General features: G+C 69.6%; 780 protein-coding genes, 12 tRNA genes, 3 rRNA genes, 1 other RNA gene, 15 pseudogenes and 2 riboswitches (1 of these 813 only partly in view). Of the genes and pseudogenes, 515 read left to right on the top strand and 296 right to left on the bottom strand.

Going from position 1 to position 922746, the window contains the following annotated elements:
• The first annotated feature begins 81 nt into the window (after nt 1-81).
• Entirely contained in the window at nt 82-828 is a 747-nt protein-coding gene (locus CWS50_RS10555; protein ID WP_127842754.1) for a transposase, read from the top strand.
• A gap of 356 nt (nt 829-1184) precedes the next feature.
• Here CWS50_RS10555 and CWS50_RS10545 read toward each other — a convergent pair whose 3' ends face one another.
• From CWS50_RS10545 to CWS50_RS10525, 5 genes are all read right to left on the bottom strand, one after another.
• Nucleotides 1185-1415 (bottom strand): type II toxin-antitoxin system prevent-host-death family antitoxin, encoded by a 231-nt coding sequence (locus tag CWS50_RS10545; protein ID WP_243118301.1) that lies wholly within the window; start codon nt 1413-1415, stop codon nt 1185-1187.
• A gap of 127 nt (nt 1416-1542) precedes the next feature.
• On the bottom strand, nt 1543-2772 hold the full coding sequence (locus CWS50_RS10540; RefSeq protein ID WP_127842752.1) for an AAA family ATPase: 1230 nt from the start codon (nt 2770-2772) through the stop codon (nt 1543-1545).
• 217 nt (nt 2773-2989) lie between these two features.
• Nucleotides 2990-4207: an MFS transporter gene (locus CWS50_RS10535; RefSeq protein ID WP_206610408.1), complete on the bottom strand. Its 1218-nt coding sequence runs from the start codon at nt 4205-4207 to the stop codon at nt 2990-2992.
• 148 nt (nt 4208-4355) lie between these two features.
• On the bottom strand, nt 4356-4670 hold the full coding sequence (locus tag CWS50_RS10530; protein ID WP_243118300.1) for a PIN domain-containing protein: 315 nt from the start codon (nt 4668-4670) through the stop codon (nt 4356-4358).
• A gap of 89 nt (nt 4671-4759) precedes the next feature.
• Nucleotides 4760-5038 carry a type II toxin-antitoxin system Phd/YefM family antitoxin gene (locus CWS50_RS10525; RefSeq protein WP_164860131.1) on the bottom strand — a complete coding sequence of 93 codons (279 nt, stop codon included), beginning with the start codon at nt 5036-5038 and terminating at the stop codon, nt 4760-4762.
• Between the two features lie 781 nt (nt 5039-5819).
• Here CWS50_RS10525 and CWS50_RS10520 point away from each other — a divergent pair.
• Nucleotides 5820-6791, top strand: coding sequence for a diaminopimelate dehydrogenase (locus CWS50_RS10520; protein WP_127842750.1), 972 nt, complete (start codon nt 5820-5822; stop codon nt 6789-6791).
• A gap of 83 nt (nt 6792-6874) precedes the next feature.
• Here the strand turns inward: CWS50_RS10520 and CWS50_RS13635 are convergent, their stop codons facing one another.
• The gene (locus CWS50_RS13635; RefSeq protein WP_243118299.1) at nt 6875-8272 is read right to left on the bottom strand and encodes a Fic family protein; all 1398 of its coding nucleotides are present in this window, start codon (nt 8270-8272) and stop codon (nt 6875-6877) included.
• A 225-nt stretch (nt 8273-8497) separates the two neighbouring features.
• Between CWS50_RS13635 and CWS50_RS10505 the strand changes: the two genes are divergently transcribed.
• The 4 genes from CWS50_RS10505 (at nt 8498) to CWS50_RS10490 (ending at nt 11464) form a co-directional block, all read left to right on the top strand.
• Nucleotides 8498-9553 carry an NAD(P)-dependent alcohol dehydrogenase gene (locus CWS50_RS10505; protein WP_127842749.1) on the top strand — a complete coding sequence of 352 codons (1056 nt, stop codon included), beginning with the start codon at nt 8498-8500 and terminating at the stop codon, nt 9551-9553.
• A 99-nt stretch (nt 9554-9652) separates the two neighbouring features.
• A complete protein-coding gene (locus CWS50_RS10500) occupies nt 9653-10243 on the top strand; it encodes a DUF1349 domain-containing protein (protein ID WP_127842748.1) in 591 nt (196 codons plus the stop codon).
• 256 nt (nt 10244-10499) lie between these two features.
• Entirely contained in the window at nt 10500-11198 is a 699-nt protein-coding gene (locus CWS50_RS10495) for a hypothetical protein (protein ID WP_127842747.1), read from the top strand.
• Nucleotides 11199-11233: 35 nt separating this feature from the next.
• On the top strand, nt 11234-11464 hold the full coding sequence (locus tag CWS50_RS10490) for a DUF5682 family protein (protein WP_127842746.1): 231 nt from the start codon (nt 11234-11236) through the stop codon (nt 11462-11464).
• A gap of 45 nt (nt 11465-11509) precedes the next feature.
• Here the strand turns inward: CWS50_RS10490 and CWS50_RS10485 are convergent, their stop codons facing one another.
• The 3 genes from CWS50_RS10485 to CWS50_RS10475 form a co-directional block, all read right to left on the bottom strand.
• The gene (locus CWS50_RS10485; RefSeq protein WP_127842745.1) at nt 11510-12253 is read right to left on the bottom strand and encodes an NADPH-dependent F420 reductase; all 744 of its coding nucleotides are present in this window, start codon (nt 12251-12253) and stop codon (nt 11510-11512) included.
• A gap of 598 nt (nt 12254-12851) precedes the next feature.
• A complete protein-coding gene (locus tag CWS50_RS10480) occupies nt 12852-13265 on the bottom strand; it encodes a PIN domain-containing protein (RefSeq protein WP_127842744.1) in 414 nt (137 codons plus the stop codon).
• Complete coding sequence (locus CWS50_RS10475; RefSeq protein ID WP_127842743.1) at nt 13262-13483, bottom strand: type II toxin-antitoxin system VapB family antitoxin; 222 nt, start codon at nt 13481-13483, stop codon at nt 13262-13264. Before CWS50_RS10475 ends, CWS50_RS10480 begins: the two co-directional genes overlap by 4 nt.
• A gap of 244 nt (nt 13484-13727) precedes the next feature.
• On the opposite strand from CWS50_RS10475, the gene CWS50_RS13250 reads away from it, so the two are divergent.
• The 4 genes and pseudogenes from CWS50_RS13250 (at nt 13728) to CWS50_RS10455 (ending at nt 18295) form a co-directional block, all read left to right on the top strand.
• Entirely contained in the window at nt 13728-14504 is a 777-nt protein-coding gene (locus tag CWS50_RS13250; RefSeq protein WP_206610407.1) for a TetR/AcrR family transcriptional regulator, read from the top strand.
• A 56-nt stretch (nt 14505-14560) separates the two neighbouring features.
• Nucleotides 14561-15629, top strand: a pseudogene (locus CWS50_RS10465) (MFS transporter).
• A pseudogene (locus CWS50_RS10460) lies at nt 15626-17616 on the top strand (PEP/pyruvate-binding domain-containing protein). The pseudogenes CWS50_RS10465 and CWS50_RS10460 overlap by 4 nt, the downstream one beginning before the upstream one ends.
• Before the next feature lie 97 nt (nt 17617-17713).
• Nucleotides 17714-18295: a PEP-utilizing enzyme gene (locus CWS50_RS10455; RefSeq protein ID WP_206610405.1), complete on the top strand. Its 582-nt coding sequence runs from the start codon at nt 17714-17716 to the stop codon at nt 18293-18295.
• Here CWS50_RS10455 and CWS50_RS10450 read toward each other — a convergent pair.
• Complete coding sequence (locus tag CWS50_RS10450) at nt 18292-19146, bottom strand: tetratricopeptide repeat protein (protein ID WP_127842742.1); 855 nt, start codon at nt 19144-19146, stop codon at nt 18292-18294. The genes CWS50_RS10455 and CWS50_RS10450 overlap by 4 nt on opposite strands.
• 90 nt (nt 19147-19236) lie before the next feature.
• A complete protein-coding gene (locus CWS50_RS10445) occupies nt 19237-20256 on the bottom strand; it encodes a DUF368 domain-containing protein (protein ID WP_206610404.1) in 1020 nt (339 codons plus the stop codon).
• A gap of 482 nt (nt 20257-20738) precedes the next feature.
• Here CWS50_RS10445 and CWS50_RS10440 point away from each other — a divergent pair, with 482 nt between their 5' ends.
• From CWS50_RS10440 to CWS50_RS10410, 7 genes are all read left to right on the top strand, one after another.
• Nucleotides 20739-21389 carry a DUF417 family protein gene (locus CWS50_RS10440; protein WP_127842740.1) on the top strand — a complete coding sequence of 217 codons (651 nt, stop codon included), beginning with the start codon at nt 20739-20741 and terminating at the stop codon, nt 21387-21389.
• 84 nt (nt 21390-21473) lie between these two features.
• A riboswitch (FMN riboswitch) is annotated at nt 21474-21603 on the top strand.
• Nucleotides 21604-21757: 154 nt separating this feature from the next.
• Nucleotides 21758-22846, top strand: a complete 1089-nt coding sequence (gene ribD / locus CWS50_RS10435; RefSeq protein ID WP_243118298.1) for a bifunctional diaminohydroxyphosphoribosylaminopyrimidine deaminase/5-amino-6-(5-phosphoribosylamino)uracil reductase RibD — start codon at nt 21758-21760, stop codon at nt 22844-22846.
• Nucleotides 22847-22968: 122 nt separating this feature from the next.
• Entirely contained in the window at nt 22969-23616 is a 648-nt protein-coding gene (locus tag CWS50_RS10430; protein WP_127842739.1) for a riboflavin synthase, read from the top strand.
• Complete coding sequence (ribB, locus tag CWS50_RS10425; protein WP_243118297.1) at nt 23613-24959, top strand: 3,4-dihydroxy-2-butanone-4-phosphate synthase; 1347 nt, start codon at nt 23613-23615, stop codon at nt 24957-24959. The genes CWS50_RS10430 and ribB overlap by 4 nt, the downstream gene beginning before the upstream one ends.
• Before the next feature lie 119 nt (nt 24960-25078).
• The gene (ribH, locus tag CWS50_RS10420; protein ID WP_127842738.1) at nt 25079-25570 is read left to right on the top strand and encodes a 6,7-dimethyl-8-ribityllumazine synthase; all 492 of its coding nucleotides are present in this window, start codon (nt 25079-25081) and stop codon (nt 25568-25570) included.
• A gap of 43 nt (nt 25571-25613) precedes the next feature.
• Nucleotides 25614-25811, top strand: coding sequence for a hypothetical protein (locus CWS50_RS10415; RefSeq protein WP_127842737.1), 198 nt, complete (start codon nt 25614-25616; stop codon nt 25809-25811).
• A 5-nt stretch (nt 25812-25816) separates the two neighbouring features.
• Nucleotides 25817-27193, top strand: coding sequence for a PAS domain-containing protein (locus CWS50_RS10410; RefSeq protein ID WP_243118296.1), 1377 nt, complete (start codon nt 25817-25819; stop codon nt 27191-27193).
• 186 nt (nt 27194-27379) lie between these two features.
• Here the strand turns inward: CWS50_RS10410 and CWS50_RS10405 are convergent, their stop codons facing one another.
• The gene (locus tag CWS50_RS10405) at nt 27380-28726 is read right to left on the bottom strand and encodes a M48 family metallopeptidase (RefSeq protein ID WP_127842736.1); all 1347 of its coding nucleotides are present in this window, start codon (nt 28724-28726) and stop codon (nt 27380-27382) included.
• Nucleotides 28727-28867: 141 nt separating this feature from the next.
• On the opposite strand from CWS50_RS10405, the gene CWS50_RS10400 reads away from it, so the two are divergent.
• A complete protein-coding gene (locus CWS50_RS10400) occupies nt 28868-29749 on the top strand; it encodes an aminoacyl-tRNA hydrolase (RefSeq protein WP_306821217.1) in 882 nt (293 codons plus the stop codon).
• A gap of 139 nt (nt 29750-29888) precedes the next feature.
• Here CWS50_RS10400 and CWS50_RS10395 read toward each other — a convergent pair whose 3' ends face one another.
• Both CWS50_RS10395 and CWS50_RS10390 read right to left on the bottom strand, forming a co-directional pair.
• Nucleotides 29889-30449: a GtrA family protein gene (locus CWS50_RS10395; RefSeq protein ID WP_127842735.1), complete on the bottom strand. Its 561-nt coding sequence runs from the start codon at nt 30447-30449 to the stop codon at nt 29889-29891.
• 318 nt (nt 30450-30767) lie between these two features.
• Nucleotides 30768-31349, bottom strand: coding sequence for an HAD family hydrolase (locus CWS50_RS10390; protein ID WP_243118559.1), 582 nt, complete (start codon nt 31347-31349; stop codon nt 30768-30770).
• Nucleotides 31350-31548: 199 nt separating this feature from the next.
• Here CWS50_RS10390 and CWS50_RS10385 point away from each other — a divergent pair, with 199 nt between their 5' ends.
• From CWS50_RS10385 to CWS50_RS13030, 3 genes are all read left to right on the top strand, one after another.
• Complete coding sequence (locus CWS50_RS10385) at nt 31549-32964, top strand: M18 family aminopeptidase (protein WP_127842733.1); 1416 nt, start codon at nt 31549-31551, stop codon at nt 32962-32964.
• A gap of 146 nt (nt 32965-33110) precedes the next feature.
• On the top strand, nt 33111-33536 hold the full coding sequence (locus CWS50_RS10380) for a YchJ family protein (protein WP_127842732.1): 426 nt from the start codon (nt 33111-33113) through the stop codon (nt 33534-33536).
• 482 nt (nt 33537-34018) lie between these two features.
• On the top strand, nt 34019-34870 hold the full coding sequence (locus CWS50_RS13030) for a hypothetical protein (protein ID WP_164860130.1): 852 nt from the start codon (nt 34019-34021) through the stop codon (nt 34868-34870).
• Nucleotides 34871-35237: 367 nt separating this feature from the next.
• On the opposite strand, the gene CWS50_RS10370 is transcribed toward CWS50_RS13030, so the two are convergent.
• Nucleotides 35238-36335 (bottom strand): NADH:flavin oxidoreductase/NADH oxidase, encoded by a 1098-nt coding sequence (locus CWS50_RS10370; protein ID WP_127842731.1) that lies wholly within the window; start codon nt 36333-36335, stop codon nt 35238-35240.
• 126 nt (nt 36336-36461) lie between these two features.
• Here CWS50_RS10370 and CWS50_RS10365 point away from each other — a divergent pair, with 126 nt between their 5' ends.
• Nucleotides 36462-37424 carry a patatin-like phospholipase family protein gene (locus tag CWS50_RS10365; RefSeq protein WP_127843408.1) on the top strand — a complete coding sequence of 321 codons (963 nt, stop codon included), beginning with the start codon at nt 36462-36464 and terminating at the stop codon, nt 37422-37424.
• A 93-nt stretch (nt 37425-37517) separates the two neighbouring features.
• Here the strand turns inward: CWS50_RS10365 and CWS50_RS10360 are convergent, their stop codons facing one another.
• Nucleotides 37518-38150, bottom strand: a complete 633-nt coding sequence (locus tag CWS50_RS10360; RefSeq protein WP_243118295.1) for an NUDIX domain-containing protein — start codon at nt 38148-38150, stop codon at nt 37518-37520.
• Between the two features lie 134 nt (nt 38151-38284).
• On the opposite strand from CWS50_RS10360, the gene CWS50_RS10355 reads away from it, so the two are divergent.
• The 4 genes from CWS50_RS10355 to CWS50_RS10340 all read left to right on the top strand — a co-directional run bounded on the left by CWS50_RS10355 (nt 38285) and on the right by CWS50_RS10340 (nt 43086).
• Nucleotides 38285-38929, top strand: coding sequence for a biotin transporter BioY (locus CWS50_RS10355; RefSeq protein WP_127842730.1), 645 nt, complete (start codon nt 38285-38287; stop codon nt 38927-38929).
• A 71-nt stretch (nt 38930-39000) separates the two neighbouring features.
• Nucleotides 39001-40218, top strand: a complete 1218-nt coding sequence (locus CWS50_RS10350; RefSeq protein ID WP_127842729.1) for an LLM class flavin-dependent oxidoreductase — start codon at nt 39001-39003, stop codon at nt 40216-40218.
• A gap of 89 nt (nt 40219-40307) precedes the next feature.
• The gene (locus tag CWS50_RS10345) at nt 40308-41951 is read left to right on the top strand and encodes an ABC transporter substrate-binding protein (protein WP_127842728.1); all 1644 of its coding nucleotides are present in this window, start codon (nt 40308-40310) and stop codon (nt 41949-41951) included.
• A gap of 388 nt (nt 41952-42339) precedes the next feature.
• Nucleotides 42340-43086 carry a transposase gene (locus tag CWS50_RS10340; RefSeq protein ID WP_164860129.1) on the top strand — a complete coding sequence of 249 codons (747 nt, stop codon included), beginning with the start codon at nt 42340-42342 and terminating at the stop codon, nt 43084-43086.
• Between the two features lie 307 nt (nt 43087-43393).
• Here the strand turns inward: CWS50_RS10340 and CWS50_RS10335 are convergent, their stop codons facing one another.
• The 12 genes from CWS50_RS10335 to CWS50_RS10290 all read right to left on the bottom strand — a co-directional run bounded on the left by CWS50_RS10335 (nt 43394) and on the right by CWS50_RS10290 (nt 56764).
• The gene (locus CWS50_RS10335; protein WP_164860128.1) at nt 43394-43984 is read right to left on the bottom strand and encodes a class I SAM-dependent methyltransferase; all 591 of its coding nucleotides are present in this window, start codon (nt 43982-43984) and stop codon (nt 43394-43396) included.
• A gap of 138 nt (nt 43985-44122) precedes the next feature.
• A complete protein-coding gene (locus CWS50_RS14100) occupies nt 44123-44539 on the bottom strand; it encodes a DNA cytosine methyltransferase (protein WP_206610403.1) in 417 nt (138 codons plus the stop codon).
• Nucleotides 44490-45203: a DNA cytosine methyltransferase gene (locus tag CWS50_RS10330; protein ID WP_206610402.1), complete on the bottom strand. Its 714-nt coding sequence runs from the start codon at nt 45201-45203 to the stop codon at nt 44490-44492. The genes CWS50_RS14100 and CWS50_RS10330 overlap by 50 nt, the downstream gene beginning before the upstream one ends.
• Entirely contained in the window at nt 45200-45961 is a 762-nt protein-coding gene (locus tag CWS50_RS10325) for an MAE_28990/MAE_18760 family HEPN-like nuclease (RefSeq protein ID WP_127842725.1), read from the bottom strand. Before CWS50_RS10325 ends, CWS50_RS10330 begins: the two co-directional genes overlap by 4 nt.
• Nucleotides 45948-46883, bottom strand: a complete 936-nt coding sequence (locus CWS50_RS10320) for a DUF262 domain-containing protein (protein WP_243118557.1) — start codon at nt 46881-46883, stop codon at nt 45948-45950. Before CWS50_RS10320 ends, CWS50_RS10325 begins: the two co-directional genes overlap by 14 nt.
• Nucleotides 46771-47031 carry a hypothetical protein gene (locus CWS50_RS13625; protein WP_243118584.1) on the bottom strand — a complete coding sequence of 87 codons (261 nt, stop codon included), beginning with the start codon at nt 47029-47031 and terminating at the stop codon, nt 46771-46773. The genes CWS50_RS10320 and CWS50_RS13625 overlap by 113 nt, the downstream gene beginning before the upstream one ends.
• 468 nt (nt 47032-47499) lie before the next feature.
• Nucleotides 47500-49236 carry an ABC transporter ATP-binding protein gene (locus CWS50_RS10315; RefSeq protein WP_127842724.1) on the bottom strand — a complete coding sequence of 579 codons (1737 nt, stop codon included), beginning with the start codon at nt 49234-49236 and terminating at the stop codon, nt 47500-47502.
• The gene (locus CWS50_RS10310; RefSeq protein ID WP_127842723.1) at nt 49236-51122 is read right to left on the bottom strand and encodes an ABC transporter transmembrane domain-containing protein; all 1887 of its coding nucleotides are present in this window, start codon (nt 51120-51122) and stop codon (nt 49236-49238) included. The genes CWS50_RS10315 and CWS50_RS10310 overlap by 1 nt, the downstream gene beginning before the upstream one ends.
• Nucleotides 51123-51200: 78 nt before the next feature.
• Entirely contained in the window at nt 51201-51923 is a 723-nt protein-coding gene (locus tag CWS50_RS10305) for a hypothetical protein (RefSeq protein ID WP_127842722.1), read from the bottom strand.
• A 198-nt stretch (nt 51924-52121) separates the two neighbouring features.
• On the bottom strand, nt 52122-54692 hold the full coding sequence (locus CWS50_RS10300; RefSeq protein ID WP_127842721.1) for an ABC transporter permease: 2571 nt from the start codon (nt 54690-54692) through the stop codon (nt 52122-52124).
• A gap of 4 nt (nt 54693-54696) precedes the next feature.
• Complete coding sequence (locus CWS50_RS10295) at nt 54697-55587, bottom strand: ABC transporter ATP-binding protein (protein WP_127842720.1); 891 nt, start codon at nt 55585-55587, stop codon at nt 54697-54699.
• A 172-nt stretch (nt 55588-55759) separates the two neighbouring features.
• On the bottom strand, nt 55760-56764 hold the full coding sequence (locus CWS50_RS10290) for a glycoside hydrolase family 3 N-terminal domain-containing protein (RefSeq protein WP_243118294.1): 1005 nt from the start codon (nt 56762-56764) through the stop codon (nt 55760-55762).
• Here CWS50_RS10290 and CWS50_RS13620 point away from each other — a divergent pair.
• A complete protein-coding gene (locus tag CWS50_RS13620; RefSeq protein ID WP_243118293.1) occupies nt 56745-57341 on the top strand; it encodes a hypothetical protein in 597 nt (198 codons plus the stop codon). The genes CWS50_RS10290 and CWS50_RS13620 overlap by 20 nt on opposite strands.
• A 91-nt stretch (nt 57342-57432) precedes the next feature.
• Here CWS50_RS13620 and CWS50_RS13975 read toward each other — a convergent pair whose 3' ends face one another.
• Both CWS50_RS13975 and CWS50_RS13025 read right to left on the bottom strand, forming a co-directional pair.
• Nucleotides 57433-57954, bottom strand: coding sequence for a metallopeptidase family protein (locus CWS50_RS13975; RefSeq protein ID WP_341472721.1), 522 nt, complete (start codon nt 57952-57954; stop codon nt 57433-57435).
• A 12-nt stretch (nt 57955-57966) separates the two neighbouring features.
• Entirely contained in the window at nt 57967-58641 is a 675-nt protein-coding gene (locus tag CWS50_RS13025) for a hypothetical protein (protein ID WP_164860127.1), read from the bottom strand.
• 10 nt (nt 58642-58651) lie between these two features.
• On the opposite strand from CWS50_RS13025, the gene CWS50_RS13020 reads away from it, so the two are divergent.
• The gene (locus CWS50_RS13020) at nt 58652-59329 is read left to right on the top strand and encodes a hypothetical protein (protein ID WP_164860126.1); all 678 of its coding nucleotides are present in this window, start codon (nt 58652-58654) and stop codon (nt 59327-59329) included.
• On the opposite strand, the gene CWS50_RS10270 is transcribed toward CWS50_RS13020, so the two are convergent.
• Entirely contained in the window at nt 59224-59811 is a 588-nt protein-coding gene (locus tag CWS50_RS10270) for a hypothetical protein (RefSeq protein ID WP_164860125.1), read from the bottom strand. The genes CWS50_RS13020 and CWS50_RS10270 overlap by 106 nt on opposite strands.
• A gap of 798 nt (nt 59812-60609) precedes the next feature.
• On the opposite strand from CWS50_RS10270, the gene CWS50_RS10265 reads away from it, so the two are divergent.
• The 8 genes and pseudogenes from CWS50_RS10265 to CWS50_RS10230 all read left to right on the top strand — a co-directional run bounded on the left by CWS50_RS10265 (nt 60610) and on the right by CWS50_RS10230 (nt 67667).
• A tRNA-Glu gene (locus tag CWS50_RS10265) sits at nt 60610-60682 on the top strand.
• 54 nt (nt 60683-60736) lie between these two features.
• A tRNA-Asp gene (locus CWS50_RS10260) sits at nt 60737-60810 on the top strand.
• Between the two features lie 51 nt (nt 60811-60861).
• A tRNA-Phe gene (locus tag CWS50_RS10255) sits at nt 60862-60934 on the top strand.
• A gap of 584 nt (nt 60935-61518) precedes the next feature.
• Nucleotides 61519-63198, top strand: coding sequence for a mechanosensitive ion channel domain-containing protein (locus CWS50_RS10250; protein WP_127842716.1), 1680 nt, complete (start codon nt 61519-61521; stop codon nt 63196-63198).
• 78 nt (nt 63199-63276) lie between these two features.
• Nucleotides 63277-63693 (top strand): annotated as a pseudogene (gene msrB / locus CWS50_RS10245) (peptide-methionine (R)-S-oxide reductase MsrB); the annotation flags it as partial.
• Between the two features lie 160 nt (nt 63694-63853).
• Nucleotides 63854-64831 (top strand): endonuclease/exonuclease/phosphatase family protein, encoded by a 978-nt coding sequence (locus CWS50_RS10240; RefSeq protein WP_127842715.1) that lies wholly within the window; start codon nt 63854-63856, stop codon nt 64829-64831.
• 8 nt (nt 64832-64839) lie between these two features.
• Entirely contained in the window at nt 64840-65877 is a 1038-nt protein-coding gene (locus CWS50_RS10235; RefSeq protein WP_127842714.1) for an AEC family transporter, read from the top strand.
• A 389-nt stretch (nt 65878-66266) separates the two neighbouring features.
• Nucleotides 66267-67667 carry a DEAD/DEAH box helicase gene (locus CWS50_RS10230; RefSeq protein ID WP_127842713.1) on the top strand — a complete coding sequence of 467 codons (1401 nt, stop codon included), beginning with the start codon at nt 66267-66269 and terminating at the stop codon, nt 67665-67667.
• Nucleotides 67668-67688: 21 nt separating this feature from the next.
• Here the strand turns inward: CWS50_RS10230 and CWS50_RS10225 are convergent, their stop codons facing one another.
• From CWS50_RS10225 to CWS50_RS10195, 7 genes are all read right to left on the bottom strand, one after another.
• The gene (locus CWS50_RS10225) at nt 67689-68492 is read right to left on the bottom strand and encodes a hypothetical protein (protein WP_127842712.1); all 804 of its coding nucleotides are present in this window, start codon (nt 68490-68492) and stop codon (nt 67689-67691) included.
• An 8-nt stretch (nt 68493-68500) separates the two neighbouring features.
• Nucleotides 68501-69064 (bottom strand): hypothetical protein, encoded by a 564-nt coding sequence (locus tag CWS50_RS10220; protein ID WP_127842711.1) that lies wholly within the window; start codon nt 69062-69064, stop codon nt 68501-68503.
• A gap of 45 nt (nt 69065-69109) precedes the next feature.
• Complete coding sequence (locus tag CWS50_RS10215; RefSeq protein ID WP_127842710.1) at nt 69110-69886, bottom strand: hypothetical protein; 777 nt, start codon at nt 69884-69886, stop codon at nt 69110-69112.
• A complete protein-coding gene (locus CWS50_RS10210; protein WP_127842709.1) occupies nt 69886-70677 on the bottom strand; it encodes a hypothetical protein in 792 nt (263 codons plus the stop codon). Before CWS50_RS10210 ends, CWS50_RS10215 begins: the two co-directional genes overlap by 1 nt.
• Before the next feature lie 27 nt (nt 70678-70704).
• Nucleotides 70705-71808 (bottom strand): hypothetical protein, encoded by a 1104-nt coding sequence (locus CWS50_RS10205; RefSeq protein WP_127842708.1) that lies wholly within the window; start codon nt 71806-71808, stop codon nt 70705-70707.
• Nucleotides 71809-71810: 2 nt separating this feature from the next.
• The gene (locus CWS50_RS10200; protein WP_127842707.1) at nt 71811-72104 is read right to left on the bottom strand and encodes a hypothetical protein; all 294 of its coding nucleotides are present in this window, start codon (nt 72102-72104) and stop codon (nt 71811-71813) included.
• A 190-nt stretch (nt 72105-72294) separates the two neighbouring features.
• Entirely contained in the window at nt 72295-72771 is a 477-nt protein-coding gene (locus CWS50_RS10195; RefSeq protein ID WP_127842706.1) for a hypothetical protein, read from the bottom strand.
• Between the two features lie 76 nt (nt 72772-72847).
• On the opposite strand from CWS50_RS10195, the gene CWS50_RS10190 reads away from it, so the two are divergent.
• The 3 genes from CWS50_RS10190 to CWS50_RS10185 all read left to right on the top strand — a co-directional run bounded on the left by CWS50_RS10190 (nt 72848) and on the right by CWS50_RS10185 (nt 74517).
• A complete protein-coding gene (locus CWS50_RS10190; protein WP_164860124.1) occupies nt 72848-73249 on the top strand; it encodes a helix-turn-helix domain-containing protein in 402 nt (133 codons plus the stop codon).
• A 922-nt stretch (nt 73250-74171) separates the two neighbouring features.
• Nucleotides 74172-74327, top strand: a complete 156-nt coding sequence (locus tag CWS50_RS13015) for a hypothetical protein (RefSeq protein ID WP_164860123.1) — start codon at nt 74172-74174, stop codon at nt 74325-74327.
• Complete coding sequence (locus tag CWS50_RS10185; protein WP_127842704.1) at nt 74320-74517, top strand: hypothetical protein; 198 nt, start codon at nt 74320-74322, stop codon at nt 74515-74517. Before CWS50_RS13015 ends, CWS50_RS10185 begins: the two co-directional genes overlap by 8 nt.
• Nucleotides 74518-74561: 44 nt before the next feature.
• Here the strand turns inward: CWS50_RS10185 and CWS50_RS10180 are convergent.
• Nucleotides 74562-74635: transfer RNA gene (locus CWS50_RS10180), tRNA-Lys, on the bottom strand.
• A gap of 253 nt (nt 74636-74888) precedes the next feature.
• Between CWS50_RS10180 and CWS50_RS10175 the strand changes: the two genes are divergently transcribed.
• The 7 genes from CWS50_RS10175 (at nt 74889) to pstB (ending at nt 84439) form a co-directional block, all read left to right on the top strand.
• On the top strand, nt 74889-75554 hold the full coding sequence (locus tag CWS50_RS10175; protein ID WP_127842703.1) for a hypothetical protein: 666 nt from the start codon (nt 74889-74891) through the stop codon (nt 75552-75554).
• A gap of 156 nt (nt 75555-75710) precedes the next feature.
• A complete protein-coding gene (locus CWS50_RS10170; RefSeq protein ID WP_127842702.1) occupies nt 75711-78440 on the top strand; it encodes an RNA degradosome polyphosphate kinase in 2730 nt (909 codons plus the stop codon).
• Between the two features lie 7 nt (nt 78441-78447).
• Nucleotides 78448-79560 carry an NUDIX hydrolase gene (locus CWS50_RS10165; RefSeq protein WP_127842701.1) on the top strand — a complete coding sequence of 371 codons (1113 nt, stop codon included), beginning with the start codon at nt 78448-78450 and terminating at the stop codon, nt 79558-79560.
• A 617-nt stretch (nt 79561-80177) separates the two neighbouring features.
• Nucleotides 80178-81269 carry a phosphate ABC transporter substrate-binding protein PstS gene (locus CWS50_RS10160; protein ID WP_243118292.1) on the top strand — a complete coding sequence of 364 codons (1092 nt, stop codon included), beginning with the start codon at nt 80178-80180 and terminating at the stop codon, nt 81267-81269.
• Nucleotides 81270-81320: 51 nt separating this feature from the next.
• Nucleotides 81321-82349: a phosphate ABC transporter permease subunit PstC gene (pstC, locus tag CWS50_RS10155; RefSeq protein ID WP_127842700.1), complete on the top strand. Its 1029-nt coding sequence runs from the start codon at nt 81321-81323 to the stop codon at nt 82347-82349.
• On the top strand, nt 82346-83545 hold the full coding sequence (gene pstA, locus CWS50_RS10150; RefSeq protein ID WP_127842699.1) for a phosphate ABC transporter permease PstA: 1200 nt from the start codon (nt 82346-82348) through the stop codon (nt 83543-83545). The genes pstC and pstA overlap by 4 nt, the downstream gene beginning before the upstream one ends.
• A 114-nt stretch (nt 83546-83659) precedes the next feature.
• Nucleotides 83660-84439, top strand: coding sequence for a phosphate ABC transporter ATP-binding protein PstB (pstB, locus tag CWS50_RS10145; RefSeq protein ID WP_127842698.1), 780 nt, complete (start codon nt 83660-83662; stop codon nt 84437-84439).
• Between the two features lie 347 nt (nt 84440-84786).
• Here the strand turns inward: pstB and CWS50_RS10140 are convergent, their stop codons facing one another.
• On the bottom strand, nt 84787-85464 hold the full coding sequence (locus CWS50_RS10140; protein WP_127842697.1) for a response regulator transcription factor: 678 nt from the start codon (nt 85462-85464) through the stop codon (nt 84787-84789).
• Between the two features lie 132 nt (nt 85465-85596).
• Here CWS50_RS10140 and CWS50_RS10135 point away from each other — a divergent pair, with 132 nt between their 5' ends.
• From CWS50_RS10135 to CWS50_RS10105, 7 genes are all read left to right on the top strand, one after another.
• Nucleotides 85597-86553: a hypothetical protein gene (locus tag CWS50_RS10135; protein ID WP_243118291.1), complete on the top strand. Its 957-nt coding sequence runs from the start codon at nt 85597-85599 to the stop codon at nt 86551-86553.
• Nucleotides 86554-86621: 68 nt separating this feature from the next.
• A complete protein-coding gene (locus CWS50_RS10130) occupies nt 86622-87248 on the top strand; it encodes a heme-binding beta-barrel domain-containing protein (protein ID WP_127842696.1) in 627 nt (208 codons plus the stop codon).
• Complete coding sequence (gene ygfZ / locus CWS50_RS10125) at nt 87248-88618, top strand: CAF17-like 4Fe-4S cluster assembly/insertion protein YgfZ (RefSeq protein ID WP_127842695.1); 1371 nt, start codon at nt 87248-87250, stop codon at nt 88616-88618. Before CWS50_RS10130 ends, ygfZ begins: the two co-directional genes overlap by 1 nt.
• 293 nt (nt 88619-88911) lie before the next feature.
• Nucleotides 88912-89319 carry a DUF2516 family protein gene (locus CWS50_RS10120; RefSeq protein WP_306821240.1) on the top strand — a complete coding sequence of 136 codons (408 nt, stop codon included), beginning with the start codon at nt 88912-88914 and terminating at the stop codon, nt 89317-89319.
• Nucleotides 89319-89786: a D-aminoacyl-tRNA deacylase gene (gene dtd, locus CWS50_RS10115; protein ID WP_127842694.1), complete on the top strand. Its 468-nt coding sequence runs from the start codon at nt 89319-89321 to the stop codon at nt 89784-89786. The genes CWS50_RS10120 and dtd overlap by 1 nt, the downstream gene beginning before the upstream one ends.
• Nucleotides 89783-90442 carry a 4'-phosphopantetheinyl transferase family protein gene (locus CWS50_RS10110; protein WP_243118290.1) on the top strand — a complete coding sequence of 220 codons (660 nt, stop codon included), beginning with the start codon at nt 89783-89785 and terminating at the stop codon, nt 90440-90442. Before dtd ends, CWS50_RS10110 begins: the two co-directional genes overlap by 4 nt.
• Nucleotides 90443-91221: 779 nt before the next feature.
• Entirely contained in the window at nt 91222-92190 is a 969-nt protein-coding gene (locus CWS50_RS10105) for an ApeI family dehydratase (protein ID WP_127842693.1), read from the top strand.
• 64 nt (nt 92191-92254) lie between these two features.
• On the opposite strand, the gene CWS50_RS10100 is transcribed toward CWS50_RS10105, so the two are convergent.
• The gene (locus CWS50_RS10100) at nt 92255-92881 is read right to left on the bottom strand and encodes a TetR/AcrR family transcriptional regulator (RefSeq protein ID WP_127842692.1); all 627 of its coding nucleotides are present in this window, start codon (nt 92879-92881) and stop codon (nt 92255-92257) included.
• A 273-nt stretch (nt 92882-93154) separates the two neighbouring features.
• On the opposite strand from CWS50_RS10100, the gene CWS50_RS13610 reads away from it, so the two are divergent.
• The gene (locus CWS50_RS13610; RefSeq protein WP_243118289.1) at nt 93155-93388 is read left to right on the top strand and encodes an MDR/zinc-dependent alcohol dehydrogenase-like family protein; all 234 of its coding nucleotides are present in this window, start codon (nt 93155-93157) and stop codon (nt 93386-93388) included.
• Between the two features lie 155 nt (nt 93389-93543).
• The gene (locus CWS50_RS13605) at nt 93544-94098 is read left to right on the top strand and encodes a zinc-binding dehydrogenase (RefSeq protein ID WP_243118288.1); all 555 of its coding nucleotides are present in this window, start codon (nt 93544-93546) and stop codon (nt 94096-94098) included.
• A 194-nt stretch (nt 94099-94292) separates the two neighbouring features.
• Here the strand turns inward: CWS50_RS13605 and betT are convergent, their stop codons facing one another.
• The 3 genes from betT to CWS50_RS10080 all read right to left on the bottom strand — a co-directional run bounded on the left by betT (nt 94293) and on the right by CWS50_RS10080 (nt 99885).
• On the bottom strand, nt 94293-96281 hold the full coding sequence (betT, locus tag CWS50_RS10090; RefSeq protein ID WP_243118287.1) for a choline BCCT transporter BetT: 1989 nt from the start codon (nt 96279-96281) through the stop codon (nt 94293-94295).
• A 131-nt stretch (nt 96282-96412) separates the two neighbouring features.
• On the bottom strand, nt 96413-98182 hold the full coding sequence (gene betA, locus CWS50_RS10085) for a choline dehydrogenase (RefSeq protein WP_127842691.1): 1770 nt from the start codon (nt 98180-98182) through the stop codon (nt 96413-96415).
• Nucleotides 98183-98355: 173 nt separating this feature from the next.
• Nucleotides 98356-99885: an aldehyde dehydrogenase family protein gene (locus CWS50_RS10080; RefSeq protein WP_243118286.1), complete on the bottom strand. Its 1530-nt coding sequence runs from the start codon at nt 99883-99885 to the stop codon at nt 98356-98358.
• Nucleotides 99886-100542: 657 nt separating this feature from the next.
• Here CWS50_RS10080 and CWS50_RS10075 point away from each other — a divergent pair.
• The 7 genes from CWS50_RS10075 (at nt 100543) to CWS50_RS10045 (ending at nt 110166) form a co-directional block, all read left to right on the top strand.
• Nucleotides 100543-103140 (top strand): ATP-dependent Clp protease ATP-binding subunit, encoded by a 2598-nt coding sequence (locus tag CWS50_RS10075; protein WP_127842689.1) that lies wholly within the window; start codon nt 100543-100545, stop codon nt 103138-103140.
• A 284-nt stretch (nt 103141-103424) separates the two neighbouring features.
• The gene (locus CWS50_RS10070) at nt 103425-104873 is read left to right on the top strand and encodes a hypothetical protein (RefSeq protein ID WP_127842688.1); all 1449 of its coding nucleotides are present in this window, start codon (nt 103425-103427) and stop codon (nt 104871-104873) included.
• On the top strand, nt 104870-107263 hold the full coding sequence (pelF, locus tag CWS50_RS10065) for a GT4 family glycosyltransferase PelF (RefSeq protein ID WP_243118285.1): 2394 nt from the start codon (nt 104870-104872) through the stop codon (nt 107261-107263). The genes CWS50_RS10070 and pelF overlap by 4 nt, the downstream gene beginning before the upstream one ends.
• A complete protein-coding gene (locus tag CWS50_RS10060; protein ID WP_127842687.1) occupies nt 107260-108339 on the top strand; it encodes a putative glycoside hydrolase in 1080 nt (359 codons plus the stop codon). The genes pelF and CWS50_RS10060 overlap by 4 nt, the downstream gene beginning before the upstream one ends.
• A 123-nt stretch (nt 108340-108462) precedes the next feature.
• A complete protein-coding gene (locus CWS50_RS10055; RefSeq protein WP_127842686.1) occupies nt 108463-108849 on the top strand; it encodes a hypothetical protein in 387 nt (128 codons plus the stop codon).
• Nucleotides 108804-109598: a chymotrypsin family serine protease gene (locus CWS50_RS10050; protein WP_127842685.1), complete on the top strand. Its 795-nt coding sequence runs from the start codon at nt 108804-108806 to the stop codon at nt 109596-109598. The genes CWS50_RS10055 and CWS50_RS10050 overlap by 46 nt, the downstream gene beginning before the upstream one ends.
• A complete protein-coding gene (locus tag CWS50_RS10045) occupies nt 109588-110166 on the top strand; it encodes a hypothetical protein (RefSeq protein ID WP_127842684.1) in 579 nt (192 codons plus the stop codon). Before CWS50_RS10050 ends, CWS50_RS10045 begins: the two co-directional genes overlap by 11 nt.
• Before the next feature lie 42 nt (nt 110167-110208).
• Here CWS50_RS10045 and CWS50_RS10040 read toward each other — a convergent pair whose 3' ends face one another.
• On the bottom strand, nt 110209-110472 hold the full coding sequence (locus CWS50_RS10040) for a Txe/YoeB family addiction module toxin (RefSeq protein WP_127842683.1): 264 nt from the start codon (nt 110470-110472) through the stop codon (nt 110209-110211).
• Between the two features lies 1 nt (nt 110473).
• Entirely contained in the window at nt 110474-110731 is a 258-nt protein-coding gene (locus tag CWS50_RS10035; protein WP_127842682.1) for a type II toxin-antitoxin system Phd/YefM family antitoxin, read from the bottom strand.
• 289 nt (nt 110732-111020) lie between these two features.
• Between CWS50_RS10035 and ppdK the strand changes: the two genes are divergently transcribed.
• From ppdK to CWS50_RS10010, 5 genes are all read left to right on the top strand, one after another.
• On the top strand, nt 111021-113729 hold the full coding sequence (gene ppdK / locus CWS50_RS10030) for a pyruvate, phosphate dikinase (protein WP_127842681.1): 2709 nt from the start codon (nt 111021-111023) through the stop codon (nt 113727-113729).
• Between the two features lie 77 nt (nt 113730-113806).
• The gene (locus CWS50_RS10025) at nt 113807-114907 is read left to right on the top strand and encodes an AAA family ATPase (protein ID WP_127842680.1); all 1101 of its coding nucleotides are present in this window, start codon (nt 113807-113809) and stop codon (nt 114905-114907) included.
• A 96-nt stretch (nt 114908-115003) separates the two neighbouring features.
• Nucleotides 115004-116347 (top strand): DUF58 domain-containing protein, encoded by a 1344-nt coding sequence (locus CWS50_RS10020; protein WP_127842679.1) that lies wholly within the window; start codon nt 115004-115006, stop codon nt 116345-116347.
• A gap of 29 nt (nt 116348-116376) precedes the next feature.
• A complete protein-coding gene (locus CWS50_RS10015; protein ID WP_127842678.1) occupies nt 116377-119175 on the top strand; it encodes a transglutaminase TgpA family protein in 2799 nt (932 codons plus the stop codon).
• A 133-nt stretch (nt 119176-119308) separates the two neighbouring features.
• Nucleotides 119309-120748 (top strand): restriction system modified-DNA reader domain-containing protein, encoded by a 1440-nt coding sequence (locus CWS50_RS10010; protein ID WP_243118284.1) that lies wholly within the window; start codon nt 119309-119311, stop codon nt 120746-120748.
• A gap of 137 nt (nt 120749-120885) precedes the next feature.
• Here the strand turns inward: CWS50_RS10010 and CWS50_RS10005 are convergent, their stop codons facing one another.
• The 6 genes from CWS50_RS10005 to CWS50_RS09980 form a co-directional block, all read right to left on the bottom strand.
• Complete coding sequence (locus tag CWS50_RS10005; protein ID WP_243118556.1) at nt 120886-121935, bottom strand: serine aminopeptidase domain-containing protein; 1050 nt, start codon at nt 121933-121935, stop codon at nt 120886-120888.
• Nucleotides 121936-122041: 106 nt separating this feature from the next.
• The gene (locus CWS50_RS13010) at nt 122042-123439 is read right to left on the bottom strand and encodes a DUF6571 family protein (RefSeq protein ID WP_164860122.1); all 1398 of its coding nucleotides are present in this window, start codon (nt 123437-123439) and stop codon (nt 122042-122044) included.
• Nucleotides 123423-125552 carry a DUF6571 family protein gene (locus CWS50_RS09995; RefSeq protein ID WP_127842675.1) on the bottom strand — a complete coding sequence of 710 codons (2130 nt, stop codon included), beginning with the start codon at nt 125550-125552 and terminating at the stop codon, nt 123423-123425. The genes CWS50_RS13010 and CWS50_RS09995 overlap by 17 nt, the downstream gene beginning before the upstream one ends.
• 87 nt (nt 125553-125639) lie before the next feature.
• Nucleotides 125640-125933, bottom strand: coding sequence for a hypothetical protein (locus tag CWS50_RS09990; protein ID WP_127842674.1), 294 nt, complete (start codon nt 125931-125933; stop codon nt 125640-125642).
• Between the two features lie 142 nt (nt 125934-126075).
• Nucleotides 126076-127266, bottom strand: a complete 1191-nt coding sequence (metX, locus tag CWS50_RS09985; protein WP_127843399.1) for a homoserine O-acetyltransferase MetX — start codon at nt 127264-127266, stop codon at nt 126076-126078.
• Between the two features lie 59 nt (nt 127267-127325).
• On the bottom strand, nt 127326-128732 hold the full coding sequence (locus CWS50_RS09980; protein ID WP_127842673.1) for an O-acetylhomoserine aminocarboxypropyltransferase/cysteine synthase family protein: 1407 nt from the start codon (nt 128730-128732) through the stop codon (nt 127326-127328).
• A gap of 751 nt (nt 128733-129483) precedes the next feature.
• Here CWS50_RS09980 and CWS50_RS09975 point away from each other — a divergent pair.
• Nucleotides 129484-131064 (top strand): C40 family peptidase, encoded by a 1581-nt coding sequence (locus CWS50_RS09975; RefSeq protein WP_243118283.1) that lies wholly within the window; start codon nt 129484-129486, stop codon nt 131062-131064.
• Between the two features lie 170 nt (nt 131065-131234).
• Here the strand turns inward: CWS50_RS09975 and CWS50_RS09970 are convergent, their stop codons facing one another.
• On the bottom strand, nt 131235-131735 hold the full coding sequence (locus CWS50_RS09970) for an inorganic diphosphatase (RefSeq protein WP_127842672.1): 501 nt from the start codon (nt 131733-131735) through the stop codon (nt 131235-131237).
• A gap of 364 nt (nt 131736-132099) precedes the next feature.
• Here CWS50_RS09970 and dacB point away from each other — a divergent pair, with 364 nt between their 5' ends.
• The 4 genes from dacB (at nt 132100) to CWS50_RS09950 (ending at nt 137265) form a co-directional block, all read left to right on the top strand.
• Nucleotides 132100-133497: a D-alanyl-D-alanine carboxypeptidase/D-alanyl-D-alanine endopeptidase gene (gene dacB / locus CWS50_RS09965; RefSeq protein ID WP_127842671.1), complete on the top strand. Its 1398-nt coding sequence runs from the start codon at nt 132100-132102 to the stop codon at nt 133495-133497.
• A gap of 156 nt (nt 133498-133653) precedes the next feature.
• Nucleotides 133654-134208 carry a hypoxanthine phosphoribosyltransferase gene (gene hpt / locus CWS50_RS09960; protein WP_127842670.1) on the top strand — a complete coding sequence of 185 codons (555 nt, stop codon included), beginning with the start codon at nt 133654-133656 and terminating at the stop codon, nt 134206-134208.
• Between the two features lie 118 nt (nt 134209-134326).
• On the top strand, nt 134327-135889 hold the full coding sequence (locus CWS50_RS09955) for a hypothetical protein (RefSeq protein ID WP_127842669.1): 1563 nt from the start codon (nt 134327-134329) through the stop codon (nt 135887-135889).
• A gap of 464 nt (nt 135890-136353) precedes the next feature.
• A complete protein-coding gene (locus CWS50_RS09950; protein WP_127842668.1) occupies nt 136354-137265 on the top strand; it encodes an NlpC/P60 family protein in 912 nt (303 codons plus the stop codon).
• Here CWS50_RS09950 and CWS50_RS09945 read toward each other — a convergent pair.
• Nucleotides 137262-137510 carry a hypothetical protein gene (locus CWS50_RS09945; RefSeq protein WP_127842667.1) on the bottom strand — a complete coding sequence of 83 codons (249 nt, stop codon included), beginning with the start codon at nt 137508-137510 and terminating at the stop codon, nt 137262-137264. The two genes, CWS50_RS09950 and CWS50_RS09945, sit on opposite strands and share 4 nt — an antisense overlap.
• Before the next feature lie 295 nt (nt 137511-137805).
• Here CWS50_RS09945 and ftsH point away from each other — a divergent pair, with 295 nt between their 5' ends.
• Nucleotides 137806-139863: an ATP-dependent zinc metalloprotease FtsH gene (gene ftsH / locus CWS50_RS09940; protein WP_127842666.1), complete on the top strand. Its 2058-nt coding sequence runs from the start codon at nt 137806-137808 to the stop codon at nt 139861-139863.
• Between the two features lie 374 nt (nt 139864-140237).
• Here the strand turns inward: ftsH and CWS50_RS09935 are convergent, their stop codons facing one another.
• From CWS50_RS09935 to CWS50_RS09910, 6 genes are read right to left on the bottom strand one after another with little or no spacing between them, the layout of a single operon-like run.
• Nucleotides 140238-141461: a pentapeptide repeat-containing protein gene (locus CWS50_RS09935; protein WP_127842665.1), complete on the bottom strand. Its 1224-nt coding sequence runs from the start codon at nt 141459-141461 to the stop codon at nt 140238-140240.
• A 59-nt stretch (nt 141462-141520) separates the two neighbouring features.
• Nucleotides 141521-143821, bottom strand: a complete 2301-nt coding sequence (locus CWS50_RS09930) for a hypothetical protein (protein WP_127842664.1) — start codon at nt 143819-143821, stop codon at nt 141521-141523.
• 1 nt (nt 143822) lies between these two features.
• The gene (locus CWS50_RS09925; RefSeq protein ID WP_127842663.1) at nt 143823-144395 is read right to left on the bottom strand and encodes a hypothetical protein; all 573 of its coding nucleotides are present in this window, start codon (nt 144393-144395) and stop codon (nt 143823-143825) included.
• Nucleotides 144376-146505 carry an RAMP superfamily CRISPR-associated protein gene (locus tag CWS50_RS09920; RefSeq protein ID WP_127842662.1) on the bottom strand — a complete coding sequence of 710 codons (2130 nt, stop codon included), beginning with the start codon at nt 146503-146505 and terminating at the stop codon, nt 144376-144378. Before CWS50_RS09920 ends, CWS50_RS09925 begins: the two co-directional genes overlap by 20 nt.
• A complete protein-coding gene (locus tag CWS50_RS09915; protein WP_127842661.1) occupies nt 146502-148817 on the bottom strand; it encodes an RAMP superfamily CRISPR-associated protein in 2316 nt (771 codons plus the stop codon). The genes CWS50_RS09920 and CWS50_RS09915 overlap by 4 nt, the downstream gene beginning before the upstream one ends.
• Complete coding sequence (locus tag CWS50_RS09910; protein ID WP_127842660.1) at nt 148814-150943, bottom strand: hypothetical protein; 2130 nt, start codon at nt 150941-150943, stop codon at nt 148814-148816. Before CWS50_RS09910 ends, CWS50_RS09915 begins: the two co-directional genes overlap by 4 nt.
• A gap of 377 nt (nt 150944-151320) precedes the next feature.
• On the opposite strand from CWS50_RS09910, the gene CWS50_RS09905 reads away from it, so the two are divergent.
• Nucleotides 151321-153831 (top strand): hypothetical protein, encoded by a 2511-nt coding sequence (locus tag CWS50_RS09905; protein ID WP_127842659.1) that lies wholly within the window; start codon nt 151321-151323, stop codon nt 153829-153831.
• 945 nt (nt 153832-154776) lie between these two features.
• Entirely contained in the window at nt 154777-155361 is a 585-nt protein-coding gene (gene folE, locus CWS50_RS09900; protein WP_257494089.1) for a GTP cyclohydrolase I FolE, read from the top strand.
• Nucleotides 155362-155814: 453 nt separating this feature from the next.
• Here the strand turns inward: folE and CWS50_RS09895 are convergent, their stop codons facing one another.
• Nucleotides 155815-157068 (bottom strand): ATP-binding protein, encoded by a 1254-nt coding sequence (locus CWS50_RS09895; protein ID WP_206610398.1) that lies wholly within the window; start codon nt 157066-157068, stop codon nt 155815-155817.
• 46 nt (nt 157069-157114) lie between these two features.
• On the opposite strand from CWS50_RS09895, the gene CWS50_RS09890 reads away from it, so the two are divergent.
• Nucleotides 157115-157804, top strand: a complete 690-nt coding sequence (locus CWS50_RS09890; protein ID WP_127842657.1) for a response regulator — start codon at nt 157115-157117, stop codon at nt 157802-157804.
• Nucleotides 157805-157890: 86 nt separating this feature from the next.
• Here CWS50_RS09890 and CWS50_RS09885 read toward each other — a convergent pair whose 3' ends face one another.
• From CWS50_RS09885 to CWS50_RS09820, 14 genes are all read right to left on the bottom strand, one after another.
• Nucleotides 157891-159390, bottom strand: a complete 1500-nt coding sequence (locus tag CWS50_RS09885; RefSeq protein WP_127842656.1) for a S8 family peptidase — start codon at nt 159388-159390, stop codon at nt 157891-157893.
• Nucleotides 159384-159764, bottom strand: coding sequence for a hypothetical protein (locus tag CWS50_RS09880; protein ID WP_127842655.1), 381 nt, complete (start codon nt 159762-159764; stop codon nt 159384-159386). Before CWS50_RS09880 ends, CWS50_RS09885 begins: the two co-directional genes overlap by 7 nt.
• On the bottom strand, nt 159761-162016 hold the full coding sequence (locus CWS50_RS09875) for a S9 family peptidase (RefSeq protein WP_127842654.1): 2256 nt from the start codon (nt 162014-162016) through the stop codon (nt 159761-159763). Before CWS50_RS09875 ends, CWS50_RS09880 begins: the two co-directional genes overlap by 4 nt.
• Complete coding sequence (locus tag CWS50_RS09870) at nt 162013-163782, bottom strand: ABC transporter ATP-binding protein (RefSeq protein WP_127842653.1); 1770 nt, start codon at nt 163780-163782, stop codon at nt 162013-162015. Before CWS50_RS09870 ends, CWS50_RS09875 begins: the two co-directional genes overlap by 4 nt.
• Nucleotides 163749-164603, bottom strand: a complete 855-nt coding sequence (locus CWS50_RS09865) for a hypothetical protein (RefSeq protein ID WP_243118282.1) — start codon at nt 164601-164603, stop codon at nt 163749-163751. The genes CWS50_RS09870 and CWS50_RS09865 overlap by 34 nt, the downstream gene beginning before the upstream one ends.
• A complete protein-coding gene (gene adfB / locus CWS50_RS09860) occupies nt 164600-164890 on the bottom strand; it encodes an actinodefensin-associated protein B (protein ID WP_243118281.1) in 291 nt (96 codons plus the stop codon). Before adfB ends, CWS50_RS09865 begins: the two co-directional genes overlap by 4 nt.
• Nucleotides 164887-166098: an actinodefensin-associated protein A gene (gene adfA / locus CWS50_RS09855; protein ID WP_127842651.1), complete on the bottom strand. Its 1212-nt coding sequence runs from the start codon at nt 166096-166098 to the stop codon at nt 164887-164889. The genes adfB and adfA overlap by 4 nt, the downstream gene beginning before the upstream one ends.
• 124 nt (nt 166099-166222) lie before the next feature.
• Entirely contained in the window at nt 166223-166423 is a 201-nt protein-coding gene (locus tag CWS50_RS09850; protein WP_127842650.1) for an actinodefensin, read from the bottom strand.
• A gap of 147 nt (nt 166424-166570) precedes the next feature.
• Nucleotides 166571-166786, bottom strand: coding sequence for an actinodefensin (locus tag CWS50_RS09845; RefSeq protein ID WP_127842649.1), 216 nt, complete (start codon nt 166784-166786; stop codon nt 166571-166573).
• Nucleotides 166787-166932: 146 nt separating this feature from the next.
• A complete protein-coding gene (locus CWS50_RS09840; protein ID WP_127842648.1) occupies nt 166933-167139 on the bottom strand; it encodes an actinodefensin in 207 nt (68 codons plus the stop codon).
• A gap of 526 nt (nt 167140-167665) precedes the next feature.
• On the bottom strand, nt 167666-170215 hold the full coding sequence (locus CWS50_RS09835; protein ID WP_127842647.1) for an FtsX-like permease family protein: 2550 nt from the start codon (nt 170213-170215) through the stop codon (nt 167666-167668).
• Between the two features lie 117 nt (nt 170216-170332).
• The gene (locus CWS50_RS09830) at nt 170333-172888 is read right to left on the bottom strand and encodes an FtsX-like permease family protein (RefSeq protein ID WP_243118280.1); all 2556 of its coding nucleotides are present in this window, start codon (nt 172886-172888) and stop codon (nt 170333-170335) included.
• A 133-nt stretch (nt 172889-173021) separates the two neighbouring features.
• Nucleotides 173022-175577, bottom strand: coding sequence for an FtsX-like permease family protein (locus CWS50_RS09825; RefSeq protein ID WP_127842646.1), 2556 nt, complete (start codon nt 175575-175577; stop codon nt 173022-173024).
• Entirely contained in the window at nt 175577-176518 is a 942-nt protein-coding gene (locus CWS50_RS09820) for an ABC transporter ATP-binding protein (RefSeq protein WP_127842645.1), read from the bottom strand. The genes CWS50_RS09825 and CWS50_RS09820 overlap by 1 nt, the downstream gene beginning before the upstream one ends.
• Nucleotides 176519-176780: 262 nt before the next feature.
• Between CWS50_RS09820 and folP the strand changes: the two genes are divergently transcribed.
• The 10 genes and pseudogenes from folP (at nt 176781) to CWS50_RS09770 (ending at nt 185138) form a co-directional block, all read left to right on the top strand.
• On the top strand, nt 176781-177641 hold the full coding sequence (folP, locus tag CWS50_RS09815) for a dihydropteroate synthase (RefSeq protein ID WP_371855140.1): 861 nt from the start codon (nt 176781-176783) through the stop codon (nt 177639-177641).
• A complete protein-coding gene (folK, locus tag CWS50_RS13600; RefSeq protein ID WP_243118279.1) occupies nt 177638-180022 on the top strand; it encodes a 2-amino-4-hydroxy-6-hydroxymethyldihydropteridine diphosphokinase in 2385 nt (794 codons plus the stop codon). Before folP ends, folK begins: the two co-directional genes overlap by 4 nt.
• A complete protein-coding gene (locus CWS50_RS09800; RefSeq protein ID WP_127842644.1) occupies nt 180022-180510 on the top strand; it encodes a DUF3180 family protein in 489 nt (162 codons plus the stop codon). The genes folK and CWS50_RS09800 overlap by 1 nt, the downstream gene beginning before the upstream one ends.
• Nucleotides 180511-180600: 90 nt before the next feature.
• Nucleotides 180601-181092 carry a PH domain-containing protein gene (locus tag CWS50_RS09795; protein WP_127842643.1) on the top strand — a complete coding sequence of 164 codons (492 nt, stop codon included), beginning with the start codon at nt 180601-180603 and terminating at the stop codon, nt 181090-181092.
• Between the two features lie 384 nt (nt 181093-181476).
• Nucleotides 181477-181845 carry a hypothetical protein gene (locus CWS50_RS13595; RefSeq protein WP_243118278.1) on the top strand — a complete coding sequence of 123 codons (369 nt, stop codon included), beginning with the start codon at nt 181477-181479 and terminating at the stop codon, nt 181843-181845.
• Nucleotides 181846-181860: 15 nt separating this feature from the next.
• Nucleotides 181861-182115 (top strand): annotated as a pseudogene (locus CWS50_RS13590) (PH domain-containing protein); the annotation flags it as partial.
• A gap of 13 nt (nt 182116-182128) precedes the next feature.
• Nucleotides 182129-183163 (top strand): Rossmann-like and DUF2520 domain-containing protein, encoded by a 1035-nt coding sequence (locus CWS50_RS09785; protein WP_243118277.1) that lies wholly within the window; start codon nt 182129-182131, stop codon nt 183161-183163.
• Between the two features lie 117 nt (nt 183164-183280).
• A complete protein-coding gene (locus CWS50_RS09780) occupies nt 183281-183574 on the top strand; it encodes a DivIVA domain-containing protein (protein ID WP_127842642.1) in 294 nt (97 codons plus the stop codon).
• Nucleotides 183564-184610 carry a 4-phosphopantoate--beta-alanine ligase gene (locus CWS50_RS09775; RefSeq protein WP_127842641.1) on the top strand — a complete coding sequence of 349 codons (1047 nt, stop codon included), beginning with the start codon at nt 183564-183566 and terminating at the stop codon, nt 184608-184610. The genes CWS50_RS09780 and CWS50_RS09775 overlap by 11 nt, the downstream gene beginning before the upstream one ends.
• A 10-nt stretch (nt 184611-184620) precedes the next feature.
• Nucleotides 184621-185138 (top strand): annotated as a pseudogene (locus CWS50_RS09770) (aspartate 1-decarboxylase).
• Between the two features lie 184 nt (nt 185139-185322).
• Here the strand turns inward: CWS50_RS09770 and CWS50_RS13235 are convergent.
• Nucleotides 185323-186291 (bottom strand): endonuclease domain-containing protein, encoded by a 969-nt coding sequence (locus CWS50_RS13235; protein WP_180342438.1) that lies wholly within the window; start codon nt 186289-186291, stop codon nt 185323-185325.
• 213 nt (nt 186292-186504) lie between these two features.
• On the opposite strand from CWS50_RS13235, the gene CWS50_RS09760 reads away from it, so the two are divergent.
• The 6 genes from CWS50_RS09760 to CWS50_RS09740 all read left to right on the top strand — a co-directional run bounded on the left by CWS50_RS09760 (nt 186505) and on the right by CWS50_RS09740 (nt 190606).
• On the top strand, nt 186505-186738 hold the full coding sequence (locus CWS50_RS09760; protein WP_127842640.1) for a hypothetical protein: 234 nt from the start codon (nt 186505-186507) through the stop codon (nt 186736-186738).
• Nucleotides 186735-187148, top strand: coding sequence for a hypothetical protein (locus CWS50_RS09755; RefSeq protein WP_127842639.1), 414 nt, complete (start codon nt 186735-186737; stop codon nt 187146-187148). Before CWS50_RS09760 ends, CWS50_RS09755 begins: the two co-directional genes overlap by 4 nt.
• Nucleotides 187149-187191: 43 nt before the next feature.
• Nucleotides 187192-187722, top strand: coding sequence for a hypothetical protein (locus CWS50_RS09750; RefSeq protein ID WP_127842638.1), 531 nt, complete (start codon nt 187192-187194; stop codon nt 187720-187722).
• 142 nt (nt 187723-187864) lie between these two features.
• Nucleotides 187865-189634, top strand: a complete 1770-nt coding sequence (locus tag CWS50_RS09745) for a lysine--tRNA ligase (protein ID WP_243118276.1) — start codon at nt 187865-187867, stop codon at nt 189632-189634.
• A gap of 335 nt (nt 189635-189969) precedes the next feature.
• Nucleotides 189970-190200: a hypothetical protein gene (locus tag CWS50_RS13005; protein WP_164860121.1), complete on the top strand. Its 231-nt coding sequence runs from the start codon at nt 189970-189972 to the stop codon at nt 190198-190200.
• On the top strand, nt 190193-190606 hold the full coding sequence (locus tag CWS50_RS09740) for a PIN domain-containing protein (protein ID WP_164860120.1): 414 nt from the start codon (nt 190193-190195) through the stop codon (nt 190604-190606). The genes CWS50_RS13005 and CWS50_RS09740 overlap by 8 nt, the downstream gene beginning before the upstream one ends.
• 31 nt (nt 190607-190637) lie before the next feature.
• On the opposite strand, the gene CWS50_RS09735 is transcribed toward CWS50_RS09740, so the two are convergent.
• The 5 genes from CWS50_RS09735 to CWS50_RS09715 form a co-directional block, all read right to left on the bottom strand.
• Complete coding sequence (locus tag CWS50_RS09735) at nt 190638-191288, bottom strand: LutC/YkgG family protein (protein WP_127842636.1); 651 nt, start codon at nt 191286-191288, stop codon at nt 190638-190640.
• Nucleotides 191288-192907 (bottom strand): LutB/LldF family L-lactate oxidation iron-sulfur protein, encoded by a 1620-nt coding sequence (locus CWS50_RS09730; protein ID WP_127842635.1) that lies wholly within the window; start codon nt 192905-192907, stop codon nt 191288-191290. The genes CWS50_RS09735 and CWS50_RS09730 overlap by 1 nt, the downstream gene beginning before the upstream one ends.
• Nucleotides 192904-193707 carry a (Fe-S)-binding protein gene (locus tag CWS50_RS09725; protein ID WP_127842634.1) on the bottom strand — a complete coding sequence of 268 codons (804 nt, stop codon included), beginning with the start codon at nt 193705-193707 and terminating at the stop codon, nt 192904-192906. The genes CWS50_RS09730 and CWS50_RS09725 overlap by 4 nt, the downstream gene beginning before the upstream one ends.
• A gap of 672 nt (nt 193708-194379) precedes the next feature.
• Nucleotides 194380-195879: a mannitol dehydrogenase family protein gene (locus CWS50_RS09720; protein ID WP_127842633.1), complete on the bottom strand. Its 1500-nt coding sequence runs from the start codon at nt 195877-195879 to the stop codon at nt 194380-194382.
• Between the two features lie 202 nt (nt 195880-196081).
• Nucleotides 196082-197404, bottom strand: coding sequence for an RbtT/DalT/CsbX family MFS transporter (locus CWS50_RS09715; protein ID WP_127842632.1), 1323 nt, complete (start codon nt 197402-197404; stop codon nt 196082-196084).
• A gap of 563 nt (nt 197405-197967) precedes the next feature.
• Between CWS50_RS09715 and CWS50_RS13845 the strand changes: the two genes are divergently transcribed.
• Nucleotides 197968-199059 (top strand): hypothetical protein, encoded by a 1092-nt coding sequence (locus tag CWS50_RS13845; protein WP_127842631.1) that lies wholly within the window; start codon nt 197968-197970, stop codon nt 199057-199059.
• Between the two features lie 166 nt (nt 199060-199225).
• On the opposite strand, the gene CWS50_RS09705 is transcribed toward CWS50_RS13845, so the two are convergent.
• Nucleotides 199226-199990 (bottom strand): DeoR/GlpR family DNA-binding transcription regulator, encoded by a 765-nt coding sequence (locus CWS50_RS09705; protein ID WP_127842629.1) that lies wholly within the window; start codon nt 199988-199990, stop codon nt 199226-199228.
• A gap of 10 nt (nt 199991-200000) precedes the next feature.
• On the opposite strand from CWS50_RS09705, the gene CWS50_RS13840 reads away from it, so the two are divergent.
• A complete protein-coding gene (locus CWS50_RS13840; protein ID WP_257493101.1) occupies nt 200001-200123 on the top strand; it encodes a hypothetical protein in 123 nt (40 codons plus the stop codon).
• A gap of 228 nt (nt 200124-200351) precedes the next feature.
• On the opposite strand, the gene CWS50_RS09700 is transcribed toward CWS50_RS13840, so the two are convergent.
• The 5 genes and pseudogenes from CWS50_RS09700 to CWS50_RS09680 form a co-directional block, all read right to left on the bottom strand.
• Nucleotides 200352-200726: a hypothetical protein gene (locus tag CWS50_RS09700; RefSeq protein ID WP_243118275.1), complete on the bottom strand. Its 375-nt coding sequence runs from the start codon at nt 200724-200726 to the stop codon at nt 200352-200354.
• A 589-nt stretch (nt 200727-201315) separates the two neighbouring features.
• Complete coding sequence (locus CWS50_RS09695) at nt 201316-202653, bottom strand: hypothetical protein (RefSeq protein WP_127842627.1); 1338 nt, start codon at nt 202651-202653, stop codon at nt 201316-201318.
• Nucleotides 202650-202958 carry a hypothetical protein gene (locus CWS50_RS09690; protein ID WP_127842626.1) on the bottom strand — a complete coding sequence of 103 codons (309 nt, stop codon included), beginning with the start codon at nt 202956-202958 and terminating at the stop codon, nt 202650-202652. The genes CWS50_RS09695 and CWS50_RS09690 overlap by 4 nt, the downstream gene beginning before the upstream one ends.
• Nucleotides 202959-203176: 218 nt before the next feature.
• A pseudogene (locus CWS50_RS09685) lies at nt 203177-203656 on the bottom strand (L-lactate permease); the annotation flags it as partial.
• 207 nt (nt 203657-203863) lie between these two features.
• On the bottom strand, nt 203864-204628 hold the full coding sequence (locus tag CWS50_RS09680; RefSeq protein WP_127842629.1) for a DeoR/GlpR family DNA-binding transcription regulator: 765 nt from the start codon (nt 204626-204628) through the stop codon (nt 203864-203866).
• Nucleotides 204629-204638: 10 nt separating this feature from the next.
• On the opposite strand from CWS50_RS09680, the gene CWS50_RS13835 reads away from it, so the two are divergent.
• Nucleotides 204639-204761, top strand: a complete 123-nt coding sequence (locus CWS50_RS13835; protein ID WP_257493101.1) for a hypothetical protein — start codon at nt 204639-204641, stop codon at nt 204759-204761.
• 228 nt (nt 204762-204989) lie between these two features.
• On the opposite strand, the gene CWS50_RS09675 is transcribed toward CWS50_RS13835, so the two are convergent.
• The 7 genes from CWS50_RS09675 to CWS50_RS09645 all read right to left on the bottom strand — a co-directional run bounded on the left by CWS50_RS09675 (nt 204990) and on the right by CWS50_RS09645 (nt 214700).
• The gene (locus tag CWS50_RS09675) at nt 204990-205553 is read right to left on the bottom strand and encodes a hypothetical protein (RefSeq protein ID WP_127842628.1); all 564 of its coding nucleotides are present in this window, start codon (nt 205551-205553) and stop codon (nt 204990-204992) included.
• 403 nt (nt 205554-205956) lie between these two features.
• A complete protein-coding gene (locus tag CWS50_RS09670) occupies nt 205957-207294 on the bottom strand; it encodes a hypothetical protein (protein WP_127842627.1) in 1338 nt (445 codons plus the stop codon).
• On the bottom strand, nt 207291-207599 hold the full coding sequence (locus tag CWS50_RS09665; protein WP_127842626.1) for a hypothetical protein: 309 nt from the start codon (nt 207597-207599) through the stop codon (nt 207291-207293). Before CWS50_RS09665 ends, CWS50_RS09670 begins: the two co-directional genes overlap by 4 nt.
• 218 nt (nt 207600-207817) lie before the next feature.
• Nucleotides 207818-209506 carry an L-lactate permease gene (locus tag CWS50_RS09660; protein ID WP_127842625.1) on the bottom strand — a complete coding sequence of 563 codons (1689 nt, stop codon included), beginning with the start codon at nt 209504-209506 and terminating at the stop codon, nt 207818-207820.
• 738 nt (nt 209507-210244) lie between these two features.
• Nucleotides 210245-211795: a glycerol kinase GlpK gene (gene glpK / locus CWS50_RS09655; RefSeq protein WP_127842624.1), complete on the bottom strand. Its 1551-nt coding sequence runs from the start codon at nt 211793-211795 to the stop codon at nt 210245-210247.
• Between the two features lie 61 nt (nt 211796-211856).
• The gene (locus CWS50_RS09650; protein WP_127842623.1) at nt 211857-212600 is read right to left on the bottom strand and encodes an MIP/aquaporin family protein; all 744 of its coding nucleotides are present in this window, start codon (nt 212598-212600) and stop codon (nt 211857-211859) included.
• 345 nt (nt 212601-212945) lie between these two features.
• Nucleotides 212946-214700 (bottom strand): glycerol-3-phosphate dehydrogenase/oxidase, encoded by a 1755-nt coding sequence (locus CWS50_RS09645; RefSeq protein WP_127842622.1) that lies wholly within the window; start codon nt 214698-214700, stop codon nt 212946-212948.
• 403 nt (nt 214701-215103) lie between these two features.
• Here CWS50_RS09645 and CWS50_RS09640 point away from each other — a divergent pair, with 403 nt between their 5' ends.
• The 6 genes from CWS50_RS09640 (at nt 215104) to CWS50_RS09615 (ending at nt 222693) form a co-directional block, all read left to right on the top strand.
• On the top strand, nt 215104-217047 hold the full coding sequence (locus tag CWS50_RS09640; protein WP_127842621.1) for a ribulokinase: 1944 nt from the start codon (nt 215104-215106) through the stop codon (nt 217045-217047).
• The gene (locus CWS50_RS09635; RefSeq protein ID WP_127842620.1) at nt 217038-217511 is read left to right on the top strand and encodes an RpiB/LacA/LacB family sugar-phosphate isomerase; all 474 of its coding nucleotides are present in this window, start codon (nt 217038-217040) and stop codon (nt 217509-217511) included. The genes CWS50_RS09640 and CWS50_RS09635 overlap by 10 nt, the downstream gene beginning before the upstream one ends.
• Nucleotides 217512-217548: 37 nt before the next feature.
• Complete coding sequence (locus CWS50_RS09630; protein ID WP_127842619.1) at nt 217549-218625, top strand: DUF7973 family transport facilitator; 1077 nt, start codon at nt 217549-217551, stop codon at nt 218623-218625.
• Between the two features lie 32 nt (nt 218626-218657).
• Nucleotides 218658-219524 carry an HAD-IIA family hydrolase gene (locus CWS50_RS09625; protein WP_127843390.1) on the top strand — a complete coding sequence of 289 codons (867 nt, stop codon included), beginning with the start codon at nt 218658-218660 and terminating at the stop codon, nt 219522-219524.
• A gap of 74 nt (nt 219525-219598) precedes the next feature.
• Entirely contained in the window at nt 219599-221215 is a 1617-nt protein-coding gene (locus CWS50_RS09620) for an FGGY-family carbohydrate kinase (protein ID WP_127842618.1), read from the top strand.
• 53 nt (nt 221216-221268) lie between these two features.
• Nucleotides 221269-222693: a sn-glycerol-1-phosphate dehydrogenase gene (locus CWS50_RS09615; RefSeq protein WP_127842617.1), complete on the top strand. Its 1425-nt coding sequence runs from the start codon at nt 221269-221271 to the stop codon at nt 222691-222693.
• A 148-nt stretch (nt 222694-222841) separates the two neighbouring features.
• Here CWS50_RS09615 and CWS50_RS09610 read toward each other — a convergent pair whose 3' ends face one another.
• On the bottom strand, nt 222842-223630 hold the full coding sequence (locus tag CWS50_RS09610; RefSeq protein ID WP_206610396.1) for a DeoR/GlpR family DNA-binding transcription regulator: 789 nt from the start codon (nt 223628-223630) through the stop codon (nt 222842-222844).
• A 360-nt stretch (nt 223631-223990) separates the two neighbouring features.
• Here CWS50_RS09610 and CWS50_RS09605 point away from each other — a divergent pair, with 360 nt between their 5' ends.
• The 4 genes from CWS50_RS09605 to CWS50_RS13575 all read left to right on the top strand — a co-directional run bounded on the left by CWS50_RS09605 (nt 223991) and on the right by CWS50_RS13575 (nt 228452).
• Nucleotides 223991-224980, top strand: coding sequence for a sugar-binding transcriptional regulator (locus CWS50_RS09605; RefSeq protein ID WP_127842616.1), 990 nt, complete (start codon nt 223991-223993; stop codon nt 224978-224980).
• Nucleotides 224981-225160: 180 nt separating this feature from the next.
• Complete coding sequence (locus CWS50_RS09600) at nt 225161-225748, top strand: amino-acid N-acetyltransferase (RefSeq protein WP_206610516.1); 588 nt, start codon at nt 225161-225163, stop codon at nt 225746-225748.
• A 96-nt stretch (nt 225749-225844) separates the two neighbouring features.
• Nucleotides 225845-226777 carry an HhH-GPD family protein gene (locus tag CWS50_RS09595; RefSeq protein WP_371854603.1) on the top strand — a complete coding sequence of 311 codons (933 nt, stop codon included), beginning with the start codon at nt 225845-225847 and terminating at the stop codon, nt 226775-226777.
• Nucleotides 226778-226982: 205 nt separating this feature from the next.
• A complete protein-coding gene (locus tag CWS50_RS13575; RefSeq protein ID WP_243118273.1) occupies nt 226983-228452 on the top strand; it encodes a hypothetical protein in 1470 nt (489 codons plus the stop codon).
• Nucleotides 228453-228574: 122 nt separating this feature from the next.
• Here the strand turns inward: CWS50_RS13575 and disA are convergent, their stop codons facing one another.
• Both disA and radA read right to left on the bottom strand, forming a co-directional pair.
• On the bottom strand, nt 228575-229645 hold the full coding sequence (gene disA, locus CWS50_RS09585; RefSeq protein WP_127842613.1) for a DNA integrity scanning diadenylate cyclase DisA: 1071 nt from the start codon (nt 229643-229645) through the stop codon (nt 228575-228577).
• Between the two features lie 210 nt (nt 229646-229855).
• Entirely contained in the window at nt 229856-231289 is a 1434-nt protein-coding gene (radA, locus tag CWS50_RS09580) for a DNA repair protein RadA (protein ID WP_127842612.1), read from the bottom strand.
• Nucleotides 231290-231752: 463 nt separating this feature from the next.
• Here radA and CWS50_RS09575 point away from each other — a divergent pair, with 463 nt between their 5' ends.
• From CWS50_RS09575 to CWS50_RS09550, 6 genes are all read left to right on the top strand, one after another.
• Nucleotides 231753-232559: an ATP-binding cassette domain-containing protein gene (locus tag CWS50_RS09575; RefSeq protein WP_206610395.1), complete on the top strand. Its 807-nt coding sequence runs from the start codon at nt 231753-231755 to the stop codon at nt 232557-232559.
• A gap of 37 nt (nt 232560-232596) precedes the next feature.
• Nucleotides 232597-234009, top strand: coding sequence for a hypothetical protein (locus tag CWS50_RS09570; protein WP_127842611.1), 1413 nt, complete (start codon nt 232597-232599; stop codon nt 234007-234009).
• On the top strand, nt 234006-234236 hold the full coding sequence (locus tag CWS50_RS09565) for a hypothetical protein (RefSeq protein ID WP_127842610.1): 231 nt from the start codon (nt 234006-234008) through the stop codon (nt 234234-234236). The genes CWS50_RS09570 and CWS50_RS09565 overlap by 4 nt, the downstream gene beginning before the upstream one ends.
• Before the next feature lie 199 nt (nt 234237-234435).
• Nucleotides 234436-234951, top strand: coding sequence for a hypothetical protein (locus tag CWS50_RS09560; protein WP_127842609.1), 516 nt, complete (start codon nt 234436-234438; stop codon nt 234949-234951).
• A gap of 163 nt (nt 234952-235114) precedes the next feature.
• On the top strand, nt 235115-235627 hold the full coding sequence (locus CWS50_RS09555; protein ID WP_164860119.1) for an amidase domain-containing protein: 513 nt from the start codon (nt 235115-235117) through the stop codon (nt 235625-235627).
• An 87-nt stretch (nt 235628-235714) separates the two neighbouring features.
• Entirely contained in the window at nt 235715-236158 is a 444-nt protein-coding gene (locus tag CWS50_RS09550) for a hypothetical protein (protein WP_127842607.1), read from the top strand.
• A 112-nt stretch (nt 236159-236270) separates the two neighbouring features.
• Here CWS50_RS09550 and tkt read toward each other — a convergent pair whose 3' ends face one another.
• Together tkt and CWS50_RS09540 are read right to left on the bottom strand one after the other, a co-directional pair.
• Nucleotides 236271-238388: a transketolase gene (gene tkt, locus CWS50_RS09545; RefSeq protein WP_127842606.1), complete on the bottom strand. Its 2118-nt coding sequence runs from the start codon at nt 238386-238388 to the stop codon at nt 236271-236273.
• 195 nt (nt 238389-238583) lie between these two features.
• Complete coding sequence (locus tag CWS50_RS09540) at nt 238584-239855, bottom strand: ROK family protein (RefSeq protein WP_127842605.1); 1272 nt, start codon at nt 239853-239855, stop codon at nt 238584-238586.
• Nucleotides 239856-240110: 255 nt separating this feature from the next.
• Here CWS50_RS09540 and xylA point away from each other — a divergent pair, with 255 nt between their 5' ends.
• On the top strand, nt 240111-241292 hold the full coding sequence (gene xylA, locus CWS50_RS09535; RefSeq protein WP_127842604.1) for a xylose isomerase: 1182 nt from the start codon (nt 240111-240113) through the stop codon (nt 241290-241292).
• A gap of 130 nt (nt 241293-241422) precedes the next feature.
• Complete coding sequence (locus CWS50_RS09530) at nt 241423-242895, top strand: xylulokinase (RefSeq protein ID WP_127842603.1); 1473 nt, start codon at nt 241423-241425, stop codon at nt 242893-242895.
• A gap of 5 nt (nt 242896-242900) precedes the next feature.
• Here the strand turns inward: CWS50_RS09530 and CWS50_RS09525 are convergent, their stop codons facing one another.
• Nucleotides 242901-243974 carry a LacI family DNA-binding transcriptional regulator gene (locus tag CWS50_RS09525; protein WP_127842602.1) on the bottom strand — a complete coding sequence of 358 codons (1074 nt, stop codon included), beginning with the start codon at nt 243972-243974 and terminating at the stop codon, nt 242901-242903.
• Between the two features lie 248 nt (nt 243975-244222).
• On the opposite strand from CWS50_RS09525, the gene CWS50_RS09520 reads away from it, so the two are divergent.
• The 26 genes and pseudogenes from CWS50_RS09520 (at nt 244223) to CWS50_RS09405 (ending at nt 274437) form a co-directional block, all read left to right on the top strand.
• Nucleotides 244223-245524 (top strand): extracellular solute-binding protein, encoded by a 1302-nt coding sequence (locus CWS50_RS09520; RefSeq protein ID WP_127842601.1) that lies wholly within the window; start codon nt 244223-244225, stop codon nt 245522-245524.
• A 40-nt stretch (nt 245525-245564) separates the two neighbouring features.
• On the top strand, nt 245565-246503 hold the full coding sequence (locus tag CWS50_RS09515; protein ID WP_127842600.1) for a carbohydrate ABC transporter permease: 939 nt from the start codon (nt 245565-245567) through the stop codon (nt 246501-246503).
• Entirely contained in the window at nt 246503-247336 is an 834-nt protein-coding gene (locus tag CWS50_RS09510) for a carbohydrate ABC transporter permease (RefSeq protein WP_127843387.1), read from the top strand. Before CWS50_RS09515 ends, CWS50_RS09510 begins: the two co-directional genes overlap by 1 nt.
• A 70-nt stretch (nt 247337-247406) precedes the next feature.
• A complete protein-coding gene (locus CWS50_RS09505) occupies nt 247407-249374 on the top strand; it encodes a right-handed parallel beta-helix repeat-containing protein (protein WP_127842599.1) in 1968 nt (655 codons plus the stop codon).
• Between the two features lie 735 nt (nt 249375-250109).
• On the top strand, nt 250110-251072 hold the full coding sequence (locus tag CWS50_RS09500; protein ID WP_127842598.1) for a ribokinase: 963 nt from the start codon (nt 250110-250112) through the stop codon (nt 251070-251072).
• Between the two features lie 330 nt (nt 251073-251402).
• A complete protein-coding gene (locus CWS50_RS09495) occupies nt 251403-252038 on the top strand; it encodes a DUF2291 family protein (protein ID WP_164860118.1) in 636 nt (211 codons plus the stop codon).
• Nucleotides 252035-253579 carry a sugar ABC transporter ATP-binding protein gene (locus CWS50_RS09490; RefSeq protein ID WP_127842596.1) on the top strand — a complete coding sequence of 515 codons (1545 nt, stop codon included), beginning with the start codon at nt 252035-252037 and terminating at the stop codon, nt 253577-253579. The genes CWS50_RS09495 and CWS50_RS09490 overlap by 4 nt, the downstream gene beginning before the upstream one ends.
• A 158-nt stretch (nt 253580-253737) precedes the next feature.
• Nucleotides 253738-255081: an ABC transporter permease gene (locus CWS50_RS09485; protein ID WP_127842595.1), complete on the top strand. Its 1344-nt coding sequence runs from the start codon at nt 253738-253740 to the stop codon at nt 255079-255081.
• Nucleotides 255078-256166 (top strand): D-ribose ABC transporter substrate-binding protein, encoded by a 1089-nt coding sequence (locus tag CWS50_RS09480; protein ID WP_127842594.1) that lies wholly within the window; start codon nt 255078-255080, stop codon nt 256164-256166. The genes CWS50_RS09485 and CWS50_RS09480 overlap by 4 nt, the downstream gene beginning before the upstream one ends.
• Nucleotides 256167-256332: 166 nt before the next feature.
• Nucleotides 256333-257802 carry an FGGY-family carbohydrate kinase gene (locus CWS50_RS09475; protein WP_127842593.1) on the top strand — a complete coding sequence of 490 codons (1470 nt, stop codon included), beginning with the start codon at nt 256333-256335 and terminating at the stop codon, nt 257800-257802.
• A gap of 241 nt (nt 257803-258043) precedes the next feature.
• Complete coding sequence (locus CWS50_RS09470; RefSeq protein WP_243118272.1) at nt 258044-258748, top strand: sugar phosphate isomerase/epimerase family protein; 705 nt, start codon at nt 258044-258046, stop codon at nt 258746-258748.
• A 49-nt stretch (nt 258749-258797) separates the two neighbouring features.
• A complete protein-coding gene (locus tag CWS50_RS09465; RefSeq protein WP_127842592.1) occupies nt 258798-259676 on the top strand; it encodes a transketolase in 879 nt (292 codons plus the stop codon).
• On the top strand, nt 259673-260623 hold the full coding sequence (locus CWS50_RS09460; protein WP_127842591.1) for a transketolase family protein: 951 nt from the start codon (nt 259673-259675) through the stop codon (nt 260621-260623). Before CWS50_RS09465 ends, CWS50_RS09460 begins: the two co-directional genes overlap by 4 nt.
• Nucleotides 260624-261109: 486 nt before the next feature.
• Entirely contained in the window at nt 261110-261919 is an 810-nt protein-coding gene (locus CWS50_RS09455; RefSeq protein WP_127842590.1) for an SDR family NAD(P)-dependent oxidoreductase, read from the top strand.
• A 22-nt stretch (nt 261920-261941) separates the two neighbouring features.
• Nucleotides 261942-262937 carry an ABC transporter permease gene (locus CWS50_RS09450; protein ID WP_127842589.1) on the top strand — a complete coding sequence of 332 codons (996 nt, stop codon included), beginning with the start codon at nt 261942-261944 and terminating at the stop codon, nt 262935-262937.
• 30 nt (nt 262938-262967) lie between these two features.
• A complete protein-coding gene (locus CWS50_RS09445; RefSeq protein ID WP_127842588.1) occupies nt 262968-263912 on the top strand; it encodes a substrate-binding domain-containing protein in 945 nt (314 codons plus the stop codon).
• Between the two features lie 41 nt (nt 263913-263953).
• Complete coding sequence (locus CWS50_RS09440; RefSeq protein WP_206610394.1) at nt 263954-265474, top strand: sugar ABC transporter ATP-binding protein; 1521 nt, start codon at nt 263954-263956, stop codon at nt 265472-265474.
• 176 nt (nt 265475-265650) lie between these two features.
• Nucleotides 265651-266445 carry an SDR family oxidoreductase gene (locus tag CWS50_RS09435; RefSeq protein ID WP_127842586.1) on the top strand — a complete coding sequence of 265 codons (795 nt, stop codon included), beginning with the start codon at nt 265651-265653 and terminating at the stop codon, nt 266443-266445.
• Nucleotides 266446-266624: 179 nt separating this feature from the next.
• The gene (locus tag CWS50_RS09430; protein ID WP_243118271.1) at nt 266625-267623 is read left to right on the top strand and encodes a sugar-binding transcriptional regulator; all 999 of its coding nucleotides are present in this window, start codon (nt 266625-266627) and stop codon (nt 267621-267623) included.
• A gap of 420 nt (nt 267624-268043) precedes the next feature.
• Nucleotides 268044-268850, top strand: a complete 807-nt coding sequence (locus tag CWS50_RS09425) for an L-ribulose-5-phosphate 4-epimerase (protein ID WP_127842585.1) — start codon at nt 268044-268046, stop codon at nt 268848-268850.
• A 420-nt stretch (nt 268851-269270) separates the two neighbouring features.
• The gene (gene dhaK, locus CWS50_RS09420; protein ID WP_127842584.1) at nt 269271-270281 is read left to right on the top strand and encodes a dihydroxyacetone kinase subunit DhaK; all 1011 of its coding nucleotides are present in this window, start codon (nt 269271-269273) and stop codon (nt 270279-270281) included.
• Nucleotides 270269-270895, top strand: a pseudogene (gene dhaL / locus CWS50_RS13230) (dihydroxyacetone kinase subunit DhaL); the annotation flags it as partial. The gene dhaK and the pseudogene dhaL (CWS50_RS13230), both read left to right, overlap by 13 nt.
• A gap of 165 nt (nt 270896-271060) precedes the next feature.
• The gene (gene dhaM, locus CWS50_RS13225; RefSeq protein WP_243118552.1) at nt 271061-271528 is read left to right on the top strand and encodes a dihydroxyacetone kinase phosphoryl donor subunit DhaM; all 468 of its coding nucleotides are present in this window, start codon (nt 271061-271063) and stop codon (nt 271526-271528) included.
• A gap of 574 nt (nt 271529-272102) precedes the next feature.
• Nucleotides 272103-272240 (top strand): hypothetical protein, encoded by a 138-nt coding sequence (locus CWS50_RS13000; protein WP_164860117.1) that lies wholly within the window; start codon nt 272103-272105, stop codon nt 272238-272240.
• Nucleotides 272237-273355, top strand: coding sequence for a dihydroxyacetone kinase subunit DhaL (gene dhaL, locus CWS50_RS13970; RefSeq protein WP_127842582.1), 1119 nt, complete (start codon nt 272237-272239; stop codon nt 273353-273355). The genes CWS50_RS13000 and dhaL (CWS50_RS13970) overlap by 4 nt, the downstream gene beginning before the upstream one ends.
• Before the next feature lie 146 nt (nt 273356-273501).
• Nucleotides 273502-274437, top strand: coding sequence for an aldose epimerase family protein (locus tag CWS50_RS09405; protein WP_127842581.1), 936 nt, complete (start codon nt 273502-273504; stop codon nt 274435-274437).
• Between the two features lie 32 nt (nt 274438-274469).
• On the opposite strand, the gene CWS50_RS09400 is transcribed toward CWS50_RS09405, so the two are convergent.
• The 3 genes and pseudogenes from CWS50_RS09400 to CWS50_RS09390 form a co-directional block, all read right to left on the bottom strand.
• Nucleotides 274470-275138, bottom strand: coding sequence for a potassium channel family protein (locus tag CWS50_RS09400; protein WP_127842580.1), 669 nt, complete (start codon nt 275136-275138; stop codon nt 274470-274472).
• Between the two features lie 176 nt (nt 275139-275314).
• Nucleotides 275315-275697, bottom strand: a pseudogene (locus CWS50_RS14125) (IS110 family transposase); the annotation flags it as partial.
• A gap of 587 nt (nt 275698-276284) precedes the next feature.
• On the bottom strand, nt 276285-277631 hold the full coding sequence (locus CWS50_RS09390; RefSeq protein WP_127843385.1) for a TrkH family potassium uptake protein: 1347 nt from the start codon (nt 277629-277631) through the stop codon (nt 276285-276287).
• A 425-nt stretch (nt 277632-278056) separates the two neighbouring features.
• Between CWS50_RS09390 and CWS50_RS09385 the strand changes: the two genes are divergently transcribed.
• The 3 genes from CWS50_RS09385 to CWS50_RS09375 all read left to right on the top strand — a co-directional run bounded on the left by CWS50_RS09385 (nt 278057) and on the right by CWS50_RS09375 (nt 279863).
• Nucleotides 278057-278302, top strand: a complete 246-nt coding sequence (locus CWS50_RS09385; protein WP_127843384.1) for a helix-turn-helix domain-containing protein — start codon at nt 278057-278059, stop codon at nt 278300-278302.
• 146 nt (nt 278303-278448) lie between these two features.
• Nucleotides 278449-278547: a 30S ribosomal protein bS22 gene (locus CWS50_RS09380; RefSeq protein WP_012085056.1), complete on the top strand. Its 99-nt coding sequence runs from the start codon at nt 278449-278451 to the stop codon at nt 278545-278547.
• Between the two features lie 65 nt (nt 278548-278612).
• Entirely contained in the window at nt 278613-279863 is a 1251-nt protein-coding gene (locus tag CWS50_RS09375; RefSeq protein ID WP_243118270.1) for a UDP-N-acetylmuramate dehydrogenase, read from the top strand.
• Between the two features lie 84 nt (nt 279864-279947).
• On the opposite strand, the gene CWS50_RS09370 is transcribed toward CWS50_RS09375, so the two are convergent.
• A complete protein-coding gene (locus CWS50_RS09370) occupies nt 279948-280985 on the bottom strand; it encodes an adenosine deaminase (protein ID WP_127842579.1) in 1038 nt (345 codons plus the stop codon).
• Between the two features lie 53 nt (nt 280986-281038).
• Here CWS50_RS09370 and CWS50_RS09365 point away from each other — a divergent pair, with 53 nt between their 5' ends.
• A complete protein-coding gene (locus tag CWS50_RS09365; protein ID WP_127842578.1) occupies nt 281039-282286 on the top strand; it encodes a phosphotransferase in 1248 nt (415 codons plus the stop codon).
• A gap of 94 nt (nt 282287-282380) precedes the next feature.
• Nucleotides 282381-283856 carry an alanine/glycine:cation symporter family protein gene (locus tag CWS50_RS09360; protein ID WP_127842577.1) on the top strand — a complete coding sequence of 492 codons (1476 nt, stop codon included), beginning with the start codon at nt 282381-282383 and terminating at the stop codon, nt 283854-283856.
• A 334-nt stretch (nt 283857-284190) separates the two neighbouring features.
• Here CWS50_RS09360 and CWS50_RS09355 read toward each other — a convergent pair whose 3' ends face one another.
• The 3 genes from CWS50_RS09355 to CWS50_RS09345 form a co-directional block, all read right to left on the bottom strand.
• Nucleotides 284191-285654: a polymorphic toxin type 15 domain-containing protein gene (locus CWS50_RS09355; RefSeq protein ID WP_127842576.1), complete on the bottom strand. Its 1464-nt coding sequence runs from the start codon at nt 285652-285654 to the stop codon at nt 284191-284193.
• Nucleotides 285655-285759: 105 nt separating this feature from the next.
• A complete protein-coding gene (locus CWS50_RS09350) occupies nt 285760-286557 on the bottom strand; it encodes a GAD-like domain-containing protein (RefSeq protein WP_127842575.1) in 798 nt (265 codons plus the stop codon).
• A 286-nt stretch (nt 286558-286843) separates the two neighbouring features.
• On the bottom strand, nt 286844-288058 hold the full coding sequence (locus CWS50_RS09345) for a pyridoxal phosphate-dependent aminotransferase (RefSeq protein ID WP_127842574.1): 1215 nt from the start codon (nt 288056-288058) through the stop codon (nt 286844-286846).
• A 146-nt stretch (nt 288059-288204) separates the two neighbouring features.
• Between CWS50_RS09345 and CWS50_RS09340 the strand changes: the two genes are divergently transcribed.
• The 5 genes from CWS50_RS09340 (at nt 288205) to rplA (ending at nt 290941) form a co-directional block, all read left to right on the top strand.
• Nucleotides 288205-288277: transfer RNA gene (locus tag CWS50_RS09340), tRNA-Trp, on the top strand.
• 99 nt (nt 288278-288376) lie between these two features.
• Complete coding sequence (gene secE / locus CWS50_RS09335; protein ID WP_127842573.1) at nt 288377-288616, top strand: preprotein translocase subunit SecE; 240 nt, start codon at nt 288377-288379, stop codon at nt 288614-288616.
• A 100-nt stretch (nt 288617-288716) separates the two neighbouring features.
• Nucleotides 288717-289502: a transcription termination/antitermination protein NusG gene (gene nusG / locus CWS50_RS09330; protein ID WP_127842572.1), complete on the top strand. Its 786-nt coding sequence runs from the start codon at nt 288717-288719 to the stop codon at nt 289500-289502.
• 200 nt (nt 289503-289702) lie between these two features.
• On the top strand, nt 289703-290134 hold the full coding sequence (gene rplK, locus CWS50_RS09325; protein WP_127842571.1) for a 50S ribosomal protein L11: 432 nt from the start codon (nt 289703-289705) through the stop codon (nt 290132-290134).
• Between the two features lie 114 nt (nt 290135-290248).
• Complete coding sequence (gene rplA / locus CWS50_RS09320) at nt 290249-290941, top strand: 50S ribosomal protein L1 (RefSeq protein WP_127842570.1); 693 nt, start codon at nt 290249-290251, stop codon at nt 290939-290941.
• 66 nt (nt 290942-291007) lie between these two features.
• On the opposite strand, the gene CWS50_RS09315 is transcribed toward rplA, so the two are convergent.
• The 3 genes from CWS50_RS09315 to CWS50_RS09305 form a co-directional block, all read right to left on the bottom strand.
• Entirely contained in the window at nt 291008-291871 is an 864-nt protein-coding gene (locus tag CWS50_RS09315) for an alpha/beta fold hydrolase (RefSeq protein ID WP_127842569.1), read from the bottom strand.
• Between the two features lie 12 nt (nt 291872-291883).
• Nucleotides 291884-292414, bottom strand: a complete 531-nt coding sequence (locus CWS50_RS09310; RefSeq protein WP_206610393.1) for a hypothetical protein — start codon at nt 292412-292414, stop codon at nt 291884-291886.
• An 881-nt stretch (nt 292415-293295) separates the two neighbouring features.
• Nucleotides 293296-294033: an A24 family peptidase gene (locus CWS50_RS09305; protein WP_127842568.1), complete on the bottom strand. Its 738-nt coding sequence runs from the start codon at nt 294031-294033 to the stop codon at nt 293296-293298.
• Between the two features lie 317 nt (nt 294034-294350).
• On the opposite strand from CWS50_RS09305, the gene rplJ reads away from it, so the two are divergent.
• From rplJ to rplQ, 41 genes are all read left to right on the top strand, one after another.
• Nucleotides 294351-294872 (top strand): 50S ribosomal protein L10, encoded by a 522-nt coding sequence (rplJ, locus tag CWS50_RS09300; RefSeq protein WP_127842567.1) that lies wholly within the window; start codon nt 294351-294353, stop codon nt 294870-294872.
• 66 nt (nt 294873-294938) lie between these two features.
• On the top strand, nt 294939-295328 hold the full coding sequence (gene rplL / locus CWS50_RS09295; RefSeq protein WP_119837022.1) for a 50S ribosomal protein L7/L12: 390 nt from the start codon (nt 294939-294941) through the stop codon (nt 295326-295328).
• Between the two features lie 535 nt (nt 295329-295863).
• On the top strand, nt 295864-299385 hold the full coding sequence (gene rpoB / locus CWS50_RS09290) for a DNA-directed RNA polymerase subunit beta (RefSeq protein WP_127842566.1): 3522 nt from the start codon (nt 295864-295866) through the stop codon (nt 299383-299385).
• Nucleotides 299386-299556: 171 nt separating this feature from the next.
• The gene (locus tag CWS50_RS09285; RefSeq protein ID WP_127842565.1) at nt 299557-303510 is read left to right on the top strand and encodes a DNA-directed RNA polymerase subunit beta'; all 3954 of its coding nucleotides are present in this window, start codon (nt 299557-299559) and stop codon (nt 303508-303510) included.
• A gap of 485 nt (nt 303511-303995) precedes the next feature.
• Nucleotides 303996-304790, top strand: coding sequence for a hypothetical protein (locus CWS50_RS09280; protein WP_127842564.1), 795 nt, complete (start codon nt 303996-303998; stop codon nt 304788-304790).
• A gap of 204 nt (nt 304791-304994) precedes the next feature.
• Nucleotides 304995-307613: a hypothetical protein gene (locus tag CWS50_RS09275; protein WP_127842563.1), complete on the top strand. Its 2619-nt coding sequence runs from the start codon at nt 304995-304997 to the stop codon at nt 307611-307613.
• 425 nt (nt 307614-308038) lie between these two features.
• Entirely contained in the window at nt 308039-308413 is a 375-nt protein-coding gene (rpsL, locus tag CWS50_RS09270; RefSeq protein ID WP_127842562.1) for a 30S ribosomal protein S12, read from the top strand.
• Entirely contained in the window at nt 308413-308883 is a 471-nt protein-coding gene (gene rpsG, locus CWS50_RS09265) for a 30S ribosomal protein S7 (RefSeq protein WP_119837027.1), read from the top strand. Before rpsL ends, rpsG begins: the two co-directional genes overlap by 1 nt.
• A 98-nt stretch (nt 308884-308981) precedes the next feature.
• Entirely contained in the window at nt 308982-311120 is a 2139-nt protein-coding gene (gene fusA / locus CWS50_RS09260) for an elongation factor G (protein WP_127842561.1), read from the top strand.
• Nucleotides 311121-311311: 191 nt separating this feature from the next.
• Nucleotides 311312-312502, top strand: a complete 1191-nt coding sequence (gene tuf, locus CWS50_RS09255) for an elongation factor Tu (RefSeq protein WP_127842560.1) — start codon at nt 311312-311314, stop codon at nt 312500-312502.
• Between the two features lie 486 nt (nt 312503-312988).
• On the top strand, nt 312989-315268 hold the full coding sequence (locus tag CWS50_RS09250) for a SpaA isopeptide-forming pilin-related protein (RefSeq protein WP_127842559.1): 2280 nt from the start codon (nt 312989-312991) through the stop codon (nt 315266-315268).
• A gap of 443 nt (nt 315269-315711) precedes the next feature.
• On the top strand, nt 315712-316020 hold the full coding sequence (gene rpsJ, locus CWS50_RS09245) for a 30S ribosomal protein S10 (RefSeq protein ID WP_003786051.1): 309 nt from the start codon (nt 315712-315714) through the stop codon (nt 316018-316020).
• A gap of 8 nt (nt 316021-316028) precedes the next feature.
• Nucleotides 316029-316706 (top strand): 50S ribosomal protein L3, encoded by a 678-nt coding sequence (rplC, locus tag CWS50_RS09240; RefSeq protein WP_127842558.1) that lies wholly within the window; start codon nt 316029-316031, stop codon nt 316704-316706.
• 5 nt (nt 316707-316711) lie between these two features.
• The gene (gene rplD / locus CWS50_RS09235; protein ID WP_127842557.1) at nt 316712-317386 is read left to right on the top strand and encodes a 50S ribosomal protein L4; all 675 of its coding nucleotides are present in this window, start codon (nt 316712-316714) and stop codon (nt 317384-317386) included.
• Nucleotides 317383-317688: a 50S ribosomal protein L23 gene (gene rplW / locus CWS50_RS09230; RefSeq protein WP_127842556.1), complete on the top strand. Its 306-nt coding sequence runs from the start codon at nt 317383-317385 to the stop codon at nt 317686-317688. Before rplD ends, rplW begins: the two co-directional genes overlap by 4 nt.
• A gap of 21 nt (nt 317689-317709) precedes the next feature.
• Nucleotides 317710-318546: a 50S ribosomal protein L2 gene (gene rplB / locus CWS50_RS09225; RefSeq protein ID WP_127842555.1), complete on the top strand. Its 837-nt coding sequence runs from the start codon at nt 317710-317712 to the stop codon at nt 318544-318546.
• Nucleotides 318547-318558: 12 nt separating this feature from the next.
• Nucleotides 318559-318837, top strand: coding sequence for a 30S ribosomal protein S19 (gene rpsS / locus CWS50_RS09220; RefSeq protein WP_119837035.1), 279 nt, complete (start codon nt 318559-318561; stop codon nt 318835-318837).
• 31 nt (nt 318838-318868) lie between these two features.
• Nucleotides 318869-319246 carry a 50S ribosomal protein L22 gene (rplV, locus tag CWS50_RS09215; RefSeq protein WP_127842554.1) on the top strand — a complete coding sequence of 126 codons (378 nt, stop codon included), beginning with the start codon at nt 318869-318871 and terminating at the stop codon, nt 319244-319246.
• A complete protein-coding gene (gene rpsC, locus CWS50_RS09210; protein WP_127842553.1) occupies nt 319246-320049 on the top strand; it encodes a 30S ribosomal protein S3 in 804 nt (267 codons plus the stop codon). The genes rplV and rpsC overlap by 1 nt, the downstream gene beginning before the upstream one ends.
• A gap of 3 nt (nt 320050-320052) precedes the next feature.
• Nucleotides 320053-320472 carry a 50S ribosomal protein L16 gene (gene rplP, locus CWS50_RS09205; RefSeq protein WP_127842552.1) on the top strand — a complete coding sequence of 140 codons (420 nt, stop codon included), beginning with the start codon at nt 320053-320055 and terminating at the stop codon, nt 320470-320472.
• Nucleotides 320472-320720, top strand: coding sequence for a 50S ribosomal protein L29 (gene rpmC / locus CWS50_RS09200; protein ID WP_119837039.1), 249 nt, complete (start codon nt 320472-320474; stop codon nt 320718-320720). Before rplP ends, rpmC begins: the two co-directional genes overlap by 1 nt.
• Complete coding sequence (gene rpsQ / locus CWS50_RS09195) at nt 320717-321037, top strand: 30S ribosomal protein S17 (protein ID WP_127842551.1); 321 nt, start codon at nt 320717-320719, stop codon at nt 321035-321037. Before rpmC ends, rpsQ begins: the two co-directional genes overlap by 4 nt.
• A gap of 506 nt (nt 321038-321543) precedes the next feature.
• Entirely contained in the window at nt 321544-321912 is a 369-nt protein-coding gene (gene rplN / locus CWS50_RS09190; protein ID WP_119837041.1) for a 50S ribosomal protein L14, read from the top strand.
• Between the two features lie 2 nt (nt 321913-321914).
• The gene (gene rplX, locus CWS50_RS09185) at nt 321915-322259 is read left to right on the top strand and encodes a 50S ribosomal protein L24 (RefSeq protein WP_127842550.1); all 345 of its coding nucleotides are present in this window, start codon (nt 321915-321917) and stop codon (nt 322257-322259) included.
• A 2-nt stretch (nt 322260-322261) separates the two neighbouring features.
• Nucleotides 322262-322843, top strand: a complete 582-nt coding sequence (rplE, locus tag CWS50_RS09180; RefSeq protein ID WP_127842549.1) for a 50S ribosomal protein L5 — start codon at nt 322262-322264, stop codon at nt 322841-322843.
• A 1-nt stretch (nt 322844) separates the two neighbouring features.
• Entirely contained in the window at nt 322845-323030 is a 186-nt protein-coding gene (locus tag CWS50_RS09175) for a type Z 30S ribosomal protein S14 (protein ID WP_119837044.1), read from the top strand.
• 57 nt (nt 323031-323087) lie between these two features.
• The gene (gene rpsH, locus CWS50_RS09170; protein ID WP_127842548.1) at nt 323088-323486 is read left to right on the top strand and encodes a 30S ribosomal protein S8; all 399 of its coding nucleotides are present in this window, start codon (nt 323088-323090) and stop codon (nt 323484-323486) included.
• Between the two features lie 21 nt (nt 323487-323507).
• Nucleotides 323508-324047: a 50S ribosomal protein L6 gene (gene rplF / locus CWS50_RS09165; protein ID WP_127842547.1), complete on the top strand. Its 540-nt coding sequence runs from the start codon at nt 323508-323510 to the stop codon at nt 324045-324047.
• Between the two features lie 2 nt (nt 324048-324049).
• The gene (rplR, locus tag CWS50_RS09160; RefSeq protein ID WP_127842546.1) at nt 324050-324430 is read left to right on the top strand and encodes a 50S ribosomal protein L18; all 381 of its coding nucleotides are present in this window, start codon (nt 324050-324052) and stop codon (nt 324428-324430) included.
• Between the two features lie 43 nt (nt 324431-324473).
• Nucleotides 324474-325181, top strand: a complete 708-nt coding sequence (gene rpsE, locus CWS50_RS09155) for a 30S ribosomal protein S5 (RefSeq protein ID WP_127842545.1) — start codon at nt 324474-324476, stop codon at nt 325179-325181.
• A complete protein-coding gene (rpmD, locus tag CWS50_RS09150; protein WP_127843381.1) occupies nt 325181-325399 on the top strand; it encodes a 50S ribosomal protein L30 in 219 nt (72 codons plus the stop codon). Before rpsE ends, rpmD begins: the two co-directional genes overlap by 1 nt.
• Nucleotide 325400: 1 nt before the next feature.
• Nucleotides 325401-325922 (top strand): 50S ribosomal protein L15, encoded by a 522-nt coding sequence (gene rplO / locus CWS50_RS09145; RefSeq protein WP_127842544.1) that lies wholly within the window; start codon nt 325401-325403, stop codon nt 325920-325922.
• 179 nt (nt 325923-326101) lie between these two features.
• Nucleotides 326102-327394 (top strand): preprotein translocase subunit SecY, encoded by a 1293-nt coding sequence (gene secY / locus CWS50_RS09140; RefSeq protein ID WP_127843380.1) that lies wholly within the window; start codon nt 326102-326104, stop codon nt 327392-327394.
• Nucleotides 327391-327975 (top strand): adenylate kinase, encoded by a 585-nt coding sequence (locus tag CWS50_RS09135; RefSeq protein ID WP_180342466.1) that lies wholly within the window; start codon nt 327391-327393, stop codon nt 327973-327975. Before secY ends, CWS50_RS09135 begins: the two co-directional genes overlap by 4 nt.
• Before the next feature lie 56 nt (nt 327976-328031).
• Nucleotides 328032-328913 (top strand): type I methionyl aminopeptidase, encoded by an 882-nt coding sequence (gene map, locus CWS50_RS09130; RefSeq protein WP_127842543.1) that lies wholly within the window; start codon nt 328032-328034, stop codon nt 328911-328913.
• A 304-nt stretch (nt 328914-329217) separates the two neighbouring features.
• Entirely contained in the window at nt 329218-329439 is a 222-nt protein-coding gene (gene infA, locus CWS50_RS09125; protein ID WP_003781847.1) for a translation initiation factor IF-1, read from the top strand.
• A gap of 33 nt (nt 329440-329472) precedes the next feature.
• Nucleotides 329473-329586: a 50S ribosomal protein L36 gene (gene rpmJ / locus CWS50_RS09120; protein ID WP_005987264.1), complete on the top strand. Its 114-nt coding sequence runs from the start codon at nt 329473-329475 to the stop codon at nt 329584-329586.
• Between the two features lie 166 nt (nt 329587-329752).
• A complete protein-coding gene (gene rpsM / locus CWS50_RS09115; protein WP_127842542.1) occupies nt 329753-330127 on the top strand; it encodes a 30S ribosomal protein S13 in 375 nt (124 codons plus the stop codon).
• Between the two features lie 69 nt (nt 330128-330196).
• On the top strand, nt 330197-330598 hold the full coding sequence (gene rpsK, locus CWS50_RS09110) for a 30S ribosomal protein S11 (RefSeq protein WP_127842541.1): 402 nt from the start codon (nt 330197-330199) through the stop codon (nt 330596-330598).
• A gap of 231 nt (nt 330599-330829) precedes the next feature.
• Nucleotides 330830-331834: a DNA-directed RNA polymerase subunit alpha gene (locus CWS50_RS09105; protein WP_127842540.1), complete on the top strand. Its 1005-nt coding sequence runs from the start codon at nt 330830-330832 to the stop codon at nt 331832-331834.
• A gap of 30 nt (nt 331835-331864) precedes the next feature.
• Nucleotides 331865-332632 (top strand): 50S ribosomal protein L17, sunset domain variant, encoded by a 768-nt coding sequence (rplQ, locus tag CWS50_RS09100; RefSeq protein WP_127842539.1) that lies wholly within the window; start codon nt 331865-331867, stop codon nt 332630-332632.
• 103 nt (nt 332633-332735) lie between these two features.
• Here rplQ and CWS50_RS09095 read toward each other — a convergent pair whose 3' ends face one another.
• From CWS50_RS09095 to CWS50_RS09085, 3 genes are all read right to left on the bottom strand, one after another.
• Nucleotides 332736-334220 carry an NAD(P)(+) transhydrogenase (Re/Si-specific) subunit beta gene (locus CWS50_RS09095; protein WP_127842538.1) on the bottom strand — a complete coding sequence of 495 codons (1485 nt, stop codon included), beginning with the start codon at nt 334218-334220 and terminating at the stop codon, nt 332736-332738.
• Nucleotides 334221-334224: 4 nt separating this feature from the next.
• A complete protein-coding gene (locus tag CWS50_RS09090; RefSeq protein ID WP_127842537.1) occupies nt 334225-335799 on the bottom strand; it encodes a Re/Si-specific NAD(P)(+) transhydrogenase subunit alpha in 1575 nt (524 codons plus the stop codon).
• A 169-nt stretch (nt 335800-335968) separates the two neighbouring features.
• Nucleotides 335969-336727, bottom strand: coding sequence for an ROK family protein (locus CWS50_RS09085; protein ID WP_127842536.1), 759 nt, complete (start codon nt 336725-336727; stop codon nt 335969-335971).
• Nucleotides 336728-336858: 131 nt separating this feature from the next.
• Between CWS50_RS09085 and CWS50_RS09080 the strand changes: the two genes are divergently transcribed.
• The 4 genes from CWS50_RS09080 (at nt 336859) to glmM (ending at nt 341053) form a co-directional block, all read left to right on the top strand.
• On the top strand, nt 336859-337935 hold the full coding sequence (locus CWS50_RS09080; protein ID WP_127842535.1) for a tRNA pseudouridine synthase A: 1077 nt from the start codon (nt 336859-336861) through the stop codon (nt 337933-337935).
• Between the two features lie 430 nt (nt 337936-338365).
• Nucleotides 338366-338809: a 50S ribosomal protein L13 gene (gene rplM / locus CWS50_RS09075; RefSeq protein ID WP_127842534.1), complete on the top strand. Its 444-nt coding sequence runs from the start codon at nt 338366-338368 to the stop codon at nt 338807-338809.
• A 41-nt stretch (nt 338810-338850) separates the two neighbouring features.
• On the top strand, nt 338851-339345 hold the full coding sequence (rpsI, locus tag CWS50_RS09070) for a 30S ribosomal protein S9 (protein ID WP_127842533.1): 495 nt from the start codon (nt 338851-338853) through the stop codon (nt 339343-339345).
• Nucleotides 339346-339691: 346 nt separating this feature from the next.
• Nucleotides 339692-341053 carry a phosphoglucosamine mutase gene (gene glmM, locus CWS50_RS09065; protein ID WP_127842532.1) on the top strand — a complete coding sequence of 454 codons (1362 nt, stop codon included), beginning with the start codon at nt 339692-339694 and terminating at the stop codon, nt 341051-341053.
• A gap of 82 nt (nt 341054-341135) precedes the next feature.
• Here glmM and CWS50_RS12995 read toward each other — a convergent pair whose 3' ends face one another.
• Complete coding sequence (locus CWS50_RS12995) at nt 341136-341777, bottom strand: TetR/AcrR family transcriptional regulator (RefSeq protein WP_164860115.1); 642 nt, start codon at nt 341775-341777, stop codon at nt 341136-341138.
• A 101-nt stretch (nt 341778-341878) separates the two neighbouring features.
• Here CWS50_RS12995 and CWS50_RS09055 point away from each other — a divergent pair, with 101 nt between their 5' ends.
• Nucleotides 341879-342811, top strand: a complete 933-nt coding sequence (locus CWS50_RS09055; RefSeq protein WP_127842531.1) for an aldo/keto reductase — start codon at nt 341879-341881, stop codon at nt 342809-342811.
• Between the two features lie 148 nt (nt 342812-342959).
• On the opposite strand, the gene coaA is transcribed toward CWS50_RS09055, so the two are convergent.
• The gene (coaA, locus tag CWS50_RS09050) at nt 342960-343958 is read right to left on the bottom strand and encodes a type I pantothenate kinase (RefSeq protein ID WP_127842530.1); all 999 of its coding nucleotides are present in this window, start codon (nt 343956-343958) and stop codon (nt 342960-342962) included.
• A gap of 121 nt (nt 343959-344079) precedes the next feature.
• Here coaA and glmS point away from each other — a divergent pair, with 121 nt between their 5' ends.
• The 11 genes from glmS to tsaD all read left to right on the top strand — a co-directional run bounded on the left by glmS (nt 344080) and on the right by tsaD (nt 357503).
• Nucleotides 344080-345972, top strand: coding sequence for a glutamine--fructose-6-phosphate transaminase (isomerizing) (gene glmS, locus CWS50_RS09045; protein WP_127842529.1), 1893 nt, complete (start codon nt 344080-344082; stop codon nt 345970-345972).
• Nucleotides 345973-345980: 8 nt separating this feature from the next.
• Nucleotides 345981-348008 (top strand): bifunctional ADP-dependent NAD(P)H-hydrate dehydratase/NAD(P)H-hydrate epimerase, encoded by a 2028-nt coding sequence (locus CWS50_RS09040; protein WP_243118269.1) that lies wholly within the window; start codon nt 345981-345983, stop codon nt 348006-348008.
• 50 nt (nt 348009-348058) lie between these two features.
• Nucleotides 348059-349414, top strand: a complete 1356-nt coding sequence (gene alr, locus CWS50_RS09035; protein WP_243118268.1) for an alanine racemase — start codon at nt 348059-348061, stop codon at nt 349412-349414.
• Nucleotides 349411-350046: a tRNA (adenosine(37)-N6)-threonylcarbamoyltransferase complex ATPase subunit type 1 TsaE gene (tsaE, locus tag CWS50_RS09030; RefSeq protein WP_127842527.1), complete on the top strand. Its 636-nt coding sequence runs from the start codon at nt 349411-349413 to the stop codon at nt 350044-350046. The genes alr and tsaE overlap by 4 nt, the downstream gene beginning before the upstream one ends.
• Before the next feature lie 79 nt (nt 350047-350125).
• Nucleotides 350126-351016, top strand: coding sequence for a hypothetical protein (locus CWS50_RS09025; protein WP_127842526.1), 891 nt, complete (start codon nt 350126-350128; stop codon nt 351014-351016).
• An 18-nt stretch (nt 351017-351034) separates the two neighbouring features.
• Nucleotides 351035-351796, top strand: coding sequence for a tRNA (adenosine(37)-N6)-threonylcarbamoyltransferase complex dimerization subunit type 1 TsaB (gene tsaB / locus CWS50_RS09020; RefSeq protein WP_127842525.1), 762 nt, complete (start codon nt 351035-351037; stop codon nt 351794-351796).
• A 44-nt stretch (nt 351797-351840) separates the two neighbouring features.
• Nucleotides 351841-352317, top strand: a complete 477-nt coding sequence (gene rimI / locus CWS50_RS09015) for a ribosomal protein S18-alanine N-acetyltransferase (RefSeq protein ID WP_127842524.1) — start codon at nt 351841-351843, stop codon at nt 352315-352317.
• A 219-nt stretch (nt 352318-352536) separates the two neighbouring features.
• Nucleotides 352537-353319, top strand: a complete 783-nt coding sequence (locus CWS50_RS09010) for a succinate dehydrogenase cytochrome b subunit (RefSeq protein ID WP_127842523.1) — start codon at nt 352537-352539, stop codon at nt 353317-353319.
• Between the two features lie 19 nt (nt 353320-353338).
• On the top strand, nt 353339-355390 hold the full coding sequence (locus CWS50_RS09005; protein WP_243118267.1) for a fumarate reductase/succinate dehydrogenase flavoprotein subunit: 2052 nt from the start codon (nt 353339-353341) through the stop codon (nt 355388-355390).
• The gene (locus tag CWS50_RS09000) at nt 355387-356157 is read left to right on the top strand and encodes a succinate dehydrogenase/fumarate reductase iron-sulfur subunit (RefSeq protein ID WP_127842522.1); all 771 of its coding nucleotides are present in this window, start codon (nt 355387-355389) and stop codon (nt 356155-356157) included. The genes CWS50_RS09005 and CWS50_RS09000 overlap by 4 nt, the downstream gene beginning before the upstream one ends.
• A 299-nt stretch (nt 356158-356456) precedes the next feature.
• Nucleotides 356457-357503 (top strand): tRNA (adenosine(37)-N6)-threonylcarbamoyltransferase complex transferase subunit TsaD, encoded by a 1047-nt coding sequence (tsaD, locus tag CWS50_RS08995; protein ID WP_127842521.1) that lies wholly within the window; start codon nt 356457-356459, stop codon nt 357501-357503.
• On the opposite strand, the gene CWS50_RS08990 is transcribed toward tsaD, so the two are convergent.
• Both CWS50_RS08990 and CWS50_RS08985 read right to left on the bottom strand, forming a co-directional pair.
• Entirely contained in the window at nt 357444-358742 is a 1299-nt protein-coding gene (locus tag CWS50_RS08990; protein ID WP_127842520.1) for a glutamate--cysteine ligase, read from the bottom strand. The genes tsaD and CWS50_RS08990 overlap by 60 nt on opposite strands.
• Nucleotides 358743-358894: 152 nt before the next feature.
• Entirely contained in the window at nt 358895-360184 is a 1290-nt protein-coding gene (locus tag CWS50_RS08985; RefSeq protein WP_127842519.1) for a class I SAM-dependent methyltransferase, read from the bottom strand.
• Nucleotides 360185-360676: 492 nt separating this feature from the next.
• Between CWS50_RS08985 and groES the strand changes: the two genes are divergently transcribed.
• On the top strand, nt 360677-360973 hold the full coding sequence (gene groES / locus CWS50_RS08980; RefSeq protein WP_127842518.1) for a co-chaperone GroES: 297 nt from the start codon (nt 360677-360679) through the stop codon (nt 360971-360973).
• A 297-nt stretch (nt 360974-361270) separates the two neighbouring features.
• Here groES and CWS50_RS08975 read toward each other — a convergent pair whose 3' ends face one another.
• Entirely contained in the window at nt 361271-361573 is a 303-nt protein-coding gene (locus tag CWS50_RS08975) for a WhiB family transcriptional regulator (RefSeq protein ID WP_127842517.1), read from the bottom strand.
• 252 nt (nt 361574-361825) lie between these two features.
• Here CWS50_RS08975 and guaB point away from each other — a divergent pair, with 252 nt between their 5' ends.
• Nucleotides 361826-363352, top strand: a complete 1527-nt coding sequence (guaB, locus tag CWS50_RS08970) for an IMP dehydrogenase (protein ID WP_127842516.1) — start codon at nt 361826-361828, stop codon at nt 363350-363352.
• Here the strand turns inward: guaB and CWS50_RS08965 are convergent.
• A complete protein-coding gene (locus CWS50_RS08965) occupies nt 363328-364131 on the bottom strand; it encodes an exonuclease domain-containing protein (protein WP_127842515.1) in 804 nt (267 codons plus the stop codon). The two genes, guaB and CWS50_RS08965, sit on opposite strands and share 25 nt — an antisense overlap.
• Before the next feature lie 338 nt (nt 364132-364469).
• Here CWS50_RS08965 and CWS50_RS12990 point away from each other — a divergent pair, with 338 nt between their 5' ends.
• Entirely contained in the window at nt 364470-365612 is a 1143-nt protein-coding gene (locus CWS50_RS12990; RefSeq protein ID WP_164860114.1) for a hypothetical protein, read from the top strand.
• 201 nt (nt 365613-365813) lie between these two features.
• Here CWS50_RS12990 and CWS50_RS08955 read toward each other — a convergent pair whose 3' ends face one another.
• Nucleotides 365814-366329: a hypothetical protein gene (locus tag CWS50_RS08955; protein WP_127842514.1), complete on the bottom strand. Its 516-nt coding sequence runs from the start codon at nt 366327-366329 to the stop codon at nt 365814-365816.
• Between the two features lie 9 nt (nt 366330-366338).
• On the opposite strand from CWS50_RS08955, the gene CWS50_RS08950 reads away from it, so the two are divergent.
• Nucleotides 366339-367046 carry a DNA/RNA non-specific endonuclease gene (locus CWS50_RS08950; protein ID WP_164860113.1) on the top strand — a complete coding sequence of 236 codons (708 nt, stop codon included), beginning with the start codon at nt 366339-366341 and terminating at the stop codon, nt 367044-367046.
• 12 nt (nt 367047-367058) lie between these two features.
• Nucleotides 367059-367607 (top strand): hypothetical protein, encoded by a 549-nt coding sequence (locus CWS50_RS13560; protein WP_243118266.1) that lies wholly within the window; start codon nt 367059-367061, stop codon nt 367605-367607.
• Between the two features lie 268 nt (nt 367608-367875).
• Here CWS50_RS13560 and CWS50_RS13555 read toward each other — a convergent pair whose 3' ends face one another.
• The 4 genes from CWS50_RS13555 to CWS50_RS12985 form a co-directional block, all read right to left on the bottom strand.
• A complete protein-coding gene (locus tag CWS50_RS13555; protein ID WP_243118265.1) occupies nt 367876-368679 on the bottom strand; it encodes a zinc transporter in 804 nt (267 codons plus the stop codon).
• A 167-nt stretch (nt 368680-368846) separates the two neighbouring features.
• Nucleotides 368847-369617, bottom strand: coding sequence for a DUF6318 family protein (locus CWS50_RS08935; RefSeq protein WP_127842512.1), 771 nt, complete (start codon nt 369615-369617; stop codon nt 368847-368849).
• Between the two features lie 228 nt (nt 369618-369845).
• Nucleotides 369846-370649 (bottom strand): Rv3235 family protein, encoded by an 804-nt coding sequence (locus CWS50_RS13550; RefSeq protein ID WP_243118264.1) that lies wholly within the window; start codon nt 370647-370649, stop codon nt 369846-369848.
• Between the two features lie 183 nt (nt 370650-370832).
• Complete coding sequence (locus CWS50_RS12985) at nt 370833-371609, bottom strand: LysM peptidoglycan-binding domain-containing protein (RefSeq protein WP_164860112.1); 777 nt, start codon at nt 371607-371609, stop codon at nt 370833-370835.
• Between the two features lie 179 nt (nt 371610-371788).
• Between CWS50_RS12985 and CWS50_RS08920 the strand changes: the two genes are divergently transcribed.
• Nucleotides 371789-372328 carry a Fis family transcriptional regulator gene (locus CWS50_RS08920; protein ID WP_127842511.1) on the top strand — a complete coding sequence of 180 codons (540 nt, stop codon included), beginning with the start codon at nt 371789-371791 and terminating at the stop codon, nt 372326-372328.
• Nucleotides 372329-373046: 718 nt separating this feature from the next.
• Here CWS50_RS08920 and CWS50_RS08915 read toward each other — a convergent pair.
• Entirely contained in the window at nt 373047-373286 is a 240-nt protein-coding gene (locus tag CWS50_RS08915; RefSeq protein WP_127842510.1) for a helix-turn-helix domain-containing protein, read from the bottom strand.
• Between the two features lie 112 nt (nt 373287-373398).
• Between CWS50_RS08915 and CWS50_RS08910 the strand changes: the two genes are divergently transcribed.
• From CWS50_RS08910 to CWS50_RS08900, 3 genes are read left to right on the top strand one after another with little or no spacing between them, the layout of a single operon-like run.
• Nucleotides 373399-374088, top strand: coding sequence for a hypothetical protein (locus CWS50_RS08910; protein ID WP_243118583.1), 690 nt, complete (start codon nt 373399-373401; stop codon nt 374086-374088).
• Entirely contained in the window at nt 374085-376070 is a 1986-nt protein-coding gene (locus CWS50_RS13830; RefSeq protein WP_127842509.1) for a CpaE/TadZ family protein, read from the top strand. The genes CWS50_RS08910 and CWS50_RS13830 overlap by 4 nt, the downstream gene beginning before the upstream one ends.
• Nucleotides 376071-376114: 44 nt before the next feature.
• Complete coding sequence (locus CWS50_RS08900) at nt 376115-376585, top strand: DUF6912 family protein (protein ID WP_127842508.1); 471 nt, start codon at nt 376115-376117, stop codon at nt 376583-376585.
• A 40-nt stretch (nt 376586-376625) separates the two neighbouring features.
• Here the strand turns inward: CWS50_RS08900 and CWS50_RS08895 are convergent, their stop codons facing one another.
• From CWS50_RS08895 to CWS50_RS08880, 4 genes are all read right to left on the bottom strand, one after another.
• A complete protein-coding gene (locus tag CWS50_RS08895; protein ID WP_127842507.1) occupies nt 376626-379949 on the bottom strand; it encodes an AAA family ATPase in 3324 nt (1107 codons plus the stop codon).
• Entirely contained in the window at nt 379946-381310 is a 1365-nt protein-coding gene (locus tag CWS50_RS08890) for a metallophosphoesterase family protein (protein WP_127842506.1), read from the bottom strand. The genes CWS50_RS08895 and CWS50_RS08890 overlap by 4 nt, the downstream gene beginning before the upstream one ends.
• Before the next feature lie 136 nt (nt 381311-381446).
• Nucleotides 381447-382286: an undecaprenyl-diphosphate phosphatase gene (locus CWS50_RS08885; protein WP_127842505.1), complete on the bottom strand. Its 840-nt coding sequence runs from the start codon at nt 382284-382286 to the stop codon at nt 381447-381449.
• A 190-nt stretch (nt 382287-382476) separates the two neighbouring features.
• The gene (locus CWS50_RS08880) at nt 382477-383331 is read right to left on the bottom strand and encodes an inositol monophosphatase family protein (RefSeq protein WP_127842504.1); all 855 of its coding nucleotides are present in this window, start codon (nt 383329-383331) and stop codon (nt 382477-382479) included.
• A gap of 369 nt (nt 383332-383700) precedes the next feature.
• On the opposite strand from CWS50_RS08880, the gene CWS50_RS13965 reads away from it, so the two are divergent.
• On the top strand, nt 383701-385062 hold the full coding sequence (locus CWS50_RS13965) for an NAD(P)H-dependent oxidoreductase (RefSeq protein ID WP_341472718.1): 1362 nt from the start codon (nt 383701-383703) through the stop codon (nt 385060-385062).
• Nucleotides 385063-385296: 234 nt separating this feature from the next.
• A complete protein-coding gene (locus CWS50_RS08870; protein WP_127842503.1) occupies nt 385297-386253 on the top strand; it encodes a hypothetical protein in 957 nt (318 codons plus the stop codon).
• Nucleotides 386254-386378: 125 nt separating this feature from the next.
• On the opposite strand, the gene CWS50_RS08865 is transcribed toward CWS50_RS08870, so the two are convergent.
• Nucleotides 386379-387401 (bottom strand): zinc-dependent alcohol dehydrogenase family protein, encoded by a 1023-nt coding sequence (locus CWS50_RS08865; protein WP_180342432.1) that lies wholly within the window; start codon nt 387399-387401, stop codon nt 386379-386381.
• On the opposite strand from CWS50_RS08865, the gene CWS50_RS14090 reads away from it, so the two are divergent.
• Entirely contained in the window at nt 387313-387993 is a 681-nt protein-coding gene (locus tag CWS50_RS14090; protein WP_371855062.1) for an iron chelate uptake ABC transporter family permease subunit, read from the top strand. The two genes, CWS50_RS08865 and CWS50_RS14090, sit on opposite strands and share 89 nt — an antisense overlap.
• A 188-nt stretch (nt 387994-388181) precedes the next feature.
• On the opposite strand, the gene moeB is transcribed toward CWS50_RS14090, so the two are convergent.
• The 8 genes from moeB to CWS50_RS08820 all read right to left on the bottom strand — a co-directional run bounded on the left by moeB (nt 388182) and on the right by CWS50_RS08820 (nt 401461).
• Complete coding sequence (gene moeB, locus CWS50_RS08855) at nt 388182-389498, bottom strand: molybdopterin-synthase adenylyltransferase MoeB (protein WP_127843371.1); 1317 nt, start codon at nt 389496-389498, stop codon at nt 388182-388184.
• 10 nt (nt 389499-389508) lie between these two features.
• Nucleotides 389509-391797, bottom strand: coding sequence for an ABC transporter permease (locus CWS50_RS08850; protein WP_243118263.1), 2289 nt, complete (start codon nt 391795-391797; stop codon nt 389509-389511).
• 116 nt (nt 391798-391913) lie between these two features.
• Nucleotides 391914-392801 carry a molybdate ABC transporter substrate-binding protein gene (gene modA / locus CWS50_RS08845; RefSeq protein WP_127842499.1) on the bottom strand — a complete coding sequence of 296 codons (888 nt, stop codon included), beginning with the start codon at nt 392799-392801 and terminating at the stop codon, nt 391914-391916.
• Nucleotide 392802: 1 nt separating this feature from the next.
• A complete protein-coding gene (gene narI / locus CWS50_RS08840; protein ID WP_127842498.1) occupies nt 392803-393588 on the bottom strand; it encodes a respiratory nitrate reductase subunit gamma in 786 nt (261 codons plus the stop codon).
• Nucleotides 393585-394436 (bottom strand): nitrate reductase molybdenum cofactor assembly chaperone, encoded by an 852-nt coding sequence (narJ, locus tag CWS50_RS08835; RefSeq protein WP_127842497.1) that lies wholly within the window; start codon nt 394434-394436, stop codon nt 393585-393587. The genes narI and narJ overlap by 4 nt, the downstream gene beginning before the upstream one ends.
• Before the next feature lies 1 nt (nt 394437).
• The gene (narH, locus tag CWS50_RS08830) at nt 394438-396126 is read right to left on the bottom strand and encodes a nitrate reductase subunit beta (RefSeq protein ID WP_127842496.1); all 1689 of its coding nucleotides are present in this window, start codon (nt 396124-396126) and stop codon (nt 394438-394440) included.
• Complete coding sequence (locus CWS50_RS08825; protein WP_127842495.1) at nt 396126-400055, bottom strand: nitrate reductase subunit alpha; 3930 nt, start codon at nt 400053-400055, stop codon at nt 396126-396128. Before CWS50_RS08825 ends, narH begins: the two co-directional genes overlap by 1 nt.
• A gap of 65 nt (nt 400056-400120) precedes the next feature.
• The gene (locus CWS50_RS08820) at nt 400121-401461 is read right to left on the bottom strand and encodes an MFS transporter (protein WP_243118262.1); all 1341 of its coding nucleotides are present in this window, start codon (nt 401459-401461) and stop codon (nt 400121-400123) included.
• 666 nt (nt 401462-402127) lie between these two features.
• Between CWS50_RS08820 and CWS50_RS08815 the strand changes: the two genes are divergently transcribed.
• From CWS50_RS08815 to CWS50_RS13535, 3 genes and pseudogenes are all read left to right on the top strand, one after another.
• Entirely contained in the window at nt 402128-402622 is a 495-nt protein-coding gene (locus tag CWS50_RS08815) for a MogA/MoaB family molybdenum cofactor biosynthesis protein (RefSeq protein ID WP_243118548.1), read from the top strand.
• A 672-nt stretch (nt 402623-403294) separates the two neighbouring features.
• Nucleotides 403295-403744, top strand: a pseudogene (locus tag CWS50_RS13540) (MFS transporter); the annotation flags it as partial.
• Nucleotides 403745-403751: 7 nt separating this feature from the next.
• The gene (locus CWS50_RS13535; protein ID WP_243118261.1) at nt 403752-404477 is read left to right on the top strand and encodes an MFS transporter; all 726 of its coding nucleotides are present in this window, start codon (nt 403752-403754) and stop codon (nt 404475-404477) included.
• Here CWS50_RS13535 and mobA read toward each other — a convergent pair.
• The 3 genes and pseudogenes from mobA to CWS50_RS08795 all read right to left on the bottom strand — a co-directional run.
• The gene (mobA, locus tag CWS50_RS08805) at nt 404382-405395 is read right to left on the bottom strand and encodes a molybdenum cofactor guanylyltransferase (protein WP_127842493.1); all 1014 of its coding nucleotides are present in this window, start codon (nt 405393-405395) and stop codon (nt 404382-404384) included. The genes CWS50_RS13535 and mobA overlap by 96 nt on opposite strands.
• 88 nt (nt 405396-405483) lie before the next feature.
• Nucleotides 405484-406008: pseudogene (gene moaC, locus CWS50_RS08800) on the bottom strand (cyclic pyranopterin monophosphate synthase MoaC); the annotation flags it as partial.
• Between the two features lie 144 nt (nt 406009-406152).
• Nucleotides 406153-407700, bottom strand: a pseudogene (locus CWS50_RS08795) (molybdopterin molybdotransferase MoeA); the annotation flags it as partial.
• Nucleotides 407701-408049: 349 nt separating this feature from the next.
• On the opposite strand from CWS50_RS08795, the gene CWS50_RS08790 reads away from it, so the two are divergent.
• Nucleotides 408050-408520, top strand: a complete 471-nt coding sequence (locus CWS50_RS08790; RefSeq protein WP_180342424.1) for a molybdenum cofactor biosynthesis protein MoaE — start codon at nt 408050-408052, stop codon at nt 408518-408520.
• Between the two features lie 124 nt (nt 408521-408644).
• Here the strand turns inward: CWS50_RS08790 and CWS50_RS08785 are convergent, their stop codons facing one another.
• The 9 genes from CWS50_RS08785 to CWS50_RS08740 form a co-directional block, all read right to left on the bottom strand.
• Nucleotides 408645-409466: a carboxymuconolactone decarboxylase family protein gene (locus CWS50_RS08785; protein WP_127842492.1), complete on the bottom strand. Its 822-nt coding sequence runs from the start codon at nt 409464-409466 to the stop codon at nt 408645-408647.
• A gap of 259 nt (nt 409467-409725) precedes the next feature.
• Entirely contained in the window at nt 409726-410004 is a 279-nt protein-coding gene (locus tag CWS50_RS08780) for a MoaD/ThiS family protein (RefSeq protein WP_127842491.1), read from the bottom strand.
• Between the two features lie 114 nt (nt 410005-410118).
• Nucleotides 410119-411285, bottom strand: coding sequence for a GTP 3',8-cyclase MoaA (moaA, locus tag CWS50_RS08775; RefSeq protein WP_127842490.1), 1167 nt, complete (start codon nt 411283-411285; stop codon nt 410119-410121).
• 4 nt (nt 411286-411289) lie between these two features.
• Nucleotides 411290-411592: a DUF2249 domain-containing protein gene (locus tag CWS50_RS08770; protein WP_127842489.1), complete on the bottom strand. Its 303-nt coding sequence runs from the start codon at nt 411590-411592 to the stop codon at nt 411290-411292.
• A gap of 615 nt (nt 411593-412207) precedes the next feature.
• Nucleotides 412208-412942: a helix-turn-helix transcriptional regulator gene (locus CWS50_RS08760; protein WP_127842487.1), complete on the bottom strand. Its 735-nt coding sequence runs from the start codon at nt 412940-412942 to the stop codon at nt 412208-412210.
• A gap of 509 nt (nt 412943-413451) precedes the next feature.
• A complete protein-coding gene (gene rsgA, locus CWS50_RS08755) occupies nt 413452-414546 on the bottom strand; it encodes a ribosome small subunit-dependent GTPase A (RefSeq protein ID WP_127842486.1) in 1095 nt (364 codons plus the stop codon).
• Nucleotides 414546-416111: a 3-phosphoshikimate 1-carboxyvinyltransferase gene (aroA, locus tag CWS50_RS08750; protein WP_127842485.1), complete on the bottom strand. Its 1566-nt coding sequence runs from the start codon at nt 416109-416111 to the stop codon at nt 414546-414548. Before aroA ends, rsgA begins: the two co-directional genes overlap by 1 nt.
• A gap of 4 nt (nt 416112-416115) precedes the next feature.
• Entirely contained in the window at nt 416116-418287 is a 2172-nt protein-coding gene (locus CWS50_RS08745) for an NADP-dependent isocitrate dehydrogenase (RefSeq protein WP_127843367.1), read from the bottom strand.
• 257 nt (nt 418288-418544) lie between these two features.
• A complete protein-coding gene (locus CWS50_RS08740; protein ID WP_127842484.1) occupies nt 418545-419051 on the bottom strand; it encodes a DoxX family membrane protein in 507 nt (168 codons plus the stop codon).
• Between the two features lie 1926 nt (nt 419052-420977).
• Between CWS50_RS08740 and CWS50_RS08735 the strand changes: the two genes are divergently transcribed.
• From CWS50_RS08735 to CWS50_RS14085, 3 genes are read left to right on the top strand one after another with little or no spacing between them, the layout of a single operon-like run.
• Nucleotides 420978-421667 carry a sigma-70 family RNA polymerase sigma factor gene (locus tag CWS50_RS08735; protein WP_127842483.1) on the top strand — a complete coding sequence of 230 codons (690 nt, stop codon included), beginning with the start codon at nt 420978-420980 and terminating at the stop codon, nt 421665-421667.
• Nucleotides 421667-422188: a mycothiol system anti-sigma-R factor gene (gene rsrA / locus CWS50_RS08730; protein ID WP_127842482.1), complete on the top strand. Its 522-nt coding sequence runs from the start codon at nt 421667-421669 to the stop codon at nt 422186-422188. The genes CWS50_RS08735 and rsrA overlap by 1 nt, the downstream gene beginning before the upstream one ends.
• Before the next feature lie 38 nt (nt 422189-422226).
• Nucleotides 422227-422301, top strand: coding sequence for a 50S ribosomal protein bL37 (locus tag CWS50_RS14085; protein ID WP_396027229.1), 75 nt, complete (start codon nt 422227-422229; stop codon nt 422299-422301).
• Between the two features lie 329 nt (nt 422302-422630).
• Here the strand turns inward: CWS50_RS14085 and CWS50_RS08720 are convergent, their stop codons facing one another.
• The 5 genes from CWS50_RS08720 to CWS50_RS08700 form a co-directional block, all read right to left on the bottom strand.
• On the bottom strand, nt 422631-423602 hold the full coding sequence (locus CWS50_RS08720; RefSeq protein ID WP_218973374.1) for a carbohydrate ABC transporter permease: 972 nt from the start codon (nt 423600-423602) through the stop codon (nt 422631-422633).
• 2 nt (nt 423603-423604) lie between these two features.
• Nucleotides 423605-424639: a carbohydrate ABC transporter permease gene (locus CWS50_RS08715; protein ID WP_127842480.1), complete on the bottom strand. Its 1035-nt coding sequence runs from the start codon at nt 424637-424639 to the stop codon at nt 423605-423607.
• 3 nt (nt 424640-424642) lie between these two features.
• Nucleotides 424643-425983 carry an ABC transporter substrate-binding protein gene (locus CWS50_RS08710; protein ID WP_127842479.1) on the bottom strand — a complete coding sequence of 447 codons (1341 nt, stop codon included), beginning with the start codon at nt 425981-425983 and terminating at the stop codon, nt 424643-424645.
• A 244-nt stretch (nt 425984-426227) separates the two neighbouring features.
• Complete coding sequence (locus tag CWS50_RS08705) at nt 426228-426833, bottom strand: GDSL-type esterase/lipase family protein (RefSeq protein WP_127842478.1); 606 nt, start codon at nt 426831-426833, stop codon at nt 426228-426230.
• A 121-nt stretch (nt 426834-426954) separates the two neighbouring features.
• Nucleotides 426955-430971 (bottom strand): multifunctional oxoglutarate decarboxylase/oxoglutarate dehydrogenase thiamine pyrophosphate-binding subunit/dihydrolipoyllysine-residue succinyltransferase subunit, encoded by a 4017-nt coding sequence (locus tag CWS50_RS08700; protein ID WP_423243494.1) that lies wholly within the window; start codon nt 430969-430971, stop codon nt 426955-426957.
• A 453-nt stretch (nt 430972-431424) separates the two neighbouring features.
• On the opposite strand from CWS50_RS08700, the gene CWS50_RS08695 reads away from it, so the two are divergent.
• The 4 genes from CWS50_RS08695 (at nt 431425) to CWS50_RS08680 (ending at nt 437435) form a co-directional block, all read left to right on the top strand.
• Nucleotides 431425-432855: a hemolysin family protein gene (locus CWS50_RS08695; protein ID WP_180342315.1), complete on the top strand. Its 1431-nt coding sequence runs from the start codon at nt 431425-431427 to the stop codon at nt 432853-432855.
• Nucleotides 432852-433982 (top strand): hemolysin family protein, encoded by a 1131-nt coding sequence (locus CWS50_RS08690; protein ID WP_127842476.1) that lies wholly within the window; start codon nt 432852-432854, stop codon nt 433980-433982. Before CWS50_RS08695 ends, CWS50_RS08690 begins: the two co-directional genes overlap by 4 nt.
• 1347 nt (nt 433983-435329) lie before the next feature.
• Nucleotides 435330-436571, top strand: coding sequence for a M23 family metallopeptidase (locus CWS50_RS13530; protein ID WP_243118260.1), 1242 nt, complete (start codon nt 435330-435332; stop codon nt 436569-436571).
• Between the two features lie 69 nt (nt 436572-436640).
• Nucleotides 436641-437435 (top strand): glycerophosphodiester phosphodiesterase family protein, encoded by a 795-nt coding sequence (locus CWS50_RS08680; protein WP_341472717.1) that lies wholly within the window; start codon nt 436641-436643, stop codon nt 437433-437435.
• 29 nt (nt 437436-437464) lie between these two features.
• Here CWS50_RS08680 and CWS50_RS08675 read toward each other — a convergent pair.
• Together CWS50_RS08675 and CWS50_RS08670 are read right to left on the bottom strand one after the other, a co-directional pair.
• A tRNA-Arg gene (locus CWS50_RS08675) sits at nt 437465-437540 on the bottom strand.
• Between the two features lie 142 nt (nt 437541-437682).
• On the bottom strand, nt 437683-439122 hold the full coding sequence (locus CWS50_RS08670; protein ID WP_243118259.1) for an Nramp family divalent metal transporter: 1440 nt from the start codon (nt 439120-439122) through the stop codon (nt 437683-437685).
• Between the two features lie 169 nt (nt 439123-439291).
• Between CWS50_RS08670 and argS the strand changes: the two genes are divergently transcribed.
• The 19 genes from argS to CWS50_RS08585 all read left to right on the top strand — a co-directional run bounded on the left by argS (nt 439292) and on the right by CWS50_RS08585 (nt 460620).
• Complete coding sequence (gene argS / locus CWS50_RS08665) at nt 439292-440968, top strand: arginine--tRNA ligase (protein ID WP_127842474.1); 1677 nt, start codon at nt 439292-439294, stop codon at nt 440966-440968.
• Nucleotides 440969-441127: 159 nt separating this feature from the next.
• On the top strand, nt 441128-442645 hold the full coding sequence (gene lysA / locus CWS50_RS08660) for a diaminopimelate decarboxylase (protein WP_127842473.1): 1518 nt from the start codon (nt 441128-441130) through the stop codon (nt 442643-442645).
• Between the two features lie 445 nt (nt 442646-443090).
• Entirely contained in the window at nt 443091-444926 is a 1836-nt protein-coding gene (locus CWS50_RS08655) for a DUF7926 domain-containing protein (RefSeq protein ID WP_127842472.1), read from the top strand.
• A gap of 309 nt (nt 444927-445235) precedes the next feature.
• Nucleotides 445236-446588 (top strand): homoserine dehydrogenase, encoded by a 1353-nt coding sequence (locus CWS50_RS08650; RefSeq protein ID WP_243118258.1) that lies wholly within the window; start codon nt 445236-445238, stop codon nt 446586-446588.
• A gap of 1 nt (nt 446589) precedes the next feature.
• A complete protein-coding gene (gene thrB / locus CWS50_RS08645) occupies nt 446590-447489 on the top strand; it encodes a homoserine kinase (protein ID WP_127843363.1) in 900 nt (299 codons plus the stop codon).
• An 816-nt stretch (nt 447490-448305) separates the two neighbouring features.
• A complete protein-coding gene (locus CWS50_RS08640) occupies nt 448306-448728 on the top strand; it encodes a P-loop NTPase family protein (RefSeq protein WP_127842470.1) in 423 nt (140 codons plus the stop codon).
• A gap of 312 nt (nt 448729-449040) precedes the next feature.
• Complete coding sequence (locus tag CWS50_RS08635) at nt 449041-450051, top strand: hypothetical protein (RefSeq protein WP_127842469.1); 1011 nt, start codon at nt 449041-449043, stop codon at nt 450049-450051.
• A gap of 208 nt (nt 450052-450259) precedes the next feature.
• Nucleotides 450260-450730, top strand: coding sequence for a hypothetical protein (locus CWS50_RS08630; protein ID WP_127842468.1), 471 nt, complete (start codon nt 450260-450262; stop codon nt 450728-450730).
• A 179-nt stretch (nt 450731-450909) separates the two neighbouring features.
• Nucleotides 450910-451812, top strand: a complete 903-nt coding sequence (locus CWS50_RS08625; protein ID WP_127842467.1) for an LLM class flavin-dependent oxidoreductase — start codon at nt 450910-450912, stop codon at nt 451810-451812.
• 1 nt (nt 451813) lies between these two features.
• Nucleotides 451814-452290 carry an NAD(P)H-dependent oxidoreductase gene (locus CWS50_RS13960; protein WP_306821253.1) on the top strand — a complete coding sequence of 159 codons (477 nt, stop codon included), beginning with the start codon at nt 451814-451816 and terminating at the stop codon, nt 452288-452290.
• A gap of 6 nt (nt 452291-452296) precedes the next feature.
• Nucleotides 452297-452611 carry an NADPH-dependent FMN reductase family protein gene (locus CWS50_RS13955; RefSeq protein WP_306821252.1) on the top strand — a complete coding sequence of 105 codons (315 nt, stop codon included), beginning with the start codon at nt 452297-452299 and terminating at the stop codon, nt 452609-452611.
• 316 nt (nt 452612-452927) lie between these two features.
• Entirely contained in the window at nt 452928-455093 is a 2166-nt protein-coding gene (rho, locus tag CWS50_RS08615; protein WP_127842466.1) for a transcription termination factor Rho, read from the top strand.
• A 396-nt stretch (nt 455094-455489) separates the two neighbouring features.
• Nucleotides 455490-456053, top strand: a complete 564-nt coding sequence (locus tag CWS50_RS08610; RefSeq protein ID WP_127842465.1) for a dihydroorotate dehydrogenase — start codon at nt 455490-455492, stop codon at nt 456051-456053.
• 10 nt (nt 456054-456063) lie between these two features.
• Nucleotides 456064-456276 carry a 50S ribosomal protein L31 gene (rpmE, locus tag CWS50_RS08605; protein ID WP_119835858.1) on the top strand — a complete coding sequence of 71 codons (213 nt, stop codon included), beginning with the start codon at nt 456064-456066 and terminating at the stop codon, nt 456274-456276.
• 261 nt (nt 456277-456537) lie between these two features.
• Complete coding sequence (gene prfA, locus CWS50_RS08600; protein ID WP_127842464.1) at nt 456538-457626, top strand: peptide chain release factor 1; 1089 nt, start codon at nt 456538-456540, stop codon at nt 457624-457626.
• Nucleotides 457627-457731: 105 nt separating this feature from the next.
• The gene (locus CWS50_RS08595; RefSeq protein ID WP_127842463.1) at nt 457732-458721 is read left to right on the top strand and encodes a N5-glutamine methyltransferase family protein; all 990 of its coding nucleotides are present in this window, start codon (nt 457732-457734) and stop codon (nt 458719-458721) included.
• Between the two features lie 266 nt (nt 458722-458987).
• On the top strand, nt 458988-459353 hold the full coding sequence (locus CWS50_RS08590) for an NAD(P)H-binding protein (RefSeq protein WP_127842462.1): 366 nt from the start codon (nt 458988-458990) through the stop codon (nt 459351-459353).
• Complete coding sequence (locus tag CWS50_RS12980; protein WP_164860110.1) at nt 459350-459499, top strand: hypothetical protein; 150 nt, start codon at nt 459350-459352, stop codon at nt 459497-459499. Before CWS50_RS08590 ends, CWS50_RS12980 begins: the two co-directional genes overlap by 4 nt.
• A 299-nt stretch (nt 459500-459798) precedes the next feature.
• Complete coding sequence (locus CWS50_RS08585) at nt 459799-460620, top strand: TrmH family RNA methyltransferase (RefSeq protein WP_127842461.1); 822 nt, start codon at nt 459799-459801, stop codon at nt 460618-460620.
• Nucleotides 460621-460701: 81 nt separating this feature from the next.
• Here the strand turns inward: CWS50_RS08585 and CWS50_RS08580 are convergent, their stop codons facing one another.
• The 4 genes from CWS50_RS08580 to CWS50_RS08565 all read right to left on the bottom strand — a co-directional run bounded on the left by CWS50_RS08580 (nt 460702) and on the right by CWS50_RS08565 (nt 462903).
• On the bottom strand, nt 460702-461187 hold the full coding sequence (locus CWS50_RS08580; protein ID WP_127842460.1) for a MarR family winged helix-turn-helix transcriptional regulator: 486 nt from the start codon (nt 461185-461187) through the stop codon (nt 460702-460704).
• Nucleotides 461168-461848 (bottom strand): DJ-1/PfpI family protein, encoded by a 681-nt coding sequence (locus CWS50_RS08575; protein WP_127842459.1) that lies wholly within the window; start codon nt 461846-461848, stop codon nt 461168-461170. The genes CWS50_RS08580 and CWS50_RS08575 overlap by 20 nt, the downstream gene beginning before the upstream one ends.
• Nucleotides 461849-462257: 409 nt before the next feature.
• Nucleotides 462258-462608, bottom strand: a complete 351-nt coding sequence (locus CWS50_RS08570) for a HepT-like ribonuclease domain-containing protein (RefSeq protein WP_127842458.1) — start codon at nt 462606-462608, stop codon at nt 462258-462260.
• Nucleotides 462598-462903, bottom strand: a complete 306-nt coding sequence (locus tag CWS50_RS08565; protein WP_127842457.1) for a nucleotidyltransferase family protein — start codon at nt 462901-462903, stop codon at nt 462598-462600. The genes CWS50_RS08570 and CWS50_RS08565 overlap by 11 nt, the downstream gene beginning before the upstream one ends.
• Nucleotides 462904-463120: 217 nt before the next feature.
• Here CWS50_RS08565 and CWS50_RS08560 point away from each other — a divergent pair, with 217 nt between their 5' ends.
• Complete coding sequence (locus tag CWS50_RS08560) at nt 463121-466327, top strand: ATP-dependent helicase (RefSeq protein ID WP_127842456.1); 3207 nt, start codon at nt 463121-463123, stop codon at nt 466325-466327.
• Here the strand turns inward: CWS50_RS08560 and CWS50_RS08555 are convergent.
• The 5 genes from CWS50_RS08555 to CWS50_RS08535 all read right to left on the bottom strand — a co-directional run bounded on the left by CWS50_RS08555 (nt 466303) and on the right by CWS50_RS08535 (nt 472867).
• On the bottom strand, nt 466303-466875 hold the full coding sequence (locus CWS50_RS08555; protein WP_127842455.1) for a hypothetical protein: 573 nt from the start codon (nt 466873-466875) through the stop codon (nt 466303-466305). The genes CWS50_RS08560 and CWS50_RS08555 overlap by 25 nt on opposite strands.
• Before the next feature lie 505 nt (nt 466876-467380).
• A complete protein-coding gene (locus CWS50_RS08550; RefSeq protein WP_127842454.1) occupies nt 467381-468010 on the bottom strand; it encodes an ImmA/IrrE family metallo-endopeptidase in 630 nt (209 codons plus the stop codon).
• 164 nt (nt 468011-468174) lie between these two features.
• Entirely contained in the window at nt 468175-470325 is a 2151-nt protein-coding gene (locus tag CWS50_RS08545) for a glycoside hydrolase family 84 protein (protein ID WP_127842453.1), read from the bottom strand.
• Nucleotides 470326-470526: 201 nt separating this feature from the next.
• A complete protein-coding gene (locus CWS50_RS08540; protein WP_243118257.1) occupies nt 470527-472221 on the bottom strand; it encodes an MDR family MFS transporter in 1695 nt (564 codons plus the stop codon).
• 157 nt (nt 472222-472378) lie between these two features.
• On the bottom strand, nt 472379-472867 hold the full coding sequence (locus CWS50_RS08535) for a hypothetical protein (protein WP_206610392.1): 489 nt from the start codon (nt 472865-472867) through the stop codon (nt 472379-472381).
• 354 nt (nt 472868-473221) lie between these two features.
• Here CWS50_RS08535 and CWS50_RS08530 point away from each other — a divergent pair, with 354 nt between their 5' ends.
• Nucleotides 473222-474313, top strand: a complete 1092-nt coding sequence (locus tag CWS50_RS08530) for a hypothetical protein (RefSeq protein ID WP_127842451.1) — start codon at nt 473222-473224, stop codon at nt 474311-474313.
• Nucleotides 474314-474499: 186 nt separating this feature from the next.
• Here CWS50_RS08530 and CWS50_RS08525 read toward each other — a convergent pair whose 3' ends face one another.
• The gene (locus CWS50_RS08525) at nt 474500-477226 is read right to left on the bottom strand and encodes a glycoside hydrolase family 31 protein (RefSeq protein WP_127842450.1); all 2727 of its coding nucleotides are present in this window, start codon (nt 477224-477226) and stop codon (nt 474500-474502) included.
• Nucleotides 477227-477602: 376 nt separating this feature from the next.
• On the opposite strand from CWS50_RS08525, the gene CWS50_RS08520 reads away from it, so the two are divergent.
• The 5 genes from CWS50_RS08520 (at nt 477603) to CWS50_RS13525 (ending at nt 482560) form a co-directional block, all read left to right on the top strand.
• Entirely contained in the window at nt 477603-479501 is a 1899-nt protein-coding gene (locus CWS50_RS08520) for an alpha-glucosidase (protein WP_127842449.1), read from the top strand.
• A gap of 815 nt (nt 479502-480316) precedes the next feature.
• A complete protein-coding gene (locus CWS50_RS08510; protein ID WP_127842447.1) occupies nt 480317-481078 on the top strand; it encodes a LuxR C-terminal-related transcriptional regulator in 762 nt (253 codons plus the stop codon).
• 128 nt (nt 481079-481206) lie between these two features.
• Complete coding sequence (locus CWS50_RS08505; RefSeq protein ID WP_127842446.1) at nt 481207-481620, top strand: NUDIX hydrolase; 414 nt, start codon at nt 481207-481209, stop codon at nt 481618-481620.
• Nucleotides 481614-482261 carry an HAD family hydrolase gene (locus CWS50_RS08500; RefSeq protein ID WP_243118256.1) on the top strand — a complete coding sequence of 216 codons (648 nt, stop codon included), beginning with the start codon at nt 481614-481616 and terminating at the stop codon, nt 482259-482261. Before CWS50_RS08505 ends, CWS50_RS08500 begins: the two co-directional genes overlap by 7 nt.
• Nucleotides 482258-482560, top strand: a complete 303-nt coding sequence (locus CWS50_RS13525; RefSeq protein WP_243118255.1) for a hypothetical protein — start codon at nt 482258-482260, stop codon at nt 482558-482560. Before CWS50_RS08500 ends, CWS50_RS13525 begins: the two co-directional genes overlap by 4 nt.
• Nucleotides 482561-482665: 105 nt before the next feature.
• On the opposite strand, the gene CWS50_RS08495 is transcribed toward CWS50_RS13525, so the two are convergent.
• From CWS50_RS08495 to CWS50_RS13520, 6 genes are all read right to left on the bottom strand, one after another.
• Nucleotides 482666-484999: a 6-phosphofructokinase gene (locus CWS50_RS08495; protein WP_243118547.1), complete on the bottom strand. Its 2334-nt coding sequence runs from the start codon at nt 484997-484999 to the stop codon at nt 482666-482668.
• A gap of 374 nt (nt 485000-485373) precedes the next feature.
• Nucleotides 485374-486222 carry a hypothetical protein gene (locus CWS50_RS08490; RefSeq protein WP_127842444.1) on the bottom strand — a complete coding sequence of 283 codons (849 nt, stop codon included), beginning with the start codon at nt 486220-486222 and terminating at the stop codon, nt 485374-485376.
• A gap of 99 nt (nt 486223-486321) precedes the next feature.
• On the bottom strand, nt 486322-487143 hold the full coding sequence (locus tag CWS50_RS08485) for a hypothetical protein (RefSeq protein ID WP_127842443.1): 822 nt from the start codon (nt 487141-487143) through the stop codon (nt 486322-486324).
• Nucleotides 487140-488414 carry a hypothetical protein gene (locus CWS50_RS08480; RefSeq protein ID WP_127842442.1) on the bottom strand — a complete coding sequence of 425 codons (1275 nt, stop codon included), beginning with the start codon at nt 488412-488414 and terminating at the stop codon, nt 487140-487142. The genes CWS50_RS08485 and CWS50_RS08480 overlap by 4 nt, the downstream gene beginning before the upstream one ends.
• A complete protein-coding gene (locus CWS50_RS08475) occupies nt 488411-488704 on the bottom strand; it encodes a hypothetical protein (RefSeq protein WP_127842441.1) in 294 nt (97 codons plus the stop codon). The genes CWS50_RS08480 and CWS50_RS08475 overlap by 4 nt, the downstream gene beginning before the upstream one ends.
• Nucleotides 488701-489075 carry an SAV_915 family protein gene (locus tag CWS50_RS13520; RefSeq protein ID WP_243118254.1) on the bottom strand — a complete coding sequence of 125 codons (375 nt, stop codon included), beginning with the start codon at nt 489073-489075 and terminating at the stop codon, nt 488701-488703. The genes CWS50_RS08475 and CWS50_RS13520 overlap by 4 nt, the downstream gene beginning before the upstream one ends.
• Before the next feature lie 168 nt (nt 489076-489243).
• On the opposite strand from CWS50_RS13520, the gene sucC reads away from it, so the two are divergent.
• The 4 genes from sucC to purN all read left to right on the top strand — a co-directional run bounded on the left by sucC (nt 489244) and on the right by purN (nt 493636).
• Entirely contained in the window at nt 489244-490479 is a 1236-nt protein-coding gene (gene sucC / locus CWS50_RS08465) for an ADP-forming succinate--CoA ligase subunit beta (RefSeq protein WP_127842440.1), read from the top strand.
• Nucleotides 490476-491414, top strand: a complete 939-nt coding sequence (gene sucD, locus CWS50_RS08460) for a succinate--CoA ligase subunit alpha (RefSeq protein ID WP_127842439.1) — start codon at nt 490476-490478, stop codon at nt 491412-491414. Before sucC ends, sucD begins: the two co-directional genes overlap by 4 nt.
• Entirely contained in the window at nt 491411-492778 is a 1368-nt protein-coding gene (locus tag CWS50_RS08455; RefSeq protein WP_127842438.1) for a cell division protein PerM, read from the top strand. Before sucD ends, CWS50_RS08455 begins: the two co-directional genes overlap by 4 nt.
• 129 nt (nt 492779-492907) lie before the next feature.
• Nucleotides 492908-493636, top strand: coding sequence for a phosphoribosylglycinamide formyltransferase (gene purN / locus CWS50_RS08450; RefSeq protein WP_243118253.1), 729 nt, complete (start codon nt 492908-492910; stop codon nt 493634-493636).
• Here purN and CWS50_RS08445 read toward each other — a convergent pair.
• Together CWS50_RS08445 and CWS50_RS08440 are read right to left on the bottom strand one after the other, a co-directional pair.
• Nucleotides 493633-494880 (bottom strand): polymorphic toxin type 15 domain-containing protein, encoded by a 1248-nt coding sequence (locus CWS50_RS08445; protein WP_127842437.1) that lies wholly within the window; start codon nt 494878-494880, stop codon nt 493633-493635. The genes purN and CWS50_RS08445 overlap by 4 nt on opposite strands.
• A gap of 77 nt (nt 494881-494957) precedes the next feature.
• On the bottom strand, nt 494958-495578 hold the full coding sequence (locus tag CWS50_RS08440; protein ID WP_127842436.1) for a GAD-like domain-containing protein: 621 nt from the start codon (nt 495576-495578) through the stop codon (nt 494958-494960).
• 373 nt (nt 495579-495951) lie between these two features.
• Nucleotides 495952-496040: riboswitch (ZMP/ZTP riboswitch) on the top strand.
• Nucleotides 496041-496119: 79 nt separating this feature from the next.
• Here CWS50_RS08440 and purH point away from each other — a divergent pair.
• From purH to CWS50_RS08425, 3 genes are all read left to right on the top strand, one after another.
• Nucleotides 496120-497844 (top strand): bifunctional phosphoribosylaminoimidazolecarboxamide formyltransferase/IMP cyclohydrolase, encoded by a 1725-nt coding sequence (gene purH, locus CWS50_RS08435; protein WP_423243493.1) that lies wholly within the window; start codon nt 496120-496122, stop codon nt 497842-497844.
• Between the two features lie 50 nt (nt 497845-497894).
• Nucleotides 497895-498194: a DUF3017 domain-containing protein gene (locus CWS50_RS08430; RefSeq protein ID WP_127842435.1), complete on the top strand. Its 300-nt coding sequence runs from the start codon at nt 497895-497897 to the stop codon at nt 498192-498194.
• Between the two features lie 220 nt (nt 498195-498414).
• Nucleotides 498415-499821: a dicarboxylate/amino acid:cation symporter gene (locus CWS50_RS08425; protein WP_127842434.1), complete on the top strand. Its 1407-nt coding sequence runs from the start codon at nt 498415-498417 to the stop codon at nt 499819-499821.
• 44 nt (nt 499822-499865) lie between these two features.
• On the opposite strand, the gene CWS50_RS08420 is transcribed toward CWS50_RS08425, so the two are convergent.
• Together CWS50_RS08420 and CWS50_RS08415 are read right to left on the bottom strand one after the other, a co-directional pair.
• Nucleotides 499866-501797: an ATP-binding cassette domain-containing protein gene (locus CWS50_RS08420; protein WP_341472716.1), complete on the bottom strand. Its 1932-nt coding sequence runs from the start codon at nt 501795-501797 to the stop codon at nt 499866-499868.
• A complete protein-coding gene (locus CWS50_RS08415) occupies nt 501794-503542 on the bottom strand; it encodes an ATP-binding cassette domain-containing protein (RefSeq protein ID WP_127842433.1) in 1749 nt (582 codons plus the stop codon). The genes CWS50_RS08420 and CWS50_RS08415 overlap by 4 nt, the downstream gene beginning before the upstream one ends.
• Before the next feature lie 401 nt (nt 503543-503943).
• Between CWS50_RS08415 and CWS50_RS08410 the strand changes: the two genes are divergently transcribed.
• On the top strand, nt 503944-504930 hold the full coding sequence (locus CWS50_RS08410; RefSeq protein WP_127842432.1) for a malate dehydrogenase: 987 nt from the start codon (nt 503944-503946) through the stop codon (nt 504928-504930).
• A 563-nt stretch (nt 504931-505493) separates the two neighbouring features.
• Here CWS50_RS08410 and CWS50_RS08400 read toward each other — a convergent pair.
• Nucleotides 505494-507101: a coiled-coil domain-containing protein gene (locus tag CWS50_RS08400; protein WP_127843357.1), complete on the bottom strand. Its 1608-nt coding sequence runs from the start codon at nt 507099-507101 to the stop codon at nt 505494-505496.
• A 397-nt stretch (nt 507102-507498) separates the two neighbouring features.
• On the opposite strand from CWS50_RS08400, the gene CWS50_RS08395 reads away from it, so the two are divergent.
• From CWS50_RS08395 to CWS50_RS08385, 3 genes are all read left to right on the top strand, one after another.
• Nucleotides 507499-509523, top strand: a complete 2025-nt coding sequence (locus CWS50_RS08395; protein WP_206610391.1) for a hypothetical protein — start codon at nt 507499-507501, stop codon at nt 509521-509523.
• Nucleotides 509520-510539 carry a DUF8094 domain-containing protein gene (locus CWS50_RS08390; RefSeq protein WP_127842429.1) on the top strand — a complete coding sequence of 340 codons (1020 nt, stop codon included), beginning with the start codon at nt 509520-509522 and terminating at the stop codon, nt 510537-510539. The genes CWS50_RS08395 and CWS50_RS08390 overlap by 4 nt, the downstream gene beginning before the upstream one ends.
• 199 nt (nt 510540-510738) lie before the next feature.
• The gene (locus CWS50_RS08385) at nt 510739-511728 is read left to right on the top strand and encodes a tetratricopeptide repeat protein (RefSeq protein ID WP_127842428.1); all 990 of its coding nucleotides are present in this window, start codon (nt 510739-510741) and stop codon (nt 511726-511728) included.
• Nucleotides 511729-511867: 139 nt separating this feature from the next.
• On the opposite strand, the gene CWS50_RS08380 is transcribed toward CWS50_RS08385, so the two are convergent.
• The 3 genes from CWS50_RS08380 to CWS50_RS08370 all read right to left on the bottom strand — a co-directional run bounded on the left by CWS50_RS08380 (nt 511868) and on the right by CWS50_RS08370 (nt 515632).
• The gene (locus tag CWS50_RS08380; protein ID WP_127842427.1) at nt 511868-512077 is read right to left on the bottom strand and encodes a hypothetical protein; all 210 of its coding nucleotides are present in this window, start codon (nt 512075-512077) and stop codon (nt 511868-511870) included.
• A 17-nt stretch (nt 512078-512094) separates the two neighbouring features.
• Entirely contained in the window at nt 512095-512700 is a 606-nt protein-coding gene (locus CWS50_RS08375) for a hypothetical protein (protein WP_127842426.1), read from the bottom strand.
• A 565-nt stretch (nt 512701-513265) separates the two neighbouring features.
• Nucleotides 513266-515632, bottom strand: a complete 2367-nt coding sequence (locus CWS50_RS08370; protein WP_127842425.1) for a glycogen/starch/alpha-glucan phosphorylase — start codon at nt 515630-515632, stop codon at nt 513266-513268.
• Nucleotides 515633-516023: 391 nt separating this feature from the next.
• Between CWS50_RS08370 and CWS50_RS08365 the strand changes: the two genes are divergently transcribed.
• From CWS50_RS08365 to deoC, 7 genes are all read left to right on the top strand, one after another.
• Nucleotides 516024-517112: a BMP family lipoprotein gene (locus CWS50_RS08365; RefSeq protein WP_127842424.1), complete on the top strand. Its 1089-nt coding sequence runs from the start codon at nt 516024-516026 to the stop codon at nt 517110-517112.
• Nucleotides 517113-517187: 75 nt separating this feature from the next.
• A complete protein-coding gene (locus tag CWS50_RS08360; protein ID WP_127842423.1) occupies nt 517188-518819 on the top strand; it encodes an ABC transporter ATP-binding protein in 1632 nt (543 codons plus the stop codon).
• Nucleotides 518816-520114, top strand: a complete 1299-nt coding sequence (locus CWS50_RS08355; protein WP_243118252.1) for an ABC transporter permease — start codon at nt 518816-518818, stop codon at nt 520112-520114. The genes CWS50_RS08360 and CWS50_RS08355 overlap by 4 nt, the downstream gene beginning before the upstream one ends.
• 3 nt (nt 520115-520117) lie before the next feature.
• Entirely contained in the window at nt 520118-521410 is a 1293-nt protein-coding gene (locus CWS50_RS08350; RefSeq protein WP_127842422.1) for an ABC transporter permease, read from the top strand.
• Nucleotides 521411-521466: 56 nt separating this feature from the next.
• Nucleotides 521467-521979: a cytidine deaminase gene (locus tag CWS50_RS08345; protein ID WP_127843355.1), complete on the top strand. Its 513-nt coding sequence runs from the start codon at nt 521467-521469 to the stop codon at nt 521977-521979.
• The gene (locus tag CWS50_RS08340) at nt 521976-523340 is read left to right on the top strand and encodes a thymidine phosphorylase (RefSeq protein WP_127842421.1); all 1365 of its coding nucleotides are present in this window, start codon (nt 521976-521978) and stop codon (nt 523338-523340) included. The genes CWS50_RS08345 and CWS50_RS08340 overlap by 4 nt, the downstream gene beginning before the upstream one ends.
• Before the next feature lie 93 nt (nt 523341-523433).
• Nucleotides 523434-524156 (top strand): deoxyribose-phosphate aldolase, encoded by a 723-nt coding sequence (deoC, locus tag CWS50_RS08335; RefSeq protein WP_127842420.1) that lies wholly within the window; start codon nt 523434-523436, stop codon nt 524154-524156.
• Nucleotides 524157-524296: 140 nt separating this feature from the next.
• Here deoC and CWS50_RS08330 read toward each other — a convergent pair whose 3' ends face one another.
• Nucleotides 524297-526018 carry a phospho-sugar mutase gene (locus tag CWS50_RS08330; protein ID WP_127842419.1) on the bottom strand — a complete coding sequence of 574 codons (1722 nt, stop codon included), beginning with the start codon at nt 526016-526018 and terminating at the stop codon, nt 524297-524299.
• Nucleotides 526019-526241: 223 nt separating this feature from the next.
• Here CWS50_RS08330 and CWS50_RS08325 point away from each other — a divergent pair, with 223 nt between their 5' ends.
• The gene (locus CWS50_RS08325) at nt 526242-526997 is read left to right on the top strand and encodes an LOG family protein (RefSeq protein ID WP_127842418.1); all 756 of its coding nucleotides are present in this window, start codon (nt 526242-526244) and stop codon (nt 526995-526997) included.
• Nucleotides 526998-527227: 230 nt separating this feature from the next.
• Nucleotides 527228-527395: a DUF3117 domain-containing protein gene (locus CWS50_RS08320; protein ID WP_127842417.1), complete on the top strand. Its 168-nt coding sequence runs from the start codon at nt 527228-527230 to the stop codon at nt 527393-527395.
• A 177-nt stretch (nt 527396-527572) separates the two neighbouring features.
• Here CWS50_RS08320 and CWS50_RS08315 read toward each other — a convergent pair whose 3' ends face one another.
• Nucleotides 527573-528208, bottom strand: coding sequence for an O-methyltransferase (locus CWS50_RS08315; protein ID WP_127842416.1), 636 nt, complete (start codon nt 528206-528208; stop codon nt 527573-527575).
• Nucleotides 528209-528415: 207 nt separating this feature from the next.
• Between CWS50_RS08315 and CWS50_RS08310 the strand changes: the two genes are divergently transcribed.
• Nucleotides 528416-529333: a twin-arginine translocase TatA/TatE family subunit gene (locus tag CWS50_RS08310; RefSeq protein ID WP_127842415.1), complete on the top strand. Its 918-nt coding sequence runs from the start codon at nt 528416-528418 to the stop codon at nt 529331-529333.
• A gap of 109 nt (nt 529334-529442) precedes the next feature.
• Here CWS50_RS08310 and CWS50_RS08305 read toward each other — a convergent pair whose 3' ends face one another.
• From CWS50_RS08305 to CWS50_RS08295, 3 genes are read right to left on the bottom strand one after another with little or no spacing between them, the layout of a single operon-like run.
• Nucleotides 529443-530588 carry an Mrp/NBP35 family ATP-binding protein gene (locus tag CWS50_RS08305; RefSeq protein ID WP_127842414.1) on the bottom strand — a complete coding sequence of 382 codons (1146 nt, stop codon included), beginning with the start codon at nt 530586-530588 and terminating at the stop codon, nt 529443-529445.
• Nucleotides 530589-530597: 9 nt separating this feature from the next.
• Nucleotides 530598-531218: a DUF1003 domain-containing protein gene (locus tag CWS50_RS08300; protein WP_127842413.1), complete on the bottom strand. Its 621-nt coding sequence runs from the start codon at nt 531216-531218 to the stop codon at nt 530598-530600.
• Entirely contained in the window at nt 531211-532503 is a 1293-nt protein-coding gene (locus tag CWS50_RS08295; RefSeq protein WP_127842412.1) for a magnesium transporter MgtE N-terminal domain-containing protein, read from the bottom strand. The genes CWS50_RS08300 and CWS50_RS08295 overlap by 8 nt, the downstream gene beginning before the upstream one ends.
• Before the next feature lie 89 nt (nt 532504-532592).
• Between CWS50_RS08295 and CWS50_RS08290 the strand changes: the two genes are divergently transcribed.
• On the top strand, nt 532593-533432 hold the full coding sequence (locus CWS50_RS08290; RefSeq protein WP_243118251.1) for a YflT domain-containing protein: 840 nt from the start codon (nt 532593-532595) through the stop codon (nt 533430-533432).
• A 3-nt stretch (nt 533433-533435) separates the two neighbouring features.
• Complete coding sequence (locus CWS50_RS08285; RefSeq protein WP_127842411.1) at nt 533436-534290, top strand: sugar phosphate isomerase/epimerase family protein; 855 nt, start codon at nt 533436-533438, stop codon at nt 534288-534290.
• A 70-nt stretch (nt 534291-534360) separates the two neighbouring features.
• Here the strand turns inward: CWS50_RS08285 and CWS50_RS08280 are convergent, their stop codons facing one another.
• The 4 genes from CWS50_RS08280 to CWS50_RS08265 form a co-directional block, all read right to left on the bottom strand.
• On the bottom strand, nt 534361-535557 hold the full coding sequence (locus CWS50_RS08280; RefSeq protein ID WP_243118250.1) for a cation diffusion facilitator family transporter: 1197 nt from the start codon (nt 535555-535557) through the stop codon (nt 534361-534363).
• Nucleotides 535554-535985 (bottom strand): ArsR/SmtB family transcription factor, encoded by a 432-nt coding sequence (locus tag CWS50_RS08275; protein WP_127842410.1) that lies wholly within the window; start codon nt 535983-535985, stop codon nt 535554-535556. Before CWS50_RS08275 ends, CWS50_RS08280 begins: the two co-directional genes overlap by 4 nt.
• A gap of 115 nt (nt 535986-536100) precedes the next feature.
• The gene (locus CWS50_RS08270) at nt 536101-537765 is read right to left on the bottom strand and encodes an aminopeptidase P family protein (RefSeq protein WP_127842409.1); all 1665 of its coding nucleotides are present in this window, start codon (nt 537763-537765) and stop codon (nt 536101-536103) included.
• A gap of 110 nt (nt 537766-537875) precedes the next feature.
• Entirely contained in the window at nt 537876-539039 is a 1164-nt protein-coding gene (locus tag CWS50_RS08265; RefSeq protein ID WP_127842408.1) for a Gfo/Idh/MocA family protein, read from the bottom strand.
• Nucleotides 539040-539187: 148 nt separating this feature from the next.
• On the opposite strand from CWS50_RS08265, the gene CWS50_RS08260 reads away from it, so the two are divergent.
• The gene (locus tag CWS50_RS08260; RefSeq protein ID WP_127842407.1) at nt 539188-540033 is read left to right on the top strand and encodes a PHP domain-containing protein; all 846 of its coding nucleotides are present in this window, start codon (nt 539188-539190) and stop codon (nt 540031-540033) included.
• A 133-nt stretch (nt 540034-540166) separates the two neighbouring features.
• Here the strand turns inward: CWS50_RS08260 and CWS50_RS08255 are convergent, their stop codons facing one another.
• Entirely contained in the window at nt 540167-541981 is a 1815-nt protein-coding gene (locus CWS50_RS08255) for a DEAD/DEAH box helicase (protein WP_127843353.1), read from the bottom strand.
• A 385-nt stretch (nt 541982-542366) separates the two neighbouring features.
• On the opposite strand from CWS50_RS08255, the gene CWS50_RS08250 reads away from it, so the two are divergent.
• From CWS50_RS08250 to CWS50_RS08210, 10 genes are all read left to right on the top strand, one after another.
• The gene (locus CWS50_RS08250; RefSeq protein WP_127842406.1) at nt 542367-543122 is read left to right on the top strand and encodes a ferritin-like fold-containing protein; all 756 of its coding nucleotides are present in this window, start codon (nt 542367-542369) and stop codon (nt 543120-543122) included.
• 481 nt (nt 543123-543603) lie between these two features.
• Nucleotides 543604-543741, top strand: a complete 138-nt coding sequence (locus CWS50_RS08245) for a lasso RiPP family leader peptide-containing protein (RefSeq protein ID WP_127842405.1) — start codon at nt 543604-543606, stop codon at nt 543739-543741.
• Nucleotides 543742-543756: 15 nt separating this feature from the next.
• A complete protein-coding gene (locus tag CWS50_RS14080) occupies nt 543757-543882 on the top strand; it encodes a hypothetical protein (RefSeq protein WP_371855183.1) in 126 nt (41 codons plus the stop codon).
• 24 nt (nt 543883-543906) lie between these two features.
• Nucleotides 543907-544317: a lasso peptide biosynthesis B2 protein gene (locus CWS50_RS14075; RefSeq protein ID WP_423243492.1), complete on the top strand. Its 411-nt coding sequence runs from the start codon at nt 543907-543909 to the stop codon at nt 544315-544317.
• A gap of 305 nt (nt 544318-544622) precedes the next feature.
• Nucleotides 544623-545099 carry a hypothetical protein gene (locus CWS50_RS08235; protein ID WP_127842404.1) on the top strand — a complete coding sequence of 159 codons (477 nt, stop codon included), beginning with the start codon at nt 544623-544625 and terminating at the stop codon, nt 545097-545099.
• Nucleotides 545100-545142: 43 nt separating this feature from the next.
• Nucleotides 545143-545877: an ABC transporter ATP-binding protein gene (locus CWS50_RS08230; protein WP_127842403.1), complete on the top strand. Its 735-nt coding sequence runs from the start codon at nt 545143-545145 to the stop codon at nt 545875-545877.
• Between the two features lie 113 nt (nt 545878-545990).
• On the top strand, nt 545991-546665 hold the full coding sequence (locus tag CWS50_RS08225) for a hypothetical protein (RefSeq protein WP_127842402.1): 675 nt from the start codon (nt 545991-545993) through the stop codon (nt 546663-546665).
• 4 nt (nt 546666-546669) lie between these two features.
• Nucleotides 546670-547701, top strand: a complete 1032-nt coding sequence (locus CWS50_RS08220) for an ABC transporter ATP-binding protein (protein ID WP_127842401.1) — start codon at nt 546670-546672, stop codon at nt 547699-547701.
• Complete coding sequence (locus CWS50_RS14070; RefSeq protein ID WP_164860109.1) at nt 547667-547894, top strand: ATP-binding cassette domain-containing protein; 228 nt, start codon at nt 547667-547669, stop codon at nt 547892-547894. Before CWS50_RS08220 ends, CWS50_RS14070 begins: the two co-directional genes overlap by 35 nt.
• Entirely contained in the window at nt 547854-548471 is a 618-nt protein-coding gene (locus CWS50_RS08210) for an ATP-binding cassette domain-containing protein (protein ID WP_127842400.1), read from the top strand. The genes CWS50_RS14070 and CWS50_RS08210 overlap by 41 nt, the downstream gene beginning before the upstream one ends.
• Before the next feature lie 196 nt (nt 548472-548667).
• On the opposite strand, the gene CWS50_RS13515 is transcribed toward CWS50_RS08210, so the two are convergent.
• The 4 genes from CWS50_RS13515 to CWS50_RS08195 form a co-directional block, all read right to left on the bottom strand.
• Entirely contained in the window at nt 548668-548823 is a 156-nt protein-coding gene (locus CWS50_RS13515) for a response regulator transcription factor (protein WP_243118249.1), read from the bottom strand.
• A gap of 41 nt (nt 548824-548864) precedes the next feature.
• Complete coding sequence (locus tag CWS50_RS08205; RefSeq protein WP_243118248.1) at nt 548865-549317, bottom strand: response regulator; 453 nt, start codon at nt 549315-549317, stop codon at nt 548865-548867.
• A complete protein-coding gene (locus CWS50_RS08200) occupies nt 549286-550218 on the bottom strand; it encodes a sensor histidine kinase (RefSeq protein ID WP_164860108.1) in 933 nt (310 codons plus the stop codon). The genes CWS50_RS08205 and CWS50_RS08200 overlap by 32 nt, the downstream gene beginning before the upstream one ends.
• Before the next feature lie 489 nt (nt 550219-550707).
• Complete coding sequence (locus CWS50_RS08195) at nt 550708-550923, bottom strand: DUF3107 domain-containing protein (RefSeq protein WP_127843350.1); 216 nt, start codon at nt 550921-550923, stop codon at nt 550708-550710.
• Nucleotides 550924-551189: 266 nt separating this feature from the next.
• On the opposite strand from CWS50_RS08195, the gene CWS50_RS08190 reads away from it, so the two are divergent.
• Nucleotides 551190-554891: a PD-(D/E)XK nuclease family protein gene (locus CWS50_RS08190; RefSeq protein WP_127842398.1), complete on the top strand. Its 3702-nt coding sequence runs from the start codon at nt 551190-551192 to the stop codon at nt 554889-554891.
• On the top strand, nt 554882-558319 hold the full coding sequence (locus CWS50_RS08185) for an ATP-dependent helicase (protein ID WP_127842397.1): 3438 nt from the start codon (nt 554882-554884) through the stop codon (nt 558317-558319). The genes CWS50_RS08190 and CWS50_RS08185 overlap by 10 nt, the downstream gene beginning before the upstream one ends.
• Nucleotides 558320-558437: 118 nt before the next feature.
• Here the strand turns inward: CWS50_RS08185 and CWS50_RS08180 are convergent, their stop codons facing one another.
• From CWS50_RS08180 to CWS50_RS08170, 3 genes are all read right to left on the bottom strand, one after another.
• Nucleotides 558438-559085 (bottom strand): DUF2625 family protein, encoded by a 648-nt coding sequence (locus CWS50_RS08180; RefSeq protein ID WP_127842396.1) that lies wholly within the window; start codon nt 559083-559085, stop codon nt 558438-558440.
• Nucleotides 559086-559221: 136 nt separating this feature from the next.
• Nucleotides 559222-560487, bottom strand: coding sequence for a phosphotransferase (locus tag CWS50_RS08175; protein WP_127842395.1), 1266 nt, complete (start codon nt 560485-560487; stop codon nt 559222-559224).
• A 97-nt stretch (nt 560488-560584) separates the two neighbouring features.
• Entirely contained in the window at nt 560585-561199 is a 615-nt protein-coding gene (locus CWS50_RS08170; protein ID WP_127842394.1) for a DNA-3-methyladenine glycosylase I, read from the bottom strand.
• Nucleotides 561200-561528: 329 nt separating this feature from the next.
• On the opposite strand from CWS50_RS08170, the gene CWS50_RS08165 reads away from it, so the two are divergent.
• The 8 genes from CWS50_RS08165 to prfB all read left to right on the top strand — a co-directional run bounded on the left by CWS50_RS08165 (nt 561529) and on the right by prfB (nt 567841).
• Nucleotides 561529-562782 carry a TadA family conjugal transfer-associated ATPase gene (locus CWS50_RS08165; RefSeq protein WP_127842393.1) on the top strand — a complete coding sequence of 418 codons (1254 nt, stop codon included), beginning with the start codon at nt 561529-561531 and terminating at the stop codon, nt 562780-562782.
• Nucleotides 562782-563633, top strand: coding sequence for a type II secretion system F family protein (locus tag CWS50_RS08160; protein WP_127842392.1), 852 nt, complete (start codon nt 562782-562784; stop codon nt 563631-563633). Before CWS50_RS08165 ends, CWS50_RS08160 begins: the two co-directional genes overlap by 1 nt.
• Nucleotides 563630-564562: a type II secretion system F family protein gene (locus tag CWS50_RS08155; RefSeq protein ID WP_127842391.1), complete on the top strand. Its 933-nt coding sequence runs from the start codon at nt 563630-563632 to the stop codon at nt 564560-564562. The genes CWS50_RS08160 and CWS50_RS08155 overlap by 4 nt, the downstream gene beginning before the upstream one ends.
• 131 nt (nt 564563-564693) lie before the next feature.
• On the top strand, nt 564694-564903 hold the full coding sequence (locus CWS50_RS08150; protein WP_127842390.1) for a hypothetical protein: 210 nt from the start codon (nt 564694-564696) through the stop codon (nt 564901-564903).
• A gap of 88 nt (nt 564904-564991) precedes the next feature.
• Nucleotides 564992-565366: a TadE/TadG family type IV pilus assembly protein gene (locus CWS50_RS08145; protein WP_243118246.1), complete on the top strand. Its 375-nt coding sequence runs from the start codon at nt 564992-564994 to the stop codon at nt 565364-565366.
• Nucleotides 565363-565905 (top strand): peptidase T4, encoded by a 543-nt coding sequence (locus tag CWS50_RS08140; RefSeq protein WP_243118245.1) that lies wholly within the window; start codon nt 565363-565365, stop codon nt 565903-565905. The genes CWS50_RS08145 and CWS50_RS08140 overlap by 4 nt, the downstream gene beginning before the upstream one ends.
• Nucleotides 565905-566540: a glycosyltransferase gene (locus CWS50_RS08135; protein ID WP_341472714.1), complete on the top strand. Its 636-nt coding sequence runs from the start codon at nt 565905-565907 to the stop codon at nt 566538-566540. The genes CWS50_RS08140 and CWS50_RS08135 overlap by 1 nt, the downstream gene beginning before the upstream one ends.
• Nucleotides 566541-566719: 179 nt before the next feature.
• Nucleotides 566720-567841, top strand: coding sequence for a peptide chain release factor 2 (prfB, locus tag CWS50_RS08130; protein WP_127842389.1), 1122 nt, complete (start codon nt 566720-566722; stop codon nt 567839-567841).
• A 47-nt stretch (nt 567842-567888) separates the two neighbouring features.
• Here prfB and CWS50_RS08125 read toward each other — a convergent pair whose 3' ends face one another.
• From CWS50_RS08125 to CWS50_RS08115, 3 genes are all read right to left on the bottom strand, one after another.
• Nucleotides 567889-568143, bottom strand: coding sequence for a type II toxin-antitoxin system RelE family toxin (locus CWS50_RS08125; RefSeq protein ID WP_127842388.1), 255 nt, complete (start codon nt 568141-568143; stop codon nt 567889-567891).
• Between the two features lie 132 nt (nt 568144-568275).
• Nucleotides 568276-568407 (bottom strand): hypothetical protein, encoded by a 132-nt coding sequence (locus CWS50_RS13825; protein WP_256329549.1) that lies wholly within the window; start codon nt 568405-568407, stop codon nt 568276-568278.
• A gap of 87 nt (nt 568408-568494) precedes the next feature.
• Nucleotides 568495-569631 (bottom strand): LD-carboxypeptidase, encoded by a 1137-nt coding sequence (locus CWS50_RS08115; protein ID WP_243118244.1) that lies wholly within the window; start codon nt 569629-569631, stop codon nt 568495-568497.
• A gap of 172 nt (nt 569632-569803) precedes the next feature.
• Between CWS50_RS08115 and CWS50_RS08110 the strand changes: the two genes are divergently transcribed.
• Both CWS50_RS08110 and ettA read left to right on the top strand, forming a co-directional pair.
• Nucleotides 569804-570751: a CPBP family intramembrane glutamic endopeptidase gene (locus CWS50_RS08110; protein ID WP_127842387.1), complete on the top strand. Its 948-nt coding sequence runs from the start codon at nt 569804-569806 to the stop codon at nt 570749-570751.
• A gap of 361 nt (nt 570752-571112) precedes the next feature.
• Nucleotides 571113-572795, top strand: a complete 1683-nt coding sequence (gene ettA, locus CWS50_RS08105; RefSeq protein ID WP_127842386.1) for an energy-dependent translational throttle protein EttA — start codon at nt 571113-571115, stop codon at nt 572793-572795.
• A 58-nt stretch (nt 572796-572853) separates the two neighbouring features.
• Here the strand turns inward: ettA and CWS50_RS08100 are convergent, their stop codons facing one another.
• Nucleotides 572854-573198: a hypothetical protein gene (locus CWS50_RS08100; protein ID WP_127842385.1), complete on the bottom strand. Its 345-nt coding sequence runs from the start codon at nt 573196-573198 to the stop codon at nt 572854-572856.
• Here CWS50_RS08100 and CWS50_RS08095 point away from each other — a divergent pair.
• Nucleotides 573197-573379 (top strand): hypothetical protein, encoded by a 183-nt coding sequence (locus CWS50_RS08095; protein WP_127842384.1) that lies wholly within the window; start codon nt 573197-573199, stop codon nt 573377-573379. The genes CWS50_RS08100 and CWS50_RS08095 overlap by 2 nt on opposite strands.
• Nucleotides 573380-573473: 94 nt before the next feature.
• Here CWS50_RS08095 and CWS50_RS08090 read toward each other — a convergent pair whose 3' ends face one another.
• The 3 genes from CWS50_RS08090 to ptsP form a co-directional block, all read right to left on the bottom strand.
• Nucleotides 573474-574022, bottom strand: coding sequence for a hypothetical protein (locus CWS50_RS08090; protein ID WP_127842383.1), 549 nt, complete (start codon nt 574020-574022; stop codon nt 573474-573476).
• A 435-nt stretch (nt 574023-574457) separates the two neighbouring features.
• Nucleotides 574458-575465 (bottom strand): acyl-CoA thioesterase, encoded by a 1008-nt coding sequence (locus CWS50_RS08085; protein ID WP_127842382.1) that lies wholly within the window; start codon nt 575463-575465, stop codon nt 574458-574460.
• The gene (ptsP, locus tag CWS50_RS08080; protein WP_127842381.1) at nt 575462-577156 is read right to left on the bottom strand and encodes a phosphoenolpyruvate--protein phosphotransferase; all 1695 of its coding nucleotides are present in this window, start codon (nt 577154-577156) and stop codon (nt 575462-575464) included. Before ptsP ends, CWS50_RS08085 begins: the two co-directional genes overlap by 4 nt.
• Before the next feature lie 238 nt (nt 577157-577394).
• On the opposite strand from ptsP, the gene CWS50_RS08075 reads away from it, so the two are divergent.
• Nucleotides 577395-577622, top strand: coding sequence for a PTS sugar transporter subunit IIB (locus CWS50_RS08075; RefSeq protein ID WP_127842380.1), 228 nt, complete (start codon nt 577395-577397; stop codon nt 577620-577622).
• Nucleotides 577623-577862: 240 nt separating this feature from the next.
• Nucleotides 577863-580112: a 4-alpha-glucanotransferase gene (malQ, locus tag CWS50_RS08070; RefSeq protein WP_127842379.1), complete on the top strand. Its 2250-nt coding sequence runs from the start codon at nt 577863-577865 to the stop codon at nt 580110-580112.
• 48 nt (nt 580113-580160) lie between these two features.
• On the opposite strand, the gene pepN is transcribed toward malQ, so the two are convergent.
• The 4 genes from pepN to CWS50_RS08050 all read right to left on the bottom strand — a co-directional run bounded on the left by pepN (nt 580161) and on the right by CWS50_RS08050 (nt 587571).
• Nucleotides 580161-582809, bottom strand: a complete 2649-nt coding sequence (gene pepN, locus CWS50_RS08065; RefSeq protein ID WP_127842378.1) for an aminopeptidase N — start codon at nt 582807-582809, stop codon at nt 580161-580163.
• Between the two features lie 243 nt (nt 582810-583052).
• Nucleotides 583053-584210 (bottom strand): LCP family protein, encoded by a 1158-nt coding sequence (locus CWS50_RS08060; protein WP_127842377.1) that lies wholly within the window; start codon nt 584208-584210, stop codon nt 583053-583055.
• Between the two features lie 42 nt (nt 584211-584252).
• On the bottom strand, nt 584253-585266 hold the full coding sequence (locus CWS50_RS08055; protein ID WP_127842376.1) for a hypothetical protein: 1014 nt from the start codon (nt 585264-585266) through the stop codon (nt 584253-584255).
• A gap of 214 nt (nt 585267-585480) precedes the next feature.
• Complete coding sequence (locus tag CWS50_RS08050) at nt 585481-587571, bottom strand: M13 family metallopeptidase (protein WP_127842375.1); 2091 nt, start codon at nt 587569-587571, stop codon at nt 585481-585483.
• Between the two features lie 85 nt (nt 587572-587656).
• Between CWS50_RS08050 and CWS50_RS08045 the strand changes: the two genes are divergently transcribed.
• Nucleotides 587657-588151, top strand: coding sequence for a ribose-5-phosphate isomerase (locus tag CWS50_RS08045; protein ID WP_127842374.1), 495 nt, complete (start codon nt 587657-587659; stop codon nt 588149-588151).
• A 3-nt stretch (nt 588152-588154) separates the two neighbouring features.
• Nucleotides 588155-589198 (top strand): Fpg/Nei family DNA glycosylase, encoded by a 1044-nt coding sequence (locus CWS50_RS08040; protein ID WP_127842373.1) that lies wholly within the window; start codon nt 588155-588157, stop codon nt 589196-589198.
• 53 nt (nt 589199-589251) lie between these two features.
• Here the strand turns inward: CWS50_RS08040 and cysE are convergent, their stop codons facing one another.
• The 3 genes from cysE to CWS50_RS08025 all read right to left on the bottom strand — a co-directional run bounded on the left by cysE (nt 589252) and on the right by CWS50_RS08025 (nt 592471).
• Nucleotides 589252-589827: a serine O-acetyltransferase gene (cysE, locus tag CWS50_RS08035; RefSeq protein ID WP_127842372.1), complete on the bottom strand. Its 576-nt coding sequence runs from the start codon at nt 589825-589827 to the stop codon at nt 589252-589254.
• 112 nt (nt 589828-589939) lie between these two features.
• Nucleotides 589940-590869, bottom strand: coding sequence for a cysteine synthase A (gene cysK, locus CWS50_RS08030; RefSeq protein WP_127842371.1), 930 nt, complete (start codon nt 590867-590869; stop codon nt 589940-589942).
• 729 nt (nt 590870-591598) lie between these two features.
• Nucleotides 591599-592471, bottom strand: a complete 873-nt coding sequence (locus tag CWS50_RS08025; protein WP_127842370.1) for a YigZ family protein — start codon at nt 592469-592471, stop codon at nt 591599-591601.
• A 577-nt stretch (nt 592472-593048) separates the two neighbouring features.
• On the opposite strand from CWS50_RS08025, the gene CWS50_RS08020 reads away from it, so the two are divergent.
• The 3 genes from CWS50_RS08020 to CWS50_RS08010 are packed head-to-tail and all read left to right on the top strand — an operon-like array spanning nt 593049 to nt 595283.
• A complete protein-coding gene (locus CWS50_RS08020) occupies nt 593049-593579 on the top strand; it encodes a radical SAM protein (RefSeq protein WP_127842369.1) in 531 nt (176 codons plus the stop codon).
• A gap of 37 nt (nt 593580-593616) precedes the next feature.
• A complete protein-coding gene (locus CWS50_RS08015; RefSeq protein ID WP_127842368.1) occupies nt 593617-594168 on the top strand; it encodes a hypothetical protein in 552 nt (183 codons plus the stop codon).
• Complete coding sequence (locus tag CWS50_RS08010; protein WP_127842367.1) at nt 594165-595283, top strand: methyltransferase; 1119 nt, start codon at nt 594165-594167, stop codon at nt 595281-595283. Before CWS50_RS08015 ends, CWS50_RS08010 begins: the two co-directional genes overlap by 4 nt.
• 40 nt (nt 595284-595323) lie before the next feature.
• Here CWS50_RS08010 and CWS50_RS08005 read toward each other — a convergent pair.
• The 3 genes from CWS50_RS08005 to rpmF all read right to left on the bottom strand — a co-directional run bounded on the left by CWS50_RS08005 (nt 595324) and on the right by rpmF (nt 595713).
• A tRNA-Pro gene (locus tag CWS50_RS08005) sits at nt 595324-595400 on the bottom strand.
• Between the two features lie 49 nt (nt 595401-595449).
• Nucleotides 595450-595520 (bottom strand) — tRNA-Gly (locus tag CWS50_RS08000).
• Between the two features lie 28 nt (nt 595521-595548).
• Nucleotides 595549-595713, bottom strand: a complete 165-nt coding sequence (gene rpmF, locus CWS50_RS07995) for a 50S ribosomal protein L32 (RefSeq protein WP_119835768.1) — start codon at nt 595711-595713, stop codon at nt 595549-595551.
• Nucleotides 595714-596251: 538 nt separating this feature from the next.
• Between rpmF and CWS50_RS07990 the strand changes: the two genes are divergently transcribed.
• The 4 genes from CWS50_RS07990 to CWS50_RS07975 all read left to right on the top strand — a co-directional run bounded on the left by CWS50_RS07990 (nt 596252) and on the right by CWS50_RS07975 (nt 599541).
• Entirely contained in the window at nt 596252-596662 is a 411-nt protein-coding gene (locus tag CWS50_RS07990) for an SdpI family protein (RefSeq protein ID WP_127842366.1), read from the top strand.
• 108 nt (nt 596663-596770) lie between these two features.
• Complete coding sequence (locus CWS50_RS13215) at nt 596771-597058, top strand: hypothetical protein (RefSeq protein WP_127842365.1); 288 nt, start codon at nt 596771-596773, stop codon at nt 597056-597058.
• A 37-nt stretch (nt 597059-597095) separates the two neighbouring features.
• Nucleotides 597096-597452: a hypothetical protein gene (locus CWS50_RS07980; RefSeq protein ID WP_127842364.1), complete on the top strand. Its 357-nt coding sequence runs from the start codon at nt 597096-597098 to the stop codon at nt 597450-597452.
• A gap of 412 nt (nt 597453-597864) precedes the next feature.
• On the top strand, nt 597865-599541 hold the full coding sequence (locus CWS50_RS07975; RefSeq protein WP_127842363.1) for an ATP-binding cassette domain-containing protein: 1677 nt from the start codon (nt 597865-597867) through the stop codon (nt 599539-599541).
• A gap of 62 nt (nt 599542-599603) precedes the next feature.
• Here CWS50_RS07975 and CWS50_RS13510 read toward each other — a convergent pair whose 3' ends face one another.
• On the bottom strand, nt 599604-599801 hold the full coding sequence (locus tag CWS50_RS13510) for an alpha/beta hydrolase (RefSeq protein ID WP_243118542.1): 198 nt from the start codon (nt 599799-599801) through the stop codon (nt 599604-599606).
• A complete protein-coding gene (locus CWS50_RS07970; RefSeq protein WP_243118243.1) occupies nt 599746-601119 on the bottom strand; it encodes an alpha/beta fold hydrolase in 1374 nt (457 codons plus the stop codon). Before CWS50_RS07970 ends, CWS50_RS13510 begins: the two co-directional genes overlap by 56 nt.
• A 552-nt stretch (nt 601120-601671) precedes the next feature.
• Between CWS50_RS07970 and tig the strand changes: the two genes are divergently transcribed.
• On the top strand, nt 601672-603087 hold the full coding sequence (tig, locus tag CWS50_RS07965) for a trigger factor (RefSeq protein ID WP_127842362.1): 1416 nt from the start codon (nt 601672-601674) through the stop codon (nt 603085-603087).
• A gap of 83 nt (nt 603088-603170) precedes the next feature.
• Here tig and CWS50_RS07960 read toward each other — a convergent pair whose 3' ends face one another.
• On the bottom strand, nt 603171-603521 hold the full coding sequence (locus tag CWS50_RS07960; protein ID WP_127842361.1) for a cupin domain-containing protein: 351 nt from the start codon (nt 603519-603521) through the stop codon (nt 603171-603173).
• Between the two features lie 237 nt (nt 603522-603758).
• On the opposite strand from CWS50_RS07960, the gene CWS50_RS07955 reads away from it, so the two are divergent.
• The 4 genes from CWS50_RS07955 (at nt 603759) to CWS50_RS07940 (ending at nt 607078) form a co-directional block, all read left to right on the top strand.
• Nucleotides 603759-604388: an ATP-dependent Clp protease proteolytic subunit gene (locus tag CWS50_RS07955; protein WP_127843345.1), complete on the top strand. Its 630-nt coding sequence runs from the start codon at nt 603759-603761 to the stop codon at nt 604386-604388.
• A gap of 4 nt (nt 604389-604392) precedes the next feature.
• A complete protein-coding gene (locus CWS50_RS07950) occupies nt 604393-605073 on the top strand; it encodes an ATP-dependent Clp protease proteolytic subunit (RefSeq protein ID WP_127842360.1) in 681 nt (226 codons plus the stop codon).
• A 305-nt stretch (nt 605074-605378) separates the two neighbouring features.
• Nucleotides 605379-606677, top strand: coding sequence for an ATP-dependent Clp protease ATP-binding subunit ClpX (gene clpX / locus CWS50_RS07945; protein WP_127842359.1), 1299 nt, complete (start codon nt 605379-605381; stop codon nt 606675-606677).
• Nucleotides 606674-607078: a chorismate mutase gene (locus CWS50_RS07940; protein WP_127842358.1), complete on the top strand. Its 405-nt coding sequence runs from the start codon at nt 606674-606676 to the stop codon at nt 607076-607078. Before clpX ends, CWS50_RS07940 begins: the two co-directional genes overlap by 4 nt.
• Nucleotides 607079-607144: 66 nt before the next feature.
• Here the strand turns inward: CWS50_RS07940 and CWS50_RS07935 are convergent, their stop codons facing one another.
• Together CWS50_RS07935 and CWS50_RS07930 are read right to left on the bottom strand one after the other, a co-directional pair.
• Nucleotides 607145-609019: an AMP-dependent synthetase/ligase gene (locus CWS50_RS07935; RefSeq protein ID WP_127842357.1), complete on the bottom strand. Its 1875-nt coding sequence runs from the start codon at nt 609017-609019 to the stop codon at nt 607145-607147.
• Between the two features lie 23 nt (nt 609020-609042).
• Nucleotides 609043-610935, bottom strand: coding sequence for an AMP-dependent synthetase/ligase (locus CWS50_RS07930; protein ID WP_127842356.1), 1893 nt, complete (start codon nt 610933-610935; stop codon nt 609043-609045).
• Between the two features lie 270 nt (nt 610936-611205).
• Here CWS50_RS07930 and CWS50_RS07925 point away from each other — a divergent pair, with 270 nt between their 5' ends.
• From CWS50_RS07925 to CWS50_RS07905, 5 genes are all read left to right on the top strand, one after another.
• Nucleotides 611206-612507 (top strand): ABC transporter substrate-binding protein, encoded by a 1302-nt coding sequence (locus CWS50_RS07925; RefSeq protein WP_127842355.1) that lies wholly within the window; start codon nt 611206-611208, stop codon nt 612505-612507.
• A gap of 152 nt (nt 612508-612659) precedes the next feature.
• Nucleotides 612660-613748, top strand: a complete 1089-nt coding sequence (locus CWS50_RS07920; RefSeq protein ID WP_127842354.1) for a carbohydrate ABC transporter permease — start codon at nt 612660-612662, stop codon at nt 613746-613748.
• The gene (locus tag CWS50_RS07915) at nt 613745-614638 is read left to right on the top strand and encodes a carbohydrate ABC transporter permease (RefSeq protein WP_127842353.1); all 894 of its coding nucleotides are present in this window, start codon (nt 613745-613747) and stop codon (nt 614636-614638) included. Before CWS50_RS07920 ends, CWS50_RS07915 begins: the two co-directional genes overlap by 4 nt.
• Before the next feature lie 181 nt (nt 614639-614819).
• Complete coding sequence (locus CWS50_RS07910) at nt 614820-616571, top strand: glycoside hydrolase family 13 protein (protein ID WP_243118242.1); 1752 nt, start codon at nt 614820-614822, stop codon at nt 616569-616571.
• A gap of 166 nt (nt 616572-616737) precedes the next feature.
• The gene (locus CWS50_RS07905; protein ID WP_127842352.1) at nt 616738-617754 is read left to right on the top strand and encodes a LacI family DNA-binding transcriptional regulator; all 1017 of its coding nucleotides are present in this window, start codon (nt 616738-616740) and stop codon (nt 617752-617754) included.
• 68 nt (nt 617755-617822) lie between these two features.
• Here CWS50_RS07905 and CWS50_RS07900 read toward each other — a convergent pair whose 3' ends face one another.
• The 3 genes from CWS50_RS07900 to valS form a co-directional block, all read right to left on the bottom strand.
• Nucleotides 617823-619061, bottom strand: a complete 1239-nt coding sequence (locus CWS50_RS07900; protein ID WP_127842351.1) for a polymorphic toxin type 15 domain-containing protein — start codon at nt 619059-619061, stop codon at nt 617823-617825.
• Between the two features lie 86 nt (nt 619062-619147).
• Nucleotides 619148-619966 carry a GAD-like domain-containing protein gene (locus CWS50_RS13820; protein ID WP_127842350.1) on the bottom strand — a complete coding sequence of 273 codons (819 nt, stop codon included), beginning with the start codon at nt 619964-619966 and terminating at the stop codon, nt 619148-619150.
• A 273-nt stretch (nt 619967-620239) separates the two neighbouring features.
• Nucleotides 620240-623155: a valine--tRNA ligase gene (valS, locus tag CWS50_RS07890; protein ID WP_127842349.1), complete on the bottom strand. Its 2916-nt coding sequence runs from the start codon at nt 623153-623155 to the stop codon at nt 620240-620242.
• Nucleotides 623156-623337: 182 nt separating this feature from the next.
• On the opposite strand from valS, the gene CWS50_RS07885 reads away from it, so the two are divergent.
• The 4 genes from CWS50_RS07885 (at nt 623338) to CWS50_RS07870 (ending at nt 627691) form a co-directional block, all read left to right on the top strand.
• Entirely contained in the window at nt 623338-623724 is a 387-nt protein-coding gene (locus CWS50_RS07885; RefSeq protein ID WP_127842348.1) for a hypothetical protein, read from the top strand.
• Nucleotides 623725-623982: 258 nt separating this feature from the next.
• Nucleotides 623983-625665, top strand: coding sequence for a proteasome ATPase (gene arc, locus CWS50_RS07880; RefSeq protein ID WP_127842347.1), 1683 nt, complete (start codon nt 623983-623985; stop codon nt 625663-625665).
• 194 nt (nt 625666-625859) lie between these two features.
• Nucleotides 625860-626048: a ubiquitin-like protein Pup gene (locus CWS50_RS07875; RefSeq protein ID WP_127842346.1), complete on the top strand. Its 189-nt coding sequence runs from the start codon at nt 625860-625862 to the stop codon at nt 626046-626048.
• A complete protein-coding gene (locus CWS50_RS07870) occupies nt 626045-627691 on the top strand; it encodes a proteasome accessory factor PafA2 family protein (RefSeq protein WP_127842345.1) in 1647 nt (548 codons plus the stop codon). Before CWS50_RS07875 ends, CWS50_RS07870 begins: the two co-directional genes overlap by 4 nt.
• Before the next feature lie 173 nt (nt 627692-627864).
• On the opposite strand, the gene CWS50_RS07865 is transcribed toward CWS50_RS07870, so the two are convergent.
• The 3 genes from CWS50_RS07865 to CWS50_RS07855 all read right to left on the bottom strand — a co-directional run bounded on the left by CWS50_RS07865 (nt 627865) and on the right by CWS50_RS07855 (nt 632037).
• Entirely contained in the window at nt 627865-628863 is a 999-nt protein-coding gene (locus CWS50_RS07865) for an FtsX-like permease family protein (RefSeq protein WP_164860107.1), read from the bottom strand.
• A 792-nt stretch (nt 628864-629655) separates the two neighbouring features.
• Complete coding sequence (gene proC, locus CWS50_RS07860; RefSeq protein ID WP_127842343.1) at nt 629656-630582, bottom strand: pyrroline-5-carboxylate reductase; 927 nt, start codon at nt 630580-630582, stop codon at nt 629656-629658.
• A gap of 105 nt (nt 630583-630687) precedes the next feature.
• Nucleotides 630688-632037: a Na+/H+ antiporter family protein gene (locus tag CWS50_RS07855; protein ID WP_127842342.1), complete on the bottom strand. Its 1350-nt coding sequence runs from the start codon at nt 632035-632037 to the stop codon at nt 630688-630690.
• Nucleotides 632038-632249: 212 nt separating this feature from the next.
• Between CWS50_RS07855 and CWS50_RS07850 the strand changes: the two genes are divergently transcribed.
• From CWS50_RS07850 to CWS50_RS07830, 4 genes are all read left to right on the top strand, one after another.
• Nucleotides 632250-633047 (top strand): SDR family NAD(P)-dependent oxidoreductase, encoded by a 798-nt coding sequence (locus CWS50_RS07850; RefSeq protein ID WP_127842341.1) that lies wholly within the window; start codon nt 632250-632252, stop codon nt 633045-633047.
• 227 nt (nt 633048-633274) lie between these two features.
• Nucleotides 633275-633880 (top strand): hypothetical protein, encoded by a 606-nt coding sequence (locus CWS50_RS07845; protein ID WP_127842340.1) that lies wholly within the window; start codon nt 633275-633277, stop codon nt 633878-633880.
• A 537-nt stretch (nt 633881-634417) separates the two neighbouring features.
• The gene (gene ileS / locus CWS50_RS07835) at nt 634418-637876 is read left to right on the top strand and encodes an isoleucine--tRNA ligase (protein ID WP_127842339.1); all 3459 of its coding nucleotides are present in this window, start codon (nt 634418-634420) and stop codon (nt 637874-637876) included.
• 574 nt (nt 637877-638450) lie between these two features.
• Nucleotides 638451-639050 (top strand): MBL fold metallo-hydrolase, encoded by a 600-nt coding sequence (locus CWS50_RS07830; RefSeq protein WP_243118241.1) that lies wholly within the window; start codon nt 638451-638453, stop codon nt 639048-639050.
• A gap of 849 nt (nt 639051-639899) precedes the next feature.
• On the opposite strand, the gene CWS50_RS13495 is transcribed toward CWS50_RS07830, so the two are convergent.
• Entirely contained in the window at nt 639900-640058 is a 159-nt protein-coding gene (locus CWS50_RS13495; protein ID WP_164860106.1) for a hypothetical protein, read from the bottom strand.
• Between the two features lie 108 nt (nt 640059-640166).
• Here CWS50_RS13495 and CWS50_RS07820 point away from each other — a divergent pair, with 108 nt between their 5' ends.
• The 3 genes from CWS50_RS07820 to CWS50_RS07810 all read left to right on the top strand — a co-directional run bounded on the left by CWS50_RS07820 (nt 640167) and on the right by CWS50_RS07810 (nt 646229).
• Nucleotides 640167-642056: a bifunctional folylpolyglutamate synthase/dihydrofolate synthase gene (locus tag CWS50_RS07820; protein WP_127842337.1), complete on the top strand. Its 1890-nt coding sequence runs from the start codon at nt 640167-640169 to the stop codon at nt 642054-642056.
• A 272-nt stretch (nt 642057-642328) separates the two neighbouring features.
• Nucleotides 642329-644023 (top strand): alpha,alpha-phosphotrehalase, encoded by a 1695-nt coding sequence (locus CWS50_RS07815; RefSeq protein WP_127842336.1) that lies wholly within the window; start codon nt 642329-642331, stop codon nt 644021-644023.
• A 91-nt stretch (nt 644024-644114) separates the two neighbouring features.
• Entirely contained in the window at nt 644115-646229 is a 2115-nt protein-coding gene (locus CWS50_RS07810) for a PTS sugar transporter subunit IIABC (protein WP_127842335.1), read from the top strand.
• A 65-nt stretch (nt 646230-646294) separates the two neighbouring features.
• Here CWS50_RS07810 and CWS50_RS07805 read toward each other — a convergent pair whose 3' ends face one another.
• On the bottom strand, nt 646295-647017 hold the full coding sequence (locus CWS50_RS07805) for a UTRA domain-containing protein (RefSeq protein WP_127842334.1): 723 nt from the start codon (nt 647015-647017) through the stop codon (nt 646295-646297).
• 399 nt (nt 647018-647416) lie between these two features.
• Between CWS50_RS07805 and ndk the strand changes: the two genes are divergently transcribed.
• Together ndk and CWS50_RS07795 are read left to right on the top strand one after the other, a co-directional pair.
• Nucleotides 647417-647884, top strand: a complete 468-nt coding sequence (gene ndk / locus CWS50_RS07800; protein WP_127842333.1) for a nucleoside-diphosphate kinase — start codon at nt 647417-647419, stop codon at nt 647882-647884.
• 294 nt (nt 647885-648178) lie between these two features.
• Nucleotides 648179-649003, top strand: coding sequence for an MFS transporter (locus CWS50_RS07795; RefSeq protein ID WP_127842332.1), 825 nt, complete (start codon nt 648179-648181; stop codon nt 649001-649003).
• 99 nt (nt 649004-649102) lie between these two features.
• Here CWS50_RS07795 and CWS50_RS07790 read toward each other — a convergent pair whose 3' ends face one another.
• Both CWS50_RS07790 and CWS50_RS07785 read right to left on the bottom strand, forming a co-directional pair.
• Nucleotides 649103-650383: an ABC transporter permease gene (locus tag CWS50_RS07790; RefSeq protein ID WP_127842331.1), complete on the bottom strand. Its 1281-nt coding sequence runs from the start codon at nt 650381-650383 to the stop codon at nt 649103-649105.
• Nucleotides 650380-651471, bottom strand: a complete 1092-nt coding sequence (locus CWS50_RS07785) for an ABC transporter ATP-binding protein (protein ID WP_127842330.1) — start codon at nt 651469-651471, stop codon at nt 650380-650382. The genes CWS50_RS07790 and CWS50_RS07785 overlap by 4 nt, the downstream gene beginning before the upstream one ends.
• A 274-nt stretch (nt 651472-651745) precedes the next feature.
• Between CWS50_RS07785 and smc the strand changes: the two genes are divergently transcribed.
• The 7 genes from smc to CWS50_RS07755 all read left to right on the top strand — a co-directional run bounded on the left by smc (nt 651746) and on the right by CWS50_RS07755 (nt 661166).
• Nucleotides 651746-655579 (top strand): chromosome segregation protein SMC, encoded by a 3834-nt coding sequence (smc, locus tag CWS50_RS07780; protein ID WP_127842329.1) that lies wholly within the window; start codon nt 651746-651748, stop codon nt 655577-655579.
• A 229-nt stretch (nt 655580-655808) separates the two neighbouring features.
• Nucleotides 655809-656195, top strand: coding sequence for a hypothetical protein (locus CWS50_RS07775; RefSeq protein WP_243118240.1), 387 nt, complete (start codon nt 655809-655811; stop codon nt 656193-656195).
• Nucleotides 656196-656434: 239 nt separating this feature from the next.
• A complete protein-coding gene (gene ftsY, locus CWS50_RS07770) occupies nt 656435-657634 on the top strand; it encodes a signal recognition particle-docking protein FtsY (RefSeq protein WP_127842328.1) in 1200 nt (399 codons plus the stop codon).
• A gap of 234 nt (nt 657635-657868) precedes the next feature.
• Complete coding sequence (ffh, locus tag CWS50_RS07765) at nt 657869-659536, top strand: signal recognition particle protein (RefSeq protein WP_127842327.1); 1668 nt, start codon at nt 657869-657871, stop codon at nt 659534-659536.
• A gap of 30 nt (nt 659537-659566) precedes the next feature.
• On the top strand, nt 659567-659716 hold the full coding sequence (locus CWS50_RS13210; RefSeq protein WP_206610388.1) for an AAA family ATPase: 150 nt from the start codon (nt 659567-659569) through the stop codon (nt 659714-659716).
• Nucleotides 659701-660753, top strand: a complete 1053-nt coding sequence (locus CWS50_RS07760; RefSeq protein WP_206610387.1) for an AAA family ATPase — start codon at nt 659701-659703, stop codon at nt 660751-660753. The genes CWS50_RS13210 and CWS50_RS07760 overlap by 16 nt, the downstream gene beginning before the upstream one ends.
• Complete coding sequence (locus CWS50_RS07755; RefSeq protein ID WP_127842326.1) at nt 660750-661166, top strand: DUF4276 family protein; 417 nt, start codon at nt 660750-660752, stop codon at nt 661164-661166. The genes CWS50_RS07760 and CWS50_RS07755 overlap by 4 nt, the downstream gene beginning before the upstream one ends.
• Before the next feature lie 103 nt (nt 661167-661269).
• Here the strand turns inward: CWS50_RS07755 and CWS50_RS07750 are convergent.
• The 3 genes and pseudogenes from CWS50_RS07750 to CWS50_RS07740 form a co-directional block, all read right to left on the bottom strand.
• Nucleotides 661270-661434 (bottom strand): annotated as a pseudogene (locus CWS50_RS07750) (response regulator transcription factor); the annotation flags it as partial.
• A 465-nt stretch (nt 661435-661899) separates the two neighbouring features.
• A complete protein-coding gene (locus CWS50_RS07745) occupies nt 661900-662514 on the bottom strand; it encodes an Eco29kI family restriction endonuclease (protein ID WP_243118239.1) in 615 nt (204 codons plus the stop codon).
• Nucleotides 662511-663695 carry a DNA cytosine methyltransferase gene (locus CWS50_RS07740; RefSeq protein ID WP_127842325.1) on the bottom strand — a complete coding sequence of 395 codons (1185 nt, stop codon included), beginning with the start codon at nt 663693-663695 and terminating at the stop codon, nt 662511-662513. The genes CWS50_RS07745 and CWS50_RS07740 overlap by 4 nt, the downstream gene beginning before the upstream one ends.
• Before the next feature lie 558 nt (nt 663696-664253).
• On the opposite strand from CWS50_RS07740, the gene rpsP reads away from it, so the two are divergent.
• From rpsP to CWS50_RS07675, 13 genes are all read left to right on the top strand, one after another.
• A complete protein-coding gene (gene rpsP, locus CWS50_RS07735; protein ID WP_127842324.1) occupies nt 664254-664712 on the top strand; it encodes a 30S ribosomal protein S16 in 459 nt (152 codons plus the stop codon).
• A 1-nt stretch (nt 664713) separates the two neighbouring features.
• A complete protein-coding gene (locus CWS50_RS07730) occupies nt 664714-664950 on the top strand; it encodes an RNA-binding protein (RefSeq protein ID WP_119835719.1) in 237 nt (78 codons plus the stop codon).
• A gap of 181 nt (nt 664951-665131) precedes the next feature.
• Nucleotides 665132-665680: a ribosome maturation factor RimM gene (gene rimM / locus CWS50_RS07725; protein WP_127842323.1), complete on the top strand. Its 549-nt coding sequence runs from the start codon at nt 665132-665134 to the stop codon at nt 665678-665680.
• Nucleotides 665680-667149 (top strand): tRNA (guanosine(37)-N1)-methyltransferase TrmD, encoded by a 1470-nt coding sequence (trmD, locus tag CWS50_RS07720; RefSeq protein WP_127842322.1) that lies wholly within the window; start codon nt 665680-665682, stop codon nt 667147-667149. Before rimM ends, trmD begins: the two co-directional genes overlap by 1 nt.
• Nucleotides 667146-668270 (top strand): signal peptidase I, encoded by a 1125-nt coding sequence (gene lepB, locus CWS50_RS07715; protein WP_243118238.1) that lies wholly within the window; start codon nt 667146-667148, stop codon nt 668268-668270. Before trmD ends, lepB (CWS50_RS07715) begins: the two co-directional genes overlap by 4 nt.
• 144 nt (nt 668271-668414) lie before the next feature.
• Nucleotides 668415-668762: a 50S ribosomal protein L19 gene (gene rplS / locus CWS50_RS07710; protein WP_127842321.1), complete on the top strand. Its 348-nt coding sequence runs from the start codon at nt 668415-668417 to the stop codon at nt 668760-668762.
• 39 nt (nt 668763-668801) lie between these two features.
• Nucleotides 668802-669662 (top strand): signal peptidase I, encoded by an 861-nt coding sequence (gene lepB, locus CWS50_RS07705; protein ID WP_127842320.1) that lies wholly within the window; start codon nt 668802-668804, stop codon nt 669660-669662.
• A 20-nt stretch (nt 669663-669682) separates the two neighbouring features.
• Nucleotides 669683-670474: a ribonuclease HII gene (locus CWS50_RS07700; RefSeq protein ID WP_127842319.1), complete on the top strand. Its 792-nt coding sequence runs from the start codon at nt 669683-669685 to the stop codon at nt 670472-670474.
• A 79-nt stretch (nt 670475-670553) separates the two neighbouring features.
• Complete coding sequence (locus CWS50_RS07695; protein ID WP_119835714.1) at nt 670554-670859, top strand: DUF2469 domain-containing protein; 306 nt, start codon at nt 670554-670556, stop codon at nt 670857-670859.
• A 176-nt stretch (nt 670860-671035) separates the two neighbouring features.
• Complete coding sequence (locus CWS50_RS07690; protein ID WP_243118237.1) at nt 671036-671599, top strand: YraN family protein; 564 nt, start codon at nt 671036-671038, stop codon at nt 671597-671599.
• Nucleotides 671596-673173 carry a YifB family Mg chelatase-like AAA ATPase gene (locus CWS50_RS07685; protein WP_127842318.1) on the top strand — a complete coding sequence of 526 codons (1578 nt, stop codon included), beginning with the start codon at nt 671596-671598 and terminating at the stop codon, nt 673171-673173. The genes CWS50_RS07690 and CWS50_RS07685 overlap by 4 nt, the downstream gene beginning before the upstream one ends.
• On the top strand, nt 673170-674420 hold the full coding sequence (dprA, locus tag CWS50_RS07680) for a DNA-processing protein DprA (RefSeq protein WP_127842317.1): 1251 nt from the start codon (nt 673170-673172) through the stop codon (nt 674418-674420). Before CWS50_RS07685 ends, dprA begins: the two co-directional genes overlap by 4 nt.
• A 303-nt stretch (nt 674421-674723) precedes the next feature.
• Nucleotides 674724-675626, top strand: coding sequence for a tyrosine recombinase XerC (locus CWS50_RS07675; RefSeq protein ID WP_127843340.1), 903 nt, complete (start codon nt 674724-674726; stop codon nt 675624-675626).
• Between the two features lie 47 nt (nt 675627-675673).
• Here CWS50_RS07675 and CWS50_RS07670 read toward each other — a convergent pair whose 3' ends face one another.
• The gene (locus CWS50_RS07670) at nt 675674-676246 is read right to left on the bottom strand and encodes a M23 family metallopeptidase (RefSeq protein ID WP_243118236.1); all 573 of its coding nucleotides are present in this window, start codon (nt 676244-676246) and stop codon (nt 675674-675676) included.
• Between the two features lie 574 nt (nt 676247-676820).
• Here CWS50_RS07670 and rpsB point away from each other — a divergent pair.
• From rpsB to CWS50_RS07580, 19 genes and pseudogenes are all read left to right on the top strand, one after another.
• A complete protein-coding gene (gene rpsB, locus CWS50_RS07665; protein ID WP_127842315.1) occupies nt 676821-677732 on the top strand; it encodes a 30S ribosomal protein S2 in 912 nt (303 codons plus the stop codon).
• Nucleotides 677733-677837: 105 nt separating this feature from the next.
• Nucleotides 677838-678677 carry a translation elongation factor Ts gene (gene tsf, locus CWS50_RS07660; RefSeq protein WP_127842314.1) on the top strand — a complete coding sequence of 280 codons (840 nt, stop codon included), beginning with the start codon at nt 677838-677840 and terminating at the stop codon, nt 678675-678677.
• 235 nt (nt 678678-678912) lie between these two features.
• On the top strand, nt 678913-679665 hold the full coding sequence (pyrH, locus tag CWS50_RS07655; protein WP_127842313.1) for a UMP kinase: 753 nt from the start codon (nt 678913-678915) through the stop codon (nt 679663-679665).
• Nucleotides 679666-679741: 76 nt separating this feature from the next.
• Complete coding sequence (gene frr, locus CWS50_RS07650; RefSeq protein ID WP_127842312.1) at nt 679742-680299, top strand: ribosome recycling factor; 558 nt, start codon at nt 679742-679744, stop codon at nt 680297-680299.
• A gap of 149 nt (nt 680300-680448) precedes the next feature.
• On the top strand, nt 680449-681378 hold the full coding sequence (locus tag CWS50_RS07645; RefSeq protein WP_127842311.1) for a phosphatidate cytidylyltransferase: 930 nt from the start codon (nt 680449-680451) through the stop codon (nt 681376-681378).
• Between the two features lie 38 nt (nt 681379-681416).
• Nucleotides 681417-682712 (top strand): dual-specificity RNA methyltransferase RlmN, encoded by a 1296-nt coding sequence (rlmN, locus tag CWS50_RS07640; RefSeq protein ID WP_127842310.1) that lies wholly within the window; start codon nt 681417-681419, stop codon nt 682710-682712.
• Nucleotides 682709-683254: a DivIVA domain-containing protein gene (locus tag CWS50_RS07635; RefSeq protein WP_127842309.1), complete on the top strand. Its 546-nt coding sequence runs from the start codon at nt 682709-682711 to the stop codon at nt 683252-683254. The genes rlmN and CWS50_RS07635 overlap by 4 nt, the downstream gene beginning before the upstream one ends.
• 146 nt (nt 683255-683400) lie before the next feature.
• Nucleotides 683401-684684, top strand: coding sequence for a 1-deoxy-D-xylulose-5-phosphate reductoisomerase (gene dxr / locus CWS50_RS07630; protein ID WP_127842308.1), 1284 nt, complete (start codon nt 683401-683403; stop codon nt 684682-684684).
• On the top strand, nt 684681-686012 hold the full coding sequence (locus CWS50_RS07625; protein ID WP_127842307.1) for a M50 family metallopeptidase: 1332 nt from the start codon (nt 684681-684683) through the stop codon (nt 686010-686012). The genes dxr and CWS50_RS07625 overlap by 4 nt, the downstream gene beginning before the upstream one ends.
• A 69-nt stretch (nt 686013-686081) precedes the next feature.
• Nucleotides 686082-687263 carry a flavodoxin-dependent (E)-4-hydroxy-3-methylbut-2-enyl-diphosphate synthase gene (gene ispG / locus CWS50_RS07620; protein WP_127842306.1) on the top strand — a complete coding sequence of 394 codons (1182 nt, stop codon included), beginning with the start codon at nt 686082-686084 and terminating at the stop codon, nt 687261-687263.
• A gap of 95 nt (nt 687264-687358) precedes the next feature.
• A complete protein-coding gene (locus tag CWS50_RS07615; protein WP_127842305.1) occupies nt 687359-688348 on the top strand; it encodes a GNAT family N-acetyltransferase in 990 nt (329 codons plus the stop codon).
• Between the two features lie 169 nt (nt 688349-688517).
• A complete protein-coding gene (locus CWS50_RS07610; protein ID WP_127842304.1) occupies nt 688518-689075 on the top strand; it encodes an STM3941 family protein in 558 nt (185 codons plus the stop codon).
• A gap of 255 nt (nt 689076-689330) precedes the next feature.
• Complete coding sequence (locus CWS50_RS07605) at nt 689331-690338, top strand: UbiA family prenyltransferase (RefSeq protein WP_127842303.1); 1008 nt, start codon at nt 689331-689333, stop codon at nt 690336-690338.
• The gene (locus CWS50_RS07600; protein WP_127842302.1) at nt 690322-691380 is read left to right on the top strand and encodes a polyprenyl synthetase family protein; all 1059 of its coding nucleotides are present in this window, start codon (nt 690322-690324) and stop codon (nt 691378-691380) included. The genes CWS50_RS07605 and CWS50_RS07600 overlap by 17 nt, the downstream gene beginning before the upstream one ends.
• Nucleotides 691295-692014, top strand: a complete 720-nt coding sequence (locus tag CWS50_RS07595; protein ID WP_164860104.1) for a class I SAM-dependent methyltransferase — start codon at nt 691295-691297, stop codon at nt 692012-692014. Before CWS50_RS07600 ends, CWS50_RS07595 begins: the two co-directional genes overlap by 86 nt.
• Nucleotides 692001-692288 (top strand): annotated as a pseudogene (locus CWS50_RS14065) (thiamine pyrophosphate-binding protein); the annotation flags it as partial. The gene CWS50_RS07595 and the pseudogene CWS50_RS14065, both read left to right, overlap by 14 nt.
• An 822-nt stretch (nt 692289-693110) precedes the next feature.
• The gene (locus tag CWS50_RS13490) at nt 693111-694487 is read left to right on the top strand and encodes a thiamine pyrophosphate-dependent enzyme (protein ID WP_243118235.1); all 1377 of its coding nucleotides are present in this window, start codon (nt 693111-693113) and stop codon (nt 694485-694487) included.
• 1 nt (nt 694488) lies between these two features.
• Complete coding sequence (locus CWS50_RS07585; protein WP_127842299.1) at nt 694489-695160, top strand: ABC transporter ATP-binding protein; 672 nt, start codon at nt 694489-694491, stop codon at nt 695158-695160.
• 5 nt (nt 695161-695165) lie between these two features.
• Complete coding sequence (locus CWS50_RS07580) at nt 695166-697613, top strand: FtsX-like permease family protein (RefSeq protein ID WP_127842298.1); 2448 nt, start codon at nt 695166-695168, stop codon at nt 697611-697613.
• Between the two features lie 227 nt (nt 697614-697840).
• On the opposite strand, the gene CWS50_RS07575 is transcribed toward CWS50_RS07580, so the two are convergent.
• A complete protein-coding gene (locus tag CWS50_RS07575; RefSeq protein WP_127842297.1) occupies nt 697841-698101 on the bottom strand; it encodes a hypothetical protein in 261 nt (86 codons plus the stop codon).
• A 220-nt stretch (nt 698102-698321) separates the two neighbouring features.
• On the opposite strand from CWS50_RS07575, the gene CWS50_RS07570 reads away from it, so the two are divergent.
• Nucleotides 698322-700142, top strand: coding sequence for a proline--tRNA ligase (locus tag CWS50_RS07570; RefSeq protein WP_127842296.1), 1821 nt, complete (start codon nt 698322-698324; stop codon nt 700140-700142).
• 21 nt (nt 700143-700163) lie between these two features.
• On the opposite strand, the gene CWS50_RS07565 is transcribed toward CWS50_RS07570, so the two are convergent.
• Nucleotides 700164-701186, bottom strand: a complete 1023-nt coding sequence (locus CWS50_RS07565) for a Tat pathway signal protein (protein WP_243118234.1) — start codon at nt 701184-701186, stop codon at nt 700164-700166.
• Nucleotides 701187-701269: 83 nt separating this feature from the next.
• On the opposite strand from CWS50_RS07565, the gene CWS50_RS07560 reads away from it, so the two are divergent.
• From CWS50_RS07560 to infB, 4 genes are all read left to right on the top strand, one after another.
• The gene (locus CWS50_RS07560; protein WP_127842295.1) at nt 701270-701755 is read left to right on the top strand and encodes a ribosome maturation factor RimP; all 486 of its coding nucleotides are present in this window, start codon (nt 701270-701272) and stop codon (nt 701753-701755) included.
• A 182-nt stretch (nt 701756-701937) separates the two neighbouring features.
• A complete protein-coding gene (gene nusA, locus CWS50_RS07555; RefSeq protein ID WP_127842294.1) occupies nt 701938-702978 on the top strand; it encodes a transcription termination factor NusA in 1041 nt (346 codons plus the stop codon).
• Nucleotides 702979-703045: 67 nt separating this feature from the next.
• Entirely contained in the window at nt 703046-703411 is a 366-nt protein-coding gene (locus tag CWS50_RS07550) for a YlxR family protein (RefSeq protein ID WP_206610386.1), read from the top strand.
• 91 nt (nt 703412-703502) lie between these two features.
• Nucleotides 703503-706541: a translation initiation factor IF-2 gene (gene infB, locus CWS50_RS07545; RefSeq protein ID WP_127842292.1), complete on the top strand. Its 3039-nt coding sequence runs from the start codon at nt 703503-703505 to the stop codon at nt 706539-706541.
• 31 nt (nt 706542-706572) lie between these two features.
• Here the strand turns inward: infB and CWS50_RS07540 are convergent, their stop codons facing one another.
• Together CWS50_RS07540 and rarD are read right to left on the bottom strand one after the other, a co-directional pair.
• Entirely contained in the window at nt 706573-707724 is a 1152-nt protein-coding gene (locus CWS50_RS07540; protein ID WP_164860103.1) for a restriction endonuclease, read from the bottom strand.
• Nucleotides 707725-707799: 75 nt separating this feature from the next.
• The gene (gene rarD, locus CWS50_RS07535) at nt 707800-708804 is read right to left on the bottom strand and encodes an EamA family transporter RarD (RefSeq protein WP_127842290.1); all 1005 of its coding nucleotides are present in this window, start codon (nt 708802-708804) and stop codon (nt 707800-707802) included.
• Between the two features lie 242 nt (nt 708805-709046).
• On the opposite strand from rarD, the gene rbfA reads away from it, so the two are divergent.
• The 4 genes from rbfA to CWS50_RS07515 all read left to right on the top strand — a co-directional run bounded on the left by rbfA (nt 709047) and on the right by CWS50_RS07515 (nt 712459).
• On the top strand, nt 709047-709559 hold the full coding sequence (gene rbfA / locus CWS50_RS07530) for a 30S ribosome-binding factor RbfA (RefSeq protein WP_127842289.1): 513 nt from the start codon (nt 709047-709049) through the stop codon (nt 709557-709559).
• A complete protein-coding gene (truB, locus tag CWS50_RS07525) occupies nt 709556-710620 on the top strand; it encodes a tRNA pseudouridine(55) synthase TruB (protein ID WP_243118233.1) in 1065 nt (354 codons plus the stop codon). The genes rbfA and truB overlap by 4 nt, the downstream gene beginning before the upstream one ends.
• A 166-nt stretch (nt 710621-710786) precedes the next feature.
• Nucleotides 710787-711143, top strand: coding sequence for a hypothetical protein (locus CWS50_RS07520; RefSeq protein WP_371855186.1), 357 nt, complete (start codon nt 710787-710789; stop codon nt 711141-711143).
• A 203-nt stretch (nt 711144-711346) separates the two neighbouring features.
• On the top strand, nt 711347-712459 hold the full coding sequence (locus CWS50_RS07515; RefSeq protein WP_127843337.1) for a bifunctional riboflavin kinase/FAD synthetase: 1113 nt from the start codon (nt 711347-711349) through the stop codon (nt 712457-712459).
• Between the two features lie 58 nt (nt 712460-712517).
• Here CWS50_RS07515 and CWS50_RS07510 read toward each other — a convergent pair whose 3' ends face one another.
• Entirely contained in the window at nt 712518-713654 is a 1137-nt protein-coding gene (locus CWS50_RS07510) for a CE1 family esterase (RefSeq protein WP_127842287.1), read from the bottom strand.
• Between the two features lie 433 nt (nt 713655-714087).
• Between CWS50_RS07510 and rpsO the strand changes: the two genes are divergently transcribed.
• The 15 genes from rpsO (at nt 714088) to CWS50_RS07430 (ending at nt 736321) form a co-directional block, all read left to right on the top strand.
• Nucleotides 714088-714357, top strand: coding sequence for a 30S ribosomal protein S15 (rpsO, locus tag CWS50_RS07505; protein ID WP_127842286.1), 270 nt, complete (start codon nt 714088-714090; stop codon nt 714355-714357).
• 717 nt (nt 714358-715074) lie between these two features.
• Nucleotides 715075-717429, top strand: a complete 2355-nt coding sequence (locus CWS50_RS07495) for a polyribonucleotide nucleotidyltransferase (RefSeq protein WP_127842285.1) — start codon at nt 715075-715077, stop codon at nt 717427-717429.
• Nucleotides 717430-717806: 377 nt separating this feature from the next.
• Nucleotides 717807-719351 carry a catalase gene (locus tag CWS50_RS07490; protein WP_257494609.1) on the top strand — a complete coding sequence of 515 codons (1545 nt, stop codon included), beginning with the start codon at nt 717807-717809 and terminating at the stop codon, nt 719349-719351.
• Nucleotides 719352-719698: 347 nt separating this feature from the next.
• Nucleotides 719699-721180 carry a M16 family metallopeptidase gene (locus tag CWS50_RS07485; RefSeq protein WP_243118232.1) on the top strand — a complete coding sequence of 494 codons (1482 nt, stop codon included), beginning with the start codon at nt 719699-719701 and terminating at the stop codon, nt 721178-721180.
• Nucleotides 721181-721591: 411 nt separating this feature from the next.
• Nucleotides 721592-723613 carry a beta-glucoside-specific PTS transporter subunit IIABC gene (locus CWS50_RS07480; RefSeq protein ID WP_127842284.1) on the top strand — a complete coding sequence of 674 codons (2022 nt, stop codon included), beginning with the start codon at nt 721592-721594 and terminating at the stop codon, nt 723611-723613.
• A 36-nt stretch (nt 723614-723649) separates the two neighbouring features.
• Entirely contained in the window at nt 723650-724519 is an 870-nt protein-coding gene (locus tag CWS50_RS07475) for a PRD domain-containing protein (RefSeq protein WP_127842283.1), read from the top strand.
• 261 nt (nt 724520-724780) lie between these two features.
• Nucleotides 724781-725242 (top strand): hypothetical protein, encoded by a 462-nt coding sequence (locus tag CWS50_RS07470; RefSeq protein WP_127842282.1) that lies wholly within the window; start codon nt 724781-724783, stop codon nt 725240-725242.
• Between the two features lie 166 nt (nt 725243-725408).
• Nucleotides 725409-725939 (top strand): flavoprotein, encoded by a 531-nt coding sequence (locus tag CWS50_RS07465; protein ID WP_127842281.1) that lies wholly within the window; start codon nt 725409-725411, stop codon nt 725937-725939.
• A gap of 1530 nt (nt 725940-727469) precedes the next feature.
• Complete coding sequence (gene lanM, locus CWS50_RS07460; RefSeq protein ID WP_164860102.1) at nt 727470-730799, top strand: type 2 lanthipeptide synthetase LanM; 3330 nt, start codon at nt 727470-727472, stop codon at nt 730797-730799.
• Between the two features lie 195 nt (nt 730800-730994).
• Complete coding sequence (locus tag CWS50_RS07455) at nt 730995-733118, top strand: peptidase domain-containing ABC transporter (protein ID WP_243118539.1); 2124 nt, start codon at nt 730995-730997, stop codon at nt 733116-733118.
• 37 nt (nt 733119-733155) lie between these two features.
• The gene (locus CWS50_RS07450) at nt 733156-734055 is read left to right on the top strand and encodes an ATP-binding cassette domain-containing protein (RefSeq protein ID WP_127842278.1); all 900 of its coding nucleotides are present in this window, start codon (nt 733156-733158) and stop codon (nt 734053-734055) included.
• Nucleotides 734052-734813 carry a hypothetical protein gene (locus CWS50_RS07445; RefSeq protein WP_127842277.1) on the top strand — a complete coding sequence of 254 codons (762 nt, stop codon included), beginning with the start codon at nt 734052-734054 and terminating at the stop codon, nt 734811-734813. Before CWS50_RS07450 ends, CWS50_RS07445 begins: the two co-directional genes overlap by 4 nt.
• A gap of 40 nt (nt 734814-734853) precedes the next feature.
• On the top strand, nt 734854-735606 hold the full coding sequence (dapB, locus tag CWS50_RS07440; protein WP_127842276.1) for a 4-hydroxy-tetrahydrodipicolinate reductase: 753 nt from the start codon (nt 734854-734856) through the stop codon (nt 735604-735606).
• 141 nt (nt 735607-735747) lie between these two features.
• Nucleotides 735748-736029, top strand: coding sequence for a type II toxin-antitoxin system RelE/ParE family toxin (locus CWS50_RS07435; RefSeq protein WP_127842275.1), 282 nt, complete (start codon nt 735748-735750; stop codon nt 736027-736029).
• Nucleotides 736016-736321, top strand: a complete 306-nt coding sequence (locus CWS50_RS07430) for a HigA family addiction module antitoxin (RefSeq protein WP_243118231.1) — start codon at nt 736016-736018, stop codon at nt 736319-736321. Before CWS50_RS07435 ends, CWS50_RS07430 begins: the two co-directional genes overlap by 14 nt.
• Nucleotides 736322-736477: 156 nt before the next feature.
• Here CWS50_RS07430 and CWS50_RS07425 read toward each other — a convergent pair whose 3' ends face one another.
• Entirely contained in the window at nt 736478-737305 is an 828-nt protein-coding gene (locus CWS50_RS07425; RefSeq protein WP_127842273.1) for a GNAT family N-acetyltransferase, read from the bottom strand.
• A 128-nt stretch (nt 737306-737433) separates the two neighbouring features.
• Here CWS50_RS07425 and dapA point away from each other — a divergent pair, with 128 nt between their 5' ends.
• Entirely contained in the window at nt 737434-738342 is a 909-nt protein-coding gene (gene dapA, locus CWS50_RS07420) for a 4-hydroxy-tetrahydrodipicolinate synthase (protein WP_127842272.1), read from the top strand.
• 332 nt (nt 738343-738674) lie between these two features.
• Complete coding sequence (locus CWS50_RS07415) at nt 738675-738875, top strand: hypothetical protein (protein ID WP_127842271.1); 201 nt, start codon at nt 738675-738677, stop codon at nt 738873-738875.
• Nucleotides 738876-739036: 161 nt separating this feature from the next.
• Here CWS50_RS07415 and CWS50_RS07410 read toward each other — a convergent pair whose 3' ends face one another.
• From CWS50_RS07410 to CWS50_RS07400, 3 genes are all read right to left on the bottom strand, one after another.
• A complete protein-coding gene (locus CWS50_RS07410; protein WP_127843334.1) occupies nt 739037-740860 on the bottom strand; it encodes an AMP-binding protein in 1824 nt (607 codons plus the stop codon).
• Nucleotides 740861-740906: 46 nt separating this feature from the next.
• Nucleotides 740907-742811, bottom strand: a complete 1905-nt coding sequence (locus CWS50_RS07405; protein WP_243118538.1) for an AMP-binding protein — start codon at nt 742809-742811, stop codon at nt 740907-740909.
• Nucleotides 742812-743136: 325 nt separating this feature from the next.
• On the bottom strand, nt 743137-745650 hold the full coding sequence (locus CWS50_RS07400) for a HelD family protein (RefSeq protein ID WP_127842270.1): 2514 nt from the start codon (nt 745648-745650) through the stop codon (nt 743137-743139).
• A gap of 386 nt (nt 745651-746036) precedes the next feature.
• Here CWS50_RS07400 and CWS50_RS07395 point away from each other — a divergent pair, with 386 nt between their 5' ends.
• Nucleotides 746037-746975 carry a PAC2 family protein gene (locus CWS50_RS07395; protein WP_127842269.1) on the top strand — a complete coding sequence of 313 codons (939 nt, stop codon included), beginning with the start codon at nt 746037-746039 and terminating at the stop codon, nt 746973-746975.
• Between the two features lie 48 nt (nt 746976-747023).
• Here the strand turns inward: CWS50_RS07395 and CWS50_RS07390 are convergent, their stop codons facing one another.
• Nucleotides 747024-747794 carry a spermidine synthase gene (locus CWS50_RS07390; RefSeq protein ID WP_127843332.1) on the bottom strand — a complete coding sequence of 257 codons (771 nt, stop codon included), beginning with the start codon at nt 747792-747794 and terminating at the stop codon, nt 747024-747026.
• A gap of 217 nt (nt 747795-748011) precedes the next feature.
• On the opposite strand from CWS50_RS07390, the gene dinB reads away from it, so the two are divergent.
• From dinB to CWS50_RS07280, 22 genes are all read left to right on the top strand, one after another.
• Nucleotides 748012-749247, top strand: a complete 1236-nt coding sequence (gene dinB / locus CWS50_RS07385; RefSeq protein WP_127842268.1) for a DNA polymerase IV — start codon at nt 748012-748014, stop codon at nt 749245-749247.
• A 139-nt stretch (nt 749248-749386) separates the two neighbouring features.
• Nucleotides 749387-749773 carry a DUF3040 domain-containing protein gene (locus tag CWS50_RS07380; RefSeq protein ID WP_127842267.1) on the top strand — a complete coding sequence of 129 codons (387 nt, stop codon included), beginning with the start codon at nt 749387-749389 and terminating at the stop codon, nt 749771-749773.
• 687 nt (nt 749774-750460) lie between these two features.
• A complete protein-coding gene (mraZ, locus tag CWS50_RS07375) occupies nt 750461-750892 on the top strand; it encodes a division/cell wall cluster transcriptional repressor MraZ (RefSeq protein ID WP_119835665.1) in 432 nt (143 codons plus the stop codon).
• Nucleotides 750893-751071: 179 nt separating this feature from the next.
• Entirely contained in the window at nt 751072-752214 is a 1143-nt protein-coding gene (gene rsmH / locus CWS50_RS07370) for a 16S rRNA (cytosine(1402)-N(4))-methyltransferase RsmH (RefSeq protein ID WP_371855185.1), read from the top strand.
• Entirely contained in the window at nt 752211-752696 is a 486-nt protein-coding gene (gene ftsL, locus CWS50_RS07365) for a cell division protein FtsL (RefSeq protein WP_127842265.1), read from the top strand. Before rsmH ends, ftsL begins: the two co-directional genes overlap by 4 nt.
• Before the next feature lie 6 nt (nt 752697-752702).
• Nucleotides 752703-754502, top strand: coding sequence for a peptidoglycan D,D-transpeptidase FtsI family protein (locus tag CWS50_RS07360; protein ID WP_127842264.1), 1800 nt, complete (start codon nt 752703-752705; stop codon nt 754500-754502).
• Between the two features lie 130 nt (nt 754503-754632).
• Complete coding sequence (locus CWS50_RS07355; protein WP_127842263.1) at nt 754633-756219, top strand: UDP-N-acetylmuramoyl-L-alanyl-D-glutamate--2,6-diaminopimelate ligase; 1587 nt, start codon at nt 754633-754635, stop codon at nt 756217-756219.
• Complete coding sequence (locus tag CWS50_RS07350; protein ID WP_243118229.1) at nt 756216-757727, top strand: UDP-N-acetylmuramoyl-tripeptide--D-alanyl-D-alanine ligase; 1512 nt, start codon at nt 756216-756218, stop codon at nt 757725-757727. The genes CWS50_RS07355 and CWS50_RS07350 overlap by 4 nt, the downstream gene beginning before the upstream one ends.
• Complete coding sequence (gene mraY, locus CWS50_RS07345; RefSeq protein ID WP_127842261.1) at nt 757724-758812, top strand: phospho-N-acetylmuramoyl-pentapeptide-transferase; 1089 nt, start codon at nt 757724-757726, stop codon at nt 758810-758812. Before CWS50_RS07350 ends, mraY begins: the two co-directional genes overlap by 4 nt.
• A gap of 240 nt (nt 758813-759052) precedes the next feature.
• Nucleotides 759053-760573, top strand: a complete 1521-nt coding sequence (murD, locus tag CWS50_RS07340) for a UDP-N-acetylmuramoyl-L-alanine--D-glutamate ligase (RefSeq protein WP_127843331.1) — start codon at nt 759053-759055, stop codon at nt 760571-760573.
• A complete protein-coding gene (locus tag CWS50_RS07335; protein ID WP_243118228.1) occupies nt 760570-761949 on the top strand; it encodes an FtsW/RodA/SpoVE family cell cycle protein in 1380 nt (459 codons plus the stop codon). Before murD ends, CWS50_RS07335 begins: the two co-directional genes overlap by 4 nt.
• Complete coding sequence (locus CWS50_RS07330) at nt 761942-763210, top strand: UDP-N-acetylglucosamine--N-acetylmuramyl-(pentapeptide) pyrophosphoryl-undecaprenol N-acetylglucosamine transferase (RefSeq protein ID WP_127842259.1); 1269 nt, start codon at nt 761942-761944, stop codon at nt 763208-763210. The genes CWS50_RS07335 and CWS50_RS07330 overlap by 8 nt, the downstream gene beginning before the upstream one ends.
• 66 nt (nt 763211-763276) lie before the next feature.
• Nucleotides 763277-764962: a UDP-N-acetylmuramate--L-alanine ligase gene (gene murC / locus CWS50_RS07325; RefSeq protein ID WP_127842258.1), complete on the top strand. Its 1686-nt coding sequence runs from the start codon at nt 763277-763279 to the stop codon at nt 764960-764962.
• A gap of 6 nt (nt 764963-764968) precedes the next feature.
• The gene (locus tag CWS50_RS07320; RefSeq protein ID WP_127842257.1) at nt 764969-766195 is read left to right on the top strand and encodes a cell division protein FtsQ/DivIB; all 1227 of its coding nucleotides are present in this window, start codon (nt 764969-764971) and stop codon (nt 766193-766195) included.
• 274 nt (nt 766196-766469) lie between these two features.
• Entirely contained in the window at nt 766470-767738 is a 1269-nt protein-coding gene (gene ftsZ, locus CWS50_RS07315) for a cell division protein FtsZ (protein ID WP_243118227.1), read from the top strand.
• On the top strand, nt 767735-768547 hold the full coding sequence (locus tag CWS50_RS07310; RefSeq protein ID WP_243118226.1) for a purine nucleoside phosphorylase YfiH/LACC1 family protein: 813 nt from the start codon (nt 767735-767737) through the stop codon (nt 768545-768547). The genes ftsZ and CWS50_RS07310 overlap by 4 nt, the downstream gene beginning before the upstream one ends.
• 206 nt (nt 768548-768753) lie before the next feature.
• A complete protein-coding gene (locus CWS50_RS07305) occupies nt 768754-769209 on the top strand; it encodes a cell division protein SepF (RefSeq protein ID WP_127842256.1) in 456 nt (151 codons plus the stop codon).
• A 9-nt stretch (nt 769210-769218) separates the two neighbouring features.
• Nucleotides 769219-769515, top strand: a complete 297-nt coding sequence (locus tag CWS50_RS07300; protein ID WP_127842255.1) for a YggT family protein — start codon at nt 769219-769221, stop codon at nt 769513-769515.
• Between the two features lie 162 nt (nt 769516-769677).
• Entirely contained in the window at nt 769678-770286 is a 609-nt protein-coding gene (locus CWS50_RS07295) for a DivIVA domain-containing protein (RefSeq protein WP_127843328.1), read from the top strand.
• Nucleotides 770287-770717: 431 nt separating this feature from the next.
• Entirely contained in the window at nt 770718-771302 is a 585-nt protein-coding gene (gene lspA, locus CWS50_RS07290; protein WP_127842254.1) for a signal peptidase II, read from the top strand.
• The gene (locus CWS50_RS07285) at nt 771299-772219 is read left to right on the top strand and encodes an RluA family pseudouridine synthase (RefSeq protein WP_127842253.1); all 921 of its coding nucleotides are present in this window, start codon (nt 771299-771301) and stop codon (nt 772217-772219) included. Before lspA ends, CWS50_RS07285 begins: the two co-directional genes overlap by 4 nt.
• A gap of 233 nt (nt 772220-772452) precedes the next feature.
• Entirely contained in the window at nt 772453-772980 is a 528-nt protein-coding gene (locus CWS50_RS07280; protein ID WP_306821259.1) for a GNAT family N-acetyltransferase, read from the top strand.
• A 13-nt stretch (nt 772981-772993) separates the two neighbouring features.
• Here CWS50_RS07280 and CWS50_RS12965 read toward each other — a convergent pair whose 3' ends face one another.
• The gene (locus tag CWS50_RS12965; RefSeq protein WP_243118225.1) at nt 772994-773146 is read right to left on the bottom strand and encodes a response regulator transcription factor; all 153 of its coding nucleotides are present in this window, start codon (nt 773144-773146) and stop codon (nt 772994-772996) included.
• Between the two features lie 79 nt (nt 773147-773225).
• Nucleotides 773226-773678 (bottom strand): annotated as a pseudogene (locus CWS50_RS13205) (hypothetical protein); the annotation flags it as partial.
• On the opposite strand from CWS50_RS13205, the gene CWS50_RS07270 reads away from it, so the two are divergent.
• Nucleotides 773577-773990, top strand: coding sequence for a CPBP family intramembrane glutamic endopeptidase (locus tag CWS50_RS07270; protein ID WP_257494695.1), 414 nt, complete (start codon nt 773577-773579; stop codon nt 773988-773990). The pseudogene CWS50_RS13205 and the gene CWS50_RS07270 sit on opposite strands and share 102 nt — an antisense overlap.
• Before the next feature lie 201 nt (nt 773991-774191).
• Nucleotides 774192-777854, top strand: coding sequence for a DNA polymerase III subunit alpha (gene dnaE, locus CWS50_RS07265; protein WP_127842250.1), 3663 nt, complete (start codon nt 774192-774194; stop codon nt 777852-777854).
• Here the strand turns inward: dnaE and CWS50_RS07260 are convergent.
• Nucleotides 777817-778077: an RNA-binding S4 domain-containing protein gene (locus tag CWS50_RS07260; RefSeq protein WP_127843327.1), complete on the bottom strand. Its 261-nt coding sequence runs from the start codon at nt 778075-778077 to the stop codon at nt 777817-777819. The two genes, dnaE and CWS50_RS07260, sit on opposite strands and share 38 nt — an antisense overlap.
• A gap of 291 nt (nt 778078-778368) precedes the next feature.
• Here CWS50_RS07260 and CWS50_RS07255 point away from each other — a divergent pair, with 291 nt between their 5' ends.
• The 8 genes from CWS50_RS07255 to CWS50_RS07220 all read left to right on the top strand — a co-directional run bounded on the left by CWS50_RS07255 (nt 778369) and on the right by CWS50_RS07220 (nt 788832).
• Nucleotides 778369-780372 (top strand): NosD domain-containing protein, encoded by a 2004-nt coding sequence (locus CWS50_RS07255; RefSeq protein WP_127842249.1) that lies wholly within the window; start codon nt 778369-778371, stop codon nt 780370-780372.
• A 132-nt stretch (nt 780373-780504) separates the two neighbouring features.
• The gene (gene hisD / locus CWS50_RS07250; RefSeq protein ID WP_127842248.1) at nt 780505-781860 is read left to right on the top strand and encodes a histidinol dehydrogenase; all 1356 of its coding nucleotides are present in this window, start codon (nt 780505-780507) and stop codon (nt 781858-781860) included.
• A 143-nt stretch (nt 781861-782003) separates the two neighbouring features.
• Nucleotides 782004-783356 (top strand): Tat pathway signal sequence, encoded by a 1353-nt coding sequence (locus CWS50_RS07245; protein ID WP_243118224.1) that lies wholly within the window; start codon nt 782004-782006, stop codon nt 783354-783356.
• A gap of 200 nt (nt 783357-783556) precedes the next feature.
• A complete protein-coding gene (locus CWS50_RS07240) occupies nt 783557-784762 on the top strand; it encodes a cobalamin-independent methionine synthase II family protein (protein ID WP_127842247.1) in 1206 nt (401 codons plus the stop codon).
• A 101-nt stretch (nt 784763-784863) separates the two neighbouring features.
• The gene (locus CWS50_RS07235; protein WP_206610507.1) at nt 784864-786081 is read left to right on the top strand and encodes a histidinol-phosphate transaminase; all 1218 of its coding nucleotides are present in this window, start codon (nt 784864-784866) and stop codon (nt 786079-786081) included.
• Complete coding sequence (gene hisB / locus CWS50_RS07230; protein WP_127842245.1) at nt 786078-786689, top strand: imidazoleglycerol-phosphate dehydratase HisB; 612 nt, start codon at nt 786078-786080, stop codon at nt 786687-786689. The genes CWS50_RS07235 and hisB overlap by 4 nt, the downstream gene beginning before the upstream one ends.
• Nucleotides 786689-787540: a hypothetical protein gene (locus tag CWS50_RS07225; protein WP_243118223.1), complete on the top strand. Its 852-nt coding sequence runs from the start codon at nt 786689-786691 to the stop codon at nt 787538-787540. The genes hisB and CWS50_RS07225 overlap by 1 nt, the downstream gene beginning before the upstream one ends.
• 200 nt (nt 787541-787740) lie before the next feature.
• The gene (locus tag CWS50_RS07220) at nt 787741-788832 is read left to right on the top strand and encodes a hypothetical protein (protein ID WP_127842244.1); all 1092 of its coding nucleotides are present in this window, start codon (nt 787741-787743) and stop codon (nt 788830-788832) included.
• Nucleotides 788833-788897: 65 nt separating this feature from the next.
• On the opposite strand, the gene CWS50_RS07215 is transcribed toward CWS50_RS07220, so the two are convergent.
• Nucleotides 788898-789284, bottom strand: coding sequence for a hypothetical protein (locus CWS50_RS07215; protein WP_127842243.1), 387 nt, complete (start codon nt 789282-789284; stop codon nt 788898-788900).
• Between the two features lie 263 nt (nt 789285-789547).
• Between CWS50_RS07215 and hisH the strand changes: the two genes are divergently transcribed.
• Nucleotides 789548-790186 (top strand): imidazole glycerol phosphate synthase subunit HisH, encoded by a 639-nt coding sequence (gene hisH, locus CWS50_RS07210; protein ID WP_127842242.1) that lies wholly within the window; start codon nt 789548-789550, stop codon nt 790184-790186.
• 116 nt (nt 790187-790302) lie between these two features.
• The gene (priA, locus tag CWS50_RS07205; protein ID WP_127843324.1) at nt 790303-791022 is read left to right on the top strand and encodes a bifunctional 1-(5-phosphoribosyl)-5-((5-phosphoribosylamino)methylideneamino)imidazole-4-carboxamide isomerase/phosphoribosylanthranilate isomerase PriA; all 720 of its coding nucleotides are present in this window, start codon (nt 790303-790305) and stop codon (nt 791020-791022) included.
• A 50-nt stretch (nt 791023-791072) separates the two neighbouring features.
• Here the strand turns inward: priA and CWS50_RS07200 are convergent, their stop codons facing one another.
• Nucleotides 791073-792353 (bottom strand): lysophospholipid acyltransferase family protein, encoded by a 1281-nt coding sequence (locus CWS50_RS07200; RefSeq protein WP_127842241.1) that lies wholly within the window; start codon nt 792351-792353, stop codon nt 791073-791075.
• A 584-nt stretch (nt 792354-792937) separates the two neighbouring features.
• Here CWS50_RS07200 and CWS50_RS07195 point away from each other — a divergent pair.
• The 11 genes from CWS50_RS07195 (at nt 792938) to CWS50_RS07150 (ending at nt 802784) form a co-directional block, all read left to right on the top strand.
• Nucleotides 792938-793861, top strand: a complete 924-nt coding sequence (locus tag CWS50_RS07195; RefSeq protein WP_243118222.1) for an SseB family protein — start codon at nt 792938-792940, stop codon at nt 793859-793861.
• 76 nt (nt 793862-793937) lie between these two features.
• The gene (locus tag CWS50_RS07190; protein ID WP_243118221.1) at nt 793938-794690 is read left to right on the top strand and encodes an ABC transporter ATP-binding protein; all 753 of its coding nucleotides are present in this window, start codon (nt 793938-793940) and stop codon (nt 794688-794690) included.
• Nucleotides 794687-795541, top strand: a complete 855-nt coding sequence (locus CWS50_RS07185; protein WP_164860099.1) for a hypothetical protein — start codon at nt 794687-794689, stop codon at nt 795539-795541. Before CWS50_RS07190 ends, CWS50_RS07185 begins: the two co-directional genes overlap by 4 nt.
• 251 nt (nt 795542-795792) lie before the next feature.
• Nucleotides 795793-795945 carry a hypothetical protein gene (locus tag CWS50_RS12960; RefSeq protein WP_164860098.1) on the top strand — a complete coding sequence of 51 codons (153 nt, stop codon included), beginning with the start codon at nt 795793-795795 and terminating at the stop codon, nt 795943-795945.
• An 806-nt stretch (nt 795946-796751) separates the two neighbouring features.
• Complete coding sequence (gene infC, locus CWS50_RS07180; RefSeq protein WP_127842238.1) at nt 796752-797381, top strand: translation initiation factor IF-3; 630 nt, start codon at nt 796752-796754, stop codon at nt 797379-797381.
• Between the two features lie 202 nt (nt 797382-797583).
• Nucleotides 797584-797778: a 50S ribosomal protein L35 gene (gene rpmI, locus CWS50_RS07175; RefSeq protein WP_127842237.1), complete on the top strand. Its 195-nt coding sequence runs from the start codon at nt 797584-797586 to the stop codon at nt 797776-797778.
• 28 nt (nt 797779-797806) lie between these two features.
• Complete coding sequence (gene rplT, locus CWS50_RS07170; protein ID WP_127842236.1) at nt 797807-798187, top strand: 50S ribosomal protein L20; 381 nt, start codon at nt 797807-797809, stop codon at nt 798185-798187.
• Between the two features lie 279 nt (nt 798188-798466).
• A complete protein-coding gene (locus CWS50_RS07165) occupies nt 798467-799297 on the top strand; it encodes a TrmH family RNA methyltransferase (protein ID WP_371855143.1) in 831 nt (276 codons plus the stop codon).
• A gap of 75 nt (nt 799298-799372) precedes the next feature.
• The gene (locus tag CWS50_RS07160) at nt 799373-800686 is read left to right on the top strand and encodes a sensor histidine kinase (protein ID WP_164860097.1); all 1314 of its coding nucleotides are present in this window, start codon (nt 799373-799375) and stop codon (nt 800684-800686) included.
• 210 nt (nt 800687-800896) lie between these two features.
• Nucleotides 800897-801583 carry a response regulator gene (locus CWS50_RS07155; RefSeq protein ID WP_127843322.1) on the top strand — a complete coding sequence of 229 codons (687 nt, stop codon included), beginning with the start codon at nt 800897-800899 and terminating at the stop codon, nt 801581-801583.
• Between the two features lie 145 nt (nt 801584-801728).
• Nucleotides 801729-802784, top strand: a complete 1056-nt coding sequence (locus CWS50_RS07150) for a DUF418 domain-containing protein (protein ID WP_127842233.1) — start codon at nt 801729-801731, stop codon at nt 802782-802784.
• Between the two features lie 16 nt (nt 802785-802800).
• Here the strand turns inward: CWS50_RS07150 and CWS50_RS07145 are convergent, their stop codons facing one another.
• Nucleotides 802801-804090, bottom strand: coding sequence for a glycosyltransferase (locus CWS50_RS07145; RefSeq protein ID WP_341472746.1), 1290 nt, complete (start codon nt 804088-804090; stop codon nt 802801-802803).
• Between the two features lie 222 nt (nt 804091-804312).
• Nucleotides 804313-804549: a hypothetical protein gene (locus CWS50_RS07140; RefSeq protein ID WP_127842232.1), complete on the bottom strand. Its 237-nt coding sequence runs from the start codon at nt 804547-804549 to the stop codon at nt 804313-804315.
• A gap of 437 nt (nt 804550-804986) precedes the next feature.
• Between CWS50_RS07140 and CWS50_RS07135 the strand changes: the two genes are divergently transcribed.
• The 4 genes from CWS50_RS07135 (at nt 804987) to CWS50_RS07120 (ending at nt 808538) form a co-directional block, all read left to right on the top strand.
• A complete protein-coding gene (locus tag CWS50_RS07135) occupies nt 804987-805712 on the top strand; it encodes an amino acid ABC transporter ATP-binding protein (protein WP_127842231.1) in 726 nt (241 codons plus the stop codon).
• A 148-nt stretch (nt 805713-805860) separates the two neighbouring features.
• Nucleotides 805861-806943 carry a glutamate ABC transporter substrate-binding protein gene (locus tag CWS50_RS07130; RefSeq protein WP_127842230.1) on the top strand — a complete coding sequence of 361 codons (1083 nt, stop codon included), beginning with the start codon at nt 805861-805863 and terminating at the stop codon, nt 806941-806943.
• A gap of 90 nt (nt 806944-807033) precedes the next feature.
• Nucleotides 807034-807687 (top strand): amino acid ABC transporter permease, encoded by a 654-nt coding sequence (locus CWS50_RS07125; RefSeq protein ID WP_127842229.1) that lies wholly within the window; start codon nt 807034-807036, stop codon nt 807685-807687.
• Nucleotides 807684-808538: an amino acid ABC transporter permease gene (locus tag CWS50_RS07120; protein WP_127842228.1), complete on the top strand. Its 855-nt coding sequence runs from the start codon at nt 807684-807686 to the stop codon at nt 808536-808538. The genes CWS50_RS07125 and CWS50_RS07120 overlap by 4 nt, the downstream gene beginning before the upstream one ends.
• 103 nt (nt 808539-808641) lie before the next feature.
• Here the strand turns inward: CWS50_RS07120 and CWS50_RS07115 are convergent, their stop codons facing one another.
• The 4 genes from CWS50_RS07115 to CWS50_RS07100 all read right to left on the bottom strand — a co-directional run bounded on the left by CWS50_RS07115 (nt 808642) and on the right by CWS50_RS07100 (nt 813521).
• Nucleotides 808642-809892, bottom strand: coding sequence for an ATP-binding protein (locus CWS50_RS07115; protein ID WP_127842227.1), 1251 nt, complete (start codon nt 809890-809892; stop codon nt 808642-808644).
• Nucleotides 809893-810133: 241 nt separating this feature from the next.
• A complete protein-coding gene (locus tag CWS50_RS07110) occupies nt 810134-811771 on the bottom strand; it encodes an ABC transporter permease (RefSeq protein WP_127842226.1) in 1638 nt (545 codons plus the stop codon).
• A complete protein-coding gene (locus tag CWS50_RS07105) occupies nt 811768-812676 on the bottom strand; it encodes an ABC transporter ATP-binding protein (protein ID WP_127842225.1) in 909 nt (302 codons plus the stop codon). Before CWS50_RS07105 ends, CWS50_RS07110 begins: the two co-directional genes overlap by 4 nt.
• On the bottom strand, nt 812673-813521 hold the full coding sequence (locus CWS50_RS07100; RefSeq protein WP_127842224.1) for a MerR family transcriptional regulator: 849 nt from the start codon (nt 813519-813521) through the stop codon (nt 812673-812675). The genes CWS50_RS07105 and CWS50_RS07100 overlap by 4 nt, the downstream gene beginning before the upstream one ends.
• Before the next feature lie 207 nt (nt 813522-813728).
• Between CWS50_RS07100 and pheS the strand changes: the two genes are divergently transcribed.
• The 9 genes from pheS (at nt 813729) to CWS50_RS07055 (ending at nt 824744) form a co-directional block, all read left to right on the top strand.
• On the top strand, nt 813729-814817 hold the full coding sequence (pheS, locus tag CWS50_RS07095; protein WP_127842223.1) for a phenylalanine--tRNA ligase subunit alpha: 1089 nt from the start codon (nt 813729-813731) through the stop codon (nt 814815-814817).
• Between the two features lies 1 nt (nt 814818).
• A complete protein-coding gene (pheT, locus tag CWS50_RS07090) occupies nt 814819-817530 on the top strand; it encodes a phenylalanine--tRNA ligase subunit beta (protein ID WP_127842222.1) in 2712 nt (903 codons plus the stop codon).
• A gap of 85 nt (nt 817531-817615) precedes the next feature.
• Nucleotides 817616-818104, top strand: coding sequence for a flavodoxin domain-containing protein (locus tag CWS50_RS07085; RefSeq protein WP_127842221.1), 489 nt, complete (start codon nt 817616-817618; stop codon nt 818102-818104).
• 138 nt (nt 818105-818242) lie between these two features.
• The gene (gene argC, locus CWS50_RS07080; RefSeq protein WP_127842220.1) at nt 818243-819364 is read left to right on the top strand and encodes an N-acetyl-gamma-glutamyl-phosphate reductase; all 1122 of its coding nucleotides are present in this window, start codon (nt 818243-818245) and stop codon (nt 819362-819364) included.
• On the top strand, nt 819361-820557 hold the full coding sequence (gene argJ / locus CWS50_RS07075) for a bifunctional glutamate N-acetyltransferase/amino-acid acetyltransferase ArgJ (RefSeq protein ID WP_127842219.1): 1197 nt from the start codon (nt 819361-819363) through the stop codon (nt 820555-820557). The genes argC and argJ overlap by 4 nt, the downstream gene beginning before the upstream one ends.
• Nucleotides 820554-821522 carry an acetylglutamate kinase gene (gene argB / locus CWS50_RS07070; protein ID WP_127842218.1) on the top strand — a complete coding sequence of 323 codons (969 nt, stop codon included), beginning with the start codon at nt 820554-820556 and terminating at the stop codon, nt 821520-821522. The genes argJ and argB overlap by 4 nt, the downstream gene beginning before the upstream one ends.
• A 35-nt stretch (nt 821523-821557) precedes the next feature.
• A complete protein-coding gene (locus CWS50_RS07065) occupies nt 821558-822784 on the top strand; it encodes an acetylornithine transaminase (protein WP_243118533.1) in 1227 nt (408 codons plus the stop codon).
• Nucleotides 822778-823359 carry an arginine repressor gene (locus CWS50_RS07060; RefSeq protein ID WP_127842216.1) on the top strand — a complete coding sequence of 194 codons (582 nt, stop codon included), beginning with the start codon at nt 822778-822780 and terminating at the stop codon, nt 823357-823359. The genes CWS50_RS07065 and CWS50_RS07060 overlap by 7 nt, the downstream gene beginning before the upstream one ends.
• Before the next feature lie 161 nt (nt 823360-823520).
• Nucleotides 823521-824744, top strand: a complete 1224-nt coding sequence (locus CWS50_RS07055) for an argininosuccinate synthase (protein ID WP_127842215.1) — start codon at nt 823521-823523, stop codon at nt 824742-824744.
• 116 nt (nt 824745-824860) lie between these two features.
• Here CWS50_RS07055 and CWS50_RS07050 read toward each other — a convergent pair whose 3' ends face one another.
• Entirely contained in the window at nt 824861-825778 is a 918-nt protein-coding gene (locus tag CWS50_RS07050) for a formate/nitrite transporter family protein (protein WP_127842214.1), read from the bottom strand.
• 163 nt (nt 825779-825941) lie between these two features.
• Here CWS50_RS07050 and argH point away from each other — a divergent pair, with 163 nt between their 5' ends.
• From argH to CWS50_RS06915, 27 genes are all read left to right on the top strand, one after another.
• Complete coding sequence (gene argH, locus CWS50_RS07045) at nt 825942-827432, top strand: argininosuccinate lyase (RefSeq protein ID WP_127842213.1); 1491 nt, start codon at nt 825942-825944, stop codon at nt 827430-827432.
• 1 nt (nt 827433) lies between these two features.
• Complete coding sequence (locus CWS50_RS07040) at nt 827434-828108, top strand: DNA-3-methyladenine glycosylase (protein WP_127842212.1); 675 nt, start codon at nt 827434-827436, stop codon at nt 828106-828108.
• Nucleotides 828108-828746, top strand: a complete 639-nt coding sequence (locus CWS50_RS07035) for a class I SAM-dependent methyltransferase (RefSeq protein WP_127842211.1) — start codon at nt 828108-828110, stop codon at nt 828744-828746. Before CWS50_RS07040 ends, CWS50_RS07035 begins: the two co-directional genes overlap by 1 nt.
• 17 nt (nt 828747-828763) lie before the next feature.
• Nucleotides 828764-829423, top strand: a complete 660-nt coding sequence (locus CWS50_RS07030; RefSeq protein WP_127842210.1) for a base excision DNA repair protein — start codon at nt 828764-828766, stop codon at nt 829421-829423.
• Nucleotides 829424-829552: 129 nt separating this feature from the next.
• Entirely contained in the window at nt 829553-830827 is a 1275-nt protein-coding gene (gene tyrS / locus CWS50_RS07025; protein ID WP_127843320.1) for a tyrosine--tRNA ligase, read from the top strand.
• A gap of 441 nt (nt 830828-831268) precedes the next feature.
• Nucleotides 831269-832842: ribosomal RNA gene (locus CWS50_RS07020) — 16S ribosomal RNA — on the top strand.
• A gap of 539 nt (nt 832843-833381) precedes the next feature.
• Nucleotides 833382-836570 (top strand): 23S ribosomal RNA (locus CWS50_RS07015).
• A 211-nt stretch (nt 836571-836781) separates the two neighbouring features.
• A 5S ribosomal RNA gene (gene rrf / locus CWS50_RS07010) occupies nt 836782-836898 on the top strand.
• The 16S, 23S and 5S rRNA genes sit together here, the layout of an rRNA operon.
• A 570-nt stretch (nt 836899-837468) precedes the next feature.
• Nucleotides 837469-838269 (top strand): tetratricopeptide repeat protein, encoded by an 801-nt coding sequence (locus tag CWS50_RS07005; RefSeq protein ID WP_243118216.1) that lies wholly within the window; start codon nt 837469-837471, stop codon nt 838267-838269.
• The gene (locus tag CWS50_RS07000) at nt 838262-839371 is read left to right on the top strand and encodes an HAD-IIA family hydrolase (protein WP_127842209.1); all 1110 of its coding nucleotides are present in this window, start codon (nt 838262-838264) and stop codon (nt 839369-839371) included. Before CWS50_RS07005 ends, CWS50_RS07000 begins: the two co-directional genes overlap by 8 nt.
• 40 nt (nt 839372-839411) lie before the next feature.
• Nucleotides 839412-839624 carry a hypothetical protein gene (locus tag CWS50_RS06995; RefSeq protein WP_127842208.1) on the top strand — a complete coding sequence of 71 codons (213 nt, stop codon included), beginning with the start codon at nt 839412-839414 and terminating at the stop codon, nt 839622-839624.
• 2 nt (nt 839625-839626) lie between these two features.
• Nucleotides 839627-840517 carry a TlyA family RNA methyltransferase gene (locus CWS50_RS06990; RefSeq protein WP_127842207.1) on the top strand — a complete coding sequence of 297 codons (891 nt, stop codon included), beginning with the start codon at nt 839627-839629 and terminating at the stop codon, nt 840515-840517.
• 149 nt (nt 840518-840666) lie between these two features.
• A complete protein-coding gene (locus CWS50_RS06985) occupies nt 840667-841566 on the top strand; it encodes an NAD kinase (RefSeq protein WP_127843319.1) in 900 nt (299 codons plus the stop codon).
• On the top strand, nt 841563-843392 hold the full coding sequence (gene recN / locus CWS50_RS06980; RefSeq protein WP_127842206.1) for a DNA repair protein RecN: 1830 nt from the start codon (nt 841563-841565) through the stop codon (nt 843390-843392). The genes CWS50_RS06985 and recN overlap by 4 nt, the downstream gene beginning before the upstream one ends.
• Entirely contained in the window at nt 843389-844591 is a 1203-nt protein-coding gene (steA, locus tag CWS50_RS06975; RefSeq protein WP_127842205.1) for a putative cytokinetic ring protein SteA, read from the top strand. The genes recN and steA overlap by 4 nt, the downstream gene beginning before the upstream one ends.
• Nucleotides 844592-844652: 61 nt before the next feature.
• Nucleotides 844653-845585: a copper transporter gene (locus CWS50_RS06970; RefSeq protein ID WP_127842204.1), complete on the top strand. Its 933-nt coding sequence runs from the start codon at nt 844653-844655 to the stop codon at nt 845583-845585.
• A gap of 105 nt (nt 845586-845690) precedes the next feature.
• On the top strand, nt 845691-846596 hold the full coding sequence (locus CWS50_RS06965; RefSeq protein ID WP_127842203.1) for a hypothetical protein: 906 nt from the start codon (nt 845691-845693) through the stop codon (nt 846594-846596).
• Complete coding sequence (murJ, locus tag CWS50_RS06960; RefSeq protein WP_127842202.1) at nt 846596-848335, top strand: murein biosynthesis integral membrane protein MurJ; 1740 nt, start codon at nt 846596-846598, stop codon at nt 848333-848335. The genes CWS50_RS06965 and murJ overlap by 1 nt, the downstream gene beginning before the upstream one ends.
• A 9-nt stretch (nt 848336-848344) precedes the next feature.
• A complete protein-coding gene (locus CWS50_RS06955) occupies nt 848345-849514 on the top strand; it encodes a glycosyltransferase family 4 protein (protein ID WP_127842201.1) in 1170 nt (389 codons plus the stop codon).
• A gap of 141 nt (nt 849515-849655) precedes the next feature.
• Nucleotides 849656-850327, top strand: a complete 672-nt coding sequence (locus tag CWS50_RS06950) for an NUDIX domain-containing protein (RefSeq protein ID WP_127842200.1) — start codon at nt 849656-849658, stop codon at nt 850325-850327.
• A 298-nt stretch (nt 850328-850625) separates the two neighbouring features.
• Nucleotides 850626-851357, top strand: coding sequence for a helix-turn-helix transcriptional regulator (locus CWS50_RS06945; RefSeq protein ID WP_127842199.1), 732 nt, complete (start codon nt 850626-850628; stop codon nt 851355-851357).
• Nucleotides 851354-852793, top strand: coding sequence for a Fe-S cluster assembly protein SufB (gene sufB / locus CWS50_RS06940; protein ID WP_127842198.1), 1440 nt, complete (start codon nt 851354-851356; stop codon nt 852791-852793). The genes CWS50_RS06945 and sufB overlap by 4 nt, the downstream gene beginning before the upstream one ends.
• A 68-nt stretch (nt 852794-852861) precedes the next feature.
• Nucleotides 852862-854115, top strand: a complete 1254-nt coding sequence (sufD, locus tag CWS50_RS06935) for a Fe-S cluster assembly protein SufD (protein WP_127842197.1) — start codon at nt 852862-852864, stop codon at nt 854113-854115.
• Nucleotides 854116-854213: 98 nt separating this feature from the next.
• Entirely contained in the window at nt 854214-854963 is a 750-nt protein-coding gene (gene sufC / locus CWS50_RS06930) for a Fe-S cluster assembly ATPase SufC (protein ID WP_127842196.1), read from the top strand.
• Nucleotides 854964-855008: 45 nt separating this feature from the next.
• The gene (locus CWS50_RS06925) at nt 855009-856337 is read left to right on the top strand and encodes an aminotransferase class V-fold PLP-dependent enzyme (RefSeq protein WP_127842195.1); all 1329 of its coding nucleotides are present in this window, start codon (nt 855009-855011) and stop codon (nt 856335-856337) included.
• Nucleotides 856338-856339: 2 nt separating this feature from the next.
• A complete protein-coding gene (gene sufU / locus CWS50_RS06920; protein WP_127842194.1) occupies nt 856340-856828 on the top strand; it encodes a Fe-S cluster assembly sulfur transfer protein SufU in 489 nt (162 codons plus the stop codon).
• A 65-nt stretch (nt 856829-856893) separates the two neighbouring features.
• Entirely contained in the window at nt 856894-857283 is a 390-nt protein-coding gene (locus CWS50_RS06915; protein ID WP_127842193.1) for a metal-sulfur cluster assembly factor, read from the top strand.
• Nucleotides 857284-857335: 52 nt separating this feature from the next.
• Here CWS50_RS06915 and CWS50_RS12955 read toward each other — a convergent pair whose 3' ends face one another.
• The 9 genes and pseudogenes from CWS50_RS12955 to CWS50_RS13815 form a co-directional block, all read right to left on the bottom strand.
• Entirely contained in the window at nt 857336-857485 is a 150-nt protein-coding gene (locus CWS50_RS12955; protein WP_164860027.1) for a hypothetical protein, read from the bottom strand.
• A gap of 84 nt (nt 857486-857569) precedes the next feature.
• A pseudogene (locus CWS50_RS06910) lies at nt 857570-857756 on the bottom strand (MerR family transcriptional regulator); the annotation flags it as partial.
• A gap of 78 nt (nt 857757-857834) precedes the next feature.
• Nucleotides 857835-858410: a flavodoxin family protein gene (locus tag CWS50_RS06905; RefSeq protein ID WP_243118215.1), complete on the bottom strand. Its 576-nt coding sequence runs from the start codon at nt 858408-858410 to the stop codon at nt 857835-857837.
• 196 nt (nt 858411-858606) lie between these two features.
• Nucleotides 858607-859512: a KPN_02809 family neutral zinc metallopeptidase gene (gene ypfJ, locus CWS50_RS06900; protein ID WP_127842192.1), complete on the bottom strand. Its 906-nt coding sequence runs from the start codon at nt 859510-859512 to the stop codon at nt 858607-858609.
• The gene (locus tag CWS50_RS06895; RefSeq protein WP_127842191.1) at nt 859416-859805 is read right to left on the bottom strand and encodes a hypothetical protein; all 390 of its coding nucleotides are present in this window, start codon (nt 859803-859805) and stop codon (nt 859416-859418) included. Before CWS50_RS06895 ends, ypfJ begins: the two co-directional genes overlap by 97 nt.
• Before the next feature lie 120 nt (nt 859806-859925).
• Entirely contained in the window at nt 859926-860168 is a 243-nt protein-coding gene (locus tag CWS50_RS06890) for a hypothetical protein (protein WP_127842190.1), read from the bottom strand.
• A gap of 240 nt (nt 860169-860408) precedes the next feature.
• Nucleotides 860409-860591: a hypothetical protein gene (locus CWS50_RS06885; protein WP_127842189.1), complete on the bottom strand. Its 183-nt coding sequence runs from the start codon at nt 860589-860591 to the stop codon at nt 860409-860411.
• 104 nt (nt 860592-860695) lie between these two features.
• The gene (locus CWS50_RS06880) at nt 860696-861118 is read right to left on the bottom strand and encodes a hypothetical protein (protein WP_127842188.1); all 423 of its coding nucleotides are present in this window, start codon (nt 861116-861118) and stop codon (nt 860696-860698) included.
• Nucleotides 861119-861167: 49 nt separating this feature from the next.
• A complete protein-coding gene (locus CWS50_RS13815; protein ID WP_127842187.1) occupies nt 861168-863696 on the bottom strand; it encodes a hypothetical protein in 2529 nt (842 codons plus the stop codon).
• 392 nt (nt 863697-864088) lie between these two features.
• Here CWS50_RS13815 and CWS50_RS06870 point away from each other — a divergent pair, with 392 nt between their 5' ends.
• Nucleotides 864089-864259 carry a hypothetical protein gene (locus CWS50_RS06870; RefSeq protein ID WP_341472708.1) on the top strand — a complete coding sequence of 57 codons (171 nt, stop codon included), beginning with the start codon at nt 864089-864091 and terminating at the stop codon, nt 864257-864259.
• A 135-nt stretch (nt 864260-864394) separates the two neighbouring features.
• Nucleotides 864395-865441, top strand: coding sequence for a quinone-dependent dihydroorotate dehydrogenase (locus CWS50_RS06865; RefSeq protein WP_127842186.1), 1047 nt, complete (start codon nt 864395-864397; stop codon nt 865439-865441).
• A 173-nt stretch (nt 865442-865614) separates the two neighbouring features.
• Here the strand turns inward: CWS50_RS06865 and CWS50_RS06860 are convergent, their stop codons facing one another.
• Together CWS50_RS06860 and CWS50_RS06855 are read right to left on the bottom strand one after the other, a co-directional pair.
• Nucleotides 865615-866622: an aldo/keto reductase family protein gene (locus CWS50_RS06860; protein ID WP_127842185.1), complete on the bottom strand. Its 1008-nt coding sequence runs from the start codon at nt 866620-866622 to the stop codon at nt 865615-865617.
• 119 nt (nt 866623-866741) lie between these two features.
• On the bottom strand, nt 866742-867347 hold the full coding sequence (locus CWS50_RS06855) for a DUF3043 domain-containing protein (RefSeq protein WP_127842184.1): 606 nt from the start codon (nt 867345-867347) through the stop codon (nt 866742-866744).
• A 40-nt stretch (nt 867348-867387) separates the two neighbouring features.
• Here CWS50_RS06855 and CWS50_RS06850 point away from each other — a divergent pair, with 40 nt between their 5' ends.
• Together CWS50_RS06850 and CWS50_RS06845 are read left to right on the top strand one after the other, a co-directional pair.
• Complete coding sequence (locus CWS50_RS06850; protein ID WP_127842183.1) at nt 867388-868770, top strand: M20/M25/M40 family metallo-hydrolase; 1383 nt, start codon at nt 867388-867390, stop codon at nt 868768-868770.
• Nucleotides 868771-868873: 103 nt separating this feature from the next.
• Nucleotides 868874-870067, top strand: coding sequence for a glycerate kinase (locus CWS50_RS06845; RefSeq protein WP_127842182.1), 1194 nt, complete (start codon nt 868874-868876; stop codon nt 870065-870067).
• Between the two features lie 62 nt (nt 870068-870129).
• Here CWS50_RS06845 and CWS50_RS06840 read toward each other — a convergent pair whose 3' ends face one another.
• The 4 genes from CWS50_RS06840 to CWS50_RS06825 form a co-directional block, all read right to left on the bottom strand.
• The gene (locus CWS50_RS06840) at nt 870130-871128 is read right to left on the bottom strand and encodes a sugar ABC transporter permease (protein ID WP_127842181.1); all 999 of its coding nucleotides are present in this window, start codon (nt 871126-871128) and stop codon (nt 870130-870132) included.
• Nucleotides 871129-871142: 14 nt separating this feature from the next.
• Complete coding sequence (locus tag CWS50_RS06835; RefSeq protein WP_127842180.1) at nt 871143-872714, bottom strand: ABC transporter permease subunit; 1572 nt, start codon at nt 872712-872714, stop codon at nt 871143-871145.
• Nucleotides 872715-872762: 48 nt separating this feature from the next.
• Nucleotides 872763-874070 carry a sugar ABC transporter substrate-binding protein gene (locus tag CWS50_RS06830; protein ID WP_127842179.1) on the bottom strand — a complete coding sequence of 436 codons (1308 nt, stop codon included), beginning with the start codon at nt 874068-874070 and terminating at the stop codon, nt 872763-872765.
• Nucleotides 874071-874307: 237 nt separating this feature from the next.
• On the bottom strand, nt 874308-875534 hold the full coding sequence (locus tag CWS50_RS06825; RefSeq protein WP_127842178.1) for an alpha-amylase family protein: 1227 nt from the start codon (nt 875532-875534) through the stop codon (nt 874308-874310).
• Between the two features lie 209 nt (nt 875535-875743).
• Between CWS50_RS06825 and CWS50_RS06820 the strand changes: the two genes are divergently transcribed.
• The 3 genes from CWS50_RS06820 to CWS50_RS06810 all read left to right on the top strand — a co-directional run bounded on the left by CWS50_RS06820 (nt 875744) and on the right by CWS50_RS06810 (nt 879888).
• Nucleotides 875744-877090, top strand: coding sequence for a deoxyguanosinetriphosphate triphosphohydrolase (locus tag CWS50_RS06820; protein ID WP_127842177.1), 1347 nt, complete (start codon nt 875744-875746; stop codon nt 877088-877090).
• 108 nt (nt 877091-877198) lie between these two features.
• The gene (dnaG, locus tag CWS50_RS06815) at nt 877199-879223 is read left to right on the top strand and encodes a DNA primase (RefSeq protein ID WP_127842176.1); all 2025 of its coding nucleotides are present in this window, start codon (nt 877199-877201) and stop codon (nt 879221-879223) included.
• Nucleotides 879224-879387: 164 nt separating this feature from the next.
• Nucleotides 879388-879888 carry a DUF3145 domain-containing protein gene (locus tag CWS50_RS06810; RefSeq protein WP_127842175.1) on the top strand — a complete coding sequence of 167 codons (501 nt, stop codon included), beginning with the start codon at nt 879388-879390 and terminating at the stop codon, nt 879886-879888.
• Nucleotides 879889-880003: 115 nt separating this feature from the next.
• Here CWS50_RS06810 and def read toward each other — a convergent pair whose 3' ends face one another.
• Entirely contained in the window at nt 880004-880495 is a 492-nt protein-coding gene (gene def, locus CWS50_RS06805; RefSeq protein WP_127842174.1) for a peptide deformylase, read from the bottom strand.
• A 279-nt stretch (nt 880496-880774) separates the two neighbouring features.
• Between def and CWS50_RS06800 the strand changes: the two genes are divergently transcribed.
• From CWS50_RS06800 to CWS50_RS06780, 5 genes are all read left to right on the top strand, one after another.
• The gene (locus CWS50_RS06800) at nt 880775-881464 is read left to right on the top strand and encodes a tyrosine-type recombinase/integrase (protein WP_206610385.1); all 690 of its coding nucleotides are present in this window, start codon (nt 880775-880777) and stop codon (nt 881462-881464) included.
• A 632-nt stretch (nt 881465-882096) separates the two neighbouring features.
• Nucleotides 882097-883557 (top strand): SNIPE associated domain-containing protein, encoded by a 1461-nt coding sequence (locus CWS50_RS06795; protein WP_243118214.1) that lies wholly within the window; start codon nt 882097-882099, stop codon nt 883555-883557.
• 280 nt (nt 883558-883837) lie between these two features.
• A complete protein-coding gene (locus CWS50_RS13200) occupies nt 883838-884563 on the top strand; it encodes a BRO-N domain-containing protein (protein WP_206610384.1) in 726 nt (241 codons plus the stop codon).
• Nucleotides 884564-884609: 46 nt separating this feature from the next.
• Nucleotides 884610-885332 (top strand): RelA/SpoT domain-containing protein, encoded by a 723-nt coding sequence (locus CWS50_RS06785; protein ID WP_127842173.1) that lies wholly within the window; start codon nt 884610-884612, stop codon nt 885330-885332.
• 4 nt (nt 885333-885336) lie between these two features.
• Entirely contained in the window at nt 885337-885585 is a 249-nt protein-coding gene (locus CWS50_RS06780) for a hypothetical protein (protein WP_243118213.1), read from the top strand.
• Nucleotides 885586-885662: 77 nt separating this feature from the next.
• Here the strand turns inward: CWS50_RS06780 and CWS50_RS13810 are convergent, their stop codons facing one another.
• Nucleotides 885663-885797 (bottom strand): hypothetical protein, encoded by a 135-nt coding sequence (locus CWS50_RS13810; protein ID WP_279221948.1) that lies wholly within the window; start codon nt 885795-885797, stop codon nt 885663-885665.
• A gap of 89 nt (nt 885798-885886) precedes the next feature.
• Here CWS50_RS13810 and CWS50_RS12950 point away from each other — a divergent pair, with 89 nt between their 5' ends.
• From CWS50_RS12950 to CWS50_RS06765, 4 genes are all read left to right on the top strand, one after another.
• Nucleotides 885887-886057, top strand: a complete 171-nt coding sequence (locus tag CWS50_RS12950) for a hypothetical protein (RefSeq protein ID WP_164860095.1) — start codon at nt 885887-885889, stop codon at nt 886055-886057.
• Nucleotides 886058-886171: 114 nt separating this feature from the next.
• Complete coding sequence (locus CWS50_RS06775; protein WP_127842171.1) at nt 886172-886465, top strand: hypothetical protein; 294 nt, start codon at nt 886172-886174, stop codon at nt 886463-886465.
• Entirely contained in the window at nt 886435-886842 is a 408-nt protein-coding gene (locus CWS50_RS06770; protein ID WP_127842170.1) for a hypothetical protein, read from the top strand. Before CWS50_RS06775 ends, CWS50_RS06770 begins: the two co-directional genes overlap by 31 nt.
• Nucleotides 886843-887076: 234 nt before the next feature.
• Complete coding sequence (locus CWS50_RS06765) at nt 887077-887445, top strand: hypothetical protein (RefSeq protein ID WP_127842169.1); 369 nt, start codon at nt 887077-887079, stop codon at nt 887443-887445.
• A 53-nt stretch (nt 887446-887498) separates the two neighbouring features.
• On the opposite strand, the gene CWS50_RS06760 is transcribed toward CWS50_RS06765, so the two are convergent.
• The 7 genes from CWS50_RS06760 to aceE all read right to left on the bottom strand — a co-directional run bounded on the left by CWS50_RS06760 (nt 887499) and on the right by aceE (nt 894989).
• Nucleotides 887499-887747 carry a MerR family transcriptional regulator gene (locus tag CWS50_RS06760; protein ID WP_127842168.1) on the bottom strand — a complete coding sequence of 83 codons (249 nt, stop codon included), beginning with the start codon at nt 887745-887747 and terminating at the stop codon, nt 887499-887501.
• 425 nt (nt 887748-888172) lie between these two features.
• Nucleotides 888173-888244 (bottom strand) — tRNA-Asn (locus CWS50_RS06755).
• A 91-nt stretch (nt 888245-888335) separates the two neighbouring features.
• A complete protein-coding gene (locus CWS50_RS06750) occupies nt 888336-888881 on the bottom strand; it encodes a hypothetical protein (protein ID WP_243118212.1) in 546 nt (181 codons plus the stop codon).
• 9 nt (nt 888882-888890) lie between these two features.
• Nucleotides 888891-890228, bottom strand: coding sequence for a beta-ketoacyl-[acyl-carrier-protein] synthase family protein (locus CWS50_RS06745; protein WP_206610383.1), 1338 nt, complete (start codon nt 890226-890228; stop codon nt 888891-888893).
• A 29-nt stretch (nt 890229-890257) separates the two neighbouring features.
• Nucleotides 890258-890515 (bottom strand): acyl carrier protein, encoded by a 258-nt coding sequence (locus CWS50_RS06740; RefSeq protein ID WP_127842166.1) that lies wholly within the window; start codon nt 890513-890515, stop codon nt 890258-890260.
• A gap of 157 nt (nt 890516-890672) precedes the next feature.
• Complete coding sequence (locus tag CWS50_RS06735; RefSeq protein WP_127842165.1) at nt 890673-891929, bottom strand: PucR family transcriptional regulator; 1257 nt, start codon at nt 891927-891929, stop codon at nt 890673-890675.
• 300 nt (nt 891930-892229) lie between these two features.
• On the bottom strand, nt 892230-894989 hold the full coding sequence (gene aceE, locus CWS50_RS06730) for a pyruvate dehydrogenase (acetyl-transferring), homodimeric type (protein WP_127842164.1): 2760 nt from the start codon (nt 894987-894989) through the stop codon (nt 892230-892232).
• A 449-nt stretch (nt 894990-895438) separates the two neighbouring features.
• Between aceE and CWS50_RS06725 the strand changes: the two genes are divergently transcribed.
• On the top strand, nt 895439-895846 hold the full coding sequence (locus CWS50_RS06725) for a DUF3052 domain-containing protein (protein ID WP_127842163.1): 408 nt from the start codon (nt 895439-895441) through the stop codon (nt 895844-895846).
• A gap of 166 nt (nt 895847-896012) precedes the next feature.
• Nucleotides 896013-896085 (top strand) — tRNA-Val (locus CWS50_RS06720).
• A gap of 49 nt (nt 896086-896134) precedes the next feature.
• On the opposite strand, the gene CWS50_RS06715 is transcribed toward CWS50_RS06720, so the two are convergent.
• Nucleotides 896135-896217 (bottom strand) — tRNA-Leu (locus CWS50_RS06715).
• Between the two features lie 63 nt (nt 896218-896280).
• On the opposite strand from CWS50_RS06715, the gene CWS50_RS13470 reads away from it, so the two are divergent.
• Entirely contained in the window at nt 896281-896823 is a 543-nt protein-coding gene (locus CWS50_RS13470) for a helix-turn-helix domain-containing protein (RefSeq protein ID WP_243118211.1), read from the top strand.
• Between the two features lie 332 nt (nt 896824-897155).
• On the opposite strand, the gene CWS50_RS06705 is transcribed toward CWS50_RS13470, so the two are convergent.
• Nucleotides 897156-897356 carry a hypothetical protein gene (locus CWS50_RS06705; RefSeq protein WP_127842162.1) on the bottom strand — a complete coding sequence of 67 codons (201 nt, stop codon included), beginning with the start codon at nt 897354-897356 and terminating at the stop codon, nt 897156-897158.
• A gap of 1396 nt (nt 897357-898752) precedes the next feature.
• The gene (locus tag CWS50_RS13805) at nt 898753-898884 is read right to left on the bottom strand and encodes a hypothetical protein (RefSeq protein ID WP_279221947.1); all 132 of its coding nucleotides are present in this window, start codon (nt 898882-898884) and stop codon (nt 898753-898755) included.
• 116 nt (nt 898885-899000) lie between these two features.
• Here CWS50_RS13805 and CWS50_RS06700 point away from each other — a divergent pair, with 116 nt between their 5' ends.
• Complete coding sequence (locus CWS50_RS06700) at nt 899001-900179, top strand: serine integrase family protein (protein ID WP_127842161.1); 1179 nt, start codon at nt 899001-899003, stop codon at nt 900177-900179.
• A 12-nt stretch (nt 900180-900191) separates the two neighbouring features.
• Here CWS50_RS06700 and CWS50_RS06695 read toward each other — a convergent pair.
• Nucleotides 900192-900286: transfer RNA gene (locus tag CWS50_RS06695), tRNA-Ile, on the bottom strand.
• A 162-nt stretch (nt 900287-900448) separates the two neighbouring features.
• On the opposite strand from CWS50_RS06695, the gene CWS50_RS06690 reads away from it, so the two are divergent.
• Nucleotides 900449-901330 (top strand): Nif3-like dinuclear metal center hexameric protein, encoded by an 882-nt coding sequence (locus tag CWS50_RS06690; protein ID WP_257493096.1) that lies wholly within the window; start codon nt 900449-900451, stop codon nt 901328-901330.
• Between the two features lie 56 nt (nt 901331-901386).
• Entirely contained in the window at nt 901387-902121 is a 735-nt protein-coding gene (locus CWS50_RS06685) for a zinc ribbon domain-containing protein (protein WP_127842160.1), read from the top strand.
• A 102-nt stretch (nt 902122-902223) separates the two neighbouring features.
• Here the strand turns inward: CWS50_RS06685 and CWS50_RS06680 are convergent, their stop codons facing one another.
• On the bottom strand, nt 902224-903042 hold the full coding sequence (locus CWS50_RS06680; protein ID WP_127842159.1) for a YaaA family protein: 819 nt from the start codon (nt 903040-903042) through the stop codon (nt 902224-902226).
• Nucleotides 903043-903149: 107 nt separating this feature from the next.
• Between CWS50_RS06680 and rnpB the strand changes: the two genes are divergently transcribed.
• Nucleotides 903150-903549, top strand: an RNA gene (rnpB, locus tag CWS50_RS06675) — RNase P RNA component class A.
• 142 nt (nt 903550-903691) lie between these two features.
• Here the strand turns inward: rnpB and CWS50_RS06670 are convergent.
• The 3 genes from CWS50_RS06670 to map (CWS50_RS06660) form a co-directional block, all read right to left on the bottom strand.
• A complete protein-coding gene (locus CWS50_RS06670; protein WP_243118210.1) occupies nt 903692-904594 on the bottom strand; it encodes a hypothetical protein in 903 nt (300 codons plus the stop codon).
• 621 nt (nt 904595-905215) lie between these two features.
• Nucleotides 905216-905977 carry a polyphosphate--glucose phosphotransferase gene (gene ppgK, locus CWS50_RS06665; RefSeq protein ID WP_127842157.1) on the bottom strand — a complete coding sequence of 254 codons (762 nt, stop codon included), beginning with the start codon at nt 905975-905977 and terminating at the stop codon, nt 905216-905218.
• A gap of 116 nt (nt 905978-906093) precedes the next feature.
• Entirely contained in the window at nt 906094-906990 is an 897-nt protein-coding gene (map, locus tag CWS50_RS06660) for a type I methionyl aminopeptidase (protein ID WP_127842156.1), read from the bottom strand.
• 72 nt (nt 906991-907062) lie between these two features.
• On the opposite strand from map (CWS50_RS06660), the gene CWS50_RS06655 reads away from it, so the two are divergent.
• The gene (locus CWS50_RS06655; protein WP_127842155.1) at nt 907063-907824 is read left to right on the top strand and encodes a histidine phosphatase family protein; all 762 of its coding nucleotides are present in this window, start codon (nt 907063-907065) and stop codon (nt 907822-907824) included.
• A gap of 119 nt (nt 907825-907943) precedes the next feature.
• On the opposite strand, the gene panB is transcribed toward CWS50_RS06655, so the two are convergent.
• Complete coding sequence (gene panB, locus CWS50_RS06650; protein WP_127842154.1) at nt 907944-908774, bottom strand: 3-methyl-2-oxobutanoate hydroxymethyltransferase; 831 nt, start codon at nt 908772-908774, stop codon at nt 907944-907946.
• Between the two features lie 208 nt (nt 908775-908982).
• On the opposite strand from panB, the gene CWS50_RS06645 reads away from it, so the two are divergent.
• The 3 genes from CWS50_RS06645 (at nt 908983) to CWS50_RS06635 (ending at nt 914928) form a co-directional block, all read left to right on the top strand.
• Nucleotides 908983-910314, top strand: a complete 1332-nt coding sequence (locus tag CWS50_RS06645) for a glutamine synthetase family protein (RefSeq protein WP_127842153.1) — start codon at nt 908983-908985, stop codon at nt 910312-910314.
• A 71-nt stretch (nt 910315-910385) separates the two neighbouring features.
• Nucleotides 910386-914234 carry a bifunctional [glutamine synthetase] adenylyltransferase/[glutamine synthetase]-adenylyl-L-tyrosine phosphorylase gene (locus tag CWS50_RS06640; RefSeq protein WP_206610382.1) on the top strand — a complete coding sequence of 1283 codons (3849 nt, stop codon included), beginning with the start codon at nt 910386-910388 and terminating at the stop codon, nt 914232-914234.
• Between the two features lie 46 nt (nt 914235-914280).
• Entirely contained in the window at nt 914281-914928 is a 648-nt protein-coding gene (locus CWS50_RS06635) for a histidine phosphatase family protein (RefSeq protein ID WP_127842151.1), read from the top strand.
• 98 nt (nt 914929-915026) lie between these two features.
• Here the strand turns inward: CWS50_RS06635 and CWS50_RS06630 are convergent, their stop codons facing one another.
• From CWS50_RS06630 to lipB, 7 genes are all read right to left on the bottom strand, one after another.
• Complete coding sequence (locus tag CWS50_RS06630; protein WP_127842150.1) at nt 915027-915899, bottom strand: amino acid ABC transporter ATP-binding protein; 873 nt, start codon at nt 915897-915899, stop codon at nt 915027-915029.
• Nucleotides 915896-916855: an amino acid ABC transporter permease gene (locus CWS50_RS06625; RefSeq protein ID WP_127842149.1), complete on the bottom strand. Its 960-nt coding sequence runs from the start codon at nt 916853-916855 to the stop codon at nt 915896-915898. Before CWS50_RS06625 ends, CWS50_RS06630 begins: the two co-directional genes overlap by 4 nt.
• Nucleotides 916856-916918: 63 nt before the next feature.
• Nucleotides 916919-917836, bottom strand: a complete 918-nt coding sequence (locus CWS50_RS06620; protein WP_127842148.1) for a transporter substrate-binding domain-containing protein — start codon at nt 917834-917836, stop codon at nt 916919-916921.
• Nucleotides 917837-917943: 107 nt separating this feature from the next.
• Entirely contained in the window at nt 917944-919368 is a 1425-nt protein-coding gene (glnA, locus tag CWS50_RS06615) for a type I glutamate--ammonia ligase (RefSeq protein WP_127842147.1), read from the bottom strand.
• Nucleotides 919369-919477: 109 nt separating this feature from the next.
• On the bottom strand, nt 919478-920200 hold the full coding sequence (locus CWS50_RS06610) for a DUF4191 domain-containing protein (RefSeq protein ID WP_127842146.1): 723 nt from the start codon (nt 920198-920200) through the stop codon (nt 919478-919480).
• Between the two features lie 160 nt (nt 920201-920360).
• Entirely contained in the window at nt 920361-921401 is a 1041-nt protein-coding gene (locus tag CWS50_RS06605; protein WP_127842145.1) for a lipoyl synthase, read from the bottom strand.
• 86 nt (nt 921402-921487) lie between these two features.
• Entirely contained in the window at nt 921488-922234 is a 747-nt protein-coding gene (gene lipB, locus CWS50_RS06600) for a lipoyl(octanoyl) transferase LipB (protein ID WP_127842144.1), read from the bottom strand.
• Nucleotides 922235-922337: 103 nt separating this feature from the next.
• Here lipB and CWS50_RS06595 point away from each other — a divergent pair, with 103 nt between their 5' ends.
• On the top strand, nt 922338-922746 hold the start of the coding sequence (locus tag CWS50_RS06595) for a protein kinase domain-containing protein (protein ID WP_243118209.1). 1319 nt of this gene lie beyond the right edge of the window; 409 of the gene's 1728 nt are visible here — the first part of the coding sequence; the start codon lies at nt 922338-922340; the stop codon falls past the right edge of the window.

The following is a 922746-nucleotide window of genomic DNA, read 5'->3' as shown; positions in this document are numbered from 1 at the left end:
CTGGAGTGGTGTGGGTTGTTGGGGTCTGTCGTGTTTCAGGGGGGGGACAGCTTCGAGGTGGGGACTGCAGCAGGGTTGTGCTTGTTGGTGGGTGTCGGGACCGGCTGGGTCAACGTGCTTGCTCATGGTGGTGGAGTGCTGCTGGCCGAGACGGTGCGCGCCCGTGGGCTGGACGTGCTGCTGTCACAGGTTCTGGCGCCGTGGTCCAGGCTGCTGGCGCGCCATGACCCGGTCAAGGTCGTCCTCGACCTGGCGCTGTCGCTGGTGGTTGAGCGCGCGGTGGTCCTGGCCAGGGCGCGCCGCGCGGGCTGGACCCTGGCCGGAGCGTGGGCGCTGACGGCCGCTGTCAGCGCCCAGCGGCCGCTGGTCACTGATACCGGCGCCACCTTGGTCACCGCCCACCCTGACAATGAAGGAGGGGGGTGGCACCGACCTTCAAGAAGGGCAGGAAGGGGCTTTGGGCTCCGTCCCTTGACCGCGTGGACCGACCACGGTCCCCAAGGTGCTGGCGAGAACGCCGCGGTCATGCTGCGGCCCGCGAGCGCGGGGTCGGACACCGCCGCCGACCATGAGGCTGTCATCGCCGTGGTGCTGGCCCGTGTGGGCCTGGGTCCCGGGCCCGGACGCAAGGTGCTCGTGCGCACCGACGCTGCTGGTGGGACCAAGGCCACCTTGGCCGCCCTGGAGCGCAGAGGGGTGTCCTGCAGCGTCGGACTCACCCTGCCCAGTGACATGTCGCGGGCCTGCAGGCTGGTCCCCGCCCAGGCCTGGACCCCTGCCTGCGGCGTCGACGCGGCTCCCGCGAGGCGGCGGACGTGGCAGGGCTGACGGACCTGGTCGACGTGGGCGGGTGGCCCAGGGCCACGCGTGTCATCGTGCGCCGCGCGCGGCGCGCCACCACCCGCTGCAAGACCCCCAGCCCCCTTCGCCGACCTGCTGACCCCAGCGATCACCACCCTGCGCGCACGCCGACCCACAGCACCAGCAAACCACCACCCACCCACGACCCCCAGGAAGGACCCGTCGGCAGGCAAGGCCCACCCACCGCGACCACACGCCCCACCCCGCCACACCCACACGCCACAACCAACCCCACCCCAACAACCCCACCCACGAAACAACAAGGCCAGCCCGTCGCGACGGCTTGCGAAGTTCGCTAACGACGTTGGTGTCCAGCAGGTGGCTCACAGTTCGGGAACTGCTAGGTTGATCTGCACTGGGGTCATGTCGATGCCAGAGTCCTCTTTCATGCTCAGCCGCTCAACCAGTGACGTACCGGTCTCGCTGAGACGGTGGTACTGCGCGACGGACAGGAGGACGTATGCTGGCTCACCGCGGTCAGTGATGATGACAGGGCCGTGGGCGGCCTCACGCTTGGCGGCACTGACGTTACGGTTAAACTCGCGTGTGGTCATCGTCACCATTCGACCACCTCCCGTGCAAGAATATGCAGGTACCTACTTACATTAGGCCTTCTGGGTGGCCCGGTCAAGGATAGTTCGGAGCGATGATGGCCCGCCTCGCCGCCGCCCAGTCAGTGCGCTACCAGGGCCACGACGAGGTGAGGTAGGCCTCGATAGCGCGGTGGTGGAAGCGGTAGTGCCTGCCTCGCCGGATGATCCCTCGGGTGAGGTCCAGGCGCTGCGCTGTGGGGCCGGCATCGGAGGCCCGCCGGTAGCCCATGGCCTGGGCGATGGTGGTCAGGCTGCGCTCCTGCGGCGCGAGTTCGGCCATGGTCTCGATGAAGTGCCTCTCTCGCTCGGGGAGGCGGTCCAGGATGCGCCGTACGTGTGCCTCGGCCTCGGGTGCGGCGTCGCGCCACCCGGTCCGCACGTGGGTGGCGGTGATGAGGCTGTCGGTGCCCGCGTACCAGGCGCGCTCCCCGGCGAGCTGGAAGAGGAAGGGCTCCCCGCAGGCCAGCTCGACGACGGCGCGCTGCGCGGCGGGCTCCATGTGCACCCTCTCGGTACCGCCTCTCCCGCTGGCCAGTGGCCAGCCTTCGGTGACGAAGGGCTGGAGCGCGGCCATGAGGGCGTCGTCGTCAATGGCGTCCAGGGTGGTGGTGCGGAAGCGGCGCGCGAAGGTGGCACCCGTACGGGCACCTGCCATGTCCGCGAACTCTGCTAGGCCCGTGAGGTAGACAGCCATCGGCAGTCCGCGCTCCACCTGCCAGCCGCCGGGCACACTGACGGTCTCCTCGTAGGTGAGCGCGTCCCCCAGGGCGGTGAGCAGCTGGGACCGCGCGTGCTCGTCGGTGATGTTCTGTACCTCATCAATGTGGATGACTACCATGACGTCGCGGTGGCGGGTCGCCACGCGCCCGATCTCGACCAGGAGATCGGTCAGGGCGGTGTAGGGCTCCGGGCCCTCCTGTGCGCGCACGGACAGCGAGACGCCGGATGCGGCGACTGTCTCTACCCTGCTCAGGAGGTTGGCGACGCGCCGCTCCCGGGCGGCAGCCAGGCCTGCTTGTGAGGCCAGGTCCAGGAGCGCGGCAGCCACCCTCTTGAGAGGGTCTGTGCCAGAGGGGATGCGTAGTTGCGGCGTCACCCAGTCCCCGGCCTCGGAAGCCTCGCGGGCGATCCGGCGTACGAGCGAGGACTTGCCCGAGCCCGCCTCCCCGAGGACCGTGCGGCCCCGCTCGTGGATGCCGGCCACGCGGCGTGGCCGCAGGACGTCGCGCCAGTCGCTGAGCTGGGTGGTGCGGCCCGCCCACACCTGGGGCACCGTGTCGGAGCCGGGACTGAACGGCGAGTCAAGCGGGGACCTCATAGCGGGGACCTCATGGTGATAAGTTTATCGGAGCGCAGGGTGGCTGATAAGTTTATCGGTGTGTGGGTGGTGTGGCGGCTGCTGCGCGCCACGCTGGCACGATCGGGGTTCCAGGCAACGAAAAGTTCATAAGGCAACACGGTGCCATGGTGTCCTATGACGTTTTTGTCACCTGGGTGCCGTGGTGCGGGCTGGCCAGCCTGAGAGGATGGACGCGTCAGCCCTGGGGCCGCGTCACACGGTTGAGCCTCTCGCTCATGACCAGGCCCAGGAGGGCCAGTGCCAGCAGGTAGACGGGCAGCAGCCACAGGCCCGTCCAGCCGGAGAGGATCCCGAAGATCGGGGGCATGACCGTGGCGCCCGTGTAGGCCGCAGCCATCTGGATGCCGATGACCGCCTGGGAGCGGTGGCGCCCGAAGTTTGCCGGGGCGGAGTGGATGATCGCTGGGTACACCGGGGCCGCGCCCACGCCAGCCAGGACGAACCCGGCACAGGAGGCGGGGCCCAGCGGCAGGGCTACCACTGCGGCCCCCACGGCTCCCAGCGTGAGGCCCCTGCGGATGAGCGTCCGGTCCCCGACGCGGTCGGCGAAGAAGCCGCACAGGAATCGGCCCGCAGTTAGCCCCAGGATGAACAGGGCGCCGAAGGACGCCGCCGAGGAGGCCTCGAAGCCGCGGTCGGCGACGAAGAAGGTGGCGCCCCACAGCATGGCTGTCTGCTCGAAGGAGCAGTAGGCGAAGAAGGCCAGCAGGACGGAGGGGACCCCGGGGATGCGCAGCGTTGTCAGCAGCGAGACGTGGCCGCCGGTACTGTCGCTGCCCTCAGTGCTGCTGTCAGTGCTGCCGCTGGCGGTGGGTTCCTCCGTCAGCTGGCCAGAGGGCATTGCTGCGACGCGCCGCCACAGCGGCAGGCTGGTAGCCAGCACGACGGCCAGTCCTACCTGAAGGAGGCCGATGGAGCGGTAGGCGGCTGGCCAGCTCGCGTCGGTGGACAGCGCCAGGCTCATAATGAAGGGGCTGACCGACGCCCCCACGCCCCAGAAGCTGTGCAGCCAGTTCATGTGCCGCGCGCTGTAGTGGAGCGCGACGTAGTTGTTGAGCGCCGCGTCCACTGCCCCTGCGCCCAGGCCGTAGGGGACGGCCCACAGGCACAGCACCCAGAACTGCGTGGCGGTGGAGAAGCCCAGCAGGGCCACCGCCGTGGCCGCCACGCTTACCGCCGTCACCACGCCCGCGCCCAGGCGCCGGGTCAGCCGCTCCGAGGCCAGGGAGGAGACGATCGTGCCGATCGAGATGATGACGGTGGCACCCCCGGCGAAGGAGAGCGGGACGCTAAGGTCCTCGTGCATGACGGGCCACCCGGACCCCACCAGCGAGTCCGGCAGGCCGAGGCTGACAAAGGCCAGGTAGATAATGGCGAGCAGCAGCAGGTACACGGGGGGGCCTCTCAAGGGGCTGGTCGTGAGCACGGGGCGTGCCGGGGCGGCGACGGTGCAGACAGTATCCCCGGTCTGCCTCCCGCCGCACCGGGCCTGTCCGGTGTGCCGCACCAGCACGAACCCCGTCAGGCAGGCCGCGAGCGTGTCACCGCTGCTCGACAGGGTCGGTGACAGCCAGGCCCAGGTGGTCGGCGACGGACGTCATCGTCGAGTCGTGCGTGGCCACCGTGACCTCCTCTCCGACCAGGAGTGCAGTCGCCAGGTGCAGGGCGTCGAGCGTCTTGGCGTGCCGCTCAATGGAGTCGGCGACGGCGTGGGTCTCCCGGGTGATCTCAGGCAGGCCGACGCGGTCGAGGAGCGGTGTGGCGTCGTTGAGCGGCCTGCCGTCGCGTCTCAGGATGCGGATGACCTCCGTGCGCAGCAGCCGGGAGGCGAGGAAGACCGCCCCGCAGGTGTCCATCCACGTCTGCAGCCGATCACGTGTCCGGGTACGTCCAGGACCGTGCGCAGTGCCACCGAGGAGTCGAGGTAGATGAGGCTGGCAGGCACTTAGTGGTCACCGCACAGCTCATGGAGCAGGGCGTCTGCCTCCTCCTCCGTGTACCCCGGTCCCCCAGGGTGTGCTGGCCACGGCGCAGGGTCCGGTGCTGGAGGGGTGTAGCGCCCTTCCCGCTCCAGGCGCGTCAGGGGTGCGGTGGGGTTCTGTGCTGTGCTGATCCGCCAGCGCGCCCTGCCGCGCTCGGTCACGATGACGTCATGGGCGTCGTCCACGCGGTCGAGCGCGGCGGCGGTGTGCTGGTTGAGGTCACGCTTGCTGATGGTCCGCACGACCCTCATGTGCTACGGCGGTACTACATGTGCTGGAAGTGATCCCTGCCAGCCGTAGGGCTCGCCCCGTCAGGTGGGCGGACCCTGGTGGCAGGGTGCGGCTGGCCTCGGTCGCGCAGAGGATGGAGGGCTGGTATGGCTGGTGCGGACGGGCCGGGAGGCCGCGGCTGCCGACAGCACGGCACTGGTTGCACGCCCATCTTCCTCCAGGTTTATGCGAATCGTTGGGATGGCGCCGTTTCACCATGCGGGCCGGGGACGCCTCGATGGCTCCCATGTGCATCGAGCACCCTGATGCACATGGGAGCCTCGACCTCAGGTCACATGCCTAGCCGAAATCTGCGGAATGACGCGGTTTGCGCTCGCCACCTGAAAGGGTGAGCGTGCAACCGTGCCCGCGACCGGCTCCTGTCAGCCTGCGGACGCTTCCACAGCCGGGTATGTGAGGCTCCGCACCAGCTGCGTGGGCCAGGCTGCCGCCGCCCGGGTGCCCTCTGCGGGTCCGACGAGCCCGCGACAGGTGCGCGGGGCAGGGCTTTGGCCAGCCACCACCCGCGTGACCTCCGCAGGATCCCAGGTGCTGTGAGTCCGGAGGCTGACGGGGTGCGGCGGGGCTGTCACACGATGGCAACCGCGCGTCCTTAGGATCGCCGGGTCGCCAGGACGCACGCCTCCAGTTGCCACGACGCACGTCTCCAGGGCTCGCGGAGTGGCTAGAGCGGCTGCAGGGCGGTTAGGGCGCAGGAGCGCAGCACATCTCCAGATCACACCAGGAGGACGCATGATCAGGGTCGCGGTCAACGGGTACGGCAACCTCGGGCGGGGTGCTGAGCAGGCGGTCTCCCGCAACGACGACATGGAGCTGGCCGTCGTCTTCACCCGGCGCGACCCGGACTCGCTCACCACCCAGGGCGCCCCGGTGGCCCACGTCGACGACATGCCCCGCTGGGCGGACAAGGTCGACGTCTGCCTCAACTGCGGAGGGTCCGCCACCGACCTGGACCAGCAAGGGCCAGCGACAGCAGCCTTCTTCACCACGGTGGACTCCTTCGACACCCACGCCCGTATCCCTGAGTACTTCGCCTCCGTGGACGCCGCCGCCAGGCAGGCAGGCAACCTGGCACTCATCTCCACCGGCTGGGACCCCGGCCTGTTCTCCATGCTGCGTGTCCTGGGGGAGGCGGTCCTGCCCGAGGGCGCGACGACGACCTTCTGGGGTCCCGGCGTCTCCCAGGGGCACTCTGACGCCCTGCGCCGTGTCGACGGGGTCCTCGACGCCCGGCAGTACACGCTGCCAGTGGAGGAGACCCTCGCCGCGGTCAGGGCGGGCGAGGAGGTAGAGTTGACAACCCGCTCCATGCACCGGCGCGACTGCTACGTCGTGGCCGAGGAGGGCGCCGACCTCGCTCGTGTCGAGCGGGAGATCGTGGAGATGCCCAACTACTTCGCCGACTACGACACCACCGTCACCTTTGTCACCGCCGAGGAGATGGCTGCCGAGCACAGCGGTATCCCCCACGGCGGCACCGTCGTGCGTCGCGGTACCACCTCTGAGGGGGCTGCAACGAGCGTGGGCTTCGACCTCCAGCTGGGCTCAAACCCGGAGTTCACCGGCTCCGTGGTCGCCGCCATGGGGCGCGCGGCTGCGAGGATGGCAGCGCGCGGGGAGGCCGGTGCGCGTACTGTCTTCGATGTGACGCTGGCTGACCTGTCCGCGAGAACCCCGGAGGACCTGCGCGCCCACTACCTGTGAGGGTCGCCCGGTCGGAGCCACCTGTCGGACCTGCCTGGCTGCGGTGCGCAGAGTAGCCCAGGACCTCGTAGTCCAGGCAGGACCTAGCGCTGCGGGCGGGCAGGGACTGCACGGCCTGGCGTGCGGACCCGGGTGTCGAACTGGGTGCTGGCCAGGCGGCGCTCAGCCCAGGTGATGGCGTCCAGGACCGCCGGTGCCGTGTAGGCGCGCCTGCCCGAGCCGATGGACTCTGTCCTCAGGATGCCAGCAGCCTGCAGGGTCTCCAGGCCCCGGGACGCGGCTGTGCGCGAGACGCCGTAGAGGCGTGACACCGTCGCGACCGTGAGCACGGGGGTGCCCGGCAGGCCCTCCAGAATCCGCAAGGCGGCCGAGCCCGCACGTAGGGCGCGGCCTGCGTTCTCCCGGGCTGCCCACTCCCGTAGGCTCTCCTCCCACCCGCAGCGGATGTCGGCCAGCTCCGCAGAGATCTGCTCCGCCTGGTCGCAGGCGAGGATGACAGCGCGAAGAAAGAAGAGGATCCACGCCTCGCTCCCGCTGCCAGGCCCACCCTGTGCGTGGGTGGTGCCGGGAGCCGGGGTCTGGGGCGACCTGGGTTCGTGGTGTCCCCCCGTCAGCTGCGTGGAGCCGACTACGTCCTTGGCTGACGCCGGGGTCTCGCCCAGGGGGGGCTCTGTGCTCTCGCGGAACAGGGAGAGCGCCTCGACGTACTTCTCGCTGAGCGTCGACATGACCAGACTCGTCGGCAGGACGGTTCCTGCCAGCAGGCTTCTGCGTGCCAGGACCGTGTGGATGAGGGCACGGCCGACCCGGCCGTTGCCGTCGGTGAAGGGGTGGATTGTCTCGAACTGCGCGTGGACGAGCGCTGCCTGGACGAGCGGGGCGTGAGCGGCCTCGTTGAGATAGGTGAGCAGGTCCTCGACGAGCGTCGGCACAAGGTCCGGCGGAGGGGGGACGAAGTCGGCGTCCAGCGGATGGTAGGAGGAGCCCCCTACCCAGTTCTGGACAGTGCGAAGACCATGGTGCTGCGGGGAGTCGGGGAGCAGGCTCCGGTGGAGGTCCAGCAGGTGGTCCGGGGTCACCGGCTGGGGGGCCATGAGGTTCTCGACGGCCTCCCGTACGAGCGTGACGTTGTGGGCGACGGTGCGGGCCTGTCGGCTCAGTCCCCTGACCTCCTCCTGCTGCCCCAGCTCCGCCAGGGCGATCTTGTGGGCTGAGGGTGCGATCCCCTCGATCTGGGAGGAGGCGATGGCCTCGCTGCGCAGCAGGAACCGGCCTACTGCTGCGAGGTCCTGCGAGGTGGCGAGGCTGCGTACGCGGGTCTCCGCCCGGGCTGCTAGCTCTGCGGTCTCGTGACTCAGCGCGAGGCTGCTACCTGCCAGAGGGGCGGGGACGTAGGCCAGGTAGGCTCCTGAGCGCCGGTCCCTGGGACGCAGCCCGCTCTCGTAGGTGCTCTCCCAGAAGCGGGTGACGTGGTACCCCATGAGTCGTGTTCCTTGGCAAGGTGTCGGTTCGCAGGCGTTGACGACACTTTAGCCCTTAAGGTGTCGTCAGTGCCTCCGCAGTGACACGTCCTGCCTGTCGGGGCGCACCAGGTCGGGATGCCGCAGGTGAGGAGAAGGTCCTAGCTTTTCAGCTTCCACCAACATTAAGGTTTCCCATTCGCCGTCCGGCGAACAGGAGCATGATGTTGAGGAAGGGAGACGCCCGTGAGGGGTTACGCGATGCTCAGGATCGGAGAGACCGGCTGGATCGAGAAGGAGGACCCCGTCCCAGGACCACGTGACGCCATCTGCAGGCCGGTCGCCCTGGCCCCCTGCTCCTCAGACATCCACACGGTCTACGAGGGTGGTGTCGGTGAGCGTCACGACATGGTCCTGGGGCACGAGGCCGTCGGTGAGGTCGTCGAGGTAGGGGCCGAGGTCAGGGACGTCAAGGTCGGGGACCGGGTGATCATCCCCGCCATTACCCCCGACTGGTCCTCGACGGCGGCCCAGGACGGCTTCCCCATGCACTCCGGTACCGCCCTGGGCGGGTGGAAGTTCTCCAACACCAAGGACGGGGTGTTCGCCGAGTACATCCACGTCAACGACGCCGACGCCAACCTGGCACGGCTGCCCGATGGCATCAGCCCGGAGGCGGCCGTGATGTTGTCGGACATGGCAACCACGGGCCTGCATGGAGCTGAGCTCGCCCAGATCAGTCCCGGGGACTCGGTCGTGGTCATCGGTATCGGCCCGGTGGGGCTCATGTCTGTCGCGGGCGCGGTGATCCTGGGGGCGGGGCGGCTCTTCGCCGTGGGATCCCGGCCCAGGTGCATCGAGGTCGCCACAGAGTTTGGGGCCACGGACATCGTCAACTACCGTGAGGCCGACGTCGTCGAGCAGGTGCTGGAGGCCACCCACGGCGAGGGCGTCGACCGGGTCATCGTGGCGGGCGGGGACCTGGGAACCTTCCAGCAGGCCTTCGACGTGCTCAAGCCCGGCGGCAAGGTGGGCAACGTCAACTACCTGGGTGAGGGTGACTTCATTACTATCAGCCGCGAGTCGAGCCTGGTAGGCATGGGGCACAAGCAGCTCGTCGGGGGGCTGACCCCCGGGGGCCGACGCCGCATGGAGCGGATGGCCGATCTGGTGCTCGCTGGGCGCATCCACCCCGAGAAGATGATCACCCACCGCTTTGAGGGGCTGGAGGCCGTTGAGCAGGGGGTCGAGCTCATGCGTACCAAGCCCAGCGACCTCATCAAGCCTGTCACCGTGCTCTAGGATGCTGTCGCGGACACGCATGTGGCCTGTCGGCCCGGGGCGCAGCGCCTGGGGACGTGCCTGAGGCGGGGCGGGTCCACCGGGAGTAGAGTGCCCGCCATGGCACTCATCCCCTGGTCCGAGGGACACTGGCTCAACCCACCTGCCGCTGCTCAGGAGAGGGGTGAGGACCTCCTCGTCACCGCTGTCGAGGGATCTGACGCCTGGTGCCGTACCGGCTACGGCTTCGTCGTCGACACCGCCCACGCGCTCCTGATCCCCTTCGAGCAGGGGCGCGCGGTCGAGGTGGAGCTGACCGCCGACTTCACCGAGACCTTCGACCAGGCCGGAGTCATGGTTCGTGTCGACGCTGAGAACTGGGTCAAGGCCGGGATCGAGTTCTCCGACGGCGTGTGTCAGCTGGGTGCCGTGGTCACGGCGGGCGGCTCTGACTGGTCCGTCGGCGCGGTCCCCGACTGGCAAGGGCGGCGTGTGCGGGTCCGCGTCAGCCGTGCGGGCGGCGCCCTCACGGTACGCGGTGGTCTGGTGGGGCCAGACGGCTCGGCCGCCCTGCGCCTTGTCCGCCTCCTGCCCTTCCCTGAGGACGCTGCCGCCCAGGCGGGCCCCTTCCTGTGCGCCCCCAGCAGGGCCGGGCTGACCATCCCCTTCCACTCCTGGCGCACCACCGAGGCGGACGCCTCCATCCACTGACACCACGCCTACGGGGCGCACCGTCGGCCACCGCCGGGGCTCGTGCTCAGCCGGCACTCCGGTGTCACCGGGTGCCGGGCGCTGTCGGCCACCGCGAGGGCTCGCGGGTGAGACGGCGCCCCGGGGAGGGCTGCCCGGCAGTCCTGCCCGGGCCTGCGGCTCCATCGGGGTGACGCGCCGCTGTGCGTATCGGGATAGGGTTGCTCGTGTCCTTGCCGCTCAGCGTGAGACGGGAAGAGGCTAGGGAAGGATGAGCATGTCCCTACGTGGTGTCGAGGGTGTCCGCAGGGCGGGCACGCTTGTGTGCTGGCTGTTTCGCGGAAACCGCCCGGTAGCGGTCCTGGGCTGTGTGCTGGTCTGCTTCGACCTCGGGTTCATGCTCCTGCACCTTGCGGCGCTGCTGTGGCTTCCAGGCAACAGGATGCTCTACATCGACGTCGACCGGGGGTACGCCGAGATCTTCCAGGCGCTGAAGTACACGATGGCCGCCCTGCTCCTGTGTGGTGCGGCAGCCACGCGGAAAAGGTGGTCACTGGTGCTGTGGCTCCCCGTCCTCGCCGTGCTCCTCCTTGACGACCTGTTTCAGGGCCACGAGAGTGCCGGATCCTACGTCCACCGCACGCTTCTTCCCCAGGCAGGCGACTGGGTGCAGGATGCTGGAGCGGTGTGCACCCTTCTTCTGGGTGCCCTCGCGGTGGGTGCTCTCCTGTGGGTGGGCTATACCCGCGCCTCCTCGTCGACACGGTGGGTCTACCGGGTGCTGGTGGCACTGCTCGTCCTGCTGGCCGTGTTCACGGTCGGGGTGGGTCTGCTGGGCTCACTGGTCCCCGAGCGCACCGTGCTGGCAGATGTGCTCACGCTGGTGGAGGACGGGGGCGAGATGCTCGTGGTCAGCGGCTTCGTGGTGGTCGCGGCCCGGCTGCTCGGCCCCCTTCCTGCTGCACAAGGCGTCTGAGGCCTCCCTGCGTGCCCCTGGGCACCATGGGGGGCATGTGGCAGGACGCCACGAGCAGGGAGCTGGACCTGGACCTGCGCAGGGACACCGGTCTGAGCCGCTCCACGCTCCTTCACAGGCTGCGGATCCTGGACTTCCCCTCACGTGTGGTCCAGGTGGTGCAGGCTGACGCCATCAGCCGCCTGGGCCTGACCCGTCTGCTGGACGACCTTGATGACGAGCTCGGTCCTGTGGGAGGGCTCGGCCTGGCGCCGCTCGTGGTCTGAGCTTCCTGAGTGCGAGGCCCCAGCGTGCGGCTGGGCCTCGCACGGCTACTGGTAGAGCACCCGGGACAGCCTGGTGCCCCAGTCTGGGTCAGGGTTTGTCCTGGGGTCGCCCATCCTCTCCTGGATCACGGCAACGGCGAGGTCCCTGCGCCTGGGAGCGTGCTCGGCGTCGGCAGCCTCCAGGGCTGCAGGCAGCTCACCCAGGGTGAGGTCGGTGCAGTAGCAGGGGTTGCCTGGCTGCTGGCGCCACGACTGCGAGATCGGGCCGGCGTCGTAGGCGTCGAAGCCGCTGTCCTCCATGAGGGCTGTAGCACGCTCGCGGTCCTGGGGGCGGTCTGCCGCCACGGGCAGCGCGATGCGGCCGGGGGAGCCGGAGGGCAGGCTCTTGTGAGCCAGGGAGCCTGAGCCGATGCAGTTCCAGGCCTTGACCACCGGGCGGCCTAGCTGGGAGGCGACCCACTCGCTCTCCACCTGGCCGGGAGGGAGGAGGTCCTGTCCGTCGCGCTGCGGGTAGTAGTTCGAGGTGTCAATGAGCGTGGCTGACTCCGGGAGGCTGGACACCACCGGGGCGAGGGCCGGGACGGCGCTCAGCGGCACGGACAGGACGAGGACATCAACGTCTTGAACCGCCTCAGCGACGGTTACCGGGTGTGCTCCTGCCTCGGTCACCTCGGGGGGAATCGTCTCAGGGCCGCGGGAGTTGGCCGCTTTGACCTCGTGCCCGTGCTCGCTGAACCGCTGAGCGAGGGTCCTGCCGATGTGTCCGGTTCCGATGACTCCGATGCGCATGTCTGCTCCTGTCTGCTGCCGTGAAGGTGGTCCTAGGTCTTCAGGTGACGACGTGTCACGCTGGGTCCGCACGAGCCGACCCCATGTTTGTTCCGGCACCAGGCATCATACGGAGGTGGTCTCCGGATTGCAAGGGGGTGGTATGGGGCGTCGGCGGGGCTGCCGACCCGTCGGCTTCCTGCGCGGACCGCCACCTTGGTCTCTAAGCGCACTGACAGCCTCAGGTGTGGTCGCGTGGTACCGTCGGTCCCCCGTTCAGGCTACCTGTCAGAGAGAGGGGTGGTAATGAAGGCGTTGCTGATCAATGCTCACCACAGCCACCCAGGTTGGTCGGAGGGAGGGCTGAACGCCTCCCTCCAGGAGGTTGCGCGACGCTTCTTCGAGGTGCGTGGGGACGACGTGGTGGAGACTGTGCTGGCGCCCTGGCTGACGTCACTGCCACCTACCGGTTCTACGGCTACACCGTGCTGCCGGAGTTCGCGGTCCTCGACGGCCGCAAGAACTCCCAGGTTGAGGCCGACCTGGCTCGCTACGCCGAGCACCTGGAGGCCTGCGCGACCCGCTGGAAGTAGCGGGGCGCGGGTGCGGTGGGATCGACTCATGCTGTTGGCGCGACGTACTCGTGCATCAGGTCGCTGACCTGGGCGATGTAGTCGAAGTCGTGGTCGGCTGTCAGGACCGTCGCGTCGTTGACGATGGCGTAGGCGGCGATGAGGATGTCGAGCGTGCCAGCGCAACGGACCAGGCCTGAGTTCCACAGCGCGCCCTGGATGTCGAGCGCCAGCGACTCGTCTGGCGCGCGCTCCAGGGGGAAGCCTAGAGAGATGAGCTCGCGGTAGCGGGTGTGCTCCTGAGGGGTCCGAGCGCTGTGGCAGAACTCGAGCACCTGCGGAGGGCAGGTGACGAGAAGGTCAGAAGGAGTCCGCTCAATGCGGCGCAGCCTGGTGCTGACGCCTGGGTCGCCAGTCGCCAGCCGTGCCCAGATCGAGTTGTCAACCAGGTAGTCGGTCACGGTTGGTCGTGGGACGTGCCGGGACGCACCACTGGGGAGTCCAGGCCCTCGGGCAGGTCGTGGAGCTCCGCGATGCCGTCGATCATCGCGCCTTTCTGCTTGGAGGCGATGAGCCGCCGCAGTGCCAGGTCGAGGACGGCGCGGTTGGACCGCTCGCCGGTCAGTGTGCGGGCGCGCTCGATAAGCTGCGGGTCGAGGTCAACGCTGGTCACTGCCACGGCGGTTCTCCTTCGGTCGCTAGTCTATCCTCGCTTATATATGAGTGATTATATCATAGCGGGGCGTTGTCGTCAGTGGCTGCGGTGGAGATGACGTCTTGGTGGCGTGGGTCGGGGTGGATGGGGTCGCCCGCCGGTCGGTGTGCGGGCGCGCTCGAGGGTAGGGCTGTCGCCGCGCCCCGCAGCAGTGTGTGACCATGGTCAGAAATTGACCACGGTCAAATTCTCAGGCTAGTCTCGCCGCATGAGTGATCGTGTGGTGCGACGACGGGCGCGGACCCGGGAGCGCATCTTCACCGAGGCCATGAGGCTCTTCGCTGAGCGGGGCTTTGACCGGGTCACCGTCGCTGACATCACCGAGGCCGCCGACATCGGCAAGGGCACCTTCTTCACCCACTTCCCCTCCAAGCGGGACGTCTTCCGCTACCTGGGTGAGCAGGTCACCGAGGTCATGGAGGCGGCCGCGCAGGAGAGTGGCACCGCCCAGGAGCGGCTGGCCCGCCTGCTGGGTGCGGCCACGGCCTGGTTGGAGGACCATCCCGAGCCCGCGCGGCAGATGGTCGGCTCACGCTCCTTCAGCGCCTCCCTCGACCTGGCCTCGCCCAGCCAGCAGCGCTTCCACCAGGTGCTCGCACGGATCCTGGCTGACGGCGTGGCGGCGGGCCAGCTGCGTGCCGACCTTCCCGTCGATGACGCCGCCCAGCTGGTGCAGACCGGCTACTACATGAGCGTGCTGACCTGGGCCGCCAGCCTGGAGCCACAGCAGGAGCACCGGGCAGCGGACCAGGAGCACCGGGCAGCGGACCAGGAGCACCGGGCAGCGGACCAGGAGCACCGGGCAGCGGACCAGGAGCACCGGGCAGCGGACCGGGACGCTCAGGAGACGCGGCGCGGTCCGGCTGCCCGGGCGGTCCGCGACGCCGAGGACGACCGCTCCACCCTGCGGGCCGCCCCGGACGAGCGCCCCCTGGGCGAGCGGGTCCAGACCATGCTGGACCTTGTCCTGCGGGGTATGAAGTGAGCCAGGAGGGAGCCGTCCTCATCTGTGTCGCCTCAGGCGCAGGGGCCTCCGCCCTCATGCAGACCCTCCTGGCCAACGCCACTCCGCGAGCCGTCTCAGAGCTGTCCACCACCGGGCTGTACGGGCTCGTAACAGGCAGCTACCTCCTGTCCTCCGTGCTGGCCCTGCCGCTCTTCCCCCAGTACGCAGACCGCCTGGGACCACGACCCGTCCTCGCCGCTGGCCACCTCTGCTTCTGCGCGGGCACGCTGGGGCTCGCCCTGGCTCCCAGCATGCCCGTCCTGCTGCTGGCCCGCGTGGTCCAGGGCCTGGGCGCCGGTGCCATCGTGCCAGCAGGGCTGGCCGCGCTCGGACTGCTGCTCGACGGGGCGGGCCGGGGCCGGGCGCTGTCGCACGTCGGAGTGGTCCAGGTGGTCGCCAACCTCGTCGGCTGGGTGGCTGACTGACGGGCCTGGCTGGAGGCTGGGTGTCGTCACCGCCCTGCCGTTGTCCCTGCTGTCACTGCCCCTGCCCCGTCGTCTTCCCGGCGTGGAACCGGTGGCGGGGTGGTGGCGCCCCAGTCCACGTGCGCAGGTCCGGCTGTGGACGGGCGGCACCCTGGGCCGCTGTGCTGTGCTCTCCGTCCTGGTGGGTGCTGTCACTCTGGGCTCACTGACCTACGCCCCGCTCGTCCTGCGCAGCCTCCACAGTCTGGACGCCACCTCCTCCGGCGGGCTGCTCGTGCCCATGCTTGCCAGCGCGGGAGTGGGGACCGCTGCCGCAGGGCGGCTGGCGGTGCACGGCTGGACACGTCCCACCTGCTGGCTGCTCATGATGGTCGGTCTGCCTGCGGTGGCCGGCCCCAGCCTGGTGCTGGCTGTCATCGGCCTGGCCGCTGCGGCACTGGGAGCGGGTGCCGCCTTTCCGCTGCTGCTTCTTGACGCCCAGGACGCCGTCGCTCAGGACCAGCTGGCCCAGGCCTCGAGCGTGGTCCAGCTCGGCCGCAACGTCGGTGCCGCAGCCGGGGTCCTGTGGCTGGGGGCGGGGCTGAGCACGGGAACGGCGTTGCTGGGGATCCTTGTCACGATGCGCGCCGCCGCTGCCGCAGGGCCGGTGATGAGTCTGGGACGAGAGGAGCGATCATGATCAGGTGGCTGGAGCAGGTAGGTGCTGACGACGTCGGGCTCGTCGGCGGGAAGGGCGCCAGCCTGGCAGAGATGGTCCACGCGGGCCTGCCGGTTCCCCCGGGGTTCTGCGTGACCACGCAGGCCTACCGTGCCACTGTCGAGCCGCTGCACCAGCGGGTGCTCCCCTTGCTGGCCGCAGGCGAGCACGACCGGTTGAGGCAGGTGGTGGCCCAGGCGCCGCTGCCCCCGGGCCTGGAGGAGCAGGTGGTCTCCGCCGTCGAGCGGCTGGACGGCCCGCTGGCGGTGCGCTCCTCGGCGACGGCGGAGGACCTGCCGGACGCGTCCTTCGCCGGGCAGCAGGAGACTGTGCTGGGAGTGGTGGGGCCCAGGACGTGCTGGCCGCGCTCCGGCGCTGCTGGGCCTCTCTGTGGAGCGACCGGGCCATCGCCTACCGGCACGAGCAGGGCTTTGCCCACGAGGGGGTGGCCCTGGCCGTCGTCGTTCAGCAGATGGTGCCCGCTGAGGCCGCCGGAGTGGCTTTCACCGCCGACCCGGTCACCGGCCAGCGCGGGGTGGTGGTCATTGAGTCCTCCTGGGGGCTGGGTGAGAGCGTGGTCTCCGGGGCGGTCACCCCTGACACCTTCGTGGTGCCCGACCGGGAGCCTTCCCGGGTCCAGGGTGGTGTGCCACGCCGTGAGCACGGCCGCCGCCGGGGCAGGAGCCTGCCGTGGGCGCGAGGCCTCGACTGGTGGGGCCGGGCCGGTGGGTGGTGGCGGTTGGCAGGTCCGGGTGCGAGCGGCACCGTGGTCTCTCGCAGGCTGGGCGACAAGCGCAGCCGCACCGACCTGGCTCCCGCAGGCGCCACCCGCAGCCGGGCCACGACCGCCCGCGAGCGTCGGCGGCTCTCGCTCACCGGTTCTCAGGCGCGACAGGTTGCCGTGCTGGCCCGTTGCGTGGAGGCCTACGAGGGCCACCCCGTCGACATTGAGTGGGCGGTGGCGGCTGGGCGCCTGTGGCTGCTGCAGGCCCGGCCCATCACGACGCTGGACGCAGCGGGGTCTGCTGTCCCAGCGCAGCCAGCAGGCTCAGCCGCAGCAGCAGCCCGGACGCAGACGGGGCACCGCAGCCTGAGAGACTGGGTGAGCCTGCCTCCAGCGCGGCGTCCGGGCCGCCTCAGCCAGTTCCTGCGTGCCGACATCATGGAGCACTTCCCGGCCCCCTACCCCCTTGACGTCACGGTCGTGGAGATCGCCTGGCGCAGCCTGCGGGCCGCTGCCGCAGCAGGCGGTGTCCGTATCCACGGCAGCCCCCCTGACGGTGGTCTGGCCAGCGTGGACGACGATGGCGTGGTCCGTCTGGGGTACCCGAGGGCCACCCTGTGGGGCCTGCCGCTGGGCGTGCTGCGTCTCGCCTCGACCCGCTGGCCCGACCCGAGCCTGTGGGAACGCCGTGAGGGGGCGCGTGCCCTCGCTGTCGCCACGCGGATGGAGGCGTTGCCCAGGACACGGATGTCCAACGAGGCGCTGGGGGAGGCGCTGGCGGGAGTGGTCAGCGAGGCTGAGGTGATGGAGCGGTCCCGGTTTACCCGCTACCTGGGTGCCCACCTGCTGCGGGGAGCCTGGCTGGATGTGCTGCTGCGTCTGGCGCGGACCAGGTACACCCAGCTCGACCTGCTGGGGGACCTGGACTACGCCACTGTCGTCATTGACCGCGACCTGTCCCGACTGGCCGCCTCAGCACCTGAGCCAGTGCGGAGGCTGCTCGCCCAGGAGACTGCGGATGATGGTGCGGGTGCGACGGTGGACGTCGAGGCGGTGCGCCAGGCCTGCCCCCGGTGGTGGCGGGAGGTCGAGGCTTTCCTGGCCGAGCACGGTAGCCGGACCACTGCCATGTACCAGCTGTTCTCCTCCACCAGCTGGAGCGAGGACCTGCCAGCCTTCCTGTCCGTCCTGGCGATGAGGGTGGGGGCCGGGCCGCAACAGCCCCTGGCACCCGCCTGCCGCTAAGCCGGAGCCAGGCGGGTGCCAGGGGGCCTCTCATGGCTCCCAGCCTGGCTCCCAGGAGGGCTCTGGTGGAGGCCAGACGGCGGCCCACGCCCGCCTTGTGGCCCAGGTGGGTGACCGTCTTCCCCGCCCCCTGCGGAAGAGCCTCACCCGGCTCGTGGCCGACTACCGCGCCGGGCACGTCATGCGGGAGGCCTCTGTCGTCGAGTTTGAGCAGTTGGGCGCGGCGGCGCGCGGGCTGGCCCTGGAGGTGGGGCGGCGGCCCAGGGAGGCGGGTCTGGTCGAGGACGCCCGGCAGGTGGCCTACCTGAGGCTGGAGGAGCTGGAGGCCTGGCTGCACGGGGGAGATGCTGACATCAAGCGGCTCGTGCGTGCCCGGGTACGGGCCCGTCCCCGGGCGGAGGCGGCCTGGCAGCAGCAGCGAGGAGAACCGGACGGTCGCCGGGGCGCGGTCCTGGAGGGGACGGGCGAGGCGGGTACCGCGCTGGTCGGCGTGGCCGCCAGCCCCGGGACAGCCACAGGCACAGCCCGGGTGGTCACCGGGCCAGCGGAGTTCGCACGCCTGCGACCCGGCGACGTCCTGGTGTGCCAGACCACCGACCCGGCGTGGACCCCGTTGTTCGCTCGCGCTGCCGCAGTGGTTGCCAAGAGCGGCGGAAGGCTCTCCCACGCCGCCATCTAGGCGTCTCTACCCACTTCTGTGCTCGTCTCCTTGTCTCCGTCCTCCCTGCTGCCACGGTTCCTGGCACGCTCCCGGTTGCGGACGAAGACGGCCAGGTAGGGGTGCTGCGGTCCCAGCGCTCGTTCAGCGTCATGGACCAGGTCGTCATACAGGGCGAGCGCCCGGTGCCGGTGGCCGCACGACTCATAGGCCTGGGCCAGGTTGTTGCGCGCGGACAGCGCGTCGGGGTGCTCCGCTCCCAGCACCCGGGCCGCGTCGGCAGCCAGCTCCTTGTGCACCCGGACCGCCTGCTCCACCTGGCCTGCGGCCCGGTAGGCGCTGGCCAGGGATGAGCGCGCGGTGAGGGTGCGAGGGTGGTCCGGCCCCAGCAGGGCCACGGTGCCCTCCACCACCTGCTCGCCCAGGGTGACCGCCTGCTGCACGTCCCCTGCGGCTCGGTAGGCGCTGGCCAGGGCGAAACGGGCGGTGAGGGTGTGGGGGTGGTCGTGCCCCAGCATGCGTGAGAGCACCGTGACGGGCTCGGCGAGCCTCAGGCCGGTCTCAGGCACGCCCAGCCAGACGGCGAGCCGGATGGCGTCAACCAGGGTGGAGACGACCTGGTCGTCCGTCATGAGCGGGTGGTACTGCTCCTGGCTGCCCAAGGCACGCAGCTGGGTGGTCACGTCCTCAAGCAGCGCACGCTGGGAGCTAGCGTCGGGCGCCCTGTCGGCAGCTTCGGCAAGAGTCAGGAGGGCGGTCACCCGGGAACGGGCGTGCGCCGCGCAGGCTGTGCCCCAGCGGCGCTCGATCTCGCTGAGCGCTGCCTCGTGGGCCGCATCCGACGACCCGGCAGTCTCATCCGTGGGTGGCATGCCAGGTATGCTAGCCAAGCCGGTGGTGGTGATGGCTCATGGTGCCCCTCGGCCTTCTGCTGGCAGGTGTGAGTCCTCTGCCGCCAGGGCTCAGCCTCCTGCAGCCAGACGTGCCGCTTGCTCCCGCGCAGCGCGGCGGGCTACGAGACCGTCGGCCACGACCACCAGCGTGACCACGGCGAACCCGGCAGCCCCCAGGAGGAGCACCGACGTGGCGTCGTCGCCGGGGGCCAGCAGGTGGTTGGCCTCGTCACGCCACGGCCACAGCGCCCTGGTGCCGCCGACCATGAGGCCTGCCAGTGCCGACAGGGTCATCGTCTGGTGGTAGGTGAGCAGCCACTGGAGGACCTTGACCACCAGGGCCAGCCCCAGGGCCGCGCCGACGGCGAACAGGGCCAGGTAGCCCAGGTCGCGGTCTGCGACGGCGCGCAGCGTGGGCTGGTACAAGCCCACGGTGAGCAGCAGGAAGGACCCGGAGAGCCCGGGAAGCACCAGCGCCGAGACGGCGACAGCGGCTGCCAGGACGATGACCGGTGGGCTGGGCTGGGCCTGGGCGGGGCTCATGGAGACCAGCAGCCATGTCACCACCGCTGCGGCGGCACCCGCTAGCAGCCGCAGCCACGGTGAGCGGCGTACCGGGGACCCTGCGGCCAGGGGGGACCTCTCCGGTGCCTGCACGACCATTCGTACCGGTACGACCACCGAGGCCAGGACCATACCCAGGAAGAGCCCACGCATCTGCTCCGGGTGCTGCTCGACGGCGTCTGACATCGGGCCGGCGACCAGGACCACTGCTGCGACCATTCCCAGGCCCACCGGCAGCAGCACCCGCCAGCTGACCGCCGCCAGGTGCGCCCGCGCGCGTGCGCTGCGCTGCGGCCCGGTCACCAGGACCCGCAGGGCGGAGACCAGTTTGGAGGCGGAGCCGATCAGCTCGGAGTAGATGCCGACGACAAGGGCGACGGTCCCACCGGAGACTCCGGGGACAGTCTCTGCGGTGCCGATGAGGGCTCCGCGCAGGAGGTTGCCGACCAGGGAGGTCGGGCGCTGGGGGACGGGGCCAGCAGGAGGTGCGGGGGCCGCGGCGTGGCTGGGCGGATGGCTGGGCACGGGGGCTCCTTGTGGAGGTTGGTGGTCCTGGGCGGCGCCCCGGTCGTGCCGGGACCCGGGTCGCAACGCTACTACTGGTTGGGGCGTGTGGCTGCTGGCTCCTGCGTGGTGGGCGGGGAGCGCGCGAGCGGTGAGAGGGTGATCTCGGCCGGGGCGCGGATCTCGGCCAGGGTGCGCGGAGAGTGCTGGTGTGGTCATGTTTCCGCTGACGTGGTGGCTGACTGAACTTTTGTGCAGAGGGTGCTTCTTTGCGCCTAATGCCGGGCGTTTCCGAGGAATGTTTTGCGGATGTGACAGCGGGAAATGTGTGCCAACGAACAAGGGTGGCCGGAAAATGTTTGCGCCGTGTCCGCCCCCACCTGTTCCAGGTGAGCGTTACATGGTCGCCCACCCTAGCATTGAGGGGGCGCTCACGGGCTTGGGTGCTTGTGGGTGATCCCGAGTCTTTTGCGAGACATTTCGACGACAGAAAGAGCTGCTTGATGACCACTAGTACTGCCGCTGGTCCCAGTCTCATCGACTCGGCCGCGCGCCGATTCGCCTCCCTGGAGCGCCTGTCCGTGACGCTGCTGCGTGTCGGCGTCGTCATCGTCTTCGTGTGGATCGGTGGCCTGAAGTGGTTCAGGTACGAGGCTGACGGCATCATTCCCTTTATCGCCAACTCCCCCTTTATGCGGTGGATGATCGGTGACCCTGAGGGGTACAAGCCGCACATGAATGCCGAGGGCGTCCTCAACGAGGCCAACCGTGCCTGGCACGAGGCCAACTCAACTTACCCGGTCTCAGTCTTTATTGGTGTCACGATCGTCGCCATCGGGCTGCTTGTCGCGGCGCACTGGGTCCGGCCAGAGCTGGGGATGCTCGGTGCGCTTGGTGTCATCGGGTTCTCCGTCATCACCCTGTCCTTTATTGTCACCACCCCGGAGACCTGGGTGTCGGCTCCCGCTGAGGGCCTGGCGGACTCCGACCTCGGCTTCCCCTACCTGTCGGGGCGAGGGCGGCTGGTGATCAAGGACTGCATTCAGATGGGGGCTGGCTTTGTCCTCCTCGTCGACTCCGCGCGCATGACCCTGAGGCGGCGCGGTGCCCGGGGTGGACAGGATCTTGAGCAGGAACGGGCCGAGGCCGTCTGAACCAGGCTCGGGCCAGCCTCTGAGGCGACCCCTGTGTGGTGTATGTTACATTAACAGCCCTGGGGGCCGTGCCATACTAGGGCCGTTATGTTCCGGGGACGGTGCAGCTCCGTACCGGCGGTCATAGTCCGCGACCCGACGTCGAGTAGTCACGTCGGATGATCTGGTGAGACTCCAGGACCGACAGTCACAGTCTGGATGGGAGGAGCATGATGGGGCCGGGGAGTGCGCCCTGGCGCCAGGTGGTCCTGGTGGGTGTGCCCGGATGGGCCACCTGACGGGGTGCCTGCTGGTGCCGGTGCCAGGCTCGGGCGGCCGCCGTCGTGTCCTCCTGTCTCCTCGGACCGGCCACTGCGGTAAGGGAGATCATGGACGTACCGATGACCTCGTCCTCCTCACAGGCTGCGTGGACACCTGCTGAGGAGGAGGCCATGCGGGCCGCCCTGGACGCCGCTCGCTCCGGTCAGCGCGGTGCGAACCCCCTGGTCGGGGCGGCCGTCCTTGACGAGGGCCGCGTGACGGCCGTCGGGTGGCACCGTGGTGCCGGGGCGCCCCACGCCGAGATAGAGGTGCTGGCCCGGGCCCGTCGGGCAGGTACCGACCTCAGCCGTGCCACCGTCGTCGTCACTCTTGAGCCCTGCCACCACCATGGCCGTACCGGGCCGTGCACGCAGGCTCTCCTGGAGGCGGGGGTGCCCCGGGTCGTCTTTGCCGCCGAGGACCCCAGCCCGCAGGCCCGTGGAGGTGCCCAGGCCCTGCGCCGCTGCGGGGTCCGTGTCGTGGGCGGACTGCTCGCCCGGGAGGCGGCCAGCCTCAACCACCGGTGGCTGCGCGCAGTGGCGCAGGACCGCCCGTTCGTCACGGCCAAGATCGCCCAGACCCTTGACGGACGCACGGCGGCGACCGACGCCACCTCCCAGTGGATCACGGGCACCCAGGCCCGCGCTCACGCCCACCTCCTACGTTCCCGCTGCGACGCCGTCCTCGTCGGTACCGGCACGCTGCTGGCTGACGATCCTCGCCTGAGCGCCCGGGACCCCCAGGGGCGCGACCTGCCGGACCAGCCGCTGAGGGTCGTCATGGGTGCCACCGAGGTGCCTCCTGACGCCGCCCTGCGCTCAGGCCGGTGGTGCCACCTGAGGACCCGCGATCCCCATGAGGCCCTCGCCTACCTGGCCGGTCAGGGTGTGCATCACCTGCTGGTGGAGGGTGGTGCCCGCGTGACCACGGCCTTCCTTGCCCAGGACCTGGTTGACTCCCTCGTCGTCTACCAGGCGCCGCTGCTCCTGGGTGCGGGCAAGGCCGCTGTCGCGGACCTCGGCGTCACGACACTGACCCAGGCGCGGCGGCTGGAGCCCGACCGCGACCCCGTGAGGCTCGGGGATGACGTGCTCCTGGAGCTCTCCCCGGTCGAGAGGGTCCCGCCTGCCCCTGCCGCCCCGTCCGTGCCCGCCTAGCCGCTTCCTCGGCGTGCCAGGCGAGCCTCCTGCCGGCGCGCGCCGCACGGGGAGCGGGACGGGTCGCGTGCGGTCCGGCAGCATGAGAGTCCGAGATCAACGAGCCAAGGAGGGAGAACCTCGTGTTCACAGGAATCGTGACGGGCCAGGGGACTGTCCTGGACCTCGTCCCCGACCACGCGCCGGGGGTGACCCGTCTTGTCATCGACACCCACGGACTAGCGGCCGACCTGGAGGCTGGGGGGTCCCTGGCCGTCAACGGCGCGTGCCTGACCGCCCTGGTCGACGCCGACCAGGTACCGCCCACCGGTCGTGCCGACGTCTTCTGCGCCGACCTGGTGGAGGAGACCCTGGTGCGTACCACCCTGGGGACGCTGCGTCCGGGCGACGCCGTCAACCTGGAGCGGTGCCTGCCTGCTGGGGCGCGTCTTGACGGGCACGTGGTCCAGGGGCACGTCGACGCCACGGGGGCGGTGGCGGAGGTCGTCCCGCAGGGGGCGTGGACGCGGCTGCGTGTGAGCATGCCCGCCCGGATTGAGGACCAGGTGGCGGAGAAGGGGGCTGTCGCCGTTGACGGCGTCTCTCTGACGGTGACCGCCGTCAGTCCCGCAGGTGCCCAGCAGCCGTGGTTCGAGGTCGGCCTGGTGCCAGCGACCCTGGAGGCCACCCGCCTGGGCAGCCTCCAGGCCGGTGACCGCGTCAATATCGAGACCGATGTCCTGGCCAAGTACCTTCAGCGGATGCTCCAGGTGCAGGGGGAGCAGCAGTGAGTGGGGAGCCCGGTAGGAAGTCTGGTAGCGAGCCCGGCCGGGAGCGCGGTGGGTGGCAGGACCTCGGTGGCGTGGAGGGTGACGTGGAGCGGGCTCTGTCGCACCTGTCCCAGGGACGGCCCGTCGTCGTCGTCGATGATGAGGCCCGTGAGAACGAGGGTGACCTCGTCCTTGCCGCCCAGCGGGCGACCCCTGAGACCATGGGCATGCTCGTGCGCTACACCTCGGGACTCATCTGCGCTCCGCTGACCGCCGAGCGGGCCAGGGCGATGCGGCTTCCCGTCATGGTCGAGGACGGCGAGGACCCTCGCGGCACCGCCTACACCGTCAGCTGTGACGCGCGGACCGGTACGACCACCGGTATCAGCGCCCACGACCGGTGCCTGACGGTACGTGCCCTGCTGGACACCCGGACGGGGCCGGAGGCCCTCATCAGGCCCGGCCACGTCCTGCCTCTTGTCGCACGGGCTGGCGGCGTCCTGGAGCGTGCCGGGCACACCGAGGCCGCTGTGGACCTGTGCCGCCTGGCGGGGTTGGAGGAGGTCGCAGCCATCGGTGAGCTTGTCCACGACGACGGCTCTCTTATGCGCGCTGCGGCCCTGCGGGCCTTTGCGGACGAGCACGACCTCACCGTGGTCTCCATCGCCCGTCTCCAGGAGTACCGCAGGGCTGTGGGGGACGCAGGGGAGGCGGTGACTGGTGCCCAGACCTCGGGCGGCCGGGGCGGGCACCCTGTCGCGGCGCCCGCTGTCAGCCTGCCGACAGAGCGCGGTGTCTTCACCGCAGTCGCCTGGGGAGCCGGCTCCTCGGAGCACCTCAGCCTGACCGCGCCCGTGACGGAGCCGGGCTCGGTGCCGCTGGTACGCGTGCACTCGGAGTGCCTGACCGGGGACGTCATGGGCTCCCGCCGCTGTGACTGCGGCCGCCAGCTGGACCGCGCCCTGGAGATGGTCCACGACCAGGGCGGCGCGGTGATCTACCTGCGTGACCACGAGGGACGGGGGATCGGCCTGGTCAACAAGATGCGGGCCTACCACGAGCAGGACAACGGTGCGGACACGGTGGAGGCGAACGAGACCCTGGGGCTTCCGGTGGACGCGCGGACCTACGGCACGGCAGCCGACATCCTGCGGTCGCTGGGGCTGACTCGTGTGCGCCTGCTCACCAACAATCCGTCCAAGGTCTCAGCTCTGGAGGCCGAGGGGATCGAGGTGGTGGGCCGTGAGCCGATCGAGGTAGGAGTCCATCCCGAGTCGCTGCGCTACCTGCGCACCAAGCGTGACCGTATGCACCACCACCTGACCCACCTGGACCGGGGCTCAGCAGGTGGCATGATCGGGTAGTGGGACAGCGGGGCGGCGCGACCGTCGGTAGGGGCGCAGCAGGCGGACGACGCCAGGTTGGCGGCGGGGCGGGTAACGACAAGCGGGACCTAGCGAGACAGCGAGACTAAGGAGCGGCAATGGCAGGATCCGGGGCGCCTGGTACCAGGCTGGACGTGGGCTGCGGAAGACACGACGACGGCTCACCCGTCGTCGTGACGGTTGTGGCGGCGAGCTGGCACGACACGATCATGAGTGGTCTCCTTGAGGGGGCGCTGCGGGCGGTGGCTGACGCGGGCGCCGTGGCGCGGGTGGTGCGGGTTCCCGGGACCTTTGAGCTGCCCGTAGCCGCTCAGGCGGCCTGCGCCACCAGTGACGCGGTGGTGGCGCTGGGAGTGGTGGTGCGTGGTGGTACCCCGCACTTTGACTACGTCTGCCAGGCTGCGGTCCAGGGGCTGACGAGGGTGGCTCTCGACGAGCGCACACCGGTCGGCTTCGGGGTGCTCACCTGTGACACGCAGGAGCAGGGCCTGGACCGTGCGGGACTGCCCGGATCGCGTGAGGACAAGGGCTACGAGGCGGCCGCAGCGGCCCTGACCATGGTGGGGGTCGTGGCTGGAGCCCAGGCCTGAGCGCTGGTGCCGAAACGGGGAAATATAATCCCGTTATTGGTTCGTGACAACCTGGAACGCGGGTAGCGGAACGGGAGCCATTCGTGCCCTGCCGCAGCAGGCCCGTGCCCTACGCTACACGCTGCGTGGGACACGGGTCCTGTGCTGGCACGTGCGGGCAGCCGCAGACCTGCTTGACGTCAGTTATGTCGTGTGTGTCGTGGTCGACCATGTCGTGCTCGTCGTGCTGCCCCACTCCTGAGGAGCGTGAGCGTCGTGCACGAGGTCGAGGTCAACATCACCGGAGCCACCCATGAGGTGGGGGTGGACCAGCTGTTCTTCTCCACCACGGACTCCCGTGGGCTCATCCGGCACTCGAACAACGTGTTCATCGAGCTGTCCCGGTACACGCGCGAGGAGCTCTCCGGCGCCCCGCACAACATCGTCCGCCACCCGGAGATGCCCGGAGGGGCGTTCCGAGAGATGTGGGACGCGCTCAAGGAAGGGCGCCCCTTTGCCGCCTACGTGCGCAACCTCGCGGCGGACGGCAGCGAGTACGACGTCTTCGCCACGGTGACCCCGCTTCCCGACGGCGGCTACCTGTCTGTGCGGACCCGTCCAGTGTGCACCGACCTCTTCGAGACTGCCTGTGCCGTCTACCGTGAAGCCAGGCGGGTGGAGGACCAGGCCCTCGCCCAGGGGGACAGCCGCCGCCTCGCCGCCCAGAAGGGTGCCCAGCGCATCGGCGACCTCCTGAAGCAGGTCGGGATACCCTCCTACGAGGACTTCCAGAACACCGCTCTGCCCGCAGAGGTGGCGCGTCGTGAGAAGCTGTCCGCAGGTCTTCCGCAGCGCCCTGGCACTGACGGCGAGCTGGGAACGATGCTTGAGGCCGTCACGGCCGTGACAGCCGGGCTCGACGCGTGGATGGGGGGCCAGGACGAGCTTGCCAAGCTGTCGAGCGTGCTGAGGGTGGCAGGCCAGGGGCTGCGCGAGACCCTGGAGGACCCGCTCCTCACTGAGCGTGCCGTCTCCGGGCTGGACCGCAGCGACCCCAGGGTCAGGCCTCTGGCGGACCTGCTCGACCTGTGGGTCCAGATGCAGGGGATCGTCGGCCCTGTGGCGGAGCGCCTGGCAGACAGCCTGGCCCGGCTGGACACGAACAGTGCGCGCACGCGCTTCCGCGTTGCGTTGGCCCGTCTTCACGCCACCATCACCTTGATGTTCGTTGTGGAGATCATCGACGGCGTGGGAGACACGCAGGCCTCCTCCCAGGGCGTCCCCGACCTTATCGAGTCCCTGGCGCAGGGGCTGACCGAGATGGAGCAGCAGGCGCAGGAGCACCGTGTCCTGGCAGAGCAGGTAGCCTCCTACATCGGTGAGGTGAGCCGGATGATGGCTATTCCTCACCAGCTCCTCATGCTGTGGACCGGCTCTGCCTCCTCCCGGGACCCTGACCTGCCTGAGAAGGCCACGGCACTGTCCGAGGCCGCCTCGCAGGCGGTGGAGTCCGTGGGGCGGCGTCTGGCTGAGCTGGATGAGGCTGCCGCACGGTGCCAGCGTGTGGAGGTCCCTGCCGACTCCTCTGGCCTGCGTGACCACCTGGAGCGGCTGAGGACGACGGTGCAGGCCGTCAGTTCCTGATGTCCCCGCTTCTCTTTGCCTCTCTTTTCCTGCCTGGTCCTGGCTCGCCGTTCCGGTAGGTGTGAGGTGAGTGGTGACGGGCTGGGGCCTGCCCTGATGACAGGGCAGGCCCCAGCCCGTTGTCTGGCCCGCGTGGGCCACGTGGCACCGGTGTGTGGTCCAGGTGGCCCGGCCTGGTCAGGTGGGTCAGGTGGAGCCGTCCGGACCGGGCTGGACGCCGCCCGGGCTCCTGCCGGGCTCGGTCCTGCTGTCAGGGGCCGCCGTGGTGCCCTGTGAGGGCGCAGCGCCTCCCGAGGCCTGTGCCCCTGAGGCGGTGTCTCCGTGGAAGCCGTAGCCTGAGGGCTGGAACCCGGAGGGCGCTGTCGGGACGGGGACCGGGCTCGCCCAGCGGAGCTGGTCGCGGGGTACCTGGTAGGTGACTCCGGGATAGCGGCCGAACTGCTCCTCAGCGGGGACCAGGGGGCGGGTGGAGTCCAGGCGCTCCAGGACCTGGGCCGGGGTGGGCCAGATGTCGCTCCAGTCGCTGCCCGCGGGGTGGGTGGGCGGGAACCAGGCTGTGGACTCCTTGGGGCGGATCATGATGCGTCCCGGGCGGCTGCGGTCGCGCAGGGCGTGGGCGCGCCAGGTGTTGACCGGATGTGTCGCGCCCCAGTTGACCAGGTGGAGCCACAGGCCTTTCTCCCGGGTGGCCCGGTCTGCCAGCGCGTGCGTGTTGACCTGTGCGCCGAGGTACTTGCCCGCGGTGAGCAGCCCCATGGCGCCGGCCGTCCCCTGGGGGGCGATGGCGTAGCCGTGGTTGTCGGCGGTGTACTCCTGCGTCCGTGACAGCGCTGGTCCCAGCAGGGGGACGTTGCCCACGAGGTTCATGATGACGACACGCCATAGTGAGGTGTGCCCGGCGGCATGGTGGCCCACCTCGTGGGAGATGATGAAGCGCAGGGCCTCGGGGTCGCGTGCGGAGCCCCCGACCTCGAACAGGTCGGAGTGGACCACGATGAAGCGGCGGAACCCGTGCCCGGCGGCGAAGGCGTTGATGACCCCGTTGCCCAGGACCACGTAGGCGTCGGGCACGCGGCGCAGGCCAAAGTGCTGGGCGGCCTCGACCACCATCCGGTAGCCCTCGGGGAACTGGGTGGGGCTCATCTGGACGGAGTACGCGCGCATCTGGGCGTACATGAGCGCACGCGCCACCCAGAGGATGAGCGGGAGGGCGGGGGCTGCCAGCAGCAGCTGGGTGACGCTGTTGTCGGGACCTTCCAGGATGAGGTCACGCAGTTCGGCGCCGACACCGGTCGGCTCAGGAACCAGGGCCAGCCAGACTATGAGGGCGATCCACAGGACGTAGACGACCACAGTGAACAGGATGCAGACTATGAGCAGCGGGATCTCCACAGGATGGCGCAGCCGGGAGGTCCCGCGCAGCCCGTGGATGGTGGAGCCGTTAAAGATCCTGGGCCGCTGCGGGTCCCGGGGGGCTGGGCTGCTCCCAGGTGTGGCAGGGACTGCAGCCGGGGTAGACGGTGGTTGACTCATGAGCGTCAATCTACGGCTACTGAGGCAAGGGGGTGCTCATGCCGAAGAACGATCTGGTCCTGTCTCCTGCGTCTGCGGGCGGATCCTGGTCTCCGACCCTGCCGAGCCCGCCGGGCACGCAGCCTGGTCTAGACTGGCGGCGTGCCCGCCCCTGACCATCCTCACCCACGACAGGACGAGCCCGCTGCTCCTGGAGCCGGTGCCTTCGGTGTGAGCGGACGCCGGGAGTCGAGGGGGCACGAGGAGGAGCCCGGTCTGGTGGATGCTGCGTCGCAACGTCGGGGGCAGGACCCTCCCTGGGCCATGCAGGTGGCGGTGCGCTACGACAAGGTGGTCCCGCCTCGGCAGGTGGACGTGGCCGAGGTCGTCGCCCGGGCTGTCGTGGCTCTTTTGGCGGAGCCGGAGTCTGCCCCCGGCGGCTCCTGGCACAAGGCGGTCGCCCGCTGGCGTCGTGTGCAGATCCGCAAGCTGGTGCGCCGGGCGCGTGGCAGGCGGTGGCGGGACGTCCAGGAGCTTCCCGGCGTCACCGTCACCCAGGACGGACCGCCCGGGTGGGGCCAGGCGGCTGCTCGCGCCTTCGTGCCAGGACCGGTGCGTCCCCTGCCCGAGCCCCTGGCCGGGACCCAGGTCGAGGGGACCCACTTTCCTACTGGCGCACGGCTGCCGCCTGAGCCGGCGGCGATAACCGAGCGGGTCCGCCGCTGCCCCCAGGCTGGCGAGGAGGTACGGCTGGGGGAGGAGTCCGCCTCGGCCGGTGCCCTGGTCTCCATCGAGGTCACGCCGCTGCACCAGATGACCTCAGGCAAGCTGGCGGCCCAGTGCGCCCACGCTGCCCAGCTCGCCTGGGAGAGCGCGCAGATGCCCCCGGGACTGAGGCAGGCCTGGGCGCGTGACGGCTACCGGGTCCGTGTCCTCCTGCCTGAGCCGCAGGAGTGGGCTGGTGGCCAGCGGCCTGTCAGCGTCCTTGATGCCGGACTGACCGAGCTGGGTGGTCCTACGGAGACGGCCCGAGCCTTCTGGTGAGCTACCAAGTACGCAAGTACGCTGGCCCTCGGAATGGGGTTGGCAGGGGTGGTGAGGACCGGCGGAGCACGTGGGCTGATGTGGCCGGGCCGACAGCAGGACAGGGGCAGAATGGTGCGTCGGTGTGCCGCAGCGTGTCTCAGTTCGTGGCCGGCTCAGGCTCGGGCGAGTCGCGGAACACCCACAGGCGGGTCACGATGTACAGGAAGACTCCCTCGCAGCACGCTGACAGGACCCGGGCCAGCTCGGCCCCCATGCCCATCCAGTGCAGCAGCGAGGACAGGCCTAGGATAAAGATCACGTACTGGCTGATCAGTCCCATGGCGTAGCGTGTGCCTTGGGTGACCAGGTGTCCGTGGGACCGGAAGTTGAGCCAGCGGTTGAGCAGCAGGGAGTAGGTGCCGGCGATTGCGTAGCCGACGGTGACGGCCAGGGGGTAGAACCAGTGGAGCCTCTCGTAGAGGAACCACAGGCAGGCGATGTCGAGGAAGAAGCCGGAGCCGTTGATCAGGGCGTAGCCGATGAAGGAGACTGGCACCCGCCTGCGCAGGAGGCTGGGCAGGGAGCGGTGGATGGCTGAGACAAGGCCCAGGAAGTGGTCCGGGGCTCTGCGCGCGGCAGGGGCGGAGGGGGTGTGGAGGCGGACCTGCCCGGAGCCGTTGAGCCAGGCCGTTGACGTCGCCCTGTTCGTCGTGGTCATGGTTGTCCTTCCTGCTCCCGTACCGGTCCGCTCCAGGCCTGACCGGACCGCCTCAGGCCTCCCTGCCCGGAGGACCTAGGAGGCAGTCTTGTCAGTGCTGAGGCGGCTGACAAGCCCCTGAAGGAGGAGAAAGATACCGCTTGTGTCTCCTTCCTCGGGAGGAGGCACTAAGGAGCAGCAGGCCTCAGGGAGGAGACGCGTGAGGCAGTAGTGTGGGCGGGTCTGAGCGTGTCGTCGCAGGGTGCCAGGCCGTCAGCACCGCATGCCGCATCATGCAGCAGCCCGTACCAGTCGCTGTGCCGTCAGTGGCCGCCAGTGTCAGGAGCCGCTGGTCAGGGCGGCGACCACCTCCTGGCGCAGCACCTGACCGCCAGAGTCGGCGCGATGGTGGACGGTATGGATTCCCAGTGCCCGGGCGGTGGCGACGTTGTCCGCGTTGTCGTCCACAAACAGAGCCTGTCCCGGCTCGCTGCCCGACTCCTCCAGGAGCCGGGTGAAGTACTCGGGCCGCGGCTTGGCTACCCCCAGAGTGCAGGAGTAGCCCTCAATATCCACTCGCCCCCGGTAGCCCAGGGTCTCGCGCATCCACTGCCGACGCTCGTGCTGCTGGTTCGTGGCCAGGACAGTGGTGTAGCCTGCGCCGCGCAGCTCGGCCACCAGCTGCCAGGCGCCCGGGTCGGGTACGGCCTGGTACCACAGCGCCAGAAGGCTCTCAACGGTGGCTGCCAGGCGCAGCCGTGCGACCAGGCGTTCCAGGAGCGTGGTGAGGCTCTCCCTGCCGCACAGCGCGTCCCACTCCTCAGCCAGCAGCGCGTGGGCGAACTCCGCGCCGCCGGCGTCGCGCAGCGCCTGTTTCCACGGGGTGCCAATCAGTTGTAGGACGCCGTCGGCGTCAAGCATGACGGTGCGCACGCTGGTGGTCGCAGCCGCAGGGACCCGGGGCAGGTCAGAAGGAGGACATGCCGGCAGGTTGGTGGAGGAGGGCGGTGACGGGCGGGGTGGGAGAGTGCTCATGGCCTCTATCTCTACCACTCTCTAGACCGGTCTGGACCTGCGCAGGAGGCAGGCTGCTGACGCCTGTGGTGCCAGACTGGTCACCATGACCAGTCCCGACGCCGCGCCCTCTTCCTCGCCATCCTCACCGTCTTTACAGCCTTTACAGCCTTCGCAGCCTGCACCGCCACCTCTGTGGGCGCAGGAGACCCTTCGTGCTGACGAGGCCTACACGGCCTCCTTGGTTGATTTTGTCCTGGCCTCACCTACCTCCTACCACGCTGCGGCCGAGGTCGCCCGTCGGCTGGCCACGCACGGGTTCCACCACGTGGAGGAGGCCCGTCCCTGGCAGGAGGACCTGCCCCGGCACGGCTACGTGGTGCGTGACGGAGCGGTGGCTGCCTGGATCCTGCCCAGCGACACCGGCAGGGCCAGGAGCGGGCTGCGGGAGGGCTTCCGCGTCGTCGGCGCCCACACGGACTCCCCGGCCCTGAGGCTCAAGCCGTCTGCAGCCGTGGCCCGTCACGGCTGGCAGCTCATCAACGTCGAGGTCTACGGTGGCCCGCTCCTGCCATCACTGCTGGACCGTGAGCTGGGGCTGGCCGGGCGCCTGACGACCCGTGACGGTACCAGCCACCTGGTACGCACCGGGCCTGTCGCCCGGATCGCCCACGTGGCCCCCCACCTGGACCGCAGCGTCAACGAGGCTCTCCGCCTGGAGCGCCAGACCCACCTCCTGCCCCTGTGGGCGCTGTCCGGTCCCGATGGCGGGGACGGTCGCGACGCCGTCGAGGAGTACCTGTGCGAGCTGGCTGGCCTGGACCGCTCGCAGCTGGCCGGGCACGACATCCTGACCTTCCCCGTGCAGCCTCCGCAGCGTTTTGGCCGTGAGGGAGAGTTTCTCGCCTCCTCCCGCCTGGACAACCTCTCCAGCGTCCACGCGGGGCTGGTGGCCCTGGAGGCCCTGGCCGAGTCGGGCACCGAGCCTGCCGGACCGGTGGTCCTCGTGGCCTTCGACCACGAGGAGGTCGGCTCCGCCACCGCCTCCGGGGCCGACGGTCCTCTCCTGGCGACGTTGCTGGAACGTCTGGGCAGGGTCATGGGGGCTGAGGGCGACGCCTTCCACGCCCTCGTGGCCCGGTCCAGCTGCGTCAGTGCCGATGCCGGGCACGCAGTCCACCCCGCTCGTGCCGAGCTGCACGACCCGGTGCTCCAGCCGCTGGTCAACAGCGGCCCCTTGCTGAAGATCAACGCCCAGCAGCGCTACGCCACCGGCGCCCAGGGGTCGGCCCTGTGGGAGCGCGCCTGTGCGGCTGCCGACGTGCCTCACCAGGTCTTCGTGTCCCACAACGCGGTGCCCTGCGGCTCGACGATTGGTCCACTCACCGCGACCCGGCTGGGCCTGCTCACGGTTGATGTCGGCGTGCCGTTGCTGAGCATGCACTCGGCCCGGGAGATGGGTGGAGTCAAGGACGGTCCCTGGCTGGCGCGCGCCCTGTACTCCTACTGGCAGGGGGCCTGACCGTGGTGAGGCGGGGTAGAGGTTCTCGGGGGCGACCGGACGACCCGCGTGGTGGACATCACGACACTGGTCCCGTACTCGACACGGAGCTCCCGAGCGGGGCGGTGTCGGGCGCTGTGGTCCTGCCCTCGGCGTCGGCAGCTGCCGTGCCGTCTGCGGTGCGCTCGGCGGGGGTACGCAGCTCTGCGGACTGCCCCTGTGGCTCGGGCCTTGCCTACGGCTCCTGCTGTGAGCCGGTTCTCGACGGCGGCGTGGCGGCAACGGCTGAGGCCCTGGTGCGCTCGCGGTTCACGGCCTTCGTCGTCGGCGACGAGGACCACTTGTTTCGTACCTGGCACCCGCGCACCCGCCCGGAGGGGCCTTACTGCCATCCTGGTACCCAGTGGACCAGTCTGACTGTCGGCGAGGTGGTGGGTGGCGGTCCGGGGGATGACACGGGGGTCGTCGAGCTTGCCGCCTGCTACCGCACTGGTGATGGGCACGGGGGCGTCGTGGCTGACACACTGCGGGAGCGCTCCCGACTCGTGCGTCGTGGCAGCCGGTGGGTCTACTACGACGGTGAGGTCCGGTAGGGCAAGCAGGCTGGTTGACCGCTGTGGTGACCTCGGCTGCGGGATCCTCGTCATCGGCCGTCGTGGTGGGTGCGCTCGCGTGCGGTAGTCGGGTGCTCTTCTGCCGGGGCACGAGGGTGCACGGGGAGGAGTCGCTGGGCGACGACCCTTTCCAGTATTGTTTCAGGTCACTTGAGGTGAGCGGCAAGGAATGGCGCCCAGATACTTCTTTGTTTTCTCTTACTAAAATCCCCGCTCCCGTTCAACTTCCGCCTCGGAGGTCCGCGCCTGTCTGCGAATGTCCTCGGGTCAAAGTTGTCTTTGGTGGGTGCCGCCATCGGGTACTGAAACCTTTCAGGAACGCAATTTTCTACCTTGAGAAAACCTGGGCGCTTGACCGTGGCAATGAAGGGTGGAACGCTTGTCTAACAACCTGATAACAATCAGTGGCCAGAGTTCGGGTCTCTGGTTCAGGGGCTCGGGAGCCACGGAGAGGACTGATCATGGGACAGAGCACTGTCAGGAAGATGTCAACAGCCTTGTGCGCGGCCCTGCTGCTTGCCGGTGCGGTGTCGGCCGCGTCGGCCGCGTCGGCGGCGCCGGAGGCGGTAACGGTGTCCGGTGAGACCGCTCTGAGCGCGGGCGGCGTCAGCGTGGGCGTGGACAAGGAGGACTCTGACAAGGACGAGGCCAAGAAGGCCAAGGACAAGGAGGACTCTGACAAGGACGAGGCCAAGAAGGCCAAGGACAAGGAGGACTCTGACAAGGACGAGGCCAAGAAGGCCAAGGACAAGGAGGACTCTGACAAGGACGAGGCCAAGAAGGCCAAGGACAAGGAGGACTCTGACAAGGACGAGGCCAAGAAGGCCAAGGACAAGGAGGACTCTGACAAGGACGAGGCCAAGAAGGCCAAGGACAAGGAGGACTCTGACAAGGACGAGGCCAAGAAGGCCAAGGACAAGGAGGACTCTGACAAGGACGAGGCCAAGAAGGCCAAGGACAAGGAGGACTCTGACAAGGACGAGGCCAAGAAGGCCAAGGACAAGGAGGACTCCGACAAGGACGAGGCCAAGAAGGCCAAGGACAAGGAGGACTCCGACAAGGACGAGGCCAAGAAGGCCAAGGACAAGGAGGACTCTGACAAGGACGAGGCCAAGAAGGCCAAGGACAAGGAGGACTCTGACAAGGACGAGGCCAAGAAGGCCAAGGACAAGGAGGACTCCGACAAGGACGAGGCCAAGAAGGCCAAGGACAAGGAGGGCTCCGACAAGGACGAGGCCAAGAAGGCCAAGGACAGGGAGGGCTCTGACAAGGACGAGGCCAAGAAGGCCAAGGGCAAGGAGGGCGAGTGCTGAGTGCTGTGTAGCTCGTCGGGCCTGGCGCGGGAAGAAGAATCGGGTGCCCACCGGGGTGCGCGACGCGCTGCCGCAGGCGGCTAGGAAGCAGTGTGGTCGTCGCTGCGGGCACCTTTCCCGGTCGTCCAGTGTGCATGGTCCCCAATAGGCGCCTGGCCTGAGCGCAGCCAGTGCTGTCGTCGCGAAGGCCAGGGTGTCGCTCACCCGTACTGGCTTGTCTTTTTGCTGCGGACCTTCCTGAGAATGCCGTGCTGCTGCTGAAAGAATGGCGAGTACCGTAGGTGGCCCCGGCTCCCAGTTGTCCTGGGAGCCGGGGCCGCGCTGCTTGTGCCCCCAGGCCCTGGGAGGGGGGCACAGCTGGCTTACCTCAGTGCCAGGTGCCGCGCCAGTACTGGATGGGCCAGGGCGCCTCCTCCCAGCCTTTGACCCCGAGGTCGGCAGCCCAGCGCAGCGGGAGGTAGGGGTCCCGTAGGGCGGCCCGCCCCACGGCGACGGCGTCGGCCTGGCCGGTTACCAGGGCCTGCTCTGCCTGGGTGGCTGTCTCGACGAGGCCCACGCCCACTACCTGGGTCCTGGTTCCTGCGACCGCCTCTCTCACCTGGGCGGCGAAGGGCAGCTGGAAGCCAGGCCCGGCCGGGACCTGAGCCGGTACGTTGCCTCCGGTGGACACGTGCAGGACGTCGACTCCGGCCTGGGCCAGCTGGCAGGCGAGCTCGACGGTGTCCTGTGCGGTCAGGCCGCCGTCGGCCCAGTCAGTGGCAGACAGGCGCACGTCCAAGACCTTCTCCTCCCCGATGGCCTGGCGCACGGCCTCGACCACGCGCAGCAGGAAGCGACGCCGTGCCTGGGGCGAGCCGCCGTAGGAGTCGGTGCGGAGGTTGGACAGCGGGGAGAGGAACTCGTGGATGAGGTAGCCATGGGCGCCGTGCAGCTCGACGATGTCGTACCCAGCCTCCACCGCCCGGCGGGCCGCCGCGGCAAAGGCCTCGACCAGGCGGTCGATCCCCGCCTCGTCAAGCTCGGCGGGTACCGCGTGCTCCGGGTAGGCCACTGCGCTGGGAGCCAGGAGGTCCCAGCCCTCAATCGTGCTGGTGCGGGCGCCCTCTTCCCGGGGGCGCATCGGGGGAGTGCCTGCCTTGCGCCCGCCGTGGCCCAGCTGGACGCCGACCAGGGCGCCCGCTGCGTGAACGGCCTCGACGATGCGGTGGTGCCCCTCGACCTGGCTCTCCTCCCACAGGCCCAGGTCGTTGGGGGACAGGCGACCCTCCGGGGCGACGGCGGTGGCCTCCACAATGAGCGTGCCGAACCCGCCGACCGCGCGGCTGGCGTAGTGGACAACGTGCCAGTCCGTGACGGCGCCGTCGTCCCCCGGCACGCAGTACATGCACATCGGAGGCAGCCACAGGCGGTTCCGGGCGGTGAGGTCACGCATGGTCAGGGGACTGAGGAGTCGTGATGTTCTCATACGTGCACGCTATGACGTCGGCTCAGTGGTGGCAACGTCCTCGTGGTGTTTTGAGGCTCTCACGACCTCGGGTGCTCTGTCGGCCTCGGGTGTCGCCAGGGAGCCATAGTCTTGAGCACCGTGACCATGACACCCACTCGCGACCCCTCCCTGCCACCTGTCCCTGCCCGCCCGGTTCCGGTCAGCAGCCCCAGCCACGTCCCGGCCCCGGTCACGCACGGACCTGACGACGTCGCCCTGGTCTTCGAGGGTGGAGGAATGAGAGGCGCCTACACCGCAGGACTGGTGCGGGTCATGCTGGAGGCCGGCCTGTCCTTCCCCTGGGTCGGGGGGATCTCCGCCGGGGCCTCGCACACGTGCAACTTTGTCTCCCGCGACACCTGGCGTGCCCGGGAGGCCTTCGTGGGGCTGACCACCCAGCCCCAGGCCGGGGGCTGGGGCAGTTTTGCTCGTGGACAGGGCTACTTCAACTCCGGGTACATCTACGAGCGCACCTCCGCTCCTGACGAGCCTCTGCCCTTTGACTGGGAGACCTTCGCCTCTAGCTCCTCCACGGTGCGTATCGGCTCCTTCCGCTGCGACACCGGTGAGGAGGTCTACTGGGGGCTGGAGGACATGCCGACCATGGCGCACCTGCTGCCCCGGGTTCGGGCTTCCTCGTCCATGCCGGTGCTCATGCCGGTGACCCACGTTGACGGTGTGCCCTACCTGGACGGGGCGCTGGGACCCACCGGAGGGTTCGCCACGGACGCGGCCCGTGCGGACGGCTACGACAAGATGCTGGTGGTCATGACCCGCCCGGCAGGCTACCGCAAGCCTGAGCGGCGCCTGTCCGCGCTCTACCGCAGCCTCCTGCGCCGCTACCCTGCGGCGGCGGAGGGGGTGCGCCGACGTCCTCAGCGTTACAACCAGAGCGTCGCCCAGCTGGAGGCGATGCAGCGCGAGGGGAGGGTCTACCTGTTCCGGCCCACCAGGATGCCAGTGGTCAACGGCGACCTGCGCTACCACCGGGTGGTGACCGCCTTTGAGGCGGGGCTGGCCCAGGCGCGGCGCGAGCTGCCTGCCATTGAGGAGTTCCTGGCCTCCTGACCTGCCCGCTGCCTCGCTCATGACCCGCCCGGGCTCGTCTCCGGTGGGGCAAGGCTGCCCCGCGCTGGGTGCCGCCTGGGCCTGCTGCCTGGTTCAGTGGGACCGGGCGGTACCGTAGCGGGCCATCTCCTGACCGGCGGCAAAGCCGAAGGTCGTGACCGGTGGGACCCTGTTCCCGCAGTCGAGGGCGTCTGCCAGCAGCTGCAGGACGTGGCGCTCGTGCTCAGGGACCGCGCGGGGCAGGGAGGTCAGGGCGAACCAGTCCAGGGCGGCAGTCCTGGCGGGCTCGCGGACACGGGGCCGCCCCTCCCACCGGCGCAGGGTGAAGAAGAAGTCGACCCGCTGCTCCAGCCCTGGCCCTCCGACGTCGTTGCTGCGGTGCACCGTGGTCAGTGGCTCCAGGTCCGTGTGCGCCACGACAACGCCGACCTCCTCCTGGGCCTCCCGGACGGCAGTCTCCAGCACGCTCTCGCCGGGCTCAACGTGCCCGGCGACACCACATGCCCAGTATCCGTCCATGTAGCCGGTGTGCTGCCGCAGCTGCAGGAGAACCTGGGTGGACGAGCCTGGCGCCTCCTGACCGCCGGGGAGCCCCGAGGGTCGCGGTGTTGTGGGGGATTTCACACTTGCCTGTCTCGTGCCAGACTGGTCCGTGGGGGCCTGCCGGAGGAGGAGCACGTAGGCGGCAGGGACCAGGCTGAGGGCGGGCAGGGGACGGGCGAGCACGGTCTCAGTCTAGGGCTGGCTGCGGTCGCGCTGGTCAGCTGGGGCGAGGTACGAGGGCCACAGTGGTGAGGTGCCTGTTGTGGAGCCTGTCTCTGCCCCTTTCCCGTCGCCGCTACAGGTCTTATGGTTGCGGTATGACAGTTAAGAGTAGGATCCCTGTCTCCCGTTCCTCCCGTACGCTAACAACCTCTTCTGGCCGTTTCGTGGGCCGTGCCGCGAGCCTTGCCCGACCTGCGGTGCGCGAGCTCGCCCCTGTCCTGGTCGGCACGGCTGCCCTGGCCCTCCTGGGGCAGGTGGCTCTTCCCCTGCCCTTCACCCCTGTCCCGGTGACGCTGGGTACCTTTGCCGCGCTCGGCGTGGGCTCCGTGCTCGGCCCCCGGCGTGGGATGGCCTCTGCGCTTCTGCTGGCGGTCCTGGCTGCTGCTGGCGTGCCGGTCCTGGCGGGCTGGAGCGCGGGCGTGACCGCGTCCTTCGGCTATGTCCTGGGCTACACGCTGGCTGCTGGCGTGGCCGGACGTGGCGCGCGGGGCTGGTTGCGCCCCGCCGGGACCGCGGCAGGCTCTACCACCTCTCTCGCCAGGCGGGTGCTCGTCCTGGGAGCCACCATGCTGCTGGCCTCCGCCGTCGTCTACGTCCCTGGCCTGCTGTGGCTGAGGCTGGCGACCGGAGCCTCCTGGGCCGCGACAGTGGGCATGGGGCTCGTCCCCTTCGTGGTCGGTGACCTGCTGAAGTCCCTGGCGGTGGCTGGCCTGGTGCCCGTGCGCAGCATCTGGCGCTGAGCCTGGCTGAACCTGTCCGTGGGCCCCTGGGGGTGCGGTGCGCGTCGTCGGGTGTGCTCTAAGGTACCTGTATGAGTGGGGAGGTGCCCCGTCAGGGCGACCAGGGTGACGTCGCCCTGTCCGTGCTGGACATGGTGCCGGTCAGCGCCGGACGCACCCGCCCTCAGGCGCTTGCGGACATGCGTGACCTTGCCGTGGCTGCTGACACCGCCGGGTACGAGCGCTACTGGCTGGCTGAGCACCACGGCTCCACCACCTACATGTCCTCAGCCACGACTGTCCTCATGGGGCAGGTCCTGGCCGCCACCCAGCGTGTCGGCGTGTGCTCCGGGGGCATTATGCTGCCCAACCACGCCCCTCTTGTCGTCGCGGAGCAGGTGGGGACCCTTGCCTCCCTCTACCCCGGCCGTGTCAGCCTGGGGCTGGGCCGGGCACCTGGCACGGACCGTCTTACTGCGGCGGCGCTGCGGCGACGCAGTGCCAGCCTGCCCGACTTCGTCGAGGAGATCCTGGAGACCCTGACCTACCTGGGCTCTGTCCCCCGGGAGGCCTGGGACCGGGTCCCCGCCTCCCTCCTCCTCGGCTCGCCCCCAGATGCCGGTCCTGACGCCGAAGGAGAGCCCGGGGGAGACTGGGGAGACTACGGGCGTCGTGTCCGTGCCGTCCCGGCTGAGGGCACGCGGGTGCCCACGTGGATCCTGGGGTCCTCGGTCAACGGCGCGCGCGTGGCTGGCAGCCTGGGCCTGCCCTTTGCCGTGGCCTCCCACTTCGCACCTGCCCAGGCGGAGGCGGCTCTGAGCACCTACCGCTCGGTGTTCGACCCTCAGGCCCCCACCCGGGCGCAGGACCGGCCTCGTGCGGCGGCGGCAGTCAACGTCGTCGTGGCCCCGAGCGCGGACCAGGCGCAGCTGCTCAACTCCACGGCAATGGCGGCGGCTGCCCGCGTCATCGGCGGCCTGCCCGGTCCGCTCGACCCGCCCAGCCCGGACCCGGGCTCCTGGCGCAGGTACGCCCAGGGGCGGGAGGCGGCTGTGGAGTCAGCCATGGCCCTGTCCTTCGTGGGGGAGCCGGATGACGTCGCCGCCCGCCTGCGCGCCTACGCCGTGCGCTGGGACCTTGAGGAGCTCCTAGTCGTCACCCACGTCCACGACCCTGTGCTGCGCCGACGCTCCTACACCCTTCTGGCGCAGGCCTGGACGGACTACGCTGGCGGGAGGAGACGCGCCCCTGCCGACGGGGCGGGCGGGGAACCGGGGCCACCCGGCAGCGGAACCGGGGCGCGAGCCTGAGGCAGGCAGCCTCGGGGAGCCGGGGACCCCGGGGAGCGGCACCGGGTTCGGTATCCTGTCCGCCACTGAGTGACTGGAGGCACCTGATCATGCGTAACACGCCTATCTCCCGCCGCAGCCTCGGCCTGGGCCTTGGTGCTGCTGCGGTGCTCCTGGCCTCCGGGTGCTCGTCGGGCTCACCGGAGGGCTCGCCCACCTCCGGTGCGGCCGGTAGCCAGGGCACGTCTGGTGGTGGCGTCCTCACGCTGGCCTACAACGCTGACGGTCCGCACCAGGCCTGGGTCGAGGCCGTGTGCGACTCGGTGAGCTCGACCTTGGGCGTCACGATGGAGCCGCTGCCCCTCGCCGACCTATCCGCGCTGCGTGACGAGGTTGACAACCGCACGGTCGTGGGGGCCTTCCGCTCCAGCTGGAGGGCGGACTACCCCTCTGCCGCGAGTGTCCTGGCCAGCCAGTACCGCACGGGTGGGGAGGCCAACACCACCGACTACTCCAGCGTCGAGCTCGACGACCTGCTGGCCCAGGCGGCCGCTGCTGACGACGCTGCCGCGGTGCTCGCGCTGTGCGAGCAGGCCCAGTCCGTCCTGCTCGCCGACCTGCCCGTCATCCCCCTGTGGTACCACGACGGGGCGGGCGGCTGGTCCTCCACGGTCTCCGACGTCACGTGGTCGTGGAACGGGCTGCCTGTCTACGAGGCCATGAGGACCTCGGTTGAGGACGGCGTTATCCGCGCCCGGGGCACCGAGCCCCGGCACCCACTGGTCCCCTCCACCACCAACGAGCCGGGGGGCAGGCGGGTCGTGGACCTGCTCTTCTCCGGTCTGGTGCGCTACCGGGAGGACGGCACGGTGGTCAACGAGATGGCCGAGTCCATCACGACCGAGGACAACCAGCACTTCACGGTGACGATCAAGGACGACTGGGCCTTTGGTGACGGCACGGCCGTGACCTCGGACTCCTTCATCAGGGCGTGGGACTACGGGGCCCAGGCCTCCCACAACCACGTCGCCTCCCACCTCTACGCGCCCATTGAGGGCTTCTCCGCAGAGGAGGACTCCGAGCTGACCGGGCTGTCCAAGGTCGATGACCGCACCTTCACCATCACCCTGACCGAGCCGACCGCTGACTTCGTGCAGCGCCTGGGATGCCCCGCCTTCTACCCCCTGCCTGCCACCGCCTTCAAGGACATGGAGGCCTTCGGGGAGTCCCCCGTCGGCAACGGCCCCTACGTCCTGGATGAGTGGAGCCACCACTCTGAGGTCATCCTGGTCCCCAACCCCCTCTACTCGGGGGAGCGCGCCGTCGCCAACGACGGGGTGACCTTCATGATCTACCCTGACGACGACGCCTCCTACGCCGACCTGCTTGCCGGGGAGCTGGACGTCGTCGACGCCGTCCCGAGCACGAGGCTGTCCACCTTTGAGGAGGACCTGGAGGGGCGGGCTGTCACCCTGCCGGGTGACTTGGTCCAGGGGCTTGCCATCAACGTCGACGCTCCGCACTGGGGCACGGACACGGAGGGGCGCCTGCGCCGCGCCGCGCTGTCCCGGGCGATCAACCGGGAGGAGATCTGCGAGACCGTCTACGAGGGCGCGTGCACCCCAGCCAGTGACGTCACCAGCCCGGTCATGGTCGGCTGGACAGCTGAGGTCCCGGGCAACGAGGTCCTCACCTACGACGAGGCCGAGGCCAGGAGCCTGTGGGAGAAGGCGGAGGCTGTGTCAGCCTTCTAGGGGTCCGTGACGAGGACTGGTCATGCTCGTCTGTGCTTGCCGCCTGCTCCAGGCAGAAGCGGCCAGGAGGCGCGTCGCGATGCCTAGCCGTTATAATTTCAAGGCTGAGGTCACCAGCGCTTCCGCCTGGTCCCAGCGTCTGCGCTTCGTAGGTTTGAAGGCTGTGTCCTGACGCAGTTGGACGTTCAGTCGTGCCAGTGCAGGTTGCCACGCTCGGCGGCAATCAGCACCTACTCGATACTTGGCCTCACTGGCCTCGGGGTTTTGTGGTTGAGGGGCTGAGGCGGGGGTGAAGGTGTCGTTTCGTCTGGAGTGGTGTGGGTTGTTGGGGTCTGTCGTGTTTCAGGGGAGGGACAGCTTCGAGGTGGGGACTGCAGCAGGGTTGTGCTTGTTGGTGGGTGTCGGGACCGGCTGGGTCAACGTGCTCGCTCATGGTGGTGGAGTGCTGCTGGCCGAGACGGTGCGCGCCCGCGGGCTGGACGTGCTGCTGTCACAGGTTCTGGCGCCGTGGTCCAGGCTGCTGGCGCGCCATGACCCGGTCAAGGTCGTCCTCGACCTGGCGCTGTCGCTGGTGGTTGAGCGCGCGGTGGTCCTGGCCAGGGCGCGCCGCGCGGGCTGGACCCTGGCCGGAGCGTGGGCGCTGACGGCCGCTGTCAGCGCCCAGCGGCCGCTGGTCACTGATACCGGCGCCACCTTGGTCACCGCCCACCCTGACAATGAAGGAGGGGGGTGGCACCGACCTTCAAGAAGGGCAGGAAGGGGCTTTGGGCTCCGTCCCTTGACCGCGTGGACCGACCACGGTCCCCAAGGTGCTGGCGAGAACGCCGCGGTCATGCTGCGGCCCGCGAGCGCGGGGTCGGACACCGCCGCCGACCATGAGGCTGTCATCGCCGTGGTGCTGGCCCGTGTGGGCCTGGGCCCCGGGCCCGGACGCAAGGTGCTCGTGCGCACCGACGCCGCTGGTGGGACCAAGGCCACCTTGGCCGCCCTGGAGCGCAGAGGGGTGTCCTGCAGCGTCGGACTCACCCTGCCCAGTGACATGTCGCGGGCCTGCAGGCTGGTCCCCGCCCAGGCCTGGACCCCTGCCTGCGGCGCCGACGCGGCCCCCGCGAGGCGGCGGACGTGGCAGGGCTGACGGACCTGGTCGACGTGGGCGGGTGGCCCAGGGCCACGCGTGTCATCACGCGCCACGCGCGGCGCACCACCACCCGCTGCAAGACCCCCAGCCCCCTTCGCCGACCTGCTGACCCCAGCGATCACCACCCTGCGCGCACGCCGACCCACAGCACTAGCAAACCACCACCCACCCACGACCCCCAGGAAGGACCCGTCGGCAGGCAAGGCCCACCCACCGCGACCACACGCCCCACCCCGCCACACCCACACGCCACAACCAACCCCACCCCAACAACCCCACCCACCCCACCCACGAAACATCAAGGCTAGCGCACCGCCTGGCCCTGGACGACCGGGACGAGCCTGCCCAGGAGGCCACCGGTGCGCAGGGTCTCCAGCTCCACGGCGGAGAACCCAGCCTGGTAGATGGTGGCGGCCGTGTCCCGGCAGGGATCGCACCCGTGGCCCAGTAGCCGGGTGAGGGGGGCGGCGAGTCCCTGCACGTGGCGGGCAGCTGTGCCAGGAGGGGCGGCAACGTGCTCAAAGAACACGAGCCGACCGCAGGGGCGCAGTACCCGTAAGATCTCGGCCAGGGCATGTGCCGGGTCGGTGACCGAGCACAGGACGGTGGAGCAGACGACGGCGTCCACGCTGCCATCCTCCAACGGGACCTGCTCGGCCGTGGCCTCCAGCAGCCGGGAACGGGGGCGGGAGCGCACAGCGGCGGTCAGCCGCCGCCCGGGCCTGGGCTCAAGGGCCAGCCAGGAGACCTGCGGGTCAAGTACCGCGCCGCAGAACCCTGGTCCGGCGCCGACGTCGAGCACCGTTCCCCGCAGGGTGGGAAGGACCTGGCTCCTCCACCGCCGCTGCTCAGCAGGGGCGGGCAGGGAGGTGCTCAGGGTGCGGGGTGGGAGCATGCTCGGCTGCATACCTTTCGGGACGTGGGGCCGTGGGACGTGGGGCGCGTAGTCCGGGCTGCCACGGGCCTGGCGGGCTCCTGCTGGGGAGCGCCCAGGCGGACCAGACAGGTCTGTCGAGCTGACCGAGTGACGTCCTTACTGAGCCCCTACCGCACGCCCGGACGGACTGCCCGTGCGGACGTGCGACACTATCGTACGCCCTACTACTTCTCCCAGGCGGACGGGAACGGCGTTGCCGATGAGGCGTCCAAGAACGCTGAAACGGACAGGCTCGTCTGGTCGCACGAACTTGTATCTAGGTGGGAAGGTCTGCAGGACAGCAGCCTCACGTAGCGAGATGGCCCGGTCCTGCTCAGGGTGGCCGAAACGTCCGTTCCCGTAGCCGAAGCACTGAGTGGTGATGGTTGGGCTCGCCTCGTCCCAGGACATGCGTCCGTACACGCTCGGGTAGGTCGCACCACTGGTCCTGCGGTGGCACGCGGCCCGGAGCTCCTCGGGCCAGTCACGCCACGTCCCCCCCGGCTTCGAGTGACGTATCCGCTCCAGGTTCACCCTGCTCAGCCGAGAGGCGACGTGCAACCGGTCCTCGGGGTCCGACTCGCCAGCCCTGATGGGGCGGAGCCCCCCCGATAGCCTGACGCACTGTCCTTGTCTCCTGCTCGTCCTGCGGGAGGGCAAGGCCGGCGCCGCCGAGCCTTGAGGCGATCAGGACAAGACGTTTTCTTGTCTGCGGGACACCGATACGGGCAGCCTGGACCACGGACCACCCGACCGAGTAGCCACTCAAGTCCTCCACGAACCGGCTAAATACTGGATGGTCCAGCAGCTGCGGGACGTTCTCCATCGTCACGATGTCAGGCTGGACCTCTTTCACCAGCCTGCCGAATACCTCAACCAGCTGCCAGTCGTTACCGCGCCTCTTGCCGCGGCCAGAGCGGCTGTATGTCGAGAACGGCTGGCAGGGCGCACACCCCGCAATCAGGCTGAGCCCAGACCCGTTGACGAGATCTCCTATCTCCGAGGCATCAAGGTCATTCACGTCCCTCTCAATGAACCTTGCCTTGTTGTTGGCCTCGTAGGGGTACCTGCATGCGGGATCAATGTCGACCCCGGCTACGACCTCAATGCCGGCCCGCGCGAGTCCGTGGGTGAGCCCGCCGACTCCGCAGAACAGGTCGACAGCACGGATCGAGGGAGTGCCTCCTTTCTGCCTCACGAGATGAGTACCCCCTTCTTCTTCTTCGCAGGGTCACCCCTATCCGAGATCTCACACCTGATAAAGGCCTCGAAGCAGTCAACGGCCTCCCGGAGGTAGCCACCGACCGCATCAGCAACCTTCTTGAGCTCGCTGACTGCCACGCCGTCACTGCAGTCAACAAAGGACAACGAGCCGTGCGCGAGCCTGTTACGACGGTCCTTGACGAGTTTGAGCGCGCCCATGTTGTGTCTGATGTTGCGCTTGGCCTCCTGGAAGACGTCCGGGGAGATCACCAGCTTGCAACCAATGCGCTCACAGAGCCTTCTGATGGAGTCGTCGTCCCAGTTTCCTCCTCCGCCGGGGTCGATCTTGAAGCCCTTGACCGGCTCCTGCCCCAAGAGATGGTTGCACAGATCCAGGGCGGCTTCCAGTCTTTTCTCGGGAGTGAGGTCGTTGATGTGGGTACGTGCGACGGAGCGCACCCACTGGGTTCTCAACTCATCACTCAGGTCACCGGGACGGCACCCAGCCTTCTCAGTTGCGGCCGCAACTTCCTCAAGGCACCGAACCACGGTGGCCTCAACCAGGTTGTAGAGCTGAAGATAGAGGCTCGAGCTCAGGATCCTCGTCTGCGTGGTCGTGATCTGCGCACCTGTCCCACGGAGCCGTGGTGCCCCTCCTTGCGCGGCCTTCTCCAGGTTCTGCAAGAACGACACGTACTCCTTGATCTCGTCGTGCCGCTCCTCGAAGAACCGGACGAGTTCAGTAGTCGCCACGGCTCACCAGCCTGTCTTTCACGAAGTCGATCCTCCCGTTGAGGCGCGCCTTCGCGTTCGCGCCGTCAGCGCTGGTGATCTTCTGGAACTCTCTCCCGTCGATCCAGGAGGAGACACCAGTATCCTCGGCGGCAGCCTCTGCAAGAGCCGGCTCCTCCGCCAGTGCGCGCGCAGACCCAACCGCAATGGCCTCGAATCGCGCCCGAGGAGTGAACTTACCTTTCTCTGTCCTTTTGAATCCAAATGGAAAGTTGCGTGAGACAAAGCTCATGACTGTCATGAACCACTCACGATAACTGTCTGCCAGCGCCGGGTCAGCCTCAAACTCTTTATTCATCTTCTTCGAGTAGGAGAAGATAAAATCGGCGGGACGGTCCCGGTACTCCTCTAGCCCGTCGCCGTAGGCAAAGAAGCGCGTCACAAGCTCCTCGTGCCCGCGCTCCTTCCTGGTCTTGGCGGGCATGGGGGCAAGGTCGGTCAAGATCGGGAGCTGAGCGAGTTCTGTCACCATGTCCATGAACGGCCCGGCAAGCGCTCCTCGGCGTATCTCGGCGCTGTTGGCGATCTTGGCGGTTGTGTTGATGCGGTCGAACATGTCCAGCCGTGCCGCCTCGTCGGCGTGCTCGTTCAGGACAATTCCGCGAATGGACCGGTTCCGGATCTTGCGCCGCCTTGACTCCAGCAGGTCGCCGAACCGGAGCCCTGACAGGTGGGTCAGGGCCTCAAGCTCCCCGAGCCGGAATCCTCCGTAGATAAACTCGTTGAGCGTTCTAAGGCGCTGGGACCCGTCCACGATCTCAAGCCTGCCGTCAGGCATCTCCCAGAAGAAGATGAAGGGGATGGGCAGCCCCATGATCAGGGACTCGATGAAGCGAGACTTGCGGTGGTCCTCCCAGGTGAACTCCCGCTGGTAGTCCGGGATGACGTACTCGTCGTCCCGGAACCTTCTGGGCCAGAATCTCCACGGAGTACTCGGTGATGTAGAAGTCGATCCGCTTGGACTGCTCGACGATCTGCTCCTCGGCACGCTCAACCTGCTCAGGGGTCGGCCGTTCACTTGGACGTGTCACGGCGTACCTCTCCTCCTCTATGCTGACGTTACCTCCCACAGGGTGACCTGTCTCCAGTCTACTGGGCCAAGGGCTCCGTTACCCAAACGGCAGGCTGAGTACTTCTGACAGGCCGAACAGTTCGAGGCCCGAGCCTGAGCGTGCCGGGAGCCAGCGACATCCCTGCATACTTTGTAGTGCACGGATCCGTGCACTATCGACGGCTGCCTCTGGGGGCGTATGTGCCGACATCCTGCCAGGTATCGGTGTGAGCGAGGGCCGTGCTGACGGCAGAGCAGGTCGAGCATGTGCGTATCCGAGACCTCGCGGTGATCTCGCTGTGCTGCCCCGGCAGCCAGAGAGGGTTACCGGCGGAGGCCTTTCGGAGTCAGCGCCGACAGTGATGAGTGGTGATGAGGGCGGCCTGGCGGGACAGCCTGTCGGCTCCACGCGGCTCCTGGCAGGTGTTGCGGCACGTGGTTCCAGGGCTCACTCCTGGCTCCAGGCCTGCCACAGGTTGGCGTACTCCCCGCCCAGGGCCACCAGCTCCTCGTGGGTGCCCAGCTCGACGACGCGCCCGTCCATGACCACGGCCACCCGGTCGGCGTCCTGGGCGGTGTAGAGACGGTGGGCCACCTCCACCACGGTGCGCCCCGCCAGGGCGGTGGACAGGGTCCGCTCCAGGGCGCGGGCGGCGTGGGGGTCCAGCAGGGAGGTGGCCTCGTCCAGGACCAGCGTGTGCGGGTCCAGCAGCACCAGCCGGGCCAGGGCGAGCTCCTGGGCCTGCGCAGGGCTCAGGGTCAGGTGGCCCGAGCCCACCATCGTGTCCATCCCTTGGGGCAGTGCCTCCACCCAGCTGCTGGCCCCGATCGCCTCAATGGCGCCCCGGATCGTCGCGTCGTCGGCCTGCGGGCTGCCCAGCCGCACGTTGTCGGCCACCGAGCCCACGAACACGTGGTGCTCCTGGGTGATCAGCGCGACGTTGCGCCGCAGCTCCTCCTCACTCAGGTTGGTCAGGGGCACGCCTCCTACCGTCACCTCTCCAGAGGTGGGCGGGTTGATGCCCGCCAGCATCCGCCCCAGCGTGGACTTGCCCGAGCCGGAGGGGCCGACTACCGCCAGGCGCTCACCGGGGACCAGGTCCAGGCTGATGCCGTGGAGCACCTCCGTTCCCTCCCGGTAGGAGAAGCGCACGTCTCTGAGACGGACACGCCGGTCCGCAGGCTGCTGCCCGGTGGGGGTGCGGTCGTCGGGAACCTCCTCCACCCCGAGGATGCGTGACAGGGACGCCTGGGCGATCTGGACCTGGTCGATCCAGAACATGAGCTGGCCCACCGGCCTGCGCAGCTCCATGGCGTAGAGGCTGACCGTGGTGATCGCCCCCAGGGAGGTGTAGCCGCGTGAGGCCAGGAACCCGCCCCACAGGAGGATGACCACCACCGGCGCCCGCCAGGCGACGTCGAGCACCATGAACAGGCGCACCCGCAGGGCTGCGGTGTAGCGGTCCAGGGACCAGGCCTCCGTGACCGCAGTGAGGATGGTGGCCTCCCGGCGGGCGCCCATGCCCAGGGCGTCCACCGTCTCGGCGTGGTCCACCGTCTCCGAGACCGTCCCGTTGAGCCGTGCGTAGGCCGCCGAGGACGCGCGGTAGGCGGGCACGGACACCGGCAGGTACCAGCTCATCATCGCCCACACCGGGGGGGCGATCACCAGCAGCCCCAGGGCCAGCAGTGGGCTGGACACGGCGGCAGCCACCACGGTGAAGACGATCGTCACCGTGCAGACCATGATCTGGGGGATGCCCACGCGCACCAGGAACTCGATGCGGGAGACGTCGTTGGTGGTGCGCCCCACCAGGTCCCCGGTGCCCGCAGTCTCCACCGCGCTCAGCGGCAGGCGCACCACCCGCCCCATCATGCGCTCACGCAGGTCGGCGAAGACCGACTCCCCCAGGGTGCGGGCGTACATCTGGGCGTAGCGGTTGACCACGGCCCCCACGAGCGTGACGACGACGATGACCAGGACCACCAGGTCCACGTAGCCTCGGTCCGCAGTGCCGGCAGACACCCGCGAGACCAGGCGCCCCAGCAGCTGGGGTGCCACCAGGGGGGCCAGGATCCCCAGGACCTGCAGGATCAGCGCGACCACGAAGCGCCAGCGGTAGGAGGCCATGATCCCGAAGGTCTTGCGCATGGCCACCCGGCCGGGCGCGACGGGCAGCGCCATCAGCGGCTCACCTCCTCGCCGGTGGCCCGGGCCACGATCCGGCGGTAGTCCTGGGCGGCGGGCTCCCCGGCCCGGGCGCGGGCCAGCAGGTCACGGTGGGTGGAGCGCAGGCGCTGCGTGCCGTCCTCACCGAGCAGGACCACCTCGTCGCAGGCCTCCAGGACCAGGGGGGAGGCAGTGACCACCACCGTGGTCCGGCCCCGCCGGGCCGTGGACACGCGCTGGGCCACGCGGGACTCCGTGTGGGAGTCCAGGGCGGAGGTCGGCTCGATGAGCACCAGGGTGGGTGCCTCGGTGAGCAGGGCGCGGGCCAGGGCCACCCGCTGTCGCTGGCCGCCGGACAGCGAGCGGCCCTTCTCCGTGATCATCCCGGCCAGGCCCTCCTCCAAGGAGGTGAGCACGTCGGCGGCGTCAGCAACCTCGACAGCCGCCTCCAGGCGCTCGTCGCCCGGGACGTGACGGGGCTGGGGGCGCACCTGCTGGTCGACGTCGGCCACACCCTCCCGGCGCGCCTCAGCCTGGACGAGGGTGCGCACGTCCACCGGCTGGGGGAGGGGGCCACCGCGCACGTCCAGGGCCTCGCGCAGGGTGCCGGTGAACAGCTGGGCCGTGGCCCCGGAGACGACGACGCTGGCCCGCACCTTCTCCAGCGGCATGTCCGTCAGGGGCCGCCCGGCCAGGGTCACGGCTGGTCCGGTGTCGGTGAAGCGGCCCAGGCGGGTGGCCAGCCCGGCGGAGACGTCCGGGTCGGAGGCCACCACAGCGGTCATCCGCCCCTGGGCCAGGCGCACCCCGCTGGCGGAGTCCACCAGGTCCCCGCTGACCTGCTCGCCGTGGGAGGGGTCGAGGTCCAGCCGCTCGGGGACGGCCCCGGCGGCCGGGGTGACGTGCAGCAGGCGGGCCAGACGGCGTGCCCCCACCACCGCCCGGGTGAAGTTCTGTACGGCCATGGAGAAGACCGTCAGCGGCCACGCCAGGTAGGCGGTGTAGCCGTAGAAGGTCACCAGCTCCCCGGCGGTGATGGTGCCCGAGACTGCCATGCGCGCGGCCACCCACACGACCATGGCCACGAACAGGCCGGGCAGGAGGACCTGGAGGCTCATGAGGAGCGACTGGGGGCGGGCCACGTCCACACCCCGGCGGCGCAGCTCCTGGGAGGCGTCCCGGTAGCGCCGGGCGAAGACCTCCTCCCCGCCGATACCGCGCAGGATGCGCAGGCCCGCCACGGTGTCCGTGGTCACCGTGGTGACCTGGGCCTGGGCCTCGCGCTGGACGGCCTGGCGGCGCTGGAGCGGCCTGATGACCAGGGTGACGACCCAGGCCACCAGGGGCATACCGACAATGACAATGGTCCCCAGGAGCACGGAGGTCCTCAGCATGAGGACGGCGACCACGGCAAAGCTGAGCCCTGCGCCAACCAGCTGGGGCACGGAGTTGACGAGCTGCCCCAGGTACTGGGCGTCGGAGGCGACGATGGAGGCGACCTCGCCGGTGGAGGCCTGGCGGGGCAGGGAGCTGCCTGTGATGGAGACCTGGCGGCCTACTAGTCTGTCCACGTCAAAGGTGGTGCGCATGGAGGCGATGACACCAAAGTAGGACATGCCGGTGTCCCCGACGGCGTAGACGACGAACAGCACCAGGAGCAGCAGGCCGATGCCCCAGACCCGGGTGTTGAGGCCGTCCTCAATACCGGAGTCCAGGGCCGCCCCCAGGAAGGCGGGCACGATGGCCTGGATGACGTTGGAGACTGTGGCTGCCAGGGCGCCGATGGTGATGGGGACGGCTGCCCGGCGCAGGAGCCACCGCATGAGGGCGGCGGCTCCGGTGACGGGCGGCTGAGGCAGGGGGGCGTCAGGTGCAGGGAGGACGGAGGTCAGAGAGGGCATGAGGCTGGCAGGTTACCTCAGCAGGGTGTGCTGTGGTGGTGACGGCCTCGTGATATCCGACGCGTTGCCCGGTAGGTGCTACAGGCGGTCGAGGAGGAGCGGACGGTCGAGGTGGACCTGGTTGCGGTAGGGGGAGGCTGTCAGTATCTGTCCGGCCTCCCGGCGCCTGCCGGTGCGGTGTATCTCGGCTAGCTCGCTGGGTCGTAGCGGGGCTACCGATATGAGGCGTACGGCCGAGGTGTCGCCGAACATCTTGATGTAGTCCGGTCTGGTTCCTGCGGAGGCCCCCAGGAGCACTCCCAGGCCTCCGTCCTCGTCCAGCCAGTCCTCAGGGATACCTGTGTCGGTAATGCCTGAAAGCGTCAGGCAGCCGTGGTGGTCATAGGTTGGGCGGTAGTTCTGCCCTGCCTGGTGGGAGACAACCAGCATGAGCAGGACCAGCTCCCAGGTTGTCGCGATGTCCTCAAGCGTGATACCTGCCAGCCGGGGGGAGTCAATGTAGAACTCAAGGCCCTCACCGGGGTCGCCACCCTCTTCGGACCAGGGGGAGGACAGGCCGCTGGTCGTGACGATAGTGGAGTCGGGCAGCCACACGGGGACAAAGTTCTCCGCCTTGCCTGGCCACGGCGACATGAACCCGTTGGTCGGTCCAAAGTAGGCCATGGGCGAGACCTCCCCGTACTGTGCCCAGAAGGCAGTCCGGCACTCGTCCCCGTACTCCCAGACCTCCCGCTCGTTCCCGTCGTCGGCGACCTCGTCGTTGGAGAAGTCTTTCTCGGTGCTCTTCCCGGCGTGTTCCATGTTTCCAGCCTTTCCAGCGTCCTTGGCGGTGGTTCCCGCACCTCAGATCCTAGGGATCTTCTCTGCAGGTCCAGGGGCAGGACCTCTCTCCCCCGGGGCAGGACGAGGGGGCGGGCTGAGCCCGCCCCCTCGTGGGACGGCCGTCGGGTTGGCGTGGCAGCCGTCAGGGTCCCGTGGTTCTTCCTCTTACTCGTCCTCCTACTCCGTGGCGATGGCGTCCAGGACCGGCAGGCGGGAGGCCCTCATCGCGGGCCACACGGCGGCCACGACGCCGACCACCACGGACAGGACCAGCATCCCCACCACCTGTCCCCAGGGGACGGTCAGGGTCGTCAGCCCGTCGTCCTCCAGGACGGCCCGCAGGGCCGCAGCCAGCAGCAGCCCGGCAGCACCGCCCACGACCGTGCCGTACAGGGAGGTGAGCACCGACTCCACCATGATCTCCCCGCCCAGCTGGGCGCGGCCCAGGCCGACGGCGCGCATGAGGCCGATCTCCCGAGTGCGCTCCGTCACCGAGAGCACCAGGGTGTTGACGATGCCCAGGACGGCGATGACGATCGACAGTCCTAGCAGGCCGTAGAGGACGGCGAGGATCTGGTTGACCTGCTGGCCAACCATGTCAGAGAGCTCGTCGGCGTCCAGCACCGCGTACTGGTAGGTGGGAGCCAGGATGTCCTCGGCCTCGCGGCGCACCTGGTCCGCGTCTGCCCCCTCCTCCAGGGTGAGGAAGGTGCCGGAGGGGGAGGCCAGGACCTGATCGGGGTCGGTGGGCAGCGCCCCCGTCCAGGAACCTAGCTGTACGGCCAGCTCGGGAGGCGCGCTGAAGCTGCCGGAGATGCCCTGCGGGTTGATGACCGCCGCCACGGTGGCCTCCACCGACCCTACGGGGCCGGTCAGGGTGACTGTGTCCCCCACGTGCAGGTTGGTGGACTCGTAGGCGGCCACGTGGGTGGCGTCCAGGTCGGCCACGTCCCCCTCGGTGACTGCCAGGTCGTAGGCCTCCAGGAAGGCGAGGGAGTCGGAGACGTTGAGCCCGGCCATCGGCTCCTGGAAGCTGTCCTCCGCAGTGGCTGACACCGAGGCGTAGACAAAGGGCGCCGTGCCCGCCACCCCGTCGATCTCGCCCAGGTCGGTGGCGATACCGGAGGGGATCTGGGCGGAGACGGTCGCGGCTGAGGCGGGCTGGATGAGGAAGTCGGCCTTCATCGAGTTGTTGACCGTGTCTGACACCGAGGAGTCCGTGGAGGCCGCTATCGTCGCCCCCGCGCACACCAGGGCCATCCCCACCATGAGGGCGCCAGAGGTGTTGGCGGTGCGCCGGGGGTTGTGGATGATGTTGCGCACCGCCAGGCGCCCGGAGGGCCGCAGCACCCGGAAGGGCAGCCCCAGGACGGAGACGACGGGCCGTGCCAGCACCGGGGAGACCGTCAGGAGCCCCAGGATGACCCCGCCGGCCCCCAGCCCCAGCACCAGGGTGCGCTGCTCCAGGCCGTCGTTGGCCCAGGCGGCCGCCACAGCCGCTGCGCCGGCCGCCAGGAGGAGGCCGCCGATGACGGTGCGCAGCACCAGGGACTTCTCCCGTGCCCCGGACACGTCGCGCATCGCCTCCACAGGGTGGGTCAGAGCGGCGTCGCGGGCGGGCAGCAGGGCGCCCACCACGGTGACCAGCAGCCCCACCGCGACAGAGGTGGTGATGACCCCGCCTGACATGGAGATCCCGTCGGTCAGCGGCATACCCGTGGCCTCCAGCAGGGCCACGATGCCCTGGAGCAGCCCGGCGCCTGCGGCCACACCCAGGAGGGAGCCGACCAGGCCGGTGACGACGGCCTGGAGGAACACCGTGCCGAACACGGAGGCCGGGGAGGCACCCACCGCCCGCAGGAGGGCGAACTCCTTCTGGCGCTGGCGCACGCTCATGGCGAAGGAGTTCATGATGATGAAGGAGCCCACGAACATGGCCAGCACCACGAAGACCAGCAGGAAGGTCTGGGCGAAGCCCAGGAGCGACTCGATGTACTCGTTCTGCTCGTCGATGCTCTCCTGGCGGGTCTGGACGCGCACGCCCTCGGGCAGGACCTCGGCGATGGCATCCCTGACCTCGGTGGCTGAGGCCCCGTCCTCGATTGTGACGGCGATCTGGGAGACCTGGCCGTCCGGGGCGGCCAGGGGCATGAGCCAGTCGTCGTCCATGCCCACCAGGGTGGCTCCCGCCATGGAGGTGCCGTAGGTGAACTCACCGACGACCCTGACCTCCCGGGGCTCGCCCTGGATGACGACACGGGTGGTGTCCCCGACGGCCAGCCTGGAGCGCTCCAGGGCAGCCGACTCCAGGACGACCTCCCCCTCGCCCGAGGGTGCCCGGCCCTGGACCCAGGTCAGCCCGGGCTCCTGGTCGAAGATCGGCAGCAGGAGGGTGGGGGCGCCGGAGGAGGTGACGGGGGTGTCGTCGGCCGCGACCAGGACGCCGGTCAGGCTTGTGGCCGGGTGGGTGACGTCGACGCCGTCGACCTCACCCACCGCCTGCGCCAGTGAGGAGTCGATGGGCTGGGTCACGAAGGACGCGGTCCCCTCGGTGCCCTCCACCGGCTCGCCGGAGACGTAGAGGTCGTGGGTCATGGTCGAGGAGGTCAGCGCGGAGAAGGTGTCAGACAGGACCCCGCGCAGGGCGAGGGTCCCCGACAGGAAGGCCACTCCCAGCACGACGGCCAGGGCGGTGAGGGCGAACTGTCTGGCATGGGCGCGCACGGAGCGCCAGGCGACACGGACCATGCGATCAGGCCTCCGTGTCGGTTGAGTCGGCTGGCCCGGTGGCGCCCTGCTGGCTGCCCCGGCCCTGGCTCTGCTGCTCCTGGCTCCCGCCCTGGTCCTGCCGGTCCTCACCCAGCTCGCGCAGGGCGTCCAGGACGTGGTCGCGGCTGGGGTCGGCCAGCTCGGCCACCACGTGGCCGTCGCGCAGGAAGAGCACCGTGTCGGCCCAGGCGGCCGCCTCCGGCTCGTGGGTCACCATGACCACGGACTGGTCCAGCTCGTCCACGCTGGTGCGCAGGATGGCCAGCACCTGCTGGGTGGAGTGGGAGTCCAGGTTGCCGGTGGGCTCGTCAGCGAAGACGACGGCGGGCTTGCCCACCAGCGCCCGGGCGCAGGCCACGCGCTGGACCTGGCCGCCGGAGAGCTCGGCGGGGCGGTGGGACAGCCGGTCGGACAGGCCCACGGCCTCCACCACCTGGTCGAAGCGCTGTCTGTCCACCTTCTGGCGGGCGATGTCCAGGGGGAGGGTGATGTTCTCCGCTGCCGTGAGCGTGGGCACCAGGTTGAAGGACTGGAAGATGAAGCCGATGCGCTCGCGGCGCAGCCTGGTCAGGCGGCGCTGGCTCATGGCGGAGACCTCGTCGCCGTCGAGCATGATGGTGCCTGAGGTCACCGAGTCCAGGCCGGCCAGGCAGTGCATGAGGGTGGACTTTCCGGAGCCGGAGGGACCCATGACTGCTGTGAAGCGGGCGCGGGGGATGTCGACGTCCACAGAGTCCAGGGCTGTGACGGCGCCTGTGCCACGGCCGTACACCTTGGTCAGGGCGCGGGCGGTCAGGACGGGGTCGTCGACGTGGCGGTGAGGGGCGAGGAGAGGGGAGGCCGGGGGTGAGGCCGGGGAGCTGTGACTACTCATGCCAGCGAGTCTTGCATGGCATCTGGGGAGCCGTCTCCTACCAGGGCAGGGGGAGGCCGTCCCCGCATCCTCCTACCTCAGGAGGATGCGGGTGAGGGGCTGGGGAGCCGGGCGGGACCGTACGTGGTGCCGTACGTGGTGTCGTGTGTGGAGCCGCCTGGGCGGGACTCTCCTACGCTCCTGGCAGCGAGTCCTTGAGGGCCAGTACCCGCAGGGCGGACTCCTCCACCCGCGCAGCCAGGGCAGGGTCGGACCGGGCGGCCTCGACGAGGGCCTGGGCCATGGGGGCTGCCGCAGCGGCGTCGGCGGAGGCCAGCACCAGGTCGCAGCCGGCTCGCACCGCCTGCACCGCCCGCTGCCCGGGGTCCCACTCCTGCAGCTGTGCGGCAGCGGAGAGGTCGTCGGTGATGACGACCCCGGTGAAGCCTAGGTCCCCGCGCAGCATCTCGGTGACGACCACCGGGGAGAAGACGGCGGGTGCCGTGTCGTCGATGAGGGAGTAGACGGCCGAGGACATCATGACGACCTCGGCACCCGCCTTGATGAGCCCGGCGAACACGGACACGGCCTCGTCCTGGGTGCGGGTGGTGACGGTGTCGGTGACCCCGGCGGCGGTGTCGGTGTTGGCGGTGACCCGCCCCAGCCCGGGGAAGTGTTTGCAGGTGGGGACGACGCCTGCGGCCCGCATCCCCTCCGCGAAGGCGGCGGCCTGGGCGCCGACCGTGGCTGCGTCACCGCCGTAGCCGCGCCCCCAGCGCCCGACGGGCTCGTTGGAGCCGGGGCTGGCGGTGTCGACCAGGTCGGCGACGGGGGCCAGGTTCATCGTCACCCCCGAGGCCGACAGCTCCTGGCCCCAGACCAGGGCCTGGGCGCGCAGGTCCTCGGGGGCCAGCCCCGCCTGGTCCTGGGCGGAGGGGATGGTGGAGAAGCCCGGCCCGGACAGCACCTGCACCTGGCCGCCCTCCTGGTCGGTGGCCACCAGCATCGGCGTGGTGCCGGTGGTGCCTGTGCTGGCGGAGCCGGTGAGGGCGGCGACGGTCTCAGCGACGGCCTGGCTGCCGGCCTGGGAGCGTCCAGCCAGGAAGATGCCGCCGACGTGGTGGGTGGACACCGCGTCCGTGGCTGCGGGGGAGGGGTGGTCGGCCTCGGTGCCGACCATGACCAGCTGGCCGACCATCTCCTCCAGGCTCCAGCCGTCGAGACGGTCTGGAGAGGCGGAGGGGGCCGGGCCGGTGTGGTCGGGGTCGGTGGAGCCTGAGGGCCCCGGGGACGCTGCGGAGGCGCCCGGGGGCGACGAGGAGGCTGAGGAGGCTGCCGAGGGACTTGCGGGGTCTGCGGCGGGGGTGGTGCTGCGGGAGCAGCCGACCAGGGCCGTGGCACCCAGGATGGCGGCCGTGACCGCGCGGCGTCGGCTCGGGCGCACGGGGCGGGCGCTGGTGGGGGAGAGCGGAGGGCGGGCGCTGGTGGGGGAGAGCGGAGGGCGGGCGCTGGTGGGGGAGAGCGGAGGGCGGGCGCTGGTGGGGGAGAGCGGAGGGCGGGCGCTGGTGGGGGAGAGCGGAGGGCGGGCGCTGGTGGGGAGAGCGGAGGGCGGGCGCTGGTGGGAGGGGGAGCAGCTGTCGTGCTCCGGGCTGGTGTCGGGTGCTGGCGGCGTGCTCCGGTGGGAGGGGGGTCGCCCGCAGTGGTGGGACGGCGGTCTTCCATGGTCAGACACTAGGGGACTGTGGGGGAGGGGGGCGTCAGGGGCGTGTGGGTGAGGCGTGCGTTGAGTGGGCCGCGCGTGAGTGCGTGGGACCCGCGCGAGACCGTGGGGCGGGGCTCGGGGTGCGCGGGGCGGGGCGCAGTGGGTTACCCCCAGCCGAGCTCGTGGAGGCGGGCGTCGTCGATACCGAAGTGGTGGGCGACCTCGTGGATGACGGTGATCGCGATCTCGTCCACCAGCTGCTCCCGGGTGGAGCACCAGCGTTGGAGGGGGCCACGGAAGATGAGGATGCGGTCTGGCAGCACCAGGGACCATCCCTCGTCACGCTCGGTCAGGGGGACCCCCAGGTAGAGCCCCAGCAGCGTGGGCGGGCCGTGCTGTGAGCCGGCACCGCTGTTGCGGTCGTTGCCGCTGCTTCTACCGGGGTCCTCAAGGCCGTCGGGGTGCTCGGGGTCCTCGTAGCCGCAGGGGCCGGTGCCGCCGTGACCGTCGCCGTGGTGGTCGCCGTGCTCGCTGTCGCAGTCACGCAGCATGTCGGGGTCGGGCTCGTCCTGGACCAGGACCACGACGTTGTCCATCGCCTCGGCGAGGTCGGGTGGGATGAGGTCGAGCGCCTCACTGACGGCCTCCTCAAAGTCCTGCTCCGACAGGTACACCGGTGGGGTCATGCCGTGAGCCTGTCACAGGCGGCCGGTACTTGTCACTCTTGCCATCTTTCTTGTCACTGCTTGCCGACTCCTGACGCCGTGCAGATGGCCGCACCTTACTGGGTGCAGTCGCGGGTGACAGGAGGGGGCGCATGGTTCACGTGTGTCTAGTGGTGGAGGCCTTTGTGGTGTCGGTGCTTGTGGTGGGGTGGGTCTGTCTGGGGTGGTGGGTGGTTGGCGGGCCTGCTGGGTGATGGCTTGTAGGACCTCCTCGCGGGTGAGGGGCCTGGTGGGGTGTGGGGACTGGCGTGGTGGGGTGGGTGTGGCCAGGGTGGGGCCGTGGGGGGTGCGGTGGAGGGTGACCAGGGTGGTGGTCAGGGTGGTGCTGGTGGTGGCGAGCTGGTGGGTGGCGGCGGCGTTGGTGGTGCAGCGGCTGGTGGGGGTGCCGTCGGGGCCGGTGGTGAAGGTGGTGGTGACTGCGGTGGGTGGGGTGTAGTGGGCGGTGGGCTCGCCGCAGCAGCGGGGGCCGGCCCAGCGCTGCCAGGCGCCTGCCAGGCACAGGTCCTGGGGGGTGTCCACCGCGATGACGGTGACCTGGGCGTAGTCGGCGGTCTCGAGCTCTTCGACCAGGCGGGGGCCCTGGCCCTCCCACTGGAGGGTGCCCTCGATCCTGATGTCGAACCGCTCGCCAAGCAGGTCGCCTCGCACGAGGTCGGCGGTGGTGGTGGACGGTGGACAGGGGGTGGACCAGGGTGGCCAGCTCGCCGCGGGCCAGGGGGCGGGAGTCGGCCAGGGGACCGGGGGCGTGGGTGGTGATGAGGTCCAGCCAGTGGTCCCTGGCCCGGGCCAGCAGGGCGGGGTCGACCTCCAGGCCGGCCACCGGGCTGCCCAGGAGGAGCTGCTTGACGTCGTCGGCGTCGATGGTGGTCCACCCGGCCCCGTCGATCCCCACCTCCTTGGAGCGGTGGGGTCCCAGGGCCTGGGCGGCGATGCTGGTGGCCTGGGACTTGCCCGCCCCAGGGGACCCGGCCATGATGACCGCCCGGCCCCCGCGCGAGCCCTGCTCCTGGGCACGGGCCACGTAGGCGTCGATGATGGCCGTCTGCAGCTGGTGCCAGAGCGTCCCCTCCTCAGGCTGGCGGGGCAGGGTGTGGGCTGGTGCCAGGCGGTCAAGGACGGCCTGGACCTGGGCGGCGACAGCCTCCAGGACCTCCCTGTCGTTGCTGGGGTCCTGGCCGCCCCCGGCGCCCCGGCTGCCCTGGCCGCCCCTGGTGTCCTGGCTGCCCGGTGTCACGTGGGCTTCCAGTCCTTCTCCCAGGGCATGGGGTCGTCGGGGGGCTTGGGCATGGGGTCGGTGATCGCCTCCAGCTCGTCGTACTCCTGGTCGGACAGGTAGTCCCTCCTGAGACGGTACACGTCGTCCCAGGAGCCGCGCTCGTAGCCGTCGTAGTCGCGGATGCGGCCGAAGGTCCAGGGCCAGGAGCGCAGGCGGTCCATCATCTCCTGGCTGCTTATCTGCCCCAGGAACCGCCTGAGGATCAGCTCCTCAGGGGTCTGGGGGCGCACCGGCTCACCATGGTCGATCTTGCGCTGGACGGTCAGGACGAAGCGCTCCTCGGCCCCGGTGCGAGCCACCACCTCCTGGGGCGCCACCCCCTCGCGCAGCAGCCGCTCGATCGCCCGGTCACTGTCAACACGACCCAGGATCCCGGCCGCGCGGTCACGCCGATACTCGACCGTGAGGCGCGAGCCCCGGCCCAGGACCGGCCCCCCGGACGGCGCGCGTCCCCGGGGCGGGCCCTCGGCTTGCCCGGGGCCCGGGGGCGTGCCCGGTTCCTGCACCTGCCCGGGCTGCCCGCCCGCTACCTGGTCACCCACAGCCAGCCTCCCATCAGCACGCTCCGACACCACCCGACACCATGACGAATGCATGACGAATGGTCCCGTGACCCTACCGACACCACCCCCACAAGGTCAACCCCGCGACGAGACTCGTTTCAGGTGGCCGCAAGACAAGAGGGGGTTGGCGCCTCATCCGGGGCTCCCCGGGAAAATCGTGGATGCGGGGGGCGCTGGCTCCCCTGCTGCTGCACATCTTGAACCGGCTGCCCGCTGTGCCCTTGGGGCGACGACGCATCGACTTCCCCGTGGTTCTGCGGAAGACGGATCGGCCACCGTACGGACCGTGCACCAGTGCAGGCCCCATGATGTGCATCAGGAAGGTTGCTGCACATCATGGGGCCTGCACTACGAGGCACCTAACCCATCGGCGACCACCCCAGCAGCCTCAGCGCCTCCTCCATGCGCACGTCCACCCACTCCGGGGACGCGTGCAGCCACCCCTGGCGCCACTCCTCCTCGCTCATCCGCATAACCAAACCGTAACCCCCACCACACCAGCACCACAACCCCAGACCCAAGCCCCCCCAGGCGCCCCCAGACGGGAGCGCCCGCCCCCGGGGGCACGACTCCAGCCAGGCACGATACCCGTCGGTCAGTTGGGCTTCTGTCGCCGTCCAACCTTCATCGTCACAGCCGTCGCTTCCTTGCTGTCTGTAACCTGCCACCAAGACGTCTTGACGGTGACCAGGGTCACGCCATGACGATTTGCGTGGGTGACGGGTGGGCGCCTAATGTTCTTCCCGGTTCGAGGTGCGAGGACGCCAAGGCCTCAGTGCCCCCATCGTCTAGCGGCCTAGGACCCCGCCCTTTCACGGCGGTAGCACGGGTTCGAATCCCGTTGGGGGTACGGCTCGGGTTATGGTGGAACGGCTCTTCGGAGATCTGGCTTCGTGCCGCACGAGGCCTCGTGGCGCAGTTGGTTAGCGCGCCGCCCTGTCACGGCGGAGGTCGCGGGTTCAAGTCCCGTCGAGGTCGCGGACGCTGGTGCTGGCCCGGTCAGGTCTGACCGGGTTGGCGCCGTCTCCAGGCTCTGTAGCTCAGTTGGTAGAGCGTTCGACTGAAAATCGAAAGGTCACCGGATCGACGCCGGTCGGAGCCACTGCGACAGCCCTCGGGACTCACAAGGTCCCGAGGGCTTCGTCGTCACAGGTCTCTGAGTGTTGGGTCTGGGGTGCCTGCGCACCTCTCGCACCTCGGTGGGTTGGGCCTGAGGGGGTGTTAGGGGGGGGCTGGGCCTGAGGGGGTGTCAGGGCTGGCTGGCGCGGTTCCTACTCCTGCTGACGTGTTCTGGCCTGGCGCGAGTCGTGCCACCCCACCTCGCGCGGTTCCCGCCCAGGTGGAACTCGTACAACGGAGTACCCCACCCTGCCCGAGAGATATGACATGGCACACAGGACCGCCTGCTCCCGAGGAGGCCGCCCCGCTGTAGCCGGTTGGGCGGGGGCGGACGGCGTCACGGCGCAGCGGGGGACCTGCGAGGCGACTGTCGCGCAGCCCCGCCTCGCTCACCAGCGCTGACGTCGCGGGGGTCCTTCCCGCCCTGGTCACCGCCTTCAACAAGGACGAGCCGGTCCGCCACCTCGAGACGGTCGCGGACGCCTCCCCGGTGCCCGTCCTGCTCTCCAACATCCCGCGCGCCCCTCATCGAGACGCCCTCGCGGCGGGCGGGCCTAGCATGTCCCCATGCTCTCCGCTGCCCTCCCTCCCACGCCTGCTGCCGTCCTGCTGGCGGCAGCGGCCGAGGAGTCGGACGACCCGGTTCCCTCGGACTCCCCGACGATGGACGTCTCCCTGGAGACGGTGACTCAGACCACGATCAGCCTCCTGACTCTTGCGGTTCACGCGGGTGTGGGGGCGCTTATCGGGCTGGCTGTCGCCTTCGTCGTCCTGGTCGTCATGCGGCTGCTGGGCCGACGTCGTGGCCTCTACGCCGAGCTGGCCCGATTCTGCCGCCGGGCGGCCTACGCCTTCGGGTCGATGACGGGGGCCTACCTTGGTGTCCAGGTCGCCCTGACAAGCATGAGTAACTCCGTCACCTCCACGGTCGTCTCGCGCCTGCTGCTCATCGCCTCGATCATGGCAGGGACGTGGCTGGTGGTCGGCATGGTCAGGGCCGTGGAGGCCTCGGTGGTCAGCGGGGTGCGGGCCTCCGGGGACGAGGGGCGCACCAGCAGGGTCACGACCCAGAGCCAGATCATGCGCCGTGTCGCGCAGGTCGTCCTCGTCGTGTGCGGCCTGGTCGGCGTGGTCATGACCTTTCCCAGCGCGCGTGTCGCCATGGGGTCCCTCCTGGCCTCGGCGGGCCTGGTCTCCGTCATCGCCGGCCTGGCCGCCCAGTCGACCCTGGGCAATGTCTTCGCCGGCATCCAGCTGGCCACCTCCGACGCCATCAGGGTGGACGACGTCGTCGTCGTCGATGACGAGCAGGGGACCATTGAGGAGATCACCCTGACCTACGTGGTGGTCCACACCTGGGACGACCGCCGCCTGGTGCTGCCCTCCACCCACTTCACCCAAAACCCTTTCGCCAACTGGTCCCGGCGGGGCACCCAGACCACCGGGACACTGACCATTGACCTGGACTGGAGGGTCCCGGTCTCGGCGGTGCGGGCCGAGCTCGCCCGGATCGTGGCCTCCTCCCCTGCCTGGGACGGGCGGCAGGCCTCCCTGGACGTCATCGACGCCTCCGGCGGGTCGGTCACCCTGAGGATCGCCTTGTCCGGTGCGAACCCCAGTGACGTGTGGGCACTGAAGTGCTACGTCAACGAGGAGCTTGTCGCCTGGTTCCAGAAGCAGGCACCCTACGCCCTGCCCCGTACCCGGGTGGAGGTCGACCAGGTGGAGGTCGCCCAGGACCCGGCGCCCGAGCAGGTGGCCCGCCTGGCGGAGGAGCTGGCTGCGCTGCGGACGGGTGACGCCTCCGGCCGGGCGCCCCAGTCGGTGCCCGGCGGCGCTGGGGCAGACGATCCCGAGGGCGGCTACGACACCGCAGCGGTGACTGCCCAGATCGCCGCCACCAGCGACCCGATCGAGGCGGCCCGGCTGCGTGCGGCCGCCAAGGGCCTGTCCCCGCTGCGCCGGGTCCGGCGTGAGCGCGCCCGCCGACGCAGCCTGCTGCGCCGCGACCCGCAGGAGCAGGCCGCACCCGAGCCGCAGGCCGCCCGCCCGACCCGCCAGGACCCGACGACCGTCTTCCCGACCACGGAGATGGAGACCATGGCTGAGACAGCGGGGCCGCCTGCGGGACGGCCGGTGGACAGCCCCGTTGCCGGGTCTGCCGAAGAGCCGACCGCCAGGTCGGCCGACGGGCCTGGGAGCCAGGCTGAGAGGCGTCATCCCGGAGAACCCTCCCAGGGCCGCTGAGCCCAGCGGTGTCGTCCGTGTGTTCCCGCTGCGTGAACGCTGCCCCCCTCCCGCTGCCCGGGGGGCGACGATGGGGCCATGACCATCACCGAGCCGACCCTTGACCCCTCTGCCGCTGCCAGGACCGACGCCCAGTGGCGGGCCGCGCTGACCCCCATGGAGTACCACGTGCTGCGTGAGGCGGGCACCGAGCGTCCCTTCACGGGCGCCCTGCTGGAGGAGCACCGCGAGGGCGTCTACCGCTGCCGCGGCTGCGGGGCAGAGCTGTTCCGCTCCGCCACCAAGTTCGACTCCCACTGCGGGTGGCCCTCCTTCTACGACCCCCGTGACAGCAGCGCCGTCACCTTGAGCACGGACACCTCCCACGGCATGGTCCGCACCGAGGTCCGCTGCTCCGCCTGCGGCTCCCACCTGGGGCACGTCTTCGACGACGCCCCCCAGACCCCCACCGGCCAGCGTTACTGCATGAACTCCGTCAGCCTCACCTTTGAGGCCGCGGAGGAGGCCGGAGAAGGTGCCGGGGCAGGTGCCGAGGGGGCTGAGACTGCTGGGGAGGTTTCCCCGCAGGAGGACGCCGACCTGCCCAGGGCCTCCCAGGTCCCTGCGACGGGTGAGGGGGATCGTGCCCCCGGGCCGGTCGGGCGGGCCTGAGCCCGTGCTGCGTGTGCTCACCCTCAACCTCCTGCACGGCCAGCCGGGGCCGGGGGCGGGGGACGGCAGCGCCCTGGCAGGCTCCCTGTCCGCAGCCCGTATCGCCGACCCTGGTGCCGCCCGGGCGGTCCTGGTCGCCTTGGCCGAGCAGGTCGCTGAGCTCGCTCCCGACGTGGTGGCCCTCCAGGAGGTGGACCTGCACCAGGCCCGCTCCGGACGCCTCCACCAGGCTGCTGTGCTGGCCCAGGCCCTGGGGATGCCCTACTACCGGTTCGCGGCCAGCTACGCGGGGCCGGTGGCGGGGCTGCGACGTCGGCCCTTGCGCAGCCAGCTGGAGGCACCCACCCACGACGTGCTGGGGCCCGCGCGGGCTGCCGTCGGCGCCCAGCCGATCGGGTACGGCAACGCCCTCCTCTCCCGCCACCCGGTGAGCAGCTGGCACGTGGCCCGGCTGGGGCGTGGCCCCTCCGCCGTCGTGCGTCGCGGCGGCCGCGCCTGGGACCCGCGCTCCTACCGTCTGTCTCCTGCCTCCAGCAGGGTGATGGTGGCCGCCACCATCGAGCTGGACAGCGGGGCCAGCGCGCCCCTGAGGCAGGTCTCGGTCGCCTCCACCCACCTGGCGACCCGTCAGGACACGGCGGCCCGCCAGCTCCGCCGGGCCTGGGAGGCACTGGCCCGGCTGCCCGGGCCGCACGTCCTGGCGGGGGACTACAACCTGCCTGCAGAGAGGGTGGAGGCCCTCAACGTGGCGCGTCAGGTCGGGCAGGGCTGCACGTTCCCGGCGGGGGCACCCTCCCGCCGGATCGACCACGTCCTGACTGACCCGTGGCCTGCCGGCCCCCGGGGGCAGCCGCAGGAGGGGCACCAGGTTTGCGGACCCGGTCAGGCCCCGCTGCTCAGGGCCGTCGGCTGGGGTACCCGTACCTTCCTGGTCTCCGACCACGCGGGTACCTGGGTGGACCTGGTGCCCGTGCAGGCCTGAGGGCTGCTGTGGCCGAGGTCGTCGCCGGGCTGGGGGTCTTCGGCCTGGTCATCGCCGTGGGGTGGCTGCTGGTGCGTCTGCGGGCACTGCCTGCCAACACCGACGCCGTCCTGACCCGGGTGTGCTTCTTCGCCGCGACCCCGGCCCTGCTGCTGACGACCGTCAGCCAGGCGGACCTGGGCGTGGTCACCTCCGCCACCACCGTGACGACCGTGGCCTGCGCACTGGTGGCGGTCCTTGCCGCTGGGCTCCTCCACCGGCTGGTGCTGCGGCGCAGCGTGGCGGAGTCGGTCGTGGGAGCACTGGCCTCCGGCTACGTCAACGCCGCCAACCTGGGGATACCGGTGACCGTCCTGGTCCTGGGGGGCACGACGGCCATCACCCCGGTCCTGCTGCTCCAGCTCCTGGTCATCACCCCGGTCGTCTTCCTGGTGCTTGACACCGTGACGCGGCGGGGCAGCCCCTCCCGGCTCGCCACCCTGACCGTGCCGCTGCGCAACCCGCTGTTGTGGGCGGTGGCAGCAGGGGTGGGCCTCAACGTGGCAGGGTGGGACCTGCACGGGACTGCTGGCGGCTACCTCGCCCAGCTGCTGGACATGCTGGGACGGGTGGCGGTGCCTCTCATGATGCTGTCCCTGGGGGCCAGCCTGGCCGGGGCGCCCCGGCCCCTGCGCCCCAGGAGCTCCGCACCGTCGCGCCCTCAGGCGCCTGGAGCCCAGGGTGGTGGTGACGGGGGTACCGGTGACGGCGGCAGCGAGCGGGCTGGTAGTCGAGACCCTCGCGCGGGCTCTGCGGCCCTGTGGTGGGCTGTGGGCTGGAAGCTGGTAGTTATGCCCGTCACGGCCGCGGTCCTCGGTCTTGCTGCGGGCCTGGAGGGGCGCGAGCTGCTGGTTCCCGTGGTGACCGCCAGCCTGCCCACCGCCCAGAACGTGTTCATGTATGCCTCCCGGTACGGGGTGGCCACGGACCTGGCGCGTGACGCCGTCCTGCTGACGACAGCAGGCTTCGTGCCCGTGGTCCTGCTGGAGGCGGCCCTCCTGGGCTGAGCAGGGACACGGCCCAGGCCGTGCCCGTACGGCATAATGTCGCGCTGGCCCGGCACTCTGCCGTGGCCCCAGACCGCTGCCCTGCTCCGGTGCGGCTCCTGGACGGGGACGCACCGTTGAGCACGTGGCGCCGGACACCCTCAACTGACAGGACCCCTGTGCCGACTACGCCGACCAAGACCGCCGCACCTGCTCGATCTGGCAGGCCCACGAGGGCAGCCCGTCCTACCGGGCGGGCGCGACCCGTTCGATCCGTCACGCCAGCAGAGGCGGCCAGTCCCGGCACGTCCGCCGGGCGGGCGAGAGCCGGTAGGACCCCCAGAGCTGTCGAAGCACCTACCTCTGGCCGAGGGCTCACCGATGCTGAGAGCTCCTTCTCCTCTCTCGGCGTGGACGCCAGTCTTGCCGCCGACCTCAGCTCCCGGGGTTTTACCACCCCGTTCCCGATCCAGGCCGCGACCCTGCCTGACACGCTCGCAGGGCGCGACGTACTGGGGCGGGGGCGGACCGGCAGCGGAAAGACCCTCGCCTTCAGCCTCCCGGTGGTCCAGCGTCTGGCCGAGCAGGACAGGGCGCGCCCAGGGCGACCCCTGGGGCTGGTCCTGGCCCCGACCCGGGAGCTGGCCCTCCAGATCCACGACGTCATCAGGCCCCTGGCCACCACGGCAGGCATGAGCGTGACGACGGTCTTCGGCGGTGTCTCCCAGAGGCCCCAGGAACGCGCCCTGGCCGGGGGAGCCGACGTCGTCGTCGCCTGTCCCGGGCGGCTCCTGGACCTCATGGGGCAGGGGCTGGTCAGCCTCGACGAGGTTGCCGTCACCGTCCTGGACGAGGCGGACCACATGGCGGACCTTGGCTTCCTGCCTGGTGTCCGGCGAATCCTGCGGGTCACGCCCGCGCACGGGCAGCGCCTGCTCTTCTCCGCCACCCTGGACAACGGTGTGGACAGGCTGGTCCGTGAGTTCCTGCACGACCCGCTCCACCATGCCGTCGACCCCGCCAGCTCCCCCGTGCAGGCTATGGACCACACGGTGCTGCACGTGGCTGACAAGGTGGCCAAGGACGCTGTCGTGGTGCGGCTGGCCTCCGGGGCAGGCCAGCGGATCCTGTTCACCCGGACCAAGCACCAGGCCCGGCGCCTGGCCCGCAGCCTCACCCGCGACGGGGTCCCCGCCGTGGAGCTCCAGGGCAACATGAGCCAGAACGCGCGGGAGCGCTCCATGCGGGCCTTCTCAACCGGGCAGGTCCACGTCATGGTGGCCACCGACATCGCTGCCCGGGGGATCGACATCAGCGGCGTCGAGCTGGTGGTGCACGTGGACCCGCCTGCGGAGCACAAGGCCTACCTGCACCGCTCGGGGCGCACCGCGCGTGCCGGGGCTGCGGGCAGGGTCGTCACCCTGGTCCTGCCCGAGCAGGAGCGTGACGTCGAGGTGCTGCTGCGCAAGGCCAGGATCCGGGCGGACATGGAGCGGGTGCGTCCCGAGGACGACGTCGTGGCTGCCCTGGTCGGTGACGTCGCCGCACCTGTGGCTGCCGGGGACATGCCTGAGGGTGTGGCGGTCAAGGGCGGGGCCGCCGTCCAGGCCGTCCAGGGGGCTCGGCGCGACCAGGCTGGTCAGGCGGGTCACGCCGGGTCCGGCAGGAGGGCGTCCCGAAGGTCACGGCGTGCCCGGGGTAGTGACAGGCGGGGCGGTTCTGGGGGTGCTGGCGCGTCATCCCGCGCAGCCCGGCGCACCCCTCACCTGCGCGGTGGCAGGCGGGGTGGATCTGGGTCCAGGGGCCAGTGACGCGGCTGTCAGGAGCGGCTGTCAGGACCGGGGAGGAAAGAACCAGGGGCTGACAGCACCCCAGGCCATAATGGAGGAGATGGGCTCCAAGACCAGCTCCGCCCCACCCCGGGACTTCTGCGCCCGCAGGCCGGCAAGCGGGGGCGAGGTGGGGGTCTCGACCTGGAGGTCGTACAGGCACTCGGGGACGGACAGGGTGTTGAGGGAGTCAGCCACTTGCCACCCTTCGAGCCCCAGGATGCGGGTGCTGATGAGCGACAGGGACCAGGTGCGGTGCTTGAACCCCTCGGTCAGCGGGGTGGGGCCGCCAGGCTCTCCCGGCTCACCCCCGGTGTCGAGGGTGTCTGCCAGCTGGGAGAGCGCGGCGTCCAGGGCTGTGACGTCACCGGAGTCAAGGAGCGTGATGATCTCGGCGGGCAGGTGGTGCGGGCCGAGGTCGACGTTGTCACGGGGGCCGAGGTCGAGGAGCTCGGCGAAGGCTGAGGGCACCTCGCAGGCGTCCAGGCCGTAGACGTGCAGGCCGTCGCGCTCGTGCTTGACGACGGTGGTGCGTGCTGGGCTGATCCAGGCCTCCACCAGTCTCTCCGGGGCTGTCGGCTCGATACGCGTCACTTCCAGGTGCCGTGTTGCCGCAGGCACCCCCTGGAAGGCGGGGGCGGCCTGCCGGGTGATACCGAGGTCGTCAAGGACTCCGGCCCGTCTCAGGCGGCTGGCGGTGCGGTCCTGGGGGACCTGGCCGCCCAGGCAGAGGGCTCGTACGGAGAGCCACTCGGCGTCGTTGAGCACGGCTACGGGCGTGTCTGCGGTGAGGCTGAGCTGTGCCATGGGGGCTCCTAGGGGGCGGTGTCGGGGTCGGCAAAGACATTGAGCGTGTCCGCCATCTCCGTGAAGAGAGGCAGTGAGGTCCCACAGGTGAGGGTGGGGGTGGTGAAGGTGGCGGTCATGCCTCGCCGGACTCCGGTGTCCAGGAAGACTGGCCCCTGGACCCAGGACCACTGGGTGAAGGTGAGGGAGCGGTTGTCCATGATGTAGACGCCGCTGCGCATGAGACCGGTGACGTGGTCACCGTTCCACTGCGCCATGTCGATCGGGCGCACGCCCGGGATCGCGGCCAGGACCTGGGCGCTGGACTCCTGGAACCATTCCGCGTCAGAGGTCGTGGTGGGGAGGCTGACGGCGGTGACCACGCAGTTGTCGGCGAATCCTGGGACACCAGAAGGGCCGGCGCACACCAGGTCCAGGGCGTCGGGAGCTGAGTCGGCGGGCAGTGCGATAGTGCGGGTGATGTCTGCCAGGGCTGTGGCGTCGAGCTGGTCCCAGGTCTCGGGCGCCGCCATGCTGACAGTGTTGCCGAGCAGCCGCCTGGTCAGCTGCTCGGGAGGGTCGGTCTGGCTCATACGGTGCTCCTGCGGTGATGCTGTCTGGGTCTGAGGGTGTGGCGGTTATGGCTGATGGGGTGGTTGGGCCTGGCTGGCTGGGGGCCTGCGCTTGCGTCGCTTCTGCCGCCGTCGCTTGTCTCGGTGGTCTTGGAGGGCGACGACGGCGGCGATGAAGATGGTGAGGGCTATGGGGACGGTGATGTAGACGCTCCACTGGCCCAGGGCGGCGGAGATGAGGATGGCGGGTGCGAGGAAGGCGATCATTGCCACGGTGAAGACGATGTTGCCTGCGGTGGTGGTCAGGGCGTGGGTGATCCGGCCTGTCAGGGTGGTGGGCCTGTCCTTCTTGGTCTTGTGCCACTCCGGTGGCGGCCAGGGGATGGCCTGGGGGTCGGGGCCGGTGGTGGTGGCGTGGGGGTCCAGGCGGGCGGTGGTGTGGGGGTCCAGCCCGCTGGTGGTGGTGATGCGGTGGTGGCGCTTCTGGGCGCGGCGGGCCTCCCGCCACTGGGGGTACATCCACCGGGGCAGCCTCACCGGGAGGAAACCGATGAATGTGACCAGGAGGAAGAAAAGGCCGATAAGCGACAGACTGATGTACAGGGACTCGTGGCGAACATTGTCGATCACCCAAAGCGGTGCGCCGACCAGGGAGATCGTGCCGCAAGCGGGCATGGACAGGGCGGTGGAGTTCCTGTGGTCGATGCCGTGACGGAGCCACTCGGCGTCGAGCTCGCGGATGAGCCGGGCCACGCCGGAGTCGGAGAACATGGCCAGCGCCCAGTAGGCGACAAAGACCACCCCCAGGACCACGCAACCCACCGGGCACAGCCAGTCCCTCATCACGGCTCCTCTCGGGGGTGGCGGGACGCGTGTTTCTTCTTGTGTCTTTTTCGGTGGTCTTGGAGGGCGACGACGGCGGCGATGAAGATGGTGAGGGCTATGGGGACGGTGATGTAGACGCTCCACTGGCCCAGGGCGGCGGAGATGAGGATGGCGGGTGCGAGGAAGGCGATCATTGCCACGGTGAAGACGATGTTGCCTGCGGTGGTGGTCAGGGCGTGGGTGATCCGGCCTGTCAGGGTGGTGGGCCTGTCCTTCTTGGTCTTGTGCCACTCCGGTGGCGGCCAGGGGATGGCCTGGGGGTCGGGGCCGGTGGTGGTGGCGGTGCTGGTTGTGAGGGGGCTGGTGGTGGTGGCGTGGGGGTCCAGGCGGGCGGTGGCGTGGGGGTCCAGCCCGCTGGTGGTGGTGATGCGGTGGTGGCGCTTCTGGGCGCGGCGGGCCTCCCGCCACTGGGGGTACATCCACCGGGGCAGCCTCACCGGGAGGAAACCGATGAATGTGACCAGGAGCGAGACTGTGCCGATGGTGCCGAGAGTGTCCACAAGGTTCTTGATGCGGACGTCATTCATGTCCAGCACCATCAGGGGTGCAGCAGCAAAACTCAGTATGCCGCAAGCGGGCATGGACAGGGCGGTGGAGTTCCTGTGGTCGATGCCGTGACGGAGCCACTCGGCGTCGAGCTCGCGGATGAGCCGGGCCACGCCGGAGTCGGAGAACATGGCCAGCGCCCAGTAGGCGACAAAGACCGCCCCCAGGACCACGCCGACCACCAGGTACAGCCAGTCCCTCATCACGGCTCCTCTCGTGCTGGCCGGTGTCTAGAAGATCTTGCCTATCTTGTCCTTGAGCCAGCCCCCGGCCGCCTTCCCAAACCCAGACCCTACGGCTGCTCCTAGTGCCCCGCCGACGATTCCGCCCACGGCGATGCCTATGGGGCCGCCGAGCATGGCGCCGAGTGTCGCGCCTGCCTTCGCTCCGCCTGCCGAAAAGGCGGCAGCAGTACCTGCCTCGGACACCCCCTGGACGGCGGCCCGGGCGATCTTGGTCCCCTCCCCCATGGAAGGGTTGTTGGCTGAGTCGCTCTTGTACTGGTCCCAGGCGGTCGCCGCGCCTGACAGGACCGTGCCGGCAACGCCCGCCTTCTTCAGCGCAGGCGCTGCCTTGCCCGCAGCGTTCTGGATCTTCCAGGCGGTGGTGCCCTTGGTGCCGGGCCTGGGGAGCCAGTTCTTCGACTTGGTCTTCTCCCAGGCGGTCTTCCAGCGCCCCCACTTCTTGGTGGTCGCCTTGCCGATGAATCGCCCTGACGCGTCCCGGGGCCGGAAGGTGGAGATCCGGCTGATAGCTGTCCACTGAGCCATTTTCACACCCCGGTTGCCCCAGGTGATGACCTGGCTGCCCCCGGCTGCGACAGTAGCAAGCGACTGAGCCGTCATCGCCTGCCCGGAGAGCCCACGGCAGGCGGACTGCAACTCCTCGTGGGCGCTGGTCTCGTCCTCCCGGACCGCCTCGACCGTCTCCGCGATCTGGTTGAAGGTGGTCATCTTGGCCTCGTAGTCAGGGTCCGAGGAGTCCTCAGGCGCCTGGATGAGGTCCCCGGAGACGGTCAGCCCCGCCCCTGTCGCCTGCGCACGGGCGGCCTCCAGGCGGGTCTTCACCGAGCTCATGGCGTAGGCGAAGGTGTCCAGGGCCGAGCTCAGGGAGGTCACGTCCGAGGACAGGGTGTCCAGGGTGGAGACCTGGCTGGACAGGGCGGCTGCAGCCGAGGAGCCTGTCTGGCCGATGACCTCGCTGGCAACGTTCCGCCGGGTGCTTGCCAGGTCGGTAGAGGCGGTGTCGAGGTTGCTGGCTTGGGAGGACAGGTCTGCCTGCAGGTCCCAGGCGTTGGAGGGCTGGGTGACGACCTTGACGTCGATGGTGGACATGGTCAGAGCCTTCCGGCTCCGCCGACCTCGATCGAGTGGGCTCCCTGGGCGACGGCCTCGTCGGTGTCGGTGAACTGGCGTGCGGCGGAGCGCATATTGGTCGCAGTGGAGCGGGCTCTGCTCGCGGCGCTGGTCACCCGGGATCTCAGCCGCTGGATCGCGCCGGAGACGGCCCTGGTGGAGGGACCGAGGTCTGCGGGACTGGTGAAGGACACTGAGTCCAGGTCGTCGGCGGTCATGTCGACCTGAGACGCCAGGGTGTTGAGGACGTCAGGGTCGAGGGACAGGTCTGGCACGGTAGGCTCCTGCGTAGTGCTGGGGGCTGTGTGGGACTGTATGGTTTAGGGCGCGACTGTCTTCACGGTAGTGATGCTCACCGGTTGTGTAAAGAGGTGGTCTCGCTAGGCGGTCTCACTGCCGTTCCGACTCCGCTGTGCCGTGACCCGCTGCGTGGGTACGGCGCCACGGGGGCTGGTCGGCGACTCCTCACGTGTCACCCTGGTCCGGGCGCGGCGAGCCGTGGTGCTGGATGGTCTCGCTGAGCCGACGGTCAATGTGGGCGAGGAACTCGTCAAGGGCCTCCGCGCCTAACGGCGCCTGGTCGTCGGACGGTCCTGTGGTGCGGGCCGTGGCGTGCCGGTCGGGTGTGGCACGGTGCGGACTCTCCTCAGTGGCGGGGACCGGGTATGTGGGAGTGGCGTGGTGCCGGTTGCCCTGCGCCGCCACGACGCGCTCGGCCCGGGCGATGATCTCAGAGGCGCTGACTCCCAGCGGTGCAGCGACCTTGCTGAGCTCGCTGACCGTGAAGGGGGCCTGACCACTGAGCCCATCCTGGACGGTGACCAGGCTCAGGCCGGTGACGATGCTGAGATCCTCTGCGCTCAGACCTGTCCGGTGGGCCTGGGAGCAGACCTCGGCGGAGACCGCCTCGTCGAAGATGTGCCGAAGCGGGGTCCATGTCATGGCGTTATTTTGGGCCTATTTAGGGTCAAAGTCAATGTGTGCCCGATGCCGGTGCGGGCGTTGGTACTCTTGTGGCGTGCCAAGGAAGCCAAAGCCGCTGGAACCGCTTGATCGCGAGGTGATCGACATCCTGGCTGCCCGCCAGAAGGCCGCCGGGGTCTCACAGCGTCGGCTGGCCCGCGAGGCGGGGATGTCGCTCAACCGGGTCGGCATTATCTTTCGGGCAGAGGGTCCCGCGCCGACGGTGGGCGAGCTGGCAGTGATCGCGGAGGTGCTGGAGCTTCAGAGCTCAGAGATAATCCGTGAGGCCGAGCGTCGCCTTCGCGGGCGGGTCGCAGGTCCGCAGCCCGACGCCCAGGCAGCCACGGCGCAGCCGGAGCCCCGGGCTGCCCGAACTGTCGGGGACCGCCCGGAGCACGCCGCGTCGCGCCAGTGGGACGACGTCGGTGAGGAGTCACAACTTCCCCACGAGGAGTGATGCGGTGACGCCAGGGGCTCCAGATTGAATTGATTGGGTGCTCCCGGCGTGAGACGGCCAGGCTTGTCAGCTCCCGCCACGCTGTCTGCGTCCTCGGCGCGGAAGCCGTGTGAGCAGGGCGGGTGCCGGATCGCCCAGGGGTTGTGTCTGGTGATGTAGAAGCGGGTCAGGTCGCGTCCCTTGCGGCGGCGCCTGACATGGAGGTCGCCGTCGATCGCGCTGGTGAAGGTACGTGGGTGCCGCCGTACGGGATCGGGGGCTCTGACGCCCGCCACAGCCGTAGCCCGCTGCCGGTCTGCTCGGTGCGGGCCTGCAGGGGGTGTTGCGCAGCTGGGTGACTCTGGCCTGGATCTCGGGGAGGGGGTCAGCCCCGAGTCGGCACTGAAGTCGAAGCGCGCTGCGGTGCCCTTGATGACCGTCGCCGTCGCCTTGGTCATGTAGGGGTGTCGTTGTACAGGAGCCTGGTGTGGTCCTCAGCGGTAGGAGCCGTACCCCGGTCTCTCCTCACAGGAGTACAGACAGTCTGCACATCTTCGGCCTCCAGCGTGCGGCGTAGCAGCCTTGCCACGGCAGGAGAAGACTCGATTTCCGCTGCGTGAGGACGCGGAGGTGGAGCCGAAGATGTGCAGAAAAGATGCTACTGCACATCTTCAGCCTCTCTGAGAGGGTAACCGGGACGTGCTTCCAAGGAAGCGCCTGGTCGGCAGACCCCCTGGTGCGCTGAAGATGTGCAGCCTTAGGAAGCGGGCCTGGGGGCGGCTCCAGGGTGGTGGCTGCGCGGACGCTCTGAACGGCTGCTGAGGTGCCGGGTCCTTCCTGCGGGCACTTGTGACGAGCCATGTCGCCCCGTTGATGGCACTCCTGGACAAGTACAACGGGAGTACGACAGGATTACGGACGAAGGGCAGCGAAGGACGGGGCTATGGAGCCCGACACGTGTACCCAGGTGCGTACCAGCCGCCAGCACAAGGAGCGGGCCACGAAGATCCTCGACTACACCGGTGCGATCCGCGAGGCCGAGCCCGCCGTCAAGGTCCGAGACACCAACGAGCCCATGGACCTCATCGACCGTGCCTGAGCACGAGGGGGAGCAGGCGGTGGCAGCGCAGTCCGTGTCAGCCGGTGCTCGTGCGATCGCTGGAAGGCTCGATGTCTTTCTTGTGGGCCCCGGGGCCACCACGGGTGAGGGCCTTGTGACCTACTGCGTGGCCGTGACGGGCGTGGTGGTGGCTGGGATGAGGCCAGGTGTGGCAGGTGTGCGGATGTGATAGAGCTGGTCCGGGTGATGCGCGTATGCGTCACCGCGCTGCGGTACCCCCTGTGGGACTCGAACCCACGACCGTCGGATTAAAAGTCCGCAGCTCTGACCGGCTGAGCTAAGGGGGCCTCGCCTGACAGTCCTGCTCCTGGTGGCAGCCGACACCGTCAGGTACCCGGCCTGGTCCGGATGGGCGCGGGCCAGCCGCTGCCCCGTCCACAGGCTAGGTGCGCATGAGTGTATCTGGTCGCCTGGTGTCCCGCCTGCCTGTCTCGCGGCACAATAGGGGCGGCAGCCCGGCGCAGCACTGTGCGGGGCCACGCGGCTGGCCCGCTACCGCCCGGCTGCTGCTCCTGCAGGTCCTACAGGGAGGGGTCCGTTATGGCTCGCCAGTTCCACCGTCCCGCTCGCCTCGACCCTGAGGCGGCCGAGCAGATCGAGGGCACGGCTGACACCGCCGTCGCCTCGGAGCTCGCCCACCGTGCTGCCCAGGCCCTGGTCGGGGGCTTCCCCGGTGTTGTGGGACCGCAGGAGGGTCCCATCACCCGGGAGGGTGTTGTCGCGGCGGTGTCGGGACACGGCGTGGACGACGTCGCCGAGCTGTGGGCCGACTCCCCGGCCGCTACCCTGCCCGGCACCCTGTGGCGCCTGTTCCTGGTGCGGGAGTGGATCCGGCGCGACCCCGCGCTGGTTGAGCGCCGGTACGCCACCACCGTGGACCTCACTGGGGCGGGGGAGGAGGCTCAGGCCCGTTTTGAGGAGGCTCGTTCCCAGGCCCGGCGCGCCCCGGCGCCGCAGTGGCTCCGGGAGCGCCTTGACTTTCTCCTGGCCGGGCAGCTTGAGGGTGGGGTGACGGCGCTGGAGCCGCTGCTCGGCGTCACCTCCGGCTTCCTGCGCGCCCTGGCGGCAGGGTCCAGCGCCGTGTGGATCGAGGACGACGCCGACGAGCTGGCGGACCGCGTCACCCGCCGGGACTCCGCCCTGGTGGCGACGGCCGAGGAGCTGGCCGAGTCGGCCCGTCGTGCCCGTGTCGGCCTGCTCGACTGAGCCGGCCACTGCTACCGGCGCGGCCAGTGCGTTGCTGGCAGGTGGTGGTTGCGCAACGTCTCCCTCCCACGGTCGCTGGCGCGGCTGGTCTGCCTCGTGGCCGCGCCGTGCCCGGTCGGCCTGTCGCCCCAGCCCTGGACGTGGGACGATTCACCCATGACCAGCCACGCCCCTCAGCCTCCCGTCCCGCTGTCCGCCTTCCTCGGTGGTCGTGCCCACTCTCCTGCCTCCACGGCGGCCACTGGCCCGCAGGACCCGGGGGAGTCGGCGGAGGCGGTGCCGCCAGCCCCTGTGGAGGTTCCGGCTGGGGACCCTGTGGCGGCTCCGGGTGAGGCGGCGACAGGTGGCGGCGGCCTGCCTGCCCGGCCTGGTTCCCACGCCCCCAGCCCTGACAGCGGTGATGAGGTGGAGCGTGCCAGGGAGGCCTCCGATGTGGAGGTCTCCGACGTGACGGACAATGGGGCGGAGGACGCGCGGGACGCGCAGGTCGCTGAGGAGCACGTCATTGAGGCGGCTGACCCGCGCGACTTCGCCGACGACTCCGGTCCCCAGTACGAGGACGAGGACTTCGAGGACCTGGAGGAGGCTGGCGCCCTCCTGGCTCCGGTGGCGGCTGGTGTGGCTGAGGCGTCCCGCGGCGCTGCGGCCGAGGCGGCCCGCAGCGCCGCAGCGGGCTCGGCCCCTGCCAGCCTCACCCCTGGTAGCCCTGCGGAGGCGGGTCAGGCCCCCGTGCCCAGCCCTCCGGACCTTCCAGCCCCGGTCCCAGAGCCTGTCCTGCCGCCTCTGGAGTCCTTCGAGGACCGCTTCACCGACCGGGAGCTTACCTGGATGGACTTTAACGAGCGGGTCCTGGAGCAGGCGGAGGACCGTGACCTCCCCCTGCTGGAGCGTGCCTGGTTCCTGTCGATCTTCTCCTCCAACCTGGACGAGTTCTACATGGTGCGCGTGGCTGGGCTCAAGCGCCGCATCAAGGCCGGCATCACCCCGGTGCGCGCCTCAGGCCTGGACGCCCACCAGGTGCTCGCTCAGGTCACCTCCCGTGCCAAGGAGCTCACCGCCCGCCAGGCGGCTCTCTTCCAGGAGGACGTGCGCCCGGCCCTGGCCGAGCACGGTATCGAGATCCTCATGTGGGACCAGCTGGCCTCGGAGCAGCAGGAGCGGCTGGCCCGCTACTTCCGCCACCACATCTTCCCCGTCCTCACCCCTCTGGCCGTGGACCCCTCCCACCCCTTCCCCTACATCTCCGGCCTGTCCCTCAACCTCGCCGTCATCCTGCGCAACCCCCGCAGCGGCAAGGAGCACTTCGCCCGCATCAAGGTGCCGGACTCCCTGCCGCGCCTGGTGACCGTGCCCGGCCGCGAGCTCGACGCCTCCAACAAGGAGGCAGGAACGGCCTTCATCCCCATTGAGGTGGTCATTGGCGAGCACCTGGATCACCTCTTCCCCGGGATGGACATCCTGGAGCACCACTTCTTCCGGGTCACCCGCAACGAGAACCTGGAGGTGGAGGAGGACGACGCGGAGAACCTCCTGACCGCCATGGAGCGCGAGCTGGAGCGCCGCCGCTTCGGTGACTCGGTGCGTCTGGAGGTGGAGGACACCGTGTCCCCCTTCACCCGGCGCTACCTGGCCCGCTCCCTGGGACTGCGGGAGGAGGACGTCTTCGCCCTGCCTGCGCCGCTGGACCTGCGCTGCCTCAACGAGCTCCACGACCTGGACATCCCCGCGCTGAGGTACCCGCGCTTCGTGCCGGTCACCGCCTCTGGGCTGGCCGCCTACGAGTCCTCCACCTCACCGGACATCTTCGCGGCGATGCGTGAGCACGACGTCCTGCTCCACCACCCCTACGACTCCTTCTCCACCTCGGTCCAGGAGCTGGTGGCCCAGGCCGCCGCCGACCCCCAGGTTCTGGCTATCAAGCAGACGCTGTACCGTACCAGCGGGGACTCCCCGATCATCGACGCCCTCATCGACGCCGCCGAGGCCGGCAAGCAGGTGGTCGCGGTGGTGGAGATCAAGGCCCGCTTTGACGAGGAGGCCAACATCTCCTGGGCGCGCAAGCTGGAGCGGGCCGGGGTCCACGTGGTCTACGGCATGGTGGGGCTCAAGATCCACTGCAAGCTGCTCCTGGTGGTCCGGGAGGAGGGCGACGGCCTGCGTCGCTACTGCCACGTGGGTACCGGCAACTACCACCCCAGGACGGCTCGCGGCTACGAGGACCTGGGCCTGCTCACGACGGACCGCGATGTCGCCCAGGACCTGACTACCTTGTTCAACCAGCTCTCCGGCTACGCCCCACGGGCACGTTTCCGTCGTCTGCTGGTCGCCCCCCGCTCTCTGCGCGACGGCCTGGTGGAGCACATTGACAAGGAGATCGCCAACAAGCGCTCAGGCCTGCCTGCCTGGATCCGTATCAAGGTGAACTCCATCATTGACGAGACGGTGATCGACGCGCTCTACCGGGCTTCGCGTGCCGGGGTGCCCGTGGACGTCGTGGTGCGTGGTATCTGCGGTATCCGGGCCGGGGTGCCGGGCCTGAGCGAGAACATCCGGGTGCGCTCCATCCTGGGGCGCTTCCTGGAGCACTCGCGGGTCTACGCCTTCGCCAACGGGGGCGACACCGTGCTCTACATAGGCTCGGCCGACCTCATGCACCGCAACCTGGACCGCCGTGTGGAGGCCCTGGTCCGTATCACTGACCCCGCCATGCTGGCCCAGCTGGAGCGGCTGGTGACCCGTTGCGTCAGTGACGAGGTCTCCTCCTGGCACCTCAACCCCGACGGTACGTGGACCCGTCACGTGAGCGGGGCGGACGGCAGCCGCCTGGAGGACGTCCAGGACTGCCTCATGGCCCGGGCGCGCTCGCGGGTCAAGAGCCGTCGCTGAGACCGTCATGAGCAGCGAGAAGGCGCCGGGGAAGAAGACCGGGATCAAGAGTGAGAAGAAGGGGGGAGGCAAAGCTGGCAAGGCTGGGAGCAGCGCCGGGGGGAAGGCCGGGAAGAGCAGTAAGGCTGCGGTCCGTGCGGCCGGGGCGCTGGTGTGGCGTGAGAGGCGTGGGCGCCTGGAGGTCCTGGTGGTGCACCGTCCCCGCTACGACGACTGGTCCTTCCCCAAGGGGAAGGTCGATCCGGGTGAGTCGGTGCGCACCTGCGCAGTGCGGGAGGTCGCTGAGGAGACCGGGTGTCACGTGGTGCTGGGCCAGCCGCTGACGACTGTGCGCTACCGCCTGGGTGACGGCACGCGCAAGCAGGTCAGCTACTGGGCGGCCCGCCTGCCGCCTGAGGGCTCGGCGGCGCTGAGAGCGCGTGCGGCGGTGGAGCTCGCCTCGCGCAGGGAGATCGACGACGTGCGGTGGATGGGCCTCAAGGCGGCCCGCAGGCACCTGACCCACGCCCGGGACCGGGACCTGCTGGGTGAGCTGGTGGACCTGTGGGAGGACGGCAAGCTGGACACCTGGACGCTGGTCCTGGTGCGTCACGCGCGGGCAGTCAAGCGCTCGGTGTGGAACCGGCCTCGCAAGCGCGACACGGAGACTGACGAGGCCACTCGCCCCTTGACCCGTGACCAGGGTGAGGGCCGGGCGCAGGCACTGGTGCCGATCCTGTCTGCCTATGGGGTGGCGCGGGTCATCACTAGCCCGTGGAGGCGCTGCGCGGACACCGTGGCCCCCTACGCCTGGGCAGCCGGGCTGGAGGCGGAGCAGGTGGGCTCGCTCACCGAGGCCGCGCATGCCGACAAGCCCAAGGCGGTACGCACGGTAGTGACCCACGAGCTGCGCCACCCGGAGGCGCCGGTCGCCCTGTGCACCCACCGCCCGGTCCTGCCCACCGTCATGGACGTGGTGGCGCAGGTGGCGCCGGGTCGGCTGCTGCGCTCTGTGCCTGACCGGGACCCCTGGCTCAAGACCGGGGAGATCCTGGTGGTGCACCTGGCCCGCCGCCCCCGGGGCAAGGTGCGGGCGGTGGCGATCGAGAAGCAGCGTCCCGTCCTGTCCGAGGGGCGGTAGCCCCCGTGTCGTCTCCCTGTCCTTCGGGGAAGGTGTGGTCGGGCGCCGGTACCCCGTGTCGTCATCTCACGACAGCCTCGCGTGCGTCCCGGTAGGAGGACAGCAGACGAGGGTAGACGGGGACAGACGAGGACACTGTCCGTGGACGGCTGGAAGGCGAGCCCTGCTCCGGCCTCGGCCCGTGAGGGCCGGTTTCCGGCTCCCGGGTACGTCGTGCGATGCCCCGGGGCTGGTGTCGCGTACCCCGACCTCGCATACCGCCCTGGCGGTCGCTGGCGGTCGCTGGCGGTTGCTGGCGGTCGCTGGTGGTGGCTGTGCCGCGCCGGACAGGTTGTTAGCTTGGTGTTTGCCTGTGGCACCCGAAGCGCTCACCCGGGAGGCGTACCGTGACAGCCAGTCGTGCGAGCCCTGGCTGCGCCTGACAGCGGACCGGGTCTCCACCAGGCCCCCGGGGTGGGGGCACTGGAAAGGCGCGGTACGACGTAGCAGACGGTGGAAAGGCCGGGAAGGAGAGCCAGGCAGAAGAGGGCCGGACAGGAAAGACCAGGCGGGAAGATAGAGACGGAAAGACCAGGTGGCACCACGGTGAGACACAAGACGAGACAAGGACGGTTCCTGTGCTCCTTCCACGCGGCTGCCTGACACGCCGCTCCCTGGGTGCGCTCAGTGCCGCGAGTGCCGCCTCGGTGGCCGTGCTGGCGGCCTGCGGGCGCGACGCGGGCGCCCCTGCCCCCGGCGGCTCCTCCGACCTGGAGGGAGGGATCCGGGGGGCGGGGGCCACGTCCCAGTCCACCGCCCAGGAGGCCTGGATGAACGGCTTCATGGACGCCAACCTCCGGGCCTTCGTCGACTACGCGGGGGGTGGCTCCGGGGCGGGGCGCACCAAGCTTGCCGCCGGTGCCGTGGACTTCGCCGGCTCCGACGTGGCGGTGGACGACGCCGAGATCTCCGGACTGGGTGGTGTCGTCGAGCTGCCCCTGTACGTCTCCCCGATCGCGCTCGTCTACAACCTGCCCGGCCTGGACGGCACCGACCACGTCAGCATGACCGGCGAGGTCCTCGCCCGTGTCCTGGCCGGGACGATCACCTCCTGGAGGGACCCGGCCCTCGTCGCCCTCAATGAGGGGACCGACCTGCCTGACCTCGGCATCACTGTGGTGCACCGCTCCGACGACTCCGGGACCACCAGGACCCTCACCGACTACCTCAGCGCTGCCGCGCCGCAGGCGTGGCCCTACGGCGGCTCCGAGACCTGGCCCCTGGAGGGGCAGTCCGGGGACGGGACCTCCGGGGTGGTCCAGACAGTCTCCGCGGCTCCCGGCACGATCGGCTACGCCGACGCCTCCAAGGTCCCCGGCTCCCTGGGGACGGTGGCGGTGGGCGTGCCCGGGGACTTTGCCGTCTGCTCCAGCGAGGCCGCCGCCGCGACCCTGTCCTCCTCAGAGCTCGTCGAGAGCGGTGACGGTGCAAGGCTGGCCTACTCCCTGAACTATGACGCGCCGGGCGCCTACCCTCTCGTCCTGGTGTCCTACCTGCTCGCCCGTCAGGACTACGAGGACGCCGGCACCGCTGCTGTGGTCAGGGCCTACCTCAGCTACGCGGTCTCCGCGGAGGGGCAGGACCTGGCCGCCCTGCGGGCCGGGTGCGTCCCGGTCCCGCAGCCCCTGCGCTCCAGGGCGGCCTCCGCCATCGCCATGATCTCCCCCTGAGACCCTCACGGCACAGGCACGCACACAGCGGACGTACACGGAAGGTCATCAGTGGACACCTACCCCACCCCCTCCCCGGCCTCTCAGGGCGCCAGCGCCTCCGAGGCTGCCGTGATCCGTCCCGGCCGGGCACCGGGACGGGCCGGGAACAGCGTCTTCACCGCCCTGTCCTACGGCGCCGGTGTCCTCATCATGGGCCTGCTCGCCCTGGTCACGGCCTTCCTGGTCTACCGGGCGCTGCCAGCCCTCACCGCCTCCGCGCAGGAGCTGGAGGGTGTCTCCTTCATGCGGGGGCGGGACCTGTGGGGGTACGTGGCTCCCCTGGTGTTCGGCACACTCCTGTCCTCCCTCCTGGCCCTGGCGGTGGCGGTGCCCCTGAGCATCGGGGTCGCCCTGTTCATCTCTCACTTCGCCCCCCGGCGCCTGGCCCAGGGGCTGGGCTACCTGGTGGACCTGCTGGCTGCCGTCCCCTCGGTGGTCTTCGGCCTGTGGGGCTTTCTGTGGCTGATGCCCCTGCTGGACCCCTTCTACACCTGGCTGAGCGACGGCGTCCTCGGCTCTGTCCCCCTCTTCTCCGGCTACACGGCGCCCGCCAGGAACATCCTGACCGCCTCCCTGGTCCTGGCGGTCATGGTCCTGCCGATCATCACCGCCACGGTGCGTGAGGTCTTCCTCCAGACCCCGACCCTCCACCAGGAGGCCTCCCTGGCGCTGGGGGCGACCCGTTACGAGATGATCCGCCAGGCGGTCCTTCCCTACGCCCGCTCCGGCATCGTCTCAGCCTCCATGCTGGGGCTGGGGCGCGCCCTGGGGGAGACCATGGCGGTCCTCATGATCATGTCCCCGGGCATGACAACCAGCCTCCACCTCCTCCAGGCAGGGCGGCACCAGACCATCGCGGCCAACATCGCCTCGCAGTTCCGTGAGGCCTTCGGACTGAGCGTCGACGTCCTCATCGCCACCGGCCTGGTCCTGTTCGTCATCACCTTCGCGGTCAACTCCCTGGCCCGCTGGGTCGTCGCGCGGCGTGGTGCTGCCTACGGGGGCGTGAGCAGGACAGGAAGGCGGAGGCGGGCATGACCAGGAGCAGCCGTACCAGCAGCGGAACCGGCAGGACCAGATCGACGGCGCTGGCGGCCTGGGCTGCGGCTGCCCGAGCCGGCCGGGCCGCCCGGACCACCTCGGGCGGTGGCGTCTCGGGCGGTGGCGCGCCGCCTGCTCACGACCCTCTGGCCGACCCGCCCAGCATTGAGGGCGTGCCGCTGACCTCCTACCGCCTGCCCCGGGGGTTCCTCTGGGCGGCCCTGGGGGCTGCCTTTGTCCTTGCCGGTGGCGTCGGCCTGGCGGCGGGGTGGTCGCCTGCCGTCGTCCTGGTCGTGACGGCCGCGACCTGGCTGGTGACGGCCACTGCCGTCTCCTGGGTCACGGAGGGGGAGCGGTGGGGACGTGACACCCTCATGACGGTCCTGGTCTACCTGGCCTTCGCCGCCGTCATGGTCCCGCTGGTCTCCCTGGTGTGGATGGCGGTCCTCGGCGGGGCGCAGCGCTTCGGCCCGGAGTTCCTGCTGACCAACATGCGCGGGGCTCAGGAGGGCAACGGAGGCTTCTACCACGGTATCGTCGGCACCCTGGAGATCACGGCGATCGCCTCGGCCATCTCGGTGCCGCTGGGGCTGCTGACCGCCGTCTTCCTGGTGGAGTACGACGGCGGGTGGGTGGCCAGGGCTGTCACCTTCCTCGTGGACGTCATGACCGGGGTCCCCTCGATCGTGGCGGGACTGTTCTCCTACTCCCTGTTCCTGCTGCTGGCTGGTCCCCGCTACCAGGCGGGTGTGATCGGGGCGGTGGCCCTGAGCGTGCTCATGACCCCGGTCATCGTGCGCGGGGTGGAGGAGATGCTCAAGCTGGTCCCCAACGACCTGCGGGAGGCCTCCTACGCGCTGGGGGTGCCCAAGTGGCTGACCATCATCAAGGTGGTCCTGCGCACTGCGGCCGCCGGCATCACTACCTCGGTCATGCTGGCGGTCGCCCGGGTCATCGGTGAGACCGCCCCCCTGCTCATCACCGTGGGCCTGACGATCCGCACCAACGCCAACCCGGTGGAGGGGTCCATGGCGACCCTGCCGGTCCTCGTCTACGACCAGTACGCCCGGGGGGAGGCCGCGACCATGGAACGGGCCTGGGCCGGGGCGCTGACCCTCATCGTCATCGTCATGCTGCTCAACCTGGCAGCCCGGCTGGTCGCCTGGCGCTTCAGCCCCAGGGGGCGCAGGTGAGCGGCGTCCGAGGTGCTGGGCCGCACCCTGACGTCAGCCCTCGGGGGCGCAGACGGGCGGCAGCCTGGGCCGCGACCGTCCTGGACCACCCTGGAAGCACTGGAAGGAGCTGACGTGTCCAAGCGGATCGACGTCATCAACGAGAGCATTTACTACGGTGACGTGCTGGCCGTCAAGGACGTCAATGTCCGCATCGAGCCACGCACGGTCACCGCCCTCATCGGCCCCTCCGGGTGCGGGAAGTCGACGTTCCTGCGCACGCTCAACCGGATGCACGAGGTCATCCCCGGTGCGCGTGTGGAGGGCCAGGTCGTCGTCGACGGCGTCAACCTCTACGACCCCGGCGTGGACGCCGTCCAGGTGCGTCGTGCTATCGGCATGGTGTTCCAGCGTCCCAACCCCTTCCCCACGATGTCTATCGCGGAGAACGTCCTGGCGGGTGTGCGCCTGAACAACCGCAGGCTCAGGAAGGCCGAGGCCGAGGAGCTGGTCGAGTCCTCCCTGCGTGGCGCCAACCTGTGGGACGAGGTCAAGGACCGCCTGGACCGTCCCGGCGCCGGCCTGTCCGGCGGGCAGCAGCAGCGCCTGTGCATCGCGCGCGCGATCGCGGTCAGGCCCTCCGTCCTGCTCATGGACGAGCCCTGCTCCGCGCTGGACCCGATCTCCACCCTGGCAGTGGAGGACCTCATCGCCGAGCTCAAGAGCGACTACACGATCGTCATCGTCACCCACAACATGCAGCAGGCCTCGCGCGTGTCGGACATGACCGGGTTCTTCAACCTGGAGGCCACCGGGCGGCCTGGCCAGCTGGTGGAGTTCGACGCCACCGCCAAGGTCTTCTCCGCCCCGTCCCAGAAGGCCACGGAGGACTACATCTCCGGCCGCTTCGGCTGAGGCGCTCGCGTCCCTGGCGGCACGGGCAGAGCCCACCGGCAGGGGTGGCTGCCAGGGGCAGGGCTACAAGAGAGGACGCCGGGCCGGAGAGCGCCAGTCGGCGCGAGTGCCGCTCGTGGCGGCTTGAGTTGGAGCCCGGGGCCCGTCACGACCCGGCGTCGTGCCCCAGCATACAGGGTGCTGGCAGCGGCCAGCGCCCCGACGTGTCGCGGGACCTGCCTCAAGGCGCCGGAGCGAGGTCGGGTGGCGCGTCGTGAGTGAGTGCCTCAAGACGCTCAGGGTGCCGAGGACGCGCGGGCGCAGCGGCAGGCGGGCTGCCGGGTCGCGCTAGGAGGGCTGTAGGAGGACTAGGAGCCCTGCTCCTGCGGGGCGTCCAGACGGTAGCCGACGTTGCGCACGGTTCCGATGAGGTGGTCGTGGTCCGTGCCGAGCTTGGCACGCAGGCGCCGGATGTGGACGTCAACCGTGCGTGAGCCGCCGATGTAGTCCTCACCCCACACCTCGTCCAGGAGCGTCTCACGAGTGAGGACCCGGCCGTGGTTGGCTGCCAGGAACTTCAGCAGCTCGAACTCCTTGTAGGTGAGGTCCAGGATGGAGCCGTGCAGCCTGGCGGTGTAGGCCGTCACGTCGATGGCCAGGTCGCCGACCTCGATAAGGGCGTCGTTGACCCGCTCGACGAGGGGGACGTGAGCGTGCAGGAGCCGCAGGCGGGCTGACACCTCGGCCGGTCCCGCGCTAGGCATGACAAAGTCCGCGCTGCCCCAGTCGCTCTGGAGGGCGGCGGCCCCGCCCTCCTCCAGGACGAGCATGACAGGCGGGCACTCCATGGGGCCGGTCAGGAGCTGGCAGAGGGCTCGTGCCCGGGTCAGGTCGCCGCGGGCGTCGATCATGACCACGTCGGCGGAGTCGACTGCCACGTAGGAGGCGGGGACGGGTGGGAGGCACTCGACCTGGGGGTCGAGGAAGGCTGCCGCCGGGAGGACGTCAGAGGCGTCTGTCTCGCGGGTGAACATGATGATCCGCACGGCGGTCTCCTTTCTGGCCTCAGGTCCCCGGCCCGGTCCGGGCCTCCTGCGGCTCGGCAGCCGTGCCTGGGCACCCTGGCCCGGAGCCAGTCAACCACATGTCAGGGTGCCTGATGTGGCACGATGCGTTTCGTGAGCACCCACCACGGACCCTCCCGACCGGATGCGCGGCCCTGGCACGAGGGCGGGAACGAGCCCCCTACGGCGCCGCCGTGGTCTGAGAACCCGGGCCTCCCCCCTGAGGAGGACGGCGCCGCCTACGCCATGCGGCTTGACGCCCACGCTCCCACCGAGCCCGGCCTCGTGGACCCGGCGTGGACGCGGCTGGCCTTCGCGGGCCTGGTGCCTGTGCTCCTGGCCGTGAGCGCGGTCCTGCCGCCGTGGGTGCGCCTGGTGCTCGTCCTGCTGCTGGTGCCGGCTGCCGCGCAGGGCTGGTCGGCCCTGGTGCGTGCCCAGCACGACCGCGGTGCCACGGTCGTGCTGACAGCCTGCGGCTGCCTGGCGGCGGTCCTGGTGTTCCTGCGTCATGACCTCGGTGCGGCGGGCCTGGTCATGGCCGGGTCGGTCCTGGCGGCCTTTGTGGCCCAGATCTGCCGTCGCGACGGCCGTCCCCACCTGGTGGAGGACCTGTCCTCGACCGTGTCCGGGTGCCTGGTGGTGGTCTCCGGCTCGGCATGGTGCGCCCTGGAAGCCGGGGTGGCGGACCCTGCGGTGACGGTTCCCACCTGCCTGGCCCTGTTCGTCGGGGCGGTGCTGACGGTCCTGGAGGTGCGGGCCACCGTCCTGGAGCTGCTCACCGTCACCGTCCCGGTGCTCACGGCGGGTGTGGCCGGGGGACTGCTGGCCTCGGCCGGCTTCTTCGGCGTGACCCACACGGGAACTGCGGCCGCGCTGCAGAGCGCTGCTGCCTGCGTCATCGTCGGCTTCGTGGCGGGTGTGCTCATGGCAGCGGGCAACCGGGTGCTGTGGACCCACCGCTGGGTCCCGGGAGGCCGGGCCGCCGTGGCCTCCGCGCTGGTGCCCGTCCTGGCAGTGGGGGTGCCGGTGTACGCCATCGCCAGGCTCATGGGCGGCTTTATCGCGGGGTGAGGGGCCGCTGGACCACTGGCTGCTGCCGGGGGATGAGCTGTGCCGACGGCCTGTCGTAGGCTGAGGCCATGGCGTTCACCTTTCCTGACGGCCTCGCACCCGAGCTCTACCCGCTGGCCTGGCTGGTCGGCACCTGGCGCGGCTACGGTGTCCTCACCTATGGTGAGACCGTTCCTGAGCAGGCCGTCTACCAGGAGATGGTCTTCGACCACGACGGCGGCCCCTACCTGCGTCAGCTCACGACGATCTGGACGGTGGACGCCACCCGCAGCCAGGACCTCGACTTCGAGGTGCCCGGGCTGGAGGGGTCGGGTCTCCTGGCCCCCGCCCAGGTGTGGTCCACCGAGACCGCCTACTGGCGTCCGGTGACCCAGGAGGAGCCGGACCCTGAGGACGCCGACGACACTGGCACCCGCGCCCCTGTCACCCGCCTGGAGATGGTCTCCGCCGACCCCGCCGGGCACGTCGCCGTCTGGGAGGGCTGGATCCAGGGGCCGCGGGCGCAGGTCGCCTCCCAGGCGGTGGGACGGTCGCGCACTGCGGCGGCGCTGACCCAGATGTCACGTATGGTCGGGCTCGTCGGCGGGGACCTCATGTGGACCCAGGACATGGCCGCCTTCGGTGTCGAGGAGCTGACCACCTACGCGTCCGGCCGTCTGGGCAGGGTGGCGGAGCCTCAAGAGGGGACCTCCTGATGCTGCCCTCGCCGCTGCTGAGCCGTCCCGGTGCCGTCGCCGGGCCCGAGGGGGACCCGGACTCGACCGTGCCCGCCCACTACGGGGACCCGCTGCGCGAGCAGGTCGCCCTGGCCGACGGGCACGCGCTGAGCGCCCTGGCCCGTGACGTCGTGGCGGTGACCGGTCTCGACCGCCTGAGCTGGCTGACCACTCTGTCCAGCCAGGTGCTGACCGGTCTGGCCCCCGGTGACGGCGGGGCCGAGGCCCTGCTCATGGACGCCCAGGGGCACATCACCCACGCTCTGGCGGCTCTTGACGACGGCCAGCGCCTTCTCCTGGTGACCGAGGCCGGGCGCGGCGAGGACCTGGCGGGCTTCCTGGAGTCGATGCGGTTCATGCTCCGGGTCGAGGTGCGGGTGGCCGAGGAGCTGGCCGTGCTGGGTGCTCTGGGAGGCGGTGTGGCCCGCCTGGAGGAGGCCGCCCGGCCGGGGCACTGGCTGGGCACCTGGCGTGATCCCTGGCCGGGGGTGGTCGAGGGCGGGACCAGCTACGACGTCGGCCTGGAGGGGCGTCCGCACCCCGGTGCCGGGTACCAGGCGGGCTGGGTGGTTGTTCCTGCCGGTGACGTCCCCGAGGTGGTGCGCGCCTGGGAGCGCGGACGGGGCGGGGACGTCACCGGGCAGGCAGCCGCGGAGGCTGTCGGCCAGAGCGGCTCAGCCGGCAGGGCGCAGGGCGGGGGGCACGTGGTCGCCAGGAGAGTCCTGGCGGGCTCCCTGGCCTGGGAGGCGCTGCGGGTGGAGGCGGGGCGTCCGCGCCAGGCGCGTGAGGTCGACGCCCGCACCATCCCTCACGAGCTGGACTGGCTGCGTACCGCCGTGCACCTGACCAAGGGCTGCTACCCGGGCCAGGAGACGGTGGCACGCACCCTCAACTTGGGGCGGCCTCCGCGCCGCCTGACTGTCCTCCAGCTCGACGGCCTGGGCGGAGAGCTGCCCGCCCCCGGTGCGGCGGTGCACCTGGGGGAGCGTGCCGTGGGGGCGGTGACCTCGGTGGCGCGCCACCACGAGCTGGGGCCGGTGGCGCTGGCCCTGCTGCGCCGGGGGGTGCCGGTGGATGAGCCGCTGACGGTGGCGGTGACCGAGGCCGACCAGACCGAGGCCGACCAGGAGGAGGCAGACCAGGAAGCCGGCCAGGGTGGCAGGCAGGGTGCCGGGCACCCTGGGAGCCGGCCGGAGGAGCCGCGTGAGGTGGGGCGGGTCGCGGCTGCCCAGGAGCCCCTGGTCTCCCCCGAGGGGCGTGCTCAGGCCAGCCCCGCCGAGCGTCCCGGGGCCAGGTTGCGGGGTGCCGGGACGCGCGGGACGGATCTGCCTCGGCGCCCGGCGCGGTGAGGGACGTGCTGCGCGGTGAGGGACGTGCTGAAGGATCGCACTGAGAGATCTACGAGAAGTCGCGTGAGAGGACGCGCTGGGCCGGGCGGCGCTGATGCGACCGGGCTCCGCCGGAGGGCGCGTGGGAGGAGGCACGGGCTCGGACGGGATGACCCGCACTGCCACCGTGCCGGGGCCTGTGGTATCCAGGAGGCTCGGGCGGGATGACCTGTCTGGGCCGACCGGGCTCCGCTGGGAGAGGACAGCCCTGACCGCCCTGACGGCTGGCGCGGGCTGGAAGGTAGACTGTCGATGTGGATGCGCTGGCGATGACTGCGACCTACCTGGAGCAGGCTGTCTTCTGGATCTGGAGGCTCAGCCAGCTCGCCGCTGTCCTCCTGGGCGTGTGGGCACTCGTTGACGCCCTCACGCACGACCCCTCCCACTTTGTGGCTGCGGGCAAGCGCACCAAGGGGTTCTGGGCCGGGGTCAACGCCGCTGGCCTCGGTGTCCTCCTTCTCATGGGTGCTGCTTCTATGCTGGGGCTGCTGGGGGTCGTGGCCAGCGCGGTGTACCTGGCTGACGTCCGCCCCGCCCTGCGCCCCTACTCCCCGGTGCGGGTGCGCTCCTCCGTCCGTATCCCGGGGCGGGCACGGCAGAAGCGGCCGGGAGGCCAGTGGGGTGGTGGGCGCGGTCCTCGCGACTGGCGCCCGGGACGCTGATGCGCGCCGTGCTCCAGCGCGTCAGGCGCGCTGCCGTACGGGTTGACGGTGAGGTGGTTGGTGAGGTCACCAGGCCGGGGCTCATGGTCCTGGTGGGGGTGACCCACGAGGACGGCCCCGCCCAGGCGGGTGTCATCGGCCGCAAGATCGCGGACCTGCGGCTGCTGGAGAGCGGCGTGGAGGGTGACGGTGTGGCGGGTGCGTCCGGCCCCGAGCGCTCTGTGGCCGACCTGGGTGCTCCGGTGCTTGTCGTCTCCCAGTTCACCCTCTACGGGGACACGCGCAAGGGACGGCGTCCTACCTGGAACCGGGCCGCTCCCGCCGAGGTGGCCCAGCCGCTGGTGGAGGCGGTGGTGGCTGACCTGCGCGCTCGCGGCCTGGAGGTCGCGACTGGTCGGTTCGGTGCGCACATGGAGATTGACATGGTTGCCGACGGCCCTGTGACGCTCCTGGTGGAGGCGCAGTGACCCGTGAGGCGGACCTGCTGGATCGCGTGGTGCCGCCCTGTGTCGTGGTCTGCGAGGTGGGGGACGACGTCGAGGAGCCGCTTTTCCCCGCAGAGGAGAGGCACATTGCCAGGGCGGTCGCCAGGCGGCGCGCTGAGTTCACCACGGTGCGTTACTGTGCCCGTCAGGCGCTGCGGGGCCTGGGGCGGCAGCGTCCGGTCATGGTGCCGGGTGACCAGGGCGAACCGACCTGGCCTGACGGGGTGGTAGGTGCCCTGACCCACTGCGAGGGCTACCGGGCGGCGGCTGTCGCGCGGTCGCAGGAGGTGGCCTCCCTCGGCATCGACGCTGAGCCCAACGGTCCGCTGCCCTCAGGCGTCCTGGGCATCGTGGCCTCTGCCGCAGAGCGTGACCACCTGCGAGCCGTGTCCGCCCAGCGTCCCGGGATCGCCTTTGACCGCCTGCTGTTCAGTGTCAAGGAGAGCGTGTACAAGGCGTGGTTCCCCCTGGAGCGCTGCTGGCTGGGATTCGACGACGTCGAGGTGCGTATCGAGCCCTGGGGTGGCTTCCAGGCCCGTCTGCTGGCTGCTGCGGTGCCGTGGCACAGCGTGAGGGGGGCGTGGGTGTGCAGCGGGAGCCATGTCGCCAGTGTCGTGGTCGTTCCTGCCACCTGCTAGACGTACCGGGTGCCGGGTGGGCAGCCGGGTTGCACATCTTCGGGGTGGTGGTCGCATGGGGCAGGGGCCGACTCATCCATCGTAGCTGGGGGTGATTCTGGGATCCGCGTGCTTCTGCGGGTCACGCCGGGGCCGGTGAGCGGGGCGCGGAGGGTCCCTCGCTGCACAGAGTCCATGATGTGCAGCGGCCTGCCTGGTGCACATCATGGGGCTGGTCGTGGCACGTGGTCTGGGGGCGGCTGAGCCGTCTTCCGCAGAAGTACGACGAGTCCGGTGTCTCGTTGTCCCAGTGGCGCTGCAGACAACTGGCCGAAGATGTGCAGCTCGTCCAGCGGCCCTGCTCCTGTCCTTCCCGGGTCGTCCCGGCAGGCGCCCCGGCGTGCCTTGTGGCGGTCCCGACCCTCGCGGGCGGCTCCGGACGGGCGCCGAACCCCTCCGGCGGGCACCTGAGACGAGTCTCGCCGTGTGGTTGACTCGCTGCGACGCTGGTTGCTAGGCTTTTCTTGTTATCGCATAGCATAGAAATAAGGCGCTGGCCGTTCGAGGAGCACGTCCTGTACGTCATGCAGGGACGTATGCTGAGACCGCCGGATGATGCTGTCTGGGTGCCTACCGCGTGTAGCGGGTCTCGGGCGGTCCGGTGCCACTCACGAGGGCTAATACCATGAAAAAGATATACTGGCTACGGCTGCTGTGCCCGCAGCAGCGGTTGGACCTGGGTGCGTGGCGTCCAGGAGCCGCCCTGCGAGCAGCATCTGTGACGCGATGCGGAGGATCCTGTGAGTAGCGTGGTTCCAGCCGGACCAGTTGGGCAGAGCGGGCGGCTGCCTTCCCCGGTGGGGGCTCCCGCGCTCGTGGAGGAGGGTGAGGAGGGCTTCACAGCTGTCCAGCACGCCCCTGCCAGCTCTCCTTACCAGGACGGACACTACCCGGGTGCCCCGGTGTATCCCGGGATATTTCTCATAGAGACGGCCTTCAGGGCGTCCTGCCTTTACCTGGAGCGCCATGGTGGTGGTCGGATCAGCCTGGCTGAGGTCAGGAGGGCGCGCTTCTCCGCCCCCGGGTTTCCCGGGGACTCGTTCACGGTACAGGCTGGTGTGCGTCGGCTGTCCGCCTCCTGCTGGGAGGTCAGGGCGCAGTGCCTGCGGTCGGGTGACGGCCAGCGCCTGGCAGTCCTGGTGCTTCGCCTCCAGGACTCAGAGGCCCCGGACGAGGGGGACGGGGAGGCTGCGACGGTAGCTGGAGGGACGGGCAGGACGGCCGAGGTGCCGGCCTGCAGGGAGGCGGCCGGTGACTGCGATATTCAGTCCCTCATCCCGCACCGGGGCGAGATGCTCCTCCTGTCGGAGGTCCTCGGTATTGAGACGGGCCGGACGGCGTGGGCGACCCACCGCGTCAGCGCTGACGAGCCCTGCTTCTGCGGCACCTGCCCGGAGGTCTCCTCGGGCTTCCTCCCCTGGCCGCGGACCCTGATGACCGAGTTCATCGGCCAGGCTGCGGTACTGCTGTGCTCTTACAGCAGCGGCAGGGGGGCTGACAGCCCCCCACCCCTGTTCACGCGGGCCAGGGGCATCAGGTTCCTGGGTGACGCCTGCCCCGGGGACACGGTCTCCGCCCAGGTGGAGGCTGACCACATCGGCAGTCCTGCAGCTCTGCTCCGAGCCAGGGCCTGGGTGGGCGACAGGCTCGTGTGCGAGATCGACCAGGCCATGATCGTCTACAGTGACATCAGCGGCATTGAGGGCTAGCGGCCGTGGGCTGGCGACAGCGGCGCCGAGGGATGACGCCGAGGGTGCTCGGCCCTCAACACCCTCAGGCGGAGGGGCAGGAGGCGGGGCTGGGGCGGGGAGGCAGGCCGATCAGGAGGAGGAGCTGGTCGGTGAGCTGGTCGGTGATCCTGTCCACGTTCTTCTCGTTGAGCAGGTAGAGGCGGACGTAGGGGACGCCCAGCAGGGTGGCGTGGAACTCGTTGATGTTGGCAGGGTGGGGGACCGGCTCGTTGAGGGCGGAGGAGATGGCGTCGTGCGCCCTCCTGATCAGGACGGTCTCCATGGAGGCGCGGAGCTTGGGGTTGCCCGCCATTTCTGCCAGGAGCCCCGGGATGACCGCCAGGCCGACGGGGGAGGCGATCATCGCCACAGTGCTCTCCGCGAGCTGCCTGATGCTGTCCTGGACGCTGTGGGGGTCACTGGCGGTCTGGTCGTCCTCGTCCTGCGCCGTGGGGTGGAGGATGAGGTCGAAGACCATCTCCGCCTTGGAGCCCCACCGGCGGTAGATGGTGGTCTTGGCGACTCCGGACTCCTGTGCGACCCTCTCGATAGTCAGTGCCGTGTAGCCGTGCTGGACCACAAGGTCCCTGACGGCAGTCGCCAGCTGTGCATCGGTGTGGGCGCGTCGTGAGGCGTAGTGGCCGGTCCGGCGTGGCTCTACGGAGTCCATGGTGGTGGGGTCCTCCTTGTGGTCATGAACAGTGCTGCGGCGCCTCGCTGGTGCGTGTGACACGTCGTGGTCGCCGCTGGCGCACAGTCCTGGGAGAAAGTCAGGGTACTACAGCGCTGCCACCCCGGTGGGGCAGCCCCTGCGCTGCCCGCTGAGGCGGGGGCGGACCCGTCCGCGACTCCGACCCGACACGGTGCCGTGCGCTCAAGAAGCCCTGAGCCTGCCAGCAAGATGCTACGATACGTTTCGTAAACGTCGTCTGAGGAGGACTCGATGGGCGAGAACCAGATGTGGGCCGTTCAGTTCCGCCGCTACGGCGGACCCGAGGTGATGGAAGTGGGGCAAGCGGCTGTGCCGACTCCCTCGGCTGCGCAGGTGCTGGTCGAGGTGGCTGCGTTCAGCCTTAATCAGCTGGACCTGGACGGCCGGGCCGGGAGGATGCGACCCATGATGGGCTTCGGCTTCCCCAAGGGCTCGGGGGTGGACTTTGTCGGCAGGGTCGTGTAGGGCGGTGGGCGACGGCGACCTGGTGTGGGGCTACACCGGCCTGAGGCCACCGGGGCGGGCCGCGGCTGCGGCCCAGTACGTGGCGACTGGCGCCGACCAGGTAGCCAGGGCGCCCAGGAGCGTGCCCCCCGGGCGAGACTGCCGCGCTCCCGCTGGTGGGGCTGACCGCCCTGCGGGCGCTGCGGGCGCTGCGCGTGGGCAGCGGCAAGCAGGTCCTGGTCGTCGGGGGCAATGGTGGGGTTGGCTCGACCACTATCCAGGTGGCTCGCCTGCTCGGTGCCGAGGTGGACGCGGTGGTTGGTCGGCAGGGCCAGGCGGCTGAGCAGGCTGGTGCGAGGCAGATCTACAACTACCACTCTGGTGGGCCGGAGCAGATCACCAGGAAGTACGACGCTGTTGTCAATGCTGCGGGAGCCAGCATGCTTGCCTGCAGGAGGACGACCGCCCGTGGGGGCGAGGTCATGGCGCTGTCCCCGGCGGCGATACCGCTGGTCGCCTTCTCCATGGTCAGCCCTGGTGCCAGGATCAGGATGATGTCCGCCAAGTCTCCTCCTGAGGACCTGGTGTGGCTGGCCGACCGTGTTGACGACGGTTCGCTCGTCCCGATTGTTGACACGACCTACGAGCTCAAGGACGTCGCCCGGATGCACAAGGACGCGGAGGCGAGGTCGGCCTGCGGAAAGCGTGTCGTCGTCGTGGGGCAGCACTGAGCGTGCCCGGGGGCAGGCCAGGAAGCAGGAGAGCGGCTCGCCTCGCTGCGGCGTGCACTGAGCGTGCCCGGGGTGGGCAGCGCAGGGGGTCTTCACGCCCCCACGGGAGCGTCAGCGTGGCGGCGTCCCGGCGGGCGCTGGTGGACGGTGGTCCCGGCAGACGCGCGGAGGCGTCATCAGTGGGTCGGTCGGTGTCACGCCGCCTCTTGGGGCGGGGACTCCCTGGAGGCGGCCACCAGCTCGTAGCGCTCGTAGTGGTCGAGCACGTCGTTGCAGATCTGGTTTCCCTCGTAGGGGTAGATGCTGTAGCTCAGCCCCTCCCCGAGCGCCACCTCCAGGTGGATCATCGTGTCCTCCGCCCTGATCGTGCGGGCGCCGTGGGACGTGGCCCGTGAGCGGCGGATCTGGACCGGGTAGATGAAGTCCTCGCCGTCCTCGTCCTGTGACAGCGCCTCCAGCTGGACACGCTTGGAGACGTCGTCCTGCAGCCCGTCGTGGACCTCACGCACGACGGCGGGGACCCCACGCTCTTGGAGGGCGGCGGCGACCTCGTCCAGGGCCGGGCGGATGACGTTTTGGAGGCGCTGCTCGGCCTGGCGGGGGGACACCGAGCCCAGCGACAGTGACAGCCGGCGCCGCCATGACCCCACTGAGACTGAGACTGTGGGCTCGGGACTTGTCCACTGCACGGCGAAGGAGCGGTAGACCGCCTGCTCGTGCAGCTGCTCCTGGTGCAGTGCCCGGTTGAGGCCCACCATGACGAGCACCAGGACGATGGCGAAGGGGACCGCCATAATGATTGTGGCGCTCTGCAGGGCCGTGATGCCACCGACCAGGAGCATGCCGACTGTCAGCGCCCCCGTGACCGCCGCCCACAGGATGCGCAGCGACGGGCGCGCGTCGGTGTCGGCTGTGGGCAGCTCGCTGCACAGGTTTGCCATGACCAGTGCGCCGGAGTCGGCGGAGGTGACGTAGAACAGCAGCCCCACCAGCGTCGACAGCGCCACCAGGACGGGTGTCCCTGGGATCGTCGTCAGCAGCGCAAAGAACCCCTGCTCCGGGGAGGCCTCCACGGTCTGCCCGAACGCGGAGTCCCCGTCCATGATCCGCTTCACCGCGGTGTTGCCGAAGACCGAGACCCACATGATGATGTAGGAGAACGGGATCACCAGGGTGCCCAGCACGAACTGGCCGATCGTGCGCCCCTTGGAGATCCGGGCCAGGAACATGCCCACGAATGACGCCCAGGCTATCCACCACGCCCAGAAGAAGAGTGTCCACGACCGCATCCACTCACTCGGGTAGCTGTAGGCCATCGTGTCCAGGGTCATCCCGGGGAACATGGTGACGAAGTCACCGATGTTCATCACCATGGCGCGCAGCAGGAACGTGGTGCTACTGGTGACCAGCGCCCACGCGGCCAGGACGACCGCCAGGGCGACGTTGAGCTGGGACAGGAGGCGCACCCCTTTGTCGACACCGGTGGTCGCCGAGACGGTGGCCAGGACGACCGCCAGGACGACCAGGGCCGTCTGGGCGCCCAGCCCCTGGGGCACCCCGACCAGGATGCCCAGGCCCACGTTGAGCATGACCACGCCGATACCCAGTGAGGTCGCGACACCGAAGATGGTGCCGATCACCGTGGCGATGTCGATCGCGTGCCCGACAGGTCCCCGGACCCGCCTGCCGAAAAGGGGCGCGAGGACCGAGCGGACCGCCAGTGGCGCCTTCTTGCGGTGGGCGACGTAGCCCAGGGCGAGTCCCATGAGGGCGTACATGCCCCAGCCTGTGATGCCGTAGTGGTAGATGGTCCACACGGTTGACTGGCGTGCGGCCTCTACTGTCTCGCCGACGACCTGGGGCGGGGAGAGGAACTGCGTGGCTGGCTCGGCGACGGCGTAGAACATGAGGTCTGTGCCGATGCCAGCCGCGAACAGCATGGCCGCCCAGGAGAAGGTGGAGTACCGGGGGCGGTCGTGGTCGCTCCCCAGCCGGACGCCGGGGTAGCGGAAGCCCAGGTAGACGACGAAGACCAGCGCCGCGCTGGCGAGGGTGATGTAGAACCAGCCGAGGTGGTCGGCGGCCCACACCACGGCCGTGTCGAGGACCCTGCCTGCCGAGGTGGGCGTCGTCAGGAACCAGGTGGCCATGAGCCCGGTGACCAGCAGGGAGGTGACAAGCACGGGCCGCTTGACGGGTGGCAGGCTGTCCTGGACGGCTGTCTGCCGGGCAGCCCGGGCTGGTTGTCGTGGTGTCTGGTTGGCTCCGTCTTTGTCGCTGTCTCCCGGCTTTTCTGTCTTCCGGCCCGCCTCCGTCACTGGGCACCCCCGGTATGGCGGGCTAAGACAGGGTGCTGGGCCTCAGCCTGCGCGGCGCTGGGGAGCTCTGTGGGGGTGTCCCAGCTGTTGTTGCGCGGGTCCCCGGGCGGGTAGGCCGGCATTGAGCCGTCGGCCCTGAAGACTGGGGCGTGCTCGGGTGCCAGCGGGGTGCTGCCGGTGATGAGGTCGGCCGCCTTCTCCGCCACCATCATGACCGGCGCGTAGATGTTGGCGTTGGTGATGGTCGGGAAGACCGAGGCGTCGACGACACGCAGCCCCTGGGTGCCGTGGACCCGCATGGACGAGGGGTCGACGACAGACATGTTGTCGGTGCCCATCTTTGCCGAGCACGAGGGGTGCAGGGCGGTCTCGGCGTCCTGCGCGACCCAGCGGAGGATCTCCTCGTCGGAGGAGACCTCGGGACCGGGGGAGATCTCCCCGGCGTCGAAGGGAGCGAGGGCGGGCTGGGCCAGGATGTGGCGGGCGGCACGCACCACCTCGACCCACTCGCGGCGGTCGCGCTCGGTAGACAGGTAGTTGAACAGGATGGACGGGCGCACGCCGGCGTCGGGGCTCGTGATGTGGATGTGGCCACGCACGTCGGAGTTCATCGGCCCGATGTGCACCTGGTACCCGTGCTTGGAGGCTGGGGCAGAGCCGTCGTAGCGCACCGCGATGGGCAGGAAGTGGAACTGCAGGTTCGGGTAGGCCACCTCGTCGTTGGTGCGGATGAAGCCCCCTCCCTCGAAGTGGTTGGAGGCCCCCACGCCCGAGTCCAGGAGCAGCCACTGGGCACCGATGTAGGGTGCCTTCCACATCCTCAGCCACGGGGCGATCGAGACCGGCTGGAGGCACTCGTGCTGGAGGTAGACCTCCAGGTGGTCCTGCAGGTTCTCTCCGACACCCGGCAGCTCGACGTGTGGCCGCACGCCTGCGGCACGCAGCACCTGCGGGTCACCCACCCCGGACAGCTCCAGCAGCCGGGGGCTGTTGAACGCGCCGCCGCAGAGGATGACCTCGCCAGCCTCCACGTGGTGGTACCTGCCCAGCCGACGGAAGTTGACGCCAGTCACGCGAGTGCCGTTCCACGTCAGCCGTGTCACGTACGCGAGGGTGGTGACGTCAAGGTTCCTGCGGTAGCGGACTGGGCGCAGGTAGGCCCGTGCCGCGCTCCAGCGGGAGCCGTGGTTGGTGTTGCGGTCGAAGGGCGCGAAACCCTCCTGACGGTAGCCGTTGACGTCGTCGGTGCGCGCGTACCCGGCTTGGACCGCCGCCTCGAAGAAGGCCTGGAACAGTGGTGAGGTGGCAGGCCCGCGGTCCAGGTGGAGCGGGCCGGCCCCTCCACGCCAGGCGTTGGCGCCGGCCTGGCGGGTCTCCATGCGCTTGAAGTAAGGCAGGCAGTGCGCGTAGTCCCACGTCTCCATCCCCGGGCTGGCGGCCCAGCGGTCGTAGTCGCCTGGGTTGCCGCGCTGGAAGATCATGCCGTTGATTGACGACGAGCCGCCGAGGACCTTGCCCCGGGCGTGCTTGACGCGGCGTCCCCCCATGTGGGGCTCAGGGTCCGTCTCGTAGGCCCAGTCGTAGAGGGGGTTGCCAGCCGGGAACATCAGTGCGGCCGGCATGTGCACGAGGGGGTCGACGAGGAAGTCGGCGCGGCCGGCCTCCAGGACGAGGACGGAGGTGGAGGGGTCTGCCGACAGGCGGTTGGCCAGGGCCGAGCCGGCTGAGCCTCCTCCGACAATGACATAGTCGTAGCGGTTCTTCACGTGGGCCTCTCTTTCTTCGGTGGTCTTCTGCTTCCTGGTGGTCTTCGTGGGCTGGCTGCCCTGCCGCCCGACGCGCAACGCCGCTGCGGCAGCGTGGCGGGGTGGTCTTCGTGGCCTGGCTACCCTGCCGCCTGACCTTTCTGCGCGTCTCCTCCGCGAGGTGCTGGTGGGGGTCATCCTGTTGCCGAGGGGTCGGTGAACCACCCGGCCCGTGCCGGCCGGAGGTTGTGCCAGATGTGCTTGTGCTCCTGGTACTCGGCCAGGCCTGCGACTCCCAGCTCGCGGCCGACCCCGGACTGCTTCATGCCGCCCCACTCGGCCTGCGGCACGTAGGGGTGGTAGTCATTGATCCAGATCGTCCCGTGGCGCAGCCTCCGGGCCACGCGCTCGGCGCGCCCGGCGTTGTCGGTCCACACCGCGCCCGCGAGCCCGTAGACGGTGTCGTTGGCGATGGCCACTGCGGCGTCCTCGGCCTCCTGGGGCGCGGACCCGCTGAAGGTCTCCACGGTGAGGACGGGGCCGAAGGACTCCTCGTGCACGCAGGCCATCTCGGAGGTGCAGCCGTCCAGGATCGTCGGTGGGTAGTACCAGCCCGACCCCAGCCTCGCACCGCTGGGACGCTGCCCGCCGCAGCGCAGGACAGCGCCCTCGGCCACGGCCAGGGCCACGTACTGCTCCACCTTGTCGCGGTGGTCCTGGCTGATGAGCGGCCCGGTCTCCGCGTCAGGGTCGAAGGGGCCTCCCAGGCGGATGGCCTCAGCCCGCCGGACGAGCTCATCGACCACCCGGTCGTGGACCGACTCCTCAACCACCAGCCGTGCACCCGCCGAGCAGACCTGGCCGGAGTCGAGGAAGACGGCCGTGAGCGCGTTGTCGATCGCGGCGTCCAGGTTGGCGTCGGCGAAGACGACGTTCGGGTTCTTGCCGCCCAGCTCCAGTGCCACCCGCTTGACGGTGCCGGAGGCGGAGGCCATGATCGACCGCCCGGTCTCCAGCCCGCCGGTGAAGGACACCAGGTCGACGTCAGGCGACTGCGTGAGGACCGGTCCCACGGCCCCGCCAGAGCCCAGCACCAGGTTGGCCACACCGTCGGGCAGGCCGAGCTCGGTAAGTGTGCGGCACAGCCACACGGCGGTCTGGGGTGTGAGCGCCGCTGGCTTGAGGACGAAGGTGTTGCCCGCCGCGAGCGCGGGCGCGACCTTCCAGGCTGTCTGGAGCAACGGGTAGTTCCACGGGGTGATCAGTGCGCACACGCCGACGGGCTCGGTGACCACGCGGCTGGCGACGTCGGGCACGCCGGCGTCGACCACCCGGCCGGCCTCTTGCTGGGCGAGGGAGGCGAAGTGGCGGAACACGGCCACGATGTCGGCCATGTCGACAAGGCTCTCCACATGGCGCTTGCCGGTGTCCAGTGACTCCAGACGGGCCACCGCGTCTGACTCCGTCTCGAGCCTGTCGGCCAGGGCGGTCAGGAGCCTGGCGCGTTGGGGGGACGGGGTGCCAGGCCAGGGGCCGTGGTCGAAGGCGTGACGGGCTGCGGCCACGGCAGCCCGGGCGTCCTCGACGGTGGCCTCAGCGGCCTGCGCCACCTGCGTCCCGTCGGCCGGGCACAGGATGGACCGGGTGCCTCCGTCTGACGCGGCTCTCCACTGGCCACCGATGAGCAGCTGGTTGACGACTGTCTCCTGAGTCTCTTGAGTCACGGTTGCTCCCTTGTCTGATTGGGTGTCTGGGCATTGCTGTGCCTGTAGGGCTGGTGGTGCCGGTGGACGTCGAGGTGCTGATGAGGTCGTGGATCTGGTGAGGCTGCTCGTGGCCAGGTCCTTCTGGGTGGCCCTTCCGCTGTGCAGTTGTCGTGCGTGATCGGGGCCGGGGAGCCGCAGTGGCTGGCAGGGCTCGGGGTCCCGGTGGTGACGAAGTGATTTCATCCTAACGGCGATAGGTGTTGAATGCAGGAGTTAGGCGTCGTCATGGACTATGTCGAGGATATTTATACGGTTGTGCGCGAGTGTTGGGGTCACGTGTGGACGATTGCGTGTACTGTCTGGGTGGCCTGTTGTGCGGCCGTGTCCGGCCGCCAGGTGGGCTGGTGGGGCGGGGTGTGAATTTCTCTGGATTTTGCCGGTGTGTTGCGGCTATCAAGGCCGGACGGCAGGTCTGGTCCGGGATCCCGTATTCCTGAGCCACCCTGACTCAACCTTGCCTCACGCCTACCGCGAACAGGGGCATGTGCCCCTGTCCGTCCTGGTTAGCCTTGTCAGCACGTGCCCAAGCGCCCTCTGCTCCCAGGCGCTCCGCCACCTGGCTTCCTGAGACGCAGGAGGGTGCCGCACCGAGCACGTGCCGAGGAGGAACCACTGATGTTTGAACGCTTTACCGACCGTGCCCGCCGCGTCGTCGTCCTGGCCCAGGACGAGGCCCGGGCGCTCAACCACAACTACATCGGCACCGAGCACCTCCTTCTTGGCCTCATCCACGAGGGCGAGGGGGTGGCTGCCAAGGCTCTGGAGTCCATGGACATCTCCCTGGACGCCGTGCGTGCACAGGTGGTGGAGATCATCGGCGAGGGGCAGTCGGCTCCCACCGGCCACATCCCCTTCACCCCCCGGGGCAAGAAGGTCTTCGAGCTGTCCATGCGCGAGGCGCTCCAGCTCGGCCACAACTACATCGGCACCGAGCACCTGCTCCTGGGCCTGCTGCGCGAGGGGGAGGGGGTCGCCGCACAGGTGCTGACCAACCTGGGTGGGGACCTCTCCAGCGTCCGCCAGACCGTGCTGCAGATGCTGTCGGGCTACGAGGGCAAGGAGACCGTCAACGCGGGCGGCCCCTCCAAGGAGGGCACGCCCTCGGGAAGCGCCATCCTGGACCAGTTCGGACGCAACCTGACTGCGGCGGCCCGTGAGGGCAAGCTGGACCCGGTCATCGGGCGCTACAAGGAGATGGAGCGGGTCATGCAGATCCTCTCCCGCCGCACCAAGAACAACCCCGTCCTCATCGGGGAGCCCGGCGTGGGCAAGACGGCCGTCGTGGAGGGGCTGAGCCAGGCTATCGTCCACGGCGACGTCCCTGAGTCGCTGCGGGACAAGCAGCTCTACTCCCTGGACATGGGCTCCCTGGTCGCAGGCTCGCGCTACCGTGGTGATTTCGAGGAGAGGCTCAAGAAGGTCCTCAAGGAGGTGCGTACCCGTGGGGACATCGTCCTGTTCATCGACGAGATCCACACCCTGGTAGGGGCGGGGGCAGCCGAGGGTGCCGTGGACGCCGCCAGCATCCTCAAGCCCATGCTGGCCCGTGGTGAGCTCCAGACCATCGGTGCCACCACCCTGGAGGAGTACCGCAAGATCGAGAAGGACGCCGCTCTGGAGCGTCGCTTCCAGCCGGTGACCGTGGATCAGCCGAGCATTGAGGAGACGGTCGGCATCCTCACCGGGCTGCGCGACCGTTACGAGGCATTCCACCGCGTGGTCATCACCGACGACGCTATCGAGGCTGCTGCCAAGCTCTCCGAGCGCTACATCAACGACCGCTTCCTGCCGGACAAGGCTATCGACCTGGTGGACGAGGCTGGCGCGCGCCTGCGCATCCGTCGCATGACCGCGCCCCAGGAGCTGCGTGACATCGACGAGAAGATCGCCGAGGTCAAGCGGGAGAAGGAGTCGGCGATCGACGACCAGGACTTCGAGCGGGCCGCGTCCCTGCGTGACGACGAGCACCGTCTGGCCGAGGAGCGCGCCTCCCGGGAGAAGGCCTGGCGCTCCGGCGACCTGGACCAGGTCGCCGAGGTCGACGAGAACCTCATCGCTGAGGTCCTGGCCATGTCCACCGGCATCCCCGTGGTCAAGCTGACCGAGGCCGAGTCCGCCAAGCTCCTCAACATGGAGGCCGAGCTGCACAAGCGCATCGTCGGTCAGAACAAGGCGATCGAGGCCCTGTCCAAGTCGATCCGGCGCACCCGAGCGGGCCTGAAGGACCCCAAGCGTCCCGGCGGCTCCTTCATCTTCGCCGGTCCCACCGGCGTGGGCAAGACGGAGCTGGCCAAGGCGCTGGCGGAGTTCCTCTTCGACGACGAGGACGCCCTCATCCAGCTGGACATGTCTGAGTTCGCCGAGAAGCACACCGTCTCGCGCCTCTTTGGGGCGCCTCCCGGCTACGTCGGCTATGACGAGGGCGGGCAGCTGACCGAGAAGGTGCGGCGTCGTCCCTTCTCCGTGGTGCTGTTCGACGAGGTGGAGAAAGCCCACCCCGACATCTTCAACTCGCTGCTGCAGATCCTGGAGGACGGGCACCTCACCGACGCCCAGGGGCGCGTGGTGGACTTCAAGAACACCGTCATCATCATGACCACGAACCTGGGCAGCAAGGACATCGGCAAGTCGGTGGCCACCGGCTTCCAGTCCACCCAGTCCGGTGCCATGGACTACGAGGAGATGAAGGCCCACGTCAACCGCGAGCTCAAGCAGCAGTTCCGGCCCGAGTTCCTCAACCGCGTGGATGACCTCATCGTCTTCCCGCAGCTGACCAAGGAGGAGGTCCGCCAGATCGTCGACCTCATGATCACCCGCCTGGCGGGTCGCCTGGCCGAGCAGGAGATGACCATCGAGCTGACCGATGCCGCCAAGGAGCTCCTGGCCGAGCGCGGCTTCGACCCCGTCCTGGGTGCCCGGCCCCTGCGCCGTGCCATCCAGCGTGACATTGAGGACGCCCTGAGCGAGAAGATCCTCTTCGGGGAGATCGAGCGCGGCCAGAAGGTGGTGGTCGACGCCGAGGGCGAGTCGATCCTCGGGGAGTTCATCTTCCGTGGCGTGCCCTGGACCCCGGCCGAGCGTGAGGCGGCTGCCGTGCGTGAGGCGGAGAAGATCGCCTCCTCCGCAGGGTCAGCGGGTACTCCTGTGGGGGCGCCGAGGACGCCCGTGGGTGGTGGGGAGGGCGCCGCGCCGGCTCCCGGGGGTGCCTACTGAGGCACCCTGTGCTTGCTGTGGGCACTCACGGCTCGGACGGACGCCCGCCCGAGCCGTGAGGTTTTTCTCAGAGGGCTGACTCCCGTGACGTGGCCTGTCACGGCGGGCTCGCGCGGGCGACGGCAACTCCATGGGAGGAGCGCCATGTTGTGAGAATGGCCCGATGCCCCCCACCTTACCGCCCCGGGTATCTCTGGACCGTTACAGTTAGACAACGGCTGCGGCCGTGTACCCCAGGCACGACCCAGGTATCTGGGCTCGCCGCTCGTCGACGAACAGGCCTTATGACTCAGTCCAGATACGCTCCACGACACATCAACAGGTTCCGGCGCCCGCTGCTGCGTACCACCAACGCAACGGTGGTTGTCGTGGGGGCCTGTGTCCTGGCGGCTGTGCTCCCTCTGCTTGGCTGGCCTCGTCCCGTTACTGTCCTGGTTGGCCTTGTCGCGCTGGGGGCAGCACTGGGTCTGGTCACGGCACCGCCCACCTCTGCCCTGAAGTGGGGCGTCCTGCCTCACGGCGGACGACGAGGCTGGGCTGTCACAATGGTCCTGTCCATGTCTCCGGCGATCCTCCTGGGCCTGGTCTTCCCTGTCGTGGCCGGTCGTATATCTGTGCACTCGGTGGGGGGCGTCAACCTCCAGCTCATCATCCTCAGCGTGTCGGTGGCGGTGCCCTGGCTCAGCCAGGTCACCGGCAACCCTGTCTACCGGCTGCTGGGCGACTCGATCGGGCGGGGCCCTGCGGTTCTCCTGAGGCGCTACTGCTCGGTGTGGCCCGCCCTGTTCATCTGGGCGCTCGTCCCTACGCTCGCGGTCGTGGTGATGACGGCTGCCGTGACCCGCTGGCAGCCAGCTGCTGTGGCAACACACCTGGTCCTCCTCCTGCTACACGTGGTCTTCGTCCAGTCGCTCATCGTCGCTGACGTGGCGGGTCGGCGGCGTCTGTGGGCCTTCGGGTGGCTCTGCTACGCGGCTGCCCTCCTTGTCGTACCAGGGTGGTGGTTCCTGCCGCCCCTGGTGGGTGCGCTCAGCCAGGTCGTCCCGATGGGGCCCGCCCTGAGACAGCTGGCGCGCCCAAGCCCGGTGCCCGTGGTGCCCCTGGTCCAGGACATGGGGCGCGGGCTGGTCCTGGGCGGTGTGCTGTGGTCGGACAAGCTCTTCCTGTTCCTCGCGGTGCGTCAGGACTTTGAGGTCGCGCTGGTCTACCTGTGCCTCCAGCCTGCCGTCATCGCCTACTGCTACTACTTCGCGGTGACCTCACCCCGGCTCAACACAGAGATCGCGCTGTTCCAGGCCCAGCTCAACGAGGACGACATGACCGGGCTGCGTGCCCGGGGCAAAGTGCTGCGCCACCTGCTGGACGCGAGCCTGGCACGGGCCGGGGCCGTGGGCATGGGTGCCGTGGTCGTGGAGGTGTCGGTGATGGCGCTGCTGGATCCTGCCCGGGTGCCGCTGGTGCTTGTCGTCGCCTTCTCCTCCTTGCTGTTCGCCGCCCTCACGCTCCTGTCCTACGAGATCGACCATGTCGGGGACCAGGCTGCGGCCCTGCTGCTGTCTGGCGCGCACGTCGCTGTGGCTGCCGTCCTCCTGCTGCGTCTTGGTGGCACGGGTGCCTACCAGGTCCTGGCGGGTGTGGACCTGGTCCTGTGCCTGGTGGCCCTGGTCGTCTACCGCCGACGCTGGGCCTCTCCCGAGTACTCCTTCTTCTGGGGAAAGGCGATGTCCTGGTGAGCCCCTCGTCCTACCGGCCACGGCTGGAGAGCCTGCCCTCCTACTACTCGGCTCCTGCGGGTGGCTACGCACCGTTGCCCGCAGCGCGGCCCTCGACGGCTGACGTGTCTCCCGGCTCGGTCGGTGACGGGCCGGGGGTGGGCGCGCAGGCACTGGCCACCGGTGGCGGGCACCTGGCGCGCCACCCGGACAGCATGTGGCTGAGCACCGAGCGACCTGCGCGTCCCGAGTCTCCTGCGCACCCTGTCGCGCGCAGCGACACCTCCCGCAAGCCCCTTGCCGGGCGTGCGGACCCTCCCCAGCCCGAGGCTCGGCAGGAGTCCGGAGGCAGGGGGGCTGCTGCCTCCCCTGCATCCGGGAGGCGTCGGCACGCTGGCCGCCACGTGCGTCCCGCTGCTGCCGGAGCGACGTCCTCGACCCCGGCAGGCCCTGAGCCTGCGTCGGCGCGGCAGCCTGCCTCCGCCTCACCGACGCAGGCAATAGCACCGGGAATGATGCCGGAGGCCAGCGGCTACGGGTTCGTCGCCGCTACTGCGGCCGACATCACCTCCCCCTACAGCCCGCTGCCGACAGAGCGCCCCCCGGCTGCGGGGCCGGGGGGCTCCCACGGCGCCACGACGCCGCCTCCTGCCGCCCTGCAGCCGGTACCTGGGGAGACGGCTGCCCACCCGGCCACGACCCTGGCCCCTCCTGGCCAGGCTCCTGCTGGCGGCACCAGCAGCACCACGGAGGTCACCGGTGCTGCCGAGGCTGGGCGGTTCCTGCACGGGAGGGACGACGCCCCCCAGCTGCCCGACGGCGTCCCGGCGGACGGCCTCTACCGGGACGTGGACGTCGCCATCGTCATGGAGTCCACCTACCCCTACCTCAAGGGGGGCGTCTCCGCCGTCGTGCACGACATCATCACCGGCAACCCCGAGCTGACCTTCGGGATCATCCACATCACCTGGGACTCCCACGCCCCCAGCCGTGACCTCTACGGGATGCCGAGCAACGTCGCCTGGGTCCGGGTCCTCTACCTGTCCATGGAGGAGCACCAGCAGGACTTTCTGCGGGCGCGCCCCCGTGACCTGCGCATGAGCCGCCGTCAGCGGCGCACTCTGTCGGCGCGCCTGGTGGACTCCCTCATCGCCCTGGCCAACCAGGGGCGCACCGAGCCGCTGTGGGAGATCATCACCGAGGGCCTGGGCGGGAGGTCCCGGCGCTACCCGGTGTGGGCGATCCTGGGCACCCAGGAGTTCATGGAGGCCTACCGGGAGAGGATGCCTGACCTGGACATGCCCATGTCCGAGATCTTCTGGTGCCTGCGCGACTTCTTCTCCCTGGCCTACGCTGTCCTGGCGGAGTCCATGCCGCGTGCCACCGTCTACCACGCCCACACCACCGGGTACGCCGCTCTGCTCAGTGTCAACGCGGCCAAGGAGCACGGCACCTCCTTCCTGCTGACTGAGCACAACCTCTACGTCCGCGACACGGTCAACACCCTCCTGGACCGCCGCCTGGACTACGACATCACGCTCAACGACTACCGGACCTTTGACGTCACCGGCAGGCAGCGCATGTGGATGGCGTGGTGGCTGGAGATGGGCCGCCTGTGCTACCCCTACGCCTACGCCACCACCTACCTCTACCCGCGGGCGATCACGGAGGCCACCGAGCTCGGGGGTGACGCCAGCAAGGCGGTGGTCATCCCCAACGGCATCGTCACCAGCGAGTTCGACGCCTCCTACGCCGCCCGCATGAGGGCGGTGCAGGCCATCAGGCAGGAGGGGGCGGACAACCACCTGTGGAAGCTGGTCTACATCGCCCGGGTCGTGCCCATCAAGGGGCTGGTGGACATGATCGAGTCGGTGAGGACCATGGTGGACCGGGGGCTGAGGATCCACCTGGACGTCTGCGGGCCTACGGAGCACCACCCCTCCTACTACGAGAAGTGCCTCAACCGCATTGTTGAGCTGGGGCTGGAGTCAGTCATCACGATCCGGGGCACGATCAAGGTCCGCCAGTACCTCCCGGACTTCGACCTCTTTGTCCTGCCCAGCTACAACGAGGGCCTTCCTGTGGTCTCGCTGGAGACCATGGGGGCGGGTATCCCCACTGTCAGCACCGACGTCGGGGCGGTGCGCTCGGTGGTCGCTGACGAGATCCTCGCCGAGGACGGGACGGTGTGGGGGCCGTGCGGCACCATTATCGAGCCGGGGGACCCGGTGCTCATGGCGGACAAGGTCCAGGAGATCATCCAGGACGTGGACCTGTACGAGCGGCTGTGCCTGGCGGCGCGGGGCCGGGCCGAGGCCGCCTACAACCTGGACAAGGTCAATGCCGCCTACAACCGTGTGTACCGTCAGGGCGGGGCAGGCAGGACCGGGAGGAAAGGAGAGCGCTCGTGAGCGGAGTCGGTGCCTGGGTCCGCTACGGGGACCCTCTGGGACGTGAGGAGGTGGACTTCGCTGTCCGGCACTACCGGGTGGCCATCCTCCAGCCCTGGGAGGCGGAGGCGGCTGAGCGCCTCAAGCAGGAGCGGCCGGACATGACCGTGCTGGCCTACCGGTGCCTGTCCTCGGCCCGGGACTTCGAGCCGCCACAGCGTTGCGCCTCTGGCCTCACCTTCGACGAGCTGTGCCAGCGCGACTGGCTCGCCCGGCGCCGTGACGGCAGCCTGGTGGAGTGGTCGAGCTACCCGGGCCACTTCCAGGCGCGGGTGTGGGAACCGGGTTACCGGGCGCGCTGGGTGGAGCAGGTCTGCGAGGACATAGCTGGCACCGCCTTTGACGGTGTGATGTCTGACAATGACGTGTTCGAGGACTACTACGACCTGGACCTGCCTCTGGAGGGCGTCGAGGACGCCGCCAGCCTGCGCAGGGTCCTGGACGGCTTCGTGGAGCAGGTCGGCTGGGGCCTGGCGGGAGTCGGCAAGATCCTGGTTCCCAACATCGCCGAGGCGCGGCGTGAGCCCGGCCGCTGGGAGCACCACGCCTCCTGGGGCGGGGGCTTTGACGAGTGCTGGCTCGGTTGGGGGGAGGCGACGCTCTTTGACGAGCCCACCTCGCTGGCCCAGGTCCACGAGCTGGACGGTCCCGGGCTGTCCGTGGTGCGCACGCCTGACGGGGGCGGTGGGCGCTGCCCGCACCCTCTCTACGGCCTGGCCGCCTTCTGGGTGTTTGGCGCGGGGGAGGGGGCCTACACGGCCACCGGGCACGACGACTACTCCCGGACCCCTTGGTTCCCGGCCCTCGACGCCGACCTGGGGGCGCCGGTGGGGGCGCCCCACCGCCAGGCAGGGGTGTGGGTGCGGGAGTTTGAGGGCGGGACCGCGGCCGTGGTCCTTGACCCGGACCGGGGGGGAGAGGTGGAGTTGGCTCCCGGCATGGTGCGTCCCGGTCCGCAGGGCAGGCCTGATGGTGAGCCCCTGCCCCGGCGTGTGGCGCTGGCACCCCACCACGGGCTGCTGGCGCTGCGGCCGTGAGTGAGCGCTGAGAAGCTCTGGGGAAGAGTACTGGGAGCTGTCACTGCCCGCCCGCACTCGTGACTGCGCTGTCATGCTGTCAGAGACCTCATGTGCCATTCAATGATGAAGGGAGGGGCTCCCATGATGGTGGTGTCGAGGCGGAGGGTGGCCGCACTCATTGTCCTGCTTGCTCTGTCCATTGTTGCCTACGGGGGCCTGGCGGCACTCAGCCCCACCTACGCTAGTGACCAGGATCAGGATACTGGGAGCACGATCGGTACCAACACCGAGGATGAGGGCGGCCAGCGCATCTGGTACGGAGAGGAGCCGCCCGAGGTCACGGCGCTGGCGGACGCTGCGGAGTCCGTGGCCCAGGAGCACCCGGACACCGTGCTCGGGGTGGCGCTGACCTCCGACCGCCAGGTGGTCGAGGTCTACGTGGTCTCGGAGGACGCCGAGGGGGTAGCGGCGCTGCGTTCACGGTGCCCGAGTCCGCAGGAGGGCGCAGCCAGGAGGAGAGGCGGGTAGTCCTGGACGCGCTGGAGGGGGTCGGCGTCCCGGTCAGGGTCTCCTACGAGGCCGCCCAGGAGCCCGCGAGGACCAGGGAGAACGACACCGCCCCGTACTACGCAGGAGCGCGGATCATCAGGGACTTCAATACGAAGGATGAGACCCAGTGCAGCCTGGGCGTGCCGATTGAGCGTGACGGTCATTTCTACTCGCTGACGGCCGGGCACTGCGGGACAGGTCGGTGGGAGAACAGCTCCGAGCTCGTCGGGACCACCTATACGACCACGTGGCCGACCAATGCCTACCGCTACGGTGACTGGCAGCTGCTGCGGGGGTCCAGCTATGCGACACGGGTCTATGACGGCGACGTCTCCTCCTCGTCCTCGGCGCCGATCACCGACGGCTTCTTCGGGATGAGGGCGGCGGGCCGCGAGCTGTGCATGTCCGGTGCTACGACAGGGCAGCAGTGTCGCTTCGTGGTCTACAGGGTGAATACCATCAGGATTATGGGTAATGAGAGGACAGGCGTGGCCTGGGCGGGCCAGATCACTGAGACGCACCACGACGGTGACCGGGACGGGGGCCGGGACTGCGAGGGGATGGGGGAGGGTGACTCAGGTGGCATCGCCCACTTCACGCACGGACGGGGCGGGCAGATCGCCTATGGGGTCATCGCGGGCTTTGGGTCTGATCCGGGGCGGTGTATGTATACCGTGACACAGCTGTCTGGGCTCCGGGAGTGGGACAGGGACGTCAGTGTCGGCTAGGTCGGCGTCGGCTAGCAGCCGGTGGCGTCCGGGCTTCTGGCCGCTCGTGGTGGTGGTCCTGCACTGCCTGGTGGGTGGTGGCCTGCTGTGCTACGCGGCAGCGGCGTCCCAGGGCTGGGTCGAGCCCTCCCCCATGGGGTGGGGGAGGTACTCCCCTCCACCCTCCCCGTCGCCTGCTGTCAGCGCCCAGGAGGCTGAGGAGCTGTGCGCCTCCGGAATGGAGGAGGCGCCTGCGCTGACGGTGGCCCAGGCCCAGACGCTGTCCGGCAAGGACGTGTATGTGTGCAGCGTAGACGCCAGCGCGCCGGACCGCCTCTCAGTAAGCGCGACGGCCGTCCCGGACCTCACGGTCGAGCCGGAGACCAGAGGGGAGCGTGTCATGCAGGAGGAGTTCCTGGCACGTGCCGCTGACGGGGACATGCCCTCCTGGTGCGAGGAGTACGACGGCGGGAGCCGACCGCGCCACGCTGTGGTCGTTGACGGTGGGCGGATGTGGCGGATTCGGATCCTCTCCTGTGGCGTCGGCAGTTACGTGCAGGATCCGCCCCGGTTCCCCTGGGAGGACTGACCTGGGTGCGCCTGGGCGCATCATGTCCGGGGTTGGGGACGGTCAGCGCTCGTAGTGGTACCGGCATGAGAGCACGTGGATGTCTCCTCGCTCGTCCACACGGTAGACAAGGCGGTGCTCGCTGGTGATGCGGCGCGACCAGTACCCGGCCAGGTTGTAGCGCAGGGGCTCGGGTCTGCCGGTCCCGGTGGTCGCGTCGCGCTGGATGTCGCGGAGGAGCTGGTTGATGCGTCTGAGGGTCTTACGGTCCTGCTTCTGCCACCAGAGGTAGTCCTCCCAGGCGTCGTTGTCCCATGCGACCGCCATGTCATTCGACCTCAATGAGGTCGTGGTAGGCGTCCTGCCCGGCCTCGGAGCGCGCGATCGCGTTGATCAGGTGCCGGGCGTTGGCCGGGTTGCGCAGGAGGTAGTCGGTCTCCTTGAGGGACTGGTACTCGGCCAGGGAGACGATGACGGCGGGCTCGTGGCCTGCTCGGGTGATGACGACCTCCTCGCAGTCGTTGACCACGGAGTCAAGGACCTCGGCGTAGCGGGCGCGCGATTCGGTGTAGGTCATGGTCCTCATGGCGGCTCCTCTTCGTGCCGGGCGTCGTCGTATGTACGTCTGAGTGTACAGGTGCTCGTGCCCAGGGGTGCGGGCGCCTCCGCCTGGGAGCAGGTGCGTGCCTGGCGCCCTGGCGTGGTCGATACTGTGACCATCCGCTGTCAGAAGCACCATGAAACCACCGTGAAACGCCGTGAGAACCAGCATTCGTCTCTAGGACTGAGGTCACACTAGTGTAGTAGCCTGTCTGTGCGCACGGGAGCGCGGCGGCGACCGCGACAGCCACGACACGACGAGAAGAGAGGTAAGGATGCCCAAGTACGTGTACCGCTTCAGCGAGGGGGACAAGGACCAGAAGGACCTCCTGGGCGGCAAGGGGGCCAACCTGGCTGAGATGACCCGCCTGGGCCTGCCTGTCCCTCCGGGTTTCACCATCACCACGGACGCCTGCCGCGCCTACCTGGCCGACGGTGAGGTCCCTGACGAGCTGGCGGTCCAGGTCACCACCGCGCTGCGCGAGGTGGAGGAGGAGCTCGGCCGCGGGCTGGGTGCCGCCCAGGACCCCCTGCTGGTCTCGGTGCGCTCCGGGGCGAAGTTCTCCATGCCCGGCATGATGGAGACCGTCCTCAACATCGGCCTCAACGACTCCTCCGTGGAGGGCCTGGCCGCAGCCAGTGGGGACGCGCGCTTTGCCTGGGACTCCTACCGGCGTCTCATCCAGATGTTCGGCAAGACCGTCCTGGACATCGACGGGGACCACTTCTCTGACGCCCTGGAGGCCAAGAAGGAGGCCAGGGGCATCGCCCTGGACTACGAGCTGGAGGTGGAGGCGCTGACCGAGCTGGTGGAGGAGTACAAGGCGATTGTGCGCGAGCACGCGGGCATCGACTTCCCCCAGGACCCGCGCGCCCAGCTCGACATGGCCACCGAGGCCGTCTTCCGCTCCTGGAACACCGAGCGCGCCCACATCTACCGCCGCCGGGAGAAGATCCCCCACGACCTGGGGACGGCCGTCAACGTGTGCACCATGGTCTTCGGCAACATGGGCCAGACCTCCGGGACCGGTGTGTGCTTCACCCGCGACCCCTCCACCGGGCGCTCGGGCGTCTACGGCGACTACCTGGTCAACGCCCAGGGCGAGGACGTCGTCGCAGGCATCCGCAACACCCTGTCCCTGGCCGACCTGGAGCACCTGGACAAGGCCTCCTACGACGAGCTGCGCTCGGTGATGCGCAAGCTGGAGACCCACTACCGCGACCTGTGTGACATCGAGTTCACCATTGAGCGCGGCCGCCTCTGGCTCCTGCAGACCCGGGTGGGCAAGCGCACCGCCGCCGCGGCCTTCCGGGTGGCCACCCAGCTGGTGGACGAGAGGCTCATCACCATGGACGAGGCCCTGACCCGTGTCACCGGGGACCAGCTCACCCAGCTGATGTTCCCCCAGTTCAACGGTGAGACCGACCGGGACCTGCTCACCCGGGCCATGCCCGCCTCCCCGGGGGCGGCCGTGGGGCACGTCGTCTTCGACAACGAGGAGGCTGTGGCCCGCTCCGAGGCGGGAGAGTCCGTCATCCTCGTGCGCCGGGAGACCAACCCTGACGACCTGCCCGGTATGGTGGCCGCCTCCGGCGTGCTTACCGCGCGGGGCGGCAAGACCTCCCACGCCGCCGTCGTGGCCCGCGGCATGGGCAAGACCTGCGTGTGCGGTGCCGAGGCCCTGGAGGTGGATGCTGCGGCCAAGACGCTGCGAGTGGCTGGCCGTGAGGAGGTCCTGACCGGCCAGGACGTCATCGCCATTGACGGGACCACCGGCGAGGTGTTCCTCGGTGAGGTCGCGGTGGTGGACTCCCCGGTCATGACCTACCTGCGCCGTGGCCTGGAGGAGGCGCTGGAGGCGGCCGGCGACGTGGACACCCGTGAGCTGGTCACCAGCGTGCACCGGCTCATGCGGCACGCGGACAAGGTCCGCCGCCTGGAGGTGAGGGCCAACGCGGACACCCCCGACGACGCCCGTCACGCCATCCACCGTGGTGCCCAGGGGGTGGGTCTGTGCCGTACCGAGCACATGTTCCTGGGTGAGCGCAAGCGCTATGTCCAGAACCTCATCCTGGCCGGGACCCAGGAGGAGCGCGAGCGCGCCCTGGCGGCGCTCCTGCCGCTGCAGAAGGGCGACTTCGTGCAGATGCTGGAGACCATGGACGGGCGGCCCATGACGGTGCGTCTCATCGACCCGCCTCTGCACGAGTTCCTCCCCGACCTCACTGAGCTGAGCGTCACGGTCGCCCTGGACCGCGAGCGCGGCACCCTGGACCCGGCCGACGAGGAGCTGCTGGCCGTGGTGCGTCGCTACCACGAGGCCAACCCGATGCTGGGGCTGCGCGGTGTGCGTCTCCTGCTGACCATGCCCGGGCTGATCGAGCTGCAGGTGCGGGCCGTGGCTGAGGCGGCGGTCGAGCGTCTGCGGGCTGGGGGGAGTCCCCGCCCGGAGATCATGATCCCGCTGGTTGGCAGTGTCCGCGAGCTCCAGATCGCGCGGGAGCGTGCTGAGGCCGTCCTGGCTGAGGTGTCCAGGGAGACCGGGTACGAGCTGGCCTTCCCGGTGGGCTGCATGATCGAGCTGCCGCGGGCGGCGGTGAGCGCGGACACGATCGCGGAGGAGGCGGACTTCTTCTCCTTCGGCACCAACGACCTGACCCAGACCACCTGGGGATTCTCCCGCGACGACGTGGAGGGCACCTTCTTCAGGGAGTACCTGGAGGAGGGGGTCTTTGGCGTCTCCCCCTTCGAGACCATTGACGAGCGAGGGGTAGGCCACATGGTGGAGCTCGGGGCGCAGCGGGGACGCTCCGCCAGGCCTGGGCTCAAGCTGGGTGTGTGTGGTGAGCACGGCGGGGACCCGGAGTCCATCGGCTTCTTCCACCGTGCGGGTCTGGACTACGTGTCCTGCTCGCCTTTCCGGGTGCCGGTGGCGCGCCTGGAGGCGGGGCGCACGGCGGTGCTCTCGCCGGTGGAGGAGTAGGACGTCCAGGTCTGCCAGGCGTGCGCCTGGGAGGCACGCCTGGCGCGGTGCTGCGCTGGCCGTGACATGATCGTGCCATGACCAGCGCAGCATCTCCTGCCGTGTCCTCTGCGGTGTCCCCAGCCTCGGTGCCGTTCCCCGGCCCTGGCGCGGGTAGGGGTGCCCGGCTCGCGGTCTCCCCCGCTGACCCGCGTGCGTGCGCTCAGGAGCCGGGCGTGCAGGAGCTGTCCCTCCAGGCCCTGACCGCTTTGGCCCGGGCTCTGCGCCAGCAGGTGGAGTCGGTCGTGGTCGGCAAGACCCAGGCCGTGCAGACCGCCGTGGCCACTCTCCTGGCTGGCGGCCACCTCCTCATTGAGGACGTCCCGGGGGTGGGTAAGACCACGCTGGCCTCGGCACTGGCTCGCTGCCTGGACCTGAGCGTGTCCCGCATCCAGTTCACCTCGGACCTGCTGCCCGCCGACATCACCGGGGTCAGCGTCTACGACCAGTCCACCAGGGAGTTCCGCTTCCACCCCGGGCCTGTCTTCGCCAACGTCGTCGTCGCTGACGAGGTCAACCGCGCGACCCCGCGGACCCAGTCCGCCCTCCTGGAGGCCATGGGGGAGGACCAGGTGAGCGTGGAGGGCAGGAGCCTGGCGCTGCCCGACCCCTTCATGGTCGTCGCCACCCAGAACCCCTTGGACATGGAGGGGACCTACCGGCTCCCCGAGGCCCAGCGCGACCGCTTCATGACCCGTATCTCCATGGGCTACCCGGACGCGGCGGCGGAGACCGCCATGCACACTGACCGCGCTGGCGCGGACCCGCTGGACGCGCTGAGGGCACTGGCCTGCGCCGAGGACGTGCGCCGGGCGCGCAGCGCGGTCGCCCGGCTGCACCTGGCTGAGCCGGTCGCGGCCTACATCGTGGCCCTGGTCGCTGCGACCCGTCACGCCCGGGGGCTGACCCTGGGGGCCAGCCCCCGGGCGGGCCTGCAGCTGGCGGCCCTGGCGCGTGCCCGGGCGGCCGCAGCCGGGCGGGGCTTCGTCTCTCCCGACGACGTCGCCCAGGTGGCTGACGCGGTCCTGACCCACCGCCTGGTGCCTGCCGGCCGGTTCGCCTCGGCGGCCCAGGCGCACCAGGCAGCCGGTGAGGTCCTGGCCCAGATCGTGTCGCGCACACCGGTCCCGGGCTTGTGACGGCTCCCGGTCCGGGGGTGCCTGGCCCTGCCCACGACGGGTGCGCGGCAGGTGGGTAGGCAGAAGACGCAGGAAGGACGCAGGAGGTGCAGCCCGGTGAGTACTCCGGTGACTACTGCGGTGGAGCACCACCGCCTCCGAGCGCAACGGGGTGTCCCCTGGGCTGCTCCCACGCCTCAGGGCTGGGGGCTGGTGGTGGTGGGGGCTGTCCTGGCGGGTGCCTGGTGGCTGACGGGCCTGCGCCTGCTTGCCGGTGCCGCCCTGGTCCTGGCGGCACCGGTCCTGGTGTCCCTGGCCGTTGTGGGCGGCACGGCCCTGGTCAACGCCGTGGCCCGTCCCTGGGTGCGGCTGGACCTGCCCGCCCTGCCCCAGGTGGGAGAACGGGTGCTGGTGGGCGTGCACGCAGGGCTGCGGCTGCCCGTGGCCGTGCCCGCCTGGGCCCTGTGGAGGGTGGACGGTGTCTCCACCCTGGTGCCCCTGGGCCGCCGAGGCTCCTTGCTGGGCGTGGAGGCCGCCCGGCGCGGCCCTGTGGCCGTGGGCGTCTCGCGTCTTGTCCTGTGGGAGCCGCTGGGCCTGGCTCGTGCGAGCCTGCCGCTGGGCGTGTCGGCCACGGTCCTGGTGCTGCCCCGGCCGGTGGCCCTGGAGGAGGAGCTTGCTGCGGTGCTGGGGCCTGCGCCGGGGCAGCAGCATCCCGGCAGTGAGGGCGGGGAGCTGCCCGGCGCCCTGCGCGACTACCGCCCTGGTGACATGTTGGCACTCGTCCACTGGAAGCAGTCCGCCCGGGTTGACCGTCTCCTTGTCAGCGACCGGGAGCGGGAGTCCCGCCCCCGTGCCCGTCTTGCCCTCCTGGCGGGACCCGGGGCGTGTGCCAGTCACGAGGAGGCTGAGACCGTCGTGTCCGTGGCGGCCGGGATCATTCAGGAGTGGTCCACCCGGTACCGTGACCTGGGCCTGGCCGTGCTGGTTCTTCCCGCCGCAGCCGACGAGGCCGACAGGGGCCGTCTTCTGCAGTGGGAGGTGGAGGGGGCAGGCTTCGTCGCTCTCCTGCGGGTCCTGGCGCAGCTGGACCTGCGCGGCAGCGACGTCGCCTCGGTGGTCCCGGCCGCGCTGCGGGACCAGGGGGCGGTGCTGCCTGGCGGCCGGCAGGTCCAGGCCGGGCGCCGGACAGGCCTCGCCGCTGATGTCGTTGCTGCCGATGTCGTCGTCCAGGCCGCTGCCTCGCCCGGGGCGCAGGACGGAGGTCGGGCTGCTGCCGCCCGTCGCAGCAGCCGTGACGCCGGCTGCTCGTTCCTGGACCCGGCTGTGCGTGGGACCCTGGTTCTTGTCGGTGATGCGGCGGACGGCGGGCAGGAGCCGATGGCCTGCGAGGCTGCTAGTGAGGTCCCGCAGGGCTGGCAGGTGCTGCACGTGCCAGCCGCCCGGGAGGGAGGTGGCAGGTGAGGCCTGGGCCGGGACGTGGCAGGACACGTGTGCGGCCGCAGCCCTCGCGCTCTGTTGAGCGGCTGCGTCCGCTCAGCCCCGCGACCCGTGTCCTGACCGAGCCCGGCCGCTGGCAGCCGCTCCTGGCGGCGCTTCTTGTCACCGCACTGTGGTGGGTTGGGGCGCGTGCGGTCGAGCCGGTGCTGCTTCCCGGCGCCTGGCAGCTCCAGGTCCTGGCCGTGGCCGCCTCGGCCCTGCTGGTCCCGGGAGCGGTGCGCAGCCTCTGGCCCTCCCGCCCGGCCCTGGGGCTGACGGCGGGGCTGGCGTCGGCGGCCTGCGTGCTGCTCGCCGTCCTGGGGTGGTCGCGTGCCTCGGTGTGGTGGCAGGACCCGGCTGGGACGGCGCGCCTGGTAGGTCAGGAGCTGGCCACAGGCGTGCCGCCCCTGGAGGTCTCTGCGGCCCTGGGGTCGGGGCTCCTCACCGTCTGCCTGCTGCTGTCGTGGGCCTGCGCCCTGGTGTCCGCAGGTGGGGCGGACGTCGTCGGGCTGACCGGGCTGGTTCCGGCCGCAGCCCTCCTCGTGCCCGTGGTGGTCCGGGGTCAGGACCCGCCACGGTTGTGCCTGGCGGGCGCGGCGCTGTGCCTGACGGCCCTGGTGGTCACCTCCGCCCCCGCCCGCTACTGGCCCTCACGCAGTCACGACCCCGGACCCTCCCACGGCCCCAGTGCGGCAAGACGCAGGCTAGGCCTGGTCATGGGGACGGTCGCCGTGGTCGTGGCCACCGCCCTCACGGGGGCGGTGCCTGTGGTGACGGGACAGGGGTGGGCGCCCGCGAGGACGCGGACGACTGAGCCAGAGCTGGGCCTGACCCTGTCCCGGGACCTGCTTCGAGGCCCTGGGACCACCGTCCTGTCCTACATGGGTGACCTGGAGGCAGGCACCAGCCTGAGACTGCCCCTGGCCGTCATCGCTGACCTGGAGGGGGCCTCCTGGGGGCCGGAGCGCAGGCCCGGACCCACGGAGGTCTCCAGGCTCCAAGGAGCCTTCGGCGAGGGTGCCCTGACAGCGGGAGGGGCCGTGACCCGGTCCGGGCTGAGCGCCTCGGACCTGGACGACCTGGTCGGTACCACCGGCAGGGACGGTGCCGGTGCGGTCACGGCGCTGCGCGTGCGCGTGCAGGACCTCAGCACCGACCACCTGCCTGTCCTCCAGTCCACGGCCCTGGTGGCAGGGTCGGGTGAGGATCTCGGTACCGGTGTGGAGGGGGGGGCCGGGGCGCAAGAGGGTGCTGCGTCCCCGTCTCCCACAGGTACCGGGGCAGACCTGGAAGCCGACGTGGAAACGGACGGGGAGGCTGACCCGGAGGTCGACCTGGGGGCGTGGCGCTGGGTGGAGGGCACGTCAACGGCAACCAGCGGCGGTACCCTCCTGGGGCGGGGGATGACGTACACGCTGCTGGGATGGAACGCCGTCGCTGACGCCTCCGGGCAGTCGGCGGCGCAGGTGCCTGTCACCTCGGCTGCCTCCCGGGACGTGCTGGAGCGCTACACCCGTCTCCCTGCGGACACCCCGGACGCGGCCGCCCAGGCAGCGCGTGAGGCGCTGGCACAGGCCGGTGCCGGTGAGGACACCGCCTCCCGGGCGGTGGCGCTGGCGTCCTGGCTGCGGGGGGAGGGCTTCGTCTACGACGAGTCGGCCCCCGGTGGTGCTGGCAGTGGTGCCGACAGTAGTGGTGACAGCGGTGGTGGCGGGGGGTCGGCCATGGACACCGTGGCGACCTTCTTGCGGGAGCGTCGTGGCTACTGCGTCCACTACGCCTCCGCCTTCACCGTCATGGCGCGGTCGCTGGGGCTGCCCACCCGGATCGCCGTGGGCTACGCCTCTGCCGCTGCGGGACCGGGCCGGTGGACGGAGGTCAGGGGCGACCAGCTCCACGCCTGGCCCGAGGTGTGGGTCGAGGGGGAGGGGTGGGTCGCCTTCGAGCCCACGCCCGGCGGGTCAGGCGTGGAGGCGGACCAGCAGGGCCAGGACACTGCGTCCGCGTCCCCCGCCTCGTCCCCGGCCGAGGCCACCCCGGGCCAGCCTGCCTCCCAGCCGGGGACGCAGCCCCCGGCTGCTGAGGACCAGGACGCCTCCGACGTCTCCGCGCCGCAGGTGGGGGTGCGCGCGTCGGCTACGTCGGTGGCGCGCTGGGGCACCGTGGCGGTGCTCGTGGTGCTCCTGGCCTGCCTCCTGGCTCCGGGGCTGCTGCGTGCGGCAGCCGGGCGCCGACGTCGTCAGCGGATCAGGCTGGGCCGGGACCCTGCGGCAGCGGCCTGGGAGGAGCTGGTGGCGCTAGGGGCCGACCTGCGCCTCCTGGGCAGGAGGCCGGGGGGCAGGGCGCGCACGCACGAGGCCGTGGCTGAGCGGCTCGTGGCGGCCCTACCCGCTCCCGCCCGGCAGTCGGAGGACGCGGACCCGGCCACTGGGGAGCTGGCCAGGCGGGAACGGGAGGCGGTCCACCACCTGGCTGCCGGGGCTGTCGCGGAGTGCTACGGTCCCCCAGCCCAGGAGGAGACTGTGGCTGGTCCCGCAGCACCCGGGCGGCGGGAGGCCGACGAGAGGCTCAGCACTGCCAGTGCCGGGCTGCGCAGTGCTGCCGGGAGGTGGCGTCGGCTCCTGGCTGTGGTGCTGCCCGCAAGCCTCCTGCCGACGTCTACCGTGTCACGGTCGGTGTCACAGTTGGTGTCACGGTTGTGGCGCCGTCGTGGCACTGCGTCACTGGGTCGTCGGGGCGGGGACGCAGACAGGCGGGCGGCTCCCGCCCGAGAATCCCCGGAACACGTCCGTGGGCGTGAGAGGATGGAATAACGCCCCGGACACGGTCCTCCGTCTCGCGCGAGAGGATACTTTGCCGGGACCCAGGTCATCTGGGGCGTGCCGGGTGTCTTCCCGTGGCGGAGGGCCGGGCACGACGACGAGGAAAGGCAGACCTCCTATGGCCATGTACGAGCTCGATGGCAACCACCTCCTCCCGGTACGGCTTGGCCGCTCCACGGATGCTGAGACCCGGGCTCGCGGTCTTGCCGCCATCCAGCGCCAGGTTGTCGACGTGCTGCGTCGTCCCCTGTTCCCCCTGGGGTGGAGCGAGGTGGACCACGGGCAGAGCCTGACCGCCTTGGACGCGACCGGTCAGGTGGTCCTGGTGGAGGTCCTCAGCTCGGTTGACGCTGCTGCCCTGATGTCGGCGATGTCCCGCCTGACGGCAGCCGCAGCCGCCGGGCGGCGGGAGCTGGCCAGCCGCTACACCGGCGGGCTGGCGGCCTTCCGGGAGGACTGGAACGAGTTCCGCGAGGCCATGCCCTCCCAGGTGGAGTCCGGCCCGCGCCTGACGCTGATGGCGGCGTCCCTGGCGCCCGACGTCCGTTCCAGCATGTCAGTGCTGGTGGGCTCAGGTGTCGAGCTCTACGAGGTTGACACCCGGGTCGTGGACGAGTCACGGGTGGTTGTGGTCATTGAGCAGGTCCGGATGAGCGACCTGAGCGGTGGTGGCCCGCTGCTGGTGGCCCGTCCTCCACGCCCCGGCCTGACTGGTCCCGGTGGCAGGGCTGCGAACGCCCAGCGGGCCAGGCCCCAGCCGGTCACGGGCTCCATTGAGGTCGTCGCCCCGCAGCAGCCGACCGGTCCTGACCAGGAGCAGGGCTCGTCGGTGCCCTTCTCCCGCGCGGAGGTCGTGACACAGGGCGGGGCTGGTGCTGCGGACTCCACGCCGGTGGCGGGCACGGTCGGCGTGCGCGACAACGCCCAGGAGCTCCAGGAGGAGGTTGAGGAGCATGTGTCCCGCGCCCGTGGCCACCGCCTGCGGGACACGGTGCCGGGGACGCGTGCGCCGGGCCGCTCCGGGTGGGACTCTGCTGTCGGGCAGCACGCGGCAGCCCCGGTGGCACCGGGGGCGCTGAGGACCTCCCGGCACGCGGGTGACGGTGAGGAACGGGCCGAGGAGCAGGCCCCGGTGCAGCCGCCGGAGCCCCCCTCGGCCTCCACCCCGACCCAGGACGACACCGAGGCGGCGCACCTGGCTCAGGCCTGGCCCGTCAGCCCGCCAGGCCGTGCGACGGACCAGACCGAGGCGGACGCGGTCACCCGCCCCACCCCGGAGGTGGCGGCCCAGGACGCCGCAGACCTGGCGGCGATCGCGCGCCACCTGGAGGGTCCCACGCGCATCATCTGGCAGGGGCTGCGTCGGGGCATCTACCATGAGGCCGTCCTGTCCGCCGGAGGCATCATCACCTTGGTGGACGGTCGCACCTTCTCCGACCCCACCTCCGCCGCCAACGCCGCCCAGGGCGTGGATGACGCCGACGGGTGGCGCGTGTGGCGGCTGGGCGTGCGCGGACGCCAGCTCGGGGAGCTGCGGGAGGACCTGCGCCGGTCGCCGTCGTGACGTGGTTCCGGCACGGCCCCGGCAGGGCTCCCGTCGGTCACGGGTGGCCTGCACGCAAGGTCTGCCACATCCTCACAGAACGACTGACGTGCCAGTACTTTATGAGGACTCGGTGTCCTGTGAGGACCAGGTTGCTCTCAAGGGCTCGGCTGCGGAGCGCGTAGGGCGTACGACATAAGCCAGCGCCCTAGCGTGGAGAAGACCTGCCCACGCACGGGCGGCTCGGAGAGGGTGAGGTCATGGACACCGCCCGCGAAGCGGGCGATGGTCACCAGGTTGCCCAGCTGCACGGAGCGTCGGGCACAGGCCTGGGCGTCGATGATGGTGTCGGCGTGGCGTGCCTGCGGTGCCCACCCCAGGGTCAGGAGGCTGCGGGCTGAGGCCATCGACAGCACGGGGCAGTCGATGGCCAGGCCCTGGGCCACGCGGGCCTGGCCGTCCAGGACTGCCAGGAGCCATCCGGGTCGCACCGGTGCCCAGGGACGCAGGACCCAGGCGGGGTTGAGGTCCCAGCCGGTGACGTAGGGGTCCTGCGCCCAGGAGGGGTCCGGCAGCGCCCCGTCACGCTCGTCGTCCCAGCCGTCAGCCACGTAGAACACATCAGAGGGGCTGATGGTGCCGGTGGGCAGCTCCATGCGCGGGCTCACACGTGTCAGGGTGCGTATCACCGGCCGCCCCAGGGTGCGGGCGGGTTGCCCGCCCCACGTCTCCAGCCAGGGGGAGGTGAGTGCCAGGCCGGACAGGACGCCGGGATGGCGGTGCGCCCACAGGGCTGCGGTCAGGCCCCCGGTGGAGTGGCCGTTGAGGACCAGGGGAAGGCCCGGGCCGGGGTGCGAGGCGTGCTCGGAGCGGATGACCCGCAGGGCCAGGTCCAGCTCCTCGTCGTAGTCGAGCAGGGAGGCGCACCACCCGTGCATCTGGCCCTCGCGCCAGGAGCGGCCGTAGCGGCGCAGGTCCAGGGCGTAGAAGGCCCCGCCCAGGGCAGAGACTTCCCGGGCCAGGTGGGTCTGGAAGAAGTAGTCGTTCCAGCCGTGGACGTAGAGGTAGGCGAAGACGGGGGCTGTGGGGGTGCCGGGCAGGGCGTGCGGGTCCTCGGAGGGGACGTGGTGCACCAGGGTGGCGACCGCTCCGTCGTCCTCGGCGTCGGGCGCCAGCTCCAGGGTGCGGGCCTGGAAGCCGGGACCCAGGACGTCGCGCCCCCAGGTGCCCGTGAGGGCGGTGGCGCTGCTGCCTGCCGGAGTGGCGCTGCTGCTGCCACCTGCCGAGGTGGTGCTGGTGCCTGGTGGGCTGCTGCTAGTGGTGGCTGGCACTGTGCTGTCCGTCCTGGATGCCTCCGGCGAGGGTGTTCTTGAGGGTGACCTCGGGGATGGAGGCGTCTCGCAGCCAGTCCTCGAACTGTCTGCCGTGCTCTGTGCTGGTCAGCACCGAGGCGGTGTCGATGGTGTGGTCCTCCCTCATCCACTCGTGGCCGGTGGCGTAGTCCTCCCCGTGGACGTCGTAGTAGGCACCCTGGTCCAGGCGGTCATTGTTGGCCAGCAGCGCCACCGTGGTGTGCTCGATCCTCCTGCGGGCCTGGTCGGCGAGGCTGCTCACGCGGGGGTCCAGGCCGTCGCTGGTGAGGGAGGTGGTCTCGTCCTGGTCGTTGCCGTCCTGTGGGGTGCGGGCAGTGGTGGCCAGCTGGGCGGTCAGGCCGATGAGCACGCCGTCGTCGTGGAGGGCGGCGCCGACCTCGGTGTCAAAGGCGGTGTCGTGGCCCAGGACGCCGGCGGGGTGGGTGTCAATGACGGCCTGGAGACGGGGGGAGGAGCGGGTGGTGACCGCCTCCAGCAGGGTGGTCAGGCCGGTGTCCTGGGACACCGCCACGGAGAGGAGGGTCAGGACGGCCCGATCGTGGCTGCCGGGCATGAGGACGGGGCGGGCAGGCTCCCAGGCGGGCACCCCGGAGGCCCTCCCGGTGGCCTGCTCCACGTCCTCCAGGAGGCCTGCCAGGAGACGGGCCAGGGCGGGACCGGTGCCAGCCTCCAGGCGGGTCGCGTGGTCGGCCAGGACCTCCAGGCCCTGGGCGGCTGCCCAGGCCGCCCGCAGGGCCTCCTCCCTCCCGGAGCCGGAGGCACTGCTCCTGCTGGCGGCGGAGTTCTCACCGTCTTGACCAGGTCCGCTGCCTGTACCAGTGGCCTCCTCACCCAGCCGGGTGGTGGCGGCCAGGGCGCTGGCCAGGGCGTGCAGGCCCTGGGAGCCCCAGGCCCGCGAGCCCAGTTCCTCCCACCGCGCTACCGCCGCTGCCGAGGGCTGCCACCCCTGCCCGCCCTCGTCCCCACCGGTCTCCTGGCTGGCCCGGCCTGCCTGGTCCTGCGTGGGCTGGCTGACTGGCGCGCTGGGGGTGCTGGAGGGCTGGTCCGTCTGGCTGGCCCGGGGGGCGAGCCAGTCCAGGGCTGAGTGGGGGTTGTTGGCCAGGGCGGTCAGCCTGATGGTCAGGGGGTCGTGGACACGCACCCACCACCACCCGCCCCAGCCCGTGCTGGCCGTGACCAGGCAGGCCGCCACCACGGCGGCCACCACCCGCGGCCGGGGACGCGGCCACCTCCCTGCCACCAGGGCTACCGCCCGCCGCACCAGGGACCTGCTGGTGGTGCTGTCGGCACCTACTGGGCTGCTGGTGCCTGGTGGGCTGCTGCTAGTGGTGGCTGGCACTGTGCTGTCCGTCCTGGATGCCTCCGGCGAGGGTGTTCTTGAGGGTGACCTCGGGGATGGAGGCGTCTCGCAGCCAGTCCTCGAACTGTCTGCCGTGCTCTGTGCTGGTCAGCACCGAGGCGGTGTCGATGGTGTGGTCCTCCCTCATCCACTCGTGGCCGGTGGCGTAGTCCTCCCCGTGGACGTCGTAGTAGGCGCCCTGGTCCAGGCGGTCGTTGTTAGCCAGCAGAGCCACCGTGGTGTGCTCCAGCGACGTCTGGGACCTGTCCACCAGCGCCTGTGCTGCGTCCACACCCGAGAGGTCCACCGCACCCACCTCCTCCGTCATGACGGGAGGGGCCGGGGAGATTGCCACGCCTGCCGCCTGCGTGACCGGGTGCGGGACGGAGGACAGCCCGGTGCTGAGCCCGCCGAGGCTCGCCGCGACCACGTCCTCCTGGGCCTGGGCGGCCGACACCGCAGCCTGGGTGCGGATGTCAATAGCGGACTGGCTGATAAACCCGAGCAGCTGGCCGTCGGCACGGACGCCAGCCCCTACCTCGTTGTCAAACTCGCTGCTCTGCCCCAGGGTCACATCCGGGTAGGCGTCAATAGTGGCCTGGGCGCGCATGGTCGAGTGACGGCCTACGGCCGTGGCCATGGTCTGCAGGGCGGTGTCATCGGTGCCCGCGATACTAGTCAGGGCACGGATCGCCTCGCTGTGGTCACCGGCCATAAACGCGGGGCGGTGACTGTCGTGGGCAGTCTTGTCATAAACGGCAGCAGAGCCGGAGGAACGCCTCGCCAGCATCTCCTCCATGTCGTCCAGCGAGTTCCCCAGCATGATCGCAATGCTGTTCCTGGCGGTCGAGGAGTACTCGACGTCCTCGCTGTCGGCCTTGTCGGCCAGGTAGTCCATCCCCTGACCCGTGATCCAGGCGGCCTTCTCGTCCTGGGGGCCGTCGGGATCACGGACCCGCAGGGAGGAGGCGCCCCCGAGGGCGGTAGCGAGGCCGTCGTAGCCGCCACGGGGGTCCCACGTGCGCGTGGACAGGAGCTCCCAGCGGTCCTGCGCCTTGTCCCCTGGTACCCAGCTTCCCTCGGAGCCGACCTCCCCGTCGGGGACCAGGTACTGCATAGCGGCCTTGGGGTTGTAGCCCATGGCCGTGAGCACGCCCGCCAGGGGGTCCATGGACGAGCCGGTACAGGCGCCCCCGTGACCGTCTGCACCCAGGACGTCCTCCGGCGTCGTGCCGTCGTAGTCCCTGTCCTCCATGCGTGTGGCCAGGTCCACCAGGAAGTCAGCGTGGTAGACCGTATCCACCGTGTTCTCCATCATGGCGTTGAGGCCGGACACGCGTCCCAGGTGGCCCGTCTCGCTGAGGGCGGCGTCCACTGCCTGAGCCAGGTCGGTGACCTGCTTGCCGGTACTGGGGTCTGTGATCGTCACGCCGGGCTGGGAGACGGCCGCGAGCATGCTGCCAAGGACTCCGGTCGCCTGGCTGGCTGCCTCGTGGTCAGTCACTGCCTCGTAGCGCGGGGTGTAGCCGTGGTTGCCGTCGGTCTTCTCCACCGTGGTGTAGTTGGCCCCCAACCGCTGCGGGAGGTCCAGGTAGCTGTCCAGCCCCATGGTGGAGACATAGGTCGCCGCGTAGGCGGGCACGTCCTTGTGCTTGTCCTGCTCGGCAAGGACCTGCTCCACGGTGCGACCGTCGGCGGCCTGCCCGTCCTCGCTGCTGAGAGCCTGGTCCAGTGCGGCTGCGTCGCGGCTGGCCCCGGTGGCGGAGGCAGAGTTGAAGGCGACAACATTGTCCACGGTGTCGTGGCTGTACTCGCCTCCGTCGGGAAAGTAGTAGGCGATCATGCTCCCGCTCATCGGGGTCACGCCGGAGTTGTTCATGGCGACGGCCTCGTCGAGCCGCGTCTGCAGCTCTGCTGCCTGGGTCCTGAGGTCGAAGGCGTAGGAGGACATGAGCAGGCCCTCTCCGATCATCAGGGCTACGTCGCCGGGATCGTCGTGGACCCGGTTGGTGGTGCGCACGCCCTCCATCTGCTCCTCGTAGGAGTCGGCGAAGTCCTTGAGGGAGTTGATGAAGGACTGCAGGTCGGTCGGCTCAAGGTAGATGTAGGCCATTGCTGTCCTCTACTCGTCGTGGTGCCGCTGTCCGGGCTTCTGCTGGTGCGTGCCGGGCAGGGCTGCGGTGCCTGCTAGTCCAACTTCCTAGTCCCACTTAGCCCTGGGATCGTCCTCCTCAACCTCGTCGGGCTGGCCGTCAAAGGCCTCCTCCAGCGTGAGCTCCAGGTTGGACCAGGCAGAGCGCATGGTGTTGATGAGCTCGAAGAGGATCGTCTCGTAGTCGGTGGCCCGGGGAGACGTCCACGAGTCCGACAGGTCCTGGCTGAGCGTGGCAGCCTTGGTGGAGCCGTCCTCCAGGTCCAGCGTGAGGCGCGCGGTCCTGGTACGTCCCAGCACCTTTCCGATCGCTGTCTTCTGCCTGTTCTCCGCCAATGTCATCGCTCCAGGTCCCGCTGGGTCAACAGTGTCACCACCACGTTATTGGGTCGTGACAACTATGTCAACGCCTCCTGGGACAACATCTTTCTCACGGGGTGGCCGGGGAGGGGCGTGGGCCTGCCACGGCGCGCAGCCCCTGCTGTCAGGCTCCCTCAGCCTCCTCCAGGAACTCCCGCAGGATCGCCTCCATCTGGTCGGTCTCGATGAGGAACCCGTCGTGCCCGTGCAGCGAGGACACCGTCCTCCTCCTGGCGTCCGGTACGCCGTCAGCCAGCTCCTGGGCCTGGGCGGGCAGGAACAGGCGGTCGGAGTCGACGTCGACGACCAGGGTGCGGGCGGTGACCCGCCCCAGGGCGGCCTCGATCCCCCCGCGCCCGGTCCCGACGTCGTGGACCATCATGGAGTGGGTGACAATAAGATAGGTGTTGGCGTCGAACCGGGCCAACAGCTTGCCCGCGTGGTAGTCCAAGTAGGACTCCACCTGGTAGCGTCCGCCCACTGCGGGGTCCTCCTCCCCCTGGTGCGCCCGGCCGAAGCGCTGGTCCAGCTCGGCGGCCGAGCGGTAGGTGGTGTGGGCCAGTGCCCGGGCCAGCGCCAGGCCCCGCACGGGCCCCACCGGGTGGGAGTAGTAGTCGCCGTCAAGGAAGTAGGGGTCGCCTACGATCGCCAGCTCCTGGAGGTGGCACCAGGCCAGCTGGTCGGCGGTGGTGGAGGCCCCGGTGGCCACCAGTGCCAGGTTGCGTACCCGGTGCGGGTGGCTCACGGCCCACTCGAGGGCCCGGTGCCCTCCCAGGGAGGCGCCGATCACCAGGTGGAAGGCCTCGATCCCCAGCGCGTCAGCCAGGCGGGCCTCGGCCTCCACGGCGTCGCGGGTGGTCAGCCAGGGGAAGCGTGACCCCCACGGGCGGCCGTCTGGCGCGGTGGAGGACGGCCCTGTCGAGCCCTGGCACCCGCCCAGGATGTTGGCGGCCACGACGAAGTACCTCTGCGTGTCGACAGCCCTGCCGGGGCCGACGACGCCGGGCCACCACCCCGGGGTCGGGTGCCCGGGTCCGGCCTCACCGGTGACGTGGGAGTCCCCGGTCAGGGCGTGCAGCACCAGGACGGCGTTGTCACGCCGCTCGGACAGGTGCCCCCAGGTCTCGAAGGCCAGCGTGGTGTCAGGCAGGACCTCACCGGACTCCAGCGGCAGGTCCCCGATCTCCAGGAAGCGACGGCGTCCCGGGTCGTTGCCGGGCCGCCACGCCCCGGTGGGGGAGCCCGCCTCGCGGTCCACCAGCTTGGAGGCGGCCGTGCCCACGCCGTAGGCGGGAGCCTCCTCGGCGTCGCTGATGAGCGTGGGGGAGGGGCGGGGCGCCCGGTCCGTGCCCGGGCCGTACGTGTCCGGGAGGCTCACGACTGGCCCCCTGAGACGGCAGCCAGGCCGCGCTCCAGGTCCGCCAGGATGTCGTCGATGTGCTCGATACCGACGCTCAGGCGCACCGTCCCGGCGGTGATGCCTGAGGCCGCCAGTCCCGCGTCGTCGAGCTGGGAGTGGGTGGTGGTGGCCGGGTGGACCGCCAGGGAGCGCACGTCACCGATGTTGGCCAGGTTGGAGAACAGCCGCAGGGCGTCGATGAAGGCGGCCCCGGCCTCCCGGCCCCCCGGCAGGTCGAAGGCCAGGACCGCTCCCGCGCCCCGCGGGCAGTACTTGCGGTGCAGCGGGTAGTAGGGGCTGGAGGCCAGGCCCGAGTAGCGCACGTCGGCGACGTCGTCACGAGCCTCCAGCCAGGTGGCCACAGCCAGGGCGTTGTCCACGTGGCGCTCCATGCGCAGGGAGAGGGTCTCGATGCCCTGGGCGATGAGGAAGGCCGAGTGCGGGGCCAGGGGGAAGCCCAGGTCGCGCTGCCCCTGGGTGCGGGCCTTGAGGACGAAGGCCAGGTTGGCTCCCAGGGGGCTGCCCACGCCTAGGTCCCGGGCGTAGACCAGGCCGTGGTAGGACTCGTCGGGGGTGTTGAACCCGGGGAAGCGCTGCGGCGCGGCAGCGAAGTCGAACCTCCCGGAGTCCACGATGACCCCAGCGACGGAGGAGCCGTGCCCGCCCAGGAACTTGGTGGCAGAGGCCACGACGATGTCGGCGCCCCACTCGATGGGGCGGGTCAGGAACGGTGAGGCCACCGTGTTGTCCACGACCAGGGGGATGCCCTGGGCGTGGGCTGCTGCGGCCACCGGTTCGATGTCGAGGATGTCACCGCGGGGGTTGGGGATCGTCTCCCCGAAGAAGGCGATGGTGCGCTCGTCGGCCCGGGCGGACCAGGCCTCAGGATCGGCTGGATTGTCCACGAAGCGTGTCTCGATGCCGAGCCGGGGCAGGGAGTGGGCCAGCAGGTTGGTGGTGCCCCCGTACAGGGAGGGGGAGGCCACGATATTGCTGCCCGCGCCCCCCAGGGTCAGGAAGGTCAGGGTCTGGGCTGCCTGCCCGGAGGCGGTCAGCAGCGCTCCTGCGCCCCCCTCCAGGGCGGCGATGCGGTTCTCGACGATCTCGTTGGTCGGGTTGTTCAGCCGGGTGTAGATAGGGCCCAGGTCGGTCAGCGCGAAGCGCGCGGCGGCCTGCTCGGCGGAGTCGAAGACGTAGGAGGTGGTCTGGTAGATGGGGATGGCTCGGGAGCGGGTGCTGTCCGACTTGGGGTCGTGTCCCGCCTGGACCTGCTTGGTCTCGAACCGCCAGCCTTCCGGGCTGCTGGGGCCTGGGGGTGTGGAGGCGGAGAGGCCGTCTGCGGCGGGGCTGGTCTGGGTGGGCGGGAGTGTCGGTTCTGGCATGAGGGTGTTCCTTGGTGCGGTGGTGACCGAGGGGGCGCGGGAACGACCTGGCCTTACGCACCTGCGGCCTGTGGACCTCGATCGTCCTCAGGCCGTCATCCCCCGACCGTCTCAGACCGGGCGGCCGCCTCGCCGGCTCCTGACGCTGGCGGTGCGTGGTGCGGGAAGGTGTCCTGCGTCCTCTGCTGTCACCAGGGTGGGCAGGGGACGGGGTGACGCGTACGGGGTGGCGTACGCGTCAGCTACGCATTCGACGGGAGCCGTCCCCTGCCTGGAGCCGGGTCCCGGTCTGGTGCTGGGTGCAGGACATGGCGCGGACTCTACCGGCCCGTGGGATGCGGCGCGAGCCTGAGGTGGTGGGGCGGGCCGTGCCCGGGGCAGCCCGGGGCAGCCCGGAGTAACCCGGAGTAACTCAGTGAGAGCGGCGCCTGCGGTGGTAGGTGCGCAGTGCTGGGCGGTGGACCAGAAGGGGTGGACACCCCTTTCCCGCTAGCCGTGTCGCCCCATCCCCGCACCTGCTGTGAGAGATGTCACAAGGATCGCCTGTCGGTCTCGGTGCAGGCGATCCGCGTCATGACGCGGATCGCCTGAAATGACAGAGGTGTGAGTTGTCGGTGTGAATGATGTGGTTAGTGTTTCCAGAATGAACGCGAGCGACTAGTGTGGCGATACCAAGACCCGCAGCGACCCGCAGTGCGGGCGGGCCAGCGCCCCGCTGGCCCGTGACAACTGTCTGACGACGGAGACCTTCGTGAGCCTCAAGTACCAGAACCGATGGGGGCGCGGCCTGGCGGCTGGTGCCGCCTTGGCGCTGGCGTGCACCCTGACGCCAGCCTCGTACGCCGACCCTGTCGACCAGGACGACATTGATGACGCCAGGGCCGCTGAGACGACGACGTCAGCATCGATTGAGGACCTGGAGGAGGCGCTCGTCGAGCTGAGCGCCAACCTGGACGCGGCCCAGGTCAGTGCCCAGGTCGCCAACGAGGACTACCTCGTGGCGATGGACGAGCTGGCTACGGCCACCTCGCAGGCCCAGCAGGCGCAGGAGGACGCCGAGGCCGCTGCGCAGGAGACCGAGGAGGCGCGCTCCGAGCTCGGGGCCGTCGTCGTGCAGACCTACCAGGAGGGCGGCAGCGCCCTGACGGCCCTGACGCCCTACCTGACCAGTGAGTCGCTGTCTGACCTTGCTGACGCCGGTGCGGCGCTGACTCGCGTCGGGGAGAGCACCGACGCCAAGGTCCAGGAGGTTGAGGCGAACCAGGCCGAGGCTGAGTCCAAGCAGGACCTTGCTGACAGCAGGCTCACCACCAAGGAGACCGCGGCCCAGAACGCGCAGGATGCCAAGACGACGGCCGACGCTGCCGCCACGGCCGCCCAGACCGCCGTCACGCAGGCCCAGGACCAGCGTGCTGTCCTTATTGAGCAGCTGGCCACCCAGCGCAGCACCACCGTCGAGCTGGAGACGCAGTACCAGGACCAGCTGGAGGAGCAGCGCAGGCAGAGTGAGGAGGAGGCGGCCAGGGAGGCTCTTGGCGTGACCCAGGAGGAGGCCCAGCCCTCTGAGGAGGGTGAGGGTGCCGAGGAGGACCAGGCGGCTGCCGAGGCCTCTGAGCCGTCTGAGTCCTCGACCCAGGAGCCTGCGGAGCCGCAGCCTGAGGACGAGGCGGCGACCGAGGAGGGTGAGGCCGCTCAGGAGGAGCCGGCTGAGGAGCCTGCGCCCGCTCAGGAGGAGCCGGCTGAGGAGCCTGCGCCCGCTCAGGAGGAGCCGGCTGAGGAGCCTGCGCCCGCTCAGGAGGAGCCGGCTGAGGAGCCTGCGCCCGCTCAGGAGGAGCCGGCTGAGGAGCCTGCGCCCGCCCAGGAGGAGCCTGCGCCCGCTCAGGAGGAGCCGGCTGAGGAGCCTGCGCCCGCTCAGGAGGAGCCCGCGCCCGCCCAGGAGGAGCCCGCTGCGCCCGCGACGTCGTCAGGCTCGGGTGCGGCCACCGCGATCGCTGCTGCCAGGAGCTACATCGGGACTCCCTACGTGTGGGGCGGGGAGTCGCGCTCCGGCCTGGACTGCTCGGGGCTGACCATGATGTCCTACCGTGAGGCTGGCGTGTACCTCACCCACTCCTCACGGGTCCAGTACGGTCAGGGGGCACAGGTGCCCCTGTCCGGCGCCCAGCCGGGGGACCTGGTGTTCTGGTCCTCCAACGGGACCCAGTCGGGCATCTACCACGTCGCTATCTACCTCGGTGACGGCATGATGATCGAGGCGCCGACCTTCGGGTACACGGTGCGGATCACGGCGATGCGCTACTCCGGGGCCATGCCCTACGCTGTCCGGCCCTGACGCCGTGCTCGACCCGTCGCCAGCCCGCGTGACAAGCCCGCGCGGCAGGCTTGCGCAACAAGCGCAACGAAAACGTCAGAGGACAACGCGGTGGAGTGTTGTCCCCTGACGTTTTCGTTGTCTGGATTGCCTGGCTCGCTACCTGGCTGTCGCGGTGAGGCCCAGCCCCGTCAGCGGCCCTCGCGCGCGACTCGCTCGGCCTCGCGCTGGTAGGAGACGCGGATCTCCTCCTCCGCCTCCTCGCGTCCGACCCAGTGGGCTCCCTCCACCGACTTGCCTGGCTCCAGGTCCTTGTAGACCTCGAAGAAGTGCTGGATCTCCAGGCGGTGGAACTCGCTGACGTCCTCGATGTCCGTGCGCCAGGAGGCTCGCTGGTCCGCACTGGGGACGCACAGGACCTTGTCGTCCCCGCCCTTCTCGTCACGCATGCGGAACATTCCCAGCGCCCGGCAGCGGATGACGCAGCCGGGGAAGGTGGGCTCCTCCAGGAGCACCAGGGCGTCCAGGGGGTCGCCGTCCTCTCCGAGGGTGTCGTCAATGAAGCCGTAGTCGTCGGGGTAGCGCGTCGAGGTGAAGAGCATCCGGTCCAGCCTGATCCGGCCGGTCTCGTGGTCGATCTCGTACTTGTTACGGTTTCCCTTGGGGATCTCGATGGTGACGTCGAACTCCACGGGGGCCTCCTTTGCGTTGCTTCCAGCCCGAGAGGTGCCCTAGGGCACGACGTCGGGGTCTGTCCCGTCCCGGTTGGTGGGGTCTCAACGGCACTAGTGTGGCCCACGACGGCTCCCGGCGACAGCAGCCACAGCCCTCTGTCCTTGGTTGTCCCCGGCCGTCCTCAGTGGTCGCTGGCGGGTCGCCTCAGCCCTCGTTCCCGGTCCCTGGCTGCTCTGCCGCTTGTCATGTCCGGTAGCCTGGCTGGTGCCCGGTCGTGGGACCGGCCCTCGCCGAGCCGCTGGCACGTGTACTGCCCGTCTGGCCGGGACGGGTGCGGCTCCGGCTGTGGCTCGACGGCGCCTGAGGATGAACGGAGAACACATGCGCAAGGCCCAGATCGCTGCTCTGACGGCGGCGACTCTCCTTGTTGCCAGTGGGTACTACGGGCTGGCCGACGCCCTCGACCTGGTGCCTGGTCCTGTCACCGCTGCCGCCGAGGACATCACCCCTCAGCCCTTTCCCCGGGTGGCCTCGCCACAGGCCACGGTGTCCCAGCCCTCCCCCCTGCCTGAGGACGCCCCTGTCCCGCAGGAAGCCGCCCTGGACTCCCTGGTCCAGGCCCTTGAGGAGGACGAGGCGCTGGAGGAGGCCAGTGTCAGCGCCTCCGTCATCGACGTCGCCACCGGTGAGGAGGTCCTCGACCACCGCGCTGGTACGGCCCTGACGCCTGCCTCCTCCAACAAGCTGCTCACCGCGTGGGCCGCCCTGTCCCTCCTGGGGCCGGAGCACACCTGGGAGACCTCGACGGTCCTTGAGGGGCAGACCCTGACCCTTGTGGGTGGGGGGGACGTCCTGCTCGCCGCTGACGAGGGGGACCCCACGGCGACGGCGGGCCGGGCGGGCCTGGGAGACCTGGCCCGCCAGGCGGCCGAGGCCCTCAGGGGCCAGGGGGTCACCAGCGTCTCGCTGCACCTGGACGACACCCTCTTCAGCGGGCCAGCCTGGAACGAGGCGTGGGAGGCGGGCAACGAGGCGTGGGTGTCGGGGGTGCAGCCGATCATGGTGGACGTGTCCGCCTACCACGGCCAGGGGGGCTACCCCTCTGACCCGGCTCTTCACGCCGCCCAGACTTTCGCGGACCACCTGAGAGAGGCCGGGGTCAGCGTCCAGGGCAGCATCACCCGGGCCGCGGCTGCAGACTCCGCCACGGCCGTGGCCTCGGTCAGCTCGGCGCCGCTGGCGGACATCCTCGCCCTGTCCCTGCGCACCTCTGACAACTCCATGACCGAGGTCGAGGGGCACCTGGTCGCGGCCGCAGCGGGAGAGAGCGCCGACTTTGAGGGCGCCGCCCGGGCGGTCCTGGCCCAGCTGGGTCAGGACGGTTTTGACACCGCTGGGGTGACCCTCCTGGACTCCTCCGGCCTGGCCAAGGGGAACAAGGTTCCTGCCCGCCTGCTGGCACAGGTTGTCGACCGGGCAGCCGGTGACCAGGGCGGGGAGGTCGGGCGCACCCTCCTGGCAGCCCTGCCTGTGGGCGCCCTGGACGGGACCCTGGACGACCGCTTCCTTGACACAGCTGCGGCGGGGACGGTACGGGCCAAGACCGGCTCCCTGGACCAGACGGTCTCGCTGTCGGGGGTGGTGACCACCGCCGACGGTCGGCTCCTGGCCTTCGCGGTCGTGGTGGACGGGTTTGCCGAGGGAGGGCTGACGGCCGCCAGGAGTGCGCTCGACGAGCGGCTCATGGTGCCTCTGGCCGCGTGCGGCTGCCAGGGCTGACTGCAGGCTGGCACCGCGACGTCGCGGTAGCGCGTGCCAGCAAGGCTGCGGCCGCGTGTGCCGTGGGGCACTGCTGCTGCGGCCTGTGGCAGGCTTGGCGCGACACAGGCCGGTACCTGCCCTGACCGGCTACCTGCCATGAGGAAGGCGATGCCAATGGACGTCACGGACATGGGGGGCAAGCTCCAGCAGGTCCTGCTCACCGAGGAACAGATCGGCCACCGCCTTGACGAGATGGCTGCCCAGATCGACGCGGACTACGAGGGGCGCGACCTGCTGCTCGTCGGTGTCCTTAAAGGTGCTGTCTACGCCATGGCTGACCTGTCCCGCCGGCTGCACCGCTCGGTGCCTATGGACTGGATGGCGGTGTCCTCCTACGGGTCCGGGACCCGTTCCTCCGGGGTGGTCCGCATCCTCAAGGACCTGGACTCCGACATCACCGGTCGCGACGTCCTCATCGTCGAGGACATCATCGACTCGGGCCTGACCCTGTCGTGGCTTGTGGGCAACCTCTCATCGCGAGGGGCAAGCTCGGTCGAAATCGCCAGCGTTCTGCGCAAACCTGGGGCGGCTAAGGTCGAGGTGGGGGTCAAGTACGTCGGTTTCGACATCCCCACCGAGTTCGTCGTCGGTTACGGGCTGGACTACGCTGAGAACTACCGTAATCTCTCCGTAATTGGTACGTTGCGTCCAGAGGTCTACGGCGCCTGAGGCCTGAACCTTTCTCGGGTGCCCGTCCTGTGGGCAGGCGCGGTGGGCTCAGGTCCGCAGCGTGCCATCGCGTACGAGCTGTCCCCGAACCCCACAGGAAGAAGAGACCTTGCCAGTCATGAGATCGGTGCTCCGGCCCTTAGCCGGAGCCCTTGGAGCCCTTGTCGTCGCTCTTGGCCTGGGATCCCCGGCGCTCGCTGCTGCCGGGGCCGGGCCGGTCGGGCAGACGACGACCACTGCCACGCGTTTTGACACGGTTGCCGACATGAAGGCGGCCACCGGACTGTCCGGCACTGTCGTCACCGACGGAGACGAGGAGGCCGGTGACGGCTCCGGAATGACCTTTGAGATCACCAGCACTCTGCCCAAGGGAGCACTGGGTAGCATGGCCGTCTCCCTGGATGACGGCCAGTACGCGGTCCCGCAAGGGCTGGCTACCTCTCCCGCTACCTCACCGGACCCTGAGGCGGTGGAGGACCTGCTGTCCCGTGCCAGGACCTTCGCTGAGGCAGGAGACGACCTGGTGTGGGACAGCAGCCGTCTCACGCCGCTGTCCGGTGAGGTCGTCCACTCCACGATGAGCCGACCCTACGCGGTGACCTGCTCCTCCTTCGTCGGTATGGCGCTAGCAGGCTGGGACTACTCCCACACCACCTACGTGGCTGACGAGAACTCGCAGGTCGGCTACGGTGTCGACTTTGGCGACGTCCTTGAGGACAAGGGCTTCTGGTCGGCGAACAACCTTGCCAGCTGGTTCTACGCCAACGGTGACGTGTGGCTGGGGAGCGAGGGCGGCTACGAGCCTGGTGACATCCTCTTCTTCTCCGAGCAGGATCCCCGGGGGCAGTCTGACTCTGTCCAAACGGGTGACGTCTTTTTCGGTAACGTGTACCACACCGCGATCTATCTCGGCGACAACCAGTTGATCCACTCCACCGGTCCGTCGGCCGACAGCGGTGTTGTCGTTACCCAGTTCTGGGCCAGCCTTGAGGTGGACCTGAGCTTCGTGGCCCGTCCGGCCTGGGGATACTCCTCCTCGAGCTCTCGGTCTGCTGCCCAGGACCAGGACGGGGCACAGGGGGGCCAGGGCCAGGGTGCCCAGGACGAGGGCGCTGCCGACCCCCAGGACCCTCAGGACGGTGGTGAGGCCGCCGGGGCCGAGGAAGGCGCTGAGGGCGCCCAGGGCGAGGATCCTGAGGCTGCTCAGCAGCAGGACGGGGCACAGGGAGGCCAGGGCCAGGGTGCCCAGGACGAGGGCGCTGCCGACCCCCAGGACCCTCAGGACGGTGGTGAGGCCGCCGGGGCCGAGGAAGGCGCTGAGGGCGCCCAGGGCGAGGACGCCGATGACCCTCAGAGCAAGGCTGCCCAGGACCCGGCGGTGACGTCCTATGACGCCCCTGTCGGCGAGGCTGAGGCGGCAGGTTCCCAGGACGGCGCGCAGGAGGCTGCGGCGCAGGCAGACCCTGGAGCCGACTCCGACGCGGCGGCCAGTGGCCAGGGGGAGTCCTCGCTGGCACGCACAGGACTTCCCTCCTCCAGCCTCCTGGTCGGCGTCCTGGCTCTGGCGATGCTGGCGTCGGGCGCGGTCTTCCTGCTGCTGCGTCAGCGCAGGATCCTCCAGGTGTCCCGTCTGCGTGCTACGGTGGACGGGGCTCGTAGGCTGATGCGCCGGAGGCGGTGACGACGGCGCCGGAGACGGCGGCAGTCAGCAACAAAAAGGTCTCAGTTTGAGGTCGCTATCTGGCGTTGTGTGCCCGCACCCCCAAGGTGCGGGCACACACTTTTTGGGCGGTGGAGCCTGTGGTTGGGAGGCGGCCATGTATCGCGGTGAGACGTATTCCGTAGAACCGCGGCGCGCCAAGAGGTGAGGTCAGCCATAATTCACCGCTGGCAGAAAGTGGCGGGCTGACGGTCCTCGTGTTGACCGACAGCCCTTCTGCTCCCGCTGCACCGTTTCCTGTAAACAGTGTCGTCTGCGCGGAAAACCCGTGGTCAGGCTGTGTTGGAAAGACTGGCGGAACGCTCTCATAGTTGTCAGCAATGTGACACTCGCTATGAACTCCCTCCTGTTTGGCGGGAGCGGTAGTGGCGGTATGGTCACGGCCGCAAGATGCCAGAACCCCTATTGACAGGAGACAGCGGCTCATGGCTGAGACAACCTTTATTTCGCGGCGCGGTATCACTTTTCTGGGAGCGGCCCTGCTTGCCTCACCCACTATCTCCCGGGTGCCGGCCGCGGCGGCCTCGGGGTCGGTCGGGGGGACGCAGTACGACACCCTCTACGACCTGCTGCGGGCCTCCAACCCGTCGGGGAGGGTCTGGACGCGGGGGGACGAGCTCGCCGACGACGGTGCTGGCGTCACCTACTCCGTGGAGTCGTCGCGGCCCTCGGGCAGGCTCGGGAACGTGTCGATGCGCCTTGCCAACGGCACGTGGGCGGTGCCGCAGAGCTTCTCCACCCAGCCCGCTCGCAGCGCGAGCACGACGGCGGCAGACGACCTGGTGTCGCGGGGGCAGAGCTTCGTCGACGCGGGTACCCGCCTGGGCTGGGACGGAAACGGCCTGACCCCGCTGACGGGACAGGTGGTCCACCAGGTCGCCTCGGAGCCCCACGCCGTGTCCTGCTCCACCTTTGTCGGCATGGCTGTCCTGGGCTGGGACTACCACCACACCACCTATGTGGCCGACCAGAACACCAAAGTGGGCTACTACGTCGACTTTGGTGACGGTTTTGAGACCTCCAGGGCGTGGTCGGCGAATAATCTTGCTAGTTGGTTCTATGCGCGTGGCGACGTGTGGCTGGACTCGGACGACCACTACGAGCGTGGTGACATCATGTTCTTTTCCGACCCGGACCGGAATGCGGCAACGGGGGGCGGCGTCGGCGCGCGGACCACATTCGGGAACGTCTACCACGCGGCTATCTATCTGGGGGAGGGAATGCTCATGCACTCCACAGGCGTGGCTGCCGGCCAGGGAGTTCACGTGTCAAAGATGTGGAACTTCCTCAAGGAGGACCTGAGCTTTGTGGCCCGCCCCGCCTGGAGCCGCCTTTAGAAGCGGTCAAAGAGGTGGTCCAGGGCCTCCTCCGCCTTCTCGGTCGCGCTGTCGGCCTCCTCTGTACCCGTGCCAGGACCAGCGGCAACCTGGGTGAGCACGGTACGTTCCTGGTGCAGCGCCTCCACTATCTGCCCCACCAGGTAGCTGCGCAGCACGGCCTGGCTGGCGGCGGCAAGGACAGTAAGGACAAGCAACGACGTCGTGAGGACCACGACGGTGACGGTGCGGCGGGCGTTCCTCATCCGGTCCCCTCAAGGCTGGTCCCGTCGTCGGTGCGGTAGCCGTGACCCTGCACGGTTCTGATCCGCACCTGGGAGCCTGCGGCAGCTCGCGCCCGTCATGCACGACGGCGTTGCGCTCCCGGCTGCTGCTGGGCGGCTAGTGAGCCCTGCCGAGGCAGCTGCTCCGGGTGCCCGCAATGGCGGCCTTCTGCACGCCGTGTGCGAACGTGAGGCACCGCAACAGGGATCGGTGGGGTTCCCCCGCCTCTCATCGACTACGGTGTGAGCATCAGACACGTGAAGGGATCCACCGCTGATGAGTGAATCGGGCCAGCAGCCTGGCCGAAAGACCCCGGACCTCCGGGGTGGGAAGAGCAAGAGGGGCGGTCGCGGCGGCCGTGACAGAAGGCGTCGTGGGGCGCTGGGCAACCCCCTGCTGTGGGTCGCCCCCATCATCCTGGTGGCCCTGCTGGTGTGGTCAGTAGCCTCCTCCCTGGGCGGCTACCGGGCGATCGACACCTCTGACGGCCTCGCCCTGCTCAAGGACAACCCGGGGATCATCGAGTCAGTGACTGTCATCGACGGCACGCAGCGCGTCGAGCTGGACCTGACCCAGAGCTACGTCCAGCAGCCCAAGCGGCAGGGTGAGTCGGAGCAGAACATGGGCGACAGGGTCCAGTTCACCTTCACCGACGCCCAGGCGGAGCAGGTGGACTCCCTGGTCCAGGACGCTGACCCCTCGGCAGGCTTCAACTCGGTGGTTCCCACCTCCTCCTGGTGGTCCTCCATGCTCCAGCTCCTGCTGCCCACCATGATCTTCCTGGGCCTTATGTGGTGGATGCTCACGCGCATGAGCGGGGGCCGGGGCGGCGCCATGGGCTTTGGCAGGTCCCGGGCAAAGGTCGGCTCCAAGGAGATGCCTGACGTCACCTTCGACGACGTCGCCGGGGAGGACGAGGCGGTCGAGGAGCTGGAGGAGATCCGTGAGTTCCTCTCCGAGCCGGACAAGTTCCGGGCCGTGGGGGCCAAGATCCCCAAGGGGGTCCTCCTCTACGGGCCTCCTGGGACCGGTAAGACCCTCCTGGCCAAGGCAGTGGCGGGGGAGGCGGGGGTGCCGTTCTTCTCCATGGCTGCCTCCGAGTTCGTCGAGATGTTCGTGGGCGTGGGTGCCAGCCGTGTGCGCGACCTGTTCGAGCAGGCCAAGGAGAACTCGCCTGCCATCATCTTCGTCGACGAGATCGACGCGGTGGGCCGTCACCGCGGCAGCGGCACCGGGGGAGGCCACGACGAGCGGGAGCAGACCCTCAACCAGCTCCTGGTGGAGATGGACGGCTTCGACGTCAACACCAACGTCATCCTCATCGCCGCCACCAACCGCCCCGACGTGCTGGACCCGGCCCTGCTGCGGCCCGGGCGCTTCGACCGGCAGGTCAGCGTCGAGGCCCCCGACATGAGCGGACGTGAGGCCATCCTCGCGGTCCACGCCAAGGGCAAGCCGCTGACCCCCGACGTCGACCTGGGGCTGGTGGCCAAGAGGACGCCGGGCTTCACCGGTGCCGACCTGGCCAACGTCCTCAACGAGGCGGCCCTGCTGACCGCACGGTCCAACGCCAACCTCATCGACAACCGCGCCCTGGACGAGGCCATCGACCGGGTGCTGGCGGGCCCCCAGAAGCGCACCCGGGTCATGAACGACCACGAGAAGCGCGTGACCGCCTACCACGAGGCCGGCCACGCCCTGTGCGCTGCGGCGGGAGCCTACTCCGACCCGGTCACCAAGGTGACCATCCTGCCGCGGGGCAAGGCCCTGGGCTACACCATGGTCATGCCCAGTGACGACAAGTACTCCACCACCCGCAACGAGCTGCTGGACCAGCTCGTCTACGCCATGGGAGGCCGGGCTGCGGAGGAGATCGTCTTCCGTGACCCCACCACCGGCGCCTCCAACGACATCGAGAAGGCCACGGCCACGGCCCGCAAGATGGTCACCGACTACGGCATGACGGCCGCCGTGGGGGCGGTCAAGCTGGGAACCACGGAGAACGAGACCGTCCTGGGGCTCAACGCCACCAGCCGGGACTTCTCTGAGGACGTGGCTGCCACCGTCGACGCGGAGGTGCGGGTGCTCCTGGACGCTGCCCACCGTGAGGCCTGGGAGATCCTCACCCGCAACCGGGCCGTCCTCGACGACCTGGCCAGCCAGCTCCTGGAGCGCGAGACACTCCTGGAGAAGGACCTGGAGAGGATCTTCGCCCCCGTGGTCAAACAGGCCGAGCGCCCCCTGTGGCGCAGCGACGAGAGCCTTGACTACGACGGTGCTGAGGATGTTGCAGGCGTTGCTCAGGGCGCTGGGGAGGCCTCCGACCCCAGGTAAGTGGGTCGGAGGAGGCCACGTCCTCAGGCGTCAGCGTCGTCTCCCGTCGGGCCGCTGGCGTCGTGCTCCCTGGCAGGGAAGGTGGCGGCGGACGAGCAACACAGGCCAGCAGGGTGTTGCGGTCTCCAAGTCGTTACGATGGGTTGGCCTGTGAGGCTGCACAGTTCCCGAGGAGGGGTCATGAGGCTGCTGCGTCGCGTCCTGCTGGGGGCGCTGAGGCCGTGGGTCGGGGAGGTGGGAGGATGAAAGCCAGTGTCTGCGGAACGGGCCTCTGCAGCGCAGAGGGGTTCTGTCGTCCAAGGATGCTGCCCGATCTCAAGGAGCGCCTGGGTGTGAAGCAGTGACGTGTGCGGGAGGGGAGGAAGTGCGTGCGGTCAGCGGGCTGAGCGGCCGCTACGAGGTTGTCGGCTGCGGTGAGGCTGGGAGCCCTCTTCCTCGGGCACGCGGTCAGCGTCCTTCCTCCTGTCCCTGGCCCACGTGACCAGAGGCCTGCCGCTCTGGTCTCGCATGAGTTCTACTCCTTGACTCTCTTCGAGATCTGGACCGAAGATGTCTGAGGATCCTTCGAAGGAGACTGGCGCCTCGAACACGGCCTGATTAAATGTGGGGTCATTCCGGAACTCCGCCAACCGAAATGAGGGGTTGCGTCCGCCGAACACGGCGTGGTCGAAGTCTGCCTCTCCCTCGAATCGGACAGGAGTCGGCTCGACCTGTCTCGTCCTGCCGTCGGCGTGCCCGTGCCGTCTGGGCGAGAACCACGCGTTCCCGCTGAAGAACGAGTACGCGAAGTGGGCGTCCCCCATGAAGTGGGCGCCACTAAAGGTGGCGTCTCCCTGAAAGCCTGCGACCAGGTCGTAGGAGCTGTTTTGCTCGGCAGCGTATGTTCCACCTGGAGGCTGCTTCCCCTTGGGGAGCGGGCCCGGCCCGAACCAGGCGTCTCTCCCGAACGTTGCCCCCGAGTAGTACGCAGAATCCAGGAAGGTGTAGTCGACGTAGCCGCTCTCGGACCTCTCCGCCCCGAAGAACGCATCGTCAGAGAATAGTGTTGAGGTGAACTCGGCCCGCCCCTGGAACAAGGCTCTCTCAAAGTGCGCTGAGCCGCTGAAGCGGGCCCCGGACATGTTTGTGGGCGTTGTGAACGTGGTCCCACAGAACATTGCCGACTTGTGGAACTCTGCGCCACGGAAGAGGGTGGGCTGATCAAAGCAGGCGCCACTCCAGACAGTGTCTTCCCTGAATATGCAGCGGCTGAAGTCGACGGGGTGGTGGAAGTGCGCTCCTTTGAGGTTCAGGCTGCAGCCTGACCAGCTGGGGCTGGCGTCCTTGCGGAAGTGGTCGGTAAGAGCGCGGACAATGAGCTCCTCGGTAAGCTCGTCGCCCTCGTGCCCGGCCCGCAGGTACTCGCACAGAGTGTCAACAGCGCGTTGTGCGAGCTGCCCAGGGTGGTCGTCGGCCAGGGTGACGAGATCGTGGACCCCTGCTGTCCGCTTGATCTGGCTGTCGGAAGAGAGGAGGTCGTAGGCTGCGGAGCGAGAGGCCTGCTCGTGCGTACGCTCTGCCAGCAGCTGCGACCGGTACCGAGTAGTGAGAAAAACCACTCCACCCAGTCCGCCGGTTGTGTCGGCGTTCTCCGTCTCGCCGACTGACCTGCAGGTGGCTACCGTCTGCCCGTACGCCCATGGTGAGAGCGAGGTGAATGCCTCCGTGGCTGGGCGCGAGACCGGCCGGTACTGATCCTGAGCGGAGTTGCCGCGTCGTGCCCGAACATGTCGCGTGGTGCGATTCCCGCTCCTTCTGCAGGTTCACCAGTGTGGGCATTGATCTGGTTGTTCGCCCTGTTCTCCTCAAGGGTCATGTAACGAACCTCGACGTTATCGGCGTAGCCGAATGCGGCACGCTGCATGGCCTGGACCCATGGGGTCTTGAGGAGCTTGTCTTCATTCGGAAGCGTGAAGCTCCCCGGGTCATTGGTGGCCAGGGACGCGTCGTCGGCACGGCTCGTGTCGTCCTCACCCAGGCAGCCAGTCAGGACCATGTAGCCTTCTGCCAGGCCGTCGCCACGGCGAGCGTGGAAGCCGCCCTCGGCGATGCGCACCTCAACCACCCCGAGCCCAAGAGGCTTGCCTAGGCCCATGCGCAGGTAGCCGACGGTATCGGGGCTGTTCTGTCCTTCCTGGCGCTCTGGCTCGGGGACCAGGTTCTCCGGTACGAGCACCCAGATGAGCGCGGCCAGCTCCTCCTTGCTGAGGCTGGTGAAGGAGATGGTGCACGTCAGAATGCTGCCAGCCTTCAGCCAGCTTCTGGCGGTCAGACGCACATCAGTATTGCTCTGGTCCCTGCCTGCCAGTGTGGGGGCTGCTGTCGCCTCCGTGGGGAAGGTGGTCTGGCCGAGGATCTTCCGGTGTACCGGGTAGGCGGCGGCTCCGAGGTGGTGGTTGGAGGAGAAGTAGCCCTCCCGTTTCAGCTGCCCCTGCTTCCCGGTCTCTGAGTTCCAGGTGCGCGGCGTGCGGCCTTCCTGGTCGGTAAGAAACCGCCGTGCAGATCCCAGCTTGGGAGCTAGCAGCGGGGAGAGCGTCTTAGCCTCCCGGCTGATGCGTGCTCGTGAGGTGTCAACGACACCGAAGGCCAGTCTTCCTCGCGCGGCGACGTCACCACCTCTCGCATCCTCTGTGGCGGAGGGGACGACGTAGCCGAAGAGCCGGTCTGCTGCGGAGGCCTCACGGGCACCGGAGAGCGGGAGCACCCGCTGGGTCGCGGCGAGGGTGTAAGGGCTGTTCCCGTAGGCGCGGCGGCCTATCATCGTCGGGACAACTTCCCTGACAACAGGCTGTCCAGAGCTCTCGTCAACCACGGCGAAGGCGAGATCCCCCACCTCCAGCCTTGCCTTTGAGGAGCCTCCCTCGTCCTCCTGGCCACCCTGCAGCGCACTGTGGGTGGCACGGTTCGGTGTGCGGGATCCTGCCCGGGGGTCGTTGTCCCACTGGTGCACGTAGCTCTGGACGACGGTGGCGTAGGCCTGGCTCACCTCTCTGGTGATCCGTACCCGGTGTGGTCCCTGGGGGGACACATCGAAGAAGAAACGCTCATCGTGCTTGCGAGGGAAGACGTCTCTGGGCCGCTTGCCGTCCGGGGTGGTTCTGCAGACGTACCCGGCCACATCTTCCATGGTGTCCACGATGGTCACCGAGTCCTTGATGCGGAACACCTCCCGAAAGCTTTCGCCATCACGGACATGAGTGACCTGCCAGTAGGCATACCTGGCTTCCTTCCTGGCTTCCTTGCCACGGTCGCCGTGCAGGCACAGGCTGAGGTGGCAGCGGACCTCCTTCCCGTGCGGAAACAGCCTCTCGAGCGCGCTGGTCCCGGCCCGGGGCTCCGCGTGCCCAGCGTTTCCGGCCTGAAGTGCCGCCGCGTACATCGTGGGGTAGACGATGGAGCCCTCGTGGTAGTCATTCATGACCCGGGTGTCCCCGTAGAACAGCTCGCCGATAAGGCCCTCATCGTCTGTCTCTGAGACACGGACCGGTACCAGGCCCAGGGCGCTGGCCGCGTCACCGCGGTAGGTCAGGGGCCCGGAGTGAGGCCTGTCTGGCTGCCTTCCTGCCTCCTCCTCAGGGGAGTACCCGAATATCCGGAACCGCGAGCAGGTCAGCGCCTCGTAGGCCCGGGAGATCATGCCCTTGACCATGGTCGGAGGCACGACGGGCTGGCCGTGGCTGTCCGCAGGCAGGCTGACTGTGCCGCCCTTCTGCTCACCAAAGACCAGCGGCGTCCGCACCGTCATCTCCAGGTCGATAGACCCGGACCAGCGCTCGGGCGCCAGGTGGTCGTGGCCGGGGGCGGGGTGGTCCGTGAACAGTTCGCGTGGCAGCACGCCTCTGTTCGCCAGCCGCTCGCCGGAGTCCCGCAGCACCGGGATGCGGTTGACCGCAGAGTGGAAGGGCTCAAAGTCATTCATCTCAGATCCACCTTCCGGTCATGAGCTCGTCGATGAAGACCGTGTTAGAGTACTTCTGCTCCTCGACAAAGACCTCGATACTTGTCATGGCGCCGTCCGTGGACGAGGGGTCCGCTCTGTGCTGGAGGTACGTGTTCTCTCGGAACCAGCAGGTCTCTTGCGTGCCTTCGGACGGTTGAGCGGTTGTGCTGGCACTGCCAGCGCTGATGGTGACCTCCACCGCGTCTGAGCCGTTGAGCCACCGCAGCTCACGGGCGAGCAGGCTGGCGCTGCCACGCATCGACTCGCTGAGCACCGTCCACAGGCGTAGCTCGTAGACTGTGCCCAGCGGCACCTCTGCGTCTGCTGCGTCTGGGCTGTGCGTTCCGCGCAGCGTGGCGTCAGCGCTCACCTCTTGCACCGCACGCGCACCGGCTGTGGTGTAGGCGATCCCCTGCCACTCCAGGCCTTCAGCGACGGTACCGGCGGCCCGGTCGAGAACCTTGTGGAGGGTACCCTGAGGGATCGGCGAGACCGTCCACCAGCCTCTGCGCAGAGGCGTACTCAGAAGGTGGTCATCCTGCTGTCTGGTCACTGCTGCCTCCTTCCGTCTCCTGTCCCGGCTCAACCAGGTAGGAGGACCAGCCGGTCAGGCCCTGGCTGTTTGCCTGGGGCTCGATCTTCTTGTTGACATCCTGCAGCCTGGTCAGCACCTGTCTGGCCAGGGACGAGGCGCCAGGGACGTCGTCGTCAGGAGCAGCGAGATCCCAGGGCAGGTCGTCAACGATGTCCTGCACGCCGCCGGTGCCCGACACACAGATACCGGTGACACGCACCTGCCCCATCCCGCGAGTGCTGCGGCTGCCCAGCGGCAGCGTCCCGGCGGCCAGCTCGGCGAGGGTCAGACCCAGTAGGCACCAGGCCGCCCGCTGCCGGCTGACCCTCGCCAGCTCAGAGCCATCGGATTGGTCAGGAGGACCGGGATGGCTGCCGGGACCGGGCTGGCCGTCGGCTCCTGACCGGCCCTCCGCCGCTTCCTCTCCTCCTGTTTCCAGCTGCCTGCCCAGAGCGTCAAGGTCTACTTCAAGGACAATATCGTTCCACCGGGTGCCGTCGTAAACCTTCTCACTGTAGAGGGCGCCACCTGCGGCGCCTCCGGTCCACCGGTCGCCCGCGTTGTGGGTCACTGTGCGGGGTGTCCCGTTCTCGCGGGCCTCGGTGTCCAAGACGGTGAGGGCGCCGCGGTGCTCGGTGCTGCCGAAGAGGTCCCTGACCAGAGGAGGGTCCTCAGCCAGCTGGGCGTGGATGTACATGCCCTGCCAGTCCTTCTCGTGGACCTCCTTGTGGGCCGCCAGGACCGTGCGGGCGATGCGTGAGGCCCGCGAGCGCAGGGCACCGCGCACCGAGGAGCCGGGCAGGACCAGCGGGTCGTCCTCTCCAGGGCCTGAGCGCAGCGGCACGGTTGGGGTGGTCTCTTCTACCTCGTCCTTGCGGTCGTCCCGCCTCCTGAGGGTCTTTCCGTCTCGTGTCCTGCTATCTCCCGGGCGTCCTGGGCTCGTGCCCGCCCTGCCCTCGGCTGGCTGGTCGTTCCGAGGGCCACTGACAGAGGGCTCCTCCGGTGGCGTGGCCACGAGAATCCCCGTCGGGCTGGTCCAGCAGATCTCGATACGCACCCGTGGGGAGGTTGTCGCTACCGCTCTCGCAGACTTCTCGACAGCCTCGGCGATGCGCCCAGTGATGTTCTCACCACCTGACAGCCAGCGGCGCAGGTCCTCACGGGATCCCAGCCTGGACCTGGTCAGGTGCCAGGCCCTGCCCGGGTGCTTTCCGCCTGCTCTCACCGTGGGCTTACTCGCCAGCTGCACCCGTCCCCAGCCCGCACCCTTGCGGCCACCAAAGGTGACCAGGCCTGCCTTGAGCAGTCCGAGGATGTCGGTGAGGAGGCTCTCCACCTGCGTCTCGGTCACCGCAGCCGGGTTCCAGGGGCGTGGAAGGCTGTCGTGGTGGGAGTCCAGCGGCATCTCCCCTGCCTGGGCGGTGATCCTCAGCTCCAGCAGCCGCCCTGCGGGCACGTACTCGTGCTGGAACAAGGCCGTGCTGCCTGCCGTGCCCCAGTAGCGGTCCACGGCGATACCTGTGCGAGTGGGTAGGTCTGCGGACTGCCCGGGTATGTCCGTCTCTGCCGTGCCCTCTCCTTCGCTGTCTGCCTCGCGGCTTCTGCTGCCTGCCTCATGGCTCCTGCTGGCCCTGCGGTCCGGAGCGCGCTGCGGCGTCGAGTCTGAGCCAGCTGGAACGCGGCTGGCGGCTTCCCCCAGGCTGACCGGGTGAAAGGTCAGGGCAGCGGCACGCAGCACCTCATTCTCCGCGCGGTCCGCCTTGTTGCGGGTTGTGGCACCCCACAGGAGGCGCTCCAGGGGCTCTCGCTCTGTTGTCCTGTGCCCGTCACCTGGTGACCCCGCTGAGCTGCTGGCCGCGTCGTCCGCGCCTGTGGCCGCGTCCTCGCAATGGCGCTGCCAGGCGGCGCGGAAGGCCCCCTTGACCGAGCGGCCGGTGAGCACAGGGCGGCCGCGCCCGTCACGGGCAAAGGCCCGGGGCACGCTGGTGCGGTCGTCCCGGCTGCGGTCCACCTCCTCGTCGATGCCGCCCGAGTGGAGCGGGGAGAGTGTCTCGACATAGACGGTCAGGTCGTAGCGGGTCACAGTCACTGGCTCTTCTCCGTCCTCGCAGTGGCGGTCTCAGACCTGGCGGTGTTGGTACCCGTAGAACTGGAACCCGCAGAAGCAGTAAAGGCTGCTGCACAAAGACGGGAGAGCCGCAGCTCCTTGTTCTTGCTTTCCAGCAGCCAGTGGTCGACGACAAAGCGTCCGAAGCCCTGGGCTGTCAGCTCGCCGACACCGGTCACCGACAGGCGGGTCAGCGCTGCCATGGCGGCCTTCTCGTCAGCGTCCTCGGCAGGGCTCACCTTGAGGACGGAGCCCGCCTGGATGGCCGTGCGGGTGGCTCGCGGCTGCTTGTCCGCAGCCGCCCAGGAGTCCACGCGCCGGTGGCGCACACCTGCGGAGAAACGGCTCCTGTCACGGTCGTCACGACAGCCCTCGTCAGCCAGCCTGACCCTTGCTCCGGCCCTCCTCAGCGCAGTGAGCAGATCCCTGAGCCTGCCGCCCGGCCCCAGCGCGGGGGAGCGGACCAGGACGTCGGAGGTGAACCACAGCGTGGTCCACAGACGGGTCCCTGCGGCCTCCTTGGACCAGGTGGCTTGTGGAGGCTCGACCGGGTCGAAGCCGCCCAGGTGGCACGTGGCCCGCCCGTAGGTCCCGCTCAGGCGCCACGACCCAATACGTTCGGGGAAGGACTCCTGTGGGAACGCGTCTGGCAGGTGGTTCTGGACCTCACGGTAGAGGCGCTCGCTCATGGTGACGGTGGCCCGCATGCGCAGGCCCTCGGGCAGTGCACGGACCAGGAAGAGCTGGCCCTCGCCAGCGGCACCCGTGAGCGGGTCCAGGGCGATGGACTGACGGCCCACGAGGGCTGGGGCGCCGATGGCACCAATGACGTCGTCGGTCCGGGAGACTGCCTGCGGATCAGGGGAGGGGCGGGCGGGAGACCCTCCGGGAAGGTCAGGAAGAAAGAGGTAGCCGGAGCGGATCGGCGTGTGCACGTCCGGCGGCTCAGGTGCGAGCAGGCGGTTGGTCACGTGGAGCAGCCTGCTCTCCTGTGCAGCACCGGTAGTCCCACTCTGGCCGGCCTCCTCCGTACCGGTGGCCTCCGCGAGAACCGCAGGGGGCGTCTCACCTGGGGTGTCTCGCTCGATCTTGGGCCTGGACAGGACCAGCGGGACAGGTAGCCCAAGTATGTCGTCAACCACCGCCCGGGCGTCGGAGACCAGAAGGTCACCGGTCACGACGGCGTCACGCACGAGCGGGCTGTCCAGCTTCTGGCGCAGCCTGCGGTGCACCAGGGGGAGCAGGGCCGTGCCGCGCAGAAAGTCCAGGGAGCGCACCTCGTTGAACATGGGTGTCTCGTAGGAGATGACCGGCGTGTCAAGGGTAATGTCGAGGTTGGCTTGGCGGTAGGTCGTCTCCGGCGGGGCGCCCTCTGCCGAGGCGCGTACGTCCTTGTCCTGACGGTGTTGCAGGCCCCTCCCGGGCAGGTGCGGGGTGCTCGCCAGACGCTGCGCGTCGTCGCCTCGGGGTGCTGGGACCTGCGGGGCGGTCTGGGCCCACTTCTCCCGCAGCCAGGCACGGCACTGGGTTCTCACCTCCCGAGCCTGTCTCTGTGCCCGCTTCTGGACCAGGTCAGGAGCCCCGTCCTCGATCTCCTCACCGAGGAGCACAGTGCACTCCCCGTCGCCGTCGGTGCGGTGGGAGCCGATGGCGCGCACCAGCAGTGCTGACAGTGTCAGGACGAGCCGGGCCGCCCGGCGCTGCTGGCCGTCCCAGGTGATGGGGCGCCCGTGCGGGTCGATGGAGACCAGCTCGACCTGGCCGCTCAGGGTGCAGGCGCGGGCTCTCTCAAGGAACCTCAGGTGGTCCTCCTCGGCCGCGCCCGTCCTGTCGTCGATCTTCAGGGACACCACCTCGTGGACCATGTCCTCGCTCAGTTCGCCGCCTGTGGAGGGGTCGCGGGCGATAGCGGCATCAGAGAAGGTGACCAGCCGTGGGTTCTCGTTCGTCCCGAACAGCGCCTCGGTGAAACGGCGCCAGCCGCCCTTTTGAGGGGCGTCTTCCGGAGTGTCGGCGGCGTCGAGCGCCTGGGCGACGAGCGCGGCCTGCTCACGGACCGCCCCAGCCAGCACGGTGCCGCGGACCACGGGCAGGCCCCGCCTGTCCCGCTCGATGACGGAACGGACACCTCCTGCTACCCCGGTGCCGGTGCCCACACCCCAGTCGGAGGCGAAGACCACCGAGAGGGGGAACGAGAGGGGAACATCGTGGATCTCGTCCGTGGGCACGGGTGGCTCCTGGACAGATGCCCCGGCGTTGGAGCCCATGCCTGTGCTCATACCTGGCTCGCTCATACCTGGCTCTCCTCGAAGGCTGGGGCCATAGGGTCGTGGTGGTCTGCCGTGGCTGACCTGCCCAGGTAGCTGTCTGGCAGCAGGTCGGCCAGCTCCAGGAGGTCGAACAAGGCCTCCTTCCTGCCGCCGATCCTTTCGATCAGTCTGGGGCAGTCACGAGCCTTCCTGGCCGCCTCCCACTCTCTTTCCGCCGTGCGCTCCAACCTCTTGCGTCGGCCCTGCTCGTTAGCGAGCCTGGCTTGGGCGGCGTCGGAGAGGTAGCGGCGGATACGGACGGCCCGGGTCCGGGGGAAGACGACCTTCTCCCGGGCTCCGGGAGACGTGGCGGAGGCCCTGTAACGGTGGCGCTCGTCGTTCTCTTCCTCCACACCCTCCTTGAAGACCCTGACCCGCTGGCAGACATCGGTCCAGGAGATGTGCGCGGCGGTGTCCTGGCCTGCTCCGGGTGAGGCGGTGCTTACGGGCGGGGCTGCAGGGCTGCGCCGCTCCCCGTCGTCCTTATCCGTGAGAAGCCAGGGGCGGGTGGTGAAGGAGGAGTAGGCGTCCAGGGCCTGGTCGGCGTCCAGGACGGTGGAGTCGAGCAGGGCGTGGTAGGTCAGGACCGACCGTGCCGGTACTTGGGACTTGGCGACCGTCTTGGCCCGGGTGACAAGCTTCTCGGCCAGGTCGTAGGCGGTGTGGAAGGGGAAACCGTTGCGTGTGATGACGACTCCTGCCGCTGCGGTCAGGGCGCCTGGAGAGGCAGGTTGCTGCTCCTGGCTGGTGTCCGGTCGCGAGCGCGCGCCTGTGGGACCATCCGCGTCCACGTCATGGAGGTAGCAGAGCAGCGGGTCGTCTCGCGTCCCCTCCTCGTAGCGACGGAGGTAGGAGTCCGCGAAGGGCAGGGCGTAGTCGCCGCTGGCGATGACGGTGACGTCGTCGCCGCCCAGGATGACGGGGACGACTGGTACTGCGGTAGGCGCTCGGCCCGCCGCCGCTGCGTCCTGCTCGGCCCATCCGGCGACGTCCGCCCAGGCGCCAGCGAAGGCCTCCATGACCGTGTTGTTCAGCCGCTTGCTGACCTCAAGTACGAAGCGGCGCAAGGCGTCCGGGTCGTCATTTGTGCAGTCGACCGCCCTCTCGAGCTTCTCGGGAGGGACCTGGCCAAGTGCCCTGTCCAGGTCCCGCATGATCGCGCCCACGCCGTTGCCGTCAATGTGGATGACGGCAACTCTTGGCAGGGCGCGCCGCCAGTTGGAGGTCTGTGCTTCCGGTCCTTCCGAGACGCTGCTGCCCGAGGTGGCGCGTGTGCCGGACGTGCCTGAGCCAGGCGGGCTGGAGCGGCGTGAGTTGGCCTGGAGCAGGTCCTCAAGGCGGCGAACACCCGTGTCGTCCTTAGCCTCTCCTGTACCGCTGGCGGTGTTGCCCGGGCTGCCGCTTCCCTGGCCGTCGAGGAGGAAGGCTGCCCTCAGCTTCTTCTCCAGCATGCGCTGGTCGCGTGAGAGCCGCTCCCTGGCAGCGGCGAGGTCGCCCTCTCTCTGGCACGCGAGGTCGATGAGCTCCTTGCGGGACCAGTAGGCCTGGTACCTCTTGACCCGAGACTCCAGGGACAGCGGCGCCTCCCGGTCGTCCCTCGACTCGTCGCCGACGCCGAGCGGGGGCGCGGCGGGCAGCACGGAGTCCTCCGCCTGGGCCAGGAAGGGCATCCGGCTGAAGCGGGCGCTCGTGGGAGGGCGGACCAGGGCGTACCGGGCCGCCTCGGCATGGATCGTCTTGAGGTCCTCCGCAGTGACGTGGTCCCCGCGCATCTCGACGAAGACTCCCGAGACGTCGATGCCGGGCGCTTCCTCAAAGGCCTTGCGGGTCACGTGGCGGACAACCGTGCGCGCCTGCTCCTTCTCGTCCACCCTGAGGATGACCTTGCCGGAGGCCCGGGACACCCACTGCGTGCTGAGGCCGGAGGAGTCGTCCTGTGGGCGCGGGTGCGCCTTCTCCCACCCGTCGGCCACGTTGGTGGTCGTGAGCGCGTCCTCGACCCAGCCTGGCAGCCGCGTCAGCTGGGCGGAGGCGCCGATGTTCTCCCGCAGGCGCGGGGAGGAGAAGATGTAGCGCTGGTTGCTGTTGGTCTCCAGCATGACAAGGTACATGGGGCTCCTCCAGGGCCAGCGGCAGATCCGGGGACGCGGCAGGTCACCACAGTGTGACACAGCCTGACGAGGCGTGGGGCTAATTTGGTCCGCCTAAATCAAAGGCTGGGAGGCCAGTGGTGTCCCAGTCGGTGCCGGGGTGTGGGCGCGGAGGAGGGGAGTGGGGTAGCATCACAGTTGTATGACGGATGTCGCCGCCGCAGTGAGATGACGCAGTTGCGTGGCGGTATCGTGACAGTACCGGCAGCCTGGCTGTGCTGGTGCCCTTGCCGCGTTGGCTGCCTGCGTCCGCAGGGCTCCCGCCGCCCGTGAGGCAGCCAGACTTGGGTGCCTGGTGAGGCGGCCGGGACGTGACAGAACCAGTCGTAGGAGAGGCCGTGACTATTATAATCCACCCCGTTGGCGACGGAGACCTCAATAACGATATTGTGCAACTTAGTTTGCGCGAGCGGGGCGAGGAGCGCCAGAGGCTGCTGGGTGGGCTGCAGGAGCAGGCTGACAGCCTTCTCGGCGCCGAGGTGCCGGGAACATCCGCGGACATGGCCCGCGTGGCTGGCCTCGTGCTGGACGCGCCTCCAGGTGCCCGGTTCAGCGAGAGGCCGCTCGCTCCCGTCCTGCGGTCGCAAGCCCGGCAGGACAAGCAGGTCACGGTGCTTCTGGTCGGGACCTCGGGTGGGCGCGAGGGAACCCCGACGGAACCTATTGCCGAGCTGATGGAGAAGATTCTGTGCTCTGACGCTGGTCGGGAGGGGATCAGGCAGAGGCTGGGGCAGGACGTCAGCATCCGGGCTGAGCGCGTGACGTGCGCGGGTCTGGAGGAGAAGGAGGACGTCCTGGTGGTCCAGGAGGGTCTGAGCCGCCTCGACCCCTCGGAGAAGGTCGTTATCAACGGGGTGTCAGGGGCGACGACGCTGGTCTTCGCGATCATGGGCGCTGCCGACATGCTTGGCCGGGACTGGTGTCTCGCCGCGGCCCCAGGGGCGGGGGAGAACAAGGGGGCAGAACCGTTCGTCCTGCGGTTCCCCTCCAGGGAAGTAGCACCGTTCTACTGGCTGCGCTCACTGGGCTACCTTGAGGAGGCGCAGCGCTGCCCGGGCCAGGGGCCTGCGGATGACTCCTACTGGCAGCTGGCGGAGGTCCTGCGCCACTACCAGAGCTCGCCCTGCAGGCTGGGAGAGGAGGGGCTGGCGACGATCGCCCGCCTGTCTATGGCTCGGGCGGACACCAGCGCCAGCCTGGCGCTGAGGGCCTGGGCGCGTGAGCACTACAGGACCCTTCGCAAGGAGGAGGAGGATCGGGGGGAAGCCTCTGGGGAGGATCTGTTCCTGAACCTGCCCAACAAGAATAAGCAGGAGTGTGCGGCGGGGAAGGCGGCTAAGAAGGCAAAAAAATGGGAGCTGACGCTGGGGGAGGCGATCGGGGAGGCGGAGAAGCAGGTGGAGGAGAAAAGGCGAGAAGGGCGACCATGCCCCGGTTCCGTCCTGTGGCTCAGCCAGCAGAGGTGTCTCAATGAGATTGGTACCACTACCCACAGCGCAGGAGTTCCCTCAGGTGGCGACATCGAGTATATCGACAGCAAGAAGGAGCTGCCTGGGCGGCTTCCCTCCTGGATCTCCCGTCCGGGACCTGAGCCGGTCCTCTACACTGTCCCCTGTGGCAGCGGGGCTGCCATCGATGACCGTCTGACGTTACCTGAGCGCGTTCTGACATGCCCCCCGGAGGACAGAATTTGGCGGGCCGTGCCGGGCGGTATGCTGAGCGACCGGGTTCCGTTGCCGGTCATGTTCCTCCTGCTTCACTCCTCCCTCGAAGAGTCGCAGAAGATGGCCTCCAGGATTGCTGAGAGAGCCCGTTCGGCCTGTCGGCATAAGGATTGGCGTGCCGATGATCGGAGCCTTGTGGAGCGCCGCTGCTACGGTGCAGGAAAAGCACAGGAGCACGAGTGCCCGGCAGCGGTCCTGGAGCGCGCTCAGCGCTGTATGGAGACGGCCCTGGAGGAGAAGGGCCCGGCTGCGGTCGTGATCGTGGGGACCGGACAGAAGCAGGCTGTGTACGGGGCGCTGGGGGCGGCCCAGGAGTGGTGCGCGACCCATGCTGTCCCCCTGTTCCTGCAGACCTTCATCGACGAGAGCCGTGATGGCGCCGGTGCAAGGAGGGCCGGGGAGGAATGCGGCAGACTTACGGCCCAGCTCCACCGTATTGCCCTGCACCGCGACGCAGAGCAGGCCCTGTGCCAGGCGGCGCTGACCAGCCTGCGCAGCCTCAACCTTGTCACCGCCGTCAGGGTCCTCAGCGCCGGGGACAGCCGCATGACCGGGCTGGCGGAGGAGTGCGACAGCCTGCGTCAGGACTACCAGGCCGCCACGGCTGCCAAGGACCGCGACCGCCATGCAGGCGTCATCCTTGACGTGCTCAGGGTTGTCTCCTGCCTGGCACGGGGTGCCGCCACGGCCAGCCAGGACCAGGACCTGGCGCGCCTGCTTGTCGTCGCCGCAGAGATCAGCAGACCGAAAAAGAACAGGAAAAAGGGTACAAGCCTTCTCCACGAGGGTCCTTGCTGCCTGTCAGCCAAGGGTGGTTCTGGTCGGCTTGAGCTGAACACCCTTGGAAGAGGAGACCTGAAAGAGCTCCTTTATGAGGCGCGCAACCGGGTGGTGATTACCCACGGGAAGAACACGGTTGCGACCGCCCTTGAGGAAGCCTGCGCGGCTAAGGGCGTGAGTGCGACGCGCTCTTTGAGCGAGCTCCTGGAGCGGTTCGTTGAGGTGCTGGAGCAGGATGCTGGGCATGCCGGGACGGGCAAAGGGCCCGGGGCGCTCAACGTGGACATCAGCTCCGACTGGAAGCGCCGGTTTGATGGCCTGGTGCGCAGGCTGCAGGGTTCCTGAGACGGGACACGCACGGGGCTGCCCCGGCACCTGTCTCGGTGCAGGGCGCGGAGCACTTGCTGTGTCCCCCTGCCGTCCTGCGACGACGTGGTACCGGCCTCGGCTCCTCACAGTGGGGGTCTGGTAGGCGGTCGATGGGCCGTCAGCCAAGGTGGTCCCCTCTGCGTCTTGTGGTGGGGTCCTGTGACGGGGTGAAAGTGCTCTGCTCGCCTGGGACGGTTGTCGTGGGCGGCTCCGTCTAGGCGGGGCCGTGCGAGGTGGGTGGGCGCGGGTCGTGCCAGGGCTGAAGGCCCTTTGCCCGCCGACGGGTAGGTTCTAGGCGGTGGGCGGGGTCGCGCCAGGGACGTCGTGCGTCTCCCGCAGGTTGCTCGGGTTGTTTTGCATGCTTTCTGCTGCGGCCTCTGCGGGCCTGCTGGTGCTAGCTGCGCGCTCTTGCACGCCCACCTTGTTGCGCACGAGGTAGAAACGGCGTAATAGCAGGGTTCTGGGCGGGAGCGTGACTGGGGTACGCGGCTCCCGTGTGCATCAAGGCTCGCGTTGCACATGGGAGGCGTGCGGTCCTTGTCATCGTGTTGTTAGATCGGCGAGATTCCAACGATCTGTATAGGCACGGAGCAGGCTGAGCGTGCAGGATGGCTGCGGGCGTGGACGTCCGCTGCCTCCGGGGCGGCATCCCAGTGCGGGTCTGGTACGGGCGCGGCGCGAAGGTGGCACAGGTGGCGTCGGCTAGTGTCTGCGGGCTGGTGGGTGCCCCGGTGAGGTGACCTGCTGGCGGCCCGCAGCCACAGGGTGGTGGGGGCCAGGGACGACTACCAGACCGGGGGAGGTACCGGGTCCGTGAGTGAGCGTGAGTGGCCTAGCAGCCAGGATCCTGGGCAGGACGCCAGGCGGAGGGAGGCGCCACCTGTGCGGGTTCCTGGGCGCGCCGCAGCGACCAGGGAGGGCGTGGAGCCTGCGGGCGCCTATGACGCACAGGGCGTCATGCGGGCCGTGCGCGACCTCCTGGTCGCTATCGGCGAGGACCCCGACCGTGACGGCCTGCGTGGCACACCGGAGCGGCTGGCCCGCGCCTACGCGGAGATGTTCTCTGGCCTGGGCCAGGACCCGGCCCGGCACGTGGAGACGGTCTTCGACGCCGACCACCAGGAGATGGTCCTGGTGCGCGACATCCCCATGTACTCGGTGTGCGAGCACCACCTGCTGCCCTTCCACGGGGTGGCCCACGTGGCCTACATCCCTGACCGGGACGGTCGCGTGACCGGGCTGTCCAAGGTGGCCCGCCTGGTGGACGGCTACGCACGCCGCCCCCAGGTCCAGGAGCGGCTCACCTCCCAGGTGGCTGACGCCCTCGTGGAGCGGCTGGGCTGCCAGGGCGTGCTTGTGGTGGTCGAGGCGGAGCACCTGTGCATGTCCATGCGGGGCGTGCGCAAGCCGGGCTCCAGCACGGTCACCAGCGCCGTGCGTGGCAGCATGCGCAGTGCCGCCACCCGGAGCGAGGCCATGAGCCTCATCCTGGGTAGGCGGCACTGAGCGGCGGTCGTAAGCAGGGCGGGGTGCGGGGTCGTGAAGGTCAGAGGCAGATTCTGAGTACAGGGTAACAGTCTCCTGTGTACTTGACGTTGGTGACTGTCACGTCCGTTGTGTCTGCTTTGGCGGGCTCGGTGCGCAGACTGGCGGTTCTGGCGACGTAGCCGCCGCTGGCCTGGTGCCCCGTATCGGGGGAGGCCGCCACGGCGGTCGTGGGGAGGACGGCCGTGCTGCCAATGAGGAGGGAGGCCAGAACGGTGGGGAGAGCAGTGCGGACGGACATGGAGATCACCTTCAGTGCGTGTCGGTAGTGGGTGGGCTGATACCTGTATCCTTCCGGGATCCTGACGGGCAGCCAGCTGGCGGAAGGTTGGGAGTTTCCGCTCGCCTCGTCCTAAAGGACCACGGCGGCTGCCGGCGGCTGCGCCCGGGACTGTCTGCTGGCCGGCGCGGGCTCTAGATCGCGGGTGCGAGGGGGATGCTGAAAGTGGTGGTCCACCGGCGCGGGGTGTGGGTGGTGGTCAGCGCCCCACCCAGCGACTCGATGCGGCGGCGCGCGGTGTCCAGGCCCAGGCCCGAGGAGACCACCTGTTCCTGCTGTGTCTCTTGTTCTGCCTCTGCCTGGTGCCGGTGTCCTGCCTGTCTGCGCGGGGGCTGATGGTGGGTGGGACCGTGGGTGTTGGTGCACATGCACTCCAGGGTGCTGCCGTCGGTCTCCAGCAGGAGGATGACGCGTCCGTGCACGCTGGCGTACTTGACGGCGTTCTCGATAAGCTCAGCGAGGACGCGGGTGACCTGCTGGCGCATGCCGGGGCCGATCGCGGCGGTGTCAAGAGCCTCCAGGCCGGTGACCTCCAAGGTGGTGTCTTTCTGGTGGAGGATCTGCTCAGCCTGGGCCAGGGTCTCCTCCAGAGGGCGGGGTGGGATGGTGGACAGCAGCAGGGCCTCGTCGCCGGAGGCGGACGACATGGCCCTGAGGAGGTAACGCAGCTGGCCTGTGGCGCTGCGTACCGGGCCGATGACGGAGTCGAGGGTGCGGGTGAGCTCCGGGTCCTCGGGGCGGGTGATCTTAGCCTGCTCGGCCTGCATGACGGCGTGGGTGAGGTTACGCACCACGGTGTCATGGAGCTCAGAGACCAGCAGGCGCTGCCGGAGGCCCCGACGTTCCCGGCGGTGCCGGGCGGCCTCGTCGCTCTTGTGACGCTGGTGGCGCAGCGTGAGCCCCAGCGCCGTGCAGGGAATCCCGCTGATGGCAAGCATGATCGGGGTTTGGGTGAAGTGGCTCAGGAAAGTGATACTGAGCAGGTGGATGGTGGCCATTGACCAGATGATGCCGGGGTGGTAGCCCCGGGACATCAGCAGCGTCAGCGGAGCCCAGCACACGGCGACTCCAAAAACACCAATCTCGTCTGGCACTACCAGGGCGGCGGTTGTGACGGCCAGGCTCGCTACGGAGCCCGCGAGAGGGATGCGAGACGCCAGAGGGAGGCAGGAGGCGTTGAGGATGGTGACCCCCAGCCTGATGGTCGTGAGGGGGGTCACAGAAAAGGCTGTGTCGACCAGGACCAGGAAGACCGTGACGCCTGCGTGCAGCAGGTGGGTGCGGGCGGTGGGCTGCCAGGTGTCGAAGAGGCTGGGCCTGGCCAGCGCTGTGGCTCTTGGAGGAATCCGAGAAAAGATATGGGACCATACGGTAAGCACTGCGATCACGTCCGAGGGGCCGGAGATAACGATGGAGATGCGTTAGCATTGTCGCATGCCTGTGACCGGTTCTCCACCCCCTGTCGGCGCCTCCGGCAAGACGATCCGGGTTGTCGCGGTCGATGATGACCAGTTTGTGCTGGGTGCCATACGATCCTACCTCTCAGTCGCAGAGGGGATCGAGGTCCTCAGCACCTTCACCACGGCCAGAGACGCCCTGGCCTTCATGAGCCGCATGCCGGTGGACGTCCTCATCACCGATATCCGCATGCTCCCCGTAGACGGCCTGGAGCTGCTGGCACGCGTCAAGGCGAGGTATCCGGACACGGCGGTTCTCATGCTGACCTCCTTCGACGACGACTCCGCCATGCTGGAGGCCCTGTCCCAGCAGGCCAGCGGGTTCCTCCTCAAGGACGCCGATCCGGAAGAGGTTGTGCAGGCCGTGCGTGCCGCCAGCACCGGGGGTACCACGATCTCACCCCGTGCCACCTCCCGGCTGATCTCCCAGGGCTACCTGCGGGAGGCCCGGGTGAGCGCCCGCCCGGATCTCACGGGTGCAGAGCGTGAGGTGCTCACGCTGCTGTGCGAGGGCTACTCCAACGCGGAGATTGCCGACAGGCTCGTTGTCGCGGACTCCACGGTCAAGACCCACGTCTCCAGCCTCATGAGGAAGTACGGGGTGACCTCGCGCCTCAAGCTGGTGGTGGCCGTCCACCAGGAGGAGGCTGGCGGGTCGGGTGGCTGAGAGGCGACTGGCTAAAACCCCTCGACACAGCCTCCTGACCCGCCAGCTGGCCGTCTCCTGCCTCTCCATTCTTTGAGCTACCCGCCTCAGTGCTGACGTGGCTGACCTGTCTGGTCCGCGTCGTCCTGGTCGCCCGTGCTCACTGGCGGTACGGCCGGGAGCCGCAGCCTGCCCCGGCCGTACCAGGTGGTGGTCGGTCCGGGGTGGTCCGGGCTCACCCGGCAGGGCAGGTCGTCCTGGTCGGCCGGGGCCGGGCAGGCTGCGGGTACGGCCAGGTCGAGGAGAAGACCTGGCGCCTGCGGGGCGGGGACGCCCTGGGACAGGAGGACGGCCACCGCAGCGGCAGCCAGCGGGGTGGCAAAGGAGGTCCCGCTGCGGTACCAGTAGTAGCGGCACTGCTGGGCGCCCCTCTCCCCGCAGTCAGAGACCACGTCGGGCAGCAGTGAGACCCCCTGCTCGTCGGTGCCCCCGCTGCGGACGGCATCTGTGGGCGCGGTAGTGAGGATCGCGGACTCCAGCCCGTGCGGTGTGTCGGTGTCGTCGTACCAGACGGGTGTGCCGCCGGGCGCGGCGACGTCAACCGCGCTGCCCACGTTGGAGTAGGAGGTCCGGGCTCCCGCCGGGTCGAGAGCGCCGACGGTGAGGACGTGGTCGGACTGGGCGGGCATGGTCACGCACTGGTCGGTGACCGGGCGCTCGCCCTGACCGGACCATCCGGTCGAGGAGGAGTCGGTGGTCCCCTGGTCGAGGTCGAAGGACTCGTTGCCGGCGGCAGCCACCATGATGACACCGTGCTGGGCCGCGTACTCCAGGGCGGAGGTGATGGTGGCCAGGTCCTGAGCCTGCTCCTGGCGCTCCTGGTCGGTGTCACCCGGGGCGTCGGGGCAGTAGCGGAACCAGGGGTCGGTGGTAAAGCTGAGGACAAGGACGTCCAGGCCCGTGTCCGCCGCGTACCTGAGGGCCTGGGCGACGGCCTCGGCGTAGAAGCGGCCTGTCGCGTCACCGGCCTTGAGGCTGACGATGCTGGCACCGGGGGCGGCACCCACGATGCCGTGCCCGTCCACGTCGGCGGTGATGAGCCCGGCGATCTCGGTGCCGTGGCCGTAGGGGTCGTGCGCCGGGTCGAGGTCGGGGCACTCGCTGCCCGGCGTGCAGTCGGAGGGGAGGAAAGACCGGCTGCGCTCAGCGTCGTAGGAGGAGGCGATCTCAGGGTGGGTGGCATCGACCCCGCTGTCCACCACCCCTACAGAGACTCCCCCGCCGTCCTCCTGCCAGACCGTGCCCTCGCGCCAGTCCAGGTACCACTGCTGGGCGGCCAGGGGGTCCTCCCCAGGAGGATCGAGGCTGCCGGGGCTGCTAGGGCTCTTAGCGTGCTGCTGGGCGGGACTCTGGCCCGGCGGGGGCTGGAGGGCCAGGGCGGGGGCGGTCCAGACCGTCAGGATCGCGAGCACGGCGGCCAGGGAGCGCACCGGCAGGTGGAGCGCCGGGAGCCAGGCAGGCCGTCGGGCTGGCATGGCACGTCCCGGGACGCGCAGGACCACGCGTCCGCGTCGGGTCTGTGCGCGGGGGCGGTCCGGGCTCACCATCGGGCGACCTCCTCGTAGAGCTCGCGCACCGGCGCCACGGTGAGGATGACTGACTCGTTGTGCTCCACCCAGGACACGTACCGGCAGTCCTGGTCCGGCGGGGCGATCTCCCGGCCGATCACGAGGTCCACCCGGTGGCCCTGCCTGCGGGCGGCGAGCACGAGCGCGGCGTCCTTCTCAATGTCGCCGGACAGCTCGGTGCCCTCCTTGGCCAGGGCGCGGCGCAGCTGCAGGAGCTCGGCCTCCACCTGGTCTCGGGGCCGGGGGGAGGGCTGGCCGGTGCGGGGCAGCCACCCCCTCATCCCGCCCTCCTGCCGTGAGGACAGGACGGTGCGGACGGACTGCCTGATGTCCGTGCGGGTGCGGTGGTTCATGGCTGTGACTTCCTTTCTGTGGGTCGTGGGTCGTCCTGCTGCTGGTGCGCCTGGCCCGGGCTTGTCGGGTCCGGCCGGGCTGTGTGGACTGGGCGGTGATCGTGGGGAGGGTGGCTGCGCATCCACTCCTCCTCCAGGCGTCGACGCTCCAGGAGTGCCTGCCGGGAGGAGAAGACGTGCCCCTCCTCGGGGAAGACGGCCAGCGTGGTGTCGGCCTGCGCGGCCAGGAGGTTCTCGTGGAGGGCCAGAGACTGCTGCGGGGTGGTGGCGGAGTTCTGGTCGCTGCCGCCGCAGCTGATGAGGAAGGGGGTGCCCCGGTGCGCGCCCGCCCGGGGGAGCACGCTCATGACGCGGTAGAGCCCGGGGTGCGAGGCGGCCGTGCGGTGGTCGTGCTCAAAGCCGTGCGGGGTCGCGTAGCGGTCGTAGGCGCCGCTGCGCAGAAGGGCACCCGCCGGTGAGCACAGGCCGCGCAGCACGGCGACGGCCGCCAGTGCCGCACCAAAGCTGTGCCCGCCCAGGAAGGGGGTGACGTGCCCGCCGCCTGGGCTGTCCCCGAGCATGTCGCTGATGGCCCTCACTGCCGCCCGCCACGCCTGGTGCAGCTCGGAGAGGAGACCCTCGGGCTCCAGGGCTGCCAGGTGGTGGTAGTCGATGCTCACGCGCACCACCGGCCGCGTCCCTGCGTGGCACCAGGCGGCGTCGCCCACGGGCAGGGTGCCCAGGTCGACGCCGTGGCGCACGTCCCGGCCGTCCACGGGTGCCGCCGGGAGGTCACTGGAGTCGTCGAACCACACCAGGGGCGTCTGCGTGCCCGCTGGGTCACCGGTCACCACCTCGACCATGTGCCCGTCCTCCCGCCGTGCCAGGACCAGCCCAGGCTGCCCGGCCACCGGGTCCTGCACGGAGGGGCACCACAGGACGGGAGCGCTTGGGTGCGCGGCCGGGGGCGGTGGGGGCACGGGCGGGTCGTCGCGTACGACGGGGCTGACCTGCCAGGCGCCGGGGGCCAGGGGGACCTCCTGGTGCCCCTGGCCCCCCTGGGTCATGACCGTGACCACGCCGTCGGCCTCCTCCTGGAGGTGGGTCACGGGTGTGCCGTCGGTCCACGACCCGGTGGCCCACTGCACCAGATGGGGCTCGCTGTGCTCCACCCACGCGCTGCTGAGCCCGGGCACGCCCGTGTAGTGGTCCACCCGGGCCTCGACGCAGGCCAGGACGCTGCCGTCGCTCACGCGGTAGGAGGTGGTGGCGGTCTCTAGGCGCTCGGTGAAGACCACGGTGGGCTGGCCGTCCAGGAGACGGTGGGCCACCGAGCTGCGGGGGAGGTCCCCGACCGGGGAGGGGGACCAGGTGCCACCGGGGCCTGGGGTGACCAGGTGGTGGGGGACGTGGTCCTCGTGGAGGAAGGCGGACAGCTCCCGGGGCGTCTGGGCCAGGCCCAGCACCAGCGTCCCCGGTGCCTTCCGGGCCTCCGTCTCCTGGGCTCCTGGCCCCTGGGCGCTTGGCTCCAGTTCCTGGGTGCTTGGCTCCTGCGCCTCCAGGAGCACCACGACCCCCCTGGGCAGGCCGGGCAGGGGGCGGGGGCCGACCATGACGGTGCACAGGGCGGCCTCAAAGAGCTCGGTCACCAGCGCCTGCGGCCAGGCGCGGTCGTCGCGGCTCCTCACGAGGGCAGAGGAGGAGGGGCTGTGCTCCTGGCGCAGCCAGACCACCTGGTCGCCCAGCCGCCACAGGCGGGTCTCCTGTGCCGGGTTGCTCCGCAGGCCCAGCAGCGAGCGGGTGCTGGTGCCCCAGGTGGTGGGGGCGGAGGCAGCGTCCTCGTGGTGCTCGTCGTGCTCGTGGAGGCGTACGGTGACGTGCCCGTCGTCCTGGTGGTGGGCGACGACCCATCCGCCGGGGCCGTGGGGCAGGGGCAGCCCGCTGGCCTGCTGCGAGAGCAGGGTGGGTACGCCGTCCTCGACGGCTCCGGCGTAGCCGGTGGGCACAGGTGAGGGGATAGTGTCCCCGCAGAGGCGGTCGTAGGCCGTGCCCCGGTGCCTGATGAGGTCCAGCCGGGCACGGGGGACGCTGCGGTAGACGGGCGCCTCCAGGACGGCCTGCCTGCCGCACGGCAGGGTGAGCGTGTGGACGGCCAGCCGGTCCAGCCCCGCCGACACCGCCCGGACCGAGACCGGCGCGACGGCTGGGGGGCTGGCCTGCGCGGCAACCTGAGGGGTGGCGTCCGGGGGCTGCGGGGTGGCGTCGTGCCTCATGGCAGCCGGTCTCCCGCCCCCGCCAGGGCGGAGGCGCGTGCGGGGCGCACCTCGCTCAGCCGCCCGTCCTCCATGCGGTAGGTGCGGTCGGTGACGGTGGACAGCCTGGCGTCGTGGGTGGTGACGATGACGCAGTGGCTGCGCCGCAGGGTCAGCAGCACGCTGATGAACCGTCGGGTGGACTCGTCGTCCAGGGCGGAGGTGGGCTCGTCGAGCAGGAGCACCCGGGGTGACAGGGCCAGCATCCGCGCGATGGCCAGGCGGGCGCGCTCACCCCCGCTGACCCGCATGCCGTGCTCGCCCATCATGGTGGTCATCCCGGAGCGGTCGCCCAGCCGGGAGAGGTCCAGGCCCATCTGGCGGCAGAGCGTGTCCACCTGGTCCTCACGGATTCCCGGGCGGGCCAGGGTGAAGTTCTCCAGCAGGGTGGCGCTGCGGAAGAACGGGTCCTGGGGGCAGAGCTGGACGATGCGGTTCCACCCCACTGAGCCCGTGTCCGCAGGGGAGAGGCCGCCAAAGGTGATGTGACCGCGCTCGGGGCGGTTGGCCCCGGCGATGAGGCTGAGCAGGGTGGACTTGCCCGAGCCGGAGGGGCCCACCACGCTGACGATCTCCCCGCAGCGCGCCGTGAGGCTGACTGAGTGGAGCAGGGTGGTGGCACCCGACTCGCTGGGGACGGAGAAGTCCACCTCCCGGACGATGAGCGAGCCGGTGTCCAGCACGTCCACGGGCTCTGCCGGCGGCTCGTACCACTCCTCGTCCTTCTCCAGGAAGCCGTGGACGCGCACCAGCGCGGCCCAGGTGGAGGCCAGAGCGGTGCGTATCCCGGAGGCGGACTGGAGCGGTTCGTAGAGCTGGGGCGCCAGGGTGATGAGGGCGGCCAGGGAGCCGACCGTCATCTCCCCACGGATCACGCTGTGCCCCCCGATGACAAGGATGGCCACCGTCCCCAGGGAGCCCGCCAGGTCCAAGGAGGAGGAGAAGGCTGTCTCGATGGTGATCATGCGCGTGTAGGTGCGCCGGACCTCTGCGGCGGTCTGCCTGGCCTGCTGCTGGTCCGTCTCGGTGTCAGCCACCGTGCGGGAGAAGAGGTGCCCGGCCACGCCCGTGCGCTCCATGACGGTGCCGCTGAAGGAGGACATGGCGTCGAGCATGCGGTCGGTGGTGGCGGCGAGCCTGCGTGAGACCCCCTCGGTGGGCAGGATGAGGACCAGTCCTAGGCCCAGGACGACCAGGGTGATGGTGACCGAGCGTGAGGACATGATGGTGACCAGGACCACCAGGCGGGTGATGAGCCCGAAGACCTGGGGCAGGATGCTGGAGACGAAGGACTGTGCCTGCTCGGTGTCGTTGGTGATGCGGGAGAGCATGGCCCCGCTGGGCTCGGCCCCCACGGCTGAGGAGGGCAGCCGGGTGAGCTTGCCGAGCATGAGCACGCGCAGCCGCTCCTGGAAGCGCTGCCCGGTGGAGGCCGTGACACGCTGCTCGATCACGTTGGCTGCCGTGCTGGCCAGTGCGGCAGCGGCAGCCAGCAGCGCGGGGACGACGACCGCTGAGACCAGGGAGGCACCAGGGCGGGTGCCGTCGATGACGCGCTGGAGCATGAGCGGGGAGACGGTGCCCAGGCCGGACTGGATGGCCAGCAGGATGGTGATGATGACCACCGAAGGGGTCATGGCCCGCAGCGCCCGGCCGGTGCCGCTGGAGCGGGACAGCACCCGCCGGGCACTACCTACACCTGCGCGACCAGGTGACGCTGCCGCCATGACTGAAGCACCTCCCTGCACTCCTGGAGCCCGGAGCGCACCTGTGCCCCGGCGGGGTTGGTGCTGTCCAGGGAGACCACGGCCGGGTAGGAGGAGATGTCCACCCCAGCCTGGCGCAGGGCGGCAGCAGGCTGGGAGTCCTGGTCCACCCAGGTGACTGTGCCGGCCGCCTCGGTGTCGCTGACGTCGTGGTTCTCCATGATCTTCAGGGCGGAGCAGGCCGGGCAGGTGGGGGAGAGGACCACCAGGAGGCGGTCGTGGTGCTCCTGGCTGGCCCGGGCGCTGGCGGCCTCGCGCCCGCGCAGGAGCTGGAGGGCCAGCGTCATGACCAGGGCGGTGGCCACGGCGGCAGCCAGGCGGGCGGGGCGGGCAGCGGTGAGGCCGTCCCCTAGGAAGGCAACCAGTCCCAGGGCGGCGGAGGTCAGGGCGCACCCCCAGATGTGGAGGGGGCCGACCGTCATGCCCTCCACGCCAAAGCAGCCGCACTCCTGCCCCCTCAGGGTGGTGGCGCCCACCACGAAGGCGGCGTAGACGGCGGCGAGGACCAGGCAGGCCAGGCGCAGGCTGGGCAGGCTGAGCGCCACGGCGGAGGCGAGCACCTCGACCGCGACGACAAGGCCCAGGGACAGGTGGAGGTGCAGGAAGTTTGCCCCTTGGGGCCAGGCCAGGCGCGCTCGCGCTGCGGCCCAGGCCTTGGCGGCGGCGGTGCCCAGCAGGACGCCGGTGGCCCCTCCGACCAGGAGGGTGAGGATCAGGGTGCCGCTGGCTGCCCGGGCCAGGAGGGCGGTGAGCAGGGGGGTCATGGTGACCATGTCGGTCATGGCTGCGTCTCCTTGTGTGTCGTGGTGTCTGCGTCAGTGGGTGCGGGGGCTGTGGGGTCCTCCGTCTCGACGAGCACCCCGGAGGCGACTGCGGCCCCAAGGAGTTCGGAGGCAGAGCTGGAGGTGGTGCCGGAGGCGGAGTCGGAGGTCGTGTCGGAGCTGGTACCGGGCGCCCCAGTCACGGCGGCGTGGAGGACCGTCCCGGTGTCCTCGTCAATCTCGTGGACGGACAACCGGTGCAGGTCCGCGAGGGTCCAGCCGCCGTTCTTCAGGTGTGTCAGGCTCATTCCGTCAGCGAGCCGCCAGCCTCTAGCCATGACGTCACCCACCTTTCTGTCTCTACGGTCTTCTTGATGCTGAGCGCGTACTTCTGTCTGAGGAAGGGGTCCTGGCCGATGCGCCTCATGCCGTCGGTGTCGATGAGTCCCCGGGCGGCCAGGCTGCCCTGAGCCAGCTCCTCCTCCCACCTCTGCCAGGCCTGGGACGCCTCCCGGACGGCCTGGAGCCGGGCGGCGGCGTGGTCGCCCACGGGGTCGCGGCCGTAGCGCTGGCACAGGGCGGCGTCCAGGGTGCGCAGCCCGTTGGGCAAGGTGATGGCGCGCTGCGTGGCTGGCACCTGGGCGAAGGCCGCCAGCACCTGCGGGTCGTGCGCGGGGCGGTAGGGGGCGAGGGCGCTGGTAGCCGGGTCCTCCGCAGCGGTCCAGAGCAGCTGGCTGGTGCGGGGCGGCAGGTCCTTGACGGCCTCCTGCCAGGAGGTCAGGGAGACGATCCGGGCGACGTCGATCATCTGGATGGCCTCACCAGCCAGCCACTGGGGGTCCAGGTCCAGCTCTGGCTCGGCAGCCTCCGGGGCTGTCCCGGCGGAGTCGGTGGACTCAGCGGAGTCAGGGGAGGCTTCGGGGGCGTCTGCCGGGACGGGGCCGGGCTGGGAGGAGTGGGACCTGTCGCGCTTGAGCAGCCGCTGGAGGAAGGCAGGGTAGGGGCTGCTGTCGGCTGCCTCCCGCTCCTCCTCGACGGCTCCGATGAGGTCGCGCACGCCTCTGGCGTCGACGACGGCGGTGGCGTTCTTCCTCTGCTCGCCCTGCGGGGAGGACTCTGGCTGCCGTGAGGTGATGTCGCTGAGGTAACGGGTGATCATGTGGTCCACGGGCAGGGCTGACTGGACGGCGCCCCGGGCCCCGTAGCGGGCCAGTGAGGCGGCCAGGAGCCGCTCCGCGCTCTCCAGGCTGCGGGTGCCGGGGTCAGCAGCCTCCTGGGGCTGGGGTGTGATCGTCTCGCCGCTGAGGACGGTCCCTGGAGTCCGCTGGAGCACGTCGGTGAAGACGGAGCGGCCGAACGGTGGGCGCAGGCCCGCGATACGGCCGAGCACGAGCATGAGGCTCGCGGAGGCGTGCTCGCCGGCCAGGGTCTTCTCGTCAACCTGCTGCCAGGCGCCGTCCTTGTGACGCAGCAGTGCCGGGGTGGCGCTCCAGGGTGGAGCAGTCTGTGTAGTCATGAGTGGGTCTCAATCGGGTCGGGGGTGCTAGGAAACATTGGCTGTCGGCCTGGACGGGTCGAGGCTGGTTGGGGTGCTCCTGGCCCCTCCCGTCTTGGGGCCTGGGAGGGGCCAGGAGTCTGGGTCAGTAGCAGACGCAGCGGCGAATGGGGACGCAGTAGCCTCCCCTGAAGCCGACCTTGCGGCAGTGGGCGACGCACCTAGCAGGATGACCGAGGCAAGGGAAGGACTCGCTGCCCTCGACAGGTGCGTGGGTCTCGGAGCGCAGGGCCTGGGTGAAGTCGGCGCCAGCCAGGGCGGTGGTGCGGCGGATGAATGGGGGCACGGTGTTCTCCTTCTCTCTTTCCAGGGTTATGCGCCCTGTCGGTTTGCGGCGTGTGGTTGCTGGTCTGCTCTCGTGGGCCGCGCCCTGTCCTGCCTCACGTGGTTGCAGTATGTGGGACAGGACAGGGCCGGGTGGACACTCCGCTGGTCAGCCGTGGCACTTGCAGGTCTGCTTGAACATGCCCATGCAGTAGCCGTCCCGGCGCCCGGTATTGCGACAATGTCTGCGGCACTTACCGTTTCCAACGAATGGGCCGCAGCCGAAATCCTCGGCGCCCTCTGTGGGTGCGTGGGTTTCTGAGCGCAGGGCCTGGGTGAAGTCGGCGCCAGCCAAGGCGGTGGTGCGACGGATGAACGGGGACATGGTTCTCTCTTCCCCTCCTCTGGAGTTATGTGCCCCGTCAGTTTGTGGTGTGTGGTTACCGGTTTGCTCTCGTGGGTCGCGCCCTGCCCTGCCTCACATGGTTGCAGTATGTGAGGCAGGGCAGGGTCGGATGGGCACTCCGCTGCTCAGCCGTAGCACTTGCAGACGAGGTTGGCAAAACTGCCGCAGTAGCCCCCGTGGTATCCCTTTGCCTTGCAGATCCGGTTGCACTTCCCCTCGTTGTGAGGGCAGGGGCCCTCGGCGCCCTCGGTGGGCGCGTGGGTCTCTGAGCGCAGGGCCTGGCTGAAGTCGGCGCCAGCCAGAGCGGTGGTGCGACGGATGAACTGGGACATGATGTCCTCCTTTCTGCTCCGGATATCCTGAGTCCGGGGCGGTCGGTGTGTGGTTGTCATGCCCCTTCTGGGTGGGAGGGGCATGGTGAATGGGCTCAGAAGGATTCTGGTGATGGAAGCGGCTGACAGCACCTCATTCAGACGGAGTACTTGTCCGGGTTTCTATGCTGTCCTCGTGCTCCCGTCTTCGTTCCTTCTGATACCTGAATACTATGTGCTCGCCTCGAGTTGTGTTATGGGGCAGAAGGTGGAACTTCTCCTGCGCGTCCTCCTTAAGGGTGAGGACGTTAGCCGTTTCTGGCTCCATACAGTGTTGGCGCGGAACAGATAGCGCGGCACAGGTGGGATATGGCGTGCGGGGAGGCCGGGTTGTCATGTCCGGATGTGCTGTCAATGAGGGGTCGCGGTGGCACGTCAGGAAATGCCGTGCGGCCCTGTGCCGCACCGATAAGGCGCAGCACAGGGCCGCAATGGATTGGGCAGTAAACTGCGAGGTCTTGGAGTTGTCTCCAGATCCGGTTGTCTCTCAGTCCTGGGCCAGGGCCAGGACGGGCGGCACCCGGCTGGCGGCCTCGGCAGGACGCCAGGTGGCCAGCACGCCCACGGCTGCGGCAGCCAGGAAGGCCCCGGCCAGGACCAGCCAGGGCACCTGGATGACCAGGTTGTCACCGGAGTCCGAGTTGAGCAGGGCGGCCGATCCCGCGATGCCTACCGTGCAGCCCAGCAGGATGCCGATGGCTCCGCCCAGGAGGGCGGTGAGGAGGCCCTCGGTGAGGAACAGGCGGCGGACCTCTGCTCGCTGGGTTCCGGTGGCGCGCAGCACCCCGATCTCACGGGTGCGCTCCAGCACGCCCACGGACGCGGTGTTGGCCATGCCGGACAAGGCGATGAGCAGCGTGAAGACCAGTACCCCGCCAATGACTACGGTGACCTGCTGGACCATCTGGGTGAAGGAGGCCCTGCCCTCGGCGGAGGTGACAACCAGGAGGCCGGAGCCCGCCAGGGCCTGACGGACCGCGGTGGCCGGTGCCTGGTCAGAGCCGTCACCGCTAGTGCGCGCCCACAGGGAGACGCTGGTCGGGGCGTCCCCGGCCAGCTGCTGGGCCACTGCCGGTGTGACGACGGTGCCCGCCTCCTCCGACACGTGGACGGTGAGCTCGACGCTGCCAGCCAGGCCGGACAGCGTGATGGCCGATCCGTCCTCCAGACCGTAGATACCCCCGACGATGAGGGTGTGGTCGTCCAGACCCTCCAGGCCCTGGTCGGAGCGGATGACCGGGGTGATGGCGTCGCGGTCGATGACGTCCAGGGTCATGGAGGAGTCGTCCGGGTCCCCAGCACCTTCTGGGTCTTCTGGATCCTCGGCGCTGCTGCCACTCTCGGAAGTACTAGAGATGACCTGGGCCTCAATGCAGGGCACGAGCGTGGTGGCCTCCACGCCCTCGACGGCCTCCACCTGGGAGACCAGGGCGGTGGCGTCCTGCTCAGCCGTGATCCCCTCCACGCGGATGTCCACCGGGGAGCCGGAGGCCAGGTAGCCCTCCATGGAGGCGTCAACGCTGGACAGGCCGGTGGCCAGGGTGGCGGCCACGGCCACGGAGACCAGCAGGGAGGCGGCGGTGGCGGCGGCCCGTCCGGGGTTGCGGGCCAGGTTGCGGGCGGCCAGCTGGAGAATGGGGCGGCGCGCGCGCCCGCTGAGGACCTCAGCCAGGCGGGAGGCGCCGATCACTAGCAGCGGCAGGGAGGCAATTACCCCCAGCACGGTGACCACCGCTCCGGCCGTAATGTACTCCAGCACTCGCGCGGTGACACCCTGCCAGATGAGTCCGCAGCCGACCAGGGCGATGAGCACCCCTGCTGCGGCGACCACGACCCGCCGCCTGCCCAGTGCGTTGGTGTCAGCGGTCTGGCCGGTCAGGGCCACCAGCGGGGAGACCTGGGTGGCCTGGCGGGCCGGGCGCAGCACGGAGACCAGGGTCACCACGGTGCCGATGAGGACGGCCAGGGCGAAGGACCTCCAGGACACGGTGAGGTACCGGGCCTCAAGCCCTTCCACCACCCCGGAGCGCACCACCGTGGCGGCCACGGCCGCGCCAGCGGCCGCCCCGGCTGCTGAGCCCACCACCCCGGAAAGCAGGCCGGTGCGCAGCACCGAGACCAGGACCTGGCGGCGGCTGGCGCCCACGCAGCGGGTCAGGCCGATCTGGTGGGTCTGGCGGGCCACCAGGGTGGTGAAGGTGGTGGCGATGACGATCCCGGCCACCACGGCACACACCGGCGTGAGCAGCCGCAGCAGCAGGAACGCCGTCGAGGTAGCACCCCCACCGGAGGTGCTGGCGCGCCAGGTGACCACGTCCGCGGCCGTGCTGACTCGCGCGTCGGCCTGGGTGGCCTGGAGCGCCTCGGTGACGGTGTCCCGCAGCTCCTCGGGGCTGGTGCCCGGCCGGGCGGTGATGTAGAGGAAGGCGGGGTCCTCGGGCACCCCCAGCGCGGCGCGTGCCTCGGCGGTGGTAAAGACCAGAGGGAGGGAGCTGACGTCAGCAGCGACCTCGGCGCTGGGCTGGATAATACCTACGACGGTCACCGTGGTGGTCGTCCTGGCCGGGCCACCGTGTGAGTCCTGGGCAAGGGTGGTCGTGCTGCCCACCTCCAGGCTGTACTGCTGGGCAAAGGTGGAGGAGACCGCCACCTCCTGGGCGCCCTCCGGCAGGCGGCCACCGGTCAGCCGGGTGCCTCCCGAGATCTCCGGCACGTCCAGCACAAACAGGGAGAACACGTCGGCGCTGTTCGCGCCCGGCGGGATTCCCCACATCTGCCTCTGGATCTGGGGGCGTACCGCCGCCACCCCGTTGGCCTGGGAGACGTCGCGCACGGCCTGCTCGGGGAACACCCCCTCGTCTGCTGTGGCGGAGGCCTCGGCCACGACGTCGGCCTTACCCACGCTGGCCCAGGCGTCCGCAGTGAGCTGGGCGCGGAAGGAGTCAGAGACGATGAAGGAGAACACAATGAGGACGGCGCTCATGGCCACCGCTACCATAGCGGCCACGGTGCGGCGGGGGTCGAGCAGGGCGGGCATGAGCGGTACTCCTTGTTGTTTGGGGTTGTTTGGGGCCTTTATTGTTTTCTGGGGCTCCGGTTTTCCTGCTGTGCTGGTTCGCCGGGTGCTCACGGGAGCTGGCAGCGGTCGGCTCGGCTAGTCCTGGGCCAGCGCCTGGACGGGTGGGATACTGCTGGCGGTCTCGGCGGGGCGCAGCGAGGCCAGCACGCCCACGGCCACGGCAGCCAGGAGGATGATGAGCAGTCCAGGTCCCAACCACACAGGGACGGACAGAGGGCTCCCCTCCCCGTTGTTGAGCAGGGCGGCGGCGCCCGCGACGCCGACGCCGCACCCCAGCACCAGGCCGATGCCGCCACCCAGGAGGGTGGTGAGGAGGCCCTCGGTGAGGAACAGGCGGCGGACCTCTCCTCGCTGGGTTCCGGTGGCGCGCAGCACCCCGATCTCACGGGTGCGCTCCAGGACGCTCATGGAGGTGGTGCTGGCCATGCCGGACAGGGCGATGAGCAGCGTGAAGACGAGCATGGCACCCACGGCTGCGGCCACCTGGACCACCTCATCGGTGAGGCCGCTGCGGGACTCCATGAAGTCAGCGACGTAGAGGCCGGTGCCCTCAAGAGCCTCGCGCACCGCTGCGGCCGGTGCCTGGTCGGTGATCTCCCCGCTGGCGCGTACCCACAGGGTGGAGGCGGTGGGGGCGTCCCCGACCAGCTGCTGGGCTACTGCGGGCGTGACCAGGGCGTCACTGGCGCCCGGGTTGACGCGGACCGTGAGGTCGGCGCTGCCCTCCGGGCCGGTGAGGGTCACCTGGGTGCCGTCGGGGATCTCGTAGACGCTCTCCAGGACAAGCGTGTGGTCGTCCAGGTCCTCCAACACCTCCGGGGAGCGCAGGACTGGGGCGACCGTCCCCTGGTCGGTCGCTATGACGGTGACGGCCTGGTCGTCGACGTCTGTCGAGGCTGAGGTCATCTGCACGTCGAGGGTGGGCACGGCCACAGCCGTCTCCACGCCCTCGACCGCCTGGACCTGAGCAGTGACCGCCTCAGCGTCCTGGTCCGTAGCCAGGTCCCCGACAATGATGTCAACCGGGGACCTGCTGGTGACATAGCTCCCCCAGGAGGCGGTGAAGACGGACACCCCCGTGGCCATTGCGGCGGCCACGGCCACGCAGACCAGCAGGGAGGCGGCGGTGGCCGCCGAGCGCCGGGGGCTGCGGGCCAGGTTGCGGGTGGCCAGCTGGAGGACGGGGCGGCGCGGGCCGCCGCTGAGGGCCTCGGCCAGGCAGGAGACCCTGGTGACCAGCGTCGGCAGGAGGATCATGACGCCGAGGACCACCACGACGGCCCCGGTGACGAGGACCTGCAGCGCCCGCCACGTGGCACCACCCCAGAGGAGTCCCAGGCCCAGGATGATGACGGCAGCCCCGGACACTGCGACCAGCCTCCTGCGCCTGCGCGGTGAGCCGCTCCCGGCGGCCTCACCGCGCAGCGCCACCAGCGGGGAGATCTGGGTGGCCTGGTAGGCCGGGCGCAGCACGGAGACCAGGGTGACTACCGTGCCGATGAGGACGGCCAGGGCGAGGGACCTCCAGGACATAGTGAGGTGGCCGGTCCCCACACCCTCAATGACCCCCGAGCTGATGACCAGCGCGGCCAGGCCGGTGCCGGCGGCGGCCCCGGCCACGGAGCCGGCCAGTCCGGTGAGGGTGGCGGTGCGCAGCACCGAGGCCATGACCTGGCGGCGGGTGGCGCCCACGCAGCGCAGCAGCCCGACCTGGCGGGTCTGGCGGGCCACCAGGGTGGTGAAGGTGGTGGCGATGACGATCCCGGCCACCACCGCGCACACTGGCGTGATGAGCTGGAGCAGGTTGAGCGCGTTCGAGCTGATGGCGCCTGCGCTCTGCGCACGCATGGTGATGATGTCCGAGGCGGTGTAGACCTCCACGCCCGGCTGGACGGCGGTCACGGCCCGGGTGAGCGTGGAGACCAGCTCGCCTGCGCTGGTCCCCGGCTGTGCTGTGACGTAGAGGACGGCCGGGTCCTGTGAGAGCCCCAGCTCAGCCTGCTCCTCGGCCGTGGCAAAGATGTGGGAGATGCCGTTGGGGTCGTTGCGGGTGATCTCAGCCCCAGGCTGGACCACGCCGACGATAGTCGCTGTAGAAGTAGTCGCTGTGGAGGTCTGCCCGGAGTCCGGGTCGCCGGAGGCCAGGGTGATGGTGGAGCCGACTGTGGTGCCGGGACCGGCTCCCAGCTCCTCCTCGTGCTGGAGGAAGTAAGGGGACACGGCGATCTCACCGGTCCCCTCCGGCAGGCGCCCCTGGACCAGCTCGGTGCCGCCCGTCGGCTCCGGCACGTCCAGGACGATCGCTGAGGTGTCGGAGACGCCCCCGTGGTGGCGGACCGACACGTTGCCCTCGGTGTAGAGGCGAACGGCTGCCGCCCCGTCGGCCTGGGAGGCCTCCTGCACCGTCTGCGCGGAGAGCCGCCCGCCAGCCGTAGTGTCCCTGGGGTCCACGAGCACGACCGCGTCGGCGTCACCCACGCTGGCCCGGGCACTGGCGGTGAGCTGGGCGCGGAAGGAGTCGGAGACGATGAGCGCAAAGGTGATGAGGGCGGCGCTCATGGCTACCGCCACCATAGCGGCCACGGTGCGGCGGGGGTCGAGCAGGGCGGGCATCAGGGGGGACTCCTTCATGGAAACGGTGGGAAGTAAATGGAAAGGATGGGAAGTACGGGGCGTCTTCTTCCACGAGGCTGGTCCCCGTGGAGGTCCCGGTGGTGGTGATGGCTGGGTCGTGTGGTGGGTGCGCGCACGGCGGCCAGCCCGGCTAGTCCACGGCCAGGGCCTGGACGGGCGGGACCCGGCTGGCGGCCTCGGCAGGACGCAGCGAGGCCAGCACGCCCACGGCCAGGGCTACCAGCAGGGTGATGACCAGGGGCAGGAACGGGACGGAGACGGCGATGCTGCCAGCCTCCTGGCTGTTCTCCCCGGTGGGCAGGTCAGATGCTACGGCGCCGATGATCGCTCTCATTCCTGCTGCTCCCAGGAGGGTCCCCGTAGCGATACCTAGAAGCCCTCCCAGCCCGGCGGTGAGGACGTTCTCGGCCACCACGAGGCGCCTGACCTCGGTGCGCTGGGTGCCCATGGCGCGCAGCACCCCGATCTCCCGGGTGCGCTCCAGGATAGAGACCCTGGTGGTGTTGGCCAGGCCCACCAGGGCGATAACCAGGGACAGGCCCAGGACCACTGAGACCATGAGCACAAACTGGTTGATGTTGTGGGTGATGGTGGCGAAGGCGTCCTCCCGGCCGTCGACCATGACCTCCTGGCCGCGCAGGGCCTCGCGGATACTTGCCTCAGCGGCTCCTGGGGTGTTGCCCTCGGTGGTGCGTGCCCACACCATGCTGTTGGTCTCGGCGCCCCCGGTGAGGTGCTGGGCGGTGCCGGGCGTGATCACAGCACCCCAGCCCTCGCGGACACGGGCGGTGACCTCCGTGCTGCCAGCGGGCCCGGTCAGGGTGACGGTGGTGCCGTCGGGGATGCCGTAGATGCCGCCGACGATGAGCACGCCGTCCTCCAGGTCCTCCAGGCCAGCGGTGGAGTGCACCACGGGGCTGATGGCCTCCATGTCCAGCACCGCGATGCCCGACAGGTCCTGGGTGGTCCCGTCCACGGTCTGGGTGACGTCAATGACAGGCACGGTGGTCAGGGACTCCACCCCCTCGGCCTCCGCGACAGCGGAGGTGACCGTGGCCTCGTTCTCCGGCGTCACGCCCAGCACGGTGATGTCCCTCTGGGAGACGTCGTTCAGGATGTTCTGGAAGGAGGACTGGAAGGAGAACAGGCCCGTGAAGAGCACCGCGCCCACACCGACCCCCACCAGGATGGTCGCCGCGCTGGCGGCGGAGCGGCCGGGGTTGCGGCCCAGGTTGCGGGCGGCCAGGTGGAGCACGGGGAAGCGCTGGGCGCTGCACAGGCGCTCAATGAGGGCTGCTCCGGCGGTCACCAGCAGCGGCAGGGCCAGCAGGAGGCCGATGACCAGGACCACGCCTCCGGCGGCTGCGGTCCTGATCGACTGCGCGGACATTCCGGCGACGGTGGTGGCCAGCCCGGCCAGCAGCAGGACGGCCCCGAAGGCAGCCACCCGGCGGCGCCTGCGGCTGGCGTGCTCGCGGTTGAGGTCCTGGCCGGTGACGGCAATGAGGGGGGAGACCCGGGCGGCCCGGCGTGCTGGCCGCAGGACGGACACCAGGGTCACCACCGTGGTGGCGATGACGGCGAGGAGGACGGCGGCAGGTGAGATGGTCAGGCTGGCGCCGTCCAGGTCCTCCATGGCCCCGGTGCGGACCAGGAGCGCCGTGCCCGCGATGCCCAGGACGGCCCCGGCTGCTGACCCCACCAGCCCGGTGAGGGTGCCGGTGCGCAGCACGGAGGCCGTGACCTGGCGGCGGGTGGCGCCCACACAGCGCAGCAGCCCCACCTGGCGGGTCTGGCGGGCCACCAGGGTGGTAAAGGTGGTGGCGATGACGATCCCGGCCACCAGCACGCACACCAGGGCCAGCAGGTTGAGCAGGATGGTGATGATCCCGCCAGCTGTGGTGCCCTCTACCATGCGCTGGGTCGCCACCTCCTCGGCGGGCGCCACAGCAGCCTCAGCCGAGGAGGCGTGGACCACCTGGGCGACCTGCTCCTGCAGGGCTGCCGTATCGGCCCCGGGGGTGGCGGTCACGTAGAGGAAGGAGTAGTCCGTGGAGGCACCCATGACCTCCAGCTGCTCTGTAGTCGCGTAGACCTTGATGGCATTGGGTTCCAGCAGCTCTCCGCTGTCCGCCCCGGCTGAGACGATGCCGACCACCGTCGAACTGGAGTTGACGGCGCCTTCATCACCACTACCCTCACCGCCCTCCTCTTCTGCGGACGCGACAAGGTTGAGGGTGTCCCCCACCCGGAGGCCCCGGGACTGTGCCAGGGTGGTGTCAATGGCCAGCTCGCCCGTGGCCTGGGGCAGCCTCCCGTCGGTGAGGCTGGTCGGCCCGCCCAGGTCGGGCACGCCAAAGGCCATGACTGTCGTACCAGCGCCGCCCCTGAGCTGCTCGGGGAGGTCAAGGTCAAGGACGCTCCAGTGCTCCCCGCGCACGGAGGCCACCTGGTCCAGGGCCTCGACCTCCTCGGCCACCTCGGCCGGTATGTAGGTGCCATCCAGACCTGATGCCATCTTACTGGTCACCACGACGTCGGCTCCGTGGATGCTGGTGCGGGCGTCGGCGGAGGCCTGGGTGGTGTAGGTGTCGGAGACCACCAGGGAGAAGACGATGAGGGCGGCGCTCAGGGCCACCGCGACGGTGGCGGCCACGGTGCGCCGCAGGTCAAGCAGGGCGGGCATCACAGGCTCCCTGCTGCGTGCCGGGGGTGCCAGGAGGCGCCGCCCGGTGAGGTGGCTGCGGGGACTTGGCGCCCGGGAGCCTGTGCCGCCTGTGCCTGCGTGCCGGGGGCGGCAGGTGCTCTTGTGCCGGGGGCGGGTGCGCTGGCCGCGTGGGCGCCCGAGCGGTGCTCCACGGCCTGGTCCTGGGTGATGCGCCCGTCGGCCAGGCGGATGATGCGGCTGGTGGTGGCTGCGGCCTCCGGGTCGTGGGTGACCATGACCACGGTCTGTCCCAGGGTCTGGCAGGTCTGGGCCAGGACATCCAGCAGCGCCGCCGAGGAGGCCGTGTCCAGGGCGCCGGTGGGCTCGTCGGCAAAGACCACTGCGGGGCGGCCGATGAGCGCCCGCGCCACCGCCACGCGCTGCTGCTGGCCGCCGGAGAGCTCGGAGGGGCGGTGCTCCAGCCGGTTCTCGATGCCCAGGACGGTCACCACGGCGTTGTACCAGTCTGTGTCGGGCTTGCGGTGGGCCAGGCGCAGGGGCAGCAGGATGTTCTCCTCCGCGCTGAGCGTGGGCAGGAGGTTGAAGGACTGGAAGACAAACCCCAGCTGGTCGCGCCGCAGCGTGGTCAGCTCCTGGTCCCTCATCGCGGTGATGTCGCGCCCGGCGATGAGGACCTGGCCCTGCGTGGGCGCGTCCAGCCCGGCCAGGCAGTGCAGGAGGGTGGACTTGCCCGACCCGGAGGCACCCATGATCGCCACGAACTGGCCCCGCTGCACGGCCAGGCTCACCTGGTCCAGGGCGATGACCTGGGCCTCCCCGCTGCCGTAGACCCGGGTCAGGTCCCGGGCCTCCACCACGGTCTCACCGCGCCGACCAGCACGACCGGGCGCAGCAGGAGCGTGTGGATGAGGGGCGACACCCCCGTACGACCCCGTCTGGAATCCTGTACCGACTGACATCTCCCTGCCTTTCTCTTGATCTTCTCTTCAGACATCTCCGCAGACATCTCGCTCCGCAGACATCTCGCCGGACGCCTCTGGTCCGGTGCCCTCAACGCTAGGAGTCCCGCCCCGGTCTGCCTATAAGCCAAAGGAACGGATATCCCGCTGGCCTCCGCCTTTGGGAGGAGCGCTCCCGGGCTCGCGACGGGCTGAAAACGCCGTGGTGCGCCCACAGGGGCGGAGCACCCGTTAGCCTGGGACCGTGACCTCTCTGACCACTCTGACGAGGCAGACCGCCTCGGCTCCGGCGCCTCTGCCGGACACCCTCGCGGCTGGTCGCCCCCTCCTCATGGGTGTGGTCAACGTGACCCCGGACTCCTTCTCTGACGGCGGCTGCTGGGCCACCACGGAGACGGCCCTGGCCCGTGCCCGCGAGCTGCTGGCCCAGGGGGCCGACCTGCTGGACGTCGGCGGGGAGTCCACCCGGCCGGGCGCGGCACCGGTGACGGTGGAGGAGGAGCGGGGCCGGGTCCTGCCGGTGGTGCGTGAGCTCGCCGGGCAGGGGGCTGTCGTCTCGGTGGACACGGTCCACGCCTCGACCGCCGAGGCGGCGCTCCAGGCCGGTGCGCTCATCGTCAACGATGTCTCCGGGGGGCTGGCCGATCCTGCCATGCACCGCCTGGTCGCGCAGACGGGCGTGGTCTACGTGTGCCAGCACTGGCGTGGCGACCCCCAGACCATGGACCGGCTGACCAGCTACCCGGACGGGGTCCTGGCGGGAGTGGCCGCCGAGCTGCGGGAGCGCCTGGACGAGCTGGACGCTGCGGGCGCGCGCCGCAGCCAGGTCGTGGTGGACCCGGGCCTGGGCTTCGCCAAGACCCACGCCCAGTCCTGGCAGCTCCTGGCAGGTACCGCGCGCCTGGTGGCCGGGCTCGGCCAGCCTCTGCTGGTCGGGGCCTCGCGCAAGCGCTTCCTGGCGATGGCGGCGCCAGAGGGTGCCACGCCCCTCCAGCGTGACGCCGTCACCGCCGCAACCACGGCCCTGGCCGCCGTCGCTGGCGCCTGGGCCGTGCGAGTCCATGAGGTCCCGGCCAACCGGGACGCCCTCCGTACCGCCTCCCTGTGGAAGGAATACCAGTGAGTACCACTGTCACAGCCACCACCGACCGGATCCGCCTGGTCGGGCTGTCCGCCCGTGGGCACCACGGCGTCCTGCCTTTCGAACGCGAGGAGGGGCAGCTCTTCACCGTTGACCTCGTCCTGGACCTGGGGGAGCGCGGCACGGCTGTGGCGGCAGTGACCGACAGCCTGGACGACGCCGTCGACTACGCCGCTGTGGCCACGACCGTGGTCACCGTGATCGAGGGGGAGCCGGTCAGCCTGCTGGAGACCCTGGCGGACCGTGTCGCGGAGAAGGTCCTCGCGGTACCCCGGGTGCTCGCCGTCGAGGTGACCGTGCACAAGCCCCAGGCGCCGCTGGACGTGGCCTTCGAGGACGTCTCCGTCACGATCTACCGTGTGGCTGACGGCGCGGTGGCCCAGGGCGTCTCCAGCGGCGTGACCCAGGCGGCGTGGGCGGCCTCCGGCGCCCCGGCGGCTGCCCCGGTGGCTTCAGCGGCGCAGGCTGCCCCCAGTCAGGAGGCTGCCTCAGCACCCACCTGGGTGGGTGCTGACCAGGTCGTGCCTGCGTCCGACGCCACGGACGGTGAGGCGCCGGAGGTGCCGGGTGAGGCTGCGGTCCTCGGGGCGCAGGCAGCGCCTGCTGACCCCTGGGCACCTGACCCCTGGATCCGCGACACCGCTGACGACACCGCTGACGAGACCGTCGGCGACACCGCTGACGAGACGGTCGGCGACACCGCCGACGACACTGTTGCCGGTACTGCGCCGGAGGCTCCGCAGGAGGCGGTGGGGCCATTCCAGGAGAAGGAGGGGGAGGAGGACCTGTCCACCGCCGCCCTGGCGGTCCAGCCCCCGCCCGAGGGGCGGCACGCCTCCTCGGCGAGCCCTGCCTCCCACGGCGAGGCAGCAGCCGGTACGGACCTGCCCGGCCCCTCCGGGCTCGACCTTCCGACCTCCTCCAGTCTGCCCCCCTCCACTCTGTCCCCCTCTGCCGTGTCCCCGGCTGTGCCGTCCTCGCCCCTGTCCCCGCCAGCCGCCTTCACGCAGGCCATGCCGGTGGCGGAGGGCGTCGTGCCCCCGGGTGGTGCCCTCGGCCAGGAGGATGCCGTCCTCCGGGAGGATGCCCCTGCGCAGGAGCTCCTGGAGGCTCAGGACGCCGCCGCACTGGTGCAGGGGCCGGTCCAGGGGGCCGAGGAGCCCGCTGGGCCAGGGTGGGCCACCTGGGACCGCGACCAGGTGCTGCCCGGGCCCCTCGCGGAGGCTGCCGGGAGGCCGGGCCAGGGCGAGTCGGCCGCTGCTGCCCCCACCGCTCAGGAGCTCACCGGACAGGGGGGCGGTATCCCGGTGGCCGACGTCGCGGAGCAGGTGGTCGCGCCCTCACCGGCTCCCGCCCCTGTGGCTGAACCGGCTCCTGCCCCCGTGACTGAGACCGAGGCGGTTTCCACCGGGACAGCTGGCCGAACGGCTGACCCGCTGGAGGAGCCGCCCGGACGCCCGGTGGGGGTGGTCTTCGCGCTGGGTGCCAACGTGGGCCACCTGCTGGACACCCTGCGCCAGGCGGTGCACACCCTGCGCCAGACCGAGGGGATCCAGGTCATGCAGGTGGCCCCGCTGGCACGCAGCGTCGCCGCAGTGCCGGAGGGCAGCCAGCCCCAGCCTGACTTCCTCAACACGGTGGTGACGGCGTTGACCACGCTGTCTGCCAGGCAGCTGCTGGAGGTGTGCCAGGGGCTGGAGCGTGACGCGGGCCGGGTGCGCACCACGCGCTGGGGGCCGCGCACCCTGGACGTGGACCTGGTGGCCCTGGAGGGCGTCTCCTCCGACGACCCCGGGCTGACGCTCCCGCACCCCCACGCCCGTGAGCGGGCCTTTGTCCTGGTGCCCTGGAGCCTGGCCGACCCCTTCGCCGAGCTGGGCGGGCAGCCGGTGTCTGAGCTGGCTGACTACGCCCCGGACCGCTCCGGGCTGCGCTGGCTCGCCTTCGACTGGCTGGACACCGACAACATCCCGGACAGGCCCACCGGCCCCTACGTCGCGCCTCCGGTCGCCCAGGAGGAGCCTGGGCCCGCAGAGGCCGTCTACGGGGCCACGCGGGACGAGGGCCGCGTCGTGGACGAGGGGCTGGCCGCCGAGTACCTGGCCGGGGACGGCGCCCCGGTGCCGTCCGCACCGCCTGTACCACGACAGCCACAGCCCCTGGAGCCGGGCGGGGACGTCGCGGCACCGCAGACCCACGAGCCCGCCGAGGTGCTCCTGGAGGACCACGCCCCAGGTGCCGTCGGCGGCCTGCCCTCGGCGCAGGTGGAGGGGCAGGACCCCTGGGAGGCTCCTCTGCAGTGGAACGAGGTCATCGGAGGCAGCGGGCCTGATCAGGGCGCAGGTCCTCGTCCCGGCATCTGATGCGCCGCGTCCGTCGGACCAGCGCCCTGGCGGTGTTCCTTGCCGCAACGGTGGTGGGCTGGGCGCTCAGCGACCTGGTGCTGCGGCACCGGGGGGCGGTCCCTGTCCTGACCCCCTGGGGGGCGGTGGCGGCCCTGGTCATCTCCGGGGCGGTCCTGGTACGCGGCCTGGCCGTGCGGCGACTGCGCTCGCGGGAGCGGACCTGGATGACACCGACCGGGGCGGTGACGACTGCCGCAGCGGCGCAGGCCTCGGCACTTGTGGGCGCGGTCGTGGGCGGTGTCTACGCCGGGCAGCTCCTCCTGGCGCTGCTGGCCCCCTCGTCCCCGGCGATGAGCCACCTGGCCCGGATCGCCGCTGCCTGCCTCCTGGCCTGCCTCCTGTGGTCCGTGGTAGGTTTCGTGGTCGAGCACTGGTGCGTCATCTCCGACGATGACAACGACGTCCAAGGGAACGGCCCGCCGCCCCCTAGCGGTGCTGCGGCGTAGTACCCCGGGTGCCCGGTACTCGGCCTCTCGTGCACGGCGGGGCCGCCGCTGCACCGGCAGCCGACCACTGGTCTTGATGTCAGGAGAGTGATGAGCAGCGCGGCTGGTGCCTCCCTGGCGCCGTGGGACGCCGTCTTCGAACCGGTCTCCCCACGGCTGGTGACCGCCCGGCTGGTCAACGGTGCTGTGAACGGTGTGCTCCTAGTGGCTGCCACGGTGCTCGCGGTCCTGGTCACCCCCTGGCTGGCCGGCCTGGCCGTTGCTGCCGTGGCGCTGGCTGCCTGGGAGGCCTGGCTGGTCCCGCGCCAGGTCCGTGCCCTGGGGTACGCCCTGGAGGAGGACCACCTCCTGTGGCGGCGGGGTGTGATGTTCCGCAGGGTGTCGGTCATCCCCTACGGGAGGATGCAGCTTGTGGAGGTCTCCCAGGGGCCTCTGGCGAGTCGGCTGGGCATCGCCGAGGTCAGGCTCCACACGGCCTCCGCCTCCACGGACGCCACGATCAACGGGCTGCCGCTGGCTGAGGCCGAGCGCTTGCGCCAGGTCCTGTCCGAGCGGGGCGAGGAGAGGATGGCGGGGCTGTGACGGCCCCGGTACCCGAGTCCCTTGGTGCCCGGGGTGCGGGACGCGACGCTGTCCTAACTGGGAACAAGGCAGGGGCACCTGCTGAGCCCCGCGACGTGGCCTGGCACCGGGTCTCCGTGGTCACTGCCTTCCTGGAGGGCTGGAAGACCGTGACCGGTGTGCTCGCCGTGATCCTCGTGCGCAACATTGAGGAGACTCTGGCGGCCTACCGCTACCTCAGGGAGCACGGGACGGTGCTGCGCGGGCCGTTTCCCTACCTTCTCGCCGTGGTCGCACTCCTGCTGCTGGGCTGGGCGGCGCTCGGCCTGTTGTCGTGGTGGTGCCGGCCTGGACCAGCATCCGCCCGCCCAGGCCCAGGTGCCTCCCCGGGCGCGGGCGCACCAGGTGACGGCCTCCCACCAGGGCGCCCCTGGCAGGGGCCGACGTGGCGGCCCGTCGCGGGACAGCCAGTGGGGCGGGCAGGAGCGCTTCCTCTACGAGGTAGGCAGGCGTGTCCTCATCGGGTCGATCCTGCGCAGTGTAGCGACGGCAGGGTGTGTGCTGGGGCTGGCGGGCTGCCCCTCCACCCTGGTCGATGACGCGCTGAGCGGACGCGACGACGACGGCGTGGGGGACACCTCCGCCCCGGTCGGGGCACCTGAGCGTGGTCTCATCCGGGTCCCCCGGCGTGCACGGCTGTTCTCTCCCCTGGCCTGGTGGCGTGACGCGGTGGCCCTGACCGAGACCTGCGTCCTTGTCCGGGGGGCGCGCTAGACGCGCAGGGTCAGCGTCGTCCCTTACGAGCGCGTCCAGTCGATCAGGGTCACGCAGGGGCCCTGGGCGCGGCGGTGGGGCCTGGCGGGCCTTCGCCTGGAGATGGTCTCCACCAGCGTCACCACCTCTGTCAGCAACCTGGCGCTCAGAGACGCCACTGCCCTGGCACGGGAGATCTCCCTGCGTGCGCTGCGGCGGCGCAGGACGGAGGAGGCGGGGGACTGGATGGAGCGGGCCGCCCGGATGGTGCCGGGAGGGGGGCAGGCGTGAGACGATCGTGGGCATGACGGTGGACATGACGACAGGCACCGGTGACGTGCCGCAGCCCCCCTCCTCCGCTGACTCTCCCGGTGATCTCCCCGATGACCTCCCCCCTGCTCCTGGTGGTCCATCCCCGGCAGGTGCCCCCCGGCGTGCGGCGAGCAGGCCCGGGCGCCTGGGGGTCGGCATCATCTCCGCAGGGCGTGTGGGGGCGGTCCTCGGCTCGGCGCTCATGGCGGTTGACCACCAGGTGGTCGGTGTCCACGCGGTCTCCGAGGCCTCCCGCGACCGGGCGGAGCTGCTGCTGCCCGGTGTCCCCGTCCTGGACGTCGAGCAGGTCGTCGACAGGGCCGAGCTCGTGCTGCTGGCTGTGCCCGACGACGCCCTCAGCCCCCTGGTCGCCGGACTTGCTGACCTTGGCCGCTGGCAGCCGGGACAGATTGTCGTCCACACCTCGGGCCGCTACGGAGTGGGCGTCCTGGAGCCTGCCCGGCGCTGCGGGGCCATCCCGCTGGCCCTCCACCCGGCCATGACCTTCGGGGGGTGGTCCGCCGACACCGCCAGGCTCGCCGGGTGCCCGATGGCCGTGACAGCCCCTGCCGCCGTCCTCCCGATCGCCCAGGCCCTGGCGGTCGAGCTCGGCGGAGAGCCGTTCGTGCTGGAGGAGGAGGCCCGCCCCGCCTACCACGCCGCCCTCGCCCACGGCGCCAACCACCTCGTGGTCCTGGTGGACCAGGCCGTACGTGCTATGGCGGCCGCAGGGGTTGCGGAGGGCGCGGCCACCATGCGGCCGCTGCTGGTCGCAGCCCTGGAGCGGGCACTGAGCGAGGGCCTGTCAGGGCTGAGCGGGCCGGTCACCCGGGGCGACGCCGGAACCGTCGCCGAGCACGTGGAGGCCCTGGGTGCCCTGCGGGACGGGCAGGGGCACCGCCTTGACGACGTCGTCTCCTCCTACCGTCACCTCGCTGGGGCCGCGGTGCGGCGCTGCCAGGAGGAGCACCGGCTCACCGCCGCCCAGGCGCAGCGGCTGCGGGAGGTCCTGTCACCTGATTCGTGACCAGGCGGGTGCGCGACAGCCGGGTGCCGCAGGCGCAGGAGTGGCACTATTGGGTGTCGTCGTACACCGCCTGGGCCGGGTCGTGCCCGGGCCTTCCTGAAGACCAAGGAGCACGCTATGCCGCTGACCGCCAATGACGTCCTCAACAAGAAGTTCCAGCCGACCCGGCTTCGTGCGGGCTACGAGCAGGACGAGGTCGACGCCTACCTCGACGAGGTTGTCGAGGCCATGCGCCTCCTGGAGGCCCAGGTCGGTGCGGCCGGCGCTGCGGCAGGCCCCGGCGACGAGCAGATCGCGGCGGCAGTCGCCCCGCGCGACCACCGTATTGAGGAGCTGGAGCGGGAGAACGCCTACCTGCGCGGCGAGCTGGAGGCGGCTCGTGCCCGCGCGGGGGACGCCCGTGCCCAGTGAGCCGGTACCCTCCGGGAGCCTCTCCACGAACCTCCCCACCGGCCCGCTGCTGGTGAGGACCCGCCGCGAGCTGGCGCAGGCCCTGGCAGACCGGCCCGGTCCGCGCGCCGTCGTCATGACGATGGGGGCCCTGCACCAGGGGCACCTGGACCTGGTGCGGCAGGCGGTGCGGCGGGTCGGCACGCACGGGACCGTGGTGGTGACGATCTTCGTCAACCCGCTTCAGTTCGCCGCCGGAGAGGACCTGGAGACCTACCCCCGTGACCTCGGTGGCGACCTGGCCAGGCTGGAGGAGGCCCTGGGTGGGGCGGGGGGCCCCGAGGCGGCAGGCGGCGGGACGGGCGGGAGGAGCAGCACCGGTGCCGACCGCCTGGTGGTCTTTGCCCCGACCCCGCAGGAGGTCTACCCCGGTGGCCAGCCGCAGGTGCGCATTGATCCAGGGCCGGTGGGAGGCGTCCTGGAGGGCCGTACCCGGCCCACGCACTTTGCCGGCGTCTGCCAGGTGGTCCTCACCCTGCTTCACCTGACGACACCCCGCTGGGCGCTGTTCGGCCGCAAGGACGCCCAGCAGCTCGCGGTCGTGCGCGCCATGGTGCGTGACCTGGCCGTGCCCGTGGAGGTCGTCGCGGTGCGCACCCGCCGGGAGGCTGACGGGCTGGCCATGAGCTCACGCAACGCCTACCTCTCGCCCGGAGAGCGCCAGCAGGCACTGTCTTTGTCCCAGGCGCTGGCCGCAGGCCGTGAGGCGGCAGCCGAGGGGGCGCGGCCGCAGGAGGTGCGGGAGGCGGCGCTCAGGGTCCTGGAGCGCGCTCCCGGGGCCAGGGTGGACTACGTGGCGCTGGTGGACCCGGAGACCTTCGTGGACCTGGCCGGGGCTGGGCTCGGCCTGGAGCCGCAGGCGCCCGGGGGCCAGCCGGGCCAGATGACCGAGGCGGGCCAGCCGGGCGGGTCTCAGGGCCTGCTGGCCGTGGCGGCTTGGGTAGGGGCGACGCGGCTCATTGACAACGCCCTCCTCGACCTGGCGGCGCGGGACTAGGCTGGGTGCGATGGCGACCCGCACCCGCACGATGATGACCTCCAAGATCCACCGGGCCACAGTGACCCGGGCTGACCTGGACTACGTCGGCTCCATCACCGTGGACACCGATCCCTGCTTGAGGCGGCGGACTTGCTTCCCGGTGACCGCGTGGACGTCCTGGACTGCACCAACGGCAGTCGGCTGACCACCTACGCCGTCCCCGGCCCACGCGGCTCGGGGGACCGCCGCCCAGGCCAGTGCCTACTTCGACTCCGCAGCCCCGGCCCACGCGGCTCGGGGGAGGTCGGTGTCAATGGTGCGGCCGCCCACCTGGTGTCTCCCAGGGACGTCGTCATCCTCATCGCCTACTCCCAGCTCAGCGACGCCGAGGCCCGCAGCTACGTGCCGCACGTGGTCTTCGTCGATGAGCGCAACCGGGCCGTCCACCGAGGAGGGGACCCGGGGGCGGTGCCTCAGGAGGCCCAGGCGGCCCGCGTCCAGGGCCTGCGCACCTCGGGGCTGACCTTTGAGGAGGCGCGGGGCTGAGGCCTGCGGCACCCTGGTCGGCGTGTCGCGGGAGCATAGGGCCTGCGGCGGTTGCCCGCCCGTGCCTGGCTCAGGCCGGACTCACCCGCCAGGCCCCGGTAGACGGACCGGTGTGTCCGCGCGCCTGACCCCAGGCGCCGCCCCGGCGGTTCACGCGTGTGATCGTCTCCCATGTGCATCAAGGTCAGCGATGCACATGGGAGCCTTGACCGTCATTCCAGAGCCGCCCAAGCTTCCGCGCGATTGCAGGGCTATAAGGGTCTACGATAAAAGATGAGCGTGCGACTCCGCGCATCGCGCCCACGACAGTGCTCACAATGGCACGCTCGCCCTCCATGACGTCCTGGTGGGGCAGCCGAATCGTCACGTACCCGAGCCGGGCGGCCGCGTGCTCGCGGTGCCGGTCCTTGCGGATCTGCTCCCGTGAGCTGTGGAACTCGTAGCCGTCTATCTCGAGGATGAGCCACCCCTCGACAAGGAAGTCCACCTCGCCCACGTCCTCGATCCACACACCGCACTCCACCCGCAGCCCGGCGCGGCGCAGCGCCAGGCGGACTACTGTCTCCAGCACGGACCTGGTGCCCGGCTCGGTCTGGGCAAGGCGGTTGCGCGCGGTGGCGGCGTACCGGGAGGTCAGGAGGTCGGACACCTCCTCGTGGGTGACATCCCTGCGGTGGAGCGCAGCGTCCGCGACCGCGACGGCAGGTGCCTCATCCATGCAGACCAGGCAGCAGGCCACGACCTCGGCGGGCACCACCACCGGCAGGCCGTCCACCGTCAGCGGGGTGAGCTCGAGGACGCGGTGGAGCCGGACACCGTCGAGCGGGCGCTTGGCGGAGGCACGGACACCATGGTTACGGCTGACGGCGACGTGGACCTCCTTTGGTGGGTGCAGCACGGGGTAGCCGAGGATCTCCGCCGCGCTGGCGCAGGTCAGCTGGCCTCGGAAGGAGCGTGCGACCACGGTGCGGTGGTCCGTGCCCGGCACCACCAGGAGGCAGTGCCCCTCCCGGTAGAGCAGGCCTGCCGCCAGGGCGACCTTGACAGCCTCCTGCTCAGCAGCGGTGCGGGCGACCTCGTCGGAGTGCGCGGCCCCATGCAGGGAGGCGACGTGCTCCAGGAGAAGTGAGACGGCGGCATCAGCGTGGTTCATGTGCTGACGCTGCCTCGCGGCGGCCGGTTCCGCTCGGCTGGTGCTGCGGCTGCCCACCGATGGCTGAGCCTGGCTGGAGAGAGCGCCCCCTGTGGTGACCGGGTCGTGCTGATATCGCGGGTAGGCTGAGCTCGTGGGTAAAAAGAAGACAAGAGAGCGACAAATGATGTGATAAACGTGATACCGGCAGGCGCGGATGGTCCCAGGGAGGATATGCAGGTTTACGTCCGCCGTGAGCTCACACGGGACGACGTGGTCGCGGCGGCCCTGGCTGGCTACGTCGTGGAGGGCGTTGACGGTGACGGGGCGTTCATCACCGTGCGGCGCGAGGGGACAACGGAGGTCCTCGCCGTCCTGGAGGAGAGCTCCCTGGACATGGCTTCCGCTTCTACGACTATCTGGTCGAGGTCTCCGGCAAGGACGCCATGCACTTTGTGTGCGAGGTGAGTTCTGGGCGCCAGCCGCGTGATCGCCGGTCAGCGCGCGACCGCAGGCTCGAGCTGGCCGTCCGCCTGGCCCGGGCCGGTGACGGCGTGGTCGCGGACGCCCTGACCCGTCGGCTGTGGCCAGAGCCTGGGCCGCACGTGCCGGACTACGACCTTGACGCGGAGGACGAGGAGCCTGGACCCAGGGTGCGGGTGGTCTGCATGACCTGGTACGTGCGCCACCGGGTGTGCAGCCAGCCGGTGCACGCCTGGGTGCGGGTGCTCAGCGCGGTCGCCTCACAGTGGCTTCCCACCAGGTACACGGGCGTCGCCCGGGTGTGGCCCTTTGACGTGGGGCGCCTGGAGGAGGTTGAGAAGCGCTGGCGCGGCGACGAGAACGGGGTCAACATGGACTCGCCCTCCCCCGATTGACCTCGCCTTGTTTCACCATCTGGATCCGCGTGAGCCCCATGGCATGCACAGGGTTGAGTGCGTGGTGCCCGCCGAGGCCTTCTTCCCTGCTGACACTCCCGCTGGCTCCTCAGCAGACGTGCCGCTGCTGCACGAGCTGTTCACCACCGTTGCTGACAAGCTCCAGGCCGAGCTGGCTCTTGCCGGAGTCCTGGACGGCTGGGAGCGCAGTTACAGGGGTGACGTCATGCCGGTGGACTGGTCGCCCGAAGAGGAGTCGGAGTGGGCGCAGAGTCTGGAGGACGGTGCCGTGCTGGTGGCCGGGCTGCCCGAGAGGCCGGTGTGGTGGACCTGGCCCGGCCCGGCCTACGAGCGCCTCATGTGCTCGGCGCTTCCCGGGCTTCGCGGGGCATGGGACCAGTACCGCTCGCGTCATGGCCTGACCCTGGTGCCTGCTGGCCTCGACCTGGTGCCGACAAGGGCTGACGCACTACCCGCGACCTGGTTCCCGCAGGAGCTCCGCTTCTGGATGCGGCGCCGACGGTTCCGCAAGCCTAGGCGCAGGCCTGCCGACTGGTTGCCGCAGTGGGACTGACCAGGTGGTATGCGTGGGCACCGTGTTCCTGGGCGGCTGCCTGCAGGCAGCCGGTGGGCCGGGTGGGTCTGGTGGGCGGCTGGATCTGGTGGTTCCCGTGGGCAGCCGGTAGACAGCCAGCGGACCCAGTACACTCTGCCGGGTGACTGACACCCCTGGCTCCCTGAGCCCTGCGACCACTGAGAACAGCGCCCGTAGTGCCCAGTACCCTGACACCAGGAGCGGGGGGAGCCGGGGTGGAGAGCCCGCGCGGGGCGTCCCCACGGAGCCCGCTGCCAGCCACGCCGGGCACGCTCCTGCCCAGCCGTCCTCGCATCCCGGACCCGGCGAGCAGTTCGAGGTCCGCGCAGGCAAGCGTGAGCGGCTGCGTCAGGACGGCTGGGACCCCTACCCGGTCACCGTGCCGGTGACCACCACGATTGCCGCTGTCAGGCAGCAGCTTGGCCACCTGGAGGCGGGTGTGGAGACGGACACCGTGGTCGGTGTGGCCGGGCGGGTGGTCCTCCTGCGCAACACCGGCAGGCTCTGCTTCGCCACCCTCCAGGACGGGGCGGGAGCCACTCTCCAGGTCATGCTCTCAGCCAGGTCCCTGCCTGCCAGCGGCCACTCCAGCCTGGCTGCCTTCAAGACGGACGTTGACCTGGGGGACCACCTCTTTGTCCACGGTCATGTCGGTACCTCCCGCCGGGGCGAGTTGTCCGTCTTCGCGGAGCCGACTCTGGCTGAGGGCGTCGACCTGGCCACGGCGACTGACGGTGATGTGGCGGTCCCAGCCTGGCGCATCGCCTCCAAGGCCCTGCGCCCGCTGCCCAAGACCTGGACCAATGAGGCGGGGGAGGCCGTCACCTTGTCGGAGGAGCAGCGGGTGCGGCGTCGTGAGCTGGACCTGCTGACACGCCCGGCGGCGCGCGACATGGTGCGTACCCGGGCGGCGGTGGTCCGCTCCATCCGCGACAGCCTCCACCGCCGCGACTACCTGGAGCTGGAGACCCCCATGCTCCAGGTCATCCACGGTGGGGCGGCCGCCCGGCCGTTCACCACCCACATGAACGCCTTCGACACCGACCTCTACCTGCGCATCGCCACGGAGATCTACCTCAAGCGCGCCGTGGTAGGGGGCGTGGACCGCGTCTTCGAGATCAACCGGAACTTCCGCAACGAGGGCGTGGACTCCTCCCACTCCCCGGAGTTCACCGCCCTGGAGGCCTATGAGGCCTACTCGGACTACCACGGCATGGCCGAGCTGACCCGCGACCTCATCCAGGCCGCGGCCCGCGACGCCTTCGGGCTGGATGAGGGCCAGGAGGTCGTCACCCTGGCCGACGGCACCGAGTACGACCTGTCCGGGCAGTGGGCCATGATCGACCTCTACACCTCGGTGTCCCAGGCCCTGGGGGAGGAGGTCACCGTGGAGACCCCGCGCGAGCGGCTGGTGGGCCTTGCCGAGGCCCACGGCATTGAGGTCAGCGACTACGCGGTGGCGGGCAGGATCGTGGAGGACCTCTTTGAGGAGCTCGTGGGCTCCACCCTGTGGGAGCCTACCTTCGTCCTCGACTTCCCGGAGGACACCTCGCCACTGACCCGCTACCACCGTAGCCGTCCGGGGCTGACCGAGAAGTGGGACCTCTACGTCCGTGGTACGGAGACGGCCACCGCCTACTCCGAGCTGGCCGACCCTGTGGTCCAGCGTGAGCGCTTCGAGGCCCAGGCCCTGGCCGCCGCCAAGGGCGACCCGGAGGCCATGGTCCTGGACGAGGACTTCCTGGTGGCCATGGAGCAGGGGTTCCCGCCCTGCGGCGGCATGGGTATGGGGATCGACCGGGTGCTCATGGCCCTGACCGGCCAGGGGATCCGTGAGACCATCACCTTCCCCATCGTCAGGCGGTCCTCGTCGGTAGGACTCGACGGGTAGGGCCAGGCGCTAGGAGGCACAGCCCGCTGGACAACGGCCGCTCAGCCGCTCGATCGCTCGATGCTGCACATCTTCACCGGGTCCGGGCAGGTGTGACCAGTGGAGAACGGCAGAATGGTGGGCCTGGGCGCGTACCGAAGAGGGGCTGGTGAGGTCCAAGATGTGCAATGCAGTGCGTGCTGCACATCTTCAGGACGCTGCCAGCCACGCGACCGACGTGACTGTGCGCAGCAGCGGGCTTGGCGGCGTGGCTGACACCCTGAAGATGTGCAGCGGGGCTGCCGACAGGGCCGTCAGGCTTCTGTGTCGCACTGAACCAGTGCTACACTGAACTCGTGGCTACGCTGACTCTCTCCGTCGATGCTGACGTCCTTCGCCGCGCCCGGATCCGCGCGCTTGAGCGCAATGAGTCCGTCAACAAGTACCTCAGCGACATGCTGGAGCGCTACGCAGGTCCTGACCAGCAGGACGTCGTGGAGTCGCTGCTTGCCCTGGCGGATGCCAGGCCAGCACGCAGCGGTGAGCACGGGCGCGGGTGGAGTCGCGAGGACCTTTACGATGTCTAGGGTCTTCCTGGACACCAATATCCTTGCCTACACCTTTGACAGCGCCTCCCCGTCCAAGCAGGCAGCGGCCCGAGCCGCTCTGGCCAGCCACCGCGACTTCACCGTGAGCACCCAGGTGATGCTTGAGCTGTTTGTCGTCCTCACCCGCAAGCTGAGGCCCGTGTGGCCGCCTGAGGAGGCCGGGCGTGTCGTCCGTCGGGTCGCTGACCTGGGGGTCGTCCCCGCCGACCGCGCACTCGTTGAGCGGGCGGTGGTGACTGCTCGCAGGCACCAGCTCTCTGTCTGGGACGCCATGGTGCTTGAGGCGGCTGTCGAGTCCGGCTGCGGTGAGCTGTGGACCGAGGACTTGGCGCACGGCAGCGTCCTGCGCGGGGTTAGAACTGTCAACCCGCTCCTGGCCGCCTAGGCCGTCTCAGCGGCACGCACTCAGGGCTGGCTCAGTGGGCGATGACCACCCCGAGGTTGCGCGGGCCGTGCACGCCCTGGACGCGTACGAGCTCGATGTCGGCCGTGGCGCTGGGGCCGGCGATCCAGGTCATCGGGCGCGTGGGGTAGTGGCTGAGGACATCGACAGCCTGTGGCACCGTGGGCACGATCGTCTCGCGCTCCAGCACGCACACATGGCGGTCGGGCACCAGGGAGATGGCGCGCCTGCCCTGGTCGGGCTCGCCGTCGAGCACGATAGTCCCCGAGATGGAGATGCCCAGGCGCGAGCAGGTCACCACCGCGTCGATCGCGTCCAGACCGAGAGTGGCAATGGGACGTTCGCGCGAGTCCTCGTGCAGGGTACGGCCCCGGCGCGCGGCGGCCTCCTTGTAGGCCTGCGGCAGGCCCGTGGGCACGACGACGTCCCTGGCCTCGCCCAGGAGCTCGTCAATAGCCTGGGCGATACCGGAGTCCGTGTCCTCGGTACGCACCAGGGCGTCGTAGTCCTCGAGCTTGCTCACCATGTCGGCCACGACTGGCGGCGACCCGGGCTCGTGCTCACCCACGCGGATGTAGTCGCGCGGGACCGGGCGCGCGGGGCCTCGCTGGGAGCGTGAGACGGCATCGCGGGCGCGGGCAAGAACGGCGGTGCGTGCGTCCATCACTGGTCCTCCCGGGAAGCTGGCTGGGGTGCGGTGGCCGACCCTCCTGCGGCCGACCCGGTCACGGAGGCGGCAGCCTCACCGGGTCTCCTCCCCGATGTCGGGTGGGTGCGTGCCCACCACTGGCGGAAGCTCTCCGGTGGCGCCTCGGGGATGTCGCGCGCGCCGGTCCACTGCGAGGCCGGGAAAGGCAGGGCACCGATCCGGCCGTCCCTGCTGACCAGCCGTGAGGCCTTGACCGCCTGCTGGGCCAGCGACCACAGGCGGCCGTCACTCATCGCCGGCGCGGTGGCCTTCATGGCCACGTCCCACATGTCCGGCACGACCTTGCGCTTGGCCTCCACGGTGCGGGCACGCAGGTGGATGAGGATCGTGGGGATGTCGATCTTGACCGGGCAGGCCTCCCCGCAGGCCCCGCACAGGGAGGAGGCGAAGGGCAGGGTGTGGACCGGGTCGTCGTCGGCCAGCCCCTGGGTCAGCTGCGGGGTGAGGATCGCGCCGATGGGGCCGGGGTAGACCGACCCGTAGGCATGGCCGCCGGTGTGCTGGTAGACCGGGCAGATGTTCATGCACGCGCCACAGCGGATGCAGTGGAGGGCCTCGCGCCCCACCGGGTCGGACAGGACCTTGGTGCGCCCGTTGTCCATGAGGACGAGGTGGAACTCCTGGGGGCCGTCGCCCGGGGTGACTCCCGTCCACATCGAGGTGTAGGGGTTCATGCGCTCTCCTGTGGCCGAGCGCGGCAGGATCTGGGAGAAGATCTCCACGTCCTGGAAGCGGGGGACGATCTTCTCGATGCCCATGAGGGTGATGAGGGTGTCCGGCAGGGTCAGGCACATGCGCCCGTTGCCCTCGGACTCGAAGATCGAGACGGTCCCGGTCTCGGCGATGCCCATGTTGGTGCCTGAGACGGCCACGGAGGCGTGGAGGAACTTCCTGCGCAGGTGGGCGCGCGCTGCCCCGGCCAGCTCGACCGGGTTGTCGGACAGGTCGGCGGGGGCGTCCTCCATGCGGTCCAGGAAGATCCCGCGCACCTCGGAGCGGTTGCGGTGGATCGCGGGCACCACGATGTGTGAGGGCATGTCGTCGGCGAGCTGGACGATCATCTCGGCCAGGTCGGTCTCGTGGGCGGTGACGCCCTGGGCCTTGAGGTGCTCGTTGAGGTTGGTCTCCTGGGTGGCCATCGACTTGACCTTGACGACGTCGTCCACCCCCTTGGCCTTGATGATGCTGGTGACGATCCGGTTAGCCTCGGCGGCGTCGCGAGCCCAGTGGACCACGCCGCCGCGCGCGGTGACGTTGGCCTCGAACTGCTCCAGGTAGTCGGGCAGGTGGCTCATGACCTCGTTCTTGACCGCGCTGGCCGCCTCGCGCAGCTGCTCCCAGTCGGGCATCTCCGCCGCCCGCATGTCCCGCTTGCCTCGGATGGTGCGGGTGGCCCGGCCCAGGTTGGAGCGCAGCTGGGTGTTCTGGAGGGTCTTGTGCGCGGCCTGAGGGAAGGTCTCTCCCCAGCGTAGGGTGTCGGCAGGAACAGTGACCGTGGTGCGCCAGCCGCCGGTACGGGGCTCCTGGGTGGTGGGCCTGGGACGGGCAGGCATGCCAAGAAAGACGCGGCTCATCGTGACGTGACCTCCTGGGTGTCTGCGGCGAAGGAGACGTTGCCGTGGAAGGGCTGGTCCTTGGTCGAGGCGAGGATCTCCGCCAGGTGCATGACCCGCACCCCGGAGTTGATGCGGGACAGTCCCCCGCCCACGTGCATGAGGCAGGAGTAGTCGCCCATGCACAGCACCTCCGCTTGGGTGGACATGACGTTGGAGACCTTGTCCGCCAGCATCGCGGTGGAGGTCTCGTGGTTCTTCATGGAGAAGGTGCCGCCGAACCCGCAGCAGACCTCCGCCTCGGGCAGGGGGAGCAGGGTGAGTGCCTCGACGGCGCGCAGCAGTCGGTAGGGTCGGTCGCCGACCTTGGTGATGCGCAGCGAGTGGCAGGTGGGGTGGTAGGTGACCCGGTGGGGGAAGTAGGCGCCGACGTCGGTGACTCCCAGGACGTCGACGAGCAGCTCGGCCAGGTCGTAGGTCCTGGCGGCGACCTCGGTGGCGCGTCGGGCCAGGGACGGGTCGCCCACGTGCTCGGCGACCAGGGCCTGCTCGTGGCGGGTGGCGCCTGTGCAGGAGCCCGAGGGGACGACGACGGCGTCCCACTCCCCGTCCAGGACCGGCTCAAAGGTCCGCACGTGGTTGGCGACCAGGGCGGAGGCCTGCTTGAAGTAGCCGGTGTTGGCGTGCATCTGGCCGCAGCACACCTGCCCTTCGGGGAAGACCACCTCGTGCCCGAGGCGCTCGAGGATGGCGACGGTGGCCTGCGGGGCCTGGGGGAACATCGAGTCCCCGATACAGGTGGCGAAGAGAGCGATGCGCACGGAATAACCTCCACGACGTCGTTGGCGGGAAGATGGCTGGCGGGAGGGTGACGAGAACGTCCCTACCGTATTCGCTGAAAGGGAGTGGCGCGCGGTGTGGTGGCTGGAGGCTGGCGGTCCGGGGAGCAAAGGGCGTCGGACTGGTGTCATGGCGCCGGGAAGTTCCTGTTGCCCGCGCTGCGGGGAGGATGCTGGCGGGGTAGGGCACGGGCCGTGATCCGTGCGTGATTAAGAAAGCGAGGACTGCGCTTTTTCTGACGTGACATGTCCTCGTGGCGCGCACCCCCTCCCGGTTGCTGCACATCTTGGGTCTGGTGCCGAGGCGGGCATGGGGGTGCCGCACGAGGAGATCGACAGCAAAGGGACGTTATTCCAACGATCCTCAGGAATCTGAGGTGAGCTCGCAGCGGGTGCTGAGAACCCAAGATGTGCAGAACCGAGACTGTTGCACATCTTGGGTCTGGTGCCGAGGCAGAGCAGTTCATGGTTTCCCGGTATGACGGGTCGGGCTGACCATGGCGGTACCAGCCAGCGGCTTGAAGATGTGCAACTACCCAGGTACCCCGATCTACTGAGGTAGATGGATGACGTGGCGCGGCTCCGGCTCGGCCGGGGCGGCCCCAGGGAGATGACACGCCCCGGAGCCGCCCTGACCTGTCGCAGAGATGCCGACTAGGCGTTGTCCCCCTTGCTCCCCTCGCTCCCCTCGTCCACCAGCGCCCGCATGCGGGCACGAGCGCCCTCGCGGCGCAGGGCAGCCAGCTCCTCAAGGAATGTGGTGCGGAACCGCTCGTCGTCGGCCAGGTCCCCGAAGACCTCCCGGTTGCCGATGAAGCTGAGGTCCTCGCCCGCCTCCTGCCTCTCAGCGAGTGGCCGCAGGTCGTCGGCCACCGGGATCTCCTGCCCGTTCTCGTCGGTGCCGAGCACTCCCAGCGACCACGCGGCGCACATGGCCGCACCCAGCCGTAGTGACCCGTCGGCTGCCAGGTTGTCTCGCACGGTCGGCAGCACGAACTTCGGCATCCCGGAGGGGCCGAACTGTGCCAGCCGCAGCAGGGTGTCCGCGATGGCCTCGTTGGTGAAGCGCTCGAAGAGCGTGTCGATGTAGGTGTCCAGGTCGATGCCAGGTACGGGAAGCAGCCGCGGCCGCGCCTCGCGCTGCAGGTAGGCGCGCACCCACGCGGCGATGTCGGCGTCGGCGGCAGCCGTGTGGGCGTACTCCATCCCCAGCAGCCTGCCCCAGTGGGCCAGCCCCTGGTGGGCGGCGTTGAGCAGGCGCAGCTTCATGAGCTCGTAGGGGACCACGTCCTCCACCAGCTGGGCGCCGACCTCCTCGAAGGCGGGACGCCCGGCGGGGAACGCGTCCTCCAGGACCCACTGGGTGAAGGGCTCGGCGACGACGGGCCAGGCGTCGTCCAGGCCTTCCAGGGTGCGGACCTCCTCAATGTCTGTCTGCGTGGTCGCGGGAGTGATGCGGTCCACCATGCAGTTGGGGAAGGAGACGTTGTCCTGGATCCACCCGGCCAGCTCGGGGTCGCTCATCCGCGCCTGGGACACGACGGCGGTCCTGGCGACCTTGCCGTTTCCGGGCAGGTTGTCGCAGCTCATGACGGTGAAGGGCTGGGTCCCGGCCTCACGGCGACGGCGCAGCGCCTCCACGACGTAGCCGAAGGTTGTCGTGGGCTGCCCCGGGTGGGCCGCGTCGTGGAGTGCCCCGGGGGAGTCGGTGCGGAAGGCCCCGGTGGCGTCGTCGATGTTGTAGCCGCCCTCGGTCACAGTCAGCGACACGATGCGGGTCGTGGGCGCGGCCATGAGTCCTAGGACGGCCTCGGGGTCGTCAGGGGCGAAGAGGTAGCGGTGGACCGATCCGATGACCGCGGGCTCGCGCCGACCGCCAGGGTGCTTGAGCACGAGGGTGTACAGATGGTCCTGGCCCTCCAGGGCGTCTCGCATGCGGGCGTCACCGGGCAGCAGCCCGACGCCGCAGATGCCCCAGTCCGCTGCCTTTCCCTGGCGCATGAGGCGGTCAACGTACATGGCCTGGTGGGAGCGGTGGAAGCCGCCCACGCCGATGTGGACGATGCCGGTGGTGACGGCGGAGCGGTCGTAGCCCGGTGCCAGCGGTGACTCGGCCAGTGGCTGGCCGGGGGTGGTGGGAGAGTGGGTGGTCATGATGGTCTCGCTTTCGTCAGCGGTGAGTAGAGTGCGTGGTTGGAGGCGTGCGTTGTCTGGGTGTGAGAAGGGGATGGCGGGCACCTGTCCTGCCGGGGGCTCTGCCATGGTGCCATGGTCCCTGCAGAGAGCCTGTCGTGGTGCCTGTGGGGAAGTGGAGGGACCGTCTCCCCGGGTCCTGGAGGGTGCCCGCCACGCACCCCTAGCGTGCGGCCTCCTTGTCCCTGATCTCCTTGTCCCTGATCTCGGGCTCCTCGTGCAGGATCCGGGCGTTGCCCGGGAGCTTGAGGAAGAACAGGAGGATGAAGGAGATGCCGTAGATGCCGGCCAGGGCCAGCCCGGGAGCGGCGTAGTCATTGGCACTGTTCCCGTCGCCGATCAGCAGCAGCGAGACGATTCCCGGCCCGACGAAGGCCCCCAGCCCTGCGCCCAGGTTGAGGATGGCCAGGGAGTTGCCGGTCTCCCCCTTGGCGTGGGCCATGACGAGCGGTGTGGTGGGCACGTGCGCGGACAGGCCGATGCCGATGGCGGCCATGCCCAGTGAGACGAGCCAGAAGTTCGGCCCGGCGACCATGGGGATGAAGTAGAGGTAGACCAGGGAGGCCCCAGTCAGGGGGGCGGCGATCCACTGGAGGGTGTTGCGCCAGCCGAGCCGGTCCCCGACCACGCCCCACACGACGTCCCCGATGATCGCGACGAGCCCAAAGACCGCGAAGGCACGGGCGGCGTCAGCCTCCGGCATCCCGTAGACGCGGTGGAGGTAGACCAGGTAGTAGGCCTGCATGCCGTACTGCCCCGACAGGTTGATGACCTTGACGATACCCATGAGGGAGACCTTGGGGTGGCGCCACAGGACGCTGACCCCCTCGAAGAGGGACGTTGCCACGGACACGCCCGTGGTCCGGGTCGAGGAGGGGTGGCGCAGCAGGAACAGCCACAGGATGGTGCCGCCGATGCCGGCCAGCGCCAGACCCAGCCAGAGGGTGGCGATGTGGCCGATGGGGTCGAGCAGCAGGGAGGACAGCCAGGAGCCGAGGAGCTGCATGCCCAGGGAGAAGGCGAACCAGAACCAGCCTGAGGCGGCGCCCTGGCGCTCGGTGGGGGTCACCATCATGACCCAGGTGAGGAAGCCGTAGGCAAGCATGGGGTACCCCAGTCCCCGCCCCCCGTAGAGGAACATGACCAGGGGGAGGTTCCCGGACGGCAGTCCGACGACGATGAACAGGAAGTCGAAGACCATGAAGGACAGGAAGCCGATGAGCATGACCCTGCGCGGCCCGATGCCGTCGCACAGGGCGCCGGAGAGGAAGGCTCCCACGGCGACAACGACGCCGTAGGCGGTGTAGATGTCAGTACCTTGCGAGGTGTCGAAGCCAACGGCGTCGCTGGACAAGTAGCTGACGATCCACACGGCCTCGATCCCGTCCCCGATGACGAAGATGATGACGGCCAGGAACCCGACGGCCAGGTCGGTGGGGAATCCGGTGCGCTGGATCGCGGCCACCACTGGGTTTGAGCTAGGCATTGATAGACCTCGGTGTGAGACGACGGTGTCTGCGGGCTGGCCCGGTGGCGACGGCACTGTGGTTTCCGTAGCCGTGACCGCCCGTGTTTCTATCGTGGGCTGTGGTGCGGGTCTCGTGGTTGCCCGGTCCGTTGAGAGGAGGTGACCGCTTTCTGACTGCTTGTCGACCGGTGCGCCCGGTTGTCGCGGTCGCACTGTTGCGGTGCCTCCGTGGTGTGTTCGCGCTGCTGGCGCGGCCTGTGGTGATGTGACCGTGTGGTGACGGGGGCGGCGGGTAGGGCTGGTGAGAAGAGGGAGCAGCGCCACCCTGAGCTGACCGCTATGGACTGTGACGGTGACCGCTTTGTGAGGGTGGAGGTGGGGCGGGGGCAGGGTGACCGGCCAGGCTCCCCGACCCCCAGCTCCCGGGGGTGGGTGTGGGGGCCGGGGGTGGGGTGACCGAGTTCGCGAGACTTTGTGCAGGTGCGCAGCTTCCTTGCGCCCATTCGTGCGTGTACAGTTTTCCTGTTCCGTGATGAGGCAGGACAGACCCCTGTTCCCCACCCAGAGACAGAAGGTGTGCCATGTTGTCGGTTGTTGTTTCAGTCCTTGTCGCCCTGGTGGCGCTGGTTGTGGTGGTGGCTGTGGTGCACCGGGGCAGCGGGCCGCGCACGCGGCTGCTCCAGCTGGCTGCCGCGTCCATGCTCGTGTCGGTGCTGCTGCGCGAGTACGAGGCGGTTTACGGGGACCAGGTGGTGGTGGACCTGGTCAAGCGCCTGGTGTTCCTGGTGACGATGGTGTCGGTGGCGGTGCTGGTGATGACGTTCCGGCGTGGCGGGCTGTCGCGGCGTGCGGCCTGGCGGGTGGCCGGGGCGGGCGCCGTGCTGGGTGTGGTGGACTGTGTGGCTGCGGCGGCGATGCCGCTGCGTGAGGGCGGCCTGCTCTACCCCTACGACCAGGCGGGGGTCTCGGCCTGGGTGGGGGTCTACTACGGGACCTACGAGGTGGCCCTGGCCGCGATGGCGGTGGCCCTGGGTGCGGGCGCGGTGTCGGCGCTGGTGCGCAGGGGGCAGCCAGGGGCGGCACGGGTGTCCCTGGTGTCGCTGCTGGTGGCGGCGGGGCTGACGGTGGTCTACGCGGGCGTGGGTGTGGCCTCGCTGGCGGGGCTGGCTGGGCCTGGGGGCCGGGAGGTGCGTCACGTGCTGTTCCTGGTGGTGCTGGTGCTGATCGTGGTGGCGCTGGCTGTGGGCGGTGTGCGCCGGATCGTGGAGGAGGGCCGCTCGGTGCTGGTGGAGCGCGTGGGTGAGCAGGTGGTGGAGCCGCTGTGGCGGGAGGTCACCCGGGTGCGTCCGGGGGTGCGGTTGTCGGTGGAGGGGCTGTCGGCTGGTGAGCGGGTGGTGCGTCAGGTGGTGGAGACCAACGACGTGCTGCACCTGGTGCGCTACGGGGAGGGCGCGGCGGGTGTGGCCGAGCCTGCTGGCCCGGCGGGCACGGCCGAGCTGGTGGTGGGCCTGGTGGGGCGTGAGGCGGTGCCGCGTCCGCTGGGGTGGTGGGACCGGGTGCTGGTGGGCCTGGGGCGGGTGGTGCTGCCGCGTGACGAGGTCAGCGCCTCCCTGCGCGAGCTCTACGAGCTGCGCCTGGCCCTGGCCCCCTACTACCCCGCACCCACACGCTAGGGGCACGAGACGGACTTCGATCTCGTAGACCCCGGTACGCGACCCCGCCTCCTCACGCGAGGGGGTGCCCCCCGGCCGCACCTAACCCACATCTGGTGGACGGCCCCGCCTCCTCACGCGAGGGGGTGCTCCCCGGCCTCTATGACCTGTGGCCGTGGCACCGGACCTAGACCCGCTCCACCTTGGTGCCCAGGAGCGACAGGCGCTGCGCCGTCGTGGAGCGTAGCTCGTGGCCGGTCAGGATCACCTCCATCTCCCGCACGTGGGCGAAGCGGGTGAATGTCTGGCGCCCGAACTTCTCATGGCCTCCCACGAAGACGCTGCGCCGGGCCGAGGCAATGACGGTCTCCTTGACGGAGGCGACAGCAGGGTCAGGGGTGGACAGCCAGCCGTCCTCGCTGACACCGTTTGCGCCGACAAAAGCCAGGTCCGGGGTCATCTGCCGCAGGGTGCCCAGAGCCCAGAAGTCGACGACCCCCATGGTGGTGCGTCGTACCCGCCCACCGACGCTGATGACCCGGGTGCGGGGACGCTCGCTCATCTCCATGGCTGTAGGAAGGGACGTGGTGATGATGGTGAGGTCGCGCTCCACGCTCAGTGCCCGCCCGACCAGCAGGGGTAGGTAGCCCTCGTCGAGGAAGATGGTCTCCGCAGTGTCGACGTACCTGTTGGCGGTGGCGGCAATTCTCAGCTTCTCCTCGGTCTGGTGAGTCTCCCGGAAGGCGCGGTCGGTCTCGAAGGTGGAGACGTCCACAGCGGTGACCTCACCGTAGGAACGGGTGACCAGGCCCCGGTCCTCCAGGGCGCGCACGTCACGCCGGGCGGTCTCTTGGGAGACGCCGAACTGGGTGGACAGGTCGGAGACAGCCAGCGTGCCATGCTCGCGGATGAGGGCCAGCAGGACCTCACGGCGGTCACGGGCGCTGCCCACCGGACCTGTGGTGGCAGTGGCAGAGGCTGTTGAGCTGGCTGGCGGGGGGTTCGCTGACGGCTCTGAGGTGGACGTCGGCGTGGTCGAGGGCGAAGTGGCTGGAGACGAGGTAGTCGGGGACGAGGAGGGCTGAGGGGTGGTGACATCGTCGTTACCCATATCTCCATGGTGCGCCCGCAGGCGGTTGCGCGCAGCTGGCTACGGGCGCACATCTTCGGGTCTGTCTTGCGGCCGGAGTGGTGGGGCTCCGGCGTGAGGGTGCCAGTCCGCTGGCAGTGGGCGTGTTGATGTCGGTTGAAGATGTGCAGCAGCCGATTCTCCCCGGCTCCAGGGGGTCAGGATGGGGTTGCCGTGCGTGGAGTTAGGAGGAGGTTCCTGTGCCGGTGAGGATGATGAGGTTGCAGCTGGTGGAGACGGCGAGCTCGTCGAGGGTGAATTGTTCTGAGTCTCCTTCGAGGGTGGCGTTGGTGGTGTCGAGGATCTGGTTGGCGTCCTGGGCGGGGACGGTGGTGAAGGCGCAGTGGTGGGGGACGTGGTGGTGGAGGTCGGGGTGGACGGGTGGCAGGAGGGCCGCTGTCCCTGTGGAGGCGTCGTCGAGGGCCTGGGTGGTGGCTGGCCTGACGGAGACGACGGCGTGGAACCAGTAGGGACGATCAGGCTCCGGCAGCCGTGACTCGCTCTTGCTGACCCTGTACTGTGCGACAAAGTGTGCCTCTGTGGCGGTGATGCCTGGCATGCGTTGGGTCACTGAGCTTAGAGACGTCTGGGCTTTCAGCGGCTCGGGTACGTATTGGGTGAAGTCGGCGAAGCGGTCGTCCTGCGGCTCCTCCTGGCCGGGGAGGGGCAGGACGGAGCACCCCGTCAGGAGGACGGCGCAGGCGGTTGCTGTGCTGAGGGGTCCGTGTCTCGTGTGTTTTCTCATGTCCAGGTCTTCCTCTTTTTCTTAGTCTCAGCGGGTGCAAAGCGGTGTACAGGGATGAGCCTGTCAGCGAGCGCCGCAAAGGTTGGAGACATGGTGATTCCTGGTCCCCAATGCTAGATGGCTGCCGGTCCTTCATGGCGGGGAGGTGTCTGCTCCAAGGACGGACGGGATGCCTGCTGGTAGGCAGGCCGGGGTGTCGGCGTAGCCTGCAGGCTTTCTGGCAAGGACGCCCTTGGCTGTCACCAGGGCGTGGGTCCGTGTGGTGACCGGGCCTGGTAGGCCGTTGCCGGAGTCATCGCAGACAATCCACCGGCGTGGCTCGTCACCTCGTAGGCCCGGAATGAGTGGCAGAAGCGCAGCGGTGTCGGTTCGAAGTCGGCCGGTCACCATCGACGCAACCTCCTCAGTACTGCCTGCCGTCAGGGTAGCGGTTGGCCTGGTCGCCGCCACCGGGCTCGTGGCGGGGGTAGCGGCCTCCACCGTTGTCCCACCCGCCGCGCCAGTCGTTGCGGTCCCGGGACTCATCGTCGTGCGAGTCGCCTGGCTCCTGGCCGGAGCCGTCCCCGAGCTGGGGCGGCTCCTCCCCGACCTTCCACGACACCGTTCGGGTGAGGGTCCCGCTCGTGTCAAAACTCCGCGCCCAGCCTAGCTCCTCAAAGCGGCCGTTTTCGGCGTCAGGGATACCTGTGGCCTTGTCGGCCATGTTGTTGTTGAAGTTCCATCGGTCTCTTGCTGTGACTGTCGTTGTCAGTGTCACCGTGTCACCCTCAACTCTGAGTGTGGAGTCGCTGTAGTAGTGGTGCTGACCGATGGTTTTTGACCAGTTGTCCGTGGTGGTATCGCCCTGACGTATAGGGGAGTGCAACTTGGTGTCGGTATAGCCATTCTCGACGAGCTCGTTGGCTGCCGTGATGGTCTCGTTCAGCTCTCCGTCAACCTCTTTGCGGATCGAGGTGTCCTCCCGGTACCCCTCCTCGTAGTCGAAGGTCATAGGTGTGCCGCTGGCGTCCCGGTAGTGCTCGTACATGGGCAGAGCGTCGTCGAGGTCGGGGCGCAGCGCCTGGGCTCCTCGCAGCATCGCCTCCCACCGGAGCCAGGAGAGCTCGTCCTCGACGGTGGCGGTCCCCCTCTTGGAGCCGAATGGGAAATCGTCGTCAAATTTGATGGTCCGGTCCGGGGGCTCCCCGGTCGTGTAGCCATTGGCGGTGGTGTATGGGGCCTCCTGTGGCGACATGGGCGCAGTAGGTGCTGTAGAGGCCAGCTGGGCCGTGGCCTGGGTGTCCACCAGGGTGATCGCTTGGGCGAAGGCGTTGAGCGTCGTCTGCATGGCGGCCATCTGGGTCAGGAGGAAACCTTGCCCGGTAGCCTGCTGCTGAGCCGCCGACAGGGACAGCGTCCAGTCGTCCGCGACCTCGAAACCCGCAGCCTCCATCTGCTGCGCGGCATCTACCGCTCTTCGGCAGGCGGTGTTCTTGGCCTTTGCATACCACTCCAGCAGGTTGGCATGCTGTATGAGGCTGGTGGCCAGCCCCTCTACCGTGCCTGCTACTGAGGTGGCGCGTGCTGCAAAGGCTGCTGCGGCCCTGCCCTTCCACCCCTCGGCAGCCGTCGTCTTGGCGCTGACGATCCCGTGCGCGGCGTCTTGGGCGGTGCGCCCCTGTGAGTTCAAGCGAAAAGCGGCCTGGTAGTAAGGCTCCGGGGTGAAGGACGCCGCAGCCGACAGCGTGACGGTCGTAGTCATGGCCGCAACCAGCTTTCTCGCAGGAGGTGCCTGGCGGAGGCGGCGATGTCCTCCTCGGTGAGCTCGAAGTAGTCTGAGGCTGTCCGGATGCCCGCTGCTACCGTGTCAAGGTCTTCGAGCACGCTGCGGTGCTCGTCCGCCAGGTTGAACAAGGAGCCGTTGAAGGCTGCCGGGAACCCGGAGGTCGCCTCCTGGGCGCTCACCAGGCAGCTGGTTGGCGAGTCGGAGAGGGTGTCGTGCTCCTGGTCCAGCCTGGAAGCAGTATGCGCCAGCACGTCGAAACGAATCTCAAGATCGTAGCTCACGGAACTTACTGTAGGTGACGTGCTGGTCGCTGCGTCCCACTATGTTGGTCTTGAGATCTAGTCAACATTCTTCTGGAGTGCTGGCAGCCGGGCACCGTGAGATCGCCAGGGAAGACGCGCCCCTGGGTGTGCGCAACCACACGACCACCAGGGCGCCAGGTGCCGGGGGTGGCCAGCGGGTGCCGGAGGGTCGCAGTCGGTACGCGCCCGCCCGCGCCTCAGGCGGGCGTGTAACCGCCCAGCCACCCCTGGGAGGCGGCCAGCACCAGTACGCACAGGAGCAGGAGCAGGCCCACCGAGTACGGGGCCGCCTTGCGCAGGATCTCCGGCTCCGAGCCGGGGGAGTCCACGGCGGTGGTCACCACGGCCAGGTTCTGCGGGGAGACGATCTTGCCCAGCCCGCCGCCGATGGTGTTGGCCGCCAGCAGGAGCCGGGGGTCCAGGTCCGCCCCCTGGGCTGCCGTGGCCTGGAGGTTGGCGAAGAGCGCGCCAGCGCTGGTGGCCGACCCCGCCACCGCCGTGCCGATCCAGCCCAGGACCGGGGACAGGAAGGCGAAGGCCCCGCCAGCCGTGGCCAGGGCCACGCCCACCGCAGAGGTCTGTCCGGAGAAGTTCATGACGTAGGCCAGGGCCATGACCGTCGCGATCGTCAGGATCGACAGGCGCAGGTTGTAGCAGGTCTCCGGCAGGGCACGGAACCCTCGTGCGGCGGTCATCGGGACGAGGTCAGCGCCTCCCTGCGCGAGCTCTACGAGCTGCGCCTGGCCCTGGCCCCTTACTACCCCGCACCCACACGCTAGGGGCACGAGACGGACTTCGATCTCGTAGACCCCGGTACGTGGCCCCGCCTCCTCACGCGAGGGGGTGCTCCCCGGCCTCTATGACCTGTGGCCGTGGCACCGGACCTAGACCCGCTCCACCTTGGTGCCCAGGAGCGACAGGCGCTGCGCCGTCGTGGAGCGTAGCTCGTGGCCGGTCAGGATCACCTCCATCTCCCGCACGTGGGCGAAGCGGGTGAATGTCTGGCGCCCGAACTTCTCATGGCCTCCCACGAAGACGCTGCGCCGGGCCGAGGCAATGACGGTCTCCTTGACGGAGGCGACAGCAGGGTCAGGGGTGGACAGCCAGCCGTCCTCGCTGACACCGTTTGCGCCGACAAAAGCCAGGTCCGGGGTCATCTGCCGCAGGGTGCCCAGAGCCCAGAAGTCGACGACCCCCATGGTGGTGCGTCGTACCCGCCCACCGACGCTGATGACCCGGGTGCGGGGACGCTCGCTCATCTCCATGGCTGTAGGAAGGGACGTGGTGATGATGGTGAGGTCGCGCTCCACGCTCAGTGCCCGCCCGACCAGCAGGGGTAGGTAGCCCTCGTCGAGGAAGATGGTCTCCGCAGTGTCGACGTACCTGTTGGCGGTGGCGGCAATTCTCAGCTTCTCCTCGGTCTGGTGAGTCTCCCGGAAGGCGCGGTCGGTCTCGAAGGTGGAGACGTCCACAGCGGTGACCTCACCGTAGGAACGGGTGACCAGGCCCCGGTCCTCCAGGGCGCGCACGTCACGCCGGGCGGTCTCTTGGGAGACGCCGAACTGGGTGGACAGGTCGGAGACAGCCAGCGTGCCATGCTCGCGGATGAGGGCCAGCAGGACCTCACGGCGGTCACGGGCGCTGCCCACCGGACCTGTGGTGGCAGTGGCAGAGGCTGTTGAGCTGGCTGGCGGGGGGTTCGCTGACGGCTCTGAGGTGGACGTCGGCGTGGTCGAGGGCGAAGTGGCTGGAGACGAGGTAGTCGGGGACGAGGAGGGCTGAGGGGTGGTGACATCGTCGTTACCCATATCTCCATGGTGCGCCCGCAGGCGGTTGCGCGCAGCTGGCTACGGGCGCACATCTTCGGGTCTGTCTTGCGGCCGGAGTGGTGGGGCTCCGGCGTGAGGGTGCCAGTCCGCTGGCAGTGGGCGTGTTGATGTCGGTTGAAGATGTGCAGCAGCCGATTCTCCCCGGCTCCAGGGGGTCAGGATGGGGTTGCCGTGCGTGGAGTTAGGAGGAGGTTCCTGTGCCGGTGAGGATGATGAGGTTGCAGCTGGTGGAGACGGCGAGCTCGTCGAGGGTGAATTGTTCTGAGTCTCCTTCGAGGGTGGCGTTGGTGGTGTCGAGGATCTGGTTGGCGTCCTGGGCGGGGACGGTGGTGAAGGCGCAGTGGTGGGGGACGTGGTGGTGGAGGTCGGGGTGGACGGGTGGCAGGAGGGCCGCTGTCCCTGTGGAGGCGTCGTCGAGGGCCTGGGTGGTGGCTGGCCTGACGGAGACGACGGCGTGGAACCAGTAGGGACGATCAGGCTCCGGCAGCCGTGTGTCTTGGGCGTTTCGGTAGCGATGCTGGATGACGTAGTGCGCCTGTGACGCCTGGGCTCCTGGAATAAGATCCTGGACGAACGTGGTGTCATCAAGGACCTCCAGCTCATCTGGTACGTATTGGGTGAAGTCGGCGAAGCGGTCGTCCTGCGGCTCCTCCTGGCCGGGGAGGGGCAGGACGGAGCACCCCGTCAGGAGGACGGCGCAGGCGGTTGCTGTGCTGAGGGGTCCGTGTCTCGTGTGTTTTCTCATGTCCAGGTCTTCCTCTTTTTCTTAGTCTCAGCGGGTGCAAAGCGGTGTACAGGGATGAGCCTGTCAGCGAGCGCCGCAAAGGTTGGAGACATGGTGATTCCTGGTCCCCAATGCTAGATGGCTGCCGGTCCTTCATGGCGGGGAGGTGTCTGCTCCAAGGACGGACGGGATGCCTGCTGGTAGGCAGGCCGGGGTGTCGGCGTAGCCTGCAGGCTTTCTGGCAAGGACGCCCTTGGCTGTCACCAGGGCGTGGGTCCGTGTGGTGACCGGGCCTGGTAGGCCGTTGCCGGAGTCATCGCAGACAATCCACCGGCGTGGCTCGTCACCTCGTAGGCCCGGAATGAGTGGCAGAAGCGCAGCGGTGTCGGTTCGAAGTCGGCCGGTCACCATCGACGCAACCTCCTCAGTACTGCCTGCCGTCAGGGTAGCGGTTGGCCTGGTCGCCGCCACCGGGCTCGTGGCGGGGGTAGCGGCCTCCACCGTTGTCCCACCCGCCGCGCCAGTCGTTGCGGTCCCGGGACTCATCGTCGTGCGAGTCGCCTGGCTCCTGGCCGGAGCCGTCCCCGAGCTGGGGCGGCTCCTCCCCGACCTTCCACGACACCGTTCGGGTGAGGGTCCCGCTCGTGTCAAAACTCCGCGCCCAGCCTAGCTCCTCAAAGCGGCCGTTTTCGGCGTCAGGGATACCTGTGGCCTTGTCGGCCATGTTGTTGTTGAAGTTCCATCGGTCTCTTGCTGTGACTGTCGTTGTCAGTGTCACCGTGTCACCCTCAACTCTGAGTGTGGAGTCGCTGTAGTAGTGGTGCTGACCGATGGTTTTTGACCAGTTGTCCGTGGTGGTATCGCCCTGACGTATAGGGGAGTGCAACTTGGTGTCGGTATAGCCATTCTCGACGAGCTCGTTGGCTGCCGTGATGGTCTCGTTCAGCTCTCCGTCAACCTCTTTGCGGATCGAGGTGTCCTCCCGGTACCCCTCCTCGTAGTCGAAGGTCATAGGTGTGCCGCTGGCGTCCCGGTAGTGCTCGTACATGGGCAGAGCGTCGTCGAGGTCGGGGCGCAGCGCCTGGGCTCCTCGCAGCATCGCCTCCCACCGGAGCCAGGAGAGCTCGTCCTCGACGGTGGCGGTCCCCCTCTTGGAGCCGAATGGGAAATCGTCGTCAAATTTGATGGTCCGGTCCGGGGGCTCCCCGGTCGTGTAGCCATTGGCGGTGGTGTATGGGGCCTCCTGTGGCGACATGGGCGCAGTAGGTGCTGTAGAGGCCAGCTGGGCCGTGGCCTGGGTGTCCACCAGGGTGATCGCTTGGGCGAAGGCGTTGAGCGTCGTCTGCATGGCGGCCATCTGGGTCAGGAGGAAACCTTGCCCGGTAGCCTGCTGCTGAGCCGCCGACAGGGACAGCGTCCAGTCGTCCGCGACCTCGAAACCCGCAGCCTCCATCTGCTGCGCGGCATCTACCGCTCTTCGGCAGGCGGTGTTCTTGGCCTTTGCATACCACTCCAGCAGGTTGGCATGCTGTATGAGGCTGGTGGCCAGCCCCTCTACCGTGCCTGCTACTGAGGTGGCGCGTGCTGCAAAGGCTGCTGCGGCCCTGCCCTTCCACCCCTCGGCAGCCGTCGTCTTGGCGCTGACGATCCCGTGCGCGGCGTCTTGGGCGGTGCGCCCCTGTGAGTTCAAGCGAAAAGCGGCCTGGTAGTAAGGCTCCGGGGTGAAGGACGCCGCAGCCGACAGCGTGACGGTCGTAGTCATGGCCGCAACCAGCTTTCTCGCAGGAGGTGCCTGGCGGAGGCGGCGATGTCCTCCTCGGTGAGCTCGAAGTAGTCTGAGGCTGTCCGGATGCCCGCTGCTACCGTGTCAAGGTCTTCGAGCACGCTGCGGTGCTCGTCCGCCAGGTTGAACAAGGAGCCGTTGAAGGCTGCCGGGAACCCGGAGGTCGCCTCCTGGGCGCTCACCAGGCAGCTGGTTGGCGAGTCGGAGAGGGTGTCGTGCTCCTGGTCCAGCCTGGAAGCAGTATGCGCCAGCACGTCGAAACGAATCTCAAGATCGTAGCTCACGGAACTTACTGTAGGTGACGTGCTGGTCGCTGCGTCCCACTATGTTGGTCTTGAGATCTAGTCAACATTCTTCTGGAGTGCTGGCAGCCGGGCACCGTGAGATCGCCAGGGAAGACGCGCCCCTGGGTGTGCGCAACCACACGACCACCAGGGCGCCAGGTGCCGGGGGTGGCCAGCGGGTGCCGGAGGGTCGCAGTCGGTACGCGCCCGCCCGCGCCTCAGGCGGGCGTGTAACCGCCCAGCCACCCCTGGGAGGCGGCCAGCACCAGTACGCACAGGAGCAGGAGCAGGCCCACCGAGTACGGGGCCGCCTTGCGCAGGATCTCCGGCTCCGAGCCGGGGGAGTCCACGGCGGTGGTCACCACGGCCAGGTTCTGCGGGGAGACGATCTTGCCCAGCCCGCCGCCGATGGTGTTGGCCGCCAGCAGGAGCCGGGGGTCCAGGTCCGCCCCCTGGGCTGCCGTGGCCTGGAGGTTGGCGAAGAGCGCGCCAGCGCTGGTGGCCGACCCCGCCACCGCCGTGCCGATCCAGCCCAGGACCGGGGACAGGAAGGCGAAGGCCCCGCCAGCCGTGGCCAGGGCCACGCCCACCGCAGAGGTCTGTCCGGAGAAGTTCATGACGTAGGCCAGGGCCATGACCGTCGCGATCGTCAGGATCGACAGGCGCAGGTTGTAGCAGGTCTCCGGCAGGGCACGGAACCCTCGTGCGGCGGTCATCGGGAACAGGCCCCCCGAGGAGCGTGCGGCGTACACCAGGGTCACGATGACCGCCGTGAGGAAGATCCACGTCCCGGGGTTGGACAGGGTCTGCAGCGTGTAGACCGCCGACTGGGAGGCCTCGCCGGAGGGGGTCAGCAGGGACCCGTACACCCCCGGCCACTGGACGGCGACGTCGGTGGAGGCCAGGACCTCGCGCAGGTCCACGCCGACCCGCCACAGCTTGGTGACGGCGATGATCACCACCACCAGCACGTAGGGCAGCAGGGCCAGGACGACGCGCTCACGGTCCGGCCGGTCCTGCTCCGCCACCTCGGAGCGGTACTCCTGCGGCGTGCTCGGCGTCCACACCAGAAGGAACAGGTAGGAGGCGGCGAAGCCCAGGAGGGCGGCGATGACGCTGGTGAGCTCGTAGGACACCGAGGGGGACAGGAAGTGCCCCACACCGGTTGCCAGCCCGGCGACCAGGGCGAGGGGCCACAGTTGGCGCAGGGCGCGTGCCCCGTCGAGCACGGACAGCAGGATGAAGGGCATGAGCACGCACATGAGCCAGGTGAAGCGGCCCATGAACGTGGCGACCACGGCCGGGTCCTCGCCCCCGCCCAGGTTGGCGGCCGTCGTCACCGGGATCGCCATCGCCCCGAAGCCCACGTAGATCGAGTTGCCCACGATGGTCAGCAGCGCCGCCTTGATCCTGGGCAGCCCCAGGACCAGGAGCATCGCGGCGGTGATCGCCACTGGTGCCCCGAACCCGGCCAGGCCCTCCAGCAGCCCGCAGAAGGAGAAGGCCACGATCAGCGCCTGGGCGCGCTGGTCGCCCTTGCCGATCGTGTTGAACACAGCCCTCAGGTCCCGGGAGCGGCCCGAGACCTCGGTGAGGTTGTAGAGCCACACAGCCGCGATGATGATGTAGATGATGGGGACGAACCCCATGGCCAGCCCCTGCGTGGCGGACAGGGCCGTCATCCCCACTGGCATGCGGAAGCACACGACTGCCAGGAGGGCGGAGACCCCCAGGCAGATGAGGGAGCACCAGTGGGTGGGCACCTTGAAGGCCCCCATGAGGACGAAGAAGAGGATCAGTGGGGCCAGCCCGACCAGGGCCGTGAGGAAGACATTGCTACCGACAGCGGTGGTGGAGGGGGTGAAGGAGGTTGCGAGCTGCAGGACCGGCATGGTGAGGGGCGTCATTGCGTGCTCTCCAGGTCTGGTGCGTGGTCGTGCCAGACGGTGTGTCCGTGGACGGCGCTGGTGGTGCGCCTCCCGGCGGACGGTGCCGTCCGAGGAGACACCGGACTGAACCGGAGCCGGGGCGGGACGGGCTTCTGGGCCAGGGCTGCAGAGCCGGGGCCGACCGGGCCGGTGGTCGTACGGTGTGCACCGATGGTGCCATGTTGTCGTCACGTTGTCACGGGATTGCGTCGGCTGCCCCGCAACGTGGGCGCGTCTGGTGCAGGTGCCCTGTCGCTGCCACTCACCCTGCTGCACATCTTCAAGCCACCTGGGTCTTCTGGTGGAGGCCAGATCCTTGCCCTGCCAAGGGAGCGGCTTTCGCTTAGGTGCTGAAGATGTGCAACGCACTCTCTGGCGCACATCTTCAGCATCCAGAGTCCTGTCTCGAGGATGGTCTTTCGGGATCTTTCAGCATCTTTCCGCATGATTGCAGGACACGGCTGTCGCGCCACCAGGTTGAAGATGTGCAGGATGATGGTGGGGCTGAAGCCCGGCGGGGGGATCGGCAGGTACCGAGAACGTCGTGGGACAGCGCGGCTCCGCGCTGTCCCACGACGTTCTTGCTGCCTGGGCTGCCAGGTGCCCGGGCCTGCGGGGGCGACCACCAGCAGGCCAGGACCGGCCAGGTGCCCGGGCCTGCGGGGGCGACCACTGAGAGCTGCCGGGTGGGCCAGTCGGCTCACCCGGGCAGGACTGCTACTCGACCACGTCCTCGTCCACCCAGTCGAGGGTGCGGGTCACCGCCTTCTTCCAGTTACGGAAGAGGCGCTCGCGCTCGGCCTCCTCCATGGCGGGCTCCCAGCGCTTGCCCTCGGCCCAGTTGTCGATGACGTCCTGGGTGCCGGACCAGAAGCCCACGGCGATACCGGCGGCGTAGGCCGCGCCCAGCGCCGTGGTCTCGGTGACCTGGGGGCGCACCACAGGCACGCCCACCTGGTCGGCCTGGAACTGCATGAGCAACTCGTCGCGAGTCATGCCCCCGTCCACCTTGAGCTCGGTCAGCGTGGTGCCGGAGGCGGCCGCGTCGCGGTTCATCGCCTCCAGGACCTCACGGGTCTGGAAGGCGGTGGACTCCTCCACGGCCCTGGCGATGTGGCCCTTGTTGACGTAGCGGGTCAGGCCCACCAGCGCGCCGCGCGCGTCGGGGCGCCAGTAGGGGGCGAACAGCCCGGAGAAGGCGGGCACGAAGTAGGCGCCGCCGTTGTCCTCCACCGTCTTGGCCAGCTCCTCGACGTCCTTGGAGTCCTGGATGATCCCCAGGTTGTCGCGCAGCCACTGGACCAGGGAGCCTGCGACCGCGATGGAGCCCTCCAGGGCGTAGACGGCGGGCTGGTCCCCGATCTGGTAGCACACGGTGGTCAGCAGGCCGTTCTCGCTGCGCACCGGGGTGGTCCCGGTGTTGATGAGCATGAAACAACCCGTGCCGTAGGTGTTCTTGGCCTGGCCCACCTCGAAGCAGGCCTGGCCGAAGGTGGCTGCCTGCTGGTCCCCCAGGATGCCGGAGACGGGTGTGTCAATCAGCAGGCCGTTCTTGCGGCCGTAGCCGAAGACGCCCGAGGAAGGCTTGATCTCAGGCAGCATGGAGGTGGGAATCCCCATGTCCGCGCAGATGTCCTCGTTCCAGTCGAGGGTGTCGATGTTCATGAGCATCGTGCGCGAGGCGTTGGTGACGTCGGTGGCGTGGACGCCGCCGTTGACGCCACCGGTCATGTTCCACAGCACCCAGGTGTCCATGGTGCCCATGAGCAGGTCGCCGGCCTCGGCCCGCTGCCGGGCGCCCTCGACGTTCTCCAGGATCCAGGCGACCTTGGGGCCGGAGAAGTAGGTGGCCAGCCCCAGGCCCACCTGGTCCTTGTACCTGTCGGGGCCGACGTCCCCGGCCAGGCGGTCACAGATGGCCTGGGTGCGGGTGTCCTGCCAGACGATGACGTTGTACACCGGCTCCCCGGTGCTCTTGTCCCACACCACGGCGCTCTCACGCTGGTTGGTGATGCCCACCGAGGCGATCTGGTGGCGGTTGACCTCCGCCTTGGACAGCACCCCGGCCACGACGGAGCGCACGTTGTCCCAGATCTCGACGGCGTCGTGCTCCACCCAGCCGGCGCGGGGGAAGATCTGCTCGTGCTCCTTCTGGTCCACCGCGACGATGGCTCCAGCGTGGTCAAAGAGGATCGCACGCGAGGACGTGGTGCCCTGGTCGATCGACAGCACGTACTGCTTCTCGACGGTACCTGGGTTCTCGGACATGGGGGTTCCTTTCACTCCGTTGTGAGTCCGTATGCGGACACGGTAGGTGTGACGGTCCTGCTCAGAACAGGCCGGCAAGGTTGGGGACGATCAGTCCCGCAGCCACGCCACCGATGATCGGTCCGACGACGGGGACCCAGGAGTAGGCCCAGTCGGAGCCGCCCTTGCCGGGGATCGGCAGGAAGGCGTGGGCGATGCGCGGACCGAGGTCACGGGCGGGGTTGATGGCGTATCCGGTGGGGCCACCCAGGCTCAGGCCGATAGCGACGATGACCAGCGCCACGGCCAGCGGGCCGAGCTGGGAGGGGGTCTGGCCGGAGGCAAGGATCCAGCCGACCAGGACGAAGGTGGCGATAGCCTCGGTGACGACGTTCCACCCGTAGGAGCGCACGGCCGGCCCGGTAGCGAAGACCCCGAGCTTGGCGGCGGGGTCGGCGTCCTGGTCGAACTGCTTCTTGTAGGTCAGCCACACGGCCACGGCACCCAGGATCGCGCCCACGAACTGGGCGACGACGTACACGGCGATGTTGCCAGCAGTGGCGGGGACACCCTCGGCCAGGTCGCTGCCGGCGACGGTCAGGCCGACGGTGACTGCCGGGTTGAGGTGGGCTCCGGTGGCGTAGGCGCCGTAGACGCCGGCGAAGACCGCCAGGCCCCACCCCCAGGTGACGACGATCCACCCGGCGTCCTTGGCCTTGGAGGTAGGCAGTGACACGGCCGCCACCACTCCGACACCCAGAAGGATGAGGAGGAAGGTCCCAAAGGCCTCTGAGAGGAAGATCTCTACCATGGACAGTTCTGTCATCGTGGTTCGCTTTCTGCGTGCCGGCCCGGGTGGCCGCACGCGGTGTCGGGCGCGGCGGGCTGCCGTGCTCTGGACAAGGAAAAGGTGCCGTGGCCAAGCCGGTGGACGTGCTCCCACCAGGCAGCCGGTGGGCCTGTAGCAGGAGCGCAGCCGTCTGGACGTGGGCGCCAGGACGTCACACGGGCTGTGGAAGGTTCTCGCACGACGTCGGGAGAACTGTAGGGACCAGTGTGGCGCAGTCGCGTGAGAAGCTCGGCGAGTCCCCCCTTTGTGACCTTTCTGGGTGCGTGTCCGGGCACGTGCTGGGGCGTGCCCGGACAGGTGGGCTACCGCTCCTTTCCTGTCTCAGATCGGCCGGGAGACGTGGGTGACGGCAGCGGCGTCGCTCGTCTCCGTCTCGGCAGCGGCGAGCTGTGCCACCCGCTCGGCGTAGGACTCGCGCTCGGCGGACACCTTCTTCTGGTCCCAGTCCAGCAGGGGGGCCATGATGGCCAGGACCTCGTCGGCGGCACCCAGGCCCCGGTCCCGCCGGGAGATGTCCAGGCGCACTCGGCGGGTCAGGACGTCCTCCAGGTGCTCCGCCCCCTCGTGGGTCACGGCCCAGGCGACCTCGGCGCGCAGGTACTGCGGGGCCGCCTCCAGTGGTGCTGCCAGCCCCAGGCGCTCGGGCTCTGGCGCAGCGGCGTCCGCGTCGATGGCGGCCAGCACCTCGGTGGTCTCCGAGCCGTAGCGGTCCAGCAGGTGGGTGACGCGTTCCAGGGTCCACCCCCGCTCCTGGGCGATCCTCCCGGCCTGGGAGACCAGGTCGGCGTACCCTGCGGCCCCGACCAGGGGGAGGTCGGTGGTGGCGGAGGGGTGGGTCGTGGCCAGGCCCTCTCCCAGGGCGTGGTCGACGGCGTCGGCGGCCATGACCCGGTAGGTGGTCAGCTTGCCCCCGGCGATAGCGGTCAGGCCCGGGGCCACCCGGGTCACGGTGTGCTCGCGGGAGACCTTGGTGGAGGCCGCCTGCGCCCCCGGCCTGAGGCGGGGCTGGAGCAGGGGGCGCAGGCCCGCGTAGACGCCGATGATGTCCTCACGTCGCACGGGGCGTGTCAGGACCGAGTTGGCGTGCTCCAGGACGTAGTCGACGTCTGCCGAGGTGGCCACAGGCTTGGCGACGTCCTGGTCCCAGGGGGTGTCGGTGGTGCCGATGACCCAGTAGTCCGGCCAGGGGATGATGAACAGGACGGACTTCTCGGTGCGCAGGAAGATGCCGGTCTCGGCGTCGATGACCTCCTTGGGCACCACGATGTGGATGCCCTTGGAGGCCAGGACCTTGAGGCCTCCCTCCTGGGTGGCCAGGTCCTGGACGTCCTCGGTCCACACCCCGGTGGCGTTGATGGTCCGCCTGGCGCGGACCTCCAGCTCCTGGCCGGTGGCCAGGTCGGTGACGCGGGCCCCGGTGACGTGGTCGTGGGCGTCCTTGAGGAAGCCGGTGACCTTGGTGCGGGAGGCGGCGTGGGCGCCCAGGCCGACGGCGGTGCGCACCAGGTCGATGACCAGGCGGGCGTCGTCCACGCGGGCGTCGTAGAAGCGGATGGCGCCCGCCAGGTGGGAGGTGTCCAGGGCGGGTGCCAGGGCGGCGGTGCCCTTGCGGCCCAGGTGCTGCTGGATGGGCACGGTCTTGTGCCCGCGCGCACCTGCCAGGGCCAGGGCGTCGTAGAGGCCGACTCCGACCGCAGAGTAGGACCTCTCGTAGTGGTGCTTGAGGGGCCAGAGGAAGGGCTGGGCCTTGACCAGGTGCGGCGCGGTGGTGGTCAGCAGGCGGCCGCGCTCGGTGAGGGCCTCGTGGACCAGGGCGAAGTCCAGCTGGTAGAGGTAGCGCAGCCCGCCGTGGACGAGCTTGGAGGAGTAGGACGAGGTCCCGGCGGCCCAGTCGCCCATCTCGACAATGCCGGTGCGCAGGCCGCGGGAGGCGGCGTCCAGGGCGATGCCGGCGCCGGTGACTCCTCCTCCGACGACCAGGAGGTCGAGCCCCTCGGAGGAGCTCAGCTCGGCCAGTGCCGCCTGGCGCTGGCTGTGGTTGAGGGCTGTGGACGGGTGGTCGGTGGCGGGGCTCATGAGCTGTCTCCTGTCAGCGTTGACTGTGCCTGCACTGGTGCCAGCCTCGTGCTGGCCCCGAGCCTGTGCCATCTCTGCGGACGGGCGTGCAGGTGCGGGGAGGTGGTCTGAACGTCCTTGCGGGGTCGCGGTCCCTCCCAGAGGTGTCTTCTGGCGAGATGGCGGGGATGTCTGTGCCTGCCGGGAACAGTCGCCTGAGAGAAGTAACAGCGTTCTTGTTGTTTTCAACAGCAAATGTGTTTATAGTGGAGGGGTCAGGCAGCGCAGGCCTGAGTCCGGCTCGTCTGCTCGCCAGGCTGCTGGGGCGGGATCGCGTCGCTCCCAGCAGGCCGCCGGGCTAGGCCGCCGGGTCGTGCGCGTCGGACTCGCAGCACCGTCGCTGCCCTCACACCTGGAGAGCACCATGTCCTCACAGTCAGCACAGTCAGCACAGACACCCCGTCCCTCCTCTGCCATCTGCTCCCTGCCTGCCTCCTCCTGCCGGGCGGGCTCACGCACGGACCGGCCAGGCCAGCCCGAGGCCCCGCCCGGGGTGGTGCCGGGGCTGACCCGCTCGGATCCGGGTGCCACCCCGCCCGCCCGGGCCGACCAGGCCCTTGTCGTGGGAGTCGATTTCGGCACGCTGTCCGGCCGTGCGGTCGTCGTCCGGGTCACGGACGGAGCCGAGCTGGCCAGCGCCACCTGTGCCTACGCCCACGCGGTCATGGACACCTGCCTCACGGCAGGTGACGGCAGGGACCTGCCTGCCGACTGGGCGCTGCAGGACGCCTCCGACTACCTCGACGTGCTCCGGCAGGCGGTTCCCCAGGCCCTGGAAGCAGCCCGCCGTGACCACGGGGCCAGTGCCCACGACGTCGTCGGTCTCGCCGTTGACGCCACCTCCAGCACCGTCATGCCAACCAAGGCTGACGGGACGCCCCTGGCCCAGGTGCCCGGCTTCGCCAACCGACCCCACGCCTACGTCAAGCTGTGGAAGCACCACGCGGCCCAGGGGCAGGCGGACCGTCTCACCCGGCTTGCCAGACAGCGCGACGAGCCCTGGCTGGCCCGCTACGGGGGCGTGGTCTCCAGCGAGTGGTCGATGCCCAAGGCGCTGCAGGTCTACGAGGAGGATCGTGAGGTCTTCGAGGCCATGGACCTGTGGGTGGAGGCTGCGGACTGGATCGTGTGGCAGCTGTGCGGTCGTTACGCCCCCAGCGCCTGCACGGTGGGCTACAAGCTCCTTTTCCAGGACGGCCGCTATCCTGACGAGGAGCTCTTGGAGCAGCTGTCGCCGGGGTTCAGCGAGCTGACCAGGACCAGGCTGCCCCACGAGACCTTCCCCCTGGGGTCCGTGGCCGGGCGACTGAGCGAGCAGGCGGCCGAGTGGACGGGGCTGCCGCAGGGGACTGCTGTCGCCGTGGCCAACGTGGACGCCCACGTCACCGCCCCGGCCGCCCAGGCGGTCGAGCCCGGCCAGCTCCTGGCCATTATGGGCACCTCGACCTGCCTGGTGACGGTCAGCGAGGTGCTGGCTGAGGTTCCCGGCATGAGCGGGGTCGTGGACGGAGGCGTCGTCGAGGGGCTGTGGGGCTACGAGGCTGGGCAGTCCGGAGTCGGGGACATCTTCGCCTGGTTCGTGGAGACCTGCCTGCCCGCCTCCTACCAGGAGGAGGCGCGCCGCCGGGGGGTGGGGACCTACGACTACCTGGGCGCCCTGGCGGCCCGGCAGGCGGTGGGTGAGCACGGGCTGGTCGCCCTGGACTGGCACTCCGGCAACCGCAGCGTCCTGGCTGACTCGCGGCTCAGCGGCCTGGTGCTGGGCCTGACGCTGCGCACCAGGCCCGAGGAGGTCTACCGGGCACTGGTCGAGGCCACGGCCTTTGGGGCACGCACCATCATTGAGGCCTACGCGGCAGCGGGGATCGAGGTCACCGAGCTCGTGGCCGCAGGCGGCCTGGTCAAGGACTCCTTCCTCATGCAGGTCTACTGCGACGTGCTGGGGGTCCCCGTCTCGGTCCTGGAGTCTGGGCAGGGTCCCGCCCTGGGGGCGGCTGTCCACGCTGCGGTCGCAGCAGGGTGCTACCCGGACGTGCGGGCCGCCTCGGCGGCGATGGGACGGCGCACCCGTGCGGCCTACACCCCTGATGCCGAGGCTCACGCCGCCTATGACGCCCTGTTCGCGGAGTACACGCTCCTGCACGACTACTTCGGCCGTGGCGCCAACGAGGTCATGCACCGCCTGGGGGACCTGCGACGCCAGGCGGTGCGCGATGACGGTGCCGAGCGGCGCCCCACCGCGCGCACGGGCGGGACAGGGACGGTGCAGGAGACGGCGCAGGGGAAGGAGCAGCAGACATGGCACTGAGGATCGTCGTCGCCGGGGACTCGGTGGGAGCCGACTACAAGGAGGCCATCAAGGCCGACCTGGAGGAGGACCCCCGGGTCGAGGAGGTCATCGACCTCGGAACCGCACCCGGTGAGGAGGCCACCTACCCGGGGCTCGGCTTCGCAGGTGCCCGGCTCATCGCCCAGGGGCTGGCTGACCGGGGGGTGTTCGTGTGCGGCACGGGCATGGGCATGGCCATCTGTGCCAACAAGGTACCGGGGGTGCGCGCCTGCACCGCCCACGACTCCTTCTCCGTGGAGCGACTCATCATGTCCAACGACGCCCACGTGCTGTGCCTGGGCCAGCGGGTGATCGGCCGCGAGCTCGCCCGCAGGCTGGCCGGGGAGTTCCTCGGCTACACCTTCGACCCGGCCTCCCACTCCAAGGCCAACATCGACCTCCTGGACCGCCTGGAGGCCGAGGCTGGCAGCGCAAGCACCTAGACCATCCACCTAGACCACCTACGGCGAAGGAACAACGATGTTTACCGCTTCCGTCGGGATACTCCTCTTCGGTCTCGTGCTCGCCTGCGCGGGCGGGGCCGTCGGTGCCGCGATCGGCGCCAACTACGCTTTTGTCCTCACCGGTGTCTGCGTGCTCGCCTCCTGGGGGGTGTTCGCCGCCACGGGATCGACTGTCGGCTTCGACTACCTGGCTTTTGGGCCGTTCATGGGGCCGCACGTCGCCTTCGCCGGCGGCGTGGCCGCAGCGGCCTACGCCACCTACAGGGGCTACGTGGACGACGGCAAGGACATCAACTCCCCGCTGGCGGGCCTGGGGCGGCCCGATGTGCTCCTGGTAGGGGCGGCCTTCGGCGCCCTGGGCTACCTCTGCCAGCTCGGGATCTCCCAGATCCCCTGGTTCGGGACCCACACGGACTCCGTGGCCCTGACCGTCCTGGTGTCCGCGCTCCTGGCGCGCTGCCTCCTCGGAGGGGCGCCGGGCCGGGGGCTCATGCGCGGCTCCCTGCTCAACCGGGACGCGCTGCCCAGAGACGTCCGGGGGCTGGCCCGGCTCAGGCCCGGTGAGAGCGGCCGCTGGCTCCAGTGGCAGGAGAGGCCGGCCCAGGTGGTGACCATCGGGGTGGTGTTCGGGGCCTTCGCTGGCGGGGCTGCCCTCTTCCTGGCCGCCAACGTGGGGGCGCACCTGGCGGGACGGGGACTGCCCTCCAACCTGGCCGCGGCCAACGCCAACACCTTCGCTTTCGGTATCTCGGCCGTCATCATCCTCTTCCTTATCACCAACAGGAGCATGCCGGTCCAGCACCACGTCACCAACATCGGCGGCCTCGCCGCGGTACAGCTCTTCCCGCTCCTTGAGGGCTCCTCCTTTGCCGACTACACCTGGACGGCCACCTCCTCCTGGGGGCCCGGCACCTGGCTGTCCGCTGTGGGCGCCGTCGGCCTGGCGGCGCTCTTCGGCACGATGACGGCGTTCCTCGCTGAGGCTGCCGCACGCCTGTGGCACAACCGGGGCGTCAGCCACATCGACCCCCCGGCTGCCTCTATCTGGCTGGGCAACACGGTCGTGGTCAGCGTCGCGGCCCTCCTGTCCTGACCGGGAGGACCGCCGTGAGCCGCCCCCACGACCTGACCCGACACCAGGACCCAGCCCTGCTCTCCTTTCCCACGGGGCTCGCCCAGGCCTACGTGTTCGACCTCGACGGCACCATCTACCTGGGGGACCAGCTCCTCCCCGGTGCCAGGAGGCTGATCGCGGAGCTGAGGAGGCAGGGTGTCCCGGTGCGCTTCCTGTCGAACAACCCGACCAGGGACCCGCAGCAGTACCTGGACAAGCTCCGCGGCCTGGGAGTCTGCGTCCACCCCGAGGAGGTCTGCAGCACCGTGGTGACCACGACCCGGTGGCTGCGCGAGCACCACCCCGGTGCCAAGGTCTTCGCCATCGCTGAGGAGCCCCTCAAGCGGGCCCTGGTACAGGCGGGCACCGTCCTGACCGAGGAGCCGGAGGAGATCGACATCGTCCTCGCCTCCTACGACCGTACCTTCGACTACCGCAAGCTCCAGATCGCCTTCGACGCCATCTGGTTCCACCAACGAGCCTTCCTCATCCAGACCAACCCGGACCGGTACTGCCCCTTCCCGGGCGGGCGCGGGGAGCCCGACTGTGCCGCAGTCACCGCAGCCATTGAGGCGTGCACCGGCCACAGGTGCCGGGTCAGCCTGGGCAAACCCTCCCCACTCATGGTGGCTGAGGCGCTGCGGGGCCTGGACGTGGAGGCGTCCCAGTGCGTCATGGTGGGTGACCGCCTGTCCACCGACATCCAGATGGCGCTGGACGCCGGTATGGAATCGGCCTGCGTGCTGACCGGGGAGGCCACCGCCTCCGACATCGCCTCCCTGGAGCCGTCGCGCCGCCCCCGCTGGGTCCTCGACCGCGTCGACCGGCTCCTACCCGCAGGGACGTGGCAGCGGCTGGGGTGGTCCGAGGACGAGTGAGCCGCCCACCAGCCACGACCAGCCTGCCCGTCAACCCACCACGACCACCAGCACGAGACTCAAAGGAGAGAATCATGACTGACGGCACCACCAGCACTAACAGCACTTTCAGCACTTCCAGCGCTTCCAGCGCTGGAAACCAGGGCACCTACCTGATGGGGATCGACTTCGGCACCGAGTCCTGCCGGGTCTCCGTCTGCGACGTCGAGGGCCGCCCCCTGGCCCTGGCGGCTACCGGCTACCCCACCTCCCACCCCCGGCCGGGCTGGGCGGAGCAGGACCCCGAGGACTGGTGGAACGCCCTCCAGGCCTCCACCCACAGGGCGTTGGACAGTGCGGGGATCTCTGCCTCCCAGATCGCGGGGATCTCCTACGACGCCACCACCCTGACACTGGTGGCCATGGACAGGCGCGGCCAGGTGCTGCGCCCGGCCATCATGTGGATGGATGTGCGTGCCACTGAGCAGGCCGCCCGGGCGCAGGCCTCAGACTCCGTGGCCCGTCTGTACAACGGTGGCGGGAGCTCCCCGGCCGTCGCCGAGTGGTACCCCTTCAAGGCCGCCTGGCTCAAGGAGAACGAGCCGCAGACCTACATCCAGGCCGCCCACGTGGTGGACGCGGTGGACTGGGCCACCTACAAGCTCACCGGGGAGTGGACCACCAGCATCAGCTCGGCGGCCCTGCGCATGTACTACAACCGCAGCTACGGGGGGTGGCCGGAGGACTTCTACGAGACCATCGGCTGCGCCGACGTGCTGGCCAAGGTTCCTGAGAGGGTCCTGGACCTGGGTGTGCCGGTGGGGCCGCTGGCCACCATTCCTGCCCAGCTGCTGGGCCTGCGGCCCGGTATCCCGGTGGCCCAGGGGCCCGCTGACGCCTGGGCCGGGCAGATCGGCCTGGGGGTGCTGTCCCCGGGGTCCATGGCGCTTATCACTGGCTCCTCCCACGTGCTCACCGGCCAGTCGGCCACCGAGATCCACGGGCCGGGGTTCTTCGGCGCCTACACCGACGCCGTCGTGCCCGGGCAGTACACCGTCGAGGGAGGGCAGGTCTCCACCGGGTCGGTCCTGAAGTGGTTCAAGGACGGGTTCGCCTCGGACCTGACCAGTGCGGCGGAGAAGGTCGGCCTCAACCCCTACAAGGTCCTTGACGCCCAGGCCGCCAAGATCCGCCCCGGCAGCGACGGACTCATCATCAACGACTACTTCCAGGGCAACCGCACCCCCTACTCCGACTCCAAGGCCCGCGGCATGGTCGCCGGACTGTCCCTCATGCACACCCCGGCCCACTTCTACCGGGCTATCGAGGAGTCGGTGTGCTACGGGACGGCCCACAACCTGCAGGTCATGGCCGAGGCCGGGTTCCAGGTACACCGGATCGTCGCCTGCGGCGGGGCCACCAAGAGCAGGGACTGGATGCAGATGCACGCCGACGTCACCGGTGTGCCCATAGCGGTCACGGAGGTCGGGGACGCCGTGGCCCTGGGGGCGTGCGTGGTGGCCGCTGTGGGAGCGGGCCTGTACCAGGACCTGGGTGAGGCAGCCGCGTCCATGGTCCGTGAGATCGACGTCTTCGAGCCGCGCGCAGAGCTGCACGAGGAGTACCGCTTCTACCTGGACCGCTACTGCGAGCTCTTCCCCCGGGTCCAGGACACCATCCACAAGGTGGTCGACCGTGAGGCCATGCGCTAGAGGGGGCAGCAGTCAGGGAAAGAAAGAACCGGAAAGAAACAGGAGGTAGTGCCATGGAGCATGATCAGGAGCACGAGCAGGACGGGGGAGACCTGGTGCAGCAGGCCCTCAGGGACGCCGACGACACCGACGTCGTGCTGCGGGGCCGGGGGGTGCTCGCCCGCACTGGTCAGGTGTTCACCGGGCTCTTCGGGCAGGCCCGGGGGGTCGTCGTCGCTGACGGCAACACCTGGGAGGCGGCTGGGCGGGCCGTACAGGACTCGTTGCAGCAGGCGGGGGTCGAGCTGGCTGAGCCCTGCGTGCTGCCCGCCGTGCCGACGCTCTACGCCGACTACCGCAACGTGGAGCTTCTCCGGGAGCGCCTGCGCGACCTGGACGCGGTGGCCTGCTCCGTGGGGTCGGGGACCCTCAACGACCTGGCCAAGCTCGCCAGCGAGGAGCTGGGACGCAGGTACATGCACGTGTGCACGGCGGCCTCGATGGACGGCTACGCAGCCTTCGGGGCGGCGATCACCCGGGAGGGGTTCAAGCAGACGATGACCTGCCGGGCGCCCCAGGGGCTCGTCGCCGACCTCGACGTCATTGCCAAGGCCCCCCGGCGCTGCACCGCCTCCGGGGTGGGGGACCTGATTGAGAAGGTACCCGCCGGGGCGGACTGGATCCTGGCGGACGAGCTGGGGATCGAGCCCATCGACCAGGAGGCCTGGGACCTGGCCCAAGGGTCCCTGGGAAGAGCAGTCGGTGATCCCGAGGGGCTGGTCGCGGGACGGGCCGAGGCCTTTGAGGGGCTCCTGGAGGGCCTGGTCATGTCCGGGCTGTCCATGCAGAGGTACCGTGCCAGCTCGCGACCCGCCTCCGGGGCGGGGCACCAGTTCTCTCACACCTGGGAGATGGAGTACCTGGGCGCGGACCAGGAGCCGCCCCTGACCCACGGCTTCAAGGTGGGTCTGGGGACCGTCGCAGTGCTGGCGCTGTGGGAGCGGGTCGTCGGCCCTGGCAGTGCTGGTGATGCTGATAGCGCTGGTGGTATGGACCTGGGCGCCCTCGACGTGGACGCCGCCGTGGCTGCCTGGCCCAGCGCCGAGCAGGAGGAGGCGCGGGTACGTGCCTCCTTCACCGGGGCGATGGTCGAGCCTGCGGTGCGCCAGACGATGGCCAAGTACGTCAGTGCCGAGGAGCTGCGCCAGCGCTTGGAGCTCGTGCGGCGCTCCTGGCCGCAGGTACGACGCCGCTGCCGGGCGCAGCTGGTCGCCGCCGCCGAGGTGGAGAGCCTCCTGCGCCGGGTGGGCGGCGTCTACCACCCCCAGCAGGTCGGCCTGAGCCGCCAGCGGTTCCGTGACACCTACCTGCGCTCGCGGATGATCCGCTCGCGCTACACGCTCCTGGACCTCCTCTACCAGGCCGGAGTCCTGGAGGCGGAGGTGGACGCGCTCTTCTCCGACGGCGGCTTCTGGGCTGCTCGCCCATGGGCACGATAGCTGTTCCGCTGGTCGCGGCGGCGGTCCCCGGACGGTCCGCGAGGTCGCCACCCCAGCGCCGCCGGGCTCCCGTCCCACGTCCGCCACCAGGCAGGCGCCCCCGGCCCTCACTGTCCCGGGGACTGCGGGGCCTCCAGGGACGGTCGTGTCAGCCGGGCGGATCGGCCACCACCAGGCTGACCTCCGCCTCCCGCAGCCGTGCCACCAGGCCGGGGTCAAAGTCGGAGTCGACGACGACGTGGTCGAAGTCGGTGAGGTCGGCGAACTTGAACAGGGCACGACGGCTCATCTTGGTGTGGTCCAGCAGGAGCACCGAGGTGTGCGCGGAGCGCATCATGGCTCGTTTGACCTCCGCAAAGGCCTGGTAGGGGTGGTAGCAGGACAGCCCGGCGATGCCGGAGGCGGACAGGAAGCAGAAGTCGGCGTGCATCGAGGCGATCTGCTCGGTCACGTACTGGCCCATCGTGGCGTGCGCCCAGGGCTGGTACTCCCCGCCCGCCACGACGAGCGTGGCGGAGCGGGCGGAGGCGATCTCGTTGGCTACCAGCAGCGAGTTGGTCACCACCGTCATCGAGCTGAGGTCCGCGACGGCGCGAAGCAGCCAGATACCGGAGGTCGAGTCGTCCATCATGAGTGAGCTGCCATGGGGGACCAGGGCTGCGGCGGCCGAGGCGATGCTCTGCTTGGCCCGCGTGTTCTGCTGCAGACGGAAGTCAGCGTCGGCCTCGTGCAGGCTTGAGGCCAGGGCGACCACCCTGCCCCGGTGCCGTTGGACCATGCCACTGTCCTCCAGGGCGGCCAGGTCCCGGTAGATCGTCATTGTGGACACGCCCGTCAGTGCGGCCAGCTCCTCGACACTGACGTTACCGCGCGCGAAGACCGTCTCGGCGACGGCTAGGCGGCGGTCCCAGGGACTGCCTGGTGGGTCGGGCTGCAACGGGACTCTCCTGCGGGTCGTGGCTGTGGGGCCTTCTCACGCTACTGCCAGCCGTCGCCGGGGTGGCGCCTTGGACGCAGTGACCTGGGACAAGTGCCCTGGGGCTGCGTGGTTCCTGCGGGCACCGGTACGGGTGTACCCGTGTTGTAGCTGGCCGCGTCGGTCCGCTGCACGTGTGCGCGGGGCGAGGGTGGGACCATGTTCCCAGGCCTTCGCGCCCAGGTTCTCTGGCACCCTGGTTCCGGGCACGTGGTGCCCCCCTGGGTGGCAGCACCCGTGGGCTGACCGCGACAGGACGCAGACAGCCTGACAAGACGTGACAACAGAGTGCAGACCACGGCACAGGAGCAGGAGGAACGTATGAGCGACGTGGCTGGTGGGACGCCTCCCGTGTACGCCAGCACTGACGAGCGTGCCTACACCGCCGCCTCCATGTACTACCTCCAGGGTGAGACCATGGAGGTCGTCGCCCGGCACCTGGGCGTGTCACGCTCGACCGTCTCCCGGCTCCTGGCGCACGCCCGCAGCACGGGTCTGGTGCGTATCGAGCTGGAGAGGCCCACGGGCGACTCCGCAGTCGTCAGGCGGCTTCGTGAGGAGTTCGGGGTGCGCGCCCGGCTGGTACCTGTGCGCAGGGGCGCCACGGAGATCCACCGGCTCAGGCAGGTGGCCACGGTGGCCGCCGAGCAGCTGACGGGCTACGTCACCCCGGGGTCGACCGTCGGGGTGGCGTGGGGGACGACCGTCTCTGAGATCGCGCTCTCCCTGCACCGGTCCACGGTCCCCGACGTCACGGTCGTCCAGCTCAACGGCGCCTCTGACGCGGTGGGGGAGGCGCCCTTCGCGGGGGAGGTCCTGGCACGTATCGGCGAGGCCTTCGGTGCACGGACTGTCGCCTTCCCGGTGCCTGCTTTCTTTGACCGGGTCGAGGTGCGTGAGGCCATGTGGAAGGAGCGCTCCATCCGCAGGGTGCTGGCGCTGGCTGACCACACCGACGTCGCCGTGTTCGGCGTCGGTTCCGTGCGCGGGGCGGTTCCCTCCCAGGTGTACCAGGGGGAGCACCTGACCATGGAGGACCGCCGTACCCTGCGTGAGGAGGGGGTGGTCGGCGACGTGTGCACCGTGCTGCTGCGCGCGGACGGCACCTACCGTGGCATCGCCCTCAACGCCCGGGCTACCGGCCCCACACCCGCCCAGCTCGCCCACATCCCGGTCCGGCTGTGCGCCGTCGCCGGGGAGGCCAAGGCCCCCGCGCTCCTGGCGGCCCTGCGGGCCAGGGTGGCCACGGACCTGGTCGTCGACGAGGCCACGGCCTACCGTGTGGTAGAGATCCTGGAGCGACGCCGCTAGGCGGGCCGGAGCGCAGCGGCCAGGCTGGCGCGGGCGAGGCTGACCGTGACCGGGTGTGGCAGAATGTCCCGCCACCAGAGGGAGAGGCGGGTGGCAGGTATGAGCGCTACGGTGGCGCACGTGTCAGGCGGTCAGCCGGATGCGGCCGCCCTGCGGGACGTCCGCCCCGGGGCGGGTGCCATGCCCGGGCGCGCCGCGACGGGCCAGGCAGGGCCGGGCGCGGGAACCCGCACCCTCCTGCGCCCGGCCCGCCCGGCCGACGTGCGGGCCATTGCCGAGCTGGTGCGCCCCTACTCCGACCGCAGGATCCTCATCGCCAAGGACCTTATCTCCTACTTCGAGGACGTCCAGGAGTTCACCGTGGCCGAGGACGTGGCCACCGCCAGCGCGCAGGCCGCCAACGGGTCGGCCTCCCCGGGGTCGGCGATCGTGGGCTGCGGGGCGCTGCACGTCATGTGGGACGACATCGCTGAGGTGCGGACCTTGGCGGTCCACGCCGACCACCGGGGCAAGGGAGTGGGCTCGGCCCTGCTGCACGAGCTGGTCGAGCGCGCCCGCACGCTGGGGCTCCAGCGCCTGTTCTGCCTGACCTTTGAGGTGGATTTCTTCGCCTCCCACGGGTTCTGCATGATCTCGGGCACGCCGGTAGGCACGGATGTGTTCACCGAGATGGTCCGCTCCCACGACGACGGCGTGGCCGAGTTCCTCAACCTCGCCCGGGTCAAGCCCAACACCCTGGGCAACACCCGCATGCTGCTGCAGCTGTGAGGGGACAGCAATGAGGAGGCAGTGGTGAGGAGGCGGCAGGTGGACACCGGGTCCTCCGGGTCTCTCGGGCACCCCGGAGGGCTACAGGCCACCCCCGTGGACGCCCTGGCCCCGCAGCCCGTTGTCTCCTGGTACCGGCGCAGTGCCCGTGACCTGCCGTGGAGGAGGCCTGGGACCACGCCGTGGGCGGTGCTTGTCAGTGAGGTCATGAGCCAGCAGACACCCGTCTCACGTGTCGTGCCGGTCTGGGAGGAGTGGCTACGGCGCTGGCCGGGCCCGGAGGAGCTGGCTGGTGCCCCTGCCTCGGAGGTCCTGCGCGTGTGGGACCGTCTGGGCTACCCGCGCCGGGCACTGCGCCTCCAGGAGTGTGCTCGGGCGGTGATGGAGCAGCACGGGGGAGTCCTGCCCCGCGACAGGCAGGAGCTGCTGCGCCTGCCGGGTGTGGGGGAGTACACGGCCGGGGCGGTTGTGGCCTTCGCCTACGGGCGCCGGGCGCTGGTGCTGGACACGAACGTGCGCCGGGTGCTGGCCCGGGCCGTCGGTGGTCAGGCCCTGCCCCCGCCCACCCTGACCCGGGCTGAGCGGCAGCGTGCTGAGACGCTCCTGCCTCCCGGTGACAGTGAGGCGGCCACGTGGTCGGTGGCGGTCATGGAGCTGGGCGCCCTGGTCTGCACGGCCCGTGACCCCGGCTGCGCCGCCTGCCCCTGGGCGGACAGCTGCGCGTGGGTGGCAGCGGGTCGCCCCGCCGACCGTCACGCCTCCAGGCGTAGGACCCAGGCGTGGCGCGGGACGGACCGCCAGGCCAGAGGCCTGGTCATGGCGGTGCTGCGCGAGACTGACGGACCTGTTGACTCCGGTGTGCTGCGCGACGCTGCGTCGCGGGCGTGGCAGGACGGTCGCGCCGCAGCCGAGCGGCGCTCGCGGGGGCGAGGCGAGCTCGACGCCTCCTGCAACCGGGTGCTGGCCAGCCTGATGGCTGACGGCCTGGTGGTCACGCAGGACGGTGGCGCCACCTTCTCGCTGCCCTGAACCTCCCCCGACACTACCCGCCCTGACCTGTCCGGCTTGTCCTGACCGGTCAGCCCGGCAGCCTGTCCCGGAACGTGCTACAGGTCTGCACCTGTGGCGACGTGGGCGGGGCGGCTGTCTCGCGGGCCACGGGCTGCGGGCTGGGCGCGGGCGGTGGGTGAGGCGCTGGTCGGCAGGGGGAGCGCTCACCGGTACAGTCGTCTCTATGGCTCAGGGACGGGGGAACGACGCTGGCGGGCAGCCAGGGGGCAGGCGAGGGGCGGCTCGCCGCCGTGCCAGTAGTGGCGCCTCCTCCAGCGGCCAGGGCAGGCCGCGCCGTCAGGCCTCCGGAGGCTCCCGCAGCATGTCTCGCCAGAGGCATACCGGTGCCGCCGGAGGGGAGGCAGCCCCGACTGGTGCAGGGCGTGCACCCGGCCGCCCTGGTACCTCTGGCCGCTCTGGCAGCCTGGGAGGCTCGGCAGCCTCCCGGGACAGTCGTTCTGCGGGTGGTCGTCCTTCCCAGGGCGTCCCGGCCCGCTCGGGTGAGCGACACGGCCCGGCAGGCTCCTCTGTGCCCTCGGGCGCCTCTGGCTCCTCTGGTGCCTCCGGTACCCGGACGCGTCAGGCCGTGCCGGGCACGGCCCGTTCTGCTCGCGCCACCTCCACGCAGGCGGGGCGTCCCAGCAAGCGGGCCGCGGCCAGACGCCGCTCCTCCGGGCGTGCTACCGCAGCCGGCGCCCAGGGGGTTCAGGCCCGGCGCGGCACCGGACAGCGCTCGCAGCAGCCGACGTCGCGCTCACAGGCCCAGGCGTCTCATTCTGCTGGTCCTCGGGGCGCGCGCGGTGAGACTCACGGCCCGCGCCCCCCTGCGTCCACAGGCACGGCCGCAGGAGCCAGGGACCGCACCGCCCCAAGGTCCTCACGGCTGCGATCCGCCCGACAGGCTCCCCGGCGCCCTCGCTACGGGCTGAGGCGTCTTGTCTTCGGTGTGACGGCCGTCCTGCTTGTCGTGGGTGCGGGGGCAGGAGCCGTCAGCGGGGCTGCGTGGATGCGTCAGACCATCCGCTCCCAGGAGCAGGAGCGGGCGGCCGCCCAGACCCACACCGTCTACCCCGACCCGCAGGCCTGCGACCCGGCCTCCCTGGCGACGCAGGTCAGCGGCCCTGAGGCCGTCAGCGCTGGCGCAGGTGCCACCTTCGTCCTGCGGGTCACGAACGACGGCGACGTCTCCTGCCTGCTGGACGCGGGCAGCGCCTCGCTGGGGGTCGTGGTCACCTCGGGCAGCCACCAGGTCTGGAGCTCCACGGCCTGCCAGGAGGAGGGCTCGCAGCGTCCCCTGCTCCTGGGGGGTGGTGACTCCACGGAGGTGACCCTGGGGTGGAACGGCTACGTCGCCACGTCGGACTGCGCGCTGGCAGCAGCACCCGCGCCCGGGGCGCAGGCGGAGGCCTCCGCCTCGGCGTCACCGGGCGGGACCCCCGGGCCGGACCAGGCCTCAGCCAGCCCGTCAGCCAGCCTGACGCCCTCGGATCCCGGGGCGGCACCGGAGCCGTCCTCCGCGTCTGACCCTGGGCAGGAGCCCTCGCCCGAGCAGAGCGCGGTGGCAGGTCGGGTCGCGGCGGCCGGGACCTACCGCTTCCGTGTCGTCCTGGGGGACCAGGACCTGAGCGAGGACACGGTCTTTATCGTGCAGTAGCTGCCAGCAGCCGCCAGTAGTTGCGCAGCAGCCGTGCAGCGAGCGGAGCGGGCGGGCTGCTGGCGACCTGGCTGGGTGACCTGGGGTGGCTGACCTGGCTGGCGGGGCTCCTGGGAGGAGGTTCAGGTGGTGTAGCGCTCCACGATGGAGATCTCAGCCAGCCGGGACAGGCCGTCGCGCAGGATCCGCGCCCCTTGGCTTCCCACTCCCTCCACGGCGGCCAGCTCCTCGGTCGTGGCACCCAGCACTGCCTGGAGGGAGCCCCAGTGCTCGACGACCGCCCGTGAGGTGGTGACGGGCAGGCGTGGGATCTTGGACAGGATACGCAGCCCCCGGGGTGAGACCGGGGTGTCCAGGTCCTGCCCGTCGCTGCCTCCTAGACCCATGGAGCGGGCCACCATGGCCAGGTCCAGGAGGGCGGGGGAGCCCACCCACTTCAGGCGGGCCTCCACCGCTGGGGGCTCCAGCCCGGTCGCCAGGTAGTCCTCCAGGAGGAAGCTGTGCTCGGCTGCGAGCCCGCGGGTCAGCTCTTCTACCTGGAGGGCCAGGAGCCGCCCGTCTGTCCCCAGCTGGAGGACGTAGCCGTCGATGTCGGCGGAGATACGTCGCACCATCTCCATGAGCTGGAGCACTGAGGTGACGTCACGCACAGTGACGAGGTCCTCGATCTCCAGGGAGTTGAGGGCGGCGGAGGTCTGGTCCAGGCGGGACTTGTAGCGCTCCAGCGCGGCCAGGGCCTGGTTGGCGCGCGAGAGGATCACCTCGCTGGGGTCCAGGACGTGGCGCCTGCCGTCGACGTAGAGGGAGATGATCCGCATGGACTGGCTGACTGAGATGACGGGGTAGCCGGTCTGGCGGGCGACGCGCTCGGCGGTGCGGTGACGCATCCCGGTCTCGGAGGTCTGGATGGAGGCGTTGGGCAGGAGCTGGACGCTGGCGCGACGGATGCGGTTGGTGTCCATGTCCACCACGACGGCGCCGTCCATCTTGGCCAGCTCGCGCATCCGGGCGGCTGACAGCTCGACGTCCAGGTGGAACCCCCCCGAGCAGATCGCCTCGACCACGGGGTCGAAGCCCAGCACGATGATCGCGCCCGTGCGTCCGCGCAGGATCCGCTCCAGGCCGTCACGCAGGACGGTCCCGGGCGCGACGAGCGCAAGGGTCTCGCGCAGCTGGCTGGCGGCCTCAGTCATCAGTGTCTCCTGGTCGTGTGGCGTCCTCGGTGTGAGGGGCTCAGCGGGCGGTTGCTGCCCGGGAGGCCTGGACGGTCCTGGTGGGGTCCGGGTGCTGGCCGTGCCCGCCGGGGCCATGGTAGCGGCCAGCACCCCGGTCCTGGTCTCTTCACGTGCTGGCCCGTGCCTACGGGGGTCGTGCTGGCTTACGGGTGGGCGTGGCGGCAGGGGCTACCCCTGGGGGAGTGCTGCCCCGAGGGCCTCGCCCACGTGGGACACGGGCAGGACCTGCACGCCCGGCACGGGGCGCAGCTCCTGGGAGCCTGCCAGGGGGACGAGTGCCCGGTCGAACCCCAGGCGGGCGGCCTCCGCCAGGCGCCGCTGGATGCCAACGGTGGCCCGCACCTCCCCGGTCAGCCCGACCTCGCCCAGGGCCACCAGCCCCGTGGAGGTCGGCAGGCCGCGCGCGGCCGAGACCACGGCGAGCGCGACCGCCAGGTCGGTGGCGGGTTCCACGGCGCGCGCCCCGCCTACGGTGGAGACGTAGACGTCGCGGGAGGAGGTGTCCACGCGCACGCGGGCGCCGAGCACGGCCAGTGCCATGGCCACGCGGGAGTGCTCCACCCCGGAGGTGGTCCGCCGTGGCGAGCCCGCGCTGGTGGCCGCGACGAGCGCCTGGATCTCCACTGGTACGGGGCGGCGGCCCTCCAGGGTGACGGTGGCGCAGGTGCCGGGGACCTGTGACCGTGAGGCGGACAGGAACAGGCCGGAGGGGTCGGCCAGGCCGGTGATGCCGCGCTCGCCCAGGTCGAAGCAGCCGACCTCGTCGGTGGGGCCGTAGCGGTTCTTGACCGCCCTCAGCAGGCGCAGGCGGGCGTGCCGGTCCCCCTCGAAGTGGGTGACCACGTCTACCAGGTGCTCCAGGACCCGGGGACCCGCGATCTCGCCGTCCTTGGTCACGTGCCCCACGAGGAGGACGGGGACGCTGCGCTCCTTGGCCACGGCGATGAGCGCCCCCGCCACCGAGCGCACCTGGTTGACGCCCCCGGCGCTGCCCTCCACCTGGGCGGAGGCGACCGTCTGGACGGAGTCCACCACCAGCATGGAGGGGGAGGCCTCCTCCACGTGGCCCAGGAGCGCGCCCAGCTCGGTGACCGAGGCCAGGAGCAGGCCTGGGTCCAGGGCGCCGATGCGCTCGGCCCGCAGCCGGACCTGGGAGGCGGACTCCTCCCCGGTGGCGTAGAGGACTGGGCCCTCGCCGCGCGCGCGGGCGGCTGCGGCTGAGCGTGCCGCGACGTCGAGCAGCAGCGTGGACTTGCCCACCCCGGGCTCACCAGCCAGGAGGACCACCGCGCCGGGGACGATCCCGCCACCCAGGACACGGTCCAGCTCCTCGACGCCGGTGGAGCGGGCCCGGGCCTCCTCCGCGCTGACCTCCCCGATGGGACGCGCGGGCTCAGCAGGCGGCACCGCCGGGGTGGCGGGCAGGCCGGGTGTCCCGGCCGGGCCGCCTGCCGGGGAGGGGGAGGTCTCCTCCAGGGTGCCCCACGCACGGCACTCGCGGCACTGTCCCTGCCACTTGGGCGCGGTCCAGCCGCACTCGGTGCAGCGGAAGGAGGGGCGTGGTGCTCTTCTGGTCGTCGTGCTGGTCATGGTGCTGGTCATGCTGGTGGTCCCGGTTGCTGTGTGGTTGCGGAGGGCGCGGCTGTGGAGGCTGGCATGCAGGCAGGGTAGCCGGAGGATGTGACAGCATCGCGGGGCGAGGCAGCCGGGGATGTGCCAACAATCGGAGCGGTGGCCTGACGACGCTGCTGCCCGCTGTCTCGCCCAGCCCCTGCCCTCCACCTCGCTGCGGGCCGGAAGCAGCAGATGGCTCCGTCACACGGTGGGGAGCCCGGCCGAGGTCGGTCGGAGGTCGGTCGGATCTGTCATCAACGACAGGTGGTGCGTTGGTAGACGAAAGTCGGTCCCAGGAGTGTGGTTGCTACTGCGTGACCGACAAGAGGGTTACGGTAATAACATGACTGACAGGTGCCGGTTGGCCTCGGCCACGGAAGGAGCCCACCGATGCCCTCGTCCTTGCCACGTGTGACGGGAACGAGGCCAGTAGCGCGTACAGGTGCTGACCGTGCGTGACTCGCGTGAGCCCCGGCCCGTCGCCACCCCTGTGCCTGGGGGTGACGACGGGCGTGCGCGTGATGTGAGGGCGGTTGTCGATGTTCAGAACCTGACCTTCTCCTATAAAAGGACCCCGGTACTTCTCAGGGTGTCGTTCAGTGTCTACCCGGGTGACTTTGTCGCCATGATCGGTCCCAACGGCTCGGGAAAGTCGACGCTGTGCCGGGTCCTGCGAGGTATCGTCCCCACCCCGTCGGGGGCGCGCGTCGAGGTCGGGGGCGCGCCCGCCGGGTCTGCACCGGCCCTGCGCATGACCTGCTACACCGCCGACAACGACCACGTGCCCCGGTTCCTCAGCGCCCAGGAGTACGTCCGCTTCCTGGCTCGGCTCCACTCGGCGCCTGGACGCCGGATCAGGTTCGACCCCGACGCCGTCGACAATCTGTTCGCCACGCTGGGCATGGGAGGCCGGACCCGCGACCTCATGACCGGCTACTCCCACGGCATGGTGAAGAAGACCCAGCTGGCTGCGGCCCTGCTGGTCAGCCGCCCCGTCACCGTCGTGGACGAGACCATGAACGGTATCGACATCGAGGCGCAGTACCGTATCGAGGGGGTGCTGCGTGAGTACTGCGCCGCCGGGGGCGCGGTCATCATGTGCAGCCACGACTTCTCCATGCTGCAGCGCTGCGCCAACCGGGTCATCATGCTCGACGAGGGCTATGTCGTCGAGGACGCCTACACGCAGTCGCTGAGCCGGCAGTCCACGAGCATTGAGGACCTTGTCACCGGCTACCTAGGGGTCGGTGGTGGGTAGGGGCGCGGTCCTGGAGAGGCCGGCACGCCTGGTGCAGGTGCTCCGTCTCCTTGGCCTCTACATCGTGCGGGTGGTGGTCTCCCGCGGGATCCTGGCCTCCAGGACGGTGCGTCGTGTCCTGCTCCTGTGCGTCACGGTGACAGGCGTGCTCATGAGCTCCCTGTCCTACCTCTTCCTGCGCCAGTCCAGCGGTGACGCGGAGGTTGCGGTCTTTGTCTTTCGGCTGATGGCTGGCTCGGCCCTGCTCTGGGCGCTCCTGTCGGTCCTGGTCGTCCGCGTGCTCGTCCAGGGGTCCCCGGAGATGATGGCGACGACGGCCCTGCTGCCGGTCACCGCCCGGGAGCGCCAGCACGCGGTCAACGTCCTGGAGGCTGTGCTGGCCGCCTGTGTCAGTGCGGCCGCCCTGTTCTCCTTCACCGCCGGGGCGCTTCTTGCCTACGGGGCACCGGTTCTGGAGGAGGTCCTTGCCTGCGTCGTCCTGCCCTGCCTGAGTGGCCTCACCGTCCTGCTGGTCGTGTGCCGCCTGGTGGACCTGGCCATGGCGGCAGCTGGTATAGGAGGGACGAGGGCGAACGTCATCATCCTTGCCCTCATGCTGGCAGTGGTGCGCTCCTGGGGGTGGGTGTCGGACTACACCAGGCGCGTCAGCGCCTCTGCGCTGGACGGCGGGGAGGAGCCCTTCACGCTGTGGCCGCTGGTCTTTCACGACCTGCTGGCGGTGCACGGTGTGCCCGCCCTCCTGCTCGCTGCCGTGGCGGCCACCATGACTGGGGCGGTGCTGATCCTCCTGGTCCCCGCGCCGCCGGTGCCTGTGAGGCCGCGCTACTACGCCCTGCGCCTTCCCGGCAGGCTGGTGGCCCTGGCGCCGTCATTCTGCTATCACCTGGCCCAGGCGGCCCGCAGCAGATTTGTCGTGGACAACCTGATGATCTCCGGGGCGGCGGCGGTTCTCATTCTTGCCCTGCGGGCGCCGATCAGCTCCGTGTGGGCGGCTGAGCCCGTGGTCATGGGAGGCTTCTTCCACTACGCCAGCGTGAACCCGGGGCTCTTGGTCTTCCTTCCCCGCCAGAAGGCCGGCTGGCTGTACGCGCAGATGGTCGGGGCGCAGGTCGTCGTCGTGCTGCCCCTCATGGTGTGTGCCCTGCTCCTGGACGCGATGGCGGGAGTAATAACGCCGCAGGCCTCAGCCATTGCCTGCGCCAGCGTGATCTCCTCCGCGGTGGTGACGGTCTCGGTCGGCTCGATCATGCCGGCCCACGATGACAACCCGGTCTCGGTCCTCCTGGGCACGGCGATTATCGGTGTCATCCTGCTGCTGGCCGCCCTGATGCTGGGAATTGTCCAGCTCCCGGTGGTTGTCAATATCTCTGCGGCCGTCGTTGGCTGGATTGCTGTAGCGGCTATAGGTGTCGCAGGAATCAGTTACAATAGAAAGGTGTCTCACTCATGAGGATCATGATGAGGGTCCTGCTCTCCGCCATGACGAGCCTTGTGGGGACGCTGGCTCTGGCGGTCTTCTCCATTCTCTCCATTATGTTCCAGACCACGGAGGAGGAGGCGTACCGAACTGCCCTCTTTGGCTCTGTCTTCTTTCGCTCTGAATTGCTGGATAACGGAAACATCGGGGCGTCTGCGGGGATTCACTCTTTCGCGCCGTATAACTTGGAGGGTAACTAGTAGTATGTGGGAGATGGGATCGATATATGTAGAGAGAATCTGGTGTGCAGATCGGATGCTATCTGGGTACTGTGTTGTGACTTGAGGAAGTTGTGGTGAGATTTTCTAGAGCTTGGTCAACGGGTCTTGATGCTGTGGGGTGAGGGTGGTAACGTGCGTTTAACCGAGGGCCGCATCCCTCGGGTACCTGACGGAAGGAGTGATGATGCGGAAGAAAATAAGAAGAGCCCCCCTTCTGGGTGGAGGGCTTGCCCTGCTCCCGGCTCTTGCACTCGCCCTGTGGGGCGTGCAGGCTGCTCCGCCTGCCACAGGGTCGCAGGGCGAGCCGGATGTCGAGGCGGTCCGGGACGCTGTTGTCGAGTACCAGGAAGAGGTTGACGCACAGTGGACGGCCGCAGATAGCGCGGATGGTGACGCGTCAAGCGGCAGTGCCCCTCTTACGACTGTTGAGAGGCAGAACCGGGGTGTTCGCGACCGCATGATTGCTGAGGGTATTCCGGTCGTCTCTGCGACGAGCGAGGTGACTGTGCTGGAATCTGGTTTCCAGGAGGATGGAACGGTTCTGGCAGTTGTCAGCGTCTCGACCACCATGCTGTACGGTGGTTCCGATTCTTCCGAGGACCCAGGAGTTGTGACGGATCGTCACGAGATCACCCTGTCGGGTACTGACAGTGCTGGATACTCCGTCTCCGAGGATGTCGTCGCGGACAGGTGAGGCGGTGGGTGATCCTGCGGACGTTCCTGCCGATTATGCTCCGGAGGAGTCGTCAGCAGACAAAAGTCAGGGCTCTGCGGGGAGCGTGTATGGTGCAGGAGGATCTACCGCTTCCGCGGTCGCTTTTCCGGGCTATAATGAGACCTCTCCCGATCGGCGGTTGATGGTCGAGTACGCGATAAAGTGGACATCTTCTCCTTATGACGGCGATGAGGCTGATGACTTCAATCCCGAATTTCCTCGTGAAAAGAATAACTGTGCAAACTTTGTGTCGCAGGTCTTGCGTGCAGGTGGGTGGGAGTATGAGGGAGGGGTCAATCCTTATGACACCAGCAACTGGACAACCAATCTGACGGGACCGGCGGGTCCTTCGCGCACGTGGATCAATTCGGCCTACCAGTACACATATGTCAGGAATGGGTCCTACGGTTGGCTCGACAATATTTGGAACGCGGTACCGGGGGACCTCCTATACGTAGATTGGGATCCCGACGGGCGGGCTGATGGCACCATAGACCATGTTATGGTTGTCACGGGTAGATCGCTAGTGTCCGGCTCTCCAAGAATATCTCAGAAGACGCTCAACCGATCTAATATTCCGCTCACGCAGTCGATTGCCATAGCCGAGGAGCAGGGGAAGGAGGATATTGTCTGGTATGGCTTGAAACGGCAGTGATGTTATGATTGGCCTCCTTTGTGGTCACATCGGCACTTGCTTAGGAACCTGAGGAAGTTCTCCGTTACCCGTCAAGAAAGGCCGCTCATGCGCCCTGAGATACAGGTTGGGCTCGCTGTCACGGCGCTGTTTGGTGCCCTCGCCGTCGCGGCAGGATGGCTGCCATGGGCTCCCTTCATGAGAGGTGCTGGGCACCGCGTCGTCAGGACGGTGGTCAGCCTGGCCGCAGTGCTCGGCATCTTCACGGCGTGGACTTGGACCTGGGCTGACGTGCAGGTGGCGTACCAGTTCGGCGACGGAATGGCGCTGTGTGGTGGCAGCATACTGTTCATGCTCCACACCGCCCCGGAGTACGTGGAGGGGCTGTCCCATGACTGCGTGGTCCGCAGCCGGGTCGGTGTGGGCCTGCTCCTGGCGGCGGCGATAGCCGTGCTGCTGCTGGAGTGCTGGGTGCTGCGGAAGGTGTCAGCGCGCCGACGAGCCAGGGCGGTCTCCTCAGAGGCCACCGACCACCCGGGCAGCGGCCTCTGAGAGGACCGATGGGGAACCTGGAGGGGCCGTCTGGTGGCCAGCCTGGTACCCCAGTAGGTGGCTCGCAGGCTTGCCCGACCACCCCGCTAGTAGACGGCGGCGTGTGCTGCCGCTACTGGCGGCGCTGCCGACGCTCCAGCGCCTGGCGAGCGCGCTGTGCCACGGCCTCCCCGGTGAACCCGTAGTCCTCGAACAGCTGGGTGCCGGGCGCGGAGGCCCCAAAGTGGTCAAGAGAGACGACCTCGCCGCTGTCACCCACCAGCTCGCGCCAGCCCATGGCGACCCCCGCCTCCACGGAGACCTTGACGGCCTGGGCTGGCAGCACCGAGGCGCGGTAGTCCTCCGGCTGCTGGGCGAACCACTCCAGGCAGGGTGCGGAGACCACCCGGGTCGGTACCCCCTGGGCCTGGAGGATCTCCCGCGCCTCCATGGCGACCCCCACCTCGGAGCCGGTGGCCACCAGGACCACGGCCGGTGCCGTAGCGGCTGCCTCGCCCTCCGCAGACTGGGCGGCGGCCTCCCTCGCCTCGGCCAGGACGTAGGCCCCCTCGTGCACCCCGGCGGCGGCGGTCCCGGGCGTGGCGTAGACGGTGAGGTTCTGGCGGGACAGGACAAGGGCTGCGGGCTTGTCGGGGCGGCACAGGATCTCCACCCAGGCGGCAGCGGTCTCGTTGGCGTCGGCGGGGCGGACCACGGCCAGCCCGGGAATGGCGCGCAGGGCGGCCAGGTGCTCAACGGGCTGGTGGGTGGGGCCGTCCTCGCCCACCCCGATCGAGTCGTGGGACCACACGAAGACCGTCCCGATCCCCATGAGGGCGGCCAGGCGCACCGCCGGGCGCATGTAGTCGGAGAAGACCAGGAAGGTCCCCCCGTAGGGGCGGGTCAGCCCGTCCAGGGCGATACCGTTGAGGATGCCGCCCATGGCGTGCTCGCGCACACCGAAGTGGATGGTGCGCCCGTAGGGTCCGTCACCCTCCTTGCGCGCCACCGAGGCGGGCAGGAAGGAGGGCTGGCCAGCCATGGTGGTGTTGTTGGAGCCCGCCAGGTCCGCCGACCCGCCCCACAGCTGGGGCACCACCGGGGCCAGGGCGGACAGCGTCGCGCCGGAGGCCACGCGGGTGGACACGGACTCGCCCAGCTCCCAGGTGGGCCGGGACTCCTCCAGCTCCACGGGGAGGTCTCCGGCCTCCATCATCCCGAGCAGCCAGGCCTGGTCGCCATGGGTGTGCCGCCACTCCTCGAACCGGGCGTCCCAGTCGGCCCGGGCCGCCTCGGCGCGCAAGTCCGCCTGGGCGCGTGTGTGCTCCAGCAGCTCCTCGGGCACCTGGAAGGTCTGGTCGGGGTCCAGGCCCAGGGCCGTCTTGAGGCCTGCGACCTCCTCGCTGCCCAGCCTGGCCCCGTGGGAGGACTCGTCGCCCTGCTTGGTGGGGGAGGGCCAGGCGATCACCGTGTGCAGGCGGATGAGGCTGGGGCGGCGGGTCTCTGCCCGGGCCTGCTCCAGGGCGGCGTGGAGCGCGTCGTAGTCCTCGTGGTAGGTGCCCCCCGCTGTCCAGTCGACGTCGAGGACCTGCCAGCCGTAGGCCTCGAAGCGGGCGGAGGGGTCCTCGGTGAAGGCGATGTCGGTGCCGCCCTCGATGGAGATGTCGTTGTCGTCGTAGATGGCGATGAGGTTGCCCAGCTCCTGGGTGCCCGCCAGGGAGGCGGCCTCGGCGGTGATCCCCTCCTGCATGCACCCGTCGCCCATGATGGTGTAGACGTGGTGGTCGAAGACGGACTCCCCCAGGGGGGTGTCGGGGTCGAGCAGGCCGTGCTCGTAGCGGGCGGCCATGGCCATGCCCACCGCGTTGGAGAAGCCCGCGCCCAGCGGGCCGGTGGTGGTCTCCACGCCGGGGGTGTGGCGGTACTCGGGGTGGCCCGGGGTCAGGGAGCCCTTCTGGCGCAGCTGGCGCAGGTCCTCCACCTCCAGGCCGTAGCCGGCCAGCACCAGCTGGACGTACTGCAGGAGGGAGGCGTGGCCTGCGGACAGGACGAACCGGTCGCGCCCCAGCCACCTCGGCTCGGCCGGGTCGCAGCGCATCTCGTGCTGGTAGAGCAGGTAGGCGACCCCGGCCAGGGAGATGGGTGTGCCCGGGTGCCCGGACCCAGCCTTCTCCACAGCGTCTGCGGCCAGTGCCTTGGAGACGGCGATGGCCTGGTGGTCGAGGTCGCTGAGCAGAGGCTCCGTAGTCATGGGTGCTCCTAGCTGCGTGGATGTCGCTCGTTGGTGCGTGAAGTTGTGATGTCGCTTGATGTCGTCGTTGCTGACTGTTGTGGCTTGCTGGCTGCCCGAAGCATTGTCCCCCCGGACGCAGGATGTGAGCAACATGTCATCGTAGTGGTGCCGCTGGGATGCCTGCGCCAGGCAGGGTGCATCGCGTTCGCTTGCTCACACCCACTCGGCAGGGTTGGCGACGACCCCCTCCAGGACCGCCCAGGCCGCGCCTGTGGCACCCGGTGTCTCGTCGGAGGGGGCGGGCAGCACGCGCGGGGGTGACCAGGGGGAGGCCAGAACTCGTCGGTTCAGCTCGGGCTCCAGCTCGGGACGCAGTACCTCGGTCAGGGGCGCCAGGTGGCCTCCCAGGATGACTGCGGGGATGTCCAGGATGTTGACCGCCGCGCCCAGGGCCACCGCCAGGGCGTGGGCGGCTGCCGACACCGACGCCCGCGCCGCCTCCTGGCCCTCCTGCCACGCGCGCACCAGCTGGCTGGGGGAGGCGTCCTCGCCCAGGCCCGCCCCGGTGAGGATGACCCGGCGCCCGGCGTAGCGCTCCAGGCAGCCCCGGTTGCCGCACCCGCACTCAGGCCCGTCCGGGTCCACCTGGACGTGGCCCACCTCCCCGGCGAACCCGGCCGAGCCGTGGATGACGGCGCCGTCGCGCACCAGCCCGGCACCGATCCCGTTCTCCCCGGACAGGTAGATGAAGTCGGTAGTCTCTGCCCGGGCGCCCGGGCGGGTGCGGGCGGCCACCAGCGCGCCGAAGTCGGCCTCGTTACCCACCAGCAGCCTGCCGCCGACCTGGCCCAGGCGTGAGGCCAGGCGGGTGGCCGGGGCCACGCCCGACCAGCCGAGGTTGGGGGCGCGCAGCAGGGTGCCCTCGCTGACCAGGCCGGGCAGCGCCAGGGCCGCACCGACCAGGCGCACCTGGCCCAGGGCGGGGGATGCCAGGACCTGCTCCATGAGCCTGCCCAGGCGTTCCAGCGTGTCCGCCGGGTCCGAGCCCGCCAGGTCGGTGGTCACCACCTGCTCGGCCAGCACCGTCCCGGACAAGTCAATAGCCCGTACTGCCATGCGGGAGACGTTGACCTCCAGCCCCAGGGCCGCCATCGTCCCCCCGGCCGGAGCCAGCGGCACAGCCGGGCGCCCCGGCCCTGTGGACGCCGCAGGCGGGAGCTCGGCGAGCACACGCCCGGCCACCAGCTCGTCAACCAGTCGGGAGGCGGTGGAGCGGGTCATGCCGGTGGCTGCCGCCACGTCGGCCCGTGACAGGGGCGTGGGGGAGGTGAACACCTGCTCCGCCACGAGGGCCAGGTTGGCGTCACGCAGCGAGGACTGGCTCACGGAGGAGGCGGGCCGTCGTCTGGAGGGCAGCGAGGAGGAGGCTGACGAGACGGGGCGGGCCGCCGTGCGCCCTCCCGGGCGGCGAGGTTTGTGGCTCACCCCTTGACCCTACCTCACCGCCATGCCATAGTTGTTCCAACAAACAAATGGCGGCGCCTGCCGCCGGGAGGCTCCAGGCGGCCCGTTCCGGAGCCTGCGACGCCTGCCGGGCCGCTGGGACCGGTGCCACACCCGGTCCGACTGCCCGTTCCCGCTGTCCCGGTCCGGTCGTCGGACGCACAGTCAGGCTCCACCGTCAGCACCGTCTCATCTTTGCCGTCTCACCCAGTTACACGTCGTCTCAAGGAGGAGACCATGGTCCGTACACCCACCAAGGAGGACAGGTTCTCGTTCGGCCTGTGGACGGTCGGCTGGAACGCCGTCGACCCCTTCGGCACCGGGACCCGCCCGGTGCTGGACCCCTGGGAGTACACCGCCCGGCTCGCCGAGCTGGGGGCCTGGGGCATCACCTTCCACGACAACGACGTCTTCGACTTCGACGCCTCTGACACCGAGCGCGAGCAGCGGGTCGAGCGCGTGAGGAAGGTCGCCGACCAGGCCGGCCTGGTCATCGAGATGGTCACCACCAACACCTTCACCCACCCCGTGTTCAAGGACGGGGCGCTGACCAGCAACGACCGGGGCGTGCGCCGCTTCGGCCTGCGCAAGCTGCTGCGCAACGTGGACCTGGCCGCGCAGCTGGGTGCGACCACCTTCGTCATGTGGGGCGGGCGCGAGGGCGCGGAGTACGACTCCTCCAAGGACCTGGGCGCCGCCTTCGACCGCTACAAGGAGGGGCTGGACACGGTGGCCGGCTACATCAGGTCCCAGGGCTACGACCTGCGCATCGGCCTGGAGCCCAAGCCCAACGAGCCGCGCGGGGACATCCTCCTGCCCACCGTGGGCCACGCCCTGGCACTCATCGCCGAGCTGGACAACGGCGAGGTCGTCGGCCTCAACCCGGAGGTGGGCCACGAGCAGATGGCAGGCCTCAACTACACCCACGGCATCGCCCAGGCCCTGGTGGCGGGCAAGCTCTTCCACATCGACCTCAACGGCCAGTCCGGCATCAAGTACGACCAGGACAAGGTCTTCGGCCACGGCGACCTGGCCAGCGCCTTCTTCACCGTGGACCTCCTGGAGAACGGCTTCCCCGGCGGAGGACCCCGCTACGAGGGGCCGCGCCACTTCGACTACAAGCCCTCACGCACCGAGGGCCTGGAGGGGGTGTGGGCCTCGGCGGCGGCCAACATGGAGATGTACCTCATGCTTGCGGACAAGGCGCGCGCCTTCCGTGCCGACCCCGCTACCGCCGAGCTCATGGACAAGGCCTCCGTGCCTGAGTTGGCCCAGCCCACGCTCGCCCCCGGGGAGTCCGTCGCGGACCTCCTGGCTGACACCAGCGCCTACGAGGACTTTGACGCCACGGCTGCTGGTGCGCGCGAGTACCACTTCGTCGAGCTCTACCACCACGCCATGCGTCACCTTGTCGGGTGACGCGGCCCGCCGCGTCCCCGCACCGGACCGGGGCAGGCCCGATACGCCAGACAGACTGCGAACAGACCGGACAGACAACCCTCACCTGGGCGCGCTGGGCGCGCTCGGGGGCACCCGGGAAGGGGTACTTATGACACTCGTAGCCGGAATCGACTCCTCCACCCAGTCCTGCAAGATCGTCGTCCGCGACGCCGCCACCGGCGCCCTGGTCCGCCAGGCGAAGGCCTCTCACCCTGATGGCACCGAGGTCCACCCGGACTACTGGTGGTCCGCTCTGGAGCAGGTCATTGACGGACCCGACGGCGTGGGCGGCCTGGGTGACGTCGCCGCGCTCAGTGTGGGCGGCCAGCAGCACGGCATGGTGGTCCTTGACGCCCACGGCGAGGTGATCCGCCCCGCCCTGCTGTGGAACGACACCCGCTCGGCGCAGGCGGCCAAGGACCTCATCACCGACCTCGGGGACGGCGACGCTGCCGCCGGACGAGCCGCCTGGGCTGATGCCGTGGGCAGCGTCCCGGTGGCGTCCCTGACCGTCACCAAGCTGCGCTGGCTGGCCGACCACGAGCCGCAGGCTGCCGCCCGCGTGGCTGCGGTGTGCCTGCCCCACGACTGGCTGACATGGAGACTGTCAGGGTCGCGCTCCCTGACGGACCTGGTCACCGACAGGTCCGACGCCTCAGGTACCGGCTACTTTGACGCTGAGGCCAACGTCTACCGGCGTGACCTGCTGGCCCTGGCGCTGCGGCGCCGTGAGGAGGAGGTGGACGGCATCGTCCTGCCGCGCGTGGCAGGCCCCGGGGAGGCTGCTGGCCGTGGGGGCAGTGATGTCGCCGGGCGGGACCTGTCCCACCTGGTCCTGGGACCCGGGTGCGGGGACAACGCCGGGGCCGCCCTGGGCCTGGGCCTGCGGACCGGGCAGACCAGCGTGTCCCTGGGCACCAGCGGCGTGGTCGCCGCGGTCTCGGCCGTGGCCACCCACGACGCCTCCGGCCTGGTCACCGGCTTCGCCGACGCCACCGGAGGCTTCCTGCCACTGGCCTGCACCCTTAACGGGGCCCGGGTGCTGGATGCGGCCAGGACGGTGCTGGGAGTGGGCTACGAGGAGTTCGACGCCCTGGCCCTGGCCGCGCCTGCCGGGGCGGGCGGCCTGGTGCACGTGCCTTACCTGGAGGGGGAGCGCACCCCGAACCTGCCTCGTGCCACCGGGGTGCTCACCGGGATGACGCTGGCCTCTCTCACCCCGGGCAACTACGCCCGCGCTGCCGTGGAGGGGCTCCTGTGCCTCCTGAGGGGCGGTGTCGACGCCGTGCGTTCGCTGGGGGTCGAGGTCGGCTCGGTGACACTGGTGGGCGGTGGCGTGAGGTGGGAGTGCGCCCGCAGGCTCGCGCCCGCTGTCCTGGGCGTGCCCGTGGACGTGCCTGAGCCTGGGGAGTACGTGGCCGACGGTGCCGCCCGGCAGGCCGCCTGGGTCCTGGACGGGGGCGAGGAGCCACCCGCCTGGGAGCTCGGCCCGGTTGAGCACCTGGAGGCCGAGCCGCAGCCGGAGGTGCGTGCCGCCTACGAGCGCGCTGCCGCCCTGGTGGCCTCCTCCCAGACGCCGTAGGGCGGCTACGCTCCACGTGGTGGTGCGGTGGAGTCGCGTACTACGAGGGTGGTTGCCACCTCGATGGCTGACAGTGCCCGGGAGCCGGGTGAGGTGGCCAGGCGGATGACGGTGCGCATCGCCTCGGCGCCGATGTCGACCAGGGGCTGGCGCACCGTTGTCAGCCGTGGGGAGCAGACCGTGGCTGTCAGGGTGTCGTCGAAGCCGACGACCGAGAGGTCCTCGGGCACGCGCAGGCCGCGGCGGCGGGCTGCCTCAATGACGCCGACGGCTGCCGTGTCGCAGCAGGCGACGACGGCGGTGGGCGGGGTATCGAGGTCGAGGAGCGTCCCGCCCCTGGCCAGGCCGGAGTCGTAGTCGAAGCGCCCGGCCTGGACGAGCTCGGGGCTCTGCGCGAGGCCGGCGCTCGCCAGGGCGCTGCGGTAGCCCGCCAGGCGCTCCGAGGCGGGCAGCGAGGTGGCGGGGCCGGTGACGGTGCCGATGCGTGTGTGCCCGAGCTCCAGGAGGTGGCGCACTGCCTGCTGGCCGCCGCGCTGGTTGGTGGCGCTGATGGAGGAGGTGCCCTCGGGGACGGTGGTGGCCGGGTCGACGGCGACCAGGGGGACGTGCCGTCTGCGCGCCTTCTCCGCCATCGCCGGGGTGACGCCTGTGGTCACCAGGATGACACCGTAGGAGGACGCCACCACCCCCAGCACACCACGCTCGCGCACCTCCAGGTGCGTGGGGTCAAGGTCGTCCGCTGGTGAGCCGATGTGGCTCACGCGCAGCCAGACGTCGTCGAGGTCGGCCTCCTCCAGCATGCCCCGCAGCACGTAGGCGGCGTAGTGGGTGTCGACGGTGTCGAATACCGCCGTGACGAGGCGGGAGGCGCCCTCAGTGACAGAGTTGGCGGCAGGGTCCGGTACGGCGGTCACGGCGGTGCGGTAGCCGAGCTCGCGCGCGGCTGCCAGGACGGCTGTGCGGGTCGGTGCCGAGATCACGGGGTCGGCGCGCAGCGCCTTGGAGACGGTGGCCACGGACACTCCCGCTCGGGCGGCGACGGCGGCCTGCGTGGGACCGCTGGATCGTGGCCTTGGCATGTGCGGTCTCCTTCAAGCAGTGAGCATAGGATTTCATTTATGTTCGCATAGTGGGGGCATTGAGAGGTGGGGTGTTACCTGTTTGTGACGGGATCTACCGTAGATCGCTGTTGTCTGCCGCAGGGCGTCCGGCGTACCATTGGTTTGTCGACAAAACAAACGAAAATGTTTTCGCGAGTGGACGACGATGTCCGCCCCCTCCGCCGTGCAGCACCGGCGCTGCACGGCTCGGCTCGAGAGGAGCAACCATGTACCAGCCCATCATCTCCCGCAGGCAGATGGTCGGCGGGGCGCTCGTGACGGGTCTCGCCTCGGTCCTCGCAGCGTGCGGCAGCAGACCAGGGGAGGCCGCCTCCGGTGGTACCACCGCCTGGGTCCTCACCGGTGGCCCGGAGCAGACCTTCCGGGAGTCCTTTGACCGCTGGAACACCGCCCACACCGACCGGCAGATCGCCACCGAGTGGTTCGCCAACGACGCCTACAAGGAGAAGATCCGCACCGCCGTCGGCGCGGGCAACGCTCCCACCCTCCTGTACGGCTGGGCTGGCGGGACTCTCGCCGACTACGTCGGCAACGACCAGGTCATCAACCTGACCGAGGCCACCGCTGCGGCGCAGGAGCGGATCATTCCCTCCCTGCTCGACCCCGGCAAGGTAGACGGCACGGTCTACGCCCTGCCCAACAACAACGCGCAGCCAGTCATGCTCTACTACTCCAGGCCCGCCTTCGAGGACGTCGGTGCACGGCCACCGGCCACCTGGGACGACCTGCTCGATCTTGTCCCCAGGCTCACCGCCGCCGGATACACTCCCTTCGCCGTGGCGGGCGCCTCCCAGTGGCCCTACCTCATGTGGATCGAGTACCTCACCGACCGTATCGGCGGGACCGCTCCCTTCACCAGGATCGTCGCCGGGGAGCAGGACGCCTGGTCGGACCCCGCTGTCACCGGGGCGGTGGAGAAGATCCAGGAGCTGGTCGAGGCGGGAGGCTTCGGTGACGCCTACGGCTCCGTGGACGCGGACTCCGGTGCCGACATCGCCCTTGTCCATACCGGCAAGGCGGCCATGGTCCTCCAGGGCTCCTGGGTCTACGCCAACTTCCTGACCGACGCACCGGACTTCATGAGCGCAGGAGGCCTCGGCTACACGGGCTTCCCCTCGGTCGAGGGCGGCACCGGCGACCTGTCCAGCATTGTCGGCAACCCCGCCAACTACTGGTCGGTCGCCGCCAGCAGCTCGCAGGAGGCGCAGTGCACCGCTATCGACTACCTCAACGAGGAGCTCTACAACGACGACTACATCAAGGCCCTCGTGACGGGCGGCACCATCCCCGCCGCGCTGGACGCCGACGACGCCATCGCCGCCTCCGAGCACAGCGAGTACCTCGCCTACGGCTACGACATGGTCAGGAATGCTGCCAGCTTCACCCAGTCCTGGGACCAGGCCCTCTCCTCCGCAGCCGCGCAGGAGCTGCTGACCAGTCTCTCCCAGGCCTTCCTGCGCCAGCTCACCCCTGAGCAGTTCGCCAGCAGGATGAACGCGACCCTGTGAGGGGTGCGGGGAGCCGTCTTCCAGACTCAGGGATACCGCTATGACCGTGATTACCACCCCGATTACAACCCCGCGTCGACAGAGCCGCAGCCACAGGGCACGAGGGCGCGGTGCTGGCCCCTCCGCCTGGTACGCTGCGCCGGCACTCGTCTTCTTCGGCTGCTTCGCCCTGGTGCCGCTGGCTGGCGTTCTCGTGCTGTCCTTCATGAGGTGGGACGGCCTGGGGCCGCTGTCCCCCGCAGGCACCAGCAACTGGACCCGGATGCTCACCAGCAGCACCACGCAGCACGCGATTGTCCTGACCCTGGTCATGACGGTGATGTGCTGGGTCCTCCAGACCCCGCTCAGCGTGCTCCTGGGCGTCTTCATGGCCGGGCAGCAGCGCTACCGCGCCGTGCTGTCGGTGCTGTACTTCCTGCCGCTCCTGTTCAGTGCCACCGCCGTGGGTATCGCCTTCACCGCGCTCCTGGACCCCGGCTTCGGCATGTCGCGGGCACTGGGCCTGGGTGTCCTGTCCCAGGACTTCCTGGGCGACCCCAGGCTGGCACTGCCCACCATCATGGCGGTCATCGCCTGGTGCTTCGTCCCCTTCCACTCCCTGCTCTACCAGGGGGCCGTCCGTCAGATCCCTGCCAGCCTCTACGAGGCTGCCATGATCGACGGTGCCAGCCGGGTGCAGAGCTTCTTCTACATCACCCTGCCGCAGTTGCGTAACACGCTCATCACCTCGTCTACCTTGATGATCACTGGCTCCCTGACGTACTTCGACCTCATCTTCGTCATGACGGCGGGAGGTCCCGCTGACGCCACACGTGTCCTCCCCCTGGACATGTACCTGGTCGGCTTCCGCTCCTACGACATGGGTGGAGCCAGCGTGATCGGCGTCATCCTGGTCGTCGTCGGCCTGCTCGTCGCCTGGCTGCTCAACCACGTCTCCGGCAGCTCGAGGATGGACAGCGACATGGAAGGAGCAGTGTGATGTTACTGCGTCGCTCGAGCGCACGTCCCAACCTGGTAGGCGGGCTGCTCGGCTGGGTCTGGCTGCTTGTCGCCGTTGTTCCTGTCTACTACGTTGTCGTGACGAGCCTGCGCAGGCAGGCCGACTACTACGTCGAGAACCCGCTGTCGCTGCCAGGCAGCCCGACGCTGGCAGCCTACGCCGAGGTCTTCGCCAACGACTTCTGGACCTACTTCCTCAACTCTGTCGTCGTCACGGCGGCAGCCGTCGCCGCCACCCTCCTCGTGGCCTTTATGGCCGCCTACGTGGTCGTGCGCAGCCGGACCGCCTTCTCCAGCCGGGTCCTCTCCCTGTTCCTGCTGGGCATCGCGATCCCGATTCAGGCGACCATCGTGCCCGTCTACTACCTGATCGTACAGCTCGGCCTCTACGACACCCTCTGGGCACTCATCCTGCCCTCGGTCGCCTTCGCCATCCCGATCTCGGTGCTCATCCTCACGAACTTCCTGCGTGACGTGCCCCGCGAACTGTTCGAGTCGATGAAGGTTGACGGGGCCACGGACTGGCAGATGCTCTGGCGCCTGGCCGCCCCCATGTGCCGACCCGCGCTCGTGACCGTGGCGATCTACGACGCCCTCAACGTGTGGAACGGCTTCCTCTTCCCCCTGGTGCTGACCCAGAGTGCAGACAGGCGTGTCCTGCCGCTGTCACTGTGGAGCTTCCAGGGAGCCTTCTCCTCCAACACGCCCGCCATCCTTGCCGCTGTCGTGCTCTCCGCCCTGCCGCTCGTCCTCGCCTACGCGCTGGGACGCCGCCAGATGGTGGCGGGACTGACGGCTGGCGTCGGTAGGTAGCCGCAACGAACCACCTTCGGTGCGGGGACACCGCCCCGGCTCACCCTCAGCAACAGAAACGAGTATCCATATGCCCACAGTGATCCACGTGTCCCCGGCTGGCTCCGACACCGCCTCCGGCGACGCCGCCACACCGCTGCGCACTATCAGCCGGGCCGCTCGCGTGGCCATGCCCGGCGACACCGTCCTCGTCCACGACGGTACCTACCGTGAGTGGGTGCGGCCCCCGCGGGCGGGTCGCGGCGAGGACCAGCGGATAACCTTCGCTGCCGCTCCTGGTGAGCGCCCGGTGGTCAAGGGCTCTGAGCCCGTGACTGGCTGGGAGCGGGAGGACGGCGCCGCGTGGCGGGCTGTCCTGCCCAACGCCATGTTCGGCGACTTCAACCCCTTTGCCGAGGAGGTCGAGGGCGACTGGATCGTGTACGAGTCCCGGCAGGCACCGCGAAAGCACCTGGGTGAGGTGTACCTGGACGGGCGCGGCATGGACGAGGTCACCAGCCGTGAGGAGGTGGACGCCCCGCCGCGCCGGACCCAGGACGTGGACCAGTGGACCGGTACACCGGAGCCGGTGCGTGACCCCGAGTGGACCCAGCGTGTCTGGTACGCCGAGGTCGGGGAGGAGGCCACCACCGTGTGGGCGAACTTCGGCCAGGTGGACCCCAACGAGGTGCTGGTCGAGGTCAACGTGCGCCGCTCGGTCTTCTACCCGGACATGCACCACATTGACTACATTACGGTGCGCGGCCTGGAGCTGGCGCAGGCGGCCACCCCCTGGGCGCCGCCGACAGCCGACCAGCCGGGGCTGATCGGACCTAACTGGGCCAAGGGCTGGGTGATCGAGGACTGCGACATCCACGACGCCAGGTGCTCTGCCGTGTCGCTGGGCAAGGAGAACTCCTCCGGCGCCAACTGGGCCGCCGAGCGCCTGGACAAGCCTGGCTACCAGTACCAGCTGGAGTCGGTGTTCTCCGCCCTTCGCGTGGGCTGGTCCAAGGAGCTGATCGGCTCGCACGTGGTGCGCCGCAACCACATCCACGACTGCGGGCAGGCCGGTGTCGTCGGGCACCTGGGCTGCGTGTTCTCGGTGATCGAGGACAACCACATCCACCACGTCGCCACCAGGCGAGAGTTCTACGGCTACGAGATCGCCGGCATCAAGCTGCACGCCGCCATCGACACCGTCATCCGCCACAACCTCATTGAGGACTGCACGCTGGGCACCTGGTTGGACTGGCAGGCTCAGGGAGCACGGGTGACCCGCAACATCTACCGCAGCAACACCCGCGACCTGTTCATCGAGGTCAGCCACGGTCCCTACCTGGTGGACCACAACGTCCTCGCCTCTCCGGTCAGCCTGGAGGGGCACTCCCAGGGCGGGGCCTACGTCAACAACCTCCTGCTCGGTGTGGTCGCCAATCAGTCCGTCATCGAGCGTCCCACCCCCTACCACCTGCCGCACTCCACGCAGGTGGCTGGCTACGCGGCCGTCCGTGGTGGCGATGACCGCTACATCGCCAACCTGTTCCTGTCCACCGTGGGGGAGTCCGCCTTCGTCAACCCGCCCGTCCACCGCAGGATCAGCGACGGCACCGCGCTGCTTGACGGCCATCCCCACGGCGTGGACGCCTACCTCGCCCAGGTGAGCGACCCCTCCCAGGGGGACCACCAGCGCTTCGAGGGGGTAGCGCTTCCCGTGCACGTGCGCGACAACGCCTACGCCAACGGTGCCCCCGCATATGAGGCGGAGACACGTGCGACCCACCTGGGGGAGGTCCGTGCTGTCATCAAGGACGTGGGCGGCGGTGTCGTGCTCGCCGTCGAGCTGCCGGAGGCCTTCGGCCAGGCAGCCTCGCTTCCGGTCGCGGGCCGTGACCTGGGACGTGCCTGGTACCCCGGCGCCGCCTGGGAGGACCCCGACGGCTCCGAGGCCGCTGCCGACGTCGACCTGACCGGCCAGGTCAAGGAGCGCGGCTGCGCCTACCCGGTCGGCCCGCTGGCCTGCCTGAGGCCGGGAGCCAACCGCCTGCGCCTCTGGTAGCCCCGTGTGCTCTGGTAGCCCGTGCAGACTGGGGCACTCGTCAGGGGCGCAAGGGTGTCTTCCTCGTAGAAGGACGTTGGGACGACACAGGCAGGGCCGCCAGGGGGTAGCGGCGAGACTGCCCCTGTGAGTGCCGTCATATTTTCTGGGTGAGTGGGGCATAGCTGTTTGAGCAGTTCCACCTCAGCGGGAACCGTGACAGGGGAGCTGGCGCGGATCTTGTCAGGGTGGATGGAGTACGTCAGCAAGGGCTGGAGCCGTGCCAGTCTGCCTGTACGTTCGGAGCGCCACGGTGCGCGAGCTTGGCTCGCGTCACTCTGCTCTGGCTAGACGGTTTCCGCCCAGGCGGGAACCGTGCCAGGCAGGCTCGCGCCGCTGCGTCTCACCTGGAACAGCCTCAACGAAAGGTCCGTGCTCCGCAGGTCGTCTGGGTGGGCCTGGCGAGTCCCGCTGGCTGCGGCCAGCAACGCCAGCCAGGGGCAGACCGTCCGGGTGGGCCTGGTGAGTCCAGGGGCGCAACCGACCGCAGTCCCGCCTGGCTTCCAGGTGCTGCTGTGGCCCGTGGCGCCACAGGCGCGGGACCTCGTACCTGCGGCAGCGGAGCAGGTGCCCGGGCGCCCCGGCTCCCGGACCGGTATCCTGTGTGGGAGGAGGGACGGGGACATCGGCCCCTGGCAGCGGTTCGCGGCCTGTGTTGCTCACAGCGGGCGCAGCCATGCATCAAGGAGGATGCCCATGAGTGTCGTGGTGGTGGGGTCGCTCAACGTGGATCTCAACGTGACTGTGGAGCGTCTGCCCGGGCCGGGGGAGACCCTTCTGGGCGCTGGTGGCCGCACGAGTCCCGGCGGCAAGGGGGCCAACCAGGCGCTCGCCGCCGCCCTGCGCGGGGCCGAGGTGCGCATGGTGGGGGCCGTCGGCGACGACGCCAACGCTGCCGTCGCCCTGAGCCGCCTGTCACAGGTGGGCGTGGACACGTCCCTGGTGGCTGGCCTGGATGCGCCCACGGGGCTGGCCGTGTGCGTGGTGGATGGTTCTGGGCGGAACACCATCGTCGTCGTCCCGGGCGCCAACGGGTTGGTTGGCACCGCCCAGGTGGAGGCGGCCGCGCCAGCGATTACCCGTGCCAGCGTCCTGGTGCTCCAGGGAGAGGTTCCTCCTGGCGCGGTGGCTGCGGCCGTGGGTGTGGCGTGCGGACAGGCTGGTGGGGGCGGGGCCGGGCTCCCCGGGCGGCCTCGTATCCTTCTCAACCTTGCTCCCGTCATCCCGCTGGAGGCGCAGGTTGTGCGCCTGGCAGACCCTCTGGTGGTCAACGAGCACGAGGGCCGACTGGTCCTCACGGAGGTCTTCGGGCTCGTCCCGGCCTCCTGGGAGGGGCGGGACGACCCGGACGTCGCGGTGGCCCGCGCCCTCCTGGCCCAGGGCCTGGCCTCGGTGGTCATGACCCTGGGGGAGCGGGGCGCGGTCGCGCTGGAGGCGGCAGAGCCCGACAGGCTGCTGGCCGTCCCCTCGCCCCGGGTGGCGGTGGTGGACACGGTGGGTGCCGGGGACGCCTTCGTGGGTGCGCTGGCGGCCAGCCTGGCGGCGGGTGGCACGCTCGCCCAGGCTGTGGAGACCGGGGTGCGGGTGGGGGCCTACGCCTGCACTGGCCGTGGCGCCCAGGACTCCTACCCGGGGCCCAGGGACGAGCTGCCGCGGTAGCGGGGTGCGGTATCCCGGCTCCGCTCGTGCCAGTGCGGTACATCCTCCTTAACATCCTCCTCACGCCCGGGGGCGGGCGTGAGGGCCGCTGCACGCCCCAGCACCTCCAGGGCCAGCTCTTGACGTCCGAGGGTGGACGTGAGAGCATGGATGTAGTCCATTCGACGATGAATGTATATACACCAGGTTGGTGCGTCAGCCCTGGTGGGTCTGCCGGAGCAAGGAGGCTCTCGCGTGGCACGGATAGACAGCACTACGGACAGCGGCACAGGCAGGAGCACCTCGAGCAGGCCGGGCAGGCAGGGTGGAGGCCGGAGGGTGCGGGCAGGGGTGAGCGCGGTCTGGCGCCGCCCAATTCTGTGGCGCACGGTGGCGGCGGCGGTGCTGGTGGCCGTCTGTCTCCTGGGCACCCGGTTCGTCTCGCCCTCCGAGGCTGAGGCGATCCTGTCAGGTGACAGCGTCGACCCCGTCGACTACGCGACGGACACCTACTCCGACGTCGTTGCCTACGTGGAGGATAACGCGGTCCCCCTTCCCGAGCTCGCGGCCGATCTGGAGGCTGACGAGGACGCTGCCGCCGAGCAGCACGGCCAGCGTGACGGCGAGGCCGCCTACACCTACGCCACCACCTTCAGCGGCATCGTGGGTGGGGGAGGCTTCGGCACCGTCTCGGTCCAGGTGGACGGCATGCCCCGGGGTGTGGCCGTCTACGTGCCCACCGGGCCGGCACTGACCGGGACGGCGCTGCGGGACGTCACGGGGGAGACCACCTTTGACATGTTCACCAACCAGATCGACTACGCCCAGGTGGGCATTACCCTCAACGAGCAGGTCCGCGACGACGTCCTAGTCCCAGCGGACCTAGCCTCGCTGGGCGGGAGGACGGTCACCGTGACCGGCGCCTTTGCCTATTCCGACCCCCAGGCCATCACCGTCGTGCCCGTAAGCATCAAGGTCGGGTCATGACGGCGGGGCGGCCGACGGCGCCCACTCGGCCAGTGGTCCTCGCGGGGCGGGGTGTCACCAAGGCCTATGGGGCCACCCACGCGCTGCGCGGCGTGGACCTGGAGGTCCACCAGGGCGAGGTTCTCGCCCTCATTGGGGAGAATGGAGCCGGGAAGTCCACGCTGATGAAGATACTCTCCGGCGTGGAGCAGCCCAGCTCGGGGACCGTCGAGCTCGACGGGCAGCCGGTGCTCCTCGCCTCCCCGGCGCAGGCGGTGGCGCTGGGCGTGGCGATCATCCACCAGGAGCTCAGCCTGTGCCCCAACCTCTCCGTGGTGGACAACATCTTCCTGGGTCGCGAGCTGGCTGGGCCCACCGGTGTGGCCAGGCGCCGTGAGCGCGAGGCCACCCGCGCCGTCCTGGAGCGGTTGGGGGAGGAGATCGACCCTGGCGCCCTGGTGGGCGACCTGAGCCTGGGCCAGCAGCAACTCGTCGAGATCGCCCGCGCCCTGGACGAGGACGCCCGAGTACTCATCATGGACGAGCCCACCTCCGCCCTGTCCGCCTCCGAGGTCGAGGTCCTCTTCAGTGTCATCCGCGACCTGACCTCCCGTGGCGTCGCCGTGGTCTACATCTCCCACCACATGGACGAGTGCTTGGAAGTCGCGGACACTGCCGTCGTCCTTCGGGACGGCAGGCTGGTGGCCAGCCGTCCCGTGGCGGAGGTGGACCTGCCCTGGATCGTGCGCACCATGGCCGGACGCGACCAGTCTGACCTTTTCCCCGCCATCACGGCGAGCCCGGGACAAGTGGTTCTCCAGGTGGAGGACCTTGTGGTGCCCGACCCAGCCAACCCCTCCCGCCTCGCGGTGGACACGGTGTCCTTGAGCGTGAGGGAGGGCGAGGTCGTCGCCGTCTACGGGCTCATGGGCGCCGGGCGCACCGAGCTGCTAGAGACCCTGGCCGGCCGCCACCGCCCGGCCGCAGGGCGGATCCTTCTGGACGGGCGGGACGTCACCGCTACCTCGGTGGCCGACAGGATCGACCAGGGCGTGGTCCTGGCGCCGGAGGACCGCCAGGCTGACGGGCTGGTCCAAGTCATGAGCGTGGGCTCCAACATGTCGCTGGCCGCCCTGAGACGCCTCACCCGGGCGGGCACCATCCACAGGCGGCGGGAGGCCGCCGAGGTGGGCAGGGGGATCGAGGCAGTGCGGGTCAAGACGGAGTCCGCCTCTGCACCTATCACCTCCCTGTCCGGCGGCAACCAGCAGAAGGTGGTCCTGGCCAAGGTGCTCATGACTGCCCCGCGCCTGGTGCTGCTGGACGAGCCCACACGGGGCGTGGACATCGGCGCCAGGTCGGACATCTTCGCCACGACGGCGCAGATCGCCGGATCCGGCGCCGGAGTGCTCCTGGCCACCTCCGAGCTGGCCGAGGCTCTGCAGGCCAGTACCAGGCTCCTGGTCATGGCCCGGGGGCGCCTGGTGGCTGAGCTGGACCCGTGCACCGCCACCCGCGACCAGGTCATGGCCGCCACGGGTGAGCAGCTGAGGACCGCGTGACAGCCGCACCTGCTCGCCTCGCCGGAGTGATGGCACGACCGTCGCGACTACCGCGTCCGTCCGACTGGGCCTCACCCGCACCACCTCGCGACTGACCCTCATCACCTTCATCCCCTCACGCAAAACCCACTCAGGATATCTACCCAGGACGGCCGCCCATGACCACCCCGACCACCTCATCCACTCCGCCCGGCCCGACGCCCTCGTCGGCCCAGTCCACCCCTCCTGACGCACGTCTGGCGCGTACCGGCCTGCGCGTCGGCGACCGCAGCCTGGGAGAGTTCCTCATGGCGCAGCGCGCCTTCATCGCCCTCATCGTCCTCGTCGTCGTCTTCGCCTCGCTGTCCAGCAGCTTCCTGGACCCGACGAACCTCGTGTCCATGACCAAGCACGTGGCCTACAACGCCCTGCTCGCCCTGGGAATGCTCCTGGTCATCCTCACCGGGGGCATCGACTTGTCGGTGGGGTCGGTAGTAGGCCTGACCGGCGTGGTCGCGGGTGTCATGCTGCGTGGGACGCACCTGTCCCTCCTGGACCTCAACGCCTACCCTTCGGTACTTGTCGTCGTCATCGTCGCCCTGCTCGTGGGAACAGGAGTGGGTGCGCTCAACGGTCTCCTGGTCACCCGTTTCCGCGTGGCCCCCTTCATCGCCACCCTCGGCTCCCTGTACATGGCTAGGGGGGCCGCTCTGCTCATCTCTGGCGGGGAGACCTACTCCGACCTTGACGGCGCGGAAGGGCTGGGCAACACCGGATTCTACGTTCTGGGCGTCTCACGGTTCCTGGGCCTGCCTACCTCGGTGTGGCTCATGATCGTCCTCGGGGCGCTCGTGGCGCTCCTGGTCGCCCGGGCGCCCTTCGGGAGGTGGTTGTACGCCGTGGGTGGCAACGAGCGGGCCGCTGAGCTCTCCGGGGTGCCGGTGAACCGGGTGAAGATGCGCGTCTACATGGCCTCAGGGTTCTTCGCCGCCCTGGCCGGGCTCATTATCGCCTCAGAGCTGACAGCCGCCGCCCCCGCGGCGGGCGAGACCTACGAGATGAACGCCATCGCGGCGGTCGTCATCGGCGGGGCCTCCCTGGCCGGAGGGCGCGGGGACGTCAAGGGGGCGCTTATCGGCGCCTTCGTCATCGGCTTCCTCAACGACGGGCTGGTGCTGGTCGGGGTCTCCTCGTTCTGGCAGACCTTCCTCAAGGGTCTGGTCATCGTCCTGGCCGTGGTGCTCGACCAGGGCCAGCAGCGCCTGGAGCGCTCCCGGGCCGCCGCCCAGGCCGCCCGCAGCGTCAGGCTGGAGGCCGAGCGGACCAGCCTGGGCGGAGAGGCCAGTACGGGTGCGCGGGCCGGTCCGCCTGGCGAGACAGGCGAGGGTGCCGCGAGCGCCCGGCGGCCGCAGGCGCAGACCCGGACACAGACCCAGGCCCAGACCGAGACCCGGACGGAGGCGGCGGCCTCCCGGTCGGCTTCCCTGCCGACAGCGACGGATGACAGGGAGGACCCGCAATGACGCCCCGGACACCCCTGACAGTCCTGCCGGCTCTGCCCGCTCCTCCGGCGGCCTCGGCCGCGCTGCTGGCCGGGACACCAGCCGCTGCGCTGACGCCCGGTGCAGCTGCTGTGGTGCCCACGCGGCGCAGCCTCCTGAGGGCCTCGCTGGTCGGCTGCGTCGCGCTGCCGGCGCTGGCTGCCCTGGGCGCCTGCTCCTCGCGGGGCGCGGACTCGGACTACATCGCCGTCATCACCCCGGCCCACGACAACCCCTACTTCAAGACCGAGGCTGACGCAGCCGTGGACAGAGCGCGCGCCCTGGGGTACGCGGCCACGGCCTTCTCCCACCGCGACGACGTCAACGTGCAGTCCGAGCTCATCGACTCCGCGGTCTCCCAACGCGCGGCGGCCATCATCCTGGACAACGCGGGCGCTGACTCCACCGAGGGGGCCTCCCGCAGGGCCGTGGAGGCCGGGGTGCCCGTGTTCCTCATCGACCGCGAGATCAATGAGGCGGGGATCGTCCAGGCCCAGATCGTGGCCAACAACTCCCAGGGGGCGGCGCTGGTGGCCCAGCGGCTGGCCGAGGAGCTTCAGGGAAAGGGGCGCTACTACGAGCTGGTCGGGCGTGAGACCGACACCAACGCGGCGGTGCGCTCCACGGCCTTCCACTCTGTGCTGGACCAGTACGAGGGCCTGGAGCTCGCTGGCCAGGAGACCGCCAACTGGGACCAGCAGGAGGCCTACACCAAGGTGGAGACCCTGCTGCAGCGCGACAGCGGCATCCAGGCCATCATCTGTGGCAACGACACCATGGCCGTGGGGGCGGTGGCTGCTGTCCAGCAGGCCGGGCGCACTGGTGACATCGTGGTGGCCGGGTTCGACGGCAGTCCTGACGCCGTGGACGCCATCAAGGCGGGCACCATGCTCGCCACCGGCATGCAGCCCGCCGTGCTCATCGCCCAGATGGCGGTGGAGCAGGCCCACGCCTACGTGACCGGTGGCAGTACCGGGAAGAGGGAGAAGCAGCTCGTGGACTGCGTGCTCATCGACGAGTCCAACGCGCAGGGCTACACCCTCTTCGAGATGGAGGAGGACTCCTAGGGTCCGTCGCGACAGTGGTGCGGGGGCGGGGAGCCAGACGGGCAGGACTGGTGCTGCGCAGTGTCGTCTGCTAGTCTGAGCACAGACATCATTCAAAGATGAATGCTTATTCTCTCCTGTCCGTCGCCCGTGTGGCGGCCCGCTGTCCTCACAGAGGAGCCTTCTGATGAGTACCCCCTACATCCTCGCCCTCGACGAGGGCACCACCAACGCCAAGGCCCTCGCCGTGGCGCGTGACGGTACCGTCCTGGCAGCAGGGTCGGCACCCGTGCCCGTGGCCTACCCGCGCCCCGGCTGGGTGGAGCAGGACGCCGACGCCGTCTGGAAGGCTCAGGTCGAGGCGATCAGGGCCTGCCTCGGGGGTCTCGACGCAGTCCCGGAGGGTGTCGCCATCTCCAACCAGCGCGAGTCCGTGGTTGCCTGGGACGCGCGCACCGGTGCCGCGCTCGGCCCCGTCATCGGCTGGCAGGACTCCCGTACCGCCGAGTTCTGTGACTGGCTGCGTTCCCCGGAGCGCGAGCTCGCCGTGTCCGTGGCCACCGGCCTGTCCCTGGACCCTATGTTCTCCGCCCCGAAGATGCGCTACCTGCTGGACCGGCTCGGTGCCAGTGCCGGGGCCGTGGACGGGCAGGTGCGGGTGGGCACGGTCGACTCCTGGCTGGTGTCACGCCTGACCGGCCAGGACTCCTACGTCATCGAGGCGGGTAACGCCTCGCGCACCCTGCTGCTGGACCTGTCCACGCTGGAGTGGTCGCAGCCCATGTGCGACCTCTTCGGCGTGGCCAGGGAGATTCTGCCCCAGGTGGTGGCCTCCAACGCCGACTTCGGCTCCACCAGGGGGCTGGAGGTGCTTCCCGACGGGGTGCCGGTGGTTGGAGTGCTGGGCGACTCCCACGCCGCGCTGTTCGGACACGGCTGCCGTACCCCTGCCGAGGGCAAGGCCACCTACGGCACTGGCTCCTCCGTCATGGTGCCCGCAGGTGCGCAGCCCTCCGTGCGCCGGGGCGTGTCCACCACCCTGGCCTGGTTGACCGAGGAGCCCGTCTACGGTCACGAGGGCAATATCGTCGCCTCTGGGACTGCCATGGACTGGACCGCCCGGCTCCTGGGGGTGGAGGCGGGCAGGGGCCTTGACGCGCTGGCGGCTACCGTGGAGGACGCTGCCGGTGTCAGCCTGGTACCCGCCTTCACCGGGCTGGGCGCCCCCTGGTGGGACCGCCAGGCCGTGGGCGTCATCACCGGCGTCACTGCTGGTTCCAGCCGCGGGCACCTGGCTCGCGCGGCCCTGGAGAGCGTGGCCCACCAGGTCGCCGACGTCGTCGATGCACTGGGGGCGCAGGACCTGACCGTCCTGCACGCCGACGGCGGGGCCACCGCCTCCTGCCTGCTCATGCAGACCCAGGCCGACCTGCTGGGCCGTGACGTCATGGTCAGCGCCGATGCGGAGATCTCCGCCCTGGGCGCAGCCCTTATGGGTTTCACCCGCCTGGGCTGGGAAGTGCCGACACCCCTGCCGGGCCAGCAGGAGCAGGGCGGCAGGCGCTACCACCCGGTGCTCGACGAGCACCAGCGCTCCTGCGCCCGCACCCGGTGGTCCCACGCTCTGGCCCGCTCCCGCCTGGCCCCCGGCTCGTGAGCCCTCACGGTGGCCCCGCAGCCGGGCGGGGTGCCAGAAGGCCCCGGATGCTGCTGGCCGCCCACCGCAGCCAGTCCACACCTGAGACCGCCAACCATTCTCGGACCACACCACCAGTCGGGGGAGATGACACACCATGACTACGGCGACTACGGCGACTACGGCAACTACAGCGACTACGGCAACTACAGCGACGAACACGACCCCTGCTGCGGCGACAGGCGCTGCAGCAGGCCCAGGGATGTGCCCGGGGAGGGTCCAGGCTGCTGCCAGCCCCGTCTTCGGGGCGGTCCTGTGGAACTTCGCTGCCTACGTGGACCGCTACGCCGTGGACTGCTACGGGGAGGCCCGCTCCACCATCAAGCAGATTGAGCTGGCTGCGCGGGTGGGTGACATCAGCTATGTGGACCTCAACTACCCTCTCACGCACAGTGTCAGTCTCGGCGACGTCAAGGCGGCCCTGGAGCGCACCGGTATCGCGGCCATCGGCGTCACCCCGGAGATCTACCTGCGCGAGCACCAGCCGGGGGCCTTCACCAACCCCGACCCGGACAGGCGGGCCTCCGCCATGGCGATCATGCAGGGCGCGGCCGACGTGGTACGCGAGCTCGGCGCACGCTACGTCACGGTCTGGCCCGGCCAGGACGGATTCGACTACCCCTTCCAGGTGGACTACGCCGAGCTGAACCGCCTGGCCGTCGACGGCATGCGTGACCTGGCCCAGGCCAACCCTGACCTGCGGTTCGTCATCAAGTACAAGCCGCGTGAGCCGCGTACCCACATGCTCTGGTCCTCCGCGGCCAGGACAGTACTGGGCATCCAGCAGACGGGGGTGGACAACGTGGGCGTGCTGCTGGACTTCGGCCACGCCCTGTTCGGCGGGGAGTCCCCCGCTGAGGCCGCCCAGCGCGCCGTCCACGACTCCCTTCTGGGCTGCATGGCCTGAGCCGCAAGGAAGCACCTGAGCCGAGCAAAAGGAAAGGAGACCTGCTGTCATGACTGTCTCGGCCGACCTGCCCGTCATCGGGCGCACCGCACCTGGAGCCTCCCGGGAGGAGGTGATCAGCCACCTGAGGGAGGGGGCGCGCCTGATCCGCCGTAAGGCCCTGACCAACATCGTCAGCGCCGGGATGGGCCACGTGGGCGGGGAGATGTCGGTCATTGACGCCCTGGCCGTCCTCTACCTGCACTCGGCCAGGATCACCCCGGACAACCTGGAGGACCCCGACCGCGACCGTGTCATCCTGTCCAAAGGGCATGCCGCCAACGCCCTGTACACGACGCTGGCGGCAGCCGGAGTCATCCCTGTCGACCAGCTAGACACCTTTGTCCAGCCGGGCTCCGCCCTCAACGGGCACCCCTCCCGTACCTCGGTGCCCGGCGTGGAGGCCAGCACGGGACCGTTGGGGCACGGCCTGCCTGTCGGTGTCGGGGACGCCGTCGCTGCCAAGATCGACGGCTCACCCCGACGCGTGTTCGTCCTCACCGGCGACGGCGAGCTCCAGGAGGGATCCAACTGGGAGGCCCTCATGTTCGCCTCTCAGCAGCAGCTGGACAACCTGTGTGTGCTGGTGGACCGCAACCGTCTTCAGCAGGGTGCCCGGGTCGAGGACACCAACGACCTGTCCCCGTTGGACGACAAGGCCCGAGCCTTCGGCTGGGATGTCATCGAGGTCGACGCCCACGATTACGGACAGCTCCTTGACGTGTTCGCAGGGGTCCCCTCCGCCAGCGGGCGGCCCACCTTTGTCATCGCCCACTCGCACAAGGGGCACCCGATCTCGTTCATGTCTGACTCGGTCGCCTGGCACCACAGGCTGCCCAGTGACGCCGAGGTGGAGCAGGCACTGGCAGAACTGGAGGCGCTGATATGACTACCATCACTGAGACAGGGCGCATGTACGACTGCCGACAAGCCTACGCGCAGACCCTGCTGGACATCGCGCGCCATGACGAGCGGCTTGTCGTGGTTACCAATGACTCCGTGGGGTCCTCGAGCCTGGGTGAGTTCCGTCAGGAGATGCCTGGTCGGGTCGTCAATGTCGGCATTGCTGAGCAGAACCAGGTGGGAGTGGCCGCAGGGCTGGAGAACGGAGGCAAGGTCCCTGTCGTCTCCTGCGCGGGATCCTTCCTGTCCGCCCGCGCCACCGAGCAGGTCAAGATCGATACCGCCTACTCCCGCCGTCACGTGCTGCTGTGCGCCCAGTCGCCGGGCCTGGCCTACGGGGCGCTAGGCTCCACCCACCACAGCGCAGAGGACGTGTCGATCATGCGCGCCATCCCGGGCATGACCGTCATCGTCCCGGCGGACCCGGCTGAGACCGCAGGAGCCGTGCGCTGGGCTTACGAGCAGCTCGACGGTCCGGCCTACATCCGCGTCTCACGTATGAAGGTGCCTGCCGTCCACGCCGAGGACTACGCGTTCACCCCCCGGGCGGTCGTGCTCCACGAGGGAACGGACCTGACGGTGATCGCCAACGGCGTCACCGTCCACCGGGCGGTCCAGGCCGTGACACAACTGGCTCGGGATGGGGTCAGTGCCCGGCTGCTGTCGGTGCCTGTGGTCAAGCCGCTGGATGAGGAGGCCGTCCTGGCCGCCGCCCGCGAGACCGTAGGGATCATCACCGTGGAGGAGGGGACTGTCAAGGGTGGCCTGGGTGGTGCTGTCGCCGAGCTGACCTCCAGCCGGCACCCTGTGCCAGTCAGGAGAGTCGGCGTGCCCGACGAGTTCGCCCCCACCGGCTCCGAGTCCTGGCTCATGGACCACTGGGGCATCAGCGTTGAGGGCATTGTCGCCGCGGCCAAGGACCTGCTCGTCTGAGCACAGGAGCTGTCCAGGTTCTTGTCCCGCAGCGGGGCCTCCAGGCAGCGCCGACGTTGACGGCCCGGCGTGCACCTGGTGGCCCCGCTGTGCCGTGGTGCTCCGGGGATGCGCTCTGCCGACTGTGCCCGCCGTCTGGACGCACGATCCGTGCCCGGTACGTCCTGGCAGTGAGGTAATGGTTCCGTCGACCTCGTGCCACCGGAGCCACTGTTGATCTCTAGGGACCACCCAGATGCTAATTCAGCTTGGCATACAGATGACATTCGGGTGGGTGAGATGAGGGCGGCTTGGTCCAGGCTTCGCAGGTCTCGGGCGTGCGACCCCTATTTTTAGGGTGAGATTGCGGCATGTCTGGGAGGGGTGCGTACGTGGGGGGAGGCGGGGTGGGTTGACACAGAGATGAGAGGGGGATAGCATAAGGTGTAGACATTCGGTACTGAATACTGATTCATCAACTCAAGGGCGAGTGTGAGGAGTACCTTCATGTCACAGGACCAGATATCGACGATCTTCCGCGATCACTTCGCGGGAAGGCACGTTGTCGTCACTGGCGCCGCAGGAGGCATCGGCCTGGGCGTTGCTCGGGCCTTCGCGGGCTGCGGGGCGACGGTGCGTGTCGCTGACCTGTCCGGCGCAGTGCTCGATGTGGCTGAGGATCTGCGCAGCGAGGGGCTTGCGGTTACTGCCGAGCAGCTCGACGTGACCGACGACCCCAGCGTGCGAGCCTTCTTCCGGCGTGTCGGCGAGGACTTCGGCAGGCTCGACGTCCTGGTCTCCAACGCGGGCGTCATCGAGATCGAGAGGCTGGAGGACACGACGACCGAGGGGTTCGAGCGTGTCCTGCGCGTCAACACCCTGGCTCAGTTCATCGCCGCCCGGGAGGCTGCGCCTTTACTGCGCAGGGCCGGCGGGGGGTCGATCATCAACGCGGCCTCGGCCCAGGCCCGTCACGGCTTCATCTACACCCCCGGCTACGCCGCCTCCAAGTTTGGTGTGCTGGGACTGACCCAGTCGCTGGCCAAGGAGCTGGCTGCGGACGGTATTCGGGTCAACGCCTACTGCCCGGGCATCGTGGTCACGGACATGTGGACCTACAACGACGGGAGGTGGGGCTCCCTGCTGGGCGGCTACGAGCCGGGTGAGCTCGTGGCTGAGTGGATAGACAAGATTCCCCTGGGCCGTGCGGCAACCAGGGAGGACGTCGCCAACCTCGTCCTCTTCCTCGCGTCCGACGCTGCCGGGTGCATCACGGGCCAGGCCGTCAACGTTGACGGCGGCATGGAAATGAACTGACCGGGTGCGGAGGAGAACTCAGATGTCGTACGTACAAGCCGTGGCGCACGGCTCGGTCCAGCCGGCCACGCCTCGCTGGGGAAGGCTGGCCGAGGCTCTCAAGAGCACCGGAGGGGCGGTGATAGGGCTTGTCGTCCTTGTCGTCGTCCTGTCCCTAGTCGCCCCCGGCTTTGCCACCTCGCGCAACCTTGTCAATATTATCGACCAGGTGACGACCCTGGGTATTGTCGCTATCGGTGGGACCGCTATTATTATCACCGGCGGTATCGACCTGTCGGTGGGGTCGGTCATGGCACTGGCGACGATGGTGCTGGGCTGGTTGTCGCACGACGGCGGCTGGCCCATGTGGGCGGCTATGGTCGCTGCGGCGCTTGTCGGTACCGTGTGCGGCGCCGTCAACGGCGCAGCAGTGACGGTCGCCAGGCTGCCGCCCTTTATCGCGACGCTGGCCATGATGTCTGTTGCGCGCGGCCTGGCCAACCTCATCACGGACGGCCAGCAGATCGTGGGCTACCCCGACTGGTTCTTCAGCCTCTCCTCCCAGAGGTACCTGGAGTTCTTCTCGGTCACGGCCGTGACGCTGGTCGTCATCGCTGTCGTGTCAGCAGTGTGGTTGCGGTCACGGCCCTCGGGGCGGGCACTGTACGCGATCGGGGGAGGTGAGGAGGTCGCCCGGCTGGCTGGTATCCAGGTCAGGCGGGTCGTGACGGCTACCTACGCCATTGCGGGAGCCCTGGCCGGGGTGGCAGGGATCATCCTCGCTACGAGGCTCGACTCCTCCCAGCCCAGCGCAGGGACAGGGCTTGAGCTCGACGTGATCGCGGCCGTCGTCATCGGCGGAGCGAGCCTGACCGGCGGGGTGGGGAGCATATCGGGGACCGTCGTCGGCGTGCTCATTATCGGCATCCTTCGAAACGGTCTCAACCTTCTTGGGGTGTCGCCGTTCATTCAGGCCATTCTCATCGGCCTGGTTATCGCCGTTGCGGTGATGGGTGACGTCCTCAGACGCAGGAACTAGGCAGGACCAGCGGAAGGAAAGGGGTCCTCCATGAGACGCAAAGAATTTATCAGGCTTGTTGGGGCCGGGGTGGCCGTCGCGGCCGCCGGCCCGCTGGCTGGCTGCCGCTCGAGCCAGTCCTCCGGTGGGAGGAGGATAGGGCTGGCCGTCGCCAACCTCCAGGCCGACTTCTTCAACCGTATACGCCAGTCTGCGGAGGCTGAGGCTCAGGCCCAGGGCGCGCAGATCATCGTCGCAGACGCAGGAGGCGACGCCGACAAGCAGGTCAGCCAGGTCCAGGACCTCATCAGCCAGCAGGTCGAGGCAGTCATCTACATCCCGGCCGGGGCCACCGCAGCAAGCGTCCCCGTCCGTAACGCCCGCGCCCAGGACATCCCGGTCGTGACGGTTGACCGAAATCCGGACGGAGAGCCCGGAGACACCTTTATCGCCACCGACTCCGTGGCGGCGGCCCAGGTCCTGGGCGAGTGGGTCGTGGAACGTACCGGCGGTGCCGGGACGCTTGGAGTCATCCAGGGGCAGGTTGGGACCACCCCGGAGAACGACCGGGACAAGGGGTTCAAGAACGGGATCTCCGGCTCCCAGGTCACTGAGGTCGCGCGTCAGGCCTCCGAGGGCTGGCACCAGGACGAGGGCTTTGACATTGCACAGGACATGCTTCAGGCCCACTCAGAGATCGACGTCATCTTTGGCCGCTCTGACGCTCTTGCACTGGGTGCGGCGCAGGCAGCCCGGGCAGTAGGGCGTGACGACATCCTCATCGTGGGGTTCGACGGCGACGACGCCGGGCTCCAGGGGGTCAAGGACGGCACGATCGCCGCGACCATGGTCCAGAAGACCATGTACATGGGGCAGCTGGCGGTTCAGTCCGCTCTGCGGCTCATCAATGGGGAGACGGTCGAGCCCGAGCAGCTTCAGGAGGGGAGTCTGGCCACGCCTGACAACGTCGACGAGTTCATCGGTGAGCACCCATGAGGTGGACAGCGACTGGCGCGGCTCACGGGAGCCTGACGGGTGTGGTTGACAGGGACGCTGACAGCGGCGCAGCCGGGAGCGTACCGCTGCTGTCCGTCAGGCAGGTGGGCAAGCGCTACCCGGGAACAGTAGCGCTGACGGGTATCGACCTGGACGTCCGTGCCGGCGAGGTGGTGGCGCTGCTGGGTGAGAACGGGGCCGGGAAGTCGACGCTGGCGAGGATCATCGCAGGCGTCGAGGCCCCGACCAGCGGGACGATGGAGTGGCAGGGGCGTGCCTACGCCCCGACCTCCCCGCTGGACGCCATCCGTGCCGGTGTGGGCATGATCCACCAGGAGATGCGGCTCCTGCCGGATCTGACGGTGGCTGAGAACGTGTTCGTCGGACGGTGGCCCCGCCTCGCGCGGGGCAGTGTCGACCACAGGGCGATGCGAGAGGAGGCGCGCGGGCACCTCGAGCGGCTTGGCTTCTCCAGACCGATGTCCACCCTGGTGCGCGACCTCAGCGTGGCCGGGCAGCAGCAGGTGGAGATCGCCAAGGCGCTGTCGCAGCGCTCACGGCTCATCATTCTCGACGAGCCCACCGCAGCCCTTGGGGGCGAGGAGACCCAGGCGCTGTTCGCGTGTGTCCGCGATCTTCAGGCTGACGGGGTCGCGTTCGTCTACGTCAGTCACAGGCTCGCTGAGATCGCACAGATCGCCACCCGGGTCGTGGTCCTGCGTGACGGCACACAGGTGGCCCAGCACGCAAGCGCGCGGGTCCCGCCTGAGGATCTGGTTGCCGAGATGGTGGGACGAAGGGTCGACAGGCTGTTCCCGCCTCTGACCACTCCGGGTGAGCGGGTGGTGCTGCGCGCCAGCGGGATCACCGCCGCCAACGGGTTCGTCAGGGACGTCGACCTTGAGGTGCGCGAGGGCGAGGTCCTCGGGATCGCAGGTCTCGTGGGGGCGGGCCGTACTGAGCTGGTCCGGGCGGTGGCCGGGGCGGACACGACGGCCAGCGGCACCGTGTGGGTGGAGGGCAGTCGGCTGCGGGCACGCTCCATCAGGGCAGCGAAGGCCGCGGGTCTCGTCATGGTCCCCGAGGACCGCAGACGGCAGGGGCTGCTTACCGAGGCGTCCGTGCGGGAGAACGTGAGCCTGCCGAACTTTGACAAGGTATGCGGGCCGTCCGGGTGGCTGAGCAGATCCCGGGCCAAGGCGCTGGCCAACGACGTCATATCGCAGATGGGCGTCAAGGGCGACCCCGGCAAGAAGGTCGGGCAGCTCTCCGGAGGGAACCAGCAGAAGGTGGTCATCGGAAAGTGGGTCGCGCGGTCTCCCAAGGTCGTCATCCTTGACGAGCCGACTCGTGGGGTCGACGTGGGCGCCCGTGCCTCCGTCTACGAGGTAGTTGACCAGTTGCGGCGTCGTGGCGTCGCTGTCGTCGTGGTGAGCTCGGACCTGGAGGAGGTGATCGGGCTGTCTCACCGCGTCATGGTGCTCAGCCGGGGGCGGGTCCAGGGAGTCCTTGACCACGAGGAGGCTGACGGGGAGCGAATTATCTCGATGGCTACCCGTTGACCAGGCCGTTGGCTGGTGGTCTGAGCGGTACCAGTTCTACGGCGGCCGTGCGGGCAGGGGAGACGATCGGGGACGGACCAGAACAACCAGGCGAGATCACCGTCACTGGTGATGCTTCCGCGCCCACAGGTAGTGGGGCCTTGGGCAGGAGAAAGGCATGAACGAAGGGAGCTCGTATGAGCGTCAACGACACCAGCACCACTAGCAGCGCCGACGTATTTGACATCTCCGGCAGGGTCGCTGTCATCACTGGGGCGGCCTCCGGAATCGGCCAGGCAGTCGCCAGGCACCTGGCCGCCTGCGGGGCCAGGGTGGCCTGCGCCGACCTGCCCGGCGAGCCCCTGGAGGCCGTCGTCGAGGACATCACTGCGGCAGGCGGTAGCGCCGTCACCGTCCCCTGGGACGTCACCGTGGAGGAGGAGGCCGAGGCCGCCGTCGCCACCACCCAGGACAGGCTCGGTCCGCTGACCCTGGCCTTCAACGCCGCAGGAATCGCAAACGCCACCCCGGCCCTGGACATGTCACTGTCCCAGTGGCAGCGCATGTACGACGTCGACTGCACCGGCGTCTTCCTGGCCAGCAGGGCCCAGGGCCGGGCCATGATTGCGGCCGGCGGGGGATCGATCGTCAACGTCGCCTCTATGTCGGGCACGATTGTCAACCGGGGCCTGGTCCAGGTCCACTACAACTCGGCCAAGGCGGCGGTTATCCACCTGTCGAGGTCCCTGGCCATGGAGTGGGCACGCCAGGGGGTGCGGGTCAACACCATCAGTCCCGGCTACACCGCCACACCCATGAACACCCGGCCCGAGGTGGCCGAGCAGGCCAGGCAGTTCGCCGAGGACACCCCCCTGGGACGCATGGCCCAGCCGGAGGAGATGACTGGTCCTGCCCACTTTCTCCTGTCCGACGCCGCCAGTTTCCTTACCGGCCACGACCTTCTCGTCGACGGAGGCTTCACCGCCTGGTGACATGACGACGTCTCAGGTACCTACCAGTGGCGTACCTGAGACACGCCTGGTACGTACGGGCGGGTCTGCCAGCCGTGCCTGCAACCGGGTGCGCTGGGGCTGGTGGCTTCACGGGTAGATTGGGAGTGCCCTGGTCCCGTCAACCGGGACAGCCCCTGCCCCGGAGAGGACACCAGTCGGTGAACGACGACAGCCAGCTGCGGCTCATGGCCCGCATCGCGCGCATGTACCACGAGCTCGGTATGAAGCAGACGCAGATCGCCACCGAGCTGCACGTGTCCCAGCCGCGTGTCTCCCGCCTGCTTAAGCGTGCTGGTGAGGAGGGCATCGTGCGTACTGTCGTCGCGCTGCCCACCGGGACCTACACCGAGCTGGAGGAGGCTCTGGAGGAGCGCTACGGCCTGTCGGAGTGCGTCGTCGTCGATGCTGACGACTCTGACCAGGGCGTGACCTCGGCGCTTGCCACGGCGGGGGCCGCCTACCTGGAGACCACGCTGACCGGCGGGGACACTATCGGACTGTCCTCGTGGTCTGCCACCTGGCTGGCGGCGGTCCAGCAGCTGGCCCCGTTCCGGCTGCCCGTGGCGGACCGGGTCATCCAGCTGTTCGGAGGGGTCGGGCACCCGCAGGTCCAGGTCAAGGCGACCAGGCTGATCGACCAGCTGGCCCGGGCCACTGGGGCTCAGGCTGTCTTCTTCCCTTCCCCTGCGGTCCTAGGGACCCCGGAGGCGGCGGCCCAGCTGCGTCAGGACGTGTCGGTGCGCTCGGTTCTGGACCAGCTCCGCGAGGTGACAGTCTCCCTGGTGGGCATCGGCAGCCTGGAGCCCTCCCCGCTGCTGCGCGAGTCAGGGAACATGATGTCGGAGGAGGACGACGCCCAGCTACGGGCAGCGGGAGCGGTGGGGGACGTGTGCCTGCGGTTCTTTGACGCGCAGGGGCGGCCCGTGGCCTCCGACTACGACGAGCGTCTGGTGGGGGCCGACGCCGAGCAGCTGCGAGCGGTGCCACGTCGCGTGGCGGCGGCAGGAGGGCAGCGCAAGCACGCCGCCGTCAGGGGAGCCCTGCTGGGCGGCTGGGTGGACGTGCTCATCACCGACGTCGACACCGCCAGGGCGCTGCTCGCCTGGGAGCAGGCGGCAGCCGGTGAGGATGTCCCAGCCACTGGTGGTGCTGCCTGAGGCTGTGGCGAGTCACGTACCCGGGTGGAGGTGCCTGCCGACAGCAATGACGGGTGCAGGGGGTTGACGATCTTCGTGTCAGCGGTCACCATCGGAATGTCCACGACGTCGGCCTGTTCAAGAGCCCCTGGCCCCGTGCGCGGCTGGTGGCTCGGGCCACCCCCGGCCGCCTGGTCATGCTGGCTGACTGCGGCCAGGCAGACCAGTGATGGAGCGGAGCTTGGATAGCCATGGCGCGCAGCACATGGTGGTGCACCTGGTAGGCAGATCTGCACCACAAGGCCGGTGCGGCGCGCTTCCAGGCACTGGGTGGGAGTGCCCCCGGTGGGGCGCCGTCGCCAGGGGCCGTTCCTGGAGCAGGCAGGGCGTGGGCCGCGCGCAGCCAGCGCCTCCTCCCGGACCGGCAGCAAAGGAGCCACCATGTCGTCTCAGTCGTCCCCGTCGCCATCCCACTCGTCATCCCAGCCGTCGCCGTCTCAGTCGTCTCTGCCGCAGCGGCCCGTCCCCGTCCTGTCCGAGCTGGACCCGGCCCTCCAGGAGGCCGTCGCCTCTACCCGGGAGGTTGTCGCCGCCCTTCACGCCGAGCTGCCCCGGTGGGGGCTGGTCGTGTGGACGGCGGGCAACGTCTCCCAGCGTGTCGTGGTGGACCGTGGCGGCGGCCCGGAGAGGACCGGCCTGTTCGTCATCAAGCCCTCCGGTGTGTCCTACGACGAGCTGAGCGCGGACACCATGGTGGTGTGCACGTTGGAGGGGGACAAAATTGAGGACGGCACGCCGAGCCGACTTGCGCCCTCCTCGGACACGGCTGCCCACGCCTACGTCTACCGGCACATGGACCACGTGGGAGGGGTCGTGCACACGCACTCCACCTACGCCACCGCCTGGGCCGCGCGCCGGGAGCCGATTCCCTGTGTCCTGACGATGATGGCCGACGAGTTCGGCGGGGACGTCCCCGTGGGTCCCTTTGCCCTCATCGGTGACGACTCCATCGGCCGGGGCATCGTGGAGACCCTGAGCGGGTCACGGTCCCCGGCGGTGCTCATGGCCAACCACGGCCCTTTTACGATCGGCAGGGACGCGCGTGCTGCGGTCAAGGCCGCCGTCATGTGCGAGGAGGTCGCCCGCACCGTCCACGTCGCTCGTCAGGGCGGGGAGGTCATGCCTATTGAGGCCGACCAGGTCGAGCACCTCAACGACCGCTACCAGAACGTCTACGGCCAGCACTGACAGCACAGCCAGCACTGACAGCACAGCCAGCACTGACAGCACAGTCAGCGCTGGCAGCACAGCCAGCACTGACAGCGCTGGCAGCACTGGGCCGTGGCTGGCTGCGCTCGGCACCCCTTCCTGGTCGGGCTCCGCCGCCACTCGGTCGGCACCCGGCCAGCACACCGACGACACTCGGCCGGCACGGACCTGACTTGCGGCCCCGGCTGGCCCGGCTCGCCCGGGATGCCCCGGCTGGATCGCGGTGGTGGTAACGGGCCTGGCCAGGGTGGTGGACAGTCCGTCTCGGTCAGCCTGGGCCACCCCGCCGTGAACATCTGTGCTTCCACGGGGCTCCCTGCGTGCACCGAAGTGCACAACTCCCTTGTTGTCGCCGATTATGTTAGGACAGGAGCGGTTGGTCGAGTACCGTTCGAGGCTATGAAGAAACTTATCAACGCCACTGAGAACATCGTTGCTGACGGTTTGCGCGGCATGGCCGCTGCCCACCCTGACCAGCTCCGCGTCGACCTGGAGAACCGAGTAGTCCTGCGTCGGCACCCTAAGGAGGAGGGCAAGGTCGCTATCGTCTCCGGCGGAGGCAGCGGGCACGAGCCGCTTCACGGAGGCTTCGTGGGTCCCGGCATGCTTGACGCGGCCTGTGCGGGAGAGGTCTTCACCTCCCCGGTTCCTGACCAGATTGTCGCCGCCACCAGGCAGGTTGACCGGGGCGCGGGAGTTCTCCACATCGTGAAGAACTACACCGGCGACGTCATGAACTTTGAGATGGCTGCCGAGATCGTCGACATGGAGTCCGGTATCAAGGTGGCTTCCGTGGTCACCAACGACGACGTCGCCGTGGAGGATTCCCTCTACACTGCCGGGCGCCGGGGGGTCGGTGTCACGGTGCTGGTGGAGAAGATCGCCGGCGCGGCGGCGGAGGAGGGTCGCCCGCTGGACGAGGTGGCCGACATCGCCTCCCGTGTCAACGCGGCAGGGCGCTCCATGGGGATGGCGCTGACCTCGTGCACCGTGCCGGCCAACGGCAAGCCCTCTTTCGACCTTCCCGAGGACGAGATGGAGATCGGCATCGGCATCCACGGTGAGCCGGGGCGGCACCGGGAGAAGGTCGCCCCCGCCTCCGAGATCGCCGAGCGCCTGGTCTCACCGGTGCTGGCCGAGCTGCCTGACGCTACGGGGCCTGACGAGGGCGTGATCGCCTTTGTCAACGGTATGGGTGGCTCCCCGCTGCTTGAGCTCTACCTCATGTACGGGGAGGTGGCCCAGCGCCTGGAGGATGCCGGTGTACGGGTCGCCCGGAGCCTGGTGGGCAACTACATCACCAGCCTTGACATGGCGGGCTGCTCGTTGACGCTTCTGCGGGCGGACGCTGAGATGCTGCGTCTGTGGGACGCCCCCGTGTCCACCCCGGGCCTGAGGTGGGAAGCGTGAGCCAGCTCGAGGTCGCGGACCTAGAGGCCTGGGTACGGCGCTGCGCCGAGCTCGTGGGCGCCCGTGCCGAGGAGCTGACCGCCCTCGACGCGGCCATCGGAGACGCTGACCACGGCGCCAACATGCGGCGTGGCCTGACTGCCGTGGTCGAGGTGCTGGACGGCGGGACGTTCGGCAGCGCTGATGCTCTGCTCAAACGAGTAGGCATGACGTTGGTGTCCAAGGTGGGTGGTGCCTCCGGCCCCTTGTACGGCACCTTCTTCATGCGCATGGGGGCCTCCCAGCAGGACGTGCAGTCCCTGGACGCCTGCCGCCTGGCCGAGGCTGTCGAGGCCGGGGTCGCGGGTATCGTGGCGCGCGGCCGGGCCGCCGCAGGGGAGAAGACCATGCTGGACGCCTGGTACCCGGCGGTGGAGGCCCTGCGCTCCCACTCGGAGGACCTCGGCGCTGCCGTCGCCGCCGCCGCGCAGGCGGCGGCACAGGGCCGCGACGCCACAGAGTCGATGGTTGCCACCAAGGGGCGGGCCTCCTACCTGGGAGAGCGCTCTGTCGGTCATATCGACCCTGGGGCGGCCTCGACAGCCTTGATCCTCCAGGCGCTGGCGGAGACTGTAGGAGACGGGGGCGGCTCGTCCTCACAGGGGTCGGCGGCTCCCTGTGCCGGGCTTGCCCCAGAGGTCGCGACCACGACTCGCGCTCCCGGCGGGGACCCGGAGGGGGACGCCTCAACGGAGGCCAGCGAGCAGGAGACGGCTATCCCGCACGCCTCCACCGGGACCGTGCCGGAGTCGGCTAGGTCCGACGCGGATGCGCAGCAGGGAGCGCGGGTGGGGATCGTGCTGGTCTCCCACTCACAGGTGCTGGCTCAGGACACGTTGAACCTGGCGCGCCAGCTGGTCTCCTCTGTCGAGACTGACGTGGCGGTCGCTGCCGGGCTGCCGGACGGCGGCCTCGGAACGGACTCGGCTGCGGTGGCTGCTGCGGTGGAGCGAGTCGCTGCTGTCAGCAGCGGGGTCCTTGTCCTCGTTGACCTGGGCAGCGCCGTGATGAGTGCCGACGCCGCCCTGGAGCTGGTGGCGCCTGAGGTGGCGGCCCGCACGCGGATCTCCTCCTCCCCGTTCCTGGAAGGGATGATCGGCGCCTATGCCGCAGCAGGGATAGGCCGCGACCTGGACTCTGTGACCGCCGAGGCGGAGTCCGCGGCGGCAACCAAGGCGGCCCAGGTGAGCCAGCTCGACAGGCGGTAGCGCGACCGCCCGCCTGACGGGAGCAGAGGAGCGGTACGGGTCTGCGCGGCGGCGCGTGGGCACGTACCGCTCCCTGGTGCCGGGGATGGTCTGGGGGAGCTGCCTGGACGTCCGAGGATGACGGCCACAGTGGCGTGACGGGGCTGGCTGCTACCGAGGCCAGAGCGCCAAGGGTACAGGGACTAATTCATAGATCACGGCAGGGCCGGGAAGAGGGGTGAGGCGTTCCTGCCTGCTGCCCGTCCGGTTAGCCGGAGCCCGTCCTGCGGCGGGGACCGGGTGCTCCTGCGGCTGCCTCCTGGGGCGCCGGTGCTGACTGGGCGCGCGGACCGGATCTGTGCCCCTGATCGGTACAGTGCTCTCAGCATGTCCGGGTCGTCGTGCTGTGCGGCTCCCGGGGCGGCTGGTCGGCGACTACTGCTTGGCGTGGCTCCGTCAGGACCAGGTGCTCCGGCCGTGCTCCTTCCTGCTCGCCCATGACGGGGAGCGGCCACCGCCAGGTCTCAAGATCACTGTTTTGAAATACCGACGTCAAATCCTGGTGCTCGCGCAGCGTGGCAGGTAGGGTCAACCTATGGACGCATCCAAGAACGGTTACGGCACCACTGTCACCGGTATGTTGCGCTGTGTGCCCGGCTCCCTTCGGCTGCGCAGGGGCGCTGCTCCGGAGGACCTGCGCTCCTGCAGCCAGGGCAGGGGGTGGACGGTATGAGCGGCAGCGCTCTTGAGATCAAGGACCTGGAGGCGTGGATCCGGCGTGCCGCTGAGCTGGTCTCCCTCAACGCCGAGGCGCTGACCGAGCTGGACGCCGCGATCGGTGATGCTGACCATGGCATCAACGTGAAGCGGGGCCTCCAGTCTGCGGTCTCTGTCCTGGAGTCGGGAGACTTCTCTGGCGTTGACGCCTTGCTGAAACGAGTGGGCATGACCCTGGTCTCAACCGTCGGTGGTGCCTCCGGCCCTCTGTACGGCACGTTCTTCATGCGGATGGGATCTGCTCAGACGGGACAGCGGGTACTGGACACCCACTCCCTGGCTGACGCGGTCGAGGCCGGGATCGGAGGGATTGTCGAGCGGGGCCGGGCCACCATCGGGGACAAGACCATGCTGGACGCCTGGTACCCGGCGCTGGCGGCGCTGCGGGCCAACCCTGAGAACCTGGTGACTGCCGCCTCCTCGGCGGCGCAGGCTGCCGCCAGGGGGCGTGACGCCACGGAGGCCATGGTGGCCAGGCGCGGGCGCGCCTCGTACCTGGGAGAGCGCTCGGTCGGCTACATCGACCCTGGTGCCGCCTCGACGACTCTGATCCTCCAGGCGCTGTCAGAGGTGATCGAGGGCCGGGAAAGGGCGGAGGGCCTGCACGTGGACGCCGGGACCTCCTCCGGCAACGGCCGCTCGGGCGCCAAGGTAGGGCTGGTCCTGGTCTCGCACTCGTGGGCACTGGCTGAGGCCGCGCTCGACCTGGTGACCCAGCTGGTCGGCCCGGTGGAGGTGCCTGTGGAGATTGCCGCAGGTCTGCCTCAGGGCAAGCTCGGTAACGACACTGCTGCTGTGGCTGAGGCGATTGAGAAGGCGGCAGGCCCGGAGGGAGACCGGGACGTCCTTATCCTGACTGACCTGGGTAGTGCCGTCATGAGTGCCGAGACCGCTCTGGAACTGATCCCTCAGCATATCGCGGTCCGTACCCGGCTCTCCACGGCGGCGTTTGTCGAGGGGCTGATCGCTGCGTACACGGCTGTGGGAGTGGGACGCGGTCTGAAGGACGTCGCGGCAGAGGCCGAGGCGGCCGTGGTGACCAAGACCTCCCGACCGGGTGCTGTGGTCTAGGACGCGCTGCTGCGGTAGTGTTCCTGGGATGCGTAGGGCAGACGGCCCAGGGTGCTCCTGGGTGACTCTGGTGACGGGTCACGTTGTCAGGCCTGCGTGTCTTCGGGTGGTCACGGTGGCGGCCCGGCGGTCGTGGAGGTGGCGTCATGATCAACGGAGAGCTGGTTGACCTGGAGGCCGGGCAGTACCAGGCCCGTGTCGCTACGGCAGGTGCCACCCTGGTGCACCTGCGTCGCTCCGGGCGGGACCTGGTGGTCCCCTTTGACGCGGAGGCCAGTCTCGCCGGTGCCTGGCAGGGCAAGATCCTGCTGCCCTGGCCCAACCGGGTGACGGGTTCCCGCTACGTCTACGGTGGCCAGGAGCACCTCCTGGCCTGCAACGAGCCGCAGACGGGCTCGGCGCTGCACGGCCTGGCGGGGTGGAGCGACTTCCAGGTGGTCGAGCTGGCCGAGGCTGAGGTGGTTCTGGCCCTGCTCCTGCCTGCCTCCTACGGCTACCCGTGGAGCCTGGACGTCAGGGTGAGGCTCGCCCTGGACGCGACAGAGGGTCTTGAGGTGGGGGTCACGACGACCAACCTGGGTGCGGCCCTGCCGGCAGACGGGGTGCCCGGCGCGCCGCAGGACGAGGGGCTGCCCCTGCCCGCCCCCTACGGGATCTCCTACCACCCCTATCTCACGCGTTCTGTCCCCCTGGACGACTGCGTGCTTACCGTCCCGGCCACGAGGGTTCTTGACGTCGATCCTGGGACGCTGGCTCCGACAGGTGAGCGGGAGGTTGAGGGCACCCGGTGGGACTGGCGTGAGGGGCGGCTGGTCGGGCAGGCCTCGACGGACCACGCCTACACGGGGCTGCCCGCCCGCTGGCAGGTGAGTCTGCGCGGTGGGGAGTCAGGCAGGGCCGTCGTGATGGAGGCAGCCACCGCCTGGCTCCAGGCCTACAGCGGTGAGAACCTGGGGCGGCGCGGTGTCGCCGTCGAGCCCATGACCTGCCCGCCCAACGCCTTCAACACTGGTCGGGACCTGGTGACCCTGGCGGTGGGGGAGTCCCACTACTTCAGCTGGGTGCTGCGTGAGGAGGCCTGAGGCTGGCCCACAGGCCCGGGCTGGCGCGGGGGTCAGGCGCGGTTGGCGAAGTGCTCCAGAAGGGCGGCGTCCCCGCCGACCACAAGGATGTCGTCTGCGGAGACCAGGGTGTCCGAGGAGGCGTACTCGAAGGGCTCCCCGGGACTCATGAGGCCGAAGACGGTCACCCCGTAGCGGGAGTGGATCCTGGACTGGCCGATGGTGAAGCCGTGGAGCTCAGCGGGCGGACGCATCTTGACGATGGTGAAGCCCCCCTTCTCCATCTCGATGTAGTCGAGCATGCGTCCGGACACCAGGTGGGCGGCACGCTGGCCGGCGTCGAACTCGGGGTAGATCACGTGCTGGGCGCCGATGCGGCGCAGGATGCGCCCGTGGGCGCGGGAGATGGCCTTGGCCCAGATCCGCGGGGTCTCCAGGTCCACGAGGTTCCCGGTGATGAGGACGCTGGCCTCCAGGGAGGTGGCGACACCGACGACGGCGGTGCCGAACTCGGTGGCACCGAGCTGCTCCAGCGCCTCGACGTCGGTGGCGTCGGCCTCCACCAGGGGAAAGCGCCCTGTCCACTGGCGCACGATCGCCGGGTTGGCCTCCACGGCCAGGACCTCCCTGCCCAGGCGGTCCAGGGTCGCGGCCACGGCGGAGCCGAAGCGCCCCAGCCCGATGACGAGGGTGGAGTCGTTGTAGGTGGTGCGGTCAGGCATGGGGTCCTCACAGCGCGGTGCAGGGGGTGTCAGGCACCCGTGTGCTGGCACGGGCGTGCCCAGCATGCCTCACGGTGCCGGTCCGCGCGAGTTCCGCAGCTGTCTCGGGAGCATCTCCTGCGGCTGCGCTTCCAATGGGGTGCTCCTATGCGGTGTGTCAGGCGTCGGGTTGTTGCTGGTGGGGTGTAGAGGGTGTTGTCGCGGGTTATGGCGTGGAGGTGAGGGGGCGCGTCTGTGGGCGAGGGCGGGCAGGGCCTGGTTGTGGGGTTTGCCCTGGGTGCGTTTGCGGTGGTGGTAGGTGCGGCTGGCGGGGTCTGGGCGCGGGGTCTTCGCGAGGAGTGCTGCGGCGGTCCTGGCCCCGGGCACGGGTGGCCAGGGGACCGCCGTGGGGAGGGTGGGCCTCGAGTTTTGCGTAGACGTCGTTGCGCTGGGCGTGCAGGGCGACGGGCTGGCGGGCCAGGTGGGGCGGCACCACTCCGGCGGAGTCGGTACCAGCCACGACCACCGTCTGCTTGTCCAGGGCGTCGGTGATGGCCTTTGCCCGGGTGGTGTCGGGCCTTGTGGGCACATGAGCACGGCGGCGACCTGGTCGGTGCTGGCCTGGCGCAGGTCGGAGATACGCCGTACGGGGCAGGCAGCCCACGGTGATGCCCATGGACTGGGACACCGCCACTGCCAGTGCCCGCCCAGGCGCTCGTCGTTGGGCAGGGCCTCGTCAAGGACTTTCCTCCCGTCGGTTGTTACCGCGGCGGCCCGGTGCTCGGCCTTGCCCACGTCGATGCCGACGAAGACCTTGATCTCACGTACCTCCATGACTGCTTCCCCGATCAAGGACGGCCAGCCCCTGGGGCACTGGTCCTGTGCCCACGTTACGAAAGACCTCGCCCCACGTGCGGGCCTCTCCCCTTATCAGCGGTCACCAGCGCCCGCCGCCGTGGGCGACAGCACCCCCGGATCATCAAACAACAGAGGCAAGACATCATGCCGGAAGCGGCTGTGCCCGGTCCCGGAACACCCGGAACCACCAAAGTAAGTTCAGGCATGACGTCCTCCCCCTGCCTCCGTACGCCCTCGAGTTCTGCCCGGGGCGAGGCGGCCGCCCATGGCCACGTCCTGGCCACGGGCGGGCTTTACCGTCGCCGTCTCTCAACCGATGAGTGGCAGAGCCTCCGGCATGCGGATCACCCGGCGGCGCTGCCGTAGCGCCAGTGCGGACACGGCCGTGATCGTCCCGACGCGGCCCACGAACATCAGGACGACCATGACGTACTTGGCGCTTGAGGGCAGCAGCGGTGTGATTCCCGTGGACAGGCCGACCGTGGCGAAGGCGGAGACGACCTCGAACAGGACCCGATCCAGGCTCAGGTGGGTGATCTGGATGAGCAGGAGGGTGGCGGTCCCCACGATGCTGGCCCCGATGAAGGCCACGGCCACGCTCAGCCGTACCGTTGAGGGGCTGATCCTGCGTCCGAACGCCTCGATGTCCTGGTCTCCGCGGGCCTCGGCGACGATGGCCAGCACCAGCACGGCCAGTGTGGTCACCTTGATGCCCCCCGCCGTCGAGGCGAAGCCTCCGCCCACGAACATGAGCGCGTCCTGGAGGAACCAGGTCGCCTCCCTCATGTGCTCGGTGTCGACCGTGGACAGTCCTGAGGACCGGGCGTTGACGCCATTGATGAGCGCGGACAGGATCTTGCCGTCGGTGGAGAGGGCGCCGTAGGTGTCCGGGTTGCCCCACTCGAAGGCGGCGATCGCGACGGAGGACACGACGGTCAGTACCCCATAGGTGGTCAGCGTCAGCTTGGTGTGCAGGCTCCAGGCCCGGGGCCGGCGCCGGTTGCGCAGGATGTCCAGGATGACTGGGAAGCCAATCGCCCCCATGACGGTCCCCAGGACGATCGGCATTCCCATCCACCAGTCGCTGGCGTAGGGGGCCAGCCCCTCCGGGAGGATCACGAAGCCGGCGTTGTTGAAGATGGACATCGCCATGAACAGGGCGTACCACAGGGACTGGCCCGGGCTGGTCCCCTGTGACAGGAAGCGGGGCAGCAGCACCGCTGCCAGCACCAGCTCACAGCTGACGGCGGTGAACAGGGCCGCCCGCAGCAGGGCGACCACGTCTCCCAGACGAGACTTGGTCTCCGAGGCGGCCAGGATTCGCTGGGTCAGCCCCAGGTGTCGGGAGACCATGAGGGACATCAGCGAGGTCAGGGTCATGATGCCCAGCCCCCCGACAGCGGCCCCCAGGATGATGACGGTCTGGCCGAAGAGCGACCAGTAGGTGGCTGTCTCGACGGTCGTCAGTCCGGTGACGCACACCGCCGAGGTGGCGGTGAACAGGGCGTCCACCAGGGGGGCGCCCTGTCCGCTGGCTGTGGCCGGGGGGAGGCTCAGCAGCGCGGTGACGGCTGCGATGATGGTGGCGAAGACCACGATGGCCAGCCGTGCCGGGTAGTACGTGGCGGTGCGCCGGATCGGGTTGAGCACCCCCATGCGCTGGAGCAGCCCCCGCAGTCCGCGGGCCTCGGCCTGCGGGGCTGCGGGCGCGCTTTCGCGGGAACGGCGTGCCTGGGGCCGGGCGGAGGTGTTCTCGTGGCGTCCTGCCTGGCTGACGGCGCCCGCGCGCGGGGGACGCCAGCCAGGGCGGCGGGGTCTCCGGCCCGAGGCTGTTGCGGACGACGGTCCTGCGGGCTGCGAGCCGCGTGTGTGAGGCACGGTGCCATTGTGCCTCCTCTCCCGGTGTCACCCTGGCGTGCCGCCCTGCTGCGGGAGGGCGGAGAGGACGTGGGAGGTGTGTGAGATGCGACGCGTGATGCGTTTGTGCGCGCACAGGACTGTGCGTCAGGTGTTACAGGGGTTATATTGGGAGCGTTCCTGCCCTCTGTGGGCCACTCGCGACGATGGGACCTGAAGTACCGATGGCACCGGGCCTGCCCACACCTCCATCCAGCGCCTCACGCGCGCCCTCATTTCTGACCGTGGCTGAAGTTGCCTCCATGCTGCGCGTGTCCAAGATGACCGTCTACCGCATGGTGCACTCCGGCGACCTGCCTGCGATGCAGGTTGGGCGGTCCTTCCGTGTTCCCGAGCGTGCTGTCCAGGAGTATCTGGCCGCAGGGCTGGGTGACTGGGGCCACGACGTATCGGAGGCCTCGGGCTCCTAGGACCCGCTAGAATCGCCCGGTCACCTGGTGCGGCCGGTGCGTACCCTCATGCGCTGGTCGGCTGCTCTTCCCACGGCCACTGCTGTCGGCCTGTGCCGACGTGGGGCGGTCATGGGTGCTTACCATATGGACTGCGAGGAGATCTCATGGGATCGGTCATCAAGAAGCGCCGCAAGCGCATGGCAAAGAAGAAGCACCGCAAGCTGCTGCGCAGGACGCGCCACCAGCGTCGCAACAAGAAGTGAGCACCCGCGCTCCTCGTCCTGGCCCCGCGAGCTCGTCCGCTCGCGACGGAGCGCCCGATGCACCTTTGCCTCCTGCGCGGGGTGGGCTGCTCAGCGGTGACCCCGGCTCCCCGGTGCCAGAGGCCGTCGAGGCGCTGGCCCGCCCCCTGGGTGCTGCGGCACCAGCGACCATGGCCGACCTGACCACTCTGCGCGTGGGTGGTCCGCTGGGTGCCTATGTGGAGGCCACCACCGAGGCGGAGCTGATTGACGTGGTGCGAGGGGCTGACGAGGAGGGAACGCCCCTTCTGGTCGTGGGCGGAGGATCGAACATCCTGGTCTCAGACGCGGGCTTCGACGGTGTCGTCGTTCGTGACGCCCGGCAGGAGGTTGTCCTCACGTCCCGGGACCACGGGGACGACGAGGTCACGGCGACGGCGGGAGCTACCTGGGACGACCTGGTCAGGCAGGCTGTGGCCTCCGGCTGGTACGGCTTTGCCCCCCTGTCCGGTATCCCCGGTACTGTCGGGGCCGCTCCGGTGCAGAACATCGGTGCCTACGGTGCCGAGGTCGCCGACCTGCTGACCTCCGTGCGTGTGTGGGACCGTTTGGAGGGGCGCGTGGAGCAGCGCACGCTGGCGAGCCTGCGTCTTGCCTACCGCAGCTCCGACCTCAAGCGCTCCGTGACCGACGAGGGTGTCGGTGGCGGGCGCACCTGGGGACCTACGGGACGCTGGGTGGTGCTCAGTGTCAGTCTCCGGGCCCGGCACGCTGACCTGGAGGCCCCCGTCGCCTACGGTCAGCTGGCCACGGCCCTGGGGGTGGCCCTGGGGGCTCGGGCACCCGGTCGGGAGGTGCGCGAGGCGGTCCTGGGGCTACGCAGGTCCAAGGGGATGGTCCTGGACAGCAGCGACCACGACACCTGGTCGGCCGGCTCGTTCTTTACCAACCCCGTGCTGACCCGGCAGGAGGCGCGTGCGCTGCCCGACGAGGCCCCCCGGTACCCTGCTGTCGCAGACCGGCCCCGGCTCGGAGGCGAGGTGGGCCCGGGGAAGGAGCGCACGGGGCAGGTGCGGCGTGCCGCGCGTACCGAGGGCCAGGTCTCCCTGGTCAAGACCAGTGCCGCCTGGCTCATTGACCACGCGGGGTTCTCCAAGGGGTTCGCCCTGACGCAGGACGCCCCTGCCCGCTTGTCTACCAGGCACGTCCTTGCCCTGACCAACAGGGGAGGTGCCAGGGCTCAGGACCTGGTGGCCCTGCGCGACGCCGTGGTGTCCGGGGTCAGGCAGCGCTTTGGCGTGACCCTGGTTCCCGAACCGGTCCACGTCGGGTTCTGAGCCCGTTACGACGGGCACGAGGGGGCTCTCGGCGCGGGGTTCTAGCCGGTCGCAGGTTTGGGGGGCGCACGGGTGGGAGCAGCCTCACGCTGTTGCCTGCTGCGTCGGTTCAGTGGCGAGCCAGTCGTCAACCTGGGCCAGCCAGGCGCGCTTGGAGGTCGGTGAGGCCAGGGAGGCGCGGATGGAGCCCCGTGCCAGTTCTGCCAGCACGGCGTCATCGCACCCCAGGTCCCGGGCGATCTGGTACTGGTCCGTCAGCCGCGACTGGAACAGCAGGGGGTCGTCCGCCCCCAGCGCCACCTGGGCCCCGTGGTCCAGCAGGGTCAGCAGAGGGACGTCACCGGGCTGACGGTAGACGCCCAGGCTCACGTTTGACGCCGGGCACACCTCCAGGCTGGTCCCCTTCTGGACGAGCTGGTCCAGGAGGCGGGTGTCCTCGCTGGCGCGCACCCCGTGGCCCAGGCGGTTCGGTCGCAGGTAGGAGACGACGGCCCGCACGTGCTCCGGTCCCAGCAGTTCTCCGCCGTGAGGCAGCGACGCCAGTCCGCCACGCCGGGCGATGTCGAAGGCCGGTGCCCACGATGAGGTGGTTCCGGCACGCTCGTCATTGGACAGGCCGAAGCCGACGACGCTGCCTGGCTGGTCCCCGGCATAGCGCACTGCCAGCCGTGCCAGGGTACGCGCGTCCAGCGGGTGGCGGACCCGTGAGGCCGCCACGACGACAGCGACCTCGACCCCGGTCAGGACGGTGGCCTGACGGGCTGCGTCCAGGACAACCTCCAGGGCGGGGGTGATCCCGCCGACGAAGGGCGCGTAGCTGGTGGGGTCCACCTGGATCTCCAGACGGCGTGAGCCCTCGGCCGCGTCGTCGACAGCGGCCTCCAGGACGATACGGCGCATGACTTCCTCGCTGTCCACCAGGGCCCGGGCCGTGTCGTAGGCCCGCTGGAACCGGAACCAGCCGCGACGGTCGGCCGGGACGCGCAGGGGGTCGCCCTCAAGGAAGCTGGCGGGCAGGCGGGAGCGGGTGCCGGTGGCGAGCTCGGTCAGGGTGTCAAGACGCATTGCCCCAGTGAAGTGCAGGTGGAGGTGCGCCTTGGGCAGGCTGGCAAGGTCGCGCATGGCGGAATTGTTTCACGGGCATGTACCAGGCCCCGGTGGGGCACACTGGGGCCATGAACCACCCGGGCAGCTCCCACGAGCCGGAGGACGTCGCCCTTCTCACAGGACCCGGGGCCTCGGCAGTGCTCTCAGCAGCCCTGGCCCCAGAAGGTCGCGGGCTGGCGAGCTGGGAGGTCCACTCGGTCCACCACCGTCCCGGTGCGGGGGTGTCGGTGGGCTACACCGCGCTCGTCGTGTCTGCCGACGGGCGCTCCACCACCGAGTACCTGTGCGCGACGACGGCCCGCCTGTCGCAGCCTCACGCGCCGGGCCTGACCCGGGTGACGCCCACGGGCGGCAGCGGTCCCGTGGTGCACGTGTGGTGCCATCCGGCCGATCCTGAGCTGCCTGGCCTGGTGGTGGCCTGCACCCCGGCCCTGCTGGCGGCTCGCCTGGGGACCCGGTTGGAGGCCACCATGGTCGCCTACCGGCCAACACGCCGTGCCGTGGTGAGAACGACCTTCCCCGACCGGACTGCAGCCTACGTCAAGGTCCTGCGCCCCAGCCAGTCTCCTGGTCTCGCCCAGCGGCACCGCATGCTCACCACGGCTGGCGTGCCCGCCCCGGAGGTGCTGCGAGAGGACGCCGACGGGCTGGTGGTGCTGTCCGCGGGGCAGGGGACGGCACTGTCCGGCCTGCTGTCGCGAGGCATGGACAAGGACCAGGCGGAGAGGGTTTTCCGCAGTCTTGTCGCGCTCCTGGACTCCCTGCCTGAGACTGCCCTCCGGCTCCCGGCCCACCCTGCGTGGTCGGAGCGCGCCCGTCACTACGCGCACGCTGCGGCTACCGTCCTGCCCGAGGAGGCCGCCAGGGCACGCGCCGTGGCCGAGGGGGTGGAGCAGGTCGTGAGGACCTGTGACATCGGCCCCGTGGTCCCGGTCCACGGCGACTTCTACGAGGCCAACGTCCTCATGGACGGTGAGCGGGTCGCCACCCTGCTGGACGTGGACTCCCTGGGACCCGGGCACCGGGTGGACGACCTGGCATGCCTGCTTGGGCACGTCAGTGTCCTCGACCACCTGGCACCGGCCTCCTACCCCAGGCTGGGTCCTGTCCTACGGACCTGGACGCACCTGGCGGAACAGCTCGTGGACCCTGTCGCCCTGCGGGCGCGCTGCGCCGGAGTCGTGCTGTCGCTGGTGGCCGGAGCCAGGCGTGAGGACGGTGGGCCGTGGCGTGCCGACGCCGAGGGAAGGCTTGCGCGGGCAGAGGCCTGGCTGGCCCAGAGCCGGGAGGCCCAGGCGCGTCGTGCTCCTCACTGACCGCGTCATCTCCCGTGTCACCTCGCCGTCACGATCCTGGGCCTAGTCTTCGACCTGCGCCCGGCACCCCGCCGGGCAGAAGGAGAGGCAGCCTATGACGCCCCAGCCCACGACTACCCCCGTTCCCGCTACCGCTGCGAGCTCCTCGGTCGAGGACGCCCTGACTGCCCTCAACAGTTTTATCTGGGGACCCTGGTTCCTTGTCCCCTTCCTGCTAGGAACCGGTGTCTTCTTGACGATCCGCCTGCGGGGCCTGCAGGTCCGCAAGCTGGGTCCGGCCCTGCGCTTCGCCCTGTTGGAGCGGGAGGACGGCGAGAAGGGGACTGCGGAGGGAGACATCTCCCACTACCAGGCGCTCACAACAGCGCTGGCGGCTACGGTGGGGGTGGGCAACATCATCGGAGTGGCTACCGCGATCCACCTGGGCGGACCCGGTGCCCTGTTCTGGATGTGGGTCACGGCGCTGTTCGGTATGGCCTCGAAGTACTCCGAGGCCTTTCTCGCGGTGCGCTTCCGGACCACGGACGCCCACGGCAGGCAGTCCGGCGGCCCTCAGTACTACCTGCAGCAGGCTGTGCGGGGCCGCGCGGGCAGGATCTTGTCGGTGTGCTTCGCGCTCGCGGCCATCCTGGCCTCCTTCGGGATCGGGTCAACGACCCAGTCCAATGCCGTGGCCGCCCAGCTGTCGCACTCCTTCGGCTGGGACCCGGCCCTGGTAGGCATCCTCCTGGCGGTCGGCGTGGGCGCGGTCCTGCTGGGAGGGATCGACGCGATCGGCACGGTGACGGCCGCCTTCGTCCCGATGATGATCGTGTTCTACGCCATGGGCTGCCTCTACGTCCTCGTGGCGCGCCTGGGCGAGATCCCCCACGCCCTGGGGCTGGTGCTCCAGGGGGCCTTCACCGGTTCCGGAGCCGCCGGGGGCTTCCTGGGGTCCACGGTCATCATGGCGCTCCAGTACGGCGTGGCGCGGGGGATCTTCTCCAACGAGTCCGGCATGGGGTCGGCGGCTATCGCCGCAGCGGCTGCCCGGACCAGGCACCCGGCGCGTCAGGGCCTGGTCTCCATGACCCAGACCTTTATCGACACGATCATCGTGGTCAGCTGTACCGGGCTGGTCATCCTGACCACAGGCAGCTGGACGGGCAGCGACCCCGACACAATGACGGCACAGGCCTTTACCCGCGGCCTGCCCGGCGACTGGGGGCACTACATCGTCTCCGTGGCGCTGGTCTTCCTCGCCTCCTCCACAATCCTGGGCTGGGCCTACTACGCGGAGCGCTGCGTGGTGAGGCTGGTGGGCGTCCACGGGGTGCTGCCCTTCCGCCTGGTGTTCACGGTCGCGGTGTTCCTCGGCTCGGTGACCCGTCTGGAGGTGGCGTGGACCTTTGCCGACATCGCCAACGGGCTCATGGCGGTCCCCAACCTTGTCGGCCTGCTGCTGCTCTCCGGCCTCGTGGTGCGAGAGACCCGGGCCTACCTGGCCCAGGACCCCCACCTGCGCCGTCCCGGGGACGAGTTCTCCTCAGTCCCCGGGACGGCGCCGACCTCCCGGCTCTCGGGCACCTAGCGGGCGCCTCTAGAGGGCCTCTCTCCTGGGGCCTGCTGAGGGCGGGGCGTGTACGTGCCGGGGCTGTTCCAGGTGGGGCGCAGCGGTGATGGCCTGCCTGGCACCGCTGCCGCCCGGGTAGAGGACGTCGGCGCAGGATGCTCACACGCCGGGGCACTGCCAGCGCCCCGGTGCGCTGGCACCGGTCCACCATCAGCGGCCAGACCCCGCACAACACGCACGCAACCACCCGAGAAAGCACACCCAGGGCGGCTCGCGGACAGCGCTCCGTTGCTGGCCCTCGGGCGATCCCTTGCGGCTTGCGGGCCTGTGGGGCGCGTGCGGCCGTGCGGGCCTAGCGGCCTAGGCCTCGGTTGTGCTTCCGGTTTCTGGTGGGGGTCTGGCGTGGGGTGGGGGGCTGCTGGGTCGTCTGGGTGGCTTGGGTGGTGATCCTGGCCAGGACCTCCTCGCGGGTCAGGGGCCGGGGCGGCTGGCCCGTCCGGGACGGTCTGTCTGTGGTGGGGCCTGTCCGGGTGGTGCCTGCCTGGGGCGGCCTGTCTGCCTGGGGCTGTGCTGGTGGTACGCGTGCGGCGGTGGTGGGTGGGTGGGGGAAGGAGGCCTCGCGCAGGCGGGCGGTGCGGGAGAGGTCGGTCCCGGTGGGTGCCTCGCGTGCGGCCCGGGGCTGGGAGGGCTGCTGGGCGCGGGTGTCTTGGCTCATCTGCTGGACGCGGGCCTTGATGTTGGCCAGGACCTCCTCGCGGGTGGTCTTGTGGCCCGGCTGGCCCGGCCCGGGCGTGGTGGTGCCCGTGTGGGGTGGCCTGGCCGGGGTGGTGCCCGTGTGGGGTGGCCTGGCCGGGGTGGTGCCCGTGTGGGGTGGCCCGGGCGTGGTGGCGCCTGTGTGGGTGGTGCCCGGCTGGGGCGGCTGGCTGGTGGTGGGCTGGGCTGGTCCCGGCTGCTGGTCCTGGTCGGGCTCCTGCGCCCGGGGTGGTGGGTGCCAGGGGGTGTGGCCGGTGGCGAGGTGGGTGGGGGTCCATGGTGGCCCCCGGGGGCTGGTGGCACTCATCTGCTCCCGGGTGCGGGGCTCCAGCACCACCTGGCCGTGGCGCAGGTCCTGGGCCAGGGCCGGGGAGGCGGTGAGCACCGCGCGCAGGAGGAGGCGCACGTGCGCCCTCTGGTCGGCTGGGACGGCCAGGGCGGCCTGCTCCAGGACCGTGGCCACGGGCCTGCCCTGGCCCCCGATGGAGGAGCTGACCACCCCGTGGCCCAGGGAGGGCCAGCCCCCGGTGGTGGTGGCGGGCTGGGAGGGGCCGTAGGTGACCTGGTCGGGCTCGTGGAGCACCACCAGCGCCTTGTCGATCCTGGCCGTCTCCGCCAGCGCACGCTCCTCGGAGAGCTGGTAGTCGTCCTGCAGCTCGCCCACGACCTCCTCCATGAACTTCTTGCGCCTATTCCTGGTGGTCTTGGAGGTGGGCTGGCGGCCCTGTGCCCTGTAGGCGCGGATGCCCTCCAGCAGGCGCTGCGCGCTGAGCAGGGACAAGGCGGAGAGCTGTCGGTCGAGCTGGCGGGTGAACTCCCTGGCCAGCTCCTGGGTGGAGTGGTGGTGGCCGGTGTGGAAGAACACCTCCACCGGCACCCGCGAGTGCCACCCCAGCGGGCTGGCCGGGGCAGCCACGGCCCCCTCCCACACCAGCACCCCCTGCCCACCAGCCCGCCCCCGGGGTGAACATGCCAGACGCCACCAAGGCGGTACCCGCGCCCCCGCCACCGCCGTGGCCAGGGACCTGGCCACCACCACCGCTGTGGCCGGGGGCAGCGCCACCACCGGGCACACTGCCGCGGCCTGCGGGACCAGCAGTGGCGGTGGTGGGGGTGGGTGGGCGCCCGCGCCTGAGCCAGCGGGGCCGGCCCCGCCAGCGCCCGGCCATCACGACCCCACCCCCGGCCCGCCGGGGCCACCAGCACTGCCCGGGCCGCCCGCCCCCTCGTCGCTGCCGCTGCCGCCGGTGGCTCCGTTGCCCCGGTTGGGGCCAGCACCTGCGGCGATGGTGGCGGCGACCTCGGCCGTGGCGGCGGAGAAGTCCTCCACCAGGGTGTGCTCCTGGGCCTGGGCCAGAAAGACCAGGTGGGCTACCGCGTCCTCAATGCCCACCTGGCTGGTGCTGACCCACCCGGTGAGGCAGTAGGCCGGGGTCAGCCCGTAGACCTGGTCAGCGGCCAGCACCCCCAGGTTGCCTATGGCCCAGTCGGCCACCAGGACCCCGGTGTCGTCGTCATCAAAGATGTCCTCCGACGCCGAGACCAGGGTGGTGGCCCCCATGCGCTCACGCATCACCGGGTCGGCCATGTCCCTGGCGTGGCCCGCGTAGGGGCGGACCCGCCCCAGGGTGGGTGTGAGGGTCAGGGCGGGTCCGGAGACCTCCCCCCACAGCCTCATGGTCCCTGTCGCGGAGCGGGCCAGGCACCACCACCGCTGGTGGGGGAAGGGCACCTCCGTGCCCTCCACCCAGGCGTCGACCACCGGCGCCCACTGGAAGGGGTCGGTGAACCACCACCGCCCCGCCCCGAAGCCATCGAAGCCGAAGCGCTCCCACAGGTGCAGCACCGAGGCCGGAAGCACCCCACCAAAGTAGCCCACGTGCTCAGCAGTGACCGGGGCACCCACACCCATCGGCGACCACCCCCGCAGCTCCAGGACACCGTCGGCGTCCCGGCGTGCTGGCATCGGTCCACCTCCTGGCGACACCCTCCACCCAGGCCTGACCCGCGCCAGCCCACCCCGTGCGAATCCCGCAGGGGCAGAACCACCCAGACGGACAACCCCGCCCCTCCCCGAGGACACGACAACAAGCACACACGACACCAGGCCCTCCCAGAGCACCAGACACCCACCCACCCCGCACCACCAGCCGCCCCCACAACACGCACACAATCTCACAGGGAAGCACAGCTAGTCCACCTCTGCCAGCGGGGACTGGATTTGCTCTCGCGCCTTCCGGCCGCCTAGCGGGTCAGTCCACCTCTGCCAGCAGGGACTGGATACGGCTCACGCCCTCGACCAGGTCCTCGTCACCCAGGGCGTAGGACAGGCGCAGGAACCCGGAGGGGCCGAAGGCCTCCCCGGGGACCACGGCTACCTCGGCGTGCTCCAGCACGAGCTCGGCGAGCGTGGCCGAGGAGTCGATCACCGTGCCTCGTAGCCTGTGCCCGACAAGCTCCTCCATGCTCGGGTAGGCGTAGAAGGCCCCCCGGGGGACGGGGACCCTCAGGCCGTCGATGGCCGACAGCATTTCCACCATGGTGCGTCGGCGCCGGTCGAAGGCGCTGCGCATCTCCTCTACGGCGGACAGGTCCCCGCTCACGGCGGCCAGGGCCGCCCTCTGGGAGACGTTGGCGACGTTGCTGGACAGGTGGGACTGGAAGTTCGTGGCTGCGCTGACGACGTCGGAGGGGCCGCTCATCCAGCCCACGCGCCACCCGGTCATGGCGTAGGTCTTGGCCACGCCGTTGAGCACGATGGCCTGGTCGACCAGGTCGGGCACCAGCGCGACCACGTGGGCGGGCTGGGCGTCGTCGTAGAGCAGGTGCTCGTAGATCTCGTCGGTCACGACCCAGATCCCGTGCTTCAGCGCCCACTGCCCGATCGCGCTCAACTCGGCGGGGGTGTAGACCGAGCCGGTGGGGTTGGACGGCGAGCACAGCAGGAGGGCCTTGGTGCGTTCGCTCAGTGCGGCGTCGAGCTGGTCGGGCGTGACCTTGTAGTCCTGAGCGGCTCCGGCGAAGACCTCGACCGTCGTGCCTCCTGCCAGGGCGACCACCTCGGGGTAGGTGGTCCAGTACGGTGCCGGCAGGAGCACCTCGTCACCGGGGTCGATGATCGCGGCAAAGGCCTGGAAGACTGCCTGCTTGCCGCCGTTGGTGACCAGGACGTCGTCAGGGGAGACCGTGTAGCCGCAGTCGCGCAGGATCTTGGAGGCGATCGCCTCGCGCAGGGCTGGCAGCCCCTTGGCGGGAGAGTACTTGTGGCAGGAGGGGTCTTTGGCGGCGGCCACGGCGGCCTCGACGATGTAGTCGGGGGTGGCGAAGTCGGGCTCGCCCGCCCCGAAGCCGATGACGGGGCGGCCAGCGGCCTTGAGAGCCTTGGCCCGGGCGTCAACGGCGAGGGTGGCGGAGGGGGCGATCGCGGCCAGGCGTGAGGAGACGCGGGAGGCGGGTGCTGGTGTCATACTTCTTATGCTCCCACAGTGCTCCTACAGGGGGCGGACCGTTGGTTCGGGGGATCCCCGGAGAGCGCGCACGGGGACGTGTCGCAACCCACCACTGCCGGACCGCGCTTTCCTGGTGACGGTGTGGCAGACTTGGTCCTCGCTGAAGGGCAGTGGCGCAACTGGTAGCGCACCGGTCTCCAAAACCGGCGGTTGTGGGTTCGAGTCCCGCCTGCCCTGCTGAGAACGGCGGATCGGTCGGGAGATCCCGTCGGGTTTCGTCTTCTCTCCCGGCACCCCGGGCTACTGACCAGACCGCTGACCCTGAGGACCGACGACATGAGCGAGAGCGCTAGCGGCGCGGCGAGCAAGCAGCGTGGAAAGAGGCGAGGCCCTGTCGGCCGTGTCGTCCTGTTCGCTCGCCAGGTTGTCGCTGAGCTGCGCAAGGTGGTCTGGCCGACCCGCAGCGAGCTGGGAACCTACTTCGTTGTCGTGGTCGTCTTTATTCTCGCTATCATGCTGTTCACCGGCGTGCTCGACCTGGCCTTCAACCGGGCGGTGACCTGGGTCTTCGCCTGACCAGGTACCGGGGCGTGCCTACGAGACCACCCGAGACAACCGACATCGCCAGGGCGCTGCCCTGATTTCTCTTCTCGCGCCACCGGAAAGCAGGTACACCATGTCTGAGGACTTCCCCGAGCAGCCACTGCCTGAGCAGGCTGACGAGCAGGGTGAGGAGGCTGGTGCAGCGGGTGCTGACGGGGCTGACGCCTCTGCATCCGGGACCCGGGGGAACCCGGAGGGGGCGGAGGCTCCTGCCGACCCGGTGGAGGAGTTCCGCAGGCAGATGTCGTCCTTGCCCGGCGAGTGGTACGTCCTCCACACCTACTCCGGTTACGAGCGCAGAGTGGCTGCCGACATCATGGCCCGTGCGGAGAGCTTCGAGTTGGAGGACTACGTCTTCGACACCACCGTCCCCATGGAGACCGTGATCGAGATCAAGAACGGGAACAAGAAGAAAGAGGTCACACGGGTCCGCCTGCCCGGGTACGTCTTTGTGCGCATGGACCTCTACGACCCCGAGACCTCTGACCATGTGTGGCGCACTATCAAGGACACCCCGGCTGTGACCGGGTTCGTGGGCGACCGCTACAACCCTGTGCCCCTGACCTTTGAAGAGGCCGTCTCCCAGCTGGGCCCCACGCCCGAGGAGATCGCTGCCAAGGAGGCGGCGCGGCCGGCGGCCGAGTCCGGGGCCGGCTCCCAGATCACCTCGGACGGTAAGGTCTTCGAGGTTGGTTTCGAGCCGGGGGAGTCCGTCATCGTCACCGATGGCCCCTTCGAGTCCCTGCCGGCCACGATCTCCGAGATCCACCCCGAGACCCAGAAGCTCCAGGTGCTCATCTCCCTGTTCGGCCGGGACACCCCCGCCGAGCTCTCCTTCAGCCAGGTCGCCAAGATCTGACAGGATCTGAGCCCTCACCCGTTCCGGTGCCGAGCCGGAACGTGGCAGGAGCCTCATATCACAGGGTGTGTGTCTGTGATATGAGGTACCCGGCGCCCTAGTGCTCCCGCTGGGGGCTACGATGGGCGCCTGTGCGCGTAACGCGCCGACATGCTGCACGGCAGGTGTGCAGCGTCTCCGGACAAGAAGGACCACGACACATGCCTCCCAAGAAGAAGGTCACTGGGCTCATCAAGCTCCAGATCCAGGCTGGCCAGGCAAACCCCGCCCCGCCGATCGGCCCCGCCCTCGGTGCCCAGGGCGTCAACATCATGGAGTTCTGCAAGGCGTACAACGCTGCGACCGAGTCGCAGCGCGGCAGCGTCATCCCCGTGGAGATCACCGTCTACGAGGACCGCTCCTTCACCTTCGTCACCAAGACCCCCCCGGCTGCCGAGCTGATCAAGAAGGCTGCCGGTGTGGCCAAGGGCTCCGCCACCCCGCACTCTGCCAAGGCCGGCTCTGTCACCGCCGCCCAGGTGCGCGAGATCGCCGAGACCAAGATGCCCGACCTCAACGCCGACGACGTCGAGGCCGCCTACAAGATCATTGCCGGGACGGCCCGCTCTATGGGCGTCACGGTCGAGGCCTGAGCCTGGGCCGCACACCGTCCGCTACGGTGTCGGCATCTGTGTGACTAAGACTAAGAACCATCCCGTGGAAGGGCTGTGCGCGGCCCGTGTACCACGACTGCTAAGGAGAAGCAGATGACCAGGAAGCGCAGCAAGGCCTACCGCGCCGCCGCTGAGAAGATTCAGTCCGGAGTCCTCTACACCCCAGCCGAGGCCGTTCACCTCGCGAAAGCCACCACAGTGACCCGTTTTGACGCCACTGTGGAGGTCGCTTTCCGTCTTGGCGTGGACCCCCGCAAGGCGGACCAGATGGTCCGAGGTACCGTGTCCCTGCCGCACGGTACCGGTAAGACGGCGCGGGTCGTCGTCTTCGCCCAGGGCGAGCGTGCCCAGCAGGCCCTTGACGCTGGTGCCGATGAGGTCGGTGGTGACGACCTCATTGAGAAGGTGTCCGGGGGCTACACGGACTTCGACGCCGCCGTGGCCACGCCGGACCTCATGGGTAAGGTCGGGCGTCTGGGGCGGGTCCTGGGTCCTCGTGGCCTCATGCCTAACCCGAGGACCGGGACGGTGACCATGGACGTGGCCAAGGCCGTCACCGACATCAAGGGTGGACGCATCGAGTTCCGTGTCGACCGTGCCGCCAACCTCCACCTCGTCATCGGTAAGACCCAGTTCACCGAGGAGCAGCTGCTGGAGAACTTCGCCGCCGCCCTGGAGGAGGTCCAGCGTCTCAAGCCCTCCGCCTCCAAGGGCCGCTACATCCTCAAGGTGGCGATGACGACCACGATGGGACCGGGGATCCCCCTGGACGTCTCCCGGCTCTGAGTCGGCCTCGGCTGTCCGGCCGCCAGCCCCGACCAGGTTTGCCGGGGTCTGGCCGCCAGTGCCCGGCTACGGGCTGAGGAAGGACGCCACCGCCGCGTAGACTCTCTCCTGCCCGGGGCCGAGCCAGAACAGGTGGGTGGGTGTGCCCAGATCCACCAGGGTCGCTCCTGGGATGCGGGCGGCAAGATCCAGCGCGTGGGTGATGCTGACGGCCCCGTCCGTGCGCGACCCCGTCACGAGGGCGGGGCACGGGACCCGCCCCAGCAGCTGGCGCCGGTATTCCGTGCGGCTGGCACGCCCCTGCCGCATGTCGAGCATGAAGCCCCGTCCCGATGACATTGAGGTGAACAGCTCCCGGGCGCGGTGCCGGTCCTTCTGTGACCACGAGTCCCACCACTGGTCTGCGGGCCGGGTGGACAGGCTGGACACCACCAGCCGCAGTCCGGCGTCGGTGGCGACCAGACGCGCCACCGACGACCAGGTGAGTCCTTGTGTCACGGGGCTGAAGACCAGGGCGCCCGTGAGGGTGGTGCGGAGGTCGTCCGGGTAGGGCAGGGAGGAGGGGGCGCTGGAGCTCAGGACCAGCCTGGGCACCAGCCCGGGGTGGCGCACGGCCAGCTCGATCGCCTGAAGCCCGCCGAAGGAGACCCCGACGGCGGCTGCCAGCTCTGGCACGCCCAGCTGTTGACAGCACGCGGTCACAGCGTCGCAGAACTCTGCTGCTGTCACGTCCCCGACCGCCGTGCGCCCGTACCCGGGGCGGGAGAAGGCGATGACGCCGTGCCCGGCCGTGGTGTAGAGGTCCCACCCGCAGTCGCTGCGGGCCGTGCAGTGCCCGCCCGGGAAGAAGGCGACCGGCGGCTTCTCCCCGGGGACGGCCAGCACCTCCACCGGGCCGAGGTTGGTGCGCAGGAGCGTAGGCCTCACCATCCCACTTCCGTGTCACCTTCTGGCATAGCCGATGAGCGCCACAGTCAGGGCGACGGGCCAGACGAGGGCCGGGGCGTAGGCTGCTGCCAGGACGGCGGCCTGACCGGTGCTCATACCATCCGTCGGCGTCCACCCCTGGGCCAGTCCGAGCCACCGTCTCGCCAGGACCGCCGTGGTACCACCAATGACCACGTACAGGACCACGTTGCCTGTCCCGCCGACAACCAGGGGAAGCAGGCGTGGCAGTGCCCGCCCGCCGACTCCTGGCACCCAGCGTGGTACCTGTTCCCCCCACCGGGAGCACAGTCCCAGCGACAGCGCGGCGGAGCCGACCTGCAAGGCCTCAAGACCCAGGACATAGGCGGTTCCGGTAGCGGTACCGCGGTAGGAGGCAGTCTGGGAGAAGCCCGTCTCCACCCCGGTGAGCATGGCCAGCCGCCAGGCCGCCGACGGCAGGGCTGAGCAGAAGGCCGCCCAGCAGGCGGCAGTGGCCCACCGCTGGGGAGGGCGGTTCTCGGTCGCGGGTGAGCAGAGGGGACGCATGGCGACATGGTGATCTATGCGGCGTGACCACCGCAAGGTTGTAGCGGGAGCCTCAGGCCAGGCTGGTCAGCGGAACCTGTGAGCCTGGGCTGGTGCCGTCCGGGCGACCCGGTGACTTCCGGTATGATGTCGGGGCTACTTTTGGGGTGAGGTCGAGAAGTATCTGCTGAGGGGTGCTCTGAGGGACGATCCGACGGGTCTAGGAGAGTCCAGACTGGGGCTAGGAGACCGAGAGGCTCTAGGAGCCGAGAGTCAGGGGGCTCTAGGGGTTGTCATCTGGGTGGTTCCATCCTGGTGGGAGCCGTGCGAGGTGGGCTGGTGCGGGACGCGCCTAGGTGGAGCGTGTCGGTGAGGCCGGGATCTGTGCCACCCCGGCTCGCCCCGGGCACGTGAGCCTGGCTCGCACGACGGCGTCTTAGCGGGGTGGTCTCCATCTGTACGCAAGCAGCGCCAGGTGGGGTCGTACTGTTCCGCCCGTCCTGGAGCAGCGACAACGAGTGTTCCCTCCTAGGCCTTCTGGGTGCACTGTTCCTTCCGGTCTCCGGGCGCACCGCACACGCCCCTCGACCGCACACCCGTGACCACGCGCCCCGCGACCACAGCTCTCGACCACCCCTGACCACACCTCCGAGCTACCTCCTAGTTGCTGGCCTGCTCGGTCCCGGGCGGCCGAGCCCTCGGGAACAACCGGGCACTCAAGAACAAGCGGGTCCTCGGGAACAAGTGAGTCCTCGGGAACAACCGGGCACTCAAGAACAAGCGGGTCCTCGGGAACAACCGAATCCTCATAGAACGACTGGCACGTCGGTCATCTATGAGGATTCAGTCATCTATGAGGATTCGGTACATGGCGGTGTTCCCGGACCCGCCGTCGAACCGGGTCACGCAAGGGCCAGGACCCAGGCCAGCCACCCGCCCATGGCCAGGTAGGGGCCCAGGGCGAGGTGGTCCCTGCGGCCGACACGGCGGGTGACTATGAGGGCGCTGGCGGCGGCGCCAGCCAGGAGGAACCCCAGGACGAGACCGGTCACCGCCGCAGCCGCGCCGACGTGCCCGAGCCAGCCTCCCAGGACGGTACCCAGCTTGACGTCCCCCAGACCTAGCCCAGAGGGCAGCACCGCCATGACCAGCAGGACACCACCAGCGCCAAGCGCACACAGGAGGGCGCGGGCCGCAGGCCACGTGGCGTCGGCGGGCGCGGTCCCAAGGGCCAGGAGCCGTGCGAGGGTCGTCAGCGCGGCTGCTCCCACCAACCAGGTGCCAGCGGCACCCAGGAGGCGGTTGGGCAGGCGGTGGCACACGGCGTCGACGCTGCAGGCCGAGGCCGTCAGCGCGACGACAGGCAGGGCCAGGACCGTCTGGACCGGGGTGTGTGCCCGCAGTCCCCAGCCGAGGAATGCTGCGACCAGGCAGGTGGACAGCACCGCCTGGGGGAGGGGAGCCAGCAGCCAGCGGGCTCGTACGCGCGGCGGTGACAGTGGTGACAGGGGAGGGCTGGCCTCCTCGAGCGCCTCCAGGCGGGTGAGGTAGCCTCGGGCGTAGGTGCAGGCCGGTCCTGCGGCCACTGCGACGGCGGCCACGGCTGTGGCCAGCACCAGGACAGTTCCGGCAGAGATCACGTGCCCACTTTCTCACGGGGACTGCGGGTTGCCGGTGAACCTGCTGGACAGCGTGCTGCTGACGGAGGCTTCATTCCCTGGTGACGTGACCAGGTGCACGGTGTCAGGGCTTGCGCGACGGCCGGGACGTCTGATTACCTTTGATGCTGCCAGAGACCGCAGGTCCCCGCGTGAGCGGGGTCAAGTCCGCCCGGGCGGAGCCAGCGCAGGCGAGTAGCGAGAACTGTTGGCTGTAGCAGGCCTGGAGGTCCCGCGCCCGTCGGCGTGGGACCTTTTGTGTGGGTGGGACCCTGCGGCAGACCACGGAAGGAGGGCCCATGGCACGGCCTGACAAGGAGGCAGCGGTTGCTGCGCTGGCGGACAAGTTCCGCGAGTCTGACGCTGTCCTGCTGACTGAGTACCGGGGACTGAGCGTCGCCCAGCTCAGGGAGCTTCGCCGTTCCCTGGGGGGTAACGCCGAGTACGCCGTGGTGAAGAACACGCTTGCTGCGATTGCCGCTCGTCAGGCTGGCCTGGAGGCCTTTGCCAACGAGCTGACTGGCCCCTCGGCCCTGACCTTCGTCTCGGGGGAGCCGGTCGAGGCTGCCAAGGCTCTGCGTGACTTCGCCCAGGACAACAAGCAGCTCGTCATCAAGGGCGGCATCATGGACGGCGCCCCGCTGTCCGCCGACGGCGTCGAGAAGCTGGCGTCCCTCGAGTCCCGTGAGGTGCTCCTCGCCAAGGCTGCGGGCGCCGTCAAGGCGTCCCTGTCCAAGGCTGCCTACCTCTTTGCCGCACCGGCCTCCGAGGCCGTGCGCACCGTTGACGCCCTGCGCGAGAAGCAGGAGACCGCGGCCTGAGCCGCCGCACGCGTCGTCCACCAAGCCCTGCACGCGCAGGAACCACACCAGGAAGGAACGTCTACCATGGCGAAGATGACCCCCGAGGAGCTCGTTGAGGCCTTCAAGGAGCTGACCCTCATTGAGCTGTCCGAGTTCGTCAAGGCCTTTGAGGAGACCTTCGACGTGACTGCTGCGGCCCCGGCTGCCGCTGTCGTGGCTGCCGCTCCGGGTGCTGCTGCCCCGGAGGCCGCCGAGGAGGAGAAGACCGAGTTCGACGTCATCCTTGAGGCTGCTGGCGACAAGAAGATCCAGGTCATCAAGGAGGTGCGCGCCCTGACCTCCCTCGGCCTGAAGGAGGCCAAGGAGCTGGTCGACTCCGCTCCCAAGGCCGTCCTTGAGGGCGCTAACAAGGAGGCCGCCGACAAGGCTAAGGAGCAGCTCGAGGGCGCTGGCGCTACTGTCACCCTCAAGTAAGACCCTCAAGTAAGGACTCCCTTAGGACTCCTTCGTCGCGAGTCGCCGTCGGGACGCTCCTGGCCTCGCTGCCCGGGCTGTCTGGTACCGCTGCCAGACCTGTCGGCCTGGAGCCGCCAAGGCTGAGGCAGGTGCCCGAGGGCGCTCGGTAACCCGGGTCCCGTCCCCCGCAGCAGCCGGGGGCGGGACCCGTTCGCGTACTGGTAGGTGCTGCGTGACGCCCTGGCGGAGGCACGGGAAGGCGTGGAGAGGTGCGGGCGAGGGGCGCAGAGGCAGGTGCGGAGGTGGCGGGGCTGCGGCGAGGTCGGCGCCGTAGTATGCGTGATTGTGGCAGGAATCGCAAGGAGGTGGTTGACCTGACCGTAGATCCTCATGGGTCTGACGTGTACGCTAGCGCTTTGCGTCCAATGTGTGTGCCTGCTTCGGTGGCGTCTCCTGGCCCAGGGTCCTCAGTGCCCTCGGGCTGCGGGGGGTCTCGCCTGCCCGCGCACCCACTGTACGCCGAGTGATCCCTGGACTGAGGGAAGGATCCCCTTTGGCTGCCTCGCGCACCTCTGCACCTACCGCCGCTGACATCGCTGCCCGAACCGCGTCGCGACGCATCAACTTCGCTAAGATCGCTGAGCCCATGCAGGCTCCGAACCTGCTTGCCATCCAGACCGAGAGCTTTGACTGGCTCGTCGGCAACCAGGCGTGGCGTGAGCGGGTGACGGCCGCCAACCGAGAGCGGCCAGGATCTCTGCCGGAGACCTCCGGCCTGGAGGAGATCTTTGACGAGATCTCCCCGATTGAGGACTTCGGGGAGACAATGGCGCTGTCCTTCCACGACCACCGCTTCGAGGAGCCGAAGTACACTGCGGAGGAGTGCCAGGCCAAGGACCTCACCTACGCCGCCCCGCTGTACGTCGTGGCTGACTTCGAGAACTTCTCCACGGGGGAGATCAAGTCCCAGACCGTCTTCATGGGGGACTTCCCTCTCATGACGGAGAAGGGGACCTTTATCGTCAACGGTTCCGAGCGTGTGGTGGTCTCCCAGCTGGTCCGCTCGCCCGGGGTGTACTTCGAGCGCACCACGGAGAAGGCGACGGACAAGTTTGTCTACAACGCCAAGTTCATCCCCTCCCGCGGTGCCTGGCTGGAGTTCGAGGTGGACAAGTCCGACCGCGTCGCGGTGCGCGTCGACCGCAAGCGCAAGCAGGACGTCACCGTCTTCCTCCTGGCCCTGGGCATGGAGGAGGCGGAGATCCGCGAGGAGTTCAAGGACTATCCGGCGCTGACCTCGGTGCTGGATGAGGACCGCAAGGTCACCACCCAGGACGAGGCCCTCCTGGACATCTACAAGAAGATCCGTCCCGGCGAGCCTCCGAGCGTGGAGGCAGGGCGCACCCTGCTGGAGAACTTCTACTTCAACGCCAAGCGCTACGACCTGGCCAAGGTGGGGCGCTACAAGATCAACAAGAAGCTGGGCCTGGCTGCGGACCTGACCGAGTCCGTGCTGCGCATTGAGGACGTCGTCGCCGCGATCAAGTACCTTCTGGCGCTGCACGCGGGCGAGGAGACGGTCGAGGGTGTGCGTGACGGCGAGATCACCCAGGTCGCCGTGGAGTACGACGACATTGACCACCTGGGCAACCGGCGGATCCGGGCCGTGGGCGAGCTGATCCAGGCACAGGTGCGTACCGGCATGAGCCGCATGGAGCGTCAGGTGCGTGAGCGTATGACCACCCAGGACGTGGAGGCCATCACCCCGAACACGCTTATCAACATCCGCCCGGTCACTGCGGCGATCAAGGAGTTCTTCGGCACCTCCCAGCTCAGCCAGTTCATGGACCAGAACAACCCGCTGGCCGGGCTGACCCACAAGCGGCGCCTGTCCGCCCTGGGTCCCGGAGGCCTGTCGCGCGAGCGCGCCTCCATGGAGGTCCGTGACGTCCACACCTCCCACTACGGGCGCATGTGCCCCATCGAGTCCCCCGAGGGGCCCAACATCGGCCTTATCGGCTCCCTGGCCACCTTCGGCCGCATCAACCCCTTCGGCTTCGTCGAGACCCCCTACCGTGTCGTGGTGGACGGTCAGGTCACCGACGAGGTCCACTACCTCACTGCGGACGACGAGGACCGCCACGTCATCGCCCAGGCCAACGTGGCGCTGACCGAGGACGGACGCTTTGCCGAGGACCACGTCCTGTGCCGGGTCACCGGGGGCGAGCCCGCGCTGGTGCCCTCCTCCCAGGTGGACCTGATGGACGTCTCGCCGCGCCAGATGGTCTCCGTGGGCACCTCGCTCATCCCCTTCCTTGAGCACGACGACGCCAACCGTGCCCTCATGGGGGCCAACATGCAGCGTCAGGCCGTGCCGCTCATCTGCCCCGACGCCCCCCTGGTGGGTACGGGGATGGAGCGCCGTACCGCCGTGGACGCCGGTGACGTCCTTGTGGCGGACAAGGCGGGCGTGGTCACCGAGGTGTGTGCGGACTTTGTGCGCGTGGCCAATGACGACGCGACGCAGAGCGTCTACAAGGTCGCCAAGTTCCGCCGCTCCAACCAGGGCAACTGCTACAACCAGAGGGTGGTGGCCACCGAGGGGGAGCGGGTCGAGGTCGGCAGCGTCCTGGCGGACGGCCCCTCGACCTCTGAGGGGGACCTGGCCCTGGGGCAGAACCTCCTCGTGGCCTTCATGACCTGGGAGGGCCTCAACTACGAGGACGCGATCATCGTCTCCCAGCGGGTGGTCTCCGACGACCTGCTCACCTCCATCCACATTGAGGAGCACGAGGTGGACGCGCGTGACACCAAGCTGGGGGCTGAGGAGATCACCCGCGACATCCCCAACGTCTCCGAGGAGACCCTGGCTGACCTCGACGAGCGCGGCATCATCCGTATCGGGGCTGAGGTGCGCAGTGGTGACATCCTCGTGGGTAAGGTGACTCCCAAGGGGGAGACCGAGCTCACCAGCGAGGAGCGTTTGCTGCGGGCGATCTTCGGTGAGAAGGCCCGAGAGGTGCGTGACACCTCGCTGCGCGTGCCCCACGGTGAGTACGGGATCGTCACCGGGGTGCGCGAGATCGACGCAGCCTCCGAGGACGCGGAGCTGCCAGCCGGTGTCAACCGGATGGTCCGTGTCTACATTGCCCAGCGCCGCAAGATCACCGTGGGCGACAAGCTCTCCGGCCGCCACGGCAACAAGGGCGTCATCTCCAAGATCCTGCCTGTGGAGGACATGCCCTTCCTGGCGGACGGCACCCCCGTGGACGTCATCCTCAACCCCCTGGGCGTGCCCAGCCGGATGAACATCGGACAGGTGCTCGAGCTGCACCTGGGGTGGGTGGCCTCCCGAGGCTGGGACGCCTCCGCAGCCCGTGAGGCCGGGCAGGAGTGGGCGCTGCGTCTGCCGGACAACGGCGTCGCCGCTGAGCCGCGCACGCCGGTGGCCACACCGGTCTTCGACGGGGTACGCGACGATGAGCTCATGGGGCTGCTGGACTCGACCCTGCCCAGCCCCGAGGGCATGGAGCTGGTGCGCCCCGACGGCAAGGCCCAGCTGTTCGACGGCCGCTCCGGCGAGCCCTTCCCCTACCCTGTGTCTGTGGGCTACATGTACATCCTCAAGCTCCACCACCTGGTAGACGACAAGATCCACGCCCGCTCCACGGGTCCGTACTCAATGATCACCCAGCAGCCGCTGGGCGGCAAGGCCCAGTTCGGTGGTCAGCGTTTCGGCGAGATGGAGGTGTGGGCAATGGAGGCCTACGGTGCCGCCCACGCCCTGCAGGAGCTCCTGACAGTCAAGTCGGACGACGTCAACGGCCGTGTCAAGGTCTACGAGGCGATTGTCAAGGGTGATGACATCCCTGAGCCAGGTATCCCGGAGTCCTTCAAGGTCCTGATGAAGGAGATGCAGTCCCTGTGCCTGAACGTGGAGGCGCTGGACGCGGAGGGAAGCGCTATCGCCCTGGACGACACCGACGACGACGGGCAGCGTGCCAGCGAGGAGCTTGGCTTCGACCTGGCGCGTCGGCCAGGAGGGGTAACGGTCTCGACAGTGGACGAGATCTAGGCCATCTCTGGGCCGTCACGGCCCCTTGGACGGAACAAGGGCTGGCGGGCCGCCGCGTAGCGGCCCCACTCGCCCCACCGGGCACCCCTGGCCGCCGTGGAACAGCGGTAAGGGCACGCCCCCTACCACCTGAGAACCACCTGATGAGCTGACACATCGGAAGTAGGAACTGTGCTCGACGCCAACGTGTTCGACAGGATCCAGCTCGGCCTCGCCACCACGGAGGACATCCGCTCCTGGTCCCACGGAGAGGTCAAGAAGCCCGAGACCATCAACTACCGCACCCTCAAGCCGGAGAAGGACGGCCTGTTCTGCGAGAAGATCTTCGGTCCTACCCGGGACTGGGAGTGCGCCTGCGGAAAGTACAAGCGGGTGCGCTACAAGGGCATTGTCTGTGAGCGCTGCGGTGTGGAGGTCACTCGCTCCAAGGTGCGTCGTGAGCGCATGGCGCACATCAAGCTGGCCGCCCCGGTGACGCACATCTGGTACTTCAAGGGCGTCCCCTCCCGCCTGGGTTACCTGCTGAACCTGGCGCCCAAGGACCTGGAGAAGGTGATCTACTTCGCCGCCTACATGGTCACCGAGGTGGACGAGGAGGGCCGTCACGACGACCTGCCCAGCCTGCGCAACGAGCTCGAGGTGAAGAAGAAGCACATCGAGGAGGCAGGGCTGGCTGATGTCGAGGCACGTCAGCGCCGTCTGGAGGAGGACCTGGCCCAGCTGGACACCGAGGGTGGGGAGTCCTCCCAGCGGGAGAAGCTGCGCAAGGCGGCTGAGCGGGAGATGACCGCGCTGCGCCGCAAGACCCAGCGCACCCTGGAGCACATGGACAAGGTGTGGGACCGCTTTGTCTCTCTCAAGGTGGGTGACCTGGAGGGGGATGAGGTCCTCTACCGGGACATGGTTGCCGACTACGGTATCTACTTCAAGGGTTCCATGGGTGCGGAGGCCGTCCAGGCACGACTGCGCTCCTTCGACCTGGAGGCTGAGGCGGCAGCCCTGGGCGAGATCGTGGAGACCGGGACCGGGCAGCGCAAGACCCGGGCTATCAAGCGTCTCAAGGTGGTCAACGCCTTCCGTCTGACCGGCACCGCCCCGGAGTCCATGGTCCTGGACTCCATCCCGGTGATCCCGCCGGACCTGCGGCCCATGGTCCAGCTGGACGGTGGTCGCTTCGCCACCAGCGACCTCAACGACCTGTACCGCCGGGTCATCAACCGCAACAACCGACTCAAGCGGCTGATGGACCTGGGGGCGCCCACGATCATCGTCAACAACGAGAAGCGCATGCTCCAGGACGCGGTGGACGCCCTGTTTGACAACGGCCGCCGGGGTCGGCCGGTCACCGGGGTCGGCAACCGGCCACTGAAGTCCCTGTCCGACATGCTCAAGGGCAAGCAGGGCCGCTTCCGTCAGAACCTGCTGGGCAAGCGGGTGGACTACTCCGGGCGCAGCGTCATCGTGGTCGGCCCCCAGCTCAAGCTGCACCAGTGCGGGCTGCCCAGCCAGATGGCCCTGGAGCTGTTCAAGCCCTTCGTCATGAAGCGTCTGGTCGAGCTCAAGGAGGCGCAGAACGTCAAGGCGGCCAAGCGTATGGTGGAGCGTGCCAACCCCAAGGTGTGGGACGTCCTGGCGGAGGTCATCCGTGAGCACCCCGTGCTCCTCAACCGGGCGCCTACCCTCCACCGCCTCGGCATCCAGGCCTTTGAGCCCCAGCTGATCGAGGGCAAGGCCATCCAGCTCCACCCGCTGGTGTGCGGCGCCTTCAACGCCGACTTCGACGGTGACCAGATGGCGGTCCACCTGCCCCTGGGGGCGGAGGCCGCCGCTGAGGCCCGCATCCTCATGCTGTCCTCCAACAACATCCTCAAGCCGTCTGACGGTCGGCCCGTGACCATGCCCAGCCAGGACATGGTCATCGGGACCTACTACCTCACCAGCGACCCGGACCCGGGCGTGCCGGTGGAGACAGGGCCGGAGGGCGAGCCGCTCGTCCCCTCCTTCTCCTCCTTCGCCGAGGCGGTCATGGCCTACGACTTCGGTCACCTGCACGTCAACGCGACCTGCGACATCCGCTTCGAGGAGGGCATCATCGCGCCCAGGGGCTGGACACCGCCCGAGGGCTACGAGGAGGGTGACGCCATTACGCTGCGCACCTCGCTGGGCCGGGCGCTGTTCAACACGGCGCTGCCGGAGTCCTTCCCCTACGTCAACCGCGTGGTGGATAAGAAGGAGCTGGGCAACATCGTCAACGCCCTGGCGGAGAACTACTCGCGCGTCGAGGTTGCCGCGTCCCTGGACGCCCTCAAGGCCGCCGGCTTCTTCTGGTCCACCTGGTCCGGTATCACCGTCGCCTTCGCCGACGTGGTCTCTCCCGGCTCCAAGACCGAGATCCTGGCCCGCTACGAGGCGGAGGCCGCTGAGATTGAGGAGCAGTTCGACCTGGGGGCACTGACCGAGGAGGACCGCTACGCCTCCCTCATCGACATCTGGACCAAGGCGACTGCTGAGGTCGCCGAGGCGATGCGGGACAACTTCCCCCAGCGCAACACCGTCTACCAGATGGTCGTCTCAGGGGCGCGCGGCAACTGGGACCAGATCCGCCAGCTGGCCGGCATGCGTGGCCTGGTGGCTGATCCCAAGCAGCGTCTGATCGAGCGTCCTATCAAGTCGAACTACCGTGAGGGCCTCAGTGTCCTGGAGTACTTCATCGCCACTCACGGTGCCCGCAAGGGCCTGGCGGACACCGCGCTGCGCACCGCCGACTCCGGGTACCTCACCCGCCGCCTGGTCGACGTCTCCCAGGACGTCATCGTGCGTGAGGACGACTGCGGGACCCGCAAGGGCCTGACCAAGCGCCTCTTCTCCTGGCGGGAGGTCGGCCAGGAGAGGTTCAAGGAGCCCAGCGAGATCCTGGACACCACCGTCTACGGCACCACCCTGGCCCGTGACCTCACTGATGCTGAGGGCAATGTCATTATCGCCGCAGGCACGGACCTGGGTGCCACGGAGGTCCAGGACGCCATCGACGCCGGGGTGGAGGAGATCACCGTGCGCTCGGTGCTCACCTGCGACTCTGTCGTCGGCACGTGTGCGGCCTGCTACGGCCGCTCCCTGGCCACTGGCAAGCTGGTGGACATCGGCGAGGCGGTGGGGATCATCGCCGCCCAGTCCATCGGCGAGCCGGGGACCCAGCTGACCATGCGGACCTTCCACACCGGTGGTGCTGCCGGCGCCGCTGACATCACCCAGGGTCTTCCCCGTGTCCAAGAACTCTTTGAGGCTCGTACCCCCAAGGGCGAGGCAGCCGTTGCCGAGGCTGCGGGCACGCTCAAGGTGGAGGACGACGCCGACGGCAAGCGGCTGGTCATCACCCGCGACGACGGCGAGGAGGACGTGGTCGTGCCGGTCTCGCGGCGCCAGCGCCTCCAGGTGGCTCACGGCGACCACGTCGAGCCTGGGCAGGCGCTGACCGAGGGGCCGGTAGACCCCAAGAAGGTGCTGCGCCTGCGCTCGGTGGCGGCCACCCAGCGGCATCTCGTGGAGGAGGTCCAGGAGGTCTACCGCTCTCAGGGCGTGGACATTCACTCCAAGCACATTGAGGTCATCGTGCGCCAGATGCTGCGTCGCGTCACCGTGCTGGACTCAGGCGACACCCGCCTGCTCCAGGGGGACCTGGTTGACGTCATGCACTACCGCGAGGAGAACCGGCGGGTCATGGCGGAGGGCGGCAAGACCGCTACCGGCCGCACCGAGCTCATGGGTATCACCAAGGCCTCCCTGGCCACGGACTCCTGGCTGAGCGCGGCGTCCTTCCAGGAGACCACGCGTGTTCTGACCGAGGCGGCCATGAACGGCAAGGGCGACCCGCTGCTGGGGCTGAAGGAGAACGTCATCCTCGGTAAGCTCATCCCGGCGGGGACCGGTCTGGCCCGATACGCCGACATCGAGGTGGAGCCCACCGAGGAGGTCAAGGCTGAGGTCTTCTCCCGCACCGGCTTCAACGAGGGCATCCTCGGGGAGTCTGTCGCCCTGGACGACTTCCACTTTGGCGGCGACTTCCGCGCGGACTTCTCCGAGGACTTCCAGACCGAGGTGGCCGACTCGGAGGACTTCCAGGTCTGAGGTCCTGCGCTTCCGGGGCCTCCTGGGTCTCCTGAGGCCACTTGTCGCGGCCTGGTGTCCGCTCCTGACAGGAGGGCGGGCACCAGGCCGTGTGCCTGCTGCGGTGCGGGCGCCTGGAAACTGTCCGAGGGCTGGCGTAGCCTCGTCACGGACCTGTTCCCGAACGGCCTCGGCCAGCTGAAGGAGCCTCTACTGTGTCTCTCCCCCCAGTCTCAGGACCCCAGCCTCACGACCCCTCTGCGGACAGCGGCGCGACTCAGCGGCTCACTGTCACGGGGAGCGCAGGACATGGGGCAGCAGCGCGAGACGGCGCAGTGCCGTCGTCGGCTCCGACGGCGGCGCTGTCGGTCAACGCTCCCGTGAGTGCCACGGGCCTCTGCGGTCAGGCCTCGGCGGCGCAGCAGACGACCGTCGTACCCCTCGCTCAGGACCAGCCGGGCAGTAGTCCGGGTACCGACCCGGGGACTGGCCCGAGGACCTCTGTCATGCCAGTGCCAGGGGCTCAGGAGACGGTAGCCGTGCCGGTCCCGCAGGCCGAGAGGACCACCGCCGTGCCAGCCCCGGGGGAGCACGCCACCACAGTGGTGCCGGCCTCGGTCGTGCCGACGTCGCGGTCCCAGGAGTCGCAGGGCCAGGCCACTAGTGTCATGCCAGTGGCAGTGCCTCCGCAGCACACTGGTTCCGCCCCTGGCCAGCCGGTCTACCAGCCTCAGGCGCCACGGCCGGCGTACCAGCAGCCTGAGCCGGCTCCTCGGGCAGACCTGCCGCTGCCCCCGCAGCGGCGACGCTCCGCCGCGCTGCCCGTGGGGACGGTGATGCTGCTCGTCACGGTGGGTCTCCTGGGCTGGGGTTTCTACACCCTGCTGTCCACCTTCCAGTTCCTGGACCTGTTCCTGCGCGACGTCAGTGTCACCGAGGTGATCGACCTGCGGGCCGCGGCTGCGGTCGCAGGCGGTGCGGTACTTGCCTTTGTAACCGTCATGGTCAGCCTGACGGCCGTCTCCCGCTCCCGCCCCAGGACCGCAGCTATTGCCCTGCTCCTGGGGGCGCTCTTCCTTCCCCTGGCTGCGGCGGGAGCCGGTACCTACTACGGCGGCTCGGCGCTGAGGGACCAGACCCTGGCGCAGGCGCAGACGGTGTCCGGGCAGGTTGACGTCGAGGAGGTCGACTCGGTCCTCAACCAGGTGGAGGAGCGGATGGGGATCGAGGTGCCGGGGCACGACGAGCTGATGGAGATTCTCGGCTCGGTCCAGGGCCAGGGGAGCGGGGCGACGCAGTAGCTCGACGGCACCGGCACAGCCATGCCTGTCGTCGCCCCCGGCCCCGGCTCGTCGCCCCCGGTCCCGGCCGCTGGGGGTGCCTCGCGGCGGGGTTGCGTCAGGCAAGGCTCCTGGTCGCGTTTGTTCTGTGGCCGCTTGTCCCAGGTAGCAGTTTCATGAATACTGGAGCCATTGTTCCCAAGATCTCCTGAGAAAGGCTGCATCATGAGCGAGCCAGGACCGGCTCCCATGCCTCCTGCTGACCCGAGTACTCACGCTGCGGGGCACCCTCAGCCCCAGACACCAGCCGCTGCTGCCCGTCAAGCCACCTTCACCGCGCTTGTGCGCCAGCCCGGCCTGGTCTCCCTTGCCCTGGTACAGGCGGTAGTCCTGGGCGGGGCGCTGGTCAGCGCCCTGCTGCTCATGGCGGCGACCTCCGAGGCGCGAGAGGCCCTCGACGTCCCAGCGTCCCTGCCTGCACTGCTGGTGCTCATGGGAGCGGCTCTCGGCGGCCAGCTCTCCGTCACGGCCACGTTCTTTATCCAGATCGGCGCCACGGTAACCTTCCTGCCGCTGGGGACGCTCCTGGCCGTGGGCAGCGGCGTCTACCTGGTGGCACGCCGCCGCGCGGCGGTGGACGCTTCGTCCCTGCACCGCGCGGCGACCCTGCAGCGCTGCGCTGTCGAGGCCCTGGCGACCGGGCTGGTCGCTGGCCTGCTCACAGGACTCCCACGGGCCGACGGCGACTCGGGGGACGGCTCGTCGGTCTCCTCCTCCCCGTTGCTCACTGTCGTCCTGGTGTCCGTGGTGGTCATGGCGGCGCTGAGCGCGGCTCGGCTCGACCGCGCAGCCGTGTCCGGGCTGCCTGCGGGGCTGAGGCAGGCGGGCCGCGAGCTGTGGGCCCTCCTGGGCAGCCTAGGTGCGGTGACGGGGGCCGTCGCCCTTGTCGCAGGCACCGCGTGGGCACTGGCCGAGGGCGTCCCGCAGGCCCTGGCGCTCCTGGTGGTCTACCTGCCTAACCTGGTCGTCTACCTGCTGGGCCTGGTGACGCTGGGGGGCCTGGTCGTTGGGGGAGAGGTGGTCGGTCTCGACGTCGCTGCGAGCTCCTTGGAGGACTCCCTGGTCACTGTGGGTGACCTGCCTGTCGGGGTCGTCCTCCTCCTGGTTCTTACCGTGCTCCTGGCCGTTGTCGTCGCTGCAGCCCGTGTCGGCGTCCTGCGCGCGCGCAGCCGTGGGGCGGTCCTGGCCCGCACCTGGCCGCTGGCTGTCGCTGCCCTGGCTCTGAGCGTGCCGCTGCTCTACGTGCTCGTCCCGGTTCGCATGTCCGGGGCAGGCGAGATGGTCTCGGCGTCGGTGGTGCCGTCGGGGTGGTCCTTCATCACAGTGACCCTGCTGGTCTGCGTGGTCTCCGTCCTGGCCGAGTACCTTCCTGCCTGGCTGTACGCCAACGCCAACCAGCTCCTACGGGTCATGGTCGGCGCCAGGGCGATGACCGAGTGGGTCAGCGGCAGAGGCTCGCCGGACGCCGCTCAAGGTGTCTTCCAGACCAGCCAGACTGGGGGCTCCCACGCCTGGAGCTACGGGACGGACCCGGCCACGGGCGCGGCGACAGCCACCGACCTGAGCACCGGCGCGCTCTTCGTCGAGGAGGCCAGCACCGGCCAGTGGGTGCTCCAGGACCATCCAGCCCCCGGCTTCCCGGCACCTGCGGTCGAGGGGGCGCCGGACCCGGCGGCCCTGGACCCGGTGTCGTCCGACCCGACAGCGTCAGGTCAGGAGGCGTCTGCCCCGACTGCCTCACAGCAGGCCCAGGCGCTGCCGGAGCCGCAGCCGATGAGCCCGCAGGCACGGCGCCGCATGAGGCTGGCGCTGGGGGCGGCAGGACTGCTCCTGGTGCTTGTCGTCGTCGGTGTGGTCGGCGTCGGTCTCCTCAACGGCCGCCGTGGACCCGACCAGCAGGTGGAGGCCTACCTGGACCTGCTGTCCCAGGGAAGGGCGGAGGCCGCCACGCAGATGGTGGACCCCGGGGTGCCCAACGCCCAGCGCGAGCTGCTCACCGACGAGGCTATGGCGGCTGCGACCTCCCGGGTGGAGGTCGTGACGGTGTCGGAGCCGCAGGTCGAGGAGGACACGGCCAAGGTGCCAGCGACCCTCTCCCTGGACGGTGAGCACTTTGACTTCACCTTCACGGTGGCCAGAGGTGATCGTCAGTACGGGCTCCTGGACACCTGGGAGGTCACCACGCCCCTGGTTGTCCCGGTCACGATCAGCTCGGCCGACGGGCTGGACGCGGTCACTGTCGCGGGCACTGACGTCGCCCTGGAGGCCTCGGAGGAGAGCTTCGGCTCCACCACCTCCTCGCTACAGTACGTCTACGCGGGTGTCTACGACGTCACCGTGCCGCAGGGTCGCTCCGCCTACCTGACGGCCGAGGACACCTCCCTGTCGGCCGTGCCCGCCTCTGCCGCCGCCGACATGCTCGTCGAGCTCGCCACCGAGCCGACCCAGGAGCTGGAGGACCTGGCTCTGGAGGAGGTCAAGGCCCAGACCGAGTCGTGCGCCTCCGTCCCGGGCAACACCGACGCGGTGTGCCCGAGCGAGGTTCAGGACACGGACCTTGAGTCGCTCAAGGTGACCCAGGACGCCTCCGGGCTGGAGGAGGTCACCGCCTCCTCCTTCACCTCGGACCAGATCATCATCTCGGTCACGCAGAACCCGACGCGGTGGAACAAGGACCCCAAGCCCCGGTCGGTGAAGTTCACCCTCTCCGGGACCATTGAGTGGCCCCAGGGCGACGGGGAGCCGACGGTGACCGTCGACAGCTCCTCGCCCTCGTGGGGCTGAGGGTGCCCTCACGGGGGCGAACGCACCCGCGCAGGGGAGGGCCAGACGCCGGGCGGCAGCGCCTGGGCGCCACCAGTGAGGACGTGTTGAGAAACACTTCCCCACTGGTTCCTGCGGCCTGGTGACTGTGGGGAGCAGGTGTGTATCCTGGCCTGCGGTGCCCGAGCGCGGGTCACCGTTCTCTACTCCGTTCCCAGCGGGCTGCTCCTGTGTCCTGGTTGTTGACAGCCGGCGGCTCAGGCCGACCGTGACGCGGGTCTGCCGCGGCGGGAACCGACGGGCCCTGCGGGGCTCCGGGCGTCGTGGACCTCAGCACGGTCGGGGCGCTCCGGCACTTCTGTCCTGACGTGTGCGGTCGGCCTGAGAACGGGGCCGGTGAGCGGGCAGCATCCAGACCCAACGCACGTCGCAATGGAGAATCAGTAGTGCCCACGATCCAGCAGCTGGTCCGCAAGGGCCGCTCGACCAAGCGCTCGGTGTCCAAGACGCCGGCGCTGAAGTCCAGCCCACAGCGTCGTGGTGTGTGCACCCGCGTGTACACCACGACTCCCAAGAAGCCGAACTCCGCTCTCCGTAAGGTCGCCCGTGTGCGCCTGTCCACCGGTATCGAGGTGACCGCCTACATTCCCGGTGAGGGCCACAACCTCCAGGAGCACTCGATCGTGCTCGTGCGCGGCGGCCGTGTGAAGGACCTTCCTGGTGTCCGCTACCACATCGTGCGCGGCTCCCTCGACACCCAGGGTGTCAAGGGCCGTCAGCAGGCACGTTCCAAGTACGGCGCCAAGAAGGAGAAGAAGTAATGCCTCGTAAGGGTCCCGCCCCCAAGCGCCCTATCGCCGTCGACCCCGTCTACGGCTCGCCTGTGGTCACCCAGCTGGTCAACCGCGTCCTCCTGGACGGGAAGAAGTCCACCGCCGAGCGCATCGTGTACGGCGCCCTGGAGGGGGTGCGCTCCAAGACCGAGCAGGACCCGGTCTCGGTGCTCAAGCGCGCCCTGGACAACATCCGTCCCTCCCTGGAGGTCCGCTCCCGCCGTGTCGGTGGGGCCACCTACCAGGTCCCGGTCGAGGTCCGTCCCTCGCGGGCCACCACCCTGGCGCTGCGCTGGCTGGTGGACTTCTCCCGCAAGCGTAGGGAGAACACCATGACTGAGCGGCTGATGAACGAGATCCTCGATGCCTCCAACGGCCTGGGGGCCGCTGTCAAGCGTCGTGAGGACATGCACCGAATGGCCGAGTCCAACAAGGCCTTCGCCCACTACCGCTGGTAGCCCCGGCGCTGGTTCACCCTGGCGCGTCGGCCGGCCCGCTGGCGGCGGGCTGCGGCTGACGGCCTCTGGCCAAGACCTACGAAAGAAGGACACCACTAGTGGCACTCGACGTGCTGACCGACCTCACCAAGGTCCGCAACATCGGCATCATGGCTCACATTGACGCCGGAAAGACGACCGTCACCGAGCGCATCCTGTTCTACACGGGTATCAACTACAAGCTCGGCGAGACCCACGACGGCGCCTCCACCATGGACTGGATGGAGCAGGAGCAGGAGCGCGGTATCACCATCACCTCCGCAGCCACCACCTGCTTCTGGAAGAAGAACCAGATCAACATTATCGACACTCCGGGCCACGTCGACTTCACGGTGGAGGTCGAGCGCTCCCTGCGCGTGCTCGACGGCGCCGTCGCGGTCTTTGACGGCAAGGAGGGCGTGGAGCCCCAGTCGGAGACCGTGTGGCGCCAGGCGGACAAGTACAACGTCCCGCGCATCTGCTACATCAACAAGATGGACAAGCTCGGCGCCGACTTTGACTTCTCCGTGCAGACCATCAGGGACCGCCTCCACGCCACCCCGATCGTCCTGAACTTCCCCATCGGGGCGGAGAACGAGTTCTCCGGCCTGGTTGACGTCCTGGAGATGCGGGCCGTGCGCTTCCCCGAGAAGGACGCTGACGGCAAGGACACCCGCGGCTCGGTGGTGGAGTACGAGGAGATTCCCGCAGACCTGGTGGCCAAGGCGGAGACGCTGCGCGGCGAGCTGGTCGAGACGGTGGCCGAGGCGGACGACACCCTCATGGAGAAGTACCTGGAGGGGGAGGAGCTGACGGTGGCCGAGCTCAAGGCGGGCATCCGCAAGCTGACCGTCGCCGGGGAGGCCTTCCCGGTCCTGGCGGGCTCCGCCTTCAAGAACAAGGGCATCCAGCCGGTGCTGGACGCGGTGCTGGACTACCTTCCCTCACCTCTGGACGTCCCCGACGTCGAGGGCTACGTCCCGGGCAAGGAGGACGAGGTCCTCACCCGTGCGGCCGACGAGAAGGCCCCCTTCTCCGCGCTGGCCTTCAAGGTGGCCACCCACCCCTTCTACGGCAAGCTCGTCTACGTGCGCGTCTACTCCGGGAAGGTGGCCCAGGGGGAGATGGTCCTCAACGCCACGAAGGGCAAGAAGGAGCGCATCGGCAAGCTCTTCCAGATGCACTCCAACAAGGAGAACCCCGTTACCGAGGCGCACGCGGGCCACATCTACGCCTTCATCGGGCTCAAGGACGTCACGACGGGTGACACCCTGTGCGCCCAGTCCGCGCCGGTCGTCCTGGAGTCCATGTCCTTCCCTGACCCTGTCATCCACGTGGCGATCGAGCCCAAGACCAAGAGCGACCAGGAGAAGCTGGGGGTGGCGATCCAGAAGCTCTCGGAGGAGGACCCCACCTTTACCGTCTCCCTGGACGAGGAGACCGGGCAGACTGTCATCGGCGGCATGGGGGAGCTCCACCTGGACGTCTTCGTGGACCGTATGCGCCGGGAGTTCAAGGTGGAGGCCAACGTGGGCGCCCCGCAGGTGGCCTACCGTGAGACCATCCGCAAGAAGGTCGACAAGATCGAGTACACCCACAAGAAGCAGACCGGGGGCTCCGGCCAGTTCGCCCGGGTCCAGATGAGCTTCGAGCCGCTGGTGCACGACTCCTCTCAGGAGGGTGAGGGCGAGGCGGCCCACTACGAGTTCGCCAACGAGGTCACCGGTGGCCGTGTGCCGCGCGAGTACATCCCCTCCGTGGACGCGGGCGTCCAGGACGCCATGCTCACCGGTGTGCTTGCCGGCTACCCCATGGTCGACATCAAGGCCACCCTTGTCGACGGCGCCTACCACGAGGTGGACTCCTCGGAGATGGCCTTCAAGATCGCGGGCTCCATGGCCTTCAAGGAGGGGGCCAAGAAGGCCTCCCCGGTCCTCCTGGAGCCGGTCATGGCGGTGGAGGTCCGAACCCCTGAGGAATACATGGGGGACGTGATCGGTGACCTGAACTCCCGTCGCGGCATGATCGCCTCGATGGAGGACGCTGCTGGCGTCAAGGTGGTGCGCGCCACCGTCCCGCTGTCGGAGATGTTTGGCTACGTCGGGGACCTGCGCTCCAGCACCCAGGGGCGAGCGGTGTACTCGATGAGTTTTGACTCCTACGCTGAGGTTCCCCGCAACGTCGCCGAGGAGATCATCGCCAAGGTCAGGGGTGCCTGACTTCCTCGCCTCCCTGGCAGCCGGGGCCGTGGTCCCGGTCCCGGCTGCTACCGTTGGTGCGCCACCGGGGCAGGCACAACTTCAGTAAGATTTCCAACAATCCACCAGTAGAGACTCTCCTCGCCATGACCGCTAGCATGTGCTAGTCGAGTCACGACGAAGAGCACTACCCGAGTCCTAGGAGGACACCAGTGGCCAAGGCCAAGTTCGAGCGGACCAAGCCGCATGTCAACATCGGAACGATCGGTCACGTCGACCACGGCAAGACGACGCTGACCGCTGCGATCTCCAAGGTTCTGCACGACGAGTACCCCGAGCTGAACCCCTTCACCCCCTTCGACGAGATCGACAAGGCTCCCGAGGAGCGTCAGCGCGGTATCACCATCAACATCGCGCACGTCGAGTACGAGACGGACAAGCGCCACTACGCCCACGTGGACGCGCCCGGTCACGCCGACTACATCAAGAACATGATCACGGGTGCCGCCCAGATGGACGGCGCGATCCTGGTGGTGGCCGCCACCGACGGCCCCATGGCCCAGACCCGTGAGCACGTCCTGCTTGCCCGCCAGGTGGGTGTGCCTGCGCTGCTGGTCGCCCTCAACAAGTCTGACGCCGTGGACGACGAGGAGCTGCTCGACCTGGTTGAGATGGAGGTGCGCGAGCTCCTCTCCTCCCAGGACTACGACGGTGACGAGGCCCCGGTCATCCGTGTCTCCGCCCTGAAGGCCCTGGAGGGCGACGCCGAGTGGGCTGCCAAGGTCAAGGAGCTCATGGACGCGGTGGACGAGTACATCCCCACCCCCGAGCGCGACATGGACAAGCCCTTCCTCATGCCCATTGAGGACGTCTTCACCATCTCTGGCCGCGGTACCGTCGTGACCGGACGTGTGGAGCGTGGCAAGCTGCCGATCAACTCCGAGGTCGAGATCCTCGGTATCCGCGATGCCCAGAAGACCACCGTCACCAGCATCGAGATGTTCCACAAGCAGATGGACGAGGCCTGGGCCGGCGAGAACTGTGCCCTTCTGCTCCGAGGTATTAAGCGTGAGGACGTCGAGCGTGGCCAGGTGGTCTGCAAGCCCGGATCCATCACCCCACACACCGAGTTCGAGGGGCACGTCTACATCCTGACGAAGGACGAGGGTGGCCGCCACAACCCCTTCTACTCCAACTACCGTCCGCAGTTCTACTTCCGGACCACCGACGTCACCGGTGTCATCACGCTGCCTGAGGGCACCGAGATGGTCATGCCTGGTGACACCACGGAGATGACCGTGGAGCTCATCCAGCCCATCGCCATGGAGGAGGGCCTCGGCTTCGCCATCCGTGAGGGCGGTCGCACGGTCGGCTCCGGCCGCGTCACCAAGGTCATCAAGTGACGTTGCTGGCCCCTGCCTGATGCGTATCTGAGGTGCCTCAGGTTTGCTGTCACTGTTCCCCCGGTGCTCTTTGGAGCAGCGGGGGAACTTGTGTCGTGGGACCTGTTGCTGCCTTACCGAGGCATGCCGGGGGAGGTTGTGCTGGTGCTGACTGGGTGCGGCGGATCTCGGCACGCCTTGGAAGGTGGGGACTGGCTTCCTGTCACCGTGTCTATCTTCACCGTGTCTGTCTCGGTGTCTGTCTCGGTGTCGTCGTGACGAGCCGGGCTGGCAGGAAGGTCGCTCCCCGTCGTGCCACGGGGCTCAGGGCGACATACGGGGTAACAATTAAATAATGGTGCTTGCGCCGGGAAGAATGTGAAGTAAGAATGAGAATTACCGGCTTTTGGCCCTAGCCGCTTCGCGGCGCCTGTTCCTGTCCGTCCGTCGTTGGAGATCCTCGTGAGCACAGTGTTGACCACACTGTTAACCAAGGTGCTGACTACCGTGTCGAGCACAGTATCCGGCCCACCTCCGCAGCGCAGCTCGTGCGCCACCGACGGCAGGCCGCGCCGACACGTCCTGGTGACCATGGTTGTCCTGGTGGCCGGCCTTGTCGTCGGCCTTGCGCCTACCGGGCTGACACCACCCCTGCTTCCCGTCAGTACCGTGCAGGCAGCAGAGACGGAGCCCAGGTCCGACATCTCCCTCGACCTGAGTGACATCACTGGTCGCATGACGGTCAGCGCCGTCAACGACTCCCCGACAGACTCGGCTCAGGACCACAGGGACTGCCAGGCCTACGGGTACGTCTCCGCTGACGGCGTGGTCACGCAGACCGCAGAGTCGCAGTGGGTGGGCAGCGAGTACTGGTCCTACTTCCAAAGGGGCAGGCCCGGCAGCTCCATCGGCACCGAGTGCCCTGGACTCACCGAGGCCTCCCTCGACGCGACGTCGGCCCTCGGGTTCAGGACCAATGACCCGGGGACGGTACAGGGCGGGCAGACCTTCCTTGTCGGCACGATCCGCCACAACAACTACCCGATCCGCTCGAGCTACCACTGGGTGCACGGTGCTATCAACGTCAGGATCGATGGCATGGAGGAGTCCTTCCCGTTCGTCCAGGAGGAGACCGACAACACTGAGGCGGAGGGTGGTGTCCCTGACGTCCTGACGATTACCAGGACCACTGCGACGAACATCGTCGTCAACGAGGACGGGATGTCCTACCGGCTGGTGCTGTGGGGATTCCTGCCCACGCAGGACGGGACCTGTGCGGAGGAGCCCGGCGACGCAGAGGCAGCCTCCGACCAGTTCGTCACGGCTGAGGGGCGAACCACCTACGCCTGCCTGTACGGCTCCTTCAACCAGGAGCGCACTCTCACCCTGACCAAGACAGCCACGGCCGACCCCGGCTCGCAGGACGTCAGCATCCCCGCCTTCTCCTACACCGTCTCCCCCGGCAGGTCCCTGGTCGCTGAGGACGCCTTCGCCCCTCTCACACCGACAGGCCTGGGTGAGTCGGGCACCCAGAGCTCGAGCACCGTCAGCTTCTACGCGGGCATGTCCGACTTCACTGTCACGGAGGAGGACCCGGACGCAGGTCAGGACGGTGGGGGAGCCGGGGACGTCGGCACCCCGTCAGGCTGGACGTTGACCGGACTGAGCTGCCTCAACGGTGTGGGCCAGTCCGTTGACGTGGCCTACGACCTCGCCTCCAGGACGGTTGACTTTACCGGTGTGTCAGCCGCTGCCTCGGTCGAGGCGCTGCCAGTGACCTGTGCCTTCACCAACCACTACTCCGCCAGGTCCACCCTGACCCTGGTCAAGGAGCTGAGCGGTACGGATGAGGGGACTGGCCCCGACCCGGCAGCCTGGACGCTGACCGCCACCGGTAGCGACCCGACGACGACCGGGACGGTCGTCTCCGGCGCGTCAGGGTCGTCGGAGGCGAGCTCGCAGGTGGTGCCCTCGGGCACCTACCTGCTCAGCGAGGACAGCCCTGAGGGCTACCAAGCCTATGGGCGAGACGCTACCGAGTGCGTCACGGCAGCGGGAGAGCAGCTGGAGGTCGCCCAGGACTCAGTCACCCTCCCGGACGGTGCGGACGTCACCTGCACGATCACGAACGCACCCGTGCCGGCGACACTGACCTGGTCCAAGACCAGCGACACCGGAGAGCTCCTGGCGGGTTCCGAGTGGCTCCTGCACGGCCCCGACGGCGCACAGATCGAGGTGGTGGACAACAGCCAGCCGGACGAGGACCCGGCTGACGGCCGCTTCCGGCTGACCGGCCTGGACTGGGGCACCTATACTCTGGAGGAGACACGTGCCCCGACCGGCTACAGCACCTCCACCCAGACCCTGACCCTGACCGTCGACGCCTCGACACCTGAGGCCACGGCTGACTTCGGTGCCGTGGTCAACGCCGCCGCCACGGCCTCGCCGACGGCGTCCCCCACGGGCACGCCGCCTTCTGCGGAGCCGACCCCAGACGCATCCGCAGAGCCGTCTACGGAGTCGTCCACGGACTCCCCCGCAGGGCCGACCTCGTCTGCGGGGGCACCGACGGCGCCATCTGCTGAGCAGCTCGCGGCATCCCCTGTGTCGCCTTCCGCAGCGTCACCTGAGTCATCATCCGCGCCACCGTCCGCAGGCCCGCTCACGCTGCCTGTGACCGGGAGCCGGGATGCTGCCAGGCTCCTTGTGGCAGGCGCCGTGCTGCTGGGCACGGGTGCGCTCGCTCTCGCTGCTAGGCGGCGCTCTCGGCGCAGTGGCCTGACCTGACCGGCGCGCGGGCGGAGCAGCCGCGGCTGGACCAGCTGGCGGGGCAGGGAAGGTCCTGGGGCGCGTGCCAGGAAGGGTGCGGGCCCCGGGACCGGACCTTCGCTGCGGCTGGGAGGGTCTGTGGGAGGCTCCGGGGGGCAGACCCGGGACGACACGCCCGAACCCGGGGGACGGTGTGCGGTCTCACAGACCTGGGAGGCTGTCGCGGGTTTCTGCCAGGGCGCAGCCCTGATACCGTTGTCCAGCCGGTGAGGGGTAGCCCCTCCTGGCCGCGTCCCGGGTAGCACCCGGGACCCAGTCTGACGGACCTGGCCTGCTGGGCCAGGTCCGCGCACGTCCAGACCGGCCTGCGTCCTGACCACCCGGGACCAGTGCGCGTCACCTAGACGACACGCCCGAGTGCGTGGACCGGTCAGAAGCAAGTACAAGAGAGGTTAGGCGCCATGGCGGGACAGAAGATCCGCATCCGGCTCAAGTCCTACGACCACGAGGTCATCGACTCCTCGGCGCGCAAGATCGTCGATGTCGTGACCCGCGCAGGCGCGACGGTCGTGGGTCCCGTGCCGCTGCCGACCGAGAAGAACGTTTTCTGCGTCATCCGGTCGCCGCACAAGTACAAGGACAGCCGTGAGCACTTTGAGATGCGTACGCACAAGCGGCTGATTGACATCGTTGACCCGACGCCCAAGGCTGTTGACTCGCTCATGCGGCTTGACCTGCCCGCTGACGTCAACATCGAGATCAAGCTCTGAGGACCGCCATGACAACGCTTCACACGTCGGCTCCGGCCGCGCCTGCCAGGCCCGCCAAGGCGCTGCTGGGTACCAAGCTCGGCATGACCCAGATCTGGGACGAGGGCGGCGTCCTGCGCCCCGTCACTGTCGTGCGGGTGGACACCAACGTGGTCACCCAGATCCGCACCCTGGAGACTGACGGCTACCAGGCTGTCCAGCTCGCCTTCGGGGAGGTCAACGAGCGCAAGGTGACCAAGCCGCTCCAGGGCCACTTCGCCAAGGCGGGCGTCACGCCACGTCGTCACGTGGCGGAGGTACGCACCTCCCTGGTCGAGGACTACAGCCTCGGTCAGGAGCTGACTGCTGACACCTTCGAGGTCGGACAGCTGGTTGACGTGACCGGGACGTCCAAGGGCAAGGGATTTGCAGGTGTCATGAAGCGCCACGGCTTCGCTGGCGTCGGCGCCTCCCACGGGTCCCACCGCAACCACCGCAAGCCGGGCTCGATCGGCGCCTGCGCGACCCCGGGCCGCATCTTCAAGGGGCTGCGCATGGCTGGCCGTATGGGCCACGCGCGGCGCACCGTCCAGAACCTCCAGGTCCGTGGGGTGGACGCAGACAAGGGAGTCCTGCTCATCAACGGCGCCGTCCCCGGTCCCAAGGGCTCAGTGGTCGTCGTCCGCACAGCCGTGAAGGGAGCCTGAGACCGATGCCTGAGAACCCGACTGCGACGCTGACTGTCGACGTCGTCGACTCTGCGGGCGCCAGGACCGGCACCGTCGAGCTTCCCGCCGAGGTCTTCGACGTGGCGCTCAACATCCCGCTCATGCACCAGGTCGTGGTGGCGCAGATGGCTGCCGCCCGCCAGGGTACGCACTCCACCAAGAACCGTGGCGCTGTTCGCGGCGGGGGCAGGAAGCCCTACCGCCAGAAGGGGACCGGACGGGCTCGCCAGGGCTCGACGCGCGCTCCCCAGTTCACCGGCGGTGGCGTGGTGCACGGGCCCAGGCCGCGGGACTACTCCCAGCGCACGCCCAAGAAGATGAAGGCTGCCGCCCTGCGCTCGGCGCTGTCTGACCGTGCCCGCAACGGACGTATCCACGTCATCACCGAGTTCGTCACTACCGAGGTGCCCTCGACCAAGGCCGCGCTTGACGCGCTGCACCACCTGACCGACCGCCAGGCGCTGGTGGTCGTCACACGAGAGGACGACCTGTCCAGGCTCAGCCTGCGCAACGTCCCCGAGGTGCACGTCCTGTGGGCCGACCAGCTCAACACCTACGACGTCCTCAACTCCGACGACGTCGTCTTCACCGAGCCTGCTCTGGACGCCTTCCTGGGGCGGGGAGAGAGCCAGGACAGCAGTGAGGAGGAGTCCAAGTGAGTCTCGAGAAGTCCAAGAACCCCCGCGACGTCATTATCGCCCCGGTCGTCTCCGAGAAGTCCTACTCGTGCATGGACCGCGGGCAGTACACGTTCATCGTGGCCCCTGGCTCCAACAAGACCGAGATCAAGATGGCCGTGGAGTCCATCTTCAACGTCAAGGTCGCCTCGGTCAACACGATGAACCGCAAGGGCAAGACCCGGCGGACCCGTACGGGCACGGGGAAGTCCAAGGACACCAAGCGCGCCATCGTCACCCTGCGCGAGGGCACGATCGACATCTTCGGCGACGTGGCTGAGTGACACGGAAGGTAGAGGACCGACATGGGAATCCGTAAGTACAAGCCCACGACACCCGGCCGGAGAGGCTCCTCGGTCTCCGACTTCGCGGAGATCACACGCAGCAGGCCCGAGAAGTCGCTGGTGCGCCCGCTGCACAAGACTGGTGGGCGCAACTCCTCAGGGCGCATCACGACTCGGCACAAGGGCGGGGGGCACAAGCGAGCCTACCGGGTCATCGACTTCCGCCGGGGGGACAAGGACGGTGTGCCCGCCAAGGTGGCGCACATCGAGTACGACCCCAACCGTTCCGCTCGTATCGCCCTGCTCCACTACGCAGACGGAGAGAAGCGCTACATCATCGCCCCGCAGCGGCTGCGTCAGGGTGACGTGGTCGAGGCCGGGCCGGGGGCGGACATCAAGCCGGGCAACAGCCTGCAGCTGCGTCACATCCCGACCGGTACCGTGGTCCACGCGGTGGAGCTGCGTCCTGGTGGGGGAGCGAAGATCGCTCGTAGCGCCGGCACCTCGGTCCAGCTGGTCGCCAAGGAGGGCAAGTACGCGCAGCTGCGCATGCCCTCCGGCGAGATCCGTAACGTGGAGGCCGCCTGCCGGGCTACCGTCGGGGAGGTTGGCAACGCCGAGCACTCCAACATCAACTGGGGCAAGGCCGGCCGCATGCGCTGGAAGGGCGTGCGTCCTACTGTGCGCGGTGTGGTCATGAACCCTGTTGACCACCCGCACGGTGGTGGTGAGGGCAAGACCTCCGGTGGCCGCCACCCTGTCTCTCCCTGGGGCAAGCCCGAGGGTCGTACCCGCCGTCCGAAGAAGTCCAGCGACCGCCTTATCGTGCGTCGTCGTCGGACCGGCAAGAAGCGCTGATAGGAGCCTGATATGCCGCGTAGCCTGAAGAAGGGGCCCTTCGTCGACGACCACCTGCAGAAGAAGGTGGACGCCCAGAACGAGAAGGGCACCAAGAACGTCATCAAGACCTGGTCCCGTCGCTCGGTCATCACCCCGGACTTCCTCGGGCACACCTTCGCCGTCCACGACGGCCGCAAGCATGTCCCGGTCTTCGTCACCGAGGCCATGGTGGGCCACAAGCTCGGCGAGTTCGCTCCGACCCGCACCTTCCGCGGGCACGTCAAGGACGACCGCAGGTCTCGTCGCTGACGGGCACCGGAAAGTTTGAGAGGCAGAGAACATGGAAGCCAAGGCGCAGGCCAAGTACGTGCGCTGCACACCGATGAAGGCCCGCCGCGTCGTGAACGTCGTCCGCGGCAAGCGCGCGGTCGAGGCGGTCAACGTGCTCCGCTTCGCCCCGCAGGCCGCTGCGGTGCCGGTGCGTAAGGTCGTGGAGTCCGCTATCGCCAACGCCCGTTTCAAGGCGGAGCGTGACGGGGAGCGCTTCGACGAGAACGACCTGTTCATCGTCGAGGTGTATGCCGATGAGGGTCCCACCCTCAAGAGGTTCCGTCCTCGTGCCCAGGGCAGGGCCAGCCGGATCCTGAAGCGAACCAGCCACATCACTGTCATCGTCGGCGACAGGGCCGACTCCGCTACCAAGGAAGGAGCCCGGTAATGGGGCAGAAGGTCAACCCGACCGGGTTCCGCCTGGGCATCACCACGGACCACCGCTCACGGTGGTTCGCCGACTCCACCAAGCCCGGCCAGCGCTACCGCGACTTCGTCGAGGAGGATGTCAAGATCCGCCGCCTCATGGAGAGCGGTATGGAGCGGGCCGGCATCTCCAAGGTCGATATCGAGCGCACCCGGGACCGTGTGCGCATTGATCTCCATACTGCGCGCCCGGGTATCGTCATCGGGCGAAGGGGGACTGAGGCGGAGCGCCTGCGTGGAGAGCTGGAGAAGCTCACCGGCAAGCAGGTGCAGCTCAACATCCTTGAGGTCAAGAGCCCCGACCTGGACGCCCAGCTGGTCGCCCAGGGGATTGCCGAGCAGCTGGCGTCGCGCGTGTCCTTCCGTCGGGCGATGCGCAAGGGCATGCAGTCAGCCGTCCGTGCTGGCGCCAAGGGCATCCGGGTGCAGTGCTCCGGGCGCCTTGGTGGTGCTGAGATGAGCCGCTCGGAGTTCTACCGCGAGGGGCGCGTCCCGCTGCACACCCTGCGCGCCAACATTGACTACGGCTTCTACGAGGCCAGGACCACCTTTGGGCGTCTCGGTGTCAAGGTGTGGATCTACAAGGGCGACCTCACCGAGCGCGAGTTCGCCCGCCAGCAGGCCGAGTCCGGCTCCCGCGGCCGGGGCCGTGGCGAGCGCCGTGGCCGACGCGGTGAGCGGGGTGCGCGTCACAACAGCGAGCAGCAGGCCGAGCAGACGCCGGTCACCGAGAGCGCTGCCGCAGACCAGGGAACGGAGGCCTGAGCTGTGCTGATCCCTCGTCGGACGAAGTTCCGCAAGCAGCACCGTCCGAACCGGACGGGTATGTCCAAGGGTGGGAACCGGGTCTCCTTCGGTGACTTCGGTATCCAGGCCCTGGAGCCAGCCTATGTCACCAACAGGCAGATCGAGGCGGCTCGTATCGCTATGACCCGCCACATCAAGCGTGGGGGCAAGGTCTGGATCAACATCTTCCCGGACCGCCCGCTGACCAAGAAGCCTGCCGAGACCCGCATGGGCTCCGGCAAGGGGGCTCCTGAGTGGTGGATCGCCAACGTCAAGCCGGGACGCGTCGTCTTTGAGCTTGGCGGTGTCGATGAGGCTCTTGCGCGCGAGGCCATGCGCCGTGCCCAGCACAAGCTGCCGATGAAGACCCGTTTCGTGACCCGTGAAGGTGGTGACATCTGATGGCTATCGGTTCGAAGGGCCTGACTCCGTCGGACCTCGACGGCATGGATGACGAGCGCCTTGCCGAGGAGCTCTCCAAGGCCAAGGCCGAGCTGTTCAACCTGCGGTTCGCCTCGGCGACCGGGCAGCTTGAGGACCGGGGGCGGCTCAAGGCCGTGCGCCGTGACATCGCCCGTATCTACACCATCGCGCGCGAGCGTGAGCTCGGCATCCGCACCGCTCCCAGCAGCACGGAGGAGTCCAAGTGAGCGAGCAGACTGCAGCAGCAGGCAAGACCGCCTCGAGCGGCGCACAGGCGGGCCACGCGTCCGCTGAGCGCAACCACCGCAAGGTTCGTCGTGGCTACGTCGTCTCGGACAAGATGGACAAGACCATCGTGGTCCTGGTCGAGGAGCACTACAAGCACGCCCTGTACGGCAAGGTTGTGCGCCGCTCCAAGAAGTTCAAGGCCCACGACGAGCACAACGAGGCCGGGATCGGCGACCTCGTGTCCATCATGGAGACCCGCCCCCTCAGCGCCACCAAGCACTTCCGGCTGGTGGAGATCATCGAGAAGGCCAAGTAGGGGCCACGCTCAAGGCCGAGTAGGCGCACCGAGCAGGGGCTGCCAGTCGGCACCCCTGTCCCGCAGCAGCGTCGGCACTGGTCAGCGACGGCACCGCACTCCGCAAAGGAGCGCGGTGCCGTCTGCGTGCATGGCGCTACAGGGACATGTGTCGGCACATGTAGACGTCTGTAGAGCAGACGGAGTGCCTGGGTGCACGGAGCCAGACGGAGCCAGAAGGCTGCAGAGCCCGGTCGTGGTGAGCAATCACATAGGACGTCACTGTCTCTCCGGCACCGTCTTGCCAGAGCCGTGGACTATCCTCGGAGGGCTGCGTACGTCCTCGACGCGCCCGGCAGAGACCTCGTGCCTCGTGCGCCTGTGTCTGTCGGGAGCGCGTGTTGCAGGCTCCCCCGTGTGGATCGGCTCGTCCCGTCACGTCCGGGGGTGCTGCGCAGGTCCAGAAGAACGTTCGGCCAGGCTCGGGACTCCTCTCGAGAACCAGCTCGACGACAGGAGAATACTCAATGATCCAGCAGGAGTCGCGACTGAAGGTCGCCGACAACACCGGTGCCAAGGAGATCCTGTGCATCCGTGTTCTCGGCGGCTCGGGTCGGCGCTATGCGGGCATCGGTGACACGATCGTCGCTACGGTAAAGGACGCCATCCCCGGTGGCAACGTCAAGAGGGGCGACGTCGTCAAGGCGGTCGTGGTGCGTGCCCGCAAGGAGCGGCGCCGCCCGGACGGCTCGTACATCCGTTTCGACGAGAACGCTGCCGTTATCCTCAGGAACGACGGCGAGCCGCGCGGAACCCGCATCTTCGGCCCCGTCGGCCGTGAGCTTCGTGACAAGAAGTTCATGCGCATCGTCTCACTCGCCCCGGAGGTGATCTGACCATGGCGCGCGTCAAGAAGGGCGACCAGGTCATTGTCATTGCAGGCAAGGACAAGGGCAAGACAGGCCGGGTCCTGGAGGTCCACCGCGGCACGGACCGGGTGGTGGTCGAGGGTGTCCAGCGCGTCACCAAGCACACCAAGGTGGGGCAGTCCGCACAGGGGGCTCGCACCGGCGGCATCGAGACCGTCGAGGCGCCGATCCACATGTCCAACGTCATGCTCGTAGACCCGAAGACCAAGAAGCGCACCCGCGTCGGCTTCCGTGTCGAGGAGGGGGAGCGTCCCAACGGCCGTAAGCGTACTGTGCGCGTGCGCTACGCGAAGAAGAGCGGGGAGGACCTGTAACCATGGCTGACAGCACCGACGGGGGCGCTGAGAAGAAGATGACCCCACGGCTGAAGACGCGGTACACCCAGGAGGTGCGTCCTGCCCTGCTCAAGGAGTTCCAGCACGGCAACGTGATGGAGGTCGGCAACGTCGTCAAGGTCGTCGTCAACATGGGTGTCGGTGAGGCTGCCCACGACGCGAAGATGATCGAGGGCGCTGTGCAGGACCTCGCCGCTATCACCGGTCAGAAGCCCCAGGTCACCAGGGCGCGCAAGTCCATCGCGCAGTTCAAGCTGCGGGCGGGCATGCCGATCGGGGCGCACGCCACGTTGCGCGGGGACCGGATGTGGGAGTTCCTCGATCGCCTGATCTCTATCTCCCTGCCACGGATCCGCGACTTCCGGGGACTGAGCCCCAGGCAGTTCGACGGCAACGGTAACTACACCTTTGGTCTCACCGAGCAGTCTGTGTTCCACGAGATCGACCAGGACAAGATTGACCGCGTGCGCGGCATGGACATCACCGTGGTGACCACGGCCAGGACCGACGAGGAGGCCCGCTCCCTGCTCAAGCAGCTCGGCTTCCCCTTCAAGGAGAAGTGACATGGCGAAGACCGCTCTGATCAACAAGGCCAACCGCAAGCCCAAGTTTGGCGTGCGCGCCTACACGCGCTGCCAGCGTTGCGGACGTCCGCACTCCGTGTACCGCAAGTTCGGCCTGTGCCGTATCTGCCTGCGGGAGATGGCCTTGGCGGGCCAGCTTCCCGGCGTGAGCAAGTCCAGCTGGTAAGAACTTACGTCGCAGGTCCGAGAGGAAACCACGACGAGGAAGGGCCGAGGCCCACTCATGACTATGACAGACCCCATCGCAGACATGCTGACTCGTCTGCGTAACGCAAACAGCGCCCACCACGACTCCGTCTCCATGCCGTCGAGCAAGCTCAAGGTCAGCATCGCCCAGATGCTGAAGTCCGAGGGCTACATCGCTGACTACGAGGTGACGGACGCCGAGGTCGGCAAGACGCTCACGCTGACCCTGAAGTATGGTGCCAACCGCCAGCGCGCTATCCAGGGCCTGCGCCGGGTCTCCAAGCCCGGCCTGCGCGTCTACGCAAAGTCCACGAACCTGCCTAAGGTCCTGGGGGGCCTCGGGGTGGCGATCTTGTCCACCTCCTCCGGCCTCCTCACCGACCGGCAGGCTGAGTCCCGGGGCGTGGGCGGCGAAGTCCTCGCCTACGTCTGGTGAGACAAGGAGCGGAGGAAAACCATGTCTCGTATTGGACGTCTCCCCGTTCCGGTCCCGGCCGGGGTGGATGTGACAATTGACGGAAACGAGGTGACGGTCACGGGCCCCAAGGGCACCTTGTCCCGGACCGTCGCCGAGCCGCTGAGCGTGACTCGTCAGGAGGATGGGTCCATCCTGGTGACGCGTCCCGACGACGAGCGCCGTTCCCGCTCCCTTCACGGCCTGTCGCGCACCCTCATCAACAACATGGTGGTGGGCGTGACCCAGGGGCACGAGAAGAACCTTGAGATCGTCGGTACCGGTTACCGTGTGGTCGCCAAGGGGCAGGGCATCGAGCTGTCGCTGGGCTTCTCCCACACCGTGACGGTCGAGCCGCCGGAGGGAGTCACCCTCACGGTAGATGGCAACCTCAAGATCAAGGTGTCCGGCATCTCCAAGGAGCAGGTTGGCGAGGTCGCCGCTAACATCCGCAAGATCCGTCCGCCCGAGCCTTACAAGGGCAAGGGTGTGCGCTACGCGGGTGAGAACGTGCGCCGTAAGGTCGGAAAGGCTGGTAAGTGACCATGGCTTACTCGATCAAGAGGGGCAAGGGGAACCCCAGGGCCGTGGCCCGCAAGATCCGCCACCAGCGCGTGCGCAAGCGGGTCAGCGGCACGCCCGAGCGTCCCCGCCTGGTGGTGACCCGCTCCAACCGGCACATGGTGGCCCAGGTCGTCGACGACACGATCGGCCACACGCTGTGCGCAGCCTCGACCCTGGAGCAGGCAGCCAAGGGTGTCGAGGGGCACAAGGTCGGTGCGGCCCGCAAGGTCGGCGAGCTTGTGGCGCAGCGGGCCAGGGCACTGGGCATCGACGCTGTCGTGTTTGACCGTGGAGGCAACAAGTACCACGGACGGGTGGCGGCTGTCGCGGAGGGCGCCCGTGAAGGAGGTCTGACGCTGTGATCACCACGACGACAGAGACGACGAGAAAGCAGAGGAACATCTGATGGCTGCACCGCAGCGAGACGGGTCCGCGTCGTCCGACGGCTCGACCCAGCGTGAGAACGAGGAGCGCCGGGGCGAGGGCCGCGGCCGCCGTGACCGTGGTAGCGACCGTCGGGACCGTGGCCGGAGCAACGACGACAGGTACATCGAGCGTGTCGTCTCGATCAACCGTGTCTCCAAGGTCGTCAAGGGTGGCCGTCGCTTCACCTTCACCGCCCTGGTTGTCGTCGGTGACGGAGAGGGGACCGTGGGTGTGGGCTACGGCAAGGCCAAGGAGGTGCCTGCCGCGATCGCCAAGGCCGTGGAGGTCGCCAAGAAGAGCTTCTTCCATGTGCCGATGATCCGCCGTACCATCCCACACCTGGTCCAGGGCGAGGACTCCGCAGGTATCGTGCTGCTGCGTCCCGCCTCCCCGGGTACGGGCGTCATCGCCGGCGGTCCGGTGCGTGCCGTCCTGGACTGCGCCGGCGTCCACGACGTCCTGTCCAAGTCACTGGGCTCCTCCAACGCGATCAATATCGTCCACGCCACGGTGGACGCCCTGAGGCGGCTTGAGCAGCCTGAGGGTGTTGCCGCCCGCCGGGGCCTGCCCCTGGAGGATGTCGCCCCGCAGTCGATGCTGCGGGCCCGCGCCGAGGGCGAGGCCGACAGGCGCGCCGAGGCTGAGAAGAAGGAGGCCGACAAGGCCGTAGAAGGAGTGCGTGCGTGATGGCTGACACCACGACAAGGCAGAGCAGTGAGCACGGTGCCAGACGGCTCAGGGTCACGCAGGTCCGTTCTGGCATCGGCGGCACCCACCGCCAGCGTGCCTCTCTGCGCACCCTGGGGCTGCGCAGGATCCGTCAGAGCGTCGTGCGGGAGGACTCTCCCTCCGTGCGGGGCTTGATTGCCACGGTGCGCCACCTGGTTACCGTTGAGGAGGTCTGAGATGGCTGAGTCCAGGAAGACACAGAGGGACACGCAGAAGGACGCTGAGGGCGGTCCTCGGGCGCAGGCACCAGGTGGGACCCGGGTCGTGCGGCTGCACCACCTGCGGCCTGCGGCGGGCTCCAGGAAGGCCAGGACCCGTGTGGGTCGTGGTGAGGGCTCCAAGGGCAAGACCGCCGGACGCGGGACCAAGGGCACCAAGGCCCGCTACCAGGTCCGTCCTGGTTTCGAGGGCGGTCAGATGCCCCTGCACATGCGGCTGCCCAAGCTTCGTGGGTTCCGCAGCCCCAACCGGGTGGAGTACCAGCCGGTCAACGTGGGACGTATCGCCGAGCTCTTCCCTGCTGGCGGCACGGTGACTGTGGAGGACCTGGTTGCTGCCGGCGCGGTGCGCAAGGGCCACCTGGTCAAGGTTCTCGGAGGCGGCGACGTGACTGTGGCTCTCACGGTCACGGCGGATGCCTGGTCCGGTTCCGCCAAGGAGAAGATCGAGGCCGCAGGCGGGTCCATCAGCGCCCGGTGAGTGGCGCGCTAGTCTGTCCATGACGACTGCGGGACGGAGCCCGGCCTCCAGGAGCACCCTGGAGGCCGGGCTCCGTCAACGGTAGTCTGACCTGGGCCGCACACCCGGCCTCTTACCCGCTCTGCGGGTGGAGCCGTGACCACATGACCGACCACACTACCGAGTACACAGGAGATCGAGTGCTCAGCGCGTTCATCCAGGCGTTCCGGACGCCCGACCTCAGGGCCAAGCTCCTTTTTACCCTGGGCATCATGGCTCTGTTCCGCCTCGGGTCGACAGTGCCTGCCCCGGGCGTGGACATGGCCAACGTCCAGGTCTGCGTGGGAGAGGCTGAGGGACAGGGCCTGCTCAGCCTGATCAACATCTTCTCCGGCGGGGCGCTGCTCCAGCTGAGTGTCTTTGCCCTGGGCATCATGCCGTACATCACTGCGTCGATCATTATCCAGCTGCTGCGTGTGGTCATCCCCCGGTTCGAGGAGCTTCACAAGGAAGGTCAGGCCGGTACCGCCAAGCTGACGGAGTACACCCGCTACCTCACTATTGGCCTGGGCCTGCTGCAGTCGGCCACCATCGTGTCGACAGCGGCCACCGGCCAGCTGTTCGTGGGCTGCTCCGTCGACGTCGTTCCTGACGCCTCGTTCGTCACCCTGGCTCTCATGGTCGTCACCATGACGGCGGGGACCGGCCTCATCATGTGGCTGGGCGAGCTCATTACCGAGCGCGGTATCGGCAACGGCATGTCCCTGCTGATCTTTACCTCCATCGTCGCCCAGTTCCCGGCCAACATGATCTCGATCGCCGGCGGCAACAACGGCCTGTCACGATTCCTCATCGTGGTGGCGGTGGTCCTGGTGGCCACGTTGGCCGTGATCTTCGTGGAGCAGGCGCAGCGGCGCATCCCCGTCCAGTACGCCAAGCGGATGATCGGCCGTCGCCAGTACGGGGGCTCCACCACCTACATCCCGGTCAAGATCAACACCGCCGGAGTCATCCCGGTCATCTTCGCCTCCTCGATCCTGGCCATGCCCCAGCTGATCGCCGGGTTCGGCCGCCAGACCGACGGGTGGGTCATCTGGATCATGAACAACCTCCAGCAGACCCACCCCCTGTACCTGAGTGCCTACGCCGTCCTTATCCTGTGCTTCGCCTTCTTCTACACCGCGATCACCTTCAACCCCGAGGAGACTGCGGACAACATGAAGCGCTACGGCGGGTTCATCCCGGGGATTCGTGCCGGGGAGCCCACGGTGCGCTACCTGACCTACGTCATCAACCGCGTCACCACAGCGGGTGCCATCTACCTCGTCCTTCTTGCCCTGCTTCCGACTGTCGCGGTGATCTGGCTGGGGCTGGCCCAGACCCTGCCCTTCGGAGGCACCACCATCCTTATTATGGTGGGAGTGGGTCTCCAGACCGTCAAGGAGATCAACTCCCAGCTCCAGCAGCGCCACTACGAAGGGTTCCTGTCATGAGTGCACGCATGGTTCTTCTCGGTCCTCCCGGTGCGGGAAAAGGGACCCAGGCTGCTCGCGTCGCTGAGCACCTGGGTGTCCCGGCGATCTCCACCGGGGACATCTTCCGTGCCAACGTGGCCCAGGGGACCGAGCTGGGGATCCGGGCACAGGGCTACGTCGACCGCGGTGAGTACGTACCGGACTCAGTGACCAACGCGATGGTGGCTGACCGGATCAGCCAGGATGACTGCCGTGAGGGGTTCCTGCTGGACGGCTACCCGCGTACGCAGGCTCAGGTCGCGGCCCTGGACAAGATGCTCGCCTCCTCCGGGACCTGTGTGGACCTGGTTCTGGAGATTACTGCCCAGGAAGAGGCCGTTGTCGAGCGTCTGCTGAGGCGTGCTGGTGAGCAGGGTCGGGCGGACGACACCGAGCCGGTCATCCGGCACAGGTTGGAGGTCTATGCCGAGGCCACGGCGCCGCTGGTGGACCTCTACACGCGTCGGGGCCTGCTGGTCAGCGTGGACGGCATGGGTGATGTCGAGGAGGTCACGCAGCGTATTCTCGCGGCACTGTCCCGGCACGGCCTGGTCCGCTAGGACCGGCTGCGGCCGGGTAGTGCCTGGGTGGCTGTCTGGACAGAAAGGAATGTGGCGTGTTCTCGCGGGAGCGGATCCAGCTCAAGACTCCTGACCAGGTCCGGCACATGCGTCGTGCCGGGCTGGTGGTGGCGCAGATGCACGCTGCTCTGCGGGAGGCCGTGGCGCCCGGGGTCACCACTGCAGAGCTGGACGCGGTGGCTGCCGAGGTCATCAGCCGCTGTGGTGCCAGGTCCAACTTCCTGGGCTACCACGGGTACCCAGCCACTGTGTGCGTATCCGTCAACGAGGAGGTAGTGCACGGGATCCCCGGGACGCGTAGGCTGCGAGCCGGGGACCTGGTCACCTTTGACTGCGGCGCCTACGTCGTGGACAGGGAGGGGACCCAGTGGCACGGTGACGCCGCGTTCACGACTGTCGTCGGGGGTACCTACCGGGACCCTCTTGACGACCTCTTGGACACCACAACCCATGAAGCCCTGTGGGCAGCCGTGGCCGCCGTCGCAACCGCCGTCCAGGGCGGCGCCTCCGTTCGCCGGGGCAGGCTCAACGTGGTCGGTGACGCCGTCGAGGGCGTGGTGGAGCAAGTCGCTGAGAATCACGGGCACCGGCTGGGGATTCTGCGGGACTACGTGGGCCACGGTATCGGTACGCAGATGCACATGCCACCCGACGTGCTCAACTACTCGGTGAGCCGACGGGGCCCCAGGCTGAGGCCCGGGATGGTCCTGGCTATCGAGCCGATGCTGACTGCCGGGCAGCCGCAGGTGCGTGAGCTCGACGACGGGTGGACTGTCGTCACCTGTGACGGGTCGCGTGCCGCACAGTGGGAGCACACGGTCGCGGTCCTCCCCGCAGGGGTGTGGGTCCTGACCGCGCCCGACGGGGGAGCGCAGGGGCTGGAGCCTTTTGGCCTGGCTCCGGTGGTGCTGGCCTGACGTGCGGTCCTGGCACACCGCCGGGGACGGTGCACGTCGGGACCAGCCCTGGTCGAGTCGGCGGCAGACCGCAGACGGCGGTGTGTTCGGAAACACCGAGGACGTGGCCGTCATGGCATGGTAGACGATGGTGTTCCTGCCGTAGAGTTTGCTGCTGGACACCTGTCCGTCGATCCTTGCTGTCCATGCGCCCTGCTTTCCAGCGACTGGTGCCGTGGGGCCCAGCGTCTGTGTCGGCAGTGGTGTCCGCCGGGCGGCGCTCGTCGTCAGGCACGTTCGAGCGAATAACCACCGTTGGAGGGACATGGCTAAGAAGGACGGAGTCATCGAGGTCGAGGGATCGGTCGTCGAGGCCCTTCCGAACGCGATGTTCCGGGTTGAGCTGAGCAACGGGCACGTGGTACTCGCGCACATCTCCGGAAAGATGCGACAGCACTACATTCGTATCCTTCCCGAGGACCGGGTGGTCGTCGAGCTCAGCCCGTACGACCTGTCCCGTGGTCGCATCGTCTACCGCTACAAGTGAGAGTCGGCTCAGCGCAGCCGACGGAGGAGCAGCATGAAGGTCAAGCCGAGCGTCAAGAAGATCTGTGACAACTGCAAGGTGATTCGTCGCCACGGCCGTGTCATGGTCATCTGCGAGAACCCGCGACACAAGCAGCGTCAGGGCTGAGTCCAGCCCGCGCACCGCGTGGCCACTGGCCACCACACAAGGCACCCGTCCCAGCCAGTCCCGCCAGGCAGCGGGACCGCAACCCCCGGTTCTCGGAGGCCGGGGCCGCCCCACGGGGCGGAGGAGGCGGGTGACGACCTCCGGGAGCACACAGGAGAACCACATCGTGGCACGCATTTCTGGTGTTGACCTGCCTCGCGACAAGCGTGTGGAGGTCGCACTGACCTACATCTTTGGGATCGGGCGCACTCGTGCGGTCGAGACCCTGGCGGCAACAGGGGTCAGCCCCCACACCCGCGTCAAGGACCTGACCGAGAACGAGCTCGTCGCCCTGCGGACGCACATCGACTCCACCTACCAGGTGGAGGGTGACCTGCGGCGTGAGGTGCAGGCGGACATCCGTCGCAAGATCGAGATCGGCTGCTACCAGGGCCTGCGTCACCGTCGGCACCTGCCGGTGCATGGCCAGCGCACCAAGACCAACGCGCGTACCCGCAAGGGCCCCAAGCGCACGGTGGCCGGCAAGAAGAAGGCCAAGTAACACAGGTAAGCAGACGCTGTGCGGGCAGGCGCCCGCCGCGTAGGACGATCTCACCACAAAGAAGGAAGAATGCCTCCCAAGACCCGCGCAGCCGCGCGTAAGACGCGCCGCAAGGACCGTAAGAACGTCACCCACGGCCACGCCTACATCAAGTCCACGTTTAACAACACCATCGTCTCCCTGACGGATCCTCAGGGCGCTGTCATCGCCTGGTGCTCCTCGGGGCAGGTCGGTTTCAAGGGCTCGCGCAAGTCGACCCCCTACGCCGCCCAGCTGGCTGCCGAGGCTGCCGCACGGCGCGCCCAGGAGCACGGGATGAAGAAGGTCGACGTCTTCGTCAAGGGACCAGGCCCCGGCCGTGAGACTGCTATCCGCTCGCTGCAGGCAGCCGGCCTGGACATCGGCCCGATCACCGATGTCACTCCCCAGGCGCACAACGGCTGCCGCCCGCCGAAGCGCCGCCGCGTCTGAGCCTCATTGGGACCTCATTGGGACGCGGCAGCCTCTGCGGGTGCCTGCCCTCAGTGTTCTGGGAGGCATCCCCTGCCCTCAGTGTTCTGGGAGGCATCCTGGGAGCCGCTGCGGCCCTCGCCTCCTGCCGGGTGTCGGCGGAGCGCCAGGGTCGGCACAGCCTCCTGACTGGCCGTCCAACCTGATCAGGAACGGCGTCATATAGCGGGCGCCGCGACGAAAGGAAATCACGTGCTCATCGCACAACGACCCACGCTGACCGAGGAGGTCGTCGAGGAGAACCGCCGGTCGCGGTTCGTGCTCGAACCTCTTGAGCCGGGATTCGGCTACACGCTCGGCAACTCCCTGCGGCGTACGCTGCTGTCCTCCATCCCGGGAGCGGCTGTCACCTCCGTACGCATTGACGGGGTGCCCCACGAGTTCCGGACCATCGCGGGCGTCAAGGAGGACGTCGCCCAGATCATCCTGAACATCAAGGAGATCGTCCTGTCCTCGGAGAACGACGAGCCGGTTGTGATGTACCTGCGCAAGTCAGGTCCGGGTGCCGTCGTGGCTGGTGACATCACGCCTCCGGCCGGGGTCGAGATCCACAACCCCGAGCTGGTCATCGCCGTCCTCAACGAGAAGGGCAAGCTGGAGATCGAGCTGACCGTCGAGCGCGGCCGTGGCTACGTCTCCGCCAACCAGAACAAGGACCCCAACGCCGAGATCTCCCGTATCCCGGTGGACTCCATCTACTCCCCGGTCAGGAAGGTCTCCTACGAGGTCGAGGCCACCCGTGTGGAGCAGCGCACGGACTTTGACCGGCTGATTGTGGACGTGGAGACCAAGGCCTCAATGACCCCGCGAGACGCCCTGGCCTCCGCAGGCAAGACGCTGGTTGAGCTCTTCGGCCTGGCCCGTGAGCTCAACGTCGAGGCGGAGGGGATCGAGGTTGGCCCGTCGCCGGTTGACGAGGCCTTCCAGCAGGACCTGGCGCTCATGATTGACGAGCTGGACCTGCAGGCCCGCTCTTCCAACGCCCTCAAGCGGGAGGGCATCCACACGGTTGGTGAGCTCGTGTCACGCAGCGAGGCTGACCTGCTTGACATTCGTAACTTCGGTGCGAAGTCCATCTCGGAGATCAAGGACAAGTTGGCCGAGCTGGGGCTGTCCCTCAAGGGCTCGCCGGTCGACTACGTCTCCGACGACGACTACACCGCCAACCCCACGTTCAGCGACGAGCAGCAGGCCTGAGGCCACTCGTCATTCACCTAGGAGACAACCATGCCTCGCCCCACCAAGGGCCCCCGCCTGGGCGGTAGCGCCCAGCACGAGCGCCACATGCTGGCCAACCTCGCCACGCAGCTGATCGTTCACGAGTCCATCAAGACCACTGAGGCTCGTGCCCGCCGCCTACGCCCCTATGTCGAGAAGCTGATCACCAAAGGTAAGCGTGGTGACCTGCACGCTCGTCGTACCGTGATGAAGAAGGTGACGGACAAGTTTGCCGTCTACCGTCTCTTTGAGGTGCTTGCTCCTCAGCTTGAGGGACGCGACGGCGGCTACACCCGTATCGTCAAGACCACGCCTCGTAAGGGTGACAACGCACCGATGGCGGTTATCTCCCTGGTGCTGGAGCCGGTGGCGCGCAAGGAGGTGGTTGCCGATGCCGTGGCCACGGCCAAGCGGGCAGCGACCCGGGCTGCCGAGGAGGCTGCGGCCGCGACCACTGCAGCCACCAAGGCGGATGACGCCCCGGAGCAGGATGTGGAGACTGACGCGGGGTCCTCGCAGGCTGGCAGCGAGTCCGAGAAGCCCGAGAAGAAGGACTACACGGGCTCCGTCCGGCTGACGGAGGGGTCCACCGAGGCCCCTGACGCTGACCACCAGGTCAAGGGGAACGAGGACTCCATGAAGTACCACGTGCCCGGCTCGCGCTGGTATGACGCCACCGTGGCCGAGGTGTGGTTCACCTCGGCAGAGGCTGCGCAGGCCGCAGGATTCTCTCCCGCTGGTGGTGTGGCAGCCCAGAAGGTGGCCGAGGAGGCCTAAGAGCCACGAGCTGCGCCGAGATACGAGTGCGGGGTACGCGCCACGACCTCCCGACGGTCGCGGCGCGTACCCCGCACTCGTATATCTCGCTCGTATCGCGCCTCTACTCCAGCGCGCGAATGATGTCCTCGACAGTGCTCTTGGCATCGCCAAACAGCATGGAGGTGTTGTCCCTGAAGAACAGGGGGTTCTGGACCCCCGCGTAGCCGGTGGCCATGGAGCGCTTGAAGACGATGACACGCCCGGCCTCCCACACCCGCAGGACCGGCATGCCCGCGATAGGTGAGCCAGGCTCGTCCGCAGCCGGGTTGACGGTGTCGTTGGCCCCGATGACCAGGACGACGTCCACGTCCTCCAGGTCGTCGTTGACCTCGTCCATCTCCAGGACGATGTCGTAGGGGACCTTGGCTTCGGCCAGGAGCACGTTCATGTGGCCGGGGAGGCGGCCAGCCACCGGGTGGATGCCGAAGACGACCTCGACACCCTCATTGCGCAGCATCGCTGTGAGGGTGGCGACCGGGTACTGCGCCTGGGCCACAGCCATGCCGTACCCGGGAGTGATGACCACCCGCCGGGCCCCCTGCAGGAGCCGGGCAGTGGCCATGGCGTCGATCTCGTCGATGGTCCCCTCGGCAGTGCCGACCTCGGCCGTGACTCCCTCGGTGCCAAAGCCTCCCAGCAGCACGGAGACGAAGGAGCGGTTCATCGCCTGGCACATGAGGTAGGACAGGTAGGCTCCCGAGGAGCCGACGAGGGCGCCGGTGATGATCAGCAGGTCGTTGTTGACCAGGAAGCCCGTGAAGGCGGAGGCCCACCCTGAGTAGGAGTTCATGATGGACACCACGACAGGCATGTCGCCGCCGCCGATGGCGACAACCAGGTGCACTCCCAGGGCCAGGGCGATGACCGTCATCGCCGCCAGGCAGGCCCAAGCGGCAGGGGAGTGCTCGGGCAGGGCCATGAAGGCCACCATGAGGCCCAGGGACACCAGCAGCGCAGCCAAGTTGAGCCAGTTGCGCCCAGGCAGGGCGAGGGGACGGCCCGGCACGCGACCGGAGAGCTTGAGCGCGGCCAGCACTGAGCCGGTGAAGGTCACCGCACCCACGAACACCCCCAGGAAGACCTCACCGCGGTGGAACACGCCGAGCGTGGCCGCCAGGGTGTCCGGAGCGACGTAGGAGCCGTATCCCACGAGCACGGCGGCCAGCCCGACCAGGCCGTTGAGGACGGCCACCAGCTGGGGCATACCGGTCATGGCCACACGCCTGGCCAGGACCATCCCGATGACAGCGCCGACAGCAAGTGCCAGGGCGATCAGGACCGCTGTGGTCACCACCCCCTGTCCCGGGTCCGAGGTCAAGGCCAGGGCCGTTCCGGCGGCCACGGCCACAGCCATGCCCAGGGCGCCGGCGACGTTGCCCCGGGTCGAGGTCTCGTGCCGGGACAGCCCGGCGGCAGCCAGGATGAACAGGAGCGCGGCGGCTATGTAGGTGAGGGTCACCGGGGAGGGCAGGCCAGCCGAGGTGCCGGGGGCGGTGGACGCGGGAGCCGACAGGGCAGGTAGCAGCACGGACGGTGCGGACGGCATTGCCTCAGTCCTTCCTGAACATGGCAAGCATGCGGTGGGTCACCGCGAAGCCGCCGAAGACGTTGACAGAGGCCAGGACGATTGCCAGGAGGCTCACGGCGCTGACCAGGAAGTCGTCGTTACCGACCTGCGAGATCGCCCCCAGCAGGATGATGCCGGAGATCGCGTTGGTCACGGACATGAGTGGGGTGTGCAGGGCCGGGGTGACGTTGGAGATGACGTAGAAGCCCAGGACCACCGCCAGCATGAGCACGATGTAGTGGCTCGCCGCCGCCACGGGCGTGACCAGGACCAGTGCCGCCAGGGTCAGCGCCGCAGCCGCCAGGCCCGCTCTGCGGGCACGGGCGGCGCTCCTGGCCCGGCGCTGTGCCGCCTCCTGTGCCGCTGCTGAGGTGTCAGGCGCCTCGGTACCTGGTGGCGCGGTGCCTGCCCCGGCGGCAGGGGCAGCAGACACGGTCACAGCGGGCGGGGGCCACAGGACCTCGCCCGCGTGGGTGACGGTGATGCCTCGTACCACCTGGTCCTCCAGGTCCAGCGTCAGCACGCCGTCCTTGGCCGGGGTCATGAGCGTGAGCAGGTTGACCAGGTTCTGCCCATAGAGCTGGGAGGCCTGGGTGGGAAGCCGTCCAGCCAGGTCCGTGTAGCCCACGATGGTGACGCCGCCGTCGGTGACGACCACCTCGGAGGGAGCCGTCAGCTCGGTGTTGCCACCGTTGGCGGCAGCCATGTCCACCACGACCGATCCTGGGCGCATGCCCTCCAGGGCGGCCCGGGTCAGCAGCACCGGCGCCTGTCGCCCAGGGACGCTTGCGGTGGTGATGACGATATCGGCCTCGGCTGCCTCCTTGGCGTACAGGGCTGCAGCCAGCTCTGCCTGCTCGGCGCTCATCTGCCTGGCGTAGCCGTCGCTGGAGGCCTCCTGGTGCCCGGGTGCGGAGGGGACGGGGACGAAGGTCGCACCCATGGACCGCACCTGGTCCTCAACCTCAGGGCGCACGTCGGTGCCGCGCACCTGAGCCCCCAGGGAGGAGGCGGTCCCGATCGCAGCCAGCCCGGCCACCCCGGCACCAATGACGTAGACCGACGCGGGCGGGAGCTTGCCTGCTGCCGTGACCTGGCCGGTGAACACCCGGCCGAAGTGGGCGGCCGCCTCGATGACCGCACGGTAGCCAGCGAGGTTGGCCTGGGAGGACAGGACATCCATCGCCTGCGCGCGCGAGATCCTGGGCACCGCGTCCAGGGCCAGCCCGGTCAGGCCCCGTGCCCGCAGGGCCTCGACGAGCTCGGGGCTGCGTGCGGGAGCAAGACGTCCCACGTAGGCCGCCCCCGGGCTCATGAGCGCCAGGTGCTCCTCGTCAGGGGCGTCCACCCCCAGCACCACCTCGCAGCCCCACACCTGGGCCTCGTCGGTGACCTGGGCGCCGACCTCCTCGTAGGCGCTGTCAGGGAAGCTGGCGGCCTGCCCGGCGCCGCGTTGGACGCACACCTCGTAGCCGAGGCGGACCAGCCGCGACACTGTCTGCGGTGTCGCGGCAACAAGGGCCTGACCTGGCCTCTCACAGGGAATTCCAGTACGCACGTGTCACACTCCTTTGCGCCCGGTCCCGAGCCGCTGCGTGGGGAGGGTCTGTGGACCGTGGGAGGATCATAGGGATACATGACACCACTGACAAGAGGAGACGAGCTGCTCAGGCGTGCCGAGTGACGTCCCTGTGGCGCCGGGCTGGCAGCGGGTCCGTCCGTCCCGGTCAGCGGGCAGCCATGAGCCAGCAGCGTGCGCCTCCGGTCATGCCCGCCTCGTTGGGAACCACGACGACGTCGTCACCGATCCGGGAAAGCTGGGCGGCGGTGATCCGTCGCGAGTTCCCGCCGCCCAGGTAGAGGCGGTCCCACAGGTACATGGGCCGCAGCGAGTCCACGACACGCCGCACACGCCGCGACCAGTGGGCGTCGCCCAGCCGCAGCCGCTCGTGCTCGCCGATGTAGTCGTCGTAGGACAGCCCCCAGCGCACCGGTCCCTGGGACACCTCGACATGAGGCGCCAGGACTCCGTTGTCGAAGACCGCGTTACCCAGGCCGGTCCCCAGGGTGATGATCATCTCCAGCCCGTGGCCGGTGACGACGCCGGCTCCAGCGACCTCGGCGTCATTGAGGACCAGGGTCGGCGCATCGAGACGCTGGGAGACCGCCCTGGCCATGTCGAAGCGGGTCCACTGGTCCACCAGCTCGGGCAGGACCCGCGAGCGCGGGCCGTCCCGGGTGATGTAGTGGGGGGTGGACACGACGACGCCGTGGCGGATCATCCCGGGCATGCCCACGGTTACCCGGTCCGCGCGGGCCAGCTGGTCCGCCAGGGCCTCAATGGTGTCTACCAGCTTGGTCGGGGGCAGGGGGTAGGGCGTGGAGGTGCGCACGGCCCGTGAGACGGTGCTGCCCTCGGCATCCAGGACAGAGGCCTTGATGCCGCCGCCACCGCAGTCGACGCACAGGGTGGTCAGTGAGCTCACAGGGGTGATGCTAGCGCGTACCGGGCAGGGGCGCCCGGTACGGCTGTGGTGCTCGGCCGGTCCGGGCGCTGGAGGTGTGTGGTTGGCGTGGCCGGGGTGGTGTGGTCAGAGTGGCGTGGTCGAATAGGTCCATGAGTGAGCGACACAAGGTTGGCGGTGGCCCTGGCCCTGGAGGCGTGGCTGCGTCTGGTTCCGGGGGCGGTACGGGCGGTGCGGTACGGGCGGTACGGGTTCGTCTGGATCTCGCCTACGACGGGACGGGGTTCAGCGGCTGGGCTGCCCAGCCGGGTCTGCGCACGGTGGAGGGCGCGCTGACGGCGGCGCTGACGACGGTGCTGCGTGCCCCCGTGCGCCTGACCGTCGCCGGGCGCACCGACGCGGGGGTGCATGCTGCTGGCCAGGTCGTGCACATCGACGTGCCTGCCGCTGCCTGGCAGGCCTTGCCCGGGCGCTCCCAGCGCAGTCCTGAGCAGGCGCTGCTGACCCGGCTCGCCGGGGTCCTGGCCCGGGAGGCCCAGCAGGCGTGGCGTGTCCCAGACGCGCCGGGCACGGTGGAGCCGTCGTCGCAGGGCCAGGCAGGCGGTCGGGACACGCAGGAGCCGACGGCGGGGAGTGCCTGGTCGGCAGGTCGGGTGCCGCGTGGCGCCAGCGACGTGGTCGTCACCGCCGTCAGCCAGGTCGGTCCCGACTTTGACGCCCGCTTCGGTGCCCTGTGGCGCCGCTACACCTACCGGGTCAGTGACGGGGCGAGCCTGCGGGACCCGCGTCGTCGCGGTCACGTCCTGTGGACGGGGGGCGTGCTTGACGTCGAGGCGATGCAGGCCAGCGCGGTCCCGCTCCTGGGTGAGCACGACTTCCTGTCCTTCTGCAGGCCGCGCCAGGGGGCTTCCACGGTCCGCGAGCTGAGGCAGGTGCGCTGGCGGCGCGTGGAGGGGACGGAGGCCGACGCCACCCTGGTCACCCTGAGCGTCGAGGCCGACGCCTTCTGCCACTCCATGGTGCGCTCCCTGGTGGGGGCGGGCCTGGAGGTGGGGCGGGGGCGGCGTCCCGTGGCCTGGCCCGCCCAGCTCCTCGCCGCCCGGAGCCGCCGTGGGGCGGCTCCGGTGGCACCGCCGCACGGCCTGACCCTGGAGGAGGTAGCCTACCCGGACGCGGACGGGCTGGCGGCGCAGGCCAGGCGCGCCCGGGTGCGGCGGTCCCAGTGCTGACGGCTGCTGGTTGTGCCGGGCTGCCGCAGGTGCTGCTGTGGATGCTACGAGTGACGAAATACCGTCATTGGCAGTAGATATTGACACTAAATACTGTCAAGATACTGATGCTGTCAGTGCGGCAAATACTGTGGATACTGCAAGCACCACAGATACTGCAAGCACTGCGGGCGCGGTGGACCTGTCAGGTGCTGTGGGTACGTGGTGGGTTTCACGGGGGCGTGTCGGTCAAACCTTTTGACCGCTGCTGCTGCCGGCCGGTAGTGTGGGAGCGTCGTGCAGCACAAGGATGCGTGTCCACAGGTGCCTCCCACTCGCCCTGGATCGCCCGTGCTCCGACCAGTCACCTGACCATGGTGGTCTCGCCGAGCCGCGACGCGTCGACGTGCCTCGGCGCGTCCGCCCGCCAAGAGAAACGAAGGCAACGCCCGTGCGCACGTATACACCGAAGCCTGGCGACGTCGAGAAGCGCTGGTACGTCATTGACGCCACCGACGTCGTCCTGGGCCGTCTGGCAGCCCAGGCTGCGACCCTGCTCCGTGGGAAGCACAAGCCGCAGTTCGCTCCCAACGAGGACTGCGGCGACTACGTCGTCATCATCAACGCTGACAAGGTCGTCCTGACCAACGGCAAGGCTGAGAAGAAGTTCGCCTACCGTCACTCCGGCTACCCCGGTGGCCTCAAGGCCGTGCCCTACACCGAGCTGCTGGCCACCCGCCCTGAGCGAGCCGTGACGAAGGCGATCAAGGGCATGGTGCCCCACACCAAGCTCGGTCGCGCCCAGCTCAAGAAGCTCAAGGTCTACGCCGGCGACGAGCACCCGCACGCCTCGCAGAACCCGCAGCCCTTCGAGATCACCCAGGTCGCCCAGTAAGCGCGCCGCGCTCGGCACCCACGACAAGCAAAGGACATACCGTGGCTGAGACCACTGTCGACACCGACGTGCTGGACGAGGACAACGCCCCTTCCAGCTACACCACTGAGACCGAGGGCCCCGTGGAGGGGCGCGGCCAGTCCGTCACCGCTCCTGGCAGCGGCCTGGGACGCCGCAAGGAGGCCGTGGCCCGCGTCCGCCTGGTCCCCGGCACGGGCCAGTGGACGATCAACGGCCGCACCCTGGAGGACTACTTCCCCAACAAGCTGCACCAGCAGCTGGTGCGCGCTCCCTTCACCGTCCTTGACCTGGAGGGCCGTTTCGACGTCATCGCCCGTATCAGCGGTGGGGGCGTCTCCGGGCAGGCGGGCGCGCTGCGTCTGGGGATCGCCCGCGCCCTCAACGAGATCGACCGGGAGGCCAACCGGGCCACCCTGAAGAAGGCTGGCTTCCTGACCCGCGACGCCCGTACCGTGGAGCGCAAGAAGGCTGGTCTGCACAAGGCCCGCCGCGCCCCCCAGTACTCCAAGCGCTGACCGGACCCGCCTCTAAGCGGCTGCCGCTGCGTCACCACTCCACCAGGCCCCGTCGTCCGCGCGTGAGCGCAGGGCGGCGGGGCGCTGTTGTCAGCGCAGGCCCGCCACCGCATGCCTGCTGCCGCCGTCGTGCGTCGGCGGGCCTGGTAGCACGTGGGCGGGAGCCGGAGGCTCTCAGGTAGTCTCAGGGAGGAGCCTCAGGGATTCTCAAGGCGAGCGGGGAGGACTGTCCGCGACCGGGCCGATATGACGCGCGTGTGTCCTGGACCGGGGGCGCGCATGGCAGGATGGGGCTGACGTAGTGACCGGTTTCCTGACCGTACAGCAACTCCAGGAGGTTCTTCTCATGGCTCGACTCTTTGGAACCGACGGTGTGCGTGGCCTGGCCAACGACCTGCTCACCCCCACGCTGGCTGTCCAGCTCGGCGAGGCCGCGGCCCGGGTGCTCACCGGGGACGCTCCCGCCCCAACTGGTGCACGCGGCAGCCGGCCCCGGGCCATCGTCGGACGTGACACGCGCGCCTCGGGGGAGTTCCTCGACCACGCCATCAGCTCGGGCCTGGCGGCCTCGGGCGTGGACGTCACCCGTGTGGGCGTGCTGCCCACGCCGGCTATCGCCCACATGACCGCGACCCAGGACGTGGAGCTGGGGGTCATGATCTCCGCCTCCCACAACCCCTTCCCCGACAACGGCATCAAGTTCTTCGGCCGGGGGGGCTACAAGCTGCCTGACGCCGTGGAGGACGAGATCGAGTCCCTCCTGGGCAAGGTGGACAACCGCCCCACGGGGGCTGAGGTGGGCCGGGTCATCAAGGGCGAGACCATCGCCGACCAGAACTACATCAACCACCTGGTGGACTCTGCGGCCACCGACCTGTCGGGCCTGCGCGTCGTCGTGGACGCCTCCAACGGTGCTGCCTCCGCAGTCGGTCCGGCGGCGCTGCGGGCGGCTGGTGCCGAGGTCATCGTCATCAACGCCTCCCCCGACGGCCTTAATATCAACGCCAGCTGTGGCTCCACCCACCCCGAGCAGCTGCAGAGCTACGTGGTGGCCGTCGGCGCGGACATGGGCGTGGCCTACGACGGCGACGCCGACCGCTGCATGGCCGTGGACGCCCAGGGCAACCTGGTGGACGGCGACCAGATCATGGGCATGCTCGCCATCGGTATGAAGGCTGACGGCACCCTGGGCAGTGACACCCTGGTGGTCACCGTCATGAGCAACCTGGGCCTCATCCTGGCCATGCGCGAGCACGGCATCCGCACCGTCCAGACCGGTGTGGGGGACCGCTACGTGCTGGAGCGGATGATCCAGGGCGGCTACACCCTGGGTGGGGAGCAGTCCGGCCACGTCATCGACACCGTCCACGCCACCACCGGCGACGGCGTGCTCACCTCCCTGCACGTGGCCGCCCGGGTCAAGCGCACGGGCAAGACGCTGGCCGAGCTGGCCTCCGTGGTGACCCGCCTGCCGCAGACCCTTGTCAACGTCAAGGGCGTGGACAAGGCGGCTGCCGGGACCAACCAGACCGTCCAGGACGCCGTGGCCCAGGCAGAGAAGGAGCTGGGGGAGACCGGGCGCGTCCTGCTGCGCCCCTCCGGTACCGAGCCGCTGGTACGCGTCATGGTCGAGGCCGCCACCCAGGAGCAGGCCGACCAGGTCGCCGGGTCGCTGGCCTCTGTCGTCAAGGACAACCTCAGCCTGTGACGGCCGGGCGCGCCGGGGGCGTCCCCTGGACCCAGTCCTGCCACATGTCCCACACCGTGATGGCCGGGCGTGCCGGGGGGTGTCACGACACGCCCCGACCCCGCAGGTAGAAGACGATGGCCAGCGTGACCTCGGCCAGGTCCTGGGCGGGGTCGCCGGTCACCGAGTCGACCGCCACGGCGGGACGGAACAGCTCGAAGGCCATGGTCGCGGCGGTCTCTAGCCGTGCGCGCTCCGTGTCCGGGTTGCGCTGGGCAAGCACCTCGACGAAGCGGTCCCGCAGCTCCCGGATGGTCTGGCGGGCGGCGGCAGGCCCCTCCTCGTCCTGGGTGGCCCTGTGCGCCAGCCGGGCGAAGGCGCGGTTGGCGGTTTTGAAGGCGTGGATCGGCCCGGCCAGCCGCTCGGTCAGCTCCTCCAGCGTCATGCTCGCCCGGTCCCCTGCCCGCTCCAGGTCTATGCCGCCCACGACTGTGCCCAGCTCGTGGACGTAGCGGGCCCACAGCGCGGAGAGCAGGTCGTCCTTGTTCGAGAAGTACTGGTAGAGGGACCCGGGTGAGATACCCGCCTCGGCGGCGATGGCGTTGGTCGTGGTGCGCTCGTAGCCGACCCGGTCGATGACGGTGGTCGCGGCGTCGAGGATGTGCTCCATCCTCTCCAGCCCGCGCCGCTGGCGGCGCGGCTGGCGGCTGGCGGCTGGTGCGGTGGCGGTGGGCTCGGAGGACATGCTGAGAGCGTATCGGAACCGGTGCCCAGGCCTTGCGGGCGCCGTTGTTTGCCCGTAACCTGTTTTGCGAGTAAGTACTCGCATTCTATGAGGAGGTTGGTATGCGACATCTGGGAGAGCTGGAGGTCAGCGACATCGGTCTGGGGTGCCTGGGCATGTCGTGGGCGTACGGCTACGCGGACCCAGCCCTGGCCCGCCAGACCATCACCCTGGCCGTGGAGGAGGGCGTCACCCTGTTTGACACCGCTGCCTCCTACGGCCACGGCAACAACGAGAGGTTGCTGGGGCAGGCGCTGGGGCGTCGTCGCAGCGAGGTCGTCGTGGCGACCAAGACCGGGCTGACCTCGCTGCCGGTCTTCGGGATCCCCACGGGCCGCGACGGGCGGCCCAGGACGATCCGGCGTGCGGTGGACGACTCCCTCAGGCGTCTGGGGACGGACTGGATCGACCTGTACTACCTGCACCGCGTCGACCCCAAGGTTCCGGTGGAGGAGAGCATCGGGGCGATGGCCGAGGCCGTGCAGGCGGGCAAGGTGCGCTACCTCGGGGTGAGCGAGGCCACCGCTGACGAGGTCCGTCGGGCCCACGCGACCCACCCCCTGTCCGCTCTCCAGATGGAGTGGTCCCTCTTCCGCAGGAAGGTGGAGGACCAGGTCCTCGGTGTCGCGCGCGAGCTGGGCATTGGCGTGGTCGCCTACAGCCCCCTGGGGCAGGGCATGCTCACCGGCCACCCCTCGTCGACGACGCGCCTGGGACGGCTGGACTACCGGCGGTTCATGCCGCGGTGGCGCGGAGACGGCCTGAGGACAAACATGCGGCAGGTGGCCGTGGTCCAGGAGGTGGCTGACCAGGTCGGGGCGAGCGCGGCGCAGGTGGCGCTGGCGTGGCTGCTGGCCAAGGGGGAGGACGTCGTGCCCATCCCGGGCACCACCAAGCCGCACAACCTTCGCAGCAACCTGGGGGCGACCACCGTGCGCCTGTCGCCCCAGCAGGTGGAGCGCCTGGACGCGGTGGCCGCCGCCAGCCGCTTCTGAGCCTGCGCCCGCACGCAGTCACACCACCCGTACCACCCGCACTGTTGTGGCGCGGCTCCACGAGGCAGGAGCCGCGCCACAGTGCTGGTCGGCTACGCTGCGGCGCTGCCCGGCGGCCCCGAGGCGCCCAGGGCCGGTTCCCGGTGCCTCAGGCCTTGCGCAGCAGGACCTCGCGCATGTGGTGCTCGGCGTCCTTGCGCAGGACCAGCGTGGCGCGGTCGCGGGTGGGGGCGATGTTCTCCCGCAGGTTGACCAGGTTGACCGACTCCCAGATCCTGCTGGCCGCCGCCACGGCGATGTCGTCGGGCACGTCGGCGTAGCGCCTGAAGTAGGAGCGCGGGTCGGTGAAGGCGGTGTGCTTGAGGGTGAGGAAGCGGTCCAAGTACCAGCGTCGGATGTCGGTCGGGTCGGCGTCCACGTAGATCGAGAAGTCGATATAGTCCGAGATGGCCAGGGCCTGGGGGCGGTGGGAACGGCGGGGCGAGCCGGGAGAGGCTGCCTCGTGCCGCAGGCGGGGCGCGGGCTGGAGGACGTTGAGCCCCTCCAGCACCAGGACGTCCGGGCGCTCCACCGTGATGACCTCCCCGGGCACGATGTCGTAGACCGTGTGGGAGTACACCGGGGCGCTCACCCGGGGCGCCCCCGACTTCACCGCCGCCACGAAGTCCAGCAGGGCACGGCGGTCGTAGGACTCGGGGAACCCCTTGCGGGTCAGCAGCCCGCGCTCCTCCAGGGCGGCGTTGGGCAGCAGGAAGCCGTCAGTGGTGACCAGGTCCACCCGAGGTGTCGCGGGGAAGCGGGAGAGCAGGTGGGCGATAAGGCGTGCCGTCGTCGACTTGCCGACTGCCACCGACCCGGCCACCGCCACGACGAAGGGGGTCGGGGGCTCGTCGACCCCCAGGAAGCCCGAGGTACGGCGGGCGCGCTCCCGCGTGGTGGTGACGTAGTCCTGCAGCAGCGCGGTCAGGGGACGGTAGACGGCGTCCACCTCGGCCAGGTCGATGGGGTCGCCCAGCCCGCGCAGCTTCTCCACGTCGGCCTGGCTCAGCGGCAGGGGCGTGGAGGAGGCCAGCGCCGACCACTGCTGGCGGCTCAGCTCGATGTAGGGCGACAGCCATCGGCTCGGCTCACTGCTTGGCGGGGGCACCGGCCTAGTCTGGCAAAACCCTGCCTCCTGGTCACGTCGGGCTGCGTGCGCTGTCACGGATCACACCGGTGCCTCGCCCAGGTCGCTGGCACCGCAGGGCTGGTCGTGGTTCCATCTAGGCATGTGCGGAATTGTTGGCCACGTCGGCCCCCTGAGCGCGACCGGCTCCGACCGGTCCCTGACTGTCCTTCTTGACGGCCTGTCCCGCCTGGAGTACCGAGGCTACGACTCCGCAGGGGTGGCCCTGGCCGGGCCTGCGGGCCTGGACGTGGTCAAGGCCGCCGGCAAGCTGGCAGGTCTGCGGGAGTGGCTGGAGGACTCCTCCCCGGCACCTGCCACCGCCGGCATCGGCCACACCCGCTGGGCCACCCACGGGGGGCCGACCACGGCCAACGCCCACCCGCACCGGGCCGGGCGGGTCGCGGTGGTCCACAACGGGATCATCGAGAACTTCCGCGCGCTGCGCGAGGAGGTGGAGGCCGCCGGGCGCGAGCTCGTCTCCGACACCGACACCGAGGTGGTCGCCCACGTCCTGGACCTGGACTACTGCGAGCGCCTGGCCCTGGCCGGGGAGGGCGCCGACGCGGCCGCCGTCCTGGTGGCCTCCATGCGCGCGGTGACCGCCCGCCTGGAGGGCACCTTCGCCCTGCTGGCGCTCAGCGCCGACGTGCCCGGCACCATCGTGGCCGCCCGCCGCTCCAGCCCCCTGGTCATCGGTCTCGGGGAGGGGGAGAACTTCCTGGGCTCTGACGTGGCCGCCTTCGTGGCCTTCACCAGGCGCGCGGCCGAGGTGGGTGACGACCAGGTCCTGGCGCTGAGCGCGCAGGAGGTGCGAGTGTGGGACCGCGACGGCGCGGCGGTGGAGCCCGCCACCTGGGAGGTCTCCTGGGACGCCAGCGCCGCCGTCAAGGGCGGCTACGAGACCTTCATGGACAAGGAGATCCACGAGCAGCCCACGGCGGTGGCCGACACCCTGCTGGGGCGGGTGGACGAGCACGGCGAGCTCCAGCTCGACGAGATGCGCATCGAGCCCACGGTCCTGCGCAGCGTGGACAAGATCATCGTCGTGGCCTGCGGGACAGCGGCCTACGCCGGGCACGTCGCCAAGTACGCCATCGAGCACTGGTGCCGGGTCCCGGTGGAGGTCGAGCTGGCCCACGAGTTCCGCTACCGCGACCCCGTGGTCAGCGAGAAGACCCTCACGGTGGCGATCTCCCAGTCCGGGGAGACCATGGACACCATCCAGGCGGTGCGCCACGCCCGCGAGCAGGGCTCCAGGGTCCTGGCCATCGTCAACACCTACGGCTCCACCCTCGCCCGCGAGGCCGACGCGGTCCTTTACACCCACGCCGGCCCGGAGGTCGCGGTGGCCTCCACCAAGGCGTTCCTGGCCCAGATCACCGCCTGCTACCTGCTGGGCCTCTACCTGGCCCAGCTGCGTGGCAACAAGTGGGCCGACGAGGTGGCGGACTACCTGGAGCGGCTGGCGGCCATGCCCGCCGCGATCCAGCGTGTCCTCGACGAGCAGGCCCCGCAGGTCCGCGACCTGGGTGCCCGGCTGGCCCAGGAGTCCTCCTTCCTGTTCCTGGGGCGTCACGTGGGCTTCCCTGTCGCCCTGGAGGGGGCGCTCAAGCTCAAGGAGCTCGCCTACGTCCACGCCGAGGGGTTTGCCGCAGGAGAGCTCAAGCACGGGCCGATCGCCCTGGTGGAGGAGGGGCTGCCGGTGTTCGTCATCGTGCCGACCCCGCGGCGTCCTGTGTTGCACGGCAAGGTCATCTCCAACATCCAGGAGATCCGGGCGCGCGGGGCGCGCACCATCGTCATCGCCGAGGAGGGCGACTCCGCCGTGGAGTCCTTCGCCGACCACATCATCCACGTCCCCGCCACCCCGACGCTCATGATGCCCCTGCTCACGGTGGTGCCTCTCCAGGTCTTCGCCGCAGCCCTGGCCCAGGCCAAGGGGCTGGACGTGGACCAGCCGCGCAACCTGGCCAAGTCCGTCACCGTGGAGTGAGGCCCGCCGTGCCGGCCTCCTCCGGGTCTCCCGCCCACCCCTGCACCGCTCGTCCTTCCACCGCCCGTCCTGCCCTCTCGTCCACCTGCGCCCCGGACCGGGCCTACCCCGCCTCTGCGGTCGCGGCTGCCGAGGCGGCGCTGACCGCCGGGACCGACCGCTACATGCGGGCGGCAGCCCACGCGGTGGCCCGGGCCTGCCGTGCCCAGCTGCGCCAGGTGCGGGGGCGTCTTGCTGGTGGCCGGGTCCTGGCCCTGGTCGGCGGGGGCAGCAACGGGGCCGACGCCCTGCTGGCCTGTGCCCTGCTGGCGCGCCGTGGCTGTGCCGTCACCGCGCTGCTGGGCACCCGGCACCCGCTGCGCTGGGCGGCGGAGGAGGCCCGGCAGGCCGGGGTGGTGGTGGTGGAGGCGGCTGGCGCCCCCAGCGCCTCGCGCCCTGCTGGGTGTGCCAGCCCCGTCGGGCCTGCCGACCCGCCGCCCCTGCCCGGGGAGGCGCTGGCCGCGATCACGCTGGTGAGACGCGACGGGGGTGTCGTCATCGACGGCCTGACCGGGACCGGAGGAGCTGGTCCGCTGCGCCCTCAGGCCGCCGCCCTGGTCGCCCCGTTCCTGACCGGGGACCTCCCAGGGAGTCTCACCGGGGACACCGGGGACTCTTCCGAGGAGTCTGCTGGGAACGCCGGGGGCACAACCCACCCGGCTGGCGAGGCGGGGGACGGCGCGGGTGGTCAGGCTCGGGCCACCCTGGCTGCCCCGCCTGTGGCAGGCGCGCCGGGGCTGCGTGGGCGCGGCTGGCGGGTCGTCGCCGTGGACCTTCCCAGTGGCACGGGCGCGGACGACGGGACCCTTCCCGGCCCGGTGCTCCCGGCCGACCGGACCGTCACCTTCACCTGCCTCAAGGGCGCCCTGTGCCTGCCCCCGGCCTGCCACCTGGCGGGTGCGGTGGAGGTGGTCGACCTCGGCCTGCCACTGCCGCAGGGGGCGCCGACCGTGGTGCTGCCCTCCCGGGCCGACCTGTCCGCGACCCTGCGCGCTCCCGGCCCGGCCGACCACAAGTACACCCGCGGCGTCGTGGGGCTGTGGGCGGGCAGCCACAGCTACCCGGGGGCCGCGGTCCTGACCGCCTCGGCAGCGGTACGGGCAGGAGCCGGGATGGTGCGGCTGAGCGCGCCCAGGCGTGTGGAGGACCTGGTGCTGGCCCGTCGTCCGGAGGTCGTGCCCGGTACCGGACGCTGCCAGGCGCTTGTCATCGGTCCGGGAACCGACCCGCAGGACCGCCCGCGTGCCCACGGGCTGCGCCAGGTGCTGCGTCAGACGCTGGCAGGGGCGGGCTGCGACCGTCCTCCTGGCGGCACCGGGGTACCGAGGGGTGCTGGGACACCGAGGGGGAGCGGTGCCCCTGCTGCAGCACCTGCTGGCGTCGCTCCTGGCGTCGTTCCTGTCGTCATCGACGCCGGGGCGCTGGCTCTGCTGCCCGGGATCATCGACGAGGGCCTGGCCTGCGGTCCCGAGCACGTCCTGACTCCCCACGCGGGTGAGGCGGCCCGTCTGCTGACGGCCCTGGGCTCCCCGTGGAGCCGGGAGCAGGTCGACCGCCAGCCGCTGGCTGCCGCGCAGGAGCTCACCGGGCTGACCGGAGCCACCACCGTGCTCAAGGGGGCGGCGACCCTGGTGGTCACGCCGGGCAGGCCAGCAGTCAGCGTCCGCGACGCCCCCGGCTGGCTGGCCACCGCAGGCAGCGGTGACGTTCTGGCGGGAGTGCTGGGAGCCCTCCTGGCTGCCGCAGCCGCCCGGGCCGAGCGGGGTGGCCCACCCCTGCCCGGGGTGGTGGGCACGGTGGTCTCCTCGGCGGTCCGGCTGCACGCGCAGGCGGGTGCCGTGGCCGCCCGGCGACGTGACCCCGGGGCCGGGGAGGCTGGGGAGAACGGGGACACAGGCCGCCTGGTGGACTGCCCGGTGGGCCACCCGGTGGCCGCCCTGGACCTCGCCGAGGCCGTACCTGAGGCCTGGGCGACGCTGGCGTCCGGTGCCCGGTGACGGTCGAGGAGGTCTGACAGACGTCGGACAGTGGTGCGACAATCTGCGTCGTGACTACCTGGCACCACCTCTCCAGCGCCCCTGGCTCCGGTGACACCGCGCACGGTCCGGCCGCGACCTCGCGTGCCGTGGTGGACCTGGCAGCCGTGGCCCACAACGCCGACGTGCTCGCGCGGGCCGCAGGCACGCCCTGGATGGCCGTGGTCAAGGCCGACGCCTACGGGCACGGGCTGGGGCCGGTGGCCACCACCTGCCTGGGCGCCGGGGCCACCTGGCTTGGTACCGCCCAGCTGGCGGAGGCCCTCCACCTGCGACGTGTCCTGGACAAGGCGGGGGTGGCCCGCCCGCAGCCCGGCCCGGACGCCGTGCCCTCCAGCCGGGCACCACGGCTGCTGACCTGGATCCTGCCGGTCGTGACGGCGCAGGAGGCGGCACGCCACGGCTCACCCGTGAGAGCGGCCCTGGACGCTGACCTGGACCTGTCCGTGGCCACTGCGGACCAGGCGCGTGCCGTGGCTGCTGCTGCCCGCGCCCAGGAGGTGACGGCGCGTGTCCACCTCAAGATCGACACCGGCATGTCCCGGGGCGGTGCCGTGGCAGAGGACCTGGCGGAGGTGGCCCGCGTGCTGCGTGAGGAGGAGCAGACCTCGGACCTGGTGGTCGTGGGCCTGTGGTCCCACCTCTCCCGTGCTGACGAGCCCGGGTCCGGCTCCACCCAGGAGCACCTGGCGCGGTTCCAGGTGGGGGAGGAGGTCGTCCGGCAGGCGGGGCTGCGTCCCCGGCTGCGCCACCTGGCGGCAACCGGAGGGCTCCTGTGGCACCCTGAGACGCGTCTGGACCTTGTCCGTGCTGGTATCGGCCTGTACGGCCTCAGCCCGGACCCCTCGTTGGCCTCCGGCCAGGACCTGGGTCTGCGCCCGGCTATGCGCCTGGAGGCTCCTCTGACCCTGGTCAAGAGGATCGCGGCAGGTCAGGCCGTGTCCTACGGGGGGACCTGGACGGCGCCGACCGACCGCTGGGTCGGGGTCGTGCCCCTGGGGTACTCCGACGGCGTGCCACGGGCCGCCTCCTCCTGCGGCCCGGTGTCGGTGGGGCGGTACCGGACCACGGTGGTGGGCAGGGTCTGCATGGACCAGGTCGTCATCGACCTGGGGCCGGCTGCCGGGCCGGACGGGACCACGGTGCCCGCCCCGGCGGCGGCTGGGGACGTCGCGGTCCTGTGGGGGGCGCCGTCCCCCGGGCAGGAGGGTCCCCCGGTCCCTACGGTTGACGACTGGGCACGGGCCTGCGACACGATCAACTACGAGATCGTCACCCGTCTGGGACCTCGGGTCCCCCGGTACTACCTCCCCGCAGGTGGTGCGACGGGCTACGCTCAGCCCACCGGCAGCGAGGAGCAGGTATGAGCACCCGGCAGCCCTCCCAGAACACCCAGGACCCCTTGGTCTCTCAGGTCTCTGTCACCACTGCGGACGCCGACGCGACCCGTGCCCTGGGCTCCCGCCTGGCAGCCCTGCTGCGTCGCGGCGACCTGGTCCTGCTCAGCGGGGACCTAGGAGCAGGCAAGACCACCCTGGCCCAGGGGATCGGCTCTGCCCTGGGGGTCCGTGGCCGGGTCTCCTCCCCGACCTTCATCATTGCCCGGGTCCACCCCTCCCTCGGGGCAGGGCCGGACCTCATCCACGTGGACGCCTACCGCTTGGAGTCCCTGGAGGAGGTTGACGCCCTGGACCTGGACTCCTCCATGGAGGAGTCCGTCACCCTGGTGGAGTGGGGCCGGGGCCGGGCCGAGTCCCTCAGCGACAGCCGCCTGGAGGTTGAGGTACGACGTCGTGCGGGGGGTGCGGACCACACCTGCCCCCGGCGGCTGCCGGGTGACGCCCAGGGCCGGGTCGCCGGTGGGGCCGACGGGCACCCGGGTGACACGGCCCAGGGCGACCTTGCGCGGACTGATGACCCGCGCGAGGTCGTCGTGCGGGCGCTGGGCCAGCGGTGGGCGGGCGTCACCCTCGCGGACCTGATACCTGGTGAGGGGTGAGCAGGTGAGCACGGTGAGCCGAGGGATGAGCCGACACCTCCTCCGGCAGGGGAGGGCTGCAGGGCTGCCTGCCCGGCGCGTGCACGCACGCCCGGTCCGGGTGGGCGTGGGCACGCTGCCTGCGGTCCTGGTCCTGCTGGCTGCGCTGTCTGTGCTGGTGGTGGCAGCAGTGCCGGTGAGCGCGGCGGCCTCGGGCGTGCTCCACCCCCTGCAGGAGGAGTCCCCGACCGTGGTCGAGGAGCAGCCGGGCTCCTCCGCCGTGCCGGGCTCGGACCCCGAGGCCGTGGCGCAGGCCTGGATGGGTGACGCCGGCACCACGCTGGTGCGTCACCACACGGGTGAGCAGCAGGCGCACGTTGAGATCGGTCAGGTCCAGCCGGTCCACGTGTGGGCGCCGGGTTTTCTTGACGGCAGCGAGCCGACAGCAGCCCCGGTGCCCACCGGCAGCTGGGCTGCTGCGGCGACCGTCGGGGAGGAGCCCGTCGGCCTGGTCGTGGTGGAGGTGGATGAGTCCTCCGCCAGCGTCGTTGACGACGACGTCGTCCTTGACGGCTCCTTGGCCGAGGACGTCGCAGGTCTTGACGACAGGTCCGTCCTCGTCCACGACGTGGAGGTCGCAGCCTGGTACGCGGTGGAGCCTGCAGGGGCCATGACCGTGGTCGCCCTGGGGGAGGTGTCCTCCACGCTGCTGGCAGGGCCTATCAGCCTGGTTGACTACGGCCAGGTCCTGCGCGAGCGCAACGGCACCGAGCCTGTGGTCTCCACCTCCCAGACCCAGGCGCAGGTTGGGGTGGGAGGCTGGGCGGTGTGGGGGCCGGTGCTGGCCGTCGCTGCGGTCGGAGTCCTGGCAGTGGTCATCACGGTGCGTCACGAGCGCAAGGTGACAGCACCACTGCGCCAGGCCCGCCAGAGGATGCCCCTGGGCTCGGACACCATTCCGGACAGCCACGTCAACCTCCCACAGGCCTAGCCCGGTTAGGCTGCTCCCGTGCGTATCCTCTCCGTCGACTCCTCGCTGGGTACCCAGGTCGCTGTCCTCGCCACGCGTGGCCCCGTCGGCACCGGTAGGGCCAGCCCTGTCGTCCTGGCGCACAGGGCGCAGGACGGCGCCCGCCAGCACGCCGAGTCCCTGGGGGCCATGCTGGCCCAGGTGCTCACGGATCCTCAGGCCGGGGACACCGGGCTGGACGCCGTCGTCGCCGCTACCGGCCCAGCCCCTTTCACGGGGTTGCGTGCCGGTCTCGTCGCCGCCAGGACAGTAGGACGGGCGCGCGGTGTCCCCGTCTACGGCGTGCCCAGCCTGGACGCCGTCGCCCGTACGGCTCTGGACGCCCTCGCCGGGGCCGACGTCACCGCTGACCCGGTGGTCCTGGTCGCCACCGACGCCCGCCGCAGGGAGGTTTACGCCGCCCGCTACCGTGGCCTCGGCCCCGACGACGTCGTCCGGCTTGACGAGATCGTCGTGTGCCCGCCTCAGGACGTCGGGGACCTGGGCGGCTGTGACGCGGTGGCGGGCTCGGGGGCGGTTCTCTACCCCGTCATCCGCTCCTGCGTCTCCTCCACTTCCGCCTTCCTCTCCTCCACCTCCGAGGGCGGGGGACAGGTCCTGGCCCCGGTCTCCGGGGACTGCCGTGCCCAGGTGCGCGTGGCACTGGCCCGTCTGGCTCGTGGCGAGCAGCTGCCCACCGACCCCCTCTACCTGCGGCACGCCGACGTCCACCTCCCGCAAGCCGGTGGTGGTGGACAGTGACTCAGGAGAGCCCGCCCGTCCACCCGCCCGTGAGCGTGCGGGACATGACCCCCGCTGACCTGGCCCAGGTCGCCGCGCTGGAGGAGGAGGTCTTTGGCGCCCAGGCCTGGAGCCCCCGGCTCCTGCGCTCCGAGCTCGACGCCTGCACCACCTGGGGGGACCGGCGCTACGTCGTGGCGGTGCGGGGGCAGGAGGTCCTGGCCTACGCGGGTGCCTACCTGGGTGACGGCAGCGGTGACGCCGACCTGCTGGTCGTGGCCACAGCGCACCGGGCCCGGTGTCGAGGGCTGGCAGGCACCCTGGTCGCCGTCCTGGTGGACGACGCCCGCCAGATGGGCTGCCGCTCCGTGCTGCTGGAGGTCCGCGAGTCCAACACCGTGGCCCGCAGGCTCTACGAGTCGCACGGCTTCGAGGTGATCGGGCGCCGTCGCCGCTACTACGCCGACCCGTGGGAGGACGCCGTGACCATGCGCCTGGCGCTGCGTGAGACCACCGGCCCCGTGGGCACCGAGGTCCTGTAGAGGTCCTTAATAGATTTGCCTGACGGTGGTGTCACGAAAAGCGCCTGCCGTGCCGGTGCTTGCTGTGTGTGGGCAGACCTGTCCGCCGAGGTGGTGCAGTAGCGGCCCGGCGCGTCATTGCAACGATGGCGTGGAGGTGAGGCAGCGCCGGACGGACCCGGGACGCCGGTGGGACCTTGATAGGACAAGGACCTGCCAGTCATTGGATAGCCTTGGGCCGTGGCCAAAACACCTGCTCGTCCCGCGCCGAGGCGGACCGCCTTCCTCACCACAGTCTTCAGGAAGCGCCTCATGGCGTACTCCGGCATCGTCTTCGTGCTGTTCCTTCTCTTCCACATGTACGGCAACACCCACTACTTCGAGGGTGAGATCGCCTACGACCACTACGCCTACTGGCTGCGGACCATCCTCCAGCCGGTCCTGCCCTACTCGGGGCTGCTGTGGATCCTGCGGGTGGTGCTGCTGGCCTGCCTGGTGGCCCACGCGGGTGTCGCCTTTGACCTGTGGCTGCGCAACAGGAGGGCACGCGGCTCGGACAGGTACGCGGTGAAGAAGCCCGGCGCCGACTACTTCGCCTCCCGCTACGCCATGCGCACCATGCGCTGGGGCGGGGTCATCCTGCTGCTGTTCATCGTCTTCCACATCCTGCAGTTCACCACTCTGCACCTGACTCCCGGCGGCCACTACGAGCACGGGCGGGCCTACATGAACATGTACTACGGCTTCCAGCTGTGGTGGGTGTGGCTCGTCTACGCCGTCGCCCTGGCGGCCCTGTGCCTCCACGTGTGGCACGGGGTGTGGTCCGCCCTGCAGACCCTGGGGGCGGTACGCGGCGGCACCATCCCCTTCATCCGACTCATCGCCTTCGTCGTCGCCTTCGCCCTCTTCCTCGGCTTCATCGTGGTGCCCACCGCCATCCTCCTGGGCCTGACCGAGCCGCCCATGGACGCGGTCGAGTACGCCACCAGGGCCGCTGAGGCCGGTATCGGATCGTCCCACTGAGAGTGAGCAGGTGACTACTATGACAGCGACCACTGCGATGACGACTGCGAGGACCGCCGACCCGACCGCCACGGACGGGCTCATTGACGGCCTGTACCGCGAGGGTGAGAAGATCGCCGACACCAAGGCCCCCCACGACGTGCCCATCGACCGCCGCTGGGAGCAGCGCAAGTTCGAGGCCGCCCTGGTCAACCCGGCCAACCGGCGCAAGCTCGACGTCATCGTCGTGGGCTCCGGCCTGGCCGGGGGCGCGGCGGCGGCCTCCCTGGGTGAGCAGGGCTACAACGTCAAGGTCTTCTTCTACCAGGACTCGGCCCGCCGGGCGCACTCCATCGCCGCCCAGGGTGGTATCAACGCCGCGAAGAACTACCGCAACGACGGGGACTCTACCTACCGGCTCTTCTACGACACGGTCAAGGGAGGGGACTACCGGGCCCGGGAGGACAACGTCTACCGGCTGGCAGAGGTCAGCGCCAACATCATCGACCAGTGCGTGGCCCAGGGGGTGCCCTTCGCCCGTGAGTACGGGGGCCTGCTGGACAACCGCTCCTTCGGCGGCGTCCAGGTCTCGCGCACCTTCTACGCCCGCGGCCAGACCGGCCAGCAGCTGCTCATCGGCGCCTACCAGGCCCTGGAGCGCCAGGTGCACGCCGGGACCGTCACGGAGTTCCGCCGCCACGAGATGGTCGAGCTCATTGTCGTGGACGGGCGTGCCCGTGGGATCGTCTCGCGAGACATGGTCACCGGCGCCATCGACACCCACCTGGCCGACGCGGTCGTGCTGGCCTCGGGTGGCTACGGCAACGTGTTCTTCCTGTCCACCAACGCGATGGGCTGCAACGCCACCGCGATCTGGCGGGCGCACCGCAAGGGCGCCTACTTCGCCAACCCCTGCTACACCCAGATCCACCCCACCTGCATCCCCCAGTCCGGAGACTTCCAGTCCAAGCTGACCCTCATGAGCGAGTCCCTGCGCAACGACGGGCGCATCTGGGTTCCCAAGAGGGCAGAGGACTGTGACAAGGACCCCCGCGACATCCCCGAGGAGGACCGCGACTACTACCTGGAGCGCATCTACCCGGCCTTCGGCAACCTGGTCCCGCGCGACATCGCCTCCCGCCAGGCCAAGAACATGTGTGACGAGGGGCGCGGCGTGGGTCCAGCGATCAAGGAGCGTGACCCTGCCGGCAACGAGCGCATGATGCGTCGCGGCGTGTACCTGGACTTCTCCGAGGCCATCGGCCGCCTGGGGCGCGACGCGGTCTCCGCGCGCTACGGCAACCTCTTCGAGATGTACCAGCGCATCACCGGTGACGACCCCTACGAGGTGCCCATGCGCATCTACCCGGCCGTGCACTACACCATGGGTGGCCTGTGGGTGGACTACGACCTGGAGTCCAACATCCCCGGGCTGTACGTGGCGGGGGAGGCGAACTTCTCCGACCACGGTGCCAACCGCCTGGGCGCCTCGGCGCTGATGCAGGGGCTGGCCGACGGCTACTTCGTCCTGCCGGACACGATGAACGACTACCTGGCGGACATGCTGCGTCTGGGCAAGGTTGACCCCGACGCTCCCGAGGTCGCCCAGGCCAGGCGTGACGTCGAGGAGCGCATCGCCCGGCTCATGGCGCTGCGCGGAACCCGCTCCGTGGACGACTTCCACATGGCCCTGGGGCGCATCATGTGGGAGTACTGCGGGATGGAGCGCCGGGAGGAGGGCCTGCGTACCGCGATCAGGCAGATCCGGGAGCTGAAGAAGGAGTTCTGGCGCGACGCCCGGGTCACGGGCCAGGCTGACGAGCTCAACCAGGCCCTGGAGAAGGCGGGCCGCCTGCTCGACTTCTTCGAGCTCGCCGAGCTTATGTGCATTGACGCCCTGCACCGCAGGGAGTCCTGCGGCGGGCACTTCCGGGCTGAGTCCCAGACCCCGGAGGGGGAGGCGATGCGCCACGACGACGAGTTCCTCTACGTGGCGGCCTGGGAGTGGGGCGGGGACGACCAGCCGCCGGTCCTCCACAAGGAGGACCTCATCTACAAGGACATCGAGCTCAAGCAGCGGAGTTACAAGTGAACATCAAGCTCAAGATCTGGCGCCAGCAGAACCAGGACTCCCCGGGGCACTTCGAGGAGTACGCCATGAGCGGCATTGAGGAGCACATGAGCTTCCTGGAGGTCCTTGACCTGCTCAACGAGCAGCTCTTTGCCGAGGGCAAGGAACCGGTGGCCTTCGACTCTGACTGCCGTGAGGGGATCTGCGGCCAGTGCGGCGTGGTCATCAACGGCCAGGCCCACGGCCCTATCCGCTCCACCACCTGCCAGCTGCACATGCGTCACCTCTCGGAGGACCCCTCCTTCAAGGACGGCTCCACCATCACCATCGAGCCGTGGCGCTCCACCGGCTTCCCGGTGCTGCGCGACCTCATCGTGGACCGCAGCGCCCTGGACCGCATCGTCCAGGCGGGCGGGTACATCTCTGTCAACACCGGTGGCGCGCCTGAGGCCCACTCCGTGCCCGTGCAGAAGGAGAAGGCCGACGCTGCCTTCGAGGCGGCCGCCTGCATCGGCTGCGGCGCCTGTGTGGCCGCCTGCCCCAACGCGTCGGCCATGCTGTTCACCGGGGCCAAGATCGCCCACCTGGGCCTGCTGCCGCAGGGGCAGCCCGAGCGCTTGGCGCGGGTGGTGGGCATGCTGGGCCAGCACGACGCTGAGGGCTTCGGTGGCTGCACCAACATCGGTGAGTGCGCGGCGGTATGCCCCAAGTCGGTGCCGCTGGAGGTCATCTCCCGGCTCAACCGCGACCTGGGCCACGCCCTGTGGAAGGGGCAGAAGGCCCACTGAGCTCCTGCGGTTCCCGCCCGAGACGCCAGCAGCCAGCCACCCGGTGTGCTCTGCACATCTTCAGTCGGTGCTGGCTAGGTGGTCTCTGGTGGTTCCGCATGATGCCGTTGCTAGAGTCCGTGCAGCGGGGCCGAAGATGTGCAGCAACAGGGGGTGCTGCACATCTTTAGGTTGGGCGTGGCCAGGCCGGGTTGCCGGATGCGCGGCGCTCCAGGGACCTGGCCGTGGGCAGCAGACTGAAGATGTGCAGCCTGCAGGGCGGGTACGTGTGTCGTGCCCGGGGCGCTAGGCTGGCTGTCGTGAGCAGTCCCCTGATCCTCGGCATCGAGTCCACCTGTGACGAGACCGGCGTGGCGCTGGTGCGTGGCGAGACGCTTCTGAGTGAGGTGACGGCCACCTCTATGGAGGAGCACGCGCGCTACGGCGGCATCATCCCCGAGATCGCCTCCCGCGCCCACCTGGAGTCCTTCCTGCCCACCCTGGACGCTGCCCTGAAGCAGGCGGGAGCCGACCTGGAGGAGGTGGACGTGGTTGCGGTCAGTGCCGGCCCCGGGCTTGTCGGGTCGCTGACGGTGGGTATCTCGGCTGCCAAGGCGCTGGCCGCCTCCCTGGGGATACCCGTGTACGGCGTCAACCACGTCGTGGGGCACCTGGCCGTGGCCGGGCTGGTAGGCGAGCCGCTGCCGCAGCGCTTTGTCGGGCTGGTCGTCTCCGGCGGGCACTCCAGCCTGCTGAGCGTGCGTGACCTGGCTGCCGACGTCGTGGAGCTGGGGGGCACGCTGGACGACGCCGCAGGTGAGGCCTTCGACAAGGTCGGGCGTCTCCTGGGGCTGCCCTACCCGGGAGGACCGCACGTGGACCGGCTGGCCCGTGAGGGGGACGCCACCGCGATCCGCTTCCCCCGGGGGCTGTCTGCGGCCAAGGACAGGGAGCGCCACCGTTACGACTTCTCCTTCTCCGGCCTTAAGACAGCGGTGGCCCGCCATGTCGAGTCTGCTCGGGGCAGCGGCGAGGAGGTCCACCGGGCCGACGTGTGCGCGGCGTTCTCCGAAGCCGTCAACGACTCCTTGACGGCCAAGGCGGTGCAGGCCTGTCTGGACCAGAGCTGTGGCACGCTCGTGGTCGGGGGCGGCTTCTCCGCCAACTCCTGTCTGCGCGAGCTGGCCGCCCGTCGCTGCGAGGCCGCGGGACTGGACCTGAGGATCCCGCCGCCGCGCTACTGCACTGACAACGGTGCCCAGATCGCGGCCCTGGGAGCGGCGGCGGTGCGGTCGGGCGTGGCCCCCTCACCCATGGGCTTCGGCCCCGACTCCAGCATGCCGCTGGACGTTACGGTGGTGCGGTGAGGCGGAGGAGAGCACCTCGGCGGGGCGCAGCGGGCGGCCTGCCCGGGCCTCGGCAAGCAGGAGCCTGACCGCCGCCTCCTTCATGCCTCCTGCCGCGTGGGCGGCGGCGATCTGGCGCTGGTAGGAGGCTCCGGTCTCCAGGGTCGCACGCACGCCGTCAAGCTCAGCTGCGCACCCCAGGTCTTCGGCCACAGGCGCCAGCTCGGCCAGCATCCGCGTTATGGTATCCGCCACAGGCTCCTCGTCACCTGCGGCGTTGACGATGAGGACGGCGTCCATGCCGTAGCGGGCCGAGCGCCACTTGTTCTCCGCCACGTACCAGTCCGGCATGGACTCCAGCTCCTGGCCCCGGTCCAGGCGGCGGGAGAAGTCCTCTACCAGGCACTGGGTCAGGGCGGCGATCCCGGCCAGCTCGGTGAGGTTCGTGGCGGCGTCGCAGGCGCGGACCTCGATCGTTCCCAGACGGGGCGAGGGGCGCACGTCCCAGCGGATCTCCGAGAACTCCTCAATGACACCGGTGCGGATGAGGTCGCCGGTGTAGCCCTCCAGCTGCTCCCAGGAGGCGAGCTGCTCGGGGGCACCGGCTGTGGGCAGCTGCTGGAACATCATGGCCCGGTTGTCGGCGTAGCCGGTGTCCGTCCCGGCCCAGAAGGGCGAGGAGGCGCTCAGGCACTGCAGGTGGGCGGTGCGGGTGAGCAGGGCGCTGAGGATCGGCAGGACCTTGGCGCGCTCCTCCACGCCCACGTGGACGTGGGTGCCGAAGATGAGCATCTGGTGCCCCCACAGCCGGGTGCGGTCCACCAGCCGCGCGTAGCGCTCGGCGTCGGTGACCTTCTGCACCAGCGGGTCGGCAAAGGGGTGGGTGCCGGCCGAGGCGAGGTCCACCCGCAGGGGGTCCGTCACCGGCAGGACCCGGTCGAAGGCGAAGGCAAGATCCTCCATGCACTGACTCACGGTGGGGCGGGCACCGGAGACCAGCTCGATGGTGTTGAGCATCATCTCCCCGTGAACGTGCGGGTCGTCCCCGACAGCGGCGAGGACATCTGCCGCGCACTGCCGCAGGTCGAGGCTGTCGCGGTCGATGAGGGCCATCTCCCACTCCACGCCCAGGGTGGAGCGGGGCGAGGAGGCGAAGGCCAGCCGGTGGCGGCGGGGGTGGTTCGCCACGCGGGCCGCCGCGTCACAGGCCGGACCGGCTGACGTGGGGGGTGTCGGGGGGACGGTGCGGGACACGGACATCGGTTCTCCTTGGGGGGCCGGGACGAGCCACGAGCTGTCAGAGGTGGTGGGTGCCGGGGCGGGTGAGTGACGAGCGGTAGGGGGCGGCAGCGAGGCGGTGCCGACGAGAGCGGCTGCCCGGAGCGGATGCGCGGTGAGGCGTCGCAGGGGGCTCACAGGGGGCTGTCCTCCGCAGGGGCCGGGCTGACTGGCTCGCCAGCGCTGGTCGGCTCGACCACGAGGACCGCTCCTCTGGCGCTGCTGCCGGCCCTGGTCACCAGCCAGGTCTCACTGGCGTCCCCGCGCAGCCGCAGCGAGGCCCGCAGCGCGTCTGGGGAGACCTCCACGCCGCGCCGGTGGATCTCCAGGCTGCCGATCCTGTGGGTACGCACTCGTGAGCGCAGCGCCTTGAGCCGCAGGGGCAGGACCTCGCGCAGCTGCCAGGAGCGCAGGAAGGGTGACAGCCCGGGACCCGCCGGGGTGGCGCCTGTCAGGTAGGCGATGCGTGGTCCCACAGGCTGTGCCCTCAGGCGCTGGGCGACCAGGGCCACCAGGCCCGCGCGGATGACGGCGCCGTCGGGCTCGTGGATGAGGGGGCCGAGGTCGTCAGGGGAGGTGACGGGTTCGAGCTGGGTGGGGGGCAGCGAGGGGTCGGTGCTGCCGGGGTCGCTCAGCAGGTGCGAGGTAGTGCCTCCTGAGGCGTCCTCGTGCAGGACCAGCGCGGAGCGTCCCGGCCCCTCGGGAGCCAGGGGGCCGCACCACACGGCGGCCTCCACGACGTCGCGGTCCACGCTGACCCACTGCACGTGGGCGTCGGGAGGCAACTCAGCGTGGTCGGTGCCCGGGGCGATCTTGACGCCGAGGGCCTCCACCCTTCTGCGCAGGGCCAGGACCTCCTCCAGCGGCGGTGACCACTGTCCGGGGCTGGTGAGCCGCCTGCCGTCAGCGCGGCGCGCTGGGTCGGCGAAGACGGCGTCGGCGCCCTCGGCGGCCAGGTCCACATCCAGCGCGTCCGCGCACCGGACAGTGGCGTGGGGGAAGGGCATGAGGTTGACTGTGGCCAGGGCGGCGGTGGTCTCGTCGCGGTCGACAGCCAGGACGGGCAGCTCAAGACCGGCCAGGGCGATGGCGTCCCCGCCGATGCCGCACCCGAGGTCGGCCACGCGGGCGGGTCCGGCTGCCGCATAGCGTGCGGCGTGGTGGGCAGCCACAGTCAGGCGGGTGGCCTGCTCCAGGCCGTCGGGCGTGAAGAGCATCCTCTGGGCGAAGGGGCCGAACTTGGCGGTGGCCCGGGAGCGCAGCCGCTGCTGGGTCAGGGCGGCAGCCACCAGGGCGGGGGTGTGGCCCTCCTCCCGCAGCGAGCGGCTCAGCGCCAGGGACTGCTGGGGGTCGTAGGGGGGCAGGGAGGACAGGAGCGCCCAGCCCTCGGGCGTCAGCAGCAGGGCGAGGTCGGAGGTGGCCATCGGGGTGATCATGTCACGGCCGGGCACGCAGCCGGGTCAGGCGCTCGGGGCAGTGCCGACGGCGTGATGGCACGGCTGTAGGGGGACCTGTAGGGGAGCTAGGGGAACACTGTGGAGCAGCGCGGGAGCGGTGCAGAGGTGGCACGGAGCGCCTCGGGAGCGGTACGGAACAGCATGCATGGGGGCAGCGCGGGGACAACCTGGGGCACCGTGGGAGCAGCGCAGAGGGTGACTGACGCCGTTGGCGAAACCCGGAGGACATGTTGGCACTCGCATTGACTGAGTGCTAACACCGTCGTAGATTCTGGCCAGGCGCAGGCCGTGTCCTGGCGCTCCCCGGTCTGGCTGAGCCTGGTCGGGGGTGGTGGGCGCGATCTGCGACTTGCGCTCCACCTGTCTCTGGTCGGCTCCCGCGACGGCGGCCAGCTGCTCCCGTGGAGGGCGAACACGTCGTTCCACCGCACGCTGAGAAGCGAGAAGGGGAGGTCCCCAATGTCGATCTCCATCAAGCCGCTCGAGGACCGTATCGTCGTCCAGACCCTCGAGGCTGAGGAGACCACCGCATCCGGTCTGGTCATTCCTGACACCGCCAAGGAGAAGCCGCAGGAGGGCAAGGTCGTGGCCGTGGGCCCCGGCCGTGTCGACGACTCCGGCAACCGTGTCCCGGTCGACGTCGCCCAGGGTGACGTCGTCATCTACTCCAAGTACGGAGGCACCGAGGTCACCTACGAGGGCGAGGACTACCTCATCCTCTCCGCCCGTGACGTCCTCGCCATCGTCACCAGGTGACGTGCGAGGCGCGTGACCCTCGCTGTGCTGGTTGGGCCTGATTGGCGCCGTAACCGGTGACGCCGTGCCGACGTCGGTTGGTGTCAGTCACCTGTCCGGCTGCCAGTCTGTGGCGTCAGTGACAGCACCAGTGACAAGGGGAGAGGCACCAGTGCTGTGCCTCTCCCCTTTGTCCTGCTGCTGTGCCTAGCGGGCTCTGCCGTGGTCGGCGGGTCGTGGCGGCCCCTGGTGGCCCGGGCTGGTCAGCCTGGTCAGTCGTACGCAGGTCGCAGTGTCCGGGCGGGGAGAGGCTCAGAGTCAGGCGGAGGTGCTGACCAGGCGGCGGGCCTCGTGCTCGTGGTAGGAGCGGCGTTCGTCCTCGCTCATGCCGCCCCACACCCCGTAGGGCTCATGGGTGCGCAGGGCGTGCTCGCGGCACTCGTTGATGACGGGGCAGCGTTGACAGATCGCCTTGGCGCCGTCGTCCCGCTTGCGGCGCGAGCTGCCCCTCTCTCCGTCGGGGTGAAAGAACACCGCTGAGTCCATGCCCAGGCAGGCTCCTCGGTACTGCCACTCCCACAGTGCCGAGATTGGTCCGGGTAAGCGTGAGGAGTCGTGCATCGGACCGTCCCTCCTTCGACGGGTCTTCGGGTTCGCTGGTGCCGTACTCGTGGTACGGCGGCTAGGCACAACAGTAGGATCCTACAAAGCGAATGGCAAGATTTTTTTGCATCTTTATGATTGAAAAACGACCGCGCGGTGCAAAAGAGATACTCTCTCTATGATAGCCGCCCCCATCGGGGCGGCGTGTGCGGATCGCCGACTCCTCGCGGGCACGTGCGCCCGGGTGGTGCGGCGTTCTACCATGCCCGTGTGAGCGACTCGATCACCAGCCCTGACGTCTACGCCCCCACCGGACTGACTTATGACGACGTGCTCCTGCTGCCGCGCCTGACGGACGTCGTCCCCTCCGAGGTCGACACCACCTCGCGCCTGACCCGCAGGATCTCCCTGGCCACGCCGCTGGTCTCCGCCGCGATGGACACTGTCACGGAGTCGGCCATGGCCATCGCCATGGCCCGGCAGGGCGGTGTCGGCGTCCTGCACCGCAACCTGCCCGTCGAGGAGCAGGCCGAGCAGGTCAGGCGCGTCAAGCGCTCCGAGTCCGGCATGGTGACCGACCCGGTCACGGTCGGGCCCGGGGCCACCATCGCCGAGCTGGACCGGCTGTGCGGCCGCTACAAGGTCTCCGGGCTGCCCGTGGTGGAGGAGGACGGCAGCCTCCTGGGCATTATCACCAACCGGGACCTGCGCTTCGTCCCCACCGACCAGTGGTCGGTCCTGACGGTGCGTGACTGCATGACCCCGCGAGAGCGCCTGGTGACCGGCCCGACGGGCATCTCCCGAGAGGCGGCCAAGGCCCTCCTGGCTGAGCACCGTGTCGAGAAGCTGCCCGTCATCGACCCGGACGGGCGGCTGACCGGGCTGATCACCGTCAAGGACTTCGTCAAGACCGAGCAGTACCCCCAGGCCACCAAGGACGACGCCGGGCGCCTGGTGGTGGGTGCCGCAGTGGGCTACTGGGGCGACACCTGGCAGCGCGCGACCGCCCTGGCGGAGGCCGGGGTGGACATCCTGGTGGTGGACACGGCCAACGGGGGAGCCCGGCTGGCGCTGGAGATGATCACTCGGCTCAAGTCCGACCCCGCCTTCAGCGGCATTGAGGTCGTCGGCGGCAACGTGGCCACGCGGGAGGGCGCCCAGGCCCTCATCGACGCGGGCGTGGACGCGGTCAAGGTGGGTGTGGGGCCGGGGTCGATCTGCACCACCCGCGTGGTCGCGGGGGTGGGGGTGCCCCAGGTGACGGCCGTCTACGAGGCCGCACGTGCCTGCGCGCCCGCCGGGGTGCCGCTGATCGCCGACGGCGGCCTGCAGTACTCCGGTGACATCGCCAAGGCGCTGGTGGCCGGGGCGGACACGGTCATGCTGGGGTCCCTGCTGGCAGGATGCACCGAGTCCCCCGGGGACCTGGTCTTCGTCAACGGCAAGCAGTGGAAGCGCTACCGGGGCATGGGCTCGCTGGGGGCCATGAGCTCGCGCGGGCGCACCTCTTACTCCAAGGACCGCTACTTCCAGGCGGACGTCTCCGGTGACGACAAGCTCATCCCCGAGGGCGTGGAGGGGCAGGTCCCCTTCTCCGGCTCCCTGGCGGACGTGGTCTACCAGCTGGTCGGCGGCCTGCACCAGTCCATGTTCTACGTCGGGGCGCGCAGCGTGGCCGAGCTCAAGGAGCGGGGCCAGTTCGTGCGTATCACCAGCGCGGGGCTCAAGGAGTCCCACCCCCACGACGTCAAGATGACCGTGGAGGCCCCCAACTACACCGGTCGCGCGGACGCCTGAGCCGCAGGCGGCTCGGGGACCGGCCACTGCAGGGGGACCGGCTGCCTGGAGGGGTTCGTGCGGGCCAGCCACGCGTTGAAGGACTCCGCCCAGCGGCGGTGCTCCCGGACCTGCCAGGCGACCAGCTCGTCAGCCTCCAGGCGCGCCAGGGCGGGGTGGGCCTGGACCATGGCCTCTAGGACGTCGAGCGTGGCGGCGACGTCCACCTCTGCGGTGTGCAGGGTGGTGTCAGGGGTGACGCCGTAGACCTCGCACAGGTCGCTCAGGCGGCGCTTGCCGCGGCGGAAGCGGTCAGCGGCCCGGTCCATGACCAGGGGGTCCACCATGGGTGCCGGGGGGTGCCCCAGCTGCTCCCCCAGGGTGGGCAGGTGGTGGCGGACCAGCTCGTGGTCCAGGAGGGTGAGGTCGAAGGAGGCGTTGAAGACCACGACGGGGGTCCCGGCCCGCAGGGCCGTGACCAGCTCGGCGGTGAGCTCGCGCAGGACCTGGTCTGGGGGGTTGCCAGAGCTGCGGGCCTGCTCGGTGGTGATCCCGTGGACGGCGGTGGCCGACTCGGGGATGGCGGTCCCGGGGTCGGCCAGCCAGGTGCGCACCCGCTGGTGGCGCGCCTGGCCGGTCTCGCGCGCCTCGCGCCACACGAGGGCGGCGGTGACCAGGCGGTCCCGGGTTGGGTCCACGCCCGTGGTCTCGGTGTCGAGGCCCAGCAGTGGGCCGTCGATCCACGAGCCGGCCCGGTGGCTGCGGCTCGCGCGGCTGTGGTTCTCGTGGTCGGTGCGCACCGCTCAAGCATGCCACGCCGCGCCGACGCTGCTGCCGCCGGAGGTTGCTGCTGGTCGCTGGTCAGTGCTGGTCAGTGTTGGCCAGTGTTGGTCACGATGTTGTGGCGCTCCCGGCGGGGGATGGGGAGGGGATGCCCCAGCCGGGGAGGGAGCAGTTGTGGGAATCCTCAGATTTCATTGTGGTCTCCTGGTTTCCCTTCCTCGGTGCCGGGTGGGTCGGTAGCGTGGGGTGTGGCCTCAGGAGTGCCGCGTACCGGGCTCCTGGGGTGGTGTGCCGGGTGCCTGCCCGTGTGGGCGGGTGGCCATCAGCGAGCCGAGGAAATAGGACGAGGGGCGTTGTGGCTGCGACACCGTTTGACGAGACGAAGATCCCGTGCCTGGAGTTTGACGTGGAGTCGCTGGACACGGCCGCGACGAACCTCAAGACGAAGGCGGGTGACCTGCGGAGTGCGGGGGAGTCGGTCAAGTCGACGTGGGCGGGGATGCAGGTGTGCTACAAGGCTCCTGAGCAGGAGTCCTTGTACGCGGCGATGGACCCGGTGGCTGACGACTCCGACACCTTGGCCACCAGTATCGAGTCGATGGCCTCGGCGCTGTCCACCTTCGCCGACACGGTGTCGTCCCTGAGGACCCGGGCTCAGGCGCTCAGGAGCGACGTGCTGGCGTTCAAGGAGGAGGTCGCGGGGGACCCGGAGTGGGACCACGACCAGGACCTGGTCAACAAGAACAACGGGTTCATCGACCGGGCCTCGGCGATCCAGGCGGACATGTGGGAGGCCGAGCGCGAGTGCGCCAACACGATCCGGGACCTGGACGGGCTGGAGCACTACCACGCGGAGTCGGTGGCTGGCTCGGGGGCTGGTAGTGACCTGGTCTACGGGTACGAGTCGCGGGACCTGGCTGGTGTCGAGGAGCTGCCGTGGGGGACCCATGTGTCGGCGGCTCCGCCGAACAACCCGGCTGAGGTGCTCAGGCGTTTTGTGTGGGACGGTCTGGTGCTGGACGGGATCGGCGGGTCGCTCGAGGCCCAGGCCAGCCTGGTGGGTGTCGAGTTCAACGAGGTGGACAGGTCGGTCTCGTGGAGCCTGAGCCAGATGGCGGAGGCGTGGAAGGGCCTGACGGCCCTGGCGGGGCTGACCTGGGAGGACGGGGGCCTCAGCTTCCGGAGGGGGACTGCGGCTGAGACCTGGGCGGAGGTGGGCAAGGACCTGGTGGCGTGGGACATGTGGGGGCAGGATCCTGCTCGGGCGGCGGGCAGCGTGGTGCCTGACGTCGCAGTGGTGGGGGCTTTCGGTGCTGCGGGTGCGGCTGCTCGTGGTGGCGGGGCTGCCGTGCGGGGGGGCTGCTGGTCTGGGCAGGGTGTCGCGGGCGGCGCGGGCTGCTGTGGTGGCCCAGCGGGTCGCGGACTTCATGGACCCGGTGGGTACCGTGGTCAGCAGGGGGGTGAGCAGGGTCGCGGGCCTGGTGTCGACCCAGTTTGACTTCACCGCCATGGGTGAGGTCATGGACCGTGTCCGTGGTCGGGGCGGGTCCCAGGCCCCGGAGGTGCCTGCCGCGCACTCGGTGGACGCGGGGCCTGGGCGCGCGGGTGACCTGCCGGAGGTGGGCAGCCAGGTGCCCCGCAGCGGGGACGCCGGGGGTGGTGGGGGCGCCCGTGCTGACGGCGGGCAGGCTCCCGGTCGTCACCGTGCTGATGGTGACGGCGCTGACGGTGCCGGGGCGGAGGCCCGTCCGGTCGCCACCGCGCTGAGGGTGCTGATGGTGACGGTGGTGCTACGGCTCGCCATGGTGGGGACGGTGCTGAAGGGCGCCCGCGTGGTCGCCACGCGGCTGATGGTGATGGTGCTGATGGCTCTGGTCGTGCTGGTCATGACCGTGGTGAGGGTGCTGGTGCGGATGCGCCGTCTGGTCGTCACAAGGCTGATGGTGCTGATGCGGATGCCCCGTCTGGCCGCCACAGGGCTGATGGTGACGGTGCTGACGGGGACGCCCCGGCCCGCCACGAGGTTGACGGGGACGGTGCTGACAGTGCCGGTGGTGCCGATGGCTCCGGCCGTGGTGGCGGTGGTGACGGGGACGGCCCGTCGGACCGCAGTGGCGGTGACGGTGATGGTGACTCCTCGGGTGAGCAGTCTGTGGCTGAGCGGCTTGAGGAGCGCCGTAGGGAGGCTGACCAGGACGCGTTCAACCAGGAGCACCGGCCCCGGGTGGAGCGCACGGTGGAGGTCGGTGAGGGCACTGGCCTGGCTCCCCGTCACGACGAGCCGTTTGGGCGGGGTGTGGAGCTGGAGCCCAACACCTGCTACCAGGTGGACAAGCGGGGCAGCTTCTACACCAATGACGCCGGTGTGGTGGTGCATGTGGAGGCGCACTCGGCGGTGGAGCGTCATGGGTGGCTGGGGATAACGCAGGACGCGTTGAACCCGGACCTGAAGGACCCGCTGCCGAGCGCGACCTACACGGTGGATGGGAGGTTCCACTACACCACTGATGAGTGGTCGCGTACGGTGCGTATCCAGGTGGATGAGCTCAGGAAGGTTGATGGTGACCTGGAGAAGTACCGTTCGGAGTCGGTCCAGGAGCGGGTCGGTAAGTACGGTGGTGAGGGCTATGACGGGGGTCACCTGTCTGGTCACCAGTTCGGCGGGGCTCCGGAGGACATCAACGTGGTGCCCATGCTGCGCAAGGTCAACCAGAACCACCCGGACAGCTTCTACAGGCTGGAGAAGGAGATCGCCGACAGCCAGGGAGCCTACAGCAACATTGACATTCGGATCGAGTACGGCGGCCCACCGGGGGTGGAGCCGGGCACGTCCCTGAAGGGTGTGCCCAAGGCGGGCCGGGTACCCACTAAGTTTGAGGTCAGGTGGGTTGCGAACGGTGTCCCGCGTAGCAAGCCGTTTGAGAACTTCTAGACCTGGAAGGATGTGGCTGCTGTGGGTGTGCGTGACATGAATCCTCAGGAGGTCTTTGCCCGTGCTGAGGAGCTGCTGGCTTACTGGCTGCGTGAGGAGGGGGGCTCGCGCCTTGAGGTTGAGATCCAGGGCATCGGGTTCGTCCAGGACCGACTGATGTGGATGACTGTTGACGGGGAGGCCAGGAGTGTCCAGCCGGAGTCCAGTGAGACGGGCTTTGCCGTGAATGACTTGCGTCGTGCGCAGGTTGTGCCTGGCCTGGGTGCGTGGACGTGGTGCCGGTTGTGGATGGTGGCGGGGGAGTGGGTGCTGCACCAGGAGTGTGACTGGATGCGTGAGCCGGTGTTCGACCCTCCTGGTGGTGGGCGGCCTGACCCGCGTACCTGTGCCAACGAGTTGGAGCGTCATCCCCGGGATGCGGAGAACATCCCTGGGTGGATGGCGGAGGGTGTGGCGGCCAACGAGAGGCGCAAGGCTGCCAACGCGCGTCGTCGTGAGGCCAGGAGGGCGAAGAAGGAGCGTGAGCGCCAGGCGGCCCAGGCCCAGGCCGCATCCTCGTGATCGGGCAAGTTTAGGCTCACACCGGAGCCGGATACCACAGGCTGCACATCTTCGGACTGCCTGGCGGGAGTACCCGCGCGCTGCTGCCCGGAACTCTGCGGATCTCTCTGCCAGGACGTGATGACTGCGGTGCGAGAGCGCTCCAAGATGTGCAGCGAGAGTGGTGGTGCACATCTTCGGCCTTGTACGGGCACGCAGGCGGTTGTTCTTGCCCGTGTCCGCGTCGCCGCCGGGAGTGAAGATGTGCAGTGTGCGGGCAGCGGCGGGGCTAGTGCCCCTGGGCGTGCTCGGCGTCGTCGGTGAGGTAGGCCAGGGGGCGGACCAGGTCGAAAGGCTCGGCGGTGTCGGTAGTTGTGAGGGTGCCGTCCAGGTCGTGGGTGGTGCCGTCAGGCAGGCTCCAGGTGGCGGTCCAGGTGGTGGTCAGGGTGATGGTGACGTCGGTGGCGGTGGAGGCGTAGGTGTGCTCAACGGTGTGGTGGGGCCAGGGTGCGCCGGGGTCGGTGGTGGTGTCCGCGGTGGCGTCCCCCCACTCCCAGCGGTAGGAGCTGGGGGTGGCGGTGACGGTGACCTGGGTACCAGCCACGGTGGTGGTCAGGGTCTGCGGGTCGTCGCTGGTGTAGGCGATGACGGGCTTGGTGACCAGCGCCTCGGGGCCGCCCGGCTGGCGGGTGAGTCCGTTGCCGGAGACCATGAGGTGCTGGACGTCGGTGGCGGTCAGGGTGATCGGCTCGGGCTGGGCGACGGGGAGCTGGGGGGCGGCCTGCGGGGTGGGGTCCTCGCAGACCAGCTGGCAGGCGAGCAGCTCGGTGAGGGCGTTGGTGCACTCAGGGCCGGTGACAGACTGGGCGCAGTTCTGGCGGACGTTCTCCTCCAGCTGGGGCAGGATGGAGCGGTCAGGCGGAGCGGGTGCCTGAGCCCCTCCCGGGGAGGCTCCGCCGCCCGAGTTGCCCGCTGAGGCGCCGGGCGGGACCACCGTCGTGGTGGTGGACCCGCCCACGCTCAGGCCGGAGTCGCCGGACTGGTATACGGAGATGCGGTCATCGTCCCCGGTTGCTAGGGCGGGCGGGGTCATAGCCAGGATGGTGGACAACAGGCACAGGACCAGGGCGCACCCCCACCATGCCGGTGCTGCCCGGCGTCGCCCCAGTCTGGGGTCTCTAGGCGGGTAGGGCGCGTGTACGGAGGCCGGGTCCGGGAAAGCGCGGTCCGGAACGGTGGGAAGCGGGACGGCTGCGTACCTCACGGGTCCTCCTCGTAGACCTCGGCCTCGCCCAGGAGCCACTGGCCGTCGCGGTAGATGAGGGCAAAGGTCATCATCTTCTCCGACTGGGCCTCGTAGATATGTGGGTCGCTCCCGCTGCCGTCGTAGCGGGAGACGGCATCGTGGTCGAACAAGAGGTCAACGCGGGAGTAGTGGTAGCCCTGCTCGGGGTCGGCGTAGCCGGAGTCGGTCACCATGGGGCTCCAGGGCTCCTCCCACCCGCCCTGGGCATGGAGGCTGCTAGCGTCGTCGATGACGGACTGGCAGAAGACACACCCGCTGTCCTCAGTGTGCTCCTGCCACAGGCTCAGGTCCCCGGTGGCACTGATATAGGGAATGAGACTCAGCAGGTACTCGGCGGTGGCGATGGCCCCCTCGGGGCTCTCCTCGTCCATGCCTGCGGGCCGGTCCGGCGGAGGCGTCCCCAGGGCGGTCTGGCGACTGGCCTCCTGCTGCGGGGGCAGGGGAGGCAGTGAGAGTGTGGGCGAGGGTGTGGGGCTGACCGTGGATGAGGAGGGTGCCGAGGACGCCGAGCCGGAGGCGCCAGTGCTCCCACCCGCCCGGGAGCACCCGGCCAGGCCGCACGCCGTCGCGGCGAGGAGGCCGACGAGGACTCCCACGGCCGCAAGGAGCAGGGCACGACTGTTGGGCGCGTGCCGCCCGCGCCGTCCGCACCATCCAGGGCGCCGGGAGCCCGAGGTCGGGCTCGCTCCTGGGGCGTGACGCGGGTGCTGGGAGTCCAGGGACATGGCAGCCACCTTTGACAGAAACGGGGGAGGAGCTCATTCTGCTGCTCACAGCTAACGACGTGATTGGCGGAACTGAGTAAACTGTAGCGGTGTTGGCGTCCACGGTCCAGCCCTCGCGGGGTGTGTGGACGGCGCGGTGCGTGTGCGGAGGCGTCGTGGTCGGCTGCCTGCCGGGGTGCGGCCGTTGGCTCCTCGCGCCTCCGTGGGTGGGTGCGGGGCCAGGGGCGCTCACGCGATCTCCAGATTGGTCAGCACCCACTGACCGTGCAACGGCTCCAGGCGGGCGGCGGCGGCCCGGACCCGCTCCCCGTCCTCGATCAGGACCGTGGCCTCGCAGGCGCCGTGCAGCGTCGCCTGGGTGCGCACGGAACGAGTCCTCGGCCTGGCCCTGCGCCTGCCCTGCCCCAGGACCCGGGAGGCCAGTCCTGCGCGGCGCGACAGGGCGCGGAACAGGGCCGGGGTGGTCCACCGGGCCAGGTGGTCGACGGGGCGTGAGCCCATGAGGACCTCTGCGGCGGCGGTGACCACGGTGGCGGCGGTGCGCGCGGGGGAGGGCGGAGGCTGCTGCTGGGGCGCCCCCGTCGCGCCCGGGGCGGGGCGGCGTCGCCGGGGCGTGCGCGACGCCGCCGGTACCGTGCTCGCCGCAGTGCGCACGGCGGTGGTCTCCGGGGGCAGGCGGGGGCTGAAGCTGAGCAGGTCTCCTGCGCCCGTGCTCCGGGTGGTGCCCGGGGGCGCGGCGCTGGCCGCAGTCCCCGCGGGCCGAGCGGTGACGCGACGTCCCGGGGCGGGACGGGTCGGGCGCGGGTGGGTACTGGCGCGGGGGCCGGAGGTGCTGCGGCCTGTGGTCGCTGTGAGGGCCGGAGACCGGTCTGCGGTCCCTCCTGTGCCGGCTGCGGTGTCTCCGGCGGTGGTTGTGGCCCTGGGTGGTGCCGGACTGGCGGCAGATGCGGGGCTGGCGGCGGCTTTGGCGTTCCTGGCAGTCGTGACAGTGTCAGCGGTTGTGGCGGTGTCGGTAGTGGTGTCAGCGGTCATGGTTGCGTGCTCTCTGGTGAGTGGTGGGTGAGCCGGTCTGCTGCCCCGTCCGGCGATGTCCGGGGCTCGGGGAGTCGGGACGGCACCGGGAGTATGGGGCGAGGACTGTGGGGGTCTGTGGGGCTGGTGCTGCTGGGGTCGGCCCTGGTGGGGTCGGCCCTGGTGGGGGTGGGGGTGAAGCGGTTAGGGAGCTGAGGGTCGGGAGTCCTGTCCCTCCTGTGGTGCCTGGGTCGTGGTGGTCCACTCCGGCAGTGTCAGGGTGGTACCGGGGCGCACGACTGCGGGATCAGGGCCGACGACCTCCCGGTTGGCCTCGTAGAGCGCGGGCCAGGCGGCGGCGACGTCCTCGGCGGTGCTGCCTGCGGGGAGGCTGTGAGCGGTGACGGACCACAGCGACTCTCCCGGTGCGACGGTATGGCTGGTGCGGGGCGCCTGCCCTGGTGGTTCCGGCGCCTCCTGTGGGGTGGTGCTGGCCTCCTGCGGGCCGGGGCCGGTGGGCTCCGCAGGACCCGGCTCCGGGGTGGTGGAGGCGGGGGCCTCCTGGGTCGCGGAGGACGTGGGCCTCCAGCCCAGGTCGTTCGGTGGCGGGTCGGGCTCGGCGGCCAGGGCGGGCGCGGCACTGAGGCCTGCCACCACCGCGCCGACGGCGACTCGTCGGACAAGAGGCGCACCCCAGCGCTGAAGAAGTCGCGACGCCACGTTGCTGGCCCGGCGTCCTCGCCCCCCGGTACCCGGCAGGGCCGCCAGGGCCACTACCGCCGACACGGCGTGCCACAGCGCCCCGCCTGCTCCGGCGCCGCTGGCCAGGGTGACGACGGCGCTGGTGAGGTGGCTGCCTCCCCACAGCGAGAGGGGGGTTTCCGTCAGGGTGCGTACAGAGGCGAGTGCAGCCACACACAGGGCTGCTGTCAGCGCTGTGGACACCGTCGCCAGGAGCGTCAGACCGATTCGCTGCGTCATGGCACCTCTCTAGGTTTTTAGATGATGTTTGATGATGGTAGGTATACATTGCTGCGGCTGGGCTGTCAATACCCTGTGTGCTAGATGTGTCTGTGTGGAGTGGCTGGTGGGGAGGTCTGGCGGGCTTGCGGTGTGTGCCGTTACCTGTCGGGGGTGACTGCCTGTGGTGGGCTTGGGGTGTGGACTGGGAGTCGATGCTCGCTGACCTGGAGAGCCGCTTCGAGGCGGAGAGGCGCACTGAGCTGGCCGCCCACAGTGCCGAGCTGGCGGAGGCGGAGACGGCGGCTGTCACCGCTGCCGACCGGCTTCGTGGCGCAGTGGGTGGGGTGGTGCGCCTGCGCACCCGTAGCGGCCTGCCTGTGGACGGCGTCGTGCGCCGGGCCGGTCCCGCCTATGTCGTGGTGGACGAGGGCCAGGGGCTCCAGGCGGTGGTGCCTGTGGATGGGCTGGCCACGGTGGCCCCCCTGCCCCGGCCCGCGCCCCCTGAGGTCCGGCGGCTGCCCACCCTGGGCTCCCTCCTGCGTGAGACCGCCCGTCGTGGCGTCCGGGTGCGCCTGTACACGTGCGCCGGGGAGGTGGTCGGTCGGCTGGCGCGTGTGGGCGCCGACCACGTCGATGTCGCCCTCGACCCGGAGGGCGCTGGGCGGCCGGGGTACGCTGCTGGAGCGCTCGTCACTACCGTCATGCTCCCGGCTGTGGAGATCCTCCGCAGCCGCTGACGGCTCTTTCGGCTCTGTGCTCGCGTGGTTGCGTTCTGCGTGCGCCTCCCCCTACGAGTCCTGCTGAGCGTTACGTGGTCGGCGCGGTCGCCGGTGCCATGCTCCGCCTTGGCTCTGTCGTTCTCCTGGCTGACGTCTTCTTCTCTCCCGCCGTCCCCCTTTCGACACACTCAGCCCTGTGGGATATAACACGTCATTGGGTGTGGGGTGCGGAGTGTACTCAGGCGGTTCCACCCTGGTGAGATCCGTGGGCCGTGGGCTGGCATGGATCATCCTGGGAAGGATGACTGTTGATCTGAGCCAAATCTGTGCCATCCTGCCTGTCCCACGCCCGCTGTCTCTTGCCGCTGTTTCATGCCTGCTGTCTCACGACGGCGGCTATACCGTCTGGTGCGTTGAGCGGGGCGGAATCCGTGCCATCTGGCCTCGACCCGGGAGCGTGAGCCTGGCTGGCGCTGATCACCCTGAGCGCGACGGTCTCCACCTGCGCGCAAACCGCGCCAGGTAGGCTCGCGCTGCTCCGCCCCACCTGGAGCAGCCGCAACAGGTATATGCGTAGGTCTCGGGCGGGAGGCCCTGGGGTGCCGGGTACAGGGGCCGCGGCCGGGTGGGGCGGGGAGCCAGAGGCGCCCGGGCGGGGCGGGGCCCGGCCAGGCTTGTCGCGGAGGTGGTGGCAGGGAGCCAGAGACGGCCGGGCGCGGCAAGGAACCAGAGGCCGTCAGGCCCTGTGGTCCGCGTCCTCGTCCTCGCTGAATGTCCCCGCAGCGACCATGGCGCGGGTGGAGGCCAGCTGGCGCTGGATGTAGTCCTCCAGGGCCTGGTCCTCAATCCGCCACAGCCTGCGCGCCCCCACCTGGATGGCGGGCAGGTCGCCGGAACGGATGAGGGCACGCACTCCCTGGGCGGAGAGCTGGAGCTGCTCGGCGACGTCGGCGATGGTGAGGAAGCGTGCGCTCATGAAACGATGATCTCACTCCTGCGTTCAGGACGCCATCAGCGAATAGTTCTGTGGATAACCTTGCTTTGTCGCGGCGCGTCAAGGATGATCTTACGTGACCAAGGAGGACCCCATGACGTTGCCCCGCCCCCTGCCCCGCCGTACCGACCCTGAGCGCCGCAACCCTGACAGCCCCTGGCGCCGCCCTGCCTGGAAGGACCCACGGCTCTCCGGCGGCATCGCCCTCATCGGCGCCGCTGTCGCCCTGGGCGCCTGGGCGGTTGACGCGGCGGCGGACACCACGCAGATATACGTCCTCAGCCAGGACGTGCCCCCGGGCGCCGACCTGGAGGCAGAGGGCGTGCTCACCACCGTGGCGGCCCACCCGGGGACCCAGGCCTATGTCGAGGTCGGTGACCTGCCCCAGGGCGCGGTGTCCACGCGCTCCCTCAGCCGCGGCGAGCTGCTGCCCCGCCAGGCCGTGGGGTCCAGTGAGGACCTGGAGCTGCGCCGGGTGGTCCTGGAGGTGGCCACACCCCTGACCACGGGCACGGGACCCGGCGACGAGGTGGACCTGTGGCTCCTGCCGGACGACGCCCGGGGGCAGGCCGCCTCCCAGGAGGAGCAGTCGGCCCAGGCCGAGGAGGTCGCCACGGGCCTGGTGGTCGTCGAGGTCACCGAGGCCTCGGCTTCCATGGTGGGGCTGCCCGGTACCAGCGTGGAGGTGGCCGTTCCCGACTCCGTGCTCGCCTCGGTACTGACCTCGGTCGGCCAGGGCAGGTCACTGGCCCTGGTGCCAGCGGGCCAGGAGCCGGTGCGGTGAGCACGCTGCGCGCCGGTGTCCTCCTGGCCCTCAGCGGTGAGGACGCTGAGATCGTGCGGGCTCTGGACCAGGCTGGGAGCGGCCTGAGCGTGGTGCGCCGCTGCGCCGACCTGCCCGAGCTGCTGTCGGCGGGCATGGCGGGGCTGGCCTCCCTCGTCGTCCTGGACACCGGCTTCGAGGAGATTGACCGTACCGTCCTCGACAGGCTGGGCCGGGCAGGCCTGAGCGGCCTCCTGCTGGTCGACCCGGGTGAGCAGGAGCGCTGGCGCAGTGCGGGCTGGCCCGTGGAGCGCCGTGACGCCCCGGCCGCACAGGTGCGTGGTCTGCTCCAGGAGCTGGCCCGCTCGCGTGTCGGGCAGCCTGAGCAGCCTGGCCAGGGTGAGCAGCGTGGCCAGCCCGGGCAGCTCCAGGACCGCTGGAGCGCACAGGCAGGTGAGGCGGTGCAGGCGGCTGGGGCGCCTCCCGTCGCAGGTCCCCTGGCCACTCCCGGCTCCCAGCTCTCGCCACCGGGGCCGCACCCGCCCACCCCCGTCCCAGGAGGACCCGCAGCCGCGTCGGGTACCCCGGGGGAGGTGTCCTGGGCACCGCAGGAACCTGCGGCCGGGCCAGGCGGAGACCCCCTGGCCGCCCCGGCGCCGGTGGGTGACAGCCCGGTTCCAGGAGCCGTGGCGCCCGGGAATGCGGTGCCCAGGGCCGTGGCACCAGGGACTGCGGCGCCAGGCGGCGAGGATTCGCCTCCCGGTGAGGCCCTGGGGAGGCTCGTCGTCGTGTGGGGGACCCACGGCGCCCCCGGGCGCTCCACGGTGGCGGCCTCCCTGGCCCACGGGCTGGCTGGTGCCGGAGGGGCAGTCCTCGCTGACGCCGACGTGGAGGCCCCCTGCCTGGTCCAGCTCCTGGGCATGCCAGACGACTCCTCGGCGCTGGCGGGTGCTGCCCGCCTGGCCACCCACGGCAGGTTGGACGCGGAGTCCTTCAGCAGGTTCCTGGCCCCGGTGGGTGCCAACCTCCACCTGCTGGCCGGGCTGGGGCGTGCGGGGCGGTGGCGTGAGCTGCCTCCGGCCTCCATGACCGAGGTGTGGCTCCAGTGCCGCCGGGCCGCCGCCTGGACCGTGGTGGACGTGGCTGGCGGCCTCCTCGAGGACGAGACCGACGGCTTCACCTTCGAGCCGGGCCGCTCGGCGGTCGCCTGCGACCTGGTGTCGGCGGCCGACGTCGTGGTCGTCGTGGGGGCAGCCGACCCGGTCGGGGTCAGGCGGCTCGTCCAGCTCCTGGCCGACCTGGACGCCGTCACCACCACGGCGAGCAGGACGGAGGTCGTGGTCAACCGGGTCCGGGCCTCCGCCGCCGGACCCGCTCCTCACCGGGCTGTCCGTGAGGCTGTGGAGCGCTACGGGGGAGTGGGCCGGGTCGTGCTGCTGCCTGAGGACGCGGCCGCTGCTGACAGGGCGCTGCTTGAGGGGCGCAGCGTCCTGGACACCGCCCCCACCAGCCCCCTGGGGCGGGCGCTGGCCGAGCTGGTGGACCGGGTGGACCCGCGTGCGGGTGCGGTCGCTCGCGTGCGGGAGCAGTCGCAGGGCCGGGGGCTGCGCAGGCTGTGGGCGGCGCTGCGACCCCGGCAGGGGCAGGTGCCGGGGCTGCAGAGGAGCCGGCAGGAGCCAGGGGCTCAGGCACGACGACGACCCGTGCCGGCGGTGGGCCAGCGGGAGGCGCCTCCTCCTGACCTGACGAGCCCGCCGAGGCCGACAGGTCCTCTCGGGCTGACACACCCGCCCGCGCCGTCACCTCTCCAGCCGGGACCGCCACCACCTCCGCCCCCGCCCCCGCCACCTCCGCCAGGGCCGCCCGGGACGCCCTCGCCTGTGGCACCCGTGACTCTTCCGGTGCCTGAGGACCTCTCTGGGTCCTCCGGGACACCTGATGGACAGCCGGTCAGGGAGGCGGAGGCCTCCCCGGGGCGTCGTCGGGGACGGCACCGCCGCTGACGGTGCCGCTCCCGGCCCGGCACCGCCTCAGGCACACTAGGGTCATGCGTGTCTTCCTTCCCGCCACCGTGGCGGACCTCCGGGCCGAGACGCTCAGCCCCCGCCTGGCCCACGCCGCCACCCCCGCCCTGGCCCAGGCCCTGCCTGAGGAGGACCAGGAGGGCCTGGAGGCCTCAGCCTCCTTGTGCGCGGCGGACGCCTCCCTGCTCCTGCTGGCCCAGCCCGGTGCGGCCCGCCACGCCGACCGGCGCGTGGTCATTGCCGCCGACGCCGTCGACGCTACCGTGCGCGAGCTGGAGCCCGACCAGGACGTGGTTCCGGGAACGGTGGAGGTCACGGTCGCGGTCGGCTGGCAGGACGTGGCCGCGATCTTCGTCGACGACGCCCAGGTGCAGGCTGACGTGCGGGCCGCCCGACAGGGCGACGAGGAGGCCTTCGAGCGCGCCGCGCAGGCGGACCTCCTGTGGTACGACGTCTCCGAGCGTGACCACCTGGCTGACGAGCTCGGGGCCTGAGCGCGCGGGTGCCGCCACCGCGCGGGCTGCCGCACCTACCTCACCGTACGACCCTCAGCGTGGACCCGCCGGAAGCCGAGCGCCGCACCTGGACCTGGTCGGCGACCTGGTGGCGCAGCTCCTCGACGTGGGAGACGATGCCCACGGTCCTGCCCCCGGCGCGCAGACGCTCCACCTGGGCCATGACGGCCTGGAGCGTCTCCGGGTCCAGGCTGCCGAAGCCCTCGTCGATGAACAGCGTGTCCAGTGTGGTACCGCCTGACTCCGCGGCGACGACGTCAGCCAGGGCCAGCGCCAGGGCCAGGGAGACGTAGAACGTCTCCCCGCCTGACAGCGTCCGAGGGTCACGACGGTGCTCGGCCACCAGGTGGTCAGTGACAGCCAGCCCCAGCCCCCTGCGGCGGGAGCGTGAGCCGGTCTCCTCCGCGACCCGGACCAGCTCGTAGCGGCCGGAGGACATCTGTGACAGCCGCTCGTTGGCGAAGACGAGGACCTCCTCGAAGCGGGCCTGGAGCACCCAGGTGGCCAGCGGGGTCGCTTGGGGGTTGTCCCCCCTGGCCAGCCTGGCGACCTGACGCAGGGGGGCGTGGTGGCGCAGCGCCTCCTGGTAGGCGCGGGCTGCGGACTCCACCCCCTGGCAGGCGCGCTCCAGGTGGGTGCGGGTCTCCTGCCTCCTGGCGAGGTGGTCCGCAGCCTCCTGGTGACGGGCCTGCGCGAGGTGGAGGAGCCGACCGGCCTCCTGCGGGTCGGCCTCCTCGGCACCGGTGAGGGTGGCGACCTGCGGGTCGGCCAGCCCCGCCCTCACCCGCTCCCGCTGCGCGTGGGCGTCGCGCACCCTGGTGGTCAGGACCTGCCGCGCCCCGGGGTCCAGGAAGGCCATGCGGACCTCCTGGGCGGTGGCAAAGCCCTCCTCCTCCAGGGCCTCCACCAGCTCCTCACCAGCCTGCGCGGCTGTCTCCAGCGCAGACCGCACCTGCCTGACCCTCAGGGAGGCGGCCTCCGCAGCCTCGGCCTGCGCCAGCACGGCTGCGGCCCTGGCGGCCACGCTCGGCCAGGAGCCGCGCGCCTGCTCGTAGGAGCTCCTGTCCTGCTCCAGCTGGCTGCGGTCAGCCTCCAGCCTGCTGAGCGAGGCGGTCAGGGCGGTGCGCGCCTGGTCGTGCTCGCTGCGCAGGCGCTGGCTGGCGGCGTCAAAGTCGGCCAGGTGCGACGCGGCGACCTGGGCCTGGCCTGCCAGGGCGTGGGCCTCCTCCAGGGCCTGGCGGGTCTCCTCCAGGCGGTCCTGCGCCTCCTGCGGGCTCAGGCCCGCCGTGGTCTGGCGGGTCTCCTCCAAGCGGTCCTGGCAGGCCCTGACCAGCTGGCGGGCCTCCACCAGGTTGCTGTCCGCCTGCTCCTGGAGCGCCTCGGCCTCCTCGACCTGCTCGCGCGTGGTGCTCTGGCCAGCGCCCGGTGCGGGGTCCGGGTGGTCCAGGGAGCCGCAGACCGGGCAGGGGACGTCCTGCCTGAGCCCGGCCGCCAGCGTCCCCGCAGCCGAGGCGATCCACCGCACCCGGGTGTCCTGGACCCGGTCCGCAGCCTGCAGGGCCGCCTGGGCCGCCGTGGCCAGGGCCTGGTGCCGGTCGCGCAGCCGGGCCTCCAGCTGTGGGAGGCCGATCACCGCCTGGTACTGCTCCTGGCGCTGGCTGTAGCGGTGCTCCAGCTCGGTGAGGCGGCTGCGGGCGTCGCGGGCGGCCTCAAGGTCCTCGACCAGGGCCGAGCGCCGTTGCGGGTGGCGGGCCAGGGCCTCGGCCTGGTCGGCGAGCTCCTGCTCCTGCCGGGCAAGGTCATGGGACCGGTCCTGGAGCTCCAGGTCGCGTACCGTGAGGTTGGCCTCCTGGGCTGCCAGTGCCTCCAGGCGGCCGTGCTCCCGACGCAGCCGGTGGGCACGCCGGTCCACAGCCAGGGTGCTCAGGGCCTCGTCGCCCGGGCCGGTGCCTGTGGGAGCCGGGGCGGGGTCTGGGGCACTCAGCGCGCGGAGGCGACGGCGTGCCTCGCGGCGCACGGGCTCCAGGAGGGTGCCCAGCGTCTCACCCTCTGCCCCCTCTTCCACGGCCTCGCCTGGGCTGGGGGCCTGACCCGTGCCTGGCTGCGCCCCCGCCTCCTCCAGGGTGCTGACGGCGGTGGACGCCCGGGTGCGGGCAGCCTCGGCCGAGCGCAGCACCGCGATGACGCGGTCGGCCCTGGCCGCGTCCTCCAGGTGCCTGGCAGCCTCCGCGTCCTGGTCGGCGCGCTCGTCAAGGGCCTGCTGGTCGGCCAGGAGGGCGCGGCGGCGCTCCAGGCGCTCGTGGAGACTGCGCGCCTCCTCGTACCTGTGCTGGGCCTGCTGCAGCTCCTCCTGGGCTGTCTGCGCCGCGCTCCCGGCCAGGTCGACCACCTGGAGGGAGAGCTCGCGCAGCCCGGCGGTCACGTGGCACAGCGCCTCAGGATCGGGCTCGGCCGTGGCGAGCCCTGCCTCCAGCTCCTCAGCCAGCGCGCTAGCCCGGGCCGCGTGGGCTGTGAGGGGGTCGGGCTCGGCCTCCCCGGCGGTGGGGGCTCCGGCTGCGCAGGTCCCGGCTGCCGACGCCTCTGCTGGCACTTCTGCTGATTCCTCTGCTGTTCCCTCGGCTGATCCCTGTGCCGGCTGCGGGGCCTGCGGGGTGCTGAGGAGAGGGTTCAGTCCCAGGGCCAGCGTGCGGCCCTGTGCTCGCAGGGTGGTGGCGGCCTCCTCCACCGCCCTGGTCCCCGCCCGGGAGGCCTCGGCCAGGTGGGACTGGAGGGAGTCGTACACGCCGGTGCCGAAGACGTCCTGGAGAAGCTCCTGGCGCTGCGAGGAGTCGGCACGCAGGAAGCGGGCGAACTTCCCCTGCGGCAGGACGACCGTCTGGGTCAGCTGCTCCCGGCTCAGTCCCACGACACGCCTGATCTCCGCGTCAGCCTCGCCGACACGGGTCACGGGCTCCTCCACGGGCTGGCCCTGCGGGTGGGTGAGGCGCCACAGCCTGACGGTCCCGTGCTCGGTGGTGGTGCCCCGCCCCCGCTTCTTGGGCCGCTCGTAGCCGGGGGTGCGACGTATGCGGTACACGCCTGCGGTGGTGGACACGACGAGCTCGACGGCGCTGCCCGCCTGCGGGGGCAGGAGGGTGGAGCGTATCCGCTGCCTGGAGGAGTCGGAGGTGTCAGCCACGTCACCGTAGAGGGCAAAGACGATGGCGTCGATGACGGTGGACTTGCCCGAGCCCGTGGGGCCGGTCAGCAGGAACCGCCCCGAGTCGCTGAAGGCGTCGAAGTCAATGGTCTCGGTACCCGCGTAGGGGCCGATACCGGTCATGGTCAGGTGGTGGATCCTCACGAGCCGCTCCGCTGCTGGGCCAGGACAGCCTCGTAGGCGTGCTGCACGGCGAGGCGCTCGGCCTGGTCCGGGGGTCGCCCGGCCACGTCGGCGAGAAACCTGGTGGCCACCTCTACGGGGTCTGCGGCGGCGGTGACACCCACCTGCTCGCGCAGCCCGGGGGCGGGGGCCTCGTGGTGGAAGGCCAGCAGCCCGGGGAAGCGGGTCCTCAGGGTCGCCAGGGCGCCGGGCGGGCGCTCCCCCCGCAGGACGACGCGCACCCACGAGTCCGTCCCGGTGGCGTCCTGGGTGGCGGGGGAGAGGAGCTCGTCCATCGTGCCCTCCACGGTGCGGACGTGGTGGCGGACCGGGACGGGGACGCGCTCCAGGGCGGTGACCCCGCACGGGCCGACGTCGAGCAGCACCGAGGACTTGGTGGCGTCGGCCTCCTCGAAGGAGAGGGCCAGCGGGGAACCGGGGTAGACCAGGCGCGGTCCCTGCCCCGCCTCCCTGGGGGAGGGGGCTACCTCCTGGGGGCGGTGCAGGTGCCCCAGGGCCACGTAGTCGATGCCGCCGCAGGCCTGGGCCAGCGGCGAGCCGCCTGCGGTGGAGAAGACCTGCGCGGGTACCGCGTCCACGCCCCCCACCCGGATGTCCCGCTCGGACTCGCTGGCCCGGCCCCCCACGACGAAGGCGTGGGCCATGACCAGGCTGGGCAGACGCTGCGAGCGGCCCGAGCGCGTGCGCTCCAGGTCGGCTGCGACCAGGCGTAGCGCGGCGCTGACCACGGCCTCGTGGGAGCGGGGCAGGAGCGGGGGGTCGTCGCTGCCTGCGGCGGACTGCGGCCCGCCCCCGAGGTCCGCCCGGCCCGGCTCCCGGGAGCCGCGAGTGCCCTGCCCGTCCACCCGCCTGCCCGGGCGGTCCGGGCGCTCACCCAGGCGCTCAGCCAGCACAGGCGGCAGGGACTGTCGTGCGGCGTCAGGGTCCAGGTAGGGCAGGGCGTGCACCACGGCCGCCTCCCGGCCCTGTGCGTCGGGCAGGACGATGCCGCAGCCCACGTGCGCGGCACGGGCACGGATGAGGAGGCGGTCGGTCATGAGGTCGGCGGCGAAGCCCAGGCGACGGGCCGAGTCGTGGTTGCCGGGGGTGAGGACGACCCGGGTGACCTCGGTCAGGCGACGCAGCGCCTCGTCCAGGAGGCTGACGGCGGCTGCGGGCGGCAGGGCGCGGTCGTAGACGTCCCCGGCCACGAGCACGGCGTCCACGGACTCCTCGCGCGCCAGCGTGACCAGGTGGTCGATGAAGGCGGCGTGGTCGTCGTCAAGCACCCGGCCGTGGAAGGTGCGCCCCAGGTGCCAGTCCGAGGTGTGGAGGATCCGCATGACGGCACCCTCTCACAGGGCACCGACACCGGTGGGCAGCACGCGAGGGCGGGCGGGGCAGAAGGAGCAAGCCGTCCCGGGGCAGGCCCCTGGGGCCGCCGTCCCCGCCGCCGACGCGGTCCCAGGGCCAGGCCCTTCAGGCGGCGACGACGCCGGTGCCCACCAGGGCCATGATGACCGCCCCCAGGGCCACGCGGTAGATGATGAAGGAGGTGAACTTGTTGGAGGAGACGAACCTCAGCAGCCAGGCGATAGTGGCGTAGGCCACCACACCGGACACGACCGTGGCGATGAGGGTCGCGCTCCACCCGATGCTGGAGTGGCCGATCTCGCTCGCTGCCGTCACCGCCTCCAGCAGCCCGGCGGCCACCAGGGCGGGGATCCCCATGAAGAAGGACAGCCTCGTGGAGGTCACCCGGTCAAAGCCCAGGAGCAGGCCTGCCGAGATGGTCGCCCCGGAGCGGGAGATGCCGGGGAAGACAGGCGCCAGCGCCTGGAAGACCCCGATGGTCAGGGCGTCGCGGATACCTACCTGCCGCATCCCCTTGCTGAGGTTCTTCCTCCGGTCAGCCAGCCACATGACGCCCGACCAGACGATAAGTGCCCCGGCGATGATCCACAGGGAACGGGCTGTGACCTCGATAAAGGGGCGCAGGGCCAGGCCCGCCACGGCGACAGGAAGCGTGCCCAGGATGATTCCCCACCCCAGCGTGTAGTCGGGGTCGCGGCGGGCGCCGCTGTCTCTCAGGCCCCGCAGCCAGGCCGCCACGATCCGCACGATGTCGTTCCAGAAGTAGATGATCGCCGCGATAATCGCGCCGATCTGGATGACTGCGGTGAAGGCGGTCATCCCGACGGAGTCGATGTCGTATCCGAGAAGCCGCTCCACAATATTGAGGTGGCCGGTGGAGGATATCGGAAGGAACTCGGTCACACCCTCGACGATGCCGAGGATGACGGCGTGCAGCCAGTTCACGGGAACTCCCTGGGTCAGTTGGGTGTACAGGCAGAGGCAGGCTACCGGGGGAGCCGTGGCTGCCGCACCCCGCTGGGTGTGGATCCCGCCTCAGCCGCCCTCGACAGGCCTGTGACCGGTCCCCAGGCAGGCGGCTGGTGCGGCCGGTCGGCGGCGACCCAACAGGCCTCAGCCAGCCGACACCAGGGTGTCAGTCGGTCAGCGTGCCCAGGTACTGCGTGGCGGCCGGGTGCAGGAGGGTGTTGGAGGCCAGGGCGCTGCCCCCGAAGGGACCGGCCTGACCCTCCAGCGAGGTGAAGGTGCCGCCGGCCTCAGTGACGATCGGTACCAGGGCAGCCATGTCGTAGAGCGCCAGCTCGGGTTCTGCGGCCAGGTCCACCGCTCCCTCGGCCAGCAGCATGTAGGACCAGAAGTCCCCGTAGGCGCGGCTGCGCCAGCAGGACTGTATGAGCGCCAACATGCCGCGCAGGCGTCCGGTGCCGGCCCACCCGGACAGGGAGGAGTAGGACAGGGAGGCGTCCGCGAGCTTGGCGACCCGGGAGACCTGGAGGCGGCGCGCCGAGCTCAGGGAGCGGCCGGTCCAGGCCCCCCCGTCCGTCGTGGCCCACCAGCGTCGGCCCAGCGCCGGCGCCGACACCAGGCCGACGACGACCTGCCCCTCCTCCACCAGCGCGATCAGCGTGGCCCACACCGGTACCCCGCGCACAAAGCTCTTGGTCCCGTCGATCGGGTCCACCACCCACTGGCGTGCTGTGCTACTTGTGCTGCCTGTGCCGCCCGTGGTCGGCATCTCCTCGCCCAGGACCGAGTCACGCCCGCGCGCCCGTGACAGCCGCTCGCGGATGGTGCGCTCCGCCTCACGGTCGGCCTCGGTCACCGGGGTCAGGTCAGGCTTTGTCTCGACGGTGAAGTCACGAGCGTCGAAGCGCGCCTGGGTCAGCCGGTCCACCTGGTCGGTGATCGTGTGGGCCAGGCGCAGGTCATCGCGCCAGCGGCGCCTGGTCTCCGGGGGCGCGGGCCGTGAGGTGCCGGAGGTCTCGGTCATGACACCACGGTAGCGGCTCGACGCCCGCTCGCCGGGGTCCTCGCCGCTGCCCCCGGGGTCGTGGCGTGACGTGGTGGGCACGCGGCCGGGCCGCTCGCAGGTTGTCCACTATTTGTGAATACCTGCAAGCTTTTGTCGTCCGGCTCGTTGTTTAAGGTGAGGCTTGCGGGCGGCGCAGCGGCGCGGAAAGTGTTGTGCTCACGATAACGTGCGCACAAGAGGGGTCGGTAATGGAAGAGGGCCCAGGACCGGGGCGGCTGCCGGGCTTGTGGTGGGGTAAGGCCGAGCGCGTCGGAGGCACCCAGGAGATTAGGCGGGGCTCGGGGATTCGATTTGGCATTCCTGTTACGCCATCGTTACTGTGTGCGTATGACACACCATGCGGGGAACAGCGGACCCGTAGGCGGGTTCACGCGGGACGATGTTGTCGCTGCCGCGCTGGACATAGGAATCGACACCTTCACCCTGGGCAAGGTAGCCAGGCGTCTCGAGGTGCGTCCAGGTGACCTCAGGCGCGCGGTCAGCTCGCGGGAGGACCTGGTCAGCGCCTGCCTGGAGCGGGTCACCTCGGACCTGCGCCTGCCCCGGGCCAGCCTGGCCTGGCCCGACTACCTTCGCCACCTGGCGGACGCGCTGTGGGCGGTCCTGGAGCGCCACCCGGGCCTGGACCACACACTCATCGACCTGCCCTGGGCCTACCTGCCGTTCGTCCCTGTGGCGAAGAGGTCCCACGCGGCGCTGGTGGCCGGGGGGCTGGGGCCTCACGAGGCCTACCTCGGGCTGGACTACCTGGTCGCCACCGTGCTGACGGCGCACCGGCGCGCCTCGGCGATGCGTGCCCCGGTGGAGGACTCGGCCGGAGCCCGGGAGGGGCTGCGCGGGGTCGACGTCGCCACCAGGATGTGGGACGAGCGCTTCGGCCAGCCCGGCGGCGCCTCCTTCGGCGCGGAGGTGCGCGACCCATCCGCACCGGGCGGTGAGGGTGACACGGACGTCCCCCTGCGTCCGGAGGAGTCCTGGCTGGAGGGCGGGGCGCTCCAGGACCAGGTGGAGGTCCTCATCAAGGGGCTGCGCGCCCTCGGGCAGGTGACGGCGGGCGCGTCCACAGCACCCACCTACCCGGGGGCGTCCTCCCACGGCTACCCGACCCAGCAGGCTCAGCAGAATCAAGGAACGGAGAATCCTGTGAAAACCCTAGTTCTTGTCTTCCACCCGCACATGGAGAGCTCACGGGTCAACAGGGTCCTGGCCGACAGGGCGGAGTCTGCCGGGGAGAACGTGACGGTGCGCTACGTCTACGACCTCTACCCGGACTTCAAGATCGATGTCGCCGCCGAGCAGGCTGCGCTGCAGGACGCCGACCGTATCGTCCTGCAGTTTCCCATGTACTGGTTCTCCAGCCCCGCGCTGCTCAAGCAGTGGGAGGACGACGTCCTCACCTACGGCTGGGCCTACGGGGAGGAGGGGACTGCCTTGCATGGGAAGGAGCTCCTGCTCGCCGTCAGCCCCGGTGGCAGCGCGTACGGGCGCGAGGCGGCCCACTCCTACACGCTTCACGAGCTTCTGCGTCCCTTCCAGGGCTCGGCGCGGGTCATCGGCACCAGGTACGCGGTGCCCTTCCTGACGGTGGGGGCGCTGGAGATCAGTGACGCGGCCCTGGCCCAGCGGGCCGAGGAGTACGCCGCCACACTCGTGGCAGACCGGCTCCCGACGCTGGACACCTTCGGCTGAGTGCCGTTGTGGTGGTGCCCAGCGCCCTGACGAGACGGGGTTGTCCCTCTGCCTCGTCAGGGCGCTTCCTCTGCCCGTGCACGGGCCCGTGTCCTTCGGCCGTGCGACAGGTCCCGGACAGTGTTGCGGACAGTGCGGTGTCGAAGTGGAAAAAAATCGGCAGGACGCAGTATATTACGGTGCAGTAACATCATGGTGAGGTGGCCGGACCGGTCCACCGGGACAGGAGCAGCAATGTGCAGCACACCGCGTTCAGGGACGCCTGGTGACCGCGCCGCAGGTGTTGTGGATCCGGGGGTCGAGGGCGTCTACGCCCGCCACCTTGACCACGTGGTCGACGCGGCAGACACTTTTCTCGGGCCGTGGCACGGATATGACGCCCTCAGCGTCGTCACGGAGGTGGGCAGCGACGGTTCGGCGCGCACCACGGTCGCCTTCCGCGGCGGGGAGGGCTGGCAGGACCCGGAGGAGGTCCGGGCCTGCCGGGGCTGGGGGCCGCAGGACGTCACCCGCTTCCTGCAGGAGGTCAACGGGGCTACCAGCCTTCTCCTGGTCGCCCGGCTCAGGTCGGCGGGGATGCTGCCCAACCGGGTGAGCAGTCTGGTCCTCTTCCGGCTGGGGTACCGCGAGTCGCAGTGGGACTACGGCCCTCTTCTCGACCCTGCGGACAGCGAGTACCAGAAACGCAACTGGAGCCTGGAGGACAGGCACCATGTGGCTGACAGCCTCTGGGCTGACTACCTGGAGGCGTGGTCTGGCTGGTGGCGGAGGTTCCTGGACGGGGCCAGCTGCTGTGAGGCCGTCACCTACGTGCACATGGGTCGCGGTACCCACAGCGCTACGACACGCTTCATCTGTGACGACTACTGGGTCATGAACCACAGCGAGGCCTACGCCCAGCGCAGCAGCGGGGCGGAGGGCTCCGGGGAGATGGCTGGCTTCCAGGACCTTATGGAGGCGTCCTGGGACGTGGCCGACCAGCACGACCTGGGGGTGGTGCGCCGGGCGCTGGAGAACGTGGGACGCGTGCCCTGCGACGTCGTCGTGCGCTACGACCCCACGACCGGCAGCCTCAGCGAGGAGTGGCTGGCACCGGACGGGGGACTCAGCGGTGCCAGGGTGGTCGGCTCGCGCTTTGAGCGGTGGCTGTCTGACCACGGGTACGTCCGCTACCAGGGAGGGCAGGCCTGAGCGCCCGGCGAGCGCCCTGTGGAGTGGAGGGGGGGCAGGTGACCGTGCCCCCGGCGTGCGTCGTCAGACGCCGGGGGCACGGTCAGTTGTGGCTGTGCTGCTCTCGGCCGCCCTCGCCCGGGCTCTCAGGGCCGCAGGAGCACCTTGATGGCGCGGCGCTCGTCCATGGCCCTGTAGCCCTCGGCGGCCTCCTCCAGCGGGATGCGCATGGTGAAGACCTTGCCCGGGTTGATCTCGCCGGACAGGATGCGGTCGATGAGGTCGGGCAGGAAACGGCGCACCGGGGCGGGTCCGCCCAGCAGGCTGACCTCGGCGAAGAACAGCTGCTCGCCGGGCAGGGAGACGCCGTGGGCCACGCCCACGTAGCCCACGTGCCCGCCGGGACGGGTCGAGGCGATCGCCTGCATCATCGACTCCTGGGTGCCCACGGCCTCCACGACGCCGTGGGCACCGTAGCCGCCGGTGAGCTCCTTGACCCTGGCGGCCCCCTCCTCGCCGCGCTCGGCGATGACGACGCCGGCGCCGAACTCGCGGGCCAGATCGGCCCGGTCCTCGTGGCGGGAGAAGACGATGACCTTCTCCGAGCCCAGGGCCTTGGCGGCCAGGACCGCACTCAGGCCCACGGCGCCGTCGCCGACCACGGCGATAGTCCGGCCCGGGCCGGCGTTAGCGGCTACGGCACCGAACCATCCGGTGCCCAGGACGTCGGAGGCAGCCAGCAGGGAGGCGACGACGTCCTCGTCCTGCGGCCTGCCACCGGGCACGGCCACCAGTGTGCCGTCGGCCAGGGGCACACGGGTGTACTGGGCCTGGGTGTCGCCCATGAAGCCCCCGTTGGCGCAGCGGGACTGGAAGCCGTCGGCACAGATCTCGCAGGTGTTGTCGCTCAGGCAGAAGGAGCCCACGACGAAGTCGCCGACCTTGACGCTGCTCACGGCTGACCCCGTCTCGACGACGGTGCCCACGTACTCGTGCCCCATGGGCCGGGGCTCGGTGACCTCGTCCACGCCACGGTAGGGCCACAGGTCGGAGCCGCAGATACAGGCTGCCTCCAGCCTGATGACGGCGTCGGTAGGCTCCACGACGCGGGGGACCTCGCGGTCCTCCACCCGCACGTCGCGGGTGCCGTGCATGACCACACCACGCATGGTGGTGGGAAGAGGCTGCTGTGTGGTGGTCACAAGGACTCCTTTCATGACGGCTGGTCCCTGCTGCTCCACCATAGACCCGCGCGGGTGCCGGAGAAAGGCTCTGACAGGGCCTCCCGTCCCCGCGTGTCTGGGAACCTCCCACCCTGGACGGGCTGCTACCGCCCCGCCTGCCTGGGTGCTACCTCGCCCGGCCCCTGCCACCTTCTCCAGCCCACTGCCTGGTCAGGCCCGGACTGGCTGGGGAGGGTCACCAGCGTCACGGTGCCTGGTCGCGGCACCTCAGCTGGCACGTTGGCTGAGCCGCTCGTCGGGGACCACGCTGGTGGCCTCAGTAGCCATGGGTGCTTTTCTCTTGGTTGTAGTAGACCTGCTGGCCCAGCGCCTGCTCGCCCCCGTCCAGGTTCCGGTGGGACTGGTCCGCTCAGCCTGCGGGGGGTTCTACCTCCTGTGGCCGCTGGGGCGGCGTGGGGACAGCCAGAGCATAGGGGCTGAGACTGCGCGGTCTGAGGACTGGCCTGCGGCTAGGGGGCGATCTGGTTGCACATCTTGGGCCTGCTGGCCCTCCTTGGCTCCTGGCGGAGGCACGTGATGGCGGGGCAAAACGAGAGTCCTAGTTCCGGGAGCGTGTGGGTGAGAGAGTGAAGATGTGCAGCACGGTTCTTGCTGCACATTATGGTCTGTCTCGGACACCGGGGCAGGGCGCGGTTTCGCGAAGTGGAGCGGTTGGCTGGCTCGCGGCTGGGCTGAAGATGTGCAGCCCTGACGCTGTGCAGCCCGCTACGACCAGTCCCGGAGCCCTCTCCAGGCTGCCACGCCACCCTCAAGAGTGGCCATGGCACCGGAGTAGCCTGCGGCTCGCAGCGCCTCCACTACCCTGACGGAGCGCTGTCCGGCGGCGCACACCACCACTGTGAGCCGGTCGGTGTCGAGCTCGCTCATGTGCTCCACCACCTCCCCCAGCGGGATGTGGTGGGAGCCCGGCAGGGGAGCGCCCGGGAGAGGGTCCATCGCGACCTCGACCTCCTCACGCACGTCCAGGACGGCCACGGCTTCCCCCTGATTCTGGTGCTCCCGCAGCCATTCGGGCGTCACGGTGAGCACAGGCCAGGGCTGCGCGGAACCGGTGACAGGTTCGGACGTGGGCGAGGCAGCAGCCTGGGTCGAGGCAGACGGGACGGTCGTCTCCGGTGCAGAGACAGGTGGGGGCGCCGTCGGCGCGCAGAGGGCTGAGCCGGTTCCGGGCTCCTCCGGGAGACTGGTGACCGAGGGGCTGTCCCCGCAGGTGGGGCACTCCGGGTTCCGCGACACCGGTACCTCCCGGACCCGCCCGCCCCAGGCGTCCACCACCAGGAGCCGCCCGATCAGCGGCCGGGCGCCGCCGACGACGAGCTTGAGGGCCTCGGCGGCCTGCATAGCGCCGATGATCCCCGGCAGCACGCCCAGGACGCCGGCCTCGGCGCAGGAGGGTACCGAGCCCGGTGGCGGGGGAGCCGGGTGCAGGCAGCGGTAGCAGGGGCCGTGGCGGGAGTCGAAGACCCCGACCTGCCCGTGAGAGCGCAGCACCGCCCCGTGCACCAGGGGCAGGCCCAGAAGCACAGCAGCGTCGTTGAGGACGTAGCGTGCGGCAAAGCTGTCCGTCCCGTCGATGACGAGGTCCCACCCGCGCAGCACCTCCACGGCGTTGGAGGCGGTGACCCGCTCCCGGTAGGTGCGGACCTCCACGTCAGGGTTGAGCGTCCGGAGAGCCTCGGCCGCCGAGTCCACCTTGGGACGGCCCACACCGGCGGTGGTGTGGATGACCTGGCGCTGGAGGTTGCTCACGTCGACCTCGTCGTCATCCACCACGCCCAGGTGCCCGGTCCCAGCCGCAGCCAGGTAGAGGGCTGCGGGCGAGCCCAGGCCCCCAGCGCCTACCAGGAGGATCCTCGCGGCCCGGATGCGCTGCTGGCCTGCCAACCCGACCTCGGGGACCAGGGCGTTGCGGTGGTAGCGGACCAGCTCGTCGCGCCTCAGCGGCTTCAGCCGGTCCTCGCCGACCACCGGGGGCCACAGCGGTGGGGGGCCCGAGGCGGGCGGGGGATCCGGCGCGGACATCCGGTCAGCACTACGGTTCATGGTTGTCTGCTCCCGGTCCGAGGAGGGGGGAAGATCGTGAGGGTCTTGAGGGCGGTGCCCCGACAGTGCGCGGGGCCTCCGGGTCTTCCGGGGCCTCCGAGGCGGCAGGGGTGGGCGCTCGGCGGGGCACGACACGCACCTCGACAGCCTTGACCACCGCCCACAGCTTCTGGCCGACCCCGATCCCCAGGTCAGCCACGGCCCCTGTCGTCACGGTGGCTCTCAGCCGCTGTCCTGGCGCGACCTCGACCGTCACCTCTACCAGGGCGCCGACCCGTTCCAGGCTCCTGACGGCCCCACGCAGCACGTTACGAGGGCTGCCCTGGGGGGCGTCGCGGTAGAGGGCGACCGCGTCGGGCGGCACGAGGGCCGTACCCGGCAGGCCCGGCTGGAAGCCCTCAATCACCTCCCCGGGCCGTCCGTGGACGATGGTGCGGGGGTCCTGCCCGGACCACTGCCCGGCAGTCCAGTCTGTCGCGACGGCATCCCGGACGGCGCCTGCGCGAGAATCCGGCTCGCTGCCCGGTACCGTGGCTGGCTCTGTGGGTGGTGCGTCGCTCAGCTCCAGCGCCGGGGCCTGCGGTGATCCCGCCAGGGTCCCGGCCAGTACTGTGGTGCCGGTCATCTGAGCGGTGAAGTCAGAACCAGGACACGACAGCACCTGGTCCGTCTCACCCGTCTCGACCACCCGCCCCCGCTCCAGGACGATGACGACGTCGGCCAGCGCCACGACATCCAGGACGTCGTGGGTCACCAGCAGCACGGTCAGCCCCTCCTCCCGGGTGCGACGGGCCACCAGGTGGCGCATCTCCTGGCGGGCGGCCACGTCCAGGGAGGCTGTCGGCTCGTCCAGGACGAGGACACGCGGCCGGGTGGCCAGTGCGCGGGCCAGGGCCACCCGGGCCGCCTGCCCGCCGGAGAGGGCCCCGCTCGGACGGCCGGCCAGGTGGGTGGCGCCTGCGGCGTCGAGCTCGGCCCAGGCACGGCTGCGCGCCTGGGCAGGCGACAGTCCTTGGCAGCGGGGACCGAAGGCTACGTTGTCCAGCACGGACATGTGGGGGAACAGCGTCGGCGCCTGGTCGAGCAGCGCCACCTCCCGGCGCCCCGCCGCCACGAAGCCCTCGGGTCCGTCCAGGAGCCTCCCGCCCAGGCGCACACGCCCACCCGTGGCGTCCACCAGGCCGGCGGCCACGGCGCACACCGTGGACTTGCCCGAGCCGTTGGGACCCAGGAGTGCCGTGACTCTCCCGGCGAGCGCGAGCAGGCTGACGACGACGTCGCGCTCAGGGGAGGAGAAGACCACCTCCAGGTCCTCCCCACGGCTGGTTGGGGCGCCGGAGCCGGGACCGGTGCTGGCGGTGGTGCTGCGGGTGGCGGTGGGACAGGTTCCGTTGCCGTCAGGGGTGCTGCGGGTGGCGTCAGAGGTGGCGGTGCTGGCAGTGTTGGGGGCGTCGTACGCGTCAGGCGTCTCAGCGCCTGGGTGCGGCTGGGTGCGGACCACCAGGGCTGCTCCGGCTCTCCTGACCGCAGCGACCAGGCGGTCCCAGCGCAGGGTGGTCGCGCCCACCACCACGAAGGACACGGCAGTGAGAAGCGTCGCCAGGGCCAGGGCCGTGGGGGTGTCGCTCTCCCGGGCCAGGTAGATGGCCAGGGGCATGGTGCGGGTGACCCCCTCCCGGGAGCCGGCGAAGGCGAGGGTCGCCCCGAACTCGCCCAGGCTGCGCCCCAGGGCCAGCGCGGTGCCTCGCGCCAGCGCCGGTGCCACCAGGGGCAGGGTGATACTCAGCAGGACCCGCCAGGGCCCGGCCCCCAGGGTGCGCGCCACCGTCTCCGGCCGGGTGTCACGGCTGCGCAGCGCCGCCTCCAGGGTCACCACCAGGTAGGGCAGGGAGACGAACACCTGGGCGATGACCACCGCCGTCGTGGAGAAGGCGACACCCACGCCCCAGGCCTCCAGCCGCGCGCCCAGCAGGCCGCGCCGTCCCAGGGTGGACAGCAGGGCGATCCCGGCTACCACCGGCGGCATGGTCATGGGCAGCACCGCCAGCACCCGGGCCAGGCGAACCCCCGGCCACCGCTGGGCCAGGACCAGGGCCAGAGGCACCCCCAGCACCACGCAGACCGTGGTGGAGGCCAGGCAGGTACGCAGGGACAGCAGCAGGGCGCTGCGCGCGCCGTCGGAGGCAAGCAGGTGCGGCACCTGGCCCCAGCTGACCCGGCTGCCCAGACCCGCCAGGGGCAGGATGAGGGCGCAGGCGCCAGCCAGTGCCAGGAGCACGACGACGGTAGGCAGGGGGGTGCGACCGGCCCGTGGGCGAGGGGGGAGGGGCCGACGGGCGCCGGTGCCTGGCCGGTGGTCGGGAGCCACGTGTGCCCGCCGGAGGAGAGGTCTCACTACTGACTGGCTGGTGAGGGCTCGGAGGAGGCGGGTGCTCCGAACCCGTAGTCGGCCAGGACGGCCTGCCCCTCCTCTCCCGTGACGGCGTCGATGAAGGCCTGGGCTGCCTGTGGGTTGGCAGGATCGGCGGTGGTGGCGACGGGGTAGTGGGTGACGACCCCGCCGTCGGGGATGTCGAGGTGCTCCACGCTGGCGGCTGCGGCGGCGTCGGTGGCGTAGACGATGCCCGCCTCGGCCTCACCGCTCTCCACTTTGCCGCGCACGTCGGTGACTTTCTGCTCCTCCGACACCGGGTCCAGGACCACGCCCAGGGCCTCGGCCAGCCTGGCGGTGGCCTCCCCGCAGGGGACCTCCGGGGCGCACACCACCAGGTCAGCCCCCACCAGGGAGGAGTCCAGGCCGGTCACGCCTGCCGGGTTGCCCTCCGGGACGATGAGGGCCAGCACATTGGTGGCGAACTCTGTGGGCTCACCCACCAGGGACTGGGAGGCGGCGTCATCCATGGTGGAGGTGCTGGCGGTGGCCAGGACGTCGGCGGGAGCGCCCTGGGCCAGGGAGGCCACCAGGTCCTGGGAGCCCTGGAAGTCAAAGGTGAGAGACAGGCCCGGGTTGTCCTCCTCCACCGTGGCTCCGATCTCCTCGAAGGCCTTCTGGAGGGAGGCTGCGGCCAGCACGGTCAGCTCACCGGAGGCTGCGGGGCCGGAAGCACCCGCAGGGCCGGAGGCGTCTGCGGGGCTGCCGGAGCCGCTGGAGGGGGCACCACAGGCGGCCAGTGAGACAGTGGCGAGGGAGGCGGTGGCCAGCAGGGCAACGGCTGCCACTGCCACCCGGCGGGTGGTGTGAGCGGCGGTGCGTCGCTCCGGTGAGGGGCGGGGCGGTCTCATGTCAGGCACCCTGGGAGGGGGCGACGTCGTTGGCCCCCTGGTTGCCCGTGCCCTGGGTGCGCACCGGGGCCCAGCCCCGGCGCGCGGGGGGTGTGGCGGCAGCCTCACGGGAGCGGTAGACCACGTAGGGACGGGTCGTGTAGCCCACGGGTGCTGACACCGCGTGGACCAGGCGGGTGAAGGGCCACACCGCCAGGAGCAGGAGGCCGGCCACCACGTGGAGCTTGAAGGACAGGGGGACCTCGGCCATGAGAGCGGGCCGGGGCTGGAGGACCAGCACCGAGCGCAGCCAGGGGCTGATCGTCTCCCGGTAGTCGTAGCCGTGGGCGTCCATGAGCTGGTTGGTCACCGTGGCGAAGGTGCCCAGGAGCACCGGGACGATGAGGAAGCAGTACATGACGACGTCGTTGCGGGTGGTGGCCAGCCGTACCGACCTGACCACCACCCGGCGGTAGATGAGGCCCACCAGTCCCAGGACCGTCAGCACCGCCGCCAGCATGCCCAGGTAGGTGGCGCCCAGGTGGTAGACGTGCTGGCTCACCCCGACCGCCTCGGTCCAGGACCTGGGCACCATGAGGCCCACCAGATGACCGCCGATGACCATGAGGAAGCCCAGGTGGAACACGGGGGAGGCCAGGCGCAGCATCCGCGACTCGTTCCACTGGGAGGACCGTGAGGTCCACCCGAACTGGTCGGTCCGCCAGCGCCAGACCATGCCTGCTACCAGGAGGACCAGGCAGGCGTAGGGCAGCGCCACCCAGACCAGGTTCTGCTCGACCGGGCTCATGTCAGGGCCTCCTGACGGATCGGTGCCTCCTGCGGGCCGGGCGGGCCAGCGGCAGGCACAGGGTGTGAGGGGTGCTGTGGGTGGGGCGTGTGGGACAGGGACGGTCCGCCAGCAGCGGGGTAGGAGGCCGGCAGGGTGGGGAAGGGCAGCATCTCCGTGACGCCGACGTTCACACCGACGGTCTCTGCGGGTGGCCCGGCTGCGACCAGGGCCTGCACCCGGGAGGCGGTGGCCTCGTCAACGGGCGGCAGCGTCATGGACACTGCCTCCACCAGGTCGGCGTAGGGGGAGCCGATGTCCACCAGGGCCGAGCGCAGCACCTCAATGCCCTCGCGGTGGGCGGACAGGAGGACCTGGGCCACCTCGTCGTTGCTGCGGGCGCTGAGCTCCAGGACCACGGGCAGGTAGTCGGGCAGCTCCTCACCCGACGTACCGGCCATCTCGTAGCCCGTGGCCGCCATCGCCTGCTTGAAGGCCAGGATGGCCGCGCCCCGGTGACGGGTGTCGCCCACCGCGTAGTAGGTCAGGTACAGGCAGCAGCGGCGACGGCGGTCAAAGGTCTCCACGTAGTGCTCTGCCATGGTGCGCTCGCTGTGGCGGCGGGCGGTGTCCACGAAGCGCCTCAGGGGGGCGGCCACGGCCTGGGGCACCGCCTCCGGGCTGGCCGCCAGGGCAGCCTCCACGGCGTCCAGGCGCTGGCTGAGCGCCCCCTCCTGCGGGTAGTCCAGGAGGAGGGAGGCGGCCATGTGGACGGTGGCGCGGCCGGACTCCTCCAGCGCGACCACCGGCGGGGGCTGGAGCACCTGGGGGGCGCGGACGAAGGGGGCTGAACCTGTTGTACCCGCCATGTCAGGACTCCCCGTCTGGTGCAGCAGGCACACCTGCGGCGCTGCCCGGGGCGGGGGTGCCGGTGGCGATGGGCCGGGGCACGCCCACTGGGGAGGCGCCCGGGCCTGCGGCGGGGACCGGCTCCCTCCTGATGGTGGGAATGGGCAGGGTCACCGGGGCGGCTGGTCCCGAGCCTGCCTGACCGTGGAAGGAGGCGACGTCGGAGCCGCAGCCTGCGGGAGCGCCCTCGCCCAGCAGCAGGCGCACGTCCTGGTCCGCACCCTCCACCCCGGCCATGCCCCGGGGAGCCTCCGGCTTGGCGGTGGGCACGACGTAGCGGTCGTCGTACTTGGCGATGGCCAGCAGCCGGTACATGGCCTCCAGGCGCTGGGCGTCCAGGCCCACGCTGGCCGCGATCCCCGGGTCCGGCTCGCGGCCCAGGCGGACCTCGCGCATGTGGGAGCGCATGGCAGCCAGGCGGCGCAGCACCAGCTCCACCGTGTTGGTCTCACCGGCGGTGAACAGCCCGGCCAGGTACTCCAGGGGGATGCGCATCTCGGAGACGGCGGTCAGCAGGACCTTGTGGTCCTCCCCGTCCAGGCCTGCTGCTGCTACCTCGTCCACGACGGGGGACAGGGGCGGGATGTACCAGACCATGGGCATGGTCCGGTACTCCGGGTGCAGGGGCAGGGCCACCTCGTAGGTGTCGATGAGGTCCCACACGGGGGAGGCCTGGGCGGCCTCGACCCAGCTGTCCGGCACGCCCTGCGCACGGGCCCCGGCCACGACCTGCGGGTCGTGGGGGTCCAGCAGGATCTCCCGCTGGGCGGCGTAGAGGTCCTGGGGGTCCTGGACGGCGGCCGCCTGGGAGACCCGGTCGGCGTCGTAGAGGAGGACGCCCAGGTAGCGCAGGCGCCCCACGCAGGTCTCGGAGCACACCGTGGGCTCGCCCACCTCCAGGCGCGGGTAGCACAGGGTGCACTTCTCCGCCTTACCGGTGGCGTGGTTGACGTAGACCTTCTTGTAGGGGCAGGCGGACACGCACATGCGCCAGCCGCGGCAGGCGTCCTGGTCCACCAGGACGATCCCGTCCTCGGTGCGCTTGTACATGGCGCCGGAGGGGCAGGCGGCCACGCAGGTGGGGTTGAGGCAGTGCTCGCAGATGCGCGGCAGGTAGAACATGAAGGCGGACTCGATGTCTGTGCGCACCTTGGTGCTCATGCCGGTCAGGACCGGGTCCTGGTCCAGGGTCTCGGTGGAGCCGCCCAGGTCGTCGTCCCAGTTGGGTCCCCACTCGATGGTGGGCATGTACTCGCCCGTCAGCTGGGAGCGGGCCCGGGCCACCGGGATGGTGGGGGAGTCCTTGGGGGCCGACAGCAGACGGTCGTACTCGTAGGTCCAGGGCTCGTAGTAGTCCTCGACCGTGGGCATGTCCGGGTTGGCGAAGATCTGGGCCAGCCGACGCAGACGACCCCCGGAGCGCGGCCGCAGGCGCCCGCTGGCGGTGCGCTGCCAGCCTCCGCGCCACCGGCCCTGGTCCTCCCAGCCGCGGGGGTAGCCCACGCCCGGGCGGGTCTCCACGTTGTTGAACCACATGTACTCGGTGCCCTCGCGGTTGGTCCAGGCCTGCTTGCAGGTTACCGAGCAGGTGTGGCAGCCGATGCACTTGTCGAGGTTCATCACCATCGCGATCTGGGCCATGACCTTCATCAGAACGTCACCTCCTGGTTGCTGCGACGACGGATGAGGGTGACCTCGTCGCGGTTGTTGCCCGTGGGGCCGATGTAGTTGAAGGCGTAGGCGAGCTGGCCGTAGCCCCCGGCGAAGTGGCTGGGCTTGAGCACGATGCGGGTCAGGGAGTTGTGGGTGCCGCCGCGCCTGCCGCTGCGCTCGGTCAGGGGCGTGTTCATGGTGCGCTCCTGGGCGTGGTGCATAAACACCATGCCCTCGGGGACGCGGTGGGACACGACAGCCCGGGCGGCCACGATGCCGTTGCGGTTGTAGGCCTCGACCCACTCGTTGTCGCGCACCCCGACCTTGTCCGCGTCCTGGGGGCTCATCCAGATGGTCTGGCCGCCGCGCCCCAAGGTGAGCATGTGGAGGTTGTCGAAGTACTGGGAGTGGATCGCCCACTTGTTGTGGGCGGTGATGTAGCGCACCGCCACCTGGGCGGTGCCCTCCTGGCTGGTGCCCACCGTGCCGGGAGGGGCCTCCCCGTAGAGGGCGTGGAAGTCCAGGGGCGGGCGGAAGACGGGCAGGGACTCGCCCATGTCGCGCATCCAGTCGTGGTCCAGGTAGTAGTGCATGCGACCGGTCAGGGTGTGCCAGGGCTTGGCGTGCTCCACGTTGACCACGAAAGCCGAGTAGCGCCGCCCCCCGTGCTCCGAGCCGGACCACTCCGGGGAGGTGATGACCCCCTGCGGCTTGGTGCGGGTGTCGGCAAAGGTGATGATCTTGCCGGCCTCCTCCGCGCTGAGCCCCGCCATCGCGGTGCCGGTGCGCACGGAGAGGTCCTGCCACCCCTGGGTGGCGATGCGCCCGTTGGCCGTGCCGGACAGTGCCAGGATGGCGTCGGCCGCCCGGATGTCGGTGTCGAGGAGGGGGCGGCCCGCCGCCTGACCCGTGGAGGAGGTCCCGTGGTTGCGGGCCAGGCGCTCCACCTCCGGGCCGGGCTTGAGCATGATGCCCTTGCAGGGCAGCCCCAGCCTCTCCGCCAGCGGTCCCAGCGTGTCAAACTTGGCCCGGATCTGGGTGTAGTCGCGCTCGACGGGGACCAGCTTGGGCATGGTCACCCCCGGCACCCACTCGTGGGGCAGGCCGGAGACGTCCCCGTGCGCCATGGTCAGGGCATCGGGGGTGTCGTGGTTGAGCGGGGCGGCCACGACGTCGGTCTGGGTGCCCAGGTAGCGCGGCGCCCAGGCGGAGATGAGCCCGGCCAGGTCCTGGAAGATCTGGAAGTCCGTGCGCGCCTCCCACGGCGGGTCGATGGCGGCGTTGAAGGAGTGCACGAAGGGGTGCATGTCCGTGGAGGAGATGTCGTGCTTCTCATACCAGGTGGCGGCGGGCAGGACGACGTCGGAGTGCAGCGTGGAGGAGGTGTTGCGGAAGTCCGAGGTCCACAGCAGGTCCAGCTTGCCCGTGGGCGCGTCCTCGCGCCAGGTCACCGAGACGGGGCGGTCGCCGGGAGCGGCCTCGGTGGCGTTCACGTCGTTGTCGGCTCCCAGCATGTGTCGCATGAAGAACTCGGTTCCCTTGGCCGAGCTGCCCAGCAGGTTGGTGCGCCAGTTGCACACGATGCGGGGGAAGTTCTCCGGGGCGTCGGGGTCCTCGCAGGCGAAGCGCAGCGTGCCCGCCTGGAGCTCCTTGACGACATAGTCGGCGGGGGCCATCCCCTCGGCCGCCGCCTGCTGGCCCAGCAGCAGGGGGGAGCGGCTGAAGGTGGGGTAGGACGGGGTCCAGCCGCGCTTCATGGCCTCCACCATGGTGTCGGTGGTGGTCTTGCCTGCCATGGTGCCCGGTCCCAGGGGGGAGGCCAGCCGCTCGGCGGAGGTGGAGTCGTAGCGCCACTGGTCGGTGGTGAGGTACCAGAAACCTGTGGAGATCATCTGCCGGGCTGGGCGGTGCCAGTCCAGGGCGAAGGCGTACTGCTGGAAGCCGCAGATGGGGCGGACCTTCTCCTGGCCCACGTAGTGGGCCCAGCCGCCGCCGTTGACGCCCTGGGTGGCGCACATGGAGGTCAGCGCCAGGATGGTGCGGTAGATCTGGTCGGCGTGGTAGTAGTGGTTGATGCCCGCACCCATGAGGACCTGGGAGCGTCCGCCTGACTCAATGGCGTTGAGGGCGAAGTCCCGGGCCACCTTGATCATGGCTGGCCCGGGCACGCCGGTGACCTCGCTGGCCCACGCCGGGGTGGCCGGGACGGTGGCGTCCTGGTAGCTCTGCGGCCACTGGCCGGGCAGACCGGGGCGCGCCACCGCGTACTGGGCCAGCAGCAGGTCGTAGACGGTGGTCACCAGCCGGTCGCCCACCCGGGCGACGGGGACGCCACGGCGCACGACCCCGCCACCCACGCTTCCTTGGGGGGTCTGTGAGCCCGGCAGGTCGAAGCGGGGCAGGAGCACCTCGGCGGCCTGCACCGGGGGGTGCGCGACGGAGGCCGGGGCGGGGTCGTCGACGGCGTCGACGGCCTGCGTGGACGTCCCGGCCCCGGTGGCACCGGGGTCCTGGAGGTCCAGGATGCTCATGACCGGGTCCACTCCGTCCATGAGCAGGTTCCACCGGCCCTCGCCCTCGGGGGTGAAGCGGTCCGCCAGGGTCCCGCCGGGGTCGGCCGGGCCGCGGCGGCGGTCCCACACCAGGGGGCGGAACTCGTTCTTCGGTGCGCCCTGGGCCACGCCGTCGACGTCTGAGGCGGTGAGGAAGCGCCCGGGCACCAGGCCGGTGCCGTCAGGGGAGGTCTCCAGGGTGATGAGGAAGGGGGAGTCGGTGTGACGGCGCATGTAGTCCAGGAAGAAGGGCTCGCGCCGACCCACGTGGAACTCGGAGAGGATGACGTGCCCCATGGCCTGGGCCAGGGCGCCGTCGGTGCCTGGCGCCACCCGCAGCCACTGGTCGGCGAACTTGGTGTTGTCGGCGTAGTCGGGGGAGACGGCCACGACTTTCTGCCCGTGGTAGCGGGCCTCGGTCATGAAGTGGGCGTCAGGCGTGCGGGTCAGGGGAAGGTTGGAGCCCCACATGATGAGGTACTGGGAGTTGTACCAGTCCCCGGCCTCGGGCACGTCGGTCTGGTCGCCGAAGACCTGGGGGGAGGCGGGCGGAAGGTCGGCGTACCAGTCGTAGAAGGAGAGCATGGTGGCGCCGATGAGCTCGTGCAGGCGTGCCCCGGCCCCGTAGGAGACCTGGGACATCGCCGGGATGACGGAGAACCCGGCGATACGGTCCGGCCCCCAGGTGCGGATGGTGTGGACGTAGGCGGCGGCCACGATCTCCATGGCCTCCTCCCAGCCCACCCGCACCATGCCGCCCTTGCCACGGGCGGACTTGTAGGCGCGGGCCGTGTCCGGGTCTCCGGTGACCTGGGCCCAGGCGGCCACGGCGTCGCCGTCGTTGGCGGCCTTGGCGGCACGGAAGGAGTCCAGCAGGACGCTGCGCACGTAGGGGTAGCGGATGCGGGTGGGGGAGTAGGTGTACCAGGAGAACGCCGCCCCGCGCGGGCAGCCCCGGGGCTCGTACTCGGGCATGTCCGGGCCGGTGGTGGGGTAGTCGGTGGCCTGCTTCTCCCAGGTGATGACCCCGTCGCAGACGTAGACCTCCCAGGCGCACGACCCGGTGCAGTTGACCCCGTGGGTGGAGCGGACCATCCGGTCGTGGCTCCACCGGTGCCGGTAGAAGGAGTCGGCGTCGCGCCCGCCCTCCAGGAACAGCCTGCGGGCGTCGGCCGAGGGGCGTCCCCGGCGCAGGTAGGAGCCCAGGGCGAACAGTCCCGGGACGTTCTCGACCTGGGTGCCGGGTCCGGGGACGGTGGGACGGAGGGTGCTGCCGGTACTGTCAGCAGGACTGGAGGGGAGCCTGCCGGTCCCGTCGGCGGGACTGGATGCCGGGCTTCCCGGGGAGCCGTCCGTGGGGCTGGAGGTGGTCATTGCTGCTCCTGAGTCTGTGCTGGGTCTGTGCTGCGTCTCTGCTGGTTCGCTGACGGGGACGCGGATCACCCGGGGCGCTTGGCTCCCGGCCTGGCGTAGCGGACCCAGGTGATGACGGCGCACACCACGCAGAAGACCGAGCAGCACCAGAAGAAGGTGGCGGCGGGCAGGACCGACAGCGCCGCCCCCACCAGGAACGGTCCCAGGGCGGCCACGGCGGCGGTGAAGCCGATAGCGCCCCCGGCCTGGCGGCGAGGCATGATCATGGGCATCTGCTTGAAGGTGGAGGCGTTGCCCACCCCGGCGAAGAAGAACATGGCGAGCATCCCCCACAGGAAGGGGGTGAAGTCGCTGGGGTGGTCCGGGCTGGTCAGCTGGACCGCGCAGAAGGCCATGGTGGCGGCCATGCCGAGGGCGGACACCAGGGTCCACACCGCCCCACCGAGGCGGTCGCACAGCGGCCCCCAGGCAAACCGCAGGAAGGATCCGATGAGGGTGCCCAGGAAGGCGTAGGAGGCGCCTGCGGGCAGCTGGGAGGCAGGGAAGGACTCCGCCAGCGGGGAGCTGGCGCCAAAGCTGTTGTTGATGATGAGGGCGGTCTGGGCGGCGAACCCCGAGAACAGCCCGAAGGTCATGATGTAGATGACGGTCATGAGCCAGGTGTCGATGTTGCCGAACACGTCGAGCTGCTGGCGGATGTTGGCCTTGACAGGCACGTCCTTGAGGTAGGCGAAGGCCAGGAGGGCGGCCAGAAGCGACCAGGGCAGGAAGAAGACGGTGGCGTTGACCACCACGGGGGCGTCGTCGTCGAAGGGGTGGACCCAGGTCAGGCCGAAGAGGCTAGTGCTCATGAGGAAGGGGGCGGCCAGCTGGATGACGCTCATGCCCATGTTTCCCAGGCCGCCCTGGAGTCCCAGGGCGGTGCCAGACAGCCTCTTGGGGAAGAAGAAGCCGGTGGAGGGCATGTAGCCGGAGAAGGTGGCAGCGCCGATGCCGCAGGTGAAGGCCAGGCCCAGCAGCACCGGGAAGGAGGTGGACGGGTTCTGGACGGCGAAGAACCAGCCGAGCATGGGCAGGACGTAGAGCAGGGAAGAGGCCCCCACCATCATGCGCGTGCCGATGGTGGCCGGCAGGAACATGTAGACCAGGCGCAGGAACCCGCAGGACAGCCCTGGCATGGAGGTCAGCCAGTACAGCTGCTCCCGGGACAGGTCGAAGCCGATCTCGCCCAGCCGGGGGGCGATGGCGCTGGGAAGGAACCAGACCGTGAAGCCCAGCATGAGGGAGAAGGTGGTGATGGCCAGGGTGCGCCAGGCGACGGTAGCCGACCAGCGGCCCGGGTCCTCAGGGTCCCAGTCGGTGAGGACCCGGGCCGGTGGGTCGGCTGTGGTGGGGGTAGGCATCATGCTCCTGGGGTTGGGGTTGACGGAGCAGGTCGTCCTGCGGGTGCAGGCCCTCCAACGACCACCTGTGGCTGCTGGGGTGTCGACCTGCTGCTGGGGGCGTGGGGCCGACGGCGTTGACGTGCGATGTGTGGCACAAGTCTGCCCAGGCTGGTGTGCTCGCACCATAGGGATGACTTTTCTCTGCTATGTCAGGGAGGAATTAGGGTCCCAGGGGCGGGGCCGCTCTTTTATTGCGTCACCATGACGTCCCGCAAATCCGGTGGGAGAGGGTCAGCGGTAGGGCCGTGGTGGGCCGAGAACGGACGGCCGGGCGGCGGTATGGCTGGTGTGGCAGCGGTGCCGGGGCGGCAGTGGCGGCGATTGTGCAGGCGGTCGTGCTGGGGGTGGTCGCGGGGCAGTCCCGCCGGGGTGGGTGCGGGGTGGTCGAGCCGGGTGGCTGTGGCTACCGTGGGTGCCATGAGTGATCCCGGCGCCGACCGCGTGTCTGACCATGTGTCTGACCAGGTATCCAACCAGGCACCCGGGCAGGTTCCCGGGCACGCACCCACGGCCTCCGGACGTGTCCCCGCCTCACCGCCGGTGGCAGCGTCGGATGTCGCTGCGTTGGATTCGGTGTCGGCTCCTGCGTCGCCTTCTGGGTCTTCTGGGTCGCCGAGGGCGCGCAGCCTGTCGAAGCCGGTGAAGGGCGCCGTGGTCACGGTGTCGGACCGCTGCGTGAGCGGGGAGCGGCAGGATGTCTCAGGCCCGCTGGCGGCCGAGCTCCTGGGCCAGCACGGCGTGGTGGTGGATGAGGTCGTCGTGGTGCCTGATGGCGTGGACAGTGTCCGCGAGGCGGTCACCAGTGCGCTTGCCGCAGGCGCGCGCGTGGTGCTGACCACCGGGGGCACCGGGGTCATGCCGCGCGACCTCACCCCGGAGGCCACCGCGCCGCTGCTGGCCACCCGCCTGGAGGGGGTCGAGGCGCAGGTGCGCGCCCACGGGCTGGCCAGCACCCCGTTGGCGGGCCTGTCGCGCGGCCTGGTGGGGGTGACCTCCCGCGAGGCCGACGGTGCCCTGGTGGTCAATGCCCCGGGGTCGCGTGGTGGGGTCAGGGACACCGTCGCCGTCATCGGCCCCCTGGTGCCCCACGTCCTGGACCAGCTCGGCGGCGGGGACCACTGAGAGCACCGGGTGCGCCGGGCGCGCTGGGGTTCCCGTAAGGTTCGCGGCCTGCCGTGGGCACCAAGTAGGCTGCAGGTTGCACATCTTCGGGCGCGTGGTGTGGTCGCGCTGGCCGGGGCCGACCTGTCCGCCGGGGCCGGGGTGGTCCCGGGACCCGCGTGCTTCTGCGGGTTGCGCTGGGCTCAGTGCGCGAGGTGCGGGGGACTGCCCTCCCAGGTACCCTGCGCGGCGCAGGGTCCATGATGTGCGGCAGCCTTCCTGGTGCACATCATGGAGCTGGTGCTAGCGGGTGACCCAGGTGGCGGACGTCCCGTCTCCCGCAGGATCACGGGGAGCCCGGCGCCTCGCCGCCCCGGGGGTGCTACCGGCAGCCGGTCGAAGATGTGCAGCAGCAAAGGATTGACCAGCCATCACGAAGGTGCTAGCGTCCCTGGCGGAGACAGCAGTCTGATGCGCGGCCACTGAATGGGCATGCGCTCCTGCTAGCCAGTGTGACTGCCCGCTCTCCGCGTCGGGTTCCCCCGCCCAACCGCTCCCTGAGCTCTGGAGCCGGTTGCGGCTACTGAAAGCATGACCGTCATCTCCACTAGTCGCAGATGACACGACGCAGCCCTGGAGCCTGCTGAGCCCCGACGCTCGGGCTGCGCACAGACCGATACGGAGTCCCTTCTCATGAAGAGTCACAACTCTGCCCTGGAACCACAGGGCACCTCTGCCACCACTGCGCTCGCCGTCGGGTCGGTAGCCCTGTTCACGGACATGCTCGTGGTAGGCCTTGCTGTCCCGGTGCTCCCGCTGCTGCCCTCGGTGCTGGACGCCGACCCGGCAGCCACAGGAGTCCTGTTCGCCTCCTACGCCGTGGCGATGGTCATGGCGACCTTTGCCGCCGGACGCGCCGTGGACCGCTACGGCCCCAGGAGCCCGCTGCTGGTCGGCCTTGTCGGGCTGGCGGCTGCCACCCTGCTCTTCGCCGTGGGCGGCTCCTACTGGCTCCTCCTCGTCGCGCGGTTCTGCCAGGGGATCGCGGGAGGAATGTCCTGGGTCGCCTCGCTGTCCCTGATCGTGGCCACAACTCCCATGGACAGGCGCGGCCAGGCCATGGGGACCGCGCTGTCGACAATCACCCTCGGTGTCCTCATCGGCCCGGTCCTGGCCGGGTTCATGGTGGAGCACCTCAGTACCGCCTCCCCCTTACCTGCTCGCGGCCTGTGTGGCCGGCCTGGACGGGGTACTGCGCGTCGTCCTGGTCAAGGACTCCCCACGCGTGACCGACGACGCCGCAGGCCCACTCGCCGTCCTGAGAGTCCCCGGCTCTGTGCCGGTCACGGTCGCCGTCCTCGTGGGGGCAGCGGTCCTGTCCAGTCTGGAACCGGTTCTCCCCGTCCATCTTGGCACCAGCGCCCTCAGTGTCGGTCTCCTGTTCGGCCTGGCCTCGCTGGCGGGGGTCATCGCGAACCCGGTGGTCGGTTCCTGTGTCGGCACGGTGTCCGCCCGGCTGCTGACTGCTCTGGGCCTGACCGCCGTGGTTGCCGCGCTTGTCGTCATCGGTGCCGCGACCGAGCTGTGGCTCACCGGCGTGGGGATGGTTTTTCTGGGGCTGTCCTCCGCGCTCCTCCTCGTCCCTGCCACGGCGCTGGTCGTTGACCAGGGCTACGCCGCGAGACCGCCGACGCTTGGCGATTCCTTCGCCCTGTACAACCTCGCCTACGCTGGCGGGATGGCTGTCGGGCCGCTGCTGACCGGCCTCGGAGTGCAGCAGCTAGGGTTTACGACGGCCCTCGTGGTTGCCGCGGTCGTGCTTGCGGTCCTGGGCGGAGCCTTCCTGTCCAGGCTGCCCTCGGGCGTCACGCGGTGACGTCTGCGGGACCTCCTGCTCCCAGGCGCGCACGTCCTCCCAGGTGTCCAGGTCGTGGGCGGCCTGGGGGTGCTGCCTCAACGGGACGGGCCGGACGTCCAGCCTGCCCAGGGTGCGGCGCACGGCCGTGTCCCGCAGCGCCGTCCCGCCCGGGGCGACGACCTGCTCCAGCGCGCTGGTGCGGTAGACTCCCAGGAGGTACTGGACGTGGCCGTCCTGGAGCGCGCACGCGCCCTCGGCGGGTGCCTGCGGCAGGTCGGGCTCGTCGGCGGTGCCGACAGCACCCGGACCAGCCGCCCCCGGGTCGGCCTCGGTAGCGACGGCGCTCCCACCAGCCGAGTCGTCGGTGCTGTCCGGGCCGCCAGGGCTGGTCGCGGTGTCCGTGCCAACGTGGAGGAGCTCGGGCAGCGCCTGCCAGCCCTGTGGCGCGTCGCAGGTGAGGACGGCGGTCAGCGGCGCTGGTCCGCCTGGCTGTCCGGTTGCGGGCAGGTCCGCGTACGTCGTTGGTGCCTGGTGCGTCTTGTCGGCCCGGGGTGGTCGTGCGCGGCTCAGCCTGGCCAGGCCTGCGGCGATGCCGGCCACCGGGCCACCCAGGGGAGGGTCCTCCAGGGCGCGCAGGACCCCCCGAGGCAGGGCCACCGTCTGCGGGGCGATGACGCACACGAGTCCCAGCGGCACGCCGTCGTGGTGCAGCTGGTCCAGGCCGCGCAGGACGTGGTCGATCAGGCGGGCGCCGCGTGCCACGACGTCGGGCTTGGAGGCTCCGCCCAGGCGCCGCCCCGCGCCCCCGGCCAGGACCACGACGTCGAGCGTGGGAGCGCTCCCGAGGTAGCCGACAGCCTCACCCCCGACCCGTGCGCCGGGAGCCTGCGGAGGGACCGCCCGGGGCTGGTGCCCGGCAGGCTCAGGGCCTGCCACAGTGCCTGTCCTGCCCGGCCTGCCTGTCCTGCCCGGCCTGGCTGCCGCCGGTGTCCTCTGCACCGCCGGTGTCCTCTGTGCTGGTGGGACGGCTCCAGTCCCCTGAGCGGCCCCCGGACTTGGCCACGACCCTGGCGTCGCGCAGCGCCACGTCGCGGTCCACGCCCTTGACCATGTCCACCACCGCCAGCCCGGCCACGGTGACGGCGGTCAGGGCCTCCATCTCCACCCCCGTGCGGTCGGCAGTGCGTACCGTGGCCTCCATGCGGACCCCCTCGTCGGTGACCTCTAGGTCCACCTGGCAGCCGTGGACCCCGATGACGTGGGCCAGGGGGAGCAGGTCGGGCACCTTCTTGGCGGCGGCGATCCCGGCCACGCGGGCCACGGCCAGCACGTCACCCTTGGGGACGCTGCCCGTTCGCAGCGCCCGGACCACCGGCGCCGAGCAGGTCACGAGGGCGGTGGCCCGGGCCTGCCGGACGCTGGGCTCCTTCCCGGTGACGTCAACCATGCGCGCCGCGCCTGCCTCGTCCAGATGGGTGAGGACGACCTGCCGACTGTCCCGGGGGCCCTGAGTGCCCTCAGGACTGGGACTGCCGGTGCGGGGCGTCAGGCTGCCGCCCTGGGGCACTGCTCCGGGGGGCGTGGGGCCAGGTGGCACGCTGCCGGCCTGGTCCCGGGGCAGGTCTGCGCGGGCAGGGGCGGGAGGAGCCGACAGGGGCAGGAGCTCCAGCTCGTCACCCACCGTGACCTCGGTAACCTCGGTGGTGTCGGTTCCTACCACGGCCAGTGCCTGGGCGGCGGGCAGTGAGGCGACCAGGTGGGAGCCCGACCCCAGCCTGTGGGTGGGCGCGACCCAGGCCGCCCCGGTCGTTCCGGCGACCTGCCGCGCGTGCACCAGGCCAGCCTGGTCCGGTCGGTGCACCCGGTCAGAGGTGGTCTCCTGCGGCGGTGAGGACACTGCTGCCGGAGGTGGGGCCACCAGCTGTACCGGGACGTACTGGCGCCGACCCCGCGGTGTCGTCCAGCCGGTGGCTGCCCGCGCCCGTCCCGGCAAGACTGTGACACGGGCGGCACCAGCCTGCGTGCCCGGGTGGTCGGCGGGGGCCGCTCTGTGGCCCGCCGGGCAGGAGGCGTCGCTGTCACCTGGTGGCGGGCCGCCCCACTCTGCGGGTCGGCCGCTGTCGTAGCCCCCCAGCCGGGCCAGGACCGGGACCACCAGCGTGGTGAAGGAGACCAGGACGCTGACCGGGTTGCCCGGCAGGCACACCAGCGGCACCTCCCGGCCGTCCTCGGCGCGCACCCACCCGTGCCCCTGCGGCTTGCCAGGCTGCATCGCCACCGCGCTGCGGTGCAGGCGCACCGGGGCCGGGGCCGCCGGAACCGGGTCAGCCTCCGGGCGGCTCGGGGGAGGGCCACCTGGGGTCGGCCCTGCGGGGGCCAACCCGCCCACGTCGGGGCCGCTGCGGCCTGCCCCCGTCGTGTCCGGCGCACTGTCCAGGGCGCTCAGAGGGTCGAAGGCCCCGGCGGAGACGCCGCCAGAGGTGACCACCAGGTCCGCGTGACGCGCGACCCGACGCAGGTGGCCGACCAGCTCCTCGGCGTCGTCGCCGCTACGGGTGGTGCTGACGCACTGGGCGCCGTGCTCGGCCACCAGGCCCGCCAGCAGCAGCCCGTTGGAGTCGGGCACCGCGCCCGGAGCCAGTTCCTGGCCGGCGTCGCACAGCTCGGCACCGGTGGAGACCACGGCGACACGCACCTGCGGGACCACCCTGACGGTGCCCAGGCCCACCGAGGCCAGGGCGGCCACCCCGGCCGCCGACAGGACGGTGCCCGCTGCCAGCACCGGGGCACCGGTGGTGACGTCCTCCCCAGCCTGGCGCACGTTGGCACCTGCGGTCGCGGCTGAGCGGATCTCCACCGCCCCGGGGAGGGGGAGGGGACCAGGGGCCTGATCGGTGTCCTCCACCCTGACCACCGCGTCCGCGCCGTCAGGCAGAACGGCACCGGTCATGACCCGCAGGGCGGTCCCGGGCTCCAGGGGCGTGGCAGCCGTACCCGCCGGGACGTCGCCCGCGACCGGCAGCCGCACGGGGGAGCCTGGTGAGGCGCCGACGGTGTCACCGGCGCGCACCGCGTAGCCGTCCATGGCGGAGCTCGTCCACGGCGGCACCGGGAGCCGGGCCGCGACGTCGCAGGCCAGGACACGCCCGTGAGCCTGGTGCAGCGGTACCTCTACAGGCTCCAGGGGGTTGAGCCCCCCCAGCACCTGCGCCAGGTACTCCTCGGGGGCGAGCATCGGCATGCGGGGCTCCTTCCGTGAGGGCTCGCGCGGCGGCGCCGCGCGGGTGCGGGTTGGACGCGGCGTCATTGTCCCCCCGGTACGGCTGTCACGGTCCTCGGCACGGCTGTCACGCTGGCTCCTCCAGCCTTTCCAGGGCCTCCCGACGCTCCCCCCGCCCCGCAGGACACCCTCCCGGCCCGTAGCACCCGCTACTGTGGCGGTGGTTCCGGGCGGTTCGAGGCTGGTCGGCCATCGGGGGCGTGATGTCCTGCCCCTGCCTGCCTCATGGTCCGGGCGCGGTGGCCGCAGGTAGCCTTGGGGACGCTGCCAGGTAGGTGAGGACGGGACGCGATGGAGGCGCTTGATGACCATGAGCGAGCAGAGCCCTGGGTCGTGTGCCGCCGTACCCGCAGGGAGCCGGGCGCGCGTGGTGCGGGCCGAGGTCACCACAGTCCCGGTCAGCGTCACCGACCTGGCAGGCCTGGTGGAGGACTCCGCCGCCGGAGCCCTCGTCACCTTCAGTGGCGTGGTACGTGACCACGACGGCGGGCGCGAGGTTATAGGTATCCACTACGCCTGCCACCCCACGGCCAGGGACGTCGCCGCCCGGATCGCCACCGAGGTGGGGGTGTGCCACGGCGTGCGCGCCCTAGGGGTTGTCCACCGTGTCGGGGACCTGGTGGTGGGCGACACCGCGCTCGCCGTAGCAGTCAGCGCCGACCACCGCGAACCCGCCTTCGCAGCCCTCAGTGAGCTGGTCGAGGAGGTCAAGAGGAGCCTCCCGGTGTGGAAATACCAGCGCTTCACCGACGGGACCGCCCAGTGGACCAACCTGGGCTGAGGAAGCCGGACGGTGCTGTCATTGCTGCCACTTCCAGGAGCGCGCCTGCTGGTGCTGAGGCCTGGGCTGGCCGCAGTGGCGCCTCGCTGGCTGCGTCCCGTGCTACCAGTGCTGCGCGTACTGCTTACCCGTGACTACCTGGGCTGCTCGCGGCTTGCTGAGGGGTCTCCTGCTCGGCCAGCAGTGCCCGAAGCTGGGTAAGGGCGTTGAGAGCCGCAGGGAACCCGGCGTAGACGGCCATCTGGATGATGATCTCGGTGAGCTCCTCTGTGGTTCCACCGACGTTGAGGTAGCCCTGCATGTGAATACGCAGCTGCGGTACGCACGTGCCCAGGGCGGTGCAGGCGGCGACGGTGACAAGCTCGCGCAGTCGCAGGGACAGCCCCGGCCTGGCATAGACGTCACCAAAGGAGTACTCGACGATAAAGCGCCCAAGGTCGGGGGCGATGTCGGACAGGGAGCTGATGACTGCGGTGCCACCCGTGCCGTCAATCTTCTCCAGGAGCGTTGAGCCCGTCTCAAAGCGGGACAGGGCGTCAGTCTGGTGGCGTGCGGGCGTGGGGACGACACCTTGCTCCGCGAAGACGTCCCGCGCCGCCGACACCGCGTTGAGGGCGGCCGGAAACCCGGCGTAGACGGTGAGCTGTATCAAGGACTCGATAATGTGCTCCGGGGCGCAGCCGACGTTGAGCGCACCCTTGGTGTGGAACCGGAGCTGGCTGGGGGCGTTGCCCAGGGCTGCCAGGGCGGCGACGGTGGCAAGCTGGCGTTCCGGCCGGGGGAGGCCGGGGCGGTCGAGCACGTCGGCGTAGCAGAACTCGACGACCAGCCGCTCAAGGTCCGGGCAGAAGGCGGCGAGGTCGTCCAGGACGGAGCCCCCGGGGTCGTTCTCGATCTCCGAGAGGACGCTCCTGCCGCGCTCGTACCTGCTTCTCTCCTGGTCCACGCGTCCACACTACTACTACGCCGTTGCACATCTTCACGGTGCAACCAGTTGCACGGTGGAGGCGATTGCGCGTAACTGCGCGTAACGATGGGCTTGATGCTGCAGCCAGCACCTTGAAGATGTGCAGCAACCTTCTTGCTGCACATCTTGGGCCTCCTGGGCAGTCCTGCTACCGGCATCCAGGAGCACAGTTTCGCCGTTCTCCGCCAGTCGCGACTGCCTGGCGCCGATGAAGATGTGCAGCCGTGACGAGTGTGGCTCACCCGCCCGCGAAGGGAGGCAGGACGTCAACGGCGTCCCCGTCCACCAGGGGCGTGAGCGCGTCCGAGGGGGTGGACAGGGAGTTGACCAGGTAGCTGGACACCGAGACCACCTGGGCCATGGCCAGGCTCCTGCCGGCCAGCGCCTCGCGCAGTCCGGCCAGGGTCGTTCCAGCGGGGACCTCCAGGCGCTCCTCCGCGCACCCGGCCGCGTCGGCGGCTGCCGCGAAGTAGCGTAGCGTCAGGGTGATAGCAGGATCAGAAAGCGGGGTGCTCATCAGGGCTCCGTGGGGTGAGACGTCGTGGGTCGTGACATCGTAGCCGCGGACCGGGAACAGTACTCAGTGCCCTGGACTCCGCCACCGGGCGGGGGAGGGCCTGCCCAGGGCCGTCTACCCGCCAATGGCCGACATGGTCCTCAGCGGGCGGGCAAAGCCTCCCCTGTCGCTGGTCCCTGCCCTGGTCGTGCCGGGTGCGCTGGCGGTGTCCTCCGCTACCGGGCGCGGCGTGTCCGACCCGTGAGCCCTCGGCTTGAGCCACATGGCGCCTGCCCAGATGCGGATCAGCTCGTCGTCGTCGGCGCCGGCGCGCAGCGGGCCGCGCAGGTCGGTCTCCTGGGAGGAGAACAGGCACGGCATGACCCGGCCGTCAGCCGTGACCCGGGTGCGGTCGCAGTCCTGGCAGAAGGGCGCGGTGACGGAGGCGATGATCCCCACGTCCCCCGCCGGGTGGTCCCCCCCTGCGGCCACGTGCCACAGGGCGGCCGGGCGGCCCTCCGGGCGCCCCTGCTCGGTCAGCTCAAATCCTGCCGTGCGCAGGGTCTCCAGGACCTCCTCCGCGCTGACGACGCCGTTTGCCCGCCAGGAGTCCTGCGGCCCCAGCGGCATGTGCTCGATGAACCGCAGCTGCCACCCTCGGCGCAGGCACTCGCGCAGCAGCAGGGGCGCCTGCTCCTCCAGGGTGCCCGGCAGCGCCACCGCGTTGACCTTGAGCGGGGACAGCCCAGCGGCCTGCGCCGCCTCAGCTCCGGCCAGGGCGTCGTCCAGCCGGTCCCGGCGGGTCAGCTCAGCGTAGCCCCGGGGGTCGAGGGTGTCGATGGAGATGGTGACCCGGTCCAGGCCAGCCTGTCTCAGGGCGGCGGCTCGCCTGCGCAGGCCCAGCCCATTGGTGGTCAGGGCGATGTCGGGTCGGCTCCCCGACCCGGTCCGCAGCCCGGACAGGGCCTTCACGATGGCCTCCAGGTCGCGGCGCACCAGGGGCTCGCCCCCGGTCAGACGGATCCGCTCCACCCCCAGGCGCTCCACGGCGAGCCGCGCTAGGCGGGCGATCTCCTCCGTGGTCAGCAGGAGCGGGCCGGGGATCCACTCCAGGCCCTCGGCGGGCATGCAGTAGGTGCACCGCAGGTTGCAGCGGTCGGTGACTGACAGCCGCAGGTCGCGCACTGTGCGTCCGTAGCGGTCGGTCAGGCGCTCTGGCACACCGTCGGGCAGGAGGGGGCGTGGACGCACGACGGGCGCGGGTAGTGCGACCCGGCGCGCCACCACCCGGTGGTGCGTCATCCCGTCAGGCTGTGCGCAGGATCTCGACGCGGGCGTAGCCCTCGCTCTGCTCCAGCACCGTGTACTGGAAGGTGACAGGCAGCTCGTCGAGCTGGTTGAGCAGAGGGGTGGGCGTGTGCGGGGCGAGGAGGTCGAAGCCCTCGCCCACCTGCAGGGAGGAGGCGGCGCCGATGACGGCGGGGTGGCGCAGCCGGTGCGGGATCGGGCGGACGTCCAGCGCCAGGCGCTCAGCATGCTCCGCGCACCCGCAGGAGCTGCCTGAGGAGGCGGCCTCAGTAACGGGGATGAGGTTGGGAGGCTGGCTCATGGTGTTCTCTCCTTGCTGCGTGCGTGCCACCTCGCGCGGCGATACGCACCAGCCTACTCCCGCTCCGGGGGCGGAGGTGCCCGTGCCCAGGTGCGTGGAGGTGCGTGCCTGGATTGGGGGTGACGGTGCCCCACCAAGGTGCCTGTGCCCAGGTGCGCGCGAGGGTGCGCGGGGCACTGGTCGTCATGACGACGACGGGGACTCCGTGCCCAGGCGCGCCGCAACGCTGTCGTGTGGCCTGGCTGGTTACCGCTGCCCTTTCCACGCCGGGATCACCCCACCCGACGACGCCATGCGCCCCATCGTCCCCGGGGAGTCCCTGGTCTACACCTTCACCGCGCAGCACTCGGGCATCACCCGGCCCAGGGAGGGTGCGTGGAGTGTGTTCCTGCCGAGCCGGGCAGCTACGTGATGGTCACCCACTCCTTCACCGACACGGAGAAGGGGGCCAGGGGCGTGCTTCACGTCACCGCGTAGCGGGTGGCGGAGGTGTCGGCAGACGAGACGGGGGAGGGCAGGCACTTGGGTGCCTGCCCTCCCCCGTGACCGGTCCTCGGGCCGATGTCGTCGTGCGTGGTTGGTGTCTGTGATGAGCTTGGTGCTCGGACTGAGGGCTCAGGCCTCAGCGTTCTTGGCCGCGAGCACGTTGGTGCGCAGGTGGCAGCCGTCCCCGGCGAAGGGGATGACGCGGATCCGCTCCGGCACGGTGTCAGGGTCCCTGTCGGAGGGCTGGTCGTCCAGGTCGGCCACGGCGCGAAGGAAGCCCTCGTGCATGGTGCACAGAAGGGAGTGAGGCGTGTGGCCCTGGGTCACCAGCGGGCAGGAGCGCAGCACGATGTCGTCGCCGTTGACCTCCGGGGCGAAGCCCATCATGGCCAGGTGCGGTAGGAGCGCGGTCATGCGCTCCTTGACGGTGTTGCCTGCCGCAGTGGCCGTCTCCAGGACCACGGGGGTGTGCTCGGCCCAGAGCCTGCCGATCTCCAGCGCCATGGCGCGGGCGTCCTCCCGGCTGTCGAGCGTCTGGGCGATGGAGTCCAGGAGGTGCACGTAGGACTCGACGACCTGACGCGGGTCCGGGGCGGTGGAGGAGTAGCGCAGGGCGGGCCGTCCCCGCTTGCCCGTGGGGCGTGTGGACACGGCGATGAAGCCGGCGGCAGCGAGCGCGTCGAGGTGCTCACGGACCGTGTTGTGGTGGAGGTTGAGGGCGTCCGCGATCTGGACCGCGGTCATGGGCTCGGCGGAGGCCTCGACGATCTCAAGAACACGCCGACGCGCGGCGGACAGGTCGGCGCGCGCGGACAGGTCGTTGAGTGCCGGGCGGGGCAGTGATGTCAGACTACTGTTGTGCATGGCAGGAGAATAACGCGCCTCTGGTTGTGGAAACGACCAAAGCGACTCAGTAGTTGAACCTTGCAATGGAGCTGTTATTCCTATGCAGGTATGTTGCGGGATATGGTTGACGCTCCCGTGAAGGCCGCTTTTCTCCGGTATTTCTGGGCAAGACGGGGTGGGGCCGCTCCTCTCGGGGGGTGGTGGCCCGTCGGCTCAGTGGCACTGAGGACCGTCTAACTGTGACGCAGAGTAGATAGTGATGTTCCGCACACAATGGCGTGGTATGGGACGGAAGGCCCGGTAGTGGGGTGTATGAGAACCCGGTCGACGACCCGGCGTCGACACGGTGGACGGCCCGGTGCCCGCCCATATCCGGACCTGGCCGGGCCCGAGTCCTCTCAGCTGCCGGAGGGACGCGGGTGCCGGAGGGTTGCTGCGGGCCTGGGCGAGACCGGGTGCCGGGCTGGTGCCCTGCAGGTGCCGGGACCTTGGCTGATCTGGGCTGACCCGGGCACCGGGAGGCGGTGCTAGGACCGCGTCGGGTCCTGCGCCTGGAGGGAGGGCACCAGCAGGCGACGGAAGGAGTCCACGCGAAAGCGGCGCCGTAGCGCTGACTGGGGTGCCTCGTCACAGGACTGGGGCACAGCGGGCGCGGCCCGGTCCTGTGACGCCCAGGTGTCCAGGGCGCAGTCGCGGGCACCCTCCAGGTGCGTGCAGCCGCGTGGGCACTGCTGCGCGGCCGCTGCCAGGTCGGGGAAGGCACGGAGCAGGTCGTCGGCCTCGACGTGGGAGACCCCGAAGGAGCGCACCCCCGGGGTGTCGATGACCCATCCGCCTCCCGGCAGCTCCAGGGCCTGCAGGCTCGTGGAGGTGTGGCGTCCCCGTCCGGTCACCGCGTTGACGTCTCCGGTGGCCCGGTCCGCACCGGGAACCAGGGCATTGACCAGGCTGGACTTGCCCACCCCCGAGTGCCCTGCCAGGACCGAGACCCGCCCGGTCAGGGCCTGGCGCACCGCGCCCACGCCCTCGTCCTGGCCGGGACCCAGGTGCGTGGTCAGTGCGGTGACCCCCAGCGGGTGGTAGGTGTCCAGCAGGGGGCGGGGGTCTGCCAGGTCCGTCTTGGTCAGGACCAGGAGCGGCTCCATGCCAGCCTCATAGGCAGCCACGAGGAAGCGGTCAATCATGCGAGGACGCGGCTGCGGGCGGGCAACAGAGGTGACGACCACCAGCAGGTCGGCGTTGGCCACGACGGGACGCTCGCTGCCTGCGGCCTCCCCGTCCTCGGCGCTGCGACGCAGGAGGGTGCGGCGCTCCTCCACCCGGACCATGCGGGCCAGGCTGCCCGCCCGCCCGGACACGTCGCCGACCACGGCCACGCGGTCACCGACCACCACCTTGCCCCGCCCCAGCTCGCGGGCCTTCATCGCCGTCACGTCCCCGCTGCCGTCCAGGCCCAGGCCGTGCTCCTCCAGGCGGATGCGGTAGTGCCCCCGGTCGATGCGGGTGACCATGCCCAGGCGGGCGTCGGTGTGTGCTGGGCGCTGCTTGGTGCGCGGGCGCGATCCCCTGCCCGGGCGCACGCGCACCCGAGGGTCGTCGGTACCGGTGTCCCTGCGTGCCATCAGCCGTGGGTGTCCCGGGCAGCCGTGACACCGGCACCACACGAACCACGGTGGCCGTCGCTGCGGCGGTCCTCCTGCTCCCCGCAGCCCCTGCGGTCTGCGTCGTCGAGCATGGTCTGCCACATCCCGGCAAAGCCCGGCAGGGTCTTGGAGGTGCACCCCACGTCATCGACCTCCACGCCCTCCACGGCCAGGCCCACGACAGCGGCGAAGGTCGCCATCCGGTGGTCGGCGTAGCTGCGTAGTCGGGCAGCGTGCAGGCGGGCTGGGCGGATGACCAGGCCGTCCGGCGTCTCCTGGGCGTCACCGCCCAGGCGGCGGATCTCGGTGGACAGGGCCGCCAGGCGGTCCGTCTCGTGGCCGCGCAGGTGGGCGATGCCTGTAAGCCTGCTGCCCTGCCCCTGGTGGGCGGCTACCGCAGCCAGCGCTGCGACTGTGGGGGCCAGCTCACCCACGTCGGAGAGGTCGGCGTCGATGCCGCGCACCTGCCCGTCCCCGTGCGCAGAGAGTACAGGGAGGGCCTGCCCGTCGACGAGGCTGGTGGTCAGGGTGACGCTGCCACCCATGCGCGGCAGCAGGGAGCGCCAGGCGTCCCCGGCCTGGGTGGTCGACGGTGGCCAGCCCGGTACCCGCACTGTGCCGCCCGCCACAAGGGCGGCGGCCAGGAACGGCCCCGCGTTGGACAGGTCCGGCTCGACGACGACCTCTCCGCCGACGGGCAGCCCGGGGAGGACCCGCCAGGTCGCCCCCGGGCCGGGTGTGCCCGGCTCCTCCACCACCACGCTGCGGTGCCGCAGTGCCTCCACCGTCATCCTCACGTGCGCCAGCGAGGGGACGCCCCCGATGGTGGTGACCTGCAGCCCGCCGGGCAGCAGGGGGGCCACGAGGAGCAGGGCGGAGAGGAGCTGGGAGGAGCCGGAGGCGTCCACCTCCACCCGGTGAGGCCTCCTGGGTCCCGGGGCGGACGCCCCCGCCCCGGGACCCAGGAGGCGATCGGCGTCCGGCTCTACGCGCACCGGAAGGAAACCCGGACGTCCCAGGTAGGTGACCGTGGCCCCCAGTGTGGCCAGGGCCTCCAGGAGGGGAGCCATCGGGCGCAGGCGCGCTGCCGGGTCCCCGTCGAGCACCACTGGGGCGTCGGCCAGCACTGCCAGGGCTGGGACGAACCGCATGACCGTGCCCGCCAGACCGCAGTCCACGCTGCCCCCGGGCACTACGTGGAGCGGTAGGGACGACGGTGTGACACGCAGACGGGAGCCAGCGCCCGGGGGAGCGCCTGCGCTGCCTGGGCGCCCCGCCGTGGCGGGGCCCTCAGGGGCCGCTGGCTCCCGGGGGGGCTCGGCCTGCTCGACACGCACGCCCAGGGTGCGCAGGGCAGCGATCATGAGGTCAGTGTCGCGCGAGCGCAGCACACCGGTGAGCACGGTGGGCTCGCGGGCCACCGCCGCGAGCACCAGTGCCCGCGCGGTCAGCGACTTTGAGCCGGGCAGGCCCACGGTCGCGTCCAGTGGCCCGGGGGCGGTGGGGGCAGGCCACCAGGGGTTGGCCTCCGCAGGCGTCTCCATCGGGTCAGAGCGCGTCGACAACAGCGTTGAGCGTCGCGCTAGGGCGCATGACCGCGTCGGCTGCCTGGGGGTCGGGGCGGTAGTAGCCGCCGATGTCGGCCGGTGAGCCCTGGACGGCCAGGAGCTCGGCCTGGATCGTCTCGATGCCGGCCTCCAGCCGGGCAGCCACGGGGGCGAAGGTCTCAGCCAGGGTGGTGTCGGCGGCCTGGGCGGCCAGCTCGCGCGCCCAGTACAGGGCTAGCCAGGCGTGGGAGCCCCGGTTGTCGATCCCTCCCAGGTGGCGCGACGGCGAGCGCTCCTCCTCCAGCAGGGTGGCCGTGGCCGCGTCCAGGGCGTCAGCCAGCACCACGGCCCGGGGGCTCCCGCCGACCTCGGCCACGTGCCGCAGGGCCTCCGCCAGGGCCAGGAACTCGCCCAGGGAGTCCCAGCGCAGGTAGTTCTCCTCCAGCAGCTGGCGCACGTGCTTGGGCGCCGAGCCTCCCGCGCCCGTCTCGTAGAGGCCGCCGCCGTTCATCAGCGGCACCACCGAGAGCATCTTGGCGCTGGTGCCCAGCTCCAGGATGGGGAACAGGTCGGTGAGGTAGTCGCGCAGCACGTTGCCGGTCACCGAGATGGTGTCCTCGCCGCGCCGGGCACGCTCCAGCGACAGGCGTGCGGCTGACACCGGGTCCAGGACCCGGAGGTCCAGGCCCTGGGTGTCCTCCTGGGCCAGGTAGCGCTCCACCAGGTCGGTCAGGATGGTGTCGTGGCTGCGGGTTGGGTCCAGCCAGAACACGGCGGGCGCGCCGGTGGCCCGGGCCCGGGCCACGGCCAGGCGCACCCAGTCGCGCACGGGGGCGTCCTGGGTGGTGCAGGCCCGCCAGATGTCGCCGGCCGCCACCTCGTGGGACAGCAGCACGGTCCCGGCGGGGGAGCCGGTGCCCTCCACGACCACCACCTCCACGGTGCCGGGCCGGTCGATAAGGAAGGTCTTGTCGTGGGAGCCGTACTCCTCGGCCTTGCGGGCCATGAGGCCGACGTTGGGCACCGAGCCCATGGTGGCTGGGTCCAGGGAGCCGTTGGCCTTGCAGTCCTCAATGACAGCGGCGTAGACACCGGCGTAGGAGGAGTCGGGGATGACGGCCAGGGTGTCGTCCGGCTGCCCGTCCGGCCCCCACAGGCGGCCCCCGTTCTTGATCATGGCGGGCATGGAGGCGTCGATGATGACGTCGCTGGGCACGTGCAGGTTGGTCACCCCGCGGTCGGAGTCCACCATGGAGACCCGTGGGCCGGCGGCAAGCTCGGCCTCGACGGCGGAGCGGATCTCCTCGCCCTGGGGCAGGGCCTCCAGCCCGGCCAGGACGGCTTCCAGGCCGTCCTCGGCACGTAGCCCTGCCGCCTCCAGGGCCTCCCCGTGGGTGGCGAAGACACCGGGGAGCGTCGCGCGCACGGCGTGACCGAAGATGAGCGGGTCGGAGACCTTCATCATGGTGGCCTTGAGGTGGAGGGACAGGAGCACGTCGTCGTCCTTGGCGGCGGCTACCTGCCGGGCCAGGAAGTCGTCCAGGGCGGTGGCGGACATGAAGGTGGCGTCCAGGACCTCCCCGGCAGTCACCGCCAGGGGCTCGCGCAGCACCACTGGCTGCCCGCCGTCGGCCGGGCGCAGGCGGACCGTCACGGTCCCCGCCTCAGGCACGACCACGCTGCGCTCGTTGTGGCGGAAGTCCCCGGAGTCCATGGTGGCCACGCGGGTGCGGGAGGAGGGGGACCAGGCCCCCATGGAGTGGGGGTGGGAGCGGGCGTAGGCCTTGACTGCGGCCGGCGCGCGGCGGTCGGAGTTGCCCTCGCGCAGGACGGGGTTGACGGCGCTGCCCTTGACGGCGTCGTAGGCGGCACGCGCCCGGTGCTGGGCCTGGGTGGCGGGGGAGTCCGGGTAGTCGGGGACGTCGTGGCCCTGGGCCTGGAGCTCGGCCACGGCGGCCCTAAGCTGGGGCAGGGAGGCAGAGATGTTGGGGAGCTTGATGATGGTGGCCTGTGGGGAGCGGGTCAGCGCGCCCAGGGCCGCCAGGTCGTCGGCAGCCAGGCCGAAGGCCGCCAGGATCCTCCCGGCCAGGGAGATGTCGGCCGTGTCCACCGTGATGCCGGCGCGGGCCAGGAAGCCGCGTACGACAGGCAGGAGGGAGCGGGTCGCCAGCATGGGCGCCTCGTCGGTCAGGGTGTAGACGATACGTGGCTTGTCGGATGTCTCAGGCACGGGTACTCCCTCAGGATTCGGGCGGGGGGCCTGCGGGCCCCTGTCTGGTCCAGGCAGGAGACTAGCCGGTCTGCGTTGCCGTCCTGGCTGCCTTGCGCTGCTGGCGGGCGCTGCGCATCCGCCAGGCCAGGGAGGGCCGCCCCTGGGCAACCTGGACCACGGGTACCTGCCGGTACCCGGGAGGAGACTAGCCGGTCGGGTCAGGCCGGGGCCACGCCGTAGCGCTCGCGTACCGCCAGGTGGGCCGCCTCAATGGCCTTGCGCTGCTGGCGGGAGTTGCGCACCCGCCAGGCGAGGGAGGGACGTCCCTGCCGGTCCACGGCTGCCAGCAGCAGGCCGCCGCCTACGGCCGCGCCACGCAGCAGGCCGGAGACGGAGCGCTTGCGGGACTCCTTGTCAGCAGCGGTCCAAACCGGGTAGTTCACCAGCGTCAGCGGGATGTTGAGAGCAGCCAGGACTGCCGCGCTGGTCCGCGGAGCCCTGCCTGTGGCCAGGCCCAGACCTGCCAGCACGCTCACCGCGCCTGAGACCCGGGTCAGCAGCCGGGCGTCGGAGGTGAGCAGCGGCGGGACCCCGGCCCGCTCCAGAGTGGGGGTGACTTTCTCAAGCTTCTCCATGTGCCGTCTGGGGCGGGCGACGGCGTCGATCCCGTCGGTGATGAAGGGGGCGGCGAGCGCTGGTCGGACGAGGACGCGTAGAAGGTTCATGACACCATCTTGACCCACCTGGCCGCTGTGGGCCAGGACTCAGGCGAGGTGCGGTGCTCCTGTAGTTGGGGTAGCTGGGACCTGCAGGGGCTGCCGTTTGCCCCAGGCACTCAATACACCGGGTAGCTGGGAGCTGCAGGGGCTGCCGGGCGGCGTGGGGGTGCGGCTCGTGGCTGTGCGGTGTGGGGCAGGGACCGTGGCCGGGGTGCGGGCGGCTTGGTGGCAGTGAGCGGAGCTGGGGGCGTGAGGTGCGCTGGGCGGCAGCGGGTCGGGTGTGATGCGGGTCAGGTGGGAGCAAGCCAGACGCGGTGCGGGTCGGGTGTGAGCGAGCCGGACGTGATGCGGAGAGCTCAGCGTGCTGCGGCGAGTCTGGTGCACGCTCCTGCGTACGCGTTCTTGCCCCGGAGCGCTGTTCTCTCCCAGGAGCGCCAGACCTGGCAGACAGCTCAGGTCGACCCCGACCCACGAAGGGCCCGTCACGCCTAGCCAGCCACACCCCGCACACACGCCTCGGGCCGGTGCGCCTGCCCTGGGTGGCCACCCACAATGGCACGCGCAGCACACCCTCCGCGGACCACACCAGGCTCGCCGGAGAACCCTTGCCGGAGACCGCTGGAGTCACGACAGCCCGCCCCACCCCTGGCCCGGGTTTTGCACGTCCGTCTGGTGGTGCGGTCTTGGGCTGCCAGGCGTCGGCTGCGGGCCTGGTGGCACGCTCACCTTCTTGGGCTCGAGGCGGAAACCGCGTGATTCCGCAGGTCCCGCCTTTGCCTGTGACCTGAGGTCTGGGCTCCCATGTGCGTTGAGCACCTCAACGCACATGGGAGCCGATCAGGCCCAACTGCCCTGACCCGCCCTGACCCGCAAAACGGCGCGGTCCCGCGGACGCGAATATATACAGAACAAGGTGAGCGTGCCATTCATGACTCTGGTGGCGTGGGCTCTTCCTGGGCGCTTACGCCTAGGCCTGGTGTGGTTGTTGGTGCAGGGCTTGGTGCGGGTGCTGCCCCGCGGCTCCCTGATCCCTGACGGCTCCCTATTCCTGGCGGGCGGTCCGGCCGAGGCGCATGGCTGTTGGCGCGCGAGCGTGAGGCATGTCTCTGTATTGCCTGATTCCAGGCGGGTAGAGCAGTGCGAGCCTGCCTCACGGGGTCTTCAGCAGCGGCCTGCCGCGCGCGGACGCCCAGACGGGCTGGTTATGGTCCGTGGAGGTCGCCCTTATCCAGGTCCGGCGCGAGCGGACGCCGAGACTGGTGCGAGCCAGCCTCGCGGGGTTTGCCGGATGTCCGGGCGGGTTTGCGAGACTTTGCAGGGGCTGCCACGGACTCGGCTCCCGCTGGGGCGCTCTAGCCCGGCGTGACCTGTGCCAGCCCACCTGGCACGGATCCCGCAGAGGCAGACTTACTCACACGAACTACCCCGCCCCGATCTGAGAATATGGCAAACAGCACACTTCCGGGTCTCCTCTTGTGGGCTGGCAGGCTGGGCGGCCCAGGCGGCAGGCCCGGCTGCTGGGTGGTGGGGCCCGCCTGCTGGGTGGTCGGCTTGTGGATGGTCTGGGCCGTGGCGGTGGGCGGGTTGCGGCCGCAAGGGATGGGCTGGCTGCTGGCAGGGTGTCAGCCTCCTCGGGTGAGCAGGCCCGGGCTGTCAGGAACGGGCTCCGCGCAGCCGGGAGAGCCTCGTCATTGCTGTGGCAGTCCCCGTGGGACCTCGCGGCCCGGCCCGGGTGGGGTTGTGGCCTGGCCTCGCTGTGCCCTTACAGCCTGAGGCGGGCCGGGAATGAAACCGGTTCCCTCCCCTGTTGCCCTGGTCGTGACGCTTCTCAGTACGCTGTCGGCCCCTGGGGGCCTCGCCCTGGGGCACAGGGAGCAAGACACCGGCGCTGTCTACGGCAGCGCACACGCAGGCGGGCTAGGCTCGTGGGTGATGACGGAAACCGATGACCCTGCAGACACCACCCTGGACGAGGGACTGGACGAGGGGAGGAGCACGGAGGCTGCGGCTGCGTTGCCACCTGGCCGTGCCCCCGCTGACGAGGACGACGAGGCCCGCGCCGCCCGCTTCGAGGCCGAGGCCCTGCCCTACCTGGACCAGCTCTACGGTGCGGCCCTGCGGATGACCCGTCACAGGGCTGACGCCGAGGACCTGGTCCAGGACACCTACGCCAAGGCCTTTGGCTCCTTCCACCAGTACCGGCCCGGCACCAACCTCAAGGCCTGGCTGTACCGGATCCTCACCAACACCTTCATCAACTCCTACCGCAAGAAGCAGCGCGAGCCGCTCCAGTCCGACGCCGACGCCGTGGAGGACTGGCAGCTGCACCGGGCTGCCTCCCACGACTCGGTGGGACTGCCCAGTGCCGAGAACCTGGCTCTGGAGGAGCTGCCTGACGAGGAGATCAAGGCCGCCCTGGGCAAGCTCAGCGAGGAGCGCCGTCTGGCTGTCTACCTGGCTGACGTGGAGGGCTTCGCCTACAAGGAGATAGCCGAGATCATGGACACACCGATCGGGACCGTCATGTCCCGTCTGTACCGAGGCCGGCGCCAGCTGCGTGGGCTGCTGGCCGACCACGCCCGCTCCCTGGGCTACACCACCGCAGCCGGGGAGGAGGAGTGATGAGGCCTGACAGGTCTGATGACGGCAGGCCCGACGACGCAGCACCCGTACGGGGCGCTGGCGGGACGCCGGAGCCGCCCGACTGCTCCTGCAGCGAGGCGCGCGCCCACCTTGAGGCCTTCTTGGACCAGGAGTGCTCCCAGGACCTGACCCAGCGGCTCGCCCAGCACGTGGCCGCCTGCGCCCACTGCTCCCGCCTGGCGGACGCGGAGACCCACCTGCGCGCCATCCTGCGCTCGCGCTGTGCCGAGCAGGCGCCCCCCGAGCTGCGTGCCCGGGTCCTGGGTCGGCTGTCCCTGATCCGGACGGCCAGCGCCACCAGCGTCATCGGCGTTACTAGCGGTACCAGCACTGTCGGTGGCTCGGTGACCAGCTCGGTCAGCATCACCAGTGTCAGCACGTCCTCCCGAGTCGACGGGGTCGCCGCCCGTACCGTGGAGACCCGCTCCGTGGGGGCAGGGTTGGCAGGCCGGTCGGTGGTGTGGGAGAATCACCGCCGTTCCGGACCCCTCATGGGGTAGTTCTCCGAGTCTCAGCAGCAAGCGTGAGGAGGCAGGTCATGAGCAAGCGCGGTCGTAAGCGTCGTGCACGGGCCAAGAGCGGCGCCAACCACGGCAAGCGTCCCAACACCTGAGGCGCATCGCGCTGCGCCTGCGCGCGGCGCGGAGGCACTAGGGAGCCGACCAGCCACCGTAGTGGCTGGTCGGCTCCCTAGTTGTCGGGGTTGTCGGGGTTGTCGGGGTTGTCGGGGTTGTCGGGGTTGTCGGGGTTGTCGGGGTTGTCGGGGTTGTCGGGGTTGTCGGGGTTGTCGGGGTTATGGACCCGGTGGTTGTCTGCGGTTACCGGGGAGGGCGGGGTGTCGGGGTTGTCGGGGTTATGGACCCGGTGGTTGTCTGCGGTTACCGGGGAGGGCGGGGTGTCGGCCTGCTTGTGGGCTCTTCGCAGGCTCTGCCTTCTTGTCGGCTACTCCTTGACAGCCCCCTCTGTCAGGCCTCCCCTCCAGAAGCGCTGGAGCACCAGCATGAGAACGGCCAGGGGGATGACGCTGAGCAGCGCCCCGCCGACCGTGAGCTGGTAGAACTCGGGCAGCCGGCTGGTCTGGGACAACCACGTGTTCAGCCCCAGGGTCACGGGGTAGAGGCGCTCGTCAGCCAGCATGATCAGCGGCAGGAAGTAGTTGTTCCAGATCGCGACGAACTGGAAGAGGAAGACGGTCACCAGGGCTGGTGCCATCTGCCGCAGCGCGATGCGGTGGAAGATCGCCAGCTCGCCGGCCCCGTCTATCCGCCCGGCCTCGACAAGGGAGGTGGACACTGCGGCATCAGCGTAGATCCGGCACAGGAACAGGCCGAAGGGGGAGACGGCGGCTGGTATGAGGACAGCCAGGTAGGTGTTGGTGACCCCGATCCGGGAGAACACGAGGAACAGGGGCAGGGCCGTGGCTGTTCCCGGGACCAGGACCCCGCCCATGACCATCCCGAACATGAGGTTCCTGCCCCGGAACCTGTAGGTGGACAGGGCGTAGCCTGCTGCGGCGGCGATGTAGGTGGCCAGCAGCGCCCCGGCCCCGGAGTAGAGCAGCGAGTTGAGGAACCAGCGGGGGAATATCGAGTCGTTGGACGTCAGGACCAGTCGGATGTTCTCCCACAGGGCGAAGGTGTCACCGAACCAGAAGCCGTTGGTGGCGAACAGGTCGTCGCTGGTCTTCGTGGCGTTGACCACCACCCACAGCACCGGGATGAGGAAGTAGAGGGAGACCACCAGCAGGACGCTGGTGACGAAGAAGGTGGTGGAGCCACGGGTGCCCGCCTGGCGGCTGCCAGAGCCCCTGCTGCGCGGGCGGCTGGTCGCTGCGCGCCCGTGTGGGGCGGGCCTGCTGGTGTCCCGGCTGTCCGGCCCGTCTGGGGTGCTGCCTGGGGCACTTTCTGGAGACACGGTCACCGCCTCCCTCGTCTGGCGGTGGGCCTGGTGGTGACCGTGAGGAAGACGAGGGACAGCGCGAACGCGGCCACCGCGATGATGACCGCCTCTGCCGCAGCCACCCCGTAGTCGTTGTACTGGAACGCCCAGGTGTAGGCCGAGTAGTTGGGCGTGTACTCGGTGTCCACCGCCGGGGTGATCGTGGCCAGTACCTGAGGCTCGGCGAAGAGCTGGAGCGTGCCGATGATGGAGAACACGATGGTCAGCAGCAGCGCCGGGCGGATGAGCGGGATCTGGATCGAGGTGGCGATACGTAGCGGGCCTGCTCCGTCCACCCTGGCCGCCTCGTAGACGTCGGAGGGGATCGCCTTGAGCTGGGCGATGATGATGAGCATGTTGTAGCCGGTGTAGGCCCAGGTGACGATGTTGGCGATGGACCACAGGACGTTGCCCTCGGCGAGGAAGTCGTACTGGACTCCCACGACCCCCAGGGCGTCCACCAGCGGGGACAGGCCCGGGATGTAGAGGAAGGACCACAGGATGGTGGCGATGACGCCGGGTACCCCGTAGGGCATGAAGTACAGGGCGCGGAAGAGCCCTGGCCACCGGGCCGAGGCGGACTCCAGCAGCAGGGCGAGCACCGTGGCCGCGACGATCATGACGCTCACCTGGACGAGGCCGAAGAGCAGCACGCGGCCGATCGACTGGGTGAAGCCTGCGTTGCCCAGAGCCGTGGCGTAGTTGTCCAGGCCTGCGAAGACCTGCGTGGTCCCCTCCTGCCCGTAGGTGCCCGCGTAGCGGGTGCGGGTGAAGGACTGGACCAGGGCCACGAGGATCGGTACGACGAAGGTCACCAGGAACAGGAGCATGAAGGGTGCCACCAGCAGGTAGGGGGCTGCGGTCCGTCTTCTCGCGCGCGGCGGCCGTCCGGCCCCCGGCGTGCCCGATGACCCACTAGCCCCGGCGTCAGTGCTCCCGGTGCTCCCATGCCTCTGGCCGGACCTGCTGCTCTCACGTGCCCCCGGCTTGTCTGCTGCGCTCACGGTGCTCATCGTTCACCCCCCTGCCTCCCTGGCTGCCAGGCCCCTCCTGCGGAAGGCCTGGACGATCTGGGACTGGCTGGTGGCCAGGGAGTCCACCAGGGCAGTCCCCTCGGTCAGCTTGCGGCGCATGCCGTCGGCGACAATGTTGATGGACTGCTGGCACAGGGGCGGCCACGCCCACTCCAGGTTCTGCTCCTGGGCCATGGGCACCATGACCTCGGTGTTGTAGCTCTGGCCGGAGAAGAACTCGCTGGGACCCTCACGCGGGGTGCCGATGTAGTCGGCCGCCGGTGACCAGCCGATGCCGCAGGTGGTGATCAGAGCGTCCAGCGCCTGGGGGTCGGTGTGCAGCCAGACCACGAAGTCCAGGGCCTCGGCAGGGTGCCGGGAGCCCGCCATGACGGCTGCCGTCGACCCGCCCGAGTAGCTGGACCCGAAGCCGTCCTCCCAGCGGGGCATGGGTGCCACCCGGAACTTCCCGGCGCCTGCGGGCACGGACTCGATGAGGGCGTCTGCCCACGAGCCGTTGGTGTGGGTGGCCAGTGTCCCTGCCCCCATCGCGGACAGCCAGGGTGAGGTGAAGGGGCCGAAGGCGGTGGAGACCAGGTCCTCGTCGATCGCGGTGTCCCAGAACTCGGCCACCCGGACGCTGGCCTCGTCGGTGAGGTTGATGACCCACTCATCGTCCTCAGGCACGAACCACCGGGCACCTGCCTGCTGGCAGAAGGTTGCCAGTATGTTGCCGTCGCCCAGGTTGAAGACGTCCATGAACGTGCCGGGCCTGGCGTCCTTGAGGGTACGGGCCACCTCCGCCCACTCCTGCCAGGTGGCGGGTGGCTGCGCCCCCACCTCCTCCAGGACGTCGGTGCGGTAGAACAGGGCCACTGGCCCGGTGTCCTGGGGGACGCCGTAGACGCCGTCGGCAATGTCCACGTAGCTCCACGCCGCCGGGTCGAAGCGGGTGCGGGCCTCGCGCGCGCCGTAGGGGGAGAGGTCGACCAGGTCCCCGGCCAGGAGGAACTCCGGGACCATGCGCATCTCTACCTGTCCGACGTCCGGGCCGCCCCCCGCCGCCAGGGCCGAGTAGAGCTTCTGGTACCCGCCGGACGTGGAGGAGGGGATCCAGGTGACCTGGACGGTCACGTCCGGGTTGGCCTGGGAGTAGAGGTCGGCGACCTTCTGCAGGTCCTTGAGCCAGGACCAGTAGGTCAGCGTCACCCGGCCCTGGGCAGGGGGGACGGTGGGGGAGGTGCTCGCGTCCTGGCGGGTGGGCGAGCAGGACCCCAGGGCTATAGAGGCCGCAGCACCTGCGCCCAGGGTGAGGGCGGCGCGACGTGAGACCGAGGTGGGCATAACTGCTCCTCGTCTGCTTCTCTCCGTTGAGAAGCTGTTGGGAACCGGGTCCCTGACAAGGCCTCTGCGCCCCCTCATGACCGTGGTGGCGGGATCGACTGGGCCTCCAGGAATCCCTGTCACCAAGGATACATGCTGGTGGTGGTCGTGGGAAGCCCCTCCTGCGGGTGGGAGTGAGAGGGCAGGGACCGGGCGGTCTGGTCGGCAGGGGTGCCTCAGCGGTGCGGTCCCGCCCGTCCTGGGCTCAGCCGCCGTAGGGTGCTGTAGGTCGCCCGGTACCCAGCCACTCATACCAGCCCCGGTGGAGGACCAGCCAGGCCAGGAGGCCGTAGCCGGCCTGGCCGGGGTGCGACCCCCCGGCCGCGGTGACGTCGGTGTTCCACTGCTCGTGGTTGCGCAAGGGCTCGAAGGTGTCCACGTAGGGGACCTGTCGGCGGTGGCACACCTCAGAGGCGGCTGTGGACAGGCGGGAGGTGGCGTCCGGGTCGGCGTCGGCCAGGGGCGGAGGCCCCACCACAAAGCACCGCCGCTGCTCCGAGGCCGCCGCGTCCAGGATATTGGCCAGGGCCAGGCGTGAGCGCGCGTAGGACACGCCTGCGATGACGTCAGCCACGCCCAGGCCGATCACCAGCCGGCTGCGTCCGTTGGGGGTTGAGCGGCGAGCGACCTCTGCCTGCCACCGCTCGGCCAGCTGTGCCGTCGTCTCACCGGGGACGGCCAGAGTCGTCCACAGGATCGGGACCTCCCGGGGCGTGCGCGCCATGACCCGTCCGGTCCACCCCAGCGCCCGGCCGTCGCCATAGCCGGCGACCAGCTCGTCACCGACGAAGCTCAGCCTCGTGTCCTCCACGACGCGTCTCCTCCCTGACGTCCTCGTCTCCGTTGTCTGTCTCCCGGTCGGTCCCCGTGGCCACCACCTGGCCAGCGTGTCCAGCCTGCTCTGCCCAGCTGTGAGGGGCGCACCGCGCCAGTCAGCGGGCGAAGGCCGCCTCGACCAGCTCGGTCTGCTGCTGCCTGAAGACGCCCGCCGTACCCACGGCAGGGGCGGCGGCCTCCGGCCGGGCCACCAGGCGCGGGAGCACGCCACCGGTGAGCTCGGTGGGCAGGTGGAGCGCCAGGTAGGGCCACGCCCCCTGGTTGGCGGGCTCGTCCTGGACCCACACCAGCTCCGCCCCGGCAAAGGGAGCCAGGGCCGCGGCTACGGCGTCGGTCTCCAGCGGGTAGACCTGCTCCAGGCGCACGATGGCGGTCCGCCTGTCACCGGTGGCTTGCCGGTGGGCAGCCAGGTCGTAGTAGACCCTGCCCGAGCACAGCAGTACCCGGTCGACCTGCGAGGTGCCCCCGGTGCTGCCGCTGGGCGCGCCCTGCTGCGGGGACCGGGCCACCTGCCCGGCTGGCTCCTCACCTGCCGCCCCTCCTGGCCCTGGCTGTCCGAGCAGCTCCGGGTCGGTCTCGCCGATGACCGGCTGGAAGCGTCCGGAGGTGAAGTCCTCCACGGGTGAGGTCGCCGCCTTGAGCCGCAGCAGCTGCTTGGGGGTGAAGACGACCAGGGGGCGGCGGGGGCGGCGGTAGGCGTGCTCTCGCAGCAGGTGGAAGTGGTTGGCAGGAGTCGAGGGCTGGGTCACCCACATGTTGTCCTGCGCGCACATCTGCAGGTAGCGCTCCATGCGCGCCGAGGAGTGGTCCGGCCCCTGGCCCTCCTGGCCGTGGGGCAGCAGCATGACCAGGCCGGAGCGCTGCCCCCACTTCTGGGTCGCGGAGGCGACGTACTCGTCGATGACGCTCTGGGCGCCGTTGGCGAAGTCGCCGAACTGGGCCTCCCACAGGGTCAGGCCCTCGGGCCGCTCCACCGAGTAGCCGTACTCGAAGGCCAGGGCGGCGTACTCGCTGAGCAGGGAGTCGTAGACCTCGAAGGGGGCCTGGTCCGGGGTCAGGAAGCTCAGGGGCGTCCACTCCGTGCCGGAGCTGTAGTCGTGCAGGACGGCGTGGCGCTGGGAGAAGGTGGCGCGCCGGGCGTCCTCGCCCGCCAGGCGCACCGGCACGCCCTCCATGAGGAGGCTGCCCAGGGCGAGCAGCTCACCCAGCCCCCAGTCGATGCCACCTGACCGGGTGGCGGCCTGGCGCCGCGACAGCATGCCGGACAGACGGGGGTGGATGGTGAAGGACTCCGGCCAGGCGACCTGGGCGTCCCCGATGCGCTCGACGACGTCGCGTGGCACCGCCGAGCTCCAGCCGATCATCATGCCTGTGCCCGCCTGCTGGGAGGCGGGCACCTCCAGGGAGGAGCGGGGCAGGCCGACGGTGGTGGGGTCGGCCTGGTCCTGCGACTCCGCCGAGGCCAGCTCGGTGGCGGCCTGTTGGGAGGGCTCGCCCCTGGTGCGCGCCTCCGACAGGATCCGCTCCAGCTCGGCGTGGTAGGCGGCGCTGACCTGCTCCGCCTCCTGGCGGGTGATGTCGCCCCGGCCCACGAGGTTGGCGGTGTAGACCTCCCGCGTGGAGGCCAGGGAGTCGATGAGGCGGTACATGACCGGCTGGGTCATGGAGGGGTCGTCGCCCTCGTTGTGACCGCGCCTGCGGTAGCAGACAAGGTCGATGACGACGTCCTTGTGGAAGGTCCGCCGGTAGCTGTAGGCCATGTGGGCCACGCGGGCCACCGTCTCGGGGTCGTCGGCGTTGACGTGGAAGATCGGTACCTGCAGACCCTTGGCCAGGTCGGTGGGGTAGGTGGTGGAGCGGGCTGATGCGGCCCCGGTGGTGAAGCCGATCTGGTTGTTGACGATGACGTGGACCGTCCCCCCGGTGCGGTAGGCGGGCAGCTGGCTCATGTTGAGCGTCTCGTAGACGACGCCCTGGCCTGCGAAGGCGGCGTCTCCGTGCACGAGCACCGGTATGACCGTGTAGCCCTTCTCGCCCAGGCCGATACGGTCCTGCTTGGCGCGCACGATCCCCTCCACCACGCCGTCGACGGTCTCCAGGTGGGAGGGGTTGGCCGCCAGGGAGACGCGGGTGGAGACCCCGTCGGTGCCGGTGAACACGCCCTCGGTGCCCAGGTGGTACTTCACGTCCCCGGTACCTGCGCCCTCAATGACGCCGTTGCCGTCGAACTCGTCGAAGACCTGGCTGTAGGACTTGCCCGCGATGCTGGTCAGGACGTTGAGGCGCCCCCGGTGGGCCATGCCGATGACCACCTCGTCCAGGCCGTCGTGGGCGCAGGAGTCCAGGAGGCGGTCGAGCAGGACGATGAGGGACTCCCCGCCCTCCAGGCTGAAGCGCTTCTGTCCCACGTACTTGGTCTGCAGGAAGGTCTCGAAGGCCTCGGCCTGCTCCAGCTTGGTGAGGATCCGGCGGCGCTCGGCGGCGTCGACCTCCCGTCGGCCGCCCTCCAGGCGCTCCTGCCACCAGGTGCGCTGGGCGGGGTCCTGGATGTGCATGTACTCGATCCCTGCCGTGCCGCAGTAGGTGTCACGCAGCATGTCCAGGATCTCGCGCAGGGTGGCCCGGTCCCGGCCTCCCAGGCCCCCGGTGGGGAAGGTCCGGTCCAGGTCCCACAGGCTCAGGCCGTAGGAGGTGATGTCCAGGTCGGGGTGGCGGCGCAGCCGGTAGGTCAGCGGGTCGGTGTCGGCGGCGAGGTGGCCTCGTTGGCGGAAGGCGTGGATGAGCTCGGCCACGCGGGCGTGCTTACCGGTCTCGTGCTCGGGGTCGTAGGTGGTGTCGCGCGCCCAGCGCACCGGCTCGTGCGGGATGCGCAGGGACTCCAGCGCCCGCTCCCAGAAGCCGTCCAGCCCCAGGAGCTTGTGCTCCACCAGGCGCAGGAGCTCCCCGGAGGAGGCCCCCTGGATGACCCGGTGGTCGTAGGTGGAGGTGAGGGTGAGCGTGCGGCCGACGCCGTGGCGGGCCAGGGTCTCGGCGCTGGCCCCGGCGAAGGCCGCCGGGTAGTCCATGGAGCCCACGCCCACAATGAGACCTTGACCTGACATGAGGCGGGGCACGGAGTGCAGGGTGCCGATCATGCCGGGGTTGGTCAGCGTCACCGTGGTGCCCTGGAAGTCTGCGGGGCTCAGGGAGCCCTCCCGTGCCCGGCGCACCAGGTCCTCGTAGGCGGCGACGAAGCCGGCCAGGTCCATGAGGTCAGCCTGCTTGAGCGAGGGGACCAGCAGGCGGCGCTGGCCCTGCGGGCCGGGGACGTCGACGGCCAGGCCCAGGCCCACGTGCGCGGGGGTGCGCAGGCAGGGCCGCCCTGCCTCGTCGGTGGTGTAGGAGACGTTCATCTCCGGCATCTGGGCCAGCGACTCCACAAGCGCCCAGCCGATGAGGTGGGTGAAGGACACCTTGCCGCCACGGGTTCGGGCCAGGTGCGCGTTGATGATGGAGCGGTTCTCGATGAGGACCTTGGCGGGGACCGCCCGTGCGGAGGTGGCAGTGGGTACCGACAGGGAGTCCTCCATGTTCCTGGCGGTGCGGGCAGCCGCCCCCTTGAGACGGGTGCTGGTGGCGCTAGTAGCACTGCTGGCACGAGCACTGTCGGCGTCGTGGCCTGTGCCGTCTGTGCTGCTGGCAGCGTCGCTGGTGCTGTCTGCGCCGACGTCTCCGCCGCCGGTGCTGCCGCTGCCTGCCCCGGGCTCCAGGTCGCGGGCCTGCTGGCGGGACAGGCGCTGGGCGTAGGGGGAGGTCGGGGGAGCGGTGTCGGAGGGCGGGGCCGGAGGCAGGTCGGAGCGGCTGACGTCCTGGACGGCAGAGGCCTGGTACCTCGTGGAGGCGGGGGCGAACGCAGTGGTGATGGTGGCCCGGCGGGCGGCGTCGTGGGGGAGCGCAGCGGGCTGCATGGGCTGGACCGGCTGCCCCGCCGACACCGCCGTCGTGGTCGTTCCCGGGGCGGAGCCCGCAGTCCGGTGCTGACCCGCTGCCGGGTCGGCCTCGAAGAGCTCACGCCACTGGGGGCTCACCGAGGACGGGTCGGCGGCCCAGGCGGCCCGTATCTCCTCCACCATCCACTCGTTGGCGCCGAATCCTGCGGCTCCTGCGGCGCGGTCCTGCGTTGGCACGGCTTCTCCTTGTCGGCGGTGGCGGCCCAGGCCCGTCACCGTGCCGCCCGCCGGCCCGGTGCTCCTCCCGGCCGCAGGAGGTGCGCACGGCGCTGGTGGAGAGCCGGTGCCTGGAACCTGGTACATGAGGAGTGGCACAGACTGGTACCACACACATGCTACAAGTGGGTCTGGGCGCGTGGGGGCGGCGCGCAGGGGCGGGTGCGAGCTGACAGCGCTGTGTCCGGGCTGTCGGCCTGACGGGCCGGCCACCTTTTCCAGTGGTAGCGTGCGCCCTACTATGCGCCGACACGCTTGCCGGGTACGCGGACGCCTGTTCCGTCCGCACCCCGATCCTGACCACCACTGTTCCCGGCACCTTTCGCGGTACCCCTGTCGGCGCCTGCACGGGAGGCCGTGGTGAACGACTGGCTCATGATCCTGGTCGGTGTCCTGCTCACCCTCGGGACGGCCCTGTTCGTGGCCGGGGAGTTCTCCCTGGTGGCCCTGGACCCCTCCACGGTGGAGACCCGGGCCGCCTCCGGAGGGCGCCGGGCGTCCACCGTCCGCAGGGCGCTCACCCGGCTGTCCACCCTCCTGTCCGGGGCGCAGGTGGGGATCACCCTGACCACGGTCCTGCTGGGGTACACGATGCAGGCCGCCCTGGCCAGGCTCCTGTCGGAGGTCATGAGCGGGTGGCTGGCGCAGTCTGTAGCCGTAGGCACGGCTGCGGCCGTCTCCCTGGTGGTGGTCAACGCCTTCTCCATGGTCGTGGGCGAGCTCATCCCCAAGAACGCCACCCTGGCCGACCCCATGCGCGCCGCCGCCCTGGTGGCTCCCTTCCTCATGGGCTTCTCCCTGCTGCTGCGACCGGTCATCGTCGTCCTCAACGACACCGCCAACCTGGTGCTGCGCGCGATGGGGATCACCCCGGCTGAGGAGATCAGCGGCACCCGGTCGGCCTCCGAGCTGGCTGCCCTGGTGCGTCACAGCGCGCAGGAGGGCACCCTCGACTCCACGACGGCCACCCTGCTGACCAGGTCGATCGGTGTGGGGGCGCTGACCGCTGTCGACGTCATGACCGACCGGGGACGCCTCCACACCCTGGAGTCCGGGGCCACCGCGGAGGACGTGGTCCACCTGGCCCGTGCCACCGGGCACTCCCGATTCCCGGTGACCGGGCAGGACGTGGACGACATCCTCGGGATCGCCCACCTGCGCCGCGCTGTCGCCGTCCCCTACACCAGGCGCGCCGAGGTCCCCGTGGTCTCCGCCTCCCTCATGGCTGTCGCGCCGCGGGTGCCCGAGACGATGCCCCTGGCGGACCTGCTCGTCGAGCTGCGGGCACAGGGGTCCCAGATGGCGGTCGTGGTTGACGAGTACGGCGGGACCGCCGGGGTGGTCACCCTGGAGGACGCCGTGGAGGAGGTGGTTGGGGACGTCACCGACGAGCACGACCCCCGTCGCTCCGGCGCCCACCTGGACCCGGCGGGCAGCTGGGTGGTGCCCGGCTGGATGCGCCCTGACGAGCTGGTCTCCCGCACGGGCGTCACGGTGCCCGACGACGGTCCCTACGAGACTCTGGGCGGCCTGGTCATGACCGAGCTGGGCCGTATTCCCCGGGTCGGGGACCGTGTCGTTCTTCCTCGGGCGGTCCTGGTTGTCGACGCCATGGAGGACCGTCGTGTCGTCCGGCTGCGGGCTCGCGGTGTCGGTCCCGAGGCAGAGGGACCCGAGGCAGAGGGAGGAGAGGCGGGTGTGGACGGGGGGAGGACCGGACCTGCCACCGGGCCGGGGGCTGCCGGCCTCGGACGCGGCGGGGCAGGTCTGCGAGGGGAGGGCCGACGATGAGCACGCCCGCTGCCCTGCTGGTCGCCGTGGTGCTCCTGGCTGGCAACGCCTTCTTCGTCGGGGCGGAGTTCGCGGTGACCTCGGCACGCCGCAGTCAGCTCGAGCCCCTGGCTGAGACGGGTGACGCCAGGGCCGTGACGGCGTTGTGGGCGCTGCGTCACGTCTCGCGCATGTTGGCCACCGCCCAGCTGGGAGTGACCCTGTGCTCCACGGGCCTGGGCGTGGTGGCCGAGCCTGCTATCGCCCACGCGATCGAGCCCTGGCTGGCCCGCCTTGGTGCAGGGCAGGCGGGCACCCACGCTGTGGCGGTGCTTATCGCCCTGGTGGTCGTGGTCTACCTGCACGTGGTGGCGGGTGAGATGGTGCCCAAGAACATCTCGATCTCCTCCCCGGAGAAGGCGGTGCGGTGGCTGGCCCCGCCGCTGGTGCGTGTGGCCACGGTCCTTGGCCCTGTCGTCTCCGGTCTCAACGGCCTGGCCAACGGGGTGCTGCGCCTGCTGGGTATCGAGCCCAAGGAGGAGGTCGCGGCAGCCTTTAACGCCGAGGAGGTCGCCTCCATCGTGGAGCGCTCCACCGCCGAGGGTGTGTTGGAGGACACCACCGGACTGCTGAGTGGGGCGTTGGAGTTCTCCGAGGAGACGGCGGGCAGCGTCATGGTCCCTGTGGAGGACCTGGTCACCCTGCCCCTGGACTGCACGCCTGAGGACGTGGAGGCGGCGGTGACCTCCACCGGCTACTCCCGGTTCCCTCTCGTGGCCGTGACTGACGCTGCCGGAGCCAGTCGTGCGGGGGAGGACAGCGGTCGTGAGGTGCTGGCTGTCACCGGCTACCTGCACCTCAAGGACGTTCTTGACGCCGACGGCGAGGAGCGCACGCACCCTGTCCCAGCCTGGCGGGCGCGTGCCCTGGTCCCCGTACGCGCGCACGACGAGATCGAGACGGCGCTGGTGGCCATGCAGCGCACCGGCGCCCACCTGGGGCGTGTGGAGGACGCGGAGGGCCGGGTTCTAGGCGTGGTCTTCCTGGAGGACATCCTTGAGGAGCTCGTGGGGGAGGTCAACGACGCCATGCAGCGCGGCGGCACGCGGGCAGCGGTCGAGCACGACCAGGGTGTGGATACGCCATGATGTGACGTGATGTGACACGTATCTTGGCGTGATCCGGGTCGCCCGGCTATTCTTCTAGAAGACATGCCCCGATCAACGTCGTATCGTTACTCGGGTTAGTGGGCAGGGTGCTCCCAGGGTGCGCCCCGCCTGGTCCAGGTTATCGTGCGAGCAGCCTTGGGAGGCACCAGCGTGAGCTCACAGCCCCTGAGCCGACGGCAGCGCCGTGAGGCTGAGCGCGCCGCAGAGGCCGCCCGTGCTCGGTCTGACGTCCCAGCCCAGAGGCAGGGCGGTGGTGCGTCGGGTCGCCGGCTGACGGAGGCTGAGGCAGCCAGCGTCCTGCTTGGTGGGCAAGGTGCGTCGGGGCTGGGGGAGGCCCGAACGCGTGGGGCGCAGTCTGCTGCTGGGGCAGGCTCTCCTCCAGTGGCCACCCAGCAGGCGGGGAGCGCAGCGGCTCCGCTCAGTCGCATGGAGCGCAGGCGGCAGGCGGCGTCGCGCCGCTCAGCGCCACCGGAGGTCCCCGCCGCTGCGACATCTGCGGCCCCTGTCTCCACACCCTTTCCCACGTCTTCTGCGACCCCTGCGGGGTCGGTCGGCCCTGCGGCTGTACCATCGTCGTCACTGGCTGGGTTGTCACTACCATCGGTGCCTCCGACCTCTGCCAGGGTCTCAGCGTCCACCTCGGGCCTCGCTGCGCAGCCCGTGCCCTCCCCGGCCGCCCCAGCCCCCCGGGACCCTGGTGCTTCTGCTTCCGGCCCCGGGCTGTCCCGCGACGCGCACCCTCAGGGGGTGGGGGAGACCCGCCGCTCCAGGCGGCGTCAGCGACAGGGCCAGGACCAGGCTCCGCCGTCGTCCGCACCCGTGGCCCGGGAGACAGGGGCCTCGCCCCGGGTCACGGCTTCTGGCGGGTACCCCCAGCCTCGGCAGGAGGCCGACCGGGCTGCTCCGACGGCTCAGCCCGGAGGGCAGAGGCGTCTGCGGAGGTCCGGGGCCGCCCAGGTCCCACCTGCTCCGGTCTCTTCTTCTTCCTCCTCCTCCGTGCCGTCGCGGCCCCGGGGCGGCGACGCGTCCTCGTCCACAGGGGCACGGCCCCTGCCCCCTTCCGGGGCTGCCCCTGCTGCCCCGCACCAGGCGGGCGCGGCCGATGCGTCTGGCCCTGCGCGCAGCATTCCTGAACGTGGGCGGACACGGCGGTCCCAGCGCTCCGAGACCCGTGCCGCCGATGCGGCGACATCTGCCGGGGCTGTCTCCAGGCAGGCGGCCCCAGAAGCCTCAGCTGTCCGGGAATCCTCAACCGTCCGAGGAGGACGTTCCCGAGAGGCGGGGGACCAGTTTCGCGGTGAGGCCGCTGCCTCCCCGGTCCCCACCGTGACGCTCAGCACTGGCTCCCTGACTGGCACTCCTCCGGGTGCCGCTACGGTCCCGGCAGGGGCCGAGCTGCCTACGCCGCTGCCGGTAGGTCTGCCCGGTGCCGGTGCACAGCCTGCGGGGGAGCCGGTTCCCGCTGATGTGCTGACCGCCCCGGCACAGTCTGCCTCCCGGACCTCGCAGGCGCCCCCGGCGCAGGTCGCAGAACCTGCCGGGTCCGGGGAGGATGCGAGAGCAGCCCCGCGTGAGCTCCGCTTCTCTCCGGAGGTGCGTGAGCGTCGCAGTGCTGACACCCTGCAGGTTCCAGAGGTGCGCCGGGTCCGGCGTGCTCGGCAGGCGGGACGCGAGGTGCCTGCGGGCGCTGGTACTGTCCGCGACGACCACGGCTCCGGGACTGGCTCCGGGGCTGAGGCCTCACAGTCCTCGCAGCCCTCGGCGCGCCGCCGGGGCGCCGGTGTGGTGGGGCGCAGCGCGGTGCTCAGCGTCCTGGCCGTGGCGACGGTGGTCGCGCCCCTGAGCGGCTACCTGACCAATGCGGCGCTGGCCTCAACCCGCTCCGCCTCCCAGCCGGACGACTCCTCCCCGGAGGCGACCGCACGCGCCTCCTCCGTGGCCGCCGCCGTCCTGGGCTCGGACGCTGACTGGGACGAGGACACTGACGACCAGCTGTCCAACGTGCCTGACGCCGCCACGCTGGCCCGTATCCGTGAGGCCTACCAGAACGCGGCCCAGACCTGCTCCTCCGAGACAGGTGCCTCAGGGGACACGGCTGCCTTCAACGCGGCACCAGAGCTCTTCTACCCGATGCTGCCCGGCAGCTACGAGATCTCCTCGGTGTACGGCTACCGTATTCACCCCACCCTGGGTGTCCTCAAGCTGCACGCCGGGCAGGACATGGCCGCGCCGGTGGGTACGGCCATCTACGCTGCGGCTGAGGGGACGGTGACCACTGCGGGGATGGTGGACGGCACGGGTACTGTCACCATCAGGCACGAGATCGACGGTAAGGTCTGGTACACCAGCTACCTCCACATGTATGAGGACGGTATCTACGTCGAGGAGGGGGACACGGTCTCTGCGGGTGACCTGATCGCCGGGGTCGGCAACACGGGCCGGTCCTCGGGTGCCCACCTCCATTTCGAGGTACGTACTGCTGACGACTACTCCGACGACTCCACCGTTGACCCCTGGAAGTGGCTTCAGGAGCACGAGGCTGTCGAGTTGACGACCGACTGCGCCTGACGGAGCCTGACAGAGTGCCAGGCGGGCGGGTAGAGGTGGGCTGCGGCCGCATAGAGAGGGAAGGATGACGTGGCTACCGAGAGGACTGTGAGCAGCCGCCCGCAGGTGATCCCCCACCGCGGTGGCAGCCGGGAGGTCCCGGAGAACACCTGGAGCGCGGTCGAGCACGTGAAGAGGCTGGGGCTGGACTGGATGGAGACAGACCTGCGCCTGAGCGCGGACGGCGTGCCTGTCCTCTGTCACGACGTGGACCTGGAACGACTGGCTGGGGACCCTCGTCAGGTCCGGGAAGTGATGTGGGCCGAGCTTGCCGACCTGGACGCCGGTGACGCTCGTGGGCTCGTCTGCCTGCCCGACCTCCTGGCAGCGTACCCGGACCTGCGTCTCAACGTGGACCTCAAGGAGTCCGACGTCGTCCAGCCTGCCTTGCAGGCTGTGCGGGACGCTGACGCGCTGGACCGTGTCCGCTTTGCCTCCTTCTCCGCGCGGCGCCTGGCGGTGCTACGACGCCAGGAGCCCAGGGCCACCACCTCGCTGGGGAGAGTCGATGTCCTCGGCCTCATGCTGCTGAGCGAGGCCTCAGTGCCGCTGCCGCACACCCGCTGGGGCTGGACCCGTGGTCGGGTGGACGCGGTCCAGGTGCCTGAGACCTACCGGGGAGTGACCGTGGTGACTCCCCGCCTCGTTGCCGCAGCGCACAGGATGGGGCTGGAGGTGCACGTGTGGACCGTGGACCTCCCGGAGCAGATGCGTCGTCTGGCCAGGCTCAACGTGGACGCGATCATGACTGACGTGCCTACCTTGGCCCAGGAGGTCCTGACCAGGAAGAAGGGGACTGGCAGACAGGGGAGGCAAAGGCCCTGAGGCGTCCTGCCGCAGATCTCGCCTGTCGCTGGTGCCCCGGACAGGATTCGAACCTGCGGCCTTCTGCTCCGGAGGCAGACGCTCTATCCACTGAGCTACCGGGGCACGGCAGGAAACTGTACCAGGGTGTCGACAGATCCGGAAAAGAGAGACGCGTCTCTGCCTGACTGGTCGCCGTAGATCTCTGTAAGACCTCTGCGGACCGTTGCCCATGGTTCCCGGCGGGTCCCGTTCCCGCGTTCGCCCGTCAGGCCTGTCCGGAGAGCGTCAGGACCACCAGGGCCAGGTTGAGCGCGATGATGAGGGTCGCTGCCGCCCGTGCTGACCAGCGCAGGACCGCTCCGTCACGCCACCGACCCATGACCTGCACCGATCCGGTCGTGCGTATGAGCGGTACCACGGCGAGCGGTATGCCGAAGGAGAGCACCACCTGGCTGAGCACCAGTGCCCAGGTCGGCTCCGCGCCTACCGCGATGACGACCAGGGCAGGGACCAGCGTGACGGCCCGGCGCAGTACCAGGGGCACGCGCAGGTGCAGCAGCCCGGCCATGATCTCCGATCCCGCGTAGGCCCCGACCGAGGTCGAGGCCAGGCCGGAGGCCAGCAGGCCGACCGCGAAGACCGTCCCGACCGCAGGGCCTAGCGTCGTCGTGATCGCCCGGTGGGCTCCCTCAATGGTGTCCGTCCCCTGCGCGCCCGACAGCGCGGAGGCCGCCAGGAGCAGCAGGGCGATGTTGACGGCTCCTGCGGAGACCAGCGCCCACACCACGTCGACCCGGGTGGCACGCAGGAGGCGCGCAGTGCGCTCGGCTCGTGCGCTGGTCTCCTCCGCCCGCCCGGCAGGGGAGCCGCTGCCCGGCGGGCTGCCATCGGCTGTGGCACTGGGGCTGGCGACGTCGGTGCTGGTGTCGGTGCTGGCGTCACGGTTGTGGTCACGTACCAGGGAGGAGTGCAGGTATATGGCGTGGGGCATGACGGTGGCACCCAGCATGGAGGCGGCTACCAGGAGGCTTCCGCTCCCCTCCAGGCGGGGCAGCACGCCGGCGAGGGTGGCTCCCCAGTCGGGGGGTGCCACAACCAGGCCACCGAGGAAGCCGATGGTGATCACCACGAGCAGGGCTATGACGGCTCCCTCGAATGTCCGCTGGCTGCGCCGCTCCTGGAGGGCCAGCAGGGCCATCGACGCGGCACCGACCAGGAGGCCCCCGGCCAGCAGCGGAAGTCCCAGGAGCAGGTGCAGGGCGACGGCCCCGCCGATGACCTCAGCCAGGTCGGTGGCAGCGGCGACGACCTCGGCCTGTGCCCAGTACGCGAGCCGCTGCGGGCGGCTCATGCGTCCGCCCAGGAGCTGCGGCAGGGACTGCCCGGTGACGATCCCCAGCTTGGCGGACTGGTACTGGATGAGCACGGCCATGGCGTTGGCGGCCACGAGCACCCACACCAGGAGGTAGCCGTAGCGGGCGCCGGCGGTGATGTTCGCGGCGACGTTGCCCGGGTCCACGTAGGCCACGGCGGCAACGAAGGCCGGTCCCAGGAGCGCCAGCAGGCGGCGCTGTGACCGGACTGGGCGGAAGCGCCGGGCATGGCGTGCCACAGCGTGTGCCACCGGGTCGCCGGGATCCTCGGGGGGCCGCAGGGCGTGTGGTGCGGGGTAGGCGGGCTCGTGGGTCATCGAGTCTGGGACCACCGGCTCTCGGGTATCAGGTTTCGGGTACCCGAAAATCTTAGCGCTCCGACCGGTCGCGGTCGAGCGGTGGGCCTCTGTGCTGCGTGCCGCACGCGGGTGTGAGCCGGTCTGAGCAGGTCCGGGTACGGTGTCGTACCGTCTGGATGCTGGCTGGCGGTACCCTGCGTGCGTGACCCCTGAAGAGCTTGCCGCAGCGATCCGTCGTGTCCTGGAGGAGGCCGTCGCTGACGGCTCCGTGAGCCTGCCGGAGGACGAGGTTCCTGATCCGCGCGTGGAGCGCCCCCGCAACCGGGACCACGGGGACTGGTCCACCAATGTCGCCATGCAGCTGGCCAGGAAGGCAGGCACAACCCCCCGCGCCCTGGCCGAGCTGCTCGTGGGGCGGCTGGCCGGGGTCTCGGGGGTCGCCTCGGCGGAGGTCGCAGGGCCAGGCTTCCTCAACATCCGCCTTGACGCCGCCAGCGCCGGGACGCTGGCGCGCACGGTGGTGGAGGCCGGTGCCTCCTACGGCAGAAACCAGGCTCTAACGGGCCAGCACATCAACCTGGAGTACGTCTCCGCCAACCCCACCGGCCCGGTGCACCTGGGAGGTGCCCGCTGGGCAGCGGTCGGGGACTCCCTGGCCCGCGTCCTGACGGCGTGCGGGGCCACCGTCACCCGCGAGTACTACTTCAACGACCACGGCACCCAGATCGACCGGTTTGCCGCGTCCCTGCTCGCCTCCGCCCGGGGGCAGGAGACGCCTGAGGACGGCTACGGGGGCTCCTACGTCGCCGAGATCGCCGACCAGGTCACCCGCGACGAGGTCGCCGCAGGCCGTCCCGAGCCCGCGACGCTGCCCGACGCGCAGGCGACGGAGGTCTTCCGTGCCTGCGGTGTCGCGCTGATGTTCGAGGCCGTCAAGGCCGAGCTCCACGCCTTCCGCAGCGACTTCGACGTCTTCTTCCACGAGGACTCCCTCCACACCTCGGGTGCAGTAGCCCGGGCCATCGCCCGGCTGCGTGAACGCGGTGTCATCGAGGAGCGCGACGGTGCCACCTGGTTGCGCACCACCGACTTCGGCGACGACAAGGACCGTGTCCTCATCAAGTCTGACGGCCAGCCTGCCTACTTCGCCGCAGACGTCGCCTACTACCTGGACAAGCGCGCTCGCGGGGCCGACTGCTGCATCTACCTCCTGGGCGCGGACCACCACGGCTACATCGGCCGCATGATGGCCATGTGCGCTGCCTACGGGGACGACCCGGGCACGAGCATGCAGATCCTCATCGGCCAGATGGTCAACCTGGTCAAGGACGGCCAGCCGGTGCGCATGTCCAAGCGTGCGGGCACGATCGTCACCCTGGAGGACCTGGTCGAGGCCGTGGGTGTGGACGCAGCGCGCTACGCGCTGGCCCGCTCCTCCATGGACTCCGCGATTGACATCGACCTGGACCTCCTGGCCTCCTCCTCCTCGGAGAATCCTGTCTACTACGTCCAGTACGCCCACGCCCGGACCCGCAGCGTGGCCCGCAACGCCGCCGAGCACGGGGTGAGCCGGGAGGCGGGCTTCGACCCGGCCGCCCTGGACACCCAGGCGGACTCCGCCCTCCTCGGTGTCCTGGCCCAGTTCCCGGCCACTGTGGCCCAGGCGGCCTCCCTGCGTGAGCAGCACCGGGTGGCGCGCTACCTGGAGTCTCTTGCTGCCGCCTACCACGCCTGGTACGGGGTCACACGCGTGACTCCTCGCGGGCAGGACCCGGTGGACTCCGGGCACGTCGCCCGCCTGTGGCTCAACGACGCCGTCACCCAGGTGCTGGCCAACGGGCTGGGGCTGCTGGGGGTCAGTGCCCCGGAGCGCATGTAGGGCCGCCCGGCGCTCCGGCACCGACCGCCTCCTGTGCCCGGTGCGCCCCGCCGCCTCGCCCGTGTCACGCTGGGTACGCTGCGGTGCGCCCTGTCTGCCTCGTCTTTGTCCCTGTTCGCCGTCCTGCTCGTAGCCGCTCAACGGACCTAAGGAGCCTTGATGCCCTCTGCCTCCTCCGCCCCGTCCTCTGCCGCCCCTGGCTCCTGCCATGTCGTCTCCCAGGTCCCCGACGGCGAGGCTCCCCTGGGCGCGCTGGTGTGCCCCGAGCCGCAGGAGCGCCCCGACCTGTGGCCAACCACGGCGCAGCGCACCCCCGGGGGCGCGCTGGCCCTGGGCGGCCTGCGGGTCAGTGAGATCCTGGGCCAGGCCCCCTCCCCGGTCTTCGTCCTGGACTGCTCTGACCTGCGTGGTCGTGCTGCCACCTGGAGCGCTGCCATGGCCGAGGAGTTCTGGTCTGGCTACGGCATGTCCGGGGGGGAGGCGTTCTACGCGGCCAAGGCCTTTCTCAGCACCGGAGTGGGACGCCTCGTCCTGGAGGAGGGGATGGGGATTGACACCGCCTCACGCGGTGAGCTGGCGGTGGGCCTGGACGCCCTGCGGGCGGTCGAGGGGAGCGATGCGGTGACGGCGGCACGTCGGCTGGGCCTGCACGGCAACGGCAAGACGCAGGAGGAGGTCGCCGCCGCTGTCTACCACCGTGTGGGGCACCTGGTCATCGACTCGCCCGAGGAGGTCGGCTACGCCGTCGCCGCAGTGCGTCGCTGGCGGGAGAGCGGGCACTACGCCCCCCAGGAGAGGGGTGGGGTCATGGTGCGCCTGACCACTGGTATCCATGCCGGAGGCCACGAGTACGTCTCCACCGCCCACGAGGACCAGAAGTTCGGCCTGTCCGTGTCCAGCGGCGCGGCACGTCAGGTGGTGGAGGAGGTCGTAGCGGCCGAGGAGCTGGAGCTGGTCGGCCTGCACTCCCACATCGGGTCCCAGATCATGGACCTGGCTGGCTTCCGGCAGGCGGTCGCCGTGGTCCTGCGTCTGCGCCACGAGGTTGCTGCCAGCACGGGGGTGCTGTGTCCCGAGATTGACCTGGGAGGCGGCTACGGTATCGCCTACACCGGCGACGACCCCGTGGCGCCCTCGCCCGCCGCTGTGGCCAGGACGCTGGCCCAGGCTGTGCGCCAGACCTGTGCCGCGCTGGGGGACTCCGTCCCCAGGGTCTCGGTCGAGCCGGGTCGCAGCGTCATCGGCCCAGCCGTGGTCACCTTCTACACCGTCACCGGGACCAAGCGTGTCGAGCTGGGGGCGGGTGCCAGCCGGATGTACGTGAGTGTGGACGGAGGCATGAGCGACAACATCCGGCCCGCGCTGTACGGCTCGGCCTACACCGCACTGCTGGCCAGCCGGCTGCCGGACGCGGGAGCAGGCCTGGTCCGCTCCCGCGTCGTGGGCAAGCACTGCGAGAGCGGTGACGTGGTGGTGCGTGACGTGGACCTTCCTGCGGACATCAGGGTCGGGGACGTGCTGGCAGTGCCCGCGACCGGGGCCTATGGCCGTTCCATGGCCAGTAGCTACAACCTGTTCACCCGTCCAGGTGTCGCCTGGGTGGAGGGCGGGCGTCAGGGCTGGGTGCTGCGCCCCGAGACGCTGGAGGACCTGCGTGGCCTGGAAGGGGACCTGTAGGAGAGCCAGCGTCGATCTGGGCTGCGCTCGTCTTCGCGCTGCCTGAGGATTGTCTGAAAATAGAGTGACCGAGCTGGAGGCATTTTATTGTTTGACCTCTGAATAGGGTTGACTGAGTCGGTGCTGTCGCGCGGGCCCGTCGTACGCGGCGGCTGTTGCTGACAGCGGTGCCATGGGGTGTACAGGCCTGCTGGGGCCAGTTTCGCGCCGGGGCCTGTCGGTATGGAGGCGGACCTGCCAGCTGCTGACGATTTCCTGTGAGAATCTAAACTCATCCTGGGTCAACAGAAAAAGGTGGACGTGGTCACTCCTTGTGACGCTGTGGTTACAATCATCGCGGACATGTCGCGGACGGTGCGCCAGCGCGCGTGCCGCGCTCCTGCGATGAAGGGAGACGATGACTCCCTCCGTCCTGTGTCCTCAACCCTTTGAACTCGGAGACCTTATGAACACAGTGTCAACGGGCATCGCGCCTCGCCGTGCCCTCGCAGGGGGGGCGGTTGCCGTGCTGGTTGCCGCCCTGGCCCTGGCCCTGGCCGTGGTCACCCCACTGGCATCCTCCGCTCAGGCCGAGGAGAACACGGGGATCACCGTCAGCAACATGAGCCTGACCCGCGTCAACGGCAACAATGAGCCGCAGGAGGGGGCACTGCTCTACTACGACAACGCCCGCCTGACCTTCGACTGGGACGCCTCAAGCGCGGACCTCCAGCCCGGCGACTCCTTCACGATCAACCTGGGTACCTACTTCGAGAACCTTCAGCGGTCCGAGTCGCTGCCCATGACGGTCAGCCACGACGGCTCCAACGTGGAGATCGGTACCTGCGAGCTCACCGCCAAGACAATCGTGTGCACCTTCTCCGACCAGGTTACCCGGCTGCGCTCAGCAGGCTTCCACGGGTTCAAGGGTCAGGGAACTGCCCTGCTGGCGATCACGGAGACGACCACCTCGGCGACGGCCGACATCACTGCCAACGGCACCACCTCGGTGGACCTGCCCGGCGAGGGAGGCATCGGGACCGGCCCAGGCTATGGCGACTGGGAGATCGACAAGTGGGCCTCCAGCTTCTACAACGACTACTCCGAGCTGACCTGGGGGGTCAACTTCGGCTCCAACTACGTGGCCGACCAGCTGGGCCTGACCCTGGACGGGCAGACGCGCCAGACCGTGACCTTCACCGACGAGCTCGGTGCCGGCTCCAGCTTCTCCACCGACATGAGCCGCTGGACCCTGGCGCTGAAGTACCTCAAGAACGACTCCGCCGGAGGCGGCGGCTCAGCACTCACCCGTGCGGACGGCACTGACGACAGCACGGAGCGCGGGGACTTCGACATGGACGTGTCCCTGTCCTCCGACGGCCGCACCGCCACGATCTCGATCACCGGGCCCTTCGAGGCCGACGCCGACTACGCCATGGAGTACCCCGTCTCCTTCGACGGCGGCCAGGCGACTCAGGGGGTCTCCTACACCAACTCCGTTGCCCTGGACGGCACCGGGGCCGGGGACACCGAGACCCGCTCCTACGTCCAGTACTTCGACATCTCCGTGGAGATGGAGCGGGGCTTCGGTACCTTTAACGTCACCAAGACGTTCGAGGGTGACCTCCCGTTTGCTGCTGAGGGCTCCACCTTCGTGGTGGACGCGGCCTACGAGCTCCCGGCACCAGCCAGCTCCTACTCCGGGTGGAGCGCCCCCGAGGGTGACGCCCCCTCGGGTGATGAGCGGTCCGGGACCACGTCGATGACGGTGACAGCCGGCGAGAGGACCCAGTTTGACGGGACCTTCCCGGTGGGGACCACCGTGACCCTGAGCGAGCACACCTCCGACGCCACCACTGATCACGCTGGGTACAGCTGGGGTGAGCCCGTGTTCGTGGTCGAGGGGGAGAGGACGGGCACCTTCACCATTGGTGACCAGGTCTCCACCAGTGTCTCGCTGATTAACACGGTGGTTTCCCAGGATGACTCCTCCACGCCTGCCCCGATGCCGACTGAGGACGAGGCCCAGCCGCAGCCGGGAGCCACCTCTACCTCCGAGGACCCTCCGGGAGGCACCGGCGAGGACGGTGGGAACCAGGCCACCACGGCGCAGGCCGACCCGGCGCCCGCCACGCAGGCGCCGACCCCCTCCGGGGGAGGCCAGAGCCTGGCCCGTACCGGTGCGAACGTGGCCGCGCTCCTGGCTCTTGCCGGAGCAGGTATCGGTGGCGGAGCCCTGCTGCTGTCACGTCGGCGGAGGTCCGGGGGCCAGGACACCTCCCAGACGTCTCCTATGGCGTGACCTAGGCGACGGATCCTGACAGGTGGCCCCGGCAGCGAGATCACGCTGCCGGGGCCACCTTCGTGCGTCGGCAGGGTCCCTGCGGGGTCCTGACAAGGCGGGACATGTCCTGGAGCGCGACGCTGCTCCCTGGAGGCGGCGTCGGCTGCCAGGCTGGTGTCACCTGGCCCTGAGCGCGCCTATGCTGTGCCGGAAGGGCTCGTGGAAGCGCGGTCCGCCAGCACGGTTCACTGCTGCGGTTGGCGGCACAGCAGCACGACAGGGCACGATGACAAGACACGACAAGGCAGGATGGCAGAGGTGGAATACGTGACCTTCCAGACAGGGCGCACTCTCACTGTTGGTGTCCTGGGGGCCGGCACCGTGGGAACACAGGTGATCAGGCTCCTGGGCGAGCAGGCTGACGACTTCGCAGTCCGTTCCGGTGCGCGTCTGGAGGTGACAGGTGTGGCCGTGCGTGACACGCAGGCACCGCGCGATCCTGCGGTCCCCCGCGACCTGCTCACCGACGACGCCGCCGCCGTGGCGACCAGCAACGACATCGTTATCGAACTCATCGGCGGTATCGAGCCTGCCCGTACCCTGATCCTGGCCGCCCTCAAGTCCGGGGCCAGTGTCGTCACCGGCAACAAGGCGCTCATCGCCGCCCACGGCCCACAGCTCTACGCTGCTGCGGCGGCAGCGGGCACCGACTTCTACTACGAGGCCGCCGTCGCTGGCGCCGTCCCCGTGGTCTACGCGCTTCGGGAGTCCATGGCGGGAGACCGGGTGACCAGCGTGCTCGGCATCGTCAACGGCACCACCAACTACATCCTGGACGAGATGACCACCAAGGGCCTCTCCTTTGCCGACGCCCTGGCCAGGGCCCAGGAGCTGGGCTACGCCGAGGCGGACCCGACGGCTGACGTCGACGGCCTGGACGCGGCTGCCAAGTGCGCCATTATCGCCTCCCTGGCCTTCCACACCCGGGTGGGCCTGGACGACGTCACTGTCGAGGGGATCCGCGACATCACCGCCGAGGACATCCGGGAGGCCCACGCCTCGGGCTGCGAGGTCAAGCTCCTGGCGGTCGCCCAGCGCCTGGGGCCGGGTGCCGGGGGTGGCAGCCAGGGTGCCAACGGTACCGGGGGCGCTGGCGGTACCTCTGGTATCTCTGTGCGCGTCCATCCTGCCCTCGTGCCGGCTGACCACCCCCTGGCCGGCGTCCACGGCGCCTTCAACGCGGTCCTGGTGGAGGCGGAGAGTGCTGGCCGCCTCATGTTCTACGGCCAGGGCGCTGGCGGCGCACCGACGGCCTCAGCGGTCCTGTCCGACGTCGTCGCCGCAGCCGCGCACCGGGTCCACGGGGGCCAGGCGCCGCGTGAGTCCAGCTATGCGGCACTGCCGGTCCTGGGGCCGGAGGCGGCCGTCACCCGCTACCAGGTCCAGCTGCTCGTCGATGACGCCCCTGGCTCGCTCGCCGTCATGGCCAGCGTCTTCGCCGACAACGGGGTCTCCATCAACTCGGTGCGCCAGAACGCCTACGTGGGGCAGGAGCGTGCCGTGGTCACGATCGTCACCCACCCGGCTGCCGTACGGTACCTGGACTCCGCTGTTGACGGGCTCAGGCGCTGCGACCGTGTGGTAGAGGTCGTCTCCGTGCGGCGTGTCGAGGGTGACTGAGGTGCGTCTGGCCCACGAGCGTGCCGCCGTGCGTGTCCCGGCGACGACGGCGAACATGGGACCGGGTTTTGACTCCTTCGGCATGGCCTTCACCTACTACGACGAGGTTGAGGTCCGTGCCGTCACGGGTGCCACCCGTGTGCGTGTGGAGGGCGTGGGTGCGGGCAGCGTGCCTGAGGGGGACGACAACCTGGTGGTGCGCGCCCTGCGCGCGGGCCTGGACGCGGCTGGTGCCCCGCAGGCGGGGCTCGAGATGCGCTGCGTCAACCGGATCCCCCACGGGGGCGGCATGGGCTCCTCGGCCAGTGCCGTGGTGGCGGGGCTTGTGCTGGCCCGCGGCCTGCTCTCCGACCCCCAGGTGCTTGACGACAGTGCTGTCTTCTCCCTGGCCACCGAGTTCGAGGGGCACCCGGACAACGTGGCCCCTGCGGTCTTCGGCGGGGCGACGGTCGCCTGGACGCAGGAGGACGGGGCCCCGTGCGCGGCGCCGATGCCCGTGGACGCCTCGCTGCCAGTGAGCCTGGTGGTGCCCCCCTCGACCACGCGCCTGTCCACCCAGCAGGCCCGAAAGGTGCTGCCGGAGTCCGTGCCCCGGGCCGACGCCCTGTTCAACACCTCCCGGGCAGCGGTGCTCATGCTGGCCCTGGCGGGACGTCCCGACCTGCTGCTGGCGGGAACCGAGGACCGGCTCCACCAGGAGTACCGCCGTAGCGTGCTGCCCTCCTCCATGGCGGTCATGGACTCCCTGAGGCAGCAGGGCTACCCGGCGGTCATCTCCGGGGCGGGGCCTACCGTCCTGGTGCTGTCCCGCCTGGAGGAGGGTGCGCGTGCCGCTCTTGAGAGGCACGGCTGGAGCGTGCTCACTCCCGGCATCGACCTGGAGGGGGCCAGGCTGGTCTGAGGGGCGTGGTCTGACCGCTGGGTGTTTGACGACTTTCCTGTTATCACACCCAAGGTGGCTCAATGTCCTCTCTGATTGTCCTGAAAGTTTTCTGGACAGTCATGTGGTGGTAGTTGGCAGTAGATTGCCTGACAGGTAGGTCCTATACGACCCTTTTCTGGGGTCTGGTTGTGAGGGCGTAGTTGTCTGGTCCCTACCTCCTTCTGATTTTGTGGATGTGCCACAAGGGGGGCTCGTGATAGTTGGGAAAGACGGACTTTTCCCTCTGGGGCTCTGGCCTCGAAACCTCTTCGGATAGCCTGTTATCCTTACTTCGAGTCAGCTGGCTGTCGGATCCTGCGAGTGGCTTGCCAATGTCTCGCTGCTATCTCACTTGTTGGGGGAGGACTCATGCGCCCGTTGTGCCCGCGTGCTTTCTCGGCGCGCTCTCTCTGCTCTGGTCGCGCTCTTACTGGCGCTGTCCGTTTCTGTTCCCTCGTATCGGTAGGGGTTTCATCCGGCGACGGATCGGGTTATCAAGTGAGGTCCGTGTCGTACAGCAGCGGTGCGCGCGTGTCGGGCACCACCCGCTCTACTCACGGAAACTGGGTGTACTACTCGGGCAGGGTGGACATCAGGAACTCGAACAATGTCACTGTGGGTAAGTACAGTGCCAGGACCCACAGGAGGACGGCTGTCAGGGTTGGGGGTAATATCACGGCAATCTTCGGCCCCTGACCCCTTTCCAGGGCGTGAGGTCCCGGGTCTGCAAGGATCTCTCTCTGCGTCCTGACCCCTGCGGTTCCTGGTCCTCCAGGTACTGAGGCCGGGCTCCTTATGACGCTGGCGGCACGCGATCTCGTCGTGTCCTTTGGACGTCACCAGGTTCTTGACGGACTGTCGCTGACGGCTGCGCCCGGAGTGACGGCGCTTGTCGGTCGAAACGGAGCAGGCAAGACCACGCTGCCGCGTGTGCTGCTTCTGGACGAGCCGACGGCTGGCTTAGACCCCGAGCAGCGTTCCGCCTTTCTGGGGCACGTGCGTGGCGTCGCCCATGAGGCTGTTGTCATTGTCTCCACCCACCTCATGGAGGACGTCGTGGGGTGCGCTACGCGGGTGGCCCTTGTGCATCGGGGGAGGATCAGCCGGGAGGCTGACCTGGCCGAGCTGGTTGGTCCTGACGGCACGGCGGACGTGCTCAGTCTCCGCCGGGAGCTCTTCCCGGGCTCTCATGCGCCCCAAGGTTCCCGGGACCTGTGATGAGGACTTTCCTGGCGCCCTGGCGAGGGGCGGTCCTCCTGGGGTCCCTGGCGGCGCAGGTTGCCCTCAGCTCCTTCTGGATGCAGCAGTCAGCAGCCCTGTGGTACGGGTGGTCCTCCGCAGCTGTCGGGGCGTGGGCGCGGGTTATGGTTCTTCCGTGCGTCGTCGCCTGCCTGACCGGGGCGGTCGTTGCCAGCGCGCACCGGGGGGAGGGGCTTGAGGAGGTCCTTGAGGTCTCCGGGTGTGGCCCGGGAGCCCGTGCCCGCCCGCTGGTGACCTGGACCTGGGCGGGTACCACAGTGGGGACCCTCTGTGGCGGTGGGCGTAAACCGTGCCCCTGCGGGTGCCCAGACCCGGGAGGCCGGTGCTGCGGTGCTGTGCGTTGTTGCCGCCGTGCTGGCCCTGGGGGCGGTCTGTTCGCTGGGAGTGCTTCTGGGCGCCCGGCTGCCGTGGTACCTGGCTTACACGACAGCCGTGGTCGTTCCCTACATGTGGATACTGCTCGTCAGCACGACGGGTCCCGTCGAAGGACTGGGTGCGCCGTGGGTGCCCGCTGACGATCTCCCGTGGGTTGCCTGGCGTACTGCGACAGTGACTCTTGTCCTGAGGGCGGCGCTGTGGGCGGCGGCCCTGCTGCTGGTCTGGCTGGTGCTGGCGCGTTGCCGCAGGAGCCTGCTGTGGGCCGGTGTTGTGACGCTGGTTGGCGTGTCTGTGGCATGCGGGCTGCATGGTGTGCGTTCAGTGCCCGTGGCAGGGGCTGAGGAGCCGGTGTGTCGTTCCGGCTCGGGGGTCGTGGTCTGCACCCCGCGTTTCGCTGCTGCAGGACTGGAGGACTACCACACGGATGTGGTCGCTCTTCTTGAGGTGTTTCCTGTGGAGATGCGGCCCACGGCAGTGGTGGGGGGCGTCGAGGCTGCGTCTGGCCAGGTCGAGGGGTATGACCTCGGGGAGGAGGTCCTGTATGCACCGTCGGGCTATGGTGAGGACGTGGACACGGCGCTCACTGCACGCACGGTGACGGCTGACTATCTCGAATGGCAGGTGCTCGCGGCTGGCTGCGCCGCTGAGGGAGCGGCAGAGGGCCAGGAGGGGACGGAGGTGCCTGACTCGATTGTCGTGCTGCTGCTGTGGTGGTGGCAGACTGCTGACGTGGATGGCGAGGCGTCGTCTGACTACCTGATGCTTCGTGACGGTGTTAACCAGTCCCTGGTGGACCGGGCTGATGCCCTGTCCGCCCAGGCGGACGGCGTCGTGAGCTCCTGGATGGCTGACAACGTGCAGGACATCCGTGACTGCTCCGTCGATCTCGCGGACCTGCCTTGAGTCGGCTCGTAGAGGCAGTGACGGTTGCCGTTGGCAGAGGTGGACCGCACAGTGGGTGCCCGGCGGAGGAGCGAGAACCTGTTCTGCGGTACCTGCTTGCGCCGTGGTGGTGGCCCCCGGCGGCTCTGGCTGCCTGGTGCCTGGCGGCGCTTGCCGCAGGCGTGGGGATTCCGCGTGTCAGCGCCGATCGCTGTCCCCTCCCGGGCCGATGGAGCAGCTGGGGACCTTTGCCACCGCGCTGGCTGTTGTCACGGTGGCAGTGCCGCTGCGTGAGCCGCTTCCCTGGTCCCTGGCTGTCTCGCCCAGGAGCGCTGGCCTCATCCGGCTGCTTCGGCTGGTCACGGCTGCCCTGGTCACCTGCGTTGGGGCGAGTGTCTCCGGGGCGCTGCTCCCGGTCACGGTCCTTCCCGCCATGCGGTTGTGGGGTGTGGTGCTGTGGGGCGGGCTGCATCTGGTGGTGCGCACAGTGGCGTCAAGACGCCTGGCGGTGCTTCTGCCGCTTGTGGTCGCCGCAGTGCTCTCCGTCCAGGGTATGTGTCCCTGGGAATGGAACCTTGTGTACAACGTGGAGGCCTTGGGGAGAGCGGCCCCTGTCGCCGTAGGGCTGCTGGTGTCCGGGAGCGGGGTGTGGCTGTGGGCCGGGGACGCCGATGACCGTCGGGCTGTTGCTGGAACGTGAGGTACCGGTGAGTCCGGTCGGCTGGAGGCTGAGTCGCCTGATGCGGGGTGCTCTCTAGTTTCTCTGTCCCTCCCGGCTGTGATGGGCAGGGGATGTGTGACGAAGGTCCCCGACTCTAGTAATTGAGCCATCAATCAAGTGGATCCTGTGCTTCCTTCAGACCGAGGAGAGGAGCCCGCATGCAGTTCGGCACCTTCACTGTCGGCGACGTCGTCGCCGACCCCGCGACCGGGCAGGCGCCCAGCGAGCACCAGCGCATCAGAAACACCGTGGAGATGGCGGTGGCCAGCGAGCAGCTCGGCCAGGGCATCCGCAAGGGCATCTCCCTGGCGGTGGAGCACTACGACCTCCTGCGCCAGCTGTGGCGTCGGACCAACGTGGACTGGGAGGGGGAGTTCCGCACCCCTCTGACGGACTTCACCTCCATGCCGCGTCCGCTCGACGGCGTACCGCCGTTTGTCTGGTACGCCTTGATCCGCTCGCCCCAGATCGCCGAGCGGGCCGCCTACTACGGGGACGGCTTCCTGCACAGCAACATCTTCTGGCCCATCGACCACGTCAGGAAGATGGTCGAGCTCTACCGTGAGCGCTTCGCTCACTACGGTCACGGCACCCACGAGCAGGCGGTCGTGGGGCTGGGCGGGCAGCTCTTCGTGGCCAAGACCCGGGGGAAGGCACTGGACCAGTTCGAGCCATACTTCCGCAACAGCTACGTGTACCAGGGGGCCGACCTGGAGGAGATGGTCCGGCACACGCCGCTGGCCGTGGGTGCCGCGCAGCAGGTGGTGGACAAGTACCTGACCTACCGTGACCAGATCGGTGACTACCAGCGCCAGGCCTTCATCATCGACATGGGCGGCATGCCCCACGCCGAGGTCATGAGGCAGCTGGAGATCCTGGGGACCAGGATCGTTCCCGCTCTGAGGGCGGAGCTGGAGGGCGCCCGGCCGACAGATGTCCCGGAGGCTCCGCTGCACCCGCGCCACCGGGCGCTCCTGGAGGGTGGCGAGCCCCCGGCGGAGGAACCCTTTGCCCTGGCTGCAGACTTTGACCCGCCGACCGGCCGAAAGGTGAGGATCTGACATGGTTGAGAGCACTGAGACCACTGGCCTGACCGAGGGTGCAGGGGGGAGCGCTGGTGTGGCTGACGCTGCTAGTGCAGGCGGTGCGGCGTGCCTGGCGGGTGGGGCCGAGGGCCAGCAGGGGCCTCGGCGGCCCGACGACGCCTATGACCGTACCCAGATGGGGCGCCTGGTCAGGCTTGTGACTGTCCACGCGGGCCTGGGGACGCCGTCGACCTCGGCGATGCTGGCCGAACGGCTCACCGAGGCCACGCGCCGTCACCTGGCCGAGGCCTCCCGCCTGGCCTCCGCCCAGGTGGTGGCTCTGCGGCCCCTGGCCAGTGACATCGCCCTGGCTGGGGTGGGTGGGCCGGTGAGTGAGCCCCTTCGTGAGGCGATCGACGCGCTGGCCCAGGCCGACGGCATCATTGCGGTCTCCCCGGTGCTCCAGGCGTCTTACTCCGGGTTGTTCAAGGGCTTCATGGACGTCCTGCCGTAGGGCACCGTGGAGGACGCCCCAGTTCTCATAGGGGCGACGGCTGGTACTGCCCGCCACTCCCTGGTCACCGAGACGGCCATGCGGCCGCTGTTCACCTACCTCAAGGCCCAGCCGGTGACGTTGGCGGTCTTTGTGGCCAGCGAGGACTTCGGGGCGTCCTGGGAGAGGCAGGCTCCTTCTGAGCAGCGCGAGGCGCCCCTGGGGGAGAGGATCGAGCGGGCGAGTGCGCAGATGGCCCGGCTTCTGCAGATCGCCTCCTGGCAGGCTCCTGTGGACGCCATGGCTGACTTCACGCCGATGGGGGACCTGCTGGGACGGTGACAGCCGGGCACCTGCTTGGCGCAGGCTCGGAGCACCCTTGATGGTGTAAAATGATCTACGTCACGCTGCATTCTGTGCCGCAGGCAGGGCAGTGTGTGCCTACCCACGGTGGCGAGGCGTAGTGGCCCTGTGGTGACGTGCTGCTATGATGCCGCTGTCGGCCGCTCGGACTGCACCGTGCCGTCGACTGCACGACCCCTGTTCATGAGGCGCAGCCTCAGAAGGAACGGGCGTGTGGGCTCTCTCCGTGGATGTCTGAGGAGAGGCCGTAGGTGAACGCCTCCCCGCGTCGCTCCATCACACCGTAAGGACACTCGTGACCGAGACCTCGACCGCCCAGCCCTCGCTTTCCACGATGCGACTGGCTGAGCTCCAACAGCTTGCTGGCCAGATGGGCCTCAAGGGCATCTCTCGCATGCGCAAGAGCGAGCTTGTCGCTGCCATCCGTGAGGCGGACGGCTCCCTTGACCCCGCTGACGCTCCTCCCGCTTGGCGTGGGTCCCGGCGGGCCGCTGGCAAGCCTGCTGCCGCAGCGGCAGAACCTGGCCCCACCCAGGACGCTGGTACCTCGGAGCCTCAGGACGCGGCTGAGGGCGCCCAGGCGCAGGCGTCCGAGACCACGCGCCCGCGACGTCGTCGTGCGTCGTCCGCCTCCCAGGCTGGTGGCGTGACCTCCCCGGAGGCGGCCCCGGCCCTTGACCTGGGGCTCGACGCGCCAGGCGGGTCTGGTGCCGATGCCCCTGGCGCCGACCACGGTGCTGGTGCTGAGGGCAGCAGCACGCAGGAGGCCGCTGCTGGTCGTGCCGAGCGGGGCGGGCGAGCTGGGAGGCGAGGCCGGGACACGCCGGACAGGCAGGAGAAGGTCCCTGGTGGTGACGGTGACGACGGTGAGGGGTCGTCGGAGCCCGCCGGGTGGGAGCCCCGCTCACGCGAGTCCCGTCGGGGGCGTCGTCGGGTACAGGCCGCTGCAGGCTCGCCCGAGGCCGCGCAGCGGGTTGAGCTCTCCGGCGGCGAGGCCCGCTCAGGAACCTCCGAGGGCCACCGTGACGCCAAGGCCGCGCTGATGCGGGACCTGGCTGACGCCACGGGTACCTCCGCGGTCGACTCCGACCGTGGTCGGCGCTCTCGTGACGAGAGCGGGGACGGCTATGACGAGGACCGGGGGGGTCGGCGGCGGCGCGGCCGTAAGCGCGGCCGGGACCGGGACGGCCGTGACAGCCGCGACGGCGGTGAGGGGAGCGGGCGCCAGGGCAGGAACCAGCCCCGCGAGGAGGAGGTCCTCCTGCCCGTGGCAGGCATCCTGGACGTCACCGACAACCAGCACGCCTACCTGCGGACCTCAGGCTACCTGTCCGGGCCCAAGGACGTCTACGTCCCCAGCCACCTCATCAAGGACAGCGGCCTGCGCGCCGGGGACGCCGTGACCGGGTGGGTGCGCGAGGGCGGGGAGGCCGCTGGCCTCACCTCTGGCGGGCGGGGCAACCGCCGCCAGGGCCGTGCGGGGCGTGTCAAGTACAACCCGCTGGTGAGCGTGGACACCGTCAACGGCATGGACTCCGAGCGGTCCAGGCGGCGTCCTGAGTTCTCCAAGCTCACCCCGCTCTACCCCCAGGAGCAGCTGCGCCTGGAGACCACCCCCAAGGCGCTGACCCCGCGCGTCATTGACCTGGTCTCGCCGATCGGCAAGGGCCAGCGCGGCCTCATCGTCTCCCCGCCCAAGGCTGGCAAGACCATCGTCCTCCAGCAGATCGCCAACGCGATCAGCGTCAACAACCCGGAGGCCCACCTCATGGTCGTCCTGGTGGACGAGCGTCCTGAGGAGGTCACCGACATGCAGCGCACGGTCAAGGGTGAGGTCATCGCCTCCACCTTCGACCGTCCGGCGTCGGACCACACGACCGTGGCCGAGCTGGCTATCGAGCGGGCCAAGCGTCTGGTCGAGCTGGGCCAGGACGTCGTCGTGCTCCTGGACTCCATCACCCGTCTGGGGCGGGCCTACAACCTGGCTGCTCCCGCCTCGGGGCGAATCCTCTCCGGCGGTGTGGACGCCTCGGCCCTCTACCCGCCCAAGCGCTTCTTCGGTGCCGCCCGCAACATTGAGAACGGTGGCTCCCTGACCATCCTGGCGACAGCCCTGGTGGATACCGGCTCCAGGATGGACGAGGTCATCTTTGAGGAGTTCAAGGGCACAGGCAACATGGAGCTGCGCCTGTCCCGCCAGCTGGCGGAGAAGCGGATCTTCCCGGCCGTGGACGTGGCTGCCTCCTCCACCCGCCGCGAGGAGCTGCTCATCGACCCCGCCCAGCTCAAGATCATGTGGAGGCTGCGTCGGCTGTTCACCGGGCTGGAGCAGCAGCAGGCCCTGGAGCTGGTGCTCTCCAAGCTCAAGGACACCCGGTCCAACGCCGAGTTCCTCATGGTCATCTCCAAGACGACACCGAGCGGCACCTCGCTGGCCGACGCCGACGCTGACACAGACTGACTCCGGCCTGTCCCGAGGGCGTTTCTGGGGCCTTGGTCGGGGTCGTGGTGGAGAGCGGCCGCAGTCTCGTCCCTCGGAGGTTCTTCTCATGCGCCCCGAGCAGGGAGGCGGCCGTCGGTGCCTGTCGGCACCGGGGTGGGCTCGACGACCTGCACGACCAGTGCTGTCTGGTGAGAGTTCTCACTTGGTGTTGCTGGGTCGTGCAGGTCGTCGGTGGGTTGTGATGATGTGTCGTGTACCGAGGCGGTAATTTCAACAAAATGAGGTGGCGTTTCGTCGAGAACAATATGTCTCGACGTAATGCAGTAAAGGTGTGTGCGACTTTCGGTTGACGCTAGTAGACTTGCTTTGAAACACTGTGCGTGACGTTGGGGTGGCGCGCAGTGTGGGTTATCGCTGAGAGCCTGCCTCTGGCGCGGGCTCGCGCGCGCCCGCGCCCACGACCACCCTTCGCTGGAAACCGTCCTGTGCGGCCCGCTCCTGCGCAACCCGGTGGGCCTGGTCGCAGGCTTCGACAAGAACATCGAGCTGACCCCGCTCATGGAGGACCGCGGCTTCGGATTCTCCACCGGGGGCTCGGTCACGCTGCCGCCGCGTGCAGGAAACCCTCGCCCTTGGTTCTACCAGTTGCCGCGCACGCGGTCCCTTGTCATCCACGCCGGTATGGCCAACAAGGGGCTGGTCGAGCTGCTCAGGCGCGGCGGGTTCACCAGCACCGCCCAGGCCGTGGGGGCAGACCACGGACCACGCTGCCTGGTTCGAGGAGGGGGCGGAATGTGCGGACCAGGCTGCCAGGCAGGCCCGCTAGCCTCGCGTGGTCGCCGTCGGACGGTGCGGTGGTCGGTCTCACTCGCTTCTGGCGGGGAGAGTCTTGCTGTGCCTGACCCTGTGGTGGCACAATCACCACGGCTCCGGTTCACCCACGCGCCCGCGCGGGACCCGGGACTCTCTGAGAGCTGAGGAGATCACCATGAAGCAGGGGATCCACCCCGACTACGTGGCCACCACCGTCACGTGCACCTGCGGCAACACCTTTGAGACTCGTTCCACCGTCACCAGCGGCGAGATCCGCGTGGACGTGTGCTCGGCCTGCCACCCCTTCTACACCGGCAAGCAGAAGATCCTCGACACCGGTGGCCGTGTGGCCCGTTTCGAGGCCCGTTACGGCAAGCGCAAGAAGTAGCGGCGCCTTGACGCCTCGTGCCTGTCCGGGTGGAGGGCCGACCTGTCCGCCGCTGCCAGCCTGACGACGTGCGACCTCGGGGTACGCTCTACGACTCTCCGGTAGGCGTGGGGCGTACCCCGAGGTCGCATTCTGTGTGGTGGGCCGCGCGCAGCCGCAGGCGTGCTGCGTCCCCGAGGCCGTAGGCTGGGCCGGGCTGCTGGGGCGACCCTGGCTCGCCTGCCCTTGGTCCGGGCCTGACCCTTCAGAGAAAGGTGAGTCATGAGCGTGGAGGACTTTTCCGCTGTGAGGCCCCTGCTGGAGGAGCACGCCGCGATCGAGGCCCAGATGGCCGGTGCGGCGGCTGCCGACCCTGGCGCTATGAGGCGCCTGGGCCGACGGTACGCGGAGCTGGGTCAGGTGGTGGCGGCCTACCGCGCCTGGGAGGCTGCTACCACCGATCTTGCCGACGCCGGGGAGCTGGCCGCCGAGGACGCGGACTTTGCCGCCGAGCTGCCCTCGCTGGAGGAGGCGCGTGACCGCGCTGCCACCCGCCTGCGAGAGCTGCTCGCCCCCCGCGACCCCGACGACGCCCGCGACGTCATCATTGAGGTCAAGGCGGGCGAGGGTGGCGAGGAGTCGGCTCTCTTCGCCTCCGACCTGGCTCGCATGTACACCCGCTACGCCGAGCGCCAGGGATGGGTCGTTGAGGTGATGAGCGCCACCGGCTCCGACCTGGGCGGGTACAAGGACGTGCGTCTGGCGGTCAAGACCAGGGGAGCGGTCGAGCCTGCGCAGGGAGTGTGGGCGCACCTGAAGTACGAGGGTGGTGTCCACCGCGTCCAGCGCGTGCCCGTCACCGAGTCCCAGGGCCGCATCCACACCTCCGCTGCCGGGGTGCTGGTCATGCCCGAGGCTGACGACCCCGGTGAGCTGGAGATCGACCCCGCCGACCTGCGCATCGACGTCTTCCGCTCCTCCGGCCCGGGCGGGCAGTCGGTCAACACGACGGACTCCGCCGTGCGGTTGACTCACCTGCCCACCGGCATCGTCGTGTCCATGCAGAACGAGAAGTCCCAGCTGCAGAACAAGGAGGCGGCCATGCGCGTCCTGCGTGCCCGCCTGCTGGCCGAGCGGGCTGCTGAGGCCGAGGCCGAGGCCAGCGCCGCCCGGCGCTCCCAGGTGCGCACCGTGGACCGCAGCGAGCGCATCCGCACCTACAACTTCCCGGAGAACCGGGTCGCCGACCACCGCACCGGCTACAAGGCCTACAACCTTGACGCCGTCCTTGACGGCGACCTGGGGCCGGTCATCGCCTCGGCCGTCGCCGTGGACGAGGCCGCACGGCTGGCCGCTGCCGGCGGGCAGTGAGGGCCAGTGGGTGAGGGCCGGTGAGGGTCGTGGTACCTCGCACGGGGAAGGGGGCCGGGGCGTATGCCCCCAGGTGGTCCCTCGGGGCCTCACGGGGGTATGACCATGGGCGTGCTTGACCGCTACGCGCTGCGCCGGGCTGTGCGTGAGGCGGGGGAGAGGCTGGCGCGTGCCGGAGTGGCCTCACCCGCAGCGGACGCCCGCCTGCTCGCCGAGCACCTGCTGGGCCGTCCGCTCGCGCTGGCCGAGGGTGCCGGTGAGGACTTCGTGGAGCGCTACGCGGTGCTGGTCGAGCGTCGTGCCACTCGTGAGCCGCTCCAGCACGTTCTGGGTGTCATGTGGTTCCGCGGCCTGGAGCTGGTCAGCCGCCGCGGTGTGTTTATCGTGCGCCCCGAGACGGAGGTGGTCGCTGAGGCTGCGATCGACGCCCTGAGGGGGGCGTTCCCAGGGAGACCAGAGCCTTGGGCCGGGGCTGGCGGCTCTCGGGTGGTCGGCGGGTCCCCGGGTGCTGGCAGTCCCTGGACGACTGGAGGGTCCCAGTCGGGAGCCTCGGTAACGCCCCTCTCAACGGTCTCGCCAGCCGCGCCGCTGGTGGTTGACCTGTGCACCGGGTCCGGGGCGGTCGCCGCCGCCGTGGCCCGGGAGGTACCCGGCGTACGCGTCGTCGCCGTGGAGCTGGAGGCGGCTGCTGCAGGCCTGGCGCAGGAGAACTGCCAGAGGCTGGTGCCGGGGCGGGTCGAGGTCGTCCACGGTGACGCCACGGACCCCGCTACCCTGGCCCGGCTGGACGGGACCGTGGACGTGGTGGTCGCCAACCCGCCCTACGTGCCTGCTGGCGCGGTCGAGGACGTCGAGACCCGCTGCTACGACCCGCAGGCGGCCCTGTACGGCGGGGGCGTGGACGGGCTGGCCGTGCCGCGCGCCGTCGTGGCCCGGGCCAGAGGACTGCTGCGTGAGGGCGGGGTCCTGGTCGTGGAGCACGACCCGGGCCAGTCCGCTGCGCTGCGCCAGGCGGCACTGGGTGCCGGCTTCCGGCAGGCCTCCACCGGCCAGGACCTCACGGGCCGGGAGCGCTACCTGCGGGCGGTGCGGTAGGTGCCCGCAGCCGCGTCAGCCGGCCTGGGCGTCGTCGTCACAGGTGAGCCAGTTCCTCACAGATGACCGAGTCCCTATAGGTGACTGACGTGCATGTCATCCGGTGAGGACTCGGTCACTGTCGGTGACTGGCTGCCGGGGCGCGCGTGGTGGAGGCACCTGCAGCGGGGGTGTGGCAGAGCCTGGATGCGTGCGTGCGGTCGTGGAAGGCTTTGTCCGCAGCGGCTCTCGCGCAACCGTCACCGCAGCAGCAAGAGAGGAAGACCATGACCACCGCGACCACCGCGACCACCGCGACCACTGTTGCCGTTATTGGGGCCACCGGCCAGGTGGGCCGGGTCGTGGTCAAGGAGGCGCTCAGCCGCGGGCTCACGGTGCGGGCACAGACCCGAAGCGCCTCCCGTGCGCGCCGACGGCTCCCCGAGGGGGCCGAGCTTGTCGAGGCCTCGCCGACTGACGCCGAGGCCCTGCGCCCGCTGCTGGCCGAGGCTGACGTCGTCGTCCTGACCCACGGCACCGACACCGACGGGAAGGGCGGCGCCACGTTCTACGACGTCGTGCGAGCCGTTATTGACGCGCTGGGTGAGGGGGTAGGGCACCTGCAAAGGGCAGGACCCATGTCAGTCTCATGACCACCATGAACGCCTCCCACTCCGCGACGGTGACCGGGTATGAGTTTGTGGAGTGGAAGCGGCGCGCCGAGAGGCTGCCGCTGGCCGAGGAGCCTCCTCACGTCCAGGAGGATCTTTGCTTGGCTGGTCGGCTGCGCGACCGGTGAGCGGCGGTGCGCGGGTGGACACGGAACCGGCCTGGCGGGCCAGTGGGAGGAGCGGCACCGCACGAGATCGAGCGATTCCTCAGGTAGATGACTGATTCCTCAAGTAGATGACTGACGCGCCTGTCGTTCCGTGAGGATTCGGTCAGTCTCGGTGAGTGGCTGTAAGGTCGCGGTGCCGTGCCCAGGCCTGGGACGCAGCAGGTGCGGGCGGTGTGCCAGGGTCCGCCCCGTCAGCCACCTGTCACAGTGGTGACACCGCTGGCTGGAAAGACCACCCGCCCCCATCCAGGAGGACTGAGATGTTGCCCGACTACGAGACTCTCACCGACCGGTCCGCGCCGTCGGCCCAGCGCATCGCTGACCTGGCGAAGTCGTCGGTGTCGCCAGGTAAGTCGGTCCTCATTGAGGACGAGGAGCCGCTGCTGGCCGCGCTGGGTGCGGGCCTGCGGTTCCTGGGCGTCTACGTCCTGGACTCCGTGGAGCCGCCGCGCGGCGTCGTCGAGACCTGTCAGCGGGCTGGTGTCCCTGTGACCGTCATGAGCGCGGTGCTGGCCACTGAGCTCTTCAGGTCGGACAAGCGCCCGGACGTGTTCGGTGTGGCACGGGCACCCCGGCCTCCGAGCGCTGACCAGCTCCGGGCGCAGGGGCGTGACGTCCTTGTCCTTGACGGCGTACGGATCGTGGGCAACATCGGTGCGATCGTGCGCAGTGCCTACGCCTTTGGGGCTGCGGGTGTGGTGCTGGTGGGGTCTGGACTCAGGAGCATTACCGACCGGCGGCTGATCCGGGCCAGCCGTGGCTACGTGTTCTCGCTGCCGGTGGCCCTCATGACGTGGGACGAGGTCTCCGGGCTGGTCGACCAGGCCGGGATGGACGTGGTGCTGCTGGACACCGACGGTGGCACGGGGCTGGACCAGGTGGCGGCGAGAACCGGGCCACAGGCCCTGGTGCTCGGGGCCGAGACGGTGGGGGCATCCGGTCAGGCGCGCCGCCTGGCCGCCACGACCGTCTCCATCCCTATGAACGAGGCGGTGGAGTCCCTCAACGTCTCGGTGACGGCGGGCATCTTGCTGCACGCCCGGTCCCGGTACAACCTTGCCCGGATGCGTGAGGGGCTCTGAGGATCCCTGAGGGCGCACGGGCGGCCCTGTGCCCGGACCGTGCGCGAGCAGCCGTGGCGAGGCGCGCGCATGAGACGGCTGTCACGAGGGGCCTGCTGGTACTGCGCCGCCGCTCTCCCGGTACCTGCGTGCGGCTGCCGTGACCTGGCGTGCCAGGTGGAGGACCAGGCGCAGGTCCGCCTCTCCGACCTCGGCACCGACGGCGTCGGCCCACGCGTGCTGCTCGGTGGCGAGTGCCTTGAGGGCCTCGTGCCCACGGCCGGTGAGCACCAGGAGGTTCTGACCACGCCGGGCAGGGTTGGGCTGCCAGGTCGCCCAACCTTGGGCCACCACGTCGTTGGCGACCCGCTGGACGCTCTGGCGCGACAGGCCCAGGCCTACCCGGCGGGCGATCTGGGCGACGCTCAGCGGCTCCTCCAGCACTGCACCCAGCACCCGCCAGCGGGCTGGTGTCAGCTCGTGGTGCGCGGTCATCATGGCTGCTGCGGCGAGGAGCTCTCCGCCCAGCTCGAGGACCGGCAGGACCAGTTCTGTCAGCGCGTCTCCCTCAGGAGTCCTGCCAGGCACGGGTCACCTCCTCCAGCTCCTCGTAGTGACGTGCGTCCCCGGTGAGGTAGAGGCGCTCCCAGGCGTCGGCAACTGCGGTGAGAACCAGGCCGCTGACCCGCATGACCTCGGCTGTGAAGGGGATGGCGTGGATGCCGGACGCGGTGGTGACCCCCTGGTCGGTGACCACAGGAGCCTGCGCATAGTGCCGCTCGCCACGGTAGCCGCTGGTCTCCAGGTACCCCTTGCTGTTGGAGGTGTGGGAGCGCGTGTCAAGGACCCCGTGGCGTGCCAGGAGGAAGGTGCCACCGCAGATGGCGGCGACGGGGACGCCGCGCTCCAGCAGCTCCTGGACGGCTGCGGTGAGCCGCTCGTGCCCCTGGGCGTAGGTCTCCCCGCCCGGGACCACCAGGGCGGCAAGACGGCCCTCCTCCGCCAGGGTGGTGAGCTCGCTGAGATCTGCGGACGGCGTGATGGGCAGACCTCCCAGGGAGGTCACCGGCTCCAGGCCGTCACCGACGAGCAGCAGGCGGAAGCGGCCGGGGCGGATGCTCTCCGCGGTGGTGACCTGGGTGGTCAGGTAGGCGTACTCCCAGTCGGCCATGGTGTCTGTGGTGTACAGGGCGATGACGCGTGAGGTGACGTGTGAGGACTGGGTAGTCAGATCGGGGCGCTCAGGCATGCTGGGACCGTACTGGTATTGACAGCATGCTGTCAAAGGGTGGTTGACCTGCCTCAGGCCGGTGCGGTCCCGGGCCGCGTGCGACCATGTGCTGCTGCACATCTTCGCGTGCCAGGCGGAGGCCGTCTCTGAGCTCTTCCGCAGATTCTCGCGGTCTCTGGAGGCCCACTGGGGTAGCCGGAGCGTGAAGATGTGCAACCGCCAGGTGCGTTGCACATCTTCGGCGTCCTGCACGCGGTTTCCGTTAACCGGCTGGCGCGGGATTCCGGGGGTCCCCAAGGAAGGAGCAGGCTGAAGATGTGCAGCAAGGGGGTGGCTGCCTGTTACCTGCTTCCGGATCCGCTCCCGGGCTGCCTGCCAGCTTATGACCTCGTGCGTCCAAACCGGGAGAGGAGTGGCGGTGGTGTGCTCAGCCGTCGCTGCTGGCGGGGAGCAACGCCTCGATCTGTGGCAGCAGGGTCGGAACCTTTCGTGTCCCCGCCTCGTAGACGAGTCGGGCGTCAACGGTCCCGTACTCGTGGGCAAGAATGTTCCGCATCCCGACTATGCGGTTCACATCCCGGATCTGCGCTGCTACCCGCGGATCCGTTCGGCGTACCCGGTTGAGTGACTCGCCGAGTATCTCAAGCTGACGCTCAACTGCGGAGCGCCGCATCGCGTCCTGGGTGAACTGGTCCCAGTTGACACCGTCAAGGAACTTGATCACCGACCGGGCTGCCTCGGCGGCCTCCCACAGGTAGGCGGCGCTCTCATGACGCATAGACGTCCTCCGCTGTAGCCAGGACCGACTCCCGGAAGTAGGGGTTTCGCAGGGAGTCTGTCGTTACGAGATCCACAGGACGGCCTGCAGCGTGCTCCAGGGCCTCCTGCAGACCGAAGAAGTCCTCGAAGCGACTGTCTCGGTCCTCCTTGAAATCGACGAGGAAGTCGAGGTCGCTGGTGGTCGGGTCGAAGGTCCCGGTCACGGCTGATCCAAAGATCCTGAGCCGCGCCACACCGAAACGCCTACAGGCATCCCTGATGGCATCCGGATCGGCTGCAGCGGCAACAGTCATGGCTCAATTCTCTCAGAAGACTCCGCGCAAAGGCGCGGGACAGGCTCGGGGCAGGGCCAGGTCCTCCTGGACGGGTACTTCCTGGGCCCGACGAGGTGCGTCGCCCGTGCGGGCGCTCACGGGGTCCTCATGCTGCCCAAGTGCTCTGCGGCGCTGGCCTCGCCCGCGCGAGTGCTGGTGGGCCGCTGGGTGGCACGTGGCCTAGGCTTGGCCTGCCATGACTCACGCGACGAACGCCCTCTTCGGCAACCTGTCCATGCCCGGGACAAGCCGCACCTCCCTGCCCGCCGAGGCCGCCCTGCCCTCCCTGGCTACTTTTGACGACGACTCCTGGGCCGACGTGGAGCCTCCGGACACGGAGGACCTGGAGCCGGGGGAGGGGGGACCACAGGACTGGGTGCGTGAGGACCTACCCGGCGGGGCCCGTGGCACGGGGACTGGGGAGTACCCCGTCAGGACTCGGGGCGCAGGCCCTGTTGCCGACCACGGCGGGGAGCCTGCCGAGGACCGTGGCACCGCGCCCCTCTCCTGGGAAGAGCGCCAGGCGGTCACGGCGGGCCTCGTGGCCCGCGCCCAGGCGGACACGTCAGCAGCCCGCGCCCAGGCCGACTGGTCTGAGCAGGCTGAGGCCGACCTGGCAGCGGCTGCTGCCACGGGGGGCGCAGAAGGGTTGGTGCGCCCCGGTGCGGGCAGCGCTGGGGGCGCGACGGCCGACCGGGAGCCAGTGGGCGCCGTCGGCACCGTGCGCACGGGGTACGCGGGGCACACGGGGACGCCAGGCGCGCCCTGGGGAGCCACTGCTGCCGACCCCGTCGGCCTGGTCGAGGGCCTCAACCCCGCCCAGGCCCAGGCGGTCACGCACTCGGGGTCGCCGCTGCTCATCATCGCCGGGGCCGGCTCGGGCAAGACCCGCGTGCTCACCCACCGCGTGGCCCACCTTATTGCCACCGGGCGGGCGCGTCCCGGGGAGATCCTGGCGATCACCTTCACCAACAAGGCCGCCGCCGAGATGCGTGAGCGGGTCACCGCCCTGGTGGGACCTGCGGGGGAGCGCATGTGGGTGTCCACCTTCCACTCCGCGTGCGTGCGTATCCTGCGCCGCAGCCACGAGGCGGCCGGCCTGCGCTCGACCTTCTCTGTCTACGACGCCGCCGACTCCACCCGCCTGATCACCCTTATCGTGCGAGAGCTGGGCATCGACCCCAAGCGCTTCACCCCCAGGACCTTTGCCCACCGCATCTCCGACCTGAAGAATGAGCTGGTCACCCCGGAGGCGTTCGCGCGCACGGCCCAGACCACCAACCCGATGGAGCGCCACCTGGCAGAGGTCTACCAGGCCTATGCCCAGCGCTTGGCGGCGGCCAACGCCCTGGACTTCGACGACATCATCATGCGTACCGTCGCCCTCCTCCAGACCCAGCCCGCCGTGGCCGAGGCCTACCGGCGCCGCTTCCGCCACGTGCTGGTGGACGAGTACCAGGACACCAACCACGCCCAGTACGTGCTGGTGCGTGAGCTGGTCGGCGGCCCGGGCACCTCCGGGGAAGGCTCGCCCCTGTCGGCGGGCGAGCTGACGGTGGTGGGGGACTCCGACCAGTCCATCTACGCCTTCCGCGGTGCCACGATCCGTAACATCGAGGAGTTCGAGCAGGACTACCCCAGCGCGGAGACGATCCTGCTGGAGCAGAACTACCGCTCCACCCAGAACATCCTCACCGCAGCCAACGCGGTCATCTCCCGCAACAGCGGCCGCCGTCCCAAGAACCTGTGGACCAGCTCCGGCGACGGCGCACCCGTGACCGGGTACGTGGCCGACTCCGAGCACGACGAGGCCCGCTGGGTCAGCCAGGAGATCGACCGGCTGGCTGACGAGCACGGCGTGCGGCCTGCGGACGTGGCCGTCTTCTACCGCACCAACGCCCAGTCCCGCGCCCTGGAGGAGGTCTTCGTCCGCTCCGGTCAGCCCTACAAGGTCATCGGGGGCACCCGCTTCTACGAGCGGCGCGAGGTCAAGGACGCCATCGCCTACCTGCGCGCCGTGGACAACCCCGACGACGACGTCAACCTGCGCCGCATCCTCAACGTCCCCAGGCGGGGCCTGGGGGACAAGGCGGAGGCGGCTCTGGCTGAGCACGCCTCCCGCCACGCGGTGTCCTTCGGACGGGCCGTCGCCGACGCCGCCGGGGTGCTGCGGGAGGAGCGGGGTGGCGGCGAGCCACCGGTCGTGGAGGGGCTGACGACTCGGGCCCGCAACCAGGTGCGCGGCTTCCACGAGCTGCTGGCCTCCCTGCGCCAGATGCTGGCCGAGGGGGAGGGCGTGGCCGAGGTGCTTGACGCGGCCCTGGACGCCTCCGGCTACCTGGCTGAGCTGCGGGCCAGCGACGACCCCCAGGACGCCACCCGGGTGGAGAACCTGGCTGAGCTGCACTCGGTGGCCTCCGACTTCCAGGCTGCCAACCCGACGGGGACCCTGGCGGACTTCCTGGAGCGCGTCTCCCTGGTGGCCGACTCTGACCAGCTGCCCGACACGGGTGAGGCAGGGACCGGAGACCTTCCGGAGGGGCAGGTGACCCTCATGACCGTGCACACTGCCAAGGGGCTGGAGTTCCCGGTGGTCTTTGTCACTGGTATGGAGGACGGCACCTTCCCCCACGCCCGCTCCCTGGCCGAGGAGGCCGACCTGGCTGAGGAGCGCCGTCTGGCTTACGTGGCGCTGACTCGTGCCCGTGAGCGGCTCTATCTCACCCGTGCCGCCGTGCGTAGTGCCTGGGGGACGGCCCAGGCCATGCCTGCATCCCGGTTCCTGGACGACCTCCCGGCCGAGGTCGTGGACTGGAGGAGGCTGGCCTCGGACACCGTGGCGCTGTACGGCGACAGCACCGGTTGGGGCTCCAGCTGGGGGGAGGGCGGCTACGGCTCTGGCCGCCGTAGTGCGCATGGTGCCCGGAGGGGGCGGACAGGCTCCGACAGCGGCGGGGAGGCCTGGGGGAGTCCTGCCCACCCTGACGAGGACGACTTCGCGCCCCCGGTCGGGTCGGGGAGCCGCCGCACCGGGCGTCTGGGGCGGGTGGAGACAGCCAGGGACCGTGCTGAGGCCCGGCGCGCCGAGCGGGCGGCCAGGCGAGGTCGGCCGAGTCGGCTGGACGGCAGTCCAGGACGTCCTCAGGGTCGGTCAGGGCGGAGGGAAGGAGGTCACGCGGGCGCTGACGGCGACGCGGAACACTTCCAGGACGAGGCGCTGCCAGCAGCGGTGGCTGGTCTGCGGGTGGGTGACCAGGTCCGCCACGACTCCTACGGGGTCGGGACCGTGGTCGGCCTGGAGGGCCGGGGCCGCTCCCTGACAGCCCGGGTGGAGTTCACTGTCGCCGGGGCGGTGACGACCAAGCGCCTCATGCTGCGCTACGCACCTGTGGCCAGGGTCTGAGTGGTCTGGCTGCGGGGCAGGGCCTTGTCGGGAGCGCGTGACGGCCTGGGTCTCAGCGGCGTGGGAGGGTCGACAGGGTCTACTTTGTGCCGGTGGCTGGTGCTGGGGGCGCTAGGGTGCCGCGCGCGGTAGCTGGCCCAGGCGGCCCGGACCTGAGTCGCGGTGACCTCGTCACGCCAGAGGTCCTCCTTCTCCAGCCAGTGCACGAGGTCTGTCACCTGGTCGGGGGTCGGCGTGTCCTCGTCGTCCTGAAGGATCTGGGTGGCGGTCTCGGTGTCGACGTAGGTGGAGACCATGTCGCACTCCCCGTCAAGGATCGTCAGGAGCACCGGTGCGGGCAGGTCCGCGCGCCGGGAGTAGGTGTGCCAGGCGTGGGCGAGGGCGGTGGTCAGTGTCCAGGGGTCCTGGGAGGGGCCGTGAAGAGCCAGGTGGTTCCTGCCGGTCAGGTGGTCAGCAATCGCCTGACGCTCTTCCTGGGTGGCACCTGCCCCGGTGAGGAGGTCGTCAACAAGGTGCGCCGCGTGGGCGAGGTCGTGGTGACTGCTCATGTGCTCAGTAGCTCCAAGGTGTGTGGTGTCAGTGGCGGGATGGAACCTCAGTCGTCGTGCGGTGAGGGCTTGTCGGGTGGGGGGGTGAGGCAGGTCGGCGGGTCGTGGTAGGTGCCGGTTCTGTGGGCTGTGCCGTCTCCTCTCGTAGAGGTGCTCCGGCTTCTGCTCCGTGCCTGGGGAGGGACGGAGCAAGGTGCGCGGAGGGGGTGCTGTTGACTTCGGTGTCTTGATGATGTCACAGCAGTAGAAACTTTTCCATTCCTGACGAACGGGTGTCGAGCGGCGCCTCCCTGTAGTGGTGGCGCCTGCCGCTGGCCTCAGGCCCCTGGCTCACTGCGCGTGACTGCCGCCCATCTCATGTGGTGCTGCCCACAGCGCATCCACGGCTGCTGTCTGCGCGCCCGGCTCTGAGGCGGTGCGGTGCCGTGGTCGTGAGCGGGTGGTCCCGCCTCGGAGGTGACGTCATGTCACCCTTTGCAGGTGGTTCCTGCACGCATGGGCAGGGCTACTGGTTGGCTCCTGCCTTGCCGACGAGGAAGCTGAGGACTGTCGAGTTGCGGTTACGTCGGTAGACCTCGAACATCATGCGCATGGCGGTGATCTCGGCACGCCGCTCCCGTACGCTGCCAAACGTGGTCCGGCAGCTCGCCGTGGTGTGCTCGGCGCAGATGTCGCCGTGCAGGACGTGGGCGAGCTCGTGCAGGATCGTCTGGGTCCGGTTGAGCGGCGACAGCCGGGAGTCGTAGTAGACCATGGCCGTGGCACCCACGGATACTGTCACGCCGTTGACCTCGGCGCTCTGCAGCTCGCTGGGGATCGGGTTGAGCACGACGTTCATACCGCAGGCCCGGCCCACGGCGTCCGCCAGGTTCTCCATGGACAGGACATCCGGCCACACGAGCCTGTCCAGCGCGTCCTCCTGGTCCTGCGGGGTCTCGCGGTCCGGCTCCGGCTGCGAGGTCTGCGGCTGTCGGAGCACGTGCCCTGCCGGGTGCTCCCCGTGGGGGCTCTCATGAGCAGCAGCACCCTGGGAACCTGCCTCCCGCTCCTCCAGGCGTCCGGCGCCCCCAGTGTCAGCACCGTCGGCCGCCCGCATGAGCAGCATGCGCGCCAACCTGCTTGTCAAGGTGGGCATCAGCACTCCTTGTAAGTGTGAGGAATGAGTATCGCCTGGGGGCTGTCGCCTACGGGTACCGGCAATGTTGCTGCTACGTCACGGATGCTATCTGATAAAACGGCTGAACGGAAGCGGGGAGGGGTGCGCAGCACGGTGCTGACCGTGCTCCCCGGAGAGCGCGGTCAGCGGGCCTCCCAGGTGGCAGCAGCCTGGTCTACCAGCTCGCTGAGCGCGGTCTCGCCGAGCTGGGGCACCACGGCGTCCTCGACCACGCTCGTCCCCTCCAGCGAGGGGGCGCGGGGCTGCTGCGCCCGGGAGGCGGCCTGGTCCATGGTCGTGCTGGCCGCCTGAGCGGTGGCAGCGTCCCCGGCACGCAGCGCCACGAGGAGGTCCACTGCTGCGAGCCCGGCCTCGGCCCAGTCGGCCGTCGCCTCGATCCAGGGGCTGGCGTCGTCGTAGAAGCCCTCTTCCTCCATGGAGGCCAGGGTCGTGGGGGCGTCGCGCAGCAGTGACAAGCGGGAGCGCAGCCGGGCGGCGCTGTCCTCCAGCGCGGTGCCGTCGTCGGCGTCCAGCGCCTGTGTGACGGCGTCGACCTCCTCCCATGTCTCCGTCGCCTCCCAGGCGGCGAACTCCCACGGCTCGTGGACGTCGATGAAGGCCTGCATCGTCTCCCAGGCCAGGCCCGAGTCCTCTCCGACGAGGTCGGCGACGGCAGTGTCACGCACAGCCTGGGGGTCGTGCGCCGCTGGGTTCCAGGAGTAGCTGGCGTACTCGGCCAGCGCCAGCCGGGAGGCGTAGGGCTGGATCATGGGATTGGTGGTGATCCCGGTGACGGCTGTTGCCAGGGTGGCGTCGCGGGCGGGCATGGCTCCCAGGAAGAGACGGGCCTGGTTGTCCCCGTCGTTGGCCGGGAAGTTGTCCCACACCACCAGGCTGGTGGTGTCGTAGTTGCGGGCGGCCTGGGTGGCCTGCTGGGTGGTCAGGTTGTCGGTGACAATGGCCTCCCCGGTCCACTGGACCTGCACGGCGTCGTCAAGAGCCTGCCCGAAGGCGGTGGTGTAGGCCGTGGCCTGTGTGCCGGTGTACTCGGTCGGGACCGTCCACAGGTCCGGGAGGCCGTTGGCCTCGACGTAGTTGGTCTGGAGGTGGTTGAGGAGGTGGGCCTGTGCGGTGGCCAGCGCGACAGAGGGGTTGGGGTCGGTGAAGACCTCCCGGTCCGCCTCGCACTCCAGGGTCTGTGGCGTGTCGTCCAGGGCCAGGTAGAAGCTGTCCACCCCCGCCTCGCCCAGCTGGTCAAAGACAGCCTCCACGGCCTCAAGGTCGTCCTGGGAGGAGTAGCAGATGTCCTCGCCGGGGGACAGGGCGACCACGAGCTCCACGTGACGGGCGCGGGCGCGCTCCGCCAGTTCCGACAGGCGGTCCAGCTCCTCGTCGGGGTAGGGCTCGCGCCACTGGTCGCGCAGGTAGACGTCGTCCTTGGGCGCGTAGACGTAGGTGTTCATCCGCCACCGGGCCATGTGGTCCAGGGTGTCCAGCCGCGCCTCGTGGCTCCACGGGATCCCGTAGAACCCCTCCACCACGCCCCGCACGTCCATCGCAGGCTGGTCACTGGCCTGGACCCCGGCCACGACGCCGCCCTGGGTGAGCTGTCCCAGGGTCCTGGCGGCGTAGAGGAGCCCGTTGGGACCACCGCCCAGGACCGTGACGGTGGGGAGCCCGTCAGTGGTCGTGGTGGCCAGCAGGTAGCCCTCCTCGTGCTCGGGCACGCTCATGCCCCCCTCAAGGTAGCCGGAGGCGTCGGGGCCGTCGGTGCCCACCACGACCCGGGCTGTGGGGGTGGTGGCCTCAGAGCCTGAGTCCTCAGGGGCCGAGGGCTCTGGCTCCGAGCCTGCCGGGCTGCCCGCAGTACCTGAGGCGCTCAGCGTGCCGCCGGAGCCGGTGACCAGCTCACGCACGAGTGCCACGGTGTCCGCTGAGTCACCGTCCGCTGTGTTGCTGTCCGCTGTGTCACCGACAGTGACGAGCTCGACGGTACCGGTCAGGTCCACCTCCGGTCCCTCCCAGGTGAGGGACCGGGGCGCGGGGTGCAGCGCCAGGGCGGCGTCGGTGCTGTCGTCGTCGCCCGTGGTGGCGGTGCTGGTGCTGCCAGCGCCCGCAGCGGCTTCGGTGGTGCTGCCAGCCGTGGCACCCGCAGTGGTGCTGGTCCCCTGGGCGTCCCCGGCCTGTGACGGCGAGAGCGGGATGAGAGTGGTCAGGACGAGGGCCACGGCGGCCAGGAGAGCCGTGACGGCAGCTCTGTGACGCCAGTGGGAACCATTACTGCGCAGATACATGCCGCCTATTATGAGGGTGAGGGCCGCCTGCGGGTCGGTGGTGCCGCCTGTGGGTAGGTGATCTGGGACGCGGTGGATCGGTGGTCACCCTCATCCGGTCAGACGCAGGCTGGGAGCGGACCTCACCCCAGGAGAGGTCGTCGCGTGTCCCGCCCGCCCAGGCAGCAAGGCGGGGGCCTGCCCCGACTCCGGGGCAGCTGGTCATGCCTCGGAGCGCGTCCGGCCTGCCTCAGGCTGCTGCCCGTCCTCGGCGAGAGGTACCGGGTCGGCGGTGAGCGCCTTCTCCAGGTCACGCTGCTCCAAGCCGGTCCTGGCGGACAGGGGGATCGACTCGAAGCCCAGGGCGACCAGGGCGGACAGCAGGAGCACCGGGACCAGGGCCAGCACCACGGGGGACAGGCTGTCCACGTAGGCGGCGACGACGTCGGCGTGCTCCGTGGGACCCAGGTCCCGCACCGCCTGCGGGGTCAGGCTGGAGGAGTCCTGGGGGCTGAGCCCCGTTGCGGTCAGGGCGGCGGTGAGCCGGGAGGTGAAGACGACGCCAACGATCGTGTTGCCCAGGGAGACCCCGATCTCACGGAAGAAGTTGTTGGCGCTGGTGGCGGTGCCCAGCACGGAGGCGGGCAGCGCGTTCTGGATGACCAGGACGATCAGCTGGAAGAACAGGCCTATGCCCAGGCTGAGGACAAAGACCCCGGCGCACATCCACCACAGCGGTGTCGCCTGGTCGGCCAGGCCGACGACAGCCATGCCCACCGCCCCCAGGAGGCTGCCCACGACCGGGTAGAGCCGGTAGCGGCCCGTGCGGGTGACCAGCGCGCCCGACAGCATGGAGCCGACCACCATCCCCGCGGCCCCGGGCACCAGCAGCAGGCCGGAGGCTGAGGCGGACACGCCGTAGACCATCTGCAGGTAGGTGGGCAGGTAGCCGTTGATGCCGAACAGGCAGCCCATGGCCAGCACCGAGACGACCGTGGCGACCACGAAAGTCCGGTTGGTCAGGATGGAGGGGGGCATGACCGGCTCGGCGGCACGCCTCTCCACCGGCAGGAGCGCGCCCCAGGCCAGGAGGGTCAGCAGGCCCAGTCCCAGGATCACCGGGCTGCTCCACGGGTAGAGGGCGCCTCCCCAGGTGGCGATGAGCACGGTGCCGACTGCCCCGGTGTTGGCCAGGGCCAGGCCCAGCCAGTCAATGCGCACGCGCACGTGGCGGCGCGGCAGCTGCAGGTTCAGCGCGACCAGCACCCAGGCCGCGGCACCGAAGGGCAGGAAGAACCAGAAGACCCAGCGCCAGCTCAGCACGTCGGTGAGCCACCCGCCCAGCAGCGGCCCCAGGATCGAGGCCAGGCCGAACATGGCGCCCAGCGGGGCCGTGTAGGTGGCGCGCACCCGTGGCGGGATGAGGTCGCCGGTGATGGCCTGGGAGGAGATGATGAGGCCGCCCCCGCCCAGTCCCTGGAGGAAGCGGAAGGCGACGAACATCTCCATGCTCGTGGACACGCCGCACAGCGCCGAGCCACCCACGAACAGGGCGATGGCCACCAGGTAGAGGGGCTTGCGCCCCATGGTGTCGCCCAGCCTGCCGTAGACGGGCATCGCCACCGTCTGCGCCAGGGTGTAGGCGGTGATGGCCCACGACATGCGTGAGACCCCGCCCAGGTCCCCCACGATGGTGGGCAGGGCGGTGGCCACCACGGTCTGGTACATGGCGGACAGGAACATCACCAGCATGAGGCAGCCGTAGACCACCCAGAAGCGCCGGTCCGGGTGGAAGGTCATGCCCTGCGTGCTGGTGGGTGCAGCGGCGGTCCCGGCAGCAGCTCCGGCGGTTGCGGGTCCTGGCTCGGCTCCTGCTGCGCTGGAGCTGCTCGTGGCTGGTTCTGACTGGTCTGCCATCTCTCTCCTGGGCTGGGCGACGCCGGGAGGGGCGTCGTCCAGCCATTCTGCCACTCGGTTGTTTGCAGGAGGCGCCGGGGAAAGATGAGGCGTCTGGCACGTCGGTGGCGGCACGGTCACGAGGGCTGGCGGGGGCTGCCCCCGTGGGCTGCTCTGCCTACTCCACGTGGTCCTCCACGTGGTCCATGACGATTGCACGGTGGGTGCGCACGATCTCGGTGAGGGCGTCGATGGCGGTGTGGCCGCTGGGCAGGGCGGAGCCGAACCCGGTGCGTCCCACGACACGGGCGGTGTCGATATCGACCTCCAAGGTGGCGGCAGGGCGGTCGCCGTCGCCCAGGTAGAGGTTGTAGATGTCGCTGCGGGCGCGGCCGTCGGTGCTGTTGTCCGGGAGCACGATGATCATGGCGCTCATGGCGTCGATCGTGCCCTGCCACAGGTGGCTGGGGTCGTTGGTGGGGTGGGTGGCGTCCCCCGGGCTCCGGGTGTCCTGAAGGGGGGTGATGGTCAGTGGCATGGTGTTCTCCGTGGGGGTCGTGTCGTGGCTGTCGGCTCGTTGGGTCCGCGTCGTGGAAGTCGTGGGGATGTTGTCGGGGCGCGCGCGACCGTCAGCGGTGGTGGGCGGCGTGCTGCGGACGGCTGCCACTGTGCAGGTCCGGGGAAGGAGGAGGTGGGGGATGCCGCAATAGGCGAAACAGGGAGTTCCCGGGCGCCGACAGGCCGTCCTGCGCCGCAGAGACGGGCGTGGCGGGCGCAACTCAGAGATGTCACGTGGTCTCAGCCTCCTCCGGCAGGAGGGCGGCGGATACCGTGTGTCGTCTACCAACGCACCGGACACCGCCTGCCGTCTGCCGACGCAGGGGTACAAGTCCTGACTCGTTGTTCTTTCGTTACTCTACTATCTGGGCTGTGCCGGACGTGCCACGCAGGAGCGGCATGCCGTGGGCACATTCTGCCGGGCTGGATCAGGCCAGGCTGGACAAGGAAAGGACCTGACAGGGTGTCTATACCGTTCGACGTTGGTTCCTGGGGACTGTTCTGCGGCCAGGACCTCAGGCAGCTGGTGCTCGTTGACGACCAGCCCTGCGGGCCTGTCTCGGCACGCAAGGTCTCCCGCTCCCTGACGCGTCGGCTGCTTCTGGACGAGGGGCGGGTGGCCCGAGCCGCCCAGGACGTCAGGCATGTCCGCGAGGAGGTCTCGCATGCCGGGACCCAGTGGGTCGTCAAGCTGCACCCGGTAGGCTCGCCCCGCTCAGCCAGGACTGTCGGTGTGTTGGCGGGAGTCTTCCCCGCCGAGGCTAGTATTCCTGACCTCCCTCTGGTGGGGTCGTGGGAGTGGGAGATCGAGCGGGACGAGGACGGTGAGCCCACCCCGCGCAGACGCACCTACTGGGACCGCAACCTCTTTCTCATCTACGACGTCGACTCGGGTGCGGCCCAGCAGCAGCGGGGCTACTGGGAGGTGGGTGAGTGGGCAAACGAGCTGGTCGACCAGGCGGACCAGATGCGGGTCAACCGGTCAGTCCGGGACGGGATTCGTGACGGGCTGCCAGGTACGGCGGGTGTGTACAGGTATCTCACCTACCATGTAGTGACAGGCTACGGCTCGCCCGTACGGGGAAGGCGCCACCTGCGCTCGGTCGGTACGGCCGCTCCAGTTGCTCCGCATGATGACAAGATCATTCTGCTGGGTTTGAGCTACGAGGTGCCTGAGACTTTCCGCGACATGGCTTTTGAGCAGGACGACAGTGCGGCCCGGGTTGACGACGTGCTGCATGGGGTCATGGGGCTGGCCAGGGAGCCGATGGCGGTCGTCGATGCGATGACACTCGATGTTCTCATGACATCACCGTCGTGGCGGCGGGAGCGTCTCGACTACGTCGGGGGCCTCAGGGGGCTCGTTGACGGTTCCCCAGAGGACCTGGTGGAGCTGCACTCCCTGATGGCGGAGGCGGTGGGCAGCACAGAGCCTACCCGTGCTGTGCGGGTCAGGCTGCGCAGGACGGACGGCTCGGTCCAGGAGGTCAGCATTACCGCCACTGGTGTCCCGGGAGCCCGTCACCGTGACGTCGTCATCCGCCTGGACTCTTAAGGCGTACCTTAGGTGTGCGTCTTCAGGCCGCTGTGCCTGGGCTGAGTGTGACGAGCACAGGCAAGGTCGCGGAAAGCCGGAGAGCCCTGGGCCTCGTCGGCAGGCCGGGGTGCACCAGGGCAGAGCATGGCACGGTCTGCGGCCAACTCCATGGGGCCAGATGCGCTGACGGTGCTCGCTTACAGCTCATAAAAGCTCGGCGACCGCGCTGCGCAGGGTCTCGGGCAGGCCCACGGCCTCCAGCTCGGCCAGCAGCGCGGCCCCATCCAGCCCCCGCTGCACCGCCGCCCAGGAGCGGTCCTTGACCTCGTAGGGCAGCTGTGCGGCCTCCAGAAGGTCGTAGACCTCCTGGGGCCAGGGTGCCGGAGCCTGCACGGCGTCGGCTAGCACCACCTCCACGCCGTCAACCAGCTCCTGGGCGCTCAGCCAGCCCAGGTCCACCTCGGTGCCCGCGCCCAGGGTGAAGCCGTCGGCCTCGACCCGCCTCACGGGGAGCGCTGTGGGCTCTGCGGGGCCCGGGCCGGTGAGGCTGGTGGAGTCGGCGGAGCCTGTGGTGCTGACGGGTGGGCCGGGGGCGTGGCCTCGCGCGTGCCGCAGTACCGCCCCCGAGCAGGAGCCCGCCAGGAGCCGCAGCCGCAGGTGCCGTGCCTGCGGCACCACGTGGGCGGCCCCCTCAAGCCGGACGCGCACGACGGCCCGCCCCTGGTGGCCCGTCGTAGCACCCGCCCTCGCCTGGGCGCCCGGCTCCTGGTCGTCCGTCACTTGACGGCTCGTCTCCTGGAAGCCTGGCTCCCGGTGGTCCTGCTCCTGGCGGTCGGCCCACTCCAGCTCGACCACCGTGCGGGCCACGGCCTGCGGCCCGGGGGACGCCGCCCCGTCGTCCTCCTCCAGGACGGTGCCGCCGTCGGCACCGGGGACGACCACCAGCTCCAGTTCGCGCGGGTTGTGGGCGGCGGGCTCGTCCACACTGCCCGCCAGAGGGATGACGCAGCCCGCACGCGCCAGGACCACGGTGCGCTCCAGAGGCCTGGACAGGATGAGCCTGCGCCCGCTGCCCTCACCGGCCGCGCTGGTGGCGTCGTAGCGGCGCCCGGTGGGCAGGTCGTACCACACGCCGTCAGGCAGCCAGGCAGGCTCACGTCCCAGGCCCGTCACAGGGTCCAGGGGGCTGGTGAACGGCACCACCAGCAGGTCCCCGAAGAGGAAGGTCCGACGGAGCTCGTAAGCACCCGCCTGGTCCGGGTAGTCGTGGTAGACAGGGCGTACCGGGCCGACGCCCTCGCTCGCCGAGCGCCTGGCCCAGGTGTAGAGGTAGGGGACCAGACGGTGGCGCAGCCGCAGGTAGGCGCCCATGGTGGCGCGGGCGTCACGGCGGTAGCGCCACGGCTCCTTGGAGTTGAACTCTGAGGAGGTGGAGTGCAGTCGGTTGACCGGGGAGAAGCAGCCCAGCTGGACCCAGCGGGCGGCCATGTCGTCGTCGCGCTGGCCCAGCATGTGCCCGCCGATGTCGTTGGACCACCAGTAGTAGCCGATGTTGGCTGCTGTCGCGGTGAACTCCGGCTGGAAGCGCAGGGAGTCCCAGGTGGCGACCGTGTCCCCGGAGAAGCCGATGGGGGTGCGGTGGCTGGAAGGGTCGGCGTAGCGGGAGAAGGTGACCGGGCGGCGCCCCCGGCGGCCGGAGTCGAGGTAGTGGACGTGGTTGAGCATCCACAAGGGGTCCAGGCCGGGGAGGGTCGTGGTGCCTCCCTGCTGCCAGTCCAGCCACCAGAAGTCCACGCCCTGCTCCTCCAGGGGGCGGTGCACCTGCTCCAGGTAGGCTCGTACGAAGTCGCGGTCCGCGATGTTGAAGGGGATGTCCTCCCCGGCCGCCGGGTCCAGGCCCAGGTCGGTGCACACCGCCTCGTAGGCCTCCTCGTGGCGGCGCACGCCCTGGGCCGGGTGGACGTTGAGGGTGACCAGCATGCCGCGCTGGTGCAGGGCCTCCAGGAAGGAGCGGGGGTCCGGGAAGAGGTCGCGGTTCCAGGTGTAGCCCGTCCACCCCGTGCCGATCGCCGGGTCGATGTCGACCAGGTGCCAGTCCATGTCGATGACGGCCACGGAGAAGGGCAGGCCCTCGGCGGCAAAGCGGTCCATGAGCGCCAGGTACTCCTCGGCGCTGTAGGCATGGTAGCGGCTCCACCAGTTGCCCAGCAGCGCCCGAGGGATGAGCGGGCTGGGGCCGGTGAGGCGGAAGAAGTCGCTCAGGGCGGCGCGGTAGTCCTGGCCGTAACCAAAGAGGTAGAGGTCCTGGGCCGCCTGGTGGAGCTCCTGGGCGGTGCCCTGGGAGCCGTCCCGGGGGCCACGTTGGGCACCGCCCCAGGGGTAGTCGGCGGCGCCGTCCCGGGTGCGGGGCACGACCCACTCATCCTGGGTCAGCAGCAGGGAGCCGGAGTCGTCTAGCACCGCGATCCCGGTCAGGGACAGCAGGCCGGGGTCCACGGCGGTGCGTCCGTCCACCTCGTCGAGGGTGCGGGTGGTGCCACCCAGGTTGGTCGGGAAGGACTCCTCGGGGTCCCAGGTGTCACCGTGGTACCAGGCGCCGCCGTGGGGGGAGGCGGTGGCCTGGCGCAGGCGCACGTTGAGCCCGGAGCGGGTGAAGCCCAGGGAGGGCACGTGGGTGAGGTGGAGGTGGTCGGTGACGACCTCCACCCGGTCCGGACCGGTCGTGACGTGGAAGGCGGGGGGCTTGCCCAGGTCGCGGGTGGTGACGAGCTGGGTGGCGGCGTCGGTGAAGGTCCCGGTGGGGGAGTGCTCCATGCGGATGAGTCGGCTGGTGAGCACCGTGAACCGGTAGGTGGGGCCAGTCACCAGGGCCTCAGGGTGGGCCGGGGCCGGGCGCGGGGTGTCGGGGCCGCGCGACAGCGGGAAGGTCATGGCAGAAGGGTGGCACCTCGGGGGGCGCGGCGCACCTGGAGGCGTGTATGGGAGGTATGCGGTGTATGAGGAAGTGCACATCTTCAGTGGTTGTACGGAGGATGTATCCGCAGGAGCACGCGAGTCGGCTGGTTGCGCCTCCAGGCTCGAGGGCTGAAGATGTGCAGCGAGAGTGGTCGTGCACATCTTCGGCACCGACGGGTGAGGGATGTGCCGGTCGGAACCGCGCAGTCTCAAGGATCAGCTTTCGAGAGAGGGTGCTGGTGAGCGCCGCGCGCTGGTGAAGATGTGCAGCAAGTCTGGCAGAATCGGCTGTCCGTCGGGCTGGCCCCAGCGCCCCCAGCCCTGCCGTCTCCACTGTCGTAGAAGGATCCCTATGAGCGTCTCCACCCCGCCCCTGGTCGTCTCCGCCCGGCACGTCGGCACCGAGGAGGACTGGTGGCGCCGAGCCGTCGTCTACCAGGTCTACCCGCGCTCCTTCCAGGACACCAACGGCGACGGGTACGGCGACATCCCGGGCATCACCTCCCGCCTGGACTACCTGGACGCCCTGGGGGTGGACGTGGTCTGGCTCAGCCCCGTCTACCGCTCCCCGCAGGACGACAACGGCTACGACATCTCCGACTACCGCGACGTCGACCCCCTGTTCGGGACCCTGGAGGACCTGGACGCCCTCATCTCGGGACTCCACCAGCGCGGCATGCGCCTGGTCATGGACCTGGTCGTCAACCACACCAGCGACGAGCACGAGTGGTTCCGCGACAGCCGCTCCTCACCCGCCTCGGCCCGGCGTGACTGGTACATCTGGCGGCCTGCCCGCCAGGTGGAGGGGCTGGAGCCGGGGCAGCCCGGTACCGAGCCCACCAACTGGGGCTCGGCCTTCTCCGGCCCGGCATGGTCCTGGGACGAGGTCAGCGGTGAGTTCTACCTCCACCTGTTCTCCCCGAAGCAGCCTGACCTCAACTGGGAGAACCCGCAGGTCCGCCGAGCCGTCTACGACATGATGACCTGGTGGCTGGACCGGGGAGTGGACGGCTTCCGCATGGACGTCATCAACCTGGTCTCCAAGACCTACCCGCTGGCCGACGCGCCCCGGGGCGAGGGGGACCTGTACGGGTCGGGGCTGGCTGCTGCGGCCAACGGCCCCCGTATCCACGAGTTCCTGGCGGAGATGAGCCGGGAGGTCTTCGCTCCCCGGTCGGGTCACGTCATCACGGTGGGGGAGATGCCTGGGGTGACCTGCGACCAGGCGCGGCTCTACACCGGACCGCAGCGCGGTGAGCTGGACATGGTCTTCCAGTTCGAGCACATGACCCTGGCCGAGGGGCCGGGCGGCAAGTTCGACCCGGTGCCGGTGGACCTGGTGGCTCTCAAGCGCAACCTGGCCTCCTGGCAGGAGGGGCTGGCTCCGCAGGCCGTGGCAGAAGGTGGCGGTGCCGGGGCGGCAGCGGGCGCTGCCCTCGCAGCCGGTGACCTGGCAGAGACCGGCTGGAACTCCCTGTACTGGGACAACCACGACCAGCCGCGCGCTGTCTCCCGGTTCGGTGACGACGACCCGGCCTGGCGCGAGCTGTCCGCCAAGACCCTGGCCAGCATCCTTCACGCGCACCGGGGCACGCCCTACGTCTACCAGGGCGAGGAGCTGGGGATGGTCAACACGGTGCTGGAGCGGATCGAGGACTACCGGGACCTGGAGTCGGTCAACTACTTCCACGAGCGGGTCGGCCAGGGGGAGGACCCGGCCGCGCTGCTGTCGGCGATGCGTGTCAGCTCGCGGGACAACGCCCGCACCCCGGTGCAGTGGTCCGACGCCGAGCACGCCGGGTTCACCACGGGGCACCCGTGGATGCCGGTGACGCCGGGGTACCGGGAGGTCAACGCCGCCGCCCAGGTGGGGGTGGCGGGGTCGGTCTTCGAGCACTACCGGGCGCTCATCGCCCTGCGCCACGACGACGAGGCCCTGGCCCTGGGGACCTTCCGCCTGCTGGCCGCCGACCATCCCACCGCCTGGGTGGTGCTGCGCGAGCTGGAGACCCGGGCGGGGCGTGAGCAGCTCCTGCTCATCGCCCAGTGCTCGCGCGAGGAGCTGGTGCTGGAGGGGCCGGGTGGCCTGTGGGAGGCGCTGGGTGCCGAGGGCCTGGACGCAGGGGCGTGGTCGGGGGCGCCGCTGCTGCTGCACGCCTCGGACCCGGCGGTACGACCCTCCTCTGGTCATGTGGGGGTGCCGTCCTGCCTGGGCGGCTGGGACTCGGTGCTGCTGCGGCACCGGGGGTGAGCCGCCGAGGTGCCCGTCCACCGGGAGCCCGGGGTACCGGCTCCTGGTTATCGTCTGGGACTGCAGCAGCCCCTGTACAAGGACGCAGAGACAGTCCGGGCACCCAGGGAAAGCAAGGTGAAGAGCTCTGGGACAACCTTGTGCTCCGAGGTCGCGACTGAGGCTGACGGGCCAGTACGGTTCTGGCGTAAGGGCTTCCAGCGTTGACGGTCCTTGACCTGTGGCGCATACTGGTGGGGAGCCGCCCGGAGGCAAGCGGGCGGCTCCCCGAGGCTGGCAGTTCAGATGAACCACCGGCCGAGGGCATCCATCAGGACACCAACGGCCCGGACCAGGTGAGCGACAGCGTTCAACAGTTCGCTCACCTTCCGGGCCGTTATCCGGCCCTGACGGACCTTGACGTGCCGACCTCTCGGGTTCCTGGGCACGGCCCTCACCTCCTCCCTGACCCCTTCTTCCTCGGCCATCAGGACATGGTCGTTCCGGGAGAAGGTGCCGGGAAAGGCGCAGTTAGCCTACCTGCTGGTGAGAAGGCCCCGCTACCACTACCTAACCACCACGTGCCAGGCTGCGCGCTTATCGCTTCCGTGGCAGGAGAGTCGCGGACCTGGCGCAACACCTGCTACCTGGTGTTACTGCCCGGTCTCTCCTGCGTGGTCGAGCCGAGGCGCACCATCGGTTGCCGCTGAGCGTGGTGCAGGTGGCCTGGAAGGCGCTGATGACTGTTAAGGCCTGCGCTAGCCAGAGATCACGGCCGTTCTGGGCGCGGCTGTTACGCTGGCAGCGCTCCGGGGGAGATGTAGGAGGGAGTCACGATGACCGGAGAAGAGGCAGCCAGCCCCCTGCGGGTCCTTGTCGTCGGTGCCGCCTCCGTCACACGCCGCGCCCTGGAGGCAGGCCTGGGTGGGGGTCCGCGCTTTGACGTGGTGGGTTGCACCGACGACGGGAGCCGGGCGCTGGGCTTCCTGGCGGAGCGGGCTGTGGACCTGGTCATTTTAGACTGGGACAGTACCGACCTGGGTGCCTCCGCGCTGCTGAAGAGGTTGCGGTACTCGGACCATGGTGGACGCGTGGCTGTCATGACCGCATACAGGGGCGAGGGGGTCTTGCAGGGTGCGGTCGAGGCGGGTGTCGTGGCCTTCGTGGACAAGAACGAGGGCTGGTCCCCTCGCCTGGGTGACCAGCTCCTGCGGGCGGCGGAGGGCCAGGTGGTGCTGTCTGACTGGCCTGGCGACCTCCTTGAGGCACTTGTCCAGCACCCACGGGACAGGGAGGATGGCAGCGACGGTGAGGCAGGTGGTAGCAGCGACACGGGTGGCAGTGATACAGGCGGTCACGGGTCTGGTGATGCGGGGTCCGGGGGTGGCGACGTCAGCAGCACCGCTACCGGGATACCTTCTCGTCTGGTCCCGGTCTACCAGGGGATCCTGGACGGGCTGACCAACCGGGAGATCGCCCGCCGCACCGGGCTCAGTGAGGGCACTGTCCGCATCTACGTCTCCGAGCTGCTCACCTTGCTGGAGTGCCAGTCGCGCACAGAGGTCGTCAGCCATGCTCTAGGTACCTCTGGTCCGTAGCCTCTGGTTCCTGGGGCCGTCCCTGGCACTGCCCTCCCTGGCACTGCCCTCCCTGGCACTGTCACTGTGGTGCGGGCGTTGGTTGCCCGAATACGCCCTGCGCTGCCATTCGAGGAAGGAGAGAGCCGGTGCGGTCTGACGCGGAGGAGGGACAGCCTCTTGTCAAGTGTGCCGCGGCCATCGTCCGTGACGACCGTGTGCTGCTTGTCCGTAAGCGAGGCACGACCGAACTCATATCGCCCGGCGGCAAGCCGGAAGCGGGCGAGTCGCATATTGACTGCCTTCGTCGCGAGCTCTCCGAGGAGCTAGGCGCCTCGCTGGCGTCGGCCACCTACTTCGGCACCTACGAGGACGTCTCTGTCTTCGACCAGGGCAGGCCGATCACCATTGTCGTCTACATATGCGATATCACCGGTGACCCGCAGCCCCACTCTGAGATCGAGGCGCTGGAGTGGCTACCCATGACCTGTTTGCCCGGCGGCGAGTCCACCTTTCAGCGCCGGGTCATCCCCGATATCGCGAGAGCGAGCGGCTGGTGCTGACCAGTCCGGTGGCCCTGGTGACGGACCTGGACGGCACCGTCGTCTTCGACGGGGTCGCAGACCCCCAGTTACCCTCCTTTCTCAGGCGTGTCTCGCGCCGTGGGGACGTCTCCGTCATCGTGGCGACGTCACGGGCGCCCAGGGGCGTGGCCGAGGTGCTGGGAGACGCTGTAGCCTGCCTGTACGGCACGGCCTGCCTCAACGGTGCGCTCGTGCGTCTGGGGGAGGCGGAGACTCGCCATCCCATGAGGAGGGAGCAGGTGCGTGCCGTCGTGGACGCCGCCTTCCGCGCAGGCGTACCCCTCTACGTGGACCAGGGGCACTCCTTCACAGTGCTTACGCCACCGGGTCGCGAGAAGGGGCTGGGCTCGGGGCTGGAGCACATGCGGGACTACCTGGACGGCCGGTGGTGCGCCGACCCGGCCCAGGTGCCGGTCGACGACGTGCTCAAGGTGACGGTCGTCAGCCGGGGGCTGGCTGATTCGGAGGGTGCCGTGCCCGGTTGGGGGCTGGCGCCGCAGAGGGCGCAGGCGTCCTCCAGGCCCTGTTGGGTCCTCGTCTTGACGGTGTCACTGCCTACCCGCACGAGGACGGCGTGGTCGACGTCTGTGCGGCGGGGGTGGACAAGAGCATCTGCATGAGGCTGCTGCCCGGTGGCGAGGCGCTGGCCGCCACGAGCTCTACGGCCATCAACGAGGGCACAGACGTCGCGGGAGAGCCTGCAACCACCGCTCACACGGCCGTTTTGCCGCCACAGGCTGTCTCCACGTGGGTGGCGGCAGGCAACGACGTCAACGACGTGGCGATGATCCGTGCGGCAGACGTCGGTATCACCGTCGGGGACGGCCTGGAGGGGGTCAGGGCGAGGAGGCAGACGGCCCGCGTGCCCTCGCGCCCCGGTGCGGTGGTGTCCGTCCTGGAGCGGATGCTGGGCCTGTAGCGGCACCAGGGGCGGTCTGCTGGCGGGGACACCAGCAGACCGCGCCCACCACTGTGTGTGCGTAAGCCGCTGTGCAACGCCCGTGCCCTTCCAAGGCTGCCGTGTCTACCCCTGGGCCGCCTGGTCCGCAGCCTGGCCGAAGTCGGGCACCTGCTCCGGGCGCAGCAGTCCCTCATGGGTGCTGACCAGCTCGATCGCCGGGCGCAGGCCCGTCCACCACTGGTGGAGCGGGCGACGGTTGTCCCGGTCGAGCTCGTCGTTCATGCGCTCCAGCGGCCGGTGGTCCACCCTGCCCCCCATGAGGCCGATGTAGAAGGCGCCTGCGGTGCCGCCCTCCAGCTCGGTGGCCAGCAGCTCAAGGGCGGCGGCCACCAGCTTGGTGGCCATGATGCGGTCAAAGGGCGTCGGGTTGCCGCCCTGCTGGAGGTGGCCGATGACGGCCTCGCGCACGTCGTAGAGGCCCTGCCCCTCCTCGGTGAAGATCCGGGCCAGCACGCCGGTGGTGTAGTTGGCGCTGGCCCGCTCGTTGCGCACGACCAGGTAGAGGTTGCGTCCGGAGCGGAAGGAGTCCACCATCCGCGCCGAGTCCTGTGCCAGCTGGCTGAGGGTCAGGCCGTCCTCGTGCAGGTAGACCTGCTCGGCCCCGGCCGCCAGGCCGGACATGAGCGCCAGGTAGCCGCACCTGCGGCCCATGACCTCGGCCACGAAGCAGCGGCGGGAGGCGGCCGCGGAGAGCTTGACGGCGTCCAGGGCCGCCACCGCGTTGTTCAGCGCCGTGTCCGTGCCGATGCTCAGCTCGGAGCCGGGCAGGTTGTTGTCGATGGAGGCGGGCACGCACACGATCGGGATCTGGAAGGCGGGGTAGCGGGTCCGCTCGGTGACCAGCCGATGCGCGGCCAGGTAGGCGTTGAAGCCCCCGATCACCAGGAGGGCGTCGATCTCGTGCGACTCGATGGCCCGGCCCAGGGCGTAGAGCTGCTCCACGGTGGGCACCTCGCGACGCGTCCCCAGCTGGGCGCCGCCGTCACCGACCCACCCCTCCACATCGGCCCAGGTGAGCTCGCGCACGTTGCCGTCCAGGAGCCCCGGGAACCCACCGAAGATCCCCAGCATGGTGAAGCTGTGGTCCAGCCCCAGGCGCACGGCCGCCCGGGCCGCCGTGTTCATACCCGGCGCCAGCCCGCCCGCGTGGATGATCGCCACCCGGCTGGGGCGTGTGTCCCGGTCCTGCCGGTGGGTGGTTGGCGTGCCCCACCGTCCTGATGGCCCGCCGGGGTGGGGGAGGGTCACCTGCGCCGACGCGCCAACCTCCCCAGCCGTCCCAGCGTGGGCTCCGCCTGACGTCTCCTGCGGCGGGGTGGACATGGTCTCGAACACCTTCAGCATGGAGGCGAAGCTCGACCCCCGCGCCTCCACGGCCGCCTCGTAGTCCTGGGCGCGCACCAGGTCCTTGACCGCCCGGGTGGCCTTGACCTGCTCCATCATGGGCAGGCGGCGGATACGATTGTGGCGCTCGGCGATGATGACCGGCTCGGCACCGGGCTCCATGGTCACCAGCTCGCGGGCGGCGGCGCACCCCAGGAGGGTGGACATCCACCGGTCGTAGGCGCTGGGGCGACCACCGCGCTGGACGTGGCCCAGGATTGTCACCCGGGCGTCCTCGCCCAGGCGGTCGGCCAGGACCTGCTTGACGTCGTCGGCCGTGATGCGCTGGCCCGAGCGGTCCGTGGCCCCCTCGGCCACGATGACCATGGACTCGCGGCGCCCGGCGTCGCGCCCCGCCTGGAGCTTGGCGCACATGTCGGCCTCCCAGTCCTCCCCCGGGGGGAGCTCTGGCACCAGCACGTAGTCACAGCCCCCGGCCACGGCGGCCATGAGGGCCAGGTAGCCGCAGTGACGGCCCATGACCTCCACGATGAAGGTGCGCTGGTGGGAGGCGGCCGTGGAGGAGATGTCGTCGATGGCCTCCAGGATGCGGTGCAGGGCGGAGTCGGCGCCGATGGTCATGTCCGCGCCCACCAGGTCGTTGTCGATAGAGCCCACGATCCCGGTCACCATGAGCACCGGGTGGGCCTGCGCCGTCTCGGGGGTGATCTCCCCGCGCTCCACCAGGTCTGCCACGAGGCTGGGCCAGTTGGTGCGGAACTCGTCGGTGCCGGTCAGGGAGCCGTCCCCGCCGATGACCACCAGGCGGTCGATGCCGTGCTCCAGCAGGTGGCGCGCAGCCTCACGCTGGCCCTCCCACTCGCGGAACTCCGTGGAGCGGGCGGTGCCGATCACGGTGCCGCCGCGCTGGAGCACCGAGCCTACTGAGTCCCACTCCAGGGGCCTGATGCCCTCGCCCCCGGCCACGGCACCTGCCCAGCCCTCCATGACGGCGTAGGGCTGGGCTCCCAGGCGGATGGTGGTGCGTACCACGGCGCGTACCGCTGCGTTCATGCCCTGGGCGTCTCCCCCGGAGGTGAGCACCCCGATGCGCAGCGGCTCCTGGCTGGTGCGTGCGGGGGGGCCGGAGGGCTCCCCTGGCTCAACGGGGGCCGGGGTGGGGGAGGGGCTGCTGGGAGGAGCGGGAGTGGCAGGTGTGACGGGCATGGTGGACAGGGTCCTTCTGCGAGTGGGTCGTGTGCGTGGCTGGTGCGTCGCTGGTGTAGAGCCAGTGCCTATTCTGCCCCAGCCGGTGGCCTGAGTCATCAGTGGCGGCTGCCGCTGGGGACTGGTCCCCACCGAGGCTGCTTGCGGGCTGACCCGGCTGGCGCGCTCGTCGTGCCCTGCCGCTGTTGCTGTCGTGGCGGTGGCTGCGTACCGGTGGCGTGCTACCCGGGCGAGCCGTCTGCCCTGCCCGCCAGCCGTTCCTCTACCTGGTGGACGGGGGTGTGCATGAGGGTGCGTACGCGGTCCAGGCCCTGGGGGTGGGCCAGCTCGTGGCGCAGCTCGGGGTGGGTGGTGTAGAGGAGCAGCACGCGGTGGAGCTGGTTGTAGCCCAGGGACAGGTAGCCCATGGCGAAGCGGGTCGTACCGGCGGTGGTGGTGATCACGGCGTCACCCCTGGTCACCCCGGCCAGCTCTGGCTGGTCCTGCCAGGGCACCCAGGCCTGGCGGCGGGTACGGGGCCACAGCCACACGCCCTCAGGAGTGAGGCAGACAGCCGGCCTGCCGGGGCGGAAGTAGGGGAAGGTCACCAGGCCGACGAGGCACAGGCCGGCCAGCAGCAGGGCGAGGCTGAGGGTGTAGCGGGTCGCGGGGTAGGGGGAGGCGGTCCCGGCCAGCACGATCAGGACGACCGAGACCAGGCACCCACCCAGTACACAGAGTAGGTGCAGGATGTCCCAGACAGGGGGGCCTGTGGTGGGGACAAGGACGACCGCGCCGGAGTCGTGGCGCCAGCGGCGGTGGGCACGGCGCACCTGGAGCAGACGCAGGACTGCGCCGGCCGCGAAGAAGACCGTGGAGATCCCGGAGATGGCGAGCAGGACGGCCAGGGGCAGGGCACCTCCCAGCAGCACCACCCAGCCAAAGGGAAGGGCGATGAGTGTCGTGGGCAGGGCGGCTGCCCACAGGACTCGCGTCCTCGCCTCGTCGGCGTGGTCGTGGGCCACCATGGTCGGCAGCCACCACCTGCTGGTGCCGCCGGTGCGGGGTCGCGGGCTGGGGTGGGGTGTCATCCGAAGGTGGTCCTCCAGCGGTCGGTGAAGTGCTGGGTGTTTTCCGGTCGGTGGTTCCTGGTTGTTGCGGTGTGTGGTCGAGGGGGTGGTGGTCGTGGTTTATGTGGTGAGTGTTTCCTCTACCTGGTGGACGGGGGTGTGCATGAGGGTGCGTACGCGGTCCAGGCCCTGGGGGTGGGCCAGCTCGTGGCGCAGCTCGGGGTGGGTGGTGTAGAGGAGCAGCACGCGGTGGAGCTGGTTGTAGCCCAGAGACAGGTAGCCCATGGCGAAGCGGGTCGTACCGGCGGTGGTGGTGATCACGGCGTCACCCCTGGTCACCCCGGCCAGCTCTGGCTGGTCCTGCCAGGGCACCCAGGCCTGGCGGCGGGTACGGGGCCACAGCCACACGCCCTCAGGAGTGAGGCAGACAGCCGGCCTGCCGGGGCGGAAGTAGGGGAAGGTCACCAGGCCGACGAGGCACAGGCCGGCGAAGGGCAGGGCGAGGCTGAGGGTGTAGCGGGTCGCGGGGTAGGGGGAGGCGGTCCCGGCCAGCACGATCAGGACGACCGAGACCAGGCACCCACCCAGCATGCCTAGCAGGTACAGGATGTCCCAGACAGGGGGGCCTGTGGTGGGGACAAGGACGACCGCGCCGGAGTCGTGGCGCCAGCGGCGGTGGGCACGGCGCACCTGGAGCAGACGCAGGACTGCGCCGGCCGCGAAGAAGACCGTGGAGATCCCGGAGATGGCGAGCAGGACGGCCAGGGGCAGGGCACCTCCCAGCAGCACCACCCAGCCAAAGGGAAGGGCGATGAGTGTCGTGGGCAGGGCCCACAGGACTCGCGTCCTCGCCTCGTCGGCGTGGTCGTGGGCCACCATGGTCGGCAGCCACCACCTGCTGGTGCCGCCGGTGCGGGGTCGCGGGCTGGGGTGGGGTGTCATCCGAAGGTGGTCCTCCAGCGGTCGGTGACCCAGTCGGCGGCGTCGCTGGCGGTGTCGGTGACTGAGTCCCAGGTGTCCTTGGCGGCATCGGTGACCATGCTGCCTGTCTCCTCCAGGCCCTTGTCGATCCTCTCGCGGACGTGGAGGGGCACGTGGCTCTCGTAGACGTAGCCGACACCGGCAGCCACGACGCCAGCGACAGCGGCAGTGCCCGCTGCGACAGCCAGTGCTGACACCACGGTGCTGCCCGCGAGGACTGTGCCGGCGACCATCCCGGCGACCACGGGAGCGGCCACGGCCGCCACGCCAGCCCCTGCGGCTGCGGTGAGGAGGACTGTGGAAGGTGACTCGCCCCGGGCGAGCTCTGTGCCGATGGAACCCAGGGTGGTGATGACGGTGATGGAGCGGGCGACGCGTCTGCCGGTCTGCTCCAGGGCCTGTGCCCTGGAGGTCCACCTGCTCAGCAGGCGGGAGTCCTCGATGACCCGGTTGACCTCGGCCTGGGACGGGGGCCGCCTGCCGCTGGTGGAGTGCAGGCTCCTGGCCGCGCCCGGGCCCTTGGCCACGGCACGCTGGTAGGCAGTCTCCCTCAGGACGTCGGCCCGGGCCTGGTAGGTGTTGTCGACAACCGTGGCCGTGCTGTCGGCCGCCATGTCGGTGAGCATGCTCCGGACCTCATCCACAGCCATGTTGTACAGGGCCTCGGCCTCGGCGAGGACCAGGTTCTCCTCGATCCAGTCCTCCAGGCTGGTGCGGGTGCGCTCGACGTCCTCGCGCACCTCCTCGTACAGCGCCAGCTTGTCCTGGTAGTCGTCGTAGGCCTCGTCGGCGGCCAGCCACTTCTCCTTGTCCTCCTTGGTGGCCCCCTTGGGCAGGTCGCCCGGTGGCTCCACGGATGCGGGCGCCCTGACCAGGTACCCGTCCACCGTCAGCCCGCCGTTGCTGGCCGTCTCACGGTGCCCGGCCATGTCAGCCTGGCACCAGCCCAGCTGGTCGGCGAAGGCCCGCACGACGTCAGCCGCCTTCTTGGCCCGGTTGTAGGCGTCGTCGCAGGCGTTCTTGAGCTTGTTGGAGAAGGCCACCACGGCCTCGGCCGTCTCCCCGGAGAAGTCGGCCCCCGCCATCGTGGCGCAGTTGGTGGAGAACGTGCGGGCGTCGTGGAGGTCCTCCTTGAGGTCGTAGAGCCAGTCAGCGGCATCGTTGACGGACCCGGTGCTCCCGGGGATCTCGGTGTCGATGGTCCCGGTCCCTGTGCTGGCCGCGTCAGTCATGACATGTCCTCCGCCATGCTCTGCAACGTCTGGGCGACCTCATCGTCGTAGCCGGAGACGAGGTCGACCGCCTTCCCCATATTGGTGGCGCCCAGCTCGGCGGCCTGGGCCAGGCTGCCCGCGTCCTCCCCCAGCTGGGCAATCATGCTCATGATGAAGTCGGCCCCGTACCCGCCGTCCACCGACTCCGGCATGGTCGGGGCCTCGGATTCCAAGTCATCCTGTGCGGTGCGCAAGCGTGCGGCGATCTCTGTCGCGGTGTCGTACTCGAACCGGAACTCCTCGCTCACCAGGCCGCCTCCCGGTAGGCTCGCTGACCTGCGGGCTGGCGCCACAGCTCGCGAGGCACCTCCATGTCCAGGTAGATGACGTCATAGGGCTGAGTCGCGTCCAGGTCACCCAGCCGCTCGGTGGGGTAGAGGACCCAGGGCTGGTGCGGCCCCATGCAGCGGGCCAGGCGGTCCAGGGCCGTGTAGGCCAGCAGAGCCAGCCGCCCGTCCCTGGTCTGGCGCAGCTCGATCTCCGCCCCGTAGGTGCTGCTGCCCCCGGTTGAGGGCAGATAGACCACTGGCGGGACCACCGGCTTGGAGGGCGGCCGGTCACCAGCCCCGCCTGTCAGGGCGCCGGGATACAAGCCTGTCTCTCTCCGGGACATATCCATACCGTGATGCTACGTGACCACACCGATACTGTCTACTGCCTCGGTCCCGACCCAGTTACCCGCCGCCCCCGTTACCCGCCGCGCCTCCCCCCGGTGAGCGGGACCGGGGGATAGCGTCGTACCGTGAGGGGCCAGGCCCTGTTGACGGACGAGCGAAGGACCAGCTGCATGGACCTGTACGAGTACCAAGCCAGAGACCTGTTCGGCTCCCACGGCGTCCCAGTTCCCGGCGGGGTCGTCGCCACCACGGCGGACCAGGCCGAGGCTGCGGCCCGCGAGCTCCTGGGGGAGGGCGGTGGCCTCGTCGTGGTCAAGGCCCAGGTCAAGACCGGTGGGCGGGGCAAGGCCGGGGGCGTCAGGCTCGCCCGCAGCCCGGCCGAGGCCCGCTCCCACGCCGAGGCGATCCTGGGCATGGACATCAAGGGGCACGTGGTCAGGACCGTCCTGGTCTCCCAGGGTGTTGACATCGCGGAGGAGTACTACGTCGCCATCCTCCTGGACCGGGCCCGCCGCCAGTACCTGGCCATGTGCTCGCACGAGGGCGGCATGGAGATCGAGACCCTGGCCAGGGAGCGCCCCCAGGCCCTGGCGCAGGTGCCGGTTGACCCCCTGGAGGGGCTGACCCCGCAGGTGGCCGACCAGATCGTGGAAGCCGCCGGACCCTTCCCCGAGGGAGTCGCCGCCCAGGTGGCCCTGGCCGTCACCCGCCTGTGGGAGGTCCTCACCGCCGAGGACGCCACCCTGGTCGAGGTCAACCCCCTGGTGCTGACCTCCCAGGGGGAGGTCCTCGCCGTGGACGGCAAGGTCACCCTGGACGACAACGCCCGCTTCCGCCACCCCGGTCACGCAGACCTCGTCGACGTCAGTGCGCGCGACCCCCTGGAGGACAGGGCCAGGCAGGCGGGCCTCAGCTACGTGCGCCTGGACGGAGAGGTCGGCGTGCTGGGCAACGGGGCCGGGCTGGTCATGGCCACCCTCGACGTCGTCGCCGCAGCCGGGGCGAGGCACGGAGGCATGCGGCCGGCGAACTTCCTGGACCTGGGCGGCGGCTCCTCCGCCCAGGCCATGGCGGCCGGCCTGGAGGTGGTCGCCTCTGACCCCCAGGTGCGTGCCATCCTCGTCAACGTCTTCGGGGGCATCACCTCTTGCGACACGGTGGCGGAGGGTATCGTGTCGGCCGTGGAGACCCTGGGCGGGCTGCCCAAGCCGGTGGTGGTGCGCCTGGACGGCAACAACGCGCCGCTGGCGCACCAGATCCTGGAGGAGGCCGCCATCGACGGCGTCACGGTGGCGCAGACCATGGACGGGGCCGCTGACCTCGTCACCGCTGTCGCCGAGCAGAGTGCCAGGCAGGCTGCGGCCGCACCTGCCGGGAGGACCCGAGCCGAGGAGGCCAAGCGATGAGCATCTTCCTGACTGAGGCCGACCGCGTCGTCGTCCAGGGCATGACCGGCTCCGAGGGCCGTCGGCACACGGCCCGCATGATCAGCGCGGGCACCAGGGTGGTCGCCGGGGTCAACCCACGCAAGGCGGGCACCGCCGTCGCCTTCGACGTGGCCCCCGTCGGCCCCGGGGCGGGGCGGGTGCGCGCCGGGACAGTCGAGGTGCCCGTCCTGGGCAGTGTCGCCGAGGCCCGGGCCTCCACCGGCGCGGAGGTCAGCGTCGTGTTCGTGCCCCCCGCCGCCGCCAGGGACGCCGTGACCGAGGCCGTGGACGCCGGGGTGCGTCTGGTGGTCGTCATCACCGAGGGGATCCCCGTGGCCGACGCCACCTGGATGTGCGCCTACGCCCGCTCCAGGGGCGTGCAGGTCATCGGCCCCAACTGCCCAGGCATCATCTCCCCCGGCCGCTCCAACGTCGGTATCACCCCGCCCGACATCACCGGCCCCGGCCCCGTGGGCCTGGTCTCCAAGTCGGGCACCCTGACCTACCAGCTCATGCACGAGCTGCGGGACCTGGGCTTCACCACGTGCATCGGTATCGGCGGGGACCCGGTGGTCGGCACCACCCACATTGACGCCCTGGAGGCCTTCGAGGCGGACCCGGACACCAGGCTGGTCGTCATGATCGGGGAGATCGGCGGGGACGCGGAGGAGCGTGCCGCTGACTACATCAGCCGGTCCATGACCACCCCGGTGGTCGCCTACGTCGCTGGCTTCACCGCCCCCGAGGGGCGGACCATGGGGCACGCCGGCGCTATCGTCTCCGGCTCCTCGGGGACGGCACAGGCCAAGAAGACCGCGCTGGAGGCCGTGGGCGTGCGGGTGGGTGAGACACCCAGCCAGACCGCCCAGGTCGCCAGGGACCTCTACCGCCAGATGCTGGGCGAGCAGGGGTGAGCCCCCGGCGCCTGCGTCCTGATGACTGGGGCTGGGCGCTGCGGGCCGGGGTCGAGTCCGCGGCGCTGGGCTGGGTCCTGGTCGTCCTCCTCAGCGTCCTGGTGTTCCTGGCGACCTCCAGCCTGGACGCCACCGCCGCGCTGACAACCGGTGACGCCCTGCGCACCGGTACGGCCCTGTGGAGCCTGGGCTTTGGAGGGTCGCTGGGCTCGCCCCGGGCGGACACCGGCCTCCTCAGCCTGCCCCTGACGGGCCTGACCTTGGCACAGGCCGCCTGGACGTGGAGCTGCGTGCGCCGGGCCGACCTGCGCGGTCCCGTCTCCGGTGCGTGGACCGTCGTGTCGGCGGCGGTCGTGGCCGGGCTGGCCAGCCTGGCGGGACCACCGGGCTCGCGCACCTGGCCCGCCGTCCTGGGACTGACTGCTCTAACTGCCGTGGTGGTGGCGGTCCAGCTGCAGCGGCGTGGTCGGGGGTCTCAGAGGCTGTCCGCCTGGTGGGACCGCCGCCCCCACTGGGTCTCCCCGGGCCTGTCCCTGGCACGGGGCGCGGCGGTTGCCCTGGCTGTCCTCACTGCCACGGTCCTGGTGGTGGCGCTGGTCTCCGGTGCCGGGCGGGCCTCACGCCTGCACGACACGCTGGCTGGCGGCGGGATCGTGTCCACCGTCGGGCTGCTCGTCCTGCAGGCAGGCTGGCTGCCGACGGCGGGTGTGTGGGCCTGCTCCTGGCTGGTGGGCTCCGGCTTCTCCGTGGGGACAGGCAGCATGTTCTCCCCGGAACGGGTCGCCGCCGGTCCTGTCCCATCGCTGCCCCTGCTGGGGCTGCTGCCCACGGCACCGGTGGGGAGGGTGGGGCTCTACCTGCCACTGGTAGTCACGGCGGCGGCCATGGTGGTCGCCTGGAGACGGCGGCACGTCCTCAGCGCCCTGCGGGTCAGGTACGCGGTAGCGGCCTCCCTGCTGGCCGGGACGGTTCTCGCCCTGACCACGGGGGTGGCGTGCCTGGCCGCCTCCGGCTCGGTGGGGCCCGGTCGCATGGTCGACGTCGGTCCGCAGACGGGCTACACCGTCCTGCTGGTCTTTCTGGAGGTCTCCGTGGGCCTGGGGGCTACTGCGGTGCTGACACACCCCTACACCCGGACCTGGGCTACCGAGGCGGTGTCGGGGACCACCCAGGCGGCCAGCGACGCGCGCCACCGGGTGGAGGCGCGTCTGGGGTCGGCCGTGGGCTCCGGACGGTACCGGCACGCTGCCCATCCGTCCGCACCGTCCCGTGAGCACGGGCGGGAGGAGGAACGGACTCCCCAGACGGAGACAACCGTGGGGGAGCCCGGGGAGCCGGGCAGCGGCTCCGGCTCCCCGGAGTAGGCAGGGGTGAGGCGGGGACCGAGCGCGTGTACAGGTACTGCACCGCCCCATCAGTTCCGCCGGGGCGAGCAGGGGCCGTGCCTGGGTGGGAGCGGGCGCAGGCGGTTGCCTGGCGGATACACTGCTGCGGTGGGAACCAGGATGGCACCGTCGGCGACGCCCGCGGCGGCAGAGTCTGAGGCGGCAGCACCAGGCACAGTCTGTGACAGGACCGGTCCTGTGCTACGGCGTGCCCGGCTGGTGGTCCTGGTGTCGGGAGCAGGCTCCAACCTCCTGGCGCTGCTGGAGGCCTGCGAGGAGCCCTCCTACGGCGCCCAGGTAGTGGCGGTGCTCGCTGACCGCGCCTGTGCCGGGTGCGACCACGCCGCCCGGGCGGGCGTGCCTGCTCAGGTGGTGGCGCCCGGGGGCTTCCCCGACCGGCCCCACTGGGACCAGGCCCTGGCGCGTGCTGTGGCCGCCTGGGAGCCGGACCTGGTGGTGTGTGCGGGCTTCATGCGCCTGTTGGGTCCTGGCTTCCTGGAGCGTTTTCCTGGTCGTGTCGTCAACACCCACCCCTCGCTGCTGCCGGACTTCCCCGGCGCTCACGCCGTCCGCGACACGCTTGCCGCCGGTGCTGACCGTTCCGGTGCCACCCTGTTCTGGGTGGATGAGGGGGTGGACACCGGTGAGCACATTGCCCAGGTGGAGGTGGAGGTCCTGCCCGGGGACACCGAGGAGACCCTCACCCAGCGGATCAAGGCGGCCGAGACCCCCCAGCTGGTGGCGCATGTAGGGCGCCTGGCGCGTGAGATGGTGCGGGGAGAAGGTGCCCAGGGAGCAGGCGCCGGGGCTGACCCGGAGGTTGCCCAGGACGTCTAGGGCCAGTGACGGCAGAGGGTGGGGTGTCTGCTGAGTGGGCGCCCCACCCGCCTCCGCTCACCGCCGCACTGCCAGGGTGGCCAGTCGTTGTGGGCGGGTGGGACTGGTCTTAGCGGCCTAGGCCTCGGTTGTGTCGGTGTTTTCTGGTGGGGGCCTGGCGTGGGGTGCGGGCCTGGGCGGGCTGCTGGGTCCTCTGAGCGATACGGGCCTCGATGTCGGCCAGGACCTCCTCGCGGGTGATCTTGTGGCCCGGCTGGCCCGGTCCGGCCGGGGTGGCGCCCGCCTGGGGCGGCCCCGCTGTGGTGGCGGCCGTCCGTGTGGGGCCTGGCGGGGTGGTGGCGGGGCCGGGCTGGTCCGGCTGGTGGGGCTGCCCGGCCCCGGGCTGGGTCGTGGCCGAGGGCGCGGGCACCTGCGCGGGTGGTGGGTGCCAGGGGGTGTGTCCGGTGGCGAGGGTGGCGGCGACGTGGCTGGGTGTCCACGGTGGCCCCCGGGGGCTGGTGGCACTCACCTGGGCCTGGGGTTCTGGGTTCCAGCACCACCTGGCCGTGGCGCAGGTCCTGGGCCAGGTCGGGGGAGTCTGTCAGCACCGCGCCCACCAGCAGGCGCACCCGGGAACGCTGCTGCGGGGGGACCTGGAGGGCGGCCTGCTCCAGGACCGCCACCACAGGCTTGTTCTGGCCGCCGACGGAGGAGTTGACCTGCCCGTGGCCCAGGGAGGGGCAGCCGGGCTGCGGCCCGGTGGTGGCGGGGCCGCCTGGCCCCGCCAGGAGCTGGTCGGGCTCGTGGAGCACCACCAGCGCCCGGTCGACCTCAGCCGCCCTGGCCACAGCCTCCTCGTCGGAGAGCTGGTGCACACGAGTCAGGTTACGCACGACCTCCTTCATGAACTCCTTGCGCCTTTTCCTGGTGGTCTTGGAGGTGGGCTGGCGTCCCTGTGCCCTGTAGGCGCGGATGCCCTCCAGCAGGCGCTGCGCGCTGAGCAGGGACAGGGCGGAGAGCTGGCGGTCGAGCTGGCGGGTGAGCTCACCGGCCAGCTCCCGGGTGGAGTCGTGGTGGCCGGTGTGGAAGAACACCTCCACCGGGGAGGAGGAGTGCCAGGCCAGCGGGCTGTCAGGGGCAGCCACCGACCCCTCCCACACCAGCACCCCCTGGCCACCCGCCCTGCCGGGGGTGAACATGTCAGAGGCCACCAGGGCAGCGCCATCGCCGCCGCCCTGGCCGGGGGCCGGCCCACCACCGGGCACACCACCGCCTGCGGGACCAGCAGGCGTGGCGGTGGGGCTCCCACACCTGCGGAGCCGACCCCACCAGCGCCTGGGCATCACGACCCCGCCCCCGGGCCGTGGGGGCCACCGGCGCTGCCAGGCCCGTTGTCCTGGGCGCCTTCTGTGGCGATGGTGGCGGCGACCTGTGCGGCGGCGGCGGAGAAGTCCTGCTCCAGGACGTGCTCCTGGGCCTGGGCCAGGAAGACCAGGTGCGCGACCGCGTCCTCGATGCCCACCTGGTCCAGGCTGACCCGGCCCGTGAGGCAGTAGGCCGGGGTCAGCCCGTAGACCTGCCCCGCCCCCGGCACACCCAGGTTCTCGATGGCCCAGTCGGCCACCAGCACCCCGGTGTCGTCGTCCAGGATGTCCTCCTCGGGGGAGACCAGGGTGGTGGCGCCCATGCGCTCACGCATCACCGGGTCCGACATCCTGGAGGCACTGACCGCGTCGGGGTAGACGGTTCCCAGGGCGGGGGTGACGTCCAGGGCGGGGCCGGAGACCTCCCCCCACAGCTCCATGTCCCCCATCGCGGTGCGGGACAGGGACCACCACCGCTGCTCCGGGAACGGCACAGGGGTCCCCTCCAGCCAGGCACCCACCACCGGCGCCCACTGGAAGGGGTCAGTGAACCACCACCGCCCCTGCCCGAAGCCCTCGAACCCGAACCACGGAGACAACGCAGGTGCCGCAGGCGGCCACGCGCAGGCAGGGCGTACCGTCCTGGAAGCCTCGCCGCACCGCGTGCCTACGACGACGCCCGTGCAGCCCTGCCCTCCCCGGTTTGCGAGCCCGGGGTACGTTGTGCGAGGCCCCGGCGCTCGGCTGGCGTACCCCAGACTCGCAAACCACTCAGGCCGGATGAAACCGTCCGGACCGACGAGCTCCCCGCCGGGGCCGCTCGGGCCGGATGAGCCTCCGCCTGAGCCAGCGAGACCCCGTCCGGGCCGACGACGGAATCCCCGCACTCCCGCCCCTTGAGGCGCTAGGAGCGCTAGGAGCAGGACACCGTGCCGGGACCGGGTACCGGGCAGCCGGTGAGCAGGTACAGTGAGCGGTGGCCGCGACTGGCGAGGGTGGGCCACCACCGGGGAGCGGCCTGGTCCGCCGTGGAGGGGACGTCGTCCGCCTGGGCGTCCCGCCAGCCCCCTGCCCCAGGAGCGCCCCGTGAGTACCCAGGTCCCCACCACTTCTGCCACCACCGCCCCGAGCCTGACCAGATTGACTGGCCCCGACGCCAGCCAGGTGCGGGCGGGCGACCCTGACTTGCTGCCCGTGCGCCGTGCCCTGGTCTCGGTCTACGACAAGACCGGCCTCGCCGACCTGGCGACCTGCCTGGTGGAGGCCGGTGTCGAGATCGTCTCCACGGGCTCCACCGCCGCCGCCATCGCCGGGGCGGGTCTGCCCGTGACCCCGGTGGAGGAGGTGACGGGCTTCCCGGAGTGCCTGGAGGGACGGGTCAAGACCCTCCACCCCCGGATCCACGCCGGCATCCTTGCTGACCGGCGCAGGCCTGACCACCTGGCCCAGCTGGAGGACCTCGACGTCACCCCCGTCGACCTGGTGGTGGTCAACCTCTACCCCTTCACCGACACGGTGGAGCGCGGCGAGCCCTTTGACGCCTGCGTCGAGCAGATCGACATCGGCGGGCCTGCCATGGTGCGCGCCGCAGCCAAGAACCACCCCGGGGTGGCCGTGGTGACTGACCCAGGACGCTACGCCGAGGTCGCCCAGGCGCTGACCACTGGGGGCTTCACCCGCTCCCAGCGCCGCAGCCTGGCTGCTGCCGCCTTCGCCCACACTGCGGCCTACGACGCCGCCGTCGCCACCTGGATGTCCGCCCAGGTCCAGCAGGACCAGTGGGAGGAGGCTGGCCCCGAGGGGGCTGTGGCCGGGGACGGCGGGCACGCGCAGGCGCGCGCGCCCCTGCCCGCCTACATCGGGGCGGGCTACGAGCGCCTGTCCCCCCTGCGCTACGGGGAGAACCCCCACCAGCAGGCCGCGGTCTACCGGGTGCCGGGGGCGCGCGGCGGGGTGGCGGGTGCCCGCCAGCTGCACGGCAAGGCCATGAGCTTCAACAACTACACCGACACTGACGCGGCCCTGCGCGCCGCCTGGGACCACGGCGAGCAGGTGTGCGTGGCCGTGGTCAAGCACGCCAACCCCTGTGGGATCGCCGTGTCGGCCTGCGGCGACGTGGCCCAGGCCCACCGCCGGGCCCACGCCTGCGACCCCGTGTCCGCCTACGGAGGGGTCATCGCCACCAACGCCACGGTCACGGCGGCGATGGCCCAGCAGGTGCGCCCTGTCTTCACCGAGGTCGTGGCCGCCCCCGCCTTCACCGACGAGGCGGTGGCGATCCTGTCCGCCAAGAAGAACCTGCGCCTGCTCGTCGTCGAGGCCCCGCAGCGGGAAGGCTACGAGATCAGGCAGGTCTGTGGTGGTGCCGTGGTCCAGCACCGCGACCTCCTGGACGCCCCGGGTGACGACCCCTCGTCGTGGACCCTCGTGGCGGGCGAGCCGGCTGGCGAGGCCGTCATGGACGACCTCCTCTTCGCCTGGCGCGCGGTACGGGCCGTACGCTCCAACGCCGTGCTCCTGGCTCGCGACGGTGCCACTGTCGGGGTTGGTATGGGCCAGGTCAACCGGGTCGACTCCTGCAGGCTCGCCGTGGAGCGTGCCAACACCCTGGGGCAGGACGAGGGGGAGGCCCCGGGCGCAGGCGCTGAGGGTGCTCCTGGTGCTGCTCCCGAACGGGCTCGGGGGGCCGTGGCCGCCTCCGACGCCTTCTTCCCCTTTGCCGACGGCCTCCAGGTGCTCCTGGACGCCGGGGTGCGTGCCGTCGTCCAGCCAGGGGGCTCGATCCGCGACCAGGAGGTCATCGCGGCAGCCCAGGCGGCGGGCGTGACGATGTACCTCACCGGTGCCCGCCACTTCTCCCACTGACTCTGCTCTGCTCCATGGCCTCCGCCGGGGCGCAGCCGTAGACTGCGGCCGTGGCACAGCAGGAGCATCTCAGGCAGGCTGGGCGCAAGGAGCCCTACAGCACCGTCGGGGTGGTGCTGGTCGCCCTGGGGCTGGCCGCCGTACCCGTGCTGACCCTCCTGGGCCAGCGGCTCCTGGCGGTCCTGTGGCTGGCTGTGGGGCTCCTGGTCCTGGCGCTGGTGCGTCTGCGGCGTCCTGAGGGCAGCTGGCTGGCAGCCCGGGGCCGTGTCTTCGACGTGGCCTTTGGCACGATCCTGGCCGGGGCGCTGCTCGCCCTGGCCCAGTACGTCAATCTGCCCCGACTCCTGTGACCTCTCTTCCGGCCGCTTAGGTCCTGCGATGCCTGCCGCACCTGGGGCCGCGCGGTCAGGCTGGTCAGGGACGGTGGGGCTTCCTCTACCTGAGGCCGGACGGTTGGCGCAGTGAGCGGACCACCTTGTGGGCGTGAGGTGCCGCAACCTCTCCAGTGTGGCAGTCTGCCCCCGTCACTGACGGCCCGACCGTCCCCCTGCCCTACCGGAAGGTCCTCACATGCCTCAGCCCAGTACCGCCCGCTCCGGCGACTCCCGAGATCCGGGGCGCGCGAGCAGGAACCTGCTGACCAGGGGAGGCATCCTGGTCTGGGTCCTTCTTGCCATCATCCTGGCGCTGCTGCTGGGCTCTGTCACGGTTGGCGGCCACCACCTGGTCCCCGCCCAGGTCGGCAACGTCTTCGTCACCTTCTCCGACCTGTTCAGCCAGTTCCTGAGCTTCTCCATCCCCCTCATCATCATCGGCCTGGTCACCCCGGCCATCGCTGACCTGGGGCGTGGCGCGGGCCGGTGGCTGGGGATCACTGCCGCCCTGGCCTACGGCTCCACGCTCTTCGCGGGGTTCCTCACCTACCTGGTCTGCGCTGCCGCGCTGCCCTCCGTCCTGCGCCGGGGGTCGCTGAACCAGGTCGAGGAGCCTGGTAGCGCCCTGTCCAGCTACTTCACCGTGGAGATGCCACCGGCGGTGGAGGTCATGACGGCGCTGCTGCTGTCCTTCGTCATCGGGATCGGCCTGTCCATGGTGCCCCGAGGCGTGCTGCGCAAGGGCTTCATCGAGTTCCGCGCGATCATCACCCGGCTCATCGAGCGGATCATCGTGCCGCTGCTGCCCCTGCACATCTTCGGTATCTTCCTCAACCTCACCTACACCGGGGAGGTGTGGGACATCGTCAGCACCCTGCTTCGGGTCGTCGTCGTCGTGCTCCTCCTCGAGGTGGCCATCCTGGGCACCCAGTTCCTCGTCGCTGGCGCTGTCAGCCGCAAGAACCCGCTGAGCGCCCTGGTCACCATGCTTCCCGCCTACCTCACCGCCCTGGGCACGGCCTCCTCGGCGGCGACCATCCCCGTGACACTGCGCCAGGTGCGCCGCAACGGAGTGTCAGACGCCGTCGCGTCCTTCACGGTCCCGCTGTGCGCCACGATCCACCTGGCGGGCTCGACGTCCAAGATCTTCGCCTTCGCCTACGCGATCGTCCTGACCCAGGACATTGAGGTCTCCGTCGCCCAGTGGGCAGGGTTCATCTTCATGCTGGGCATCACCATGGTGGCGGCCCCGGGTGTTCCCGGGGGCGCCATCATGGCTGCCACGGGCCTGCTGTCCTCCATGCTCGGCTTCAACGAGGAGCAGGTGGCGCTGATGATCGCCACCTACATCGCCCTGGACTCCTTCGGCACAGCCACCAACGTCACCGGCGACGGCGCGATCGCCCTGCTGGTCAACCGCCTGGCGGACGGACGCATCGGGGCCGAGGCCGACCCGGCCAACGCCCGGGAGCTGTCCTTCGACGGGATGGCCTACCTGGACAAGGTCAGCGTGGAGGGCGTGGTCAGCCCCGAGGAGCTGGAGGCCTCCGCCCGGGCACACAGCCCCGCCCAGGCGGTGGACGCCGCTGCCGGGAGCGAGTGACTCCTGGCGGGTTCCCAGAGGCCCGCAGCGTCAGCGACCTCGAGCTAGCCTCGGGCCGACAGGGTGCGCAGCGGTCCGTCCTCCTCCAGGAGCACCGAGGGGGAGCCCTCCTGGACCACTCTGCCGGCGTCCAGCACGACGACGTGGTCCGCCTGCACCGACTGCCGCACCTGGTGGGTGATCTCCACGACTGTCGCCTCAGGAAGGTAGCGGCGTACGCCCGCCCGCACCCGGGCCTGTGCCTGCGGGTCCAGGTGGGAGGACAGCTCGTCGAGCACAAGCAGGTTCGGGCGGGCCAGGAGCGCCCGTGCCAGGGCGAGTCTCTGCCGCTGGCCGCCCGAGAGGGTCTCGCCACGCTCGCCCACAAGAGTGTCGTAGCCGTGGGGGAGGGCCTCCACCTCCTCATGGACGGCTGCCGCCCGGCAGGCCTCGCGGACCTCCTCGTCGCTGGCTGAGGGAGCGGCCAGGCGCACGTTGTCGGCCACGCAGGCGCGGAACAGGTGGACGTGCTGGGGGACCAGCGCCACCTCCCGGTACAGGGAGTCTGAGCGCAGGTCACGCACGTCGATGCCGTCAAGGAGGACGCGTCCGGTCTGCGCGCTCCCTGTGCCCGAGGGCTCGCAGCGCAGGACCAGCATGGCCAGGGTCGACTTGCCGGAGCCGGAGGCTCCGACCACGCAGGTCCACCTCCCGGCCCTGGCCCTCAGGCTGACGTCGCTGAGCGCCGGGGCCGCGCTGGCTGTGGGGGCTGCTGTGTGGTCGGGCGGGAGACTGCCGCCCGGGCTGCCAGAGCCGCTGGCGCTGCCCAGGGCAGCAGGAGCAGCGGGGTAGGTGTAGCTCACCCCCTGCCACAGGACCTCGTGGGAGATCCCGCTGCTGAGCTCGCGGGTACCGTCGTGGCGCTCGACGGGGGCGTGGACCACCTCCCAGACCCGCTCGGCGGAGGCAAGAGCGGGAGCCAGCGCGCCGACGAGCGCCTCAGCCCCCTGCGCCGTCCCGGACAGCCGCAGGACCGCGGCTGCGGCTGCGGCCAGGGCCGGGAGGCTGACGGAGCCGGAGCCGACGCCACCGGCTCCCACGGCCACGACGACTACCGGGGCGGCGAGGCCCAGCACCTGGCTGGCACCCCGCCTCAGCGAGGCCCACGTGGTGGAGGGCCGCAGGGCGGAGGCGACGTCCGCGTCCAGGGCCGCCAGCTGTTCCAGGCGCTGCCGCTCACGGCCGTAGCCGACGATGTCGCCCATGGCCTGGACGGTGTCCTTGACATGGTGGGTGAGCGCGGCCCGCTGCCGGGAGGCCGCCCGCGATGCCCGCACCGAGGCCCTGGCTCCCAGGGCCGGGACCAGGACCAGCTGGGCAGCCAGGAGGGGCAGGACCGCCAGGGCGGCCACCCACGACGTCGTCGCGCCGACGACGACCAGCACGGTCGCGGGAACGACCACCGCCGAGGCGGCGGGAGCGAGCGTGTGGGCGAAAAAGACCTCAATGCGGTCGATGTCCTTGGTGGCGCGGGCCAGCAGGTCGCCGGAGCGCGAGCCTGTGGACAGCCGGGGCGAGCGGGGCAGCAGGGAGCGGAAGAGCTCTGCCCGCAGCAGCTCCAGGGCCTTGAAGGCCACGAGGTGCCCGAGGAACTGCTCCGCGTAGCGCAGTGCAGCCTTGAGCAGGGCCAGGGCAGCCATGGCGGCCACGACCGCCCGCACCGGTGCTCCAGGGGCACCGGTGCGCGACAGGCTCACGGCCGCGTCAGCGACCGCGTAGGCGCCCAGGGCCAGCAGGGCCGTGCCTGCCAGGAGGCCGACGACCCGGCAGGCGACGGATCCCAGCAGTGGCCGCAGGACGGGGCGGGTCACCTCCAGCAGCCAGCGCACCAGGACCCGCTGCCCGGGTGCTCGCGGGCTGCCGGTGCCCCAGGCAGCGTCGGCTGGGCCGGCTGTGCTTGGTGGACGTGCTGGACCTGTCGGAGCTGTCGGACTCACTGGGTCTCCTCCTGTGCCTGCTGGGGCCTGCCTCCGCTGACGACGAGGACCCGGTCCACCCCGGCCACGGCGCCCTCGCGGTGGGAGACCGTCACGACCGCCCGTCCCGGTGCCATTCTCCTGACAGCCGCCATGATGGAAGCCTCGCTGGCGAGGTCCACGTGGCTGGTGGGCTCGTCAAGGAGGAGGATGGGACGGTCTGCCAGCACCGCCCGGGCCAGCGAGACGCGCTGCGCCTGGCCTCCTGACAGCCCTTGGCCCCCCTCGCCGACCTGCGTCTCCAGGCCCAAGGGCATGCGGGCGACCTCCTCGGCGAGGCTCACCTCCTCCAGTGCCTGCCACATCTGGGAGGTGGTGGCGTCAGGCCTGGCCAGCCTCAGGTTGTCCGCGATCGTCCCGGTGAGCAGCCAGGTCGTCTGGGCCACCAGGGCCGAGGCCTGCCGCACCCGGTGCTGGCTGGAGGCCTCCAGCCAGGTCCCGTGGACCCTCACGGTCCCCGCGCTGGGAAGCAGGTCCCCGGCCAGCACCGACACCAGGGTGGACTTGCCCGCGCCCGAGGGACCGACCACGGCGACGTGCTCCCCGGCTCTCACGGCCAGGCTCACGTCGTGCAGGACCGGCTCGGTACCGTGGACCACCTCCACGTCCTGCAGGAGGATCTCGGCTCCGCGTCTGCTGTCCCCGCTGCGCCCGTTGGCGGTCTGGTGCTCAGCGCCGGGCTCGTGCCCATGGGCTGCGGGTGAGGTGGGCTCCTTGGAGGTGCCCGTCGGCCGGGCGAGGATCGCGCGCAGGGAGCGCTGGTTGGCCAGGCCGCTCAGCCCGACGTAGAAGAAGGCCCCGACGTGGTCCAGCGGCTCCAGGAGCGCGTAGGAGGTCAGGACGACGGCCAGGGCGTCTCCGGTCCCTACCGCCCCGGAGGCGAGCCTGCTCAGGGCCAGCGCCGTGGCCGTGGTGACAAGGAGCAGGGAGAAGAGGCCGTCGGTGACCAGGATGACGAGCTGGTTGCCCGCCAGGAGCTGCATGAGGGAGCGCCGGTTGGTCTCCCCGGTGGCGGCCAGCCGCTGGCTGGTGCGCTGTGCCGCCCGGGACAGGGTCAGGGTGGTCAGGCCCTGGATCGCGTCAAGGTAGTCGGCGGCAAGACGCAGCCGGGCGTCGCGGGAGCCGGAGGAGGAGGCTCTCAGCCTGCTGTGGGCCGCTGCGACGACGGCGGGAGTCAGGACCACCAGGGCAGCCAGGACCAGGGAGACGACCGCGTCCACCGCCAGGGCCAGCTCGGTGAGGACCAGGAGCGGGGCCAGGAGGGAGGCTGCCGCCGGGGCGAGGAAGGTCTGCCGGTACCGGGCCACACGCTGCGCGCCGTCAGTCAGCAGGGACACGGTGGCGCCGCTGCGGTCCTCGGCCGTGCGAGCCGGACCCAGGCGCAGCAGGTGCCTCAGGACCAGGTGGCGCAGGTGGGCCTCCTCGGTGGTGGCGCTGGAGCGGGTCACGTGCTCGGCGCCTGCCCGCAGCCCGCCCGCCAGCAGCGCAGCCGTGAGGGCCTGGGCCACCAGGTGGGGCCAGCCAGTACCGTCAAGCAGCGCCCCCAGCGCACGACCGGTGGAGATGAGCGCCCAGCCTGTGGCGAGCGAGGCCAGGAGGGACAGGAGGAGGCAGACGGCGCGCTCGCGCCTGCCAGCAGGTGAGGAGACGGGTGGACCCGGCGAGCCCGGGCGAGGCAGGCGGGGCAGGAGGTGGGTGGCAGGCATGACGGTCCTGGGGGAAGCAGTACGCGGTACTGTGACGGGGCTGTAGGGCAGTGCTGTGAGACGGTGACAGGCGGACGGTGACAGGGGTGTGGCAGTGGCGTGGTAGGAGACGTGCTACCAGGGCTCACGATAGAACGAACGATAGAACGAGGGGAGTGCGGTTGCGGGCTGGGGGCGCCCTGTCATCCCGGGTCTTCCCGGGAGTGCCGTTAAGGTACGTGGGCAGTGGGTCCCAGGTCCTCATTGGTGGGTGACCCCGGGTCGCCCTAGGGGGCGGGGAACGTGGTGAGAGTCACGAAACGCCTGGGCTGGGGTGTCGAGGCCCGCAGGACGTCATAGCGTTGGCTCAGCAGGACTGCCGCCTGCAGTTCGAGCCGACACACCTCTCAAAGGAGTCCTTGATGGCCAACGCCCCCGTCAACATCACCGTCACCGGTGCGGCCGGCAACATCGGCTACGCGCTGCTCTTCCGGATCGCCTCCGGCGCCCTGCTGGGCCCTGAGCAGCGGGTCAACCTCCGTCTGCTGGAGATCCCCCAGGCCGTCCAGGCTGCTGAGGGCACTGCGATGGAGCTCTTCGACGCCGCCCTGCCCACCCTGGGGTCCGTCGACATCTTCGACGACCCCAAGGCAGCCTTCGAGGGCGCCAACATCGCGTTCCTCGTCGGCTCCATGCCCCGTAAGGCCGGGATGGAGCGCTCCGACTTGCTCTCCGCCAACGGCGGGATCTTCGGCCCCCAGGGCGAGGCCCTCAACGCGGGCGCGGCCGACGACATCAAGGTCCTGGTGGTGGGGAACCCCGCCAACACCAACGCCCTTATCGCCGCCTCGCACGCCCCGGACATCCCCTCCTCCCGCTTCACCGCCATGACCCGCCTGGACCACAACCGCGCCCTCGCCCAGCTGGCGACCAGGGCGGGTGCCCACGTCACCGACATCGACAGGGTCACAGTGTGGGGCAACCACTCCACGACCCAGTACCCCGACCTGACCCAGGCCACCATCAAGGGGGCGCCCATCCCGGAGATCCTGGCTGACCGCGCCTGGGTGGAGGAGGACTTCATCCCCACCGTGGCCAAGCGGGGCGCGGCCATCATCGCCGCCCGTGGAGCCTCCTCGGCCGCCTCGGCCGCCTCTGCCGCCATCGACCACGTCCACGACTGGGTCCTGGGGACCTCGGGCTCCTGGACCTCCGCCGCAGTGATGTCCGACGGCTCCTACGGGATCCCCGAGGGCATCATCTCCTCCTTCCCCTGCACCTCCTCCGGTGGGGAGTGGACGATCGTGGAGGGCCTGGAGATCGACGGCTTCTCTCGGAGCCGCATCGACGCCTCGGCGGCCGAGCTGGTGGAGGAGAAGGAGGCCGTGGCGGGAATGGGCCTTATCTGACGGCACGTGTCTCGCAGGACCTGGCACAGGACAGCCTGGGGTGCTTCGGCGCGGTCCTGTGCCAGGTCCCGTGCTAGACCACGTGCTGAGATCTCGGCCCATGGCACGCCGCAGCTCCAAGCGTCCCTACGGGCGCGAACACGTCCCTTTGGACATGAGCCGTCTCTCCTCGCTCCCGCGCAGGCAGACAGGGCCTGGTGGGGCAGAGTTCACCGTGCGCCACGTGCAGGGCGGGGACAAGTCCTATACCTGCCCCGGCTGCCACCGTCAGGTCCCGCCGGGAACACCTCACGTGGTGGCCTGGCCCAACGAGTCGCTCCTCAGTGCGGACCGGGGCCCGCAGGAGCGTCGGCACTGGCACACGTCCTGCTGGCAGCGCGGACTGTGGTAGTGCAGCGGCAGCACGTAGCGCAGGTAGCGCGGTCGCGAGGCCCCCTTGCCTCTGCGGGCCTTCTCCTCCTGCGTGTGACATAGGGGCGACACGGGGGCGCTGGCGGCACCCGCACGGTGCCGCCAGCGCCCCCACTTGCGTCTCCTTCCCGGCACAGCCGGAGGCCAGGCCGTTAGCGTCTGCCCCTGCGTCGGGGAGAGGATCCGGACCGCTCTGGCGCCTGCCGGGAGCCCTGTCGTCTTCCCTGTGAGTCCTCCCGGCCGGAGGACTGCTCGAAGGCGCTTGCAGAACCGGGGCTGGCTGCTGCGTCCTCAGGCTCCCCACTGTCCTCGGCGCCCTCAGGGCCGGAGGAGGACTCCTCCGCCTCGGCAGTGTCGGTGGCAGCGGCCTCGGAGCCAGGGGCGCCGCCGTGGCTGTCTGCGGCCTCACCGTTAGTCTCGCCCCTGGCTCCGGCCTCACCCTCCTGTGCCGTCGCCTCTGGGGAGGTCTTCAGGGGGGTCTCTAGGGAGGTCAGGGCAGGGGCCTGGGGCAGGGAGCCCCCCAGGACGCCGCGCATCTCAGCCAGGTAGGTGGACACGGAGTCACGCTGGCGCTCGAGCTCCTCGAGCTGCCGAGTGGCGACGGTGGCGGTGACGTCGGCCTCCGCGCGGGCGTCGGCGACGATCTGCTCCGCCTCCAGGCGGGCCTGGGCGATGGTCTCCTCAGCCTTGGCCAGTGCCTCCTCCTGCCGGGCGCGGGTCTCCGCGTCAGTACGGGCGCGTACCTCCTCCGCCCGGGACAGGGCCTCCTGCAGGCGGGCCTCCGCGTCCTGGGCCTGGGCCTGGGCCTGCTCCTGCATCTCCTGGATGCGCTCCCTGGTGGCGTCGTGGGCGTCGGAGTCCTCCTGCGCGGCGGCCTCGTGGGCGGCGGCGATCTCCAGGGTCGCCTGCTGCCTCAGCTCGGTGGCCTCCGCGCGGGCCGCGGCGGCCTCGTCGGCCGCAGTGCGCCGCAGGGTCTCCGACTCGGTGCGCGCGGAGGTGAGGATCTCCTCGGCCTCGCGGCGCGCCTTGCCCAGGGTCAGCTCCGCCTCCTGCTTGGCGTCGGAGACGATCTCCTCGGCAGTAGCGGCCGAGGAGGTCCGCAGCTCGTCGGCCTCGGCAAGCGCGGCGTCGCGCTGGGTCGTGGCGTCACGCTCGGAGGAGATAGCGATCTCAGCAGCCTGCTTACGGGCCTGGGACAAGATGAGGGCCGCCTCACGCTCGGCGGAGGCCCGTAGCTCGGTGGCTGCCGACTCTGAGTCGGCAGTGATCTGGGCTGCCTTGCGTTCTGCGGCGGCGACCAGCTCGCGGGAGCGGGCGTCGGCGTTGGCCAGGGTGGTGGAGGCCTCACTCTCCGAGCGGGAGCGGAGCTCGCTGGCCTCACGGCGGGCCTCGGCCAGCATCGTGGCAGCCTCGGAGGCGCTGCGCTCCGACAGGTTCTTGGCGTTGGTGCGGGTCCGCGTCAGCAGTGCGTCCGCCTCGGCGTTGGCCTTGGACAGCACCGAGGCGCTCTGCTCCTCCGCGCTGCGGAGAAGCTGCTCGATCCGGGAGCCCAGGCCCGCGTAGGTGGGCTTGTCCGACTCCCGGAGCCGACGCTGCGCGTCCGCCAGCTCTCCCGCAAGGGTCATTGCTCTCTGGTCCAGGCTGGCGACCTCGCGGCGGGCGTCAGCCAGCTGGCGGTTCAGGGTCTCGATCCGCTGGTCAACCTGGGCACGGTCGTAGCCGCGCATGGTGATGGCGAACTCGCTGAGCTCCTCGGGCACGTCTTTCTCCTCCTGCCGGGCGGTCAGGGTCACCGCCACTGCCCAAGCGTAGCGAGGCGACGGCTCGACGTGCAGACTCAGTCGAGGGGATGTGCAGACGCGTTCGGGGGCGCCTGAACTGTTGTCAGGCCCGCGTAGGTGCCCCGCAGGGGTGTGCAGACGCGTTCGGGGGGCGCCTGTGCCTGGCTGGCGCCCAGGCCACTTCGCTCAGCGCGTGGATTCCTGTGATCTTGCCGGGTCCTACCAGCGTCGCGGCGGTGGTCGTGCGATTCTGTTCCTCTGCTGGCGCCCGGGTGCGCTGGCAGCGGCTGAGGGCCTGCGGGCAGAGTCCCCCGGGCCTGAAGGTCCGTGTCCGTGTCCGCGAGCAGAGGAGATCCACGTCGTGAGGCGACGTATCGTGAGCGTGATCGTGACCGTCCTCGGACTGGTGGCCATTGCCCTGGCGGTGTGCTCCGCCACCGTCTGGAGGCCCAGTCCGACGGTCGAGGCCACCCTGGCCAGTAGCCCGACCCAGCCCTACCTGGTCACCGAGCCCGGGGTCCTGGGGACTGTCAGCTCTGAGGTCACGGTGGAGGCGAGCGCGCCGGGCGACTCTGAGGTCACGGTGGTCGTCGCCCGGGCGGCCGACGTCCAGGCCTGGCTCGCCGAGGACCCCTACGTGTCGGTGACCGGGCTGGCAGAGGGCTCCGAGACACTGGAGTCCACCGACGTGACCGAGGTGTGCGGCGACGAGGCCTCCGCCCAGGACGCCGACCAGACCGCCGAGCCGACTCAGGGGGCTGGTGCGGACGCCTCCGCGCAGGCCTCGGCGCAGGAGTCAGGCTGCGTCCCCCGGGAGGCGACCGGCAGCAACCCGGTGGGCTCCGACCTGTGGATCGACGAGCACGCGGGGACCTCCAGCGTCAGCTTCACCTACTCGGCCACTAACGCACAAAACGTCATCCTTGCGGTGACGGACGGCCAGGAGGCGGCGCCGACGCTGACCCTGAGCTGGCCGCGCACCGTGTCCACGCCCTGGTACTTCTACGCGGGGCTCGTGGTGGGCGGGCTGCTGGTCCTGGTCGGTGTCTTCCTGTTCCTCATTGACATCCAGATGCGCTACGCCGACAGGCGACGCCGCTCCCAGGCGGCTGAGAAGGCCGCGCGGATCGCGGTCGCGGACGAGGTGACCACGGCCGGGCTGCCCCGTCTCGACGACCCTGACCGCAAGCTGACCCGCCGCGAGCAGCGTGACAAGGAGAGGGCTGAGGCCGCAGGCCTGGAGTGGGTCGACCCGCGCACCGGGCGTGTCCACGTCAACGGTGTCGAGGTCCCCGACGTGCCGGGAGCCCCGGAGGCCTTGGGAGCGCAGGACGCCGGGCAGTCTGGTGACGCGGCGGGCGTGCCCGGGGTACCACCCGGGGAGGCCACCGGGTACTGGGGCGGCCAGGATGCTGCCGGGAACGCTGAGGCGGCAGGCAGCGCGTCCGTGGGCAGCGGTGAGGAGACCGTGGTCGTCCCAGCTGTCCCAGACGCTGGTCCGGCTGATGCTGGCTCGGGTGCTGGCCCGGCTGGTGCCCCTGACGCCGAGGTGGACGCTGAGGTGGGCGCCGGGGAGGGCGTCGAGTCAGGCCCCTGGACCTCCTCGACGTCCCGCTTCGCCCCGCCAGGAGCGGGGGCCTCCCAGCCCGTGCCGGGGGCGGCAGTGCCTGCCGCTGGTGAGGAGGTGGACGGCGAGGTGGTCCAGGACGGTGCCCCTGAGCCGTGGGGGTATGCGGCCCCGGGCCGGGAGCCTGTGTCACCTCAGGTACCGGCTACGGTGCCCGGCGCACCGCACCAGCCGCAGGAGCAGCAGTACCAGGAGCACCAGCAGCACCAGGGCCAGCAGGAACCCGGGCAGCCGCAGGTGTGGGACTGGTCGCCTGAGCCGGGCATGTGGGGCTGGCCGGGGCGGGAAGGTGCCGCCCCCCAGGTGCCTGAGGATCCCCAGGTGCCGCAGGACGTGCACGTGCCGCCGCACGGCCAGCCCCAGCAGCCTCAGGCGTCCTACGGTCAGCCGCCGCGCGAGCTCAGGCTTCCAGAGCCCTCCCCGGAGCAGCAGGCTGGCTGGGGTCCGGAGTCTGTTCCCCAGCAGGTGGAGTCCGAACCCCAGGGGTGGCAGCCGCAGGGCGAGGGGGACCTGCCGGGAGCCCAGCCCTGGCAGTCCTTGCCCCTGGGAACAGGACAGCAGGCTGGGCCTGACGCCGCCTCTGGCCAGACCGTCCCCGAGGCTGGCCCCGGTCGGCCTGAGGCCCGGGCGATGAAGGCTCCGCTTCCGAGCATGGCGGGTCCCCAGGATGAGGTCGAGGACCCTGCAGTGACCGCTGAGGTCGCAGCGGTCCAGGCCGAGCCCGTCGCGCCCTCCTCCGACGAGGCGGCGCCCAACCACGAGGAGCAAGCATGAGTACCAGCCGTCGAGCCCTACTGACGGGCGGCGCGGCCTCCGCCGTCGCCCTTGCCCTGGCAGCCTGCGGGCAGGACCAGCCGGTGGCGACCCCGGAGGTGACTGAGAGCGCCGTGGCCGAGTCGGTGCTGAGCGCCGAGAGGCTGACTGAGGTGCTGGAGCGCATCAAGAAGGGGATGGATGCCGCAGACAAGGAGAAGAACCCAGACCTCCTGTCCGGCTACGTCAACGGCCCCGGGGTCAGGATCCGCCAGGCCCAGTACTCCCTGGCTACCGCCACCGAGGACGACTCCCAGGTCCACGTCCTCCCGGCCACGACGAGCCAGACGAGCTCGGCAGGGGTCACCCTGGACTTCCCGCGCGTGGCGATCAACGTCACTGACGCCTCCGACGACGTCGCCCCCTACCTCATGGCCCTGCAGCAGGACACGGCGCGGGACAACTTCCAGCTGTGGGCCTGGGTCCAGCTGTTTGCCGGGGCCGAGGTGCCCCCCATCGCCTCTCCCGCCGGCGGCTCCGAGCAGGTGGTAGCCGACAGCGGCGGCCTGGTGTCCACACCACAGGAGGTCCTGGAGTCCTACGTGGGCGCCCTCAACGACCCTGACGGTGACGACGGGAAGGCCTGGGCGGACGACGCCCTCCGCCAGAAGGTGGAGGCGGACCGCGCCATTGACCTCGGTGAGGTGGGCGAGGTCTCGGTGGCTGCCTCGGCAGGCAGTGACGGCTTCCTGGGGCTGCGCACCGATGACGGGGGGGCCATCGTGGTGACCACCCTGTCCTACACGACCACGCTGAGGCGGACGGTGGATGGCTCGGAGGTGACGCTGCAGGGGCCTGTGGCCTCCCTGGTGGAGGAGCCTTCGGTGATCGGGACCGTGACCGCTACATACGAGGCCATGGTGGCCTTCGCCGTCCCTGCCGAGGGCGTTGACGGCAGTCCTGTGGCCCTGGGTGCCGAGGCGGTCCTGGCGAAGGTGGAGCGCGACGACGACCAGGCTCCCGCCGCACAGGACTAGCGCCGCACAGGACTGGCTCAGGACTAGCCGCGGCCGGGCGGGGCAGGAGCGGGCTCTCGCTTGGCCCTGAGCGGAGACCCGCCCGGGCACAGGACCGGGCGGCGTCACGGTGACACAATAGTCCGGTCTGCGCGCAGGAGTGCGCGTCCCTGTCGGTAGTCGGGCACAGTCGGGCGCTGCCCGGGGAAGGCTGTCATCCATGTCCATGTTCGGTGCTGTTGACCTGTCCGGCCTGGTCCCCTCGACCGGCTCCTCGGGGGCAGCTGCCCCAGGGGCCTCAGGGTCTGGGAGCCCAGCAGGCCCCGCAGCCGCAGGCCGGTCCCCGGGGCAGCCTGGTGCCAGCGAGGCTGGCGGGGGGCTGCCCCTGCCGCTGGTCGTCGACGTCGATGCCTCCACCCTGCGTGAGGCGGCTGAGCTCAGCACCCGCGTTCCGGTCGTCGTCGTGCTGCACACGCCACGCAGCCAGGCCTCCTCCGACCTGGCCGACCTGCTGGCGCGTCTGGCTGAGGACTACGCGGGCCGGTTCCAGGTGGCCCGGGTGGACGTGGACGCCGCTCCCGAGGTCGCCCAGGCCTTCCAGGCCCAGGCGGTCCCGGCTGTCCTCGCTCTGCTGGCTGGCCAGCCGGTGCCCCTGCTCCAGGGCGGTGCCACCGAGCCTCAGCTGCGTGGCGTGCTGGACCAGGTGCTGGAGGTGGCTGCGGCCAACGGCGTCACTGGGACTATCGCCGTCGGTCCTGGTGGCTCGGGGGCTGGGCAGCCGCCTGCCGAGCCTGAGGAGACCGAGGTGGAGAAGGCCGCCCGGGAGGCCATCGAGGCCGGGGACTACGCTGCGGCGGAGGAGGTCTACACCCACGCCATCAACCAGAACCCGGCTGACGACAGCCTCCGGGCCGCCCGCAGCCAGGTGAGGCTGCTGGCCCGCATGGACGGTGAGGACCCCCAGGCCCTCCTGGCTGCCGCTGACGCCGCTCCCCAGGACCTCCAGGCTGCCCTGGCCGGTGCTGACGCCGCCCTGGCCCTGGGGGACGTCAACGCCGCCCTGGGGCGGGTCCTGGAGGCGGTGCGCTCCCACACTGGTGAGGAGCGGGAGGAGGCCCGCCTGCGCGCACTGGAGCTCTTTGAGGTCATTGGTGCCACCACCCCGGAGGTCGCGCGCGCCCGCCGCATGCTGGCCAGCCTCCTGTACTGAGAGCCGCTGAGTGCTGCGGGGCTGAGACTGAGTCCCTGCCCGAGGCGCGCTCCTGGCGATCCTGCCTGCGGCGGGCCAGGCCCTGCCCAGGGCCTGGGTCCAGAGGTTTGCGTCCCCCGTGACCTGCTGCCCCGGGAGGTCAGCGCTCCTGGCGGCCGGGCAGGTCCTGGTCGTCTTGACTGCCGTTCCGGCCTGTGAGCCGGGCCGCTTCTCCGCCGAGGGCGCCTGCCACGAGGAGAAGGACCAGGACCAGGTAGAGGACGGTGCCCGGCGTCGCGGTGTCCCCGACCAGGGCGGAGGCCTGCAGGACGCCGCTCACGGCGAGGCCGACGACGCAGGGAAGGCGCATGCGCCTGAGGAACCTGTTCACCGGCACCCCCGGGACCCACGCTTGATCTCGCTTACTGTGAGCCAGTAGTGGACTTTGATGCAGTTTCCATGACTGTAGTAGCTAGCTGCGTGCGCGGCCCAGTTGCCCTCAATAGCGGCTCCAATAACAGCAGGGGCCCCGACTCCAAGTGCAGCAGCAATACTATATAGCCCAGCCCACATGGCTCCTTCCCGTGAGAGCGAGTCGGTCTCGGCCTGGTTGAGTACCCACCCAGTTCGAGTCCATATCTCAAAGGAGACGATGTCGCCGGTCAGGTCATTCGGCCTCCCTGCCTGACCGCTTTCATCTCGACTAAGAGTGTAGCGATGGCTGGTACCGTCAACGGTGTCGGAGAAGGAAACGACTGCCTGCTTCCCATCGTCATTATATTCGACCGTGGGCTCGGTAAACCTGGCAATGTAGTCTAGCGCGGCCTGCAGGGTCTCCTGCTTGTCAGGAGCGTTCTCGGTGCCGACGTCTACGCTGGTGGGTGTCGATGTTGGTTGGGCTGTTGCTGTGGCGGCACTGGCGAGCAACAGGGCTGCGCAGGCGGCTGCCGACAGCCTGGTGACCAGGCTGTGCCTCATGGTAGTGGTTTTCATGGTGGTAGCTTCCTACCAAGACGTTGTCTGATGGCGTATCTCGCAGGCCGGTATCGCGGAAATGCTGTGAGCTCTCGCTTTGTCCCGTGGTAGACGACCTGCACTGCATAGTGCTTTCTCCTGCTGTGGTATGTCAACGGTCTCAGGTCCCCTTAAGGCGGGTGGACCCGTCGGTGAAAGGTTTCAGTGGTGAGATTCTCCCGTGTGCGCTGAAGCGGCTCGGAGGTGCCTAGCATTCATGAGGCGCAGCAGGAGGCGGATGCCTGCGGCAAGAGCTGAAGGAGACAGGATAGTTGGTAGAAGTCTGTGAGGAAGTTTCTGGGAGCAAACTTGCTGAGTGTCTCCTGGTAGTGGCAGCCTCAATCAGCTGCCCGGGCGGGCGTGGCCCCGGTCCCGACGCGAGCGGGCCGGGGCAGGCGTCCCTGAACGCCCAGCCCGGCAGAGACGACGAGGCAACGGAGAAGAGGCAACGGAAACGTCAGAGGACAACACGGTACCGTGTTGTCCTCTGACGTTTCCGTTGCCTGAGGTTGCCTGAGCGGGCGCGGCCCCGGCCGCCCAGTGCTCAGCCCACCGGCGCGGGCTCGATCCTCCACACCTCGCGGGCGTAGTCCTGGATGGTACGGTCGGAGGAGAAGCGGCCCGAGCGGGTGATGTTGACCCAGGCGCGGCGCTGCCAGGCCCTCTGGTCGGCGTGGTCGGCGGCCATGGCGTCCTTCTTCTCGCGGTAGGCGGCAAAGTCGCCCAGCACGTAGTAGACGTCGGCGGGCTCGTAGGAGGGCTCCAGGAGGCTGCGGCGCAGGTCGGCAAACCACCCCGACCCGTTGTCGTCCAGGGTCCCGTCGGTGAGGGCGTCCAGCACGCGCTTGAGGCCGGGGACGTTCTCGTAGTGCCACACCGGGTCGTAGGTCTGGCGCAGGGTGGGCAGCTCGTCCTCGGTGGCGCCGAAGATGTAGGCGTTGTCCTCGCCCACGGCCTCCAGGATCTCCACGTTGGCCCCGTCCAGGGTGCCCAGGGTCAGGGCGCCGTTCATCATGAACTTCATGTTGGAGGTCCCGGAGGCCTCCTTGCCTGCGGTGGAGATCTGCTCGGAGACGTCGGCCGCTGGGATGATGTGCTCGGCGGGGGAGACGTTGTAGTTGTGGATGAAGACCACCTTGAGGGTCTGGGAGACCACCGGGTCGTTGTTGACCAGGTCGGCCACCGCGTTGACCAGCTTGATGACGCCCTTGGCCCGGATGTAGCCGGGGGCGGCCTTGGCGCCGAAGATGAAGACCCGCTTGGGGACCTCCAGGCCGGGGTCCTGCTTCATGCGGAAGTACAGGTCCAGGATGTAGATGGCGTTGAGCAGCTGGCGCTTGTACTCGTGGAGGCGCTTGATCTGGACGTCGAAGATCGCCTCGGGGTCGATCTCCACACCCTCGCGGCTGGCCACCCAGGCGGCGAAGTCAGTCTTGTTGGCCCGCTTGACCTCGGCCAGGCGGTCGTAGACCGACTCGTCGACGGCGTCGGTGTAGTCCGCCAGGACGGTGAGGTCCTTGACCCAGGCGTCGGAGCCGGTGACCTCGTCCAGGAGGTCCGCCAGGCGGGGGTTGCACTGGCGCAGCCAGCGGCGCGGGGTCACCCCGTTGGTCTTGTTGTTGAAGCGCTCGGGCCAGATGTCGTGCCACTCACCCAGGGTCTCGCGCTTGATGATCTCGGTGTGCAGGGCGGCCACGCCGTTGATGGAGTAGGAGGCGTAGCAGGCGATCCAGGCCATGCGCACCGACCCGCCAGCCAAGGGGGCCATGTAGTCGATCCTGCCCTGGTCCAGGCCGCGGCTGGCCATCTCCAGGCGGAAGCGGCGGTCGATCTCCCGGACGATCTCGGCGATGCGCGGGAACAGCCGGTCGAAGATGGACATCTCCCAGGTCTCCAGGGCCTCCGCCAGGACCGTGTGGTTGGTGTAGGCAAAGGTCCTGGTCACCACGTCCCAGGCCTGCTCCCAGGAGAGGTGGTGCTCGTCCATGAGCTGGCGCATGAGCTCGGGGATGGCCAGGACCGGGTGGGTGTCGTTGAGCTGGATGGAGTTGTAGTCGGCGAAGCCGGTGAGGTCCTCGCCGTGCTGGTCCACGTAGTTGTCCACGATCTGCTGGAGGGAGGCCGAGCAGAAGAAGTACTGCTGGCGCACCCGCAGGACCTTGCCCTCGTAGGTGGTGTCGTTGGGGTAGAGGACGCGGGAGATGTCGGCGATACGCTCACGCTCGACGATGGCGTCGGTGAAGCGCTGGGAGTTGAAGGCCTCGTAGTCGAACTCCTCCACCGGCTCAGCCTTCCACAGGCGCAGCGTTCCCACGTTCCTGGTCCCATAGCCGGTGACAGGCATGTCGTAGGGGATGGCGCGCACGGTCATGTCCTGGTAGCGGACCAGGCGCTGGGCCTCCTCACGCCGGATGACGAAGGGGTAACCCTCCTCCATCCACGGGTCGGGGTGCTCGGTCTGGAAGCCGTCCTCGAACAGCTGCTTGAACAGGCCGTAGCGGTAGAGGATGCCGAAGCCCCACACCGGCAGGTCCAGGGTGGCGCAGGAGTCCAGGAAGCAGGCGGCCAGGCGTCCCAGCCCGCCGTTGCCCAGGGCGGCGTCGGGCTCCTGCTCCAGGACCTGGGAGAGGTCCTGGCCGAAGGCGCCCACCGCCTCGCGCGCCTGGTCCACCAGCCCCAGGTTGGTGAGGTTGTTGAGCAGCGCCCGTCCCATGAGGAACTCCGCGGAGAGGTAGTGCTCCATGCGTCCGGCGCGGTACTTCTGCTGGGTGGCGTACCAGTCGTCCGCGATCGCGTCGACGACGGCGGCGGACAGTCCCTGCCAGACCTCCATGGGGGTGGCGGCGTCGGCGGGACGACCGGAGACGGCGCGCACCTGGGCGGGCACACTCGTGACCAGGTTCTGAGTCATTGCTTCTTTCCTCGTCGGGGCACATGGACCAGCAGCCGCGCACAGCGGGCGGCAACGCCTAGAAGCCTACCGCGCCAGGCGGCCCCAGCGGCCGGGAGGGCGTGTGACGAAGCGCTGAACGGGACCGTGCCGCACCTGCGGGGGAGGGTGCTGCGCCTCGACCGGACGCACCTCAGCAGGACCGTCGTGCCGCACCTGCGGGGAGGATGCCTGGGAGAGGTGGTGGGGACCGGCTGCCTGCGGCCGCTGGGGGTGGCCGGAGCAGGCTGGCTGCAGAAGTCCGCGTCGTCAGCCTGCGTCGTTTCCCTGGGTGGCACCGTGAGCGCAGTATCCTTGTGCGGGCGCGGGCGGTGTGGCTCGTGCTCCCCGAAATCCTGCTACGGAGGTCCCGATGAAGAAGACCCGTCCTGCGCTGGCGCTCGGCCTGCTTGCCTCTCTGGTCCTGACCGCCTGCGGCGCGGCCCCGGACGACAGTACCTCCGGCGACGGGGCGGACAGCGACTTCACCGCGTGCATGGTCTCTGACGAGGGCGGCTTTGACGACCAGTCGTTCAACCAGTCCGGGAAGGAGGGCCTGGACCGGGCCAAGGAGGAGCTGGGGGTGGCGACCATTGCGGTGGAGTCGGAGAGCTCCTCGGACTACCCGGCCAACGTCGACTCCCTTATCCAGCAGGACTGCGACCTCGTCATCGGCGTCGGCTTCAACCTGGCCGCAGACCTCACGGCGGCCGCGCAGGCCAACCCGGACAAGAGCTTTGCCCTCATCGACTCCACCTTCTCTGACACCGAGGGCGAGCCGGTGGAGCTGGACAACGCCAAGCCGCTCATCTTCAACACGGCCGCAGCCGCCTACCTGGCGGGCTACGCGGCGGCGGGCGTGAGCAGCACGGGCACCGTGGCCACCTACGGCGGGATGCAGATCCCCACGGTGGAGATCTTTATGGAGGGCTTCGCCAGGGGCGTGGACAGGTACAACGAGGACAACGACGCCTCGGTCACCGTCCTGGGCTGGGACCCCGACAATCCCGGCCAGGGCTCCTTCGTCGGCGACTTCTCGAACACCGGCAAGGGGCAGTCCCTGACCGAGCAGTTCCTCTCCCAGGACGCCGACGTCATCATGCCAGTGGCCGGCCCCGTGGGGCTGGGCACCCTGTCCACGGTCGAGGCCTCCTCCGGTGAGCAGGCCGTGGTGTGGGTGGACTCCGACGGCTACGAGTCCACCGGCTCTGGTGACCTGATCCTGACCTCGGTGGTCAAGGAGATCGGCGCCGCCGTCTACAGCACCGTCCAGGAGGCCACCCAGGGTAGCTTCTCCTCCCAGCCCTACATCGGGACCCTGGAGAACGAGGGGGTGTCCCTGGCGCCCTTCCACGACTACGACTCGAAGGTCCCCGACCAGGTCAAGACCAGGATCGAGGAGCTGCGTCAGCAGATCGTCGACGGGTCCCTGGATGTGTCCACACCCTACGACCCGTCCTGAGCCTGCCGTGCCGCATCCTGCCGAGTGCCCTGCTGACGGCGCCCTGAGGCCTCTCCGACCGGAAGCGAGTCCTGCGTGAAGCTTGAGCTGCGTGGTGTCACCAAGACCTTCGGGTCCTTCGTGGCCAACGACCGTATCGACCTGACTGTCGAGCCCGGGCAGGTCCACGCCCTCCTGGGGGAGAACGGCGCGGGCAAGTCCACACTCATGAACGTCCTCTACGGGCTCTACCAGCCCGACGGCGGCCAGATCCTCATCGACGACGTCCCGGTGTCCTTCTCCGGGCCGGGCGACGCCGTGGCCGCAGGGATCGGCATGGTCCACCAGCACTTCATGCTCGTCCCCGTGTTCACGGTGGCGGAGTCGGTGGCCCTGGGCGACGAGCCCACCGGGCCGGCAGGGATCATCGACACCGCTGCCGCCTCCGCCAGGGTCACCGAGATATCGGAGCGCTTCGGGTTCGACGTGGACCCGCGCGCCCGTATCGAGGACCTGCCCGTGGGAGTCCAGCAGCGCGTGGAGATCATCAAGGCGCTGTCCCGCGACGCCCGGGTGCTCATCCTCGACGAGCCCACCGCCGTGCTCACCCCCCAGGAGACCGACGAGCTCATGGCCGTCATGCGGGGGCTGAGGGACTCCGGGACCTCGATCGTCTTCATCACCCACAAGCTCCGGGAGGTGCGTGAGGTCGCCGACACCATCACCGTCATCCGGCGGGGGAGGGTCGTCGGCACCGCCGAGCCCACCGCCTCCGCCGCCGAGCTGGCCAGCCTCATGGTGGGTCACGACGTCTCCCTGACGGTGGACAAGGCCCCCGCTGACCCCGGGGAGGACGGCCTCGTCCTGGAGGACCTCACCCTGCTGGACCAGGACGGCGGCTCCGTGCTCGACGACGTCAGCCTGCACGTGCGCTCCGGGGAGGTCCTGGGCGTGGCCGGGGTCCAGGGCAACGGGCAGACCGAGCTCAGCGAGGTGGTCCTGGGCCTGCGTGCCCCCGCTGCGGGCCGTGTGCTCCTGGGGGGCCGTGACGTCACCGGTCACAGCGTGCGTCAGCGGCTGCGCGGCGGCCTGGGGTTCGTCCCCGAGGACCGCGCCAGCGACGGCATGGTCGCCGACCTCTCCGTGGCTGAGAACATGGTCCTGGACCGCTACGACGACCCTGCCCTGGGACGGGGGCCCTCCCTGTCCCCGGGGCTGGTGCGGCACAACGCCGAGAGGCTGCGCGAGGAGTTTGACGTGCGGGTCGGCGAGGTCACCGACCCCATCTCCACCCTGTCAGGCGGCAACCAGCAGAAGGCCGTCCTGGCTCGTGAGCTGTCCCGTCCCCTCACGGTGCTCCTGGCCTCCCAGCCCACCCGGGGCCTGGATGTCGGCTCCATCGAGTTCGTCCACCAGCGGCTCGTCGCCGAGCGCGACAAGGGTACGGCCGTGCTCATCATCTCCGCCGAGCTGGACGAGATCTACGCCCTGTCTGACCGTATCGCGGTCATGTACCGCGGCCGGGTGACCGGTGTGGTCACCCCGGACACGCCGCGCGACGTGCTGGGCCTCATGATGGCGGGCGCGTCCCCCTCCCAGGCGGGTGCCCAGGAGGACTCCGCCCAGGGGGAGACGGGCGCGCACGCCTCCGAGGGAGCCGGGAGGGCCGGGAACGAGGGGACTGAGATGAGGTCGGGCAAGAAGACAGAGAGGAGCCAGGAGCAGTGACAGCGGTCCCGTCCACTCCGGCCACCCCCGGTGGCCCACCTGCTGACCCCTCCGGTGAGCCGTCCAAGGACCTGCCCGGCGGCCCGGCCCGCCCCGGGGTCCTGCGGCGGGTCGCGGAGTCCACGGCCTTGGCGGGAGTCCTCGCCGTCGTGTCGGCCATGATTGTCGGCTCGGTCCTCATCCTCGTCGCCGACGAGGAGGTGCGGACCACCGCCGGCTACTTCCTCGCCCGTCCCAGCGACTTCCTCGGTGCCGCAGGCTCCAGCCTGACCGAGGCCTACGCCTCCCTGCTGCGCGGCTCGGTCCTGGACTGGAGGGCGACCACGGCCACGCGTATGGTGCGCCCTCTCACCGAGACGCTGACCAACGCCACCCCCCTCATCATCGCGGGCCTGGGCATGTCGGTGGCCTTCCGTGCGGGCCTGTTCAACATCGGCGGCCAGGGGCAGGTCGTCGTGGGCGGGATCCTGGCCACCTACGTGGGTATCGCCTGGGACCTGCCCGTGGTCGTCCACCTGCCGCTGGCTGTGCTTGCCGCGGCCCTGGGCGGGCTAGTGTGGGGCGGTGTCGCAGGCCTGCTCAAGGCCAGGACCGGTGCCAACGAGGTGATCGTCACCATCATGCTCAACTCGGTGGCGGGGTACCTGCTGGCCCAGCTGCTGACCACCGCCACCTTCATCGGTGAGGGCGGCACCAACCCCAAGTCGCTCTACCTGGCGAGGTCCTCCCACTACCCGCTGCTGCTGGGGGAGTCCTTCCGCCTCCACGCGGGCTTCCTGGTCGCCCTGCTGGCGGCAGGGGGCGTGTGGTGGCTCATGGACCGCTCGCGGCTGGGCTTCCAGCTGCGGACCACCGGCCTCAACGCCGAGGCGGCCCGCACCGCTGGGATGAAGGTGTCCCGGGTGACCGCCGTGGCCATGATGGTCTCCGGTGCCCTGTGTGGCCTGGCCGCTACCGCCCCGGTCCTGGGGACCCAGAGGTACCTGGGGCTGTCCGTGGCGGGGACCATCGGCTTTGACGCCATCACTGTGGCTCTCCTGGGACGGTCCACGCCGCTGGGTACCGTCCTGGCGGGCCTGCTCTTCGGGGCACTGAGCGCCGGAGGCACCACGATGCAGGCAGCCACGGGCACACCGGTCGATATCGTCCTGGTCCTGCAGTCCACCATCGTGCTGTTCATTGCCGCGCCCTCCCTGGTGCGCGCCCTCTACCGGCTGCCTGCCCGGGGCTCGTGGAGGCGCCAGCAGGAGGCCGCCGCAGCGAGCACCCCGGCCCCGACCGTCAGGGAGGCCTGAGCCATGGCTATGACTACCGCCTCGCCCGCCCTCGGCTCCTCCCTCCCCAGGAGCGCGGTGGCCTCAGCCGCCAAGATACCCATGGGGCTCAAGATCCCGGTCGCCGGAGTCGTGGTGACGGTCCTCCAGGTGCTCATGGCGCTGTCGGCCCACGGCTCGACGCGCTTCGCCCTGGCGACCCGCTCCGACCTCCTCGCGCTGCCTGTCCTGGCCGTCCCGGCGCGGGCCGCGATCCTGGTCCTGGCGGTGCCCGCCGTGGTCGCCACGAGCTGGGCGTGGTGGCGCTCCTGGCGGCGCGAGGGGGTCGGCGCGGGGGCGGTGACCGTCCTGGGGGCGGCCTTCGTCCTGGCTTTCCTGACCTGGGCAGGCGCTGGCCGGGACACCCTCGTGCCGATGGTGACTATCCTGTCCTCGGCACTGGCGCTCAGCGTCCCCCTGGTCTTCGGGAGCCTCGCCGGCCTCATCGGTGAGCGCTCCGGGACCATCAACATCGCCATCGAGGGCCAGCTGCTGGGCGGGGCCTTCCTGGGGGCCGTAGTCGCCTCCGCGGCCTCGACCCCCTGGGCTGGGCTGGTCGCCGCCCCTGCGGCGGGTGTGCTTGTCGCCCTCCTGCTGGCCCTGTTCGGGCTGCGCTACCGGGTCAACCAGATCGTCATGGGGGTGGTGCTCAACGTCCTGGTCCTGGGACTGACCGGCTTCCTGTTCTCCACGGTGCTCTCCCGCGACCCCGGTCTCAACCAGCCGTTGCGCCTGCCGGTCATCCCGGTTCCCGGCCTGGCCCAGGTGCCTGTCATCGGGCCGGTCCTCTTCCGCCAGACCATCCTCGTCTACCTCATGTACGCGGCGGTGGCCTTCTTCTCCTTCATGCTGTTCCGCTCCCGGTGGGGCCTGCGGATGCGTGCGTGCGGGGAGCACCCCAAGGCTGCTGACACGGTGGGGATCAACGTCGTGCGCACCCGAGTGGCCAACCTGGTGCTTGGAGGTGCCCTGGCGGGACTGGGCGGTGCCTTCTTCACCGTGGGCAGCGGCCTGTCCTTCACCAAGGACATGGCTGCAGGCAACGGCTACATCGCCCTGGCGGCCATGATCCTGGGCGGGTGGCGTCCGCTGGGGTCTCTGGGCGCGGCCCTGCTCTTCGGCTTTGCCACCTCGGTGGGCCAGACCCTGTCGGTGGTCGGCAGCCCGGTTCCCGCCAACGTCATCCTCATGATCCCCTACGTGGTGACTATCCTGGCCGTGGCCGGTTTCGTGGGCAAGGTCCGTGCCCCGGCCGCTGAGGGGGTGCCGTACCCGTGACCCCTGGCCGTGAGGGCACCGAGGCTGGCAGCGCTGCGCGACCAGGATCGCGCCGGGTGGCTCCCGCAGACGTGGACGGGGCCACCTGGCAGGCGCTGTACACGCTGGCCGTGGAGGCTGCCTCCTGGGCCTACGCCCCCTACTCCCGCTTCAGGGTAGGCGCGGCGGCCCTGGTGGACGACTCCCGCACCGTCAGTGGCTGCAACGTGGAGAACGCCTCCTACGGGGTCACGCTGTGTGCTGAGTGCGGCCTGGTCTCCGAGCTGGTCCGCTCTGGGGGAGGTCTGCTGGTGGCCCTGGTGTGCGTGGACGCCCACCACCAGCTCTGCGCCCCCTGCGGTCGCTGCCGCCAGCTGCTCAGCGAGCACGCGGCCCCGGGGCTTCGACTGGCCATGCCCTCTGGGATCATGACCATTGACGAGGTCCTGCCTGACCGGTTCTCCGGCTCGGACATCACCCGGGTCACCACGACCCTGGCCCCGGACGGCCCAGGCGCCTATCCCTGGGGCACGGACAGCCAGGGCGGGGCGGTCCCGCATCCCGCTGTCAGGAAGGAGGTCGGCACATGAGCGACCTGGCCGAGCCCTGCGACGCCGTCGAGCCCTTCGACGCCGTTGACGTCATCGCGGCCAAGCGGGACGGGTACCGGCTCAGCGACGCCCAGATCGACTGGGTGGTGGACGCCTACACCCGTGGTGTGGTCGCCGAGGAGCAGATGAGTGCCCTGGCCATGGCTGTCTACCTGCGGGGGATGGACTCCGCCGAGACCGCCCGGTGGACCCGGGCCATGATCTGCTCCGGGGAGCGTATGGACTTCTCCGGCCTGGGGCGCCCCACCGCTGACAAGCACTCCACCGGGGGCGTGGGGGACAAGATCACCCTCCCCCTGGCCCCGCTGGTGGCGTCCTTCGGGGTGGCCGTCCCCCAGCTGTCAGGACGCGGCCTGGGGCACACCGGGGGCACCCTGGACAAGATGGAGTCGATCCCCGGCTGGAGGGCCGACCTGAGCCGTGACGAGATCATGTCCGCCCTTGGACCCGGGGGACCCGGTGCGGTGGTCTGCGCGGCCGGGCCGGGCCTGGCTCCCGCTGACAGGCGCCTCTACGCGCTGCGTGACACGACCGCCACCGTCTCCTGCCTCCCTCTGATTGCCTCCTCGATCATGTCCAAGAAGATCGCCGAGGGAACCGGTGCCCTCGTCCTGGACGTCAAGGTCGGCAGCGGGGCCTTCATGAGGGAGCGGGACCAGGCACGTGAGCTGGCCCGCGCCATGGCGCACCTGGGCCGGGAGGCGGGGGTGAGGACCCGGGCGCTGCTCACCGACATGTCCACGCCGCTGGGGCTGACCGTCGGCAACGCCCTGGAGGTCGCGGAGGCGGTAGAGGTGCTGGCTGGCGGCGGGCCGACCGACGTCGTGGACCTGACCCTTGCCCTGGCGGGCCAGATGCTCGACGCGGTTGGCAGGCCGGTGGAGGAGCACCTGCTGCGTCAGGCACTGACAGGCGGGCGTGCCATGGACGTGTGGCGCCAGATGGTGCGCCGTCAAGGAGGCGACCCGGACGCGCCCCTGCCCCGCGCCGCGCACACGCAGGTCGTCCCCGCCCCCGCCAGCGGTGTGCTCACCCGGCTGGACGCCCTGGCGGTGGGGGTGGCGGCCTGGCGCCTGGGAGCCGGGCGCGCCCGGAAGGAGGAGCCGGTCCAGGCGGTGGCGGGGGTGCGGCTGCACGCCAAGCCGGGTGACGCTGTGACCCGGGGGCAGCCTCTGCTGAGCCTCCACACGGCCACGCCCGAGCGCCTCGACCGGGCGACCCTTGCCCTGGGGGGCGGTATCGTCGTCTCACCGGCTGGCTCTCGTGAGGCAGCCCAGGCACGTGCCCGTCGTGAGGCTGGCGTGGTGCTGGAGGCTCTGACGGAGGGACTGGCCGGGTGAGGCAGGCCCTGGCCGGCCCCGTCCGGACACGGCTCCGGGCAGGCCTCGGGCGGCAGGGCCGGGCAGGGACATGAGGAAAGGACAGGCAACCGCATGAGTCATGCTGCTGGTAGCGTGCCGACGCCGTACCCCCGGGGCACCTGGCGTGGGCAGTCCGGTTCCACACCCACCCGGGCCGAGGTCGCCGCTGTCATCGACCACACCCTGCTGCGGCCCGAGGCCACGGGTGACCAGGTCGCCGAGCTCGTCGCCCAGGGGGCCAGGCTCGGCACCTTCTCGGTGTGCGTGTCCCCCAGCCAGCTGCCCGTGGCCGTTCCCGAGGGGCTGCGGGTGGCCACCGTCTGCGGCTTCCCCTCGGGCGCCCACACGGTCGCCGTCAAGGTCGCCGAGGCTCGTGAGGCCGTAGCCGGGGGTGCTGACGAGGTCGACGTGGTCCTCAGCCTGGCACGGGTCAAGGAGCACGACTACGGTGCCGTGGAGTCGGAGGTCCGCGCCGTCAAGGACGCCGTGGGCACCAGGCTCCTCAAGGTCATTATCGAGTCCGCCGCGCTGAGTGACGAGGAGGTCGTCGCCGTGTGCCAGGCCAGCGAGCAGGCAGGGGCGGACTACGTCAAGACCTCTACCGGCTTCCACCCCGCCGGAGGCGCCTCGACGCACGCGGTGGCCCTCATGCGTGCCACGGTGGGGGACCGCCTGGGTGTCAAGGCCTCCGGTGGCATCCGCACGGCACAGGACGCGGTGGCGATGCTCAGGGCTGGTGCCTCGCGTCTGGGAGTGTCGGCGACCGCCTCGGTGCTGGCGGGGCTGGCGGACTGAGCAGGGGCTGGCGTGGACGGTGCGGACTGGCGCGCGGACGGGCGCCGACCTGCTGGACGGCCCTGCGTTCCCCTGCCCCAGTATGTCGCGCAGGTACCCGACGAGTAGTCACGAGTAGTCGCACGACGTGACGGAGGCACTCAGCCGAGCCTGAGCACGCTGCGGAGGTCCTCCTTGATGGACTCCAGGCGGGCTGCGGCGGCCTTGCGGGCACGGGGGACCGACTCCTTGCCGACTGGCACGATCACCTCGCAGTAGCACTTGAGCTTGGGCTCGGTGCCTGAGGGGCGGATGACGACCCGGTCGTCAGCCGCTGTGGTCCACACCAGCCCGTCGGTGGCGGGCAGCCGTCCTCCTGCGCCGTCGGGCTTGCCGTCCCGGAGGTCGACGACTGTGGTCACCGGTGAGCCGGCCAGCCTGGGTGCCCCCTCCCGGCGCAGCCTCTCCATGGCCTCGGTGATGAGGGAGGTGTCGTCCACCCTGATGCTCAGTGGGCTGGTGGCGTGCAGCCCGTGCTCACGGGCCAGACGGTCGAGCAGGTCGATGACTGAGCGGCCCTGCTGCTTGAGGACGGAGACCAGCACCGCGACACGCACCGCCGCAGAGATCCCGTCCTTGTCCCGGACTGCGACCGGGTCCACGCAGTAGCCCAGTGCCTCCTCGTAGCCGTAGACCAGGTTGGGGACCCGGCTGATCCACTTGAAGCCTGTCAGGGTCTGCTGGTAGGCCAGCCCGTGGGTCTGGGCGATACGGCGCAGCAGACGGGAGGAGACGACCGAGCTGGCCAGCACCCCGTTGCCGGCGAAGGCCGCGAGCTCGGCCGCCTGCTCGCCCAGCAGCGCTCCCACCTCGTCCCCGCTCAGCTGGCGCCAGCCCTCCGTCGCCGAGGGGTCTGGCACGGCCACGCAGCAGCGGTCGGCGTCAGGGTCGTTGGCGATCACCAGGTCCGCGCCCTGGGACCGGGCCAGGGCGACGGCTAGGTCCAGGGCACCTGGCTCCTCAGGGTTGGGGTAGTCCAGGGTCGGGAAGTCCGGGTCGGGCTCCCACTGCTCGGCGACCTTGACCACGTCCTCGAAGCCGACACGAGCCAGTGCCTCCCGGCAGGTGTCTCCTCCTACCCCGTGAAGGGGGGTCAGGACGATCCTCAGGGGTGCGGCGGCACCCATGTGGGCCGCCTGAGCGGCCCGCTTCACGTACTCCTCACGCACTGTCTGCCCCACGGTCTGCCACCCCGCCTGCGGCATGGGGACGGAGGCCAGAGGGCCGACCGCCCTGATCGCCGCAGCGATGTCGGCGTCGTAGGGCGGCACGATCTGGGCGCCCTGGCCCCAGCCTGAGACCACCCGCCCACCCAGGTAGACCTTGTAGCCGTTGTCCTGGGGCGGGTTGTGGGAGGCGGTGACCATCACTGCGGCGTCAGCCTCAAGGTGGCGCAGGGCGAAGGCCAGGACCGGGGTGGGGCAGTGCTCCTCGAACAGGAGGGCACGGCCTCCGGCCCCGGTGACGACGGAGGCCGTGTCACGGGCGAACTGCTCAGAGCCTCTGCGGGCGTCGTAGCCGATGACGACAGTGAAGCCCTCACCGACCACGGAGCGCAGGTAGGCGGCCAGTCCCGTTGCCGCCCGGATGACCACGGCCCGGTTCATGCGGTTGGGGCCAGGTCCGAGGCGTCCACGCAGGCCAGCGGTACCGAAGGACAGGGGGGCGGCGAAGGCGTCCACCAGCTCGGCGGTGGCCTCGGGGTCGCCGTCGTGGTGGGCGCGCAGCAGGCGGGAGAGCTCAGCAGCGGTGGCGGGGTCCGGATCCTCGTCGATCCAGGAGGCGACTGCGGTGTCGAGAGTCGGCTCAGCAGGCTGGGTCATGGCGGCGACGCTACCGTGGGGGAGCGGGCAGAAAGCGGCATCATGACACCAGTCGCCGGTGTTTCCAGACACAGGACGGTGACCTACGACCTGATCCAGGACCTGCCGTGAGGGGCAGGCCGACCCGTTGGTGCGGTGGGACAGGGCGTGGCCTGCACAGACGTGGCGTCCGAGTCTGGCGGTGGTGCCGCCGACCAGGGTGTGGCTGGGGGAGGATGGCAGCATGAGTGACCGACAGACCTACCGTCGGGGGCCGGTGCTGCTGCGCGGCACCCAGATTCCCCACCAGACCACTGACGCACGTCTTCTGGACCAGCGTGGTGACAGCGACTGGCTCCACGCCGACCCCTGGCGGGTCATGCGCATCCAGGCCGAGTTCGTCGAGGGCTTTGGCGCCCTGGCTGAGCTGGGGCCGGCTGTCAGCGTCTTCGGCTCGGCCCGCACCTCGGCCAGCGACCCCGCCTACGCGGTGGCTGAGCAGGTGGGCGCGGGCCTGGCCCGCAGCGGGTACGCGGTGGTCACCGGCGGTGGGCCGGGGATGATGGAGGCTGCGAACAAGGGTTGCCACGAGGCCGGAGGCACCTCCGTGGGCCTGGGTATCGAGCTGCCGCACGAGCAGGGGATGAACGACTACGTGGACCTAGGGGTCAACTTCCGCTACTTCTTTGCCCGTAAGACGATGTTTGTCAAGTACTCCGACGGCTTTGTCGTCATGCCGGGCGGAATGGGGACCCTGGACGAGCTCTTCGAGTCCCTCACCCTGGTCCAGACACAGAAGATCTCCTCCTTCCCCATTGTGCTGGTGGACTCGGGGTACTGGTCAGGGCTCCTGGAGTGGGTCCGCTCCACCATGGTGGAGCGGGGGACGATCTCGCTACAGGACCTGCGGCTGGTGCACGTGGTCGACACCGCCGAGGAGGCTGTGAGGTACGTGGTCGCCGCTGCGCGGGGCGTGCGCAACGGTTCTGCGGGCTCCTGAGCGGGATGCACCCGGCTGAGTGCGGGCCGCGGACCTCAGGCAGCCCAGCCATGGACCCCAGCCATGTGCGCCAGCCATGGACCCCGTGCCTCCGTGCCCCCGTAGTGCGAGAATGCGGGCGTGAGGCGTGTCAGGGCGCACGGATCATCAGATGGTCATCTTTGTGATGGCGTAGACTTATCGGGGTCGCGCAACAATGAGTCCGCGCCGCACTGACGAAAGGTGATCACATGGCTGCTATGAAGCCCCGGACCGGTGACGGCCCTCTTGAGGTCGTCAAGGAAGGTCGTGCCATCATCATGCGAGTTCCCCTGGAGGGTGGCGGGCGCCTAGTCCTGGAGGTCACGGCGGACGAGGTCAGGGAGATGCGCGAGGCTCTCGCCAACGCGAAGATCTGAGACGCGTCTGAGACTCATCTCAGACGTAAGGACCTGCGCGGGGACCGCGCCGGGTCGGCACAGGGCTGTGGGGCGCCGTGGGAGCGCGCCACGGAGCAGGACCGGGTCTGTCAGGCCCGGTCCGCGTGCTTTGTCGTCTGTGTGTGCCTGTGTCTGCGTGCCTGCGTCGTAGCAGCCTCAGGCCTGTCTGACGGATACCAGGAGGCCGTCGCCCACCGGGAGCAGGATGGTGAGCAGCAGCGGGGAGTCACGCAGCGCCTTGCCCAGCTCGCGAGCCGCCACCGTGGTGGCGTCACGACGTGCCGGGTCGGCGACGTGGTCGTGCCACAGCGCCCGGGTCACGGCCAGCACCCCGCCGGTACGCAGCATACGCAGCGCGTAGTCAGCCAGGTCGACGGCGTCGCGCGGATCGACGTCAAGGACCACCATGTCGTAGCTGCGTGCCGCCATCCGGGGCATGACGTCGGAGGCCCGCCCCTGGATGACGCGGGTGCGTGACGGGGGAAAGCCGGCGAGGTCGAAGGAGCGCCGGGCCTGCCGCTGCAGCTCGGCCTCCACGTCGATCGTCGTCAGGACGCCGTCGGCCCCCATCCCACCCAGCAGCCACAGCCCGGACACACCGGTTCCCGTGCCGACCTCCGCCACGGACTTGGCCCCGACGGAGGCGGCCAGCACACGCAGCGCCGCGCCGGTACCCGAGGAGACGGGGGCGATGCCCAGCTCCAGGCTCCGCATCCGGGCCTGGGCGATGGCCTCGTCCTCCAGGGGAAAGTCCTCCGTGTAGGACCAGCTCAGTGTCTTGTCCGCACTCACTGTGACCCTCTTCCAGCCGCCGACCGTGGGGCGTGACCGCCCAGGCCGTATTGTCCCAGGAACCGGGGTGGATGAGGGGACCTGCCACATGCTGCGCCCAGCCCGCCTGGTCCGGCTCGCGGGCGGCAGGCTGGGACAGCAGACCGTCCTGGGCTGTTCTGAGCCGTTCGAGGCGGTGCCAGCGCAGGCCTCCCTATACTAGGTGGCGTGTTCGGCATCTCTGGCTCCGAGTTCTTCGTCCTCGTCCTGGTGGCGGTGATCGTGGTGGGCCCCCAGCGCCTGCCCGAGTACGCGCGCACGCTGACCCGGATGGTGCGTCGGCTGCGGCTGTACCTGGACAACGCCCGTGCACAGATCGCCGAGGAGGTGGGACCCGAGCTCGCTGACCTGGACCTGTCCGACCTCGACCCCCGTCAGTACGACCCCCGCAGGATCGTGCGTGACGCCCTGGGCGAGGACATCAACGCTATTCGGGAGGACCTGACCCACCCGTTCCGGTCCGTGGCCCAGACAGCCAGGGAGAGCTCGGCCGCTGCGGCCCAGGCGGTCAACGAGGCGGTGCGCACGGACCGTGCCCGTTCCCTGAGCGGGCAGATCAGCGAGAAGATCAGCGAGACGAGGGCACAGGCTGCTGCGGCAGCCGCCGCTGACAACAGTGCGGCGAAGACACAGGAGGCGAAGACACAGGAGGCACAGGCTGGTGCGGCAGCTGGTGGCGAGGTCAGCGCGCAGGGGGTGCAGAAGGCGCAGGAGGGTACTTTCTCAGGTGCAGGGGACGTCTCCCTGGACCCCGACATCCTGGACTCCGGCGTCCTGGACGCAGTCACTGAGCCAGTCACCAGGCCTGGTGCCGCTGGTGACCTGGCCGACGACAACCCGGCCGGGGGCGGCCCGGCCGCCGAGGACCCGGCCGAGGTGGTACCTGACCCGCAGGACCAGGGCTCAGGCCAGCAGTCGACAGCGGTGCCCTCAACCCTGGCGACTGCTGTCGCGCACGACACCTCCCAGGACAGCCTGCCCACCGGTGCCGGGCGTCCCCTGTCCCCGCGAGAGATCGTGCGTGCCGCCAACGCGGCTGCCCGTACCCGCGCCGAGGCGGCGGCAGTGGCCCTTGAGGACGTCTGAGCCTCCCACCCCCGGGGCCTCCCTGAAGCGGGGCCTCCCTGAAGCCGTCCGATCCCAGGTGCTGCCCGGGCCGGTCCAACACGGGCCGCAGGTGCCGGGGACGGGCGCATCACCTCACAGGCGTGACTCCCAGGCTCATGCCTGACAGGCCCCGCGCCCGGTGGGTGAGGCGCTGAGCCACAGCGACCAGCTCAAGAGCCGCAGGGGAGTCGGCCAGCGGCCTGCCGCCGTCGGCTGACGTGGCGGGGACGCCCGTGTCAGAGCCCTCGCGCAGGCGGATGTCCAGAGGCAGCTGGGCCAGGAGCGGGACCTCGTAGCCCAGGGTCTCGCTCAGGGAGGTCGAGACGATCTGGCCCCCGCCGGAGCCGAAGACCTCCAGCCTGGACCCGTCGGGCTGGGGCATGTAGGACATGTTCTCCACCACGCCCACGACCCGCTGGTGGGTCTGGGCCGCGATGAGCCCGGTGCGCTCGGCGACCTCGGCCGCAGCAGTCTGGGGCGTGGTCACGACCAGGATCTCCGCGTTGGGCAGGAGCTGGGCGACCGAGATCGTCACGTCCCCGGTCCCCGGGGGGAGGTCGAGCAGCAAGACGTCGAGGTCTCCCCAGTAGACGTCGGTGAGGAACTGCTGGACGGCGCGGTGCAGCATTGGCCCGCGCCACACCACCGGCTGGCGCTCCTCCACGAACATGCCGATCGAGATCACCTTCACGCCGTGGGCGGTCACGGGCACGATCATCCCGTCGAGCTGGGTGGGGACCTGGCTGACCCCGAGCATGCGCGGGATGGAGAACCCGTAGATGTCGGCGTCGACCACGGCCACGCTGAGCCCCTGGGAGGCCATGGCCGCGGCCAGGTTCGCCGTGACGGAGGACTTGCCGACCCCGCCCTTGCCGGAGGTGACGGCATAGACCCGGGTCAGGTTCCCCGGCTGGGTGAAGGGGACCACCGGCTCTGCTGCGCCCCCGCGCAGGCGTCGGCGCAGCTCGGCACGCTGCTCGTCGCTCATGACCCCCAGGGTGACGGACACGCTGGTCACGCCCTCAACCTGGCTCACCTCGCGCTGGGTGTCCCCGGTGATGGTGTCCTTGAGCGGGCAGCCGGCCACGGTCAGCAGCACACCGACGGACACGGCCCCGTCGTCACTGACCTCGACGGAGGACACCATGCCCAGGTCGGTGATGGGGCGGTGCAGCTCGGGGTCGTTGACGCGGCTGAGGGCCTCAAGGACGGCTTCCTGTGTGGGTGCGGACATACCACTATCCTATGACTGCGGAGAAGGGCCACCGCCGTGGCGAGCAGCACGTTCACGGTTCCGCGCCAAGGGCACCTGGCCTGGGGTGCGGTCTGTCCCGGGCGCGGGGCCGGGGGTCTCGGAGAGCTCGGCACGGGTGCGGCGCTCCTCGGCGAGGATCTCGCGCAGCATGTCGCGCAGCTCGGAGCGCACGAAGTCGCGTGTGGCCACCTCGTTCATCGCCAGGCGCAGGGAGGCGATCTCCCGGGTGAGGTACTCGGTGTCCTCCAGGTTGCGCTCGGCGCGCTGACGGTCCTGCTGGGCTGTGACCCGGTCGCGGTCGTCCTGGCGGTTCTGGGCCAGCAGGATCAGGGGTGCGGAGTAGGAGGCCTGCAGGGAGAGCATGAGGGTCAGGGCCGTGAACCCCAGGGAGGCCCGGTCGAACTGGAGCCTCTCCGGGCCCCAGGTGTTCCACCCCAGCCACAGCGCCACGAACACCGTCAGCCAGATGAGGAAGGCGGGGGTGCCGGAGAAGCGGGCGATGGCCTCGGAGACACGACCTGCCACGTCGGACTGGGAGGCCCCGCCCGGGCTGCGGCGCAGCCAGCGTGAGCGCTTGCGGGTCAGTGGTGTGTCCAGCGGCTCAGGCATTGGCGCTCCTCTCGATCATCTCGTCGGTGACCGCCTCGTCGGCCTCGCGCCAGTCGTCGGGCATGAGGTGGTCCAGGACGTCGTCGACGCTCACCGCGCCCAGGAGGCGGCCGGCGTCGTCGACCACGGGCAGGGCGGTCAGGTTGTAGGTCGCCAGGAGACGCGTGACCGTGCCGATGGAGTCCTGGGCGTGGACGGAGTCCACGTGGGTGTCCAGCACCGAGCCCACCATCTTCTGGGGCCGCTCCCGCAGCGCCCGCTGGATGTGCACCAGACCCAGGAGCCTGCCGGCGGGGGACTCCAGGGGTGGCCGGCACACGAAGGCGACTGCTGCCAGGGCCGGGGTGATCTCCGCCTTGCGCGCCTGGGCGAGGAAGGTCGCTACCGTGGCCTCGGGGGGCAGGATGATCGGCTCGGTGGTCATGAGGCCGCCGGCCGTGTAGTCGTCGTAGGCCATGAGGCGGCGCACGTCCCTGGCCTCCTCCGGCTCCATGAGGCTCAGCAGCTCTGCCGCCTTGGGCTGGGGCAGCTGGGCCACCAGGTCGGCGGCGTCGTCGGGCTGCATGGCGTCCAGGACGTCCGCGGCCCGCGCGGCGTCCAGGCTGGAGAGCATGGCCACGGCGGCCTCGTCGCCGAGCTCCTCCAGGGCGTCGGCCAGGCGCTCGTCACTGAGCTCGGCCACGACGCGGGCCTGGCTGGCCTGCGGCAGGTCCCGCAGCGCGTCGGCCAGGTCGGCGGGCTTGAGGTCCTCCATGGTGGCCAGCAGGGCGGTGGCCTCCTGCTGGGCCGCGCTGCCGGCCAGGCCCGCAACCTCCTCGGGGCGCACCGTGAGGCTCTCCCCCCGGCGCAGGCCCAGGGGGCCGCTGGAGCCACGCTGGACGAACAGGCGGGTCACCGTCCAGTCCATGCCCTGGTCCTGCTCGATGGCCACGTCACGCACCGTGACGGTGCCCGAGCCGTCCCTGAGGGTCACCACCCTGTCCAGGAGCTCGCCGACCACGAGGGTCTCGACGTTGCGCTGGTGGAAGCGGCGGATGTTCATCAGGCCGGTGGTGATGACGGCACCGGGCTCGATGGCCGTGACGCGCGACAGGGGCAGGAAGACGCGGCGCCGTGAGGCGACCTCGGTGACCAGGCCGACGGCGCGGGGGTTGCCGCGCGCCTCCAGCAGGACCACGACGTCACGCACCTTGCCGACTGCGTCCCCCAACGGGTCGAAGACGGAGGTGCCGATCAGCCTGGCGATGAAGACTCTGCTGGGGGCACGTGTCCTGCTGCTCTCCACAAGCCAATACTATGCGCCCTGTATACGCCCTGGGCGTTGGCGCGGCCCCATGCGGGCACTGGCTGCCGTGCGCGTGCGAGCATGTGCCCATGAGCGTCAACCTGACTCCGTCCCCCGACCTGGCCCGCTCCGGCGGCGCAGCCATGCCGCGCGGGGAGGAGATCGCCTCCTTCGCTACCTACGCCGAGGCCCAGCACGCCGTGGACGCCCTGTCCGACGAGGGCTTCCCCGTGCAGTACCTGGCGATTATCGGGACGGACCTGCGACAGGTGGAACGGATCACCGGGCGCATGAGCTGGGGCAGGGCCATCGCCTCCGGCGCCGGGTCCGGCCTGTGGATCGGTATCTTCTTCGGTGTCATGATGCAGCTGTTCAACCCCTCGGACTCGGCTCTTCCGCTGGTGGCCTGCGTCCTCATGGGAGTGGTGTGGGGGATCCTCTTCCAGGTGGCCAGCTACGCCCTGACCCGGGGTCGGCGGGACTTCACCTCCATCAGCCAGGTCATCGCCTCGCGCTACTCCATCATCGCCGCCCAGGACGCCAGGGAGGCCGCCCGGGCGCTGGCCCACGTGCCCGGCAACCTCACCCGAGGCGGCGAGGCCGCGCGCCGTGCCGAGGAGCGTCGCCGGGCCAGGGAGGCTGACAGGGGGCCCACCGCCTTCGGCTCACGCCCCGACGAGCAGCCTCGCTACGGGGTGCGCCTGCCCCAGGGCGCGGGCGGCCGACCGGTGGGCGACGCCATGGCGGGCACGGCAGGTGAGGTCACGGCAGTGACAGGGGGAGAAGTGACAGGGGAAGATGATGTGGAAGACACAGCAGAGAACGTCACGGTGCAGGGCGCCGCGAACGGGGGCACGGCCTCCGGGGGCGGTGGTGGTTCTGACCAGCCGGTCCACCCAGGCCAGTACGGCACGACGGGCCGGGACTGAGCAGTGCCGGTCCCCGTCGGTCTGTCGACAGCCTCGGTCTACCCTCCCAGCGCCCCTGCCGCCTTCGCCACGGCTGCCTCACTGGGCTTTGACGGCGTGGAGGTCATGGTCTGGAGCGAGAAGGCCACCCAGGACGCCCGCACCCTGGCGGGGCTGTCGGAGGAGCACGGCCAGCCGGTCCTGGCCGTGCACGCCCCGACGCTGCTGGTGACGCGCAGCGTGTTCGGTGCCGACCCCTGGGACAAGATCGACCGCTCCGTGGAGCTGGCCCACTACCTGGGGGCACCCACGGTGGTGCTCCACCCCCCGTTCTTCTGGCAGACCCGCTACGCCCGCTCCTTCGTGGCCGGGGTGGCCCAGCGGGAGGCCACCACCGGCATCCACCTGGCGGTGGAGAACATGTTCACCTGGCGCCCGCGAAACGCCCACTCCACGAGGGACTTCCAGGCCTACTCGCCTACCTGGGACCCGGTGGGGCAGGGGTACCGCTCCGTGACCCTGGACATCTCCCACGCGGCCACCTCCGGCTCTGACGCCCTGGCCATGGCCCGTGCCCTGGGCTCCACCCTGCGCCACCTCCACCTGACCGACGGCGTGCCCGGCCCGCTGGACGACCACCTTCTGCCGGGGCAGGGCAACCAGGACTGCGCGGGTGTCCTGGCCCACCTGGCGGCCACGGGCTTCGAGGCCCAGGGAGGGCAGGTGGTGGTCGAGGTCAAGACGGGCAGCATGAGTCCGGACCAGAGGCGTCAGGGGCTGGCTAGCGCCCTGGCCTTCGCGCGCGAGCACCTGGAGGGCAGGGGCGGGGACGTGCACGTGCCCGAGCCGGTACGCAGGCGCTACCGTCGGGAGAGGTGAGTCCGGCTCGTCCTGGCCTGTCTGCCGTAAGGGCCGTGACTGAAGGGCCGTGACTGTGTGCCACTGTGACCTAGTGTCCCAGGTGCTCGTGGTCGCGGTGCCGGGCGGGCTCGACCTGGAAGGTCGCGTGCTCGATGCGCACGGGGAAGTGGCTGGTGACGCACTCCTGGAGGGAGTGGAGGATCTGCTCGGCGTGCCCGTCGCGCAGGCACTGGTCCCTGACCACGACGTGCGCCGTCAGCACCGCCAGCCCGGAGGCCACTGTCCAGGCGTGCAGGTCGTGGACCTCCTCGACGTGCTCCACCGAGCGCAGGTGGCCGCGGACCTCGGCCAGGTCGAGCTCGGAGGGGACCCGCTCCATGAGGACGCTGCCCGTGGCGCGCAGCAGGGCGGCGGCCCTGGGGACGATGAGCGCCACGATGACCAGGGAGGCGACCGCGTCCGCACCGGTCCACCCCGTAGTCGCCACGACGGCGGCGGCCACGATGACTCCCAGGCTGCCCAGGGCGTCGTTGGCCACCTCCAGGAAGGCGGCACGCATGTTGAGGCTGTCCTCCCGTCCTCGCGCCAGGACGCCGAGCGACACCACGTTGGCTACCAGCCCGACCACACCCATGACCAGCATGCCTGGGGCCTCGACCTGCGCGCCGCCGAGCAGCGCCCCCAGCGCCCGCACGCCGACGAGGAGGCCGACGACGGCGAGCATGCCTGCCTGGAGCCCCGCGCCCAGGACCTCGGCGCGCCGCAGCCCCCAGGTGGAGCGGTCGGTGCGGGGCCGGGTCGACAGGTGCGCGGCGACCAGGGCCATGACCAGGCCTGCGGTGTCGGTCAGCATGTGCCCGGCGTCGGCCAGCAGCGCCAGAGAGCCGGTGAGGTGGGCGGTGACGACCTCGGCGAGGAGGATGGTGGCGGTCAGCCCCAGGGCGGTAGCGAGCCGCCCCCGGGAGGCGCCCGCAGTGTGGTCGTGGTGGTTGGCGGCGTGGTGGCTGCTGTGGCTGGTGTCGTGGCCAGCGTCGTCGCCGGTGCTGCTGTGGCTGCGACGCCTGTCACGGCTGCCGTGACTGCTGTGGTCGTGCTGGTCGGCGCCGTCGGGGCGGTTGCTGTGGCAGCCAGACGGGAGGTCCGAGCGGCAGGGGGTGTCCTGGTGGTGGTAGCGGGCTCCCGGGGCTGTCCCGGTCGTCGGCCCAGGCGACTGCTCAGGAGCGGGTCCAGGCGTCTTCTCCGGAGTCTGCTGGGGAGAAGTCTCAGGGGTCCTCTCAGGAGTCACGGTGCCTCCTGGACAGCATCCGTGGTGTCTGCGGTGTCCGTGGCGCCTACGGTGTCCGTGGTGTCTGCAGCGCCTGTGGTCTTTTGGGCAGCCGCCGCTGACCGGCTGAGTGCCGCAGCGGTGACCAGCAGCGCGGCGAGCTCGTCGGGGTGCTCCAGGGTGCTGACGTGCGCCCGGCCGTGGCTGTGGGTCGAGATCAGGCCCGCAGCCCGCAGGACGGCCAGGTGCTGGGAGACCGTCGACTGGGCCAGGCCCAGGTGCTGGGCAAGCTCGCCCACCCGGTGCTCTCCTCCGCGCAGGTGGCTCAGGATGGCCAGGCGGGTCGGGTCGCCCAGCGTGGAGAGGAGGGCAGCCAGGTCTGCCACGGCGTGGACGGCTGCCTCGTCATTGGTGACGTCGGTGGGAAGCAGGCCATGAACAATCGGCATACGACGATGATATCGGTGAGTAGCGAAGTAATGTCAAGAGGGTGGCCGCCGGACGGGGGGCAGGTGTGGGGTAGCCCCCTTAAGACGGCTTTAAGGTGGCGCGGCGCCGCCCGGCCTACCCCCTCAGGAGGCTGCTCACCCACTCCTCCACCTCAGGCACTGTGCGGGGGATGCCTGCGGTCAGGGACTCCACCCGGCCGTCCTCACGCACCACCACGTCGTCCTCGATACGCACCCCGGTGCCACGCAGCTCGGCTGGGACCAGCAGGTCGTCGGAGCGGAAGTACAGCCCCGGCTCGATGGTGAAGCACATCCCCGGCTCCAGCACGGCGTCCACGGAGGTCTCACGCCGGGCCTGGGCGCAGTCGTGGACGTCCAGGCCCAGGTGGTGGCTGGTGCCGTGCACCATCCAGCGGCGGTGGTACTGGCCCTCGGGGGCCAGGGAGTCCTGGGCGCTGACCCCCTCAGGCAGCAGGCCCCACCGCTCCAGGCGGTCGGCGATCACCTCCATGGCGGCGGCGTGGACGTCCCTGAAGCGGCAGCCCGGCTCGCTGGCCCGGGCGAAGGCGGCGTCGGCGGCGTCCAGGACCGCCTGGTAGACACGGCGCTGCGGCTCGGTGAAGCGGCCGTCCACCGGGAGGGTACGGGTGACGTCGGCGGTGTAGAGGGAGTCCGCCTCCACCCCGGCATCCACCAGGACGAGGTCCCCGGGGCGCACCGGGCCGTCGTTGGCGATCCAGTGCAGGGTGTTGGCGTGGTTGCCTGCCGCCGCGATGGTGTCGTAGCCCAGGCCGTTGCCCTCCTCCCGCGCGCGGGCGGCGAAGGCCCCCTCCAGGACGCGCTCGCCCCGTCGGTGCCTGACAGCCCTGGGCAGTGAGCGGATGAGGTCCTCCAGCCCCGCTCTGGTGGCCTCTACCGCGGCCCGGAGCTGGCTGACCTCCCAGGCGTCCTTGCGCAGCCTCAGCTCGCTGGCTGCCTCCGCGAGGCGGTCGTCAAGGTTCTGTGCCTCCTGGTCCCCAGGCAGCCCAGCCGCCTGACGAGTCGCTGCGACCAGGGCGGTGATAGCCGGGTCCGCCTCAGCGAGCACCCGAAGCCGCACCGAGCCCGGGCCTGCGTCCCTGGCCAAGGCGTCACCCAGGGTGTCGATGGGGGCGCAGCGGATACCGGTGGCTGCCTCCACCTCCTCCAGGGACGGGCGGGCACCGACCCACAGCTCCCCGTAGCGCGCGCTGGCGTAGAACTCCTCCGAGCTGCGGGAGGCGCGGGGGCGGAAGTACAGGACCGCCTCGTGGGTGGCGGCGGTCTGGGCGCCTGCTTGGGCGCCCTCTGCCCGGGCTACAGCGTGGGAGCCTGCCAGGGGCTCTAGGACCAGCACGGCGTCCGGCTCGAAGTCCGTCCCGGTGCCAACCAGGTGGGCGAAGGCGCTGTGGGGGCGGAACCGGTAGTCGCAGTCGTTGTTGCGCACCTGGAGGGTCCCGGCGGGCAGCACCAGCCGCTCGCCCGGGAAGAGCTGGCCCAGGCGCTGCCTGCGTGCTGCGGCCCAGGGGGCGGCGGGCAGGGGGGCGGGCAGGTCGTGGGACCTGGGGCCCCACCCGGAGGCGATGAAGTCACGGAAGGCCTGGTTGTCCGGCCGACGGGACCGGTTGTCCCCGCGCTGGGCCAGGGGTTGGGACGCCTCGGGGCGGGGGCTGTCGTCCACAGCGGCACCGGTGCCGTGCCCGGACGGACTCGCAGGGGTGGGGGCCGTCGCGGGAGCCGGGGGCGGGGAGGTGTCCGTCATGCCCCCATCATGCCACCACGATGCCGGAGAGGACGGCCGGGGAGGATGGTCAGGCGGCGGTCGGGGGAGGGCGGCCAGGGGGGCTGTGGAGACCGTGGTGGCCAGACGTGCTAGCCGGACTGGTCCGGGTCGTCGGCGGGGAACCGCACCCTGACCTGGGCGCGGGCCTGGGCCAGGACGTCCACAGCGGTGATGGAGGCGTAGACGGGGTGCAGGCCGGAGCCTCTCGCGCCGGAGCGCACCAGTCGGCAGACCTCAGCCAGCTCGTAGCCCAGCGCCGGGCCGTGGCGCTGCACGGACAGGTCCTGGAAGGCTGCCTGGGTACCGGTGCCCCTGCCACCGTGCCTGGCCGTGCCCCTGCCGTTGTCCCCGGTGAGGCCGTTGAGGGAGCTGCTGGCCGCTGGTCCACGCAGCTCGATGCGCTGGGGCCACTGGCAGTCGTCCATGACCAGCACGTCCTGCTCGGAGGCGATGAAGGAGTCGGCCCCGGCCGGTGAGGTCTTGGAGTGGGTGCACACAACCTCCAGGCCGCTGCTCTCGCCGTGGTCGTAGGTGAGGACCACCGTGCCGTGGGAGTCGGCGCCGGAGTCCAGGAGGTGGCCGGTGGCGGTGACCCGGTCCGGCGTGCCGAACAGGTGGATGGCCAGGCTGACGGGGTAGACCGCCAGGTCCATGAGGGAGCCTCCGCCTGCCGCCGGGTCGAAGGCGGGCGGGTTCTCCCCGGCCCGGTAGGCGTCCAGCCGGGAGGAGCGCTGCTCCTTGACCAGCACCGCGCGGCGCAGCCGCCCCATGCGGGGCAGGGTCTCGCGCAGCCTGGCCACGCCCGGCTCGTGGGCGGACAGCCAGGCCTCCATGAGGAAGCGGTCCGCCTCCCGAGCCGCCTGAGCCATTGCCTGGGCCTGGGCGACGGTCAGGGCGAAGGGCTTCTCCACCAGGACGTGGAACCCCGCCTCCAGGGCGGTGATCGTGTGCTCGGCGTGGAAGGCGTTGGGGGAGCCCACGTAGACCACGTCCACCGGCTGCTCGCTGCCGGGCCCGTGTGCCCGGAGCATCTGTGCCAGGCTGGCGTAGGAGGAGCCCACGCCGTGCTCCCTGGCGAAGGCGGCAGCGCGCTCGGCCCGGGCGGAGGTCACCGCGACGATCTGTGCGCCGGGCTCCTGGGCGACTGCCTCGGCGAACCACCGGGCGATGAATCCGGCACCGACGACGCCGAAGCGCACCGGGACCTGGCGCGGGTCGGCTGCCGGGAGGTCTGGGGCTGAGGAGGGAACCATGGGAGAAGTCTTCCACTGTCTCCCGGTGGCGTGGGGGCCTCAGGTCCCCCTGGCCTGCGCCCGGCCGGTCGTGACCCCGCCCTGGGGCCGCCGCGCGAGGCCTCAGGGCCGGGCCAAGACCGTAGCGGCGTCTGCCTAGACTGGACGGGTGCGCATCGACCCCCACACCCACTCGACCTGCTCCGACGGGACCGACACGCCGGAGCGGCTCATGGAGGCCGCTGCTGCGGCCGGCCTGGACGTCGTCGGCCTTACCGACCACGACACCACCGCCGGGTGGGAGCGGGCGGCGCGGGCCGTGGCCCGCACGGGCGTGGTGCTGCTGCGGGGCACGGAGGTCTCCTGCGCCAGTGAGGGGGTGACCCTCCACCTGCTGGCCTACCTCCACCGTGAGGACGACCCGACCCTGTCCGCCGCTTTGCGGCGCTCCCGCCAGTCGCGGGGGCTGCGCGCCCGGAGGATGGTCGAGCTCCTGGGCGAGGACTACCCCGTGACCTGGCAGGACGTGCTGGAGCAGTGCGGTGAGGACACCGTCGTGGGGCGCCCCCACATCGCTGACGCGCTCGTGGCCTGCGGGGCCTTTTCTGACCGGTCCGCCGTCTTTGCCGGACCGCTGGCCACCGGCTCGCCCTACTACGTGCCGCACTGGGCGCTGGACGCCGTCGAGGCCTGCCAGGTGGTCCGGGCAGCCGGGGGCGTGCCGGTGGTGGCGCATCCTCGCGCTGCCTCCCGGCAGCGTCGTCTAGTCCCCGACCAGACCTTCGCGGCGATGGCGGAGGCGGGCCTGGCCGCCCTGGAGGTGGACCACCGCGACCACGGCCCCGGGCAGCGGGAGGAGGCCCGCGCCCTTGCTCGGCGCCTGGGGCTGGGCACCAGTGGCGCCTCGGACTACCACGGCACCGGCAAGCCCAACCGGCTGGGGGAGAACCTCATGCCTCCCGAGCTCCTGGAGCGGGTGGTCGACGAGGGGGCGCTGCCCCTGGTCAGGCCCTGAGCGTGGCCGGACCCTGAGAGGCCTGGTCAGGGCCTCCGGGGCGAGGTGCCCCGGCGAGGCCCTGGGCGTCAGGTGACCGACGGCGCACCTGGCCCGGAGGGTGGGGCCTCAGGCTGTCAGTCAGCGCTCGCAGTCAGCGCTCGGCAGCAGGGCGGCCGCCGCGTGTGCGCCGACGGGTGCGCCTGCGGCGCGGCGTCCCTGCTGCCTGTGCACGCTCGGCCCCTGAGCTTCCGGTGCTCCCGTCGGAGCCTGCCGAGGAGCTGGGGCCGTCCTCCTCGGCCCGGGGCGGCCGTCGCGGGTCCTGGGCACGCCTGCTACCCACGCCACCACGACCTGCTGCGTGCGCGCTGCTCTCCTGCCCGCTGCGGCGTCCCCGGCCGCGCCGGGCCCGGCCGTCCTGCCCCGCACGGCCGTCGGAGTGGCCGCGAGAGCCCCCACGGCCTCGCTGCCTGCTGTCACCCCTGCCCTCGCGTACCCGCTTCCCGGTCTCGCCGAGGTCCTCGATCTCCTCCGCGTCCAGCCCGGCCAGGGTGCGCTGGTCGCGCGGCAGCCTGCCGGTGACCTCCCGGGGCACGGACAGGTCGGTGTAGAGGTGGTCGCTGGTGTGGTAGGTCTCCACGGGCTCCTGGACCGGCAGGCCCAGCGCCTTGGCGATCAGGCGCCAGCGGGGCACGTCGTCCCAGTCGACGAAGGTCACGGCGGTGCCCGAGCCCCCGGCCCGCCCGGTGCGCCCGATACGGTGGACGTAGATCTTCTCGTCCTCAGGGCACTGGTAGTTGACCACGTGGGTGACGTCGTCGACGTCGATACCGCGTGCCGCCACGTCGGTGGCCACCAGCACGTCCACCTTGCCCTTGCGGAAGGCTCGCAACGCCTGCTCACGCGCCCCCTGACCCAGGTCGCCGTGGAGGGCGGCGGTGGCGAAGCCGCGTGAGGCCAGGTCCTCGGCCACGCGGGCGGCTGTCCGCTTGGTCCGGGCGAAGACGATGGTGCGGCCCCGCCCTCGGGCCTGGAGGATCCGGGCCATGACCTCCACCTTGTTCAGGGCGTGGGTACGGTAGACCACCTGCTGGACCGTCTGGACGGTCATCCCGTCGTCACCAGGGTCCTGGGCACGCACGTGGGTGGGCCTGGTCATGTACCGCCTGGCCAGGGCCACCACGGCCCCCGGCATCGTGGCGGAGAAGAGCATGGTGTGGCGGTCCGCCCGGGTGCGAGACAGGATCTTCTCCACGTCCGGCAGGAATCCCAGGTCCAGCATCTCGTCGGCCTCGTCCAGGACGACAGTGGTGACGTGGGCCAGGTCCAGCACCCTGCGGTCCATGAGGTCGATGAGTCGGCCCGGTGTGCCCACCACGACCTCGGCCCCCTTCTCCACGGCCTCGATCTGGGGCTCGTAGGCGCGGCCGCCGTAAACCTGGATGATGCGCACGGTGCGCCTGGCGGCAGCGGTGGTCAGCTCCTCGGCCACCTGCTTGGCCAGCTCACGGGTGGGCAGGACGACCAGTGCCTGGGGAGACCCCGAGGCCGGGTCCTCGTCCCACCCCTCCTCACCGGGGCCCAGGGTATCCATGAGCAGCGGGATGCCGAAGCCGAGGGTCTTGCCCGTACCGGTCTTGGCCTGGCCGATGATGTCCTGCCCCTTGAGGGCAATAGGCAGGGTCAGGGCCTGGATCGGGAAGGGGTGGGTGATGCCCTTGTCCGCCAGGGCGTCGCAGATCTCAGGCTCGACGCCCAGGTCCGCAAAGGTCCTGCGGGCCGCAGTCTCCGTGCCTGCCTGCGTGTCCTCGCCGTCGGTGACGTCCGGGACGGACTCCTCCAGGACCGGCGCGTGGGCGCCGACCGTCTCGATGATCCCGGTGACTCCGGGGGTCTCGGTGACCCCGGCCGTGGTGTCGGTGGCGGGTGCTGAGACCTGGGCCGCGGCCTGGGCGGTCAGGGGCTCCACGGTGGTGTCCGTGGCGTTGTCGACGGTGTTGTCCACGGTGGCGTCCACGGCGGCTGTGCAGTTCTCGTCGGTCACAAGTGTCCTTGTCTCGGCGTACTATCTGTACTGTCTATCGGTACTGTCTCGGTGTGCGTGGTCGGGCTGCGTCCCGCGCGGTGAGCACGGTGGGTGAGCACAGTGGTCGTGGTGGCGGGCGGCAGGCCTGGCTCCGGGAGGACCGAGCAGTCGGCGGCTGCCAGCCAGGGTAGCCGGAAACCCGCACGATTTCGCTGCGGTGGCAGTGATTGACCCGGTGTCGTGTCTGATGTCACGTGGCAGCGCGGGCTGACGGGGAGCCAGCCCGTCCCGGACTGCCCGGCGACCCCGCCTCCTCTACCCTGTGCTCATGACTGATACTCCGAGCGGGAGCGGGACGCCTGGTGGGACGCCTGGTGGGGCGCCGGGTGAGGTACGGGACAGGACCGGGGTACCGAGCGGGGTACCTGGAACCTCCCATCGGGCCTCCGGTCCGTCCGGTCGTATCCAGGTGGGTCTGCACGAGCTCAGTGTGGTCGGGGTCGTCGCCTTCTCGCGGACCGCCGCGTGCGTGCGCTACGCCAAGGACGCCGACAGGGCGCCTCGGATGGAGCCACGGGTGACGCTGATGCGGATGAGCGCCCAGGCGGTCGCGTCCTTCGATCGTGTCGTGGAGCTGGCTGGCGCCCACGGAGTGGAGGTCTACGGGGCCGTGGAGCGCTTTATGGGCCTGCTCGGGGACCTTGACGAGCGGCTACGGCCCCTGGACTGGTTCGAGCGGCTGGCCAAGACCTACCTCGCCCTGGGGCTGCTCGTGGACTTCGGCATGGCGCTGTGCGACTCCCTGCCCGAGCCCCTGCGCTCCGGCCTCATCGACGAGCTGGCCCAGGACCCGGTCGGGACCTACGCCTCCGCAGAGCTGGACTCCGCCATCGCGGGAGACCCGCAGCTGGCCGCAAGGTTGGGGCTGTGGGGGCGCCGGGTCGTGGGCGAGGAGATCGGCACCCTCCAACGCCTGTTGACCCAGGTCCCCGAGCTGCTGGGAGACACAGGGGCAGAGCAGATGCACGCGGTCCTGTCCCAGGGCGCCGTCTCCCGTATGAGGGGCCTGGGGCTACGGGTGTGACGTGCAGTAGTCCTCGGTTGGTGACACTTGAGTCGTGGCAGCGACGTTCACGTCGCTGGCCCTGGCCGTGGGATGCGTCCTGAATGCGTGACGCATGGTGTCCTGTAGCGTCTCAGGTGTGGTCATGACGGGCCAGGCGATTCCGGCGTAGCCAGGCGGAACTTCCTGACCGGTCCACGCGTTGCGCGGCGACGTGCGGACACTCCGCAGCGCCCAGATGTCGTTGTCGTGCCCAAGTGGGTTGGTCGCCATAATGTCGACATGTGCAGACAGACACCGCGCCTCCTGGACCGTAATACTGCTGCCACCACGTAGGGCCGGAGCAAGGCAGGGCAGTAGGATTTGAGCGAAGAGCCCATATCAGCAGCGGGCATGTCTGTCTCTGCGCTGCGTCCTCAGCACCAAGTCGTGCGTGGTATCCGACAAGATGGAGAACTACCGTGTCTCCTGCAAGCAACTACTCGCGAAGAAGGGAGGAGTGATGACGGTCAAGAGCAACTACGTGGCCCCACGTGTTGTTGAGATCGGCCGGTTCCGGAGAGTCACCAACGGTGTCTGGTTCGGCAGGTGGCGCGATATCTACGGTGGTCGCGCATTCATCCGTGTCGAGGTCGGTTAAAATGGTGCGATCAATGTGCAAAATATCGTTGAAGCCACGAAGGAGGAAGTTGACGAAGTAGAAGAGGAAACGATAGTGCGCGATGTATCAATGTTGCTGAGTCAACTCCTGAAGGCTAAGCTAGTGAGGAAGGTAGGATAATGAGTTTACCGCTCGTCCCCAGGGATACCATATTACTTAGAAGAATCTAGCAGGATTAAAACAAGAGCAGCTACTAGTGTCGCATTGGCGCTCAGTTTTCTCCCTCCGTTTGCCCTTGAGTGGTGTCTGCAACAAATAATGTGTTCGGCGAAACCGTCAACTTTCAATGAGGTAAGTTCGGCCCGAGCAAGCGTGTGCGCGGTGAGTAAGCGATGCAGAGGGAGGGGGTGTCTGCAGAGGTCGATCGCTGTAGTTATCTTCTGCAGACTATCAGGAACTACACCAAGCTGGAAGAGTGGTTACCGACTAGATCCGTTTCGCGCCCATGCGTGGGTGGAAGTAGGAGGAGTCCCGGTGGGTGAACCCAGCGATGTCACTTATTATGCTCGGGTACTGGAAGCAAATCCAATGCTGACTCAAGGTCGCAAGTGTTGACACCGGGATAAAGGGAGAAAATTATGCGTCTTGCTATCGTGGTGCGTTCAGAAATAGTCAAAGCAATATCACTGCGAACCTCGGTATGCATCATGACGATAACGATGGGTGCCACCATTGGGCTGTCTTGGCTTATTACTCTGCTAGTGCAGCGTTCTATCGACTCAGGAAGAAGCGCTGAAGTGGCAGGGCTGGAACCTGCAACTGCATTTCTTGTCGTACTCCACTACGGGCAGGTTGGAGTTATCTTGCTCGGCTGCTGAGTAATCTACGAAGAGCAGGATCGCAATAGTATTCGTACAGCCTTGATTGCTGTACCAGTTCGCCGTATATTGTTTTTAGCCAAGGCGGTTGTTGCTGGTTTCGGCTCCTTTGTCGTGGCGATAGTTTCTGTTGTCGGTTCTTACGGGGCGAGAAATTTGATTGTAGATTCTGCAGCATTGGCAGGAGGAGGGGCGGAAGATACCCGAGTATTATGTGGATACGTGGTTTACTGGACAATTCTTGGACCGTTCGCATTCGCGTTATCCGCGCTGATGCGTAGCGGGGTTGCGGGGCTAGCTACTCTGCTGGTAACTGTGCTTGCAGCATCGACGTACTTGCTTTCCTTAACGCAACTTGCTCGATTCCTTCCGGACCAAGCCGGTGGACAGATGTATCAGGAGGTTCCGCCATCAGCTAATGATCTCGGTCCACAGATCGGACTGCTTGCAATGCTGCTGTGGATGCTGGCTGCATTCCTTGCGGGAGAACTCTCTTTCCGCTCCTGGGTTCCACGGTAAAGATACTTGCAGTTTTGTGCAGATAAAGAGAGGGAGCACACAAGTGATAACTATAGAGGCACTCACCAAGCGCTACCACAGCAAGCTTGCCGTAGATGACGTTACTTTCAAGGCTATTCCTGGAAGAGTTACAGGTCTGCTCGGACCAAACAGCGCAGGTAAATCTACAACTATGAGGTTGATACTTGGTCTTGAAGAACCGAATTCTGGGAAGGCGCTAGTTAACGGGAAGGCTTACCGGTCGCTGGGTAGTCCATTACGAGTGGTTGGAGCTCAGTTTGATGGATCCGGATCTCATAGAGGCCGAACCGCCAGGGCCCACTTGAATTGGGTCTCCCTGTCTAATGGTATCCCTCTGTCCCGTGTGTCAGATGTCCTTGAACTTGTGGGACTCTCCGGTGTTTCACGTAGGCGTGTTGGATCATTTTCTCCAGGGATGGAGCAGCGTATTGGTATTGCTACCGCCATGCTGGGTGATCTTGAGATACTTGTTCTTGACGAACCTATGAACGGACTGGATGCGGAAGGAATCAGGTGGGTTCGTGGGCTTGTGAGAGGACTAGCGGAGCAAGGTAGGACAGTACTTGTGTCAAGTCATTTGATGGGGGAAGTTGAAGCAATAGCGGATGATCTTGTGGTATTAGCACAAGGAAGAGTTGTCCGCCAAGGAGCCGTGAGTGATCTGGTCAAGGGATATGCCAGTCTCGAAGAAGCGTACTTTAAATGGACGGATGGAAGAAACGACTATGCTGCAACTGTGAGACAGGATAGCATATAAGAGGGGGGTATGAGATGTATTTTCTCAGAGTATACATTTCGGAGCTCGTTAAAACTCTCACTTTGAGATCCGTCTGGATTACCGTCTTATCTACTGTGGTAGTATGTGTTATTATGGCAGGACTATCTGGCCCATCTATAGGAGATGCGATAGCATCCGGTGATAATGACCTGGCTCCGGGCGTAAGTCCGGAGACCGTGGGACTGGAATGGGTGGGCCTTGGTCTTGTAGGGGTAATTACCGTGGGAGTGATAACGGCGACCAGCGAATACGTCGGAAATCAGTTGTATACTTCCCTGGCGGCCGTACTGGGACGGGTAGGCCTTCTATTGGCAAAGTTATTGGCGCTGCTGACAGTTACATCCATAATGGGTGTCATTGCTATACCTGTTCTTAGTGTCATGTCGCAACTAGGTTTGGGCGACTTGAGTGTACTACATGGTGGCGTTCCTTCTTCTTTGGTGTGGAGATGGTTGGGTGGAACAGTATTTTGGGTTGTCTCTGCACAGATCGGATTTGCGCTTGGAATACTGATGCGGCAGTCGCTTCTGCCCCTTTTTATTCTAATCATCATTTCGCAACTAACGCTTCCGCTTATTAACCTCATCCCAATAGCTCGCTACTCTCCTTTTGCTGCGGGCACGCACTTGTATGACCGCATGATGATTACGGCGTCAGTGCCTACTGCTGCACTAAGTCCAGCAGAAACTGGTATGGTTATTGCGTTGTGGGTGCTTGCGCCGATACTGGTTTCTATCTTTGTCTTCTCGCGTAGAAGTGTTAGGTGAAGTCATGGTTCACATACGTCGTCGTGCCGAGCTCAACGTTCTGTTTGGTCACGTTATTTCGCAGCGAACTACGGTTTCTGTTGTTGTCGTTATGAGTATGGTAAGTGCTGGACTATCACTTGCTCAGCCTATTCTTGTACGGGAGCTTATAGGGCGTGTCAGCAACTCTAGCCCGCTGGGCATACTTCCTTTCTGCCTCGGAATCATGGTCGTGATTGGTGGAGTTGTCGGTGGCGTGTTACAGTATTTGATTCAGCGCACCGCAGAGACTGCCATTCGTATGTCAAGATATCGTGTCATCGACCATATTCTTCGTCTTCCGGCTCCCCAGATTGACAGAAGGCGTGTGGGTGATCTTGTTTCCCGGGTAAGTAATGACACAACTACTATCAGAAACATGCTGAGCCAGGGGCTCGTTGAGTCGATAGCAGGTCTATTCACTCTCGCTGGAGCGATCGTTGCCATGGTTCTTATTGACTTGCCCCTATTTGCTGCTGCTGCTGCGGGAGCGGCGGTCTGTGCCATTATCGTAGTCATTGCTGCTACTCGGCGTATAGAAATGGCAAGTATTGATCTACAAAATGCACTTGGTCGTCTTACGGCGTCTATGGATCGTGCAGTGCGGGCTATCCGGACCATCCGTGCGGCTAACGCTACTCGGCGGGAGGCTAGTAGAGTAAAGGGGGAAGTTGACAATGTATGGAGGGTCGGTCTCAGGGTTGCGCGCACCACGGCTTTGGTCGCACCTGTTTCTTCTGTCGCAATGCACGTATCCCTTCTTGTTGTCCTAGGTCTTGGTGGGTTACGGGTCGCGGCTGGTGTACTGGCGGTTGCTGATCTAGTTTCCTTTATTATGTTCTTGTTTCTTCTTATCATGCCTCTTGGACAACTATTTGGTACGATCGTGGCTGTAGGAGAGGCTCTTGGCGGAGCTGCTAAGATAGCCGAAATTATCGGCATTCAGCGGGAGGATATTGCCGGGAATACTGGTTCGGGGGGAGGTGCACGTTTCTACCGATGTTATTGTCGAGTTTGACAACGTATCCTTTTCCTATAGTGTCAATTCTGAGATTCCTGGAGAAGGGCGATCTTGTACTTTGAACGATTTGTCTTTTTGCGTGCGGCGTGGGCAGAAAGTAGCTATTGTTGGCCCGTCGGGTGCGGGCAAAACTACTATACTGAATCTCATTGCTCGGTTTTATGACCCAGAATGTGGTACAATTTTTTGATGGATATGACTGCCAGAGGCTATCTCGTGAGTGGGTGCGAGAACATCTTGCATATGTCGAACAGGGGGCTCCAACTATTTCTGGCAGCATTAGAGATAATTTACTCATTAATTGTTCGGATGTTAGAGATTCCCGGCTCAAGGAGTTACTTGAGCAGTTTGACTTGTCGGCTGTTGTTGATAGATCTCCATACGGTCTTGATGCTGAAGTTGGCGAGAATGGTGTACTGCTTTCGGGGGGAGAGCGTCAACGCCTAGCCCTCGCTCGTGCGTTACTTGGTGATCCGGAGTTGATTCTGCTTGACGAAGGGACGTCGAGTCTGGATGGAGCTAGTGAGCAGCGTGTTCAGGAACTTATAGACCGTAGTGCCGGTGATCGCGCTCGCATCGTCGTGGCTCATCGCTTGTCTACCGTTGTAGACGCGGACCTAATTATCGTTGTTGCTGATGGTAACGTTGTGGCGCAGGGAACGCATGAGGACCTTTTGGCCTCGTCCTCCGTGTATCAAAGTCTAGCCCGTAATCAATTGCTGTCGAACCGTGGCCGTGAACGTGACGCTGCAGAGAGGTTGATGTGATTGTTGATGATAATCTAGTAATGGGCGGAAGGCGCGTGTATCTGATGTCTTGGTGAGTGGGGTAATCCGGTGTCGTCCGAACTTGGCGCACTATTCGCGGACTGCTGGTACATGATTTTATTTTGGTTTACTTGGCTTCTGAAGAAAATATGCGTCCTGTTTTTATTCTTGACTGTGTTTGGGATGGTGATTGTGTCTAGTTCTGTCGGGTGTCTACCACGCCGTTCTCGTATGCGAGCACTACTAGTTGGGCACGGTCTCTGACCTGGAGGTTGGTGAGGAGTCGGCTCACGTATGTGCGGGCCGTCGTCGGTGTGACGTACATTGTGTCGGCAATCTCCGTGTTGGACATTCCCTGGGCTATGAGACCTAGGGTCTCACGTTCCCGTGGCGTCAGGGACTGGACGGGCCTGCTGGGCGCACCGGAGCGAGTTGTGCTACGAGACGCCTTGTGATCTGTGGGGACAGCATTGGTGTTCCTTCTTGTGCGGTGCGCACTGCGGCAACTACCGCCGCTGGAGGGCTGTTCTTGAGGAGGAATCCTGAGGCTCCTGCGCGGAGCGCCTCGTAGACGTAGCTGTCGAGGTCAAACATCGTCAGCATGATAACTCTGGGCCCGTCAGCATCTGAGCACAGGGCGCGAGCGGCTTCAGGACCGTCCGTCACGGGCATCTGTACATCCATCAGGACCACATCTGGCCTTAGCCTGTGGGACTCCTTGACGGCCTCGTCCCCGTTGCGCGCCGTTCCCGCCACCTTGATGCCTTGCTCGCTGTCCAGCAGGACCTTGAGCAGGGAGCGGACGGAAGGGTCGTCATCGGCTATCAGGACGCTGCATGATGTCATTGTGTGCTTCTCCACTTTCCCCGGCCGGGTGCGGGAGGTTCATGATGACGGTGAGCCCGCCACCTTTGCGGTGGGTGAGCGTGAGCGTGCCTGAGAGCAGGGCGGCTCGTTCCCGCATGCCGGTTATTCCGTTCCCCTCCTGGAGGCGTGACGTGTTTCCGATCCCGTTGTCCGAGACGCATACCTGGATGCCATCGTCATGGAAGCTGACTGTTATTGCTACGGACGAGGCGGAGGAGTGTCGTATTGTGTTTGCCGTTGCTTCCCGACTAACTCTGTGAACCGTGGCCTTTACCGCTTCGGGTAGCGTCTCTACTGGGCCTATGACCTCTACCGAGGCGGCTATTCCTGACTCCTCCGCCATTCGGGCGACGCCGCTGAGCCTCTGTTCCAGCGATTGCCTATGTGTCCCATCCCGGTCTGTTCCGTGGGTGGCCTCGGGGCTGTTGTCTCGCTGACGCTGTAGGAGGGTCTTCAGCTCGTTGGTACCTGATCGGGCGGTCTCCTCAATCTGTCGCAGCTCCTCACGCAGCCGCTGCTCGTCAAGAGCCGGTACATGGGCGGCGACGCCTGCGCGCATGCCAATGAGCCCCAGAGCCTGGGAGAGAGTGTCGTGTACTTCTCTGGCCATGTGCAGGCGCTCCTCGGAACGTGCGCGGGCGCCTGCCTCCTGGCGTACCTGCCGTGTCCGGGCGCCGAGTACCCATGACGCCATGAGGACTGCACCGCTGAGCAGGGCGCTGCGGATACCTTCCTCGTTGCCTTCTGCGGTGAAGGTGAGCAGGCCCAGTAGGACCACGACGACGCTTCCGGTAAGAAGGCGGGGAAACAGTTTCCCGGCACTGCGCTCGGCCAGGGTAAAAAGGGCTATTCCGACAATGATGAAGGGATCATAGGTCATCCCCAGGATCCAGGCGGTCCCGGTGGAAGCGGCAGCGACGATACTGCCACTTCGCGGTAACCGTGCGGAGCAGGCGGCGCCTGTCGTCGCGACGGAAGCCAGAATAGCCTGGATGACACGGCTACCGGACCCTGTCGGGACGACCGTCGCCCAGAAGACCGTCACCACACTTCCGGCAAGAATGAGGTTTCGTGTCGCCTCGCGCCAGTAGAACGGGCTGTTATGTCGCTGGGTCACCTGTCCGGCAGGGCTTTGCGTCGGACCTGCCCGCTGTGAGGCCTTCATGGCAGCAGAATATGCGGTATATGAACCTGCGGGGAAGCGGGATCAACTGCAGGCGCGTGCCAGTGCGGCTGCCTGTCTCGAGGGGCTACTAAGCCGTAGTGTGGAACCTAGGTGCGGCAGGCGGCAAGGGCTTGTCGGCGCTCAGCCTCCTGGACGTGCCAGGTACCGGGCACCCAGGAAGCCATCCAGGAGTCAGGTGGGGGCTCAGATGCCGAAGCCGACGCGGCGGGGCTCGGACTCCCCGAGCTCGACGTAGGCCAGGGAGCCTGCGGGGACGAAGACCTTGCGGCCGCGGTCGTCGGCCAGGGTCACGGGCTCGGTGGTGGCCTTGGCCACCGCCTCCAGCACCTCGTCGTGGGAGGCGGAGGTCTCCAGGGAGAGCTCGCGGCTGGAGTGCTTGATACCGATGGTGACCTGCATGATGCTCCTCGGGTGCTGGTAGGTCCTGGCGGGGCCGGGCTCTACGGCCGCCACGGCACGTCGCTGGTGCCGCAGGGACACGGCCCGCCCCTGGTGGAATCCTACGGGGTGCGTCGCCCACCATCCGGCCTGGAGCCCGGGTACTGGGCCGTCCCTTGGGCTTTTTCGCCTCACGCGGACACCTGCGCTCCACGTCCCTCCCTGAGGGTCGCCCCCTGTGGTCGTGCCCCGCAGCTTGTGTCGGTGCTCCGTGATGGGATGTCCCCATGCCAGACCAGCCTGACCGCCTCCGCCTGCTGCCTCCGCTGCCGCAGCCGGGTCTGCCCGCGCTGGACGCCTCCGGCCAGGCTGTCATGGAGCACGTGGCGGGCGGGGACAACGTGGTGGTGCTGGGTGCCCCGGGGACTGGCAAGACCACCCTCGCCCTGTCGGTGCTGGTGCAGGCGGTGGCCGCCGGGCGCGACGCGCTCCTGCTCGCCCCCACCCGCTCCCGGGCCGACGCGCTGCGGTCACGGGCCGCGCACCTGCTGGGCGGAGGCCACGGTGACGGGACGGTCCGGGTGCGCACGCCGACCTCCCTGGCACTGTCCGTCCTGACCACCTCGCTGACCCGCCGGGCGGACCCACTGCCTGCGCCCGTCCTGCTGGCCGGGGCGGAGGAGGACGCGGCCCTGGCCCCTATGGTCGCCACTGTCAGCTGGCCCGGTCTGCCCCCGCAGGCTGTCGGGTCCCGGGCCTTCCGCTCCGAGCTGCGCAACCTGCTGGCCCGCTGCGGTGAGCTCGGTGTCAGTGCCCAGGACCTGTCCCGGCTGGGGCAGGACCTGGGGGTGGCGCTGTGGCAGCCCGCCTCCCGCCTCCTGCATGTCTGGGACGCCCAGGGACGGCCCAGCCCTCGGCGCCGTGCTGAGGTGCGCAAGATGGACCCGGTGCGTCTGCAGGACCGTGCCGGTGAGGCGCTGGAGGCCTGGGACCTGGACGGCGTCACCGAGCCCCGTCCCGTTCCTGACCTGGTCGTGGTGGACGACTACCAGGACTGCACCGCTGCCACCGCCCGCTTCCTGGGCGCCCTGGCCCGCCCCGACGCCCGGGGGCGGCGTGCCCAGGTGGTGGTCCTGGGGGACCCCGACGTCGCCGTGGAGACCTTCCGCGGTGGCTCGCCCAGCCTCCTGGTGGATGCGCAGGAACGGTCCGGGCTGGCCGCACGGCGCCTGGTGCTGCGCACCCTCCACCGTGGTAATCCCACCCTGGCCAGCCTGTGGCAGGACCAGGCCTCCCGGTTGCCGGTGACCGGTACAGGGCGGCACCGGCGCCCTGACCTGCCTGCCCTCCAGGCCACGCTGCCTGACCTGCTGGCCGACCCACCGCATGACCTGCCACCTGACGGGCCGGGGGACCGCCCGCCCGCCCGGGAGCCATCTCCCTCAGGGGTGACGGCGCTGGTGGCCTCCTCGCCCGCCCAGGAGGCCGCGCACCTGGCGCGCACGCTGAGGGAGGAGCACGTCAGGCACGGTACTGCCTGGGAGCAGATGGCCGTCGTCGTCCGCTCCGCGCAGCACGTGGCCGCCATGGGGCGTGAGCTGCGGCGTCGTGGGGTCCCTGCGGGTTCCTCCACCCCTGCTGTGCTCCTGAGGGAGGAGCCGGCCGCCGCCGCCCTGCTCGCTACCGCCCGGGCGGGACTGGACGGCAGGCTGGGAGCCGGTGACGTCCTCGCGGACCGCGCCGCTGCCCTGGACCTGCTCACCGGGCCGCTGGTGGGCCTGACCGCGCTCGACCTGCGGCGCCTGCGCAGGCACCTCCTCCAGGAGCAGCCCGGGGACGGGACGGACCGTGAGCTCCTGCGTCTCCTGGCCAGTCCGGAATCCGCCCGGCAGGTCGCCCAGGAGCTGGCTGGGACCACCCTGTCCGCCCAGGCCGGGCTCCTCGTCGTCGCCTCTGAGGTCGTGGCCGCGGTCAGTGGCGTCGTTGCCGGAGCGGGTGCCGGGACAGAGGATGAGTCCGACAGCGGGCACGGAGGCGGGACCGACAGCCATTCTAGGGACAGTTCTAGGGACAGTTCTGGGGACAATCCTGGTAACGAGCCTGGTAGACAGCCCGGTGGTGGCCTTGGCGGCGGGCCTCGGAGGGTGACTGGTGTCGAGGACCTGCTGTGGGCCGCCTGGTCCGCCTCCGGTCGGGCCGAGGCGTGGAGGTCGGCCGCCCTGCGCCCCGTGGGGCCGCCCGGCAGCCCCGAGGCGGCTGTGGCCCAGGCTGCCGAGCACGACCTGGACGTGGTGACAGCCTTGTTCAAGCGGGCGGAGGTGTGGAGCGAGCGCAACCCGGGCGCCCTGGCTCAGGACTTCCTGTCTGAGCTGTCTGCCGAGGTCCTGCCCTTCGACTCCGTGGCGCCCCAGGGTGCCCGTCCCGGGGGCGTGGCCGTCCTGACCCCGGCGGCTGCGGCGGGGCGGCAGTGGGAGGTGGTCGCGGTGGCCGGCCTGGTGCGCGACTCCTGGCCCGACCTGCGGCTGCGGGACTCCCTGACCCGCTCCGGGCTGCTGGTCGACGCGGTCACCGGGCGCCTCCCTCTGGACGGGCAGGGGAGGCCGACAGGACAGGAGGACCCCGCAGGCGCGCGCCACCAGGTGCGTGCCGACGAGCGCCGCATGCTCTTGTGCTCCCTGACCAGGGCGTCGCGACGCCTACTGGTCACCGCGGTCTCCGACGCCGACCACGTCCCCTCGTCCTTCTTCCTGGAGGTGGCCCGGGCGGCAGGCTCCGACCTGGGGGACAGCCCTGAGGGCCCACGTCCCGCTGAGGACGTGGGGGACCTGACTCTGCGGGGCCTGGTCGCCGAGCTGCGACGGGCCGCCACCATAGGAAGCCTGGAGGGTGCCAGCCCTGAGGAGCGCTCACGGGCCGACCAGGCCGCCCGGCTGCTGGCCGCCCTGGCCGGAGCCGGGGTGGATGAGGCCTCCCCGGCCACCTGGGCGGGTCTGGGGGTGCCCACCTGCGAGACCCCCCTCGTCGGGCCGGGGGAGGTCGTCCGGGTCAGTCCCTCCGACATCGAGGCCCTCACCGCCTGCCCCCTGCGGTGGTTCCTCAGCCGACAGGGCGGGCAGCCCGGCACGAGCGCGTCACAGACGCTGGGCACCCTTATCCACCGCCTCGCCGAGCAGGCCCAGCGCAGGAACCTGCGAGGTCAGGCCCTGACGGAGCTGGCCGAGGGAGTCCTTGAGGAGCTGGGCTACCCCGACACCTGGCTGGGTGGCCTGGCTGCCCGGCGCGTGCGCGACATGGTGGGCAGGCTGGACACCTACCTGTCCGGCGTGCCCGGGCACGTCGAGGTGGAGAGGAGCGTGGACGTGCGTGTCGACCTGCCTGCTGCCTCCCTCGGGCCACCCGCTCCGGGGCAGGCAGGTGACCCGGGGGAGGCGTCGGTCCCTGTCCGCCTGGTCGGCCGGATCGACCGGGTCGAGTACCTGGACACCGAGCACCGTGGTACCGACCGTCCTGACGCGGGGCACACCGGGGCACAGGACTGCTCAGACGTCCCGGACGTCATGGACGCCCCGGACGCGCCACCCCGGGCGCCGGACACCCCCCTGCCCAGGGTCGACGGGACCCGGGTACGGGTCATGGACCTCAAGACCGGGGCGGTGGTGCCCGACGACGCCGCGCACCACCCCCAGCTGGCCAGCTACCGCCTTGCCCTGGAGGCACTCGGCTACGACGTGGTCGGGGCCGGGCTGGTGATGCTGGGCAGGACGCCGACGCGCAGGGACGACGGTGTGGTGGTCTCCCCGCGCGGCGCGGCCCTGGCGCCCAGTCCCGACCCCGCCGACGGCCAGGACTGGGCCTCTGCCCTGGTGGCCCGGGCGGCTGCGGCTGCCTACGGTCCTGTCCTGCAGGCGTGCAGCGGCGGGCACTGCCAGTGGTGCGCCGTCAAGGACTCCTGCCCGGCCCGTCCCGAGGGACGGAGGTCATGGCAGTGACCGGTAGAGCGCGGGGGAGGGGTGTCCCCGGTGCCCTTGGCCCGGAGGAACTGGCCCAGGTCCTGGACCTGCCCGCGCCCACCCCCCAGCAGGCCCGGGTGATCACCCACCCCCTGACCCCGGTGCTGGTCGTGGCCGGGGCCGGCAGCGGCAAGACCGCCACCATGACCCAGCGGGTGGTCCACCTGGTGGCCTGCGGCCAGGTACGCCCCGACCAGGTGCTGGGGCTGACCTTCACCCGCAAGGCCACCGCTGAGCTGGCTGGGCGGCTGTCCACCCGCCTGGAACAGCTGTCCGCGCGCGGGCTGGCCGGTGCCAGCGGCGACGACCCCGAGCCCACCGTGGCCACCTACAACGCCTTTGCCGGCTCCCTGGTGCGTGACTACGGCCTGAGGGTCGGGGTCGACCCCGACTCCACCCTGGTCACCGACGCCCGTGCCTGGCAGATCGCCTCCTCCCTCCTGGAGGCCCGCACCAGCCCGCTGCCGGTGGAGCGGCTGGCCTCGGCCACCAGGATCCTGCTGCGCCTGGACGCGGCCCTGTCGGAGAACCTGCTGACTGTGGAGCAGGCTGCGGAGCAGATGGAGGACCTCACCGGGCTCCTTGAGGGCCTGGCGGGAGTGCGCGGACTCAAGTCGGTCCTCGGCGAGGCTGCCTCCCGCAGCCGGGACCGGCTGGGGATGCTGGAGGCCGTGGCCGACTACCGGGAGTACAAGCGCCGTCACGGCCTGGTCAGCTTTGGGGACCAGGTCGCGCTGGCCTGCCGGATCGCCCAGGAGGCCCCTGAGGTCGTGGCCCAGGTCCGGGCGCGGTTTCCCGCCGTCGTCCTGGACGAGTTCCAGGACACCTCCGTGGCCCAGGTCCGGCTCCTGTCCGCCCTCTTCCGTGCCGGTGGTGTGACGGCCGTGGGCGACCCGAACCAGGCGATCTACGGATGGCGCGGGGCCTCGGCAGCGGCACTGGACTCCTTCCACCCGGCCTTCAACCCCGAGGGCTGGGCCAGGGTCCAGGCAGGCGCCAGCCCGGACCAGGCGGCCCCCGTGCTCCCGCTGTCCACCGCCTGGCGCAACGACCTGGCCATCCTGGACGCGGCCAACACCGTCTCCGCCCCGCTGCGTGCCGCCAGCAACCAGCCCGGTGACGCGCAGGTGTCCCACGTCCCCGTGGAGCCCCTGAGCCCACGGCCCGGTGAGAGCGCGCCGGGGCTGGTCGCGGCGGCCTACCTGTCCGACTCCCTGGCAGAGGCGCACACCGTTGCCGACTTCATGGCGCAGCGCTGGCACCCTCAGGCCGAGCTGGCGGTCCTGGCCCGGGTGCGCTCCGTCTTCCCGCTCATCGCCGAGGCCCTGGAGGCCCGTGGCGTGCCCTACCAGGTCGTGGGTCTGGGAGGCATGCTCACCCTCCCTGAGGTCGCCGACATGCGCTCTGTCATCACCGTGGCTGCCGACCCCGAGCGTGGTGACCGCCTCATGCGGCTTCTCACGGGCGCGGGCCTGGGCGCCAGCGACCTGCGGGCGCTGGCCGACACCGCCCGGCTCCTGGCCCAGGGGGGCCGTGACACCCCTCCAGGCCGCGGTCCCGGACACGCAGGAGGACAGCCCGGGGAGGGGGCCCGCCCACCGGGCAGCCAGCCCCTCCTGGCCGAGGCGGTGGAGGCTGTCGCACGCCAGGCTGACACCGATGGCGTCGTCGTCCCCCCACCCGGCATGACACCTGCGGGCGCCCAGGCCTGTGACCGGGTGGCCCGCGCCGTGCGCCGTGTCCGCGCGGCGCTGTCCCTGCCCCTGCCGGAGGTCGTCGAGGCCGCCGAGCGCGCCCTGGACCTGGACATCGAGGTGGCCGCCAGGGTCGCCAACCCCCTGGGGGCGCGGGCCGTGGACGCCTTCCGCGCCGCCGCGCTCAGCTACGCCGAGGACACGCAGGCCCCCACGGTGGCCGGCTTCCTCCAGTGGCTGGAGGTGGCCCAGGACGAGGAGGACGGTCTGGAGGCGCCTCAGACCGAGCCGGAACCAGGAGCCGTCCAGGTCCTCACGGTCCACGCCTCCAAGGGGCTGGAGTGGGACTGCGTCGCGGTCGTGGGCATGAGCGAGGGAACCTTTCCCGGCTACGCCACCAGGCCCCAGGCGGACCTGTCGGTGGCCGAGTGGTCCTGGATGACCAGGGTTGAGGAGCTCCCCCACCCCCTGCGGGCCGACGCCGACACCCTGCCTCCCTTCGACCTGGCGGCCTACGACCCCTCGGCAGTGGGCAGGGAGGACGTCGAGGAGGTCAAGGAGGCGCTCACGCGCTACAGGCTGGCGCTGGGACGCCACACCCTGGCTGAGGAGCGTCGTCTGGCCTACGTGGCCCTGACCCGGGCTCGCCACGACGTCCTGCTGACCGGCAGCCACCTGTCCGGGAGGAGCAAGACCCCGCGTCCCCGGTCCCGCTACCTGGCCGAGCTGGTGCGCCGTGACCTGGTCACGCCCTACGGGGAGGGGCTGACCGAGGCGGATCCCCGGGTTGTCAACCCGCTCCTGGACCGGGTAGTCACCGCCCCGTGGCCCCAGACCCACCCCGAGGACCCTGTGGCCCGGGCGCGACGCGCGGCCGCGCAGGCTGTGCGCCAGGCGGGCTCGACGCGCCCCGGGGCACTGGCGGCCCAGGTACCCGCGCCCCCGTCCTCCCATAGCGTCTTCCGTAGCGCGCAGGACGCCGCCGCGCAGGCGGGGGACCAGGTGGGGGAGGACCCTGTCGTGGCGCGGTGGTGGCAGGAGGCTCGCCTCCTCCTGGCGGAGCGGGACCAGGTGGCTGGCACGCCGCCGGGTGTGCGTCTGCCAGCCCACCTCGCTGCCACCAGCCTGGACCGGCTCAGGCGCGAGCCGGAGGCCTTCGCCCTGGAGCTGCGCAGACCCCTGCCTGCCCAGCCGCAGGCGGCAGGACGCCTGGGCACCGTCTTCCACGAGATGGTCTCCCAGCAGCTGGCCGTGCACGGCAGCCTGCTGAGCCTGGCGGAGGCCGGTGCCCCCCGCACGCTCAGCGACGACGACCGGGTCCAGGTGGAGCGCTGGCTGGCCACGGTCCAGGGTCTGCCGCTGCTGGAGGGGTACGTGCTGGCCGCCTCCGAGGCCGCCCTGGAGCTCACGGTGGCAGGAACCACCCTGCGGTGCCGTGTCGACGCCGTCTTCAGGCGTGGCACCGAGCCCGAGTGGCTTGTCGTCGACTGGAAGACAGGGAGCCGACGCGTGGCAGTGGACCAGCTCAGCGTCTACGTCCACGCCTGGGCCCAGTCGCAGGGCGTGAGCGTGGAGCGGGTGCGAGCCGCCTACGTCTACGTCCAGGACGGCAGCGTCGAGGAGCTGGCGGCCACCGACCTGCTGGGCCTGGACCAGATCGCAGCAGCCCTGTCCCCCGGTGGCGGGGAGCCTGGCGGCGAGCCGACTGGCTGATTACCGGCTGAGCGCTGGGGTGGCTGAGCACCGACTGGGCGGCGGGCAGGCTGTCGCAGGTGGGGTGACCCTGGCTCCAGCCAGGACCCCGGGCCAGGCCCCGGCACCCGTGCTAGTCCTAGCCACCTGCCCGCAGGCGGGCTGACTCCTCCAGGAAGGCGACGAGCTCGTCGAAGGGCACAGGCTTGCGCCGTGTCAGGCTGATATTGCGCCCCTCGCGGGAGAACAGAGGCGGCTGGGTGCTCAGGGCCTGGTTCAGGCGCAGCGCACCGATCTCCTGCTCCCACCCCCTCCACCGCCAGGAGGAGTAGAAGCTCTCGCTGCCGCCGTCGATGGCCCAGCGCACGAAGGCGCCGTGGCTCATACCCGTACCCCTCCAGTGCAGCGTGTCCGGGCCGAAGTGGCAGACCTGGCCGTGACCGACCCCTAGGCCTCCGGCGTCGATGGCGAAGCGCCCGCCAAAGGCGTCGTGGCCCACCACCAGGGCACCTCTGCGGGACCTGCTTGCGGTCAGGACGTCTGGCAGCGAGCCGCTGCCGGCGGCGAGGATCCGTAGACGGCCGTGGTCGACCAGGATCCCCCCGCAGTGGTGGAGGAGCGCCCCCAGCGTGGAGCTCTCGGTCAGGCCCAGACGGGCCGCGATGTCACGCCCCCGCTTCGTGGTGGACGGGAGGATGGCCAGGTGGGCGGGGCTGGCGTCCACGGCGCTGGTGACGTCCTCCCAGACCGAGCTCCCCCCGACAGGCACGTCGCTGCTCCTGCTCATGACTGTCCCGTGCCTGCTGTGTTCTTCACTGACATAGTCACAACCATAGGTACTGACCTTATTCGTTCGTCATTCGCTTATCAGGCGGTTGGAACCGGCTTCTCTCATGGCATAGGGGACCGTGCGGACAGGGCCACTAGTCCTCCTGCGAGTCCACAGGGACCATGGTGACCGGACTGGTGGAGGCCTCCGGGTCGGCACCATGCCTCTCTCCCGGCACTGGGGCCAGTCGAGGGGTCGTCGGCTCGACGAGCGGCTCGTCCCCGACCTGGGCGGCCAGGTCCGTGAGCATATCCACCGCGTCTGCCACCACGGAAGGGGCCCCACTGCGTGCTCCGTGCAGCAGCCACCGGGCCAGGCTCAGCTCGCTGACGAGCTCGGCCCTGTCGCGCAGGTGCTTGTCCACGCCCTCGCTGCGAGAGATGTCGTAGGCGTCCTCAATGGAGCCCAGGCAGTCCACCGGGACCGTGGAGTAGACCCAGGCCATGTCCTCCGCCGGGTCCCCCACGTGCGCCTGGGTCCACCCTCGCAGCCCGACGACGCTGCCCCCCGCAGCCAGGACGTTCTCCTCCGCCAGGTCCCCGTGGACGACGGTGGGACGGAACCGCCACAGCGCCGTCTCCTCCAGCGCCTCCTCCCACCTGCTCAGGAGCGCCGGAGGCACTTTGCCCGTGGCGGCCGCGTCGTCCAGGACGGTCAGCCAGCGCTCCCGCACCTCCTCGGCGTCGTAGACCGGCATGCCGGACTCCGACACCACCGAGGTCGGAATCTCGTGCAGCTCGCCCAGGGCCTTGCCCAGGCCTGCTGACAGTCCCGGCCCAGGACGCAGGGAGGATACCTGGATGGGGCGGCCCTCGACGTGGGAGCGGACCTGGACGTGCGCCTCGTCGCTGCGCAGGGACCCGGCTGCGCGTGAGACGTTGAAGGACACCAGGCCGGAGTCCGCCACCTTGCCGACGCGGCGCAGGATCTCCGCCTCCGCCTCCAGGGCCGCCCCGGCGGCGGCGTCGAGGGCCTCCATGACCTCCCAGTGGCGGCCCCTGGTGTCGATGACGCCCACCACCTGCAGCACGGCGGTGCGGGTCTGGGGCAGGGCCAGGCGTGCAGGATGGAGGCTTGGGACCGCCACGGTGGCCAGGGCCGCCAGCGCCAGGGGCGAGCGGGGGGCGGCAGGCCGCGCCCGGGACTGCGGGGCGGTGGGAGAGTCATGGGTTCCGGCGCTCCTCGTGCGCTTTCTTGTGCTCTTCCTGACGCTCTCAGTGCGCTCGGTGCTATCGGCGCTCTCGATGGTCCTGGTGGTCCTGGCGTTCTTGGCGCTCTCGGCGTTCTCAGCGGCCTCGCCGGACCCGGGGACGGGTGCGGCGTCCTCTGGGGCGTCCGGTGACTGCGGAGGCTCGGGCATGCCCCAACCGTAGGCGACAGCCTGCGTACGCACGGCCCGCCGCGCCCGTGCGTACGCAGGCTGGGGCAGGACGCTGCCGTGTGCTGGCTGCCGTGTGTCAGCGCGGACGGCGGTGCGAGCCGACCACGTGGTCGTTGACGATGCCTATCGCCTGCATGAGCGCGTAGACAGTGGTGGGGCCGACGAACCGGAACCCGCGGCGGCGCAGGTCCTTGGCGCAGGCCACCGACTCCGGCGAGGTGCTCGGGACCTCCTCGCAGCTGAGCGGCCGGTGCGGCTGGGACGGGCGGTAGGACCACACCAGGTCGCTGAGCCCGCCCTGGGCGCGCAGCTCCAGCACTGCTGCCGCGTTGGAGACCACGGCCTCGATCTTGCGACGGTTGCGAACGATACCCGGGTCGGTTGCCAGGCGATCGACATCCGAGCTGTCAAAAGCAGCCACTTTCTCCGGGTCAAAGCTGTGGAACACCTCTCGGAAGCGCGGTCGCTTGCGCAGGATGACAGCCCAGCTCAGGCCCGCCTGGAAGCCCTCCAGGCTCAGTCGCTCGAATACGCCCGCCTCGTCGCGGACCTCGTTGCCCCACTCCTGGTCGTAGTAGTCCTGCTCCAGCTGGCTGGCCACCGCCCACTCGGGCCGGACCAGCCCGTCGGCCCCGACCACCAGGCCTCCAGGAGGCGACACCGTGCCCTCGTTGCCCGCGCCTCCGCTCATGCCGAGAAGTGTATAGCAGGACTACCTGGGAGGTGCGCCCACAGCGCCCCGCTGGGTGCGCAAGGTGGGAGAATGGTTTTCCACAAGCCGGTACAAAAGGTGGTGTCACGAGCGCGGGTGATCTATTGTCTGCTGATGACGGCGACACCGTGCCCGCACTGGCCGTACCGCCAGCAGTGCCAGCACTGCCAGCACCGTGCCGGGGCGGGCCGCGTGACCCGTCGCCGGGGCGGCCTGCCCCGGCACCGGGCGCCCCGGCCCGCTGTCCCCGGACAAGGCCTGGGCACAGGCTCGGGCACAAGCCTGGACAGAGAGGCACCGAGAGACTCATGGACGCTGCCGACCTCCTCCTGACCGAGATCCGCGAGCTCGTCCGCACCCGCGGCGTCGACCCGGCCAGGGACACCGCCAGGATGGACAGCCTCGTGTCCGAGGCCTGTGCCGACTACCTGCGCCGGGCCGACGCGGGTCTTGTCCCGCCCTTGGCCGACCCTGACGGTGCCCGGGCCCGTGCCGTGGACCGCCTGGCCGGTCTGGGGCCGCTCCAGGGCTACCTTGATGACGACTCCGTGGAGGAGATCTGGGTCAACGCCCCGGGACGGGTGTTCGTGGCCCGCTCGGGCAGGCCGGAGCTGACCACGACGATCCTGGACGGCGAGGAGCTGCACGTCCTGGTGGAGCGGATGCTGCGCCCCTCGGGGCGCCGCCTGGACCTGTCGGCCCCTTTCGTGGACTCCCAGCTGCCCGGGGGAGAGCGACTTCACGTCGTCATCCCCCCGATCACCTCCCGGCACTGGGCCGTCAACATCCGTAAGCACGGGGCCAGGGTGTGGCGCGTCTCGGACCTGGTCCGGCTGGGGTCCCTGACCAGCCACGCGGCCGCCTTCCTCGACGCCTCCGTCCGGGCCGGGCTCAACATCCTGGTCTCCGGCGCCACACAGGCCGGCAAGACCACCATGGTGCGGGCGCTGGCTGGGGCGATCCCGGCGGGGCAGCGGGTCATCACCTGTGAGGAGGTCTTCGAGCTGGCCCTGGGCAACAGGGACTGCGTGGCCATGCAGACCCGGCCCGCCAGCCTGGAGGGGACGGGGGAGATCACCCTGCGCCGCCTGGTCAAGGAGGCGCTGCGCATGCGCCCTGACCGTCTGATGGTCGGGGAGGTCCGTGAGGCGGAGGCCCTGGACCTGCTCATCGCCATGAACTCCGGGCTTCCCTCCATGTGCACGATCCACGCCAACTCGGCCCGTGAGGCGGTCGTCAAGCTGTGCACCCTGCCCCTGCTGGCCGGGGACAACGTCTCCAGCGGTTTCGTGCTGCCCACAGTGGCCTCCGCCGTGGACCTGGTGGTGCACCTGGACCTGGACACCCGGGGGCGGCGCACGGTACGGGAGGTGGTTGGCCTGTCCGGGCGGGTGGAGAACGGCGTCGTCGAGCTGTCCGACATCTACCACCGTGACGCCCAGGGAGTCCTGGTGCGAGGGCCGGGAGCACCCGCCAACCAGCAGCGCTACGCCCGGGAGGGGATCGACCTTCCCTCCCTCCTGGCCCCTGGGGTCCCCTCCGCGACGGGGGCACGGTCCTGATGGGGGCGGTCGCGGGACTCATGGCGGGTGTGGGCGTGGTGCTGGTGTGGCTCTCCTGCACCTCCGAGGTCCCCCGGTGGCGCTCACGGCGGTCCCAGCACCTGGCGGACCTGCTGGTCCAGGCGGGTGCGGGACGCACCACCCCCGCCACCTTCCTGGTGGGCAGCCTGGTCCTGGGCGCCACCGTCGGCCTGGCCTTCCTGGGGGCGTCGCGGGCCTGGCCGGTCGCGGTGGCCTTCGCGGTCATCAGCTCGGCCGCGCCGACGCTGATGGTCTCCGCGCGTGCCCGCTCCCGGCGGGCCAGGCTGCGCGAGACCTGGCCGGAGGCGGTGGACACCCTCGTCTCGGCGGTGGGGGCGGGCATGAGCCTGCCCGAGGCACTGGCCAACCTGGGGCAGCGAGGTCCCGAGGCGGTACGGCCCCAGTTCCAGGCCTTTGCCGCCGACTACGCGGCCACGGCCCGCTTCACCCACTGCCTGGACCTGCTCAAGGCCCGCTTCGCCGACCCGGTGGCGGACCGCATCGTGGAGGCCCTGCGTCTGGCCCACGAGGTGGGCGGCACGGACCTGGGATCGCTCCTGCGCTCGCTGTCGCGCATGCTGCGTGAGGACATGCGCACCCGTGGCGAGCTGGAGGCCCGCCAGTCGTGGACCGTCAACGGTGCCCGGGTCGCCGTGGCCGCCCCGTGGCTCGTCCTGGCCCTGCTGTCGACCCGGACCCAGGCGGCGGCCGCCTACGCCACCTCGGCCGGAGCGGTGGTGCTCCTGGTCGGGGGGCTGGTGTCAGTCCTGGCCTACCGGCTCATGCTGAGGCTGGGACGCCTGCCGGAGGAGGAGAGGACACTGCGATGAGCCCCCATCTGCTCGGGTGCCTGTCCGGGGCGCTGGCTGGCGCAGGAGCCTTGTGCGTCCTGAGCGCCTGCGGGCGCAGGACCCCCACCCTCATGGCGAGGCTGGAGCCCTACGTGCACCAGCGGCCAGCGACCTCGGGGCTGCTGCGTCCCGCCTACCACGACGGCCGGGGGCAGACGGTCAGCGCCGTCCTGCTGGGGCGGCTCGTCGGTCTCAGCGGCGTGATGGACTCACTGGGGTCCTCCTCGGCCTCGGTGCGCGCACGCCTGGCTCGCAGCGGCTCCACCCTCACCCTGGAGCAGCTGCGCCTCCAGCAGCTGGTGTGGGCGTGTGCCGGGCTCGTCGCCACGGTAGGGGCGGGTGTCCTCCTGGCCCTGACCCGTCCGGTCAGCGTCCCCGCGCTCCTGGTGCTGACCCTCCTGGCCTGCGTGGGCGGGGCCGCTGCGCGCGACTGGTGGCTGTCCCAGGCGGTGGAGCGCAGACGTCGCCGTATCGAGGCCCAGCTGCCCGATGTCGTCGAGCTGCTGGCCCTGGTCGTCGGTGCGGGCCAGGGACCCGTCTCCGCGATCGAGCGCGTGGTGGCCCTGGGGGAGGGGGACCTGGTCGACGAGCTGGCCGACACCCTGTCGGACGTGCGCTCCGGGACCGTGGTGACCACGGCGCTGGAGCGTCTGGAGGCGCGCGTCGGCTCGCTGCACGTCACCCGCCTGTGCGAGGCGGTCGCCGTCGCCATGGAGCGGGGCACACCCCTGGCACAGGTGCTGCGCTCCCAGGCCACGGACGTGCGAGAGGCGGCTCGGCGCAGCCTGATGGAGGAGGGCGGCAGGCGGGAGATCGCCCAGATGGTTCCCGTGGTCTTCCTGGTCCTGCCGGTCACTGTCGCCTTCGCCCTGTTCCCCGGGGTGGCGGTCCTGAGGCTGGGCCTGTGAGGCGCCGCCACCGGCGCGGCGGACGCCGGCCGCCCAGCGCCCCGTCCAGGCCCTGTCCCGGTACCTGTCCCCGTCCCTTCTTCCCACCCTCGGATCCTCCCACCCTAGATCCTTGCGAGAAAGGAGCTCGTATGAGCAGCATCGTCCGTCTCCGGGCCAGGCGTCTTCTGGCCAGAGGCCGTGACCTGGGAACCTGCGGCCCGGAGCGGGGCGACGTCCCCGGCTGGGTGCTGGTCACCCTCATGACCGCTGGGCTCGTCGTCGCGCTGTGGGCAGTAGCGGGACCAACCCTCACTCAGGTCTTTGTCGACGCGATCGGGCGGGTCACCGGTGCGGTCTGAGCCGTGCCGGTCCCTCCTGGTGCGTGTGTGCCGTACCGGTCCTCGACGGCGGGCCGGGTGCCCACGGCCAGGCGAGAGCGGCTCGGCTGTGACCGACTTTGTCATGGTGAGCGCGCTTGTCCTGGCGGTGGTGGCCTTGCTGCTCCAGCTGGCCCTGGGGCTGCACGTGCGCAACGTCCTCACCGACGCTGCCGGGGAGGGAGCCCGGCGGGCGGCCCTGGTCGGCGGCACGCAGCAGGAGGCGGAGCAGCGGGTACGCAGCCTGGTGGACTCCGCCCTGGCGGAGGGATACGTCCAGGAGGTCGCCGTGACCCGTCACCAGGTCGAGGACCTCGTGGTCGTGGAGGTGAGGGTGACGGCGCCTCTGCCGTTCCTCGGCCTCTTGGGACCGGGAGGCGTGGTGGGTGTCACCGGGCACGCTGTCGACGAGGCCTCGCTCGTCGGAGTCGAGGAGCAGCGGTGAGCGCCCTGAAGCCGCTGCGGCGCGCCGCAGGCTGTCGGGGCCTCTCCGGGAGCCGCGTCTTCTGCCTGCCGCAGTCCCTGTCACAGTACGGGTCGCAGCGCACGTCGCGGTCCCTGCCGCGCTGCCCGGCCGGGACGACGCGGGAGGGCGGCAGCGCCTCGGTGGAGTTCATCGGATGGACGGCGGTCGTCGTGCTGCCGCTGGTCTACCTCCTGGTGGTGCTCGCCCAGGTGCAGGCAGCCTCCTTCGCTGTCGTCTCCGCGGCCGACGCGGCCAGCCGGGTCCTGGAGGTGGACGGCTCCTCGCAGGCGGTCGGCCGGGCGCGTGTGGCAGCCGGGCTGGCCCTGTCTGACCAGGGGGTGGAGGCCGACCCGCTCACGGCCCTGTCGCTGAGCTGCGCGTCCGACTGCTCTGAGCGGGTGGTGGTCACCGTGGAGGCCAGTGTGCCGCTGCCCGGACTAGCGGCTGCTGACCTGAGGCGTGAGGCCGTGACTGTGGAGGCCCGGCGCTCCGTCACTCTCGCAGACCAGGAGGAGTAGTGCGCCCGACCCAGCCACTGAGGCTGCCACTGCGCCCGCGCCGCCCGAGGCCGCTGCGGCCGCTGCCGAGGGTGCTGCTGGGGGCGCTGTCGCGGCGCCCGTGGTCCTGGCGGCGCCTGCGCGACCAGGACCACGGGCAGGTCCTGGTCCTGGGGGTCGGGACTGTGGTGCTTGTCCTGGCGCTCCTGCTGGTCGGTACCTCGGCCACCGTCGTCTACCTCGACACCAAGACGCTGACCGCCCTGGCGGACTCGGCCGCTGCTGCCGGTGCCAACGGTATGGAGGAGGCGTCCTACTACCAGGGCTACCGGGAAGGCAGCCAGAGGAGCCACCAGGGTGCAGGGGGTGAGGACGGCGGAGCATCCAGCGGCGCCGGGGGCTCCGGGGAGGCGGGTCCTGTCGTCATCACCACGGCGGGGGTGGAGGCTGCCGCCCGTGCTGACGTAGCGGCGCAGGCTGCGGCGACCGGGCTGGACGGGGTGCAGGTTGTCACGGCTGAGGCTGTGGACGGCTCCCTGGCCGTGGTCACCTTGAGCGCACGGACCCGCCCGCTCCTCCTGCCCTGGGGAATTCTTCCCGAGGCGGGACTGACCATCACGGCCACGGGGTCCGCTCGGGTGACGACGCAGCCCTAGCTGTCCTGGCAGCCTCAAGGACCGGAGGCGCCACAGGTCCTGGCCGGGGTCGGCCCGGGACAGGTCCGGAGCCAGTCTGGGGCCAGTCGCCTCGTCCCGGCAACTGCCCGGGACCTGCCTGTGCGTGGCCGTGGGCAGCCTGCCCGGGGCTGGCAGGAGGGGTGCCGTAGACTCCCTCCGTGGCCACTGACTTCTCCTCCGAGATCGAACGACTTCGACACACCTACGCCTCTGTCGCCGCTGTCAGCGACCCTGAGGCGCTGCGTGCGCGCATCGCGGACCTCTCCGAGCAGGCCTCCGCCCCCGACCTGTGGGACGACCCGGATGCTGCCCAGGTGGTGACCTCCGCCCTGTCCCACGCCCAGGCCGACCTGGCGCGCGTGGAGAAGATGGGGGAGCGGATCGACGACCTGGAGGCCATGGTCGAGCTCGCCGGGGAGGAGTCGGGCCAGGACGCCGCGGAGATCCTCACCGAGGCGGAGGCGGACCTGGCCGCCATCAGCACGGACCTGGCTGAGCTGGAGATCCGCACCCTGCTGTCCGGTGAGTACGACCAGCGCGACGCCGTGGTAACCATCCGCTCCGGCGCGGGCGGCGTGGACGCCGCCGACTTCGCCGAGATGCTGCTGCGCATGTACACCCGCTGGGCCGAGCGGCACGACTACCCGGTCAAGATCCTCAACACCTCTTACGCCGAGGAGGCCGGGCTAAAGTCCGTCACCTTCGAGGTGCACGCCCCCTACGCCTACGGCACGCTCAGCGTGGAGGGTGGCACCCACCGCCTGGTGCGCATCAGCCCCTTCGACAACCAGGGCCGCCGCCAGACCTCCTTCGCGGCCGTCGAGGTCATCCCGCTGATCGAGTCCACCGACCACATCGACATTCCCGAGACGGACATCCGAGTCGACGTCTTCCGCTCCTCCGGCCCCGGCGGCCAGAGCGTCAACACCACCGACTCGGCCGTGCGCATCACCCACCTGCCCACCGGGCTGGTGGTGTCCATGCAGGACGAGAAGTCGCAGATTCAGAACCGCGCGGCCGCCATGCGCGTGCTCCAGTCGCGCCTGCTGCTGCTCAAGCAGCAGGAGGAGGACGCCAAGAAGAAGGAGCTGGCGGGCGACGTCAAGGCGTCCTGGGGCGACCAGATGCGCTCCTACGTGCTCAACCCCTACCAGATGGTCAAGGACCTGCGCACCAATTACGAGGTCGGCAACCCCGACTCCGTGTTCGACGGCGACATCGACGCCTTCATCGACGCCGGCATCCGCTGGCGCAAGCAGCAGGAGCAGGCGGCCGACTGAGCCTGCGAGAGTGGCCTTTCGGCTGGCGTCGGTCCGGGCGGCCCCGGTCAGCGGTACACGTCGCGGCGGTGTTCGGGCGTGACCACAACGACGACGAGTCGGCCGTCGTCGATCGTGTAGATGATGCGGTAGTCGCCCACGCGTGCCCGCCAGGCGGGGCGGCCTTTGAGGGGGCGGCATCCGGGAGGATACGGGTCGGTGGCGAGCAAAGCTATCGCCCCCTGGATCCGGCGCTGGTCCCGCTTGTCGATGCGCCGCAGAGCTTTGAGCGCCGCGGGGCGCACCTCAATCTCGTATCGCACGGGTGGCCGCTTGCTCAGTCGATCCCGAGGTCGGCCTTGACCTCATCCCAGGGGATATTGGGTCCCTCCTCGTTCATTGCCGCGTCGTATGCGGCGATGTCCTCCTGGTCCTCCAGTGCCTCGAGCATGTGCTCATAGGCCGCCGGACTGATGAGTACGGCTGCGGTCCGGCCCCGGTTGGTTAAGGAAGACGGCGTCCTCGTGCGCCTTGTCCACCAGAGCGGGGAGCTCGGCGCGGGCACGGGACATGGTTACGGTGGTCATGACTGAAATGTACGTTTCGGTAAGCGAGTTGTACAGAATTCGGCTCGGGTGCCCGCGCCTGCCGACTCTGCCCGGTGAGACAGGACTTCAGACGTATGAGGCGGTAATCCGCCGGGAGGCGGCATCGACGGTGAGCGTGCCTCCGTGGGGGAGGATCCACTGGGGGCGAGTATGGCCGAAGGGGACTCCTGCGCATACCGGTGCCGCCGTGTTGTAGTGCCGGATGACCTCAAGCGCACTCTGGGCCTGCTCCTGCCGGTATTGCGCACGCGCCTGGGCGTCACGCGAGACCTGGAAACTGGTTGCGGGCGCCCGGGCCAGCAGTACTGCGGCCGCGGCCGTGAGTACCCCGCGTTCTCCCAGAGAGCGCAGCATGCCCGCCACCAGTTCCCGGCCGGGAAGCAACTCGGAGGTTTCCAGTATCAGAACGCAGCCATCAAGGTCTCTGGCGTCGGCATGGATACGCCCTGCGGCGAGGCCGAGTACCAGCACCTCCAAGCATCCGCCCCAGCCGGGCCCGCTGGCTGCGGTGGAAGGCCCGTCCCACAGCCAAGGTTCCGTCTGCTCGCGGGTCCCGTATTCGCTCAGCGCTTGCGGATCGGCCCAGTCCTTGCCGAAGTCCTCCGAGTATCCCGGCTCGGTGACTTCCAGAGTCTCACCCGTCAGCAGTGCCGCACGCAGCGAGGCCCGATGAACGGCGTCGACCTCGGGCCCGGGTCCTAGGTGAACCTGGGTGGCGCCGCCGTGGAAGCTGCACACGCCGTGCTCCCACAGCCACTGGTGCAGGTTGGTGTTGTCCGAGTAGCCGAGCACCGGCTTGGGGTCTGTCAGGACGGGCTCGACATCAAGGAGTGGCAGGACCGTCATCTCATCGTCACCGCCCGCGGTGGCGATGATCGCGCGAATGCTCGGATCGGCGAAGGCGGCGTTCAGGTCGTCGGCGCGCTCGCGCGCGCCGGCTCCGAGACGGCGGGTCGTGGGGAACTCCACCGGCACCAGACCGGTTATGGCGTGGAGTCGCTCCAGCGCCTGTTGGTGAACAGCGGGACCGATGGCGGGCACTGCCAACGACGGCGACAGCACCGCAATCTTGTCGCCCTCCTTGGCCTTACCAGGGCTGACCAATTGGCTCATGCCCTTGAAGTGTAGCCGGGGCTCCGCGCGGGCGCAGGAGGAGCGACGACGCGGGCTCGTCGTCGAGCATGCGCCGTGGCCGTCGAGCATGCTGTCCAGAGTGCCGTTCTCGTGGGCCGTTCCACGTCCGCGAGAGTTGACCCGCGTGCTCCGGGGCAGGCTCGGGGAGCACCCGGGCACGCCCCTGATTCTTCGGCGTGTCTTCCCTGGTTTTGACTGTGATTCCTGGAGTGGGCGCATGGGCCCGCTTAGCGTGGTGGGCATGAGCGCTCACGAGATCACCGGGGCAGGGGTCAAAACCGAGGCGGGGCCGGAGGCGCGAGCGAGTCGGCCGGGCCCGGGCGGCGCCGCGGCGCGGGTGGCGATCGCTATCGCGGTGATGCTGCTAAGCACCACGGTGCCGACGCTGATCATGGCCATACCGGGAGTAGAGGCGCTGCTGGACGGGAAGGTCTTCGGCCGGGGGAATACGGGGTTGCTGCTGGTATGCCTGGCAGCGCTCGCGATCATGTCCCTGGCGACGGCGTGCGCCTTCCTATGCGCCCGGATACTGATCACCCGTCTGGATCACGTCCGATCCGCCGACCTGGCAATGCGCCCGAGCCCGCGTGCGCTGGCCTGGTGCGTCGGCATGATCATCACCGCCTTCTTGGTCGTATCCGGAACAGGGCTGTTGGGGGATCTGCTGGGTGTCGCCCGGGTGGAGCCCGCTGTGCCGGGCGACACGTGGTGGTCCGCCATCCTGATTCAGATCGCCCTGGGGTTCTTTCTGCAGGGGATCCCCGAAGAACTGGTGTGGCGTGGCTGGTTGTTCCGCTCACTCGGCTCCACCCGGACGGCGGCGGCCGTCTCGGTACTCGTATTCACCGTCATGCACTTGGCCTCCCAGGGCGGCCAGGAGGGATGGGGCGAGCGCTTCATCTATCTGGCCATGCCCTTCGGCTTCGGGGCGGCGGCGATGGCGGCACGCTGGGTGTCGGGCTCTACCTGGGCGGCTGTAGGTGCGCACGGTGGATTTCATCTGTCCAACCTGTTGGCGGTGGGTATCGGCGTCCCCGTTGACGAGCCGGTCACCTGGGTTGTCATCGGCTGTCTGTGGCTGGTCGCCGGGGCGATCGTGCTGCTTCTTCACAAGACGCGTGCCGGTCGCGCAAATGCTGCGGTAGGTGCCTGCACTCAAACGACAGGCCGGGTGACCTCCAAGCGGTAGGCATTCGGATGGCCGTCATCCGTGCGTGAGTCCGAGCTATATCTGGACACGTCTGTCCCGGCGCGAGACCCCTGGGACCTGGGAGTTCTCTCATCGTCGGGGTGACCGGGCCTCCAGGTGTGTTTCGTACCGCGCCTTGCGACGCGGTCTTGATGTCGAAATACCGTCAACCGATGCTCAGCGGCGGCCGCGCACGTGCACGGCGTCACTGGCCCGCGCCGTCGCCCCGGGTCCGCGGCTCCCGTAGGCTGGGCGGCAGTGCGTGCCGACGACGAGGGCCGCACCCCGGCGCAGTCGGGGGAGCATCGTCGTCGGGGCGCGAGTGAATCCGAGCAACCCCTTTGAAAGGCGTATCAGACCTGTGGCTGAATTCATCTACCAGATGATCAAGGCGCGCAAGGCGCACGGTGACAAGGTCATCCTGGATGACGTCACCATGGCTTTCCTCCCGGGAGCCAAGATCGGCATGGTCGGCCCCAACGGCGCCGGCAAGTCCTCGATCCTGAAGATCATGGCGGGCATTGACCAGCCCTCCAACGGCGAGGCCCGGCTGTCCCCGGGCTACAGCGTCGGCATCCTGCTGCAGGAGCCGCCGCTGAACGAGGAGAAGACCGTGCTCGGCAACGTCGAGGAGGGCGTGGCAGAGATCAAGGGCAAGCTCGACCGGTTCAACGAGATCTCGGCCGCCATGGCTGACCCGGACGCCGACTTCGACTCCCTGATGGCCGAGATGGGCACCCTCCAGGACCAGCTCGACGCTGCGGGCGCCTGGGACCTGGACTCCCAGCTGGAGCAGGCCATGGACGCGCTGCGCTGCCCGCCCCCAGACGCCGAGGTCAAGCACCTCTCCGGTGGTGAGCGCCGCCGGGTGGCCCTGTGTCGCCTGCTCCTGGAGGCCCCTGACCTTCTCCTCCTGGACGAGCCCACCAACCACCTGGACGCCGAGTCGGTCCTGTGGCTGGAGCAGCACCTGGCTGCCTACAAGGGCGCGGTCATCGCCGTGACCCACGACCGCTACTTCCTGGACCACGTGGCCCAGTGGATTGCCGAGGTGGACCGTGGTCGCCTCTACCCCTACGAGGGCAACTACTCCACCTACCTGGAGACCAAGGAGAAGCGTCTGGAGGTCCAGGGCAAGAAGGACGCCAAGCTGGCCAGGCGCCTGCGCGAGGAGCTGGAGTGGGTGCGCTCCTCGGCCCGGGGGCGTCAGGCCAAGTCCAAGGCCCGCCTGGCCCGCTACGAGGAGATGGCCGCTGAGGCCGAGCGCACCCGCAAGCTGGACTTCGAGGAGATCCAGATCCCGCCGGGTCCTCGCCTGGGAAACCAGGTCCTGGAGGCCACCAACCTGTCCAAGGGCTTCGACGGGCGCACCCTCATCGAGGGGCTGTCCTTCACCCTGCCGCGCAACGGGATCGTGGGTGTGGTGGGACCAAACGGGGTGGGCAAGTCCACCCTGTTCAAGACCATCGTCGGCCTGGAGCCGCTGGACGGCGGCGAGCTCACGATCGGCCAGACTGTCACGCTGTCCTACGTGGACCAGACCCGGGCCGGCATCGACCCGAACAAGACCCTGTGGGAGGTCGTCTCCGACGGGCTGGACTACATCCAGGTCGGCCAGGTGGAGATGCCCTCGCGCGCCTACGTGGCCTCCTTCGGCTTCAAGGGCGCCGACCAGCAGAAGCCGGCCGGCGTGCTGTCCGGTGGTGAGCGCAACCGCCTGAACCTGGCGCTCACCCTGAAGCAGGGCGGAAACCTGATCCTGCTGGACGAGCCCACCAACGACCTGGACGTGGAGACGCTGGGGTCCCTGGAGAACGCGCTGCTGGAGTTCCCCGGCTGCGCGGTGGTCATCACCCACGACCGCTGGTTCCTTGACCGGGTGGCCACCCACATCCTGGCCTGGGAGGGCAGTGAGGAGAACCCGGCCAGCTGGTACTGGTTCGAGGGGAACTTCGCCTCCTACGAGGAGAACAAGGTAGCCCGCCTGGGCGCGGAGGCAGCCCGGCCCCACCGCGTCACCTACCGCAGGCTGACTCGCGGCTGAGGCGGGGCGCACCCTCAGGCAACAGAAACGTCGTAGGACAACACGGCGCCACGTTGTCCTACGACGTTTCTGTTGCCTGGGAGCGGTGGGCCTGGGGCGGAGGCCTCCTGCCGGGGAGGGGGACCAGTCTGAGGCTGGCAGCGGCCAGGGCAGCGAGAGCCACCGCTGCCCACCACGCGCTGGGACGACCTGCCGGGGCCATGAGCCACGCCCACCAGTAGGCAGTGCTGTCATGGTCGACGCCGAGGACCCAGTAGGTGGACACCAGCAGCACCTGTGCGACGCAGGCGGCGCTGGCCCCGGCCCACCTGCCGAGCGTCAGGCCCGTGCCTGCCAGGATGAGGGTGTTGCGGGCAAAGGTCGGCACACCCAGGACGAGCGCGGCCAGGCTGGTCGCGGCCATGACGGCTGCCAGCACGCAGACCAGCCTCAGCAGGACCGTGTGGCGCCCACGGGCGCTGACCTCTGGGACCCGCCAGGGCGGTGACACCGCCCTGGCAGCGCAGGTCCACGTCCTCAAGCACCAGGTGACGGCGCCGCAGGACCACGCTGGCTCCCTCGACCTCCAGGGCAGGGTGCCCTGAGCCCAAGGCCTCGGCGCGGGCAGCTGCCACGGCGCCTGTCCCCGCTGGTGCCCCCATCGCCATGAGCGGCCCCGTTCCGTTCCCGCTGGACCACTCAGTAGTCAAAGGTCGGGTAGGCGTAGATCGAGCAGGAGTCAGGTACCGGGACACCCATCTGCGCGCAGACCTGGACGTGGCCTCGGGCACGCCAGTCCTCGCTGTTGAGCCGGAAGGAGGTGTCCATCTCCTCTGTCGTGTTCTGGATCTCACGGGTGGACTCAGTACCCCGGCTGGTCCACCTGGTCACGTTGTCGTTGCCGGCACCGTAGGTGTAGCCGCGAGTGGTGGCGTAGACGGGGTTGCCGTCACGGCGGGGGTCGGTCAGGACGTAGTGCGTCGTCGCGGAGGCGTAGTCGTTGTTGGTAAAGGTCCCTGCGCCGTTGACGCGCTCAATACTGTTGTAGAAGGAGTTCACTGGTCCCCAGTTGGCTGCGCTGGCCGGGCTGGAGGCTCCGAAGAGCCCGACGACGAGCGCTGCGGCGAGGGCGAGGGCGAAGGCTGCTGCGTGCCGCCTGAGTGCATGACTGACAGTGGCGAGAGGTGCAAGGCCGACATCTCCTTTGACAAACCGGCGCGCCCCGGCCGTCCCAGCACGTGTGGCCACCGCCTGAGACAACCGGGCTGCTCCGGTGTCGCTGGTTGCTGGTTTTGCTCCCGGTACTGCGGGTAACAACGACGCTAACATCGCTGTATCTGGCACGCAAGGACAGTCACGGTGTATCAAGAGGTCTGAGGGGGCTGCTGACGGTGCTGGCGTGCGGTCACGCTGAGCCTGCTGTGGCGCGGCAGCACGGACGCGTCCCGGTGTGCTGCCCGGCGCGACCACAGGCGCCCCAGGGCGGACGACGTTCAGCCCGGAGCGAATATGGGGTGAGTGGTAAGCCTTGTGCGGTGCGGCAGCCGAGGCGATTAGGCCGGGCGCACCCTCAGGCAACGGAGACGTCGTAGGACAACACGGTGCCACGTTGTCCTACGACGTCTCCGTTGCCTGAAGCACCCAGGGTGCCTGGGCACCCTGGGTGCTCTGCGGGGCGCGCCGTCAGGCCGTCGGCGTCTCCTCCGCTGGCTGCGCCGCCTGCGTCGGCGCTGCTGCCTCCTCTGACTCCTCCACCCGGATGGACCAGCGTCCGGACCCCCGGGAGGAGGAGGTGGGCATGCGCACCATGCCCTCCTGGGCGATGGTGCACACCAGGCGGCCCGCAGAGTCGAAGACCTGGGCGCGGGCCATGCCCCGGCCCTCCTGTGAGCCAGGGGAGTCCTGGGCGTAGAGCAGCCAGTCGTTCATGTCCACGTCGCGGTGGAACCACTGGGCGTGGTCCAGCGTGGCCAGGCTCAGCCCCTCGCTGCGCCAGCTCAGCCCCTGGCTGCGCAGCACCGGCTCCAGCATCACCTGGTCGCACACATAGGTCAGCAGCGCCCGGTGCACTGTCTGCGAGGCGCTATCGGGGACGCGACCGCGTGCCCGCATCCACAGGTGCTGGACCCCGCTGGCCTGGCTGGCGGGCCTCAGGTACAGGTTCCCCTCCACGTGGCGCAGGTCAAAGGCGGCGGTGCGTCCCAGGAACTTGGCCACCGGGTGGTCGATGGTCCGGAAGATCTCCAGGGCGCTGGTCAGCTCCTCCGGTCCGGGCACCTGCGGGGCGGCCGCCTGGACCTGCACCCCCTCCTGACGCTCCTGGTAAGAGGAGATCATGGACAGGATCGGGACGCCGTCCTGGCAGGCCGTGGTACGGCGCTGGGAGAAGGACCGCCCGTCGTGGAGGCGCTCCACGGCAAAGGTGATGTCCTTGTCCGGCTGACCGCCACGCATGAAGTAGGCGTGGACCGAGTGCGCCGCCCTCTCTCCGTCGCCGTCGTCGGGCACGGTGGCGGCTGCGGCCAGCAGCCCCTGGGCCACCACCTGGCCACCGTAGACACGGCCGGAGAGCTGGGGCAGGCTGCCACCGGTGAATAGGTCCTCCCCGTCTCCTGGGGTAAGGGCAAGGACCCGGGTGACCGAGCCCAGGGGCTCCTCGGTGGCACTAGGGACGGGGTAGGGGCGCGTCACAGACCGAGCTCCTCCAGGACCGGGAGCCCGGAGCGCACCGCCGAGCGGGCCTCCTCGGCGGTGGGGCTGTCGATGGCCAGCTGTGCCAGGCGCTGGCAGTCGGCGAAGTCCACGGACTTCAGGACCGCGTCGACGTCGGGCAGCGCGCGTGCCGTCATGGACAGGCTGGCCACTCCCAGGCCTACCAGCACGACGGCCAGCGCCGGGTCCGCGGCGGCCTCGCCGCACACGCCGACAGGGCGCCCGTGGGGGGCCGCGCCGTCGCAGGCGGACTTGATGAGGCGCAGGACCGCCGGCTGCCAGGCCGTGGACAGGTCAGCCAGGGAGGACAGCAGGCGGTCGGCGGCCATGACGTACTGGGTCAGGTCGTTGGTGCCGATCGAGGCGAACTCGGCATGCTCGAACATCTTGTCCGCCATGATGGCCGCTGAGGGGACCTCGATCATCATCCCTGCCGTCCTCAGGCCGTAGGAGCGGGCCTTGTCCACGAAGGCCTGCGCCTCCTCAGCCGTGGAGATCATCGGGGCCATGACCCACACCTTGGCCTCGGTGGCTGCCTCGGCCCGGGCCAGGGCCTCCAGCTGGTGGTCCAGGACCTCGGGGTCGCGGCGGGAGGTCCGGTAGGCGCGCACCCCCAGGGCGGGGTTGGCCTCGGAGGCGTCGGTGAGGAAGGGCAGGGGCTTGTCCGCCCCGGCGTCCAGGGTGCGCACCACGACCTTCTTGCCGGGGAAGGCCTCCAGGACGGCCTTGTAGGCCTCGACCTGCTGGTCGATGCTGGGCTCCTCGGGCTGGTCCAGGAAGCAGAACTCGGTGCGGAACAGGCCCACCCCCATGGCGTTGGCCTCGGCCGCGGAACGGGCGCCGTCGCCGTCGCCGACGTTGGCCAGGAGCTGGACCTCGCGGCCGTCCCGGGTGGCACCGTCGCCGTGGAACTCCCGCACCCGGCTGGCCAGCTCACGGGCACGACGCAGGGCATCCTCCGACGGGTTGACGGTGATGGTGCCCTTGGTCCCGTCCACCAGCACGATGTCGCCCTCGGTCAGGGCGTCGGTCACCTCGGCCCCGGCGCCCACGATCGCCGGGATGCCCAGGGAGCGGGCCAGGATGGCTGTGTGGGAGGTGGGGCCGCCCTCGGAGGTGACGAAGGCGACGACTTTCTCCGGGTCCAGCAGGGCGGTGTCAGCAGGGGCGAGGTCCTCCGCGACCAGCACGAAGGGCTCGGGGTGGCGGGGGATGCCGGGCATGGGGGAGTCGGTGAGCACCGCGATGATCCGGTCGCGGACGTCGGCCACGTCGCGCGTGCGCTCGGCCATGTAGCCCCCCAGGGACTCCAGCATGGAGGCCAGGGTTCCCGCCGACTCCCACACCGCGCGCGCCGGGACCAGGCGCCGCTCGCGGATCATCGCCTGGGCCGAGGAGGTCAGGGTGGGGTCGGCCGCCATCTGGGCGGTCGTCTCCAGGAGGGTGCGGCCCTCTCCCTTGGCCTCGGCCGCCGACAGCTCCAGGCCCTTCTTGACTGCCAGGGCAGCGGCCGCGACACTGTCACACGCCTCCTCCAGGTCCGCAGCCGAGGGCAGGGTCTCGATCTCCGGCTCGGGGATCGAGGGGGCCATGCGGGCGACTGGCCCGGCAACCAGGCCCGGGCTCACGCCGATGCCTGTGAGGGTGGTGGTGTCGGTGGACGCTGTCATTGCGCTGCTCCTGTCGGAGACGGAACGGGATCGACGCACATTCTGCCTTGTCGGGGCCGGGCGCGAGGGCATTCCGCCAGGGGAAGAAAAGTATCTTGGCTCTCGGGTGTCCTGCGTGGCAGGCGAGATGGGGGAGCCGGGGCTGGGATAAGGTTGGCCACAACCACAACAGGCCTCATCCGTCCGGGGCCCGTGCGTCCGAGCGGGGCGCGAGCGGGGTGGGCGTTAAGGAGCATTCATGAGTAACGCAGCGGACATCGTCGCCGGCCTCGGCGGGCAGGACAACATCACCGCCCTGGAGCCCTGTATCACGCGGCTGCGGGTGGAGGTTGTGGACCAGGAGAAGGTGGACGAGGAGGCGCTGCGCGCCTGCGGCGTCTTCGGGGTCGTGCGATCCGGCCGGGTCGTGCAGGTGGTCGTCGGTCCTTCTGCCGACGAGATCGCCGCGCAGATTGCGAACCTGTGACTCAGGTCTTGCCTTTACGGCCCGTCCCCTGAGCGCCCGACATACCACCTGACGTCCCGACGTCGTCGCGGGCAGCCCGGCTGGGGTGCGGCGAGCCCGAGTGCCCTGGCTGGGACTGTGAGGCAGACTTGAAGCCGCTGCCCTGCCCCTCTGTTGTCCCCTGTGCGGGCGCTGCGGCCCGCGCAGGAAGGATGCGGGGAGCCCGTGCCAAGAACCGACCGCAAGGCTGAACCCACACGCATGAACGAGCCCACCTCCCACCGAGCAGACGTCACACACGTCCATGAGCCCGCCTCCGAGCGTCTGAAGCAGCTTGCCGAGGCCCACGGGGTCTCGACCGAGTACTGGGACTACCACGGCCACCTCGCATCGCCGTCGCGCGCCACCCTGGAGGCTGTCCTGGACGCGCTGGGGGTGAGGGCGCACAGTGACCAGGAGATCTCCGAGGCCCTCGCGGAGCACGAGGTCGCCCCGTGGCGCCGCACCCTTCCTCCCGTAGTCGTGGTACGGGCCTCCTCCACGACCACGGTCCCGGTCCACGTCCCCGACGGTGCTGCGGTCACCCTGAGCGTGCGGCTGGAGGACGGTCGGGTGCGCCCGCTGCAGCAGGTGGAGGACCTCACCCTGCCCCGGGAGGTGGACGGCACCATGATCGGCCGCGCCTCCTTCTCCCTTCCACGTGACCTTCCCCTCGGGTGGCACACGCTGGTGGCCCGGGTTGGCGGTGCCCAGGACGGCCCTGCCGGGGCTGTCGGCACGGTGACCAGCACAGTGACCGGCACGGTGACCACCCCCCTGGCGGTCACGCCGGACCGCCTGAGCCTGCCCCAGTCGCTTGGTGAGCGCGGGTGGGGTGCCATGGCCCAGCTCTACTCGGTGCGCTCGCGAACCTCCTGGGGGGTGGGTGACGCTGATGACCTCACCGAGCTGGTCAGCTTCCTGGGGGACAAGGGGGCCGACTTCCTGCTCATCAACCCCCTGCACGCGGCCGAGCCTGTCAGCCCCATGACGCCCTCGCCCTACCTTCCGGTCACCCGGCGCTTCGTCAACCCACTCTATATCCGGCCGGAGAACATCCTGGAGTTCTCGCGCTTGTCGGGACCACGCCGCTCCCTGGTGCAGTGGGCCGTGGAGGAGGTCCGGGACTCCGACCTCAGCGCGGAGGCGATCGACCGTGACGCCTCCTGGAAGGCCAAGCGTGAGGCCCTGGAGGTTATCTTCGCCGCCGGGCGCTCCTACTCCCGCCAGCGCGACTTCGAGCGATTCCGCGCTGAGGAGGGGGAGGGGCTGGAGCGCTTCGCCCTGTGGTGCGCCCTCACGGAGAAGTACGGCCCACTGGCGCAGTGGCCAGCTACCCTGCACGACGCCGACTCCGCCTTCGTCGCCAACGAGGCCCGCACGCTCACCGAGCGGATCGACTTCTACGCCTGGCTCCAGTGGGTCGTTGACGAGCAGCTCGCCCGGGCACAGGAGGAGGCCAGGGCCTCTGGCATGGCCCTGGGCGTCATGAGCGACCTCGCCGTGGGCGTGCACGCCTACGGCGCTGACGTGTGGGCCGAGCCGGGCGCCTTCGCCCGGGGGGTGACGGTCGGGGCGCCGCCGGACATGTACAACCAGCAGGGGCAGAACTGGTCCCAGCCGCCGTGGAGCCCCACCTACCTGGCGGAGTCCGCCTACGCCCCCCTGCGTGAGATGCTGCGCACGGTGCTGCGCCACTCCGGTGCGCTGCGTATCGACCACGTCATCGGGCTGTTCCGCCTGTGGTGGATCCCTGCGGGGATGTCGGCCGACCATGGGGCCTACGTCCGCTACGACCACGAGGCGATGATGGGCGTGGTCCTCCTGGAGGCCTACCGGGCCGGGGCCGTCGTTATCGGGGAGGACCTGGGGACGGTGGAGCCGTGGGTGCGCGACTACCTGACCAGCCGCGGTGTGCTGGGTACCAGCGTGCTGTGGTTCGAGAAGCAGGAGGACGGGTGGCCGCTGCAGCCCCAGGCCTACCGGCACCTGGCGCTGTCCACGGTCTCGACCCACGACCTCCCGCCCACGGCGGGCTACCTCGCTGAGGAGCACGTCGAGCTGCGTGAGCGGCTGGGGCTGCTGACCCAGCCGGTGGACCAGGTGCGCACGGAGGCGCGCATCGAGCGTGACCGGATGCTGTCGCGCCTGCGTGAGCACGGGCTGCTGGGGAACCAGCCCACGGAGCGTGAGGTGATTGAGGCGCTCCACAGGTACGTGGTGCGTACCCCCTCCGTGCTGGTCGGTGTCGCGCTGACCGACGGTGTCGGGGAGCGCAGGGCACAGAACCAGCCCGGCACGGACCAGGAGTACCCCAACTGGAAGATGCCGCTGGCCGACGGCTCCGGCGAGGTCGTCATGGTCGAGGACCTGCCCGGCAACGTCCGCCTGTCGAGCCTGGTAGCCGCCGTCAGCAAGGAGTTCTCTGAGCTGTCCGGGCGGCCTTCCCACCTGACGGCACGCTCCCACTGACAGCCCGCACGGCCGCTACCCGCCCGTCACTACCCACCGGTCGGTCCGTCACTGCGGTGCCCCAGCAGTCTCAGCCGCCTGGGCGCGGGCTACCCTCACCGTGTCGTCCAGGTTCTCCTGCACGATCCGGCGCAGGGCTGCGGGGGCCTGCGGGTGGGAGTCCAGCCACCCCCTCAGGGCGCCCTGGGGGTCCGGACCCTCCTGCTGCGTGCCCTCAGGGCACTCAAGGCCGACGGTGGCGCACGACCACAGCCCTGACAGCAGGTTCTCAGCCATGTGGAAGGTCCGCGAGTCCCAGATCCGCTCGATCTGGGCGACATAGTCAGTTACGAAGGGTAGGAGCAGCTCGGGACGGCGCTCCACGTCGGTGAACCCGCGCAGGACACGGACCTGGGTCTCGTTAGGCATGGTGGCGTCCTCCACCAGCTCACGCCACGTGCGCCTCTTGGCCTCGGGTGTGGGGATGCTGGCGAGGGCCTGGGCGGCGCGCTCGCGGCCTGTGGTGGTGACGTCACGGCGGGCCTCGGCGGCAATCTGCTCCTCGCCCCAGCGGCCCGCCGCCACCAGTCCGGTCAGCACCTCCCAGCGCAGGTCCTGGTCCATGACCAGGCCGTCCAGGTGCTGGGTACCGTCCAGCAGCCCCTCCAGGACGTCGAGCTGGGAGGGGGCGACCGCGTGCGCGGCGACGGCGCGGACCAGCTGGAGCTGCTTGTCACTGCCCGGTGTGGCGGTCTCCACCAGGTCCAGGAGAGTCGTGGTGGTCTGGAGGGCTGCCTGCTGACGGCGTGCGGGGGGAAGGTAGAGGGACAGGCAGGTGGCGAGGCGGCCCAGCAGCCCCTGGAGGACCGAGGAGCTCTCCTCCACGCGCAGCGCCCGCAGGGCGGCCTCACGGTAGCGGGAGGCCGCGAGCTCGCCGTCGCGGACCATGTCCCAGGCGCAGGCCAGCAGCACCGAGCGCGGCAGGGAGGCGGTGAAGGCCTCCACGTGCTCCAGCCCCAGGGCCAGGGAGCTGGCGTCCAGGCGGGTCTTTGCGTAGGTGAGGTCCTCGTCGTTGAGGAGGAGGACGTCTGGACGGCGGGTTCCCACCAGGGCCGGTACCGGTGTCAGCTCACCCTCCACGTCGAGCTCGACTCGTCCGGTGCGCTCCATCCTGGCTTCCGTCCGGGGTTGCGTCCGGGCGCTGTCCGACCCCTCGCCTGCCTGCAGGCTGTAGGAGCCCAGCACCACGCGGTGCGGGCGCAGCGAGGCGGGTGAGCCCGCAGGCACCTCCTGACGGACCGCCGCAGAGGTGATGACGTCGTCGTCCACGGTGATCTCGGTGCGCAGGGTCGTGACCCCCGCCTCCTGGAGCCACACGCGAGTCCAGGCTGACAGGTCCCGGCCCGAGACGGCCTCCAGCTCGGTCAGCAGGTCAGCCAGCTCGGCGTTGCCGTAGGCGTGGGCTTCCAGGTACCTTGCGATGCCGGTGAAGAAGCTCTCGCGCCCGACGTAGCCGACCAGCGCCGCCAGGACCGAGGCGCCCTTGGCGTAGGTGATGCCGTCGAAGTTGACCTCCACGTCGTGGAGGTCAACGATCTCTGCTGCCACGGGGTGGGTGGAGCTGAGCTGGTCCTGGTTGTAGGCCCACCCCTTCTCCAGGGTCTGGAAGGTGGTCCACGCCTGGCTCCAGCGCGTGGTCTCTGCGGTGGCCAGGGTGGAGGTGTACTCAGCGAAGGACTCGTTGAGCCACAGGTCGTTCCACCACCTCATGGTCACCAGGTCGCCGAACCACATGTGCGCCAGCTCGTGGAGGATGGTCACGGCGCGGCGCTCGACCCGGGCCTCCACGGGGCGGGAGCGAAACACGTAGTCGTCCCGGTGGGTCACGCACCCGGCGTTCTCCATCGCTCCGGCGTTGAACTCGGGGACGAAGACCTGGTCGTACTTGGGGAAGGGGTAGGCGGTCCCGAAGAGGTCCTCGTAGTAGGCCAGGCCCTTCCTGGTCAGGTCCAGGACCTCCCCGGCGTCCAGGTGCTCGGCCAGGCTGGCCCGGCAGTAGACACCCAGGGGCACCTCCCGCCCGTCCGGTGCCGTGTAGACGTCGGTGACTCCCACGTAGGGGCCGGCCACGACGGCTGTCACGTAGGAGCTCAGCCGCTGGGTGGGGGCGAAGGCGAACCGGGAGGCCGGGGCGCCGTCCGCCCCGGTCGTGGCCGTGGGGGAGGGGGTGGGGGAGTTGGACAGGACGGTCCACTCGCGGGGCACGGTGACGGTGAAGGTGAAGGAGGCCTTGAGGTCAGGCTGCTCGAAGACCGCGTATACGCGCCGGGAGTCGGGGACCTCGAACTGGCTGTAGAGGTAGGTCTGACCGTCGGCCGGGTCGGTGAAGCGGTGCAGCCCCTCACCGGTGTGCATGTAGGCGCAGTCGGCGGTGACCACCAGCTCGTTGGACTCCTCCAGGCCGTCCAGGGCGATACGTGAGTCGGCGTAGACCTCGGCAGGGTCCAGGGCCCGGCCGTTGAGGGTGACGGAGCTGAGCTCGGCGGCGATGAGGTCGATGAAGGTCGACGAGCCGGGGACGGCCGTGAAGCGCACGGTCGTGGAGGAGCGGAAGACCTTCTCTCCCGTGGTGAGGTCCAGGACGACGTCGTAGCTGTCGGTGGCGATGGTCGCGGCGCGGGCGACGGCCTCGTCACGGGTCAGGTTCTGCCCTGGCATGCGTGCTCCTTGTGGTGGTGGGCGGGGGTCGTGTGCGCCGTGGCTGCGGCGGGGAGGTGGTCGGCGCGGGCGGCACTCACACGTGGGTGCGCGGCGACGGGTCCCAGGGGTGATTGTCGCACTACGGGGCAGCCAGGAGAAGCCCGGGAGGAGCTCTCGCGCGTCCGCAGCTGTACCAGCCCTGTGCTTGCGGTCCCCAGGACCCGCCGGGGGCCAGCGGGGTCGCAGGGCGAGGTCGGCAGCCTAGCGGGAGCCCGTGGTGCACGAGCCGGGGGAGTGGCCGTGCCTGGCCAGGACCTCTTTGGTCGTGTCGTCGGCGAAGGCCACGATGGAGGCATCGTTGCCCGGGCTGTCCTGGTTCTGGCCGGTGTCAGCCTCCGAGACCGGGACGTCAACCACCTCCAGCCCGTGGCCGGCCTGCGCACGGGTGTCGTCGTGACGGGCGCCGTGATCGTGACCTGTGTCGTGCGCCGAGGCGAGCGTGCGGGCCAGGGAGAGCATGCCGGTGGCCCCTGTGCCCGTGTCGAGCGTCAGGTGGCTGGCCAGCTCATGGGCCAGCCGGTGGGCGCCCCAGGGGGTGCGCGCCTGGTCCCTGACTGCGCTCAGCGTCGCCGTCATGACGGTCGTGGTGGACTCGTCCCGACGCTCCTTGCCCTCCTGCGGGCTCAGGGCGGTCCACGTCTCCTCCCGCAGCACCTCAGGATGACGGGACCTGACCAGGGCGAGGGCCTGGGAGCCGGAGAGGCGCTGCCTCCCGGCTGAGGTCAGGTTGAGGCCGGTGTAGGAGTCCCTCACGGGCTCGGGCACCTCCACCTCCAGACCTCCCAGGGAGTCGATGACGGCGGCGAACTGCGCCATGTCGAGGACGACCAGGTGCGTGGTGGCCACGCCCAGGCCCTGGCACAGGAGGTCAACCGTTCTCTGCGGCCCAGAGAGGTAGCTGGTGGCCAGTCGTTCCATCGATCCGTCCGCGTCGAGCAGCACCAGGTCACGCGGCAGCGTGAGTACTGTCAGGCCGCCCTGCCGGGGCTGGACAAGAGCCAGGACGTCGGCGCGGGACCCGGGTACCTCGCTGGCCGATCCGTAGTGGTCCGGTCCCTCGGGGAGGGTCTCCCGGGAGTCCACGCCAAGCACGAGCCAGGTCTGCTCAGGCTGCTGCCCGTCCTGGGCCGAGTCAGGGGAGGAGCCAGGAGAGGGGGTGGCGGGGGGCATGGCGGTCGGCATGGTGACGTCGACCCGCTGGGGCCGTGAGGACAGGACGGCGACGTCGGCGCCCCCAGCGGCCACCAGGGCCAGCACGAGCAGGGCTGCGTACAGGCCGCCTCGTCGTCGGCGGCGTGCAGGGGGGAGGGCGCCGTTAGACGCCCTCCCCCCTGCACGCCAGTGGTGTGAGCGAGTCATCCTGCCATTGTGCCGCCTGTGCCGCTCCTGGCCGGGACGCGGCTACAGCGAGGCCTTGCGGCGACGGACGTAGAGTGCTCCCGCCCCGGTGAGGGCCAGGACGAGGGCGAGGCCGCCGACGAGCAGGGTGCTGGTGCCGGTGCGTGCCAGGTCCGAGGCGTCGGACTCGGCCGCCGCGCGGGTGGATCCTGCGGTCACGGAGACCGTGGAGCCCGTGCCCGACGCGGACCGGTCCTCAGCCTGCTGCCCCTCAGCCGTCAGCTCAGTGGCGGCGGTCCCCTGGTCGGGGTCCTCGGCCGCAGGGTCCCCGGTACCGACGGCGTCGGAGTCGGTACCGTCCTCACCGTCACTGACGACTGAGTAGGTACCGTCCGAGACCTGGATGAGCTTCCTGCTGGTGGCGTACTCCCCGTAGCGCGACCCGCTCAGGGCAAGCCGGTAGATGCCGTCGGCGACGTCGGAGGGGGCCGCCAGGGAGCCGTTCACACTGCCGTCGTCAGCGGCCGTGAGGCTACCCAGTGAGGCTGCCCTTGCTCCGGTGTCGAGCGACTCCAGGTAGACCTCGATGGTCTCGCCCGGGGTGAAGCCGCTGGCCTTGATGGTGAGGACCTGGGAGCCGACCCCACCCTTGATGTGGAAAGTCCCCGTGACAGTCGTGCTGTCCAGGAAGACGCCGTAGCGTGCGGTGCTCGTGGTCTCGTTGTAGGCCACGCAGGCTGAGGACACGGTCCAGCCGTCCTCGTCGACGTCACCGCCACTGGCACTGACCAGCGAGGCGACGTCGAGGGTGGTGCTCCAGGTGCCGTCAGCCGCAGGAGTGGCTGTCACTGCACTGCTCAGGTCCTGGCTGCCCGGGGGGAGCAGGGCGACGCTGACCGTCGCGTCCTGCCCGGTGCATCCGCTACCGGAGACGGTGTAGGACGTGGTTGACGGGTCGATGACCGCCTCTCCCTTCGCGCTGAAGTCGCTGGCCGCCCCGGCCGGGACGGCCAGCAGAGAGGCGCCGACCAGCGCGGCTGTGGCGCTGGCAACAGCGAAGGGACGTCGAAGAGGCATCGTTCCTCCAAGGGTGGGATGAGGTAGGGGGGTGACGTTGTGATGTCACCGTGACACACCGAGACTAGCGCGAAGGTGACACTCCTGACAACTGCGGTCGTAACGAAAATGTGACCTCATGATGAGAGGTCTGTCCCAAAAGAGGTGTGCTAGCGGGGGGTAGCGCCTCGTCCGGGCCGTGTCCAGACCCTGGGGCCACCACCACGGTGCCGGGCTACCAGATGGTCACTCGTTCCTGCGGGTCCAGCCACAGGCGGTCCTGGGGGCCGACGTCGAAGGCCTCGTAGAAGGCGTCGACGTTGCGCACGATCCCGTTGCAGCGGAACTCTGACGGGGAGTGGGGGTCCACGGTGAGAAGCAGCTCGGCGTAGTCGTCGCGGTTCTTGCCCCGCCAGATCCTCGCCCAGGAGCAGAAGAAGCGCTGCAGCCCGGTCATGCCGTCGATGACTGGCGCCTGGTCCAGCGAGTCGGCGCCGGTCTCGGCCAGCGCCAGGCGGTAGGCCTTGAGCGCGATCCCCAGGCCCCCCAGGTCCCCGATGTTCTCCCCGACGGTCAGGGCGCCGTTGACGTGGGGAACCTCCTCCGCCGGGGTGCCGTCCCGCTGCGCCCGCTCCAGCAGCGCCGCAGGCACGTAGGAGCTGTACTGGTCGATGAGCGCACGGGTGCGCTGGGTGAAGGCCTCGCGGTCGGCCTGGGTCCACCAGTCGCTGACTCGCCCGGTCCCGTCGAAGGTCGAGCCCTGGTCGTCGAAGCCGTGCCCGATCTCGTGGCCGATGACCGCCCCGATGCCTGCGTAGTTGACGGCGTCGTCGGCGTCGGGGTCGAAGAAGGGAGGTTGGAGGATCGCCGCCGGGAAGACGATCTCGTTCATGGTCGGGTTGTAGTAGGCGTTGACCGTCTGGGGGGTCATGTGCCACTCCTCGCGGTCCACGGGACCCTCCAGCTTGCGCAGCGCCCGGGCTGTGTCGGCGGCCTCGACGCTGCGCACGGAGGCGAGCAGGTCCCCGGGGGTCACCACGACGGTGGAGTAGTCGCGCCAGCGCACGGGGTAGCCGATCTTGGCGGTGAACTGGGAGAGCTTGTCCAGCGCCCGCTCCCGCGTGGCCTGGCTCATCCAGTCCAGGGAGGAGATCGACTGCCGGTAGGCCTCGATGAGACGGGTGACCAGCTCCTCCACCAGGGCCTTGTGCGAGGCGGGGAAGTGGCGCTGGACGTAGAGCTCTCCCAGGGCCTCACCCAGGCAGCCCTCCACCAGGCCCACACCCCGCTTCCACCGGGCGCGCAGCTCGTCGGTGCCCTGGAGGGTGCGCCCGTAGAAGCTGAAGCTCTCCTCGACGAAGGCGCGCGACATCAGCGCGGCCCGGCCGTGGACCACGTGCCAGGCGGCCCAGGCTTTGAGGGAGGCCAGGCTGGTGGCCTCCCAGACGCCTGCGGCGTAGGCGAGGTAGTCAGGCTGGCAGACGATCGCCTCCTGGAGGAAGGAGGTCTGCTCCACGCCGGTGGCCGCAGCCGCCTCCAGGATCCCGGTCTGCCACTGCTGCCACGGGAAGCCCGGGGCCGAGGCGACCAGGTCCGGCCACGAGGTCGGGTTGTTCATCTTCCCCACGTCCCGGCAGGTCACCCGGTCCCAGTGCCCCCGGGCCAGGGTCGTCTCCACCTCCATGACCTTGCGGGCCAGGTCGGCGGCGGAGGTGGTCTCGGTACCCTCAGGTGCCAGGACGGAGGGCGGCCCTGCCAGGTCAAGCATCCTGGACACGTGCTCCACGTAGGACTCCCGCAGCCCCGCCTGGTCGTCCTCACGGTAGTAGGACTCGTCGGGAAGCCCGATGCCCGCCTGAGAGACCCAGGTGGTGTAGCGCCCCGGGTCGTTGAGGTCGTTGTCCACGCCCACGGAGACAAGGCCGGTGAAGCCGCTGGGCAGCAGCGTCCCCAGCACCCGGGCCAGCTCCTCCTTGGTGCTGGCCGCCAGGACGGGGGCGATCTCGGGCTCCAGGGCGCGGGCACCCAGCTCCTCCAGGCGCTCCTCGTCCATGAAGGCCGCGTACAGGGCGCCGACGCGGCCCGGTCCCGAGTCCAGGGCGTGGCCTGCTGACGCGGCCTCCTCCACAATCTGGCGGCACGCCTCCTCAGCGGCGTCCCGCAGCTCGACGAAGGCGCCGGTGCCGGGGCGGTCGGCAGGGATCTGGGCCTGCGCCAGCCAGGTCCCGTTCACGTAGCGGAACAGGTCGTCCTGGGGCCGGGGCGCAGGAGCGGCGTCGGTACCTGCGGGAGAGAAGGGTGAGGGGGACGAGGAGGAGTCGGTCATGCGCGCACGTTATCCCGGGGTCGTGCTCAGGGGTGGGCCGTGTCTGCGGTGTAGAGGAGTGTTCGCGTGAGGCACAATCAGTCCCATGCGCATCCACATCGCCTCCGACCACGCGGGCTTCGAGCTCAAGGCCGCCGTGCGCCAGCACCTGACCGCTCGTGGGCACGAGGTGGTTGACCACGGTGCCCACACCTTTGACCCTGACGACGACTACCCCGCCTTCTGCCTGGAGTGCGGTGAGGCTGTGGTCGCCGACGAGGGCAGCCTGGGGATCGTCCTGGGGGGGTCCGGCAACGGCGAGCAGATCGCAGCCAACAAGGTTGACGGGGTGCGGGCCGCTCTGGCCTGGTCCCTGGAGACCGCCAGGCTGGCCCGCCAGCACAACAACGCCAACGTCGTCGCCCTGGGAGGACGGATGCACAGCCTGGACCAGGGGTTGGGGATCATCGATGCCTTCATCGCCGAGCCCTTCAGCGGCGACGAGCGCCACGCACGTCGCATCTCCCAGCTGGCGGACTACGAGGTGCGCGTCCACGGCGCCGCTGCTCCTGGTGCTGGCGCCGTCCCCTCCGGGGAGTGAGCCGTGCCGGAAGGGCACACGGTCCACCGCCTGGCGGCGGCCCTGGCCGAGCTCTACGGTGGGCAGCGTCTGAGGACCTCCTCCCCGCAGGGTCGCTTCGCCGAGGGCGCCGCCAGGCTGGACGGCCTTGTGCTCCTGGGCGCCCAGGCCCACGGGAAGCACCTGTTCCTGGCGCTCGGCCCCACCTGCGACCTCCCTGTGGACCACGAGTCCGTCACCTGGCTGAGGGTCCATCTGGGCCTGTACGGCTCGTGGACCTTTGACGGGGACAGCCTGTTCACCGCCCCGCACGCCATCGGGGCTCCCCGGCGGCGCGTGGGGGAGCGGGGCGAGCACGCGCTCAGGGGCGGGGGCGGCTCCGCTCTGAGCGGGCTGAGCGGTCACGTCCCCGGGGCAGGTGGCGGGGACAGCGACGAGACTGGTGGCAGTGACGGGGGCGGGGCCGGTGACAGCGGCGGCGGTGCCGTCGTCCCGGGCCGGTGGCACCCGCCAGCACCTCGCGGGGCCGTGCGGCTGCGTCTGCAGGGGGACCACGGCGTGGCTGACCTGACGGGGCCAGCCGCCTGCGAGCTGCTGGACGGGGCGGGTGTGGCAGCGGTGCGCCGCCGCCTGGGCCCGGACCCTCTGCGGGCCGACGGGGACGTGGAGGCCTTCGTGGCGGCGGTGCGCTCCAGGAGGCGCGGCATCGGGGAGCTCCTCATGGACCAGTCGGTCATCGCCGGGGCCGGCAACATATTCCGTGCCGAGACGCTGTTCCGTGTCGGTGTCTCCCCGTTCCGGGCGGGCAGCCGGGTCAGCGAGGCCCGGCTGCGCCGGATCTGGGAGGACCTGGGGCCGCTCATGGAGCACGGGGTGGCCACCGGGCTCATCACGACGGTCGAGCTGGACGACGTCCCTGACCCCCTGCCTGGGGACGACCCGGAGGCGGGGCGCTGGTACGTCTACCACCGCAGCGGCCGCGCCTGCCTGCGGTGCGCGGCCGTGGTGCGTGAGCGGGAGGTTGCTGGCCGTCGGCTGTTCTGGTGCCCGGTGTGCCAGGCTGCCTGACACGTCGGGCACACACGTCGGCACAAGGGCGCAGGCCAGGCGCAGGACACGGGTCAGATGTAGATCGTGGGGTCGAGCATGAGCTCGGGGTCGGTGCGCGGGTCCCGCGCGCGCGCGGGCACGCCCACGCCCACGTGCTCGGCGGGCAGGTTCTTCACCAGGACGGCGTTGGCGCCGATCTTGGCCCCGTCCTCCACCGTCACCGGCCCCAGCACCTTGGCACCCGCCCCGATCTGGACGTCGTTGCCGATCGTGGGGTGGCGCTTGCCAGGATTCATGGAGACCCCGCCCAGGGTGACGCCGTGGAACATGAGCACGTCGTCGCCGACCTCCGCGGTCTCCCCGATGACCACACCCATGCCGTGGTCGATGAAGAAGCGGCTGCCGATCCGGGCGGCGGGGTGGATCTCGATGCCCGTGACGCCGCGGGCCACCTGGGACAGCGCCCGGGCAGCGAAGCGGTGGCCGCGGTGCCAGAGCTTGTGGGCAGCGCGGTGCGCCCACAGGGCGTGGACCCCCGGATAGAGCAGGGCCACCTCGACACTGGAGCGGGCAGCCGGGTCGCGGCGTCGCGCCGTGGCCAGGTCCTCGCGCGCCAGGTCCAAGAGAGGTCTGTTGGGGTCGTGCATGGAGTGCTCCTCGTCGTGGCACCGCTCCAGCCAGGTGGGCCCTCGGGCGCCGTGAAGTGAGTGCCTGTGGCGCCCTGCCCGGGGCAGGGCGCCACAGGGTCTGGTCTGGTCGTCAGTCGAGCAGGTCCTGGAACAGGACGGTGCTCAGGTAGCGCTCACCGGTGTCGGGCAGGACGGTGACGATGGTCCTGCCCTCCAGCTCGGGCCGCTGGGCCAGCTGGGCGGCTGCGGCCAGGGCCGCACCCGAGGAGATCCCCACGAGCAGGCCCTCCTCGGCGGCGGCGCGACGGGCGTAGGTGATGGCCGCCTGGGACTCGATGTGCAGCAGCTCGTCCCAGATGCCCTGGTCGAGCACCTCCGGGACGATGTTGGGGCCGATGCCCTGGATCTTGTGCGGGGACCAGGAGCCCTCGCTGAGCAGGGGCGACTCGGCGGGCTCCACGCCGATGACCTTGACCTCCGGCTTCTCCTCGCGCAGCACCTGGCCCACGCCGGTCAGGGTGCCGCCGGTGCCGATGCCTGCCACGAAGACGTCCAGTTCGCCCCCGGTGGCCTCCAGGATCTCGCGGGCTGTGGTCTCACGGTGGACCTGGGGGTTGGCCGGGTTGGCGAACTGGGAGGCCAGGATGGAGTTGGGGGTGGCTGCCTGGATCTCCTCCGCCCGCTTGACGGCCCCGGCCACACCGCCCTCGGTGGTGAGCACCAGCTCGGCGCCGAAGGCCCGCATGATGGCTCGGCGCTCCTTGGAGAAGGTCTCCGGCATCGTGATGACGACCCTGTAGCCCAGGGCGGCCCCCACCATGGCCAGGCCCACCCCGGTGTTGCCGGAGGTCGCCTCCACGATGGTGCCGCCGGGCTGGAGCTCTCCCGACCTCTCTGCGGCGCGCACGATGGACAAGGCGATGCGGTCCTTGACTGAGGAGGCTGGCTCGAAGGCCTCCACCTTGGCCAGGACTGTGGCCGGGGCGCCGTCGGTGACGCGATTGATGCGGACCAGTGGGGTGTTGCCGACGAGGGCGGTGACGTCGTGGGCGTATGTCATGGGTGTTCCTTTGCTGGTACTGGGGTGGGAGTGCCGTAGGTGCCGTTGCGGGAAGCAGGCACCGCTCGGCGGTGCTGGGGCCGATCCAGGAGAGTGCGCCGGTCAGGGGCGCGGGGGCAGCAGCCCGGGGCGACGGTTCGCGGTCGTCAGGAGGATTCTGAGCAGGGGCTCCACGAGGTCGTAGTGCAGGAGCTCAGTCAAGGACTCCCGGATGGCCGGGGACGGCTGAGCCGTCAGTCTTCTGGTAGTCGTGCGAGCGCCGGGCATGCGCGCCGCGACGCGCGCACAGTCCTCAAGGCCTGGCGCCCTAGAGACACCGGCAGCAGGGGAGAGACATCGCGCACATGACGGTGAGCGTCATCGTGGGGTCCTCCTCTCCCGTGTCCGGCCGGGGCCGGTTTGTCTCAGGCCTGCTCAGTAGGTTTGGTGGGCTGGTCGACAGGCCGACCCACCAGGCACGCCAGCACGCAGGTGGCGTGGGCGCCGTGGTTGGAGGAAGGCTAACCCTTCCGCCACCGGTGCCGTCAATCGGTACGGTGCGGTTGCGGGTGCTGTCGGGGGTGTTTTCGCGGTGGGCGTGACGCGCGTACCCGCCTGGTGGCACTTCTCCTGACCTTCCTGCTGACCTTCCGTCGTCTTCCTGGCGTCCGTTCCCCCGCCGTCCCGTCCTTCGCTCCTTTTCCTGCGCTCCTGCGTCTCTTTCCCTGCTGCCTCACCCGCAGTCTTGTGTCAGGCGTGGTCAGGCCGCTCCGGCACCTCGACCAGGCGGGTGCCCGCCGGGTGGAGCCGGGCCCGCCCGGCGCTGAGGGAGGCCAGCAGCGGGCGCAGGGAGGCGGCCTGGGCGTCAGGGGTGGACAGCGTGAGGACCACCTGGGTGGCCGCCCACGTGGTCTCCTCCACGGTGACGTCGGCAGCGGTGGCGCTGCCGCGCAGCCCGGCCTCCAGGTGGCCTGCCTGGGCCGGGGGCACAGTGAGCGTCCACAGGTGGCGGGTGGCCAGGCGGACCCGGGTGGCGGCGGCCAGGGCCTGGGCGGCGGCCTCGGAGTAGGCGCGCACCAGGCCGCCGGTGCCCAGCAGGGTCCCGCCGAAGTACCTGGTCACCACGACCACGGTGCTCACCAGCCCGGTGCCGCGCAGCACCTCCAGCATGGGGCCGCCTGCGGTGCCGGAGGGCTCCCCGTCGTCGCTGGAGCGCTCCACGGGCCGCGCCCCCTCAACGGCCACGATGAAGGCCGAGCAGTGGTGGCGGGCGTCGGGGAAGGTGGAGCGTGCCCGGGCTATGAAGGCCCGGGCCGCCTCCTCGGTACCGGCCCGTGCAGCCTGGGCCAGGAACCGGGAGCGCCGGACCTCCAGCTCGGTGACGGGCTGCTCGGCGCGGGCCAGGGTGAGGTAGCCGACGGGGGAGGGGCCGCCATGAGGCGCCAGGTGCTCCCGGTTCTGGGCGGCGGCGGAAGGCACGGGCGTTGACGGTGACGTTGACGGTGACGTTGAGGGCGGCGCTGGGGGCGGTGACGAGGATGCTGAGGACACCGGGGGTGTCGTGGATGTCGTGGCGGCGGCCCGCCGGGACGCGTGACGGGTGCGGCGGGTGCTGCGGCTCATGGCCCCATGATGCCTCCTGAGAGGGGCAGTGGTGCCCGCAGGCGTGCGGGGCGGTGCGAGCACGTGGGGAACCGGTGTCCGAGAGCCGGGGCGTGCCTGCGCTGAGAGTGCCTTTGATCCTGCACCCAGTAACCTATTAGGAAGTCATGCTGATCTTCCCATAAAGAACGGGGTATGGGCGGAACAGGTGTTTTCGCCTGTCGCAGCAGTGGAAGCGCACCATCTCCGACGTCGGCACACGTCTGGACGTGATGCCATTGACGTGGCTAGCATGTCTGTGGGCGCTGTCGCGGTCGGTACCGGCGGTGGCGAGGTCGGAGGTGCCCAGGCTGCAAGGAGGTGAGCCGGGGTTCCGTCAGGTCTGCCATCGCTACCAGGGCCTGCGGGAACGGTGTGATGAGCTCTCCGCAGGACCGGGTGCGGCCGGTGCCAGTCAGCTGCCGACCAGCCGCTGGTCAGCGGCTGGACCAGGGTGGCTGCGCGCAGCCTGGTCCACAGGTATCTCCTCCAGGTGCACGACAGCACAAGCCAGAGAGGGCGCAAGCCCACGCAGACAGGCCCAGAGAAGGAGAACACAGTGACTACGGCAGTCACGGAGAATCCGGTCCAGGTCCAGGTCGTCCCTGACGGGGCGCCTATTGATGAGCTCGCTATCGCCACCACTGACAGGTGCCAGGCCAGGTGCGCCCACTGCCTGATGAAGTCCGGTCCGGAAAGGACCGAGGAGCTCTCCCTTGAGGAGATGGAGTCGTTTATCAGTTATCTTCACGAGCAGCACGGTCTTCAGCTGGTCGTGTTCACCGGTGGGGAGTCGACCTTGCTTGGTGACACGCTGCTTGAGGCCATCGCTTTCTGCAGCGAGAGGGGAATCGGCACCCGGCTCGTGACGAACGCTATCTGGGCGCAGGACTATGACACGGCCAGGGACTACCTGGTCACACTGCGCGAGTGCGGCCTCAACGAGCTGAACATCTCCACCGACGACTTCCACCTGGCGTGGATTCCGATTGACAACGTGCTGCGCGCGTGGAGCGCCGCCAAGGGCCTGGGGGTTCACCTCGGTCCTGGTTGCGGTGTGCAGCGGTCCGCGCAGCAGGCTGACGCCTGACGGTCTGCGCGACCTCCTGGGCGAGGACGTGCCGGACGTGTACGACGAGCAGATGAACCGAGCAATGCCGCAGCCCCAGGCCGACGGGACTGCCTACGCCATCTCGAACACGAAGGTCTCGCGCCTGGGCCGGGGCCTGCGCAGGGACTACCTGCCGGAGCCCAGCGCCCGGGAGCCCGGCCACCTTGCCGGAGGGTGCGCCGCCATGCTGAAGCCCGTGACCATGATGGGCGACGGCAGCGTCGGGGTGTGCTGCGGTGTCAACATTGAGGGAAACGAGATCCTCTCGCTGCGTGGCGCGGTCCCGGCTGAGGACGGTAGCGGTGGTCGGCAGTACCACCTGACCACCGGGCCGCAGCAGGCCCTGGTGCTCGACGCCATCAGGCACCTGGGGCCTTCCTACCTGTACTCCCTGGCCACGGGAGCCACGCAGGAGGAGATCGAGGCCGAGTACTCCTCAATATGCGAGGTGTGCGAGACGCTGACCACGGACCGGCGCATGCTGGCTGAGATATACCGCCATCAGGACAAGATCCGGCTGGACGTGGAGGTGGCCAAGCTGGCGCACAGGATTGTTGAGCGGTCATGACTGCTGTGCGCTACTTCCACCCAGACAGGATCGGGAACGGTGCGGGGCGCCTGCTGTACCGGGCACTGACTGACAGCGGCTACATCGACGTCCTGTCCTCGCTGCTGCACCGGGACCAGCCCCAACAGGCGCTGAGAGGACTGCTCACTGACCTGCCGGAGGGGCTGCAGGCCGCCTGCACTCTTCTTCAGCTCGGCGGGTCCGTGGCGACCGAGGCGCTTCCCGGCAGACTGTCGTCGGCGCTGGTTGAGTTGGAGCCGGCGGGGCTGGTCAGCACCGAGCACGGCACGCTCCGCCTGCGGGGCCTGTGCCTGTCGGTGCAGGACGGCCTGCTGTACTTCTCCGACCTGCCTGCCCGCCGCCAGAACCTCTACTACGGAACCGACTCCCTTGCCCTGGCCTCCCGGCTACAGGTCTACCCCGGCCCTGACCGGCGGGTCCTGGACGTCTGTGCGGGCCCGGGGATCCAGGGGCTGCTGTCCTCCAGATCTGGTGCGTCAGTCACCTTCGTGGAGGCTAATCCGCTGGCACTGAGCCTGTGCCAGTGCAACGTGCGGCTCAACGGGTTGCAAGGGCAGGCGGAGTTCGTGGGGCGCCCGGTGGAGGAGCTGCACGGTGACGGGACGTACGACTACGTCTTCGCCAACCCTCCCCTGATCCCTGTGCCCGGGCCGGTGGACTACCCCTTTGTGGGCGACGGCGGGCCGGACGGGCTGGCGGTGACCAGGAAGATTCTCGCCACCGCTCTGCCGCTGCTTGCCGAGGGCGGGAGGCTCACCACCATCGGGATGTCCTCCGGCAGTGAGCAGCACTCTGCGGTGGAGGGCCTGGTCCACCAGGCCTCGCAGGAGTGCGAGGGCCTCTCCTTCTGCCTGGTCCTTCTTGGGCAGATCGACCTGGGGGCAGGTTCGGCGTGGTTGCACAGCATGCGGGATTCTGTTGCCCTGTACGGAGGGCGGGACATGTCCGCTGAGGAGCTGCTGGAGTTCTACCGGGAGCAGTGCGGCACCACTGTCTACACCTACGCGCTGTCAGTCGTGAACAGCGGGGCGCCATCCACGACCGTCATCGGGCCGGTTGACTCGACGTCGGGGCAGACGTGCTGGTGGGTCTAGACGGGTCCTCCGGCTGCAGCTGGTGAGTGCCGGTGAGGTGTGGTCGGGCTGGCGGGACTTGAACCCACGACCCCCTGCTCCCAAAGCAGGTGCGCTACCAAACTGCGCCACAGCCCGGGTGGGCTACCTGGCGCCGCGCACACTGCGGCACCAGGTGGCTCCTCAGAGCGGGTGACGGGAATCGAACCCGCGCCATCTGCTTGGAAGGCAGAGGCTCTACCATTGAGCTACACCCGCAAGTGACGGGGCGCTGCCCCGCTGCTCCTCAGTACTCGATGAGGCCGGTCCTGTAGGCCTTGGCCAGGCGGGACGGCACCGTGATGTCCCGTCCGTTGACCCGGATCGTCTGCAGCCGAGGAAGCTTGGCCTTCCACTGCGAGCGACGGTTGCGGGTGTTGCTACGGGACATCCTCCGCTTCGGCACTGCCATGAGCCCGCTCCTCTCCTGCTAGGGGATCGTCGATCCACTGACATCGGGACAGTCGGACACTATAACGGCTCCTGCGGAGGCAGTTCCACCCCGTGGCGGGCTCCAGACGTGTGACGTCCCTCCCGTCTGGGGCTGCTTCTGCTGCCGGGAGGTCGGCTCTGGCTGACGTACCCCTGTCAGGGTGCTCTCGGCCCAGGGGCCCTCTATTGTTCTCAGGAACTTCCAGGCATCATGTCAGGCCGTTCTGTGGTAATGCGTTTTCGCAGGTCACGAGGCCAACTGTGTGCCGAGGGGGATTGGCGTGGCTGTCGATGGCTTGTTGACCCCTTGCCAACGTCTTGGTGATGAGGTATATTATTGCGTGTGAGGCCTTGGTGAGGCTCCCGTTGGGCGTGGTGACGGTTGCCTGGGCCGCACGTCATCAGTGCCGCTGGCGTGATGGCCAAGGTGGTGCCTGGAGCCCTTCCTTGGCTGGGGCTGGTGGTCTCGGCGGGTGCGCGGTAGGTCCGTGCACCTAATCCTTGAAAGGTAGAGAGTCATGGGTGGTCCTGTGCGTGGTGAACTCCTTGGGGCGGGGTTGCTTGTTGCTGCATTCATCCCAGTTCTTCTGTGGATGTTTGTGGTGTGCAGGAGAGGCACTCTCCCGCGTAGTGGGATTGTTGGTATACGGACGTGGAACGTCCTCAAGTCGGAAAGAACCTGGACGGAGATACACAGGCGTTATGCAGTGATATTCCTGGTGGACGGACTGTTGCTCGGCGTAGCCGCGCTTCTATTTTTCCTTGGTGGCATGTCTTTTATTGAGCCTGAGGTAGTTGGAGGTCAGCTCGTCTGGGTAGCGGTGCTAATAATTGTTGTCACAATTGTGTCTGCCATCTCTGCTGAGATACACGCATGGATTTTGAACCGTCAGGCTCAGCCTACGGGGGATGATGCGCGGGTTAAGTAGTGCTCTATGTGTTCTAGGAGAGGATCTACAGGAACTGATCGGGGTCAGATCCACGTGCAAGAGTACGTGAAGGAGAAAGGAGTGGGTGATCAAAAGGAGTGGGTAATCATGAGCCAGGAAAACAGGGTGCAGACAGACATGACGGACGGCTCTGAGGCGTCGTTTGAATTGCTGGTGCGTCTTCGGGAGGTGCTGGCGGAGTCCGCAGACGATCGGGAGGTCTTCGAGGAGGACCCACAGGCGTTCCTGTTCTCCTGCGGAACAGCACTTCTCCCCAGGGCGTCGCGTACCGAGATGGAACAACTGGGAGAAGTGCTGGAGTCCACCCCTTGGGGGGATGCGCTACGTAGTGCTCGACAGCGTCCCACGGGTCGCAGCCGACCCCAACAACCCTGACCCTCAAATTTTGGTAGCTCCGGTTGTGATAGTGAATTTGGCAGCTAACGCCAACGCTGTAGTCAACGTCAACGCGTGGGGTGCTGGCGCAGACGCCCCGGTTCTCGCGGATCGGAGTAGCCAGTACTCGGTAGTTGCGGACCGGTCGTTCTTCTCCAGCGCTGCGGCTCGCGACCTGGGTGAGGCGGGCTTGAGCGAGAACCGGCTGCGTGCACTGGTGCGCAGCGCCACCCGTCGGCAGGAGATCTCACCGGCCGCTGACGGCAGCGTGGTACTGACCTACCCCTACCACGGCCGCACTCTTGAGCTGGTCGGCAGGGTCGAGGGTCCCGTCCTGCACGTCACGGACGGCAGCCTCACCACCCAGGACACCCACGCGACCGCGCACGCGTAGGTGTTTCTTGCCCGCCCGCCCTACGCCGGGAGTATCGCTTGATGGCGCGGCTGGGGCATGGGGTCACCTCAGAAGAGAGAAGACTGGACCGTGGGGGCCACGCAGCCCTGCGGGGACCATCAAGGTCACGCTGTAGCCACCCCGAGGGCGGCAGCCGGGCCGGTGGTCAGCTGAAGTGGGGGGACCTTGGGTGGGGATCACCGGCGATCCTGCCCAAGGCCTTCCCGTGAGCACGAGGGTTGGGAGGGGGCTTTGTTCCCGATGTGTCCCGGGAACTCACAGTGACGATCACGCGAGGCCTCATGCGGCCGTGGTAGTCTTTTAAATGATTTGATACCAATTGGCTCCGTCCGCGATCTTTCCTCCGCCTGCACAGAGGCTGGTGAGCCGCGACCACTGGGAGCACGGTGTTATGGCAAAGCATGTTGCGACGAGAGGCCGCTACCCTCCCCTCGCTCTGGCTCGCGTGCGGCGGGACCGCTCCACCAGCCTGCTAAGGCTGCGGTACATAGTTCCGCTGACGCTGCTCGTTATCGCCAACGTGCTGACAGTCATTATCCCCGGAACAACGGCGGGAACGCTCGCGGTGTTCGCCAGCGGGCAGGTGTACAACGACTACCTGCTGGCCCTGGTCGCCGTGACCCTGGGCCAGCTGCTCTTCTCCTCGCTAGGCGGGTACATGCTGGCGAGATCCGCCCAGAACACGCTCCTGGAGATCCGCTCCTCCAGGCTCAGCCCCTACCTGTGGGCGTGCTTCAAGGAGGATGACCGTGAGACGCGCGCCGCCGACGGTGCCGCCCGCCTCGTCAACGACGCAGCCTCGGGAGTGGACTCGGGCCTGCTGTGCGCCACGCTGTTCTCCCGGTTCGTCATCGTCGGCAGTGTCAGCGCCTACGGCCTCATGAGACTGAACATGTGGATTCTGCTGGTCGCGGTGACGGTGGCGCTGCTGTCCGCCGCGACCACGGGGTCCACCAGCCCGGCCCTGTCCACCTCGATCCGGCAGGTGCAGGAAGGGCAGGCGGACCTGATATCCCGCTACCGCGACGTGCTCTCCAAGTCGCCCTCAGCCGTCCTGGGCGACCGGGGGGACAGGGCAGCGGTCCTGGTACGTGACCGCGCGGAGGCGCTCAAGCGGATCGCGCTGCGGTACTCGATGATCACCTACCTCATCGGGCCCGCCACCTCCTTCTGGACCCTGACCGGGCAGCTGGCCGTCCTCCTGATCGGAGGCCGCTCGGTCCAGCAGGCAGAGATGAGCTTTGCCGAGTTCGTGGCCCTGTCGATGTACTACACCCTGCTGACACCCACCATCACCGCCCTGCCAGACTTCTGGTCCAAGCTGCTCGTGTTCCGGTCGGCACGAAGACGGGTGAGAGAGTTTACGAGCACTCCCACCATAAGGCACAGACCTGCCACGAGCACGAGGACTGAGCCAGTCCGTCGGCTGGACCTGTATGCCCAGGGCAGACGGATCTGCTCACTGGGCAAGGGAGACGTGCTTGTCGTCGAGGGGCGCTCTGGTACCGGAAAGTCCTACTTCCTGAAGTCCGTCATCGGAACCCTGGAGACTGACGGGGCCAGCATCGTGCTTGACGGGCGCCACGCCAGGTCCTTCCTGTCGGCGCGGCGGCTGGGGGCCGTGTACTACGTGCCACAGGAGGCCCCCGTCGTCTTTGCCAGCCTCGACGACGAGCTGGGAGCTTCCCCTGACCTGTTAGCCGGGGAGAACAGCGGCCTTGCCAGGACCCTGCTCAGCATGACCGGCCTCAGCTACCGCCTCCTGCCTCCCTACGAGGGAGACATAGGATTTGGCGGCTCCGAGCTCTCCGGGGGCGAGAGGCAGCGCCTGTCGTGGGTGAGGGCGGCTTGCTCCCGCAGGCCCGTGGTTATCCTTGATGAGCCCACGGCACACGTCGACTCTGAGTACGCACACGTCTTTGCCGACATCCTCAGGTCCTACCTGTCCGACAAGATCGTTGTCATCGCCACGCACGATGAGATGGTCAAGTCGATGGCCCAGGTCAGGTACCAGGTGGTTCCTGCTCCCTCCGCCAATGTAAGCGCCACTGCGCACCCCCAGGGGTAAGGAAACAGGGGTAAGGAACTCGCCTATGAGGCTGGGCGGCTGTGTGGATGTACGGCAAGGTCTCAGCGGCAGGTTGCCCCCTCCTCCGGAAGAGTGCCGACAAGCAGGTAGGCGTCAACGGCAGCCTCCACGCACTGACCGGCTCGTCCGTAGGCAGTGTGCCCGTGACCGACCCACGTCAGCAGCCGACCGGAGTCGAGCTGCTCAGCCAGGGAGACGGACCACTCGTAAGGAGTAATGGGGTCGCCCGTCGTGCCCACCACAAGGACTGGTGCAGCACCCTGGGCGTGCACCGGTGCGGGGCACACGTGTCCCGCTGTGTCCCCAAGCGGCGCACCCGGCCTCTGACCAGGCCAGGCTCTCGCCAAAGGTCGGTGAGGCCGCTTGCAGCTCGTGGTACTGCTCCGTCCACTCCTGTGCGGAGCCTGAGGCGGGATAGTCCTGGCAGGTGACGGCGTTGTAGGCGCCAGCCAGCCCCTGGTTGCCAGACGTCAGCTGGTCGTGGAGCAGTGCGAAGGTGGAGCCGTCAGCCTCTGACACGGCCTGCGCCAGCGCGGTGGTAAGCACTGCCCAGTACTCAGGTGCGTACAGCATCCGCTTGATGACCAGGACAAGCTCGGTCCCGTGAACCTGACGCTGCGGGTCGGAGGATGCCAGAGGTGACTGCGAGGCCGAGGAGATCAGGTCCCGGACCTGCTGCACCCCTGCCTGGGATCCTCCCGTCAGCGGGCATCCGTCTGCTGACAGGCAGTACTCCACGTAGCTTCCCAGCGCCCTCTCAAACGCGTGCGCCTGGTCAAGGCGGGTCGCTGGCAGGGACAGGCTGGGGTCCATGGCGCCGTCCAGGACGAACCGGCCCACCCTGGAGGGGAAGAGGTCAGCGTAGGTGGTGCCCAGGAAGGTCCCATAGGAGTAGCCCAAGTAGTTCAGCACCTGGTACCCTGCGGCCGCGCGCAGCACGTCAAGGTCGCGCGCCGCCGACTCAGTGTCCACGTGATCGAGCAGGGCCACGGGATCGGTACCGGCCTCGCACCGCCGCCTCAGGTCCGTGTATCGGCGCGACACCTCGGCACGTTGCTGGTCCGCATCAGGGTCAGCGGCTGCCCCCACGTGCCCGTCGGCCCTGTCGTCCGCGACCTCAGCACCAATATCAGCACCGACAAGCGGGTCGATGCTGGGCGGGAGCTCCCTGCCGTCGTCGAGGCTCCACGTGGCGTTCTCAGCCAGGTCGGCGCCCGAGGCGTCACCGTCGCTGGCGGGGCACGTGATCGCCATGGACGCCCCGACTCCACGCGGGTCGAACCCGATGACGTTGTAGGACTGCTGCACCTCGGTGGACACGTAGTGGTCGAGCGACTCGACCAGGGCCACTCCTGAGCCGCCGGGGCCACCCGGGTTCACGAACAGCGCTCCCAGAGGACTGCCGCCCGTGTGCGTGCGCCTTTTGAGGGCAATGTCGATTACTGTACCCCCAGGATCGTCGTAGTCCAGAGGAACCTGTACCACGGCGCAGGTGAACGCTGTTGCTGCCTGTGTGCCAGCCAGGCCGTCGGTCGGCGAGCAGGGGTACCACTCCACCTCCTGGCTGTAGAACCTCTGAAGCTCCCCACCCGCCCCGTCGGCGGGCAGGGGGGCCTGGTGCGGCTGTGCGGCTGAGTGTGCGCGGGCACCTCCCGGGGTGCCGCGACGCTGTGCGGCTGTACGAGGGCGACTGAGCCGATGGCCAGGCACAGCAGCGGGGTAAGCCAGGCAGTCGCCCGCAACGCTGCGACTGTTGCAGCACTGCGCTCATGGCGTTGGGTGAAGGCAGCGGTGTGGGATTTTGCAGGTGCCCCAATAGTCAACGTGTCCATCGTCCGTCCTACGGCGGCAGGAGGTCCAGGAGGTCTAGCCGACACCTATGCCGACTGTAATGTGGAAACATACTATGCGTGCCGTGCTGTCAAAGCGTCTGCTGCGTCACCGCGCGAGACCACCAGGCGCCCGGCTGTGTCCAGCGTCATGGACCCGGGCCAGGGCGGATGGCCCTGTTGTGGCGGGTGTGCCCTAAGATGGCCCGGATTGACACCATGTCGTGTCCACCGGATCGCCGGTACCGCTGAACGTACACACCTATTGGGAGCAGCCCTCGTGAAGACCACTGTCGACAACCTTGACCCCAGTCGCATCAAGCTGACCGTGGAGGTCCCCTACGAGGAGCTTCAACCCAGCCTTGAGGCTGCCTACAAGGAGATCGGCTCCCAGGTCCAGGTGCCGGGGTTCCGCCCGGGCCACGTCCCCAACCGCATCATTGACCAGCGCGTGGGCCGGGCGGCCGTCATCCAGGAGGCCGTCAACAACGCCCTGCCGGACCTCTACCAGGACGCGCTGAAGACCTCTGAGCGAGTGCCCATGATCCAGCCTGAGGTCGAGGTCGTCGAGCTGCCCAACGTCTCCGGCGCCAACGGCGGCCAGCTCGTCTTCACCGCCGAGGTCACTGTCCGCCCCGAGATCACCATCCCCGACCTGGACTCGCTGGAGGTGACCGTGGACGCGGTGGAGGTCAGTGAGGACGACGTCACCGAGGAGCTCGACAGCCTGCGTGCCCGGTTCGGCTCCCTGAAGTCCGTGGGCCGCAAGGCCAAGACCGGCGACTTCGTCACCATCGACCTCACGGCGGTCATCGACGGGGAGGAGGTGGACTCCGTCTCCGGCGTCTCCTACGAGATCGGCAAGGGCAACATGCTCAAGGGGCTGGACACCGCGCTGCGCGGCCTCAAGGCCGAGGAGTCCACCACCTTCACCACCACGCTGGCCGGTGGTGAGCACGAGGGCGAGGAGGCCGAGGTCACGGTCACCGCCTCCGCCGTCAAGCAGCGCGACCTCCCTGCGGCCGACGACGACTTCGCCCAGGAGGCCTCCGAGTTCGACACTATTGAGGAGCTGCGCGAGGACCTGTCCAAGCAGGTCGCCCAGCGCCGGACCAGCGAGCAGGCCGTGGCCGCCCGCGACGCCCTCCTGGAGGCGCTGCGTGGCGCCATCGACTTCGAGGTCCCGCAGGCCGTGGTTGACCAGGAGATCTCCCGCCACCTCCAGGCCGAGGGCAAGGAGGCTGACGACGACCACGCCAAGGAGATCCGCGACGACGTGGTCTCCAGCGTGCGCGACCAGATCATCCTCGACGTCCTCGTGGAGCAGGTGGAGGTCGGGGTCTCCCAGGACGAGCTGTGGGAGTTCCTCTTCCAGACCGCCCAGCAGTACGGGATGGAGCCCGCCCAGTTCATCCAGGGGGCGCAGCAGGCCGGGCAGATGCCGAACTTCGTCGCGGAGATCGCCCGCAACAAGTCCCTGGCAGTCGCGCTGCGGCGGGTGAGCGTCACTGACTCGGCGGGCCAGCCGGTGGACCTGACGGAGTTCATCGGCTCCGACGAGGCCGACGCCTCTTCCCAGGAGGGTGCCTCTTCTGATTCTGAGGAGGAGGCCGACACCCCCGCTGAGGGGGAGGACGGCGTCCAGGCCGATGCTGCCTCTGGTGCCTCCGAGCCCGCCTCCCAGCCTGAGGCCTGAGGGGCCTGAGGCGGCCTCGCAAGCCTCCGGATGGACTGGTTGGTGCCGTGTGTCCCACCAGCCCATCCGTGACCCTGTGGCTCTCAGCCCTGCCCGGATGTCCTGTCCTCGACCATGACCAGCTGCATGCGGCAAGGGGTGACCGCAGTCAGCGCGTGGCGGTCGCCTGGGGCCAGGTAGATGACGTCTCCCGCAGTCATGCGCTCGGTGCGCTCGCCCACCGAGAAGTCCATCTCGCCCTCCAGGAGGGTCACCACCACGGCCCTGGTGGAGGCGTGCTCGGTCAGGAGCTGCCCCGCGTCAAAGGTGAAGATGACAGTGCGCAGGACGTCGTTGTTGACGACCACGCGCGAGGTGGTTGCCTCCTCGCTGATCGGCAGGGCCTCATTGAGGCCCAGGCAGAACAGGGACTCAGAGACGGGTGTGGTGGGCATGGCGTCCTCTCATCGCTCGTGGCTCGTCGCTCGTCGTAATTGCCGGGTTGCTGGGCGCCTTGTGCGTTTGCCTGCGGGTGCCCGCGTGCCGCCCTCGGCGTGGGACATAATACGAGTCGGCACGTCTGGGCTGTCCGCCTGGTCAACCTGCGCCGTGGGCGAAAAGCGTGGCAGCCCGGGCATGCTGGTTCTGGGGCGCAGGTTAGCGTTGGCGTGACCGACACTGAGAGGACTGACGTGAGCGAGCTCTACACGCCCGCCGCTCCCCGAGCGGCTGAGGGCAACGTCGCGGGTCTCGGCCTGACCGACTCCATCTACAACCGCCTCCTCAAGGAGCGCATCGTCTGGCTCGGCTCCGAGGTGCGTGACGACAACGCCAACGCCATCTGTGCGCAGATGCTGCTGCTGGCTGCCGAGGACCCCAAGCGGGACATCTACCTCTACATCAACAGCCCCGGTGGGTCGGTGACCGCCGGGATGGCGATCTACGACACCATGCAGTACGTCCAGCCTGACGTGGTGACGGTGGCGACGGGCCTGGCTGCCTCCATGGGGCAGTTCCTGCTCTCGGCCGGCGCCAAGGGCAAGCGCTACCTCACCCCGCACGCCCGGGTGCTCATGCACCAGCCCTCCGGCGGTGCGGGTGGCTCGGCCACGGACATCCGCATCAACGCCGACCTCATCATCAAGATGAAGCACGAGCTGGCGGAGATCACCGCCGCCAACACCGGTCACAGCGTGGAGCAGGTCATCGCCGACTCCGACCGCGACCACTGGTTCTCCGCGCAGGAGGCCCTGGAGTATGGCTTCGTCGACCACATCGTGCGCTCAAGCCGGGAGATCGGCCAGCAGAACGGGGAGGACTGACCCAATGACCACCCGCCCCTACTTCCAGGCCGCGGCGCGCCAGCTCGCCCAGGCGGGCGCCGTGCCTCAGTCCCGCTACGTCCTGCCTCAGTTCGAGGAGCGCACCGCCTACGGCTTCAAGCGCCAGGACCCTTACGCCAAGCTCTTCGAGGACCGGATCGTCTTCATGGGCGTCCAGGTCGACGACGCCAGTGCTGACGACATCATGGCCCAGCTGCTGGTTCTGGAGTCCCAGGACCCTGACGGCCTCATCACCATGTACATCAACAGCCCCGGTGGCTCCTTCACCGCGCTCACGGCGATCTACGACACCATGCAGTACATCAAGCCGCAGGTGCAGACGGTGTGCCTGGGCCAGGCGGCCTCGGCTGCCGCAGTGCTGCTGGCGGCGGGGAGCCCGGGCAAGAGGCTGGCCCTGCCCAACGCCCGGGTGCTGATCCACCAGCCTGCCATGGAGGGGGTGCACGGCCAGGCCAGTGACATCGAGATCGTCGCCAACGAGATTGACCGTATGCGGACCTGGCTGGAGGACACCCTGGCCGCCCACACCGGCCGTGACCGTGAGGAGGTCCACAAGGACCTGGAGCGCGACACCATCCTTACTGCGGAGGCGGCCAAGGACTACGGCATTGTCGACCAGGTGCTGAGCTCACGCAAGGCGCCGTCGTCGCCGCACTCCTCCTGATCCTGTGCCCGGCTGACCCTGGCGTGCGGGGCGGGCCTGGTGGGGGATGACGCCCGCCCAGGCCCGCCCTGTTCCTGGCCCTGGCAACCCCGGCGCGACCGGGACGGAGGCCAGCGAGGCACCGGCGGTGGCGACCAGCATGTGGGCAGGCCGGGCTGTGGGTAGCCACAAGGTGAGGAACGTGGCATATTGCTTCTCAGACACGCGGCCGAGTTCCGGAAGCATCCCGAGCGGGACCACCGTAGGCTGGCAGCGTGTCCCACCCCGCGCGGATTTGGTCGCACTGAGTTTGGAGGAGATCCCCGGTGGCGCGAAACGCTGAGAGTGTCGACCTGCTCAAGTGCTCCTTCTGTGGGAAGAGCCAGAAGCAGGTCAAGAAGCTCATCGCAGGTCCCGGAGTCTACATCTGCGACGAGTGCATTGAGCTGTGCAACGAGATCGTGGACGAGGAGCTGGGCGACTCCGGCGCGGGAGTACCGCTGGAGCTGCCCAAGCCGCAGGAGATCTTCGATTTCCTCAACGAGTACGTGATCGGCCAGGAGGCTGCCAAGCGCGCCATGAGCGTGGCCGTCTACAACCACTACAAGCGGGTTCAGGTGCGTGAGCGCGCCGTGGCTGAGGGTGACGGCCTCGAGCTGGGTAAGTCCAACATCCTCCTGCTGGGTCCCACCGGGACCGGAAAGACGCACCTGGCCAGGACCCTGGCCCGACTGCTGGACGTCCCCTTCGCTATCGTGGACGCCACCGCTCTGACGGAGGCCGGGTACGTGGGCGAGGACGTGGAGAACATCCTGCTCAAGCTTATCCAGGCTGCTGACGGCGACGTCAAGCGGGCCGAGAAGGGCATTATCTACATCGACGAGATCGACAAGATCGGCCGGAAGGCGGAGAACCCCTCCATCACTCGTGACGTCTCTGGTGAGGGTGTCCAGCAGGCGCTGCTCAAGATCATTGAGGGGACGACCGCCTCGGTGCCCCCCGGCGGGGGGCGTAAGCACCCCCACCAGGAGTTCCTGGAGATCGACACCACCAATATCCTGTTTATCGCGGCTGGTGCCTTCGCCGGCATTGAGGACATCGTGCGGCAGCGCCAGCGCAAGGAGTCCGGGGCGCAGGTGGTGGGCTTCGGCGCCCAGCTGTCCGCCGTGGGCCGGGAGGACGTCCTCACCTCTCCCGTGCGCCCCGAGGACCTCCACACCTTCGGCCTCATCCCGGAGTTCATCGGCCGCCTCCCCGTGATCGCCACGGTCCAGAACCTTGGTGTCCCCGAGCTGGTGCGGGTCATGACCGAGCCCAAGAACGCGCTGGTGGCGCAGTACAAGTACCTGTTCAGCCTCGACGGCGTGGAGCTGGAGCTGACCCGCGAGGCCGTGGAGGCCGTGGCCACCCTGGCCCTGAAGCGCCAGACCGGCGCCCGGGGGCTGACCTCCATCGTGGAGGAGGTCCTGGGCCAGGCCATGTTCGAGGTTCCCTCCATGCCGGAGGTGGGCCGCGTGGTCGTTGACGCCGACGCCGTGGCGGGAGGCGGCAGGCCCAGGTACGAGGTCGGCACGGGCACACTGAGCTCGACGTCAAAGGCAGGGGAGAGGACCCGCAGCGCATGAACGCTAACCAGGACAATGGCAGCCAGGCACAGGACAGGCAGGCTCACGGCTGGGACGTCCTGCCGGACGTGGATGGCAGCCAGGCCACCACGATCAGGGAGGTGCCTCCCGAGCTGGCCCGCTACCGGACGACGATCGACAACCTGGACGCCGCCCTGGTGCACCTGCTGGCCGAGCGCTTCCGCTGCACCCAGCAGGTGGGGCGGCTCAAGGCGGAGCTGGACCTTCCGCCTGCCGACACCGCCAGGGAGGCCCGGCAGCTGGAGCGGCTGAGGTCCCTGGCTGCCGACTCCGGCCTGGACCCGGCCTTCGCCGAGAAGTTCTACGCCTTCATCCTCGCCGAGGTGATCCAGCACCACCAGGAGATCCGGGCCGGGGGAGGAGCCTGGGGGGCATCCTGAGGAGGTGACCCGGTGGCCTGTCAGGGGCGGGCGTCGGCTCGTGCGGAGGCTGGGAGGTCATGCGGACTATGCAGACAGGGGCCGGGTGTAGAGCTCGTCGATCTCTGAGGCAAACCGCCGGTGGGCCTCCTCCCGGCGCACCTTGAGCGAGGGCGTGAGCAGTCCGTTGGCCACCGTGAAGTCCGTGGGAAGGACAGCGAAGGTGCGGATGGACTCCGCCCGCGACACCGCCTGGTTGGCCCGGGCCACGGCCCTCTCCAGGGCGGAGCGGACTCTGATGTCCCGGGCGGCCTGCGCCACGTCCATCTCCTCCAGGCCGTGGGAGCGCAGCCACTGTGGCAGCATCTCCGCGTCCAGGCAGATGAGCGCACCGATGCAGGGGCGGTTGTCGCCCACGACCAGGACCTGGCTGACCAGGGGGTGGCCGCGCAGGCGGTCCTCCAGGAGACTGGGGGCGATGTTCTTGCCTCCTGCGGTGACGATGATCTCCTTCTTGCGGCCGGTGATCCTCAGGAAGCCCCCTTCCTCAATGGAGCCGAGGTCACCGGTGGCCAGCCACCCGTCCTGGGCGAGGGCCTGCGAGGTCGCCTGAGGGTCGTCGTGGTAGCCGCGAAACGTGCCGATCCCTCTGACCAGGACCTCTGCGTCGTCGGCCAGGCGCACCGAGCAGCCGGGAAGCGGGATCCCCACCGTGCCGATGCGGGTGGTACCCGGCAGGTTGACTGTGCAGGGGCCCATGGTCTCGGTCAGGCCGTAGCCCTCCAGCACGGTCACGCCCACACCCCGGTAGAAGTGGCCCAGCCTCTCGCCCAGGGGACCCCCGCCGGAGACCACGTAGCGGACCCGGCCGCCCAGCACCGAGCGCAGGCGGGTGAAGACGAGACGGTTGAAGGCTGCGTGCTGGGCGCGCAGCGCCCGCGAGGGTCCCCCGGCGGTGTCCAGGGCGCGTGAGTAGGCGATCGCGGTCTTGGCAGCCAGGCGGAAGACCTTCTGCCTGGTGCCGGCCGCCCGGGCGTCCGCAGCGTTGTAGATCTTCTCAAACACCCGGGGGACCGCCAGGACCGCAGTGGGCCGGAAGGATTCCAGGTCGGGGACCAGGCTCCTCACGTCGGGCGCGTGCCCCAGGACACCAGCCTCGGAGCACACCACCGCGATCTCCAGGAAGCGCCCCAGGACGTGGGCCAGCGGAAGGAAGAGCAGGATCCGCACGTCGGGGCCACCCAGGACCTCCGGGACGTGGGCGCAGGCGTTGACGCACAGGTGGACGAGGTTGCCGTGGGTGAGCTCGGCACCCCTGGGTCTCCCCGTGGTGCCGGAGGTGTAGACGACAGTCGCCAGCGTGTCGGAGGTCAGGGCCGCGCTGCGCCGGTCGAGCTCGGCGGCCTCCACGCTCCGCCCTGCGGCTACCAGGGAGGGGAGGGCCTCACGCTCGGCGCACAGGACCGTCAGGCGCGCCAGGTGGGGGTGTGAGGCCCTGATCGAGCTGACCATCGCCTCCATGGCCCGGTCCTCGACCAGGAGCAGGCGGACGTCGGAGTCGGTCAGGATCCACTGGACCTGCTCGGCCGAGGCGGTCTCGTAGACCGGGACGACAACCAGCCCGGCCTCCCAGGCCGCGAAGTCCATGAGGGTCCACTCGTAGGAGGTGCGCGCCATGATGCCCACGGCGTCGCCGGGCTGGAGGCCTGTGGCGACCAGTCCTGCAGCCACCTCCCTCACATGGGTGCGGAAGGCTGCGGCGCTCATGTCTTGCCAGCCGCGCCCGAGGGCGGTCTTGCGGGAGACCAGCGCCCCCTCGGGGCTTCGGCTGACCCGCTCGGCCAGGGCCCAGGGGCAGGTCATCCCGGGGTGGGCGGGTACCAGGGGCTCGGTGCTGAGCTCGCGCACGGGACCGCCTGGGGAGTGGCCACCCTCCGTGGGCGTGGTGTCGTCATGGGTCATGGCGGCAAGTATGCATGCCCCGCTCAGCCCTCGGTAGGCCCCTTCCCGGAGGAGGCATAGATCTGTGCCACGACGTCACCGTGTGCCCGGAGCACCTCCGCGCGCCTGACCTTGAGTGAGGGCGTGAGCAGGCCGTTGGCCTCGGTGAAGTCCGTGGTCAGCACCCGGTAGGTGCGGATGGACTCCGCGCGTGAGACCACCTCGTTGGTGCGGGCCACGGCGCGGTCCAGCGCAGCCAGGACCCGGGGGTGGGAGGCTGCCTCGGTCACGCCCATCCGGCGCAGGCCGTGGTTGTGCAGCCACTGCGGCAGCATCTCGGCGTCCAGCGTGATGAGGGCGGAGACGAAGGGCTCGCCGTCGCCCACGACGACGACCTGGCTGACCAGGGGGTGGCCGCGCAGGCGGTCCTCCAGGAGGCTGGGGGCGACGTTCTTGCCTCCTGCGGTGACGATGATCTCCTTCTTGCGGCCGGTCAGGCGGACGTGGCCGTCCTCGTCGACCGTGCCCAGGTCGCCGGTGCGGAACCAGCCGTCAGGGGTGAAGGCTGCCGCTGTCGCCTCAGGGTCGTTGTGGTAGGCGGAGAACACGCCCAGCCCCCGGGTCTCGATCTCGCCCTCCGGGCTGACCCGGATCTGGTTGCCGCACACCGGCGGTCCCACGGTGCCGATCTTGTTGAGCCAGGTGCCGTTGACGCTGACCGGGCCGATGGTCTCGGTCAGGCCGTAGCCCTCCAGGATGACCAGGCCGATGCCGCGGTAGAAGTGGCCCAGCCTCTCGCCCAGGGGACCGCCTCCGGAGATGACGAACTTGGCGCTGGGGCCCAGCAGGGCGCGGATCCGACGGTAGACCAGCCTGTCCGCCACCACCCGCGAGCTGCGCAGGGCTCGGGAGGGGCCCTCTGGGGTGTCCAGGGAGCGGGAGTAGGCGATAGCCACCCGGGAGGCCCAGCGGAACAGCCTGAGCCGCGCGCCGCTGCCCGCCGCTGCGTCGGCGGCGTTGTAGATCTTCTCCAGCACGCGCGGGACAGCCAGCACGTAGGACGGCGCGAAGGACTGCATGTCTGCCAGGAGCGTGCTGACGTCGGGGGTGTGCCCCAGCACGCCGTCGCCCGCCAGGGAGAGCAGCTGCAGGCAGCGGGCGTAGACGTGGGCTAGGGGCAGGAACAGCAGCAGGCGCACGTCGCTGCCCCGCAGGACGTCAGGCAGGTAGCGCACCCCGTGGTGGGGGATGCCGGCCGCGTTGCGGTGGGTCAGCTCGACCCCCTTGGGGCGGCCGGTCGTGCCAGAGGTGTAGATGATGGAGTAGAGGTCGTCGCTGCGCAGCGCCTCGGAGCGCTCGTCCACCTGGGCCAGGCTGGTGCTCCTGCCCGCCTCGACGAGGTCGGCGACGGCGTCGGCGTCCAGGGCCATGACCCGGACCTCGTGGCCTACCTCGCGGGAGGCCTCGCGCACCAGGTCCGACAGCGTGACCGTCTCGGTGACGACCAGGCGTACCTGCGCGTCGGAGACGATCCAGCGGACCTGCTCGGCCGAGCTGGTCTCGTAGATGGGCACCGAGACCAGGCCTGCCCGGGCGATGGCCATGTCCAGCAGGAACCAGCTGTAGGAGGTGTGGGCCATGATGCCCACGCGCTGGCCCGGCTCCAGACCCATGCTGATGAGGCCTGCGGCCACCTGGGTGACCTCGTCGCTGAAGGCCCTGGCGGACACGTTGTGCCAGGCGCCGCCCAGGGAGGACCTGCGTGCCACCAGGGGACGGTCGCCGCTGCGGGAGACGCGCTGGGCCAGCAGCCAGGGAACCGACCAGTGCGCCTCAGGCTCGAAGGGCACGGCGGTGGCGCTGACGCCGTCAGTTAGGGAGTGCGGGTAGCTCTGCGGCCGTGCGGCCTCCAGGCTGGGGACAGGGCGAGTAGTCACTCGGGTATTGTGGCAAGAACAGACTCCTGCCGAGGCGGCCTGGGGTGAGAGAACCACAGCGTCCTTATGGAGAAATTCACAGTCGCAGGTCCTTGGGGCCTGGCGAGGCGCACGAGGCCGGACGCAGGGGAGGAGCTGACGACGGGGGCGCGGTGAAGTTGCCCGGACGGGAGTGACTGTGTACCCTTGCACTCGGTGTCGACGCGCGTCGATATCGAGTGGGTCTGCACAGTCGCCGACCCTGCGTGTTGCTCGTTTCAAGGAGGAAACATGGTCACTCTGCCCCGTCGCCGTTTCATGCAGGGCTCCGCGCTGGCTGCCGCCCTTGCTGCTGCGGCTGCCTGCTCCAGCGGCTCTGGTGGCTCTGGTGGCTCGGGGTCCTCCGGGGGTGAGGTCGCCTTCGAGGGCACCGGGCCGATCACGTGGGTCCAGGGCAAGGACAACTCCGGCGGGATGGTCCAGAAGCGTATCGACGAGTGGAACGAGCTCTACCCCGATGAGAAGGTCACCCTCATCGAGCTGTCCGCAGAGGCCGACCAGCAGCGCCAGTCCATGGTCCAGAACGCCCAGACCAGCTCTGAGGCCTATGACGTCATCTCCGTGGACAACGTGTGGGTCTCTGAGTTCGCCGCCAACCAGTGGATCGTGGAGCTGCCCGCAGACGAGCTCAAGAACGACGACATCATCCAGCCCGTGTGGGACACCGGCGTCTACATGGACAAGTTCTACGCCATGCCCTTTGCCACCGACGCGCCGGTCATGTTCTACCGCAAGGACCTCCTGGAGGAGGCTGGGGTGGAGGTGCCCACCACCTGGGAAGAGGTCACCGCTGCGGTCGACGCCGTGCGCGCGCTGCCAGGGCACGAGGACATCGGGGGCTTTGGCGGGCAGTGGGCCAAGTACGAGGGCCTGACCTGTAACATCTCCGAGTTCATCCACACGGCGGGCGGCGCCTTCTACGACGACGAGGGCAACCTTGTCATCAACACCCCGGAGACTGTTGCCGGGGTCAAGGCGGCTATCGACGCCTTCACCAGCGACTACATCCCCACCAAGGCCCTGGAGTGGATGGAGGAGGACGGGCGCAACGCCTTCGAGAGCGACTCCCTTCTCTTCTACCGGCAGTGGCCCTACCAGTACGCCAACAACCTGGAGAACCTCGGCACCGACAAGTTCGACGTCGCCGCGCTGCCCACCATCGGCGGCAACGCCTTTGTGCCCACCCTGGGCGGGCACAACTGCGCCATCACCACCAACTGCCAGAACAAGGCGACCGCCCTGAAGTTCATCAAGTGGTTCACCTCCGAGGAGTCCGAGCGCTACGCCCTGGACACCCAGACCCTGGCACCCATCCTCGGCTCCCTCTACGAGGACAAGGAGATGCTGGAGAAGTTCCCCTACCTGCCGATCCTCAAGGACTCCCTGGACGCCGCCAGGGGCAGGCCGCAGGCGGTGGCCTACGGCGACGTCACCGCCGCGATCCAGGACGCGGTCTACCCCGAGCTCCAGAAGGGCGGGTCCGCTGAGGACGCCGTGTCCGCCCTGGAGTCCCGGCTCAAGGACCTGGCCTGAGTTGGCCTGCGCTGCCTGGGCCGCCCGGCCCGGGCAGCGCAGGCAGCCCGGTCTTTTCTCGTCTCAGTCGTCTCACCGGCAGCACGCGGGCAGCCGCACAGGCGGTTACGTCAACAGCCTCATAGGCAGCAACGTAGGCAGCAAGGACACTCATGACAGCCACAGTTACCGACGCGCCCGCCCGGCCACGGGCTCGCAGGTCGCGCTCCAAGAACGCCAGGGCACAGTCGCGCCTGGCCGCCATCCTCATCACCCCGACCATCCTGGTCCTCTCCGTCGTCATCATCTTTCCCGTCTTCCAGTCCATCCAGCAGTCCTTCCGCGGCCGGGCAGGCCTGGACCCGGAGACCGGCTTCGTCTCCGACACCGAGCCCTTCGTGGGCCTGGACAACTACACCTCCGTCTTCACCTCAGGAGGCGAGCGGTTCTGGCCGGCCCTGTACAACACCACGCTCTTCGGTGTGGTCACCGTCGTCCTGGAGACCATCCTGGGCGTGGCCATGGCGCTCATCATGCACAGGGCGATGAGAGGGCGGGGCATCGTGCGTGCCTCCATCCTCATCCCCTGGGCGATCCCCACCGCCGTCTCGGCCATCCTGTGGGGGTGGATCTTCAACCAGGAGGGCGTGGCCAACGCCATCCTGGGGCAGCACATCATGTGGGCCTCGGGGGACTGGAGCGCCAAGTGGGCCATCATCATCGCCGACGTGTGGAAGACGGCCCCCTACATCGGCCTGCTCACCCTGGCCGGCCTCCAGGTGATCCCCGACGAGGTCTACGAGGCGGCCAAGATTGACGGCGCCAGCGCGTGGCGGCGGTTCACCGCCATCACCCTGCCGCTGGTCAAGCCCGCCCTGGTGGTCGCCGTGCTCTTCCGCACCCTGGACGCGCTGCGCATGTTCGACCTGCCCTACATCCTTGTCGGCCCCAGGAGGTCAAGCGTGGAGACCCTGTCCATGCTGGTCCAGGACGAGGCGTCCAACCTGCGCTACGGAAGCGCCGCCGCCTACGCCGTGATCCTGTTCCTGTACGTGTTCATCATCGCCTTCGTGTTCGTCAGGGTCCTGGGCGCGGACCTAGGAGCCTCCACGGAGCCGCCTCGCCGCAGCCGGGGGACCAGGCTCCCCGTCTCCGCCTTCCTGCCCGGCTGGCGCTCGGGGCGGGGTCGCCCCCCGCAGGATGACGCCGGAGCCGCCCGCCGCACCCTGACGACCAGCACGACCACGGGGAGGACAGCATGAGTACGGCAGCCGCAGCAGCCCGGAGGGCAGCCTCACGGGCGGGACGCAGCCGGAGAGGTCCCTGGAGGGCGGACTGGGGGCAGCTGCTGTCCACCGGGGGCATCATCCTCATCGTCATCTACTGCCTGGCCCCCTTCTACTGGATGTTCGTGTCCTCCCTGAGGCCTGACTCCGAGATCTTTGACAACACCTGGTGGCCGTCCAACCCCTCCCTGGAGAACTACCTGGCCGTCTTCTCCTCCAGGAACAGCTTTGGCTCCGGCCTGCTCAACTCCTTCATCGTCTCGGTGACGGTGACCGTGGTGGCGCTGGCGGTAGCCACCTTTGCCTCCTACGCCCTGGCCCGCCTGGACTTCCGGGGCAAGGGGATGCTGCTCATGCTGGTCATTGCTACCGCGATGTTCCCGCTGGTGGCCATCATCGTCCCCCTGCTGCGCAACTTCTCCGCCTGGGGGTGGACCGACACCTACCAGGCGATGATCATCCCGGACCTGTCCTTCTCCCTGCCCCTGGCGGTGTGGAACCTGACCAGCTTCTTCAGGCAGATGCCCCAGGAGCTGGAGCAGGCCGCCATGGTGGACGGGTGCACGCCGGGGCAGGCCTTCCGCCGGGTCATCCTCCCCCTGGCGGCACCGGGCATCTTCACCACGGCCATCATCATCTTCATCGGTGCGTGGAACGAGTTCCTCGTGGCGGTGACCATGATCCAGGAGCCCTCCATGCAGCCAGCCACGGTGCTGCTGTCCAAGTTCACCGGCGCCTCCCAGTTCAACACGCCCTTCGGCTCCCAGATGGCCGCCGGGGTGGTGATGACCCTGCCGCTGGTGGCCATGGTGCTGCTCTTCCAGCGCCGGATCGTGGCCGGCCTGGCCGCAGGAGGCGTCAAGTAGGACCTGCGGCCACCCGGCCCCTCGGTTGGCCGCTCGCACCGGGTCACGGCTGTCTGGGGACTGCCTCATGACCCTGCTGCGGGTGGCCGCCGGGTCCTGGTGCGGCCCTCGGCCTCTCGCCGGGCTGCACCTACCCTCTGCCCGCTTACTTTCCCGCGCTTCTCCGCCTCCCCTGACCCGCATGCTCCTTGGAGACGACATGACCCGTTCTGCCGCACTGCTCGCCCGTACCGACCAGGACGCCTGGTGGCGCGACGCCGTCATCTACCAGATCTACCCCCGCTCCTTTGCTGACGCCGACGGTGACGGCATCGGGGACCTGGCTGGTGTCCGCGCCCGTGTGCCCCACCTGGTGGACCTGGGTGTGGACGCGGTGTGGCTGTCCCCCTTCTACCCCTCCCCGCAGGTGGACGCGGGCTACGATGTCAGCGACTACTTCGACGTCGCCCCCGAGTACGGGACCCTGGAGGACTTCGACGCCCTGGTGGCGGACCTGCACCAGGTCGGCATCCGCGTGGTGGTCGACCTGGTGCCCAACCACACCTCGGACCGCCACGAGTGGTTCCGTGCCGCCCTGGAGGCAGGCCCCGGGTCCCGGGAGAGGGACCGCTACCTGTTCCGCCACAGCCCGGGCGCGGCGCCCAACAACTGGGGCTCGCTGTTCGGTGGTCCCGCCTGGCAGCAGGTGGGGCCGCTGACAGGGCGGGGGCAGGATCGGGACTGGTGGTACCTGCACCTGTTCGCTGCCGAGCAGCCCGACCTCAACTGGGACAACGAGGAGGTCCACGAGCACTTTCGCCGTGTCCTGCGCTTCTGGGTCTCTCGTGGCGTGGACGGCTTCCGCGTGGACGTGGCCCACGGCCTGGTCAAGGCCCAGGGACTGCCTGACGACGAGGTCGGTGCGGACCGGTGGGGGGCTACGGAGGCTGCACCGGGGGAGCCACCCGCCAAGCAGCCCGACGTCGGCCCCGCCTTCAACCAGCCCGGGGTCCATGAGGTCTACCGTGAGTGGCGCTCGCTCCTCGACACCCTGGCCCCAGACACGCTCCTGGTCGCTGAGGCCTGGGTCCAGCCCGAGGAGGAGGCCGCCCTCTACGTGCGCGCCGACGAGATGAGCCAGGCCTTCAACTTCGCCTTCCTCCAGGCGGGCTGGGACGCCGGGCGGATGCGGCAGGTCATCGACTCCTCGCTACGAGCCAACGACGCTGTGGGGGCGCCCACCACCTGGGTGCTGTCGAACCACGACGTGGTGCGCCACACGACCCGCTTCGCCTACCCGCCCGGCACCAGGACCGACCTGGGGATCGGTGCGGACGACCCGCAGCCCGACACCGCCCTGGGACTGCGCCGGGCGCGCGGGGCCACCGTCTTCATGCTGGGGCTGCCGGGCAGCGCCTACCTCTACCAGGGGGAGGAGCTGGGCCTGCCCGAGCACACCACGATGGAGGACTCCGCGCGTCAGGACCCCACCTGGAGCCGTACGGGGCATGTCGTGCGCGGCCGGGACGGGTGCCGGGTGCCGTTGCCGTGGTCCCAGGACGGGCCCGCCTACGGGTTCAACGACACCGGGCACAGCTGGCTGCCCCAGCCCCGAGGGTGGGGTGACTACGCTCCAGGGGCTCAGGCGGGGGACCCGGCCTCCACCCTCAGCCTCTACCGCCGGGCACTGCGGCTGCGCCGCGAGCTAGGGCTGGGGCGTGGGGGGCTGGAGTGGCAGGAGGCGCCTGAGGGGGTCCTGTCGCTGCGCAACGGGGCTACTGCCGTCGTGCTCAATACGACGGGCGCAGAGGTACCGTTCAGCAGTCTTGGAGGAAGTGGTCGTCTGGTTCTCACCTCCTGGGGTGAGGATGAGGGCCAGGTTGTCGACGGGCTGGTGCTGCCTCCTGACTCGGCCTGCTGGCTCCAGCCAGCCGAGCGGTCCCGAGCCCAGTAACCGGGGTGGCCGGGCACTGAGCCGGTCCGTCTGCTCCTGGCGACCCACTGGCTACGGTGGCCTGGAGGCGGCTGGGACCGGGCTGTGTCGACCTGCCTGGAGACGGCTGCCCTGCCCGCAGGGGTGGCACCGTGAGGAACGTGAGCCTGTCGAGGAGGTGCACTGTATGGTGGCTACTCGTGCTGACGTCGCCAGAAGGGCCGGCGTCTCGCCGTCCACGGTCACCTACGTCCTCACTGGTGAGCGCCCCACCCGCAGGCAGACCCGTGAGCGTGTCATGCAGGCGGTGCGCGAGCTCGGCTACCAGCCCAACACGGCCGCGCGGTCGCTGGCCTCGCGTGCCCCTCGCTCGGTCGGGGTCCTCTTCCGCATAGAGCGGGCCGGCATCGACCTGTCCGACCTGGACTACGTGGACGGGGTGCGCTCCCGGCTGGAGTCCGAGGGTATCCAGGTCTCGGTGCCGGTGCTGCACCGTGACAGCCTCCTGGGCTCCCTGCGCGCCCTGGTGCGTTCCCAGACGCTGGACGCAGCGGTGCTCATGGACGTGACCGTGGCAGACGAGCGGGAGCAGATGCTGCTGGAGGAGGGGATGCCCACCGTCCTGATCGGCACCTCCCGGCAGGAGGGCGGGGCACCGAGCGTGGACGCCGACTTTGAGCAGATGGCTGAGCTGACCGTGAGCCACCTGGCGGGCCTGGGGCACCGGCGCCTGGTGTTCCTCATGCGCGGTGACAAGACGCAGAAGGCTAACGCCTACCAGGCCCAGCGACGCGCCCTGCGCCACGCGGCACGACGCCGGGGGCTGTTCCACCTGGAGGTCCCTGTGCCTGAGAACGCGGCGCAGGGGCTGCTGGTCCTGGACAAGGACGCGCTGGTGGAAGGCTGCACCGCAGTGGTGTCGAACAACCCGGAGGCTATGAGCGGCCTGGTGGCCGGGGCGCACGCGCGCGGGCTGAGCGTCCCGGAGGGCTTCTCCCTCATCAGCCTGGGCGCGACGGGGTTCCGGGACGCCCAGGAGAGGCTGGTCAGCGAGGTCAGCGTGGACCGCGCGGCCATGGGCCGTGCCGCCGGGGACCTCATGATGCGCGTCAGTGCTGAGCCGACCTTCTGCGAGCACACCCTCATGGACGGGTTCCTGGCCGACCATGGCTCGACGGCGCCCCCGTGGCCTCGGCGGGGTTGAGGTGTGGTGACCCTTCTCGAGGATGGTGGGACTGGGGACGTCTCATCGGGTGAGGCCGGGTGCGGGTCTTAGCGGCCCAGGCCTCGGTTGCGTCGGTGTTTTCTGGTGGGGGTCTGGTGTGGGGTGGGGGGCTGGGCGGGCTGCTGGGTCCTCTGGGTGGCTTGGGCGACACGGGCCTTGATGTCGGCCAGGATCTCCTCGGGGGTGATCTTGTGGCCCGGCTGGCCCGGTCCGGCCGGGGTGGCGCCCGTCTGGGGCGGCTGGCCTGCACGGGGCTGGGCCGTCTGGGGCGGTCCCGCTGTGGTGGCGCCGGTGCGGGTGGGGCTTGGCCGGGGTGGCCCCGGCGACGGCTGGCTGGTGGTGGGCTGGCCTGGTCCCGGCTGCCCGGCCCCGGGCCGGGTCGTGGCCGAGGGCGCGGGCTCCTGCCCCTGGGCGGGTGGGTGCCAGGTGATCCCGTCCGACGTGACACGGGCGTGGTGACTCCTGCCCCTGGGCGGGTGGGTGCCAGGGTGGGTGGCCTGCGGCGATGGTGGCGGCGACGTGGGCGGGGTCCAGGGTGGCCCCCGGGGGCTGGTGGCACTCACCTGCTCGCTGGTCCTGGGCTCGAGCACCGTCTGGCCGTGGCGCAGGTCCTGGGCCAGGGTGGGGGAGTCTGTCAGCACCGCGCGCACCAGCAGGCGCACCCGGGAACGCTGCTGCGGGGGGACCTGGAGGGTGGCCTGCTCCAGGACCGCCACCATGGGCTTGTTCTGGCCGCCGACGGAGGAGTTGACCGCTCCGTGGCCCAGGGAGGGCCAGCCCCCGGCGGCGGCGGGGTCGCCTGGCCCTGCCAGGAGCTGGTCGGGCTCGTGGAGCACCACCAGCGCCCGGTCGATCCTGGCTGTCTCCGCCAGCGCACGCTCCTCGGAGAACTGGTGCACACGAGTCAGGTCGTCCACGACCTCCTTCATGAACTTCTTGCGTCTTTTCCTGGTGGCCTTGGAGGTGGGCTGGCGGCCTTGGTCGCGGTAGGTGCGGATGCCCTCCAGCAGGCGCTCAGCGCTGAGCAGGGACAGGGCGCTCAGCTGGCGGTCCAGCTGGCGGGTGAACTCGGGGGCCAGCTCCTGGGTGGCGGGCTGGTGGCCGGTGTGGAAGAACACCTCCACCGGCACCGCGGAGTGCCAGGCCAGCGGGCTGGCAGGCGCCGCCACCGACCCCTCCCACACCAGCACACCCTGCCCGCCGGCCCGCCCTGGGGTGAACATGTCCCCAGCCACCAGGGCGGTGCCCCCGCCCCCGTGGCCAGGGGCCTGACCACCACCGGGCACGCCGCCAGGAGCGGCGGGACCAGCGGCGGGGGCGGGTGGATGCCCGCGCCTGAGCCAGCGGGGCCGGCCCCGCCAGCGCCCGGGCATCAGGACCCTACCCCCGAGGCGGGACCGGTGCCACCAGGGCCGCCGGGACCGCCGGGGCCACCAGCACCACCCGGGCCGTCTGCGGCGATGCTGGCGGCGACCTGCGCAGCGGCGGCGGAGAAGTCCTGCTCCAGGACGTGGTCCTGGGCCTGGGCCAGAAAAGTGAGGTGCGCGGTGGCGTCCTCGATGCCGACCTGGCTGGTGCTCACCCTCCCGGTGAGGCAGTAGGCCGGGGTCAGCCCGTAGACCTGCCCGGCCCCCAGGACCCCCAGGTTGTCTATGGCCCAGTCGGCCACCAGCACCCCGGTGTCGTCGTCGTCCAGGTCTTCCTCCTCGGGGGAGACCAGGGTGGTGGCCCCCATGCGCTCACGCTTCACCGGGTCGGCCATGTCCCTGGCGTGGCCCGCGTAGGGGTAGACCAGCCCCAGGGCGGGGGTGACCTCCAGGGCGGGGCCGGAGACCTCCCCCCACAGCCTCATGTCCCCCGTGGCGTTGCGGGCCAGGCACCACCACCGCTGGCTGGGGAACGGCACAGGGGTGCCCTCCAGCCACGCCTGGACCACCGGCGCCCACCGGAAGGGATCAGTGAACCACCACCGCCCGTCCCCGAACCCGTCGAACCCGAACCTCTCCCACAGGTGCAGCACCGAGGCCGGAAGCACCCCACCAAAGTAGCCCACGTGCTCCTCCGTGGCCGGGGCACCCACACCCATCGGCGACCACCCCCGCAGCCTCAGCGCCTCCTCCATACGCGCGTCCACCCACTCCGGGGACGCGTGCAACCACGCCTCGTGCCACTCAGCCTCGCTCATCCGCATGGCCAGACCGTAACCCCCACCACACCACCGCTACAACCTCCAGGCACAAGACCCACCCCAGGCACCCCCAGACAGGGGCACCCCCACGCGACCCACGCTTGCGGGACCAGCACCAGCGCCCCGGCGTCACGACCCCACCCCGGCCCGTGGGGACCACCGGCAGTGCCCGGCCCGTCGTCCTGGGCGGGATCACCACCTGTGGCGATGGTGGCGGCTGCCCGTGCAGCGGTGGAGAAGTCCTGCTCCAGGACGTGGGCCTGGGCCTGGGCCAGCCTAGGACCGGGCTGGCCGGGCCGGGGCCTCACCGAGCTCGACGGAGCGGACCCGCACTGGCACCTCCCCGTGACTGTTACCAGTCTCAGTGCTGCCAGCCTCAGCGTCCTGGCCCGTGGCACCGGTGTCCGGGCTGTCGGCAGCCGCAGTACCGCTGTCAACAGGCTCAGTGGCTACGTCCGCGCCCTGGACCGCCCCGGCGACCTTGACGCTGAAGGAGCCGGTGACCTTGGCGGCCTCCACCAGGTCGGAGCGCACCGACTCCACGGCTGGCTGGTAGTCGGCAGCGACCTCCAGCACGGCGCTGAGGATCGGGGTCCTCTGGCTGGTCCTGGCCTCCGACTTCACCCGGCGCAGCGCCGCCAGGACGGTGCCCGCCTGGGCCACCAGGGCCGGGTCCGCCCCCTGGGCGGCCTGGCGCAGCCCTGCCGCCTCAGGCCAGGCTGAGCGGTGCACGGACCCGGTGCGGTACCAGCTCCACACCTCCTCAGTGGCGTAGGGCAGGAACGGGGCGAGCAGCCGCACGAAGGTGTCCACCGCCAGCGCCAGGGTGGTCCGGGCGCTGCGCACCGCACCAGCCGTGTGGGTGCCCTCGGCGTCGTTGGCACGGTCCTTGACCAGCTCGATGTAGTCGTCGCAGAAGGTCCAGAAGAACGACTCGGTGACCTCCAGAGCGCGGGCGTGCCCGTAGCTCTCGAAGGCAGTGGTCGCCGCCTCCACCACGTCTGCCAGCGCCGCCAGCACGGCCCGGTCGAGAGGCTCGGTCACCTGGGAGGTGTCCAGGCTGGGCGCGGGCGCTGCGGCCCGGGCCTCCTCGTCGGCGTCCCAGGGGATCCCCATGGACAGGGCGAACTTGGAGGCGTTGAGGATCTTGATGGCCAGGCGCCGACCGATCTTGATCTGGGACTCCTCGAAGGCCGCGTCCAGGCCCAGGCGGGCCGAGGCCGCCCAGTAGCGCACGGCGTCGGCGCCGAACTGCTCCAGCAGGCCCATGGGGGTGACCACGTTGCCCTTGGACTTCGACATCTTCTTGTGGTCGGAGTCCAGGATCCACCCTGACAGCCCGGTGCTGGCCCACGGCAGGGCACCGAACTCCAGGTTGGCGCGCACTACCGAGGAGAACAGCCAGGTGCGGATGATGTCCTGTCCCTGGGGGCGCAGGTCCATGGGGTAGACCCGGGCGAACAGGTCCTTGTCGGTCAGCCACCCCGAGGCGAGCTGGGGCGTCAGGGAAGAGGTGGCCCAGGTGTCCATGATGTCCACCTCGCCGACGAACCCGCCGGGTACCCCCCGCTGGTCCTCGGTGTAGCCGGGGGCCGGGTCTGAGGAGGGGTCCACCGGCAGGGCGGACTCCTCCGGGGTGATGACGGCGTCGTAGTCCACCTGGCCGTCGGCGTCCACCCGGTACCACACCGGGAAGGGGACGCCGAAGAAGCGCTGGCGGGAGATGAGCCAGTCGTTGTTGAGGCCTGTGACCCAGTTCTCGTACCGCACCCGCATGAAGTCGGGGTGGAAGGCCAGCTCACGGCCGCGCTCCAGCAGCTCAGAGCCTAGTTCCTTGCCGGAGGCCGGGTTGGTCCAGGCCCTGCCGCCGTTGCGGATGTACCACTGCCGGGAGGTGACGATCTCCAGGGGCTTGTCCCCCTTCTCGAAGAAGTTGGTCTGACGCACGGTGCGGACCGGCGCCCCGCGCATCTCGCCCGAGGCCGCCAGGGCCTCGACCACCACCTGCCGGGCGGAGAAGGCGGTCTTGCCCGCCATGGCCGCGTAGGCCTGGCGGCCCGCCTCCTGGGTGATCCACTGCGGCACCTCGGTCTCGATCCGGCCGTCCTTGCGCAGGATCGCCCGCAGCGGCAGGTCCAGGTCCCGCCACCAGTCGATGTCGGTGGTGTCGCCGAAGGTGCAGCACATGGCGATGCCCGCACCCTTGTCCTTCTCTGCCGCCGGGTGTGCCAGGACCGGCACCTCCACGCCGAACACGGGGGAGGTGACGGTGGCGCCGAACAGGGGCTGGTAGCGCTCGTCGTCGGGGTGGGCCACCAGCGCCACGCAGGCGGCCAGGAGCTCGGGCCGGGTGGTCTCAATGCACACGTCCCTGGTGCCCCCCGGGCCGTCCTCGACCGGCGCCCCGGCCGCAGCCGCCTGCGCGGCGACCTGGGCGTCAGTGACATGGAAGGCCAGGCGGTGGTAGAAGCCGGGGTACTCCCGCGACTCCAGCTCGGCCTGGGCCACCGCCGTCTGGAAGGTCACGTCCCACAGGCCGGGGGCAGCGGCCTGGTAGGCCTCACCACGGGCCAGGTTGCGCAAGAAGGCGGCCTGGGCCACCGTGCGGGCACGCGGGCCGATGGTCTGGTAGGTCTGGGACCAGTCCACGCTGAGGCCCAGGCGGCGCCACAGGGCCTCGAACTGGGCCTCGTCCTCCACGGTGAGGCGCTCGCACAGCTCGACAAAGTTCCGACGCGAGACCGGCACCTGGTCCCGGGCCTTGACCGACTTGCCCTCCCCGCCGGTGTGGGGCGGGGTGAAGCCCGGGTCGTAGGGCAGGGAGGGGTCGCAGCGCACCCCGAAGTAGTTCTGGACGCGGCGCTCGGTGGGCAGGCCGTTGTCGTCCCAGCCCATGGGGTAGAAGACGGCTTTTCCGCGCATGCGCTGGTAGCGGGCGATCGTGTCGGTGTGGGTGTAGGAGAAGACGTGGCCCACGTGCAGGGAGCCGGAGACCGTGGGCGGCGGGGTGTCGATAGAGAAGACCTCGTGGCGCTGCGCGTCCCGCTCGAAGGCGTAGGTGCCCTCCTCCTCCCAGCGCTGGCCCCAGGTGGCCTCCAGGCCGTCAGTGCTGACCTTGCCAGGCACACGGGGGCTGTGAGGCTCGGAAGGCAGGTAGCGGGAGGACCGCTGGGGGGTCTCAGACTCAGGCATGGGGCAGATTCTGGCACGTGAGGCGGCTCGGCCACGACTCCGGCCTCTGTGAGGTGAGGTGGGAGATGAGACTGGGGTGAGGTCTGTTGTTCCAGGTTACGGGTGCTAACCTGGAACAGTGGGGCGGTGTTCCAGGTCTGTAGGTTCGTGACGGCGTCGGTACCGGCAGGGGCAGATAACGTGTGAGAGGAGGTCGGCACGGTGACGCCGACCAGATCCTCCTGCTGCTGGCCGACGCCGTGCAGCGCGCGGTCCTCGCCTCCGAGCGTGCGGCTGACAGGCTGGAGGCTCTTCCCCGGCAGTGGCGCCGGGTGCGCGCTCCGCGCGCTGGGTCCGCCGAGGCGGCTCTCCTAGGGGCGCTCCTGGACCACCCGGTCCTGGATGCTGAGGACGCCCGGCAGGTGAGCGGGGCCTCGGTCTCCGCGACCTACGCCGCCCTGGACTCCCTGACCTCGGCGGGTGTCCTGCGGCTGGCGGTTCAGCGCAGGCGCGACCGCGTCTGGGTGGCGGCGGCCGTCATGGACGAGGTCGAGACGCTGCTGGACGAGCTGGCCGCTCCTGGGCGGTGAGCGGGACGGCACTGACAGCACTATGGCCACAGTGTGATCTGATAACGTGATCGTGAGGGTATAAGTCAGGACAGCGCGGATCCCGGCGCCCTGGGAGCAGGGGAGCGCGGACGGAAGGGACACTGCCCGGGTTGAGTCCAGGGACGTCCGGGTGAACCTGGATGAACGTGGCCCGGGCGAACTTGGTACTCTTGTACCAGGTGCGAGGTCGAGGAGGACCGCCCGCACGCAGGGAGGGACAGGAGGCAGCAGAAGATTATGGCCACCACTTCTCGTACGCCCCAGGCGTCCCGGGCGACGTCCGTGCCGCGCGCTCCCGGAAGCCCTGAGAGCACAGGGAGCCCGGGGCCTCCGGAGACCGCTGTCCCACCTGCGGTCGGGGAGGCTGAGGGCGCCGACTCCCGCCTGCGCGAGCTGACCGAGCAGGTGGGCGCGCTGAGCCGTAAGAACACGCACCTGGCCAACGCCCTGCGGGCGGCCCGCACCGAGCTGACCACCCTCCACGACGACGTCAAGGCGCTCCAGGCCCCTCCGCTGGCGCACGCCACCGTGCTCGCCGTCCACGCCACCGAGCGCACCGCGGACGTTTCCCTGGCAGGCAGGCGCCACCGGGTGGGGGTGGGGCCGGGTGTCATCGCCTCCACCCTGGTCCCCGGCACCGACGTGGTCCTCAACGAGCACCTGGTGGTCACCGCCGTGACGTCGGCGCCGCGCTTCGGCGACGTGGTCACCGTCAAGGAGACCTACGCGGACTCCACCGTCCTGGTGCTGGCCCGCCACGACGAGGAGCAGGTGCTGGCCCTGTCCGCCGAGCTGCTGGAGGCCCGCCCCCGGGTCGGCGACGCCCTGGTGGCGGACCTGACCGCGCGCATGGCCCTGCGGACGGTGGTGCGCTCCGAGGTCGAGGAGCTCCTCCTGGAGGAGGTGCCCGACGTCTCCTACACCGACATCGGCGGCCTGGGTGGCCAGATCGAGCTCATCCGTGACGCCGTCGAGCTGCCCTTCCTCCACCCCGACCTCTACCGGGAGCACCACCTGACTCCGCCGCGCGGCGTGCTTCTCTACGGCCCGCCCGGGTGCGGCAAGACCCTCATCGCCAAGGCCGTGGCCGCCTCCCTGGGGCAAGGCAGCGGCCAGGACTCCTACTTCCTCAACATCAAGGGCCCCCAGCTGCTGGACAAGTACGTCGGGGAGACGGAGCGGCGCATCCGGGTCATCTTCGCCCGTGCCCGGGAGAAGGCGGCCCAGGGGGTGCCCGTGGTCATCTTCCTTGACGAGATGGACTCCCTGCTGCGCACCCGCGGCTCAGGGCGGTCCTCGGACGTGGAGACCACCGTGGTGCCCCAGATGCTGGCGGAGATTGACGGCGTGGACGAGCTGGACAACGTCGTGGTCATCGGCGCCACCAACCGGGAGGACATGATCGACCCGGCGGTCCTGCGGCCCGGCCGCCTCGACGTCAAGATCCACGTCGCCCGCCCTGACGCTGACGGCGCCCGGGAGATCCTGGGAACCTACCTCACCGAGGACCTTCCCCTGCGCGAGGAGCTGGTGGACGCCCACGGCTCACCCGCCGCGGCCGTGGCCGCCCTGGCCGACGACGTCGTGGCCCGGCTCTACACCCGCTCCACCGCCACCGAGATGGTCGAGCTGACCCACGCCGACGGCCAGGTGGAGGTCCTCCACCTGGCAGACCTCGTCTCCGGGGCGATGCTGGCCAACATCGTGGACCGCGCCAAGAAGGCCGCTGTCAAGGACCTGGTGACCACGGGCGTGCGCGGCCTGGGCACGGAGCACCTGCGGCGCGCCGTCGTGGAGGAGGTCGTGGAGAACGAGGGGCTGCCCGCCACTGTCCACCCCGACGACTGGGCGCGCGTGGCCGGGCGGCGCGGTGCTGCGGTAGTGTCCATGCGGGTGCTCCACCGAGAGCGCGGGCTGTGAGGCGGAGTGCACCGTGGAACGCCGTGAGACCGCCGCGTACCGCTGCCGCCACCGGCCAGGCCGCCTCCGCCCCGTGCCTGGGGGCCGTGCCCGCGACCCGTGAGCCGCCCGGCTGCACGCAGACAGGTAGACACAGCACAGCAGACCAGGTCGACTAACGGCCCGGCAGACAGCCGACCCGCCAGGAGGCACCCATGAGTGAGTTCGCCCAGCCCTCGCGCGCCCGTCATGACGACCCCGCGCCCGACGACGCCCCGCCCCCGGCCCCCGCAGGGCCCGCCCGCGGCCAGGACCTTGACTCTGTGCTTGACGTCATCGACGAGGTCCTGGCGGTGGACGCCCAGGAGTTCGTGCGCGGCTTCGTCCAGAAGGGTGGCCAGTGAGCAGGACCGGTGAGCCGGGTGGGGCCCCAGGCAGCCGTGCCACCGGCCTGGAGACCGAGTTCGGCGTAGTCTGCGCCCCGGTGCGCGCGGGCGCTACCGGGCAGGCGGGGCGTAGGGCTGCGCCAGTGCAGGAGGCCCAGTCGGCACCGCCGCAGACGATGGGGCCGCAGGAGGCAGCGGCGTTCCTCATGCGTCACCGTCCCGAGGGCTACCGCTCGGACAACCTGTTCCTGCCCAACGGGGGGCGCCTCTACCTCGACGTCGGCTCCCACCCCGAGTACGCCACCGCAGAGTGCGCCACCGTGCGCGACCTGGTGGCCCAGGACCAGGCGGGGCGTGACCTCATCGCCGCCATGGCGCAGCGGGCCACCACCACCCTGGCCCGTCGCGGCACACCCGCCCGTATCCACGTCCTGGCCAACAACACCGACTCCGCCGGGCACACCTACGGCTGCCACGAGAACTACTCCGTGCCCCGCAGCCTGGACATGGACGCAGTCCTACCGGTGCTCGCCTCCTTCCTGGCCACCCGCCCTGTCCTGGTGGGAACCGGGGTGCCGCTGGCCGGGGCAGTGCGGGCTGAGCCCAGGACCAGGCCGGGACCCGTCACAGGCCAGGACGGCCCGCTGTCCCAGGAGGCACCCAGGGGGGAGGCAGGGCACGGCAGCCTCAGTGAGGTGGAGGACGACTGCTGGGGCCTGTCCCCGCGCGCCCCTTACCTGCGCGCCCTGGCCTCGGCGGACACCACCGGCCAGCGCGCCCTGGTCAACACCCGTGACCAGCCCCATGCCGACCGCGAGCGCCTGCGGCGCCTGCACGTGACCTGCGCAGACACCACCATGGCCGAGCCCACGGCGGGGCTGCGCTGCGCGCTGACCCTCATGCTCCTGGACGCCCTGGAGGCGGGGGAGGACTTCTCCGACCTGGTCCTGGCCGAACCTCTGGCTGTGCTGGGCTCCCTGGGTACCAGCGCCTGGGGTGAGGTCGAGGCCCGCACCTTGGAGGGGCGCAGGCTCAGCGCTATTGACGTCCAGGAGGCCTTTGCCGAGCGTCTGACACGCCGGCTGGACACCTGGGGTGTCCCGCCCGCTCTGGAGGGGGCCGACCACCTGCTGCGCGACCTCGCCCCCAGGGTGGTCACCGCCCTGCGTACCCGGGACACCAGCGGTATCGACACCGAGATCGACTGGGCCGTCAAACGGCGGGTCATGCGGGCACACCGCGAGCGCCACCCTGACCTGAGTGGCGAGGTGCTGAGCGTGCTGCGCACCCGGGTGGACCTGGCCTACCACGACCTGGATGCCGGCACCGGCTTGACGGCGCGGCTGCTGCGCCAGGGCGCCCTGGCCAGGCTGTGCGACCCGGAGGAGACCGCTCGGGCCCGCACCCAGCCCCCGCCCACTCGGGCCGCTCTGCGTGGGGAGTTTGTGCGGGCCTGCCTGGCCCGGGGGGCGGATTTCTCGGTGACCTGGGAGAGCCTGCGCCTGGACTCCCCGCCCACGACCCCGGTGGACCTGCCCGACCCGCTGGTCAGCCGGGACGAGGCCGCCCGGGCGCTGACGGAGCGGGTTCGGGGCTTGCTCCACCACGAGATGCGCCATATTGATCTGGTGGGCCGCTCAGGCCTGGGGGTGCCCGGCTGAGGAGGTCTCCGACGGGGCGGCAGCCGGCCCCAGCGTCTCACTCGGTCCTGGGCGCCTGAGCTGGGCGCGCTCAGGCGTACCTAGGGGTGTACCCAGGCCGGGCGGGGCCGCCGAGCTGCCGGGGGCGGGAAGGAGCCTGGCAGGCTCCCGGCATGGGCTGGCTCGCTCACGGCTCACTCTCTGTCCTTGAGGATCTCCGTGGCCTCCACCTTGCTCAGGCGGCGCCCGGTGGCGAGGCGTGTGGCGGCACAGGTGGTGATGACCAGCGTCACGATGACGGCCACCGAGTCCCAGGGCAGGACGAGCTCGAAGGCCGAGAACATGTTTGCGATGAGGACCTGCCAGGTGGGGCGCATGACCGCCACCGACAGCGGCACCCCTACCAGGAGGGCCACGACCACCAGCACGGGGTAGCTCCCCAGGTAGAACGAGCCGACCTCGCGCTCGGAGTAGCCCAGTGTCCTCATCAGGGAGATGGAGTAGGTCTCCTTCTCGATGACCGTCCTCATCAGCAGGAGCATGACGAGGACGAGCAGCGCCACGGAGGTGGCCAGCAGGGTGTAGACCGTGGTGGTCATGAGGCTGGTCATTGTGTCGACCCCCTTGATGATGCCGCTGCGGCTGACGGTAGTGACAGCCTGCCGGGCGAGGGCGTCGTCCTCGGTGCCGGTCAAGACGGCGTTGGCGGAGTCGGGATGCTCGCCGAGCAGCCCGTTGGCGGATGCCCGGGGCGAGAAGATCATGGGCTCGGGGTAGGAGACGGTCCCCTCGACGACGACGTCATAGTCCTGGCCGTCTGCCGTGGTCAGGGTGAGCTGGTCGCCAGCAGACAGTGAGTGGCGCAGCGCCATAGGCTCCGACACGTAGGCGTGGTCCGCCGCGGGGCCCCGGAGGTCCTCGGTGAAGTAGCGGCTGCCCTCACTGACCCCGATGAGGCTCACGTCGGAGCCCGCGCCTGAGGACTGCGCCAGGGACACCGAGCGGACCGAGGCCAGCTCCGCGTCGTCGGGGAGGTCGTCAGAGGTGTCGGCGGGGTGCTGCGAGGACGGGACGTCGCCAGCCAGCACGTACATGTAGCCGAAGGGGATGCCTGACCTGACGTCGTCGGCGTAGGTGGCGGTACTGGCCCTCATGCCAAAGCCGGGGACGAGCAGCAGGACAGACAGGAGCACCGCGCACAGCATGGGCAGGTAGGTCCGGTACTCCCGCAGCGCCTGGCGGACCCGGAACCGGGTGGAGAAGGGAAGGGCGGAGAGCCTGAGCCGTGGTGGGCCGGCCTGCCCCAGGTCGCGCCGCAGGAGCTGGAGAGGCTCCTTGGACAGCCTCCGCCTGTCAGCAGGGTGGACTTCCCCGGCCCGCTGGCCCCCACGACGCAGCAGATCTCCGAGGTGTCCACCGTGAGGGAGACGTCCTTGAGGGCACGGACCGCCCCCTCGCCCTGGCCGAACGACTTGTCTGCCGAGTCAAGCGTGGTGCCCATGGGTTTCCCCGCTAGTGGGTGGTTACGAGGAAGGGTGCCGGGATTTTCCCGGAACGCAGGAGGCTCTGTTCTCAAGGCAGGCTAGACGAGTCTGAAGGAGCAGCACAAGAGATATTTCGCAGGTCCGAACAGCAGCGAGGGCACGGTGCACATCTTGGGTCCGGCCTAGGAACGACGCTTGACCGGGGTGATGCGTGAAAGGGCGGAAAGAGGTCGGGAGGAGCCACGAGTAAACCGGAGACGGCAGTGTGTTGTCCCAGACGGTTGCCTGAAGATGTGCAGTCGAAGGCGGGCTGCACATCTTCAGTTTGCTGACGCAAGCCGTTGTAGCGAGATTACGGGGGTCCTGACACGGGACACGGCGTGCGGCTGCCTGAAGATGTGCAGGCCAATGGGAGCCGCGGTTACGGGTCCTCAAGCGCTCAGAGATGCCCCGGTTTGAGGCGGCCCCTCCCCTGTCTCCTTGCGGGCGCTGGGAGCGGAGTCAGGCGCCCAACTCACGGTCGCGCTGTGCGGCCGCCTGGGCGCCCTGGATGACGGCGTCGGAGAAGCCTGCCCGCTCCATGGCCACCAGCCCGGCCACGGTGGTCCCGCCGGGGGAGGAGACGGCGTCCACGAGGTCGGCAGGTGTGCGGGCGGCCTCGCCTGCCTCGGTGCGCCGGGCCTCGGCCTGGACGGTGCGCGCCGTGCCCAGGAGGGCCTGGGTGACGATCTCCACTGCTTGGCCCTTGGGGATCCCGCCCAGCACGCCCGCTCGCGCCAGGGCCTCCACGAAGGTGAGGACGAAGGCAGGGGAGGAGCCCGAGATGGCGGTGAAGGTGCTGAAGAGGTGCTCGTCGAGCTCGGTGACGGCTCCCACTGAGCCCATGAGCCTCCTGGCGGTGGCCAGGTCCTCGGGTGTGGCGGCGCTGCCCATTGCCAGGGCGGTCATGGCCTCGCCCACGAGGGCTGCCATGTTGGGCATGGTGCGTACCACTCGCGCACCAGCGGGCAGCATGGACTCCAGGCGCGCGGTGCTCAGCCCGGCCGCCACTGAGACCACCAGCGGGGCGTGGGCGGACACGGCGTCGTGGACCTCGGCGAGCACGGCTGGCACCACGTGCGGCTTCACAGCCAGGACGACGACGTCGCTGGCGGCCACCAGCTCCGGGCTGTTGTCGGCGACCCGGGTGCCCGTGTCCGCGGCCAGCCGCTGGGCACTAGGGTCCGGGCTGGGGGCCAGCAGCACGTTCTCGGCCCGCAGGGTCCCCGAGGCGATACCTCCGCGCACGATCGCCCCCGCCATGTTGCCCGCGCCGATGAGGCCGACGGTGGCTGTGCTGGGTGCTCCAGCGGTGCCCGGGGGTGAGGGGGGCGTGCCTGGCCCTGGGGTGGCTGAGGTGGTCGCGGGGAAGACGGCTGAGGAGGTCATGGCAGCAGCGTAGTGGGCCTCAGGCAGGCCATGGGCCTGCCAGCAGGTGCCCGACAGCGGCTCACGAGGAGGTGGTGCTGTCCTGCAGCGTCCGACGGGACCGTCTCACAGCACCATGGCCGCCAGCCATCCTGCGATGAGCAGGGGGATGTTGAGGTGGATGAAGGTGGGGATGACCGAGTCGCGCATGTGGTCGTGCTGGCCGTCGGCGTTGAGACCGGCGGTGGGCCCCAGCGTGGAGTCTGAGGCTGGCGAGCCCGCGTCCCCCAGCGCTCCGGCCGTGCCGACCAGCGCGACGGTGGCAGCGGGGGAGAAGCCCAGCGTGGCGCACAGGGGCACGTAGATCGCGGAGATGATGGGCAGGGTGGAGAAGGAGGAGCCGATCCCCATGGTGATGACCAGGCCCACCAGCAGCATGACCAGTGCGGCGGCGGCACGGCTGCCGGAGAACAGCCCTGTCGCGGACTGCACCAGGGGGTCGATCTGGCCGCTGTCCTGGAGCACCTGGGCGAAGCCCTGGGCGGTGATCATGATGAGGCCGATGAGCGCCATCATGCGCATCCCGCTGGTGAACACGTCGTCGGCCTCCTTCCAGCCGACCACCCTGGTGGCCATGAACAGCAGCAGTCCCACCAGGGTGCCGATGAGCAGAGGGTCGGCCTCGGAGCCCGTGAGCGTCAGGACGGTCTGTACCGAGAAGCAGGCCACGACGGCCACCAGGGCGACGACCACGCGGCGGCGGTCGATGGTCTGCGGGGTGGTGGAGTCGACCTGGGCGTCCAGGTCGTAGGCGCGGGGCCTGCGGTAGGTGACCAGCAGGGCGGTGAGCACGCCGGTGAGCATGCCCAGGGCGGGCAGGGCCATGGCGTGGGTGACTGGGACGTCGGAGACGTCCAGGCCCGCCCTGGCGATGTTGCCGTAGAGGATGTCGTTGAGGTAGACTCGGCCGAATCCCAGCGGCAGGAACATGTAGGTGGTCACCAGGCCGAAGGTGATGGCACAGGCCACCGCGCGCCGGTCCAGGCCCAGTCGGCTCATGACGACCAGCAGGGGCGGGACCACCAGTGGGATGAAGGCGATGTGCACCGGGATGAGGTTCTGGCTCATGACGGCCATGGCGATGACCCCGGCCAGCAGCGCCCACCGGCTGGTGCTCACGATCTTCTGCGAGGTGCTCGCGTCGCTGGTGTCCAGGCGGGCGATGAGCCAGCTGGCCAGCAGCTGGGGCAGCCCCGAGTGGGCCACGGACATAGCGAAGGCGCCCAGCAGCGCGTAGGACAGGGCGATCTGGGCGCCGCCGGCAAGCCCTTCCTGGAAGGAGACCATGGTCCCCTCGACCCCCATGCCGCTGGCTAGCCCACCTGCCAGGGCGCCCACGAACAGGGACAGGACCACGTGCACGCGCAGCGTGGCCAGGACGAGCATGACCAGGACGGCAAGAAGGACGGCGTTCATCGGTGGCCTTCCGACTCGGGGGAGGGAGCGGGCAGAGCCTACCGTGCCTGCTGCGCCTGCTGTGACCGCCGTGTCCTGGCGTCTGGTCCGGCGTGCTGCCTGCTGCGCCCCGGCCGTGGTGGCGCTCCGGCGTGCTGGCTGTGCTGTCGGGGCTTCCTCTGGGCCGTGAGCGGTCGGCGTCAGGGCGTCCCAGGGTGGTGCATCATGGGACCATGAGCGTGAGCCCGACCAGCAGTGACATCACCAGCGGCACCACCAGCGACAACGGTGCACGCAGGGCCGTGGTGACAGGCGCCTCCACCGGTATCGGCGCCGCCACCGTCAGGTGCCTGCGCTCCCACGGCTGGCAGGTGGTGGCCACCGCCCGTCGGCAGCAGCGGCTGGAGGCCCTGGCGGGAGAGACCGGCTGCACCTGGGTGGCAGCCGACCTCCAGGTGGGCGACGACGTCGACCGCATGGCCCGTGAGGTCCTGGCGGACGGACCGGTGGACGCCGTGGTCAACAACGCTGGCGGCGCCCTGGGCGTCGACCCCGTGGCGCAGGGCGACCCGCAGGAGTGGGCGACCATGTATGAGCGCAACGTGCTGGCGGCGCTGCGGGTGAGCCAGGCCTTTCTCCCCGGCCTGCGCGAGCGCGGCGGGGACCTGGTCTTCCTCACCTCCACCGCAGCCCACGACACCTACCCGGGTGGGGCGGGGTACGTCGCGGCCAAGCACGCTGAGCGGGTCATCGCGGGCACGCTGCGCCTGGAGCTGGTGGGAGAGCCGGTGCGCGTCATCGAGATCGCTCCGGGGATGGTGGCCACCGAGGAGTTCTCGCTCAACCGGTTCCGTGGCGACGCCCAGGCGGCCCAGAAGGTCTACGCCGGGGTCGCGCAGCCCCTCACCGCCCAGGACGTGGCCGAGTGCGTCACGTGGGCGCTGGAGCGCCCCTCCCACGTCAACATCGACTCAATGATCGTGCGGCCGCGCGCCCAGGCCTCCAACACGGTGGTGGCCCGCGAGGGCTGAGGGTCTCGACCAGGACCGGCTAGCACAGCCAGCACGACCAGCCCAGCCAGCACGGTCGGCTCGGTCGGTTGGGTGGCCGGTGGCGGCTCCGACTGCCGCCACCGGTGCTCGCTGGGTCACAGAGTGCGCACAGGAGGGGCCTGAGCCAGGCACAGGGCCTGTTCGTAGTGTCAGAGGCGTCCCGGGAACCCGGAACGACGCCGTTAATGACGCGAAAGGACATATGCATGGCTAACGCCACGTCACCAGCACCGGACGGCTCCGAGCGGGGTCCGGCTGAGCAGGCTCCAGCCGCTCAGGGACCGGCTGAGCAGCCCCCTGCTGCCGAGCCAGCTGCCGCCTCCTCGTCTCCCCGGTCCGGGGCTCAGTCCGAGACCCCCGCCCCTGCGGCTGGCCCGCAGGCGGCGGCGAGCGGGGCACTCGCCCCCGGGTCGACGACGGTGGCCGGTGCCGCGTACGCCCAGCCGCAGGCGGGCACAGATGGCAAGAGCGGCAGCGGCAAGCAGCCCTGGTACCGCAGGCGAGCAGTGGGTGCCGCTGCTGCCGTGGCCCTCCTGGCGGGCTCCTTCGGCCTGGGATGGGGCGCCCACACTATGACTGGAGACGGGTGGCACGACGAGCACAGGGGTAGCGGCCCGCACGAGGAGCAGGTGCCGGGCGGGCACGGCGGTCCCGGTCCCATGGACGGTATGGACGGGCACGACTGGTCGGGCGGGGATGGCCAGACGGTCCCTGACGAGGGCGGCAACTCCGGTGGCTCCGGCTCTGGTGCGACGCAGTCCCCAGGCTCCTCCGCGTCCGTAGAGCCCTCGGTGTCGCCAGTCTCAGCCTGATCGACCTCGGTGGCGTCCTCAGGTGTCGCGGTGGCGCCGGGGACTGATGCGACCGGCTCGGCAGCCTAGATGAACAGGCTAGGCGGCGGTTGCTGTCAGTGGCACCGGCACGTTACCGGGGTGGTTGCGGCTGGGCTGTTGAGCCGCGGTGTGTGGCCGGGATGACGCTGCCCGGCCCCGGGCCGTGCTGGCCCGTGCGGTGCCGGTGTCCTAGACTTCCCGGCACAAGGCGTGGACCCGGCCATCACCGGCGAGCCTCCGGAGGAACAGGGTGGGACCGGCGTGTGCGTGGGCTGCCCCTAGTAGAACCGGACGGGACAGCCCGTCACAGCTGGTCACGAGGCGGTCGCGCAGGCCTGGCCTCCCGGTCCCCGGGGGCGGGCGTAGCGCGGCAAGCGAGGTGGTACCGCGGCACGCGGCGCCCACCGGGGCTGCGCCAGGCAGCACGCCCCGGCCGGGCGGTGGTGTCGTCCTCGCACGTCCCTCCGGGCGCCCGCCCGGGGCGGCAGGCGCGAGCGAGAGCGAGGCACACCACTGATGGCAGGCACGAGCACAGGCAGGACCACCGGCACCCAGCACACGGGGGCTGCCTTCTACCCCCTCCACCGCAGCGGCGAGGAGGTCCCCGCCTCCCCCTCTTTCCCGGCCCTGGAGGAGGAGGTCCTGGCCTCCTGGAAGGAGGACGCCACCTTCCAGGCGTCTGTCGACAACCGTGCCGGCAGCCGCGTTGACAGCAGCGGCGAGCCCTGCGAGGAGTTCGTCTTCTACGACGGCCCGCCCTTCGCCAACGGCCTGCCCCACTACGGGCACCTGCTGACCGGCTACGTCAAGGACGCGGTGGGCCGCTACCAGACCCAGCGCGGGCGGCGGGTGGAGCGCCGCTTCGGCTGGGACACCCACGGCCTGCCCGCCGAGCTGGAGGCCCAGCGCGAGCTGGGCATCGACGACGTCACTGAGATCACCCGGCCCGGGGGCCTGGGCATTGAGGAGTTCAACGCGGCCTGCCGCACCTCCGTGCTGCGCTACACCAGGCAGTGGGAGGACTACGTCACCCGCCAGGCCCGGTGGGTTGACTTCGACAACGACTACAAGACCCTGGACCCCTCCTACATGGAGTCGGTCATCTGGGCCTTCAAGAGCCTCTACGACAAGGGCCTGGCCTACCAGGGCCACCGGGTCCTGCCCTACTGCTGGCACGACCGCACCCCCCTGAGCAACCACGAGCTGCGCATGGACGACGACGTCTACTCCGACCGCCAGGACACCACCGTCACCGTCGGCCTGCGCCTGGAGCAGCGGCTGGACACCACCCACCCCGACGCCGCCCCCGAGCTCGCCCTCATCTGGACCACCACACCGTGGACCCTTCCGTCCAACTCCGCTGTCGCCGTCGGGCCGGACGTTGAGTACGTGACCGTGCGCGTGGACGCCAGCCTGGACTCCCCGGTCGCCGGGCAGGACGTCCTGCTCGCCCGCGACCTGCTGGGCGCCTATGCCCGCGAGCTGGGGGAGGACCCGCAGGTGCTGGCCACCTACAGGGGCACCGACCTGGTCGGGGTGCGCTACGTGCCCGCTTACGACTACTTCGACGACGAGACCCACCGCGCCGAGGGTGCCGCCCCCGGTCCTGCGGCGTGGCAGGTCGTCGCGGCCGACTACGTCACCACCTCCGACGGGACAGGGCTGGTGCACCTGGCGCCGGCCTTCGGCGAGGACGACATGCACACCTGCCAGGCCTACGGCGTCGGCACGGTCATCCCCGTCGACGACGGCGGCCGCTTCACCGCCGAGGTGGGTGACTACGCGGGCACGCACATCTTCGACGCCAACAAGCCGATCGTGGCTGACCTGCGCGACGCCACCGGGCCGCTGGCCCGGCGCCCCCAGGACCAGCGGGCTGTCCTGGTGCGCCAGTCCAGCTACGTCCACTCCTACCCGCACTGCTGGCGCTGCCGCAAGCCGCTCATCTACAAGGCGGTGTCCTCCTGGTTCGTGAGGGTCACGGCCATCCGCGACCGGATGGTCGAGCTCAACCAGGAGATCAACTGGTTCCCCACTCACGTCAAGGACGGGATCTTCGGCAACTGGCTGGCGGGTGCGCGGGACTGGTCGATCTCGCGCAACCGCTTCTGGGGCGCCCCCATCCCCGTGTGGGTCTCTGACGACCCGCACTACCCGCGCACCGACGTCTACGGCTCCTTCGCCGAGCTGGAGCGCGACTTCGGGGTGGAGGTCACCGACTTGCACCGGCCCTTCATCGACACCCTGACCCGCCCCAACCCGGACGACCCCACGGGGCGCTCCACCATGCGCCGTATCCCCGACGTCCTGGACTGCTGGTTCGAGTCCGGCGCCATGCCTTTCGCCCAGGTCCACTACCCGTTCGAGAACGTGGAGTGGTTCGAGTCCCACAACCCGGGGGACTTCATCGTGGAGTACATCGGCCAGACCCGCGGCTGGTTCTACACCCTCCACGTGCTGGCCACCGCCCTGTTCGACCGGCCCGCCTTCACCACCTGCGTCTCCCATGGCATCCTCCTGGGCGACGACGGGGCCAAGATGAGCAAGTCCCTGCGCAACTATCCCGACGTCTCCATGGTCTTCGACCGCGACGGCGCCGACGCCATGCGCTGGTTCCTGCTGTCCTCGCCGGTGGTGCGCGGGGGCAACCTCGTGGTCACTGACAAGGCGATCCGTGACACGGTGCGCCAGGTGCTGCTGCCCTTGTGGAACACCTGGTACTTCTTCGCCCTCTACGCCGCCCAGGCGGGGGGCGCAGGTAATGAGGGCCAGGATGGCCGAGGGGGTCAGCCGGGAGGCCAGCCGGGTGGTGAGCAGGGTTACCTCACCCAGGGCGTGGACCTCCATGACGCCTCCTTGTTCGCCTCCCGGGGCGGGCTGCACGTCATGGACCGCTACGTCCTGGCCCGCACCCGGGACCTGGTGTCCACCGTGGGCGCCCAGATGGACTCCTACGACATCACCGGGGCGTGCGCCACGATCCGCGACTTCATGGACGTGCTGACCAACTGGTACCTGCGCACCTCCCGGCAGCGCTTCACCGACGGTGACACCACCGCCTTCGACACCCTCCACACCGTGCTGCGTCTGCTCACCGAGGTCATGGCGCCGCTGGCCCCGCTGGTCGCCGAGGAGGTGTGGCGGGGCCTGACCGGAGGCCGCTCGGTGCACCTGACCGACTGGCCGGTGCTTCCCGCCCATGTGGGCAACTCGGCCCTGGTGGCTGCCATGGACGAGGCGCGCGCGGCGGTCTCGGCAGCACTGGGTCTGCGCAAGACGGAGGGGCTGCGCGTGCGCCAGCCGCTGCGCACGCTCACGATCGCCACTGCGGACCCCGGTGCCCTGGCGCCCTTCAAGGACCTGGTGGCCGGGGAGGTCAACGTCAAGGAGGTGCGTGTCCTGGACGCCGAGTCCGCCGGGTACCGGGCCACCAAGGAGATCAGCCTCAACCCTCGGGCGCTGAGCCCCCAGGTGCGCAGGCTCACCTCCCGGCTGTTCGCCGCCGTCAAGGCAGGGGAGTGGGAGCTGACCGAGGACGGCGACCTGCGCTTCGGCCAGGTGCTGCTTGACGGAGTCCCCGTGGTCCTGGAGGCCGAGGACTCTGCCTTCACGGTGACCAGCCGTATCGAGGTTGACGACGACTCCCTGGCTGCCACCATGCTGGACTCGGGTGCCTTCGTGCTCCTGGACACCGCCCTGGACGACGCCCTGGAGGCCGAGGGGTGGGCGCGCGACCTGGTGCGCCTGGTCCAGGACGAGCGCAAGGCCGCAGGCCTCCACGTGGGCGACCGCATCCGCCTGGAGCTGAGCGTCCCGCAGGACAAGGGGGCCTGGACCCGCGCCCACATCGACCTGGTCAAGAGCGAGGTGGGTTGCGTGGACGCCCAGGTGCTCGCCGTGCCCGGGGCCACCGCGCCCACCGCCAGGGTGGAGAAGGCCGAGGGCTGGTCTCACAGAGCAGCCGAGACCGGCTGAGGCTCCTGTGGGGACCCAGGGCTGAGGGTCTGGGAGCACTCAGGACAGGCGTCCTGGACGGGGCGCCTGTCAGGAGGTGCACATTTTGGGAAGGGTGCGGGCGGGGCCAGCCGGTACCTCTTGGCAGGATGTCGGGTTTTCAGGTGGTGTCTCATGGCCTGGGTGGTCTCCGAGGAAGCCGAAGATGTGCAGCACGGACATCGCTGCACATCTTCGGCTCGCGGGTCGCCGGAAAAGGTGCCGTCACTGTGTCCCCTGCTACGCCTTTGCCTGCGGAATCTCACGGAGATGGGCCACGAGGGGGATGGTCACCCGATGGCGCGGACTGCTGAAGATGTGCAGCCAGCTGTCTTGCTCCTGCGGTCCACGCAGTGGAGAGAAAGAAGAGCATCATGCCCCTGCTTCCCCGCCACGACACAGGCTTCCTCGTGGTTGGCGGCCCCACCGTGGTCATCGACGTCGCAGGCCTGCGGATCGTGTCCGACCCCACCTTCGACCCGCCTACCGCCTACGGCGCCCTGCGCAAGACCCATGGGCCTGCCTGCCCGCCCAGGCGCTCGCGGACGCTGACGTCGTGCTCGTCAGCCATGCTGACCACGCCGACAACCTCGATGCTGCCGGGCGCGACTTCGCCCTGGCCGCCCCGCGCCTGCTCACCTGCCCGGGCTCGGCCCGGCTGCTGGGGGAGGGGGCACAGGGCCTGGCGCCCTGGGAGACCGCCGAGGTGGCCGACGGGGTGGACGTGACGGCTGTCCCGGCCCAGCACGGGCCGACCGACGGTGAGACCGATGCCGCAGGCTTCGTCAACTGCGAGGTGACCGGGTTCCTCCTCCAGGCACGCGGCACCACGGTCTACCTCAGTGGCGACAACACGTCTCTGGACCTGGTGGTACAGGTCAGGCAGCGCTTCGGGGTCCCCGACCACGCCGTCCTGCACGCGGGGCGGGCCACCGTGCCAGCCAAGCTCGGGGGCAGGCCGCTGAGCCTGTCCGCCGAGCGGGCCAGTGCGGCCGCGCAGGTGCTCGGCTCCCCGCACGTGGTAGTTGTCCACCACACCGGCTGGGAGCACTTTGCCGACGGACCCGGTGCCACGCTGCGGGCCTTCCGCGACGCCGGGATCCTGGGCTGCCTGGACCGCACTCCTGAGGGGCAGTGGATCCCAGAGGGCGAGTGAGTAGTGAGCGGAGCCAGGCCGACTAGGTGTACTTCCCTGGGGGTTGTGGACGGGGTGGGTGGTGGGCGAGGGGCCCCAGCATGCTGTGGGTCACGATGTTCGCATTGCCTGGCCGGGGCCTTGGTGACTTACAGCTGAGGTGCTGTTGGCTTCTGAGGGGTGTGGGTGGGCCGGGCGCTGTACCGCCCCGGTGCGGTGTAGGGGCAGCCACCCCGTGCGGCCGGGGCCTGATCCACGCCGCGTGTGAAGGGCCCTGTGCCGGGGCCGACCACGTCCGGCTGGTTCGGTGCCGTTCGAAGCCGCCTTGCGTCACCAGAACCACTCGGGGCTCTTGCAGCCGCCTCGCGTGGCCGGGAGTCTGGGATTGCTGGGTGTTGGGCGGGAGGCTGGCTGGGGTGGGGCGTGTGCTTGTTTGGGCTGTTCCAGGTGGGGTGCAATGATGTGAGCCTGTCTGTTACTGCTCCCGCGTGGGTGAAGGGTGTCGTTGTGGGGTGCAGCAGCGCGAGCCAGTCTCACACCCCCGGGCACTGCCGGAGTCCCAGCGTGTCCTGGTGTGCTGGCGTCGATCCACCCCCTGGTGACACCTTTTAGCCAGGCCTGATTCGTGCCAGCTCACCTCGCACGAGTCCCGCAGGAGTGGATCCGCTCAGACGGGCAACCCTACCCCCTCCCAGGAGGTGTGGCAGCACACACTCGGCGTCAGGCCCTCAGAGTGCCAGGCCCTCAGAGCGCCAGGCACCCACTGACCCACAGCACCACCACCCCGGCCCCAGCGGCCAGACCTCCGCACAAGCACGCACACAACCTCACAGGGACGTACAGCCAGGGCCTGTCGTCTAGGCTGCCTCCTCAGGTACGAGCCCCCACCAGGAAGCAGGACTTAGGGACATGAGCAGCAGCCACCAGCGTGACGCCGTCGGCCGCCAGGGCCGAGGTCCTCAGCCAGGCCATCACCCAGGTGCGGCCTTTGGTCTCCCCGGCCGGGCTGGTCGGCAGGACGGTGAGCAAAACGGTGAGGGGGGCGCTGCTGGTGCCGCGGCTGGCGGCGCCGCCCAGGGTCCTACCCGGCGGGCTGGTGGCCGGGGAGCTCCTGAGGGTGCTGAGGGTCCCGGCGGCGTGAGGGGTGCCGGAGAGACCGGTGGCGTGGACCCTGAGCTCCTGCCCTACCTGGAGGCGGCCGATGCCCCCGACCCCGAGGACCCTGCTGGTCCTGCTGGCTCAGCGGGCACTGGGGGTGCTGCCGGGTCTGGTGACGGCTCCGCCGACGGCCGGTCCCTGGCGGACGCTGCCCAGGCTCAGGCTGAGGTGCAGCAGCGCCAAGCCCAGGCTGAGGAGGAGGACCTGGCCGCCTTGCGCGAGCTGGTGGCGGCCCACATGCTCCCCGGCGGGGACCTGGAGCGTCTCGACGAGCTCCTCGCCGAGGTTGACGCCGAGGACGCCGACGACCCGGACGGGTGGGGCTCCTGGGAGCCACGGCTGGCTGAGGAGCCCTCTGGCAGCTTAGACCTCGCTTTAGACGTCTCTGCGGACGACTCTGACACCCCGGGCAGGAAGGACCTGGCTGCTGACCTGGCCGAGGACCTGGCCGAGGAGGAGACCCGCCGCCGCGACCTGGAGGCAGCAGCCCGCCAGGTGGAGCTCTCCGCGCGCATGCGCCAGGTCGAGGCCGAGATCCTCTCCCGGGCGCCCGAGCACCAGGTCCAGCCCTCCCTGGAGCGGGTCGAGGCGGTCCTGGACATCCTGGGCCACCCGGAGCACAGCTACCGCACCGTCCACGTGGCCGGCACCAACGGCAAGACCTCGACAGCCCGCATGACTGAGCGGCTGCTGGCCGCCACCGGGATGCGCACAGGCCGGTTCACCTCCCCGCACCTGGCCACGATCCGCGAGCGCATCACGCTGGACGGCGAGCCGATCAGCGAGGAGGGCTTCATCGCGGCCTGGGAGGACGTCGCCCCCTACATCCAGATGGTGGACGAGCGCTCCCAGGCGCAGGGCAGTCCCCGGCTGTCCTTCTTCGAGGTGCTCACCGTCATGGCCCTGGCCGCCTTCGCCGACGCCCCGGTGGACGTGGCAGTCATTGAGGTCGGGCTGGGTGGGCGCTGGGACGCCACCAACGTCATCGGCCCCGACGTCGCCGTCATCACCCCCGTCGCCCGGGACCACGAGCGCTGGCTGGGTTCGGACCTGGCCGGTATCGCCCGCGAGAAGGCGGGGATCGTCAAGGACGGCGCCGTCGTGGTCACCGCCCACCAGGCTCCCGAGGCCCGTGCCCAGGTGGAGGAGGCGGTGGCCGTCCACCGGGCGGTGGAGCGTCGCGAGCGCGACCCCCTGGAGGACCCTGACGAGCCGGGCGCGGGCGTGCTGGAGGTGCGTGACCGTCAGGTGGCCGTCGGCGGCCAGCTGGTCACCCTGCGCACGGCGGCGGCTGTCTACGAGGACGTCTTCGTGCCGCTGCACGGCCGCTACCAGGCGCACAACGCCCTGCTGGCCCTGGCTGCCGCCGAGGCGGTCCTGGGCGGGCGGGCACTGCCTCCCCGGGTGGTGGAGGAGGGGCTGGCCTCGGTGACCTCCCCGGGGCGGCTGGAGGTGTTGCGCCCCTCGCCGACCGTCCTGGTGGACGCCGCCCACAACCCGCACGGCGTCGAGGCTCTGGTCGAGGCAGTCGAGGAGGTCTTCGGGTTCCGGCACCTGGTGGCCGTGGTGGGGGTCATGGCGGACAAGGACGTCGAGGGGGTCCTGGGCGGGCTGGAGCCGGCCACCGACGCGGTGGTCTGTGTGCCGATCGCTTCTGAGCGGGCCATGGACGTGGAGGACCTGGCGGAGGTGGCCCGGGAGGTCTACGGGCAGGACCGGGTCAGGCTGGCCCACGACCTGGCGGAGGGGGTGGACCTGGCCGCGACCCTCGCAGAGGGTACCGACGCTCCTGCGACCTCCTCCGGGGTGGTCATCGTCGGCTCGGTCCTCCTCGCCGCCCAGGCCCGGGCGCTGTTCGGGGCGCGGTAGGAGCACGCTAGACCGGGCCTCGTGCCCCTGGCGCTGTCGTGGTGCTGTCCGGGAGCCTGCGGGCGCGCGCAGCCCCGGGGCTGCCGGGGCGCCTGCCGGGGCCTGGCGGAGCAGCGGGCCCCGGCAGCAGGAACTATCCCGGGGCAGCACGAAGTATGGGGGAGGTCACGCCCCCATCACTTTCCCTCCTGTATACACAGGTGTAATCATGTGTGCACAGGTTGTCCGGGCTGCCGCCCGGGCTGGTTCCGCTCCCTGAGGAGACACTCCCCATGTCCTTCCACGACAGTGTCGTCTACCAGGTCTACCCCCGCTCCTTCCGCGACTCCACCGGCGACGGTGTCGGTGACCTGCGTGGTGTCATCGAGAAGGTCCCCTACATCGCCTCCCTGGGTGTGGACCACGTCTGGCTCAACCCCTTCTTCCCCTCACCCGGCCGGGACAACGGCTACGACGTGTCCGACTACCGCGCCATCGACCCGGCCATGGGCACCATGGAGGATTTCGAGGAGCTTGTCGAGGCGCTGGGCGGGCACGGCATCGGCGTCATGGTGGACATGGTGCTCAACCACACCTCCACTGAGCACGAGTGGTTCCGCCGGGCGCTGGCCGGGGACAGGGAGTACCAGGACTACTACATCCTGCGGCCCGCCCGCCCCGACGGCTCCCTGCCCACGAACTGGGTCTCCAAGTTCGGTGGCCCGGCCTGGGCGCCTTTCGGGGACACCGGCCTGTACTACCTCCACCTGTTCGACCCCGGCCAGGCAGACCTCAACTGGCGCAACCCTGCGGTGCGCGCCGAGGCAGCTGACATCGTCAACTTCTGGAGGGGCAAGGGGGTCCGGGGCTTCCGGTTCGACGTCATCAACCTCATCGGCAAGGAGGAGGTGCTCCGCGACGCCCCTCCCGGCACGGACGACCGGGCCATGTACACCGACGGCGCCGACGTCCACGCCTACCTGCGCGAGCTGGCCGCCGCCAGCTTTGGGCACGACCCGCAGGCCGTGACGGTGGGGGAGATGTCCTCCACCAGCATCAAGGCCTGCGTGGGCTACTCCGACCCGGCCAACCACGAGCTGGACATGGTCTTCAGCTTCCACCACCTCAAGGTCGACTACGCCGAGGGCCAGAAGTGGACCATCATGGACCTCGACCTGCCCGCCCTCAAGCGGGTCCTCAATGACTGGGCCACAGGCATGCAGGCCGGGGGCGGGTGGAACGCCCTGTTCTGGAACAACCACGACCAGCCCCGCGCGCTCAACCGCTTTGCCGACCCCGGGCGCTACCGCGCCGAGTCCGCCACCATGCTGGCCACCGTCATCCACCTCATGCGCGGAACCCCCTACGTCTACATGGGTGAGGAGATCGGCATGACCGACCCCGCCTACACCAGCATCGGTGACTACGTCGACGTCGAGGCGCTCAACGCCTACCAGGAGCTCCTCACCCAGGGGCTGACGCAGGAGGAGGCCTTCGCCGTCGTGCGTGCCAAGGCCCGTGACAACGCCCGCACACCCATGCAGTGGAGCGACGGCCCCGGCGCCGGGTTCACCAGCGGCACCCCTTGGCTGCGCCCCACCAACCAGGACCAGGTCAGTGTGGAGGCCGAGGAGCGCCAGGGCACGGTCCTGCCCTACTACCGGCGTCTCATCTCCCTGCGCAAGCAGCACCCGCTCATCTCCGAGGGCAGCTACGAGCCCTACGCCCTGGACCACCCCGACGTCCTGGCCTACCAGCGCCACCACGAGGGGCAGCACCTGCTCGTGCTGTGCAGCTTCCGTGCCTACGAGACCACGATCGAGGTCCCTGCTGACTTCCGGGGCGGCCAGGTGCTGGTCTCCAACTACGACGACGAGCCGACCTGGCCAGCCAGTGACGGCGGCGCGGTGGTCCGGCTGAGGCCCTACCAGGCGCTGGCGCTGCTGGCCCCCGCTCCCGCCCAGCCTCCTGCCTGTGTTGGCTGCTGACGCCCTCACGGCGGGTGCCCTGCGGCCCTGAGGGAGAAGAGGGCCGCGAGAACAACAGACGACAGCACAGAACAACACAGAAAGGTTCCTTGTGTCCAGCAACGGCTCCAACGACGAGCATGATCAGGAGGTCAGGATCGTCTCACCCATAGCTGGTGAGGTGATTGACCTGGCCGACGTCCCCGATCCCGTCTTCTCCGCCCGAACCGTCGGCGACGGCTTCGGCGTCCAGCCTCCGTCTCCCGCCGACCCCTCCCGGATGATGGTGGCCGCCCCTGTGGGCGGGACAGTGACCATGGTGGCCACCACCGGCCACGCCATCGGCCTGACAACCCCCCAGGGGCTTGAGACGCTCCTCCACCTGGGGGTTGACACGGTAGAGCTGGAGGGCAGGCCCTTTGACCTCACTGTCGAGGTGGGCGAGAGGGTTGAGGCCGGCCAGCCGCTGGGGACGATGGACCTGGAGGTCATCCAGGTGGCTGGCAAGGACACCACAGCGATCCTTGTCGTCACCAACACCACCCAGAGGCTGGAGTCCCTGAACGTCAGCCTGGGAAGCGCCCCGGTGGGCCAGGAGGTCGCCACAGCCGTCCTCATCCGGGACACGCAGGAGGAGGGGCAGGCTGCCGGTGCTGGCGCCCCTTCCTCCGTCGCAGCCCCGCGCGACGGAGGCGCGGCACCTGGCGGGGGGGGACTCAGCGGCTACGACGCCACGGCCCACGGCATCATCGCCGGTGTCGGCGGAGCGGACAACGTCCGCTCCGTCATCCACTGCATCACCCGGGTGCGCTTCTACCTCAAGGACCAGTCCCTGGCCGACGACGCGGCCGTGACCGGCACCGAGGGCGTCATCGACGTCGTCAAGGCGGGCGGGCAGTACCAGGTCGTCATCGGGCCTGCCGTCGGGGAGGTCTACGAGGCTGTCGTCAAGCAGCTGCCCCAGGGGGCCGGCGGGGGCGAGACCTCCGCCGAGGAGCAGGAGGAGGTGGAGCGGCCCACCACCCTGGTCGGCTGGGTGCGCTACGGCTTCAGCTCGCTCATCGGCGTCATCACCGGCTCCATGATCCCCGTCATCGGCCTGCTGGCCGCCTCCGGCATCCTCAAGGGGATCCTCGCCCTGCTCACGCAGTTCGACCTGGTGGAGGACGGAAGCCCCACCTACACCATCATCAACGCGATGTCGGACTCGATGTTCTACTTCCTGCCCATCATCGTCGGCTTCACCGCCGCCCGGCGACTGGGCTCGGACCCGATCGTGGTGGCCATCATCGGAGGCGTCCTGTGCTACCCCTCCATCGTGGAGATGGCCAGTCCCGACGCCGAGGGCTACGAGGTGACCGCCAGCATCGGCCGCACCGTGTTCAACGCCGACTTCTTCGGCATCCCGGTGGCCCTGCCTGAGGGCAACGCCTACAGCTACTCGATCTTCCCCGTCATCGTCGCCGCCTGGCTGGCCGCCCGGATCGAGCCGCTGCTCAAGAGGTACATCCCGGTGGTGCTGCGCTCGATCTTCGCCCCGCTCATTGAGGTCTTCGTGGTCTCAGCCCTCATCCTGGTGGTCTTCGGCCCGGTGGTCATGTTCGTCTCCGGCGGCATCGCCTCCGCGATCAACGCGGTCCTGGAGCTGAGCTTCCCGCTGGCGGGCCTGGTCATCGGCGGCTTCTACCAGTGCCTGGTCATCTTCGGGCTGCACTGGGCCGTCATCCCGCTCATCTCTTCCGAGATCGCCGCCACCGGCAGCTCTCCGCTCAACGCCATCGTGTCAGCCACCATGATCGCCCAGGGCGGTGGCGCGCTGGCCATCTGGGTCAGGAGCCGCAACATGCGTATCCGGACCCTGGCCGGGCCCGCGACCATCTCCGCCTTCTGCGGCATCACCGAGCCCGCGATGTACGGCCTCAACCTCAAGTACGGCCGGGTGTTCCTCACCGCCTCGCTGGGCGGCGCGGTCGGTGGGCTGCTGACCGGGCTGCTCGACATCAACATGTACGGGTTCACCGGGGCCTTCGTCGGCTTCCCGTCCTTCGTCAACCCCGAGGGCATGGACTCCGGTTTCACCGGCTACTGGATCGCCTCCCTGGCGGCTCTGGCGGTGTCCTTCACCTGCACCTACTTCTTCGGCTACACCGACGCCGACGCCGACAAGGGCCGTGAGGTCAAGAAGGTCCGGCTGGGCAGGCGCGAGCCCGTGGCCTCCTCGTCCTAGCCCCTCCCTGTCACCACACGCGCCTGCGCCTGCCCTGGGCCGTCCCGGTCCCCGGACCACCCGTCTCAGGGCAGGCGCAGCGCGCTGCCGTGGAACTCGAAGCCCGCCGGGGCGTGGCGTGAGCAGGAGTACTCGAACATGAGCCCGGAGGAGTCAAAGGTGGCGCTGGAGACCACGGCCACGCACCCCATGTCCTCCAGGTCCAGGCGGGCGCGGTCCTCCTGCGTGGCCCTCTCCACAGTGACTGTCCGTGAGGCGCTGACGACCCGCACGCCCAGGACGTCCTCCAGGTAGGAGTAGATCGAGGTCTCCACGACCGCACGGGTCAGCACCGGTACCACCGAGCTCAGCAGCCAGGAGGTGTCCAGGATGAGCGGGCGCCCGTCCAGCAGGCGCAGGCGGTGGACCCGCAGGACCGGGGTGCCCGCCTCCAGCCCGGAGCGCTCGGACAGGAGGTGGTCCACGGTGGTGGCCTCCAGGCTGAGCATGACCGTGCGCAGCTCCACCTCGTTGCGCGCGGCAGCCTCAGGCAGTGACTCGATGCCGCCCAGGAGGAAGGTGGAGGTCGGCCTGCGCTGGTAGATGACCTGGCTGCCGCTGCCCTGGACGGCCTGCACGTAGCCGCGTGAGCTTAGCAGGGCCAGGGCCTTGCGCACGGTGTTGCGCGAGCAGCCGAACTCGGCGGCCAGGGTGTGCTCCGAGGGGAGCCTGTCGCGGAAGGCGTAGCGGCCCTCCTCGATCTGGGAGCGCAGGACCTGGACGATCTGGTCGTACTTGGCCTGGGCCACGGCGGGTGTGCTCCTTCCTGTGCCTGGCTGTGGCACCCGGGTGCAGGGGGTCCGGCCACGCGTGTGAGCTGCCGGGACTGTGTGCCTCAATCTAGCAACCTGCTCGCGTGCCCGGTGGGCTGTCTGGATGTGCTGCCCGGTGCGTGCCCGGTGGGACGCACCCGCCGAGGCCAGGCAGCCGGGCGGACGACACGGTGAGCAGACACGGTGAGTGGTACCCGGGTTGTCTGGCTGCCTGGGCTTCTGTGCCCCGCACGCGTGCCGGCGCGCCGTCTTCTGGACGGGTGCTGACCCGCAGGACGGGCTTGCCTCGACGACGTGCTCCTGTGAGAATCACACTGACCCCGTCCACGGTCCTGCCTGCCGCGCGAGGACCACGCAGCACAGGAAGGCCTGCCATTGCCCGCCACACCCCACTCGCAGACCCAGCCCCAGGACCAGCCCGGCGGGGAGCGCATCCTCGTCCTCATCAAGCCTGACGCCGTTCAGCGCCGCCTCACCGGTGAGATCCTGCGGCGCATCGAGGCCAAGGGCTACGAGCTGGTGGCCCTGCGGGTCCTCACCCCCGACGAGGCGACCCTGGCCGAGCACTACGCCGAGCACGTGGCCAAGCCCTTCTATCCCGGGGTGGTGGACTACATGACCTCCGGCCCGGTCGTGGCCGCGGTCGTCGCGGGGCAGCGCGTGGTGGAGGGGGTGCGCTCCCTCATGGGCGCCACCGACCCCACGACGGCCGCTCCCGGCACCATCCGAGGGGACCTGGGGCGCGACTGGGGGACCTCTGCCATCCAGAACCTGGTGCACGGCTCGGACAGCGCCGAGTCGGCTGCTCGCGAGATCGCCATCTGGTTCCCGGAGCTGGTGTGAGGGGGCCTGCTGGCCCGGTCCTGGTGAGGGCGTGGACAAGGTAGACAGAAGGTAGTCGCCAGTCACTGCTGTTCCGTCCGGGAGCGGCGACGTTCCTGAAGCTGCAGGGCGGTCGGAGGTGCTGATGCCAGCGTCACGTCGTGTCCAGCCTGTGGCTGGTATTCCTTGTCAACGGGGCCGTGCTTGCCAGCTGGGCACCGCGCATTCCCGACGTTAGGCAGGGCCTGGGCCTGTCCGACGCGGACCTCGGTGTCGCGCTGCTGGGCGTGGCCCTGGGGGGGGGCTGTGCCGGCCATGCTCGTCACCGCGCGTCTCCTGGGGCGTGTCAGCGACGTGGCCGTGTGCGCGGTGGCCGCGCTGCTGTTCCCCGCCGCCCTCCCTCTCATCGACGTGGTCACAGCCCTGCCCGGCCTCATGGCGGTGCTCATGCTCCTGGGCGCGGCCAGCGGCTGCCTCGACATCGCGATGAACACCCTGGCGGTGCGGTTGCAGGCGCTGTGGCGCACGCGGGTCCTGGGACGCCTCCACGGTGCCTACAGCCTGGGTGTCCTGGCGGCTACGGCCGCCGCTGCCGTAGCGACCTACCTGGGCCTCAGCGTCGGCCGCCACTTCGCGGCCGTGAGCGCCACCCTTCTCCTGGCCGCCGCCAGCGCCTCAGTGGTCCTCCTCACCCGGGCACCCCGCACGGCGCCGACGCGCTCGTCCTCGCAGGACCCGGCAGGCTCGGTCAGCACGGGGCCGTGGATCCCGGGCCCGCCCAGGCGGGGGCGGCTGGCCGTCCCCGGGCTGACCCTGGGCGTCGGTGTCATCGCCGTAGGAGGCTTCCTGCTGGAGGGGCTCCTCACCGACTGGTCAGCCCTCCTGCTGCGCCGCGACCTTGGTGCGCAGCCCGCGCTGGCGGCCTCCGTGCTGTCAATGTTCAGCGTGGCGATGTTCGTCTCCCGGTCACTCAGCGACGCCCTCCTGCGACGGGTGGAGGAGGCCACACTGCTGCGTGCCGCTGCGGTGCTCCTCGCCCTGGCGGTGGTGGTGGCGACCGGCCGTCCTGCTGGCCCTGACCACGCTGCCCCGCCCACAGGGGCTGGAGGACTAGGGAGGGCAGAGGCTGCAGGGGCTTGAGGGACCGGGAGAGGGGGCCGGGAGGCTCATTCCCAGGACCGGCAGGCACGGCGCTGCCCCCGCGCCATGCCTCTTGCAGTCTGCGCCTCTCGCAGGCTGTCAGCCCCTGGCTGGCCTCAGGACCTCCCGGAGGGAGACGCGCGCGCCCGTCCGTGTCACCGCACGGGTGTAGACCCTGCCTGAGAGGGCGACAAGCAGCGGCAGGGCCACCAGGGACAGGGCCAGGGCGACACCCTGCTCCGCCGTGCTGGACACGCCCAGGACCAGGCGCGCGGGCATGAGGAAGGGGGACAGGACCGGCAGGTAGGACAGCACCCGGTACACCACCATCTGGGGGTCACCGATCGCCATGAGGATGGACACGCCGTAGGGCACCGCCAGGAGCATGGCCAGCGGTGCCGTCACTGTTCCCACGTCCTCCTGCCTGCTCACGAGGGAGGCTGCCGCGCCGAAGAGCACGGAGACGGTGGCATAGCCCACCAGCAGCCACCCGAGCATGGCCAGGAAGGTGGTGTCCAGGTCGAGGCTGGCCTCCGGCATGATCCCGGTGGCGTTGGCGGTGAGCACCGCAGCGCCCCCCAGGAGCGCGCTGGACACCAGCAGCCACGTCCCAGTGCCCAGGACCTTGCCTGCCAGCAGCGAGGAGGGGCGCACGCAGGCCAGGAGGATCTCCACGATGCGGCTGGACTTCTCCTCCACCACGCTCATGGCGATGACCTGGCCGCCTCCCATGATGACGAGGAACAGCAGGAGGTCCATGGCCAGGAGGACGGCGTACCTGGTGAAGAAGTCCTCCGCGTCGCTCTGCGGGGGGTCCAGGGCGACGACCTCAGGGGAGGCCTGCTCCAGGGCCTGGCCCAGGGAGGCGGGGTCGCCTCCCAGCGCGGTGACGTGGCTGGCCAGGGCCTGCTGCTGGAGCAGGGAGGTCAGCGCTGCTGACACGGCCTCGTCGGCCTCCTCGGCCACCAGGAGGCGAGGTGAGGTCCCGCTGGTGTCCACCACCATGTCGACCCGCACGTCCTGTGGGGCGTCGGAGTTCAGGGCGGCGGTCGGCTCGGTGCCCTGGAGGTCGACGACGCTGACCGGCTGGCCTGCGGAGTCCACCACCTGGTCCAGGCCGGTGAGCTCCTGGGAGCCGGTGACCGCGACCCGGTAGGGCTGGGTCTCGCCCCCGCTGAGGTGGGCGTAGGCCAGGATGCCGCCCACGACAAGGACCAGCATGACCAGGGTGGAGATGATGGTCGGCCGGTTCACTGCCTGCGTGCGCAGCTCGCGAGCGGCCACCAGCCGGACCTCCTCCCAGCGGCCCAGGTGCGAGGAGTCCTGAGAGCCCCGGGACCCCTGTGGCGTGGGGCTTGTGGGGGTGGCCGGGCTGGTCATGCGCGCGCCTCCTTGGTACGCGGGGTGGTGTCCTGCACGGGGTCATCCGAGTCGTCATCGGTGTCGTCATCCGCTGTCAGGGAGTCCTGGAAGACCTCGGTCAGCGACCGTCTCACCGCCCCCAGCTCGTGCACGGTTCCGATCCGCTGGGCGGCGGCCAGCAGCGGCTGCTCGTCCGTGCCGCCTGCGGTGATGACGAGGCGGCCACCAGGCACAGCAGGTGTGTCGGGCTGAGCGGTCCCAGCGGGTTCTGCGGGAGAGGCCGTGCCCGCAGCACCAGCCGCGCCGTCTGTGCCGGGTGTGTCGGCGGCACCGTCCACGGTACCGACGCAGACCTCGGGCAGGCCTGCCAGTGCCTGGTCGAGCGCCGTCTGGGCTTCCGTGGTCCCGGGGCGGTCCGGTGTGACCACGACCCGCCAGCGGTGCCCACCCCCAGCCTGGAGCTGGGGCACGGTCCCCTCGGCGAGGACCCGGCCCGAGCGGATGATGACGACGCGGTCGCACAGGCGCTCGACGACGTCGAGCTGGTGGGAGGAGAAGAGTGTGGGCACGCCCTCCTGGGCGCGTTGGCGCAGCACCTCGCTCATGACGGTGACCGCGACCGGGTCCAGCCCGGAGAAGGGCTCGTCCAGGATGAGCAGCTGCGGGTCGGAGACCAGGGCGGCAGCCAGCTGGACACGCTGCTGGTTGCCCAGGGAGAGCCTCTGGACCTCCTCGTCGCGGCGCTCAGCCAGCCCCAGGCGGTCGGTCCAGTGGCGTACCGCCGTCCTCGCCTGTGCGGTACCCAGCCCGTGGAGGCGAGCAAGGTAGGACAGCTGGTGGGTGACCCTCATCCGGGGGTAGAGACCGCGCTCCTCCGGCATGTAGCCGATAGAGCGGCGCACGGCCGTGTCCACGGGCGACCCCTTCCAGGTCAGGGTTCCCGAGTCGGCGGTGAGCACGCCCATGATGATGCGCATGGCGGTGGACTTGCCCGCGCCGTTGGCGCCGACAAACCCGACGATCTCCCCCTGGGCCAGGCTCAGGGAGAGGCTGTCGAGGGCCTGGAGTCGTCCGAATCGCTTGGACAGGCGGGACACTGAGAGCACGGGTTTCCTCAGGGCAGGGGTAGTGGGTAGAACTCGGTCGGGGCAGGTGAGGCTGCTGCTGGCGGCAGCGCGGTCCAGCCTACCAGCGGCACCGGACGTGCCGGGCTCGTCCCAGGACTATGTTCCAGGGTGAGCGGCAGGAGGCGCGCCCTCTGGCGGCAGCCGCTCTCACGGTGACAGGGCGTCAGGGCTGCCGCACCGTGAGGCCCGTGACGCCAGCGGCGCCGTCGCGGCGTGGGCAGGTTCCGTGGCTGCTGACCGCTATCGTGGGGTCGTGCACCTGAAGACGTTGACGATCAAGGGGTTCAAGTCCTTTGCCTCGTCGACGACCCTGCGCCTGGAGCCTGGTATCACTGCGGTCGTCGGCCCCAACGGCTCGGGAAAGTCCAACGTCGTCGACGCCCTGACCTGGGTCATGGGAGAGCAGGGGGCCAAGAACCTGCGCGGGGGCTCCATGGCTGACGTCATCTTTGCCGGCGCGGGCTCGCGCCCGGCCCTGGGACGGGCCGAGGTGTCCCTGACCATTGACAACACCGACGGCGCTCTCCCCATCGACTACACCGAGGTGACGATCAGCCGCACCCTGTTTCGCGGCGGAGGCTCGGAGTACCGGATCAACGGCACCTCCTGCCGACTGCTCGACGTCACCGAGCTGCTCTCCGACACCGGACTGGGCCGCCAGATGCACTCCGTGGTGGGGCAGGGTCAGCTCGACGCCGTCCTGACGGCCACGCCGGAGGACCGTCGAGGCTTCATCGAGGAGGCTGCCGGGGTCCTCAAGCACCGACGCCGCAAGGAGCGTGCCCTGCGCAAGCTGGAGGCCATGCAGGCCGACCTGGCCCGCGTCTCCGACCTGGCCCAGGAGCTGCGCCGCCAGCTCGGACCCCTGGCGAGGCAGGCCGCCGTCGCCCGCAGGGCACAGACCATCCAGGCGGAGGTCCGTGACGCCACGGCGCGGCTCCTGGCGGACGACGTCGTCCAGGTCCAGGCGCTCTTGGGCTCGGGGGAGGAGGACTCCGCCGCCCTGGTGCGGCGCAGCCGCGAGGTGGACGAGGCGGAGGCCGCAGCCCGCTCCCGCCTGGAGGAGCTCACCAGGCTGGAGGCCACCTCCGTGGAGAGGCTGTCCCAGGCCACGGACCTGTGGGAGGACCTCACCCGGGTGGGGCAGTCGCTCACGGCGCTGGCCGACGTCGCTGCCGAGCGGGTGCGGCTGCTGGCCTCGGTCCCGGCACCGGTGCGCGGGACCGATCCCGACGAGCTCGACCGCCGCGCCCAGGCCGCGGCCAAGGAGGAGGCGGCGCTGGCCGAGGCCGTCGAGGCCGCGCGTGCCGTCCTGGGCCAGGCCGTCCAGGAGCGGGCCGAGGCGGAGAAGGCGCAGGAGGAGGCGGACAGGACACTGGCCTTCCTGCAGCGCGAGCAGACCGAGCGCCGGGAGCGGGTCGCTCGCGCTGGGGGACGGGTGGCCTCGGCCCGCAGCAGGTACGAGGCCTCCCTGGCTGCGGTGGAGCAGGCTCGTACCGCCTTGTCCGATGCCCAGGAGAGGCAGGGCCAGGCGCGGACAGAGCTCGACAGCCTGGCCGAGGCGGATGGACCGTCCGGGCCGGCGCACCAGGAGGCTGGCCGGGCAGCCGAGGACGGGGCGACCGGGGCCGGATCGGCTGGGGCCAGGGCGGAGGAGGCGGCTCCCGCCCGGGCCGCTGCGGCGCACGAGCAGGCCACTCAGGCGCTGTCCAGGGCTCGCGACGCGGTCCTGGCCGCTGCCGACGCCCGTCGTGAGGCGGCGTCGGACTACGCTACCTGGGCCGCCCGGCGGGACACCCTGGCGCTGTCCCTGCGCAGCCAGGATGGTACCGCCGCTCTGCTGGAGGAGGGGCCAGACGGCGTTCTGGGCGCCCTGACGCAGTACATGAGCGTGCGACGCGGCTGGGAGAAGGCCGTGGCTGGCCTCCTGCGCGGGCTGGCCGAGGCCGGTCTCGCTGTCGGCGCCGACGCCGCGCTGCGAGCCTTGGAGCGTGCTCGCGACCAGGACGCGGGGCCGGTACGGCTGGTCGTGGCCCCGGACGCCCAAGACGCCCAGGACGCCCCGGAGGCCGACAGCCCTGAGGCAGCGCCTGTGGAGGGAGCGGTCCAGGCCTCGGCCCTGGTGGCGGCGACGCTGCCGGGGCTCCACAGGGTGATGGACAGGCTCCTGGGCGAGGCCTGGGTGGTGGACGACCTGGAGGGTGCTCGCCGCCTGCGCCAGGCGCGCCCGGATGCTGTCGTCGCGACCCGGGCGGGCGAGGTCCTGGCCCCCGGGTGGGCGACCGGGCCGGGGCGCGCCTCCTCCTCCGTCCTGGAGCTGGCCGCAGCCTACGAGGAGGCCAGGCAGGCGGCCCAGGCCGCCCAGGAGGAGGAGTCCCGGGCGGACACCAGTCTGGAGGCCGCCCGCCGCCAGGAGGAGGCCGCCCACCGTGCTGTCTCCGAGGCACTGGACACCCTGCGCCGCGCGGACGCCGAGGCGGCACGGCAGGCGCAGGCCCTGGCTCGCTTGACCTCGGCGGTCCAGGCCGCGACACAGGAGACCCAACGTGCTCAGCACGTTCTGGAGCGCGCGGAGGAGGAGGCAGCTCGGTACGCCGCCGAGCTGGCTGCGGCCACGACGGCGCTGGCTGAGCTCGAGGACACCCAGGGCCGCAGGGACGCCGGGGCGGAAGGGGGACAACGTAGCGGGGAGGAGACTGGGTCGGGGCAGAGTGCGCACGACGTCCTTGAGCAGGCTCGGTCCCGGTGCGCCCAGGCGCTGGCCTGGGCACGCCAAGCCCGCCAGGATGAGACGGAGGCCAGGCTGGCCCTGCGCACGGCCGAGGAGCGTGACCGCTCCGCACGGGGACGGGCCGACTCCCTGCGTGCCGCTGCCCGGCGCGAGCGCGAGCAGCGGGAGGCAGCCCGCCGGGCGGCTAAGGCTCGGGCCGCTCGCCTGGAGGTGGCGACCGTGGTGCGGGACCAGGCACGGGAGGCTGCTCGGGTGGCCCAGGCTGGTACCGAGAAGGCCTCCGGACGTCGTGCCGCTGTCGAGGCCGAGCGGGAGCAGGCCCGCGGGGCCGCTGACGCGGTGCGTGAGGAGATTGACTCCCTGGTCCAGGAGCGGACCCGCCTCAGCGACGCCACCCATCGTGAGGAGGTCGCCCGGGCCGAGCGGCGCACGCGCCTGGAGGCGCTGGCGGACAAGGCCATGGAGGACCTCGGCCTCGAGATCGAGGCGCTGGTGGAGGGCTACGGCCCCCACGTGCTGGTGCCCGACCTGGCTGACGAGGCGGAGCCCCGCGCTGACGCGGGTCCTGACGGCGCCGAGGACTTCAACGGCAGGCGGCGTGCCCGCCTGGCCGGCCAGGAGCGGTCAGGCGGGGCAGGCAGGCCCTACGTGCGGGCCGAGCAGGAGAAGCGCCTGGCCCAGGCCTCCAGGGACCTGGCACGGTTAGGCAAGGTCAACCCCCTGGCTCTGGAGGAGCACGCCGCCCTGGAGCAGCGCCACCAGTTCATCGCGGAGCAGCTGGCGGACCTCAAGCGCTCCCGGGACGACCTGCTCAGCATCGTGGAGGAGATCGACGCCCGTGTCCAGGAGGTGTTCACCAGCGCCTTCCAGGACACCGCCCGGGAGTTCGCCACGGTCTTCGACCGGCTGTTCCCTGGCGGGGAGGGGCGGCTGGTGCCTACTGACCCCGACGACATGCTCGCCACGGGTGTTGAGATCGAGGCCCGGCCTGCAGGCAAGAAGGTCAGGCGCCTGTCCCTGCTGTCGGGAGGAGAGCGCTCCCTGGCGGCGGTAGCGCTGCTGATCGCGATCTTCAGGGCACGGCCCTCGCCGTTCTACGTCCTGGACGAGGTGGAGGCCGCCCTGGACGACACCAACCTGGGCAGGCTGCTGGAGATCATCACCGAGCTGCGGGCCTCCAGCCAGCTGATCATCATCACCCACCAGAAGCGCACCATGGAGGTGGCTGACGCCCTGTACGGCATCACCATGCGCGAGGGGATCACCAAGGCCGTGTCCCAGCGCCTGGCCAGGAGCGGTGAGCGCGGCGGCGACCCAAGCGGCGACCGCCGTGGTCCCCACGAGGAGGGCGGCTGAGGACCACAGACGGTACCCGTCCTCGGTCACCCCTCCGGCCAGACCTCTTTGTCACGGCATGTGGACGGGCGACTCGGCTCAGGGCAGCTGGCAATGCCCGTCAGAGCAGCGAGGACTGCCGGATTCCCTCAACACCGATATCAGAGATTTATCAGGATCCACTGTATGATTGATGACATCGCTGCGACAGGGCTTGGGTTTTTCGTCCCGCCGGTGCAGAATCAGGTCTATGGGTGTCATGATTGTTCCACTGGCCGTCGTCCTGGTTGCCGCGCTGCTCGTGCTGGGTGTGGTGATCGCTGACCGCTACCCCGTGCGCTCCTGGCCGCAGCGGGTGCGCGGACTTGTGCAGGACGCTCGTGAGGAGGATCCCGACGTGGAGGTCGTCGCGCAGGACGCTCGCCTCTCTGAGCTGATGACCCGTGAGGGCCCTGCTGTCTACACCGGGACGGACTCCTTCCAGGGGCTCGTCGACGTTGTGGAGAAGGCCATGGACACAGCGGAGAGGGCCAGGGAGAGCGCCGGGAGCAGGGCGCAGGAGCTGGAGGCCAGGCGCCAGCAGGCTCGTGTGGCCAAGACCCAGGTCCAGCACAGCGGCGGTCCCGTCAACAGCTAGTGCGCGACTAGCGCCGCGGCTGCTGCGGGCCGCGTACACCCGCCGCTGCTTCAGACGGACGGCCCCGTCCGTCGGCACCCTCGTCTCGTCACGCCCTCCCGGGCCCCCGCCCGGGAGGGCGTCCCTACCCTCCGGCCAGGCGCGTCGTGACCCGGTCGCGCCGTCCCTGCCCGCGGCTTCGGGCACAGCAGGTGCGGACAGTCTGAGGCCGGTGCTGGTTGATCAGGCATGATGTGACCATGGACCCTATCTATGTTGTACTTGCTGTCCTCGCCGTCCTCCTGCTTCTTGGTGGCCTGTGGCTCTACGTCCGCCGGAGAAGGGGACGGCTGCCCCAGGAGCGGGGCACGCCCTCGCCTCCCGCCAGGGACACTGTCCCCACTGAGCCGGGGCAGGAACCGTCGGGCACGTCGTCGGGCCAGGCTGAGGTGGCAGTCCCTGCGGAGGTGCCCGACGGGCCGGGCAGGGTCGCCACGGTGGAGGCCCCGGAGTCCATCCCCGGGCGCATGCAGCGCCTGCGGGCGCGCCTGGCAGGCTCTGGCGGCTTCGGGCGGGCCGTCCTGGCTGTCCTGTCCCGTGGCGACCTCAGCGAGGAGGACTGGGAGGAGATTGAGGACACGCTCCTGACAGCCGACCTGGGTCTCGACGTCACGACCGCTCTCATGGAGGAGCTGCGAACCCAGGCCAAGGTCCTTGACACCACTGACCCGCAGGCCGTCCGGGAGGTCCTTCGGGACCAGCTGCTCACCCTGGTGGACCCCACCCTGGACCGGTCCCTCAACCTGGAGCGCCCGGCCCCGGCTGACAGCTTTGACACCTCCTCAGGCTCCCCGGCCGCAGCCATCCTTATGGTCGGTGTCAACGGCACAGGCAAGACCACCACCTGTGGCAAGCTCGCGCGCGTCCTGGTGGCCCAGGACAAGACCGTCGTCATGGGCGCGGCCGACACCTTCCGGGCCGCGGCCGCCGAGCAGCTGGCGACCTGGGGCGAGCGCGTGGGGGTCGAGGTGGTGCGCTCCCAGCGTGAGGGCGCCGACCCGGCCTCGGTCGCCTTCGACGCCGTGCGGCGCGCGGCCGAGCAGGGCAGCGACGTCGTCGTCGTGGACACGGCGGGCCGCCTGCAGAACAAGGCCGGCCTCATGGACGAGCTGGGCAAGATCAAGCGGGTCATGGACCGGGCGGCCCCGGTGGGTGAGGTCCTCCTGGTCCTGGACGCCACGACCGGGCAGAACGGGATGCGACAGGCCCAGGTCTTCTCCGAGGCCGTAGGGATCACCGGCATCGTGCTGACCAAGCTCGACGGCACCGCCAAGGGAGGAATCGTGGTCACCGTCCAGAAGGAGCTGGGTGTGCCTGTCAAGCTGGTGGGCCTGGGCGAGGGGGCGGACGACCTGGCCCCCTTCGACCCGGAGGGGTTCGTCGACGCCCTGCTGGCCTGAGGCTGGCCTCTCTGGCTGCTCGGGCAACAGAAACGTCGTAGGACAACGTGCCACCGTGTTGTCCTACGACGTTTCTGTTGCCTAGGCTGCGGCGGGTTCGTGGTCTGCCCGCTATCCTGGTGCGCAGCCCGTCCCGGCCGGCTCCGTGCGCTGGGTCGCGCCTTTGTCCGTGGTGGGCGCGCACGGCCGGGCAAGCAACGACCCCGGCGCCCGGTGCGCCAGGAAGGACCCCACGTGTTCGGCAACCTCTCCGACCGGCTCACCGCCTCCTTCAGCTCGCTGCGCGGCAAGGGCCGCCTCTCCGAGGCGGACGTCAACGAGACCGTCTCAGAGATCCGGCGGGCACTGCTGGAGGCTGACGTCGCCCTGCCGGTGGTGCGCTCCTTCACGGCAGCGGTGCGCGAGAAGGCGACTGACGCGGCTCGCTCCCAGGCGCTCAACCCGGCCCAGCAGGTCGTCAAGATCGTCAACGACGAGCTGGTCGAGGTCCTGGGCGGGCAGACCCGGGAGATCCACTGGGCACCCAGCGGCCCCACGATCATCATGCTGGCGGGCCTCCAGGGCGCGGGCAAGACCACCCTGGCGGGAAAGCTGGGACGCTGGCTGCGCGACCAGGGCAGGCGGGTCCTCCTGGTGGCCTCCGACCTGCAGCGTCCCAACGCCGTCACCCAGCTGAGCGTCATGGCCCAGCGGGCGGGCGTCCACGTGTGGGCGCCCGAGCCTGGCAACGGGGTGGGCGACCCGGTGGCCGTGGCCCGCTCCGGTGTGCAGCGGGCACGTGAGCAGGGTTACGACGTCGTCGTGGTGGACACCGCTGGGCGCCTGGGCGTGGACGCGGAGATGATGGACCAGGCGGTCCGCATCCGTGACGCCGTGGACCCCCACGAGATCCTCTTCGTCCTGGACGCCATGGTGGGCCAGGACGCGGTCAACACCTCGGTCGCCTTCCGTGACGGCGTGGGCTTCACCGGCGTGGTCTTGTCCAAGCTCGACGGCGACGCCCGCGGCGGTGCCGCCCTGTCGGTGCGGGGGGTGACTGGGGCTCCTGTGCTCTTCTCCTCCACCGGTGAGGGGCTGGGGGACTTCGAGCGCTTCCACGCCGACCGGATGGCCTCGCGCATCCTGGACATGGGGGACCTCCTCACCCTCATTGAGCAGGCGGAGCGCACCCTTGACCAGAAGGAGGCTGAGGACGCCGCCGCCAAGCTGGCCTCGGGGACCTTCACCCTGGAGGACTTCCTCTCCCAGCTGCGCCAGATCCGCAGGATGGGATCGATGAAGAAGCTGCTGGGCATGATGCCCGGCATGGGCCAGATGCGTGAGGCCCTGGAGAGCTTCGACGAGCGGGAGGTAGACCGGATCGAGGCGATCGTGTGCTCCATGACCCCTGCGGAGCGCAAGGACCTGTCGATCCTCAACGGCTCACGCCGCTCACGTATCGCCAAGGGCTCAGGTACCACCGTCCAGGCCGTCAACGAGCTGGTGGACCGGTTCGAGGCCGCCAAGAGGATGATGGAGTCCATGGCCGCCAGTGGCGGCGGGGCAGGGGCACTCGGTGCTGGTGGCCTGCCGGGAGCGGGCGCCATGCCCTCCAGCGGCAAGCACTCCAAGGGCCGCCAGGCCCCCCGTTCCCGGAAGAAGGGCAAGGGCGGGAAGAAGGGGCGCTCCGGCAACCCGGCCAAGGCGGCCCGCCAGGCCAGGGAGGTGGCGGCCAGCAGGTCCCAGGCGGCTCAGGCCGCCCCGGCTGCTGGTGCCGCGTTCGGCGTAGGCGGGGGCGAGGCGGGCTCCTACGGGATCATGCCTGACTCTGGCACGCAGGAGGCAGCCAGCGAGCCTGCTGACCCGGCTCAGGCGCTCGCCGCGCTCCCAGAGGACCTGCGCCGCCACATGGGGCTGGGCTGAGTGGAGGCGGGAGTCATATAACCTGGGCACATGACCGGCTCCACGTTCTCCAGGTTCAGGCTGAGTCGCCTGAAGTTAAGGAACTACCGCAGTATCCGCTCGTGGAACCTTGAGCTGGGACAAGTCACCATGCTGGTGGGCCCCAACGGGTCTGGCAAGTCGAAGTGCTGGACTCGCTGAGGCTCGTCCGGCAGGCCCTCGGCGAGACCCTTGACAACGCTCTCAGGGACCGTGGCGGAGTCAAGGAGGTCCGGAGACGCTCGACCGGCCGCCCCACCAGCTTCACGGCCACGATCGACTTCCTGGAGTCCACAGGTGGTGCGGAGGGGACCTACGAACTTCAGGTCGGGGCGGTATCCGGTGGCGGGTTCCGTGTGGCAAAGGAGTCCTGCACCATCACCTCGACGGAGCCCGGCGGTGGGAGGCACTACTATGAGATCCGGGGTGGAGAGGTGGTCTCGACCTCGGAGGACCGTCTCCCGCGCCTGTCTGCCGACAGGCTGGCTCTGGTCTCCCTGTCGGGCATTGAGGTCTTCCGGCCTGTGTACGACGGGCTGTCCGCCATGGAGGTGTTCAGCCCGTCCCCTGAGGCCATGCGGCGACCTGTCGCACCTGACCCAGGTGATCTGCTGCGACGTGACGGCTCGAACATCGCCTCCGTCATTGAGCGCCTTGATCGTGCAAGACCGGAGGTCAAGCGCAGGATCGAGGACTACCTGCACTCGATCGTCCCGGGTGTCGAGTCGGTGCGACGCCTCGCGGTCGCGCGCTGGGAGACCCTGGAGTTCCAGCAGAGGGTACAGGGTGCGTCGGCCCCATGGTCCTTCCAGGCGACGTCGGTGAGCGACGGGACTCTGCGCGCACTGGGCGTGCTGGTCGCCCTGTTCGCCGGAGCTGACACCACCCTGTCCGCCGTGGGGGTGGAGGAGCCCGAGACAGCGCTGCACCCTGCCGCAGCCGGGGTGCTTCTTGACGCGATCCGTGACGCCTCTGAGCGGCGGCAGGTCCTGCTCACTACTCACAGCCCGGACCTTCTTGACTCCGCGTCGATCCGCCCTGACGAGCTCCTTGCGGTCAGGTCGGTCGAGGGTACCACCGAGGTCAGCCGACCCGACGAGGCCTCTCGTATGGCTCTCAAGGAGTCGCTGTTCACTGCCGGTGAGCTTCTGCGTGCTGACCAGCTCCATCCCGAGGTGCGTGAGGTGGTCGCCTCATGACTCCCTGTGTGGGAGCCGTGGTTGAGGGGCATGGTGAGGTCAGTGCCCTCCCTGTGCTCATCCGCCGTATCGCCGAGGAGCATGGTCATTACGGTGTGAGGACCACCCAGCCGCACCGGCTGCCTCGAGCCGAGATGACGGGCAGCAAGGTGGCGACAGCGGTGCGCATGCAGCGGCTGAGAGCCGGTCAGGGTGGTGTCGTCGTCGTCTTGTACGACGCCGATGACGATGATCCGCAGAAGGTTCGGCGCCTGACCTTAGAGGCCTTGGGCGGGATTCAGGCGGTTGTCGCTGTGGCGGTGCGGGAGTACGAGGCGTGGTTCCTGGCTGCCGCCGAGTCGCTTCGTCCTCATGCCTCCATGTGTGACGACGCCAGTTTCGACGGCGACCCGGAGCGTCCCTGTGGCACCTGAGGAGACCGGTTGCAGCAGTGCTGTTGGTGGAGGTTTGTTGGTGGAGGTTTGTTGGTGGAGGTTTGACGGCCTCGGCTCATTCGGCCGCCCACAGCAACCTGTGTCACAGCCACCCGTTGGTCTCAGCGGTGCGGGCTGCCTCGGTGCGGTTGCGGGCGTGCGTCTTGGCGATGGCGCTGGAGAGGTAGTTGCGCACGGTTCCCTGGCCGAGGTGGAGCGCCATGGCGATCTCCCGGGCGTCGCCGCCCCGTGCGGCCAGTCGCAGCACTGCCTGTACCTGGCGGTGGTGGGTAGCTGGGCATGCTGGGGCTGTAGGGGATGCTCTCGGAGCATGGCGTGGAAACGTGTCGGTTGGGCAGAGCGTAAAGAAACTAGGTGTGTCTGTTGACCTGGTTTTGCTGCTGGGCAGCGTCCTGCTACTAGCGGCCAGGTCGCGCTCCCATTGGTCATCCCCACTCTCGATCGGTGCCAGCGGGGCTTTCGATGTCCGCATTATCCATCGTCCTGTGCCGTCTCATAAGCTGGCGGAAGCTGGTCTCGCACCGACGTTCGTCCGAACCTTACTGCCTGGTGGCAGGGCTGTCCCCTTGCCAGCGGCTGCTAGCACCCGACCATCAGGCAGACAGGCGCAGTGCACTCATGCTCAAAATGATCATTCTCAGATCAACGGGGGTTACCAACACAACGGGCGATCCACCGGGATGTTTCTGCCATCTCTAAGCCTGGACCTAAGTCAGGTGTGACGTGAGGCGAGGTACTGGACGATGTCGGAGGTGATGCGTTCAGCCGCGCCGGCTTCTCTCGGGGCCAGTCTCTGCGCCCAGTCGCGCCCTGGGTGGAGGGTGTCCCACTGCGGTACCAGTCCGCTGTGTCGTCCCCGGCCTGGGTCGTGGTTGCCGAAGCCGTCAACCACGGTGTTCCACACGGGCCGGAGGTCTCGCAGTAGCGCTGACTCACCCAGGGCGATCCAGATCTCATCAATGATGAGCCATCTGGCGTAGAAGTCGGAGATGTCGAGGTTTCCTGCCGCCCGTAGGCTCTTCTCATGCTGCTTGAGCCTGCTCCACACTGCGGTACTACTCGACTCCTGCCTGATGTCAAGGCCTTTGCGCCCACCTCTTGGTACTGCCTTGCCCACGTAGATTGGTAGTGACCACGCGTCATCGATATTGCGTCGGCGGATGACCTCGTAAGCAGGGAAGTCCCCGGTGTAGTAGATCGCGTAGATCCCCGCCCCCTGGAACCGGGGCAGGTCAGCCAAGGGGGACGGGGCGGTCTGCAGCAGTCGGTGGACGATTGACTCGGCGAGGGACTCCATGGCCAGGGGATTGAAGCGCTCGGTGGTCACGACGCCACGCACCGCCTTCTGTCTGTCTTTGTAGAGGTTGCCGCCTTCTGTCTCAGATCGGCCAGGGTGAGGTGCTCGCGCACCGAGAGCGCGATCGTCTCGGCAAGCATGACAGGTACAGCGTTGCCCAGTTGCCGCATGGCCTCGCTCCACGGCCCGTGGAGCATGTAGGAGTCCGGGAATGTCTGGAGACGGGCCGCCTCACGGACGGTGAAGTAGCGTACTGAGCCGTCGGGGTGGCGCAGCATGTTCTCCCCTCCTGGCACGCCGTGGACCCCGGCCTTGAGCGCCTTTGCCGGAGCGTCGACGTGGGAGCCTGTGTGACCTGGGTAGGTACGTGCTCCGTGCTGGAGGACATGGTTGAGCACGGTGCTGCTTCCGGGACTCGGCAGGTCGGCGAGGGCGTCACGGACTGTCCGCCACGGCCTCAGTGCGTCGTCCTGGGGTGCGATGGAGGCGCGTAGGCTACGCCTCTCACTTCTTGCGACGCCGTGACGTTCCCAGTACTCGCCCCTGTCCTGTGCCAGCCGCAGGGCGCCGGCCGAGTGGGTCGGTCGGGGGAACGACCACTCGGCGTCCTGGTCCGAGCGGAACCCGACCAGGAAGACCCGCCACCGCTGCTGGGGGACTCCGTAGTCGGCGGCATTGACCAGGGTGGGCAGGACGGCGTACTGGAGGTCAGAACGAACACTGGTGTGCTCGGCCTGGAGGCGTGCGTAGTGGTCGCCCCAGCGCTCGTTCGGCCGCGACACCAGCTCGGGGTGGGCCAGGCGGAGCTGGACGTAGGAGAAGTAGTCAGTGAAGGATGCACGGGTGAGGCCGCGCACGTTCTCGATAAGGAAGGCCCGGGGGCGCAGGCGACGGATTGCCTCCGCAGTGGCGGGAAACATGTCCCGAGGGTCGTCTGCGGCCCTCCCGCGTCCTCCCGCACTGAAGGGCTGACACGGTGGGCCTCCCGAGACAAGGTCCAGGCCCTCTGGGACCACAGACCAGTCAATGGTGCGCACGTCACCCTCGTGCACAGTGGCTCCTGCTACGAGAGGGTGGCCTGCCCTCTGGTTCTCCCGCACCGTGTCACAGGCCCAGCGGTTCCACTCGGCAACCAGCTCGGTGCTGAAGCCGGCCAGGTGCGTGCCGAGCGCCAGGCCACCACCCCCGGCAAACAGCTCAATGCTTCTCATGTTCACTCATTATGCCAAGGGGGTGTGACATGTCTGTAGGTCCTGGGCGCTGGCCAGGTGCTCACCCTGCCCGTTGGTTGCTCCCGGCACGTGAAGAAGGTGAAGGTGTCTGGGACCAGGAAGCCGCTGGCCCCGACCCCCAGAGCGTGAGAGAAGCATCTCGGTCGCCTGGTGACGACGGGACGGCCGGGGCCGGGCTGTGCGTGCCAGGGCGCGAGATGCTCATGGTGCCAGCATGTGCTCGTGGCCGACCTGCCGGTGCTGAGCCCTGTCATCGCCTGGGCGTGACAGGTGTCATGCCCGCCGTGTGGCACGCGTGGCACCACTACTGTGTCGTGCCCACGACTGTGTGGGCGATCTCGCACCAGGAGAGGGGGGCTCGTGGTCCCGCACGGTGGCGCCTGTCAGCGCTGCTCTGGCAGAATTTCCGGCTGTACTCGGCTTCAGGTCGGCCCTCTCCCGCCTCCAGCCGCGTCATCGGCCCGTACCGGAGCCTGTTGCCAGCCCCCACCGGGAGCCGGCGCGGACCACCTCATCCAGGACCAGGAGTTCAACCAAGTGGCAGTCAAGATTCGCCTCAAGCGCATGGGCAAGAAGTTCGCTCCCTTCTACCGGGTCGTCGTCCTCGACGCCCGCAAGAAGCGCGACGGCCGCGTCATTGAGGAGGTCGGTCTCTACGACCCGACGCAGGAGCCCTCGCTGATTCGTATCGACTCCGAGCGTGTGCAGTACTGGCTCGGTGTGGGCGCCCAGCCGACAGACGCTGTCTTCAAGCTGCTCAAGATCACCGGCGACTACCAGAAGTTCAAGGGTCTGCCCGGGGCGGAAGGCCGTCTCAAGGTCAAGGACGCTGACGCTGCCGCCACCGCCAGGGCTGCCGCCGTCAAGGCTGCGGCTGACGACGCGGAGAAGCGCAAGGCTGACGCGGCCCAGGCCAAGGCGCAGCAGGAGGCGGCCGGGGACGACTCTGCGGCAGACCAGGAAGCCGAGGCTGCTGCGGCGCCCGAGGAGTCCTGAGATGCTGGCCGAGGCGCTTGAGCACCTCGTGCGCGGCATCGTCGACAACCCTGACGACGTGACCGTCACCTCCAGGTCCCTGCGGCGCGGGGACCTGTTGGAGGTACGGGTCAACCCTGAGGACCTCGGCCGGGTCATCGGCCGTTCCGGCCGTACCGCCCGGGCGCTACGCACGGTCGTGGGAGCGCTGGCCGACGCCCCGGTACGTGTTGACGTGGTTGACACTGACCGGCGCTGAGCAGGCCTGTGCGACGCGGCGCACCAGGCGCCTCCCCACCCGTCCCTGCTGCTGTCCCTCCGCCTTCTCGGCCCGTCCGTTCTTACTGTGGTGCCCGGCCCCACCAGGGCCGGGCACCACAGTGTCCGTAGACCACGGTAGGTTTGGCACTGACCGATACCACGACCAGGCAGGAGACCAGGTGCTGCTCACCGTCGCCGTCATCGGGGCCGCTCACGCCCTCAGGGGGGAGGTCCGACTCGACATCCGCACCGACGACCCCCAGGGGCGCCTGGCCCCGGGGACCGTGCTGCCCACGGACCCCGTGCAGGCAGGGCCGCTGACAGTCACCCAGCTGCGCCGCGACGGCAGGCGGTGGCTGGCGGCCTTCGAGCAGGCCCCCGACCGCACGTCGGCGCAGGCGCTGCGGGGAGTGCGCCTGCTGGTGGACACTGACCAGGAGGCGGACCGGGGCCAGGGCGCCTCCGGACAGGACGAGGAGGGCTGGTACCGCCACCAGCTGGTGGGGTTGAGGGCACGCCGCGTTGACGGCACCCACCTTGGCGAGGTCGTCGACCTGGAGCGCGGTGTCGCCCAGGACCGCCTGGTGGTGCGCACCCCGGAGGGCTCCCAGGTCTCTGTTCCGTTTGTCGAGGCTCTTGTCCCGGTGGTGGACACCGCCTCCGCCGTGGTCGTCCTGGACCCGCCAGGAGGTCTGTTCCCCGAGGAGGGCGGGACGGAGGCACAGTGATGAGGTTCGACGTGGTGACAATATTTCCTGACTACCTGCGGGCGCTGGACCTCTCGCTGGTCGGCAGGGCCGCCGCCGCAGGCACCCTGGAGGTGCACGTGCACGACCTGCGCCGCTGGGCCCACGACCGGCACCGCACGGTGGACGGCACCCCGGCTGGTGGCGGAGCGGGCATGGTCATGCGCCCTGACGTCTGGGGCGAGGCGCTCGACGAGGTCATGGGCCTGGACGGTACGGGCTCGTCCACGGACGGTGCTGGCCCGGCCCCGGGGCGTCGGGTACTGGTGGTCCCCACCCCGTCGGGGGAGCTCTTCACCCAGCGCACCGCCGAGGACCTGGCCTCGGCGGCCACCCTCACCTTTGCCTGTGGACGCTACGAGGGCATTGACGCCCGGGTGGTGGAGCACTACCGGGGGCGTGGCGTCGAGGTCCGTGAGCTGAGCATCGGGGACTACGTCCTGAGCGGCGGAGAGGTTGCAGCACTGGTGGTTATCGAGGCTGTGGCCCGACTCCTTCCCGGTGTCCTGGGCAACCCGGAGTCGGTGGTGGAGGAGTCCCACGGGGCTGACGGGCTCCTGGAGCACCCCGCCTACACCCGTCCTGTCTCCTGGCGGGGCCTGGAGGTTGACCCGGTACTCGTCTCGGGGGACCACGCCCGTGTGCGTCGTCTCCGCAGGGACCAGTCGATTGCCCGCACGGCGCAGCGGCGCCCGGACCTGGTCGCGGTGCTAGGGGCCTCCGCCCTCGACGGCGCCGACCGTGCGGCCCTGGCCACCCACGGGTGGGCGGTGCCGCAGGGGGCTGACCACCCGGTGCGGGCGCGGGTGCGGCACGTCTGCCACGAGGACGTCGGGGCCGTGGCTGACCTGGCGGCACGGACCTTTCCGGACGCCTGCCCCCGGGAGATCACCTCTGACCAGGTTGCGGCGCATATCGCCACGAACCTGACACGCAGCCACTTTGCCTCCTGGGTGGAGGACCCCCGTGCCGAGCTGGTCCTGGCCGAGCTGGTGGACCAGCCAGAGGAGCGGCACCGCGTCGTCGGCTACGCCCTGCTCGTCGAGGAGCAGGCTGACCGGGACGGGAGTGTGCCCGCAGGGCTGGATCCCCGGCCGGAGTGCGTCACGGTAGGTGAGGACCGCAGCGTGGCCGAGCTGTCCAAGATCTATGTCGACTCCTCTGTGCGGGGGTCCGGCCTGGCCCGGGCGCTGCTGGACCAGGTGCTGCACTGTGCCGCCCAGCGGGGCGTGGACCTGGTGTGGTTGGGGACCAGCACCTCCAACAGACGGGCGCAGAGGGCCTACAGGCATGCCGGTTTTGCCCGGGTCGGCACCCGGACCTACGACGTCGGGGGACGCCTGTGCCGCGACGTCGTCATGGTCCGTGAGGCGCGAGGCAGGACGGGCTCGGGGCCTCAGCCCGGGACAGGGCCGGGCGTGACGTCGGCAGGGACGGGAGCACGGTCATGAGCGAGGGTATGTCGGCCAGTCGCGGCCGGGAGTGTCCCGGCAGCTTCGCGGGCAGGCAGGAGCAGGGTGCGGGCACGACGCAGGGCGCTGTAGCGGAGGCGACGAAGGACACGACGAAGAACGTCACTGAGACCACGGAAGAGATAGGAGAAGACGCGGTGGAGGACAGCGTGGACGGTGACGTGGACGGTGGCGTGACGGGCGCTGTGAAGCACGTGGAGGCCAGCAGCCGACGCCGGGACGGTGCACCAGGTGCCCGCAGAGGCCGTGGGGGCACCAACGAGCCCGTGCGGTCCGTCAGCGCCCTGGCGCTGCGGTGGGGCTCGACACTGCTCTATGTCGGTGTCGCGGTGCTCCTGGTGGCGCTGTTCCGGACCTTCGTGCTCCAGTCCTTCATCATCCCCTCCGGCTCCATGGAGAACACCCTCTCCGAGGGGGACCGGGTGGTCGTTACCATGTACGACTCGCAGGACATCGAGCGCGGTGACATCGTGGTCTTCACCGACCCCGACGGGTGGTTGGAGGTTACTGAGCCCTCCGGGCTGCAGGGCGTCGTCCAGGACGTGCTGGTGGCAATCCGTGTCCTTCCCCAGGACGCGGGGCACCACCTCATCAAGCGGGTGATCGGCATGCCCGGGGACCGGGTCGTCGCTGACGGCCAGGGGAGCCTGAGCGTCAACGGCGTCGAGGTCGACGAGCCCTACATCAAGCCTGGCCGCTCCGCCTCGGAGATCGCCTTCGACGTGACCGTGCCGCAGGGGCACGTGTGGGTCATGGGGGACAACCGCTCCAACTCGGCCGACTCGCGCCTCCACCGCGACGACGCCCATGGGGGGTTCGTCCCCCTGAGCAACGTCGTGGGTGTCGCCAAAGCGGTGGAGTGGCCGGTCACCCACTGGACAGGCCTGGGCGGGGGCAGGGAGGTGTTCCGCTCCGTCCCGGCTCATCAGGCGTCGTCCCTGCCCGGGGACCAGGCGCAGGGCCAGCCTGTGCAGGCCGGACCTGGGGCGGCGGTCGCAAGGGGCGGGCTGTGGTCCGACGAACTGTGCTACTCGGGCGTGAACTCTGGCACGTCCCTACGGTCTTCCCGCCTGGCGGTCTCCAGCGTGTGGCACACTTAGGCACGCTCTCGTGCGCTGTAGCGCCTCTGCCGCTGGGGAGGCCTGCACTCAGGCGGCTCGGGGCGTCGGAGACCGGTCGGCCTCGTGGAGGTCGGACCGCTGAGGCAATCACTCGTGACCAGCGGCATGGGTGTGGAGGAAGCAATGAACCTGATCGACGAGATCGACGCCGCGTCCCTGCGCCGGGACATTCCGGACTTCCGTCCGGGTGACACCCTGAAGGTGCACGTCAAGGTGGTTGAGGGCACGCGGACACGTGTCCAGGTCTTCCAGGGCGTCGTCATCGCCCGGCAGGGAGGGGGAGTCTCCGAGACCTTCACCGTCCGCAAGATCTCCTTCGGTGTGGGCGTGGAGCGCACCTTCCCCCTCCACACTCCCTCGATCGACAAGATCGAGGTCGTCACCCGTGGTCGCGTCCGTCGTGCCAAGCTCTACTACCTGCGCAACCTGCGCGGCAAGGCGGCCAAGATCAAGGAGCGTCGCGAGTCGTGACCTTTCTGGTCCTGGCGGCGGGCACCCGCCGCCAGGACCATGAGGCCAGCGGGGGAGGGAGACGTGGGCCTGTCGCAGGATGCCCAGGATCACGAGGGCCAGGACCAGGAGGCTCGCGAGGGCGGTGTCCAGCAGCGGGTGGCCGGGCAGCCTCTGCCGCCGTCTATCCCTCCACGTCGTAGTCCCGCTCCTGTCATCGTCCCGGTGCGGCGGCGCTCCTCACGCGCGGTGGCCTGCCTGGGGCTCATCGTCACCGTCCTCCTGGTGACGGCCCTGTTCAAGACCTTTGTCCTCCAGACGTACACGATCCCCTCAGCGTCCATGGAGGACACCCTCGGTGTCGGGGACCAGGTGGCGGTGACCATGTACGACTCGGGACAGGTCGAGCGTGGTGACGTCATTGTCTTTACCGATCCGGGCGGCTGGCTCGACGTCACTGGGCCCACGGGCCTGCGCAGAGTCCTCCAGGAGGTGCTGGTCGCCCTGCGCCTGCTGCCCCAGGACACGGGCCACCACCTCATCAAGCGTGTCATCGGCGTGGGCGGCGACCACGTCGTCTCTGACGGGCAGGGCGTCCTCACCGTCAACGGGACCGTCCTGGAGGAGACCTACCTCAAGGAGGGCGAGCTGGCCTCGCTGACCGCCTTCGACGTGACCGTGCCGGAGGGGCACGTGTGGGTCATGGGGGACAACCGCTCCAACTCAGCAGACTCCCGCTACCACCAGGACAAGGAGCACGCAGGCTTCGTGCCGCAGGCGAGCATCGTCGGCGTGGCCAGGTACGTCATCTGGCCTCTGGAGCGCTGGGAGAGCCTTGACGAGGGGCGCAGCGTCTTTGCTGACGTTCCTGGGCCCTCCCGGTCTCCCCAGCCGACGGTAGCCTCCGGGGAGGGCCAGTGACACCTGCGGCAAGGGGCAGGATGCGGCCTGACCGAGACCTGGAGAGTGACCTGCTGGTGGACGTGGCCCTGGTGGGCGGTGTCGACGAGGTCGGCAGGGGCGCACTGGCCGGGCCTGTCAGCGTCGGTGTGGCCATCGTCTCCCGGGGGACCCCTGATGCCTTCCCGCAGGGGCTGGCCGACTCCAAGCAGCTGAGCGCGCCCAGGCGCCAGGCGCTGGTCGAGCCCCTGCACCAGTGGCTGGAGGACTGGGCCGTGGCTCACGCCACCCCCGCTGAGATCGACGTCTACGGGATCACCGGTGCCTTGCGGCTGGCGGGCCTGCGGGCGCTGGCGGAGGTCTCCGCCCGCGGGCACGCCCCGGAGGCGCTCATCCTCGACGGGGTCTCGGACTGGCTGCGTCCTCAGGATCCCCAGAGCCTCCAGGCCTCTCTCGGGGCCACTACCGAGCCCCCCGACCTCCTCAGCGGGCTCAGGCCCGCTGCCCGCAGGGAGACTACTGACCTCCACAGCGCCTTCCACACGGACCTTCACACCGACCTCGACCAGGCTCGCGGGCCGGGCTGGCAGGCTCCGCGCGTGCACCTGCGTGCCAGGGCTGACGCCACCTGCGCCGTCGTCGCGGCAGCCAGCGTCCTGGCCAAGGTAGAGCGCGACGTGGTGATGACAGACCTGGAGGACCCCGGGTACGGCTGGGCCTCGAACAAGGGCTACGCCTCGGCAGCCCACGTGGAGGCGCTGGGTCGGCTGGGGGCCAGCGAGTACCACCGCCGCAGCTGGCGCCTGCCAGGGCTGAGCGGTGCCCAGTCCTGACCTCGGGGTGCGGGCAGTCCCGACCGACTCGCCTGGCCGACCGCGCCCGCTGTGCCCACCGGTCGGGCATGATGGCCTGGTGAGCGCCGACGACCTTGAGGCATATGAGAACGAGCTGGAGCTGGCCCTGTACCGGGAGTACCGCGACGTCGTCTCCCTGTTCTCCTACGTGGTGGAGACCGAGCGCCGCTTCTACCTGGCCAACGCTGTTGACGTCCAGGTCCGTGGCAACGGTGGCGAGGTCTTCTTCGAGCTGGCCCTGGAGGACGCCTGGGTGTGGGACATCTACCGGGCCTCCCGATTTGTCAAGTCCGTCCACGTCGTCACCTTCAAGGACGTCAACGTCGAGGAGCTGACCAAGCTGGAGATGGATATCCCCTCCTGAGGCTGTCCGGGACAGGCCGGTGACTGGCTCTCCCGAATCCTGCACCTGCGCTCCCTGAGCCTGCCCGGTCACCACAGGTGCCTGTGTGGGACTGCGGTCCACAAGGCGCCGGGCTCGCCTGTACCTGCTGCCTGCGCCGTGGGCCATGCTCAGGCCACTCAGGGAGGGAGGCTGCCGTGGGAGCACGTACCACTGTCCGTCGTCCGCAGGAGAGGGCGGAGGGAGAAGAAGAGCACAGCCCGACACCGGTTCTGCACCACAGCATCGGTTACAGCGCAGACGACGGTGCCGACGACGCTGCTGGCCACAGTGCTGGCCACAGTGCTGAGGTGGGACGCCGTGGTGAGGACCTGGTCGCCCGCTACCTGGAGGACGCCGGGTGGCAGGTGCTGGAGCGCAACTGGCGGCCGACGACCGGCAGGCGCGGTGAGCTCGACGTCATCGCGCTCGACCCGGGGCCTGCGTCGGGGCAGGAGCAGGCCGCCCAGGGACGCGGTGACGCCGCCCGACAGCGACCGGTCCTGGTCGTCGTCGAGGTCAAGACCCGCACCTCCCTGGGCCGTGGCTGCCCGGCCGAGGCCGTGGGGGCGAGGAAGATCGCCAGGATACGCAGCCTGGCGGCGCTGTGGGTGGCCACCCATCGTGTCGTCCACGGCGGGACACGCATTGACGTCGTCTCAGTCCTGCTGCGTTCCCGGCGGCCTGCGCTCCTGCGCCACCACCGGGGGGTGGCACTGTGACAGGCCTGGCCAGGACGCTGGCGGTGACCCTGACCGGGCTCAGCGGGCACCTGGTGGAGGTTGAGGCCCATGCGACCCAGGGCCTGCCGGGCTTCACCCTGGTCGGGCTGCCCGACACCGCGGTCAGGGAGTCCCGGGAGCGTGTCAGGGCGGCGCTGAGCACCTGTGGCCTGGCCTGGGGCGAGCAGCGGCTGACGCTCAGCCTCTCCCCGGCGGACCTGCCCAAGTCGGGCAGCAGCCTGGACCTGGCCCTGGCCCTGGCGGTCCTGGGAGCCCGTGGGCGGCTCACCAGCGACGCCTCGGAGATGCTGAGCCGCACGGTCTATATCGGCGAGCTCGGCCTGGACGGGACGGTGCACCCGGTGCGTGGGGTGCTTCCCGCCGTGCACGCCGCCGTGGAGTCCGGTGCGCAGGAGGTTGTCGTGGCCCAGGGGGCGGCTGCCGAGGCCAGGCTGGTCCCGGGAGCCCGGGTCGTGGCCGTGGACCATCTCGGTGAGATGATCCAGCGCTACGGAGGAGTGCTGCCAGCGGGGGCAGCCCACCTGGTGAGCAGCTCGGTCGAGCACGCCTTCCGCCGGTCTGGGGCACCTGCGACCCCCTCGCCTGCCCGGCAGCCGGACCTGGCTGACATCATCGGGCAGGAGGAGGCCCGGCACGCCCTGGAGGTCGCCGCAGCGGGTGGGCACCACCTGCTCCTGACAGGCCCTCCGGGTACCGGCAAGACGATGCTGGCCGAGCGCCTGCCCACGATCCTGCCGCCACTGCGACAGGAGGACGCGGTCACCGTCACCTCGATCCACTCCGTGGCTGGTGTGTTCAGCCCGGAGTCAGGTCTCATGAGTGACCCGCCTCTGCGCGCCCCGCACCACTCGGCGACACGGGCGGCGATGGTCGGTGGGGGCACAGGCATGCCCCGCCCCGGCGAGATCTCACTAGCGCACCGGGGCGTCCTCTTCCTGGACGAGGCCCCCGAGTTCAGCCCCGGCGTGCTGGACAGCCTGCGTCAGCCCCTGGAGTCGGGAACCGTCACCATCGACCGTGTCGGTGGTCGGGCCTCCTTCCCCGCGAGCTTCCAGCTGGTCTTGGCGGCCAACCCCTGCCCCTGCGGCAGGGGAGACGGCAGGGGGCTGGAGTGCACCTGCACCTCCCTCCAGCGCCGCCGCTACCTCTCCCGCCTGTCCGGGCCGCTGCTGGACCGGGTGGACATCCAGGTGGAGGTCGCTGCCCACAGCGCGGCAGAGATAGCCGCCGCCAGGACAGGGGAGTCCAGCGTCCTCGTGGCCCGACGTGTGCTCCGGGCGCGTCAGCGTGCGGCCCGCCGCCTGGCAGGCACCCCGTGGCAGGTCAGCGCGGAGGTGCCGGGGTCCTACCTGCGTGGTCCCGAGGGTGGTCTGAGCCCGGAGGTGTCACGAGGACTCATGCGGGTGATGGACCGTGGGGACCTCTCCCTGCGCGGGGTGGACCGGGTCCTGCGCCTGGCGTGGACCCTGGCCGACCTCGACCGGGCTGACACGCCCTCCCCGAAGCACCTGGGGACCGCGCTGGCCCTGCGTACCCGGGGAGCGCGGCCGTGACTGCCCGGCTGCTTCCCTATGACGTGACCGACACCAGGCTGGCCCGGGCTACCTGGTCCCGCCTGGCTGAGCCTGCCGATCCCGCTGCCGCCCGCCTGGTGGGAGCCCTGGGACCCAGCCGGGCCTTGGGATGGCTGCTTGAGGCGGCGCTGACCGAGGACAGGCAGGTACGCGAGCCTCTCGTCCCGCCCCTGCCCGCCCCAGGCGATCCGGCGGAAGCGGCAGCCAGGTGGGCGCAGGCGACGGCTCGGTGGGCGCCGCGGCTGGAGGGCCTGGACATACGACGTGAGCTGGACGTCCTGGAGCGCCTGGGCGGGCACCTGGTCCTTCCGGGGCAGCGGTGGTGGCCAGCGGGGCTGGACGACCTGGAGCAGCCACCGTTCTGCCTGTGGGTGCGTGGGGACCCTGCCGTCATGGTCGGTGGCACAGGTGGGGACGCGGACCTCCCGGAAGGCCCGGGTGCTGTCGCGGTGGTCGGTGCGCGCGCAGCGACACGCTACGGGGAGCAGGTCGCCTCCGACCTGGCTGCCGGGCTGGCTCGTCGAGGCGTCGTCGTTGTCTCCGGCGGGGCCTTCGGGATCGACGCTGCCTCCCACCGGGGCGCGCTGCGCTGTGGCACCACCCTGTCCGTCAGCGCCGGGGGAGTGGACCGGTTCTACCCGCCTGCTCACGCCAACCTGCTGCGGGCGGTCGTCGCCTCCGGCGCCCTCGTGGCCGAGGTCCCCCCAGGGCGCGCCCCGGCCCGGCACCGCTTCCTCACCCGCAACCGGCTGATCGCCGCCATGTCCCGGGCCACGGTGGTCGTCGAGGCAGCCTGGCGCTCCGGGGCGCTGTCGACGGCCCGCCACGCCCAGGACCTGGGGCGTCCTGTCGGTGCCGTTCCCGGTCCGGTTACCTCCATGGCCTCGGTCGGGTGCCACCGGCTCCTGCGCAACGGTGCCGTGTGCGTGACCGACACCGATGACGTCCTGGAGCTGGCGTGCCCGCTGGGGACGGTGGACCCCGACGGGCTCAAGGAGGCTGAGCACTCCCTGGGCAGCAGTCGGCTGCTGGACGGCCTCGACCATGCCAGCGCTGTGGTCCTCGACTCACTGCCTGCCCGCTCCTCGGCCTCCACCGAGGCGGTTGTGCGTGCCTGCGGGCTCTCACCCCGTGAGACCACGGCGGCGCTGGGGGTCCTGGAGCTGGCCGGACGGGTGGAGCGGGTCGGTAGCCGGTGGCGACGACGCCGGTCGGCGCGTGCCTGACGGTGTCTGCTGCGGTCCGCTGCGTGCCAGCCGTGCCCAGGGGGCTCGGCTGGTGCCAAGGGCAGTGAACCGTGAGTGCCAGGAGGCGGCGTGTCCCGGGGCTCCTGGTTGGCGCGCCCTGGGAGTCTATGGGCTCCGTGGTCCTAGCCTGGGCCCGTGTCCGTCCCTGCATCCAGACCTGCGCCCGGCTCTCTGTCCAGTGCTGCTCCCCAGGGGCGCGGTATACCGTCGGGGAGCACGGGGGAGCGTCGCGAGGCTCCAGGTGACCCGGGGCGCTCCCCAGGCTCATTCACACGTGGCAGCCTGGTTGCGGGGTGGCTGCGCCACCTGAGCCTCCAGCGAGGCCTCTCCGAGCACACCGTGCGAGCCTACGCCGCCGACCTGCGCGACCTCCTCGGCTTCCTCGGCGTAGGACCCGGGGATGAGGAGCCGGTCGGGCCGGTGCTGGCCAGCCTGGGCCTGACTGACCTGCGCGCCTGGCTGGCGGAGCAGGCCGCCTCGGGTCGCTCGCGGGCGACGCTGGCCCGGCGGGCGGCGGCGGCCAGAGCCTTCTCGTCGTGGGCGCACGGGCTGGGCCTGATCCCCGCTGACGTGGCCGCCCGGCTGCGCTCCCCACGGCCCGACAACCGCCTCCCCGGTGTCCTGACCACGCAGCAGGCCGGTCGCTTGCTTGCGACCGCAGCCGAGCTTGCCTGTCAGGAGGACCCTCTGGCCGTGCGGGACCTGGCGCTGGTCGAGACCCTCTACGCCACCGGGGTGCGGGTCTCAGAGCTCTGCGGTCTGGACGCTGCTGACCTTGACCGCAGCGCCCGCACGCTGAGAGTGCTGGGAAAGGGGGACAAGGAGCGGGTCGTCCCCTACGGCGTCCCCGCCGCGCGCGCCCTGGACCGGTGGCTGGGCACCCGCCCGCAGCTAGCGGGCACGGATGCTGGCCAGGCGCTCTTCCTGGGGGCACGCGGGCGTCGTATCGACCCTCGGGTCGTGCGGCAGGTGGTCCACCGCCTGTGCGCGGCAGCCCAGGTCCCCGACCTCGGCCCCCACGGCCTGCGGCACTCCGCAGCCACCCACGTCCTGTCCGGCGGCGCGGACCTGCGCAGCGTCCAGGAGATCCTGGGGCACTCCTCCCTGGCGACCACCCAGCGCTACACGCACGTCTCCGCCGAACGCCTGCGCGCTGTCTACGAGCAGGCCTTCCCCCGGGCCTGACCCGGTTGCCCGCCGGGGCTGCCAGGCCCGCTGGAGCAGTGGTCGGCTCAGTCTGCCCCTACAGGTTTGAGCCGGATGACGGCGGGCTGTACCAGCCGCAACGGGTTGACATAGTTCGTGGGACCGGTACGTGCACCCCAGTGCAGGGCGTCCCTCCCGTCGGTGCGGTGGCCTGCCACGAGGGTGCCCAGCATCTGTCCCCGGGTGACAGCCTGGCCTGCGCTGACCACCGGTTCCACCGGCTCGTAGGTGGTGCGTATTCCGTCAAGGTGGTTTACGGAGACCACCGGCCGGTCGACGACCACCCCGGAGAAGGCCACGGTGCCGTCGGCGGCGGCCAGAACGGGGGACCCGGCGGGAGCCCCAAGGTCGACCCCGCGGTGCCCGGCCCCCCACACGAGTGCCGGAGGGTCGAAGGGCTGCAGGACGGCTGCCGCCTCCCCGGTGGGCCAGCCGTAGCGGGTCCCCGGCTGCGGCGGCACCTCCTCGGAGGGGAGAGCGGCTGGCGGCACGGCCCAGGCGCGTGGGAAGCCTCCCGCTCCCGGTGCGGCGGCGAGCAGGAGAGGGGCGGTGGCGGCCAGGAGGACCGCGATGCCTGCCCGCAGCGGCCAAGGAAGCACCCTTGTCCTTGTAGCGGTCCTTGTGTCGGTCCTTGCGGTGCCGGTAGCAGGGCTGGCAGTGCCGGGAGCCTGGCTGGCAGGGCTGGCGGTACCGGGTGGGTCCCCAGGAGGGAGGAGTCTCATAGGTGCAGGGTGGGAGACGGCGTCGCCCTCGGGCCATGTCGGCACCATCGGCCTGTGGCGGCAGCCTGCTTGACCCTCCCTGTGGTGACCGGGACGACGACGGCTCATCCCGGCCCGGCTGCTGAGTGGAGCCCGCCCTGTGGTAACCTCTGCTCCGCAGCATCCTGCGGATCGGCTCTGGCGGTTCTCAGGTGCTGACTTCGCGTGTCCGCACCTGAGGCGCTCAGGACGTCCCTTCCGGACGACGCAGCCGTGGTCCCGCACCGTGAGGAGCGGGTGGCTGCGCGTCGCGGGCACCAGGCCCTGAGGCGGCTTTCCGGGGGAGAATCCTCGTGGGGCCGCTGACGGGGAAACCCAGATACAAGCCGGGACCCTGCTGACCGTGTTGTCAGGGTCCCCCGAGCGACACGTGCGTCGAGCAACCTCTCGGCCCACACACGGAAGGACCTTCATGGCCGTCGTCACCATGCGTCAGCTCCTTGAGAGCGGTGTTCACTTCGGGCACCAGACCCGCCGCTGGAACCCCAAGATGAAGCGCTTCATCCTCACCGAGCGCAACGGTATCTACATCATCGACCTCCAGCAGTCCATTGAGGGCATCAACACCGCCTACGACTTCATCAAGGAGACCGTCGCCCGTGGCGGCAACATCCTGTTCGTCGGCACCAAGAAGCAGGCCCAGGTCGCCGTGGCCGAGCAGGCCCAGCGCGTGGGCATGCCCTATGTCAGCCAGCGGTGGCTGGGCGGCATGCTGACCAACTTCTCCACCGTGCGCACCCGCCTGGACCGTATGCGTGAGCTCGAGCAGATCGACTTCGACGACGTGGCCGGGTCCGGCCGCACCAAGAAGGAGCTGCTCATGATGCGCCGGGAGAAGGACAAGCTCCAGCGCACGCTGGGTGGTATCCGGGACATGAGCAGGCTGCCCGCAGCCGTGTGGGTCGTTGACACCAAGAAGGAGCACCTGGCCATCTCCGAGGCCCAGAAGCTGGGGATTCCCGTCATCGCCATCCTTGACACCAACTGTGACCCGGACGAGGCTACCTACGGCATTCCGGGCAACGACGACGCTATCCGCGCCGTCTCCCTCCTGACGCGTGTCGTGGCTGACGCCGCTGCTGAGGGGCTGCTGGCCCGGTCCGCAGGTCGCGGGCGTAGCGGGGCCCAGGCTCAGCCTGATCCCGTGGACGCCGAGCCGCTGCCGGAGTGGGAGGCTGAGCTGCTTGCCGGTGCGGAGGCCGCCTCGACCGGGGCGGCTGCTGAGCCTGCTGGGGACACTGAGGCTGCCCAGGAGCAGGTGGCCCAGTCTGCCGGGGGCTCGGCCCAGGCGGCGGTGCAGGCAGAGGCTCCCGGGCAGGCCTGAGCCTGCTGATGCCAGCCGTGTCACGCCGCCCTGCTGGCAGGGCGCGCCGTAGCCGTGCTGGCGTGACTGAGACACGAGACACTTCAGGAGACAACGGAGACATCTATGGCGAACTACACCACTGCTGACATCAAGGCTCTGCGTGAGAGGACCGGGGCCGGCATGATGGACGTCAAGAAGGCCCTCGACGAGGCTGACGGCGACACTGAGAAGGCCGTCGAGATCATCCGGATCAAGGGTCTCAAGGGGATCGCCAAGCGCGAGGGCCGGGCGGCCTCCGCCGGGCTGGTGGTGGCCACGGTGGCCGACGACAGCCAGGGGCAGGTCGGCGTGCTGGTCGAGATCAACGCTGAGACCGACTTCGTGGCCAAGAACCAGAAGTTCCTCGACTTCGCCGACCAGGTCCTCGCCGCCGCCGTCGAGTCAGGTGCCCAGAGCGCCGATGCCCTGTCCAGGGTCGAGGTCGGCGGCACCTCTGTCAAGGACCTCACCGACGGCATGCAGGCGGTTATCGGGGAGAAGATCGTGGTAAGCCGCCTCGCCCGCCTCAGTGCCCCTGCGGTGGAGCTCTACCTGCACCGCACCAGCCCCGACCTTCCCGCCCAGGTCGGTGTCCTCGTGGGGACCGACGCCAAGGCCGCCGAGGTGGCCCACGACGTCGCCATGCACGTGGCCGCCTACGCCCCCAGCTACCTCACCCGCGAGGACGTCCCGACCATTGTGGTGGAGAGGGAGCGGGCTATCGCCGAGGAGACCACCCGGGCTGAGGGCAAGCCCGACAAGGCTGTCCCCAAGATCGTCGAGGGGCGTCTGAGCGGGTTCTTCAAGGAGCACGTCCTGGTGGAGCAGCCCTACGCCAAGGACCCGAAGACGACCGTGGGCAAGGTCGTCGAGGCCTCCGGCGGCGAGCTGACCGGCTTCGTCCGTTTCCGGGTCGGAGTCTGAGCCGTGTGGCCGTGGGGCGGCTGACGGGGCCCGCTGGGACCCGCTGCCACCCCACGGCTCCTCCTGCGAGGAGCCGTGCCCGCTGTGCTGCCTGCCGCAGCGTGTCTCGGCCTGTCACGGTCTTCCGGGGGGCCCCGTCGCGCACGGCGGCGTGCGATGGCGGCACACGCCCCCGGAGAGGGTAGTCTGTGACGCACGTCTGACACAACGGAACACCAGCTCAGGAGGCACTGGCATGAGTGAGTCCCCGGCCCGTGACGACCGCGTCGCCCACACCAGGCACCCGCGACGAGTCCTGCTCAAGCTCTCTGGCGAGGTCTTCGGGGGCGGGGAGGTCGGGCTGGACCCTGACGTCGTGGCCGACGCGGCCCAGCAGGTTGCTGCGGCGGTGGGCCAGGGCGTGCAGGTCTCCGTCGTCGTCGGGGGAGGCAACTTCTTCCGCGGTGCCGAGTTGTCCGCCCACGGCATGGACCGTGCCCGCGCCGACTACATGGGGATGCTCGGCACCGTGATGAACGCCCTGGCGCTGCAGGACTTTATCGAGAAGGCCGGGGTCCCCGCGCGGGTCCAGACGGCGATAGCCATGGGCCAGGTCGCTGAGAGCTACGTGCCTCTACGGGCCATCCGTCACATGGAGAAGGGGCGCGTGGTGGTCTTCGGGGCCGGGGCCGGGCTCCCCTACTTCTCCACTGACACCGTCTCCGCCCAGCGCGCCCTGGAGACTCACTGTGACGAGCTGCTCGTGGGCAAGAACGGGGTTGACGGCGTCTACACCGCCGACCCCCGCAAGGATGCCTCCGCCGTCCTGCTGGAGCACCTGACCTACGAGCGGGCGCTGGCCGACGGTCTCCAGGTGGTGGACGCCGCAGCCTTCTCCCTGTGCCGGGACAACAGGCTCACGATGAGGGTCTTCGGGATGGGCGAGCCCGGCAACATCTCCCGGGCCGTCCTGGGTGAGAAGATCGGTACCCTTGTCACTCCAGGCTGACCGGGCAGCGGCCCGCCCGGCTGCTGCCGCAGGAACCCCCACCAAAGTCACGCTACCACCACCGGAGGGAAGCACCATGATCGACGACGTCATGCTAGATGCCGAGGACAGGATGGACAAGGCCCTTGAGGCCGCCAGGAGCGGTCTGGCCTCCATCCGTACCGGCCGAGCCAACCCCTCCATGTTCCACGGCATCATGGTCGACTACTACGGGGCTCCCACTCCCCTCCAGCAGCTGGCGTCACTGACGATCCCGGAGGCGCGTACCGTGCTCATCACCCCCTTTGACCGCTCGGCGACAAAGAACATCGTCACCGCAGTGCGCGAGTCCGACCTGGGCGTCAACCCCACCGACGACGGCACCGTGATCCGGGTGACCCTGCCCGCGCTCACGGAGGAGCGCCGCAGGGACTATGTCAGGCTGGCCCGCTCCCGGGCCGAGGAGTCCCGTGTCCAGGTGCGCGGTATCCGGGGTCGGTCCAAGAAGGAGCTGGAGGCGATCAAGAAGGAGGGTCAGGCAGGAGAGGACGAGGTCAAGCGGGCCGAGCAGGACCTGGACGCCCTGACCCGGCGCTACGTGGAGCAGGTTGACGCGGCCCTGGCTGCCAAGGAGAGCGAGCTCCTGGACGTGTGAGCGCCTGGGCGAGCGGGGCCACCCTGGGGTCCGTTAGCGGCGCGACGTTGAGGCCGCTACGGCGTCCGAGGAGCCCCGGGCCTGGACGGGAGGTGACCTATCGTGACCGGAGGACTGCTGATGACCTCAAGACGTGAGCCGTGGGCCTCGTGAGCACCCTGCTGACCCCGCCCCCCACGCGTGACCACGCCCCCCTTCCCGCGACAGGGCGTGCCGGGCGCAACCTTCCTGCCGCTGTGGGCGTGGCAGTCGTCCTCGTCCTGCTAGTCGCGGGGTCGTTGCTGTTCTACAGGGAGCTGTTCGTCCTCCTGGCCGTGGTGGCCGTGTGCGGGGCGCAGTGGGAGATGGCGGGTGCACTGGCTCGTAAGCGGATCCGCCTGCCACTGGCTCCTCTGTGGCTGGGGACCCTGGGTACTGCCGTGTGCGCGTGGCAGGTGGGTGCCGAGGCGGCCTTCGGCTCCTACGTGGCTACTGCGGGGGCCTGCGTCCTGTGGTGCTTCATGGACCAGGCGGAGGCGGACACCGGCACGCCGCTGGAGGAGTCCGGCAACGCCGTGCCCCGTAGCGACCTCCACGACATGGTGCGCCGCTCGCGCTCCCGCTCTGCGGCGGCATCGGTGTTCGCCGCCACCTACCTGCCCTTCCTGGCCTCCTTCGCGGTCCTGGTGGCGGCGCAGGAGGAGGGGGCGCAGCGGGTGATGATGATGATCGCCCTGCCTGCCGCCAGTGACACCGGTGGCTGGCTGGTCGGGGTGCTGCTTGGGCGCCACCCCATGGCTCCGTCGGTGTCTCCCAAGAAGTCCTGGGAGGGGTTCGTGGGCTCCCTGCTGGCCACGGTCGCGGCGGGGGCGGGGCTCCTGTACCTGCTGGACGGACCGGTGTGGGCGGGGGCGGTCCTGGGGGCGTGCGTCGTGGTGGTCTCGACGCTGGGGGACCTAGGAGAGTCGCTGCTCAAGCGTGACCTGGGCCTGAAGGACATGGGCACCCTCCTGCCCGGCCACGGGGGGATGATGGACCGTCTGGACTCGGTTCTCGTGGCCGCGCCCGTGGTCTACGTCTTCACCCTCGTGGTGTGGTAGGCGGTCTTTGAGGCCGCCCGGAAAGGAGCGTGTGGACAGTGAGTCCTGCCAGCCACCGTCCTGGTGCCCCAGCCGGGCGCGCGGCCCGGCACGGTCCCGCTGACCGGGCGCCCGGTTCTGCCAGCCCTGCTGGCCCGGCTCCCGGCGAGGTCCAGGTCCTCCCGACTGACCAGCCTCCCGAGGGCGCGAGCAGTCCTGACGCCCGCCCCCGGCTGTCCCTGGCGGTCCCAGCGCCCCGTGGCAGGGCACCCCGGCACCTGGCGGACCTGGACCTGGCGGGCCGCAAGGCTGCCTGCCAGGACGCGGGCCTGCCAGGCTTCAGGGCCGACCAGGTCTCACGGCACTACTTCATCCGCCTCACACGCGACCCCGCGCGTATGACCGACCTGCCAGCGTCCCAGCGGGACCAGCTGTGCGCCGAGCTGCTGCCGCCCCTCATCTGCGAGGTCCGTGCCCTGCGTGCCGACGCCGGGCGCACCGTCAAGCACCTGTGGGAGCTCCACGACGGCGTGCGCGTGGAGTCCGTGCTCATGCGCTACGAGGACCGCACCACCCTGTGCGTGTCCTCCCAGGCTGGCTGCGGGATGGCCTGCCCCTTCTGCGCCACCGGCCAGATGGGGCTGACCCGCAACCTGTCCACCGCAGAGATCGTCGAGCAGGTTCGTCACGCCGCGCTGGCCTCTGCCAGAGGGGACCTCGCGGGCGGGCCCGCGCGCCTGTCCAACGTGGTCTTCATGGGGATGGGCGAGCCGATGATCAACTACAGGAACGTCGTGGCGGCCCTGCACCGCCTCGTCGACCCCGCGCCGGAGGGCTTCGGGATGTCGGCGCGGGGCATCACGGTCTCCACGGTGGGGGTGGTCCCCCTCATCCGTCGCCTGGCCGGAGAAGGGCTCCCGGTCACGCTGGCTGTGTCCCTCCACGCTCCTGACGACGCCCTGCGCGACGAGCTGGTCCCGGTCAACTCCCGGTGGAAGGTCGCTGACCTCCTGGACGCCGCCTACGACTACTTCCAGGCCTCCGGGCGGCGCGTGTCCATTGAGTACGCGCTCATCAAGGACATGAACGACCACGCCTGGCGGGCGCAGCTCCTGGCCGAGGAGCTCAACCGCAGGGGCAGGGGCTGGGCCCACGTCAACCCCATCCCCCTCAACCCGACCCCAGGGTCGATCTGGACCTGCTCTACGCCCCAGGCCCAGCAGTCCTTTGTCGACACGCTGCGGTGTGCTGGAATTACCACTACGGTGCGAGACACTCGGGGCAGTGACATCGACGGTGCCTGCGGCCAGCTCGCCACGGAGGTACTCAACCAGGAGAGGGCAAGGACGCAATGAGCAACATGTTTCCCAAGTCCATGCCCCTGCGACCGGGCTACCGCCCTGAGCAGGTGGACCGCTACTTTGAGACCGCACGCGAGATCTACGACGCCGGCGAGCTCGACGAGATGGACTCCGAGGGGGTGCGCACGGTCGCCTTTGACATCGTTCCCGGGGGGTACCAGCCCGCTGCGGTCGACGCCGCCCTTGACCGTCTCGAGGCGGCCTTCCTGCAGCGACGCCGTGCCGATTTCGTGGCCCAGCACGGCCGCCGTGCCTGGATGGACCAGGTCACCCAGCTGGCCACCACCCTCTACCCCAGGCTGCTCCGGCCCGAGGGGGAGCGCTTCCTGCCTGCTGGTGGCCAGGGCTACGCCAAGGAGGACGTGGACGCGCTCATGGACCGTATCGCGGGCTACTTCGACTCTGACAATGCCCTGGCCTCCTCTGAGGTCAGGGGCGCGGTCTTCCGGGCGGCGCGCGGCTCCAAGGCCTACGACGAGGCCAGTGTGGACCGCTATCTCGCCCGTGTGGTGGAGGTCCTGCTGTCGGTGGAGTAGCTGTTGGTCGAGCGGGCGGTAACACCGGCTGGCCTGGTGAGGGGCGCCCGGCCACACCCGTGTAGGGTAGCCGTCGCCGTACGTGCACGGCATCATCCACAGGTCCCGGACACAGCCTCCGGGCAGACACCCTCGGGCAGATCCTCATGACTGAACCTTCTCGTCTCGTCCTGCTGGGCTCCACGGGCTCTATCGGGACCCAGGCCCTTCAGGTCCTCACCAGGCTGGGTGACCGCGCGCCGCAGGTGGCGGCGCTGGCCGCAGGTGGCTCCCGCCTGGACCTTCTTGCCGAGCAGGCCGTGGCCTGGCAGGTACCGGTCCTGGCCGTCGCCTGCCAGGGGGGGGAGCAGGACGCCGTCCGGGAGCACCTGCGCCAGGCACTGTCCCGGGCGGCTGCCTGCAGCGCGGTGCCCAACCCTGTGACCACGGTCCTCACCGGCCCGCAGGCCACGGTGGACGTGGTGGAGGCTGCTGCCCCTGCGCGCAACGACACGGTGCTCAACGCCGTCACCGGCTCCGTGGGACTCCTGCCCACGCTGGCGGCCCTGCGCAGCGGTGCCCGTCTGGCCCTGGCCAACAAGGAGTCACTGGTTGTGGGAGGGGCGCTGGTGCGTGACGCCCTGCGGCGGCCTGGGCAGGTGGTGCCGGTGGACTCCGAGCACTCCGCCATCGCCCAGTGCCTGCTGTCCGCCCGCCACGAGAAGGGCCTGACCAGCCCCCTGGTCACCGGTCGCAGCGAGGTGCGCAGACTGGTGCTGACCGCCTCCGGGGGGCCCTTCCGGGGAAGGCGCCGCGAGGAGCTGGTCGGCGTGACCGCGGCCCAGGCCCTGGACCACCCCACCTGGTCGATGGGACCTGTGGTCACCGTCAACTCCTCCACCATGGTCAACAAGGGCCTGGAGCTCATTGAGGCCCACCTCCTGTTCGACGTGGACCCCGGCGACATCGACGTCGTCGTCCACCCGCAGTCGGTGGTCCACTCCATGGTCGAGCTCCTTGACGGCGCCACCATCGCCCAGGCCTCCCCGCCCGACATGCGCCTGCCCATCGCCCTGGGCCTGACCTGGCCGGACCGGGAGGACCTGTCAGGACTGGTCGAGCCCACCAGGTGGGAGGACCCGGTGGCCTGGACCTTCGAGCCCCTGGACTCCCAGACCTTCCCGGCGGTGGACCTGGCCCGCCAGGCCGTGTCGGCCTCCGACACCCACCCTGCGGTCCTCAACGCCGCCAACGAGCAGGTGGTGGAGGCCTTCCTGGTCGGCGGGCTGGAGTGGCTGGACGTCACCAGCATCGACGCCGCGGTCCTGGCAGAGCACGAGGGCCTCAGCAGTCCTGGTCTTGACGAGCTGTTGGAGGTGGAGTCCTGGGCCCGTGCGCGGGCACAGGAGATGGTCGAGGCCCGGTCCGGGCACGTGGGAGGAGACGCATGAGCCAGGCACTTGCCTACGTCCTGGGTATCGCCGTCATGGTGGTCGGCATCGCCGTGTCCGTGGCCCTCCACGAGCTGGGTCACATGCTGCCTGCCAAGAAGTTCGGGGTCAAGGTTCCCGAGTACTTCATCGGCTTCGGCCCGCGGCTGTGGTCGGTGCGGCGCGGGGAGACAGAGTACGGGGTCAAGGCCCTGTGGCTGGGAGGCTACGTCAAGCTCGTTGGCATGCTGCCGCCGGAGAACCCCGACCGTCCGGACCGGCGCACCAGCAGCGGTGAGCTGGGCATGGTGGGCCAGGCCCGGGCCGACTCCATGGAGGAGATCGCCCCCGGTGAGGAGGACCGTGCCTTCTACCGGCTCAGTGTCCCCCGCAAGCTGGTGGTCATGGCCGGCGGCATCCTCACCAACCTCGTCCTGGGTGTCGTGCTGCTGGCCGTGAGCCTCGGCGTGGTGGGGGTCCCGACGAGCACCTCCTCCCTGGCCTCCGTCGCCCCCTGCGTCTCCTCCGACATCGACGCCGGTGCGCCCTGCACCGAGGAGGACCCAGTCTCCCCAGCGGCCCGGGCCGGACTGGAGCCGGGGGACCGGATCATCTCCTGGAACGGTGTCCCGGTCTCGACCTGGCAGCAGGTGACTGCCCAGATCGAACGGGCAGGGACCACCCCGACGGAGGTGGTCGTCGAGCGTGACAGGGCGCGCCGGACCGTCAGCGTGACGGCCGTGGAGGTGGAGCGTGCCGTGCGCGACGACCAGGGCAGCCCGGTCACCGACTCCACCGGTACCGCCCTCACCCGTTCGCGACCCTATGTGGGGCTCAGCCCCGCCTCTGAGACCCGGCGCGTGCCCCTGGGAGAGCTGCCGGGGATGGTCGGCCAGGCCGTCGGGGGGACGCTGCGGGCGATCGCCACCCTGCCGGTGGGGTTGTACCACGTGGTCGCCGCCGGCCTGGGGCTGGAGGAGCGCAGCACCACCGGGGTCATCGGCCTGGTGGGGCTGGGACGCCACGCGGGGCAGGTCTCCAGCGCGGGGGTCGGTGAGGGCACCGTCTCCTTGTCGGCACGGGTGTCAGCCATGCTGAGCCTGCTGGGCAGCCTCAACCTGGCACTGTTCGCCTTCAACCTGGTGCCGCTGCTGCCCCTTGACGGCGGGCACGTGGCCGGGGCGTGCTGGGAGGGGCTCCGCAGGCGCTGGGCTGCTGCGCGCGGGCGACCTGACCCTGGGCCGGTGGACATCGCCCGTCTGCTGCCTGTCAGCCAGGTCGTCGTCGCCCTGCTTGTCGTCATGGCGGTGGTGCTGGTGTGGGCGGACCTCGTGGCGCCGGTGACCTGAGCCGAGGCAGGGAGCCATGCCACACCTCCGGGCGGGGCTGGTAGTGATCGCCGGTGACATACTTGGGGCGTGAGCGACGTGATCGATCTTGGTATCCCCTCCGTGCGTGCCGAGGCTCCCGTGCTGGCCCCGCGCAGGCCCACGCGCAAGATCAGGGTGGGCGGCCTTGAGGTTGGCGGGGACGCCCCTGTCACCGTGCAGTCGATGACCACCACCAAGACCCACGACATCGGTGCCACCCTCCAGCAGATCGCCGAGCTGACCGCAGCGGGCTGCGACATCGTGCGCGTGGCCTGCCCGACCGACAAGGACGCCGCCGCCCTGCCGGTCATCGCCAGGCAGTCGCGCATTCCGGTCATCGCTGACATCCACTTCAACCCCAAGTACGTCTTCGCCGCGATCGAGGCCGGGTGCGGGGCCGTGCGCGTCAACCCCGGCAACATCCGCAAGTTTGACGACCGGGTGGCCGAGATCTGCAAGGCAGCCTCCGACCACGGCGTCAGCCTGCGTATCGGGGTCAACGGCGGGTCCCTGGACCCGCGCCTGCTCAAGAAGTACGGCAAGGCCACGCCCGAGGCGCTGGTGGAGTCGGCCACCTGGGAGGCAGGCCTGTTCGAGGAGAACGACTTCCACGACTTCAAGATCTCCGTCAAGCACCACGACGTGGTCACCATGGTCCAGGCCTACCGGCTGCTGTCCCAGGCCGGGCAGTGGCCGCTCCACCTGGGGGTCACCGAGGCCGGCCCGGCCTTCCAGGGCACCATCAAGTCCTGCGCCGCCTTCGGCACCTTGCTGGCGGAGGGGATCGGTGACACGATCCGCGTGTCCTTGTCTGCCCCACCCGTGGAGGAGGTCAAGGTCGGTACCAAGCTCTTAGAGTTCATGGGTCTGCGCCAGCGTCAGCTCGAGATCGTCTCCTGCCCCTCCTGCGGGCGCGCGCAGGTAGACGTGTGGTCCCTGGCCGAGCAGGTCGAGGAGGGGCTCAAGGGCGTCACCGCCCCGCTGCGGGTGGCCGTCATGGGCTGCGTGGTCAACGGTCCGGGTGAGGCGCGGGAGGCCGACCTGGGCTGCGCCTCAGGAAACGGCAAGGGCCAGATCTTCGTGCGTGGCAAGGTGGTCGAGACCGTCCGCGAGGAGCAGGTGGTGGAGACCCTGCTGCGCTACGCCCAGGACATGGCCGAGGACATGACCCGTGAGCTTGGCGAGGAGGCGCTGGTGGGCACGGCTCCCATGGTCTCCGCTGCCGGCTAGCAGGGCGTGGTCTGAGAGGACACGAGGTCTGAGGAGGGTCTAGGCCAAGGATGCGGACAGTGTTGAGAGCGGGTTGAGGACGGGTTGAGAGCGGTATGACCTTGGTGAGTCGGTTGCGGCGCCGAGGCCCGGAGGGCACGGGCCTGGTGCCTGTGGCTGCAGACAGGGTCGGAGGCCTGCTGGGCCTGTGTGGCACGGAGCCGGTCCAGGCCACTCCGCTGGCTCACCAGGTGCAGCGCTGGAGCAGGTGGGGCCGGGGGGACGTCGTCGTGGCGGGAGACCCCCAGGCGCCTGTCGGCGCGGCCTGGACCACGGGTGTCGCTATGCCCTTTGGGCTCGCCCCCAGGCCTGGTACCGGGCATGGTGGTGTTGCGCGTTCCACGCTCCTGGCCCTGGCCGAGCACACCAGGCCCCGCCTCGGTCGGCACGGCTCGGTGGTCGGTGTGGCCCGGGACGTGGCGGCCTTGTGGGAGCCGCTGCGCAGGCTGGGGGCAGTACCCCGCGAGGAGCGCTGGAACCAGCCTCTGCTGCGCGCTCCTGCCTCGCCCGGGGGAGAGGGGCTCGTGGCAGGTCAGCGACGACGCCGGCCCGCTCTGGGCTGGGTGGCCCAGGGGCTTCACGCTGCCACGCGGCGGGAGGAGCCCCTGGTGATGCCGGCCTCGGTGGCCATGTTCACCGCCGAGGTCGGCTACGACCCGACGACTACAGGCTCCTCCTACGCGCGCCACGTCAGCTGGCTGGTGTCCACGGGACGCAGCTACGTCGTCCTGGACGACGGTACCGGGGCACCTGCGCGCCCCGGCTCAGCTGCGATGGTGGCCTTTAAGGCGGACGTCGGCTCCGTGTGGCACAGCGCGCGGGACCACGTGGCCATGCTCACCGGGGTGTGGACCCGGCCGGACCTGCGTGGCCGGGGGGTGGGGGCTGTCGCGACGGCCGCCGTGGTGGACGCGGTGCGCCGCGACCACGTGGGGCCGCAGGGCACGGTGAGCCTCTACGTCAACGACTTCAACGCCCCCGCCCTGGCCCTGTACTGCTCGGTGGGATTCACCCAGGTGGACACCTTCGCCACGGTGCTGCTCTAGGGCGCGCTGCGGACACCCCTCCCACCCCACCTCCCACCCCACACAGGACCCCGGATCCTCACAGGTGTACGGAATCCTCATAAAGTACCGACGCGCCAGTCATCTGTGAGGATTTGGTACACCTCGACACGCCCTGCGGGAACCGGGTGCCTGGGGTGAGGATGGGGGCATGGAACCACTCGTCATCAAGCACAAGTCCTCTTACATCCTGCCCCGAGTGGCGGGGTCGCTCGTGCTCGTCATAGCCAGCATCGTCGTCCTTGCCATCGAGCCGCCGAGGGTACTGGTTGCGATGCTGGGAAGCGGCTCGGCACGGCTCACCTGCGTCGCCGTCGGCCTTCTCGGCATCGTGTTCTTCTCCTATACCGCGGTGAGGACAGCACGGCTGGGGCGTGGTCACGCCCTGCGCGTGGACGACGCCGGGATTGACAACCGCACGAACGCGGTCTGCGTGCGCCGTGTCCCCTGGGAGCAGGTGGCCGGCTTCCGCCCCCTTCGGGTCCGTATGGGTATCCAGGACATCGACTCGGTCCAGATCGACTTCGTCGACCCCCAGTGGCCTAGGACCCAGATCAGCGGGCTCAAGGCCGCTACCGTGCGAGCCAATGAGGGTATGGCGGGGTTCGGGCCTGGCTCTATCTCCACAGACCCCCTGGGCGTCACATCCGAGGAGCTCCACGCCCGCCTCTCTGAGGAGCTGCGGCGTAGGCGGCCGGACCCCCGGTAAGGACGCAGAGGTCCTTGCCGGAGACCGCCCGCACACTGGGGTGGCAGCCGTCGCCAACCCGCGTCTCCTGACTGGCTGCGCCCCGACGTCTGCGCTGCCTGGTTCTGCTGAGCAGCCGCACTCTGCGGGACCACCCAGGCGGGACCGGTCAGGTCCAGCGAGTTGCCTGCGGCCCGCCGGGAGTGGAGGCAAGAATGCAAATAGTAGTGTTTCGCTACACATGAATGATGATGTCTCGAGTGTTACACTTTATACATGGCAAAGCGGTTTGCTGGTCGTGCGACTGCGGTAACCCTAGTCGCCCTCTCCAGGCCGCGGACCTGCTTCGTGTCCGTCTTCTCTCTCCTGCTAGCCTTCAGCACCACAGGAATCTCCTGGACGTGGCGGCTCCTGTCGGCGCTCATTGCCAGTTACCTTGTGCCCGCAGTAGCCAACCTCCACAACGCGACCACCGACGTCACTGAGGACAGCTACCACCTCAGCAACCGGGTTCTGGCCGTAAGGAGGCTCGGAAGCACCCGCGTCACAGTAGTGCTCGTCTCTTCCACTGGTGTGCTGGCTCTTCTTCTGGCTGCGACCAGCCTCGCCACCCTCGCCGTCGCGCCTGTAGGGATTGGCCTCATGTACATGTATTCTATGCCGCCCTTCCGGCTTAAGTCCCAACCGCTTGCCGGGGCATGCACGTTCGCCCTAGTGGCGGCGCTGCCATATATCGGCGGTTCTCTTGTGTCGAACCGCTGGGCCACTATCGGCGGTTCCCAGCTCAGGCTGTGGCCCACAGCTCTTCTTGCCCTCGTCATGTGCGGAAAGTTCTTTATCAAGAATCTACCAGACTTTGACGCGGACAAGCGGGCCGGCCTCAAGGCGACAGCAACAATCTTCACCAGTTACAGGAACGCCGCAGTAACGGCGGTGCTGTTCGAGGCAGGAGCCTATGTCGCAGCGTCTGTATATGTGTTCGCATCCACGGCATCCACGTTAAAAATAATCATGCATTGGGTTGTTCTCCTGCTGTGTGTGGGGCACGCGACGTCCTTCGTCCGCACATTTGACGCACTAGCCCTGAACGCCAGAATGAAGTGGGACATGCTCGCCACCACGCTCTTCGTCGCGTCCTGGGCGTTTCCCGCTGAGGCTGGGTATCACATGAATCTGTGGCTGTTGTCAATGCTGGGTCTTGCAACCGCCATGATAGTACCGCTCGACTCCAGGGCGGGCTGGTATATTTCCAGAACCTCGGAGAGACATGAGCAGCAGTCTTGAGGAAGAAATCGTTGAGCACATTAGCCGAGCAATCAGCACCATGCCCAGCTCAGTGGGAGCCCGTGCGGCGTACAGTTGTGAAGTACCAGGAAAACTAGTCCGGCCTCGCCTGCTTGTGTGCACAGCCGCAGGTCTAGGACTTCAACCGGATGACTCTGGCCTACTGGATGTCGCTGAAGCTATAGAAATGGGTCATGTAGCATCACTCATACATGACGACATCATCGACGGATCGCCACTGCGGCGTGGAAGGTCGGCACTCCACACGAAGTTCGGCGCCGCTACCGCAATCATAACTGGTGACGCGATGCTCTTTTCGATGTTCCGTGGGCTGTCGTCGGCGTGCCCACCCGACGTCGCGACCCAGATAGTCCGCACGATTGCTGACATGGGGACGAGGCTGTGTGAAGGTGAGCATCTCGAGGAGGCGGCCACCAGGAGCGCTACAACGGCCGTTCGGAGCCAGGAGGCCCTCTCCCTGGCGACCTATATGCGGGTCATCCGCAACAAGACCGCGTCGTACTTTGTTGCAATGTGCGATATAGCGGTCGCGATGGCACCCGGTGGGTTCGAAGCACGCGACGATCTCCTCAAGATGGCAGAACTATTCGGTATGGCCTTCCAGGTACGCGATGATCTCCTGAGGGTGCTCCCCAGTTCCGTCCCCGCCGGAAAGCCGCTTGGTATCGACGAGTCGAACGGGCTCGTCACAGCGTTTGACCTGCACGGCGCAGGTTTTGATCTATTTGAGGCCGTGCGTGAGTACGTCAACAACGGAGGCGTCGAGGAAACGTCGGCCGCAGTAAGACCAAGGCGCGAGGTCCAGCGTCCCCAGGCGCAGGAGGTTGATATATTGCTCAAGAAATTTAGGCGGGAGCTGGTGCAAAGAGTCGACGCCCTTCCCTGTCATGCGAAGGGTGCTGGATGCCTCTCAAGGATCTCATCAGGGAGACACTGTGACAGTGTCGTCAGAATCAGCAGAGACGGCCGGTCGGCCGACGACGCCGCAGCGCAACTTCACCGCCGTCGCCCGCCGCTATGACTCGATCAACAGGATACTGACCTGCGGCAGGATTACAGTTGCACGCAGAAAGGCGATCGATTCTCTGCCCACAACTTCCAACAAATTCCTGGACCTGTGCTGCGGGACGGGTGAGTTTGGGCGGGCGCTCCGTCTCCGCTATCCCGGCAGCACAATTATCGGCGTCGACATCAACCGGTCGATGCTTGCTCAGGCAGTCTCCAGGGACTGTTACGACCTTGTGCTGGCCCAGGACGTGGCTACCCTCGAGCTTCCGCCTGGCTCGTTCAACTGTGTGGTGCTGTCACTAGCTTACCACGACCTGGGGGATGGCGGTGAGCAGGTACTTGCCATGAGCGGGAGGCTGCTGGCCCCAGCGGGCCGACTTGTCTCATTAGAGTTATCGCTGCCAGAAAGCCCGCTGATGCGTTGGCTGCTGGTCCGGGTCCTGCGCGCGCTTGAGTCGCTGCTTACAATTCTCAGCCGACCTGTCCTGGCACACACAGTGCGCGAGATCAGGATGAGCCCTGACTGGAGGAGTGTTGTCCACGAGTTTGAGGCTGCCGGATTCTCGTTGATGTCAACGACTACGTTCCTGCTTGGTGTTCTGAGGCTCAATATCTACATTAAAGGACGAACACATGACCCCGCCTGACGCGCTCCTCCGTCTGGCCGCCCGGATGGGTGTCCGGCACGCCTTCGGAATGGCTGCCGACTCCGTGAACGGTACCTGCAACTCGTTGATCTCGGCATGCGACACCTCTTTTCACCAAGTGTTCAACGAGAAGACAGCTGGCTGTGCCGCCCTCGCGTGCTACCTGCAAACTGGCGCGCCAGCGATTGCTGTCGGCACCTCGGGGCCTGGGGCTGCACACCTCCTGCAATCCATTGTCTATGCGCACGCTCACCGGTTGCCGACTGTCTTCGTGATAGGCATGCCAGCGCCGGGAGACCCACCCGGCTCTTTTCAGGACATCGAAACGGAGAGGTTCGCGCACAACCTCGGTATACATATGGTTGACGCTCGCTTCGACGCTTCCCGGCTTGATCTGGTTGACCGAGAGCAGCTTCCCTGCATTGTCGGTGTGGATAGGGACACATTTGTCGGCTCCCCGTCGGCGTTGGGGCACGTAAGGCCGTGGCAGGATGATGGCAGTCTACCGCCATGCTCCCATCCTTCTCCTCCCCTCCCGCCAACCCGCCAGGAAGCAGGAGCGGCAGGTGGCCCGCTTATTTCGGAAAGTCTTCTCCGCCATGATGCCAGGGAGCCTGATTCTCGGGCCAGGAGTGGGTCCGGGGCGCAGTTGCCTGCGGGCTGGGGTGTCGGGTACTTGCTCGCGGCGAGCCGCACAGCCACCGAGGTCAGCAAGTCCTTCCTCTACCTGGCGGACGTCCTTGACTGCCTGGCTGACTTCATCTGTGCGGCTTGCCGGGCCACCGGCAGCATACAGCTCCTGTATGACAGCGATAGCGGCAGAACGGTCTGCGAACGGGTCATCGGACCGGCTCTTCGCAGCACGTCCTTTCTTGCCACTTGCTGCGCCACGGACACTATCCAGAATAGGCCGATGAGCCCGGCCTCCGCTCGGTTCGGTTTCAGCCCAGTCGACCAGTCAGGGTTCTCGGTCCGTCCCCGCCAGGTCACCGTCGCCGTTGAGAGGGACGGAAAGAGCCGTACCGTTCAGTCAGCGACCGCTGAGGCGTCCGTTCTCGCGGCTGGTGGGTGCGCCCGACTTGGATACAGGACCGCGGTGTCGTCCCGCTCGGTATTTTCGCTGCTGTCGGCGGCGAACGGGATATACGATATTGCGTTCGACGGCGGCGACGTAGAGATCGAGGTCGACGGTGTCGGCTCGGATAGGGTCAGACAGTACTTTCCCGCGCTGCGCAGTCGTTCGCGTCGTTATTCCGCCGGAAGTGACTTTATCAATCTGGGGGCACTGTCGGTCGCGTTAAGCAGCAGTCGGCGCCCGGTTATTGTTGCTGGTTCCGGCAGCATTCCGTGCGCCGACAAGGTGATGCAGGCATCAGGGCAGGCCGGGATTCCAGTACTGTGTACCATGGGGTCGCTGTGGCGTTACGCCTCTCACAAGCACTGCCTTGGCATGATTGGTAGCTCCGGCAGCGTGGAGTGTGAGCGGATAAGGTCGCACTCCGACCTAGTCATCTACCTGGGCCTGACCAACAGAGGGCTCGCACATGACACGCTTCGGCTCGACCGCCCTTATTTCGACGTCTGCGAGGATCCTTCCGTCCTGGCGGGACGGAGTGATCCAGGGCGTCAGGTCTGCGGAAGCATAGGCGATGTTTTGGACCGTCTGCGCTGCTCGCTTCCGTCACCCGAGCGGGACCACTACTGGTTTCGCCTGCTGCATGACGCGGCTGTTCAGTTCTCCCGTCCGCGGGCACGGCTTACTGAGAGGATGAGCGCCGCACGCCCTAGTTCACGTCAGACGGTCCGGGCGGTCGTTTCGCAGTATGCCCCTGCTGAGACGATGATCTTTGTTGACGTCGGGCTGAGCACCCTCTGGGCCAGCCGCACGTTGCCACGCGGCTATAAGGTGCTGTATACGCGGGGCTTCGCGACGATGGGAGCCGCCACTCTCTCCGCCTTGGGCGTGTCGGACTGTCTTACTAGGCGGCTGCTCGTGATCACTGGCGACGGAGGGTTTGCTCTAAGCCTGGGAGAGTTCCTGCACCACGCTGCAGGGACTGCCTCGGGAGCTGGAGGCGGCCGTTCTTCGGTACAGCCTGACCTCACAGTCCTGGTACTCAATAATGGCGGCCTGGGGGCGGTGCGCTACGAGCAGGAGCTTCGAGGCCTTGTCCCTAGCGCTTGGGCCGCTCCATTCAATGCCCCAGCCCTTGCCGCGCTCCTCCCGGCGATCGAGTATGTCTCCGTCACGTCACGGGCCGATCTCGAGAGGATGGACCAGGGCCGGGCCACGACACGTCGGGTGCGGGTGATCAACGCTCATGTTGATCCGCTGGAGGCGCCGGTCCCTGCGCGCAGGATTGATATCCGCGCCCGCACGACCCTGATTCGCTCCTGGGCCAGACAGGGAAGGCAGGGGCTTTTCCACGCGGCCAGGACGCTGCCCTACATTATCGACACGTGGAGGTTCTGACATGATTGAGCTGCGGGACGTCTCCAAGACCTTCCGAGACGGACAGAACCACTCTCACCACGTCTTCGAGAGCCTGACGCACGTGTTTGGTGACGACGTCGCGTCGACGGCTATTCTGGGGGAGAGCGGCTGCGGGAAGTCTACCCTGCTGTCGCTGCTCGGGCTGCTGAGCAGACCGGACTCAGGCTGCGTCGTGCTCAGTGGCACAGACGTCACGGCAATGCCCGACTCACGACGGGGCGAGTACCGGCTCAGGAACATAGGGATGGTCTTCCAGGAGTTCAACCTGGTGCCGGAGCTGTGCCTGTGGGAGAACGTCGCCCTGCCCTCGGTCGCGCTTGGAGGCTCCTTCGCTGCCAGGAGGAGCCGCGCGCTTGACCTACTCGCACGGGTGGGCTGTGATGGCCTGGCAGAACGTCTGCCGTCACAGGTCTCGGGCGGCCAGATGCAGCGGGTCGCGGTCGCGCGCGCCCTGGTCAACAGGCCCGCACTCATCCTCGCCGACGAGCCCACAGGAAACCTCGACCCCAAGACGGGCAGCCTGGTGGTCGAGGCGCTCACGGAGGCCGCCCGCAGCACCCGCCTGCTGATAGTCACGCACGACGCCGCAGTTGCGCGCAGGATGGACGAGGTTCTTGTTCTCAGTGACGGCGGGCTCAGAAGACAGGATTAAGCGACATGCTTGGTATACGTCTCTTCCGACTCACCCGGCGGTCCCTCGCAACCTCGGTGTGGCCTCAGTTGTTCCAGTCCCTGGTGCTCCTGACCAACGTCGCACTCATCGTTGGCGCAACGCTTGTGTGGTCGTCGCTGACGAGAGGCTCGCAGGACTTCGTCACACAGCTTGCCTCAGGTGCTGACACCGTCGTCGTCGCCCCCAGCGGCCAGGGCCTGACCTCCAGCGAGATTGAACGGATCTCCCAGGCGGAGGGTGTGGACAGCGCTCTGTGCGCGTCCTGGGTCGAGGGCGAGGTGGACGGCAGTTCTACTGTCCTGATAGGCCTGAGGAGTCTTGGGGAGCCGGTATCCGCGCTGGGCGAGACCGAGGACGACCTGGGACTTGTTGGTCTTGGGCACCGGGCTGCCAGGAGCGGCACGGGTGGGCTGCGGCTCACCAGCGGCCTGCGGGATATTGACATCGACCCTGACGACGTCTCTGTGGTGGACACCGAGGCGGCGCGTGCCGTCAATAGCGGCAACTTTGTCGTGCTGCCGCTTGACCTGCTGGCGGGTATCAGCTCCCAGCAGCCTCAGGCTGTCTTCCTCACGCGCTCGCCGCAAGCCAGCGCCGACTCACTCAAGGAGAGCCTTCACCAGGTGCTGGGGGAGGAGTACTCGGTGATGAGCGTGGTGCAGTACGCGGAGCTGGTGAGCCGGCAGTACCAGCTCATGGCGACCGTCTCGGCAGTCTTCACTGCTGGCGCCCTGCTCGGCGGGATGTTACTCATCTACATCTCCTCACTCATCGAGGTACGTCGCAAGCAGCACCAGTACTCCGTCCTGAGGATGCTTGGTGTGCGCAGGGCCGCCATAGCGTCATGGTCTCTGGGCGAGCAGGCCCTGGTGCTGCTGCCAGCGCTGGTCGCGGGAGGCTGGCTCGGTGTCGGTCTTGCGGGTGCCCTGCTCGACTGGCTCCCTCCAGCAGTGACCAGTGGGCTGCCGATCACCCCTACGCTGCGCATAGCCTGGTACCAGGTGGGTGCACTGCTGGCGGCGGCATACCTTGCCGCCGTCCTGGGCAGGGCGTACGCCACCCGCAAGGTCCTTGGTGACGTTGACAGCGGCCTGGTGTACCTGCGGTCTGGGCAGGCGGGTCTGCTTACCACTCCCAGGCGGGCGGTTGTCGTGGGCGCTGCCATCGCCCTGTGCTGCGCCGCAGGTGGTGCGGCGCTCCCGCTGCTGCGTGGCACCCTCCTGGGGACCGCGGCCCTGTGGCTCGTCCCTGCCTGCCTGGTCGGGCTGGCCCGCCTGTGCCGCTCGGCCGGGCTCGGCCTCAGGGGGGTCGCGGGGCTGTCGCTGCTGGGTGCCTCCCGCAGGCTCAGGGGCAACGTGGTCCTGGCCGTGCTCGTCGCGGCGGTCAACGGAATGCTCGTGGCATCGACGGCGCCCGCTCTCGCCCTGGTGGAACGTGGGAACCAGTCTGTGGCGTCGCTGCTGAGAAACGACTACTACCTCCAGTCCGCACCAGCCGACCAGCTGCCGACTTCAGGCTTCCTGTCCTATCAGGACGCTCTGGGGCTGGTTGATGCGCCCGCCATCAAGCAGGTCTCACCAGGCGTGCTGATGACCACCTCCCTGGCAAGCGGACAGTTCACCATCCAAGGAGTCTCCGCGGGCTCTGCCATGCCAGCCGCCTACAACGCGGGGGCACAGAAGGTGCGCGACCTGAGTGACACCCGCGGTCTCACGATTATCAGCAGGAAGGCTGCCGCCTCTCTTGACCTCGCAGTAGGCGACCAGCTGCACCTGCCGATCGGCCGAGGGCTTGACCTTACCGTGACGGCGGTTGCTGACTATATTGGTCTTGATGACGGACAGATCGTTGTCTCTATGCGCGACCTCTGCGAGGTTCAGGACCTCTGCCAGGTCTCCTACGTAGAGATCCGGTCAGACGGGCAGAGCGCGCTGACAAAAGATGATCTCGGAGACCTCGACTACCTGATACCTGAGGACCAGGTGCACCTCAATACCGCAGAGGCCGAGAACCAGGCGCTGGGAGCCTCGATCGCCTCAACCTCAGCGTTGTCGGTCATGCTGGGGCTACAGCTCGTGGCAGCGGCCGCCGCCGGTATATTCGGCGTGTACCGCAACGAGATCGACTCACGCAGACCCACCTTGACCAGTCTGGGCAGGATGGGGCTGTCCGTGCGGCAGGTACTGGTGGCCCAGCTTGGGCAGCACCTCGTTTTGGGTGTGTGCGCCTCAGCTCTGGGCGGGTTCGTCGGCGCCCTGTGGGCAGGCGGCCTCACGGTGTTTCTCGAGAACGGGCTGGCGCTGAGGGGTATCGGTGCCGAGCTGACCTGGTGGATGATCACGGCGTCGGCTGGCACCGGTCTCGTCGTGCTCACCAGCGCGGCAGTCGCGGGTATGGCAACGGGCCTGCGCTCCGTCGCCCTGAGAGGCTAGGCCGGGGGTCCAGGCCAGCGCCTTGGTGACCTCCGTCCACCTCGCTAGCCTGTCCAGGCGTACTGAGCGGGTGAGGGTCGGGGCGTCTCCTTGCTCTCTCCCGGTCTGCCTGCTAGCCGCCTACTGTCCGGGGTGTCCTGCCCCCGTGCTCTCTCCCGATCTGCCTGCTACCCGCCTACCGTCCGGGGCGTCCTGTCCCGTCTCCTCGGCCACCAGCCGTGTCTGCCTTACTCGCCCGACGAGCGGCGGGCGAGCCTGACCAGGTCGGCACCAAGAAGACGGGTCTGCTCGGCGGTGCACCCGCTCACCATGACGTCGGAGCGGCCCTGGCTGACGCGTCTCTGGTTTTCCACGGCAATGAAGGCCGTCCCGTCGGCCACGGAGTGCTCGTCCAGGAGAAAGGCCCTGGTCTCGGCTAGGCCGTGCCCCTCACGCAGCCTACTGTAAGCGGGGGACGAGCTGTCCATGATTGTCATGACGTCTTTCATGCCGTGTCCTTAAAATACCCGGTATACCTGGAACCCGTTCGTCCCCGCTGCTCCTGTGCCCGGGACCAGGTAGGCTCACGCGGGAGGAGCGACGAGCCGTCGGACGCGGGCGTGTCGGGAAGGCTGCCCGGTGGCAAGACCTTCCACGTCGCTCACCTGGACCGCCTGCCTCCCGGTGAGCGAGGCCGTCGGCGGCGCTCGGAGCACGTAGCATGTGCCCGTGCTTCAGACGATGTCCACCGCCTTCATCCGTACCCTGCGCGAGGACCCCGCCGACGCCGACGTGGCCAGCCACCGGCTCCTCCTACGAGCCTGCTACATCCGTCGTGCCGCACCGGGCGTCTACACCTGGCTGCCGCTGGGGCTGCGTACCCTGCGCAAGATTGAGCGCGTCGTGCGTGAGGAGATGGATGCCATCGGTGCCCAGGAGGTCCACTTTCCGGCGCTGCTGCCCGCAGAGCCCTACAAGGCCACCGGACGCTGGCAGGACTACGGCCCCACCCTGTTCCGGCTGCGGGACCGCAAGGACGCGGACTACCTGCTGGCCCCCACCCACGAGGAGATGTTCACCCTGGCGGTCAAGGACCTCTACTCCTCCTACAAGGACCTGCCCGCCGTCATCTACCAGGTGCAGACCAAGTACCGTGACGAGGCCCGCCCGCGGGCCGGGATCATCCGCGGACGCGAGTTCGTCATGAAGGACTCCTACTCCTTCGACCTGGACGAGGAGGGCCTGGAGGCCTCCTACCAGGCCCATCGCGAGGCCTACGACCGCGTCTTCACCCGCCTGGGTCTGGACTACGTCATCGTCAACGCCGTGGCCGGGGCCATGGGAGGCTCCCGCTCCGAGGAGTTCCTCCACCCCTCCCCGATCGGGGAGGACACCTTTGTCCGCACTGACGGTGGGTACGCGGCCAATGCCGAGGCCGTCACCACCCCGGTGCCCGAGGCCGTCGACGCCTCGCGGACAGGCCCTGCCCGGGTCGTGGACACCCCTGACGCCTCCACGATCGAGGCTCTTGTCGCGGTGTGCAACGACCTCTACCCTCGCGAGGACGGGCGGGCCTGGACCGCGGCCGACACCTTGAAGAACGTCGTTGTCGTGGCGACCCACCCCTCGGGCGAGCGCGAGCTGCTTGTCGTGGGCGTGCCCGGGGACCGCGACGTCGACCTCAGGCGGCTGGAGGCCGCCCTGGCCCCCGCGCAGGTGGAGATGGCCTCTGACCAGGACTTTGAGGGCCACCCCGAGCTGGTGCGCGGCTACATCGGTCCGCCGGCCGTCGGCCCCAGCTCGCCTCTGCGCCGTGTGGAGACCGCCGAGGACGGCAGCCAGCGGACGGTCGGCTCGGTCCGCTACCTGGTGGACCCCCGCGTGGTGGAGGGCAGCGCCTGGGTCACCGGGGCCAACCAGCCCAGGAAGCACGTCCTGGACCTGGTCATGGGGCGTGACTTCGAGGTGGACGGTACTGTCGAGGCCGCTGAGGTGCGTGAGGGTGACCCTGCTCCCGACGGCTCGGGCCCGCTCCAGCTGGCCCGGGGCATTGAGGTCGGCCACATCTTTGCCTTGGGACGGAAGTACTCCCAGGCCCTGGGGCTGAGCGTGCTGGACGAGGACGGCAGGGCGCGCGTGGTGACCATGGGCTCCTACGGCATCGGGGTCTCCCGGGTCATGGCCGCCCTGGCCGAGGCTCACCACGACGAGCGTGGCCTGACATGGCCAGCCGTGGTGGCTCCCTACCACGTCCAGGTGCTGGCCACCGGCAAGGGGGAGGAGGTCTTCGCCGTCGCTGCCCAGATTGCCGCAGACCTGGACGACGCCGGTGTCGAGGTCCTCTACGACGACCGTCGCAAGGTCAGCGCCGGAGTGAAGTTTGCCGACGCCGAGCTGCTCGGCCTTCCCTACACGCTGGTCGTGGGCCGTGACCTGGGGCGGGAGGGGACCGTGGAGATCCGTGACCGCCGCAGCGGGGAGCGCAGCTCGGTGCTGGCCAGTGAGGCGGCCGCCACGCTGGTTCGCCTGGTCCGCGCCGCTCTGGCGTGAGCCTCTTCTCAGGGTGGCTTCTCAGGACGACTCTGACTCTGAGGGCTCCAGGTAGCCGGGCAGGGAGGACAGCTGCGCCCCCCAGGCGTGTGCGCGCAGGGCCGCGTCGGTCGTCGCCTCCACGGCAGCCTGCCGGGCCGGGGACCCTGCCTGTGTGGAGGCCGCCTCCTGGGCCTCGTGGTCAACCACGTCTGACCACACGGTCTGTGCCCACAGGACGTCGGTGTCTGCCGCAGAGGCGTCCGGGGACTGGGAGGGGCTCGCGTAGGCTGCCAGACGTGTGTCCTCACTGCCGACAGCCAGGGCGGCACTGACAGCGGCGGAGGCGGAGCCGGCGTCCTGGGCGGCGCGCTCACGCGTGGCGGCCTGCGCGCGCGCGGCCACCTCCTGGCAGGCGTAGCGGGCTGCGTCGTAGGCGAGGAGCAGGTCGCTGCTGACCTGCTGGGGCGTGTCCAGTGAGCTGCGCGGGACCGAGGTGGTTGATCCGGGGGAGACGGTCTCGTGCTGGATGCTCCAGGAGGCGGCCAGCGACGCGTAGAGCTGGGCCTCCTGGCCGGAGGGAGCGCTCACGGCAGCCTCCTGGGCCAGGGCGGCGCCCTCGCTGAGGAGCGCGGCCAGGTCCTCGCTGGTGGCGGTCGCGGCAGCCGTGGCCGCCGGGCTGATGGTGGGGAAACGTGTCGGGACCTCAGACGCCCACGGCTCCCACACCCCGCCCAGGGCGTCGAGCTGGGAGCCTGCTACCGTCTCCACCCCCTGCGCGGCCTCGGCCTGCCGGTCGCCGGAGCGGGCCACGACGGCGGCGCTGGAGGAGATGAGCCAGGTGTGCCGAGCCAGCGCGTCGCGCACGGACTCCTGGGCGGAGGGCTGGGGCAGCGACGCTGGCGTTCCTTCTCCCAGGCGCAGCCCGCAGCCGCTGAGCAGCGTCGCGAGGAGCATCACGAGGAGGGGGGCGGCGGCGCGTACCAGTCGTGCTCCTGCTGCCCGGCCTGTCAGGTGGCGGGAGGCGGGAGCCAGGCGGGGCAGCGGGGTCAGGGGACTCGTCACCTGACGATCCTCCCACGGCAGGTAGCATGATCCCAGCCAGACCACGCCCGCAGAGGGTAGGCCTCAGGAAGGGAGCTGACCTTATGGCAGACACGAGTCACGGCAGGGGGAGCCAGGACCGTCATGACAGCCATGACCTTGCCGCGCTGCTGCGTCCGGTGGTCGAGCGCGAGGGCCTCTTTCTGGAGGGGGTGGAGACGACCAGGGCGGGGAGGTTCTCCGTGGTGCGGGTCCTTGTCGACCTCCCCGACGGCCCGGGTGACCTCGCGCTGGACTCCCTGCGGGAGGTCACCTCGGCGGTCTCCACGGCCCTGGACGAGGCGGACCCTGTCAGGGGACGCTACACCCTGGAGGTATCGACTCCCGGGGTGGAGCGCAGCCTGACCACGCCCCGCCACTTTCGGCGTGCTGTGGGCCACGACGTGCTTCTGGTCACCGCGCAGGGCGAGGTCAGCGGGACTGTCACGCAGGTGGATGAGGCCCACGTGATCCTGGATGTGGCCGGAGAGGTGACGGTGGTCGCGCTCGAGGACGTCACTGCTGCCCGGATGGTGGTCTCCGGGTTCTGAGCCAGGGAGGGGGTCCGGTCGTGCTCGCGGGTACTGTCTCGGGGGAGCGGAGGCAGAAGGCGGAGGGTACCGTGGGCATCGTTGAGCCGAGTACCGTTGAGTACGGTGCTGCAGGCGGCGTTGCACGCGTGACCGCCACGGGCGACAGGACGACAGACGGACGAGAGAGGACGATTAGGACCATGGACATCAACATGCCGGAGCTGCGAGGTGCCTCTGACGAGTTGGGGATTGACCTGGACAACCTCCTGCCCGCCATTGAGGACGCCATCCTGGGGGCCTACTTCAAGGTTCCGGGTGCGATCCGTGGGGCGCACGTCGAGATCGACCGTAGGACGGGACACATGAGCGTGCAGGCTCCTGAGGTCGATGAGGAGGACCGGCCGACGGGGGAGTACTTTGACGACACCCCGGAGGACTTCGGCCGTATTGCCCAGGCGACGGCTCGCTCCGTCATCGTCCAGAGGATCCAGGACCGGCGTGACTTTGAGGTCCTGGGGACCTTCAAGGACAAGACCGGCGAGCTCATCTCGGGCACGGTCGAGCAGGGGCGGGACCCCAGGGTGGTCCACGTCCGTCTTGACGAGGAGCATGAGGGCATCATGCCCCCGCACGAGCAGGTGCCAGGGGAGCGTTACCGCCACGGCGACCGGCTGCGTGTTTACGTCACAGAGGTCTCCCGAGGTGTCAAGGGGGCTCAGATCATCCTCTCCCGCACGCACCCTGGCCTGGTCCGCAGGCTCTTCGAGAGGGAGGTGCCCGAGATCTCCTCCGGGGACGTGGAGATCGTCGCCCTGGCCCGGGAGGCTGGGCACCGTACCAAGATGGCGGTGCGGGCGCGTGTCCGGGGGGTCAACGCCAAGGGGTCCTGCATCGGACCTATGGGGCAGCGCGTGCGTGCAGTCATGGCCGAGCTCGGCGGGGAGAAGATCGACATCGTCGACTACTCGGAGGACCCGGCTCGTTTCGTGGCCAACGCCCTCTCTCCGGCGCGGGTGTCCTCGGTGGAGGTGCTCAGCGTGGAGGAGCAGATCGCCCGGGCCGTGGTCCCGGACTTCCAGCTCTCCTTGGCCATCGGCAAGGAGGGGCAGAACGCCCGTCTCGCTGCTCGCCTGACAGGATGGAAGGTTGACATCCACGCCGATGCCGAGGCTGGTGAGGTCCTGCCAGGGCGGGGCTCCCAGGCTGACGACGTGACGGGCCCCTCAGAGGTGGCCGACTGACGGCAGTGACGCCGGAGGGTAGACTTTCAGCGGACCTTTGTGACTGCTGCGTCCTCATGGCAGCAGTATGTCGGCAGGTGGCCCAGCAAGCGGAAGGAACTTCTGTACCTTGGCACGTGTACCACATGTTCCTGAGCGGACCTGCGTCGGCTGCCGGGAACGGGTCCCGCGGGCGCAGTTGGTGCGTCTCGTGCTGGCACCGGGCGGAGTGCTCGATGTCGACCTCCGGGCGGCTGCGCCCGGACGCGGCGCATGGATCCATCCGGATCCTCAGTGCGTCACCCGTGCTGAGCGCAGGCGGGCCTTTGGGCGTGCCCTGCGTGCCAGTGGGCCGCTTGGCTCCGACCTGGTTCGGCGGCGGCTGGCTGAGCTACTCAGTGCGGATCCTGCTGTCCCTCCGGGCAGCAGGCCGACCGACGGCAAAGGCGGGTAGGAAGCTGATGGGCACCCGATGAGTACCCGGCGATGAGCTGCCTCTAGAAGCACCCACCCCTGTCCGGGGTGGGTAACCGGACAGGAGAAAAGTGGCTAAACCACGCGTGCACGAGCTCGCCAAAGAGCTCGACCCCACTGGCAAGAGGGTCACCTCCAAGGTGATCCTTGCTTGGCTCAAGGACCAGGGAGAGTTCGTCAAGGCGGCCTCCTCCACGGTGGAGCCCCCCGTCGCTCGCCGGGTTCGCGAGCATTTTGCGACGCAGACTGACCAGCCGACCCCGGCTCCTCGGGGAGGTAGTGCCTCCCGTGGGGCAGGTGCGGCCCCGCAGCCCGGGCCCAGGCCCGGACCCGCTGGCGCCTCACCCAGGCCCGCGCCTAAGCCGGGACCCGCTGGCGCCTCACCCAGGCCCGCGCCTAAGCCGGGACCCGCTGGCGCCTCACCCAGGCCCGCGCCTAAGCCGGGACCCGCTGGCGCCTCACCCAGGCCCGCGCCTAAGCCGGGACCCGCTGGCGCCTCACCCAGATCCGAGGCGCCCAGCAGGACGGTAGAGGACCAGCCGACGGGGACGTCCGCCTCGGCTGACCGTGACCGTCCCGGGCCGCAGCCCCAGGACGTCGCCAGGCCCGGGACTGACAGCCCTGCCGCAGGGGTGTCGGGGTCCTCGGCCGCCAAGAAGGCTCCTGTGCCCGGGCCGCGACGTAGCGCGCCCACGCCCGGTCCCCGGCCTGGTCCGGCCCGGCCGGGTAACAACCCCTATGCCTCCTCCCAGGGCATGCCCCGCCCGGGCGGGGCAGGAGGGCGGGCAGGCCGTTCGGGCGGCCCGGGCTCCGGACGTTCCGGCACCCCGCGGCCGGGTAACAACCCCTATGCCTCCTCCCAGGGCATGCCCCGCCCGGGCGGGGCAGGAGGTCACCGTCCCCAGGGCGGCCCTCGTCCCGGGGGGCCACGCCCCCAGCAGGCTGGCGGGGGTGGCCGTTCCCAGACGTCGGCCCGTCCGGGGCCACCGCGCTCTGGCGGCGCCCGTCCCAACCCGGGCATGATGCCAGGCCAGTCCTCTATCGGGCGCCCCGGTGCCCCGGCTCGTTCTGGTAGCGGTGGCCGCGGCGGGCGCCCCGGCGGCGGGCGTCCTGGTGGCGGCTCAGGCCGTCCGGGCGGCGGCTTCGGTGGTCCTCGCGGTGGCCGCAGCGGACGCGGGTCCACTCAGGGCGCCTTCGGCCGTGGCGGCGGTGCCCCGCGCGGGCGCAAGTCCAAGCGCGCCAAGCGACAGGAGTTCGAGCAGCAGAGCGCCCCGTCGATCGGCGGTGTCGTCGTCCCCCGAGGTGACGGCTCCACCCTGGTGCGCGTCAAGCAGGGCGCTACCCTGACCGACCTGGCGGAGAAGATCAACGCCAACCCGGCCGCACTGGTCACCGTGCTGTTCCACCTGGGTGAGATGGCTACGGCCACCCAGTCCCTGGACGAGGACACCTTCGCGCTGCTGGGCGCAGAGCTGGGCTACAACGTGCAGATCGTCTCCCCGGAGGACGAGGATCGAGAGCTGCTGGAGTCCTTCGACATCAACCTGGAGGCTGAGGAGGCCGACGAGGACGACGCCAACCTGCTCCCGCGCCCCCCGGTGGTCACCGTCATGGGGCACGTCGACCACGGTAAGACCAAGCTGCTGGACGCCATCCGCTCCACAGACGTCGTGGCTGCCGAGGCCGGCGGTATCACCCAGTCGATCGGTGCCTACCAGGTGGGGGTCGAGCTGGCAGGGGAGAGGCGTCGCATCACCTTTATCGACACGCCTGGTCACGAGGCCTTCACAGCCATGCGTGCCCGGGGGGCCGAGGTCACCGACATCGCGATCCTCGTCGTGGCCGCCGACGACGGCGTCATGCCCCAGACGGTCGAGGCCCTCAACCACGCCCAGGCCGCGAACGTGCCGATCGTGGTGGCGGTCAACAAGATCGACAAGGAGGGGGCCAACCCGGAGAAGATCCGCGGCCAGCTCACCGAGTACGGCCTGGTGCCTGAGGAGTACGGTGGTGAGACGATGTTCGTCGACATCTCCGCCAAGCAGCGTCTCCACATTGACGAGTTGCTGGAGGCGGTACTGCTGACGGCTGACGCCGCGCTGGACCTGCGGGCCAACCCGGACAGCGATGCTCGCGGTGTCACCATTGAGGCCAAGCTGGACAAGGGGCGTGGCGCCGTGACCACGGTGCTGGTCGAGCGCGGTACCCTCCACGTGGGTGACCCGATCGTTGCGGGTAGTGCCTACGGGCGCGTGCGCGCCATGTTCAATGAGCACGGTGAGAACCTGGAGGAGGTCGGTCCCGCACGTCCGGCACTGGTCCTGGGCCTGACCAACGTGCCCAGTGCTGGCGACTCTTTCATCGTGGCTCCTGACGACCGCACGGCCCGTCAGATCGCGGACAAGCGGGAGGCTGCCGAGCGTGCGGCCATGCTGGCCAAGCGTCGCAAGCGGGTGTCCCTGGAGAACCTCTCCGACGTCCTCAAGGAGGGCAAGGTTGACACCCTCAACCTCATCCTCAAGGGCGACTCCTCGGGTGCCGTGGAGGCCCTGGAGGACTCCCTGCTCAAGATCGACGTCGGCGAGGAGGTCGCGCTGCGCGTCATCCACCGCGGGGTGGGCGCGATTACGCAGAACGATGTCAACCTGGCGACCGTGGACTCGGCGATCATCATCGGCTTCAACGTCCGCCCTGCCGAGCGTGTCTCGGAGATTGCCGACCGCGAGGGCGTGGACATGAAGTTCTACTCGGTCATCTACAACGCGATCGAGGACGTCGAGGCCGCCATGAAGGGCATGCTCAAGCCGGTCTACGAGGAGGTCGAGCTGGGCACGGCGGAGGTCCGCCAGATCTTCCGCTCCTCAAAGTTCGGCTCGATCGCCGGGTCCCTCGTGCGCTCTGGCACCATCAGGCGTGGCGCCAAGGCACGCCTGGTGCGGGCTGGTGTCGTCGTCAACGGTGACCTGTCTATCGAGACGCTGCGCCGGGAGAAGGATGACGTCGCCGAGGTCCGTGAGGGCTACGAGTGCGGTATCAACCTGGGGTTCAAGGACATCGCCGAGGGCGACGTCATCGAGACCTGGGAGATGCGGGAGAAGCCTCGCTCCTGAGCCCGGTGCTCGCGGCTGCGGTGGCGGCCTCCTACCCGGACGCCGGGCGGGAGGCCGCCACCGCGTTGTGCCTCGGCCCGACCTCGGTCGGGGCGGTGCTCTCCAGGAAGGTTCCCCACACCTGGCGGCACATGGCCACCAGCTCCTGACCGTCAACAAGGCGGACGCCCTCCTGCCGGGCCAGGGAAGCTGCCTCCGGGGTGAACGAGCCGGTCGTCACCACGACCAGGGCGTCGGCGTGCTCGTAGGCACTGGCGCTGCGCAGCCTCTCGACGACAGGGACGTCAACGGGGGCAGGCTGGTCGTAGAGGCACTCGACGAGGGAGATGTGCTGGTTGCGCAGCAGGCGCAGGTTGAACCCCCGCGCGCGTGAGGACGGCGTGACGGCGACGTGGTAGCCGTGCGCCCGGAAGAGGTCGGCGCAGAAGGACTCGAAGGCCGTGGGTCTGCTGTCGCAGTGCGCCACGATGGCCTCAATGCCTTTGCGCGTGTCCTCAGGGCCGCTCTCACCGGCGTCGGGCACCTCTTCTTCTGCCGGACCTGTGAGTCCCTGGAGGGGGAGCACCTGCTCGCGGGCGGCTCTCCGCGTGAGGACCTCGTGGTCGGAGTAGGCCACGGGGGTTCCTGCGGCCCGCACCTCCAGGACCAGCTCGTAGAGGTGGTACACGTCGTGGCTGAGGATCTTCCACCTGCCGACCTCAAGGACTGACCACGGCTCCGCGTCCCGGTCACCCGCTCCCTCGCGCCCCCGGGAGCCGTCGCTGCCCGTGTAGGGCCACCGGGGGTAGGCCAGGGTGAAGGTACCTGGTGCCTGTCGCCGCAGGAGAGGAAGGACACGGAACCGGGAGGAGAGCCTGACGGACAACTGCCTGCTGGCCGCCTCGCGCAGGAGGAGCTGGACCAGTGGCCTGCTCCGGGCGACGATCAGTTCGGCCAGACTGAGGAGGACCAGGGCAGCCAGGAGACTCACGGTCAGCACCGGCCGGGTGCTGTGGGCGTGGGGGCGGCCGCTGTCAAGGTCGGCGCGGGGGACGCCGCAGAGGGTGCCGCAGAGGTCATGGTGCTCCTTGTCCTGATCGACTCGATACCAGCCGGTACTGGGCTGGTGCTCCCGTGTGCCGGGGCGGAGGTGGCCCTTCCCGGCGGGTGGTGGTGTGCGGCGCTCCTCCTGCTGGGAGGCCACGGCGGGGATGCTAGTGACAAGGAGCAGGGACAAAGCCGGGGTCCCTCGGAGGTTCTCCGGAACGCTGCACAGCTGTCACGGGTTCGTGAGGTGAGGGCGCGGGCTCCGGGCGACCTGGCGCAGGGTGTCGGTGACCAGGACGGCCACAGCGGCCCACACCAGAACCATGGCTGCCCACCGGGCCGGGGAGATGTCCTCCCTGAAGACGGCCCAGGCCAGGAGGAACTGGGTGACCGGGGTGAGGTACTGGCTCAGTCCCACCAGGGACAGGGGGACCTGACGGGTCCCGGCGGCGAAGAGCAGCAGGGGCAGCGCCGTGACCGGCCCGGCTGCGACCAGCAGCGCCACCAGAGGGAGGGGGACCGGTGAGGCCTGTACGACCAGGCTCCCGTGAGCCGCCAGCCACCCGAGGTAGGCCAGTGCCAGGGGAGACATGGCCGTGGTCTCCACCACCACCCCGGTCAGGGCGTCGACCCTGGTGCCGACCTGCTTCTTGACCAGGCCGTAGAGGCTGAAGCTGAGGGCAAGGAGCAGGGAGATCCACGGCAGCGACCCCTGGAGCACGACCAGGACCACGACAGCGGCCGTCGCCAGGCCTACGGCCACGAGCTGGGCCCGGCGCAGGCGCTCGCCCAGCACCAGGGCCGCCAGCGCCACGGTGGCCAGGGGGTTGATGAAGTATCCCAGGGCGGCGTCGGCGGTGCGCCCGGTTGTGACCGCGTAGACGTAGACCAGCCAGTTGAGGCTCACCAGCGCGCCGGAGACGGCCAGCCTGCCCAGCAGGCCGGGCGTGGAGGCCACGGACCACAGCACCCGCCAGCGGCGGCGCACTGCGGTCAGCACCAGGCAGGTAGCCAGGGTCCACACCACCCGGTTGCCGATGACCTCCAGGCTGTCTGCTGCCGACAGCAGGCGGAAGTACAGGGGGAAGAACCCCCACAGGACGTAGCACCCCAGGACCAGGGCGGCACCGGTGCGCATCGTGGCGTCCTGGCCGCCGGGCACGGGAGCAAGGCCGGCGGAGGGCCGAGCGGCCCTGTCAGCCCGGTGAGTCCTGTCAGCCCGGTCAGGAGGTGTCATGAGCGGTCCGTTCGCGTTCGGGAGATACTGACTCTACCCGGGTCGTGCTCTGCCCGGACCGTGGGCTGCGTAGCATAGGCGGGTGCGTCCCGGCTGACCGGCGGCTGCCGGACGGGCAAGTGGCCGCACACCCTGCCGACGACCTGTGCTGCCCGGACCCCGGCGCCTGCGTCACCAGCACCCCCGCTACCAGCTCCTCGCCAGAACCTGACGAGGAGCCCGCGCCCCTAGGAGGACCCGCTATGGCTGACCCCGCTCGCGCCCGCAAGGTCGCCGACCGCATCCACGAGACCGTGGCCCGTCTTCTCCACCGCCTCAAGGATCCTCGGCTCGGTTTTGTCACGATCACTGACGTCCGTGTGACGGGTGACCTCCAGCAGGCGACGGTCTTCTACACCGTCTACGGCTCTCAGGAGGAGCAGGACTCCTCGGCTGCGGCACTGGAGTCAGCCAGGGGACTGATCCGCTCGGAGGTGGGAAGGGCGCTGGGTATCCGGTTGACTCCGGCCCTGTCCTTCCAGCGTGACGCACTGCCTGACACTGCCAGGACCGTGGAGGAGGCCCTGGCCCAGGCGCGCGAGCGTGACCGGCAAATATCGCAGGCCGCTCGAGGCGCCTCCTACGCCGGGGAGGCAGACCCCTACCGTCATGACGACCTTGATGGTCTCGGCGACGCTCCCGGCGACAGCTCCGACGGCGGTCGTGAGGAACCGGGTGGTGGTGACGGCTCCGGCGGCCCTGACGGGCTCCGGTGAGTGCTGGTGCCGCCGCGCCCCGCCCGCGGCTGCGCGTCGTGCGGGCCGGGGTGGCTGCGGCCGACGGCCTCGTCCTGGTGGACAAGCCCCAGGGCGTGACCAGCCACGACGTCGTGGGGGCGCTGCGGCGTCTGGCGGCCACCCGCAGGGTCGGGCACGCGGGCACCCTGGACCCCATGGCGACCGGCCTGCTCGTCCTGGGGGTGGGCCGCGCGACCCGCTTCCTCACCTACCTGGTGGGTGCGGACAAGACCTACGAGGCCACCGTGCGGCTGGGGCAGGAGACGCTCACCGAGGACGCCGACGGCGAGGTCACCGCATCAGCGGGGTGCCGCCTCCAGGACCTGGCTGCCGGGCGCCTGGAGGAGGCGCTGCGCTCGCTGACCGGTGAGATCATGCAGGTCCCCAGCGCCGTCTCGGCGATCAGGACCGGCGGAGTGCGCTCCTACGCCCGGGTGCGTGCCGGCCAGGACGTCGAGCTGGCTGCCCGCCCAGTCACCATCTACGCGCAGAAGCTCCTCGGCGTCCCACGCCCCGCACTGGCTCCGGGAGGGGTCGCGCCGCCCCGGGCTGGGTGTGCCGAGGTCGTCGACATCGACCTGGAGATCTCCTGCTCCTCAGGGACCTATGTGCGTGCCCTGGCCCGGGACCTGGGCCGGGCGCTGGGCTGTGGGGCGCACCTGACCACGCTGCGCCGCACCTTGGTGGGACCCTTCGACTGTGGTGAGGCAGTCACCTTAGAGGGACTGAGCGCCCAGGTGGAGGCTGATGCCGCGTCCGGCGACCCGCAGGGGCTGGCGGTGCTGCCCCTGGGCGTGGCGGCTCGCCGCTGCCTGCCCACGGTGGGGCTGACCACCTCCCAGGCCCGTGCACTGGGGTACGGGCAGCCGCTGGACGCGGTGCTCCTGGACCAGGCACAGGTCCCCGAGCGGCCCGTTACCTCCAAGACGGCCCAGGGGCAGGACGTGGTCGCGGGACTTGACCCGGACGGTAGCCTCGTGGCGCTGCTGGCTCGCAGGGGTGCCAGCGCCCGTCCGGTGCTGGTACTGGCCCCGGCGTGACCGGGAGGCCGTCTGCTGGCACAATCCGGTACTCGGCAGCGCTGGACCGTCATGAGCGGCCGCAGCGGGCAGGACTGCGAGGAACAGGCAGGAGCACGCTCCCATGAGACAGACAACACAGGCAGCAGGTACGGCAGCCAGGACCGACGAGACGAAGGAGACCGGCGTGCGCCAGCAGGACGGCGCCTCGCGACGGGGCTGTGGCTGCGGGTGCGGCGGGCACGGCCAGCCACCTGAGGGCACTGGGGCTCCCGACGCCCCCGGGCAGGAGGCCCCGGCGCAACCGGGCAGCCCTGCGGCGATCGCCCAGGCAGCTGTCTCCGTGCTGGGGCAGGCAGACGGGGGCGCAGGCATCCCGGCGACGGGGGCGAGGGAGGCTGCGGGAGTCCTACCAGGGCGCAAGGCAGGCAACCAGCTGGGTCTGCGTGACGTCTCCGCCGCACCCTCAGGTGGCTGCGGCTGCGGTGGGCACACCGGGGCTGGTGGGCGCCAGCACGCCGGGTGCGGCTGCGGCGGGCACTGAGCGGCACACCGGTACACCGACTTAGCCCGTGCGGGGGAGTCCTGTCGCCAGTGGCTGGTCCTCTTCTGCCCTCCCGGCTGCGTGCAGGCGGTCCGGGCCTGGCAGGCTCGCGCGACGCCTCCTGGTCGTGGCAGGGTTTGACCCGCAAGACCGGCGGGGCCTGCACGGCCTGCCGGGTGGATCGAGAAACAGGATTGGGCGCGGTGGAGGTCTGGTACGGCGCGGAGCAGGTTCCTGCGTCCCTGAGCACGGCCACAGGGCCGGGCAGTGTGGTGACAGTCGGCGTCTTTGACGGCGTGCACCGTGGTCACCGGGCGGTCCTGGACCGCGTGGTGGAGCGTGCTCGTGAGACAGAGGGGGAGACGGGACGGGACCGGCCACTGGCCGTGGCCATGACCTTCGACCCCCACCCGCGTCACGTCCACCACCCCGAGCAGGGGTTCCCGCTCATCACCTCGTTGACGGACCGCCTGGCCTCCCTGGAGGAGGCCAGGCTGGATGCCGTCCTCGTGGTTGCCTACGACCTCGACTTCGCTGCTCAGGAGCCGGAGGAGTTCGTGCGCACCTGGCTGCTGGGCCTGCTGGGGGCCAGGGTCGTCGTCGTGGGCGACGACGTGCGCTTTGGTCGCGGCAACGCCGGAGACGCCTCGTCCCTGCGCAGCATCGGCCGTGCGGTCGGTGTCGAGGTGGAGATCCTGGGAAAGGTCAGCTCTCAGGAGGGGCGTCGGTGGTCCTCGACCTGGGTGCGGCGCTGCCTGGAGAAGGGGCGGGTACGTGAGGCCGCCGACGTCCTGGGTCGCCCTCACCGGCTGCGCGGGACCGTGGTCCACGGCCAGCGCCGCGGGCGGGAGCTGGGCTTCCCCACCGCCAACCTGGACGCCGCCACGGCAGGGGTCGTCCCGCCGGACGGTGTCTACGCGGGCTGGCTCGTGCGCGGCCGACACGGTAAGCACGGCCAGGAGCCGGGCAGCGGTGACCAGCAGGCTCCAGGGGACCAGGTCACCTCGGCCAGCCAGGTGGTTCCGGGGGCGAGGTACCAGGTGGAGCGCCTGCCCGCAGCGGTCTCCATCGGCACCAACCCGACCTTTGACGACGTTCCCCAGCGCACCGTGGAGGCTCACGTCCTGGGGCGCGGGGACCTCGACCTGTACGGGGAGGAGGTCGGCGTCGAGCTGGTGGAGTACCTGCGCCCCATGCTGGCCTTTGACGGCCTGGAGCCCCTGCTCGCCCAGATGCGTCAGGACGTCTCCCGGACCGCGCAGATCCTGGGTGTGCCCGCCCCCGGCCCGATACGCCCGCAGGACGTCACAGCCTAGCCCCGTACTCTAGCCCTGTCTCGCCCCGTACTTATCGGAGGGCACCTGCCGCATGCCTCTACCGGCCGGGGTGCTTGGCAAAGAACTCCCACATCAGCTCCGAGGCGCCGATCTCCTGGGAGACGGTTCCCAGCTCGCCAAAGTCCGCCTCGCTTCCCGGCCAGGTGTGGCCCGCACCGGCGAGGGTGTAGCCCTGCACTCGCCCGGAGCCGCCAGGGCAGCCGTCGTAGGAGGTGAGCAGCACCTGCTCGCTGACCTGGGTCTGGGCGGGTGGCTCCGTGCACTGGTTGAGCTCCGCCCAGCGCCCCAGGGCGGTGTCCACGGAGTAGCCCCAGCGGGGGTCGGCACTGCCCTCGTAGGGGTTGACCCAGTCGTCGGTGCCGTGGAAGGTGAGCACGGGGACCTCTGTCGCCGGGTCGCAGGTCAGAGGGTCGGTCTGGGAGGCGTCGTCGTAGGCGGCCCTGCCCGCGCGCAGCCCAGCCACGGGGGCGATTGCGGCAAGCAGGTCGGGCCGGGCGCAGGCCAGGGCGCTGGCCATGCGCCCGCCCCCGGAGAAGCCCGTGGCATAGACCCGCTGGGAGTCCACGCAGGCCGCCTGGACCAGGTGGTCCACCACCGCGGCGAGGAAGGCGACGTCGTCACGGGCGTCCTCAGGAGGGTACTCGCCCGCGACCATCGGGACACCGGGGACGTTCCAGGCCCAGTTCCCGTCGGGGAGCGGGTTGGCGGAGTCCAGCGGGATCGCGGCGGTCGGCTGGGCCACGACGAAGCCGTGGGCGTCGGCAACCTCGTCCAGCCCGCTGACCTGCGCCTGGGCGGTGGCATTGGCGTCGGAGCCGTGAAGGTCAAGGACCAGCGCAGGGCTCTCCTGGCCAGCAGCCGAGGTGGCCTGGTCGGGGAGGTCCTCGCGGGTGCCGTCCTCCGTCTTCTGGGTGGAGGACTCCTCGGGCAGGTGGACGCGGACGGGGTAGCGCTGCCCGGAGAAGGTGACCTGCACGGTTGTCGTGCCCGGGGTCAGCTGCGGGACGCAGCCCGTGCTGGCGGGGCTGGCAGCGGCCGTGGGCGTGGTGGGTGCGGAGAGGCTGTGAGTGCCGGGCCCGGGAAGCAGGTAGGTGGACACGCCGAGAAACACCACGACGGACAGGAAGACGGACAGGAGGAGGGCAGGCAGGGTGCGGCGGCTCCGGCGGTGCATCGGTCGGTCCTTTCCGGTCGTTGGTGCTGGTAAGGGCGGTCCTGGCCGGGCGGCGGGACCTGGGAGTGCGTGGGAGCGGAGGGTCGTGGGGACGGAGGAGACGGTCGAGAGCACGGTGTCGGTCGGACGGGCCGTGGTGGGAACGGTTGCGGGAACGTGGTCGGCGCGGCGTCGGGCAGGCCGGGCTGGAGTCTACCGTCGTTCCCGTCGGCCCCGTACTCCCTTACCCGCCGGGCTCCCTGTGGATTCCGTGCGGGGTCCCCTCAGGGTGCCCTGTAGGTGCTCCCCTGTGGGTGTTTTGCCCCACAGGGGAGCGGTGGCGCATACCCTCGTCCCCGCTGGTAGTCTTACGCCGCCGTAGACCGGCCGCGGACGAGTCATGCCCGGGAGAACCTGCCCCGGTGCTCCGCGCAACGAGACCCGAGGAGTCCGAATGTCGATCAGCCCCCAGCGCAAGCAGCAGCTCGTTGCCGAGTACGCGACCCACGAGGGCGACACGGGCTCACCCGAGGTCCAGGTCGCCATCCTGACCGAGCGCATCTCCAACCTCACCGAGCACTTCAAGGGCCACATCCACGACCACCACTCGCGCCGGGGGCTCTACCTGCTCATTGGTAAGCGTCGCCGCCTCCTGGACTACCTCATGAAGGAGGACATCGACCGGTACCGCTCCCTGGTCGCCCGCCTCGGTATCCGCCGGTAGGTCGGGCAGACCAGGCCCAGGCTCGTCCGGGGGGTTCCGCCTGTCCTCACAGCAGCGAGGTGTACAGGTCGTGAAAATGCCCTTGCGGCTGGCGGGTCGGTGACGATGACGGCCCTGGTCAGGTTCCGGCGTGCGATCTCTGGGGCGGTGGAGCCGATCGAGCCGCGACCGAAGTAGCCGGTCTGGTTGAGGATCATGCGGTGGGTCATGACGGCCCGTCCTCTCCGGGGCCGGTGGGCTCCGTCTGGCCCTGTCAGGGGCTGGTTCCTGGTGGCCTGCTAGCACGATGACACCTCAGGCTGCGCGGCACCAGGGCACCAAGGTCCCGGGACGGCGGCGGGACGATGCTGGGCCGGGGGCGAGGGGTGAGGGAGGTGTACCTACGCGGCCGATCTCACGTGACCCGCTGGTCACCCTGGTGCCGCAGACTGCGTGTGCACGGTATTATCCACTGCGGCTGCTCTGAAGGCGCCTGCCAGCGTCCCGGTCCGAGCGGCCTCACGCGTGGGGACAACAGGTTCCCGTGCGGCGGATGTCGGCCGCCGTCGGTTTTCGGTGGTGGCCCCCGGAATCGGGACCCCTCGCCAGGTGCGTCGTGGCTCTCAGGGCGCGCCTCCTGGGGTCGCGCAACGGGTCGGGCGGGGCTGTACCTGCTTGCGTGGGCCTCGATCGAAGGCCACGGCCTGGCCCAGATCACGAGAAAGAGACGCATCGCAGATGTTCATTGATGATCCCGAGGTCACTGCTGCGGAGGCAGTGATTGACAACGGCCCCTTCGGCAAGCGTGTGGTTCGCTTCGAGACGGGTCGTCTGGCCAAGCAGGCTGCTGGAAGCGCCATGGCCTACCTCGACGGCGAGACCGCCGTCTTGTCCGCCACGACTGTCGGCAGGCAGCCCAAGGACCAGTTTGACTTCTTCCCGCTCACTGTTGACGTGGAGGAGCGTCAGTACGCGGCAGGCAAGATCCCCGGCTCCTTCTTCCGCCGCGAGGGCAGGGCCGGCACCTCGGCCATCCTCGCCTGCCGCCTGATCGACCGTCCGTTGCGCCCGTCTTTCGTCAAGGGGCTGCGCAACGAGGTCCAGGTCGTTGAGACGGTCCTGGCGATACACCCTGACGACGACTACGACGTCCTGGCTATCAACGCCGCCTCCATGTCCACCCAGATCGCTGGCCTTCCCTTCTCCGGGCCGGTGGCAGGCACCCGTATCGCGCTGGTCAACGGCAGCTGGGTCGCCTTCCCCCGATACTCCGAGCAGCAGCAGGCCACGTTCCAGATGGTGGTGGCCGGCCGGGTCCTGGACTCCGGTGACGTGGCCATCATGATGGTGGAGGCCGGTGCCACCGAGAACGCCTGGGACCTGATCCGGGCCGGAGCCGTCGCCCCCACCGAGGAGGTCGTGGCCGAGGGCCTGGAGGCGGCCAAGCCGCATATCAAGGCGCTGTGCGAGGCCCAGGGCGAGGTCGCCGCCCACGCCTCCAAGCCCACGGCGGAGTTCCCCCTCTACCTGGACTACACCGACGAGCAGTACGACGCCGTGGAGAAAGCGGCGCAGGCCCGCAGTCTTGCCGCAGCCCTGGCCACCGAGGGCAAGCAGGCTCGTGACGGGGCCGTGGACACGGTCCGGGAGCAGGTCCTCGCCGAGGTCGGCGAGTCCTTCCCCGCTGAGGAGGACCTCAAGGCCCTCAAGGCCGCCTTCCGCTCCGTGACCAAGAAGATTGTGCGCCACCGCACCCTGACCGAGGGCGTGCGCATGGACGGCCGCGGCCTCAAGGACATCCGGACCCTGGCCGCAGAGGTGGAGGTCCTGCCCCGTGTCCACGGGTCGGCTGTCTTCGAGCGAGGGGAGACCCAGATCCTGGGGGTGACCACGCTCAACATGCTGCGCATGGAGCAGCAGGTGGACGACCTCTCGCCCGTGACCCACAAGCGCTACATGCACAACTACAACTTCCCGCCCTTCTCCACCGGTGAGACAGGGCGTGTGGGTGCCCCCAAGCGCCGGGAGGTCGGGCACGGAAACCTGGCCGAGCGCGCGCTGGTGCCGGTGCTGCCCAGCCGGGAGGACTTCCCCTACGCCATCCGCCAGGTCTCGGAGGCCCTGGGCTCCAACGGGTCCACCTCCATGGGCTCGGTGTGCGCCTCCACGCTGTCCCTGCTCAACGCGGGCGTGCCGCTGCGCGCGCCCGTGGCCGGTATCGCCATGGGGCTCATGCACGAGGTGATCGACGGCGAGACCCGGTGGGCCACACTCACCGACATCCTGGGCAGCGAGGACGCCTTCGGCGACATGGACTTCAAGGTCGCCGGCACGCGGGACTTCATCACCGCCCTGCAGCTGGACACCAAGCTGGATGGCCTGCCCTCTGAGGTCCTGGCTGGTGCTCTGGGGCAGGCGCGCGACGCCCGTCTCTTCATCCTGGACGTGCTGGCACAGGCTATTGACGCCCCTGACGAGATGGCTCCCACCGCTCCGCGGGTGCTGACCGTGCAGATCCCTGTGGACAAGATCGGTGAGGTGATCGGCCCCAAGGGCAAGATGATCAACCAGATCCAGGAGGACACCGGCGCCGACCTCACGGTCGAGGACGACGGCACCGTCTACATCGGTGCTGCGGACGGCCCCTCGGCGGAGGCTGCCCGCGAGGCCGTCAACGCCATCGCCAACCCCCAGATGCCGGAGATCGGCGAGCGCTTCGTGGGGACCGTGGTCAAGACCACGACTTTCGGCGCCTTCGTGTCCCTGACCCCGGGGAAGGACGGGCTGCTCCACGTCTCCCAGATCCGTCGACTGGTGGGCGGCAAGCGTGTTGAGAACGTCGAGGACGTCCTCAACGTGGGTGACAAGGTTCAGGTCGAGCTCGCGGAGATCGACCAGCGCGGCAAGCTCTCTCTCAACGCGGTCCTCACTGATGAGCAGCTGGCTGCAGAGGCGGAGAACGAGGCTGCGCGCAAGGCGGTCAGCCACTCAGAGCACTGGGGCCGCCGGGACCACGACGGTGATGGCCAGCGGCGCGAGCGCCGTCCGCGTCGGCGCCGCACACGTGCCGTGGACTACACCGAGGACGAGTAGACGCTCTGCTGCGACCGGGCGTCCTAGCCAGTCCCGCTGGTCGTTGGCTGGCGCTGTCGGTCACTGCTGGCTACTGCTGCGAGTGGGGCCGGGCCGAGAGGCCCGGCCCCACCGTGCGTGCTCGGTGCGCGCTCAGTCTGGCCCCAGTGGCTCCGTGATCCTGCTGGCTGGTAATTCGCAACAGGAAGGTGATGGATAGGCAGAGGTGCCGACTCTGTCGTGACACGACTGACGCTGGTGAGCGTGTTCGTCGGCGTGGGTCTTCTGGCGCCATTCTCGTGATTGTCGCTCCTCCTGGTGGCTGTGGCCGCAACCTGCTGGTGATCTGAAGCTCCTTGTGATTCTATTGTGTTTACCGTCAATGAGGAGGTAATGCTTTGGAAAAGCCGATCAATCTGAGTAGCGGGTCCGGGTCCACGACAGCCAACGGCGCCCCGGCCACGAGCGAGCGCCACAGCATCACCCTGGGCCCGGACGGGCCGCTGCTGCTCCACGACCACCACCTGGTCAGCTCCCTGGCCCACTTCAACCGCGAGAACATTCCTGACCGCAAGCCCCACGCCAAGGGCTCGGGAGCCTTCGGCGAGCTGGTCATCACCCACGACATCAGCCGCTACACCAAGGCTGCCGCCCTCCAACCCGGTACGCACACACGGGCACTGCTGCGCTTCTCCACCGTCGCGGGGGAGGCTGGCTCGCCCGACACCTGGCGCGACGTGCGCGGCTTCGCCCTCAAGCTCTACACCACCGAGGGCAACTGGGACCTGGTGGGCAACAACACCCCGGTCTTCTTCCTTCGGGACCCCATGAAGTTCCCCCACTTCATCCGCAGCCAGAAGCGCCTGGGGGACAAGGGCCTGCGCGACCAGACCATGCAGTGGGACTTCTGGACACTGTCCCCGGAGAGCGCCCACCAGGTTGCCTACCTCATGGGGGACCGGGGCCTGCCGCGCACCTGGCGGCACATGAACGGCTACGGGTCCCACACCTACATGCTCATCAACGAGGCGGGTGAGAGGTTCTGGACCAAGTTCCACTTCCACACCAACCAAGGCGTGGAGAACTGGGCTGGTCAGGACGCCGAGGAGCTGGCCGGGATAGACTCCGACTTCCACCGACGCGACCTGTTTGAGGCCATCGAGCGGGGCGACTACCCGAGCTGGACGCTGTCCATCCAGGTCATGCCCTACGAGGAGGCCAAGACCTACCGGATCAACCCCTTTGACCTGACCAAGACCTGGCCCCACGCGGACTACCCGCTCATTACCGTGGGGACCCTGACGCTCAACGAGAACCCGGCAAACTTCTTCGCCCAGATCGACCAGGCAGCCTTCGCCCCCTCCAACATCGTCCCGGGCATCGGGTTCTCCCCGGACCGCATGCTGCTGGCCCGTGTCTTCGCCTACGCTGACGCACACCGGGCCAGGCTCGGCGTCAACCACGACCAGCTTCCGGTCAACCAGCCCCTGCCGGAGGTGCGTGAGCGCGCCAACACCTACACCTTCGACGGGCCGATGCGCTACTTCCACTCTGGCGGCCAGCCGACCTACGCCGCCAACTCCGGTGGCCGCCCCTACGCTGACGAGCAGGGCCGCCTGGAGGACGGGTGGGAGGCTGACGGCGAGATGGTGGTCGCTGCCCAGACCCTCCGGGAGGACGACGACGACTTCAGCCAGGCCGGCACCCTGGTGCGTGACGTCTTTACCGAGGCCCAGCGCCAGCGGCTGGTGGAGACAGTCTCGGACAGCCTGGTCCAGGTCGAGCGGCCCGAGGTGCTGGAGCGTGCCCTGTGGTACTGGGACAGCATTGATGCCGCGGTCGGCCAGCGCATCAGGGACGCCGTCGCCCGGCTCACCTCTCAGGCTGGCGCTGTCTCGGTGGAGCGCACGCCGCTGCGGGAGGGGGACTCAGAAGAAGAGTGACGCACGAGCGGGGGCTCGGCCTGAGTGCAGCCTCAAGGCGGATCGCCCGGCAGGACAAGCAGCCGCACCGTCCCGCGAAGAGGTCAGTTTATGCGTGTGCTGTCACATTCTCCGGGTGGCTTGGGACAACCCCTGTGAGTAGTTCCATCTCAGCGGGATCCGTGCCAACCCACCTGGCACGGATCTCGCCTGGGTGGGGGGTGTCAGGAATAGCGTCAGCCGGCTTCTTCACGAGGTTGGACGGAGCCCGACCGGGTGGGGGCGTCAGCAAGGGATGGCTGCGCGCCAGCCCACCTGGCACCTGGAACGGGTCTGCCGGAGCCCTCGCTGTTCGGTAGGCTCAGCCGGTGATGACCAGTGCAGCAGGTAGTGCGGCACGCAGCGCGACAGCTCGTGCCACTGACGGTAGGGCAGACAGTGCGTCAGGCGGGACGGTCCCCTCGACCGGCTCCTCCCCGGGGGCCGGGCCGGGGACACCCGTCGTCGGCGCGCAGCGCTCTGAGGGCTACACCGAGGCCGAGCTGGTGCGTGGTGTGCCTGGGCAGGCTGGCACCGAGCTCTCGCTGGAGGACGACGGGGCGCTGACGCGGCGCAGCGTGCTTCCTGGCGGCGTGCGCGTCATCACCGAGGCGGTGCCGGGCCTGCGCTCCACGGCGATCGGTCTGTGGCTGGGGGTGGGCTCCCGCGACGAGGCCAGCGGGCAGGAGGGTTCGACCCACTTCCTGGAGCACCTGCTGTTCAAGGGCACCACAACTCGCAGCGCCAGCGAGATTGCCGAGGCCTTCGACATGATCGGCGGTGAGGCCAACGCCGCCACCTCCAAGGAGCACACCTCCTACTACGCCCGGGTCCTGGCCCCTGACGCCATGGACGCGCTGGACGTCGTGACGGACATGGTCACCTCCTCCCTCCTGGACCCTGATGAGGTGGAGACCGAGCGCGGCGTCATCGTCTCCGAGCTGGCTGAGGCCGCCGACGACCCTGCCGAGGTCGCCCAGGAGGCCTTCGCCCGGGCCGCCTTCGGGGACGGGACCCCGCTGGGTCGGCCGATCGGCGGGTCCTACGAGACCGTCTCCGAGGTGCCGCGCGAGGCCGTGTGGGACCACTACCGGCGCACCTACGCCTCCGACGCCCTGGTCGTGGCTGCTGCCGGAGCGGTGGACCATGACGAGCTGTGCGAGCGGGTCAGCCAGGACCTGGCTCGTGCGGGGTGGGACTCTTCCCCGGTGGCACCCAGGCCACGTCGTTTCGAGACCGAGCCTGTCACGCCCCTGGAGGTCCACGATGTGAGGGTGGGGCGTGACACGGAGCAGGCCCACCTCTACCTGGCCTGCCAGGGTATTCCGGTGCGTGACGAGCGCCGCTGGGCCATGAGCGTGCTGACCACCGTGCTAGGCGGAGGCATGTCCTCGCGCCTGTTCCAGGAGGTCCGGGAGAGGCGTGGGCTGGCCTACACCACCTACGCCTTTGATATCTCCTACGCCGGGGCGGGGGCCTTCGGCCTGTACGCGGGCTGCGCGCCGCGCAAGGTGGAGGAGGTGGGGGCTGTCATGCTCGGTGAGTTCGAGAAGCTGGCCGCCCACGGCCCCACGCAGCGGGAGATGGCTCGCGCTCGCGGCCAGCTGCGTGGCGCCATGGTGCTGGGAGGCGAGGACTCCCTGGCCAGGATGAGCCGACTGGGCCGCAGCGAGGTGGTGACCGGGCGCCTGCGCTCCATGGGAGAGAGCCTGCGTCTCCTGGACCAGGTCACTGCCCAGGAGGTGCGTGACCTGGCAGCGTGGCTGGTGGCCCAGCAGCGCTGCCAGGTGCTGGTGGGGCCGGGGGACTGACCCGACCTGGCCGCTGTCCCTGCGGGACTACACCTGGGACTCTGCTGAGGGCGAGGTGTCTCGTGCCGAGGTGCCTGCGATGGCCCGGGGTGTTGTCGTGCCCTGTCCGGGTGTCGTTGCGGGATCCCGGAGGACCTGAAAGGTTCCGTGATCCTCCTGGCTAGCGCCAGGGGCTTGTGCTGGCGCCGTCGTGCCACGTAGCCTGGATGCTGGCTGTCGGGCCTGTTACTCCGTCGAGGCAAGAACCCGAAGTCGACCGTGGTACCCGCTGCTGTCCCGTCAGGACGTGGGCGGCGTGGCGCCACACCTGGGCCAGCCTGACCCGTGCGGCACTGTCAGTGCTGCTGTGGCGCGCGGCTGTTGTGGTTGCCCGGGTGCATCGACGTTGACCCCTCGAAGGAGCGTTTCTCAATGGCTGAGAAGGTTCGCGACTACCCCAGGCTCGCCCGCGACATCATCAAGGTCGTCGGCGGTGGCGACAACATCCGCCAGGCCTCGCGCTGCGCCACCCGGCTGCGGCTGGTCCTGGCCAGCACGCCGGAGGGAGCCAAGGACAAGGTCTCCCAGATGGCCGGCGTCATCACCGTCGTCGAGTCGGGTGGCCAGTTCCAGGTCGTCATCGGCAACCACGTCACCGAGGTCTACGACGCCGTCGCCGAGGAGCTCGACCTCGCCAACCGTGCTGATGCGGAGGCCGAGGTCCCCAGGCAGTCCGTCCTCAACCGGGTCATCGCCACGATGTCCGGCGTCTTCGCCCCCTTCATCTACGTGCTCGCGGCTGCCGGCATCCTCCAGGGGGCACTGATCATCACCCGCATGGTCCACCCGGCCTTCACCGGTACCGGGACGGACCAGGTGCTGTCCTTCATGTCCTGGACGCCCTTCACGTTCCTTCCCGTCCTCATCGCGATCACCGCCTCGCGCCACTTCCAGACCAACATGTTCATCGCCGTCCTGTGCTGCGCGGCCATCATGAACCCGGACTGGACCACCCTGGCGGACTCCATCTCGGAGGGGGAGACCGTCAGCTTCCTCACCATCCCCATGTCACCCACCGTCTACACCTCCTCGGTGCTGCCACCCCTCATTCTCGTGTGGCTGCTGTCCTACCTGGAGCGCTTCCTCAACAAGTACCTGCCAGCGGCCGCCAGGCAGCTGTTCACCCCCTTCTTCTGCCTCGTCATCATGGTGCCCCTGACCTTCCTGGTCATCGGCCCGCTGTCCAGCGCGGGCGCCACCGGGATCGCCAACGGGTACAACTGGCTGGTCGAGCGCGCCCCCGTCGTGGCGGGAGCCATCATCGGCGGGGTGTGGCAGGTCGCCGTCATCTTCGGTGTCCACTGGGGGGTCACACCCATGGTCCTGGCCAACTACGACCTCTACGGCCAGGACACCTTCCAGGCCTTCCAGACCGCGGCGGTCATCGGCCAGGTGGGGGCCGCCGTGGGCGTGCTCACCCGCACCCGCTCGCGCCAGATGCGCGGGGTGGCTGGCTCGGCCGCGGTCACCGGCATCTTCGGTATCACCGAGCCTGCGATCTACGGCGTCACCCTGAGGCTCAAGCGGCCCTTCGTCATGGGCTGCGCCGCCGGCGCGGCCGGAGCGGTCGTTGTGGCCCTGTTCGGCTCTCGCTCCTACGCCTACGCCGGCCTGCCCGGCCCGCTGACCATCCTCAACAGCTACTCCGAGACCGTGCCCAGCTCGCTGGTCGGCGAGGTCATCGGCTGCCTGGTGGCCTTCCTTGGCGCGATCGTCCTGGTGTGGGTGACCGGCTTCGAGGACCCCCAGGACTCTGACAAGGACTCTGACAACGCCGGGGACGTCAGTGGTGCGGGCAGGGACGTCGGCACCGCCGAGGGGAACGGGGCCTCTGCGGAGCCCGGCACGATGGTCTCCCAGCTGGGCGAGGAGAGCTATGACGAGCAGCTGGCGGCGGCCTCCCAGCGCTACGTCGTCTCCAGCCCGGTGTCCGGGGACCTCGTGCCCCTGCGCGACGTCCCCGACGCTGTCTTCGCCTCCGGTGCCATGGGCAAGGGTGTTGCCGTGGAGCCCGGTGAGGACGGTATCTACGCGCCCTTTGACGGCAGGGTGGTCATGGTCGCCGCCACCAGGCACGCGCTGGGACTCATCTCTGAGGACGGTGTCGAGCTCCTCATCCACATCGGCATCGACACCGTCGAGCTCGACGGCCAGCACTTCACCAGCCACGTCGAGGCCGGCCAGGAGGTGAGGGCCGGCGACCTGCTCATGGAGCTCGATCGCGAGGCGATCGCCAAGGCGGGGTACAGGACCCTCACCCCGGTCGTCGTCACTAACGCCGACGCCTACGACAAGGTGCTGCTCTACCCGCAGTCCAGCGTCAGGCACGGCGAGGAGCTGGCTACGGCTCTCCGGGGGGCCAGGGAGCCAGCCGGGTCAGGGGACCTCACGTGAGGCGGGCCTGAGCCAGCGGCGGGGAAGGGCACAGGCATGTCGGCAGGAAGCAGGGCTGCGCACTGGCAGATCGTCAGGGTGCTCAACAACAACGCCGTGCTGGCCCGGGACCGCGACGCGGGCCAGGCGGTGCTCCTGGGACGGGGCATCGGCTACGGCAGGCACCTGGGGGATCCGGTGGACGCCGGGTCGGTCTCGGAGGTCTTCGTCCCCGACGCCGACCACTCCGTGCCCAGGCTGGTGTCCTTCCTGTCCGAGACGCCGCTGGAAACCGTGCGGCTCGCCTCGGAAGCGCTGGAGCCGGTGCGTGCCCAGGGACGGGTTGGCGTCAGCCAGGCACTGGTGTTGGCCGTCGCCGACCACCTGCGCTTCGCCGTGGAGCGCAGCCGGGCCGGTATCAGCGTGGAGCACCCGCTGCGCTGGGAGGTCCAGCAGCTCTACCCGGAGGAGACCCGGTGGGGGCGGCAGACGGTCGTCCTGGTGGGCGAGCGCCTGGGGGTGAGGCTGGAGGACGGCGAGGCCACCACCCTGGCACTGCACCTGGTCAACGCGCAGTTCGCCGGTTCCGACCTTGCCCCCACGGTGCGCATGACCAGGACCATCACCCAGATCCTCGGAGTGGTCTCCGCCGTCCTGGGGATCCAGGTGGACGAGCAGGCCATGAGCACCGCGCGATTCGCCACCCACCTGCGCTACCTGTTCGTCCGTCTGGAGGACGGCCGCCAGATATCTGACTCCCTGGAGGACCTGGTCACACCGATCCGCCGGGCGCAGCCTCTGGCCTTCCGCGCTGCCACGCGAGTGCGCGCCCTCCTGGAGCTCAACGGGCCGCGCCTGACCGACGCCGAGCTGGCCTACCTGACCCTCCACATCGCCCGCCTGGCCAGTGAGTGCCAGCCGAGGTAGCTGCCCTCAGACCGGTCTCGCTTCCATGCCCGGTCTCATCCTGGTGGTGCGCGGGCAGGCGCCTAGCCTGAATCGACGGGGCTCGATGCGGAAAAGGGTAGCCTAAGGCCGCTATGTTACGTGACAAACAACACTGCCCTGAACTTGACATCATGCCGCCCCCCCCCTTGCGTCCTCGGACTTGGGCAGTTACCTTGGATTCGACCGGAAAGATACAAGGACGTCCTCACCAATCAGCCTCCGTAACTGGAGAGGTGGCCTATGAGTTCCGACTTGCAGGCACAGGCATCATGCAAGACCCAGCCTATTCCTTCAAGACTGATGGTTGTGCGGCTGCTTTTTCTTGCAGGCGCTTTGCTCTGTTGCGCGCACGCGGCCAGCATCTACCTGTCGATGCAGCGGTTACCGAACGGATCAGAAACAACAGCAGGTCCAGTAGTAGCGATGCTGGCACTCATGCTGGAACATGCCGCATGGTGGTACTGGCTGAGAAACATCAGCGAGACTAAAATCAAATGGGCAAAAAGAATGAGTTACATGCATGTAGTTATGTTTGTCAGCGCTACCCTGAATAACTCTCCGCAGCGATCGAGCAACTTACTCCTGGGAGCGCCAACCATCTCTGACGGCATAGTTGCAGAGGCTGCTCCGCCATTATTGGTGGCTGTAAGTGTCGTCGCTGCTATTCTTCTGAAAATATATTTCAACCAAAGGAGACATTAAAGCAACAGTTACGTCGAAAACGGTCTGATGATGCGATACCCATGCCGCGCTCGTCATTCTGCGTCAGAACGATATTTCCGCCACATAAACAAGCAGCGGAGACTGTAGCTGCGGCGCTGTATCCCGACAACTTTTGCTTCCGAGAAAGAAGAAAACCGTGTTGCATATGCTGACAGTTATCACCGGAGCTGTGGGGGCTGCACTGATGCCCGCATGGATGCTGCAACTAAGAAATGATCATGATATATCAATCAAATGTGTACTGACTCCGAGTGCTGAGCACTTCCTGTCTACTAACGCTATGTCAGCAATAACAGGTCAGCAGACATACCTCGAAAGTTCCTGGCAAGTCAGCGGCAAAGCAACTCATAAGGAACTAGCGTACTGGGCGGATAAAGTTCTCGTTGCGCCAGCGTCCCTCAACTCAATGGTCAAAATAAAGCAGCTCAGTAGCAGTAATCTGGCTTTGGCGGCCATAGCATTTACTGTCGCACCTGTCTATATAGTACCCGCCGTAAGTGGCCCAATCGTCAAAAAAAGGAGATACAAAGAACTCCTTGAATCACTGGAAAGCGACCACACGTTGATTCTCCCCTCAACTGAAGGTTCTTCTGTTTCGCTAGTGAACTTCAGCAAAGAAGAAGGGGGAATGGCAACGTACGAAGATGTCCGAGCTCAAATGTTATCCGGGTACTGATAGCGTATAGTTGACATGAAACTGTGTCTTTGCTTGTATGCGCAGTATACGGTCATCTGGATTCGTCAGGGTTGAACTTGTTTAAGGCAGTTATCACTAGCAAACAATAGTAGGAGACAACTTATGTGCTCATTTCACTAATTCTAGCCATACACCATCCCATAACAGACAGTTTCTAGGAAAGGGTTAAGATGTGTTCCTCCAGTTATAAAGACTCGCCGCACAGTCGGCGCGAACAGAACATTAAGGCGACTCTTGCAAATGCTGTATGCGGCAGATCGAGTTTGTCACCCGAAGAGATCTCCGCAAGCGGCGCTGGGTCTGATGCCAATAAGTTCGGTACGTGGACCATAGGAATAGGAGCGACAGTAGCATTGGGATGCTTCACTTTTGACACAACAGCCTGCGCTGGAACCTGTGGCGCATTCACCAAGGGATGTTGCTGAAAAACAACCATCCACCAACTAATATCGCTATGACTCTTGAAGAAAGGTAATCTGTCATGACTTCTACTAACACCGTGGGGGCAGAAAGTAGTTTCCCGACATTGACAACCTGGCAAACTCCGGCACAGAGTAAGCAGCGAACTATTGTGTCAGACATTGGGTATGATCCAGCAGGAAGGGCTGACCTCCCAGAATCGCTGCTTATGGGGGAGCTTGAGAGCAATGCCAAAGAACTCCCTGTTGCTGTAACTGTCTTAAACTATATCTGCACAACATTGTTTGGCACATGCGCATTTCGAGGGTCAAAGGGGTGCTGTAGTATGTAACGCAGGAACTCCCTCTGAAGACCAGGAATCCTAAAGACAACCACACGAAACGCAATCAAAAGTTGTGGAAGTGATCATATGAACAGCATCGTATAAACGGTTAGAGTCCCAACATGCGCGCCCGAGATAAAGAACTGTATGTATCATGCCGATACCCGTGGATACTTGTGGTAATGGTATCCATCGGTGGGCTCAACCAGACGTGGTTGAGGAAATGACAACATGTTCTGCTTGCTCCAACGGCATAAACTGGTGCACCGATTCTCCTGGCGCCTCAACCTGCATACATGTCTTTCGTAAGTTTAGCACCATCAGGGAATGATCATAATGACTATCATCGAAATGTGGAAGACACCTTACAAGCGTCTGGACCAAGTGAACAGCGCGACTACAACAAATCACCCAAGTGGCAGCGCAGAACTGAGCATAGCAACGTTGTCTAGTGTCTCAGAACTTGCTGGCGCTGGCTCCAATAACGGCGACTTCTGGAGCCTCGGTTGTTGCGGTGGCCTGACAAGAGGAGATTGCGGACATACCGCGTTTAACTGCGTTACGGTGAACAAGACTCCATGTCCATCGGCCTATGCGAGCTGTACCTGCTGACTCAGCAACCGAGGCTGTGAGATGGGTCGTCCCCAGTCTGAGGACTGGGGATGACAGCCTCCGTACTGACTGTGCTGGGGACAACCTCAGTCGCGGTTGTCCCCAGCACAGTGTACTCGAGTTCAAGTTCTATGTGTAGTTTTCCAGGAGGAGACGTGGATATCGAGGCCATCGCGAAGAAGGCGTCTTTTATTGATGAGGAAATCGTTGTAACACCGGAATCTGTCAGTACAGAGAAGGGAGCTGTTCGAATGAAGATGATACTGGAGCAGTACCCCGGTTACGAGGCTGGCGACGAGCAACTATTTCTTCAGGAACACGGATTCAAGTCACTTGCCGATATGTCGTCGCGGCTTGGCATCGTCGATTATTCCTCCCAGTCAATTGTTCATTCGAACGTAGACGGAACCTGGGTGGCTACACTCCTCCAGATACTAGCTCTAGTTACGGAGACAGAGGAGAACGACGGTGTCGGACAAGGTAGTAGAACCGACGCGGTGGAGATCTTTCTTCGACCTTTTGAAAAGTATATTAGCAATCAACTCAACTCGGAAATAAAGCGAGTTGCAGCGAGTTTTGAGAATATGCGTTTGGGTGACGAATTTGTGAAACAGTTCTGCGCGGCTCCTCGTGACGAACTTAAGATGTTGGTGACTCAGACCCTAATCTTGGAGGTTCATGTAGCTAAACACGAGCACGAGCATGCCGGTTCGCGCTATACGTTAGCGGACTATACTTCGACGATGGGCAGAAGTTCCTTCTATGAGGAGTTGTTCGAGGAGTATGCTACGCTTGGTAGAAGGTTAGTGACAAGGGTTCTGACAACAGTGCGTTCCAGGAGAGAACTGCTTAATAGGCTGCTCAGCGATGAGCAACAGTTACTGAAGGATTACCTACAGGGCCTGAGCGTTATGACCGGAGTATCGTTCTCGAAGGGTGATAAACATAATGGTGGACGGTCGGTAACGGTAATCTACTTTGAGGGAGGGAAGGGTCTTGTATACAAACCTAGGTCAATGCAAGCCGAGGCGCTGTTCTTTGGTTACATTGAACGGCTGTCTTCTCGCTTAGGACTGTCGCTTATGGTACCTAGTTGCTTCTGTAAGGAGGGATATGGGTGGCAGGAGTATATCGAACACCTACCGGCTGATGGGCATTTTGCTTTCTCTCAGTTCTATGAAGAACTAGGAGTGCTCCTTGCGGCAGCATATGCGTTTGGGCTTACCGATCTACATCACGAGAATATAGTGGCAAGTGGAGCTCATCCGGTGCTAATCGACGCGGAGACTCTGTTCGCTCCTCAAGTGGATAAGGTGGTGAGGCCAGGACTGTCTCTTAATCTGGAGAGCTCAGACGAGGCTCGCACTTTCACCTGTCTTCATACCGGAATACTGCCGACTGACCAGAATGACGATGCTGCACATATCTGGGGCGCTGCTTACTCCGAAGGCAGAAGAAGTCCGTTCGAGGTTCCAATTATTCCCTCAGTAGACAGCCTTGACTCTGAGGTCAAGTACGACTATGTTGAAATGGGCGCAGAAGCTAATGCTCCATACTATGGATCTGAGGCCGGTGACTGGACGAGTTACGAAACGGAGGTAATTAGAGGATTTGAGTTGGCTTACCGCCATATCAAGGAAAACAAGGCAGAGCTGGTGGGGCCACGCGGACTAATTGATGAGTTCAATGGAGCGCCAGTGCGTATAGTTCTTAAGGCAACTATGGCCTATTCCATTATGCTCATGACCTCTAACCATCCCGACTACATGAGGGAAGGAACAGAGGTTGAGCGTCTATTCAGTTATGTCTGGCGCTTTCCCTCGCTGGCAGATCCTCGTATATGGTTCAGCGAACTGAAACAGATGAGAAGACTGGACGTTCCTTTCTTTTCTGTTCCGTTCGCGGAAACGAAGATTGTCGATACTGATGGCACTGAGGTCGCTGATATTCGACAGGACCTGCGTTCCTGGTGGTCAACCCATGTCAATGCATTTGACGATGACGATCTCGAGAGACAACTGTGGTTTATCCGCGCCTCATATGTGACGTCTGTTGCTGGTGAGGATTATGAGCTCGATCACCCTAACCGTATTCATCCCCTCCTTCTCCGCGGGTCTGTTAACACAGGTTCGCAGTTGGAGTTGAGTGTTAAGGAGTGTGCCTCCGAAGCGGCTCGAGAGGTTACTAGAAGGCTTTGCCGGAAAGCATTGTTGGGGAACAAAGGTGGCTGGTACTCTATAACAGTAGTAGGGAATGAGAAATGGTCCGTACAGCCTGTGGCAATGGATCTTTATAATGGAGATTCTGGAATTGGTTACGCGCTCATGTATTTGGGCCTTGCCTTTGCTGACAGGGATGCGGAGGAGACGAGTGTTGCTTTGGCCCGCCAGGTCTCCATGTTCCTTACACATGTGGCCAGGTCTGTATCTGAGAACACATCCGATTCCCAGAATCCGCCTTATAACGACATAGGCTTGTATGGTGCTATAGGTGGAGGAATATACTTTTTGTCTCACGTAGTTGCGGTACTTGGAGACGAAGATGGATACCTGAAGGAGTCTCTTGCTGCCATTACCAAGGCGTTGATGATGCGGCGTCCTGATGAACGATACCTTGATGTGGTGTCTGGTTCAGCGGGCCTCATTGAGGCATTGCGGAGTCTTTCGGCTGCGGTGCCTGAGGTTAGAGAGGCGACTGCTAAGTTGGCTGAGATGCATGCCCGTAATCTTTGTTCAACTGCAGAATGGGGGAAGTCGGGATCTTGTTCGTGGCAGCAAGATCATATGGGCAGGAATGCGCTAGTGGGGTACTCTCATGGTGCTTCTGGTGTCGTCAATGCCCTTGCGGATGCCTCCGTACTATGCGACACGGACGAGTTTCGTAGTTTCATAGACGGAGGACTTGTGTTTGAGAAAGAATGGCGTGATACTCTGGGATTCTGGCCCGATCTAAGGGACGAGACATCTTCTTCTCCTGGGGTACCAGGTATGATATCATGGTGTCATGGAGCACCGGGAGTCGCTCTGGCAAGGCTCCAGTTGTTGGAGAAGGGGTTTTCTCCAGACATATTTTCCGAGTCGGGCATTGTAGAAGACATGCTGGACGCCATTGAGGAGACTGTTTCTCGTAGTTTGCTGAAGGAGGGGAGTCATTACATGAACTCGATGGCTTTGTGTCACGGACGACTTGGCTCATTGGAGATACTTAGTCGAATTGAACGTTTTAGGATGAGGAGTAGTGAGTTGTTTTCGGACTGCACTGCTGTCAGTTTATTACAGGAGGCTGATACTTATTGGCGGTCTGTAATTGTTCAGGCATATGAAGACGGCCTGGTCTGTGGCGTACCAAGGGGACTGGAAGTTCCGGGTGTGATGACGGGTCTTTCGGGAATTGGTTTGTCGCTTATGCGTTACGGCGGCGATCGCTGGAACTTCCCACTTCTTATCTGTGCTGATATTCCTAGAGTTGATTTGGCATTTGACTGATGAGAGGTGGGCGACGGTTGTTTCGAGAGGACGCAATGAGGGCACATAAGGAACGATATCGTGGGCTTCCTCGAGAGGTGTATCGGCCTATTATCGTATTTCCATTGCTGATGCTGGTAGCGTCGCTGGTCGTCTTGGTCGCCTCGGGGGCTGCCTGGGTTCTCTTCGTCGTTCTATAATTTTCGGGTGGTGTTGATGTCTTTTCGGCGCGTTCCATTTGTACGTTTTCAGCAGTCTGAAACTGACTGTGGTCTTGCATGTGTCAGTATGTTGCTCGCGTCCTTCGGACGAGGTGTTTCGATGGAGGCGTTGCGGGAAATGGTTAGTTGGGGAAGGGACGGTACTTCCGTTGCTGCTATAACGGAATTGTTCGATAAGTTAGCAGTTCACTACGTGGTCGAGCAAATAGATGACATCAGTTATTTTAGTGGCAGCGAATTTCGGGGTCCTTGCATCGTATATTGGCGTTTTTCTCATTGGGTTGTTGTTGAAGGTGCTAGTCGACGAGGATTTGCAGTCGTTGATCCTCAGCGGGGACGTTATATGGTTTCAGTTGAGGAGTATTCTAGGTCGTTTACGGGCATCTTGATTAGAGTTGTGGACACTTCTTCTCAACGATTCAGTCGTCTAGCTCGGCTGGGCGCTGCGATCCAGCGGAGTTGTTCTGCTGGACGGCTGTTTTTTCGGTTTGTTGATCGGCCAAGGCTTTTGCTTTCGATCGCTGCGGCATTCGTCGTTCAAGCTGTTCCGGCACTCGGTGCTTGGTTGACGGCAACGTTATTCGGTCGCGTAACGCTTGGCCTCAACTATGATACCTTTGTAGTATGCTGTTTGTCTTTGCTTGCATTTGGCCTTGGCTCGGGCTTGGCGATGCTTGCGCGTGGCGTAGCTTCTGCGCAACTGGGTGCCAGCGTACGTATGTCTGTGAGTTCCCAGTTGCTTTCTGCGTTTCTTAACGCTTCTTTTCGTTATGTGCAAGGTCGGTCTATCGGGGACGTCGTTAATAGAATTGTCGGAGTGCAGGTTGTGCAGAACTTGGTGGCCAACGTTTTGCTGATGGCGATTTTCGACTTGGGTTCCATGTTGGTTTCCGTTGTGGTATTGGCCTTGTTGTGGACAGAGGTCGGTGCATGCGTGTGTATTGTTCTCACGCTCTACGCATTTTTCCTCTTTTTCTCTGGTCGGCGGTTGTATCATCTGTCTATGGCTAGCGTTAATGCGGCGAGTTCCGCTCAAGGCCAGTTGGTTGGAATATGTGCAGCGGCTGAGGCTATTAAGCTCGCTCAGGCTGAACATCGTGTTTCATCTAGTTGGGCCGGTTCACTTGGCGCTGAGGTTTTAAGCGAGTATATGTTTTCGCGTTTCCAGTCGGTGGTTCAAGCTGTTGGTATTTTTGTGCAGCAAGTATTGCCTTTATGTATTCTTGCTTATGGTTTGCTTATGTTTACTCAGGGCGGTGTCTCTATTGGTTTGATTGCGGGAGTTAACTCCCTTCTTGGTTCGGTGCTAGGCTCTGCGATGATGATATCATATTCCGCTCAGCAGATCCTGACATCAGGCGTCGCTTTGGAGCGTGTTAGGGATCTTCTTTCTGCTCCGCAGGAAAGTTCGAAGGCAGTGTCAGGTGGTGAAGTTGGTGATGCCACTTTTCGGCGTAGCCTGACTTTGTCTAACGTGGTCAAGCGTTACGGAGGTTCTTCTGCCCCTGTGTTGAGAGATGTTTCCTTGACAGTAAAGCCTGGCGATTTTATAGGGATCAAGGGTAGGACTGGCTCCGGTAAGACTACGCTTCTGCGTACTGTTATTGGCTTGGAAAACATTGACGGTGGAGATATCAAATTCGATGGTGTTAGCAAGGACATGCTGACTGTTAAGTCCGTCCGGAGTCTTTTCGGGGTTGTCTCCCAGGACCCTCAGATCATGGCGGGATCGCTTAGGTATAATTTGTTGCTCGGCGTTGAGGATTCGTTTTCTGATGATTTACTTTTTCAGGCCCTGGACGTTGTCGAACTTTCTCATGAAGTTAGGATGATGCCCATGGAACTGGACACAGTGGTGGGTGACGCCGGTGTAGGCATCTCGGGCGGCCAGCGTCAGAGGCTGGCTATTGCGCGCGCGGTACTTAGAGACTGCTCGGTGATGGTTCTTGATGAGGCCACTAGCGCTTTGGATGTGTCTACGGAAATGGTGGTTATTGACAGGCTGAGAAGAAGGGGAATGGCGGTTATCTGTGCTACCCATCGTGATTCCACATTGAGGTCAGCTGATGCTGTTTATGAAATTTCGGGTGGTAGGTTAATGAGGGCTCGGCTGCGTTGATTGTTCGCTAGTTTACGAAGGGTGGCATGAGGTTACAATGCTTTTTTTGAGGGATGTAGAGAAGCGTTATCAAGGTGTGCTTGGATTCTCTTGTACCTCCTTTGCGGCACCTGACGGCATGGTGACCTGTGTGGTCGGTCCTAACGGTGCCGGCAAGACCACTGCCCTAAAGACGATCGGTGGACTGGTACGTGCGGACGGGGGAGAGGTCCTGGTGGACGGTGCTGCACCAGGGGCGCTGCCGGACCCGCTGCGGCACCTGGGACTGGTACTGGGACCGGACCACTGGGTGGGCTCCCGCACAGGGCTCCAGTGCCTCGCGGGTCTGGCGCGTACCTGCGGCGTCCCGGTGGCCCGTGTGCGGCAGTGCCTGGATGAGGCCGGTATCGGCGCGGTCGGGGACCGCAGGGTCGGTACCTACTCCCTGGGGATGCGCCAGCGCCTGTCGCTGGCAGCGGCCATGCTGGGCGATCCGCACAACCTCGTGCTGGACGAGCCCTTCAACGGTCTTGACCCCGAGGGGGTGCGCTGGCTGCGATCTCTTCTACGCAGGCTGGCCGGTCAGGGCAGGGCCGTGCTGGTCTCCTCCCACCTGCTCGCGGAGGTCGAGGACGTTGCTGACCGCGTCGTCGCCCTCAAGGAGGGCAGGGTGCTCGCCCAGGTTCGCACCGACGAGGTGCGGCGCCCTGGTGGGGTCCTCGTGCGCGTTGACGAGCTCAGCCAGGCGGTTGCCCTGGCACGCTCGCGGGGCTGGCAGGTGGCGACCACGGTGCGCGAGGGTGAGAGCAAGGACGCTGTAGTCATAGACGCGGGTATCCAGGAGGTGCAGACGGCCTTCCTGGACGAGGGCGTCCTCTTCACGGAGATGCGTGAGGCGAGGCGGTCCCTGGAGGACTGGTTCTTCCGCGTGCAGGAGGAAGGAGGCCAGGAGTCATGACTGAGGAGCGATCCGTCCAGCCAGTGGTGACCTGGCGCCGGGTGCTGGTCAGCGAGCTCGGCAAGGCGGTAAGGACCCGTTCTGTCCAGGTTCTCGTCGTCCTCGAGCTCTGTGTTGTCGCCTTCTTCTCCTCCCACGTGGGGGTCCCCGGGGTTCAGCTCGCGTCGCTGCCCGCCGGGCTCGCGGGCGTCGTCGTCGCTGGTGCTGAGTACTCCTCCGGCGCCATCATGTCCACGGTGGTGGCAGCAGGCAGGCGTTCCAGGCTGTTCTGGGCACAGATGGTCGGTACCGGGGTGGTCGTGGGTATCCCAGCGCTGCTGCTCATGCTGGGGCTTGTCGCGACGACCGGTCCCTACGCGGACTACCGGGGCGTCCCCCTCGAGCTGGCTGCCTCCCTGGAGACCGTGGTCCGTGCGGCGCTGGTGCTGGCCCTTGTCAGCGTGGCCGGCGCTCTGGTGGCGATGGGAACGCGCTCGGTCGCGACTGCCGCCATGGCCCTGGCGCTGGTGGTGGGGGTGGCCCAGGTGCTGGTCATACTGGTGCCAGCGGTGCTGACAATGGGCAGGTGGACCATCCGGCTTCCTGACTGGGTGCACACGGTCATGCCCAACGCCGTCATCGCCAGGCTGCAAGGCGTGGCCAGCATACCCCCCTCCACCTGGCTGGAGGAGCCGGTGCCCACGGTGCTGGTCGCTGCAGCCTGGTGCCTGCCCCTGCTCCTGTGGGGCCACCACAGACTGACCAGGAGCGATCTCTAGACCGTGCGCCGCCTGTGGCTACGGCTGCTAGGGTCGGGTCATGAGTATCACCGTCGCTGTCATCGGTGCCGCCGGGCGCATGGGCTCCACCGTGTGCCAGGCGGTGGAGCAGGCTGAGGGGCTGGAGCTGGTGGCCCGTCTGGACGTGGGGGACACCCTCGACGCCGAGCACCTGGGTGGCGCGCAGGTCGCCGTGGACTTCACCGTGCCGTCGGTGACCGAGACCAACGTCCACGCGCTTGTTGACGCGGGCTGCGACGTCGTCGTGGGTACCACCGGCTGGAGCGAGGAGGCCTATAAGCGCGTGCGTGAGCACCTGGCCCGCCCCGAGGCCGCCGGGCGCAGCGTGCTCGTCGCCCCGAACTTCGCCCTGTCCGCCGTGCTGGCCATGAGCCTGGCTGCCAGGGCCGCACGCTTCTTCGAGTCCGCAGAGGTCATCGAGCTCCACCACCCGGACAAGGTGGACGCCCCCTCTGGCACCGCCCTGGCCACCGCCCGTGGGATCGCCGCCGCCCGGGCGGCGGTCGGTCTGGGTCCGGTGCCTGACGCCACCCAGGCCGACCCAGACGGTGCCCGGGGCGCGGTGGTGGACGGTATCCACGTCCACGCCGTGCGCCTGCGCGGGCTGACGGCGCACGAGGAGGTGGTCCTGGGCAACCCGGGGGAGCAGCTGACCATCCGTACCGACTCCTTTGACCGCGCCTCCTTCATGCCCGGTGTCATCCTGGCGGTGCGCCAGGTGGGCGGGCTGGAGGGCCTGACGGTGGGGCTGGACGCCCTGCTGGAGGTGTAGCGGGAGATCCCCGTGATCAAAAGACGTGACCAGCCTCAGGACCGGTGGCAGGTGTCCCGACGCGCTGGCTGCACCTCGGCTGTTCCGAGGAATCCGTTTACCGTCTTGCGTTAATGACGCGGTCCGTTATATGCTTGGGCCGTGATCAGGTCGTTCGCGGACAAGGCAACAGAAAGGCTGTGGCGTCGCGAGCACGTTGCCTCACTTGACGCGCGCGTCGAACGGGTTGCCCTGCGCAAGCTTCGCCAGCTCGGTGCTGCCGCGTCTCTTGAAGACCTACGGGCGCCACCGGGAAACCACCTCGAGCGTCTGAGGGGCGACCGGTCTGGTCAGCACAGTATCAGGATAAACGCCCAGTGGCGGCTCTGCTTCGTGTGGACTGCTGCTGGCCCTGAGGAGGTTGAGATCGTTGACTACCACTGACCGCATCGCCCCGGTCCATCCGGGAGAGGTACTCATGGAGGACTTCATCAAGGAGTTGGGGATCACCCAGAACAAGGTCGCGGTGGCGGTCGGGGTCCCGCCGCGCCGCATCAACGAGATCGTGCTGGGCAAGCGAGCGGTGACCGCCGACACGGCAGCCCGGCTGGCCCGATACCTGGGCACGACGGCGGAGTTCTGGCTGAACCTCCAGGCCAGGTACGACCTCGATCTGGTAGAGGACTCCCACGGTGAGGCGCTGGCGCGGATCAGGCCGCTGGGCCACGTCGCCTGAGGGAAGGTGCTGGATTTGCGGGGCCAGCTGTCGAGACCTACCGACTCCTCGGAAGCTACGCGTACGGTGGTATGTGGCGAGGAGTCGGTAGATCTGCGAAGAGCCGGGAGGACACGGCGGCCTGACGCGGGGCTGGTAGGCCTGCTCAGTGCGCCCCTACAGCCCGGCCACCCAGCAGTCCTCGGTGACTCCCTGACCCACGCCGAGCTGGCGCTGTGCCCCGGTGGGCTCCAGACCGGCTGAGCGCAGGAACCAGGACAGCGACTCGTCCCCCCGCACCGCCCATACCACGAGCGCCCGGGCTCCGTGGCCCCGGGCGGTGTCGGCGGCGGCGGCCAGCAGGCGGGAGCCGTGGCCGCGTCGCTGGTGGGCCGGGTCCACGCCCAGGGCCGTCACCTCGGCCGCGGGCAGGGGCTCCCGGTCCTCGGGCGCCTGAGCGTCATTGAGGAGCAGAGGACCCTGCGCTCCGCCAGCTCCCGTGGGTGCCAGGGCGCCTGCGCCAGCAGCGGGGTGCTCACTCGCGCCGTCCTCGGGGCTGCCGGGGTCCGCGTCCCGGTCACTGGCTGCCCTGGCCGTACTGAGTGACTGGGTTGGCGCGAGCCCCAGCAGGCCGACCACTGACCCTGCCTGCGTCGCAACGAGCACGTGGTGCTCCCGGGAGGGGGGCGAGGTCACGGCTTCCTGCCAGCCGGTGGCGATGACAGGGGCGGAGATCATGGCGCGCACCCCTTCAGGCAGGCCCGTGCCGTGGGCGCCGCGGTGACCGGCCTCCAGGGAGGCCAGCATGGAGGCGGCGTGGACGGAGCCGATGGCGGCAAGGTCCTCGGGGCGGGCCTCTCGCACGAACCCGTTGGCACCTGTGGCGCCTGTGGTGTCCGCGTCCCGGGCACCGGCGTCCGCGTGCGACGGGCCTGGCACTGGGCCCGGTGCGACGTCGTCAGGGCCGTCGCCCTCAGGCGTGTCAGGCGTGCTAGGAGCCGTCATGCCCGGAGCCTATCCTGCCCGGGCGCCACCCAGCCATCCGGGCGGTCCGGGGAGGGGACCGACGGGCTGGCGAAGAACACATGACCAAAGCGATAGGCTGTGCTGAGCGCTACCGGTAGGCTTGTCCCATGAGCATCGCTGCCTCCCGCACCTTCGGCTCCGTCGGTGTCGCCATGGTCACGCCCTTCACCCCTGGTGGCGAGGTGGACGTGGACGCCGCCTGTGCCCTGGCCGTCAGCCTCGTGGACGACGGTGTGGACACGGTCCTGCTGTCGGGCACCACCGGGGAGGCCCCCACCACCCACCTTCCGGAGAAGCAGCTGCTCATCAGGGAGGTCAAGGCGGCCCTGGGGGAGCGCGCCATGGTCATCGCCGGGGCAGGCTCCAACGACACCGCCCACGCGGTACGTATCGGCGTAGGCTCCCAGGAGGCGGGGGCGCAGGGGCTCCTGGTCAACGCCCCCTACTACAACCGTCCCAGTCAGGAGGGCGTCTACCGCCACATCATGGCCGTGGTAGAGGCCACCGACCTGCCGGTCATGATCTACGACATCCCCGGCCGCACCGGGGTACGGATCAGTGACCAGACCCTGGCCCGCCTGGCCGAGCACCCCCGCGTCAAGGCGGTCAAGGACGCCACCGGTGACGTCGAGCAGGGCTTTGAGCGCATGGAGGCCACAGGGCTGGAGTACTACTCCGGCGACGACGGCCTCAACTTCGCCTGGCTGACCCATGGTGCCTCCGGCGTCGTATCCGTGGTGGCTCACGCCGACGCCCACTCCTGGCGAGAGATGATCGCCGAGGTCGACTCCGGGGACCTGGCAGGTGCCCGGGCCGTCGCCCAGCGCATGAGGCCCCTGGTGCGGGCCATGATGGGGGGTGGCCAGGGGGCGGTCATGGCCAAGGAGGCCCTGGTGCTCCAGGGGCGCCTGCCCCACGCCGCCCTGCGCCTGCCCCTGGTACGCGCGCAGGCGGAAGAGGTCGAGGCGCTGCGCACCACCCTGGAGGCCTGTGGGCTGCTGGCGCAGGAAGTCTGACTGCCACCTGCCGCAGGACCTGCGCTGGTCCGGTTGCGGCAGGCCGCTGCTGGCGCCCAGTCCTGGTGCGCCCCCCGGGGCGGCACGGTGAGCTCTGCGTCAGCCCGGGCGGTCCCGAGGTCCTGCCCGGTGCTGTGAGGGTGGTCTCCTCCTTCTGGGGGAGATCTGGTTCGTGTTTTCCTTCCCGGGGGTGATTCGCGGTCGCGGCGCCTCCTGTGGAATAGGACCTGTCAGGTCGGCAGCTCGTCGGCCGTCCGTGTCTCTTGTGGCCCTTGCAGGTCCCCCGGCCCCGGGGGTGCCCGGCCGGGGCCTGATCAGGAAAGGACCGTACCGTGCTTCTGTCTCTTAGCCGCCTCGCCGGGTGGGTCCTCATGGTCCTGGGGTCCATGATGGTCCCTCTGGCCGCCGCGCTCAACCAGCCGGGGCTGCAGGCCCTGGCCATCCTCATCCTGCTTGCCGCCACGGCCGCCCTGAGCGCCTCGCTCAAGGAGGACGCCACCGGCAGGTGGTGGGCAGACGGGCGGGACAGGTGACGAGTAGACGGGGCGGGGCCGTTGGCGACCGTCCCGGCGTGGGAGGTAGGCGGCACAGGCGCCGAGACGCTAGGTGACGCCGGGTGGCGCGCCTGCCGCGTCCCGTCCCGCCCTGCCTGGCCGCCATGTGGTGGGCTAGCGGCAGCCGTGGTCACCACCTGTCATGAGCCGCCCTCCAGCAGCCTGAGCCTGACCTCCCGGCGCAGCACCTTGCCGATCATTGAGCGCGGTAGCTCCTCGACCACCTCGAGGCAGCGAGGCAGGGCGTAGCGGGGCAGGGTCGCCTCCGCGTGGGCGCGCACCTCCGCCAGCGTCACCTGCCTGCCCGGCTCCAGGACCACCACGGCCGCCACCACCTCCCCGCCGGCCCCGTCCGGCAGGCCCACCACGGCCACGTCGGCCACGGCTTCCAGGGAGCGCACCGCCGCCTCCACCTGGGAGGGGTAGACGTTGAAGCCCCCGGTGAGGATGAGCTCGCGCCTGCGGTCGGCCATCCACAGGAAGGAGTCCTCCCGACGCACCATGTCACCGGTGCGCAGCCACCCGCCCTCCAGCAGGGCGGCTGCGGTGGCCTCGGGGTCCTCCCAGTACCCGGCGAAGACCTGGGGGCCGCGCACCAGGAGCTCGCCTGGCTCGCCGTCGGGCACCTCCCGGGAGGGGTCGTCGGGGTCCACCACACGCACGTCGGTGGAGGCGAAGGGCAGCCCCAGAGAGCCCAGCCGACGTCCCGGTCCCATCGGCGTGCCCGAGACGATGGGGCTGGTCTCGGTCATCCCGTAGCCCTCCACGAAGTAGCCCCCGGTCGCCTCCTCCCAGCGCTGGCCGACCTCACGCGGCATAGGTGCCGCACCGCACACGCCGTAGCGCAGGGTCCGCAGGGACACCCCGCGGGCCTGGGCGCCCTCCAGGATGCGGGAGAACATGACCGGCACCCCGACGAAGAACGTGAAGGGCCGACGCCTGTGGGCGGCCAGCACCTGGTCCACGTCGAACCGGGGGAGCAGCACCTGGGTCGCCGCCTTGTGCACGGCGCTGAGCACGTTGAAGGTCAGCCCGAAGGCGTGGAAGAATGGCAGGAGCGCCAGGAAGGTCTCCGCCCCCTCGTGCAGCATCGGCACCCAGGCGATCGCCTGGTTCACGTTGGCCCGCAGGTTGGCGTGGGTCAGCATCGCCGCCTTGGGTGTGCCCGTGGTGCCACCGGTGTAGAGCAGGACCGCGACGTCGTGGACCGCAGGGTAGGGGTGGGTGGCGGGCAGGCGCTGGCAACGGGCCACCTCACGGTCCCAGGACCGGACTCGCGTCGGGAGGTGGTCAGCCCTCATGGAGGCGCGTGCCTGGCGGGCGCGGGGCACGGGCAGGTGCAGGGCCGCCCGCACCCGACGGGGCATGGCTGCCGACAGGTCCACGCTGAAGACTGTCAGGTCCGTCGGCAGGGAGTCCGTGCGGCCAGGCACGCGGCCGGGCGCGTGACCAGGCACAGGATCAGCACCAGGAGAGCTCTGGCGGCCCAGGAGGCGCTCCACACCCTTCTCCCAGGCCACCAGCACCCGCGCGCCGTTGCTGGCCAGCTGGGAGCGGACCTCCGCGGCCGGGGCCAGGGGGTTGTGCTCGGAGACGATCGCCCCCAGCCGCAGGGCCGCGTAGATGGCGACGACGTGCTGGGGACAGTTTGGCAGCAGCAGGGCCACACGGTCGCCGTGGCGCACGCCGGCATGGTGCAGCAGCCAGGCGGCACGTTCGGAGGCCTCAAGGAGCTCGGCGTAGGTGAGGGTGGCACCCATGAAGTCCAGGGCGACCCGCTGGGGGTAGAAGTTTGCAGCCGTCTCCAGCAGGCTGCTCACGCCGGAGTCAGGTACCTTGATGATCGCAGGGATGCCTGGCTGGTAGTGGGGCCGGTGGTACAGGCCCGAGTCCCCGGCACGCTGCGTCGGCGGTGCCGACGGGCCAGGTGGCTGAGCGGGCTGTGGCGTGGCGGTCTCGGTCATGTCAGCCTTGCCAGTCACGTGCCCATCCATGCGTCCCAGTCGTGCGTCAGCCATGGTCGCTACCGTCGCGACCGGTGCTGCGGGTGTCCCTGCCGGTGCCCTGGTCGTCCCTGCGGCCGGTCTCGGTACCGCCCTGGCGGGCTGGAGCGTCCCCGACCTGGCTGCCGCCCCCAGCCAGGTGCTCCTTGACGGAGGTCACGGCCGCGCTGGCTGCCTCCGAGGCGGCCTCGCGCGCGGCCAGCAGCTCCTCACGTACCGCCCGGCGCAGGATCTTGCCGATCTGGGACCGAGGCATCTCGGAGAGGATGGCGACCTGACGCGGCAGGGCGTAGTGCGACAGCGTCCGGGCGGCCCACTCGCGGACCTGCTCCAGGGTCACGTTCTGCCCCTCCTTGGGAAGGATGGCCGCGACCACGGACTCCCCACCCGCCTCGCCGGGCAGGCCGACGACGGCGACGTCCTCCACCTGGGGCATGGAGCGCACCGCCTCCTCCACCTCGGAGGGGTAGACGTTGAAGCCCCCGGAGATGATGAGCTCCTTGCGGCGGTCGGCGATGACGTAGAAGCCGTCCTCCTCGCGCACCAGGTCACCGGTACGCAGCCACCCGTCCTCGGTCAGCACCTTCGCCGTCTCCTGTGGGTCCTGCCAGTAGCCTGAGAACACCTGAGGACCACGGACCAGCAGCTCGCCGACCTCACCGGGGGCCACCTCACGGCCAGGGGCGTCAGGGTCCACCAGCCTCGCCTCGGTGGAGGGGTAGGGCACGCCCAGCGTCCCGGGCCTGCGCTCGGGCGAGATCGGGTTGCCCAGGACGATGGGGGAGGACTCGGTCATCCCGTAGCCCTCAATGATGACACCCCCGGTGGCCTCCTCCCAGGCTTGGGCCACGGCCACGGGGTTGGGAGCGGCCCCGCAGACGGCGACCTTGCAGGAGGACAGGTCCGCGCCCGTGGCTGCCGCTCGGGCCGCCAGCCGGTCGAACATGACGGGGACTCCAGGGAAGAAGGTGGCAGGCCTGCGCCTCCAGGCCGCCAGGACCATATCGGTGCCGAACTTGGGCAGCACCACCTGGGTGGCGGCCAGGCCCACGGCGCACAGCAGCGACAGGGACAGCCCGAAGGCGTGGAAGAACGGCAGGACCGCGTAGAAGGTCTCCTGCCCCGCCACAGTGGTCCGCGAGGCCCAGGCCAGGCTCATCTCCGCGTCGGAGCGCAGGTTGACGTGGGTGAGGCAGACGGCCTTCGGCGTGCCGGTGGTGCCACCGGTGTACAGCAGGGCCGCCGGGTCCCCCGCGCCGGGCAGCGGGTGGATGCTGGCCAGGGCCGGAGCGGAGGCGACCATGTCGTCCCAGGAGCGGACCCCGGCAGGGACCCGGCCCCGCAGCTCGCGACGGCGCTCCCGGGCGGCGGCGAACGGCAGCCGCAGTGCCAGGCGGCTGCGCAGGGGCAGGCCCCGTGACAGGTCCACGGAGCACACCTCCAGGTTCGCCAGGCCGACCTCCTGCAGGGAGCCGGTGGCCTGGACCAGGCGCTCGAGGGTCTTCTCCCAGACGATGACCACGTGCCCCTGGTGGATGCGTACCTGCTCGCGCAGCTGGGAGGCTGGAGCCAGGGGGTTGTGCTCGGCGAGCACGGCACCGACGCGCCACACCGCGTAGGCCAGGACCACGTGCTGGGGGCAGTTGGGCAGCACCACTGCCACAACGTCGCCAGCCTGCACGCCCAGCCCTCGCAGGGCCTGGGCGGCCTGGGACACCTGCTGGGCCAGCTGGCTGTAGGTGGTGGTGGCGCCCATGAAGTCCAGGGCGATCTGGTCGGGGAACTGCCTCGCGGCGTCGCGCAGCATGCAGGACAGGGGCTCGGTCACCGGGGGGACGGTGGCGGGGACCCCCGGGGCGTAGTGCGGGGAGCGGGGGACGGACGTGCCGTCGCCGCAGGACTCAGGGGGCACGGGCGTGCTCTGGGTGCTCACGGTCTCTCCTTCGCTCAAAGACGTGGGCGGTGCTGGCGGCCACCCTCCAGGACGGCTGCTGCAGGGGCAGGTACTGTGTTGGGTGCAACGCTAACCTACGGGTGCGTAGCCTCGCGTCCCGTCGCGGGAGGCGGACAGCGGCAGTTTGACTACAGAGTCCCTGCTCACCTCGTCTCCTGTCGCGGGAGGCGGACAGTGTGTCATCACGCTCATCGGTGGTGTCGCGGCTCCCGGCAGGGGTGGTGTCACCGCAACCTCCCTTCAGGCTCTCGGGAGACCAGCCCACGGCTCCCGGCAGAGGGCGTCACCCGCTTAGGCCCTGGGGCGGGGTGGAACGGCACAGGACACGCAGGCGCCGCGTGGGCCGGGTCATGGCCACGTACAGGTCCCCCGGGCTGGTGGCGGCCAGGCGGCCGGGGTCCAGCAGGACGACGACGTCGAACTCCAGGCCCTTGGCCGCCACCGCCGCCATCACCGCCACACGGGCGCGCAGCACGTCACCGCCGGGTGCCTCCATGGCCTGGGCCAGCACCGGGTCCTGGCCCAGCGCCCGGGCCACCTGGCCAGCTACCTGGTCAGCCTCTGCGGTGATGACCGCAAGGCGCCCGCCACCGGGACCGGCCCAGGAGTCCAGGAGGTCGCGCTCCTCGCTGACCACGTCACGCAGAACCTGTCCCCAGGCCTGGTCGTCCTGCGCCGACTGGGTGCCGGAGAGGTCGTCCACGTGCAGGCAGTCAGGCAGGTCGCGCACAGAGCGCACCGGGTAGGGGGCGGGGTGCCCGAGTCCGCCAACCACGGCCTCGGCCGCCGCCATGATCGTGGCAGGGGTGCGGTAGCACACGCTGAGCACCTCCTGGCGCAGGGGCGTCGACCCCGGCGGTCTCCCGCCACCGTGGCCGCGAGGTCCTCGCTGGCGTCCCCCGCTCGCCGACGCTCCCAGCCCAGCCAGCGCCTCTGGCCAGCTGGCGGGCGCGTGGGGGCCGGAGTACTGGGCCAGGTCACCGACCACCGTGAAGGAGCGGACCGGGCAGCGGCGCGCCAGGGCGCGCCAGGCCATGGCGCCCAGCTCCTGGGCCTCGTCGACGACCACGTGCCCGTAGGTCCAGCTCCTGTCCGCACGGGCGCGCTCGGCCAGGGTCAGGGACGGGCCGGTCTCCTGGACCCGCTGGGCCAGCATCTGCGCGCTGACCATGCCGTCCCCCAGCTCCTGGGACTCGATAGCCTGGGCGGCGTAGGCCACCAGCTGCTCGTGGCGCTGAGCCTCCAGGCGGGCCTGGTGGGCCTGGGCGTCCTCGCTGGGACCCAGCAGCTCGGCCAGCTCGTCCAGGAGGGGCACGTCGGCGGCGGTCAGGGCGGAGCCAGCAGGGCGGTGCAGGAGATCGCGCTCAGCCCCGGTGAGCTCGGGGGCCAGCCTCTCCAGGAGGTCGGGGCGCGCCCACAGCCGCTCCAGGAGCCCCGTGGGCGTGGTCGGCATCCAGCACAGGTTGATCTCCCGGCGCGCGTCACGTGCCGTGCGGATGTCCTCGCGGATCCAGGCGCGTGTGTCAGGGTCAGAGGCGTCCTGTCCCGTGGTGGCCGCGTACTGGTCGGTCAGCCGCTCCAGGAGCCACAGGACGAACGGCTCCCTGGCCTGGTTGTGGGGCTTGCCGGAGCGCCGGGCTCGTGTGGCCGCCTCGCGCACCTGCGAGGGCTCCAGGGTCAGGCTGGTGCCCTGGACCCTGATGGTGCGCGGCCCGTCAGGAACCCGCTGCAGGCTGCGCACCGCGCGGCGCAGGACCTCCACCCACACGGAGCGCCCCTTGACCTCTGCCGCCCGCGCGGGCTCGGTACCGCGCGCCCGCACCCCGGGCAGGAGGTCGGACATGGTGGTGGAGACCACCCCTGTCTCTCCCAGTGAGGGCAGGACCTGCTCCACGTACCGCAGGAACGTCGAGGAGGGACCGACCAGCAGCACCCCAGAGCGCTCCAGGCGCTCGCGCTCGGAGTAGAACAGGTAGGCCACCCGGTGCAGCGCCACCGCGGTCTTGCCTGTGCCAGGACCGCCCTGGACGACGAGGACGCCCCTGCCGCCGGAGGTGACGACCCGGTCCTGCTCCGCCTGGATCGTGGCCACGATGTCGCCCATGCGGCCGTCGCGTGCCGCGGACATGGCCGCGATGAGCGCACCCTCCCCCTGGAGCTCCTCCTGGAGGCTGCGGGCGCGCCCCCTGCTGTCCCCACTGCCCTGGTGACCGTCCTGGTGCCCGCCCGTCCCGTCCAGGGCGGTGACGTCGATCAGCTCGTCCTCCACGCCCACCACAGTGCGGTCGCGGGTGTCGATGTGGCGGCGGCGCACCAGCCCCATCGGGTCGCGTGCGGTGGCTTGGTAGAAGGCTCGGGCCAGGGGCGCGCGCCAGTCCAGGACCACCTCGCGGTGTGCGGAGTCCTGCAGCCCGGTGCGGCCCACGTAGTGGCGTGCGCCGCGACGTGTGACGGGGGAGGAGCCTCCCGCTGCCTGGGCTGCCTGGGCCGTCATGTCCATCCGCCCGAAGACCAGCCTGGACTCCACTCCCTCCAGGGAGGAGACCAGGCTGGAGTAGTGCACGGCGTAGGCGTCGCGCTCACCGCGTGACTGGTGGGTTCCGGTGACCTCCTGCGCCTCGGTCTCGGCCAGGCAGCGGCGTGCCCGGTCCAGCTGGCGGTCCAGCTCGGCGTAGGCGAGGTCAACCACCTGCTGCTCGGTGTCGAGCTCGCGGCGACGGGCGGCCTCGGCCGACTCAGCAGACGCTGGTCGCTGGGATGCCGACTGGTCGCCCGAGGGGGGTGGTGTGTGACTCACGTGGCCTCACTGAGGGTCAGGGCGGACGAGGCGTGGTCTGGCTGGTGGCGGCAGAGCGACCCGTCGTCCGCACGGTGTACACGGTGCACGGTGCCGTAGCCTCCCACGGCACAGGGAGGCTCTATTATTCTCCTGCTGATGTGGCGGCGGGAAAGCCAATGGCGAACAGCGGCCGTTGCCGCCCGGCGTGCCGGGAACACGTTGGTGTCCCGGCTTGTTCTGCCTGTTGACGGACCTGGAGGCGCGAGGCACTCACTACTGCCGGTGTTGCCGGGCACTGCCTGCTGTGCAGACGGCTCTGCTCGTCTAGGCTTCGAGCAGTACGGGTCGCCTGCGGCGGTCCGGCCAGGCAGCACACGAGGAGACACGAGGAAGGAGGCAGATCTGTGAGACCACTGTTCAGCGTGCAGCACCCAGCGGACCAGCCGGTCTCCCCGCGCGTCCTTATCCACTACTTCGAGGGAGCCATGGACGCCGGCAACGCCGGGTCGCTTGCTGTCGAGCAGCTCCTCATGACGCTTCCCAACGAGCGGTTGGCGACCTTCGACGTCGACTCGCTGGTGGACTACCGCGCCCGGCGGCCGGTCATGACCTTCACCCACAACACCTACAGCTCGGTGACCATGCCTGAGCTGGTCCTGGACCTTCTCCACGACGACAACGGGGAGGACCTCCTGCTTCTGCACGGCACCGAGCCCGACTACCGGTGGGACGAGTTCGTCGGCGCCGTCGCGCACCTGGTGGTGTCCATGGGCGTGAGCCAGGCGGTGGGTATCGGGGGTATCCCCATGGCCGTGCCCCACACGCGCCCGACCTACGTCCACTTCCACGGCAGCCAGCCGGACCTCCTGCCCACCCAGGCAGAGATCTTCGGCCACGTCGAGCTCCCTGGCTCCCTGGCGGCATACCTGGAGATGCGCCTGGGCGAGCTGGGGCTGGACTCCCGGGGTGTCTCGGCTGCTATCCCCCACTACGTGGCCCGGGACGAGTTCCCGCAGGGGGCCTCGGCCCTGCTGACAGCCGTCGTGCAGTCCACGGGGCTGGCCCTGCCCGTGGGAGACCTGGAGGCCGCCGCCAGCACCAACCGTGCCGAGATCGACGCCGAGGCCGCCCAGCAGCCGGAGGTCTCTGCCGTCGTGTCTGCCCTGGAGGCCCAGTACGACGCGCTGGCCCCGCGGATCTCGTCGGTTGACGCCTCCGGTGCGGCCCCGGTGCTCGACCTGCCCAGCGCGGACGAGATCGGCGCCCGGCTGGAGGCCTTCCTGGAGGCCAACGAGTCCGGCGACCTGGGGCAGCAGGGCTGGAGCTCCAGCCCGGAGGGCTGAGGCCCTGTCCGGCTACTAGTGGGCTCGCTCAGCGGTCCCAGCGGTCCCTCACCGGCGGGGCAGCGGGAGGTCTTCGGGCTCCCAGGTGCGTACGGGTAGGAGCAGGCGTCGTACCGCACGGTCGATCTCGTCGCGCTCGCGGGCGCTGTACGGGGTGTGCCGCGCGACGGTCACGACGTTTCCCTGCCGCCTGCCCCTGACCGCAGCGGCGTCAGCCACCACGAGGACACCTCCGAAGATCCTGGTGAGGACGGACAGCTCCTCGTGCAGCGGGGCGCGTGGGGCCGACAGGGAGTTGGTCAGCAGCACTCCCCCCGGTGCCAGGGCGGAGGAGCAGGAGGTGAGGAACTGCTCGGTGCGGCAGGAGCCCGGGACCTGTGCGGCCGCAAACACGTCACGCACCACGACGTCCCAGCTCCTGGCCCCCAGGGCTTCCACGACCTCGGCCGCGTCACCGACCCTGATCCGTAGGCGTGGTGAGCGTGGCAGATCGAACCACTGGCGGACCAGGCGGGCCAGCATCTCGTCGACCTCGACCGCCAGCTGCCGTGACCCGGGCCGAGCCGCGTCCCAGGCCCGGGCGAGTGAGCACCCCGCCCCGCCCAGGTGCACGGCCCGCACCGGTGTGTCCGGGCCGCGCAGAACCGCCAGCACCGCGTCCATCTGCTGGTGGTACTCAAAGTCCAGGTGGGCAGGGTCGCGCAGGTCAAGGTAGGAGGACTCCGTACCGTCCAGGAGAAGCAGCACCCCAGTGTCCCTGACAACCAGCTCGGCGGTGGAGCAGGAGGTGGTGACAGGTCCCGAGGGCAGCGTCTGCACGGCGTCGGGTTGGTGAGACCGACGGGACACGAGCCTCCTGATGCCGGGCTTACGTGTCACGGGTACAGGCTAGCCTGGATGAAGGTACTGCGTGCGGGGTGCTGTGCCGGAGCGCACTGCGGGGTAGGTACCGTCGCAGCGGCTGGCAGGAGCTCGGGGCAGGAGTGCTGTCGGTGTACAGCCGCGGCAGGCGGCTGAGAAAGAGAGGTGAGAGGTCATGAGCAGGGCTCCGCGGGCGCAGGCTGCCCGCCGCTCCTGGGGCGAGGACGACTCCGGGACCCCGATCCTGCACGTGGACATGGACGCCTTCTTCGCCTCCGTGGAGGTCATGGAGCATCCCGAGCTGGAGGGGCGGCCGGTTGTCGTCGGTGGCTCCCACGGACGTGGCGTGGTCTCTGCCGCCTCCTACGAGGCCCGTGCCTACGGCGTGTCCTCAGCCATGTCCATGGCGGAGGCGCTGCGGCGCTGCCCCCAGGCCGTGGTGCTGCCCGTGCGCCACGACCTCTACAGCCAGGTGTCAGCCAGGGTCATGGCTGTGCTGGCGGAGGTGACCCCCGTCCTGGAGAGAGTCAGTGTGGACGAGGCATTCCTGGACGTCTCGGGCGCCAGGCGCCGCATGGGCGGCCCCGTCCAGGTCGCCACCTGGATCCGTGAGCAGGTGCGTGACCGTGTGGGTGTGCCCGCCTCGGTCGGGGTGGCCTCCACCAAGTTCGTCGCCAAGCTCGCCTCGGCCCACGCCAAGCCTGACGGCCTGCTCCTGGTCCCGGCTGCGGCCACCAAGGACTTCCTGGACCTGCTGCCTGTGGAGGCGCTGTGGGGGGTGGGTGCCAGGAGCGCGCAGGTGCTCCATCGCTGGGGCATCAAGGACGTGCGCACGCTGGCCGCCACGGACGTGCGCCGTCTGGAGAAGATCCTTGGTACCGCTGCCGGGCGCCATCTTCACGACCTCTCCCGCGGTATCGACCCCAGACCCGTCAACCCGGTCCGCGAGGAGAAGTCCGTCGGTACCGAGGCGACCTTCTACTCCACCATTACTGACCGTGAGCACGTTCGCCGGGTCCTGCTGGACCAGACCCACCACTGCGCCGCCAGGCTGCGCGCAGGATCCCTTCGCTGCCGCGTCGTGGTGCTCAAGGCCCGGGGAGCGGACTTCACCACGGTGACCCGCTCGCGGACCCTGCCCGTGCCGACGGACCTCGCCCGTGACGTCTGGCAGGCGCTGGGCGGCCTCCTCGACACGCTTCCCACGCCCCCCGGAGGCTTCCGCCTGCTGGGCGTACGGGTCGAGGGGCTGTCTCGCGTCCAGGAGGGTGTCCAGCTCCTCCTGGACGAGGACCCCCGCTACGGTGCACCGGAGAGAGCCGCTGACGCCGTGCGCAGACGCTGGGGCGGGCAGGCCCTGAGACCAGCCAGCCTGCTGCCCTCACCGGCCTCGCCGCGTCCCGAGGGGTGACCAATCTGGCGTCCAGGTTTTCCCGGGGCCGAACAAGGCCTATCCTGGCTGTGGCGGAACAGCGGCCCCAGCCGACCGTGTGGACCGTCCCGCTACGACGCACACGACTCCACCCCCTGGCTCAGAAACGAGGCGCACGATGGCACTGTCAGAGCGAGAGCAGCAGGTCCTGCGTGATCTGGAGTCGCAGCTCCACCAGGAGGACCCAGGACTGGCCGACACGATGGACAGCAGGCAGCCGACTGGTCCCCTGCGCCTGTCCCCCAGGCACATCGGGGCAGGAGTCGCCCTGGTGCTGGTGGGGATGAGCCTGGTCGTCAGCGGTGTGGTCGTGCGCAACAGCGTGGTCTCCATCCTGCTGGGTGTCGTCGGCTTCGGTGTGGCTGTCTGGGGCGTCAGTCTCGCCCTGACGCGTGTGGAGACCGGTGGCGGTCCTGAGCCGTCGTCCCGTCGTCCCTCACGGCGCTCCACCTTCATGGACCGCCAGTCGCAGCGGTGGGACCGGCGGCGCGGCTCCCAGGGCTGAGCCACGCCTGACGAAGGTGAGGTGTGTGTGCCCCTGAGGGAGGTGCCCCGGGGCCGCGCGCCTCCTCAGCCAGGTCCGTGTGACGCGCGCCGAGCGGGCGTGCCGGTTGTCCCTGCGTTCGCTGGGTGTCGCAGTCGTGTCCCTCCACTGCCTTCCACCCGGTTGTTCCCGCCGGTGGGCCGGGCGTGACGGCCCCGGGCGCCCTCGGCCTCAGCCTTGGCTGGGCGGACCGATGTCCTGACGGCCGACGTCCCAGGGACTCGCGTACCGTAGTGGTGGCGCGGTCTCTCCCGTGTCCTCCACACAAACCCCGCCTGCACCCTCCACGCCAACCCTGCGTGTCCCGCGTCCCTACAGCCTGTGTTCTTGCGGCCCCCACCCTGCCTCTTTCTATCCCGTCCTGCCGTGCTCGTCCCGGGGCTCCTGCGCCCGCCTGTGCCTGCCGCCCGGCACCACCTCCCTGGACCTCCCTGGACACCACGACTGCGGACGTCCTGCGCCCCGGCGGGTCGGCCGTGACTGGCGTGTCGCGTTCCTCCTCCACTTCCCTCCACCACGACAGATCCGCTTGATGTGGCGGAAGACGACGTCGTGACGCGACGGTCTCCCCGCACGGCGTGGGAGTGAGGGGAGGAAAGTGGAGTAAGGTGGGGGCCAGGGGAAAGCCGAGGGGAAGGAGGTGTCCCGTTGTTCCTGGGCACCCACGCCCCAAAGCTGGATGAGAAGGGCCGTCTCATCCTGCCGGCCAAGTTTCGTGAGGAGCTGGCTGGTGGCGTGGTGATCACCCGAGGTCAGGAGCACTGCCTGTACGCGTTCACCTCCGCAGAGTTCGAACGCATGTACGCACAGCTCCGTGAGGCGCCTCTGGCCCAGAAGCAGGCACGCGACTACATCCGAGTCATGCTCTCAGGAGCGGACTCCCAGGTCCCGGACAAGCAGGGGCGGATCACCCTGCCCGCTCAGCTTCGCAGCTATGCCGGGCTGAGACGGGACCTGGCCGTCATCGGGGCGGGAGCCCGGGTGGAGATATGGGACGCCACTGCCTGGAGCGACTACCTGGCCGCTCAGGAGCAGGTCTTTGCCGACACTGCCGAGGAGATCATCCCCGGGTTCTTCTGAGCCGCCCCGACGGTGACCCGCCTCGCGAGGTCTCCGCCCGATGCCGAGTCCGGCACCTCTTCCCCGGTGCCGGAACCACGGGAGGAGTCCTGGCCAGGCGGCTCACCGGGGGGCAGGGGGCGGTAGCCCCGGCAGGACAGGCCGACGTAGCAGAAAGACAACCGGAAGGAGGACATGCCGTGACCGCTGCTGGTACGACACCCGTACCATCACAGCCGCTGCAGGCGGAGGACGTCGCCCGTCGGCACGTGCCTGTCCTCCTGGAGCGCTGCCTGGGGCTCCTGGAACCTGCCCTGGCTGCTGCGGGCTCCGGCGCCGGGGGGGCGGGGCGGAGCGCACCGCTCCTGGTCGACTGCACCCTGGGCATGGGCGGGCACACCCAGGCAGCCCTGGACCGTTTCCAGGGTCTGCGTGTCATCGGTATCGACCGCGACCCGGAGGCTCTCCGCCTGGCCCAGGCGCGGCTGGCCCGCTACGGGGGACGTTTCCTCGCCGTCCACGGTACCTACGACCAGGTGGGGGAGATCGTGCGGGAGCACGCGCCCCTCCTTGGAGGCGCAGCGGACGGTACCGTTGACGCCGTCCTCATGGACCTGGGCGTGTCCTCCCTCCAGCTGGACGAGGCCGCCCGCGGCTTCGCCTACTCCAGACCTGCGCCCCTGGACATGCGCATGGACCAGACCACCGGTCCCACGGCCCGTGACCTCCTGGCAGCTGAGGACGCAGCCAGCCTCACCAGGATCCTGCGGGTGTACGGGGAGGAGCGCTTCGCCTCCCAGATCGTCCGGGCGGTGGTGCGTCGCCGTGAGGCGGGGGACCCGGTAACCACCAGCGAGGACCTGGCTGACCTGGTCCGCCGGGTGGTCCCGGCGGCGTCGCGCCGCAGCGGGGGCCACCCCGCCAAGCGCACCTTCCAGGCGCTGCGCGTCGCCGTCAACTCCGAGCTGGAGATCCTGGAGACCGCGCTACCGCAGGTCCTGAACTGCCTGCGGGTCGGTGGGCGTGTGGTGGTGGAGTCCTACCAGTCCCTGGAGGACAGGATCGTCAAGCGGGCACTGGTGTCAGGCGCGACCACCAGGGCGCCCCACGGTCTTCCCGCCGTCCCGGACTCCGACCTTCCCTACCTCGAGCTGCTCACCCACGGCGTCGTCAGGGCTGGGCCCGACGAGGTCGCGCTCAACCCGCGCGCGGCGTCCGTGAGGCTGCGGGCAGCAGCGCGCACCAGGAGCGTGCAGGAGGCACCAGCACCCGAGCCGCGCGGCGGCCCGTGTGCGCACCGTACAGACACCAGCAACCGACGAGGAAAGGCCAGCAAGAGATGAGCGCAGTCGCGACAGCGCGGGCGACCCGTCCCGCTGCGACACGTCGTTCCGCAGTGTCCTGGGGCGGCTCCCCGGCAGCAGGCGAGAGGGACGCCCGTGGGCTCCAGCACGACGAGGCGGGTACCAGCCGTCCTCGGTTGCGTGTGGTCACAGGAGCCGCCCCCGCACGCACCACCTTGCCCTTCCTGGCACTCATCATCCTCGTCCTGGCAGGGGCGCTGGTCGCCTCCATGCTGCTCAACGCCCGCATGGCCGACACCGCCTACCGGATGAAGGAGGCGCAGGTCGAGCTCAACGTCCTCAACGACCACGTGGAGACTCTGCGCACCGACGTCCAGGAGGCCTCCGCCCCGGACTCCCTGGCGACTCGTGCCTCAGAACGGGGCATGGTCCCGGCGGGGGCTCCCGGAGTGGTGGACCTGGAGCGCTCCACGCTGACGGAGGGCGCCTCTGCCGGCGACGACGCGGACCAGGCGGGGTAGCCTCCGGTGAACCCTTCTCGTCGTCAGGCGCTGCGGTTGGCAGGAGTCGGCCTGTTTGGCCTTCTTGCGGGCCGTACTGCCTACATCCAGGCAGTCGCCGGACCACGGCTGGCAGCCCGGGCCAAGGCGGAGCGGACCGTGAGCTGGGTCAACCGTGCTCGTCGCGGGGACATCACGGGACGGGACGGGACGGTGCTGGCCTCCAGCGCCGTCACCTACGACGTCGGAGTCAACCAGCAGGCGGTGTCCCAGTACGAGCAGGTTGAGGAGCAGGCCGACGAGGCCACCGGGGGCACGCGGGAGGTCGTGGTGGGCTACGGGGCCGCGGCCGCTGCGGCCCAGCTGGCTCCCGTCCTGGACCAGGACCCCCTGGAGCTGGGGGCCGCGCTGGTGGGAAAGTCGACCTACTCGATCATCGCCCAGGAGGTCGATCCCGACACCTGGCGCCGGATCAAGGCGCTGGGGATACCCGGTGTGGAGCCCGACCAGCGGACCCGGCGCACCTACCCGGCGGGTAACGTCGCCGGCAACGTCCTGGGCTACACCTACGAGGGCGACAGCCGCCAGCTGATCGGCTCCGCCGGCCTCGAGCTGACCCAGAACGACCTCCTGACCGGCACCGACGGGCGTGGCAGTGAGGAGATCGGCCGTACCGGGGCCATCATCCCCACCGGGGACCAGCAGGACGACGAGGCGGTGCCCGGCACCACCGTGCGCACCACCCTGGACCCCGACCTGCAGTCGATAGCCCAGGCAGCGATCGACAAGGTGGTTGCCCAGGAGTCGGCGCTGTGGGGCGTCGTCGTGGCTGTGGAGCCCTCCACCGGCAAGGTGCTCCTCCTGGCGGACTCCGGCTCCGTGGACCCCTCCGACCCGGCGGCAGCCGCGCAGGAGGACCGTGGTGCGCGCAGCGTGGAGGCCGTCTTCGAGCCCGGAAGCGTCGGCAAGGTGGTGACCTTCGCGACCGCCCTGGAGGAGGGGGCCGTCACTGCCGAGGAGACGTGGAACGTGCCCTACACCTGGGCCGCCTCCAACGGCCAGTCCTTCCGGGACTCCCACCCTCACGACCACCAGGTCCTCACGACGGCTCAGGTGCTGGCAGAGTCCTCCAACGTTGGTACGGTCCAGGTCGGCGAGCGGGTCTCGGACGAGGCCCGCTACTCCTGCATGGAGAGGTTCGGGTGGGGGGCGCCCACCGGGATCGAGATGCCCGCCGAGTCCGCCGGGCTGCTCACGTCCCCGCAGGAGTGGGACGACCGCACCCGCTACACCACCATGTTCGGGCAGGGGATCGCCTGCACGAGCCTCCAGGCCGTCCAGGTGCTGGCAACCATCGCCAACGGTGGTGTCCGGATCGCGCCACGGGTCATTGAGGCCTGGATCACCGCAGACGGCGAGGAGACTACGCAGACAGCGCCCGAGGGGGTGCGCGTCATCAGCGAGGAGACGGCTGCCACGCTCACGGATATGCTCATCGGTGTCACCCAGGAGGGCGGGACCGCCGAGGCGGCCTCCATTGACGGCTACCTGGTAGCGGGCAAGACTGGTACCACCGAGATCCTCACCGAGGACGGGACGGTGGCCTCCTTCGTCGGCTTCCTGCCAGCCAAGGAGCCTGCGCTGGCGATCGCCGTCATCGTCTACCGCCCCGACGGGGTGTACGGGGGCACGGTGGCGGCACCCGTGTTTCGTGAGGTGGCCCTGGCAGCCATGCAGTCCCTGGGGATCGCCCCCGACCCCGCAGTCGTCGCCGGGGCTGCGGCGCAGGAGGACGGGGAGCAGGTTGACGGTGTGGACGCGCGGTGACCGGGTCACGGCGCCGGGACGGGACGGCAGAGGCAGGGACGGCAGACGTGACAGCTAGCACCTCCGAGATGCGTCACTGATACTCCTCTGTGGGGGATCTACATCCGGGCTCGCGATAGATTGAGGAACCATGACCAACCACGCCTACGAGTCGGCAGCCTCACTGCGGCCACAGCACAACGCGCCCACCTCGCTGGAGGTGCTCGCCCAGCGGCTGGGTGCCACCCCTGCGGCTGACCAGGATGCAGCCGCCCTGGCTGGGCTGGAGGTGTCCGGAGCCTCTGTGGACTCTGCGGACGTGGCGCCTGGAGAGGTCTTTGTCGCGGTGCCCGGGTTCACCGCCCATGGTGCCCGGTTCTGCGGGCAGGCCGTGGACAGCGGTGCCGTCGCCGTCCTGACCGACCCTGACGGGGTGTCCCTGGCCCGCCAGACGGCTCACGGCACCCCGGTCCTGACCTGCCCCGACCCGCGGGCGCTTGCCGGGCCACTGGCTGCCGGGATCTACCACCACCCCGCCCGGCAGCTGGTGACCACAGCCGTGACCGGGACCAACGGGAAGACCACCACGACCTACTTCCTGGACGCGGTCCTCACGGCGCACCTGGGGTCCACCATGCTGGCTGGCACCGTCGAGCTGCGTGTGGGCGGCTCCCGCGTGGAGTCTCCGCGTACCACCGTCGAGGCCCCGGTGCTTCAGAGGATGCTCGCCCTGGCGGCGGAGCAGGGGGTGGGTGCGGCCTGCCTGGAGGCCTCCAGCCACGCTGTCGTCCTGCACCGGCTGGAGGGGACGGTCCTGGACGTCGTCGGCTTCACCAACCTCCAGCGTGACCACTTGGACTTCCATGGCACCATGGAGGGCTACCTGGAGGCCAAGTCCCGGCTGTTCACCCCGGAGCACGCGCACCACGGGGTGGTGTGCGTCGATGACGAGTGGGGTCGACAGCTGGCCGCCTCGGCTGCCGTGCCGGTGGAACGGCTCCGGACCTACCCTGGTGACGCGCAGGCGGAGTGGTGGGTGAGTGACGCCGTCGTCTCCCTGACGCAGGCTGCGACCACCTTTGTCCTCCACGGCCCCGACGGGCAGGAGCTCCCCGCCTCCTGCCCGCTGCCCGGTGCCGTCAACGTGCAGAACGCCGCCCTGGCGCTGGTCATGGCCCTGCGCGCCGGGGTCCCGGCGCAGACTGCGGTGGAGGCGCTGGCATCCGCCCACGCCGTCCCCGGGCGGATGCAGCGCATCAGCCAGCGTGACGGGACCCGGGGGCTGTGCATCGTGGACTTCGCGCACACGCCGGACGCCCTGGAGCTGGCGCTGCAGGCTGTGCGGCCCATCACCCCGGGGCGTCTCATCGTGGTCTTCGGCTCCGACGGCGACCGTGACCAGGGCAAGCGCCCCATGCTCGGCGCGGTGGCCGCCAGGCTCGCGGACGTCCTCGTCGTCACTGACGAGAATCCCCGTAGCGAGGACCCCCAGTCCATCCGTGACGCCGTCCTGGAGGGGGTGCGCTCGGTGCGCCCGGACCTGCACGACGTCGAGGAGGTCACGACCTGGCGTGGCGACGCCGTGCGCCGGGGCGTGGAGCTGTGCGGACCGCAGGACACCGTCATCGTCACGGGCAAGGGTCACGAGCCCTTCCTGGAGGCCGGGGGCGAGTTCATCCGCTACAACGACGCCCCGGTCATGGCCCAGGCCGTCGCCCAGAAGTGGCCCCAGGCATGAGCCGCACCCTGACGCAGGCTGCTGCCCTCGTCGGCGGGAGCCTCCTGGGACCTGACGCGGTCGTGGACGGGCCGGTGGTCACTGACTCCCGGCAGGTTCGACCCGGCTCGCTCTTCGTGGCGGTGCGCGGGGAACGCACCGACGGACACGCCCACCTGGCCTCGGCCCTGGAGCGGGGGGCCGTGGGCGCGCTGGTGACCAGCCTGCAGGCGGCCCGGGAGAGCCTGGCCGCAGTAACGCCGCAGTCAGTGCAGGAGGCCTCCCGGGTGCTCCCGGGTTCCGGGGCCACCCGGGGCAGCCAGGAGACGGCTGCCGACCTGCCCTTGGGACTCGTGGTGGTTCCCGACACTGTGGAGGCGCTAGGCGCCCTGGCTCGCGCCCACCTGGCGGACCTGCGCCGCACGGCCCTCGCTCGTGGCAGCCGCCTGGACGTGGTTGCCATGACCGGGTCGGTGGGCAAGACCACCACCAAGGACCTGACGCGCCAGGTCCTGGCCGCCTGCGGTCCCACCGTCGCGCCGCAGGCCAGCTTCAACAACGAGATCGGGCTGCCGCTGACGGTGCTGGAGGCCGACGAGACCACGCGCTACCTGGTCCTGGAGATGGGTGCCTCCGGCCCCGGCCACATCGACTACCTCACCGGTATCGCCCCCCTGGACGCGGCTGCTGTCCTCATGGTGGGCCATGCGCACATGGGCGGCTTCGGGTCCATTGAGGGTGTGGCCCAGGCCAAGGAGGAGATCCTCTCCGGCCTGCTGCCCGGGGGCACGGCCCTGCTCAACACTGATGACGAGCGAGCTGCTGCTATGGCTAGCAGCGCACCCGGCCCGGTCCTGACCTTCTCAGCCAGCGGAGGCCGCGCTGACCTGCGAGCCAGCGACGTCGTCGTGGGCCAGGGAGCCCGGGCGTCCTTCACTCTCAGCCTTCCCGGGCTCGCCGAGCCCCGACGGGTCCACCTGGCTGTTCCCGGGGCGCACAACGTCTCCAACGCGCTGGCTGCGGCCGGGCTCGCGCTGGCTGCCGGGGCCGCTGCTGAGGTCGTCGCCGACCAGCTGGGGCAGGTGGAGATCGAGAGCCCGCACCGGATGGACGTGGCTGTGCTCGGGGGTGACCTGCTGCTTATCGACGACTCCTACAACGCCAACATTGACTCCATGACCGCAGCCCTGGCGGCCCTGCCCGCCCTGGCGGGACAGCGGCGGCGTGTCGTCGTCGTCTCCGAGATGCTGGAGCTGGGTGAGGCCTCGGTGGCTGACCACGCCCGGACGGGCCTGCTGGCGGCCCAGGCAGGGGTCGACCTGCTGGTAGGCATCGGAGCGGGGGCAGAGCCGGCCCTGGAGTCAGCCCGAGCCAAGGGTGTCGAGGCCGTCGGCCTCGCTGATGCACAGGAGGCCGTGGCCCAGGCCAGCACGCTGCTTCGTGACGGCGACGCCGTCCTAGTCAAGGGATCCCATGGCTCCGGCGCCTGGCGCCTGGCCGACCACCTCAAGGAGGCTCGCCCCCGATGACCGCCATCCTCGTCTCCGGCCTTGTCGGCCTGGTCGGCACGCTCCTGGGGACACCGCTGCTGATCCGCTACCTCCAGGTCAAGGAGTACGGGCAGTTCATCCGTCAGGACGGCCCGCAGGGGCACTTCACCAAGCGTGGCACCCCCACCATGGGTGGTGTCGTCATCATCCTGTCCACGGTGGCGGGCTACGCCCTGGCCAACCTCACCGAGCTGCGCACCCCCCGGGCCTCCGGTGTCCTGCTGCTGTACCTCGTCGTCGGGCTCGGGCTCATCGGCTTCCTGGACGACTTCGAGAAGATCTCCAAGCAGCGCTCCCTGGGCCTGCGGGCTTGGCAGAAGATCGCGGGCCAGGCCTTCATCGGCATCAGCTTCGCGGTCATGGCCCTGCGCTTTACCGACCGTGAGGGCGTCGCCCCGGCCTCCACCCGGGTCTCCTTCGCCCGGGACACCTCCCTGGACCTCGCCTTCGCCGGGGCCTTCGTGGGCCTGCTGCTGTTCATCCTGTGGGCGAACTTCCTTATCACCGCCTGGTCCAATGCGGTCAACCTTACCGACGGCCTGGACGGCCTGGCAGCGGGCGCCTCCGCCATGGTCTTCGCTGCCTACACCCTCATCGGGGTGTGGCAGACCAACCAGTCCTGCCTCTACGGCCACTCCGACGTGGTGGCCACGACCTGCTACCAGGTGCGCGACCCGAGGGACCTGGCCATGGTCTCCGCCGCCCTCATGGGTGCCTGCTTCGGCTTCCTGTGGTGGAACGCCTCCCCGGCCAAGATCTTCATGGGGGACACCGGCTCCCTCGCTCTGGGAGGAGCCGTGGCCGGGCTGTCGATCCTGACCCGCACGGAGTTCCTTGCCGTGGTCCTGGGAGGGCTGTTCCTGGCCGAGGTCATGAGCGACGTCATCCAGATCGCCTCCTTCAAGGCAACTGGCAGGCGTGTCTTCCGCATGGCTCCCCTCCACCACCACTTTGAGCTGGGAGGATGGAGCGAGGTCAACGTCGTGATCCGCTTCTGGATCATCGCCGGCCTGTGCGTCATCGGGGGGCTCGGCCTGTTCTACGCGGAGTTCCTCGTAGCCTGAGTACCCTGGGCGCGGCCGTGCCACGGCACCCGTGTCGGCGGGTCCGCGGGGCGTGCCGACCGCCACCGCATCGACCACAGCGCCTGACCACAGTGTTGACAGCATTGGCGGCGCTGACGGCGCTGACCACAGCCAGGACCAGCACCAAGCAGAAGGGTGTACAGCACCGTGACCACCGCAACGACCAGCAGCCTGCCCCCGGAGCGGCGTACTCGGACCAGCGGTCCGGTCGGCAGGCCGCTGCGTCAGGACCTGGAGGGTGCCCGCGCTGGTGTCGTGGGTCTGGGGCGCAGCGGTCGTGCTGCTGTGGAGGCGCTGACCACCCTGGGTGCGCAGGTCCACGTCTTCGACTCCCGGGAGTCCTCGGTCGAGTCACTGGGGAGCACGGTGACGGGTGCCACCGTGGGCGATGCGGAGGTGACGGCACGGGCGCTGGAGGACAGCGACCTGCGACTGGTCGTGGTCTCCCCGGGAGTTCCCGCCACCGGCCCCGTCCTCAGGGCGCTGGCCCGTGCCGGCACGACGACGTGGAGCGAGGTCGAGCTGGCCTGGAGGCTCCAGCAGGACTCCACCCGCCCGGACGTGGCCTGGCTGGCTCTGACCGGCACGGACGGCAAGACGACCACCGTCTCGATGCTCTCGGAGATCCTGGGCTGCGCGGGCCTGAGAGCACCTGCCGTGGGCAACATCGGCAGGCCCGTGACCGAGGCGGTCCTGGAGGGCGGGGCCGACGTCCTGGCTGTCGAGCTGTCCAGTTTCCAGCTGCACACGACAACGAGCATCTCCCCGCTGGCCTCAGCGTGCCTCAACCTGGCGCCTGACCACCTCGACTGGCACGGGGGCCTGGAGGCCTACGCCGCGGACAAGGCCCGTGTCTACGCCCGGACCAGGGCAGCAGCGGTGTACAACGTGGCTGACCGGGCCACCCGCGACATGGTCCAGCATGCCGACGTCGTGGAGGGGTGCCGGGCGGTCGGGTTCACCCTGGCTGCCCCTGCCCCGGGCCAGGTTGGTGTGGTGGACGGCCTGCTCGTGGACCGCGCCTTCCACCCTCGTGGACGCACCCACGCCGTCGAGCTGGCGACGACCCTGGACCTGGCCCACCTCGCGCCGGGCGCGGCCGTGGACAGGCTGCCCGGGCACATCGTGGCCGATGCCCTGGCCGCAGCGTGCCTGGCCCGCGCTGGCGGCGCCGACGAGGAGGCAGTCGCTGCGGGGCTGCGCGCCTACAGCCCGGGGGCGCACCGCAGCGTCACCGTGGCCCAGGCGGACGGGGTGACCTGGGTGGACGACTCCAAGGCCACCAACCCCCACGCGGCCCAGGCTGCGCTCAGCGGCCTGCCTGCTGGCAGCGCCGTGTGGATCGTGGGGGGCGACACCAAGGGTGCCCAGTTCCTCGACCTCGTTGCTGCCGTGAGACCGCACCTTCGTGGCGCGGTCGTGATCGGGCGGGACCAGACCGACGTCCTGGCGGCACTGTCGGCACAGGCTCCTGAGGTGCCGGTACGGCAGGTCCCTGACGCCCCGCCCGCTGCCCTGATGCGAGCGGCGGTGAGTGAGGCCGCCCGTCTGGCCCGTGACGGCGACACGGTGGTCCTGGCCCCCGCCTGCGCATCCTGGGACCAGTTCTCCTCCTACGCCCAGCGCGGGGACTTCTTCGCCTCCGCCGTGAGGGCGCTGGTGGGGAAGGAGTCGAGCGACGCCGCGGACACGTCAGGGACCGGGGGGCGTAGCGGGAGGCAGAGGAGGTGCCAGGAGTGAGTGCGTCTGTCTCAGCACCGACGCTGCGGCCCGCAGCCTCCTCCACGTCGTCGACGTCGTCCCAGGGTCACGTCGGTCAGGACCCGTCCAGCAGCGAGGGCCTGCGGTCCCGGCTCCGGCGGTGGACGCGGTGGCGGGGCTCCCGGAGACGGTCACGCCCGGACCAGGAGCGCGGTGTCGCGGACGGGAGGGGCGGCCGCAGGGGGGAGCAGGCGACACTGACCTACTACGCGCTGCTGCTGTCCACCCTGGTCCTGCTGACCCTGGGGCTTGTCATGGTCTTCTCGGTCCAGTCGGTGACCGTGGCCGCCACGGGAGGCAACCCGTACACGGACTTCGCCAAGTACCTGGTCTTTGCCGTCGTAGGCGTCGTGGGGATGCTCGCGCTCTCCCGGATGCCCCTGTCCTGGTTTCCGAGGCTGGCCTGGGTGGCGCTGGTGCTGACGATGGGGATGCAGCTCCTGGTCTTCTCTCCCATCGGTGTCAACGTCTCCGGCAACCGCAACTGGATCCAGGTTCCTGGGATCGGCACGGCCCAGCCCTCGGAGCTGATGAAGCTGGCCCTGGCCCTGGCCCTGGGGACGCTGGTGGCTTGGTACGTCCAGGGTCGCCGAGGGCGAGCGGTTACGGCTGGGTGGGTGATGGTGGCTCTGGCCGTCCTCAGCGTCATGGCTGGTCAGGACCTGGGCACGGTGATCGTCCTGGTCCTTGTCGTCGCGGGGGCGCTGTGGGTGGGCGGCCTGGCCCGGAGGTGGTTTGCCGCCCTGGGCTGCCTGGGGCTGCTCCTCTTCATGACCGCCTCCCTGCTGTCGGTGAGCCGTCGCGCCCGGATCCTCGCCTGGCTGCGTCCTGACGGCGCCGACCCCACCGGTGTGGGCTACCAGCCGCGCCACGGCCAGTGGGCGCTGGGCACAGGAGGCTGGTTCGGGGTCGGCCCCGGCTCCTCGCGCCAGAAGTGGGGCTACCTCACCCAGGCGGACTCCGACTACGTGTTCGCGGTGCTGGGGGAGGAGTTCGGCCTGCTGGGCACCCTGACGGTCATCGCCCTGTTCGCGGTCATCGGGGGCTGCTGCCTGCGGACCATGCGGCGGCACACGGACCCGCGCGTGGTGGCCACCGCCTCGGCTATCGGTGCCTGGGTGGTGGGCCAGGCCCTCATCAACATGATGGTCGTGACCGGTATCCTTCCCGTCCTGGGGCTGCCCCTGCCCCTGGTCAGCCGGGGCGGGACCGCCCTGGTCTCCGTGCTCCTGGCCATGGGTGTCCTGCTGGCCTTCGCCCGTCACGAGCCGGGCGCCCAGGAGGCCCTGAGATCAAGCCCCGGCGCCCTGCGCCGTACCCTGTCGGTGATCGTCCCGAGGAGGAACCGTGCCTGAGCCTGCTGAGACCGCTGCCGCTTCCCGCCCTGGCGCGGCCGCTGCCCGGCCGCTGCGGGTCCTTCTGGCGGGAGGCGGGACCGCAGGACACGTCAACCCGCTGCTGGCCACTGCTGCGGCACTGCAGGACCCCGGCTGCGGCGGGGACCCCCGGACCCGGGTCCTGGTCCTCGGTACCAGGGAGGGGCTGGAGGACCGACTGGTACCCGAGGCTGGCCTCGACCTCGCCTACGTCCCCCGGGTCCCCCTGCCACGCCGCCCCAGCGGGGACCTGCTGCGGCTTCCACGACAGATGGGTCGGGCGGTCGGCGCGGCTGCGGAGGCCGTCGAGACGGTTGGCGCGGACGTGGTCGTCGGCTTCGGCGGCTATGTCGCTACTCCCGCCTACCTGGCAGCCCGCAAGGCGGGAGTGCCCGTCGTCATCCACGAGCAGAACGCCCGGCCCGGGCTGGCCAACCGCCTGGGGGCCTCCTGGGCCAGAGCGGTCGCCCTGACCTTCGCCTCGACACGGCTGTCAGCCCGGCGAGGACGCACCGAGGTCACAGGCCTGCCCCTGAGGCCCGCCGTGGCTGACCTGGTTGCCGCGCGCGCCACGGAGGAGAAGGCCTGGCAGGCCCGCCAGGAGGCTGCCACGGCGCTGGGGCTGGACCCCTCGGCCCCGGTCCTGCTGGTGACCGGGGGCTCCCTGGGCGCGCAGCGGCTCAACGAGGTGCTCGCTGAGGCCGTCGCTGCCGACCCGCCACGTCTGCCCGCCTCCCTGCAGGTTGTCCACCTCACCGGCCGGGGCAAGGACGCCCCGGTGCGTGAGGCCCTGGCCCAGGCGGCTCGCACCGAGGGGGGACGGGACCTGGGGGAGCGCTACCACGTCCTGGACTACCTGACCACCATGGAGCAGGCCTACGCGTGCGCGGACGGCGTGATCTGCCGCTCGGGCGCGGGCACGGTGGCTGAGCTGACCGCCCTGGGGCTACCGGCCCTCTACGTCCCCCTGCCGGTGGGTAACGGGGAGCAGCGCCTGAACGCTGCCGACGTCGTGTCGGCCGGAGGCGGTCGGCTGGTCCTCGACGCCCGGCTCACGGTGGACGACGTCCTGGACTTCACGGCGGTGGTGACTGATCCTCGACGGCGCGGCGCCATGGCCCAGGCCGCGGCCTCCACAGGTGTGCGTGACGCCGCTGCCCGACTGACGGCCCTGGTGCAGGACAGCGCCAGGCAGCCGGGTGAGGCGGACGTGGCCCCGGAAGAGGACGGGCCGCGCTAGGCGCGGGCCGGCGGACAGCCAGCGCGGGACAGCCAGGCAGCAGAGGGACCTGAGGGAGAGGGACTAATGAGCAGGAGCGAGCGTCGTGGCAGCGGCAGCGAGGCTGGTACGGAGCCTGAGACGGCCAGGGCGGCCGGGGTGGTGCCTGCGGCCGGGGGGGCAGGTGAGGCTGCCCGCAGCGAGACGGGCCGGGGTGGGCCGGTCCTGGAGGGCAGCGTGTTCCACCTCCTTGGTGTCGGCGGCGCGGGGATGAGCGTGGTAGCCCGGCTCCTGGCAGCCGGTGGTGCCCGGGTCAGCGGGTCGGACGCGCAGGACAGCCCTGCCCTGCGACAGCTGACCGAGCTGGGGCTGGACGTGCGCGTGGGGCACCAGCCGTCCCAGGTACCCACTGAGGCTGTCGTGGTGGTGTCCTCGGCGATCAGGCAGACCAACCCCGAGCTGCAGGTGGCCCGCCAGCGGGGCCAGGAGGTGATCCACCGGTCTGAGGCCCTGGCCCTGGCCGCACAGGGCACTGACTTCGTGGCTGTGGCCGGCGCCCATGGCAAGACGACGACCTCGGGCATGCTGGCTGAGGCCCTGACCCTGGTCGGTGCCGACCCGTCCTTTGCCGTCGGCGGTGTCGTACGGGCACTGGGGACGGGAGCCCACCTGGGCAGCGGGAGGGCCTTCGTGGCGGAGGCTGACGAGTCCGACCGCTCCTTCCTCAACTACAGGCCGCGTGTCGAGCTGGTCACCAACGTGGAGCCGGACCACCTGGACAGCTACGGCACCACTGAGGCGTTTGAGGAGGCCTTTGCCGACTTCGCGCGCTGTATGGTCCCCGGTGGGCTCCTGGTGGCCTGTGCTGACGACGAGGGCTCGCTGCGGCTGGCGCTCAGTGCCGCCCAGGAGGGGCTGAGGGTAGTGACCTACTCCTCCCGGGGCGTTGAGGGCCTGCCGGGTGAGGCACTGCTGGGGGAGGGCCACGTCCACCTGGAGGTGCACGAGCGCACGGAGGCCGCCACCTGGGCTGCCGTGACCCTGACCATGCGCGACAGCCACGGCGGTCCCTCCACCACAGGGCCGGTGCCTCTGCGGCTGTCCGTACCGGGGGACCACGTCGCGCTGGACGCCGCGGGGGCGTGGGCGGTCGGGCTGGAGCTGGGCGTGGACCCCGAGGCGATGGCACAGGCACTGGGAGCCTTCTCCGGTACTGGGCGTCGGTTCGAGGACCGGGGCGAGGCTGCGGGCGTGCGGGTCATCGACGACTACGCCCACCACCCCACCGAGGTGGAGGCGCTGCTGAGGACCGCACGCGAGGTCGCCCGCTCCCGCCACGGGCGGGTCCTGGTCCTGTTCCAGCCCCACCTGTACTCACGCACCAGGGCCTTCGCCCAGCGCTTTGGCGAGGCCCTCGCCCTGGCCGACACCGTGGTGGTCACGGGTATCTACCCGGCGCGCGAGACACAGGCCGACTTCCCCGAGGTCTCCGGCGCCATGGTCGTGGACCAGGTGGTGCAGGCCCGTGGCCAGGGTGGTGGTGCTCCTGCTGCTCCTGGCGGTCCCGGTGGGAGGGGGCACTCGGCCCGCTACGTGCCTGACCGGTGCGAGGCGGCGCGCACCCTCGCGTCGGCTGCGCGTCCCGGTGACGTGCTGCTGACGGTGGGGGCCGGTGACGTCACCGAGCTCGGCGCGACGGTCCTGGAGCACCTGGAGGCCTCCGCCGCCCCGCAGGGACGTGACGACCCCTCCTCCGGCGGGCTGCGGGACTGACCCGTGATGCGCAAGCCCACTCGCCCCCGCCCGGAGGCGCCAACCACCCAGCGGGAGGATCTTCCGCCTGCCGTCCCGCCCGTGCGCGGGGGCTCCTCCCGTCGTGGACCAGCCTCTGCCGACCGACGCCGTCCTCCTGGCCCGGCCGGGTCAGCCTCCGGGCAGCGACGTCGTGGCGGCGACAGCAGCACACCAGCCGCCGGGCGGGCAGGCTCACGTGCAGCAGGTGGTGGTGCTACCGCGTCCTCCCCGGGGTCCTCCTCGGGGTCCTCCCCGGATTCTCGCCCGGCCAAGGTCTCGGCTGCGCCAGCCTCCCCCGCCGGTACCGCGGACGCGGTGCGCCCCTCTGGCTCACGGGACTCGGCTGGTGCGTCGGGCTCGACAGAGCTGGCCGTCTTCAGCCGTCGGCCGGCCTCTGAGCCACGGCACGAGCGCACCGTGGTCTCCACCGGCCTGGCTGACCGGCTGGCGGAACGCAGGCGCGCCCTGGCCCGCCTGCGGCTGCGGCAGGCAGCTGTGGTCGCCGTAGTCGTGGCGGCCGTTGCAGCGGTGGCCTGGGCGCTCCTGGCCTCTCCCGTTCTCGCCCTGCGCGGCTCGGCTGTGACGGTGACAGGTTCTGACGGGAGCGTGGAGGACACGCAGGTCCGTGAGGTGCTTGCCGACTACCAGGGGGAGTCCCTGCTGCGCCTGGACACTGCCGAGATGTCGGCCGCCGTGGAGGACAGCCTGGTTCGGGTCCGGGCCGCTGAGGTGACGCGCTCGTGGCCCCACGGTGTGCGGGTGTCCCTGGAGATGCGGGTGCCGGTGGCCTCCTACCAAGGTGAGGACGGTTACCAGGTCCTGGACGAGGAGGCAGTGGTCCTTGAGACGACTGACTCCGCTCCCGAGGGCCTGGTCAGTATCGTGGCGCAGGAGGGTGCTGAGTCCGGTGACGGCTCCCCGGGGGCGCTCAGCGCTCAGCAGGTCTCGGCAGTGACGCAGGCCGTGGGCGCCCTGGACCCGGAGGTGCTGGCCCAGGTGTCCAGCGGAACCTCGACGGACAAGGGTCAGGTGACCTTGGTGATGGAGGGCGGTGCCACGGTGGTGTGGGGAGGTGGTGAGGACAACGACCTCAAGGCGCAGGTGCTGTCGGTGCTGATGCAGACTGAGGCTGTCGTCTACGACGTGTCCTCCCCGCACAACCCGACAACCTCCCAGTCAGGCCTCCCGGAGGACTCCGGCGCCCAGCGGTGAGAGCGGGTGGGGTGGTGGAGAGCGGGCGGGAGCGGCAGGTGCTCAGGTGCCCTGGGGCCGTGGTTCCTCACGACGGCTGGAGCCGGTCAGGGCGGCGGGTCCGAGGACGAACACGCCGGGGCCTCAATACGTAGCACAACGATGTGGTTCTATAGCGTTGTGCACGTCGTTCGAGGAATGACATAAGTGTAAACCTTAACTTCAGGTTGAGGGCGCAGGGGAGTCCCGCGCGGGACTCATGACGACCGTGAGGGGAACGCCAGTGGCGGAGAGCATGGCTGTGGACGACACGCAGCACTACCAGGCCGAGATCAAGGTCGTCGGCGTCGGTGGTGGCGGTGTCAATGCCGTCAACCGGATGATCGAGGCGGACCTGCGTGGTGTGGAGTTCATTGCCGTGAACACGGATGCCCAGGCCCTGCTCATGTCTGACGCCGACGTCAAGCTCGACGTCGGCCGCGACCTCACCCGTGGGCTCGGGGCCGGGGCCGACCCGGCGATCGGCCGCAAGGCGGCCGAGGACCACGAGTCGGAGATCCGCGAGGCCCTGGACGGCTCTGACATGGTCTTTGTCACCGCAGGAGAGGGAGGCGGTACCGGTACCGGGGGCGCCCCTGTTGTCGCGCGCCTGGCCAAGGCCATCGGTGCCCTCACGATCGGCGTGGTCACGCGACCCTTCTCTTTCGAGGGGCGCCGACGCTCGGCCCAGGCCGAGGACGGCGTCCAGGCGCTGCGCGAGGAGGTCGACACCCTCATCGTCATCCCCAACGACCGCCTCCTGCAGATCGCCGACAAGAACATCTCCGTGGTCGACGCCTTCAAGCAGGCCGACCAGGTCCTCCTGCAGGGCGTCCAGGGCATCACCGAGCTCATCACCACCCCCGGTCTCATCAACGTCGATTTCAACGACGTCAAGTCGGTCATGCAGGGAGCGGGCAGCGCCCTGATGGGGATCGGCTCGGCCACCGGTGAGGGGCGTGCCGTCACCGCGACCGAGGAGGCGATCGCCTCCCCGCTGCTGGAGACCTCCATCGACGGGGCGCACGGTGTCCTGCTGTTCTTCCAGGGCGGCTCGGACCTGGGCCTGTTCGAGATGAACGAGGCTGCCAACCTCGTTCGCGAGGCGGTCCACCCTGAGGCTAACATCATCGTCGGCAACGTCGTGGACGGTGCCCTGGGGGACGAGGTCCGTGTCACCGTCATCGCGGCCGGCTTCGATGCCGAGCCTGTCGCGGTGGTGGATGTGACCTCGCGTGCCGCCCGCTCTGCCTCCGCAGCGGCCTCGGCACCGTCACCCTCGGCTGAGGATGCCCTGCCCAGCCGGGGAGGCGCCCACGCGGCCCGTAACCCCGTGACTCGTCCGGCGTCGGCCGCGCACCTGGTGGAGCTCCCTGTGCCGGAGTCCGAGGTGACGACCAGTGAGGTGCCTGCCTACGTGGACGAGACAGCCAGTCGGCGGACCGCTCCTGAGCTGGAGGTCCCGGCGGTCCTCGGGGTCGATGCCGAGGACGACGGTATCGACCTGCCTGACTTCCTGCGTTGAGCGGCCCGCTGCTGGCTGACGGGTACGGCGACCTGCTGGAGGCCGACCTGGGCCCCGGTGCCTGCGGGTTCTTCACGACCCGGGGCGCCGGGGCTCGTGCGCGTGGTGCCGGTGGCGGCGGGGACCCCTACGCGGGCTGGAACCTGGCGCTGCACGTGGGTGACGACCCTCAGCGGGTCGGCAGGAACCGTGACGAGCTGGAGCGGCGGGTGACGTGGGGCAACAGGGGTGCCAGGAGCGGGACCACAGGGGGCCTGGCCTGGATGGACCAGGTCCACTCCGCCGTGGTGGCTGCCGCCTCGGCGTACGAGGTGCCCACGGCAGACGCGCTGGTGCTCGACACGCGCCAGGACGCGGCCCCGGCAGGTGCCTGTGTCCTGGTCGCCGACTGCGTGCCCCTGCTGCTCGCCTCCGGGGACGGTGCCCTGCTGGCCGCGGTGCACGCGGGTCGTCGCGGGATGCTTGACGGCGTCGTCCCAGCCACCGTGGACGCCCTGGTCGCGGCCGGGGCCCGTGTGGCCGACCTGTGGGCTGCCACAGGACCAAGCATCTGCTCGGGCTGCTACGAGGTGAGTGAGCGCATGCATGCGGAATCCGCGCAGCGCGAACCCGCCTGTGCTGCGGTGACCCGTTGGGGCACCCCCGGTCTCGACGTGGCAGCCGGAGTGGTCGCGCAGCTGGAGCGGTGCGGAATCGAGCGGATCAGCACCGGTTCCTGGTGCACCTACGAGGACCCCGGCCTCTACTCCTACCGGCGCGACGGCAGGACCGGTCGTCTTGCCGGAGTCGTCGTGCCACGTCGCGTCTAAGCCGTTGGGAGGCGAGGGATCTCCTGCTGCGGAAGGGGCTGAGGAGTTTGTGAGAAAAACACAAGATGAGAGTATCCTGGACGTAATCTTTCTGGAACCTGGGGTTGGTGACACGCCGACACGGCGTCCCCCTGTGGTGGTGGGCAGGCGGATAACGTCGGCCCACATCCGGAACGCAGGGGACCGGACGAATCAAGGAGCTACCCATGGGCGCGCTGCGCAGTATGAGCAACTTCCTCGGCTACTCCGAGCCGACGGAAGAGGCCTACGAGGACGACTTTGAGGCCACGGAGCCCGACTATGCCGTGCAGGAGCAGGAGGAGCTCGCTGGCGGCGACTTCCAGGACTACGCCGCCGCAGCCCCTGAGCCCGTCGTCCCGGCAGACCTGCGCAGGATCGTGACGGTCCACCCCTCCACCTACAACGAGGCTCGCGTCATTGGCGAGTCATTCCGTGACGGGGTGCCGGTGATCATCAACCTCACGGGGATGAGCGAGTCCGACGCCCGCCGGATGGTCGACTTCTCCGCAGGACTGGTCTTCGGCCTCCATGGGGCCATTGAGAGGGTCACGCCTCGCGTCTTTCTGCTGACTCCCGCCAGCGTCGAGATCGACGGCGGAGAGGCGGTCGAGGGCCGGGACCGCTTCTTCAACCAGGGCTGAGCCGCGCACATGGGTCCCCTCGCGCTGGCCGCCCGGATTCTCTCCAGCCTCCTGAGCCTGTACACCCTGGTCCTCCTGGTCAGGGTGGTCCTGGACTGGGTCCAGATGTTCGCCCGCCAGTGGCGCCCGACCGGCGTCGTCCTGGTCCTGGCTAACCTTGTCTACGCCCTGACCGATCCGCCGCTGCGCTGGATCCGTGGGGTGCTGCCCATGCTTCGCATGGGCAGGCTCGGGATCGACCTGAGCTTCCTGGTCCTGTTTCTTGGGATCATCGTCGTCCAGCGTCTGCTTGTCCTCCTGATCTGAGGACGGGTGAGACCGAGACGATATATGCTGCTGTCATGATCCCAACGTGACAGGCAGCGCGCTTGATACGGCCTGGACCCTGAGTTCAGGTACTCTGTCCGCATGAGTGACCGGTTTCCCGGTGCTCGTGACCTTTCCCGTAACGACACCGAGGTGACGACTATGACGCTGCTGACGGCAGACGACGTCCTCAACAAGAAGTTCCAGGCCACCAAGTTCCGCGAGGGCTACGAGCAGGACGAGGTCGATGAGTTCCTCGACGAGGTGGTCGAGGCCATGCGTCAGCTGGAGGCTGAGAACGCAGACCTCAAGGCGAAGCTGGAGGCGGCCAACCGGCGTGTCGCGGAGCTGGGGGAGGGGGCGGTGGCGGCCCCTGTGGCTCCTGTCGCTGCTGTGCCCGAGCCCTCCGTCCCTGTCTCTGGCTCCGTGCCGGTGGTTCCCGGGGCCGACTCCGCTCAGGGCCCGGCCGCTGCCTCAGGCATGCTCGAGCTGGCCCAGCGCCTTCACGACGAGCACGTGGCCAACGGCAAGGCGGAGGGTGAGCGTATCGTCACCGAGGCCCGCTCTACCGGTGAGCAGATCGTCCGCGAGGCCGAGGACCAGCGCAACCGCACTCTGGCCCAGCTGGAGAAGGAGCGCTCCGGCCTGGAGCACAAGATCGACGAGCTGCGTCGCTTCGAGTCCGACTACCGGACCCGGCTCAAGAGCTACCTGCAGAACCTCCTCACCAACGTGGAGGACGGTAGCGACGGTGCTACCACCGGTCTGTAGGCCTGAGCCCTCGCATACTTGAGGCGGCGTCATACGGACCATGACCGACTAGGCGGTGCCTTTTGTCAGCGCCTCTGAGGCGCTGACAACGGCCAGAGGGTGGTGTGCGGCAGTCCGGCTGAGGCTTGCTGTCACGACCGCCGCCTGGTCCGTCCCGTGATCAGTCGGGGCTACCGGGTGCTGCTGCGTGTTGTGTTCCGCCGCCGTGGCTGCGTACTGGAGCAGTCACGGCGGCGTCCCTTGCCGTCAGGCTGTCAGTAGCGCTTCCCGGGCCGGGGACATAGTATCGCGTGAGCATCTCCTGGGTGCCGTATAGATATCGCGTCAACAGTGCGTGAGTACGCGGGTGGGCGCCGAGTGGCTCCGAGCTAGTATTGCGCGGTGCGCTGGCCACCCTGTGCGGCCTAGTCTCCCCACGCTGAAAGGATCCCATGAGTGACGGCCAGGCCGTAGAGGCTGACGAGGACAGTCAGGTGCCTCCTGCTGCCGGCAGACGGGCCGTCCCAGCGACGGTGCTGCTGTGGGTGACTGCTGGCGCTGTGGTGGTGGCGGACCAGGCCACAAAGGCCTGGGCGCTGTCTGCCCTGGATGACGGGGCTCGCCTCCCGGTCGTGGGTGACGTGCTTGGCCTGGTGCTTGTGCGCAACTCGGGCGCAGCCTTCTCGCTGGCCGCTGGGTACACGTGGGTGCTGTCGCTGGTGGCTGCCGCTGTCATCGTCGCGATCGTGCGGGCCTCACGGAGGCTGACCTCCACCTGGTGGGCGCTCGTGCTGGGGCTGGTGCTGGGAGGGGCTGCTGGCAACCTCCTGGACCGGCTGGTGCGTCCCCCGGGCCCCCTGCGCGGGCACGTCGTCGACTTCATCGACTACGGCGGGTACTTTGTGGGTAACGTGGCTGATATCGCTATCGTCGTGGCAGCGGTGGGGCTCCTGGTGCTGACCCTGGGCGGCCGGGACCGTGACGGCACCCGGCAGCGGTCTGCTGGTGCGGCGGGCGGCCGGGAGGGTCAGGCATGAGCCTGCGTGTCATGCCGGTGCCTGAGGGGCTGGTCGGCGAGAGGACGGATACCGCCCTGGCCCGGATGACCGGGCTGTCGCGCAGCAGGGTGGGCGACCTGTGCCAGCAGGGCGCGGTGCGTCGAGGGGGAGTGGCACTGGCTAAGTCGCAGCGCCTGGACGAGGGTGACCTGCTGGAGGTCGACCTGCCTGAGCCCCCAGCCCTTCGGCCGGTACCCACTCCCGTGGAGGGTATGGGGGTCATCTATGAGGATGAGGACATTGTCGTGGTGGACAAGCCTGCGGGGGTTGCCGCCCACCCGTCGGTGGGGTGGGAGGGGCCTGACGTCCTGGGGGCGCTGCGGGCGATGCGGGTGCGGGTGGCTACCTCCGGGCCGCCTGAGCGTCAGGGTATCGTCTCTCGCCTGGATGTGGGCACCTCGGGGGTCATGGTCGTGGCCAAGGGGGAGCGTGCCTACAGCGTGCTCAAGGCGGCGTTCAGGAACCACCGGGTGGACAAGACCTACCACGCCCTGGTGCAGGGGCACCTGGACCCCTCCTCGGGCACGATTGAGGCGCCCATCGGTCGTCATCCGGGGCGGGAGTGGAAGATGGCGGTGGTCCCCGGTGGCAGGGAGTCTGTGACGCACTATGACGTCGTGGAGGTCATGCCGGGTGCCTGCCTGGTGCAGGTGCGTCTTGAGACGGGGCGCACCCACCAGATCCGTGTCCACATGGCGGCGGTGGGGCACCCCTGTGTCGGTGACGAGACCTACGGGGCGGACCCGCGCCTGGGTGCCCGGGCCGGGCTGGCCCGGCAGTGGCTTCACGCGGTGGGGCTGGGGCTGGCCCACCCGGTCACCGGGGAGAGGATGGACTTCACCTCTGACTACCCCGAGGACCTGGTGCACGCCCTGGAGGTCCTGCGCCTGGTCTGAGGGCTTGCGGGGCCGGCCGGGGTGGGGTGCGGGCGGGCAGGGCGTAGCGCCTGTGACGAGTCCCGGCCTGCCCGGCTGCTGAGGCCGTCTCGGGAGTGAGGGTTGTAGCCTGGGGAGCGCCCACGCCCGTCGCAGCAGAGGAGGCCCTGGTGACATGCCCTGACCGACCAGCAGGCAGTCTCCCCGGCTTTCCGGTGCTGGACATCCGCCCGGCGACTTCTGCTGTGGAGCCTGTGACTTTCACCACCGTCCGGGGTGGCGAGGACGGGCCTGGTGCCGAGGTGGTGCGTGGCGGGGTCATGGACGTGCGTCTGGAGGTCTTCGTGGGGGAGCAGGGGGTGCCCTTCAGCATGGAGGGCGACGCCCGGGACGATGAGGCCACGACCCTCCACGTTCTGGCTTCGGGGGCTGACGGCGTGCCCCTGGGGGCGGGGCGGCTTCTTCTCGAGCCCGGCCACCCTGGCCAGGTGCACCTGGGACGGCTCGCGGTGCGCCGGGTCGCCCGGGGCACCGGGCTGGGGGCGCGGCTGGTCGCTGCTGTCGAGGCCGCTGCCCTGGAGCGGGCCGCTGTGCCCCTGGAGGGCAGCGCAGCCACCAACGCCGGGGTGGTGCCGGGCACGCCTGGCGTGAGGGTGGTCCTGTCCGCCCAGGAGCAGGCCATGGGCTTCTACCAGCGCTGCGGCTACCAGGCTGTGAGCGGGCGGCGTTACCTGGATGCCGGGATCCCCCACCAGGACATGGCGCGCACGGTGACTGCCTGATCCTGCGCCTGGCTCACGGCTGGGCGCGAAGTAGGCGGTCCAGCGCCAGTGCCGTACGGTTGCCTGAGCCTATCTTGCGCAGCAGTGCTGAGACATAGTTCTTCACCGTCCCCTCGGCCAGGACCAGCCTGGCCGTGATCTCCCGGTTGGTCAGCCCCTGGGCCACCAAGGCGGCGACCTCCCGCTAGCTCCACGCCGCTCATGCCCGGCATGCGGGCGTCAGCCAGGACCACGTCGACGCCGGTTTGGACCAGGACGGCCAGGGCCTCGGTGCCGTCAGCCGCCTGACCCACCACCCGGACCCCCTCAGCTGTGTCCAGGAGCAGCGTCAGGCCACGCCTGAGCAGCTGCTGGTCGTCGACAACGACGACACGCACCCCCTTCTCCTGGCCCCCTGCTCCTCCTGGCCGTGGCTCTGGCTGTGCTGGTCGGCCTGGGAGCCCGCGCCTTGGGCGGGCAGGATCCTCAGGCGACCTCTCTGTCAGTCGAGCTGAGCCGGGCAGCACGTGAGCTGGGGGTGCCAGCCGCAACCGTCCTGGTCCTAGAGGTTCTGGTGATGCTGGTGCGGGCCTTTGTCCACCAGGGCACACCAGGGCATCGGAGAGGAGGTGGTCATGCGCGGCTACCTGCTTCAGACGCTGTCCGCGCGGCCCCGGCTGTCGGTGTGGGTCAGTGCGGCGGTCTTCACCGTTCCTCATCTGATGTCTGAGGGCGGTCAGCAGGGATGGGTGGAGCACCTGACCTACCTGGCCGCCCCATTCGGGTTTGCAGTCTCGGCGGCATTCTTGGCGATCCTGCTTCGTAGCGTGTGGGCGGCGGTGGGCGTGCACGGTGGCTTCCACGTGGGCACGTGGGTGACGGGCCTCATGGGCGTGCCCGACGGCGTCATGGGCTCCCCGGTCATGTGGGTCGTCCTCGGGGCGGTCCACCTGGTGGTGGGGCTGGCGTTGGCGGGCCGGGTCACGCCGGAGCGATGGGCTGAGGTCGCCGCCCGTGGTCCCTACGGCTGAGTGCTCCGTGGTGCCATCCGTTGGTGCGGCAGCGCACCGGCGCACCAGTGCCACGGATGGAGGGGCCGCTGGCGGGCGGGGTGATGACCCCCACCCAGCCAGGGCACCGGCCCAGTCAAGGAGGGGCCGCTGGCGGGTGGGGTGATGACTGTCGGCTGCTGGTTGCCGGGACCGGGTGCCTGCCTCCCCTAGGATGACCGTATGGGCAGCACGACGGGATCAAGCAGCAGCGGGTCAGGGACCGACGTGGGCAGCACAAAGGCCGGAGCCGGTGATGACTTCGTCCACCTCCACGTCCACACCGACTACTCCATGCTCGACGGCGCGGGCAAGATCCAGGACTACGTGGCCGAGGCCAGGCGCCTGGGCCAGCCTGCCCTGGCCATCACCGACCACGGCTACATGTTCGGCGCCTACGAGTTCTACGCTGCCGCCAGGAAGGCCGGTATCAAGCCCATCATCGGGGTCGAGGCCTACATGACCCCGGGCACCTCCCGCTTCGACCGGACCCGCGTGTTCTGGGGGGAGGAGTCCCAGCGTGGTGACGACGTCTCCGCCCGTGGCTCCTACACCCACATGACCCTGCTGGCCCGCAGCAACGAGGGCCTGAGCAACCTCATGCGCATGGACTCCTACGGCTCCCTGGAAGGGCAGTGGGGCAAGGCGCCCCGTATCGACCGCGAGCTGCTGAGCCGTTATTGCGCTGGACTCATCGGCTCCACCGGCTGCCCCTCCGGGGAGGTCCAGACCCGCCTGCGCCTGGGGCAGTGGGAGGAGGCCCGCCGCTGTGCTGCCGAGCTCCAGGACATCTTCGGGCGCGACTACTTCTACGTCGAGCTCATGGACCACGGCCTGGAGATCGAGCGGCGCGTCACCAAGGACCTGCTGCGCCTGGCCAAGGAGCTGGGTGCCCCGCTCCTGGCCACCAACGACTCCCACTACGTGCGCCCCGAGCACCGCGAGATCCAGGACGCCATGCTGTGCATCAACTCCGGGTCGGTGCTCACCGACCCGGACCGCTTCAGGTTCGACGGAGACACCTACTACCTGCGCCCGGGCCGGGAGATGCGCGAGCTCTTTGCTGAGATGCCCCAGGCCTGCGACAACACCCTCCTTGTTGCTGAGCAGTGCGACGTCTCCTTCACCACCGTGGACGAGGGGGCCTCCTTCATGCCGGTCTTCCCCGTGCCGGAGGGGGAGACCATGGAGTCCTGGTTCGTCAAGGAGTGCTGGCGCGGCATGGACGCCCGCTTCCACGGCGACGTCCCCGAGGACTGCCGCAAGCAGGCCGAGTACGAGATCGACGTCATCGTCCAGATGGGCTTCCCCGGCTACTTCCTGGTGGTGGCCGACTACATCAACTGGGCCAAGGCCCAGGGTATCCGCGTGGGCCCGGGGCGCGGGTCGGGGGCCGGGTCCATGGTCGCCTACGCCATGGGCATCACCGAGCTCAACCCCCTCAAGCACGGGCTGATCTTCGAGCGCTTCCTCAACCCCGAGCGCATCTCCATGCCCGACATCGACGTGGACTTCGACGAGCGCAGGCGCGACGAGGTCATCGAGTACGTCAAGGAGAAGTACGGGGACGACCGGGTCAGCCAGGTGGTCACCTACGGCGTCATCAAGGCCAAGCAGTCGCTCAAGGACTCCTCGCGCGTCATGGGCTACCCATACGCGGTGGGGGACCGCCTGACCAAGGCGATGCCGCCCACCATCATGGGCAAGGACATCTCCATCAAGGGCATGTTCGACCCCGGGGACGAGCGCTACGGGGAGGCTGAGGAGTTCCGCAGGCTCCACGCCGAGGACACCGACGCCCAGCGCATCGTCGAGCTGGCCAAGGGGCTGGAGGGCATGACCCGCCAGTGGGGGGTCCACGCCTGCGCCGTCATCATGTCCTCCCAGACGCTGACCGACATCATCCCTATGATGCAGCGCCTCCAGGACGGGGCCTTCATCACCCAGTTCGACTACCCCACCTGTGAGCACCTGGGCCTCCTCAAGATGGACTTCCTGGGGCTGCGCAACCTCACCGTCATCTCCGACGCCCTGGACAACGTCGTCGCCAACGGCAAGGAGCCCCTGGACATCGACCACGTCGAGCTCGACGACCGGGCCACCTACGAGATGCTCTCCCGAGGCGAGACCCTGGGGGTCTTCCAGCTCGACGGCGGGGGTATGCGCACCCTCCTGCGGCTGATGAAGCCGGACAACTTCGAGGACATCTCCGCGGTGGGCGCCCTCTACCGGCCCGGCCCCATGGGGGCGGAGTCTCACACCAACTACGCCCTGCGCAAGAACGGGCTGCAGGAGATCGTCCCCATCCACCCCGAGCTCAAGGAGGCCCTGGAGCCGATCCTGGGGACCACCTACGGCCTCATTGTCTACCAGGAGCAGGTGATGAAGATCGCCACCGACCTGGCGGGCTTCACCATGGGCAAGGCCGACGCGCTGCGCAAGGCCATGGGCAAGAAGAAGATGGACATCCTGGAGACGATGTTCGTCGACTTCGAGGCGGGCATGGTGGAGCGCGGCTTCTCCAAGGAGGCTGTCAAGGCGCTGTGGGACGTGGTGGTGCCCTTCGCCAAGTACGCCTTCAACAAGGCCCACTCCGCCGCCTACGGCGTGGTGTCCTACTGGACGGCCTACCTCAAGGCGCACTATCCTACCGAGTACATGGCCGCCCTGCTGACCTCCCAGAAGGACAACAAGGACAAGCTCGGCGTCTACCTGGGGGAGTGCCGCCACATGGGGATCACAGTGCTCCCCCCCGACGTCAACGCCTCCCGCGCCCAGTTCACCGCTGACGGGGACGACGTGCGCTTCGGCCTGGCCGCAGTGCGCAACGTGGGCCTCAACGTGGTGGAGGCAATCGTGGCGGCGCGCAGGGACAAGGGCGAGTTCACCAGCTTCGAGGACTTCCTGGACAAGGTGCCTGCCGTGGTGTGCAACAAGCGCACCATCGACTCCCTCATCAAGGCGGGGGCCTTCGACTCCCTGGGGCGTACGCGTCGCTCCCTGCAGGCCTGCCACGAGGACCTTGTCGACGAGGTCATCGGGGTCAAGCGCAACGAGGCCGCCGGCCAGTTCGACCTGTTCGCCTCGCTCCTTGACAGCCCGGACGGTGCTGACGGCGGCCCGGGCGCAGAGGCCTCCTCGGCATCTGCAGCAGCCGCCTTCGGGACAGGACCGGTCTTCTCCTCGGAGGTCCCCAGCCTGCCGGAGTGGGACAAGAAGGACAAGCTGGCCTACGAGCGTGAGATGCTGGGCCTCTACGTCTCCGACCACCCGCTCATGGGCCTGGAGGGCCTGCTGGGCCGCCTGGCCGACCGGGAGATCGCCGAGCTCCACGAGGACGACGCCCTGCCTGACGGCGCGGTGGTCACCGTCGCCGGGCTCATCACCTCCCTGACACGCAAGACCACCAAGCAGGGCAACCTGTGGGCGATCGCCCAGGTGGAGGACCTGGCGGGCAGCGTGGAGGTGCTGTTCTTCCCCCAGACCTACCAGACGGTCTCCACCATGCTGGCCCCGGACACTGTGGTGACGGTGCGCGGACGCCTCAACCGCCGGGACGGCCAGACCGCGCTGTACGCCCAGGAGATGACGATCCCCGACGTCTCCAGCGCCACCCACGAGGCCGTCCTCATCACGCTGCCGACCAACCGGTGCACGGGTCCCCTGGTGGAGCAGTTCAAGGACGTCCTGGTGCGTCACCCGGGGATGTCCACCGTGCGCCTGACCTTGACCAGCCCGGGTCGGGAGGTCCGCACCCAGCTGGACGCCTCCCTGCGGGTGGAGGCCTCGCCGGCCTTCTACTCCGACATCAAGGCCCTGTTGGGGCCGGGGTGCCTGCGTCGCTGACCTCTACGACCTCCACCACGGCTGCTACCGGGCCGGAGGGCAGGTCGACCACCACGACGTCGCCGTCGTCGAGGTGGTGGCCGCGACGCGTCTCCGTGGCGGCGTTGACGGTGACGTCGCCCGCCTGGACCGCCGCGCGTGCCTGCGCCCCGTCCCGGACCAGGTCGGCGAGCTTGAGGAACTGCCCCAGGCGGATACGACCCTGTACCGGGACCCGGAGCAGGGGCTGAGAAGGCGGGCGGGACGGTGAGGGCCGTGGTGAAGGCTGTGATGAGGGCTGTGCTGTCACGGTCTCATCATTCCAGACGCGTCCCAGACACACTGCAGACCGGTCCGCCTGTCCCTGCGGGGTGGTGGCGGGGCAGGGGCTGGTCGGCGAGTCGTCGGCACCGTAGAGCAGACTCCCACTCACCCTGGAATATCCTGGGAACCAGGTAGCAGGCAGTTCAGGGAGGGGAGACTGCGATATGGTGACACTGTCAGCCGTGCTGAGAATATACTGAGGAGTATCGGTATGCGTCGTCTTGCCGCCAGCACCGTGGTCCTGCTCCTGGTCCTGGCTCTTCCGTCCCTGACCGCCACCTGCCTGCTCGCCTCCACGGCTGCGGCTGAGCCCGGGGGAGCCACGATCCACGTCTCTGCCCGCAGCGGGTCCGACGACACCGGGGACGGGACGTCTGCCAGCCCGCTGCGGACCCTGTCCGCTGCGCTCCAGGCGGCCTCGCAGGGAGACGTCATTGAGCTCGCGGACGGCACCTACCGGGAGGGGGAGCTGGTCGTGAGCACGTCAGTGACGGTTCGGGCCGCAGCAGGTGCCAGCCCGGTCCTGTCAGGGGCGGTCGTGCCCTCCTCGTGGAGCCAAGCGGACGGGAGATGGACCACCTCCGTGGACATGGTCCGGTTCTGCCAGGTGTGCACGGAGAACGCCGACCCTGCGGCGGAGGGGATGGCCGCCTACCCGGAGCAGGTCTTCGTCGACGGCCAGCCGCTGACACAGGTGACCAGCCGTGCCGAGGTCACCCCCTCCACCTTCTACGTGGAGGACCCCGACCCGGTGACGCTCAGGCAGAACGGGAACAACCGCGCCGGGTACAACGCCAGCCCGCACACCGGCGTCTCCTACGTCATCGGTGTCAACCCGCAGGAGCACCACGTCGAGGTGGCGCAGCACTCCCGGGCCATGTCGGTCAACGCTGACGACGTCGTCCTGAGCGGCCTGACCGTCGAGAAGTACTCCCCAGTGCAGCGCTGGGACTACGCCGATCCGCAGATCGGCACAGCCACGGGCGGGGCCATGGTGGTGACCACCTCCGACAGGGTGGTCGTGGAGGACTCCGTCTTCCGCTACTCCGCAGCTGGTACCGCCCTGGCGGTCTCCAGCGGCTCGGGCTCGACACTGACCGGCAACCGCTTCGAGCGTAACGGCGGGGTGGGGCTGGGCGTCAACTCCTCCAGCAACGTGACCGTTGAGGGCAACGTCTTTACCTCCAACAACACCGCTGGCTTCATCACGACCGGCTGTGGGGCGTACTGCACCATCGGCGACACCAAGGTCACCCACTCCACCGCCGTGCGATTCGCCTTCAACACCATTGACTACTCCGGAGCCGAGGCCGACGTCTCCGACCCGACCGTCTTCAGGACTGACCACAGGGTCGGGGTCTGGTTCGACGAGGGGGTGATCGGCTCCCAGGTCCTGGGCAACTACTTCGTCAACGTCCCCATAGCGGTCTTCAACGAGGTCTCCTCCGGCAACCTGGTAGCCTCCAACCTCATTGAGGGGGCTGGCGTGGGGGTCCGCATCTCAGGGTCCGACTCCACCAAGGTGTGGAACAACACCGTCTCCCACGCCCTGACCAGCATCCTCGTCCAGGAGGATTCCCGCTCCGACGGCTGCAACGCCCGCTCCGAGGACGGGACCTGCACCGCCGTGCAGAGCTGGAGCGCCAGCCACGGCCTGTCCTGGGACACCACGGGAACCGAGATCGTCAACAACATCCTGTCCTCGGAGCAGACGACCCCGCTCCCCGACGACCCGTGGCGCTACGCCGCCATGCTCCAGGTCACGGGTGGTGCCAACGACGACGGCTCGGGAGCCGTCTACGCCAACGAGATGGTCTCCACGGTCAACTACAACGCCTACTACCGGGAGCAGGACACCGACCTGCCGTCCACGACGCTGCTGTGGAACTGGGGCGAGGACCTGTTGTCCCAGACTGTCAACGCGCCTACCCTGGCTGAGTTCACCAGCAGCCCCCACGTGACGCTGTCCGCGCGGGAGCAGAACGGCCTGGACCTTCACGGCAGCAGGCAGGACAACCCGCTGCTCGCCAGTGAGTCCGCGGACCCGACGGCGTGGAAGACCTCGGACTTCCACCCGGCCGGTCCCGCTGTCGGGTCAGGTCACCCTCTTCCCGACGACGTCGCCCAGGCCCTGGGGGCACAGGCGGGCACCGCAGTTGACCGGGGGGTTCTGGTCAACGTCGCCTGGCAGGATGGTTCCGACCAGGGTGCCTGACCCGGGACGACGGCGCTGCGGGCGAGAGGTCCCGGTGGGGTCGGCGTCGGCCGAGTCCTTCCGTTGAGGAGGGGCTGGCCTGCAGGGACGCGCTCCCCTGGCGGCGGGGTCGACCGACGATATCCTGTGCCCATGCTCAGCCGTACCGACCTTCGGGACCTGGACCGTCACACCCGTGACCTGGCGGAGGTGCTGCCTCGTGCCCGCCTGGACGTCTCCGCCGCCCTGGAGGCCGTCCGGCCGGTCGTGGAGGACGTCCGTGCCCGGGGGGCTGCTGCCCTGCGCGACGCCGCCGAGCGCTTTGACGGGGTGCGTCCCGAGCACCTGCGGGTCCCGGCTGAGGCCCTGGCCCGGGCGCTGGAGCAGTTGGACCCCCAGGTGCGTGACGCGCTGCGGATGGCTGTCGACCACACCCGTACCGCTCATGCCGCCCAGCTGCCCACAGAGCGCGTCACTGAGGTCGTGACCGGCGGGACGGTCACCCAGCGCTGGGTGCCGGTGCGCCGGGTAGGGCTCTACGCTCCCGGTGGCCTGGCCGTCTACCCCAGCTCGGTGGTGATGAACGCGGTCGCCGCCCAGGTCGCGGGTGTCGAGCAGGTCGCCCTGGCCAGCCCCCCCCAGGCCGGGCACGGCGGTCTCCCGCACCCGACAGTCCTGGCTGCCTGTGCGCTCCTGGGCGTGACCGAGGTCTACGCCGTCGGCGGCGCCCAGGCGGTCGCGATGTTCGCCTACGGAGCCTCTGCTGATACTGATACCGACCGTGGCGCCGGGGGCGGGCCGATCCTGTGCGAGGCGGTCGATGTGGTCACGGGTCCGGGAAACATCTATGTCGCAGCAGCCAAGCGGGCGGTACGCGGTGTGGTCGGCACTGACGCCGAGGCAGGCCCCACCGAGGTCGCCGTGCTGGCCGACGCGACTGCGGACCCGGAGTACGTGGCTGCGGACCTGCTCTCCCAGGCTGAGCACGACCCGAGCGCGGGCAGCGTGCTGGTCACCGACTCCGTCGAGCTTGCTGATGCCGTGGACGCAGCGCTGCGTCGCCGTCTGGCCGCTACCCGGCACGCTGAGCGCGCTGCCACGGCCCTCAGCGGCCCCCAGTCCGGCACCCTTCTGGTGCGCGACCTGGACCAGGGGGTGGCCGTGGTAGACGCCTACGCCGCCGAGCACCTGGAGATCCACACCGCCCACGCCCGCGAGGTGGCCCGCCGGGTGCGCAACGCTGGTGCGGTGTTCGTCGGCCCCCACAGCCCGGTGCCGCTGGGCGACTACCTGGCAGGCTCCAACCACGTGCTGCCCACCGGTGGGACGGCCCGCTTCGCACCGGGGCTCAGCGTCATGGCCTTTCTCAGGCCTGTCCAGGTCATCGACTACGACGCAGCGGCGCTGGCGAGCCTGGCCGACCCGCTGGAGGCCCTGGCCCGGTGCGAGGACCTCCCGGCCCACGCGGAGGCTGTCAGGGCGCGCCAGGGCTGCTCTGTGTCGTCATGACAGGGTGCTGTGCCGGGCGCGGCCACCGCGCCGTGACGATGACCAGGCGGGCGGCGCTAGGACTGGCTGGCCTGGGTGCTCTGCCCGCCCTGCTGCCCTCCCGCGCGGCGGCCGTAGGGCCTGGGCCCACCACAGGAGGCCGCGTGGTGCTTCACGTCACGGACGGGACCGGGGCTGCCCTGGACCTGGAGGGTGTGCGTGCCGTGCAGTCCAACGGTGTCGGCGAGGACGGCTACGACGACGTCCTGCTGGACGCGAGCACGCTGACCGTGGTCTCCCCGTGGCCCCTCCAGGAGGCCGCCGGAACAGGGGTCTGCCTGGACCTTCCTGCTGGGGGACCCTACGTCCTGGCCCTGTCCTGGCCGACCAGCCATGGATACTCCGCTCTCATGGCTGACCTGCCCGGTCCCGGCGAGTACGACCTCCTGGAGCTGGCCGCCTCCTCGCTGCACGGCAGGCAGGAGGCAGGCGTGGCGGCGCTGGGCTCCGAGGCCAGCGCCGGGCTCCTGGCCAGTCGGGCCAGGGCACAGGAGGCTCTGGATGCCTGCGGAAGCGCCGTCTCCTGGACCCAGCGAGGCACCTGGTCGCGTATGGCCCTGGAGGCCGCCAGCTCGGCTCAGCTCCTCCTGGACCAGGAGCTGGCCGCCTGGGGGCCGCAGGACGCCGTGGTGGGCGTGACGCTGACCCGTCCTCCCTCGCGAGTCGAGCTGGCTTCCCTGGTGGGACCCCAGGGGCCTGCGGGCGGGGCGCGGCGGCTGGCGGCGCGCATGGTGGTGCTCGACCCTTCCGACCCTGTGGAGATGGCGGGGTGGAGGGAGGCAGTCGCCGAGCTGCACCGTCACGGCGCCCTCGCCGTGGGACAGGTCTGTGACTCCCAGCTGATGAGGTCCGTGGACGAGGCTGGCTGGAAGGAACGGGTGGACGCCCTGCTGGAGGCACTGCCGGGTACCGACGTCTGGGAGGTGGGCAACGAGCTCGGTGGGGACTGGCTGGGAGACAGTGCGGTGTCCCGCACCACCTATGCCGCACGCCAGGTTCGTGACAGGACCGGTGCCCAGACGCTGCTCACGCTGTACTACCAGCTGGGCCAGGGCAGTCCGGAGGCCTCGTTGTTCACCTATCTCGCCGACCAGGTGGGGGAGGGGCTGCGGGACCTGGTGGACGTCGTCGGCCTGTCGGTCTATCCCCAGCTCCATCCCCTGGGGACGGCGGCGGACAGGATCCTGGCCACCCTGGAGCAGGCCTGGCCCGCCGCCCAGGTGGCGCTGACCGAGCTCGGCTACGGGGGCACGGACCTGGACGACGGGCCGTGGTGGTTCGGCTCGCCCAGTAGCATGGCTGCTGCCCGCGACGCGGTGATCGCCCACGTGACCAGCGCCGCCATGAGCCGTGAGGCGGCGTGGGGGGCACCGTTCTGGTGGTACTACCTGGAGGACGAGGCAGGTACGGGAGTCGCCGAGGCGATCGCCGAGGTCGCCCGGGCGACGACCACCTGAGCGCGCGTCCCTGAGCCTGCGGGCCGACCGGGGGTCTGCCGTGACGGGGATCGCCATCACGTCACGGACAGGGTAGCGTTGCTGGTGGCACCAAGACCGGTGCCGCGTTCAGGGCAGCACCACGGACCTGCTGCGTCGGCTGCCTTGAGGCCGCACGGCCGGCGCCCCGGACGCCCGGCCCTGTCCAGGAAGGACCCTTGATGTCAACGACGATCCGTACCACCCACGTGGGCTCCCTGCCTCGTAGCGACGCCCTCCTGAAGGCCAATGCCGACCATGCCGCAGGTAGCCTGGACAGTGCTGGCCTGTCCCAGGTGGTCCGGGCGGAGACCGCCGAGGTGGTGCGTCGGCAGACCGACCTCGGCCTGAGCGCCGTCAACGACGGCGAGTACGGCCACGTCATGACCGAGAAGGTTGACTACGGGGCCTGGTGGTTCTACACCTTCGAGCGCTTCTCCGGGCTGTCCGTCCTCAGCCCCGAGGAGGCGGCGGCGTCCAGGCGCCCCACGCCCGCAGGCAAGCTGGAGCTGGACGCCATGAGCGAGCGGCGTGACTGGGTCGCCTTCGCTGAGGCCTACCAGGACCCCACCAGCGGCATCCACCTGGCCAGCGCCCCGCCTCCCGTGGTCCCCGCTGTCACCGGCGAGCTGTCCTACACCGGGCAGGACGCGGTGGCCCGTGACGTCGCTGCTCTCACCTCAGCCCTGCGCGCCGTGGGCAGACCTGTCAGCGACGGGTTCATGACCGCGATCTCCCCGGCGGCGGCGGCCCGGATCGGCAACTACTACTACGAGGACGACGAGGCCGCCGTCTGGGCCTGGGCCCAGGCACTGCGCGAGGAGTACCTGGCTATCACCGAGGCGGGCCTGACCCTCCAGATCGACGCCCCTGACCTCGCCGAGTCCTGGGACCAGTTCGTCACAGAGCCCGACATGGAAGCCTACAAGGACTTCTCCCGGGTCCGTATCGAGGCCCTCAACCACGCCCTGAGCGGGATCGACCCCTCGCAAGTGCGCTACCACGTGTGCTGGGGGTCGTGGCACGGCCCCCACTCCACCGACCTGGGCCTGGAGCCGATCCTGGAGCTGGCGGCGATGGTCAGTGCCCACGGCCTGAGCTTTGAGGCCGCCAACGTCCGGCACGAGCACGAGTGGAAGCTCTGGCTGGTCCACGAGCTGCCCAAGGACAGGTACCTGATCCCCGGCGTGGTCTCCCACGCCACCAACGTGCTGGAGCACCCCGAGCTGGTGGCCGACCGCATCGAGCGCTTTGCCCGTGCCGTCGGTCCAGACCGGGTGGTGGCCTCCACCGACTGCGGCCTGGGCGGGCGCGTCCACTCCCAGATCGCCTGGGCCAAGCTGGAGTCCCTGGTGGAGGGCGCCCGCCTGGCCGGCGAGAGGTTCTGAGACCTGCTGTCACCTTCTAGACTCCTGCCGTGACCCCTACCGAGCCTTCTGCGTCTTCTGCTGCGCCTCCCGCCCCGGACGCCGGGCGGTCCCGACCACCCGTGCTGCCCGTGCGCCCGGGGCTGGAGGGCTGCCAGCCCTACGGAGCCCCTGAGCTGGACGTGCCCGTGCGCCTTAACGTCAACGAGAACCCGCACTCCCCGCAGGAGCAGGTCATCGCCGACGTCGCTGCGGCTGTGGCCCGTGCGGCCGCAGGGCTCAACCGCTACCCGGACCGGGACTTTCCGGCTCTGAGGGAGGCGCTGGCTGACTACCTGGCCCGTGAGTCCGGGGTGCGCCTGGCACCGGGGAGGATCTGGGCAGCCAACGGCTCCAACGAGGTCATGCTCCACCTCCTCCAGGCCTTCGGAGGGCCGGGGAGGGTCTGCCTGTCCGCCACCCCGACCTACTCCATGTACCCCGAGTACGCCCGCGACACCCTCACCGAGTACGTGACCGTGCCACGCCGTAGGGACTTCTCCCTGGACCTGGAGGCAGTGACTGCCCTGCTACGGCGTCGTCGCCCCGCGCTCATGGTCCTGGCCAGCCCCAACAACCCTACGGGGACCGCCCTGCCGCCCCAGGACCTGCGCGCCGTCCTGGAGGCCGCTCGCGGGAGCGGGCCCCAGGGGGCGACGGGAGGTGCCCCAAGGGGAGGGCAAGGCCGTCCTGGCTCCTCCCAGGCTGCTGACTGCGTCGTCGTCGTGGACGAGGCCTATGCCGAGTTCCGGCGCCCGGGCGTGCCCAGCGCCCTGGAGCTCCTGGACACCTACCCCCACCTGGCTGTCACCCGCACCATGTCCAAGGCCTTTGGCGCAGCAGGCCTGCGACTGGGCTACCTGGCGGCCAGCGCCGACCTGGTTGACTGGCTGCGCGTGGTACGTCTGCCCTACCACCTGTCCTCCCTCACCCAGGCTGCCGCCCTGGCGGCACTGGCTCACAGCGAGGAGCTGATGGCGCAGGTGGCCTCCCTGCGGGCTGAGCGTGACGCCCTGGTGTCGTGGTTGCGCAGCAGGGGCCTTGACGTCTGTGACTCCGACGCCAACTTTGTCCTCTTCGGCGCCTTCGCCGACCGTGAGGCGGTCTGGCAGCACCTCCTGGACGACGGCGTCCTGGTCCGTGTCGTCGGTCCGGAGGGCTACCTGCGTGTCAGCGTGGGCACGCCTGAGGAGACGGCACTCTTCCGCCGGTCCCTGTCCGCTGCCCTGGCGTCTGAGGCCCTAAGACCTGACGCGGTGACGTCCACCGTCGTCACGACTGTCCTCAAGGAGGAAGCATGAGCACACCGACCCCGAGAACCGCACGTGTGGAGCGGGCCACCAGTGAGTCCCGTGTGGTCGTCGAGCTGAGTCTTGACGGCACCGGTACCACGGACGTCTCCACCACGGTCCCCTTTTACGACCACATGCTCACGACCCTGGGCAGGCACTCGCTGATGGACCTGAGGGTCCAGGCCACAGGTGACACCCACATCGACGTCCACCACACCGTGGAGGACACGGCGATCTGTATCGGCCAGGCGCTGCGGGTGGCCCTGGGGGACAAACGGGGCATCCGTCGCTTCGGGGACGCCCTGGTGCCCTTGGACGAGGCCCTGGCGCAGGCTGTGGTGGACCTGTCCGGACGCCCCTACCTGGTGCACGAGGGGGAGTCCGAGGCCTTCGTCCACCATCTCATCGGCGGACACTTCACTGGCTCGATGGTCCGTCACGTGCTGGAGGCGATCGCCTACCACGCTGGCGTCTGCCTTCACGTGCGCGTCATATCTGGCCGTGACCCGCACCATGTCGCTGAGGCGGAGTTCAAGGCCCTGGCCCGGGCGCTGCGGGTGGCGGTCGAGGACGACCCCCGTGTGGAGGCGGTCCCCTCGACGAAAGGAGCCCTGTGATGAGTCAGGACAGCCAGGACGGTACATGGGACGGCAAGCCGGGGGACGGTCAGGGCAACGATGAGGGTGGTGGCCGGGACAGGAGCCATACCACTGGGCAGGCCGGTGGTCAGACTGGTGGTCGCGATGGTGCCCCGCGCGACATGGACGCGGAGTTCGCTGCTCTCACCCAGGGCCTGGCAGCCGCTGGGCCGCACTCTGGCGCCCTGGCCCAGGAGGCTGGCCCCGACCGGGGAGGTGACGGAGGCGAGGACACGCACCAGGCAGGCACGGGTCAGTCGGACCGGGCTGACCTGCGGGACCAGCCGGACCAGGTCGGTGGCTCCCAGGTGCCCAGGGCGGTCAAGGTTGCGGTCGTGGTCACCCCGGTGGCCAGTGCCCAGGCCCTGGCGGCCCTGTGCGCCGTGGGCAACCTGGAGTGCGTCGTGGTGCCCTCCTCCAGCGGTGCCCTGGCGGTGCGGCAGATGGTCTCAGCCCACGAGGAGTGGGACATCTCCGAGCTGGTTGGCGGTGCGGACACTGAGCCTGCTGAGGCGGCTGAGCTGGCCGCCAACCTCTCCCGGGTGTCGCGGGCGGGAGTCGTCCTTATGACGGCCGACCTGGCTACTGATGTCGGTATCGAGTCCGGCCTGTCCGGTACGGTCACCGCCCGTCGCTACGTGGACGGGGCGGCGGGGGAGGACGCCTCGGCCGGGCTGCTGCTGGCCTCCATGGACCAGGTCGTGGAGGACGTGCTCCTGGGGGCGACGGCGCCCCAGGACGTGCCGGGAGCCGTGCGCTCCACCGAGGTCAGACCGTCGCGGGCCATGCGCTGGCTGGGGCGCGGTCTGCGTCGGCCACCGCAGTCCTAGTCCCGCGGTCCTGATGGTATGCCTTGCCTCGCGCTGCCAGGTAGGTGGGCGGCCTGGAAACCGGTACCGACGAGGACAGCGGGTTCCGGCTTGATTCCCTCTCACACAAGTGGCGTGGGGGTAGACTTTTTGCCGCTGCTGTGCCATCATCGTTCTGATGAAAATTGCTCCTTCTAGGAATAGGCACGGGTAGGGTCCGCATGTTGTCGGTTGTTGTTTCAGTCCTTGTCGCCCTGGTGGCGCTGGTTGTGGTGGTGGCTGTGGTGCACCGGGGCAGCGGGCCGCGCACGCGGCTGCTCCAGCTGGCTGCCGCGTCCATGTGCCTGGCGGCCCTCGCCCAGGAGGCTGAGGAGGTTTACGGGGACCAGGTGGTGGTGGACCTGGTCAAGCGCCTGGTGTTCCTGGTCATGCTGGTGTCGGTGATGGTGCTGGTGATGACGTTCCGGCGTGGCGGGCTGTCGCGGCGTGCGGCCTGGCGGGTGGCCGGGGTCGGTGCCGTGGTGGGCGTGGTGGAGTGTGTGGCTGCGGTGGCGATGCCGCTGCGTGAGGGCGGCCTGCTCTACCCCTACGACCAGGCGGGGGTCTCGGCCTGGGTGGGGGTCTACTACGGGACCTACGAGGTGGCCCTGGCCGCAGTAGCTATCGCGTGCAGCGTGGGGGCGGTGTCGGTGCTGGTGCGCAGGGGGCAGCCAGGGGCGGCACGGGTGTCCCTGGTGTCGCTGCTGGTGGCGGCGGGGCTGACGGTGGTCTACGCGGGCGTGGGTGTGGCCTCGCTGGCGGGGCTGGCTGGGCCTGGGGGCCGGGAGGTGCGTCACGTGCTGTTCCTGGTGGTGCTGGTGCTGATCGTGGTGGCGCTGGCTGTGGGCGGTGTGCGCCGGATCGTGGAGGAGGGCCGCTCGGTGCTGGTGGAGCGCGTGGGTGAGCAGGTGGTGGAGCCGCTGTGGCGGGAGGTCACCCGGGTGCGTCCGGGGGTGCGGTTGTCGGTGGAGGGGCTGTCGGCTGGTGAGCGGGTGGTGCGTCAGGTGGTGGAGACCAACGACGTGCTGCACCTGGTGCGCTACGGGGAGGGCGCGGCGGGTGTGGCCGAGCCTGCTGGCCCGGCGGGCACGGCCGAGCTGGTGGTGGGCCTGGTGGGGCGTGAGGCGGTGCCGCGTCCGCTGGGGTGGTGGGACCGGGTGCTGGTGGGCCTGGGGCGGGTGGTGCTGCCGCGTGACGAGGTCAGCGCCTCCCTGCGCGAGCTCTACGAGCTGCGCCTGGCCCTGGCCCCTTACTACCCCGCACCCACACGCTAGGGGCACGAGCCTCCACGTCACTCCGCCGCTTTTCAGCCGTACCCTGCCTCTTACGTGAGGCACCACTAACAACATAAAGGTAACGGGTATGTTGTGGTGGGTGGCGGGTTATCTCTGGAGGCCTCGGTTGCGTCGGTGTTTTCTGGTGGGGCTCTGGCGTGGGGTGGGGGCTGGTTGTCTTGGCGGGCCGCCAGGTTGTCTATGGCCCAGTCGGCCACCAGCACCCCGGTGTCGTCGTCGTCCAGGTCCTCCGACGCCGAGACCAGGGTGGTGGCGCCCATGCGCTCACGCATCACCGGGTCCGACACCCTGGCGGCCTTGCCCGCGTGGGGGCGGAGCCACCCCATCACCGGGGTGACGGTCAGCGCGGGTCCGGAGACCTCCCCCCACAGCCTCATGTCCCCCGTGGCGTTGGGGGTCAGGCACCACCACCGCTGGCTGGGGAACGGCACAGGGACCCTCCCAGCCAGGCCTCCGCCACCGGGGCACACAGGACGTTGAGGAGCCGGACTCCCGGTACCGCTAGGGAGGCGGGGATGCTGGGCCGTAGGGAGCTCCTTCCTCCGGACTGCCCAGGCTGCCCTGACTGCCCGGGTCCCTGCTGCGAGCGGGGCGGCGGTGTCTGTGGCGAGGAGGGAGGCCAGGTGCTCACCGGCCGATTGTTGCCTATCTGGGGGTGGCGCGATGTGGGGCGTCAGGCTGTAGGGTTCGCGCCATGAGAGCTCCCTGCGTCGTCGTCCTGGCCTACGGGTCCGGTAATGTCCGCTCCGCTGTGCGTGCGCTGGAGCGGGTGGGGGCAGACGTGTCCCTGACGCGGGACCCTCAGGAGGCTGGGGAGGCTGACGGGCTGGTCGTCCCCGGTGTCGGTGCCTTCGGGGCGGTCATGGACCAGCTGCGGCAGGTGGGTGCTCCGAGGGTCATCGACCGCCGCCTGGCTGGAGGGCGCGCGGTCCTGGGGATCTGCGTGGGGATGCAGGTGATGTTTGACTCCTCCCAGGAGCACGGGACCCGGGCTGAGGGCCTGGGTCAGTGGCCGGGCTCCGTGACACGCCTTCAGGCGGAGGTCGTGCCCCACATGGGGTGGAGCCAGGTCCGCCCGCCGGGCTCCTCGGTCCTGTTCGACGGCCTCGGCCAGGAGCGGTTCTACTTCGTCCACTCCTACGCCGCCAAGACCGACCCCGCCTCCCTCATGGGGCAGGGTCCCGCTCGTGCGCCCCAGGCTACCTGGGCCACCCACGGCGAGGACTTCCTGGCGGCGGTGGAGAACGGCGCCCTGTGCGCCACCCAGTTCCACCCGGAGAAGTCCGGCGACGCCGGGGCACAGCTGTTGCGCAACTGGCTGACCACGTTGTAGGTCACTGACATGACAGCCCTGGCAGGAGTGGCAGGATAACAACACACACATCGACGTCGTGCACGCGCTGTGCCCTGCGAGGAGAACGGAGAATGATGGAAAACACGGGGGACGCTGTGCTGACCCTCCTTCCTGCTGTTGACGTGGCTGACGGCAAGGCCGTCCGGCTCGTCAGGGGCGAGGCCGGCTCGGAGACCGACTACGGCAGCCCCCTGGAGGCGGCCCAGGACTGGGTGCGGGCTGGTGCCCAGTGGATCCACCTGGTGGACCTGGACGCGGCCTTCGGGCGCGGCTCGAACGCGGACCTCCTGGCACGCATCGTCAAGGAGGTCGGGGTCAGCGTCGAGCTCTCCGGCGGTATCCGTGACGACGACTCCCTCGCTCGGGCGCTGGACGCCGGGGCCGCGCGGGTGAACCTGGGGACGGCCGCCCTGGAGGACCCCCAGTGGACGCAGCAGGTCATTGCCGAGCACGCAGACAGGATCGCCGTGGGTCTGGACGTGCGCGGCACGACCCTCGCCGCCCGGGGCTGGACCCGGGAGGGAGGAGACCTGTGGGAGACTCTCGCCCGGCTGGACCAGGCAGGCTGCGCCCGCTACGTCGTCACCGACGTCACCCGTGACGGGACCCTCACCGGCCCGAACACCACGCTGCTGCGGGAGGTCTGCGCCCGCACCAGCGCCGCCGTCGTCGCCTCCGGTGGCATCGCTGACCTGGACGACCTGCGTGCGCTCAGGCGGCTGGTCCCTGACGGGGTCGAGGGTGCCATCGTCGGCAAGGCCCTCTACAGCGGCAGCTTTACCCTCCAGGAGGCCCTGGAGGTTGCCGGGGCGTAGACGGAGCAGGGGTAGCCTGACGTCCTCGACCGCACCGACCTCTCCCGACCTCACCGCCTGCCCCACCGGCGGACGGCCCCTCGTGCCGTCGCCCCGAGCGCGACGGCGCTCGTGAGCAGGTAGCGGCCGTAGTGCTGGCGAGTGATCGGCCCCAGCGGCTTCTCCAGGGCCAGGAGAGCTACCGTGACGCCCGCCATGCGTACGGCGCGTTCTCCGGCGGCGTGCACCAGGACCCGTGCCAGGGGCAGGCCGCGCCGTCCTGACTCCGCAGCCCGCAGCGAGACCGGCAAGCCTGTCAGGACCTGGTTCCAGCAGCCGCGTGGCCCGGGGCGCAGGAGCCGGGAGGCTGCCACCTCCATCGACGGTGTCACCCACAGGGCTGGCGGGCGCAGGCCGGCGCGCGCCAGGAGGTGGGTCGTGGCCACGCCGAGGACTGAGCCCGCCACGACCAGCACCCCCCGGCGCCACATCAGCTCGGGACGCGTCAGCCCGATCCAGGCCTGGCTCATCTCCGCGGGGACAGGCAGGAGGACCGCGTCGGCCAACCCCCAGGTGAACGCGACGAGGTCCCCCCGCCTGCCCGACATCGCCTGCCGCAGCACCGTGTACACGTCAGAGACCGGCGCTGGCCTGCGAGGACGTCTCAGCATCTCGACAACCTGGGCACGGGCCTCCTGGCTGACAGCGGCGACGTCGTCGCGTGGCATGATTGGGCGCCCGATACGCACCTCCACGGGGGAGTACCGGGGCAGGCACCCCTTCTTCGGCATCATCTCCCGTGAGCCCACCAGCGCCACCGGGAGGACGGGGATGCCGAAGTCCCGGGCCAGGCGGGCGGCCCCGGAGTGGAACCGGCCGACGCTCCCGTCGCGGCTGCGGGTGCCCTCAGGGAAGACCAGGACGCTCATGGACTCGGCCACCCGGTGCGCCAGTATCCCGCGCAGCTCCTCGTAGGCACCCTCCCCGGTGCGTCGCACCGGGTAGGCGCCGAGCAGGCCCCGGGCCAGGGACCGGCGCAGCCACGTGGAGAACCAGTAGTCATGGGCTGCCACGGTCACCACCCTCATGAGCGTGGGGGAGGCGCTCATCATCGCGATCGTGTCCGCGTGGGAGCCGTGGTTGGCCACGACGACGCAGGGGCCGTCGGCGTCGAACTCTCCCTCGACGTGGACACCGCCGAAGGGGGCGATGACCGCCGACCACAGCCACTGGCGGGCGACGGCCCGCCATGTCACCTTGGGAGGGGTGAGCACGATCGAGCGTGGCTGCGGTGTGCCTGGGGACCGGGTGGGCGTCGGCCAGGGAGCGGGCACCGTGGTAGGGGAGGCCATAGGGTGAGCCTTTCTGCGTCGGCCGGGATGTCGGCACCGTGGTCGTGGTGGGGCAGGAGGGACTGGTTATCCGAGGACAGTGGCCGCAGGCGGGAGCGGGGGAGATCTCTTCCCGCCCCGGAGGCCCTTGGAGCCGGGAGAGGAGCCGGGAGGCCGGGACCTGGCACCGGCGGCGTCCAACACCCTCCAGGTGTCCGGGAAGATTCCAAGGCGCGCTGAGGTGCTGACCACTAGGTCCGGCTTCCAGGTGCGCCGGTGCTTTAGGGCGTAGAGCGAGGGCACCATTCCAGGATAACGGTGTGGCAACGGTAGGGGAACTGTGTGATCGGTGAGAATCTTTCCTGCATCACCTCCCAGGTTTTCCGACGATGCCTGCAAGGGGGCGCTGTTGCTGCTGTCAGGCCGCGCTCGGGAAGGAGACACCGGTTGTGACGGAGGTGCTTCGGAGGCTCTGTGACGTCACTCACTTGCGATGGAGTGCGGCGGAGGCTCGTCGGAGGAGCGCGGTGGGCTCCTCGTGAGAGCGGTCGTGCGGTAGTAGGTGAGGCAGACGCGGTACCGTCTCTCCGGATATCGTGCTTCCTGTGAGTACCTCCGCCTCGTCGTATGCGCCCGGGCCCCATCGCAGGCTGGATCTCGCGCTGGCGGCGGGAGCCCGCGCCAAGATGGAGCGTCTCCTGGCCGCCCCGGCCCTGTTCCCCGACGACGACGGCTCCGTGGACCCCGACGTGGCCGCCGCCTTGGCGGTACCGGGCCTGCCCTGGCACAGGTACCTGGACACCGTGTGGGCGGCACTGGCTGGCAGCCGCCTCCTGGTCCCGGTCCGCGCCCACGGTCGCCCCGGTGACCCTGGGCGCGGCCCGGGCGTCCGGGACACTACCGAGTCGCCCGCTCACCCGCTCGGTCGGCACCAGGGTGTGCCCGGCGCGCAGGCCCACGCGGCGGACCCCTGCCAGGACGCGACCATCCTGGCGGTACACGCACCTGACGGCCGCCGGGCGCTGCCGGTGTTCACCTCTGTCGGGGCGATGCGTGCCTGGCGCAGTGACGTGCAAGACGTGCGACCAGTTCCCGTGGCTGCCCGCCAGGCGGCGCAGGTGGCGGCGGCCGTGGCCGACATGCTGTGGGTGCTGGACCCGGGGACCCGTGACCTGTGTCTTCCCCGCCCAGCGGTACTCGCGATCTCCGAGGGCCGCGAGTGGGTGCCCGCCTGGCGCAACGAGGCGGTGCAGGCCCAGATACGTGCCCGGCTGGAGCCTGTCAAGGGAGTCCGCAGCGTCTTCTTCGAGCCGGGCGCGAGTGCTGAGCTGCGGGTCCTGGTGAGCGTCGAGGCTGGTGGCGTTCACCGCGGCGGGGCAGGAGAAGCCAGGGACAGCAGCAGGGGTGGTGCCAGGGGCGGCGTCGAGGAGAGCGTCAAGAGGGTGGTCAGGGACTGCCAGCAATGCCTGGGCAGCCCTGAGTGGGGGCACCTTGTCGACACTGTCGAGCTGTACCCCCTTCCAGCATGACGGAGGTCATGCTGGTGGTCATGCTGGCGGTGCGGTCATGATCTGGTGCCGCGGACCTGCGGGCGGGGGAGGCGCCGTGCACGGGGACGGGCCCTGGCACCCTGTCTGCACCGAGGCTGGCCCACGGGAGCCCGCCAGGGTCGCCAACCAGGTCCTGGTGAGTGCCCGTGACCTCAGCGTCGGCTATGGGGGCGTCCCGGTGTGCGCCCCGGCGTCCCTGACCCTCAGGCCCGGCCAGGTCCTCGCCCTCGTGGGCGTCAACGGCGCGGGGAAGTCTACGCTGGTGCGTACCTGCTGCGGCCTGCTGCCACCTGTGCAGGGGGAGGTGCGGCTGCTGGGAGGGACCCCGGACCCGCAGTCCGCAGCCCAGCGGGCAGCCGTGGCCTGGGACCTGGGTGAGGACTCCTTCTTCCCCTCGTTGACTGTCGCTGAGCACCTGGGGCTGGTCTGCTCCGGGCACGGGGTCCTCGACGCGGACACGGTGGTGACCTCCCTGCTGACGGACCTTGACCTGCTGGGGCAGGCGGACAGCCTGCCCCAGCGGCTGTCCTCGGGACAGCGACGACGCCTGGCCCTGGCCTCGGCCCTGGCGCGTCCCCGTCGTCTCCTTGTCCTGGACGAGCCTGAGCAGCGCCTGGACCACGTCATGCGCCGCCTCCTGGCGCAGCGCTTGGCTCAGGAGGCCCGGGAGGGCAGGGCGGTGCTGCTGGCCTCCCACGACCCTGCCCTTGTGGCGGCTGCTGCTACCCAGGTGCTTCTTGTCGGGGCGCACACGCGCGAGCTCAGCGTGGAGGAGGGGGTCAGCGCCATGAGGGAGGGTCTGTGGTGACCGGGCCGGCAGGCAGCGGCCTAGTCGGCAGTCCCACGGGCGGCTCCTCTAGTGGCCCGGCCTCCCGACCCCCCGACCTGGCGCAGGTGCGCCGGTGGACCAGGTACCGGACTCAGTCGTCCAGGCGTGCCCGCACGTCCTGGCCCGCCCTGGTGGGCAGGATCTACTCGGGCCTGCTGTACCTCGCGGTCCTGGCGGTGCTCCTGCTGCCCCACCTCGCCTCCCCGACCGTCCCGACGCGCAGGAGCGCTGTCGCGACGGTCGGGACTGTGCCGCTGTGGCTCGGGCCGGACCCGGAGTGGGTCGTTGCTGCCTTCCTCCTGGCACTGCCTGGTCTCGCCGTCGGACCCCTCAGCCGCGTCGGCCCGCTGTTCCTGCGTCCCTGGGAGGCCGTGTGGTGGCTTCGTCTTCCAGGGTGTCGTGACGGTCTCCTGCTTCCTGTGGCGCGTGCCGAGATGGCCGGTGCGGCAGGGTTTGCAGCGGTGTGCGGGCTGGTCCTCGCGGTGCTCGTCGGCTCCGGCTGGGTGGCGGCGCTGGCCTGGGCCGTGCTTGCTGCGGCCATAGGCTGGGCCGTCATGACCGGCCTGTTACTAGCCCAGTGCCGTGCTGCTCCGGCGTGGCCGGTACGGGCGGTACTGGTGGCTGCGGCGGCCGGGGCGCTGGCGACCGGGCTGCTCCGTCCCTTCCCGGGAGGAGCGGCTTCTGAGGACACACCACCTACAGTGTCCCCGGGGGCTCCGTCCCTTCCCGGGAGGAGCGGCTGGTGTGCTAGGCCCTGGCGGCGTGGCGGCCGTGGCAGCCGGTGCGGCCTGGACCACCTGGAGGGCGCTGGTGCGCCCCCGGCTCGCTGACCTGCGTGACGCCGATCTCCTGGCCGTGGTGGCGCGCTCTCTTGGAGCCCAGGTCTCGCTGCTGTCCCTGGACACCAGGGCGCTGGGCCGGATTCTGAGCCCCCCGGTGGCGCCCCCGCGCCGCTCCAGCCGACTGGCCCTGGCGGCCTGGTGGGGCAGGCGGCTGCCTGCAAGGCTGTGCCCCGTGCCGTGCGTGGTACAGGCGGACCTGCTCCTGCTATGGCGCCAGCCCTGCCGGGGCGGTCCAGGCGGTGGTCGCTGGCGGGGACGCCGTCGTGGTCGTCGGCCTGCCGACCGCCCTGCTTGCTAGTGGCTGGCAGCCGTCGTACCTGGTCGTGGTGGCGCAGGCGGCAGCGAGCGCCCTGGTGGTGTGGTGGGGCCTGGTCACTGGCTTGCGACGGTAGGCGCGGACGACGGACGCAGGCCGACGCGTTCTTGATGCTGTGTTGCCCCTGGGGACGTCGGACGGGACGCTGCGGGAGACGGGGCTGCACATTTTCGGCGCCCGGTTGCTGTGGGCGGTAGGGCCGACCCGCCTGCCGGGGGTGAAAGTGGCCCCGGGACCCGCGTGCTTCTGCGGGATGCGTTGGGGAGCAGTGTGTGGGGCAGTAACAGCCTCTCCTAGCGCCTTCGCTGCACCCCTCCATGATGTGCGCTAAGGCGTCTGGTGCACATCATGGAGCCGGTGCTGGTGCGCGGGCTGTGCGGCGACGGTCCTATTTCCGGGCGGCCGCAGACAGCCCGGCATCTTCCTCCTCCAGAGGGCTACGGGTGGTCCGTTGAAGATGTGCAGCTCGTCTTGTAACCGGCCTTGTCCCTGCCTGCCCTGGTCCCCGCCAGGCGGCCCGCACCCCCGTACCCACCGAGGTCCACGACCTTTGCGGGCTGTCCCAGGTGAGGTACGGCGAGGTACCCAGCCCCTATCGCGGACACCCGAGACGAGCCTCCTCGCCGTCTTGGCGGCGGTGGCTGTTCCTGCTACGATGTCAGCCTGACCGACCGGGGCCAGCCCCGGCGCGCAAGTGGAGAGGATCCCACCTTGGTCCCTGTCGGGGACCGGGTTCGTGCAAGGGTGTACCCTTCGTGGTCGTCTGGTGGCCTTGGCCGTCCGGACTACCGTGCTCTCGTAGAGGCCTCCGACCTGCGTGACAGGGAACGGGGGCCTTTCCTGTTCCCGAGGTCGTCCGTGACTCTAGAGTGAGGTACCGTCATCAGCGAGCCCCGTGTCAACGAACGGATTCGTGTTCCCGAAGTGCGCCTGGTCGGCCCCAGCGGCGAGCAGGTAGGTGTCGTGCGTGTCGAGGACGCCCTGCGTCTTGCCGAGGAGGCCGATCTCGACCTCGTCGAGGTCGCCCCCAACGCGCGCCCGCCGGTGTGCAAGCTCATGGACTACGGCAAGTACAAGTACGAGTCAGCCATGAAGGCGCGTGACGCCAGGCGCAACCAGGCCAACACCCAGCTCAAGGAGATCCAGTTCCGCCCCAAGATCGACGAGCACGACTACGCCACCAAGAGGGGCCACGTCGAGCGCTTCCTCAAGGGTGGGGACAAGGTCAAGTGCATCGTGCGCTTCCGTGGTCGTGAGCAGTCGCGCCCCGAGCTGGGGATCCGGCTCCTCCAGGGCCTGGCCGAGGAGATGGCCGAGCTGGGGACCGTTGAGTCCCATCCCCGTCAGGACGGTCGCAACATGGTGATGGTCCTGGCCCCGACCAGGAAGAAGGCGGACGTCAAGTCGGACCAGCGGCGTCGCCGCGAGGAGGCCCGTGCTGCCCGTCGCGCTGAGAAGCACGCGGGCAGGAACGAGGCAACGCACCCGGAGCAGGCCCCCCAGCACTCGTGACACCGGCTGCCAGCCAGTGCAGGCGCCCCGGTGGTGCCCGGCAGAGGCCTCTACCCTGGGCGCACGGTACGCCGGGCGACTCTGGCGACGCCAGGGGATCCTGTGCCCTGTACATATTTCAGACCCGCCCCCTCACATCCTGTGAGAGGGTCCGCAGTCCCCAGGTCCTGTGACCGGAGGGGCAGACAAGAGGAAAACATCCATGCCGAAGAACAAGACGCACTCTGGTGCCAAGAAGCGCTTCCGGGTCACCGGCAGCGGCAGGCTGATGCACGAGCAGGCGAACAAGCGTCACCTGCTGGAGGTTAAGTCCTCCCGTCGCAAGCGCAAGCTGTCCAAGGACCAGCCGGTCGCCCCGGCTGACGTCCGTCAGGTCAAGAAGCTGCTCGGTCGCTGACCACCCCACCACGTAAGGAGTTTTTCTCATGGCACGTGTCAAGCGGGCGGTCAACGCCCACAAGAAGCGTCGTACTGTTCTTGAGCAGGCCTCGGGGTACCGGGGTCAGCGCTCCCGCCTCTACCGCAAGGCCAAGGAGCAGGTCACCCACTCCGGCGTGTACGCCTTCCGTGACCGCCGTGCCCGCAAGGGTGACTTCCGGCGCCTGTGGATCCAGCGCATCAACGCCGCTGCCCGCGCCGAGGGCCTGACCTACAACCGGTTCATCCAGGGGCTGGGCCTGGCTGGTGTCGAGGTCGACCGCCGGATGCTGGCCGAGCTGGCGGTCAACGAGCCCGCTGCCTTCAAGGCACTGGTGGGTACCGCGCGCGACGCCCTCCCCAACAACGTCAACGCCCCCCGGGCCTGACCCGGCCGCAGGCCGAGACGCGGCCTGCGGGAGCGTGATGGTGCCGTCCTCCGCAGCAGCAGGGGGCGGCACCATTATCTGTCGGAGTGGTGGCTGGCGAGCCACTCGCCGACGCTGACTCGTAGAGCCCCAGCTGCCCAGCCTCCCGTAGGCTTGACCGCCATGAGCCCCAGGAGCACCTCTGCCGACCTCGACGACCTCCTGCTGGGGGATGACGATGCCCCCGGTGGTGCGGGCGGCCCGCAGGACCTTCCCGTTCGCAGGCCGCGGCGACGTACCATGACAGAGGGGGTCGCGGCCGGGCACGAGGTCCTTGTCAACCCCGGCTCGACCAGGGTGGCGCGCGTCGCCGGACTGGTGCGACGCACCGCCCGCGCCAGGCACCACAGGTTCCTGGTCGAGGGTCCCCAGGGGGTCCGGGAGGCTGTTGCCCACGCCCCGGACCGGGTCCTTGACCTCTACATGACGGAGCGGGCGCTTGAGCGCCACCCTGAGATCTGGGTGGCAGCCGAGGAGGCCGGGCTGTACCGCCACCTCACCAGTGAGCGGGTCATGGAGGCGATGAGCCCGGACACCCAGGGCGTCCTCGCAGTGGCTGCCATGGAGGAGGCCACGGGCAGTGAGGCCCTGGCCTCGGCTGTTGAGGGGGCGCGCCTGGTCGCGGTGCTGGTCGAGGTCCAGGACCCGGGCAACGTCGGCACGATGATCCGTGTGGCCGACGCCGCCGGGGCAGACGCGGTGGTGCTGGCGCGTGGCTGCGTCGAGGCGACCTCGCCCAAGGTGGTGCGCTCCACCGCCGGGAGCCTGTTCCACCTTCCCGTGGTGACCGGGGTGGCTCTTGACGACACCATCAGCGCCCTGCGCGGGGCGGGGCTGGCCGTCCTGGCCGCCGACCGGGGCGGGGAGCTGGACCTGTTTGACGCCACGGACCTGCTGTCCGCCCCTGCGGCCTGGGTGCTGGGCAACGAGGCCCAGGGGCTGGGGCCGCAGGTCCTGGAACGGGCTGACGCCTCCGTGTCGGTCCCGGTCTACGGCAGGGCGGAGTCTTTGAACGTCGCCGCTGCCGCTGCCGTGTGCCTCTACGCCAGCGCCCAGGCGCTGAGGTCCTGAGACGGGCGCGGTCCTGGGATGGCTGGAGCGGCCGGCCCTGGTGCCCCAGTCAGCACTGCCGGTACTGCCAGTGCTGTGAGCACTGTCGGTGGTGTCCTGCACCGTTGGCGTCACAGGGCAGGGACGCTGCCGTGGATCGCAGCGGTGCTCGTGCTGGTGCTGTTGTCAGCCACCTCCGCCTGGCGGGAGACAGGACAGTGGCTGGCGGTCGCTGTGGTGTGTGTCCTCGGCGGCCTCCTGTGGTGGCGGCGCCTGGACGCTGACGCGGTCGGTGTCGTGGTCCTGGCGGCGGGAGCGCTCCAGCTGGCGCTCCTTGACTTCGCCATGGCAGCAGACGTCCTCGTCCTGCTCGCCCTCTTCCGCGTGGGGGAGCAGGGTCGTGCGAGCCTGCGCCCCCTGTGGGCGGTGGCGCTGGTCCTGGGTGCCTTCCTGGCGGCACTGAGATGGAACCAGGACGAGCGGGGCGTGGTAGCCGACTCCCTCTACCGCTACGACTTTCGTGCCACTGTGCTTCTCGTCCTGGGGGGCGGGCTGCTTGCGTGGGGTGCCGGCCGTCTGCTGGCCCTCAGACGCGACACCGTCCAGGCGCGTGCCGTGGCAGAACGGGCGCGGCAGGCTGAGGAGCGACAGCGTCTCCTCGCCCAGGTCGCCGCCGTACGCGCCCGTACGGCCCAGGACGTCCACGACGTCGTCGGCCACGCCCTGGCCCTGGTCGCCGTCCAGGCCGAGGCCGGACGCTACCTGGTGACCGCCCCGCAGGAGGAGGTCGACCTGACCGACCAGCAGCGGCTGGACCAGGCCCGAGGCGTGCTGGAGACTGTCCTGGCGACCACGCGCAAGGCGCTGGAGGAGACCCGCTCCCTGACCCACGCACTGGCAGCCGACGCGGACCATGACGGGACGGCGCCCCTCTATCCTGCGCCGGACCTGGACGCCCTGCCCTCACTGGTACGTGACGCCAGCCGCTCGGGCGCCCCCGTCCACCTCGCGGTCCAGGGCGAGCCTGGCAGCCACGGGCCGGTGGACCTGAGCGCCCAGACCGCCCTCTACCGGACGGCGCAGGAGGGAGTCACCAACGCTGTCAGGCACGTGCCCGCAGTGAGCCGTATCGACGTGGCGCTGGTCCATGCCCGGGACAGCCTCACCCTCACGGTCACCAACGACGACCCGGCAAGCCTAGCCGCCCCGAAAGACCCAGACAGCGCCACCCTGGCAGAGCGGCTCAGTGGTGCGGCAGGAGGGATGGGGCTGCGCAGCCTGCGCCGCAGGGTAGAGGCTGCTGGTGGGCAGCTGCAGGTGCGGCCGCTGCCTGACGGAGGCGTGGTCCTCCGGGCGCAGGTTCCCGTGCCCTTGGTGGAGCCGGGTCGGGCAGTCCCGGTGGAGCCGTGAGGCCGTAAGGTGGCGCAGTGGCTCGTCACGGTGGTATCACAGTGGTACACCCGGCGTCGGGCAGTCTGAGAACGGAGCGGTGCTGTGACGTCATTACCACCGACTGCAGCGGGCGGAGCAAGGTTACCGGGGCCGCTGCCAGGGCCTGCACCACGTCCGGTGCGCGTGCTCCTTGCCGACGACCAGGACCTGGTGCGGGCTGGCTTCCGGATGATCCTGGACGCCCAGAAGGACATGGTGGTCGTGGGTGAGGCTGCTGACGGGGAGCAGGCGCTCGCTGCGGCCCAGGCGCTGCACCCGGACGTCATCCTCATGGACGTGCGCATGCCCCTCATGGACGGGATCGAGGCCACCAGGGTCCTTGCCCGCAGGGGCGCCCAGGTACGTGTGCTGGTCCTGACCACCTTCGACCTTGACGACTACGTGGTCGAGGCGCTGCGTCACGGTGCGTCAGGCTTTCTCCTCAAGGACGTCAGTGCCCCCGAGCTCGTCGCCGGGGTGCGGGCGGTGGCCCGTGGTGACTCCGTCGTGGCGCCCTCCACGACGCGGCGTCTGCTCAGCCGGTGGGTCGCTGGCCAGGCTGCCTGCGGCACCGCTGTCTCTGCTGGCCGTCAAGGACTACCCGGTCCCAGCGCCGGGGCTGAGGCACTTCCCGCAGGCACGCCCACCCGTCAGGACGGACGGCTGGCACCGCTGAGCGCACGGGAGCGGGAGATTCTCGCCCTGGTGGGCCGGGCGCTGAGCAACCAGGAGATCGCCGAGCGGCTGGTGGTGGCAGAGTCGACCGTCAAGACTCACATCAACCGGATTCTGCGCAAGCTCGCGGTGCGGGACCGTGTCGGTCTGGTCGTCCTGGCCTACGAGACCGGTCTGGTCCGCCCCGGGGACGAGGACTGAGCCCCGGCCCTGACCCGCAGGGAGGAGGACTGGTGCCACACCCAGTCCACCCCCGGATGGAACCTGGTCCGACAGTGTCAGCTCAGGGTTGGAACGACGGGAAAAGGTCTGGATCTCCACCCTGGTGGCCGCTAGCGTCGTGGCCATGACCACAACCTACTCACCCCCAGTGCCAGGCTCCCTCTCAACCTCAGAGACCACCGAGGACGCGGGACTGTATCGTCCTGTCCGCCGCTACCAGGTCCTGGACGTCCTGCGGGGCTTCGCCCTGTGCGGCATCCTCCTGGTCAACATAGGGGACATCGTGGAGCTCGGCTGGGACCTGCCCGCCGTCGTGGGGCAGGAGCCCTCTGCCGCGCAGACGGCGCTGCACTACCTGGTGTCCACCCGCTTCGTGCCGATCTTTGCCTTCATGTTTGGTATGAGCATGACCTTTGTCGCGGACTCCGCCCGACGACGCGGCTCCTCGCCCGGGTGGGTCCTGGCCCGGCGCCTGGGGGTGCTGCTGGTCATTGCCCTGGCGCACTCGCTGGTCTACCCCGGGGAGGTCCTCAGAGCCTACGCGCTTGTCGGGCTCATGGTGCTGGTACCGGTGCTGCGTCTTCCCCGCAGCCTCCTGGCGCTCCTGGGGGTGGTGGCCACGGTGGCCACCTACGCGGTGGCCGGCTCAAGTGACCTCAATGTCCCTGGCCTGTTTCTTCTCGGTGCGGCCGCTGCGGCCTACGGGCTGCCTGCCCACCTGGAGCGGCCTGACCGGCGTCTGCTGGCGGCAACCGTGGTGGTGGCGCTCCTGACAGTGCCTGCTGTCCTCGCCCAGGCCCACGAGCCTGGTGGTGATCCCCGCTTTGGCACGGTCGGCGGGATCGCCGGCGGGATCATGGCCGTGCTCTACGTGTGCCTGGTGGTCCTGGCCTGCTCGACCTGCCTGCGCAGGCCGCTGTCAGCCCTCCTGGAGCCGCTGGGCCGCACCAGCCTCAGCTGCTACGTGGGAGCCAGCCTTGTCGTGGCACCCATAGGCCTGGTGGCGCGCTGGAGCGAGAGCCGCGACGTCGTGCCTCTGCTGTGGACGGCCCTGGTCGTGCTCGTCGCCCAGTCCCTCCTGGCCCGGGCTTGGCTGTCCCGCTTCCGCTACGGGCCGCTGGAGTGGGTGTGGCGTTGCCTGACCTGGTGGCGGGTCGAGCCCCTGCTCCTCCGCCGGTAGGGGAGGTCCTTGCCGCCTACAGCAGCGCGCACACTGCGGCAGCCGCCTGTCCGGGTCCGTCAAGGCTCGCCATGTGACGCGCCATCGCACGCGCCCGGGCACGCATCGTGTGGTCCCTCAGGACGTCGTGGACCAGCCGGGGCCAGTCGGTGTGGGCAGCGTCGCGCCTGGGGACCAGGCGGGCGCAGCCGAAGGCGGTGCAGCGCCGCACGGTGAACTGCTGCTCCAGCTGGAGCGGGATCCCGACAAAGGGCCAGCCCTGGGCGCAGCTGGTCTGGACGGTGCCCTCCCCGCCGTGGGTGATAGCCATGTCGACGGCGTCACCTAGCCGGTGGGCGGGGAGCCAGTCCGTGACGTGGACGTTGACGGGCAGCAGGTCGAGATCCTCCGGGCGCAGGTGGCTGCGCACCGGGGCCAGCACCTGGCAGTGCGCCCGCCCCAGGCCCTGCAGCACCTCCAGCACCAGCTCCCGGTTCCCGGAGGACCCCACGGCGAAGTACACCAGCGGGTCCGGTCCAGCGGCCAGGCGGCCGACCTCCTCGGGGACCTTGCCGGGCAGCTGCGCGTACACCGGGCCGACCACCTGGTGCCCGGCAGGCATCTCCACCCACGAGGGCAGGAGGGCGGGAGTCGTGGCGATGAGGTTGATGTCGGCTGTCAGCGCGTGGGCCAGGCCCCGGGGGAGGGCGACCCCGTTGTCAGCGGCCACCACCTCGAAGGAGTGAGGGAGAGGCAGCCGCGATGCTGCGGTACGGAAGGCGAGCGCCGTGAGCCGGTCCGCCACCGCCTGCCAGGGGGTGTTCCGGGGCAGCCAGCCTGTGGACCCACGGGCGCCGACCGCCTCTACGTGAGCGACCGAGTAGGCGAAGGGCCTGAGGAAGACAAGGGGGACATGCTCCGCCCTGGCGGAGATGAACTGGCTGGGTGTCACGCCGATGACGACGGCGGCTGGCTGCAGCTGGCGGATGAGTGCGCGCTCGCTGGCGACACGGTGGGCCAGCATGGTCCGGGTAAAGGGGTGGCGCAGGGTCCTGCCCTGGTCCAGGGCCAGTGCCTGGAGGCCCTCCTCCTCGGACAGGAGAGGCTCCAGCAGCCTCACCTCGAAGCCAGCGGCCTTGATGTACTCACTGTTGCGAGGGGAGAACCCGGCGAATACGCACTCCACGTCGGCAGGCATGCGCCGCGCCACCTCAACGGCCCGGGTCACCTCAGCCAGGTTGAAGGTCTCGGGTGCGAACAGGACGCGGCGTGCTCGCCCTCGTCCTGAGTCTGGCGTGGCTGGGGCAGGCTGCGGGGTCGTGGTCAGTGGCACGGGCTGGTTCCTCGCTGCGTGACGTAGGCGGGTCGCTGCTGTCAACGAGCGCGCGCGGGGCACGCAGCAGCCCTCCGCTTATTGGACTACATGTCTAACAAGCCGAGACGCTACCACGGCGCCTCCCCCCGTGGTGTTCCCGCCTCCTAGGTGCAGCTGACGGCTCTGCCCGGTGCGGACCGCCCCGGCTCGGGTGCTACGCCTCCTGCGTGGGCGTCACCTGTCCCGGCTCCTCCTGGTCAGCCTGGTCAGGCGGCCAGCCTCCTGGGCTGCGTCCACCAGCGCCCGCAGCGATCGCACGGCCATGCGCACAGCTGTGTCCTGGCTGACGGAGAGGTGCTCCAGGCTCCCGTCGGCAAAGAGCCTTGACGCCTGGGCCACAATCTCCTCCCGGCGCTCCTGGGGGTGGAGGCGTCGCCTCTGCCTGGAACCACGGTGCTCGTCGTTGCTCACTCACGCCGGCTAGGCCCCGTCGCTGCTGGGCGCCAGTGCCTGCGGCTGGATGCGGTGCCAGACGGGGAGATGACCTGCAGCAGACCAGCATGCGATATCGACCTGTGATGATCGTCCCAATGGCCTCTCTCGGGCAGATCTCCTGGATGAGGCGGCGGCTGGGGGTGCTAGTGTGCCGCTGACGGCCTGTGGGAACCGGATTGGGCCAGGAACCTGGTACGGCCTGACGGGCCGCGCACATGACGGAGGAGGAGACGTGCGCAGGTGGATGTGCTGCTGTTGCTGTCACTGACGTGACCGCCCCCGCCCACCTGCCCTGAGACCGACCCCAGACCAAGACGAGGTGCCCCGTGTCCCCTGCTCCACACCCTGCCCACAGCTCCTCCCCGCCTGGTGCCGCTGCCTCTCCACCACCTGGCCAGCCCCAGGACCCCCTGGTGCGTATCAGCCACGTCACCAAGTACTACGGGGACTTCAAGGCTCTTGATGACGTCAGCCTGGACGTCCACCGCGGCGAGGTGGTCGCGGTCATCGGTGCCTCCGGGTCGGGAAAGTCCACCCTGTGCCGTACTGTCAACCGTCTGGAGACCGTCTCGGCGGGCAGCGTCGTCATCGACGGCGTGCCCCTTCCGGAGGAGGGGAGGGAGCTGGCCCGCCTGCGCGCTGACGTCGGCATGGTCTTCCAGGCCTTCAACCTCTTCCCGCACCGCTCGGTGCTGGACAACATCACGCTCGCCCCCACGCGCGTGCGCAAGGTTCCGGTCCCTCAGGCGCAGCAGCGGGCCCGCGAGCTCCTGGAGCGGGTAGGTCTGGCCGACCAGGCCGCCAAGCGGCCCGCCCAGCTCTCCGGGGGCCAGCAGCAGCGCGTGGCTATCGCCCGGGCGCTGGCCATGGAGCCCAAGGTCATGCTCTTCGACGAGCCCACCAGCGCCCTGGACCCCGAGATGATCACCGAGGTCCTCGACGTCATCCAGGACCTGGCTACCTCCGGCATGACCATGCTCGTGGTCACCCACGAGATGGGCTTCGCCCGCAGCGTCGCCGACCGTGTCGTCCTCATGGACGCGGGGCAGGTCGTCGAGGAGGCCAAGCCCGCCGCCTTCTTCGCCTCCCCGAGCACCGAGCGGGCGCGTGCCTTCCTGTCCACTGTCCTGCGCCACTGAACCGGCCCCTGGCAACCGGCCCCCTGATACCTGCTGACTTCCTGCTGCTGACACTCACTGACCTCGACCGACCTCTGAGCGACGCGCAGCCGCCCCGGCAGCTGTCGTCAGCCCCTATGAAACCAGCCCCTGTGAAAGGTCTCCTGACATGACTGCCCCGCACACCCGCCCCGCCCTGACCGTCCCGACCAGCCTGACCCGCCGCCGCCTTCTGGGTGCCAGCGCTGCCGTCTCGCTGGCGGCCGTGCTGGCAGCCTGCGCCGACACTGGTGCCGACGGTGAGGCGGTCGAGGTCTCGGACTCCGACTACGACACCGTTATCAACTCCGGTCCGGTGGCCTCTGACGACGTGGTGGCCGCCTCCTCCTGGGCGTCGGCCGTGCGTGAGGCCGGGGTGCTCAGGACCGGGGGCACCAAGACCTCCGAGGTCTTCTCCCTGGAGGACGCGACCACTGGTGAGGTCTCCGGCTTCGACGCCGCCTTCGCACAGGCCCTGGCCCGCTACATCATCGGCGGGGACGACGCCCGCTCCCTCTTGGAGGTAACCCAGGTCACCTCTGACACCCGCGAGACCATGATCGAGAACGGGCAGGTGGACGCCGTCCTTGCCACCTACACCATCACCCCCGAGCGCGCTGAGAAGATCGCCTTTGCCGGCCCTTACTACTCCTCCGGCCAGTCCGTCATGGTGCGTGCCGAGGAGACCGGCATCAACGGTGTCGAGGACCTGGCGGGCGTGAAGGTGGCCGTCCAGTCCAACTCCTCCTCCGGCCCCGCTCTGGACGAGGCCGCCCCGCAGGCGGAGCAGGTGCCGTTCCAGGAGAACGGCGACTGCGTGGCCGCCCTCGAGGCGGGCCAGGTGGACGCCTACGTCGTCGACCAGTCCCTCCAGCTCAGTGTGATGCAGTCCAACGACGCCGTCACGATCGTCGGCGAGCCCTTCACCGAGGACCCCTACGGCATCGGGCTGCCCAAGGACTCCGACGCCCAGGAGTTCGTCAACACCTTCCTGGAGACCATCTACGAGGACGGAACCTGGGACGCTATCTGGGCGGCCACCATCGGCGCCGTCATGGGCGGCGACGCTCCGCAGCGCCCTGCCATCGGCTCCGTCCCCGGCTCTGAGACAGCTGGGGCGTCACCCACCGCCTCCGCTGACGCCTCTGGCACCTCGGATACTGCGTCGCCGGAGGCCACCGATGGTGCCGCGACGCCGGAGGCGACCGACTGACCCGCAGCGGTCCCCTGACCTGTTCACAGTCCACACGTGCCGGGTGGCCGGGCCTGGTGGCCCGCGCCTGGCCGTCCGAAGGAGGTGCCCGTGAGCGTCATCACTGACAACCTCGGCATGATCAGCCAGGGCCTGGCCACAACCCTCGTGATCGCCGTGCTCGGCTTCATGCTCGCGCTGCTGGTCGGTACGCTCATCGCGGTCTTTCGCGTCAGCCCGATCCCGCCGCTGCGGGTCCTGGGCACCGCCTGGGTGACGCTGGCCTGCAACATCCCGACCCTGTGCCTGATGATCCTGGCGGCCTTCGCCGCCCCACGCGCCGGGGTGCCGCTGTCCCTGTTCGCCGCCGCTGTCACCGCTATTGTCTTCTCCGCCTCCGGCTTCGTGTGCGAGACGGTGCGCTCCGGCATCAACTCCGTGCCCAAGGGGCAGGTCGAGGCGGCCCGAGCCCTGGGAATGCCCTTCGGGCTCATCATCACCACCGTGGTGCTGCCCCAGGCGCTGGCCCGCACCATCCAGCCGCTGGTCAACATCTTCATCTCCTGCCTCATCGGCTCCTCGCTTGCTGCTGCCATCGGTGTGCCCGAGCTGACTAACGTCACCCAGCAGCTCAACCTGCGCTACGCGCAGGCGGTGATCACCTTCCTCACTTCGGGCCTGACCTACCTGGCTATCGCCTTCCTTGCCACCAGGCTCGGCTCCCTGCTGGAGCGCCGCGTCACCGGAGGGGAGCCCCGCCCATGAGCCTCCTGACCGCACGCACCCCTTCTCGCCCGCGCGGCACCACCGACGCCGACCTGCTCTTCGACGCTCCCGGCCCCAGGGGACGGCGCCGCATTCTCATCGGCTCAGTAGCCGTCACCCTGGTCCTCGTGGCGCTGGTGGCAGCCGCCCTGGTGCAGCTCGACCAGGCAGGCCAGCTGGCCTATCCCAGGTGGCGCTACTTCCTGGGGCAGTCGGTCGTCAGCTATCTCGGCCGCGCACTGGCCGACACCCTGCTTGTCACCCTTGTGGGCGCCGCATTGTCCTTCCCCCTGGGGATCGGCCTGGGCTGGGCGCGCATGAGCCGCTCCACGGTGGTGCGCTCGGTGGTCGGCACCTGGATCGACGCCATGCGCGCCGTCCCCATGCTGCTGCTCATCTACTTCTTCCTGCTGGCGGTGCCGCGCTGGGGGCTGACGCTGTCACCGTTCTGGATGCTGACCGTCCCCGTCATCATGTGCTCCTCGGCGACCACAGCGGAGGTGTTCCGATCCGGGGTGGCCGCCCTGGACCGGGGGCAGACCGAGGCCGCCCAGGCGCTGGGGCTGAGCCGGGGCCAGACCATGCGCCTGGTGCTGGCCCCTCAGGCGCTGCGCCTGATGCTGCCGACCCTGGTCACCCAGCTGGTGACGATTCTCAAGGACTCCTCGCTGGGCTACGTGGTGGCTTACGCCGAGCTCATGTACGCGGGGCGCCTGCTGGTGTCCTCCGCGCGGGTCAGTGCCCACCTCGACGTGTACCTGCCCGCCTACGTCATCATCGCGGTGGTCTACGTGCTCATCAACTGGGCTCTGGGTGCGCTGGCGCGGCGCGTGGAGGCTCGTACCCGCTGAGCGCTCCCGCCCTACGGGCACCCCCTACGGGCATCGTCTCGTAGTGAGCGCGGCTACTGCGGAGGCGTGTGTCGCTACAGGCGGGGTGCCCTCGTCATGGCAGCTAGTCCAGCAGGGCGAGCGGGAGGACGAGGAACCCGTCTTCCCTGAGGTAGGCGTGACGTCCTGCCGTGAGGACAACGCCCGCCGACAGACGATCGCCGAGCTGCCTCTTGAGCCAGGCCAGGTGGGCGACGTCGCGGTCGCCGACGTCTCGTGCCAGCTTGACCTCGAACGCCACGACACGGCCGTGGGAGTCCTCGACGACGAGGTCGATCTCGTGGTCGCCGTTGCGCGTCCTCAGATGGCCGACCCTCGCGTCCACGGTCAGCGAGGCGGCTCTGACGCAGAGCGTGGCAAGGGCCTCGAACAGACGCCCGAACAGCTCGCCCGAACCCGGTCGTGCGCTCATGAGTGCCGACGCAGTGGTCCCGAGCAACCGGGCAGATACCGCAGGATCGACGAGCTGGTGCTTGGACGAGGTCTTGAGCCGCGACCCGGCTGAAGGGTTGAGGTCCCAGGTGGGCACAGGGTCGAGGACCCAGATCCGGGTGAGCAGGTCGCGGTAGGTCTGGGTGGTGCTCCGGGCTGGTTTGCCTGAGTCTCCCGCAGTGGCTGCGTCAAGGATCGCCGAGTAGGAGGCGGTCGTGGACGTCGCCGCAGCGTAGGAGCGTAGCCAGGCCCGGAGAGATCCGGGTCTGCGGATCGAGCCGCCCTGCTCAAGGATGTCACGGTCAATGACGCGCTCGATGTAGGAGTCGAGCTGGACGGCTCTCGCCCGGGACGTCAGCGGGCGGATCCCGGGAAAGCCCGAGGCGCAGACCTCCTCAGCGTAGTCAGGCAGAGTCATCGTGCTCTCCGCGGTGAACGAGCAGTCCCCGGCCAGGAGAGCGGCAAGACTCAGTCCGCCGGGGGTGGTGCCACGCTCCGTGAGGGACATCGGGCGCATCAGGACAGACACGATCCGGCCAGCGCCTGAATGAGTGGTCGTTCCCTGACGCGGGGTCGCGCTTCCGGTAAGCAGAACCGGTGTCGTGGACCTGTCATCGACCATTCTGCGCACCCAGTCCCACACCTGGGGGAGGTGTTGCCACTCGTCCAGCAGCACTGACCTGCGACCTCTCTCCAGAAAGTCCTTGCCGCCGGCTGCGACGAGCTGCGCCACGTCGTGCTCGTCCAGCCGTAGGACCCGCGTGACGCGCCGGAGCGCGGTCTCGGTCTTGCCGACGCCCTTGGCCCCTTCGATGGCGATGGCAGGCAGGGCTGGAAAGAGCTCGTCAAGGTAGGAGTCCAGGTGACGGAGCAGGTATGACATAGAGGTATCGTACAGAAGGCCGAGCGATTACCGGTCAATACGCAGGTGGTCTACCGGTCAATACGCAGGTGGTCTACCGGTCAATACGCAGGTGGTCTACCGGTCAATACGCAGATGGTCTACCGGTCAGAACATTGACCGTGGAGGCGGGCTGCACCGCGCGTGCCTCCTGGTGGCTCATGGGTCCCTGACGTGGTCTCAGCAGGGGGCGGGGAACGTGAGGACCAGGCTGTCAGCGCGCTCACCGGGACAGGTCGCGGCACAGGTAGGCGGCCAGGCCCAGGAACGTGCCGCCCAGGCCGACTGCGGCCTGCACCGCTAGCGGCATCCAGTCGGGGCTGCCGACGACGTCGAGGTGGTGCCCCACCACGCTCAGCTCCTGAGCCCACCGGGGCAGGTCCACCAGGCCGCCGAGCAGCCTGGCGAAGGCGCTCCAGGCGATCACCGCCCACACGATCCCGAAGCGCTGCGGCGCCACACCGATCACCGCCAGGGTGATGCCGGTCGCTGCCAGCACTCCGGGCAGCTGGCTGACGGTGAACACGAAGGCCCGCTCCACAGCGTGGTCCTCGGTCACCTGCGTGGCCGTGGCAGCGGCCAGCGCCGTCCCGCACAGCACCAGCAGAATTGTCCCCACCGCTGCCGCCGAGGCGGCCTGCGTCAGGAACAGGCGCCAGCGCGGCATCCCGACGGCGACCTCAGCATCCACCAGGCCGGCGGCCTCATCGGCGGCCAGCCGGCTCGCCTGCCCAGTCGCCGCCACTGCGATCAGCAGCGCCATCATCACGGTCATCAACGACATGAACTGCGCCATCACGCCGTCAGCGGCCTGCGTCAGCATGTCCACATAGGCGGTGATGCGATCGTCCTGCATCATCTCCAGGATGCCCTCGGTCGTAGAACCGAATAGCGTCGAGAAGCAGGCCACTGCCGCCACCCATGTCAGTGTTGCGCGTGTGGACAGGCGCGTGAGTAGGTCGGCGTAGCCGTGGAGCCGCCAGCGGCGCCGGCTGGTGGCTCGGTCGGGCAGGTAGCCGCCCGCATACTCCCGGTGGGCGTACAGTGCTCCGGCCGCCACCACCAGGGCAACGCATATCGCGGTGCACGCCGCCAGCGGGACGGGGTCGTCGTCGGTGTAGGGGGCGACCAGGTCGCGCCAGCCCAGCGGTGTGGTCCACCGCAGCCAGGCAGCACCGGATTCATCGGCCAGCACCCGCACCACGAAGGCAACCCCAACACATGCCAGTGCCAGGGGGCGGGCGTCGGCAACGCTGCGTGCTAACTGGCAGACCACGGCGGCCAGCCCCGCGAAGCCCCAGCCGACGCTCGCGGTCACTCCTGCCAGCGCCCAGGCGCCCGACGCGGTCAGCGCCTCAATCCCGTGTGCCTCGGCCACGAGCGTGCCGCCCACGAAGGCGGCCAGGACGCCGACCGCCGCCCAGGTCACCAGCACCGGAGCCAGGAAGGGTACCCACCTCCCAGCGCCCGCGCTCCGCAACAGCTCGGTCAGGCCCTCGTCCTCGTCCGCGCGCATCAGGCGGCAGGTCAGCAGCACCGCCATGAGCGCGGTGCACACGAGCAGGTAGGTGGCGCCCTCCCACTCCACCAGCTGACCTGTTGTGCCGGGCTCGGGGAGCTCGCCGTACAGGAGGCGTGTGCCGGGGGAGGCGCGCAGCGCCTCGACCACGGCATTACCACCCGCGCCGCCCGCACCACCGGCGCCGCCGGCGTCGGAGAAGTAGGCGTCCTGGTAGGCCGGGGCGAAGGAGGCCGTTCCCAGCCACAGGGGAAGGATCCAGGCGAGTGCCTGCACGCGCAGTCTCCGGGCGGTCAGCCGCAGCGCGCGGCCCATGCCGCGCAGCTCATCGTGGGCGCTCATCTGCGTACCTCCTCGTAGTGACGCAGGAACAGGTCCTCCAGGCTCGCGGGCTGACAGCTCACGTCGGTGGCTCCCTGCGCGGCGACGGCCGCCAGTACCTGGGGGACCCGGGCGGAACTCACCTGCACGCTCAGGCGGTCGTCCTCCACCGACAGATCGCCTTCCAGCTGCGGCAGCGACGCCGCGATGCCGCGCAGCAGATCCGCGTTGCCGCCGACCTTGATCTGGGTACGGGCCAGCTGTTGCAGCCGGGTCAAGTCGCCCTGCTCCACCACGCGCCCGTCCTTGATGATCGTCACGGCGCTGCACAGGCGCTGCACCTCGGCGAGGACATGGCTGGACAGCAGCACGGTGCGCCCCTGGGCCGCGGCCCGGGTCACCTCATCCATGAAGACCTGCTCCATCAGCGGGTCCAGGCCACTGGTCGGCTCGTCGAGAATCAGCAGGCTGGTGGGTGCGGCCAGTGCCGCCACCAGTGCCACCTTCTGCCGGTTGCCCTTGGAGTAGGTGCGCACCTTCCTGCTCGGGTCCAGGGCAAAGCGCTCGATCAGCTCGTCCTCCCGGGTGGGGTCTCGCCTGCCGCGCAGACCCGCCAGGGCGTCGAGCACCTGCCCGCCGGTCAGGCTCGGCCACAGGGCCACGTCCCCGGCCACGTAGGAGATCTCTCGGTTGATCTCAGGGGCTGCCCGCCGTGGGTCGGTCCCAAGTACCCGCACCCTGCCGCCGTCGGGGTGGTGCAGGCCCAGCAGAGTACGGATCGTGGTGGACTTGCCTGCTCCGTTCGGGCCGAGGAAGCCGTGCACCTGGCCGACGGCGACTTCCAGGTCCAGCCCGTCCAGGGCGGTGAAACGCCCAAAGCGCTTGACCAGGCCCTGGACACGAATCGGGGAGTCTGGGTTCCTCATAGCGTGGGGTCCTCTCCTGACAGGCGGTAGATGACGACGGCGAACTCCGGGTCCGTCATGAGCAGCTCCAGGAATCGGTTGAGATACAGGTGCTGCGCCGGACTGGTGTAGGCGTCGGTGACCATCTGGGTCAGCCGCCAGGTGGTGCGCCCCGGTGCCCCGGTCGGGAAGTCGGCGAATGCGGCCAACGCCGCGCGCCGGTGCCGCTGGGTGTACTCCCAGGTCTCCTCGGCCAACCGCATGGCCGAGGAGCGGGCGGCGTCCCCACGCAGCTGTTCCAGGCGGGCGATCTCCGTGTAGATGCGCACCCCTGCTTCCCAGTCCGTGGAGTCCAGCTCGGCCAGGAAGGACCCGACGCTGTCGGGCACCAGCCCGAGGGTGGCCAGCGCAGTAACCACCTGTCGCTCGACCCGCAGCCCGCGCCTGCTCAGACGCGCCTGATCGAGTCGGGTCTCGACCGCGTCGTAGAAGCGCACCAGCAGCTGCGGGATGGGCTCGAGCCCCTCCCCGCCCTCGACCCGGGCGATCAGCTCCTCAATGCGGGCCTCCTGCGCCTGCAGCCCACGGCGGCGTGCCAGGATCTCCTCGCGGGTGGCCCGTAGACTGCCCAGCACCGAGTCGCGGTCGGTGCCTCCTGGGTCCTGAGCGAGCACCTCGGCAATCTGCGCCAGGGGCAGCCCGCCCTCGGCCAGCCAGCGTATCCGCATGAGCCGGGCCAGGTGTGCGACGCCGTACTCCCGCTTCCCGTGCACGGTCGGCGGCACCGCCAGCAGCCCGAGCCGGTGGTAGTGGCGCACCGCCCGCGGGGTGGTACCGGCCAGGTCGGCGATCTCCTTGACGCGCATGCATCTATCCCAGCAGGTGACGCCACGTCACCGTCAAGCCCTGTGCGTGACCGCGTCCACGTGACGCGCGGTCATGCCGTGCTGGTGCCGTGTGACTGGAGCTGCGGGCCGCGATCTTGAGACGATTTCGGGCGCTCCTGCGGAACAGTCTAGTCTGGCCCAGGCTACTCTGGACACTCTGACCCACCTGGTGGAAGGCAACCGCATATGACTGACGCCCCCGGTGCGCTCTCGCCGACGGACGAGGTCGGCGTCAACGCCCTCGTCGAGCAGGCTCTGGCCGCCATCGACGCCGCTGACAGCCTGGCCGGGCTCAAGGAGGTGCGCCTGGCCTACCTCGGTGACGCCTCCGCCCTGGCCCTGGCCAACCGGGAGATCGGTCGGCTCCCGGACCGTGCCGCCAAGGCTGCTGCCGGCAGGCTGCTCGGTGGTGCCCGTGGCCGTGTCGGCGCCGCCCTGGCGGCGCGCCAGGAGGTGCTGGAGGCCGAGGCCGAGGCGACAATGCTGGACACCGAGGCTGTTGACGTGACGCTGCCTACCGTCCGCACCACGCCGGGCGCCCGTCATCCCCTGGACCTCCTCGTCGACGAGGTCTGTGACTTCTTTGTCGCCATGGGCTGGTCCATCGCCGAGGGACCAGAGGTTGAGCACGAGTGGTTCAACTTCGACGCCCTCAACCTCGACACCGACCACCCCGCCCGCCAGATGCAGGACACCTTCTACGTCCAGGGCGACTCCGTGGGCGCTGCCCCCGGGCAGCCCTCCAACCTTGTCCTGCGAACCCACACCTCACCGGTGCAGGCCCGGGTCATGCTGGAGCAGGAGCCGCCTGTCTACGTAGCCTGCCCGGGCAAGGTGTTCCGCTCCGACGAGCTGGACCAGACCCACACCCCGGTCTTCCACCAGGTGGAGGGCCTGGCGGTTGACAAGGGCCTGACCATGGCCCACCTCAAGGGGACTCTTGACCACTTTGCCAGGGCGATGTTTGGTCCTGAGGCCCGTACCCGCCTGCGCCCCTCCTTCTTCCCCTTCACCGAGCCCAGCGCCGAGATGGACCTGTGGTTCCCGCAGAAGAAGGGCGGGGCCGGCTGGATCGAGTGGGGCGGCTGTGGCATGGTCAACCCCAACGTCCTCACCGCCTGCGGCATCGACCCCGAGGTCTACACCGGGTTCGCCTTTGGCATGGGCCTGGAGCGCACCCTCATGCTGCGCCACGGCATCGCGGACATGCACGACATCGTCGAGGGCGACATCCGCTTCTCCCAGCAGTTCGGTACCACCGGAAGGGGACACTGACATGCCCTACGTCCCGATTGAGTGGCTGCGTGACCACGTCGAGGCTCCTGCCGACTTGACCGCTGCCCAGCTGGCCGGTGACCTGGTGCAGGTCGGCCTGGAGGAGGAGCAGATCGTCCCCCCAGCGGTCACCGGGCCGCTCGTCGTGGGCAAGGTCCTCACCCGTGAGGTCTTTACCGCCTCCAACGGCAAGACTGTCGGCTACTGCCGGGTTGACGTGGGCCCGGAACACAACGACGCCCCCGGCACCGGCAGGGAGCCCAGTGACCTGCCCAGCCGCGGCATCGTGTGCGGTGCCCACAACTTTGACGCCGGGGACCACGTGGTGGTCAGCCTGCCCGGGACCGTGCTGCCCGGTGGCTTCGCCATCTCCGCGCGCAAGACCTACGGCCACGTCTCGGACGGCATGATCTGCTCTGAGCGCGAGCTCGGTATCGGTGAGGACCACTCGGGCATCATCGTGCTTGAGCGCTGGCTGGCTACGCACGGCGGCACAGGCGGCCATGACGGTGAGGACATGCCTGCCCCGGGCACCGACGCCACCAGGCTGCTCGGTCTGGGGCAGGAGGTCCTGGAGGTCAACGTGACCCCGGACCGCGGCTACTGCTTCTCCATGCGCGGGATCGCCCGCGAGTACTCCCACGCCACTGGCGCCCGCTTTACCGACCCGGCTGACGCCACCAACCCGGACCTGTTCCCTGCGGGCGTGGCCCCCGCAGGCCGGGACGGCTTCCCCGTCCTCCTCGCGGAGGACACCGCTCCCGTCCACGGGCGTCCCGGCGTGGACCGCTACGTCGCGCGCCTGGTGCGCGGTATCGACCCGAGTGCCGCCTCCCCGAGGTGGATGCAGGACCGCCTGACCGCTGCCGGGATGCGCCCCATCTCGCTGGCGGTGGACGTCACCAACTACGTCATGCTCGACCTGGGCCAGCCGCTGCACGCCTTCGACCTGGGCAGGCTGTCCGGACCGATCGTGGTGCGCCGTGCCAGGCAGGGCGAGACGCTGACCTTCCTGGACGACGTCACCCGGGTCCTCGACCCCGAGGACCTGGTTATCGCCGACTCCCCAGACGGCGAGGGCTCCCGCGCCCTGGTGCTGGCTGGCGTCTTTGGTGGTGCGGCGGCGGAGGTCGGCCAGGACACCACCGACGTCCTTATTGAGGCTGCCCACTTCGACGCCGTGTCCGTGGCCCGCTCGGCGCGCCGTCACAAGCTGCCCACCGAGTCCTCCCGGCGCAACGAGCGTGGTGTCGACACCGCGCTCGCTCCGGTCGCCGCCCAGCGCGCCGTCGACCTGCTGGTCCGCTACGGTGGCGGCACTGCCGAGCCGGTCGCCACCGACGTTGACCGCACTGCGCGTCCTGAGCCGGTCGTCATCCGTGCCGACTCCGCCGAGCAGCTGACGGGTGTCGCCTACGGGACCGCCCGGGTCACCGAGCTGCTGTGCCGCATCGGCTGCACAGTGGAGCCTGCTGGCAGCGACGAGGCAGGAGCAGGGCTCCTGGCGGTGACGCCCCCGACCTGGCGGCCTGACCTGGTGGGAGCCGCCCACTTTGCTGAGGAGGTAGCCCGGCTCGACGGGTACGACAACATCGCCTCCATAGTCCCGGCGGTGCCGGCGGGTACCGGCCTGAGCCCACGGCAGCGAGCACGTCGTGACGTGGTACAGGCACTGGTCGGGGCGGGCATGACCCAGGTGCTGTCCTACCCGTTCATCGGCGACGTGCACGACCGTCTGGGTATACCTGCGGAGGACCCCCGCCGCCGGACCGTGCGCCTGGCCAACCCGCTGTCCGAGGATGCTCCCTGGCTGCGTACGTGCGTGCTCGACTCCCTGGTTGACGTCGCCAGCCGCAACGTGTCGCGGGGCCTGAACGACATTGCCGTGTGCGAGCTGGGCAGCGTGACCCTTCCTGCCGGGACAGTACCTGCACCCGTCCCCGGGGTCGAGGCGCGCCCTGGCGACGAGGAGGTCGCTGCCCTTCACGCGGGCCTCCCCGCCCAGCCCACGCACGTCGCCGCAGTCATGGCGGGCCAGCGGGAGCATGCTGGCGTACTGGGAGCCGGACGGGCCTGGGACTGGGCCGACGCGGTCCAGCTCGTGCGCGTCGTCGCCAGTACCCTGGGTCTTGTCGTGGAGGTCAGCGCCCCCGAGGAGCCACCTGCCCCCTGGCACCCTGGGCGTACCGCCGAGGTGCGTCTGAGCGCCCGCCAGGGCGGTGAGCCACTGGCCGGTGCCGACCCTGCCACCCGTCCCGGTGTCCTCCCCGGTTCTCCCAGTGCCGCAGTCGCCTACGCCGGGGAGCTCCACCCCCGTGTCGTGCGTGAGCTGGGCCTGCCTGAGCGCGCCTGTGCCGTCGAGATCGACCTGGACGCGCTCCTGGACGCGGTGCAGGCCTGTGGTGTCCTCCAGGTCAGGGCGGTGTCCACCTTTCCGGCTGCCAAGGAGGACATCGCCCTGGTGGTTGAGGAGTCCGTGAGCGCCCGCGCGGTGGAGGAGGTCGTGCGCCGTGCGGCGGGAGACCTGGCGGAGCAGGTCCGTCTCTTTGACGTCTTCCGTGGCCCCCAGCTGGGTCAGGGAAGGAAGTCCCTGGCCTTCTCCCTGGTGCTCCGTGCCCCGGACCGGACACTGACGGCCCAGGAGACGGCTGCCGTGCGCAAGCGTGTCGTCAAGCGTGCTGCCGCGACGCTGGGTGCCCAGCTGCGCGGGTAGGCCGATCCTGTGGCTCTGGACACACCGTGCGGGTACGGGGCCTGGAGGCAGGCACGGGTCTCCTGCGTCATGAATACTTGCCGCTATGAGACTTCTGCTGACGTCCTCCTCCCGCCACGGCTCCACTGACGAGGTCGCTGCCGTTGTTGCTGAGCGGCTGCGGGACGCGGGTATTGACGTTGACACCTGCAAGCCGGAGGAGGTCGAGTCGGTGGACGGCTACGACGCCTTCGTCCTGGGCAGCGCCGTCTACATGACGCAGTGGACGCCGGAGGCGGTCGAGTTCACCAAGCGCTTCAGCGACGTCCTGTCCGCCAACCCGGTGTGGGCCTTCTCCGTGGGACTGTCAGGCCTGCCCCAGGGCAAAGTGGCTGACCCCAGGCGCATCGGCCCCGTCCTGCTGGCTATCGAGCCTGAGGACCACATGGTGTTCCCGGGGCGCTTCGACCCCGGTCGGCTCTCGCTCAGGGAGCGGTCGATCGCCCGGCTGGGGGGCGCCTCGGAGGGTGACTTCCGCGACTGGGACCAGGTCCGCCAGTGGGCTGACGCCATCGCCGCCTCACTGGTCGGCTGAGCCTGACGGGGGTCCTGGCGAGACTGCGGGCCGGACCGCACGGGCGACTCTCGTACGGCGGCCGTTGTGACGGATGTAATACCCGCCGACACGCCTCGCAGTTTCGTATCTCTATGCAAGACGTCGTATCATCTCTGCGTGACCTGGACAGCAGCGGTTGCCGGCGCTACCGGCTACGCCGGTGGGGAGGCGCTGCGCCTCCTGGCGGCCCACCCTCAGATCGATGTCGGTGCGGTGACGGCCGCGTCCTCGGCCGGAACGCGTCTGGGACAGCACCATCCCCACCTGATGGGGCTGGCGCAGCGTACGGTGGAGCCCACTGACCCCGCCAGGCTCGCTGAGCACGACGTTGTCGTCCTGGCCCTGCCCCACGGTGCCTCCGGTGAGGTGACCGCCGCCGTCGAGGAGGAGGCGGCCCGCCGTGGTACCTCGCCGCTGGTCATCGACTGCGGCGCGGATCACCGGCTGGTGGACCCCGAGGCCTGGACCGCCTTCTACGGCTCGCCGCACGCGGGCGCGTGGACCTACGGCATGCCTGAGCTCCTCCACGCGGGTGAGGCGGTCGCCCGGGCGCAGCGTGCCCAGATCGCAACCACCAGGAGGCTGGCTGTCCCGGGATGCAACGTGACAGCAGTGACCCTGGCGCTCCAGCCGGGTGTGGCCTCCGGCCTTGTCGACTGCTCCCAGGGCGCGGCAGCGCTGACGGCGGTCCTCGCTGTGGGCTACTCCGGTGCCGGCAAGGCTCTCAGGCCGCACCTGACGGCGGCGGAGGGTATCGGCGGTGCCCAGCCCTACGCCGTAGGCGGGACCCACCGCCACATCCCGGAGATCATCCAGAACCTGGCCGTCGCGGGGGCGCGGGCGCAGGACCTTCGCCTGTCCTTCACCCCGGTGCTGGTCCCGATGAGCCGGGGGATCCTGGCCACCGTGACCGCGCCGGTGACCTGCGAGGTCCGCCAGGCCGCCGACCCGGGGGCCGTGCTGCGCCAGGCCTGGGAGGAGGCCTACGGTGCCCCGGGGGCGGGGGAGGGGCTGGTCCACCTCCTGCCTGTGGGGACATGGCCCACCACCGCATCGGTGTCAGGTAGTGGCGTGGCCACTGTCCAGGTCACCTTTGACCCGGTGGCAGGTGCCGCCACCGCGATGTGCGCTATCGACAATCTTGGCAAGGGCACTGCCTCCGCCGCGCTCCAGTGCCTCAACCGAGCTCTTGGTCTGCCAGAGACCGAGGGCGTGATCACTGAAGGAGCTGCTCCATGAGTGTCACGGCAGCACGGGGGTTTCGGGCTGCGGGTGTCGCCGCTGGTCTCAAGCCCTCGGGAGCCCCGGACCTTGCACTGGTCGTCAACGACGGCCCCCACGACGTCGCCGCAGGGGTCTTCACCACTAACAGGGTCGTGGCCGCACCCGTGGTGTGGTCCCGACAGGCCCTGGCTCCCGCCTGCGGGCAGGAGGGGGGGCGTGCCAGGGCGGTTGTCCTCAACTCGGGGTCCGCCAACGCCTGCACCGGAGCCCGAGGAGTCCGTGACACCGAGGCCACCGCCATGCACGTGGCTGGCCTGCTGGGGTGCGACCCTGCGGAGGTCCTGGTGTGCTCCACTGGAGTCATTGGTGAGCCTCTCGACATGCCGCGTCTTCTGGACGGTGCTGACGTGGCCGCGCTCTGCCTGGAGGCCACGCCGACTGCCGGCACTGCGGCCGCCACCGCCATCATGACCACGGACACGGTCTCCAAGGAGGAGGTGCTCACGGTCGGCTCGGGGTCCGCCCGCTGGACCGTCGGCGGCATGATCAAGGGCGTGGGCATGCTCGCACCCGCTATGGCTACCATGCTGGCTGTGGTCACCACGGACGCGGTGGTTGCTCCCGGTGCTGCCCGGCAGGCCTTGGGCACGGCCGCTGCCCGCACTCTTAACCGCATCAGCTCTGACGGCTGCATGTCCACCAATGACACTGTCGTGCTGCTCGCCTCCGGCGCCTCCGGCGTCTCCGTCTCCCCGGAGGAGCTTGAGGAGGCCGTGACCGAGGTCCTGGCCCGCCTGGGCCGCAGGCTGGTCGCTGACGCCGAGGGGGCCACGCACGACATTGCCGTCACCGTCACAGGCGCTCTCAGCGAGGCCGCCGCAGAGGCTGCCGCCCGAACGGTCGCAGCCTCCACCCTGCTGCGGTGTGCCGTGGCCGGCCAGGACCCGAACTGGGGCCGGGTGCTGGCCCAGCTCGGTACCGTGCCCGAGGCGGTCTGCCCCTTCGACCCCGACCAGGTGGACGTTGCCATCAACGGTGTGACTGTCTTCCGTCACGGGGGCGTGGGCGAGGACCGCTCCGGCGTGGACATGAGCCCCCGCGAGACCCGCATCGACATCGACCTGCACTCCGGGCAGGCCCAGGCCACGGTATGGACCAACGACCTCACCCACGGCTACGTCTCGATCAACGCGGACTACACCACATGACGACCTCTCGCACCAGCTCCCCGGAGTCCTCTGACTGCACTGGTACCTCGGCCATCGACCCCCGTCTCAAGGCATCGGTCCTCCTGGAGGCCGTGCCCTGGCTACGCACCTACAAGGGTGCCACCATGGTCATCAAGTACGGCGGCAACGCCATGGTGGATGACGACCTCAAGCGGGCCTTCGCCCAGGACGTCCTCTTCCTGCACCAGGTGGGGGTCAGGCCCGTCGTCGTCCACGGGGGCGGCCCCCAGATCAACGCGATGCTGAGTCGGCTCGGTATTGAGCCGGAGTTTCGCGGTGGCCTGCGGGTGACCACCCCGGAGGTCATGGACGTGGTCCGCATGGTGCTGACCGGCTCTGTGCAGCGTGAGCTCGTCTCCCTGCTGAACAAGGACGGGTCGGCGGCGGTCGGTATCAGCGGGGAGGACGGAGGGCTTCTGCAGGCTCGGCGCCGTCCCGCCTCCGTTGGGGGCGAGGAGGTAGACGTCGGTCTGGTTGGCGACGTCGTCGAGGTCAGCCCCCAACCCATCACTGACCTGCTTGACCAGGGGCGGATCCCTGTCATCTCCTCGGTGGCGCCGCTGGCCGAGGACTCCTCCACCGTCCTCAACATCAACGCGGACACGGCTGCGGCGGCTATCGCGGTGGCCCTGGGAGCCAGGTCCCTCATGATGCTGACCGACGTCGAGGGCCTCTACTCCGCCTGGCCGGACCGGGGCTCCCTGGTCCCGTTCATCAGTGCCTCTGCCCTGGAGAGGCTGCTGCCCACCCTTGAGTCAGGCATGATCCCCAAGATGGAGGCGTGTCTGCGGGCGGTGCGCGGAGGGGTCGGCCAGGCCCATGTGGTCGACGGTCGCCAGGCCCACTGCATGCTTCTGGAGATCGTCACCGACGAGGGCGTGGGCACCGTCATTCACCCCGGGGACGCCCCGGTGCCACCCTTGAACGGAGGTAGGAGCCTGTGAGCGCCTCGGCTGCCACGACGCCACCCGCACACGCCCTGGGCAAGGGTGACAGCAGTAACCAGGCCTGGGGCGCGCGCTACGCCCAGGCGGTGATGAACACCTTCGGCGTGCCGGGGCGGGTCCTGGTCCGGGGGCAGGGGACCTCGGTGTGGGACGCCGACGGCACGCGGTACACGGACATGCTGGCCGGCATCGCTGTCAACTGCCTGGGCCACGCCCACCCCGCGATCGTCCAGGCGGTCAGTGACCAGCTCAGCACGCTGGGGCACGTGTCGAACTTCTTCACCACCCCGGCCCAGGTGCGTCTGGCTGAGGAGCTGTGCTCCCTGGTCTTCCCCCAGGAGGGGCAGGACGCACGAGTCTTCCTGTCCAGCTCCGGTACCGAGGCCAACGAGGCGGCTCTCAAGATCGCCCGCAGGCACGGGGGCCCGGCCCGGTCCAGGGTGCTGGCTCTGGAGAGCGCCTTCCACGGCAGGACGATGGGAGCCCTGGCCCTGACGCACAAGGCGGCTTACCGTGAGCCCTTCGAGCCCCTGCCGGGGGGTGTGGAGTTCCTGCCTGTCGGCGACGTGGAGGCCCTGCAGCAGGCTATAGGGCCTGACGTCGCTGCGGTCTTTGTCGAGCCCGTCCAGGGCGAGGCCGGGGTTCGCGAGCTGCCCAGCGGCTACCTGGAGGCCGTCCGCAGTCTCACGACACAGGCAGGTGCCCTGATGGTCCTTGACGAGGTCCAGTCGGGGATGGGGCGTACCGGGGCGTGGATGGCGCATCACCTTGTGGCCCCGGGCGTCGTTCCTGACGTGGTGACTCTTGCCAAGGGGCTGGGTGGGGGCATCCCGGTGGGTGCTGTGGTGGCCCGTGGGGAGGCCGCCTCCCTCCTGGGACCGGGGCAGCACGGCACCACCTTCGGGGGCAACCCGGTTGCCTGCGCCGCAGCCCTGGCCGTGATCGCCACGATCCGTGAGGAGAGGCTGCTGGAGCACGTCAGCGCGCTGGGAGCGCAGTGGGCGGCACAGCTGGCCACGGTTCCCGGTGTCAGTGAGGTGAGGGGACGTGGCCTCCTTCTGGGCGTGGGTCTGGCAGAGGGGCTCGGCCCGGCTGGTGAGGTCGCTGAGGCCCTTGCCGGGGAGGGGTTCATCGTGAACGCACCGCGCCCCGACACCATCCGTCTGGCCCCGCCCTTTGTCGTCTCCCAGGAGGAGACGAGCGCCTTGACCACGGCCCTGGCCAGGGTCCTGGCCTCGCGGAGGGAGGAGGGCTGGTGAGCAGCGTCGCCGCGAGCGAGGGCACCGGTGGTGACCAGCCTGGGGCGGTTCCCGGGACAAAAGCTGCCCGGCACGTGCTGATCGCCCAGATCCTCTCCCGGTCGTGGATCCGGTCGCAGGCGGAGCTGCGTGACGCCCTGGCGGCGCGGGGTGTCAGCGCCACCCAGGCCACCCTGTCTCGTGACCTGGTCGAGCTGAGAGCGACCAAGGTGCGCTCGGCGACCGGGGTGCCGGTCTACTCGCTTCCCGAGGTGGGGGCACCGGGGCAGGTCGCGGTGGTCGGCAGCCGCAGCTCGGACTCTGACTCCCTGTCCGACTACGTGACCGCCCGCCTGGCACGGTGGTGCGCGGACCTGCTGGTTGCTGCCGAGTTCTCCGGCAGCCAGGTGGTGCTGCGCACCCCTGCAGGCGCTGCCCAGCTGCTGGCTGGCGCTGTTGACGACGCGATGATGCCCGGGGTGCTGGGGTGCATTGCCGGTGACGACACGGTGCTGGTGATTACCCGCAGCGAGCAGGACTCTGCCGGGCTTGTCGCCCTGCTGCTGTCCCTGGCGGAGCCGGCTTCCCGACGATAGGCCGGGCGCTCCTGCCCGGCACCTGGGCTGGTGCCTCCTGCGGGTCTCCCGCTGGTGTCACGCACCGCCGTCCTCGCCTGCTGAAAGGCTGCCCTCCCCTCCTGACTTCTACTTCTTTCCTGCTCTCGTTACTGTCCGCACTGTCTCCAAGGAGGTTTCCCATGAGCACTAGCACGGACCGTGTCGTCCTGGCCTACTCCGGTGGCCTGGACACCTCGGTGGCTATTGGATGGATTGCGGAGCGGACCCGACGAGAGGTTGTTGCCGTCTGTGTGGACGTTGGCCAGGGAGGCGAGGACCTTGGGGTCGTGCGTCAGCGGGCACTGGACTGCGGTGCTGCTGAGGCCTATGTGGCTGACGCCCGTGAGGAGTTCGTCAACGACTACTGTGTGCCAGCACTCAAGGCCAATGCCTTGTACGAGGGCCGCTATCCTCTGGTGTCTGCCTTGTCCCGGCCTCTGATCGCGCGGCACCTGGTCAGGGCGGCGCGGGAGTTCGGTGCTCAGACCGTGGCTCACGGCTGTACCGGTAAGGGAAATGACCAGGTGCGGTTCGAGGTCTCGATCACCTCGATGGCGCCTGACATGGACTGCCTGTCCCCGGTGCGAGACCTGGCGTTGACCCGGGACGTGGCTATCGGCTACGCGGAGGAGCACTCCTTGCCGATCGAGACCACGAGGCACAACCCGTTCTCTATCGACCAGAACGTCTGGGGCCGTGCCATTGAGACCGGGTTCCTGGAGGACCTGTGGAACGCTCCGACCAAGGACGTCTACGTCTACACCGACGACCCCACCTACCCGCCGCTGCCCGACGAGGTCGTCATCACCTTTGAGCAGGGGGTCCCGGTCGCGCTGGACGGCCGGTCCGTCACGCCGCTGGAGGCTGTCCAGGAGCTCAACCGACGTGCGGGCGCCCAGGGGGTTGGGCGTATTGACATGGTGGAGGACCGGCTGGTGGGCATCAAGTCCCGCGAGATCTACGAGGCGCCTGGGGCGGTTACGCTGATCGAGGCGCACCAGGCCCTGGAGGCTGTCACCCTGGAGCGTGAGCAGCGGCGCTACAAGAGACAGATGGAGCAGGCCTGGAGCGACCTGGTCTACGAGGCGCAGTGGTACTCCCCGCTCAAGCGCTCCATGGACGCCTTTATCGAGGACACCCAGCGCTACGTCTGCGGTGACATCCGCATGGTCCTGCACGGGGGACGTGCGACGGTGACCGGACGCAGGACGCAGACGGGCCTGTACGATTTCGGCCTAGCGACCTATGACACCGGCGACACCTTCGACCAGTCCTCGTCGCGGGGCTTCATCAAGATCTACGGGCTCCAGTCCCGTCTCGCGGCCGCACGGGACCTGCGGTCGGGTCACGCCGAGGCCTTCTAGGGCCTGTTAGTGAGACCTGCTACGAGGACCTGCCAGGGAGGACCGGGGGGTGGGCCTCGTGCGCCGCAGCGCGCGGTGTCGGGCCGCCCCCCCGGCTTTCAGGGTGCTCGTACTCGTCAGGAGCGGGTAGCCTCCGGCTCCTGGCTGCCCTCCGCCTGTGCTGCTGGCTGGGCGGCTGCGTGACGGCGCAGCCAGCGGGAGTCGTCGTTGGCGTAGGCGTAGTAGGCGCCGATGAGCAGCCCGCCACCCACAAAGTTGCCCAGCAGCGCGACGGCGACGTTCCCCAGGGCGAGGGGGACCTCGATCCCGTGCGTCACACCCACCACGGTGAACAGGACCGTGTTGGCCACCGAGTGCTCCAGGCCGAGGAAGGCGAAGACGAACACCGCCATGATCATCGAGAAGATCTTGGACCAGTCCTCGTGGATGAAGCCGTTGTAGATGAGCAGCATCGCCAGGTTGATCATGAAGTTGCACAGGATCGCCCGTACCAGGAGGTCACCGATCCCGCTGGCGGAGGACAGGTAGGCGAGCTTGGTCTCCACGGAGTGCACCGCCTGGTCCCCGGTACTGCCACCCAGCAGGGAGGAGAAGTGGTAGAGCAGGGCGAACACCACGCCGCCCAGGAAGTTGCCCAGCAGGCACATGCCCAGGACTCTCAGCCCTCTCCACCAGGAGATCCTGCGGTAGTACCCGCCGATGACCACCACCATCATGTTGGAGGTCAGCAGCTCAGAGCGCGTGTAGTAGATGAACACCAGCGCCGGCCCGAAGCACAGGGCACCGAGGACACGTCCCACCCCAGCCAGGGACGTGCCACCCACGGTCAGCTCGTCGAAGGTCCCCACGACCGCGTAGTTGACCACATAGAACACCGCCACGATCATCCCGGCCATGGCGGCCCGCATGAGGTAGCGGTGGGCGATCGTCCCGGTCATCCGGGTCTTGGTGTCAAGTGCCTCCAGGACGGTGGAGATGAACTGCTTTCCGGGGAACAGGGGATTTGAGGACGTGTCAGCCAGTGTGTCAGCCATGGCGCCTATGCTGTCACGACGCGTGCGGGTGAGGCCTCCTCGCGGCAGGCGGGTGCCGGCCACGTCGGCTACGAGGCTGGTACGCCAGGCAAGACGGCTTGCGCCGCGACGGGGGCCGGGCCGGGTACTGGCTCCACGCGCGGCGATGGACCATGATGGTGCCATGAGCACCGAGGAGCCCCGTCGGCCAGAGCCAGAGCCTGCGCCTGCCGGGGTCGGCAGCCTGTGGGGCGGGCGCTTCTCCGGCTCCCCGGCCCAGGCCCTGGCCACGCTGAGCGTGTCAACACACTTCGACTGGCGTCTAGCCCGCTACGACCTCGCGGGCTCACGGGCGCACGCTCGCGCCCTGCACCGGGCGGGACTCCTTGACGACGACCAGCTCCACGGGATGCTGGACGCACTGGACCGCCTGGAGGACGACGTCGCCTCCGGTCGCTTCTGCCCGCTGCCTTCCGACGAGGACGTCCACACCGCCCTGGAGCGTGGACTCGTCGAGCGGGCAGGGGCCGACCTGGGAGGGCGTCTGCGGGCCGGGCGCTCCCGCAACGACCAGATCGCCACCTTGGTCCGCATGTACCTGCGCGACCAGGCGCGTCACCTGGCCGGTCTCGTGCTTGACGTCGTCGATGCGCTCATTGACCAGGCTGCCGATGCCCAGGACCGCGTCATGCCGGGGCGCACCCACATGCAGCACGCCCAGCCGGTGCTCGTGGCCCACCAGCTGCTGGCGCACGCCTGGCCGCTGATGCGCGACGTGGAGCGGCTGGAGGACTGGGACGCGCGTGCGGCCGTGAGCCCCTACGGGTCGGGGGCGCTTGCTGGCAGCGCCCTGGGCCTGGACCCCGACATCGTTGCTGCCGAGCTGGGGTTTGACGCCGCAGTGGACAACTCCATCGACGGCACCAGCGCGCGTGACGTCGTGGCGGAGATGTCCTTTGTCCTGGCCATGACCGCCGTGGACCTGTCGCGCCTGAGCGAGGAGGTCATTATCTGGGCCACCAGGGAGTTCGGGTTCGTCGCTCTCGATGACGCCTATGCGACGGGCTCGTCGATCATGCCGCAGAAGAAGAACCCTGATGCCGCCGAGCTGGCCCGGGGCAAGGCGGGACGGCTCATCGGAGACCTGGCGGGCCTCATGGCCACCCTCAAGGCCCTTCCCCTGGCCTACAACCGTGACCTGCAGGAGGACAAGGAGCCGGTCTTTGACGCGGTCGACACCCTGGACGTTCTTCTGCCTGCGATAACGGGCATGGTGCGCACGATGGCGCTGGACTACCGGCGTATGGCCGAGCTGGCGCCGCAGGGCTTCTCCCTGGCGACCGATGTCGCCGACTGGCTGGTCAAGCAGGGTGTGCCCTTCCGGCAGGCTCATGAGGTGGCTGGCGCCTGTGTGCGCGCCTGTGAGCAGCGCGGTTGCGAGCTGTGGGACCTCAGCGAGGAGGACCTGCAGGGTATCGACCCCCGCCTGGGGCCGGGTGTGCGGGAGGTCCTGTCCGTGGAGGGCTCGGTAGCAGCCAGGTCCGCCCACGGCGGGACGGCGCCGGTGCGTGTGGTTGAGCAGCTGGCCCGGGCGGTGGAGCGCAGCGCCGGGCTGCGGGTCTTTGCCTGGGAGGGCACCCTTGCGTGGCAGGCGGATAGGCCGGGGGGGAGATAGCGTGGGGAGCGCCTCTGGCTCAGGCAGACTGGCGCTGCCGACGCAGGTCCGTGACCTTCTTGAACACGACCCTGTGGAGGTAGCTGCTCGTCTTCTGGGTTCGGTCATTACCTCGTCTACCTCACGGGGGGCGGTCAGCGTCCGGCTCACAGAGGTCGAGGCCTACCGGGGTGAAGAGGACCCCGGATCACACGCCTACAGGGGGAGGACGCCCCGCAACGCCTCAATGTTCAAGGCTGCCGGGCACGTCTACGTGTACTTCACCTACGGCATGCACCACTGCTTCAACCTCGTCTGCGGCCCGGCGGGCCAGGCCCGTGCCGTCCTTCTGCGCGGGGGAGAGGTCGCTGGCGGGCATGCCCTGGCCCGGATGCGTCGGCCTGCTGCCCGCACGGATCGTGACCTGGCGCGTGGGCCAGCGCGCTTATGCGCCGCCCTTGGCCTGACCCGTGATGATGACGGGACCTGCCTGGGTCCGCCCGGGTCGCACCTGCACCTGCTGCTGCCCACGAGCCAGGACCAGCCGGCCGTCGAGCGGATTCGTCGTGGGCCGCGCACGGGCGTGTCCGGCCCTGGCGGGGACGGCTCTGTCTTTCCCTGGCGGCTGTGGATCGAGGGCGAGCCCACCGTCTCGCCCTACAGGCCCGCCCGGCCACAGCCGCGCAGGAGGGGCTGATGGGCGGCTCGACGCGCCCGTTCCCTGAGAGCTACTGGAACCACAACGCCGCCTTCCACGGCGAGCTAGTGGCAGACGCGGCGAGGCGGGGCGGGCGCGCCCTGGACGTCGGCTGTGGTGAGGGCCTGCTCGTGGAGAGGCTCTCTGCGGTGTGCGACGAGGTCGTCGGGATCGAGGTGGATCCTGCCAGCCTAGAGCGGGCCCGTGCCCGTGTGTCCGGGATCGGCAAGGCTGCGGTCTCGCAGACCGATATCATGGATCCTGGTGCCGTTGACAGGCTCGGGCAGTTCGCTACCGTGACGTGCGTGGCGGTGCTGCACCACCTTCCGCTGGAGGAGGGGATGGAACGCCTGGCCGCGCTGGTGGCCCCGGGGGGCAGGCTCCTCGTTATCGGGCTGGCCGCCAGAAAGTCCGTGGCGGACTGGGTTCTGGATCTCCTGGGCGTGGTGCCGATTCGTTGTGCGAGCCTGTGGCACCATGAGATCCTCGACATCGGTGTGCCTACGGCACCGGCACGCGAGTCGTTGCGCCACATCCGCGCCATAGCGCGGCGTACCCTGCCTGGCGCTCGTGTACGGCGGCGGTTCTACTGGCGCTACTCAATGGTGTGGGACCGGCCGGATCGGCAGCAGTGGTGACGGCGGCGGCGACCGGGATGGCTGGATCGTCCCCGCTACCGGCCCGCGACATCCTGAGAGCCCTGGGTGCCGAGCTGGGGGAGGCTCCGGCCTGGCTAGCGCAGTCGCCTTTCGAGTACGTGTGCGGGATCGTCCTGGTGCAGAACACGGCCTGGACGAACGTCGAGCGCGCGTTGGCGCTGTTGCGTGAGGCGACTGGCTTCGACCCCGAGCGCCTGCTCTGCCTGTCCGACACCGAGCTGACCGCGCTGATCCGTCCTGTCGGTTTCATGCGGGCAAAGTCCCGGGCACTGCGCGGCTATGCCGCGTGGATGCTCTCGCCAGCGGGCCAGGCAGCCTGGGGCCTGGATGACGACGCGCTTCGGTCTGTGCTGCTGGCCCTGCCCGGCATCGGACCGGAGAGCGCTGATGTCGTCGCCCTCATGGTCTTCGGTCGGCGTCGCTTCATCTTTGACACCTACGGGCGGCGGCTTCTGCAGCAGGCCGGGTACGATGTCGGCCGCGACTACGAGACCACCAGAAGGGCACTGGAGACAACCATTGGTGCCGAGCACCTGACCCACGCCGAGCTGGTGGCCCTGCACGGGCTTGTCATCAAGGCGGGGCAGTGTGCCCGTGCTGCTGGCGGCTGGGAAGTCTACGGACCCAGGATCGGTATCGGCGTGTCCTCGTCGTGAGGGTGGTACCACCGGTACGCGCTAGACGGGCCTGCGGCTGTGCGGGGCGTGGCAGACTAGCCCGCGCCGGGCAGTCGGCCCGACCCCGGACGACGAGTGCCGGGAGCACCTATGGAAGGCGACAGGACCGTGACCGACATCCTCGACGAGCTGCAGTGGCGGGGCCTGGTCGCCCAGCACACCGACCTTGAGGCGCTACGCAGGGCGCTGGCGGAGGGGCCGGTGACCTTCTACTGCGGGTTCGACCCGACGGCCGCAAGCCTCCACCACGGGCACCTGGTTGCAGTCAAGGTCATGCGTCACCTGCAGATGGCGGGGCACAGGCCGCTGGCTCTGGTCGGCGGGGCGACCGGTCTGATCGGAGACCCGCGTGCCAAAGGGGAGCGCTCGCTCAATACCAGGGAGGTCGTGAGCCAGTGGGCGCAGAGCCTGCAGGCCCAGCTAGAGCACCTCCTCGACTTCGACGGCGACGCCCCAGCCCGCATCGTCAACAACCTGGATTGGACGGCCGACCTGAGCGCTATCGACCTTCTGAGGGACCTGGGCAAGCACTTCCGCCTGGGCACGATGCTGTCCAAGGACATCGTCGCCCGGAGGCTGGCCAGTGAGGAGGGCATCTCCTACACCGAGTTCAGCTACCAGGTGCTTCAGGCCAACGACTACCTCGAGCTGTACCGCCGCCACGGGTGCACCCTGGAGGTGGGGGGAAACGACCAGTGGGGCAACTTGGTAGGAGGCATGGACCTGATCCACAAGGTTGAGGGCGCCTCGGTCCACGTCATGACCAACCCGCTTGTGACCAAGGCAGACGGCACCAAGTTCGGCAAGACCGAGGGCGGGGCGGTGTGGCTGGACCCGCAGCTCATGTCGCCCTACGCCTTCTACCAGTTCTGGCTCCAGGTGGGCGACGCCGACGTCGTGCGCTTTCTCAAGGTGTTCACCTTCCTGGACAGGGAGGAGATTGAGCGCCTGGAGGAGGCCACCAGGCAGCGGCCGGAGGATCGGCAGGCGCAGAAGGTCCTCGCCAGGGAGGTGACTCGATGGGTGCACGGGGCGGAGGCCCTGGCCCAGGCTGAGGCCGCGACGCAGGCCCTGTGGGGAAGAGGTGACCTTTGGGGGCTGGACGAGGCTGCTGTCACGGCCGCGACGGCAGACCTTCCTTCGGGCGAGCTTGTCGTCGGCAGGACGACGGTCGTGGACCTGCTGGTCAGTACCTCCTTGGAGAAGGGGCGTTCGGCCGCACGGCGCACGGTTGCCGCCGGCGGCGCCTACCTCAACAACACCAAGGTCGTTGACGAGGACCGTGCGATCACCCGAGAGGACCTGCTGGCCGGAGGACGCGTCCTGGTCCGCAAGGGACGACGGCACCTGGGAGTGGGAGTGGCCGCTCCCGGTGCCCGGTGAGGTTACTATATGTAACGACTGTCACTCCGATGCGGTTTGACGTCATGGGTGGCTGCGAGTAGCGTAGTCCAAGGTTCAAGGCGGTGAACGTGAAGCAGGGCTTGCAGCGCAAGTTAACTTCAGTTGTCCGGATGAACCACGGCGGTCTGTCGCCTTCGCGAGGGAAGTAAAGGATAGTCCTGATCTGATCTTCCTGACCCGGATGTGTATGGTCTGTCGGCGCTTGTGGGCAGTCAGATGCGTGAGCAGTCTGTGTGTCCAGTGGGTGTGTTGGTTTGAGATCTCGATAGTGTGTCTTGTTTTCTTTTATGCCTGTGTGGGTGGGGCTGTTGTGGTCTGCTGCGCGTGTGTGTGTGGTGGGCTGTGGTGGTTCTGCCTGGTTTGTTGTGCTGCGTGTGGGGCTGCCTGTGTGGGTGGTCGTGCGCGTGGTTGTTCTTGTTTTTTTTGGAGAGTTTGATCCTGGCTCAGGACGAACGCTGGCGGCGTGCCTAACACATGCAAGTCGTACGGGCTGCGCCTGCTTTTTTGGTGGGTGTGGTCAGTGGCGAACGGGTGAGTAACACGTGAGCAACCTGCCCTCCTCTCCTGGATAACCTCATGAAAGTGGGGCTAATACGGGGTGTGCTCGTGCTGGTCGCATGGCTGGTGCGGGATAGGGCCTGCCTTGGGTGGGTCTGGTGGGGGATGGGCTCGCGGCCTATCAGCTTGTTGGTGGGGTGAGGGCCTACCAAGGCGGTGACGGGTAGCCGGCCTGAGAGGGTGGGCGGCCACACTGGGACTGAGACACGGCCCAGACTCCTGCGGGAGGCAGCAGTGGGGGATATTGCACAATGGGCGCAAGCCTGATGCAGCGACGCCGCGTGAGGGACGGAGGCCTTCGGGTCGTGAACCTCTTTCGCCAGCGGAGAAGGTCCTGCCCGTGTGGTGGGGCTGACGGTAGCTGGGTAAGAAGCGCCGGCTAACTACGTGCCAGCAGCCGCGGTAATACGTAGGGCGCTAGCGTTGTCCGGAGTTACTGGGCGTAAAGGGCTTGTAGGCGGCTGGTCGCGCCTGCCGTGAAATGCCCCGGCTCAACCGGGGGAGTGCGGTGGGTACGGGCCGGCTTGAGTGCGGTAGGGGAGGCCGGAACTCCTGGTGTAGCGGTGGAATGCGCAGATATCAGGAGGAACACCGGTGGCGAAGGCGGGTCTCTGGGCCGTTACTGACGCTGAGGAGCGAAAGCGTGGGGAGCGAACAGGATTAGATACCCTGGTAGTCCACGCCGTAAACGTTGGGCACTAGGTGTGGGAGCTCTTTTCCGGGGCGCCCGCGCCGCAGCTAACGCATTAAGTGCCCCGCCTGGGGAGTACGGCCGCAAGGCTAAAACTCAAAGGAATTGACGGGGGCCCGCACAAGCGGCGGAGCATGCGGATTAATTCGATGCAACGCGAAGAACCTTACCAGGGCTTGACATGTGGGCGCGGGCCGCGGAGACGTGGTCTTCTCCTGCCCCGCTTTTTTGGTGGGGTGGGGGGTGCCCTCACAGGTGGTGCATGGTTGTCGTCAGCTCGTGTCGTGAGATGTTGGGTTAAGTCCCGCAACGAGCGCAACCCCTGTCCCGTGTTGCCAGCACGTGGTGGTGGGGACTCTCGGGAGACTGCCGGGGTCAACTCGGAGGAGGGTGGGGACGACGTCAAATCATCATGCCCCTTATGTCCTGGGCTTCACGCATGCTACAATGGCCGGTACAGAGGGCTGCGGTGCCGTGAGGCGGAGCGAATCCCTTAAAGCCGGTCTCAGTTCGGATCGGTGTCTGCAACTCGACACCGTGAAGCCGGAGTCGCTAGTAATCGCAGATCAGCACTGCTGCGGTGAATACGTTCTCGGGCCTTGTACACACCGCCCGTCACGTCATGAAAGCCGGTGACGCCCGAAGCCCGTGGCCCTACGGGGAGCGGTCGAAGGCGGGGCTGGTGATTGGGACGAAGTCGTAACAAGGTAGCCGTACCGGAAGGTGCGGCTGGATCACCTCCTTTCTAGGGAGTTGTGGTGGCTGCCTGCTGGGTGCCTGGTCCTGGGCCTGTGGTGGTCTGGGGGTGGCTGGTGGGTGGTCCGTGCGGGTGTGGGAGGGGACGGCTGCTGTCCTGGTCCTTGTTGTTGGGGGCTGGGGGTGGTGGTTGCTGCTGGCTGCTGGGGCCTCGTGCTGTGGTGCGGGGTGCTGGGGTGGTGGCGGGGCACGCTGTCGGGTTCTGGGGCCTGTGCGTCCTGGTGGCCTGGTCCTGGCTGGTGCGCGCGTGCGCGTGTGGTGGCTGGGGCGTGGGTGGGGTGGTTGTGAACTGTATAGCGGGCGCGAGCGTCGGGCTGCCGTGCTGTGCCTCCTGGTTGTTCCCCTGGCGTTGTTTGTTGGGGGTTCGTGGTCCTTGGGTGGGCCGGTGGGGGGCTGGTGTGGTGGCCTGTCGTGGTGTTGATTTTCGCCGCCCGCGCGCGCGTGTCCTGGCTGGCCTGGGTGGTTCCTGGGTGGTGGGGCGTGTGGGTGCGGGTGGTGTGGTGTGTTCTTTGTGTGCTGTGTTGTGGTGTGCTTGTTTGTGTGGGCGCTCGGTGGATGCCTTGGCACCAGGGGCCGATGAAGGACGTGGTGGCCTGCGATAAGCCTCGGGGAGCCGGCTGGCGGGCTGTGATCCGGGGGTTTCCGAATGGGGGGACCTGGCACGAGCTGTGTCGTGCCACCCGTGGCCGGGGCGTGTGCCCGGGTCGTGGGGGGTGACGCGGGGAAGTGAAACATCTCAGTACCCGCAGGAGAGGATATTCCGTGAGTAGTGGCGAGCGAAAGCGGAGGAGGGCCAAACCGTGCGCGTGCGTGGACCCGGCAGGGGCTGCGCGTGCGGGGTTGTGGGGCCTGGCCGTGGCTCTTCTGCCGGAGGGCCGCGTGGTGCTCGTGCTGGCAGCCGAGTCCTCTGGGAAGGGGAGGCGTAGAGGGTGAGACCCCCGTAGGTGAAGCCGGCTGGGCGCGCGTGGGCTGGGTTCCCGTGGTAGCACGGGGTCCGTGGAGTCCTGTGTGAGTCTGCCAAGACCGCTTGGCTGCCTGAATACCTCCTGGTGACCGATAGCGGAGCAGTACCGTGAGGGAATGGTGAAAAGTACCCCGGGAGGGGAGTGAAAGAGTACCTGAAACCGGGCGCCTGCGAGCCGTCAGAGCCTCCTGCCGGTGTGGTGGGGGGTGGTGGCGTGCCTTTTGAAGAATGAGCCTGCGAGTCAGTGGCGTGTCGCGAGGTTAACCCGTGGGGGGCAGCCGTAGCGAGAGCGAGTCCTGTCAGGGGCGGTTCAGTGGCGCGTCGTGGACCCGAAGCGGGGTGATCTACCCATGGCCAGGCTGAGGCGCGTGTAAGAGCGCGTGGAGGGCCGCACCCACCTGGGTTGAAAACCGGGGGGATGAGCTGTGGGTAGGGGTGAAAGGCCAATCAGACTCCGTGATAGCTGGTTCTCCCCGAAATGCATTTTGGTGCAGCGTCGCGTGGTTCCCGGCGGAGGTAGAGCGACTGGGTGGCTGATGGGCCCCACAGGGTTACTGAGGTCAGCCAAACTCCGAATGCCGTCGGGGTGGAGCGTGGCAGTGAGACCGCGGGGGATAAGCTCCGTGGTCGAGAGGGAAACAGCCCGGACCGCCGGCTAAGGCCCCTAAGCGCGCGCTAAGTGGGAAAGGATGTGCGGCCGCGCAGACAACCAGGAGGTTGGCTTAGAAGCAGCCATCCTCGAAGGAGTGCGTAACAGCTCACTGGTCAAGTGGTCGTGCGCCGACAATGTAGCGGGGCTCAAGCGCGCCGCCGAAGCCGCGGGCCCGTCGCGTGTCCCTGGCTGTCCTGCCTGTGGGTGGGGTGGTCCCAAGGGGTGGCGGGTGGTAGGGGAGCGTCCCGCACGGGGTGAAGCCCCGGGGTGACCCAGGGGTGGACGGTGCGGGAGTGAGGATGCAGGCATGAGTAGCGATACTAGGGTGGGAAGCCCTAGCGCCGAATGACCAAGGGTTCCAGGGCCAGGCTAGTCCGCCCTGGGTGAGTCGGGGCCTAAGGCGAGGCCGACAGGCGTAGTCGATGGATGACGGGTTGACATTCCCGTACCGGCTGGGTACCGACCGTGCTGACGCGCGGGTGCTGACCTGTCCTCGTGGTGGTCTCCTGGCGGCCTGTGGCCGTGGGGGGGCCTGGGGGCGGGGACCCTCCGTGCTGGTAGGCAAGCGTGTTAACAGGGGTGACGCACAGTGGTAGCCTCCGCGGGCCTGATGGCTTGGCCCGTCCAAGCGCGCAGCCTGTCCCCCAGGCAAATCCGGGGGGCGGTCCTCCTGCCCGTTTGGGGTGGGGGGGCGGTGGTGAGGCGTGATGGTGACCCTGCCCGGTGGGGTGGGGGAAGCAGGGTGATCCTGGGGTGCCGAGAAAAGCCTCGACGCGATGGTGCCGGCCGCCCGTACCCTATACCGACACAGGTGGTCGGGCAGAGCATGCCTAGGCGCACGAGTGATTCATGGTCAAGGAACTCGGCAAAGTGCCCCCGTAACCTCGGGAGAAGGGGGGCCCGGGCCCTGAGGCCCCGCGCGGGCTAGGGGTGAGGGCCGCAGAGACCAGGGAGAAGCGACTGTTTACTAAAAACACAGGTCCGTGCGAAGCCGCAAGGCGAGGTATACGGACTGACGCCTGCCCGGTGCTGGAAGGTCAAGAGGAGCCCTCAGCCCCCTCATCGTGTGGGGGTGAAGGGGCGAGTCCAAGCCCCAGTGAACGGCGGTGGTAACTATAACCATCCTAAGGTAGCGAAATTCCTTGTCGGGTAAGTTCCGACCTGCACGAATGGCGTAACGACTTCTCCGCTGTCTCGACCATGAGCTCGGCGAAATTGCACTACGAGTAAAGATGCTCGTTTCGCGCAGAAGGACGGAAAGACCCCGGGACCTTTACTGCAGCTTGGTATTGGCGCCCGCCCCGGCCTGTGCAGGATAGGTGGGAGGCTGTGACCCCCGCGCGCCAGCGTGGTGGTGAGCCGTTGTTGGGATACCACCCTGGCCGTGGCGTGCGCCTGAACCTCGGTCCGTGACCCGGGCCAGGGACAGTGCCTGGTGGGTAGTTTAACTGGGGCGGTTGCCTCCTAAAGGGTAACGGAGGCGCTCAAGGGTCCCCTCAGCCTGGTCGGCAACCAGGTGGTGAGTGCAAGCGCACAAGGGGGCCTGACTGCGAGACCGACGGGTCGGGCAGGTACGAAAGTAGGAGCTAGTGATCCGGCGGCCCCGTGCGGGTGGGCCGTCGCTCAACGGATAAAAGGTACCCCGGGGATAACAGGCTGATCCTGCCCAAGAGTCCATATCGACGGCATGGTTTGGCACCTCGATGTCGGCTCGTCGCATCCTGGGGCTGGAGCAGGTCCCAAGGGTTGGGCTGTTCGCCCATTAAAGCGGTACGCGAGCTGGGTTTAGAACGTCGTGAGACAGTTCGGTCCCTATCCTCTGCGCGCGCAGGAGACCTGAGAGGGCCTGTCCCTAGTACGAGAGGACCGGGACGGACGAACCTCTGGTGTGCCAGTTGTCCCGCCAGGGGCACGGCTGGTTGGCCACGTTCGGGACGGGTAACCGCTGAAGGCATCTAAGCGGGAAACCAGCCTCAAGACGAGGTCTCCACCACCTTGCGGGGTGGGAAGGCCCCCAGCAGACCACTGGGTGGATAGGCCGGAGGTGGAAGCGGGGTGACCCGTGGAGCCGACCGGTACTAACAGGCCGACACAAGCACCCACACGCGCAGCCTCACGTGCTGGTGCGCCAGCCAGGAGCACGCACTGGTGCCACCACGACGACAGACCCCCCCACTGTGGGGGGCGCGCCCGCTGTACGGTCCATGACCACCCCACCCCACCACCCCCCTCACACACACAGAGGGGTGGGTGGGTGGCTGCCAGGCACCCACCCACCCCCCAGAAGGGGGGGTGGGGGTCCCGGACCACGTCTCGGTGGTCACAGCGGCAGGGTCACGCCCGGTCCCATCCCGAACCCGGAAGCTAAGCCTGCCAGCGCCGATGGTACTGTCCCCGCCAGGGGACGGGAGAGCAGGACACCACCGAGCACACACCACACCCCACCCCCCGCACAGAAGCAAGACAGGCGGGGGGTGGGGGCAGCCCACACCCCACCCACAACAAGAAGAGAGCAGGGAGGCCTCAGCACTAAAGGCGAGGCACAGGTGCAAGGAGATTGCGTTACTAACTATGCTCGGCCAAGGGATCTGGTGATGATTGACGCTGACGGAGGTCAGCGCTCCGGTGGCGAGTCGGGTACTGTGGGTTCACAGCGACACGGCTTTGGTCCGCGTTGGAACCATGATTCCGACGGACCTGGGCTGGCTGAGACTACAGGGCGAGGACGCCGGAGCAGTTTCGGCTCTGTGGCTGACGGTGAGCGCAGCAGTAGCCATCGACCTGGAGACGGGCGGTTGACGTCGCACCGGGAGGGATCTGGTACCTCGGGTAAAAGAAGTCGGGGTCATAGGGATAGTTCTGGGCGCCGTTCTCCCCAGAGGCGTAAGGCGCCCGATCTTCCTGACTCGGTATCTTCTTCGGACCTTGAGCGCGGTGCTCTGAGACAGTTGCGGCCGTTGGGACGACTTAACGCAGACAAGGTTGCTCGACACCTAGTCATGGTCCAGCACCTGCTCGACGAGGACCCACAGGCTGCCTACAGGCATGCGCGCTACGCTGCTGACAGCGCTGGCCGTATCGCGGTGGTGCGGGAGACTGCTGCGGTAGCGGCCTACCTGTCAGGGCACTATGCGGAGGCGCTGCGCGACATCCGGACGGCGAGGCGGTTGTCCGGGTACGACCTCCATCGTGCTATCGAGGCTGACTGTGAACGGGCGCTGGGTCACTACGACAAGGCTCTCAGGGCGGCTCACGAGGCTGATCCCCGACAGCTTGACGATGTTGAACGCGCAGAGTTGGCAATGGTTGTGTCTGGGGTCCGTCATGAGATGGGACAGGCAGAGCTGGGCCTGGTTGTTATCGAGGACGCTATTCGTTCTGCTCCCAGAAGCCCTGACATCTTACGACGGCTGCACTCAGTACGCGCGGACCGGCTGGAAGGACTTGGCCGCGGTGCCGAGGCAGAGGTTGTTCGTCAGCGTATTGCTGCTTACGACCTGAGCCACCTGGAGGAGCCGGTCGAGGTTTTTGATATTGAGGACGACTACAACGAGGAGACCGGCTCCTGTGGGGCGGTGCCTGCCTCGCAGGACAAGCTGTGCCAGGATGCCTCTGACGTTCCTGGTGACTCGTCCGAGGGGCAGGACAAGACCTTTGAGCAGCGAGTCCAGGAAGAGGCCGCCGGGCTTCTGACTGGCTTAGGCCACCACGACGACGGCGGTCCCGATGACAGTGTCCGGGACAAGGGCGGTTGTCACGACGATGCGTCCCGGGACGAAGGAGTCGGTGCTCATGAGTGACGCCGGGAGTGGAGTTGCCGCCAGGACGGTACCAGCGGAGCCCGCAAGACTGCTAGGAAGCAGCAGGCCCTTGTGCGAGGTCTACGATGTGGCGCTCCTCGACCTCGACGGCGTGTGCTTCGCGGGGGAATCCCGCATCCTGCACGCAGCCACCTCGGTCAACGCGGCGCGTGACAGCGGTATGACCTTGTCGTTCGTCACCAACAATGCCTCCCGGCCCCCACAGGAAGTTGTCGATAAGCTGGAGGCCAACGGGATCAGGGCGCGTCCCTCGGAGGTGTTCACGGCCGCCATGGACGGTGCGGCGCTGCTGCGTGAGCACGTCCCCCAAGGGTCCACCGTACTGGTCGTCGGCGGGGAGGGGGTACGTCAGGCCCTGGTTGAGGCCGGGTACGTCACGACGCGCACGGCGCGGGACCGACCGGTGGCGGTCCTCCAGGGGTGGGACTCATCCGTCGACTGGGCAATGCTGTCCGAGGCCGCCTATGCTGTCGATCAGGGAGCGCTGCACGTGGCCACCAATCGTGACGCCACGCTTCCGACGGAGCGGGGCTTCGCCCTGGGAAACGGCAGTCTTGTAGCCGCTGTCGTCTCAGCTACGGGTAGGCACCCGCTGGTGGGCGGCAAGCCCCATGCCGGCATCTATCGGAGGGCTCTGGCGCACTCGGGAGGCACAGCTCCCCTGGCAGTGGGTGACAGGCTGGACACGGACCTTACTGGTGCGCGCCAGGCCTCCGTCCCTGGCCTCCACGTCCTCACTGGGGTGTCGGATGCCCGGGACGTTATTCTGGCCCCGTCGTCGGCGCGCCCAAGTTTTTTGCACACGGACTTGCGTGGCCTGGTCCAGCGGCACCCTGAGGCGGTGCGGCTCGCAGGACAGGACACAGTCTGGTGGCAGGTGGGAGTGTGGCGCGCCTGCGTACGTGCCAGCCAGCTGGTGCTGGACACCGTGGGCCCGCTGGGTGGCGACTCCGTCCGGGTAAGCCTTGACGCCTACCGTGCTCTCGCCTGTGCTGCCTGGGAGTGGACGGACTCCCAGGAGCCTGGGGACGCGCCGGGACTCGCAGTCCCTCGTATCGACGTCGAGGCCTCCTCGTCGTAGACAGTATGACAACGGATATCTCTATTGTGAGCAGCAGACCATGAGTAGTGGTTCCACGGGGTCGGCCCGCCCGGTTGGTACGCCCCCGGCGACACAGGCCCGCGATGACAGTGCCCTGCCTCCTGCTGGTGATCTCCTGGAGGACGAGAAACGCCTCGCCCAGATCGCCCAGATGGATCCGCAGGAGCAGGTCCCGGCCCTGGCGGGGCTCTACGACCGTCTCTCTCGCATGCTTCGGGAGACTGAGGACTGAGCGTGGCTCGCCTCATCCGCATCGACTCCGAGCTGGTTCGGCGTGGTCTGGCTCGTTCCCGTGACCACGCCGCGACGCTGGTGACCAGCGGGCAGGTCAGTGTTGACGGCATCGTGGTGACCAAGCCGGCGCGGCAGGTCAGCCCGGCCCAGGCTCTCCAGGTTGCTCCCCCTGACGGTGACCGGTACACCTATGTCTCCCGGGGAGCCCACAAGCTGGAGGGGGCTCTTGACGCCCTCGCCGCGCGGGGCCTCGCGCCCGGCGTCGAGGGACGCCGCTGTCTGGACGCCGGGGCGTCGACTGGGGGCTTCACCGACGTCCTGCTGCGCCGTGGGGCTGAGCACGTTGTCGCCGTCGACGTCGGTTACGGCCAGCTGGCCTGGTCACTGCGGACGCATCCGCGCGTGACAGTGCTGGAGCGCACGAACGTGCGCACGCTCGACCCCCGGCTCGTCGCTCCTGCGCCCGGGCTCGTCGTTGCTGACCTGTCCTTCATATCGCTGACTCTGGTCCTGGAGCCCCTGGCGCGGGCAGCCTCGTCCGGTGCCGACCTGCTGCTCATGGTCAAGCCCCAGTTCGAGGTCGGAAAGAAGCGGGTGGGACGCAACGGTGTCGTGCGTGATCCTCGGCTGCATGTTGAGACGGTGCTTGAGGTGGCCCACCACGCACACAGCCTTGGGCTGGGCACTGACGCCGTGACAGCCTCGCCCCTGCCTGGCCCCGCTGGCAACGTGGAGTACTTTGTGAGCATGCACGCTGCCGGGGCACCACACCATGAGAACCTGACTGGGGCGCGCCTGCGCGCTGAGACTGAGCGAGCCGTCCAGGAAGGGCCGGCGGGAGCGGGGCGGCCTGCTGGCCGTGGCGGTGACGACGGGAGGACCCTGTCGTGAGCGGCGCCAGCCCCTGGGTCGGGGCGGTACGTGCCGAGGACTGCGGTGGGTGTGACGTTGGCTCCTCAGCGGCGCCTCACGGCCGGGAGACGCCCAGCCACGCCGACCCCCACGACCAGCGGCCGGGGCGGCAGGTCGTGCGTCGTGTCATGGTCTTTCGTCGTGACCTCAATGACCAGCCGGTGCCTCGTCATCTCAGGTCTGCTCCCACTGCCAACGCTGTCGTCCGGGCGGAGGCGGCTCTGCGTGAGAACGGCGTGGAGCCGGTCGCCCCAGGCAGTGAGCTGCCGGTAGACATGGTCCTGGTCCTAGGAGGCGATGGCACGATCCTGCGGGCCTGCGAGGAGGCCCGTCAGCGCGACATTCCCCTGGTCGGGATCAACACAGGGCACATCGGGTTCCTGGCTGAGGCCGATCCAGACGCTGTCGAGCAGGTGGTCGCCGACATCGTCGCGGGACGTTTTACCGTGGAGACTCGCACGGCCCTCGACGTTGAGGTCATCGCGCCCGACGGCTCCACCCGGCACCAGTGGGCGCTCAACGAGGCCGCGCTAGAGAAACGTGACCGTGCCCGCATGCTGGAGGTCGCCATCGGTGTGGACGGTCAGGCTGTCTCCTCCTTCGGCTGTGACGGCCTCATCGTGTCCACCCCGACCGGTTCCACCGCCTACGCCTTCTCCTGCGGCGGACCCGTCATATGGCCAGAAGTCGAGGCCCTCCTCATGGTACCGGTCGCTGCTCACGCCCTGTTCACACGTCCCCTCGTGCTGGGGCCTGACTCCTGCCTCGAGGTCGTCGTACAGCACGGCGGCTTTGGCGGGGCCGAGATCTGGTGCGACGGCCGACGCAGTCTCGACGTCCCCTCGGGCAGCCGTATCCGGGTCGTCCGGGCAGAGCGGCCCGTCAGGCTGGCCCGGCTCAACGACGCCCCCTTCTCCACGCGTCTGGTGCGCAAGCTGGGACTACCCGTCCAGGGGTGGCGCGCCTCGCCCAGGGCAGACAGCCATGGCGCCGCCCACCGACGGCCATCGGGGGAGCAGACGCCATGATCGACTCCCTGCGCATTGAGGACCTCGGGGTCATCCAGGAGGCTGAGATGACCCTCAGCAAGGGGCTGACCGCCCTGACGGGTGAGACCGGTGCGGGCAAGACCATGGTCCTGACCTCCCTGGGTCTCCTGCTGGGACAGCGGGCGGAGACCTCGGTGGTGCGTGCCGGGGCCCGGCGGTGCCTGGTTGAGGGGACCTTCCTGGTGGAGCCTGCCTCCCGGGCTGCTGCACGTGCGGTCGAGGCGGGTGCCGAGCTTGACGGAGAGGTCCTGATCGCCTCCCGGACCGTCCCTGCCTCAGGACGCTCACGCGCCTACCTCGGGGGACGCTCGGTGCCCTCAGCAGTCCTCGCCGAGGTCGGCAGCACGCTCGTGGCTGTCCACGGGCAGACTGACCAGCTCCGGCTGCGCTCCGCTGCCACCCAGCGGGCCGCCCTCGACTCCCTGGGCGGCAGCGGGCACGCCCAGGTGTGCCGACGCTACTCCCAGGCCTACCGGCACCGGAAGGAGGCTGCTGAGGCGCTGGCCTCCTGGCAGGCCTCGGCCCAGGATCGCGCCCAGGAGGCAGCCCGGCTGCGTACCTGGCTCAACCAGATTGACGAGCTCGATCCCCAGCCCGGGGAGGACCACAGGCTGAGGGAGGAGGCCGAGCGGCTGGACAACGCGGAGGACCTGCGCCGCGCGGCCGAGATGGCCCTGGTGTCCCTCAGCGGGCGTGAGGAGTCCCTTGAGGAGCCTGCCGACGTCGTCACCCTGGCAGCCAGGGCGGACCGGGCACTGGCTGCCGTGGCTGACGTGGACCCGGCCCTGGCAGACCTGGCTGAGCGTACTCGCCGACTGGGTATTGAGGCGGCAGACGTCTCTGCCGACCTGGCGGGATACCTGGAGGACCTGGAGGCAGACCCGGCACGCCTGGCCTGGGTCCAGGACCGTCGCGCTGCCCTGGCCCGGGGCTGCCAGGAGATCGGCGGGGCGGCTGAGTACCTGGAGGACGTCGACGCCCTGCTGGCCTGGCAGCAGCAGGCGGTGCAGCGCCTCTGTGAGCTGGACGGGCCCGGAGACACCGAGTCGCTGCTGGTGCGGCGGCTGGCTGAGGCCGACGACGCGCTCTCCGCAGCATGCAGTGAGCTCTCCCGTGGGCGCGCGGCGCTGGCACGCCGCCTGGAGGAGGCCGTCACTGGCGAGCTCGACGGACTGCAGATGGCAGGCTCCCGGCTGGTCGTCGAGCTGACCGCGCTCGACCAGCCGGGCCCTGCTGGAGCCGAGTCGGTGGCGTTCCTACTTGTCTCCCACCCGGGTGCCCCGGCCCTGCCCCTGGGCAAGGGGGCCTCAGGAGGAGAGCTCTCCCGGATCATGCTGGCCCTGGAGGTCGTCCTGGCGGAGGCGCAGCCGCAGGACCGGAACCCGGCGGGAGGATCCGCGCGCGCACGCACCCTTGTCTTCGACGAGATCGACGCGGGGGTCGGGGGACGGGCCGCCCGGGAGGTCGGACGACGGCTCGCACGCCTGTCGCGCCTCCATCAGGTGGTAGTAGTCACTCATCTAGCGCAGGTAGCGGCGTGGGCAGACACCCACCTGGTGGTGCGTCGGCAGACGGCTGCACCCACGGGGCACGCGGGTGCACTGGCCGGTGACGGTGCCCCTGACACTGCCTCTGCGCAGCCTGATACCGCGGCACAGACGCTGACGACCGTGACCGCTGTCGAGGGCAGGCAGCGCCAGCGAGAGCTGGCGCGCATGCTGTCGGGGCACGAGGACTCCCAGGCTGCCGTCCGCCACGCGGCCGAGTTGCTCCGCGAGGCTACCGTGGCACAATCCCAGGCGTGAGGAACCCCTTCCGCAGGACGCCGCCGTCAGGCTCCGACCGCTCCACCTTCGTGGTCCGTGTCGACTCGCGTACCAAGAGGCTCACCAAGCGCCTTCAAAGCGGTGAGGTCGCCGTGATCGACCACGCTGACCTCGACCGGGTAGCCGCAGAGGCCCTGGTCGAGTGCCGCCCCTCGGCTGTGCTCAACGCTGCCCCCTCGGTGTCCGGCCGCTACCCGAACCTGGGTCCTGGCGTCCTGGTGGAGGCGGGAGTACCCCTGGTTGACGACCTCGGCCCGGAGGTCATGCGCCTGCACGACGGGCAGCGAGTCGTCATCCGTGACGGGACCGTGCTGCTCCCCGACGAGCAACCGGTTGCCGAGGGGACGCTCCAGTCTGCCGAGACCGTGGAGGCCTCCCTGGCCGCTGCCAGGAAGGGGCTCTCGGTCCAGCTGGAGGCCTTTGCTGCCAACACCATCGAGTACATGCGTGGCGAGTGGGACCTGCTGCTCAACGGTGTCGGTATGCCCGAGGTGTCCACGCAGATGGGGGGCCGGCACGTCCTGGTCGTGGTGCGCGGGTACTCCTACAAGGAGGACCTCAGGGCGCTGCGGCCCTATATCCGTGAGTACAGGCCTGTCATCATCGGTGTCGACGGAGGGGCTGACGCGGTGCTGGAGGCTGGTCTCAAGCCCCACATGATTGTGGGCGACATGGACTCGGTCTCCGACAAGGCCCTGTCCTGCGGCGCGGAGATTGTCGTCCACGCCTACCGTGACGGCCGTGCCCCGGGTCTCAGGCGTGTGGAGGATCTGGGCGTGAGCCACCACGTCTTCTCCGCTACCGGCACCTCGGAGGACATCGCGATGCTCATGGCTGACGAGGCGGACGCGGAGATCATCGTCGCCCTGGGCACCCACGCCACCCTCGTGGAGTTCCTGGACAAAGGGCGCTCAGGGATGTCCTCCACGTTCCTGACCCGTCTCAAGGTCGGCGGCCGTCTCATCGACGCCAAGGGAGTCTCCCACCTCTACCGGACCCGCATCTCAGGGTGGTGGCTGCTCCTGCTGGCACTGGCCGGTGTCCTCGCCCTCGCGGCAGCCCTGATGTCAACCCCGGGAGGCCAGACCTTCCTGGGACTGTTCGGTGCGATCTGGGACGACGTCGTCAACTTCTTCCGCTCACTGGTGGGACTGTCCCCGCAGCCCCCGACCGTGTAAGGCGCGTTAAAGCACGTTAAGGCACCACGCTAAGGACTCCTGAGGACGTGAGGCAGCAACTATGATCGACTTCCGCTACCACCTAGTCTCTCTCATCTCTGTCTTCCTGGCGCTGGCGGTCGGGATCGTCCTGGGGGCCGGACCGCTCCAGAACTCCCTCGGTACCGCCCTCAACGACCAGGTCACCTCCCTGCGTGAGAGCCGCAACGCCCTCAACAGCCAGCTCGAGCAGACAGCATCAGCGCTCAACGAGCGTGACACCTACATCACCCAGGCGGCTCGTTCCTTCCTTCCGGGGACACTCAGCGGTCAGACGGTGGCTGTCGTCATGCTTCCCGAGGCCGAGGAGGACGATGCCGACCAGGTCGTCGCCCAGCTGCAGGCGGCCGGAGCAGCGGCCGACGGACGCTACGCCCTGACGCAGACGTGGGTGGAGCGCTCCCGGGAGAGCTACCGCAGCACCTACTCCGGGCAGTTCACTGATCCGCTGGGAGACCCCGCGTCGTCAGTGCCCAACGCTGTCATGGGGGAGGGGCTGGGCAAGGCCCTGACAGGGGACGACGGCAGTGCCAGGACCCTGAGAAGCCTGCTCACCGCAGGCGAGGACCCCCTCATGGCGACTGAGACCGAGCCGAGCAGCCCCGCTGACATGGTCGTCGTCGTCGGACCGCGGGCGGACACCTCCTCCGTCGGCTCCTCTGGCACGGCGTCACCGCAACCGACTGACGGCACCGAGCTCGACTCCTGGGTCCCCGTCATGACCGGTGCGGCTTCCGCAGCGACCACGGTCGTCGTGGGCTCGGCCGACGAGAGCACGGGCGTCGTCGCCCTGATTCGCTCAGACGACGCTGCTGTCACCACCGTGGACTCGGTGGGGCAGGTCCCTGCGGCGGTGTCGGCCCCGTTGGCCCTAGCCGCCGCAGAGGGGGGCGCAGTGGGCCACTACGGTTTTGACCAGAGCGCCACCGCCGTCATGCCTCCTGTGCCCGAGTGAGCCGCGCCGACTGCAGGGGCGGTGCCGAGGCGCCGCCGGGGCCGCGACCTCGCCTGGGTGAGCCACTACCCCGCCCCGCCGAGGTCGGCAGCCTAGGCTGGCCCCATGAGACTGACGAGGTGCAGCACCGTTTCCTCACGCCGTCTGGCAGCGGCGGCGCTGGGCTCGGCCTGTGCCGTCCTGTGCGTGTGCACGGGGCTGGCTGGCAGGTCCCCTGTGCTCACGCGCACCAACTTCCACGGACGTGAGGTCAGCCTGCGCGGGGGTGCCGGGGCCGCGGTCGGGGCTGTGGCGGCGTGCCTGGCTGCCGGGGGGCGGGCTGCGGGTGCGGTGGCACCTGCGGCGGCCGTCGCGACCGGGGCCAGCGCGGTGGCGGGACTGGTTGACGACCTGGACGCGGGCGCCCATGACGGTGAGCACGTCGCCAAGGGTCTCAGAGGCCACTTGGGCGCCCTGGCCCGCGGCAGAGTGACTACCGGGGTCGTCAAGATCGTGGTGATCGGAGCCGGTGCGACGGTGGCCGGGGGCCTGGTCGCGGCTGACCGTGGCCGTGGGCGTGCAGGGGCACGCAGCGCCCGACGGCGTGCCGTCCTGGGCGACGCTGTGGTCAGCACGGTCGCGATCGCCTCGTGGGCCAACGTGATGAACCTGCTCGACCTGCGTCCTGGCCGGACGCTCAAGGCGACCGGCCTGATGTCCGCCCTCGTGCTCATGGCGCCCGCCGACCGGGCAGGGACCTCGCGCCGCCTCGCGGCTGGCGCGCTGGGTGCCGTGGCCGCCTGCCTGCCCGGAGACCTGCAGGAGCACACCATGCTTGGTGACACCGGTGCCAACGCCCTGGGCGCCCTGGTGGGCTCCTCAGTGGCGGCGCACCCCTGTCGGGCTGCCCGTGAGGTGGCGGCCCTTCTCGGGGTGGTCCTTGTCCTGGCCAGCGAGAAGGTCTCCTTCAGTGCCGTGATCGACGGGCTCCCTCCTCTGGCAGCGCTTGACCGGCTGGGCCGCTGCCCCTGATGGCTGGCGGTCCTGCCCGAGGAGGGCTTGCTGCGGCAGGAGGTGTCGCCGGGCTCACGCTCGTGTCCCGCGTGCTGGGGCTGGGGCGCTGGGTGGTCCAGGCGGTCACCGTCGGTTCCGGGACAGTTGCGGGCGCGTACAGCACAGCCAACCAGGTGCCCAACGTGCTCTACGAGGTCGTGGTGGGCGGGGCGCTGGCCGCCACCGTGGTCCCTCTCCTGGCGGGGGCGGTCAGCGACGGTCGCCAGGAGGAGGCGCGTGCCACCGCCAGCGGCCTGCTGGGAGTTGTCCTGGTGGTCCTGACCCCCCTGGCGGTCCTCCTGGCGGTCCTGGCTGAGCCCGTGGCCGCTGCCTTCCCGGTCTCCCAGGGGGTTGACGCCTCGGTGCAGGTCTCCCTCGTCGCCGGGTTCCTGCGGATGTTCGCCCTCCAGGTCCCCCTGTACGGACTTGGCGTCGTCCTGACCGGGATTCTGCAGGCTCACGGGTCCTTTACCTGGCCGGCGCTGACGCCGGTGCTGTCCTCGGTCACGGTCATGGGCACCTACGGGCTCTACGCGGCGATGGGTGGGTGGCGGCCGGAGGGGGGAGAGGTCTCCCTGTACGTCCTGGGCTGGGGGACAACAGCAGGCGTGGCGGCGCTGAGCCTGCCCCTGCTGTGGCCGGTGCACCGCCTGGGACTGGGTCTGCGCCCTTCCCTCGATCTGGGGGGAGCCGTTGCCCGGCGCGCCTGGCGCCTGGGGGCAGCCGGGGTGTGGACGCTCCTGGCCCAGCAGCTGAGCGTCGTGGTGGTCCTGGCGCTGGCCCGGTCGGCGGGAACCACGGGGACGGTCGCCGTCTACCAGTACACCCAGGCGGTTTACGCGCTGCCCTACGCCGTCCTGGTCGTGCCGGTCGCCACTGTCCTCTACCCGCGCCTGTCGGCGGCCTTCGGGAGCGGGCAGCGTGAGGACCGGCCGGAGGCGGGGCGGGGGTGGCGGGTGTCGGTCGACGGGTCCGGCGGGCGCGCAGGGGAGCGTGACGGCGAGGGCACCGGGTCGGGGGGGCAGTCTTCTCCTGGGGTCTCTCCCTGGGCTGTCCGGGGGCTGGTGGCCGATGCCACTGCCCTGGTGACTGCCGTGGCACTTGCGGGTGCCGGGATGCTTCTGGTGGTGTCCCAGGTGGCGGAGCGCTTCTTCAGCCTCCTGGCCCCGGTGGAGGGCATGGGTGCTGCCCTGGCGGTGCTGTCTCCCGCGCTGGTGGGCTACGCCCTGATCTACCAGGTCACACGTGTGCTCTACGTCGCTGATCGTGCTGCTGACGCCGCCAGGTCGACAGTGGCGGGGTGGCTGGCTGTCGCGGTGGCCTCCGCCGTGTGCGTCCGTCTCCTGGCTCCCCAGGGGGCCGACGCCTCAGGGACCCTGGTGGCTTTGGCACTGGGGCAGGGCTTCGGGATGACGGTGGCGGCTGTCGCCCTGGGGGCTGCTGCTGCACGCTGTTTCGGTGCTGGGGTGCTGGCAGGAAGCCTGGCCGTCCTGGGGGCGGGCACGCCGGTCGTGGTGCTTCTTGGCCTCGGCCTGCGTGCTGCTGTAGCGGCAGTGGAGCCGGTAGCCGTCGCGACGGCTACCGCTGCCGTGGGAGCCGTCGTGTGCGCGGCGGCGGTGGCTGCGGCGGCCGCAACGGTGCATCGTGGCATCCTCCACGTCCTGCGGGGCCAGGGCCGACATGGCTCCGCTGACACGGGTTCTCAGGGTTCAGGGTAAGGAGCAGGTATGAGCGCTCAGGCCCGGGGGCGAGGCCCCCGCGTGCTGCAGGTCAGCGGGATGGCAGCAGGTGGTGTGCGCACCCATCTGGCGCAGTGCGCGCGCCTTCTGGCCGCTGACGGCTGCGACGTGCTGGTGGCTGCTCCCGCAGCGGTGCTGGAGGGTCTTGACACCGGGCAGGCGCACCGGGAGGAGCTGGGGATCGGCTCACGGCCCTCGGCCCGCGCGGTGGCGGCCCTGGTACGGCTGCGCCGTGCCGCGCGTGGCGCTGAGGTCCTGCACGCCCACGGCCTGCGGGCGGGGGCACTGGCTGCCGTAGCGGTAGGGCGGCGGCGAGCAGGTCGGCCCCGGCTGGTAGTTACCGTCCACAACCTTACGGTTGGAGGACGGCTGGCTCGGCTCGTGGGGGATGGCCTGGAGGGCCTGGTGGCGGCCCGTGCCGACCTGGTCCTGGCTGTCAGCCCTGACCTGGCCGGGCGCGCCCGGGGCCGGGGAGCCGCCGCCGTGGAGCTGGCGGTGGTCCCGGCGCCGTGGGCTCCTGGCAGGGGCGCGGAGGACGCAGCCGCCTCCGGAGCCGTGCCTGGGGCTGCTTCCGGGAGCATGCCCGACGCGACATCGGGCACTGTGTCCGGGACGGTGTGGGTGCGGGGCCTCCGCCGGGTCCTGACCGTGGCCCGGCTGGCGCCCCAGAAGGGCCTGGACGTGCTGCTGGACACTGCTGCCGTCCTGGGGCGTCGTGCGGCGGAGGGCAGGCTGCCTGCGGTCGAGTGGGTCGTCGTCGGTGACGGTCCCGCCCGGGCTGCGGCCCAGCAGCGCATTGACGCCGAGGGCCTGCCTGTCAGGCTTCTGGGGCGTCGTGCGGGAGCCGCTGCGCTCATGGCCCAGGCTGACGTCGTTGTCCAGACCAGCCTGTGGGAGGGACAGCCCCTGAGTCTCCAGGAGGCCCTGCGAGCCGGGGCAGCTGTCGTGGCCACTGACGTGGGCGGCACGGCCCTCACGGTCCGTGGCGGGGCGGTGCTGGTGCCACCCCGCCCCCAGGAGCTGGCGGAGGCGGTCGGGACGCTCCTGGCCAGTCCCGGTGAGCTGCGGCAGGCTCGGCAGCGGGCACGTGGCGCCGCCGCCGTCCTGCCGACGGACGACGATCTCCTGGTGCAGCTGCACCGGGCGCTGGGCGTGTGACGCGCCGGTACCGCCGGCCTCTGTCGTGGTGCTGTCAGGGTACTGTCAGGCGCGGTGGCCGACAGCCGCGCGCAGCAGCCTGCGGCGTCGTGTCTGCAGTGGTGGCGGGTGCGCCCGCTGCGGTCGTTGACGGGAGGACCGATGAGCGCTCAGGTGCCGAGGACTGCGGACGAGCGGCAGCACCGGGAGGTGGTCGCGTGCGAGCGGGTGTGGGAGGGGCCCATCTTTGCCGTCGGTGCTGAGGAGGTGGTGCTGCGCCCGGGCCAGGAGCCGGTGGCGCGCCAGGTCGTAGCCCACCACGACGCCGTGGCCGTGGTCGCCCTGAGGGAGGGTGCTGCCTCCTCCCAGCCTCGCGGCGCCGCAGAGGTCCTCATGGTCCGCCAGTACCGCCACCCGGTGCGTGCTGCCCTGTGGGAGGTCCCGGCGGGCCTGCTCGACGTGCCGGGAGAGTCCCCGGTGGAGGCGGCCCGGCGCGAGCTGGCCGAGGAGACCGACTACGGCGCCGAGCGCTGGGACGTCCTGGCGGACTTCTACGCCTCGCCCGGGTTCACCACCGAGGGTGTTCGGGTCTTTCTGGCCCGTGGCCTGGACCTGCTGCCTCACTCCCTCAGGAGCCAGCGTCAGGCGGAGGAGGCAGAGCTTGTCCCGACCTGGGTGCCCCTGGCCGCTGCCGTCGAGGCCGTGGTCTCTGGCAGCCTCCACAACCCGTCTACCGTGATAGGGCTGCTGGCCGTGCAGCAGGCCCGGGCTGAGGGCTACGCGCGGCTGCGCGCTCCTGACGCGCCGTGGCTGCGCAGTCCCCACAGCCTGTGACCGTCCTGCTCCTGCCCGTGAGGCGTGGTGAGGGTGCGAGGTGCCTGGCAGCCGGAGGCAAGGCAGAACTTGTAGACGAGACTTCAATAGCGGCCACTTTTCATTGCCGAATGTGTTCAATCCCACCTGCGGCGCCGTGTCGTGAACTTGCGGACTCGGAATTTTGCAAGCAGTATATGAGTTAAAGTTGTGGAACGACGACGAACCGTGCCCCGGTCCTGGTCAGCCGTCGCCACGCAGGACCCACGACTGAGCGTCCGTGGTGAGGCCACCAGAGGGAGACGGAGAGGAGCAGGCCATGACACAGGCTGACGACGACTCCACCCGAGCCCGGGTCCTTGACCTCATCGCGGAGAAGGGACCCGTCTCGGCGGCACAGCTCGCCAAGGTGCTGGGGCTGACCCCTGCGGCGGTGCGTCGGCACATCACCGTGCTGGAGGACTCCGAGGAGATCGAGGTCCACACCCCCGCGACGCCGCTGCGCCGTGGGCGCGGACGTCCGGCGCGGCACTACGTGCTGACCCCCAAGGCGCGCACCAGCTTTGCGGACGGGTACTCCGACCTGGCCAGCCATGCCCTGCGGTACCTGTCCCAGGTGGCGGGGGAGCGTGCCGTGGGCTCCTTCGCCGCAGCCCGGGGACGGGATCTGGAGCGCCGTTACTGCGCTGCTGTCGAGGCGGCTGGACAGGACCCTGCCGAGCGTGCGCGGGCACTGGCTGACGCCTTCACCATGGACGGCTACGCCGCCTCGGTGCGTGACGTCGGGGACGGCTCCTACGCCGTCCAGCTGTGCCAGGGCCACTGCCCGGTACGTGAGGTGGCGGGGGAGTTCCACGAGCTGTGCGACGCCGAGACCCAGGCGATCTCCAGGCTTGTCGGCGTCCCGGTGCAGCGTCTGGCCACCTTGGCGGGGGGCGAGCACGTGTGCACCACTCACATCCCTATCGCTGTCCCCGCGCTGCGCAAGCGTGCGGTCAGAGCGGCGAGGAGGAAGGGTCAGCAGGCCCGACGACCGGAAGGAACCCGATGACGGCACCCACGACCGACACCGTGCGCAGCACTGACGACGAGATCATCGACTCGATACCGACGACCTACGACTTCGGCTGGCACGACTCCGACGAGGCCGGAGCCAACGCCAAACGTGGTCTTGACGAGCAGGTCGTCCGTGATATCTCCGCGATCAAGGGCGAGCCCGAGTGGATGCTGGCCAAGCGGCTCAAGGCGTACCAGACCTACGAGCGCAAGCCGATGCCCACGTGGGGCGTCAACCTGTCTGAGCTCGACATGGACGCGGTGAAGTACTACGTGCGCTCCACCGACCGCCCGGCGAGCTCCTGGGACGACCTGCCCGAGGACATCAAGAACACCTACGACCGCATCGGGATCCCCGAGGCGGAGCGTGAGCGGCTGGTGGCGGGGGTGGCCGCCCAGTACGAGTCCGAGGTCGTCTACCACCAGATCCGTGAGGACCTGGAGGCGCAGGGCGTCATCTTCGTGGACACAGACACCGCCGTGCGTGAGTACCCCGACCTGGTCAAGGAGTACTTCGGCACGGTCGTCCCCGCCGGCGACAACAAGTTCGCCGCCCTCAACACCGCCGTGTGGTCCGGTGGCTCCTTCATCTACGTGCCCCCGGGTGTCCACGTGGAGATCCCCCTGCAGGCCTACTTCCGTATCAACACCGAGAACATGGGCCAGTTCGAGCGCACGCTCATCATCGCTGACGAGGACTCCTACGTCCACTACGTCGAGGGCTGCACGGCCCCGATCTACTCCACGGACTCCCTGCACGCCGCCATCGTGGAGATCATCGTGAAGAAGAACGCCCGCGTGCGCTACACCACCGTGCAGAACTGGTCCAACAACGTCTACAACCTGGTCACTCAGCGCGCTACCTGCGCCGAGGGCGCCACCATGGAGTGGATCGACGGGAACATCGGCTCCAAGCGGAACATGAAGTACCCGGCTGTCTTCCTCATGGGCCCCCACGCCCGGGGCGAGGCCCTGTCCATCGCCTTTGCCGGGGAGGGCCAGCACCAGGACACCGGCGCCAAGATGGTGCACATGGCGCCCCGTACCTCCAGCCACATTGTCTCCAAGTCCATCGCCCGGCACGGGGGGCGCTCCGCCTACCGCGGCCTGGTGCAGGTCATGAGGAACGCGCGCAGCTCGAAGTCCAACGTGCTGTGTGACGCGCTGCTGGTTGACGAGATCTCCCGCTCCGACACCTACCCCTATGTCGACGTGCGTACCGACGACGTGGAGATGGGGCACGAGGCCACTGTCTCCAAGGTCAGTGCCGACCAGCTGTTCTACCTCATGCAGCGCGGCCTGACGGAGACGGAGGCTATGGCCACGATCGTGCGTGGGTTCGTCGAGCCCATCGCACGCGAGCTGCCCATGGAGTACGCCCTGGAGCTCAACCGGCTCATCGAGCTGCAGATGGAGAACTCCGTGGGCTGACCGGGGCCCGTCCCTAGGACCATGACCGTTGAGACACCTGTGAGCCGTTGAACGGCAAGGAGCCATGAATGACTGAACTTGTCACCGACCACTCCAGCGCGGCACTGGAGGGGGCGCACTCCCACGGGGCTCCCCGTGGCCCTCGCTACACCTCCTCCCGGGCCGACCGTGTGGCGTCCTTTGACCCTGCAGACATCCCGGTACCTCACGGGCGTGAGGAGGAGTGGCGCTTTACCCCGCTCAGGCGCTTTGCCCCGCTGTTCGACCTTGAGGCCGTGACCGCAGGCTCAGACGCGGCGGGCAGCCTCAGCCTTGAGGCGGACCTGCCTCAGGGCACGGTCCTGGAGACCGTCTCCCGTGACGACCCGCGTCTGGGGCGTGTCGGCGCGCCCGTGGACCGTGCCGGGCTGACGGCCTGGGTGGGCTTCTCCACCGCCACCGTCCTGACCCTGTCGGCTGGCGCCCGCCTGGAGCGGGCCGCGCGCCTGGAAGTGACCGGGCTTGACCAGGCAGGTGCCCAGCCCACTGCCCAGCACATCCTGGTCCAGGCCGAGGCAGGCTCCCAGGGCACGGTGATTATTGACCACACCGGGACCGTGGCCCTGACCCAGGGGGTGGAGGTCGTCGTCGCTGACGGCGCCGACCTCACCCTGGTCACCGTCCAGGGGTGGGACGAGGCTGCCGTCCACGCATCCAGCCACCGCGTGCGTGTTGAGGGGCGCGGGGTCCTCAAGCACGTCGTCGTCTCCCTGGGAGGGGACGTGCGCATCTGCCCCGACCTTGGCTTCTCCGGGGAGGGCGGGCACATCGACGCCTACGGCGTCTACTTCACCGACGCGGGCCAGCACCAGGAGCACCGCCCCTACGTCGCCCACACGCAGCCGCACTGCTACTCCCGGGTCACCTACAAGGGGGCGCTGCAGGGGGAGCGTGCCCACGCCGTGTGGGTGGGGGACTGCCTCATCGGTGCCCAGGCCCGTGGGACGGACACCTACGAGCTCAACCGCAACCTGGTCCTCACCGAGGGGGCCAAGGCTGACTCCGTCCCCAACCTGGAGATCGAGAACGGCAGCATTGAGGGGGCTGGTCACGCCAGCGCCACAGGACGCTTTGACGACGAGCAGCTCTTCTACCTGCGCGCCCGGGGGATCACCGAGACCGAGGCCCGGCGCCTGGTGGTGCTGGGCTTCTTCAACGAGATCGTCGCTGAGATCGGTGTCCCCGAGGTGGAGGACCGGCTCATGCGTGCCATTGAGGTCGAGCTGGCGCTGACCGGCGTTATCTCCGCCCCGCTCCAGGACCAGGTACCTGCCTCCTCCTAGCGCCCCGGGTGCCGTCATGGTGTCACAGCATCACACCTTGCCGCACCGAGCATCTCTAGACACGACCACGACCACAGCCAGCCGAGAGAACTCCTTATATGAGCACCCTGACCATCAAGAACCTTCACGTCCAGGTCGAGACCAATGACGGTCCCAAGCCCATTCTCAAGGGCGTGGACCTGTCGATCGACTCCCGCGAGATCCACGCGATCATGGGCCCCAACGGGTCGGGCAAGTCCACCCTGGCCTACTCCATCGCCGGTCACCCCGAGTACGAGGTCACCGATGGCGAGGTCCTCCTGGACGGAGCCAACCTGCTGGAGATGAGCGTGGACGAGCGGGCACGTGCAGGCCTGTTCCTGGCTATGCAGTACCCGGTGGAGGTTCCCGGGGTGACGGTGGCAAACTTCCTGCGCACCGCCAAGACTGCCCTGGACGGGCAGGCTCCCAAGGTGCGCCAGTGGGTGGGCGAGGTCGGTACCGCCATGGAGCGGCTGCGCATGGACCCTGCCTTCTCTGAGCGCGACGTCAACACCGGGTTCTCAGGTGGTGAGAAGAAGCGTTTTGAGATCCTCCAGATGGAGCTGCTCAAGCCCCGTTTCGCCGTCCTGGACGAGACCGACTCCGGCCTGGACGTGGACGCGCTGCGCGTGGTCTCTGAGGGAGTCAACCGTCTTCACGGCTCCTCCGACGCGGGCTTCCTCCTCATCACCCATTACACCCGGATCCTGCGCTACATCAAGCCAAGCCACGTCCACGTGTTCGTCGACGGGCGTGTCGCCGAGCAGGGGGGGCCGGATCTGGCCGACCGCCTGGAGGAAGAGGGCTACGACCGGTTCCTCTCCTAGGCGGCACGCCCCGACACCTGCGACCCACCTGCTGGGAGGCACCTGATGACCCACGCTGCCACGACTCCTACGAACCGGGAGGAGCTTGCCCGTGTGCGAGCCGACTTTCCCTACCTGGAGCGTCCAGCCCGCAACGGCGCGCCACTGGCCTACCTGGACTGGGCTGCCACCAGCCAGAAGCCGACGGTCGTCCTGGAGGCCGAGCAACGGTACTACCGCATGAGCAACGGGGCTGCCGGACGCTCCACCTACCAGCTTGCTGACGAGGCGACAGCAGTGTGGGAGGACGCTCGTGCGGCGGTCGCTGCCTTTGTGGGTGCCCGTCCTGACCAGCTGGTCTTCACCAAGAACGCGACGGAGGCGGTCAACCTCCTGGCACTGGCAGTCGGCCACGCCAGCCTGGGCCGCCCCGCCGCGCGTGGAGGGGTGTCGGCTGCTGGTACCGACCCGGCACGCAGGCTGTCGCTGGGTCCGGGCGACGAGCTCGTGGTCACCCGTGCCGAGCACCACGCCAACTTGGTGCCCTGGCAGGAGCTGTGTGCGCGGACCGGGGCTGTCCTGCGCTGGCTGGACCTGGACAAGGAGGGGCGTATCGACCCCGGTTCCGCAGGCGTCGTGACCGAGCGGACCAGGGTGCTGGCCCTGACCCACGCCTCCAACGTCACCGGGGCGCTCACCCCTGTGGGGGAGATCCTGCCGCGTGCTCGCCAGGTGGGAGCGCTTGTCCTCCTGGACACCTGCCAGTCTGCGGCCCACGTGCCCCTGGACTTCGCCTCCCTGAGCGCAGACGGAGTGGACGCCATGGTGCTGTCCAGCCACAAGATGCTGGGACCCACAGGTATCGGCGCCCTGGTGGCCACCCAGGAGCTGCTAGAGGCCATGCCGCCGGTCCTGACCGGTGGTTCCATGATCGAGCACGTCTCCATGGAGTCCTCCACCTACATGAGTGGCCCCGCCCGCTTTGAGGCAGGCAGCCAGCCCCTGGCCCAGGCCGCAGGCTGGCAGGCGGCCGTCACATACCTGGCCGAGCTGGGCATGGACCGCCTGCGCGCTACCGAGTCCCGCCTCACTGCGCGTCTGCTGGAGGGTATGGGGCGGCTTGACGGGGTCCACGTCATCGGCCCGCGCAGCACGGACGGGCGTCTTGGTGTCGTCGCCTTCAGCGTCGAGGGTGTCCACCCCCACGACGTGGGTCAGGTCCTGGACGCTGAGGGGGTCGCGGTGCGTACCGGCCACCACTGCGCCCAGCCTCTCCATGAGCACTTCGGCGTCCGGGCCTCCTGCCGCGCGTCCCTGGGGCCGTGCACCAGTGCTGAGGACGTGGACAGGTTCCTCGCTGCCGTCGGCACTGTCCGGGACTATTTTCTGAGGTGATCATGAACGAGCTCGACCGTCTCTACCAGCAGGTCATCCTCGACCACTCCCGCGAGCGGCACGGGGAGGGGCTCCCGGAGGACGCGCAGGCCACCAGCCACCAGGTCAACCCGACCTGTGGCGACGAGATCGACCTTGGTGTGCGTGTGGAGGACGGGGTGATTGTCTCCCTGGGGTGGCAGGGACAGGGTTGCTCCATCTCCCAGGCCTCGGCCTCGGTCATGCACGACCTGGTCCACGGTGCGGACCTGGAGGCCGTGGCGAGGCTGGAACGGGACTTCTCTGTCCTTATGCACTCCCGGGGGCAGGGAGTCGACGAAGCGGTTCTTGACGGGCTTGAGGACGCGGCTGCCTTCGAGGGGGTCTCTAAGTACCCCAATCGCGTCAAGTGTGCTCTCCTGGGCTGGATGGCGCTCAAGGACGCCCTGGCCCGGACGGGTGCCTCCCTGTCGGCGCACCTGGCACAGGCAGACCCTGACCAGGCCGGGTAACCGACCACCCGCTCCCGGCCACGAAGAACCTGGGAAGAACCTGGTAAGAGCTGACAGGAGGAGACATGATGACGAGTGACAAGCCAGCGGTACCGCCGCCCGACAACCCCATGGCGGCCCAGCACCAGCCGACCCCTGTGGCCTCACAGGTCGATGTCGCTGCCGTTGAGGAGGCGCTGCGTGACGTCATTGACCCCGAGCTGGGGATTAACGTGGTTGACCTGGGCCTGCTCTACGGTGTGTCGATCGAGCCGGACGGCACCGTGGTCTTGGACATGACACTGACGACCGCCGCGTGCCCGCTGACCGACGTCATTGAGGAGCAGGCCCAGCAGGTCCTGGTCGGGATCGCTGACCAGGTGCGTATCCAGTGGGTGTGGCTGCCGCCGTGGGGACCGGACAAGATCACCCCGGAGGGCCGCGAGCAGCTGCGCGCGCTGGGCTTCAACGTCTGAGGTTTTCTGGTCCTCTGCTGGTCCCCGGCTCTGACCTGTTGCGCGTCGGCGCTCACTGCCCGCGCCAGCGGGCGATCGCCTTAGCCAGCAGGGGCTCCATGGCCTCGGCGACCCGGGTGTAGGCGGGCTCCGCGCTCCTGATGAGCCAAAACAGGGACCGGAGGGCACCGACGTCCACGCGTGCGGCGAGGTCGTCAGTCACGGCCGCACCCGCATCCGGGTGCGCTGCCCTGATGGTGGGAGGAGCGGGGGAGCGGCAGTCGGCGGGAGCGCTGTCGGAAGGTTCCAGGACCCTGGCCACGGCCTCCAGCGGGACCCGCCTGGACCAGCCAGCGAATGCGGGACAGGCGGGCGAGGTGGCTCAGGTCGTAGTCGCGCCAGCCGCCGCGCTCGGCCGGGACCGGCAGCAGCCCCAGCGAGTGGTAGTAGCGCACAGTGGTGCCGGTGAGTCGGGCGATCTCGGCGACGCGCATGCGGGCTGCCTCTCGTTCGATGCGGCGGGTGACCGGTCTACGGCAATGGCTCCACCATAGGCGCCCGCGGCCCCGCCGTCACCGGGCTGTGGCCCGGTTGCCCAGAGCAGCAGCCAGTGCGCGCCCCCAGGTGCGGGCAGCCGCCTCCTCACCGTCAGCCAGGGGACCTTGAGCCGACCTGACCACGAAGCTCCTCGCCGCCGAGGTCTGCCGACCCTGGCCGCGCCGCAGGGACCTGGCGATCGCCCTGGCCGCTGAGCCGCTCAGCCAGCCCCTGGAGGTGACGGTGTCGAAAGCAGCCACAGGCAGGTAGGAGGGGACTGCCGTGCCCTCTAGCCACTCACGTATCCCGCTGGCTGGTGGCGTCGTCCCCGCCTGCTTGTGCGCCTGGCTGCGTGTGGCCGTCGTAGGCAGCCCCCGGTTGTGGGTGGGTGCCCCCAGGACAAGCAGGTCGAGCCGGGCGGGAAGGCCGGTGGGCACCCGGGCCTCGACCACCTGGGCGTGAGCACCGACGTCTCTCAGCCCGGCGGCAACGGCCTCGGCGATGGTCCTGGTGGCGCCGAAGCAGGACTCGACGACGAGGGCTGTGCCGGTGTGGTCCCTGGGCTGCTTCCTGGTGACGCTGGTGGTACTGGGGGCGGAGTGAGATGTCATGAGCACAGCCTAAGGTGTGACGCAGCGTCATACGCAAGCGGGCCCCAGCGTCCGGCTGGTGAGGACTCCCTCAGCGCGGTGGCAGGGCGGCCGTCAAGGTAAACAGAGCGTTGTCGCGGGTTGGCGCGGGCTGCCGCGCAGAGGCGTCAGGGGCGCCTGGAGCCAGTCAGGCTGGTCAGAGTTGGCCAAGGGCCGCTCACAGTCGGTCAGGGCTGACTGAGAAGGTGTCACAGGCTGCCACGCTCCCGTGCTCCATGCCCGTGGAGAACCAGCGCACGCGCTGCTCGGAGGAGCCGTGGGTCCAGGAGTCAGAGTCCACCGACCCCGAGCTGCGCTGCTGGATGTGGTCGTCCCCCACGGACTCGGCGGCGTTGATCGCCGTGCGGATCTCGGCGGAGGAGGGCGTGACCAGGAAGGGCTCGCCGGTATCCGGGTCCGGGGTGGTCGCGGCGTGGCTGACCCACACACCCGCGTAGCAGTCGGCCTGGAGCTCCAGACGCACCGAGTCCGAGGTCGCACCTGTCCCGGAGCGGTCCGCAGCGGACATGCTCCCGGTCAGGTGCTGGACGTGGTGGCCGAACTCATGGGCGACGATGTACTCCTCAGCCAGGGGCGTGTCCTGGGCACCCAGGGTCCGCTCCATGTCGGTGAAGAAGCTCATGTCCAGGTAGACGGTCTCGTCCCCGGAGCAGTAGAAGGGGCCGACGGCGCTGGAGGCGGTGCCGCAGGCCGAGCTGACGGAGGAGCCGTCCCACAGGACGAACTGGGGCTGGCGGTAGCCCTGGCCCGCCTGGGCTGGCAGCTGCGAGCCCCACACGGCGTCCAGGGACTCCGCGGTCGCAATCATGCGGCACTGGGTGTACTCGTTGGCGCTGGCCCCGTCCGTGCACACCGAGGTGTCGATCGTGGAGGAGGTGGAGACCCCCGTCGTGCCCTGCTGGGAGCCCAGCAGGGCAGTGAGGTCGATACCGGTGAGCTGGGAGACGAGCATGAGCGCCACGACGGTCAGGACCGACCCGCCACCGATGACTGCCCCACGCCTGCCGCCGGAGCGGGTGGAGACGCGGTTCGGGTCGATTTTGATGTCGCGGTTGAAGGACATGGGCACCTCACGGGACGAGCAGTGGCTCCCAGCCTAGCGCCTGGGACGGCCCCGGCCGTTCCTGGCTCGTAGGTGTGCTGGTAGGGGTGGTCCTGGGGCAGGTCCTCAGGGTCTGCCATGCCCTCGGGAAGGGGGCGCACCCCCAGGGAGAAGTAGGCCCCCGGAGCCAGGTAGGTGGGCACGGTCAGGCTCTGGGTGATCTCGTCGGCGATGGTCTCCGGGGTCTGTGGGAGAGTGAACATCTCGCTGAGCCCGAACCTGGCGTCGACGTCCCAGGTGACGAGCTTCCTCATCAGTGTGGCTACTCCTCTCCTGTCGTCGTCCTGCCTGGGCTGGTCGGGGTGGGGCTCGGCCCGGGACGTGGGGCTGGGTCAGCGCATCCGCTCAGGGTGGAGGCCGGGGGTGTGTGGGTGTTAGTGGAAGTAGTGGGGGTAGTCCTTCTCGGGGTCGTGGTCGTTGTGGTCGACCCACTGGTGGTCTATCTGGGTGGGGGTGATGCCGGGGGTCAGGACGGTGTGGCCGGTGAAGCCCTCGTCGGTGTACCACAGGACGAGGCCGGGGTCGGGGTGGAGGTGGCGTACCCAGGCGGCGACCTCGGCAGCGACCTGGGGGTCGGCGTCGGTGGAGACCATCCGGTTGTGGGGGAAGTGGGCCACGGTGAACGGGGGGGGCGTCTGGTGGGGAGACGACTGCGGCGTCGGTGATGTGGCGGGCCGGGTCCTCGGTGACGGCCTGGCACCCGGGCCACCGGTGCTGGGCGGCCTGGAGGAAGGCCTCGGCGTCGATCATCTGCTGGGCCGGGTCCATGGCCACGACCATGTGGTCAACTCCCATGGTGGTCCTCGCTCTCTGCTGGTTGCGGCTGGTGGTTGCGGCTGGGTCGGGTTGTACGGGGGTCAGGGGGCGTAGCGGACCTCGACGGGTGCGTCTGGTCCCAGGAGGGCCTGGACGCGCTGGGTGAGGTAGGCCTGGGCGCGGGGGGTGTTGGTGGCGCCCACGGCCGCGCCCAGGGCGACCATGAGCAGGCCCTGCTCCAGGGGCGGCAGGGACTGCCACCACGACCCCAGCGCGTCCAGCACGCCCGCCAGCCACCCACCACCCGGACCGCCTGGGCTGGTTGGGGTGGGGGTCCGGGTTGTGGCGCTGGTCTGGCTGCCGGGCTGTCTGGGGTGGTGTGTGGGTGTTAGTGGAAGTAGTGGGGGTACTCGTTCTCGGGGTCGTGGTCGTTGTGGTCGACCCACTGCTGGTTGACCTGGGTGGGGGTGATGCCGGGGGTCAGGACGGTGTGGCCGGTGAAGCCCTCGTCGGTGTACCACAGGACGAGGCCGGGGTCGGGGTGGAGGTGGCGTACCCAGGCGGCGACCTCGGCAGCGACCTGGGGGTCGGCGTCGGTGGAGACCATCCGGTTGTGGGGGAAGTGGGCCACGGTGAACGGGGGGGCGTCGGGTGGGGAGATGTTGGCGGTTGCGTCGCTGATGAGGCGGGCCGGGTCCTCGGTGACGGCCTGGCACCCGGGCCACCTGCGCTGGGCGGCCTGGAGGAAGGCCTCGGCGTCGATCATCTGCTGGGCCGGGTCCATGGCCACGACCATGTGGTCAACTCCCATGGTGGTCCTCGCTCTCTGCTGGTTGCGGCTGGGTCGGGTTGTACGGGGGTCAGGGGGCGTAGCGGACCTCGACGGGTGCGTCTGGTCCCAGGAGGGCCTGGACGCGCTGGGTGAGGTAGGCCTGGGCGCGGGGGGTGTTGGTGACCACGACCAGGCGGGTCACGGGGTTGCCCCGGGAGGCGATGACCTCACCGTAGCGCTCCATCTCCCTGTCGAAGCGCCCCATGAGCATGTCCTGGATCGCCGGGGGCCTTCTTCCCTCGTACATGGAGGTCGGCCCGCCGCTGGTGTGCTTGGCGTCGTAGGCGGCGTAGGCGGTCCCGTCGGGCAGGACGGCGTCAGCCATGACCTTGGTCGTCCCGTCGTCGGCGACGAGCTCCCGCTCGACGTCGGTGCCCAGGACGCGGTGCTGGTAGCGGTAGGCCTCGGTGCTTGGAGGGTTGCGCTGGGTCCTCATGGAGTCGTACCAGGCCTGGCGGGTGGCGGGGTCGGACCAGTCCTGGGGCTGGGGTCTGGCTCGCTGGGGTCGTGTCCCGGCTGTGGGTGTGCTGTGTGTCTGGCTGGTTCTGGTGGTTCTGTGTGTCCTGTTGGTGTGTGGTGTGGGTGTTCTGTCTCTGTGTGTGGTGTGGGGTGTGTGGCGCAGAGTGGTGTGGGGGTCTGGTGCGGGGTGGGGGTAGGCGGGTGCGAGTCCGTGGCCGGGCAGGAGGTCGTCGAGCAGGGAGGCGTTGCGCCACAGGCGGGGCTCGGCCAGGTCCTGGGCTGCGTGGTGGGCCAGGAGGCCTCCGGCGGCGCCCAGGGCTCCGCCGAGGGCCTTGGTGGTCAGCCACAGGGTGGTGTCGGCGGCGATCTCGGCGGCGGTGTGGGTGGCCAGGTAGGAGGAGACGGTGCCCTTGGGGTCGCGTGCCAGGTCGGCGGCGGTGTGGGCCGAGTCCAGCATGGCCAGGGAGGTGCCCGCGGTGAAGGCCAGTGACAGGGAGCCGCCGGTGGCGACCACGGCCGCGCCCAGGGCGACCATGAGCAGGCCCTGCTCCAGGGGCGACAGGGACTCCCACCACGTGCCCAGCGCGTCCAGCACGCTGGCCAGGCTCACCCCGCCCGGGGCGGTCAGCGACTCACGCAGCCCGCCTGCCAGGGACGGCACCCCGGCCAGCACCACCACCCCCACCACCGAGACCACTAGCGCCAGGGCTACCACGGACCAGCGGCCGGGGCCGCTGTCAGCGACCCCGCGTGCGGCCAGCTCGCGCGCCTGGCGCAGCCCCACCACGGTGCGGGCCGCCAGCCGGTGTCGCCCCAGCGCCTTACCCGCTGCCAGGGCGCGCCAGGCCAGGCGCGCCTCGACCAGGGGCAGGAGCAGCGCGTCCACCACGTCCGCCCTCCACCGGCCCCACCGGGTAGGCGGCAGGGCGGCCATCCGCCGCCACCGCCACACGCCCAGCCAGCCCCCGCCCACGGCGCCGTCGTACACGCCGACGTCCTCCAGGAGCTTGGTGGAGTACCCGCCTGCCCACAGGATGCGCGCGTCCAGGACGGCGGCCGCCACCAGCACCGCCAGCAGCAGCCATCCGCGCCCCGCGCCCCCGCCGGTGAGCGTGCTGGTGATCCCGACCACGAGTGAGGGCGCCTCGCCTTTGGTATTGGCCCAGGTCAGGTTCTCGGTAGAGGCGTTGCGCCCCGCGTGGTCAACCACTGCCACCCACCAGGTCAGCACGGGCAGCACCACGCTGACGGCCCGCAGGGCTGCCGCCTGGCGCGGCGTGCCCTCCAGGTGCTGGGAGCGCCACCACAGGTGGCGTCCCACTCCGGTGGCCGCCGCCACCAGGCCGGTGACCACCGCGTGCCCGCCAAAGGACAGAGCGGCCGGAGACTCCCCGGAAAAGGGCGACAGGCCGAAGGTCGTCGCCCCCATGCACTCCATCATGTTGGAGCCGCTGGTCACGGAGCAGAACGCCCGGTCCATCGTGGTCCACACCAGCCCGGTAGCCTCCGTGTAGGCAAGCCGCCTGGCGCCCTCCTCCACGGCCATGAACCCGGCACCGCAGGCCACGCCCAGCACCAGCCAGTCGGACACCAGCAGACGCCGTACCCGTCCCGGCGCTACCACGGCCAGGACCACCAGCGGCACCAGCTTGCCCAGCTCCTCGACCAGTGGAGCCGCCACCACCTGCGCCTCTACGGACCTCATCGAGACATCGGCGGCCTCCACCAGCCGTGACGACACCCAGGCCACCACTCCCGCCCAGGGTGCCGAGACGGCAAACACCACCGAGACCAGCCGCCACGGCACCGACTTGGTGCGTGCCAGCCAGAACCAGGCCACCACCACCCACAGGCACCCCGCCCACGCCCCGAGGCTGTAGCGCAGGGAGGGCACCACCACCACCGCCGCGGCCACCAGCGGCAGCGCCGCCCACACGGCCAGCACCTGGAGGCGGCGCAGTACTGCCAGGCCGCGCCACCGGCGCAGCCGTGCCCCCAGGACCTCCCACCACTCCAGGCCCAGCTCCCCGCCGGGCGCGGGGGCCGGGCCAGGCGCGGACGGAGGCGCAGGAGGAGGTGGGGGAGGCGCAGGAGGCACCTGCCCCGGAGGCTGTCGTCCCGGAGGGGCCTGCCCGCTGGGGGCCTGAGTGTGCGCAGGTCCACCTGCCGGGGGCGTGCCCGTCTGGCTGGGCCACACGCCGTAGCTCCTGACCGCTCCCGGGGGAGCCGGGGGAGGGGGCTGTGGCGCCTGTCCGCCCGGCGGGGCACCGTACCCGGGTGCAGTCATCACGGTCCTCTCACGGCCACAGGTGTCGGCTTACTGTCCCGCCTGGTGCAGGTCGGTACCAGGTACGGGGCTGCAATCACGGAACTGTAACGGAGCGGGGTCGCTGTCACAACACGCGCCGCCTGCGCGCCCCTGGCAACGCCCAGGAACCTCCCCGGCGCAGGTCGGCGGTGTTTTCTGTGACCTTTTCGTATTCTAGGTCCGTGACCTTTCCAGCAACGTCACTCGGTGGCGAGATCGACATGGCCGCGCTGCGGGCGCAGGACCCCACCGGGCTTCTCGACGGCATCGACCGGGCCCTCGCCTGGGACATCCCCCTGTCGACCCGCTTCCGTGGGCTGACCCACCGCGACGGGTCATGGCGCGCGGGGTGAGAATGCGTCGGTGCGGTTCAAGCGGGTGGCCCGGTCCTGGGCCGCCCGGAACCACCAACAAGGTAATGAGGGGGTACGCGGGGCCGCCAGTGCGGGTCCTCCTGGAGGACAGGCGGGCGCGAGTACCCTGGGTAGATGCTCTACGACTTGCTCTACAAGACTGTCCTGACCCACGTTGACCCGGAGCGTATCCACGACGTGTGCCTGGAGGCGGTGGCGGCGGTCAGCCGGGTTCCCCTCGCGCGCGACGTGGTGCGCCAGGTGTGGGGGCGCCGACCGGTGTTCCCGGTGCCCAGTGCCAACCAGGGAGGACCCTTCGCGCGGCCTGTGCCCGGCCTCCTGGGACTGGCCGCAGGCATGGACAAGGAGGGCGGGGCGGTTGAGGGCATGGACATGCTCGGCTTCGGCTTCATCGAGGTCGGGACCGTGACTGCCCAGCCCCAGGAGGGCAATAGCAGGCCCCGCATGTGGCGCTACCCGGCGACGCGGGCCATCCGCAACCGTATGGGGTTCAACAGCTCGGGGGCCGACGAGGCCGCCAGGAGGCTGCGTGCGCTGCGCTCCACGGCACGCGGGCGCAGCATCGTCGTGGGTGCCAACATCGGTAAGAACAGGGCGACGTCGTTGGCTGACGCGGTGGGTGACTACCGCTACTGCGCCTCCAGGCTGGCCCGGTGGGTCGACTACCTCGTGGTCAACGTCTCCAGTCCCAACACGCCCGGGCTGCGCAGTCTCCAGGACGTCTCCTCCCTGCGCCCGATCCTCAGCGCGGTGCGTCAGGCTGGCGACGAGGCGGCTGGTCGCCGCGTCCCGCTCCTGGTCAAGATCGCTCCCGACCTGGCTGACGAGGACGTTGACGCCGTGGCTGCCCTGGTGCTGGACATGGGGCTGGACGGGGTGGTGGCGACCAACACCACCACGGACCACGACCTGGGGGAGGGGGGGGTGTCCGGGGCGCCGCTGCTGCCCCGGGCGCTGGAGGTCGTGCGCCGCCTCCGCCAGCAGCTGGGGGAGCGGCCGACCATCATCGGAGTGGGTGGCATCTCCTCGATCCTGGACGCCGAGCTGATGCTCGAGGCTGGAGCCGACCTGCTCCAGGCCTACTCTGCGTTCGTCTACAACGGCCCCGCCTGGCCGGGCCGTGTCAACCGTGCCCTGGCCCTGGGGCACCCCAGGCGCTGAGCCGTGCCGTTGACCGCAGACCAGGGCTTCGTCGCAGGCTCCTTCAGGGCACCTGTGGGCGCCCCTGGACAGCAGCCCTGCGAGCCCGGGAGGGCGCCGCAGGAGTGGATCCTCCCGTGGCGCCCTCCCGCTGCCCGCGCTCGGCTCCTCTCAGCCGGGTCTCCCTAGTCAGGCTATGCGGGACGCTCTTGCGGTGAGGTGGTCAGTGCGGGGTCGGTGAGGACCGCTCCCTGGAGCGCCGTGTCAACCGCAGCCATGATGTCGGGGTCCAGGACGACTCCGGAGGCCTTGACGTTCTCCTCCAGCTGCTCGGGCCGGGAGGCCCCGATAATGGCTGCCGAGACGTTCGGGTTCTGAAGGACCCAGGCGATAGCCAGCTGTGGCAGCGACAGGCCCGCCTCCTGCGCGACCGGCTGCAGCCCCTGCACGGCGGTCAGGATGTCGTCGTGCATCCAGCGTGAGATCATCTGCTGACCTCCCTTGTCGTCCGTGGCCCGTGAGCCTGCTGGCGGCTTCTGGCCGGGCAGGTACTTGCCGGACAGGACTCCCTGGGCCATGGGAGACCACACGATCTGGCCCAGTCCGAGCTCCTCGGAGGTGGGGATGACCTTCTCCTCGATGACCCGCCACAGGGCGGAGTACTGAGGCTGGTTGGACACCAGGCGGAAGCCCATCTGGGTGGCCAGCTCCTGGCCGGCCCGGATCTGGTCCGCTGTCCACTCGGAGACTCCGATGTACAGCGCCTTGCCGGAGCGCACCACGTCGGCGAAGGCCTGCATGGTCTCCTCCAGCGGAGTCGCGTAGTCGTAGCGGTGCGCCTGGTAGAGGTCGACGTAGTCCGTGCCCAGACGCCTGAGCGAGCCGTTAATACCCTCCATGATGTGCTTGCGGGACAGGCCGACGTCGTTGGGGCCCTTGGGGCCGACGGGCCAGTAGACCTTGGTGAGGATCTCCAGGGACTCGCGGCGCTGCCCCGCCAGCGCCCGTCCCAGGACCTCCTCCGCCACGGTGTTGGCGTAGACGTCGGCGGTGTCAAAGCTGGTGATGCCCAGGTCCAGGGCGGTGTGCACGCAGGCCGTGGCGGTGTCCGCCTCCACCTGGGACCCGTGGGTCAGCCAGTTGCCGTAGGTGATCTCGGTGATCTTCAGTCCGGATGAGCCTAGGTGACGGTAGGTAACCATGGCTCCACCCTAGGACGGTAGGCATGGCTGTGACCACAGGAGCCTGTTTGTTTCACGGCGCGCGAATTGGGGTGCGTTCCTGTCGGTGGGGCGTCTCCAGGGCCAGGGGCCGGGCGGGACTAGGCGGGGAACTCCCGTCGGCGCACCTGGGGGGCGGGTTGGCGCCAGCGCCGCAGCTGCATGCAGCGCATGAAGGTGTAGAAGAAGAAGGAGCCCTGCTGCCGCGCCTTGTCCCTGCCGAAGGCTGCGTCGAGCCTGCGGCGTACCTGCCACCAGCACAGGATGGAGTCCCCGATGGCCAGGAGGAAGACGACGTAGACCGCGAGCATGAGGTAGACGGAGGCGGGCACGAGCCGGGATGACAGTGAGGACAGCCCCAGCGTAAGCAGCATCAGGAGGAGGGTCAGGGGCATGAAGAGCTCCCCGACGCAGTAGCGTGCGTCCACGAAGTCGCGGACGTAGCGCCGGAGGGGACCCTTGTCCCTGGCTGGCAGGTATCTCTCGTCACCGGTGGCCATGGCCTCGCGCTGACGCTGCCAGGCCTCGTCCCGTGCCGCCCGCGCCTGTCTCCTGGCCGCCTTGCGGTCTGCGGGCACGACAGGGCGTAGTCCCCGGGCCTGCGCGTCCTTGCGTCGAGGGGTGGGCCGCCCCTTCCCCGCAGGCCTGGGGGAGGCGGGTGCTGGTTCTGGCTGGGCAGTCTGGCGGCGGCTCTTCGACGGGCTCACAGTGACCAGGGTAGCCGTAACGTCGCGATACCCTGAAAACATGATCACTGTCGACGCCTTGCGAGCCGCGACCCGGACGTCCTTTGAGGCGGTTCTCGCGGACCTGTCCGAGCTGGTAGCCATCCCCTCGGTGTCTGCCACCAGCCACGACCGGACCCAGCTCAGGCGCAGTGCCGAGGCCGTCGCGACCCTGCTGGAGGCCAGCGGGCTGGAGGCGGAGGTCCTCTCGGTGCCGGGCGGTGACGGCAGCCAGGCGGCGCCAGCGGTCCTCGCCCACGGGCAGGGGCCTGCGGGCACGCCGCACGTGCTGCTCTACGCCCACCACGACGTCCAGCCCGTGGGCAGCCCCCAGCGCTGGAACCAGGAGGACCCCTTCGCGGCACGTCACCACGCCGGACGGCTCTACGGCCGCGGTGCCGCCGACGACAAGGCCGGCGTCGTCGCCCACGTCCACGCCCTGCGGGTCCTGAGGGCACTGGGGCAGGGGGAGCTGCCCTGCTCGGTGACGGTCCTCGTCGAGGGGGAGGAGGAGGTGGGCAGCCCCACCTTCGCGGCCTTCCTGGAGGCCTACCGCTCTCGGCTCGACGCCGACGTCGTCGTCGTGGCTGACTCGATGAACTGGAAGGTCGGCGTACCAGCTCTGACCACCACGTTGCGCGGCGTCCTCCAGGCGGACATCCACCTGGAGGTCTTGGACCACGCCCTGCACTCAGGGCAGTACGGCGGTCCCGTCCTGGACGCGGTCACCCTCATGTGCCGGCTGGTGGCCTCCTTCCACGACGACAACGGTGACGTCGCCATCGACGGCCTGGCCTCGCGCAGCCAGGCCGCCACCGGGGCGCCCGACTACCCGGAGGCCGACTTCCGGGAGGACGCCGGGGTGCTTGAGGGGGTGAGGCTGGTGGGGACCGGGGACCTGACGACGCGCCTGTGGGCCAGGCCCGCCCTGACAGTGACTGGTATGGACGTCACCCCCCTGGACGTGGCCGGAAACGTCCTGGCCCCCTCGTGCACGGCACGCCTGTCTCTGCGCACCGCGCCGGGACAGGACCAGGAGCAGGCGCTGGAGGCGCTGACCTCCCACGTGAGAGCGCACATACCCTTCGGTGCCCGTGTGAGCATCTCCTGCCGTGAGAGCGGGCCGTCCTTCGACGGCTCGCAGGACACCGAGGCCTCCCGGGCCGCGCTGTGGGCGCTGTCGACTGCCTGGCAGCGCGAGGCGGTGTCCGTGGGCCAGGGTGGCACCATTCCGTTCATCTCCGTCCTCAAGGAGACCTTCCCGCACGCACAGGTCCTGGTTACCGGCGTGGAGGACCCCGACACCCGTGCCCACAGCGAGGACGAGTCCGTGCACCTGGGGGACCTGGAGCGCGCGGTGCTGGCCGAGGCCCTGCTGCTGGCGCGGCTGGGCGGTGCCGTCTAGCGCTTGCGGACGGACGGTCGCGGAGGCCTGTCGTGGCGGTGCCGAGCAGGGTGTGGCAGGGCATGACGGGCACACCGGTGCCGTCAGGAGGGAGACGAGGTTGATGAGAGTCCTCATGGCCCCCGGTGACATGCGTGCGCAGCCGACCGGGACTCCCCTGGCGGGGGAGGGCTGCGGCGGGCTGGCGGCACCGCAGGTCGCAGCAGCCCTGGTGAGGGGGTGGCAGGAGGCACGAGGTACCGACGTCCTGGTACAGGCCCCTGTCGCTGACGGCGGTCCGGGGTCGGCCCAGGTGGTGCCTCCCGGCCTGGTGACGGTACGCGAGGCCCTGCAGGGGGAGGGGCCTGTGGGCCAGGTCCGGGAGGTGGACCTGCTGCAGCTCGCCCCCGCTCCTGGAGCAGGTCCAGGTGGTGGCAGGGTGCCGGGGCGGACCTGGTTTCTTGACGCCGCACGGCTGGTCGCGCTGCCTACCGACCCGGCCCAGGCCCGCCAGGAGGCACGGGAGGGAACCACCTACGGCCTGGGCGTCGTGGTTGCCCAGGCCCTGCGGCGTACGGCCCCTGGGGACACCCTGCTGGTCGGGCTGTCGCGGTCGGCTGTCCACGACGGTGGTGCCGGTGCTGTTGCCGCCCTGGGAGGTGTCACGGGTGCTCGTGCCCTTGTGGACGGGCGCTGCCTGGGCCTGGTGCTGGCCGACGGCGTCACTCTGGGAGGTGTCGACGGCGCCGGGGCGGCCCTGGGCATGACCACAGGCGTCCAGGGGTGGGAGGCTCAGGAGCGCGACCGGATGGCCTGTCGGCACGCGACCGACCTGCTTCGGGCAGCCCAGACAGGCAGGCCTCAGGGACTGCCTGTCCTGGGTGCTGGTCCGCCTCACCGGCTCACGCCCACGACCTGGGGGACCGGGGCGGCCGGAGGCACTGCGCTGGCGCTGCGTGCGCTGGGGGCCTGGGCGGTACCGGGTGCGCCTGCCATGGCCCGGCTGACAGGCCTGGAGAGGGCCGTCCAGGGGCAGGACCTTGTGGTCACCGCTGCCGGAGAGGTCTATGACCTGCTTGAGGACAGCCCGGTGGCGGTGGTGGCGCGTGCCGCCCAGGACCGGGCGCTTCCCGTCGTCCTGGTGGCAGGACGAAGCCTTCTTCCCCGGGGAGAGCGTGCCGGTGCCGGCGTCTCCTCGGTCTACTCCCTGGAGCAGCCGCACGCCGATGACGGTGGCTGGGACGCCGGAGGCGGGCAGGCTCTGCGGCAGCGGCTAGAGGAGATGGGGGCGCGGCTGGCACGCAGCTGGTCACGGTAGGACCTGGTTGGCCTCACGTACCAGCCGGTGGGCCTGCCCCTGCCTGCCTATCCCTTTGACGGCTACCCTTTGACAGCGCCCAGGGTCGAGTCGGCGACGATATAGCGCTGAAGGATCTGGAACAGGGCGATGACAGGAAGCATCGTCAGGACGGCCCCGGCGGCGAACACGCCGAGGTTGCTGGAGCGGTTGGCGTCGAGCAGGCCGTAGAGGCCGACGGCCAGTGTCTTGACGGAGCCGTCGGTCAGGAAGATCCCTCCCAGGAGGAACTCGCTGATGACACTGATGAAGGCCAGGAGGAAGGTCGTGGCGACGATGGGACGCAGCGTGGGGAGCAGGACCAGCCAGAACACCTGCCAGTGGGTGCACCCGTCAAGGACGGCAGCCTCGTCCAGCTCGCGGGGAACGGTGTCAAAGGAGCCCTTGATCAGCCACACCTGCCCCAGTGAGCCGCCCATGAGGGCCAGGCTGTAGCCGATCAGGGTGTTGAGACCCACGGCGGGCAGGACCTGGCCGAGGTCGGAGATCATGGTGTAGACGGCGATCATAGACAGGGTCGCGGGAAACATCATGATCAGCAGCACCGTCAGCAGGCCTCCCCGGCGGCCAGTGAAGCGGAAGCGCGAGAAGGCGTAGGCGCCCAGCAGTGAGAAGAGGACCTGTGTGCCGGCCACCGTCGTGCACACCAGCATGCTGTTGAGGTACCACCGGTGAAAAGGACCGTGGCGCCCAGAGAGCAGCTCCGTGTAGTTTGCCAGGCTGACCTCGGTGGGGACCAGGCCGATCGAGGCCAGCGTGCCCCGGGGGTTGAGCGAGGCGGAGACGACGTACAGGACCGGGAAGGCGGCGAAGGCCAGGGCAAGGAGCCCCACGACATGACGCCACCCCACCTCCCGCGCCCACCGCCTCAGGGGTGTGCGCCTGCCCGGGGCTGCCCGTCCGGGTAGTGGGATCCTAGGAGGTCTCCCGGGCGGTCTCCCAGGTGACCTTGCCAGGGATTCTCCAGGAGTGGTGGACGTCACTGCCTCCGCCCGGCCGCTGTGGTCTGCGGTGCTGCTCATGACTGCCTCCTGGGTCAACGGATGTCCTCAAGGGCGCGGGTGGCCCGGAACTGGACCGCAGCCAGCACCCCCGTGATGACGAAGAGGACCACGGACACGGCCGAGGCGAGCCCGTAGTCCGCCCCCGAGCCGCCGAAGGCGATGCGGTAGACCATGGAGATGAGGATGTCCGTGCCTCCACGGGTGTACTCCCCGGCGGCAAAGGGGCCTCCCTCCGTCAGCAGCTCGATGGCGTTGAAGTTGTTGAAGTTGAAGGCGAAGGTGCTGACCAGGAGAGGGGCGACGGCGACCAGCAGGAGCGGTGTGGTGATCCGCCACGTGATCTGGAGGCTGCTGGCACCGTCGATCCGCGCCGCCTCCGTGAGGTCGGAGGGAATAGACTGCAGGGCACCGGTGCACACGATAAACATGTAGGGGAAGCCCATCCACGTGTTGGTGATGAGGACCGCAGCCCTGGCTGCCGTGGTGTTGGACAGCCACGGGACATCAAGGTGCAGCACCTCGTTGATGAGCCCGAAGTCCTGGTTGTAGAAGCTGGACCAGACCAGCAGGGAAATGAACCCGGGGACCGCGTAGGGCAGCAGGAGGAGAGAGCGGTACAGCCTCTGGCCGCGCATCCGGCGGTCGTTGAGGGCCAGGGCCAGCGCGAACCCGAGGACAAAGGTGAGCAGGACGGACAGGAGGGCAAAGGTCAGGGTCCACAGAAAGGCCCCGAGAAACTGGGACGCCAGGTCGGAGCGAGTGAGGAGCCGCTCGTAGTTGGCAAGGCCCACGCCCTGCCTCCAGGACTGGGGGAGGCTTCGACCGTCCTCGTTGACGAAGCGCTCGGACAGCCCCACCCTCTCCACGGAGTAGACCTCGTTGGTGGAGGTGTCCGTGATGGTGTCGGCAGCCTCGTCGTAGACCATCCGCCTGGTGCCCTCGAAGGCCGCACGGACCCCCTGGACCTTGACGGCGCTGCTGTCGGACACCGTCAGGGTCAGTGCTGACACGGTCTCGTAGGCGTCGTTGACCTCCCGGGGGCTCAGGATCGTGTAGCCCGGGGCAGATGTGACGTACCCGTCGGTTACCGTGACCTCGGAGCTCGGCTCCCGGACAGCCTCTCCGTCACCGCCGTGGAGGACCCTGCCGGTGGCAGGGTCAACCAGGAAGAGGACGAACGGCCCCTCGGAGACGGTGCCGGTGGTGGCTACCGACAGGTTGTAGACGGGGGAGCTGGCAGTCTGGACGACCGAGTTGTTCGTGATCGAGGTGATGGCCTCCTCCTTGGTGCCGCGGAAGCCGTCACCGAAGTTCGTGAAGGAGGTCTGGACTGTCAGGACGGCAGGCACGACAAGGAAGACTGAGAGGAAGAAGGTGCCGGGGAACAGGTACTTGCCCGGGACCAGCCTCCGTGTGGAGTACAGCGTGGCTACTGACGCGGCAGACAGGAGCACGACCACCAGCCACGTCCACATCTGGAACCTGACGAGCAGTGGGACGAGGTAGACCGTGACGGCCAGGGTCACCGACACGACGACGACACGGCCCAGGAGACCTGCCGTGGTCGTCGTCCCGGCAGGCGCGGTGGGAGCAGAGAAGGCCATGGTGCTGCTGAGGTGGTGGCTGACGTGGGTCGGGGCTGCGCTGCGCCCTCACCCGGCCAGGGAGGAGGCGATCTGGTCCCCGGCGCTGGTCATGGTCGACTCCGGGTCCGCGCCGGCGACAATGTTGGCCTGCGCCGCTGCCAGGGGCATCCACACGGCCGACATCTCGGGGATCGAGGGCATGGGGTCCGTCTGCGCGGCGAGCTCGGAGAAGGAGACCATGTCCGGGTTGTCGGCGGAGAGCCGGTCTGCCAGGTCCTTGTGCACAGGGGGCAGCTCGTTGAGGGCAAACATCTTCTCCACGAAGGAGGAGCTGGTGGCGACGTGTGTCACGAGGCTCTCCGCGAAGGCCCTGTTCCTGCCCTTGGAGGCGACGTAGAAGCAGTTGACCCCCGCGAAGGGCAGGGCCTGGCTGTCCGGGACGTCCGTGAAGCCAGGGATCTCGGAGAGCTGGTAGTCGATCCCGGCTGCCTTGATGTCAGCCAGCGCCCAGGGTCCTGAGACCAGGTAGGGAGCCTTTCCCTCCGTGAACAGGGAGATGTAGTTGTCGTCCGTCACTGACTTCTTGAGCACCCCGTCGCTGCCCAGCTCCGAGATCCGCTCAGCGGCCTGAAGGGAGCCCTCCTTGCCCACCCCCAGGTCGTCGGGGTTGTAGGAGCCGTCCTCGTTCCTGCCGAAGAGGTACCCGCCGCCAGCGGTGTAGATGGGCTGGAAGTGGTAGGCGTTTCCCTCCTCGCCGACGGGCAGGGACAGGATGGTACCGGTGTCCGCCGCCCTGCCCGCCTCGACGAGCTCCTCGAGGGAGCCGGGGGCGACGACGTCTGTCAGGGACTTGTTGACGAACAGGCCCAGGGTCTCCACGGCGTAGGGGACTGCGTAGGTCTGGGCGTCGTAGGTGACGGCGCTCAGGGCGACCTCGCTGATGTTGGTCCTGTCCTCCTCGCTGATCGTGACAGGAGTGATGGTCCCGTTCTGGACGAGGTTGCCAATCCAGTCGTGGGCCCCCAGCATGATGTCGGGGCCGTTTCCTGCCTGGTTGGCCGTGATAAAGGTGTCCTGCTGGTCGTCCGCGATCACCTGGACCGCCACCGTAATACCCTGTTCCTCGCCCCAGGCCCTGGCGGCGTCCTCGACGGAGCGCGCCTTCGGCTCGTCAGCCCAGATCACCAGATCGGCGCTGTCGTCACGAGCAGTGGCCTGCGCGGTGACGCTGCCCTCGTCCCCCGCGGCGTCACTGGTGTCACTGCCCGGGGTGTCAGAGCCCGACGTGGAGGAGCCGGAGCAGGCTGCGACCGCAGCCAGCGTGGTGGTGACCGCTGTCAGGGCGAGAAAGGACCGTCGGGAAGGGGGGAGCATGAGGATTCTCCTTTGAACCGTGTTCCGGGTGCCACCGGGCCCACGGTACAAGGATAGTAGTCGGTATCACACGTGCGCAACAGTCGTGTCAGAAGGCGGCCCGGATGAGGGCGCACACAGGCAGGCTGCCCCGGACCCGTACAGGACAGCGGAAACGTCATAGGACAACGTGCCTTTTGTTGTCCTATGACGTTTCCGCTGCCTGCCTGTTGTCCTGGGCTGAGGGACAGCCGACCCCTAGGCCACGGTGGAGGCCTCGATCCAGGTCGTTGTCGCGGTGGGGACAAGAAGGTTTGCCTCGTCCTGACTCAGCGGGGAAGAGGCCAGGAGCACCCGTGCCTCCTGCGGCAGGACGACTGGGGCGCTGGAGGTGTTGACCAGGACCAGGAGCCCACGTACCAGGAAGGTGAGAGCCTGCTGTGGGCACCACTCCAGGCCGGAGACAAAGGCCAGCGGGGCGCCGGCCAGGTCGTTCTCGCGACGTAGGTGGGCCGCGTGGCGCACCGTGGCGACGGGGGAGCCGAACTGGGAGGCCTGCTGCTGCGCCTGCCGGCTGACCAGGTCAGCCAGTTCAAGGGGGCTTCCGGGCTTGTCCTGGTCCGCCAGGGCGATCTCGTCACCCTGGCGAAGGTAGATGGAGCCTGGCAGCGCCAGCATCATGGTCTGCAAGGCGTTGGCCCGTCGCAGCCGCTCCTCCCGGGAGGCGGAGTACCAGCGCCGCCCGTCCCCCGGGGCCATCTCTGCCAGCACAGCGTGCGAGGGGAGGTGGCGCCAGGTGGGAGGTGCCTGGAACTGGTCGTGCTCGTTGAGGGACCGGCTGAGGTGGGAGGTCAGCGAGGAGGCGTCCCAGCGTGCCAGGGCAAGGTAGTCGTCCCTCAGGTGGTGGACCCAGTCCTCCTGCAGGTGGTGGCGCAGGGAGTCAGGGTAGTCAGTGGAGACGTCCGCCCCGATGACCCCCTCGCTCACGTAGCGGGTCACCGTGCGCCGCAGAAGGGTGAAGTACGCGCTCAGCACCTCCAGGTCGGTGTCCTGCCTCACCTCCGGGGGCGCGATCATGCCCAGGTCGATGCCGTCGGCACCTGCGGCGAGGAAGGCCTCGGCACGGCGCAGCAGGTCCTCCCCCTCGGTTTCCCTACCAGTGACGATACGGGTGTCGTGCTGGGTGTGCGGCCCGGTCACCGGCCCCAGGGCGCCGGAGACCCGTGCCAGGACCCGGATGCCGCGCTGGTGGGCGTGCCCGGTAAAGTCAGCGACAGCGTCCGCCTCGGTGTCTGTGTCGACCAGGCTGGGGCGCACCAGCACCGTGTCCAGCCCCAGGGAGGCGACGTGGTCAAGGAGGGGACCGGTGCGCTCCAGGTCAGCGGCCCCCAGACCAGGAGAGGCCAGTTCGTAGACCAGTGCCTGGCGCCACCACTGGCGCGGCCCGTCGTAGGGCCGGTGGATGAGCGTCGTCGTGGTCGTCACCGCTGGCGTCTCCTTCGGTCCGGTTCCTCTGGTCCAGGCTCGGCCTGGGGCACGTCGAATGCCTGTCTGTCACGGTTCTGCGGGGCAGAGCGAGATGCAACGTGCCGGTGCCACAGCTGGTGCCAGGGCGTGAGGGCTCGTCACGCTCCCGAGACCACCGCGACCCGGAACCCCGTTATCCTAGCCTGTCGCTGCGCTAGGTTGTGACCATGCCCGTCTGCCTGCCTCTCCCGGAGCCCTCTGAGCGCAACCTGCCACAGCCGGACGGCGAACCGCACGGGACCCGTGCGGGCTACAGCACGCACGATGTCGAGAGGTTCGTCCCCGAGCCGGCCAAGAACCCGCAGCGCACGCCCTTTGAGCGGGACCGCGCCCGGGTCCTGCACTCCTCGGCGCTGCGGCGTCTGGGAGCCAAGACGCAGGTCCTGGGACCCGCTGCCGACGACTTCGTACGCACCCGGCTGACCCACTCCCTGGAGGTGGCCCAGGTAGGGAGGGCGCTGGGGCAGGCTCTGGGCTGCGACCCGGACCTGGTGGACGCGGCCTGCCTCTCGCACGACCTGGGGCACCCTCCTTACGGTCACAACGGTGAGAAGGCTCTCGACCGTGTCGCAGACGGCATCGGGGGCTTCGAGGGTAACGCCCAGACTATGAGGATCCTCACCCGTCTTGAGCCCAAGGCCCTCAGTCCCGCCGGGCGCTCGGTCGGCCTCAACCTGACACGTGCAACCCTGGACGCTGTGGCCAAGTACCCCTGGGCCAGAGGGGTGGGACCGGGCGGAGGACAGCACGGTGACCGCACGTACCGCAAGTACGGTGCCTATGACTCGGACCTGGAGGTGTTTCGCTGGATGCGTCAGGGCGTTCCTGGTACGCGTCGGTGCGTCGAGGCCCAGGTCATGGACCTCTCCGACGACGTCGCCTACTCTGTCCACGACGTGGAGGACGCTGTGGCCCTAGGACGCATGGACCCTGCTCGTCTCCGTCGCCCGGGTGAGGTCGAGGACCTCCTGGAGGACACACGCACCTGGTACGGGACCGAGGTGAGTGCCGACGCCCTGGGGGCAGCCTGGGAGCGGCTGGCCTCGCAGCCGTACTGGATCGGTTCCTACAGCGGCTCGGTCGCGGACGCCGCGCGCCTGAAGAACCTCACCAGTGAGCTCATCGGCCGCTTCGTGTCTGCTGTGGCCCAGGCCACCAGGGAGGAGTCAGGCCAAGGGCCGCTGACCCGGTACGGAGCCGATCTCGTCATTCCCCAGGACACCGCTGAGGAGATTCTCGTCCTCAAGGGGGCTGCGGTGCGCTACGTCATGGCCCCGCGGGAGCAGGAGCCGGTCTACCTGCGCCAGCGCACCATCATCTTCGACCTGGCTGAGGTCCTCATGGAGGGCGACGGCAGCGCCCTGGACCCGTCCCTGCGCCCCGCGTGGGAGGAGGCTGCTGACGACGCCGGGCGACTGCGTGTGGTCGTGGACCAGATCGCCTCCCTGACGGACACATCGGCGCGGTCCTGGCACGCCCGTCTGTGCGGCATGTTCTCCGAGGTCCCGGCCTGATCCTGGCCTGCCCCGGCCTGGTGCCACTCCAGCCCGGCTCTTTGCCGGACCTCCACAGGACGGGGTGGGGCCGGGCGGGGACGCTGTCGGCTCGCCTACGATGTGCCTGTGGCAGGACTGATCAGGCGCGAGGACATCGACACCGTGCGGGAGCGTGCCAGGGTTGAGGACGTCGTCGGGGAGCACGTGACTCTCAGGAGCGCCGGGGTGGGCTCGCTCAAGGGCCTGTGCCCGTTCCACGACGAGCGGACCCCCTCCTTCCACGTGCGTCCCCAGCTGGGCTACTGGCACTGCTTCGGCTGCGGTGAGGGCGGGGACGTCATCACCTTCGTCCAGAGGATCAACCACCTCGGCTTTGCCGAGGCCGTGGAGTACCTGGCGGACCGGTACGGGGTCCAGCTGCGCTACGAGGAGGGGGGGCAGGTGCGTCGGGGCGTGGAGCCTGGGTCCCGTCAGCGCCTCATGGACGCCAACCGTCTGGCGGAGTCCTGGTTCCAGGACCAGCTGGGGAGCGCTGAGGCCCAGGCGGGGCGTGACTTCCTTACCGCGCGTGGTTTCGACCGCCGGGCTGCGACGCACTTTGGGGTCGGTTACGCCCCGGCTGGCTGGGACAACTTGGCCCGTCACCTGCGCGCGGCGGGCTACACCGAGGCTGAGCTGGTGGACTCCGGCCTGTGCAGCCGCGGTGGTCAGGACGGCTCCCGCGTCTACGACCGCTTCCGGGGCAGGCTCGTCTGGCCCGTCCGGGACATTACCGGGGCAACGGTGGGCTTTGGAGCCCGACGTCTGTCCGAGGACGACCAGGGACCCAAGTACCTCAACACTCCTGAGACCGCCGTGTTCCACAAGAGCCAGGTGCTCTACGGTCTTGACCTGGCCAGGCGGGAGGTGGCTCGGTCTCACCAGATTGTCGTGGTCGAGGGCTACACCGACGTCATGGCCGCTCACCTGTCCGGGGTGACGACCGCCGTGGCCACCTGTGGCACGGCCTTCGGCGCCGATCACGTCCGCGTGGTGCGTCGCCTGCTAGGTGACGTCGACGACCCGGCTGCTGGTGTCGTGACCGGCCAGGGGCGTGCCGCCCGCGGAGGCGAGGTGATCTTCACCTTTGACGGCGATGCTGCCGGGCAGAAGGCGGCACTTCGCGCCTACGCCGAGGACCAGCGCTTCGCCACCCAGACCTTTGTCGCCGTGGACCCGGAGGGGGCGGATCCCTGCGACCTGCGTATGCGCGAAGGTGACCAGGGTATTCCACGTCTGCTGGCGCGCAGGGTGCCCTTGTTCGAGTTCGTGATCCGGGCCTCGCTGGCCGACCTCAACCTGGATCTTCCCGAGGGCCGGATCAGGGGGTTGCGTGCTGCCGCTCCCGTGGTCGCGGGTATCCGGGACCACGCGCTGCGGCGTGAGTACACGCGGAGGCTGGCAGGATGGCTGGGACTGCCCGACGACGAGGTGGTGCACGCCGTCCAGGCGGCGGAGAGACAGCGACCGCCCAGGAGCACCCGGCAGTGGCGGGCCGACAGCCAGCAGACGGACGCGCGGGCATCCTCCCGTGACGCCGCGTCCTTCGGCCGGGGGCTGCCGCCAGTCAGCGACCCTGTGGAGCGTCTTGAGCGAGAGGCCCTGGCGTTCATTGTCCAGCAGCCTCAGGCCGCAGCCGGTGCCGGTGCCGACGGCATCGGTGCGGACTCCTTCAGCCAGCCCACTCACAAGGCGGTCTACGAGGCAGTAGAGGCCGCCGGCGGCACCGCCGAGGCCCTGGTGCTGGAGGAGCGGGCTCGGCAGGCGGGCCTGGCGGCTGGGCAGGCTGTCCACCGCGCCACGTTGCGTTGGATCGAGCAGGTCCGGGCTGGCGCCGTAGGACTTGTCGATGCTGCGCTCACCGAGCTGGCGGTGGTGCCCCTGCCCCTGCCCACGGTGCGGGGCAAGGACGGTGAGGTGGACTCTTACGCCCTGCAGCGTTACGCCAGGGAGGTTCTCGGCTCTGTCGAGGTGATGGGGATCAACCGACGACTGGCTGAGCTGCGCTCGCGGCACCGGCGTCTGTCGGTCGATCAGGAGGGCTACCGGGAGGTCCTTGCCGAGATCACGTCCCTGGAGCAGCGGCGTATGCGGGTGCGACGAGGCTCGTAGGAGTCAGCCACGACACGGGCACGGGCCTGGCAGGGAGGCTGACTGGACGGTCTTCCTCCCGTCAGGCATAATCGGGGCGCACGCCGCGCAGTCACAAGCGTCGTCCGTGTTGGGTCGAGACCGTTGGGGAAGGCGAATCTCGAACCAACAAGGAGGCGATACTTATGATCGGTGCCTACACCCGCGGTGTTCTTTTCGTGCACTCTGCGCCCAGGGCACTGTGCCCCCACGTCGAGTGGGCAGCGGCTGAGGTCATTGGGTCACGAGTACACCTGGACTGGACGGAGCAGCCTGCCGCCCCGGGCATGATGCGTGCCGAGACCAGCTGGGCCGGCCCGGTAGGTACTGGGACGACCCTCACGTCGGCACTGCGAGGCTGGGCGAACCTGCGCTACGAGGTGACAGAGGAGGCCAGTGCGGGGACAGACGGCGGACGCTGGTCGCACACTCCCGACCTAGGGATCTTTCACGCCCAGACCGACGTCCACGGCAACGTCGTGGTACCGGAGGACCGAATCCGCGCCGCCCTGACCCATGCGGCTGACCCGGCGCGCATGCGTCGCGAGCTGGACCTGGCCCTGGGCCAGGCCTGGGACGATGAGCTGGAGCCGTTCCGCTATGCCGGGGCGGGTGCCCCGGTGCGCTGGCTGCACCGCGTGGGCTGACGCAGGCTGATCCCTGGCGGCTGCTGGCCGGAACCGGGGCAGTGCCTCTGCGGGCCAGCGGGCACCGGCGTCTCAGGGAGCAGCCCACAGGTGGTGCAGGGCGGAGGTGCGGTGCCTAGAGTCCCTGAGCGCGGAGCTCCCTCATGGCCTGCGCCCGGTTCTTGCGGTCCAGACGGTCCAGGTAGAGGTGACCGTCCAGGTGGTCGAGCTCGTGCTGGATGCAGCGGGCCATGAGCTCCTCGCCCTCCACCACAACCTTCTGGCCGCCCAGGTCAACGCCCTCAGCCTTGGCATACCAGGCGCGCCGGGTGGGGTACCACAGGCCGGGCACGGACAGGCACCCCTCCTCGCCCTCCTGGTCCTTGTCCTGCGAGGTCTCGACAAGCCGAGGGTTGAGGACGTAGCCGATGTCCCCCTCGATGTTCCAGGAGAATGCCCTCAGGCTGACACCGATCTGGTTGGCTGCCAGGCCTGCGCGCCCGTCCGCGTCGACGGTCTCCAGCAGGTCCTCCACCAGGGACCTCACTGGCGCGTCAAAGTCAGTGATCCAGTCGCACTGGGTGCGTAGCACAGGGTCGCCGATCAGGCGGATGTTGCGGTAAGCCATGGGCACATCCTCGCACGACTCCGGCGACGTCCCGTATCCGGCGGGCTTCGGTGCCTGGTCGGGCTGGGCGGCAGTGCGCGTGGGGTGAAAGTGAGGTGAAAGTGAAGAGCGTGTCAGCCTGAGGCGCCTTGGCGTGGCGTCCCTGTGCCCCAGGCTCGTCCCGCTGCCCGGACGGGCCGTCCCGCTGCCCGCCGCAGCCTGACTGCTACCTAGGTCTCATGAGCGCCACAATCTCCCCAAGTCACACACGCACCAGCAGTCACAGGGGTAGCACTACAGGTGAGCGCCGGACGTCTCCCCGCAGGCCCAGCCCTGGCCACCACCGCAGACCTACGACGCGTCCTCGCCGAGGGCGACTGGGCGCCCGAGACAAGGAAGTCCGTACGCTCAGCCATCACCAGCTTCTACAAGTGGCTCACCGAGGAAGGCCTCACCGACGAGGACCCCTCCACGCGCCTGCCCTCCGTCTCCGTGCCCACCGCAGTCGCCCGCCCCACCCCGGAGGACGTCGTCGCCCATGCCCTGGAGACCGCCGACCCGAGGGTGCGCGCCATGATCATGCTCGGTGCCTACGCAGGACTCAGGTGCGCCGAGATAGCCACCGTCCACTCCGCCAACTGGGACGGACAGGGCCTCTACGTGACCGGCAAGGGCGGCAGGCAGCGCTACGTGCCCGTCGTCCGAGACGACCTGCGCGCGCTCCTGCACCAGGCCCAGGGCTGGCTCTTCCCCGGGAAGGTGGACGGCCACGTCAGCCCCGGCTGGGTCTGCAAGCTCGTCAGCCGAGCCCTCCCACCAGGGTGGACCGCCCACACCCTGAGACACAGGTGCGCCACCAAGATGTTCGCAGGCACCCGCGACCTCCTGTCCGTGGGCGCCGTCCTGGGCCACGCCCGCCCCGAGACCACCCAGCGCTACGTCCGCCTGCCCGACGACGCCCTACGCAACGCCGTCACCGCAGCCGCATAGCAGCGCATAGCCCTGCCCCGTTGCAGGACGATTACAGACCACACATACGGTCACGCGCCGCCTCGCGTGGTGGCAGACTTCTCACGCCAAGATCCCTAACTTCCACAGCGAGGCCGCCGTGACATCCCCTCCCCCCCGCTCCTAATCCCCAGCCGCCTGAACCGCGACAGACCGGCCAGCCATACCCACCACCCGAGCTGCCCCCAGGCGCCAGGTGGAAGGGGACCCGCCGCACCGTCGTCGGCTGGGTACTAGTCGTGCTAGGAGCGCTGGCCGCCTGCCGCGGCGCCGTTGGAAACTACGACCCCGAGGACGGCAACCCCCTACCAGGCGGGCTGCTGCTCATAGCAGCAGGGGCGGGTCTTATCTGGTGGGGCCGCAGGCTCAAGGAGAGACGCATCGTGGTCCTCCCCAGGAGCCGACAGCCGAAGCAGCCTCGCAAGCAGGAGGCGCCAGTACCGACCATAAGTGCCAGGCCAGCCGAGCAGCCAGCATCACAGCCCCAGAACCAACCAGACGCCTCGGTGCCTCTAAGCCGCCCTGTGGTACCGACGCCAGCCCCCGCTGACACCATCCAGTCGACAGCCCCACCCCAGGCGCCTCCCGAGCCCACCCCCAGAGGAAAGATCCCAATGTTCGGACGCAAGAAGCGGATCATCCACCTGGAGCAGCAGATCGCCATGGGCAACCAGGCATACGCCGCCGCGCAGCAGGAGATCGCCCGCCTGACCGCCGAGCGGGACGGCCTCCGCGCCTTCTTCGACACCCACGGTGGCCGAGAGGTCTGGAAGCACGACACCGAGCTGGACAAGGTCCGCAAGCAGATCCAGGACGGCCGCGACGAGATCCAGGCCCAGAAGGAGACTATCGAGGCCCTTAAGCACATCTACGAAGAGAAGAAGGCCGAAGCCGAGCGAGACCACGAGGACGTCCTCAGAGAACTCAGCCAGAAGGCTGAGATCATCAAACGGAACCACCAGGACACGGTCGAGCGGCTCAAGAAGGAGAAGGATGACCTCCAGGAGCAGATCCGCCCACTGAGGATCAGGGTGCTGGAGGAGGAGGCGGGCCTGGAGATGTTCGACCACCCCGCTGGGGACTCCATCGCCCTGGGCGTGGAGCTGGCCAGCGTCCGCAAGCGGGTCTCCGCCCTCGTCCGCTCCCAGTCCGTCGTGACCCGCCTCGACGCCACCGAGGAGCCCCGGACGAAGACCTCCCGCCAGAGACAGGCCAAGGACACCGCCCGCCTGGTCCTGCGGGCCTTCAACGCTGAGGTGCAGAACATCATAACCTCCGCCACAGCCGCCAACTACGAGACCAGCGTCGGCAAGATCCACAAGGCGGCCGAGGCCATCGCCAAGCTGGGGAAGGACTCCGGCACCGAGATCAGCCCCGAGTACATCGAGCTGCGCCTGCGCGAGCTCAGGCTCGCTGTGGACCACCTCAAGGCCAAGAAGCTCGAACGAGAGATCGAGCGCGAGCACAGGGCAGAGATGCGCGAGCAGGCCAAGGCCGAGCGCGAGCTTGAGGCCGAGCGCGAGCGCCTGGAGAAGGAGAAGCAGCATTACCTCAACGTGCTCAAGGTCGTGGAGACCCAGGGCAACGAGGAGGAAGCCGCCCGCCTCCAGGAGCAGCTCGTCTCCATCGAGAAGGGCATCAACGACGTTGACTACCGGGTGGCCAACATCCGGGCCGGGTACGTCTACGTCATCTCCAACATCGGCTCCTTCGGGGAGCGCATGGTCAAGATCGGCATGACACGGCGGGTGGACCCCATGGACCGGGTCAAGGAGCTCGGCGACGCCTCGGTCCCCTTCGGCTTCGATGTCCACGCCCTGTTCTTCTCCGAGGACGCCGTTGACGTCGAGAACCGCCTCCACCGCTACTTCGCGGACAAGCGGGTCAACCGCGTCAACACACGACGCGAGTTCTTCTACGCCACCCCAGCCGAGGTCCGCGACGCTCTCAAGGAGATCGCGGGCAACCTCCTGGAGTTCACCGAGGAACCAGCCGCCGACCAGTACCGCCAGAGCCTCCACATCGCCGCCAGCACGACCGACAAGACGGCCGCTACTCTCGGCGAGGCGCCATGAGCCGCACCAGCAGGAGCGAGCACACCCCGAGTCTGCTGTCGTTACCTGCGGTGTTTAGAAGCGCCGACAACTAGCGGATCACCGCCCACGTACGGGCGGCGCTTTACTGCGGCCGTCAAGGCCGGGAGGGCCACTGAATACAAGACCCCATGTGGGGAACAGGTGGCAGCCGACTAGTTGCGGCCCTTCTAACCTCCCGGCGTCGCCGCACCCCCTCGTGGCAGCGCCGCCATCCCTGCACGCCTGTAGAAGGGCGCTCAACTAGGAAGGACCAGACGCCATGACCGCGTCAACCACCGTCACCCCGTTCACCTACCACGACTACACCGTGCGCACCCTCATCGACAGCGAAGGCGCCACGTGGTTCCTCGCCTCCGACGTCGGAGACGTCCTGAACCTGTCCAACATCCACTCCTCGCTCAGCCGCCTCGACGACGACGAGAGGGGTCTCCATACTATGGAGACCCCCACTAGCTCCCATGAAGTCGCCATCATCTCCGAGGCTGGCCTGTACACCCTCATCCTGCGCAGCCGCCGCCCCGAGGCGAAGGCGTTCCGCAGGTGGGTGACCCACGAGGTGCTCCCACAGCTGCGCCGCACCGGCGCCTACCAGACCACCACCAGGCCCGCCCACGCCGAGGAGGAGCCCGCCCGCAGCGAGCAGATCGAAGTACCCAGGCCGTCCACCTACCTGCCCGCCACCTGGGACCTGCTCATCGTCACCGGCACCGACACCCACGGCCAGCGGTTCACCGACGAGATCATGTACCGCACACCCGACGGCACCGGCTGCCTCCATCCGCTCCAGGGGCGGGCGCCCCGCCCACACCGTGACCTGAACCCACGGCCACGTAGACCGCTACTGGGCCGCCACCGCAGTACGCGACGCCCTCGTCGGCGCCGCCCACCACATGCTCGCCTCCACCAGCCCCTCGACCCGCGAGCGCGGGTGCGTGGCCGTGCTGGAGGAGATGGTGCGCACCAGCGTGGTCCCGCCGTGGCGTGAACCAGCGGCAGCCTGAGATGATCCAGAGCAGCCTGTAGGAGACCTGATGACACACGACTCTGTCCCTTCCAAGAGCAAGGCTCGCAAGGCAGGTTCTACTCTGCGCCGGTACCAGCAGGGCAGGGCCACGGAGGAGGAGGCTGAGCAGGCGCGGGCGGTGGTTGACGCGTACCGGCGGTCGTTCTCCGGTCCCCTGAAGGCCGTCTACAGCACCCTGGCAGCCATACTGAAGGAGTACGCCGTTGACGGTGAGGTCTCCCAGCGCCTCAAGCGCATGCAGACCATCGTGGACAAGATCACTGTGCGTGAGAGCGGGATTGACCTGTCGCGCATGCAGGACATCGGCGGGTGCCGTGTCGTCCTGGGCTCGGACAGCCTTGAGGAGCTGCGCCGCCTGGAGGCGCTGGTCTGTGAGCGGTGGGAGGTGAAGGACCGCGACGACTACGTGTCCAGGCCACGTGAGTCCGGCTACCGGGCACTGCACATCATCGTTGTGCAGGACGGGCGGCTCATCGAGATCCAGCTGCGCACCCAGGCCATGCACCAGTGGGCTCAGCTCGTGGAGGACTTCAGCAGTGTCCTGGGTGCCAACTACAAGCAGGACGGTGTCTCTCTCGTGCAGGACTACGCGCGCGTGCTCTCCAGGGTGTACATTGCTCTTGAGCGCAACGAGCCACCGAGCAGCGAGGACCAGCGGAGGCTGGATGACCTGAGCAGCCAGATAGCGGCTCTTGTGGAGAAGGAGGAGGACCGTGGCAGCCAGGACTGACCATATGAAGCAGTTCCTGCTCATCTACGACCGTGACCGTGACGAGCTCATCCACCAGGAGTTCGGCCAGGACGTCGACGCTGCGACCACCGCGTACCGGGCGGCTGAGATCGAGTACCACGACCGGCCGCAGATGAACATCGTGCTGGTGGGGGCTGACTCCCTGGAGACCGTCAAGGTCACCCACAGCACCTACTTTCCCGGAGCCAGGAAGCGGCTGCTCGACCAGATCCACGAGCTCAGCACCATCTGACACCAACCGCGTCCTGTAAGCAGAAGAAGTGCCCCAGCACCCGTCCGGGTGGTGGGGCACTCTCGTGTGTGGTGGGTCTACAGGGTGGTGGTGACGGGGGACTCCAGGCCGTCGGTGAGGACGGACAGGCTGGTGTGCTCGGGTGGTATCCACTCGGGGCGGGCGGCCCACGCCAGGGTCGGGGCCAGGGAGTCGAGGTCGGCCTCCCACACGCCGGTGGGCGAGGACGGCCTCCCACACGCCGGTGGGCGAGGACGGCCCCGTGGACTGGAGTATGTCTCCGCCGCCGAGGTAGATCGCCGTGTGGTACACGTTGCCGAAGTACGGGCGCAGGCTGCGCGCCCGTACCCGCTCCCACGTGGACTCGGGGTCGTGCTGGGAGAAGAACAGGACGTCCCCGGTGCGCAGGGTGGTGGTGTCCTCGACCAGCCAGAGGCGGCCGCGCCTCCAGAAGTGGTGCGCGCACCTGTGAGCCTGCCAGATCGGCGCCCGGACGGGCTCCACCTCCAGGGGTGAGTACCAGCCGGTCCGCTCGTTGACGTCCTGGACGTAGGTGGTGGACTGGTACTCCCACCCGGCGAGGAGCATGCCCACCAGGTGGGAGCACGTGATCGGCATCGGCGTCGTGGTGGTGGAGTGGACCGGGGTGGGTGACAGGCCCGGCCCCCTGCGGGTGGCGTCCCACACCAGGGACGTGCCCCCCTCGTCCATGAACGTCCTGGCACGGCAGACCATGTCGGTCACGGCGGCGGTGTGCGCCACCGGGGGCGGGCTGGTGGGCAGGCCGATGGGCACAGCCCACCTGTCGTCAGATCCAACCTGTCCCGGCATGCCCGTAACGAAGCACGAGTGGCGCAAACCCGGGCTGAGGCGACACTGAAAGCGGTCCAGGAGCAAGCCGAGGCATCTTCCCGATCTGCCGCCGCGATCGAGCAGATTGCCAAGCAGGTCGATGAGCAGGCAACGGCCTCGCAGGCGACCCCGCCCTGGCGGGTGGAGCACGTCACAGGAGACAGGTACGCGGTGGTCAATGAGAGCGGCAGCACCGTGCATGCCGTAGACATTGAGGCTCCGAAAGCGATCTGCCTCTCCAAGGGTGATGCCTTCCCCGCTGACATCGACGGGCACTCAAGAAAATCCTTCGTGTACCTAGGCCCGGGAACTGATCGAGTCATCGTCATCACCTGGCGTCGTCCTGACGGGACTCAGGACAAATGGTCAGGAGAGATCCCTCCAAGACCTCCATGTAAACGCTGACACGAGCAACAGCGACGCCACTTGGCTGGATCGTGATCGTGACCGGTTCGGTCGCCAGGGGAAGCAGGGAGCCGTCAGCAGTCCGCAGCTCCAAACAAGTCTGCGCCATCACGCCTCCTCCCCACCGTCGGCAGGGGAGGAGGGGGCCTCCTCGGTAGGGTCGGAAGAACCACCAACCACCGGCACCGCACCATGGGCTGCGGCACCGTCACCCCCTACCGAGGAGGAGTCTCCATGCCGAGGAGCACCGGGCACCTCGACAACAAGGCGGCACGGCTGATCGTGCGCAGCCACGACCGTGAGCACTGCTGGGCCACCGACAACGTAGCCCTGTGCGCCGCCATCGACGCCGTCTTCCGCTACAGCCTGTCCATGCAGGAGACCGTCTACCTCTCCGGGGCCGCCGACCCCGTCAGCGGACGCTCCTGGGCCACCGTCATCATGCCGCCCGGCACCAGGCTCACAGCCTCCTACTCGGCCGGAGCGCACTATGACGGTGACACCCTCACCGCCGTGGCCGCCGCCGTCCGCGACCAGGTTGAGCGGCACGGAGGCGTCACCCTCGACGCGGACGACAACATCATCGACCAGCCCGACGTCTGAGGCGCCAGGGCCAGCGGCTGAGGCCATCTCGTCGTCAACGTGCACCCACGGCATCACGCCACCCCCTCAGGGGAGCCCGCGAGCGCGGAGGAGCGGTCAGAAGAGGGGGAGGCGGAGGCGGAGGTGGGTCCAGGGGAGAGGACCCTGGCGACCTCGGCAGGGTCGAATCGGTAGTGGCCGCCAGCGGTGGACATGGCTGGACAGATCCAGCCTTTCTTCACCCATGCGCGGACGGCCTGGGGGCCGAGGCCCGCCTGACGAGCAACCTCACTAGTCGTGTAGTACCCAAGTTCTGTAGGCATGAGTCGATCATTCCTGGTGCTGCGAGTAGCGTCAAACGCAAATCGTCAATGTGATGCATGTCATGATTGGTGTCGCAATCGTGGATCTGTTGCGCGTCATGCGCGCTATGTGCGATACTCGTGCCATGAGTACCGCTCCAGACACCACACCGTGGATTCCGGACGACCAGACGCTGGGCGCACGACTCGCTCTCGTGCGCCAGCGGTTCGGGTGGAACATGAAGGAGGCCGCCCTGGCCTGCGCGATCCCGCAGAACTCGTGGCGGGAGTGGGAGCTGCGCGAGAGGGTGCCGCGCGACTACCCAGGCATGATGCAGAAGATCGCCGGGCGCACGGGGGTGGACCTGCTGTGGCTGATGACCGGGCGCCAGCCCGGCCCCGGGGACGACGGAGCCCCGGCCAGTGCGGGCCAGGGCTCGGGCGGGCTCCCGCGGCTGGACTCGAACCAGCAACCGTCCGATTAACAGTCGGATGCTCTGCCATTGAGCTACGCGGGAATGCGTCTCACGCGGGTGGAACTCTAGCAGCGTCCCGCCTGCGTCGTCGAGCCCGAGAGGAGGAGAAAGGCCACAGGCTGGCCTGTGGCGCCTAGTTTGTGGGTAGTCCCACAGTACTGCGCGTCTGTCGCTCCAGCTCCCGCAGGGCTGCCTCGTCCGCAGTGCCTGCCACCTGGTGGAGTGGGGGGCTGGTCACCGAGTACAGGGTGCCGGTGGCATCACGCCGCACGCTTGCGGAGGCCGCCTGCCCACTGGGCAGGGTGATGACGGCGCTGTGCACGAGGGCAGCCTCGACACGTTGGCGCAGTGCCCGCGCGAAGGCTGTCACGTCGACCGGAATGTAGCGGCCCTCCTGGTGCAGCCCGCCTGGGACCTGCAGCACCAGCTCGTCCTGCCGCCCCGTGCGGCGCAGGCGAAACACCCGCTCCTCGGCATTCCAGGAGCCGTGCTCGACTTGGTCCCACGGGAGGCGGTGGGGTTGGCTGTCCAGGGACACGATGACAAGGTGGTAGGCAGTCACCACGGCCCAGCAGGAACCGTCCTGGGAGACAGGGGTCTCCGCCAGGCGGCGCTGGCCTAGCTGTGCGGCGAGGGAGGTCGGCATCCTGCTGCGGCGAGGACTCCGTCGAAGTCGCATGGGCACAGGCTACCGGCTGGCCCTGTCGCCGCCCTGGGTGCTAGGAGGCCACGGAGTCGGGGTGCGGACCTCCCCCGTTGTAGCGGCGTCACGGGAGAAGACCAGGGCGACGTTGTGCCCCCCGAACCCGAAAGAGGTACTGACAGCGGCATCTACCTCTCTCAGGGGGCGTCCGGCAGGACCGACGACGTCCAGGCCTGTCATGGCAATCTGTGGGTCTATGCCCGCAGGCAGCAGGGTCGGGGGTGCCCACTGGGTCACCAGGGCCATGACGGTCAGCACGGCCTCCAGACCGCCAGCGCCCCCCAGCGGGTGGCCGGTGGCTGACTTAGTGGCGCTGACGGCTGCCTGCGGTACCGTCCGCGACAGGACCTCTGCCTCGACCGCGTCCCCCGCCGGGGTGGAGGTCGCGTGGGCGTTGACGTGCCCTACCTGGTCGGGGCTCAGGCCTGCGTCCTCCAGCGCGCGGCGCAGCGCCTGTTCCTGCTGGGTGCCACCGGGCTCAGGACGCGCGACGTCAAAGGCGTCTGCGGTCACGCCCGCACCGGACAGGACAGCCAGCACAGGAGCTCCTCGGCCACGAGCGTGTTCACCCGACTCCAGGACGAGCACCCCCGCCCCTTCGCTGAGGACAAAGCCGTCCCGGTCGGGGGCGAAGGGCCTGGAGGCGGTGAGCGGCTCCTCGTTGCGGGTTGACAGCGCCCTCATAGCCGCAAAGGCTGCTACTGTCATAGGGTGCAGGGCCGCGTCCGTACCACCAGCGACGACGACGTCCGCGCGTCCTAGACGAACAAGGTCGGCTCCGTAGGCGATGGCCTCTGCTCCGGAGGCGCACGCGGACACGGGGGAGTGGACGCCTGCGGCAGCACCGAGCTCGATACCGACTGTCGCGGCAGGTGCGTTGGGCATGAGTGCGGGCACTGCGGTAGGGGCTACCCGGCGAGGCCCCCTGGAGCGAAGCGTGTCCCAGGTGTCCATGACTGAGAGCACAGGTCCTATGCCCGGGGCGAGAGACACCGCCAGGCGCTCAGCTGCCACACGGGGGGCGCAGGCCTGCTCCCAGGCCTCGCGCGCAGCCAGGAGGGCGCACTGGGAGGCCCGGTCCAGTCGGCGTCGTTCCCTGGCCGTGAGCAGGGGAGCGATGTCTGCTGCCAGTGGGGCACCCATGCGGACAGGCAGTCCGAGCTCCTCAGCCCAGTCGTCCTGCAGGATACGTACACCGCAGCGCGAGGCGCGCAGAGCCCTCCAGGTGGACGCGACGTCGCCGCCCAGGGAGCTTACCGTACCCAGGCCGGTGACGACGACCTCCTCATGTCCGTCAGCCTGCGGTGGTCGTCCGGGAGGCACGTGCCCGTGCTCTCCCACTGCCCGCACGGTCAGCCCCGCTGGCGGACCACGAGGTCCGCCAGGGCACCGACAGTAGGCAGTGTCGGGATGACGGAGTCCTCAATGGTGACTTCGAAGCGCTCCTCCACCTGCGTCGCGACGGTCAGCAGCCCCAGGGAGTCGATGTCAAGGTCGTCAAACCGGCTGTCCCGGGTGATCTGGGAGGCGGCCAGGCCCGCCTCCTCGCTGACGATCTCAATGACGGCAGCAAGGATGTCGTCGTCGCTGCCGGTGCGGCTGTCTGACACCAGAGGCTCCTTCAGGTACGGCTACGGCGGCCCGGGTACGGGGGGACCCTATGCTCGTACCGGGCAGCACGTCGTGGGTGCAGCAGCAGTGTAGCGGCAGCGACACCTGTAACGCCGCTGCCGCCGTGTGGTGCTGTCGTAGGTCGCGGTGCTGCCGTCAGATCTCTCGGTTCTCTCTAAGACGTCCGACAATGATGGCCATGTGCAGCATCAGGCCGTCTCTGGCGTCAGTGGCGTCCCACCCCACCTGCTCGCTGACCCTTCCCAGCCGGTAGCGCACCGTGTTGGCGTGGACAAAGAGGCTGCGCGCGGTAGCCTCCAGGCTTCGTCCCAGTGCCAGGTAGGTGGCGACGGTGCTCTCAAAGGGGTCACCCATTTCGTGCAGCGGAGCATGGACAAGACTGAGAATCTGCTCGGCAGCGAACTCGTCCCCGGCCAGGATCCGTTCCGGGAGGAGGTCGTCAGCACGGACAGGGTTGGGTGCCTCTCTCCAGCCCGCCAGGGACCGAAGCCCAGCCAGCGCGGACCGCAGGGACCTGCCGGCGTGGCCGATGCCAGGCACCACCGTGCCGACCACCGCTGAACCACCTAGGCCTGCGGCTACCTGCATCGCCGCCTGGTCGATGAGCAGCTCCGAGGAGGAGGCGCGTGACCGCCTGGCTGCCCCCTTGCCAGAGCCGTTTTTGGTCGTCTTGGTTGCGGGCGGGGGCACAGAAGCCGCAGAAGGCTCCGAGCTGTCGGGCTCGCCGCCCAGCACGATAAGGACCGAGTCTCCTCGAACGGACACGAGGCAGTCGTTGGCAAGGTTGCGGCACTCGTTGCGCAGGCGGGAGACGCCCAGGGCATCCAGCGTGGTTCGCGCAGCAACCGCAGCCACAGGACCGGTGCCGTTCCATCCCGCAGTCCCGGCACGCGTAGCGGCGTCCTCGGGGGCGTCATGAAGCATGGAGTCCACTGCTACTGACTCCAGGCGGGCGTCCCAGGCCCCGCGAGCCTCAGCCGCCCGGGCATAGACCTCTGCAGCGGCAAAGCCGACGTCACGTCCGAAGGAGAGCACGAAGATGCGGACCATGTCATGGTCCTCCTCCGGGACGGCCTGAGGAGCCTCGTCGACGACCACGTCCAGGACGGTGCGCACCAGGGCCAGGGTCTGCTCCAGCGTGATGACGCCGGTCAGCGCTGCTGGCGCCACAGAGAAGATCTGGGAGGGTGTCGACGGTGCCGCCGGGCTCTCGACGGAGTCCACGAACATGGTGACGCCCAGCCGTGCCACTGCGGCAATCTGCTCGCGGTCAGCCTCAGGCAGTGTTCTGTAGAAATCGTGAGCGGAGCTAATGCGGTCCAGTGAGTGCTCGATAAGTGTGTCCTGCGCCTGGCGCAGCGCAGACACTGCCGGAGTGCTCAACTCATCCATGACTGGGATGGTACCGACAAAATCCAGTGAATCACGGGAAGATCTCTTGGGCATGGCGTGCGATGGACCACGAAGCCCCAGCCTTTCCCGAGGATAGCGACAAAAGTCCTGCAAGGTAAGTGTACATTCCCTCATGTAACGAGGCTGTAGCTTGATGCTCGCGTCTGGGAGCCTCTATCCGGGTACGGGTCCGGTTGGGGGAGTGGGTCGGTTCTGGTGCTCGTCCTGGTGGCACGCTGGTCGGGACGTCCGGGTGGGGTCCTGGAGCGCGACGTGGGCGTCCTCCAGGACCCCACCCGGTCAGGCCTCTCCGCCCTGGTTGCCGGAGGAGCCTGCGTTGACGTCGCTCAGGGCGTAGCGAGACGTGGCCTCGCCCAGGACCGACCGGTCCAGGCTTCCTTGCTCGACAAGAGCCTGTAGAGCCCTGACAACCACGGACTGGGCGTCGATAAGGTAGTACCTGCGGGCTGCCGAGCGCGTGTCGGAGAAGCCGAAGCCATCAGCACCCAGGGTGTAGTAGCTACCTGGTACCCACGCCCGAACCTGGTCAGGAACCAGCTGGTCGTAGTCGCTGGTGGCGACCACCGGACCTGGGCAGTCGGCGAGCCGCGAGGTCAGGAACGGTATGCGTGGCTGGTCCTGCGGGTGCAGCAGGTTGTGCCTGTCGGCTGCCAGGGCGTCGCGGCGCAGCTCGTTCCAGCTGGTGACCGACCAGGTTGCTGCCCTGACTCCCCAGTCCTCGAGCAGCAGGTGCCGCGCCTCCTCGATCCAGGGCAGTCCCACTCCGGAGGCGAGCAGCTGGACCTCGGGTCCCTCGCCCTCGGGAGCCGGCTCCAGGCGGTGGATGCCGCGGAGAATGCCCTCGACATCGACGTCCTCAGGCTCGGCTGGCTGGTGGATCGGCTCGTTGTAGACCGTCAGGTAGTACATGACGTCACGGTTGCGTCCAGAGTCGGGGCCGTACCAGCGCTCCAGAGCGTCACGCACGATATGACGGATCTCATAGGCGTATCCCGGGTCGTAGGTGACAACCGCCTCGTTTGTTGCCGAGATCAGGGGTGAGTGCCCGTCCATGTGCTGGGTGCCCTCGCCGGTCAACGTGGTGCGCCCTGCTGTGGCCCCGATGATGAAACCGCGGGCCAGCTGGTCGCCGGCAGCCCAGAACTGGTCGCCGGTGCGCTGGAAGCCGAACATGGAGTAGAAGATGTAGACCGGGATCATCGGCTGGCCGTGGGTGGCGTAGCTGGTGCCGACAACCTGGAACAGCGCTGCCGAGCCGGCCTCGTTAATGCCGGTGTGCATCAGCTGGCCGGAGGAGGACTCTCGGTAGGACAGCATCATGTCCGCGTCAACCGGGGTGTAGTTCTGTCCCTGGGTGTTGAAGATCTTCTTCGTGGGGAACAACGACTCCAGGCCGAAGGTGCGTGACTCGTCCGGGACGATGGGAACCAGGCGGCGCCCGATGCCCTTGTCCTTGATGAGCTCCTTGAGCAGGCGCACGAAGGCCATGGTGGTGGCGACCTCCTGCTTGCCCGACCCTGACCTGAGGATCTCGTAGGGCTTGTCTCCCGGCAGCTCCAGCTCGGTGCCCGCGTCCCTGCGCTCGGGGAGGAACCCCCCGAGCTGGCGGCGGCGCTCAAGCATGTAGAGCAGCGCAGGGTCATCGTCCGCAGGGCGGTAGTACGGCGGGAACGTGGGGTCCGCCTCCAGCTGGGCGTCAGTGAACGGGATGTGGAGGCGGTCGCGCAGTCCCTTGAGGTCGTTGATCCCCAGTTTCTTCATCTGGTGGGTGGCGTTGCGGCCGGCGAAGTGGCTCCCGAGCATGTAGCCCTTGACAGTGTGCGCCAGGATCACCGTGGGCTGGCCCTTGTGCTCGGTGGCGGCCTTGTACGCCGCGTACATCTTGCGGTAGTCGTTTCCCCCGCGCTGTAGCGCCCAGATCTGGTCGTCTGTCCAGTCCTTGACGAGTGAAGCGGTACGAGGGTCGCGACCAAAGAAGTGCTCACGCACATAGGCGCCGTCGTTGGCCTTGAAGGTCTGGTAGTCGCCGTCAAGGGTCTCCATCATGAGGTGCTCCAGGGCGTGGTCCTTGTCGGCAGCGAGCAGCTGGTCCCAGCCGCGCCCCCAGATCACCTTGATGACGTTCCACCCGGCTCCCTTGAAGAAGGCTTCCAACTCCTGGATGATCTTCCCGTTGCCGCGCACGGGCCCGTCCAGGCGCTGCAAGTTGCAGTTGATGACAAAGGTCAGGTTGTCCAGCTGCTGGGAGGCCGCGAGCTGGAGCATGCCCCGGGACTCCGGCTCGTCCATCTCGCCGTCGCCGAGGAAGGCCCAGGTGTGCTGGGCGGAGGTGTCCTTGATGCCTGAGCCGGACAGGTACTTGTCGAACCAGGCCTGGTAGATGGCCTCTGCGGGGCCCAGGCCCATGGACACTGTGGGGAACTCCCAGAAGTCCTCCATGCGACGGGGGTGCGGGTAGGAGGGCAGGCCGCGGCCGTTGCCACGTGCTGGGTGCGAGACCTCCTGTCGGAAGCCGTCAAGGTCCGCCTCGCTCAGCCGTCCCTCAATGAAGGCCCTGGCATAGTTCCCGGGAGAGGCGTGGCCCTGGAAGAAGACGTGGTCACCGCCTCCGGGGTGGTCCTTCCCGCGGAAGAAGTGGTTGAAGCCGACCTCGTAGAGCGTGGCGGTGGAGGCGTAGGAGGAGATGTGGCCACCAACCCCCACACCTGGCCGCTGCGCCCGGGTCACCATGACGGCTGCGTTCCAGCGCAGCCAGCGGCGGTAGGTGCGCTCAAGGTCCTCGTCCCCGGGGAAGTAGGGCTCGTCAGTGACGCTGATGGTGTTCACGTAGGGGGTCGTCAGCTGCGTCGGCACGGTGACGTTCTTCTGGCGTGCCTCCGCCAGCATAGACAGCAGCACGAACCTCGTTCGTGGCCCCCCTTTCTCCGCGATCAGGGCGTCGAGGGACTCGCGCCACTCACGTGTCTCCTCGGGGTCGTTGTCGGTGACCTTGGTCAGGAGACCGTCAATAAGTGGCGTGGAGTCGCTGGAGGGGCTCACGTGATCCTTCTTCCTCGCGTCGGTGCGGCAGGTCGGCAGGGCGGTGCGGGTGCAGGGGCTGCACCTTCCCCGCGTCTCCGTACCCAGCATGGGGCCGGTACCGTGCGCCGCTGTGCCTGGTACCCGGTTGACACATCTAATCTACGTCAATCTGCGGTCCTGGTGGGCTGTTGGTGGGCAGAGGAAGGATGAAGGTCCCCTCTTGCGTATGATGTGTCCCACTACTAGCGAGTTGCTGGGAGGGGCACGGGTGCGTCACCGGTGCGCGCAGGTGGTGAGTGACGCGATGTGCCGGGGCGGGGTGGCGGCACGGACGCGGGGGTGCGGGAGAGGTGGGTGGGAGGACGGGGGTGTGCGTGTTCCGCTTGCGTCGCGGGCCTCGGTGAGGTGGGCTTGTTCCGCTGTACCCGACCCGGGGTGCAGATATCCGGGAAGGACGGTGTCGGTAAGTGGTGACTACAGCGGGCGGGGTTTTCGGCTTCGCCTCCGGTCTCGTTGTGCAGGAGTTCGGCTATGACGACGACGTCGACCTGGCACTGCGCGAGGTGGTCGAGGCCGAGACTGGCGTGACGCTGGTCGATGAGGACTACGAGGACGTCGCTGACGCGGCGCTTGTGTGGTGGAGGCAGGAGGACGGCGACGTTGACGACCTGACCGACCTCCTTGTGGACGCCAAGGCGAATCTTGAGGAGGGAGCCGGGCTGATCTGGGTGCTGACTCCCAAGGCTCGCACGAGGGGGGCGGTGCCAGCCTCTGAGGTCGAGGAGGCGGCTGCCACTGCCGGCCTGCACGCAACGTCAACGGCCTCCATGGGTGAGCGCTGGAGCGGGACCAGGATCACGACTCGCAGGCGCTGACCGGGTAGTCCGCCCTGCGCGTGGTCCTGTGGCTGCGGCTGGGCGGGCTGGCGGGTCTCCTGTAGCATCGGCCGTGCTCGCCCGGACGCTCCGGCTTGCTGCGGCTGCCGTTGCGCGGCAGTCGCAGGTGGGGGACCTCCACGGTAGCGGCGGGGCGGGTCCTGAAGGACCTGTAGCTCAGGTGGTAGAGCAACGCGTTTACACCGCGTCGGTCGTCGGTTCGAGTCCGGCCGGGTCCACCGTGTCGCGGCAGCCAGGCGCCGCTGGACCTGCTCAGGTCTCAGACGGTGCCCCCGGCGGGACTCGAACCCGCACGCCCGGAGGGCAGCGACTTTTAAGGCCGCCGTGTCTACCGGTTCCACCACGGGGGCAGGACGCCCCTGGGGTGGTCTGGGACGTCGGTACAGCTCCTCACCACCGATCCTGACAATCTGATGGCGCTGCTGGACTTCCGGCGGAAGCTGGCCGCCGGTGAGGGCGGCCAGGCCTGTACCGGTCCCAATGTAGCGCATCGATTGGGCGCCGAAGGGTCAGGTGGTTCAGGAGCCGATGCCAACGAGCCGAGGCCACTCCGTAGGCCAGGTGCAGCAGAGCCACAAGGAGAGAACCTGCACCGGCGCGCTACCGCACCAGACAACAGCCTGAGGGAGCGGCAGCACCATGAAAGTGATACGCCCGACGCTGCACCTCACTCACCGCGTGTAGTTAGTCACATCACGCAGACGAAGTTCCGGCCCCTCACTGCGGAGCGGCGCCAGCAGGCGGTCGACCTGTACCGCGCCGGTGTCCCCGTCAAAGAGATCGTCCGGCAGACAGGCGTCACAGGGCTGGAGCGCAACCACCGCTTCACCGACAACGACCGCGCCCAGGCAGCTCTCCTTCGCCAACAGGGCCTGACCATCACCGAGATTGCAAGGCAGCCGGGCTTCAGCCGCATGACCATCGGACGCTACCTGGTGGCTGCTCGCCAGGAGTGAGGGCAGCGGCGATGAAGGCTACCTCCATCGTTGAAGAGCGCCCCAACGCCTTTACCAGTCATAATAACCGCCATGACCACCTGCATGGCGAGCAAGATACCCAGTCCACCAAAGGCACGGTTGTGAACCATCAATCAGGATACATGAAGAATGGGGGTAGGGGTGTCGTATCGAGCGGTGTAGAGTTATCAACATTCTAGTTGAGTTTCAATTCTCGACAACTCAGGCCGGGTTCAGTGTTGCTGAGAATGCGATGTCGACCATGGATCCCGGTGCTTTATCGTGTGCGTGACGAAGCCATGGAATAACACACTTTTATTAAAGACTCTCTGCTAGTTTTCAGGGAGCTCAAGGCCTTCTTTTTCCTCAACTGTTCGCAAGACCATGAGCGCCATCTCAAACGCTTGGATGGCGTCAACACCGTACATGGTCTGTTTAAACGGCGGCCTTAATCCTGTCGACTGCATTTCAATCTGCCATTCGGAGTCATTACCCTCCGATACTGGCGATGGTAAAGACAGGGAAAATTTCACATCCTGCCCATTCTTGAGCGAATATCGTCTTATAAACATAGTCTTTCACTCTGCAAACTCTAGCACCTCGTAGTGTCACTATACTAACCCATCATTGGAAATCTGTCAAGGTCGTTGCCGAGATTGCAGTGACGCAAAATGCTTCGGGTATATAGTTCAGTCCCATGGCAACTAAATACTCTCGACATTCACTTTGGAACTTCCGCTCAGAACCCGTGCTGCAGAGGCGTCCGTAGACACCTCTGCAGCACGGAGCGACTCCGACTCCTTGTGCTACCCATTAGCACCCGCCAGACAAGTAGCGTACTTGGCGGCAATGGCGGCCCAGCAGATGGCACGCCCTCGTGCTCCACCCGGAGCCCTCCTGCACCTTCTGCTGTCTCGCTCGTATGCCCGATCACAGTCCCGCTTCGTATGTATTGAAAGGGCGCTATTCGTCATGTTCGACTCCGACAAAGCCGAGACCGCACTGATAGGAAAACTGTTCCATGAAGCGGGGGTTGAAGTCCGGGCGGTTTCGTTGAGCGAGCCTTCCGCCGAAGCGGCCTGATTACTTACAGCGCAAGCTGCTGCTGACGCGGCAGGCAATGGGGCATCTTCCATCGCCGCAGCCTGCGGAAACCATTGGTAGTTGAAGACAGCAGTGCGATGCTCAAAAGGCTGCCTGCTGCAAGAGTCTTACCTTTCATGTTCCTTTCCTTTCTTGAATTCTTGGGTACGTCAAAACTGGTGCGCCCACCATCAGGCGTCTGGTGAGAAAACCTCAGGGTGAAGAGCAAATTCGCGGACGTATTCGAAAAGCAACTGCCTCGTAATTATCGATCCATGGCTGCACCACATGGGGGACGTAAATGGTGCGCGGCAGGCTGGTGCCATCGGCGGCAGGCAGGCGTGGGCAGGTTGCCGGGCGGCGCCAGCTGCTGGTGCCGCCGCAGCCTGAGTGTGTCAGTGTCTGCCTGGTAGCACATGTCTGTCTCCGTCGTCGTGCTGGGTACACGCTGGCCCGCATATCGTTCTGGACGCTTGGAAAGTGTATCACTCCTCACTGTGGGTGCCCATAGGGGGCTTGTTCGTCAGGACAGCGATGGTGGGATGTTGTTGTGGGAAGTGGGCGGACTGGCGCCTCAAGGCCCAAAAAATTACCGAGAGATCGACCTCAGGCTATGTATTTTTGTGGCTATCGCCAAAATTTGCAGCAACTGGTCAGTTCCAATGTGCGGGTGTGGCCGTATCCTGCCACCTGACGTTTATGCTATCGCCCAGGTAGGCTAGCAGTGTTAATTAGTCTAGTTTGTTATCACTGCGTCGGTGCCTAGGCTACGTCCTTGTCCCTCTGTGTGGCTCTGGGGGTGTCCAGCGCACTGGCGAGAAGCCGCTCTTGGGCACCTCATCCTCGTTACCACTCCCATCCAAACTCGCCAAACAGCCCACCATGCACGTCGCGCTGGGTGAGAGCCGCTCTTTTCTGGGCGTCCAGGACAGTGCGGTTGTAAAAGAGGGCGGCGGGATTGACTACGTCATCGTCCATAAGCTCGACCGGCTAGCCCGCAACAGGACCGATGACGTAGAGGTCAGCTGGGCCTTCGAGCAAGCCAGTGTCTGCCTGTCTCCACCTCAGAGAACATCGACCAGACGCCTGGCTGCATGCTGCTGCGCGGCAGCATGGGCTCCATCGCTGAGTTCCAAAGCCGGAATATCGCTAATGAGGTCATCAAGGGAATGGGTGAAAAATACAGGAATGGCGACACCTTGGGTGAAGCGCCGCTGGGGTATGTCAACGTGCGCGCCAGAGATGACCGTGGCAGAGAGTTCAGCATCGCTGCCCTCAATGAGGAGCGTGCCCCGCTGATCCGCCTGGTGTTTACGGAGTGCACGACAGGGCAGAGGACGACCAAGAAGCTGGCCGCGCACCTGCGCGATCCTGGGCTGACGATGGTGCCGACGTTCAGTAAGCTGTCCAAGGAGGTGCCGGGTGCCCAGCTGCATCGTATGCTGCGCCATCCGTACTACAAGGGCGTTACTTCCTTCCAGGGGGTGGAGTACTCGTGTACCCATGAGGCTCTGGAGAAGGAGAAAATCTGGAGGCAGGTGCGGACGGTGACGGACTCGTACCGATTCGAGGGGCACGAGGGCAACCACAACCGCCACCTCAGGACAACGGTGTACTGTGGCCAGCGTGGTGCCCGCCTGCTAGTGCAGAACACGCGCAACAGAAAGGGCGATCTCTGCCCCTACTTCGTCTGCGCCAGGCGCCAGCGAACACACGACTGCGCCTTCTGCGGTGTCCTGATCGACGTCGGCGAGGGGCGGATGGACAGGCTGTACCAGACGATCCAGCTCAGCCGCCAGGATCGGGCACTGGTCGAGCAGTATGTGCGGGAGGAGACACAGCGGCTCGAGCGTGACAAAGACCGGACCATCCGCTCTCTGACGACGCGGCGGAGCAACCTGGGGGACAAGCGCCGCAGGCTGCTGCACGCCCACTACGAAGGTGCGGTGCCACGTGATCTGCTCAAAGAGGAACAGGCCGGTCTCTCCACTGAGTTGAACCAGATCGAGCGCCAGCTTGCCGCCTACCAAGCCGACGCTGCTGATGTACGCCAGCGCCTCACCGGGGCACTTGACCTGGTCGAGGACTGCCACCGCCTCTGCAGCGCTGGACCCGCCCATCTGAGGAAGCTGCTCAACCAAGTCTTCTTCGACCGAGTCCTGCTCAACCCACTGGTGGATGAGGAGGGGTGGGTCGTTCTGCCGGATGACGGACTGAGCGACGAAGGAGACGACGGCGTGGGCGACGCGGATGCTCATATGAGGTGGGTTTAGGTAAGGTGATCGTGGTACCCCCACTGGGATTCGAACCCAGGACCTTGTGCTTATCAGGCACGAAACGAGGTATAAGCTCGCTGCTCTAACCGCTGAGCTATGGGGGCGTCAACCAGCCTGGCGCTGGCGCGCAGGCCGGGGTGCCGTGGGAGGCACCGGCACAACCCTATCCTACCCAGGCACCTGGGCGCTGGCAGCACCGGTACTGCGAGGTGGCACTGCGGGAGGACTGTGTCCGCCCCAGCGGCAGGTAGCCGTAGGCTGGGCCCGTGAGCAGCGCACCGCACGAACCCGGGTCCCGACCACGTTCCTCGAGCTCCCCGACAGTTGCTGACATCGTCGCCATGGTGGACGAGCTGGCGCCCCGGGGGCTTGCTGCCTCGTGGGACTCCAACGGCCTTATCTGCGGCGACCCCTCCTGGCCTGTCGGCCACGTCCTGCTTGCGGTTGACCCCGTGCAGGATGTTGTCGAGGAGGCTGTGAGCCGGGGGGTGGACATGGTCATCACGCACCACCCCCTCTACCTGCGTGGTACAGACTCCGTACGTGCCGACGATGCCAAGGGCCGTGTCGTCCACACCCTCATCCGTCGTGGTATCGCCCTGCTCAACGCCCACACCTGCCTGGACGCTGCGCACGGGGGAGTGGCTGACGCCCTGGCTGATCGGGTAGGACTGCGCGACACGGTGCCGCTGGAGCCCAGCGCACAGGATCCGCAGGTGGGGATCGGGCGTGTCGGACAGCTGGAGAGGCCCGTGTCCCTGAGAGACCTGGCTGAGCGTGTGGCCACAGCGCTGCCGGACTCGGCTCCGGGGCTGCTGGTCGGCGGGCGTCTGGAGGAGATGATCAAGACTGTGGCTGTCAGCGGCGGCTCGGGTGACTCGCTCCTGGGAGCGGCTCGTGACGTCGGCGCCGACGTCTTTCTCACCGCTGACCTGCGTCACCATCCCGCGTCGGAGCACCTGGAGGCGGGACGCCCCTACCTCCTGTGCGGGACCCACTGGGCCACTGAGTGGGTGGGACTGCCCCCGCTGGCTCGCGGCCTTGTGCAAAGGGCTGCTGCACGAGGGTGGAGGCTTGAGGCAGAGGTGTCGGCTGTCGTCACGGACCCCTGGGTGCTGCGCGTACCAACTGGACGTTCTCGCTCGTGAGACCGTGAGACAATAACGGGGCACCTGCCGCCGACTCTGCCGAAGGATATCCCGCCGTGAGGAGTGCACCCATCGCCCAGCAGCGGATGCTGATCGACCTGCAGTTCCTGGACTCCAGGCTCGCCCGGTTGCGTCACGAACGCTCCAGGCTGCCGGTACTTCAACGTATCGAGGCCACCGTGGAGCGTCTGAAGGCGAACAGGCGCGAGGCCCTTCTGGCGCAGGCCGCGCTGGCGGAGGCCAGGCAGGAGGCCGAGCGTGGCGAGGAGGAGGTGGCCCAGGTGGTGCGGCGCGCTCAGGCTTTGCGGGAGCGTCTCCACTCCGGTGAGGCAGGAGCGCGCGATCTCAGCGCCATCCAGCACGAGATCGACCACCTGGGACAGCGCCAGCAGGTGCTGGAGGACAGGCAGCTCAGTGCCCTGGAGACGCTGGAGTCGGCCCAGGCGGAGGCAGACCGCCTGGCCCAGGAGGAGCAGGACATCCGGGCTGCGGGCCGCCAGCTGACTGCGGAGCGGGACGAGCGGTTCGCACAGCTGGACCAGGAGCGCACCGCTGTGGAGGAGCAGCGCAGTGACGTGGCGGGAGGTATAGACGCAGGACTCCTGGCTGAGTACGAGGAGGTGCGGTCTCGCACAGGAGGCCTGGGCGCCGTGGCTCTTCGCGCGGGGCGTGTCGAGGGAGGGCCGCTGGAGATCAGTCCGCAGGAGCGCGCCCGCTTCGCGTCAGCTCCCAAGGACGCTGTTCTGCGGGCGGAGGAGAACGACGTCATCGTGGTGCGCATGGACATCTGAGGCACGCAGGGGTAGCACGCAGGGGCACACGGTGAGGTGCCGAGCGGCCGCGCCCTCTGGCTGGCAGCGGTACGTGCTAGCCACGACCCTTAGTCGGTGCAGTCACTGCTGGGTGACGAGAGTCAGCGACCGTCGGCCCTGTCTGTCTGGCCCGCTCAGCTCCACGTCGTAGACTGTGTCCAGGCTGGCAGCGACCTCGGCGACCGCGCTGATACTGCTCTGCGGGTTCAGGGCACCTGAGGGCAGGGCACGTAGCAGCGCCCCCACAAGCTGCCCGCGTGCTCGTTTGGCACTGTGAGAGACCACCTGGCGAGCACCACCCGGTCCGTACCGTACGACAGCCACCCGGAGCAGGTGGCTGTGTGCCGAGGCCAGGAAGGACCTGCCAGGCTGCCAGACCGAGGCGTAGGCTGTGGAGCGGCAGTCCACGACGACCCTGCCAGCAGCAGCGGCCTCCAGGAGGGGTTGTAGCCGCGGCCGCCAGTAGGCCGCCATGCGCCCCAGCCCGGGAAGCGTTGAGCCGATGGGGAGCCGGTGGTCAGGAACCCAGTCTGTGGCCCGCAGGATCCCCCACAGGCCGGAGATGATGACGAGGTGCCTGTCCATGACCGCGCGGGCACCCTGCTGGCCCGCGAGCCCGCGGAGGTTTGCGGCCTCGTAGAGGACCCCGGTGAACAGGTCGTGAGCCGGGGCGCAGGCGGCGGTCTCAAGACGTAGGTTGGCCTGCACCTCCCCGAGAGTTCGCGGCCCCAGCCCGAGGACAGCAGCAGCGTCCTCGCCGGAGCTGGCTCGCGCGAGCGTGTCCATGACCTGTGCCCGGGAGCCGGTGAGCTCCTCCGCCTCCAGCAGGGTAGGCAGCATCAGGGCCGGTCCCTCCCGGGGCATGGTCTTGCCTTCAGAAGGAGGAAGAAGAATGAGCACCAGCGCATCCTAGGGCACGGCAGCCTCGGGTGGGCGTAGCACCAGGCGCTAGGAGGGCCGTTATGAGGCCGGTCAGGAGACCAGTACGGTATGCTGCTGCCTGCGGACAAGCTGGCCGGGCGGCCGCGGTACTGCCAGGTGGCTCCAGGCTCCTGGGGCACAGGCAGGCTGAGGAACGTCCGGGCTCCACAGAGCAGGGCGGTGGCTAACGGCCACCCGGGGCGACCCGCGGGACAGTGCCACAGAGAGAAGACCGCCGTCCGTGTAGCGGGCGGTGAGGGTGAAAGGGTGGGGTAAGAGCCCACCAGCGTTGCGGGTGACCGCTGCGGCTAGGTAAACCCCGCCAGGAGCAAGACCGCACAGCTGACGTCTGAGGGCTGCTCGTCCGAGTCAGCGGGTAGGTCGCGTGAGGCTGTCGGCAACGATGGTCCAAGATGAATGGTCGCCGCCACCCGGGCCGGTAACGGTGGGTGGTAACAGAACCCGGCGTACAGGCCAGCTTGTCCGCCCTCTTGCCGCAGTCACCGTTCTCTCCCCTGACAGGCCGCAGCACGCGGCGCCCGGGAGGGCCGCGTGCTGCGGGGGTCGGCGGGATCCCGGCGCAGCTGTGCTCAGCCGGGTCCCGTCCAGGTTCGGGAACGGGTACGTGCTACTTGGCCTGCACGAACCACTCCTCCCTGTCACTGGAGTAGGTGTCAAAGGCTGAGATGACGAAGTTGCCCGAGTTCACCGAGTCCTCGCTGATCAGGAAGGCGTAGTAGCCGGTTGCCGACCCGCCGTTACGGGGCATGGACTGGGAGTAGAAGGACTTGTCGTCAATGAATATCTCAGGCTCCGAGGTGTTGCCGCCGTCCTCGTAGGTGATGTCCAGGTCGTGGTAGTTGAACTGGCCCTCACCCTGGTAGGTGACGGTGACCGGGACGGTGATGTAAACCTGACCCTCGGGCGGCTCCTCGTAGATATACTCGTTGTCCGCCTTTAGCGTGTCGTTGGCGTCCCAGGTGACCGGGTCGAAGTGGACGGTGATCTGGATGTCCTTGCCCTCGTCCTCCTGGCGCGTGGAGGGCAGGACCACGTCCTGCTGGGTGGGGTCGATGGCGGTGTCTGCCGAGGTGCCCTCCCCGCCCGACCCGCTCCCTGAGCTGTCGTCACTGCTGTCAGCGTCGTCGCTGCTGCTGCCGGTGTCGCTGGAGCTCTGCGCGGTGGCGCCGCCATCTCGGTCATCGCTGCTGCCCCGGCTGACCAGCACGAGAGTCAGGACCAGGGCCACGACCAGGACGGCAGCGATAATGGTCCAGAACCACCACTGCCGGGTGACAGGCCTTGAGGCAGGGGCCGCGCTCAGCCCGCCTGCGACGTCGACCGGCTGCCAGTTGCCGACTGGCCCCGGCGGGGTACCAGGAGGCACAGGGGACTGCTGGTTGTGGAACGGTGTTGGTGCCTGGGAGTAGTCCGCGCCAGGGTCGTAGCCAGCCGGACCGCCGACAGTCGAGGTGGAGGACACGTAGTCTCCCGAGGGCGCGGAGGCGGACGAGCCTGTGGGATCAGCCACGTGAGCCGGCAGTGAGGCGGTCTCGGCCGACGGGGCAGCAGGCCCGGTGGGGGCGCTCGAGGCACTCCCCGTTGGCGCCCAGGCCGGGTCGGCTCCCGGGACGGCGGCTGAGCCGGAGTCGGGGAGGCCAGTGGCGGGCGCTGAGTCGTCAACCCAGAGCTGCCAGCCCTCTGGTGCCGGGCCCCAGGCAGGATCAGGCTGCCACCCTGGGGGCGGCTCGAAGCCTTCCGGCGGGCTTGGCCAGTTCGGCGGTGGGTTGAAACGCAGTGCCATGTGAACCTCCGGGAAAAGAAATGACGGGGCAGGGGCAGCGCGGGATGCTGCACACAAGAGTCAATCTACACGTCAGCGGCTCATGCGCGAGGCGAGAATGTGCGCTGCAACTGAGAGACCGATCCTGTGCACCCGACTTCGATGAAGCTGGTAACGAAAAATACAGTTGCACCGCCTAGGGCGGGACCAGTGGTATATGTCACGCAGCCGATCAGCCACAGTCGTGATGACAGGCGGTGACGATGGATGACGATACACGACTGGGACAGCCCAGAGTGGCCACGGCGGGAGAGTGGCCGTGGCCGCCGCTCACAAGAGCGCCAGGCCGGGGCTAGACGGAGGCCAGGGCTAGACCGAGGACTGTGTCGATGCTGCCAGGGCGGCTGCGCCGACGATACCGGCGCGGTTGAGCAGAGTGGCCGGCACGATCGGCGTCGTGAGGTCCAAGAGCGGAAGGAACTTCTCGTGCTTGCGCGACACCCCGCCGCCGACGACGAACACGTCCGGGCTGAAGAGCATCTCCAGGTGGGAGTAGTACCGCTGCAGGCGCCTGGCCCATTTGCCCCAGGACATGTCCTTCCTCTCCCTGACCGCGGAGGAGGCCCGCTTCTCTGCGTCGTGGCCGTCGATCTCCAGGTGCCCCAGCTCCGTGCCGGGGACGAGCACGCCGTTCATGACCAGGGCGGAGCCGATACCGGTGCCCAGGGTCGTGACGATGGCCAGGCCCTGGACCTCCCTGGCCGCTCCGTAGAGGGTCTCCGCGTAGCCGGCGGCGTCGGCGTCGTTGACGACCGTGGCCCGACGGCCCAGGACCTGGGCTATTAGCGCCCTGGCGTCGATCCCGGCCCAGGAGGGGTCGAGGTTGGCCATGAAGGCGACGACCCCGCGCTTGACCGGGGCTGGCACCGCGACGCCCACGGGGACCTCTGCGGGCAGGCCCAGGCTGGTGACGAGGTGGGAGACCACGTCGGCCACCGCCTCCGGGGTGGCGGGCTGGGGCGTGGCTACACGCAGGCGCTCGGCGGTGAACTCACCGGTACCCAGGTCCACGGGAGCGGCCTTGATACCGGACCCGCCGACATCGACGCCGATGGCGACATCTGTGCTCATATCTGGATAAGCTCCTTTCGATTCCGGTGTCTGCGAAGAGCCCGGCACCCCGCCTGCTCAGCCTGGTACCAGTTCGCTGTTGGCTACTGGCCCGGCGTCAGGATGGCAGAGTGACGTCAAGATGGCAGGGTGAGAACCTCCGCGCCGGTCTCCGTGACCACCACGGTGTGCTCGAACTGGGCGGTGCGTGAGCGGTCGGCAGTGACCACCGTCCACCCATCCTCCCACTGCTGCCACTCGATGTCTCCCAGGGTGAGCATCGGCTCGACGGTGAAGACCATGCCGACCTCAATGACGTCGTCGTAGAGGGGAGCGGCGTCATAGTGGGGGATGATGAGGCCTGAGTGGAACGCCTCACCTACGCCGTGACCGGTGTAGTCGCGCACCACGCCGTAGTCGAAGCGGCGGGCGTAGGACTCGATGACCCGGCCGATGACATTGACCTCGCGCCCCGGGCGGGCGGCCTTGATCCCCCTGTCCATGGCGGTACGTGTGCGCTCGATGAGCAGCGCGGACTCCTCGTCGATCTCACCCACCGGGTAGGTGGCGTTGGTGTCCCCGTGGACCCCGTCGTAGTAGGCCGTGACGTCCAGGTTGACAATGTCCCCCTCGGACAGGACCGTGGAGTCGGGGATACCGTGGCAGATCACCTCGTTGACCGAGGTGCAGATGGACTTGGGGAAGCCCATGTAGCCCAGGCAGGAAGGGTAGGCGCCGTGGTCGCAGAGGAACTCGTGGGCGATCCGGTCCAGCTCGTCGGTGGTGACCCCGGGGGCGATCGCGTCAGCGGCCGCAGCCAGTGCCTGGGCGGCGAGGCGTCCGGCGACGCGGATGCGCTCCACGGTCTCGGCGTCCTTGACCTCAGGGGCGCTCACCCGCTCAGGTCCGTCGTGGAACAGGTACTCGGGTCGTGGGATCGTGTCAGGGACATGACGCTGCGGGCCGAGGGTCCCAGGTACGAGGGTGCCTCGTGGTGCCCGGTCAGCCAGGTGGGTGGTCGTGGGTGCCATCATGTGCCCAGCATAGGTATCCCGCCGGGGTCCTGGACCCGTGCAGGCCCGGCGACCTGGGCCTAGGATGTGCCGGTGGCGAAGATTCACCTGGTCCGTCATGGCCGTACCGTCCTCAACGAGCAGCGCCGTACGCAGGGTGCGTGCGACTCGCCCCTGACCAGGCAGGGGCGGCTAGGCGCCGTCATGTGCTGCGACTACCTGGCCGGGGCGGCGCTGACAGCGGCCTACACCAGCCCCCAGGGCAGGGCGGTAGAGACTGCGGAGATTCTCCTGCAGGCCCACCCCGGGCTCGGCGCGACCCGGCTGGACGGACTGCGGGAGTACAACTACGGCCGCTACGATGGGGGGCCGGACGGCCAGATGCACGCCGCTCTCCCGGTCGACCAGCACCTGCCCGGTGTCCTGGCCGGAACCCACCCCGGCGTACCCGGCGGCATCCACGCCCGAGACTACCTTGCGGACATGGACGGCGCGCTGGCGCGCATCCTGTCTGACCTGCGGGCACAGGCCACAGTGACAACAGCGACAGGAACGGATCCGGAGGTCCTGGTGGTCTCCCACGGCATGACTCTCACGACCCTCGTCGTGCGGTGGCTGGGGACCCAGGCCGCCCAGGCCCTCGTTGCCAGGCCCCTGGCCAACTGCTCGGTGACCACGGTCAGGGTCGATCCGGGAGCGCCTGACGGGGCTCCTGAACTGCTTGCCTGGGGGGAGGACCCCGGCAACCAGGGTGTGACCTTCCAGGTGGGTGACATGAGCGGGCTCCTGGACGCCGTGGTCCCTGTACCGCTGGACCTGTCCAGGCCGGAGGGGCTGTCACTGCCCGCCCGGTGACTCAAAGGCTCCCGCTAAGATCTTCTCTTCTGGCCTCCCGAGTCATCTTTGTGCCTCTACCTCTGAGGAGCTGTCCTAGCGCACGGTCTCCCAGAAGCCCCGCAAGGTCACTGGGCCGCTTAGGACTCAAAGCCGTGCTCCGGCCCGGGGAAGGAGCCCTCGCGTACCGCCTGCCCGTAGTCCTGCGCCGCCTGGTGCAGCGCCTGGCCCACCTGGCCGAACTGCCTGGCGAACCGGGGTGACCACTCGCTCATGCCTGCCATGTCCGTCCACACCAGGACCTGGCCGTCGGTGCGGGGGCCTGCGCCGATCCCGATGGTGGGCACCGCTACGCTGCGGGTCACCCGGGCTGCGGCCGGGGTGGGCACCATCTCCAGGACGAGGGCCACGGCTCCGGCCTTGGCCAGGGCAACGGCGTCGGCAACCAGCCTGTCCTCCTCCTGCTGACCGCGCGCCTGCACCCGGTAGCCCCCCAGGGCGTTGATCGACTGTGGCGTGAATCCCAGGTGCCCTACGACCGGGATCCCCGCCTGGGTCAGAGTCCTGACTGCGTCCTCTCGGGCAGCTCCCCCCTCCAGCTTGACCGCCTGGGCCCCGGCCTTGACCAGGCGCACCGCGCTGGCCAGGGCCTGCTGGGGACCGGACTCGTAGGTACCAAAGGGGAGGTCGGCCACGACCATGGCGCGCGCAGTGGCGCTGGCCACGGCACGGGTGGCCACAAGCATCTCCTCCAGGGTCACCGGAATGGTGGAGTCGTGGCCCAGGGCCACGTTGCCGATGGAGTCACCCACCAGCAGCATGTCGGTCCCGGCGTCGTCAAGAATTCTGGCAGTGAAGGCGTCGTAGGCCGTCAGCATGACGAGCCTCTCCCCGTGCTCCTTCGCCTGGGTCAGGTGGTGGACACGCACACGGGCGCCGCTCGGGCGCGAGGATGGTGCAGCAGACGACATGCCCTCAAGCCTAGTACCGTCCTGCTTCTCCTGCCATGCCCCTGACGGTCGCCTCCCACCTGGCAGCCGCAGGATCCGGCTGCCTGCCCGAGACGGGCACAGCGTCTAGGCTCTGTGCCTAGGCTCTGTCCTGTGCCCGGGCGGAGGCACCCGCAGGCCTGGCACGGCGGTAGAGCAGGACCACACGTGAGCTCCCGGAGGAGGCACCATGGACAAGCAGCAGGAGTACGTTCTGCGCGCGATCGAGGAGCGGGACATCCGCTTCGTGAGGTTGTGGTTCACCGACGTCTCCGGTCGGCTCAAGTCGGTGGCCATCGCACCGGCGGAGGTCGAGGGGGCCTTTGAGGAGGGGATCGGCTTCGACGGCTCGGCTATTGAGGGGCTCACCCGTGTCTTCGAGTCCGACATGCTGCTGGCCCCCGACCCCTCGACGTTCCAGATGCTGCCGTGGAGGGACGGTGCCAATGGCGTGGCCCGGATGTTCTGCGATGTGCTGACTCCCGACGGGGAGCCTGCCCGCACCGATCCTCGGGCTGTGCTGGAGCGGCAGATCGCGCGGGTGGCAGAGGCGGGATTCACCTGCTACATCCACCCCGAGATCGAGTTCTACCTGGTCAACCGGGACTCGGAGGGAAGGATCCGTCCTACCGACGAGGCCGGCTACTTTGACCACGTGCCTGGAGGCACCGCCCACGACTTCCGGCGCCGCGCCATCCTCATGCTGGAGCAGATGGGGATCTCGGTGGAGTTCTCCCACCACGAGGGAGGCCCCGGGCAGAACGAGATCGACCTGCGCTTTGCCGACGCCCTGTCCATGGCGGACAACATCATGACCTTCAGGGCAGTCGTGGAGGAGGTTGCCCTCCAGGAGGGATCGGTGGCCACCTTCATGCCCAAGCCGTTTCCCACAGAGTTCGGCTCCGGCATGCACACCCACTTCTCCCTGTTCGAGGGGGAGCACAACGCCTTCTTCGACCCGGCGGGCCAGTACCAGCTCTCCGCCACCGGACGCTCCTTTATCGCGGGCCTGCTCCACCACGCTGCGGAGATCACGGCGGTCACCAACCAGCACGTCAACTCCTACAAGCGCCTGTGGGGCGGGGACGAGGCTCCCAGCTATGTGTGCTGGGGACACAACAACAGGTCCGCGCTGGTGCGCGTGCCCATGCACAAACCGGGCAAGGCTCAGTCAGTACGGGTGGAGTACCGGGGGATCGACTCCTCCGCCAACCCGTACCTGGCCTACGCCGTCATCCTGGCGGCCGGGCTCAAGGGTATCGAGGAGGGCTACGAGTTGCCGCCGGAGGCGGAGGACGACGTGTGGGCACTGTCCGACGTGGAGCGCAGGGCGCTGGGCATCCATGCCCTACCGACCTCCCTGAAGAGCGCCGTGGCGGCGATGCAGCACTCCGACCTGGTCGCCGACACCTTTGGCGAGGACAGTTTCGAGTACTTCATCCGCAACAAGCGTCGTGAGTACCAGGCCTACGACGCCCAGGTGACCGACTTCGAGATCAGCCAGTTCTTCCCGCGCTCCTGATCTCAGGGCGGGCTGCGGGCAGACGGAGCCAGCTGCGGCGGCGCCGAGGCTGGGTAGGTATGGAGGTGCCTATGGAGGCAGACGTGACCGGAAGGGTGGGTGGGCGCCTGCCCTCGGCCCGTGTGCGTCTTTTGCGCGCGGGGTTCGCCGATCCCGCCAGGGCCGCAGCGCTCCTGGCGGACCCGGTCCTGGCGGACTACCTTCCTGCTGCGGGTCCCGCCGAGGCCCCTGTCCCAGGGCCGCACCTGCCGGGCACGCGCGACCTCGCCGAGCCCGGTGCCCGTCACGAGGTGCTCCTGACGGCGTTGGCGGACACGGCTGACCCGGACCTGGCCCTGCTGACACTGGTCCGGCTCGCCCAGGCCTGCACCCGCCACAGCCAGCTGCCCGATGCCGCCCCGGCGCCCGGGACAGGGCGGACGGACAGCAGGCACGAGCCCGCCCGGCTGCTGCGTCGGCTCCTGGCCTGGAGCCCTGACGGTGATAGCGGCAGGGACCGTGAAGGGGGGGACAGTGACAGGACCAGTACCGGCAGTGACAGTACCGGCAGCGGGGACGGTGCTGCGCCTGACTCGGCTCCTGGGAGTGTGGCCGCGAGGGCGGCGGGGGAGCACCAGCGTCGGCTCCTCGCGGTTCTTGGCCACTCCCAGGCACTGGGGGACTTCCTGGTCTCCCACCCTGAGCGTCTGACGGCGCTGGCCCCGGCCAGGGCGTGGCAGGCACCGACGCAGCCCACGACCCACCAGCTGCTGCGCCATGCTGTGACAGACGTGCTGGGCGCCCAGTCCCCGAGGTGCCCGGGTCCCGACAGCGCCACCCTCTCGCGCGCGACTGCGGCGCTGCGCTGCGCCTACCGGGACCGGTTGCTGGCGATCGTCGCCGACGACCTGACCTGTGAGCAGCCAGTTGACCACGTCGCAGTCGTGGGCACCCGCATGGCTGAGCTGGCTGACGCGGCCCTGGACGCTGGGCTGCTCGTGGCGCGGGCAGCCGTCGGGCCGCAGGCTGACAGCGTGGCCCTGGCGGTCATTGCCATGGGAAAGACGGGGGCGCGCGAGCTGAACTACGTCTCTGACGTCGATGTCATCTACGTGGTGGGTGCCCCCGGGGCGCAGGAGGCCGCTCATGGCGCTGCTGCCGCCGGTGTCGGCGGTCACGCGGGTCCCGAGTCTGGAAGGCCTCTGAGCGAGGAGGACCTGGTCGCTGTCGGCACCCAGGTTGCCACCGAGCTGGCGCGGGTCGTGTCAGCCACTTCCGCGGAGCCTCCCCTGTGGCCGCTGGACACGGCGCTGCGTCCGGAGGGAAAGGACGGTGCGCTGGTACGCACGCTGGACTCCCACCTGGTCTACTACCAGCGGTGGGCGGCCTCCTGGGAGTTCCAGGCGCTGCTGAAGGCTCGTGCCAGTGCCGGGGACCGTCGGCTGGGGGCGGCCTACGTGGACGCGGTGTCCGCGCTGGTGTGGGAGGCTACACGCAGGGAGAACTTCGTGGAGGATGCCCGGGCCATGCGCCAGCGCGTGGAGAGGGAGTCCGCTCCGCTGGGAGAGCGGGACCGGCGCATCAAGCTGGGTCCCGGGGGGCTGCGGGACGTGGAGTTCACTGTCCAGCTCCTCCAGCTGGTCCACGGCCGCTCGGACACCTCCCTGCGTGCGCGTGGCACGCTGGAGGCCCTGGAGCTCCTGGGGCGGGGCGGCTACGTCGCCCGGCAGGACGCGGCGGCAATGAGCGACTGCTACAAGGCGCTGCGTCTGCTGGAGCACCGCAGCCAGCTCTATCGTCTGCGCCGCACCCACGACCTGCCCTCCCGCGAGGAGGACCTGCGCCGCATCGGGCGGGGCCTGCACCGCAGCGTGGCTGACACGGACTCCTTGTGGAGGGTCTTTCGTGAGCTGAGGCGGCGGGTGCGCGCCCTCCACGAGGAGATCTACTACCGTCCGCTGCTGGGGGCTGCCGCGTCCCTGAGCGCCGACGAGATGGCGCTGAGCCCTCAGGCCGCCCGAGAGCGTCTGGCCGCCTTCGGCTACGTCGACGCCGAGGGCGCGCTTCGCCATATTCAGGCTCTCACCGAGGGAGTGAGCCGTCGGGCGGCCATCCAGCGGCAGCTGTTGCCGGTCATCATCGGCTGGATAGGTCAGGGAGCGGACCCGGACTTTGGGCTGCTGTCGTTTCGTCGGCTCTCCGAGGCGGTGGGAGGTTCCCACTGGTACCTGGCGATGCTGCGGGACTCCCCGGTGGCGGCTCGCAGGCTGTGTCACGTCCTGTCCTGTGCCCACTGGGTCTGTGAGCGTCTGGCTGAGCTTCCCGAGGCCATCGCCTGGCTCGACGACGACGCCGAGCTGCTTCCTCGGCGTCGGGAGGCCCTGCACGAGGAGACTGTCTCCGTCCTGCGCCGACGGCCTCTGAGCGGTCCCGACGAGGCTGCCCTGGAGAAGCAGGCTCTGGAGGCGGTCCAGGCGGTGGTCAGGGTGCGCGCCCGGGAGGAGGTGCGCGCCTCGCTGGCCGACTGCCTGGACGCGATCAGCCCTGAGCGCACATCCACGATTCTCACCGGTGCCACGGATGCCGTCCTGGGAGGTGCCCTGTGCGTGGCCACCGGACTGGTGATAGCACTGCGTGAGGGAGCGCCTGCCGTGGCACAGGGGCCCGGCTCCTCCCTGCAGTGGCCCACGGCGCTGGCTGAGCACGCCGTTATTGCCATGGGCCGCCTGGGGGGCTCGGAGGTGGGGTACGCCTCGGACGCCGATGTCCTCTTTGTCCACCGGTCACGTCCGGGCGCGGACGAGACCCAGGCGGCCCAGGAGGCGGACGCGGTGGCCCGCTGGACCCTCCGGCTGCTGGCGGCCGCCAGGCCCCATCCGCTGGAGGTGGACACAGGCCTGCGACCAGAGGGGCGTCAGGGACCGATGAGCCGGTCCCTGGACTCTTACGCGGACTACTACGGGCGCTGGGCCGCCGTCTGGGAGAGGCAGGCGCTGCTACGGGCCCGAGCCTGCGCCGGGGACAGCGGGCTCGGGCGCGCCTTTGAGGACCTCGTCGCCGGGCTGCGCTGGGCCGAGGGGGGTCTGAGCGGGCAGGACCGACGGGAGATCCGGCGTATCAAGGCACGGATGGAGACCGAGAGGCTACCGCGGGCGGTAGACCCGGCTCGTCACCTCAAGCTGGGGCCGGGAGGGCTCAGCGACGTGGAGTGGTGCGCCCAGGTCCTCCAGCTGGCTCATGCCGACCACGTGGAGGGGCTGCGTACCACCTCGACGCTGACAGCGCTTCAGGAGGCTGCGGCTGCTGACCTGCTTGACGCTGAGGACGCGGCGCGCCTGACCGCCGCCTGGCTCCTCGCCAGCAGGCTGCGGGCGGCGATCGTGCTGGGGACCGGGCGGACCAGCGGACCCAGGCGCGAGGTCCTGCCGGACGCGGTCCGGGATATCCGCCTGGTGGGCAGGCTGATCGGTCTGGAAGGCGGTCACGAGCGCGAGCTGGAGGACCTCTACCGCCGGAGCGCCCGCCACGCCCGGGCTGTGACGGAGCGAGTCCTCTTTGGCGGTGCCGGTGGCACCGGTGGTGCTGCCACGAGCGGCAGGGTTGTGTCCCGTCGGGGGCCTCACAGGGGTGCTGGGAGCACCTTTGTCCTGCCGGACGCCGACCCTGGCGGGCTGGGTGGCCGTGGCCAGGCGGGTGCCGGTCCTGCCTCAGGGGAAAGGGGCCGTGCCGTGCCCGCTCAGCGCCGCACAGCCGGTCCCGTCTCGACCCGGGTCGTGCCTGGTCAGGGCGCAAGGACCCCAGAGGGAGGCAGCCTGCGGGAGGCAGGCGCCGGGGGGACGAGGACCGCAGGCAGCCGACCTGCCCCGTCGTGGCGGCGAGGACCGGGTCCAGGTGGGGGCGCCGCCAGACGCCTCGGTGAGGGACCCTACCCGTGGAGCTGAGGCTGTCGGCACCTCATGGCCTGGCCAGAGCTGGCAGACTTGGCCCGTGAACCTTCTTCTTGTCCGCCACGGTCGTACGATCGGCAATGTCATGAACGCCCTGGACACGGGGTTTCCCGGCAACCCGCTGGACGACGTGGGCCTGGTGCAGGCTGCCGACCTGCCCAGGAGGCTGGAGGAGGCCGGGTGGCTGGCCAGGATCACCACGTTGTGGGTGTCTCCAATCCTGCGGGCACGTCAGACCGTGGCCCCAGTGGAGGAGGCGACGGGCCTGGAGGCCCAGGTCCGCAGCGGCCTGCGGGAGGTCCTGGCTGGTGACCTGGAGATGCGCACTGACGTGCGGTCGATGCGCTGCTACAAGGACACGACCCGCTCGTGGATGGTGGGACGTACTGCTGCCCGTGTTCCCGGGTCCCCCGAGGACGGTGCTGACACCTTCGCCCGCTTCGATACCGTTGTCGCGGAGGTCGCGGCGCAGACACCGCAGGAAGCAACGGCGCTTCTGGTTGCTCACGGGACCGTCCTGCGCCTGTGGGTGGCCCTGGTTGCCAGCCAGGCGGCGGGAGTGGACCCAGCCTGGATCGCCGCCACTCCCATGGACAACACGGCGTTGAGCGTCGTCGAGGGTAGCCCGCAGCAGGGGTGGCGGCTTGTGAGCTGGAATGACGGCCAGTGGCGGGCCGAGGAGGCATGAGCGGCAGGCCGTCGGTCAGGGAGGCGCCGGGCGTCCCGGAGCAATGACAAGCAGTGACAGCACTCGCGTGCTCGTCACAAACGCCTCAACGTACCTCGTCACAGTACTGCGGACAGGAAGGCCTGTGTCCGCTGCGCCTGAGGAGTGTCCAGCACTTGTGCCGGAGGGCCGGACTCGCAGACGACCCCGCTGTCCATGAAGACCAGCTGGTCGCCGACCTCCCGGGCGAAGTTCATCTCGTGCGTGACGACCACCATTGTCATCCCTGAGCGAGCCAGGTCCTTCATCACGGCGAGGACCTCACCGACGAGCTCGGGGTCCAGGGCCGAGGTCGGCTCGTCGAAGAGCATCAGCTCAGGGTCCATAGCCAGGGCACGGGCGATAGCCACCCGCTGCTGCTGGCCACCGGAGAGCTGGGCGGGATAGTGGTCGACGCGGTCGGCCAGGCCTACGCGCTCCAGGAGCTCGATCCCACGCTGCCGGGCCTGTGCCCTGGGGAGCTTCCTGACGTGGACCGGTGCCTCCATGACGTTGCCCAGTGCCGTCATGTGGGGGAACAGGTTGAACCGTTGGAAGACCATGCCGATCCTGGCGCGCTGGGCGGCCCGGACCCGGTCCGGCAGGGCGTGGAGCCGTACCCGGCCGTTCCTGACCACCTCGCGCATGCCCATGAGCTCACCGTCGACCCTGACGCGCCCGGCGTCGATCTGCTCCAGCTCGTTGATGCAGCGCAGCAGCGTGGACTTTCCCGAGCCTGAGGGGCCGACGAGGACGGTGACGGAACCCGGCTCCACGGTCAGGTCCACACCGCGCAGCACGTGCAGCTCGCCGAAGAACTTGTGCAGGCCGGTGATCTCCACCTTCGGTGTCACTGGCTTCCTGCCCGCTGCTGGCGCCTCCTGCGTCGGATCCGCCTGCACGGCGCCCGGATCGGCAGAGGAGGCCAGGTGCGTGGGGTCGGGCGCGGTCATGGGCTGACCTCCGTGACTCGGTCGGTCGTGGTGTGGGCGTCCAGGATCGCCTGCTGGCGGGCGGACAGGGAGCGGCGGTCGGCTCCCCGGGGGGGAGAGCTGTTGTCGAAGCCCCTCCCGTAGTAGCGCTCAATGAAGTGCTGGCCGACCATGAGAAGCGAGGTGATGATGATGTACCACAGGGCAGCGACGATGAGCAGCGGGATCGTCTGGTAGGTCATGGAGGCGTAGGAGTTCGTCACGAAGGTGAGGTCCAGGGTGAAGGGCACGGCCAGGACCAGGGAGGTCGTCTTGAGCATGGAGATCGTCTCATTGCCGGTAGGAGGCACGATGACGCGCATGGCCTGGGGCAGGACGATGCGGCGCAGGATCTGGGACTGGGACATGCCCAGGGCACCTGCGGCCTCGCTCTGTCCCCTGTCCACCGAGTTGAGCCCCGAGCGCACGATCTCGGAGAGGTAGGCCCCCTCGTTGATCCCCAGGCCGACGACGGCTGCCACGAAAGGGGTAAAGACTGAGGTCGTCCTGAAGGTCAGCAGCTCGGGACCGAAGGGGACTCCTAGGCTGAGGTACTGGTAGAGGGCCGAGAGCGCCCCCCAGAACACCAGCTGGGTGTAGATCGGGGTCCCGCGGAAGAACCACAGGTAGGCCAGTGCCACCCAGCGCAGGACCGGGTTGTCTGAGCGGCGCATGACCGCCGTGGTCACGGCCAGGACGATTCCGATCGTCATGGCCAGGAACGTCAGCAGAAGGGTCCAGCCCACGGCCTGCACGACACGGACCTCGCGGAAGAAGAACCACACCGTGTCCCAGTGGAACCTCTCGTTGGTGACCAGGCCGTGCACCAGCATGGCTCCCAGCACCAGGACCACGGCGGCGCTGAGCCAGGTTCCGGGGCGCGGTACCGGCTTGACGTCGTTGAGCCTGACCGGGCTGGAACCGGTGCGGTCGTTCATGTCTACCTGGCTCCCTGCCCGGGGGCGTGTCGAGGTGGTCTCTGGTTGTGCCATGTCTCAGTCTCAGCCTTCTACCGCAGGGTTGAGAGCAGCGGTGTCCAGGGCCGCGTCCTCAATGCCCCAGCCAGCCAGGATCTCCTCCCAGACACCCTCGTCCATGAGGTGCTGGACAGCCGCCTGGAGGGCGGCAGCCAGCTGCGGGTCGGCCTTGGAGATGACGATGCCCTGCGGCAGGGCGTCCTCGACCTCCCCCAGGGTCTGGACCGCCCCGGCGGTCAGCTCCACGGCGTAGTCGGCGACGGTGGAGTCGGAGTACATGGCGTCGACGACGTTGCTAGCCAGGCTTGTGGCTGCCTCCGACTGTGTGGAATAGGCTCGCACCGACAGCGCCGGGCGGTCGGCGTCCCGGCAGGACTGCGCGAGCTCGTTCATGGTGGTCTCCTGGGCAGTGCCCACCTGGACCCCGACCGTGTAGCCGCACAGGTTCAGGTGGTCGGAGACGTCGATGCCCTCGGGGTTGCCCGCAGCCACGTTGAAGCGTGAGCCCACGTTGATGTAGGCGAGCATGTCCACCTCCAGGGTGCGGGCCGAGGTGATGGTGAAGGAGGAGATGCCGACGTCGTACTTGGAGCCGACAGCAGCGATGATGGAGTCGAACTCAGCCGTGTGGGTCTGGGAGCTGACTCCAAGCACGGCCGCGACCGCCCGGGAGAGATCGACGTCGTATCCGACGGGGCTGCCCTGGGTGTCGAGGAACTCGGCCGGGGCGTAGTCGGTGGAGGCTGCCACGTCGAGCACTCCGTCCGCAAGGACCTCCTCGGGCAGAAGAGCCGTGATCTCAGGCTGCACCTGGATCCCTGAGACGTCGTAGGTCCTGGTAGAGGGCACCGAGGAGTCGGCCCGCCAGTCGGCTGCGTGGGTGCACCCGCCCAGGACTAGGCAGGCGATGGCTGCCATGAGCAGCAGGCGGCGGGTCGTCATGCAGGTTTCCTCCTCGGCATGGTGGCTCGTCGTGGTGGTCGGAAACAGTATCCACTATTTAGCATAAGTATGAGCCTGAGATCCCGGCGAGCCGGTGGTGCCCGCGCTCACAGATCGTAGTAGAGCTCGAACTCGTAGGGGTGGGGACGCAGGCGCAGCGGCTCGATCTCGTAGGCCCGCTTGTAGTCGATCCACGTCTCAATGAGGTCGGGGGTGAAGACGTCGCCCTCGGTGAGGTAGTCGTGGTCCTGCTCCAGGGCCTCCAAGGCCAGGTCGAGGGACACGGGGAGCTTGGCGATGTCGTGGTAGTCCTCGGGCGCCAGCTCGTAGAGGTCCTTGTCAATGGGAGCCTGCGGCTCGGTCCGGTTACGGATGCCGTCAATTCCGGCCATGAGCACGGCGGCGAAGCAGAGGTAGGGATTGGAGGAGGGGTCGGGGACACGGTACTCCACACGCTTGGCCCTGGGGGAGGATCCAGTGACCGGGACACGGATGCACGCAGAGCGGTTGCGGGCGGAGTACACCAGGTTCACCGGGGCCTCGAATCCCGGGACCAGGCGGTGGAAGGAGTTGACAGAGGGGTTGGTGAAGGCCAGCAGGGAGGGGGCGTGGGCCAGGATGCCTCCGATGTACCAGCGGGCCAGGTCCGACAGCTGGCCGTACCCTCGCTCGTCGTAGAACAGGGGGCGGCCGTCCTTCCACAACGAGTGGTGTGTGTGCATTCCCGAGCCGTTGTCCCCGAAGATGGGCTTGGGCATAAAGGTCGCGGTCCGTCCCGCCTGCCATGCGACGTTCTTGATGATGTACTTGAACTTCATCATGTCGTCGCCAGCGGCCAGCAGCGAGCTGAACCGGTAGTTGATCTCCTGCTGCCCGGCGGTCCCGACCTCGTGGTGGGCGCGCTCAATGTCCAGTCCCGCCTTGATGCAGGTGCGCACCATGGCGTCGCGCAGGTCGGCCATCTGGTCGTTGGGCGAGACGGGAAAGTAGCCGCTCTTGAAGCGGGTCTTGTAGCCCTGGTTACCGCCTTCCTCCTGGCGGCCGGAGTTCCAGGCAGCCTCCGCCGAGTCGATGGAGTAGCGTGACTGGGCGGGTGTGGACTCGTACTCGATGGAGTCGAACAGGTAGAACTCAGCCTCCGCACCGATGTAGCAGGTGTCGGCGATTCCGGTCGAGCGCAGGTAGTCCTCCGCCTTGGCGGCGATGGACCTCGGGTCGCGGGAGTAGACCTCATCAGTGAAGGGGTCGACGATGGAGAAGTTGATGACCAGGGTCTTCTCTGCGCGGAAGGGGTCGAGAAAGGCGGTGGCGACGTCCGGGACAAGCTTCATGTCCGACTCATGGATAGCCTGGAACCCCCGGATGGAGGAGCCGTCAAACATGAGGCCCGTGGTCAGGGCCTCCTCCCTGAAGGCGGAGACGGGGATGGTGAAGTGTTGCATCACACCCGGAAGGTCGCAGAAGCGGACGTCGACAAGAGCGACCTTCTCCTTGTCGATGAAGGCCAGGGCCTCTGATGCGTCCTTGAACATTCTTCCTCCAGGCTGGGGCTCTCACGAGCCTGTGGCACAGGTCGAGCGACCGGGGAGACGGTAGGGTGCCACCGTGTCACGGGCGTGCCAGCAGTGTTGCCTCGGTGTTTCAGCGTCCACGCAGGGCCCTGCGGTCGATACGGACCTTGCCGGGGTCGACGCCCCTGGGCATGGACATCCCCTTGCTGGACAGGGACTCCAGACGCTTGGAGACCTGGGAGATCTCGTTGTCGGTCAGCCGGGTGGGCTTGGTGGGCAGCCGACGCAGGGTCCGGCTGAGGTCGGTGAGACGAACCTGGCCGGTACCGGTACCCACGTGGATGACGTGTACCGGCACGGTTGACAAGACACGGCGGATCTTTCGCTCCTCCTCCTCCAGCATGCGCCGGGTGTGGGAGACAGCACCTTCAGCGACAAGGACCACGCCCGGGCGACCCACCATGCGCCAGACCAGGTCCATGGTCCTCGGTGAGACGGCGACCGGCTGCGACTCGACGTACCAGCCCCGGCCAGCCTGGTCCAGGACCGCCTTGGCGGCTCCCAGCGTCCCCTCCAGCTGGGTGTAGGAGGCGCGACGCACAGTCAGGGAGAGGATGACCATGCAGACGGTCAGGGACAGGAGGACCGCCAGGGGAAGCCAGTACCACAGCGGCTGGCCGCTGAGCACCGACACCCACACGGCCAGGCCGATGAGGACGACGGCGGCCCCGAGCATCGCCCAGCCCACCCAGGGGTAGGTGCGCCGGGAGATCGTGTAGGAGTCCCTGATGTTCTGCAGGGCGCGCCTCACTCGGTGAAGCCGCCGTGGCCGGGAGGTCTGGTCGCTGCTCACTCCCTCACCATAGACGACAGCACAGGTCTGTGCTGAACACGGACGAGGGGGAGGAGGACAGGGAGCAGAAAAGGCAGGGGAGCTACGAGAGGAGACTGACCGGCGTCAGTCGGGGCCAGGATCCCCGGGAGCACACGGGACTACCCGGGCGGAGCCGGGGTCAGGAGGCGGTGGCAAGCTGGCGGGCCACGACCCGTGAGGCCTCCTGGTGGGCCGTCACGGGCTCGGCCAGGTCGGCCAGGGCGGGGGGAATTGGCCATCCGCGACGGGCCATGGCCCGGCCCCACAGCATGCCGGCCCGGTAGGAGGAGCGCACCATCGGCCCGCTCATGACGGCGGCAAAGCCCATCTGCTCCGCCAGCTCGCTGAGCTCGACGAACTCCTGCGGCCTGACCCAGCGGTCGATCGGGTGGTGAAGTGTGGAAGGGCGCATGTACTGGGTGATCGTGAGGATGTCGCAGCGGGCCTCGACCAGCGCCTGCATGGCCGCCTCAGTCTCCTCACGGGTCTCTCCCATGCCCAGGATCAGGTTGGACTTGGTCACCAGCCCCGCCTCGGAGGCCGCCGTGATGACGTCCAGGCTGCCCTGGTAGGAGAACGCGGGGCGGATGCGCTTGAAGATCCGGGGTACCGTCTCCAGGTTGTGGCCCAGCACCTCCGGCTGGGAGGAGAACACCTCGGCCAGCGCGTCCGGGTTCCCCCGGAAGTCCGGCACCAGCAGCTCGACGCCGGTGCCGGGGCACGTCGCGTGGATCTGGCGGGCTGTCTCTGCGTACAGCCAGGCCCCGCCGTCAGGACGGTCGTCCCGGGCGACTCCGGTGACTGTGGCGTAGCGCAGACCCATCTCCTGGACCGAGGCAGCCACCCGGCGCGGCTCGTCCTCGTCGTACGCGCTGGGGCGCCCTGTGGCGATGTCGCAGAAGTCGCAGCGCCGGGTGCACATCTGGCCCCCGACGAGGAAGGTGGCCTCGCGGTCGTTCCAGCACTCATAGATATTGGGGCAGTTGGCCTCGGCGCAGACCGTGTGCAGGTTCTTCTCCCGCACCAGGCCCTGGACGTCCTGGTAGGTCTGCGAGACCACGGCCCTGGTCCTGAGCCACTCAGGCCTGGACTCGATCGGGGTCCTGGCGTTGCGCGCCTCGACACGCAGCAGCCGACGGCCCTCCGGGGCGACGGCGTCCGGGTTGGCTGGGCTGGCCACAGCAGGTCCTCCTTCCGTGTCTCCTCGGCATCTGCCGCTGCGTCTTGCTGCCGCTGCCTGCAGCAGCGGGGTACGCCGTCGCCATTCTATTCCCTGGCAGCCGGGGGACGGGCACTCAGGCCTACGCCGGGGACAGAGCAGGACGTGGGGTCTGCCACCAGGGGGCGGAGGCGGGAGCCGAGGGCATGAGCGACTGCGTCGGCGAGGTCTGCTGCCCGCAGCCGACGACCGGTCTCAGCGCTCACTGAGGTCACCCCGGCGTCCGTGATCCCGCAGGGCAGGATACGCTCCAGGGAGAACGCCTCCAGGTCCGGGTTCACGTTGAGGCCGATACCGTGCATCGTCACTCCCCGGGCCACGCGTACCCCCAGGGCGCAGATCTTACGGTCCTCACGCCGTACCGCCTCCCGCGCCTGCGGGTCGCCCGGCACCCAGACCCCGGTGCGCCCCTCGACCTGGCGGGTGGTCATCCCCAGGCCGGTGCACACCTGCATGACCGCCTCCTCCAGGGTGCGGACGTACCTGATGACGTCGATCGGTGCGGCCAGGCGCAGGATCGGGTAGACCGTCAGCTGGCCGGGACCGTGCCAGGTGGTCTTCCCCCCCCGGTCCACATCGACCACGGGCACCTGGGCAGGCCCGACGCGGCTGTCCTGAGGCCGTTCCCAGGAGCGGGCCCGCCTCCCTACGGTGTAGACGGCCTCGTGCTCCATCAGCAGCAGGGTGCTGGGGCGAGTGCCGTCCACGACCTCTGCGTGCACGGCTCGCTGCAGCCGCCAGCCCTCCTCGAAGGGCACGAGCCTGCCCCCCAGGTCGACGTCCCAGCGCTGCACGCTCCCAGCCTATGTCACACAGCAGTCGTGCGTGCGGGGCGGTATCCACAGGGGGCCAGGTCGGCGTGGACGTCAGCGGGGCCGGGCGTGGAGGATGCTGGGTATGACACGGGACAGGAACCCCAGAAGGCGTCGGGCGGCTGGTGGGACGGGCGCCCGGGTCGAGGGTGCTCCGCGCGGGGAGCCCCCGTCGGCCCAGGCCCTCCAGGCCCTGGCGGCAGAGGGCTTTACCATCGGGTCGGTGCTGGGAGGACGGGCTGGGGCCTCGTCTCCACGACGCTGTGTGGACCCGCAGGGGCGGGACGTGGTCCTCCGGGTCCTGCCCCTGCCGGAGGGTGCTGGAGGCGCGGCGCTGCTGCGCAGGCTCGCTGGGCTGCGCAGCCTGCGTCACAGGGCGCTGGTGGCGGTACGTCACGTCGTCGCCCTTCCGTCCCACCATGTTGGCGTCGCCGTGGACCTGGTGGACGGCGTGAGCCTCGACGTCGTCCTGGCCGCCCGGGGCAGGCTGCCGA

It is taken from the genome of Actinomyces wuliandei, from assembly GCF_004010955.1.
GTDB lineage: Bacteria > Actinomycetota > Actinomycetes > Actinomycetales > Actinomycetaceae > Actinomyces > Actinomyces wuliandei.
Note: the sequence above shows the minus strand (reverse complement) of the source record. Positions and strands in the feature narration are given on the sequence as shown.

Bases quoted from the DNA above. Each gene is read 5' to 3' on its own strand.
- CWS50_RS08290 (WP_243118251.1), top strand. From the start codon at position 532,593: ATGAGCGTCAACCTGACTCCGTCCCCCGACCTGGCCCGCTCCGGCGGC.
- CWS50_RS07585 (WP_127842299.1), top strand. From the start codon at position 694,489: ATGATTGAGCTGCGGGACGTCTCCAAGACCTTCCGAGACGGACAGAAC.
- glmM (WP_127842532.1), top strand. From the start codon at position 339,692: ATGGCTCGACTCTTTGGAACCGACGGTGTGCGTGGCCTGGCCAACGAC.
- prfA (WP_127842464.1), top strand. From the start codon at position 456,538: ATGAGCGTGGAGGACTTTTCCGCTGTGAGGCCCCTGCTGGAGGAGCAC.
- CWS50_RS13000 (WP_164860117.1), top strand. From the start codon at position 272,103: ATGGACGCATCCAAGAACGGTTACGGCACCACTGTCACCGGTATGTTG.
- CWS50_RS09080 (WP_127842535.1), top strand. From the start codon at position 336,859: ATGAGTGAGCGACACAAGGTTGGCGGTGGCCCTGGCCCTGGAGGCGTG.
- CWS50_RS09445 (WP_127842588.1), top strand. From the start codon at position 262,968: ATGAGACGCAAAGAATTTATCAGGCTTGTTGGGGCCGGGGTGGCCGTC.
- CWS50_RS06795 (WP_243118214.1), top strand. From the start codon at position 882,097: ATGTTCGGACGCAAGAAGCGGATCATCCACCTGGAGCAGCAGATCGCC.
- arc (WP_127842347.1), top strand. From the start codon at position 623,983: ATGGCCACCACTTCTCGTACGCCCCAGGCGTCCCGGGCGACGTCCGTG.
- CWS50_RS08220 (WP_127842401.1), top strand. From the start codon at position 546,670: ATGGTTCACATACGTCGTCGTGCCGAGCTCAACGTTCTGTTTGGTCAC.
- CWS50_RS06965 (WP_127842203.1), top strand. From the start codon at position 845,691: ATGAGACTGACGAGGTGCAGCACCGTTTCCTCACGCCGTCTGGCAGCG.
- valS (WP_127842349.1), bottom strand. From the start codon at position 623,155: ATGCCTGAGTCTGAGACCCCCCAGCGGTCCTCCCGCTACCTGCCTTCC.
- CWS50_RS07105 (WP_127842225.1), bottom strand. From the start codon at position 812,676: ATGAGGAACCCAGACTCCCCGATTCGTGTCCAGGGCCTGGTCAAGCGC.
- CWS50_RS07035 (WP_127842211.1), top strand. From the start codon at position 828,108: ATGGGCGGCTCGACGCGCCCGTTCCCTGAGAGCTACTGGAACCACAAC.
- CWS50_RS10165 (WP_127842701.1), top strand. From the start codon at position 78,448: ATGAGCAGCGAGAAGGCGCCGGGGAAGAAGACCGGGATCAAGAGTGAG.
- CWS50_RS10025 (WP_127842680.1), top strand. From the start codon at position 113,807: ATGACCAGCGCAGCATCTCCTGCCGTGTCCTCTGCGGTGTCCCCAGCC.
- CWS50_RS07920 (WP_127842354.1), top strand. From the start codon at position 612,660: ATGACAGCCACAGTTACCGACGCGCCCGCCCGGCCACGGGCTCGCAGG.
- CWS50_RS07740 (WP_127842325.1), bottom strand. From the start codon at position 663,695: ATGAGAAGCATTGAGCTGTTTGCCGGGGGTGGTGGCCTGGCGCTCGGC.
- adfB (WP_243118281.1), bottom strand. From the start codon at position 164,890: ATGAGCCTGACACACCTGAAGAACGGCGGCTGGACCCTCGCGGACCTG.
- CWS50_RS07200 (WP_127842241.1), bottom strand. From the start codon at position 792,353: ATGGCCTCCCCTACCACGGTGCCCGCTCCCTGGCCGACGCCCACCCGG.
- CWS50_RS09715 (WP_127842632.1), bottom strand. From the start codon at position 197,404: ATGCCTAGCTCAAACCCAGTGGTGGCCGCGATCCAGCGCACCGGATTC.
- CWS50_RS09740 (WP_164860120.1), top strand. From the start codon at position 190,193: ATGTCTAGGGTCTTCCTGGACACCAATATCCTTGCCTACACCTTTGAC.
- CWS50_RS07775 (WP_243118240.1), top strand. From the start codon at position 655,809: ATGGGTGTCATGATTGTTCCACTGGCCGTCGTCCTGGTTGCCGCGCTG.
- cysE (WP_127842372.1), bottom strand. From the start codon at position 589,827: ATGCACGACCCCAACAGACCTCTCTTGGACCTGGCGCGCGAGGACCTG.
- CWS50_RS13515 (WP_243118249.1), bottom strand. From the start codon at position 548,823: ATGTCCAACACGGAGATTGCCGACACAATGTACGTCACACCGACGACG.
- CWS50_RS09945 (WP_127842667.1), bottom strand. From the start codon at position 137,510: ATGAGGAACGCCCGCCGCACCGTCACCGTCGTGGTCCTCACGACGTCG.
- CWS50_RS06850 (WP_127842183.1), top strand. From the start codon at position 867,388: ATGATCACTGTCGACGCCTTGCGAGCCGCGACCCGGACGTCCTTTGAG.
- frr (WP_127842312.1), top strand. From the start codon at position 679,742: ATGATCGACGACGTCATGCTAGATGCCGAGGACAGGATGGACAAGGCC.
- CWS50_RS06810 (WP_127842175.1), top strand. From the start codon at position 879,388: ATGATCGGTGCCTACACCCGCGGTGTTCTTTTCGTGCACTCTGCGCCC.
- CWS50_RS10250 (WP_127842716.1), top strand. From the start codon at position 61,519: ATGCTCTCCGCTGCCCTCCCTCCCACGCCTGCTGCCGTCCTGCTGGCG.
- CWS50_RS07480 (WP_127842284.1), top strand. From the start codon at position 721,592: ATGGCTGAGAAGGTTCGCGACTACCCCAGGCTCGCCCGCGACATCATC.
- CWS50_RS08545 (WP_127842453.1), bottom strand. From the start codon at position 470,325: ATGTATCTGCGCAGTAATGGTTCCCACTGGCGTCACAGAGCTGCCGTC.
- CWS50_RS10290 (WP_243118294.1), bottom strand. From the start codon at position 56,764: ATGGTCGGCCAGCTGGTCATGGTCGGCACCGAGGCCGACCACCCCTCC.
- pheS (WP_127842223.1), top strand. From the start codon at position 813,729: ATGACTGACGCCCCCGGTGCGCTCTCGCCGACGGACGAGGTCGGCGTC.
- CWS50_RS07975 (WP_127842363.1), top strand. From the start codon at position 597,865: ATGGCAAAGCATGTTGCGACGAGAGGCCGCTACCCTCCCCTCGCTCTG.
- moaA (WP_127842490.1), bottom strand. From the start codon at position 411,285: ATGACGCACCACCGGGTGGTGGCGCGCCGGGTCGCACTACCCGCGCCC.
- CWS50_RS09555 (WP_164860119.1), top strand. From the start codon at position 235,115: ATGGTCGAGTACGCGATAAAGTGGACATCTTCTCCTTATGACGGCGAT.
- CWS50_RS06905 (WP_243118215.1), bottom strand. From the start codon at position 858,410: ATGACATCTCACTCCGCCCCCAGTACCACCAGCGTCACCAGGAAGCAG.
- CWS50_RS07495 (WP_127842285.1), top strand. From the start codon at position 715,075: ATGTTCATTGATGATCCCGAGGTCACTGCTGCGGAGGCAGTGATTGAC.
- CWS50_RS07115 (WP_127842227.1), bottom strand. From the start codon at position 809,892: ATGTCATACCTGCTCCGTCACCTGGACTCCTACCTTGACGAGCTCTTT.
- CWS50_RS09840 (WP_127842648.1), bottom strand. From the start codon at position 167,139: ATGTCCCAGTTCATCCGTCGCACCACCGCTCTGGCTGGCGCCGACTTC.
- CWS50_RS07305 (WP_127842256.1), top strand. From the start codon at position 768,754: ATGGGCGCGCTGCGCAGTATGAGCAACTTCCTCGGCTACTCCGAGCCG.
- CWS50_RS10450 (WP_127842742.1), bottom strand. From the start codon at position 19,146: ATGCCACCCACGGATGAGACTGCCGGGTCGTCGGATGCGGCCCACGAG.
- CWS50_RS08990 (WP_127842520.1), bottom strand. From the start codon at position 358,742: ATGTCCGTGTCCCGCACCGTCCCCCCGACACCCCCCACGTCAGCCGGT.
- CWS50_RS06915 (WP_127842193.1), top strand. From the start codon at position 856,894: ATGATGACGAGTGACAAGCCAGCGGTACCGCCGCCCGACAACCCCATG.
- moeB (WP_127843371.1), bottom strand. From the start codon at position 389,498: ATGTCCGCGCCGGATCCCCCGCCCGCCTCGGGCCCCCCACCGCTGTGG.
- CWS50_RS06620 (WP_127842148.1), bottom strand. From the start codon at position 917,836: ATGACGACCCGCCGCCTGCTGCTCATGGCAGCCATCGCCTGCCTAGTC.
- cysK (WP_127842371.1), bottom strand. From the start codon at position 590,869: ATGACATACGCCCACGACGTCACCGCCCTCGTCGGCAACACCCCACTG.
- CWS50_RS10055 (WP_127842686.1), top strand. From the start codon at position 108,463: ATGATGGTGGTGTCGAGGCGGAGGGTGGCCGCACTCATTGTCCTGCTT.
- rpsE (WP_127842545.1), top strand. From the start codon at position 324,474: ATGGCTGCACCGCAGCGAGACGGGTCCGCGTCGTCCGACGGCTCGACC.
- rbfA (WP_127842289.1), top strand. From the start codon at position 709,047: ATGGCTGACCCCGCTCGCGCCCGCAAGGTCGCCGACCGCATCCACGAG.
- CWS50_RS13200 (WP_206610384.1), top strand. From the start codon at position 883,838: ATGACCGCGTCAACCACCGTCACCCCGTTCACCTACCACGACTACACC.
- CWS50_RS08340 (WP_127842421.1), top strand. From the start codon at position 521,976: ATGAGCGACCTGGCCGAGCCCTGCGACGCCGTCGAGCCCTTCGACGCC.
- CWS50_RS09550 (WP_127842607.1), top strand. From the start codon at position 235,715: ATGCGCCCTGAGATACAGGTTGGGCTCGCTGTCACGGCGCTGTTTGGT.
- CWS50_RS08480 (WP_127842442.1), bottom strand. From the start codon at position 488,414: ATGACTGACGCGGCCAGCACAGGGACCGGGACCATCGACACCGAGATC.
- CWS50_RS13235 (WP_180342438.1), bottom strand. From the start codon at position 186,291: ATGAACCACGCTGATGCCGCCGTCTCACTTCTCCTGGAGCACGTCGCC.
- CWS50_RS08740 (WP_127842484.1), bottom strand. From the start codon at position 419,051: ATGAACCTTCTACGCGTCCTCGTCCGACCAGCGCTCGCCGCCCCCTTC.
- CWS50_RS13820 (WP_127842350.1), bottom strand. From the start codon at position 619,966: ATGCGGATGAGCGAGGCTGAGTGGCACGAGGCGTGGTTGCACGCGTCC.
- pstA (WP_127842699.1), top strand. From the start codon at position 82,346: ATGACCAGGAGCAGCCGTACCAGCAGCGGAACCGGCAGGACCAGATCG.
- CWS50_RS10355 (WP_127842730.1), top strand. From the start codon at position 38,285: ATGACAGTTAAGAGTAGGATCCCTGTCTCCCGTTCCTCCCGTACGCTA.
- CWS50_RS09700 (WP_243118275.1), bottom strand. From the start codon at position 200,726: ATGCCAGGCATCACCGCCACAGAGGCACACTTTGTCGCACAGTACAGG.
- CWS50_RS08250 (WP_127842406.1), top strand. From the start codon at position 542,367: ATGACTGATACTCCGAGCGGGAGCGGGACGCCTGGTGGGACGCCTGGT.
- CWS50_RS08655 (WP_127842472.1), top strand. From the start codon at position 443,091: ATGAACACAGTGTCAACGGGCATCGCGCCTCGCCGTGCCCTCGCAGGG.
- CWS50_RS12985 (WP_164860112.1), bottom strand. From the start codon at position 371,609: ATGACGCAGCGAATCGGTCTGACGCTCCTGGCGACGGTGTCCACAGCG.
- CWS50_RS08265 (WP_127842408.1), bottom strand. From the start codon at position 539,039: ATGGTTCCCTCCTCAGCCCCAGACCTCCCGGCAGCCGACCCGCGCCAG.
- lspA (WP_127842254.1), top strand. From the start codon at position 770,718: ATGAGTGACGGCCAGGCCGTAGAGGCTGACGAGGACAGTCAGGTGCCT.
- CWS50_RS08710 (WP_127842479.1), bottom strand. From the start codon at position 425,983: ATGCCCACCTCGGTCTCACGTCGCGCCGCCCTCACCCTGGGCGCAGGT.
- rplV (WP_127842554.1), top strand. From the start codon at position 318,869: ATGGAAGCCAAGGCGCAGGCCAAGTACGTGCGCTGCACACCGATGAAG.
- CWS50_RS08095 (WP_127842384.1), top strand. From the start codon at position 573,197: ATGACGGCTGCCAGCACGCAGACCAGCCTCAGCAGGACCGTGTGGCGC.
- CWS50_RS08640 (WP_127842470.1), top strand. From the start codon at position 448,306: ATGACGCTGGCGGCACGCGATCTCGTCGTGTCCTTTGGACGTCACCAG.
- CWS50_RS10040 (WP_127842683.1), bottom strand. From the start codon at position 110,472: ATGGCGGTCGCATGGGACAACGACGCCTGGGAGGACTACCTCTGGTGG.
- CWS50_RS09785 (WP_243118277.1), top strand. From the start codon at position 182,129: ATGACGGTGGACATGACGACAGGCACCGGTGACGTGCCGCAGCCCCCC.
- CWS50_RS09980 (WP_127842673.1), bottom strand. From the start codon at position 128,732: ATGCCAGAACCGACACTCCCGCCCACCCAGACCAGCCCCGCCGCAGAC.
- deoC (WP_127842420.1), top strand. From the start codon at position 523,434: ATGAGTCATGCTGCTGGTAGCGTGCCGACGCCGTACCCCCGGGGCACC.
- ppgK (WP_127842157.1), bottom strand. From the start codon at position 905,977: ATGAGCACAGATGTCGCCATCGGCGTCGATGTCGGCGGGTCCGGTATC.
- CWS50_RS07990 (WP_127842366.1), top strand. From the start codon at position 596,252: ATGGGTGGTCCTGTGCGTGGTGAACTCCTTGGGGCGGGGTTGCTTGTT.
- CWS50_RS06860 (WP_127842185.1), bottom strand. From the start codon at position 866,622: ATGGTTACCTACCGTCACCTAGGCTCATCCGGACTGAAGATCACCGAG.
- CWS50_RS09825 (WP_127842646.1), bottom strand. From the start codon at position 175,577: ATGCCCGCCCTGCTTGACCTGCGGCGCACCGTGGCCGCCACCGTCGCG.
- CWS50_RS13845 (WP_127842631.1), top strand. From the start codon at position 197,968: ATGTTGTCGGTTGTTGTTTCAGTCCTTGTCGCCCTGGTGGCGCTGGTT.
- CWS50_RS07845 (WP_127842340.1), top strand. From the start codon at position 633,275: ATGGCTAACGCCACGTCACCAGCACCGGACGGCTCCGAGCGGGGTCCG.
- CWS50_RS06820 (WP_127842177.1), top strand. From the start codon at position 875,744: ATGCCCGTCTGCCTGCCTCTCCCGGAGCCCTCTGAGCGCAACCTGCCA.
- CWS50_RS07875 (WP_127842346.1), top strand. From the start codon at position 625,860: ATGAGTGAGTTCGCCCAGCCCTCGCGCGCCCGTCATGACGACCCCGCG.
- CWS50_RS09820 (WP_127842645.1), bottom strand. From the start codon at position 176,518: ATGTCAGTCGGTACAGGATTCCAGACGGGGTCGTACGGGGGTGTCGCC.
- CWS50_RS08865 (WP_180342432.1), bottom strand. From the start codon at position 387,401: ATGCGTGGTGTGGTCATGCACGGCACCCGCGACGTGCGGGTGGAGGAC.
- CWS50_RS08550 (WP_127842454.1), bottom strand. From the start codon at position 468,010: ATGCCCACCTTGACAAGCAGGTTGGCGCGCATGCTGCTCATGCGGGCG.
- CWS50_RS08415 (WP_127842433.1), bottom strand. From the start codon at position 503,542: ATGCCTGCCACCCACCTCCTGCCCCGCCTGCCTCGCCCGGGCTCGCCG.
- CWS50_RS09605 (WP_127842616.1), top strand. From the start codon at position 223,991: ATGAGCGACGTGGCTGGTGGGACGCCTCCCGTGTACGCCAGCACTGAC.
- CWS50_RS09760 (WP_127842640.1), top strand. From the start codon at position 186,505: ATGCAGGTTTACGTCCGCCGTGAGCTCACACGGGACGACGTGGTCGCG.
- CWS50_RS08560 (WP_127842456.1), top strand. From the start codon at position 463,121: ATGACTCACGCGACGAACGCCCTCTTCGGCAACCTGTCCATGCCCGGG.
- CWS50_RS08205 (WP_243118248.1), bottom strand. From the start codon at position 549,317: ATGACATCATGCAGCGTCCTGATAGCCGATGACGACCCTTCCGTCCGC.
- CWS50_RS09645 (WP_127842622.1), bottom strand. From the start codon at position 214,700: ATGAGCCCCGCCACCGACCACCCGTCCACAGCCCTCAACCACAGCCAG.
- CWS50_RS08595 (WP_127842463.1), top strand. From the start codon at position 457,732: ATGGGCGTGCTTGACCGCTACGCGCTGCGCCGGGCTGTGCGTGAGGCG.
- CWS50_RS09465 (WP_127842592.1), top strand. From the start codon at position 258,798: ATGACTGTCTCGGCCGACCTGCCCGTCATCGGGCGCACCGCACCTGGA.
- sufC (WP_127842196.1), top strand. From the start codon at position 854,214: ATGAGCACCCTGACCATCAAGAACCTTCACGTCCAGGTCGAGACCAAT.
- CWS50_RS08625 (WP_127842467.1), top strand. From the start codon at position 450,910: ATGCAGTTCGGCACCTTCACTGTCGGCGACGTCGTCGCCGACCCCGCG.
- CWS50_RS06995 (WP_127842208.1), top strand. From the start codon at position 839,412: ATGAGTAGTGGTTCCACGGGGTCGGCCCGCCCGGTTGGTACGCCCCCG.
- CWS50_RS08745 (WP_127843367.1), bottom strand. From the start codon at position 418,287: ATGCTGGCGACCCGCTCCCTCCTGCCTGTCGTACGCGGCTTCCTGGCC.
- CWS50_RS07465 (WP_127842281.1), top strand. From the start codon at position 725,409: ATGCTGACAGTTATCACCGGAGCTGTGGGGGCTGCACTGATGCCCGCA.
- secE (WP_127842573.1), top strand. From the start codon at position 288,377: ATGAGCGAGAGCGCTAGCGGCGCGGCGAGCAAGCAGCGTGGAAAGAGG.
- CWS50_RS09615 (WP_127842617.1), top strand. From the start codon at position 221,269: ATGGAGCATGATCAGGAGCACGAGCAGGACGGGGGAGACCTGGTGCAG.
- CWS50_RS09600 (WP_206610516.1), top strand. From the start codon at position 225,161: ATGCCCGGGCGCGCCGCGACGGGCCAGGCAGGGCCGGGCGCGGGAACC.
- CWS50_RS07850 (WP_127842341.1), top strand. From the start codon at position 632,250: ATGAGCGTGAGCCCGACCAGCAGTGACATCACCAGCGGCACCACCAGC.
- rarD (WP_127842290.1), bottom strand. From the start codon at position 708,804: ATGACACCTCCTGACCGGGCTGACAGGACTCACCGGGCTGACAGGGCC.
- hisH (WP_127842242.1), top strand. From the start codon at position 789,548: ATGAGAGCTCCCTGCGTCGTCGTCCTGGCCTACGGGTCCGGTAATGTC.
- CWS50_RS08060 (WP_127842377.1), bottom strand. From the start codon at position 584,210: ATGACTCGCTCACACCACTGGCGTGCAGGGGGGAGGGCGTCTAACGGC.
- CWS50_RS07320 (WP_127842257.1), top strand. From the start codon at position 764,969: ATGCGCAAGCCCACTCGCCCCCGCCCGGAGGCGCCAACCACCCAGCGG.
- CWS50_RS09955 (WP_127842669.1), top strand. From the start codon at position 134,327: ATGAGATCGGTGCTCCGGCCCTTAGCCGGAGCCCTTGGAGCCCTTGTC.
- CWS50_RS08555 (WP_127842455.1), bottom strand. From the start codon at position 466,875: ATGAGCAGTCACCACGACCTCGCCCACGCGGCGCACCTTGTTGACGAC.
- CWS50_RS08690 (WP_127842476.1), top strand. From the start codon at position 432,852: ATGAGCACGCCCGCTGCCCTGCTGGTCGCCGTGGTGCTCCTGGCTGGC.
- CWS50_RS08585 (WP_127842461.1), top strand. From the start codon at position 459,799: ATGTTGCCCGACTACGAGACTCTCACCGACCGGTCCGCGCCGTCGGCC.
- CWS50_RS08115 (WP_243118244.1), bottom strand. From the start codon at position 569,631: ATGCTCGACGGCCACGGCGCATGCTCGACGACGAGCCCGCGTCGTCGC.
- CWS50_RS09875 (WP_127842654.1), bottom strand. From the start codon at position 162,016: ATGAGGCACGACGCCACCCCGCAGCCCCCGGACGCCACCCCTCAGGTT.
- CWS50_RS09135 (WP_180342466.1), top strand. From the start codon at position 327,391: ATGAGTGCACGCATGGTTCTTCTCGGTCCTCCCGGTGCGGGAAAAGGG.
- CWS50_RS08935 (WP_127842512.1), bottom strand. From the start codon at position 369,617: ATGTCCCTGGACTCCCAGCACCCGCGTCACGCCCCAGGAGCGAGCCCG.
- CWS50_RS08305 (WP_127842414.1), bottom strand. From the start codon at position 530,588: ATGTCCGCACCCACACAGGAAGCCGTCCTTGAGGCCCTCAGCCGCGTC.
- CWS50_RS09425 (WP_127842585.1), top strand. From the start codon at position 268,044: ATGTCGTCTCAGTCGTCCCCGTCGCCATCCCACTCGTCATCCCAGCCG.
- CWS50_RS13210 (WP_206610388.1), top strand. From the start codon at position 659,567: ATGACCGGCTCCACGTTCTCCAGGTTCAGGCTGAGTCGCCTGAAGTTA.
- dapA (WP_127842272.1), top strand. From the start codon at position 737,434: ATGAGCATCGCTGCCTCCCGCACCTTCGGCTCCGTCGGTGTCGCCATG.
- CWS50_RS07050 (WP_127842214.1), bottom strand. From the start codon at position 825,778: ATGGCTGACACACTGGCTGACACGTCCTCAAATCCCCTGTTCCCCGGA.
- CWS50_RS13525 (WP_243118255.1), top strand. From the start codon at position 482,258: ATGAGGCTGCTGCCCGGTGGCGAGGCGCTGGCCGCCACGAGCTCTACG.
- CWS50_RS08760 (WP_127842487.1), bottom strand. From the start codon at position 412,942: ATGCACAACAGTAGTCTGACATCACTGCCCCGCCCGGCACTCAACGAC.
- CWS50_RS09995 (WP_127842675.1), bottom strand. From the start codon at position 125,552: ATGGCCTACATCTACCTTGAGCCGACCGACCTGCAGTCCTTCATCAAC.
- CWS50_RS10100 (WP_127842692.1), bottom strand. From the start codon at position 92,881: ATGGACTCCGTAGAGCCACGCCGGACCGGCCACTACGCCTCACGACGC.
- CWS50_RS09485 (WP_127842595.1), top strand. From the start codon at position 253,738: ATGACCACCCCGACCACCTCATCCACTCCGCCCGGCCCGACGCCCTCG.
- ribH (WP_127842738.1), top strand. From the start codon at position 25,079: ATGGCAGGATCCGGGGCGCCTGGTACCAGGCTGGACGTGGGCTGCGGA.
- argJ (WP_127842219.1), top strand. From the start codon at position 819,361: ATGAGTGTCACGGCAGCACGGGGGTTTCGGGCTGCGGGTGTCGCCGCT.
- sufU (WP_127842194.1), top strand. From the start codon at position 856,340: ATGAACGAGCTCGACCGTCTCTACCAGCAGGTCATCCTCGACCACTCC.
- rpsS (WP_119837035.1), top strand. From the start codon at position 318,559: ATGCCGCGTAGCCTGAAGAAGGGGCCCTTCGTCGACGACCACCTGCAG.
- CWS50_RS08570 (WP_127842458.1), bottom strand. From the start codon at position 462,608: ATGCGTCATGAGAGCGCCGCCTACCTGTGGGAGGCCGCCGAGGCAGCC.
- CWS50_RS08170 (WP_127842394.1), bottom strand. From the start codon at position 561,199: ATGAGCGGAGGCGCGGGCAACGAGGGCACGGTGTCGCCTCCTGGAGGC.
- CWS50_RS08540 (WP_243118257.1), bottom strand. From the start codon at position 472,221: ATGGCAGACCAGTCAGAACCAGCCACGAGCAGCTCCAGCGCAGCAGGA.
- CWS50_RS08110 (WP_127842387.1), top strand. From the start codon at position 569,804: ATGAGCGCTCACGAGATCACCGGGGCAGGGGTCAAAACCGAGGCGGGG.
- CWS50_RS10075 (WP_127842689.1), top strand. From the start codon at position 100,543: ATGTTTGAACGCTTTACCGACCGTGCCCGCCGCGTCGTCGTCCTGGCC.
- CWS50_RS08325 (WP_127842418.1), top strand. From the start codon at position 526,242: ATGAGTGACCGACAGACCTACCGTCGGGGGCCGGTGCTGCTGCGCGGC.
- ftsZ (WP_243118227.1), top strand. From the start codon at position 766,470: ATGGCTGTGGACGACACGCAGCACTACCAGGCCGAGATCAAGGTCGTC.
- CWS50_RS08525 (WP_127842450.1), bottom strand. From the start codon at position 477,226: ATGACCTTCCCGCTGTCGCGCGGCCCCGACACCCCGCGCCCGGCCCCG.
- CWS50_RS07605 (WP_127842303.1), top strand. From the start codon at position 689,331: ATGGCAAAGCGGTTTGCTGGTCGTGCGACTGCGGTAACCCTAGTCGCC.
- CWS50_RS07790 (WP_127842331.1), bottom strand. From the start codon at position 650,383: ATGACCAGCCCGGCCACCCCCACAAGCCCCACGCCACAGGGGTCCCGG.
- rpmD (WP_127843381.1), top strand. From the start codon at position 325,181: ATGGCTGACACCACGACAAGGCAGAGCAGTGAGCACGGTGCCAGACGG.
- CWS50_RS07610 (WP_127842304.1), top strand. From the start codon at position 688,518: ATGGAACCACTCGTCATCAAGCACAAGTCCTCTTACATCCTGCCCCGA.
- CWS50_RS07240 (WP_127842247.1), top strand. From the start codon at position 783,557: ATGTCAACGACGATCCGTACCACCCACGTGGGCTCCCTGCCTCGTAGC.
- CWS50_RS09565 (WP_127842610.1), top strand. From the start codon at position 234,006: ATGAGGATCATGATGAGGGTCCTGCTCTCCGCCATGACGAGCCTTGTG.
- rplT (WP_127842236.1), top strand. From the start codon at position 797,807: ATGGCACGTGTCAAGCGGGCGGTCAACGCCCACAAGAAGCGTCGTACT.
- CWS50_RS09345 (WP_127842574.1), bottom strand. From the start codon at position 288,058: ATGACACCAGCACCCGCCTCCCGCGTCTCCTCACGCCTGGCCGCGATC.
- CWS50_RS07085 (WP_127842221.1), top strand. From the start codon at position 817,616: ATGAGACTTCTGCTGACGTCCTCCTCCCGCCACGGCTCCACTGACGAG.
- CWS50_RS10170 (WP_127842702.1), top strand. From the start codon at position 75,711: ATGACCAGCCACGCCCCTCAGCCTCCCGTCCCGCTGTCCGCCTTCCTC.
- groES (WP_127842518.1), top strand. From the start codon at position 360,677: ATGTCGATCTCCATCAAGCCGCTCGAGGACCGTATCGTCGTCCAGACC.
- CWS50_RS08770 (WP_127842489.1), bottom strand. From the start codon at position 411,592: ATGAGCCAGCCTCCCAACCTCATCCCCGTTACTGAGGCCGCCTCCTCA.
- CWS50_RS07445 (WP_127842277.1), top strand. From the start codon at position 734,052: ATGACTGAGGAGCGATCCGTCCAGCCAGTGGTGACCTGGCGCCGGGTG.
- CWS50_RS08045 (WP_127842374.1), top strand. From the start codon at position 587,657: ATGCGCATCCACATCGCCTCCGACCACGCGGGCTTCGAGCTCAAGGCC.
- dxr (WP_127842308.1), top strand. From the start codon at position 683,401: ATGACTGAACCTTCTCGTCTCGTCCTGCTGGGCTCCACGGGCTCTATC.
- sucC (WP_127842440.1), top strand. From the start codon at position 489,244: ATGGACCTGTACGAGTACCAAGCCAGAGACCTGTTCGGCTCCCACGGC.
- tkt (WP_127842606.1), bottom strand. From the start codon at position 238,388: ATGACTACGGAGCCTCTGCTCAGCGACCTCGACCACCAGGCCATCGCC.
- CWS50_RS07510 (WP_127842287.1), bottom strand. From the start codon at position 713,654: ATGCACCGCCGGAGCCGCCGCACCCTGCCTGCCCTCCTCCTGTCCGTC.
- CWS50_RS07255 (WP_127842249.1), top strand. From the start codon at position 778,369: ATGCGTCGTCTTGCCGCCAGCACCGTGGTCCTGCTCCTGGTCCTGGCT.
- pepN (WP_127842378.1), bottom strand. From the start codon at position 582,809: ATGCCAGGGCAGAACCTGACCCGTGACGAGGCCGTCGCCCGCGCCGCG.
- lepB (WP_127842320.1), top strand. From the start codon at position 668,802: ATGAGGCCAGCGGGGGAGGGAGACGTGGGCCTGTCGCAGGATGCCCAG.
- CWS50_RS07450 (WP_127842278.1), top strand. From the start codon at position 733,156: ATGCTTTTTTTGAGGGATGTAGAGAAGCGTTATCAAGGTGTGCTTGGA.
- CWS50_RS09525 (WP_127842602.1), bottom strand. From the start codon at position 243,974: ATGCCAAGGCCACGATCCAGCGGTCCCACGCAGGCCGCCGTCGCCGCC.
- rpmE (WP_119835858.1), top strand. From the start codon at position 456,064: ATGAAGCAGGGGATCCACCCCGACTACGTGGCCACCACCGTCACGTGC.
- rpsH (WP_127842548.1), top strand. From the start codon at position 323,088: ATGACTATGACAGACCCCATCGCAGACATGCTGACTCGTCTGCGTAAC.
- CWS50_RS09730 (WP_127842635.1), bottom strand. From the start codon at position 192,907: ATGAGCCGCGTCTTTCTTGGCATGCCTGCCCGTCCCAGGCCCACCACC.
- CWS50_RS07960 (WP_127842361.1), bottom strand. From the start codon at position 603,521: ATGCCCACCACACCCGTCTCTGAGTCCCTGTTCTGCCTGGGCCTCAAT.
- CWS50_RS07580 (WP_127842298.1), top strand. From the start codon at position 695,166: ATGCTTGGTATACGTCTCTTCCGACTCACCCGGCGGTCCCTCGCAACC.
- CWS50_RS08320 (WP_127842417.1), top strand. From the start codon at position 527,228: ATGGCTGCTATGAAGCCCCGGACCGGTGACGGCCCTCTTGAGGTCGTC.
- CWS50_RS07295 (WP_127843328.1), top strand. From the start codon at position 769,678: ATGACGCTGCTGACGGCAGACGACGTCCTCAACAAGAAGTTCCAGGCC.
- CWS50_RS09385 (WP_127843384.1), top strand. From the start codon at position 278,057: ATGGCACCGGGCCTGCCCACACCTCCATCCAGCGCCTCACGCGCGCCC.
- CWS50_RS07475 (WP_127842283.1), top strand. From the start codon at position 723,650: ATGTCGGCAGGAAGCAGGGCTGCGCACTGGCAGATCGTCAGGGTGCTC.
- CWS50_RS07815 (WP_127842336.1), top strand. From the start codon at position 642,329: ATGTCCTTCCACGACAGTGTCGTCTACCAGGTCTACCCCCGCTCCTTC.
- CWS50_RS06775 (WP_127842171.1), top strand. From the start codon at position 886,172: ATGCCCACCAGGTGGGAGCACGTGATCGGCATCGGCGTCGTGGTGGTG.
- sucD (WP_127842439.1), top strand. From the start codon at position 490,476: ATGAGCATCTTCCTGACTGAGGCCGACCGCGTCGTCGTCCAGGGCATG.
- CWS50_RS07220 (WP_127842244.1), top strand. From the start codon at position 787,741: ATGTTGTCGGTTGTTGTTTCAGTCCTTGTCGCCCTGGTGGCGCTGGTT.
- sufD (WP_127842197.1), top strand. From the start codon at position 852,862: ATGACTGAACTTGTCACCGACCACTCCAGCGCGGCACTGGAGGGGGCG.
- CWS50_RS09795 (WP_127842643.1), top strand. From the start codon at position 180,601: ATGAGCAGCGCGGCTGGTGCCTCCCTGGCGCCGTGGGACGCCGTCTTC.
- CWS50_RS10405 (WP_127842736.1), bottom strand. From the start codon at position 28,726: ATGAGTCAACCACCGTCTACCCCGGCTGCAGTCCCTGCCACACCTGGG.
- CWS50_RS07030 (WP_127842210.1), top strand. From the start codon at position 828,764: ATGGCTGGATCGTCCCCGCTACCGGCCCGCGACATCCTGAGAGCCCTG.
- mraY (WP_127842261.1), top strand. From the start codon at position 757,724: ATGACCGCCATCCTCGTCTCCGGCCTTGTCGGCCTGGTCGGCACGCTC.
- CWS50_RS13965 (WP_341472718.1), top strand. From the start codon at position 383,701: ATGACACACCATGCGGGGAACAGCGGACCCGTAGGCGGGTTCACGCGG.
- CWS50_RS08510 (WP_127842447.1), top strand. From the start codon at position 480,317: ATGACCGGAGAAGAGGCAGCCAGCCCCCTGCGGGTCCTTGTCGTCGGT.
- CWS50_RS08200 (WP_164860108.1), bottom strand. From the start codon at position 550,218: ATGACCTATGATCCCTTCATCATTGTCGGAATAGCCCTTTTTACCCTG.
- CWS50_RS08490 (WP_127842444.1), bottom strand. From the start codon at position 486,222: ATGACACCCCACCCCAGCCCGCGACCCCGCACCGGCGGCACCAGCAGG.
- CWS50_RS08700 (WP_423243494.1), bottom strand. From the start codon at position 430,971: ATGGTGGAGGAGATACGGGCCGCCTGGGCCGCCGACCCGTCCTCGGTG.
- CWS50_RS09380 (WP_012085056.1), top strand. From the start codon at position 278,449: ATGGGATCGGTCATCAAGAAGCGCCGCAAGCGCATGGCAAAGAAGAAG.
- CWS50_RS08025 (WP_127842370.1), bottom strand. From the start codon at position 592,471: ATGAGCCGCAGCACCCGCCGCACCCGTCACGCGTCCCGGCGGGCCGCC.
- ptsP (WP_127842381.1), bottom strand. From the start codon at position 577,156: ATGACAGCGTCCACCGACACCACCACCCTCACAGGCATCGGCGTGAGC.
- CWS50_RS10220 (WP_127842711.1), bottom strand. From the start codon at position 69,064: ATGAGCCAGACCGACCCTCCCGAGCAGCTGACCAGGCGGCTGCTCGGC.
- CWS50_RS07615 (WP_127842305.1), top strand. From the start codon at position 687,359: ATGACCTTGGTGAGTCGGTTGCGGCGCCGAGGCCCGGAGGGCACGGGC.
- ftsY (WP_127842328.1), top strand. From the start codon at position 656,435: ATGGACCCTATCTATGTTGTACTTGCTGTCCTCGCCGTCCTCCTGCTT.
- CWS50_RS10310 (WP_127842723.1), bottom strand. From the start codon at position 51,122: ATGCCCTCTCTGACCTCCGTCCTCCCTGCACCTGACGCCCCCCTGCCT.
- CWS50_RS09510 (WP_127843387.1), top strand. From the start codon at position 246,503: ATGTTACTGCGTCGCTCGAGCGCACGTCCCAACCTGGTAGGCGGGCTG.
- CWS50_RS09175 (WP_119837044.1), top strand. From the start codon at position 322,845: ATGGCGAAGACCGCTCTGATCAACAAGGCCAACCGCAAGCCCAAGTTT.
- tsf (WP_127842314.1), top strand. From the start codon at position 677,838: ATGGCGAACTACACCACTGCTGACATCAAGGCTCTGCGTGAGAGGACC.
- CWS50_RS07355 (WP_127842263.1), top strand. From the start codon at position 754,633: ATGACCAACCACGCCTACGAGTCGGCAGCCTCACTGCGGCCACAGCAC.
- CWS50_RS06780 (WP_243118213.1), top strand. From the start codon at position 885,337: ATGAAGCAGTTCCTGCTCATCTACGACCGTGACCGTGACGAGCTCATC.
- CWS50_RS09635 (WP_127842620.1), top strand. From the start codon at position 217,038: ATGGCACTGAGGATCGTCGTCGCCGGGGACTCGGTGGGAGCCGACTAC.
- rpsJ (WP_003786051.1), top strand. From the start codon at position 315,712: ATGGCGGGACAGAAGATCCGCATCCGGCTCAAGTCCTACGACCACGAG.
- CWS50_RS08185 (WP_127842397.1), top strand. From the start codon at position 554,882: ATGGCAGTGACCGGTAGAGCGCGGGGGAGGGGTGTCCCCGGTGCCCTT.
- rpmI (WP_127842237.1), top strand. From the start codon at position 797,584: ATGCCGAAGAACAAGACGCACTCTGGTGCCAAGAAGCGCTTCCGGGTC.
- CWS50_RS08985 (WP_127842519.1), bottom strand. From the start codon at position 360,184: ATGGCCACCTCCGACCTCGCCCTGCTGCTGACGCCCGAGGGCTGGGCG.
- CWS50_RS10300 (WP_127842721.1), bottom strand. From the start codon at position 54,692: ATGGTCCGTGTCGCCTGGCGCTCCGTGCGCGCCCATGCCAGACAGTTC.
- rpsO (WP_127842286.1), top strand. From the start codon at position 714,088: ATGTCGATCAGCCCCCAGCGCAAGCAGCAGCTCGTTGCCGAGTACGCG.
- CWS50_RS09950 (WP_127842668.1), top strand. From the start codon at position 136,354: ATGGCTGAGACAACCTTTATTTCGCGGCGCGGTATCACTTTTCTGGGA.
- CWS50_RS09475 (WP_127842593.1), top strand. From the start codon at position 256,333: ATGAGTACCCCCTACATCCTCGCCCTCGACGAGGGCACCACCAACGCC.
- CWS50_RS07730 (WP_119835719.1), top strand. From the start codon at position 664,714: ATGCTGGCCGAGGCGCTTGAGCACCTCGTGCGCGGCATCGTCGACAAC.
- CWS50_RS08160 (WP_127842392.1), top strand. From the start codon at position 562,782: ATGGGGGCGGTCGCGGGACTCATGGCGGGTGTGGGCGTGGTGCTGGTG.
- CWS50_RS09630 (WP_127842619.1), top strand. From the start codon at position 217,549: ATGTTTACCGCTTCCGTCGGGATACTCCTCTTCGGTCTCGTGCTCGCC.
- CWS50_RS10365 (WP_127843408.1), top strand. From the start codon at position 36,462: ATGACACCCACTCGCGACCCCTCCCTGCCACCTGTCCCTGCCCGCCCG.
- CWS50_RS06945 (WP_127842199.1), top strand. From the start codon at position 850,626: ATGACACAGGCTGACGACGACTCCACCCGAGCCCGGGTCCTTGACCTC.
- CWS50_RS07700 (WP_127842319.1), top strand. From the start codon at position 669,683: ATGCGGCCTGACCGAGACCTGGAGAGTGACCTGCTGGTGGACGTGGCC.
- CWS50_RS09800 (WP_127842644.1), top strand. From the start codon at position 180,022: ATGCGCCGCGTCCGTCGGACCAGCGCCCTGGCGGTGTTCCTTGCCGCA.
- CWS50_RS08010 (WP_127842367.1), top strand. From the start codon at position 594,165: ATGACTGCTGTGCGCTACTTCCACCCAGACAGGATCGGGAACGGTGCG.
- CWS50_RS07940 (WP_127842358.1), top strand. From the start codon at position 606,674: ATGAACGCTAACCAGGACAATGGCAGCCAGGCACAGGACAGGCAGGCT.
- CWS50_RS08155 (WP_127842391.1), top strand. From the start codon at position 563,630: ATGAGCCCCCATCTGCTCGGGTGCCTGTCCGGGGCGCTGGCTGGCGCA.
- CWS50_RS06750 (WP_243118212.1), bottom strand. From the start codon at position 888,881: ATGCGACTTCGACGGAGTCCTCGCCGCAGCAGGATGCCGACCTCCCTC.
- CWS50_RS10370 (WP_127842731.1), bottom strand. From the start codon at position 36,335: ATGAGAACATCACGACTCCTCAGTCCCCTGACCATGCGTGACCTCACC.
- murJ (WP_127842202.1), top strand. From the start codon at position 846,596: ATGGCTGGCGGTCCTGCCCGAGGAGGGCTTGCTGCGGCAGGAGGTGTC.
- nusG (WP_127842572.1), top strand. From the start codon at position 288,717: ATGTCTGAGGACTTCCCCGAGCAGCCACTGCCTGAGCAGGCTGACGAG.
- CWS50_RS08050 (WP_127842375.1), bottom strand. From the start codon at position 587,571: ATGACCGACTCCTCCTCGTCCCCCTCACCCTTCTCTCCCGCAGGTACC.
- lysA (WP_127842473.1), top strand. From the start codon at position 441,128: ATGCCCTCTGCCTCCTCCGCCCCGTCCTCTGCCGCCCCTGGCTCCTGC.
- CWS50_RS07915 (WP_127842353.1), top strand. From the start codon at position 613,745: ATGAGTACGGCAGCCGCAGCAGCCCGGAGGGCAGCCTCACGGGCGGGA.
- CWS50_RS09315 (WP_127842569.1), bottom strand. From the start codon at position 291,871: ATGGTGAGGCCTACGCTCCTGCGCACCAACCTCGGCCCGGTGGAGGTG.
- CWS50_RS07285 (WP_127842253.1), top strand. From the start codon at position 771,299: ATGAGCCTGCGTGTCATGCCGGTGCCTGAGGGGCTGGTCGGCGAGAGG.
- adfA (WP_127842651.1), bottom strand. From the start codon at position 166,098: ATGACTACACAGACTGCTCCACCCTGGAGCGCCACCCCGGCACTGCTG.
- CWS50_RS08190 (WP_127842398.1), top strand. From the start codon at position 551,190: ATGCCAGACCAGCCTGACCGCCTCCGCCTGCTGCCTCCGCTGCCGCAG.
- CWS50_RS09280 (WP_127842564.1), top strand. From the start codon at position 303,996: ATGCCAGTGCCAGGGGCTCAGGAGACGGTAGCCGTGCCGGTCCCGCAG.
- CWS50_RS07300 (WP_127842255.1), top strand. From the start codon at position 769,219: ATGGGTCCCCTCGCGCTGGCCGCCCGGATTCTCTCCAGCCTCCTGAGC.
- CWS50_RS09500 (WP_127842598.1), top strand. From the start codon at position 250,110: ATGAGTGTCGTGGTGGTGGGGTCGCTCAACGTGGATCTCAACGTGACT.
- CWS50_RS13975 (WP_341472721.1), bottom strand. From the start codon at position 57,954: ATGACCCCACCGGTGTACCTGTCGGAGCAGGACTTTGAGGAGGCCGTC.
- CWS50_RS08975 (WP_127842517.1), bottom strand. From the start codon at position 361,573: ATGCACGACTCCTCACGCTTACCCGGACCAATCTCGGCACTGTGGGAG.
- CWS50_RS06845 (WP_127842182.1), top strand. From the start codon at position 868,874: ATGAGAGTCCTCATGGCCCCCGGTGACATGCGTGCGCAGCCGACCGGG.
- ribD (WP_243118298.1), top strand. From the start codon at position 21,758: ATGGACGTACCGATGACCTCGTCCTCCTCACAGGCTGCGTGGACACCT.
- rplJ (WP_127842567.1), top strand. From the start codon at position 294,351: ATGGCACGGCCTGACAAGGAGGCAGCGGTTGCTGCGCTGGCGGACAAG.
- CWS50_RS13575 (WP_243118273.1), top strand. From the start codon at position 226,983: ATGGCTCAGGGACGGGGGAACGACGCTGGCGGGCAGCCAGGGGGCAGG.
- CWS50_RS08330 (WP_127842419.1), bottom strand. From the start codon at position 526,018: ATGACCCAGCCTGCTGAGCCGACTCTCGACACCGCAGTCGCCTCCTGG.
- CWS50_RS10210 (WP_127842709.1), bottom strand. From the start codon at position 70,677: ATGAGGGACTGGCTGTACCTGGTGGTCGGCGTGGTCCTGGGGGCGGTC.
- CWS50_RS09360 (WP_127842577.1), top strand. From the start codon at position 282,381: ATGACGCCCCAGCCCACGACTACCCCCGTTCCCGCTACCGCTGCGAGC.
- CWS50_RS08825 (WP_127842495.1), bottom strand. From the start codon at position 400,055: ATGACCACCTCCAGCCCCACGGACGGCTCCCCGGGAAGCCCGGCATCC.
- CWS50_RS09865 (WP_243118282.1), bottom strand. From the start codon at position 164,603: ATGACCGACATGGTCACCATGACCCCCCTGCTCACCGCCCTCCTGGCC.
- CWS50_RS08385 (WP_127842428.1), top strand. From the start codon at position 510,739: ATGTCCATGTTCGGTGCTGTTGACCTGTCCGGCCTGGTCCCCTCGACC.
- glnA (WP_127842147.1), bottom strand. From the start codon at position 919,368: ATGTTCAAGGACGCATCAGAGGCCCTGGCCTTCATCGACAAGGAGAAG.
- CWS50_RS09695 (WP_127842627.1), bottom strand. From the start codon at position 202,653: ATGACTACGACCGTCACGCTGTCGGCTGCGGCGTCCTTCACCCCGGAG.
- CWS50_RS06700 (WP_127842161.1), top strand. From the start codon at position 899,001: ATGCTGCTGCGCGGCAGCATGGGCTCCATCGCTGAGTTCCAAAGCCGG.
- CWS50_RS10205 (WP_127842708.1), bottom strand. From the start codon at position 71,808: ATGTCCACCATCGACGTCAAGGTCGTCACCCAGCCCTCCAACGCCTGG.
- CWS50_RS09675 (WP_127842628.1), bottom strand. From the start codon at position 205,553: ATGAGAAAACACACGAGACACGGACCCCTCAGCACAGCAACCGCCTGC.
- CWS50_RS08150 (WP_127842390.1), top strand. From the start codon at position 564,694: ATGAGCAGCATCGTCCGTCTCCGGGCCAGGCGTCTTCTGGCCAGAGGC.
- CWS50_RS07575 (WP_127842297.1), bottom strand. From the start codon at position 698,101: ATGAAAGACGTCATGACAATCATGGACAGCTCGTCCCCCGCTTACAGT.
- rpmJ (WP_005987264.1), top strand. From the start codon at position 329,473: ATGAAGGTCAAGCCGAGCGTCAAGAAGATCTGTGACAACTGCAAGGTG.
- CWS50_RS08630 (WP_127842468.1), top strand. From the start codon at position 450,260: ATGGAGCAGCTGGGGACCTTTGCCACCGCGCTGGCTGTTGTCACGGTG.
- CWS50_RS13520 (WP_243118254.1), bottom strand. From the start codon at position 489,075: ATGGATATGTCCCGGAGAGAGACAGGCTTGTATCCCGGCGCCCTGACA.
- CWS50_RS09505 (WP_127842599.1), top strand. From the start codon at position 247,407: ATGCCCACAGTGATCCACGTGTCCCCGGCTGGCTCCGACACCGCCTCC.
- CWS50_RS09095 (WP_127842538.1), bottom strand. From the start codon at position 334,220: ATGCCGTCCGCACCGTCCGTGCTGCTACCTGCCCTGTCGGCTCCCGCG.
- CWS50_RS07410 (WP_127843334.1), bottom strand. From the start codon at position 740,860: ATGACCGAGACCGCCACGCCACAGCCCGCTCAGCCACCTGGCCCGTCG.
- CWS50_RS13250 (WP_206610407.1), top strand. From the start codon at position 13,728: ATGAGTGATCGTGTGGTGCGACGACGGGCGCGGACCCGGGAGCGCATC.
- rplF (WP_127842547.1), top strand. From the start codon at position 323,508: ATGTCTCGTATTGGACGTCTCCCCGTTCCGGTCCCGGCCGGGGTGGAT.
- radA (WP_127842612.1), bottom strand. From the start codon at position 231,289: ATGACCAGCACCATGACCAGCACGACGACCAGAAGAGCACCACGCCCC.
- CWS50_RS07855 (WP_127842342.1), bottom strand. From the start codon at position 632,037: ATGAACGCCGTCCTTCTTGCCGTCCTGGTCATGCTCGTCCTGGCCACG.
- xylA (WP_127842604.1), top strand. From the start codon at position 240,111: ATGGTCCGTACACCCACCAAGGAGGACAGGTTCTCGTTCGGCCTGTGG.
- CWS50_RS09450 (WP_127842589.1), top strand. From the start codon at position 261,942: ATGTCGTACGTACAAGCCGTGGCGCACGGCTCGGTCCAGCCGGCCACG.
- rplR (WP_127842546.1), top strand. From the start codon at position 324,050: ATGGCTTACTCGATCAAGAGGGGCAAGGGGAACCCCAGGGCCGTGGCC.
- CWS50_RS07380 (WP_127842267.1), top strand. From the start codon at position 749,387: ATGGCACTGTCAGAGCGAGAGCAGCAGGTCCTGCGTGATCTGGAGTCG.
- CWS50_RS08055 (WP_127842376.1), bottom strand. From the start codon at position 585,266: ATGCCTCTTCGACGTCCCTTCGCTGTTGCCAGCGCCACAGCCGCGCTG.
- CWS50_RS10395 (WP_127842735.1), bottom strand. From the start codon at position 30,449: ATGACCACGACGAACAGGGCGACGTCAACGGCCTGGCTCAACGGCTCC.
- CWS50_RS08350 (WP_127842422.1), top strand. From the start codon at position 520,118: ATGGCTATGACTACCGCCTCGCCCGCCCTCGGCTCCTCCCTCCCCAGG.
- CWS50_RS08380 (WP_127842427.1), bottom strand. From the start codon at position 512,077: ATGCGCCTTCCCTGCGTCGTCGGCCTCGCCGTGAGCGGCGTCCTGCAG.
- CWS50_RS07950 (WP_127842360.1), top strand. From the start codon at position 604,393: ATGACCACCCGCCCCTACTTCCAGGCCGCGGCGCGCCAGCTCGCCCAG.
- rsgA (WP_127842486.1), bottom strand. From the start codon at position 414,546: ATGGCACGCAGGGACACCGGTACCGACGACCCTCGGGTGCGCGTGCGC.
- dhaL (WP_127842582.1), top strand. From the start codon at position 272,237: ATGAGCGGCAGCGCTCTTGAGATCAAGGACCTGGAGGCGTGGATCCGG.
- modA (WP_127842499.1), bottom strand. From the start codon at position 392,801: ATGAGACCGCCCCGCCCCTCACCGGAGCGACGCACCGCCGCTCACACC.
- CWS50_RS08165 (WP_127842393.1), top strand. From the start codon at position 561,529: ATGGACGCTGCCGACCTCCTCCTGACCGAGATCCGCGAGCTCGTCCGC.
- CWS50_RS09845 (WP_127842649.1), bottom strand. From the start codon at position 166,786: ATGTCCCCGTTCATCCGTCGCACCACCGCCTTGGCTGGCGCCGACTTC.
- CWS50_RS13030 (WP_164860130.1), top strand. From the start codon at position 34,019: ATGGGACAGAGCACTGTCAGGAAGATGTCAACAGCCTTGTGCGCGGCC.
- CWS50_RS09480 (WP_127842594.1), top strand. From the start codon at position 255,078: ATGACGCCCCGGACACCCCTGACAGTCCTGCCGGCTCTGCCCGCTCCT.
- CWS50_RS08780 (WP_127842491.1), bottom strand. From the start codon at position 410,004: ATGAGCACCCCGCTTTCTGATCCTGCTATCACCCTGACGCTACGCTAC.
- CWS50_RS10010 (WP_243118284.1), top strand. From the start codon at position 119,309: ATGTACGAGCTCGATGGCAACCACCTCCTCCCGGTACGGCTTGGCCGC.
- CWS50_RS08735 (WP_127842483.1), top strand. From the start codon at position 420,978: ATGACGGAAACCGATGACCCTGCAGACACCACCCTGGACGAGGGACTG.
- CWS50_RS06785 (WP_127842173.1), top strand. From the start codon at position 884,610: ATGACACACGACTCTGTCCCTTCCAAGAGCAAGGCTCGCAAGGCAGGT.
- murC (WP_127842258.1), top strand. From the start codon at position 763,277: ATGAGCAGGAGCGAGCGTCGTGGCAGCGGCAGCGAGGCTGGTACGGAG.
- CWS50_RS07905 (WP_127842352.1), top strand. From the start codon at position 616,738: ATGGTGGCTACTCGTGCTGACGTCGCCAGAAGGGCCGGCGTCTCGCCG.
- CWS50_RS08100 (WP_127842385.1), bottom strand. From the start codon at position 573,198: ATGGCCGCGACCAGCCTGGCCGCGCTCGTCCTGGGTGTGCCGACCTTT.
- CWS50_RS08175 (WP_127842395.1), bottom strand. From the start codon at position 560,487: ATGCCCGAGCCTCCGCAGTCACCGGACGCCCCAGAGGACGCCGCACCC.
- CWS50_RS09405 (WP_127842581.1), top strand. From the start codon at position 273,502: ATGATCAACGGAGAGCTGGTTGACCTGGAGGCCGGGCAGTACCAGGCC.
- CWS50_RS08900 (WP_127842508.1), top strand. From the start codon at position 376,115: ATGCGTGTCTTCCTTCCCGCCACCGTGGCGGACCTCCGGGCCGAGACG.
- rplN (WP_119837041.1), top strand. From the start codon at position 321,544: ATGATCCAGCAGGAGTCGCGACTGAAGGTCGCCGACAACACCGGTGCC.
- CWS50_RS07910 (WP_243118242.1), top strand. From the start codon at position 614,820: ATGCTCCTTGGAGACGACATGACCCGTTCTGCCGCACTGCTCGCCCGT.
- CWS50_RS06985 (WP_127843319.1), top strand. From the start codon at position 840,667: ATGGTCTTTCGTCGTGACCTCAATGACCAGCCGGTGCCTCGTCATCTC.
- dnaE (WP_127842250.1), top strand. From the start codon at position 774,192: ATGGGCAGCACGACGGGATCAAGCAGCAGCGGGTCAGGGACCGACGTG.
- CWS50_RS06830 (WP_127842179.1), bottom strand. From the start codon at position 874,070: ATGCTCCCCCCTTCCCGACGGTCCTTTCTCGCCCTGACAGCGGTCACC.
- CWS50_RS07055 (WP_127842215.1), top strand. From the start codon at position 823,521: ATGAGCACTAGCACGGACCGTGTCGTCCTGGCCTACTCCGGTGGCCTG.
- proC (WP_127842343.1), bottom strand. From the start codon at position 630,582: ATGACCTCCTCAGCCGTCTTCCCCGCGACCACCTCAGCCACCCCAGGG.
- CWS50_RS08365 (WP_127842424.1), top strand. From the start codon at position 516,024: ATGAAGAAGACCCGTCCTGCGCTGGCGCTCGGCCTGCTTGCCTCTCTG.
- CWS50_RS06630 (WP_127842150.1), bottom strand. From the start codon at position 915,899: ATGACCGCGCCCGACCCCACGCACCTGGCCTCCTCTGCCGATCCGGGC.
- CWS50_RS07005 (WP_243118216.1), top strand. From the start codon at position 837,469: ATGGTCCAGCACCTGCTCGACGAGGACCCACAGGCTGCCTACAGGCAT.
- CWS50_RS09735 (WP_127842636.1), bottom strand. From the start codon at position 191,288: ATGGACGCACGCACCGCCGTTCTTGCCCGCGCCCGCGATGCCGTCTCA.
- CWS50_RS10175 (WP_127842703.1), top strand. From the start codon at position 74,889: ATGGCTCGCCAGTTCCACCGTCCCGCTCGCCTCGACCCTGAGGCGGCC.
- CWS50_RS08225 (WP_127842402.1), top strand. From the start codon at position 545,991: ATGGCAGGACTATCTGGCCCATCTATAGGAGATGCGATAGCATCCGGT.
- rplA (WP_127842570.1), top strand. From the start codon at position 290,249: ATGACCAGGAAGCGCAGCAAGGCCTACCGCGCCGCCGCTGAGAAGATT.
- CWS50_RS13470 (WP_243118211.1), top strand. From the start codon at position 896,281: ATGGCGCTGCTGGACTTCCGGCGGAAGCTGGCCGCCGGTGAGGGCGGC.
- CWS50_RS09400 (WP_127842580.1), bottom strand. From the start codon at position 275,138: ATGCCTGACCGCACCACCTACAACGACTCCACCCTCGTCATCGGGCTG.
- rplO (WP_127842544.1), top strand. From the start codon at position 325,401: ATGGCTGAGTCCAGGAAGACACAGAGGGACACGCAGAAGGACGCTGAG.
- CWS50_RS10495 (WP_127842747.1), top strand. From the start codon at position 10,500: ATGTCCCTACGTGGTGTCGAGGGTGTCCGCAGGGCGGGCACGCTTGTG.
- CWS50_RS09930 (WP_127842664.1), bottom strand. From the start codon at position 143,821: ATGAATGACTTTGAGCCCTTCCACTCTGCGGTCAACCGCATCCCGGTG.
- CWS50_RS08075 (WP_127842380.1), top strand. From the start codon at position 577,395: ATGAGTAACGCAGCGGACATCGTCGCCGGCCTCGGCGGGCAGGACAAC.
- CWS50_RS10500 (WP_127842748.1), top strand. From the start codon at position 9,653: ATGGCACTCATCCCCTGGTCCGAGGGACACTGGCTCAACCCACCTGCC.
- CWS50_RS09310 (WP_206610393.1), bottom strand. From the start codon at position 292,414: ATGCGTCCCCTCTGCTCACCCGCGACCGAGAACCGCCCTCCCCAGCGG.
- CWS50_RS09005 (WP_243118267.1), top strand. From the start codon at position 353,339: ATGACAGCGACCACTGCGATGACGACTGCGAGGACCGCCGACCCGACC.
- CWS50_RS10385 (WP_127842733.1), top strand. From the start codon at position 31,549: ATGACCAGTCCCGACGCCGCGCCCTCTTCCTCGCCATCCTCACCGTCT.
- CWS50_RS08370 (WP_127842425.1), bottom strand. From the start codon at position 515,632: ATGACTCAGAACCTGGTCACGAGTGTGCCCGCCCAGGTGCGCGCCGTC.
- CWS50_RS09370 (WP_127842579.1), bottom strand. From the start codon at position 280,985: ATGCGCGACCTTGCCAGCCTGCCCAAGGCGCACCTCCACCTGCACTTC.
- CWS50_RS08520 (WP_127842449.1), top strand. From the start codon at position 477,603: ATGAGCGTCTCCACCCCGCCCCTGGTCGTCTCCGCCCGGCACGTCGGC.
- CWS50_RS12995 (WP_164860115.1), bottom strand. From the start codon at position 341,777: ATGTCCTCCGAGCCCACCGCCACCGCACCAGCCGCCAGCCGCCAGCCG.
- CWS50_RS10305 (WP_127842722.1), bottom strand. From the start codon at position 51,923: ATGGAACACGCCGGGAAGAGCACCGAGAAAGACTTCTCCAACGACGAG.
- rpsC (WP_127842553.1), top strand. From the start codon at position 319,246: ATGGGGCAGAAGGTCAACCCGACCGGGTTCCGCCTGGGCATCACCACG.
- CWS50_RS08270 (WP_127842409.1), bottom strand. From the start codon at position 537,765: ATGACGGACACCTCCCCGCCCCCGGCTCCCGCGACGGCCCCCACCCCT.
- rpsG (WP_119837027.1), top strand. From the start codon at position 308,413: ATGCCTCGTAAGGGTCCCGCCCCCAAGCGCCCTATCGCCGTCGACCCC.
- CWS50_RS13620 (WP_243118293.1), top strand. From the start codon at position 56,745: ATGACCAGCTGGCCGACCATCTCCTCCAGGCTCCAGCCGTCGAGACGG.
- hisB (WP_127842245.1), top strand. From the start codon at position 786,078: ATGAGCACACCGACCCCGAGAACCGCACGTGTGGAGCGGGCCACCAGT.
- CWS50_RS09780 (WP_127842642.1), top strand. From the start codon at position 183,281: ATGCCGCTGACCGCCAATGACGTCCTCAACAAGAAGTTCCAGCCGACC.
- CWS50_RS06880 (WP_127842188.1), bottom strand. From the start codon at position 861,118: ATGGGAGTTGACCACATGGTCGTGGCCATGGACCCGGCCCAGCAGATG.
- rsrA (WP_127842482.1), top strand. From the start codon at position 421,667: ATGAGGCCTGACAGGTCTGATGACGGCAGGCCCGACGACGCAGCACCC.
- CWS50_RS07635 (WP_127842309.1), top strand. From the start codon at position 682,709: ATGAGCAACATGTTTCCCAAGTCCATGCCCCTGCGACCGGGCTACCGC.
- CWS50_RS10035 (WP_127842682.1), bottom strand. From the start codon at position 110,731: ATGAGGACCATGACCTACACCGAATCGCGCGCCCGCTACGCCGAGGTC.
- ftsL (WP_127842265.1), top strand. From the start codon at position 752,211: ATGAGCGCAGTCGCGACAGCGCGGGCGACCCGTCCCGCTGCGACACGT.
- CWS50_RS13550 (WP_243118264.1), bottom strand. From the start codon at position 370,649: ATGACCGCTGACACCACTACCGACACCGCCACAACCGCTGACACTGTC.
- rplC (WP_127842558.1), top strand. From the start codon at position 316,029: ATGACAACGCTTCACACGTCGGCTCCGGCCGCGCCTGCCAGGCCCGCC.
- recN (WP_127842206.1), top strand. From the start codon at position 841,563: ATGATCGACTCCCTGCGCATTGAGGACCTCGGGGTCATCCAGGAGGCT.
- CWS50_RS08375 (WP_127842426.1), bottom strand. From the start codon at position 512,700: ATGAAAACCACTACCATGAGGCACAGCCTGGTCACCAGGCTGTCGGCA.
- tsaE (WP_127842527.1), top strand. From the start codon at position 349,411: ATGAGCACCCGGCAGCCCTCCCAGAACACCCAGGACCCCTTGGTCTCT.
- CWS50_RS09890 (WP_127842657.1), top strand. From the start codon at position 157,115: ATGCCTGTGACCGGTTCTCCACCCCCTGTCGGCGCCTCCGGCAAGACG.
- CWS50_RS10345 (WP_127842728.1), top strand. From the start codon at position 40,308: ATGCGTAACACGCCTATCTCCCGCCGCAGCCTCGGCCTGGGCCTTGGT.
- CWS50_RS10485 (WP_127842745.1), bottom strand. From the start codon at position 12,253: ATGCGCATCGGAGTCATCGGAACCGGACACATCGGCAGGACCCTCGCT.
- CWS50_RS08245 (WP_127842405.1), top strand. From the start codon at position 543,604: ATGACGGTCAAGAGCAACTACGTGGCCCCACGTGTTGTTGAGATCGGC.
- CWS50_RS07225 (WP_243118223.1), top strand. From the start codon at position 786,689: ATGAGTCAGGACAGCCAGGACGGTACATGGGACGGCAAGCCGGGGGAC.
- CWS50_RS08495 (WP_243118547.1), bottom strand. From the start codon at position 484,999: ATGAACGCAGCGGTACGCGCCGTGGTACGCACCACCATCCGCCTGGGA.
- CWS50_RS09990 (WP_127842674.1), bottom strand. From the start codon at position 125,933: ATGACATTGGCGGAGAACAGGCAGAAGACAGCGATCGGAAAGGTGCTG.
- CWS50_RS06735 (WP_127842165.1), bottom strand. From the start codon at position 891,929: ATGGATGAGTTGAGCACTCCGGCAGTGTCTGCGCTGCGCCAGGCGCAG.
- glpK (WP_127842624.1), bottom strand. From the start codon at position 211,795: ATGTCCGAGAACCCAGGTACCGTCGAGAAGCAGTACGTGCTGTCGATC.
- CWS50_RS10350 (WP_127842729.1), top strand. From the start codon at position 39,001: ATGAGTGGGGAGGTGCCCCGTCAGGGCGACCAGGGTGACGTCGCCCTG.
- CWS50_RS10215 (WP_127842710.1), bottom strand. From the start codon at position 69,886: ATGAGGGACTGGCTGTGCCCGGTGGGTTGCGTGGTCCTGGGGGTGGTC.
- CWS50_RS08565 (WP_127842457.1), bottom strand. From the start codon at position 462,903: ATGACTGTTGCCGCTGCAGCCGATCCGGATGCCATCAGGGATGCCTGT.
- rplE (WP_127842549.1), top strand. From the start codon at position 322,262: ATGGCTGACAGCACCGACGGGGGCGCTGAGAAGAAGATGACCCCACGG.
- CWS50_RS09055 (WP_127842531.1), top strand. From the start codon at position 341,879: ATGCGACATCTGGGAGAGCTGGAGGTCAGCGACATCGGTCTGGGGTGC.
- CWS50_RS06840 (WP_127842181.1), bottom strand. From the start codon at position 871,128: ATGAGCAGCACCGCAGACCACAGCGGCCGGGCGGAGGCAGTGACGTCC.
- CWS50_RS06925 (WP_127842195.1), top strand. From the start codon at position 855,009: ATGACCCACGCTGCCACGACTCCTACGAACCGGGAGGAGCTTGCCCGT.
- CWS50_RS07795 (WP_127842332.1), top strand. From the start codon at position 648,179: ATGCTCGTCACCGCGCGTCTCCTGGGGCGTGTCAGCGACGTGGCCGTG.
- CWS50_RS09350 (WP_127842575.1), bottom strand. From the start codon at position 286,557: ATGCCAGCACGCCGGGACGCCGACGGTGTCCTGGAGCTGCGGGGGTGG.
- glmS (WP_127842529.1), top strand. From the start codon at position 344,080: ATGTGCGGAATTGTTGGCCACGTCGGCCCCCTGAGCGCGACCGGCTCC.
- rimI (WP_127842524.1), top strand. From the start codon at position 351,841: ATGACCCCCGCTGACCTGGCCCAGGTCGCCGCGCTGGAGGAGGAGGTC.
- CWS50_RS09670 (WP_127842627.1), bottom strand. From the start codon at position 207,294: ATGACTACGACCGTCACGCTGTCGGCTGCGGCGTCCTTCACCCCGGAG.
- sufB (WP_127842198.1), top strand. From the start codon at position 851,354: ATGACGGCACCCACGACCGACACCGTGCGCAGCACTGACGACGAGATC.
- CWS50_RS08715 (WP_127842480.1), bottom strand. From the start codon at position 424,639: ATGAGCACCGTGAGCGCAGCAGACAAGCCGGGGGCACGTGAGAGCAGC.
- CWS50_RS13635 (WP_243118299.1), bottom strand. From the start codon at position 8,272: ATGGGGTACCACGTCACCCGCTTCTGGGAGAGCACCTACGAGAGCGGG.
- CWS50_RS07755 (WP_127842326.1), top strand. From the start codon at position 660,750: ATGACTCCCTGTGTGGGAGCCGTGGTTGAGGGGCATGGTGAGGTCAGT.
- rplQ (WP_127842539.1), top strand. From the start codon at position 331,865: ATGCCTCGCCCCACCAAGGGCCCCCGCCTGGGCGGTAGCGCCCAGCAC.
- CWS50_RS13015 (WP_164860123.1), top strand. From the start codon at position 74,172: ATGGAGCCCGACACGTGTACCCAGGTGCGTACCAGCCGCCAGCACAAG.
- CWS50_RS07925 (WP_127842355.1), top strand. From the start codon at position 611,206: ATGGTCACTCTGCCCCGTCGCCGTTTCATGCAGGGCTCCGCGCTGGCT.
- CWS50_RS10195 (WP_127842706.1), bottom strand. From the start codon at position 72,771: ATGACATGGACCCCGCTTCGGCACATCTTCGACGAGGCGGTCTCCGCC.
- rpmC (WP_119837039.1), top strand. From the start codon at position 320,472: ATGGCTATCGGTTCGAAGGGCCTGACTCCGTCGGACCTCGACGGCATG.
- dtd (WP_127842694.1), top strand. From the start codon at position 89,319: ATGCGCGCCGTGCTCCAGCGCGTCAGGCGCGCTGCCGTACGGGTTGAC.
- CWS50_RS07625 (WP_127842307.1), top strand. From the start codon at position 684,681: ATGAGCCAGGCACTTGCCTACGTCCTGGGTATCGCCGTCATGGTGGTC.
- CWS50_RS09470 (WP_243118272.1), top strand. From the start codon at position 258,044: ATGTGCCCGGGGAGGGTCCAGGCTGCTGCCAGCCCCGTCTTCGGGGCG.
- CWS50_RS07470 (WP_127842282.1), top strand. From the start codon at position 724,781: ATGAGTTCCGACTTGCAGGCACAGGCATCATGCAAGACCCAGCCTATT.
- CWS50_RS09640 (WP_127842621.1), top strand. From the start codon at position 215,104: ATGTCCTCACAGTCAGCACAGTCAGCACAGACACCCCGTCCCTCCTCT.
- CWS50_RS09365 (WP_127842578.1), top strand. From the start codon at position 281,039: ATGAACCACCCGGGCAGCTCCCACGAGCCGGAGGACGTCGCCCTTCTC.
- ppdK (WP_127842681.1), top strand. From the start codon at position 111,021: ATGCCCAAGTACGTGTACCGCTTCAGCGAGGGGGACAAGGACCAGAAG.
- rplK (WP_127842571.1), top strand. From the start codon at position 289,703: ATGCCTCCCAAGAAGAAGGTCACTGGGCTCATCAAGCTCCAGATCCAG.
- CWS50_RS09870 (WP_127842653.1), bottom strand. From the start codon at position 163,782: ATGGCGGCAGCGTCACCTGGTCGCGCAGGTGTAGGTAGTGCCCGGCGG.
- def (WP_127842174.1), bottom strand. From the start codon at position 880,495: ATGGCTTACCGCAACATCCGCCTGATCGGCGACCCTGTGCTACGCACC.
- dacB (WP_127842671.1), top strand. From the start codon at position 132,100: ATGCGCAAGGCCCAGATCGCTGCTCTGACGGCGGCGACTCTCCTTGTT.
- dapB (WP_127842276.1), top strand. From the start codon at position 734,854: ATGAGTATCACCGTCGCTGTCATCGGTGCCGCCGGGCGCATGGGCTCC.
- CWS50_RS09660 (WP_127842625.1), bottom strand. From the start codon at position 209,506: ATGACGCCCCTCACCATGCCGGTCCTGCAGCTCGCAACCTCCTTCACC.
- ileS (WP_127842339.1), top strand. From the start codon at position 634,418: ATGGCAGGCACGAGCACAGGCAGGACCACCGGCACCCAGCACACGGGG.
- CWS50_RS10070 (WP_127842688.1), top strand. From the start codon at position 103,425: ATGACTCAGTCCAGATACGCTCCACGACACATCAACAGGTTCCGGCGC.
- disA (WP_127842613.1), bottom strand. From the start codon at position 229,645: ATGACTGAGGCCGCCAGCCAGCTGCGCGAGACCCTTGCGCTCGTCGCG.
- narI (WP_127842498.1), bottom strand. From the start codon at position 393,588: ATGAGCCCGGTCGAGCAGAACCTGGTCTGGGTGGCGCTGCCCTACGCC.
- nusA (WP_127842294.1), top strand. From the start codon at position 701,938: ATGGACATCAACATGCCGGAGCTGCGAGGTGCCTCTGACGAGTTGGGG.
- hpt (WP_127842670.1), top strand. From the start codon at position 133,654: ATGGACGTCACGGACATGGGGGGCAAGCTCCAGCAGGTCCTGCTCACC.
- CWS50_RS07155 (WP_127843322.1), top strand. From the start codon at position 800,897: ATGATCCTGGACGCCCAGAAGGACATGGTGGTCGTGGGTGAGGCTGCT.
- CWS50_RS08390 (WP_127842429.1), top strand. From the start codon at position 509,520: ATGAGTACCAGCCGTCGAGCCCTACTGACGGGCGGCGCGGCCTCCGCC.
- CWS50_RS08790 (WP_180342424.1), top strand. From the start codon at position 408,050: ATGAGCGAGCAGAGCCCTGGGTCGTGTGCCGCCGTACCCGCAGGGAGC.
- CWS50_RS06645 (WP_127842153.1), top strand. From the start codon at position 908,983: ATGGACAAGCAGCAGGAGTACGTTCTGCGCGCGATCGAGGAGCGGGAC.
- CWS50_RS07110 (WP_127842226.1), bottom strand. From the start codon at position 811,771: ATGAGCGCCCACGATGAGCTGCGCGGCATGGGCCGCGCGCTGCGGCTG.
- CWS50_RS09435 (WP_127842586.1), top strand. From the start codon at position 265,651: ATGAGCGTCAACGACACCAGCACCACTAGCAGCGCCGACGTATTTGAC.
- CWS50_RS09390 (WP_127843385.1), bottom strand. From the start codon at position 277,631: ATGGGGGTGCTCAACCCGATCCGGCGCACCGCCACGTACTACCCGGCA.
- CWS50_RS06970 (WP_127842204.1), top strand. From the start codon at position 844,653: ATGATCGACTTCCGCTACCACCTAGTCTCTCTCATCTCTGTCTTCCTG.
- CWS50_RS10390 (WP_243118559.1), bottom strand. From the start codon at position 31,349: ATGCTTGACGCCGACGGCGTCCTACAACTGATTGGCACCCCGTGGAAA.
- CWS50_RS09720 (WP_127842633.1), bottom strand. From the start codon at position 195,879: ATGACCACCCACTCTCCCACCACCCCCGGCCAGCCACTGGCCGAGTCA.
- CWS50_RS10130 (WP_127842696.1), top strand. From the start codon at position 86,622: ATGGCGTTCACCTTTCCTGACGGCCTCGCACCCGAGCTCTACCCGCTG.
- CWS50_RS13960 (WP_306821253.1), top strand. From the start codon at position 451,814: ATGGTTGAGAGCACTGAGACCACTGGCCTGACCGAGGGTGCAGGGGGG.
- ypfJ (WP_127842192.1), bottom strand. From the start codon at position 859,512: ATGTCCTTCAACCGCGACATCAAAATCGACCCGAACCGCGTCTCCACC.
- CWS50_RS06950 (WP_127842200.1), top strand. From the start codon at position 849,656: ATGAGCGCTCAGGTGCCGAGGACTGCGGACGAGCGGCAGCACCGGGAG.
- CWS50_RS13215 (WP_127842365.1), top strand. From the start codon at position 596,771: ATGAGCCAGGAAAACAGGGTGCAGACAGACATGACGGACGGCTCTGAG.
- CWS50_RS08195 (WP_127843350.1), bottom strand. From the start codon at position 550,923: ATGCAGGTCACCATCGGTATCAAGCACTCCAGCCGCGAGCTCTCCCTG.
- CWS50_RS09830 (WP_243118280.1), bottom strand. From the start codon at position 172,888: ATGAAGGAGTCCCCCCTGATGCCCGCCCTGCTCGACCCCCGCCGCACC.
- CWS50_RS06895 (WP_127842191.1), bottom strand. From the start codon at position 859,805: ATGAGGAAGCTCGTCACCTGGGACGTCGACGCCAGGTTCGGGCTCAGC.
- CWS50_RS10530 (WP_243118300.1), bottom strand. From the start codon at position 4,670: ATGGACACCTGCGGGGCGGTCTTCCTCGCCTCCCGGCTGCTGCGCACG.
- CWS50_RS08485 (WP_127842443.1), bottom strand. From the start codon at position 487,143: ATGACACCCCACCCCAGCCCGCGACCCCGCACCGGCGGCACCAGCAGG.
- CWS50_RS09620 (WP_127842618.1), top strand. From the start codon at position 219,599: ATGACTGACGGCACCACCAGCACTAACAGCACTTTCAGCACTTCCAGC.
- pyrH (WP_127842313.1), top strand. From the start codon at position 678,913: ATGAGTGAGTCCCCGGCCCGTGACGACCGCGTCGCCCACACCAGGCAC.
- CWS50_RS09915 (WP_127842661.1), bottom strand. From the start codon at position 148,817: ATGAGCGAGCCAGGTATGAGCACAGGCATGGGCTCCAACGCCGGGGCA.
- rplD (WP_127842557.1), top strand. From the start codon at position 316,712: ATGCCTGAGAACCCGACTGCGACGCTGACTGTCGACGTCGTCGACTCT.
- malQ (WP_127842379.1), top strand. From the start codon at position 577,863: ATGAACGAGCCCACCTCCCACCGAGCAGACGTCACACACGTCCATGAG.
- CWS50_RS07350 (WP_243118229.1), top strand. From the start codon at position 756,216: ATGAGCCGCACCCTGACGCAGGCTGCTGCCCTCGTCGGCGGGAGCCTC.
- ftsH (WP_127842666.1), top strand. From the start codon at position 137,806: ATGAGTGAATCGGGCCAGCAGCCTGGCCGAAAGACCCCGGACCTCCGG.
- CWS50_RS06765 (WP_127842169.1), top strand. From the start codon at position 887,077: ATGCCGAGGAGCACCGGGCACCTCGACAACAAGGCGGCACGGCTGATC.
- rplB (WP_127842555.1), top strand. From the start codon at position 317,710: ATGGGAATCCGTAAGTACAAGCCCACGACACCCGGCCGGAGAGGCTCC.
- CWS50_RS08890 (WP_127842506.1), bottom strand. From the start codon at position 381,310: ATGCGGATCCTCCACACCTCGGACTGGCACCTGGGGCGCACCTTCCAC.
- CWS50_RS08300 (WP_127842413.1), bottom strand. From the start codon at position 531,218: ATGCCTGAGCCGCTGGACACACCACTGACCCGCAAGCGCTCACGCTGG.
- CWS50_RS10540 (WP_127842752.1), bottom strand. From the start codon at position 2,772: ATGAGGTCCCCGCTTGACTCGCCGTTCAGTCCCGGCTCCGACACGGTG.
- CWS50_RS08425 (WP_127842434.1), top strand. From the start codon at position 498,415: ATGCCTCAGCCCAGTACCGCCCGCTCCGGCGACTCCCGAGATCCGGGG.
- CWS50_RS13555 (WP_243118265.1), bottom strand. From the start codon at position 368,679: ATGACCCCGCCCGCCCTAGCAACCGGGGACGATGACCGCATCTCCGTA.
- CWS50_RS10520 (WP_127842750.1), top strand. From the start codon at position 5,820: ATGATCAGGGTCGCGGTCAACGGGTACGGCAACCTCGGGCGGGGTGCT.
- hisD (WP_127842248.1), top strand. From the start codon at position 780,505: ATGCTCAGCCGTACCGACCTTCGGGACCTGGACCGTCACACCCGTGAC.
- CWS50_RS09885 (WP_127842656.1), bottom strand. From the start codon at position 159,390: ATGGTGAGCCCGGACCGCCCCCGCGCACAGACCCGACGCGGACGCGTG.
- CWS50_RS08910 (WP_243118583.1), top strand. From the start codon at position 373,399: ATGACGTTGCCCCGCCCCCTGCCCCGCCGTACCGACCCTGAGCGCCGC.
- CWS50_RS09490 (WP_127842596.1), top strand. From the start codon at position 252,035: ATGACGGCGGGGCGGCCGACGGCGCCCACTCGGCCAGTGGTCCTCGCG.
- CWS50_RS09460 (WP_127842591.1), top strand. From the start codon at position 259,673: ATGACTACCATCACTGAGACAGGGCGCATGTACGACTGCCGACAAGCC.
- CWS50_RS10295 (WP_127842720.1), bottom strand. From the start codon at position 55,587: ATGAGTAGTCACAGCTCCCCGGCCTCACCCCCGGCCTCCCCTCTCCTC.
- CWS50_RS08180 (WP_127842396.1), bottom strand. From the start codon at position 559,085: ATGAGCAGGAGCAGCGACGTGCCTGTCGGGGGGAGCTCGGTCTGGGAG.
- CWS50_RS10335 (WP_164860128.1), bottom strand. From the start codon at position 43,984: ATGCTCCCACCCCGCACCCTGAGCACCTCCCTGCCCGCCCCTGCTGAG.
- CWS50_RS09275 (WP_127842563.1), top strand. From the start codon at position 304,995: ATGAGCGAGCCAGGACCGGCTCCCATGCCTCCTGCTGACCCGAGTACT.
- CWS50_RS07550 (WP_206610386.1), top strand. From the start codon at position 703,046: ATGTCGGCAGGTGGCCCAGCAAGCGGAAGGAACTTCTGTACCTTGGCA.
- CWS50_RS09750 (WP_127842638.1), top strand. From the start codon at position 187,192: ATGCACAGGGTTGAGTGCGTGGTGCCCGCCGAGGCCTTCTTCCCTGCT.
- CWS50_RS09530 (WP_127842603.1), top strand. From the start codon at position 241,423: ATGACACTCGTAGCCGGAATCGACTCCTCCACCCAGTCCTGCAAGATC.
- CWS50_RS07425 (WP_127842273.1), bottom strand. From the start codon at position 737,305: ATGACGGCTCCTAGCACGCCTGACACGCCTGAGGGCGACGGCCCTGAC.
- CWS50_RS08870 (WP_127842503.1), top strand. From the start codon at position 385,297: ATGTGCAGCACACCGCGTTCAGGGACGCCTGGTGACCGCGCCGCAGGT.
- CWS50_RS07130 (WP_127842230.1), top strand. From the start codon at position 805,861: ATGACTGCCCCGCACACCCGCCCCGCCCTGACCGTCCCGACCAGCCTG.
- rpsB (WP_127842315.1), top strand. From the start codon at position 676,821: ATGGCCGTCGTCACCATGCGTCAGCTCCTTGAGAGCGGTGTTCACTTC.
- narJ (WP_127842497.1), bottom strand. From the start codon at position 394,436: ATGGCGGGTACAACAGGTTCAGCCCCCTTCGTCCGCGCCCCCCAGGTG.
- pheT (WP_127842222.1), top strand. From the start codon at position 814,819: ATGCCCTACGTCCCGATTGAGTGGCTGCGTGACCACGTCGAGGCTCCT.
- CWS50_RS09520 (WP_127842601.1), top strand. From the start codon at position 244,223: ATGTACCAGCCCATCATCTCCCGCAGGCAGATGGTCGGCGGGGCGCTC.
- CWS50_RS10490 (WP_127842746.1), top strand. From the start codon at position 11,234: ATGTGGCAGGACGCCACGAGCAGGGAGCTGGACCTGGACCTGCGCAGG.
- aroA (WP_127842485.1), bottom strand. From the start codon at position 416,111: ATGGAGACGCCTGCGGAGGCCAACCCCTGGTGGCCTGCCCCCACCGCC.
- CWS50_RS08590 (WP_127842462.1), top strand. From the start codon at position 458,988: ATGACCACCGCGACCACCGCGACCACCGCGACCACTGTTGCCGTTATT.
- CWS50_RS06865 (WP_127842186.1), top strand. From the start codon at position 864,395: ATGCTCTACGACTTGCTCTACAAGACTGTCCTGACCCACGTTGACCCG.
- CWS50_RS13610 (WP_243118289.1), top strand. From the start codon at position 93,155: ATGGGCGAGAACCAGATGTGGGCCGTTCAGTTCCGCCGCTACGGCGGA.
- CWS50_RS12980 (WP_164860110.1), top strand. From the start codon at position 459,350: ATGACCACCATGAACGCCTCCCACTCCGCGACGGTGACCGGGTATGAG.
- CWS50_RS06955 (WP_127842201.1), top strand. From the start codon at position 848,345: ATGAGCGCTCAGGCCCGGGGGCGAGGCCCCCGCGTGCTGCAGGTCAGC.
- rplL (WP_119837022.1), top strand. From the start codon at position 294,939: ATGGCGAAGATGACCCCCGAGGAGCTCGTTGAGGCCTTCAAGGAGCTG.
- CWS50_RS07935 (WP_127842357.1), bottom strand. From the start codon at position 609,019: ATGACCCATGACGACACCACGCCCACGGAGGGTGGCCACTCCCCAGGC.
- rplX (WP_127842550.1), top strand. From the start codon at position 321,915: ATGGCGCGCGTCAAGAAGGGCGACCAGGTCATTGTCATTGCAGGCAAG.
- rpmF (WP_119835768.1), bottom strand. From the start codon at position 595,713: ATGGCAGTGCCGAAGCGGAGGATGTCCCGTAGCAACACCCGCAACCGT.
- CWS50_RS08575 (WP_127842459.1), bottom strand. From the start codon at position 461,848: ATGCCTGAGCGCCCCGATCTGACTACCCAGTCCTCACACGTCACCTCA.
- CWS50_RS09880 (WP_127842655.1), bottom strand. From the start codon at position 159,764: ATGAACCACCGCACCCGCACGGACATCAGGCAGTCCGTCCGCACCGTC.
- CWS50_RS13825 (WP_256329549.1), bottom strand. From the start codon at position 568,407: ATGACCACCGTAACCATGTCCCGTGCCCGCGCCGAGCTCCCCGCTCTG.
- argH (WP_127842213.1), top strand. From the start codon at position 825,942: ATGAGCACCGAGGAGCCCCGTCGGCCAGAGCCAGAGCCTGCGCCTGCC.
- CWS50_RS08410 (WP_127842432.1), top strand. From the start codon at position 503,944: ATGGCCAACGCCCCCGTCAACATCACCGTCACCGGTGCGGCCGGCAAC.
- CWS50_RS08275 (WP_127842410.1), bottom strand. From the start codon at position 535,985: ATGCCGATTGTTCATGGCCTGCTTCCCACCGACGTCACCAATGACGAG.
- dinB (WP_127842268.1), top strand. From the start codon at position 748,012: ATGAGCAGGGCTCCGCGGGCGCAGGCTGCCCGCCGCTCCTGGGGCGAG.
- CWS50_RS09910 (WP_127842660.1), bottom strand. From the start codon at position 150,943: ATGTACCTTGTCATGCTGGAGACCAACAGCAACCAGCGCTACATCTTC.
- CWS50_RS08880 (WP_127842504.1), bottom strand. From the start codon at position 383,331: ATGACCGAGACCTCCGGCACCTCACGGCCCGCGCCCCCGGAGACCAGG.
- trmD (WP_127842322.1), top strand. From the start codon at position 665,680: ATGAGGTTCGACGTGGTGACAATATTTCCTGACTACCTGCGGGCGCTG.
- dhaK (WP_127842584.1), top strand. From the start codon at position 269,271: ATGAAGAAACTTATCAACGCCACTGAGAACATCGTTGCTGACGGTTTG.
- rpsK (WP_127842541.1), top strand. From the start codon at position 330,197: ATGCCTCCCAAGACCCGCGCAGCCGCGCGTAAGACGCGCCGCAAGGAC.
- CWS50_RS08820 (WP_243118262.1), bottom strand. From the start codon at position 401,461: ATGATGCCTACCCCCACCACAGCCGACCCACCGGCCCGGGTCCTCACC.
- CWS50_RS06640 (WP_206610382.1), top strand. From the start codon at position 910,386: ATGGAGGCAGACGTGACCGGAAGGGTGGGTGGGCGCCTGCCCTCGGCC.
- CWS50_RS07455 (WP_243118539.1), top strand. From the start codon at position 730,995: ATGTCTTTTCGGCGCGTTCCATTTGTACGTTTTCAGCAGTCTGAAACT.
- CWS50_RS07600 (WP_127842302.1), top strand. From the start codon at position 690,322: ATGAGCAGCAGTCTTGAGGAAGAAATCGTTGAGCACATTAGCCGAGCA.
- CWS50_RS10315 (WP_127842724.1), bottom strand. From the start codon at position 49,236: ATGGCGCTGCCCGTCGCGCCCGGCCGGGTGGCCATGCGCAAGACCTTC.
- CWS50_RS13805 (WP_279221947.1), bottom strand. From the start codon at position 898,884: ATGGACGATGACGTAGTCAATCCCGCCGCCCTCTTTTACAACCGCACT.
- map (WP_127842156.1), bottom strand. From the start codon at position 906,990: ATGATGGCACCCACGACCACCCACCTGGCTGACCGGGCACCACGAGGC.
- CWS50_RS10440 (WP_127842740.1), top strand. From the start codon at position 20,739: ATGACCACTAGTACTGCCGCTGGTCCCAGTCTCATCGACTCGGCCGCG.
- narH (WP_127842496.1), bottom strand. From the start codon at position 396,126: ATGAAGGTCATGGCCCAGATCGCGATGGTGATGAACCTCGACAAGTGC.
- CWS50_RS14090 (WP_371855062.1), top strand. From the start codon at position 387,313: ATGACGGCGTCGGTAGGCTCCACGACGCGGGGGACCTCGCGGTCCTCC.
- CWS50_RS09835 (WP_127842647.1), bottom strand. From the start codon at position 170,215: ATGCCCGCCCTGCTCGACCCCCGCCGCACCGTGGCCGCTATGGTAGCG.
- CWS50_RS07165 (WP_371855143.1), top strand. From the start codon at position 798,467: ATGACAGAGGGGGTCGCGGCCGGGCACGAGGTCCTTGTCAACCCCGGC.
- CWS50_RS07150 (WP_127842233.1), top strand. From the start codon at position 801,729: ATGACCACAACCTACTCACCCCCAGTGCCAGGCTCCCTCTCAACCTCA.
- CWS50_RS10545 (WP_243118301.1), bottom strand. From the start codon at position 1,415: ATGACCACACGCGAGTTTAACCGTAACGTCAGTGCCGCCAAGCGTGAG.
- argB (WP_127842218.1), top strand. From the start codon at position 820,554: ATGACGACCTCTCGCACCAGCTCCCCGGAGTCCTCTGACTGCACTGGT.
- infA (WP_003781847.1), top strand. From the start codon at position 329,218: ATGGCTAAGAAGGACGGAGTCATCGAGGTCGAGGGATCGGTCGTCGAG.
- CWS50_RS07100 (WP_127842224.1), bottom strand. From the start codon at position 813,521: ATGCGCGTCAAGGAGATCGCCGACCTGGCCGGTACCACCCCGCGGGCG.
- CWS50_RS07120 (WP_127842228.1), top strand. From the start codon at position 807,684: ATGAGCCTCCTGACCGCACGCACCCCTTCTCGCCCGCGCGGCACCACC.
- CWS50_RS06760 (WP_127842168.1), bottom strand. From the start codon at position 887,747: ATGCCTACAGAACTTGGGTACTACACGACTAGTGAGGTTGCTCGTCAG.
- ygfZ (WP_127842695.1), top strand. From the start codon at position 87,248: ATGCTGCCCTCGCCGCTGCTGAGCCGTCCCGGTGCCGTCGCCGGGCCC.
- CWS50_RS09515 (WP_127842600.1), top strand. From the start codon at position 245,565: ATGACCGTGATTACCACCCCGATTACAACCCCGCGTCGACAGAGCCGC.
- CWS50_RS06835 (WP_127842180.1), bottom strand. From the start codon at position 872,714: ATGGCCTTCTCTGCTCCCACCGCGCCTGCCGGGACGACGACCACGGCA.
- CWS50_RS07000 (WP_127842209.1), top strand. From the start codon at position 838,262: ATGAGTGACGCCGGGAGTGGAGTTGCCGCCAGGACGGTACCAGCGGAG.
- CWS50_RS09650 (WP_127842623.1), bottom strand. From the start codon at position 212,600: ATGACAGAACTGTCCATGGTAGAGATCTTCCTCTCAGAGGCCTTTGGG.
- CWS50_RS10225 (WP_127842712.1), bottom strand. From the start codon at position 68,492: ATGGCACAGCTCAGCCTCACCGCAGACACGCCCGTAGCCGTGCTCAAC.
- lepB (WP_243118238.1), top strand. From the start codon at position 667,146: ATGAGCGAGGGTATGTCGGCCAGTCGCGGCCGGGAGTGTCCCGGCAGC.
- rplS (WP_127842321.1), top strand. From the start codon at position 668,415: ATGAACCTGATCGACGAGATCGACGCCGCGTCCCTGCGCCGGGACATT.
- CWS50_RS08915 (WP_127842510.1), bottom strand. From the start codon at position 373,286: ATGAGCGCACGCTTCCTCACCATCGCCGACGTCGCCGAGCAGCTCCAG.
- CWS50_RS07560 (WP_127842295.1), top strand. From the start codon at position 701,270: ATGGCAGACACGAGTCACGGCAGGGGGAGCCAGGACCGTCATGACAGC.
- CWS50_RS06625 (WP_127842149.1), bottom strand. From the start codon at position 916,855: ATGAACGACCGCACCGGTTCCAGCCCGGTCAGGCTCAACGACGTCAAG.
- panB (WP_127842154.1), bottom strand. From the start codon at position 908,774: ATGTCGTCTGCTGCACCATCCTCGCGCCCGAGCGGCGCCCGTGTGCGT.
- CWS50_RS09455 (WP_127842590.1), top strand. From the start codon at position 261,110: ATGTCACAGGACCAGATATCGACGATCTTCCGCGATCACTTCGCGGGA.